Source organism: Streptomyces marispadix (assembly GCF_022524345.1).
Classification (GTDB): domain Bacteria; phylum Actinomycetota; class Actinomycetes; order Streptomycetales; family Streptomycetaceae; genus Streptomyces; species Streptomyces marispadix.
The window spans coordinates 1089919-2012664 of the sequence record NZ_JAKWJU010000002.1; the positions used below are offsets into that span (position 1 = coordinate 1089919).

725 protein-coding genes, 10 tRNA genes, 1 other RNA gene, 32 pseudogenes and 5 riboswitches (2 of these 773 cut by a window edge) are annotated in these 922746 nt (G+C 70.9%); of the genes and pseudogenes, 365 read left to right on the forward strand and 403 right to left on the reverse strand.

Annotated elements, in window-relative coordinates:
- The 7 genes from MMA15_RS04755 to hisD form a co-directional block, all read right to left on the reverse strand.
- Positions 1-48, reverse strand: partial view of a RidA family protein gene (locus MMA15_RS04755; RefSeq protein ID WP_241057713.1) — the 5' end (the start) only. The gene continues 369 nt to the left of window position 1, outside the view; 48 of the gene's 417 nt are visible here — the first part of the coding sequence; the start codon lies at positions 46-48; the stop codon falls past the left edge of the window.
- Positions 45-806 carry a bifunctional 1-(5-phosphoribosyl)-5-((5-phosphoribosylamino)methylideneamino)imidazole-4-carboxamide isomerase/phosphoribosylanthranilate isomerase PriA gene (gene priA / locus MMA15_RS04760; RefSeq protein WP_241057714.1) on the reverse strand — a complete coding sequence of 254 codons (762 nt, stop codon included), beginning with the start codon at positions 804-806 and terminating at the stop codon, positions 45-47. Before priA ends, MMA15_RS04755 begins: the two co-directional genes overlap by 4 nt.
- Positions 807-949: 143 nt before the next feature.
- Positions 950-1636 (reverse strand): imidazole glycerol phosphate synthase subunit HisH, encoded by a 687-nt coding sequence (gene hisH, locus MMA15_RS04765; RefSeq protein ID WP_241057715.1) that lies wholly within the window; start codon positions 1634-1636, stop codon positions 950-952.
- Complete coding sequence (locus MMA15_RS04770; protein ID WP_241057716.1) at positions 1633-1797, reverse strand: CG2302 family histidine operon protein; 165 nt, start codon at positions 1795-1797, stop codon at positions 1633-1635. The genes hisH and MMA15_RS04770 overlap by 4 nt, the downstream gene beginning before the upstream one ends.
- Entirely contained in the window at positions 1794-2384 is a 591-nt protein-coding gene (gene hisB, locus MMA15_RS04775; protein WP_241062993.1) for an imidazoleglycerol-phosphate dehydratase HisB, read from the reverse strand. The genes MMA15_RS04770 and hisB overlap by 4 nt, the downstream gene beginning before the upstream one ends.
- A 2-nt stretch (positions 2385-2386) precedes the next feature.
- Entirely contained in the window at positions 2387-3493 is a 1107-nt protein-coding gene (locus tag MMA15_RS04780; protein WP_241057718.1) for a histidinol-phosphate transaminase, read from the reverse strand.
- A complete protein-coding gene (gene hisD / locus MMA15_RS04785; RefSeq protein WP_241057719.1) occupies positions 3490-4869 on the reverse strand; it encodes a histidinol dehydrogenase in 1380 nt (459 codons plus the stop codon). Before hisD ends, MMA15_RS04780 begins: the two co-directional genes overlap by 4 nt.
- 309 nt (positions 4870-5178) lie before the next feature.
- On the opposite strand from hisD, the gene MMA15_RS04790 reads away from it, so the two are divergent.
- From MMA15_RS04790 to ybaK, 3 genes are all read left to right on the forward strand, one after another.
- On the forward strand, positions 5179-6792 hold the full coding sequence (locus MMA15_RS04790; protein ID WP_372498179.1) for an oxidoreductase: 1614 nt from the start codon (positions 5179-5181) through the stop codon (positions 6790-6792).
- A gap of 181 nt (positions 6793-6973) precedes the next feature.
- Positions 6974-7828 carry an LON peptidase substrate-binding domain-containing protein gene (locus tag MMA15_RS04795; protein WP_241057720.1) on the forward strand — a complete coding sequence of 285 codons (855 nt, stop codon included), beginning with the start codon at positions 6974-6976 and terminating at the stop codon, positions 7826-7828.
- 139 nt (positions 7829-7967) lie between these two features.
- Entirely contained in the window at positions 7968-8489 is a 522-nt protein-coding gene (gene ybaK / locus MMA15_RS04800) for a Cys-tRNA(Pro) deacylase (RefSeq protein WP_241057721.1), read from the forward strand.
- A gap of 73 nt (positions 8490-8562) precedes the next feature.
- Here ybaK and MMA15_RS28155 read toward each other — a convergent pair whose 3' ends face one another.
- The 4 genes and pseudogenes from MMA15_RS28155 to MMA15_RS04820 form a co-directional block, all read right to left on the reverse strand.
- Positions 8563-9585, reverse strand: coding sequence for a hypothetical protein (locus MMA15_RS28155; RefSeq protein WP_308290506.1), 1023 nt, complete (start codon positions 9583-9585; stop codon positions 8563-8565).
- A 305-nt stretch (positions 9586-9890) separates the two neighbouring features.
- The gene (locus MMA15_RS04810; RefSeq protein WP_241062996.1) at positions 9891-10670 is read right to left on the reverse strand and encodes an ABC transporter permease; all 780 of its coding nucleotides are present in this window, start codon (positions 10668-10670) and stop codon (positions 9891-9893) included.
- Between the two features lie 218 nt (positions 10671-10888).
- Entirely contained in the window at positions 10889-11998 is a 1110-nt protein-coding gene (locus MMA15_RS04815; protein WP_372498180.1) for an ABC transporter ATP-binding protein, read from the reverse strand.
- Positions 11999-12312: 314 nt separating this feature from the next.
- Positions 12313-13575 (reverse strand): annotated as a pseudogene (locus MMA15_RS04820) (NYN domain-containing protein); the annotation flags it as partial.
- A 242-nt stretch (positions 13576-13817) separates the two neighbouring features.
- Here MMA15_RS04820 and MMA15_RS04825 point away from each other — a divergent pair.
- The gene (locus tag MMA15_RS04825) at positions 13818-13994 is read left to right on the forward strand and encodes a hypothetical protein (RefSeq protein ID WP_241057723.1); all 177 of its coding nucleotides are present in this window, start codon (positions 13818-13820) and stop codon (positions 13992-13994) included.
- Positions 13995-14281: 287 nt separating this feature from the next.
- Here the strand turns inward: MMA15_RS04825 and dnaE are convergent, their stop codons facing one another.
- Positions 14282-17824 (reverse strand): DNA polymerase III subunit alpha, encoded by a 3543-nt coding sequence (gene dnaE / locus MMA15_RS04830; protein WP_241057724.1) that lies wholly within the window; start codon positions 17822-17824, stop codon positions 14282-14284.
- A gap of 316 nt (positions 17825-18140) precedes the next feature.
- Between dnaE and MMA15_RS04835 the strand changes: the two genes are divergently transcribed.
- The 4 genes from MMA15_RS04835 to MMA15_RS04850 all read left to right on the forward strand — a co-directional run bounded on the left by MMA15_RS04835 (position 18141) and on the right by MMA15_RS04850 (position 23471).
- The gene (locus MMA15_RS04835) at positions 18141-19553 is read left to right on the forward strand and encodes a DUF2252 domain-containing protein (RefSeq protein ID WP_241057725.1); all 1413 of its coding nucleotides are present in this window, start codon (positions 18141-18143) and stop codon (positions 19551-19553) included.
- 218 nt (positions 19554-19771) lie between these two features.
- Complete coding sequence (locus MMA15_RS04840) at positions 19772-20566, forward strand: hypothetical protein (protein WP_241057726.1); 795 nt, start codon at positions 19772-19774, stop codon at positions 20564-20566.
- Positions 20567-20822: 256 nt separating this feature from the next.
- Positions 20823-21614, forward strand: coding sequence for a thioredoxin domain-containing protein (locus tag MMA15_RS04845; RefSeq protein WP_241057727.1), 792 nt, complete (start codon positions 20823-20825; stop codon positions 21612-21614).
- A gap of 138 nt (positions 21615-21752) precedes the next feature.
- Positions 21753-23471 carry an alkaline phosphatase D family protein gene (locus MMA15_RS04850; protein WP_372498181.1) on the forward strand — a complete coding sequence of 573 codons (1719 nt, stop codon included), beginning with the start codon at positions 21753-21755 and terminating at the stop codon, positions 23469-23471.
- Between the two features lie 84 nt (positions 23472-23555).
- Here the strand turns inward: MMA15_RS04850 and MMA15_RS04855 are convergent, their stop codons facing one another.
- Positions 23556-24131 carry a dienelactone hydrolase family protein gene (locus MMA15_RS04855; RefSeq protein WP_241057728.1) on the reverse strand — a complete coding sequence of 192 codons (576 nt, stop codon included), beginning with the start codon at positions 24129-24131 and terminating at the stop codon, positions 23556-23558.
- Between the two features lie 109 nt (positions 24132-24240).
- On the opposite strand from MMA15_RS04855, the gene MMA15_RS04860 reads away from it, so the two are divergent.
- Positions 24241-25335: a mechanosensitive ion channel family protein gene (locus tag MMA15_RS04860; protein ID WP_241057729.1), complete on the forward strand. Its 1095-nt coding sequence runs from the start codon at positions 24241-24243 to the stop codon at positions 25333-25335.
- Between the two features lie 140 nt (positions 25336-25475).
- Here MMA15_RS04860 and MMA15_RS04865 read toward each other — a convergent pair whose 3' ends face one another.
- The 4 genes from MMA15_RS04865 to MMA15_RS04880 all read right to left on the reverse strand — a co-directional run bounded on the left by MMA15_RS04865 (position 25476) and on the right by MMA15_RS04880 (position 29673).
- Positions 25476-27068, reverse strand: coding sequence for a Na+/H+ antiporter (locus tag MMA15_RS04865; protein WP_241057730.1), 1593 nt, complete (start codon positions 27066-27068; stop codon positions 25476-25478).
- A gap of 2 nt (positions 27069-27070) precedes the next feature.
- Positions 27071-28012: an RluA family pseudouridine synthase gene (locus MMA15_RS04870; protein WP_241057731.1), complete on the reverse strand. Its 942-nt coding sequence runs from the start codon at positions 28010-28012 to the stop codon at positions 27071-27073.
- 83 nt (positions 28013-28095) lie between these two features.
- On the reverse strand, positions 28096-28680 hold the full coding sequence (lspA, locus tag MMA15_RS04875) for a signal peptidase II (RefSeq protein WP_241057733.1): 585 nt from the start codon (positions 28678-28680) through the stop codon (positions 28096-28098).
- 66 nt (positions 28681-28746) lie between these two features.
- The gene (locus MMA15_RS04880; protein WP_241057734.1) at positions 28747-29673 is read right to left on the reverse strand and encodes a TraR/DksA C4-type zinc finger protein; all 927 of its coding nucleotides are present in this window, start codon (positions 29671-29673) and stop codon (positions 28747-28749) included.
- Positions 29674-30124: 451 nt separating this feature from the next.
- On the opposite strand from MMA15_RS04880, the gene ileS reads away from it, so the two are divergent.
- On the forward strand, positions 30125-33292 hold the full coding sequence (gene ileS, locus MMA15_RS04885) for an isoleucine--tRNA ligase (protein WP_241057735.1): 3168 nt from the start codon (positions 30125-30127) through the stop codon (positions 33290-33292).
- Between the two features lie 386 nt (positions 33293-33678).
- On the opposite strand, the gene MMA15_RS04890 is transcribed toward ileS, so the two are convergent.
- The 17 genes and pseudogenes from MMA15_RS04890 to rsmH all read right to left on the reverse strand — a co-directional run bounded on the left by MMA15_RS04890 (position 33679) and on the right by rsmH (position 52105).
- The gene (locus tag MMA15_RS04890; protein WP_241057736.1) at positions 33679-34818 is read right to left on the reverse strand and encodes a DivIVA domain-containing protein; all 1140 of its coding nucleotides are present in this window, start codon (positions 34816-34818) and stop codon (positions 33679-33681) included.
- 52 nt (positions 34819-34870) lie between these two features.
- The gene (locus MMA15_RS04895; protein WP_028435711.1) at positions 34871-35155 is read right to left on the reverse strand and encodes a YggT family protein; all 285 of its coding nucleotides are present in this window, start codon (positions 35153-35155) and stop codon (positions 34871-34873) included.
- Positions 35156-35229: 74 nt separating this feature from the next.
- Entirely contained in the window at positions 35230-35865 is a 636-nt protein-coding gene (locus MMA15_RS04900; RefSeq protein ID WP_241057737.1) for a cell division protein SepF, read from the reverse strand.
- Between the two features lie 156 nt (positions 35866-36021).
- Complete coding sequence (locus tag MMA15_RS04905) at positions 36022-36750, reverse strand: YggS family pyridoxal phosphate-dependent enzyme (RefSeq protein WP_241057738.1); 729 nt, start codon at positions 36748-36750, stop codon at positions 36022-36024.
- Positions 36751-36753: 3 nt separating this feature from the next.
- Positions 36754-37485 (reverse strand): peptidoglycan editing factor PgeF, encoded by a 732-nt coding sequence (gene pgeF / locus MMA15_RS04910; RefSeq protein ID WP_241057740.1) that lies wholly within the window; start codon positions 37483-37485, stop codon positions 36754-36756.
- A complete protein-coding gene (ftsZ, locus tag MMA15_RS04915; protein ID WP_241057741.1) occupies positions 37482-38702 on the reverse strand; it encodes a cell division protein FtsZ in 1221 nt (406 codons plus the stop codon). The genes pgeF and ftsZ overlap by 4 nt, the downstream gene beginning before the upstream one ends.
- Positions 38703-38939: 237 nt before the next feature.
- Positions 38940-39737 carry a cell division protein FtsQ/DivIB gene (locus MMA15_RS04920; RefSeq protein ID WP_241063000.1) on the reverse strand — a complete coding sequence of 266 codons (798 nt, stop codon included), beginning with the start codon at positions 39735-39737 and terminating at the stop codon, positions 38940-38942.
- Between the two features lie 91 nt (positions 39738-39828).
- Positions 39829-40925, reverse strand: a pseudogene (gene murG, locus MMA15_RS04925) (undecaprenyldiphospho-muramoylpentapeptide beta-N-acetylglucosaminyltransferase).
- A 6-nt stretch (positions 40926-40931) separates the two neighbouring features.
- Positions 40932-42446 (reverse strand): putative lipid II flippase FtsW, encoded by a 1515-nt coding sequence (gene ftsW / locus MMA15_RS04930; protein WP_372498182.1) that lies wholly within the window; start codon positions 42444-42446, stop codon positions 40932-40934.
- 265 nt (positions 42447-42711) lie between these two features.
- Entirely contained in the window at positions 42712-44166 is a 1455-nt protein-coding gene (murD, locus tag MMA15_RS04935; RefSeq protein ID WP_277400781.1) for a UDP-N-acetylmuramoyl-L-alanine--D-glutamate ligase, read from the reverse strand.
- A 50-nt stretch (positions 44167-44216) separates the two neighbouring features.
- Positions 44217-45281 (reverse strand): phospho-N-acetylmuramoyl-pentapeptide-transferase, encoded by a 1065-nt coding sequence (gene mraY, locus MMA15_RS04940; RefSeq protein WP_241063002.1) that lies wholly within the window; start codon positions 45279-45281, stop codon positions 44217-44219.
- Positions 45278-46732, reverse strand: a complete 1455-nt coding sequence (locus MMA15_RS04945; RefSeq protein ID WP_241057745.1) for a UDP-N-acetylmuramoyl-tripeptide--D-alanyl-D-alanine ligase — start codon at positions 46730-46732, stop codon at positions 45278-45280. The genes mraY and MMA15_RS04945 overlap by 4 nt, the downstream gene beginning before the upstream one ends.
- Positions 46729-48504, reverse strand: coding sequence for a UDP-N-acetylmuramoyl-L-alanyl-D-glutamate--2,6-diaminopimelate ligase (locus tag MMA15_RS04950; protein ID WP_241063003.1), 1776 nt, complete (start codon positions 48502-48504; stop codon positions 46729-46731). The genes MMA15_RS04945 and MMA15_RS04950 overlap by 4 nt, the downstream gene beginning before the upstream one ends.
- Positions 48505-48551: 47 nt before the next feature.
- Positions 48552-49916, reverse strand: a complete 1365-nt coding sequence (locus MMA15_RS04955) for a peptidoglycan D,D-transpeptidase FtsI family protein (protein ID WP_505016608.1) — start codon at positions 49914-49916, stop codon at positions 48552-48554.
- Between the two features lie 160 nt (positions 49917-50076).
- Positions 50077-50394 (reverse strand): annotated as a pseudogene (locus MMA15_RS28680) (cell division protein); the annotation flags it as partial.
- Positions 50395-50696: 302 nt separating this feature from the next.
- Entirely contained in the window at positions 50697-51083 is a 387-nt protein-coding gene (gene ftsL, locus MMA15_RS04960; protein WP_241057747.1) for a cell division protein FtsL, read from the reverse strand.
- Positions 51080-52105 carry a 16S rRNA (cytosine(1402)-N(4))-methyltransferase RsmH gene (gene rsmH, locus MMA15_RS04965; RefSeq protein ID WP_277400025.1) on the reverse strand — a complete coding sequence of 342 codons (1026 nt, stop codon included), beginning with the start codon at positions 52103-52105 and terminating at the stop codon, positions 51080-51082. Before rsmH ends, ftsL begins: the two co-directional genes overlap by 4 nt.
- 334 nt (positions 52106-52439) lie before the next feature.
- On the opposite strand from rsmH, the gene MMA15_RS04970 reads away from it, so the two are divergent.
- The 4 genes from MMA15_RS04970 (at position 52440) to MMA15_RS04985 (ending at position 58281) form a co-directional block, all read left to right on the forward strand.
- The gene (locus MMA15_RS04970; protein WP_241057749.1) at positions 52440-53015 is read left to right on the forward strand and encodes a beta-class carbonic anhydrase; all 576 of its coding nucleotides are present in this window, start codon (positions 52440-52442) and stop codon (positions 53013-53015) included.
- Positions 53016-53102: 87 nt separating this feature from the next.
- Positions 53103-54134: an AAA family ATPase gene (locus MMA15_RS04975; protein ID WP_241057750.1), complete on the forward strand. Its 1032-nt coding sequence runs from the start codon at positions 53103-53105 to the stop codon at positions 54132-54134.
- A 182-nt stretch (positions 54135-54316) separates the two neighbouring features.
- Entirely contained in the window at positions 54317-55882 is a 1566-nt protein-coding gene (locus tag MMA15_RS04980) for a DUF58 domain-containing protein (protein WP_241063005.1), read from the forward strand.
- On the forward strand, positions 55879-58281 hold the full coding sequence (locus MMA15_RS04985) for a transglutaminase TgpA family protein (protein WP_241057752.1): 2403 nt from the start codon (positions 55879-55881) through the stop codon (positions 58279-58281). The genes MMA15_RS04980 and MMA15_RS04985 overlap by 4 nt, the downstream gene beginning before the upstream one ends.
- A gap of 305 nt (positions 58282-58586) precedes the next feature.
- Here MMA15_RS04985 and MMA15_RS04990 read toward each other — a convergent pair whose 3' ends face one another.
- From MMA15_RS04990 to MMA15_RS05000, 3 genes and pseudogenes are all read right to left on the reverse strand, one after another.
- Positions 58587-59012 (reverse strand): SCO2097 family morphological protein, encoded by a 426-nt coding sequence (locus tag MMA15_RS04990; protein ID WP_241057754.1) that lies wholly within the window; start codon positions 59010-59012, stop codon positions 58587-58589.
- A gap of 308 nt (positions 59013-59320) precedes the next feature.
- Positions 59321-60083: pseudogene (locus MMA15_RS04995) on the reverse strand (methyltransferase).
- Between the two features lie 380 nt (positions 60084-60463).
- Positions 60464-61060: an SAV_6107 family HEPN domain-containing protein gene (locus tag MMA15_RS05000; protein ID WP_241057756.1), complete on the reverse strand. Its 597-nt coding sequence runs from the start codon at positions 61058-61060 to the stop codon at positions 60464-60466.
- A gap of 426 nt (positions 61061-61486) precedes the next feature.
- Here MMA15_RS05000 and MMA15_RS05005 point away from each other — a divergent pair.
- The 4 genes and pseudogenes from MMA15_RS05005 (at position 61487) to MMA15_RS05020 (ending at position 66876) form a co-directional block, all read left to right on the forward strand.
- Positions 61487-62270 (forward strand): annotated as a pseudogene (locus tag MMA15_RS05005) (ATP-binding cassette domain-containing protein).
- Positions 62242-64320, forward strand: coding sequence for a YhgE/Pip domain-containing protein (locus tag MMA15_RS05010; RefSeq protein WP_241057758.1), 2079 nt, complete (start codon positions 62242-62244; stop codon positions 64318-64320). The pseudogene MMA15_RS05005 and the gene MMA15_RS05010 overlap by 29 nt, the downstream one beginning before the upstream one ends.
- Positions 64281-64922: a TetR/AcrR family transcriptional regulator gene (locus MMA15_RS05015; protein ID WP_505016609.1), complete on the forward strand. Its 642-nt coding sequence runs from the start codon at positions 64281-64283 to the stop codon at positions 64920-64922. Before MMA15_RS05010 ends, MMA15_RS05015 begins: the two co-directional genes overlap by 40 nt.
- Positions 64923-65298: 376 nt before the next feature.
- Positions 65299-66876 (forward strand): phytoene desaturase family protein, encoded by a 1578-nt coding sequence (locus MMA15_RS05020; protein WP_241057760.1) that lies wholly within the window; start codon positions 65299-65301, stop codon positions 66874-66876.
- A gap of 1395 nt (positions 66877-68271) precedes the next feature.
- On the opposite strand, the pseudogene MMA15_RS05025 reads toward MMA15_RS05020, so the two are convergent.
- The 5 genes and pseudogenes from MMA15_RS05025 to MMA15_RS05045 all read right to left on the reverse strand — a co-directional run.
- A pseudogene (locus MMA15_RS05025) lies at positions 68272-68551 on the reverse strand (hypothetical protein); the annotation flags it as partial.
- Positions 68552-68591: 40 nt separating this feature from the next.
- Positions 68592-69509 carry a methylenetetrahydrofolate reductase [NAD(P)H] gene (metF, locus tag MMA15_RS05030; protein ID WP_241057761.1) on the reverse strand — a complete coding sequence of 306 codons (918 nt, stop codon included), beginning with the start codon at positions 69507-69509 and terminating at the stop codon, positions 68592-68594.
- 269 nt (positions 69510-69778) lie between these two features.
- Positions 69779-70475 (reverse strand): annotated as a pseudogene (gene thiE / locus MMA15_RS05035) (thiamine phosphate synthase).
- A 215-nt stretch (positions 70476-70690) separates the two neighbouring features.
- A complete protein-coding gene (locus tag MMA15_RS05040; RefSeq protein WP_241057762.1) occupies positions 70691-71056 on the reverse strand; it encodes an Rv2175c family DNA-binding protein in 366 nt (121 codons plus the stop codon).
- A 270-nt stretch (positions 71057-71326) separates the two neighbouring features.
- Positions 71327-72565, reverse strand: coding sequence for an NAD(P)/FAD-dependent oxidoreductase (locus MMA15_RS05045; RefSeq protein ID WP_372498183.1), 1239 nt, complete (start codon positions 72563-72565; stop codon positions 71327-71329).
- A 223-nt stretch (positions 72566-72788) separates the two neighbouring features.
- A riboswitch (TPP riboswitch) is annotated at positions 72789-72898 on the forward strand.
- On the opposite strand from MMA15_RS05045, the gene thiO reads away from it, so the two are divergent.
- The 6 genes from thiO to MMA15_RS05075 all read left to right on the forward strand — a co-directional run bounded on the left by thiO (position 72896) and on the right by MMA15_RS05075 (position 79929).
- Positions 72896-74131 carry a glycine oxidase ThiO gene (thiO, locus tag MMA15_RS05050; protein ID WP_241057763.1) on the forward strand — a complete coding sequence of 412 codons (1236 nt, stop codon included), beginning with the start codon at positions 72896-72898 and terminating at the stop codon, positions 74129-74131. Its footprint overlaps the riboswitch before it by 3 nt.
- Positions 74132-74145: 14 nt before the next feature.
- Positions 74146-74376, forward strand: coding sequence for a sulfur carrier protein ThiS (gene thiS / locus MMA15_RS05055; protein ID WP_241057764.1), 231 nt, complete (start codon positions 74146-74148; stop codon positions 74374-74376).
- A gap of 197 nt (positions 74377-74573) precedes the next feature.
- Positions 74574-75317 (forward strand): thiazole synthase, encoded by a 744-nt coding sequence (locus tag MMA15_RS05060; RefSeq protein WP_241063007.1) that lies wholly within the window; start codon positions 74574-74576, stop codon positions 75315-75317.
- Between the two features lie 404 nt (positions 75318-75721).
- On the forward strand, positions 75722-77818 hold the full coding sequence (locus MMA15_RS05065) for a Stk1 family PASTA domain-containing Ser/Thr kinase (RefSeq protein WP_241057765.1): 2097 nt from the start codon (positions 75722-75724) through the stop codon (positions 77816-77818).
- 445 nt (positions 77819-78263) lie between these two features.
- The gene (locus MMA15_RS05070; protein WP_241057767.1) at positions 78264-79049 is read left to right on the forward strand and encodes a transglycosylase SLT domain-containing protein; all 786 of its coding nucleotides are present in this window, start codon (positions 78264-78266) and stop codon (positions 79047-79049) included.
- Positions 79050-79053: 4 nt separating this feature from the next.
- Positions 79054-79929: a deoxyribonuclease IV gene (locus tag MMA15_RS05075; protein WP_241057768.1), complete on the forward strand. Its 876-nt coding sequence runs from the start codon at positions 79054-79056 to the stop codon at positions 79927-79929.
- Positions 79930-80148: 219 nt separating this feature from the next.
- On the opposite strand, the gene MMA15_RS05080 is transcribed toward MMA15_RS05075, so the two are convergent.
- The gene (locus MMA15_RS05080; protein WP_241057770.1) at positions 80149-80772 is read right to left on the reverse strand and encodes a sulfite oxidase-like oxidoreductase; all 624 of its coding nucleotides are present in this window, start codon (positions 80770-80772) and stop codon (positions 80149-80151) included.
- A gap of 194 nt (positions 80773-80966) precedes the next feature.
- Here MMA15_RS05080 and bfr point away from each other — a divergent pair, with 194 nt between their 5' ends.
- Entirely contained in the window at positions 80967-81455 is a 489-nt protein-coding gene (gene bfr / locus MMA15_RS05085; RefSeq protein ID WP_241057772.1) for a bacterioferritin, read from the forward strand.
- 70 nt (positions 81456-81525) lie between these two features.
- On the opposite strand, the gene MMA15_RS05090 is transcribed toward bfr, so the two are convergent.
- Entirely contained in the window at positions 81526-81771 is a 246-nt protein-coding gene (locus tag MMA15_RS05090; RefSeq protein ID WP_241057774.1) for a (2Fe-2S)-binding protein, read from the reverse strand.
- 261 nt (positions 81772-82032) lie between these two features.
- A complete protein-coding gene (locus MMA15_RS05095; protein WP_241057775.1) occupies positions 82033-83385 on the reverse strand; it encodes a class II 3-deoxy-7-phosphoheptulonate synthase in 1353 nt (450 codons plus the stop codon).
- 98 nt (positions 83386-83483) lie between these two features.
- Here MMA15_RS05095 and MMA15_RS28410 point away from each other — a divergent pair, with 98 nt between their 5' ends.
- Together MMA15_RS28410 and MMA15_RS05100 are read left to right on the forward strand one after the other, a co-directional pair.
- Positions 83484-83543, forward strand: a complete 60-nt coding sequence (locus tag MMA15_RS28410; RefSeq protein WP_372498320.1) for a trp operon leader peptide — start codon at positions 83484-83486, stop codon at positions 83541-83543.
- 117 nt (positions 83544-83660) lie between these two features.
- Complete coding sequence (locus MMA15_RS05100) at positions 83661-85778, forward strand: anthranilate synthase family protein (protein WP_241057776.1); 2118 nt, start codon at positions 83661-83663, stop codon at positions 85776-85778.
- A 230-nt stretch (positions 85779-86008) separates the two neighbouring features.
- Here MMA15_RS05100 and MMA15_RS05105 read toward each other — a convergent pair whose 3' ends face one another.
- From MMA15_RS05105 to MMA15_RS05120, 4 genes are all read right to left on the reverse strand, one after another.
- Entirely contained in the window at positions 86009-87037 is a 1029-nt protein-coding gene (locus MMA15_RS05105; RefSeq protein WP_241057777.1) for a 6-phosphofructokinase, read from the reverse strand.
- Between the two features lie 151 nt (positions 87038-87188).
- A complete protein-coding gene (locus tag MMA15_RS05110) occupies positions 87189-87836 on the reverse strand; it encodes a response regulator (protein ID WP_241063008.1) in 648 nt (215 codons plus the stop codon).
- 140 nt (positions 87837-87976) lie between these two features.
- A complete protein-coding gene (gene macS, locus MMA15_RS05115; RefSeq protein ID WP_241057778.1) occupies positions 87977-89284 on the reverse strand; it encodes a MacS family sensor histidine kinase in 1308 nt (435 codons plus the stop codon).
- 66 nt (positions 89285-89350) lie between these two features.
- Positions 89351-90220, reverse strand: coding sequence for a lysophospholipid acyltransferase family protein (locus MMA15_RS05120; RefSeq protein WP_241057779.1), 870 nt, complete (start codon positions 90218-90220; stop codon positions 89351-89353).
- Between the two features lie 305 nt (positions 90221-90525).
- On the opposite strand from MMA15_RS05120, the gene MMA15_RS05125 reads away from it, so the two are divergent.
- Positions 90526-91314, forward strand: coding sequence for an alpha/beta hydrolase (locus tag MMA15_RS05125; RefSeq protein WP_241057781.1), 789 nt, complete (start codon positions 90526-90528; stop codon positions 91312-91314).
- On the forward strand, positions 91304-92038 hold the full coding sequence (locus MMA15_RS05130; protein WP_308290508.1) for a hypothetical protein: 735 nt from the start codon (positions 91304-91306) through the stop codon (positions 92036-92038). Before MMA15_RS05125 ends, MMA15_RS05130 begins: the two co-directional genes overlap by 11 nt.
- A 144-nt stretch (positions 92039-92182) precedes the next feature.
- Here MMA15_RS05130 and MMA15_RS05135 read toward each other — a convergent pair whose 3' ends face one another.
- From MMA15_RS05135 to MMA15_RS05160, 6 genes are all read right to left on the reverse strand, one after another.
- Positions 92183-93016, reverse strand: a complete 834-nt coding sequence (locus MMA15_RS05135) for an endonuclease/exonuclease/phosphatase family protein (RefSeq protein ID WP_241057783.1) — start codon at positions 93014-93016, stop codon at positions 92183-92185.
- 181 nt (positions 93017-93197) lie between these two features.
- Complete coding sequence (locus tag MMA15_RS05140; RefSeq protein ID WP_241057784.1) at positions 93198-94139, reverse strand: ROK family glucokinase; 942 nt, start codon at positions 94137-94139, stop codon at positions 93198-93200.
- A 94-nt stretch (positions 94140-94233) separates the two neighbouring features.
- The gene (locus MMA15_RS05145; protein WP_372498184.1) at positions 94234-94983 is read right to left on the reverse strand and encodes a DUF5304 domain-containing protein; all 750 of its coding nucleotides are present in this window, start codon (positions 94981-94983) and stop codon (positions 94234-94236) included.
- Between the two features lie 193 nt (positions 94984-95176).
- Positions 95177-96535, reverse strand: coding sequence for an ArsA family ATPase (locus MMA15_RS05150; protein ID WP_241057785.1), 1359 nt, complete (start codon positions 96533-96535; stop codon positions 95177-95179).
- Positions 96536-96659: 124 nt separating this feature from the next.
- Positions 96660-97136, reverse strand: a complete 477-nt coding sequence (locus MMA15_RS05155; protein ID WP_241057788.1) for an SRPBCC family protein — start codon at positions 97134-97136, stop codon at positions 96660-96662.
- A 147-nt stretch (positions 97137-97283) separates the two neighbouring features.
- Positions 97284-98045 carry a metallophosphoesterase family protein gene (locus MMA15_RS05160; RefSeq protein WP_241057790.1) on the reverse strand — a complete coding sequence of 254 codons (762 nt, stop codon included), beginning with the start codon at positions 98043-98045 and terminating at the stop codon, positions 97284-97286.
- 298 nt (positions 98046-98343) lie between these two features.
- Here MMA15_RS05160 and MMA15_RS05165 point away from each other — a divergent pair, with 298 nt between their 5' ends.
- Positions 98344-100179 carry an AMP-dependent synthetase/ligase gene (locus MMA15_RS05165; RefSeq protein WP_241057792.1) on the forward strand — a complete coding sequence of 612 codons (1836 nt, stop codon included), beginning with the start codon at positions 98344-98346 and terminating at the stop codon, positions 100177-100179.
- 209 nt (positions 100180-100388) lie between these two features.
- Here the strand turns inward: MMA15_RS05165 and MMA15_RS05170 are convergent, their stop codons facing one another.
- The gene (locus MMA15_RS05170) at positions 100389-101531 is read right to left on the reverse strand and encodes a glycosyltransferase family 4 protein (protein ID WP_241057793.1); all 1143 of its coding nucleotides are present in this window, start codon (positions 101529-101531) and stop codon (positions 100389-100391) included.
- A 687-nt stretch (positions 101532-102218) separates the two neighbouring features.
- Between MMA15_RS05170 and MMA15_RS05175 the strand changes: the two genes are divergently transcribed.
- Positions 102219-103451, forward strand: coding sequence for a glycosyltransferase 87 family protein (locus tag MMA15_RS05175; RefSeq protein WP_241063010.1), 1233 nt, complete (start codon positions 102219-102221; stop codon positions 103449-103451).
- Here MMA15_RS05175 and MMA15_RS05180 read toward each other — a convergent pair.
- The 5 genes from MMA15_RS05180 to MMA15_RS05200 form a co-directional block, all read right to left on the reverse strand.
- Positions 103408-104742 carry a hypothetical protein gene (locus MMA15_RS05180; RefSeq protein ID WP_241057795.1) on the reverse strand — a complete coding sequence of 445 codons (1335 nt, stop codon included), beginning with the start codon at positions 104740-104742 and terminating at the stop codon, positions 103408-103410. The genes MMA15_RS05175 and MMA15_RS05180 overlap by 44 nt on opposite strands.
- 34 nt (positions 104743-104776) lie before the next feature.
- Positions 104777-105763, reverse strand: a complete 987-nt coding sequence (locus tag MMA15_RS05185; protein ID WP_241063011.1) for a C40 family peptidase — start codon at positions 105761-105763, stop codon at positions 104777-104779.
- Positions 105764-106163: 400 nt separating this feature from the next.
- On the reverse strand, positions 106164-107195 hold the full coding sequence (locus MMA15_RS05190) for a C40 family peptidase (protein ID WP_241057796.1): 1032 nt from the start codon (positions 107193-107195) through the stop codon (positions 106164-106166).
- 647 nt (positions 107196-107842) lie between these two features.
- Complete coding sequence (locus MMA15_RS05195; RefSeq protein WP_241063012.1) at positions 107843-109132, reverse strand: NYN domain-containing protein; 1290 nt, start codon at positions 109130-109132, stop codon at positions 107843-107845.
- A 172-nt stretch (positions 109133-109304) separates the two neighbouring features.
- Entirely contained in the window at positions 109305-109544 is a 240-nt protein-coding gene (locus tag MMA15_RS05200) for a hypothetical protein (protein ID WP_241063013.1), read from the reverse strand.
- A 379-nt stretch (positions 109545-109923) separates the two neighbouring features.
- Here MMA15_RS05200 and MMA15_RS05205 point away from each other — a divergent pair, with 379 nt between their 5' ends.
- Both MMA15_RS05205 and MMA15_RS05210 read left to right on the forward strand, forming a co-directional pair.
- A complete protein-coding gene (locus MMA15_RS05205; RefSeq protein ID WP_241057797.1) occupies positions 109924-110604 on the forward strand; it encodes a rhomboid family intramembrane serine protease in 681 nt (226 codons plus the stop codon).
- Positions 110601-110882, forward strand: a complete 282-nt coding sequence (locus MMA15_RS05210) for an Lrp/AsnC family transcriptional regulator (RefSeq protein ID WP_241057798.1) — start codon at positions 110601-110603, stop codon at positions 110880-110882. The genes MMA15_RS05205 and MMA15_RS05210 overlap by 4 nt, the downstream gene beginning before the upstream one ends.
- Before the next feature lie 56 nt (positions 110883-110938).
- On the opposite strand, the gene MMA15_RS05215 is transcribed toward MMA15_RS05210, so the two are convergent.
- The 6 genes from MMA15_RS05215 to ctaE form a co-directional block, all read right to left on the reverse strand.
- Positions 110939-112456: an aminotransferase class V-fold PLP-dependent enzyme gene (locus MMA15_RS05215; protein WP_241057799.1), complete on the reverse strand. Its 1518-nt coding sequence runs from the start codon at positions 112454-112456 to the stop codon at positions 110939-110941.
- Positions 112457-112522: 66 nt separating this feature from the next.
- A riboswitch (SAM riboswitch) is annotated at positions 112523-112642 on the reverse strand.
- Positions 112643-112823: 181 nt separating this feature from the next.
- Positions 112824-113888 (reverse strand): anthranilate phosphoribosyltransferase, encoded by a 1065-nt coding sequence (gene trpD / locus MMA15_RS05220; protein ID WP_241057800.1) that lies wholly within the window; start codon positions 113886-113888, stop codon positions 112824-112826.
- Positions 113889-114343: 455 nt separating this feature from the next.
- Positions 114344-115978 carry a cytochrome bc1 complex cytochrome b subunit gene (gene qcrB / locus MMA15_RS05225; RefSeq protein WP_241057801.1) on the reverse strand — a complete coding sequence of 545 codons (1635 nt, stop codon included), beginning with the start codon at positions 115976-115978 and terminating at the stop codon, positions 114344-114346.
- Entirely contained in the window at positions 115975-117042 is a 1068-nt protein-coding gene (qcrA, locus tag MMA15_RS05230; protein ID WP_241057803.1) for a cytochrome bc1 complex Rieske iron-sulfur subunit, read from the reverse strand. The genes qcrB (MMA15_RS05225) and qcrA overlap by 4 nt, the downstream gene beginning before the upstream one ends.
- The gene (qcrC, locus tag MMA15_RS05235; RefSeq protein ID WP_241057804.1) at positions 117039-117851 is read right to left on the reverse strand and encodes a cytochrome bc1 complex diheme cytochrome c subunit; all 813 of its coding nucleotides are present in this window, start codon (positions 117849-117851) and stop codon (positions 117039-117041) included. The genes qcrA and qcrC overlap by 4 nt, the downstream gene beginning before the upstream one ends.
- Positions 117852-117944: 93 nt before the next feature.
- Positions 117945-118556, reverse strand: a complete 612-nt coding sequence (gene ctaE, locus MMA15_RS05240) for an aa3-type cytochrome oxidase subunit III (protein ID WP_241057805.1) — start codon at positions 118554-118556, stop codon at positions 117945-117947.
- A gap of 312 nt (positions 118557-118868) precedes the next feature.
- On the opposite strand from ctaE, the gene MMA15_RS05245 reads away from it, so the two are divergent.
- A complete protein-coding gene (locus tag MMA15_RS05245) occupies positions 118869-119285 on the forward strand; it encodes a hypothetical protein (RefSeq protein WP_241057806.1) in 417 nt (138 codons plus the stop codon).
- Positions 119286-119508: 223 nt separating this feature from the next.
- On the opposite strand, the gene MMA15_RS05250 is transcribed toward MMA15_RS05245, so the two are convergent.
- The 4 genes from MMA15_RS05250 to ctaC form a co-directional block, all read right to left on the reverse strand.
- Positions 119509-120780, reverse strand: a complete 1272-nt coding sequence (locus MMA15_RS05250; protein ID WP_241057807.1) for a L,D-transpeptidase — start codon at positions 120778-120780, stop codon at positions 119509-119511.
- A gap of 113 nt (positions 120781-120893) precedes the next feature.
- Positions 120894-121292 (reverse strand): cytochrome c oxidase subunit 4, encoded by a 399-nt coding sequence (locus MMA15_RS05255; protein ID WP_241057808.1) that lies wholly within the window; start codon positions 121290-121292, stop codon positions 120894-120896.
- Positions 121289-123022: an aa3-type cytochrome oxidase subunit I gene (ctaD, locus tag MMA15_RS05260; protein ID WP_241057809.1), complete on the reverse strand. Its 1734-nt coding sequence runs from the start codon at positions 123020-123022 to the stop codon at positions 121289-121291. Before ctaD (MMA15_RS05260) ends, MMA15_RS05255 begins: the two co-directional genes overlap by 4 nt.
- Complete coding sequence (gene ctaC, locus MMA15_RS05265) at positions 123019-124014, reverse strand: aa3-type cytochrome oxidase subunit II (protein WP_372498185.1); 996 nt, start codon at positions 124012-124014, stop codon at positions 123019-123021. Before ctaC ends, ctaD (MMA15_RS05260) begins: the two co-directional genes overlap by 4 nt.
- Positions 124015-124414: 400 nt before the next feature.
- Here ctaC and MMA15_RS05270 point away from each other — a divergent pair, with 400 nt between their 5' ends.
- Entirely contained in the window at positions 124415-125911 is a 1497-nt protein-coding gene (locus MMA15_RS05270) for a cysteine desulfurase/sulfurtransferase TusA family protein (RefSeq protein ID WP_241057814.1), read from the forward strand.
- A 176-nt stretch (positions 125912-126087) separates the two neighbouring features.
- On the opposite strand, the gene MMA15_RS05275 is transcribed toward MMA15_RS05270, so the two are convergent.
- Positions 126088-127062, reverse strand: a complete 975-nt coding sequence (locus tag MMA15_RS05275) for a carbohydrate kinase family protein (RefSeq protein ID WP_241057815.1) — start codon at positions 127060-127062, stop codon at positions 126088-126090.
- Between the two features lie 138 nt (positions 127063-127200).
- On the opposite strand from MMA15_RS05275, the gene MMA15_RS05280 reads away from it, so the two are divergent.
- Together MMA15_RS05280 and MMA15_RS05285 are read left to right on the forward strand one after the other, a co-directional pair.
- Complete coding sequence (locus MMA15_RS05280; protein ID WP_241057817.1) at positions 127201-127437, forward strand: hypothetical protein; 237 nt, start codon at positions 127201-127203, stop codon at positions 127435-127437.
- 455 nt (positions 127438-127892) lie between these two features.
- The gene (locus tag MMA15_RS05285) at positions 127893-129506 is read left to right on the forward strand and encodes a hypothetical protein (RefSeq protein ID WP_241057819.1); all 1614 of its coding nucleotides are present in this window, start codon (positions 127893-127895) and stop codon (positions 129504-129506) included.
- Between the two features lie 267 nt (positions 129507-129773).
- Here MMA15_RS05285 and MMA15_RS05290 read toward each other — a convergent pair whose 3' ends face one another.
- Complete coding sequence (locus tag MMA15_RS05290; RefSeq protein WP_241057820.1) at positions 129774-130127, reverse strand: HesB/IscA family protein; 354 nt, start codon at positions 130125-130127, stop codon at positions 129774-129776.
- Positions 130128-130387: 260 nt separating this feature from the next.
- Here MMA15_RS05290 and MMA15_RS05295 point away from each other — a divergent pair.
- Together MMA15_RS05295 and MMA15_RS05300 are read left to right on the forward strand one after the other, a co-directional pair.
- Positions 130388-131617, forward strand: a pseudogene (locus MMA15_RS05295) (quinolinate synthase); the annotation flags it as partial.
- 11 nt (positions 131618-131628) lie between these two features.
- On the forward strand, positions 131629-132525 hold the full coding sequence (locus tag MMA15_RS05300; protein WP_241057824.1) for a GNAT family N-acetyltransferase: 897 nt from the start codon (positions 131629-131631) through the stop codon (positions 132523-132525).
- 80 nt (positions 132526-132605) lie between these two features.
- Here MMA15_RS05300 and MMA15_RS05305 read toward each other — a convergent pair whose 3' ends face one another.
- From MMA15_RS05305 to MMA15_RS05320, 4 genes are all read right to left on the reverse strand, one after another.
- Entirely contained in the window at positions 132606-133313 is a 708-nt protein-coding gene (locus tag MMA15_RS05305) for a response regulator (RefSeq protein ID WP_241057825.1), read from the reverse strand.
- The gene (locus tag MMA15_RS05310) at positions 133310-134908 is read right to left on the reverse strand and encodes a sensor histidine kinase (RefSeq protein WP_241057828.1); all 1599 of its coding nucleotides are present in this window, start codon (positions 134906-134908) and stop codon (positions 133310-133312) included. Before MMA15_RS05310 ends, MMA15_RS05305 begins: the two co-directional genes overlap by 4 nt.
- Before the next feature lie 327 nt (positions 134909-135235).
- Entirely contained in the window at positions 135236-135514 is a 279-nt protein-coding gene (pspAA, locus tag MMA15_RS05315; protein ID WP_241057829.1) for a PspA-associated protein PspAA, read from the reverse strand.
- 154 nt (positions 135515-135668) lie between these two features.
- On the reverse strand, positions 135669-136472 hold the full coding sequence (locus MMA15_RS05320; RefSeq protein ID WP_372498321.1) for a PspA/IM30 family protein: 804 nt from the start codon (positions 136470-136472) through the stop codon (positions 135669-135671).
- A gap of 333 nt (positions 136473-136805) precedes the next feature.
- Here MMA15_RS05320 and MMA15_RS05325 point away from each other — a divergent pair, with 333 nt between their 5' ends.
- Together MMA15_RS05325 and MMA15_RS05330 are read left to right on the forward strand one after the other, a co-directional pair.
- A complete protein-coding gene (locus MMA15_RS05325) occupies positions 136806-137405 on the forward strand; it encodes a DUF3043 domain-containing protein (RefSeq protein ID WP_372498186.1) in 600 nt (199 codons plus the stop codon).
- Between the two features lie 88 nt (positions 137406-137493).
- Positions 137494-138189, forward strand: a complete 696-nt coding sequence (locus tag MMA15_RS05330; RefSeq protein ID WP_241063014.1) for a class I SAM-dependent methyltransferase — start codon at positions 137494-137496, stop codon at positions 138187-138189.
- Between the two features lie 184 nt (positions 138190-138373).
- Here MMA15_RS05330 and MMA15_RS05335 read toward each other — a convergent pair whose 3' ends face one another.
- On the reverse strand, positions 138374-138601 hold the full coding sequence (locus tag MMA15_RS05335; RefSeq protein WP_241057833.1) for a hypothetical protein: 228 nt from the start codon (positions 138599-138601) through the stop codon (positions 138374-138376).
- Positions 138602-138694: 93 nt separating this feature from the next.
- On the opposite strand from MMA15_RS05335, the gene MMA15_RS05340 reads away from it, so the two are divergent.
- The 10 genes from MMA15_RS05340 (at position 138695) to MMA15_RS05385 (ending at position 152789) form a co-directional block, all read left to right on the forward strand.
- Complete coding sequence (locus tag MMA15_RS05340; RefSeq protein ID WP_241057834.1) at positions 138695-140056, forward strand: bifunctional adenosylcobinamide kinase/adenosylcobinamide-phosphate guanylyltransferase; 1362 nt, start codon at positions 138695-138697, stop codon at positions 140054-140056.
- A 140-nt stretch (positions 140057-140196) separates the two neighbouring features.
- A complete protein-coding gene (locus MMA15_RS05345) occupies positions 140197-141330 on the forward strand; it encodes a nicotinate-nucleotide--dimethylbenzimidazole phosphoribosyltransferase (protein WP_241057835.1) in 1134 nt (377 codons plus the stop codon).
- Between the two features lie 542 nt (positions 141331-141872).
- A complete protein-coding gene (locus MMA15_RS05350; protein ID WP_241063015.1) occupies positions 141873-142643 on the forward strand; it encodes an adenosylcobinamide-GDP ribazoletransferase in 771 nt (256 codons plus the stop codon).
- 382 nt (positions 142644-143025) lie between these two features.
- Positions 143026-144594: a leucyl aminopeptidase gene (locus tag MMA15_RS05355; RefSeq protein WP_241057836.1), complete on the forward strand. Its 1569-nt coding sequence runs from the start codon at positions 143026-143028 to the stop codon at positions 144592-144594.
- Positions 144595-145125: 531 nt separating this feature from the next.
- Positions 145126-146514, forward strand: coding sequence for a dihydrolipoyl dehydrogenase (gene lpdA, locus MMA15_RS05360; protein ID WP_241057837.1), 1389 nt, complete (start codon positions 145126-145128; stop codon positions 146512-146514).
- 105 nt (positions 146515-146619) lie between these two features.
- On the forward strand, positions 146620-148377 hold the full coding sequence (gene sucB / locus MMA15_RS05365) for a 2-oxoglutarate dehydrogenase, E2 component, dihydrolipoamide succinyltransferase (RefSeq protein WP_241057840.1): 1758 nt from the start codon (positions 146620-146622) through the stop codon (positions 148375-148377).
- Between the two features lie 308 nt (positions 148378-148685).
- Positions 148686-149810 (forward strand): ArsR/SmtB family transcription factor, encoded by a 1125-nt coding sequence (locus tag MMA15_RS05370; RefSeq protein ID WP_241057842.1) that lies wholly within the window; start codon positions 148686-148688, stop codon positions 149808-149810.
- A 538-nt stretch (positions 149811-150348) separates the two neighbouring features.
- Positions 150349-150960: a DUF6461 domain-containing protein gene (locus MMA15_RS05375; protein ID WP_241057843.1), complete on the forward strand. Its 612-nt coding sequence runs from the start codon at positions 150349-150351 to the stop codon at positions 150958-150960.
- A gap of 254 nt (positions 150961-151214) precedes the next feature.
- Positions 151215-151793 (forward strand): hypothetical protein, encoded by a 579-nt coding sequence (locus MMA15_RS05380; RefSeq protein ID WP_241057845.1) that lies wholly within the window; start codon positions 151215-151217, stop codon positions 151791-151793.
- A gap of 315 nt (positions 151794-152108) precedes the next feature.
- Positions 152109-152789 carry a GntR family transcriptional regulator gene (locus tag MMA15_RS05385; RefSeq protein WP_241063016.1) on the forward strand — a complete coding sequence of 227 codons (681 nt, stop codon included), beginning with the start codon at positions 152109-152111 and terminating at the stop codon, positions 152787-152789.
- 86 nt (positions 152790-152875) lie between these two features.
- Here MMA15_RS05385 and MMA15_RS05390 read toward each other — a convergent pair whose 3' ends face one another.
- Positions 152876-153016, reverse strand: coding sequence for a hypothetical protein (locus tag MMA15_RS05390; RefSeq protein WP_241057846.1), 141 nt, complete (start codon positions 153014-153016; stop codon positions 152876-152878).
- A 13-nt stretch (positions 153017-153029) separates the two neighbouring features.
- Positions 153030-153884, reverse strand: a complete 855-nt coding sequence (locus tag MMA15_RS05395) for a PaaX family transcriptional regulator (protein WP_241057847.1) — start codon at positions 153882-153884, stop codon at positions 153030-153032.
- Positions 153885-154006: 122 nt separating this feature from the next.
- Between MMA15_RS05395 and MMA15_RS05400 the strand changes: the two genes are divergently transcribed.
- The 8 genes from MMA15_RS05400 (at position 154007) to MMA15_RS05435 (ending at position 164665) form a co-directional block, all read left to right on the forward strand.
- Positions 154007-154939, forward strand: a complete 933-nt coding sequence (locus MMA15_RS05400) for an SDR family oxidoreductase (RefSeq protein ID WP_241063017.1) — start codon at positions 154007-154009, stop codon at positions 154937-154939.
- Positions 154940-154971: 32 nt separating this feature from the next.
- The gene (locus MMA15_RS05405) at positions 154972-155877 is read left to right on the forward strand and encodes an amidohydrolase family protein (RefSeq protein ID WP_241063018.1); all 906 of its coding nucleotides are present in this window, start codon (positions 154972-154974) and stop codon (positions 155875-155877) included.
- Positions 155874-156332 carry a MaoC family dehydratase gene (locus MMA15_RS05410; RefSeq protein WP_241057848.1) on the forward strand — a complete coding sequence of 153 codons (459 nt, stop codon included), beginning with the start codon at positions 155874-155876 and terminating at the stop codon, positions 156330-156332. Before MMA15_RS05405 ends, MMA15_RS05410 begins: the two co-directional genes overlap by 4 nt.
- Before the next feature lie 46 nt (positions 156333-156378).
- Positions 156379-157779: an MFS transporter gene (locus MMA15_RS05415; protein ID WP_241057850.1), complete on the forward strand. Its 1401-nt coding sequence runs from the start codon at positions 156379-156381 to the stop codon at positions 157777-157779.
- Between the two features lie 3 nt (positions 157780-157782).
- On the forward strand, positions 157783-159285 hold the full coding sequence (locus MMA15_RS05420) for an acyl-CoA synthetase (RefSeq protein ID WP_241057851.1): 1503 nt from the start codon (positions 157783-157785) through the stop codon (positions 159283-159285).
- A 33-nt stretch (positions 159286-159318) separates the two neighbouring features.
- Positions 159319-160200 (forward strand): amidohydrolase family protein, encoded by an 882-nt coding sequence (locus tag MMA15_RS05425; protein WP_241057853.1) that lies wholly within the window; start codon positions 159319-159321, stop codon positions 160198-160200.
- Between the two features lie 453 nt (positions 160201-160653).
- Positions 160654-163380: a pyruvate dehydrogenase (acetyl-transferring), homodimeric type gene (gene aceE, locus MMA15_RS05430; RefSeq protein ID WP_241057856.1), complete on the forward strand. Its 2727-nt coding sequence runs from the start codon at positions 160654-160656 to the stop codon at positions 163378-163380.
- Between the two features lie 145 nt (positions 163381-163525).
- Complete coding sequence (locus tag MMA15_RS05435; RefSeq protein ID WP_241057859.1) at positions 163526-164665, forward strand: helix-turn-helix transcriptional regulator; 1140 nt, start codon at positions 163526-163528, stop codon at positions 164663-164665.
- A 27-nt stretch (positions 164666-164692) separates the two neighbouring features.
- On the opposite strand, the gene MMA15_RS05440 is transcribed toward MMA15_RS05435, so the two are convergent.
- Positions 164693-165619, reverse strand: coding sequence for an SDR family oxidoreductase (locus tag MMA15_RS05440; RefSeq protein WP_241057860.1), 927 nt, complete (start codon positions 165617-165619; stop codon positions 164693-164695).
- A 256-nt stretch (positions 165620-165875) separates the two neighbouring features.
- Here MMA15_RS05440 and MMA15_RS05445 point away from each other — a divergent pair, with 256 nt between their 5' ends.
- The 3 genes from MMA15_RS05445 to MMA15_RS05455 all read left to right on the forward strand — a co-directional run bounded on the left by MMA15_RS05445 (position 165876) and on the right by MMA15_RS05455 (position 169310).
- Complete coding sequence (locus MMA15_RS05445; RefSeq protein ID WP_241063019.1) at positions 165876-166394, forward strand: DUF4240 domain-containing protein; 519 nt, start codon at positions 165876-165878, stop codon at positions 166392-166394.
- 152 nt (positions 166395-166546) lie between these two features.
- Positions 166547-167518 carry a TIGR01777 family oxidoreductase gene (locus MMA15_RS05450; protein WP_241057861.1) on the forward strand — a complete coding sequence of 324 codons (972 nt, stop codon included), beginning with the start codon at positions 166547-166549 and terminating at the stop codon, positions 167516-167518.
- Between the two features lie 265 nt (positions 167519-167783).
- Positions 167784-169310, forward strand: coding sequence for an NAD(P)/FAD-dependent oxidoreductase (locus MMA15_RS05455; protein WP_241057862.1), 1527 nt, complete (start codon positions 167784-167786; stop codon positions 169308-169310).
- An 81-nt stretch (positions 169311-169391) separates the two neighbouring features.
- On the opposite strand, the gene MMA15_RS05460 is transcribed toward MMA15_RS05455, so the two are convergent.
- The gene (locus MMA15_RS05460; RefSeq protein ID WP_241057864.1) at positions 169392-170432 is read right to left on the reverse strand and encodes a pirin family protein; all 1041 of its coding nucleotides are present in this window, start codon (positions 170430-170432) and stop codon (positions 169392-169394) included.
- A gap of 455 nt (positions 170433-170887) precedes the next feature.
- On the opposite strand from MMA15_RS05460, the gene MMA15_RS05465 reads away from it, so the two are divergent.
- Complete coding sequence (locus MMA15_RS05465) at positions 170888-171181, forward strand: hypothetical protein (protein ID WP_241057866.1); 294 nt, start codon at positions 170888-170890, stop codon at positions 171179-171181.
- A gap of 68 nt (positions 171182-171249) precedes the next feature.
- On the opposite strand, the gene MMA15_RS05470 is transcribed toward MMA15_RS05465, so the two are convergent.
- Entirely contained in the window at positions 171250-171675 is a 426-nt protein-coding gene (locus MMA15_RS05470; RefSeq protein ID WP_241057868.1) for a DnaJ family domain-containing protein, read from the reverse strand.
- Positions 171676-171960: 285 nt separating this feature from the next.
- Between MMA15_RS05470 and MMA15_RS05475 the strand changes: the two genes are divergently transcribed.
- From MMA15_RS05475 to MMA15_RS05510, 8 genes are all read left to right on the forward strand, one after another.
- Entirely contained in the window at positions 171961-172944 is a 984-nt protein-coding gene (locus tag MMA15_RS05475; protein ID WP_241063020.1) for an Lrp/AsnC family transcriptional regulator, read from the forward strand.
- 158 nt (positions 172945-173102) lie between these two features.
- The gene (locus MMA15_RS05480) at positions 173103-174236 is read left to right on the forward strand and encodes a polysaccharide deacetylase family protein (RefSeq protein ID WP_241057869.1); all 1134 of its coding nucleotides are present in this window, start codon (positions 173103-173105) and stop codon (positions 174234-174236) included.
- Positions 174233-175558 (forward strand): MFS transporter, encoded by a 1326-nt coding sequence (locus tag MMA15_RS05485; RefSeq protein WP_241057870.1) that lies wholly within the window; start codon positions 174233-174235, stop codon positions 175556-175558. The genes MMA15_RS05480 and MMA15_RS05485 overlap by 4 nt, the downstream gene beginning before the upstream one ends.
- Positions 175558-176511 (forward strand): SDR family NAD(P)-dependent oxidoreductase, encoded by a 954-nt coding sequence (locus MMA15_RS05490; protein ID WP_241057871.1) that lies wholly within the window; start codon positions 175558-175560, stop codon positions 176509-176511. The genes MMA15_RS05485 and MMA15_RS05490 overlap by 1 nt, the downstream gene beginning before the upstream one ends.
- A 190-nt stretch (positions 176512-176701) precedes the next feature.
- On the forward strand, positions 176702-179104 hold the full coding sequence (locus tag MMA15_RS05495) for a M20/M25/M40 family metallo-hydrolase (protein WP_241057872.1): 2403 nt from the start codon (positions 176702-176704) through the stop codon (positions 179102-179104).
- 211 nt (positions 179105-179315) lie between these two features.
- Positions 179316-179846, forward strand: coding sequence for a TerD family protein (locus tag MMA15_RS05500; RefSeq protein WP_241057873.1), 531 nt, complete (start codon positions 179316-179318; stop codon positions 179844-179846).
- Positions 179847-179972: 126 nt separating this feature from the next.
- Positions 179973-181865 carry a Na+/H+ antiporter NhaA gene (gene nhaA, locus MMA15_RS05505; protein WP_372498187.1) on the forward strand — a complete coding sequence of 631 codons (1893 nt, stop codon included), beginning with the start codon at positions 179973-179975 and terminating at the stop codon, positions 181863-181865.
- Between the two features lie 194 nt (positions 181866-182059).
- Entirely contained in the window at positions 182060-182512 is a 453-nt protein-coding gene (locus tag MMA15_RS05510; protein WP_241057874.1) for a VOC family protein, read from the forward strand.
- An 88-nt stretch (positions 182513-182600) separates the two neighbouring features.
- Here MMA15_RS05510 and MMA15_RS05515 read toward each other — a convergent pair whose 3' ends face one another.
- Positions 182601-183269 carry a histidine phosphatase family protein gene (locus MMA15_RS05515; RefSeq protein ID WP_241057876.1) on the reverse strand — a complete coding sequence of 223 codons (669 nt, stop codon included), beginning with the start codon at positions 183267-183269 and terminating at the stop codon, positions 182601-182603.
- Between the two features lie 291 nt (positions 183270-183560).
- Between MMA15_RS05515 and MMA15_RS05520 the strand changes: the two genes are divergently transcribed.
- Positions 183561-183794, forward strand: a complete 234-nt coding sequence (locus tag MMA15_RS05520) for a CbtB domain-containing protein (RefSeq protein ID WP_241057877.1) — start codon at positions 183561-183563, stop codon at positions 183792-183794.
- A 14-nt stretch (positions 183795-183808) separates the two neighbouring features.
- Positions 183809-184582 carry a CbtA family protein gene (locus tag MMA15_RS05525; RefSeq protein WP_241057878.1) on the forward strand — a complete coding sequence of 258 codons (774 nt, stop codon included), beginning with the start codon at positions 183809-183811 and terminating at the stop codon, positions 184580-184582.
- Between the two features lie 190 nt (positions 184583-184772).
- On the opposite strand, the gene metE is transcribed toward MMA15_RS05525, so the two are convergent.
- Positions 184773-187145: a 5-methyltetrahydropteroyltriglutamate--homocysteine S-methyltransferase gene (gene metE, locus MMA15_RS05530; RefSeq protein ID WP_241057879.1), complete on the reverse strand. Its 2373-nt coding sequence runs from the start codon at positions 187143-187145 to the stop codon at positions 184773-184775.
- A 236-nt stretch (positions 187146-187381) separates the two neighbouring features.
- A riboswitch (cobalamin riboswitch) is annotated at positions 187382-187608 on the reverse strand.
- A 241-nt stretch (positions 187609-187849) separates the two neighbouring features.
- Here metE and MMA15_RS05535 point away from each other — a divergent pair.
- The 10 genes from MMA15_RS05535 (at position 187850) to MMA15_RS05585 (ending at position 206616) form a co-directional block, all read left to right on the forward strand.
- On the forward strand, positions 187850-189241 hold the full coding sequence (locus MMA15_RS05535; RefSeq protein WP_241057880.1) for a cytochrome P450: 1392 nt from the start codon (positions 187850-187852) through the stop codon (positions 189239-189241).
- Between the two features lie 319 nt (positions 189242-189560).
- Positions 189561-189848 (forward strand): DUF1360 domain-containing protein, encoded by a 288-nt coding sequence (locus MMA15_RS05540; RefSeq protein WP_241057881.1) that lies wholly within the window; start codon positions 189561-189563, stop codon positions 189846-189848.
- A gap of 251 nt (positions 189849-190099) precedes the next feature.
- On the forward strand, positions 190100-190315 hold the full coding sequence (locus MMA15_RS05545; protein WP_241057882.1) for a DUF7196 family protein: 216 nt from the start codon (positions 190100-190102) through the stop codon (positions 190313-190315).
- Between the two features lie 1279 nt (positions 190316-191594).
- Complete coding sequence (locus tag MMA15_RS27800; RefSeq protein ID WP_277400035.1) at positions 191595-199346, forward strand: Ig-like domain repeat protein; 7752 nt, start codon at positions 191595-191597, stop codon at positions 199344-199346.
- A gap of 575 nt (positions 199347-199921) precedes the next feature.
- Positions 199922-201283 (forward strand): ABC transporter substrate-binding protein, encoded by a 1362-nt coding sequence (locus MMA15_RS05560; protein ID WP_241057884.1) that lies wholly within the window; start codon positions 199922-199924, stop codon positions 201281-201283.
- Positions 201284-202073: 790 nt separating this feature from the next.
- Complete coding sequence (locus MMA15_RS05565) at positions 202074-202943, forward strand: HalD/BesD family halogenase (RefSeq protein WP_241057885.1); 870 nt, start codon at positions 202074-202076, stop codon at positions 202941-202943.
- Positions 202944-203014: 71 nt separating this feature from the next.
- A complete protein-coding gene (locus MMA15_RS05570; protein ID WP_241057886.1) occupies positions 203015-203977 on the forward strand; it encodes a class I SAM-dependent methyltransferase in 963 nt (320 codons plus the stop codon).
- Positions 203978-203985: 8 nt separating this feature from the next.
- Positions 203986-205824 (forward strand): choline/carnitine O-acyltransferase, encoded by a 1839-nt coding sequence (locus tag MMA15_RS05575; protein ID WP_241057887.1) that lies wholly within the window; start codon positions 203986-203988, stop codon positions 205822-205824.
- Between the two features lie 79 nt (positions 205825-205903).
- Positions 205904-206404 carry a hypothetical protein gene (locus MMA15_RS05580; protein ID WP_241057888.1) on the forward strand — a complete coding sequence of 167 codons (501 nt, stop codon included), beginning with the start codon at positions 205904-205906 and terminating at the stop codon, positions 206402-206404.
- Positions 206401-206616: a hypothetical protein gene (locus MMA15_RS05585; protein ID WP_241057889.1), complete on the forward strand. Its 216-nt coding sequence runs from the start codon at positions 206401-206403 to the stop codon at positions 206614-206616. Before MMA15_RS05580 ends, MMA15_RS05585 begins: the two co-directional genes overlap by 4 nt.
- Before the next feature lie 127 nt (positions 206617-206743).
- On the opposite strand, the gene MMA15_RS05590 is transcribed toward MMA15_RS05585, so the two are convergent.
- The gene (locus MMA15_RS05590) at positions 206744-207403 is read right to left on the reverse strand and encodes a TetR/AcrR family transcriptional regulator (protein WP_241057890.1); all 660 of its coding nucleotides are present in this window, start codon (positions 207401-207403) and stop codon (positions 206744-206746) included.
- Positions 207404-207496: 93 nt separating this feature from the next.
- Here MMA15_RS05590 and MMA15_RS05595 point away from each other — a divergent pair, with 93 nt between their 5' ends.
- Positions 207497-208753, forward strand: coding sequence for an acyl-CoA dehydrogenase family protein (locus MMA15_RS05595; RefSeq protein WP_372498188.1), 1257 nt, complete (start codon positions 207497-207499; stop codon positions 208751-208753).
- Positions 208754-208800: 47 nt separating this feature from the next.
- Here the strand turns inward: MMA15_RS05595 and MMA15_RS05600 are convergent, their stop codons facing one another.
- On the reverse strand, positions 208801-209496 hold the full coding sequence (locus MMA15_RS05600) for a class I SAM-dependent methyltransferase (protein WP_241057891.1): 696 nt from the start codon (positions 209494-209496) through the stop codon (positions 208801-208803).
- Between the two features lie 218 nt (positions 209497-209714).
- Positions 209715-211934, reverse strand: a complete 2220-nt coding sequence (locus tag MMA15_RS05605) for an NADP-dependent isocitrate dehydrogenase (RefSeq protein ID WP_241057892.1) — start codon at positions 211932-211934, stop codon at positions 209715-209717.
- Positions 211935-212125: 191 nt separating this feature from the next.
- Between MMA15_RS05605 and MMA15_RS05610 the strand changes: the two genes are divergently transcribed.
- The 4 genes from MMA15_RS05610 to dacB all read left to right on the forward strand — a co-directional run bounded on the left by MMA15_RS05610 (position 212126) and on the right by dacB (position 216691).
- Positions 212126-212305 carry a type II toxin-antitoxin system Phd/YefM family antitoxin gene (locus MMA15_RS05610; RefSeq protein WP_241063546.1) on the forward strand — a complete coding sequence of 60 codons (180 nt, stop codon included), beginning with the start codon at positions 212126-212128 and terminating at the stop codon, positions 212303-212305.
- 368 nt (positions 212306-212673) lie between these two features.
- Positions 212674-213360, forward strand: a complete 687-nt coding sequence (locus tag MMA15_RS05615; protein ID WP_241057894.1) for a hypothetical protein — start codon at positions 212674-212676, stop codon at positions 213358-213360.
- Positions 213361-213577: 217 nt separating this feature from the next.
- Positions 213578-214780 (forward strand): cysteine desulfurase-like protein, encoded by a 1203-nt coding sequence (locus MMA15_RS05620; protein ID WP_241057896.1) that lies wholly within the window; start codon positions 213578-213580, stop codon positions 214778-214780.
- A gap of 414 nt (positions 214781-215194) precedes the next feature.
- On the forward strand, positions 215195-216691 hold the full coding sequence (gene dacB, locus MMA15_RS05625; RefSeq protein ID WP_308290510.1) for a D-alanyl-D-alanine carboxypeptidase/D-alanyl-D-alanine endopeptidase: 1497 nt from the start codon (positions 215195-215197) through the stop codon (positions 216689-216691).
- Between the two features lie 413 nt (positions 216692-217104).
- On the opposite strand, the gene MMA15_RS05630 is transcribed toward dacB, so the two are convergent.
- Entirely contained in the window at positions 217105-218280 is a 1176-nt protein-coding gene (locus MMA15_RS05630; RefSeq protein ID WP_241057897.1) for a chitinase, read from the reverse strand.
- A gap of 308 nt (positions 218281-218588) precedes the next feature.
- On the opposite strand from MMA15_RS05630, the gene MMA15_RS05635 reads away from it, so the two are divergent.
- The 3 genes from MMA15_RS05635 to MMA15_RS05645 are packed head-to-tail and all read left to right on the forward strand — an operon-like array spanning position 218589 to position 221732.
- On the forward strand, positions 218589-219305 hold the full coding sequence (locus tag MMA15_RS05635) for an ImmA/IrrE family metallo-endopeptidase (RefSeq protein WP_241057898.1): 717 nt from the start codon (positions 218589-218591) through the stop codon (positions 219303-219305).
- Complete coding sequence (locus MMA15_RS05640) at positions 219302-220717, forward strand: MAB_1171c family putative transporter (protein WP_241057899.1); 1416 nt, start codon at positions 219302-219304, stop codon at positions 220715-220717. Before MMA15_RS05635 ends, MMA15_RS05640 begins: the two co-directional genes overlap by 4 nt.
- 16 nt (positions 220718-220733) lie before the next feature.
- Complete coding sequence (locus tag MMA15_RS05645) at positions 220734-221732, forward strand: aldo/keto reductase (RefSeq protein ID WP_241057901.1); 999 nt, start codon at positions 220734-220736, stop codon at positions 221730-221732.
- 126 nt (positions 221733-221858) lie between these two features.
- On the opposite strand, the gene MMA15_RS05650 is transcribed toward MMA15_RS05645, so the two are convergent.
- Positions 221859-222332, reverse strand: coding sequence for an XRE family transcriptional regulator (locus MMA15_RS05650; RefSeq protein ID WP_241057902.1), 474 nt, complete (start codon positions 222330-222332; stop codon positions 221859-221861).
- A 482-nt stretch (positions 222333-222814) separates the two neighbouring features.
- Between MMA15_RS05650 and MMA15_RS05655 the strand changes: the two genes are divergently transcribed.
- Positions 222815-224296 carry an Nramp family divalent metal transporter gene (locus MMA15_RS05655; protein ID WP_241057903.1) on the forward strand — a complete coding sequence of 494 codons (1482 nt, stop codon included), beginning with the start codon at positions 222815-222817 and terminating at the stop codon, positions 224294-224296.
- A gap of 148 nt (positions 224297-224444) precedes the next feature.
- Here MMA15_RS05655 and MMA15_RS05660 read toward each other — a convergent pair whose 3' ends face one another.
- Positions 224445-224666 carry a hypothetical protein gene (locus MMA15_RS05660; RefSeq protein WP_241057905.1) on the reverse strand — a complete coding sequence of 74 codons (222 nt, stop codon included), beginning with the start codon at positions 224664-224666 and terminating at the stop codon, positions 224445-224447.
- 160 nt (positions 224667-224826) lie between these two features.
- Positions 224827-227085, reverse strand: coding sequence for an ATP-binding cassette domain-containing protein (locus tag MMA15_RS05665; protein ID WP_241057906.1), 2259 nt, complete (start codon positions 227083-227085; stop codon positions 224827-224829).
- 62 nt (positions 227086-227147) lie between these two features.
- Between MMA15_RS05665 and MMA15_RS05670 the strand changes: the two genes are divergently transcribed.
- Entirely contained in the window at positions 227148-228131 is a 984-nt protein-coding gene (locus MMA15_RS05670) for a helix-turn-helix transcriptional regulator (RefSeq protein ID WP_241057908.1), read from the forward strand.
- Between the two features lie 144 nt (positions 228132-228275).
- On the opposite strand, the gene MMA15_RS05675 is transcribed toward MMA15_RS05670, so the two are convergent.
- From MMA15_RS05675 to MMA15_RS05705, 7 genes are all read right to left on the reverse strand, one after another.
- Positions 228276-228713, reverse strand: a complete 438-nt coding sequence (locus MMA15_RS05675) for a VOC family protein (protein WP_241057910.1) — start codon at positions 228711-228713, stop codon at positions 228276-228278.
- 1 nt (position 228714) lies between these two features.
- Positions 228715-229299: a DinB family protein gene (locus MMA15_RS05680; RefSeq protein ID WP_241057911.1), complete on the reverse strand. Its 585-nt coding sequence runs from the start codon at positions 229297-229299 to the stop codon at positions 228715-228717.
- A gap of 93 nt (positions 229300-229392) precedes the next feature.
- The gene (locus MMA15_RS05685; protein WP_241063024.1) at positions 229393-231621 is read right to left on the reverse strand and encodes a HelD family protein; all 2229 of its coding nucleotides are present in this window, start codon (positions 231619-231621) and stop codon (positions 229393-229395) included.
- A 313-nt stretch (positions 231622-231934) separates the two neighbouring features.
- The gene (locus MMA15_RS05690; RefSeq protein WP_241057912.1) at positions 231935-233419 is read right to left on the reverse strand and encodes a DEAD/DEAH box helicase; all 1485 of its coding nucleotides are present in this window, start codon (positions 233417-233419) and stop codon (positions 231935-231937) included.
- A gap of 358 nt (positions 233420-233777) precedes the next feature.
- Complete coding sequence (locus MMA15_RS05695; RefSeq protein WP_241057913.1) at positions 233778-233981, reverse strand: cold-shock protein; 204 nt, start codon at positions 233979-233981, stop codon at positions 233778-233780.
- Between the two features lie 432 nt (positions 233982-234413).
- Positions 234414-234695, reverse strand: coding sequence for a MerR family transcriptional regulator (locus MMA15_RS05700; protein ID WP_241063025.1), 282 nt, complete (start codon positions 234693-234695; stop codon positions 234414-234416).
- A gap of 838 nt (positions 234696-235533) precedes the next feature.
- On the reverse strand, positions 235534-236268 hold the full coding sequence (locus MMA15_RS05705) for an SDR family oxidoreductase (RefSeq protein ID WP_241057914.1): 735 nt from the start codon (positions 236266-236268) through the stop codon (positions 235534-235536).
- Here MMA15_RS05705 and MMA15_RS05710 point away from each other — a divergent pair.
- Complete coding sequence (locus MMA15_RS05710; RefSeq protein ID WP_241063026.1) at positions 236267-236977, forward strand: TetR/AcrR family transcriptional regulator; 711 nt, start codon at positions 236267-236269, stop codon at positions 236975-236977. The two genes, MMA15_RS05705 and MMA15_RS05710, sit on opposite strands and share 2 nt — an antisense overlap.
- Positions 236978-237328: 351 nt before the next feature.
- On the opposite strand, the pseudogene MMA15_RS05715 reads toward MMA15_RS05710, so the two are convergent.
- Positions 237329-238486 (reverse strand): annotated as a pseudogene (locus MMA15_RS05715) (MFS transporter); the annotation flags it as partial.
- 153 nt (positions 238487-238639) lie between these two features.
- Positions 238640-240127: a methyltransferase domain-containing protein gene (locus MMA15_RS05720; RefSeq protein WP_241057915.1), complete on the reverse strand. Its 1488-nt coding sequence runs from the start codon at positions 240125-240127 to the stop codon at positions 238640-238642.
- Between the two features lie 547 nt (positions 240128-240674).
- Here MMA15_RS05720 and MMA15_RS05725 point away from each other — a divergent pair.
- From MMA15_RS05725 to MMA15_RS05735, 3 genes are all read left to right on the forward strand, one after another.
- A complete protein-coding gene (locus tag MMA15_RS05725; RefSeq protein ID WP_241057916.1) occupies positions 240675-241661 on the forward strand; it encodes an aldo/keto reductase in 987 nt (328 codons plus the stop codon).
- Between the two features lie 40 nt (positions 241662-241701).
- A complete protein-coding gene (locus MMA15_RS05730; protein WP_241057918.1) occupies positions 241702-242583 on the forward strand; it encodes an NAD(P)-dependent oxidoreductase in 882 nt (293 codons plus the stop codon).
- A 666-nt stretch (positions 242584-243249) separates the two neighbouring features.
- The gene (locus tag MMA15_RS05735; RefSeq protein WP_241057919.1) at positions 243250-244218 is read left to right on the forward strand and encodes a LysR family transcriptional regulator; all 969 of its coding nucleotides are present in this window, start codon (positions 243250-243252) and stop codon (positions 244216-244218) included.
- On the opposite strand, the gene MMA15_RS05740 is transcribed toward MMA15_RS05735, so the two are convergent.
- The 5 genes and pseudogenes from MMA15_RS05740 to MMA15_RS05760 form a co-directional block, all read right to left on the reverse strand.
- On the reverse strand, positions 244132-245379 hold the full coding sequence (locus MMA15_RS05740; RefSeq protein ID WP_241057920.1) for an MFS transporter: 1248 nt from the start codon (positions 245377-245379) through the stop codon (positions 244132-244134). The genes MMA15_RS05735 and MMA15_RS05740 overlap by 87 nt on opposite strands.
- 253 nt (positions 245380-245632) lie before the next feature.
- Positions 245633-246100: pseudogene (locus MMA15_RS05745) on the reverse strand (diadenosine tetraphosphate hydrolase); the annotation flags it as partial.
- 97 nt (positions 246101-246197) lie between these two features.
- Positions 246198-246884 (reverse strand): NADPH-dependent FMN reductase, encoded by a 687-nt coding sequence (locus tag MMA15_RS05750; RefSeq protein ID WP_241057921.1) that lies wholly within the window; start codon positions 246882-246884, stop codon positions 246198-246200.
- A 23-nt stretch (positions 246885-246907) separates the two neighbouring features.
- Positions 246908-247438, reverse strand: a complete 531-nt coding sequence (locus MMA15_RS05755) for a cupin domain-containing protein (RefSeq protein ID WP_241057922.1) — start codon at positions 247436-247438, stop codon at positions 246908-246910.
- A 39-nt stretch (positions 247439-247477) separates the two neighbouring features.
- Positions 247478-248578, reverse strand: coding sequence for a type III polyketide synthase (locus MMA15_RS05760; RefSeq protein ID WP_241057923.1), 1101 nt, complete (start codon positions 248576-248578; stop codon positions 247478-247480).
- Positions 248579-249259: 681 nt separating this feature from the next.
- On the opposite strand from MMA15_RS05760, the gene MMA15_RS05765 reads away from it, so the two are divergent.
- The 4 genes from MMA15_RS05765 (at position 249260) to MMA15_RS05780 (ending at position 255264) form a co-directional block, all read left to right on the forward strand.
- A complete protein-coding gene (locus MMA15_RS05765; protein WP_241057925.1) occupies positions 249260-250648 on the forward strand; it encodes an FAD-dependent oxidoreductase in 1389 nt (462 codons plus the stop codon).
- A gap of 79 nt (positions 250649-250727) precedes the next feature.
- The gene (locus tag MMA15_RS05770; RefSeq protein ID WP_241057927.1) at positions 250728-251708 is read left to right on the forward strand and encodes a methyltransferase; all 981 of its coding nucleotides are present in this window, start codon (positions 250728-250730) and stop codon (positions 251706-251708) included.
- On the forward strand, positions 251705-252469 hold the full coding sequence (locus MMA15_RS05775; RefSeq protein WP_241057928.1) for a class II aldolase/adducin family protein: 765 nt from the start codon (positions 251705-251707) through the stop codon (positions 252467-252469). The genes MMA15_RS05770 and MMA15_RS05775 overlap by 4 nt, the downstream gene beginning before the upstream one ends.
- A gap of 2027 nt (positions 252470-254496) precedes the next feature.
- Positions 254497-255264 carry a hypothetical protein gene (locus MMA15_RS05780; RefSeq protein WP_241063548.1) on the forward strand — a complete coding sequence of 256 codons (768 nt, stop codon included), beginning with the start codon at positions 254497-254499 and terminating at the stop codon, positions 255262-255264.
- Positions 255265-255825: 561 nt separating this feature from the next.
- On the opposite strand, the gene MMA15_RS28415 is transcribed toward MMA15_RS05780, so the two are convergent.
- The 4 genes from MMA15_RS28415 to MMA15_RS05795 all read right to left on the reverse strand — a co-directional run bounded on the left by MMA15_RS28415 (position 255826) and on the right by MMA15_RS05795 (position 257955).
- A complete protein-coding gene (locus MMA15_RS28415) occupies positions 255826-256236 on the reverse strand; it encodes a chromate resistance protein ChrB domain-containing protein (RefSeq protein ID WP_372498189.1) in 411 nt (136 codons plus the stop codon).
- A complete protein-coding gene (locus MMA15_RS28420) occupies positions 256202-256378 on the reverse strand; it encodes a chromate resistance protein ChrB domain-containing protein (protein WP_372498190.1) in 177 nt (58 codons plus the stop codon). The genes MMA15_RS28415 and MMA15_RS28420 overlap by 35 nt, the downstream gene beginning before the upstream one ends.
- Positions 256375-256626: a hypothetical protein gene (locus MMA15_RS05790; RefSeq protein WP_241057929.1), complete on the reverse strand. Its 252-nt coding sequence runs from the start codon at positions 256624-256626 to the stop codon at positions 256375-256377. The genes MMA15_RS28420 and MMA15_RS05790 overlap by 4 nt, the downstream gene beginning before the upstream one ends.
- Before the next feature lie 156 nt (positions 256627-256782).
- Positions 256783-257955 carry an FAD-dependent monooxygenase gene (locus MMA15_RS05795; protein WP_241057930.1) on the reverse strand — a complete coding sequence of 391 codons (1173 nt, stop codon included), beginning with the start codon at positions 257953-257955 and terminating at the stop codon, positions 256783-256785.
- 97 nt (positions 257956-258052) lie between these two features.
- Here MMA15_RS05795 and MMA15_RS05800 point away from each other — a divergent pair, with 97 nt between their 5' ends.
- Both MMA15_RS05800 and MMA15_RS05805 read left to right on the forward strand, forming a co-directional pair.
- Positions 258053-258742, forward strand: a complete 690-nt coding sequence (locus MMA15_RS05800; protein ID WP_241057931.1) for a TetR/AcrR family transcriptional regulator — start codon at positions 258053-258055, stop codon at positions 258740-258742.
- A gap of 551 nt (positions 258743-259293) precedes the next feature.
- Positions 259294-261456, forward strand: coding sequence for a hypothetical protein (locus MMA15_RS05805; RefSeq protein WP_241057933.1), 2163 nt, complete (start codon positions 259294-259296; stop codon positions 261454-261456).
- Positions 261457-262152: 696 nt separating this feature from the next.
- Here MMA15_RS05805 and MMA15_RS05810 read toward each other — a convergent pair.
- From MMA15_RS05810 to MMA15_RS05830, 5 genes and pseudogenes are all read right to left on the reverse strand, one after another.
- Positions 262153-262554, reverse strand: coding sequence for an Imm50 family immunity protein (locus tag MMA15_RS05810; protein WP_241057934.1), 402 nt, complete (start codon positions 262552-262554; stop codon positions 262153-262155).
- Positions 262544-263038 (reverse strand): Imm50 family immunity protein, encoded by a 495-nt coding sequence (locus MMA15_RS05815; protein WP_241057935.1) that lies wholly within the window; start codon positions 263036-263038, stop codon positions 262544-262546. The genes MMA15_RS05810 and MMA15_RS05815 overlap by 11 nt, the downstream gene beginning before the upstream one ends.
- Complete coding sequence (locus tag MMA15_RS28635; RefSeq protein ID WP_443732560.1) at positions 263028-263381, reverse strand: HNH/endonuclease VII fold putative polymorphic toxin; 354 nt, start codon at positions 263379-263381, stop codon at positions 263028-263030. The genes MMA15_RS05815 and MMA15_RS28635 overlap by 11 nt, the downstream gene beginning before the upstream one ends.
- Positions 263367-264744, reverse strand: a pseudogene (locus MMA15_RS28685) (RHS repeat-associated core domain-containing protein); the annotation flags it as partial. The gene MMA15_RS28635 and the pseudogene MMA15_RS28685, both read right to left, overlap by 15 nt.
- The gene (locus tag MMA15_RS05830; RefSeq protein ID WP_241057938.1) at positions 264654-267665 is read right to left on the reverse strand and encodes a DUF6531 domain-containing protein; all 3012 of its coding nucleotides are present in this window, start codon (positions 267663-267665) and stop codon (positions 264654-264656) included. The gene MMA15_RS05830 and the pseudogene MMA15_RS28685, both read right to left, overlap by 91 nt.
- 1176 nt (positions 267666-268841) lie before the next feature.
- Here MMA15_RS05830 and MMA15_RS05835 point away from each other — a divergent pair.
- The 4 genes from MMA15_RS05835 to MMA15_RS05850 all read left to right on the forward strand — a co-directional run bounded on the left by MMA15_RS05835 (position 268842) and on the right by MMA15_RS05850 (position 272077).
- Entirely contained in the window at positions 268842-269420 is a 579-nt protein-coding gene (locus tag MMA15_RS05835; RefSeq protein WP_241057939.1) for a hypothetical protein, read from the forward strand.
- An 11-nt stretch (positions 269421-269431) separates the two neighbouring features.
- Complete coding sequence (locus tag MMA15_RS05840) at positions 269432-270631, forward strand: hypothetical protein (RefSeq protein WP_241057940.1); 1200 nt, start codon at positions 269432-269434, stop codon at positions 270629-270631.
- Complete coding sequence (locus tag MMA15_RS05845; protein WP_277400041.1) at positions 270561-271094, forward strand: NUDIX domain-containing protein; 534 nt, start codon at positions 270561-270563, stop codon at positions 271092-271094. Before MMA15_RS05840 ends, MMA15_RS05845 begins: the two co-directional genes overlap by 71 nt.
- Positions 271095-271516: 422 nt before the next feature.
- Positions 271517-272077: an HD domain-containing protein gene (locus tag MMA15_RS05850; protein WP_241057941.1), complete on the forward strand. Its 561-nt coding sequence runs from the start codon at positions 271517-271519 to the stop codon at positions 272075-272077.
- Positions 272078-272083: 6 nt separating this feature from the next.
- On the opposite strand, the gene MMA15_RS05855 is transcribed toward MMA15_RS05850, so the two are convergent.
- The gene (locus tag MMA15_RS05855) at positions 272084-272554 is read right to left on the reverse strand and encodes an NUDIX hydrolase (protein WP_241057942.1); all 471 of its coding nucleotides are present in this window, start codon (positions 272552-272554) and stop codon (positions 272084-272086) included.
- Positions 272555-272585: 31 nt separating this feature from the next.
- Positions 272586-273317, reverse strand: coding sequence for a helix-turn-helix domain-containing protein (locus tag MMA15_RS05860; protein WP_241057944.1), 732 nt, complete (start codon positions 273315-273317; stop codon positions 272586-272588).
- Positions 273318-273478: 161 nt separating this feature from the next.
- Here MMA15_RS05860 and MMA15_RS05865 point away from each other — a divergent pair, with 161 nt between their 5' ends.
- From MMA15_RS05865 to MMA15_RS05915, 11 genes are all read left to right on the forward strand, one after another.
- Entirely contained in the window at positions 273479-273829 is a 351-nt protein-coding gene (locus MMA15_RS05865; RefSeq protein WP_241057946.1) for an SCO3933 family regulatory protein, read from the forward strand.
- Positions 273830-273831: 2 nt separating this feature from the next.
- A complete protein-coding gene (locus MMA15_RS05870; protein WP_241057950.1) occupies positions 273832-275184 on the forward strand; it encodes an FtsK/SpoIIIE domain-containing protein in 1353 nt (450 codons plus the stop codon).
- A 37-nt stretch (positions 275185-275221) separates the two neighbouring features.
- A complete protein-coding gene (locus MMA15_RS05875) occupies positions 275222-275896 on the forward strand; it encodes a DUF2637 domain-containing protein (protein ID WP_241057951.1) in 675 nt (224 codons plus the stop codon).
- Positions 275897-275908: 12 nt separating this feature from the next.
- The gene (locus MMA15_RS05880) at positions 275909-276103 is read left to right on the forward strand and encodes a mobile element transfer protein (RefSeq protein ID WP_241057952.1); all 195 of its coding nucleotides are present in this window, start codon (positions 275909-275911) and stop codon (positions 276101-276103) included.
- 14 nt (positions 276104-276117) lie between these two features.
- Complete coding sequence (locus MMA15_RS05885; protein WP_241057954.1) at positions 276118-276312, forward strand: hypothetical protein; 195 nt, start codon at positions 276118-276120, stop codon at positions 276310-276312.
- Between the two features lie 15 nt (positions 276313-276327).
- The gene (locus tag MMA15_RS05890; protein WP_241057955.1) at positions 276328-276666 is read left to right on the forward strand and encodes a hypothetical protein; all 339 of its coding nucleotides are present in this window, start codon (positions 276328-276330) and stop codon (positions 276664-276666) included.
- Between the two features lie 92 nt (positions 276667-276758).
- Positions 276759-276944, forward strand: a complete 186-nt coding sequence (locus tag MMA15_RS05895; protein WP_241057957.1) for a hypothetical protein — start codon at positions 276759-276761, stop codon at positions 276942-276944.
- Positions 276941-278326 (forward strand): replication initiator protein RepSA, encoded by a 1386-nt coding sequence (gene repSA, locus MMA15_RS05900; protein ID WP_241057958.1) that lies wholly within the window; start codon positions 276941-276943, stop codon positions 278324-278326. The genes MMA15_RS05895 and repSA overlap by 4 nt, the downstream gene beginning before the upstream one ends.
- Positions 278323-278520 (forward strand): helix-turn-helix domain-containing protein, encoded by a 198-nt coding sequence (locus MMA15_RS05905; RefSeq protein ID WP_241057960.1) that lies wholly within the window; start codon positions 278323-278325, stop codon positions 278518-278520. Before repSA ends, MMA15_RS05905 begins: the two co-directional genes overlap by 4 nt.
- Positions 278520-279773, forward strand: a complete 1254-nt coding sequence (locus MMA15_RS05910; RefSeq protein ID WP_241057962.1) for a tyrosine-type recombinase/integrase — start codon at positions 278520-278522, stop codon at positions 279771-279773. Before MMA15_RS05905 ends, MMA15_RS05910 begins: the two co-directional genes overlap by 1 nt.
- A 134-nt stretch (positions 279774-279907) precedes the next feature.
- Positions 279908-280714, forward strand: a complete 807-nt coding sequence (locus MMA15_RS05915; RefSeq protein WP_241057964.1) for an AbiTii domain-containing protein — start codon at positions 279908-279910, stop codon at positions 280712-280714.
- A 147-nt stretch (positions 280715-280861) separates the two neighbouring features.
- On the opposite strand, the gene glnA is transcribed toward MMA15_RS05915, so the two are convergent.
- Positions 280862-282277 carry a type I glutamate--ammonia ligase gene (gene glnA / locus MMA15_RS05920; RefSeq protein ID WP_241057966.1) on the reverse strand — a complete coding sequence of 472 codons (1416 nt, stop codon included), beginning with the start codon at positions 282275-282277 and terminating at the stop codon, positions 280862-280864.
- A gap of 193 nt (positions 282278-282470) precedes the next feature.
- Here glnA and MMA15_RS05925 point away from each other — a divergent pair, with 193 nt between their 5' ends.
- Positions 282471-282941: an RDD family protein gene (locus MMA15_RS05925; protein WP_241057968.1), complete on the forward strand. Its 471-nt coding sequence runs from the start codon at positions 282471-282473 to the stop codon at positions 282939-282941.
- Between the two features lie 251 nt (positions 282942-283192).
- On the opposite strand, the gene MMA15_RS05930 is transcribed toward MMA15_RS05925, so the two are convergent.
- The 4 genes from MMA15_RS05930 to lipB all read right to left on the reverse strand — a co-directional run bounded on the left by MMA15_RS05930 (position 283193) and on the right by lipB (position 286276).
- Positions 283193-283882, reverse strand: a complete 690-nt coding sequence (locus MMA15_RS05930) for a DUF4191 domain-containing protein (protein WP_241057970.1) — start codon at positions 283880-283882, stop codon at positions 283193-283195.
- Positions 283883-283892: 10 nt separating this feature from the next.
- Positions 283893-284096, reverse strand: coding sequence for a hypothetical protein (locus MMA15_RS05935; RefSeq protein WP_241063028.1), 204 nt, complete (start codon positions 284094-284096; stop codon positions 283893-283895).
- Positions 284097-284381: 285 nt separating this feature from the next.
- A complete protein-coding gene (lipA, locus tag MMA15_RS05940; protein ID WP_241057971.1) occupies positions 284382-285320 on the reverse strand; it encodes a lipoyl synthase in 939 nt (312 codons plus the stop codon).
- A 146-nt stretch (positions 285321-285466) separates the two neighbouring features.
- The gene (gene lipB / locus MMA15_RS05945) at positions 285467-286276 is read right to left on the reverse strand and encodes a lipoyl(octanoyl) transferase LipB (protein ID WP_241057972.1); all 810 of its coding nucleotides are present in this window, start codon (positions 286274-286276) and stop codon (positions 285467-285469) included.
- Between the two features lie 564 nt (positions 286277-286840).
- Here lipB and MMA15_RS05950 point away from each other — a divergent pair.
- Positions 286841-288454, forward strand: coding sequence for an NsdA family TPR-like regulatory protein (locus MMA15_RS05950; protein WP_241063029.1), 1614 nt, complete (start codon positions 286841-286843; stop codon positions 288452-288454).
- A 128-nt stretch (positions 288455-288582) separates the two neighbouring features.
- Here MMA15_RS05950 and MMA15_RS05955 read toward each other — a convergent pair whose 3' ends face one another.
- The 3 genes from MMA15_RS05955 to MMA15_RS05965 form a co-directional block, all read right to left on the reverse strand.
- The gene (locus MMA15_RS05955; RefSeq protein WP_241057973.1) at positions 288583-289104 is read right to left on the reverse strand and encodes a DinB family protein; all 522 of its coding nucleotides are present in this window, start codon (positions 289102-289104) and stop codon (positions 288583-288585) included.
- Between the two features lie 110 nt (positions 289105-289214).
- Complete coding sequence (locus MMA15_RS27805; RefSeq protein WP_372498322.1) at positions 289215-289700, reverse strand: GNAT family N-acetyltransferase; 486 nt, start codon at positions 289698-289700, stop codon at positions 289215-289217.
- A gap of 41 nt (positions 289701-289741) precedes the next feature.
- A complete protein-coding gene (locus MMA15_RS05965) occupies positions 289742-290989 on the reverse strand; it encodes a sensor histidine kinase (RefSeq protein ID WP_241063030.1) in 1248 nt (415 codons plus the stop codon).
- A 660-nt stretch (positions 290990-291649) separates the two neighbouring features.
- Here MMA15_RS05965 and MMA15_RS05970 point away from each other — a divergent pair.
- The 6 genes from MMA15_RS05970 to MMA15_RS05995 all read left to right on the forward strand — a co-directional run bounded on the left by MMA15_RS05970 (position 291650) and on the right by MMA15_RS05995 (position 301974).
- Positions 291650-293992, forward strand: a complete 2343-nt coding sequence (locus MMA15_RS05970) for an MMPL family transporter (RefSeq protein ID WP_372498191.1) — start codon at positions 291650-291652, stop codon at positions 293990-293992.
- A gap of 353 nt (positions 293993-294345) precedes the next feature.
- Entirely contained in the window at positions 294346-294717 is a 372-nt protein-coding gene (locus MMA15_RS05975) for a 5-carboxymethyl-2-hydroxymuconate Delta-isomerase (RefSeq protein ID WP_241057974.1), read from the forward strand.
- On the forward strand, positions 294714-295598 hold the full coding sequence (locus MMA15_RS05980) for a Gfo/Idh/MocA family protein (protein ID WP_241057976.1): 885 nt from the start codon (positions 294714-294716) through the stop codon (positions 295596-295598). The genes MMA15_RS05975 and MMA15_RS05980 overlap by 4 nt, the downstream gene beginning before the upstream one ends.
- 174 nt (positions 295599-295772) lie before the next feature.
- A complete protein-coding gene (locus MMA15_RS05985) occupies positions 295773-296429 on the forward strand; it encodes a response regulator transcription factor (protein WP_241057978.1) in 657 nt (218 codons plus the stop codon).
- A gap of 108 nt (positions 296430-296537) precedes the next feature.
- Entirely contained in the window at positions 296538-299660 is a 3123-nt protein-coding gene (locus MMA15_RS05990) for an alpha-N-acetylglucosaminidase (RefSeq protein ID WP_241057980.1), read from the forward strand.
- 208 nt (positions 299661-299868) lie between these two features.
- On the forward strand, positions 299869-301974 hold the full coding sequence (locus MMA15_RS05995; RefSeq protein WP_241057981.1) for a hypothetical protein: 2106 nt from the start codon (positions 299869-299871) through the stop codon (positions 301972-301974).
- Positions 301975-302232: 258 nt separating this feature from the next.
- Here MMA15_RS05995 and MMA15_RS06000 read toward each other — a convergent pair whose 3' ends face one another.
- The 5 genes from MMA15_RS06000 to MMA15_RS06020 all read right to left on the reverse strand — a co-directional run bounded on the left by MMA15_RS06000 (position 302233) and on the right by MMA15_RS06020 (position 308530).
- Complete coding sequence (locus MMA15_RS06000) at positions 302233-303303, reverse strand: LacI family DNA-binding transcriptional regulator (RefSeq protein ID WP_241057982.1); 1071 nt, start codon at positions 303301-303303, stop codon at positions 302233-302235.
- Positions 303300-305045 carry a glycoside hydrolase family 13 protein gene (locus MMA15_RS06005; RefSeq protein WP_241057983.1) on the reverse strand — a complete coding sequence of 582 codons (1746 nt, stop codon included), beginning with the start codon at positions 305043-305045 and terminating at the stop codon, positions 303300-303302. The genes MMA15_RS06000 and MMA15_RS06005 overlap by 4 nt, the downstream gene beginning before the upstream one ends.
- Before the next feature lie 217 nt (positions 305046-305262).
- Positions 305263-306132, reverse strand: a complete 870-nt coding sequence (locus MMA15_RS06010) for a sugar ABC transporter permease (RefSeq protein WP_241063031.1) — start codon at positions 306130-306132, stop codon at positions 305263-305265.
- 2 nt (positions 306133-306134) lie between these two features.
- Positions 306135-307217, reverse strand: coding sequence for a carbohydrate ABC transporter permease (locus MMA15_RS06015; RefSeq protein ID WP_241057984.1), 1083 nt, complete (start codon positions 307215-307217; stop codon positions 306135-306137).
- 32 nt (positions 307218-307249) lie between these two features.
- Entirely contained in the window at positions 307250-308530 is a 1281-nt protein-coding gene (locus tag MMA15_RS06020) for an extracellular solute-binding protein (RefSeq protein WP_241057985.1), read from the reverse strand.
- A 222-nt stretch (positions 308531-308752) separates the two neighbouring features.
- Here MMA15_RS06020 and MMA15_RS06025 point away from each other — a divergent pair, with 222 nt between their 5' ends.
- Complete coding sequence (locus MMA15_RS06025; protein ID WP_308290512.1) at positions 308753-309796, forward strand: LacI family DNA-binding transcriptional regulator; 1044 nt, start codon at positions 308753-308755, stop codon at positions 309794-309796.
- 63 nt (positions 309797-309859) lie between these two features.
- Complete coding sequence (locus MMA15_RS06030) at positions 309860-310747, forward strand: phosphatase PAP2 family protein (protein ID WP_241057986.1); 888 nt, start codon at positions 309860-309862, stop codon at positions 310745-310747.
- A gap of 118 nt (positions 310748-310865) precedes the next feature.
- Here the strand turns inward: MMA15_RS06030 and MMA15_RS06035 are convergent, their stop codons facing one another.
- The 3 genes from MMA15_RS06035 to MMA15_RS06045 all read right to left on the reverse strand — a co-directional run bounded on the left by MMA15_RS06035 (position 310866) and on the right by MMA15_RS06045 (position 317073).
- Positions 310866-313874 (reverse strand): bifunctional [glutamine synthetase] adenylyltransferase/[glutamine synthetase]-adenylyl-L-tyrosine phosphorylase, encoded by a 3009-nt coding sequence (locus MMA15_RS06035; protein ID WP_241057988.1) that lies wholly within the window; start codon positions 313872-313874, stop codon positions 310866-310868.
- 73 nt (positions 313875-313947) lie between these two features.
- Positions 313948-315309, reverse strand: a complete 1362-nt coding sequence (glnA2, locus tag MMA15_RS06040; RefSeq protein WP_241057989.1) for a gamma-glutamylpolyamine synthetase GlnA2 — start codon at positions 315307-315309, stop codon at positions 313948-313950.
- Between the two features lie 699 nt (positions 315310-316008).
- Positions 316009-317073 carry a helix-turn-helix domain-containing protein gene (locus tag MMA15_RS06045; protein ID WP_241057991.1) on the reverse strand — a complete coding sequence of 355 codons (1065 nt, stop codon included), beginning with the start codon at positions 317071-317073 and terminating at the stop codon, positions 316009-316011.
- 263 nt (positions 317074-317336) lie between these two features.
- On the opposite strand from MMA15_RS06045, the pseudogene MMA15_RS06050 reads away from it, so the two are divergent.
- A pseudogene (locus tag MMA15_RS06050) lies at positions 317337-319093 on the forward strand (NAD+ synthase).
- A 131-nt stretch (positions 319094-319224) separates the two neighbouring features.
- Here MMA15_RS06050 and MMA15_RS06055 read toward each other — a convergent pair.
- The 6 genes from MMA15_RS06055 to MMA15_RS06080 form a co-directional block, all read right to left on the reverse strand.
- On the reverse strand, positions 319225-320424 hold the full coding sequence (locus tag MMA15_RS06055) for a DUF6236 family protein (RefSeq protein ID WP_241057993.1): 1200 nt from the start codon (positions 320422-320424) through the stop codon (positions 319225-319227).
- 204 nt (positions 320425-320628) lie between these two features.
- Entirely contained in the window at positions 320629-321246 is a 618-nt protein-coding gene (locus MMA15_RS06060) for a TIGR03086 family metal-binding protein (protein WP_241057995.1), read from the reverse strand.
- 217 nt (positions 321247-321463) lie between these two features.
- Positions 321464-322687 carry an MFS transporter gene (locus MMA15_RS06065; RefSeq protein ID WP_241057997.1) on the reverse strand — a complete coding sequence of 408 codons (1224 nt, stop codon included), beginning with the start codon at positions 322685-322687 and terminating at the stop codon, positions 321464-321466.
- Positions 322688-323185: 498 nt separating this feature from the next.
- Positions 323186-324130 carry an endonuclease/exonuclease/phosphatase family protein gene (locus MMA15_RS06070; protein ID WP_372498323.1) on the reverse strand — a complete coding sequence of 315 codons (945 nt, stop codon included), beginning with the start codon at positions 324128-324130 and terminating at the stop codon, positions 323186-323188.
- Positions 324131-324537: 407 nt separating this feature from the next.
- Entirely contained in the window at positions 324538-325164 is a 627-nt protein-coding gene (locus MMA15_RS06075; protein ID WP_241058001.1) for a TetR/AcrR family transcriptional regulator, read from the reverse strand.
- Between the two features lie 358 nt (positions 325165-325522).
- A complete protein-coding gene (locus MMA15_RS06080) occupies positions 325523-327118 on the reverse strand; it encodes an MFS transporter (protein ID WP_241058003.1) in 1596 nt (531 codons plus the stop codon).
- Between the two features lie 205 nt (positions 327119-327323).
- Here MMA15_RS06080 and panB point away from each other — a divergent pair, with 205 nt between their 5' ends.
- Both panB and MMA15_RS06090 read left to right on the forward strand, forming a co-directional pair.
- Positions 327324-328193: a 3-methyl-2-oxobutanoate hydroxymethyltransferase gene (panB, locus tag MMA15_RS06085; RefSeq protein WP_241058005.1), complete on the forward strand. Its 870-nt coding sequence runs from the start codon at positions 327324-327326 to the stop codon at positions 328191-328193.
- Between the two features lie 241 nt (positions 328194-328434).
- Positions 328435-329241, forward strand: coding sequence for a site-2 protease family protein (locus MMA15_RS06090; protein ID WP_241058007.1), 807 nt, complete (start codon positions 328435-328437; stop codon positions 329239-329241).
- Here the strand turns inward: MMA15_RS06090 and MMA15_RS06095 are convergent.
- The 3 genes from MMA15_RS06095 to MMA15_RS06105 all read right to left on the reverse strand — a co-directional run bounded on the left by MMA15_RS06095 (position 329225) and on the right by MMA15_RS06105 (position 331313).
- Positions 329225-329485 (reverse strand): hypothetical protein, encoded by a 261-nt coding sequence (locus tag MMA15_RS06095; RefSeq protein ID WP_241058011.1) that lies wholly within the window; start codon positions 329483-329485, stop codon positions 329225-329227. The two genes, MMA15_RS06090 and MMA15_RS06095, sit on opposite strands and share 17 nt — an antisense overlap.
- A 233-nt stretch (positions 329486-329718) precedes the next feature.
- The gene (npdG, locus tag MMA15_RS06100) at positions 329719-330495 is read right to left on the reverse strand and encodes an NADPH-dependent F420 reductase (RefSeq protein ID WP_241058012.1); all 777 of its coding nucleotides are present in this window, start codon (positions 330493-330495) and stop codon (positions 329719-329721) included.
- Positions 330496-330734: 239 nt separating this feature from the next.
- On the reverse strand, positions 330735-331313 hold the full coding sequence (locus tag MMA15_RS06105) for a hypothetical protein (protein WP_241058013.1): 579 nt from the start codon (positions 331311-331313) through the stop codon (positions 330735-330737).
- A 334-nt stretch (positions 331314-331647) separates the two neighbouring features.
- Here MMA15_RS06105 and MMA15_RS06110 point away from each other — a divergent pair, with 334 nt between their 5' ends.
- Positions 331648-332727, forward strand: a complete 1080-nt coding sequence (locus MMA15_RS06110) for an ArsR/SmtB family transcription factor (RefSeq protein WP_241058015.1) — start codon at positions 331648-331650, stop codon at positions 332725-332727.
- On the opposite strand, the gene MMA15_RS06115 is transcribed toward MMA15_RS06110, so the two are convergent.
- Entirely contained in the window at positions 332675-333805 is a 1131-nt protein-coding gene (locus MMA15_RS06115; RefSeq protein WP_241058017.1) for a sialidase family protein, read from the reverse strand. The genes MMA15_RS06110 and MMA15_RS06115 overlap by 53 nt on opposite strands.
- 206 nt (positions 333806-334011) lie before the next feature.
- On the opposite strand from MMA15_RS06115, the gene MMA15_RS06120 reads away from it, so the two are divergent.
- The 3 genes from MMA15_RS06120 (at position 334012) to MMA15_RS06130 (ending at position 338174) form a co-directional block, all read left to right on the forward strand.
- Positions 334012-334665 (forward strand): hypothetical protein, encoded by a 654-nt coding sequence (locus tag MMA15_RS06120; RefSeq protein WP_241058019.1) that lies wholly within the window; start codon positions 334012-334014, stop codon positions 334663-334665.
- Between the two features lie 390 nt (positions 334666-335055).
- The gene (locus tag MMA15_RS06125) at positions 335056-336069 is read left to right on the forward strand and encodes a hydroxyacid dehydrogenase (protein ID WP_241058020.1); all 1014 of its coding nucleotides are present in this window, start codon (positions 335056-335058) and stop codon (positions 336067-336069) included.
- Positions 336066-338174, forward strand: a complete 2109-nt coding sequence (locus tag MMA15_RS06130) for a DUF2264 domain-containing protein (RefSeq protein WP_241058021.1) — start codon at positions 336066-336068, stop codon at positions 338172-338174. The genes MMA15_RS06125 and MMA15_RS06130 overlap by 4 nt, the downstream gene beginning before the upstream one ends.
- A gap of 102 nt (positions 338175-338276) precedes the next feature.
- On the opposite strand, the gene MMA15_RS06135 is transcribed toward MMA15_RS06130, so the two are convergent.
- On the reverse strand, positions 338277-338516 hold the full coding sequence (locus tag MMA15_RS06135) for a hypothetical protein (RefSeq protein WP_241058022.1): 240 nt from the start codon (positions 338514-338516) through the stop codon (positions 338277-338279).
- A 52-nt stretch (positions 338517-338568) separates the two neighbouring features.
- On the opposite strand from MMA15_RS06135, the gene map reads away from it, so the two are divergent.
- Positions 338569-339426 (forward strand): type I methionyl aminopeptidase, encoded by an 858-nt coding sequence (gene map / locus MMA15_RS06140; RefSeq protein ID WP_241058024.1) that lies wholly within the window; start codon positions 338569-338571, stop codon positions 339424-339426.
- A 158-nt stretch (positions 339427-339584) separates the two neighbouring features.
- Positions 339585-340256 carry a biliverdin-producing heme oxygenase gene (locus MMA15_RS06145; protein WP_241058025.1) on the forward strand — a complete coding sequence of 224 codons (672 nt, stop codon included), beginning with the start codon at positions 339585-339587 and terminating at the stop codon, positions 340254-340256.
- 61 nt (positions 340257-340317) lie between these two features.
- Here MMA15_RS06145 and MMA15_RS06150 read toward each other — a convergent pair whose 3' ends face one another.
- Entirely contained in the window at positions 340318-340728 is a 411-nt protein-coding gene (locus MMA15_RS06150) for an SH3 domain-containing protein (RefSeq protein WP_241058026.1), read from the reverse strand.
- Positions 340729-341227: 499 nt separating this feature from the next.
- On the opposite strand from MMA15_RS06150, the gene MMA15_RS06155 reads away from it, so the two are divergent.
- Positions 341228-342214, forward strand: coding sequence for an SCO2278 family lipoprotein (locus tag MMA15_RS06155; RefSeq protein ID WP_241058027.1), 987 nt, complete (start codon positions 341228-341230; stop codon positions 342212-342214).
- Between the two features lie 18 nt (positions 342215-342232).
- Here the strand turns inward: MMA15_RS06155 and MMA15_RS06160 are convergent, their stop codons facing one another.
- Complete coding sequence (locus MMA15_RS06160; RefSeq protein WP_241058029.1) at positions 342233-343081, reverse strand: bifunctional DNA primase/polymerase; 849 nt, start codon at positions 343079-343081, stop codon at positions 342233-342235.
- Positions 343082-343340: 259 nt separating this feature from the next.
- Here MMA15_RS06160 and MMA15_RS06165 point away from each other — a divergent pair, with 259 nt between their 5' ends.
- Both MMA15_RS06165 and ddaH read left to right on the forward strand, forming a co-directional pair.
- A complete protein-coding gene (locus MMA15_RS06165; RefSeq protein WP_241058030.1) occupies positions 343341-344384 on the forward strand; it encodes a glycerophosphodiester phosphodiesterase in 1044 nt (347 codons plus the stop codon).
- Between the two features lie 92 nt (positions 344385-344476).
- Positions 344477-345295: a dimethylargininase gene (gene ddaH / locus MMA15_RS06170; protein WP_372498192.1), complete on the forward strand. Its 819-nt coding sequence runs from the start codon at positions 344477-344479 to the stop codon at positions 345293-345295.
- A 146-nt stretch (positions 345296-345441) separates the two neighbouring features.
- Here the strand turns inward: ddaH and MMA15_RS06175 are convergent, their stop codons facing one another.
- Positions 345442-345924, reverse strand: coding sequence for a DUF1453 domain-containing protein (locus tag MMA15_RS06175; RefSeq protein ID WP_241058031.1), 483 nt, complete (start codon positions 345922-345924; stop codon positions 345442-345444).
- A gap of 73 nt (positions 345925-345997) precedes the next feature.
- Between MMA15_RS06175 and MMA15_RS06180 the strand changes: the two genes are divergently transcribed.
- The gene (locus MMA15_RS06180; RefSeq protein WP_241058032.1) at positions 345998-346621 is read left to right on the forward strand and encodes a TetR/AcrR family transcriptional regulator; all 624 of its coding nucleotides are present in this window, start codon (positions 345998-346000) and stop codon (positions 346619-346621) included.
- A gap of 98 nt (positions 346622-346719) precedes the next feature.
- Here the strand turns inward: MMA15_RS06180 and MMA15_RS06185 are convergent, their stop codons facing one another.
- The 4 genes from MMA15_RS06185 to MMA15_RS06200 form a co-directional block, all read right to left on the reverse strand.
- Entirely contained in the window at positions 346720-347874 is a 1155-nt protein-coding gene (locus MMA15_RS06185) for a small ribosomal subunit Rsm22 family protein (protein ID WP_241058033.1), read from the reverse strand.
- Between the two features lie 9 nt (positions 347875-347883).
- A complete protein-coding gene (locus MMA15_RS06190; protein WP_241058034.1) occupies positions 347884-349059 on the reverse strand; it encodes a serine hydrolase domain-containing protein in 1176 nt (391 codons plus the stop codon).
- On the reverse strand, positions 349038-350501 hold the full coding sequence (locus tag MMA15_RS06195; protein WP_241058035.1) for a multidrug effflux MFS transporter: 1464 nt from the start codon (positions 350499-350501) through the stop codon (positions 349038-349040). Before MMA15_RS06195 ends, MMA15_RS06190 begins: the two co-directional genes overlap by 22 nt.
- A 144-nt stretch (positions 350502-350645) precedes the next feature.
- Positions 350646-352274 carry an alkaline phosphatase D family protein gene (locus MMA15_RS06200; RefSeq protein ID WP_241058037.1) on the reverse strand — a complete coding sequence of 543 codons (1629 nt, stop codon included), beginning with the start codon at positions 352272-352274 and terminating at the stop codon, positions 350646-350648.
- Positions 352275-352438: 164 nt separating this feature from the next.
- On the opposite strand from MMA15_RS06200, the gene MMA15_RS06205 reads away from it, so the two are divergent.
- The 3 genes from MMA15_RS06205 (at position 352439) to rnpB (ending at position 355187) form a co-directional block, all read left to right on the forward strand.
- Positions 352439-353293: an SDR family oxidoreductase gene (locus MMA15_RS06205; protein WP_241058039.1), complete on the forward strand. Its 855-nt coding sequence runs from the start codon at positions 352439-352441 to the stop codon at positions 353291-353293.
- 124 nt (positions 353294-353417) lie between these two features.
- The gene (locus tag MMA15_RS06210) at positions 353418-354740 is read left to right on the forward strand and encodes a lactate 2-monooxygenase (protein ID WP_241058040.1); all 1323 of its coding nucleotides are present in this window, start codon (positions 353418-353420) and stop codon (positions 354738-354740) included.
- Positions 354741-354768: 28 nt separating this feature from the next.
- Positions 354769-355187: RNase P RNA component class A (rnpB, locus tag MMA15_RS06215), an RNA gene on the forward strand.
- 353 nt (positions 355188-355540) lie between these two features.
- On the opposite strand, the gene MMA15_RS06220 is transcribed toward rnpB, so the two are convergent.
- The 5 genes from MMA15_RS06220 to MMA15_RS06240 form a co-directional block, all read right to left on the reverse strand.
- Complete coding sequence (locus tag MMA15_RS06220) at positions 355541-356038, reverse strand: SRPBCC family protein (protein ID WP_241058041.1); 498 nt, start codon at positions 356036-356038, stop codon at positions 355541-355543.
- Between the two features lie 52 nt (positions 356039-356090).
- Positions 356091-356708 (reverse strand): TetR/AcrR family transcriptional regulator, encoded by a 618-nt coding sequence (locus MMA15_RS06225; RefSeq protein WP_241058042.1) that lies wholly within the window; start codon positions 356706-356708, stop codon positions 356091-356093.
- Between the two features lie 448 nt (positions 356709-357156).
- Complete coding sequence (locus tag MMA15_RS06230) at positions 357157-357675, reverse strand: SRPBCC family protein (protein WP_241058043.1); 519 nt, start codon at positions 357673-357675, stop codon at positions 357157-357159.
- Complete coding sequence (locus tag MMA15_RS06235; protein ID WP_241058044.1) at positions 357672-358064, reverse strand: ArsR/SmtB family transcription factor; 393 nt, start codon at positions 358062-358064, stop codon at positions 357672-357674. The genes MMA15_RS06230 and MMA15_RS06235 overlap by 4 nt, the downstream gene beginning before the upstream one ends.
- Before the next feature lie 331 nt (positions 358065-358395).
- Entirely contained in the window at positions 358396-358920 is a 525-nt protein-coding gene (locus tag MMA15_RS06240) for a MarR family winged helix-turn-helix transcriptional regulator (RefSeq protein ID WP_241058045.1), read from the reverse strand.
- Between the two features lie 92 nt (positions 358921-359012).
- Here MMA15_RS06240 and MMA15_RS06245 point away from each other — a divergent pair, with 92 nt between their 5' ends.
- The 6 genes from MMA15_RS06245 (at position 359013) to MMA15_RS06270 (ending at position 363909) form a co-directional block, all read left to right on the forward strand.
- Positions 359013-359963 carry an EamA family transporter gene (locus MMA15_RS06245; RefSeq protein ID WP_241058046.1) on the forward strand — a complete coding sequence of 317 codons (951 nt, stop codon included), beginning with the start codon at positions 359013-359015 and terminating at the stop codon, positions 359961-359963.
- 2 nt (positions 359964-359965) lie between these two features.
- Positions 359966-360850: an SDR family oxidoreductase gene (locus MMA15_RS06250; RefSeq protein ID WP_241058047.1), complete on the forward strand. Its 885-nt coding sequence runs from the start codon at positions 359966-359968 to the stop codon at positions 360848-360850.
- 145 nt (positions 360851-360995) lie between these two features.
- Positions 360996-361175: a ribbon-helix-helix domain-containing protein gene (locus MMA15_RS06255; RefSeq protein WP_241058049.1), complete on the forward strand. Its 180-nt coding sequence runs from the start codon at positions 360996-360998 to the stop codon at positions 361173-361175.
- A 1-nt stretch (position 361176) separates the two neighbouring features.
- Positions 361177-361521 carry a VOC family protein gene (locus MMA15_RS06260; protein ID WP_241058051.1) on the forward strand — a complete coding sequence of 115 codons (345 nt, stop codon included), beginning with the start codon at positions 361177-361179 and terminating at the stop codon, positions 361519-361521.
- Positions 361522-361541: 20 nt separating this feature from the next.
- Entirely contained in the window at positions 361542-362399 is an 858-nt protein-coding gene (locus tag MMA15_RS06265) for a class I SAM-dependent methyltransferase (protein ID WP_241058053.1), read from the forward strand.
- Between the two features lie 349 nt (positions 362400-362748).
- Positions 362749-363909, forward strand: coding sequence for an MFS transporter (locus MMA15_RS06270; RefSeq protein ID WP_308290513.1), 1161 nt, complete (start codon positions 362749-362751; stop codon positions 363907-363909).
- A gap of 124 nt (positions 363910-364033) precedes the next feature.
- Here MMA15_RS06270 and MMA15_RS06275 read toward each other — a convergent pair whose 3' ends face one another.
- From MMA15_RS06275 to MMA15_RS06285, 3 genes are all read right to left on the reverse strand, one after another.
- A complete protein-coding gene (locus MMA15_RS06275; protein ID WP_241058056.1) occupies positions 364034-365020 on the reverse strand; it encodes an alpha/beta fold hydrolase in 987 nt (328 codons plus the stop codon).
- Between the two features lie 85 nt (positions 365021-365105).
- The gene (locus MMA15_RS06280; RefSeq protein ID WP_241058058.1) at positions 365106-365639 is read right to left on the reverse strand and encodes a hypothetical protein; all 534 of its coding nucleotides are present in this window, start codon (positions 365637-365639) and stop codon (positions 365106-365108) included.
- A complete protein-coding gene (locus MMA15_RS06285; RefSeq protein WP_241058059.1) occupies positions 365636-366634 on the reverse strand; it encodes a serine/threonine-protein kinase in 999 nt (332 codons plus the stop codon). Before MMA15_RS06285 ends, MMA15_RS06280 begins: the two co-directional genes overlap by 4 nt.
- 402 nt (positions 366635-367036) lie before the next feature.
- On the opposite strand from MMA15_RS06285, the gene MMA15_RS06290 reads away from it, so the two are divergent.
- Positions 367037-368593: a GMC family oxidoreductase gene (locus tag MMA15_RS06290; protein WP_241058060.1), complete on the forward strand. Its 1557-nt coding sequence runs from the start codon at positions 367037-367039 to the stop codon at positions 368591-368593.
- A gap of 368 nt (positions 368594-368961) precedes the next feature.
- Positions 368962-369690 carry an LppU/SCO3897 family protein gene (locus tag MMA15_RS06295; RefSeq protein WP_241058061.1) on the forward strand — a complete coding sequence of 243 codons (729 nt, stop codon included), beginning with the start codon at positions 368962-368964 and terminating at the stop codon, positions 369688-369690.
- Between the two features lie 81 nt (positions 369691-369771).
- Here the strand turns inward: MMA15_RS06295 and MMA15_RS06300 are convergent, their stop codons facing one another.
- From MMA15_RS06300 to MMA15_RS06320, 5 genes and pseudogenes are all read right to left on the reverse strand, one after another.
- Positions 369772-373350 (reverse strand): SAV_2336 N-terminal domain-related protein, encoded by a 3579-nt coding sequence (locus tag MMA15_RS06300; protein ID WP_241058062.1) that lies wholly within the window; start codon positions 373348-373350, stop codon positions 369772-369774.
- A 4-nt stretch (positions 373351-373354) separates the two neighbouring features.
- Positions 373355-374359 carry an AAA family ATPase gene (locus MMA15_RS06305; RefSeq protein WP_241058063.1) on the reverse strand — a complete coding sequence of 335 codons (1005 nt, stop codon included), beginning with the start codon at positions 374357-374359 and terminating at the stop codon, positions 373355-373357.
- 23 nt (positions 374360-374382) lie between these two features.
- Positions 374383-376485 carry a VMAP-C domain-containing protein gene (locus tag MMA15_RS06310; RefSeq protein ID WP_241058064.1) on the reverse strand — a complete coding sequence of 701 codons (2103 nt, stop codon included), beginning with the start codon at positions 376483-376485 and terminating at the stop codon, positions 374383-374385.
- A 93-nt stretch (positions 376486-376578) separates the two neighbouring features.
- Positions 376579-376962, reverse strand: a complete 384-nt coding sequence (locus tag MMA15_RS06315) for a CU044_2847 family protein (protein ID WP_241058065.1) — start codon at positions 376960-376962, stop codon at positions 376579-376581.
- A 399-nt stretch (positions 376963-377361) separates the two neighbouring features.
- Positions 377362-378413 (reverse strand): annotated as a pseudogene (locus MMA15_RS06320) (DUF2637 domain-containing protein).
- A gap of 787 nt (positions 378414-379200) precedes the next feature.
- On the opposite strand from MMA15_RS06320, the gene MMA15_RS06325 reads away from it, so the two are divergent.
- On the forward strand, positions 379201-382092 hold the full coding sequence (locus MMA15_RS06325) for a type 1 periplasmic-binding domain-containing protein (RefSeq protein ID WP_241058066.1): 2892 nt from the start codon (positions 379201-379203) through the stop codon (positions 382090-382092).
- Positions 382093-382220: 128 nt separating this feature from the next.
- On the opposite strand, the gene MMA15_RS06330 is transcribed toward MMA15_RS06325, so the two are convergent.
- Entirely contained in the window at positions 382221-382934 is a 714-nt protein-coding gene (locus MMA15_RS06330; protein ID WP_241058067.1) for a zinc metalloprotease, read from the reverse strand.
- A gap of 344 nt (positions 382935-383278) precedes the next feature.
- Between MMA15_RS06330 and MMA15_RS06335 the strand changes: the two genes are divergently transcribed.
- From MMA15_RS06335 to eda, 3 genes are all read left to right on the forward strand, one after another.
- The gene (locus MMA15_RS06335) at positions 383279-384520 is read left to right on the forward strand and encodes a PP2C family protein-serine/threonine phosphatase (RefSeq protein ID WP_241058069.1); all 1242 of its coding nucleotides are present in this window, start codon (positions 383279-383281) and stop codon (positions 384518-384520) included.
- A gap of 176 nt (positions 384521-384696) precedes the next feature.
- Entirely contained in the window at positions 384697-385497 is an 801-nt protein-coding gene (gene yaaA / locus MMA15_RS06340) for a peroxide stress protein YaaA (protein ID WP_241063034.1), read from the forward strand.
- A 99-nt stretch (positions 385498-385596) separates the two neighbouring features.
- The gene (gene eda / locus MMA15_RS06345) at positions 385597-386253 is read left to right on the forward strand and encodes a bifunctional 4-hydroxy-2-oxoglutarate aldolase/2-dehydro-3-deoxy-phosphogluconate aldolase (RefSeq protein ID WP_241058071.1); all 657 of its coding nucleotides are present in this window, start codon (positions 385597-385599) and stop codon (positions 386251-386253) included.
- Between the two features lie 108 nt (positions 386254-386361).
- Here the strand turns inward: eda and MMA15_RS06350 are convergent, their stop codons facing one another.
- Genes MMA15_RS06350 through MMA15_RS06360 form a run of 3 tightly spaced genes read right to left on the reverse strand, consistent with a single transcriptional unit; the run spans position 386362 to position 389218 of the window.
- A complete protein-coding gene (locus tag MMA15_RS06350; protein WP_241058072.1) occupies positions 386362-387585 on the reverse strand; it encodes a bifunctional RNase H/acid phosphatase in 1224 nt (407 codons plus the stop codon).
- On the reverse strand, positions 387585-388328 hold the full coding sequence (locus MMA15_RS06355) for a zinc ribbon domain-containing protein (RefSeq protein ID WP_241063035.1): 744 nt from the start codon (positions 388326-388328) through the stop codon (positions 387585-387587). The genes MMA15_RS06350 and MMA15_RS06355 overlap by 1 nt, the downstream gene beginning before the upstream one ends.
- Positions 388325-389218: a Nif3-like dinuclear metal center hexameric protein gene (locus MMA15_RS06360; protein WP_241058077.1), complete on the reverse strand. Its 894-nt coding sequence runs from the start codon at positions 389216-389218 to the stop codon at positions 388325-388327. The genes MMA15_RS06355 and MMA15_RS06360 overlap by 4 nt, the downstream gene beginning before the upstream one ends.
- A gap of 385 nt (positions 389219-389603) precedes the next feature.
- Between MMA15_RS06360 and MMA15_RS06365 the strand changes: the two genes are divergently transcribed.
- Positions 389604-391463 carry a hypothetical protein gene (locus tag MMA15_RS06365; protein WP_241058078.1) on the forward strand — a complete coding sequence of 620 codons (1860 nt, stop codon included), beginning with the start codon at positions 389604-389606 and terminating at the stop codon, positions 391461-391463.
- A 233-nt stretch (positions 391464-391696) separates the two neighbouring features.
- Here the strand turns inward: MMA15_RS06365 and MMA15_RS06370 are convergent, their stop codons facing one another.
- Entirely contained in the window at positions 391697-392614 is a 918-nt protein-coding gene (locus MMA15_RS06370; protein WP_241058079.1) for a MaoC/PaaZ C-terminal domain-containing protein, read from the reverse strand.
- 227 nt (positions 392615-392841) lie between these two features.
- On the opposite strand from MMA15_RS06370, the gene MMA15_RS06375 reads away from it, so the two are divergent.
- Positions 392842-393660, forward strand: coding sequence for an SAM-dependent methyltransferase (locus tag MMA15_RS06375; RefSeq protein ID WP_241058080.1), 819 nt, complete (start codon positions 392842-392844; stop codon positions 393658-393660).
- Positions 393661-393744: 84 nt separating this feature from the next.
- Here MMA15_RS06375 and MMA15_RS06380 read toward each other — a convergent pair whose 3' ends face one another.
- The 3 genes from MMA15_RS06380 to MMA15_RS06390 all read right to left on the reverse strand — a co-directional run bounded on the left by MMA15_RS06380 (position 393745) and on the right by MMA15_RS06390 (position 397005).
- Complete coding sequence (locus MMA15_RS06380) at positions 393745-395325, reverse strand: MFS transporter (RefSeq protein WP_241058081.1); 1581 nt, start codon at positions 395323-395325, stop codon at positions 393745-393747.
- A 71-nt stretch (positions 395326-395396) separates the two neighbouring features.
- Positions 395397-396089: a cytochrome b/b6 domain-containing protein gene (locus MMA15_RS06385; RefSeq protein WP_241063036.1), complete on the reverse strand. Its 693-nt coding sequence runs from the start codon at positions 396087-396089 to the stop codon at positions 395397-395399.
- A gap of 163 nt (positions 396090-396252) precedes the next feature.
- Positions 396253-397005: a molybdopterin-dependent oxidoreductase gene (locus MMA15_RS06390; RefSeq protein WP_241063037.1), complete on the reverse strand. Its 753-nt coding sequence runs from the start codon at positions 397003-397005 to the stop codon at positions 396253-396255.
- A 303-nt stretch (positions 397006-397308) separates the two neighbouring features.
- Here MMA15_RS06390 and MMA15_RS06395 point away from each other — a divergent pair, with 303 nt between their 5' ends.
- The 4 genes from MMA15_RS06395 to MMA15_RS06410 all read left to right on the forward strand — a co-directional run bounded on the left by MMA15_RS06395 (position 397309) and on the right by MMA15_RS06410 (position 401205).
- Positions 397309-397968 carry a class I SAM-dependent methyltransferase gene (locus MMA15_RS06395; RefSeq protein WP_241058083.1) on the forward strand — a complete coding sequence of 220 codons (660 nt, stop codon included), beginning with the start codon at positions 397309-397311 and terminating at the stop codon, positions 397966-397968.
- Positions 397969-398143: 175 nt separating this feature from the next.
- Entirely contained in the window at positions 398144-399022 is an 879-nt protein-coding gene (locus MMA15_RS06400) for an N-acetylmuramoyl-L-alanine amidase (protein WP_277400831.1), read from the forward strand.
- 245 nt (positions 399023-399267) lie between these two features.
- A complete protein-coding gene (locus MMA15_RS06405; protein WP_241058088.1) occupies positions 399268-400152 on the forward strand; it encodes a hypothetical protein in 885 nt (294 codons plus the stop codon).
- A gap of 309 nt (positions 400153-400461) precedes the next feature.
- Complete coding sequence (locus tag MMA15_RS06410; protein WP_241058089.1) at positions 400462-401205, forward strand: glycoside hydrolase family 75 protein; 744 nt, start codon at positions 400462-400464, stop codon at positions 401203-401205.
- 80 nt (positions 401206-401285) lie between these two features.
- Here MMA15_RS06410 and MMA15_RS06415 read toward each other — a convergent pair whose 3' ends face one another.
- The 6 genes from MMA15_RS06415 to MMA15_RS06440 form a co-directional block, all read right to left on the reverse strand.
- On the reverse strand, positions 401286-402353 hold the full coding sequence (locus tag MMA15_RS06415) for a prenyltransferase/squalene oxidase repeat-containing protein (RefSeq protein ID WP_241058090.1): 1068 nt from the start codon (positions 402351-402353) through the stop codon (positions 401286-401288).
- The gene (locus tag MMA15_RS06420; RefSeq protein ID WP_241058091.1) at positions 402350-403186 is read right to left on the reverse strand and encodes a class I SAM-dependent methyltransferase; all 837 of its coding nucleotides are present in this window, start codon (positions 403184-403186) and stop codon (positions 402350-402352) included. Before MMA15_RS06420 ends, MMA15_RS06415 begins: the two co-directional genes overlap by 4 nt.
- A gap of 97 nt (positions 403187-403283) precedes the next feature.
- Positions 403284-404675 carry a glycosyltransferase family 4 protein gene (locus tag MMA15_RS06425; RefSeq protein ID WP_241063038.1) on the reverse strand — a complete coding sequence of 464 codons (1392 nt, stop codon included), beginning with the start codon at positions 404673-404675 and terminating at the stop codon, positions 403284-403286.
- Between the two features lie 428 nt (positions 404676-405103).
- Positions 405104-406102, reverse strand: coding sequence for a 5-oxoprolinase subunit C family protein (locus MMA15_RS06430; RefSeq protein ID WP_443732561.1), 999 nt, complete (start codon positions 406100-406102; stop codon positions 405104-405106).
- Between the two features lie 164 nt (positions 406103-406266).
- Complete coding sequence (locus MMA15_RS06435) at positions 406267-406908, reverse strand: 5-oxoprolinase subunit B family protein (RefSeq protein WP_241063040.1); 642 nt, start codon at positions 406906-406908, stop codon at positions 406267-406269.
- A gap of 161 nt (positions 406909-407069) precedes the next feature.
- Positions 407070-407822: a LamB/YcsF family protein gene (locus tag MMA15_RS06440; protein ID WP_241058093.1), complete on the reverse strand. Its 753-nt coding sequence runs from the start codon at positions 407820-407822 to the stop codon at positions 407070-407072.
- 106 nt (positions 407823-407928) lie between these two features.
- Here MMA15_RS06440 and MMA15_RS06445 point away from each other — a divergent pair.
- The 8 genes and pseudogenes from MMA15_RS06445 to MMA15_RS06480 form a co-directional block, all read left to right on the forward strand.
- Positions 407929-408636, forward strand: a pseudogene (locus tag MMA15_RS06445) (GntR family transcriptional regulator); the annotation flags it as partial.
- Between the two features lie 303 nt (positions 408637-408939).
- Positions 408940-409082, forward strand: a riboswitch (cobalamin riboswitch).
- Between the two features lie 157 nt (positions 409083-409239).
- Complete coding sequence (locus MMA15_RS06450) at positions 409240-410589, forward strand: SCO2321 family membrane protein (RefSeq protein ID WP_241058094.1); 1350 nt, start codon at positions 409240-409242, stop codon at positions 410587-410589.
- Positions 410586-411299, forward strand: coding sequence for an SCO2322 family protein (locus tag MMA15_RS06455; protein ID WP_241058095.1), 714 nt, complete (start codon positions 410586-410588; stop codon positions 411297-411299). Before MMA15_RS06450 ends, MMA15_RS06455 begins: the two co-directional genes overlap by 4 nt.
- Before the next feature lie 75 nt (positions 411300-411374).
- Complete coding sequence (locus tag MMA15_RS06460) at positions 411375-412610, forward strand: CbiQ family ECF transporter T component (RefSeq protein ID WP_241058097.1); 1236 nt, start codon at positions 411375-411377, stop codon at positions 412608-412610.
- Positions 412607-414526: an ABC transporter ATP-binding protein gene (locus tag MMA15_RS06465; protein ID WP_241058098.1), complete on the forward strand. Its 1920-nt coding sequence runs from the start codon at positions 412607-412609 to the stop codon at positions 414524-414526. Before MMA15_RS06460 ends, MMA15_RS06465 begins: the two co-directional genes overlap by 4 nt.
- A complete protein-coding gene (locus MMA15_RS06470; protein ID WP_241058099.1) occupies positions 414523-415455 on the forward strand; it encodes an ECF transporter S component in 933 nt (310 codons plus the stop codon). The genes MMA15_RS06465 and MMA15_RS06470 overlap by 4 nt, the downstream gene beginning before the upstream one ends.
- A complete protein-coding gene (locus MMA15_RS06475) occupies positions 415452-415814 on the forward strand; it encodes an antibiotic biosynthesis monooxygenase family protein (protein WP_241058100.1) in 363 nt (120 codons plus the stop codon). The genes MMA15_RS06470 and MMA15_RS06475 overlap by 4 nt, the downstream gene beginning before the upstream one ends.
- Positions 415815-416111: 297 nt before the next feature.
- Positions 416112-416291 carry a hypothetical protein gene (locus MMA15_RS06480; RefSeq protein WP_241058101.1) on the forward strand — a complete coding sequence of 60 codons (180 nt, stop codon included), beginning with the start codon at positions 416112-416114 and terminating at the stop codon, positions 416289-416291.
- Positions 416292-416472: 181 nt separating this feature from the next.
- Here MMA15_RS06480 and MMA15_RS06485 read toward each other — a convergent pair whose 3' ends face one another.
- The 5 genes from MMA15_RS06485 to MMA15_RS06505 form a co-directional block, all read right to left on the reverse strand.
- Positions 416473-417138 (reverse strand): HAD-IA family hydrolase, encoded by a 666-nt coding sequence (locus MMA15_RS06485; RefSeq protein ID WP_241058102.1) that lies wholly within the window; start codon positions 417136-417138, stop codon positions 416473-416475.
- A 269-nt stretch (positions 417139-417407) separates the two neighbouring features.
- A complete protein-coding gene (locus MMA15_RS06490) occupies positions 417408-418346 on the reverse strand; it encodes a peptidoglycan-binding protein (RefSeq protein WP_241058103.1) in 939 nt (312 codons plus the stop codon).
- A 431-nt stretch (positions 418347-418777) separates the two neighbouring features.
- The gene (locus tag MMA15_RS06495) at positions 418778-419893 is read right to left on the reverse strand and encodes a hypothetical protein (protein WP_241058105.1); all 1116 of its coding nucleotides are present in this window, start codon (positions 419891-419893) and stop codon (positions 418778-418780) included.
- Between the two features lie 322 nt (positions 419894-420215).
- Positions 420216-420815, reverse strand: a complete 600-nt coding sequence (locus MMA15_RS06500; RefSeq protein WP_241058107.1) for a TMEM165/GDT1 family protein — start codon at positions 420813-420815, stop codon at positions 420216-420218.
- Positions 420816-421170: 355 nt separating this feature from the next.
- Positions 421171-422052 (reverse strand): ABC transporter permease, encoded by an 882-nt coding sequence (locus MMA15_RS06505; RefSeq protein WP_241058109.1) that lies wholly within the window; start codon positions 422050-422052, stop codon positions 421171-421173.
- A gap of 612 nt (positions 422053-422664) precedes the next feature.
- Between MMA15_RS06505 and MMA15_RS06510 the strand changes: the two genes are divergently transcribed.
- The 3 genes from MMA15_RS06510 to MMA15_RS06520 all read left to right on the forward strand — a co-directional run bounded on the left by MMA15_RS06510 (position 422665) and on the right by MMA15_RS06520 (position 427340).
- Positions 422665-423339, forward strand: a complete 675-nt coding sequence (locus tag MMA15_RS06510) for an HNH endonuclease family protein (protein ID WP_241058111.1) — start codon at positions 422665-422667, stop codon at positions 423337-423339.
- Between the two features lie 1132 nt (positions 423340-424471).
- Entirely contained in the window at positions 424472-426379 is a 1908-nt protein-coding gene (locus MMA15_RS06515) for an alkaline phosphatase D family protein (RefSeq protein ID WP_241058114.1), read from the forward strand.
- 283 nt (positions 426380-426662) lie between these two features.
- Positions 426663-427340 (forward strand): DedA family protein, encoded by a 678-nt coding sequence (locus MMA15_RS06520; RefSeq protein ID WP_241058116.1) that lies wholly within the window; start codon positions 426663-426665, stop codon positions 427338-427340.
- Positions 427341-427432: 92 nt separating this feature from the next.
- Here MMA15_RS06520 and MMA15_RS06525 read toward each other — a convergent pair whose 3' ends face one another.
- From MMA15_RS06525 to MMA15_RS06535, 3 genes are all read right to left on the reverse strand, one after another.
- A complete protein-coding gene (locus MMA15_RS06525) occupies positions 427433-428512 on the reverse strand; it encodes a chitinase (RefSeq protein WP_241058120.1) in 1080 nt (359 codons plus the stop codon).
- Between the two features lie 222 nt (positions 428513-428734).
- Complete coding sequence (locus tag MMA15_RS06530) at positions 428735-429334, reverse strand: hypothetical protein (protein ID WP_241063041.1); 600 nt, start codon at positions 429332-429334, stop codon at positions 428735-428737.
- Positions 429335-429691: 357 nt separating this feature from the next.
- Entirely contained in the window at positions 429692-430675 is a 984-nt protein-coding gene (locus MMA15_RS06535) for an alpha/beta hydrolase (RefSeq protein WP_241058122.1), read from the reverse strand.
- Between the two features lie 364 nt (positions 430676-431039).
- On the opposite strand from MMA15_RS06535, the gene MMA15_RS06540 reads away from it, so the two are divergent.
- Positions 431040-432035: an ArsR/SmtB family transcription factor gene (locus MMA15_RS06540; protein WP_241058123.1), complete on the forward strand. Its 996-nt coding sequence runs from the start codon at positions 431040-431042 to the stop codon at positions 432033-432035.
- A 306-nt stretch (positions 432036-432341) separates the two neighbouring features.
- Here the strand turns inward: MMA15_RS06540 and MMA15_RS06545 are convergent.
- Positions 432342-432413 (reverse strand) — tRNA-Val (locus MMA15_RS06545).
- Positions 432414-432681: 268 nt separating this feature from the next.
- Here MMA15_RS06545 and MMA15_RS06550 point away from each other — a divergent pair.
- Both MMA15_RS06550 and MMA15_RS06555 read left to right on the forward strand, forming a co-directional pair.
- Entirely contained in the window at positions 432682-433935 is a 1254-nt protein-coding gene (locus MMA15_RS06550) for a coiled-coil domain-containing protein (protein WP_241058124.1), read from the forward strand.
- Positions 433936-434143: 208 nt separating this feature from the next.
- Positions 434144-434371 (forward strand): FmdB family zinc ribbon protein, encoded by a 228-nt coding sequence (locus MMA15_RS06555; protein WP_241058125.1) that lies wholly within the window; start codon positions 434144-434146, stop codon positions 434369-434371.
- A gap of 29 nt (positions 434372-434400) precedes the next feature.
- On the opposite strand, the gene MMA15_RS06560 is transcribed toward MMA15_RS06555, so the two are convergent.
- Positions 434401-437229, reverse strand: a complete 2829-nt coding sequence (locus tag MMA15_RS06560) for an SAM-dependent methyltransferase (protein WP_241058126.1) — start codon at positions 437227-437229, stop codon at positions 434401-434403.
- A gap of 425 nt (positions 437230-437654) precedes the next feature.
- Between MMA15_RS06560 and MMA15_RS06565 the strand changes: the two genes are divergently transcribed.
- Positions 437655-438356, forward strand: a complete 702-nt coding sequence (locus MMA15_RS06565; protein ID WP_241063042.1) for a rhodanese-like domain-containing protein — start codon at positions 437655-437657, stop codon at positions 438354-438356.
- A gap of 151 nt (positions 438357-438507) precedes the next feature.
- On the opposite strand, the gene MMA15_RS06570 is transcribed toward MMA15_RS06565, so the two are convergent.
- The 3 genes from MMA15_RS06570 to MMA15_RS06580 all read right to left on the reverse strand — a co-directional run bounded on the left by MMA15_RS06570 (position 438508) and on the right by MMA15_RS06580 (position 443344).
- On the reverse strand, positions 438508-439293 hold the full coding sequence (locus MMA15_RS06570; protein WP_241063043.1) for an HAD family hydrolase: 786 nt from the start codon (positions 439291-439293) through the stop codon (positions 438508-438510).
- Positions 439294-439427: 134 nt separating this feature from the next.
- Positions 439428-442127 carry a phosphoribosyltransferase gene (locus MMA15_RS06575; protein WP_372498324.1) on the reverse strand — a complete coding sequence of 900 codons (2700 nt, stop codon included), beginning with the start codon at positions 442125-442127 and terminating at the stop codon, positions 439428-439430.
- An 8-nt stretch (positions 442128-442135) separates the two neighbouring features.
- Entirely contained in the window at positions 442136-443344 is a 1209-nt protein-coding gene (locus tag MMA15_RS06580) for an HpcH/HpaI aldolase/citrate lyase family protein (protein ID WP_241058127.1), read from the reverse strand.
- A gap of 275 nt (positions 443345-443619) precedes the next feature.
- Between MMA15_RS06580 and MMA15_RS06585 the strand changes: the two genes are divergently transcribed.
- Positions 443620-444543: a TerD family protein gene (locus MMA15_RS06585; RefSeq protein WP_241058128.1), complete on the forward strand. Its 924-nt coding sequence runs from the start codon at positions 443620-443622 to the stop codon at positions 444541-444543.
- Positions 444544-444604: 61 nt separating this feature from the next.
- Here the strand turns inward: MMA15_RS06585 and MMA15_RS06590 are convergent, their stop codons facing one another.
- The 6 genes from MMA15_RS06590 to MMA15_RS06615 form a co-directional block, all read right to left on the reverse strand.
- Positions 444605-445363 carry a Tellurium resistance gene (locus MMA15_RS06590; RefSeq protein WP_241058130.1) on the reverse strand — a complete coding sequence of 253 codons (759 nt, stop codon included), beginning with the start codon at positions 445361-445363 and terminating at the stop codon, positions 444605-444607.
- 226 nt (positions 445364-445589) lie between these two features.
- Complete coding sequence (locus MMA15_RS06595) at positions 445590-446714, reverse strand: DUF475 domain-containing protein (protein WP_241058132.1); 1125 nt, start codon at positions 446712-446714, stop codon at positions 445590-445592.
- Between the two features lie 39 nt (positions 446715-446753).
- Entirely contained in the window at positions 446754-447332 is a 579-nt protein-coding gene (locus tag MMA15_RS06600; RefSeq protein ID WP_241058133.1) for a TerD family protein, read from the reverse strand.
- A gap of 107 nt (positions 447333-447439) precedes the next feature.
- A complete protein-coding gene (locus MMA15_RS06605) occupies positions 447440-448015 on the reverse strand; it encodes a TerD family protein (protein ID WP_241058134.1) in 576 nt (191 codons plus the stop codon).
- A gap of 129 nt (positions 448016-448144) precedes the next feature.
- A complete protein-coding gene (locus MMA15_RS06610; protein ID WP_241058135.1) occupies positions 448145-448603 on the reverse strand; it encodes a peroxiredoxin in 459 nt (152 codons plus the stop codon).
- A 492-nt stretch (positions 448604-449095) separates the two neighbouring features.
- Positions 449096-449536, reverse strand: a complete 441-nt coding sequence (locus MMA15_RS06615; RefSeq protein ID WP_241058136.1) for a DUF3052 domain-containing protein — start codon at positions 449534-449536, stop codon at positions 449096-449098.
- Positions 449537-449943: 407 nt separating this feature from the next.
- Between MMA15_RS06615 and aceE (MMA15_RS06620) the strand changes: the two genes are divergently transcribed.
- On the forward strand, positions 449944-452691 hold the full coding sequence (gene aceE, locus MMA15_RS06620) for a pyruvate dehydrogenase (acetyl-transferring), homodimeric type (RefSeq protein WP_241058137.1): 2748 nt from the start codon (positions 449944-449946) through the stop codon (positions 452689-452691).
- Positions 452692-452858: 167 nt separating this feature from the next.
- Here the strand turns inward: aceE (MMA15_RS06620) and MMA15_RS06625 are convergent, their stop codons facing one another.
- Together MMA15_RS06625 and MMA15_RS06630 are read right to left on the reverse strand one after the other, a co-directional pair.
- Positions 452859-453269 (reverse strand): peptidase inhibitor family I36 protein, encoded by a 411-nt coding sequence (locus tag MMA15_RS06625; RefSeq protein ID WP_241058138.1) that lies wholly within the window; start codon positions 453267-453269, stop codon positions 452859-452861.
- Positions 453270-453712: 443 nt separating this feature from the next.
- On the reverse strand, positions 453713-455350 hold the full coding sequence (locus MMA15_RS06630) for an MFS transporter (RefSeq protein ID WP_241058139.1): 1638 nt from the start codon (positions 455348-455350) through the stop codon (positions 453713-453715).
- Between the two features lie 257 nt (positions 455351-455607).
- On the opposite strand from MMA15_RS06630, the gene MMA15_RS06635 reads away from it, so the two are divergent.
- The 6 genes from MMA15_RS06635 (at position 455608) to MMA15_RS06660 (ending at position 462692) form a co-directional block, all read left to right on the forward strand.
- Positions 455608-456240, forward strand: coding sequence for a TetR/AcrR family transcriptional regulator (locus MMA15_RS06635; protein WP_241058140.1), 633 nt, complete (start codon positions 455608-455610; stop codon positions 456238-456240).
- Positions 456241-456533: 293 nt separating this feature from the next.
- Positions 456534-457778, forward strand: a complete 1245-nt coding sequence (locus MMA15_RS06640; protein ID WP_372498193.1) for an alpha/beta hydrolase — start codon at positions 456534-456536, stop codon at positions 457776-457778.
- Between the two features lie 179 nt (positions 457779-457957).
- Positions 457958-458860, forward strand: a complete 903-nt coding sequence (locus tag MMA15_RS06645) for a DUF4429 domain-containing protein (protein WP_241058142.1) — start codon at positions 457958-457960, stop codon at positions 458858-458860.
- A gap of 94 nt (positions 458861-458954) precedes the next feature.
- Positions 458955-460493 carry a sensor histidine kinase gene (locus MMA15_RS06650; RefSeq protein WP_241058144.1) on the forward strand — a complete coding sequence of 513 codons (1539 nt, stop codon included), beginning with the start codon at positions 458955-458957 and terminating at the stop codon, positions 460491-460493.
- Positions 460490-461188, forward strand: a complete 699-nt coding sequence (locus MMA15_RS06655; RefSeq protein WP_241058146.1) for a response regulator — start codon at positions 460490-460492, stop codon at positions 461186-461188. The genes MMA15_RS06650 and MMA15_RS06655 overlap by 4 nt, the downstream gene beginning before the upstream one ends.
- Before the next feature lie 307 nt (positions 461189-461495).
- The gene (locus MMA15_RS06660; RefSeq protein ID WP_241058147.1) at positions 461496-462692 is read left to right on the forward strand and encodes an alpha/beta hydrolase; all 1197 of its coding nucleotides are present in this window, start codon (positions 461496-461498) and stop codon (positions 462690-462692) included.
- A 79-nt stretch (positions 462693-462771) separates the two neighbouring features.
- Here the strand turns inward: MMA15_RS06660 and MMA15_RS06665 are convergent, their stop codons facing one another.
- Together MMA15_RS06665 and MMA15_RS06670 are read right to left on the reverse strand one after the other, a co-directional pair.
- On the reverse strand, positions 462772-463806 hold the full coding sequence (locus MMA15_RS06665) for an aldo/keto reductase (protein WP_241058148.1): 1035 nt from the start codon (positions 463804-463806) through the stop codon (positions 462772-462774).
- A 160-nt stretch (positions 463807-463966) separates the two neighbouring features.
- Complete coding sequence (locus tag MMA15_RS06670) at positions 463967-464464, reverse strand: MerR family transcriptional regulator (RefSeq protein WP_241058149.1); 498 nt, start codon at positions 464462-464464, stop codon at positions 463967-463969.
- 81 nt (positions 464465-464545) lie between these two features.
- Between MMA15_RS06670 and MMA15_RS06675 the strand changes: the two genes are divergently transcribed.
- Positions 464546-465406 (forward strand): serine hydrolase domain-containing protein, encoded by an 861-nt coding sequence (locus tag MMA15_RS06675; protein ID WP_241058150.1) that lies wholly within the window; start codon positions 464546-464548, stop codon positions 465404-465406.
- Between the two features lie 134 nt (positions 465407-465540).
- On the opposite strand, the gene MMA15_RS06680 is transcribed toward MMA15_RS06675, so the two are convergent.
- Positions 465541-466335 (reverse strand): pirin family protein, encoded by a 795-nt coding sequence (locus MMA15_RS06680; RefSeq protein ID WP_241058151.1) that lies wholly within the window; start codon positions 466333-466335, stop codon positions 465541-465543.
- 82 nt (positions 466336-466417) lie between these two features.
- On the opposite strand from MMA15_RS06680, the gene MMA15_RS06685 reads away from it, so the two are divergent.
- The 5 genes from MMA15_RS06685 to fabF all read left to right on the forward strand — a co-directional run bounded on the left by MMA15_RS06685 (position 466418) and on the right by fabF (position 471426).
- Positions 466418-467638, forward strand: coding sequence for a PucR family transcriptional regulator (locus MMA15_RS06685; RefSeq protein WP_372498194.1), 1221 nt, complete (start codon positions 466418-466420; stop codon positions 467636-467638).
- Positions 467639-467739: 101 nt separating this feature from the next.
- Complete coding sequence (locus MMA15_RS06690; protein ID WP_241058152.1) at positions 467740-468672, forward strand: ACP S-malonyltransferase; 933 nt, start codon at positions 467740-467742, stop codon at positions 468670-468672.
- Between the two features lie 20 nt (positions 468673-468692).
- On the forward strand, positions 468693-469697 hold the full coding sequence (locus MMA15_RS06695) for a ketoacyl-ACP synthase III (RefSeq protein ID WP_241058154.1): 1005 nt from the start codon (positions 468693-468695) through the stop codon (positions 469695-469697).
- Between the two features lie 107 nt (positions 469698-469804).
- On the forward strand, positions 469805-470053 hold the full coding sequence (locus tag MMA15_RS06700) for an acyl carrier protein (protein ID WP_241058156.1): 249 nt from the start codon (positions 469805-469807) through the stop codon (positions 470051-470053).
- Positions 470054-470154: 101 nt separating this feature from the next.
- Positions 470155-471426 carry a beta-ketoacyl-ACP synthase II gene (fabF, locus tag MMA15_RS06705; RefSeq protein ID WP_277400054.1) on the forward strand — a complete coding sequence of 424 codons (1272 nt, stop codon included), beginning with the start codon at positions 470155-470157 and terminating at the stop codon, positions 471424-471426.
- 120 nt (positions 471427-471546) lie between these two features.
- On the opposite strand, the gene MMA15_RS06710 is transcribed toward fabF, so the two are convergent.
- Both MMA15_RS06710 and MMA15_RS06715 read right to left on the reverse strand, forming a co-directional pair.
- Positions 471547-472443: an NAD(P)-dependent oxidoreductase gene (locus tag MMA15_RS06710; RefSeq protein ID WP_241058159.1), complete on the reverse strand. Its 897-nt coding sequence runs from the start codon at positions 472441-472443 to the stop codon at positions 471547-471549.
- Between the two features lie 59 nt (positions 472444-472502).
- Positions 472503-472997, reverse strand: a complete 495-nt coding sequence (locus MMA15_RS06715) for a DUF3145 domain-containing protein (RefSeq protein WP_241058160.1) — start codon at positions 472995-472997, stop codon at positions 472503-472505.
- 320 nt (positions 472998-473317) lie between these two features.
- On the opposite strand from MMA15_RS06715, the gene MMA15_RS06720 reads away from it, so the two are divergent.
- The 7 genes from MMA15_RS06720 (at position 473318) to mmsB (ending at position 482325) form a co-directional block, all read left to right on the forward strand.
- The gene (locus MMA15_RS06720; RefSeq protein WP_241058162.1) at positions 473318-474277 is read left to right on the forward strand and encodes an SGNH/GDSL hydrolase family protein; all 960 of its coding nucleotides are present in this window, start codon (positions 473318-473320) and stop codon (positions 474275-474277) included.
- Between the two features lie 295 nt (positions 474278-474572).
- Positions 474573-475766 (forward strand): mandelate racemase/muconate lactonizing enzyme family protein, encoded by a 1194-nt coding sequence (locus MMA15_RS06725; RefSeq protein ID WP_241058163.1) that lies wholly within the window; start codon positions 474573-474575, stop codon positions 475764-475766.
- Positions 475767-475855: 89 nt separating this feature from the next.
- Positions 475856-476881, forward strand: a complete 1026-nt coding sequence (locus MMA15_RS06730; protein ID WP_241058165.1) for a zinc-dependent alcohol dehydrogenase — start codon at positions 475856-475858, stop codon at positions 476879-476881.
- Between the two features lie 381 nt (positions 476882-477262).
- Positions 477263-478249, forward strand: coding sequence for a hypothetical protein (locus MMA15_RS06735; RefSeq protein ID WP_241058167.1), 987 nt, complete (start codon positions 477263-477265; stop codon positions 478247-478249).
- Between the two features lie 3 nt (positions 478250-478252).
- Entirely contained in the window at positions 478253-479407 is a 1155-nt protein-coding gene (gene chvE / locus MMA15_RS06740) for a multiple monosaccharide ABC transporter substrate-binding protein (protein ID WP_241058169.1), read from the forward strand.
- A 53-nt stretch (positions 479408-479460) separates the two neighbouring features.
- A complete protein-coding gene (gene mmsA / locus MMA15_RS06745; RefSeq protein WP_241063047.1) occupies positions 479461-481050 on the forward strand; it encodes a multiple monosaccharide ABC transporter ATP-binding protein in 1590 nt (529 codons plus the stop codon).
- 9 nt (positions 481051-481059) lie between these two features.
- Positions 481060-482325: a multiple monosaccharide ABC transporter permease gene (gene mmsB / locus MMA15_RS06750; protein ID WP_241058171.1), complete on the forward strand. Its 1266-nt coding sequence runs from the start codon at positions 481060-481062 to the stop codon at positions 482323-482325.
- 198 nt (positions 482326-482523) lie between these two features.
- On the opposite strand, the gene MMA15_RS06755 is transcribed toward mmsB, so the two are convergent.
- Positions 482524-482952, reverse strand: coding sequence for an organic hydroperoxide resistance protein (locus MMA15_RS06755; protein ID WP_241058173.1), 429 nt, complete (start codon positions 482950-482952; stop codon positions 482524-482526).
- Positions 482953-483083: 131 nt separating this feature from the next.
- Complete coding sequence (locus MMA15_RS06760) at positions 483084-484112, reverse strand: NADP-dependent oxidoreductase (protein WP_241058175.1); 1029 nt, start codon at positions 484110-484112, stop codon at positions 483084-483086.
- A 91-nt stretch (positions 484113-484203) separates the two neighbouring features.
- Between MMA15_RS06760 and MMA15_RS06765 the strand changes: the two genes are divergently transcribed.
- Positions 484204-484698, forward strand: coding sequence for a MarR family winged helix-turn-helix transcriptional regulator (locus MMA15_RS06765; protein WP_241058176.1), 495 nt, complete (start codon positions 484204-484206; stop codon positions 484696-484698).
- 92 nt (positions 484699-484790) lie between these two features.
- Here MMA15_RS06765 and MMA15_RS06770 read toward each other — a convergent pair whose 3' ends face one another.
- From MMA15_RS06770 to ku (MMA15_RS28160), 3 genes and pseudogenes are all read right to left on the reverse strand, one after another.
- The gene (locus MMA15_RS06770; RefSeq protein WP_241058177.1) at positions 484791-485681 is read right to left on the reverse strand and encodes an SMP-30/gluconolactonase/LRE family protein; all 891 of its coding nucleotides are present in this window, start codon (positions 485679-485681) and stop codon (positions 484791-484793) included.
- A gap of 123 nt (positions 485682-485804) precedes the next feature.
- Positions 485805-486569, reverse strand: a complete 765-nt coding sequence (locus MMA15_RS06775) for an IclR family transcriptional regulator (protein ID WP_241058179.1) — start codon at positions 486567-486569, stop codon at positions 485805-485807.
- 565 nt (positions 486570-487134) lie between these two features.
- A pseudogene (gene ku / locus MMA15_RS28160) lies at positions 487135-487839 on the reverse strand (non-homologous end joining protein Ku); the annotation flags it as partial.
- A gap of 30 nt (positions 487840-487869) precedes the next feature.
- On the opposite strand from ku (MMA15_RS28160), the gene ligD reads away from it, so the two are divergent.
- Positions 487870-488760 carry a non-homologous end-joining DNA ligase gene (gene ligD / locus MMA15_RS06785; RefSeq protein WP_241058181.1) on the forward strand — a complete coding sequence of 297 codons (891 nt, stop codon included), beginning with the start codon at positions 487870-487872 and terminating at the stop codon, positions 488758-488760.
- A gap of 161 nt (positions 488761-488921) precedes the next feature.
- Here the strand turns inward: ligD and MMA15_RS06790 are convergent, their stop codons facing one another.
- Entirely contained in the window at positions 488922-489221 is a 300-nt protein-coding gene (locus tag MMA15_RS06790) for a YtxH domain-containing protein (protein WP_241058183.1), read from the reverse strand.
- A 171-nt stretch (positions 489222-489392) separates the two neighbouring features.
- On the opposite strand from MMA15_RS06790, the gene MMA15_RS06795 reads away from it, so the two are divergent.
- Positions 489393-489468: transfer RNA gene (locus MMA15_RS06795), tRNA-Asn, on the forward strand.
- A 185-nt stretch (positions 489469-489653) separates the two neighbouring features.
- Positions 489654-489727, forward strand: a tRNA-Ile gene (locus MMA15_RS06800).
- A gap of 203 nt (positions 489728-489930) precedes the next feature.
- Here the strand turns inward: MMA15_RS06800 and MMA15_RS06805 are convergent.
- Positions 489931-490704, reverse strand: a complete 774-nt coding sequence (locus MMA15_RS06805; RefSeq protein ID WP_241058184.1) for a VC0807 family protein — start codon at positions 490702-490704, stop codon at positions 489931-489933.
- 139 nt (positions 490705-490843) lie between these two features.
- The gene (locus MMA15_RS06810; RefSeq protein ID WP_241058185.1) at positions 490844-491461 is read right to left on the reverse strand and encodes a TetR/AcrR family transcriptional regulator; all 618 of its coding nucleotides are present in this window, start codon (positions 491459-491461) and stop codon (positions 490844-490846) included.
- 268 nt (positions 491462-491729) lie between these two features.
- Between MMA15_RS06810 and MMA15_RS06815 the strand changes: the two genes are divergently transcribed.
- From MMA15_RS06815 to MMA15_RS06825, 3 genes are all read left to right on the forward strand, one after another.
- Positions 491730-491954 (forward strand): hypothetical protein, encoded by a 225-nt coding sequence (locus MMA15_RS06815; RefSeq protein WP_070011698.1) that lies wholly within the window; start codon positions 491730-491732, stop codon positions 491952-491954.
- A 6-nt stretch (positions 491955-491960) separates the two neighbouring features.
- Positions 491961-492623: a Clp protease N-terminal domain-containing protein gene (locus MMA15_RS06820; protein WP_241058186.1), complete on the forward strand. Its 663-nt coding sequence runs from the start codon at positions 491961-491963 to the stop codon at positions 492621-492623.
- Between the two features lie 321 nt (positions 492624-492944).
- On the forward strand, positions 492945-493475 hold the full coding sequence (locus tag MMA15_RS06825; protein ID WP_241058187.1) for a hypothetical protein: 531 nt from the start codon (positions 492945-492947) through the stop codon (positions 493473-493475).
- A 280-nt stretch (positions 493476-493755) separates the two neighbouring features.
- On the opposite strand, the gene MMA15_RS06830 is transcribed toward MMA15_RS06825, so the two are convergent.
- Positions 493756-494943 (reverse strand): MalY/PatB family protein, encoded by a 1188-nt coding sequence (locus MMA15_RS06830; RefSeq protein ID WP_241058188.1) that lies wholly within the window; start codon positions 494941-494943, stop codon positions 493756-493758.
- 196 nt (positions 494944-495139) lie between these two features.
- Between MMA15_RS06830 and MMA15_RS06835 the strand changes: the two genes are divergently transcribed.
- The 3 genes from MMA15_RS06835 to MMA15_RS06845 all read left to right on the forward strand — a co-directional run bounded on the left by MMA15_RS06835 (position 495140) and on the right by MMA15_RS06845 (position 500497).
- Positions 495140-496546 carry an FGGY family carbohydrate kinase gene (locus MMA15_RS06835; RefSeq protein WP_241058190.1) on the forward strand — a complete coding sequence of 469 codons (1407 nt, stop codon included), beginning with the start codon at positions 495140-495142 and terminating at the stop codon, positions 496544-496546.
- A 286-nt stretch (positions 496547-496832) separates the two neighbouring features.
- On the forward strand, positions 496833-498578 hold the full coding sequence (locus MMA15_RS06840; RefSeq protein WP_241058191.1) for an ABC transporter ATP-binding protein: 1746 nt from the start codon (positions 496833-496835) through the stop codon (positions 498576-498578).
- Entirely contained in the window at positions 498575-500497 is a 1923-nt protein-coding gene (locus MMA15_RS06845; protein ID WP_241058193.1) for an ABC transporter ATP-binding protein, read from the forward strand. Before MMA15_RS06840 ends, MMA15_RS06845 begins: the two co-directional genes overlap by 4 nt.
- A gap of 45 nt (positions 500498-500542) precedes the next feature.
- On the opposite strand, the gene MMA15_RS06850 is transcribed toward MMA15_RS06845, so the two are convergent.
- The 5 genes from MMA15_RS06850 to MMA15_RS06870 all read right to left on the reverse strand — a co-directional run bounded on the left by MMA15_RS06850 (position 500543) and on the right by MMA15_RS06870 (position 508328).
- Positions 500543-501838, reverse strand: coding sequence for an RNA polymerase sigma factor (locus MMA15_RS06850; RefSeq protein WP_241058194.1), 1296 nt, complete (start codon positions 501836-501838; stop codon positions 500543-500545).
- Between the two features lie 306 nt (positions 501839-502144).
- Positions 502145-504055, reverse strand: coding sequence for a DNA primase (gene dnaG, locus MMA15_RS06855; RefSeq protein WP_241058195.1), 1911 nt, complete (start codon positions 504053-504055; stop codon positions 502145-502147).
- Between the two features lie 172 nt (positions 504056-504227).
- On the reverse strand, positions 504228-505487 hold the full coding sequence (locus MMA15_RS06860; protein WP_241058196.1) for an NAD(P)/FAD-dependent oxidoreductase: 1260 nt from the start codon (positions 505485-505487) through the stop codon (positions 504228-504230).
- 255 nt (positions 505488-505742) lie between these two features.
- Positions 505743-507281 carry a deoxyguanosinetriphosphate triphosphohydrolase family protein gene (locus MMA15_RS06865; protein ID WP_241058197.1) on the reverse strand — a complete coding sequence of 513 codons (1539 nt, stop codon included), beginning with the start codon at positions 507279-507281 and terminating at the stop codon, positions 505743-505745.
- A 75-nt stretch (positions 507282-507356) separates the two neighbouring features.
- Complete coding sequence (locus MMA15_RS06870) at positions 507357-508328, reverse strand: sirohydrochlorin chelatase (RefSeq protein ID WP_372498195.1); 972 nt, start codon at positions 508326-508328, stop codon at positions 507357-507359.
- A 160-nt stretch (positions 508329-508488) separates the two neighbouring features.
- On the opposite strand from MMA15_RS06870, the gene MMA15_RS28425 reads away from it, so the two are divergent.
- The 5 genes from MMA15_RS28425 (at position 508489) to MMA15_RS06890 (ending at position 513145) form a co-directional block, all read left to right on the forward strand.
- The gene (locus MMA15_RS28425; RefSeq protein ID WP_372498196.1) at positions 508489-508800 is read left to right on the forward strand and encodes a hypothetical protein; all 312 of its coding nucleotides are present in this window, start codon (positions 508489-508491) and stop codon (positions 508798-508800) included.
- Complete coding sequence (locus MMA15_RS06875; protein WP_372498197.1) at positions 508734-510917, forward strand: molybdopterin oxidoreductase family protein; 2184 nt, start codon at positions 508734-508736, stop codon at positions 510915-510917. The genes MMA15_RS28425 and MMA15_RS06875 overlap by 67 nt, the downstream gene beginning before the upstream one ends.
- Positions 510918-511106: 189 nt before the next feature.
- Positions 511107-511739 (forward strand): SanA/YdcF family protein, encoded by a 633-nt coding sequence (locus tag MMA15_RS06880; protein ID WP_372498325.1) that lies wholly within the window; start codon positions 511107-511109, stop codon positions 511737-511739.
- 106 nt (positions 511740-511845) lie between these two features.
- Positions 511846-512589 (forward strand): SAM-dependent methyltransferase, encoded by a 744-nt coding sequence (locus MMA15_RS06885; protein ID WP_241058198.1) that lies wholly within the window; start codon positions 511846-511848, stop codon positions 512587-512589.
- A 142-nt stretch (positions 512590-512731) separates the two neighbouring features.
- Positions 512732-513145 (forward strand): VOC family protein, encoded by a 414-nt coding sequence (locus MMA15_RS06890; protein WP_241058199.1) that lies wholly within the window; start codon positions 512732-512734, stop codon positions 513143-513145.
- 106 nt (positions 513146-513251) lie between these two features.
- Here MMA15_RS06890 and cutA read toward each other — a convergent pair whose 3' ends face one another.
- Both cutA and MMA15_RS06900 read right to left on the reverse strand, forming a co-directional pair.
- A complete protein-coding gene (cutA, locus tag MMA15_RS06895; protein WP_241058201.1) occupies positions 513252-513584 on the reverse strand; it encodes a divalent-cation tolerance protein CutA in 333 nt (110 codons plus the stop codon).
- A gap of 131 nt (positions 513585-513715) precedes the next feature.
- Positions 513716-515575: a short-chain fatty acid transporter gene (locus MMA15_RS06900; RefSeq protein ID WP_241058203.1), complete on the reverse strand. Its 1860-nt coding sequence runs from the start codon at positions 515573-515575 to the stop codon at positions 513716-513718.
- A gap of 146 nt (positions 515576-515721) precedes the next feature.
- Here MMA15_RS06900 and MMA15_RS06905 point away from each other — a divergent pair, with 146 nt between their 5' ends.
- From MMA15_RS06905 to MMA15_RS06915, 3 genes are read left to right on the forward strand one after another with little or no spacing between them, the layout of a single operon-like run.
- A complete protein-coding gene (locus tag MMA15_RS06905; protein ID WP_241058205.1) occupies positions 515722-517101 on the forward strand; it encodes an NAD(P)/FAD-dependent oxidoreductase in 1380 nt (459 codons plus the stop codon).
- Between the two features lie 41 nt (positions 517102-517142).
- Entirely contained in the window at positions 517143-519857 is a 2715-nt protein-coding gene (gene nirB / locus MMA15_RS06910) for a nitrite reductase large subunit NirB (protein WP_241063050.1), read from the forward strand.
- Positions 519854-520297, forward strand: a complete 444-nt coding sequence (locus MMA15_RS06915) for a nitrite reductase small subunit NirD (RefSeq protein WP_277400062.1) — start codon at positions 519854-519856, stop codon at positions 520295-520297. Before nirB ends, MMA15_RS06915 begins: the two co-directional genes overlap by 4 nt.
- 180 nt (positions 520298-520477) lie before the next feature.
- Here the strand turns inward: MMA15_RS06915 and MMA15_RS06920 are convergent, their stop codons facing one another.
- Positions 520478-520915, reverse strand: coding sequence for a MarR family winged helix-turn-helix transcriptional regulator (locus MMA15_RS06920; protein ID WP_241058206.1), 438 nt, complete (start codon positions 520913-520915; stop codon positions 520478-520480).
- Positions 520916-521265: 350 nt separating this feature from the next.
- Between MMA15_RS06920 and pcaH the strand changes: the two genes are divergently transcribed.
- From pcaH to MMA15_RS27810, 7 genes and pseudogenes are all read left to right on the forward strand, one after another.
- Entirely contained in the window at positions 521266-522033 is a 768-nt protein-coding gene (gene pcaH / locus MMA15_RS06925; protein ID WP_241058208.1) for a protocatechuate 3,4-dioxygenase subunit beta, read from the forward strand.
- The gene (gene pcaG / locus MMA15_RS06930) at positions 522033-522668 is read left to right on the forward strand and encodes a protocatechuate 3,4-dioxygenase subunit alpha (RefSeq protein ID WP_241058210.1); all 636 of its coding nucleotides are present in this window, start codon (positions 522033-522035) and stop codon (positions 522666-522668) included. The genes pcaH and pcaG overlap by 1 nt, the downstream gene beginning before the upstream one ends.
- Before the next feature lie 142 nt (positions 522669-522810).
- Positions 522811-524259 (forward strand): annotated as a pseudogene (locus MMA15_RS06935) (class-II fumarase/aspartase family protein); the annotation flags it as partial.
- 341 nt (positions 524260-524600) lie between these two features.
- Positions 524601-525449, forward strand: coding sequence for an alpha/beta fold hydrolase (locus MMA15_RS06940; protein WP_241058211.1), 849 nt, complete (start codon positions 524601-524603; stop codon positions 525447-525449).
- 193 nt (positions 525450-525642) lie between these two features.
- Entirely contained in the window at positions 525643-526560 is a 918-nt protein-coding gene (locus tag MMA15_RS06945) for an oxidoreductase (protein WP_241058212.1), read from the forward strand.
- 296 nt (positions 526561-526856) lie between these two features.
- Positions 526857-527666 carry a response regulator gene (locus MMA15_RS06950; RefSeq protein WP_241058213.1) on the forward strand — a complete coding sequence of 270 codons (810 nt, stop codon included), beginning with the start codon at positions 526857-526859 and terminating at the stop codon, positions 527664-527666.
- Positions 527667-527921: 255 nt separating this feature from the next.
- Positions 527922-528104, forward strand: a riboswitch (cyclic di-AMP (ydaO/yuaA leader).
- A 5-nt stretch (positions 528105-528109) separates the two neighbouring features.
- The gene (locus MMA15_RS27810; protein WP_277400063.1) at positions 528110-529138 is read left to right on the forward strand and encodes a transglycosylase family protein; all 1029 of its coding nucleotides are present in this window, start codon (positions 528110-528112) and stop codon (positions 529136-529138) included.
- 266 nt (positions 529139-529404) lie between these two features.
- Here the strand turns inward: MMA15_RS27810 and MMA15_RS06965 are convergent, their stop codons facing one another.
- Complete coding sequence (locus MMA15_RS06965; RefSeq protein ID WP_241058214.1) at positions 529405-531045, reverse strand: thiamine pyrophosphate-dependent enzyme; 1641 nt, start codon at positions 531043-531045, stop codon at positions 529405-529407.
- Positions 531046-531171: 126 nt separating this feature from the next.
- The gene (locus tag MMA15_RS06970) at positions 531172-532638 is read right to left on the reverse strand and encodes an MFS transporter (protein WP_241058215.1); all 1467 of its coding nucleotides are present in this window, start codon (positions 532636-532638) and stop codon (positions 531172-531174) included.
- 127 nt (positions 532639-532765) lie between these two features.
- On the opposite strand from MMA15_RS06970, the gene MMA15_RS06975 reads away from it, so the two are divergent.
- From MMA15_RS06975 to MMA15_RS06985, 3 genes are all read left to right on the forward strand, one after another.
- The gene (locus MMA15_RS06975) at positions 532766-533617 is read left to right on the forward strand and encodes an IclR family transcriptional regulator (RefSeq protein ID WP_241058216.1); all 852 of its coding nucleotides are present in this window, start codon (positions 532766-532768) and stop codon (positions 533615-533617) included.
- Between the two features lie 96 nt (positions 533618-533713).
- Positions 533714-535273, forward strand: a complete 1560-nt coding sequence (locus MMA15_RS06980) for an MFS transporter (RefSeq protein ID WP_241058217.1) — start codon at positions 533714-533716, stop codon at positions 535271-535273.
- Positions 535274-535441: 168 nt separating this feature from the next.
- The gene (locus tag MMA15_RS06985; protein ID WP_241058219.1) at positions 535442-536362 is read left to right on the forward strand and encodes a hypothetical protein; all 921 of its coding nucleotides are present in this window, start codon (positions 535442-535444) and stop codon (positions 536360-536362) included.
- 354 nt (positions 536363-536716) lie between these two features.
- Here the strand turns inward: MMA15_RS06985 and ppdK are convergent, their stop codons facing one another.
- The 6 genes from ppdK to MMA15_RS07015 all read right to left on the reverse strand — a co-directional run bounded on the left by ppdK (position 536717) and on the right by MMA15_RS07015 (position 545664).
- On the reverse strand, positions 536717-539422 hold the full coding sequence (gene ppdK / locus MMA15_RS06990; protein ID WP_241058220.1) for a pyruvate, phosphate dikinase: 2706 nt from the start codon (positions 539420-539422) through the stop codon (positions 536717-536719).
- Between the two features lie 418 nt (positions 539423-539840).
- Positions 539841-540827 (reverse strand): Gfo/Idh/MocA family protein, encoded by a 987-nt coding sequence (locus MMA15_RS06995; protein ID WP_277400067.1) that lies wholly within the window; start codon positions 540825-540827, stop codon positions 539841-539843.
- 78 nt (positions 540828-540905) lie between these two features.
- Positions 540906-542111, reverse strand: coding sequence for an ROK family protein (locus MMA15_RS07000; RefSeq protein ID WP_241058221.1), 1206 nt, complete (start codon positions 542109-542111; stop codon positions 540906-540908).
- Positions 542112-542118: 7 nt separating this feature from the next.
- Positions 542119-543027: a carbohydrate ABC transporter permease gene (locus MMA15_RS07005; RefSeq protein ID WP_241058222.1), complete on the reverse strand. Its 909-nt coding sequence runs from the start codon at positions 543025-543027 to the stop codon at positions 542119-542121.
- Positions 543024-544079 carry a carbohydrate ABC transporter permease gene (locus MMA15_RS07010; protein ID WP_241058223.1) on the reverse strand — a complete coding sequence of 352 codons (1056 nt, stop codon included), beginning with the start codon at positions 544077-544079 and terminating at the stop codon, positions 543024-543026. The genes MMA15_RS07005 and MMA15_RS07010 overlap by 4 nt, the downstream gene beginning before the upstream one ends.
- 163 nt (positions 544080-544242) lie before the next feature.
- Complete coding sequence (locus MMA15_RS07015) at positions 544243-545664, reverse strand: ABC transporter substrate-binding protein (RefSeq protein WP_241063054.1); 1422 nt, start codon at positions 545662-545664, stop codon at positions 544243-544245.
- 140 nt (positions 545665-545804) lie between these two features.
- On the opposite strand from MMA15_RS07015, the gene MMA15_RS07020 reads away from it, so the two are divergent.
- From MMA15_RS07020 to MMA15_RS07040, 5 genes are all read left to right on the forward strand, one after another.
- The gene (locus tag MMA15_RS07020) at positions 545805-546851 is read left to right on the forward strand and encodes a zinc-dependent alcohol dehydrogenase (RefSeq protein ID WP_241058224.1); all 1047 of its coding nucleotides are present in this window, start codon (positions 545805-545807) and stop codon (positions 546849-546851) included.
- A gap of 93 nt (positions 546852-546944) precedes the next feature.
- Complete coding sequence (locus MMA15_RS07025; protein ID WP_241058225.1) at positions 546945-547745, forward strand: sugar phosphate isomerase/epimerase family protein; 801 nt, start codon at positions 546945-546947, stop codon at positions 547743-547745.
- Positions 547742-549421, forward strand: coding sequence for an MGH1-like glycoside hydrolase domain-containing protein (locus tag MMA15_RS07030; RefSeq protein WP_372498198.1), 1680 nt, complete (start codon positions 547742-547744; stop codon positions 549419-549421). Before MMA15_RS07025 ends, MMA15_RS07030 begins: the two co-directional genes overlap by 4 nt.
- A gap of 4 nt (positions 549422-549425) precedes the next feature.
- Positions 549426-551456 (forward strand): amylo-alpha-1,6-glucosidase, encoded by a 2031-nt coding sequence (locus MMA15_RS07035; RefSeq protein ID WP_241058226.1) that lies wholly within the window; start codon positions 549426-549428, stop codon positions 551454-551456.
- Positions 551457-551777: 321 nt separating this feature from the next.
- Positions 551778-552005, forward strand: coding sequence for a dodecin (locus MMA15_RS07040; RefSeq protein ID WP_241058227.1), 228 nt, complete (start codon positions 551778-551780; stop codon positions 552003-552005).
- A gap of 277 nt (positions 552006-552282) precedes the next feature.
- Here MMA15_RS07040 and MMA15_RS07045 read toward each other — a convergent pair whose 3' ends face one another.
- Together MMA15_RS07045 and dusB are read right to left on the reverse strand one after the other, a co-directional pair.
- Positions 552283-553341, reverse strand: coding sequence for a zinc-dependent alcohol dehydrogenase family protein (locus MMA15_RS07045; protein WP_241058229.1), 1059 nt, complete (start codon positions 553339-553341; stop codon positions 552283-552285).
- A gap of 210 nt (positions 553342-553551) precedes the next feature.
- Entirely contained in the window at positions 553552-554691 is a 1140-nt protein-coding gene (gene dusB / locus MMA15_RS07050) for a tRNA dihydrouridine synthase DusB (protein WP_241063056.1), read from the reverse strand.
- A gap of 370 nt (positions 554692-555061) precedes the next feature.
- Between dusB and MMA15_RS07055 the strand changes: the two genes are divergently transcribed.
- The 5 genes from MMA15_RS07055 to MMA15_RS07075 all read left to right on the forward strand — a co-directional run bounded on the left by MMA15_RS07055 (position 555062) and on the right by MMA15_RS07075 (position 559393).
- The gene (locus MMA15_RS07055; RefSeq protein WP_241058230.1) at positions 555062-556066 is read left to right on the forward strand and encodes an aldo/keto reductase; all 1005 of its coding nucleotides are present in this window, start codon (positions 555062-555064) and stop codon (positions 556064-556066) included.
- 49 nt (positions 556067-556115) lie between these two features.
- A complete protein-coding gene (locus MMA15_RS07060) occupies positions 556116-556706 on the forward strand; it encodes a TetR/AcrR family transcriptional regulator (RefSeq protein ID WP_241058231.1) in 591 nt (196 codons plus the stop codon).
- A 68-nt stretch (positions 556707-556774) separates the two neighbouring features.
- On the forward strand, positions 556775-557527 hold the full coding sequence (locus tag MMA15_RS07065; protein WP_241058232.1) for a phosphotransferase family protein: 753 nt from the start codon (positions 556775-556777) through the stop codon (positions 557525-557527).
- Positions 557528-557701: 174 nt separating this feature from the next.
- Positions 557702-558508, forward strand: a complete 807-nt coding sequence (locus tag MMA15_RS07070) for a hypothetical protein (RefSeq protein ID WP_241058233.1) — start codon at positions 557702-557704, stop codon at positions 558506-558508.
- A 246-nt stretch (positions 558509-558754) separates the two neighbouring features.
- Positions 558755-559393 (forward strand): Uma2 family endonuclease, encoded by a 639-nt coding sequence (locus MMA15_RS07075; protein ID WP_308290516.1) that lies wholly within the window; start codon positions 558755-558757, stop codon positions 559391-559393.
- Between the two features lie 141 nt (positions 559394-559534).
- Here MMA15_RS07075 and MMA15_RS07080 read toward each other — a convergent pair whose 3' ends face one another.
- Complete coding sequence (locus MMA15_RS07080) at positions 559535-560917, reverse strand: glycine--tRNA ligase (RefSeq protein ID WP_241058236.1); 1383 nt, start codon at positions 560915-560917, stop codon at positions 559535-559537.
- A gap of 171 nt (positions 560918-561088) precedes the next feature.
- On the opposite strand from MMA15_RS07080, the gene MMA15_RS07085 reads away from it, so the two are divergent.
- The 4 genes and pseudogenes from MMA15_RS07085 to MMA15_RS07100 all read left to right on the forward strand — a co-directional run bounded on the left by MMA15_RS07085 (position 561089) and on the right by MMA15_RS07100 (position 564574).
- On the forward strand, positions 561089-562054 hold the full coding sequence (locus MMA15_RS07085) for a metal ABC transporter substrate-binding protein (protein WP_241058238.1): 966 nt from the start codon (positions 561089-561091) through the stop codon (positions 562052-562054).
- A 113-nt stretch (positions 562055-562167) separates the two neighbouring features.
- Positions 562168-562959 (forward strand): metal ABC transporter ATP-binding protein, encoded by a 792-nt coding sequence (locus MMA15_RS07090; protein WP_241058240.1) that lies wholly within the window; start codon positions 562168-562170, stop codon positions 562957-562959.
- A pseudogene (locus MMA15_RS07095) lies at positions 562956-563825 on the forward strand (metal ABC transporter permease); the annotation flags it as partial. The gene MMA15_RS07090 and the pseudogene MMA15_RS07095, both read left to right, overlap by 4 nt.
- Before the next feature lie 332 nt (positions 563826-564157).
- Positions 564158-564574 (forward strand): Fur family transcriptional regulator, encoded by a 417-nt coding sequence (locus tag MMA15_RS07100; protein WP_241058242.1) that lies wholly within the window; start codon positions 564158-564160, stop codon positions 564572-564574.
- A 129-nt stretch (positions 564575-564703) separates the two neighbouring features.
- On the opposite strand, the gene MMA15_RS07105 is transcribed toward MMA15_RS07100, so the two are convergent.
- From MMA15_RS07105 to MMA15_RS28430, 4 genes are all read right to left on the reverse strand, one after another.
- Complete coding sequence (locus MMA15_RS07105) at positions 564704-565519, reverse strand: isoprenyl transferase (RefSeq protein ID WP_241058244.1); 816 nt, start codon at positions 565517-565519, stop codon at positions 564704-564706.
- 79 nt (positions 565520-565598) lie between these two features.
- Positions 565599-566471: a DNA repair protein RecO gene (recO, locus tag MMA15_RS07110; protein WP_241058245.1), complete on the reverse strand. Its 873-nt coding sequence runs from the start codon at positions 566469-566471 to the stop codon at positions 565599-565601.
- A 224-nt stretch (positions 566472-566695) separates the two neighbouring features.
- On the reverse strand, positions 566696-566896 hold the full coding sequence (locus tag MMA15_RS07115; protein WP_241058246.1) for a hypothetical protein: 201 nt from the start codon (positions 566894-566896) through the stop codon (positions 566696-566698).
- Positions 566893-567198 carry a hypothetical protein gene (locus MMA15_RS28430; protein ID WP_277401478.1) on the reverse strand — a complete coding sequence of 102 codons (306 nt, stop codon included), beginning with the start codon at positions 567196-567198 and terminating at the stop codon, positions 566893-566895. Before MMA15_RS28430 ends, MMA15_RS07115 begins: the two co-directional genes overlap by 4 nt.
- Positions 567199-567383: 185 nt before the next feature.
- Here MMA15_RS28430 and MMA15_RS07125 point away from each other — a divergent pair, with 185 nt between their 5' ends.
- Both MMA15_RS07125 and MMA15_RS07130 read left to right on the forward strand, forming a co-directional pair.
- A complete protein-coding gene (locus MMA15_RS07125; protein WP_241058247.1) occupies positions 567384-568235 on the forward strand; it encodes a helix-turn-helix domain-containing protein in 852 nt (283 codons plus the stop codon).
- The gene (locus tag MMA15_RS07130) at positions 568216-568422 is read left to right on the forward strand and encodes a DUF397 domain-containing protein (RefSeq protein ID WP_241058248.1); all 207 of its coding nucleotides are present in this window, start codon (positions 568216-568218) and stop codon (positions 568420-568422) included. The genes MMA15_RS07125 and MMA15_RS07130 overlap by 20 nt, the downstream gene beginning before the upstream one ends.
- A gap of 56 nt (positions 568423-568478) precedes the next feature.
- Here MMA15_RS07130 and MMA15_RS07135 read toward each other — a convergent pair whose 3' ends face one another.
- From MMA15_RS07135 to MMA15_RS07145, 3 genes are all read right to left on the reverse strand, one after another.
- Positions 568479-568859 carry a VOC family protein gene (locus MMA15_RS07135; protein WP_241058249.1) on the reverse strand — a complete coding sequence of 127 codons (381 nt, stop codon included), beginning with the start codon at positions 568857-568859 and terminating at the stop codon, positions 568479-568481.
- A 188-nt stretch (positions 568860-569047) separates the two neighbouring features.
- Positions 569048-571204, reverse strand: a complete 2157-nt coding sequence (locus tag MMA15_RS07140) for a tetratricopeptide repeat protein (protein WP_241058250.1) — start codon at positions 571202-571204, stop codon at positions 569048-569050.
- Positions 571201-571623 (reverse strand): hypothetical protein, encoded by a 423-nt coding sequence (locus MMA15_RS07145; protein WP_241058251.1) that lies wholly within the window; start codon positions 571621-571623, stop codon positions 571201-571203. The genes MMA15_RS07140 and MMA15_RS07145 overlap by 4 nt, the downstream gene beginning before the upstream one ends.
- Before the next feature lie 95 nt (positions 571624-571718).
- Between MMA15_RS07145 and MMA15_RS07150 the strand changes: the two genes are divergently transcribed.
- Positions 571719-571961 (forward strand): hypothetical protein, encoded by a 243-nt coding sequence (locus MMA15_RS07150; protein WP_241058253.1) that lies wholly within the window; start codon positions 571719-571721, stop codon positions 571959-571961.
- A 279-nt stretch (positions 571962-572240) separates the two neighbouring features.
- Here the strand turns inward: MMA15_RS07150 and MMA15_RS07155 are convergent, their stop codons facing one another.
- Both MMA15_RS07155 and leuA read right to left on the reverse strand, forming a co-directional pair.
- Positions 572241-572933 carry a TerB family tellurite resistance protein gene (locus MMA15_RS07155; RefSeq protein WP_372498199.1) on the reverse strand — a complete coding sequence of 231 codons (693 nt, stop codon included), beginning with the start codon at positions 572931-572933 and terminating at the stop codon, positions 572241-572243.
- A 275-nt stretch (positions 572934-573208) separates the two neighbouring features.
- Positions 573209-574975 (reverse strand): 2-isopropylmalate synthase, encoded by a 1767-nt coding sequence (leuA, locus tag MMA15_RS07160; protein WP_241058256.1) that lies wholly within the window; start codon positions 574973-574975, stop codon positions 573209-573211.
- Between the two features lie 434 nt (positions 574976-575409).
- Here leuA and MMA15_RS07165 point away from each other — a divergent pair, with 434 nt between their 5' ends.
- Both MMA15_RS07165 and MMA15_RS07170 read left to right on the forward strand, forming a co-directional pair.
- On the forward strand, positions 575410-576477 hold the full coding sequence (locus MMA15_RS07165) for a M4 family metallopeptidase (RefSeq protein ID WP_241058257.1): 1068 nt from the start codon (positions 575410-575412) through the stop codon (positions 576475-576477).
- A 255-nt stretch (positions 576478-576732) separates the two neighbouring features.
- Entirely contained in the window at positions 576733-576999 is a 267-nt protein-coding gene (locus tag MMA15_RS07170; RefSeq protein ID WP_241058258.1) for a protealysin inhibitor emfourin, read from the forward strand.
- A 19-nt stretch (positions 577000-577018) separates the two neighbouring features.
- Here the strand turns inward: MMA15_RS07170 and era are convergent, their stop codons facing one another.
- The 9 genes and pseudogenes from era to MMA15_RS07215 form a co-directional block, all read right to left on the reverse strand.
- Entirely contained in the window at positions 577019-577987 is a 969-nt protein-coding gene (era, locus tag MMA15_RS07175) for a GTPase Era (protein WP_241058259.1), read from the reverse strand.
- Between the two features lie 83 nt (positions 577988-578070).
- The gene (locus MMA15_RS07180; protein WP_372498200.1) at positions 578071-578442 is read right to left on the reverse strand and encodes a cytidine deaminase-like protein; all 372 of its coding nucleotides are present in this window, start codon (positions 578440-578442) and stop codon (positions 578071-578073) included.
- 175 nt (positions 578443-578617) lie between these two features.
- Positions 578618-579955, reverse strand: coding sequence for a hemolysin family protein (locus MMA15_RS07185; RefSeq protein WP_241058261.1), 1338 nt, complete (start codon positions 579953-579955; stop codon positions 578618-578620).
- Positions 579952-580452, reverse strand: a complete 501-nt coding sequence (gene ybeY / locus MMA15_RS07190; RefSeq protein ID WP_241058267.1) for an rRNA maturation RNase YbeY — start codon at positions 580450-580452, stop codon at positions 579952-579954. Before ybeY ends, MMA15_RS07185 begins: the two co-directional genes overlap by 4 nt.
- A 12-nt stretch (positions 580453-580464) precedes the next feature.
- Positions 580465-582735 (reverse strand): PhoH family protein, encoded by a 2271-nt coding sequence (locus MMA15_RS07195; protein WP_241058268.1) that lies wholly within the window; start codon positions 582733-582735, stop codon positions 580465-580467.
- A gap of 159 nt (positions 582736-582894) precedes the next feature.
- Complete coding sequence (locus tag MMA15_RS07200) at positions 582895-584250, reverse strand: PfkB family carbohydrate kinase (protein WP_241063058.1); 1356 nt, start codon at positions 584248-584250, stop codon at positions 582895-582897.
- A gap of 388 nt (positions 584251-584638) precedes the next feature.
- Positions 584639-585932: pseudogene (locus MMA15_RS07205) on the reverse strand (glucarate dehydratase family protein).
- Positions 585933-586183: 251 nt separating this feature from the next.
- Positions 586184-587440 carry a cation:proton antiporter gene (locus tag MMA15_RS07210; RefSeq protein ID WP_241058269.1) on the reverse strand — a complete coding sequence of 419 codons (1257 nt, stop codon included), beginning with the start codon at positions 587438-587440 and terminating at the stop codon, positions 586184-586186.
- Between the two features lie 381 nt (positions 587441-587821).
- Positions 587822-588907, reverse strand: coding sequence for an S-(hydroxymethyl)mycothiol dehydrogenase (locus tag MMA15_RS07215; protein ID WP_241058270.1), 1086 nt, complete (start codon positions 588905-588907; stop codon positions 587822-587824).
- A gap of 261 nt (positions 588908-589168) precedes the next feature.
- Here MMA15_RS07215 and MMA15_RS07220 point away from each other — a divergent pair, with 261 nt between their 5' ends.
- Positions 589169-590068, forward strand: a complete 900-nt coding sequence (locus tag MMA15_RS07220) for an HAD family acid phosphatase (protein WP_241058271.1) — start codon at positions 589169-589171, stop codon at positions 590066-590068.
- Positions 590069-590191: 123 nt separating this feature from the next.
- The gene (locus MMA15_RS07225; RefSeq protein WP_241058272.1) at positions 590192-591211 is read left to right on the forward strand and encodes a pyridoxal-phosphate dependent enzyme; all 1020 of its coding nucleotides are present in this window, start codon (positions 590192-590194) and stop codon (positions 591209-591211) included.
- 353 nt (positions 591212-591564) lie between these two features.
- On the opposite strand, the gene MMA15_RS07230 is transcribed toward MMA15_RS07225, so the two are convergent.
- The 3 genes from MMA15_RS07230 to MMA15_RS07240 form a co-directional block, all read right to left on the reverse strand.
- On the reverse strand, positions 591565-591837 hold the full coding sequence (locus tag MMA15_RS07230) for a hypothetical protein (protein ID WP_308290517.1): 273 nt from the start codon (positions 591835-591837) through the stop codon (positions 591565-591567).
- Positions 591838-591979: 142 nt separating this feature from the next.
- On the reverse strand, positions 591980-592960 hold the full coding sequence (locus tag MMA15_RS07235) for a ribonuclease Z (RefSeq protein WP_241058273.1): 981 nt from the start codon (positions 592958-592960) through the stop codon (positions 591980-591982).
- 39 nt (positions 592961-592999) lie between these two features.
- The gene (locus MMA15_RS07240; RefSeq protein ID WP_241058274.1) at positions 593000-593377 is read right to left on the reverse strand and encodes a histidine triad nucleotide-binding protein; all 378 of its coding nucleotides are present in this window, start codon (positions 593375-593377) and stop codon (positions 593000-593002) included.
- Between the two features lie 303 nt (positions 593378-593680).
- Between MMA15_RS07240 and MMA15_RS07245 the strand changes: the two genes are divergently transcribed.
- Positions 593681-594307: a DUF5994 family protein gene (locus MMA15_RS07245; RefSeq protein WP_241058275.1), complete on the forward strand. Its 627-nt coding sequence runs from the start codon at positions 593681-593683 to the stop codon at positions 594305-594307.
- Positions 594304-594432, forward strand: a complete 129-nt coding sequence (locus MMA15_RS27820; RefSeq protein ID WP_277400074.1) for a hypothetical protein — start codon at positions 594304-594306, stop codon at positions 594430-594432. The genes MMA15_RS07245 and MMA15_RS27820 overlap by 4 nt, the downstream gene beginning before the upstream one ends.
- 75 nt (positions 594433-594507) lie before the next feature.
- Here the strand turns inward: MMA15_RS27820 and MMA15_RS07250 are convergent, their stop codons facing one another.
- The gene (locus tag MMA15_RS07250; RefSeq protein ID WP_241058277.1) at positions 594508-594984 is read right to left on the reverse strand and encodes an SsgA family sporulation/cell division regulator; all 477 of its coding nucleotides are present in this window, start codon (positions 594982-594984) and stop codon (positions 594508-594510) included.
- 699 nt (positions 594985-595683) lie between these two features.
- On the opposite strand from MMA15_RS07250, the gene MMA15_RS07255 reads away from it, so the two are divergent.
- Positions 595684-596334, forward strand: coding sequence for a GAF and ANTAR domain-containing protein (locus tag MMA15_RS07255; RefSeq protein ID WP_241058278.1), 651 nt, complete (start codon positions 595684-595686; stop codon positions 596332-596334).
- A 79-nt stretch (positions 596335-596413) separates the two neighbouring features.
- Positions 596414-597187: a GAF and ANTAR domain-containing protein gene (locus MMA15_RS07260; protein ID WP_308290518.1), complete on the forward strand. Its 774-nt coding sequence runs from the start codon at positions 596414-596416 to the stop codon at positions 597185-597187.
- Positions 597188-597277: 90 nt separating this feature from the next.
- On the opposite strand, the gene MMA15_RS07265 is transcribed toward MMA15_RS07260, so the two are convergent.
- The 4 genes from MMA15_RS07265 to hrcA form a co-directional block, all read right to left on the reverse strand.
- Entirely contained in the window at positions 597278-598108 is an 831-nt protein-coding gene (locus MMA15_RS07265; RefSeq protein ID WP_241058279.1) for a 16S rRNA (uracil(1498)-N(3))-methyltransferase, read from the reverse strand.
- Positions 598105-599310 carry a nitronate monooxygenase gene (locus tag MMA15_RS07270; RefSeq protein WP_241058280.1) on the reverse strand — a complete coding sequence of 402 codons (1206 nt, stop codon included), beginning with the start codon at positions 599308-599310 and terminating at the stop codon, positions 598105-598107. Before MMA15_RS07270 ends, MMA15_RS07265 begins: the two co-directional genes overlap by 4 nt.
- 474 nt (positions 599311-599784) lie before the next feature.
- Entirely contained in the window at positions 599785-600921 is a 1137-nt protein-coding gene (dnaJ, locus tag MMA15_RS07275) for a molecular chaperone DnaJ (RefSeq protein WP_241058281.1), read from the reverse strand.
- On the reverse strand, positions 600922-601938 hold the full coding sequence (hrcA, locus tag MMA15_RS07280) for a heat-inducible transcriptional repressor HrcA (protein WP_241058282.1): 1017 nt from the start codon (positions 601936-601938) through the stop codon (positions 600922-600924).
- Between the two features lie 234 nt (positions 601939-602172).
- On the opposite strand from hrcA, the gene MMA15_RS07285 reads away from it, so the two are divergent.
- From MMA15_RS07285 to hemW, 3 genes are read left to right on the forward strand one after another with little or no spacing between them, the layout of a single operon-like run.
- Positions 602173-603012 carry an MBL fold metallo-hydrolase gene (locus tag MMA15_RS07285; RefSeq protein ID WP_241058283.1) on the forward strand — a complete coding sequence of 280 codons (840 nt, stop codon included), beginning with the start codon at positions 602173-602175 and terminating at the stop codon, positions 603010-603012.
- An 11-nt stretch (positions 603013-603023) separates the two neighbouring features.
- A complete protein-coding gene (locus MMA15_RS07290) occupies positions 603024-603866 on the forward strand; it encodes a DUF3097 domain-containing protein (RefSeq protein ID WP_241058285.1) in 843 nt (280 codons plus the stop codon).
- Positions 603867-603910: 44 nt separating this feature from the next.
- The gene (hemW, locus tag MMA15_RS07295) at positions 603911-605149 is read left to right on the forward strand and encodes a radical SAM family heme chaperone HemW (protein ID WP_241058286.1); all 1239 of its coding nucleotides are present in this window, start codon (positions 603911-603913) and stop codon (positions 605147-605149) included.
- A 190-nt stretch (positions 605150-605339) separates the two neighbouring features.
- Here the strand turns inward: hemW and MMA15_RS07300 are convergent, their stop codons facing one another.
- Positions 605340-607424 carry a SpoIIE family protein phosphatase gene (locus MMA15_RS07300; RefSeq protein WP_372498201.1) on the reverse strand — a complete coding sequence of 695 codons (2085 nt, stop codon included), beginning with the start codon at positions 607422-607424 and terminating at the stop codon, positions 605340-605342.
- A 461-nt stretch (positions 607425-607885) separates the two neighbouring features.
- Between MMA15_RS07300 and MMA15_RS07305 the strand changes: the two genes are divergently transcribed.
- A complete protein-coding gene (locus MMA15_RS07305) occupies positions 607886-608560 on the forward strand; it encodes a response regulator (RefSeq protein WP_241063061.1) in 675 nt (224 codons plus the stop codon).
- Positions 608561-608639: 79 nt separating this feature from the next.
- Here MMA15_RS07305 and MMA15_RS07310 read toward each other — a convergent pair whose 3' ends face one another.
- Both MMA15_RS07310 and lepA read right to left on the reverse strand, forming a co-directional pair.
- Entirely contained in the window at positions 608640-610559 is a 1920-nt protein-coding gene (locus tag MMA15_RS07310) for an AMP-dependent synthetase/ligase (protein WP_241058287.1), read from the reverse strand.
- Positions 610560-610832: 273 nt separating this feature from the next.
- The gene (gene lepA / locus MMA15_RS07315; RefSeq protein WP_241058288.1) at positions 610833-612710 is read right to left on the reverse strand and encodes a translation elongation factor 4; all 1878 of its coding nucleotides are present in this window, start codon (positions 612708-612710) and stop codon (positions 610833-610835) included.
- A gap of 437 nt (positions 612711-613147) precedes the next feature.
- On the opposite strand from lepA, the gene rpsT reads away from it, so the two are divergent.
- Positions 613148-613414 carry a 30S ribosomal protein S20 gene (gene rpsT, locus MMA15_RS07320; RefSeq protein ID WP_241058289.1) on the forward strand — a complete coding sequence of 89 codons (267 nt, stop codon included), beginning with the start codon at positions 613148-613150 and terminating at the stop codon, positions 613412-613414.
- A 414-nt stretch (positions 613415-613828) separates the two neighbouring features.
- Here the strand turns inward: rpsT and holA are convergent, their stop codons facing one another.
- The gene (holA, locus tag MMA15_RS07325; protein ID WP_241058290.1) at positions 613829-614821 is read right to left on the reverse strand and encodes a DNA polymerase III subunit delta; all 993 of its coding nucleotides are present in this window, start codon (positions 614819-614821) and stop codon (positions 613829-613831) included.
- A 267-nt stretch (positions 614822-615088) separates the two neighbouring features.
- Here holA and MMA15_RS28435 point away from each other — a divergent pair.
- Positions 615089-615274 (forward strand): annotated as a pseudogene (locus MMA15_RS28435) (hypothetical protein); the annotation flags it as partial.
- A 281-nt stretch (positions 615275-615555) separates the two neighbouring features.
- Here MMA15_RS28435 and MMA15_RS07335 read toward each other — a convergent pair.
- The 7 genes from MMA15_RS07335 to MMA15_RS07360 all read right to left on the reverse strand — a co-directional run bounded on the left by MMA15_RS07335 (position 615556) and on the right by MMA15_RS07360 (position 625640).
- Positions 615556-618663: a ComEC/Rec2 family competence protein gene (locus MMA15_RS07335; protein ID WP_241058291.1), complete on the reverse strand. Its 3108-nt coding sequence runs from the start codon at positions 618661-618663 to the stop codon at positions 615556-615558.
- Positions 618660-619508 (reverse strand): ComEA family DNA-binding protein, encoded by an 849-nt coding sequence (locus tag MMA15_RS07340; RefSeq protein ID WP_308290519.1) that lies wholly within the window; start codon positions 619506-619508, stop codon positions 618660-618662. Before MMA15_RS07340 ends, MMA15_RS07335 begins: the two co-directional genes overlap by 4 nt.
- A 509-nt stretch (positions 619509-620017) precedes the next feature.
- On the reverse strand, positions 620018-620143 hold the full coding sequence (locus tag MMA15_RS27825; protein ID WP_277400075.1) for a hypothetical protein: 126 nt from the start codon (positions 620141-620143) through the stop codon (positions 620018-620020).
- Positions 620144-620304: 161 nt separating this feature from the next.
- Positions 620305-621189 (reverse strand): DegV family protein, encoded by an 885-nt coding sequence (locus MMA15_RS07345; RefSeq protein WP_241058293.1) that lies wholly within the window; start codon positions 621187-621189, stop codon positions 620305-620307.
- Positions 621190-621209: 20 nt separating this feature from the next.
- Positions 621210-621968 (reverse strand): hypothetical protein, encoded by a 759-nt coding sequence (locus MMA15_RS07350; RefSeq protein WP_241058294.1) that lies wholly within the window; start codon positions 621966-621968, stop codon positions 621210-621212.
- 316 nt (positions 621969-622284) lie between these two features.
- On the reverse strand, positions 622285-625158 hold the full coding sequence (gene leuS, locus MMA15_RS07355; RefSeq protein ID WP_241058296.1) for a leucine--tRNA ligase: 2874 nt from the start codon (positions 625156-625158) through the stop codon (positions 622285-622287).
- Positions 625159-625567: 409 nt separating this feature from the next.
- Positions 625568-625640: transfer RNA gene (locus tag MMA15_RS07360), tRNA-Ala, on the reverse strand.
- 244 nt (positions 625641-625884) lie between these two features.
- Between MMA15_RS07360 and MMA15_RS07365 the strand changes: the two genes are divergently transcribed.
- Positions 625885-627363 carry a glycosyltransferase 87 family protein gene (locus tag MMA15_RS07365; protein WP_241058298.1) on the forward strand — a complete coding sequence of 493 codons (1479 nt, stop codon included), beginning with the start codon at positions 625885-625887 and terminating at the stop codon, positions 627361-627363.
- Between the two features lie 66 nt (positions 627364-627429).
- On the opposite strand, the gene MMA15_RS07370 is transcribed toward MMA15_RS07365, so the two are convergent.
- The 7 genes from MMA15_RS07370 to nadD form a co-directional block, all read right to left on the reverse strand.
- Positions 627430-627663 (reverse strand): hypothetical protein, encoded by a 234-nt coding sequence (locus MMA15_RS07370; protein WP_045863337.1) that lies wholly within the window; start codon positions 627661-627663, stop codon positions 627430-627432.
- A 6-nt stretch (positions 627664-627669) separates the two neighbouring features.
- Positions 627670-627864, reverse strand: coding sequence for a hypothetical protein (locus MMA15_RS28440; RefSeq protein WP_372498202.1), 195 nt, complete (start codon positions 627862-627864; stop codon positions 627670-627672).
- Positions 627865-628199: 335 nt separating this feature from the next.
- Positions 628200-628272: transfer RNA gene (locus tag MMA15_RS07375), tRNA-Ala, on the reverse strand.
- Between the two features lie 241 nt (positions 628273-628513).
- Positions 628514-629188: a histidine phosphatase family protein gene (locus MMA15_RS07380; RefSeq protein ID WP_241058300.1), complete on the reverse strand. Its 675-nt coding sequence runs from the start codon at positions 629186-629188 to the stop codon at positions 628514-628516.
- The gene (gene rsfS, locus MMA15_RS07385; protein ID WP_241063063.1) at positions 629185-629646 is read right to left on the reverse strand and encodes a ribosome silencing factor; all 462 of its coding nucleotides are present in this window, start codon (positions 629644-629646) and stop codon (positions 629185-629187) included. The genes MMA15_RS07380 and rsfS overlap by 4 nt, the downstream gene beginning before the upstream one ends.
- 84 nt (positions 629647-629730) lie before the next feature.
- Positions 629731-631452 (reverse strand): LCP family protein, encoded by a 1722-nt coding sequence (locus MMA15_RS07390; RefSeq protein WP_241058301.1) that lies wholly within the window; start codon positions 631450-631452, stop codon positions 629731-629733.
- Positions 631449-632075, reverse strand: coding sequence for a nicotinate-nucleotide adenylyltransferase (nadD, locus tag MMA15_RS07395; RefSeq protein WP_241058303.1), 627 nt, complete (start codon positions 632073-632075; stop codon positions 631449-631451). The genes MMA15_RS07390 and nadD overlap by 4 nt, the downstream gene beginning before the upstream one ends.
- On the opposite strand from nadD, the gene MMA15_RS07400 reads away from it, so the two are divergent.
- Positions 632074-632238: a hypothetical protein gene (locus MMA15_RS07400; protein WP_241058304.1), complete on the forward strand. Its 165-nt coding sequence runs from the start codon at positions 632074-632076 to the stop codon at positions 632236-632238. The two genes, nadD and MMA15_RS07400, sit on opposite strands and share 2 nt — an antisense overlap.
- A 57-nt stretch (positions 632239-632295) precedes the next feature.
- On the opposite strand, the gene MMA15_RS07405 is transcribed toward MMA15_RS07400, so the two are convergent.
- A complete protein-coding gene (locus MMA15_RS07405) occupies positions 632296-632463 on the reverse strand; it encodes a hypothetical protein (protein WP_241058305.1) in 168 nt (55 codons plus the stop codon).
- 337 nt (positions 632464-632800) lie between these two features.
- On the opposite strand from MMA15_RS07405, the gene MMA15_RS07410 reads away from it, so the two are divergent.
- Entirely contained in the window at positions 632801-633922 is a 1122-nt protein-coding gene (locus MMA15_RS07410) for a M48 family metallopeptidase (RefSeq protein WP_241058306.1), read from the forward strand.
- A 157-nt stretch (positions 633923-634079) separates the two neighbouring features.
- Here MMA15_RS07410 and MMA15_RS07415 read toward each other — a convergent pair whose 3' ends face one another.
- The 5 genes from MMA15_RS07415 to proB all read right to left on the reverse strand — a co-directional run bounded on the left by MMA15_RS07415 (position 634080) and on the right by proB (position 639999).
- A complete protein-coding gene (locus MMA15_RS07415; protein ID WP_241058307.1) occupies positions 634080-635237 on the reverse strand; it encodes an SCO2583 family membrane protein in 1158 nt (385 codons plus the stop codon).
- A gap of 244 nt (positions 635238-635481) precedes the next feature.
- Positions 635482-636441, reverse strand: a complete 960-nt coding sequence (locus MMA15_RS28170; RefSeq protein WP_308290520.1) for an SCO2584 family spore wall biosynthesis protein — start codon at positions 636439-636441, stop codon at positions 635482-635484.
- A 193-nt stretch (positions 636442-636634) separates the two neighbouring features.
- A complete protein-coding gene (locus MMA15_RS07430) occupies positions 636635-637897 on the reverse strand; it encodes a glutamate-5-semialdehyde dehydrogenase (protein WP_241058308.1) in 1263 nt (420 codons plus the stop codon).
- A 179-nt stretch (positions 637898-638076) separates the two neighbouring features.
- Positions 638077-638496, reverse strand: coding sequence for a DUF8830 family protein (locus tag MMA15_RS07435; protein WP_372498203.1), 420 nt, complete (start codon positions 638494-638496; stop codon positions 638077-638079).
- A 306-nt stretch (positions 638497-638802) separates the two neighbouring features.
- Positions 638803-639999 (reverse strand): glutamate 5-kinase, encoded by a 1197-nt coding sequence (proB, locus tag MMA15_RS07440; RefSeq protein WP_241063065.1) that lies wholly within the window; start codon positions 639997-639999, stop codon positions 638803-638805.
- A 488-nt stretch (positions 640000-640487) separates the two neighbouring features.
- Here proB and MMA15_RS07445 point away from each other — a divergent pair, with 488 nt between their 5' ends.
- The gene (locus tag MMA15_RS07445) at positions 640488-642596 is read left to right on the forward strand and encodes a CDP-glycerol glycerophosphotransferase family protein (RefSeq protein WP_241058310.1); all 2109 of its coding nucleotides are present in this window, start codon (positions 640488-640490) and stop codon (positions 642594-642596) included.
- A gap of 140 nt (positions 642597-642736) precedes the next feature.
- Here MMA15_RS07445 and MMA15_RS07450 read toward each other — a convergent pair whose 3' ends face one another.
- Positions 642737-643645, reverse strand: a complete 909-nt coding sequence (locus MMA15_RS07450; protein WP_241058311.1) for a LysR family transcriptional regulator — start codon at positions 643643-643645, stop codon at positions 642737-642739.
- 397 nt (positions 643646-644042) lie between these two features.
- Here MMA15_RS07450 and MMA15_RS07455 point away from each other — a divergent pair, with 397 nt between their 5' ends.
- From MMA15_RS07455 to MMA15_RS07465, 3 genes are all read left to right on the forward strand, one after another.
- Positions 644043-644774, forward strand: coding sequence for a type 1 glutamine amidotransferase domain-containing protein (locus MMA15_RS07455; RefSeq protein ID WP_241058312.1), 732 nt, complete (start codon positions 644043-644045; stop codon positions 644772-644774).
- Between the two features lie 357 nt (positions 644775-645131).
- A complete protein-coding gene (locus tag MMA15_RS07460) occupies positions 645132-646544 on the forward strand; it encodes a S41 family peptidase (protein ID WP_241058316.1) in 1413 nt (470 codons plus the stop codon).
- Between the two features lie 198 nt (positions 646545-646742).
- On the forward strand, positions 646743-647252 hold the full coding sequence (locus MMA15_RS07465; protein WP_241058318.1) for a GNAT family N-acetyltransferase: 510 nt from the start codon (positions 646743-646745) through the stop codon (positions 647250-647252).
- Here the strand turns inward: MMA15_RS07465 and MMA15_RS07470 are convergent.
- Both MMA15_RS07470 and MMA15_RS07475 read right to left on the reverse strand, forming a co-directional pair.
- Entirely contained in the window at positions 647209-647487 is a 279-nt protein-coding gene (locus tag MMA15_RS07470) for a DUF397 domain-containing protein (RefSeq protein WP_308290522.1), read from the reverse strand. The two genes, MMA15_RS07465 and MMA15_RS07470, sit on opposite strands and share 44 nt — an antisense overlap.
- A 44-nt stretch (positions 647488-647531) precedes the next feature.
- The gene (locus MMA15_RS07475; protein ID WP_241058321.1) at positions 647532-648422 is read right to left on the reverse strand and encodes a hypothetical protein; all 891 of its coding nucleotides are present in this window, start codon (positions 648420-648422) and stop codon (positions 647532-647534) included.
- 176 nt (positions 648423-648598) lie between these two features.
- On the opposite strand from MMA15_RS07475, the gene MMA15_RS07480 reads away from it, so the two are divergent.
- Positions 648599-648808, forward strand: coding sequence for a hypothetical protein (locus tag MMA15_RS07480; protein ID WP_241058322.1), 210 nt, complete (start codon positions 648599-648601; stop codon positions 648806-648808).
- Between the two features lie 159 nt (positions 648809-648967).
- On the opposite strand, the gene MMA15_RS07485 is transcribed toward MMA15_RS07480, so the two are convergent.
- Both MMA15_RS07485 and MMA15_RS07490 read right to left on the reverse strand, forming a co-directional pair.
- Positions 648968-649333, reverse strand: coding sequence for a hypothetical protein (locus MMA15_RS07485; RefSeq protein ID WP_241058323.1), 366 nt, complete (start codon positions 649331-649333; stop codon positions 648968-648970).
- A 164-nt stretch (positions 649334-649497) separates the two neighbouring features.
- A complete protein-coding gene (locus tag MMA15_RS07490) occupies positions 649498-650010 on the reverse strand; it encodes a DinB family protein (protein ID WP_241058324.1) in 513 nt (170 codons plus the stop codon).
- Between the two features lie 141 nt (positions 650011-650151).
- On the opposite strand from MMA15_RS07490, the gene MMA15_RS07495 reads away from it, so the two are divergent.
- Both MMA15_RS07495 and MMA15_RS07500 read left to right on the forward strand, forming a co-directional pair.
- Complete coding sequence (locus MMA15_RS07495; RefSeq protein ID WP_241063066.1) at positions 650152-650991, forward strand: ArsR/SmtB family transcription factor; 840 nt, start codon at positions 650152-650154, stop codon at positions 650989-650991.
- A 242-nt stretch (positions 650992-651233) separates the two neighbouring features.
- A complete protein-coding gene (locus tag MMA15_RS07500; RefSeq protein WP_241058325.1) occupies positions 651234-652298 on the forward strand; it encodes an aldo/keto reductase in 1065 nt (354 codons plus the stop codon).
- Positions 652299-652391: 93 nt separating this feature from the next.
- Here MMA15_RS07500 and MMA15_RS07505 read toward each other — a convergent pair whose 3' ends face one another.
- The 17 genes from MMA15_RS07505 to MMA15_RS07585 form a co-directional block, all read right to left on the reverse strand.
- On the reverse strand, positions 652392-653681 hold the full coding sequence (locus MMA15_RS07505) for an erythromycin esterase family protein (RefSeq protein WP_241058326.1): 1290 nt from the start codon (positions 653679-653681) through the stop codon (positions 652392-652394).
- A 175-nt stretch (positions 653682-653856) separates the two neighbouring features.
- A complete protein-coding gene (gene obgE, locus MMA15_RS07510; RefSeq protein ID WP_241058328.1) occupies positions 653857-655299 on the reverse strand; it encodes a GTPase ObgE in 1443 nt (480 codons plus the stop codon).
- A gap of 267 nt (positions 655300-655566) precedes the next feature.
- Positions 655567-655824 carry a 50S ribosomal protein L27 gene (gene rpmA / locus MMA15_RS07515; protein ID WP_241058336.1) on the reverse strand — a complete coding sequence of 86 codons (258 nt, stop codon included), beginning with the start codon at positions 655822-655824 and terminating at the stop codon, positions 655567-655569.
- A gap of 14 nt (positions 655825-655838) precedes the next feature.
- Complete coding sequence (gene rplU, locus MMA15_RS07520) at positions 655839-656165, reverse strand: 50S ribosomal protein L21 (RefSeq protein WP_241063067.1); 327 nt, start codon at positions 656163-656165, stop codon at positions 655839-655841.
- Positions 656166-656578: 413 nt separating this feature from the next.
- Positions 656579-660952 carry a ribonuclease E/G gene (locus MMA15_RS07525; protein WP_443732547.1) on the reverse strand — a complete coding sequence of 1458 codons (4374 nt, stop codon included), beginning with the start codon at positions 660950-660952 and terminating at the stop codon, positions 656579-656581.
- A 748-nt stretch (positions 660953-661700) separates the two neighbouring features.
- The gene (locus MMA15_RS07530; protein WP_241058343.1) at positions 661701-662564 is read right to left on the reverse strand and encodes a TIGR03936 family radical SAM-associated protein; all 864 of its coding nucleotides are present in this window, start codon (positions 662562-662564) and stop codon (positions 661701-661703) included.
- A gap of 77 nt (positions 662565-662641) precedes the next feature.
- Complete coding sequence (locus tag MMA15_RS07535) at positions 662642-663925, reverse strand: hypothetical protein (protein ID WP_241058345.1); 1284 nt, start codon at positions 663923-663925, stop codon at positions 662642-662644.
- 203 nt (positions 663926-664128) lie between these two features.
- A complete protein-coding gene (locus MMA15_RS07540; protein ID WP_241058347.1) occupies positions 664129-666054 on the reverse strand; it encodes a TIGR03960 family B12-binding radical SAM protein in 1926 nt (641 codons plus the stop codon).
- A 192-nt stretch (positions 666055-666246) separates the two neighbouring features.
- Positions 666247-667446 carry a rod shape-determining protein RodA gene (gene rodA / locus MMA15_RS07545; protein WP_241058349.1) on the reverse strand — a complete coding sequence of 400 codons (1200 nt, stop codon included), beginning with the start codon at positions 667444-667446 and terminating at the stop codon, positions 666247-666249.
- Positions 667443-669605 carry a penicillin-binding protein 2 gene (gene mrdA / locus MMA15_RS07550; RefSeq protein WP_241058351.1) on the reverse strand — a complete coding sequence of 721 codons (2163 nt, stop codon included), beginning with the start codon at positions 669603-669605 and terminating at the stop codon, positions 667443-667445. The genes rodA and mrdA overlap by 4 nt, the downstream gene beginning before the upstream one ends.
- Positions 669602-670357, reverse strand: coding sequence for a rod shape-determining protein MreD (gene mreD / locus MMA15_RS07555; RefSeq protein WP_241058353.1), 756 nt, complete (start codon positions 670355-670357; stop codon positions 669602-669604). Before mreD ends, mrdA begins: the two co-directional genes overlap by 4 nt.
- Positions 670358-670360: 3 nt before the next feature.
- Positions 670361-671299, reverse strand: coding sequence for a rod shape-determining protein MreC (gene mreC / locus MMA15_RS07560; protein ID WP_241058354.1), 939 nt, complete (start codon positions 671297-671299; stop codon positions 670361-670363).
- Positions 671300-671452: 153 nt separating this feature from the next.
- On the reverse strand, positions 671453-672472 hold the full coding sequence (locus MMA15_RS07565; protein WP_028431807.1) for a rod shape-determining protein: 1020 nt from the start codon (positions 672470-672472) through the stop codon (positions 671453-671455).
- 265 nt (positions 672473-672737) lie between these two features.
- Complete coding sequence (gene ndk / locus MMA15_RS07570; protein ID WP_241058356.1) at positions 672738-673187, reverse strand: nucleoside-diphosphate kinase; 450 nt, start codon at positions 673185-673187, stop codon at positions 672738-672740.
- A 118-nt stretch (positions 673188-673305) separates the two neighbouring features.
- Positions 673306-673656: a DUF4233 domain-containing protein gene (locus MMA15_RS07575; protein WP_241058358.1), complete on the reverse strand. Its 351-nt coding sequence runs from the start codon at positions 673654-673656 to the stop codon at positions 673306-673308.
- On the reverse strand, positions 673656-675212 hold the full coding sequence (gene folC, locus MMA15_RS07580) for a bifunctional tetrahydrofolate synthase/dihydrofolate synthase (RefSeq protein ID WP_372498204.1): 1557 nt from the start codon (positions 675210-675212) through the stop codon (positions 673656-673658). The genes MMA15_RS07575 and folC overlap by 1 nt, the downstream gene beginning before the upstream one ends.
- Before the next feature lie 233 nt (positions 675213-675445).
- Positions 675446-678088: a valine--tRNA ligase gene (locus MMA15_RS07585; protein WP_241058365.1), complete on the reverse strand. Its 2643-nt coding sequence runs from the start codon at positions 678086-678088 to the stop codon at positions 675446-675448.
- A 157-nt stretch (positions 678089-678245) separates the two neighbouring features.
- Between MMA15_RS07585 and MMA15_RS07590 the strand changes: the two genes are divergently transcribed.
- The gene (locus MMA15_RS07590) at positions 678246-679217 is read left to right on the forward strand and encodes a hypothetical protein (protein ID WP_241058367.1); all 972 of its coding nucleotides are present in this window, start codon (positions 678246-678248) and stop codon (positions 679215-679217) included.
- A gap of 150 nt (positions 679218-679367) precedes the next feature.
- Entirely contained in the window at positions 679368-680078 is a 711-nt protein-coding gene (locus MMA15_RS07595; RefSeq protein ID WP_241058369.1) for a hypothetical protein, read from the forward strand.
- 182 nt (positions 680079-680260) lie between these two features.
- On the opposite strand, the gene clpX is transcribed toward MMA15_RS07595, so the two are convergent.
- The 5 genes from clpX to MMA15_RS07620 all read right to left on the reverse strand — a co-directional run bounded on the left by clpX (position 680261) and on the right by MMA15_RS07620 (position 685016).
- Positions 680261-681547: an ATP-dependent Clp protease ATP-binding subunit ClpX gene (gene clpX, locus MMA15_RS07600; RefSeq protein WP_241058371.1), complete on the reverse strand. Its 1287-nt coding sequence runs from the start codon at positions 681545-681547 to the stop codon at positions 680261-680263.
- Positions 681548-681710: 163 nt separating this feature from the next.
- The gene (locus MMA15_RS07605) at positions 681711-682418 is read right to left on the reverse strand and encodes an ATP-dependent Clp protease proteolytic subunit (RefSeq protein ID WP_241058373.1); all 708 of its coding nucleotides are present in this window, start codon (positions 682416-682418) and stop codon (positions 681711-681713) included.
- Between the two features lie 82 nt (positions 682419-682500).
- Entirely contained in the window at positions 682501-683103 is a 603-nt protein-coding gene (locus MMA15_RS07610) for an ATP-dependent Clp protease proteolytic subunit (RefSeq protein WP_241063069.1), read from the reverse strand.
- A gap of 270 nt (positions 683104-683373) precedes the next feature.
- Positions 683374-684831, reverse strand: coding sequence for a trigger factor (gene tig / locus MMA15_RS07615; protein WP_241058375.1), 1458 nt, complete (start codon positions 684829-684831; stop codon positions 683374-683376).
- A 108-nt stretch (positions 684832-684939) separates the two neighbouring features.
- A tRNA-Pro gene (locus MMA15_RS07620) sits at positions 684940-685016 on the reverse strand.
- A gap of 782 nt (positions 685017-685798) precedes the next feature.
- Here MMA15_RS07620 and MMA15_RS07625 point away from each other — a divergent pair.
- A tRNA-Gly gene (locus MMA15_RS07625) sits at positions 685799-685869 on the forward strand.
- 116 nt (positions 685870-685985) lie between these two features.
- Here MMA15_RS07625 and MMA15_RS07630 read toward each other — a convergent pair.
- Complete coding sequence (locus MMA15_RS07630) at positions 685986-686180, reverse strand: hypothetical protein (protein ID WP_028435138.1); 195 nt, start codon at positions 686178-686180, stop codon at positions 685986-685988.
- A gap of 735 nt (positions 686181-686915) precedes the next feature.
- On the opposite strand from MMA15_RS07630, the gene MMA15_RS07635 reads away from it, so the two are divergent.
- On the forward strand, positions 686916-688166 hold the full coding sequence (locus MMA15_RS07635) for an acyltransferase family protein (protein WP_241058377.1): 1251 nt from the start codon (positions 686916-686918) through the stop codon (positions 688164-688166).
- Between the two features lie 240 nt (positions 688167-688406).
- Here the strand turns inward: MMA15_RS07635 and MMA15_RS07640 are convergent, their stop codons facing one another.
- Complete coding sequence (locus MMA15_RS07640) at positions 688407-689564, reverse strand: PP2C family protein-serine/threonine phosphatase (protein ID WP_241058379.1); 1158 nt, start codon at positions 689562-689564, stop codon at positions 688407-688409.
- Positions 689565-689712: 148 nt separating this feature from the next.
- Between MMA15_RS07640 and MMA15_RS07645 the strand changes: the two genes are divergently transcribed.
- The gene (locus MMA15_RS07645) at positions 689713-690951 is read left to right on the forward strand and encodes a GNAT family N-acetyltransferase (RefSeq protein WP_241058382.1); all 1239 of its coding nucleotides are present in this window, start codon (positions 689713-689715) and stop codon (positions 690949-690951) included.
- 94 nt (positions 690952-691045) lie between these two features.
- Here MMA15_RS07645 and MMA15_RS07650 read toward each other — a convergent pair whose 3' ends face one another.
- The 3 genes from MMA15_RS07650 to MMA15_RS07660 all read right to left on the reverse strand — a co-directional run bounded on the left by MMA15_RS07650 (position 691046) and on the right by MMA15_RS07660 (position 693186).
- Complete coding sequence (locus tag MMA15_RS07650; RefSeq protein ID WP_241058384.1) at positions 691046-691879, reverse strand: Fpg/Nei family DNA glycosylase; 834 nt, start codon at positions 691877-691879, stop codon at positions 691046-691048.
- Between the two features lie 4 nt (positions 691880-691883).
- The gene (locus tag MMA15_RS07655; RefSeq protein WP_241058385.1) at positions 691884-692369 is read right to left on the reverse strand and encodes a ribose-5-phosphate isomerase; all 486 of its coding nucleotides are present in this window, start codon (positions 692367-692369) and stop codon (positions 691884-691886) included.
- 199 nt (positions 692370-692568) lie between these two features.
- Entirely contained in the window at positions 692569-693186 is a 618-nt protein-coding gene (locus tag MMA15_RS07660; protein ID WP_241058387.1) for a biotin transporter BioY, read from the reverse strand.
- Between the two features lie 311 nt (positions 693187-693497).
- Here MMA15_RS07660 and MMA15_RS07665 point away from each other — a divergent pair, with 311 nt between their 5' ends.
- Both MMA15_RS07665 and MMA15_RS07670 read left to right on the forward strand, forming a co-directional pair.
- A complete protein-coding gene (locus MMA15_RS07665) occupies positions 693498-695003 on the forward strand; it encodes an amino acid permease (RefSeq protein ID WP_241058388.1) in 1506 nt (501 codons plus the stop codon).
- A gap of 151 nt (positions 695004-695154) precedes the next feature.
- Positions 695155-695796, forward strand: a complete 642-nt coding sequence (locus MMA15_RS07670) for a superoxide dismutase (RefSeq protein WP_241058389.1) — start codon at positions 695155-695157, stop codon at positions 695794-695796.
- Positions 695797-696029: 233 nt separating this feature from the next.
- On the opposite strand, the gene MMA15_RS07675 is transcribed toward MMA15_RS07670, so the two are convergent.
- A complete protein-coding gene (locus MMA15_RS07675; RefSeq protein ID WP_241058390.1) occupies positions 696030-696662 on the reverse strand; it encodes a mycothiol-dependent nitroreductase Rv2466c family protein in 633 nt (210 codons plus the stop codon).
- A gap of 167 nt (positions 696663-696829) precedes the next feature.
- On the opposite strand from MMA15_RS07675, the gene pepN (MMA15_RS07680) reads away from it, so the two are divergent.
- The gene (gene pepN / locus MMA15_RS07680) at positions 696830-699532 is read left to right on the forward strand and encodes an aminopeptidase N (RefSeq protein ID WP_241058391.1); all 2703 of its coding nucleotides are present in this window, start codon (positions 696830-696832) and stop codon (positions 699530-699532) included.
- 189 nt (positions 699533-699721) lie between these two features.
- On the opposite strand, the gene MMA15_RS07685 is transcribed toward pepN (MMA15_RS07680), so the two are convergent.
- Positions 699722-700726, reverse strand: coding sequence for a LysR family transcriptional regulator (locus MMA15_RS07685; protein WP_241063070.1), 1005 nt, complete (start codon positions 700724-700726; stop codon positions 699722-699724).
- A gap of 208 nt (positions 700727-700934) precedes the next feature.
- On the opposite strand from MMA15_RS07685, the gene snpA reads away from it, so the two are divergent.
- On the forward strand, positions 700935-701600 hold the full coding sequence (gene snpA / locus MMA15_RS07690; protein WP_241058392.1) for a snapalysin: 666 nt from the start codon (positions 700935-700937) through the stop codon (positions 701598-701600).
- Positions 701601-702147: 547 nt separating this feature from the next.
- On the opposite strand, the pseudogene pepN (MMA15_RS07695) reads toward snpA, so the two are convergent.
- Positions 702148-704771 (reverse strand): annotated as a pseudogene (gene pepN, locus MMA15_RS07695) (aminopeptidase N).
- Positions 704772-705215: 444 nt separating this feature from the next.
- Here pepN (MMA15_RS07695) and MMA15_RS07700 point away from each other — a divergent pair.
- The 3 genes from MMA15_RS07700 to MMA15_RS07710 all read left to right on the forward strand — a co-directional run bounded on the left by MMA15_RS07700 (position 705216) and on the right by MMA15_RS07710 (position 709465).
- Positions 705216-706967 carry a TIGR03767 family metallophosphoesterase gene (locus tag MMA15_RS07700; RefSeq protein WP_241058393.1) on the forward strand — a complete coding sequence of 584 codons (1752 nt, stop codon included), beginning with the start codon at positions 705216-705218 and terminating at the stop codon, positions 706965-706967.
- A gap of 137 nt (positions 706968-707104) precedes the next feature.
- Entirely contained in the window at positions 707105-708310 is a 1206-nt protein-coding gene (locus tag MMA15_RS07705) for a DMT family transporter (RefSeq protein ID WP_241058394.1), read from the forward strand.
- Positions 708311-708319: 9 nt separating this feature from the next.
- A complete protein-coding gene (locus MMA15_RS07710; protein WP_241058395.1) occupies positions 708320-709465 on the forward strand; it encodes a serine hydrolase domain-containing protein in 1146 nt (381 codons plus the stop codon).
- A gap of 45 nt (positions 709466-709510) precedes the next feature.
- Here the strand turns inward: MMA15_RS07710 and MMA15_RS07715 are convergent, their stop codons facing one another.
- The 3 genes from MMA15_RS07715 to MMA15_RS07725 form a co-directional block, all read right to left on the reverse strand.
- Positions 709511-710611 (reverse strand): hypothetical protein, encoded by a 1101-nt coding sequence (locus MMA15_RS07715; protein ID WP_241058396.1) that lies wholly within the window; start codon positions 710609-710611, stop codon positions 709511-709513.
- Positions 710612-710860: 249 nt separating this feature from the next.
- On the reverse strand, positions 710861-711118 hold the full coding sequence (locus MMA15_RS07720; protein ID WP_241058397.1) for a hypothetical protein: 258 nt from the start codon (positions 711116-711118) through the stop codon (positions 710861-710863).
- Between the two features lie 202 nt (positions 711119-711320).
- A complete protein-coding gene (locus MMA15_RS07725; protein WP_241058398.1) occupies positions 711321-711614 on the reverse strand; it encodes a hypothetical protein in 294 nt (97 codons plus the stop codon).
- Positions 711615-712322: 708 nt separating this feature from the next.
- Between MMA15_RS07725 and MMA15_RS07730 the strand changes: the two genes are divergently transcribed.
- On the forward strand, positions 712323-715628 hold the full coding sequence (locus MMA15_RS07730) for a glycoside hydrolase family 84 protein (protein WP_241058399.1): 3306 nt from the start codon (positions 712323-712325) through the stop codon (positions 715626-715628).
- 102 nt (positions 715629-715730) lie between these two features.
- Here the strand turns inward: MMA15_RS07730 and MMA15_RS07735 are convergent, their stop codons facing one another.
- The gene (locus MMA15_RS07735; protein WP_055485022.1) at positions 715731-716270 is read right to left on the reverse strand and encodes an HNH endonuclease; all 540 of its coding nucleotides are present in this window, start codon (positions 716268-716270) and stop codon (positions 715731-715733) included.
- A gap of 411 nt (positions 716271-716681) precedes the next feature.
- Here MMA15_RS07735 and MMA15_RS07740 point away from each other — a divergent pair, with 411 nt between their 5' ends.
- The 4 genes from MMA15_RS07740 to MMA15_RS07755 all read left to right on the forward strand — a co-directional run bounded on the left by MMA15_RS07740 (position 716682) and on the right by MMA15_RS07755 (position 721844).
- A complete protein-coding gene (locus tag MMA15_RS07740) occupies positions 716682-717848 on the forward strand; it encodes a mechanosensitive ion channel family protein (RefSeq protein ID WP_241063072.1) in 1167 nt (388 codons plus the stop codon).
- 252 nt (positions 717849-718100) lie between these two features.
- Positions 718101-719342, forward strand: coding sequence for an ROK family transcriptional regulator (locus MMA15_RS07745; protein WP_241058400.1), 1242 nt, complete (start codon positions 718101-718103; stop codon positions 719340-719342).
- A gap of 136 nt (positions 719343-719478) precedes the next feature.
- On the forward strand, positions 719479-720747 hold the full coding sequence (locus tag MMA15_RS07750; RefSeq protein ID WP_241058401.1) for a 6-phospho-beta-glucosidase: 1269 nt from the start codon (positions 719479-719481) through the stop codon (positions 720745-720747).
- Positions 720738-721844: an N-acetylglucosamine kinase gene (locus MMA15_RS07755; RefSeq protein WP_241058402.1), complete on the forward strand. Its 1107-nt coding sequence runs from the start codon at positions 720738-720740 to the stop codon at positions 721842-721844. Before MMA15_RS07750 ends, MMA15_RS07755 begins: the two co-directional genes overlap by 10 nt.
- Before the next feature lie 255 nt (positions 721845-722099).
- Here MMA15_RS07755 and MMA15_RS07760 read toward each other — a convergent pair whose 3' ends face one another.
- The 6 genes from MMA15_RS07760 to MMA15_RS07785 form a co-directional block, all read right to left on the reverse strand.
- Positions 722100-723809 (reverse strand): FHA domain-containing protein, encoded by a 1710-nt coding sequence (locus MMA15_RS07760; protein WP_241058403.1) that lies wholly within the window; start codon positions 723807-723809, stop codon positions 722100-722102.
- 71 nt (positions 723810-723880) lie between these two features.
- A complete protein-coding gene (locus MMA15_RS07765; protein ID WP_241058404.1) occupies positions 723881-725248 on the reverse strand; it encodes a vWA domain-containing protein in 1368 nt (455 codons plus the stop codon).
- A gap of 283 nt (positions 725249-725531) precedes the next feature.
- Positions 725532-726668 (reverse strand): PP2C family protein-serine/threonine phosphatase, encoded by a 1137-nt coding sequence (locus MMA15_RS07770; RefSeq protein WP_308290523.1) that lies wholly within the window; start codon positions 726666-726668, stop codon positions 725532-725534.
- A gap of 439 nt (positions 726669-727107) precedes the next feature.
- Positions 727108-728430 carry a hypothetical protein gene (locus MMA15_RS07775; protein WP_241058405.1) on the reverse strand — a complete coding sequence of 441 codons (1323 nt, stop codon included), beginning with the start codon at positions 728428-728430 and terminating at the stop codon, positions 727108-727110.
- 733 nt (positions 728431-729163) lie between these two features.
- The gene (locus tag MMA15_RS07780; RefSeq protein ID WP_241058406.1) at positions 729164-729898 is read right to left on the reverse strand and encodes a sulfite exporter TauE/SafE family protein; all 735 of its coding nucleotides are present in this window, start codon (positions 729896-729898) and stop codon (positions 729164-729166) included.
- Positions 729899-729990: 92 nt separating this feature from the next.
- Positions 729991-731043, reverse strand: a complete 1053-nt coding sequence (locus MMA15_RS07785; RefSeq protein WP_241058407.1) for a methyltransferase domain-containing protein — start codon at positions 731041-731043, stop codon at positions 729991-729993.
- A 71-nt stretch (positions 731044-731114) separates the two neighbouring features.
- Here MMA15_RS07785 and MMA15_RS07790 point away from each other — a divergent pair, with 71 nt between their 5' ends.
- The 3 genes from MMA15_RS07790 to MMA15_RS07800 all read left to right on the forward strand — a co-directional run bounded on the left by MMA15_RS07790 (position 731115) and on the right by MMA15_RS07800 (position 733526).
- Positions 731115-731843 (forward strand): ABC transporter ATP-binding protein, encoded by a 729-nt coding sequence (locus tag MMA15_RS07790; protein WP_241058408.1) that lies wholly within the window; start codon positions 731115-731117, stop codon positions 731841-731843.
- Complete coding sequence (locus MMA15_RS07795; RefSeq protein WP_241058409.1) at positions 731840-732919, forward strand: ABC transporter permease; 1080 nt, start codon at positions 731840-731842, stop codon at positions 732917-732919. Before MMA15_RS07790 ends, MMA15_RS07795 begins: the two co-directional genes overlap by 4 nt.
- Positions 732920-733124: 205 nt before the next feature.
- A complete protein-coding gene (locus tag MMA15_RS07800; protein ID WP_241058410.1) occupies positions 733125-733526 on the forward strand; it encodes a globin in 402 nt (133 codons plus the stop codon).
- 105 nt (positions 733527-733631) lie between these two features.
- Here the strand turns inward: MMA15_RS07800 and MMA15_RS07805 are convergent, their stop codons facing one another.
- From MMA15_RS07805 to MMA15_RS07835, 7 genes are all read right to left on the reverse strand, one after another.
- Positions 733632-734303: a DUF8185 domain-containing protein gene (locus MMA15_RS07805; RefSeq protein ID WP_241058411.1), complete on the reverse strand. Its 672-nt coding sequence runs from the start codon at positions 734301-734303 to the stop codon at positions 733632-733634.
- Entirely contained in the window at positions 734269-734727 is a 459-nt protein-coding gene (locus MMA15_RS07810; RefSeq protein WP_372498205.1) for an acyl-CoA thioesterase, read from the reverse strand. Before MMA15_RS07810 ends, MMA15_RS07805 begins: the two co-directional genes overlap by 35 nt.
- Before the next feature lie 18 nt (positions 734728-734745).
- On the reverse strand, positions 734746-736410 hold the full coding sequence (gene ettA / locus MMA15_RS07815; protein WP_241058412.1) for an energy-dependent translational throttle protein EttA: 1665 nt from the start codon (positions 736408-736410) through the stop codon (positions 734746-734748).
- A 284-nt stretch (positions 736411-736694) separates the two neighbouring features.
- Positions 736695-738182 (reverse strand): TQXA domain-containing protein, encoded by a 1488-nt coding sequence (locus MMA15_RS07820; RefSeq protein ID WP_308290524.1) that lies wholly within the window; start codon positions 738180-738182, stop codon positions 736695-736697.
- A gap of 239 nt (positions 738183-738421) precedes the next feature.
- Positions 738422-738916, reverse strand: a complete 495-nt coding sequence (locus tag MMA15_RS07825; RefSeq protein ID WP_241058414.1) for a single-stranded DNA-binding protein — start codon at positions 738914-738916, stop codon at positions 738422-738424.
- A 255-nt stretch (positions 738917-739171) separates the two neighbouring features.
- Positions 739172-741667 (reverse strand): GTPase, encoded by a 2496-nt coding sequence (locus MMA15_RS07830; protein WP_241058415.1) that lies wholly within the window; start codon positions 741665-741667, stop codon positions 739172-739174.
- A gap of 101 nt (positions 741668-741768) precedes the next feature.
- Positions 741769-743556: a dynamin family protein gene (locus MMA15_RS07835; RefSeq protein ID WP_241058416.1), complete on the reverse strand. Its 1788-nt coding sequence runs from the start codon at positions 743554-743556 to the stop codon at positions 741769-741771.
- A 341-nt stretch (positions 743557-743897) separates the two neighbouring features.
- Here MMA15_RS07835 and MMA15_RS07840 point away from each other — a divergent pair.
- Together MMA15_RS07840 and MMA15_RS07845 are read left to right on the forward strand one after the other, a co-directional pair.
- Positions 743898-743970: transfer RNA gene (locus tag MMA15_RS07840), tRNA-Arg, on the forward strand.
- 246 nt (positions 743971-744216) lie between these two features.
- Positions 744217-745200, forward strand: a complete 984-nt coding sequence (locus tag MMA15_RS07845; RefSeq protein ID WP_241058417.1) for a phage baseplate protein — start codon at positions 744217-744219, stop codon at positions 745198-745200.
- 107 nt (positions 745201-745307) lie between these two features.
- On the opposite strand, the pseudogene MMA15_RS07850 reads toward MMA15_RS07845, so the two are convergent.
- Positions 745308-746069, reverse strand: a pseudogene (locus MMA15_RS07850) (zinc-binding dehydrogenase); the annotation flags it as partial.
- An 85-nt stretch (positions 746070-746154) separates the two neighbouring features.
- The gene (locus MMA15_RS07855; protein ID WP_241058418.1) at positions 746155-746445 is read right to left on the reverse strand and encodes a M20/M25/M40 family metallo-hydrolase; all 291 of its coding nucleotides are present in this window, start codon (positions 746443-746445) and stop codon (positions 746155-746157) included.
- 74 nt (positions 746446-746519) lie between these two features.
- Between MMA15_RS07855 and MMA15_RS07860 the strand changes: the two genes are divergently transcribed.
- A complete protein-coding gene (locus tag MMA15_RS07860) occupies positions 746520-746885 on the forward strand; it encodes a LysR substrate-binding domain-containing protein (RefSeq protein ID WP_241058419.1) in 366 nt (121 codons plus the stop codon).
- Positions 746886-747081: 196 nt separating this feature from the next.
- On the opposite strand, the pseudogene MMA15_RS07865 reads toward MMA15_RS07860, so the two are convergent.
- Positions 747082-748548 (reverse strand): annotated as a pseudogene (locus MMA15_RS07865) (glycoside hydrolase family 5 protein); the annotation flags it as partial.
- 162 nt (positions 748549-748710) lie between these two features.
- Here MMA15_RS07865 and MMA15_RS07870 point away from each other — a divergent pair.
- A complete protein-coding gene (locus MMA15_RS07870) occupies positions 748711-749061 on the forward strand; it encodes a hypothetical protein (RefSeq protein WP_241058420.1) in 351 nt (116 codons plus the stop codon).
- Positions 749062-749113: 52 nt separating this feature from the next.
- Here MMA15_RS07870 and MMA15_RS07875 read toward each other — a convergent pair whose 3' ends face one another.
- From MMA15_RS07875 to MMA15_RS07920, 10 genes and pseudogenes are all read right to left on the reverse strand, one after another.
- Positions 749114-750073 carry an LLM class flavin-dependent oxidoreductase gene (locus MMA15_RS07875; RefSeq protein ID WP_241058421.1) on the reverse strand — a complete coding sequence of 320 codons (960 nt, stop codon included), beginning with the start codon at positions 750071-750073 and terminating at the stop codon, positions 749114-749116.
- Between the two features lie 81 nt (positions 750074-750154).
- Positions 750155-750319 (reverse strand): hypothetical protein, encoded by a 165-nt coding sequence (locus tag MMA15_RS07880; RefSeq protein WP_241058422.1) that lies wholly within the window; start codon positions 750317-750319, stop codon positions 750155-750157.
- Positions 750316-753228 (reverse strand): type 2 lanthipeptide synthetase LanM, encoded by a 2913-nt coding sequence (gene lanM, locus MMA15_RS07885; protein ID WP_241058423.1) that lies wholly within the window; start codon positions 753226-753228, stop codon positions 750316-750318. Before lanM (MMA15_RS07885) ends, MMA15_RS07880 begins: the two co-directional genes overlap by 4 nt.
- Complete coding sequence (locus MMA15_RS07890) at positions 753225-755411, reverse strand: peptidase domain-containing ABC transporter (RefSeq protein ID WP_241058424.1); 2187 nt, start codon at positions 755409-755411, stop codon at positions 753225-753227. Before MMA15_RS07890 ends, lanM (MMA15_RS07885) begins: the two co-directional genes overlap by 4 nt.
- Positions 755412-755413: 2 nt before the next feature.
- Complete coding sequence (locus MMA15_RS07895; RefSeq protein ID WP_241058425.1) at positions 755414-756286, reverse strand: lanthionine synthetase LanC family protein; 873 nt, start codon at positions 756284-756286, stop codon at positions 755414-755416.
- A 104-nt stretch (positions 756287-756390) separates the two neighbouring features.
- Positions 756391-758304 (reverse strand): annotated as a pseudogene (gene lanM, locus MMA15_RS07900) (type 2 lanthipeptide synthetase LanM); the annotation flags it as partial.
- A gap of 352 nt (positions 758305-758656) precedes the next feature.
- Positions 758657-758812, reverse strand: a complete 156-nt coding sequence (locus MMA15_RS07905) for a class II lanthipeptide, LchA2/BrtA2 family (RefSeq protein ID WP_241058426.1) — start codon at positions 758810-758812, stop codon at positions 758657-758659.
- A 37-nt stretch (positions 758813-758849) separates the two neighbouring features.
- On the reverse strand, positions 758850-759014 hold the full coding sequence (locus tag MMA15_RS07910) for a plantaricin C family lantibiotic (RefSeq protein WP_241058427.1): 165 nt from the start codon (positions 759012-759014) through the stop codon (positions 758850-758852).
- 763 nt (positions 759015-759777) lie between these two features.
- Positions 759778-760551, reverse strand: a complete 774-nt coding sequence (locus MMA15_RS07915) for a DUF2705 family protein (RefSeq protein WP_241058428.1) — start codon at positions 760549-760551, stop codon at positions 759778-759780.
- Positions 760552-760553: 2 nt separating this feature from the next.
- Positions 760554-761468 carry an ATP-binding cassette domain-containing protein gene (locus MMA15_RS07920; protein ID WP_241058429.1) on the reverse strand — a complete coding sequence of 305 codons (915 nt, stop codon included), beginning with the start codon at positions 761466-761468 and terminating at the stop codon, positions 760554-760556.
- Between the two features lie 352 nt (positions 761469-761820).
- On the opposite strand from MMA15_RS07920, the gene MMA15_RS07925 reads away from it, so the two are divergent.
- A complete protein-coding gene (locus MMA15_RS07925; RefSeq protein WP_241058430.1) occupies positions 761821-762468 on the forward strand; it encodes a hypothetical protein in 648 nt (215 codons plus the stop codon).
- A 6-nt stretch (positions 762469-762474) separates the two neighbouring features.
- Positions 762475-763452 carry an SRPBCC family protein gene (locus MMA15_RS07930; protein ID WP_241058431.1) on the forward strand — a complete coding sequence of 326 codons (978 nt, stop codon included), beginning with the start codon at positions 762475-762477 and terminating at the stop codon, positions 763450-763452.
- Between the two features lie 158 nt (positions 763453-763610).
- Here MMA15_RS07930 and MMA15_RS07935 read toward each other — a convergent pair whose 3' ends face one another.
- The 3 genes from MMA15_RS07935 to MMA15_RS07945 form a co-directional block, all read right to left on the reverse strand.
- Positions 763611-764306 (reverse strand): hypothetical protein, encoded by a 696-nt coding sequence (locus MMA15_RS07935; RefSeq protein WP_241058432.1) that lies wholly within the window; start codon positions 764304-764306, stop codon positions 763611-763613.
- Positions 764307-764374: 68 nt separating this feature from the next.
- Positions 764375-765133 carry a DUF6114 domain-containing protein gene (locus MMA15_RS07940; protein ID WP_241058433.1) on the reverse strand — a complete coding sequence of 253 codons (759 nt, stop codon included), beginning with the start codon at positions 765131-765133 and terminating at the stop codon, positions 764375-764377.
- Positions 765124-765744, reverse strand: a complete 621-nt coding sequence (locus tag MMA15_RS07945) for a DUF6230 family protein (protein WP_241058434.1) — start codon at positions 765742-765744, stop codon at positions 765124-765126. Before MMA15_RS07945 ends, MMA15_RS07940 begins: the two co-directional genes overlap by 10 nt.
- Before the next feature lie 608 nt (positions 765745-766352).
- Here MMA15_RS07945 and MMA15_RS07950 point away from each other — a divergent pair.
- The 12 genes and pseudogenes from MMA15_RS07950 (at position 766353) to qcrB (MMA15_RS08005) (ending at position 783802) form a co-directional block, all read left to right on the forward strand.
- Positions 766353-767470: pseudogene (locus MMA15_RS07950) on the forward strand (LacI family DNA-binding transcriptional regulator).
- 238 nt (positions 767471-767708) lie between these two features.
- Positions 767709-768959, forward strand: coding sequence for a sugar ABC transporter substrate-binding protein (locus MMA15_RS07955; RefSeq protein WP_241058435.1), 1251 nt, complete (start codon positions 767709-767711; stop codon positions 768957-768959).
- 4 nt (positions 768960-768963) lie between these two features.
- Entirely contained in the window at positions 768964-769962 is a 999-nt protein-coding gene (locus MMA15_RS07960; RefSeq protein WP_241058436.1) for a carbohydrate ABC transporter permease, read from the forward strand.
- A complete protein-coding gene (locus MMA15_RS07965; protein ID WP_372498206.1) occupies positions 769959-770870 on the forward strand; it encodes a carbohydrate ABC transporter permease in 912 nt (303 codons plus the stop codon). The genes MMA15_RS07960 and MMA15_RS07965 overlap by 4 nt, the downstream gene beginning before the upstream one ends.
- A 125-nt stretch (positions 770871-770995) precedes the next feature.
- Positions 770996-772861 (forward strand): GH39 family glycosyl hydrolase, encoded by a 1866-nt coding sequence (locus MMA15_RS07970; RefSeq protein ID WP_241058437.1) that lies wholly within the window; start codon positions 770996-770998, stop codon positions 772859-772861.
- Positions 772862-772914: 53 nt separating this feature from the next.
- Positions 772915-774315 (forward strand): glucoamylase family protein, encoded by a 1401-nt coding sequence (locus MMA15_RS07975; protein WP_241058438.1) that lies wholly within the window; start codon positions 772915-772917, stop codon positions 774313-774315.
- 210 nt (positions 774316-774525) lie between these two features.
- Positions 774526-775950 carry a sulfatase family protein gene (locus tag MMA15_RS07980; protein WP_241058439.1) on the forward strand — a complete coding sequence of 475 codons (1425 nt, stop codon included), beginning with the start codon at positions 774526-774528 and terminating at the stop codon, positions 775948-775950.
- A 94-nt stretch (positions 775951-776044) separates the two neighbouring features.
- Entirely contained in the window at positions 776045-777013 is a 969-nt protein-coding gene (locus tag MMA15_RS07985; protein WP_308290525.1) for a formylglycine-generating enzyme family protein, read from the forward strand.
- A gap of 213 nt (positions 777014-777226) precedes the next feature.
- Positions 777227-779806, forward strand: coding sequence for a beta-galactosidase (locus tag MMA15_RS07990; RefSeq protein ID WP_241058440.1), 2580 nt, complete (start codon positions 777227-777229; stop codon positions 779804-779806).
- 345 nt (positions 779807-780151) lie between these two features.
- The gene (gene ctaD, locus MMA15_RS07995) at positions 780152-781801 is read left to right on the forward strand and encodes an aa3-type cytochrome oxidase subunit I (protein ID WP_241063077.1); all 1650 of its coding nucleotides are present in this window, start codon (positions 780152-780154) and stop codon (positions 781799-781801) included.
- Entirely contained in the window at positions 781798-782181 is a 384-nt protein-coding gene (ctaF, locus tag MMA15_RS08000) for an aa3-type cytochrome oxidase subunit IV (RefSeq protein WP_241058441.1), read from the forward strand. Before ctaD (MMA15_RS07995) ends, ctaF begins: the two co-directional genes overlap by 4 nt.
- 43 nt (positions 782182-782224) lie before the next feature.
- The gene (gene qcrB, locus MMA15_RS08005; RefSeq protein ID WP_241058442.1) at positions 782225-783802 is read left to right on the forward strand and encodes a cytochrome bc1 complex cytochrome b subunit; all 1578 of its coding nucleotides are present in this window, start codon (positions 782225-782227) and stop codon (positions 783800-783802) included.
- A gap of 91 nt (positions 783803-783893) precedes the next feature.
- Here qcrB (MMA15_RS08005) and MMA15_RS08010 read toward each other — a convergent pair whose 3' ends face one another.
- From MMA15_RS08010 to MMA15_RS08025, 4 genes are all read right to left on the reverse strand, one after another.
- On the reverse strand, positions 783894-784511 hold the full coding sequence (locus MMA15_RS08010) for an SAM-dependent methyltransferase (RefSeq protein WP_241058443.1): 618 nt from the start codon (positions 784509-784511) through the stop codon (positions 783894-783896).
- 286 nt (positions 784512-784797) lie between these two features.
- Positions 784798-785826: a non-homologous end joining protein Ku gene (gene ku / locus MMA15_RS08015; protein WP_241058444.1), complete on the reverse strand. Its 1029-nt coding sequence runs from the start codon at positions 785824-785826 to the stop codon at positions 784798-784800.
- 467 nt (positions 785827-786293) lie between these two features.
- On the reverse strand, positions 786294-787757 hold the full coding sequence (gene gad / locus MMA15_RS08020; protein ID WP_241058445.1) for a glutamate decarboxylase: 1464 nt from the start codon (positions 787755-787757) through the stop codon (positions 786294-786296).
- Between the two features lie 213 nt (positions 787758-787970).
- A complete protein-coding gene (locus MMA15_RS08025) occupies positions 787971-788540 on the reverse strand; it encodes an antibiotic biosynthesis monooxygenase (protein ID WP_241058446.1) in 570 nt (189 codons plus the stop codon).
- 110 nt (positions 788541-788650) lie between these two features.
- Between MMA15_RS08025 and MMA15_RS08030 the strand changes: the two genes are divergently transcribed.
- From MMA15_RS08030 to MMA15_RS08040, 3 genes are all read left to right on the forward strand, one after another.
- Positions 788651-789178 carry a (2Fe-2S)-binding protein gene (locus MMA15_RS08030; protein ID WP_241058447.1) on the forward strand — a complete coding sequence of 176 codons (528 nt, stop codon included), beginning with the start codon at positions 788651-788653 and terminating at the stop codon, positions 789176-789178.
- An 89-nt stretch (positions 789179-789267) separates the two neighbouring features.
- The gene (locus MMA15_RS08035) at positions 789268-790263 is read left to right on the forward strand and encodes an FAD binding domain-containing protein (RefSeq protein ID WP_241058448.1); all 996 of its coding nucleotides are present in this window, start codon (positions 789268-789270) and stop codon (positions 790261-790263) included.
- On the forward strand, positions 790260-792512 hold the full coding sequence (locus MMA15_RS08040) for a xanthine dehydrogenase family protein molybdopterin-binding subunit (protein WP_241058449.1): 2253 nt from the start codon (positions 790260-790262) through the stop codon (positions 792510-792512). The genes MMA15_RS08035 and MMA15_RS08040 overlap by 4 nt, the downstream gene beginning before the upstream one ends.
- Here the strand turns inward: MMA15_RS08040 and MMA15_RS08045 are convergent.
- Together MMA15_RS08045 and MMA15_RS08050 are read right to left on the reverse strand one after the other, a co-directional pair.
- Positions 792502-792984: a hypothetical protein gene (locus MMA15_RS08045; RefSeq protein WP_241058450.1), complete on the reverse strand. Its 483-nt coding sequence runs from the start codon at positions 792982-792984 to the stop codon at positions 792502-792504. The genes MMA15_RS08040 and MMA15_RS08045 overlap by 11 nt on opposite strands.
- Entirely contained in the window at positions 792968-793555 is a 588-nt protein-coding gene (locus MMA15_RS08050; RefSeq protein WP_241058451.1) for a COG4315 family predicted lipoprotein, read from the reverse strand. The genes MMA15_RS08045 and MMA15_RS08050 overlap by 17 nt, the downstream gene beginning before the upstream one ends.
- Before the next feature lie 289 nt (positions 793556-793844).
- On the opposite strand from MMA15_RS08050, the gene efeO reads away from it, so the two are divergent.
- The 8 genes and pseudogenes from efeO to MMA15_RS08090 all read left to right on the forward strand — a co-directional run bounded on the left by efeO (position 793845) and on the right by MMA15_RS08090 (position 806740).
- Positions 793845-794984 carry an iron uptake system protein EfeO gene (gene efeO / locus MMA15_RS08055; RefSeq protein WP_241058452.1) on the forward strand — a complete coding sequence of 380 codons (1140 nt, stop codon included), beginning with the start codon at positions 793845-793847 and terminating at the stop codon, positions 794982-794984.
- Positions 794985-794994: 10 nt separating this feature from the next.
- Positions 794995-796533: an iron uptake transporter deferrochelatase/peroxidase subunit gene (gene efeB / locus MMA15_RS08060; protein ID WP_241058453.1), complete on the forward strand. Its 1539-nt coding sequence runs from the start codon at positions 794995-794997 to the stop codon at positions 796531-796533.
- Between the two features lie 87 nt (positions 796534-796620).
- On the forward strand, positions 796621-797598 hold the full coding sequence (gene efeU / locus MMA15_RS08065; RefSeq protein WP_241058454.1) for an iron uptake transporter permease EfeU: 978 nt from the start codon (positions 796621-796623) through the stop codon (positions 797596-797598).
- Between the two features lie 399 nt (positions 797599-797997).
- Complete coding sequence (locus MMA15_RS08070; protein ID WP_241058455.1) at positions 797998-798627, forward strand: helix-turn-helix transcriptional regulator; 630 nt, start codon at positions 797998-798000, stop codon at positions 798625-798627.
- A 160-nt stretch (positions 798628-798787) separates the two neighbouring features.
- Positions 798788-802201, forward strand: coding sequence for a GH92 family glycosyl hydrolase (locus MMA15_RS08075; RefSeq protein ID WP_241058456.1), 3414 nt, complete (start codon positions 798788-798790; stop codon positions 802199-802201).
- 43 nt (positions 802202-802244) lie between these two features.
- Positions 802245-802976 (forward strand): annotated as a pseudogene (locus tag MMA15_RS08080) (HAD family hydrolase); the annotation flags it as partial.
- Between the two features lie 179 nt (positions 802977-803155).
- Entirely contained in the window at positions 803156-805501 is a 2346-nt protein-coding gene (locus MMA15_RS08085) for a glycoside hydrolase family 65 protein (RefSeq protein WP_241058457.1), read from the forward strand.
- 450 nt (positions 805502-805951) lie between these two features.
- Complete coding sequence (locus MMA15_RS08090; protein WP_241058458.1) at positions 805952-806740, forward strand: snapalysin family zinc-dependent metalloprotease; 789 nt, start codon at positions 805952-805954, stop codon at positions 806738-806740.
- A gap of 177 nt (positions 806741-806917) precedes the next feature.
- Here the strand turns inward: MMA15_RS08090 and MMA15_RS08095 are convergent, their stop codons facing one another.
- The gene (locus MMA15_RS08095; RefSeq protein ID WP_241058459.1) at positions 806918-807559 is read right to left on the reverse strand and encodes a GNAT family N-acetyltransferase; all 642 of its coding nucleotides are present in this window, start codon (positions 807557-807559) and stop codon (positions 806918-806920) included.
- 406 nt (positions 807560-807965) lie between these two features.
- On the opposite strand from MMA15_RS08095, the gene MMA15_RS08100 reads away from it, so the two are divergent.
- The 4 genes from MMA15_RS08100 (at position 807966) to MMA15_RS08115 (ending at position 811950) form a co-directional block, all read left to right on the forward strand.
- The gene (locus MMA15_RS08100) at positions 807966-808622 is read left to right on the forward strand and encodes a TetR/AcrR family transcriptional regulator (protein ID WP_241058460.1); all 657 of its coding nucleotides are present in this window, start codon (positions 807966-807968) and stop codon (positions 808620-808622) included.
- 72 nt (positions 808623-808694) lie between these two features.
- Positions 808695-809471, forward strand: a complete 777-nt coding sequence (locus tag MMA15_RS08105) for an ABC transporter ATP-binding protein (RefSeq protein WP_241058461.1) — start codon at positions 808695-808697, stop codon at positions 809469-809471.
- The gene (locus MMA15_RS28175) at positions 809468-811471 is read left to right on the forward strand and encodes an FtsX-like permease family protein (protein ID WP_241058462.1); all 2004 of its coding nucleotides are present in this window, start codon (positions 809468-809470) and stop codon (positions 811469-811471) included. The genes MMA15_RS08105 and MMA15_RS28175 overlap by 4 nt, the downstream gene beginning before the upstream one ends.
- Positions 811468-811950 carry an FtsX-like permease family protein gene (locus tag MMA15_RS08115; RefSeq protein WP_241058463.1) on the forward strand — a complete coding sequence of 161 codons (483 nt, stop codon included), beginning with the start codon at positions 811468-811470 and terminating at the stop codon, positions 811948-811950. The genes MMA15_RS28175 and MMA15_RS08115 overlap by 4 nt, the downstream gene beginning before the upstream one ends.
- A gap of 475 nt (positions 811951-812425) precedes the next feature.
- On the opposite strand, the gene MMA15_RS08120 is transcribed toward MMA15_RS08115, so the two are convergent.
- Entirely contained in the window at positions 812426-813484 is a 1059-nt protein-coding gene (locus MMA15_RS08120) for a PucR family transcriptional regulator (RefSeq protein ID WP_241063078.1), read from the reverse strand.
- Between the two features lie 375 nt (positions 813485-813859).
- Here MMA15_RS08120 and MMA15_RS08125 point away from each other — a divergent pair, with 375 nt between their 5' ends.
- A complete protein-coding gene (locus MMA15_RS08125) occupies positions 813860-815158 on the forward strand; it encodes an ArsB/NhaD family transporter (RefSeq protein ID WP_241058464.1) in 1299 nt (432 codons plus the stop codon).
- A 129-nt stretch (positions 815159-815287) separates the two neighbouring features.
- Positions 815288-815746 (forward strand): CBS domain-containing protein, encoded by a 459-nt coding sequence (locus tag MMA15_RS08130; protein ID WP_241058465.1) that lies wholly within the window; start codon positions 815288-815290, stop codon positions 815744-815746.
- Positions 815747-815775: 29 nt separating this feature from the next.
- Here the strand turns inward: MMA15_RS08130 and MMA15_RS08135 are convergent, their stop codons facing one another.
- On the reverse strand, positions 815776-816336 hold the full coding sequence (locus MMA15_RS08135; protein WP_241058466.1) for a dihydrofolate reductase family protein: 561 nt from the start codon (positions 816334-816336) through the stop codon (positions 815776-815778).
- A gap of 231 nt (positions 816337-816567) precedes the next feature.
- Between MMA15_RS08135 and MMA15_RS08140 the strand changes: the two genes are divergently transcribed.
- Positions 816568-817422: an ATP-dependent DNA ligase gene (locus MMA15_RS08140; protein ID WP_241058467.1), complete on the forward strand. Its 855-nt coding sequence runs from the start codon at positions 816568-816570 to the stop codon at positions 817420-817422.
- Between the two features lie 151 nt (positions 817423-817573).
- Here the strand turns inward: MMA15_RS08140 and MMA15_RS08145 are convergent.
- Positions 817574-819806 (reverse strand): annotated as a pseudogene (locus MMA15_RS08145) (FUSC family protein).
- Between the two features lie 206 nt (positions 819807-820012).
- On the opposite strand from MMA15_RS08145, the gene MMA15_RS08150 reads away from it, so the two are divergent.
- The 3 genes from MMA15_RS08150 (at position 820013) to MMA15_RS08160 (ending at position 821951) form a co-directional block, all read left to right on the forward strand.
- Complete coding sequence (locus tag MMA15_RS08150) at positions 820013-820546, forward strand: GyrI-like domain-containing protein (protein WP_241058468.1); 534 nt, start codon at positions 820013-820015, stop codon at positions 820544-820546.
- A 396-nt stretch (positions 820547-820942) separates the two neighbouring features.
- On the forward strand, positions 820943-821431 hold the full coding sequence (locus MMA15_RS08155; protein WP_241058469.1) for a PepSY domain-containing protein: 489 nt from the start codon (positions 820943-820945) through the stop codon (positions 821429-821431).
- Between the two features lie 175 nt (positions 821432-821606).
- Positions 821607-821951, forward strand: coding sequence for a DUF8129 domain-containing protein (locus MMA15_RS08160; RefSeq protein WP_241058470.1), 345 nt, complete (start codon positions 821607-821609; stop codon positions 821949-821951).
- A gap of 134 nt (positions 821952-822085) precedes the next feature.
- On the opposite strand, the gene MMA15_RS08165 is transcribed toward MMA15_RS08160, so the two are convergent.
- The 7 genes from MMA15_RS08165 to iolC all read right to left on the reverse strand — a co-directional run bounded on the left by MMA15_RS08165 (position 822086) and on the right by iolC (position 830762).
- Complete coding sequence (locus MMA15_RS08165) at positions 822086-823030, reverse strand: class I SAM-dependent methyltransferase (protein WP_241058471.1); 945 nt, start codon at positions 823028-823030, stop codon at positions 822086-822088.
- Positions 823031-823109: 79 nt separating this feature from the next.
- Positions 823110-823760, reverse strand: a complete 651-nt coding sequence (locus MMA15_RS08170; RefSeq protein ID WP_241058472.1) for a class I SAM-dependent DNA methyltransferase — start codon at positions 823758-823760, stop codon at positions 823110-823112.
- A 223-nt stretch (positions 823761-823983) separates the two neighbouring features.
- On the reverse strand, positions 823984-825480 hold the full coding sequence (locus MMA15_RS08175; protein WP_241058473.1) for a CoA-acylating methylmalonate-semialdehyde dehydrogenase: 1497 nt from the start codon (positions 825478-825480) through the stop codon (positions 823984-823986).
- Positions 825481-825645: 165 nt separating this feature from the next.
- Complete coding sequence (gene iolD / locus MMA15_RS08180; protein ID WP_241063080.1) at positions 825646-827517, reverse strand: 3D-(3,5/4)-trihydroxycyclohexane-1,2-dione acylhydrolase (decyclizing); 1872 nt, start codon at positions 827515-827517, stop codon at positions 825646-825648.
- A 98-nt stretch (positions 827518-827615) separates the two neighbouring features.
- Entirely contained in the window at positions 827616-828620 is a 1005-nt protein-coding gene (gene iolB / locus MMA15_RS08185; protein ID WP_241058474.1) for a 5-deoxy-glucuronate isomerase, read from the reverse strand.
- 52 nt (positions 828621-828672) lie between these two features.
- The gene (locus tag MMA15_RS08190; protein ID WP_241058475.1) at positions 828673-829554 is read right to left on the reverse strand and encodes a Cgl0159 family (beta/alpha)8-fold protein; all 882 of its coding nucleotides are present in this window, start codon (positions 829552-829554) and stop codon (positions 828673-828675) included.
- A gap of 167 nt (positions 829555-829721) precedes the next feature.
- The gene (iolC, locus tag MMA15_RS08195) at positions 829722-830762 is read right to left on the reverse strand and encodes a 5-dehydro-2-deoxygluconokinase (RefSeq protein WP_241058476.1); all 1041 of its coding nucleotides are present in this window, start codon (positions 830760-830762) and stop codon (positions 829722-829724) included.
- A 242-nt stretch (positions 830763-831004) separates the two neighbouring features.
- Here iolC and MMA15_RS08200 point away from each other — a divergent pair, with 242 nt between their 5' ends.
- The 4 genes from MMA15_RS08200 to MMA15_RS08215 all read left to right on the forward strand — a co-directional run bounded on the left by MMA15_RS08200 (position 831005) and on the right by MMA15_RS08215 (position 835332).
- Complete coding sequence (locus tag MMA15_RS08200) at positions 831005-831916, forward strand: sugar phosphate isomerase/epimerase family protein (RefSeq protein WP_241058477.1); 912 nt, start codon at positions 831005-831007, stop codon at positions 831914-831916.
- Between the two features lie 314 nt (positions 831917-832230).
- Complete coding sequence (locus MMA15_RS08205) at positions 832231-832425, forward strand: helix-turn-helix transcriptional regulator (RefSeq protein ID WP_241058478.1); 195 nt, start codon at positions 832231-832233, stop codon at positions 832423-832425.
- Between the two features lie 232 nt (positions 832426-832657).
- On the forward strand, positions 832658-832876 hold the full coding sequence (locus MMA15_RS08210) for a heavy-metal-associated domain-containing protein (RefSeq protein WP_241058479.1): 219 nt from the start codon (positions 832658-832660) through the stop codon (positions 832874-832876).
- A gap of 59 nt (positions 832877-832935) precedes the next feature.
- A complete protein-coding gene (locus MMA15_RS08215) occupies positions 832936-835332 on the forward strand; it encodes a heavy metal translocating P-type ATPase (protein ID WP_241058480.1) in 2397 nt (798 codons plus the stop codon).
- A 641-nt stretch (positions 835333-835973) separates the two neighbouring features.
- On the opposite strand, the gene MMA15_RS08220 is transcribed toward MMA15_RS08215, so the two are convergent.
- Positions 835974-837263 (reverse strand): citrate synthase, encoded by a 1290-nt coding sequence (locus tag MMA15_RS08220; RefSeq protein ID WP_241058481.1) that lies wholly within the window; start codon positions 837261-837263, stop codon positions 835974-835976.
- 163 nt (positions 837264-837426) lie between these two features.
- Positions 837427-839670, reverse strand: coding sequence for an SF1B family DNA helicase RecD2 (gene recD2, locus MMA15_RS08225; RefSeq protein ID WP_241058482.1), 2244 nt, complete (start codon positions 839668-839670; stop codon positions 837427-837429).
- A gap of 215 nt (positions 839671-839885) precedes the next feature.
- On the opposite strand from recD2, the pseudogene MMA15_RS08230 reads away from it, so the two are divergent.
- The 4 genes and pseudogenes from MMA15_RS08230 to rbsD all read left to right on the forward strand — a co-directional run.
- A pseudogene (locus MMA15_RS08230) lies at positions 839886-840854 on the forward strand (LacI family DNA-binding transcriptional regulator); the annotation flags it as partial.
- 36 nt (positions 840855-840890) lie between these two features.
- Positions 840891-842612: a sugar ABC transporter ATP-binding protein gene (locus MMA15_RS08235; protein ID WP_241063081.1), complete on the forward strand. Its 1722-nt coding sequence runs from the start codon at positions 840891-840893 to the stop codon at positions 842610-842612.
- A 100-nt stretch (positions 842613-842712) separates the two neighbouring features.
- A pseudogene (locus MMA15_RS28445) lies at positions 842713-844750 on the forward strand (ABC transporter permease/substrate-binding protein).
- Positions 844751-844868: 118 nt separating this feature from the next.
- On the forward strand, positions 844869-845264 hold the full coding sequence (rbsD, locus tag MMA15_RS08250) for a D-ribose pyranase (RefSeq protein WP_241058483.1): 396 nt from the start codon (positions 844869-844871) through the stop codon (positions 845262-845264).
- A gap of 185 nt (positions 845265-845449) precedes the next feature.
- Here rbsD and MMA15_RS08255 read toward each other — a convergent pair.
- Positions 845450-845668, reverse strand: a pseudogene (locus tag MMA15_RS08255) (helix-turn-helix domain-containing protein); the annotation flags it as partial.
- Positions 845668-846165: a DUF2975 domain-containing protein gene (locus tag MMA15_RS08260; RefSeq protein WP_241058484.1), complete on the reverse strand. Its 498-nt coding sequence runs from the start codon at positions 846163-846165 to the stop codon at positions 845668-845670. The pseudogene MMA15_RS08255 and the gene MMA15_RS08260, both read right to left, overlap by 1 nt.
- A gap of 281 nt (positions 846166-846446) precedes the next feature.
- On the opposite strand from MMA15_RS08260, the gene MMA15_RS08265 reads away from it, so the two are divergent.
- From MMA15_RS08265 to MMA15_RS08280, 4 genes are all read left to right on the forward strand, one after another.
- Positions 846447-851126, forward strand: a complete 4680-nt coding sequence (locus MMA15_RS08265) for a DUF6531 domain-containing protein (protein ID WP_241058485.1) — start codon at positions 846447-846449, stop codon at positions 851124-851126.
- A 1-nt stretch (position 851127) separates the two neighbouring features.
- Complete coding sequence (locus MMA15_RS08270; RefSeq protein WP_241058486.1) at positions 851128-851712, forward strand: hypothetical protein; 585 nt, start codon at positions 851128-851130, stop codon at positions 851710-851712.
- A 256-nt stretch (positions 851713-851968) separates the two neighbouring features.
- Positions 851969-852220, forward strand: a complete 252-nt coding sequence (locus MMA15_RS08275; protein WP_241058487.1) for a hypothetical protein — start codon at positions 851969-851971, stop codon at positions 852218-852220.
- Between the two features lie 60 nt (positions 852221-852280).
- Positions 852281-852790 carry an SMI1/KNR4 family protein gene (locus MMA15_RS08280; RefSeq protein WP_241058488.1) on the forward strand — a complete coding sequence of 170 codons (510 nt, stop codon included), beginning with the start codon at positions 852281-852283 and terminating at the stop codon, positions 852788-852790.
- A gap of 331 nt (positions 852791-853121) precedes the next feature.
- Here the strand turns inward: MMA15_RS08280 and MMA15_RS08285 are convergent, their stop codons facing one another.
- The 9 genes and pseudogenes from MMA15_RS08285 to MMA15_RS08325 form a co-directional block, all read right to left on the reverse strand.
- Positions 853122-853520, reverse strand: a complete 399-nt coding sequence (locus MMA15_RS08285; RefSeq protein WP_241058489.1) for a MazG nucleotide pyrophosphohydrolase domain-containing protein — start codon at positions 853518-853520, stop codon at positions 853122-853124.
- Positions 853521-853650: 130 nt separating this feature from the next.
- The gene (locus MMA15_RS08290) at positions 853651-853995 is read right to left on the reverse strand and encodes a hypothetical protein (RefSeq protein WP_241058490.1); all 345 of its coding nucleotides are present in this window, start codon (positions 853993-853995) and stop codon (positions 853651-853653) included.
- A 691-nt stretch (positions 853996-854686) separates the two neighbouring features.
- Positions 854687-855568: a sugar phosphate isomerase/epimerase family protein gene (locus MMA15_RS08295; protein WP_241063082.1), complete on the reverse strand. Its 882-nt coding sequence runs from the start codon at positions 855566-855568 to the stop codon at positions 854687-854689.
- Between the two features lie 134 nt (positions 855569-855702).
- Complete coding sequence (locus MMA15_RS08300; protein WP_372498207.1) at positions 855703-856908, reverse strand: dihydrodipicolinate synthase family protein; 1206 nt, start codon at positions 856906-856908, stop codon at positions 855703-855705.
- 115 nt (positions 856909-857023) lie between these two features.
- Entirely contained in the window at positions 857024-858175 is a 1152-nt protein-coding gene (locus tag MMA15_RS08305; protein ID WP_241058492.1) for a Gfo/Idh/MocA family protein, read from the reverse strand.
- Between the two features lie 276 nt (positions 858176-858451).
- Positions 858452-858753, reverse strand: a pseudogene (locus MMA15_RS08310) (ABC transporter permease family protein); the annotation flags it as partial.
- Positions 858754-858879: 126 nt separating this feature from the next.
- Entirely contained in the window at positions 858880-859689 is an 810-nt protein-coding gene (locus tag MMA15_RS08315) for a cupin domain-containing protein (protein ID WP_241058493.1), read from the reverse strand.
- The gene (locus MMA15_RS08320) at positions 859686-860609 is read right to left on the reverse strand and encodes a DUF6807 domain-containing protein (protein WP_241063083.1); all 924 of its coding nucleotides are present in this window, start codon (positions 860607-860609) and stop codon (positions 859686-859688) included. The genes MMA15_RS08315 and MMA15_RS08320 overlap by 4 nt, the downstream gene beginning before the upstream one ends.
- Positions 860610-860671: 62 nt before the next feature.
- Positions 860672-861916 (reverse strand): Gfo/Idh/MocA family protein, encoded by a 1245-nt coding sequence (locus tag MMA15_RS08325; protein ID WP_241058494.1) that lies wholly within the window; start codon positions 861914-861916, stop codon positions 860672-860674.
- 322 nt (positions 861917-862238) lie between these two features.
- Between MMA15_RS08325 and MMA15_RS08330 the strand changes: the two genes are divergently transcribed.
- Together MMA15_RS08330 and MMA15_RS08335 are read left to right on the forward strand one after the other, a co-directional pair.
- Positions 862239-863471, forward strand: a complete 1233-nt coding sequence (locus MMA15_RS08330; RefSeq protein ID WP_241058495.1) for a LacI family DNA-binding transcriptional regulator — start codon at positions 862239-862241, stop codon at positions 863469-863471.
- 327 nt (positions 863472-863798) lie between these two features.
- Positions 863799-864672 (forward strand): annotated as a pseudogene (locus tag MMA15_RS08335) (sugar phosphate isomerase/epimerase family protein).
- 119 nt (positions 864673-864791) lie between these two features.
- Here MMA15_RS08335 and MMA15_RS08340 read toward each other — a convergent pair.
- Entirely contained in the window at positions 864792-866201 is a 1410-nt protein-coding gene (locus tag MMA15_RS08340) for a S28 family serine protease (protein WP_241058496.1), read from the reverse strand.
- 167 nt (positions 866202-866368) lie between these two features.
- On the opposite strand from MMA15_RS08340, the gene MMA15_RS08345 reads away from it, so the two are divergent.
- A complete protein-coding gene (locus MMA15_RS08345) occupies positions 866369-866872 on the forward strand; it encodes an NUDIX hydrolase (RefSeq protein ID WP_241058497.1) in 504 nt (167 codons plus the stop codon).
- Positions 866873-866914: 42 nt separating this feature from the next.
- On the opposite strand, the gene MMA15_RS08350 is transcribed toward MMA15_RS08345, so the two are convergent.
- The 3 genes from MMA15_RS08350 to speB form a co-directional block, all read right to left on the reverse strand.
- The gene (locus MMA15_RS08350) at positions 866915-869608 is read right to left on the reverse strand and encodes a glycosyl hydrolase family 65 domain-containing protein (protein ID WP_241058498.1); all 2694 of its coding nucleotides are present in this window, start codon (positions 869606-869608) and stop codon (positions 866915-866917) included.
- Positions 869609-869659: 51 nt separating this feature from the next.
- The gene (locus tag MMA15_RS08355; protein WP_241063084.1) at positions 869660-873526 is read right to left on the reverse strand and encodes an ABC transporter ATP-binding protein; all 3867 of its coding nucleotides are present in this window, start codon (positions 873524-873526) and stop codon (positions 869660-869662) included.
- Positions 873527-874514: 988 nt separating this feature from the next.
- Positions 874515-875573, reverse strand: a complete 1059-nt coding sequence (gene speB / locus MMA15_RS08360; protein WP_241058499.1) for an agmatinase — start codon at positions 875571-875573, stop codon at positions 874515-874517.
- 256 nt (positions 875574-875829) lie between these two features.
- Between speB and MMA15_RS08365 the strand changes: the two genes are divergently transcribed.
- The 3 genes from MMA15_RS08365 to erm all read left to right on the forward strand — a co-directional run bounded on the left by MMA15_RS08365 (position 875830) and on the right by erm (position 878080).
- Positions 875830-876633, forward strand: coding sequence for a phosphatase (locus MMA15_RS08365; RefSeq protein WP_241058500.1), 804 nt, complete (start codon positions 875830-875832; stop codon positions 876631-876633).
- Between the two features lie 123 nt (positions 876634-876756).
- Positions 876757-876888: a hypothetical protein gene (locus MMA15_RS27835; protein ID WP_277400101.1), complete on the forward strand. Its 132-nt coding sequence runs from the start codon at positions 876757-876759 to the stop codon at positions 876886-876888.
- Positions 876889-877312: 424 nt separating this feature from the next.
- Positions 877313-878080 carry an ErmE/ErmH/ErmO/ErmR family 23S rRNA (adenine(2058)-N(6))-methyltransferase gene (gene erm / locus MMA15_RS08370; RefSeq protein ID WP_241058501.1) on the forward strand — a complete coding sequence of 256 codons (768 nt, stop codon included), beginning with the start codon at positions 877313-877315 and terminating at the stop codon, positions 878078-878080.
- Between the two features lie 140 nt (positions 878081-878220).
- On the opposite strand, the gene MMA15_RS08375 is transcribed toward erm, so the two are convergent.
- From MMA15_RS08375 to MMA15_RS08385, 3 genes are all read right to left on the reverse strand, one after another.
- On the reverse strand, positions 878221-879111 hold the full coding sequence (locus tag MMA15_RS08375; RefSeq protein WP_241058502.1) for an acyl-CoA thioesterase: 891 nt from the start codon (positions 879109-879111) through the stop codon (positions 878221-878223).
- Positions 879112-879259: 148 nt separating this feature from the next.
- Positions 879260-880417 (reverse strand): acyl-CoA dehydrogenase family protein, encoded by a 1158-nt coding sequence (locus MMA15_RS08380; protein WP_241058503.1) that lies wholly within the window; start codon positions 880415-880417, stop codon positions 879260-879262.
- 151 nt (positions 880418-880568) lie between these two features.
- Positions 880569-881294: an SACE_7040 family transcriptional regulator gene (locus MMA15_RS08385; RefSeq protein ID WP_241058504.1), complete on the reverse strand. Its 726-nt coding sequence runs from the start codon at positions 881292-881294 to the stop codon at positions 880569-880571.
- Between the two features lie 388 nt (positions 881295-881682).
- Here MMA15_RS08385 and MMA15_RS08390 point away from each other — a divergent pair, with 388 nt between their 5' ends.
- From MMA15_RS08390 to MMA15_RS08410, 5 genes are read left to right on the forward strand one after another with little or no spacing between them, the layout of a single operon-like run.
- Entirely contained in the window at positions 881683-883275 is a 1593-nt protein-coding gene (locus tag MMA15_RS08390; RefSeq protein WP_241058505.1) for a carboxyl transferase domain-containing protein, read from the forward strand.
- Positions 883276-883316: 41 nt separating this feature from the next.
- Complete coding sequence (locus MMA15_RS08395) at positions 883317-885491, forward strand: acetyl/propionyl/methylcrotonyl-CoA carboxylase subunit alpha (protein WP_241063085.1); 2175 nt, start codon at positions 883317-883319, stop codon at positions 885489-885491.
- Positions 885488-886468 (forward strand): hydroxymethylglutaryl-CoA lyase, encoded by a 981-nt coding sequence (locus MMA15_RS08400; RefSeq protein ID WP_241058506.1) that lies wholly within the window; start codon positions 885488-885490, stop codon positions 886466-886468. Before MMA15_RS08395 ends, MMA15_RS08400 begins: the two co-directional genes overlap by 4 nt.
- 5 nt (positions 886469-886473) lie before the next feature.
- Complete coding sequence (locus MMA15_RS08405; RefSeq protein WP_241063086.1) at positions 886474-887637, forward strand: acyl-CoA dehydrogenase family protein; 1164 nt, start codon at positions 886474-886476, stop codon at positions 887635-887637.
- Positions 887638-887644: 7 nt separating this feature from the next.
- On the forward strand, positions 887645-888643 hold the full coding sequence (locus tag MMA15_RS08410; RefSeq protein WP_241058507.1) for a DUF4429 domain-containing protein: 999 nt from the start codon (positions 887645-887647) through the stop codon (positions 888641-888643).
- Between the two features lie 117 nt (positions 888644-888760).
- On the opposite strand, the gene MMA15_RS08415 is transcribed toward MMA15_RS08410, so the two are convergent.
- The gene (locus tag MMA15_RS08415) at positions 888761-890521 is read right to left on the reverse strand and encodes a beta-N-acetylhexosaminidase (protein ID WP_241058508.1); all 1761 of its coding nucleotides are present in this window, start codon (positions 890519-890521) and stop codon (positions 888761-888763) included.
- 329 nt (positions 890522-890850) lie between these two features.
- Here MMA15_RS08415 and MMA15_RS08420 point away from each other — a divergent pair, with 329 nt between their 5' ends.
- Entirely contained in the window at positions 890851-891129 is a 279-nt protein-coding gene (locus MMA15_RS08420) for a hypothetical protein (protein ID WP_241058509.1), read from the forward strand.
- 172 nt (positions 891130-891301) lie between these two features.
- Positions 891302-893128 carry a glutamine--fructose-6-phosphate transaminase (isomerizing) gene (gene glmS / locus MMA15_RS08425; protein ID WP_241058510.1) on the forward strand — a complete coding sequence of 609 codons (1827 nt, stop codon included), beginning with the start codon at positions 891302-891304 and terminating at the stop codon, positions 893126-893128.
- Positions 893129-893505: 377 nt separating this feature from the next.
- Here the strand turns inward: glmS and MMA15_RS08430 are convergent, their stop codons facing one another.
- Entirely contained in the window at positions 893506-894027 is a 522-nt protein-coding gene (locus MMA15_RS08430; protein ID WP_184773353.1) for a universal stress protein, read from the reverse strand.
- Between the two features lie 329 nt (positions 894028-894356).
- On the opposite strand from MMA15_RS08430, the gene MMA15_RS08435 reads away from it, so the two are divergent.
- The 4 genes from MMA15_RS08435 (at position 894357) to MMA15_RS08450 (ending at position 897584) form a co-directional block, all read left to right on the forward strand.
- Entirely contained in the window at positions 894357-894884 is a 528-nt protein-coding gene (locus MMA15_RS08435) for a hypothetical protein (RefSeq protein WP_241058511.1), read from the forward strand.
- A 403-nt stretch (positions 894885-895287) separates the two neighbouring features.
- A complete protein-coding gene (locus MMA15_RS08440) occupies positions 895288-896667 on the forward strand; it encodes a helix-turn-helix domain-containing protein (protein ID WP_241058512.1) in 1380 nt (459 codons plus the stop codon).
- A gap of 24 nt (positions 896668-896691) precedes the next feature.
- Positions 896692-897297 (forward strand): oligoribonuclease, encoded by a 606-nt coding sequence (orn, locus tag MMA15_RS08445; RefSeq protein WP_241058513.1) that lies wholly within the window; start codon positions 896692-896694, stop codon positions 897295-897297.
- 214 nt (positions 897298-897511) lie between these two features.
- A tRNA-His gene (locus MMA15_RS08450) sits at positions 897512-897584 on the forward strand.
- Positions 897585-897709: 125 nt separating this feature from the next.
- Here MMA15_RS08450 and MMA15_RS08455 read toward each other — a convergent pair.
- The gene (locus tag MMA15_RS08455) at positions 897710-897913 is read right to left on the reverse strand and encodes a hypothetical protein (RefSeq protein WP_241058514.1); all 204 of its coding nucleotides are present in this window, start codon (positions 897911-897913) and stop codon (positions 897710-897712) included.
- Between the two features lie 291 nt (positions 897914-898204).
- Here MMA15_RS08455 and MMA15_RS08460 point away from each other — a divergent pair, with 291 nt between their 5' ends.
- The gene (locus MMA15_RS08460; RefSeq protein ID WP_241058515.1) at positions 898205-898999 is read left to right on the forward strand and encodes a DUF6069 family protein; all 795 of its coding nucleotides are present in this window, start codon (positions 898205-898207) and stop codon (positions 898997-898999) included.
- Between the two features lie 312 nt (positions 899000-899311).
- Here MMA15_RS08460 and MMA15_RS08465 read toward each other — a convergent pair whose 3' ends face one another.
- The 4 genes from MMA15_RS08465 to MMA15_RS08480 form a co-directional block, all read right to left on the reverse strand.
- Positions 899312-899917 carry a M23 family metallopeptidase gene (locus MMA15_RS08465; protein WP_241058516.1) on the reverse strand — a complete coding sequence of 202 codons (606 nt, stop codon included), beginning with the start codon at positions 899915-899917 and terminating at the stop codon, positions 899312-899314.
- Between the two features lie 270 nt (positions 899918-900187).
- Positions 900188-901237 (reverse strand): chitinase, encoded by a 1050-nt coding sequence (locus tag MMA15_RS08470; protein WP_308290526.1) that lies wholly within the window; start codon positions 901235-901237, stop codon positions 900188-900190.
- Positions 901238-901532: 295 nt separating this feature from the next.
- Positions 901533-902984, reverse strand: a complete 1452-nt coding sequence (locus MMA15_RS08475; protein ID WP_241058517.1) for a HAMP domain-containing sensor histidine kinase — start codon at positions 902982-902984, stop codon at positions 901533-901535.
- Positions 902985-903021: 37 nt separating this feature from the next.
- Positions 903022-903738, reverse strand: a complete 717-nt coding sequence (locus MMA15_RS08480; RefSeq protein ID WP_241058518.1) for a response regulator transcription factor — start codon at positions 903736-903738, stop codon at positions 903022-903024.
- A gap of 59 nt (positions 903739-903797) precedes the next feature.
- Between MMA15_RS08480 and MMA15_RS08485 the strand changes: the two genes are divergently transcribed.
- Positions 903798-904346 (forward strand): hypothetical protein, encoded by a 549-nt coding sequence (locus MMA15_RS08485; RefSeq protein WP_241058519.1) that lies wholly within the window; start codon positions 903798-903800, stop codon positions 904344-904346.
- A gap of 186 nt (positions 904347-904532) precedes the next feature.
- On the opposite strand, the gene MMA15_RS08490 is transcribed toward MMA15_RS08485, so the two are convergent.
- Together MMA15_RS08490 and MMA15_RS08495 are read right to left on the reverse strand one after the other, a co-directional pair.
- Positions 904533-905546 (reverse strand): spermidine synthase, encoded by a 1014-nt coding sequence (locus MMA15_RS08490; RefSeq protein WP_372498327.1) that lies wholly within the window; start codon positions 905544-905546, stop codon positions 904533-904535.
- A 189-nt stretch (positions 905547-905735) separates the two neighbouring features.
- Positions 905736-906119 (reverse strand): hypothetical protein, encoded by a 384-nt coding sequence (locus MMA15_RS08495; protein WP_241058520.1) that lies wholly within the window; start codon positions 906117-906119, stop codon positions 905736-905738.
- Positions 906120-906299: 180 nt separating this feature from the next.
- Between MMA15_RS08495 and MMA15_RS08500 the strand changes: the two genes are divergently transcribed.
- Positions 906300-907886, forward strand: coding sequence for an NsdA family TPR-like regulatory protein (locus MMA15_RS08500; RefSeq protein ID WP_241058521.1), 1587 nt, complete (start codon positions 906300-906302; stop codon positions 907884-907886).
- A 154-nt stretch (positions 907887-908040) separates the two neighbouring features.
- Here MMA15_RS08500 and MMA15_RS08505 read toward each other — a convergent pair whose 3' ends face one another.
- Together MMA15_RS08505 and MMA15_RS08510 are read right to left on the reverse strand one after the other, a co-directional pair.
- Complete coding sequence (locus MMA15_RS08505; protein ID WP_241058522.1) at positions 908041-908637, reverse strand: histidine phosphatase family protein; 597 nt, start codon at positions 908635-908637, stop codon at positions 908041-908043.
- Between the two features lie 12 nt (positions 908638-908649).
- Entirely contained in the window at positions 908650-908835 is a 186-nt protein-coding gene (locus MMA15_RS08510) for a hypothetical protein (protein WP_241058523.1), read from the reverse strand.
- Positions 908836-908935: 100 nt separating this feature from the next.
- Here MMA15_RS08510 and MMA15_RS08515 point away from each other — a divergent pair.
- The 6 genes and pseudogenes from MMA15_RS08515 to MMA15_RS08540 all read left to right on the forward strand — a co-directional run bounded on the left by MMA15_RS08515 (position 908936) and on the right by MMA15_RS08540 (position 915228).
- Positions 908936-910067 (forward strand): annotated as a pseudogene (locus MMA15_RS08515) (hypothetical protein).
- Between the two features lie 193 nt (positions 910068-910260).
- The gene (locus tag MMA15_RS08520; RefSeq protein ID WP_241058524.1) at positions 910261-911952 is read left to right on the forward strand and encodes a hypothetical protein; all 1692 of its coding nucleotides are present in this window, start codon (positions 910261-910263) and stop codon (positions 911950-911952) included.
- Positions 911953-912014: 62 nt separating this feature from the next.
- On the forward strand, positions 912015-913418 hold the full coding sequence (locus MMA15_RS08525) for an AAA family ATPase (protein WP_372498328.1): 1404 nt from the start codon (positions 912015-912017) through the stop codon (positions 913416-913418).
- A gap of 187 nt (positions 913419-913605) precedes the next feature.
- A complete protein-coding gene (locus tag MMA15_RS08530; protein WP_241058525.1) occupies positions 913606-913968 on the forward strand; it encodes a DUF8844 domain-containing protein in 363 nt (120 codons plus the stop codon).
- Positions 913969-914261: 293 nt separating this feature from the next.
- Complete coding sequence (locus tag MMA15_RS08535; protein WP_308290527.1) at positions 914262-915164, forward strand: hypothetical protein; 903 nt, start codon at positions 914262-914264, stop codon at positions 915162-915164.
- Positions 915155-915228 (forward strand) — tRNA-Lys (locus tag MMA15_RS08540). Before MMA15_RS08535 ends, MMA15_RS08540 begins: the two co-directional genes overlap by 10 nt.
- A gap of 86 nt (positions 915229-915314) precedes the next feature.
- Here MMA15_RS08540 and MMA15_RS08545 read toward each other — a convergent pair.
- On the reverse strand, positions 915315-916505 hold the full coding sequence (locus tag MMA15_RS08545; protein ID WP_308290528.1) for a M6 family metalloprotease domain-containing protein: 1191 nt from the start codon (positions 916503-916505) through the stop codon (positions 915315-915317).
- A gap of 520 nt (positions 916506-917025) precedes the next feature.
- Between MMA15_RS08545 and MMA15_RS08550 the strand changes: the two genes are divergently transcribed.
- A complete protein-coding gene (locus tag MMA15_RS08550) occupies positions 917026-918750 on the forward strand; it encodes a putative bifunctional diguanylate cyclase/phosphodiesterase (protein WP_308290610.1) in 1725 nt (574 codons plus the stop codon).
- Between the two features lie 70 nt (positions 918751-918820).
- On the opposite strand, the gene MMA15_RS08555 is transcribed toward MMA15_RS08550, so the two are convergent.
- From MMA15_RS08555 to MMA15_RS08570, 4 genes are all read right to left on the reverse strand, one after another.
- Positions 918821-919459, reverse strand: a complete 639-nt coding sequence (locus MMA15_RS08555; RefSeq protein WP_241058527.1) for a LysE family translocator — start codon at positions 919457-919459, stop codon at positions 918821-918823.
- A 134-nt stretch (positions 919460-919593) separates the two neighbouring features.
- Entirely contained in the window at positions 919594-920655 is a 1062-nt protein-coding gene (locus MMA15_RS08560) for an LLM class flavin-dependent oxidoreductase (protein WP_241063091.1), read from the reverse strand.
- 257 nt (positions 920656-920912) lie between these two features.
- Complete coding sequence (locus MMA15_RS08565) at positions 920913-921656, reverse strand: maleate cis-trans isomerase family protein (RefSeq protein ID WP_241058528.1); 744 nt, start codon at positions 921654-921656, stop codon at positions 920913-920915.
- A gap of 353 nt (positions 921657-922009) precedes the next feature.
- A protein-coding gene (locus MMA15_RS08570) for a maleate cis-trans isomerase family protein (protein ID WP_241058529.1) crosses the window boundary here: on the reverse strand, positions 922010-922746 show its 3' portion. 253 nt of this gene lie beyond the right edge of the window; only the last 737 of its 990 coding nucleotides appear in the window; the start codon falls outside the window, past its right edge; the stop codon is at positions 922010-922012.

Genomic DNA, 922746 nt, shown 5'->3' on the forward strand with positions numbered 1-922746 from the left:
GGAGCGGTCACGCTCCACTTCGGGGTCACGCCGTTCGGGCGGGGTCATGACGACACGGCCTCCAAAGCCTCTTCAAGTGTGAACGCCTCGGCGTAGAGGGCCTTGCCGACGATGGCTCCCTCGACGCCCTCCGGTACCAGAGTGGCGATCGCCCGCAGATCGTCAAGGGAGGAGACCCCGCCGGACGCGATGACGGGACGGTCCGTGACGGAGCAGACGTTGCGCAGCAGTTCGAGGTTGGGGCCCTTGAGGGTGCCGTCCTTGTTGATGTCCGTGACGACGTAGCGGGCACAGCCCTCGGAGTCGAGCCGGGCCAGCGTCTCGTAGAGGTCGCCGCCGTCGCGGGTCCAGCCGCGGCCGCGCAGCGTCGTGCCCCTCACGTCCAGTCCGACCGCGATCCTGTCGCCGTGCTCGGCGATGACCTTGGCGACCCACTCGGGCGTCTCCAGGGCCGCCGTACCGAGGTTGACGCGGCGGCAGCCCGTGGCGAGGGCGGCGGCGAGGCTCGCGTCGTCGCGGATGCCGCCCGAAAGCTCCACCTCGATGTCCATCGCACGGGCGACCTCGGCGATGCGGTCGCGGTTGTCGCCGGTGCCGAAGGCCGCGTCGAGGTCGACGAGGTGCAGCCAACGGGCGCCCGCCCGCTGCCAGTTGAGGGCCGCCTCAAGCGGGTCGCCGTAGGAGGTCTCGGAACCGGACTCGCCGTGGACGAGGCGTACGGCCTGCCCGTCGCGCACATCGACGGCGGGGAGGAGTTCCAGCGTGTGAACGGACGGCCCGTACGGGGTGGACGAAGGCGTGGACACGTGCTCTCCCGGCTCGTTGTTCAGTGATCGTCAATGTTTCAGGACTGGCTTCGGTCTTCAGAGCGTTCGGGCTTCCGGCGTTCCCGGGTTGTACGGGCCCGGGTCGTAAGGGCCCGGCTCCCCGGGTTCGCACAGGTCCGGTCTCACAGCGAGGCGACCCAGTTGGACAGCAGCCGCGCACCGGCGTCGCCGGACTTCTCGGGATGGAACTGCGTCGCCCACAGCGGCCCGTTCTCCACGGCGGCCACGAACGGCGCGCCGTGCTCCGCCCAGCTCACCTTCGGCGGTGCCATCGCCGGGTTAGTGACCGTCAGCTCCCAGTCGTGGACGGCGTAGGAGTGGACGAAGTAGAAGCGGTCGCTGTCGGACAGCCCCTCGAAGAGACGCGAACCGGCGGCGGGCGTCACCGTGTTCCACCCCATGTGCGGCACGGCGTGGTCGGCGTCCGCCTTCAACGGGCCCACGGTGCCCGGCCATTCGCCCAAGCCCTCGGCCTCCGTGCCGTGCTCGACGCCGCGCGAGAAGAGGATCTGCATGCCCACGCAGATGCCCAGCACGGGACGGCCGCCCGCGAGCCGCCGCTCGACGACCCAGTCGCCACGTGCCGCCCGCAGCCCCTCGACGCAGGCCGCGAAGGCGCCGACGCCGGGCACCAGCAGCCCGTCGGCGGCCATCGCCCTGTCGTAGTCACGGGTGATCTCCACGTCCGCGCCGGCCCTCACGAGGGCGCGCTCGGCCGAACGCACGTTGCCGAAGCCGTAGTCGAAGACCACTGCCTTCTTGCGCTCCGCACCCGGCGCGCTCGTGTCGGCGCTCCTGGCCCCGCTCATGTCCACACCTCCAGCCGCAGCACCCCGGCGAGCAGCGCCAGCGCCGAGGCCGTGCCGAGCACCGCCACCACGCCCTTCGGCAGCTTCTGCTTCCAGAAGGAGACCGCCCCGCCGAGCAGGAAGAGCCCGACGAAGATGAGCACCGCCGACAGGCCCGTCACAGCGCCCCCTTGGTCGAGGGGATGCCGGTCTGGCGCGGGTCGATCTCGCTGGCGTGACGCAGCGCGCGCGCGAGCGCCTTGAACTGGCACTCCACGATGTGGTGCGCGTTGCGCCCGTAGGGCACGTGCACATGCAGCGCCACCTGTGCCTGCGCGACGAAGGACTCCAGGATGTGCCGCGTCATCGTCGTGTCGTACTCGCCGATCATCGGGGCCATGCCGTCCGGCTCGCTGTGCACGAGGTACGGCCGTCCCGACAGGTCGACCGTCACCTGCGCCAGCGACTCGTCGAGCGGAACGGAGGCGTTCGCGAAGCGCACGATGCCGCTCTTGTCGCCGAGGGCCTGCTTGAAGGCGGCGCCGAGCGCGAGAGAGGTGTCCTCTATCGTGTGGTGGCTGTCGACGTGCAGATCGCCCTCGGTCTTGACCGTCAGGTCGAACAGGCCGTGGCGGCCGAGCTGGTCGAGCATGTGGTCGTAGAAGCCGACGCCGGTGGAGACGTCGGCCTTGCCGGTGCCGTCGAGGTTGATCTCGACGAGGACCGAGGTCTCCTTCGTGGTGCGCTCCGCACGGCCCACGCGAGCCAGAGTCATCGGATGCTCTCCTTCGTCACTGCGCGTACCGCGTCGAGGAACGCGTCGTTCTCTTCGGGCGTGCCCGCGGTCACCCGCAGCCGTCCCGGCACTCCGTTGTCCCTCACGAGGACTCCGTGCTCCAGCAGGGCGCGCCAGGTGGCCTGAGCGTCCTCGAACCGGCCGAACTGGATGAAGTTGGCGTCGGACTCGGTGACTTCGAGCCCGAGGGCCCGCAGCTCCCGAACCAGCCGGTCACGCTCGTCCTTGAGCCGTTCGACATAGCCGAGCAGTGTGCCGGTGTGTTCGAGGGCGGCGAGCGCGGTGGCCTGTGTGACCGCCGAGAGGTGGTACGGCAGCCGTACGAGCTGCACCGCGTCGACGACGGCGGGATCGGCGGCGAGATAGCCCAGGCGCAGCCCGGCCGCCCCGAACGCCTTCGACATCGTACGGCTGACCACGAGGTTCGGGCGGCCCTCGATCAGCGGCAGCAGCGAGGGCCGGTGGGAGAACTCGCCGTACGCCTCGTCGACGATCACCATCGAGGGCCCCGCCGCCTGGGCCGCGTCGTAGAGCGCCACGACGGTGTCGCGGTCGACGGCGGTGCCCGTGGGGTTGTTCGGCGAGCAGACGAAGACGACCTCCGGGGCGTGCTCCGCGATCGCCCGCACGGCCGCTTCGGTGTCGACGGTGAAGTCCTCACGGCGCGGGCCCGGCAGCCAACCCGTGCCGGTGCCACGGGAGATGAGGCAGTGCATCGAGTAGGACGGCTCGAAGCCGAGGGCGCTTCGGCCGGGCCCGCCGAAGGTCTGAAGAAGCTGCTGGATGACCTCGTTGGAGCCGTTGGCCGCCCAGACCTGCTCACGGGAGACCTCATGGCCCGCCGTGCGGGAGAGATAAGCGGCGAGCGCGGAACGCAGCTCCAGAGCGTCGCGGTCCGGGTAGCGGTTCAGGGTGCGCGCGGCCTCGGTGACGCGCTCGCCGATGCGCCGCACCAGCTCCTCGGGCAGGGGGTACGGATTCTCGTTGGTGTTCAGCCGTACGGGCACGTCGAGCTGCGGGGCGCCGTACGGGGTCTTGCCGCGCAACTCGTCCCGGACGGGGAGCTGTTCGATGCCGGTCACTTGCTCTGCGGCGCCTTTCCGTCGGGCCCGCCGGGAGCCTGCGCCCCGCCGGAGCCCCTGGACTCCTTGAACCCTTCGAACCTGGCCTTGAGCGCCGTGCCGTGCGCGGGCAGGTCCTCGGCCTCGGCGAGCGTGACGACGTGGTGGGTGACGTCGGCCAGCGCCTCGCGCGAGTAGTCGACGACGTGGATGCCGCGCAGGAAGGACTGCACGGACAGGCCCGAGGAGTGGCAGGCGCAACCGCCCGTCGGCAGCACGTGGTTGGAGCCCGCGCAGTAGTCGCCGAGCGAGACCGGCGCGTAGGGGCCTACGAAGACCGCGCCCGCGTTGCGCACCCGGGACGCCCACGCGGGGGCGTCCGCGGTCTGGATCTCCAGGTGCTCCGCGGCGTAGGCGTCGACGACGGCGAGGCCGTCCTCCAGGGAGTCGACGAGCACGATGCCCGACTGCCGCCCGGCGAGCGCCTCGGTGATCCGCTCACGGTGCCGTGCCGCGGCGACCTGCTCCTTCAGTTCGGCCTCGACCGCGTCGGCCAGCGCCTCGGACGGCGTGACCAGCACGGCGGCGGCGACCGTGTCGTGCTCGGCCTGGCTGACGAGGTCGGCGGCGACGTGCACCGGGTCCGCGGTGTCGTCCGCGAGTACGGCGATCTCGGTCGGCCCCGCCTCGGAGTCGATGCCGATACGGCCCTTGAGCAGGCGCTTCGCGGCGGCGACATAGATGTTTCCGGGGCCGGTGACGAGCTGCGCGGGCGGGCACTCGCCGGTGCCGTACGCGAACATCGCGACGGCCTGTGCGCCCCCGGCCGCGTACACCTCGTACACCCCCAGCAGTGCGCACGCGGCGAGCACCGTCGGGTGCGGCAGTCCGCCGTGCTCGGCCTGCGGGGGTGATGCGACGGCGAGGGAGCCGACACCGGCCTCCTGCGCGGGCACGACGTTCATCACGACCGACGAGGGATACACGGCCCGGCCGCCCGGCACATAGAGCCCGACCCGCTCGACGGGCACCCAGCGCTCGGTGACCGTGCCGCCGGGCACGACGGTGACCGTCGAGTCGCTGCGCCGCTGGTCGCGGTGTACGACGCGGGCCCGGCGAACGGACTCCTCCAGCGCCGCCCTTACGTCCGGGTCGAGCCCGGCCAGGGCGTCGTCGAGGGCCTCGCGCGGTACGCGCACCAGCTCCAGAGTCACGCCGTCGAACCGCTGCGCGTAATCCACGAGCGCCGCCGTGCCGCGATGCCGGACGTCCTCACAGATCGGGCGCACCTTCTCCAGGGCGGCCTCGACGTCCAGCTCGGCACGGGGAAGCAGATCGCGGTCGAGGCCGCCGTCGACGGGGACGGCGGAACCGCGCAGGTCGATTCGGGAGATCACGGGTCCAGTCTCTCAGACCTCGTCCGGCCACCGGTCGCGCGTATCAGTGAGTGATACGCACCCCGGGAGACGATCGTCGCCTCTGGCGTTCATACAGTCACTCAGAGGGAAAGAAGCGGACGGGCCCGGCCGGAGCCCCGTCCGGGCCCTGCCCGCCGGGCCCGGCGAACGCACGCGGCACGGGCACGACCGGCCCGGCAGCCGCGGCGGCGAGGCGGAACAGGAGCAGGACAGACGCCGGACGGCGGCGGGCCGGAAGCAGAGCAGACGCAGGACAGAGGCAGAGGAAGCAGAGGGGGAAGCAGACCAGTGAGCGAGCCGGTGGACTCAAGAGAGCCGCCTTCCTGGCTGACGAGGGCCGAGTGGGGCATGTGGCAGGCGTTCCTCAACGGCAGCGAGTACGACCTGCGCAGCGGCGAAGCCGAACTCGACGACCCCAACGGCGACCAGGTCTGGGGACCGGACCGCACCGTGCGCGCCCGCGTCATCTCGCTGCTGCTGCTGCACGGACCGCCGCCGCTGCTGGGGCGCGTGGCGTCGCTGCACGTCTCGGGCGCCCACATCACCGACGTGCTCGACCTGTCGGGCGGCATCATCGAGCCGTACTTCGAGCTGCGGCAGTGCCGCTTCGAGAAGGAGGTGCGGATGGCGGAGGCGCGGATGCACACCGCGCGCCTCGTCGACTGCTACATACCGCGGCTGGAGGCGGCCCGGCTGAACACCGACGGCGATCTCCATCTGCCGCGCTGCTCGATACCCGAGGGCGTCAAGCTCACCGACGCCACCATCGGCACCGACCTGATGCTCAACGAGGCCACCATCGGCAGCGGGCGCCGGATACGCGCCATAGCCGCCGACGGCATCACCGTCTCCCAGGAACTACAGGCGAGCCTGCTGGTCACCGACGGCGAAGTGAGCCTGCGCGGCGCGACGATCGGCAGTTCGCTGCACATGTTCGGCTCGGTGCTGCGCAACACCAAGGGCCGCTACGCCCTGCACGCCCCGCAGATGACCGTCGAGCACGTGGCGAGCTTCGCCGACGCCAACCGGGGCCGCTCCTCCCAGCTACAGGGCGGCGCCACTCCCGCGTCCGGCACCCCCGTCTCCTTCGCCGAGGGCGGCAGCCGCTGGCGTACGAAGCGCTTCGAGTGCACGGGCGGAGTGGTGCTGGACGACGGCAGGTTCGGCTCGTCACTCGTCATCGAGAACGCCCGCTTCGAACTCAAGCGGGACCAGGAGCTGTCCCTGCGGCGCATCCAGACACCGGAGTTGAACTTCACGCCGCGTGCGCCCGAGCGCGGCCTCGTCGTGCTCTCCGGCGCCACCGTGGAGAAGCTGCTGGACCGCGTCGGAAGCTGGCCGAGGGACCAGCGGCTGTGGATGGCGGGCTTCACCTACCAGCAGGCCATCCCCAAGGAGGGCCACTTCAACGTCCGCGAGCGGCTGCGCTGGCTGGCCGCGGCCACGCCTGAGTACTCGCCGCTTCCCTACGAGCAGTTGGCGCTGATGTACCGCAACAGCGGCGAGGACACCAACGCCCGTGCGGTGCTCCTCGCCAAGCAGCGCCGGCGCCGCGAGACGCTGCCGCTGGTGGGCAAGGTATGGGGCTACTTACAGGACTGGACGGTCGCATACGGATACCGCCCGGCGCAGGCCGCGCTGTGGATGGCGCTGCTGTGGGCGGCGAGCGCCATGTACTTCGGGGTGCATCGGCCCGAACCGCTCAAGGGCAACGAGTCGCCGCACTGGAACGCCGCGCTGTACGCGCTCGATCTGCTGCTGCCCGTCATCACGCTCGGGCAGGACAACGCCTGGGATCCGGCGGGCCTTCCGCAGTGGGTCGCTGCCGGGCTGATCCTCCTCGGCTGGATCCTCGCCACGACCGTGGCGACGGGCGCGACGCGGCTGCTTCGCCGTCAGTGAACCAGCCGACCGTTGCCGTACGGCGGCGCGAAGTCGGGGCCCCGACGGCGCGCTGCCGTACGGACGCGCCGCCCGTGTACGGCGGCTGCGCGGCGCTGCGGCCGCGGGTGCCCGCTCGTAGTTGCACTCGTGATCGATCGGGAGCACCCCGTACGCCCCGAAGGCTTTAGGCTTACTCGTTGTGACAACCGCGCTTCCGCTCTTCCCCCTCAACTCGGTGCTGTTCCCTGGTCTTGTGCTGCCGTTGAACATCTTCGAGCAGCGGTACCGCGCGCTGATGCGGGACCTGCTGAAGATCCCCGAGGACACGCCCCGCCGCTTCGGTGTCGTCGCCATCCGCGACGGCCGCGAGGTCGCACAGACCTCGACGGGCCTGCCGGAGAGCGCGCCGCCGCAGGGCGCCGAGCCGATGGCCGGGTTCGGACCCGATCCGATGACGTCCTTCTACACGGTGGGCTGCGTCGCCGACGCCTCCACGATCCGCGAACGTACGGGCACGGGGAGCGGTACGGGCTCCGGCACCGGCGGGGGACCGGGCTCCGGCGCGGCCGGCGGCACCGGCTCCGGCCCTGACGACGCGTCCGTCGACGAGGACGAGGCCGCCCACGACGACCCGGGCTACGAGGTGCTGGCCACCGGCACCACACGCTTCCGGCTTCTCTCGGTGGACACGAGCGGCCCGTATCTCACGGGCGAGATCGAGGAGTTGCCGGAGGAGGAGGGCGACGGCGCGGGGACTTTGTCCTCCGGTGTGCTGCGGGCGTTCCGCGGTTACCAGAAGCGTCTCGCGAGCGCCCGGGAGCGCACCCTGGCCGCCGGTCAGGAGCTGCCTGACGACCCGTCGGTCGTCTCGTATCTCGTGGCCGCGGCGACCATCCTCGACACCCCGACCAAGCAGCGCCTCCTCCAGGCCCCGGACACCGCGACGCGGCTCGCGGACGAGCTGAAGATCCTGCGCCGCGAGACGGCCGTGATCGGAAAGCTGCCCTCGCTCCCGGCGGCCGACCTCACGCGCAGCCCGACAAGCCCCAACTGAGCCTCGGTCAGGGCGAGTTCGGCCGAGGCGGCGACGGTCTCCCATGGTCCTGCGGCGACGACGGACGACGTACGGCACACAGCCGCCGGGCCGATGCGGGCCACGCACACGGCACGGCGGACGGACGACGGTGCACGCGATGGCGAAGAAGAAGCAACAACGGCAACGGCAGCAGCAGGCGGCGACCCCGGCGACGCTGGCCGTGTCCCGTGCGGGCGTGGAGTTCGCCACGCACTCCTACGAGCACGACCCCTCCGCCGCCTCCTACGGCACGGAGGCCGCCGAAGCCCTGGGCATCGATCCCGGCCGGGTCTTCAAGACGCTCGTCGCGGAGATCGACGGGGCGATGACCGTGGCGATCGTCCCGGTCTCCGCGTCGCTGGATCTGAAGGCCCTCGCCTCGGCGGCCGGCGGCAAGCGGGCGGCCATGGCGGACCCGAAGGCCGTAGAACGCAGCACGGGCTATGTGCTGGGCGGCGTCTCGCCGTTGGGACAACGGCGGCGACTGCCCACGGTCGTCGACACCTCGGCGTCCGAGCACGCCACCGTCTGTGTCTCGGCGGGGCGGCGCGGCCTGGAGATCGAGCTCGCCCCGGCCGACCTGATCGCCCTCACCGGAGCGGCCACCGCGGCCATCGCCCGTACGGGTGGCACATCGTGAGGGGCTGAGGGGCTGAGGGCACGAGGAGCGGCCGGGGGCCCGGCTCGATGATGCGCCGAGCGCGGGCCTGCCCTCACCAGTGCTGCGGGGCTCCCCCGTCCTTGGGCGGTACCGGCGGCGGAGGGGCCGCCGGTGCCATGGGCTCCGGATCGCGGTGGCCGAAGGAACCCATCAGCAGCAGATGAGTCAGCAGCGCCATGAACGGCCAGACGATCAGCGCGCCCTTGGCCTGAAGCTTCAGCGGCCCGTCGAAGGTCTTGTTCGTGCCCGCCGCCTTCGCCGAGGCGGCCAGATCGCTCGACGGCCCCAGTTGTACGCCGAGCTGCCACGCCAGCACGGAACCCAGCAGCGCACCCACCGCGAGCCCGACGGCGAGCCCGATGCCTCCGCCGCGGCTGCGCAGGAACACCAGCAGTCCCGTCACCACCCCGAAACCGAGCGCGAGCAGCACGAACGTGCCGTCCGCTCCGATCGCCTCCTCGCCCTCCGGGTCCTTGAGGAAGACACCGCCGTCGACCTTGACGAGCGGTACGCGCGGCGCAAGCCACAGCCACAGCAGCCCGAGCGCCACTCCCACCACGAGCATGACGGCCGCGCACAGAGCGCCGGAGCGTGCCTCGCGCCGGACATCGGGGCGTTCCTGGTCCGCGTACTCGTCGTGCCCGTATCCGTGCGGGTACTCGGGCTGTACGGGACCGCCCGCCGGGCCCTGCTCCGTACGGTCGCCGGGGTGTCCGTACGCTCCGGACCCGCCGTATGAGGGCGGCTGGCCCGAGGCTCCCGCACCGGAGCCGCCCGCGCCCGTCCCGCCGTAGCCGGGTCCGCCGTGGCCCGCTCCTCCGTAGCCGGACCCGCCGTAGCCGGACCCCTCGTAGTCCCGGCCTCCGTCGTCGGACCCGCCGTAGTCGGGGCCGCCGGGACTGTGGCCGCCGGGGCCGGCTGGCCCGTAGGGAGACGCGGGGTGATCGCCGCCCGCGTGGTCGCCGCGCCGGTGGGAGCCCGGCTGTCCGCCGCGCCGGCCGCCACGGCCGTGCTGCGAGCGGGAGGAGCGACGCGAGTGGTCGGGGTCGGGTGAGGAAGGCGTTGGTGCGGTCACGACGCCATCGTGCCAGTTCCGGGCACCAGTTCGGGCGGCGGGCCGTAGATGGCTGCGACTGACAGCGGCTCCCGTCCCGGCCTCGCCTGCTCAGGCGCCGTCCGTACGCAGGCCGGGATCTCTTCGGCCGTCGGCCGGACCAGGGCGTATGCGGGCCCGGCACATGGTCCGGACGCTGACCGGAGACCGCTCTCGGTTCTCGGCTCTCGGTTCTCGGCTCTCGGTTCTCGGCTCTCGGTTCTCGGCTCTCGGTTCTCGGCTCTCGGTTCTCGGTTCTCGGTTCCTCGTTCCGGTCGGCCCCGGGCTCAGCGCACCGCGGCCCGCCGGTACGCCCAGGTCGCCAGCGCCAGCGACGCCACCCCCACGGCCGCGCACACGCCCAGATCCAGCGCCGCGTGGAGCCAGTCGGGCCGCGTCTCGAACGCCCGGGTCAGCGCCTCGACTCCATACGTAGACGGCAGCAGATCACGTAGCAGACCCACGGGCTGCGGCAGCCGGTCCCCGGGCAGCACGCCCAGCAGGAGCGCCGCCGACATCCCGAGCTGACCGCAGAGCGTGGCGATCTCCGGCTTCGGAGCGAGCAGGCCCAGCGCCGCGCCGAGACCGGCCAGGGCCGCGCCCGCCAGCGGTACGACGGCCACGAGCAGCCAGAGCCCGCCGAGCGGCAGTTGATACATCACACCGCCCACGACGGCGGTCACCACGACCCCCGGCACCGTGAACGACGCGTACGCACCCGCCGCCCCGAGTACGACCGCCGCCGCGGGCACCGGAAGCGTCGCGTAGTGGTCGAGTCCGCCGCCCGCACGCAGCTGCCCGAAGTACTGGGCCAGCAGATTCAGCGCCACGAACGCCACCACCAGAACCGCGGACCCGGCGACCACCGCCCGCGACTCCGCGCCGCCGTCGACGACGCCCCTCATCAGCACCATGATCCCCAGCGACTGGAACGTCGCCACGAACAGCAGCGGTACGCGGGCGACCCGCGCACGGGAGAGCTGCGCCCGGTAGACGGCGGCCATCGCGGGCCACAACCGGGCGCGGGGCGCCAGCGGAACGGGAGCCTCACCGGCCGGGGCGCGCACGCCGACGGCGCCCTCGGCCGCTTTTCCGTACGGCTCGGACCGCGCCTGCCGCGGGGGCTGCGGGGACCGCGATTCCGCTGACAGCCCGGACCGCGCCTCCCGTGTGGGTTCCGCTTCGCCCCCGGGCCTCGCTTCGTACCCGGGCCTCGCTTCGCTCGCGGGTTCCGCCTCGCTTGCGGACTTCGCCGCCTGCGCCTCGCGTGCCGACGCGGTCGTACTCACGCCTTCACCAGACCTTCCCCGCTGCCGCCCAGCGCGAGATACACGTCCTCCAGGCTGGGGGTGGCCAGCGAGAAGTCGTCGAGGGCCGCGAACGCGGGCCCGCCGGTGACGACGTCCACCGCGGCGCGAGCCGCCCCTGGCGCCATTCGCAGCGTCCAGCGGCGGCCGGAGACCGTGGCACGCCCGGCGAGGTCCGCGACCTGCGGCACTTCGAGGGGCGGGCGGTCCCGCCAGACCAGTTCGAGCCGTACGTCGCCGCCGACGAGCGACTTCAGCCCGCCGGGGGTGTCGCAGGCGATCACGCGGCCACGGTCGAGGACCGCGACCCGGTCGAGGACGGTCTCGGCCTCCATGACGTTGTGCGTCACCAGCACCACCGTCGTTCCGCGCTCCTTGCGTCTGCGCTCGACCGCCGACCACACCGCCCGCCGGGCGACGGGGTCCATGCCGGTCGTCGGTTCGTCGAGTACGAGCAGCGGCCGTTCGCCGACCAGCGCCGCGGCGACGCACGCCAGTCGGCGCTGCCCGCCGGAGAGCTTCCTGAGGGGACGGCCCGCGAGGGCGCACAGGCCCAGCTCGTCCAGTACGTCGTCCCGTTCACGCCGGGCGTCGGCGGCGTCAAGGCCGCGCATCCGAGCGGTGGTCTCCGCGGCCAGGGCGACGGTCAACTCGTCCAGCGCCACGGACTCCTGGCCGAGATGCGCGAGGACCCGCGCGGCACGCTCCGGATGGCGTACCAGATCGTGCCCGAGGACCTCCACCGTGCCCGAGTCGGGCCGCAGCAGACCCGTCAACTGCCTTACGACGGTGGACTTGCCCGCTCCATTGGGCCCGAGCAGGCCGAAGACCTCGCCCTGCCGTACGTCGAAGGTGACCCCGTCGCACGCGCGCACCCCCGCACGGGAACCGGTACCGAGACCGGAACCGTCGGTCACCGAGCCCGCGGCGTCCGGCGTCCTCGGGGACCTCCGTAGCAGGCCGAGGGGGAACCCTGCGGACCGGCGCACGCTCACGGGATACGTCTTGACCAGGTCCGCTATGCGCACAGCGGCCCGTGTCGGCGTTCGTACGCTCTCCGCCGTCTGCTGCCGCGTGCCGGTTCCCACGAGCGACGAGCCTACGCTCCAGCGTCGGCGCACCTTCCGGAAGGGGGGTTTCCGCACGGATGCGGGCAAGCGTCAGGCCCGGGGAAGGCGGGGGCGAGGGCGAACGGGCGAGGGCGCCACGCGAAGGCGAGCGCGATGCCCCGATCAGAATCCGGCAGGGGTCACTGGTCGGCGACGGAGGCGTCCTCACCGGTTGCGGCGCCCTGCCCGGCCTGCCCCTCGGGCGCGCTCTGGCCGCTGCGCCCGGACTCACCCGGCTGTCCCGGCTGGCCGGTGTGGCCCGCCTGTGCCGCCTGCCCCGCTTGGCTTCCCTGCCCGTTGGGCGTCGCCTGCCCGGCCACCGGTGCGTCGACCTCGCGCCAGAAGCCCGCACGGATCGCGTAGCGGTCGTGCTCGTCGATCTGGTCGTCCTTGTGCGCGAGCAGCCCGAACCTCGCGGCGTAACGCAGCAGTTCCCCGTCGATGCGATGCGGGATGCGCGGATACTCACGGGCGAGGGTCTGCACATGCGCGGGCGAGCCGAGCCGCTCCAGCCAGCGCCGTGCGAAGACCTGACCGACCTCGAAGGGGTCGCCGCTGACCGCCGTGATGTCCTCCTCGCGGTCTGCCCAGCGCTGCTCGGCCGTCGTGAGCTGCGCCAGCATCGGAAGCGCGGCGACCTCCGGCGACTCACCGGGCGTACCGCGCTCCACCCAGCCCCGCTCGGAGGACCAGCGCAGCGTCGCGCCCGGCGGCGTGCTCTGGCCCTGATGCGGAGGCGGCGTGGGGCGGCCGAGGCTCGCGAGGTCCTTGGGGGTGGGCACGGCGGCGGTGCTTCTGCCCGCGGCGGCCGGTGAGTCTCCCTCGTCCTCCTCGGCGGGCGCCGCGGCGGGGGTGGCGTCCGCCGTTCCCGAAGCAGGCGGTACGGGTCCGGGCGCCGTGGGCGGCACGGGCGCGCTGCCGTTCTTCGTGGCCTCGGGCAGCGGCGCGGAGAGGATCGCGGCGATCTCGGGGCGCGAGGCGGACTGCGGGTGGTAGGCGCCGGACGGTTCCGTGGCGCGTACCGCCTCGGTGATCCAGCTACGGTCCAGCACGCGGCGCTCGTCGGCCTCCGCCACAAGGTCCTCGGACTGGTTGTAGTCGCCGTCCGCCGCCTGCACGGCCCACAGATGTACGGCGACACCGTGCTCCTTGGCGGACATCAGCCCCGGGAGCAGATCCCCGTCGCCGGTGACGAGGACGATGTCGGAACAGGCACGGTTGCGGGCCAGTTCCGTCAGCTCGGCGTGCATCGCCGCGTCGACGCCCTTCTGAGCCCAGCGGCCGTCGCTTCTGGTCAGTGCGCCGAGACGTACGGTCACCCGCGGCATCACGCGCAGTCTGCGGTGCTCGGGCTGCGGCACCCGGTCCGGTGCGCCGTCGAACCAGTAGATGCGCAGCAGATCGCATCCCGTGTCGGCCTCGGCCCGCTCCCGCAGCCCGCGGATCAAAGCCGCGTGATCCACGCTGATCTGGGAGCGCATGGGCTCTCCCGCCAGCAGACTCGCGGCGGCGCCCAACAGATATCCGGCATCCACCAGAACGACGCAGCGGTCCACGATCCACCCACTCTCGGTCACCGATCCCGGCCGGAGCCGGGCCGTGTGTTTCGCCTTCGAGTCTGCCTGACCGTACAGGGCTTACCGGCCGCGCACGATCATCGGCGTGGCGGCACACATGAGGTGGGAACGCAACAGCGCGAAGAACCGCCTTACTCACGGTGATTGTCCGACATGCGCGCTTCATACCCCCGTGCCAGGCTGAATTCGGCCCAAAGTTCAACGGTCACCAGGAGGCGATCATGGCCAAGGGCAGGAATCAGGAACGCAGTCAGAAGAAAGCCGGGGACGGCGAGCGCGACCAGAGCAGGCCGGAGAGCGGCTCAACAGAGGGCCAGCCGTCGCGCCCGTCGTCGGGCAGAAGCGTCAGCCCCGCAGACGTCGCCCGCAAACACCAGCGGCGCTTCGGACACAACTGACCCTGCCTGGCGCAGAGGTCGACAACAATCCGTTTGATTCACCTGTGCCCTTGGGCACCGCACGTCGGCGCGTATGAAGAAGTGGGCGGCCCCAGCCCCGGGGCCGCCCACTTCCATGTACGGGCATCGGTACGTACGTCAGGAGGCGGGGGCCTCAACTGCGCCATGGCGGGCGGCAGTCGAGGCGGACGGCGCGCACCCGCCGCGAACCCGAGCGGGCCCGTGCCGGGCCAGGACGCGTCCCGAAGATCCCCAACCGCCGGGCCCCGGCCCGCCGTCCGGCGCCGTCAGCCCGCCATGCAGGACGGACCGAGCAGCTCCTTGAGGTCGCCGAAGAGGGCCGGCGCGGGCGTGACCCGGTGCCGGTCCAGCCGCAGCACCGTGGTCTTGCGGGCGCCCTGGAGCCGCACCCTCACCTCGCTCGAACCCCGGTGGTGGGTGAGGACTTCGCCGAGCTTCTCCACCAGCGGCGGCGTGATCTTCACCGTGGGGATGGTGATCGTCACCGGAGCGCTCGCGGACGCCTCGCTCAGGTCGGGGATCATCAGCTCCATCGCGACCAGCCGCGGCACGTCCTCGCGCTTGTCCAGCCGTCCCTTGACGAACACGACCGCGTCCTCGACGAGTTGGGTGGAGACGAGCTGGTACGTCGCCGGGAAGAACATGCAGTCGATCGAACCGGCCAGGTCCTCCACGGTGGCGATGGCCCAGGCGTTGCCCTGCTTGGTCATCTTGCGCTGCAACCCGGAGATGATGCCGCCGATGGTCACGATCGCTCCGTCGGAGTGCTCACCGCCGGTGAGCTGGGAGATGGCGGCGTCGGCCTTCTCGTCGAGCACGTGCTCCAGTCCGAAGAGCGGATGGTCGGAGACGTAGAGACCGAGCATCTCCCGCTCCTGGGCGAGGAGATACGTCTTCTCCCATTCCTCCTCGGAGAAGGTGACGTCCAGCCCGAAGCCCGGTGAGTCGTCGCCGTCGTCGCCGCCGAGGTCCCCGAAGAGGTCGAACTGGCCCTCGGCCTCCTTGCGTTTGACCTGCACGACGTTGTCGATCATCGGCTCGAACTGTGCCGTGAGCCCCTTGCGGGTGTGGCCCATCTCGTCGAACGCGCCCGCCTTGATGAGCGATTCGACGGTGCGCTTGTTGCACACGACCGCCTCGACCTTGTCGAGGAAGTCCGGGAAGGAGGCGTACTTCCCCTTCGCCTTGCGGCACTTGACGATCGAGTCCACGACGTTCTGGCCGACGTTCCGCACGGCAGTGAGGCCGAAGACGATGGTCTTGTCGTCGCGCGAGGTGAAGTTCGCCTCCGACTCGTTGACGTCCGGGGGGAGCACCTTGATGCCCATCTTGCGGCACTCGTTGAGATACACCGCCGACTTGTCCTTGTCGTCGCGCACCGAGGTGAGCAGCGCCGACATGTACTCCGCGGGGTAGTTGGCCTTGAGATACGCCGTCCAGTACGTGACCAGTCCGTACGCGGAGGAGTGCGCCTTGTTGAAGGCGTAGCCCGCGAAGGGCACGAGCACGTCCCAGACGGCCTGGATGGCCTCGTCCGAGTAGCTCTTGTCCCGCATGCCCTTCTGGAAGTTGACGAACTCCTTGTCGAGGACCTCCTTCTTCTTCTTGCCCATCGCACGGCGAAGAAGGTCGGCCTGTCCGAGCGAGTAGCCCGCGAGCACCTGGGCGGCCTTCTGCACCTGCTCCTGGTAGACGATGAGGCCGTAGGTGACGTCGAGGACCTCCTTGAGCGGCTCCTCCAGCTCGGGGTGGATCGGGGTGATCTCCTGCTGGCCGTTCTTGCGGAGGGCGTAGTTGATGTGGCTGTTCATGCCCATCGGGCCCGGGCGGTAGAGGGCCGAGACGGCGGAGATGTCCTCGAAGTTGTCGGGTTTCATCATCCGCAGCAGGGAGCGCATGGGCCCGCCGTCGAACTGGAAGACGCCCAACGTGTCGCCGCGGCAGAGCAGTTCGAAGGTCTTGGGGTCGTCCAGCGGCAGATCCAGCAGCTTGAGGTCGACGCCCTTGTTGTTGCGGATCATCTTGACCGCGTCGTCCATGATCGTGAGGTTGCGCAGGCCGAGGAAGTCCATCTTCAGCAGGCCCAGCGCCTCGCAGCTCGGATAGTCCCACTGCGTGACGACGACGCCGTCGTTCTTCGGGGAGAAGACCGGCACGTGGTCGATCAGCCGCTCACTGGACATGATCACGCCCGCGGCGTGCACGCCCATCTGCCGCACCAGGCCCTCGATGCCACGCGCGGCGTCGATGACCTTGGTGACGTCCGGCTCGTTCTCGTACATCGCGCGGATCTCGCCCGCCTCGCTGTAGCGCGGGTGGTCCTTGTCGGTGATGCCCGACAGCGGGATGCCCTTGCCGAGGACGTCCGCGGGCATGGCCTTGGTGATGCGGTCGCCCATCGCATACGGGTAACCCAGCACGCGGGCCGAGTCCTTGATGGCGTTCTTCGCCTTGATCGTGCCGTAGGTGCCGATCATGGCGACCTTGTCCGCGCCGTACTTCTCCGTCACGTAACGGATCACGTCGCCGCGCCTGCGCTCGTCGAAGTCGATGTCGACGTCGGGCATGGTGACGCGTTCGGGGTTGAGGAACCGCTCGAAGATCAGCCCGTGCGTGACCGGGTCGAGGTCGGTGATGCCCATGGCGTACGAGACGATCGAGCCCGCGGCGGAGCCCCGGCCGGGACCGACCGCGATGCCGTTGTCCTTGGCCCAGTTGATGAAGTCGGCGACGACGAGGAAGTAGCCGGGGAAGCCCATCGAGATGATGACGTCCATCTCGTACTCGGCGAGCTCCTGGCGGTCCTGGGGGACGCCGCCGGGGTAGCGGCGGGCCATTCCCCGCTTGACCTCCTCCTTGAACCACGACACCTCGTCGTAGCCCTCGGGCACGTCGAAGCGCGGCATCAGGTTCTTCGTCTCGAACATGCCCGCGGTGTCGACGCGTTCGGCGATCAGAAGCTGGGTGTTGCGGCAGCCCTGCTGCCAGACGTCCGAGGAGTCGATGGCGTACATCTCCTCGGCCGACTTGATGTAGTAGCCCGCGCCGTCGAAGCTGAAGCGGTCGGGGTCGGAGAGATTGCTGCCGGTCTGGATGCACAGCAGGGTGTCGTGCGCCGCGGACTCGTGTTCGTAGGTGTAGTGCGAGTCGTTGGTGACCACGAACGGGGCGTCGATGCGCCTGGCGACCTCCTCGAGGCCGTCCCTCGCCCGCTTGTCGATGTCGATGCCGTGGTCCATCAGCTCGACGAAGAAGTTCTCCTTGCCGAAGATGTCCTGGAACTCCCCGGCGGCCTGCACGGCCTCCTCTAGCTGCCCCAGACGGATCTTGGTGCTCACCTCGCCCGAGGGGCAGCCGGTGGTGGCCATCATCCCCTTCGCATACTCGGCGAGCAGTTCGCGGTCCATGCGGGGCTTGCGGAAGAAGCCCTCCAGACCGGCGCGGGACTGGGCCCGGTAGAGGTTGTGCAGGCCCTCCTTGTCCCGGGCCCACATCGTCATGTGCGTGTACGCGCCGTTACCGGAGACGTCGTCGCGCTTCTGGTGCGGGGTGCCCCACTTGACCGGGCGCATGTTCCGCCGGTGGTCCGGGGCGACGTACGCCTCGATGCCCATGATCGGGGTGACACCGGCGTCCTTGGCCTGGTGGAAGAAGTCGTAGGCGCCGTGGAGATTCCCGTGGTCCGTCATCGCGATGTGCGACATGCCCATCTGCTCACAGGCCTTGAACATGTCCTTCAGCCGCGCCGCGCCGTCCAGGAGCGAATACTGAGTGTGCACGTGAAGATGTGTGAACGGCTGGTCGGTCACGGCGCGGGACACCTCCGGGCACGGGTTCTGCTGGACGATTCCGGAGTCTACGACCCGCCACCGACAACGCGGACGGGCGGCGGCCGGTCCCCAACTCCCGGGCGGCGCGCGGCGGTACGGCCCGGCGGCGCGGCCCGGTCACGAGCGGCCGCGCGGGCTCTGCGCGGCAGCCGGTCCCGGCACAACGCACCGGGGCGCGCCATCGGCTCCGCACGCCTTTCTCTCCGCTTTACCGCCTCCCCCAACGCTTCTTTGCGCTCCGTGCGAGAAGATCCCGTCGGCACCAGCACGTCGACGACCCGGAAGGGCGGCACCAATGGCAACGCAGCAGACCGGCAGCGCGGACGCCCGCGCCGAGCGGATCCTGGAGGTCTTCGACACCGCCTTCGGAGAGCTTCTGGCCGCCGATCCGGCCGCCTTCCAGGTCAAGTTCCGCAAGATGGCGGCCTCCGCGTTCGCCTTCTACCGCGGCACCGCCTGCCTCTTCTACGCCGACGCCACCGAGGAGTACGAGCGCAGCGACGCCCCGGCGAGAGCGGGGAACGGCACGGAAGGCGCCGACGGCCCCGGACTCGGCGGCCCCTTCCTCGACGAACGCACCGGCCGGGTCTGGATCCACGGCGATCTGCACGCCGAGAACTTCGGCACGTACATGGACGCCAACGGACGGCTCACCTTCAACGTCAACGACTTCGACGAGGCGTTCGTCGGCCCCTTCACCTGGGACCTGAAGCGCTTCGCCGCCTCCGTGGCGCTGCTCGGCTACAGCAAGGCCCTCAGCGACGAGCAGATCACCGGCCTGGTGCGCGCCTACGCCGGCGCCTACCGCGAGCGCATCCGCCACCTCGCCGAGCGCGACGCGGGCGTACGGGACGACCTCAAGGACGACGACGGCGCGCCCTCGCTCACCCTCGACACCGCGAGCGGCCCCGTACTCGCAGCGCTGCGCTCCGCACGCGCCAACACCCGCTTCGCGCTGCTGGAGAGCATGACCGAGATCCGCGACTGGGAACGCCGCTTCACGCCCGGCGGCGGCACCGTCGAACTGGACGAGGCGACCCGCTCCGAGGTGCTGGAGGCATTCGACGCGTACATCCGCACGCTGCCGGGCGCGACCCGGTTCCGTACCGACGCCTACCGGGTCAAGGACGTCGTCGGACGCCGCGGCATCGGCATCGGCAGCGCCGGGCTGCCCTCGTACAACATCCTGCTCGAAGGCCACAGCGACGCCCTCGAGAACGACCTGGTGATCTATATGAAGCAGGCGCAGACCCCCGCCGTCGCGCGCCACATCACCGACCCCGCCATCCACGGCTACTTCCTCCACGAGGGCCACCGCACGGTGATCTCGCAGCGGGCGCTTCAGGCGCACGCGGACCCGTGGCTGGGCTGGACCGAACTGCGTGGCGCGGGCCAGCTCGTCGCCGAGGTCTCGCCCTACGCCGTCGACCTGGACTGGTCGGACCTGGACGACCTCGGCGCCATCACCCAGGTCGTCGGCGACCTCGGCCGGGCCACAGCGACCATGCACGGCGCCGCCGACGTCGAGAGCGGCCACTCCCTGGTGCCCTTCTCCACCGAGCGCGCCATCGACGCGGCGATCGCCAAGGACGAGGAGGGCTTCCCGCGGATGCTGACCGACTTCGCGCACGACTACGGTTCGAGGGCGAGGCGCGACCACCAGATCTTCGTGGACCTCTTCCGCAACGGCCGTATCCCCGGGCTGTAGCCGGAGCCCGGTGCACCGGTCCTGCGAGGGGCGGCGGCCCTGCGGGGAGCGGCACGGCCAGGGTGGGAGGGCGGCCGGAGGGAGCGACGGACGGGGACCGCCCGCGGACCGGTCCGGGCTCTGTGACGCGGAGGTCCGCGATCCAGGGGCGGAGGTCCGCGATCCAGGGGCCCGCATTTAAAGACCCCTTACCCCTCCGCATGGCACACTTCCCGGCGATGGACATGGATGCGGCAGGCATACGGACAGTGCGGGCGGTCGTCTTCACCGTGCTGTGCGTAACGCTGTCCGCCGGGTCCCACGTACTGCTCTCCGGGGTGCCGCTCCCCCTCGGCCCGCTGCTCGCGGTCACCGGCGTGATCTTCCTGCTCGCCTTCGCCCTCGCGGACCGCGAGCGGAGCTACGGGCGCATCGCCGCCGTGCTCATCCCGCTGGAGCTGCTCGCCGACACCGTCTTCACCTCCGGCCAGCACACCTGTTACGGGCAGGCGGGCGGCCCGGTCACCGGTCCCCTTCGCTCCGTGGGCGTCGATCTGCTGTGCGGCGGCGGCGACTTCGGCGCCGGACTGACCCACGTCGCCTCGCAGGGCGGGCACGGCGCCGCCGACGCGCTCTCGCGTAGCGCTCAGGGCGGCGGCGCGGGAGGCGGCACGGGCGCACTCGGCCAGTTCGGGGCCTCCGGTCAGGCAGGGCCGCTGGGTCCGCTCGGTCCGCTGGACGCCGCCCCCTCGGCGACGCCGTTCCTGCTGCTCGCCGCGCACGTGGCCGTCGGGCTGGTGGCCGCCGCCTGGCTGCGACGCGGCGAGGCGGCGCTGGCGAAACTGCTGCGCGCGGCCTCGGTAACGGCGTTCCGGCCGCTGCGGCTGGCGTTCGCCGCCGGTGGCCGTACGTACGACTGCTGCGGACCCGCCCCGGCCCCGCGGTCGCTGCCCGTGCTGGGCCCTCGCGCTCTGCCGCTGCTGACCCACTCCGTGCACCGACGAGGACCGCCGGCGCTGCTGCTCGCAGCCTGACCGCCCGAGTCCGGCGCGCCCGGGTCGAGCCGGCACGCCAGGCCTCACAGACCCGGCCGCGGCAACAGCCCGGTTGCGACCGGCCGCAACGGCCGGGCACCGGCGCCCCGTTCGGCCCGGCGGACCTCGGCCACCCGGCTACCGGGCCGGCCGCCCAGCCGCCAGGGCAGGCGAGCACGCGAGCACACCACAGCCACAGCCCATCCGTCGTTCCATACGCAGACCGCGTACTTACGCAATTACGGAGAAGGAACCCATGAGCAAGCGCAACAGCCAGGAAGCAAAGCGCGCCGCCCGCGATCGGCTGCGCGCGGAGCGCGAGCGGCAGGCCAAGAAGGACAAGATGCGCCGCCAGGCACTCGTCGGCGTCGCCGTCGTCGGCGTACTGGCCGTGGCCGGCGGCATCTTCTTCGCCGTCACCAAACTCACCGCGCCCAGCGGCTGGGAGGCGGCCAAGGACCAGAAGCTGGTCAAGCCCGCCAACTCGTCTGGGAAGAACGGCGAGTTCATCGTCGCCGGCGGCGAGAACGCGAAGAAGACCGTCGACATCTACGAGGACCTGCGCTGCCCGGCGTGCGCCCAGTTCGAGCAGGGCGCGGGCAAGATCCTCGTCAAGGGCGCCGAGCAGAACAAGTACAAGCTGAAGGTGCACCTGGGCGACCTGATCGACGGCAACCTCGGCGGCGACGGCTCCAAGAACGCCATCAGCGCCCTGGGCGCGGCGCTCAATGTGAGCAAGGGCGCCTATCAGGACTACCACGACAAGCTGTACTCCCCGAAGTTCCATCCGGAGGAGAGCCAGGACAAGTTCGCCGACGACGACTACCTCCTGGAGGTGGCCGACACCGTACCGGCGCTGAAGAACAACGGCGGCTTCAAGAAGGCCCTGGAGGAGGGCACTTACGACAAGTGGGCGCTGGAGATGGTCGACGGATTCAAGAAGGGCAAGGTGCAGGCCACGCCCACGATCCGTATCGAGGGTAAGGACGTCGAGCAGCAGCAGCTCCCGGCCGAGCTCCAGAAGCTGGGCGTGAAGCTCAGCGGCTGACCGCTCCCGCCCGGGGGGTTCGCGCCGTTCCATGCCGCTTCATCCCCCGTGACGGGCGGCCGAATTCGCCCCGACGGGAAGGCGAACTCCTGTGAGTTCCCTGCCCGTCGGGGCTACTTGTGCGTAACATCAAGGTCCGTGACCAATACACATGGTGAATCCCCCACATCTGCTCCGGCGGAGAGACCCGGGCACAGACCCGGCTCCGACGTCACATCCAGACCCGGACGTCCCAGGCGCCGCACGGTAGTCGCGGCCACCGCCGCCTCCGCGGCACTGCTCCCCCTCGCCGGCGGCGCGACCGGCGCACACGCGGCCGAGGGCCCCTCCTTCCTCCACGGCGTGGCCTCCGGCGATCCGCTGCCGGACGGCGTACTGCTGTGGACTCGCGTCACCCCCAGCGCGGACGCCGTACCCGGATCGGGCAAGGGCGGCCCGGTCACGGTGAGTTGGGAAGTCGCAGAGGACGAGGGCTTCCGCAAGGTCGTGGCCCGCGGCACCGCGAAGGCCGAAGCCGCCTCAGACCACACCGTCAAGGCCGACGTACGAGGACTCTCGCCGGACACCTCCTACTGGTTCCGCTTCAGCGCCGGCAACGCCGACTCCCCTGCCGCGCGCACCCGTACGGCGCCCGCCGAGGACGCCGACACCCCCAACCTCCGCTTCGGCGTGGTCTCCTGCGCGCACTACGAGGCCGGCTACTTCTCCTCGTACAGACATCTCGCCGCACGCTCCGATCTGCACGCGGTCCTCCATCTCGGCGACTACATATACGAGTACGGGCACGAGGGGTACCCCCTGCGAGGGGCGGACACCGTGCGCACCGTCCAGCCCGAACACGAGACCGTCACACTCGCCGACTACCGGCTGCGGCACGGGCACACCAAGCTCGACCCCGACGTACAGGCCATGCACGCCGCGCACCCCCTCGTCGCCATGTGGGACGACCACGAATTCGCCAACGACGCCTGGTCGGGCGGCGCCGAGAACCACACCGAGGGCCAGGAGGGCACCTGGGCGGACCGCCGACGGGCCGCGCAGCAGGCGTACTTCGAGTGGATGCCCGTACGCCCCTCCACCGGAGGCACCACCTACCGCCGGCTGCGCTTCGGACGCCTCGCGGATCTGCACCTGCTCGACCTGCGCTCCTTCCGCGACGAGCAGGCGTCCATCGGCGACGGCGACGTCATCGACGACCCCGACCGCACCCTCACGGGCCGCAAGCAGCTCGACTGGCTCAAGTCCGGCCTTTCGGCCTCGGCTTCGCGCTGGCGCATGGTCGGTACGTCGGTGATGATCGCGCCGATCGCGTTCGGTGCCGTACCGGCCCATCTGCTGGGCCCGCTCGCGGAGTTGCTGGGCATTCCCAAGGAGGGCCTGGCCGTCAACGTCGACCAGTGGGACGGCTACACGGACGACCGCCGCGAGCTGCTGACGCATCTGCGCGACCAGCACATCGACAACACCGTCTTCCTCACCGGCGACATCCATATGGCCTTCGCCAACGAGGTGCCGGTGAAGGCCGCGACCTATCCCGAAGACGCGCCCGTGGCAACGGAGTTCGTCGTCACGTCCGTCACCTCCGACAATCTCGACGACGTGCTGAACGTCGCGCCCGACACCGTCTCGTCCGTCGCCGAGGCCGCCGTCAAGGCCACCAACGGGCATGTGCGATGGCTGGACATGGACTCGCACGGCTACGGAGTCCTCGACGTCGACTCCGAGCGGGCGCACATGGACTACTTCGTGCTGTCCGACAAGGCCGACCGCGACGCCACCGCCGAGGTGCGCCGCTCCTACCGGACGCTCTCCGGCACCCAGCGCCTGGAGAAGGCGGACGGGCCGCTGGACGCCTGACCGGCCGCCTATGGGACACCACCGGGCCGGACGGCCGTCCCCGACCGGCCTGGTGGACGCCGGCCCGCGTCCCCGCCGGGGCGGTCACCCCACGCTGTCGAGGAACCCCAGCGCCGTGCGCCAGGTGCGCTCCGCCGCGTCCTCGTCGTAGTCGTCCAGATCCTCGTCGGTGAACAGATGTCCCGCCCCCGGGGACCGGAAGACCTCGACGTCCGCGCCCGCACCCCGCATCCGCAGATACCAGGCGTTCAGCCAGTCGTGCGGCTCGAAGGGGTCGGGGTCGGCGACGTGAAGCTGTACGGGCAGATCGTCCACGGCGGCGTCCTCCGCGAGGTCCGACGTGCCGTGCAGCAGGAGCAGCGCCCGCGCCCGCTCGTCGGCCAGGGCGAGGTTCTGCGCGATGGCACCGCCGAGGGAGAACCCCCCGTAGACCAGGCCCCGTTCGGAGAGCGGAGCGGTCACGGTGACGGCCCGCATCAGCAGTTCGTCCCGGCCGATCTCGTCCTTCAGCTCCATGCCCTCCTCGACGGTCGCCGCCGTACGGCCGTCGAAGAGGTCCGGGGTGTGCACCTCATGACCGGCGGCGCGCAGCCGGTCCGCCGCCCTGTGCACGGCGGGTCGCAGCCCGTGGACGGAGTGGAACAGCACGACGGTGGCCAAAGTGTCACTTCCCTCACATAGCGCCTGCGGACCCGATACGGGCCGGGACCCCGCACATGGTGGCAGGTACGGTCGGCAGTGCCCGTCAACCCCGAGGAGTCATCCCGCCATGGAGAACGTGCTACGGCCGCTCATCGTGTTCGGCGGTGCGATCGTGCTCGCGTTCGCCGTCGCATGGGGAGTCGACCGGCTGCTGCGCCGGGTCGACGCCCGCCGCCCGGAGACGCCGCTGTGGGGCCTGCTGCGCCGTGGGCGCGTGCCGCTCCAGGCCGTCGTCTTCGTAGCGCTCCTCAACATCTTCTACGACCAGGCCGAGATCGCCAGGCACTACCGTCCGGCCGTCAACCTGTGGCTGCACATCATCCTCATCGCGGCCACCGCCTGGCTGGCGCTGCGCGTGCTCGCCGCCGTCGTGGAGACGACGACCGTGCGCTACGCGGGCGTGGCCCACGACCCGGCACGCGCCCGGCGTGTGAAGACCCAGCTCACGCTGATCCAGCGCCTGGTCACCACGGTCGTGGTGGTGATCGCCGCCTCCGCGATCCTCCTCCAGTTCGACGCGATGAAGACGCTGGGCACCTCGATGCTCGCGTCCGCCGGCGTGCTGGGAATCGTCGCGGGCATCGCCGCCCAGTCCACCCTGGGCAACCTCTTCGCGGGGCTGTCCATCGCCTTCGGCGACATGGTGCGCATCGGCGACGAGGTCGTCGTGGACGGGGAGTTCGGCACGGTCGACGAGATCACCGTCTCCTATCTGGTGCTTCGCACATGGGACGAGCGCCGCGTGACGATGCCGGTCTCGTACTTCACCAGCAAGCCCTTCGAGAACTGGTCACGCGGCGGGCCGCAGATGCACGGCACCGTCTACCTCCAGCTCGACCACTCCGCGCCCATCGCGGAGCTGCGCAAGCGGACCGAGGAGCTGGTGCGCGCCAACGACCTCTGGGACGGGCGCAGTTGGAGCCTCGTCGTCACCGACACCACTCCCACCACCATCGAGGTCCGTGCCGCCGTCTCGGCCCGTACCTCCGACGACCTGTGGACGCTCCGCTGCGACCTGCGCGAGCAGCTCGTCGAATGGCTCCAGCGTGAACACCCCTACGCGCTGCCCGGAATCCGCCTCTCCTCCGCGGGCGACCCGCCCGGTACGTACCCCAACGGCCGCCCGGAACACCGCAACCACCAGGAGAGCGGCCTCCCCTGACCGTGGGACCGGGCCGGGCCCGCGGGTGCGGACCGGCCGCCGCGGACCTGCCGCCGCAGACCGGGCGACTCGGGGGAGGGGGCACATCCCCGTAAGGCGACCCAGACGGGCCCGGACGGCCCGATAACCGTCCCGCCGCCTCAGATCCGGAAGCTGCGCAGATCGAGCTGATGCAGCACCCGGTCGCAGATCTCCGGGTCCGCGCCCGGCTCCCCGCGTGCCGCGAGGACCTCGTGACGGGCGGCGGAGAGCAGTTCGCCGTTGAGCCGGTGGACCTTCTTCATCCGGGACGCACGCCGCGAGTACGCCTCGCGCCGCTCCTCGTCCACGATGTCCGGCGAGATGCGTGCGCCCACATCGTGCGCCCGCCGCAGCAGCGCCTCCGAGACCTCCTCCGGAAGGTCCTCGTCCGCTTCGATCTCACGCAGCCGCCGTCTCGCCGCCTTCGCGCAGCGCATCGCCAACTGCCGCTCCAGCTCCCGTTCCGCGGCGCTGTCCGCCCGTACCCGCAGCCGCTTCACCAGCCACGGCAGCGTCAGCCCCTGTAGTACGAGAGTGGCCAGCACGACGGCGAAGGCGATGAAGAGTATGGCGTCGCGCTCCGGGAAGTCGCCGCCGCCCTCGACGGTCAGCGGCACCGCGAGCGCCAGCGCCACCGACGCCACCCCGCGCATCCCGGCCCACCAGACGACCGTCGTCTCACGCCAGTTGAGCGGGATGTCCTCGTCGAGGTCCTTGCGCCGGTGCAGCCGCTTGGCCAACCGCGCCGCAGGCAGCAGCCACACCAGCCGGATCACGACCACCGCGGCGATCACGGCGAGCGCGGCAGGCAGCAGTTCGCTCCACCGCCCGCTCACGGGGCCCACCACGACGGCCAGTTCGAGCCCGATCAGCCCGAAGGCGACGCCGGTGACGAGCGTGTCGACGATCGACCAGAAGCTCTGCCCGACCAGCCTTCCCTGTACGTCGTCGGCGTCCACCGCACGCCCCGAGGAGAGGTACAGCGCGGTCATCAGCACCGCCAGCACACCGGAGCCCTTCAGCTCCTCCGCCAGTACGTACGAGGCGAACGGCACCAGTAGCGTCAGCCCCGTCTGAAGCGTCGCGTCCGCGAGGAACCCCGCGAGCTTGTTCGCCGCCCACCCCAGCGCCAGCCCCACCAGCACGGCAACCACACCGGAGAGCACCAGCTCCCCCACGGCGCCGCCTACCGAGAACGTCCCCGTGACGGCCGCGGCCACCGCCACGTGGTAGAGCGTGATCGCGGTGACGTCGTTGAAGAGGCCCTCGCCCTCCAGGATGGACACCAGCCGCCGCGGCAGCCCCAGCCTCCCCGCGACCGACGTCGCCGCCACGGGATCGGGCGGCGCGACGAGCGCCCCGAGAGCGACGGCCCCGGCTATGCCCAGCCCCGGCACCAGGGCGTGCGCCACGGCAGCGACCACCGCGGTCGTCACGAAGACCAGCGCCACCGCCAGCAGCAGGATCGGCCGCCTGTTCGCCGCGAACTGACGCCACGACGTACGGTGCACCGCCGCGTAGAGCAGCGGCGGCAGCACCAGCGGCAGGATGAACTCCGGCGGCACCTCCACGTCCGGCACGAACGGCAGCAGCGCCAGCACCCCGCCCAGCAGCGTCATCAGCACCGGCGAGGGCACACCCGTACGGTCCCCGAGCGGGACGGTCAGTACGGCGCCGAGCAGCAGCGCGAAGAGCAGAGCGAGCTGGTCCACCCCTACGCGCTCTCCGCACGCACCAGGTCGAGGGCCCGCTGAAGGTCGTCCGGGTAGGCGCTCTCGTACTCCACCCACTGCCCGTCGGACGGATGCTCGAAGGAGAGCCGCACGGCGTGCAGCCACTGCCGCTCCAGGCGCAGCCGCTTGGCGAGCGTCGGGTCGGCCCCGTAGGTGAGGTCGCCCACGCACGGGTGCCGGTGCGCGGCCATGTGCACCCGGATCTGATGCGTACGCCCGGTCTCCAGCTTGATGTCGAGAAGGCTGGCCGCGCGGAACGCCTCGATCAGGTCGTAGTGCGTGACCGAAGGCTTGCCGTCGGCGGTGACGGCCCACTTGTAGTCGTGCTGCGGATGCCGTCCGACAGGAGCGTCGATCGTGCCGCTGAGCGGATCGGGATGCCCCTGCACCAGCGCGTTGTACCGCTTGTCCACGGCCCGCTCCCGGAACTGCTGCTTCAGCAGCGTGTACGCACGCTCCGACTTGGCGACGACCATCAGCCCGGAGGTGCCCACGTCCAGCCGGTGCACGATGCCCTGCCGCTCCGCCGCACCCGAGGTGGCGATCGAGTAACCGGCTGCGGCGAGCCCGCCGATCACGGTGGGACCGCTCCAGCCGGGGCTGGGATGCGCGGCGACGCCCACGGGCTTGTCGACGACAACGACATCGGCGTCGTCGTGCACGACGGTCATGCCCTCCACGGGCTCGGCCACGATCCGTACCGGCTCGGGCGGAGGCGGCAGCTCCACCTCCAGCCACGCACCCCCGTGCACCCGGTCCGACTTTCCTGCCTCGGTGCCGTCGAGCAACACCTTTCCACCTGCGGCCAGTTCGGCCGCCTTGGTACGTGAGAAGCCGAACATCCGGGCGATGGCGGCGTCGACGCGCTCGCCCTCCAGACCGTCCGGTACGGGCAGGGTGCGGGTTTCGGGGATCGTGCTCACCCGATCGAGTATGCCGGAAGCCGCGGTCCGCTTCGTCACCGAGTGCTGCGGCCCGGGCACCGGGCGCCCCGGTTCAAGCCGGGTCAGTCGTCGCGGTGGACGGTCCCGTCCGGGTCCAGGCCACGGAAGGAGAGGATCACGATGAGAATGCCCCCGCACACGATCGCCGAGTCCGCGAGGTTGAACACCGCGAAGTGCGTGGGCGCGATGAAGTCCACGACGGCGCCCTGGAAGACACCGGGCGACCGGAAGACCCGGTCGGTGAGATTCCCGAACGCGCCGCCCAGCAGCAGCCCCAGCGCGATCGCCCACGGAGCGCTGTAGAGCCGCCTCGCGATACGGGCGATGACGACGATCACGACGGCGGCGATAGCGGTGAGGACGATGGTCAGCGCCTCGCCGATGCCGAAGGCCGCGCCCCGGTTCCGTACGACGTCGAGCTGGAGCACCGTGCCGATCACCTGGATCGGTGCGTGGTGCTCCAGACCGGCGACCACGATCAGCTTGCTGACCAGGTCCAGGGCGTACGCGAGAGCGGCCACGGAGATGAGCACGCCGATCCGGCGCCTGCCGCGGGGAGCGGTCCCCTCATCGTCACCGCCCGCACCGTCGGCGGGCTCTTCCGTGGTCTCTTCAGGGGTACCGATGGTCCGCTCCGCCTCTGTCACCCGACGAGGGTACGACATGTGAGGACGGCCTCGGCCCCCTTCACTGCCCGCCCGCCCCTCAGGCACCTAGCGCCGCTCCTGCTGCTGCTTGCACTCGACGCAGAGCGTCGCCCGGGGGAAGGCCTGCATCCGGGCCTTGCCGATGGGGTTTCCGCAGTTCTCGCAGAGGCCGTACGTACCGGCGTCGAGCCGCTCGATGGCCCGCTCGGTCTGGTAGAGCATCTCCCGGGCGTTGGCGGCCAGCGCCATCTCGTGCTCGCGGGTGATGTTCTTCGTCCCGGTGTCGGCGTCGTCGTCACCGGCTCCGTCGCCGGAGTCGCGCATGAGCCCGTCGAGCGCCTCGCCGGAGGCCACGAGTTCGTCCCTCAGCCGCTGGGCCTCGCTCTCGAGTTCGCCGCGGGCCTCCTCGACCTCTTGCGGCGTCCACGGCTCCTCGCCGGCACGTACGGCGAGTTCGCCCGGTTCCGCGGGAGCGGCGACCGCACGCGCCGTGGGAACCTTCTCGGCCTTCGCCACCGGAGTCTTCTTCGCAGCCACCTTCTCGGCTCCTGTCGTCTGCTTCTTCGCCGTGGTCTTCTTCGGCGCGGTCCTCGCCGGCTTCGCGGCTTCCGTGCCCTTCTTCCGGGCCCTGGAGGTCTTCTTCGCGGTCTTCTTCGCAGCACGCTCCGGCGCTGCGGCCTTCTTCGGTGCTGTCTTCCCCGTCTTCTTCTGCGCCGCCTTCTTCTCAGCCGCGCTCTTCTTCGCGGGCCCCTCCCCCTTCACCCCGGCCTTTCCGGTCTCTCCGGCTGTGGCCTTCGCCGCCTTGGTCTTCTTCCCCGCCGTGCTCCGCTTCTTCCCCGCCGTCTTCTTCGGTGCCGCCTTCGCCGACTTCTTCGCGGCCTTCTTCTTCGGTGCGGCACGGCCGGCCGCGGAGGTCTCGTTCGGTGCCGCGGCCTTGTTCGTGGACTTGTCAGCAGCCGCAGGGGAACTCGCGGCAGATCCTCTCGCCACCATGGCCGTGGCCCCTTCACATATTGTGATCTTGCTCGCGAAACGTGACCGGAACGATAAATCGACTCCGAACGCTCGACAACTGGGGCACGCCGGTCTCCAATCCGTTGTGCCCCGCCCGGCCCTGCGAAAACCGCCCCGCCCCAGTGCGCGAAGCCCCGTACACTGGGCGCAGCGACAGGCGATGAAGGGGACGAGTAGCGTCCGTACGCAGCCGCGAGCGACCCGGGGACGGTGTGAGCCCGGGGGCCTGCACGGCGCGAAGATCACCCCGGAGCCGCCGGAAGAAAGCGCCCGGTCCGGCCGGCGTGAGTAGAACCGGCAGCGCACCCCAATGAGGGGGCAGTGGGCCCGGCCCGCTGCCAAGGAGGGTGGTACCGCGGGGCCGCGGCCGTTCAGGCAGGCGCTCTCGTCCCTCCGACGGAAGCAGAGAAGTCCGCCGGAGGAAGTTCCGATGCCGCAGTACCGACAGGTGCCCGCCCAGGTAGACCTGCCCGCCCTTGAGCACGCCGTGCTCGACTTCTGGCAGGAGCACAAGGTCTTCGCCCGCACCCTCGAACAGTCCGAGGGCCGGCCCGAGTGGGTCTTCTACGAGGGTCCGCCCACCGCCAACGGCATGCCCGGCGCCCACCACATCGAGGCCAGGGTCTTCAAGGACGTCTTCCCCCGCTTCCGTACGATGCGCGGCTACCACGTGGCGCGCAAGGCCGGCTGGGACTGCCACGGACTGCCCGTGGAGCTCGCGGTGGAGCGGGAGTTGGGCTTCAACGGCAAGCAGGACATCGAGGACTACGGCATCGCCGAGTTCAACGCCCGCTGCCGCGAGTCCGTCACCCGGCATACCGACGCCTTCGCCGAACTGACGACGCGCATGGGCTACTGGGTCGACATGGACGACGCCTACCGCACCATGGACCCGGAGTACGTGCAGTCGGTCTGGTGGTCGCTGAAGCAGATCTTCGAGAAGGGCCTGCTGGCCCAGGACCACCGCGTCGCCCCCTGGTGCCCGAGGTGCGGCACGGGCCTCTCCGACCACGAACTCGCCCAGGGCTACGAGACGGTCGTCGACCCGTCGGTCTACGTGCGCTTTCCGCTGAGGTCCGGTCCGCTGGCCGGCGAGGCGTCCCTGCTCGTGTGGACGACCACTCCCTGGACGCTCGTCTCCAACACCGCGGTCGCCGCGCACCCCGACGTCGACTACGTGGTAGCGACCGACGGGTTGGAGAAGGTCGTCGTCGCCGAACCGCTGCTGGACAAGGCGCTGGGCGAAGGCTGGGAGGCCACCGGACAGACCTTCACCGGCGCCGAGATGGAACGCTGGGGCTACGAACGCCCGTTCAACATCGTGGAGATGCAGGGCGCCCACTTCGTCGTCAACGCCGACTACGTCACCACCGAGGACGGCACCGGCCTGGTCCACCAGGCGCCCGCCTTCGGTGAGGACGACATGCGCACCTGCCGGGCCTACGGCCTGCCCGTCGTCAACCCGGTGCGCCCCGACGGCACCTTCGAGGCCGGACTGCACCTGGTGGAGGGGCAGTTCTTCAAGAAGGCCGACGAAGCGCTCGTCGCCGACCTCGACGCACGCAACCTGCTGCTGCGCCACGTCCCCTACGAGCACAGCTATCCGCACTGCTGGCGCTGCCACACGGCGCTGCTCTACTACGCCCAGCCGTCCTGGTACATCCGTACCACCCGGATCAAGGACGCGCTGCTGGAGCAGAACGAACTCACCAACTGGTATCCGGAGTCGGTGAAGCACGGCCGCTTCGGCGACTGGCTCGACAACAACATCGACTGGGCCCTCAGCCGCAACCGCTACTGGGGCACCCCGCTGCCCATCTGGCGCTGCGAGGAAGGCCACTTGACGTGCGTCGGCTCACTCGCGGAGCTGACGAAGCTGACGGGCACCGACCAGTCGTCCCTCGACCCGCACCGCCCCTACATCGACGCGGTCACCTTCGGCTGCCCCGCCGAGGGCTGCTCCCTGGAGGCGGCACGCGTCCCCGAGGTCATCGACGCGTGGTACGACTCGGGCGCGATGCCCTTCGCGCAGTGGGGATACCCGTACAAGAACAAGGAGTTGTTCGAGAAGCGCTATCCCGCGCAGTTCATCTCCGAGGCCATCGACCAGACCCGCGGCTGGTTCTACACGCTGATGGCCGTCGGCACGCTCGTGTTCGAGAAGTCCTCCTACGAGAGCGTCGTCTGCCTCGGCCACATCCTCGCCGAGGACGGCCGGAAGATGTCCAAGCACCTGGGCAACATCCTGGAGCCGATCCCGCTGATGGATCAGCACGGCGCCGACGCGGTGCGCTGGTTCATGGCGGCGGGCGGCTCGCCCTGGGCGGCACGCCGGGTCGGGCACGGCACGATCCAGGAGGTCGTCCGCAAGACGCTGCTGACCTTCTGGAACACGGTCGCCTTCCAGGCGCTCTACGCCCGTACGTCCGGCTGGTCGCCCTCCGCGTCGGACCCCGCGCCCGACGGCAGGCCGCTGCTGGACCGCTGGCTGCTGAGCGAACTGCACGCGCTGGTCGACCAGGTGACGCTCGCGATGGAGAACTACGACACCCAGCGCGCCGGCAAACTGCTGTCGACCTTCGTAGACGATCTGTCCAACTGGTATGTGCGGCGCTCGCGTCGGCGCTTCTGGCAGGGCGACCCGGCGGCGCTGCGTACGCTCCACGACACCCTGGAGACGGTGACGCGGCTGATGGCACCGATCGTGCCGTTCGTCACCGAGCGGGTCTGGCAGGACCTGATCGTTCCGGTCACGCCGGGAGCGCCGGATTCGGTGCATCTCACCGACTGGCCCGAGGCGGACCTGTCCAAGGTCGACCCCGAACTGTCGCAGGACATGCTTCTGGTGCGCCGCCTGGTCGAGTTGGGGCGCGCGACCCGCGCCGAGTCGGGCGTGAAGACACGTCAGCCGCTGTCCCGCGCCCTCGTCGCCGCGTCCGGCTTCGAGACCCTCTCCCCCGACCTCCGCAACCAGATCACCGAGGAGCTGAACGTCTCGGAGCTGGCGTCCCTCTCGGAGGTCGGCGGCTCCCTCGTCGACACCACCGCGAAGGCCAACTTCCGTGCCCTGGGCCGCCGTTTCGGCAAGGGCACCCAGGCCGTGGCGAAGGCGATCGCCGACGCGGACGCGGCGGCGCTCTCGGCGGCGCTCCGCGAAGGCACGGCCGCGGTCGAGGTGGACGGCGAGCAAGTCCCGCTCACACCCGAGGAAGTGATCATCACCGAGACCCCCCGCGAGGGCTGGTCCGTCGCGTCCGACTCGGGAGCCACGGTCGCCCTGGACCTGGAGATCACACCGGAGTTGCGCCGCGCGGGCCTCGCCCGCGACGCCATCCGCCTCATCCAGGAGGCCCGTAAGAACAGCGGCCTCGACGTCGCGGACCGCATCGCGCTGCGCTGGTCCTCTACGGACGAGGAGGTCGAGCGGGCGCTGGTGGAGCACGCCGGTCTGATCCGGGAGGAGGTCCTCGCCGAGGACTTCGCGCCGGCGGCGGAAGGCGCCTCCGGGGACGAGCCCGCCGGCGGCGGGGACTCCGACTTCGGCGCCCCCTTCGAGGACGAGGCTCTCTCCCTCGTCTTCCGCCTGCGCAAGCTCTGACGAGCCGCTCGTACGGGAGCCGGGCACAGGCCCTGGGACGCCCCGCTCGGGGTGCCCCAGGGCCCTGTCGAGCACCACGGCGCCCTCGGGCTCCCGTACGCCCCCGGCAGCGCCCGCCCGCAAAGCCCCTGAGCGTCCGGCTGGCGGAGTGAGAGCCCGCACCCGGGACTCGGACGGGACTCGGACGGGACGAGCGCTCACGCAGCCGCCTGAGAGCCCTGTCCGACCGCGGCGACCTCGCCCGCGCCCTGCCCGCGTCCCGTGCGCGCACATTCCGTACGCACAAGGGCAGTACACAGGGCCCGTACGCAAAGGGCCGGGCCCGGAAGCGTTGCGCTTCCGGGCCCGGTCTTGCCTTTATGCCGGCGAATTCCGCCGTCAGACGCTCAGTTGTCGTCCTCGTCGATCAGGAAGCCCCTCATCGGAGACGGAGCCTGCTGCGGCGCGGGGCCGCCCTGCGGACGTACGGGAGCCATCGGCTGCGTCATGGCCGGGGACATCTGCTGCTGCCCACCGCCGTAGCTCTGGCCGCCGCCCTGCGAGGGGCCGCCCGGACCGCCCATGCCGCCGTTGCCGCCCATCGACTGGTGACCGCCCATGCTGCCGACCCCGGCGCCCGCGGACGCCATCGACGGGGACGGCGGAAGGGAAGGCGCCGAAGGCGTGCGCGGCGGGGCCAGCGAGTCGTCGGCCTGGTTCTCGAGCTGACGGAGCTGGCTCTCCAGGTACGACTTCAGACGCGTGCGGTACTCACGCTCGAAGCCGCGCAGGTCCTCGACCTTGCGCTCCAGCGTCGCCCTCGCGGACTCCAGGGAGCCCATCGCGACGCGGTGCTTCTCCTGGGCGTCCCGCTCAAGGGCGTCGGCCTTGGCGCGGGCGTCACGCTCAAGACCCTCGGCACGGCTGCGCGCCTCGCCGACGATCTTGTTGGCCTCGGAACGAGCCTCCGCGATGGCCTGGTCCGCGGTCTGCTGCGCCAGCGACAGCACGCGCGCCGCGCTGTCGTTGTTCTGGCCGCCGCCACCGGGCATCTGCGGGCCGCCGGGGCCCATGGGACCGCCAGGACCGCCCTGGGGTCCGCCGGGACCCATGGGTCCACCGGGACCGCCCTGAGGGCCGCCCGGACCGGCGGGAAGCGCCGGCTGCCCGCCGGGAAGCTGGGGAGGACCGCCCATGCCCTGCTGCGGGCCGTGCTGCCCCGGACCGTGCTGGCCGGGGTGCTGCCCGGGACCGCCGTGCTGACCCGGCGGCACGGGCTGCGGACCTGATATGGCGGCGGGCACCGGCCCCCCGCCTTGCCTGTCCGGTGGCTCGGGTTTGCGCATACCGCCCTGCTGCTGGTTCTGCGCGGCGGCACGGGTCGCTGCGGCGAGCTTCGCCCGCAGATCCTCGTTCTCGCGCAGCAGCCTCGTCAGCTCGGCTTCGACCTCATCGAGGAAGGCATCGACCTCGTCCTCGTCATAGCCTTCTCGGAGGCGGACGGTCGTGAACTGCTTGTTCCGCACGTCCTCGGGGGTCAGTGGCATCTCTTCACCTCAACGTAACTCGTCGGCATGTCGGCAAGACCATTTCGATCGTTCACAGCCTGGCCACGACGTTGATCAGGATGTAGACGATGATCATCAGTACGAAGAAGGACAGGTCGAGCGCCACGCCCCCGAAGCGCAACGGCGGGATGAACCGCCGCAGAAGCTTGAGTGGCGGATCAGTGACAGTGTAGGTCGCCTCGAGAACGACCACCATCGCCTTGCCGGGCTGCCATGAGCGGGCGAACTGGAAGACGTAGTCCATCACCAGTCGGAAGATCAACACGAGCAGGAAGCAGTACAGCGCGACTTGGACCACCTCGAGTGCGGTACTCACTGCGCTCCCCTCTCCCCTCGCCTCGTTGGGCGCTCTCGTGCGACCTTACGGCCCGTTCCGTTGATCCTGCGTCTTCAGCTCTGGTTGAAGAACCCGCCCTCTGCGATGCGGGCCTTGTCCTCCGCCGTGACATCGACGTTAGCAGGAGACAGCAGGAACACCTTCTGCGTCACTCTTTCAATACTCCCGTGCAAACCGAAGACCAGACCGGCCGCGAAGTCGACAAGTCTCTTCGCGTCCGTATCGTCCATCTCCGTCAAGTTCATGATCACGGGGGTACCCTCGCGGAAGTGTTCCCCGATGGTACGGGCCTCGTTGTACGTCCGGGGGTGCAACGTGGTGATCCGGTAAGGCTCCCGTTCCGACACGACCTTGGGCATGATCACCGGCGCGCTCTTCTCCAGACTCTGGCGTTCAGGTGTGATGGATGACACGGGGGCAATTCTCCCGGATCGTCCATTTTCGATGACCGCCGGGGCTGACGGCTGCTCCCTCTCGCGCTGGGCGGGCGGGTGCATCACCCGTACCGGCTCGGCCGGTTCGTCCTTCGGCAGGGGGTCGTGCGACTGCAACGGCTCGTGCCGCCGGCGGTCCCTCTCGGGCTCCGGTTCGGGCTCGAACTCGTCGTCGGGGTCGAATCCCGGGCCGTCGTACCCATCGTCCTCCACGAGGCCGAGGTAGACCGCCATCTTGCGCATAGCGCCGGCCATTCTCTGCATCCTCCGCTCTGTGGTGGGTCCCCAGCCCTTCGGTGGGAGTGCTGCATGGTTCCGTCACCGGTGGTTTGGATCCCCGCGGGTCTCTCCGCCTGTCGTCCTGCACGAATTGACCATATTTTGTGCCGTAGTCCGACTTGCTTGGCGACGTTACCCGAGCCGTGGTCGCTCTCCGAGTACCGCACTGCCGACGCGCACATGTGTCGCACCGGCGGCGACGGCCTCTTCGAGGTCCGCGCTCATCCCTGCGGACACCATGGTCGCAGCAGGATGCCTTGTACACAGGCCGGTTGAGATTTCCCGAAGCCGCTCGAAGGCCGCGGCCGGATCGCCTGCGTACGGCCCCGCGAGCGGAGCCACGGTCATCACGCCTGCCAGTCGCAGACCTTGGGCCGCCGCCAACTCGTCGCCGAGCGCGACGACCGAGCCCGGCGCCGCACCTCCACGGCCACCGGCGGTTTCTGACTCCGCGTCAAGCGCGACCTGGACCAGGCAGTCCAGTTCGCGGCCGTGATGTACGGCGGCACGGCTCAGGGCGCCGACGAGCCGGGGGCGGTCGACGGAGTGGACGACGTCCGCGTAAGAGGCGACGGAGCGGGCCTTGTTGGTCTGCAGCTGCCCCACGAAGTGCCAAGTCACGGGGACGTCCGCGCACTCCGCCGCCTTCGCGGCCGCCTCCTGGTCGCGGTTCTCGGCGACGTGCCGCACGCCCAGCTCCGCCAACAGCCGCACGTCACGGGCGGGATGGGTCTTGGTGACGACGATCAGCGTGACCTCGTCCCTGTCGCGCCCCGCGGCGACACAAGCGCTCCCGATGCGCTCCTCCACCCGGGCGAGATTCGCGGCGAGTTCGGCCTGACGGGCCGTGAGGTCCGTCACGGTTCAGTTCGCCTCCAACCAGACATAGCTCGCGAGGCGACCGGTCGTCTTCTCACGTCGATACGAGAAGTGATCGGCCGACTCCATGGTGCACACGGCGGACTGTTCCAGAGTTGTGACACCGCAGGCTTCGAGTTGGGCCCTTACGCCCGCCGCCATGTCGACCGAAGCGGTGCCCCAACTCGTCGTCGCATACGCCTCGGGAACCGCCGCCGCGACCGACTCGCGCATCTCCTCGGGCACTTCGTAGCAACGTCCGCACACCGCCGGGCCCGTGCGGGCCACGATCCGCTCCGGCGACGCGCCCTGCTTCCGCATCGCCTCGACGAGCGCGGGCACCACTCCGGCGGCCAGTCCGGGCCGCCCCGCGTGTGCCGCTCCGGCGACGCCCGCGACCGGATCGGCCAGCAGTACCGGAGTGCAGTCGGCGGTGAGAACCGCGAGGGCCAGCGAGCGTCGTCGCGTGACGATCCCGTCGAGCGGGGGCGCTTCGTCGCCGAACGGCGCCTCCACGCAGGCGACTTCACGCCCGTGCACCTGATGCATCCATACGACGTCGTCGGCGCCGAGGCCCAGCGCGGCCGCCGCCCGCGAGCGGTTCTCCCGTACGTACGACGGGTCGTCGCCGACCCTGCCGCCGAGGTTGAGGGACTCAAACGGAGCGGCGCTCACCCCGCCCCACCTGTCGGTGAACGCGAAGTGCGCGCCGCTCTCGGAGTCGTGCGTGCCTATCACTTCAGGAAGTCCGGCACATCCAGTTCCTCGGCCTGGCTGTCGTGGTACGGGCGGGCCGGCGGGACGGTCGGAGGCAGCGAGTCTCGGCCCGCGCCCGGGGCTTCGCCCACCGGCTCGGGGTCGCTCTCGCGCGGTGTGACGCTGCCGAGCCCGCCGAAGGAGGGCCGGTCGGCGTCGGGGTCGCCGCTTCCGAACGATCCCGTCGAGGAGGGCGAGTCGTCCTTCGGAGCGTGCGAACCGAGGGCCTTGTCGCGGTTCTTGCTCGGGGGCTGGCCTCCGTCGAAGCCCGCCGCGATGACCGTGACCCGCACCTCGTCGCCGAGGGCGTCGTCGATCACCGCGCCGAAGATGATGTTCGCCTCGGGGTGTGCCGCCTCGCTGACGAGCTGTGCCGCCTCGTTGATCTCGAAGAGCCCGAGGTCCGAACCGCCCGAGATGGACAGCAGTACGCCCCTCGCGCCGTCGATCGACGCTTCGAGCAGAGGCGAGGAGATGGCCATCTCCGCGGCGGCCACCGCGCGGTCGTCCCCGCGGGCCGAGCCGATGCCCATCAGCGCCGAACCCGCCTCCGACATGACGGACTTGACGTCGGCGAAGTCGAGGTTGATCAGGCCGGGGGTGGTGATGAGGTCGGTGATGCCCTGGACACCCGACAGCAGCACCTGGTCTGCGGACTTGAACGCGTCGAGCACGCTCACCTGACGGTCCGAGATGGACAGCAGGCGGTCGTTGGGAATCACGATGAGGGTGTCGACCTCGTCGCGCAGCCCCGCGATGCCGTCCTCGGCCTGGTTGGCGCGCCGCCGGCCTTCGAAGGTGAAGGGACGGGTGACGACGCCGATCGTCAACGCCCCCAGCGAGCGGGCGATGTTGGCGACGACGGGAGCCCCGCCGGTGCCGGTGCCGCCTCCTTCGCCGGCCGTGACGAAGACCATGTCGGCCCCCTTGAGGACCTCCTCGATCTCCTCGCGGTGGTCCTCGGCGGCCTTGCGGCCGACATCGGGGTTGGCGCCTGCTCCCAGACCGCGTGTCAGTTCACGGCCCACATCGAGCTTGACGTCGGCATCGCTCATCAACAGGGCCTGCGCGTCGGTGTTGATCGCGATGAACTCGACGCCCTTGAGACCGACCTCGATCATCCGGTTGATGGCGTTCACGCCACCGCCGCCAATGCCGACGACCTTGATGACTGCGAGGTAGTTCTGCGGTGCTGCCACGTCGAAGGCCTCTCGCCTCGAGTTACGTATCCCTGTCGGGCGGTCCACGTCGACCCGAACCCTAAGCGTGAAGTTTAGGGTTACCGGTGTCTGTCTTCCCTGGAGTCTTGGGAACGGACACTAAGTCGACAAGTGGTGGGTGTTCAACGAACACGCCGAACCTCCCGTTTTTCCTTTCACCCTATGTGATCAGGCCCGTGGGTGGTCATCCAGGGTGCTGGCCTGCGCTGACGCCCGTCAACTCCCCGACGAGGCCGGGGCGCTGGGAACACTGACGTCGAAGTGCCTTGCTCCCTTGGTGGCTTTCATCAGTGCGGTCAGAGACGTCGCCTTCGCGCGCCCCAGTTCACCACTGCCCCACAGCACCGTACGGCCCCCCGTCAACTCCAGTGTGATGGAGTCGTAGGAACGCACCCTGACCGTACGCGTGTCACGCGCTACGGATTCAGGAAGCGCGGTGGCGACGCGGACTGCTTCACGCCGCAGGCGTTCCTTGCCGAAGTGCCGCAGACCCGCGGAGCTCTCGACTTCCATCACGAGAAGCGGAACGCCCTTCGGTTGCTCCGGAACTACGTCGAAACGCACACCTTCCACGTCCACTTCGACGAATTTCCCGGCATGCTTCATGGCCAGTTCCGGCTTCCGTTCCGTCACTTCGATACCGATTCCGTGGGGCCAGGCTCGTACGACTCGGGCCTCGTCGAGGCGCGGCAGCGCCGTTTTGAGACGGTGCCGCGCCGCGGCACGGTCGACCGACAGCAGCGGAGTACCAACCGGAATATGGGCCGCGTCACGCACCTGTTTCTCCGTCAGAACCTCGTTGCCGCTGACGGTGACGCGTTCGACCAGTACCCAGTCCGAGCCGTACAGGGCCCATGCGCCGAAACCCATGAGCCCCAGGGCCAGGGCGAGCAGGACGAGCAGGGCTCGCAGCCGGAGCTTCCGGGGCCGCGCCGTCGGCCGGTCACGCGCGGGCGCCCGGCCCGAACCGGACGGCGGCGGGCCGGAGTCGGCGCCCGCCTGGGGACGGGCCACGCGGTCCCTGCCGTACCGTTCGGCCCCCCTGCCGCGTCCCTCGGCGTTCCTCGTCGGCCCCGTGGGTCCGGCCACGCTTGCCTGCCTTGTCTCACGCCCTCCGGCGTGCCGCGATCGCCTCGTACACCATGCGGACAAGAAGCTCGTCGGCGTCGGGCCGGCCGAACTCCGCCGCGGCGCGCGACATGTCGTGCAGCCGGTGCGGATCGGTGAGGACGGGGAGCACGTTGCCCATGATCCACTCCGGCGTCAGCTCCGCGTCGTCGACGAGCAGTCCGCCGCCCGCCTTGACCACCGGCTGTGCGTTGAGCCGCTGTTCGCCGTTGCCGATCGGCAGGGGGACGTACGCGGCCGGCAGCCCGACGGCCGACAGCTCCGCGACGGTCATCGCGCCCGCACGGCAGAGCATCATGTCGGCCGCCGCGTACGCGAGATCCATCCGGTCCACATACGGTACCGGGACATACGGCGGCATTCCGGGCATGTTGTCCGGCTGCGGCAGTTCGTTCTTCGGGCCGACCGCGTGCAGCGTCTGAATTCCCGCGCGCTGAAGGTGCGGTACGGCGTGCTGCACGACCTCGTTGAGGCGGCGTGCGCCCTGCGAGCCGCCCGTGACGAACAGCGTCGGCAGATTGGGGTCCAGACCGAACGACGCACGCGCCTGGGGCCGTAGGGCGGCGCGGTCGAGCGTGGCGATGGACCGGCGCAGCGGAATGCCGATGTAACGGGCGTTGCGCAGCTTGCTGTCGGGCGTGGAGACCGCCACGTGCTGCGAGTAGCGGGAGCCGATCTTGTTGGCAAGGCCGGGCCTCGCGTTGGCCTCGTGGATGACGATGGGGACGCCGAGGCGCTTGGCGGCGAGGTATGCGGGAAGCGCGACGTAGCCGCCGAATCCGGCGACGCAGTCGGCCTTGGTGTTCTCCAGCACCTGCTCGGCCGCCTTGATGGTGCCCCGCAGCCGCCCGGGGACGGTGATCAGTTCGGGTGTGGGTTTACGCGGCAGCGGTACGGCCGGGATGAGTTCGAGCTGATAGCCGCGTTCGGGCACCAGACGGGTCTCCAGGCCGCGTTCGGTCCCGAGCGCGGTGATGCCCACCGTCGGGTCCTGCCTGCGCAGAGCATCCGCGAGGGCGAGCGCGGGCTCGATATGGCCGGCATGGTGCCCCCACCGGCGAGTACGACGTGCACTCTCATTCACCGCTCTCCGGACGGCCGCCGATCCGCGCGCCGTCTCATCGTGTTCGTTCGCACCCCTGCCAGCCTTCTCCGCACGCGCTGCCGCAGAGCAGGCTGCCGCATGGCCAGAGCCGCTCTGGCCGCGGGGTCGCTTCGCGCGAAGGCGATGAGCAACCCGATGGCGAACATCGTCGGCAGCAGGGCTGAGCCTCCGTAGGAGAACAGCGGGAGCGGGACACCGGCGATCGGCAGAAGACCGAGCACCGCACCGATGTTGACCACGGCCTGCGCCGTGATCCAGGTGGTCACGCCCCCCGCGGCATACCTCACGAAGGGCTCCTCCGTGCGTCCGGCCACGCGGATACCCGCATAGCCTAGAGCCGCGAAGAGAGCGAGCACCGACAGCGTCCCCGCCAGACCGAGTTCCTCCCCGGTCACGGCGAAGATGAAGTCGGTGTGTGGTTCGGGGAGTTGACCCCATTTTTCCACACTGGCACCGAGGCCGGAACCGAACCATCCGCCCGATGCGAGCGCGTAGATCCCGTGGACGGCCTGCCAGCACTGGTCGTTGGCGCCCGGGTCGGTGGCGCCGATGCAGGTCAGCCGCGCCATCCTGTTCGGGCTGGTCATGATGAGGAGCGAGCCGATCACGGCGGCCACCGCCATGACACCGGCGAACAGCCTTGTGGGAGCGCCCGCGAGCCACAGCAGGCCGAAGAGGACCGCTGTGAGAATGATCGCGGTCCCCATGTCGCCGCCGAGCATGATGAGTCCGAGCAGCAGCAGCCCTACGGGCACCAGCGGTACGAGCATGTGCTTCCACTGGTTCAGCATCCGCCTGGAGCGCTTGCGGGCGAGGAGGTCGGCGCCCCACATCACCAGTGCCAGCTTGGCGAACTCGCTCGGCTGGAGCTGGAACGGGCCGCCCAGATAGATCCAGTTGCGGTTCCCGTTGACCGCGTGCCCGAGTCCCGGCACCTGCACCATGCACATCAGCACGACGGAGACGGCGAGCAGCGGATACGCCAGCGCCCTGTGCAGTCTGATCGGCATACGGGAGGCGAGCAGCAGCAACGCGGCACCGACGACCGCGGCGACGAGCTGCTTGCGGAAGAAGTACGTGGAGGACAGGCCGGATTGGAGCGCCTCGATCTGCGACGCCGAGAAGACCATCACCAGCCCGAGCACGGTGAGCAGCAGACTGCCGCCGAGGATCAGGTAGTACGCGGTGAGCGGCCGGTCCCAGGCCCGCCTCGCCTTCGCCAGGAACGCGGGTGTGCCGCTTCCACCGCCCCGCCCGGACGGTCCGCCCGGCAGACGGCGCAGCCTCGGGGGGCGCTTGGGCGCGGGGGCGGCTGCCGGTGAAGTGCCCTTGCCCGTACGGGGCTTGGCGGTGGTGCGGGACTTGGCCGCTCCGGGCCTGGCCGTACGCGGCTTGGCCGCTCCGGGCGTGGACGTACGCGACTTGTCCGCAGCGGGTTTGGCGGTACGCGGCTTGTCCGCACCGGGCTTGGACGTACGGGAGCGCCGCACCTCGCGGGGAAGCAGAAGCGTTCCATCGGCCGGCGCGTACGAGGGCTCCCAGGGCGTCAGGGCCGCCAGGGCCCTCCACAGCCCCCCTCGCCGTGCGCGGCGAACTCGGGGGCCGTTGCCGGCGGCAGCGCGGCGCCACGCTCTTCCGGACGCTCCTGTGAGTCTGGACGCGCCCGGAAGAGAGACCGCCGCAGTGCCGCTGTCGGGCGTCATCTGTCGCTTCCCCTCCGTCTGTTCCCGCGACGCGGTCCGCGGGACCGGCGGGTTACTCCACCTCGTGCGAGCGGGCCTCGGCCAGCGCACGCACCGCGTCGGTGAAGGCGTCACCGCGCGCGTTGTAGTTGACGAACATGTCCATCGAGGCGCAGGCCGGTGCCATCAGCACCGTATCCCCGTGGCGTGCCAGCCGCGCCGCTTCCCGGACTGCCGCTGCCATCGCCCCAGTGTCGGTCCGCTCCAGGTCCACCACCGGGACATCCGGGGCGTGTCGCGTGAGGGCTTCGTGGATGAGGCGCCGGTCGGCGCCGATGAGTACGGCGGCCCGCAGGCGCGGTGCCGACTCACGTACGAGTTCGTCGAAGGTGGCGCCCTTCGCGAGGCCGCCCGCGATCCACACGATCGAGTCGTACGCGGCCAGAGACGCCTGTGTGGCATGGGTGTTGGTGGCCTTGGAGTCGTCGACGTAGGCGACGCCGTCGACGTCCGCGACGTGCGCGATGCGGTGTGCGTCGGGCCGGAAGGCACGCAGTCCGTCGCGTACGGCCGAAGGCGGCACGCCGTAGGCACGGGCGAGCGCCGCCGCGGCGAGGGCGTTGGCGATGTTGTGCGGCGCGGCCGGGGTGACGTCGGAGACCTCGGCTAGTTCCTGCGCCTGCTCGCGGCGGTTCTCCACGAAGGCCCGGTCGACCAGGATGCCGTCCACGACGCCGAGTTCGGACGGCCCGGGGGTGCCGAGGGTGAAGCCGATGGCGCGGCATCCCTCCTCGACGTCGGCCCCGCGGACCAGCTCCTCGGTTGCGGGGTCGGCGCAGTTGTAGACGCAGGCGATCTGATTGCCCTCGTAGATGCGGCCCTTGTCGGCTGCGTACGCCTGCATCGAGCCGTGCCAGTCGAGGTGGTCGGGCGCGAGGTTGAGCACGGCGGCGGAGTGCGCCCGCAGGCTCGGCGCCCAGTGCAACTGGTAGCTCGACAGCTCAACTGCCAGTACGTCGTAGTGCTCTTCGGCGAGTACGACGTCGATCAGCGGCGTCCCGATGTTGCCGACGGCGGGTGCGCGCAGACCGGCGGCGCCGAGGATCGAGGCGAGCATCTGCACCGTGGTCGTCTTGCCGTTGGTGCCCGTGACGGCGAGCCAGGGCGCCGGCGGGCCGCCGCTGCCGGCGGGCTCCCCCGGCCGTGCGCCGCGCAGCCGCCACGCCAACTCCACGTCGCCCCATACGGGTACGCCCGCCTCACCGGCCGCCGCGAAGAGCGGACTCTGCGGTTTCCAGCCCGGCGAGGTGACGATCAGTTCGGTGCCGGACGGGAGGGTCTCCGCGTCCGCGAGCCTCACGGTCACGTCCTGGGCGCCGAGTTCGGCCGCACGCTCACGGTGGGCGTCGCTGTCGCCGCCGTCCACGACGGTGACCTCGGCGCCCATGCGCTTCAGGGCGCGTGCGGCGCTGACGCCGCTCACGCCGAGCCCGGCCACGGTCACCCGCTTCCCGCGCAGATCCGTCAGGCCCACTGGCTCCGTCGGACCCGAAGCGTCCAAGGGGTCGTGCCGGTCGTTCACTTGCTGGCCGCCCACCCTGCGTAGAAGATGCCGACGCCGAGGATCGCGCACATGCCCTGGATGATCCAGAAACGGACCACGACCAGCACCTCGGACCAGCCTTTGAGTTCGAAGTGGTGCTGCAACGGCGCCATCTTGAACACGCGCTTGCCCGTGAGCCGGAACGAGCCGACCTGGATGACGACGGACATGGTGATCAGGACGAAGAGCCCGCCGAGGATCGCCAGCAGCAGCTCCGTACGGGAGCAGATGGCGAGACCGGCGAGCGCGCCGCCGAGCGCGAGCGAACCGGTGTCGCCCATGAAGATCTTGGCGGGCGAGGTGTTCCACCACAGGAAGCCGAAGCAGGCGCCCATCAGCGCGGCGGCGACGACCGCCAGATCGAGCGGGTCGCGCACCTCGTAGCAACCCGGGCCCGCCGTGAAGGGGTTGGCGCAGGACTCCTGGTACTCCCAGACGCAGATGAAGACGTACGCGCCGAAGACCATCACGGATGCGCCCGTCGCCAGGCCGTCCAGACCGTCCGTCAGATTAACGCCGTTGGACATGGCGAGGATCATGAACAGCGCCCAGATCACGAAGATGACCGGGCCCATCGACCAGCCGAAGTCCTGGGTGAAGGAGAGCTTGGTCGAAGCGGGCGTCAGCAGACGGAGGTTGGCGAAGTTCAGCGACAGGACGGCGAACGCCGTGCCGACGATGAGCTGCCCCGCCATCTTCGCCTTGGCCCGCAGACCGAGGCTGCGCTGCTTGACGATCTTGATGTAGTCGTCGAGGAAGCCGACCAGACCCATACCGGCGAAGAGGAACAGCACCAGTACGCCGGAGAAGCTCGGCTGGCTGCCGGTCAGCAGCTTGGTGAGCGCGTACGCGGCGACCGTGGCCAGGATGAAGGCGATGCCGCCCATCGTGGGGGTGCCGCGCTTGCTGTGGTGGTTCTGCGGACCGTCGTCACGGATGAACTGCCCGTAACCCCTGCTCGCGAGCAGCTTGATCAGCAGCGGCGTCCCCACCAGGGACAGGAAGAGTCCGATGACTCCGGAGAAGAGGATCTGGCTCATACCCATCGGGCGGCGACCTCACCCTCGTTGGTCCCGGACTCCGTGAGCGCGTCCGCGACGCGCTCCAGACCCACCGAACGGGAAGCCTTCACCAGTACGACATCCCCCGGGCGCAGTTCGCTCCGCAAGAGCTCGACCGCCGCCTCAGCGTCGGACACGTGCACCGACTCCTCACCCCACGAACCCTCGTTCTTCGCGCCCATGTCCAGCCAGACGGCCTCCTGGCCACCAACCGCCACGAGCTTGCTGACGTTGAGCCGGACGGCGAGCCGTCCGACCGCGTCGTGCTCGGCAAGCGACTCGTCGCCGAGCTCGGCCATCTCACCGAGCACCGCCCAGGTCCGCCGGCCCCGACCCATCGCGGCCAGCGCGCGGAGCGCGGCCCGTGTCGACTCGGGGTTGGCGTTGTAGGCGTCATTGACGACCGTGACTCCATCGGCGCGCTCGGTGACCTCCATCCGCCAACGCGAGAGCGTGCTCGCGGCGGAGAGCGCGGTGGCGATGTCCCCGGCGGGCATGCCCAGTTCGTGGGCGACGGCCGCCGCGGCGAGCGCGTTCGACACGTGGTGCTCACCGTACAGGCGCAGGGTCACGTCACCGCACCCGGTCGGTGTTCGTAGCGTGAAAGTGGGCTGACCCCGGTCCGTGAGCCGGACATTCTCGGCACGTACGTGGGCTTCCTCCGCCTCCCCGAACAGCAGGACACGGGCCCGGGTGCGCTCGCTCATGGCCCTTACGAAGGGGTCGTCGGCGTTGAGCACGGCGACGCCTCCCGCGCCTCCGGCACCGCCGTCCTCGCCGTCCGGCGCCGCCTCGGGCAGCGACTCCACCAACTCGCCCTTGGCCAGGGCGATCTGCTCCCGGCCGCCGAACTCGCCGATGTGCGCCGTGCCCACGTTGAGCACGACGCCGATGCGCGGCGGCGTGAGCTGCGTGAGGTAGCGGATGTGGCCGACGCCGCGTGCGCCCATCTCCAGCACGAGATGGCGGGTGCCGGCCTCGGCGCGAAGGGCGGTCAGCGGCAGCCCGATCTCGTTGTTGAGCGAGCCCGGCGTCCACACCGTGGGCCCGAGACGCTCCAGCAACTGGGCGATGAGGTCCTTGGTGCTGGTCTTCCCTGCGGAGCCGGTGAGCGCGACGACCTGGGTGCCCAGCCGGGCGACCGAGTGCCGGGCGAGGGCGCCGAGGGCGCGGGTCACGTCGTCGACGACGATGGCCGACACGCCCACAGGCCTGGTGGCCAGCACGGCCACGGCACCGGCCTCGACGGCTCCTTGTGCGAAGTCGTGCCCGTCGGCGCGCTCCCCGGCGAAGGCGGCGAAGAGACCGCCCTCGGCCACTTTTCGGGAGTCGATGACGACGGGTCCTGTGACCTGGGCTTCCGGGTCCGGTATGTCGCTCTGCTGTCCGTCGACGACAGCGGCGATATCGGCGAGTGATAGGGGGATCATCGGTCTTCGGCGTCTGTCCCTTGGGTCGGGGTGCTGCCAGCCGCTTCCTGCTTGTGCCGGACGGCTTCACGCAGCACGAGGGTGTCGTCGAACGGTCTTACGACCCCCGCGATGTCCTGCCCCTGCTCATGTCCCTTGCCGAGGACGATCACGGTGTCGCCCGGTTCGGCACGGTCGACCGCGAGACGGATCGCGGCGGCTCTGTCCTCTTCCAGCAGAACCGTCCCGCGGTCGTAGGCGGGCACCTCGGCGGCACCGGCGAGCATCGTGGCGAGGATCGCGAGCGGGTCCTCCGTGCGGGGGTTGTCGGAGGTGAGCACCGCGGTGTCGGACAGGCGCGCGAGCGCCGAGCCCATGGCGGTGCGTTTGTGCGGGTCGCGGTCGCCGCCGCAGCCCAGTACGGCGTGCACACGGCCCTCGGTGACCTTGCGGATCGCGAACAGGACGGACTCGACGGCGTCGGGCTTGTGTGCGTAGTCGACGATGGCGAGGAAGTCCTGCCCGGCGTCCACGCGCTCCAGCCGGCCGGGGACACCGGGCACCGACGCGATGCCGTCGGCGGCCGTCTGCAAGTCGATGCCCGCGGTGACGAGGGCGGTGAGCGCGGCGAGCGCGTTGGCGACGTTGAACGGCCCTGCGATGGGGGCGGTGGCCCGTACGGACTCGTCCTTGGGGCCCACGGCGGTGAACGTCGAGCCGAGCGGGCCCACTTCGACGGCCTCGGCACGCCAGTCGGCGTCGGGGTGGCCCTCCGCGGAGAAGGTCGTCACGGGCACCTCGGACTCCTCGATGAGCCGCTGCCCGTACTCGTCGTCGAAGTTGACCACGCCCGCACGGGATCTGGCACGTGTGAAGAGCTGCCGCTTCGCCCGGAAGTAGTCCTCCATGTCCGGGTGGAAGTCCAGGTGTTCGGGGCTGAGGTTGTTGAAGACGGCGACGTCGAAGACGCATCCGTCGACGCGGCCCAGCACCAGGGCGTGGCTGGAGACCTCCATCGCCACCGACGACACTCCGCGCTCCCGCATCACGGCGAAGAGCGCCTGGAGGTCGGTCGCCTCGGGCGTGGTGCGCTCGGACTTCAGCCGCTCGTCGCCGATGCGGGACTCGACCGTGCCGATCAGGCCCGTCAGTTCGCCCGCCTTCTCGGCGGCCTTGCGCAGCCCGCCGTCGACCAGGTACGCGGTGGTGGTCTTGCCGGAGGTGCCGGTGATGCCGATCTGGAGCAGGTCCCTGCCGGGCTCGCCGTAGATCGCGGCGGCCAGCGCTCCCATGCGGGCGCGGGGGTCGGGCACCGTGAGGACCGGCAGCCCGGCGTCCGCGGAGCGTTCGGTGCCGGCCGGGTCGGTCAGCACGGCCACGGCCCCCAGTGAGGCGGCCTGCGAGGCGAAGTCGGCGCCGTGGAAGCGGGCACCGGGCAGAGCGGCGTAGACGTCGCCGGGACGTACGGCACGCGAGTCGTGTGTGATGCCGGTCGCCTGGGCCTCCTCCGCGCCCTGTGGGGCGGCGGTGTTCAGCCGGCGTGCCAGCTCCGCGAGCGGGACGGGCCGTACGTGCGCGGGCCTCGGCGGTCCCGAGGCGACATCGGTGGTCGTCCCGGTGGCCGTCTCCGTGGAGCCGGGCTCTGTGCGACCCTCCGCCGAGGGCGAGAGGGAGTTCTGATCAGCTTGTGGCACGGCGGTGAGCGTACCGGGCGCGGGGGCCGCGCGGCGAAGCGAGGGGCGTGACGGAGGGGCCGCGTCCGGCCGGTCGTGCCCGTCCCGTACCCCTGGTATGCGGCGTCACGAGGAGCGCCGGAAGGCTGTCTTCACGGCTCACGGGCTCATCGTTCCTTCTTCTTCGTACGGTCCTTCTCGGCGCTTACGGGCCAGGGGTGGGCCTTTGCTCCGGTCGGGGGGACCTGAAGGGACTTCAGGGCGAACTTCATGACCTTCTTGTAGACGGGGCCGCAGACGTCGCTGCCGAAGTAGCTGCCCTTCTTCGGGTTCTGGACGGCGCAGTAGACCGTGACGCGGGGCTTGTCGGCGGGGGCGAAGCCCGCGAAGGACGAGGTGTAGCCGTCGTAGCGGCCGGTGTCGGGATCTACCCGGTTGGCCGTACCGGTCTTGCCCGCTACCCGGTAGCCCGGGATCTTCGCGGTGGTGCCCGTGCCCTCCATGTCGCTGACGACGGACTCCAGCATCCGGGAGAGGGTCTTCGCGGTCTTCTCACTGACGACGCGGCGCTCGCCCGGCTCGGGTGCCGCGGTGAAGGCGCCGTCGGGCCCGGTGGTCCCACGTACGAGCGAAGGCACGTTCCGCACGCCGCCGTTGGCGATCGTCGAGTAGATCGAGGCGGCCTGCACGGCGTTGAGCGACAGCCCCTGGCCGAAGGGGATCGTGTACTGCTGCGACGCGCTCCACTTGCCGGGCTTCTCCAGGATTCCGGAGGTCGCGCCGGGCAGCCCCAGGCCGGTGGGCCTGCCGATGCCGAAGCGGCTCATGTACCGGTGGAGGACCTTGTTGGCCTCCTTCTGGTTCTTCCCGAGCTGCTCGGTGGCGAGGATCGTCCCGATGTTGCTGGACTTGGCGAGCACGCCGTTCAGCGTCAGATGCCACGTCTCGTGGTCGACGTCGTCGGCGAAGGCGCGGTCGGCTCGCTTGAGGCGGTTCGGCACGGTCACCTCCGTCAGCGGTGTGGCCTTGCCCTCCTCGAGTACCGCCGCCATGGACATCACCTTGCTGGTCGAACCGGGCTCGTAGACGTCCTGGGCGGCGGCGTTGCCCAGTGCCTTCGGGTCGGCGCGGGAGACGTCGTTGGGGTCGAAGTCGGGGGCGCTGGCCATGGAGAGGAGTTCACCGGTGCGGGTGTCCTGGACGACCACGTAGCCGCTGTCCGCGTCGGAGCGGGCGACCTGCTCGCGGATCGCCTGCTGCGCCGCCCACTGGATGTCGCGGTCGAGGGTGAGCTGAACGTCCGCGCCCGCGCGGGCCGGGTGTTCGCGTACGCCCGCGGTGGGCACCTGACGGCCGCCGGACTGGGCGTAGGTGATCTTGCCGTCCTTGCCTGCCAGCTTGTCGTCGAGGAGTGCTTCGACGCCTGCGCCGCCCTTGCCCTCGGAGTTGACGAACCCGAGGACGGAGGAGGCCAGTTCGCGGTTCGGGTAGACGCGCTTGGGGTGCTTCTCGCGGTAGACGCCGGCGAGCACGTCGGCCGCCTCGTCCGCGCCGCCGTCGGCGTTCTTCTCGGACTTCTCGGCGGTCTCGGCGGACCCGGCCGGCCTCGCCGGCCTCGGCGGCCTTCTCGGCGACCTCCTTCTTGAGCTTCTTGATACGTGCCCAGGTGCGCGGCGACTGCTGCCGGGCGAGGAGCACGTAGCGGGTGTCCTTCTTGGCCAGCTTCCCGGCCAACTCCTGCTCGTCCTCGTGGAGTACGGGCGCGAGGAGGGCGGCGGCACGCTCGGGGGCGTCGGTGACGCCGGTCTGCTTGCGCGTGAAGAGGTACGGGTCGGCCGTGACGTCGTAGGCGTCGACGGTGGTGGCGAGGGCGGCGCCGTCACGCGAGGAGATGGTGCCGCGCTCGGCGGCGAGCGGCACGGTGATGTAGCGGTTCACGGCGGCCTTGTCGGCGAAGGCGCTGGCGTCGACGGCCTGCACCTGGAGCAGGCGCGCGGTGAACGCCAGCATGACCACGGTCAGGCCGAAGGCGATGAGCCGCAGCCGCGGTCGTGCGCTGGCGAGGCGTAGCCGGCCGCCCTGTGAGGGCACGGGGGGCCGGGTGCCCCCGCCGGAGCTGCCGGCGGGGGCGCGGACGGGCCTCGCGGTCTTCGAAACCGCGGGGGCTGCCTTCGCGGTCTTGCCCGTGGCGGGCTTCCCGGTGGCGGCCGTGCCCTGCCTGGCCGAACGGGCGGACTTCTGCTGCCGTGCGGAGTTCGCGGACCCGGCGGCGCGCCCGGCGCCGTCGCGGCGCGGGTCGCGGGGACGTTCGCTCACCGCTCCTCCTGCTGCGGATCTCCGGTGGCCGGCTGCGGATCCCCCTTGACGGTGCCGTCGGGGGCCAGGAACGCGGGCGTACCGCCGGGAACGAGTCCCAGCTCACGGGCGCGCTTCTCCAGCGCGCCCGGAGCGGAGTAGGAGTCGACCTCCTGCTGGAGGGACTGCTGCTCGTCCGTCAGCTCGTCGGTCTGCTTCTCCAGCTTGCTCAACCGGAACGAGCCCTGGTTGACGGCGGCGTTGAGCAGCAGCAGACCCAGCAGCCCGGCGCCCAGTATCAGCACCACGAGCAGCACGAACGGGGTACGGGCCGCCGACGACGTCCCGGCCGGTACCAGACGGGCGAGCCGGGACAGCCTCGAAAGCCGCTCCTGTGCACTCATGAGGTGTGCGCCTCCCTGATGCGCTCCGCGCCGCGCAGCCGCGCCGGTGCGGCACGGCGGTTCTCGGCGATCTCGTCCTCGGTGGGGAGTTCGGCGCCGCGTGTCAGCAGCTTCAGCCGCGGCTGGTACTGCTCGGGCACGACCGGCAGCCCGGCCGGTGCGGTGCTCCTGGCACCGGCGGTCAGCACCCGCTTGACGAGGCGGTCCTCCAGCGAGTGGTACGACAGCACGGCGATGCGTCCGCCGACCGCGAGCGCGTCGACGGCCGCCGGCACCGCCCGCTCCAGTACGTCCAGTTCGCCGTTGACCTCGATCCGCAGGGCCTGGAAGGTGCGCTTGGCGGGGTTGCCGCCGGTGCGCTTCGCGGCCTGCGGCAGCGCGTCGCGGATCAGCTCCACCAGCCTCGCGCTGTGGCTGAAGGGCTCCCGCTCGCGTTCCCTGACGACCGCCTCGACGATGCGGCGTGCCTGCTTCTCCTCGCCGTACGCACGCAGCACACGCACCAGTTCGCCGGGCGGATAGGTGTTGAGTACGTCCGCGGCGCTCGGCCCGCGCGTCTGGTCCATCCGCATGTCGAGCGGGGCGTCCTGCGCGTAGGCGAAGCCGCGCTCCGCCTCGTCCAACTGCATGGAGGAGACGCCGAGATCGAACAGGACGCCCTGCACCCGCGCCACCCCGAGGCGCTCCAGCACCTCCGGCAGCTCGTCGTACACGGCGTGCACGAGCGTGGTGCGGTCGGCGTGTTCGACGAGCCGCTCGCCCGCAAGCCGCAGCGCCTCCCGGTCGCGGTCGAGCCCGATCAGGCGCGCCGCGGGGAAGGTGGCGAGCAGCGCCTCGCTGTGGCCGCCGAGGCCGAGGGTGCAGTCCACGACGGTGGCGCCCGGCTCGGCGAGGGCGGGGGCGAGCAGATCGAGGCAGCGCCTCAGCATCACCGGACGGTGCCGCTCCGCGGGACTTTGATTCACGGCCACATCTCCGCCGCCGGTGGGCTCTTCGCGGGCGGGCTGCTCTTCGGTCGTCATGCGCCTCTTCCTGCCCACGTGCTGCTTGGTCCCCGCCCGCTCGAAGGGGAAGCGGCCGGGCGGAGCCGGGGAAGAGGGCACCGTACGACCATGAGCGGGAGGAGGCCGAGCCGCACGTACGCGCCTGCGCACTCGGGAGAAACCGGACCCCGGGAAGCGTCCCGCCTCCCACTTCGCGCCACTTTAGTCCACTCGTCCCTTCGGTCAACCAGCGCCGAGCCGCGTTGACCCGGGGTCACGAACGCCTGTGCAGCGCCTCACAGATACACCGGAAAGCCCGATTGGTCCTCCCCCGAGGGGAGCCTCGCCCGGCCTCGCGGTCTACCGTCGTCACATGTCGACGCCACAGCGGAACCCTCAGCCGCTCACCCAGCCCGACGCCGGCGACCAACACCGTCCCGGCACCGTCACCGACCGGCTCGTCGAAGCCAACCAGCGTTACGCCACGCAGTTCACCGATCCGGGCATGGACGCCCGTCCCGTCCTGAAGGTGGCCGTCGTCGCCTGCATGGACGCCCGTCTCGACCTGCACGAGGCCCTCGGCCTGGAACTCGGCGACTGCCACACGATACGGAACGCGGGAGGTGTCGTGACCGACGACATCATCCGCTCCCTGACGATCAGCCAGCGCGCCCTGGGCACCCGCTCGGTGGTACTCATCCACCACACCGGCTGCGGAATGCTCAACCTCACCGAGAACTTCCGGCACGACCTGGAACTGGAGGTCGGGCAGCGGCCGTCCTGGGCTGTCGAGGCGTTCCGGGATCTGGATTCGGACGTGCGGCAGTCCATGCAACGTGTGCGTACTTCGCCCTTCCTCCTGCACACGGACGACGTGCGTGGTTTCGTCTTCGACGTGAAGACGGGACTGCTCCGCGAGATCGACCCGGAGATCGCCCCGGAACCGTGACGCGAGGACGCGTGGACGTGAAGAATGCGTGTACAGGCAGCAGATGAGAGCAGCGGCGGAAGACGGGGACGGGCCGAGGAGGGCCGGGTGACGACCTTTGACCAGCGAGCAGACCTCAGCGATCTGAGCAGTACGGCGGATCGGGTGCGCCGCTCGATGGAGTCGGTGATCGAGGGCAAGCCCGAGGTCGTACGGCTGTCGCTGACGGTGCTGCTCGCCGAGGGACACCTCCTGATCGAGGACGTGCCCGGCGTGGGCAAGACGATGCTCGCCAAGGCCCTCGCCAGATCCGTGGACTGCTCGGTCCGGCGTATCCAGTTCACGCCGGACCTGCTGCCGTCCGACATCACCGGTGTCAGCGTCTACGACCAGCAGCGGCAGGACTTCGAGTTCAAGCCGGGAGCGGTCTTCGCGCAGATCGTCATCGGCGACGAGATCAACCGCGCCTCCCCCAAGACGCAGTCGGCGCTGCTGGAGTCGATGGAGGAGCGCCATGTGACGATCGACGGGCAGACCTACGAGCTGCCGTCGCCGTTCATGGTCGTCGCGACGCAGAACCCGGTCGAGATGGAGGGCACGTATCCGCTGCCGGAGGCGCAGCGGGACCGCTTCATGGTGCGCGTGTCCATCGGGTATCCCAGCGCGGCCGCGGAGCTGGAGATGATCGACGTGCACGGTGGCGCGTCGCCGCTGGAGGATCTGCGTCCGGTGGCGCACGCGCACGAGATCAGCAAGCTCATCGACGCCGTACGGGGGGTCCATGTCGCCGACCCGGTGCGGCGTTACGCGGTGGAACTGGTCGCCGCGACGCGCTCGCATCCGGAGCTGCGGCTGGGCGCCTCCCCCCGGGCCACGCTGCATCTGCTGCGTGCCGCCCGGGCCAGCGCGGCGCTGGCCGGGCGTGACTTCGTACTCCCCGACGATGTGCAGTCGCTGGCCGTGCCCGTGCTGGCGCACCGGCTACTGCCCACGTCGCAGGCGCAGTTGAGCAGGCGCACCGCCGAGCAGGTGGTCGAGGAGATCCTCCAGCGCGTGCCCGTACCGACGGCGGCTCCGAAGGGCGCGGGCGTTCCGTCGCACCTCGACGGTCACGGACAGCAGCCGCCGCGGGGTTACTGATGTCCGGGAGTCCCGCGCCCGGCGCGGGACCCGCGAGGCGGCCCGCGCGGGACGCGGGGCCGGTGCGCGGCGTGGCATACGGGCCCGGAGCCGGACAAGGACACGGCGCGGAACACGGGCGTGGTGCCGGTGCCGGGCCGGGCGCGGAGGACGGCGAAGGCGGCAGGAAGCAGCGAGGTCCGCTGCGCACCGCGCTCAGCGGCCTGACCACCCGCGGACGTTCCTTCCTGGCGGCGGGGATGGCCGCCGCCGTGTGCGCCTACGTGCTGGGGCAGGCCGACCTGCTGCGCGTGGGGATGCTGCTGGCGGCCCTGCCGCTGGTGTGCGTACTGGTGCTGTACCGGACGCGCTACCGGGTCACCGGCTCCCGCAGGCTCTCACCGGCGCGGGTCACGGTCCGTTCGGAGGCGCGGGTGCGGCTGCGGCTCGACAACGTCTCCCGGCTGCCGACGGGTCTGCTGATGCTGGAGGACCGGGTTCCGTACGTGCTGGGGCCGCGTCCGCGGTTCGTGCTGGACCGCGTCGAGCCGGGCGGGCAGCGCGAGGTGTCGTACCGGGTCCGCTCCGACATGCGCGGCAGCTACCCGCTGGGCCCGCTTCAGCTACGGCTCACCGACCCGTTCGGCATGTGCGAACTGACGCGCTCCTTCAGCACATACGACACCCTCACGGTGGTGCCGCGCACCGTGCCGCTGCCGCCGGTACGGCTCACAGGCGACGCCACCGGCTACGGCGACGGACGGCACCGCTCGCTCGCGCTCGCCGGCGAGGACGACGTGATCCCGCGCGGCTACCGGCACGGCGACGATCTGCGCCGGGTCCACTGGCGTTCGACGGCCCGCTACGGCGAGTTGATGGTGCGTCGGGAGGAGCAGCCGCAGAAGGCACGCTGCACGGTGCTTCTGGACACGCGGCGCGGCGCGTACGCGGGGTCGGGCCCGGACTCGTCCTTCGAGTGGGCCGTGTCCGCCGCGGCGTCGGTCTGCGTGCATCTCCTCGAACGGGGTTACGCCGTACGGCTGTTGACGGACACGGGCACGATGGTCCCGGGCCCCGAGGGCATCGGATTCGCCGGGGACCCCTCCGACACGGCGGGGCTGCTGCTGGACACGCTCGCGCTGCTCGAACAGTCCGACCAGGAGGGCATGTCGTACGCGTACGACATGCTGCGCGGGGTCGCGGGCGGGCAGGAGGGGCTGCTGGTCGCCTTCCTGGGAGCCCTCGACGAGGAGCAGGCGATGACGGTGGCAAGGATGCGGCAGCGTACGAGCAAGGCGGTCGCCTTCTTCTCCGCGTCGGACTTCTCCGCGTCGGACTTCTCCGGGCCGGAGACGGGCACGGCAGGCGGGGAAGCGGAGCAAGTGCCGCGTGCGGGCGCGGAGTTCGCGATGGAAGGCGCGATGGCGGAAGGCGCGGCGAGGGAGCGCTCCGGGGCGCAGGACGCGGCGACGGAGGGCTCCGCGGTGGGGGGCGCGGCACCGGCAGGCGCGCCCGGCTCCGACGGTGCCGTAGGCGCCGGGCAGCCCGGCACCGGCACGTCCGGCGAGGCGCCCACGGCCACCGCCGCACCGTCCCGCGCGGCACAGCCCGCCCCGGACATGACGGACCCCGTTGAGACAGCGGACGACGATGCTCTGCGCGTACTGCGCGAAGCAGGCTGGACGGCGCTTACTGGCGGCCCGGGACGGGCCATGGACGAACTGTGGCAGCGGGCCGACGAGGTGACCGTGAGGGGGACGCACTCATGAGCGGACGGGGACGGCTCGCGCTGTGCGCGGCAGTGGCCACGCTGGCCGCGGCGTTCGCGCTGCTGCCGCTTGTGGAACCGGCCACGTGGATCCTCCAGACCGCGCTGCTGCTGGGCGTACAGACACTGGTGGGCGCGGGGGCGCGACGGGTGCCGCTGCCGCGCCCTGTGACGCCCGCCGTGCAGGCCGCGGTGTCGCTGGTTCTGCTGACGTTCTTCTTCGTAAGGGACGATGCGATCGCCGGGGTGCTTCCGGGCCCCGGCGCGCTGGCGGAGTTCGGGCAGCTCCTCGCTCAAGGCGGCCATGACGTCGGCCGGTACGCCATACCGGCACCGGTGACCGAGGGCATAAGGCTGATGCTGGTCGGCGGCGTGCTGCTGATCGGCCTGCTGGTCGACTCGCTCGCGGTGACGTTCCGCAGTGCGGCGCCCGCCGGGCTGCCGCTGCTCGCGCTGTACTCGGTGGCGGCCGGGCTCGCCCGCGACGGTGCGGGCTGGCCGTGGTTCCTGTGCGCGGCGGGCGGCTACCTGCTGCTACTGCTGGCGGAGGGCCGCGAACGCCTCTCGCAGTGGGGGCGGGTCTTCACCGACCGCGGACGGCCCGGTGCTCCCGCGTACCAGCCCGGCGGCGTGGAGGGTCCCGCGACGGCGCCCGTACGCACGGGACGCAGGATCGGCGCCCTCACGCTCGGCCTCGCCCTGGTCGTCCCCGCGCTGCTGCCGTCGCTGGGCGGCGGTCTGCTGGACGCGGCACGCAACGGCGGCGCCGGAGTCGGCCGCAACGGCGGCACTGTCTCCGCGGTCAACCCGCTGGTGGCGCTCCAGGACAGCCTCAACCAGGCCGAGGACCGCACGGCGTTGAGCTACACCACCAACACCCGCAGCACGCAGGAGATGTATCTGCGGATCGTGGCGCTGGACAAGTTCGACGGTGCCTCGTGGAAGCCGTCGGAGCGCCGCATAGACGCCGTTCCCGATCCGCTGCCGACGCCTCCGGGGCTCTCGCCCGACGTACGTACCGAGCGGGTCCGCAGCAATGTGGTCGCCGCCGACTGGTACGCGCAGAACTGGCTGCCCATGCCGTATCCGGCCGACCGCGTGGAACTGGCCGGGCGCTGGCGCTTCGAACCGGAGGGCCGCACCCTCGTGGGCGACCGCGGGCAGACCACGCGCGGCGTGCGCTACCAGGTGGAGAGCCTGCTCGTGGAGCCCACGGCACGTCAGCTCCGCAGGGCTCCCCAACCGCCGCCCGCGGTGCGGGAGGAGTACACGAAGGTGCCGAAGTCGCTGCCGTCGGTGGTGCGTCGCACGGCACAGCAGGTCACCCGGGACGCACCCGACGACTACGAGCGTGCGGTGCGCCTCCAGGACTGGTTCGCCTCCGACGGCGGCTTCACCTACGACACCCGGGTACGTGCCGGAAGCGGCTCCGCCGCCATCGCCAACTTCCTTGAGCAGAAGGAGGGTTTCTGCGTCCACTTCGCCTTCACGATGGCCGCGATGGCCCGCACCCTGGACATTCCGGCCCGCGTCGCGGTCGGCTTCACACCGGGCACGGCTGCGGCCGACGGGCGGATGAACGTAGGGCTGAAGGACGCGCACGCCTGGCCCGAGCTGTACTTCGAGGGCATCGGCTGGACGAGGTTCGAACCGACGCCGACGCGCGGCACCCCGCCGCCGTACGCACAGCCGGACACCCCCGACCCCAGCGAGAACCCCGCCGAACAGCTACCTGACCGCGGGCAGAGCGCCGAACCGACGCCCGTGCCCTCCGAGTCCGAGAGCTGCGACGCGGACGCCAAGAGGCTCGACCCGGAGTGCGGGCAGTCGGCTCCGGCGCAGGACGGCGGGAGCGGCGACGGCGGCTCCGACACCGGCACGACCGCCGCGGTGGCCGCCGCGTCACTGCTCGGCCTTGGCCTGCTGTCGCTGCCGATGCTGTGGCGCGTACGTACGAGAGCGAGACGCCTGGGCACACGCGCGGCCGGAGGGACCCCGGGAGAGGAGACACCCGCCGCCGTCCTGGAAGCCTGGCGCGAACTGGTCGACAGCGGCTGGGACTACGGGGTGGTGCCCGACGAGTCGGCGACACCGCGTAAGGCCGCGGAACGCATCGTGCGGATCGGCGATCTGGGGCAGGAGGCGGCCGAGGCGGCGTTCCGGGTGGCCCTGGAGGTCGAGCAGGTGCTGTACGCGCCGCGCCCGCGGCCGGGTGCCGGTGTACGGGCCGACGTACGGCAGGTGCGGGAGGCGCTTCGCCGTGCGGCGCCGCGAGGCCTGCGGAGCCGCGCACTGCTGCTGCCGCCTTCTTCCGTACGAGTGATGTGGGCGGCGACGCGGGGGGTGACTGCGGCGCGAGAGCGGTGGCTGAGGTCGCTGCGGGTGCGCTTCGCGAAGTGACGATGTAGCGAGGCACCGGAGCGCGGCCGGCGGCGCGATGCGATGTGGGGTCGGCGCGGACGCGTCAGATGTGCGTCCGCGCGGGCGCACGGCGTGACGAGACAGGCACGGCATGGCTGCGGGCCGTCCTTAGTGTTCTTCAGGACGGCCCGTGGGCTGGTCTCGGGAGGCAGTGGGGGCGGGGATTCAGCGCGAGGTGACGCCGCTTCGGAGGGTCGCCGGTGGGAGGTCGCAGTGCGGGGGATGTCGCTCGCAGGAGGTCGCCGCACCGGCGTCGCAGTCCGCCGCCGGTGCTGTGCGCTGTGCTATCGGTCCTCGTCGCGGCGGCGCTGCCACCGCTCCTCGATGCGGTTCATCATCGAGCGGCGTGAGCGGGGCTGGCGGCGGGTGGGCGTCGAGCCGCCTCCGCTGCCTCCCTGCTGTGCAGCTCCCTGCTGTCCTTGCTGCTGCTCGCCGCTCTTGGGGGCCTTCCGCCAGCCGGTGACCGCGAGCACGGCGCACCCGAGCATGACGAGGAAGCCCACGACGCTGATCCAGATCTGCTGCGCGACCATTCCGGCCATGAGCAGGGTGATGCCCACCAGAAAGCCTGCGACCGCCTGGTAGACCCGCCTGCGGGTGTACCTGCGCAGCTCACTTCCCTCGAGCGCTGTCGCGAACTTGGGATCTTCGGCGTACAGCGCTCGCTCCATCTGCTCGAGCATGCGCTGCTCGTGCTCAGAGAGCGGCACGGAGTCCTCCTACTCGTCGGTCGCGGGGGCGACCGGGTGCGACCATCCAAGGATAGGCAGGGAATCGCCCCCGTGAAACCCGCCCCTCTGCGCCATTACCTCCCACCAGGACCGTGATGACGGACGTCGGCGCGGGACCGTTCAATCCGTGCATTCCCGCGCTGCCTTTCCGCCATGCCGAACCGTGTGCCCCGATCATACGGCGGTCAACAGCCGAGCGGGTGAGGTACGAACCACTGTGATACTGATCGGTCACTTCTGCCCGGCGGGCCCCGGGCGGAGCGGCCGGACCGGCTGCCCGGCCGCGCTCACCGCTCGTGGTACCGCGCCTCGGCCAGGACATGCAGACGGCTCGCGACCGCCTGGAACGCGGGCAGTTCGGAGGCGGCGGCCTCCAGCCTCACAAGGGCCTCCTCCGCGTCCGGCTCGGTGTCGACGAGCGCACCGGGGACGAGATCGGCGAAGACGCGCACGCCGTGCACGGCGGTGACGGACAGGCCCGTGGCGTCGACGAGGTCGGTGAGCTGCTCGACGGTGAAGCGCCGGGGCATCGGATCGTTTCTCTCCCCAGCGTCCGTCGGGGCCCGTGAGCGCCTGACGCGCCTCGGTGAAGTGCCCGGCCAGTGCACGTCCGAACACGGCGCCGCCCAGGCCCGCGGCGAGCAGGCTGAGGGTGCCGCCTCCGGGGCGCAGCGCTGCGACGACGTTGCCCAGGCCCTCGACCGGATCGTCCACGTACTCCAGGACGCCGTGGCAGAGCACCACGTCGTAGCCGCCGCGCTCCACGACGTCGAAGAGGCCGTGTGCGTCGCCCTGCACTCCGCGGATACGGCCCTCGACACCGGCCTCGGCGGCGCGGCGCTCCAGCCCGAACAGGGCGTTGGGGCTGGGGTCGACGACGGTCACGCGGTGGCCCAGCTCGGCGACCGGCACGGCGAAGTTGCCGGTGCCGCCTCCCGTGTCGAGCACTTCGAGCGTCTCTCCACCGCCGGCCTTGACCCGCTGGTCGAGAGCGCCTCGCAGGACCTCCCAGACCACGGCTGTACGGCGGGATGCGCTGGGGCGGGCCATGACGTGCTCCTCGGCGGCTCAGGGGCGTGCAGGCACCACCCTATTGCCTCCGCTGCCACGGTGTTTCCCACGGTGACGGGGGGGAGGTCGGAGGTTCGGTACGGGGGCGGGGAGAGGGACGGAGGTGGCGTGCGGAGGGGGCGGGGCGACGGGGAGGGGCTTCGCATTCCCGGGGGCTCCCCCCCACCCCCTCCCGTAACTCCGCGGCGCCTTCCCCTGGTTCGTTCGTCTTCAGGGCATGACTGCGCCCGGACGCTGTTCATCTCCGTACGGCTTCCCTGCGTACGGCTGATCTCCGCGGTCCATACGGCATCTCCGCGTACGCACGGCTGCGCACGGCTCATCTACGTACGGCCCGTACGTCCCGCTCGGCGCCGCACTCACCCCGCACGTGGCCGTCGGTGGTCCTGCTGTGCCCGGGGCGGTCGTAACCGGGCGGTGGACGACGCGGAGGACGTACGCGCGGCGGCCTGCGGGACCAGTTCGTCGTCGGAGGCGGCGACGCGCGGCTGCGGCAGGGCGGGCTGGGAGACGAGCATCCGCTCGACCAGCCGCAGAAAGACCCCGGCGTCACGGACGAGGTCGTCGGCCTCGCGCCAGGTGGCCGCGCCCTGTATGCCCGCCTCGGCACGGGCGCGCTTCCGTGCTCCCGAGGCGAACAGCAGGCTCCACTCGGACAGTTCGGGTGCGGCCTCCGGCAGCACCTCCCATGCGCTGCGTATGGCCCGTCTGCGCCGCTCGCTGGTCTCGGGCCGCCCGCGCACCGCCAGCACGGCCGCGGCGGTGCGCAGCGCGGCCAGATGCGCGGTGGCGAACCGCTCGTTGGGCGTCTCCATGGCCGCTGCCTCGTCCAGCCCGTGCTGGGCCTGTGCGAGCAGGTCGAGGGCGGCGGGCGGTGCGCTCGCGCGGCGAAGGACGGGATGGACGTCGTTGGCCGGCGGGGTGTGCGGGGGTGCTCCCCGAGAGGGTCGCTGCACGGGAACCAACCTCCTGTCCGTCTTCCGACTTCCGAATGAACCGGCGTATGCACACATCGTGAGGCACACCACTGACAATCGGCTCTGACCTGCGCGAACTCCCCCATGGGCGGCCGGTGTTCGGCCTCGCGGGCCTCCACCCCAGGGGCCGCCTCGGACCCTGTGCGAACCATGAGGCATACTTTTGAACTGACCAGTCAGTCTAAAAACCTGGAAGGGGGCGGCTCCGTGGACGACGCGGCACACGACTCCCATGGCGACGGTGGACGGCCGGGGGCGGACACCCTCCCCGAACCGACAGACGAGACCGCGGGCACCGGCGCGAGCACCGCGGGCACAGAGACAGCCGCGAGCGCCGGCACCGCCGCGGGCACCGAGTCCGCCGACGACGCCGCAAGCGCCGGAGTCGCCCTCTCCGCCCGGGAGTTGGGGCTCGACGGCCCCCACGGCACGGTCTTCGCGGACATCTCCTTCGAAGCGGCGCCCGGCTCCCTCATAGCCCTGGAGGGCCCCCTCGGGCTCGGGGCGTACGTGTCTGCTGCTCTCCCTCACGGGGCGGATGAAGACGACCTCGGGTCATGCCCTGGTGGGCGGCAGGCGGCTGCCCGGACAGCTCGCCGCCGTACGCCGGATCAGCGCACTGGCGGCCGTGACCGGCGTCACCGATCTGGAGCCCGCGCTGTCCGTCGCCGAGCATCTGCGTGAACGGGCCCTGCTCCAGCGGAGGTTCGGCGGTTCGCTGCGCGGCCTTCTGCGGCCCCGCCGGGAACGGACCGCCGCCTCGCGGGCCCGCGTCGACGCCGCGCTGGAGGCCGCCGGTCTCGATCCCGAAGCGCTGCCGAAGGGGCCGCGTACCCGCGTGCGCGACCTGGACCGCTTGGAGACCCTGCGGCTGTCGATCGCGCTCGCGCTGCTCGGCGGGCCGCGTCTGCTCGCCGTCGACGACGTGGACTTCAAGCTCTCGGAGCGTGAGCGCGGACAGGCGTGGTCGCTGCTGCGTTCCATCGCCTCGCCGGGCGTGACCGTGCTGGCCGTGTGCAGCGAGGCACCGCCGGGCGCGGTGACCGTATGCACATCCACCAAGCAGGACCGGCGGCAGACCCGGCAGAGCCCGCCGCAGATTCCCCAACCGGCCGCGCCCCACGGGGAGTCGGACGGCATGAGCGACGAGGAGGCAGGCGATGCGCACGCCGAGACTGGCCGCGCTTGAGCTGAAGCGGTTCGGGAGGGGACGGCTGCCGCGTGCGGCCATGGTGGCGATGCTGCTGCTGCCGCTGCTCTACGGCGCCCTGTATCTCTGGTCGTTCTGGGACCCGTACGGGCGGCTCGACAAGGTCCCGGTCGCGCTCGTCAACGAGGACACGGGCGCGCACGCCGGCGGCAAGCGGATCGCGGCGGGCGACTCGGTCGCCGAAGGGCTGCGCGACAGCGGCACCTTCGACTGGCACGAGACGGACGCGGCCGACGCCCGCAGAGGCGTCGAGGACGGGCGCTACTACCTGTCGCTGACCGTGCCCGCCGACTTCAGCGAGCGCATCGCGTCCAGTTCGGGCGACGATCCGCGTACGGGTGCGCTGAAGGTGCGTACGAACGACGCCGGGAACTACGTCGTGGGGCAGATGGCGCGCACGGTCTTCTCCGAGGTGCGGGCCGCCGCCTCCAGCAAGGCCTCCCGCGGCTTCTACGACCGGATCTTCGTCTCCTTCTCCACCATCCACGACAGCACCGCGAAGGCCGCCCACGGCGCCGACCGGCTCGGCGACGGCATCCACCGCGCCAAGAAGGGCACCGGCGAGCTGAAGGACGGCCTGGGCGAAGCCGGGCGCGGCAGCGGCAGGTTGAGGGACGGCACCTCACGGCTGCACGCCGGTGCGGGCGAGCTGGAGAAGGGGTCGAAGCGCGTCGCCGACGGTACGCAGAAGCTGTCCGACAAGGTCGACAAGGCGGCCGGGAAGCTGGGGCCGTTCCTCGACGAGAACGAGGACGAGATAGGCACCGCCGCCCGTGACGTCGCACGGGCGAGCAAGGTCCTCAAGGAGAACCTCCGCGAGCTGCCGGAGGCGGCGCAGAAGGCCGAGACCGACTCCCGCAAGGCGGCCCGAACCCTGCGTGCCGTCTACGAGGCGCGGTGCCGTGGCCCCGTCGAACTGGACGCTTCCTGCCCGCAGTTGAAGAAGGCGGTGGACGCGGCGGAGACGGCGGCCGACGTCGCCGCGGACGTGAACGACGTCGTTGAGAAGCAGGATCTGACCAGGCTCGGCGAACGCCTCGACAGGCTGAACCACTACGCCAATGCGCTCGCCGTCCGCGCACCGCATCTCGGCGAAGACCTCGACAAGGCCGTGGCGCAGGTGCACGCCCTCAACTCCGGTGCGCACAAGGTCCATGACGGGGCCGGCCGCCTCAATGGGGGCCTGGCGAGCGCCGAGAGCGGCGCCGCGAGCCTGGACAAGGGCGTGGGGAAGCTCACCGACGGTGCCGGCACGCTCGACGGCGGGATGTACAAGCTCGCCGACGGCTCGTCGCAGCTTTCGGGCGGACTGCACGACGGCGTGCGGAAGATCCCCGACTACGGGAAGCAGGAGCGCGACGACCGCACGGACGTGATGTCCGACCCCGTGGGGCTGTCCTCCTCCAACGCGCACCCGGCGCCCCAGTACGGCACGGGATTCGCCCCGTACTTCATCCCGCTGGCGCTCTGGGTCGGTGCGATGATCGCGTACATGCTGCTGCAACCCCTCAACAGACGCGCGCTGGCCGCCGGTGCGCCGGCCGCCCGCATCACGCTCGCGGGCTGGCTGCCCGTTGCCGCGATCGGGGCGGTGCAGGCCGGGGCGCTGCTGAGCGTGCTGCACTGGGGACTGGGGCTGCACCTCGCCAGGGGCGCGGGCACGGTGGGCTTCCTGCTGCTGGTGACGCTGTGCTTCACGGCGATCGTGCAGTTCCTGGGCGCCCGGTTCGGGCCCGCGGGCCGTGTTCTCGTGCTGGCGATGCTGATGCTTCAGCTCACGTCGGCGGGCGGGACCTACCCGATAGAGACTTCTCCCGGGTTCTTCAACGCGATTCACCCCTTCCTGCCGATGAGTTACGTGGTGGAGGGGTTGCGCCACCTCATCACCGGAGGCGCCGCGTGGCCGGTGTGGCGGGCGTGCCTGGTGCTGCTGGCCTTCACCGCGGGGGCTCTTGCGCTCACGGCGGTCACCGCGCGCCGCAGACAGGTGTGGACGGTGGACCGGCTGCATCCGGAGATCGCGCTGTGAGCCGCGTACCGACCCGGGAGAAGCTGTTCCGGGCGGCGGTGACGCTCATCGCCGAGCAGGGTTTCTCCGCCACGACGGTGGAGGAGATCGCCGAGCACGCGGGCGTCGCCAAGGGGACCGTCTACTACAACTTCGCCAGCAAGAGCGAGCTGTTCGAGGAACTGCTGCGCCACGGCGTGGAGTTGCTGACGGCGGATCTGCGTGAGGCGGCGGCGTCCACGGCCGCCGCCGGTGGCTCACGTGTCGACGCGCTCGACGCGATGGTGCGGGCGGGTCTCGTCTTCATCGACCGCTATCCGGCCTTCACCCGGCTCTACGTCGCCGAGCTGTGGCGTACCAACAGGGCCTGGAACTCGACACTGCTCATCGTCCGCAGGGACGCCGTGGCCGTCGTCGAGGAGCAGTTGCGGGCGGGCGTGGAGGAGGGCGAGCTGAGCGGGGAGATCGACATCTCCCTGACGGCGGCCGCGCTGGTCGGAATGGTGCTGGTGGCGGCGCTGGACTGGAAGGCGTTCCAGCCGGAGCGGTCGCTGGACGATGTGCACGGCGCGCTCTCGCTGCTTCTCCAGGGGCGTGTCGGCGGGTGTGCGCAGCCCCGGTAGCCCGGTCAGGAACCACCCGGTCCTTGGGGCTGCGCACGCCTTCCCCCGTTTCCCCCGTCCCCCGTGACGGACGCGGGGCCCCGTGCCCCCGCGTCCCCCTGCAAGGGAGCCGGTCCGTTCCGCCGCCCCGTGTCGGCGGTGCCGGAGCCGTGCTCCCTTGCCACGTCCATAACTCTGCCGCCGCGGGGGCCGTAGCCCATCCGCTGTGCTACTCAACCCGGGAGCTAGGTAGCCCTACTCAGCACTGCGCGCCCGTGCCCGGGGCGTATCGCTCAGGCCGGGCCCGGGCCGGGTCGGCCGGGTCCTCGGCGGTGCGGGACGTCCGCCGCCCGCCTGCCTCGGAGGCGGTACACGACGGCGGTTAAGGTCCCTCGTCATGGCACGTATTGCGGTGATCGGCGCCGGACTCGGCGCCATGGCGGCGTCTGCGCGGCTCGCCACGGCCGGGCACCGGGTGACGGTGTACGAGCGCGCGGAGACCTACGGCGGCGGGGTGCGTCTCTACGAGCGGGACGGCTTCCGCTTCGACACCGGCCCCGGAATTCTCCACCTCCCGGCCGTCTACCGCGACCTATTCGTCAAGACCGGCCGGGAGAAGCTGGAGGACGTGGTCGAACTCGTGCGGCTCGACCCCGCGATCCGGCACGTCTTCCCCGACGGCACCGGCGTCTCGCTGCCCTCCGGCTCCCGTGCGGGCGTCGTCGCCGCGCTCGACTCCGCGCTCGGTACGGGCGCCGGTGAGCGCTGGACGGACATGCTCGCCCGTGCCCGTACGGTCTGGGACACCACCCGGCGGCCGCTGCTGGAGGAGCCGCTGACGGCGGACCGGATTCCGGCCCTGAGCGCGGCGCTGGCCCGCGATCCCTACCCGGCGGTGCGCGCCAGGGGGCTGCTGCGCCGCCGTGCGCCCACTCTCGCCGAGGCCGCATGGGACGAACTGCGCGATCCCCGTGCCGTCTCCATGCTGACCGGCTGCGCCTTGGACTACGGGCTCGACCCGGAGGCGGCTCCGGCGGGCGCGGCCGTACTGGCGTATCTGGAGCACACCTTCGGAAGCTGGTACGTACGCGGCGGGATGCGGGCCCTGGCCGACGCCCTCTACGCACGCTGCACGGAACGCAGGGTGGACTTCCGCTTCGGCTGTGAGGTGCTGGGGCTGGTGGAGAGCGACGGCCGGGCGGCCGGCGTGAGAACGGCCGCGGAGGGTGAAGTCGCCGCGGACGCAGTGGTGTTGGGCGCGGCGGGTCTGCCGGACGACCCTGCCGGGCAGACGGCGGACGTGCCTGTGGCGGACGTGCCCGCCATGTCGCGTCTCACGGTGCTGCTGGCGCTGCGCGGTGAGCGGCCCGCCGGGACGGCACACCGCACCGTCGTGCACAGGGACGGGGTGCACAGGGACGGGGTGCACGGGGACGGGATGCACCGGACCGCCGCGGGGCGGGGCGACCGCGCGGGCCGGGGCGGCGTCGCGGCACGGCCCGTGACCGTGCTGCGCCCCGACGATCCGTCGCTGGTCCCGGACGGCGGGCACGAGGCCGTGGTGCTCTCCGCGGCCGTCGCGCCCGGTGAACTCCAGGGCGGCGACGAGGAGGCGAGGCGTGCACAAGAGGCGCGCCTGGCCGACGAGTTGACGGCCGCTGCCGACGGCGCCGGGCTGGGACTCGGCCCTCGTGTGCTGTGGCGCGAGGTGCGTACGCCCCGCGACATCGAGCGGGAGACGGGGGCGCCAGGCGGCCTGGTGCCGGCTCCGGCGCTCGCCGGGCCCCGTGGGGACGCCCCGGGCCGTGGGCGCGGCGCCGTGGACGTACGTCCCCCCAACAGGACGGCTACGAAGGGCCTTTACCGCGCGGGCGGCTGGGCGCACCCCGGCGGCGGCGCCGCACACGCGGGAATGTCCGGCGCGCTGGTGGCCGGACTGATCGTGGAGGGCGACGACTGGCGCGGCTCGTACTGAGGCCCGTACTGAGCCGCCGCCCGCACCGGACGGGCCGCGTCAGGGCGGCCCGCATTCGCACTTTCCACGCTCGGACCGCCCGCGTCCGGCTGTCCGGGCGTTGGGGCCGTCCGCATCGGACGGGCAGGCTCGGACTGCCGCCGTAGCGCGGCCTGTTGAGCCGCCCCGCCCGGCGCGGTCAGTAGTAGTAGCCGTTGCCGTTGCCGTAGCCGTTGCCCGCGCCGTACCCGTTGCCCTGGGTGCCGTAGCCGTAAGGGTCGTTCTGGTACGGGTACGGCTGCCCCTGCTGCATCTGCTCGTTGGGGTCGCGCTGCTGAGGCACCCAGGCCGCACCGCCGGTGGGCGCCTGCGGGAAGTAGGACTGGCCGTCGGCGTACGTCTCGCCGTTGCCGTACATGGAGCCGTATGCGTCGGCGCCCGCGCCGCCCGCCCCGAATCCGCCGCCTCCGCCGAAGGTGTCGGAGACGCCGTAAGGGGACTGCTGGGGGCCGTAGCCCTGCGGGTCGCCGGGGGCGGGGTAGCCGCCGCCGTAGGTGTCGTACCCGCCGTAGGTGTCATACGAAGGGGCGCCTGGCGCGGCCCCGTTGGCGTCGAAGCCGGAGTACGGGTCGGAGAACGAGGCGTACTGCGGCTGACCGCCGCCGTCGGTGTATATGCCGGGCGCCTGGGGGGCGCTCTGGTAGCCGAGGCCGTCGTAGCCGCCGAATCCGTACTCGCCCGTCTCGTCCGGCAGCGGGCCCGGCTGGTAGACGGGGACCTGGCCGGTGTCCTGCGGTCCGTAGCCGTTGCCCGCGGGGTACGAGCCGGTCTGGTAGCCCTCGGTCTCGGGGCTGAACGGGCTGAACGCCTGGGTCGAATCGAAGCCGTCGGGTCCCGGGCCCGGTCCGCCCAGTCCTCCGCCGGGGCCGCCCGCTCCTGGTCCGGCGAAGCCGTCCATGGCCGGGAAGCCCGCGGTCTCGTAGCCGTTGCCGCCGTTCTGGCCGTCGTAGCGGTTGCCGTGCTGACCCTCGTAGCGGTTGCCGCCGAGACCTTCGTAGCGGTTGCCGTTGGGGGAGTTGAAGCCGCTCGGCGCTCCCATGGAGTCGACCGTGGTCAGCGTCCCGGTGTCGTAGCCGTTCGGGGAGTTGAAACCGTTCGGCGCTCCCATGGAGTCGACCGTGGTCAGCGTCCCGGTGTCGTAGCCGTTCGGGGAGTTGAAGCCGCCCGGGGCGCTCATGGAGTCCACTGCGGCGAAGGCGGCGGTGTCGTAGCCGTTGCCGGATTCGAGGGCGTTCTGCTGGAAGGGGTCCGAGCCGTAGCCGCCGGAACCGGCCAGTGCCGGTACGGGCTCGGGTGCCTCCACCGCGTCGAACTGCGGCCCGGCGTCGAGTTCGGGCTCCGGCTCGTCCTCGGGCTCGTCGCGCCTGCGGCTGACGCCGGGCACTCCGGTGAGTGCCCAGCCGGCCACGAACCCTCTCCGGTAGGAGAGCGTCACGAACGTCTGCCCCGTGGCGAAGGCGGCGATCCCGATCCCGATCACCAGGACCGAGGGGATGATCGCCCCCGCCACGACGCACAGGAAGCCGGTGAAGGCCAGCACACGCCAGCGCAGTCGGGCCTTGTACTGCAACAGCACTTCGCCCAACAGCCACAACGCGACGATGCCGAACGCGATGTAGAGGACTGTCCAGCCCATGTGCGCCCCCTTCTCACTGCCTCGGCCGGGCTACTTCGGCTCAGGGTCGGTTGTGGAGTCCAAGATTCTGATGGATTTCCAACGTTGCCGTGGAGTTGTTGAGCGTAATGAAGTGAAGTCCGGGGACATCCTCGGCCATCAGCGTCGCACACATCTCCGTCGCGTACTCGATTCCGACCGAGCGTACCGCCGCCGGATCGTCTTCGACCGCCCGGAGTCTCCCGGCCAGTTCGTCCGGAATCGTCGCATTGCTGAGCTGTGCGAACGTCTCGATCTGCTTCACGTTCGTCACCGGGATGATCTCCGGGATGATCGGGGTCTCGCAACCGGCTGCCGCGACGCTGTCACGCAGCCGCAGGTAGTCCTCGGCGCGGAAGAACATCTGCGTGATCGCGTAATCGGCCCCCGCGCGGCACTTGTTGACGAAGTGGCGCACGTCGGTGTCCCAGTCGTCGGAGCGCGGATGCATCTCGGGGAAGGCCGCGACGCCCACGCAGAAGTCGCCCGACTCCTTGATCAGTTCGACGAGTTCGGAAGCGTAGGTGAGGCCCTCGGGGTGCTTGACCCACTCGCCCATCGGGTCGCCGGGAGGGTCGCCGCGGATCGCGAGTACGTTGCGGATGCCCGCGTCCGCGTACTGGCCGATGACGTTGCGCAGTTCCGCCCTGGAGTGGTTGACGGCGGTGAGGTGCGCGACCGGAGTGAGCGTGGTCTCGGTGGCGATGCGCTCGGTGTTGCGGACCGTCCCCTCGCGCGAGGAGCCTCCCGCTCCGTAGGTCACCGAGACGAAGGTGGGTGAGACGGCTTCGATCCGCCGCAGGGCTTTCCACAGCGAACGCTCGCCCTTCTCGGTCTTCGGGGCGAAGAACTCGAAGGAGTACGAGCGCTGCCCCGTCGCGAGAAGGTCACGTACGGTCGCCGTGCTCTCTGTCCTGGTAGCTGAGATACCGATGGCCATGGTGAAAGGCTATCGGCCTTGGCTAGAGGGCGACGGGGTGTGAAAAGCGCTTACGTCCGTTCCGTACGGGCTTGTCGGGGGCGTCTTCCCGTGGTAGTCACGCTGCGTACACGGAGGCGCCACAGGGCCGCCGTCGCGTTCACCGGGCCGCCGTCGCGTTCACGGGCCCGAAACGGGGGGAGATCGGCGCCCGGCGCCCGGCTCCGCGGGACCGTCAGATCCGCCCGGCCTCCTCCGATACGTCATGCCCGTCCTGCCCGCCCGGTCCGTCAGGCCCCTCCGGCCTGCCCGGACTCGTCGTCCGCGGCACGCTCCCGCAGCCGCTCCGCCAGCGCCGCCGCCGCGGCCTCCGGGTCGTCGGCGCCGGTCAGCACCCGTACGACGACGACGCGTCTGGCACCCGCGTCCAGCACCTGGTCCAGGTTGGAGTCGTCGATCCCGCCGATGGCGAACCAGGGACGCGACGGTGCGCGCGAGGCCGTATGCCTCACCAGATCCAGGCCCGGGGCGTGACGGCCCGGCTTGGTGTGGGGTGGGCCAGCAGGGGCCGGTGCAGAAGTAGTCGACGCCGGGTTCGGAAGCGGCGGCGTCCGCCTCGGCCGCGGAGTGCGTGGACCGGCCGATCAGGACACCGTCCCCGAGGAGCGCGCGTGCCGCCGGTACGGGCAGGTCGCCCTGGCCGAGATGGAGCACGTCGGAGCCGCAGGCGGCCGCCACGTCCGCACGGTCGTTGACGGCCAGCAGCTTGCCGTGGCGACGGCAGGCCTCCGCGAACACGGACAGGTGCTCCAGCTCCTCGGCGGCCTCCATGCCCTTGTCGCGGAGCTGGACGATGTCGACGCCGCCGCGCAGCACGGCGTCGAGGAACTGCGGCAGATCGCCCTGCTCCTTGCGGGCGTCGGTGCACAGATACAGCCGTGCCCCGTCGAGCCGGCGGCGGGCGGTGTCGGCGTTCATGAGGGACATCCCCCCGGACGAGGGCGTGCGGACCGTATGCAGCGGCGCTGCGCGGCCCGCACGCCCGTGGGTGTGCGGTGTGACCTGCCCGTTCAGGGTGCGGTCAGGTGCGGCTCGGCCTTCGGGCGAGCGACGGGTACGTCAGCGGCCGGGCGGGCGCGGGGCCCGAACCGAGGCCGGTCCCATGAGTGCCCCGCCCTGGGCGGCCCGCTATGTGCCGGAAATCACACGGCGAGTGCCTGGGCGCGCCGCTTCACCTCGGTGCCTCTGTTCTCACGCAGGGCCTGCGCCGGGGTGCCGGGCAGGCTTTCGTCCTCGGTGAAGAGCCACTCCAGCATCTCCTCGTCGCTGAAGCCGTCGTCCTTGAGAAGCGTGATCGTGCCGACCAGTCCCTTGACGATGCGGCCCGCGCCGATGAAGTCCGCGGGGACCTGCAAGGTCCGCTCCTCCCCTCTGCGGACCGCGATCAGTTGGCCTTCCTTGACGAGCTGGCGGGCGCGGGTCACCGGGATGTCGAGCTTCTCGGCGACGTCGGGGAGGGTGAGCCAGGCAGGGACGAGAGCATCGGTCTTCGCATCAATCTCTGTCACGCCGACAAGCGTGCCATCCCGCTGTGACAGTCACTACTGTGCTGGCGCCACCAGTCCGCCGCCGATCAGCCGTACCGGGCTCGTCGACGGCCCGCCGACCGGCCCGTTCACCGGCCCGGCCGGTACGCTCGGCCGACCCGTGCACAGGTTCGCTTCACCCGCTCGACGACCGGCTCTTGAGCCCGTACGAGCCCCGCACGAAGCGCGTATGAGCCCCGCACGAAGCGCGTACGAAGCCCTTGCGAAGCGCCCGGACCCCGGCGCCCGTCGCTAGGACTGGACGACGGCCTTCTTCAGCGGCACCGCCGCGTCCGCCACGCGTGCCGGATCCACCGGTGTGCCGCGCTCGATGAGTCTTCTGCCCTGCGCCAGGTCGCGCGGCCTGCCCACCGCGAGGAGCGCGGTCAGCGCCCCGCCGCGCAGCCAGCACACCGACCAGGCCGCCTCGTCCGGGTCGCCGCGGCGGACCAGTTCGTCCTCCGCGGTGTGGTAACCCGCGTACTGGATGAAGCGCCCGAACTGCTCGGACCAGAAGTAGGGCACCGGGTCGTAGACCGCGCTCTCCGCCTCGCCGTCGGGCAGCGTCGCCGCGGCGATGTTGGCGGCCACGACGCGCGCCCCTTGCAAAGCGTTGTCCCAGTGGTGGACGAGTATGCGGCGGCCGTATCTGGCCGAGGGGAACGAGGCGCAGTCGCCGACCGCGTACACATCCGGGGCGGAGGCGTGCAGCCCCTCGTCGGCGAGGACTTCGCCGTGGCGGCCCAGTTCGATGCCCGAGCCCGACAGCCAGCCGGTGGCGGGGCGCGAGCCGATGCCGACGACTACGGCGTCCGCGGTCAGCCGGGTGCCGTCGTCGAGCAGCACTCCCCCGTGCTCCACCGAGCGCACCGCCACGCCCGTACGCAGTCGTGCGCCGCTCTGCTCGTACCAGCCGCGCATGTCCGCCGAGACCTCCGCGGGAAGCGCCCCCGGCAGCGGCTGGTCAGCGGCCTCGACGACCGTGACGCCGCAGCCCGACTCCCTTGCCGCGGTGGTGAATTCCGCGCCGATCCAGCCTGCGCCGACGACCACGATCTCGCCCTGCCGTGCCAGTACGGGGCGCAGCCGGGCGGCGTCGTCCAGCGTGCGCAGCAGATGGACCCCGGGTACGCCCTGGCTGCCCGGGAATTCGACGGGTCCGGCGCCCGTGGCGATGACGAGATGGTCGTAGGCCACCTGGCCCGCGGCGGTCTCCAGCAGGCGGCTGCCGGTGTGCAGGCCCGTCACCTCGCGGCCGAGTTCCAGATCGACCCCGAGGGAGCCGAAGTCGACGTCGAGCGAGGCGTCCTCGCTCTTGCCGAGCAGCACGGCCTTCGACAACGGCGGCCGGTCGTAAGGCCGATGGGGTTCGCCGCCGATCAGCCGGATACCGCCCGGCCATCCCTGCTCCCGCAGATGTACGGCTGTCTGCACACCGGCCATGCCCGCGCCCACGACCACGACCCGCTGTTCGCCACGACTGTCGCCCACACGATCATCCTAGGCGGCCGTACGGCGCCCGCCGGGCGGCCGCCGGTGCAGGCGCCGGGCCGAACGGTGAAGACTCCGCCGGTCACAGCGGGGACGCGGGGCAGTACGCTGGCACGCACGGCGCCGCACGGCAGACGGCACCGCATCGCATCGCACCGCACCACATCGCACAGCACCCGCTACACAGCACAGCCGCACAGCACTACAAGGCATTCACGCACTACAAGGCATTCACGGGAGTCCGGCGCACCGGGCTGAGAGGGAGGCTGCGGCCTCCGACCGTACGAACCTGATCCGGGTCATTCCGGCGAAGGGAGAAGCAGCTTCCCCATGCGTCGCAGCAGTACGTCCCCAACCACCCCCGTACGGCGGGTGTCCGGCGCTCCTCCGCGCCCCGACGTGGCCGTCGTCGGCGGCGGCGTCATCGGACTCGTCATCGCCTGGCGGGCGGCACAGCGCGGACTGGCCACCACGGTCGTCGACCCCGAACCAGGCGGCGGCGCCGCCCGGGTCGCGGCCGGGATGCTCGCGCCCGTCACCGAACTCCACTACGGCGAGGAGGCGTTGCTCGCGCTCAATCTCGCCTCCGCCGCCCGCTACCCGGACTTCGCCGCCGAGCTGGAGGAGGCGAGCGGCCAGGAGATCGGCTACCGCTCCTGCGGCACCCTCGCCGTCGCCCTCGACTCCGACGACCGTGCGCACCTTCGCGAACTGCACGCCCTGCAAAGCCGTTGCGGCCTGGACTCGCAGTGGCTGACGGGCCGCGAATGCCGTCGCCTGGAGCCGATGCTCTCGCCTTCCGTGCGCGGCGGGCTGCGCGTCGACGGCGACCATCAGGCCGATCCACGGCGGCTCGCCACCGCTCTGCTGCTGGCCTGTGAGCGCGCGGGCGTCGCCTTCCGCCGTGCCACCGCGGTACGGCTCACGGCCACCGCCGGGCGCGCGAACGGTGTCGTACTGGACGACGGCACGGGCGTCGAGGCCGGGCAGACCGTGCTGGCGACCGGCTCGTGGGCGTCCCGACTCGAGGGCGTGCCGCGCGAACTGCTGCCTCCCGTAAGGCCGGTGAAGGGCCAGGTGCTGCGGCTGCGCATGCCGTCGGCCTCCGGCCCCGGTGGCGACTTCCTCTCCCGTACGGTCCGGGCGATCGTGCGCGGCGGGCAGATCTATCTGGTTCCGCGTGCCAACGGGGAGCTGGTGATCGGCGCTACGAGCGAGGAGCTGGGCTGGGACACCACGGTCACGGCCGGTGGCGTCTACGAACTGCTGCGGGACGCCCATGAGTTGGCGCCCGGCGTGACGGAGCTTCCGCTGACCGAGACCGCCGCGGGGCTGCGGCCCGCCTCGCCCGACAACGCGCCGCTGCTGGGGCCCACCGCGCTGACGGGCCTCCATCTGGCCACCGGGCACTACCGCAACGGCGTGCTGCTCACGCCCGTGACCGGCGACGCGATGGGCGAGCTGCTGGCGGGCGGCGAACTCCCCGAACAGGTACGTCCGTTCACCCCCGGGCGGTTCGGCGGCGGCATCGCCGGTCCGGCGGGTGTCCTCTCCGTGAGCGAGTGACAGGAGCGTTCCCCATGACGACCGTCCGACCGGATGCCGCGACCGTCACCGTCTTCGTGAACGGGGCCCCTCGCGACGTCCCCTCCGGTTCGACCCTCGACCAGCTCGTGGCCGGGCTCACGTCGGCGCCCTCGGGTGTCGCGGCCGCCGTCAACGAGGCGGTGGTGCCCCGGGGGCAGTGGCACGCGCTGAGGCTGGCCGAGGGCGACCGCATCGAGGTACTGACCGCAGTCCAAGGAGGCTGAACCGTATGACCGGCTACGCGGTCGACGCCGTACCGCAACCCGACCGGCACCACCCAGACCAGCACCGGTCCGGCACGCACCACCCAGACCAGCACCAGCCCGGCACGCACCAGCCCGGTCCGCGATCCGGCCAGGAGCCTGCGCAGCGCCCCGACCCGCTCGTCATCGCCGGGCGCTCCTTCGGCTCCCGGCTGATCATGGGTACGGGCGGAGCGCCCAGCCTCGATGTGCTGGAGCGCTCGCTGGTGGCTTCGGGGACCGAGCTGACGACGGTGGCGATGCGCCGCCTCGACCCCACGGTCCAGGGGTCGGTGCTGTCCGTACTGGAGAAGCACGGCATCGGCGTGCTGCCGAACACGGCGGGCTGCTACACGGCGGGCGAGGCCGTGCTCACCGCCCGCCTCGCCCGGGAGGCACTGGGCACCGACTGGGTGAAGCTGGAGGTCATCGCCGACGAGCGCACCCTGCTGCCCGATCCCGTCGAACTCCTCGACGCCGCCGAGACGTTGGTCGACGACGGCTTCACGGTGCTGCCGTACACCAACGACGACCCCGTGCTGGCGCGGAAGCTGGAGGACGCGGGCTGCGCCGCCGTGATGCCGCTGGGCTCGCCCATCGGCTCCGGGCTCGGCATCCGCAATCCGCACAACTTCCGGCTGATCACGGAGCGCGCGGGCGTGCCGGTCGTCCTCGACGCGGGCGCCGGTACGGCCTCCGATGTGGCGCTCGCCATGGAGCTGGGCTGTGCCGCGGTGATGCTCGCGTCGGCGGTGACGAGGGCGCAGGAGCCGGTGCTGATGGCGGAGGCGATGCGGCACGCGGTGGCGGCGGGCCGCCTGGCCGCCCGCGCGGGCCGCATCCCGCGCAGGCACTTCGCCGAGGCGTCCTCCCCCACGGAGGGCGTGGCCGACCTGGACCCGGAGCGGCCCGCCTTCGGCTGAGGCCCTGCGACGGCCGGGGCCGCGGGCTCCCGGCCCGAACCGGACGGGCCCCGAACCGGACGACCCCGAAGCGGGCCCGGAAGCGACTCGGCCGGTCGTCCCGGGGTCCGGAAAAGGACCAAAGTCCCGGAAGGGAATTCCGGCGGGCAGGGCCCGAGAAGAAGGCGAGTGAAACGAGGCGGGAAGGCGCGGCAAGAGGGAAGAGGACAGGGAAAACGACTCCGGGGAAAAGGGACGCCGCGGAGAGAATCCACGTCCTACGAAGCTGCTTCCCGCACCCCTTCCGACCAAGGTCCCGAAAAGGACAATCCCGGACTATTCACCTCGCCGTTCGGCCGCATCCTCTCCCCTCGGATGCGCACCACGGACATTCGGCACGGTGACGGCTCGTAGACTCGTGGTCGATGGATACCAGCCTTCAGGACTCCTCTTCCGGGTCTCCCGGGGAGCCGCCGCCCATCGGCCAGGTGCTGGACGGCCGCTACCGAGTCGAGTCGCGCATCGCCGTCGGCGGCATGGCGACGGTCTACCGAGCCGTCGACACCCGTCTCGACCGCGAACTCGCCCTGAAGGTCATGCACCCCTCGCTCGCGGGCGACGGCGACTTCGTCGGCCGCTTCATCCGCGAGGCCAAGTCCGTCGCCCGGCTCGCCCACCCCAATGTCGTCGGCGTCTACGACCAGGGCACGGACGGCACCTATGTCTATCTGGCGATGGAGTACGTCTCGGGCTGCACGCTGAGGGACGTTCTGCGCGACCGCGGCGCGCTGCGCCCCCGCGTGGCGCTCGACATCCTGGAGCCGATGCTGGCGGCCCTGGGCGCCGCACACCACGCGGGCATGGTGCACCGCGACATGAAGCCGGAGAACGTGCTGATCGGCGACGACGGCCGGGTCAAGGTGGCCGACTTCGGCCTGGTCCGCGCGGTCGACAGCCAGACGTCCGTGGGGTCCGACACCATCCTCGGCACCGTCTCCTATCTCGCCCCCGAGCAGATCGAGCAGGGCACGGCCGACACCCGTACCGACCTCTACGCGTGCGGCGTGATGCTCTACGAGATGCTCACCGGCGAGAAGCCGCACACGGGCGGCACCCCGGCCCAGGTGCTCTACCAGCATCTCCACGAGGACATCCCCGCCCCGTCCGCCGCCGTGCCCTCTCTGGCGCCCGAGCTGGACGCGCTGGTCGCACGCTCCACCGCCCGCGCCGCCGAGGGCCGCCCCCAGGACGCCGGGGCGATGCTCTCGGAGGCACGTGCCGTGCGTGCCCGGCTCACCGCCGAGCAGCTCGACGCCGTACCCCCGGGAGCGAAGCAGCCGCAGCAGGGCCTCACACACGTACTCGCGGCGGACACGGCTCTCACGGAGGGGCGCATGCGGTCCGCAGCCGGGACCGGGGCGGGGGCAGGGGCCGCGGCCTCAGCGGCGACGGGCGCGGCCGGTTCAGCCCCCGGTTCCGCCGCCGTGTCCGCCGGGTCGGAGGAGCGTACGAGCGTGCTGCCGCGCACGACCGCCGCCTCCTACGAGTACGCCCCGGGCGGTCCCTACGACGGCGACGATCTCGACCGCACCGCCCGCTATGCCGTGCCGCCCCGCGACGGCGGCGAGCCGCCCCGGCCGCCGCGCCGCGGCGGCGGCCGGGTCTTCTTCGTCGCCCTCACGGCGATGCTGTTGCTGCTGGTGGGCACGGGCGTCTGGTACATCAACTCGGGCCAGTTCACCGAGACCCCGGCCGTGCTGGACAAGACCGAGTCCGAGGCACGGAAGATCCTCGACGGTGCCGGTCTCGATGTGAGGGTCACCCGCAGCCACAGCGACCGCGTCGAGCGGGGCCACGTCATCGAGACCAACCCGGACCCGGGCGACCGCATCCGCCGCACCGGCACCGTCACCGTCGTCGTCTCGCGCGGCCCGAAGATCGTCAAGGTGCCCGATCTGTCCGGCACTCCGCTGGCCGACGCCGAACGCAAGCTGAAGGACTCCGGCCTGGAACCCGGCGTGGTGAGGCGGGAGTTCAGCGAGGACACGGCGCGCGGCTCCGTGATCGAGACCGAGCCGTCCGCCGGCAGCAGCCGCCGCCCCGGTTCCCCTGTCGCCCTGACCGTCTCCAAGGGCATCCCCGTGGACGTACCGGACGTCGTGGGCGACGAGGAGGATTCGGCCCGGGAGGACCTGCTGGACGAGGGGCTGAAGGTGCGCATCGCCCCCGAACGCGTCTTCTCCGACGAGGACGAGGGCAGCGTCGCCCGCCAGTCGCCCGCCGAGGGCAGCCCGGCCGCCGAAGGCGACACCGTCACGCTCACCATCTCCAAGGGCCAGGACGAGGTGAAGGTCCCCGACGTCGAGGGCCTGAACCGCAAGCAGGCCCGCAAGAAGCTGGAGAAGGCGGGCTTCGAGGTCACCGTGCGCCGGATCTTCTTCGGCGACGAGGTCTTCTCCCAGTCGCCGGACGGCGGGGACGAGGCACCGCGCGGGTCCCGCGTGACGATCTGGATGCGCTGAGCCGGACCCGGCACCCTGCGGAGAAGCGCCGACGCCGAGCGCCCTACGCCTCGCCCGCGCCTCCCTGCGCCGCCCCAGCCCCCGACAGCGCCTCCGCGCGGGTCCGCCGGGGCCTTACGGCACCTGACGCGGCGCATACGGGCACTCACCGTCAGCAGGGAAGACCGCCCGCCGTGTGACAACGGACATAGGGCCCATATCACTTACGACAGCGCTTAGTGCGCCTCGGCCCTCTCCATACGCCGCGCGGCTGCGGGCCGGACGGTCTTCCCGTACACCCCGGAACGGCCCCACGAACGAGCCGGGATAGTACGTCACACTTTTGGGCTGTGTTTTCGGAGCCTTTAACAATTGCTCTCGGTCGCAAGCGCCGGGGATTCGGAACTCGGCGTACAACGCCTTTCCGGCCTCTGCGACGCACGCAATGTTGAAAGGTTCGCTCACAATGCCCAACATTCCCGGCTACGTCCGCAGCCCCAAGTTCGCGCGCTTTTCCGCCGCAGGCATATCCGCCGCGGGCGCCGCAGCCATCGCGCTGACCGTCCTCCCCGGCACCGCCGACGCAGGCGACCAGAGCCAGTCCGGTGCCAAGAAGGTAAGCGCCTCGACGGCCGCCGCGGAGAGTACGAAGGAATCCCAGGCCCCGAAGGTCGAGCTGGCGGGCGCCAAGCAGGGCACCCTGGACGCCGACGTCCACCGGGCCGGCGAGGTGGTGGCCGCCCAGAAGGAGGCCGTCGCCCAGCAGAAGGCCGTCGCCGCCGACCGTGCGGAGGCCGCCAAGGCACAGGCGGCCAAGAGGGCCGAAGCCGAGAAGAAGGCCGAGGCCGCGAGGAAGGCGGCGGCCGACCGGAAGGCCGAGGCGAAGGCCAGGGCCGCCCGCTCCGCCGAGCGCCCCGCCGCCAAGACCTACCCCGACAACCTCGACGGATGGATCCGCGAGGCCCGGTCCATCATGGCGAAGCACGGCATCCCCGGCTCCTACGACGGCATCAAGCGGAACATCATCCGTGAGTCCGGCGGCGACCCGAACGCGGTGAACGACTGGGACATCAACGCCCAGAAGGGCACCCCGTCCAAGGGCCTGCTCCAGACCATCCAGCCGACCTTCGACGCGTACCACGTCGACGGCACCTCGACCGACATCACCGACCCGGTCGCCAACATCGTGGCCGCCTGCAACTACGCGGCGGACAAGTACGGTTCGATGGACAACGTCGACTCGGCATACTGACGGTGTGACGACCAAGCGAGACCGCAATCCCATTGGCGGCCATGTCCCCGTAGCAGGGGGCCTGGCCGCCACTGGCGTTTCCTACGCCGACGACATCGGCGCGGAGGCCGTACAGGTCTTCGTCGCCAATCCCCGTGGCTGGGCCACGACTTCCGGGTCCCCGCAGCAGGACGAGGAATTCCGGGCCGCGTGCGCCGAGCGGAAACTCCCCGTATTCGTACACGCCCCGTACCTCATCAACTTCGGCTCCCACACACGGGCCACCGCGGACAATTCCGTTGCCTCACTGCGCCATTCACTGCGCAGAGGCCGTGAGATCGGCGCGTCGGGCGTCGTCGTCCACACGGGATCGGCCACGGGCGGCCGGGAGCGGGCGACCGCGCTGGCACAGGTCGGGCTGCTGCTGATGCCGCTGCTGGCGGAGCTGACCCACGAGGACGACCCCTGGCTGCTGCTGGAGCCCACCGCAGGACAGGGCGCCTCGATCTGCTCCCAAGTGCGCGATCTGGAACCGTACTTCGAGATCCTCGGCCGCCATCCCAGGCTCGGCGTCTGCCTCGACACCTGCCATGTGTTCGCCGCCGGGCACGACCTCGCGGCCCCGGGCGGCGTGAAGCGGACCCTGGACGAACTGGAGGCCGTCACCGGCCCCGGGCGGCTCAGGCTCATCCACGCAAACGACTCCAAGGACGTCGTCGGCGCACACAAGGACCGCCATGCGAACATCGGCTCCGGCCACATCGGCAGGGAGCCGTTCGCCGATCTGATGACGCACCCCTCCACCGAGGGCGTGCCGCTCGTCATCGAGACCCCGGGCCGCAAGGAGGGCCACGCCGCGGATGTGAAGCGGCTGAAGGAACTGAGGGAGGGCGCGGGCTGAGTTGCGCTGCCGTGGGCCCGTTGGCTGATCGGCAGGGGCGAGGGCCACGCGGTGCCGCACCCGTACCACTGACCACCGGCCCCCCGCGCGCCCCGGCCACCGGCCACCGGCCACCGGCCACCGGCCACCGGCCACCGGCCCAGGGCTACGGGCTACGGGCTACGGGCTACGAACCGGGCCGCAGGCGGCGGGCCAACGGGCCACAGGCCCCAACTGCCCCTAGAGCTCGGGCCCTTCGCCGGGCTCCTCCTGGTAGGAGTAGCGCTGCTCCTTCCAGGGATCGCCGATGTTGTGATAGCCGCGCTCCTCCCAGAAGCCCCGGCGGTCCGCCGTCATGTACTCCACGCCGCGCACCCACTTGGGGCCCTTCCACGCGTAGAGCTGCGGCACCACCAGCCGCAGCGGGAAGCCGTGTTCGGCGGTGAGCAGTTCGCCGGCGCGGTGGGTGGCGAAGACCGTCGTCTCCGCGGCGAAGTCGGACAGCCGCAGATTCGAGCTGAACCCGTACTCGGCCCAGACCATGACGTGTGTGACGTCGTCGGCGGGAGGCGCCAGTTCCAGAACGGTACGGGCGAGCACCCCGCCCCACTCGGCGCCCAGCATGCTGAACTTGGTGACGCAGTGCAGATCGCCCGTCACCGTCTCGTAGGGCAGCGCCGTGAACTCCTCGTGATTCCACGAGTGCTTCCCGCCGTCGGCGGTCGCCCCGAAAACCCTGAAGTCCCAACGCTCCGGCTTGAACTTCGGCACCGGTCCGTAGTGCGTGACCGGCCATCCACGCTGGAGCCGCTGCCCTGGCGGAAGCGGTTGCTGCTCCCCCTCAGGACTCTGCGGCTCACCCATCTCCCCATGGTGACAGACCCCTCGGATGCCGCTTACCGGCACCCCGCTCACGCTCTGTTCGAGGGCTTTCCGCTCGCCAATTCGGGCCATTTCGGTAAGCCTTCGCTTACTGGACCGCCTGACGGCGCGGTGCGAGGATGCGCGGGCGCGCGCACGCACCTGGCATTTTTCGTTCCTGGAAGGAGCCCGCAGCCATGCAGGGTGATCCCGAGGTCATCGAATTCCTCAACGAGCAGCTGACGGCCGAGCTGACCGCCATCAACCAGTACTTCCTGCACGCGAAGATGCAGGAGCACTTCGGCTGGCCGAAGCTCGCCCGCTACACCCGTGCGGAGTCCTTCGACGAGATGCGTCACGCCGAACGGCTCACCGACCGGATTCTGTTTCTGGAGGGGCTTCCCAACTACCAGCGGCTCTTCCACGTCAACGTGGGGCAGACGCTGACCGAGATGTTCACCGCGGACCGCCAGATCGAGGTCGAGGCCATCGACCGGCTGCGGCGCGGAGTGGAGGTCATGCGGGCCAAGGGAGACATCACCTCGGCGAACATCTTCGAGGACATCCTGGCCGACGAGGAGCACCACATCGACTACCTGGACACCCAGCTCGAGTTGGTCGAGAAGCTGGGCGAGCCGCTCTACATCGCTCAGCTCGTGGAGCAGGAGGCTCCGAAGGAGGGCTGACCGAGGCGCCGGGTCCCGTGCCGGTGACGCCCGTGCCGGTGACGCCGGGCGCCGGACGTCATGCGGGGAGTCAGGCGGCTTCGGCCACCGAGGGCGCGGACGCCGGCTCCTCCACGGCACCGGCCGCAGCGGTCGCCGCGGGCTGACGCCCCGGGCACGCGCCGCGTCCGAGAAGCCCCTGAATCCGGCGTACGCAGGAGCCGCAGTCCGTGCCCGCCTTGCTTACGGACGCGATCTGACGCGGCGTGCGGGCCCCGGCCTCCTGGTGCTCGCGGACCTGCCGGTCCGTGACGCCGAAGCAGGAGCAGACGAACACTCGGCCCTCCAGGCGGGACGGTCATGGGCGGTGCCGGGCTCGGACGGCTTCAGGGCTGCTGAAGATCCAGCCGGGGCTGGCCGACCCGATGGGGGGGCCGACCCGATGGGGGGGCCGACCCGATGAGGTTAACCTAACCTTGGTAAAGCTAACCTTACCGACCGCTCGATGTCCACAACAGAGCTGTGGGGCCCGCATCGCTGTGATGCGGGCCCCATTTCCGTACTGCCGTGCGTCAGGGCGCTACGCGGCGCCGCCGGTTCACTGGTCCCGGTACATCTCCGCGACCAGAAACGCCAGATCGAGCGACTGGCTGCGGTTGAGCCGCGGGTCGCACGCCGTCTCGTAGCGCTGGTGCAGGTCGCCCACGAAGATCTCGTCGCCGCCGCCCACGCACTCCGTGACATCGTCGCCCGTCAACTCGACGTGAATGCCGCCCGGATGGGTCCCAGCGCCCTTGTGCACCTCGAAGAAGCCCTTGACCTCGTCGAGCACGTCGTCGAACCGGCGGGTCTTGTGGCCGCTGGCCGCCTCGAAGGTGTTGCCGTGCATCGGGTCGCAGACCCACACCACCTGGGCGCCCGAGGCGCTGACCTTCTCCACCAGCGTGGGCAGCCGGTCCCTTACGGTGCCCGCTCCCATCCGCGTGATGAAGGTGAGGCGCCCCGGCTCCCGGTCCGGGTCGAGCTTGTCGATGAGCTGGAGGGCCTCCTCCGGCGTCGTGCCGGGACCCAGCTTCACACCGATCGGGTTGCGCACCTGTGAGGCGAACTCGATGTGGGCGCCGTCGAGTTGGCGTGTGCGCTCGCCGATCCACACCATGTGCCCGGAGACGTCGTAGAGCTTGCCGCTGCGCGAGTCCGTACGGGTCATGGCCGACTCGTAGTCGAGCAGCAGGGCCTCGTGCGAGGCGTAGAATTCGACGGTCTTCAGCTCTTCGGGGTCCGTGCCGCACGCGTGCATGAACTTCAGCGCCTGGTCGATCTCGCGGGCCAGCGCCTCGTAACGCTGCCCGGAAGGCGAGCGCTTCACGAAGTCCTGGTTCCACGCGTGCACTTGGCGCAGGTCGGCGTAGCCGCCGGTGGTGAAGGCGCGTACGAGGTTCAGCGTGGAGGCGGACGCCTGGTACATGCGCTTCAGCCGCTGCGGGTCGGGCGTGCGGGCGGCCTCGGTGAACTCGAAGCCGTTGACCGAGTCGCCCCGGTACGACGGGAGCGTCACTCCGTCCCGGGTCTCCGTCGGCTTCGAGCGCGGCTTGCTGTACTGCCCGGCGATACGGCCGACCTTGACGACCGGGACCGATCCGGCGTACGTCAGCACGGCGCCCATCTGAAGCAGCGTCTTCAGCTTGTTGCGGATGTGCTCGGCGCTGACCTGGTCGAACGCCTCGGCGCAGTCGCCGCCCTGGAGGAGGAACGCCTCACCGCGGGCGACGGCGCCCAGCCGGGAACGCAACTGGTCGCACTCGCCGGCGAAGACGAGCGGCGGATACGACTCGAGCTCGGCGACGGTCTCACGCAGAGCTTCGCGGTCCGGCCACTCGGGCTGCTGTGCCGCGGGAAGGTCTCGCCAGGTGCGGGCACCGGCGTCGGGGTTGGTGGCGTTCACACTCACGCGCCCCAGGTTAAGGGGTCGTGCCCGGCGTTCTTTCCCCTGACCGGCTGCTGAGACGGAAACCACCCCCGCGGCTCCGCTGGGGTAGGCTCGCCGCCATGTTCGCGCAAGCCCGCACCTGCAACTGGTGGTGGACCGCTCATCCGGCGGCCCACTGACTGCGCGCGCACCACAGACAGCGACAGACGCGAAGGCCGCCCGAGGGGCGGCCTTCGGTGTGTCTGCACGGCCGTTCCTCAGCGTGTGACCAGCGCATTCCGAGGAAGGACCGTCCGATGTCCCATCCACGTCCGCGGCCCGGGGACTCCCGCCGCCCGGCCGCTCCCGCTCAGGCCGACGCCCCGTCCGAGCCGTCCGCCCCGTCCGGTCCATCGGCTCCGCCCGCTCCGTCCGCTCCGTCCGCCTCCGAGCTGGTCGAGCGCCTGCTGGGGGACGACGCCCCGCCCTTCGCGCTGCTGCGCCGCAGGACACCCGGCCGCAGGCACGACATCGTCGAGGTGCTGACCGGGCCCGTACATGAGGCGGCGCGGCTCGCGGACATTCCGGACGGCGATCACGGGGCTCTCGCGCTCGTGCCTTTCCGGCAGATCCGGGAGCGGGGCTTCCGGGTGAGGGACGACGGAACGCCGCTGGCCGTGATGGTGCCGCATGAGGTGTACGAGATCCCGCTGGAGGAGGCCGAGGCGGCGCTGCCCGCGCACCGGGTGCGTGTCGAGGACGGCGCCTTCGACGTCTCCGACGAGGAGTACGCCCGTACGGTGAGCCGCGTCGTGGAGGACGAGATCGGCGACGGCGAGGGCGCCGACTTCGTGGTGCGGCGCACCTTCGAGGGCCGGGTCACGGGCTTCTCACGGGCGGACGCGCTGGCGCTCTTCGGGAGGCTGCTGAGCGGCGAGCGCGGCGCGTACTGGACCTTCGTCGTGCACACCGGGAACCGGGTGCTGGCCGGCGCGAGCCCGGAGGTGCATGTGCGGATGTCGGGCGGAACAGTGGTGATGAACCCCATCAGCGGCACGTACCGCTATCCCCCCGAAGGGCCTTCCGCCGAGGGACTGTTGGACTTCCTCGCCGACCGCAAGGAGAGCGAGGAGCTGTCCATGGTCGTCGACGAGGAGTTGAAGATGATGTGCACCGTGGGCGACATGGGCGGGGTGGTGGTCGGCCCGCGGCTGAAGGAGATGGCGCATCTCGCCCACACCGAGTACGAGTTGCGGGGGCGCAGCACGCTCGATGTGCGGGAGGTGCTGCGGGAGACGATGTTCGCGGCGACCGTGACGGGCTCGCCCGTGGAGAACGCCTGCCGCGTCATCGAGCGTCACGAGCGGGGCGGACGGGGCTACTACGCGGGGGCGCTCGCCCTGATCGGCCGGGACGCGGGCGGCGCGCAGACCCTCGACTCGCCCATCCTCATTCGGACCGCCGACGTGGACGCGGCGAGCGGGCTGCTGCGTGTGCCCGTCGGGGCGACGCTCGTGAGGGCCTCGCGGCCGGCGAGCGAGGTGGCCGAGACACACGCGAAGGCCGCCGGTGTGCTCACGGCGCTCGGTGTACGGGAGGCGCCGGCGGGACGTGCCCGTACGGCGCGGACGCCCCGGCTCGCGGACGATCCACGGGTACGTACGGCGCTCGCCGCACGCCGCGCGGACCTGGCGCCGTTCTGGCTGCGGATGCAGACCGGCGGCGAGGGGTGCCCCGGGCAGGGACCGGGTCAGGAGCACGGCCCGGGGCGGGAGCCGGGGACGGGACCGGCGCGCGGCGCGGGGCGTGCGCCCGTTGGGCCCGGGCGGGTGCTGGTCGTGGACGGCGAGGACACCTTCACGTCGATGCTCGCCCATCTGCTGCGGGCCACGGGCTCCGCGGTCGAGGTCCGGCGGTTCGACGAGCCGGGTCTGCGTCGGGCCGCGATCGCGCACGAGGGCCCGGTGGTGCTGGGCCCCGGGCCGGGCGACCCGAACGATCTGGCCGATCCGAAGATCCGCCTGCTGCGCGGCCTGGCCGGGGAGCTGATGCGCGAGCATCGCCACGGACTGCTGGGGGTGTGTCTCGGGCACGAACTCCTCGGCGCCGAGCTGGGGTTGGAGATCGTACGGAAGTCGCTGCCGTTCCAGGGGGCCCAGGAGACGGTCGCGGTGTTCGGCCGCGAGGAGACCGTGGGCTTCTACAACTCGTACGCGGTGCGCTGCGGCCCACAGGAGGAGCGCCTGCTGGACCGGGCGGCAGGCCGCGGGCGGGTCGAGGTCAGCCGTGATCCCGCGACGGGCGAGGTGCACGCACTGCGCGGTGAGGGCTTCGCGAGCGTGCAGTTCCATCCGGAGTCCGTACTGACGCTGGACGGGCCGGGCATCGTGGCGGAGATGCTGGAGGCGGCGGCGGGGGCGGGCGCCCCGCGCTGAGGCGCCGAAGGGCAGCCGAAGCGAAACCGTCTCCGGGGCGCCCAGTACCGCCAGGGCACCCAGCACGCCCGGGACGTCCAGGACATCCAGGACGTTCGGGACGCGGGCCGCCCTTGCGACCGTTCCGCGACCCTGGACGCCGACGGGCCCGCGTACACATCCGGTGCGTACGCGGGCCCGGCCACGCGACTTCGCGGCTGAGTTCTCAGGGCTCCGCCAGGGAGGCGGCCTCAGCCGAAGAAGACCTCCGCCTCCTCGTACATCTCCGGGTCGACCGTCTTCAGCTTCGACGTGGCCTCGGAGATCGGCACGCGCACGATCTTGGTGCCCTGGAGCGCGACCATCTTGCCCCAGTCCTGGTCCCGTACGGCGTCGATCGCGTGCAGCCCGAAGCGGGTGGCCAGCCAGCGGTCGAACGGCGTGGGCGTGCCGCCGCGCTGGATGTGCCCGAGGACCGTCGTACGGGCCTCCTTGCCGGTGCGCTTCTCGATCTCCTTCGCCAGCCACTCGCCGACGCCCGAGAGCCGAACATGCCCGAAGGAGTCGTGCGAGTCGTCCTTCAGCACCATCTCGCCGTCCTTGGGCATGGCGCCCTCCGCGACGACGACGATCGGGGCGTAGCTCGCCTTGAAGCGGGACTCGACATAGCGGCACACCTCGTCGACGTCGAAGCGGCGCTCCGGGATGAGGATGCAGTTGGCGCCGCCGGCCAGCCCGGAGTGCAGGGCGATCCAGCCCGCGTGCCGCCCCATGACCTCCACGACGAGCACTCGCATGTGGGACTCGGCCGTGGTGTGCAGCCGGTCGATGGCGTCGGTGGCGACGTTGACGGCGGTGTCGAAGCCGAAGGTGTAGTCGGTCGCCGAGAGGTCGTTGTCGATGGTCTTGGGCACGCCGATGCACCTGACGCCGAACTCGTCGGTGAGCCGGGCGGCGACGCCGAGGGTGTCCTCGCCGCCGATCGCGATGAGGGCGTCGACATCGTGCTTGACGAGGTTCTCCTGGATGCGGCTTACGCCGTTCTCCTCCTTGAACGGATTCGTACGCGACGAGCCCAGGATCGTGCCGCCGCGAGGCAGCGTGCCGCGCACAGCGGGGATGTCGAGCTGCGTGGTGTCGCCCTCGAGCGGCCCGCGCCAGCCGTCCCTGAACCCGACGAAGTCGTAGTCGTACCGCTGGACGCCCTTACGGACGACGGCCCTCATCACCGCGTTGAGTCCGGGGCAGTCGCCGCCACCGGTCAGCACTCCGACCCGCATGGGATCTCCCTTCTCACATCGCCGTACGCCCTGTTCGCCGCACGGCCTGTACGCAACTGCCGCCACGCTAGCGGTGATCCACATCACGAGGGACAGGGCGCGGAGACGTTTTCCGATCGGTTACGGGAAGAGCGGGCGTCCGGCGAGGGAATCACTCCTCGTCGAGGCCGCGCTGTATCGCGTAGCGCACCAGCTCCACGCGGTTGTGCAACTGGAGCTTCCCGAGCGTGTTCTGGACGTGGTTCTGCACGGTGCGGTGGGAGATCACGAGCCGCTCGGCGATCTGCCGGTAGCTCAGCCCCTTGGCGACGAGGCGCAGCACCTCCGTCTCCCGCTCCGTCAGCCTCGGCGCCTCGGGCTCCCCGGACCCTGCCGCGGGTGCGGGATCGGAGGCGAGCCTGCGGTACTCGCCGAGCACGAGGCCCGCCAGACCGGGGGTGAAGACCGGGTCGCCCAGGGCTGTGCGGCGTACCGCGTCCTGAAGCTCCTCCATGCTCGCCGACTTCAGGAGATAGCCCGTCGCCCCCGACTTCACGGCCTCCAGCACGTCGGCGTGCTCGCCGCTCGCGGAGAGCACCAGCACCCGCAGCCCGGAACCGGGGCCTACGAGGCTGCGGCACACCTCGACACCGGGCAGGCCGGGGAGATTCAGGTCGAGCACGAGGACGTCCGGCGCGGCGGCGCGGGCACGCCGCACGGCCTGGGGGCCGTCGCCCGCCGTGGCCACCACGTCGAAACCCGCCTCGCCCAGATCGCGCGCCACCGCGTCCCGCCACATCGGGTGGTCGTCCACGACCATCACCTTGACGGGGCGCTGCGGTCCTTCGCCGGCACCCTCGGCTTCCGCAGCCGCCGGGCCGGTGTCCGCCGGGCCGGTGTCCGCCGCGCCTTCCTTCGGGCTGTCCTCGGTGTTCGTCATCGCCCCCGCCGCCTTCTTCGTCAACTCCCGCGTCCCCCCGGCCGCTTGGGCACCCGCAGCTCGACCTCCGTGCCCTGGCCGGGCACCGAGACCAGCTCGGCGCTGCCGCCGATGTCACGCAGCCGCCCCCTTATGGACAGGGCGACTCCCATCCTGCCTTCGGCCTCGGCGTCCGCGAGCCGTCCCTCCTCAAGTCCAGGGCCGTCGTCGCGCACCGTGACCAGCACGGCGTCCGGCTCGTCCTCCAGCAGGATCCACGCCTGTGCCTCCTTGCCGTCGGGTCCGCCCGCGTGCTGCCGCACATTGTCCAGGGCGGCACTGACAGCCGCGGCCACTTCCCTTGCGGCGGACGCCGGCAGCGGTACGGGTGCGCCGGGCTCCACGAAGGTGACGCGGGCGCCGGAGTACGGGGAGAGCAGTGCACGCAGATCGCATTCGGAGGCGTCGGACTCCCCGCCGGCGTCCGCCGCACCGCCCGGTCTTCCACCGCCCGGTCTTCCGCCCGCCTTCCCGTTCGCTCCTCCGCCCGGCGCCCCGGCGTGGCTCCCCTCCCGTGCCGAGGCGGCCCGCGCACCTACGGCTTGGGCGGGGACGGCGGCACGGGCCCGCGCCTCCCGCGTCCCGTCCTTCTCACGTGAGACGAGGCTGCGCAGCGCCACCTCCTGCTCGCCTGCCATGCGGCCCAACTCCGCGGCCTCACCGCCGATTTCGTTGCCTCGGCGCTGCACCATGGCGAGCACCTGGAGCACGCTGTCGTGGATGTCGCGGGCCAGCCGCTCCCGTTCCCGGGTGGCCGCCTCGATCTGGAGGGCGTGGGCGAGGGTGCGTTCGCTCGCCCTGGCCACCTCGATCACGTAGCCGATGCCGATGCTCGCCACGCACACCAGCAGCACGTTGTGCAGGGTGGGCCTGGTGATAGCGCCTCGTTCGAGGATGTTGGCGATCCCGACGATGGTCGCGGCGACCGCCCCCCAGCGCCAGCCGCCCTTGATGGCGAACGCGAGGACGGGACCGGCGACCCAGATGCTGGGGAGGGTGGGCCCGATGTTCCCCTCCGCGTCGACGTAGACGGAGCCGAGAATTCCGGCGACCGCCATCGCCACGTCGACGGCGAGGAAAGCCTTCGTACAGCGCCTCGCGGAAAGGACGTTGGGGATCGTGGCCAGCGTCCAGACCGTCAGCAGCCCCAGATAGAGGGCGCCCGCCACGGGGTGCGCGAGACGGTCGTACGCCCAGGCGAAGACGGCCAGCGCATAGCCCGTCGCCAGCAGCCGGTAGCCGGTCAGCGCACGCCACAGCGGCCGTTCCACCGACTGTCTCAGAACCATCGCTTCCGGCCCGCCCCTCGCCCTGCGCCGCTCGCGGCGCACATCCCCGCGCCGCCGTACGTCTGTCTACGCCGCCCGGTCACGCTCGTTCCACTTGCGCCGCACCGCGGCGATCCTGGCCGCGGGCCCGGCATGACCGAACCGGCCCAGGCGTCCGGACCGCCCAGGCTCTCCCGCCCCCTGCTCGCCCTTCGCGGCCTGCTCAGCCTGCTCGGCCTCCCGCTCCGCTTCCTTCGCGGCCTTCTCCGCCTCCGCGTTGCGCCTGGCCTCCTCGGCGAGCTGGCGCTTCGCGGCCGTGGCGTACATGTCGACGTACTCCTGGCCGGAGAGCTTCATGATCTCGTACATGACCTCGTCGGTCAGGGCCCGCTGGATGAAGCGGTCGTTCTCCATGCCCTGGTAGCGGCTGAAGTCCATCGGCTTGCCGATCCTGATGCCGGGCCGCATCAGCTTGGGCATGACCTGGCCGGGCGGCTGGATCTTCTCGGTGTCGACCATGGCGACGGGCACTACGGGCGCTCCCGAGCGCAGCGCGACCCGTGCGAGCCCGCCTGGCTTGCCGCGGTAGAGGCGCCCGTCGGGCGAGCGTGTGCCCTCGGGGTAGATGCCGAACAGCTCCCCGCGGGCGAGGACATCGAGCCCGCTGCGGATCGCGGCCTCGCCCGCGCCGCGTACGCCGGAGCGGTCCACGGGAAGCTGACCGACCCCTTTGAAGAACGCGGCGGTGAGCTTGCCCTTCACTCCAGGCGAGGTGAAGTACTCGGCCTTGGCGATGAAGGTGACCTTGCGGTCCAGCACCGCGGGGAGGAAGAAGGAGTCGGAGAAGGAGAGATGGTTGCCGGCGAGGATCGCCGGTCCCTCTGCGGGGATGTGCTCAAGCCCCTCGACCCAGGGCCGGAAGGCAAGCTTGAGCCCGTTGCCCACCGACAGTTTCATCGCTCCGTAGAACAACCGAGGACCTCCTGTTCCCGACAACGGCGACCCTATCTCGCCACCGCGGAAGCGGCGCTGCTGCGTAGGGCAGTGCTGAACTACCCGGCGTCCGGCCCCCACGCGTAGGCTGGCACTCGCCCGTACCCTCGCCCGCCCGGCGGCGGATGCGGGCACATGCGGAGCGCACGCCCAGCACACGCGGCACGCTCGGCGCACACGGCAGAGCAGCACCGCAACGAAGCAGCACCACCTTGGCAGCGCCCACCCGACATCGACACCGACTCGATACCGACCGGCTGGAGGCCGACGTGTCCATCCTTCCCGGGGCCGAGCCCATGCGTCATGACGGATCCGGGACGGGCGTCCTGGTGTGCCACGGGTTCACCGGCTCTCCTCAGTCCGTACGCCCCTGGGCCGAGTATCTGGCCGCGAAGGGGCTCACGGTCTCCCTTCCGCTGCTGCCGGGGCACGGCACACGCTGGGAGGACCTGGCCGTCACGGGCTGGCAGGACTGGTACGCGACGGTCGACCGCGAACTGCGCACGCTCAGCAGGAACTGCGAACAGGTCTTCGTCTGCGGCCTGTCGATGGGCGGTGCGCTCGCACTGCGGCTGGCCGCCCGCCACGGTGACGCGGTGAGCGGCGTCGCCGTCGTCAACCCCGCGGTGACCTTCCCCCGGCTACAGGGCTACGCGCTGCCGCTGGGCCGGTTCCTGCTCCGCTCGGCCAAGGGCATCACGAGCGACATCGCCAAACCCGGTGCCGTGGAGGTGGGTTACGAGCGGGTGCCGACCCAGGCCGCCTACTCGGCCCGCGACTTCTTCCGCCGTGTACGCGGCGAACTGCCCCAGGTGACACAGCCGTTGCTGGTCATGCACAGCAGAACCGACCATGTGGTACCGCCGTCCGACTCGGCCCTCGTACTCGGGAAGGTCTCGTCGAGTGACGTGACGGAGACCGTCCTGGAGGACAGCTTCCACGTGGCCACACTCGACCATGACGCGGAGCGCATCTTCGCGGACTCCTACGGATTCATCACCCGGCTCGGCGCGGGGAACACGGAGACGGAGACGGAGACAGTGGGCGATGGAGCGTAATCCCGGCGCGGAGGACCACGACCACGGTGAGGACGAGCCGGCGCACCCGGCGGACCGGCGCGGTGAGCGCGGCCCGGACGCCGGCGTGCACGACGAGGACGGCCGGGCCGCCGGTTCGGGCGGGACCGGCGGTACGGACGGGACCGGCCGCGACGAGGACATCCGCGACGAGAGCGGCGAGGCGCCTCTTCCGCTGGACGAGAAGGCGGCCTGGGAGCAGATCGTCGCCGCCTACGGGGACCACCCGAAGGCCGAGGACATGGCACCGTCCGCCGAGCCGGGAGGCGACACCCGCACCGGCACCGCCGCACGCCCCGCCCCCAACTCCCGCCCGGACGGGGACGGCGACGGCGACGAGGGCGGCTCGTCCGTACGCAGCTTCACCGTCTACTCGGCGGGCGCCGGGCCGCGCGACTGGAGCCTGCCCGTCGCGGACGACGACACGGGCGAGGCCGAAGAGGACGACGACGAGGGCCACTTCGTACCGCCGGAGCCGCCGCCGCTGCCGCAGCCGGACACCACGGCGAAGTTCGCATGGCTCGCGGTGCTCGGCGGACCGCTGCTGCTCATCTTCATGGTCGTCTTCCAGCAGGAGCTGACCTGGTGGATCGCGACGCTGGGCGTCGGCGGATTCCTTGGCGGATTCGCCACGCTCGTGGCACGCATGCGTGACGGGCGGGACGAGGACGACTGGGACGACCCTGGCCGCGGCGCCGTGGTGTGAGGGCGCAGAGCGCTCGTGGCGTCAACCACCCACAGCGGTACGGGCTCTCGGCGGTCTCAGCGGTCTCAGCAGTCTCAGCGGCCTCGGCGCTGCGGTGAACTCATAGCGCCGTAACGCCGGTTGGCACCACAGCGCTCGCCACCGTCAGGCCGCGGACTCCCCCGGCTCGGCCGCCGCCTCCGACGCCTCTCCAGGCTCGGCCGCCGCCTCCGCGCCCTCAGGACGCTCGGGCGGCACCCGCAGCGCCGCCAGCACCGGCAGATGGTCGGTGGCGGCCCGCAGATCCGCCGGTGACACGCCCTCCAGCCCGTCCGGTACGCCGCAGCCGATCACCTCGACGCCCTCGGAGGCCAGCACGGCGTCTATGCGCTGATGAGGACGCAGCGCCGTCGAGGTGTGCTCGCCGCCCCAGGGCGCCACCGCCCAACCGTCCTGGAGCCGCCCCGCGAGCCGGCGGAAAGTACGGCCTCCGGGGCGCTCGTTGAGATCGCCCGCCGCCACGACATGCCGTGTGCCCAGGCCCTCCAGGCGGTCGAGCAGCATGCGGCCCTGTGCCCGGCGCTCGTCGCGTTGCAGGCTCAGATGGCAGCTCAGCACCCCGAGGCGCGCGGCCGTGCCGAACCGCAGCACGGCCGTGGCGAAACCTCGCCTGTGCAGACCGGGTGTGTGCGGGAGCAGCACGTCCTCGGTGCGTACGACCGTGGCCCGCAGCGACGCCAGGATCATGGGCCCCGTCGCGGTCGCACCGCCCGTCACGTAGACCAGTCCGCTCTCCCGCGCCAGCCACGCGGCGTGCTTGCGCCAGCGGAAGAACCGCGGTGCCTCCTGCACGCACACCACATCGGGGGCGCACGCCCGCACGACACGGGCGAGTGCCTTCCTGTCGTCCCGCATCGAGCGGATGTTGTAGCTGAGCAGACGGACGACGGCCGAACCGTCGGGCTCGGTGCGTCCTGCGGGCAGATCCGCGAGCGTCATCGGCTCGGCTCACACTCACATTCCTCGGCCGTCCGGCCGCTCGTCCCGCTCCGTTCGTCCCGTTGCGTTCGTTCCGTTGCGTCGTTCGCGCTCCGCTGGTCCGCTCCGCCTGCTCGCTCTCCACCCGGTCGCGGGGCGCGACCGGCCCTACGAGGTACGACCGGCCGCCCGCAACGGTCGCTCAGCCCTGCCTGGCGAGGTCCGCGACGCCCACCATGCCCGCCTGGCCGCCCAGTTGGGCCGCGAGCACCTCGGCGTGCGGACGCCAGCGGCTCCCCACGAGCCAGCGGCGGTAGGACTTGCGGATCGGGTCGAGTACGAGGTCGCCCTCGTCGGAGACCCCGCCGCCGACGATGAACGCACCCGGGTCGAAGAGCGAGGCGAGGTCGGCGAGACCCGCCCCCGCCCAGCGCGCCAGCTCACGGAAGGAGTCCACGGCGACGGGGCAGCCTTGCCGTGCCGCCTCGCTGATGTGCTTGCCCTCGACGCCCTCGGGGGTGCCGTCGCCCAGGCCGAGCAGGATCGTGGCGTTCTCCGGCGTCGCCGTGGCGCGCTGCTGTGCGTAACGCACGAGCGCGCTGCCCGACGCGTACTGCTCCCAGCAGCCCTGGTTGCCGCAGCCGCACAGCAGGCCGTCGGGCACCATCCGGATGTGCCCGAACTCGGCCGCGACCCCGAAGCGTCCGCGGTGCAGCCTGCCCCCGATGATCACGCCGCCGCCGAGGCCGGTGCCGATGGTGATGCAGACGACGTCCTCGTGCCCGGTGCCCACGCCGAACTTGTACTCGCCCCAGGCCGCGGCGTTCGCGTCGTTCTCGATCACGACCGGAAGGTCGATGCGCTGCTCGACCTTGTCCTTGAGGGCCTCGTGCCGCCAGGTCAGATTCGGGGTGAACAGTACGGTCGCCCGCTTGTCGTCGACGTAGCCGGGCGCACCGATGCCTACGGCGTCCACCACGTGCTCGGCGCTGGCGTCCCGTACCGCGTCGGCGATGGCGTCGATCACGCCGTCCGCCGTGGGCGGGGTGGGCACGGTGCTGGTTTCCAGAATCGTGCCGTGCTCATCGACAACTCCGGCCGCGATCTTGGTGCCGCCGATGTCGACGCCGATAGTGAGTCCCATGTGTCCCTCGGTTTTTCCGGTCCTTCCCCGCCGCGGAACACCGTACCGGAGGGGCCGTACCGCCAGATCCCGAGCTTTGGCCCGCGATCGGCCGTCAGGACGCGGAGCCGCCGGAGGCGGAGCCGCCGCTTCCACCTTCGGCATCGCCGGAACCCTCGGAGCCCCGCTGATCGACGGAGTCGCCGGGAACCCCCGGGGCGCCGGGATCGCCGGAGCCGCCGTCGCGGCCGGTGGTTACGGACCCGCCGGACTCGGCCGAACCGGCTGAACCGGCTGAACCGGCTGAACCCTGCGGCCCGTCGCCCCGTGCGTTCTCGTCCCGCCCCGGACCCGCGGTCTCCTCCGGCCCCTTGTCCAGGTCGATGCGCTCCAGGTCGGCGGACGTACGGCCCGAGGCGCCCGCCGATGTGCCGGGCGGGCCCTGCGGCGGGCCCTGTGCGCCTGCCGTCCAGCGTCCTTCGGCCTCCTGTACGGCGGCACGGTAGGCCGCGAGCAGTTCGCCGCCCGCAGCGGCGAGATGGTCGAAGAACTGGGGGTTGCGCTCGACGACGGGCTCGACGGCGGCCCGCGCCTGCGCGATGAACTGCTGCGCGACGCTCTGTGCGGCGGTGGCGGCCAGCGTGCCCGCGAAGGGTTTGCCCAGCTCGGCGACCTTTCCGGAGACCGCGTCCGCGAGACGCCTCAACTCCTCGGCTGCGCTGCCGTACTGCGGTCCGTACTCCGCGCGGCGGCGGGCCTTCTCCGCGGCGAGGTCCTCCTCGCAGGCGGTGGCCCAGGCGTCGGCGTCCGGTGCGGCCTGTGCCTCGTTCTCGACGGGCTCGGCAGGCTCGGCGGGCTCGCTCATGACGGCGCTCCTACGACGGAGGGAATGCGGCCGACGTCCGCTGTCGACCCGTATTCCGACGTTACCCGAACGGAGGCGGCGCCGAGACTGCCCCGAGGCCACTCCCGGCCGGTCTCGGGCGCCGGTTCGAGCGGCCCGCGTCACGCGGTCCTGTGGGTTCTCTGCCCTCCGAGCGCCCCACGAGGCGTCCGCTCTACGGCCCCCCGGAGGCGTCCGTACCGGCTGAGCCCGCAGCACCGCCCGAGCCGGTCGAGTCGTCCGAACCCTCCGAGCCTCCCGTGCCCCCCGGCCACAGCGCCGGGTCCGGCTCGCAGCGCACCCGCAGCTCGCCCCGCTCCAGCGCGGCGCCCACGACCCGGCATCTGCGCAGCGCCGAGGGCAGCGGAAGCACCCGCCGGTACGGGCCGAAGCCGAGGATCAACTCGTCGCCGCGGCGCACGAGTTCGAGCTCCTCCTTGCGTACGGCCGGGAGCGCCAGCCGCCACACCAGCAGGCCGTCGGAGGCGAGCCGGTCCTCGACGGTGCCATCGGCGCCCAGGGGGCCGCCCGGACTCCGGCCCGTCCCCGGGCCCGCCGCGCCCACGGACCGCACGTCACCGACGGCCGCCTCCCCGGCCAGCCGCAGCAGATCGTCCGCGCCTCGTGGTTCCCGTCCCAGGTGCGGCAGTTCACGCACCGGCACGCCCTCCGCCCCGTACTCCTCGTGCCACGCCTTGAGCACCGTCTGCTGCCGTCCCGACAGCGAGGCCGTCCAGGCGTCCCGACTCCCGGACGGGAACACCCTGTTGGCGACGACCGCCTCCAACGGCAGTCCGTACAGGCCCAGTCCGGCACGGCCCAGGCGCAGCGCCTCCGAGGCGAGCGGGCCGGGTTCGGCGACCAGCAGCACCGCGGTGCCGGGCGTCTCCAACAGGCCCTGTACGGCGGCTAGTCCGTCGTCCCAGCGTGCGGCGCCTTCGTACAGCGCGTCCGTGGGCATCGGTATGCCGACGAGCTGTGCGAGCGCGGGACGCAGCGCACGCGCCGCCTGCCGCTCGGCCGGGAGGAGCCTGCGCAGATAGCGGCGCAACTGCGCGGGAAGGGCGAGGGTCCGCAGGGCGGCGGGTGTGTGCGGCAGATCGACGACCACGGCGTCCCACTCCCCCGCGTCGTGTGCGGCACGCACCGCGCTCAGCAGTGAGAAGGCACCGGAGCCGGGCAGTTCGGTCAGCTCGTCCTCGTCCAGCGGGACCGAACCCAGCATCGAGAGGAGCTTGGAGCCGCGCTCCTGCAAGGAGACGGCGGCGGCGCGGAAGTGCTCGGCGGAGCCGGTACGTGCCACATGCAGCCGCCCGTCCGTGCCGGGAACCGGCGCCGGGCCGCCGTCTCCGGCTGCCGCGCCCGTGCGCGCGTCACGCACGGACCCATCGGGCATGCCCAGCACGGCTTCCAGGGTCGCGGGCTCGTCACCGCTCAGCAGCAGCGTCCGCAGACCGTCGTGGGCGGCCGAAACCGCGCTCGCGGCGGCCACGGTCGTACGTCCGGAGCCTCCGGCACCCGTGATCAGCAGCATCCTCGGGCGCGCACCGTCACGCCCACCGGCACGCGTACCGTCACCGGCACGCCCACCGGCACCCGCGCCGTCAGGCGCCGGAGCGCCCCGACCCGGACCGCCCTGAGACGTCCCCACCCTCGCGTCAGCCTTTGGCGGCGTCCGCGCCCTTGCCGGCGCCACCGCCCGACTCGACGCGCTTCTTCAGCCCGGACAGCGCACGGTCGATGATGACCTTCTCCGCCTTGCGCTTGATCATCCCGAGCATGGGGATCTTGACGTCGACGGTCAACTGGTAGGTGACCTCGGTGCGTTCGCCGCCGTCGACGGGTGCCAGCCGGTAGACGCCGTCCAGTTCGCGCAGCATCTGGGACTTCACCAGCGACCAGCGGACCTCGTTCGCGCCGATCCACTCGTAGGCCAGCGTGTGCTCGTCCTTGATGGCCCCGGCGTCCAGCAGCAGCCGGACCTGCTCGGCCCGCCCCTGGGAGTCCTCGGAGAGGACCTCGGCCTCCTTCACCTCGCCGGTCCATTCCGGGTAGCGGGCGAAGTCGGCGATCACTCCCATCACGGCTTCGGGCGCCGCATCGATGGTGATGTTCGAGCTGGTGTGTTCCGCCATCGCCGTGGCTCCTCCATTGCTGCGCGCGATCCCCGATTGCCGCTGGCAGGCTACCGCGCGTGTCCGGACCCGGGCCTACCGGTACGCCCCGGACCTACCGGCCCGCTACGTACACGGGCCACGTACGCGGGCCGGGAGCGCCGACGGTCACCACTCCAGCACCCAGGGCGTCCCGGTGGCGTTGAAGTGCCCTACGTTCACGCACTCCGTCGGCCCGATCCGCATCCGCCGCACCAGCGGCTGGTGCACATGCCCGAAGAGGTGGAAGCGGGGCCTGACCGAACGCACCGCGCTCAGCAGCGCCTCGCTGCCGCGTTCGAAGCGGCGCGCGACCGTGTCGTAGCACAACTCCGGTACGTCGGGCGGTATATGGGAGCAGAGCACGTCGACCTCGCCGAGCGCCTCGACCTTCGCCGCGTACGTCTCGTCGTCGATCTCGTACGGGGTGCGCATGGGCGTCCGCAGTCCCCCGCCGACGAATCCGAAGCGCAGCCCGCCGATGTCGGCCGTCTCACCGTCGAGGACGGTGGTGCCCTCGCCCGCGTACTCGGGCCACAGGGGCGGCATGTCGACATTGCCGTAGGTCGCGTATGTCGGCGACGGGAAGGCGGCGAACAGTTCGGCGTACTGCTTGCGTACGGCGGCCTCGGTGGCCGCGGCCCTGTCCACGCCCGACCACAGCTTCGCGGAGAACTCGCGTGCCTCGGCGAAGCGTCGCGCTGTGCGCAACTCCACTATGCGGTCCGCGCTTTCGACACCGAACAGCTCGGGGAAGATGCCCCGCGAGTGGTCGGCGTAGTCGAGGAAGAGGATCAGGTCTCCCAGGCAGACGAGCGCGTCGGCGCCGTCCCCGGCCCTTGCGAGGTCCCGGCTGTTGCCGTGCACATCGCTGACTACGTGGACTCGCATGACCACACCCTAGAGCGGTGCGCGGCCCTCGCGGCACCCATGCCCGTGAGCACTCCCCGGCCCCTCCCCACCTGCGGTTACTTCCCTGCCGGCGCGTGCGTGGACTAGGCTTCCGGGGACGCACCCGAGTCGTGTGACGCATCAGACATCTCAGCGTTACCCCCTATCCCGCTGACCCTACCGATGGGTAACGTCCGGGCCGTCATCTTCATCCGGGTCCTCCCACGGCCCGGATCCGAGCCATCGGAGGCCGCCCCCCACGGCCGCCGTCCTCCCGGCCCGACGAGGAGCAGCAGCCTTGCGTGAGTTCAGCCTTCCGGCACTTTACGAGGTGCCGGCCGACGGCAATCTGACGGATCTCATCCGCCGCAACGCGGCCCAGCATCCGGATGTCGCCGTCGTCGCGCGCAAGCAGGGAGGCGAGTGGACGGACGTCGGCGCCGCCGACTTCCTCGCCGAAGTACAGGCCGCCGCAAAGGGGTTGATCGCCGCGGGCGTGCAGCCGGGCGACCGCGTCGCGCTGATGTCCCGTACGCGCTACGAGTGGACGCTGCTCGACTTCGCGATCTGGAGCGCGGGAGCGGTCACCGTGCCCGTGTACGAGACGAGTTCGCCGGAGCAGATCGCCTGGATACTCGGCGACTCCGGCTCGGTCGCCTGCCTCGTGGAGACCGAGGAGCACTCGCGTGCGGTCGAGTCCGTACGCGACAGGCTTCCCGCTCTGGTGAACGTATGGCAGATCGAACCGCGGCGTGACGCGGACGGTGTCCCCGTCGCGGACCCGGGCGGCCGGGCCGCGGTCGACCAACTCACCGCGGACGGCGCCGACGTGGACGACGCCACGGTCGAGGTCCGCTCCTCCAGCGCCAACGCCGACTCCCCCGCGACCATCGTCTACACCTCGGGAACCACCGGGCGCCCCAAGGGCTGTGTGCTCACCCACCGCAGCTTCTTCGCCGAGTGCGGCAACGTCGTCGAGCGGCTGCGCCCGATGTTCCGCACGGGCGAGTCCTCGGTGCTGCTCTTCCTGCCCATCGCCCATGTCTTCGGGCGGCTGGTGCAGGTGGCAGCCGTGATGGCGCCCATCAAGCTCGGCCATGTCGCGGACGTGAAGGCCCTCACGGACGAACTCGCCGCGTTCCGGCCGACGATGGTCCTCGGCGTGCCACGCGTCTTCGAGAAGGTCTTCAACTCCGCGCGGGCGCGGGCCCAGGCGAGCGGCAAGGTGAAGGTCTTCGACAAGGCGGCGGAGACGGCCATGGCCTACAGCCGTGCCCTGGAGGAGCCTTCGGGTCCGCCGCTGGGGCTGAAGCTGCGGCACAAGCTGTTCGACGTGCTCGTCTACAGCAAGCTGCGCGCCGTGCTCGGCGGGCTCGCCACCCATGCGATCTCCGGCGGCGCACCGCTGGGCGAGCGGCTCGGGCACTTCTACCGCGGCATCGGCTTCACGGTGCTGGAGGGTTACGGCCTCACCGAGTCCTGTGCGGCGACGGCGTTCAATCCGTACGACCGCCAGAAGATCGGCACCGTCGGCCAGCCCCTCCCCGGATCGGTCGTACGGATCGCGGACGACGGCGAGGTGCTGCTGCACGGCGAGCATCTCTTCGCCGGCTACTGGAACAACGAGCAGGCCACCCAGGAGGCCCTGGCCGACGGCTGGTTCCACACCGGCGACGTGGGCACCCTCGACGCCGACGGGTATCTCGCCATCACCGGGCGCAAGAAGGAGATCCTGGTGACGGCGGGCGGCAAGAACATCGCCCCCTCGGTCATCGAGGACGGCATCCGCGGGCACGCGCTCGTCGCCGAGTGCATGGTCGTCGGCGACGGCCGCCCCTTCGCGGGGGCGCTGCTCACCGTAGACGAGGAGTTCCTCGCACGCTGGGCCCAGGAGCACGGCAAGGCGGCGCTCACCCATGAAGAGCTGCTGGGCGACGAGGAGTTGCTGGCCGAGCTCCAGCGGGCCGTGGACGGGGGCAACGCCCTGGTGTCGCGGGCGGAGTCCGTACGCAAGTTCCGGGTGCTGAGCACGCAGTTCACGGAGGAGTCGGGGCACATCACGCCGTCGCTGAAACTGAAACGCGGTGTGGTGGCCAAGGACTTCGCGGACGAGATCGAGGCGCTGTACGCCTGAGAGCCGTCCGCCTGAGAGTCGTCCGTCCGAGAGCCGTCCGTCCGGGAGTCACGTCTCGATGCGGCCTCCGCCTGGCAGGCATGCGACTCGCGCCCCGCCTCACGGCCCTCCTCACCGATTCGACCTCCCCGATTCGCCCTCGCAGACTCGTACTTCGCAGAAGCCGTTGCGCGGAACACGTCCTCGTAGAAGCACTCTTGCCGCAGCCCTCAGAGCAGCCGCCTCAGCCGCTCCGCGAGCAGGTCCCAGCGCCAGCGGTCGACGACCCAGCCCCTGCCCTTCGCGCCCATGCGGGCCCGCAGCCCCGGGTTCTTCAGCAGCGTGGTGACGCGGTCGGCGGCCTCCTCCACCGCGCCGCCCCGTACGACCCAGCCCGTCTCGCCGTCCAGCACGGCGTCCGGAGCGCCGCCGGAATCGCCCGCCACGACGGGCAGTCCGGTCGCGGACGCCTCCAGATAGACGATGCCGAGACCCTCGACGTCCAGTCCGCCGCGGCGGGTGCGGCAGGGCATCGCGAAGACGTCGCCCGCGCCGAAGTGGGCGGGCAGTTCGTCCCAGGGAACCGCGCCGGTGAAGCGTACGGAGCGTGCGACGCCCGTCGCCGCCGCCAGCTTCTCCAGATCGCGGCGGTACGGGCCGCCGCCCACCACCAGCAGCGTGGCGTCCGGCACTTCGGCGAGGATTCGCGGCATGCCGCGGATCAGCGTGTCCTGTCCCTTGCGCGGCACAAGCCGCGAGACGCAGACGACGACAGGGCGACCGCCCAGGCCCAGCCGCTCACGCACCGCGTCGCCGCCGGACCCCGGGTGGAAGGTCTTCTCGTCCACGCCGGGCGGCAGCCGGACCATGCGTGCGGCCGCTTCGGGGGTGAGGGCGCCCGCGATCGCCGAACGCGTGTACTCGCCGAGATACGTGAGGGTGTCCGTGTTCTCGCCGATACGGCGCAACAGCCGCCGTGCGCCGGGCAGTCGGGCCCAGGCCGCCTCGTGTCCGTGCGTGGTCGCCACGATGCGCCGGGCGCCCGCCTCGCGCAGTGCCGGTGCCATCAGCCCCAGCGGTGCCGCCGCCCCGAACCACACCGACTCGCAGCGGTGTTCACGCAGCAGCCGTACGGCCCGACGGGTCACCGCGGGCGTCGGCAGCAGCATCGTGCCGCGGTCCCTTACGACGGTGAAGGGCTGCTCCGCGTCGAACCGGGCGGTCTCCTCGGCACGTTCGCCGCTGCGGCCGAACGTGGACGCGTAGACCACGACACGGGAGGGGTCCAGGCGCAGCGCCATGCTGTGCAGAAAGGCCTGGATACCTCCCGGCCGGGGCGGGAAGTCATTGGTGACGATCAAGGTCTTGTGCATCGCCGCAGACAGTACCGTCCGGGTGACTGCCACAGCCCGGCTGCGGCAGTCTCACGAGGGCGCACGGGGGCGCGCTGCATCATCGTGACGCAGGACGTCGGCACGGGATGCCCGCGGGGGATCTCGGCGCGGGATCTCAGCGCAGGAGTCTGCGCGGGGCGGAGACACAAGCGGGGGGAGCGAGTTGAACGTACGCCGTATCGGGCAGAAGCCCGGCACGGCAACGCGAGCAGGCAGCAGGCGAGCAGGCGAGCAGGCGACGGACAGGTGGGCATGACGGACAGCACGGCGGCGCCGGCCCCGCGAGAGGCAGCCTCCGGGAACGGCGGAGAGGCACACGGCGCATCCGAGGCGGCAGAGCCGAGCGGTACGGGCACGAGCGACGGGAGGAGCGGCGACGGCGGGACGCCCGAGACTGGCAGAACCAGCACGACGGGCGGCACGGTCAGCACGAGCAGCGCCGGCGGCACGGGCAGCACGGGCCCGACAACCGCCTCCGGCACGGCGGAAGACCCCCGGCGAGCGGACCCTGCGAACGACCGCGAGAACCCCGGGCGCGGCACCCACCGCCGCCGTCGCCGAGCCCTCCGCCCCGGCTCGCGCCCCGGCCCCCGCTCGCACTACGAGGGCCGCCGCCTCACCGCGCTCGCCGCACCCCTCGCCGTCTGGGCGCTCACCCGCACCGCCCTGCTGCTGTGCGTCTTCAAGGTCGTGGTCGTGCCAGGCCCGGACTTCACCGCCGACGTCAGCGTCATCTACCAGGGCTGGTACGGCCTGTTGAAGGCCGGAGTCTTCCCGGCGAACGACGTCACCTGGCAGTACCCTCCGGCGGCGGCCCTGGCGATCCTCTCCCCCGCCCTGCTGCCTTTCCTCGAATACACCACCGCCTTCTTCCTGCTGGCGTGTGCCGCCGACGCCGCCGTACTGGGCCTGCTGCTGCATGCGTCACGGCGCCCAGGGCGCCGCCGCACGGGAGTGTGGAGCTGGATCGCCGGGGTGACGCTGCTGGGGCCCACCGTGTACGCGCGCTACGACCTGATGGTGACCGCGGTGGCCGTCGCGGCGCTGCTTGCGGGCGCACGCCATCCGAGGGCGGCAGGCGCACTCGCCGCGTTCGGCGCGACGTTGAAGATCTGGCCGGGTCTGCTGCTGATCGGGACGCCGCGCGGCCGGGAGACCCGCACGGTGTGGACGGCCGCGATGATCACCGGTGCCGTGGTGATGTTCGTCTTCGCCGCGACGATGCCGGGCGCGCTCGCCTTCCTGGAGTTCCAGCAGGACAGAGGCACCGAGGTGGAGTCGCTGGGCGCCCTCGTCTTCCACGTGGCGCGGCAGTTCGGCTGGGAGGGCCAAGTGCTGCTCAACTACGGCTCGATGGAGTTCGTGGGCCCGTATGTGAACGTCGTCAGCGACGCCGCGCTGATGCTGACGCTTCTCGCCTTCCTGTGGCTGCTGCTGTGGCGGCTGCGTGCCGTGCGTTGGACGGCCGCGACCCCGGCGGACGTGGCGCTCACCGCGGTGCTGCTGTTCACCACCACCAGCCGCGTCATCAGCCCGCAGTACATGATCTGGCTGGTGGGTCTCGCGGCGGTCTGCCTCACGCTGCGTATGAGCTGTCAGACGGTGCCCGCGGCGCTGGTGCTGGCGGCCACGGCCGTGACGCTGCTGGAGTTCCCGCCGGGCTTCGCCCATGTCGTCGCCAGCGACTGGCTGGGCGTGCTGCTGATGTCCGTACGCAACGGTCTGCTGGTGGCCGCGTCGCTGCTCGGCTGCGTCCGGCTGTGGCGCTCGACGCGCAGCCGGGCACGGACGACGGTACGGGCCCCGGCTGGCGCCCCCGCACGTTCCGGGGCGCACTCGGCGCGGGAGCGGGACGTCACGTCAGCTCCCTCCGTACGTACGAGCGCCACCGCTCGGTGAACTCCTTCTGCCCGATTCCCAGTTCGGCCCGCATGGCCTCCTCGACGGCGGCGTCCTGACGCTTCTGCGATGAGCCCGTGCGCAGGTAGAGCGCCAGCAGCTTCTCCTTGCCCCATTCGTCCGCGATGAGCCGGCACGCGAGCCAGCCGCTCTCATAGGCACGCCCGAGGGCCTCCGTGTCGCTGCCGAAGCGGAACGCGCGGTCGGTGGGCAGCTCCCGGGGCAGCCTGTCCTCCTCGGCCGCCCTGACGAGTTCCGCCGCGGCCTCTTTCGGCTTGCGGTCGGTGCTGCCGTAGCCGACCCAGTCGGCGAACCCTTCGGACAGCCACAGCGGGGTGGCGTCGCTGGTGTGGGTGCGGCTGGCGACATGCACCGACTCATGGGTGACGACGACCTGCCGCCCCTCCTCGCTGAGTTCGCCGTACGCCTCCGGGTTGACCACGATCCGGTCCGCGGGGGCGTCCGTATGCTCGCCCGCCTCGCCTGTGGTGACGGCCGCGATGCCTTCGTACGTGGAAGGTGAGGCGTCCAGCAGCCGCGCCATGTTCTCCAGCGACGAGGGCGATTCGACCACCACGCGGTGCGGCCAGGGGCGCGGCCAGGCACGGTCGACCTGCTCGACGGCACGGTCGGCGTCGTCCGCGAGCGCGCGAAGTTCGTCGTCGCCACGGTCCGCGCCCAGCACCAGGCTGTGCTTGCCGCGCGCCACGCCGATCTCGCCCTGCTCCCACAACTGCCGGTCGCTGCCGGACAGTTCTCCGCTGACGTACCACTTGCCCCCGCGTTCTGCGAAGGAGAGGCGCTCCGTGGCGGACACCGGCGAGTGGTCGTCGCCGCGCAGCTTGTAGCGCAGCCGGACGTCGGCCACGAGGCCGCCACCCGGCGAGCCCCCGCCCCGCGCGTTCTCCGCCTTCTGCTCCTTCTCCCCCTGCTTCCCGCCCTCTTCGCCTGCTGCGCTCCTCCCGGCGTGCCGCACATCCCCGACGGTGTACGACCACTGGGTCAGCGGCAGGCGGCGCAGATTCTCGAACACCTGCCGCTGCGCGCTGCGGTAGTCGTCCTCCCTCGGGTCGACGGCCGCGAGATAAGCGCTCTCCTTGCCGTCGCGCACCGCCGCCGCCTGCCGGTCGAGAACGCGCTGCACGGCCGTACGTTCGCGGCTCTCACGGTCCTCACCGGCGCCCGCGCCGCAGCCGCAGACCGCCGCCAGCACCGTGCACGCCGTAGCCGCGCCCAGTGCACGGCGGCGTACGCCGCCACCGCCCTCACTCCGCTTCCCAGGTCCAACCACGCGAACGATCGTACGGGCGCGGCCCGCTGAGCTCTCAGGGGCGGGTCACGGAGGACACCGGCATCATGTCGACGGGGTCGTAGCGCACGGGTGCCCCGGGGTGCGGCGCGTGCACCACCTGGCCGCCGCCCACGTACATCCCGACATGGCTGGCGTCGTCGCGGTAGACCACCAGGTCCCCTGGCCGCGCCTGGCTCATCGGCACCTGCCGGCCCGCCGAGCGCTGCGCCTGCGACGTACGCGGAATGGCCACGCCCGCCCGGCCGTACGCCCACTGCGTCAGGCCGGAGCAGTCGAAGGAGGCGGGCCCGGCCGCGCCCCACACATACGGTTTGCCGACCGCTGAGCGTGCCGCGGCCACTGCCGCCGCCGCGCGCTGCGAGGACGCTCCCGCCACTCCGGCGGGCACCGCGGGGCCCCCGCGTCCGCCCGCTCGGGACGCCCGTTCGCGCTCGGCCCGTTCGGCGGGCGAGAGGCTATGCGTCAGCCTGCGCGCGGCGTCGAGCTTCTTCAGCACCGCCTGCTTCTGGCGCTTGCGTTCGGCGCGCTCCCGCTCCAGCAGTCCCAGCTTCGTACCGGCTTCGGCGCGCTGCTGGCGCAAGGAGCGCTCGGCGCCGCGCAGTTGCCGCAGCTTCGCCTCCTGGCGGCTGCCGATGCGGTCGAGGGTGCTGGCCTTGTCGAGATAGCCGTCGGGGTCCTCGGTGAGCATCAGCGCCACGGACGGGTCGAGGCCGCCCGAGCGGTACTGCGCGCCCGCGACCGAAGCCAGCGCGTTGCGCAGGCGGTTGACGCGCTCCTGCTTCCTCGCGGCGTTCTCCTGGGCGTACTCGACCTGGCGGCGCAGTGCGCCGTAGCGCTCGTTCGCGGCGTTGTACTTCTCGGTGGCCGCCTCGGCCTGCTCGTACAGCTCGTCGATGCGCGAGCCGACGGCACGGTCCCCGGCGGCACCGGGGTCGGTGGGCCGCGCCCCCGCGGGCACGGCCGGTGACAGCGCGGCAGCGGCACCCGCCACCGCTGTCAGCACTGCGAGGCGGCCGGGCCAACTTCGGCCACGCTGGACGGGTTTTCGGTGACTGCGGTACGAGACCACTGCGGACGTGCTCCTTCCGTTACGGCGGCGGCGAATCTAGCCGCACCGCTGGAAGGTTCCACGTACCGCACGCGACGCGGTAGCCCGGAGAAATGCGCGGACCCCGCCGATCGACGCAGGTCAACGGCGGGGTCAGGGGTCATCGGGGCGAGTTCGCTTTCACCCTTACGAACTACGTTGCCCAATGGGCGAGATGACACTCGTGTTGCCAAAGTCCCCGAAGTCACAGGGGCGGCCGGAGTCACGGAAGTCACGCGATGCGCCCCGGGGCGCCGTGGAGCCGACGGGCTCCACGGCGCACAAAGCGGTGAACCGGGTAGCGCGGGCTGGATCAGCCGATGCGCACGCCGAACTGGAACGGCATGTTGTTGATCGACTCGTAGCGCACACCGGCGCCCGGCTTGGGGGCGTGCAGTATCTGCCCGTTGCCGGCGTAGAAGCCGACGTGGTGCTGGTCGCCGTAGAAGATGACCAGGTCGCCGGGGGCGAGCTGGCTGCGGCCCACCTGGGTGCCGGCGCCCGCCTGGGCCTGGGAGGTGCGGGGAAGGGAGACGCCCGCCTGCTGGTACGCCCACGAGGTGAGGCCGGAGCAGTCGAAGGAGCTGGGGCCCGTCGCGCCCCACACATACGGCGAACCGATCTTGCTCTTGGCCGCGGAGAGCGCCGCGGCGGCCCGCTGCGAGGCGGAGGCGTCGCTGCCGAGGTCCACGCGGGACGCGGAGGCGCGGTCGGCCCTCGCCTGCTGGGCGGCGAGCCTCGCACGGTCGTCCGCGGTGAGGGTGTTGAGAAGCGAACGCGCCTTGGAGAGCTTCTTCTGGATGTCCCGCTTCTTCTCGCCGAGTTCCTTGCGAGTGTCGTCCAGGTCCTTGAGCTTGTCCGCGGCCTCCTGACGCTGCTGCGCCAGATTGCGCTGCTTCGTCTGGATCTTCTTCAGCGCCTCGGCCTGCTTGCTGCTCATCTGGTCGAGCGTGGAGGCCTTGTCGAGGTAGCTGTCCGGGTCGGAGGAGAGGAAGAGCTGTACGGACGGGTCGACGCCGCCGGTGCGGTACTGCGCGGTGGCCATCGAACCGAGGCCGTTGCGCATGTCGTTGAGGTCGTCCTGCCCGCGAGCGACGCTGTCCTGGAGGTTCGCGACCTCCTTCTCCAGCTTCCGCTGCTTCTCCTTGGCGCCGTTGTACTTCTCCGTGGCGCCTTCGGCGTCCTCGTAGAGCTTGTCGACCTTCTCCTTGACCTCCTTCTCGGAGGCCTTCGGCTCGGCTTGTGCCGCCTGCGTGGTGAGCGCGACTGCTGCGGCGGCGGTGGCCGTCAGCACGGTCACGCGACGAGTACGGCTGGGCTGCTTGGGTCGACGGTGGGACGCCACTTGGGCGAGCTCCTTCTTCCTCAGCCGCCTGCCGGACTGACACTCCGGCTCCACTTCGCCTTGGGCTCGACTCCGTGGAACGAGGCGGTCCTCCGCTGCCGCCCCGGATGGACGGCCAACCTTGCGGAGGGTTCGGGGCCAGACATTAGCCACGGGTAATCGTCGGATCAAATCACTCTCCGAAAAAACCTGTCACGCAAGACGATTCTTTACTCAGCTCGCACTCGGAGCGATGACAGGGTCACTCAGGGTGTGAATTCCGGGGCATCGCGGGGGCGTTGGGAAGCGGCCTCCCGCCCTCGTGAACACGACCGCAGCCAGCCGCGCACACCCTTTTACACCGCACTCTTCCATGTCATCGGCGCAGCTCAGAGCCGTATCGCGGCCAACTGGCCCGCGCCCGGGGTCGGTTGCACCGCCGTCTCACCACTGCTCACGGGAGCGGAAAGAGCACCGAAGGGGAAGCCTGCCCTCCGTGCGCCCGGTGTAACCAGCCTCACGTCTCGCGTCATGCCGCAGCTCATCAACTCGCAGTGATCATCGGCCCGTTACACCACGCTGCCCGCACCGCACAACCCGGCAAGCGGAACCCGGCTGCCGAAGAGAACACCCGGACGGGACCCGGACCGGACGGCTCCCCGCCGCCCTTACGTCCGTCCAAGTCGGCGCAGCAGCAAGGCAGATGAGACGGGGCGCGCCCCGGCCGCCGCGCAGCCGTCCGCCACCTCACGGTCGGAGGAGACGACCACCACCGCACGCCCCGGCGGCTCCGCCCGTACGAGCTGGCGGATCAGCTCGTCCGCGGTCTGGCCCGGCTTGCTGAACAGCACCCGCACTCCGCGCGGCGGCGCCAGCAGCACGGGCGCCGCGAGTTCGGCACCGTCGAAGACACAGGTGACCTCGGCGCCTGACTGGGCCGCCAGACCGGCGAGTCCGCCCAGCAGCCGCAGCCGCTGCTTGTCCAGCGGCATCGTCGGATAGCCGGTCTTGGTCACGTTGTAGCCGTCGACGACCAGATGTGAACGGGGCAGCGCCAGGAGCTGGTCGAGCAGTTCCGGATCGGTCTCCGACAGGGCACGCGCCGCGATGTCACGTGGAGTCATGCGCCCCGGTTCGACGGCGTCGACGGTGTCGGCCGGACGGCTCGTCGTGGGCGGCAGCGCCAGCTCCCGCCGCAGGCCCTGCGCGGCGTCCAGCACGCTGTCCAGCAGCAGCCGCACCCGCATGTCCTGCACGCTGCGGCTCTCACGTGCGGCGCGGCGGCCCGCCTCCAGCGCGGACTCCGCCTCCGCCAGCCTCGTGCGCAGCCTGCGGCTCTCGCTCTCGGCGGCCGACTTCTCCGCCGCCGCCGACGAGCGCAGCTCCTCCAACTCGGCCCGCAGCCTGCGTGCTTCGGCCTCGCCGCGCTTCACATCGCTCTGTGCGCTGCGCAGCTTCCGCTGGGTGATCTCCAATTCCCTGCGCAAGGACTCCAGTTCGCCACGGCTGCGTTCGGTCTCCGTACGTGCCGCGGTGCGTGCCTCGGCCAGTTCGCCGCGCAGCCGGGCCAGTTCGCGCTGGGCCTCCTCGCCCGCCTGCTCGGCCTGTGCCCGATGGGCCTCCTCACCGGCCGCCGCCACGAGCTTCGCCCAGTCCGCGGGACGCAGTACGTACGCGACCGCGGCCACGTCGACCGGATCGGCGGCCGGCGGCGGCGTACCCGACGTCAACGCCTCGGTCAGCTCCGGGAACCGCTCACGCAACTGCTGGGCGATCCGCTCACGGAAGGCAGGCTCGCCCTCCAGCGCGGCGGCCATGGCGTTGGCGCCGAACTTGATGCGCCGCTGCGGGGTGAAGCGTGCGTACTGGCGGAGCGGGGCGGGGAGTTCGGCGACGGTCAGACCGCCGAGGGCGTCCCCCGTGAGGGACACCACCCGTCGCCGTACCTTCTCCGGCAGGGGCCTGTCGAACGGCTCGGACTCCTCGGGGCGCGGCGGACCGGCCTGACCGGCCCGGCCGTCCTCACCGGTCTGCCCCGGGCCGGGCCCGGCCTCGCCCTCGCCCGGCGCCGGCGACTCGTCACCCGAGCCGCCGGCTGTCCCATCCACCACCGTTCACACCTGCCGTTCCTCAGACCTGAGCGCCCGGCCGGTCCACCAGCTCGACCTGGTCGGCGGTGTCGCACCACCGGCAGCGCACGGATTCGATGCTCTCACTGAGCACCTCCTGCTCCTCGATCCGCGCCTCACCGGCCAGGTCGAGGTGTACGAACTCGACGACCTTGCTGGAGCGGGTCACGTCGAAGCGCGTCAGATTGCCGCAGAGCGTGCAGCGCCACCGGGTGCCGTCCGTGGGCTTGGGGACCGTCATGGACACGACCTCATTCCTTCGAGCGTTCACGGGCTTCGGCGCGGTGCGGCCACGTGTGCGTGCGGTAACCGGACGAAAGCGCAGCATCGCCTGCCGTAACCCTAAGACCTGCCGCACACCGCGCGTCCCGAGGAGCCTGCCCAGTGACCGAGCCGTCATGAACCGCGCGACGAACCAGGCCGTGAGCCGTGCCGTCAGCCGTGCCTTGAGCCATGCCGTGAAGAGCGCCGTCGGCCGCTCCGTGAACCCAGTCCGGGGCCGGACCGGTGACCGGGGCGGCGGCCGGGCAGGGAACGGGGGCGAGGACCGGTCCGGCGGCCGGGGCGAGGGCCGCGACGCCTGCCCGGCAGGCGACCGTGCCGTGCCGAGGTTTCCCGTCGTGACCTGTGTGCTCATGCTCCTGTGCACCGTGATCTTCCTCATCGGCCCGGCCTCGGGCTTCATTCCGGGCTACGGAACCGGCTCCGCCCTGCACCGGGCGCAGGCCGCGTACTTCGACCGCTGGGGCGTCGTACCGCGCATGATGTGGAGCGGTGCCGCCCGGCCGTTCCTCACGCCGCTCACCGCGCTCTTCCTGCACGCGGGCTGGCTCCATCTGCTGGGCAACATGCTCTTCCTCCACGTCTTCGGCGGCCCGGTGGAGGCGCGAATGGGCCGTCTGCGCTTCGCCGTCTGCTATCTGTGCGCCGGCTACACCGCCATGCTCTGCTACGCCGTGGCCCACCACCAGTCGGCCGAGACGCTCGTGGGCGCGTCCGGCGCGGTCTCGGCGGTGCTGGGCGCCTTCCTCTATCTCCATCCGACGGCACGGGTCACCAGCCTCTTCCCGTTCTTGTACTTCCTGCCGCTGCGGTTCCCCGCCTGGCTGGTCCTGGTCTTCTGGCTGGGGCTCCAGTGGTTCGCGGCACGCGGCGACGGCGACGGCCCGGGTGTCGCGTACCTCGCCCACGTCGTCGGCTTCACCATCGGCTTCCTCTACGCCTGGGCGCGTTTCCGGCGATTCCGTACGGCTACAGTGGGCACGCCCGCTCCGGCGACACAGGGAGAGTCGACACCGTGATCACCTCGATCGTGCTCATCAAGACCAGCACCGAACGCATCCCCGAGATCGCCGAGCAGATCGCCGCGCTGGAAGGCGTCAGCGAGGTCTACTCGGTCACCGGTGCGCACGATCTGATCGCGATGGTGCGGGTGGCCCAGCACGACGATCTCGCCGAGGTCATCCCAGGGCGGATCAGCAAGGTGCCCGGCGTCCTGTCCACCGAGACGCACATCGCGTTCCGTACGTACTCGCAGCACGATCTGGAGTCGGCCTTCGCCATCGGCCTGGACGCCTGACGGCAGCGGCAACAGCAACGGACCGGCGTCTCCTGGGGCTGGGGCTGCGGACGCCCCTACGCCTCTGCCGCTTCTGCTGCCGCCTCTGCCGCCTCCGGTACGCAACGGCCGTTCTCCGTACGGTAGTTCCACCGCGCGCCGTCCCTGACCAGTTCGCGCACAGCCCGCAGGAAACGCTCCACGTGCTCGTCAGGGGTGCCCGCGCCGAGGCTGACGCGTACGGCGTTCAGCGACTGCCCCTCGGGGGCGCCGCACTCGCCGGTGCTCCCGCCGTCGGCGCCCAGCAGCACGCCCACCAGGGGGTGAGCGCAGAAGAGGCCGTCGCGCACGCCGATGCCGTACTCGGCGGAGAGCGCCGCGGCGAGATGCGAGCTGTTCCAGCCCTCCACGGTGAACGAGACGACACCGACCCGGCGTTCGGCTTCCAAGGCCCCGGAATCCGCGTCGCCCGTGCCGGTACGGGAAGCGCCCGTACCGAAGAGCGAGAGCACCTTCACTCCCGGCACCGCACGCAGCCCGTCAAGCAGCCTGCGGGTCAACTCGCCCTCCCGCTCGGCCAGTCGGGAGAATCCGGCGCCGCTCAGCGCCCGGCAGGCGGAGGCGATGGCGTAGGCACCGATCACATTGGGCGATCCGGCCTCGTGGCGCGCGTGCCCGCCCTGCCACTCCACCCCGACACCGCCGTCCGCAGTCCGCGCGACCTTGCGGCTGGCGCCGCCGCCCGCGAGATACGGCTGCGCGGCCCGCAGCCAGTCCGGGCTTCCCGCCAGCACACCGGCGCCGAACGGCGCGTACAGCTTGTGCCCGGAGAACGCGACCCAGTCGACGTCCAGTTCGCCGATGTGCACCGGCCGGTGCGGGGCGAGCTGCGCCGCGTCCAGCACGATCCGCGCTCCGTACCTGTGCGCGGCGGCGGCCAGTCTCCGTACGGGCCAGATCTCCCCCGTCACGTTCGAAGCCCCCGTCACGCACACAAGCTTCGGGCCCTCGGGTGCCGCGCTCAGCGCCCGCTCCAGCGTCTCGACCGCCTCACGGTGCGAGCGCGGCGCGTCCAGGAAGACGGTCTCCGCCCCGGCCGACGTCCACGGAAGCAGCGCGGCATGGTGCTCGGTCTCGAACACGAAGACCCTGGTGCCCTCGGGCAGCGCCGACGCCAGCAGGTTCAGCGAGTCGGTGGTGGAGCGGGTGAAGACGACCTCGTCCGACTCACGACAGCCCAGGAAGCGCGCCACCGTCTCCCTGCTCTGCTCGAAGAGCGCGGTGGAGTACTGGGAGAGGTGACCGGCTCCCCGGTGCACGCTGCCGTAGTAAGGGGCGTAGGCGGCGACGTCCTCCCAGACGCTGCGCAGCACTGGCGCGCTGGCGGCGTAGTCCAGTGCGGCGTAAGGGAGTTGACCCCCCGTCACCAGGGGTGTGGGGACGTCCAGACCCAGGACCGGCAGCGGCTGCGGGACCCGTACGGAAGCGGAATCCGCCGCCGGTGCGGATGCCGAGGAACCGGGCTCGGGCGAGGACGCCGGACGGGATACGGATGCGGACTCAGGTGCGGACGCGGACGCGACGAGCAGGCTCATGCGATGACTCCCTCGAAGACCAGGGATCCCCGGTCGTGCCACCCCGCCGCAGGCGAGGGGAGGAGGGATCCGTGCTTGCCGCGCGACCCTGCTGTCGTGCGGCCCGGTCATCACCCGGGGCACCCCACCACGGAAGGAGGGTTGCCGGACAGCGGGCCGGGGCCTTGATCGCTGTCACTCGTGACCTGGCGGGAAGTATGGCACACCGTGCCCTACACGGTGCCCCGCCGTCCGTATCGCGGACAGATACGGCGACGGGGCAGCGCAGACGGGTAGTTGGCGGGTCCTGCGGCGCCCCGGCATGGCAGTCGGAAGAGGGGCCGGATGCCGGGGACGGCCGTTTGCTGGCAAGGACCGGCGAACGGCGTCAGATGTGGCTGGCCGTCACCCAGCGGTCGAGCGCCGCCCGTGCGGCACCGCTGTCGACGGACTCGGCGGCCCGCTCCATGGCCGCACGGATCTGCTCGGCCAGCGGGGCGTCGCCTGGTTCGAGCGCGACAAGAGCGGCCGCCGAGTTGAGCAGTACGGCGTCGCGCACCGGCCCGTGCTCGCCGTCCAGCAGGCGGCGGGCGACATCGGCGTTGTAGGCGGCGTCGGCACCGCGCAGCGCCTCGACGGGCACGATGTCCAGCCCGACGTCGCGCGGGTCGAACGACTCCTCGCGCACCTGTCCGCCTCGTACGACCCACACCGTCGAGGTGGCGGTGGTCGTCAGCTCGTCCAGCCCGTCGTCCCCTCGGAAGACGAGGGCCGAGGAGCCGCGCTCCGCCAGCACGCCCGCCATGATGGGCGCCATCCGCGCGTTGGCGACACCCGTGGCCTGGGCCTTCACCCGGGCGGGGTTCGTCAGCGGGCCGAGGAAGTTGAACGAGGTGGGGATGCCCAACTCGCCCCGTGCGTTGGCCACATGGCGCAACGACGGGTGGAACTTCACCGCGAAACAGAACGTGATCCCGGCCTCGTCGGCCACCTCGGCGACCCGCTTCGGGCTCAACTCCAGGTTGACGCCCAGCTTCTCCAGTACGTCCGTGGCGCCGCTCGCGCTGGACGCGGCGCGGTTGCCGTGCTTGACGACCTTCGCTCCGCATCCGGCGACGACGATGGCGGACATCGTGGAGATGTTGACCGTGCGCGCCCGGTCGCCGCCCGTGCCGACGATGTCGACGGTGGGGCCGGGCACTTCGATCACATTGGCGTGCTCGTACATCGCCCGTACGAGTCCGGCGATCTCCCCGACCGTCTCGCCCTTGGCGCGGAGCGCCACCGCGAAGCCCGCGATCTGGGCGTCGGTGGCCTGCCCGCTCATGATGTGGTCCATGGCCCACGCGGTCGCGTCGGAGTCCAGGTCCTCCCCGGCCAGCAGCGACGTCAGCACGTCCGGCCAGGTGTGGGGACCCCCGGATGGAGAGCCGGCAGACGGAACGGCACTCATGATCCCTCCTGAGGTCCTCGTAACGGATGGAAGCCCGAACCCGCGCCTCCGGCCCGGCCGATGCGCTGGACGCGCCGGGCAGGCATGCGAAACAGGGCGTGGGGGGCGACCGGACATGCGGCCCGGTCAGCCCCCACCCTAGCGGCACACGCGCCCGGCCAGGCGATCCGTTTACCTCGTGGGACGGGCCGTAGTAAGGACGAGCCGCAGCAGGGGCGCGCCTCGGCCAGGACCCGCGGATCATACGGACCGAAGCACGCGGGGGCGGACGGCCCGCCCTCGCGTTCCGGGCGCACGGCGGCCCGACGCAAGCCCCTCAGCGCGAACACACGCGAGGGGCCGGGCCCTCCCCTTCGGGAAAGCCCGGCCCCTCGTCCGCAGTCACGCGGAGCGTCGCCGTGCGGCCGCGTCGCCGTGCGGCCGGCCGGTCCGCCGACCGCTCGGCGGCTCGCGGCTCAGTGGTGCCCGTGGCCGCTCGTCAGCTCCCTGTACTCCTCGGCGGTCGGCTTCGGGATCTGCGCCTGCTCGCCGTAGTAGCCCCTGGAGAGCCTGGCCCGCAGCTTCTGGCTCCGGCCGACCTTGCGCTGGACGCCGTTCTCGTCGACCTCCGGGCCCGCCTCGTACGGCTTGTGCTGCTCGTGCGCGGTGAGGGTGTGGAGCTGCTCCTGGGAGAGCTGCTCGTGCACCTCGATGAACTCACCGTGCGGAAGCCGCTTGATGATGCCCGACTCCCGTCCGTGGAGCACCTTCTCCTTGTCGCGGCGCTGGAGGCCGAGACATGCGCGCCGGGTGACGAAGAAGACCACCACCGGTACGACGAAAAAGGCGATGCGCACGAACCACGTGATCGAGTTGATCGACAGGTCGAAGTGCGTGGCCACGAGGTCGTTGCCACCGCCGATCAGCATCACCGTGTACCAGGCGATCCAGGCCGCACCGAAGGCCGTACGGGTCGGTGCGTTGCGCGGCCGGTCGGCGAGGTGGTGCTCACGCTTGTCGCCGGTCACCCACGACTCGATGAACGGATAGACCGCGATCGCCGCCAGCACCAGCGGGAAGACCATCAGCGGGATGAACACGCCCATCACAAGCGTGTGGCCCCAGAGATGGATCTCCCAGCCGGGCATGATCCGGATCAGTCCCTCGGAGAAGCCCATGTACCAGTCGGGCTGCGCGTTGGTGGACACCTGGTCCGGCCGGTACGGGCCCAGCGCCCAGATCGGGTTGACCGTGAAGGTCGCCGCGATCACGGAGATGACGCCGAAGACGAGGAAGAAGAAGCCTCCGGCCTTGGCCATGTAGACCGGCAGCAGCGGCATTCCGACGACGTTCTTGTTCGTACGGCCGGGACCCGCGAACTGCGTGTGCTTGTGGTAGAAGACCAGGATCAGATGCGCCACCAGCAGGCCCAGCATGATGCCCGGCAGCAGCAGCACATGGATCGAGAAGAACCGCGCCACGAAGTCGTGCCCGGGGAACTCTCCGCCGAACAGGAACATCGACATGTACGTGCCGATGATCGGCATGGAGAGGATCGCACCCTCCATGAACCGCACGCCGGTGCCCGACAGCAGGTCGTCCGGGAGCGAGTAGCCGGTGAAGCCGGTGAACATGCCCAGCACGAACAGCAGGAAGCCGAACAGCCAGTTGATCTCGCGCGGCTTGCGGAAGGCACCGGTGAAGAAGACGCGCATCATGTGCACGAACATCGCGCCGAGGAAGATCAGCGCCGCCCAGTGGTGGATCTGCCGCACGAGCAGACCGCCGCGGACGTCGAAGCTGATGTCGAGCGTGGAGGCGAACGCCTCCGACATCCGCACGCCCTGCATCGGCACGTAACTGCCGTGGTATTCCACCTCGTTCATCGACGGGTGGAAGAACAGCGTCAGATACACGCCGGTCAGGATGATGATGATGAAGCTGTAGAGCGCGACCTCACCCAGCATGAAGGACCAGTGGTCCGGGAAGATCTTGCGCATGTTGGCCTTGGCCAGGCTGTAGACGCCCAGGCGGCCGTCGGCCCAGTCCGCGACCCGCTCGCCGGCGGGCGCCTTGCGCTTCGGGGCGGTGGTCTCCGTTGCTGTACTCATGCTCGACGCTCCCAGTAGGCCGGGCCCACGGGTTCTTCGAAGTCGCCCTGCGCTTCGAGGAATCCGTCGTTGTTGACGCTGATCTTGAGCTGCGGCAGGGGGTGGCCGGCCGGGCCGAAGATCACTCGTGCACCGTCCGACAGGTCGAAGGTCGACTGGTGGCACGGGCAGAGCACGTGGTGCGTCTGCTGCTCGTAGAGGCTGACAGGACAGCCGACGTGGGTGCAGATCTTGGAGTAGGCGACGATCCCCTCGTGGGACCAGTCGAGCTCCCGCTTGTCCTTGATGTCACCGGGTTCGAGGCGTACGAGCATCAGCGCCGCCTTGGCGATCTGCTGCTGGAAGTCCTCGTCCTCCTCCTCCAGGCCCTCCGGCATGGCGAAGGTCAGCGAGCCGACGCTGATGTCCTCGGGGCGCAGCGGCTCCTGGGTGTTCTCGTTGACCAGCAGCTTGCCCTTGGTCCACAGCGTGTGCTCCAGCTTGTCCTCGGGCAGCGGCCCGAGGTCGCGCAGGAGGACGACACCGGAGAGCGGCACCAGCGTCAGCGCCCCGAACATCGTCTTGCGGATCAGCGAACGGCGCCCGAGACCCGACTCCTTGGCGCCCTGCGCGAAGTCCTCCATGACCTTCGCGCGGGTCTCCGGCTCGGCGGAGACGGCGTGGCGCTCGTCGACCAGTTCGTGGTCGGACATCAGGGTGCGCGCCCAGTGGACCGCGCCTGCGCCGATGCAGAAGAGCGCGACGCCCAGCGTCATGCCCAGCGCGAAGTTCAGAGCACCGATGCGTCCCGCCGGCCAGACGTAGATGATCTTGTCGACGGGCACGAGCACGAAGCTCGCGATGAAGCCCACCGTGGCCAGCATCGACGCGGTGAAGAGCATCGCCACGACGCGCTCGGAGCGCTTGGCGGCCCGCTCGTCGATGTCCTGGATCCGCGGCTCGTGGGGCGGCAGTCCCGGATCGGCGAACGGATCGTCCGCTACGGATACGGCGCCGTGACCGTTTTCCTGCTCGATCGGCAGGTTCTTCTCTGACACGTTCTCGTGTGATCCAGTCTCGCTCATGACTTCTTGGCCTTTGCGGTCCGAGCTGCGACCCAGATGGCGACGAGGATGAGGACGCCGAGGCCGAAGACCCAGGCGAACAGGCCCTCGATGACGGGGCCGAGGCCGCCCAGCTTGTAACCGCCGGGGCTGTCGGACTCCTCGCTGTTCACCGCCTTCAAGTACGCGGCGACGTCCCGCTTGTCCTGCTGGGGCATCACCTTGTCCGGGAAGGACGGCATGTTCTGCGGGCCGGTCTGCATGGCCTCGTAGACGTGCTTGGGGTCGACGTCGTTGAGGTTCGGCGCGTACTTGCCGTGCGTCAGGGCACCGCCCTCGCCGGTGAAATTGTGGCACTGGGCGCAGTTGGTCCGGAAGAGCTCGCCACCCCTTGCGACGTCCGCACCGCTCGGGTCGTACTGGCTCTTGGTGGGCTTCACGGGACCGGCGCCCAACGACGCGACGTACGCGGCGAGTTGGTCGATCTCGTGGTCGCTGTAGATCCTCTTCTTCTTCGGCACCTGGGCGCCCGGCTGCTGCGCGGGCATGCGGCCGGTGCCGACCTGGAAGTCCACGGCGGCGGAGCCGACGCCGACCAGGCTGGGACCGTCGCTGGTGCCCTGGCCGCCGGTTCCGTGGCAGCTTGAACAGCCCACGTCGTAGAGCCTCTTGCCCTCCTCGATGGCGAGGGACTGGCTCGACGGCTGGTCGGCCTTGGCTTCACCGGCGGGAGCGAACGCGGCGTACAGCCCCCCGGTGGCCGCCAGCGCGAAGATGAGAACGACGAGCGCCGCCAGCGGATGGCGCCGTCGTGCGGAGAGCTTTTTCACGGATTACCCCGGTGTCAGGATCTTCTGCGTCGATGCTTCTGCTTTTGTCTGTCACTGTCCGGTGCGCGCTCGCGCACACCGGCGCCCGATCAGCTACTTGATCAGGTAGATCGTGGCGAAGAGGCCGATCCAGACGACATCGACGAAGTGCCAGTAGTAGGACACGACGATGGCCGCAGTGGCCTGCTGATGGGTGAAGCGCTTGGCCGCGTACGTCCTGCCGAGCAGGAGCAGGAACGCGATCAGACCGCCCGTGACGTGCATCCCGTGGAAGCCGGTGGTCAGGTAGAACACCGATCCGTAGGGATCCGAGGACAGCGAGATTCCGTCCTTCTCCACCAGCTCCGTGTACTCGAAGATCTGGCCGCCGATGAAGATCGCGCCCATGACGAACGTGATGATGAACCAGCCCCGGAGCTTCTTCACGTCACCGCGTTCGGCCGCGAACACACCGAGCTGGCAGGTGAGCGAGGAGAGCACCAGGATCGTGGTGTTCGCCGCCGAGAAAGGCACGTTCAGCGCGTCGGCGTGTTCCTTCCAGAAGTCCGCACCCGTCACGGACCGCAAGGTGAAGTACATCGCGAAGAGGGCCGCGAAGAACATCAGCTCGGAACTCAGCCAGATGATGGTTCCGACGCTGGTGAGGTTCGGCCTGTTGACCGACGGGTGCGCGTGCCCGGTTTCTACTGCTGTTGCTGTCGCCACGCCGACATTATGTCGGTCGCTCGTACGGCCCCTGCTGGCGGGGTGCCGTTCGGTGTGTCCGGCACGTGTGTCCAGCTCTAACAGGCCTCTGCCGCGGGCCTTCCCCCATCTTCTGCCGGTCTCCCGGCGGGCCTCACGCGCGGTCTTCCGCAGGGTCCTGCGCGGGGTCTCTTTCGCGGTTCTCCGGCAGGTCTTCCGCCCCACTTCTGCGGGCGTACTCCGCTGTGTTGACGAGAAGGGCGAGGGAGTAACATCCGCGCTACGGCCACCTGCCGTTACGTGATCACGTGCGAGACGTCCAGCGGAGGAACGATGCAGCCGACCGCCACGGTGCTGGTCTACAGCGACAACGCCGACACCCGCGAGCAGGTGCGGCTCGCCGCCGGCCGCCGTCCCGCCGCCGATGTGCCCCCCGTCGAGTACGTGGAGTGCGCGACCCTGCCCGCCGTTCTCTCCACGCTGGAGAAGCACCGCATCGACGTGTGCGTGCTGGACGGTGAGACGGCGCCCGCGGGCGGCATGGGCGTATGCCGTCAGATCAAGGACGAGATCTTCGACTGCCCGCCGGTGCTGCTGCTCATCGGCCGCCCGCAGGACGCCTGGCTGGCGTCCTGGAGCCGCGCGGAGGCCGCCGTCTCGCACCCCATCGACCCGGTGGCCCTCGCGGGCGAGCTGGCCGGGCTGCTCAGGGAGAAGGACGGGTCCGAGGCCCAGGTGCAGCCCCTCTGATCCGTAGCCGCGCTCGCACGAGGCGGCGAAGCTCGGCACAGCCGCTCCGACTCACCGCGGCGGCTCAGCGCTCCGGCTCAGCACGGCGACGGGCCCGCCCACCGGTACGTCCGGTGTGCGGGCCCGTTCGTGTCGGTTCTGCTGTCCGGGTCGTGCTGTGGGGGTCGTGCTGTGGGGGTCGTGTTGTGCCGGGGCTTTGTGTGCGGGTGCCGATCCTGACGCGTCAGACCTGCGGCTGGAGCCTGCTCACACCGGTCGCGGAGCCTGCGGCGCCCTGTTCCTGGCCGCCTCTCAGCAGCGCACTGCCGTGCTTCCACTTCTTCCACGACAGGTTCCAGTCGCCGAACCCGTTGCCGAAGGGCGCCATGGTGTCGCCGTCGGAGTTGACGTACTTCACGGGGACGCCGGGACGCACGTGCTCGAAGAACCACTGGGCGTTCTCGGTGCTCATGCCCGTGCAGCCGTGGCTGCTGTTGGACACCCCGTGCGAACCGGAGGACCAGGGGGCGGCGTGCACGTACTCGCCGCTCCAGGTGAGCCGCGACGCCCAGTGGACTCCCAGGTCGTAGGACTCGCCGCCGCCGATGCCGACGCTGCCGCTGCGCATCCGTACGAACGACTCGCGGCCGAGGATCACCTTGGTGCCGTTGCGGGTCTCGAAGCCCGCCTTGCCCGTGGTGATCGGCATCTCCTTGATGACCTTGCCGTTCTTGCTGAACTTCATCGACAGGCCGGACGCGTCCGCGAGCGCCTCCACCCGGTCGCCGGTCCTCAGCTTGACGGGCTTGGACTTGTCCCCATAGAGCCCTTCGCGGATCTTCAGGCCCTTCATACGGGAGCGGACCGACACGGTGGAGTGGGCGGGCCAGTACTCCTTCGGGCGGTAGTGCAGTTCCTTGCTGTCCACCCAGTGCCAGGAACCCTCCACGTGGGGCGAGGACTTCACGATGAGCGCGCCCTCGACGAGCTTGCGCTGCTTCGCGCTCTTGACCTTGTGGCTCAACTCGGCGGTGATCGGCTGGCCCACTCCGTAGGTGCCGCTGTCGGGTCCGAAGGTGACGCCGAGTCTCTTGGCGTGTGCGGGCTTGGTCTGGAAGTTGAGCGTCCGGCGCCCCTGCTCGCCGGAGCCGTTCTCGGTGCTGATGCGGACGGTGTAGCGCACGCCGGCCGCGAGCGGCGTGGTGCTCCGCCAGCGGGTGCCGTCCTCGGAGAGCTTGCCGCTGAGGAAGCGTCCTGCGGTGTCGACGGCGGTGACGTCGGCTATTCGCCCCTCGTCACCGGTGGCGGTCACTTCGAGCGGGTCGGAGGGGTCGACGACGGCCCCTTCCTCGCCCGCGCTGACGGATATCTGGTTGCTCGCGTCGTACGGGGCTCCCGCCAGGGGATTCCCGCCGCTGCCGACGCTGCACGAGGTCAGTCCGACGGCGAGGGGCGCGAGGGTGAGGGCACAGCCGACTGAGATGCGGCGCTTCGTCCTGTTCGAAGAGTGATTCATAGGCCCAAGGTAGGAACTGACACCGTTTAGGGCCTGTTGGGCGCAGGCAAACGGGTCGGCCCCCGGTGATCACCGGGGGCCGGCCTGTTTGCCGACTGGCTCTGCCTGGAGCCTTACTGGGTGCGATTCTCGCCGTGGTAGTACTCGAAGACCCAGCCGAAGAGGCCGACGAAGAGCAGCGGCGCCGAGATGAACACCAGCCACCATCCGAAGGCCACGCCCAGGAAGCCGAACGCGGCGCCCAGCCCGAGAGCGAGCGGCTGCCAGCTGTGCGGGCTGAAGAACCCGACCTCGCCGGCGTCGTCCGCTACCTCGGCTTCCTTGTTGTCCTGCGCTCCCGCGTCCACACGGCGGGCGGTGAAGGCCAGGTAGTAGCCGATCATCACCGCGAGACCGAACGCGAGGAACAGTCCCGTCGTGCCCACCGGCTCCTTCGACCAGGCGCCGTAGACGATCGCCGTGGCGAGCAGGAAGACCGCCAGGCCGAGGAACATCTTGCCCTGGACCTTCACTTCGACTCCTCCTTGCTGCCGACGAGCGTCTTGCCGCCCGCGGCCTGCTGCTCTCCGAGCTGGTCGAGTGCCGCGACCTCCGGGTAGTGCAGATCGAAGGCCGGGGACTCGGAACGGATGCGTGGGAGCTGGAGGAAGTTGTGCCGCGGGGGCGGGCAGGTCGTCGCCCATTCAAGGGAGCGGCCGTAGCCCCAGGGGTCGTCGGTCTCGACCTTCTTGCCGTACTTGGCCGTCTTCCAGACGTTGTAGAGGAACGGCAGTACGGACAGGCCCAGTACGAACGAGCTGATCGTCGAGACGGTGTTGAGCGCCGTGAAGCCGTCGGCGGCCAGATAGTCGGCGTACCGGCGGGGCATGCCCTCGGCGCCCAGCCAGTGCTGGACGAGGAAGGTGCCGTGGAAGCCGGTGAACAGCGTCCAGAAGGTGATCTTGCCGAGGCGCTCGTCGAGGATCTTCCCGGTGAACTTCGGCCACCAGAAGTGGAAGCCGGCGAACATCGCGAACACGACCGTGCCGAACACCACGTAGTGGAAGTGCGCCACGACGAAGTAGGTGTCGGACACGTGGAAGTCCATCGGGGGCGAGGCCAGGATGACGCCGGTCAGACCGCCGAAGAGGAAGGTGACCAGGAAGCCGATCGACCACAGCATCGGCGTCTCGAAGGACAGCGAGCCCTTCCACATCGTGCCGATCCAGTTGAAGAACTTCACGCCCGTCGGCACGGCGATCAGGAACGTCATGAAAGCGAAGAAGGGCAGCAGCACCCCGCCCGTGACGTACATGTGGTGCGCCCAGACCGTCACCGAGAGGCCGGCGATGGCGATGGTGGCGCCGATGAGGCTGATGTAGCCGAACATCGGCTTGCGGCTGAAGACCGGTACGACCTCGGAGATGATGCCGAAGAACGGCAACGCGATGATGTAGACCTCCGGATGGCCGAAGAACCAGAAGAGGTGCTGCCATAGCAACGCACCGCCGTTGGCCGCGTCGAAGACATGCGCCCCGAACTTGCGGTCGGCCTCCAGCGCGAAGAGCGCGGCGGCGAGCACCGGGAAGGCCAGCAGCACCAGCACACCGGTGAGCAGCACGTTCCAGGTGAAGATCGGCATCCGGAACATCGTCATGCCCGGTGCGCGCATGCAGATGATGGTGGTGATGAAGTTGACCGACCCGAGGATGGTGCCGAAGCCGGAGAGCGCCAGGCCCATGATCCACAGGTCGGCACCGATGCCCGGCGAGCGGACCGCGTCCGAGAGCGGCGAGTAGGCGAACCAGCCGAAGTCCGCGGCGCCCGACGGCGTGAGGAAGCCGCCGACCGCGATGAGCGAACCGAAGAGGTACAGCCAGTACGCCAGCATGTTCAGCCGCGGGAAGGCCACGTCGGGCGATCCGATCTGGAGCGGCATGATCCAGTTCGCGAAGCCTGCGAACAGCGGGGTGGCGAACATCAGCAGCATGATCGTGCCGTGCATGGTGAACGCCTGGTTGAACTGCTCGCTCGACATGACCTGGATGCCGGGCCGTGCGAGTTCGGCACGCATGAAGAGCGCCATCACGCCGCCGAGCAGGAAGAAGGCGAAGGACGTGACGAAGTACAGCGTCCCGATCTTCTTGTGGTCGGTCGTGGTGGCCCAGTCGACCACCATGGCGCCGGGCGTCTTCTGCCTTACGGGCGGTGCTGACGCCTCGGCAGTCGCGGCGGCACCCTTGGATTCGTTGAGGATGCTCACGGGTTATTCGTCTCCGCATTCCTGGCGTCGCCGGTGGTGGCGGTGCCCGACGGGATGTAGCCGGTCTGGCCCTTCTCGGCCAGGTCCTTCAGATGCTTCTGGTAGCGCTCGGGCGAAACGACCTTCACGTTGAAGAGCATCCGGGCATGGTCGACGCCGCAGAGCTCGGCGCACTTGCCCATGTAGGTGCCCTCCTTGGTGGGAGTCACCTCGAATCGGTTGACGTGGCCGGGGAGCACGTCCTGCTTCATCAGGAACGGCACCGGCCAGAACGAGTGGATGACGTCGCGGGAGGTGAGGATGAACTGCACCTTCTCGCCCTTCGGCAGCCAGAGCGTGGGGCCCGGATTGCCGTTCTGCGGATTGCGCTCCGAGGGGGTCCCCACGGTGTAGACGCCGTCGGCGCCCTTGGGGAAGCTCGTCCTCATCCGGTCCGGGATGGCGGAGAGTTCCTTGTCACCGGTGTTGGTGGTGGCGGACTTGCCGTCCACGTCCTCGATGTAGTTGAAGCCCCAGCTCCACTGGAAGCCCACCACGTTGACGACGTGCTGCGGCTTCTTCGTCGTCGCGAGGAGCTTGGTCTCGTCGCGGGCGGTGAAGTAGAAGAGCACCGCGACGATGATGATCGGAACCACCGTGTACAGGGCCTCGATGGGCATGTTGTACCGGGTCTGCGGCGGGACCTCGACCTTGGTCCTGGAACGCCGGTGGAAGACGACGCTCCACAGGATCAGTCCCCAGACGATCACGCCTACCGCGAGGGCCGCCGCCCACGAGCCCTGCCACAGGGAGAGGATCCGGGGAGCCTCGTCCGTGACCGGCGTGGGCATTCCGAGGCGGGGGAAGTCCTTGTATGTGCAACCGGTGGCGGTCGCCAGGACCAGGCCCGCGGCGAACGCCTGGTGCAGCTTCCGCCGCATCGGGCGCCTCGACATGGGGGTACCGCCCACGCCCCGCGGGCGGTGGGGGAGGTCGGAGCCGTTGGGACTCACGTAGCGCCTTCCCGAGAGTCTCGCCCGCCCATCGAGCTCGGCCGTTCTGCTGGTCGGGCGCGGGCCCAGGCGCGGGCAGGGGTTTGGATGTTTATGCGGGGCAAACCTTACTGGACCGTTCTGAGGGCCTCGCGGGGAGGGTCCCCAACGCGCCGTGCACCCCCTAACAGGGGCCTTGCGGCGGCTCGTCGGGACCGTAGGACGCCCGTGCCGGTACGTAGCGAGGACCCGCGCGGGCGGTCAGCGGGGGCGCTGCGGCGGCCGGTTGGGCACGGGACGCGGAGCCGTCGGCAGTGGAGCGGACGCCCGACGCGAGCGGTGCGGGCGGCCCTTCCAAAGCGCGGCGGCGGCCCCTCCGTAGCGCAGGGGCGGCCCGCCGGCGGCGCGTTAGCGTTCATGTGTGCCCTACTTCGACGCCGCTTCCTCCGTACCGCTGCACCCCGTCGCCCGTGAGGCGCTGATCGCCGCGCTGGACGAGGGGTGGGCGGACCCCGGGCGTCTGCACCGCGAGGGACGGCGGGCGCGGATGCTGCTCGACGCGGCCCGTGAGACGGCCTCCCAGGCGGTCGGATGCCGCCCGGACGAACTGGTCTTCACCCCATCGGGTACCAGTGCTCTGCACACCGGGATCGCGGGGGCGCTCGCTGGTCGCCGCCGTACGGGCCGCAGGCTGGTGGTCTCCGCCGTCGAGCACTCGGCCGTACTGCATGCCGCCGCCGCTCACGAGGCCGCGGGCGGCATCGTGGCGCAGGTTCCCGTCGACCGTACGGGCCGGGTTCCGGCGGCGGAATTCCGTGCCGCGCTGGGCGAGGACACCGCGCTGGCCTGTCTCCAGTCCGCCAACCACGAGGTGGGTACGGAGCAGCCCGTCACGGAGGTGGCGGCGGCGTGCGCGGAGGCCGGGGTTCCGCTGCTCGTCGACGCGGCGCAGTCGCTGGCCTGGGGGCGTACCGGCGAGGGCTGGTCGCTGCTGGCGGCCAGCGCGCACAAATGGGGCGGGCCGCCCGGGGTGGGGCTGCTGGCCGTGAGAAAGGGCGTGCGTTTCGCGCCTGTCGCACCCACGGACGAGCGGGAGTCCGGGCGTGCGGCCGGGTTCGAGAACATCCCGGCGATCGTCGCGGCGGCGGCTTCGCTGCGTGCCGTACGGGCCGAGGCGGACGCGTCGGCGGCTCGACTGCGGGCCCTGGTGGACCGGGTGCGGGCGCGGGTTCCGGAATCGGTCCCGGACGTCGAGGTCGTGGGCGATCCGGTGCGGCGCCTGCCGAACCTCGTCACCTTCTCGTGCCTCTACGTGGACGGGGAGGCGCTGCTGCACGCGCTGGACCGGCACGGGTTCTCCGTCTCCTCCGGCTCGTCGTGCACGTCCAGCACTCTGACGCCGAGCCATGTGCTGCGCGCGATGGGCGTGCTCTCCGAGGGCAACGTGCGTCTGTCGCTGCCACCGGGGTCCGCGGATTCGGCCGAGGAGGACGTGGAGCGCTTCCTGGAGGTCCTGCCGGAGGCCGTACGGGAGGTGCGGGGACGGCTGGCCGCGCCAGGCGGGCGGGACGGTACGCGAGCGAAGCCGGAGGCGGATGCCGAAGGAGAACCGGAGGCGGCGGCCGGAGGAGAACCGGAGGCGGCGGCCGAAGCGGAGTCGAAGCCGGAAACGGAAGCGGAACCGCAGCATGGCGCTTCCGGCGGGCCCTCCGTGACCGTGGACGCGCTCGGCTCGCTCTGCCCGCTGCCGGTGATCGAACTGGCCAAGGTGATCGGCGACGTACCGGTGGGCGGCGTGGTCACGGTCCTCGCGGACGACGAGGCCGCCCGTGCCGACATCCCCGCCTGGTGCGAGATGCGCGGGCAGGAGTATCTGGGCGCCGACGGCGTCGAGTTCAGAATCCGCCGCCTCAACTGACCCTGCCCTGCGACGCGATGGGCGGGGCGGCCATCAGCCGCCCCGCCCGTCAGGGCCCCGGAAGCCGGGGTCCGGATCACGTCGGTACGTCAGCAGTACCTCAGCGGCACGTCAGCGCTGTGACAGAGATACGTCGGTACGTCAGTACGCCGGCGTCGACACTGCGCCGACGCGGGTCAGTTGAGATGCGCGGCGACTTCCGCCGCCGCCTCCTCGCCGTACTGCCCGGTGAAGCGCTCCATGAAGTGGGCGCGCCGCAGCTCGTACTCCTGCGTCCCCACCGTCTCGATGACGAGGGTGGCCAGCATGCAGCCGACCTGAGCGGCGCGCTCCATGCTCACACCCCAGGCGAGGCCGGAGAGGAAGCCCGCACGGAAGGCGTCGCCGACGCCGGTCGGGTCGGCCTTGGCCTCTTCCTTGGGCACGCCGACCACGATGGGCTCCTGGCCCTCGCGTTCGATACGGACGCCCTTCGCGCCGAGCGTGACGACGCGGGTGCCGACCTTGGCGAGTATCTCCTTGTCGCTCCAGCCGGTCTTGGTCTCGATGAGCTCCTTCTCGTACTCGTTGGAGAAGAGGTAGGTGGCGCCCTCCATGAGGGTGCGGATGTCCTCGCCCTCCATGCGCGCGATCTGCTGCGAGAAGTCCGCGGCGAAGGGGATGCCGCGCTTGCGGCACTCCTCGGTGTGCCGGGTCATCGCCTCGGGGTCGTCGGCGCTGATGCAGACGAGGTCGAGACCGCCGACGCGCTCCGCGACGGTCTGGAGCTCGATCTGGCGGGCCTCGCTCATGGCGCCCGTGTAGAAGGAGCCGATCTGGTTGTGTGCCTCGTCGGTGGTGCAGACGAAGCGGGCGGTGTGCCGCAGCTCCGAGATGTGGACGGACTCGGTGTCCACTCCGTGCCTGTCGAGCCAGGCCCGGTACTCCTCGAAGTCCTCGCCCGCGGCGCCGACCAGGATCGGGTTCGCTCCCAACTGCCCCATGCCGAAGGCGATGTTGGCGCCCACTCCGCCACGCCTGATCTCAAGCGAGTCGACGAGGAAGGAGAGCGAGACGGTGTGCAACTGATCGGCGACAAGCTGGTCGGAGAACCGGCCAGGGAACGTCATCAGGTGGTCGTTCGCGATGGAGCCGGTGACTGCGATACGCACGGCGAAATCTGCTCCTGTCGGAGGACGCTGTCGGATGGCACCATCACGCTACCTGCTTCCCCCGCTTAACCGAACAGGACGTAACTACCTGATAGTAGGGCCTTCCAGGCGCCTCACCTGCTGCGTAGCGTCAGTCCCATGCTGAACACCGCGCGGCGGACGGCCGCGGAACCCGAGTCCATGGAGCAGTTGCTGGGCGACTGCGCGCGCATGGCGCCGCACTGGACGGTCACCGGGTGCGAGCCCGTTCCCGCCGCCGACGAGGGCGCCCGGACGGTGATTTCCCCGGCTTCGTACGAGGCGCTGCACGGGGTGCGGGTTCCGGCCGCGTCGGCACGGCTGCTGGAAGGGATGTCCGAGTACGGGGACTGGTGACCCCGCGGGGTACGGGACGGATGACCTTACGGGCGGCGCCTGTTGAGGAGTTCCAGGGGCGTACGGGCCTGCGGCGCCTGCGAGTCGGGGGCCGTCGGCGCTGCGGACCGGTGGACTCGCGGGCGTGGAGCGGGAGTTCGCGCCCACGCGCCGGCCCGTCACGTCGTCCCCGGGGCCCGGCGGGACCTTCCGGGAGCTGCGCGGCACGGGCCCCGGTCCGTGAATTCGAATCCCGCTCCCGGGAACCTCGCGGGCTCCGGCTCCGTCACAGATGTGTCCATCGCGCTGCCGCAGGCAGGAGCGGCAGGAGACGCGGTGGGCGGATCCGAAGGAGCAATGCCGTGAGCACCGAACCGTCCCCCGGGCGCGGGGAGAGCCTTTCCGCGGGTTCAGCGGAATCAACGGGTCCGGAGGGCTCCGCGCGCCCCGCGGGTTCCGTGGATTCCGTGGATTCCGTGGGCGAAGTGCCCGTTCGGCGCCGCAGGCACCGGCTGTCCGTCGTAGCGGTGGCTGTGGCCGTACTGGCGTCCGGCGGCGGTGGCGCATGGTGGGCGTCGACCGCGGGCAGCTCCGGCGGGCCGGAGAGCGCCTCCGAGCCGCCCGCACTCGCCCTCGACGGCCTCGCGGCAGCCGGGCGGAGCGGCGAGGACGGCGGCAGGCCGGGAATCGCCCCGGGCGAACCGCATCCGCAGGTCTACCGCGCGAACGGCGAGCTGCCCGAGGGCCCGGACGCCGCCGCCGTCTACCGCCCCGCAACCGTCGAACGGGCCTCCGTCTCGGCGCTCGCCGAAGCGCTGGGCGTGGCGGGGAAGCCGGAGCAGAAGCACGACCGCTGGGTCGTGGGCGACGGCGAGAAGTCGCCCGGCGGTACGTCCCTCACCGTGAACCGTGACCGCATGGCCGGGAACTGGACGTACAACTCCGGAGACGACCAGCCCGTCATGCGCTGCGGCACACCGCTGCCGACGGTGCCCGACAGCGGTTTCGCACCGCCTGGGAAGGGCCCCGGCGGCGAGGGCGCCCCGGAGCCGTGCCCGGCGATGCCCGGTTCCGGCAAGGGCGACCCGGTGTCGGAGAAGAAGGCGAAGAGCGCGGTAAGGCCGCTGCTGAAGACGCTGAAGCTCGACGACGCACAGCTCGACGCCGAGGTGACCACCGGCTCGCTGCGGATGGTGACCGCTACGCCCGAGATCGGCGGCATGACGGCGAGGGACTGGAACAGCACCTTCACCGTAGACAAGGACGGCAAGGTCGTACGCGGCCACGGCAATCTGGGCGAGCTGCGGCGGGGCCCCTCCTATCCGGTGATGTCGGCCGAGGAGACGCTCAAGCACCTCAACAAGCAGGGCGCGACGGCTCCGGGTGCGGCCACCGGCCGTGAGCCGCAGCTCTACGACAGCCCTGCGAACAGTCCGGCGAACGGCCCGGCGAAGGGCGAGGACCACCCCGGGAAGGGCCACGGCAAGGACCAGCCCGAGCAGAAGGGCCCCGGCATGGACGGCCCCGGGAAGGTCGCACCGCGCAAGGCGCTGAAGGTGACGGACGCGGAGTTCGGCCTGGTGACGCGGTACTCCAAGGGCAGGCCCGTGCTCGTACCTTTGTGGACCTATGAGGTGCTGCTCGGCGGCGACCACACGGCGAAGGTGGCCCATCCGGCCGTCGAACCGGCCTACTTGAAGCCGTCGGGGCCCGCGCGGCCCGGCGGGGGTTCCGCTCCGGGGTCGGGACCCGGCGCGGGCTCCGGCTCGCAGCCGGGCTCAGGCCCGGACTCGAGTTCCGGGCAGGCGGAGGAGCCGGGCTCGGGGCCCGTACAGGCCGCCGACTCCTACGAGGCAGACGGCCGCACCCTGAGGATCACCTTCTGGGGAGGCGTCTGCGGCGGTTACGAGGCGAGCGCGGACGAGTCCGGGAAGACGGTGAAGGTGACCGTACGGCCGAAGGAGACGGACGCGAAGAAGGTGTGCGTGAAGATGGCCAAGCGGCGCACCGTCGAGATCGAGCTGGACAAGGCGCTGGGCGGCCGGAAAGTGGTGGACGCCACGGACGGAGATGCTCTTCCGCACAAGTGAACCGGCGAACACTGGGTAGACATGTCGCTAGAGCGACACGGAAGAAGTGACCGACTCGCATAAGACATGAACCGTACGGGCCGATACGACGGACCTGAGGAGCACGGGGGCGGGAACGACGAAGGCGGCGGACCCCTGGTGGGGGGAGTCCGCCGCCTTCGTCTTCTTCAGCCGGCCCGGCTTTCGCCGCCGCCGTCGGACGGCTCGGCGAATGCCCGCTAGGGCCGCTCAGCGCTCAGTCCGTGGGCAACTCAGCCGCAGGGGCGCTCAGTTGAACGAGTCGCCGCAGGCGCAGGAGCCCGTCGCGTTCGGATTGTCGATGGTGAAGCCCTGCTTCTCGATGGTGTCGACGAAGTCGATCGAGGCACCGCCCAGGTAGGGCGCGCTCATGCGGTCGGTGACGACCTTCACACCGTCGAAGTCCTTGACCACGTCGCCGTCGAGCGAGCGCTCGTCGAAGAAGAGCTGGTACCGAAGGCCGGAACAGCCACCGGGCTGGACGGCGACCCGAAGCGCCAGGTCGTCACGGCCCTCCTGCTCGAGCAGGCTCTTGACCTTCGCCGCGGCGGCGTCGGACAGGATGATGCCCTCGCTCACAGCGGTGTCGTCCGATACGGACATCTGCTTCTCTCCCGGGTTGTTCGGACTCCTCTGCCGCCGACTGCAACCGGCGGCGTCCCGGATTCATTCCAGGGGGACACGTTCTTTTCTACGTCGTTCTCCCGACTCATGCTCCCACACGCCGCGAGCGACTGGGAATGCGTCACATCGACGCGAACGCCATCGTCAAAGTGACGTGAAGCGGTTATGATTAATAGCGTCAGTTAGACGAAAAGCCGCTTGCGGCGATGGAGAAAGGGAGGGTGGGTGCAGTGACCGCCCCACTGGACGTACAGCCGACTCCGCTGGCGCTGCTGCTCCTCGGCCGCGAGTCCGACCCGAAGAGCGAGCGCGGGGTCGAATGCCCCGGAGACCTTCCCGCTCCCTCGGACCCGGATCTGGTCGAGCGAGCACGCGCCGCGAAGGCCGCACTCGGCGACCGTGTCTTCGTACTCGGCCACCACTACCAGCGCGACGAGGTCATCGAATTCGCCGACGTCACCGGGGACTCCTTCAAGCTGGCGCGTGACGCGGCGGCCAGGCCCGAGGCGGAGTACATCGTCTTCTGCGGCGTGCACTTCATGGCCGAGTCCGCCGACATCCTCACCTCGCAGCGGCAGAAGGTCGTGCTGCCCGACCTGGCGGCGGGCTGCTCCATGGCCGACATGGCCACCGCCGAGCAGGTCGCCGAGTGCTGGGACGTACTCACCGAGGCCGGAGTCGCGGATGTGACGGTGCCGGTCTCGTATATGAACTCCTCCGCCGACATCAAGGCGTTCACCGGCAGGCACGGCGGCACGATATGCACCTCGTCCAACGCCCGGCGGGCCCTGGAGTGGGCGTTCGCGCAGGGCGACGAGCGGCGCGGCGGGGAGCGGGAGAGCGGCGCGAGCGGCGAGCGGGACGGCAGCGGACTGGAGAGCAAGGTGCTCTTCCTGCCGGACCAGCACCTCGGACGCAACACCGCCGTGCGGGAGTTGGGCATGAGCCTGGACGACTGCGTCGTCTACAACCCGCACAAGCCGGACGGCGGGCTGACCGCACAGCAGCTCCGCGACGCGAAGATGATCCTCTGGCGAGGGCACTGCTCGGTGCACGGGCGCTTCTCGCTGGACTCGGTGCGCGACGTCCGCGAGCGCATCCCGGGCGTCAACGTGCTGGTGCACCCGGAGTGCAAGCACGAAGTGGTCGCCGCGGCCGACCACGTCGGTTCGACGGAGCACATCATCAAGGCGCTCGAGGCCGCGCCGCCCGGTTCGAAATGGGCGATCGGCACCGAACTCAACCTGGTGCGGCGCCTGGCGAATCGCTTCGCCGACGAGGACAAGGAAGTCGTGTTCCTCGACCGTACGGTCTGCTTCTGCTCGACGATGAACCGCATCGATCTGCCGCATCTGGTCTGGGCGCTGGAGTCCCTGGTGGACGGCAAGGTGGTCAACCGGATCGAAGTCGACGCGGAGACCGAGAAGTTCGCCAAGCTCGCCCTGGAGAGGATGCTGGCGCTGCCGTAATCTGCGGCCCGATGCTGCTGCGACCTGTCCGGGACACGGAGGAGGACGCCGAGGCCGTACGGCGGCTGGCCGAGGCGTCCTTCGCCGTCTTCGAGTCGAACCCCGGCACCGCGACCGTGATGAATCCGCCCGCCGTGAGGCCCGCTCCGGGGCAGCCCGCGCGAAGCCGGGAGCGGGTCCGCCACCTGGCCCGTACGGACCCGGGCGGCGGCTGGATCGCCACCGACACCGGCGGTCGCCCCGTCGGCGCCGCCCAGTCGCTGGTGCGGGAGGGCACCTGGGGGCTCGCGCTGCTGGCCGTACTCCCCGAGGCGCAGGGCAAGGGCGTCGGCACGGCGCTGCTGGGACGCACCGTCCAGTACGGCCGGGCCTGTCTGCGGGGCATCGTGTGCTGCTCGCCGCATCCGGTCGCGGCACGTGCGTACCGCAAGGCGGGGTTCGACGTGCATCCGGTGATGCGGCTGGACGGCTCGGTGGACCCGGGGCGGCTCGCGGCGCCCGACGGTCCGGTAGTGGTGGGCTCGGCCGCCCAGCGGGACATGATGGACTCCGTCGACCGGCGGCTGCGGGGCGGCGCCCACGGGGTCGACCACACGTTCATGCTGCGCCATCACCGTCTGTTCGTCGTCGACGAGTTCACGGGCAGCGGCTACTGCTATCTCCGCGAGGACGGCCGGGTCGAACTGCTCGCCGCCACCTCCCGCCGTCTGGCGACCCGGCTGCTGACGGCCGCGCTGCTGAGCCTTCCCGAGGGTGGCCGGGCGTCGCTGCGCGACGTGACCGCCGAGCAGCAGTGGGCGGTGGACGTCGGGCTGGCGGCCGGGCTGGAGTTGAGCACAGGCGGCTATCTCTGCCTTCGCGGGATGCGGCCGCCGTCGCCGTACATCCCGTCGGCGGGATTCCTTTGAGGCGGGCGGCCGGTACGGGGGCGAACGGCGGGGCGTGAGTTCCGGCCGGACGGCCGTCCGCTCGTCCGTCGGCCGTGTGCTCAGCCGTGGCCCGGACGCACCAGGCCGTTCTCATACGCGGCGACCACCAGCTGCGCCCGGTCGCGCGCCCCGAGCTTCGACATGGTGCGGTTCACATGCGTCTTCACGGTGAGCGGGCTGACCGCGAGCCGCTCCGCTATCTCGTCGTTGCTGAGGCCGCCGCCGATCAGGGTCAGCACCTCGCGTTCGCGGCCGGTGAGAACGTCGACGGGGCGCCTGGCCTCCCCGTCGGCCGTGCGGTCCTCGCCCGCCGTGTCCTGCGCCGCGTAGGGGCTCTCCTGCGCCAGGAAGGAGGCGATCAGTCCCTTGGTGGCGGCGGGCGAGAGCAGGGCGTCGCCCTTGGCGGCGGTACGGATCGCGGTCAGCAGTTCCTCAGGCTCGGCGCCCTTGCCGATGAATCCACAGGCCCCGGCCCGCAGGGCCTGCACTACGTACTCGTCCACCTCGAACGTGGTGAGGATCACGACCTTGACCCCGGACAGCGCCGGGTCGGAACTGATGGCGCGCGTGGCGTCGAGGCCGTCGGTGCCCGGCATGCGGATGTCCATCAGCACCACGTCGGCGCCCGAAGCTCGTACGACATCGACGGCCTCGGCCCCGTCGGACGCCTCGGCGACGACCTCCATGTCCGGCTCGGAGTCCACCAGGACCTTGAAGGCGCTGCGCAACAGCGCCTGGTCGTCGGCCAGCACCACCCGGATCGTCATGCGGACGCGCCTTCCTCGGCGCGGAAGCCGGTCGGGCCGGTCTCCGCTGCCCGTGGCTGCTGTATCGGCAGCCGTACGTGCACGCGGAAGCCGCCGCCCGGCAGCGGGCCCGTCTCGCACTCGCCGTGGAGCGCGACGGCCCGCTCGCGCATTCCGATGAGTCCATGGCCGCCGCCCTGCTCGGGCGCCGGCTCGCGGGCTGAGCCCGACTCCCGGACGGGAGCGGGGGGTTGGGGCTGCGGCGGCGCGGGCGTGGGCGCAGGGGCAGGTCCATGGGGAGCCGCGGCGGCTGTGCTGCCGGTGGCGCCCGTGCCGGGGGCGTTGCCACGTCCGGCTCCCCCGCCCGTCTCCGCCTGCGTGGCCGGATCGTCCGCGGCGCCTTCGCCGTCGTCCGTGACCGTGATCTCCAGGGCGTCTCGCCGCGTCACGATCCGCACCTCGGCGTGCGCCCCCGCACCGACGTGCTTCTGCACATTCGTCAGGGCCTCCTGGACCACGCGGTACGCGGTGAGGTCCACCGCCGACGGCAGAGCGCGCTGCGCCTCCGCGTTCCCGGTCGTACAGGTGTCTCCGGGCGTACGGGCCTCCGCGGTCGTATGGGCGTCTCCCGGCGTACGGGCGTCTTCTGACGTGCGAGCACCCTCCGGCGTACGGGCCCCACCGGGCGGTGTGCCCCCGCCCTCCCGCGCGTCGCGGACGTCCCCGGCGCCCTCGGAGGTGACGTCCACCGAGACCGAAAGGCCGGCCCTGGTGAACCCTTCGACCAGCTCGTCCAGTACGCCCAGCCCCGGCGCGGGCTCCGTGGGCGCGACGCTCTCGCCGGACTGGCGCAACAGGCCGACCGTGGCCTGGAGTTCGTTCAGCGCGTGGCGGCTCGCCTCCCGTACGTGGGCCAGTGCCTCCTTGGCCTGGTCGGGACGCTGGTCCATGACGTGGGAGGCGACGCCGGCCTGCACGTTGACGAGCGCGATGTGGTGGGCGACCACGTCGTGCAGTTCGCGGGCGATGCGCATGCGCTCCTCGGCTACGCGGCGGCGCGCCTCCTCCTCGCGTGTGCGCTCGGCCCGTTCGGCACGCTCACGCATGGCGTCCACGAAGGCACGCCGGTTGCGTACGGCCTCCCCCGCGGCGGCGGCCAGCCCCGTCCAGGCGAACGTGGCGAGGTTGTCCTGTGCGTACCAGGGGCGGGTGCCGAGCAGCATCCCGGCGGCGGTGAGCACCACCACGGTCAGCACGCCCACGCGGACGCTGGTGACGCGGTCGGTGCGATTGGAGACCGTGTACAGGGCGATGATCGCGGAGATGACGATGGGCGCGCGATGCCCACCGGAGGCGCCCGTACCGGGATCGACGATCAGACCGACCACGGTGACGAGCCCGGTGATGCACAGCACCGGCATCGGAGCCCGGCGGCGCAGCACCAGAACGCCGCAGGCGAGCGCCGCCAGCAGGGCCGTAGCGGGGGCCACGTCACGACGGCCGAAGCGGGGGCTCACCTCCTGCCCGGGCGAGGACTCGGCGGCGGCGCCGACCAGTATGGCGACGAAGACGCCGAGCGCGATGAGCGCGTCGACGGCGTAGGGGTGGGCGCGCATCCACCGCCGTACGTCGGCGAGAACTCCGGAGCCGGGGCCCGGACTTGGACCGGGCCCCGGATTCGGACTCGGACCTGAGTCTGGCCCTGCTGGGGGTTTCGCCGTCATATCGGGCACGTCTGCTGTGTCGGGCACGTCGGGGGAATCAGGACTCGGAGGGCTGAAGGGCAAGGGAATTCAAAGGCTCGGGGGCGGGTGCGAAGGCCGCCCGCCCCCGGATGTTCACAACGCCCGACGCGGGATGCCGCCGGACGTAGCTCTGAGGCGGTGGCCCGAACCGCCCGCCCCCGCGAAGCCGAGCGCGGCCCGAGACCCGTTCCGGGAGGCTCAGTTGGGAATGAGGCCGTCTTCCGTGAGCATCTCCCGCACCTCTTCGAGCGACGCGTCAGGCGCGGGGAGGATCAGCTCGGACGGCTCCAGGGAGTCGTCGCGAAGCGAAGTGCCCATCGTCCGTACGGCGTTGAGGAGAGCCGTCAGGGTGCGGCGGAAGCCTTCCTCGTCTCCGTTCTCCATCTCGGAGAGCAGCTCGTCGTCCAGCTTGTTCAGCTCGGCGAAGTGGCTGTCGTCCAGCTTCACCTGGCCTTCCCCCATGATCCGTACGATCATGTCGCTCTCCTTCTCGCGGGGCCGTCGGCTGCTTCTCGGTCTGGGTCCGGTGTAGGTCCGTACGTCCGTGTCGGTCCGCTGTGGCTCCCGGCCGGGGCGACGGACGAGGTCCGCCTTCGCCGACCGGGGCGCTCCCCCGCGCTGCCCGCGGCCGCTACTTCTCGAACCTCGGTGTGTCCTGGGACTGCTGCTGGTCCTGCCCCTGTCCCTGGGCCTGTCCCTGGGCCTGCTCGGTGCCGCCGCTCTCGATGGCCTGCCGTCCGCCGCCCTCCGAGCCGCCGGCCAGCTCGGCCTTCATCCGCTGAAGCTCCAGCTCGACGTCCGTACCGCCGGAGAGCCGGTCCAGCTCCGCCGTGATGTCGTCCTTCGCCATGCCGGACGGGTCGTCGAGCGCACCGGAGGCGAGCAGTTCGTCGATGGCACCGGAACGTGCCTGGAGCTGGGCCGTCTTGTCCTCGGCCCGCTGGATGGCCATGCCCACGTCGCCCATCTCCTCCGAGATGCCGGAGAAGGCCTCGCCGATGCGGGTCTGCGCCTGGGCGGCGGTGTAGGTGGCCTTGATGGTCTCCTTCTTCGTACGGAAGGCGTCCACCTTGGCCTGGAGCCGCTGGGAGGCGAGCGTGAGCTTCTCCTCCTCGCCCTGGAGCGTCTGGTGCTGCGACTCCAGGTCCGTGACCTGCTGCTGGAGCGCGGCACGGCGGGAGAGCGCCTCGCGGGCGAGGTCCTCGCGGCCGAGGGCGAGGGCCTTCTTGCCCTGCTCCTCCAGCTTTGAGGACTGGCCCTGCAACTGGCTCATCTGGAGTTCGAGGCGCTTACGGGACGTCGCCACGTCGGCGACCCCACGGCGCACCTTCTGTAGCAGCTCAAGCTGCTTCTGGTACGAGTAGTCCAGCGTCTCGCGCGGGTCCTCGGCCCGGTCCAGGGCCTTGTTGGCCTTCGCGCGGAAGATCATCCCCATACGCTTCATGACACCGCTCATGGGCCTCGCGCGCCCCCTTCGTAACGGACTGAGCCTCAGCAGCACACACCTACAAGACCCAAGACTACGGGCCCTGGTTCCATTACCGCACTGTTCGGCGGCGGATGCGCTCCTCCTGAAGGACGATCGCGCTCCGCGGCCTCCGGCGCAGGGAGTAGGTTGCGGCCCGCCGGGAGCCTCCGGAAGCCGACGGAGGCCGCGGAGACGGCCGGACGATACGGGCGGAACCACCCCGGGAGGCGCCGCGCTGTTGTGAGATCGTTCCCGGCCGGGCCTGGGGAGAGGCGCGCGGGGCACCGTAGGCTTGGTGCCGTGTTCCGAAGCCGTTCGAAGGACGGGCAGGCCGCTCCCGCCGACAAGGTGACCGCCGCCGAGCCCCAGCAGACCCGTGATCCGCAGGCCCCGAAGGGCAGGCCCACGCCCAAGCGCAGCGAGGCGCAGTCGCAGCGCCGCACGCTCGCGAAGACCCCGGCCAACCGCAAGGAGGCCGCCAAGCGGCAGCGCGAGGCGCGCCGCACCGACATGGCCCGGCAGCGGCAGGCGCTGGCGAGCGGGGACGAGCGTTATCTGCCCGCACGCGACAAGGGTCCCGTGCGGCGCTTCGCACGCGACTATGTCGACTCGCGCTGGTCGGTCGCGGAGTTCTTCCTGCCCCTGGCAGTGATCATCCTGGTGCTGAGCATGATGCCGTCGCTCCAGCTCAAGAACATCTCGCTGTTGCTCTGGCTGATGGTGATCGTGATGATCGTGCTGGACTCGATCGGGCTCGGCTTCCGGCTCCGCAAGGACCTGGCCGCGCGCTTCCCGGACCAGAACCGGCGCGGTGCCGTCGCCTACGCGCTGATGCGTACGCTCCAGCTCCGCAAGATGCGCCTGCCCAAGCCGCAGGTCGCACGCGGCGAGAAGCCCTGAGCGGCTTCGCGGGCCGGTCCGGGCACTTCGGTCGCCTTGAGGACACGTCGTGGATCTGAGCAATCCCGGGCAGCTCGGGCAGAGACTTCTGGCACGGCAGCTCGACGAGCAGATGTCGGCGTGCTTCGAGGAGGGGCGGGCGCTGCGGGTGCTCGACGTGGGGCTCGGCCGTGGCGTGCAGGCACTGCGGCTGGCACGCGCGGGCCACGAGGTCACCGGCTTGCAGTCCGATCCCGACCTGCGTGAACTCTTCGAGAAGGACCTCGCCGAGGAGCCCGAGGAGATAGGCGCACGAATACGGCTCGTCGCGGGCGGCAGCGAGGACACCGGCGCTCACTTCCTGCCCGGCACCTTCGACGTGGTGCTGTGCCACGGCGGCCTCACCCAGGCCCGCGATCCGGGGACCACGCTCGCCGGACTCGCCCGTGTGCTGGACCGCGGCGGCCTGCTCTCCCTGCTGATACGGAACGACGCGGCACTGGCCATGCACCCCGGCCGCAGCGGCGACTGGGACGCGGCGCTCGCCGCCCTCGACTTCTCGGTACGTACGGGAAGCGCAGCGAGCGGAGGCGGTGCGCTGCGGCTGGAGACGCTGACCCGGGGCCTCGCGGGGCTCGGCACGCCGCTGCGGCAGTGGTACGGCGTCGGGATATTCGGCCGCGACGACCTCCCGGCGGAGGAGGACAAGGCGGAACGGATGCTCGCCGCGGAGGAGCGGGCGGGACGGGACGAGCCGTACCGTTCGGTGGCGGCGATGCTGCACATCTGCGGGGTACGGGGCTGACGGTGCCGGGGGCACGGGCCCCCGCATGCGGCCCTGGTCCGGTCCGTAAGCATGCGGGGAGCAACCGGCCGTGGCCCGTGGGGGATTGGTCCGGCCGCCGGCCGGACGGCGGCCGCCGCTACCGCGCCCCCTGGTCACCGGGGCCCTCGGGCTCCCCGTCACCGCGCCCGGCGATCCGCGGCCGTCAGACGTTCTCGCCCTCGTAGCCCTCCTGAGCGTGCAGGCTCATCGGCCCGTAGACCTTGCTGCCGTCGTCCAGCAGCGTCACCTGGTCCGTGCCGCCGTCCAGAAGTTCCTTCCAGACCTCGCCGATCCAGGACTCGGCGTCGCCCTGCGTGGGGAACTCCTCGGGCGCGACGGCGGGTTGGGTCTCCGATCCGTCGGCCTTCTCGAACCGCCACGTCCACGCCATGTGTGCCTCCAGAGATCGACTGCTGCTGCCCGCAGACTAATCCCGGGTGATCCTGAGTGGGCGGGCGCCGACCGCTCACGAGACCATCGGGGGGTGGAACTCACACTCCTCGGCACCGGAGCCCCCACCGGACTCCCCCGCCCCGACTGCCCGTGTGCCGTGTGCGCCGCCTGCGTCAAGGGCCGTACGAACGCACGCGCCGCCACCGCCGTCCTCGTCGACGGCATCGTGCTGCTGGATCTGACGCCCGGTCCCGCGTTCGCCGCCGCCCGCGCGGGGCGTTCGCTGCACGGCGTACGGCAGGTGCTGCTCTCGCATCCGCACGAGGGTCCCGCGATGGAGCTGCCCGCCGGGCTGCCCGCTCCGCTGCGCGTCTCCGAGCGGCAGGACCTCGCCCTGATCAGCGGCCATCGCATACGTGCCGTGGCCCTCGACTCGCCGGGCACCGGCTATCACGTGACCGGGCCGGGCGGTGAGCGTCTTCTCTATCTGCCGCCGCGTGCCGCGCCCGCCGGGCTGGAGGAGGGGCGTGAGACGGGCTCGTACGTGGGCCCCGCTCAGGGTTCCGCCGAGGCGTCCGGCGCCGGGCACGCGCCGGGGTCACGGGAGCAGGGGTCCCAGGAGGGGCCCGCCCACGGTTCCGTCCATGCGTCGCGTGCCCCCTCCCGTACCGAGAACGTCCCGGACGGCCCGTACGACATGGTGCTCCTCGACGTGCTGGGGCGGCCCGAGGCGCTCGCCCGCCTCCGTGCCGCGGGCGCCGTCGGGCCCGCTACCGACGTCGTCGCCGTCCACATCGACCACGACGTATCGCCGGGTCCCGAGCTGCACCGCCGTCTCGCGGCGGCGGGGGCGCACACCGAAGCGGACGGTACGACCCTCGTCGTCGGCGACTATCCGGACCTGCCGGAGGTCCCACGGCGCACGCTGGTGCTCGGCGGTGCACGCTCCGGCAAGTCGGCGGAGGCGGAGCAGCGGCTGGCCGCCTTCCCCGGCGTCGTCTACGTGGCCACCGGCGGCAGCCGCGACGGCGACCCCGAGTGGGCGGCACGCGTGGGCGCGCACAAGGAGCGGCGGCCGGCGTCGTGGCGTACGGAGGAGACCTGCGATCTGGTCCCGCTGCTGGAGGCGAGCGGCCCGCCGCTGCTCATCGACTGTCTCGCGCTGTGGCTGACGGACGCGATGGACTCTGTGGGCGCGTGGGACGACGAGCGCTGGGCCACGGTCGGTTCACGGATGCTGAGGGAGCGGGTCTCGGCGCTGCTGGCGGCGCTGCGGCGGACTCGGCGCACGGTGGTGGCGGTGAGCAACGAGGTCGGTTCGGGCATCGTGCCGGGGACCGCGTCGGGGCGCCGTTTCCGCGACGAACTGGGCCGTCTGAACGCGGAGTTCGCCGCCGAGTGCGAGCACGTGCTGCTGGTGACCGCCGGTGTCGCACAGCCGCTGCGCGGCTGAGGCGGGCCCGCACGGGCGACGGTCCGCGCCCCCGTCCGAGTCCCGTTCCGCGCCTCGAACCGGCACCGCGAAGGGCGCCCTCGCCGCACCGCAGCGGTTGCCTCCGTACGCGCCGTACTCGTCCCGTACGCTTCGCCAACATGACTGACCGCACCCTGGACCTGGACGACTTCTCCGACCTGATCGAGCGCCCGCACGGCGGACTTCGCCGGGACGCCGAGGAGCGGAGGGCGCGGACCGGACTTCCCCCGGAAGCGCTGGGCAGGCTCGACGCGCTGGGCGAGTGGCTGACGGCGGCTCAGGGGCGGCTGCCCGTCGAACCGATCCGGCAGCCGCGGCTGGTCGTCTTCGCCGGCGATCACGGCGTGGCCTCGCTGGAGGTCTCCTCCCGCCCGGCGGGCAGCGCGCACACGCTCGTGAGGGAGACGCTGGAGGGCACCACTCCCGCGGCGATCCTCGCGCGCCGCCTCCAAGTCCCCGTCAGGGTCGTCGACATGGCGCTGGACTGCGATCCGTCCGAGCTGCCCGACGAGGTGACGCGGCACCGGGTGCGGCGCTCGTCGGGGCGGCTCGACATCGAGGACACGCTGACGGCGCAGGAGGCGGAAACGGCGTTCCGTGCGGGGATGGCCGTCGCCGACGAGGAGGCCGACTCCGGCACCGACCTCGTCGTGCTCGGCGATCTGTCGACCGGAGGTACGACGGCCGCGGGCACGCTGATCGCCGCGCTCTGCGGCACCGACGCCTCGGTGGTCACCGGCAGGGGCGGCGGCGAGATCGACGATCTGGCCTGGATGCGCAAGTGCGCGGCCATCAGGGACGGGCTACGCCGCGCACGTCCCGTACTCGGCGATCAGCTCGAACTGCTGGCGGCGGTGGGGGGCGCGGACCTCACCGCGGCGACAGGGTTCCTGCTCCAGTCCGCGGTGCGGCGTACGCCCGTCGTCCTCGACGGCGTGGTCTCGGCGGCCTGCGCCCTCGTCTCACAGCGGGTGGCGTTCCGCGCCCCCGACTGGTGGGTGGCGGGTCATGCGTGCAGCGAGCCCGCGCAGGCGAAGGCGCTCGACCGCATGGCGCTCGATCCGCTGCTGGAGCAGCGCGTCGAGGTCGGCGGCGGTACGGGCGCGCTGCTCGCGCTGCCTCTGGTGCAGGCCGCCGCGGAACTCGCGGCGGAGCTGCCGGTACGGGAGGACACGGCCGAAGGGACGGACGGCGAGGCGGGTACGGACGGAGACGACGACGCCACGAACTCCCCGGCGCTGGACGCCACTTGAGCAAGACCGATCGGACGCGCCGCCGACAAACGGCCGGCCTGGGCCGGCGCGGCTGCCGGGGTCCCCACGGAGCGAGCCCGCGGTGAGCGGCCTCGTCCCGCGCGGGCGGCGGGAGTTCACCGGGTGCCGCCGGTGCCGCTGCGGACCGTGAAGCGCTAGCCTGCGATCCGATGAACACCGCTCCCCCGGACGGGCCTTCACATGACGGCGGACCCGGCGGACCCGGCGAGTCCGGCCCGGCCGACCGCCGCTCCGCCGATCCCGCACGGATGGAAGGGGACGGGCAGGAGCAGGTGGGCAACGGGCCCGCGGACAGCGGCAGTACGGGCAGCTCGACGGCCGAACCCGCCGCCGGTGCCGATAGCGGTGCCGAGGCAGGTTCCGAGGCAGGTTCCGCCGCCGATGCCGATAGCGGAGCCGAGGCGGACAGCGGTGCCGGAACCGAGGCCGATGGCAGCCCGACGGAACAGGCCGGAGCCGCCCCCGGCACCGAGGACCCCGGCAGCGCCTCGACCTCCGCCTCCGCCTCCGCCGAGGAGGGCATCCGCTTCGCCCTCGGCACGCTCACCGTCATCCCCGTAGGCGTACCGCGCTGGGACCGTGAGTCCGCCCGACGCGGCATGGAGTGGGCGCCCCTCGCAGGCCTGATCGTAGGACTGGCTGCCGCCGCCGCGGGTCTGTCGCTGCTGCTGCTCGGCACGTCCGCGCTGCTCGCCGCCGTCGCCTCCGTCGCCGTGCCCGCCGTACTGACCCGGGCACTGCACCTGGACGGACTCGCGGACGTCGCCGACGGGTTGGGCAGCGCCATGCCCGCCGACGAGGCGCTGCGGATCATGAAGCGCTCGGATATCGGCCCGTTCGGCGTGCTCACCCTTGTGCTGACGCTGCTGGCGCAGACTGCGGTCTTCAACGAGCTGTACAGCGAGGGCGGTTGGGCGCAGGGCGCGCTCGCCGTCGTCGTCTCGGCCGTCACGGCGCGTACGGCCATCACGCTCGCGGCCCGCTCCGACGTGGCCGCCGCACGCCCGGAGGGGCTGGGGGCGCTGGTCGCCGGTACGGTCCCCGTGCGTACGGCGGTGACGGTCGCGGCAGGGGTCGCGGTGACGGCCGGGCTCGCGGGCGGAATAGTCAACTGGTGGAGTCCGCTGCCGGGTGCCCTCTCGTACCTCTTCGCGGTGGTGTTCGGACTGGCCGCCGCCGAGGGGCTCTCGTGGCACTGCCGCCGCCGTTTCGGGGGCGTCACCGGCGATGTCTTCGGTGCGGTCGCGGAGTGCGCGTCCACCACGGCGCTGGTCGTGCTCGCATTCGGCTGAGGACTTCCCGGGCTTCCCCGGCCCCCGGACGTCCCGGGCCCTACGGACACCGCGACGCCCGGCTGAAAACATCTCGACTGTCGGCTTTTCGGCCGGAAGTCGCACCGGACGGCGGCGTGCCGCAGCCGCGCCGCGGGCGTCCCGTTGTGCGAGTCAACTCCCCAAATCTGTCTCCGACTTCGCGGTATTTGGCCCGTATGGGACCCCGGCCCGCCGGGCCATCACCCCTCCCCGGGCCCACCGTTGGGGCTCCGGAGGTGAGCGTATGGTCTCCGCATACCACGTTCCGTGCGGCATACGATGCCCGATGTGCCGGAAGCCGCTCACCCGTATCCGGCGATCCGCGTTCCGGTGTCCGAATAGGAAGAAGGTCCCTCTCACCGTGTCTGCTCTGACTCTCAGCACCTCGTCCGCCACGGCCCAGCGCGTGGACGTCGTCGTGATCGGCGTCGCCAAGGGCGCCAAGGGCCCCGTGGTCGCTCCCGGCGGCGAAGCCGTGGACAAGGCGTACGGCGGAAAGCTCGCCGCGACCCTTGACGCGCTCGGCGCGGGCGGCGGCGAGGGCGAGACCACCAAGCTTCCGGCGCCTGACGCCGGGATCAAGGCGCCGGTGGTGCTGGCCGTGGGCCTGGGCGAGGCACCCGGGAAGCACGACTCCTACGACCCGGAGACGCTGCGCCGTGCGGCGGGCACCGCGGCGCGTGCGCTGGCCGGTACGAAGAAGGCCGCGTTCGCGCTGCCCGTCGAGGACGCCGCGTCGGTGGCGGCCGTGACGGAGGGGGCGCTGCTCGGCGCGTACTCCTTCACCGCGTACCGGAGTTCGGGCGACGAGGGAGGCGGCAGGAAGAACGCCAAGGGCGACGGCGGCAAGAAGGACAAGGACGGACCGCGTGCGCCGCTCGCCGAGATCGCCGTCGTCGGCGCGAAGCCCCGCGACAAGGCGCACAAGGCCGCGGCGGACCGTGCCGAGGTGCTCGCCGCCGAGGTCGCACGCGCCCGCGACCTCATCAACACCCCCTCGAACGACCTGACTCCGGCCGCCTTCGCCGACCGTGCGCGCGATGCGGCCAAGCAGTACGACCTGGACATCGAGGTGCTGGACGAGGGCGCGCTCGCCAAGGGCGGCTACGGCGGCATCCTCGGCGTCGGCAAGGGTTCGGCCAACCCGCCGCGGCTGGTGCGGATCGCACACACCCACCCCAAGGCGAAGAAGAACATCGCACTCGTGGGCAAGGGCATCACCTACGACTCGGGCGGCCTGTCGCTGAAGCCCGTCGGCCACAACGAGACGATGAAGTGCGACATGAGCGGCGCCGCCGCCGTCCTGGCCGCGGTCGTCTCGGCGGCCCGGCTCGGTCTGCGCGTCAACGTCACGGGCTGGCTGGCGCTCGCCGAGAACATGCCCTCCGGTACGGCCACTCGTCCGGGTGACGTGCTCAGCATGTACAGCGGCAAGACCGTCGAGGTCCTCAACACCGACGCCGAGGGGCGGTTGGTGCTCGCCGACGCGCTGGCCCGCGCCTGCGAGGAGTCGCCCGACGCGCTCGTCGACGTGGCCACCCTCACCGGTGCGATGGTGCTGGCGCTCGGCAACCGCACCTTCGGAGTCCTCAGCAACGACGACGACTTCCGCGGCACCCTGCACGAACTGGCCGAGGAGGCGGGCGAGGCGTCCTGGCCGATGCCGATGCCGACGCATCTGCGCAAGGGCATGGAGTCGCCCGTCGCCGACATCTCCAACATCGGCGAGCGGCCGGGCGGCGGCCTCGTCGCGGGCCTGTTCCTGAAGGAGTTCGTCGACGAGGACGTCCTCTGGGCCCATCTGGACATCGCGGGACCGGCGTTCAACGAGTCGGGCGCCTTCGGCTACACCCCCAAGGGCGGCACCGGTTCAGGCGTGCGCACGCTGGTGCGGCTCGCCGAGCGCGCCGCTTCGGGCGAACTCCCCTGAGCCCGGCGGGAGTTCCGGTCCCCCGTGCTCCATGGGCGGTTGGGCGCGTGATCGTGCGTGACCATGAGTGACCGTGAGTGCGGGCAAGCGCCCGAGGCGTGAGCATGTCCCGGACTCCATGGCCGCGTGCCGGACTCCATGGCCGCGAGCCGCTCCCGCCCGGCCGTCGCCGTACGGGCCGCGCCTGCGGAGACCTCGTACGGGACCCGCGTACCGGCCCCGCGCAAGGAAGCCGCACGCGACCGCCGGGCGGGAAGTGAGCAGCGTCACACTTCCGTCCCTTATGAGGGGTATGTCAGCCAGTCGCCCTGCGGTACGGCCGAGTTCGCCGAAAGCGATCATGGCCGTACCGCCGGGTACTCGGACCCGCGTCCCGCTGTCCGCCGACAAGTGCGAAGATGGGTCCCCGGCAGGACAGGGCCCCAGCACGGCTTCACCGAGCCGAGTCCAGGGCCGAGCAGAACGGCCGCAACACAGCCGCCCGGTCATACAGCGGACCGGCCCGGCACACCCATGCATGGAGGACGTGACGTGGCGAACGACGCCAGCACCGTTTTCGACCTAGTGATCCTCGGAGGCGGCAGCGGCGGCTATGCGGCTGCCCTGCGCGGGGCGCAGCTTGGTCTGGACGTCGCCCTGATCGAGAAGGACAAGCTGGGCGGCACCTGTCTGCACCGGGGCTGCATCCCCACCAAGGCTCTGCTGCACGCCGGCGAGCTGGCCGACCAGGCCCGCGAGGGCGCGAAGTTCGGCGTGAAGAGCACCTTCGACGGCATCGACATGGCCGGGGTGCACAAGTACAAGGACGGCGTGGTCTCGGGGCTGTACAAGGGCCTTCAGGGGCTGGTCGCCTCCCGCAAGATCACATACGTGGAGGGCGAGGGCAGGCTGTCCTCCCCCACTTCCGTCGACGTCAACGGCCAGCGCTACGAGGGCCGGCACATCCTGCTCGCGACGGGATCGGTGCCCAAGACGCTGCCCGGCCTGGAGATCGACGGCGACCGCATCATCTCCTCCGACCACGGGCTGGTCCTGGACCGCGTACCGGAGTCCGCGATCATCCTCGGCGGCGGTGTCATCGGCGTCGAATTCGCCTCCGCCTGGAAGTCGTTCGGCACGGACGTGACGATCGTCGAGGGCCTGCCGCACCTCGTGCCGGCCGAGGACGAGAACAGCTCGAAGCTGCTGGAGCGCGCCTTCCGCAAGCGCGGAATCGCCTTCTCACTCGGCTCGTTCTTCGAGAAGGCCGAGTACACCGACAAGGGTGTGAAGGTCTCCCTCGCCAACGGCAAGGAGTACGAGGCGGAGGTGCTGCTCGTCGCCATCGGGCGCGGCCCCGTCTCGCAGGGCCTGGGTTACGAGGAGGCCGGGGTCGCGATGGACCGCGGCTTCGTCCTCGCCGACGAGTACTGCCGTACGAACGTGGAGACGATCTCCGCGGTCGGCGACCTCATCCCGACGCTCCAGCTCGCACACGTCGGCTTCGCCGAGGGCATCCTCGTCGCGGAGCGGCTGGCCGGGCTGAACCCGGTGCCGGTGGACTACGACGGCGTGCCGAGGGTGACGTACTGCCACCCGGAGGTCGCCTCCGTCGGCATCACGGAGGAGAAGGCCAAGGAGGTCTACGGGGCCGACAAGGTCGTCACCCTCAAGTACAACCTCGCCGGCAACGGCAGGAGCAAGATCCTCAACACCACGGGCGAGATCAAGCTGGTCCAGGTCCGCGATGGTGCCGTGGTCGGCGTCCACATGGTCGGTGACCGGATGGGCGAGCAGGTGGGCGAGGCTCAGCTCATCTACAACTGGGAAGCGCTGCCGGCCGAGGTCGCGCAGCTCATCCACGCCCACCCGACGCAGAGCGAGGCGCTCGGCGAGGCCCATCTGGCCCTCGCGGGCAAGCCGCTGCACTCGCACGACTGATTGGGGTCTCCCCCGGTCCTCCCGCCGAAGCGAAGCGAGAGGCCGAAGGGGAAGAGTCCGGGCGCTACCCGCATCCGCACCATTCCGTTAGGAGCAACCGAAACCATGGCGGTTTCCGTAACCCTGCCGGCGCTCGGCGAGAGCGTCACCGAGGGCACCGTCACCCGCTGGCTGAAAGCCGAGGGTGAGCAAGTGGAGGCCGACGAGCCGCTGCTCGAGGTCTCCACCGACAAGGTCGACACCGAGATCCCGGCCCCGGCCGCCGGGACGCTCTCCTCCATCAAGGTCGCCGAGGACGAGACGGTCGAGGTCGGCGCCGAGCTGGCCGTGATCGAGGACGGCGGCGCTCCGGCCGCGGCGGCCGAGGCCCCGGCGGCGCAGCCCGAGGCCGCACCGGCGGCACAGCCGGAACCTCAGGCGCAGCCCCAGCCTGAGCCGGCCGCCGCACCCGCGGGCGGCGGAGGCGGCTCCGCGGAGGGCACGGACGTCGTCCTTCCCGCGCTGGGCGAGTCCGTCACCGAGGGCACCGTCACGCGCTGGCTGAAGCAGGTCGGTGAGGACGTACAGGCGGACGAGCCGCTGCTGGAGGTCTCCACCGACAAGGTCGACACCGAGATCCCGGCCCCGGCCGCGGGCACGCTGCTGGAGATCGTCGTCGGCGAGGACGAGACCGCCGAGGTCGGTTCGAAGCTGGCCGTCATCGGTGCGTCGGGCGCCGCTCCCGCTGCGGAGCCCGCTCCGGCACCGGCCCAGCCCCAGCCTCAGCAGGCTCCCGCGCCGCAGCCGCAGCCGAAGCCCGCACCGGCGGCCGAGGCCAAGCCTCAGCCCGAGGCACAGCCCGCACCGCAGGCGGCTCCGGCTCCCGCGCCCGCTCCCGCACCGGCGGCGCCCGCCGCCCCCGCGGCTCCCGCAGCTCCGGCCGTGAGCGAGACCGACGGCGCATACGTCACACCGCTCGTACGGAAGCTCGCCAACGAGCAGGGCGTGGACCTGAGCACCGTCAAGGGCACCGGCGTAGGCGGCCGTATCCGCAAGCAGGACGTCACGGCCGCGGCCGAGGCGGCCAGGTCGGCGGCGCAGGCGGCCCCGGCACCCGCGGCGGCGTCCACGGCTCCCAAGTCGCCGAAGCTGGAGCCCTCTCCGCTGCGCGGCCAGACCGTGAAGATGCCGCGCATCCGCAAGGTCATCGCCGAGAACATGATGAAGGCCCTGCACAATCAGGCGCAGTTGTCGACGGTGGTCGAGGTCGACGTCACGCGCGTGATGCGGCTGCGGGCCCGCGCCAAGGACTCCTTCGCGGCGCGTGAGGGCGTCAAGCTCTCCCCGATGCCGTTCTTCGTACAGGCCGCGGCGGAGGCGCTCAAGGCGCACCCGTCGGTCAACGCCCGCCTCAACGACGACGGCACGATCACCTACCACGACGTCGAGAACATCGGCATCGCGGTGGACTCCGAAAAGGGCCTGATGGTGCCGGTCATCAAGGAGGCCGGGAACCTCAACCTCGCGGGCATCGCCCGCAAGACTGCCGAGCTCGCCAAGAAGGTCCGCGAGGGCGGCCTGGGCCCGGACGACATGTCGGGCGGCACGTTCACCATCAGCAACACCGGTTCGCGCGGTGCGCTGTTCGACACGGTGATCGTGAACTACCCGCAGGTCGCGGAGCTGGGCATCGGCGCGACAGTGCGCCGTCCGATGGTGATCGACCACCCGGAGCTGGGCGAGACCATCGCCATCCGCGACATGACCTATCTGACCCTCTCCTACGACCACCAGCTCGTCGACGGCGCGGACGCCGCTCGCTACCTCAGCGACGTCAAGGCCCGCCTGGAGGCAGGGGAGTTCGAGGGCGAGCTGGGTCTCTGACCCGGCCCGCGGACGGCCTCGGCGGCCCCGCACGGACAGCCTCTCCGGCTGCTCCGCGCGGGGCCGCCGCCGTTGTGGCGGGCGGCCTGCGCCGGGCGACTTGTGGCGGGCTCCCCTTCCCTGCGTTTACGCGCCTGCGCGTACGGGCTCGTGGGGGGGGGACTCGCGGCGTAGGGGCAGGGCGGCACAGCCGAGGGGTGCGGCGGATCGGGCGCCCAGACGGCCGACCGCGCCAACTACCCGGCCACGGCACGGTGTTGGGCCGCGCGTACGATCGGGGCCCGGCAGAGACCCCGGGGAGCACCCGCATGCTGCGCATCCACTTCACCGGTACGGACCTCGCACGTACACATGTCGCCGAAGGCCCCGATCCGCTCTGGGAGACGGTCTTCAGTCTGCAAATGCTGCGCGCCCGTTACGGGCGGGTGCCCTTCGCCGAGTGGCGCCGCCGTGTGCGGGCCGAGCTTCGCCGTCACGGCTGCACGGACGACGTACGGCAGTTGCTGCCGCTCGTGCCCGACGCCAGTTACTTCCCGGACTTCCTCACCCCGCCCGAGGGCCTGCTCGGCCTCGAGGAAGGGATCGAGGCCGTGGTCGCCACCCCGCGTGAGCGCATCTCGTACGAACTGGGCATCCTGCACGAGCGGGTGGGCGCCCCGAGCTGGGCACAGGACCTCACCGACCGTTCGCCGCACGCCCGTCGGCGGCTCGGGGAGATGATGTCCGGCTATCACCGCCGTGCGCTCTCGCCGTACTGGCCGGCGATCCGCAGGCGTGCCGCGGCGGACCGGGCGGTGCGCATGAGGGCGCTGCACACGGGTGGAGTGGGCGGTGCGCAGGGCCTGTTGGCGAGTTTCCGTCCGGCGATGCGCTGGCGTCCGCCCGTACTGGAGATCCCCTCGCACCCGGTGGACCGGGATCTGCGGCTGGCGGGAAGGGGGTTGATGCTGGTGCCCTCGCAGTTCCTGTGGAACCGTCCGGTGCCGCTGGCGGACCCCGAACTGCCGCCCACGGTGCTCTATCCCCTCGACCACGACCCGCGGTGGATGTCCACCGCTCCGCCCGGCGTAGAGGAGACCTCCCCCACGGCCGATGCGCTCGACCGGCTGCTGGGCGCCACACGGGCGGCGGTGCTGCGGGCCGCCGCGCACGTACCCAACACCTCAGAACTCGCCCGCCACGTCGGCATCTCCCCGTCGGCGGCGAGCCAGCACACTGCCGTGCTGCGTGACGCGCCGGCCTCATCGTCAGCCACCGGCACGCCAACAGCGTCTTCCATCAACTCAGTCCGGCGGGCGGCACGTTGCTGCGGCAGCAGACGGCGGGCCCTGAGGACCCCGGAGCGCCTGGCGGCCCGTAGTGAACGAGCCCGATGTGAACGGGCACGTAGTGGGTGGGCTCCCGGGGGCGTAGCCCGCATGCGGCCCCGATGACTGCCGCGTCGAGCACCCTGCGCATGTGCGGTGAGTGCGTACGGTCAATGGGTACGTACGGTCGACGGGTACGCACGGACAGTGAGTACGTACGGTCAGCAAGGCCCCCGCCTGCGGTTGCGGGCAGGCGGGGGCACTGTTCGGCGGCCATGGCCGGATTTGCCTGCCGTTCCCGGCGTAAGGCCGTCCGCGCAGAGGCAGCCGCGGATCACGTCCGCGCCCTCCTTGCTGTCCCCCGGTGCCGGGCGGAGGAACGCCCTGCACGCGAAGGACTGTGTCCGAGAAAACCCGCCGCTGCCACGGAGTTGAAGCCACAGCCTCAACACCGAGGCCAGAAAGGCGAGTTCGGGCTCGGCTCGGTGCCTTGCCTGTCTGCGGGGACCCGGCGCCTGGCCGGTGCCCGGTCCGGTACGCGGGTCCGGTACACGGTCCGGTGACAGGCTCGGGTGTGCGGCCCGGGCGGCCCTGCCGCGCGGCTGCTGTCGCGATCTTGTCGGTGCCGGATGCGAGCATCAGTGGCGACAGAGGAGGCAGGATGATGTCCGATTCCCTGGAACGGTTCCGCTGGCTGGACGTCGCCGAAGGCCGCTGCCCGCTGGGCGAGATCTTCAGCGTCTCCTTCTTCCACGGCCTCGCGCCGGAGGAGGTGCTGCGCCGCTTCGGAAGCGACGCCGCCTCCGGGAGCGCCGGGACGAAGGCGCCTACGAGCCTCGGCCGGCTCTGCGAACGGGCGGGCGAGAGCGGCGGGTTCGTCGGTGTGCTGGCGGCCGGCGAGTGGAGCGCGGCGGTGGAGCTGTGCGGCTGGGAGGCCACGCTGCCGGACGTGGCCGAACGGCTGTCCGCCGGCTGCGAGTTGGTCGCCGTCACCCGTCATGACTATGCGGAGCACTGCTTCGTGTACGCGGTCGACGGGAGGATCGTCACGTGCTTCGACTCGCACGTCCCGGGCCACAGGCAGGGCAGCGATCCCGACGCGCTGAACTCCCTGATGCGGCAGACCGGTACGGACCCCGACGGTGAGGAGATGTGCCTCGACGAGCCTGTCGCGGCCTCGTTCGCGCTGGCGGCGGGGATAACGGGGGTGACGTTCACCGAGGACATGCTGGAACGGCCGCTGCTGGTGGGGGCGGTCAGGGCACCGATGGGCTAGGGCGTCCCCCGGGGATCATGTGCTCGTCCTCAAGAACCGGCGGCTGCTGCGCAAGCTGCGTTGCTCCACCACAGACACCGAGCATGAACTGCGGTGCGGGGGCGCCCCGCAGGGACCCGTGGGCGCACGCTCTTGCGGCGGCTGACGGTTCATGGAAACCGGATGCGGCGTGGTGGGCGTCTTGCCAGGCGGTAATCGGTTGGCTGTCGCCCCCGGTCGAGGGCGGCCGTGATTCGGGAGGTGGGGGTGGGCCGGTGAGACGTGCCATATGGCGTGCAGTGGCGTGGACGGGCGCCGCGGTGGTCGTCGGGGTACTCGCGTGGAGCCAGTTGCCCGCGCATTACCGGACAGGGGCGCCGGAGGTCGATCCACAACTGCGACGCGCGATCCAGCCGGTGGTCCATGACGCTCTGCTGGACTCGTTGAGGAAGGAACCCCACGGCTACCAGCAGACGCGGCGCAGCGAACTGAAACCGCGGTGGTTCTGCGTGGAGCGGATCATCGAGATCCGCCACCAGCGGGGTGAGCTCAGGGCCGGAGTCCAGTCGGACTGCGAAGAGTTCGCGCGCAGCGGCGACCACTTGCTGGCTGGGACGGGGGAAGTGGTTCCGTGGATCTTCAGGATCAAGAAGGACTCGGACGGCTACCGGGTGCTCGGCAAGGAGACCGGCCCGGACGGCGCGGGTAGCGGGGAGTGGATCGATCGCGAGTTTTCCGAGGCCGGGGCGGCTGAACTGGACGACGGGCCCGGGTGGACCGGAGACGCCGAGATCGAAGCGGTGGCACGTCGGCACTTCGATCTGCCCGCGGATGCGAAGGTCGTCGGGGGCTGACGCGCCGTATGGCGACGAACGGGGGCGCGATCATGCTCGCCGACGAGGTGTTCGGGGCGCTGTCGCCGCCCGTGGGGCGCGGCCCTGAGCGAGGCGCGACCGCCTGGCGAAGGTCCGGGCGCGGGGCGCGGCCGTCGCCCGCGGGCCGTATGGTCGTAAGCGCCCGATCCCGCCCGTAAGTCCGTACGTGCGAGGGCCCGCAGGCCCACAAGCACGCACGCAGGTCCGCAAGCACGTGGGCCAACCAGCCCGTAAGCCCGACGCCCGAAGAAGGAAGCCGCGCCCGTGACCTCGAATCCGTCCCCGTCCCGGCCGCTGACCGCACACTCCCTCCGCGAGCAGATCCGCGAGCACATCGTGGACGGCATCGTCAGCGGCCGGTGGAAGCCGGGCGAGCGGATCGTGGAGCGCCGTATCGCCGTGGAGCTGGAGGTCAGCCAGACGCCGGTGCGCGAGGCGCTGCGGGAGCTGGAGACGCTGCGGCTGATCGAGTCGGCGACCAACAAGGGCGTGCGGGTACGGGAGTTGTCAGCCGCCGATCTGGAGGAGATCTATCCGGTGCGGGCCGGACTGGAGCAGATCGCCGCCGAGCTGGCCGCCCCGCGGCTCGCGGGAGACGCGTCGGCGCTGCGGCCGCATGTGGCGGCGCTGTACGAGGCGGACCGCGCGGGCGACGGCGAGGCGCAGGTGCGGCACACCGTCGCCTTCCACCGGGAGCTGGTACGGGCCGCGGGCAACAGCGTGCTGCTGCACACCTGGGAGTCGCTGGGCATCGAGGTGTGGACGGCGCTGTCGATCCGCTGGCTGGGCACCGTGCAGCAGTCGTACGCGGAGGAGCACGAGGCGGTCATGGAGGCGTTCGGGCGCCGCGACCCGCGCATCGCGGAGCTGGTCAAGGCCCATGTGCTGGGCTGTGCGCCCGCTCCCCGCGAGAACGGGGACAGCGCAGGCCGCACGGCGGGCCCCGGCTCCCCGGCGCAGTCCGGCGCCGCTTAGCCGCCGGAACGTCGGCGGCCCCGGCGGCGTCCGCTCGGCAGCCCGCCCCTGCCGACCGCCCTCAACCGCCGCTCGGGCCCGGCCTCTCAGCGCGCGCAGTGCTTCACGGTCTCGGTGTCCAGCTCGGTTCCGACCGGCTCCGGAAGCGTCACCGTCTCGCCGAAGCGGGAGGTGTGGACGTCACGGTAGCGAGCGCCCTGCTGGTCCGGGTCGCTGTGGACGAGCAACCGGCGACCACACTCAGCCGAGTGCGATGACGTCCAGTGCCTCATCCGCGAGGCGGGCCGCGACCGGCTCGTATGTACGGGCCAGCGTGCGGAAGCAGTTCTCCGCCCTGATCGCGGGCCAGTCGCCCGGCAGATGCTCCGCCGGCAGATGCGGGTCCTGGCGGACCAACCGGAGCCAGTCGGTGTGCAGCGTCAACTGCCGTGTCAGATCGTCGGGGAGAGAACTCAGCGGCGGTCTCGGCGCGGTGTTCCAGCGCTGGAGGAAGTCCCGGTACCCGTCGGCGATCGCGGAGATGTCGAAGGCCTTGCGCACGAGGTCGGCGGCCTCGGTCGGCTTGAAGGCCTGCGCCTTCAGCACGGTGACGTGCTCGTCGAGGCCGAGCGGGTCGAGGATGGAAGGGGCGTCCTTCTCGCCCGCGGCGATCCACAGTCCGCTCTGCAACGGCCCGAAACCCTCCCAGAGGAGGCGTGAGCGCAGGCCGTGGCGTTCGCGGCGGCGGCTGTCGGGGAGGGAGAAGCCGACCAGGGTCCAGGTGCCGTCCCAGTCGCGGTTGACGGCGCCGGTCTCCCATATGCGGCGGTGGCCGTCCTGGAGCACCCCCTCGGCGTGTGCCGTGAGGCCGAAGTACACCTTTCGGCCGCGTCGGTGGCGCACCAGCAGTCCGCGCTTGGCCATGCGGGCGAGCGTCGAGCGAACCGCCTCCTCGCCGACTCCGGCCCGGGCGAAGACGTCGATGACGCTGCCGGAGTAGACACCCGTGCCGCGGCCGAGCACATGGATGCCGAAGAAGCTGAACATGAGGGACTGCGGACGGATCGCGCTTGCGCGGAGGGTGTCGTCCGGTCTGTCGCTGCTGCTGGGCGTCACGACGACGAGCGTAACCCGCGGGAGCCGATATTGTGCACATTATTGACGGGCGTCTCAGATTAGCCGTACGTTCCTTGCCGCAAGGACGCGGCGGCCACAGCGGCCGGGAGAGGTACGTGCCCATGGACCTGTCGGGGAAAGCAGCCGTCGTCACCGGCAGCGGCCGGGGGCTCGGCCTCGCCTACGCGGAGGCGCTGGCCCTCGCGGGCGCGTCGGTCGTGGTCAACGACGTCGACGCCGCCGCGGCCGGAGCGGCCGTCGAGAAGATCACGGCGGGTGGGGGGCGCGCAGTGTCCGTGGTCGCGCCGGTGGGGGGCGCCGCGACCGCGGACGCGCTCGTGGACAAGGCGGTCAGCGAGTTCGGACGGCTCGACGTCATGGTCACCAACGCCGGTGTCCTGCGGGACAAGGTGCTGTGGAAGATGTCCGACGAGGACTTCGACACCGTCGTGGACGTGCACCTGCGCGGCACCTTCACCTGTGCCCGCGCCGCGGCGGTGCGGATGCGCGAACAGGGCACCGGCGGGCGGCTGATCCTGGTCTCCTCCCCCGCCGGACAGCGGGGCAACTTCGGGCAGACCAACTACGCCGCCGCCAAGGCGGGCGTCGTCGCCATGGCCCGTACGTGGGCGATGGAACTGGCCCGCACTGACATCACCGTGAACGCGGTCGTGCCCGTGGCTGCCACCGGGATGACGAAGACGATCCCCGCCCTCGCGCCCTTCATCGAGGAGGCCGAGCGGACCGGGGAGCCGCTGCCGGACTGGCTCCGCAGGGACGAGGGCTTCGGGACTCCCGAGGACGCGGCGCCGCTCGTGGTCTTCCTCGCCTCCGACGCGGCGCGCGGAGTTACAGGCCAGGCGATCGGCATCGGCGGCGACAGGCTCGCACTCTGGTCGCACCCGCAGGAGAAAGCCGCGGCGTACGCCGCCGGCGGCTGGGACGCGGACACCATCGCGGAGCGCTGGAGCACCGGGCCGGGGGCGGAGCCGGAGACGTACGGAATCCCCGCGCCGAGCGTGCCCGCAGCGCATGGCCCGGAGGCGGGGTCGTGACCGGGGCAGCCGGGGGGCGGTACGAACCCCGCATCGACGTCGCGAAGTTGACGGCCATCGACGTCCATACGCACGCCGAGGTCTCGGCCGACGGACACGGCTCGCTGAGCCCCGAACTCTTCGGCGCCTCCGCTGAGTACTTCAAGTTGCACACCGAACGGCAGCCCACCGTCGGGCAGATGGCGGACCACTACCGCCAACGGCAGATGGCAGCCGTCGTCTTCACCGTCGACGCCGAGCACGCCACCGGGCATCCCCGCATCTCCAACGAGGAGATCGCCGAGACCTGCGCACTCCACTCCGACGTGCTCATTCCCTTCGCCGGTGTCGACCCCTGGAAGGGCAGGGCCGCAGTGCGGGAGGCGCGCAGGCTCGTAACCGAATTCGGCGTACGCGGATTCAAGTTCCACCCCAGCCTCCAGGCGTTCGCTCCGGACGACCGGATGGCCTACCCGCTCTACGAGGCGATCGAGGAACTCGGCGTGCCCGCCCTCTTCCACACCGGCCAGACCGGCATCGGCGCCGGCGTGCCGGGCGGCGGCGGCATCCGGCTGAAGTACAGCAACCCGATGCTCGTCGACGATGTCGCCGTGGATTTCCCCGAGTTGCGCATCGTCCTCGCCCACCCCTCCTTCCCCTGGCAGGACGAGGCGCTGGCGGTGGCCACGCACAAGCCGCACGTGCACATCGACCTCTCCGGCTGGTCGCCGAAGTACTTCCCTCCCCAACTGGTCCGTTACGCCAACAGTCTGCTCAAGGACAAGGTCCTCTTCGGCTCCGACTACCCGGTCATCACGCCCGACCGCTGGCTTTCCGACTTCGGCAGGCTGGAGATCAAACCCGAAGTACGTCCCAAGATCCTCAAGGAGAACGCGGCCCGGCTGCTCGGCCTCACCGTGCCGGACGCCGACCGCCCGATGCAGGGAGGCCGCTCATGACCACCAAGGCCGATGGCGTGGCCGAGCTGAAGGCCCTCGCCGGCAGGGATCTGGGCAGCAGCGACTGGCTGGAGATCACCCAGGAGCGGATCGACACCTTCGCCGACGCGACCGGCGATCACCAGTGGATCCATGTGAACCCCGAGGAGGCGGCGGCCGGCCCGTTCGGCGCCACCATCGCGCACGGGTATCTGACGCTCTCCCTCGTCATACCGCTCTTCACAGAGCTGCTGGAGATCGGCGGCGTGTCGATGAGCGTCAACTACGGGCTGGGCAAGGTGCGTTTCCCCAGCCCCGTCCCCGTCGGCAGCAGAATCCGCCTGACGGGCAAGGTCGGCTCGGTGGTGGAGGTCTCGGGAGGAGGGGTCCAGATGGAGCTCGACTTCGCCGTCGAACGGGACGGTTCGGACAAGCCCGCGTGCGTGGGCCAGGCCCTCTACCGGCACTACCCCTGAGCCCCGGCTCCCCGCCTTCGCAACTCACCGACACGGGAGGCCAGTCATGGCCGGTACCGCACCATCACGCGTCCCCTCCCCAGGCGGCGAGGCCCAGCTTCGCCGCGCGGTCACCTCCAGCTTCTTCGGCAGCGTGATCGAGTACTACGACTTCCTCCTCTACGCCACCGCCTCCGCCGTCGTCTTCAGTAAGGTCTTCTTCACCGGCCTGGATCCGCTGGCCGGCACCGTCGCCAGCTTCGGAACGTTCGCCGCCGGATACCTGGCACGGCCTCTCGGCGGCATCGTCTTCGGTCACTTCGGCGACCGGCTCGGCCGCAAGCGCATGCTCGTGACGACGATGACCCTGATGGGCACCGTCAGCTTTCTCATCGGCGTACTCCCGACGTACGAGCAGGTCGGCAGCGCTGCGGCGGTGCTGCTGGTGCTGCTGCGGGTGCTCCAGGGCGTCGCGGTCGGCGGCGAGTGGGGCGGTGCGGTGCTGATGTCCGCCGAGCACGCGGGGTCGAGGCGCGGCCTGTGGGCGAGCTTCACCAACGCCGGTGCCCCGTTCGGCATGGTGCTCTCCACCGCGGCACTCACCGGGACCGGTGCCCTGGTCGGCGAGGATGCCTTCCTCGCCTGGGGCTGGCGCATCCCGTTCCTGCTCAGCATCGCGCTGCTCGCCGTCGGCCTGTTCGTACGGCTGCGGGTGGAGGAGACGCCGGTCTTCGCCGCGGCCCGCGCCGGTGGCGGCCGTGCCGACAGGAGCTCTGACGGGAAGAGTTCAGCCGGCGGTGGCCGCTCGGGCGGCAGCCGGGTGCCCCTGCTCGACGTGCTGCGGCACCATCCGCGGAACCTGCTGCTCGCGGTCGCGGTCGGCCTCGCGGCGTTCGTCGCGCAGGGCACGCTCACCACCTTCCTCATCGCCTACGGCGTCCAGGCCTACCACGAGCGGCAGACGGTCCTGAACGCACTGACACTCTCCTCCGCGCTGGCGGTGCCGGGCATCATCGGCTGGTCCGCCCTCTCCGACCGCGTCGGCAGGCGACCCGTCGTGCTCTCCGGGGCGGTCGCCATGGGCGTCTTCGCCTTCGTCCTCTTCCCGATGACCGACGCCCGCAACGCACTGCTGCTGACCGCCGCGCTGGTGCTGGGCCAGTCCGTCATCCACCCGATGATGTACGGGCCCCTCGCGGCGCTCTACGCCGAGCTGTTCAGCACCCGCAGCCGCTACACCGGCGCCTCCCTCGGCTACCAGCTCGCCGGGCTCGGGGCCGGACTTGCGCCGCTGCTCTTCGCCGAGATCCGGCGCGCGACCGGGGGCGGCGGCACGCTCTCCGTCTCCCTGATCATCGCGGGCTTCTGCGCGCTGACCGTGGTGAGCGTCCTGCTGCTGGGCGAGACCCGCGACCGGGAGCTGTCCGATGCGGAGGCGACCGGTCCGCGTCCCCTGGCGAGGAGCTGACCCGTGCACAACCAGGGCATCGGATCGTGGCCCGGGCGGCGAGCCCAACTCTCGCCCGGGCGCACCGCGTTCGTGTACGAGGGCGCCGCGGTGACCTATGCCGGGGTGGAGGCGCGCAGCACCCGTGCCGCGCACCGGCTGAGGGAGGCGGGCGTACGGCCCGGGGACCGGGTGGCGTATCTGGGCCCCAACCACCCGGCCTTCGCCGAGACGATGTTCGCCACGCACAAACTCGGCGGCGTCTTCGTGCCGCTCAACTTCCGCCTCAGCGCGACCGAACTCGACTATGTGCTGGACCACTCGGGGGCCTCCGTGCTGGTGCACGCCCCAGAGTGCGCCGCAACCGCTGCCGCCCTGACGGTCCGGCCGCCCACGGCCTTGGGCCTTGAGGAGTACGAGGAGTGGCTCGCCACGGGCGACCCGGCACCCCTCGACGTAGCGGTCTCACGGGACGACCCGGCCTTCATCCTCTACACCTCCGGAACCACCGGGAGACCCAAGGGCGCGGTGCTCACCCACGCCAACATCATCTGGAACACGCTCAATCTGCTGGTCTGCCTCGACATCGCCTCGGACGAGGTGACGCTGATCAGCGCTCCGCTCTTCCACGTGGCCGCGCTGAACCAGACGCTGCTGCCGACCTTCCTCAAGGGCGGCCGCAGCGTGATCATGCCGAAGTGGGACGTCGACGTCTGCTACGAGTTGACGGCGAAACACCGCATCACCTGGATGTTCGGCGTGACCACGATGTTCGCCGCGTTCGCACAGTCCCCGCGGTGGGCGGACGCCGACCTCTCCTCCCTCCGCATCCTCATGGCCGGGGGCGACCCTGTCCCGGAAGCGCTGATCCGCACGTACCAGGAGCGGGGACTGGTCTTCTGCCAGGGCTACGGACTCACCGAGACCGCACCCGGCGCGACGTTCCTGGAGGCGGCGGAGAGCGTCAACAAGGCGGGGTCGGCGGGCCTTCCGGTCTTCTTCGCCGACGTACGCCTGGTACGGCCGGACCGGACGGAGACGGAACCGGGCGAACGCGGCGAGGTCCTCATCCAGGGCCCGAACGTCACGCCCGGCTACTGGAGGAACCCGGAAGCGACGGAGGCGTCGTTCTCCGAGGGCGGATGGTTCCACTCCGGGGACATCGCGACACGGGACGAGGACGGGTACGTCTCCATCGTCGACCGGCTCAAGGACATGTACATCTCGGGCGGCGAGAACGTCTATCCCGCGGAGGTCGAGGCCGTCCTCTTCCAGCATCCGGCGCTCGCGGGCTGCGCCGTCGTGGGTGTGCCGGATGAGAAGTGGGGCCAGGCCGGGCGGGCCTTCTACACCCTGCGTCCCGGTACGACGGCCGATCCGGACGAACTCCGCTCCTTCCTCGCCTCCCGCGTCGCGAAGTACAAGGTCCCCTTGTACTTCGAGGAGGTGGACTCCCTCCCCCGCACCGGCTCCGGCAAGATCCAGAAGCAGAAGCTCCGCGACCTTCCCCTCCCTCCCGCCACATGATCTCCTGACGGGAGACGACGATCGGGAGGACGGGTGTCCGCACCGGAGGAGAAGGCCGAGATCGCCGCATTCCGCCGCTCGCTGGGCCTGGACGCGCTCATCGACGTACACACCCATTTCATGCCGCGGCGCGTACTGGAGAAGGTGTGGGCCTACTTCGACGCGGGAGGCCCGCTGATCGGGCGGCCCTGGCCGATCGAGTACCGGCAGGAGGAGGAGCAACGGCTGCGGCTGCTGCGGGAGTTCGGCGTCAGGGCCTTCACGTCGATGCTCTATCCGCACAAGCCGGGCATGGCACGTTGGCTCAACGACTGGGCCGCCGACTTCGCCGCGCGTACACCGGACTGCCTGCACACGGCGACCTTCTTCGCCGAGCCGGGCGCGGCCGACGACGTGCGGCGGGCGCTGCAGCAGGGCGCGCGGGTCTTCAAGAGCCATCTCCAGGTCGGGGCGTACGACCCCAACGACCCGTCGCTGAAGGAAGTCTGGGGGATGCTGGCCGAGGCGGACGTGCCCGTGGTGACGCACTGCGGCTCCGGCCCCACGCCTGGGCCCTTCACGGGCCCGGGACCGATCGCCACGCTGCTCGACCGCCATCCCCGGCTGCCGCTGATAATCGCCCACCTGGGCATGCCCGAGTACGAGGACTTCCTCGGCCTGGCGGAACGGCACGAGCGGGTCATGCTGGATACGACCATGGCGTTCACGTCGTTCGTGGAGGCCGCGGCGCCGTTTCCGCGGCGGGCGCTGCCGCGTCTGGCGGACCTCGGGGACCGGGTGCTGCTCGGTACGGACTTCCCCAACATCCCCTATACGTACGGGGAAGCGCTGCGTGCGCTGGAGTCCACGGGTCTGGGGACGGAGTGGCTGCGGGCGGTGTGCCACGACAACGCGGCGAGGGTCTTCGGGCTCTGAGGCGGCGCGGGCGCGGAGGGACATGCGGCCTGGCCGCGGTTCGGGGACGGCCCCGCTGAACACGGCCGGGCACGGCCAGGCACAGCACGGCCAGGTAGGACCGGGCATGGCCAGGCACGGCACAGACCGACCCAGTCCGACCCAGTCCGACACAGCACGGGAACGGCACGGCGTGCCGACTTCCACGGCACGGAATGCCAATTTCGCGGAAAGTTTTGATCGATCATCGATCGCAGTCGTAGGATTCACATCGCTGGGCCGCCCTGTCCTGCCAGCCAGGGAGAGACCCACCCGCAGAACGTGAGCAACGCGAGGCCCCGAGCAGCAAGCGGAGCCCCGCGCAAATCCGGGAGACCCCCCGACCCGTCGCCCGTGCGCGCCGCCGCGCACCTTCGCACCCCCGCGCGCCCGCGCGACCCGTCCCGTACGTCCCGTCCGGAAGGTGGCCCCACCATGCCCCGCCCCGTACGAAACCGTCCGAGCGAGCTGGACCAGCTCCTGGACCGTGATCCGCAGGAGACCGCCGAGTGGCGTGAGTCGCTGGACGCCGTCGTCGCGAACGCCGGCCCGGAGCGCGCCGCGTATCTGATGCGGCGAGTGCTGGAGCACGCCGGGCGTCCCGGACTGCGGCCGCTGGAGACGGACTACGTCAACACCGTGCCGACGGCAGCCGAGCCCGAATTCCCGGGCGACTTGGAGCTGGAGTCGCGCATCACCGCCTGGAACCGCTGGAACGCCGCCGCGATGGTCACCCGCGGCAGCCGTTTCGGGCTGGGCGGGCACATCGCGACGTTCGCCAGCGCCGCCTGGCTCTACGAGACCGGCTTCCAGCACTTCTTCCGCGGCAAGGACGGCCTTGAACCAGGGGCGTCGGGCGGGTCGGGCGACCAGCTCTACATCCAGGGGCACGCCTCCCCCGGCGTCTACGCCCGCGCCTTCCTCGACGGCCGTCTCACCGAGGCCGACCTGGACCGGTTCCGCCAGGAGACCGGCCCGGGAGGGCTGCCCTCGTACCCGCATCCCCGGCGGCTGCCCTGGCTGTGGGAGTTCCCCACCGTCTCCATGGGCATCGGCCCGATCAACGCCGTCTACCAGGCGCGCTTCAACCGCTATCTGACCGACCGGGGCATCAAGGACACCTCGGCCTCGCATGTGTGGGCCTTCCTCGGCGACGGCGAGATGGACGAGCCGGAGTCGACGGCCGCGCTCGCGCTCGCGGGCCGTGAGCGGCTGGACAACCTCACCTTCGTCGTCAACTGCAACCTCCAGCGCCTCGACGGGCCCGTACGCGCCAACTTCAAGATCGTGCAGGAGCTTGAGGCGCAGTTCCGCGCCGCCGGATGGAACGTGGTCAAGTCGCTGTGGGGCAGCGAGTGGGACGAGCTGCTGAGGCTCGACACCACCGGCGCCCTGGTGCGGCGGCTCCGCGAGGTGCCGGACGCCCAGTTCCAGACGTATGCGACCCGCGACGCCGCGTACATCCGCGAGCACTTCTTCGGCGCCGACCCGCAACTCGCCGAGACGGCGCGGCTGTTGAGCGACGAGAAGATCGCCGCGTGCTTCCGCACCTCGCGTGCGGGCCACGAGCCGCGCAAGGTGTACGCCGCCTACCGTGCGGCCGTCGAGCACGAGGGCGCCCCGACCGTGGTACTCGCGCAGACGGTGAAGGGCTGGACGCTGGGGCCGGGCTTCGAGTCACGCAACGCCAACCACCAGATGAAGAAGCTGACGGGCAAGGAGTTCCGCGCGATGCGCGACCTGCTCGAACTGCCCATTCCCGACCGCGAGTTGAACGACGAGCTGGTGCCCTACGCCCATCCGGGCCCCGACTCCCCCGAGGTGCGCTACCTCCAGGAGCGCCGTGCCGCGCTCGGCGGCCCCGCACCCGCACGGAAGGTGCACCCGGTGGGGCTGCCCGAGCCGTCGGCGAAGCCGTTCGAGACGCTGAGGAAGGGCTCCGGGAGCCAGGAGATCGCCACGACGATGGCGTTCGTACGGCTGGTGAAGGACCTGATGAAGGAGAAGGAGACCGGCCGCCGCTGGGTGCCGGTCGTGCCGGACGAGGCACGCACCTTCGGAATGGAGTCCCTCTTCCCCTCGGCGGGGATCTACTCGCCCCTCGGCCAGAACTACGACCCCGTCGACCGCGACCAACTCCTCTACTACAAGGAGTCGTCGGACGGGCAGATCCTCAACGAGGGGATCACGGAGGCCGGTTCGCTCGCGGACTTCACCGCGGCGGCCACGTCGTACGCCACGCACGGCGAGCCGATGATCCCCTTCTACATCTTCTACTCGATGTTCGGCTTCCAGCGCACCGGCGACCAGTTCTGGTCGCTGGCCGACCAGTTGGGTCGGGGCTTCGTCATCGGCGCCACCGCGGGCCGTACGACGATGACCGGCGAGGGACTTCAGCACGCGGACGGCCACTCGCCGCTGCTGGCGTCCACCAACCCGGCCGTCGTCACCTACGACCCGGCGTTCGCCTACGAGGTCGGCGCCGTGGTGAGGGACGGGCTGCGCCGCATGTACGGGCCCGATCCGTCCCGCAACGAGGACGTCGTCTACTACCTCACGGTCTACAACGAGCCGAAGCCCCAGCCGCCGCAGCCCGCAGGGGACGCGGTCGAGGAGGGCATCCTCAAGGGCCTCTACCGGTTCCGGACGGCGGAGGACGCCGCCGGGTCCGAGGGCCGGAGCGCGGTCCCCGAACCGGGCTCGCCCCGCATCCAGTTGCTCGCGAGCGGCACCGCCATCCACTGGGCGCTGGACGCTCAGCGGCTGCTGGCCGAGGAGTGGGACGTCAGCGCGGACGTGTGGTCGGCGACGTCGTGGAGCGAGCTGCGGCGGGACGCGCTGGAGTGCGACGCCGCGCAGTTGCGGGGCGAGGAGCGCACGCCGTATGTGACGCGTGTGCTGGAGGGCGCCCCTGGGCCGGTGCTCGCGGTCAGCGACTGGATGCGGGCCGTGCCGGACCAGATCAGCCAGTGGGTGCCGCAGGACTGGACGTCGCTCGGCACGGACGGCTTCGGCCTCTCCGGCACCCGGGAGGCGGTGCGCCGGCACTTCGGCGTGGACGCCGAGTCGGTCGTCGTGGCGGCGCTGGCGCAGCTCGCACGCCGGGGCGAGGTCAAGCAGGAGACGGTGCGGAAGGCCGCCGAGAGCTACGGCCTGGCCTGATCCGGGCGGTCGCCCCGGTCCTCGCCGCAGGGCCGGGGCGAGCGGGCCGCGCCGCTGTGGCCCCGTGGGTCCCCGTGGTGCGAGGCCGCGGGGACCTGCCGCCACAGTGGTTCACTGGCGCACCGGCTCGGCGCAGAATGCTGCCATGCGCGCGGCCCGGCTGATCAAGATGGTGCTTCTGCTCCAGACGCGCCGTGCCATGACCGGGGCCGAGCTCGCCGCCGAGCTGGAGGTCTCCGAACGGACCGTCTCCCGCGACGTGCTCGCCTTGTCGGAGGCCGGAGTACCCGTCTACGCCGACCGCGGGCGCAGCGGCGGCTACCGCCTCGTCGGCGGGTACCGCACGCGTCTCACCGGCATCGGCCGCAGCGAGGCCGAGGCGCTGTTCCTGTCCGGAGTGCCGCGTGCGCTGCGGGACATGGGCCTGGCGGACGCGGCGTCGGCGGCACGGCTGAAGGTCTCGGCGGCGCTGCTGCCCGAGCTGAGCGACGCACACCGTTCGGCGGCGCAGCGCTTCCATCTGGACGCGCCGGGCTGGTGGCAGCCGCCGGAGGAGCCGCCGAAGCAACTGCCCGCGCTGGCCGAGGCGGTGTGGGACGACCGCACGGTACGGATGCGCTACCGGCGCCGGGGCACCGAGGTGGAGCGGGAGTTGGAGCCTTACGGGCTCGTACTCAAGGCGGGCGTCTGGTACTTGGCGGCACGCGTGACCGAGGGCGGCGACCGCCGGGTGTACCGGGTGGACAGGGTCACGGGCGTGGAGGAGACCGGCGAACGCTTCGCAAGGGACGAGGAGTTCGACCTTCCGGCGTTCTGGGAGGAGCGCTCCGCCGCGTTCGCCCGGTCGATCCTCCGCGACGAGGTGGTGATACGGCTGACGCCCGCGGGTACGCGGATGCTGCGGTACGTGACGGACCGCAGGGCGGCGGAGGAGGCACTGGCGGCGGCGGTCGCCGAGAAGACGGACGAGTCGGCCCCCACGACGAGCCGTCCCCCGGACCAGGACGAGGCTCGGTACCAGGACCCAGACCCGGGCCCGGCGCCGGACAAGCAGCAGGCCCCGGACCCGGGCCCGGATCACGACAGGGACCCGGTCACCGCCGTGCTCGCGGTGGAGTCGCTGAACGTGGCCTACTCCCAGCTCCTCGCCCTGGGCCCGGAGTGCGAGGTGCTCGAACCCCCGGCGCTGCGCGCCCGGTTCGCGGAGGCGGCCAGGCGCACGGCCGCGTTCTACGAACCCGGCGCGAGCACACCCTCGCAGGACCCCGGCGACAGCCGGTCGTGAAAGCCCGGTGGCCGCTCGTGAGGGCCCTCAGCGGTAGCCGGTCACATCCGCGGGCTTGCCCTCCTGTTCCACCTCGGCGATGTAGCGCCATGCGTCGGGCGCCGAGCCGTCGGCGTCGGCGAAGCCGTACTCCTGGGCGAGTCCGCCGCTTGAGAGCGAACACCCGTTGAACCGCGACACGTCCGGGTCCGCCGCGAGCGCGGTCACGGCCCGTCCCACGAAGAGCGGCGACTCCGAGATCGCGAAGTGCGGGTTCTGCGCGGTCCCTTCGCGCCAGTTCTCCTCGGTGACCTTGAAGGCGGTGTCGAGCATGAACTCGGAGCGCAGCCAGCCCGGCGTGAGGCAGACCGCGGTCGCGCCGTGCTCGGGAAGCTCCTGTGCCAGGGCACGGGCCATCCTCAGCGGCGCGTACTTGGCCAGGTCGTAGTAGAAGGGCTTGCGGTAGCGGGGACCGTTGAACTCCTCGGTGCCGTCGGTGACTTCGACGACGAGGCCGCCCGGCCGCCGGATCAGCAGCGGAATCGCAAAGCGGCTCGTGACGATGTGGCTCTCGACGCCGAGACGCAGAATGCGCAGGCCCTGCTCCAGGTCGTGCTCCCACATCTTGCTGTCCCACTGCACCAGACGGTCGCCGCCCCAGATGTCGTTGACGAGGACGTCCAGGCGCCCCTGCTCGCGGTCGATGCGCTCGATCAGTTCCCGTACCCGGTCGGGTTCCAGATGGTCCGTGGGCACGGCGACGCCTGTGCCTCCCGCCTCCTCGATCAGTTCGGCCGTGCCCTCGATGGTCTCGCTCGCGCGCCCGACCTCGCTGAGGTGTTCGCGGGTGGTGCGGCCCGTCGCATAGACCGTCGCGCCCGCTCTGCCCAACTCCACGGCCATGGCGCGTCCGGCTCCGCGTGTGGCGCCCGCGACCAGCGCGACCTTGCCCGTCAGTGCCCCTGTCGTACTCACTGTCCGTCCTCTCCGCCTTCGGCGTCTCCCGTCGTACGGCGGCACGCTCGCGCCGTACGGACGGCACGCTCGCACGGATACCGGACATCCTCTGTCGGGCTTCGCCGAGCACTCGCCGACAGCACCGGCACACGCGATGCATGGGATGGTCACAACAACCGCACATTGAGACCTTGACGCGCCCTGGTAACGACAAGGCGGCATCCGAGGGAGTCCACGTGCGTCTGGCGGGTACAAGGCGGATGCTGTGTTCGTGATGGACGAGACCGAGTTCTGGGCGCTGATCGATTCGACCCGCGAGGACGCCGAGGGCGACCCCGAGGAGCAGGCCGACCTGCTCATCGAGAGACTGACGCGGCTCGATCCGGACGCCGTGATGTTCTTCGCCCGGCACTTCGAGTCCCGCTACAACCGCGCCAACCAGTGGGACTTGTGGGCCGCGGCCTGGATTCTGCTGGACGGGGTCAGCGACGACGCCTTCGACGCGTTCCGCTGCTGGCTCATCGGACAGGGACGGCACGTCTTCGAGAGCGCCGCGCACGACGCGGACTCCCTCGCCGATGTGCTGGAGGGCTTCGACGAGGAACTGGACGGCGACGCCGAGGACCTCGGCTACGCCGCCGACGAGGCGTACGAACAGCTCACCGGCACGGTCATGCCCGACCTCGGCCTGCCCGAGCCGCCCGAGGACCCGACGGGCGTCTCCCTCAACCTGGAGGACGACACCGCCCTCGCCGAGCGCCTTCCCAAACTCTGGGACCGCTTCCGCGGCTGAACCTCACGGCGGACGCGCGGGCCGCGGGTCAGCGGGATCTCTCGTCGGCGCACCTCCGCGGGCCGTACCGCACCTCGACGACGAGCCGTCCCTCAACGTCCGCCCCGTGCGCGGAGCTTCAGCACAGCGGGCGCAGACGGCAGGATGGCCCCATGCGTATCGCGGTCACCGGTTCCACCGGTCTCATCGGCACGGCTCTCTGCCGCTCGCTCCGCGCGGACGGGCACGACATCGTGCGGCTGAGGCGCCGTTCCTCCCAGGAAGCACGGCGCTACGAGACCGCGGGCCGTGCCCCGGCGGCAGGCGGCCCGCCGCCGTCGGAGGTGATGTGGGACCCCAAGGGCCACTGGGTCGAGCCCGGCGGAACCTCCGGAACGCAAGGCCCGGGAGGCGGCCTCGCCGGGTGCGACGCCGTCGTCCATCTCGCGGGCGCGGGCGTCGGGGACCGGCGCTGGACACCGGCGTACAAGAAGGAGATCCGCGACAGCCGCGTGCTGGGCACCGCCACCATCGCCGACGCCATCGCCTCGCTCGACGACCCTCCGCGCACGCTGATCGTCGGCACGGCCATCGGCTACTACGGCGACACCGGCGACCGTGCCGTGGACGAGAACGCGCCGCACGGCGACGACTTCCTCGCGAACCTCTGCGTCGAGTGGGAGGAGGCAGCGGCGGCGGCGCAGGAGGCCGGCATCCGCACGGTCTTCGCCCGTACCGGCCTGGTCGTGGCCCGCGAGGGCGGCGCGTGGGGGCCGCTGTTCCGGCTGTTCAAGGCAGGCGTGGGCGGCCGGATGGGCAGCGGACGCCAGTACTGGAGCCACATCGCGCTGCACGACCACATCGCCGCGCTGCGTCATCTGCTGGAGCGGGACGATCTGTCGGGCCCGTTCAACCTCACCTCGCCCGAGCCGGTCACCAACCGGGAGGCCACCGCAGCCATGGGCCGCGTACTGCACCGGCCGACGCTGCTGGCCGTACCGGCGCCGGTGCTGCGGGCCGCTCTGGGCGAGTTCTCCAAGGACGTGCTGGGCAGCCAGCGGGTGCTGCCGAAGCGGCTGCTCGATTCCGGGTTCGACTTCGCGTTTCCCGCCATCGAAGACGCGGTACGCGCCGCAATGCGCTGACGGTGCGGCCTGCGTCTCCACGTGTCCCGGTCCGCGTCCCCCGGGGCGTTCCTCCGCCCCGGACGGTGCGCGTACCAGTGCCGACGGCGTGATGGAAGCGGTGTGCGACCGCTGTGCGCCCGTGCTCTGGCCGTGTGCCACTGACCGCGACCGGGCCACTGCGTAGAGTCCGGATACTCACGGTTCACCAGCGCCGGTCCGGGCAGGACGCAAGCAGCACGGAAGCAGGACGGCCCCGCACCGCGCGCCGACCACGGGAGGCATCGTGGGCTTCAGCGACATACCACCCCCCGGCCGTACACGGACCCCGGACGCAGATGTGGTCGTCGTCGGGGCGGGGCTCGCGGGCCTCGCCGCCGCGAACCATCTGACGGAGGCGGGACTCGACGTGACGGTCCTGGAGACGACCTCCCGAGTGGGCGGCCGGATGGCCACGGAACACGTCGACGGCTACCTGCTGGACCGCTCCGGGCGGCTGCTGTGCAACGACTGGCCGGAGTTCGGGCGGCTCCCCGCGCTCTCCGGGCTGGAGATGCGGCCCTTCGCACCCGGCGCCCTGCTCCGCGCCGACGGGCGTACGCACCGGATAGGCGACCTGCGGCGCGCCGTCGGACGTCTCCCCCTGGGCCTCGCGGCCAGGGACGTTCCGGCGGACGCACCGAGGACGGCGCCCTCCGACGCCACCACCCGTGCGGGCAGGGCCGAGCGGACCGACCGGCGCACAAGGGGCGCACTCACCACGGCACGCGCCCTCACCGGCGCCCGCAGCCGCACCAGTTGGGGAATCTCCCGCCGTGGACAGGGCCGGGGCCTCTCCCGCCAGGGCCAGGGCAAGACCGGCGCCCTAGACCACGCACGGCTGCGCAGCGCCCTCGCCCGATTCGCCGCCGTGCCCCGCGACCGGCTGCTCACCCGTACCGAACTCCCCGCCGCCCAGGCCCTGTCGGCCCGCGGGCTGCCCGCGCGCACCGTGGGATCGCTCGTACGTCCGCTGCTTTCCGCGCTGCTCTGCGACCCCGCGCTGACGACTTCGAGCCGTGTCGCCGATCTGACGCTGCGCGGATTCGTGCGGGGCGGCTGCGCACTCCCCGCGGGAGGCATGGCCGCCGTCCCCGAACTGCTGGCGGCGGCACTGCCGGAGGGCACCGTACGTACGGACGTCACGGCGCTGTCCGTCACCACGAACTCGGTGACCACCCGCGACCACGGCACACTCGCCTGCCGTGCCGTCGTCGTCGCCACCAACGCCGCGGACGCGGGCGAACTGCTGCCGGGGCTGCGGGTGCCGGACTTCCACCCGGTGACCGTGCTGCACCACGCGGTCGACGAGGTGCTGCCGCTGCCGCCCTCGCTGCTGGTCGACGGTGACGCGTCACGGCAGGGCCCGGTGTCGCACTCGTGGGCCGCCTCCGCGGTCGACCCCGCCCGTGCACGTCCGGGACGCTCGACCCTGGTGACCTCGGTGGTGCTGGGCGCGGCCGCCGGTGAGCCCGTCGCCGAGCTGGACGCCGCTTCCCGTACGCAGCTCGCCACGCTGCACGGCGTACCGGCCGGACGCTGGAGCCTGATCGCCGCCCATCAGGACCCGCAGGCGGTTCCGGCCATGCCGCCGCCGCACGATCTGCGCCGCCCGGTGCGGGTGCTCTCCGGTCTCTACGTGTGCGGGGAGCACCGCGACACCAGCACGGCCCAGGGCGCGCTCGTCTCGGGGCGGCGGGCAGCGTACGAGGTGCTGCGGGACTTCGGGCTGCCGCTTCCCGAGGAGGACCGGCCGCTCAGCAAGGCGGCGTGAGGGGCGGCGTACGCGAGAGGTACGGCCGCCCGCGCCGGCCGCGGGGCCGTGCGCGGCCGGCCGCCTCGACGTACACCGGCGTCACCCGCCGTCCGCCCGCTTCTCGTCGGGCTTCCCCTCGTGGCCGTCCAGCGGCGTATCGGCGTCGGTGCGGTGGGGCACCGGCCGGGACTCGGGCGCGGTGGTGCCGAGCCTGCCGTTCTGGAAGTCCTCGAAAGCCTGGAGGATCTCCGCCTTGGTGTTCATCACGAACGGGCCGTAGCGGGCGATGGGTTCGCGGATCGGAAGCCCGCCGAGCAGCAGGATCTCCCAGCCGGTGCGGCTGCCGTTGTAGTCCTGTCCGTCCGCGGCCTTCAGGGTCATGGCCTCGCCGGGGCCGAGCACGGCGAGCTGTCCTTCCTCCAGGGGGCGCTGCTCGCTGCCGACGGTGCCGCGCCCGGCCAGTACGTAGACCAGGGCGTTGAACTCCGGCGGCCAGGGCAGCGCGAGCCGCGCGCCGGGGCTGACGGTGGCGTGCACGTAGGTGATGGGTGTGCGGGTCACGCCGGGACCGCGGTGTCCGGCGAGATCGCCCGCGATGAGGCGCAGCAGGCTGCCGCCGTCGGCGCTGGAGAGCAGAACGGTCTGCCCGGCGGTGATGTCCTGGTACTGGGCGGGGGTCCACTTCAGCGACTTGGGCAGGTTGACCCAGAGCTGAACGCCGTGGAACAGGCCGCCCTTCGCGACGAACTCCTGCGGCGGCAGCTCGGAGTGGAGCACCCCGGCACCGGCGGTCATCCACTGCGTGGCGCCCTCGGTGATCAGGCCGCCCCCACCGGTGGAGTCGGTGTGCTCGAAGGCGCCGTCGAGCATGTACGTGACCGTCTCGAAGCCGCGGTGCGGATGCCAGGGCGCGCCCTTGGCCTCGCCCGGCCCGTACTCGACGGCACCGAGGTGGTCCAGCAGCAGAAACGGGTCGGCGAGCGCGAGGTCCATCCCCGGGAACGGCCTGCGGACCTGGAAGCCTTCGCCCTCGAACTGCCGCCGAGCGGTGACGGTCCTGGCCACCTCGCGCCGGCGGACGCCGTCGGCGGGGGACGGGACGCGGGGCAGGGTCAGAGTGTCTGCGGTGACGGCCGGCATGGTGACCTCCTGTGTGCCGGTGAAGCGGTGCGGGAGTGCACACCCGTCAAGATAGTTCGGCTTTCAATTATTCCGCTGGTGTCCCCCGCCCCCGAGACCCGCCCGCGACCCCCGAGGGACATCGGGATCGGGCCCGGGTAAGCGGCCGGGCGCCTCATGCGTCACCGCGCTCACACGGCTCGCGCCGCACCTCCTCGTCAAATCGAACACCTTTCCCAACTTCCCCTGCGACCTGGGAAGTTGGAGGTCCCGTTGTCAGTGCCGGGCGGTATTCTGGAACCAGATACGGCACCAGACCCAGAACCTTCCCCGGACCCAGAACCTTCACCGGACACAGCATCGGAATCGGCTCCGGAGCCGGCCGGTTCGCCTCGTCCGTACGTACGCCTGTCATGTCCGTCCGCACGCCGCACGTCAACACGTAGTCCGCGTCCCGACGTTCACGGAGGTCGCCGATGACCGCAGCCACAGCCAGCAGCCGGACGACGCACGCCCCGACCCTGCCCTTCCCGTCGCCGCACTTCGCCGGACTGCCCAAGAAGCGGCTTCCGGCCGGGCGTCCCCGGGAGTGGTACGTCTCGCACAACCGCCAGTTGAAGGCGATGCGCATAGCCATCGCCCTGCTCGACTCCGGTGTCTACACACCGGCTCAGGCCCGCGACCATACGATCCGCCGCACGGCGGCCCGTATCGGCGTGCACCCGCCGTCCAACACCACGTGCAGGCTTGTGCGTTCACTGCTGCCGTAGGGCTCGTGCGACCCGCGTGCGGGCGGCTCCTCCGCCGGGGTGGGCCGCCCGCACGCACCGGCCGCCGGTCAGACGTCGCCCGGTGCTTCTTCGCCCTTCGCGCGCTCCTCGCGCCATTCGCTCACGACTCGTTCCACGTCGTACGGCGTCAGATTGAGCGGAGGGCCGGAGAGCGGGCGGCGGATCGCCTCGCGGATCTTGTCGTTGACCGCCTCGACGATGCGCCGCACCTCCTCCTCCGACCCTGCGCGCGACGCCGCCTTACGAGCCTCCTCCGCCTCCTTGCGCAGGGCCAGGGAGGCCGGGAGATGGGAGACGCCTTCGTCGCGCAGCTTCCGCTTCAGCCACCAGTTCTCGTCGTAGGGGGCTCCGGCGTCGGGCAGCGGCTTGCCGGCGCCCGGCAGGTCCTCGAAGGCGCCGCGCTCCTGTGCCTCGCGGATCTGCCTGTCGACCCAGGTCTCGAAGTCGATGCCGGGCGGCTTCCGTTCGGTCATGAGGCCATTGTCGCGCGGTGCGGCGGCACCGGCAGTGCGTCCCGCGGCCTGCGGGCGGCCGCGTCAGGGCCCTGAAAGGCACCGTTCGGAAATTCGTCACGCCGGAATCCCCCATGCCGTAACGGACGTCACATCGGACGCGAAGACTGGCGGTTCCCGGCCACTGTGAAGCCGTGGACGGCCGATCACCGGTCCCGGCGGGCTTCCGGTGACGGATTCCGGCATTGACGCTGTTCGTGCGCCTGCCTAACGTCCGGCGTCATGACTCCCCGAGCGAGCGCCGACATGATCGATGCGCTGGATCGCCGCATCATCGCGGCGCTTCAGCTCAACGGTCGCGCTCCCTGGGCCGGGATAGCCCGCTGGGCGGGGACGAGCGAATCCACCGCCCAGCGCCGCTTCAACGCCCTGCGCGAGCGCAAGCTGCTCCATGTCGTCGGCGCGGTCGAGCTGGACCGCACCGGCGGCGGCTCGTCGATGCTCGTACGCATGCAGGCGCGTCCGGGCAAGGGCCTGGAGCTGGCGGAGCTGCTGGCCGAGTGCCCGGAGGTGCGCTTCCTCGCCCTCGTCACGGGCACCGCCGACCTGATCGTCGACTTCGTGGCCCGCGACAACGAGGAGCTGCTGCGGCTGCTCTACACCGATCTGCCGGGTGCGCATCTGATCGCGGGCACCGAGCACGTGGCGGTCATCCGTACGTTCTCCTCCGCCGCGATGTGGGACGCCGGGCTGCTGCCGGAGGAGGCGGTGGCCGATCTGCGTCCCGCGCGCACACCTCCCTGTGAGCGGGTCGACTGGGACAAGGCGCCGCAGCCGCTCACCGAGCTGGAACGGGCCGTCGTCGGCGAACTCGCCATCGACGGGCGGCTTCCCGTCACGACCATCGCCCGCAACCTCGACCGCGGCGAGTCCAGCGTCGCCCGTGCGCTGGAGCGCATGGTCGACCGCGGCTGCCTGCACTTCCGCACCCTCGCGGAGCCCGCACTGCTCGGCTACGAGGCCGAGTTCATGCTGTGGCTCTCCATCGACCCGGGGCGGCTGGAGGCCGCCGGACGGCAGCTCGCCAAGCATCCCGGGACGAAGTTCCTCGCGGCGGCCACCGGCAGATTCAACCTGGTCGGCCACATGGTGCTGCCGCGCCGTACCGATCTCTTCCGCTACACCGACGAGGTCATCGGCGCGCTGCCGGGCCTCAACGGCTCGGACGTGACCCTCCATCTCGTCACGCTCAAGGGCGCGTGGACCCGCATGGACCAGTTCGACGCATAACCGCCTGCTCCCCCGCCCCCGCGCGCCTCGACACCCGTACGGGCCGCACCACTTGGGCCCGCCGCCAGGAACCCCACATCCGTCCCCCGTTGGCATCGCTCGCATCCTTCACGCCCCTTTCGTCCCGCCGCACACCTCCGAATCCCCTGTGAGGCACCTTGTCCGCTCAAGACTCACCGGCGCAGCCGCCCGCCGCTTCCCCGTCCACAGGCACAGGCACCGGCTCAGGTACAGGCACAGGTACCGAGTACGCCGACGTCCCCTCGTGGCAGTGGCCCGAATCCGTATGGCGCGGCCATGTCGAGGCCGTACGTGCCGGGCGCACGCTGCTCCCACCACGCTGGCCGCAGGGTGCGCGTGCCGCCGTGGCGCTCTCCTTCGACTCCGATCACGAGACGATCCCGCTGCGCGACGGCGAGACCAGCCCCGGCCTGCTCGCACAGGGCGAGTACGGGGCACGCAAGGGCGCCGGCCGCGTCCTGGAGCTGCTGGAACGCCACGGTGCGCCCGCCACGTTCTTCATGCCTGCCGTCTCCGCCCTGCTCCACCCCGACGAGGCCCGGCGCTACGTGGGCGAGGGCCATGAGATCGCCGTGCACGGCTGGATACACGAGCGGAACACCCTGCTCGGCGCGGACGACGAGAAGGCCCTCATACGGCGCGCCAGGGAGACGCTCTCCGACGTCACCGGCCGGGAGGCCACCGGAATCCGCACGCCCTCCTGGGACTTCTCCGACTCCACGCTGGAGACGATCCTCGAACTCGGCTTCCGCTACGACTCTTCGCTGATGGCCGACGACGAGCCCTACGAGGTGCTCGCGAACGGCCGGGCCACCGGACTGGTGGAGATCCCCGTTGACTGGATCCGCGACGACGCCCCGTACTTCACGATGGACCGCTTCGGCGCGCTGCGCCCCTACACCCGCCCCCGGGACGTACTGGAGATCTGGAAGGACGAGTTCGACGCGGCCTACCGCGAAGGCGGCGTCTTCCAGCTCACCCTCCACCCGCACGTCATCGGGCACCGCTCGCGCCTCGTCGTGCTGCGCGAGCTGCTGGATCACATCGGCGGCCACCGCGACGTGTGGTTCGCGACCCACGACCAGCTCGCCGCTGCCGTCCGCGAGCAGCTCGACTCGCCTGAGCCGGGCCGCAGTTCCGGCCCCGAGAACTCCGGCTCCGCCCTCCACGGCCCTGACGGCACCGGTGCAGGCACCGTCGGCAGCGCGAGCGCGAGCACCGAGAACCGCCCCCGACCCGCCACCCACGCACCGACGGAGCAGCCCCGATGAGCACCCACACCTCTCCCGCGTCCTCCGCCGGTTCCGGCGGCCCACCGCCCTCCGACGGCAGACTCACCCGCGCCCAGCGCAAGGCTCTGCTGGCAGGCACCATCGGCAACACCGTCGAGTGGGTCGACTGGGCTCTCTACTCGATCTTCGTGAAGGTCATCTCGGAGGTGTTCTTCCCGAAGGCCGAAGGTGCCGTCGCCCTGCTCTCCACGCTCGCGGTCTTCGCCGTCGGATTCGTCGTACGGCCCGTGGGCGCCGCCGTGCTCGGCGCGTACGCGGACCGGCACGGCCGTAAGAAGGGACTCACGCTCACGGTGGGCCTGATGGCGGGTGCGTCCTTCGTCATCGCCCTGACGCCCGGCTACGGGGCGATAGGTGTCGCGGCGCCCGTCGTGCTGCTGATCGCGCGGCTGCTCCAGGGCTTCTCCGCGGGCGGCGAGTTCGGCTCCTCCTCAGCCTTCCTCGTGGAGTCCGCGGCGGCGGGACGCCGGGCGTTCGCCGGGTCGTGGCAGCAGGTCTCCGTCGGCGCGGGCACGCTGATCGCCTCGCTGCTGGGCACGGTGCTGACCTCTTCGCTCAGCGACGACGCGCTCCACTCGTGGGGCTGGCGGGTCGCGTTCGTCGCCGGCGGGCTGCTGGGCCTGGTGGGACTCTGGCTGCGGGTCTCCGTCGAGGACACCGAGTCGTTCACCAAGGCCGCGGAGAGCGGGCGTTCGCGCCGCAATCCGCTCGGTGCGATGTTCCGCGAGCATCCGCGCGCCGCGCTGCGCGTCGTCGGCATCACCGTCGCGGGCACCCTCACCTACTACGTGTGGATCACATATCTGCCGACGTACGCGAACCTCGCGACCGGCATCCCCATGGACAAGGCGCTGCTGTCGCAGACCCTGTGCCTGGCGATCTTCGTGACGCTGCTGCCTTTCGTCGGGAGGCTCTCGGACCGGATCGGGCGCAAGCCCACGATGGCCGGTTTCGCGGGCGGGTTCGTGGTGCTGTCGTGGCCGCTGCTGCACATGCTGAGCAACAGCTTCGCCAGCCTGTTCTTCGTGCAGCTCACGGGCATGATGCTGATCCTCGGCTACTCCGCGAACTGCGCGGTGATCATGGCCGAGCAGTTTCCCCCCGAGGTGCGCGCCACGGGCATCGCACTGCCCTACGCACTGGCCGTCGCCCTGTTCGGCGGTACGGCTCCGTACGTCACGACCTGGCTCAACGACGCGGGTCACGGCGGAATGGTGTGGCTGTACGTCTCGGCCGCGGCGCTGATCTCGCTGGCCGTCTATCTGACGATGCCGGAGACGAAGAACAAGGAGTTCGACTGATGGCCGGTGCCGGTGGCCCGGACGCGTCGGCTACGGGCGTGGGGACGCCGGCCGGCGGGCCACGGGACGCCGGTGCGCCGGACGCGCGCCCGAAGGCACATGTCCTGGTGACGGGTGCCGCCGGAGGCATCGGCCGTGCGGTCGCGGAGGCCTTCGCCGCCGGCGGCGGCACCGCGCTGACCCTCGTGGACGTCGACGCGGAACGGCTCGCGGCGGTCGCCGAGGCCCTGGACGCCTGGAGCCTCACCGTCGACCTCGCCGCACCGGGCGGCCCCGGCGAGGCGGTGGAACTCGCCTGGGAGTCGCACGGACCCGTCGACGTCCTCGTCAACGCGGCGGGCATCTACCCCTCGCTGGACATGATCGACGTGGGCTGGGAAGCGGAGAACGCGGAGGACACCGAACGGCCCGGGGCGGCGCTGTGGGACCGGATCTTCGCCCTCAACACGAGGGCTCCCGCGCTGGCCACGGCCGCGCTCGCCCGCCGTGCGGTGGCGGCGTCCCGTAGTGCGTCGGTGGTCAACATCTCCTCCGGGGCGGCTCTGCGTGCCCGTCCAGGCGGCGGGCCCTACGCCTCGTCCAAGGCGGCGCTGGAGATGGCGACGCGTGCCGCCGCGCTCGAACTGGGCCCGTACGGAATCCGCGTCAACGCCGTCAGCCCCGGCTTCGTACCGGTCGCGAGCGACTGCAATCCCGTCGCTCCCCAGTACGCGGCTGCCGTGTCCGCCAATCCCCTGGGGCGGCCCGGCACTCCGGAGGACGTCGCCCGCGCGGTGCGCTGGATCGCGGGCGGCGACGCCGCCTGGATCACCGGGGAGATCCTGCGCGTCGACGGCGGCTCCTCGGCGGGCGCGGGAGACCTTCCACGGCTGTGGCCGCCGCCGGGGGACTCCGCGACTGCCCGGGACGCAGGGCCCGTTGACGCCCGCCGACGCCAGGAGGCGCGTCCGTGACGGCACCGCACGTACCCGCGGCACACGGCGGGCAGACGCCCGCCCGGCACAAGCCCAGCGCACACGAACCCAGCGGACACAAGCCCAGCGCACAGGAACCCAGCGGACAGGAACCCGGCAGGCGGAAGCCGGGGGGCCAGAAGCCCAGCGGACAAACACCGGGCGAACATCGGCAGGAAGGAAGCAACGCATGAGGGGCGACGCGTACACCGTCGTCGGCGGCGGAGCCATCGGCGGCACCGTCGCGCACAGCCTCGCCCGCGCCGGGCACCCCGTCACCGTCGTCGACTCGGACGCCGGGCACGTGGCGGCGATCAGGGAGCACGGCCTGACGGTCGATCACGGCGGGGGACGCTTCGCTGCCGTGCGGCTGCCCGCCGCGACGCCCGAGCAGTTCGACGCCGAGCACGGCGGCCCACGGGCCGGGCAGCTCACCCGGGTACTGCTCGCGGTCAAGGCGCAGGCCACCGAGGACGCGATGCGGTGGATCGCCCCGAGGCTCGCGCCCGACGGCTATGTCGTCTCCGTGCAGAACGGCTTCAACGAGGCGCTCATAGCACGGCACATAGGCGCGGAACGCACCGTCGCCGCGTTCGTGAACATCTTCGCGGACGTGACCGGGCCGGGCGTCGTCCGCGACGGCGGTCCCGGCGCTTTCGTCGTCGGCGAGCCGGGAGGTGCGCCCGTCTCGCAGCGAGTACGCCGCCTGGTGCGCGACCTCCAGGCGTGGGGGCCCGCCCGCGCCACCGACAACGTCGAGGGCTATCTGTGGGCCAAGGCCGGCTTCGGCGCGATGCTGGCCGCGACCTCCCTCGCGGACGACGCGATGGCCGATCTCATCGACCGCCACCGCGACGCGATGTACGCCCTCGTCCACGAGATCTTCGCCGTCGCCGAAGTGCTGGGCGTAAGGCTCGAACCGTTCGACGCCTTCGAGGCGCACGCCTTCCGCAAGGGCACACCCGCCGAAGTACGGGACGCCGCCGCCGACCGGCTCACTGCGTGGCTGCGCACCCAGCCGAAGGACCGCAGCGGCATCTGGCGCGACATCGCGGTGCGGCGCCGCCCGGTCGAGGTCACCTGGCACTACGCGACCGTCTTCGAGGAGGCGGAACGCGCGGGCATCGCAACTCCCGTGCTGCACGCGGTCATCGGCGCACTGCGCGAGCTGGAGGACGACCCGGGGGGCATGTCGGAGTCGCGGCTCCACGAACTGGACCGGCTGGCGCGGCCGGGCCCCGAGCCGGGCGCGGAGCCCGTCAGGGAATCCGGCAGGGAGCCCGTCGGCGGGTCGGCGCCATCGGATGCGGCCCGTTCCGCAACGGGCACCGTGGACGCGCCCGCCCCCGGCTCGGCCACGGGCCCCGAACCGTCCTCCCCCGGGGCGCTGCCCTCCGTCCCCAGGCTCAGCCCAGGCGAGGCCCGTTCCGTCAAGGCGTGGCTGGAAGAGCACCGCGAGGAGATGGTGCGCGACCTGGCCGCGTACACGGCTCGGGGCAGCTCCAGCGACGACCCCGAGGAGCTGGAGAGCTGCCTGGAGTGGCTGCGCTGCTGGCTCGACGAGTCGCTGGGGGCGCCGGGAAGCGCGGGAGTCACCGAGGAGCGGCTGGTCCGGGAGGACGCAGGCGACATCGTGATACGCCGCTACCCCGCCGCCCGTACGGGCTCCGGCGAAGGCGGCGCCCGTCCCGTGCTGCTGCTGGCCCACTACGACACGGTGTGGCCGACCGGCACCCTGGAGGAGTGGCCGTTCCACCGTGAGGGCGACCGCGTCTCCGGCCCCGGCGTCTTCGACATGAAGGCCGGGCTGGTGCAGGCCGTATGGGCGCTGCGCGCCCTCGACCATCTCGGACTGCCGCGCCCCGCCTGCACGTTGATGCTCAACGGCGACGAGGAGACCGGCAGCCTCGCCTCCAGTGACGCCGTCGTCGCGGAGGCCGCGGGCTCGCGTGCCGCGCTGGTCTTCGAGGCGGCGGCCGACGGTGCGGTGAAGACTGCTCGCAAGGGCGTCGGCCTGTTCCGGCTGACGGTCGACGGAGTGGAGGCGCATGCGGGGCTCGACCCCACCGCGGGCGCCAGCGCGGTCGAGGAGGCCGCGCACCAGGTGCTGCGACTCGGCGCCCTCAGCGACCCGCGGGCGGGGACCAGCGTCAACGTCGGTGTGCTGCACGGCGGTACGCGCAGCAATGTCACCGCCGGGCGCGCGGTCGCCGACCTCGACGTGCGTGTGGCCTCAACCGCCGAGCAGAAACGGATCGAGACCGCGCTGTCGGCCCTCTCCCCGGTGGATCCGCGTACGAGGGTGACCGTCGCCGGCGAGTGGAACCGTCCCGTCTTCGAGCGCACCCCCGAGGTCGCCGCGCTCTACGGGCTCGCCCGCGACTGCGGCGAGCCGCTGGGTCTCGGCCTGCGGGAGACGTCCGTCGGCGGCGCGAGCGACGGCAACTTCGTGCTCGCCGCGGGAGTTCCGGTGCTCGACGGGCTCGGCGCGGTGGGCGCGGGCGCGCACGCCCGTACGGAACACACCACCGTCAGCGGGATGACGGAGCGCGCGGCGCTCACGGCGGGAGTGCTGGCGGCGTTCACGGACTGACTTCACGGCGGGAGTGCTGGCGGCGTTCACGGACTGACTTCACGGCGACGGGCCCTCGGGGCGCCACGGACCACCGGGGGCCCGGCCGCGGCGGGTGACGGGCCGCTCTTCCGATTGCCTGACCGGGCGCTTCAACGCCCTTTCACGGCAGTACAGTTGATCCGGTGGGGGCGGTCGGCACCGCTGCATTCCGGACCGGGAGGGGAAGTCTGTGAGCAGTCTCAACAAGGGCCTCGAAAAGGTCGAGGTGGCGCTGAAGTGGGACCCCAGTCCCATGGGTGCGCCCGTGCACGACCTCGATCTGGTCGCCGCCACGTACACCGCAGACGACCCCCACGGGGAGCCCGACTATCTCGTGCACTTCGACAGCCGCTCCCCCGACGGCACGATCACCCTCAACAGGGACAGCCGCACCGGCCAGGGCTTCGGTCCCGACGAGGCCATGACGCTGGAGCTGGAGCGCCTCGCGCCCCCCTACGTTCGAGTCGTGGTGGGCGTGGCCATCCAGCAGCAGGCGGGGCGCACCACGTTCGGCGACGTGTCCAACACCCACGTCCGGATCTCCGAGGGCTACGACAAGCTGGCCGAGGACGACTTCTCGGGGGTCGCGGGCTCGACGGCGGCGACCGTCGCGGAGTTCGTACGGGGCGAGAACGGAGCGTGGCAGCTCCACGGCACGGTCACCGGGTTCGACACCGAGCCCGCGTCCTTCGCGAGGGAGATGGGCCGCGGGCCGTCCTGAACCGCCCCTGGGACCTGACGGCGTGACCACGCCGTGGGCCGGGCGGACCGGGCCGCCCCGCCCGGCGGTCCCGACGCACACCCCCGGTGCCGTGCCCGCGCGCCGCCCCTGGGACAGACTTGCGGAATGAGCGACTCCAAGGCGTCCCGGCGCAGTGAGATGTCCGGGCGGACGCCCTGGGCGAACATCCACCGTCCGCTGCGCCGTTTCCTGCGCACCGAGACCGGCAGCGCCGCGGTGCTGCTGTCCGCCACGCTCGCCGCGCTGATCTGGGCGAACGTCGACTTCGCCTCGTATGAACGGCTGTGGACGACGAGGCTGTTCATCGGCGTCTCGGACGAGCGGATCTCCCTCGACCTGCACGACTGGGTCAACAGCGGGCTCATGACGTTCTTCTTCTTCGTCGTCGGGCTGGAGGCCCGCCGCGAGTTCGACATGGGCGATCTCCGCGAGCGGCGGAGGGTGACTCTCCCCGCCCTCGCGGGAGTCGGCGGCATGCTCGTGCCCGTCGCCGTCTATCTGGCCTTCAACGCGGGACACGGCTCCGCGCGGGGCTGGGGCGCGGCCATGTCGACGGACACGGCCTTCGCGCTGGGCATGCTCGCCCTGGTGGGCCCGCGCTTCCCCCGGCGGCTGCGTGCCTTCATGCTCACCTTCACCGTCGTGGACGACGTGCTCGCGCTGGCGGTCATCGCCCTCGTCTACAGCGAACACGTCTCCCTCGTACCGCTGTTGACGGCCTGCGGCCTGCTCGCGGTCGTACTGCTGCTGCGGTACGCGACGGTCTCCTCCGGGTTCGCCTACGCCTTGCTGGGCGTCACCATGTGGGTCGCGATGCTGGAGTCCGGCGTGGACCCCGTCGTCACGGGTCTGGTGCTGGGGCTGCTGACCTACGCCTATCCCGCGTCCCGCGGCGATCTGGAGCGCGCCAGCGGGCTGTTCCGGCTCTTCCGTGAGCAGCCGACGGGTGAGCTGGCCCGTACCGCACGCGTCGGTCTCGCGGCGGCCATCTCGCCCAACGACCGGCTCCAGCACCTCTTCCATCCCTGGACGAGCTATGTGATCGTGCCGCTCTTCGCGCTCGCCAACACGGGGGTTCCGATCACCCCGGAACTGCTCTCCCGTGCGTTCTCCTCGCCCATCACCCTCGGCATCCTCGTCGGCTTCGTCGCCGGGAAGCCGGTGGGCATCGTCGGCGTCTCCTGGCTGGTGACGCGTCTCAGCGGCGGGCGGCTGCGTCCCCCGGTCGGCTGGGCGGCGGCCGCCGGAGGCGGGACGATCGCCGGCATCGGCTTCACCGTCTCGCTGCTGATCGCGGGACTGGCCTTCCACGGCGAGCAGTTGGACGAGGCGAAGGTCGGCGTGCTGAGCGCTGCGCTGTGCGCGTCCCTCGTCACCTGGGCCGTGTCGCGGGCCACGGCCATGCTGCCGCACCACGTCAAGGGCCGGGCGCTGCTGGGCACCTCGGCACCCGTACGGGATCTGGCGATCGAGGTCGACGACGAACGCGACCATGTACGCGGCCCCGCCGACGCCACCGTGACACTCGTCGAGTACGGCGACCACGAATGCCCGTACTGCGCGGGCGCGGAACCCGTCATCCGGGCGCTGCTGAGCGGCAGCGACGACGTGCGGCACGTGTGGCGCCATCTGCCGCTCACGGACGTGCACCCCAACGCTCAGCTCCGGGCGGAGGCGGCCGAAGCGGCAGGCGTGCAGGGCGCGTTCTGGGAGATGCACGACTGGCTGCTGGCCAACCAGGAGGAGACCAGCGTGCACATGCTGGTCCGTCAGGCGGAGGCGCTGGGCCTGGACACCGAGCGCTTCCGCGAGGATCTGCGTGCCCGCGTCGGAGCGGACCGGGTCGCCGAGGACATCGAGTCCGCCGACGAGAGCGGCGTGTCCGGCACGCCCACGTTCTTCGTCAACGGGCGCCGCCACCACGGCTCGTACGACAGCGCGGGCCTGCACGCGGCGGTACGGGCGGCACGCGTACGGGCAGACATCGGCGGCGTGTAGCGCGTGTTACCGCGCTGCCGCGGGCGGCCGCGTCCATAACTGCGGGGACACCGGCGCCGGGCGAGCCCCGGCCGGAATTCAGGGCCGGCCGGAATTCAGGGCCGAGCGGACATCCGGGCGCAAGGGACCGGCCCGGATGTGAGCCCGGACCGGATGTGACGTACTGCCCGCCGATCCAGGGAGACACACGGAACATGAGACGCGAAGACCTGCCCGCGCCCGAGACGGGCGTCCTGCTCACCCACTTCCTCACGGTGCGGGACGTGGCGCGCTCACGCGCGTTCTACTCCGGCGTCCTCGGCGGCACGGTGGTGCTGGAGGAGAACCCGTGCATCGTCCGGCTCGGCAACGGCTGGATCATCATGAACCCGGGCGGCGGCCCCACCCCCGACAAGCCCGATGTGACACTGCGTCCGCCGGAGGAGCCCGGCACCGCCGACTGCTTCCTCAACATCCGCGTGGCCGACATCCAGGAGTGCTACCGCGAATGGAGCGCCAGGGGCGCGGAGTTCCTCACCCCGCCCATCGACCGCAAGGCCGAACTCCGCTGCTACGTAAGGGATCCCGACGGCTACCTCATCGAGGTGGGGCAGGCGACCGGGATGCTGGAGGGCGTCTTCGCGGACCCGCCGGCCGGGACGCGCTAGCACGGCGAGCCCCCCAGGGGCCCGGTCCCCCGGGCCCCTGGGGCGGCGGCGTCCGTGGACCGTCTGAAGCCCCGGGCCGCCGAATCGCCTAGGTCTCCCAGATCTCCTCGGCTTCCTGGTCCTCCTCGCTCGCGGCGGCTTCGGGGTCCACCGCATCGCCCGCGCCGCGCCCCGCGAGATCCGTGCCCGCACGGAGGTTCCAGCGGCCCGACCGTCCGCTGAGTTCCGTGACCGTCAGCGGCGGTACGTCCACCCGCCACAGCACGCCCGCCGGCGCCGCCAGCGCGCACACCACGGCAGCACGTACGACATCGGGCTCTACGACCGCCAGCACGCGGCCGGGCGTATGCGCCAGCTCCGCCAGCCACTCCCCCGTCCTGGCGCACAGCCGCGCCACCGACTCACCGCCGTGCGGGGCGCGTTCGGGGTCAGACAGCCACAGCGCCACGCCCTCCGGCTCCGACGCGCTCACCTCGTCCAGGGTCCTGCCACGCCAGCGGCCCATCCCGCAGCCGGACAGCCGCTCGTCCGTGCGGAAGGCGGCGCCGGGGAAGCCCAGTTCCTCGGCAGTGCGCACACAGCGCGGCGACGGCGAGGCGACGTGCGTCCCCGCCGCCCGCAGCAGGGCGACGGCCGCCGACCGTGCCTGACGCGCGTCCCGCAGTCCCGCCGCGCTCAGCGGACGGCCGTCGTCGAAGCGGAAGGCGTCGGACGACTCGCTGCGTGCGGGCGAGATCAAAGTCACTCGCGTGGTCATCGGTCTCTCCTCGCCCCTTGAACGGGCGCTCTCCGTAGGGGAGTTGATCGGGCGTCGTCGCGATGTCCGGGATGGGCGGCCTTGGCCGGGCAGGTGCTGTCGGGGTACCTTCCGCTGGTATCGATCGACGACGGCAGGGCGGAAGCCGGTGGAATTCCGGCGCGGTCGCGCCACTGTATGCCCCTTCCGGTCTGCTGCCGTGTGCAGCGTACGGGCGGGGGCGAGCCAGACCCGCTGTGCCGTCACGAGCTCCAACTACAGGGACGCGAGTTCCCGACAGGAGGTCCTGCCATGGCACAGTCCATCGCTCCGCCCAGTTCCGCAACTCCCGCCTCCGGCGCCGCTGTTCCCTCGACGCTGCCGGTCAAGGCGATTCTCCCGTGGGCTTTCTTCTTCGGCCTGCTGATGCTCGTGGCGCTGTACTTCGTAGGGGCGGAGCAGGGTGCCACGTCCCTCATCTCCGGTACCGGCGTGCACGAGTGGGTCCACGACGGACGCCACCTCCTCGGCTTCCCCTGCCACTGAGCGGGGAGGGCACGATGAACTCCGCCACAGTGAGGACCCTCCTCGTGCGCGGCATGCTCGCCGGTCTGGTGGCCGGGCTGTTCGCCCTGGTGACGGCCTCGTTGCTGGGTGAGCCGCATGTGGACGCCGCCATCGCCTACGAGGAGGCGCACGCGCACTCCCACGAGCACGGCGAGGAGATCGTCAGCCGCGGCATGCAGTCCACGGCGGGCCTCGCCACGGCCGTGCTGGTCTACGGCGTGGCCCTGGGCGGCATCGCGTCGCTGGCGTTCAGCTTCGCGCTGGGGCGCGTGGGCCGGTTCGGGCCGCGTGCCACGGCGTTGCTGCTGTCGGGGGCCGCGTTCGTGTGCGTGTATCTGGTGCCGTTCCTGAAGTACCCGGCGAACCCGCCCTCGGTGGGCGACCCGGCGAGCCTCGACAAGCGCACGGCTCTGTACTTCCTGATGGTGCTGCTGAGCGTGCTGCTCGCGGTCGCGGCGACCATCCTCGGCAAGCGCCTGGCTCCGCGCCTGGGCAACTGGTACGCGACGGTGACGGCCGTGCTCGGCTTCGCCTTCGCCGTCGGGCTGGCCTATGCGTTCCTTCCGTCGCTGAGCGAACTGCCGGAGCACTTCCCGGCGTTGCTGCTGTGGCGGTTCCGGGTCTCGGCGCTCGCCGTGCAGCTCGTGCTGTGGTCGGCCTTCGGGCTCGCGTTCGGTCATCTGGCCGAACGCGCCCTGGGGGCCGGCCCGTTGGCCGACGGTGAGAGGGGGACTGCGCCGCCGCCGGCGGCCACTGCCGCGAACTGAACGGGACCGGACGGGCGTTCGGGCCGTATGGCGGCGTGAGCCGCGCAGGCGCGTCCGCTACGGAGCACCACCGCACGGCCCCGCCATGTACGCCGCCGCTGCCGGGCACCGCGACAGGTGCCCGGCAGCGGCGTCTTCGGGGCCGGGACCGGGAAGGCCCAGACCGTCAGCCCCTCAGGCCCTCAGCCGCTCAGCCCCGGTCCTGGGTCTCCGTGCGTACGCCCTCCCGAAGCTCTCGCCTCACCGTCCGCGCGGCCCTCGTCATGTGCTCCAGCGCCTCCCGGACCTCGGGCCAGCCGCGGGTCTTCAGACCGCAGTCCGGGTTGACCCACAGCCGCTCCGAGGGGACGGCACCGAGGGCCTTGCGCAGCAGAGACTCGATCTCGTGGACGTCCGGCACCCGCGGCGAGTGGATGTCGTACACGCCGGGGCCGACCTCGTTCGGATAGCCGGCGGCGGCCAGTTCGTCCGCGACCTGCATGTGGGAGCGTGCGGCCTCCAGGCTGATCACATCGGCGTCGAGGTCCGCGATGGCGGAGACGATGTCGCCGAACTCCGCGTAGCACATGTGCGTATGGATCTGGGTGTCCGCACGCACCACGCCCGTGGCCAGCCGGAACGCCTCCGTCGCCCACGCCAGGTACTCCGTCCTGCCCTCGGCGCGCAGCGGCAGCGTCTCCCGCAGCGCGGGCTCGTCGACCTGGATCACGGCGGTGCCCGCGTCCTCCAGGTCGGCGACCTCGTCGCGCAGTGCGAGGGCCACCTGGCGCGCGGTCTCGGCACGCGGCTGGTCGTCCCGTACGAACGACCACGCGAGCATGGTGACCGGGCCGGTGAGCATGCCCTTGACGGGGCGGTCCGTCAGCGACTGCGCGTAACGCGTCCACTCCACCGTCATCGGTGCGGGACGTGAGACGTCGCCCGCGAGGATCGGCGGCCGTACATAGCGGGTGCCGTAGGACTGCACCCAGCCGTGCCGGGTCGCGATGTATCCGCTGAGCCGCTCGGCGAAGTACTGCACCATGTCGTTGCGTTCGGGCTCGCCGTGCACGAGCACGTCCAGCCCGGCCTGATCCTGGAAGGCCACCACGTCGCGGATCTCGGCGGCGATCCGCTTGCCGTAGCCGTCGGCATCGAGGCGTCCCGCCCTCAAGTCCGCGCGTGCTGACCGTAGTTCACCGGTCTGCGGGAAGGAGCCGATGGTGGTCGTGGGCAGCGGCGGCAGGCCCAGCCGGGCACGCTGCGCGGCGGCACGCTCCGGATAGGGCTGGGCGCGGCGGGAGTCGTCGCCGGTGACTGCCTCGCTGCGGGCGCGCACCGCCGGGTCGCGGGTGAGCGCAGCCGACGAACGGGACGCCAGTGCCGCCGAGTTGGCGTGCAGCAGGCCCGCGATGACGTCGGTGCCTTCGCTCATTCCCTTCGCCAGGGCGACGGTCTCCTCCGTCTTCTGCCGTGCGAAGGCCAGCCAGCGTGCGATCTGCGGGTCGATGTCGCGCTCGACCGCGGCGTTCAGCGGCACGTGCAGCAGCGAGCAGGACGGGGCGACGTCGACGCGGCCGGCGAAGCCGAGCAGCGAAGCCAGCGTGGCGAGGGACTTCTTCAGATCGTTGATCCAGATGTTGCGGCCGTCCACGACACCGGCGACCAGCCGCTTGCCGGGCAGGCCGCCCGCACGCGCCAGGTCCTCCAGGTTGGCGGCGGCCCTGCCCGTGAAGTCCAGCGCCAGGCCCTCGATGGGCGCCTTCGCCAGTACGGGCAGCGCGTCGCCGAGCCGGTCGAAGTATGAGGCCGCCAACAGCCTCGGCCTGTCGGTGAGTTCGCCCAGCTCCCGGTAGGCGCGAGCCGCCGCGGACAGCTCGTCCGGGGTGCGGTCCTGGGCCAGCGCGGGCTCGTCGAGCTGCACCCATCCGGCGCCCGCCGCACGGAGGTCGGCGAGCACCTCGGCGTAGACGGGCAGCAGACGCTCCAGCAGAGTCAGCGGTTCGAAGTCCTCGGGCACGCCGGGCGCGGGCTTGGCCAGCAGCAGATAGGTGACGGGCCCGACGAGCACGGGCCGTGCCTCGTGGCCCTGTGCGATCGCCTCGGACAGCTCGCCGGTCTGCTTCGCCGAGTCGGCGGCGAAGCGGGTGCCGGGGCCCAACTCCGGTACGAGGTAGTGGTAGTTGGTGTCGAACCACTTGGTCATCTCCAGCGGTGCGACGTCCTGTGTACCGCGTGCCATGGCGAAGTAGCCGTCGAGCGGGTCCTGTTCGACGGCGGCACGGTGCCGCTCGGGCACAGCGCCCACCATGACGGTGGTGTCGAGCACATGGTCGTAGAGGGAGAAGTCCCCGGTGGGCACCTCGTGCACCCCGGTCTCCCTGAGCTGCCGCCAGTTCTCCCGGCGCAGGCGTGCCGCGGTCTCCCGCAGGGCACCGGCGGTGACGCGGCCCTTCCAGTAGCCCTCGACGGCCTTCTTCAGCTCACGTCCCGGTCCTTGGCGTGGGTAGCCGTGGACGGTGGGAGCCGTGGGCCGTGGGGTCTTCGAAGCGTTCGACGCCGCGGCTGCGGTCTTCGCTGTCACTCAACTCTCCTTCGCGAGTCTCGCCGGTGACCGTGGGGTACGGAGCGAGGTACTGACGAGGAGGAAAGGCGCCGCGGCGGCGACCACGCGCGCCGCGTGCCGCTCGCCTGTACCGCCGGCCCGCCCTCGAGGCCACCGAATCCGGTCCGCCGGGGACGTCTCCCTCGGGCCTCGCGGCCCTGGGCTCTCCCTTGAGGCGCCTTCCGGTGCCAGCGACCGGGGAGGAGCCGCGGGGAAGTACCCGGCGGGCAGTGGCAGGTCTTCGGACTCGTGGGCCTGCCGCGTCCGTGATCCACGGACGGGCTCCTACTGGCCGTCGCTTCCCGTGCCCATCGGGGGCCCAGTGCGTATGACGGCGTTCGTTCCCACTCACCGCTGCGGGGCAGTTCCGGACTCTCACCGGATTCCCTCTTGCGACGCCCTGCCTGGCGGACAGGGCGAACCGACTGCTCTTCCAGCCTACGAGCGGGCGAGCGGGGCGTACAACGGGCGGCGGTGAGGCGTACTTCATGCGCTGCCCCGGTTTACGGGCCCGTGGCGTGCGGGCGGCGCCGCATCAGGAGGGCCGTCCGGGTCGTGGCGGTGTGGCGCACGGGGTGTCGCGGGCCGCCGGTCCCAAGCTGCTGCCGGAGACTCGCCCCGCCGCGCAGGCCCTTGCGCGGTCCGGGGTCGAACAGTGCCACAAGCGACTGGAGATGATGACCATGGCATCCCGCACCGCGTCGGAGCCCACGTCCGCGTCAGCAGCGGCGGCCGAGGGGAGTTCCGGGGGGACGGACGCAGCAGGGCCGGAGGCGGCACCGGAGACAGCACCCGGAACGGCGTCCGCGTCCGAGCCCGAAGCGAACCTCGCCGACCCCGGCTTCTGGCAACTCCCCCACGACCGGCGCCACCGGATCTTCGCGGCGCTGCGCGAACAGGAGGCGCCCGCCTATTTCGCGCAGCCGCCGCACGTCGTGCGCAGGCACCGGCAGCCGGGCTTCTACGCCCTCGTCAGACACGCACACGTGCTGGAGGCCAGCCGTAACCCGGCGGTGTTCGGAAGTGCGCCCGGAGTGACCACGCCGCATCCCGCGCCATGGGTCAAGGCCCTCTTCGGCGATTCCATGGTCAACCTCGACGGCCGTGATCACGCCCGGCTGCGGAAGATCATCTCCCGGGCGTTCAGCCCCCGGTTGCTGGCGGGCGCCGAGCAGGACATCGAGAAGGTCGTGGCCGACGTGGTCGCGGACGCGGTACGGCAGCCGTCGCGTGACTTCGTGACCGCCGTGGCCTCCCTCGTGCCGTGCGAGGTCGTGTGCAACATGATGGGCATCCCACGCCGCCACCGGCCGCGCATCCTCGCCCAGCTCAACGACGCATCCGAGAACATCGGCGTACGGCGCGGCGCGGGCGCGAAGTTCCGCGTCCCCGGCAAGGGGCTCCGTGCGCTGGCCCGTATGCACGTCATGATCGCAATGCTCGCCCGCGAGCGGCGCCGCCGCCCCACCGACGACCTGATCTCGGCGCTCGTCACCGCCGACATCGACGGGCAGTGCCTCGGCAACCGTCAACTGGGGGCGTTCTTCACGCTGTTGATGGTCGCGGGCGTGGAGACCACCCGTAACGCGATCTCCCACGGCCTCGCGCTGCTCGCCGAGCACCCCGATCAACGGGAGCTGTGGGAGAGCGACTTCGAAAAGTACGCCGACACCGCCGTCGAGGAGATCGTGCGGTACTCGACGCCGATCATCCAGTTCCGCCGTACGCTCCGCTCGGACCACGTCATGGGCGGCCGTACGCTGCGCGAGGGCGAGACCGTCGCGCTCTACTACGCCTCCGCCAACCGCGACGAGGCCGTCTTCACCGACCCGGACGCCTTCGACATCACCCGCGATCCCAACCCCCACCTCGGCTACGGCGGCGGAGGACCGCACTACTGCCTCGGCGCGCACCTCGCACGCCAGGAACTCAAGGCGCTCTTCCGGCTGCTGCTCACCGACTCCGTCGGCATGCGGGCGGCCGGGCTGCCGGACCTCGTCCCGTCCAGCTTCGACAACCGCATCCGCTCACTGGAGTTCGAAGTCGCGAAGGGGGTTTCCGGCTCGGCCGGCTGAGCGCCCGTACGGGCGGGGAAGTTGCCACAGGCCGCGCCGGTGTCCGAAGGCTCCGGGCGCGGCCCGCGGCAACGGCGCAGAGGATCGGCACGCGGGCCGCACAGAGGGTGCCGACGCAGCGGAGCACGTTCAGCGGTAGGCGGCAGCAGGACGGTCACGAACTGAATTGAACGATGACGACCGGAGTTGTCGCAGCAGAGCACTGCTTTGCGCATGTGCGTTTCATGTGAGCCCGCATCGCCTTCTCCACCTCTCTCGGCGAATTGTTCTGCCACCAGCCGCTGTTCCCGGACGCCGCGTCGCCTTACGATTGACTTTCATGAACATCGCGGTGTTCCTCCTTGCACTGGGCGCCACTTGCCGTATCACCCGCTTCATAACCAAGGACACCCTGGCCGCCGGATTCCGGTCCTGGACGGCCGATCGTTTCGGAGAGGAATCCAAGCCCTCATATCTGGTCAACTGCGGCTGGTGCACGAGCATCTGGGTCGCCGCGGGAGTGGTTACGCTCGCCTATCTCATCGGCGGCACCGTCGCCTTTCAGGCTGTGGCTCTGATTCTGACGCTGTCCTACCTCGCGGGCGTGGCCTCCGAATGGGTCGACTGAATCGCTTGGACCAACCCGCACCCCCCAGGTCCGCTTTCCTCTGCTCGTCAACGCTGCCGCTTGGCAGAGGTGTTGACGGCATCTGCCGCGGGGACACGACACGGTGAGTACGGAATCCCCTGTTTGTGATCCGTCCTGTTGAGCGGCCGGGAAGAACGGCGATCCCCTCGGTCCGGCCGGGGTTCGCGTGCAGGGGGGACGATGGCCCGTCAGGCGGCCGTGAAATCGGCCGGTTAGAAGGAGGATTCGCCATGGGATGCAACTGCGGCAACAAAGCCGGCGCGAACAGGAATACGAACGCGGCGCAGGCCGCCGCGAGAGCCACTGCGAAACACCGCCGCGCGGCCGTCCGCTACCGGCTGACGCTGCCGAACGGCGTCGCCCGCGACTACGTCACCGCGCATGAGGCCAACGCCGCCAACCGGCGCGCCGGCGGCCAGGGGACGATCACCGCCGTCAACCAGTAGCCGCGAAGCCCCGAACACCCACCACCACACGGAACCCTCGTGCGCATGGCGGCGCTCCTGCACCGGCCCGACACCCCGGCCGGATGCGGGACCGCCGACACAGCGGGCACGAGGGTTCCGTTCTGCGTCCGCAGATTCCGCTCTCGCGTACGGCTCTGCTAGGACCTCCGCTCGTCCGTCCGTCCGGCGACGGCACGGCACGCGGCGCCCCGAAAAAGGGCCTAGGAGCCTTGGCGTGCGCGCTCTCGCGGACGAAGGCGCCCGTCAACGGCCGTGCCGCCCGCGCCGGTTCGTGCGAGCGGCGCACATCTCCTTCGTCCGCTTCCCTCAACGGCGGCTCTGCCTTGCGCAGTTGATCTGCGTGCTGCGATCCTCCCGGCGGTCCGACTCTCCGGACAACGCGAGTGCCCCCCGCGTACGTTCGGCCCTCGACCCTCTTCGGTGAAGGTTCCGATCCTTCGCTGGCACACCCGGGGGCGCATACGATCAGCAGCCCTTCGGAAACTACGCCGTCTCTGCCAGTGTGCCCTTCACACGATTGACAGGGGCGGGGCGCGATTGTGCGCGCGCTGTGTTCACTCCCCCATGAGAAGCATGACTGGCCGAATCGGCGTCCGAGGATGAAATGCGGTCCTCGGTGACGATGAGTGGCCGTACCCAAGTTGCTGGGCACAACACGGACTTCGGCGCCGCAGCGTGGAGAGCGCACCTCAAAACAGCCGGGACCATATGACCTCGAGAAGCCCTCTCAATCTCAACTACACGCGTTCGAGGGCGACTTGGCCTGGCGGCGGACGGGGCGATTTCCGATGCGGAACGCCGGGACTGGCCTCCGGCCCCCCGGAGCACTACGGGGGCGCGTGCGGCGCACAATTATTTTCTCGGCCTGCCCTCGATCACGGCGAGTCTCCGTCCACTGCCGTGTTCCGGCCGCACCGCAAAGTCGCCCTCGTGCCGGATGCAGCGAAATCGACTGCCACCACGTGGTTTTGAGACACGACAACCGCGCGCCCCGGCGCCCCCCGGCCACAAATTCGCACGCCCCCGCACGTCCCGGTGCGCTCCACTGAACGAGTGTTATCGCGCCACTCGTATGGCCCAGAGCGTCAACGGTGTCGCTTACTGAATACATCGACAAAGCGGGCTGCCGCACCGAACTCCGTGGGCGGCGCACAGCGCAACTCAGCAATTCCGTCACGTTGTTGAGTCGCACCCGAAACCGCTGACGACAGGACGAACACCCGCTTCCCATCCGTGGATCTGCGAAAGGGGCCTCACCATGGCACCTACCACCACAGTCCTGACTTCCGACAACGACCCCTCCTTCTGCGGGGAACCCGTCGTCTTCACTGCGACGGTGACCGACACCTCTTCGACGGCTCAGCCGACCGGTACGGTCTCCTACTTCGTCAGCCAGGACGGGCCGTCGCAGACGGTCCCGCTGACTCCAGGGCCCGGGCCGTTCGAGAGCACCGCCTCGACGACTCCGATCGTCTTCGACACGACCGGTGAACACGCGACGGTCGCGCTCTACACCAGCGACAACCCGGCACTGTTCGACAACTCGACGTCGCCCGTCTTCAATCAGACCGTCGATCCGGCGACGACCGGGGTCAGCATCACCACAGACCCGGCGAGTCCGTTTCTGTGTGGAAGCCAGGTCGAAGTCTGCGCCACCGTCGCCAACAACGACGTGCCCGGCAACATCCCCACCGGCACCGTCATCATCACCGAACCCGGCGGGACCAGTTCACCGCCCGTCACCGTCGATCCGACCGGACAGGCGTGCTTCACCTTCCCCAGCATCGACACCGCCGGCGACATCACGGCGACCTACATCAGCGACGACGCGTGCTTCAGCAACTCGAACGCCGTGGCCGGTGTGACCCTGACCGCTGGTGCCACGACGGCGACGACCAGCATCACCACGACCGGCCCGTACTTCTGCGGACAGCCGGTAGAGGTGTGTGTCCAGGTCGACAACACCGATGTACCCGGCAACATCCCCACCGGCACCGTCATCATCACCGAACCCGGCGGGACCAGTTCACCGCCCATCACCGTCGATCCGACCGGACAGGCCTGCTTCACCTTCCCCAGCATCGACACCACCGGCAACGTCACGGCGAGTTACACCAGCAGCGACCCTGACTGCTTCACCGACGCCACCGCTCCAGGCGTACTGCTCACCATCACCCCCGCCACCACCACGGCGACGACCAGTATCACCACGACGGGCCCGTACTTCTGCGGCCAGCCGGTAGAGGTGTGCGTCCAGGTCGCCAACACCGATGTGCCCGGCAACATCCCCACCGGCACCGTGGTGATCACCGCACCCGACGGCGGCACCTCCGGACCCGTCACCGTCGACCCCACCGGGCAGGCGTGCTTCACCTTCCCCAGCATCACCAACAGCGGCAACATCACCGCCACTTACACCAGCAGCGACCCTGACTGCTTCACCAACGCCACCGCCACGGCCCTCCCAATCACCATCACCCCGGCGAACACCACGGCGACGACCAGCATCACCACGACCGCCCCGTACTTCTGCGGCCAACCGGTAGAGGTGTGCGTCCAGGTCGCCAACACCGATGTACCCGGCAACATCCCCACCGGCACCGTGGTGATCACCGCACCCGACGGCGGCACCTCCGGACCCCTCACCGTCGACCCCACCGGACAGGCCTGCTTCACCTTCCCCAGCATCACCAACAGCGGCAACATCACCGCCACCTACACCAGCAACGACCCCGACTGCTTCACCAACGCCACCGCCACCGCCCTCCCGATCACCATCACCCCCGCCACCACCACGGCGACCACGACCATCGAAACCACCGGCCCCTACTTCTGCGGCCAACCCATCGAAGTCTGTGTCCAGGTCGCCAACACCGACGTACCCGGCAACACCCCGACCGGCACCGTCATCATCACCGAACCCGGCGGGACCAGTTCACCGCCCATCACCGTCGACCCCACCGGACAGGCCTGCTTCACCTTCCCCAGCATCACCAACAGCGGCAACATCACCGCCACCTACACCAGCAGCGACCCCGACTGCTTCACCAACGCCACCGCTCCAGGCGTACTGCTCACCATCACCCCCGCCACCACCACGGCAACCACGACCATCGAAACCACCGGCCCCTACTTCTGCGGCCAACCCATCGAAGTCTGCGTCCAGGTCGCCAACACCGACGTACCCGGCAACACCCCCACCGGCACCGTCATCATCACCGAACCCGGCGGGACCAATTCACCGCCCATCACCGTCGACCCCACCGGGCAGGCCTGCTTCACCTTCCCCAGCATCACCAACAGCGGCAACATCACCGCCACCTACACCAGCAACGACCCCGACTGCTTCACCAACGCCACCGCCACCGCCCTCCCGATCACCATCACCCCCGCCACCACCACGGCGACCACGACCATCGAAACCACCGGCCCCTACTTCTGCGGCCAACCCATCGAAGTCTGTGTCCAGGTCGCCAACACCGACGTACCCGGCAACACCCCCACCGGCACCGTGGTGATCACCGCACCCGACGGCGGCACCTCCGGACCCATCACCGTCGACCCCACCGGACAGGCCTGCTTCACCTTCCCCAGCATCACCAACAGCGGCAACATCACCGCCACCTACACCAGCAACGACCCCGACTGCTTCACCAACGCCACCGCCACCGCCCTCCCGATCACCATCACCCCCGCCACCACCACGGCGACCACGACCATCGAAACCACCGGCCCCTACTTCTGCGGCCAACCCATCGAAGTCTGTGTCCAGGTCGCCAACACCGACGTACCCGGCAACACCCCGACCGGCACCGTGGTGATCACCGAACCCGGCGGGACCAGTTCACCGCCCGTCACCGTCGATCCGACCGGGCAGGCGTGCTTCACCTTCCCCAGCATCACCAACAGCGGCAACATCACCGCCACCTACACCAGCAGCGACCCCGACTGCTTCACCAACGCCACCGCTCCAGGCGTACTGCTCACCATCACCCCCGCCACCACCACGGCAACCACGACCATCGAAACCACCGGCCCCTACTTCTGCGGCCAGCCGGTAGAGGTGTGTGTCCAGGTCGCCAACGCCGACGTACCCGGCAACACCCCCACCGGCACCGTGGTGATCACCGCACCCGACGGCGGCACCTCCGGACCCGTCACCGTCGATCCGACCGGGCAGGCCTGCTTCACCTTCCCCAGCATCACCAACAGCGGCAACATCACCGCCACCTACACCAGCAACGACCCCGACTGCTTCACCAACGCCACCGCTCCAGGCGTACTGCTCACCATCACCCCCGCCACCACCACGGCAACCACGACCATCGAAACCACCGGCCCCTACTTCTGCGGCCAACCCATCGAAGTCTGTGTCCAGGTCGCCAACACCGACGTACCCGGCAACACCCCCACCGGCACCGTGGTGATCACCGCACCCGACGGCGGCACCTCCGGACCCATCACCGTCGACCCCACCGGACAGGCCTGCTTCACCTTCCCCAGCATCACCAACAGCGGCAACATCACCGCCACCTACACCAGCAACGACCCCGACTGCTTCAGCAACGCCACCGCTCCAGGCGTACTGCTCACCATCACCCCCGCCACCACCACGGCAACCACGACCATCGAAACCACCGGCCCCTACTTCTGCGGCCAACCCATCGAAGTCTGTGTCCAGGTCGCCAACACCGACGTACCCGGCAACACCCCGACCGGCACCGTGGTGATCACCGAACCCGGCGGGACCAGTTCACCGCCCGTCACCGTCGACCCCACCGGACAGGCCTGCTTCACCTTCCCCAGCATCACCAACAGCGGCAACATCACCGCCACCTACACCAGCAGCGACCCCGACTGCTTCACCAACGCCACCGCTCCAGGCGTACTGCTCACCATCACCCCCGCCACCACCACGGCGACCACGACCATCGAAACCACCGGCCCCTACTTCTGCGGCCAACCGGTAGAGGTGTGTGTCCAGGTCGCCAACACCGACGTACCCGGCAACACCCCGACCGGCACCGTGGTGATCACCGCACCCGACGGCGGCACCTCCGGACCCGTCACCGTCGATCCGACCGGGCAGGCGTGCTTCACCTTCCCGAGCATCACCAACAGCGGCAACATCACCGCGAGTTACACCAGCAGCGACCCTGACTGCTTCACCGACGCCACCGCCACGGCCCTCCCGATCACCATCACCCCGGCGAACACCACGGCGACGACCAGCATCACCACGACCGCCCCGTACTTCTGCGGGCAGCCCATCGAAGTCTGTGTCCAGGTCGCCAACACCGATGTACCCGGCAACATCCCCACCGGCACCGTGGTGATCACCGAACCCGGCGGGACCAGTTCACCGCCCATCACCGTCGACCCCACCGGGCAGGCGTGCTTCACCTTCCCCAGCATCACCAACAGCGGCAACATCACCGCCACTTACACCAGCAACGACCCCGACTGCTTCACCAACGCCACCGCCACCGCCCTCCCGATCACCATCACCCCCGCCACCACCACGACCACTGTCGGCACGACGCCCGAGGGTCCGTTCGTCTGCGGCCAGTCGGTCACGGTCTGCGCCACCGTCACCACAAGCACGCCAGGCGTCGGCACACTCGCCGGCACCGTGCTGTTCACCGGGGCAGGACTCAACGAGAGTGCGCCCGTCATCGACGGCCAGGCATGCCTCCCGCCCACGACGGCACTCACCTCCGGCACCATCACCGCCACCTACACCAGCGACGACCCCGACTGCGTGGCCGACTCAAGCGGCACCCTCGCGGTGGTAGTGGGCCCCGCGTCCACCACGACGGACATCACCACGACGCCCGCCGGCCCGTTCGTCTGCGGACAGTCCGTCACGGTCTGCGCCACCGTCACCACAAGCACACCAGGCAGCGGCACGCCCACCGGCACCGTCACCTTCACCGGGGCAGGACTCAACGAGAGTGCGCCCGTCATCGACGGCCAGGCATGCCTCCCGCCCACGACGGCACTCACCTCCGGCACCATCACCGCCACCTACACCAGCGGCAACCCGGGCTGCTTCGCCAACTCCAGCGATACACAAGGGGTGACGGTCAACCCGGCAACCACAACGACCAACGTGACCACGACGCCCGCCGGCCCGTTCGTCTGCGGACAGTCGGTCACGGTCTGCGCCACCGTCACCACAAGCACACCAGGCAGCGGCACGCCCACCGGCTCCGTACTCTTCACCGGGGCAGGACTCAACGAGAGTGCGCCCGTCATCGACGGCCAGGCATGCCTCCCGCCCACGACGGCACTCACCTCCGGCACCATCACCGCCACCTACACCAGCGGCAACCCGGGCTGCTTCGCCAACTCCACGGGCTCGCTGGCCGTCACCGTCAACCCGACCTCGACCTCGACCGTCGTCTCGGCCTTCCCCGCGACGTCGGTCTGCGGACAGGCGGTCACCGTCTGCGCCGTCGTCTTCGCGAACGCGCCGGGCGGCGGCACACCGACCGGCTCCGTACTCTTCACCGGACCGGGCGGTCTCAACGAGACAGTGCCGGTGAACGGCGGCGGCCAAGCCTGCTTCACGTCCAGCACCCTGGTCAGCGGCCTCATCACCGCCACCTACACCAGCAACAACGCCTGCTTCACCGGCTCCTCCGGCACCCGGACGGTGACCGTGAACCCAGCGTCCACGACGACGACGGTCACCACGAATCCCCCGGGACCGTTCACGTGCGGGCAGTCGGTGGAGGTCTGCGTCGCCGTCGCGCCGGTCGCTCCCGGCAGTGGTACGCCGACCGGCTCCGTACTGCTGACGGGCGCCGGCCTCAACGAGCCGGTGGTCCTCGAGAACGGTCAGGGCTGTATCACCACGACGGCACTCACCTCCGGCACCATCACAGCCACGTACGCGAGCGCCACGCCGAGCTGTTTCGCCGCCTCTTCGGGTTCGCTGGCCGTGACCGTCAACCCGACGGCCACGACGACGACGGTCACCGTCGACCCGGTCACCTCGACCTGTGGACAACCGGTCACGGTCTGCGCAGAGGTGACCTCCAGTACGCCGGGCAGCGGCACGCCCACCGGCTCCGTACTCTTCACCGGGGCAGGGCTCAATGAGAGTGCGCCCCTCGTCGACGGCCAAGCGTGCCTAGCACCCACGGCGCTCACCTCCGGCACCGTCACCGCCACGTACACCAGCGACGACTCCGCCTGCTTCGGCAACTCGTCCGACACGCAGGCAGTCACCGTCAACCCGTCGCAGACCACCACAACGGTCACGGCGACGCCGGACACCTCGGTCTGCGGCCAGGAGGTCACGGTCTGTGTGTCGGTCGACGCGGTCTTCCCACAGGCCGGTACACCGAGCGGAAGTGTTCTGGTCACCGGGCCCGGCGGGGTGAGCGAGACGGTGCCTCTTGACGAGAGCGGGGAGGCGTGCTTCTCGACGACCGAGCTCGCCACCGGCACGGTGAACGCCGTTTACACCAGCGACGACTCCGCCTGCTTCAGTGGCTCTTCCGGATCGGTCGGCGTCACCGTCGGCGCGGCGTCGACGACGACCGCCGTCACCGCCGACCCCAGCACCTCGGTCTGCGGACAGCCGGTGCAGCTCTGCGCCACCGTCACCACCGACTCGCCCGGCAGCGGCACGCCCACCGGCTCCGTGCTCTTCAGCGGGCCCGGCGGCTTCAGCCAGTCGGTCGGCCTCGTCGGCGGCCAGGCGTGCCACACCTCCACGAGCCTGGTGAGCGGAGTCATCACCGCCACCTACCTCAGCGACGACGCCGGCTGCTTCGCGGGCTCCAGCAGCACGACCACCGTCACGGTCAACCCGGCGCCCACCACGAGCAGCGTCACGGCCAACCCGAGCACCTCGGTCTGCGGACAGCCGGTGCAGCTCTGCGCCACGGTCTCCTCCGCCGCCGGGACTCCGACCGGTGCCGTCACCTTCTCCGGGCCGGGGGGACCGCTTGGCAGCGCGATCCTGTCCGGCGGGCAGGGGTGCATCACCGTCAGCAACCTGACGAGCGGCACCGTCACGGTCAGCTATGCCGGTACGAGCTGCTTCGGCGCCTCCAACGGTTCCACAACGGTGACCGTCAATCCGGCGTCCACCACCACCGGCGTCACCGCTGATCCGAACCCGGCGGTGTGCGGCCAGTCGGTGGAGCTGTGCGCCACCGTCACCACGGCCTCGCCCGGCAGCGGCACGCCCACCGGCTCCGTGCTCTTCAGCGGGCCCGGCGGCTTCAGCCAGTCGGTCGGCCTGGTGGGCGGCGAGGGCTGCGTCACCGTCCCGTCGGCGGCGGCCGGCACCTACACCGCCCAATACACCAGCGCCAACCCCGGCTGCTTCAGCAGCTCTTCGGGAGCGGTCGCACTAGCGGTCAACAAGGCCGGAACCACCACCAGCGTCACCGCGACGCCCAACCCGGCCGCCTGCGGCCAGCCCGTCACGGTCTGCGCCACTGTGGCGCCGGTGTCCCCCGGTTCCGGGGCGCCCAGCGGCACGGTCGTCTTCACCGGGCCCGGCGGGCTCAACCAGCCGGTCGGCCTCGTGGGCGGCCAGGCGTGCTTCACCTCTTCCAGCCTGGTCAGCGGCACGATCACGGCCACCTACAGCGGTGATCAGTGCTTCCTGAACTCGGTCGGCACGGTGAACTTCCAGTCCAGCCAGCAGACCACCACGGTCACGGCACCGCCGGCGCAGGTCCGGCTGCGCACCAACGGCACGTGGGTCATCCCGGCCATGAGCGCCACGCTCACGACTTCGGGAGGCGCCCCGGTCGCAGGCCAGACGATCACATTCGTCGCCAACGCGGTGGGCGGACCGATCGCTCTGGGCTCCGCCGTGACCAATGCGAGCGGTGTGGCGACCCTTGCTCCGCCGACCATCACCGTCCCGCCTGGGATCGTCACAGCGAAGTCGTACAGGGCGTCGTTCGCGGGTGCGGCGTGCCTCTCGCCGTCCTCGGGCAACGGGACCCTGACCGTGGTCAGCTCACCGCTCCTGCCCTGACCCAGGACACCTTCGGAGAAAATCGCGCCGGGCCGCTTCCGCGGCCCGGCGTCGCCGTGTTCACTGTCGTATGTCCTTCATCAGATCCATGTCCCGCATGTCTCCATAGTGTTCTTCGCCGGTAAGTCACAAGGTTCTTTGCGCCTTTTGACGCCGATGGCCGTAAGCGGTCAACCATCGGAGGCGACCGGCGAGTAGATTTTTACGTCGCATTGCGCCACAACCGTTTTCCAGCGGTGGCGACTGCACTACGTTGTCAGTCGCGTACACCCCGCGAACCGGTCGGGTCAGACCAGCCCGTCTGACGGTTCTCCCGTTACGGGCCAGATCTGCGCCGTGAGCGCTGCCCGTACGGAGGGCAGCATGCGCTCACTGGAGACGCCCGCCCGTAGCTACAACATTCGCGTGGCGACGGACAGTTGAACAGCGAGCACAAGCACCGCCCCGGACCAGGCGCCCATGCTTCACCGCTCCTGCCCCGTCGGCGGCTGCTCCGCGACAGCACTTCCGGCTCCACTGCGAATTGGTGGAACGGCGACTTCAGCACCCGCGTTAGCTGCCTCGAAAGAGAAATCATGAAAAGACCTCGCATTGCGATATCACGCCTTGCGGCCACAGCAGTCGCTCTCGCCGTCACGGCGACGGCGTGCAGCGGCCTGAACAGCGCCTCCGGCGAGCAGGAGTTCAGCGGCCAGACCCTCACGGTCGCCGGCTCCTGGACCGGAGGCGAGGGGAAGAACTTCAGAAAGGTGCTCGACGGCTTCTCCAAGAAGACCGGCGCCAAGGTGAAGTTCGTCTCCAGCCGTGCACAAGGACGTGACGACTTCGCCCTTTTCATACGCGACCTGCGTAAGGCGGGCAAATCCCCGGATGTGGCGATGGTGCCGCAGGTGGGTGTGCTCCAGCAGTTCGCACAGAAGGGCTGGCTCGAACCGCTGCCGCCGAGGGTCGAACTGGAGGCCGCGCGCAACTTCGCGCTGGTGTGGCAGAACTACGGCAGTGTCCGCCGGATCTTCTACGGGCTCTACTTCAAGGCTTCGCACAAGTCGACCGTCTGGTACAGCCCGAAGGCCTTCGAGAAGGCGGACGTACTGCCGCCGAAGGACTACAAGGAGATGATCAGCGCCGGCCAGAAGCTCTCCAGGGCCGGCACCCCCGCCTTCTCGGTGGCGGGCAAGGACGCCTGGCCGCTCACCGACTGGTTCGAGAACATCTATCTCGCACAGGCGGGGCTTACCAACTACGCCAAGCTCGCCACCAACGAGATCGGCTGGACCGACCCCACGGTCATCAAGGCGCTGAAGACCTTCGGCAAGCTCTTCAAGAGCAAGGACATGGTCGCCGGGGGAGGCACCGAGGCACTGCGCACCGACCTCAACGAGTCGGTCGGAGCCGTCTACGGCAAGGACCCCAAGGCAGCGATGGTCTACGAGGGCGACTTCGTGGCCGGGATCATCTCCGGCGAGTTCAACAGGAAGGTCGACGACGACGCCAACTTCTTCGAGTTCCCGCCGGTGGGCAAGGGCAAGCAGCCGCCGGTGATCAGCGGCGGCGACGCCGCGGTCGCCATGAAGGACGGCAAGAACAAGGACATGGCCATGTCCTTCATCGAGTATCTGGCCAGCCCGAAGGCCGCCGAGATCTGGGCCAAGGAGGGCGGATTCCTCTCGCCCAACATCAACCTCGACCTCGACGCCTACCCGGACGAGACGACCCGCAAGGTCGCCAAGTCCCTCGTGGACGCCGGTGAGGCAGTGCAGTTCGACATGTCCGACCAGGCGCCCGGCGACTTCGGCGGCACCCCGGGGCAGGGCGAATGGCAGCTCCTCCAGGAGTTCATCCGCGACCCGTCCGACCCGGAGAAGACGGCACAGAAGCTCGACCAGGCAGCGGCGAAGGCCTACTTGGACGCCTCGGCCACGGGCACCACCGGCTGATGTGATCTGCGTGCGGCACAACCGCGTACGTCGCACCTGAGTTCGGCAGACCCGAGCGCCTACGTGCGTCAGGCATACGTAGGACGGCAACACCTGCGACAGAGCGCGCACAGCGAGAACGAGAGCGCACGTTCAGAGCGCAGCACGGCAACGCACCATCGAGAGCGCACGATTGAGGGCGGAGAGCCCGCGGCATGACCAGGGGCCGCGGCGCCCGGCTCGACCGGCCGGGAGCGCACCTCCGCCGCGCACAGGGGGAAGCCCCGCCCGACCGCTCCGGGCGGGCTCCAGATCCGTCCCCTGCATCAGCCGCGCCCTGCTACGGGCCGACTCGGCGCGGAATCCGGCGAGTTGAGCCGAACCGAGGCGAGCCAGGCCACTCGGAGGCGAGCCGGAGGCGAGCCGGGTGACAGACACCTCCCCGGCGTCCCATCGCGAGCGGAGACATCGAGCCATCGAGCCCGCACGCCGGTGAGCCCGCAGGGCGACCGACTCCCCGTGCACGCACTGGCTTTCGCCGTTCGACCGCGCCCCGCACGCCCCGCGCACGGAGCGGCCGGCGTACGCCGGGATGCGCACCGTGTGACGTGTCACAGACAACGTGTACATGGATGTGGGAGCTTCAACTCCGTTACTCATCAGTAGAGTTGGGGTTCCGAGGGTGAGGTCCGGCATGGCGGGCCGCACCGGCCGACGCGCCGCGTCCACGGCAGCGCGCCGCCGGGCGGCACCGAGATCCCGTGAAGGACATACGGCTCGGAAGGCCGGCCCGCAGGCGGGAGAGGATCGGATGAGCACTTCGGAAGCGACCACACTGGACGAGCTGGTCGACACGGACCGGTATCCCCTCGCGGACCTCGACGGTCACCGCGGACGCGACGTCCTCTCCCGTGCGAGGAAGGATCTGCTGGCCGAAGGGTGCACCGTACTGCCGGACTTCATCCGGCCCTCCCTCCAGCGGACGCTCCAGCAGGAGTGCGCGGCCATGGCCCCGCGGGCGCACTTCGACGTCGCGACGGTCAACGTCTACAACATGGCGGCCGGCCCCGACCTGCCCGAGGAGCACCCGGGACGCATGGCCTTCGAGCGCGGCAACGCCTTCGTCGCCCGCGACCGCATCCCCGCAGGCTCCCTCATCAGCCGCCTCTACTCCGACGTGGTCTTCCAGCGCTTCATCGCCCGCTGCTTCGACCTCGGGGAGCTGCACGAGCTGGCGGACCCCCTCTCCGGGCTCGTGCTCAACGTCGTCGAGCCCGGCATGGAGCACCCCTGGCACTTCGACACCAACGAGTTCACCGTCAGCATGCTCACCCAGGAGGCCGAGGAGGGCGGAGTCTTCGAGTACTGCCCCAACATCAGGTCGGCGGACGAGGAGAACTTCGACGGGGTGCGCGACGTGCTTCAGGGCAGGGGCGAGGGGTCGACCCGGCGCCTGCGGCTTCGGCCCGGCGACCTCCAGCTCTTCAAGGGCCGCTTCTCGCTGCACCGCGTCAGCCCCGTGCGGGGCGGTCTCGCCCGGCACTCGGCGATCTTCGCCTACAGCGAGCGGCCCGGTGTCGTGGGGAGCGTGTCCCGTACTCAGCAGCTCTTCGGACGCGTACTGCCGGAGCATCTGGAGGCGCAGGGCCGCGCGGTGCGCGGCGACCGGCTGCTCGACTGACCCCCTGCCTCCCCCCATCGCCCACCTCCCGCCGTGAGTCCCCCGCCCCGGCCACCTCCACAGGAGCAGTCGTGCGCTTCGACGCCACCGGAAAAGTCACGCTCGACCACATCTACAACCAGCCCGATCCACGGGCGTACTTCAGGGAGTTGCGCAAGCTCGACTACTGCGTGCCGCAGCAGGCGAAGCCCTACTTCGCCAAGCTCATCGAGGAGTACCGCGACGCCCGGCAGGTCGCGGTGCCCAAGGTGCTCGACATCGGCTGCTCCTACGGGATCAACGCCGCGCTGCTGAAGTACGACGTGACCATGGACGCGCTCTACGCCCGCTACTGCGACGAACACCTCGACGCCGGCGACGGATCGGACCCGCGCGCCGAGGAGTCCCCTGAGGCCCTGCTGGCCCGCGACCGCAGACTGGCCCGCGCTCACCGTCCGGTGCGCCCGGTGAGCGTCACCGGTCTCGACACCTCCGGCAGCGCACTGTCGTATGCGCTGGAGGCGGGCTTCCTCGACGACGCGGTCCACGCCGACCTGGAGCGCGCCGAGCCCTCGCCGCGCCAGCGTGAGCAGTTCGCCGGTACGGATCTGGTGATCTCGACGGGCTGCATCGGCTATGTCACCGAGCGCACTCTTACGCGTATCGTCCGCTCCATGGGAGAGCGGCGGCCGTGGATGGCGCACTTCGTGCTGCGCATGTTCCCGTTCGGCCCCGTGGAGAAGGCACTTGAGGAGCTGGGATACAGCACGGTGTGCGCCGGTGACGTCTTCCGGCAGCGCCGGTTCGCGTCGGAGCAGGAGCAGACGCAGGTGCTGGAGACGATGAAGGAGGCCGGGGTCGACGCGGACGGCCTGGAGGCCGACGGCTGGCTCCACGCACGGCTGTATCTTTCCCGTCCCGCCGGCACCGAGGGGTGGCCGTGGTCCCCGGAGCGTCTCGCGCGGGAGACCGCCGCCGCACCGGGCCCTGCCGAGGGCCCGCCGACGTCCCCGCGCACCCCATCCGTCACCCGACCCGTCGACGAACCGAAGTGAGAACGGAATTGAACACCAGTCAGCCGAGCGCGCCCCAGGGAAGCGGAAGCGCCCCGACCACCCCCACGTTCGCGCTGGAGGAGACCCTGCCGCGCGTACCGCTGCCCACGCTGGAGGCGAGCTGCGAGAAGTTCCTCGAGTGGTGCGCGCCGCTGCTTCCCCCGGGCGAACTGGCCGCGACCAAGGAGGAGGTGGCGGCCTTCCTCGCCGCCGACGGACCGGGCCGTACGCTGCACGCGGCGCTGGAGGAGTACAACTCCTCGGAGGGCGTGCACAGTTGGCTCGACACCTTCTGGCCGTACCGCTATCTGGGGCGGCGTGACCGCATCGCGCTGAACGCCAACTTCTTCTTCCTCTTCAGGGACTCCGACGAGCAGCAGGTCGAGCGGGCGGCCGGACTCATCGCCGGCGCCCTCGACTTCAAGCGGCAGATCGACGAGGAGGCGATCCCGCCGGTCGTGCAGCGGGGCAGGCCGCAGTCGATGCAGCAGCTCAAGTACCTCTTCTCCAGCACCCGCATTCCGGGAACCGAGCAGGACACGTCCCGTACGCCGTATTCGCAGGAGCGGCCCGGACCGTCCCGGGCGCGCCACATCCTGGTCTTCTTCCGCGGCAACATCTTCCGCATGGACGTCGTCGGAGAGGACGGCGCGCCGCACGACCTGGAGGACCTTCAGGCGGGGCTGCGCGACGTGATGAAGGCCGGCGCCGAACCGGCCGCCCCCGGCACGTCGGTGGGCCACCTCACCACCATGGCCCGCGCGGACTGGGCACGTGCGCGTGCGTCGCTGCTGGACGTGGATCCCGGCAACGCCGAGGCCCTGCGTACGGTCGAGGACGCGCTGTTCTGCGTGTGCCTGGAGGACTTCGCGCCTTCGGGCGTCCAGGAGGCGTGCGACGAGCTGCTGTACGGGGACCGCGGCAACCGCTGGTTCGACAAGTCCGTGTCGTTCGTGGTCTTCGAGGACGGTCGCGCCGGGCTGAACGTGGAGCACTGCGAGCTGGACGGCACCACCATCCTCAGCTTCGTCGACGCGCTGCTGCCCGTTCCGGCGTCGGTGCACTCCGAGCAGTCGGGTGCACGGGCACAGGGCCCGCCGTCGACGGAGCCGGTGCGCTTCACGCTGAACGATGCGCTGCGCGGCCAAGTGCGCACCGCCGCCGAGGAGTTCGCGGAGTACGGACGCAGCACGGCGACCCGCACGGTCACCTTCGACGATTTCGGCAGCAACAACGCGAAGTCGCTCGGCGTCTCGCCGGACGCCTTCGTGCAGGCGGCCTACCAGTTGGCGCACCGGAGGGCCAAGGGCCATCTGGGCGCCACCTACGAGTCGATCGCCACGCGGCAGTACAGGCACGGCCGTACGGAGGCGATGCGCGTCGTCACCCCGGAGATGTTCGCGTTCACGGACGCCATGGAGGACCCGGAGGCGGACGCGGCGACGCGGCGCGCGGCCTTCCGGGCGGCGGCGGAGGGGCATGTGCGGCGTGCGAAGGAGTGCCAGGCCGTCGAGGCGCCCGAACAGCACCTGTGGGAACTGGAGTTGATCCAGCGGCGGCGGGGCGAGGAGCTGGGCGTGCCGGAGCAGCCGTCGCTGTACCGCAGCGCGGGCTGGCTGACGATGAGGGACGACTATCTGAGCACCAGCTCCGCTCCGTCCACCAACATCCAGTTCTTCGGCTTCGGTTCGACGAGCAGCCGCTGCATCGGCGTGGCGTATGTGCTGCTGCCGGAGCGCTTCAACCTCTATCTGAGCACGCCGCGTGCGGTGGCCGAGCAGATGCACACGTTCGCGGAGGAGTTGAAGGGCGCGGTGGCCGAACTGCGGGAGCTGCTCGCGGACTAGCCCCCCCCGTAGGCACAGCAAGACACTTGGGCACCTGGCCAATTGGCCGGTTGGCCGGTTGGCCAGGTGGGCCCGCCGAGTGGACCGCTGCATCGCGGAACTGCCGCCCGCGGAACGGGAGTTGCTGCTGGCAGCGCTGGCTCCGTCGGTACTGGACCCGCGGGGCGACGCGCTCCCGGCCCGGTCGGGGGCGGCACTGCCGGGGGCCGCCGGAGCCCATCTGGCCGCCGTCCGCGAGAGGTTCGCACCTGAGCGGCTGCTGGACCGGGAGGAGGAGCTGGCCGAACTGGTGGAGTTCTGCGCCGGAGATCAGCGGTACCTGTGGTGGCAGGCGGCTCCGTGGGCGGGGAAGACGGCGCTGATGTCCTCGTTCGTGCTGGAACCGCCGAGCGGTGTCGACGTGGCGTCGTTCTTCGTCACCCGCCGCCACGGCCCCGACGAGGCCCACAGCGGGCCCTGGCGAAGGCCGCAGCGCTCACCGGCGAGCACGCACGTGCCGACGCGTTCGCCCTGGCGATGCACTCCCGTGGTGAACGGGCCTCCGCACTGGTCGAGTCGGCAGCCGCCGACCTGCGTTTGAGGGAGGGCACCGCCGACGCCTCCCTGCGCGAGGAGTGCACGCTACGGGCGACACGGCGCGCGGCCGAGGCCCTGGCGCTGGAGGTGTGGACGCAGATCCACTGGGTCTTCCAGGACGGCAGCGGTCCGCTGTCGTTCGCGGTGAAGCTCGATCCGCGCTGTGCCGACGTGCTGCTGGAACTGGGCTCGGGTGCCAGGGAGTTCGAGGCGTGACTGCCGCAGGAGCCTCACGCGCGGTTCCCCGTCGGCATCACGTAGGACCTGGCGCCGGGGCGCGAACCGCCCTGCGGCGCCGGGCAGTCGCCGCCGAAGCGGTCGGCGCGTCCGCGTGGGGCGGCCCCTACCGCCCCGCCTCGCGGGCGCCCCGCCTCTCCCCCGCCGTCAGCGAGGCATGCAGCGGCTCCAGCCCCGCCAGCAGGCCGGCGAGGGCGAGTTCGAAGCTGTCGCTGTCGATCTCCTCGGCGTGCGCGGGAATCAGATGCGCCTGTACGAGATTGGGGTAGCGCTCGAAGTAGACGCGTGTGTCGTCGGCGAAACCGCTCGCGAACGGCGTGGTGGCCGCCCCGATGACCAGGTACTTCACGGAGGCGGCGATCATCGTCGCATAGCGCGGCGGCCAGCCGTCCCCCACGAGCCCGCCGTGCACGGCGTCCGCCATGGCGAGGAAGTCCTCGCGGCGGCCGGTCCCGGCGGCCACCACGGGCGCCGCGTTGGGATGCCCGCGGAGCGCCGCGTGATACGACCTGCCCCATGTCTCCAGCCCGGCACGCCAGCCCCGTTCGAAGCCCGAGGTGTCCACCTGCCGCGTGAGGAGGTTGGCGACGGCGTCGAGGACGGCGTCCTTGTTCGGATAGTGGCTGTAGAGGGAGGCGGCCTTCACATCGAGCCTCAGGGCCAGGTTCCGCATGGAGAGCGCGCCGATGCCCTCCGCGTCGATCAGCTCCAGCGCGGCGTCACGGATGCGCTCCCGGCTGAGGAGGGGCGATTTCGGACGAGGCATCGGCAGATGGGCTCCTTGTGAAAACTAACGCCGTAAGGTTAGCGTGCGGGCACACGGAAACCTAACGCTGTTCGCGACGACTTCGCGCAGTCCGTGACGTACGAGGACGAGGAGATCTCCGTGCCGCCCGTGACGCCCCAGACCCCGCTCGGACTCTTCGGCACCGAAGCCCTGATCGGCGAGGAGGACCGCGCGATCCGGGACACCGTTCGGCAGTACGTGTCCGACAAGGTGCGCCCGAACCTCGCAGGCTGGTACGAGGAGGGCGCCATCCCCGCACGCGAACTCGCAAGGGAACTGGGCACGTTGGGCGTCCTCGGCATGCATCTGGAGGGCTACGGCTGCGCGGGCACCAGCGCCACCGCCTACGGACTGGCGTGCATGGAGCTGGAGGCGGGCGACTCGGGGCTGCGCTCCCTGGTCTCCGTGCAGGGCTCGCTGGCGATGTTCGCGATCTGGAAGTACGGCAGCGAGGAGCAGAAGCAGCAGTGGCTGCCCCGCATGGCCTCGGGCGAGGCCATCGGCTGCTTCGGCCTGACCGAACCGGACTTCGGCTCCAACCCGGCGGGCATGCGTACACGGGCGAGGCGCGACGGCTCCGACTGGGTCCTCGACGGCACCAAGATGTGGATCACGAACGGGTCCGTCGCCGATGTCGCCGTCGTATGGGCACGTACGGAGGACGAGGGCGCCGGCGGCGATGGCACGGGCGGCGGCGCCGGGGGCAGGGCGGGCAGGGTGCGCGGATTCCTCGTGCCCGCGGGCACGCCCGGCTTCTCCGCCCCGGAGATCAAGAGGAAGATGTCGCTGCGTGCGTCGGTGACCTCCGAACTCGTCCTGGAGAGCGTGCGGTTGCCGGACTCGGCCGTCCTGCCGGACGCCGTCGGGCTCTCCGGGCCCCTCTCCTGTCTCAACGAGGCGCGCTACGGCATCGTCTTCGGCGCCCTCGGGGCGGCACGCGACTGCCTGGAGACCACCCTCGGATATGCGCGGCAGCGGGAGATCTTCGACAAGCCCCTCGCCGCCTACCAGCTCTCCCAGGCCAAACTCGCCGACATGTCACTGGAGTTGGGCAAGGGCATGCTGCTGGCGCTGCATCTGGCCTCGCTCAAGGACGCCGGGACGCTGCGCCCCGAGCAGATCAGCCTCGGCAAGCTCAACAGCACCCGCGAGGCCATCGCCATCGCCCGCGAGTGCCGCACGATGCTCGGCGCCGCCGGGATCACCCTGGAGTACCCGGTGATGCGGCACGCCAACAACCTTGAGTCCGTGCTCACTTACGAGGGCACCTCCGAGGTGCATCAGCTCGTGATCGGCCAGGCGCTCACAGGCGAGGTCGCTTTCCGCTGACGGCGGCCGCATGGGCTTCGCCGAGGGCGCCCGCCCGTGGCACTCGTTCATCCGGAGGCGGCACGGCGGGCGATCACCTGCACGCTGCGGGTGGTCTCACCGTGGTGCAGCGTGGCGGTCGCCATAGGGCGCTCCTCCTCGACGGTGAAACCGTGGGCGTGCAGCAACTCCCGTAGCTCCTGGGGCCGATGGTGCCTGAAGAGCCCGCCGTCGGGCGTGGTGAAGACGCCGTACGGGCGGCCGGGGTCCGCAGCCGCGCCCTCCTCGTAGCGGCGCACATGGCGCTCGTCGCTCTGCAACGGCACGTCGCTGAGGTAGAGCACCCCCGACGGCCGTACCAGACGGGCGAGTTCGGCCATGACCGCGTGCTGGTCCGCGTCGCCTGTGACGACGCCGAGCACCACGAAGAGCAGCGCCGCGTCGAAGGAGCCGTCCGCGAACGGCAGAGGCAGCGCGGTGAACAACTCCAGCCTCAGCTCCGGGTGTTCGCGGAGCCCCCGCTCGATGAGGGCCCGCGACGGGTCTACGCCGTGTACGCCGCCGTAGCCCAGCTCGACGAGCTGCGCCGTCAACCGCCCGTAGCCGCACCCGTAGTCGAGAATCCTCGCCTCACGTGGCACGTACTGCTCCAGCAGCCCGTGGTCGAGGGGATGGGTGAAGGTCTTGGCCGCGCCCGTGCCCTCCCAGAAGCCGTGCACGGCGGGACGCCCGGGGCGCGGGGCTGAGGACTCCGAGGAAGCCATGCCCGGAGCGTAGCGACGTGATGCGCAGCCCGGCTGCGGTGATTCCGGCCGTCCGCGGGAGCGCACTCGCCATGCGCTACGGGCCGTGCACACGGCTGTGGGCCGCGCCTCCCGGAAGGAGGACACGGCCCACACTCACACACGCACACCCACCGGCTTGCAGGCGCTGCGGCCGACGGCCGGACGGCCCGGCGGACCCGCAGGCCCGCCGCCTGGTGTCAGCCCAGCGCCGCCAGCGCGTCGTTGAAGGTCTTCGACGGCCGCATCACCGCCGACGCCTTCGCGGCGTCCGGCCAGTAGTAGCCGCCGATGTCCGCGGGCGAGCCCTGCACCGCGATCAACTCGTCGACGATCGCCTGCTCCTGCTCACCCAGCGTGCGGGCGAGGTCGGCGAAGGCCGACGCGAGCTGTGCGTCGTCGGTCTGCTTCGCCAGCTCCTGCGCCCAGTACAGGGCCAGATAGAAGTGGCTGCCCCGGTTGTCGAGGCCGCCGAGCCTGCGCGTCGGGGACTTGTTCTCCTGGAGGAAGGTCGCCGTCGCACGGTCGAGGGTGTCGGCGAGGATCTGCGCGCGTGCGTTGCCCGTCTTCTGCGCCAGGTGCTCGAAGCTCACGGCGAGCGCGAGGAATTCACCGAGGCTGTCCCAGCGCAGATAGTTCTCCTTGACGAGCTGCTGCACATGCTTGGGCGCGGACCCGCCGGCACCGGTCTCGAAGAGCCCGCCGCCGTTGATGAGCGGTACGACCGAGAGCATCTTGGCGCTCGTGCCCAGCTCCAGAATGGGGAAGAGGTCCGTCAGGTAGTCGCGCAGCACATTGCCGGTCACGGAGATCGTGTTCTCGCCACGGCGGATGCGCTCCAGGGAGAAGGCGATCGCGTCGACCGGCGACATGATCTCGATGCGCAGCCCTTCCGTGTCGTGCTCCGGGAGGTACCGGCGGACCTTCGCGATCAGATTCGCGTCGTGCGCGCGGCCCTCGTCCAGCCAGAACACCGCGGGGTCCCCGGTCGCGCGGGCGCGGGTGACGGCGAGCTTGACCCAGTCCCGTACCGGCACGTCCTTGGTCTGGCACATGCGGAAGATGTCGCCGCTGCTGACCGCCTGCTCCAGCACGGCCTCTCCTTCGGCGTTCACGACGCGCACCGTGCCGGTCGCGGGGATCTCGAACGTCTTGTCGTGGCTGCCGTACTCCTCGGCCTTCTGCGCCATCAGGCCGACGTTGGGCACGGAGCCCATCGTGGACGGGTCGTACGCGCCGTTGGCACGGCAGTCGTCGATCACCGCCTGGTAGATGCCCGCGTAGCTGCTGTCGGGGATGACGGCGAGGGTGTCCTGCTCCTGGTCGTCCTTGTTCCACATGTGGCCCGACGTACGGATCATCGCCGGCATCGACGCGTCCACGATGACGTCGCTCGGGACGTGGAGATTGCTGATGCCGCGGTGGGAGTCGACCATCGCCAGGTCCGGGCCCGCGGCCAGCTCCGCCTCGAAGGACTCCTTGATCTTCGCGCCCTCGGGCAGCGACTCCAGGCCCTTGAAGATGCCGCCCAGCCCGTCGTTGGGGGTGAGGCCCGCGGCGGCGAGGGTCTTGCCGTACTCGGCGAACGTCTTGGGGAAGAAGGCGCGTACGACGTGGCCGAAGATGATCGGGTCGGAGACCTTCATCATCGTGGCCTTCAGATGCACGGAGAAGAGCACGCCTTCTGCCTTGGCCCGTGCGACCTGTGCCGTGAGGAACTCCCGCAGCGCCGCGACGCGCATCACCGCCGCGTCCACGATCTCGCCGGCGAGCACGGGCACCGACTCGCGCAGCACGGTGGTGGTGCCGTCGTCCGCTGCCAGTTCGATGCGCAGCGAGCCGTCCTCGGGGACGATCACGGACTTCTCGGTGGAGCGGAAGTCGTCGCCGTCCATGTGCGCGACGTTCGTCTTCGAATCCGCGGACCAGGCGCCCATGCGGTGCGGGTTGGAACGTGCGTACTGCTTCACGGACGCGGGAGCGCGCCGGTCGGAGTTGCCCTCGCGAAGCACCGGGTTGACGGCGCTGCCCTTGACCTTGTCGTAGCGGGCGCGGATGTCGCGCTCTTCGTCGGTCTTGGGCTCGTCCGGGTAGTCCGGCAGCGCGTAGCCCTTCTCCTTCAGCTCGGCGATCGCCGCCTTGAGCTGCGGGATCGACGCCGAGATGTTCGGCAGCTTGATGATGTTGGCCTGCGGGGTGCGGGCCAGCTCACCGAGGTTGCCGAGTGCGTCCTCGACGCGCTGCTCCGGCTCCAGCCACTCCGGGAACTGGGCCATGATCCGCCCGGCCAGGGAGATGTCGCGGCTCTCGACGCCGACTCCGGCGGTCGAGGCGTATGCCCGGACCACGGGCAGGAACGAATACGTCGCCAGGGCCGGGGCCTCGTCGGTGTCCGTATAGATGATGGTCGAGTCAGTCACCGGTACTCCGCTCCACGTGCTCCATGTCTACATCGTCTCGACGTCAAGATATCTCGTTCCGCCACGGGACCGGACACCAGCCCCTGCGGGGGGCTGGGGGGCGGGCTTACGTGGGCACCTGTGTCACCGACCGACGATTGCAGCGCCACCGGTCAGGCGGCTCTGGCCACTTCGAGTAGTGGCACGATTTCTTGTCCCCAGAGAGATCGGAGTGGGATTACATCTCCTGGGAGGAGACGATCCGTCTGCTGCGTTCACCGGCCAATGCCCGGCGGCTGGTCGAGTCGATCGCGGAGGCGGAAACGGCCGTGGCTGCGGACCTTCCGGGCAACTCCCCGCAGAGCCTCGGCAGTTGCCGTCGCGAGTCTTGAAATCGCCCTCCGACCGGCCGAAACGCAGCGGTGATCCACCGAAACAAGGCCGCTCGTAAGTTGACAACAATCCCACATTCGCCGTACTGGACCGCTACGTTGGTGTCGACCTGCCGACTGCGCGTATGGAACGGCGCGCAGCGGGACCGCGAGGGAACGCGTCGCGACGGATTCCACTGAGGGGGCCGGCGATGGCAAGACTGAGATGCTTCAGATGCGGGGCGCGCATTCAAGTGGACGGCACGTCCGCGTGCACGTGTACGCCCTTTGCCAGCCGTGAAATCGAACCGGCGGACTTCGAGCCTTTCCGGCCTCGTCTCAACGAACTCCCGGACGGGCGTTCCGAGGACGGCGCCGAGGACCCGCCCGTGGCGGGTACCGGCCGCCCGCGCATCAGCCGCCGCAGCACGAGCGTACTCGTGGGCGTCGCCGCGGCGGTGACGATCGGCACGGTCGCGTTCGCGCTGGACGGTACGAGTTCGGGGCCCGCGTCTGCGGACCGCGGCAGGCCGGCGGTCTCGGTGTCCCCCGACCCTGACATCGTGGCGCGCGAAGTGGCCCAGAACGCACAGCAGGACGCACCGGACGACCCCGGCACGGTCACCCCCTCCAAGCCCGCCGACAACGGCATGTGGCCGATGAGCGAGGGCGAGGGCAAGGGCAAGCACCCCGGTTCCGAGCCCCCCGCACCGAGCGACGAGGCACCCTCTCCCTCGCCGTCCGGCGACGCGTCGGGCGGCGGCACCGCGGACGGGGGCACTGCCGACGGAGGCACCTCGACCGGCGGCGGCACCGGCGACCCGGGCGGCGACGACGGCGGCTCGGACGGCGGCGGCGACCAGCACGGCGGTGGCCTGCTGGGCGGCCTGCTCTTCGGCGGTCTCTTCGGCGGCGGCGACGGGCACGACGACCACCACGACGACGGCGGCCACCAGAACGGCGGCTACTACGACGGCCGGGGCCACGGCGGCTACGGTCACGGAGGTTACGGCCACGGCGGCCACGGCGGCTACGGCGGCGGGCACGGTCATGGCGGCGGGTACGGCCACCACTAGGCCGCTCCACCACCAGACCACCGGCCACCGGACCACCGCTCGCCACCGGCGTCACGGCCGACTGCGTAACTCCCGGGCGGAGCCCGCGCCTTGGAGCGCTCATCGACGCCCTCCCCCGCGCTGACCTGGCGGCCTCGGCGCGCACTGGCCAAACCGGCCCGGCACGGTTGATCATGGCTGCCGTCGACCGCTCGAAGGACCCTCTGCCGGAGCCCGTATGACCTACGACATCGAACTGTTCCGCGCGCAGTTCCCCGCCCTCGCGACCGGAACGGCCTTCTTCGACGGGCCGGGAGGGACCCAGACCCCCCGTGCGGTCATCGAGGCGATGGCGTCCGCGCTCGCGGGTCCCCTCTCCAACCGGGGCCACGGCAACCCGGCCGAGCGCAATGCGGAGACTCTGGTCGCCGAAGCCCGGCAGGCACTCGGCGATCTCCTCGGCGCCGACCCCTCGGGCGTCGTCTTCGGGCGCAGCGCCACACAGCTCGCCTACGACTTCTCCCGTACGCTCGCGAAGTCCTGGTCGCCGGGCGACGAGGTCGTGGTGACGCGGCTCGACCACGACTCCAACATCCGCCCCTGGGTCCAGGCGGCGGAGCAGGCCGGCGCCACCGTGCGGTGGGCCGAATTCGACGCGCAGAGCGGCGAGTTGACGGCGGAGGCCGTCGCCTCGGTCCTCTCGCCGCGCACGAGGCTCGTCGCCGTGACGGGCGCCTCGAACCTGATCGGCACCCGTCCGCCAGTTCAGGAGATCGCGCGGCTCGTCCATGAGGCCGGGGCACTGCTGTACGTCGACGGCGTACACCTCACCGCGCACTCGCTCGTCGATCTGGACGAGCTGGGCGCGGACTTCTACGCCTGCTCGCCGTACAAGTTCCTCGGCCCGCACATGGGCGTGCTCGCGGCCCGCCCGGCGCTGCTGGAGACCCTGGCGCCGGACAAGCTGCTCCCCTCGACGGACGCCGTCCCCGAGCGCTTCGAATACGGCACGCTGCCTTACGAGATGCTCGCTGGTGCCCGCGCCGCCGTCGACGTACTGGCGGGGCCCGGTGCGCACCCGGAGCGTGACCGCCGTGAACGGCTCGTCGCCGCCTTCGAGTTGCTGGAGAAGCACGAGGAGTCGCTGCTCGCGCGCATCGAGGACGGCCTGGCGGAGCTCGATGCGGTACGGGTGCACTCGCGTGCCGCCGTACGCACCCCGACGCTGCTGCTGAGCCTGGACGGCCGCGACACCCGTGACGCCGCGGCCCACTTGGCGGAATGCGGTGTCAACGCGCCCTCCGGGTCCTTCTACGCGCTGGAGGCGTCCCGGCACCTCGGCCTCGGCGACGAGGGCGCCCTGCGCGTGGGCGTCGCCCCGTACAACAACGACGAGGACGTGGACCGGCTGCTGGAGGGCCTGGCCGGGTTCCTGCGCTAGCCGGGTTCCTGCGCTGGCCGGGGGCCGCCGCGACGGAGGGAGCCCGGACGGTGCAGGGCAGGCGGCCGGGGGCCGGTCCGGGCGGCCCGGAATGGCACGTCGGGACCGTCGCCACGGGCTTCGGCAGATGCCAGGCTCCTGCCATGAGCAGACACACACCTCCACCGCTCTCCCCCGCCTCCCTCCGCACGGCGACCGGCAGGCCGCCCGGCCCGGGCAAGGCGTTCCCCGGTTCGGGTCTGCCCTGGCCCCGTGTACGCACGAGGGTCGTCGCCGTCGCGGCCGGCCTCGCGCTCGTGCTCGGTACGGGCGGCGCGGCGGGGGCCCGCAGCGCCGAACCGGAGCCCGCCTGGGGCAAGGCGGTCGACCGGATACTCGCCGACAAGCGGCTGGACGGAGCGGCCCGCCGGCGTCGTGATCAGCGACGCGAAGAGCGGCCGGGTGCTCTACGACCACGACCCCGGCAGGCGCCTGATGCCCGCGTCCAACACGAAGCTGCTGACCTCCGCCGCAGCCATGGACGTGCTCGGCCCCGGCTACCGCTACCGCACCGACGTACTGGCACACGGCGACCGTGAGGGCGACCGCCTCGACGGCGACCTGTACGTACGGGGCACGGGCGATCCGACGCTGCTGGCGAAGGACTACGACGCTCTCGCCGCCGACGTCGCCGACTCCGGCATCGAGCAGGTCACCGGGAAGCTCGTCGCCGACGACACCCGCTTCGACTCGCAGCGCCTCGGGCGCTCCTGGGCGGCAGACGACGAATCCGCGTACTACTCCTCGCAGATCTCCGCGCTGAGCCTCGCCCCCGACACCGACTACGACGCGGGCAACGTCATCGTCGAGGTCGTACCGGCGGAGAAGGCGGGCGAGAAGCCGAAGGTGAAGGTCACGCCGTCCAACAGCTACGTCGACGTCGAGACCACCGCCACCACCGTCGACAAGGACGGCTCGGACACCCTGACCGTCGAGCGCGAACACGGCGGTAACACCGTCACCGTCTCCGGCGGCATCCCCGTGGGCGCCGATCCGAAGCAGGAGTGGACGAGCGTATGGGAGCCCACCGGGTACGCCGCCTCCGTCTTCGCGGACGCCCTTGAGCGGCACGGTGTGAAGGTCGCCGGGAAGACCGAACTGGGCGAGGCGACCCCGGCCGGCGCCCGCCGCGTCGCCCGCCACTCGTCGATGACGCTCGCCGAACTCAGCGTCCCTTTCCTGAAGTTGTCGAACAACAACCACGCCGAGGTCCTCACCAAGACCATGGGCTACGAGACCGCCGGCAAGGGCCACGGCACCTGGGACGACGGGCTGAAGGCGATCAGCGGCTTCCTGAAGAAGGAGGGCGTGGACACCGGGACGCTGCGTCAGGTCGACGGCTCGGGACTGTCCCGCATGGACAACGTCTCCGCCGGGCACATCGCCACGCTTCTCCACTCGGTACGCAAGAAGCCCTGGTTCAAGAAGTGGTACGACGCGCTGCCCATCGCATGCGAACCGGACCGCATGACGGGAGGGACGCTGCGCTCCCGCATGTGCGACACCCCCGCTGAGAAGAACACCCACGCCAAGACGGGCTCCCTGACGGGCGCTTCGGGACTCTCGGGCTACGTCACCGACGCCGACGGCCGCGAACTGGCGTACAGCATCGTCCTCAACAACTACCTCGCCGACTCGGTGAAGGACATCGAGGACTCGATCGTGGTGACGCTGGCGTCGTACGGGAAGGACGGCAAGAGCCCCAAGGACGGCACGGACGGCAAGTACGGCAAGCAGGACGACGGGGACGGTGCGAAGCACGACAAGAGCGCCGCGGACCGGGCGGGCGGCGCCGCGTCGTCCGCGTCGTCCGGGTCGTCCGGCTCCGACTCCGGCCTGGAGTGCTCCTGGAGGAAACCGGCGCACTGCTGACGCCGCGCGGGGACCGGGTGCCGCGCCCCCTCCCGCGCGGCACCCGGCGGCCTCCGGTGGCCCCGGCGAACAGGCCGTATGCGTCCTCTGCCGGACTGAGGCGCTCGACTGCCGCCCGAGCGGCGGTCGTTCGCCACTCGGCGGTCAGCGCGAGCCTCGGGCGCCCGGCTGCGTACTCCGATTGTTCCGAGCCTGAACGCCGGCTCCGCCCGGTGACAGGGCGTATCCGAGTCGCACCGTTGCGTACCGAGGGCGTAGAGACGCAGAGGGGCCGCGGGACAGGGAATCTCACGGCTCGTGCCGGCCCCGGAGGGTCCGACCAGGGCTCCGGGGACGGCACGGCCGTGAGCTGCCGCGAGCCCGGCCGACCACGCAACGGCCGGGACGCGGCGGTCCAAGAGGCAGACCGGCGTTCAGCCCACGAACGCCTCCGCGAACGCGCCTGCCTTCTCCTTCAGGCCCGAACACGTCGCCTGCGCCTTGGTCTTGGGGCCACCGGGACACGGCTTGTCCCGGGTGGCGGACCACATCGAAAGACCGCCCATCTCTCTCTTCTCCGCGAACTTCCGCAGTTCGGCGGCGTCCTGGGGGCGGAAGACCTCGCCCTTGACGTCGTTGACGCCGACCATCGGTGTGACCGCGAGGGAGTCCCACGCCTCCGCCTCGTCCCTGATGCCGAGCGCGGGCATGATCTGCTTGTGGGCGGCGGTGGCGGCCTTCACGGCGTAGCCGCCCATGTCGCCCGCGAACGAGGTGCCGTAGTCCATGGCCATGATGTTGACCCGGTTGACGCGGGCGCCGTTCTTCTTCGCGTTCTCAAGCACCGCACGGGCGTCGGCGCCGAGGCCGGAGGGCATCACCGGGAGGGTGTAGGAGACCTTGAGGTTCGGCTTCTGCCGCTGGAGGCGGACGATCGCCTGGTTGCGCAGCTGCGCGGCCTTCTTGTCCGTCAGGGCCGGGCCTTCGAGGTCGAAATCGAGCCGCGTGAGGCCGAATGCGTCGATGACCTTGATGTACGCGGCGGCGAGCTTGTCCACCGAGCCGCATACGCGGGCGAGTTCGCGGCCGCTCTGCCCGCCGAAGGAGACCGCCACGTCGCCGCCGCCCTCTTCGCGCAGGTCCTCCACCTGCGCCGCCACCGGGTTCGCCTTCAGGGACTGGCGGCCGCCCCACCGCGGCACGCACTTGCTCCCTGCCGGTGAGACAAAGGCCAGGGTGTAGTCCTTCACGCCGGTCTTCTGGGAGTTCCCCAGGAGGTCGTAGGAGGGGCTGAGCAGGGTGTCCACATAAGGCGAGAACCGGTCCGCCCCGGGAGGCGCGGGCTTCTGGCTCTCCTCGGGCGGGTTCGACAGCGGAGGCGGGCCCGTCGGCTCGGACGACCCCTGCTCCCCCGAGCACCCGGCGAGCAGCGACGCCGCCACCACCGCGGCCACAGCGGCCACCGCGACCGGCGAGTTCCGAACGGGCCCGCGGGTGCGGCCCGTACGAGACATACGAGAGGTCCGGGCCTTCGCAGTCGCGGTCGCAGCCGTGTTCTCAGTCGTGGTCGTGGAGGTACGGGGATGCTGCGCGTCCGCGCGGTCACTCATCGTCGGGCTGCCTCCTTCAGGCGCGGTGGGGGGGTCGTGATTCCGACGTGCGCCAAAACTAGCGAGCCCGCCTGGGACAAAGCACACGATGAGGTCCACCGGCGATGGGACTTAGGCCACAGTTAAGAGACCCGAAGGCTCCGGTTAAGAAAGGCAGTTGGGGGGTGCGGCGGGCCTGTCGGCTTTGACCGTGAATGGCTGGGGCCCGGGTTCATTCAACGGGCGATACCGCGCTAAGGTCGGCAATCGCCCTGACAGTGGGTCGCCACCCGCATACGGGCGGAAGGGTTTCTAGCCAGGAGTGCGTGTTGCGCCGACCGAATTGGTGGCACCGGAGTCGAGAGCTGAAACGAATACGCCGCGAAAGCGAGAAGCTCTTCGCGAGCCTGGACCTCCCGGACGAGTGCGACATCGCCGACCTGTGCGACCGTTTGAGCGAGAGGCGGGGGCGCCCGCTGCGTCTGATGCCGGTCAGCGTGCCCGGCGCACACCCCTGCGGCCTGTGGATCATGACGCAGACCGTCGACTTCATCGTCTACGAGTCCCAGACCAGCAAGCCGCACCAAGACCACATCATCGCGCACGAGTTGGCCCATATGGTCTGCGGCCACCGCAGCGGCGCGGGGAACTCCGTCGACGACGGCACCGCCCGCCTCCTCTTCCCCGACCTGGCCCCCGAACTGGTACAGAAGATCCTCGGACGGGGCAATTACTCCAGCGTCGAGGAGCGTGAGGCCGAGGTCACCGCGTCCCTCATCCTCGAACGCATCAACCGGCCGGTGCTGGAACGGATTTCGGCCGTGCCCGCCGAGGACGCGGAAGCCATGGAACGTATCGAGCGCTCCCTGCGGCGCCGGGCCGCGGTACGGGCACCGGCGGACCCCGACGGGGAGCGCGAGGACGGCGACCGGCCTGACGACGGGGACCGGTCCGACGACGGCGACCGGCCTGACACTGCGCGTGAAGACGGCGGCGAGAGCGAACGGAGCGCAACCCCGCACCCCGGCGGGGAGACGACGACATGACCGACCTGAAGAGCGTCTTCTTCCCGGTGAGCGCCGGGATCTGCGCGCTGGCCTTCCTCTACAAGTCCCGCGATCTCCGTCCGGGCCGCCGCGACCCGGCGCTTCTCGCGCTCCTGATCGCGTTCCTGTTCAAAGGGATCTCCTTCACGCTGTCGACGGCTGTGGTCTCGGCGGCGGTCGACGAGTACTCGGGCGTGCCCAACCTCGGCGCGCTGGGCATCCACCTGACAGGCGGGGTCACTTCGAGCGCGGCGTTCCTCTCCGCGCTGGTCTTCTGGGTGTACCCGGCCGAGCAGGCATGGCCGAAGGTGCGGCGGCGCATGCTGCTCTTCGGGCTCGTCGCGGTGACCATGTTCGTGCTCTGGTACGTCGCGGGAAGCGGCAGCCACGAACGCTCGCCCCACTATCTGCTTCAGAACGTCCATCGGCCCGTCGTCGCCGCCTACTTGCTCCTTTACGTGACGGCGTTCGCGGCGGGAATGGCCGAAATCGTAAGGCTGGGCCGCCGTTACGCGAAGTCGGCAGGGCGTGCCTGGGTGCGTCGCGGCCTGGGGACGATGTCCGTCGGGGCGGGCATCTATATCGCGTACTGCGTCAACCGCGCTTGGGCCGTTGTCGCCGTGCGGCTCGAACTCGACCCGCTGCAATGGGAGTTGGTCACTCCGCTGTCGAACGGCATCGGAATCCTCCTCGTCGCGACCGGGTTCACCATGCCGTCCTGGGGGCCGCGGCTGTCGGCCGCCCGCGTGTGGGTCTCCAACTACCGTGCCTACCAACGGCTCTATCCGCTGTGGAGCGATCTGTACCGGGCCGTACCCGAGATCGCGCTCGATCCGCCCGCGCCCTCGTTCATGGAACGGATCAGCCACGGCGACCTCCGATACCGGCTGTACCGGCGGGTGATCGAGATTCGCGACGGCCTCCTGGCGATGCGCCCGTATATGAGCACGGAACCGGGTGCCGCTGCTGACGGAGACCATGACGGGGCTTCGACGCGCCCGGCCGGGCCGGGAGTCGGGGAACCGGCGGACGGGCAGGCCCGGCGCGCGGCAGTGGAGGCGGCACGGCTGAAGGCCGCCCTCAGCGCCAAGGCCGACGACGGCCCGTCGCCCGCGCACGTTTCGGCGTCCGTTCCCGCGTCCGCCGCCGACGGGAACTCGTCCACGGCGACGGCCACTTCGGCGCCCGCGCCGGAGACATCCGTACAAGAGGTGTCCGTACAAGAGCCGTCCGTACCAGGCCCGTCCGCGCCGGAGCCGTCCGCGCAGGGCGCACCCGGCCAGGATTACGTACAGGAGAAGAGCGGCGGCGATACGGACACGGCGTCCCGCATCAGCGACGACTACGCCGGCGAACTCGGCTGGCTGCTCCAGTTGGCGAAGGCGTACGCCGACGTCCGGCGCCCGGCATGACAGGGAGAGATGGCAGATGAAGTTCCGGTCGCTCGGCAGTGATCCGGCCACGCAGGTGTCAGCGATCGGTCTCGGCTGCATGGGCATGTCGATCGCCTACGGAGCCGCCGACGAACAGGAGAGCCTGCGCACCCTGGACCGTGCGGCCGAACTGGGCGTCAGCCTCCTCGACACGGCGGACGTGTACGGCGTGGGAGCCAACGAGGAACTGCTGGGCCGCTGGCTGCACGGCCGGGACCGCGAATCGGTGTTCCTGTCGACCAAGTTCGGCCTCAAGCGCAGCGCCACGACCGGAAGGGTGGACGAGGTCGACACCTCCGCCGGGTATGTGCCCGCCGCCTGCGACGCCTCGCTGAGGCGGCTCGGCGTCGACCACATCGACCTGTACTACGCGCACCGACGCGACCCGGCCGTACCCGTCGAGGAGACCGTCGGCGCGATGGCCGCGCTGGTCGAGGCGGGCAAGGTACGCCACCTCGGGCTGTCCGAGGTCAGCCCGCAGACGCTGCGCCGCGCGCACGCCGTCCACCCGATCGCGGCGATCCAGCTCGAATACTCGCTGTTCACCAGGGACGTGGTGGAGGGAGAGATGCTCGCCGCCTGCCGTGAACTCGGTGTAGCCGTCGTTGCGTACTCACCGCTGGGGCGCGGCATGCTCGGGGGCGCGCTGCACTCCCGTGAGGCCCTGTCGGAGGAGGACAACCGCAGGCGCTGGCCGCGCTTCGCCAGCGACAACATCGACGCCAACCTCGCACTGGTGGAGGCGGTGAGGGGCGTCGCGGCCGAGATCGGCTGCACGCCCGCGCAGGCCGCTCTGGCCTGGCTTCTGGCGCAGGGCCCGGACATCCTGCCGATCCCGGGGACGAAGCGCACGCGCTATCTGGAGGAGAACGTCGCAGCGGTCGACGTGGCCCTGACTCCCGCTCAGACGGCCCGGATCGGTGAAGCCGTGCCCGCGAGCGCGGTGGCAGGCGGACGCTATCCCGAGCAGGCCCTCTCCCGCCTCGGCCACTGATCACCCGTAACGGTTCCGCCGATCCCCCCGGGATCGATCCGCCGGTCGTCGAACGCCCGGGTGACTGAGGCCCTGCCCCCAACTCCCGTTCCCCGTAAGCCCCCTGGCAGGCAGCGCCCCGGCCGTTCAGTCCTTCCGCTTCCCCGGCCCGCCGCCCTGTCCTCTCCCGCCCTCGCGTCTCCCCGTCTCCTGCTGCCCGTCGCCGCCCGTGCCGGACGACTGGAGTCCGCTGACCTCCGCGATGATGCGGAGCAGCGACGCCCGCCCCGCGTCGTCCATGCTCATCGCACGGAGCGCGATGTCGCGTACCTCGGCGTTGCGCATCGCGGAGGCGAGGGCGATCTGGGTGTCGATGCGCTCGGCGGTGTCCTCGTCGAAGAAGTAGGCCACGGGCACGTGGAAGAACGCCGCGAGGGCTTCGAGGTGGCGCTTGGTGGGGTTGTCCCGCTGCCCGGTACGAAGCTGCCAGATGTACGTCTTGGAGAAGGTGCCGCCGGACAGCTCGCTGCATCCCCGGGCGACCTCTTCGTAGGTGTACTCCCTCCCACCTGGCGCGATGCTCTTGAAGAGCTTGTCGATCTTCTCGGCCAGTGAAGGCACAGGGACCCCTTCGTTCGCTGAGATGATCTCCAACTCAGGCTGCCGTACATCGTAGTTGACATGATCGGGCGCGGACGGTTACCTTCGTCATGTTCGCTGAGATGAACAGAGGGTACCTCATCGGCCATACGAGCGGACATCCTCAGGGACGAGGCCGTCGCCGAAAAGGCAGGCAGCAGCCCCGGGAACGCGACGGCGACCGGGTGGGCCCCGCGCCGGAGACGACGGCCGTGCGACGCCCGATGCACCCGCCCTCCACGGGGGAGGGGCGGGCGCATCGGGCTGCTGCGACAGGCTGCTGAGACGGGGCGCGGAGCATGCGGGGCCTCGTCGGCGACTCGATTCGCGGCCGTCTCACGCCGGCGCCGTTCCGTATGACAGCACGAGCAGCGACGACCCCCTGGACGGGTCCGGCCAATCACCTCATGATTGCCGCGATGTCACGAGCCCGCGCTCCGCCCCCGCCCACGAGAGGCGTTTCGATGACGTACACCGACGACCGCAGCGGCACCGGCCGGCCCGCCGACTCCCCGTTCCCCCTCAACACCCGCAATCTGCCTCCGCCCCAGGTACGGGAGCTGCCTCCCCCGCCCCGTCAGACCTGGAAGATCATCGGCCCCGGCATCGTCGGCGCCGGTGTGGGCCTCGCCTCCGGCGAGTTCATCCTCTGGCCGTACATCGCCTCGCAGGCCGGTCTCGTGTTCCTGTGGGGCGCCGTCGTCGGAGTCGTCACCCAGTGGTTCCTCAACATGGAGATCGAGCGCTACACGCTCGCCACCGGGGAGACCGCCGTCACCGGCTTCAACCGCTACTGGCGCCACTGGGGCGCGGTCATGGTCGTACTGACCTACGCGGCGAACCTCTGGCCGGGCTGGGTGACCAGCTCCGCCACCATGGCCTCCTACGTCTTCGGCGGCAATCCCACGCTGATCGCGCTCGTCCTGCTGCCGTGCATCGGCGCGATCCTCACGCTCGCACCCGTCGTCTACACGGCGCTGGAACGGCTGCTGTTCCTGAAGGTCGCGGTGATCGGCGGGTTCTTCGCGCTCGCTGTGATCTTCGCGGTGAAGGCGTCGAGTTGGGCCGACCTGCCCCAAGGCGCCACGCACATAGGGCAGTTCCCCAGCGAGCTGGGCGTGGCGGTGCTGATGGGAGCACTCGCATACGCGGGAGCCGGCGGCGGTCAGAACCTCTGCCAGAGCAACTGGATCCGCGACAAGGGCTTCGGCATGGGCCACTACGTGCCCCGCCTGGTCAGCCCCGTCACCGGCAAGGAGGACACCGCTGCGGCGGCCACCGGCAACGCCCCGGGAGCCACCTCCGGCTACGTCTTCACACCCGACGCGCAGAACATGGCGCGCTGGAAGCGCTGGTGGCGCTTCGCCAACACCGAACAGGCCCTGACGTTCGTCCTGGTCACGGTCCTGACCATCGTGCTCTCCTCCCTCCTGGCGCACTCCACGCTCTTCGGCTCCGAGGGCCTGGCCAACGACGTCAGCTTCCTCCAGGACGAGGGCGAGGCGCTGAAGTCGCAGGTCGGCTCCTGGTTCGGCGTGCTCTTCTGGCTGATCGGGGCGTTCTCGCTGTTCAGCGCGGCGGTAGGCATCGTCGACTACACGAGCAGGCTCGCGGCGGACGTCCTCAAGTCCACGTATCTGCCCCGCTCCCGCGTCTCCGAGAGCCGGCTGTACTTCTGGCTGGTGTGGGGCCTCGTCGTCATCGGCATGGCGATCCTGCTGCTCGGCATCGACCAGCCGCTGGTGCTGCTGGTGATCTCCGCGTGCGTCGCCGGCCTGATGATGTTCGTCTACGGCGGCCTGCTGCTCTACATCAACCGCAAGGCGCTTCCCGCTCCGATCAAGGTGCGGGGGTACCGGGTGGCGGCGCTGGTGTGGGTGGTCGTGCTGTTCGGCGTGCTGTCCGTGCTGACGGTGCGGCAGCAGATCCTGGACGCGTTCGGCTGACGGCCAGGGGAAGCCCTCGCAGCTTCTCCGACGCCGTCGGCCGACGCACTCCCCGACCGCAAACGACCTGCGGCGGGCGCCTATTGACGCCCGCCGCGGAGTCGGCGCAATTCGCCGCGAGGTGTCGCAGCCTCAGCGTCGCCCGCGCCTACAGGTGCATGCCGTTCACCGAACTAACCATCGCCGTCAGCGTGTTCACGACCCACTTGCCGAACTCCGTCGGCGCGAGGAGTATCCCGAAGACCGTCACGATGAGGACGGTCTCCCTCTCGTCCTTCCTGCTCCTGGCCTCAGTGCGCCGTCTCAGCCGAAGGAAGATCCAGACCCCCAGGAGCAACGTGACATCCAGCGTGACGACCAGCCCACCCATGAACCCCTCCCTGTGCGGCCGTGGGCAATCGTTCCACTGGTGATGTACCGGCTTTATCCGCTTCACCAACCATGGCCTGACTCATGCCGGTAATGGCGGAATCTCTGAGCGGGGAACGCCTGCGGCGGCCAACTCCGGCGCCACCATGGCGCCTTGCCGCTCAGCGCGAGCGACCACCCCCCGCACCGGCCAGCGCCCGCCCCGTAGGCGTCGTGCTGTCCTCGCAGTCGGCGACATGGCCCTCGAAGAGGACCGTTCCCCCGTGTCGGCCCGGCCCCGGGCCGAGGTCGACGAGCCAGTCGGCATGGCGGACGACGTCGAGGTCGTGCTCGATCACGACTGCCGTGTGGCCCTGTCCGACGAGCCGGTCGAGGACGTTCAGGAGCGTGCCCACGTCGTCCATGTGCAGGCCGGTCGTGGGCTCGTCCAGTACGTACGTCGTGGGCCGCTCCGCCTGGCGCAACTCCTTGGCGATCTTGACGCGTTGGCACTCTCCGCCGGACAGCGTGCTCAGGGACTGCCCCAGCCGCAGATAACCCAGACCGACCGCGGCGAGCTGCTCCAGGGCGCGGGCGATGCCCTGGTCGGGCAGCCTTGCGACGGCCTCCTCCACGGTGAGCCCCCCGACGTCGGCGATCGACAGCCCGTCCACGGTGTGGGCGAGCGCCTCGGGGGTGAAACGCCGGCCCCGGCACGTATCGCAGACGACCTCCTGGCCGTCCATGAAGGCGAGATCGGTGTAGACGACCCCGAGCCCCTTGCAATCGGCGCAGCCACCCTCGGAGTTGGCGCTGAAGAGACCCGCGGGGACGTGGTTGTGCCTGGCGAACAGCCTGCGGACCGCGGGCGCGATGCCCGTGTAAGTGACGGGCGTGGAGCGCCTGTTGGCGCTGACCGGCCTCTGGTCGATCACGGTGGCGCCGTGCTGGGCCACCAGCTCCTCGGCGAGGCTGGACTTGCCGGAGCCGGCCACCCCGGTGAGCACGGTCATCACGCCCGCCGGGAAGCGCACGGTCACGTCCCGCAGATTGTTGCGACGGGCCCCGGCGACGGTGAAGTGCCCCGTGGCGGCACGCGGTTCGCGCTTGAGCGGCCGTCTCCGCGCCAGGGCCCGCCCGGTCGGCGTACCGGCGTCGCGGAGCCGTGCGTAGCTGCCCTGGAACACCAGCCGTCCGCCGCCGGCGGCGCCCGCGCCCGGCCCGATCTCGATCACCTGGTCCGCGCGGGACATGACCGCGGGATCGTGCTCGACGACGAGGACGTTGTTGCCGCTGTCGCGAAGGCTCTCCAGCAGCTCGACCATGGACTCCACGTCGGTCGGGTGCAGCCCAACGGTCGGTTCGTCGACGACGTACGTCATCTCCGTGAGGGAGGACCCCAGGTGCCGCACGGTCTTGATCCGCTGTGACTCGCCGCCGGAGAGGGTCGTGGTCGCGCGGGACAGCGTGAGATAGCCGAGCCCGATCGTGATCATCGCCTCCAGTCGTGCCGTCAGCGCCGCGACCGCGGGCGCCACACGGGCAGAGGTGATCTCCCTTACGAGCCCGACCAGTTCGGTGATCTCCATGCGGGCCATCTCGCCGATGGTCCGGTCGAGCACGGTGGCCGTGCGTGCGGCCTCGCAGAGCCGGTCTCCGTCGCACTCCGGGCAGGTCTCGGCCCGCGTGAAGCGGCGGATCGCCTCCTGCTTGCGCTCCGACAGGTCGTCGGATGTGTGCAGATAGATCCGCTCGAACCGCTCGACCACCCCCTCGTAGCCCTTGGGTGGCTTCCGTCCCAGTCGCGCCGCCGCCTCACCGCCGTACAGCAGCGCCTCCCGTTCGTACGGCCTCCACTCCCGCAGCGGCGTCCCGGCGTCGAAGCTGCCGATGTCGGCGTACTGCGAGTACCAGTAGCCGCCGTTGCCGAAGCCGGGCAGCAGGATCGCGCCCTCGGCGAGGGACTTGTCCAGGTCGAGGAAGCGCTCGACCGCGCTCACCACGATCTCCCCGAGGCCGGAGCAGGACGGGCACATGCCGCTCGGGTCGTTGAAGGAGAAGCGGTTCGATTCGCCGACGTAGGGGCTGCTGAGCCGGGAGAACAGCAGCCGCAGATACGTCCAGGAGTCCGTGATGGTGCCGACGGTCGAGCGGGCGTTCCCGCCGATCCTGCGCTGGTCGATGACGACCACGGGCGTCAGGCCCCCGATGTGCTCGACCGGGGGCCGGGTCCACTTCGCCAGCCGGTTCCTCGCGAACGGCGGGAAGGTCTCGTTGAGTTGATAGCCCGCCTCCGCGGCGATCGTGTCGAACACCAGCGACGACTTTCCCGAACCGGACACCCCGGCGAAGACGACGAGTCGGTTGCGCGGGATGTCGACGTCCACGCCGTCGAGGTTGTTCGTACGGGCCCCGCGAAGGCTGATGTTCCTATCGGTCATGCCTCGGACGGTACGAACAGATGTGGCCGCATCCTGGCCGCTATGGCTGGCAGTATCTGCCCATGGCGGACGTCACCGAGCGCACGCTGGCCCTGCTCTCCACGTTGCAGACGGGCCGGCCGTTCAGCGGAGAGGAACTCACCCGGCGTCTCGGCGTCAGCCCACGCACCCTGCGCCGCGACGTCGACCGGCTGCGCGGCTACGGCTACCCCGTCGAGACGCAGCCCGGACCGGGCGGCCACTACCGGCTCGCGGCAGGCCGCACCATGCCGCCGCTCGTACTGGACGACGACGAGGCGGTGGCCACGCTGCTGGCGCTCGCCTCCCTCGCCGCCATGGAACCGCCCGCCGGAGCGGAGCCTTCCGCCGAGCGGACCGTCGACGACGCCGCGACCCGCGCGTACGGCAAGCTGGATCAGTTCCTGCCCGCCCGGCTCCGCCCCCGCATGGCCGCCATCCGCTCCAGCCTGGAGACGAGCCCGCAGCGCGCCCCGAGCGTGACGGCGGGGCTGCTCGGCATCGCCGCCGAGGCCATCGCGAACAGCGAGACGCTGTCGTTCACTTACACGGACGCCCGCGGTGAACGCTCCGCCCGCCGCGTCGAGCCGCACCGCCAGATCCACCATCTGCTGCGCTGGTATCTGCTGGCCTGGGACCTGGGACGCAGCGACTGGCGCGTCTTCCGGCTGGACCGCGTCACCGGACTCATGCGAACCGGCGACCGGTTCGAGCCGCGGCCGCTGCCTGCCGGGTCCGCCGCGGAGTATCTGCGGCAGGGACTCGACAAGGGACGGCAGCGGGTCGACGTCGTCATCGACGCCCCGGCCACGGACGTGGCCGACGCCCTGCGCTACCAGGACGCCGAGATCCACTCCGTGACCGGGAGCAGCACCGCCGTCAGCCTCGCCCTGGACTCCTGGCAGTGGCTGCTCCTCCACCTCGCCTTCCTGGACGCGGACTTCCGGCTCAGCGCGGGGCCGCAGTTCATGGAGTCGTGCCGCGTGTTCGCGGAACGGCTCGCGGCGGCGACGGGGGACGGCGAGTAACTCGGAGGCGGAAGCGCCGTGTTGGGCACGGGCGTCGGGCGTACGCACGATCCCGCCGATCAGTCCGTGCCCCTCCGGCCGGTTCCCGCGCCCGATCAGTTCCGCCGCCGATCAGTCCCCCCGCCGATCAGTTCCGCCGCCCGATCAGTCGAGGCAGAACTCGTTGCCCTCGGGATCGGCCATCACGATGTGCCCCGCACCGAGCGGCGGAGCGGGCTCATGGCGGCTGAGCCGGGCGGCGCCATGGGCGGCGAGCCGTTCGGCCTCCGCCTCAAGGGCCGCCATCCGCTCGTCTCCTTCAAGCCCGGGTGCGGCTCGCACATCGAGATGCACCCGGTTCTTGGCCTGCTTGCCCTCCGGCACCCGCTGGAAGAAGAGGCGGGGCCCGGAGCCCTCGGGGTCGACCACGGCCGAGGCGTCGTTGCGACTGGCAGGCGGGACGCCCATCGCCTCCAGCGCCTGGTCCCAGGATTCGAAGCCCGCCGGCGGGTCCTGCAACCGATAGCTCAGGGCCTCGGCCCAGAAGGCGGACAGCCCGGCCGGGTCGGCGCAGTCCACGGTGATCTGGATGTCACGTGCCATCTCAACTCGCCTCCTGGCGGGCCTCGTTGTGAGTGTGCAGATAGAGATCGCGGAGCAGGCTCACCTCGGAGAGGTGGTGGATCACTTCCCGGTTGATGTGCAGCACCAGCGCCGCCAGGGGAAGTTCGGCATACGGTCCCTCGGCGTCACCGCACGGCCGGGACAGGCCGGCCTCGCCGAGGGATTCGACACCGGCCCGCCAAGTGGCGTACTCCGCGTCGAGTTGGGCCAGCGCCTCGTCCGCGGTCGCGGCGTAGCCGAACGACTGGTAGTCGGCCGGGGCACGACCGAAGTGTGCGGCGTTGCGCATCGCGAGCACGCCGACGATCACATGCGCGAGCCGCCAGGCGATCGTCGTGAACGGTGCCGGTTCGGGCTGCGGCATGGCGAAGTCGATCACCATCGCGCCTGACCCGGCCTGCACCGGTGCTGTGCCGGTGCCTCGCTGCCGTACGTTCCAGCAGCCGGGCACCGGCTCCCAGAAGTACTCGTCGTCCGTGAGCCCCTTGAGGCGGTCGCGGAGCTGCTGGGCCCAGTGCCAGTCGAGCTGGTCCCTGAGCAGGGCGTTCCATGTCTGGTCGGTCATGGAGCCAGCCTCGTATACGTTGCGGACAGCCACGTTCCTCAATCGCCCTCGGCGATCCGTACGGCCGACCGTCCTGCGCCACGCCGCGGCCGGTCATGACTCCCCTCGCTCCTCCAACCCCCCGAGCGCCTCGGGCAGTTCGCCGGTGTGCAGCACGCCCAGACGCTGTGTGGCGCGGGTCAGTGCCACATACAGGTCGCTCACCCCGTAGTCGGCCGGTTCCACGACCAGCACCGTGTCGAACTCCAGCCCCTTCGCCTGCCGTGGGTCCAGCAGCACCACGTCCCGGGTGAGGTCCAGCGCGGGACCGTGACCCGCCTCCGGCAGCTCAGCGAGGAGCGATGCGTGCAGCGCCGCCGGTGCTACGACCGCGACACGTCCCCCGCTCCCCCGGGCCGACCCCGCCTCCCTGGCGACGGCGGCGGCCAGCCCGCCGGGGGCGACCCGCAGCGCCCAGGGCCGCACCCCGGTCGACCGCACCGACTCGGGGGGTACGTACGACGGGGCGTGCGCCCGCAGGAAACCGGCCGCGACCTCCATGATCTCGGCAGGCGTGCGGTAGTTGACGCCGAGGCGCACATGCTCCCAGCGGTCGCCCGCGTACGGCTCCAGGATGCTCTCCCACGAGCCCAGCCCCGCCGACTCCGCCGTCTGCGCCGGGTCCCCGACGAGCGTCATGGAACGCGTGGGGATGCGCCGCATCAGCAGCCGCCATGCCATCGCCGACAGCTCCTGCGCCTCGTCGACGACGATGTGGCCGAAAGCCCAGGTACGGTCGGCAGCCGCGCGCTCGGCAGCGGTGCGGTGGTCGGCCTCCTCGTGCCGTTCCGCCATGCGCTCGGCGTCGATGATGTCGTGCGCCGCGAGGACCTCGGACTCCTCGTCCTCGAACTCGAAGGTCTCCGAGCCCTCGGACAGCTCCAGCACGCCCTGTGCGTAGGCGATCCGCTCCTGGCGCTCGGCCTCGGCGGCGGCACGGGCCGCGCTGTCGTCCTCGCCCAGCAGCTCGGCGGCCTCGTCGAGGAGCGGCACGTCGGCCTGCGTCCACGGCCCGCCCTGCCGCCGGATCAGCGCTGCCGACTCGTCGTCGAGATGGACCGGCTCCTCGAGGAAGTCCGCCACGAACTGCTCCGGCGTGAGCTGCGGCCACAGCTCGTCGATCGCCGCATGGACCTCCCGGCTCGTGGCGATCTCCTTGCCCAACTGCGCGATGTCGTCCGGCCCCAGCAGATTGGGCCCGCCGAAGGGGTCGGCGCCGATCCGCTCGACGAGTTGCGCGGTGAGCGCGTCGATGACGTGGAAGGCGAACACGGGCCGCGCCAGATTGTGCGGCAGACCGCTCTCGCGCGCCCGCCAGCGCGCGTCCTCGGCCATGGCCCGTTCGAGCTGGAGCGTCCCGTAGCCCTCGTGGTCGATGTCCGTCGCCCACTCGGGCACGGCCTGGCGGTCGCGCAGCGCCTTCGCCAGTACTCCGGCCATCTCGGCGCGGCCCTTGACCTCCGCGGCTGCCGGGCTGTCGAAGCCGGTGGCACGTACGCCGGGGAAGAGTTCGCCCATGGTGGCCGTCAGCACCCCCGTCTCGCCCAGGGACGGCAGTACGTCGCCGATGTAGCTCAGAAACGCCGGGTTCGGGCCGACGATCAACACCGCGCGGCGGGCCAGCAGTTCACGGTGCTCGTAGAGCAGATACGCCGCACGGTGCAGCGCCACCGCGGTCTTCCCCGTGCCGGGCCCGCCCTCGACGACGAGCACGCCTCGGTGCGGTGCACGGATGATGCGGTCCTGCTCGGCCTGAATGGTGCGGACGATGTCGTGCATCCGCCCGGTGCGCGCCGCGTCCAGCGCCGCCAGCAGGACCTCGTCTGCGTCCGCGCCCTCATGGCCGGTACGGGTCGGGTCTTCGAGGTCCATCAGTTCGTCGTGGAGCGCGGTGACGGTACGGCCCTCGGTGGTGATGTGCCGCCTGCGCCGCAGCCCCATCGGGGAATGACCGGTGGCCAGATAGAAGGGCCGCGCCACCTCCGCCCGCCAGTCGATCACCAGGGGCGTACGGGACGAGTCGTCCATCCGGATTCCGATGCGCCCGATGTGGTGGGTGCGCCCGTCGCGGAAGTCGAGACGGCCGAAACAGAGCCCGCTCTCCTCGGAGTTGATCGCACCGAGCAGCCCGGACTGCTCCGCCACCAGCACATCCCGCTCCAGCTTGGCCTGGAAGTTGTTCCCGACCTGCGCGAGCGCACCGCGCACCGACTCCTCGGCCTGCTGCCTGAGCTGATCGAGCCGGGCGTAGAGGCCGGTGACGAATTGCTGTTCCTGCCGCATTTCCTCGGTTGACAATTCCACTCCCGACGCGATATGGTTCCTCTAGTCGATGCTTTCTCATGCCTTTTTCGTGAAGACATGAAAGCTCGAATATACGCAGGAGCAAGCCCCGGATGTCAATTCATCCCGGGGCTTTTTTCTTTCTTCGCGGAATCGCCGAGGTCTTCGGATCTTCGGAATCTCTCCCTCCGGCGGGCGGGGCGCCGCCCCTTGAGCGTCGGCCGCCCGCCGGCCGCCCGAGGACGAGCGGCATGGACGGGCGGCCGAAGACTCATGAGGCGACACCGGGAACGAGGGAGAAGGAGGCCGAAGGCTATGCCGCCGCGTTGAAGGAGGAGCGGCGCCGCTGTCGGGACGGCCGCCGGCGTCGTGCCGGTGCCTGCGGCGTGGTGCTGGGCGGCTGGGTGTCCGCGGCGGTGAGGGGAATGCCCGAGGGCGCCTTGGCGCCGGTGATGCGGCTGAGTTCGGCTTCGCCGAGGTGGATCTGGGTCTCCCGTGCGGTGATGTCGGCGTCCGACATCAGGCGGTTCATGGCGCGGCGCTGTGCGGGGAGGACGAGGGTGACGACGGTGCCGGACTCGCCGGCGCGAGCGGTGCGACCGCCGCGGTGCAGGTAGTCCTTGTGGTCGGTGGGCGGGTCCACGTTGACGACGAGGTCGAGGTTGTCGATGTGGATGCCGCGTGCGGCGACGTTGGTCGCCACCAGGACGCTCGTATGGCCGGACTTGAAACCCGCGAGGGTGCGGTTGCGCTGGGACTGCGACTTCCCGCCGTGCAAGGCCGAGGCACGGACGCCCACCGCCAGAAGGTCCCTGGTGAGCCGGTCCACTGCGTGCTTGGTGTCCAGGAACATGATCACGCGCCCGTCGCGGGCGGCGATCTCGGTGACCGTCGCCTGCTTGTCAGCCCTGTGCACGTGCAGCAGATGGTGCTCCATGGAAGTGACCGCCCCCGCGGAGGGGTCGACGGAGTGCACCACCGGGTCGGTGAGATAGCGGCGGACCAGGAGGTCGACGTTGCGGTCCAGGGTGGCGGAGAAGAGAAGACGCTGCCCCTCCGGGCGTACCTGGTCGAGCAGGTGGGTCACCTGCGGCATGAAGCCCATGTCGGCCATCTGGTCGGCTTCGTCCAGGACCGTGATGGCCACCTGGTCCAGCCGGCAGTCGCCGCGCTCGACGAGGTCCTTGAGCCGGCCCGGCGTCGCGACGACCACCTCGCTGCCGGCATGCAGATCACGTGTCTGACGGCTGATCGACATGCCGCCGACGACGGTGGTGAGCCGCAGCCGCAGCGGGCGGGCATAGGGAGTGAGCGCGGCCGTCACCTGCTGAGCCAGCTCCCGGGTCGGGACGAGCACGAGGGCCAGCGGGCGCCGGGACTCGGCGCGCTGCCCTGCGGTACGGGCCAGCAGCGCGAGCCCGAAGGCGAGGGTCTTGCCTGAGCCCGTGCGGCCGCGGCCCAGTACGTCTCGCCCGGCCAGCGCGTTGGGCAGCGTCGCGGCCTGGATCGGGAACGGCGCGCTCATGCCCTCGGCGCGGAGCGTGGTCTTCAGCCGGTCGGGCATGTCCAGGCCGGCGAACGTCTCGACGGCCGGCAGCGGTGCGGTGTGGGTGACCGGCAGCGCGAACTCCTTCGGGGCGCTCGCGTTACGTCCCTGCCCCCCGCGCCGGACCTTGGGCGAACGCGACGGCCCGCCCCGGCGGGTGCTCCCCTCCGGGCGGCGGCCACCGCGGCCGGATCGGGCGGCGCCACCACCTGAACGGGAGGAGCCGACGGTACTGGGCACAGTGCGGTTCATGCAGAACCTTCCTCGATGCGGCACGTATCGAGGAATTCATCACAGCAGTACTGAGCCGCACGAGGATTCGCAAGATCGAGCCGAAGAATAAGACGAGACAAATCAGAGCCGCAACGGCCGCCGAGTCGTCATGGAATGCACCGGTACCAACGTCCGCAGAGAAAAGCGGCCCCTTTACGGTGCAACGGAGCCGTGGAGGCGGGTTTCTGCCAGGCACACAGCTCGGTGAGACGGCAGACGACGCTGCCGCTCGCTCGGCGCCGCCGAAGGACGTCCTTCGCTGCGGGCGAGCCTGTACAACGCAACGAGCCGGGGCCCGCACGCAGGTGCGTGCCCCGGCTCGCTGCGGGTGTCAGCGTCAGGCGGGAACGATGTTCTCCGCCTGCGGGCCCTTCTGGCCCTGCGTGACGTCGAAGTTCACGGTCTGGCCTTCGAGCAGCTCACGGAAGCCGGTGGCGTTGATGTTCGAGTAGTGGGCGAACACGTCAGGACCGCCGCCCTCCTGCTCGATGAAGCCGAAACCCTTTTCCGCGTTGAACCACTTCACGGTGCCAGTAGCCAAGATAATTCTCCTTCGGGGCGGTACCCGGAACCCGCACTGTGCGGGACCCGGAGCTGCCGCGATGATCACCCTCGGGAAACACCGAAATACACAAGACTCTCTCCAGGGGTACTGGAAGGAGCACTCGAAGTTTTGGGGAACCACAACTGCAACTGCCGCAACCGTAGCACGGTCGGCCCGGAGATACGGTTTTCCCTCGTTCCGAGCCCGCCGAGAGCCAAACCTTCTCGCCACTCGTCAGCCGAATTTCTGCAACGGCGAAACGAGATATCCGTATCCGGGCGACTGCTGAATTCCTCAGGTGCTACCGCCGGTGCGCTGCCCGGCCGGATGCGCCCACTGGGGCATCGGACTCGATCTGCCCAGTGGCAGAGCCCCGGAGTCAGGCCGACGTCGGCCGCCCGACCATCGCGGGGCGCTTGGCAGGAGTCGTCAGCCGTCGCCGTTCGAGGTCGAGGATGCCTCCGGGGCGCGCAGCTGCTCGTTGATGCGCTTGGCTTCCTCGAGCTGGTCTTCGAGGATGATGATGCGGCAGGCGGCCTCCACGGAGGTGCCCTGGTCGACCAGTTCGCGGGCCCTGTTGGCGAGCCGCAGTTGATAGCGGGAGTAGCGGCGGTGCCCTCCCTTCGAGCGGAGCGGCACGATGAGCTGTGCTTCACCGATGGCCCGCAGGAACGCGGGCGTCGTGCCGAGCATTTCGGCGGCCCGCCCCATGGTGTAGGCGGGGTAGTCATCGTCGTCGAGGTTGCTCAACGGGGTAGTGGGTTTGTCTGCTGCCACTGGCACCTCTCTGGGAACGCGTCGAGGGGCCCTGGCGCCGTGCGGCACCAGGGCCCCGAAGGGATTAACACCATCTACCGGCTATGCGCGCCGGTTTCTCTTGCCGCAGCGCCGTCCGGAAGGACGGGTGCGGGGATCGCAGCTGCGTGACCGGGGACCACCTTCCAATCCGGGGCCTGCGGTACCCGGGCGGCGTTCCTGCCCGGGCGATCCTGATGGCGCTTCTCTCCTCCTTCTCTACTGACTTGTCGTGCACTACTCGATCCTGCAGAACTGCTTGCGACCCCTGAGGTCGCCTGGCCCGGCGGCCAGTGGCGGAGCCCTCACCGTCTGGCCACACCACTCGACCGCCGGTCCACAACTTGCTCCACCTGCATACGAGGCAGTTCGTCACCTGCCTCGTCCTTCTGATCTCTGCGAGTACGAGCAGGACTCTACTCCCCGCACACCCCCATGTCTACTTCCGCCGATACAGATTTCCTCCAGGGCGGGCGTTCGCAATCCCGTCCCGGAAGACGACAGAAGTCTGCGCCGGCCGCTGCCGCCATGAGTGCGGGGCGGCCAGGCAAGGGAGCGGCGGCTCTACGAGTCCACGGCCTCATCGAGCCAACGCAGCCTCAGAAGTCCGCCTGCCCGGCCCGTCGTTGGCGACGGCCTGCCGGCGTAACCGGAGCTTCTTCATCGCCCGGAACTCCGCGGCCCCTTCGGACCGTGAGGTGTGGTCATGGCGACCAGACGGCGCACCGCGACAGGGAGGCGCACGCCTGGGACCTCACCAGGGCACCGGCCCCTTGTCGTTGAAGAACCCGCCGGTGGGCCCGTCATCGGCGAGCGTGGCCAGGTCCACGATGATCCGGGCGCCCTCCTCGACGGTGCGGGTGCCGCGGTGCCGGGTGAGGTCGGTGGCGGTGTACCCGGGCGTCGCCGAGTTGATCTTGATGTGGGACAGCGCCGGGTCCTTGGCGAAGGCGTGGGAGTACTGGACGGTGAGCATGTTCAGCGCCGTCTTCGACGAGGAGTACGCCATCCTGCTGTCGGCATCACCGCCGAAGTCGGTCCCGTCGCTGGTCATCCCCATCGACGCGGTCGTACTGGACACGTTGACGATGCGAGGCGCCGCCGAGGACTTCAGCAGGGGCAGCATGGCGTGGATGACGGTGACCGCGCCGAAGGTGTTGACCTCGTAGTTCTGCCGCATCTCCGCCGCCGTGGTGTCGACCGCCAGCCGGTCCACCACTGTTCCGGCGTTGTTGACCAGCACATCCAGACGCCCGTGGTCCCGGCGCAGCAGCTCGGCCACAGCCTCGACGTCTCCGGAGTCGGTCACATCCAGCCGCGTCGGCACGGCCTTCCCGGCAGCGGAGAGCTCTTCGGCGGCGACGGCGCCGCGTTCGGGATCACGGCTGCCCATCACCACGACCATCCCGCGGTCCAGGAGCTGCCGGGCGGTCTCCTTGCCCAGTCCCTTGTTCGCCCCGGTCACGAGTGCCACTCGGCGGTCGGTCATGACGCCTCCTTCGTCGGCAAGATCAGTACTGGCAAAACATGTTACAAGCTGTATCTTAAGATGCGAGCTGTATCATGAACGAGTGGCCAGGTCAGATGCGAACGAAGTGAGGCACGGGCTGCGGGCCGCGGGTGTACAGCGGACCCGGCGCAGCATCCTCACCGCGGCACGCCGCCATCTCGTCGATTCCGGCTATCACCGGCTCAGCCTGGAGGAGGTGGCCGCCGACGCGGGCGTCACCAGGGTCACCATCTACCGGCACTTCGACTCCAAGCTGGGGCTGCTGGACGCCATCGGCGAGGACCTCGCCCAAGAGGCCGGGCTGGTCTCCGGAATGCACGAGGCCGCCCGGATCGACGACCCGGTCCGGGCGCTCACCGCAACGGTCGGAGAAATGTGCCGGTTCTGGAGCACCGGTCCGGAGGTCATCCGGCGGCTGATCAGCCTCTCGGCCGTGGACCCCGAGGCCCAGCAGGTCATCGCGGGCCGGGAGCAGTGGCGCTACCAGCAGATCGAGGCGCTCGTAGAGCGGCTGGCCGACGCGGACCGTCTGCTGCCGCCGTTCGACGTGCAGCAGGCCACCGCGGTCGTCGGCGCCGTGACGAGCTTCCCGTCCTGCGACGAGATCGCCACCCGGCTCCGGCTGGATCTCGGCGAGTTGACGGGGCTGCTGCTGCCGCTGCTCACCAGCGTCGTGCGGCTGGACTGACGGGCGGGAGCAGACGGGCGCGCATGCCCCTACGGAAGCGCCCCTCTCACGTAGCAGAGACTCGGTGCGGCCACGATCACGTGCCGTCCGGCACTCGGACCGCACCGTCCCCACCGGTGGGTGCGCGGCTCCGGCTCCGCTTCGACGTACGCCGGCCAGGCGGATCAGCGACGCGAACACGGCCAGCACCATGATTCCGGACAGCGCGTAGAACGAGTAACTCAGACCGTTGGTGAACGCCGTGGCCAGGCGCCCGTCGAGCTTGGCCGATCCGACGAAGATGGAGACCGCGCGATCCCTCGGAATGGACCGGGAGGCGAACATCATCACCAGCGGGAACGAGAAGACCCAGCCGATGCCGGCGAAGGTCCGCAGCATCCCGGAGGAGACACCGATGAACTCCTGCGGCGCGGCCTTCATCACCGCCGAGCTGTTCGCGGGAATGAAGAAGCCCAGGCCTATGCCGTTGACGGTGTTCGCGGCGACAAGGAGCCACAGTCCGCTGGAGGGCGAGATCCGGGCGAACGCGAGCAGCGCGAGGAGTTCGGCGCCAAGCCCGACCGAGACCGGCAGCAGCGGGCCGAAGCGGTCCGCGGTCCGGCCGCTCACGAGGCAGATCAGCCCGGCGAGCACATAGCCGGGCATCAGCAGCAGTGAAGTGTCAAGGGGCGAGAGGCCCTTGGGGCCCTGGAGGTACATGATGGCCAGCCAGAGCACGGCGTAGTTGGCCAGACCCTGGAAGAGCGCGGCAAGAAGCGGCGCCGACACCGCTGGTATCCGGAACAGCGAAAGCCGCAGCATCGGCTCGGTCTGTAGCCGTTCGTTCCAGACGAAGACGCCGAGCAGTACCGCACCGCAGGCGAAGGATGCTGCGATCAGGGGGCGGAACTCTTCCGTCGACAGTTCGGTGACGGCCCATATGACGCAGAACAGGCCGGCTCCCAGAGTGCCCATCCCGACGAGGTCGAGGTTCCTGCGGACCCGCCGCACCCCGTCCTGGAGAACGGTGCGGGACAACAACATCACCGCCGCGCCGATAGGCACATTGATCCAGAAGATCCAGCGCCATGACACGTAGGTGACCAGCAGTCCGCCGAGCACGATGCCCAGCACCGCGCCCAGGCTGAATGCGACGCCGGTGTTCCCGTACGCCCTTCCGCGTTCGCCTCGGGAGAAGACGGACGCGATGATGGCGCCGCTGTTCGCGGTCACGCACGCCGTGCCCACTCCCTGGAGCAGCCGGAAGGCCACCAGCGACGGCAGGTCCCAGGCGAGCCCGCACAGCAGCGACGCCAGGGTGAACAGGGCGAAACCGATCTTGTAGATCCGGGCGGGACCGAACATGTCCCCGAGCCGGCCCGCCTGCGTCGTCAGCAGAGTGTTGACCAGGAGGAAGCCGACGACGAGCCACACGAGCGAGGTCAAGGCCGCATCGAGGGTCCGCTCCAGAGTCGGCAGGGCGAGGACCACGATCGTGGTGTCCACTCCGGAGAGCAGGACCCCGGTCATGACGACCGCGATGGTGGGGACCTTCCTCGCGTGTGCCGGGTCCGCCCCGGTGGACGTGGTGTGCGCCGTGGAAATCTTGATCAGTCCCCTTCGTGTTCAAGGGCCGGCCGACGTCCCGTAGTGCCCGGACGCCGCAGGCGGCGGGTGGGATGCTCAGCGGCGCACCGCGGTGACGATGAGGAAGGTCCCCGGCGTGTACTCGTCCACCACGTCCATCTCCGCGGAGTCGAGCGCCTCGTTCATCTCCTTCTGGTCGAACGCGGCGACGCCCAGACACTCTTCGTGCTGCCGCTGGAAGTACCTGTAGAGCGGATCGTGGGACTTGCGGTAGGTGAGCATCGTGAAGGTGCCGCCCTTGCCCAGGCACCTTCCGACCTCGCGCACCGTCGCGAAGGGCTGGTCGATCGACTGCACGGTGTTCCAGCAGTTCACCGCGCCCAGGGAGCCGTCGGCGAAGGGAATGCCCCCGCCCGACCCGCGGACCACCAGACTGTCCGGCACGACCTTCGTCAGCCGTGCGGCCATCGTCGCCGCGAGATCGAAGGCGACGACCCGCTCACCGCCGAGGATGCGGGTCAGCACCTGTGTCCAACGGCCGGTGCCGGCCCCGAGATCGAGGAGGGGACCGTCCACCGGGCGCACATGCTCGGCCAGGTACCGGTCCTCGTCCGCGACGGACACCGCCCCGTTCCAGTTGGTCCCGTTCACCCGGAGGAAGGCCGGGCGCAGCAAGGGCTCGTACCAGGACAGATAGAGCGGCGAGTTGCCGGCGATCTGGTCTCCGGTCCCGACGGCCTCGCCGGACAGGTCGAGGTACCCCTGACGGGCGGGGTATCCGACGGCGCAGTCGCGGCAGACGACTCCCGTGGCCCGGCGGGAGAGCCGCCCGCGGCAGGCCGGACAGTGCATCAGGTCCAAGTGCCCGTTGAATTGCGGCATTTCGGCTGCCGCACGGTCGGGAAGGAGAACCGGGTCCACCTCGGCCGGAGCCTCGGACTCGACGCGTCCGGTCGCTACGGCGCAGGCCGCCTTGGCTCCCATGTATGCGAGGAGCGTTCGCGTGTCCTTCTCCCAGAACGCGGTCTTCGCCTCGTGGCCCAGCGTCGCGAGCCAGCGTCGCTCCTGGTCGCGCTCCGCGTGACTGAGCACCCACCTGGCCGGGGAGGGCCAACTGCGGCCGATGCCGGGCGACTCCGGATCGAACGACGCGAGACAGCGCTCCAGGCGTGCGAGGTCGTCCGGGTCGAGCGGAGCTTTTCGCGCCGTGGGCAGGATCCGGTCGGCGTCCTCGGGGAAGTGGGCCAGGAGGTAGACCAGGGCGGTACCCAGGGGCACTTCATCGCGCAGGGTGTCCAGCAGCGCCAGGTAGTGGTGCAGCCCCGCTCGTACGCGGCGGCGCAGGCCGGGTTCGCCGGTTTCGGTCAACAGCCCGAGCAGCAGAGCGAGGTGGCCGCGCCGCCCGTCCGGCGCCTGGCGGATCTTTTCGGCCGCATCCTCCGCCGCCCGGGGCGCGCCGGGCAGGGCACTCCCGTCGGACCACACGGAAAGAAGCAGATCGAGATAACGGCTGTACGCCTCCTCTTCCTCTGCGTGAGAGAACAGTTCAAGGCACTCACTGAACGCAGCGGGCTGTGCTCTCATACGTTCGTCTCCCCTACGGGCTAGTACTGGACGTGTGCGAAGGCGCTCGCGTGTGCCTCATGACCCGGGTGAGTTGCGCTTGATAGCGGCGAGATATGGCCGGTACTCCGCTCGCTTTTCGCCGTAATTTCAGCAGGAGGCAGATTTGTACTTCTAACAGAGCACGGCTGCACCTGCAAGGCTGTGCAGGTTCCTCCACCGCGCCGCAAAAATCAGCCAGAACCCAGCATGAGAAGCACAAACCCGCAGGTCAGAGCAGACTTGCAGAATGGTCAAATAGATTCCTGCATTGTTGCTCCGGAGGAAAAAATGCTTGTCGGGCGACGAATCGAAAAGCACCGAGTGAGGTGCATCACATGCCCCCGGCACAACCTGATTGTCTCAAGTCGTGCATCGGAAAAGCCACTTGTGGGTACCCGACGCCATTGATAGCGTGACGGCGCGAGTCGGACCCCGGGGGATCCGAATCGGGGGAAATCGAGAAAGCCGTCACTCCGATCTCTGCTGTGCTGCGCCCGGGTAAACACTTCGGATACACGGAGGAGACATGGAGCAACGTCGGCTTGGTTCGGACGGTCCCCTGGTCTCCGCGCTCGGGATCGGCTCCCTCGGAATGGCAGGGCGCTACGGGCCTTCCGACGAAGCGGAGAGCCTTGCCACACTGCACGCGGCGCTGGACGCCGGAGTGACCCTGCTCGACACCGGCGACTTCTACGGAGTGGGGAGCACCGAGCAGCTCATCGGCCGCGCTCTGCGCGGAAGGAGACGCGAACAGACCGCACTGAGCGTGAAGTTCGGGATGCTGTGCGAGCCCGGTGGAGAGTGGCGGCGCCTCGACACCCGCCCCGAGATGGTGCGCCACTCACTCGCCTACACCCTCCGCCGCCTCGGGACGGACTACGTGGACGTCTACCGTCCGGCCCGCTGCGACCCCGACGTGCCCGTCGAAGAGACCGTCGGAGCGATCTCCGAGATGGTGTCCGCGGGCTACGTACGGTTCGTGGGTCTCTCCGAAGTCGACGCCGACACCCTTCGGCGGGCGCACGAGACCCATCCGATCAGCGATCTCCAGATCGAGTACTCGCTGCTCTCGCGCGACATCGAAGGCGGCCTTCTACAGCTCGCCAGGCAGCTCGGCGTGGGGATCACCGCCTACGGCGTGCTCTCGCGCGGTCTGCTCACAGGACGGCGACCCGAGGACCGCGACGGCGATGTCCGGGCTGTGTTCCCCCGCTTCCAGGGGGACAACCTGGAGCACAATCTGACGCTGGTCCACCGGCTTCAAGCGGTTGCGGAGGCCAGGGGGATGACGACCTCTCAGCTCGCCATCGCCTGGGTGCTGGCGCAGGGAGCGGACATCGTTCCCGTGGTCGGGGCCCGCAGCCGGACACAGCTCGCCGAAACGCTGAGGGCCGGAGGGCTCGGTCTCAGCGCCGAGGACCTCGCGGCCGTCGAACGTGCGATTCCCGCCGGATCGGCGGCCGGCGACCGCTATCCCCGAGGGCCCGTGCCCTCTTCCGACGACAAGCCGTGACAGAGCCTCACGTCACAGGGACGAGTAGGTGGCAGACGCGATGACTACAGCAATTCTGCATCCGGGACAGATGGGCACCGCGGTCGCCCGGGAGATGCTCCGCAACGACCATGCGGACGTCGTCTGGCTGCCGGCGGGACGAAGTCCGGCCACCCGCGAGCGGGCGGAGCAGGCCGGTCTCAGAGCGGTCGGCGACATCGGGGCGCTGGCCGCCGAGAGCTCGGTGGTGATGTCCATCTGCCCGTCCGATGCGGCGGAGGATGTGGCTCAAGAGGTCGCGAACCAGGGCTTCACCGGTATCTACGTCGAGGCCAACGCGATCGGCCCGGAGCGTGTCAGGGGGATCGCGAAGGTTCTCGAAGCGGGCGGCGCCACCGTGCTCGACGGTGGAATCCTCGGTGCGTCCGGCGCGAAGATGCGCTTCTATCTCTCGGGACCGTCCAAGGAAGTCGGCGCCGTGCGGGGCCTGTTCGACGGCACCGGGGTGTCGGCGATACCGCTGGACAGTGAAGAGGTCGGCACCGCTTCGGCTCTGAAACTGGCCTTCGCCCTGTGGCAGAAGGGCGCCCGCGCCCTGGCCGCGGTCTCGTACGCGCTGGCCGATCGGTACCAGGTGGCCGGGCGGCTGTGCTCGGAGGCCGAGACCGAGGCCGAGGCGGAGACCGAGAGGACCGGCCCCTCCCCGCTGAGCAGTCCGGACGAGTACCTGATGCCCGCCGCCGTACGAGGCTGGCGCTGGGAGCTGGAGATGGCGGAGATCGCGGAGACGCTGACCGCTGCCGAGCTGTCTGACGACATGGCACAGGCAGTGGGCGAGGTGTTCGGACGCTGGAGCCCGCTTCGGGACCGGCCTGCCGAGGACTTGGCCGAGGCTCTTGCTCTGCTGCGCACCTCGCACCCCGGTACGGCCGGCCCGGGGTGACCGCCGTGGCCGGTATGCGCCGCCCCAGGCGACCGCATCCGGGGCACGTCGAAGCTGTGGACGCCGGGGGCGAATCGGGCCGCTCCGCGGAAGAGCGCCATCGTTCCCGGCAGCGCGCCCGCCTTTACCGGCCGCCGTGACGAGTCAGGACCTCGCCCTCTTTACGCGGCAATAGCGAAAACCGGCTGTCCGGTACGAATACCGATCCGCAATACGCCGTTTCTGCGCCCGCATTCGAATGGTGCGAGGATACCGGCGGGTGTCCTTCTGCCGCGCTTGGACGGATGCTTCCGGAACCTGTCCGGTCGGCGTTCTGCGCGATCCTGCGATGTTCTGACGTCCTGTTCCACATGGAGCGCGAACACCGTGCTGCGGTGAATCAAGGACGCGGACGGACCGCTTCCGCATAACCCGTCGGCAGCGCCCCGTATTTTTTTGAACAAATTTAGGTTTCTTCCCGAAACCTTCGAAGAGGTTCAGCGACGGAAAATGATAGTTTCTTGACCACAAGTCATTCGGTTCCGACATAGCAGTACCGCATTGCCCCGAGCAAGGATCAACCTGCCCCTCAACTGCGCACGGGCGATCTCACCACGGACGCCGCGTGCAACGGGGGAAATCTACATCTGGGATACCCGCCATCGGGTACCGCTGTGAGGAGACACGTTGATCGATTCCCCACCCCGCGACGATGCCCACATACCACCCCTCGGCGACCTCCGACTGCTGGTCGCCCTGGACGCCCTCCTTCAGACCGGGAGCGTGACCAAGGCTGCGGAGCGCCTGCAACTCTCCCCTTCCGCGATGAGCCGGACGCTCCACCGCATCCGGCACAAACTCGGAGATCCGATACTGGCCCGCGCCGGCCGCGGCATGGTCGTCACACCGAAAGGAGTGGAGTTACGAGAGCGGGTGCACATACTCGTACGCGAGGCCCAGGTCCTGCTTTCCGCGGGAGGCGAGAACGACGTCCCCGAGGTGGGCCGGAATTTCGCGCTCATCGTGGACGACGGGTACGCGGGCGTACTCGCGCCGCATCTCGCCTCGCACAGCCGGGCGCAGGCTTTCGACTTTCTCCCCGAAGGGCAGGGAGACAGGAAGGCTTTGAGTGAGGGAACCGCGGACCTCAAAATCGGAAGGGTGTATTCCAGCTCGCCCGAACTCCGCGTGGAAAACCTGACCTACAGTCGCTTTGTCGGTGTCGCCGCGCTGGGCCACGATCTGCTGAAGGGGTCCGTCAGTGTCGAGGATTTCGCGCGGGCCTCACACATCGACATTCTCAGGGGCGACGGTGCGGCGTCCACCGTCGAGGCGTCGTTGGCCGAATACGACCTGCGCCGCACAGTGGCCGTGACGACACCGCACTACACCTCGGCGCTCTCCATGATCGGCCAGACCGACCTCGTCGCCGTCGTGCCGGAGATCCTCGTCAAATCGGGGTCTTTGATGGCGGGCCTCCGTTCATTCGAACTCCCCGTCCCCATCGCCCCCTTCGCCATCCGCATGGTGTGGCACCCGCGCAGCGACGCCGACCCGGCGCACACCTGGTTACGCTCCCGCATCCGGGACGCCCTCCAGAACGGCATCGGACCGTCGGCGCGGTATCCGGAGCAACCACAGCAGCAGGGCCACTAGTGCCAGGACGAGTCCGAGCAGGCAGGTCCCGGTCCATCCCCCTGCGTCGTATACGACGGCGGCCAGGCTCGATCCGGCCACCCCGCCGAGGAAGAAGGCGAACATGTAGGCGGTGTTGATGCGGCTGCGTGCCTCGGGCTGAAGAGCGAAGACCGTTCGCTGATGGTTGATGTGGGCGCCCTGGAAGCCGGCATCGAGCAGCACGATTCCGGCGATGAGCGCGACGAGTGACGAGGCGCCCAGCGCGAGCGCGCCCCAGCTGACGACCATCAGGGCCAGGGAGAGCGTTACGGTCAGCCCGCTGCGGCCCTTGTCGCCCAGCCGGCCCGCCACAGGGGCGGCCATCGCGCTTACCACGCCGAAGAGCCCGAAGAGCCCGATGACCGTGGCCCCGTAGTGGTACGGCGGACCGGCGAGGAGAAACGCCATCGGGGTCCACAGCACCGTGAAGCCGGCGAACTGCAAGAAGGCGAGAATCATGCGCCGCTGAAGCTCCGGCTCGGTGGCCACCAGGGTCACGACCGAGCCCAACAAGCCGCCGTAACCCTGCCGTTGGGCGGGCGGGGTGGGGGGCAGCACCCGCTTCAGCAGCACGGCGAGAACGATCATCACCACTGCCGCGACGGCGAAGATCAGCCGGAATCCTGCCAGACCCGCGGCGAACCCGCTCACTGTGCGGGCCGAGAGGGTCCCGATCAGCAGCCCGCTGGTCACGAACCCCACGACGTGGCCGCGTTCCTCCGGGGCCGCGAGTGTGGCGGCGAGCGGCACGAGAATCTGGGCGCACACCGACAGCATCGCCAGACCGCCCAAGGTCAGCATCAGGACGGGCAAGTTCGGTGCGGCGGCGCACGCTGCGGCGATCACGCCTGCGGCCACCAGCATGAGCGTGACCAGGCGGCGCTGCTCCACCAGGTCGCCCAGCGGCACCAGCAGCACGAGGCCGATCACATATCCCACGTTGGCGCAGGTCACCAGCAGCCCGGCGGCCGTGGTGGAGACGTGGAACGTCCCCGCGACAAGGCTCAGCAGCGGCTCGATGTAGAAGCGGTTGGCCACCGCTGCGCCCACCGCCGTCGCCAACACGATCATCAACGGCCGCGACAGGGTGCCCTTCGCACCCTTGCCTGCTGCTGCCTCGCCACGCTGGTCGGTGGTCACGGGCGCTTACCTCCAAGTGATACAGCTCGTATCATCGGTTACTACTTGTATCACGGTTCGATTGGGCAGGAAAGAGAAGCCGGTTCCCGCAGGGGGTATCGAGGAGCGCGGGCGCGGACCGGTCCGGCGCGGACCCTGGGGCACGGGACGCCCGCCCTGCCGCGGTGAAGACCTCGATCAGAAGCGACTCCACTCCCCCGAGGGGCGGGCTCGCCGAGACGCCCGCGGCGGGCGGTCCGGCGTCCTCCGACGGCCGCGACCGGTCGAGTTCGCTGCCTATCGCCCTCCGCAGTGCGTCGTGCTGCGGGCCGAGCCGGAACCGCCGGTCACTCCACCTGTCGGACGGATAGAGCCCCACCGGCCTGTCGGCCAGTTCGGCCGGCTCCCAGGCGAAGCGCGGCCACACATGCGCGTGCAGGAACCTGCCGCCGTCGCCCACTATCTCCAGATCGACATGGCGAAAGGCGCTGTCCATGCGCCGGCAGGACTCCTCCACCGCCTCCCCGAGACGGTCCAGGTCCGAGAGGAAGGACAGGCGCCTGCTCCTCGGCAGATCCGACAGGTGCGTCACTCCGGGTTCGTCCGCCAGGAGAACCGAACAACCCGGCAGGAACTGCGTGTCCCCGAGAGCTGCGAACCCGGTGTCCAGGCGGCGCAGTATGGCGGGGCCGTCACGTCGCCTCGTGCATGCGCTGCGGTTTCGTCGGCAGTGATACGTCATGGCCCGATCCCGTCACTCGTCGATCACCGAACCGGCCGTGTGGAGCGCCCCTCGACCATGAGGCCGGGCCCGTACGCCACAGGCGGCTGAGGGAGAGTCACCGCGCCGCAGTGGCGCCGCGCTGTTCGATGGAGCCGGCCGTCGGGCCGCCGTCATGGGGGATGTCCAGCGCACTGAGCACGGCGGCGCGGTGCCGGTGCGCAGCGCGGAGGGCGACCTCGGCCGCACCCGAGGCAATGAGGTCGGCCAGCGCCTCCAGCTGGATGCGCAGCAGCGTGGCAGCCGTACCGTCCAGCAACTGCGGCCCTCCGTCCGGACCGACGACCAGGTTGGAGCGCGCCGACTGGACCACCACCTCGGGCTCGGGCACTACGAGGTTGCCTAGCTCGGTGAGGATTCGCATGGTCTCGCTGAGGCCGCGATACCCGCCCCTGGGGCCGGTCGTGGCGGACATCACCGCGACCGGCTTTCCGGTGAGCGCTCCGGCTCCGTGGGGCCGGGAGGCCCAGTCGACGGCGTTCTTGAGCACCGCCGGAACGGAGTGGTTGTACTCGGGCGTGGCGATGACCACCCCGTCCGCTGCCCGGATCGCGTCGCACATGCTCCTGACGGGCGGCGGCGCCGCGGGAAACTCGTCGTCCTCGTTGAACATGGGGAGCGCGCCCAGGCCCTCGAAGAGGCGCAGGCGCATCCCCGCAGGGGCCAACGACGGCAGCACACCCAGCAGTCGGGTGTTGAAGGAGTCCCTGCGCAGCGATCCGGAGATCGCCAGTACGTCGAACATCTCCGACCTCCCCTCAGCCGGGTTCACTGCGTTCGTCGGGCGTCGTAACGGAGGGGGGTGATCTGCTGGATGTCGTACTTCTCCCGCAGGTGCATCACGGCCTCCTCCTCGGGGGCGCCGCGGCTGCCGAGAATCTCCAGCAGCTCCTCGAAGTAGCGCTCGTGATCAGGCGGCGGCGCGGAGAGGAAGAGCATCCGTGCCGGCGAATCGTGCGGATTGGTGAAGGCGTGCGGGCAGCCGGCGGGTACGAACATGCAGCTCCCCGCTCCGGCACGGGTCGGAGTGCTGCCGTCGGCGCCCCGCCAGGAACGCCAGTCCTCGGGGGTGCGCTCCTCGGGCTCGAACGCGAGAAGGTCGAGCTCCCCCTCCAGGACGTAGAAGATCTCCTCGCTGCGGTCGTGGACATGTGCGCCGACATCGAAGCCCGGGGGCACGACGACCTCGAAGAGCGAGCCGGTGCGCGAATGATCGCCGGTCACCTTGAAGGTCACTTCCTGGGCTTTGGTGACGATCTTCCTTCCGCCGCCGGGCGGTACGATCAGCCCCTCGGACACGGTTTACTCCCTCCGGATCTGAACTGCGGGAAATCGGGGTCAGGAACCGAGGAACGTGGCCTTCGCCGTGGGCGCCTCCGTTCCTCCAGCCGCACCCTCCGCCCACGTCCCCACAGCCATTTCGGCGGTGATGCCCGGCCCGAAGCCGGCGATGATCCCCCTCTCCGCCTCCCTGGCGCCGCCCTCGTCGAAGAGGCGGCGCAGTGCGTCCAGGACGACAGCGCTCGCGATGTTCCCGAACTCCGTCAGCGTCGTCCTGCTGTGCCGGAACGCGTGCGGCTTGACATCGAGGAACCGGCACAGGTCGTCGAGGATCCGCGGGCCGCCGGCGTGGATGATGTAGAAGCCCAGGTTGGAGGCGTCCCAGCCGTGGTCGGCGACCAGATCCCGCAGCACCGGGGCCAGTGGCTCCATGGTGGTCGGGACCCTCTTGTCGAGCTGGAAGTGGAACCCCGTCTCCTTCACCGCGTACGAGATCCAGTCCTCGGTGTGCGGTATGAGGTACGAGCCGTTCCGCTCCAGACTCATCCCGGTGCCGCCGTGACCGCGGACGACTGCGGCGGCGACGGCGTCGCCGAACAGGCCGTCGGACAGCAGCGATCCGATGTCGTGGTCGGTGGGCTGATAGCACATGGAGCAGAACTCACAGGAGACGATCAGCGCGTTGCTCCCCGCATGAGCGGAGCAGAAGTCGTGGGCCCGGTTGATCGCGGCCCCGCCCGCGGCGCAGCCGAGTTGGGCGATGGGTATCTGCCTGGTGTCGTGGCGGAAGCCCATGGTGTTGATCAGCCAGGCGGACAGCGACGGCATCATGAAGCCGGTGCACGAGACGAAGATGATGACGTCGATGTCCGAGGGCCGCAGTTGCGCGTTCTTCAGCGCCTGCTCCACGACCGGCGGGACGCGCATCTTCGCGTGCCGCTCGTAGGTGAGGTTCCGCTGCTCCAGACCCGGGTGCTTGAGCGTCTCTTCGATCGGAAGGATCGTGTGCCGCTTGAGTACGCCCGTGTTGCGGATCAGGCGGAGGGCCAGCTTCAGCTTTGGATGGTCGGCATGCAGGCGCTTGGCCAGATCGAGCGTGTCGTCCAGCGTCACGATGTTCTCCGGGACGGCGACGACCGGTTTGCACAGGACAGGCATGGTGGTGGATCCATCCGTGTGAGAGTGAAGTGCTCGAATACGCGAGAGCATCGCGGGCGGCGAATCTGCGGGAAATGCGGACCGGCCGCCCGTGAAGAGTCCCCGTTGCCTTCCGGTCGACCGGCTTCGCCGCCGTCGACCGGGAGACATCGGTCTGGAACGGGATCGTGTTCCGAGCGAATCGGAGAGTCGACGGATTTCTTCCCGTGGCAGGCTCTCCCCGCCTGACGGCGGAACACCGCCGGGCGGGATTGCAAGCCAAGGACCCGAATAGCTGTACAGGTGCCGCGGCCGGCCGGTCAACCCCGAACTGCCGCAAGGCGGTTCGGATTCGGCACGGCTTTTTTGTGGTGCGTCTCACACGGTTTGCGCACGGTACGCCGTCGATCAGGTGCTGTTCTCCACGGGCAACTGTGGCGGGCAATAATTGAGCAAGCCGCAATCTGCCGTCTGACGTGTGGTCTTCCCGTACGGGGATTGCACGGGAAGAAATCCCGCGAATTTCTTGGGAACCGGCCGCGGAGGGATTCTCTTGTCCGGCCCGACTCCGCTCTGATAGCAATCGGTCCACGCGCACCGACCGGCAGGGGTAACGGGTCGCCGAGGCGCAACAGAAATCTGCCGTTGTATGAGTTCCGGCTCGGCGGAACCGCCTTTGGTAGCGACAGAATGGGCAGATCGATGACGAAGATAGTAGTGATCGGTGCCGGCATGGGCGGATTGGCGACCGCGCTGTTCTGCGCCCGGCGCGGCCACACGGTCACCGTGCTGGAGCGGGACGACCGGCCCAAACCCGATGCCTCGGCCGACGAGGATTTCCGGTCCTGGGAGCGGGCCGGGGTGCCGCACGCCCGGCAGGGCCACAACTTCCTCGGCCTCTCCAGCAGGGTCATGCGCGAGGAGGCGCCTGACGTGCTCGACGCCGTCGCCGCCCGCGGCGCGCCGCGGGTACCCGTACCGGGTGCCGGCGAGGACGAGAACCTGCTGTCCCGACGCCTCGTCTACGAGGGAGCGCTTCGCCGGATCGTCGATGCGGAGCCGGGCGTCGAGGTGTACCCGGGGACGTCCGCCGAGGGCCTGGTGACACGGGGCGAGGCCGCCGGAGTGCCGCACGTCGTGGGCGTGCGGCTGCCCGGAGGCGAGGAGATCGCCGCGGACCTCGTCGTCGACGCGGCGGGGCGGCGGGCGCGTTCGGACCGGTGGCTGGCCGAGGCAGGCTGCCGTGCGGCGGTGGAGACCGCTCAGCCCTGCGGATTCCACTACCTCACACAGCACTTCCGGCTGCGTGAGGGCGAGTCGTTCCCCCGGTCGACGGTGCCGATCTACGCGAAGCTGGATTACACGAAGCTCGTCGTGTTCGCCGCGGACAACGGCTGCTTCCAGGTGTCCATGACCGTGGCGACCGGAGATCCGCTGCGCCACCGCCTTCGGGAGCCCGGGGTGTACCAGCGCTTCCTGGAGACGGTGCCGTTGACGGTTCCGTGGCTGGAGCGCAGTACGCCGATGGACGAGCCGCACCCGATGGCCCGGCTGGAGGACCGGTGGCGCCGGCTGGTCAGCGGTGGAGTCCCCGTCGTCGCCGGGTACTTGCTGCTGGGCGATGCGGCGATGCAGACCAATCCCGCCTTCGGGCGCGGCGTACCGCTCGCCTTCCTACAGGCCCGGCGTCTTGCCGAGACGGTCGAGGCGGCCCGCGCCGATCCGGCCGGTTTCACCGTGCAGTTCGACGAGTGGGCAGAGCAGCACCTCGGGGTGTGGTTCAACGCCCAACTGGCCAGCTCCCGCGAACAGAGGGAGCACATCGAGGCCGGCGTCCGCGGTGAGCCGGTGCCGCCGGCGAGCAGCCGGGTGAGCCGCTTCCTCGACGCACTGGCCGTCCTCAGCGAAGAGCAGCCGGACATCGATGCCGTACAGCTTCAGTTCTTCAATATGCTCATGACGCCTCAGGCGCTGCTGAGCCACCCCGTCGCGGCTCCGAGAGTCCACGACCATCTCCGGGAGCACGGGGACCCTGCCGCTCCCGCACGCGGCCCGGACCGGGCGGAGTTCGAACGGCTCGTCACAGGCTGACCGGACACGTCGTCACGCACACCAGGAGAGGGAGACCACCTTGACGGAGCAGAATGGACCGGGTCCCACGCTTGGGGCCATGGCAGACCTCACCGTCCCGCTGGCGATCCGGGTGGCGGCCACGCTGCGCATCGCCGACCACATCGCCGAAGGGGCACGCACCGCAACGGAGTTGGCGAAGAGGGCGGAGGTGCGGCCGGGGCCGCTCGGCACGGTACTCAACCGGCTGGCCGCGACCGGGGTGCTCAGCAAGGACGAGTCCGGCCGGTACGGACTGACGCCTCACAGCGAGGCCCTGCGCGACGGCCATCCGTCCCGCATACGCCGCCGCCTCGACATGGAGGGCGCACTCGGCCGGGCCGAACTCTCCTTCGTGGAACTGCTGGGAACGCTGCGCACCGGCCGGAACGCCTACCGCGCGCGGTACGGACGTTCCCTGTGGGAGGACCTGGCCGCCGATGCCGCGCTCTCGGAGTCCTTCGACGAGATGATGGCGTTCAACATGAGCGAGGTGGTGCGCTCCATCCTCGCGGCGTACGACTGGAGTTCGCTCAAGAGCGTGGTCGACGTGGGCGGCGGGAACGGGGCCCTGCTGGCGAACCTCCTCAGCGAGCACCCGAACCTGCGCGGCGGGCTTGTGGACCTGCCCCAGTCGGCAGAGGCGGCCGGGCGCACCTTCGAAGCGGCGGGTCTGGCGGACCGCGTCGACGTCTTTCCGCAGAGCTTCTTCGATCCCCTCCCGGCCGGCGCCGACGCCTACCTGCTCTCCGATGTGCTGCACGACTGGGCAGACGAAGAGGCGAAGGCCGTACTGCGGCGCTGCGCCGAGGCGGCCGGAGAGGGCGGACAGGTGTGTGTCATCGGCGAGTTCGGCGCTGACGGCGAGTCGCCGAGCACGGCCATGGACATGCGGATGCTTGCCTTCGTGGACGGCCAGGAGCGCCCGATCAGCCAGATCGGGAAGCTCGCCGAGGACTGCGGGCTCGCGATCTCGGGCGTACACACGGCGGGCGAGATCTCGGTCGTCGTTCTGCGGGCTGACGCGGGGAGGACGGCATGACGGCGCGTTCGATCGACCTTGTGCCGCCCACCTTCGATTCGGTGGAGGACGAGCGGCGGCACCGCAAGGAGAGGCTGGCTGCATCGCTGCGCCTGTTCGCCTCGTTCGGATACGAGGACGGCGTCGCCGGGCACATCTCGACCCGGGATCCCGAGCACCAGGACTGTTTCTGGATCAACCCCGTCGGGATGCCGTTCTCGCTGATACGGGTGAGCGACCTCATCCTGGTCGACGACCGGGGCGAGGTCGTCGCGGGAGACCACGAGACCCATGAGGCGCCGTTCTCGATCCACTCCGCGGTCTATCGGGCCCGGAAGGGCGCACAGGCCGTCGCCCACAGCCACTCCATCCACGGACGGGCGCTGTCCTCGCTCGGTGTGCCGGTGGAGCCCTACACCCAGGATGCGTGCGCCTTCTTCAACGATCAGGGATACCTGGACGACTACACCGGGGTGGTGCTCGACGAGGCCGAGGGCAAACGCCTCGCCGACGCCCTCGGGGAGGCCAAGGGCGTGATCCTCCGCAACCACGGCCTGCTCACGGTCGGCGAATCGGTCGACGCGGCCACCTGGTGGTTCATCTCCATGGAACGGTCCTGCCAGGCCCAGCTCCTGGCCGAGGCAGCCGGGAATCCGGTCCGGATCGACGAGGAGAACGCAGCGCGCACGCATAAGCAACTCGGCGGAGAGTTCGTGGGTTGGCTGAACTTTCAGCCGCTCTACCGGCAGATGGTGCACCTGCAACCGGACCTGCTGGACTGACGACCGCCGACCATCGACCGCCGGACACGGATCACGCCTGCTCCAGGCCCCGAACTGTGCGGCCCTACCTGGACGACCGCTCCGGGCCGCAGCGCCCTACCGGTCACACACTTCTGCGAGCCGACGCGGTTTCAGTTTCGGGTGCCGAGCGCACACGCGGTGCGTATGAGGGCGAAACAGACGGTGGCCCGCGGAAGACGCCGAGCGGCGCTTTCGCGGGCCATCGATGTGGTGCCCTGCCGAAGGCCGGGTCGACCGGCCCCGGTTCAGATCTCGAAGTACGGGTGGAAGGCAGCTCTGACGTGCACAGAATCAGGAGGTCGGATGGGTCGGTGCACCGCGGGTGTGCAGCGCGAGCATTCCTTCTTCCGCCCTACGCGGCAGGCAGCCGCTTCGTGGGCGGTTCTGACTCACTGCCAAGTTCAACTGCTGTCGGGCCAGGCAATTCCGTAAGGCCCGAGCAAGCAATCCACCGGTGCCGTAGGGCAGTTCCCCACCGGAGAAGGTGAGCCGACTTTCGGGGGATGTCGTGATCGCGGTCGGCAGGCACGGTGAAGAGGTGCCTTCGCCGCTCTGGCGGGGATCGCGCTACGAGCACAAGACGGCCGGGCGGGGGCCGCTCCGAGGGGACTCGTCCGACAAGCCCGGCCCCGAACGCAGCGGTGTTCAGTGACGGCCGGGGTCCTTTGACTGCACGGCACCAGCTCGGGTCGGGAGCCGTTCAAGCTCGCTGGCCGCACCCACACGCCGAGGTTCGCCCGTTCTCCGTCGCGGGTTCGGGACTGTTCACACGGGCCCCGGGTCCGACCGGCGGTCAACTTCTCCCCAACAGGCCCGAACCAGCGCGTCGTGGACGAAAACGACGCAACGCCCGTTCCGCATGGAGCGGTTCACGGCAGACGCGCAACAACTCGGTGATCGACAGGCCCAATTCATGTGCCGACGTCTCGTGCGAGACGAGGGTCATTGATGGGTCATTGATGCCTTGGGATTCGGCCGTGTTGTCGGGTGCAGCACGATTCATCCATGCCGAGTCTGCTCATATGCAGAGCACTATCGCTCCTGCCACTGCATTTGCCTCTACCGTCGAACCTGTCTGCGGACTGTGCACCGTGGTCGGCGCACGAACAGTGCCGCGGGGGAACGCGACACAGCGGATCCGTTGAGGAGGCCGAGGGTGGCAGCACTAACGTGCTCAACATGCGGGGCACTTATCCAGACCGACGGCACATCGCCATGTCCGTGCGTGCTCATGGCCGCGGCAGAGGTCGACCGGGCCTTCGAGACGTTCCAGTACAGGTGGGACCCCGTCCCGTCCAAGCGTGCCAAGACCACCGCACCGCCTGCACCTGCCTCGGACGACACAGACGACTCGCGTCCGGGCCGACGCGGCAAGACCCTTCTCATGGCCATCGCAGCGGCCGCGGCGTTCGGGACAGTGGCATTCAGCGTGCAGTCGTTGAACGACGGTGAGACGAGAGACGAGAGCGGCGGCGCGCCGTCCCTCTTGCTTCCACCCGGCCTGGGCGGCACTGACCCGGGTGATGCGACCGGCGACGGCCCACCCGCCGGGGGTGGTTCCTCGGACTGGTCGGACCAAGTCAGTGATGATGACGGTGGGTTGCACCCTGATATGCCGCCCCCCAAGCGGCACCACGATGACCCCGCACCTCAGCCCCCGTCGGACGACGGCGGTGGCGCCCCACCCAGCAACGGTGGAGGCATCCCGCCCAGCAACGGCGGAGGCGCCCCACCCAGCAACGGTGGAGGCATCCCGCCCAGCGACGACGGAGGCGCCCCACCCAACGGCGGCGGAGGAACCCCGCCCAGCGACGACGGAGGCGCCCCACCCAACGGCGGCGGAGGAACCCCGCCCAGCGACGACGGAGGCGCCCCACCCAACGGCGGCGGAGGAACCCCACCGAACGACGACGGAGGAACCCCGCCCAACGGCGGCGGAGGCAGCTCGTCGAACAAGGGCCACGGATTGGACAGGCTGCTGGGCAGAGTCGGTGGCCTGCTCGACGGTGGCGGCCGCAGCCACCACGGCGGTGGTCACCAGGGTGGCGGCGGCAGCCAAGTCGGAGGCGGTCACCAGCAGGGCGGTCCGCAGGGCGGAGGCCACCAAGGCGGCGGCGGTCCGCAGGGCGGAGGCCACCAAGGCGGCGGCGGTCCCCAGGGCGGGGGCGGTCCTCAGGGTGGCGGTGGCCACCAGGGCGGAGGCCACCAAGGCGGAGGCGGTCCGCAAGGCGGAGGCCACCACGGTGGGGGCGGTCCTCAGGGTGGCGGTCCTCAGGGCGGCGGTGGCCACCAAGGCGGTGGTCACCAGGGCGGAGGCCAGCAAGGCGGAGGCCCCCAGGGCGGCGGTGGCCACCAAGGCGGTGGTCACCAGGGTGGTGGCGGTCCCCAAGGCGGAGGCCCCCAGGGCGGCGGCGGTCCGCAAGGCGGAGGCGGCCCGCAGGGCGGAGGCCACCAAGGCGGCGGCGCCCAGCAGGGCGGAGGCCACCAAGGCGGCGGTCCCCAGCAAGGTGGTGGCGGTCCCCAAGGCGGAGGCCAACAAGGCGGCGGTCCGCAAGGCGGCGGCGCGCAACAAGGCGGAGGCGGTCCCCAAGGCGGCGGCCAACAAGGCGGCGGTCCGCAGGGTGGCGGCGCCCAGCAAGGCGGCGGCCCGCAGGGCGGCGGTCCCCAGCAAGGTGGTGGCGGTCCCCAAGGCGGAGGCCAACAAGGCGGCGGCGGTCCGCAAGGCGGCGCCCAGCAAGGGGGAGGCCCCCGCTAGGGCCCGTACCGAAAGTTGATCCGACCCAGGTGCTCACGGTGCGCCGCGAAGAGACTTGGGGCACCGTGACCCGGGCTTCACGCTGAGGACGTACCCGCGTCTCATGCCGACAGCCAGGCACGTAGGCGGCGGGCCGTCGACGGGACACCCCGCGGCGCGACCGTCGGCGGCGAACCGGAGGCCACTCAGCTCGACGCTCCGCGCACGAACGGCCGTGGGCCGCACCTCCCAGAGCGGGAAGTGCGGCCCACGGCCCGTTACGGCCCAGGAGAGCGAACGGGCGCTCTGACCTGCGTCGTTTCCAGCGGTCGAAGTACAGCCGGGAAACCATGTCGACCTGCGGGGCCCGGCATGCGCAGTGGCCGGTGCACAACGGGTGCACATGGTGAGTTCACCAGCGTCGTCCTGCCGAAGGCGAACTGGGACGCCGAGGTCACAACCGGCAGTGCACACGCGGTTCTTACGCTCCGACGTGGCGGCCGTGAAGACCCCCCGGCTCAATCGGTCCGCCGAAGGCGACTCGGAAGGCGCCCCTGCACGTAGCCACAAGGGAGGCCCCATCCGGCGGGTGCGCCGCCCCTCACGGGCCGAACTCCAGCGCAACGCCGATCGGTTGCACGACAACCCCAATGGCGTGGTTCACGTGAGGGTCGTGGCTGCTGCGACCGCCAGACCCAGTGCGGCGCAGACTCCGAGGGTCCGCAGGACGCTCCAGCGCAGCTTGAAGATCATCAGGAGGGCTGCGGCCGTGATGGCGACGGCGGTCGGGCGAACAGTGCTGAGGTCGGGGAGTTGGAGCTCCAGCGGTCCCCGACTGCCTGCGTCGACATCGGCGAAGAGGGTGTGCAGCGCGAAGTAGAGGCCCAGGTAGGTCGGCTTCGTGAACGATCTCCGCGAGCCTCCACAGCACCGGATCCATCAGCCTGTACCGGCGCAGGATCGTCTCGAAGGAGCAGTCATCGCCGTGATGGCCGAGCTCGACCCCGCGCATGTCGAACGGTGTTGCGTCTTCGGGTACTTGGGGCGGGATCGGTGACGAAGACGAACTCGGCGTCCTGGTCGAGGTGCCGGCGGATCAGCCAGGCACAGGCGGCCCGGTCGATGTGGATTCGAGCACGGGTTGCCCACTTCACGCCTGCTCCTTCTCGGGACGTCCTGCCCTGGCGGCGGTCGCGCCGGGCGGGGTGAATTCATCGGCCAGGGTCCGGACGGCCGCGTGTGCGCGCTCGCGCTCCGGGGGTGGGAAGAAGTCGCGCCGCCCGATGCGCCGCAGCTCCGCCCGCAGTCTGCGCACCGACCCCGCCGTGCCGCTCCCCGCCCTGATGGCCTCACAGGCCGCCTCGATGACCGCCCGGTACTCGGCGGCGCGGGCGTCCGCCATGAACTGCGCGAGCTCGCGCTCCTGAGTGAGCGTCGAAGGCCGGGCCGGCCAGAACGTCCGCAGGCCCCGTACGGCGCGAGTCCGATCACGACGAGGCTTGCAGTACGTCCGGCCCCCGAAGGCGAACGACCTGAAGCGCGATGACGCCGAACTCTCTCAGCCCGAAGGGGGATTCCAGGCGAAGGCGGCCCCGGTCGCCCCCGTCAGCAACGGGGTGGGAATGACGGAGGCGATGGAGTCGCGCACGGCGGCTGCGGCGCGGTTGCGGGTCTGCAGGATGCGGCCGAGCCGACCGGACGTACGGGCCATCCGCTGGGTGCGGGGGCGGCGGACAGCGTCGTAGACGCTCAAGCCGTCGTCGACTCCCGATCGTTCGACGGCGGCCGCAAGGGTCACGGCGTCCTCGATCGCGAGGCAGGCTCCTTGGCCGATGTCGGGTGTGACCGCGTGGGCGGCGTCGCCGAGCAGGGCCACGCGGCCGTGGACGAAGGTGGGCAGTCTCGCGTGCAGGTAGTACACGTCGTGACGCAGCAGGCTCTCTTCCGGGGTGGCGGCGAGCAGTTCGGGGATGGGGGCGTGCCAGTCCCGGAAGCGGCTTACCACCTGACCCAAGTCGTGTTCAAGGGTGGCGTGTTCGGGGACGCTTTCGCCGGCGAACCAGTAGATCTGACCGTCGTTGATCGCGGCGACTCCGAAGCGGGCGCCGCGTCCCCACGTCTCCGTGAGGATCGGCGCGACGCCCAGAGATGCGGCTCTCCGGGCGGGGACGATCCCGCGCCAGACCGTGTAACCGGCATAGTCAGCCCCTTGATAGCCGGGCAGCAGCGCCGCGCGAAGCGCGCTGCCCACGCCGTCCGCGGCCACGACCAGATCGGCCGTCTCTGTGACCGGGCCTTGTGCCGTGTCGAAGGTGACCGAGGATGAATCGGCCGCGGTGGTGACGCTCGCGGCGCGATGACCGGTGTGCAGCTCCGCGGCGTCGAGACCCGTCATGAGCAGACGGTGCATCTCGGCACGATGCAACGCGTAGAAGGGCGCACCGTAGCGACGCTCGATACCGGGCGCTGGAATCCGTGCCACGCGCCTGCCCGCTCGCAGTCGTATCTCCAGCCCGTCCTGACGCAGACCGCGATCGCGCAGAGCCGCACCCAGGCCGAGATGATCCAGCGCCTTGACGGCATTCGGCGCGATGCCCAGACCCGCACCGACCGGCCCGATGAGCGGTGCCTGCTCATAGAGCGCCACATGCCACCCGATGCGCTGCAACGCCTGGGCCGCTGTCAGGCCGCCGATTCCCGCGCCGACTACAAGCGCCTTGCTCGGGCCCATGGTTGCCACCCCTCCTGAACTCAATCAGTCGTTTCAAACGACCACTTTAATCGAGTGTTATAGCATGTGCCCCCGACCGGCGACACAAGGAGGTGCGGTGACCGGGTCCGACCAGGTGCCCGCCGTGGGGCAGCGGGCGTCCACGCGGGAGCGGCTGATCGACGCGGCGGTTCGGCTGTGCGGTGAGCGCGGGATCGAGGCGACCTCGCTACGGGCACTGACCGAAGCGGCCGGAAGCAATATCGCCGCGGTCAACTACCACTTCGGGTCCAAGGAAGGGCTCCTGCGCGCGGTCATCGACCAGACGATGCGAGCCGTCAACGAGGAGCGGCGCGTCCGGCTGGAACAGCTCGAAGCGGCACCTCAGCCGCCGTCCGTTGCCGCCCTGGTGCGTGCCTTCGTCGAACCGGGCGTCGGCCTGGCGGAGGCCCACGGCAGTCGTGGGCCCGACGTCGCACGCTTCATCGGCCGCGTGATGGGCGAGCCGAACGCCCGGGTCCGGGAGATCTTCGCGCAACAGGTCGAGCCGGTCGAAGGGCGCTACCTGACGGCGCTGCGCCACGCCCTTCCCGAACTCGACGAGCGCGGTGTCCAGTTCGCGTACGCCGGCATGGTCGGACTGCTCGGCGTCTACCAGTCCGGGACGTTCGCCACACTGGGCTGGGCACCGGAGACGGACGACGGCACGGCGGCGAGCGGGCACGGAGCCGCCGACTGCGAGCGGCTCGTCGCGTTCATCACGGGCGGGATTCTCGCGACCCTTCCGGCCAAGGCCACCGACGGGTGAAGCGGAAGCCGGCGGCAGTGACGGGTGCGCAGCGGACGTCGCCGCCGGCGGTCAGGCCGGCGCGACGGCGAGAACGGTGAAACCGGGAGAGAACGGTGAAGCCGGGAGAACTGACCGTCAGTCAGCCGACTGCCGGTGCACAAGGGGCGCACGTGGCGGGTGACGCCGAGGACTGCCGGCCGGCGCCAGGGCCCCTCAAGGCCGTGGCGCGTCTCGTCACCGCAAACGAGAACGCAGACGAAACGGACGGCGTCTACGACCGGACCTGCCTACGAGACCGGGCTCGTTCGGTGATCACCTGACGGCCTCCAACTGCCGTGCGGCAGTGAACCTGATCAACGTCCCCGAAACACCTGCCGTTTCGGATCAAGGGAATTTCTTAGCGAGTTGGCGAGAATTCTGCGAGTAGTTGAACCGCACATGCCAACATGTCGTGATCGTGGGTCAGGTGGGTATTCGAGACAGTCGCTATAACTTGCCGAGCGGTACGGCGGCTTCGCGGATCATCGTTTCCCTCCGCGTGAGGGCAGGGCAGACGAGGAAAAATGCATATGGGCAAGGGAAAGCACAGACGCGCCAAGACCCCGGAGGCGACAGGGGCCAAGGCCGTGGGCAAGGCTGTGGTCGGACTGGTTTCCAGTGTGGCCGTGGCCGGCGGGGCGAGTGCCGCCCTTGCGGACGGGGCCGCGAAGGGCCGAGCCTCCGACACTCAGTACTCGCGCGCCGACGCTGCGTATGCGGACAGCGAGCCGTCGGAATACAGGACTTCGGACATCGCTCCCCATGGAGTGGTTGATCAGGTCGTGCACGGGGGTGGCTCGGCACAACCGACGAAGCAGAACTGCGACGCGAGTGCGAAGTCCACGCAGCAGCTGATCAAGGAGCTGAGCCCCGAATGCCAAAACAGCACAGCTGAGCGTGCGGCGGCCGCCCAAGAACTCGGAAATCGCGGGACGTTCGTCTCCGATCAGAAAACCAACAGGCTGTTCTTCCAGCCCATGACCGTTGCTTCCGACCGGATCAACGAAGCACGCGCGATGTCCACGCAGGAGTTGATCAACCGGCTGAGCCCGGAAAGCGACGTCAGCCAAGATCAGCGTACGGCTGCCTTCCTGGGACTCCAAGACCGCGGATTCCAGATCTTCGACCCGCAAACCAACGACCTGCACTTCAACCCCCAGATGCTGGTCGACGGCGATCCGGGCGATCAGTCCACCCTCGCGAGCGGTTCCCAACTTCCCGTGAGTGCGGCTTCGGGTTCGAACCAGGTTGGCGTGACCGAAGCTCCGAGCACCAACCAAGTTGGCGTGACCGAGACTCCGAGCACCAACCAGGGTGCCGTGAGTCAGGCTCCGAGCTCCGACCAGGTTGCCGTGAGCCAGGCTCCGAGCTCCAACCAGGTTGCCGTGAGCCAGGCTCCGGTCACGAAGGCGGCGGCACCGCAGCAGTCCGAGGGGCTGCTCGGCGGCAGGATCGAGATCCCCACCAGCAAGAATTCGTTTGTCTTCGTTCAGGCGGGAGCCAACTCGAAGACCCTGTCGATTTCTGGTGGCGGCGGCGTCGGGGTCGGGGGCAACAGGTCTTTCGTCGGCGTGTTCAACGCACCCCCGACCGGCATCAATCTCCGTGGCGATGTCTCGCTTACGTCTCCGACCGCCAGCGTGAAGGGGGAGGCAAGGGTCAACTTCAATCCCGTGACCAGAGAATTCTCCGGCGGTGGTTCCGGAGAGGTTCAACTGAACGGCGCGGGGGGAAGCGCGGTTTCGAACAAGGTATCCCTGGACGTCAAACCCGACGGCGAAATCAAGTTGACCACGACTCAAGGCGAGCAGGTGGATCTCGGCGGCCGCAAACTCTCCGTCGATGCCTCGCAACCGTCCACTGACGGAACCCAAAGCGCCCCCTCTTTCAAAGTGGGCCTCTCGGGCGGACCCCTGGAAGCCGCTGGCAGTCAGGGATTCAAGGCGGAAGGGCGGTTCGAGGCCGATGCGACGGCCAACGTCCCGTTGGACTCCCTCCAGAACACCTCAGGCGCCAGCACCCCCAGCGACTTCACCGCCATGGGCGACTACACCGGCGGCAGCCCCAACAACAACACCAACGCCGAGACCGACGCCACAGCCAACACCCCATCCGACACCCCCCAAACCACCCCAGACGCCAGCACCCCCAACGACTTCACCGCCATGGGCGACTACACCGGCGGCAGCCCCAACAACAACACCAACACCGAGACCGACGCCACAGCCAACACCCCATCCGACACCCCCCAAACCACCCCAGACGCCAGCACCCCCAACGACTTCACCGCCATGGGCGACTACACCGGCGGCAGCCCCAACAACAGCGGTGACTTCAGCAGCAGCTCCAACTCCCGCTCCATTGACGGCGCCAGCGACCTCAGCGGCGGCTCCGACACCGGCAGCGGCAGCAGCGACATCGGCAGCGGCGACTTCAGCGGCAGCTCCGACCTTGGCGACGGCAGCAGCGACTTCGGTGGCAGCTCCGACCTCGGCGGCGACGGCAGCTCCGACCTCGGCGGCAGCGACTTCGACTCCGGCGCCAGCGACTTCAGCGGCGGCAGCGACTTCGACGGCAGCTCCGACCTCGGCGGCAGCGACTTCGACTCCGGCGCCAGCGACTTCAGCGGCGGCAGCGACTTCGGCGGCGGCTCCGACCTCGGCGGCGGCGACTTCGGTGGCGGCGGGTTCTGAAGAGGGCGTGGATGAGCGGGTCCGATAAGTCCCTTACGTCCGTACCGTAAATCGAGCAGGAGGGCCGGACACCCGGCCCTCCTCCTCCCTGCCTGCTCAACAGGGCGTGATCTTCGCGGCGACGCTCCTGCTCAGCGCCCCATTCACGAGGCTGAGGCCGGCCATCGAGAAACTCCGTGAGCGCGAGCGAGCATGAGCCACAGCCGGTGCACACGAGGGTGGAAACAGACGGTGACCCGCGGAAAGCGCCGTTAGGCGTTCCCGCGGGTCACCGAAGCCGCGCATCGTCGAAAGCCGACTGAACCGGCCCCCGATTTAGATGTGTGCCCATCAGTCGGTCGTTGGAGACCAGTTGATGCCGGGCACCAGCCCCTGCGGCTTACTTCCCATCCGCTCCTCGGGCGGCATGCCATCACCCACCCCTCGACGCACGCCTGTCAACTCCTCGGCCAGGCAACCCAAATGACGTCAGGAGACCTCCGTCACCAGCCGATGCGTGAGGGCCGCCGATTGCCGTGATCGCCACGACCGGCAGCGCCAAGCGCACGACCCCACGAATGGCTCCTCTGCGCGCGGCCAGGTGACGGGGGAACAAGGGCTGTGCTCGCGTGCCACTTGGGCGTGAGGAGAGCCACGCCCATGCTCGGCGCCCTCAACCGCTTCACCTTCAGGCGTGGGCCCGAGTCTGCGGCACGCTCAGATTGCGGTCTCGGACACCAGCGTTGTCCGCACACCCTCGACGCGGACAGACTCGGCGGTGAGGTGAAGCGACGAGCCTTCGTTCTCCGCCACTACGCTCACCCCGGCCGCAGCCGGGGTGAGTTCGAGAGTGGGTGCCGGGAGTTCCCAGCCGTTCAGCGCGACCTTGGTGATCTCCTCGCATACGAGGTAGAAGGTGAGGCTGTTGAACGGCTTGGCTTCCCACTCCGGGTGGGGACGGTCCGGCAGGTCGCCGGTGCTGAGGCCGAGGGTGGCGGAGGTGCCGCGTTCGTCGAAGTGCAGGTAGTGGAGCTTGCAGCGTTCCAGTGCGGGGGCGGTGGAGTACACGTCGGTCAACCCACTGGCGTCGGCGAGGAGTTCGGTCCAGTCAGCGGGCATAGAAGGTCTCCGTGGTCGTCGCTGGCTCGCTGGTGCCGTGCAGCTTGGTGTCCAGCCTGCTCAGGTACGTGTACTCGGGCTCGTCGGCCGCGGCCCGGAATGCGCTGATGTGGCGGACGACGAACTGCGGGTTGGCCTGGAAGGTCAGCTCGATGCCCGTGCCGTTCAGGCGGACCTCGGTCAGCCGGTCGCTGACCGGCTGTGCGTCGAGCCGGGCCTCGGCCGGCGGGCTCCACCGGGCCAGCACGAGGTGCTCAACGGCGAGGAATTGGAGGTGGCACTGGACGGTGTCGAATCCGGCAGCCACCCATTCCTCCGGCGGCTCGGCAGGGAACTCCGGGAGGTCGACCCGCAGCATCAGCGTCGGCCCGAACGGGCTCACGTTCACCGATCTGATCCGCAGTCGGTCGTAGCTGGGGAACTGACCGTACAGGTCGGTCAGTTGCTGAGGGTTGGCCGGGTGGAGTGCGGTGTCAGCGGTCATAGTAGTAGTGCTCCTGAGCGCCCGGGATCTGTCCGTTCCGGGTGTCCTCGAACGGTCGGACGTGGACGTGTGGTGGCTGGTAGCCGTCCTCACCCGGTTTCTGGTGGCCGAACCAATGGTCCTGGAAGACCACCATGTCGTTGCCGTTGGGGTGCTCGTAGGTCTCTTCGGTGTAGAAGATCGGCGAGCCGTCATCGTTGAGGAGCTGCTTGCTGCCCGCGTACTCCGGGCCGCGGGCGGAGACCCATTCGTCGACGTCGATGGGTTCGGCGCCCTCGGGGATGCCGGCATCGCGAAGGGCCTCTGCCTTGGCTTCCTCGTAGGTCTTGCCGGCCTTGGGAATCTCGTCGTCGCAGCCCTCCAGGCCCAGAGGGTCGAGCCAGCTCCAAGGGTTGACCACCCATGCAGCGGGGTTCGGGGCGGGGGCGAGGCCCAGGGGGTCCGGGCTGCTGTACCGGGCTGTGTCGGGGTCGTAGTGGCGGTAGAAGTTGTGGTGGAGGCCGGTCTCGGGGTCGGCGTACTGGCCCGGATGCCGCAGGGGTGTGTATGCGGTGGCGTCGCGGTTCCAGCGTGTGGTGCCCCAGACGGTGGCGCGGGCCTGCCAGGCGATCTCCCCCGCCTCGCTGATCAGCTCCGTCGGTGTGCCGACCAGGTCGGTCGCGATGGCGAAGAAGCGCGAGTCGACCTCTTCTTCGGTGAGGTGCTTACGCTCGTACTGGACGAGCGGGATGTGACCCTTGTGCTCCCAGGTGCTGGTGACGCCGGTGACCGTCGAATGTTCCTCGGCCAGGCGTGTGCCGTCCCAGGTGAAGTACACGGCCTCCACGGGGGTTTCGCCGTCGTCGCCGAGGCGCTGCTTGGTGGTGCGACGTCCGAGCGCGTCGTACGTGTACACCCAGCGGTTGCCGTCGGGAGTGGTGCAGGCGACGAGGCGGTCGAGGGCGTCCCACTCATAGCGCCAGGTGTCGGGCTTGCGGGACAGGCGCTTCTTCTGGCGCAGCACGGTGCGGCCGGCCGCGTCGTACTCGTAGCGGACGTCGCCCGCAGTGAGCAGCCGGGTGCCGCTGTAGTCGCGGTCACCGAGCGCTTCGGCCCGGCCGGCTTCGGCTTCGGTACCAGGATGCCGAGGTCTGATTGCCGATCGGGTCGTAGGTGTAGGACTCGGCCCAGTCCTGGGCGGAGACGCCCAGGGGCCTGCCCAGCGGGTCCAGGTCGAATTCCCGGCTCACGCCGGTCAGGTCGTCGGTGATGGATGCGAGGTGCCCGTCGGGGCGGTAGTCGTAGGTGCGGGAGGTGAGGGTGCTTCCGGGCACCGCTGCCGCGCGGGCGACCAGGCGGCCGGAGGGGTCCCAGCTGGAGACGATGGCCACCGGGTTGTCCTCGTGGCCGAAGCCGCGGGCGGTCTCCCGGCCGACGGCGTCGTGCTGGAAGAGCAGGGCGTGCCCGTCCAGATCTAGCTGCTGAGTGCGGCCGGCGGCGTCGTAGCCGTAGTTGGTGGTGGCCCCGGTCGGCGTGGTGCGCAGGATGCGGCGGCCCTGTGCGTCGTAGCGGTAGTGGACGGTGCGGCCGTCGACGTTCTCGCTCAGGACCCGCCCGCGCGCATCGCGCTCCACCGTCACCGTCGAGGTGTCGTCGGCTGCTTCGAGGAGGCGCCCGGCGCGGTCGTAGCGGTAGGTGGTGACGGAGCCGGCGGCGTCGCGTCGCAGTACCCGTCCGAACGGATCGCGCTCGTAGGTGATCCGCTCGCCGGCATGGGTGTGGTCCTGGACGTGCGGTGGCCGCAGGCATCGTGGGTGTAGGTCTGGGTGCGCCCGTCGAAGTCGGTCTCGGAGATCAGACGGCCAGTGGGGCTGTAGGTGTACTCCCATGTCAGCCCCGTGGGGCCGGTGACCTTGGTGAGCCGCAGCTCGGTGTCGTGGTCGAAGGTGTAGGTGGCTCCGTCCGGGGTGGTGCGGGAGACCAGCTTGTCGAAGTGGGTGTGACCGAAGGCCGTGACGCCGCCGATGGCGTTGACGTGCTCGACGAGGTTGCCTTCCCCGTCCCAGCGCCAGCTCTCCCGCGCCCCGTCGGGCAGCGTGCGGGCGGTGAGCTTGCCCTCGACGCTGTGCTCCAGCCGCGTGACCGACCCCAGCGCGTCGGTCATGCGCGTGGGCCGACCGAGAGCGTCACGCTCCAACGCAGCGGTATGACCGTGCGGATCGGTGTAGGAGATCGGCAGACCGGCAGCATTGTTCCGGTACCGGGAGATCTCCCCTGCCGTGCCGGTGATCGCACAGACGGCCCCGGTGCTGTCGTACTCGAAGCGGGTGACGGCGCCGTCCGGTGCGGTGCGCTCCGTCAGATTGCCCAGGGCGTCGAAGGCTTGTCGCCAGAGGGAGCCGTCTGCGGTGGTGATCTCGACCGGCAGGTTCAGGTAGTTGTATGCCGCCGACGCGACCGTGCCGTCCGGGGCGTGGACTTCGGTCACGTTGTGCCGGGAGTCGTAGACGTAGCGCGTCTCGTGGCCGGCCGGGTCGGTCCTGCTCAGCACGTTCCCGTACTCGTCCCACTCCCGCCGCGTGGTGTTGCCGAGCGGGTCGGTCTCGGCCACCGGCTGGTGCCGCTCGTTGAACTGGTAGACCGTGGCGGCACCTTGGGAGTTGGTGTACGTGGTGGTGCGCTGGACACGGTCGTAGACGAACCGGGAAGACAGAAAGCCGTCCGGCCCGATCGTACGGACGACACGGTGCTGCTCGTCGTACTCATACCGGAAGGTCGAAGCGTTCCGGTCCGTCCAGGAAGTCATGCGGCCCAGGTCGTCGTAGCCGAACTCCAAAGCTTTCCCAGAGGAGTTGACCACGTGCGTGACGTTGCCGCCGCCCTGGAACCGGTACGACTTCAGCTCCACGGGGGGCCCCTCAGGCGCATCGAGCGTGAGCCGGGTGCACCGGCCGTTCTCGACGTGGACGCGGACAACGTAGCCCCCGGTATGGGCCAGTGTTGTCGGAGTGCCGTCCGCCTGGCGGGAGATGGCGATCTCGTTGCCGTTCCGGTCGGTGATGTGCCGGAGCCAGAACCAGCCCGACTTCGACGGGCTGTCGGCGAAGACGCGAACCCGGCCCGTCCGCGGGTCGGTGATCTCGTACGTGGACTCGCCCAGCGCCCCGGTGCCGGCGTGGGTCAGGGGGAGCAGCTTCCCCGTCACGGGATAGACAGGCTCCTCGCTTCCCGGGGCCGGGAGCTCGGCGTAGCGCACGAGCGAGCCGTCCTCGCGGGCCCAGACCACGCCGTCCTTCGTGACCTCAAGTCGCTCATCGAGGGTGGAGGCCCAGGACGGGCCGAAGAACTGCCCGTACCGATACGAGGACAAGTGCGCACGCACGAGCCGCAGCGGAAGCACCCCGGGCAGATCGACATCCACCTGCTTGTGCAGCAGCTCACCGCTGGCAACGTCAACGGGATCGTTCTCGCAGAACCGGTCGTCGCTACCGCGACCTGTCAAGTGCGGGTCGTCTGTCGCGCCGTTCGTGGAGCCGGGCCTAACGTCCGACTTGCCCCCCGGGCTGCCGGGGCCGTTGCCGTCCTTGCCCTTACCGATCTTCGTCAGGTTGTCGGCGACGGAGTTCTCGTTGTCGCGGTGGCGTTTGGCCATGGAGCGGACGCCGCCGGGGACGCCCTCGCCGACGTGTTTGGCGACCTTCTTCAGCGCCTTCTCGGAGCCGTCGAGCGCGCCGTGGAGGACGCTGTCGAAGGCCTGGGTGAAGGGGTCGCGGCCCTTGGTGCGGCCGAAGGCGCCCTTCGCGCGGCCCAGTGGGGCAAGGGAGTTGGTGTGCAGGTCCGAGCCGTGGCGGGAGAGTTTCTCCGCACCGTTGTCGAACTCGTCCGGGTCGATGCGCATACGGCCGCCGCCCGCGCCGCCGCCACCGCCGCCCGCGCCTCCGGAGCCCCCTCCGGCGCCGCCCGCGCCGCCGCCGCCCGCCGACGCGAGGTTCATCGCCCCCTTGCCGCCGTCGTGTCCGCCGCCGCCCGCGTCGCCGCCGCCCCCGGCTCCGCCGCCCTCGCCCGGCGGCAGATGGATCGCGTCGTCGGCGAGATCGAGGATCATGTCCTCGGTCATCTTCTCCAGCTTGCCGGTGACCGGTTCGGTGACCTCGGCCATCAGCCGGGAGATGATCTCCTCCTCCGCCTCCTTGATGATCCGGCGGATCAACTCCCGCATCGCCGCGGTCTCCGCGGCGCCGATCAACGCCGACAGGCCGCCGGTGACCACCGACAGACCGATGGAGATGCCGATCGAGGCCGCCATCGCGCCCAGCTCGATCTCGGCCTTGACCTTCATCCCGTAGATGATGTCCGCGACCACGTCGCACGCCGTCGCGAAGAGCCGTGCGACCTCGGGCACCTTGTCCAGATGAGAGCCCTTGACCTTGCCCCAGTGCTCCTGGAGCGCGTCGACCGCGTAACCCTCGCTGGAGGCGAGGATGCGGTTCACCGCAGCGTGCGCCTCACCGCCGTGACCCTCGAACTTCTCCGCGAACTCCCGCATGGCGTCGGCCATTTCGCGGTAGTCGTCCTCGTCCACGTTGGGCCAGTTGATCCCGATGAAATCGAGGATCTCATCCAGCCAGCCCGGCAGAACGTAACCCATCGCCCCCGTACCCCCCTGCTCTCAACACCGCCCCCACGGCGAACAGTTCGAATCACCGAACAGCATAGACACCGTCAAAGTTCCCCGCACAGCGGCCAGTTCGGACTCTCCAGGGGTGGCATCGCGAGCAGCCGATCGATCACCGGTAGGTGATCGATCGGACCACAGTGCCCAACATCATTGCCGTGGTCAGCATTTCGAGCAGGCTGAGGTCGTCGCTGTTGGCATGCAGTTGGACCGCGAGCTGGGTGATCTCGAAGAGCTGGCGCGGCGATTCAGGACACGCTGGCCCTGGACGGCCCTCATACCCGACTACCCGTCGGCCCTTCCGACGCCCGGGCACAGCCGGTGCACACGAGAGCGGAAACGGACGGTGACCCGCGGAAAGCGCCGTTAGGCGTTCCCGCGGGTCACCGAAGCCGCGCATCGTCGAAAGCCGGAGGAACCGGCCCCCGGTTTAGATGTCGAAGAAGTGATGTGCGGCTTCTCTGACCTGCGGACGGACGAGGGGCCAACTGCCTGACCTGCGGGTTAACTGTTGGTCTCTGTCGTCGTCTGTCACCGTTGGGCTCCCTCGCACGGCCCCACGACGGCCCGAACCTCGATCGCCGGCCTCTCGTTGCGAACTATGGGCACGACGGTCGCTTAGGTCACATCGGCCGGCCAGCTGGCCACCTGGAGTCACTGGCGTCCGGCTGCGGTCATGGTGGTTGCTGTACTTCGCTGCTGTACCGCACCGCACTGCCGGAGGAGGTGAGCTCTCCGGGCTTCGGCATAGCCGTACCGGTGTCGCAGACCGGTGCAGGTGCCCAGGCCAGAGCGGTGTCGAGGCCGTCACCATCCGGTGCCGACCGTCAGCGTCGGCCAACGTTGCACGGTCCAGAGGCGGCCCAGGCGTGCAGCGTCCGCCAGCCGCAGATTAGGGTCACGCCCACACGCGCATCGGCAGGCGATTGGTCCGCGTCACGTTGGGCAGCATGCCGCAGTACGGCGTGCTGGCGATCTCAGGGAGTGTCGATGCCAGGGGGAAACGACTCGGCTGGAGGCCGTGCGGCCAGGGATGCCCGCTTAGGTGCTGATCGAATTCCGTCTCCTGGGGGTCGAGACCCTGCCAACAGTCGAGAGAATGGGCGGACCCAACCCCCGTTTGACTCGTCTGTGGCATATAACCTCCTTGTGGTCGATTTTGAGCAAGCTTTTGTTCTACACAACGACTACAAAACTGCAGAGCGGGAGTTGTACGTTCTGTCACTTCGCATTCTAGCGTTTCCGATTGTAATTGCTGGAGCACTACTATCCGCTGAGCTAATATCATCAACGGGCAACCTCGGCTCTGCATTAAAGCTTCCAGTGATTTGGTTGGCGTTGATGGCGTCTGGACTGCTCAACTTTGTCGTTGTTCGTGCCTACGTAGTTACTGATCGAGTACAGACCGAGTCAAAACACCAAGTAAATCGGCTGCGATCTCTCTATCTCGTTTCCCTTGCTGAACATTTTCCCGACGGCTGGGAACCTGTCTGGGGATCAACGAACGCGTACCTGGACACCAAAATAAAGCTCAAGGCGGCGCTGCTCACGCCATTCATCTTGGGTACGATCAACGCTCTCTACGTCGCCGTTGGGCTGGACAGTTTGCTCAAGTACCAGGTTTCGATTTCTCATCACGTCGCAATTGCGGCATTCGCAGGAGTGGTCTATCTACTTCTTCAACTTGAGTTAACCTGGAACGTAATTCGCCGAGCAATCCGACACTGAAAGGAACGAGAGTGAGTAACCCCACTGACGTCCCCGTTTTCTTTGCGCCAGGCCAAACAGATACCAATCAATACGACCGGCAGGCGCTTACGTACTTGGTAAGGGAATGCCATTCTTCAGTCGAGCATACCTTGCAGTTATTAGAGTCGAAGTCATTTGAATTTCATACCACACAGACCTTGCACAGAGACGCGATCGACGTTGAACTGATCTACCGGCAATGCATTCCGGCCGCATGCATCGCGACGCGCTATTATTTGCCAATCGAAGAGGTCGCCGACTATCTAACGCTATTCACCTCATGTCAGACACTCATTCTTAATCACATCGATCGACACCTTGACCTATCCGCTTCGTACACCATTCGTGATCCACAGCATTTATTGGCGGACGTTCGCTCGGTCACTTGCTACGCAGTTGCCTCACTGTATGAGGGGATGACGTTTGCCCGAAAGGGCCCCGGTCCTGCGGCCGCGGTCTCACACATGGCTGATGTCAGCAGCAAGATAATTCAATCTATGCATCACAATTACGCGACGCGCTTTGATAGCGCATATCTCAAGCAACCAGAGAAACTGACGGAACTCTACCGAGACGAAACTCTGTCTCGCCATCTCGGTTCAGGGTTCTATAGCTCTAGCGTCCTGGGATTGAATGCGTACTTCGATTTGCCTCAGCCGAGCAACCTTCCCGATATTCTTCGCGACATGCGTAGGCTTAGGCAGCGCGTAGATGAGTTGTCTGATGAGTTGTCTGATCTTTTCGAGGACACTGTCACCGGCCTCCTCACCTACCCGGTCGCTAAACTATTGATTTCACCTGAGTATCATGAGTCTGCGGCTAAGACGATTCTTGCCATATGGGAGGAGAGCGAGAAAATAGTTGCCCAGCACCGTGGCCGTCCCGACCACGCCAACAAAGCCATGCGAACGAGCGGGCATCTCTCGAAATCCTTTAGGGATCTGATGGATTTGTCGATCGACGCAGGCGTACTGGAAGAGTGTCGAATCGAGGCGCATAAATTATGGTGTCGGATTCGGGGAGAACTCCAGGGGTTGGATTCCGCGATTGCTGATCCCTTGGCGATAGTGGTGGATCTCAAGCGTGCTTTCCTTGAACGCTTATCAGAAGCCGCTTGGAATGACGACCCGCCATCGCATACGTTTGCAGACATCCGCAGGCAAGTCCTTGAAGGGAGAGGTCCCAATTAGCACTCATGTTGAGAATTCGGCGAAAGCAGTGATTGTCGAGGAGGGACGCGTTCTACTGATCCGCTATGAAGACTCCACGAGCATGGACCTCGGTACGTGGTATTCACTCCCAGGAGGTCGCCAATGCTTTGGAGAGACCATGGGTGAAGCTCTTGTCCGCGAGTGCAAGGAAGAGCTTGGCGCCGACGTTAGTGCTGGGCCACTGCTGTTTGTGCGCGAGTACATTCATGCGAGGCATTCACTGAAAGGGACGGGCCGGGATCAGCACAAGATTGAATTCATGTTCAGCTGCATCCTCAATAGTCGGCCAGCGATGACGCTTGCGGCCGACAAGGACCAAAGCACCTTCGAATGGGTCGACTTGGCCGCTCTCAGTGAAATCACGATTTTCCCGACGGGGTTGGGAGACCTGAAGGGGCTTCTGGAGAAGCCCAATTCAGTGTATTGGGGTGATACTTTCTAAGCTAACTCTCGGTGTTTTGACGGATCCTGACCTGTTGGCGAGGTCGGCATAGCGGCTTTGGGCTGGAGCTGCTTTGGGGCGAGAGATCAGGGGCTCGTAAGCTTCCCGCGACTCGGGCAGTCTCCTGACCTGCCCGTAATAGCCCGAAGTGAGCCCCTGATCTTAGAGCCTCGCCCCAAAGTGGCTGCCTAAAGCCGTGGAGCCGACCGCCCCCTGCCGGCACCTTCCTGTCTTGTGGCTCGCGTCCGCGCGCGGGCCGGCGGCCGGGCCGGAGTGGGGCGGAGACAGGAGCGTCGGCCCGGCGGCAAGCCGGGCCGCGCGGCGAGCGGAGCGAGCCCTTGATGAAGCAGGGAAAGTCTGACCGCGCTCGTTGGCTGACTGCGGCCTGATGGCGAACCCGACGCCTCGGCTAACGTGATGACATGCCCTCTTCGCTGGACACACCTCGCGGCGCTGCCGAGCTGGCCGAGTCGTTGTTGCCTCCGCTCGGGAACAGGTGGCTGCACACGCAGGCAGTCGCGGAGCGCGCTCGGGAGGCATCGCCAGCAGTGCCGGAGGATGAGCGGGACCTCCTTGTCGCCTCTGCCTGGCTGCACGACATCGGGTATGCCCCCGAGTTGCGGGAGACCGGCTTTCATCCCCTCGACGGTGCGCGCTATCTGGAGTCGCTCAATGCACCCCGCCGGCTTGTCTGTCTGGTCGCACATCACTCCGGCGCGGTGTACGAGGCAGAACAGCGCGGCCTGGTTGCCGAGTTGAAGCCATACGAGCGCGAGGACACTCCGATCCTGGACGCTCTGATCTTCGCCGACATGACGACTGGCCCTGCCGGTGAGCGGTTCGACTTCGACCGCCGCATGGACGAGATCCTCGTGCGCTACGAGCGAGGGAGCGAAGTACACAACGCCATCAGCAACGCACGGCCGTACCTTGGGGCGGCGGTGCAGCGGACGCTTGACCGCCTGTCTCCTCACGGTGAGTAGGCTGAATCACCCGATGTAGGGCTCTGCCCGCTCGCTGAGGCCGTGGTCGATCCGCAGTCGCATCGACGGGTGGATGTTCAGCTCGTCCAGCCGCTCCGGGGCGACGAAGGCAACTTCCTTGCTCTCGCTGCTCGTTCGCAGTCGGCCGCCGACGATGCGGGCGGAGAAGCAGATCGAGAACTGTTGTCGTACCTCGCCGTCGTCGTACGCCATGACGTGCGCGGGGTCGGTGAACAGGCCCACCAGGCCCGTGACTTCGATGTCGAACCCGGTCTCTTCCTTCGTCTCGCGTACGGCCGCGTCGGGCGCGGACTCGCCGACGTCGACACCGCCACCCGGCAGAGCCCATAGGCCGTTGTCCGTCTTGTGGATCAGCAACAGCTTTCCGGATTCGTTCCTTGCTACGGCTGTGACCGATGGAACGATACTGTTCGCCTGCGGTGCGTCCGGGTCGTTGAAGTAGTCCACGCGAGCCATGAGCCCAGCGTGCCACGACCGCCGGCAAGGGTTAGGCGGGTGTCGAGCGCTCCCAGGCGTAGTCGAAGCTGCGCATGTAGTGCCGGAATGTCCTTGCTCCGGGGAGGTAGCGGAAGTGCAGGACTGGGTTCTGTCCTGCTGGTGCTCCTAGGACGTGCGGGTTGACAAGCATGTCGTCATCGAACCGGTAGATCGAGTTGTAGAGGATCGTGTCGTGGAGCCGCAGTTCGACGCCCGGTGTGCCGGTCGCCGGAGAGATGTAGTGCTGGCTCAGCTTCGCGCGTGCAGCGAGGCTGTCCCCGATCCCTTCCTCTTCGCCGCGCTGTTGGATCATCACTGACTCGGGGTCGCCTAGCAGAACACGGATCTTCGCCCCCGCCTTGGCCTTCTCGGCGAACTGGTCGGCAAGGTCCGGATGGCTGTCGAAGAGGAACAGTCCTGCGTAGACCAGGATTTCGACCTGGCTTGTCGCTTTCTCGATCAGCGACTCCCACAAGTGGCCTGGCACGGCCCCGCGGTTCGGGTAGAACGTGACCAGCTCGGACGTGCTCGCCGTCTCGGCCTGCTTCTCGACGGCCGGCCACAGATAGACCTCGTCCACTCCGAGGAAACTGGCCGCCTTCCAGCGGTGGCTGCGGTGCGGTGTCCGCTCCAAGGTGATCCAGCGCTCGACGCTCTTGGGGTCCACTCCGACGTGCTCCGCCAGCGAAGGGACCGTCTCGCCCTTTGCCGAAATCGCCGCACGCAGACGCTCGTTCGCCATGAGCCCAGACCTTCCCTTAGGACGTTGGGACGTTTTGACGTTACCTCAGACGTCCCTAAACGTCCATCGGGGCGGTGATGCGTCCACCCCTTCTCGCGGTTCTCTGATCGTGCCGGCACAGCCTCGGCTCTCAATTCGACTCAGATCAGGAGAACCAGACGATGCGTCAGATTCCCGTAGACACCACCGCCGCCGCGATGATGATTGCCCAGCCTCCGCAGCCCAAGGTCATCAACCGTCAGACCGGCGAGATCGCCACCGACCGCGACACCGGCGCGAAGCTCATGACGGTCAACGTCATGTTCGCCATGGACGGCAACGCCGAGGTCCTGAACGTGACCGTCCCGGAGACCGGCGTCGCCGACGAGTTGACCATGGGCACGCCCGTCGCTCTGACCGGCCTGATCGCCCGTCCCTGGGAGAACGAGTTCAACGGTCAGAAGCGGCACGGCATCAGCTTCCGCGCCGTGGCGGTCACGTCCCTCTCGCAGGCACAGAGCACGGCGGCCTGATCATGAACACTCTTCTGATCGCCGCTGTGATCGCTGGTGGGCTGGCGCTGCTCCGGTGGCGCCGACCCGCCTGGTTCTGGCTATGCCTCGGGCTTCCGCTGGCCGCCGCGCGCGTGCTGCTCCGCTACGGCTCGGTCATGGAAGCCTGCGGGCTGACGGTCCCGCCGTCCCGCATGCGGCTCGCCGTGGCTCGGGCTACCCGCACCGAGGTTCCGTCCTCGCGAGTGCCGCGCATCATCCGTCTGACGCCGACCCGTACGGGCCTCGTCCTCCGGATCAAGATGCGGCCCGGACAGGACGCCTTCGACTTCATCGCCTCCTCCGACCGGCTCCGGCACTCCTTCAAGATGCAGGGCGTGACCGGCCGGGAGGTGAAGGCCGGTGTGGTCGAGCTGCGGATGACTGGATACGACGTGCTCAAGCGGGTCCAGATGCCCGCCAGGACCGAGACGAAGACGCTCCGCATCCCTGTCTCGCTCCGTGAGGACGGCTCGATCCACTACCGCGACTACCGGGAGGTCCCGCACTCGCTCAACATCGGCGCCACGCAGTCGGGTAAGTCCGTCTACCAGCGTCGGCTGGTGACCGAACTCGCCTCGCAGCCGGTCGCCTTGGCTGGCATCGACTGCAAGAACGGCGTGGAGCTGGCGCCTCTGGCCCGCCGCTTCTCCGCCCTCGCCTGCAACCCGGATGACGCGCTCGGACTCCTGGACGCGCTCCTCGACCGCATGGAAGGGATCTACGAGATCATCCGGCGCGAGCAGCGGATCAGTTCGGACGTGCCGGATGCGGAGATCACTGCCGACATCTGGGGCCTGCCTGAGCACCTGCGGCCCACCCCGGTCGTGCTGCTGGTGGACGAGGTCGCCGAACTCGCCCTCTTCGCCTCGAAGAAGGAAGAGAAGCGACGCGACGCCATCGTGACCGCCCTGGTGCGCCTGGCCCAGCTCGGACGGGCCGCCGGTATCTACGTCGAGATCTGCGGGCAGCGCTTCGGTGCCGACCTCGGCAACGGAATCACCTTGCTCCGCTCGCAGTTGACCGGCCGCGTCTCGCATCGCGTCAACGACGAAGCCTCCGCCCGGATGGTCTTCGGCGACATCTCGCCTGACGCCATGGGCGCCACGGTGCAGATCCCGACCGACCGCCCCGGTACGGCCGTTGCTGCCGAGTCCTCCGGCGGCTGGGTCCTCACCCGCACCCCCTACACGACGCTCCGGCAGGCCGTGAACACCTGCAACCGCCATGCCGAGCTGACCCCGGAACTGCCCGAACTGGCCAACTGGCGCCCGGACCTCCGCATCTCCCTCGTCAAGACAGCAGCCGCCGACGAGCTGACGAGTCAGGCCGCCTGACCGCACACGACCCGACCAACGAAAGGAGGGCTGAGACATGAACCGGCTGCCTCGGGTGGACGCCGTACTCGTCCAGGCCGTCATCGCCGGCGCCCTGTCGTTCGCGCACCTCCACGACATCGCCGCCGCTGCGGGACAGGACGGTTGGAAGGCGTGGGCCTATCCGGTCAGTGTGGACCTGCTGCTCGTCGCCGCATGGCGCCGTATCCGCAGCCTGCAAGCCGCTGGTGAAAGGTGCGGACTGGCCTGGTGCTGGTTCGTCATCGCGCTCGCCGCGTCGCTCGGAGCCAACGTGGCTACGGCCGGTCTCCTCGACCTGGAAGCCGTTCCCGCCTGGCTGCGCATCCTCGTTGCCGGTTGGCCCGCACTGGCCTTCTTCGGCGGAACGCTCCTGGCTCACTCACCCACGGGAGAGCGGGAGAGCGCGCTGTCCACTCAAGTCGAGCGAGCTGCGACCGAGGACGAGTCGCCTGTGCTCGCGGACGAGCTGGACCGCCCCGAGCTGCCGGAAGTCGAAGCCGCTCCGGCTCCGGTCGAGCCCGCAACGCCGGCACCAATTCCCGACGTACCTCCCGCCCTCATCACACACGCCCGGAAGCTCGCCGACGCCCACCAGGCGCAGACCGGCGGCCCCATCGACACCGACACACTCCGCGCCCGCCTCGGCGTCCCGGCCCCTATGGCCGACGCCATCGCAACCCAACTGACCTGAGAGGAACCGACCATGCCTGCCCGCGACTTCTTCCACTCCGTCGAACGCATCGGCCCCGTACAGATCGGCACCCACCGAAGCCGCCGATCCGGCGAGACCCGACACGCAGCCGTGTGCACCTCTGAGCGCTGTGGCTGGTCCGCCGACTACTCGAACCGGTCGGCCGCCCAGCTCGCCGCCCGCACCCACCGTTGCCGCGTCCGCTGAGGGAGGCATCCGACATGACCGTGAACGTCCCGCTCATCCTGCTCCTGGCCCTCGTCGGCTACTTCGGCATCCGCCTCTTCCGGCCGCCGACCTGGCTCGTGGTCGTCCTGCTCCTGGGCGGCTTCCTCCTGGCAGACACCTTTCTCGCCCCCGCGATCGACTCCGGCGCCCGCACCGGCACCGAGATCGTCAACGGCACCAACGACTGAACAAGGAGACAGCACATGTTCCAGCCCAAGTACCCGACCGCACCGCTCCCAACGGCCACCAGCCCGGCCCCGGTCGTCACACCGACCGCGATCAACCACTACCCGCAGCAGCAGACGGCTCCCACCTACGCACAGCCGCAGTACGCCGCGCCCGCTCCAGCCGCGCCCCAGCGCCCCGGACTGCTCACCCCCGGACGAGTCGGCACAGCCGTCGTCGGCGGAACCGCCGCCGTGCTCATTGTCGGCACGGTTCTCGTCTCGCTGCTCCTGGCCGTCGCAGTCACCGCGGCTTCCGTCGCGGTCTGCGCCGTCATCATCCGCTCGCTCGTCAACTCGCAGTACAGCCGCTTCTGACCGGCCCTCGGGGCGGCCCTGATACCGCCAAGCATCCGCCGCCCCGAGAGCGCTGCCCCTTCCCGACCAGAGATCGAAAAGGAGACACCATCATGACCCACAGCGCACCGGCACAGCAGCCGCTCTGCCGAGACTGCGACGGCTTCCCCGTCGTCGCCATCGACACCGGATCGCTCAACCCGGACGGCACCCGGCGCACGCTCCACGTCACCTGCCGGACCTGCCAAGGCACCGGCCACACCTCCGCCGCCCACGTTCTCTCGGGAGGGCGCGCGTGACCAAGCCCGCGACCTTCGCGGGCCTGGACCCGGTCACCATCGGCGACGCGCTGAGGGTGGCCGGGTCTCCCGACTTCGCCCGCTGGGAAGACCAGATCCGCCGCACCGGAGGCTGCTCCAACCCCGTCCACCTGACCGGCTGGACGCTGACCAAGGACAAGACCACCGGGGAGACGCTGCACCACTACAGCACCGAGAATGAACCGGGCGGACGCCTGCGCGTCGCCTGCGGCAACCGCCGTGCCTCCCGCTGCCAGGCCTGCGCCCGCACCTACTCCGCCGACACCTACCACCTCATCCGTGCGGGCCTGGCCGGAGACGACACCAAGGACGTGCCGGCTTCCGTCCGGGACCACCCGCGCGTCTTCGCCACCCTCACCGCACCGAGCTTCGGACGCGTACACAACCGCCCCGCGAAGCGGCCCTGTAATTGCGGCGTCCGACACCCGGAAGCAGACCCGGACCTCGGGACACCGCTCGACCCGGAGAGCTACGACTACGCCGGGGCGGTGCTGTTCAACAACCACGCCGGACAGCTCTGGGCACGCTTCGCCAACCGGCTCCGCCGTGAGATCGCTGCCCGTGCCGGACTCTCACAGCGGGAGCTGCGCGAGGTGTGCCGGATCTCCTACGGCAAGGTCGCGGAGTTCCAGAAGCGGGGCGCGATCCACTTCCACGCTGTGATCCGCCTCGACGGTGCGGACGGTCCCCACGACGCGCCCCCGTCCTGGGCACGGACCAGCCTCCTCGAGGACGCCATCCGTGCAGCCGCTCGACACAGCTACACGACCGTCACCGTTCCGGCGGCCGGCACCGAGCCCACCCGCTCGCTGCGTTGGGGCGACCAGCTCGACATCCGCCCCGTACGAGCCTTCGGGGACGGTTCGGAGCTGACTGAACAGGCCGTCGCCTCCTACGTCGCCAAGTACGCCACCAAGGCCGCCGAGAACACCGGCACCCTGGATCGCCGCATCGGCGAACTCGCCGAACTGGAACGGCACGACGTACCCGAGCACACCCAACGGCTCATCCGCGCCTGCCGCGACCTCGACCGCCTCTATCCCGACCGGCGGCTGTGGGCCTGGGCGCACATGCTCGGCTTCCGGGGCCACTTCTCCACCAAGTCCCGGCACTACTCCGTCACCCTCGGCTCGATCCGCCAGGCACGGGCCGTCTACCGCGCCGCCGAACAGGCCGCCGCCCTCGGCCTGGAGGAGATCGAGCCGGACACCGTGCTCGTCCTCGCCGACTGGCAGTACGCCGGACACGGCCACACCCCCGGCGAATCCGCACTCGCCGCCGGCATCGCCCAAGACCTGCAACTCAACCGCGACACCGCACGCGAAGCCCTGACCGAACTAGAACGAGGAGGTGTCTGGTGAGCGTCCGCCGCCTTCCTGAGCGCTACCTGACCCCTGTCGACCTGGCGGACCTCCTCGGCGTACCCGTCGAGACGGTCTACCAGTGGCGCCGCAAGCACGTCGGGCCCCGCGGCTTCCGGGTCGGTCGGCACCTGCGCTACGACCCCGAGGACGTACGCGCCTGGGTCGCCGGTCAGATGGAAGAGGCCGCCTGATGGCCGGGCACATCCAAGACCGCTGGTACAAGGTCGAGTCGGGCACGAATGGTAAGCCCGTCAAGGTCAAGACCGACCGACACGGAGCGGGAATGCGCTACCGCGCTCGGTACGTCGCCCCGGACGGGAGCGAACGGAGCCGGTCCTTCCCGGACAAGCAGAAGCGTTTGGCCGAGCAGTGGCTGGCTCAGGTCTCCGCCGACATGACCCGTGGCCAGTACGTGGACCCATCTGCGGGAAGAGAGACATTCAGGCAGTACGCCACGAACTGGCTCGCTTCCCAGACCACCGACATCTCAACGATCGATGCCACGGAACTCCGACTCCGGCTGCACGTCTTCCCGTACATCGGCTCGCGTTCGCTGAGTGCCTTTCAGCCGGGCCACATTCGAGCCTGGAACAAAGCACTCATCGGTGCCGGACTGTCTGCCTCCTATCGGCGGGTCATCTTCGCCAACGTCTCGGCTGTCTTCGCTGCCGCAGTTGATGACGGCATCATCATCCGCAATCCGTGCCGGGCCGGTTCCGTCCGGGCACCCAAGCTGGACGGTCGCAAGCTCAAGCCGTGGACGAGTGAGCGCGTCTTCGCCATACGGGCCAGCCTCCCGGCGGAGTACCGGACGATCGTCGATGTGGGTGCCGGATGCGGGCTGCGACAAGGCGAAATCTTCGGGCTGGCCATCGATGAAGTCGACTTCCTCGGCGGAGTCGTGCATGTGGTGCGTCAGGTCAAGATGGTGAAATCGGCACTCGTCTTCGCTCCGCCCAAGGGCGGCAAGCTACGCGATGTGCCGCTACCCGACGCCGTGGCGTCCGCGCTCGCTGAGCACGTCACCAAGCGCCCTCCGCAGGAGATCACGCTTCCGTGGAAGACGCCGGACGGTCCTCCCGTGACGGCCTCGCTCGTCTTCTTCTCACGCGAGCGCAAAGCAATGAACCGGAACTACTTCAACATGCACCTCTGGAAGCCCGCCCTCGTCTCGGCAGGCGTCATCGGGGAACGGCAACCGGGCCAACAGTTCGAGCCGTCACGCGAGCACGGTATGCACGCACTGAGGCACTTCTACGCCTCGGTCCTTCTGGACGCCGGAGAGAACGTCAAGGCGCTGGCCGAGTACCTGGGCCACAGTGATCCAGGATTCACGCTGCGGACGTACACGCACCTCATGCCGAACAGGCAGGCGCGCGCACGGCGGGCCGTCGACATGGCTCTCGGCCACAGTCCCGAACCATCGACTATGGACGTGACATGACCCCAAGGGCCCATCAGTTAACTCGCCAGATGATCCATGGGAACGGACTAAAGCCTCGTGGCGTGTACATACACGACGGGTTACTCAAGCCTGGATGATTCGCTCTGCGGAGCCCCCATCGAAAGATCAATACAGTGACGAAGCGCGCACACAGCCTGGTTGGCGAGATTGAACGAGATGCTCTAGACGACGCGGTCCCCTTGTCCACCGTCCTGCGGAAGGTCATCGCGCTGGGCGGCGCCGTGAACTCTGACCAACTACGGGAGTGGGCGGGGAAAGAACTCCGCGGATACGAGGGTGATGATGAAGTTCCCAAGTACCGAGTCGTCGGGGCCCCGCTGAAGATCGATGCCTTGATCGGCCCTCGCCAGGTCACCGGGCAACAGATCAGCCCCAATGACCTTCCCTCGTTTGCCCAGAAACACATCGGCGAGGACGTCCAGCTGCGGATGGGGGTGAGGGAGCTCGAAGACTCTGCGAACAACATCAATCCCGAGAAGGGCTACGTGCAGTTAACTCCCAGCCGCGCCACAGACATCGCCAAGGTCATGGACACCGCCAGCGGCGAACCCTTCCAGACGATCACTGCCCTCTATTGGGTGGTCTCGAAATCCAGCATCGTTGGCGTCCTCGACCAAGTACGGACGACGCTGACCGAACTGGTAGCCGAGCTACGCGCGACGGTGCCCGACGAGGACACGGACCCTTCCTCTGAAGCCGTTGGGAATGCACTGCACGTTGCCGTAACGGGTTCCCCAAAGGCTCGCATCACCCTCACGACTGCACAGTCACACGGGAAGAGCACGATCAAGAACGCTGACGCCTCGCCAGATGTCAGCGAAGACGCTTCCTTCTGGACTCGCAACAAGAAGGCCGCGTTCATCGGTGGAGCGGTAACTGTCCTCGCTGGCGTCGCCACAATCCTGCGGTTGTTCCTCTAGGACACGACGCCGGGCCAACTGAGGCACCGAGACCGGGTTACAGATACCTGTAGACAGCTGTGGGCCGCGCCTTCCTCCCCGGGAAGTGCGGCCCACGGCCCATGTACGGCCCAGGAGAGCAAACGGATGCTCTGACCTGTGTCGTTTCTAGATGTCGAAGTACAGCTCGAACTCGTGCGGGTGCGGCCGCAGTTGCATCGGGGCGATCTCGTTCTCGCGCTTGTACTCGATCCACGTGTCGATCAGGTCGGCCGTGAAGACGCCGCCCGCCTGGAGGTACTCGTTGTCCGCCTCCAGGGCGTCGAGGACCGCCGGGAGGGACGTGGGGACCTGCGGGACGCCCGCGTGCTCCTCGGGGGCGAGTTCGTAGAGGTCCTTGTCGATCGGCTCGGCCGGCTCGATCTTGTTCTTCACGCCGTCGAGGCCCGCCATCAGCAGCGCCGAGAAGGCCAGGTACGGGTTCGACGAGGGGTCGGGCGCGCGGAATTCGACGCGCTTCGCCTTCGGGTTGGAGCCCGTGATCGGGATTCGCATCGCCGCGGAGCGGTTGCGCTGCGAGTAGACCAGGTTGACCGGCGCCTCGAAGCCCGGCACCAGGCGGTGGTAGGAGTTCACCGTCGGGTTGGTGAAGGCCAGCAGCGACGGGGCGTGCTTGAGGATGCCGCCGATGTAGTAGCGGGCGGTGTCGGACAGGCCCGCGTAGCCCTGCTCGTCGTAGAAGAGCGGGGAGCCCTCGCTCCACAGGGACTGGTGTACGTGCATGCCGGAGCCGTTGTCACCGAAGATCGGCTTGGGCATGAACGTCGCGGTCTTGCCGTTGCGCCACGCGGTGTTCTTCACGATGTACTTGAAGAGCATCAGGTCGTCGGCGGCGGCGAGCAGCGTGTTGAACTTGTAGTTGATCTCGGCCTGTCCGGCGGTGCCCACCTCGTGGTGCTGGCGCTCGACCTGTAGGCCGGCCTTGTTCAGCTCCAGGGTGATCTCGGCGCGCAGGTCGGCGAAGTGGTCGACGGGCGGGGCGGGGAAGTAGCCGCCCTTGTAGCGGACCTTGTAGCCGCGGTTGCCGCCGTCCTCGATGGTGCCGGTGTTCCAGGCGCCGGCCTCCGAATCGATGTGGTAGTAACCGGCGTTGGCCTTGGTCTCGAAGCGCACGTCGTCGAAGACGTAGAACTCGGCCTCGGGGCCGAAGAAGGCGGTGTCGGCGATGCCGGAGGACGCGAGGTACGCCTCGGCCTTCTTCGCCACGTTCCGCGGGTCACGGCTGTACTGCTCGCCGGTGATCGGGTCGTGGATGAAGAAGTTGACGTTGAGGTGCTTCTCGCTGCGGAACGGGTCCAGCCGGGCCGTGCTCAGGTCGGGCACCAGCGCCATGTCCGACTCGTGGATGGCCTGGAAGCCGCGGATCGACGAGCCGTCGAACATCAGGTTCTCGTCCGGGTCGAACGACTCCGCAGGCACGGTGAAGTGCTGCATGATGCCCGGCAGATCGCAGAAACGGACGTCGATGAACTTCACGTCGTTGTCCGCGATGAATTTCTTGGCCTCGGCGGCGTTCTGGAACATCCATCCTCCTAGTCCCGCCGCGGAGGGACGGGAATTGCTGGTACGCCGGTGCGGGGGCGCGCGATGGGGCCGACGATAGGCAGGCGCGATTTCTCAAGCGTGACCCGGCTGTTTCGCCGATGTTAACCAGTGTGCCCCTGATCGCCGGTGACCTGCGAACAAGGTCGTTTCCGCCCCGCGATACGGTTGCCGTGTGAACAACAGGGATGCCATCGGCTCATGGCTGTCGGGCCCGCGTGCCGCGGCCGAGGACATGGGCGCCGACTTCGGTCACCGCGGCGAGCGGCTGGGGCTGCCCGCGGAAGGCCCGCGCTCGATCGCGCCGGTCGGGCGGCGGCTGGGCGCCCTGTTCATCGACTGGGCGGTCTCCGTGCTGATCGGTTACGGGCTCTTCGCGGGCGGTGATCTGCACAGCGCCGACAACTGGGCGCTCGCCGTGTTCCTCGTGATGAGCCTGCTGACGGTCGGCACCGTGGGCAGCACCCCGGGCAAGCGGCTGCTGCGGCTGCGCGTGGTCGCCGTCGAGGGGCTGGGACGTCCGGCCCTGTGGCGGGTCGCGGTGCGTACGGTCCTGCTGGGGCTGGCGATTCCGGCGCTGATCTGGGACCGCGACGGGCGCGGTCTGCACGACCGGCTCTCCGGGACCGTGCAGGTGCGGATGTAGCGCGGCGGTTCGTAGCGCGGCTACTCGGCGACTCCGGGCGCCCCCGGTTCCGGCTCGTCCCGTGGGGGCTCGTGCCTCGTGCGGACATGGTGGCCCGTGTGCCTCGTCCGGACATCGTGGCTCGTGCGGACATGGAAGTGCGGCCGGGCCTCCTGCTTCGCCCGGCCGCAACACATCGCTGCGCGCCGTACGCCCACGCCGTACGTCCGGGCCGCGCGGCCCCGACTACCGGGCGTCGCGCCGCCGTTCGGTCAGCGGCCGTTGCCCCGGGGCATCCGCATGCCCTTCGGCATCGGCCCCTTGGGGATCGGCATGTTGCTCATCAGGTCGCCCATCGCGCGCAGGCGGTCGTTGACCTGGGTCGTCTGCGGGCCGGTCAGCACACGCGGCAGCTTCAGCAGCTTCGTACGGAGCTTCTTCAGCTCCACCTGGCCCTCGTCGTCGCCCACGATGAAGTCGTGTACGGGCACGTCCGAGACGACCCGGGCCATGCGCTTCTTCTCGGAGGCGAGCAGCGAGCGCAGCCGGTTCGGATTGCCCTCCGCGACGAGGACGATGCCTGCGCGGCCCACCGCCCGGTGCACCACGTCCTGGCTGCGGTTCATCGCCACGGCGGGCGTGATCGTCCAGCCCTTGCCGACGTTCTCCAGCACGGCCGCGGCGGCGCCCGGCTGCCCTTCCATCTGCCCGAAGGCGGCACGCTCGGCTCGGCGGCCGAAGATGATCGCCATCGCGAGCAGGGCCAGCATCACGCCCAGGACGCCCGCGTAGACCGGGTGCCCGATCAGGAAGCCGACGGCGAGGAGTACACCGAAGGTGACAAGCCCCACACCGGCCAGGATCAGCCCGATCTTCCGGTCGGCACGCCGGGTCATCTTGTACGTCAGAGCGATCTGCTTGAGCCGCCCAGGGTTGTTCTCGGTGTCTGCCTTCCTCGCCATGCGGGGCAGTTTACGTGGCGGCGGGCCTGCGTTCGGCCGCGGCCTCCAGTACCCGCTGGGCCTCGGTACGTGCGACGGCCCGGCGGCGGTCCTCCAGCACCGCCGTCCAGGCGTTCCGGCGTGCGGTCAGTTGGCCCCTCCGCATCAGCAGGCTCTCGAAGCCCTCCAGCGCGCGCAGCGTGGTACGCAAGTCGGTTCCCCTTCGTGAGGTCACGTGGCCGTCGTCGTCCGTACGTTCTGTGAGCGGCACGTCATGGGCGGTCGCCACGTCGTGAACGGTGGGTGCAGCCATCGTCACCGTTAGGTGTTACCAGCGGATTACCAGCGGGTCAAAGGCCGCGTAAGCCGATGCGGCCAACGTCACGCCGCGGGCGGGCAGCGAAGTGGCCCAGGTCACGCACCAGTTGGTCCACGGGCCGGTTCGTCCCCGGTCCGTACCGCGGTCGCCTCGCTGCGCGAGCGGAACGTCACGCGGCTCGTGCGATCACAGTCGCCCGCGTCAGGCGGCGCGTGCGTCCCGTGCCTCGACGGCCTGCTTGTAGAGGCGGCCCGCACGGTACGAGGAGCGCACCAGCGGCCCGGACATGACGCCCGCGAAGCCGATCTCCTCGGCCTCCTGCTGGAGTTCGACGAACTCGTGCGGCTTCACCCAGCGCTCGACGGGGTGATGGCGGGCCGACGGCCTCAAGTACTGGGTGATGGTGATGAGTTCGCAGCCCGCGCCGTGCAGGTCGCGCAGCGCCTCGCTGACCTCATCGCGCGTCTCGCCCATGCCGAGGATGAGGTTGGACTTGGTGACCAGGCCGTCCTCGCGGGCGCGGGTGATCACCTCAAGGGAACGCTCGTAGCGGAACGCGGGGCGGATGCGCTTGAAGATGCGGGGCACCGTCTCGACGTTGTGCGCGAGGACCTCGGGGCGTGAGGAGAAGACCTCGGCCAACTGCTCGGGCACGGCGTTGAAGTCGGGGATCAGCAGCTCGACGCCGGTGCCGGGCATCAACTCGTGGATCTGGCGCACCGTTTCGGCGTAGAGCCAGGCGCCGCCGTCGTCCAGGTCGTCGCGGGCGACGCCGGTGATCGTGGCGTACCGCAGCTCCATCTGCCGGACGGACTCGGCGACACGGCGCGGCTCGTCGCGGTCCAGCTCGGCAGGCCTGCCGGTGTCGATCTGGCAGAAGTCGCAGCGGCGCGTGCACTGTTCGCCGCCGATGAGGAACGTCGCCTCGCGGTCCTCCCAGCATTCGAAGATGTTGGGGCAGCCCGCCTCCTGGCACACCGTGTGCAGGCCCTCGCGCTTGACCAGGTCCTGCAACGCGTTGTACTCGGGGCCCATCTTGGCCCGGGTCTTGATCCATTCGGGCTTGCGCTCGATGGGGGTCTGGCTGTTGCGGACTTCAAGGCGGAGCATTTTGCGACCGTCGGGTGCGACAGCGGACACGTCCGGCTCCCTACGTGCTTTCGATTCCTCGGCGAACTTCAGGGTACGCCCACCGCTCGCGTGCCTCCCACCCGCCGGTGGCCTCACAGACGCAGGAGGCGGGTCCGCATTGCGCGGCGGGTGCGCACGGGCGGGCGTGCGGCTGCTCAGACGGCGCGGGGCAGCGGCTCCGACGACTCCAGGACTTCGCGCAGGTGCTTCTCCATGACGGGCAGCACATCGGTCACGGGCACGTCCCGGCCCAGCTCGTTCGACAGCGACGTCACGCCCGCGTCGCGGATGCCACAGGGCACGATGCGGTCGAACCAGGTGTTGTCGGGGTCGCAGTTGAGGGCGAAGCCGTGCATGGTGACGCCCTTCGCGACGCGCACCCCGATCGCGCCGATCTTGCGGTCCTCGCCGCGCTGCCCCGCGTTGGACGGTGCGTACTCGGGGCCCTTCAGCCGGGGGTCGTACTCCTCGTCGTCGGGCTGAGCACCGGACTGAGCACCGGGCCGGGCGTCGAAGTCCAGCGACAGACCGCCGAGTTCGCCGCGGGGCCGCTCGGCGGTGTCCCCGAGCACCCAGGCGCCGCTGCGGCCCTCGATGCGCGTGGTCTCCAGGCCGAAGTCGGCGCAGGTGCGGATCATGGCCTCCTCCAGCCGACGCACGTGCGCGATCACGTCCACGGGGCGGGGCAGCTTCAGAATGGGATAGCCCACGAGCTGGCCGGGGCCGTGCCAGGTGATCTTCCCACCCCGGTCGACGTCGACGACGGGGGTGCCGTCTACGGGGCGCTCGCTCGGATCGGTACGGCGTCCCGCGGTGAAGACCGGGGTGTGCTCGAGCAGCAGGCAGGTGTCGGCGATCTCGTCCGCGAACCGGGCCGCGTGGACGCGGCGCTGCTCCTGCCAAGCCTCTTCGTAGTCGACGGCTTCGGCTCCGAATCCCAGACGGACAAAGCGCAGCTCGCTCACGGCTCCTCCAAAGTTCCGCCGGACTGTGCCGGGCGGGCCGCACCGGCCGGCCCCGCAGAAAACTGTACGGCCGGGCCTGCGCTTTCCGGCAGCGGGCCGCCTGCTCACACGTATGGATGAAAAGGCCATCGATCCTGGCGAGCCGCATGAAGGGGAGAGCTAAATTCGCGCCGTTCCGCAGGGTGCCACGGCGCCTGCAGCAAGCCGCAGCTCAGGAGCCCGTAAAGCTGATGACCACCGACCGTTCCGGGGACTCCTTCGCCCAGTCCTCACCCTCCACCGGCCGCTCCGCCACGTCCTCCCCTTCCCCGTCCCCTTCCCCGTCCACTTCTCCGTCCGCTTCCCCGTCGCCTTCCGCCCAGCCGCAGTCGCAGCACTCGCCGGCGGCCGCCCGGCCCGGCGTCCCACACAGGGGCGTCCCCGTCGGCGGACTCCCAACCGACGTCGTCCCATCCGGGGTCCGCTTCCTCCGCATCGTCGACCGCGTCGGCTTCCACTTCGTCGGCTTCAGCAACGGGGTCGCAGTCCTCGCAGCGCGTCCCCAACCGCCAGCTCGCCGCGCTCATCGCCGAGGCGGGCTTCTCCAACGCCGGACTGGCCCGGCGCGTCGACCAGTTGGGGCTGGAGCACGGACTCGACCTCCGCTACGACAAGACGTCCGTGACGCGCTGGCTGCGCGGACAGCAGCCGCGAGGCACGACCCCCGCACTGATCGCGGAGGTCTTCACGCGACGGCTCGGCCGGCGGCTGACCGCACAGGATCTGGGGCTGGACGCCTGTGCCCCGGTCTATGCGGGGCTGGAGTTCGCGGCGACGCCCTCGGAGGCGGTGGACATCGTCAGCGGGCTGTGGCGCAAGGACTCCGGAACCCACGCCGAGCTGCGCAAGATCGCGTTCACGCCTGCCGGGCTGGTCGTCCCGAGCCGTGACTGGCTCATCGGACGGCCCGACGAGCGGGTGGCGCGAGGAGTCGATCCCGACGCCGCCACGGGTACGAGCGCACCCGGTGCCGCCGGGCCGGACGCCGCCGGAGGTCTCCCCGGCAGGCACGTCAGGCCCGGCGGGCCGGGTGTGGGCGCGCGGGGTCAGGGCGCCGGTGCGCGGGTCCCGTCGCAGGTGCGCGGCGGCCCGTTGCCGGTGTCCGCCGGAGCCGCCCGTACCGGCGGCGGCGCCGGGCCCGCGGGTGCTGCGGGCGCCGCGCAGAGGGCCGGGACCTCGGGCGCCGCGGGTGCGGTGCGTACGGACCGTCCGGACCGCACCGAACGCGGCCCCGGCCAGCGCGTCACCGTCGGGGACGTCAACGCACTGCGCTCGGTCGGCGAACTGTTCCGCGCTCTCGACCACGCGTACGGCGGCGGCCACGCCAGGCAGGCCCTCGTGCGCTATCTGGAGCACGAGGCGGAGCCGATGCTGCGCGGGGTCTACGGCGAGCAGCTGGGGCGGCGGCTCTTCGCGGCGGCCGCCGATCTGACGCGGCTCGCGGGCTGGACTTCGTACGACATCGCGGCGCACGGCCTGGCGCAGCGCTACTTCGTACAGGCGCTGCGGCTGGCGCAGGCGGCGGGCGACCGCGCCTACGGCAGCTATGTGCTGGTGACGATGAGCAGGCAGGCGGTGTATCTGGGGCACGGCCGGGAGGCGGTGCAGCTTGCGAGGGTGGCACAGCAGGGCGTGGGCACGGCAGCGCCGCCGCTGGTGCAGGCGCTGCTGCACGCCGCGGAGGCCCGGGGGCACGGGGTGCTGGGCGAGGTTCGTGCGTGCACGTCGTCGCTGGCGCGTGCGGAGCGGGCGCTGGAGGCGGCGAAGTCCGGTGAGGACGTGCCGCATTGGGCGCGCTTCTTCGACGAGGCCCAACTGGCCGACGAGAGCGGGCACTGCCATCGGGATCTCCAGCAGTACCGCGCGGCGGCACAGCACGCCGAGCGCTCCCTCCAGTTGCGCGGCGCGGGCTTCGCGCGCAGCCGTCTCTTCTGCCGTGTGGTGCTCGCGTCGGCCCGTCTCGGGCTGGGCGAGATCGAGCAGGCGTGCGCGCTGGCTGCGGAGGCGGCGCAGCAGGCCGCGGAGATGCGGTCCGTGCGGGCCCACGAGTACGTACGGGACTTCGAGCGCAGGCTGGAGCCTTACCGGGACGCGGCGCCCGTACGGGGCTACCGCGAGCGGGTGGCCGCCTTGAACTGAGGGGCGCGAGTCCATGCCGGGTGGCGCGGGGGCAGCACTGGTCCTCGGGCCTCCGGCCCCGCTGTCCGGTGGGCCCAGGGCTGCGCCGTCAGGTTCGGGAGCGTTCTATCACCAGCCCGTCCTGATTCTCACCAGCCCGTCCTGCCGTCGATGTGTTCCCGCAGCAGGTCGGCGTGGCCGTTGTGCCGCGCGTACTCCTCGATCAGATAGACGAACAGCCAGCGCAGATCGGCCAGTTCGCCGTTGGGGCGCCGGAAGGTGTCGTCCAGGGAGCGTCCCGCGACGGCGGCGCGGGCCGCGGCGACCTCACGGTGGTAGATCTCGAAGTCGCCGGGGGCGCTCTCGGGGGTGCCGTCGTCGAAGTCGCCCTCCATGTTGTCCTCGGTGAAGAAGACATAGGGGAGGCCGCTCTCGCCCGCGAAGTGGTTGCGGAACCACCAGCGTTCGACACCGGCCAGGTGCCTCGCCAGGCCCAGCAGGGACATCGTGGACCGGCCGACGCTGCGCCGGACGAGCTGCTCGCCCGTAAGACCGCCGCACTTGTGCAGGAAGGTCGCCCTGCACAGGTCGAGCGCGCTCTCCAGCGCGACCCGCTCGTCCGCCACGGACACCCGCTCGGGGCGCTGCACTTCGGGAGTTCTCCACGTCATGGGCACACGCTAGAGCCGAGCACTGACAATCGCGCCTGCGGCGGGCAGCCCTCCCGGGCGGAGCCGTGGGCCGGTGGGACCGTGTGCCACGGGTCAGTGGGCCGGTTCGCTCAGCCCAGCCGGCGCAGTCCCGCAGCGGTGGGGCGGAAGCCGCAGCGGGCGTAGAAGCCGCTCAGATGCTCCTCGTAGTCGACGTGCAGCCATCGCGCGCCCGCGCGGCTCGCCTCGTCGGCCGCGCGACGCACGAGCCGAACCCCCAGTCCCCGGCGCCGTGCCGACGGGTGCACGGTCGTGTCCAGCACGAATGCGTGAACGCCGCCGTCGCCCAAGACGTTGACGAATCCGACGAGTCGGCCGCGTACATCGCGTCCGTGGTGTGCATCGGGTTCGTCGTGTTCATCGCATCCGACGCGTCCGCCGTCGTCATCGCGCCCACCGTGTTCATCGCGTTCGTCCCCCGCGTACTCGCGGAAGGCCGCGACCCACAGCAGGCTGTGCCGCAACCGCGCGCCGAAATCGGTCGGTTCGTGATCCGGCCACGAGGCCGCGAACAGCGCGTTGAGCGCGGCGTCGCCGAGGGGCGGGCTCGACTCCAGCCGTACGCACGCCTGTTGTCTACCGCCAGGACGCGGCGCGCTCACCCCGCCCGCACCGTCTGGCACGGGATCTCCATCGTCACCATGGTCGGCCCGCCCGGTGGGCTGCTCACCGCGAGGATGCCGTCGAAGCGCGCCAGCCGCCGCTCGATGCCCGTCATGCCCGTGCCCTTCGCCGGGTCGGCGCCGCCGCGGCCGTCGTCGGTGACGGCGATGCGCAGCATGCCGCCCTCCGTGTCGGTGTAGTGGACGTCCAGCCAGACGCGTCCGGCCTTCGCGTGCTTCGCCGCGTTGGTGAGGACCTCGCTGATGGCGAAGTACGCGGCGGATTCGACCGGTTCGGGGAAGCGGCCGTCGAGTTCCACGTCCGTCTCGACGGGGACCTGCATACGCAGTGCCAGGGCCCGCGCGGCGTCGCCGAGGCCGCGCTCGGCGAGGACCGGAGGGTGGATTCCCCTTACGAGGTCGCGCAGTTCGGTCAGCGCCTCCGCGGAGTTCTGGCGTGCCTGTGCGATGAGCTTCTTCGCCTGGGCCGGGTCCTTCTCGATGAGGGCCTCGATGGTGCCCAGGCTCATGCCCATCGAGACCAGTCGTGCCTGTGCGCCGTCGTGCAAGTCCCGTTCGATACGGCGCAGTTCGGCCGCCGAGGAGTCGACGGCGTCGTGACGTGTCTCGTAGAGCCGCTCGACGCGCTGCTCCAGGCGTGCGCCCCGGGTGGGCGAGATCATGGCCTTGACGATGAGGAAGTGGCCGCGCACGAAGTGCGGGCTGACGCCGGTCGCGAGCACGATCAGCAGGGCGCCGAGGCACGCGCACAGAGTGGCCGTACCGAATCCCTCGACCGGGATGAAGGCGTACCAGTAGTGGTGCCGCACGGCCCGCCAGACGCCCGCGAAGATCACGAAGCCCTCGATCCCGTAGGCGATGAACGCGGGCGGGAAGAGCGCCGTGACGAAGCCGAAGACCGCGTCCGTCAGCAGCCAGATCAGATCCCGCCAGGTCGCCGGGTCGCGAAGCAGACGGGTGCAGCGCTTGACCGTGCCGCCGAGGCCGTCGTCGGCCGGCGGCAGCGGACGGTAGGGCGAGGGGACGGTGAGACCGGCCCAGTCGTATGCGAGGTAGCGGCGCTGGTTGGCGTGCATGCGTACGAGATGCGTGACCGCGGGGGTGGTGAACAGGCCGACGCCGACCACGATCAACGCGATCGACACCACGCTGACGATGAACAGCGCGAGCGACGCCCCCAGCGACAGCAGACACAGCGCGAGACCGCGAACGGCCGCGGTCAGGGCCTGTCCTGTGCGTTCCCGGAACGTCCTCGTCCGCGGGCGCGCCGGGGACGGGCCCGCGAATGCTCCCTCTGCCGCTGCCCGCTGACTCACACTGCCGCTCCTTCTGTCCGTCCCCGCTCTTGGCCCCGGCCTCGTGCTCGCCGGGCGTCATAGCCACAGTCTGCGCTGCTCCAGCCCGTACGGGCAGGGGGACCGGCCCCCCTACGGGGGTGTGGCTGGCGCCACCCCCGTACTGCTATCGCCCCCTCCCCCGACAGGGGACCTCGGCGGCTGGGGGCGCCGCGCCCGGCTTCCTAGCGTCGAGACGACCGGTCAGCACGTCCCCGGGGGCAGCGCCCGGGGACCCGGAAAAGCCCAGGACGAGGGGGAGTTCACCGATGCGCGAGACGCCGGAGCAGAGACGGACGCCGGCCCGGACCCGGACCCGGACCCGGACCCGGATGCGAACGCGGGCCCGGACACGAACACAGGCGCAGGCACAGGCACAGGCGCAGTCACGACGGCACGGCCCCGAACGCGAGGAGCCGTGGCGCTACGACGACCAGGGCTGGTACGAGCGCCGCAGGCCCCGCCGCCCGGGGCTGGCCGCACGGCTCGGCGGCTGGAGCACCGGGCACCGTAAGGCGGCCGTCTTCGGCTGGCTGGCTGCTCTTCGTCGTGCTCGCGGCGGTCCTCGGCGGCGTGACCGGCGTCGCGGAGGTGAGCCAGTCCGAGGGAATGGCGGGCGACTCGGCACGCGCGCAGCGCATCCTGGAGGACGCCGGGATCGAGGCACCCGCGGGCGAGACGGTGATGGTGACCAGCGATACGCCGGGCGGCTGGCGCCTTGCCGCGGGCGAGGTCGCGGCGGCGGTGGAGGCCACCGGCGAGACGCACAGCGCGCGGCGCCCCATACCGTCGGAGGACGGCAAGGCCGCACTGCTGAACTTCACGATGCGGGGCGACCCGGAGAGCGCCGGCGACAGGGTGGGGCCGGTCGTGGACGCCGTGGCGAAGGTGCGCGCCGCACACGACGGCGAGGGCGTCACCGTCCACCAGTACGGGCAGGCCAGCGGCGACAAGTGGCTTTCGGGCATGCTCGGCGACGACTTCGCGAAGGCCGAATGGACGGCCGTACCACTGGCGTTGGGGATTCTGCTGGTCGCCTTCGGTGCGCTGGTCGCCGCGTTGCTCCCGGTGGCGCTGGCCGTCACGGCGTTCGTCGCGGCCAACGGGCTGCTGGCGCTGGTCAGTCACGGGCTGCACATCTTCGATACGACCAGCTCGGTGATGCTGCTGATGGGTCTCGCGGTCGGCATCGACTACTGCCTGTTCTATCTGCGCAGGGAGCGCGACGAGCGTGCCGCCGGCCGGGACGCCGAGACCGCGCTGCGCGTGGCCGCGGCCACCAGCGGGCGTGCCGTACTGGTGTCGGGGCTGACGGTGATGGTGGCGATGGCCGGACTGTTCCTGTCCGGGCTGCTGATGTTCAAGGGCTTCGCCGTGGCCACGATCCTGGTCGTGTTCATCGCGATGCTCGGGTCGGTGACGATCCTGCCCGCGCTGCTGTCATGGCTGGGCGACCGGGTCGAACGCGGACGGCTGCCCTTCACCGGCGGCGGGCACGGCGGCACACGTGGCGGGCGCAAGAGCACGCGCCGCGGGGAGCGCGGGCGGCGCCGCGAGGGCGGACGGATCTCGGCGGCGGTGCTTCGGCCCGTGCTGGCGGCGCCGGGGGTGTCCGCCGTGCTGGCGGCGGCGGTGATGCTGCTGCTCGCCGCGCCGATGCTCGGCATGAAGACCGAACAGCTCACCCTCGACCAGCAGATGCCCTCCGGCACTCCGCTGCGGGCGGCCTCCGAGGCTATCGCCGGGACCTTTCCCGGCGGGCCCTCGCCCGCCAAGGTCGTGCTGAAGGCCGACGACGTGGACGCGCCCCGGGTGCGGGCCGCGATCGCCGAGTTCACCGAACGGGCCCGCGCCGACGGGCACTTCGGCACGGGCGGCCGATCCCAGGACGGAAGCGGGGCCGGAAGCGGGGCCGGAAGCGCGAGCGGCGGCGAGGTCGTGAAGACGACCGTGCACCGCTCCGCGGACGTCGTCGAGATCGACGTGGTACTGGCCGGCGACGGCAAGGACGCCACGTCCAAGGCCGCAGTCGAACGGCTGCGCGGCACGCTCGTTCCGCGGACGCTCGCCCCCGTCGCACACGACGGCCAGGCGTATGTGGGCGGTGAACTCGCCGGTTCCATGGACTTCGACGACCAGCTACACCGCGGCATCGTGCCGGTCCTCGCCTTCATCACGGCCGTCACGTTCCTGCTGATGCTGGTCGGCTTCCGTTCGCTGCCCGTCGCGTTCGTGTCCGTGGTGCTCAATCTGCTCTCCGTAGGAGCCGCGTACGGAGTGATGACGGCCGTCTTCCAGCACGGCTGGGGCGCGGAGCCGCTGGGCACGGAGGCGGTGGGGGCGATCGAGTCGTGGATGCCGCTGTTCGTGCTGGTGGTGCTCTTCGGGCTGTCGATGGACTACCACGTCTTCGTCGTCTCGCGGATCCGTGAGGCGCACCAGCGGGGCGCCGGGACCCGGGAGGCGATCCGCGAGGGCGTACGCGCCACGGCGGGCGCGGTCACCGGCGCGGCCGTGATCATGGTGGCTGTGTTCGCGGTCTTCGGCACGCTGTCGATGCAGGACATGCAGCAGATGGGCATCGGGCTCGCGGCGGCCGTACTGCTGGATGCGACCGTCGTACGGATGGTGCTGCTGCCCGCGGTGATGACGCTGCTCGGCGAACGCAACTGGTATCTGCCGCGCATGCTGCGGGGATTGCCCGACTTCTCGCACGGAGATCCGGCCCCGGCCCCGGTCTCACTGACGCCTGCCCCCTCCATGTCGGCAGCCACGTCGGCAGCCACGTCAGGGGCGGCAGCCGCCGGACCCGGGGCGGGTGCGACGTCCGCCGACCGGCCCGCGCGGCCTGCGGAACGGGACGGCGGCACGGCCGCCTCACGGCCTCGCTGAGTCCGCCAGGGACGCATAGGGGTCGTGTACGGGCGCACGCACGGGGCGCGTATCGGACGCGTACGCGTATCGGATGCGTACGGGACACCGGACGGGCAAGTCCATCGCCGGTTCCGGTGATCAGGTTCCGGCCACGTCCGAGGACGACGGCGCGTCCCGGTCGCCGCGGCATGTACGCGGCGGCCGGGACGCCGGGGTGACGCGGCCGCTCCGCTCTCGCGGCCGACTCCCCGACACCCGGCGTTCCAGCAGCTCAGAGCCGCAATTCCCGCGCCGCGCCGGGCCGCTGACCACGTGGCACGATCCGGCGAGCTTCTCTCGTGGGGCACAGCTCCAGCCCGTACCCTGCCCCCATGCCGCACATCACAGTCGACTACTCCGACGCCCTCGCCGACACTTTCGACCGCCGCGGCTTCGGACTCGCTCTGCACCCGCTTCTCGCACGGACAGTCGTGGGCTCCGTCGCCGGCTGCAAGACCCGCTTCCGGCAGATCGAGGAGTGCGTGATCGCGGACGGCACGGACGAGGTCGCGATGCTCCACGTCGAGGTGGCGCTGCTCTCCGGCCGTACCCCCGAGGCGAAGGCCGAACTCTCCCGCGCAGTACTCGGACTCGCCCGGGACCACGTCAAGCCGACGCCGGGCGTCACCCTGCACACCTCCGTCGACGTCTGCGACCTCTCCCGCGGCAGCTACGCCAGTCACACGGAAGAGGACCACACATGAGATTCGGACTGCTCGGCACGGGCCCCTGGGCGCAGAACACCCATGGCCCGGCGCTCGCCGCACACAAGGACGTACAGCTCACCGGCGTGTGGGGACGCCGCTCCGACGCGGCGGCGCAGCTCGCCGGCGACCTGGGGACCCGCGCCTACGACGACGTCGACGCGCTGCTGACCGACTGCGACGCGGTCGCCGTCGCTCTCCCGCCGGATGTGCAGGCGCCGCTGGCGGTGCGTGCCGCCGAGGCCGGCTGCCATCTGCTGCTGGACAAGCCCGTGGCGACGACACCGGGCGCCGCACGCCAGGTCACGGCCGCGGCGGAGTCCGCGGGCGTGGCGTCCGTCGTCTTCTTCACGCTGCGCTTCAGCGAGCCGACCGCCGCGTGGATCGCCGAACAGGCCGCCGCCGGGCCGTGGTTGACGGGCCGCGCCGACTGGCTCTCGCCCGTCTTCGGCGGTGCCGACTCCCCCTATACGGCCTCGCCCTGGCGCCGGGAGAAGGGCGCGCTGTGGGACGTCGGGCCGCACGCGCTGTCGGTGCTGCTGCCGGTGCTCGGCGACGTGGAGGATCTCGACGCCGTAAGGGCGGCACGCGGCCACGGCGACACCGTGCACGTCATCCTCCGGCACACGGGCGGCGCCTCCAGCACCTGCGCGCTCAGCCACTCCGTGCCGCCCGCCGCTGCCGGTGTCACCGCCGAGGTCAGGGGCGCCGCGGGGACGGCGACGCTGCCGCAGCGGGAGGAGTCTCCGGTCGACGCGTTGATGCGCGCGGTCGACGCGTTGACCGAGTCGGCACGCACCGGCGAGGCACATGCCTGTGATGTCCGTTTCGCCCAGCGGGTCACGGAGATCCTCACGGCCACGGAGGCCGCTCTTCCGTAGAGCAGGCCCTGCGCAGGGGGATCGACGTCTCATCGAGGCCGTACATTCCGAACATCTCGGGCACAAGGGATCAATACCTCCTGTCGGCCCGCAACTGCCTTCCCCTGCCGGTAGATTCGGGACACGTCCCAGCCCGCCCGGCACTCCGGGCTTCCCGGCCGCCGAGGAGGACCCGTGCGCGTCGTCATCGCCGAAGACCTCTTCCTGCTGCGGGACGGCCTGGTCCGGATGCTGGAGGCCTTCGGCTTCGAGATCGCCGCGACCGTGGACAACGGCCCCGAGCTGAGCAGGGCGCTGAAGGAGCTGGAGCCCGACGTGGCCGTCGTCGACGTGCGGCTGCCGCCGTCCTTCAGCGACGAGGGGCTCCAGTGCGCGCTGGAGGCCCGCCGCCGACGCCCCGGGCTGCCGGTGCTGGTGCTCTCGCAGCACGTCGAGCAGCTCTACGCGCGTGAGCTGCTCGCGGACGGCTCGGGCGGCGTCGGTTATCTGCTCAAGGACCGGGTCTTCGACGCGGAGCAGTTCGTCGACGCCGTACGGCGGGTCGCAGCGGGAGGCACCGCGATGGACCCGCAGGTGATCCAGCAGCTTCTCTCACGGCGTTCCACGGAGGCGCCCATGGCGAAGCTCACCGATCGCGAACGGGAAGTGATGGATCTCATGGCGCAGGGCCGGTCCAATGCCGCGATCGCCTCCGCGCTCGTCGTCACCGAGCGGGCCGTCGGAAAGCACACGTCAAATATCTTCGGGAAGTTGGGGCTTCCGCCGTCCGACGACGACAACCGTCGCGTGCTCGCCGTGCTCGCTTATCTGGACGGGTCTGACCGGGGCTGACCAGCATCATCTTGCCGCGCCCTCTCGTATAAGCACACAAGACTCCATTAGCGTGCGCACCGAATGTGTCAGCGGTGACAGCGATGTCTCGGCGAAGTGGAGCACGCAGTGGAGGACATCAACAGACGCACACTTCTGGGTACGGCAGGCGCTCTCGGCGCCGGAGTCGCACTGGGCCCGAGCACCGGCCCGGCGGCGGCCCAGGCCCCGGCCGTACCGGGTTTCCACACCGCGGCCCCCGCCGACATGAAGCACGCCGAGGCAGCCGTGCGCCGCCTCCTCCCCGACCACCACGGTCAGATCTCCTTCACCGCGCTCGACGGCGGCAAGGAACGCTTCGAGGTCTCCGGGAAGGCCGGGGCCGTCGAGATCGCGGGCACCTCGCCCGCCGTGGCGCTCACCGGGCTGCACTGGTACCTGAAGTACACGTGCGCAGCGCACTTCTCCTGGGCGGGCAGCCAGGCCGACCTGCCCGAGCGGCTCCCCGCGCCGGCCGCCCGCTACGAGCGCAGCGCCACCGTTCCCCACCGCTTCGTGCTCAACGACACCCACGACGGCTACACCGCCCCCTACGCGGACTGGGCCCACTGGGAGCGCTTCATCGACGTACTGGCGCTGCACGGCTGCAACGAGGTGCTGGTGACGACCGGTTCCGAGGCCGTCTACCACCGGCTGCTGAAGGACTTCGGCTACTCCGACGAGGAGGCGCGGCGCTGGATTCCCGCGCCCTCGCACCAGCCGTGGTGGCTGTTGCAGAACCTCTCCGAGTACGGCGGGCCGATCTCCTCCGCGCTGCTGAACAAGCGCGAGGAACTGGGCAGGCGCATCGTGACGCGGCTGCGCGAACTGGGCATGCACGCCGTGCTCCCCGGCTACTTCGGCACCGTCCCCGACGACTTCTCCGAGCGGAACACCGGCGGCCGTACCGTGCCGCAGGGCGACTGGAACGGCCTGAACAGGCCCGCGTGGCTCGACCCGCGCACATCGGTGTTCCGCAAGGTCGCCGCCGCGTACTACAAGCACCAGAAGGACGTCTTCGGCGAGATCCGGCACGTCAAGATGGATCTGCTGCACGAGGGCGGCAAGGCCGGCGACGTGCCCGTGCCGGACGCGGCACAGGCAGTGGAGAAGGCCCTTCAGGCCGCGCTGCCCGGTGCGACATGGGTGATCCTCGGCTGGCAGAGGAACCCCCGCCGCGAACTGCTCGACTCGCTCCAGCACAAGGACCGCGCTCTGGTCGTCGACGGGCTCTCCGACCTGGAGAAGATCACCAGCCGCGAGAGCGACTGGGGCGGTGTGCCCTACGCGTTCGGCACCATCCCCAACTTCGGCGGCCGTACGACGCTGGGCGCGAAGACCCAGATGTGGACCGAGCGGTTCACACAGTGGCGGGACAAGACCGGCAGCAAGCTGACCGGCACCGCCTATATGCCGGAGGCCACCCACCGCGATCCTCTCGCCTTCGAGCTGTTCAGCGAGCTGGCCTGGCGGGAGGAGGCCGTCGACCGTAAGCAGTGGTTCGCCGGTTACGCGAAGCTGCGCTACGGCGGCGACGACGCGCGGGCACGCGCCGCGCTCGCCGCGCTGCGCGGCACCGCGTACGAGATCGGCAGCACCGACGGCCGCCCGCACGACAGCATCTTCGCGGCGCGGCCCAGCCTGGACGCGCGTTCCGGAGCCCACTACGCCACCCACACCCCGGCGTTCGACCTCGCCGACTTCGACGCCGCGCTGACGGCGCTGCTGGACGTGGGCGAATCGCTGCGCGGCAGCGACGCCTACCGCTACGACCTCGCGGACGTCGCACGCCAGGCGCTCGCGAACCGTTCGTGGCTGCTGATCGGGAAGCTGAAGACGGCGTACGAGCAGGAGGACGTGGCCGCCTTCCGCAAGGTGGCCAATCTGTGGCTGTCGCTGATGAAGCTCAGCGACGAGATGGCCGGCACTCACCGCTCCTTCCTGCTGGGCCCCTGGCTGGCCGACGCACGCGGACTGGGCGGCGACACCGCCGAGCAGGACAAGCTGGAAGTCACCGCACGCACGCTGATCACCGCCTGGGCGGACCGTCCGGCCGCCGACAGGGGCCTGCTAGCCAACTACGCGAACCGCGACTGGCAGGGCCTCATCGGCGACTTCCACCTGCCGCAGTGGCGCGCCTATCTGGAGGAGCTGGAGGACGCCCTCGCCGACGGCAGGACGCCCAAGAGCTTCGACTGGTACGCGATGGAGGACGCCTGGACGCGGGAGCACAAGACGTATCCGCAGCGGCCCTCGGGGGACGTGCACCGGACCGCGCTCCGCGTGCAGGAAGCGCTCGCCAAGGCGCCGTTCCAGGGCAGCCTCAAGACCGAGTCCGATCCGGCGACGCTGCCTCCGGGGGCGTCGGGGAAGTTCAAGGCCACCTTCCGCAACGAGAGCGGACTGCGCCCGACCGGAGTCGTCGACTTCTCCCTCACCGGGCTGAAGGACGCCGAGCCGCAGGGTTCGACGTCGGTGCTGCGCGTGGATCAGGGCAGCAGCGCCGACGTGACCTGGCGGGTGCGGGCGCCGGAGGACGAGCTGAAGGATCCGCTGAGGCCGCTGGAGTACGAACTCGCCGTGGAGTACGGCCCGGAGGGCGAGCGCCGGGTCCGCATGCCGCAGCAGGGCAAGCTCTATGTGGCGGGCCCGCTGGACGGCGGGCTGTCGACGTTCAGCACCAACGAGGCCGTGTTCGGTCAGCTCGGCGAGCGCTTCGCCGTCAACGGCGCCGGCGACGACATGTGGAAGGGCACCTCCCACTTCGGTTCCGTCTACCGTGAGGGCGCCCTGCGCAGCGGCAGCGCGGCGACCGTGCGCGTCAACGCGCAGGAGGAGACCGGGCCTTGGGCGCGTGCGGGGATCGTCGCACGCAACGATCTGCCCGGTGCTGCGTCGCCCGGATTCGTCAGCCTGTCTGTGACGCCGCGCAACGGCGTGGTCCTCTCCTACGACTCCGACGGCGACGGACAGCTCGACCGGTACGAGCGTGTCACCGGGGTCGGCGCCCCCGTACTGCTGCGCCTCAGCCGCGACGGGCGGTCCTTCAAGGGCGAACTGTCCACGGACGACGGGAAGAACTGGCGCTCCGTGGGGACCGTGACCGTTCCGGGCGTGCGTGCCCGGCAGGACGTCGGGATGTTCATGTCGGCGACGAACGGCGGCACGGGAGCCCGGGGCACGGTGGAGTTCGCCGACTGGGGCGTGCGCTGAACTTCCCTGCCCGGTACGGGTGAGGGGCGGCGGCAGGCGCGCGGCGGCGCAGCCGGGGACCCGGTCGCGGCGCCGGGGCCGTGCGGTCCCCCGGGTCGCTGGACCGCCGGACGCCCGGTGACCAAGCCAAGGGTCGTTCGTTCTCGTGGACGTGGCCCTCTCGGAAGCGACTTCGCACAACTCACGTACATCGTCAGGCTTCGTCGACGTGGAGCAGGCGCAGTCCGCGCTCGTCGAGCACTATCCGCGCCTGGTACGGCTGGCCTATCTCGTACTGCCGCCCTCGCTCGACCGGCACCGCCGGGTTCTGACCGCGCACTCGCTCGTACAGCGGGCGCTGCCGCGCGGACGCGGCGACGCCAAGGTGAGCCCGCTGCCCGCGCAGCGCCACGCCGGTGCCGACGGCGGCACGGGCGAGAGCGCCGGGCCCGGCGCCGGGAAGACCGGTAAGGCCGGGAAAGCGGGGAAGGCCGGGGCCGCGGCGGAGACGGTGGACGTGGACGAGACCGGCGAGTCCACCGGCGAGTCCACCGGCGCGAACCTCAACACCGATGGCACCGGGGTGAGTTCGGGCGGCCCTCGCGGTGGCGCGTACGCCTATCTGACCACTCGGGTGCTGCGGGCCGCGCTGGCCGGTGAACGGCAGCGGCGACTCGGCCCCTGGCGGCTGCCGCCGCTGCCGGTGCGTCCCGGGCTCTTCCCGCTCGTACTCGGGCTGCGGCTCTTCCCGCGTTCCGGCGGCGCCTACGAACTCGCCCTGGAGAAGGCCCTGTCGGAGGTCTCGGGGGCGGCCAGGGCGGCCTGTGCGCTGCGCGGCTGGGAGGGCATGACCGAGGCCGAGGTGTGCCGGGTGCTGGAGGCCGCCGAGGTCGAGGACCCGGCGGGGGCGCTCGCGGAGGGCGCCGGAATCCGGCTTCCGGAGGGCAGCAACGACCGTCCCCTGCCGGGTACTTCGGAGTTCGACCCCTGCTCTCTACAGGCCCGGCCCACCGATCTGCTGCGGCGCCGGCAGCATCTGCGCGCTGTGTTCGCCGCGGTCGCCGCGGTGGCCGTATGCGGTGCGCTGCTCGGGCTGCCCGGGGACTCCTGGGGCCCGGACGGTGCGGCGGCACCGCCCTACGCCCGTAATCCCGCCGCCGAAATGGCCCTGGACCCGGGCTCGTTGACCCGGGCCGCCCCCGGCGTGTGGAAACGTTCGTCACGTACCGACTTCTCCGCATGGCCGGCCCGTGGCGACCTCACCCGCGACCACGAGCTGCTGCGGCGGGCGTTGAACGTCTGGGCGCGGCCCGGCGACGGCGTGCGGGTGTCGGTCACACGCGGCACCGCCGCAGGGCCGCCCTCCGGTCCCCCTCAACTGCTGTACGCGGGGCGGATCGACGGCACCCGGGTCGTCATGCTGCACGACGGGCTGCGCGTGGCCCGCTACTCGGAGCCCGAGGGCGCCGACAGCGGCGGGGCGACGCTGGACATCGCCCGTACGGACGGCGCGGGTACGGCCGACTCCGGGGCGCTGGTGGTCAACCGCAGCGACTCCAACGTCCGTTACCTGACGGCACCTTGGGTCTCGAAGGCGGCCGAGGTGGATCTGCTTCAGCCGGACGAGGAAGGCAGGCCGCTGAGCCGTGAGGACGACGGGGTGCTCACGTCGCTTACGGGCGCCGACGCCGGCCCTGGCGGATGCCACCGCTGGCCCGGCCTGCTGCTGTCCTCGCGCGACCACTCGACGCGTCATCTCTACACGGATCTCGGCGAGTTGACGCCCGCGAGGATCACCGGCGGCAACCCGGGGAAGAAGCCGAAGGACGCGACGGGGGCGGCCGCTCGGGAGCGGCTGTCGAACACGGCCTGCGGCCTGCGCACGATGCTCGGCGCGGGCGTGCGCTCCGTCAACTCCTGGCAGTTCGCCACGCAGTCGCTGCCGGGCGGCGCCGGTTCGGTGGTCTGGTCGTGCACTCGCGGGGAGACCTGGCGCGGCCGTGGAGCACGTGTGCTCACCGGCTTCCGGCAGCCGGGCACAGAGCCCGGCGAGCAGTCCACGTTCACCTCCCGCGCGGTGGACACCCCGGCGTGCGGTCCCCGCGAGCCTCACGCACTGAGCGGCGGGCTGTGGAAGTCCCGCGCGGGCGAGTGGTACGTGCTGGCCGCGGGCAGCCGGAAGGTGACGGCCATCAGCGTGTCGGGGAAGGGCAAGTCGCGGAGCCTGAGCGGCACTTGGCCCGGGCGGCGGCTGGTGCTGTCCGCGCAGAAGGGCGCGAAGGCGAAGCTCACCGCGAAGTTGTCGAACGGCGAGAAGCTGGGCGAGCCGCGCTGACCGCACGAGGGACGGTCGCCTCCGCCCGCTGACGGTCCTGCTCTCGGTGCTTCGAGTACGGCGGCCGATGCGAGACGGACGTGAAGTGCCCTACCGGGCCCGGGAGTTCACGCGCTCCGGGGTCGGCGAAGGAGACCGGCCCGACCGGCCGGGCGCGTGCGGTCCGCGTGCGGCGGACCCGCCGGCCGGCCGGACCGGAGTGTGGGGCCGGGCACGGAGCGGGGTCTGCGGCGGCGGCCGGAGCGCGCCGCCGGGAGGTCACCCGCTCCGCGCCCGGGATCTTCCTTCGTCGCGTGCGGGCGCGGGTGCCTGGCCCGTGGAACCGCGTACGACGAGTTCCGGCTGGAAGACGAACTCCGCGCGGGGCACGGGGTTTCCGCGGATCTCCTCCAGCAGGGTGTTCACCGCCGCGTTGGCCATGGCGCGTACCGGCTGGCGCACGGTCGTCAGCGGCGGATCGGTGAAGGCGTTCAGCTCCGAGTCGTCGTAGCCGACGACCGATACGTCCCGGGGGACGTCGAGTCCCTGTTGCCGTACGGCTCTTACGGCACCCAGCGCCATCAGGTCGCTTCCGCACACGATGCCCGTACAGCCCTCGTCGAGGAGGGCGATGGCGGCGGCGTGGCCGCCCTCGACGGTGAACAGGGTGTGCCGTACCAAGCCGCTGGCCGGGCGGGGGCCTTCGCTCTCCAGCTCCTCCGCGAATCCCTGCGCCTTGCGGCGCACCGGCACGAACCGGTCGGGGCCGACGGCGAGTCCGATGCGGCGGTGCCCGAGTTCGCGCAGATGCCGTACGGCGACGCGGGCCGCGGCACGGTCGTCGGGTGAGACGAAGGGCGCGGCGATCCGCTCGTTGTAGCCGTTGACCAGGACGTACGGCACGCCCCGGCCGGTGAGCCGTGCGTAGCGGGCGGGGTCGGCGGTGAGGTCGGCGTGCAGCCCGGAGAGGAAGATCACGCCCGTGACGGAGCGCTCGACGAGCTGGTCGACGAGTTCGTCCTCGGTGGCTCCGCCGGGAATCTGGGTGCCGAGCACGGGCGTGTATCCGTTGCTGGTGAGGGACTGCTCGATGACCTGGGCGAAGGCCGGGAAGATGGGGTTGGTCAGCTCGGGGATGACCAGTCCGACGAGTCCGGCGCTGCGTGGGCGCAGCCGTACGGGCCGCTCGTAGCCGAGCAGGTCGAGGGCGGCGAGCACCCGCTGCCGGGTCGAATCGGCCACGCCCGCACGGCCGTTGAGGACACGGCTGACGGTGGCCTCGCTGACCTGCGCCTGCCCTGCTATGTCGGCGAGGCGGGTGGCGGGCAGCGCCGAGGGCGGAGCCGTCATGCGGCCGTTCCGGTGGCGGGGCCGGGGCCGTCGCCGGAGCCGGGGCCGTCGCCGGGGCCCGCGCTCGCGCGGGTGCCACCGGGCCCGCCATTGCTGCCGCCGGCGTGCTTCCCCGTGCTCCACCAGGCGGTCGTGTCGGCCGGGAGCGGCCCCGCACCGTCGTACGGGCCGCTCGCGAGGATCAACTCCCCCGCGACGCCGTGCAGTTCGGCCGGGCCGTCACCTGTGTTGGCCGTGCATACGAAGTCGCCGCGGCGGAACGCGAGCACACCCCGCGGTGCGGGCAGCCACTCGACGGACTCGCCCGCGCCGAGGTCGGGCAGCTCATGGCGCAGCCGCAGCGCCGTGCGGTACAGCTCCAGCGTGGAGTCGGGCCGCCCGTACTGTGCGGCGACGGACAGCTCGCCCCAGCCGTCGGGCTGCGGCAGCCAGCTCCCGCCGTCGCCGAACCCGAAGGAGCTTCCCTTCTGTTCCCACGGCAGCGGTACGCGGCAGCCGTCGCGCAGTCCGTCCTGCCCGTTGTCGCGGAAGAAGGAGGGGTCCTGGCGTGACTCGTCGGGCAGGTCGGCGACCTCGGGCAGGCCCAGCTCCTCGCCCTGGTAGATGTAGGCGGAGCCGGGCAGCGCCAGCATCAGCAGGGCCGCGGCGCGTGCCCTGGGCAGGCCGCCGCCGAGGCGGGTGCGGTGGCGTACCACGTCGTGGTTGGAGAGCACCCAGGTCGTGGGCGCGCCGACGGGGCGCATCGCGTCGAGCGACTCCTCTACGGCGACGCGCAGCGCGTCCGCGTCCCAATCGGTCTGGAGATAGTGGAAGTTGAACGCCTGGTGCAGCTCGTCCTCCCGTACGTAGCGGGCGGTGCGGCGGGAGTCGGGCGTCCACGCCTCGGCGACGGCGATGCGCTCGCCCGGGTACTCCTCCAGTACGCGCCGCCAGTCGCGGTAGATCTCATGCACACCGTCCTGGTCGAAGAACGGCAGCGGCGCGCTGCCCAGCAGGCGCAACTGCCCCGTGCCTCCGGCGTCGGGCAGACCGGGCGCCTTGACGAGGCCGTGTGCGACGTCGACGCGGAAGCCGTCGACGCCGAGGTCGAGCCAGAAGCGCAGCACGGTGCGGAACTCGTCGCGCACGGCGGGGTGTTGCCAGTCGAAATCGGGCTGCTCGGGTGCGAAGAGGTGCAGATACCACTCGCCGTCGCTGCCGTCGGGGTTCTTCACCCGCGTCCAGGCGGGGCCGCCGAAGACCGACTCCCAGTCGTTGGGCGGGAGTTCGCCTGCCTCGCCCCTGCCGGGCCGGAAGTGGTAGCGGGCGCGGGCCGGTGAGCCGGGCCCCTCCTCCAGTGCGCGAACGAACCAATCGTGCCTGTCCGACGAGTGGTTGGGCACGATGTCGACGATGACGCGCAGCCCGAGGCCGTGGGCGTCCTCGATCAGGGCGGCGGCGTCGGCGAGTTCGCCGAAGCGAGGGTCGACGGCGCGGTAGTCGGTCACGTCGTAGCCGCCGTCGGCCTGCGGGGAGGCGTAGAAGGGGCTGAGCCACACCGCGTCGACACCGAGCCCGGCGAGATACGGCAGCCGGGAGCGCACGCCCGCGAGGTCGCCCATGCCGTCACCGTCGGCGTCGGCGAACGAGCGCGGATAGACCTGGTAGATGACGGCGTCGCGCCACCACCCGGTGGCCTCCTGCCGCGTTGCGCGGTGGTCGTCCAAGGCAAGTGTGCCGGTGTGTACGGGAAGCTGGGTCATGTCGTCCCTGGAGGTCGAGGTGGGGTGCGGCGGTCGTCGCGGCCGCAGCCGAGGCTGGTCGGGGCCGGGGCTGGTCGGGGCCGGGGCTGGTCGAGTGCCGGGCTGGTCACGGTCGTTGGTCAGGGGGTACGGGTCGGTGGCGTCGGTCAGGGGCGGGGCCCGGCGAGCCCGTAGCGGGCAGGCAGACCCGGCCGCTCCATGCGCCCACTCCGTACGCTCAGGACTTCGTCGCCCCGGCCGTCAGCCCCGCGACGAGATGGCGCTGGGCGAAGCCGAAGACGACCGCCGCCGGCACGGCGACGATGACGGCGGCCGCGGTCATGGAACCCCAGTCGGAGCCGTACCGGTTGACGAAGGTCTGGAGACCGCCCGCGAGGGTGAGGTTCTCCTCTCCCGTCATGAAGGCCGTGGCGTAGGCGACTTCGGCCCACGCGGTCACGAACGTGTAGAAGCCGGTGACGGCGAGGCCCGGTCTGGCCAGCGGCAGCACCAGCCGCCAGAAGGTCCCGAAGGGCGTGAGCCCGTCGACGCGTCCCGACTCGTCGATGTCGACGGGAACGGTGTCGAAGAAGCCCTTCATCATCCAGGCGCAGAACGGGACGGCCACCGTCAGATACGTGACGATCAGCCCGACGGGCTGGTTGAGCAGGCCCAGGCTCGCCATCGTGTTGTACAGCGGCACGATCAGCACCGCCATGGGGAACATCTGCGTGATCAGCAGCACCCACATCAGGGGCCGCATACCGGGAAAGCGGAAGCGGCTGAGGGCGTAGCCCGCGGTGGCCGCGACGAAGACGCCGATCAGGGTCGTACCGACGACGACGAGCAGTGAATTGCCCAGCCAGGTGAGGAAGTAGGTGTCGGCGACGACGTGGGTGTAGTTGTCGAGGGTGAAGTGGCGGACCAGGGCGGTGGTGAACGACTCGCTCTTCGGCTTGAACGACGTCACCAGCAGCCACAGCGGCGGGAAGAGCGCGACGGCCGTCGCCGTGAGCAGTCCCGTGTGCAGTCCCAACGCGGCGAGCGGCCCCCGCTCGCCCCGCCTCCTCCGCCTCGCGGGCGCGGCAGCGGTCTTCGTGAGGGCCATCGTCACCACACCTCTCCCTGGCGGCGCAGCGTCCGCCTGTATACGACCGTGAACAGCGACAGCAGCACCAGGATCAGCACGCCCCAGGCGGCCGAAGTGGCGTAGTCCCGCGGGCTGTTGATGAACGACAGCCGGAAGGCGTACGTCACGAGGATCTCGGTGGAGTCCTCCGGGCCGCCCCTGGTGAGCAGGTAGATCACGGGGAACATGTTGAAGGTCCAGATGGTGCTGAGCAGGACCACGGTGCTGCTGACGCTTCTGACGCCCGGCAGCGTGATGTTGCGGAACCGCTGCCAGGGCCCCGCACCGTCCATCTCGGCCGCCTCGTACAGCTCACCGGGTATGCCCTGGAGCGCGCCGAGCATCGCGACGATCATGAAGGGCACGCCGAGCCACACGTTGACGGCGATGACGGCGACCTTGGCCCACACCGGGTCGCCGAGCCACGGCACGGCCTCTATGCCGCCGCCGTCGAGCACCTTGTTGAGCAGGCCGTTCTTCTCGTTGAAGAGCATCTTCCAGGCGAAGACCGAGACGAACGCCGGTATCCCCCACGGCACGATCATGCCGATCCGGTAGAACGACCGGCCGCGCACCTGCCTGTTGAGCATCACGGCCAGCGTCAGGCCGAGCAGGAACGTGACGCCCACACAGCCGACGGTCCACACCACGGTCCAGCCGAGGCGGTCCCAGAAGACGCTGTCGCCGAGGATCGCCTCGTAGTTGTCGAGTCCGGTGAACCTGTATGTCGCCGGCAGGTGGTTGACGCCGATGACGCGCTCGACGTTCGCCTCGTCGGCGTCGGTCAGCGACAGCCAGACGCCGCGCAGCAGCGGATAGCCGACGATCGTCGCGATGACGGCGACGACCGGGGCGACCATCGCCCAGGCGTACCAGTGGACTTGGGCCGCCCTGCGCAGCCCGGCCACGGCACCGCCCCGTCCGCCCGTCCCGCTGCTTGCGCTCTCGCTCCCGCCGGTCCGGCCCGTCTCGTTCCCGGTGCCGCGTCCCCCGGCGCGGGCGGCGCCGCTGTCGCCGCCGCCCGCGTCCGCGGTAGCCGCCCGGCGTGTGGTCTCCACAGCCATGGCTCCTCGGCCGTCCCCTCCGCCCCGCGGGCTTACTTGTAGTTCTCGTCCTTGAGCAGCTTGCGGAACTCGTCGCCGACCTTTCCGGCGGCCTCCTTCGGGCTGCGCCCGCCGGTGAGCACGGCGTCCATCTGGCCCCGTACCGGCTCGAAGAGGGAGTTGCCCTCCGCGATCCACGGCCGCTGCACGGCGTTGTCGACGGCGGGCTTGAAGAACTCGACCATCGCGTTCTTCGCCACGGACGGCTCGTCGTAGACGGAGCGGCGCGTGGGCAGCAGGCTCAGCTCCTCGGTGGTGCGCTGCTGCACCTCGGCTGAGCTCATGTACTTCGCGAACTCCTGCGCCGTACGCAAGTTCTTGCTGCCGGCGTACACGGAGAGGTTCCAGCCGCCCTGCGGCGATCCCCTGTCCTTGCTGCCCGCGGGAACGGGAGCGACGCCGAGGTTGTCCTTGTCGTCCTTGAACTCCTTGCCCTGCAAGGCCCCCGCGATGTCCCACGGCCCGTCGACGATCATGGCGACGTCGCCGTCCTGGAACGCCTTGAGCCCGTTCTCCTGGCCGTCGCTGCTGTCGGTGACGGCTGCCTTGGAGTCGACGAGGTCCTTCATCCTGGCGAACGCCTTGGCGCCGGGCCCGTCGTCGACGGTGACCTTCTTCGCGGTCGGATCGACCAGGTCGCCGCCCTCGCCGTAGAGATACGGCAGGAACCAGTACGGATCGTCGCCGCGCAGATAGAGGGCGGTCTTGCCGGTCCTGCTCTTGATCTTCTTCGCGGACTTCTTCAACTCGTCGAAGGACTTGGGCACTTCGACCCCGGCCTCCTTGAGCATCTTCTTGTTGTAGAAGAGGCCCAGCGTGTCGGTGACCTGCGGCAGCGCATATGTACGGCCCTTGAAGCGGGTGCTGCCCGCGGCGTTCTTGATGTAGTCGGACGGCTTGTCGATCGCGGGCGTACCGTCGAGCGGCGCGAGATAGCCGAGGTTGGCGAAGTCGGCGACCCAGGCGACCTCGGTGCGCATCACGTCGGGGGCGCCGGAGTTGCCGCCGGCGGCGTTCTTGAACTTCTGGTTCGCGTCACCGAAGTTGACGTGCACGTACTTCACGTCGACCTTCGGATGCCTCTTCTCGAAGTCCTCCGCGATCTTCTTGTACGTGCCCTTCTCGGCGTCGTTCGAGGTGTCCCAGTACGTGACGGTGCCTGACACACCGCCCTTGGCCGCGCTGCTGTCGCCGCCGTCCCCGCCGCAGGCGGTCGCCGTCAGTGCGAGCACCGCCACGGCCGCGGAGAGCATGAATCCGTTGCCACGCCGCATGTTCGTTCCCTCCCACCTGTGCGCCCGGCGGCGCCACTGGCGCCCGGCCGGGGCCCCGGCGCCTGGACGGCGCCGGACTGCCGAGGAACGTAACGGCGTCGAGCAAACTTGCGCAAGAGTTTGCGGCAACTTTCAGAACGGACTTTCGCACCCGGGCTGCTTCGGGACCCGGAGACCCTGCGCGGTGTGCAGCCATTGCCGCGCCCGGTAGGGTCCAGCCCTGTGACCGCACGGCTAGCTGACATCGCAGCACAGGCGGGGGTCAGCGAAGCGACGGTCAGCCGTGTCCTCAACGGCAAGCAGGGCGTCGCCGCGACCACCCGGGAATCCGTACTCGCCGCACTCGACGTGCTCGGATACGAACGCCCCCTCAAGCTGCGGCAGCGCAGCGCCGGACTCGTGGGCCTGATCACACCCGAGCTGGAGAACCCGATCTTCCCCGCCTTCGCGCAGGTGATCGCCCAGGGCCTCACCCGGCAGGGATACACGCCGGTGCTGGCGACGCAGACTCCCGGCGGTTCGACCGAGGACGAACTGACGGAGATGCTCGTCGACCGCGGCGTCGCCGGGATCGTCTTCGTCTCCGGGCTGCACGCCGACACCACCGCCGACATGCAGCGCTACGAGCGGCTGCGCGGTCAGGGCGTGCCCTTCGTGCTCATCAACGGCTACTCCGACAAGGTCCGCGCCCCGTTCGTCTCCCCCGACGACCGTGCGGCGATGCGACTCGCCGTCACACATCTCGCCGAACTCGGCCACCGGCGCATCGGACTCGCCCTGGGCCCGGAGCGATTCGTGCCCGTACAGCGGAAGATCGAGGGCTTTCTGACTGCGATGCGGGACCAGCTCGACCTGACGGCGGACCAGGCACGCGAGTTCGTACAGCACTCCCTCTACACCCTGGAGGGCGGACAGGCCGCAGCGAGCGCGCTGCTGGACCGCGACTGCACCGCTGTGGTGTGCGCGAGCGACATGATGGCGCTCGGCGCGATCCGTGCGGTGCGGCAGCGCGGGCTGACGGTCCCGGGCGACGTATCGGTGATCGGCTTCGACGACTCACCGCTGATCGCGTTCACCGACCCCCCGTTGACGACGATCCGTCAGCCGGTGCCCGCCATGGGCCAGGCCGCGGTCCGCGCCCTGCTTGAGGAGATCGGCGGCACGCCCGCTCCGCACAGCGAGTTCGTCTTCCTCCCTGAGCTGGTCGTACGCGGCTCGACGGCCTCCGTACCCGCGTCCGCCCCCTCGGTCGCAGGGAGGACGTAAGGGGCCCGATACCCGACCGCAGGATGATCGGCGGCTTGTCCCCTTCTGGCAGACTGTCCCCTCATGGGGGCATCGACGACGAGGACCGCACAGACAGACAAAACGGCCACCGCGGCACCGGCGCCCGCCGATCAGGACCCTGCCGGGGCCGAGACCGCCGGGGCCGAGCCCGCCGGGGAAAGTGACAGAGCGACAGGCGCGCGGCGCCCACGTGCGGTTCGTCGTCCCACCATCTGGTTCGAGATCGTCCTCGTCCTGGTCTTCTACGCGGTCTACTCCGCGATCCGCAACGCCGTGCCGGAGCAGCGGCTCCAGGCCCTTGACAACGCCGACCGGGTGTGGAAGGCGGAGCATCTGCTCGGCATCGCCGTGGAGGACTCCATCAACCGCGCGGCCGACAGCGTCACCTGGCTCATCCTCACGATGAACTACTACTACGCGACGCTGCACTTCATCGTCACCGTGCTGGTGCTGGCCTGGCTCTACCACTCCCACCCGGGCCGTTACGCGGCCACGCGCCTGGTCGTCTTCGCCACGACCGGCATCGCCCTGCTCGGGTACTACCTCTTCCCGCTGGCGCCGCCGCGGCTGATGCGCGGAGACACGTTCGTCGACACCGTGCAGGTGCACCAGACTTGGGGCTCGATGGCGTCCGGGAACCTCGCCGACATGTCGAACCAGTACGCGGCGATGCCCTCCATGCACATCGGCTGGTCGGTGTGGTGCGGCATCACCGTCGCGGCGCTCGCCAAGCCCCTGTGGGCACGGCTGCTGGGGGCGCTCTACCCCCTGGTCACGCTGACGGTGATCGTCTGCACCGCCAACCACTTCTGGCTGGACGCGGTCGGCGGAGTCATCTGCCTCGCCTTCGGATTCGCGCTCTCCTTCGGCTGGTACGGGCGCATCGCGTACCGGCTGCCGAGACTGGCATCGGCGCCCGCGGGGGCGTGACGGCGCGTACCGCGTGGGCCGTACGGGCACCGGCGGGCACGGACGGGCGGGGGCAGCCACGGACGGGCGGGCCATGGGAACGCGTCCGGCACTACCGCCACCCCGCCTTCGCCGCCGTTCAGCCTTCGTAGAAGAGCCGTTCCGCGACGGCGCGGGCCCGGCGCGTCACACGCCGGTAGTCGTCCAGCATCTCCCCGCTGCCCCCGGCCTCGGCGGGCCGCGGTCCCGGCCCGGCGGACTCGTATCCCAGATAGCGCCCCACGGCGCCCAACTCCCGTGCCTCGGACGGAAATGTGTCGCCCGCCCTGCCACGCACCAGCATCACCGCGTTGCGCACGCGCGTCGCCAGCAGCCACGCCTCGTCCAGGATGCGGGCGTCCTCCTCACCGATGAGTCCCGCCTCACGGGCTGCTGCCAGCGCGACCCGCGTACGCGTCGTACGCAGCCCCGGCACAGTCGCCCCATGGCGTAGCTGCATGAGCTGCACGGTCCACTCCACGTCGGCGAGCCCGCCGCGGCCCATCTTGGCGTGGGTGGTGGAGTCCGCGCCGCGCGGCATCCGCTCGGCCTCCATGCGGGCCTTCAGCCGCCGGATCTCGCGCAGCGACTCGTCGCTCAGGCCGTCCTCGGGATAGCGCAGCGGATCGACGAGTTCGGTGAAGCGGCGGCCAAGCTCCTCGTCCCCGGCGACGGGTGCGGCACGCAGCAGTGCCTGGCTCTCCCAGGCCGAGGCCCAGCGCCGGTAGTACGTGGCGTACGAGTCGAGCGAGCGCACCAGCGGCCCGGACTTCCCCTCGGGGCGCAGATCGGCGTCGACGACGAGTGGCGGGTCGGTGGTGGGGAGTTGAAGCAGCCGCCGCAGCTCGGTGGCGACGGCGAACGCCGCCTTTCCTGCCTCCTCCTCGCTGACGCCCTCGCGTGCCTCGTGCACGAAGAGGACGTCCGCGTCGGAGCCGTAGCCGAGTTCGGCGCCGCCGAAGCGTCCCATGCCGATCACCGCGAAGCGGGTGGGGAGTTCGTCGCCCCACCGCCCGCGCACGGCGGCGCGCAGCGCGCCCGCGACGGTGGCGGAGTTGATGTCGGTGAGCGCCGTGCCGATGCGGTCGACCGCCTGCGCGGGCTCCTCGGAGGGCAACTCCTCCGTGCCGTACGCGCCGATGAGGTCGCCCGCAGCCGTACGGAACAGCTCGCGGCGCCGCACCCCGCGTGCTGCGGCCACCGCCGACTCGGGGTCCTCGGCGCGGCCGACGGCGGCCAGGACCTCCTGCGTCAGTGCCTCGCGCGAACGCGGCAGCAGACCGTGCTCGTCGCCGAGCAGCGCCACCGCCTCGGGTGCGCGCAGCAGCAGGTCGGGGGCGAAGCGACCGGCGGACAGCACCCGCGCGAGGTTCTCCGCGGCGGCGCCCTCGTCGCGCAGCAGCCGCAGATACCAGGGCGTGTTGCCGAGGGCGTCGGAGACCTTGCGGAAGCCCAGCAGCCCGGCGTCGGGGTCCGCGGAGTCGGCGAACCAGCCCAGCAGCACCGGCAGCAGGGTGCGCTGGATGGCGGCCTTGCGGCTGACTCCGCTGGCCAGCGCCTCCAGGTGGCGCAGCGCCCCGGCGGGGTCGGCGTAGCCCAGCGCCTCCAGCCGCTGCCGTGCGGCACGCGGCGAAAGCCTCGCCTCGCCGACCTCCAACTGTGCGACGGCGTCGAGCAGCGGACGGTAGAAGAGCTTCTCGTGCAGCCGCCTTACGGCCGCGGCGTGCCGCCGCCATGCACGGTGAAGCTCGGTGACGGGTTCGCTGCGGTAGCCGAGCGAGCGTCCCAGTCGCCGCTGGTCGGCCTCGTCCTCGGGCATCAGATGCGTACGCCGCATCCGGTAGAGCTGGATGCGGTGCTCCATGGTGCGCAGGAAGCGGTACGCGGCCTCCAGCGCGGCGGCGTCCTGACGCCCCACGTAGCCGCCGGCGGCGAGAGCGTCCAGCGCGGCGAGCGTCGTGGGGCTGCGCAGCGTCGCGTCGGAGCGGCCGTGCACCAACTGAAGGAGCTGTACGGCGAATTCGACGTCACGCAGCCCGCCGGGGCCCAGTTTCAGCTCACGTTCGACCTGCGCGGCGGGGATGGCGGCGACGACCCGGCGGCGCATCTGCTGCACGTCCGGAACGAAGTTCTCCCGCTCGGCGGCCTGCCACACCAGCGGGGCGACGGCCTCCGTGTACGCCTCGCCCAGCGCCTCGTCGCCCGCGACGGGCCGTGCCTTCAGCAACGCCTGGAACTCCCATGTCTTCGCCCATCGGTTGAGGTAGGCGAGATGGGAGTAAAGGGTGCGCACGAGCGGCCCGTTGCGGCCCTCGGGGCGCAGATTGGCGTCGACGGGCCAGATCGTGCCCTCGGCGGTGGTGTCGGAGCAGACGCGCATCATGCGCGAGGCGATCCGGGTGGCGGCCTGCAACGCCGCCGACTCCTCGGTGCCTTCGACGGGTTCGGCCACGAAGATGACGTCCACGTCCGAGACGTAGTTCAGCTCACGGCCGCCGCACTTGCCCATGCCGATGACGGCGATGCGGCAGGCCGCGGCGTCCTCGGGCGCCTCCGCCTCGGCGACGGCGAGCGCGGCACGCAGCGTGGCAGTGGCCAGATCCGCCAACTCCGCGGCCGTACGGGCCAGATCGCTGGTGCCGCACACATCGCGGGCGGCGACGGACAACAGGCTGCGCCGGTAGCGGTGGCGCAGCTCGTCCGGTCCCTTCGCGGGGCCGACGACGGCTTCGAACTCCTCGACTCCCGGGCGCAGATCGGCGGCCTCGTAAGTCACCAGCGCCTGCCAGTCGCCGGGGTGGGACGCCAGATGGTCGCCCAGCGCCTCGGAGACCCCGAGCACTCCGAGCAGCCGGTCCCGCAGCGGCTTGCTGGCGAGCAGGGTGTCCACCAGCCGCTGCGGATCGTCCTGCGCCTCGACGAGCCTCACCAGCCCGCGCAGTGCCAGGTCCGGGTCGGCGGTGGCGGCGAACGCGTCCAGCAGCCCGGTGTCGGAGCGCACCTCCTCCAGGCCGGGAGCGGCCAGCAGCTCCTCCGCGGCGGCGGGTTCGGTGAAGCCGCGCCTGATCAGTTGTCCGTACCGGCTGTCCCGGCGCCCGCCGCCCTGCACGTGACCGTCCTCCGTCGTCTTGCTCTCCGGGTCTGCCGGTGTCGGGGCGCGGGCCGCCGAGGCGGCCGCGGCCTCACAGCACCGGCAGGGACTTGCGCAGTTCGAAGGCGGTGACCTCGCTGCGGTACTCCTCCCACTCCTGCTTCTTGTTGCGGAGGAAGAAGTCGTAGACATGCTCGCCGAGCGTCTCCGCCACCAGTTCGCTGCGTTCCATCAGCGTGATCGCCTCGCCCAGGTTCTGCGGCAGCGGCTCGATGCCCATCGCGCGGCGCTCGGCGTCGGAGAGGGCCCATACGTCGTCGTCGGCGCCGGGGGGCAGCTCGTAGCTCTCCTCGATGCCCTTGAGCCCGGCGGCCAGCAGGGTCGCGTAGGCGAGATAGGGGTTGGCGCCGGAGTCGAGGGAGCGCACCTCGATGCGGGTGGAGCCCATCTTGCCCGGCTTGTACATCGGGACGCGGATGAGCGCACTGCGGTTGTTGTGGCCCCAGCAGATGTACGAAGGCGACTCGCCGCCCTCGCCCGCGGTGCGGTTCGCGCCGCCCCAGATGCGCTTGTAGGAGTTGACCCACTGGTTGGTGACGGCGGAGATCTCGCCCGCGTGGGTGAGCAGACCTGCGATGAAGGAGCGGCCGACCTTGGAGAGCTGGTATTCGGAGCCGGACTCGTAGAAGGCGTTGCGGTCGCCCTCGAAGAGCGACAGGTGGGTGTGCATCCCGGAGCCGGGGTGCTCGGAGAAGGGCTTGGGCATGAACGTGGCCTGTACGCCCTGCTCCAGCGCTACCTGCTTCATCACCAGCCGGAACGTCATGATGTTGTCGGCGGTGGACAGCGCGTCGGCGTAGCGCAGGTCGATCTCCTGCTGGCCGGGGGCGCCCTCGTGGTGGGAGAACTCCACCGAGATGCCCATCGACTCCAGCATCGTGATCGCCTGCCGCCGGAAGTCCATGCCGACGTGCTGCGGTGTGTGGTCGAAGTAGCCGGAGGAGTCCGCGGGCACCGGCCGGGTGCCGTCCACGGGGCGGTCCTTGAGCAGGAAGAACTCGATCTCGGGGTGGGTGTAGAAGGTGAAGCCCAGATCGCTGGCCTTGGCGAGGCTGCGCTTGAGCACATAGCGCGGGTCGGCGTACGAGGGTGAGCCGTCCGGCATGAGGATGTCGCAGAACATCCGCGCGGTGCCGGGGGCCTCGGCCCGCCAGGGCAGTATCTGGAAGGTGCCCGGGTCCGGCTTGGCGATCATGTCGGACTCGTAGACACGGGCGAAGCCCTCGATCGCGGAACCGTCGAATCCCATGCCCTCGTCGAAGGCCTGCTCCAGCTCGGCGGGGGCGACGGCGACGGATTTGAGGAAGCCGAGAACGTCGGTGAACCACAGCCGTACGAACCGGATGTCGCGCTCCTCCAGCGTACGGAGCACGAATTCCTGCTGCTTATCCATAGTCACCCATCCTCGCTGGTCGGGGTGGCTCCTCGCACCCGGTGGACGCCCGGGCCTGCGGGACGCCCGGGCTGTGTGACCGCCCGGCCGAGCATCCCACCACAAGGTTTCCGGAGCGTTGCCTGCGTGCTCCGGCTCCCTACGCAGCTCCCAGTAGACCACGGGTGGGGTACGTCGACGCGAGCCGGGAATCGAGCCCGGAGAGGGGACGCGGGACGGGCCGGCGGAGGCGCCCTGGAGCGGGCGCGGGGCGGCGGCGGATGGGCGGGAAGCGGGCCGGGGAAGACGGCGTCGGCAGCAGCGTCCGCAGAGGCGTCCGCGGAAGAGGGCCGCGCCCGGAGAAGGCCCGGACAAGGCCCGAGAAGTCCCGGAGAAGATGGAAGCCGCGGTCCGGCAGTGGGGGATACCGGACCGCGGCTGGGTGTTGCCTGGCCGAAGCACCGCGGGTGGGGCGCGCACGGCCGTGTGGTCGTCGTGAGCCGTCCTGCCCGGCGACGTCACGCATTGAAGTTCGCACAGGGTCGAAGGGGAGAACAAGAGTTACCGGTGAGTGTGCCAATCGCCCTCTTGTGGGGCGTACTTCGCGGGTCGGACACCCCCTCAGGGCCCGTGCGGCGACCCGCTACGCGGGCGTTCCACGGTGGTCCCGCGGACGTCGGCCGTAACACCCGGCAGCGCGGCGGCCGGGTCCGCCATGCGTCAGGCCGTCTCCCCTGAGCCCGGCCCCGGCCCGATGCGTACGGCACCGTCGGCGGGCTGCGAGACCCAGCCGAGGCTGGCGGCGCGCATCCCCAACTGGAAGCGTGTACCGGCGCCCAGGCGCTCCATCAGCCCGCTCAGTCGGCGCTGGAACGTGCGGTAGCTGACGCCGAGTTGGCGTGCCATCACCTGGTCCGTAAGCCCCGTGGTCAGCAGCGCGAGCAGCCGCGCCTCGTCCGGAGTGGGAGCGTCGCCCGCCCCGTTGGGGCGTCCGGCGAGGTAAGCGGAGAGCGGCAGGGCACGTGCCCACAGCACCTCGAAGAACTCACAGAGGGCGTCCAGCAGGCCAGAGGGGTGCACCACCACGCTGCTGGCCATCTCGTGCGGCGCGGAACGCAGCGGAAGCAGCGCCACCCGGTCGTCCGCGACCAGTAGTTTCGTTGGGGTGTCGGCCATCACCCGTGCCTCTTCGCCCAGTTCGGCGCAGGCTTCGATGTCGGTGTTGATGCGGTGGAAGGTCTCCAGACCGTGGGTGTCGTAGATGACGCGGTAACTGATGCCCCGCCGCATCGTCTTGGCCTGCACGGGCATCATGCCGGTCTTCGGGTCCAGCCGGTCCGGGTCGCTGTTGGCGTAGGGCGGACGGTCGATGCCGCGGATCTCGCTGGTCGCGCTGTGCTGTAGCTGGTCGACCTGCTGGATCACCGCGGCCCGTCCGGTGACGATCTCGACGAGGTCGACCGGGTCGCGGGCCGTGGCGTTGGCCCTGAAGCGGGTGGCCAGCAACTGGATATGGCGGCGGGTGCGGTGGATCGCCTCCTCGCGGGCCAGCAGCAGCGACTCGAAGGCGACCTCGGGCGCGACGGGCAGGAAGCGCTCCTCTCCGCGCCGCTCCCCCGGATACCGCCCGACCAGGCCCAACTTCTCCAGAGCGGCGAGGGTTTCACGTACCTTCGCGGCACTCAGGCCCAGCGCCGTGCGGAGTTCGGCGACGGTCACCGCCCCGTCGACGAGCGCTTCGTACGCCTGCTGTTGAACCGGTTCAAGTCCGAGCGATTCCAGCATGTCGGTCCCCCTGTGCGGTGGCGAGTTCACGTCACTGACCGATGCCCGCCAGACGAGCACCGAATCCAGTACACCAGGTATCGAAATCCTGCGGATACCCTCGCGTAGGGGTAGCTACATGCTGGATACGGTTGTGAAGCTAGCGTGAACGCCTCGTGACGGGCAACGGCACAAACCACCCGGAACTGAACGCTCCGGCGCTGTGACCTCCGATTGAACACGGCCCTCCGCATCGCGTCAGAGAGACGATTACAGTTGACGGCGTGCCTCAACTACGCCTCGCCCTGAATCAGATCGACTCGACCGTCGGCGATCTCGAAGCCAACGCCGAAGCGGTCCTGCGGTGGACCCGCCACTCGGCCGGAGAGGGAGCCCACCTCGTGGCGTTCCCCGAGATGATGCTGACCGGCTATCCGGTGGAGGACCTGGCGCTGCGCGGCTCGTTCGTGCACGCCAGCCGTGCCGCGCTGCGCTCGCTCGCCCAGCGGCTGTCCGGCGAGGGCCTCGGCGAGGTGCCGGTCGTCGTCGGCTATCTCGACCGCGCCGAACAGGCACGGGCCACCCTCGGCAGCCCTGCGGGCGCCCCCGGAACGCCGCCGCCGTGCTGCACCGCGGCGAGGTCGCGCTGACCTTCGCCAAGCACCACCTGCCCAACTACGGCGTCTTCGACGAGTTCCGCTACTTCGTGCCGGGCCAGACGCTTCCCGTGATCCGCGTGCACGGCGTCGACGTGGCGCTCGCCATCTGCGAGGACCTGTGGCAGAACGGCGGCCGGGTGCCCGCGGCTCGCACCGCCGGTGCCGGGCTGCTTCTGTCCGTCAACGCCTCCCCGTACGAGCGCGACAAGGACGACACCCGCCTGGAACTGGTGCGCAGGCGCGCCCAGGAGGCCGGGTGCACGACGGCGTATCTCGCGATGACCGGCGGCCAGGACGAGCTGGTCTTCGACGGCGACTCGATCGTCGTCGACGCGGACGGCCAAGTCGTCGCCCGCGCACCGCAGTTCGAGGAGTGCTGCGTGGTGCTCGACCTGGAGCTGCCCGCCGCGGCGGCGAAGCCGCCCTCGGGGACCGTCGACGACGGGCTGAGCGTGGAGCACGTCGTGCTGTCCGAGGAGCCCGTGGAGCCGTACGAGCCGGATGCCGCGGGTGTCGTGGCCCCGCCCATGGAGGACGACGAGGAGATCTACACGGCGCTCGTCACGGGCCTGCGCGCCTACGTCCGCAAGAACGGCTTCCGTTCGGTGCTGGTCGGCCTCTCCGGCGGCATCGACTCCGCGCTCGTGGCGTCGATCGCCTGTGACGCGCTGGGCCCGGAGCATGTGCACGCGGTCTCGATGCCCTCGCGCTACTCCTCGCAGCACTCCAGGGACGACGCGGCCGAACTGGCCCGCCGTACGGGCCTGAACTACCGCAGCGTGGCGATCGGCCCGATGTTCGACGCCTTCCTCGGCAGCATGGAACTCACCGGCGTCGCCGAGGAGAACCTCCAGTCGCGGCTGCGCGGCGTCACGCTGATGGGCATCTCCAACCAGGAGGGCCACATCGTGCTGGCGCCGGGCAACAAGTCCGAGCTGGCGTGCGGCTATTCGACGCTCTACGGCGACTCGGTCGGCGCGTACGGACCGATCAAGGACGTCTACAAGACGAACGTCTTCCGCCTCGCGAAGTGGCGCAACCGCGTCGCGGCAGAGCGCGGAGAGACCCCGCCCATCCCGGAGAACAGCATCACCAAGCCGCCGAGCGCGGAGCTTCGCCCCGGCCAGGTCGACACCGACTCCCTCCCCGACTACGACGTGCTGGACCGGATTCTGAAGCTCTACGTGGACGGGGACGTAGGCCGGGAGGGCATCGTCGAGCGGGGCTTCGACCCGGACGTCGTCAGCCGGGTGCTGCGGATGACGGACGCCGCGGAGTACAAGCGCCGCCAGTACCCGCCCGGCACGAAGATCTCGGCGAAGGGCTTCGGCAAGGACCGGCGGCTGCCGATCACGAACCGCTGGCGGGAGGGCGCCGATTGAGGCCCGCCGCGGGCCGCACGAGCCGGGGGCGGATGTGCCCGATACGCCCGATACGGATGCGTCGGACGCGGAGGTGCCGGACGCGGAGGTGCCGGGCCCTGCCGGACGGCGCCGCGCCGCAGGAGTACGGCTCACGGGCGGCGCAGCAGCGCACGCGTCAGCGACACCGCACCGCGGGGCGAGAACTGTTCCTTCAGCCCCACGAGATAGGTCGCGGGCGAGGCGGCGGCGGCCTCACGTGCCTGCTGCCGCGCGTCGACCGCCGCACCGACGAGGCACGCGGCGACGGCGCCCGAAGCGGACACCAGCGGGGGCAGCCCCGACGAGGCGGACACTGCCGCCATCGCCGCTCCCGGTACGAGCGCCTTCATGCCGAGCACCTTCCGCACCGGCTGGAACCCCAACAGCCGCAGCCGGTGGGCGAGTTCGGCCGCCTGAGGCTCGATCTCCCCTTCGACCATCACCTCCAGATGCTCACGGAGGATCACGGGATCGCCCACCGTGGACAGCTCGGCGAAGCGTTCGGCGAACGTCTCCAAGTGGCGTCTGTATGCGTACAGTTCCGGGCCGAGATCCCGGCGCGCGGCGAGGATCTTCTCCAGCGGTACGTCGTCGAGGCCGTCGGGCAGCACGGCGTCGAACGCCACGACCGTGAAGAGCCGCCCCACCTCCTCCACCGGGGTCGTGGAGGCCCCGGAGGCCGGGCCGAGCGTCAAGTCCCCGTCGCTGAGGAGCACTTGGGCGAGAGTGTCGGCCGTCCAGCCGCTGAGGGCGGCATGGAGCCGGGGCTCGTCCGTGACCGCGCACATCCCGTTGCGCTTCGCGAGCCTGTCGGCCACGGCGCACAGATACGCGGCGGCGAGCTTCGGATGCATTCCTGTCTCGCCCGGTCCGCTCAGGGCGAGACCCGCGTCCTCCAGCCGCCGCTGTAGCGACCAGCGCAGCTTCCGGTCCAGCATCCACCCGAGGGTGTCCGTGGCTTCCGGGTAGGGCGGACGCGGCCCGGCCCGTCTGCTGCGGTAGCGGCTCAACTCCTCGATGCCGTAGAGGCGTTGGAGTTCGTCACCGTGGAGGTCGAGCAGCCGCAGGAAGTCGTGGGTGACCTCGTCGTAGACGTCCTCCATGCCCAGCTCCAGCAGGAACCCCTCGTCGCGCAGCCGCCTTACGACCTCAGCGTGTGACGGGCCTCCGCCGGGGGGACGGAGTTCCGCGCCGCCCTGCTCGTAACGGGGCACCATGCGGGCGAGCTTGGGCCAGTACAGCAGGGCCGCCTTCAGCCATGCCTCGTCGCGCATCCACAAGTGCGGGTAGTACAGCGCGAGATCGCTCACGACGGCCCCTCCCCCTCGGCGGTCGGGGAGTCATTGTGCCCGGCCGCACCTCGCCGGGTGTACGCGCTCCGCTCAGCGTCCGCCAGGGGTGAAGTCCGGGATCTGCCGGGCGAACGCGGCGAGTCGGGCGAGTGAGGAGAGCGCGGCGGCGCAGTGGCCCACCCGAGAGAACACGCCTGGACGGGCGAAGTTCGAGCCCGCTGGTCAGGGCCTTCTCCCCATCCAGCGCAGCAGCCGCTGCTGACGGGACGCTGTGTCCGGGAGGGGCTCGCCCTCCGGAACCGCGAAGAAGCGCCGGGCAGGTGCGCTGCTCTCCCTGTCCGCGGGGGCGACCGCCAACCCGGCGTAGATGTCGTCGAGATGCGCGCCGGTCCAGGCGACGAGAGCAGCGTCCAGGGTCTCGTCCGCCCCGACGGCACGCGCGAGATCCCACGTGTGGACGACGCTGTCCGCCGTCCGCACGGCGAGCGCCTGCCGCCCGCTCACGGGCCCCGGCGGATAGTCCAGGACCGACTCCAGCACACCCGGGCGGGCGAAGGCCGCGGCGCACTCCTCGACGGAGCGCAGGTAGGCGCCCAGCGGGTCGGCGCCGAGGGCGTCGGCGTCCCGCAGTCGCAGGAACTGCGCACTCGTACAACCGAGGGCGAGCGCCGCGTAGTTGAGGTTGCCACGGGCCATGTGGTTGACCAGCGTCCGCACCTCCCATTCCGCGCAGGGCGTCGGCAGGCCCCACTGCGACTCCCGTACCGTCCGCAGCCGCGTCTCGAACTCGGCGCAGGCGCGCAGGAATCGGCCGCCGATCCCGTTGGCGTAGTCATTCATGGCGGACATCGTCCACGGCTACGGGCGCGTGGTCCGGCGGGAAACGGACACGGCGGTACAGGGGCACCGCTGCCCGTCGGCAGACCGGGCGCCCACCGGGGTCTGCCGTCTGCTGACGTCACCCAGCGCCACGGGGGCGGCGACGGGTCTCCCCGTCGCCGCCCCCGCTCACAGCCCGCAACTGGCGGCAGGCGCCGGGACGTTCAGACGTGGACGGTCACCCGGGGACGCTCTCCGTGGCCCGCGCCCTGCGCAGACCGGGCACCCCGCGGGCGACGATCCGCGAGCGCGAGAAGGACGTGCCGCGGTCCAGCGCGCCCGCCAGCAGCGCTATGCCGAGCCCCGCCAGCGCCAGCACCACGCCCACGAGCATGGGCGAACGCCAGCCCCAGCCCGCCGCGATGGCCACGCCGCCGAGCCAGGCGCCGCCCGCGTTGGCGAGGTTGAACGCGGACTGGTTGCCGGCGGAGGCCAGCGTCGGCGCGTGCCGTGCCTTCTGCATGATCAGCATCTGGAGCGGCGTGGTCGTCATGAAGCCGAGCCCGCCGAGGACCACCACCATGGTCATCGCCGCCCACTTGATGTCGACGACGGCGTGGAAGACGAGCATGGCGGCGGCGAGCGAGCCGAGCCCGCCGTAGAGGGTGGGCCGCAGCGCACGGTCGGTGAGCGGTCCCGCGACGAGGGCGCCCAGCGTCATGCCGATGCCGAAGAGCGCCAGCACCACCGTGAGGGACGACTCGGCGAGCCCGGTGACCTCGGTCATGATCGAGGCGAGGTAGCTGTAGACGGCGAAGACACCGCCGAAGCCGAACACCGCCGTGAGCAGGCCCAGTACGACCTGACGGTGGCCGAGCGCACGGACCTCGTGGCCCACGCCGCGCTGGTGCTCCACCGGCAGATTCGGTACGAGCGCCGCGAGGCTCGCCATCGCGACGACGCCGATGGCGCTGACGACGAGGAACGTCGCACGCCAGCCCAGCGCCTGCCCGACGGCGGTCCCCGCCGGTACGCCGACGATGTTGGCGACGGTCAGGCCGAGGAACATCGTGGCCACCGCGCGTGCCCGCCGGTCCTCCGTGACGAGGCGTGCGGCGACGACCGCGCCGACGCCGAAGAAGGCACCGTGCGGCAGCCCGGACAGCACACGCCCGGCGAGCAGCCATCCGTAACCGGGCGCGAGTGCGGACGCGAGATTGCCGACCGTGAACAGGCCCATCAGCAGCACCAGCATCCGCTTGCGGGGTGTACGGGTGCCGACCGCGGTGAGCAGGGGTGCGCCGATCACGACGCCGATGGCGTACGCGGAGACGAGATATCCGGCGGTGGGCACGGACGTACCCATGTCGTCCGCGACGGAGGGCAGCAGACCCATCATCACGAACTCGGTCGTGCCTATTCCGAAGGCGCTGATCGCAAGGGCGAGCAAGGCCAGAGGCATGGGCGGTAAACCTTTCAGGGCAGAGTCGATCGCAGGTCGATCAGTAAGTCGGCAAGAGGTTCAAGAAATGTGCGTGCGCTTTGTGGTGCTCGGTGTGCGTGCTCTTTGTGCGCGGTGGTGGCCTGTCGAGGCGTCCGGCGCACTGGCACGGCTTGTTATGTTCTCACACTGAACAAAGTCTCTCAGACGTACGGCGGCCCTGGGCGCCATCCGTGTTTCAGGACGGCAACAAGCTGCTGAAATCGGCGTGATTCACACCACGGCCGGGGCCCGGTCCCGCCGCACCCGGGTCCGTACGAGAGCCGCTGCGTCAACCGGAGTGCGGGTCACATGAGTTGGGCACGTGAGTTCGTCGCATGAGTGCGTCGCACGAGGCGGCACGCAAGAGGGCCCCGCACGTACGAGGCACGTACGCACGGGGCCCTCGGGAGACGATCGGCGGCGGACCGGAGTCCGATCGGCGACGGCCCGGAAGCGGACCGGGGCCGTCAGAGGCCGTCAGAAGTGGACGGACGCGGCCACCGGCAGATGGTCGCTGCCGGTGGACGGCAGGGACCAGGACGAGACGGGCTCCAGGCCCTTCACCATGATCTGGTCGATCCGGGTCGTCGGGAACGACGCGGGCCAGCTGAAGCCCGGCCCGTCACCGGCGGCGCCCTGCGTCGAACGCATCTGGGACGTGACGGGCGCGAGCGCACGGTCGTTCATGGTGCCGTTGAGGTCGCCGAGCAGCACCGCCTTCTCCGTACGGTCCTGCGCTATGGCCTTGCCGAGGGCCTCGGCGCTGTCGTCGCGCTGCCCCGCCGTGAAGCCCGAGGCGAACTGGAGCCGCACGGACGGGAGATGGGCCGCGTAGACGGCGACGTCGCCCTTGGGTGTGGCGACCGTGGCACGCATCGCCCGCGGCCAGCCCATCTTGATGTCGACGGTCGCGGTGTCCCGCAGCGGGTACTTGCTCCACACGCCGACCGTGCCCACCCGCTTGTGGTAGCGGTACGTGCCGGCCATGCCCTTGTCGTACTGCTTGGCCAGGCCGCCCGCGACCTCCTCCAGCGCGACGATGTCCGCCCCGGAACCGGAGAGTTCACGTGCGGTGCGGGCCGGGTCCGGATTGTCGGCGTTGACGTTGTGAGTGACGACGGTCAGGTCGCCGCCCGTACCGGACTTGCTGGTGAACTGGCCGCCGAAGAGGTTGAGCCACACCAGCGTCGGCAGCAGCAGCGTCACCAGCGTCAGCACGGAGCGGCGCAGCACGGCCAGCAGCGCCAGCACGGGGATCAGCGTGCCGCCCCAGGGCAGGAAGGTCTCCCACAGCGAGCCCAGATTGCCCACGGTGTTGGGCACCTCGGAGTGGAAGAACAGGGCGAGTCCCAGCAGCACCGCCAGCGAGGCGAGCACCCAGCCGCGCCGCCACGCTCCCGGCCCGCTCCAGCCCGCGAACATCCGGGGCACGCGGACGCCCTCCCGGCCGGTGCGAGGCCCGGCCCCGCGCCACGCGCCCGAAGTCTTCGCGGCTTCCGCCATGTACGCGCGTGCCATCAACTGTCCTCACTCGCATCGCTGGTACTTGTCGAACGATAGGTGATGCGGAACGGGGGCTTCCCCTGCGACGAACGTCCCGCACGACCCCCCGTACGGCCCGGTTGCCTTGGGGGTCCCATGTGTCGTGCAGGACGAACACCCAGGCAGGTGAGGTTCCTGTCCTGCGCCGATCTTCTGCCGCTGTGACCGAATACGCACGGCGTCACCCGCACATGGGCGAGCTTCGAGCGATCGCGGGCGGGGCGGCGGGCACGGACTCCGGCGGGCCGCCTCCCGGCAGGCGGGCCGACCCGCTCGACCGCGGACGCTCACTCGCGGACGCGTACACCGTCGAGCACGGAGTCGACGATCTGCTCCGGCAGACCCGTCGGCAGCTCCTTGTCCTCGTGCAGGACGGTACGGGTGAGCATCGGCCCGGTGAACAGTTCGCCGAGCAGATCCACGTCCAGATCACCCCGGAGTTCACCGGAGTCGACACCGCGGCGCAGCACCGCGTGCAGCATCTCGTGGCGGGACTTGATGACGCTGTCGTGATAGCGCCGCCACAGCTCTGGATGGCTCTTCACATGGCTCGTCATGGTGCGCAGCACGGCGGACTGGCGCTTGGCCATTCCCACGCGTCTCTGCCACTCCAGGAGCGTCACCAGATCGTCCCGTACCGACTCGCCGGACGGCTTCGCCGCAGGCTCCTCCAGCGCGTTGATCACTGCGAGCAGCAACTCGTCCTTGCCGCCGGGCCAGCGGCGGTAGACCGTCGCCTTCCCCACGCCCGCGACCCTGGCGATCCGCTCGACCGAGAGCGCGTCGATGGACGTGCCCTCCTCCAGCAGGCGGAGCGCCCCTTCGATGATCGCCCGCTCCGCCGCCTCGCTGCGCGGGCGTCCGCGCCGCGCGGGCGAGGGTGCGGGGTCCGCCTCCGCAGGCGTCGGGTTCATCCTGGCGCTCCTCCTTCGCGGGCCGCGCTGACGGGTTCACCGCCGGGTCGGGGCGGATCGTGGGGCCGGGGCGACGGGCCGGTTCGGCTGCCCGGTCCGTGGCCATGGCCGGACGAGCCGGATGCCGGACGGGCCCTGACGCCGGACGGGCCGACGTGCGTACGGACTGCCGGGCGTGCGTGCCGCCGGGTGTACGGCCCGGTCAACGGCCGCCCCACGAGCCCGCGTTGACGTCGTGCCCCCCCGTTGCGGGTCGCCCGATTCTGTCACGCCGCCTCCGTCACGGCACCGCACGCCGATCAGCCGCGCCTGAGCCGGGCCCCTCCGTTCCGCCCTTGCGATCCGGCCCTGCGATCCGTCAACGACCGGCCCCCACCGGTGGTTTCACCGAGTCCTGCTCCGGCGGCTCTGCGGGGCCGCCGTCCGCCCTCGGCTTCCCCGGCAGCCATACGGCCACCACCAGCGCCCCCAGCAGGGCGACCGCCGCCGACCCGAGCACGGTGACATGCATCGCGTCGATGAACGCGTCCTTGGCCGGGCCGACCAACTCCCGTCCCGCGGGCCCCAGTCGGGCCGCCACGGCGAGCGTCCCCTCGATCGACTCGCCCGCCGCGTGCCGTACGCCCTCGGGCAGCGGCAGCGCCGCGAGCCGGTCCTCGACGCCCTCCCGATAGCGAGCGGACAGCAGCGAACCGAGAACGGCCACGCCCATCGCACCGCCGACCTGCCGGAAGGTGTTGTTGACGGCCGAACCGGAGCCCGCCTTCTCCCTCGGCAGCGACTGCATGATCGACACGGTCGCGGGCGGCATGATGTGCGCCATCGCCGTGCCCATGACGAAGAAGACGACCTCCAGCGCCCAGATCGGGGTCGTACGGCCGAAGAGCAGGAACGCTGCCATCCCCACGGCCACCAGCACCATTCCGACCGCACAGACCGCCTTGGCGCCGAACCTGTCCACCACCAGCCGGGCACGGGGCGCGAAGATCAACTGGGCCAGGGCCAGCGGCACCATCAGCAGCCCGGCCTCCAGCGCGGAGAAGCCGCGCACGCTCTGCATGTAGAACACGGCGAAGAACGTCACGCCCATCAACGCGAAGAAGACAAGTGCGATCGCGGCGACGGCCGCGGAGAAGGCCGGGTTCTTGAAGTACGTGACATCGAGGGCGGGATGGTCGCTGCGCCGCTCGTGGATCACGAAGCCCGCCAGCACCGCCAGTCCGCCGCCCGAGGTGAGCAGCACCACGGGGTCGGTGAAGTCCGCGAGCTGTCCCCCCTTGATGATCCCGTAGACCAGCAGCACCAGACCGGCGACGGACAGCAGCACACCGACCGGGTCCAGCCGCCCGGGGTCCGGGTCGCGGGAATCCGGTACGAGCAGCACCATCGCGGCCAGCGCCGCGAGCACTATCGGGACGTTGACCAGGAAGACCGAGCCCCACCAGAAGTGCTCCAGCAGCGCGCCGCCCGTGATCGGCCCGATGGCTATGCCGAGGCCGACGCCGCCCGCCCAGATGCCTATGGCCTTGGGCTGCTCGTCCCGTTCGAAGACGTTCATCAGGATCGCCAGCGTGGCCGGCATCACGAAGGCCCCGCCGAAGCCCATCACGGCCCGGAACGCGATGAGTTGGCCCGGCGAGGCGGCGAGGGCGGCGAAGACGGAGCCCAGCCCGAAGACGACGAGGCCGAAGAGGAGCACGCGCCGGCGCCCGAGCCGGTCGCCGAGCAGGCCCGCCGTGAACAGCAGCCCGGCGAAGACGAGCGTGTAGGAGTTGATCGACCATTCCAACTCGCTCTGGGCGGCGCCGAGTCCGGTCGGCGCGGGCTGGGCGATGGTCTTCATCGCCACGTTGAGGATCGAGTTGTCCAGCACGACGATCAGCAGGCTGAGCATCAGCACGGCGAGGATCACCCATCGCCGCCGGTGGACCGCCTCGGGCACGGTAGAACTCATGACCGGCAGCCTACCCCATTTCCGATACGGTGCGGTCTCGTATCGGAAATGGGATGGGCGCGGTACAGGACCGGAAGCGGGAGCGGGACGGGAGAGCGGGGGCCTCTGGCTCCCTTCCTTAGGCGGTCGGCCCGTGCCAGCATGGACGTGTATCCGGGGACGCCGTCAGGGCGCCTCGAGACGACGAACACAGGAGCGTTCAGCCATGTCCGATGCTGCGCAGAAACAGGACGGGCCCTCCAAGAAGCAGCCCGGGGCCCTCTACGGCGGTGTACGCAACCGCCGCGTCACCGTCCGCGATCTCGGTTCCGCGAAGGAGCGCGGTGAGCGCTGGCCGATGCTCACCGCCTACGACGCCATGACGGCCTCCGTCTTCGACGAGGCAGGCATCCCCGTCATGCTCGTCGGCGACTCCATGGGCAACTGCCACCTCGGCTACGACAACACCGTGCCGGTCACCCTGGACGAGATGACCATGCTCACGGCCGCGGTCGTAAGGGGCACCAAGCGGGCCCTGATCGTCGCGGACCTCCCCTTCGGCACGTACCAGGAAGGCCCCGTACAGGCGCTGCGCAGCGCCACCCGGCTGGTGAAGGAGGCCGGGGCGGGAGCGGTGAAGCTGGAGGGCGGCGAGCGCTCTTCGCACCAGATCGAGCTGATGGTGCAGTCGGGCATCCCGGTCATGGCCCATGTCGGCCTCACACCGCAGTCGGTCCACGCGATGGGGTACCGGGTGCAGGGCCGCGGCGAGGAGGCGGCACAGCAGTTGCTGCGCGACGCCAAGTCCGTACAGGACGCGGGTGCGTTCGCGGTGGTGCTGGAGGCGGTGCCGGCGGAGCTGGCAGCCGAGGTCACGCGGTCGCTGCACATCCCGACCGTAGGCATCGGCGCCGGTCCGGACACCGACGCCCAGGTGCTGGTGTGGACGGACATGGCGGGGATGACGGCGGGCCGTGTGCCGAGCTTCGTCAAGCAGTACGCGCGGCTGCGGGAGACGCTCGGCGATGCCGCGAGGAACTTCGCGGAGGACGTGATCGCGGGCGAATTCCCGGAGCAGCGGCACAGTTTCGCGTAGCCGCCCGCCGCTTCCGGCGCGCACCGGGAGTCCGCGGCCGGAGCCCACCGGCAGCCCGTCCCGTACGGCACCGCGCATGTGCAGGTAACGGCGCGAGTGCACGCATGGGGACGGGCTGCCGTCCGTCCGCCCGCCCCAACTCCGCGTGACAGAGCGCCGAAACGGGCCGAGACCGGGAGGAACCGGGGCGTATCAAGGGCGGCCCCTCCGGCGTGATCCACGGCCGGTACGGTCTGAGGCCATGACCAGCAGCGCCGCCACCCACCCCGATCACCACCGCATCAGCCCGGTCTTCCTCGCGCTCACCGCGACCATGGCCGTCTCCGGTTGGGCGGTGTGGTCCGGTCTGGCGGAGGTGACGGGGGTCGCGGTCTTCTTCTTCGTCGTCTCCGGGTGGATCGTCTCGCTCTGTCTCCACGAGTACGCACACGCCCTCACGGCGCTGCGCGGCGGCGACACCTCGGTCGCCGCGAAGGGCTACCTCACGCTCGATCCGCTGAAGTACACGCACGCCATGCTGAGCATCGTGCTGCCCGTCGTCTTCGTCGTGCTCGGCGGCATCGGGCTGCCGGGCGGCGCGGTCTACATCGAACGCGGCCGTATCAGGGGCCGTTGGAAGCACAGCCTCATCTCGGCGGCCGGGCCCGCGACCAACGCGCTCTTCGCCGCCGTGCTCACGGCGCCGTTCTGGCTGGGTGCGATGGACGACGTGCCGTTCGCGTTCCGGTACGCACTGGCGTTCCTGGCGATGCTCCAGGTGACGGCGGCCGTGCTCAATCTGCTGCCCGTTCCGGGCCTCGACGGCTACGGCGTGCTGGAGCCGTGGCTCTCACCCGCGGCACGGCGGCAGGCGGAGCCGTTCGCGCCGTTCGGGCTGCTGGTGGTCTTCGGCTGCCTGTGGATCCCGGCGGTGAACGGCGTCTTCTGGGAGGGCATCGGTCATCTGATGCACGTACTGGACGTCACGGATCTGGACGTGAGTTACGGCTACGACTACTTCCGCTTCTGGCAGGGCGAGCCCGAACTGGCCGTCACTCCGCAGCAGTAGAGCCCGCGGCCGCTGATCCCTCGGTGGCCGGGCCCCGCTTGGCCGCGGACGCCGAGCGGCGGGCCCTGCGCCCGTAGTACCAGGCCATGTTGGAGGCGAGCCCCGCCAGCAGCACCCACACGATGCCGAACCATCTGCCGTTGACGAAGGAGACCACCGCCGCGATCACTGCGAGCGCGCACAGGACGGTGGCGTAGCGGGCGATCCCACGGAACGAGCGGAGGGAGGCGGCGGGGGCGGTCATGGGCGCGGCTCCAGTCGGGACGGTCGACGAGTTCGTTCGATGCTGCGTGCTGCCACCAGTGTCCACCGGTGCCGCTACGGGCGCGGACCGCGGGTGCGGGTGCGTGTGCGTGTGCGGCCGCCGCCGACAAGCCGCCCGGCGCTCGGGTTCCGGCCTGCCGGGCCTGCCGGGGCTCCCGAGCGGGCACGTCCGGGAGCGGCCCGTGCGTCACATCTCACATCGCGCTGAGCCCGTCACATGTCGGTGAGCCGGATGCCCGCGTGCACCTTGTAACGCCGGTTGACGGAGACCAGGTTCGCGACCAGCGACTCGACCTGGTGCGCGTTGCGCAGCCGTCCGGCGAAGACCCCGCGCATTCCCGGAATGCGTCCGGCGAGCGCCTGCACGACCGCGCAGTCGTCCCGGTCCTCGCCGAGCACCATCACATCGGTGTCGATCTTCTCCACGGAGGCGTCGGCCAGCAGCACCGCCGAGAGGTGGTGGAAGGCCGCGGTGACCCGGGAGTCAGGCAGCAGCGCCTCGGCCTGCTGCGCCGCGCTGCCCTCCTCGGGGCGGATCGCGTACGCGCCCTTCTTGTCGAAGCCGAGCGGATTGACGCAGTCCACCACGAGCTTGCCGCGCAACTCCTCGCGGAGGGATTCGAGCGTCCTGGCGTGACCGTCCCACGGCACCGCGACGATCACGACGTCCGAACGCCGCGCGCACTCCGCGTTGTCCGCGCCCTCCACGCCCAGGCCCAGCTCGTCGGCGGCCTGCTGTGCGCGCTCGGCGGCACGCGAACCGATGACGACCCGCTGGCCCGCCCTGGCCAGCCGATAGGCCAGGCCACGGCCCTGGTCGCCGGTGCCGCCGAGCACGCCCACGGTGAGGTCCGAGACGTCGGGCAGGTCCCAGGGGTCCTTCCTGGACTTGGCGGAGGCGGAGCCGGACGACCCCGAGGAGCCCGGCGAGCCCGAAGCGGACGAGGACGAGGACGACGGAGAGGGCGACGCGGATGCGGAGGAAGTCATACGCAGGATCCTGCCACCCGGCCCCCGTACGGCGCCTCAGTCACAGCCGTGAAGGTGATCACGTCCCGGCAGGCCCGTACACCTCTCGGCACCCCCAAGGACCGCTTCCCCCGGCCCTGTTCGCCCCTGCCTGTTTCGCTCGGCCCTGCTCGCCCTGCCTGTTTCGCTCGGCCCTGCTCGCCCTGCCTGTTTCGCTCGCCCTGCTCGCCCTGCCCTGTTTCGCTCGGCCCTGCTCGCCCCTATTCGCCCAGCGTCTCGCAGAGGTTCTCGTAGGGCCCGATCAGCGAAAGCAGCCGCCGCTTCGTCGTCCCGTCCTCGGTGGTGATCTGCACGGACATATGGCCATGGCTGATCAGCCACTTGTTGTGCACCGGCCGGTCGGACGTGTGCAGGCCCACCCCCCAGTCGCCCCCGCCGAGGATGTGCGAGTCGGGGTCGCCGCCCGGGTAGGTGAGCGTCCCGGTGCCGGAGAGGTCGCGGGTCACGGTTCGGCCGGTGTCGAGATTCGTCACGCGCATGACCAGCGGCCCGCTCTCGACGCCGAACACCGGGTTCCGCTCGTCGTCGTACCAGGTACGAAGCGTCAGATCGGCCACGGGGAACTCGGCGTGCGCCGCGAACGGGCAGACCTCACCGGCCGGGTAGTCGACGGGCTTCTGCTGCGGATGTGTGACGACCGGGCCATGGAGGCCCCCTCCGGTGCCGCTCGTCTCGCTCGGCGCGTACGTTCCGGTCCTTCCGCTCGCACCGGCGCTGCTCGCGGGCATCAGCAGCGCCGGTGCACATACGGCCAGCGCCACCGTGAGAAATCTCCGCAACGATCGCCGTCCCCGCCCGGTCCTGTGCGTCATGCCCCGCCCCCTTCGCTTCCGCGTCGCCCTCGTCGGGCCTTCGCTTGCCGATACGGCTGATACGAAGGTGCTTCGCGGTCCTCGCTGCGTGAAGACGATTCGGGCACGCCCGAACGGTTCGCCCGCGCGGTTCTCAACTGCCCGCCTACTACGGAGAGTTGACGGTACGAACGCGGCCGGGGGACGCGGGCGCGAGCACGGGCCCGCACCGGCACCGGCACCGGCACCGGCACGGAGGCATACGTACGAGGACGGGCACGGCCGGCACCACCGGCACCCCGGAGGAAAAGGCGGAACGACGATGCGCATCCACTTCACGCTCACCGATCTGACTCGCATCCGCTTCGCCGGTCCCTCCAGCCGGCTCGCGACGAGCGCCTTCAGCACCGCCCGGCTCGCGCACCATCCCGGTCCGCCCCAACTCGACCTGTGGCGGCGGGCGGTGAGGCCACGGCTGGCCTGCGGACCCACACCCTTCACCGACCTGCTGCCCTCCGCGCCCGAGCATCCCGTACCGGGGTTCCTGCGCCCGCAGCGCGGTCTGCGCACGCTGGAGGAGGAACTGGAGCGGCTGTGCGCCACTCCTCGCGAGGTCTTCCGCGCCGAACTCGACCATCTGGCCACCAGGCGCGCACTGCCTCGCTGGACGCGGCGGCTGGCCGACGGCGACCGGCGTGCGGTGGCGGGGCTCGCCGCGTCCGTACGCGACTACCACCGGGCCGCCGTGGCGCCCTACTGGCCGGGCCTGTCGACGGTGCTGGCGGCCGATCTGGCCATGCGGGCACGGCAGTTGAGGGACGGCGGCGTCGAGGAGGTGCTGAACACCCTCCATCCGAGGATGCACTGGCGGGCGCCGGTGCTGGAGATCGAGGGCTCTGACCTCGAATACCGCCTTGACGGGCGTGGGCTGCTGCTCGCTCCCGCCGCCTTCAGCTCGTACGTGCCGTGCGACCCGCACGACCGGCAGCCCACGCTCTACTACGAGGTGACCCGCAGCCCCGTCTCCCCGGCGAGCAGGGCCGGTTCGGCGAACAGGCTCGCGGCGCTACTGGGGCACAGCCGCGCCGCCGTGCTCCAGGTGATCGCCGAGGGCGTCTCCACGAGCGAACTCGCGCGCCGTACCGGTCTTTCACCCGCCTCCGCGAGCGAACACGCGACGGTGCTGCGCGGAGTCGGCCTGGTGCACACGGAACGCTCCGGCCGCCACAGCCGCCACGCCCTCACCCCGCTGGGCGCCGAACTGCTGCTGGGGCCGCCCGGGTCGCACACCGGATGCGACACCACGAGCCCCATGACGGAGGCGCCGGCTTCGTCCGAGCCCCGCGGGGTCACTTCTCCCGTGCAGCCGACCCCGTCAGCTCCGCGACCGGGATCCGCCTGAACGCCACTGTGGCGTATGGACTTTCGTCGCCCGTCTCGTACAGCAGGCCCAGCGTGCCCTCGTCGACCCGTACGAGGTCGGAGTACGCGGCGGGGCGTTCGTCGACGGTGTGCACGGCCCGCCAGGTCACGCCGTCGTCGAAGCTCGCGCGCAGCGTCATCCTCCGCCGCTCCTCAGGGTCGCCCGGCGCGGAGAAGAGCAGCACGTCGGGGTCGCGGAGCTGTAGCACGCTCGCCTCGACCACCGGGGCGACGAGCTGCGGCTGAGGCTCGAAGGGTGCGAGCAGCGTCTCGCCGCCGTCCTCGGAGCGGGCGTCGGCACGGTGCTCGGGTGCGATCGCCTCGGTGCGGGTGTTGAAGTACAGGCGGCCGTCGGGCAGTTGGGCCGCGGTGGTCTCGTTGACGTTGACCCAGCCGTCGGGGTTGTCGTCGGTGTATCCGATGCGCCAGGTCTCGCCGCCGTCGTCGCTGAGCAGGTCGTGGCCGCCGTTGTAGCGGCCGTCGGTGCCGTCGTCGCCGCCCTCGGGAGGCAGCGAGTGGTTCGCGGGTACGACGAGGCGCCCATCGTAGGGATGCGTCGTCAGGCGCAGCGCGTGTCCCGGGGTCGTCGCGTACCAGCGCCAGTGCGGCAGCTTCGCCGACGGCGTGATCTCCCGTGCGGAGGACCAGTTCGCGCCGGAGTCCGTGCTCTGCTGAATCCATACCCGCCTGCCGTCCTCCGGCGGCACCTCGCCCCGGCGGATGCGCTCCTCGGTGGCGTCCGCGGCGTTGGTGACGAAGACGAGGACGATGCGGGCGCCGTCGGCGCCGCCGTCCGGCGAAGGGACCACCACGGGCGAGGGGTTGCCCGCCGTCCCGGTCCCGTAGGAGGCGACGACGTCCAGGTCGCCCCAGGTGCGGCCGCCGTCGTCCGACCGCCGGGAGACGATCTCGATATGCCCGGTGTCCTGCGAGGAGTCCACCCGCCCCTCGGCGAAGGCGAGCAGCGAACCGTCCGGCGCCCTGACACAGGCCGGGATGCGGAAGCTCGCATAGCCATCGCTTCCCGCACTGAACGGCACGGAGGTCTCGTACGGCATGTGCGGCTCCCAACTTCCCGTCGCGGAAAAGAAGTCGACCGATTTCCGAAAGTAAGCAGACGACAACAGAGCGTCAAGAAAACGGGAGATGAACATCCGCAACGGCCCTTCGCGGGCGAGCCCGGCCCTCCGGCATCACATTCGTACGGGTGAGCACTGCCGAAACTCCCGTCCCGCACAGGGGTGTTGAGGCATCATGCCGGGCAATGGACGCAGTACGAGTCGCACATCTGCGGGAAGCGCTTGCGGGCACGGAGTGGGTACGCTCCGCGCGCCGGTTCGCCGGTTCGCTGCGTACGTCCGTCGCACCCAACAGGGGCGGTCTGCTGCTGGTCGGCACCGAGTCGTACGAACCGTGGCATCTGGCGGCGCACCTCGACGACGAGGCCGCCTGGTCCGGCCAGCCGGAGCTGTCACCGACGCTCGTGAGGCACCGCGTACCGCCTGCCGCTCCCGCGCATCTCTCCGCCGGGCTCGGCAGGATCGAGGCGGCCGGGCGCAAGGAGACCGTGCTGGTGGTCACGCCCGAGGACCCGGACCCGGAACTGCTGGAACGCGTACACGACGCACGCCGCGCGGGCGCCACGGTGCTGGCCTTGGACGAGGCCGGCGGCAGCCTTCGGCCCAGCGAACTGCACGGCATCGCGCACGACGCACTGAGCGCCGACTCCGCCGAGGTCGACCTGGAGACGGTCCAGCATCTGGTGAGCGCCGCGGCCGGTGAGACCTTCCCCGGGCGGAGCGGCCCCAGCGGGGCACCGGGACTCCCGGCCGCGGAACGCTCCCGGCGCCCGGCGCTGCGCGACCGCCTCTCCCGCATCGTCGACCAGTTGTCCGCGCCGCCGCCCACCCGCTGGTGACGCGGGGGGCGGTCGGCGATTCCAGGTCCCCGGACAGGGACCCAGGGGCCCGGACAGGGACGCCGCGACGTCGCGAGGCCGCGAGGCCGCCCAACGGCCGTGCGCCGACCGGCACTTGAGACGCAACGCACCGGTCGGCCAATACGCCGGTCAGCGCACGTAAGGCCCGGAGACGGAACGGCCCTCTGGCGCGGCGGCCCCGGAGCATGCACGCTCTGACCAGGACCCACGGCCCAGGGCCCACATCACGCGGCAGCAGACAGTCAGCAGTCGGCAGCGAGCAAAAGGCGGCGGACAGCGCGCGAGCCGGACAGGACCAGCGGAACCAGAGGACCAGGCAGCGAACCAGAGGTACAGGGAGAACGTGAGAACAGGAGGAACAGCCGAGAGATGCCCCCTCCCCCACGTCCCCGCGCCGCCCTCGCCATGGGCCCCGCCGCCGCTCACGGAATCCTCGACGACGACGTGCTCACAGCGCTCGCCGAGCACACCCGCCTCTCCCCGCTTCCCGCGCTGGACGACCTCGGCACCGAGCGGGCACGCCGCATCCTGGCGGACACCGAGCTGCTGATCACCGGCTGGGACTGCCCGCCGCTCGACGAGGCCGTGCTCGCCGCGGCGCCCCGCCTGCGCGCGGTCGCGCACACCGCGGGCAGCGTGCGCGGGCACATCACCGAGGCGTGCTGGGAACGCGGCGTCGAGGTCTCCTCGGCCGCCGCCGCCAACGCCCTTCCCGTGGCCGAGTACACCGTCGCGATGATCCTGCTCAGCGGCAAACACGTGCTGGAGACGGCACGCGAATACGCCGCCGCCCGCGACCGCGAGCGACTGACCCCGCGCCCCGGCACGGGCAACTACCGCCGCCGCGTGGGCATTTGCAGCGCCTCCCTTATCGGCCGCCGCGTGATCGAGCTGCTGCGTCCCTACGACCTCGAAGTGCGGCTGTACGACCCGTACATCACCGCGGAGGAGACCGCAGCGCTCGGCGTGCGCCGGGCCGGTCTGCGTCAACTCTTCGCCGACAGCGACGTGGTGAGCGTCCACACTCCGCTGCTGCCCGCGACCCGCGGCCTCGTCGACCGCGGACTCCTCGCCGCCATGAGGCAGGACGCCACCCTGATCAACACCTCGCGAGGCGCGGTCATCGACCAGGACGCACTGACCGAGGCCGTCTCGACGGGACGCATCCGCGCCGTGCTGGACGTCACCGAGCCCGAATCGCTGCCGCCCCGGCACCCGCTGTGGGACTGCGAGAACGCACTCATCACCCCGCACATCGCCGGTTCCCTCGGCAACGAGCTGCGCAGGCTCGCCGATCTGACCGTCTCCGAAGTCGCCCGCTGGGCGAGGGGCGAGGGCTTCGCCCACCCCGTACGACGCGAAAGGCTGGCGTTCCTCGCGTGACCGCGACCGGACCCGACACCCGCGCGGCGAAGTGGCGGCCCCCGGGGCCGACTTCGCTCCGACTCCCCCCGTACGACGCCGAGTCGAGCCCGTACACCGGCTGGACCCGTGCCCACTGGGAGGCCGTCGCCGACGGTCTGCTGAACGCCGCGTGGCGCTACGCCTCCCCGCACGGCGCACTGATCGACCTGCCAGGCCGCCCCTCCCGCAGCGGCGTGCGCTCCGACGGGCTGGAGGGCTACGCACGCACCTTCCTCGCCGCGGCGTTCCGCGTAGCGGGCGCGGGCGGCGACGATCCGCACGGCCTGATGGAGCGTTACGCGGCGGGACTGGCGGCGGGCACCCGTACGACCGGCGGCGCCCCTGCGGCACCCGCCCCTTCCCCCGACACCCGTGCGGCGGACGAGACCTGGCCGCCCATCCTCGACCACACCGTCTACGGACAGCCCATGGTGGAGTCCGCGTCGATCGCGCTCTCGCTGCGACTTACCCGCCCCTGGCTGTGGGACCGGCTGGACGATGCCGTCCAGGACCGCACCGAGGAATGGCTGCGCGGCGCGCTTCGCCATGTCCCCGCGCCCAACAACTGGTATCTGTTCCCGCTGACCGTCGCCGGCTTCCTGGAGTCGGCCGGACGCGGCGACCGCGAGACCGCGCGGGCGATCGAGCGCGGACTGGTCCTGCTGGAGGGCTGGTACCGGGGCGAGGGCTGGTACTCCGACGGCGACGGCCGCGCCTTCGACCACTACAACGGCTGGGCCCTGCACCTGTATCCGCTGCTGCACGCCCATCTCGCCCAGGACGACGGCCTGTCGGAACATCTCGGCACCCGGCTGCACACCCATCTCGAAAGCTTCGGCCTGCTCTTCGACGTCAACGGCGCACCGCTCCACTTCGGCCGCTCACTGACCTACCGCTTCGCCGCGAACGCCGCCGTGGCGCTCGGCGCCCTCACGGGCCACACGCCGTTCGCGCCGGGCGTCTCCAGGCGCCTGCTGAGCGGCTGTCTGCGCTACTTCCTCGACCGAGGCGCGCTCAGCCGGGACGGACTGCTCACGCTCGGCTGGCACGGCCCGCACGAGGCGACGCTTCAGGACTACTCCGGCCCGGCCTCCCCGTACTGGGCGTCCAAGGGCCTGCTCCCGCTGCTCGTGCCGCCCGGAGATCCACTGTGGACGGCACGGGAGGAGGCGGCCCCGTCCGAGGGCCCGGCACGAGCAGTGGCTCTGCCCTCCGCGGGCCTGCTGATCCAGACGGGCGGCGACGGCACGGTCCGCCTGCACAACCACGGCAGCGACCATGTGCCGCCCCACGAGGGCGAGCCGGCCCGCTCCACCGACCCGCTGTACGCACGCCTCGCCTACTCCACACGTACGGGCCCCACGGCGAGCGGCAACGTGCCCGACAACCACTTCGCCGTCGAGGTCCCAGGTCCGCACGGCCGCCACGGGGCCGAAGTCCCGGAGAACTCCGGTGTGTTCAGCGCCCGCGTACGCATCCACCCGATGGACGCGGCGTCCGGCCCCGGCGGCGCCTGGGGCTGGGCGGCGTCCTGGCACACACCGGTCTTCCCCTCGGGCGGCCCGATGGTGCCGGGCCTGCGAGTGCAGAGCCTGACGTTCGTACGGGGCGGACTCGAACTCCGCGTGCACCGCGTACTGGGCGCGCCCGCGGGTGCGCGCGTACGCCTGACGGGCTGGGCGACGGGCGAGCCGGAGCCGGAAGCGGGACCGTGGTCGGAGCCGGTCCCGGGGCGTCAACACCGTGCTCTCCACGACCGGTTGGAGCCCTGCGCCCTGAACGGCTTGCACGGCTTGCACGGCTGGGACGACGCCTCCCCGACGCTGCTACGCGCCCCGCAGGGCACCGCCTTCACCCGCTGGGCCCAGCTCCCCGCCCTCCAGGGCCCGGCGGAGGGCACCGCGCTCTTCGTAGCCGTGGCGGCCCTCGCCCCCGGCGGTACGCCCCAGGCGCCCCCGGCTCCCCTTCCCGAGTCCGCCCGCCTGCTCTCCGCCGACACCGCCTCGGCCCAGGTGCTGTGGACGGCGGACGACACCGTCACCCATGTCGCGTTCACCGCGAACTCGGCCGAGGTCACCACGTAGCACCGCGTACGCCCGTGCCGACTGCGGCTTGGCCCCGCCCGCCCTCCGCGGAAGGCCGACCGCCCGGCCCCGAACGCCCGGGCGTCAGCCGCCCACGACGCCCTACGCGTCCTCGTCCTGGCCTCCGTCACGCCGCGGAGCGTCCCCCCACCGGGGATCGTTGTCCCACGCCTCGTTCCGCTTGTGCACGGTCTCGATCGCGCGGGCGGCCTCGGCCTGGGTGGCGTACGGCCCGAGGCGGTTCTTGGCCGGGCACTCCGGGCCCTCCTCGACCTTGCCGTGCTTGACGCAGTAGTACCACTCGCCCGGTTTGCCGGACCCGGTGCGTTTGAAGAGAGCCATACGGTCATGCTCCCCCCTGAGCCCCGCTCGTACCACAGTTAGACTCGCGCACATGTCTGGCCAGTCATTGCTCACTCCCGGTGAACTCTCCCCGCACCGGGCGGTCCCCGCTTCGATCCCGCGTCCCGAATACGTCGGCAAGGACGCTCCCGCTCCGTACGCAGGGCCCGAGGTGCAGGACGGCGAGACCATCGAGAAGATGCGCGTGGCGGGCTCCATCGCGGCCCGTGCCATGGAGGAGGCGGCCAAGCACATCGCCCCGGGCGTCACCACGGACAAGCTCGACGAGGTCGCCCACGCGTTCATGTGCGACCACGGCGCCTACCCGTCGACCCTCGGCTACCGCCGCTTCCCCAAGTCCCTTTGCACATCCGTCAACGAGGTCATCTGCCACGGCATCCCGGACTCCACGGTCCTGCGCGACGGCGACATCGTGAACCTCGACGTGACCGCCTACATCGACGGCGTACACGGCGACAACAACGCCACCTATCTGTGCGGCGACGTCGACGAGGAGTCCGCGCTGCTGGTCGAACGCACCCGCGAAGCGCTCAACCGCGCCGTCAAGGCCGTACGGCCGGGCCGCCAGATCAACATCATCGGCCGCGTCATCGAGTCGTACGCCAAGCGCTTCGGCTACGGGGTGGTGCGTGACTTCACCGGCCACGGCATCAACACCTCGTTCCACTCGGGCCTGATCATCCCGCACTACGACGACGCCAGGGCGACCACCGTGATGCGGCCCGGCATGACCTTCACCATCGAGCCGATGCTGACGCTCGGAACATACGAGTGGGACATGTGGGACGACGGCTGGACGGTCGTCACCAAGGACCGGCGGCGCAGCGCGCAGTTCGAGCACACGCTCGCGGTCACGGACTCCGGCGCGGACATCCTCACGCTGCCCTGAGCGACAAGACCCGGCCACCGTCCGTCTGCCGCACGGCGGCCAGGCCACGGTGGCCGGTCGCGTTGGCAGCCCCTCGCGTTGCCGCCCGTCTCCCGCCGGTTCCCCGCCGGTTCCCGCTCCGTGGTTTTCCCGACAGGCTGTCGGTAAAGAATGGCGTCATGACCTCACGGCCGGCGGCGCATCTGCCCTTCTCCACTCTCATCCGGGACGCCACGAAGGCGCAGCACACCCGGGCGGAGAGTTCGACGTTCATGAGCGACATGCTCGGCGGCAGCCTCGGCAGGGAGGCGTACACGCGCTACACCGAGCAACTGTGGTTCGTCTACCGGGCGTTGGAGGAGGCGGCGGACAAGCTCTTCGACGACCCGGTCGCCGGCCCCTTCGTACGGCGGGAGCTCTTCCGCCTGCCCTCGCTGGAACGCGACCTGGACCATCTGCACGGCACGGGAGCGTGGCGCGGCACGGTCACACCGCTCGCCGCCACGGAGTCCTACGCGGAGCGGATCGCGGAGGTCGCCCGCGACTGGCCGGGCGGCTATGTCGCCCACCACTACACCCGCTACCTGGGAGACCTCTCGGGAGGCCAGGTCGTGCGGGGGGCGGCAGAGCGGAACTGGGGCTTCGCACACAAAGGCGACGGGGTCCGGTTCTATGTCTTCGAAGACATTCCGAACCCCGCCGCCTTCAAGAGGGGGTACCGCGAACTGCTGGACTCGGTACCGGCCGACGACGAGGAGAAGTGGCGCATCGTCGGCGAGTGCGGACGAGCCTTCTCGCTGAACACCTCGGTCTTCGAGGAGCTCGCGGCTCCCGTTCCGACCGGCCGCTGACGCGGCGGCGCCGGCAGAGTCGATGCCGTCGTTCAGCCGCCCGCCCGCGCCGGGCTGAGCGTCAGCCCATGGCCTGGCGGGCCCTGGCGCTGTCGGTCAGCGACGAGGGGTGTGCGTCCTTGCACAGCTTCACGTGGCCGACGTTGTGCACGTAGCGGGCGCTGATCCAGTAGTTGCTGTTCCGCAGCTTGTACCAGAACGGGTTGCCGGCGATGACCTGCGCACGGATCTTGCAGTCGAGGCCGCGCTTGGCGTGGTAGGGGAGTACGTACTTCACCGAGGAGTCGGTGCTCGGGTACTGACGGACATTCAGGCCCGACATGGCGGTGACGATGCCGTAGGGCTTGTGGGGGACGGCGACGGTGCCGGCCGCGGACGCCTCGGCGGTGCTCGCTCCCAGGAGCGAACCGCCCAGGAGGACGGCGGAAGCCGTGGCGGCGATCCGTACACGACGAGCAGTAGTGGCAGCCATGCAGCTGCCTCCTTTCCGTATGCCGTGAGCGGGTGGGGCGGCCCTCGTTCGCGTAAGGAAAGCGCTCTGAGCGGGACTGCCACACGCCGGATCACGGGGCTACTGGGACGTTCTGCCCGATTTTATGCCGCTCTGTGATGGTCTATCAGCTTTCACACGCGCGATCGTTCGCCTCAGTTCACCTGTGCGGAATGGGGGCGGGACGGCGGCAGGTCGGCGGCAGGCGGCGGCTGGAACAGCCTCGGATGGGACGGCGGGCCGACTCGTGCCGAGTACCGGCGGGCCGTTCGGCGTTCATGCGCTGCGCCGAGATGCCCGTAATCGTCCGCCGCACTCGACCGGGGCGGTACGGAACCTGCCAGGGGGCTACACCGACTCTCCCCTGAGATCTGCGGCGGCGGCCGCGCATGATTGCATACGGGCGCCTGGTTCCTGGAGACGAACGCCCTGGGCGGGGCGATAAGGTGCTATACCGCAAGCGGGGCGGGGAGGACACACGATGAATGCGCGACAAGCACGGCGGACACGGCTGCTCGCGTCGGCGACGGCTACGGCGGTGCTGTCGGTGACGCTGTCGGGATGCGTGACGGTGCACGGCGAGGACGCCGTGATCCCGGCCGTCTCCAAGGCCGACGCGAGGAAGATCCTCAAGGAGTTCAACACCACCAGCAACAAGGCCAACTCCTCCCATGACCCGGGGCTGAACTCCACCATCGAGACGGGCGCGCTCGGCGCGATCGACCAGGCCGGTCTGAAGTCGCGCAAGAAGCTGGCGCCGAAGGGCAATCCCGACTACGAGCCGCTGCGTCTGTCCGACGCGCGCTTCCTGATCCCCAAGCAGGCGGGCTGGCCCAAGTTCTTCGTGGCCGATGCGCGCAGCAACCGCACGAGCGACGGGCGTTGGCTGCTGGTCTTCCAGCGTGACGACGCCGATTCCGACTGGCGTGCGTCGTATCTGGCGGTGTTGCAGAACCCGGAGATCCCCCGCTTCGTCGTAGGCAGGGACGGCTATGCGAAGGCCGTACGGGACGGGGCCGCGTCCCGGCTGGTGGTGCCTCCGGACGAACTGAGCGATGCCTACGTGAGCTATCTCGGCGAGGGCACCGGCGAGTTCGCGCCCGGTGAGCACACCAGCAAGCGGCGCGAGCAGCGCAAGGGCTCGGCGAACCGGCCCGGCAAACGCACCGAGTTCGCGGACGTGCCCGCCAAGGCACCGCAGTACGCACCGTTCGGGCTGCGCACCCGCGACGGCGGTGCCCTGGTCTTCTTCGCCTCACAGCACCACACCAAGGAGACCTACGCGGCGGGCTACAAGCCCCCGGTGAAGGACCCGCTGGTGAAGGCACTGATGACGGGCACGCCACGGCAGTCGGTGACGTATGTGCGCGTCTCGGAGCAGGCGGTGAAGGTGCCCGCGGAGAAGGACGGCGGCGAGGTCGAGTTCCTCAACCGGATCGACGGGCTGACCTCGGTCAAGGGCGAGTGAGGCGCCGCACGCGCCGCGTCAGCGTGCCGGCCAGGCCGTTGTCTCCTCGCCCGCGTGCGCCGCGCATGCGTCGGTGAGCGCTTCCAGAAGGGTCAGCGGCTCGGGCAGGGTCGCCGGGGAGGACAGCGCACCGGTGCCGTCGACGGTCGCACCCGCACTCGTACCGGCCGCCTCTTCGTTGGCGTCCGCGTCCCCGTCCGCGGTGACCGCGTCAGATCCCGTCCCCGGCGGGCGCACCCAGCGCACCTCGGCGCTCTCGCCGGTCCCTGGCAGGGTCGCGGGCGGCACCAGCACATAGCTTCCGCGGCAGTGCCAGCGCAGGCCGGGGTGTTCGTCCATCGTCTCGGGGTGGCAGTCCAGCTCGCAGGGCCACCACTCGTCCTCGTCGTCGGGGGTGCCGCGGGTGGCGGTGAAGAACAGCATCCGGTCGCCGCCGGAGAGCGCCACGGGGCCCAGCGGTACGCCCTCAGACTCCAGCCGCTCCAGGGCCGCCCATCCCGCCGCGGCCGGTACGTCGAGCACGTCGTGGTCCCGTCCGGTGGCCGCGACGAAGTTCGCGTGGGGATGGCTCTGCGCCCAGCGTTCGATCTGCGCGGCGTCGGTGGTGGCCTGCGTCTGCCACCCGAAGGAGAGCGGGTGGCGCCCCGGCGTGGGGCATCCGATGCGTACGCATGAGCAGCCGTAACCCGAGGGGTGTGCGGCGGGTGCGAGGGGAAAGCCCGCGGCGGCGGCGGCCAGCAGCAGTGCGGTACGGACGCGGGCGGCTTCGGCTTGAGCGGCGGCGCTCCGGGAACTCGCCGTCCGGCCACCGGGGCCGCTCCGTGCGAAGTGACGCAGCCACCGGCCGAACCTGCTCTCGCGTTCCATCTACCGCCTCGCTCCGCAATTTTCGCGACCACAACCGTGGATCTCCGAGGGTACGCAGCACTGGACCCGCTCCGTGCCGAATCGGGGGATCGTGACTGACCCGTCGTCATACGGGTATCGGTCCCGGCCTCCGGGCATCTGACCGGCACGTACGCCTCACGGCCGGCGGCGTGCGGCCGCCGCGGCCCGTACACCCTCCTGCCGCACCGTCAGGGTCTCCGGGCGGCATGTTCCGTTCCACGGGCCTAGCTTGAGATCCATGGTCATGATCGCGGTCAGGGCCGTACGGGCCGTCCACGCCGTCCGGGCCCTCCTCTTCCCGCTGGTGCTGCTTGCGCCCTGCGCGGTCGTGCCGGGGTGCGCACCGGCGCCCGCCCGGATGCGGGGCACCGACGCGGTACGTGCGGCGGCGCTTCCCCGTACCGTCTACGCCGCGCACCGCGGAGGCGCCATGGAGGTGCCGGAGAACAGCATGGCCGGGCTGACGTCCGCCTACCGGCGCGGCTCCGCCGACGTACTCGACGTGGACGTGCGGAGGCTGCGCGACGGAACCCTCGTCGCGATACACGACGCGACGCTGGACCGTACGACCGATCACAAGGGCCCGGTCGCCGCGCTGACGCAGCGCCAGTGGCACCGCGTAAGGCTGCGCCCGGAACACGGACTGCCTGGCGCCTGGCGGCCGGAGCATCCGCCGACGGCGGCCGACGTGCTCGACCGCTTCGGCGGGCGGATCGTGCTGAACGTCGAGCTCAAGGACGGCGGCGGCCTCCGACGCCTCGCCGCGCTGATCCGCAAGCGTGGCCTCGCCGAGTCGGTGTACGTGCAGTCCAACGATCTGCGGCTGGCGGCGAAGGCACACCGCATGGGGCTGCTGACGTCGGTGTGGAGGTCGGTGGGTCAGGCACGCCGCGACCACCCGGAGCGCTGGCGCGGAACGGTCGACATGCTCAGCGTCGACCACCGCGCACGCGACGCGGACATCCGCAGGGCCGTCCGCTCGGGCGTACGCCGGGTCTGGTCGCACACGATCAGCACGCCCGCGCAGCGGGACCGGGTGCTGCGGCTGGGCTGTGACGGCGTGCTGACGGACGCTCCGCGCCTGCTGGCGCGTACGCCGCGGGAACCGCACCGGACACAGGCGGCGGAACCGGGAGAGCGCGGTCGCGATGCCCACAGGCCCGTCGGCGGGATGAGGCGAGAAAAGAAGAGTCGGCAAGGCCGCGAAGCGCGGAGAGGGCGGGGAGCGCGGCGGCCACAGCGGGACAAGGCGGACGCCCCGGGCGGCGTGCGGGACCGCTGAGCGAACATTCCGTTCACATCGCGGCGAAGACAGGCCCCCAGACCCCACCATGGGCGCAGCACAACGCGCGTCGACCCCGTAAGGAGCCTTCGTTGTACGGACCCGGCTACACCCCGCGCCGCTATCTGATGTGCCCACCGGCGCACTTCCGCGTGACGTACTCCATCAACCCCTGGATGGACCCCGACAAGCCCGTGGACATCCCGCTGGCGCTGGCCCAGTGGGAGGAGCTGCGCGACCGCTACCGTTCGCTCGGCCATACGGTCGAGGAACTCGAACCGGTCGAGGGCCTGCCCGACATGGTGTACGCGGCCAACGGCGCGACCGTCGTCGACGGCCGTGTGCTGGGTGCACGCTTCGCCCATCGGGAGCGCGCGGGAGAGGCGGCCGTGCACCGTGCCTGGTACCGGGCCAACGGCTTCGCCGACGTGCACGAGCCGGAGCACATCAACGAAGGCGAGGGCGACTTCGCGGTGACCGGGTCCTGGCTGCTGGCCGGCCGGGGCTTCCGCAGCAGCCCGCTGTCGCACGGCGAGGTGCAGGAGTTCTTCGGACGGCCCGTGATCGGCCTGGATCTGATCGACCCGCGCTACTACCACCTGGACACGGCGCTGTGCGTGCTGGGCGGGGACGAAGTCATGTACTACCCGCCCGCGTTCTCCCCGGGCAGCCGGGCCGTGCTCGCCCGGCTCTTCCCCGAAGCGCTGATCGCGTCCGAGGCGGACGCCGAGGCGCTCGGACTGAACGCGGTCAGCGACGGCTACCACGTGATGCTGCCGCAGGCCGCCGTCGGTCTTTTCGAGCCGCTGCGGGAGCGGGGCTATGAGCCGGTGCCGATCGATCTGACGGAGCTGCTGAAGGGCGGGGGCAGCGTGAAGTGCGTGACGGCCGAACTGCGCCCGGCGGCCTGAGCGTTGACGCGTAAGCCGACCGGGGCCTCCTGAGGTGTGTGCGGCCCGGCTGCCGCTGCCGCCGGGCCGCGCACCCTCTCCCCCGTCCTCCCGCTCTCCCCCGCTCTACCGCATTCCCCGTGGCTCTTTCCGATACGGGCTCCTGGTCAGCGCCGGGCGCCCTCCGCGGCGAAGGGCAGCCCCGTGGCGAGACCGCTCAGCGCGACCGCCAGCGACTCACCGAGGTAGCTGACGCCGATGGAGAGCGTGAGCGGCCGGGCGTGCTCGTGCATTCCGGCCCGTACGGCGAGATAGCCGAAGGCGCCCATCACCGCGAAGCTGCCCACGGCGGCCAGGAACGTCCGGATCGTGTAGCGCTGCCAGGCGACCCCGTCCCGTTCGAAGACCGACACCGTACGGCCGCGCAATGCTCCCAGCGCGAAGCCCAGCACGCTGCCGCCCGCGACCCAGCCGATGTCGGCGGCCGTGAGTACGTCCGCGGTCTTCGCCACGTTCCAGACGCCGACGCCGGTGAGGATCACGGGGGCACCCAGCAACTCCCTTGCGTTCAGCGGTTCTCCGTAGAGCCGCTTGATCACCAAGCCCGCCACCAGTGCGGCGATCAGCAGTCCGGTCGTCCATCCGTTCATGACTGACGTACCCCCGTTTTTCTAGCATGGTCATGCGAGAAAGAATGTAGCGCACGCGTGCTATAAAAGCCAGATGCCGAAGATCGTGGACGCCGGGGAACGACGCAGGGCGGTGGCGGAGGCCGTCTTCACGGTGGTCGAGCGCCAGGGGGTGGAGGGCGCCTCGCTGCGCAACGTCGCCGACGAGGCAGGGCTGGCCATCGGTTCGGTCCGCCACTACTTCCGTGACCACTCGGAGGTGCTGCTGTTCGCCATGGAGGAGATGTCCCGGCGCTTCGAACAGCGCGTGCTCGCGCGTGTCGAGCGGCTCGCGGGGTGCACGGACCGCGGGGAGCGCCGCGCGGGCACGGAGGCGCTGCTGGAGGAGTTCCTGCCGCTGGACCGCACGCGACGTCAGGAGGCCGCCGTCTGGTACGCGTTCGTCACCGCGGCCCGTACGCGCCCCGAACTGCGGTCGCGGGCCGAGGAGGTGCTGGAGGGGATGCGCGAGGTGATGGCCCGTGTGCTGCGCGGGGGGCAGCGCACGGGTGCGCTGCCGGAACGTCTCGACGTGCGTCTGGAGAGCGTCAGGCTCGCCGCGCTGCTGGACGGGCTGACCGTGCAGGCCGTGCAGGCTCCCGGATTGCTGCCGCCGAAGCTGCTACGGGACGTGCTGCGGCGTCATCTGGACGCGCTGTCGGTGGCGGAGAGCGGGTAAGGCGGCCCTAGGCGTGTACCGGTGGGCCGGGCCGGGCCGGGAGCGGATGAGCCCGTGGCCGGTGGCTGCGGCGAGGGAAGCGGGCCGCCCGCAGCAGGTCAACTCCCCGCGGCCGACGGGCCGTTCGGCTCCGCCGGCCAGGCGTCGCCCCACTTGGCGTCGCGTGCCAGACGGTAGTCGGCGCCGTGCCGCTTGGTGACGGTCGCGGGCCGCAACTCCTCGCCCGGGGTGCACAGTTCCAGCAGCACCTGGCCCTTGCGCTTCTGCGGCCTGCGCACGATGCGCCCTCCGGCCGGAACGCCCGCGACGCCGGGGCGCACCGCGGCGACATACGCGAACTTCTCGTCCTCGTACGGCAGTGAGCCGCCCTTGAGCCGACGGTGCAGGGAGGAGCGGTTGACGCGGGCGGCGAAGTGGCACCAGTCCTCGCCGGGCACCATCGGGCACGGCGCGCTGTGCGGGCACGGCGCGAGCACTCGCAGCCCGGCGTCGAGGAGACGGTCGCGTGCGTCGAGGACACGGGCATGGCCGTCGGGCGTTCCGGGCTCGGTGATCACCACCGCGCGTCCGGCGCGTGCCGCGGCGCCGACCAGCGACTGCCGCTCGGGCACGGCCAGTTCGCCCAGTACGTACGAGACGGTCACGAGGTCCGCGCCGGGCAGCGAGGGCGCATCGCCGTCGCCGTCGCCGTCGCCAGAGCGCTCGTCGCGGACGGTCAGCGAACGCCGCCGCCACTCGGCCGCGTGCAGCGCCTCCGCGCCCGAACGGCCGGACGTGTTCGAGGAGTTCGAGGTGCACGCGGTGCCCGGGCCGCCCGGGCCACCGCCGCTCGCAGGGCTCGACTTCCCTGCGGCGCCCGCCAGTTCACGTCCGAGCGCGAGCGCGGGCTCGGAGCGGTCGAGGACCGTTGTGCGGCGCGTGCCGCTCTCCGGGCCGCCGCCGGCTCCGCCCCAGACCTCGGCGGCGGCCCACACCGCCGCACCCGTGCCGCCGCCGACGTCGAGATGGCTCTCCGGCCGCCAGTCGCCCGTACGCACGGCCAGGGCTTGGAGCGCGGCGGTGACGGCGGCGAAGGTGGCGGGCATGCGATAGGCCGCGTAGGCCACGACGTCCGCGCGGTCGCGCAGCACGGGGGCGGGCTCCTCGCGCCCCCGGTAGCCGGACATCAGCCGCTCGACGGCGCCGGCCGCCTGGCGCGGCGGCAGCCCGTCGACGAGCGCGGCGAGGGCGTGCCGCAGTTCTTCCTCGATCACCACGGCAGTCTATGGAGCCCCGCTGCGCGCGGCGCGGGCGAGGCGGGTGGCCGCTTCGGCGCGCGGGCGGTTGTCGGCGGGGCGCCGTACGGGGTGGACGGTGTTGGCGAGCAGCACCAGGAAGGTGTCCGTCGCCGGGTCCAGCACCAGGCTCGTACCGGTGAAGCCCGTATGCCCGGCGGCCGTTCTGTGCTCAGGAGACCTCAACTCGCCGCTGCCGCCTGCCAGTTCGCCCATGAAGCGGGGCTGGCCGACGGCGAGGCCCAGCCCCGGCGGTGCCAGCATCGCCCTCACCGAGGAGGGCGTGAGAATCCGCGCGCCTCCGTATGCGCCGCCCGACAGCAGCGTGCGGCACAGCACGGCCAGGTCGGCGGCGGTCGAGAAGAGACCCGCGTGGCCCGCGACGCCGCCGAGGGCGAAGGCGTTCTCGTCGTGGACGGTGCCGCGCAGCATGCCGCGGTCCGCCTTGGCCCAGGGGCGGCGCTGGTCCTCCGTCGCCGCGGCCGAGGCGGCGGGCACGGGACCGTAGGAGGTGGACTCCATGCCCAGCGGACCGGTGATGCTGTCCCTGACGAGGGCGTCCAGGCCGATGCCCGAGACCCGTTCCAGTACCTGCTGGAGCGCGATGAGGTTGAGGTCGGAGTAGCAGTGCGTGCTTCCGGGGGCGGCCACCGGCTCCTCGTCCCACAGCGGCGCCAGAAGGCCGCCGCCGTCCCGCTCGCCTCCGAAGGGGATCTCGGGCCGCAGCCCTGAGGTGTGCGTCAGCAACTGCCGTACGGTGATGCGTTCCTTGCCGCGGGCGCCGAACTCCGGGACGTACAAGGCCACTTCGCGGTCCAGCGCGACCGTTCCGCGTTCGCACTGGCTCATCGCGGCGACGGCCGTGAAGAGCTTGGTGAGCGACGCCAGATCGAAGAGCGTCCCGGGTGTCGCCGGCTCCCAGCGCTCCCTCGGCAGCTCGGCACCGGCGCCGGCCTCGGCGTCGTAGGACGAGTAGCGCACCGCCCAGCCCGTGGCGTGCTCCAGCGCGATCCACGGGCCACGACCGGCCACCGCAACCGCGCCGGAGCACCAGCCCGTCACGGGCAGCAGGTCCAACTCGTCGCGCAGCGCCGCCAGTTCCGCCGGGCACAGACCCGCATGCCCGGCGGTCGGCGCGTGCCTCAGCTTCGCGCCGTCCGCCATGGACGGCACAGCCCCACGAACGCGACGGCGGCGATCAGCAGCGAGCCGAGCTGCACCAGCGCCATCGGCACGGCGGTCCGCTCGCCCGCGACACCGACGAGCGGCGAGGCGATCGCGCCGATCAGGAACTGGGAGGTGCCCAGCAGCGCCGAGGCCGACCCGGCGGCGTGCGGGGCGCGCAGCAGGCCCTGGGAGTTGGCGTTCGGCATGACGAAGCCCATGCCCGTCATCAGTACGCACAGCCCCGCCGCCACGGGCACCAGCCCTGGCCGTCCGAAGACGCCGCTGGTCATCAGCAGCAGTGCGACGGCGGCCGTACCGGTCATGAGGAGCCCGAAGGCGAGGACCCGGTCGAGCGGCACCCGGCCGACGAGCAGCTTGCCGTTTATCTGGCCCGCGGAGACCAGGCCGATGGAGTTCACCATGAACAGCAGGCTGAACGTCTGCGGGCTGGCGCCGTAGATCTCCTGGACCACGAACGGCGAGGCGGAGACGTAGGAGAAGAGCGCCGCGAAGCTGAGACTGCCCGCCAGGAGATAGCCGGTGAAGACGCGGTCGGCGAAGAGGCCGCGCATGGTGCGCAGTGCGTCGGGGACGCCGCCGCTGTGCCGCTTGTCGTCCGCGAGGGTCTCCGGAAGCCAACGTGCGACGACCAGGGTGAGTACGAGACCGACGCCGGTGAGTACGAGGAAGACGCCGCGCCAGTCGGTGAAGCGGAGTATCTGCCCGCCGAGTACGGGGGCGAGGATGGGCGCGAGGCCCGATATCAGCATCAGGGTGGAGAAGAAACGTGCCATCGCGAGGCCGTCGTACAGATCGCGGACGACGGCCCTGGCTATGACTATCCCGGCGGCGCCGGTGAGGCCCTGCACCAGCCGGAAGAGGATCAGCGTCTCCACGCTGGGCGCGAACGCGCAGGCGGCTCCGGCCAGTACGTAGCCGGCCATGCCGATCAGCAGCGGGCGCCTTCTGCCGAACTGGTCGCTCATCGGGCCCACGACCAACTGGCCGACGGCAAGCCCGAGAAGGCATCCGGTGAGCGTGAGCTGCGCGGTGGCGGCAGGGGTGTGGAGGGTGCCGCTGACCGCGGGCAGCGCCGGGAGGTACATGTCCATCGACAGCGCGGGCAGTGCCGTGAGGCCGCCGAGTACGAGGGTCACCAGCAGGCTCGCGCGGCGGCGGCGGGTGAGCGTCGGGGCGGGGCCGGTGGCGGGCCCGGGCCCGGCGGGCGCGGGAGCCGCGGCAGCGGGAACCGTGGTCGCGCTCCCGGACGGGGTCTCGAATGCGGTCTCTACGGGTGCGGTGCCGACGGGCGCGGTGCCGACGGGCGCCGCGGTGCCGGCGTGTGCGTCGGCGGCGACGGGGTCGCCGAAGGAGTCGGTGACGGGGACTGCGGCGGAAGCCGTGGCTGCGGCCGTTCGGGCAGGGCCGGGGTCGGACATGCACCTCTCCAGGAGATTGTTGACGACTGGCACATTCTCCCAGACATGTCCGTCCCCGGCCCAACCGCTTTTCCTCACCCACGGCCCTCACGGGCCTGTGCGCAGCCTTTTCACTCCGCGGCCGCGCACCGCGACGGGCCTCGGTCAGAGCGGTTCAAGCCCTGGATCACCGGCCCGTGAGACGAAGGACGCGGCCGTCGCGACGGGTGCCCCCGGCCGGGTGACCAGGTCCACCGTGCGGTAGTCCGCGCGCAGTCGCCGCCGGTCAAGGGTGACGAGGACGTATCCGCGGCGCCCGTCGTAGAACTTCATGTGGGGGTTGGCGTCGAGGAAGGTCTGCCAGTCGCCGGGCTTCGCGACCCCGTCGCCTCCGCTGGCGACGGACGTGGTGACCAACTCCACACCGGCGGTGCGCGATCCGGTGTCGTCGAAGTCCTCCTTGATGTCCATGGCGTAGTGCACGTGTACGTCGCCGGTGAGCACGGCGAGGTTCTTCACCCCGGCCGTGCGTGCCGCGTCGAGGAGGCGGCGCCTCGCCGCCGGATAGCCGTCCCAGGCGTCCATGGACAGCGGGTACGGGCCCGTCGTCCGGTCGCGGCGCCGGGAGAGGACGGTCTGCTGCGGCACCAGGTTCCACACGGCGTTCGAACTCTTCCAGCCGTCCGCCAGCCAGCGTTCCTGCGCGGAGCCGAGCATCGTACGGTCCGGCCTGCCGGTCTCGTCGGTCGGCACCTGCCAGCCGTCGCCCGCCGACTGGTCGTCGCGGTGCTGGCGGCCGTCGAGGATGTCGAGCTGTGCGAGCCGCCCGAAGTGCAGCCTCCGGTAGAGCTGTAGCGAGGAGCCCGAAGGCTGCTGCGGCGGGCGCAGCGGCAGGTTCTCGTAGTACGCGCGGTAGGCCGCCGCGCGGCGGGCGAGGAACGCCTCGGGGGGCGAGCCGTCGGGGGTCTCGTCCGCGTAGTTGTTCTCCACCTCGTGGTCGTCCCAGGTGACGATCCAGGGGTGGGCGGCGTGCGCGGCCTGGAGGTCCGGGTCGCTGTGGTAGAGCGCGTACCGCAGCCGGTAGTCCTCCAGCGTCGTGGTCTCCTTGTTGAACGCGTCGGGAAGGTTCAAGGACGGGTCGGCGCGGTCGCCGCCGTGCGCGTCGACCGCGTACTCGTAGAGGTAGTCGCCGAGATGCAGCACGGCGTCGACGTCCTCCTCCCGCGCGAGATGTCCGAGCGCGGTGAAGTAGCCGTCGTGGTACGCCTGGCATGAGACCGCCGCGAAGCGCAGCGATCCGGACGAGTCGCCGGTGGCCGGCGCGGTGCGGGTGCGGCCCACGGGGCTGGTCCATCTGCCCACGCGGAAGCGGTAGTAGTAGCGGGTACGCGGCTGAAGGTTCTCGGGGACGACGTGCACCGCGTGGTGGAACTCCGGGTGCGCGGTGACGCTTCCGCGCCTCACGCCGCGCGTGAAGCGCTCGTCACCGGCCAACTCCCAGTTGACGGTGACAGGTTGACGGTCGAGTCCGCTGTCCGGCGTGTACGGGTCGGGGGCGAGGCGGGTCCACAGCACCACGGAGTCGGGCAGGGGGTCGCCGGAGGCCACACCGAGGGTGAAGGGGTCTTTGTCGATACGGGCAGGGTCGAGCTTCGCTGCGGCGTGTGCGGGTCGGGGGAGGTTGACACCGAGGGCCAGGGACACCGTCGCCGCCGTCCCTGTCAGCAGTCGGCGACGGCACAATTGCCGTGCAGCCGCACGGTATTCGCTGTCTGCGCTCGAAGGCTGCGTCATACATGCGATTGCACAGTCCGTGAGAGTCCGGCAGCGGACGGACACGCGACCGACGAGTGACCAGTCGGTGGCAGTCGAGCGGCTGTGGCTCCCCGCCGCCTCAGGGAGCGGCCGGCGCCGGACTCCGTCGGGGCAACGCGAATGACAGCCCGTACTCTGCGCGCATGACGACACAGGGTGAGAGGACGGCCAGGGGTGAGGGGACGCGGACGGCACTGGTGACCGGCGCGGGTTCGGGCATCGGACGGGCCGTCGCAGTGGAACTGGCAGCGGCCGGCTGGCAGTTGACGCTGGCGGGACGGCGGCCCGAGCCGCTGGAGGAGACGGCACGGCTGGCCGAGACGGCTGCGAGGGCCGTGGCGGACGCCGCGACTACGGAGACGGGAGGCGCCGCGCCTACGGAGGTCGCTCAGGTCGTGCCCACGGACGTCACCGATCCGGAAGCCGTCGCGGCGCTCTTCACGTCCGTGCGGGAGAGGACGTCCGGGCGGGAGAGCGGCGGCCGGCTGGACCTGCTGTTCAACAACGCGGGCACCTTCGGCCCCGCGGTGCCGCTGGAGGAGCTGTCGCCCGAGGAGTGGCGCGGCGTCGTGGACGTCAATCTGACGGGTGCCTTCCTGTGTGCGCAGGCGGCGTTCCGGCTGATGAAGGATCAACGGCCGCAGGGCGGCAGGATCATCAACAACGGGTCCGTCTCCGCACACGTGCCGCGCCCCGGCTCGATCGCGTACACCGCGACCAAGCACGCGGTCACGGGCCTGACCAAGTCCCTTTCGCTGGACGGCCGTTCGTACGGGATCGCCTGCGGCCAGATCGACGTCGGCAACGCCGCCACGGAGATGACGGCACGTATGCAGACCGGCGTCCCCCAGGCGGACGGCACCACGCGGGCGGAGCCGGTGATGGACGCGGCGGACGTCGCACGCACGGTGCTGCACATGGCGGAGCTGCCGCTGGAGGCGAACGTGCAGTTCGCGACGGTGATGGCGACGACGATGCCGTACATCGGCCGGGGGTGAGGCACGGGGCGGCGGCACCGGGCCGATCAGCGGGCGGAGGCGGACGAACGAGGAGGCGGGGGTCTAGCGGCGGTGCCTGTGCGCAGCGCAGACTCGATGCCCCGCAGAGAGAAGGGTGCGTGCGATGAGTGAGGCGTCAGGGGTGCCCGGGCCGTCAGGGCCGGAGGCGAGCGGTGCGGACGGCGCGGAGGCGGATGCCGCGCCCGAGGCAGGCGCCGCGGCGGACTCGGGCGGCGCGGGCGAGGCAGGCGGCGGGGGCGAGTCCGCGGGCCCGCCGCCCGGGCCCGGATTCGGCAACTACCAGAACGACATCTACCTCAACGGCCTCGACGGACGGCTGCCGCCCTTCACCACCGACCTCACCCTCCTCGGCTCCTCCGCACGCGAACACCTCGACTCCGGCGCCTTCGGCTATGTCGCGGGCGCTGCGGGCTCCGGCTCGACACACCGCGCCAACCGTGAGGCGTTCGACCGGCACCGGCTCGTACCGCGGATGCTGCGCGGTCCCCAGGCACGCGATCTGCGTACGACGGTGCTGGGCACCGAGATTCCCGCGCCGGTGCTGCTGGCGCCGGTGGGCGTGCAGTCGATCATCCACCCCGACGGGGAGCTGGCCACGGCCCGCGCCGCCGCCGCCGTGGGCGTCCCGATGGTGCTCTCGACGGCCTCCTCGCACACCATCGAGCAGGTCGCGGAGGCGCACGGCGCGGACAACCCCCGCTGGTTCCAGCTCTATTGGCCCAACGACGACGACGTGTGCGTCAGCATTCTGGAACGCGCCCGCAAGGCCGGGTACACCACCCTCGTCGTCACCCTCGACACCTGGACCCTCGCCTGGCGCCCCCAGGACCTCGACCAGTCGTATCTGCCGTTCATCCGCGGCGTCGGCACGGCCATCCCCTTCTCCGACCCGGCCTTCCGCGCCGGCCTGGACAAGTCCCCGGAGGACGATCTGATCCCGGCGGTGCTGCGCTGGGTGCCGATGTTCACCGGCACCGACCACTCCTGGGACCAACTGCCGTTCCTGCGGCGGCACTGGGACGGCCCGATCGTCCTGAAGGGCGTGCTCCACCCCGACGACGCCCGCCGGGCCGCCGACGCCGGAATGGACGGAATCGTCGTCTCCAACCACGGAGGCCGCCAGGTCGACGGCGCGATCGCCTCCCTCGACGCGCTCCCCCCGATCGTCGAGGCGGTCGGCGAGCGCATGGAGGTGCTCTTCGACTCCGGCGTACGCACCGGGTCCGACGTGCTCAAGGCCCTCGCCCTCGGTGCACGCGCCGTGCTCGTGGGACGCCCCTACGCATACGGACTGGCCCACGGCGGAGAGGAGGGCGTACTGCACGTGCTGCGCAGCCTCCTCGCCGACCTGGACCTCACCCTGGGTCTCTCCGGGCACCGCACACCGGCCGAGCTGTCGCGGGACTCGCTGCAAGGCGGTCTGTGACCGCGACTATCATGGTCCGTACGGCGGACGAGCCGGCCGGGCGGCCGCGTCGGGGCCCGGCCTTCGGGCCAGGCTCCGCCGAGGAACGTCCGGGCTCCACAGGGCAGGATGGTGGGTAACGCCCACCCGGGGTGACCCGCGGGACAGTGCCACAGAAAGCAGACCGCCGGGCCCGTATCCGTACGGGACCCGGTAAGGGTGAAACGGTGGTGTAAGAGACCACCAGCGCCCAGGGCGACCTGGGCGGCTAGGTAAACCCCATCCGGAGCAAGGTCAAGAGGAGCCGTCGGCCGACGGCTCTGCGCGGACGACCGAGGGCTGCCCGCCCGAGTCCGCGGGTGGACCGCAAGAGGCCGGCGGCGACGCCGGTCCCAGATGGATGGCCGCCTCCCCCGGCGCCGCGAGGCTACGGGGAGACAGAACCCGGCGTACAGGCCGACTCGTCCGCCTCACTGTCGAAACCGCAGGTCGGAGAGGGTGCCCCCTCCGGGCCGAACTGCCCCGGTCGAATCCCGGTCGAATTGGGGGCGGGCAGACCGTTCCACGGGCCCGTCATGCCGAGGCTGTGCTGGGCGAATCCCCAGGATGTATCTGCGATGTAGAGGGTGCAGGCGGCTGCCGTGACGGACGCGATGACTACGGGTCCGGCCGGTCGGGCAGCGGTTTGCAGGGCGTGCGCTGCGCACCATGTGGCGGGCACGAGCAGGGCTGCCACCGCCCACGCGCCGTGCGCGGTGCACCGGCCACAGACACCTGATGACCGCAGCCTCCCGACGACCACCGCCTCCCGACGACCACCGCTATCCGGCCGTCGCCGCCGCCTCCAGGTGCGTCTTGAGGCGGCCCAGGGTGGTGCCGATGTTGGCGTTGTTGGCCCCCATGCGGTCGAGGACACCGGTGATCATGATGGCGAAGGGTATGAACCACAGTGGCACCCGCAGCCAGTTGGTCTCGGTGACGCTGCATCCCTCCTCCGTCGCCTCGATGTCGTACTGCCAGCGGGAGATGGGGATTCTCAGGGGCGACGCCGTCACCTCGTAGGCGAAGCGCCGGCCGGGATCGGCGTCCGTCACGCGGCAGTCGGTGACCCAGCGGCGCAGACCGTTGCGGTTGTAGCCCCGGAAGCGCGCACCCACCTGCGAGGGTTCGCAGCCCCCTACCCAGCGGGCGCGGTGGGCCTCCTCGGCGAAGCGGATCATGACGGGCGGGTCGCTGACGATCTCGTACGCGGAGGCGGGTGTCGCGTTGATGACCACGGTGCCGGTGGCCGCGGGCTCCGGGAAGCGCGGTATGCGCATCGGCTGCTCCCTCGTTGATGTAATCGGTGATTACATCAACGGAGGCGAGCGGTCAAGGCTCCTGGCACGAGGCCGAGTTGACGACTCCGAGCCCGAAGGTGTCCAGCACCTGCTCGACCAGTCCCTCCGCCCTCTCCGGCGGGAGATAGCCGTCGACGATCATCAGCGACAGCCCGTAGACCAGAGCCTGACCCGCGAGACTCACGACGGCGGGATCACCGGCGGCCAGTTCGCCTCTCCGCTGGCCCTCGACGATGAGGTCCGTGAGCGTCCGCTCTATACGGGAGAGACGCGGACGCAGTTCGGCGGGCTGCTGCGAGCCGAACACCCTGGACCTGACCAGCTCGAAGCGGTGAGGATGCCGGACGGCGTAGCGCACGAACCCGAGGCCGAAGGCGCGCATCGCCGGGCCCCGTTCACCGGCGACCGCCGCGAGCTGCCACTGCTCGAAGTCGTCGAGGACGCGCTCGGCGACCGCCGTCAACAGGGCCTGCCGGTCCGCGAAGTGCCTGAACGGCGCCCCCGGTGACACCCCGGCACGGCGCGCGACCTCCCGGACGGTCATCCGCTCCGCGCCGCGCTCGTCGAGCAGTTGAAGCGCCGCCGCGGTCAACGCCGCCGGGAGGGAGCCGTGGTGATAACCGGCACGTCCGTCGGGCTCGTCCCTCATGCCGCAGTGCTACCACAGCGGGCGGTGACCGTGCCGCGACACGTACGTCACTCCAGACCGGCCCGGCTACGGCTGGAGCACCGGGTCGCGCCGGTACCGACTGCCTTGCTTGCCACCGGGATCGGACGGTTCGGCCGGGCCGGCCAGGCTCACCGGGTTTCTCGTAGACGGTGTACGGAGACGATCGCGCGTTCACCGCACACCAGAAACCGGGATCACTCGAAGCGAGGGTGTAACAGATCCTGCCCGGAGAAGCGTCGGGCGCGGGGAAATCGTGCCGCTCCTCGCGGCCCGCACGATAGGCGCACAGCTTGTTCCGCCCGTGCGGAGTCCCGGGATGTCACAAGGCACCGCTCCAGGTGCGTATCGGTGCTCGTGAGCGGACTCGGCGGCCACGGCCAACCGCCGGACGGTGTGGGCGCGTTGGACGTCCGGACGAGCGCCGGTCTCAGTCGGTGCCCACGTCCTTCACGTCCTTCACCAGCGCCTCGTAGTAGCCCTTCATCCCCGGGTAGTAGTCGCCGAAGTCCGGCATGGGCTCGTCCCGGAACGCCGCGGTGAACCGGTCGAGGTAGTACTCCCAGCCCGGGCCGATCTCGCCGACCATGGATGTGTCGGTGAGGTGCTGCACGAAGCGCAGTTCGGTGATGCCGTCGCGCTCCGTGAGCTGTGCTTCCAGGTGCCATGTGCCGTAGTCGTGGACGGACGACATCGCGAGGCGGTGCGGTGGCTCGCAGACCTCGATCTTCATCTGGCTCTCCGGACTGCCCTCCTCCGCGGTCATGGTGACGGTCACCGTCTCCCCGGCACCGGGTCTGCCCGTCCACGGGCCGAACCAGCGGCTGGTGCGTTCGGATTCGGTGAGCGAGTCCCATACGTCGACGATGGGCGCGCGGAACGTACGTATGAGAACGAGATCCGTGCCGTCCGCGGTGGGGGTCAGGGAACCATCGGGCTGCGATGTCATGCGAGCTTCTCCTTGGCTTCTGCTTGTGCTGTCGCTTCTGGGGTTTCGACGGCTTCCGCCGGAGAGCGGCCTTGTCGGCGGCGCTCCCTCCGAGTGCGGTGGACCTCGGTTTCGAGGGCGTCGAGCCGCTGCTCCCAGCGGCTCGCGAACTGCTCCAGCCACTGCCGCAGCTCCATCAGCGGCTCCGGCTCCAGCCGGTAGATCCGCTCACGGCCACGATCCTCGGCGACGACGAGCCCCGCCTCGCGCAGCACACGCAGATGCCGGCTGACGGCGGGACGGCTGACGGCGAAGTGACCGGTGATGTCGCCGACATTGCGCGGCCGAGTGCTCAACAACACGAGAATCTCCCGCCGCACGGGGTCAGCCAGAGCTGCTGGGGCCTTCATGAAAAGGAAGCGTAACACATCGGTTACGCTTCCTTCCGAGCGCTCCGCACGGCTCCGTGCAACGAGAAGCCCCCTGCCGGTGCCTTTGTCACTGACAGGGGGCGGTCGCAGCATCGCGCTGCGGGCGGCGCGAGAGGAGACGGGGGCCAACCGCCTCTGGTCCAGCCGCCGAAGGACTCGTTGGAGGCGCTGGCGACGATGTTCTTCGCCTCGCGCTCGGTCGGCCTGCCCGGCCGAACCTCTGGCGTTCGAGCATCCAGATCGACGGGACGGCGGGTTTCGACGTCGACGAGGACCGTGCCGATGGCCGGACTGCCCGGAAGGCCGAGACTCAGGCCTCGCCTGCCGGCCCAACGTCGCTCGCCTCGTCGCCGTGGCTGAGCAGGAGGATGCGCAGGGCTGCGGCAAGGTCGTCCTGCTGGTGCTGGTCGAGCGCGGCGAGGATTCGTCGTTCGTTGTCGACGTGGGCGGCGACGGCACGGTCGATGAGTTCGCGACCGGCGGGCGTGAGGGCGACGATGACGGTACGGCGGTTGGCCGGGTCGAGGTCACGTGTGATGTAGCCCTTGGCGACGAGCCGGTCGAGCCGGTTCGTGACGGCACCCGAGGTGACCATCGAGGAGCGGGCCAGCATGCCGGCGGTCATGCCGTCGGCCGAGTCGGCGCGACGGAGGGTGGCGAGGACGTCGAACTCGCCCCTTTCCAGGCCGAATTCACTGAAGAGCTTTTTGAGTTCGCGCTCGGCGATCCGGGTCATCCGGGAGAGGCGGCCGAGGACCCGCATGGGGGACGCGTCGAGGTCAGGGCGGACCCGGGCCCACTGCTCCACGACGAGGTCGACGGCGTCACGCGTCACGAGAGAACTCCTCAACGTTGAACTGTTTGACGCAAAGGTACCACTGGGCGTACTGTCGCCAACGTTGAACATTTCAACGTTGAGAGGTCTCGATGACTACCACGCCCACCACCTCGGCGACAGCGCCCACCGAGGCCGCACCGTTCGGCGGCACGCTGGGAGCGACAGCGCTGACCGCGGCCGTGCCGATCAGTTGGGGCAGCACGTACCTGGTCACCACCGAATTCCTCCCGCCCGGCTGCCCACTGGTGTCCGGGGTGCTCCGCGCGCTGCCGGCCGGGCTGATCCTGCTCGCCGTCACGCGCAAGCTGCCGCAGGGCACGTGGCTGTGGCGCTCGTTGCTGCTTGGCACCCTCAATATCGGCGCGCTCTTCGCGCTGCTTTTCGCCGCTGCCTACCGGCTGCCGGGTGGCGTCGCGGCGACTCTCTTCGCCGTCCAGCCGCTGTTCGTCACCGGCCTGGCGTTCTGGCTACTCAGCGAGAAGCCCACGCGCTGGCGGCTGGGCTGGGGTCTGGCGGGTGTGGTCGGCGTCGGATTGATCGTCCTGCGCGGCAGGGTCTCCTTCGACCTGCTCGGCGTCCTGGCCGGGATCGGAGCTGCCGGGGTGATGGCCGGCGGGATCGTCTTGACCAAACGGTGGGGGCGCCCTGAGGGTGCCGGCGCGGTGACCATCGCCGGCTGGCAGCTCACCGCCGGCGGTCTCGTGCTCGTCCCGCTCGCGCTTGCCCTTGAGGGACTTCCGTCCGGACTGGAGCCGCGTGCGGTCGGCGGCTACGCGTGGCTGTCCGTGGTGGGCGCCCTGCTGTCCTACCCGATCTGGTTCCGCGGCATCGGCAGGCTGCCCGTGGTCGCCGTCTCGTTCCTCTCCCTGCTGTCGCCCGCGGCCGCCACGGCCTTGGGCTGGCTGTTTCTCGGCCAGTCCCTGACGCCCTGGCAGGGCGTCGGTTTCGTGCTCGCGCTGACTGCCATCGCCGCCGCTCAGCTGACCCCCGACGTCGTCCGCGACCTGATCCGTGTCCGCGCTACCAGCAAGGGAGAATGAGCATGCCGCGCACCGTGCTGATCACCGGGGCCACCGGTACGGTGTCCACCGCGCTGATGAACGAGCTGCAAGGGGCCGATGTGACCCTTCGTGCTCTCGTCCGCCGCGAGTCCAGAGCCGACAGCCCGCGCGAACAGGGTGCCGAAGTTTTCGTCGGCGACCTCGACGACCCCCGGTCGTTGCCTCCTGCGTTCGAGAGCGTGCAGGACGTGTGGCTGCTCACCCCGAACGGCCCGCGCGCTCCGGAGAACCACATGAACGCCGTGTGGGCCGCACGCCAGGCCGGCGTCGAGCGCGTCGTGCGCTTGTCCGTCGTCGGCGCGGCACACGACGCGCCGAACCGCAGCGGCAGGCTGCACGCTCTGTCCGACCGGGAGATCGAACGGTGCGGCATGCGGTGGACGCTCCTGCGTCCGCACTGGTTCATGCAGAACCTTCTGAACGAGACGGGCGACATCTGCGCCACGGGTACGTTCTCGTTGAACATGGCCTCGGCGCGGGTCGGCATGATCGACGTGCGCGACATCGCCGAGTGCGCCGCCCGCGTGCTCCTCGACCACCCGGATCGGCACCACGGCAAGGCATACACCCTCACCGGCCCGCGCTCGCTGACGTTCGACGAGGTCGCCGACCAGATGAGCCTCACCCTCGGCAGCTCCATCACCTACCTGCCGGTCAGCGACAGCACGAAGCGCAAGACGCTGCTCGGCTACGGCGTTCCGGCATGGATCGTCGACATGCTCGAAGAGTACGCACAGGCGTATGCCTCCGGCTGGGGGGACTTCACCACCGGTACGGTCGCCGACCTGCTCGGACGCCCTCCGCGCGACATCGCCGACTTCGTCCGCGACCATGCCGCGGCACTCACCCGTCCCGGCACCACCTGAAACCGCGACCCGCTGATCAGCGCCGGATTTCATGGTGAGCGCCACGGCGCCACCCCGTGAGCCGAGCTCGCCCGACAGGCATGTGAGAAACCCTGCGCCTGATCGAAGCCTTGACCTAGCTTGCTAGGATGCTAGCATCGCCATCGTGGGTGATGAAGAGGTCAAACAGTTCAACGTGTACCTGCCCATCGCACTGATCAAGCAGGTCAAGTACCGCGCCATCGAGTCAGGCATGTCGTTCTCGGCGCTGGTCGCCGAGGCGCTGCGCGCCTACCTCGACGACACCCATGGACGCGATCAGCAACCGACGCAGGAGGAGACCTGACATGGCGACCGAAGGAATCGAGGCCGTTTTCCTCACGACGCACAACTGGGGCAAGGCGGCGAAGTTCTTCCAAACCCTGGGCTACGAGCTGGAGTTCGCGACGGACCACAACTCCGGCCAGCTCCGCAACGGCGACAGCCCGTACGTGTTCATCGCCGAGGTCCCCGAGGACCGGGAACCCCAGACGCAGATCGTGATGAAGGTGCCCGACGCAGACGCGTTCCGTCCCGGCCCTGACGTCGAGGTGGTCACGCCGTTCGAGGACACCCATTACGGGACCAGGGAGATGACCGTCCGCGACCCCGACGGGCGCCTGTGGAGCCTCCAGGCTCCACGGAAGAACTGACCGCGACGAGAGGCCGCACCATGGCAGACGAACAGACGGAGGCACCGGACAGCACCGCGGTGCGGACCGCCCTCTGGCGGGCCATGCACCTCCAGGTCGACCCGCCGCCCCACGTGATCGAGGACGAGGTGGGCCTCCGGCTGGCAGCCCCCGGCGACGGCTGGCGCGACCGCCCGGACATGGACCCGCACGCCACCAGCACGTTCCGGGCGGCCATCGTGGCCCGCGCCCGCTTCATCGAGGACCTGGTGACCGAGCAGGCCGAGCGCGGCGTCACCCAGTACGTCATCCTGGGAGCCGGCCTGGACACCTTCGCCCAGCGCAAGCCCGAACTCGCCTCCCGCCTGCGGATCTTCGAGATCGACCAGCCCGGCCCCCAGGCCTGGAAACGCCGCCGCCTGACCGACCTCGGCTACGGCATCCCCGACTGGCTGCACCTGGTGCCCGTCGACTTCGAGGAAAGCGAAGACTGGCTCAAGCAACTGGCCGCCGCCGGCTTCGACTCCAGCCGACCGGCGACCATCGTCTCCACCGGCGTCACCCCGTACCTCACCAAAGACGCCACCGCCGCCACCCTGCACCAGATCGCCGAACTCGCGCCCGGCTCGACGCTCGCCATGACCTTCCTGCTGCCGATCGAACTCGTCGACGCCGCCGACCGCTCCGGCCTCCAAAGAAGCAAGCAAGGCGCGCAAGCATCCGGAACACCGTTCATCAGCTTCTACAGCCCGCAGGAAATGGTCGCGCTGGCCCGGGAATCCGGCTTCCAAGACGCCCGGCACATCTCAGGAGCCTCCCTCGCCGAGCGCTACTTCGCCGATCGCACCGACGGCCTCCGCCCGTCAAGCGGCGAGGACCTGCTGCTCGCCACCACCTGACCATCGCCAGCCACGCGGCATCGCCCGCCTGCACAACCTCAATTCGTCGATTCGCTGCGTCCGTTCTGCGGACCTGTGTGCACCTCGTGGCGTGGGCTCGGGCGGCGTTTCTTGCCTCTGGAGGTGGTCTGCCAGGCCCGGAGTGGGGGGTGTTGGTGCTGCCGCGCCGCGGCGACGTCGTCCGCCATGCGTCACGCCGACCGACCCCACACGGGGTGCAGAACTGAGTTGAGGTTCCTGTTGGCCCCGGCGCACCTTCCCCGGGGCCGGCAGGAACAGAGTCCGAGAGCGGGGTCAGCCTGTGCAGCAGTCTGCGGTCCGTACGGTCCCGGCTTCCGGGTTCAGTTCTGTGCTTCGCGTTCCGGGAATGCGCGCCGTGTTCGTGGCGCACGCCGTGTCCATGGTGGGCACTCTGGCAGCCGAGGTCGCGCTGTCGATCCTGATCTTCCAGCGAACCGGCTCGGCCCTGTGGTCGGCGCTGGTCCTCGTCTGCTCGTTTCTGCCTTACGCCGTGGGCGGCACCGTCTTGTCGTCACTCGCGGACCGCTTCCGGCCGCGGCGTGTGCTGGTCTGCTGCGATCTGCTCAGTGGAGCCTGCATCGCGGCGATGCTGGTACCGGGACTGCCGACCCTCGCCCTGCTGGGGCTGCTGCTCGTCACCGGGTTCATAGCGCCGCTCTTTCAGGGCGCGAGGGCCGCGAGCCTGTCCCACCTGCTGGACGAAGACCTCTTCCCTCTGGGCCGTTCGCTGTTGCGCACCATCAGCCAGACCGCGGTGGTCTCCGGATTCGCGGTCGGCAGCGTCCTGGTCGCTGCGATCGGGCCGCTGTGGCTTCTGGCAGCCGATGCGTGCAGTTTCGTCGTCTCGGCTGTGCTCATCGGTCTGTGCACACCCAGCGCTCCCGCCGGTGCCCCGGACGGCGGCCGGTCCCTGCGAGCCGTGGTGAAAGGGTCCGCGGACGGGCTGCGTCATATCTGGACCAATCGGCCGCTAAGGCGACTGGTCGTGCTGACCTGGGCTGTTCCCGGGTTTTCGTCCGTGGGCGACGGCCTTGCCGTCGCCTACACGGCGGAGACGGGTTCCGCCGCCACGGCGGCGGGCTGGCTCTTCACCGGGTACGCCGCCGGCACGGTCGCGGGTGAACTCGTGGTGGCGAGGCTGTCACCGGATTCCCGGCGTCGTCTCATCACACCCTTGATCGTCGGCTCCCAGATCCCGCTGCTCGCGTTCTTCCTCGCCCCGTCCGTTCCCGTGGCGGCGGCCTTGCTGGCCCTCTCGGGCGCCGGCTTCGCGTGCAACCAGGGCATCGATCCGCTGATCCTGTCCGCGACGGCTCCCTCCTACCGGGGGCGCCTGTTCACGGTGCAGACAAGTGGTCTGATGACGGTGCAGGGCCTGGGTGTCGCTGTCTCCGGTGCCCTGGGAACTCATTTCCAGCCGGGTGTCGTCATCGGGGCAACCGGGATCATCGGGAGCGTAGTCGTGCTCTGTCTGGCCCGTCGGCGCTGACCGGGCCGCCGTCCGGGCAGGTCACAGCCGGTTTGACCCCCACAGCAGCAGGTCAGACAGGGGCCTGGGAAGAACCCGGCGTACAGGCCGACTCGTACGTCTCGTCTCGCCGTCGAAACCGCGTTCAGGCGGGCAGGGCCGCGAGCCAGCCGGTCAGGATGCGGTTGACCTCGTCGGGGCGTTCCTGCTGGATCCAGTGGCCGCAGCCGTCGAGGAGGTGCGAGGAGACCAGGCCCGGCAGGGTGGTGGGGTAGGCCTCGATGGCATCGGCCATCCAGTTCGTGGAGGCGTCCAGCGCGCCGCCGACGAACAGGGACGGCTGAGTGACGGGGGCGCCGTCGAAGTCGGCGAGGTCCTCCCAGTCGCGGTCCATGTTGCGGTAGCGGTTGAGCGCACCGCTCATGCCCGTCCGCTCGAACTCCCCGGCGTAGACGTCGAGATCGGCCTCGCTGAGCCAGGCCGGGAGCCTGCCGGAGGGAAACCGTTCGCGCAGCGTCCCGCCCGGGCTCGTGAAGTGCGGGTCCGGGGCGCCGGGGCCCGGCATGGTGTCACCGGACATCGCGGCGTAGAAGCCGGAGAGCCAGCCGCGGACGTCCGGTTCGATCTCGGCCTCGGCCCGTCCGGGCTCCTGGAAGTAGCTGACGTAGAACTCCTCGTCGCCACCCATCCGCGAGAAGACGTCGCTGGGCCGCGGGCCGCCGCGCGGGGCGTAGGGCACGCTCAGCAGCGCGATGCCGTGGAAGACGTCGGGCCTGACCAGGGCGGAGCCGGCGGCGATCTGCGAGCCCCAGTCGTGGCCCACGATCACTGCCGACTCCTCGCCCAGGGCGTGCACCACGGCGACGCTGTCCTCGACCAGGTCGAGCATCCGGTACGCGTCGACGCCGTCGGGCCTGGAGCTACGGCCGTAGCCGCGGACGTCGACCGCGACCGCCCGATACCCGGCGGCGGCCAGAACGGGAAGCTGGTGGCGCCAGGAGTACCAGGACTCGGGGAATCCGTGCACCAGCAGCACCAGTGGTCCCGTTCCCTGTTCGACCAGGTGGATTCTGCCGGCGGGTGAGGAGACCAGGCGATGTGTGCCCTGCGTTGAAGGTGCGGGCAGAGACATGCGTCCTCCAGGGTTTCGGCTGTGACGACACCGGCTCGGCAATCGCGTCACCAGTTCCGCGGGAGACAGCGGAACGGGTGACCGGTCACTGGTAGCGCTTGCCCGCGAAGCTGTTCAGAGCCGTTTCGAGACCCTGCTCGCGGGTGCGTGTGTCCTGCTTCCAGGGGGAGGCGACCGTGCACTTCAGTACGCCCGCGCCGGCACGGAGGGGGGCCGGGATCCTGGTGTCGGCATTCGCGTCGAGGGCCGCCGTGAAGGTGAGTGCCCGCTGGTTCTTCTTCCTGCTGAACGTGACGGAGGCGACGTCCCGCCAGGGCACCTTCACCGTGTGCCGGCCGTGCCGCACGGTGAGCCCGTCGGCCCCTACGTGCAGCGCCCTGGCCTGAAGGAGCGGCAGCGAGACCCTCAGCCCGTGGAGCACGCAGAGCAGCGTGATCACGATCGCGTACACGGACATGACCGGGACCTTGTCGAACCCCAGGCCGAGCAGCAGGAGCAGGGCGTCGATCGTCAGCGCCCACCCGGCGGGCCGCCGCATGCGACGCAGGAAGACATCCGGGCCCCACTCCTCCACGGTGAACGAGCCGCCATCCGGCCCGCCCACGGCCGGTTCGCTCATCGGCGCTTTCCGCGGGTCCGTCGAGGGCGGCCTCGTCGCGGCCGTCGCGCCGGCCGAACCCCCTTGCTGCGGGCCGGTGGTCGCCGGCGCGTCCGCATCCGGACCGCTCGTCGGCGCGTCCGTCCACGGCTCCGCTCCGGCGGCTCTGTGCGCGGTGCGCGGATCGGGGACCGCGGCCGCTGGTGTGCGAGGCGCGAGACGAGCGCAGCGGCGCTGGGGCGGTCCTCCGGTGCCTTCCGCAGGCAGTCCAGCGCCAACTCCCGCAGGCCGTACGGCGTCGCACCGAGGTCGGGCTCCTCGTAGACGACGCGGAACAGCAGGGTGTGGGAGGGGCCTTCGCCGAAGGGCCCGTTCCCCGTGGCCGCGTAGACGAGCAGTGAGCCGAGGGAGAAGACGTCCGCAGGCGGTCCGGCCGGCTGCCCCTGTGCCTGTTCGGGCGACATGAAACCCGGCGTGCCGAGGATGGTTCCCGCCCTGGTCAGATCGGTGCTTCCGGCGGTCTCCAAGGTCTCGAAGGCCTTGGAGACGCCGAAGTCGATGACCCTCGGACCGTCGTCGACGAGGAGGACGTTGGAGGGCTTCAGATCGCGGTGCACGAGGCCCGTCTTGTGGAACGACGCGAGCGCCTCCGCCAGTCCACCGGTGAGCCTGCGTACCTCTTCCTCGTCCAACGGGCCGTGCCGGGCGACGCGTTCGGCGAGGGAAGGTCCGTCCACGTACTGACTGGCGATCCACGGCACCGCCGCGTCCGGGTCCGCGTCGACGACCTGCGCGGTCCAGAAGCCGCCCGCCCGCATGGCGAGTTTGGCCTCCCGCCGGAAGCGTTCACGGAAACCGGAAGAGGACGCCAGGTCCTCCCGCACCACCTTGACGGCGACCCGCCGCCCGGCAGGGGACTGACCGAGGAACACCCGGCCCATCCCGCCCGAGCCCAGCCGGAAGGTCAACCGGTACGGGCCGACGACCCGCGGATCCCCGGCTTCCAACGGCTTCATCGAACCCCCCGCTTGACTGTGGCCTCACGCCTTACCTTCCGCGCCCACCATAGTGATGTCGCCCCTGACGCCTCATTGGTTCCGTTCAGCGGCTCGACGGTGCCCGGAGGACGAGCAGGTGCGGGTGATGCGGCAGGTGGTCGAATTCCGGACGCCGCCCGGGAGTTCGGGCACGCGGTCTTATCGCGCCGGTGCCCGTGCGGCGCGGTGGGACCGCGCGCCGATCGCTGCCTTACGAGCCGTGGACGACGGCCGAACTCCCAGCCGCTCAACGCCGGTTGAGGGCGGCTGAGCCGCTGAGCCAGGAGGCGGATCGAGAATGGCCGAGAGCACGGTGTGATCCGCCCGCCGATGCGGTTTAGGTGAAGGGGGCGAGGTGCCGGGCCGGGCGAGGGGGGACGGGTGTACGACTACATCATCGTGGGTGCCGGGTCGGCGGGGTGTGTGCTGGCGGGCCGGCTCACCGAGGACGAGAGCGCACGCGTTCTGCTCATCGAGGCAGGGCCCGTGGACGAGGCCCGGGAAATCCACGTTCCGGCCGCGTTCAGCAAGCTTTTCCAGACGAAGTACGACTGGAGTTACCTGAGCGAGTGCGAACCGGGGTTGGACGGCCGCCGCCGCTATCTGCCCCGGGGCCGGATGCTCGGCGGCTCATCGTCGATGAACGCCATGATCTACATACGCGGCAATCGCCGCGACTACGACGGCTGGGCGGCCGGCGGCGCCGACGGGTGGAGCTGGCAGGAGGTCCTGCCGTACTTCCTTCGCGCCGAGGACTTCTCGGGCACCGCGTCACCGTGGCACTCCACCGGCGGACCCCTCACGGTCAGCGAAGGCCGCTCCCGGCATCCGCTCATGGACGCCTATGTGACGGCCGCCCAGGAAGCCGGCCACCCCTACACCACCGATTTCAACGGCCCCGAACAGGACGGCGTCGGCTACTACCACCTCACTCAGCGCGACGGTCTGCGCTGTAGCACGGCTGACGCGTATCTGCGGCCGGCCTTGTCCCGGCCGAACCTCGAAGTGCTCACCGGCGCCCAGTGCACGCGCGTTCTGCTCGACGGCGACCGTGCGACCGGCGTCGAGGTCGACCGCGACGGCGAACTGCTGCAATTGCGCGCCGAACGGGAAGTGTTGCTGTCGGCCGGTGCGTACAACTCCCCGCAGCTGCTGATGCTCTCCGGCATCGGCGTGGCCGATGAACTGGCGGCCCACGGCATCACGCCCCACGCCGGCCTCCCGGTGGGCGAGAACCTCCAGGACCATCCGCACGTCGGCCTGTGCTACCTCACCGACAGCGAGTCACTGCTCGGCGCCGAGACACCTCGGAACGTGCGCCTGCTGGAGACCGAGGGCCGCGGCCCGCTCACCTCGAACGTCGGCGAGGCCGGTGGATTCCACCGCACCCGCGAAGGACTGGACGCCCCCGACATCCAGGTGCACGCCACCCCGGTGATGTTCCACGAGGAGGGCATCAGCCCCGTCACCGACCATGCCTTCATGTTCGGCGCGGTCCTGCTCGCCCCCACGAGCCGGGGCAAGGTCTCCCTGCGGTCGGCGATTCCCAGCGCCAAACCGCACATCCTGCACAACTACCTGACCGCCGAGGACGACCGCGCCACGATGATCCGGGCGCTCAGGATGCTGCTCGACATCGCGCACCAGCCGAGCCTGCGCAAGCACCGCCGCGCCGACTTCCGCGTACCCCGCTCCACGGACGACGCCGGCCTTCTCGCCTTCGCCCAGCGTGAGTTGCAGACCCTCTACCACCCCGCGGGCAGTTGCTCCATGGGGCCCGTCGTGGACTCCCGGCTCAGGGTGCACGGCGTGAACGGCCTGCGGGTGGTGGACGCCTCCGTGATGCCCACCGTGGTACGGGGCAACACCAACGCCCCTACGATCATGATCGCGGAGAAGGCGGCGGACATGATCCGTGGCCTCCCGGCACCGGTGTGACGGTGGGAGGCGGCTGCTCCCGCCAGGCCGCTGTTTCTCTACCGTTGGCGGGGACTGATGCATCCTCGCCGCTCTAGCTCGGTGCCCTCCAGGCAACTCCCGTTCATGCAGGCCGCATTCGCCGCCGACACGACCATCGGAGTCCGAACGTTCCGGCCGCCGGTAGCATTCGCACGCCGACGACAATGCAGTGAGCACGGGGGCAGCACATGAGCAACTCCTTCGGTCCGCCTGGGCAGTTCGGCCCACCCGGTACGCCGCCCGGTCCCCCTCCCGGCCACGTGCCGGGCCCACCGGGACCTGCCGGACAGCCCGGGGCCCCCGGCTCCTTCGGCCCTGCTCAGCCAGGCCCTCCCAACGGCAACAACGTGGCCGTCATCGTCGTCGTCCTCGCTGTCTGCGCCCTCCTCGGGCTCGGCGTGCTCGTCTGGCTCCTGCCGTACCTGCTGACAGGCGGCTCGGACAACAACGCCACGCCGGCCACGTCCCCCTCATCCTCCTACAGCGCTTCGAGCGGAGGCTCGTACGAGAACCCGGGCTCCGGCGCCAGTTCGACGACACCTCCCGACCCGACCGCCTCGGCGTTCGACGACGTCTCGTCGGGCGACTGCCTCAGCGTCTACGACACGGGCAAGGGCGGGGAGACCACCGTGGACTGGAGCAGCGAGATGCCGTCCGCCCCTGTGTCCTGTGACAGTTCGGACGCGACCGTACGCGTGTCCCAGGCCGGTACGTACACCAGTAGCTGCAAGTCCGGGACGGGGCACTCGTACTGGTCCTACCAGCCCTCGGGCGGCGGGGAGACCAGGGTCCTCTGCCTCACCCGCATCTACCGGAAGAACTACTGCCTGCTCGGCAAGCAGTCGGGCAGCGGCGCGAGCCCGCAGATCTCCCTGGGCTCGATGACGGCGGTGGAGTGCACGGACGAGCAAGTCCCCGTCCCCTACAACCAGATCATGCAGATCACCGGCGTCTACGACGCGCCTGTCGGCGCCACGGCCGACGACTGCACGCGCACCCCCGGCGACCAGACGCGGTACTGGGCGTGGAAGGTCGACGACGGGGACACGCTGCTCTGCACCACGATCTACGACTGACGGGAACTGAACTGACGGGCTTGAAGGGGACCCAACTGACGGACGCCCGTGGAGTCCGAAGAGTGCAAGCCTGAAGCCTGGTCAGGGTTGCGGAGGCCGCCCCCGCCGGCCGGGCAGCGGCGGGGCCGTCGGCGAGGGCGGGTCGTCGCCCTTCCCCGGCCGCAGGCCCTGCTCCTGCTGCTGACGTGCGAAGTCCTCCGCGACGAGGGCCGCGAGGTTGAAGTACGCCTCGCGTGTCTTGGGACGCATCATGTCCAGGTCCAACTCGGCACCCGCGGAGAGATGTTCGTCGAACGGGATGGTGACGACACCGCGGCAGCGCGTCTGGAAGTGGGCCACGATGTCCTCGACCTTGATCATCTTGCCGGTCTCGCGGACACCGGAGATCACGGTGATGCTGCGCTGCACCAGATCCCCGTAGCCGTGCGCCGACAGCCAGTCCAGCGTCGTGCTCGCACTGCTGGCACCGTCCACGGACGACGTGGAGATGATGACCAACTGGTCGGCGAGGTCGAGGACTCCACGCATCGCCGAGTACAGCAGGCCCGTGCCCGAGTCGGTGAGGATGATCGGGTAATGCCTGCCGAGGATGTCGATGACCCTGCGGTAGTCGTCGTCGTTGAAGGTCGTGGAGACGGCCGGGTCGACGTCGTTCGCCAGGATCTCCAGCCCGGACGCCGCCTGCGAGGTGAAGCGGCGGATGTCCATGTAGCTGTTGAGATACGGGATCGCCGTCACCAGGTCGCGGATCGTCGCACCCGTCTCGCGCCGCACACGACGGCCGAGGGTGCCCGCGTCCGGGTTCGCGTCGATCGCGATGACCTTGTCCTGCCGCTCCAGCGCCAGCGTCGAACCGAGCGCCGTGGTGGTCGTCGTCTTGCCCACGTCGCCCTTGAGGCTGATCACCGCGATGCGATAGCAGGTCATCACCGGTGTACGGATCAGGCTCAGCTTCCGCTCCCGCTCCTCCTCCCGCTTCCTCCTGCTGCCGAGGCGGAATCTGGTGGTCGGCGCCGGACTCTGCGGGCGGGGCGTACGCCCTTCGAGGTTCGGCCGCCCCGCGTCCGGCAGGACCGGCGTCCTCCGATCCGACCACCGGGCGAAGGTCTCGGTGACATGTCGTGCCGTGGGGTGCGAACCGCCTGGTCGCTTGCATTCGTCGACGACCTCGCGGATCTCGCGGCAGCTCTCCTCCTCCCACGTGGACAGCTCGCTGAGGATCACGCCCAGCGAGCGAATGTTGTCCGCAACGGTCATCCGCTGCTCGGCGGGCGGATCTTCGACCCCACCGATGAGAGCGGATGTCCAGCCGGTCAGCGCCACCACCCGGTGATCGCCGGTGAGCAGAATCGTGCTGGGGGTCAGATCTCCGTGGATCATTCCGCTGCGGTGGCAGTGAGCGACGGCGTTGCTGATGTGCTGACCGAGTTCGACGGCCAGTGCGGTGGAAAGAGGGGCGAACTGGCGGTCGTGAAAGTACTGCTGCAAGGTCAGCGCCATGCTGCGGCCGTTCCCCGTCAGTCGCTCCTGGGCGAGCCAGATGGAGTCCGGCCGCCAGGCGTCGGCGACGCCGGGAGGCTTTTCGGCCGTCTCCATGGTGAGAAGCCGCGGTGCGTACGTACCCGCCATGCGCGACAGGGCTTCTCCTTCGGTGCGGAGCATTCGTTCGGAAGCGGAAACGTCGTCGCGGTAAGGCGTCTTTACGACGGCCCAGTTGCCTTCCTTGTCGTATCCGAGGTACGTGGCAGCTCGCGCCGCAGTGGCGTGCTGGCTGGTCAAGGTGTACGGGCCCACCGTGAGCCGTTCGCGGAGCGGCACCCAGCCCGCCAGTCTCGCGGCCCTGGCGTCGTCGTCCTCGTCCTCGTGGGCCTCTGCGGGCGGCACCGCCTCCGCCGGGAACCCTGGCGGGGCTTCCGGGGGCGCCTCCCACGGGCCCTCTGCCGTACTCTCCCCCGGACCTTCCGCGTCGGCGGGGGCGCCCGTATCCGTGCCTGTGTCCGTATCCGTACCCGTGCCGAAGTGCGCTGCGAGACGAGGTCCCGCCGAGGCGAACGGGCGGGCGTTCGGTACGAGCCGGGCCGTGCCGGAGGAGTGTGCGAGCCAGGCCGCGAAGTCGGGGGCGGTGGACGGGAGTTGTTCCAGGTAGGCGCTGATGCGGCGCCCCGTGGCGAGGAGTTCCGCGGTCGGCACGGCATCCAGTAGGGCGCTGCGGACCTCGTCGGTGAAGTCGAAGACATGGTGCTGCGGCAGCTCCCCGTCGCTGCGCTGCCCTTCCACGAGACCGAGGAGTCCGCCGAGGAAGACCTCGGCGAGATGAGATGTGCGGGCGGGCCACGGGACGCCCTCCTGTACGAGTCGCATGACCGGAACGGACAGCGGCGAGACCGCGGCCAGATGGGCGGCCAGGCGGTACGCCTCGGGGGACGCCGCAGCGCGGAAGTGCTGGAGGCGGTGCAGTCCTCTGTCAGGTTCGCGCGCGGCGGAGGGCGCACTTCCGGTGCCGATGCCGCCCTCGTCGCGCCGCCGCCGCGCCACCGTCGGCGACAGCAGGAGGGAGAGCCGTGCTGTTGCGCCCGACGAGGCGAGGAATCCGGCCCAGACGCCCATGGAGCCCGGGGCGGGTTCCAGCACGGGCACGGGAACCCCGCCGATTGCGGCGAATTCGTAGCCGGGGCTGCGGTCGGCCGGGTCCATGGGGAGGACCGGGTCGTACACATGCCATTCCGAGTTCGCAGCACCACGCCGCCGAGTCGTCAACCGCCATTCCGCCGCCCGTATGCCCGAGCCGTCCCACATCTGGGGCGGCAGGGCGTGTACGACAGCGGTGGGTCCACATCGGGCCCAGTCGGCAAGGGTTTCGTGCATCCGGCCGTCCCGCCAGGCCGCCCCCATTCCGTCGCTGAGCACGAGCAGCAGCGTCCGCCCGGACGGGTCGGCCGCCGTCCGCGGGTGCAGCAGCGTCGCATCCCTACGGAACGGACGGGCGCGCAGCATCGGAGCACGCTCACCCCGGGTGTGCAGGCCGTAGGTGTCGACGAGGCGGAAGGCACCCAACCGCTGTGTCAGCGTGCGCAGTTCGGTGGCCAGGCGCTGCCACAGCAGCATCGACATGCCGTCGTCGACCAGCAGCGCGAGGTTGAACCACCGTTCCCGCTCGGGATGTAGACGCACATCCGGCAGTCCGGTGTCGGCGAGAGCGGAGACGGTCGCCTCCTCGTCGAACTCGTAGCGCAGGCTGCTCGGCCGCCTCTGCTTCAGCGGACGCAGAGCCCGTGTGAGACGCAGTTCGGACCGCAGCGCCCTGTTTCCCGGCACTCGCAGCGGTGCCGCCCCCGACTGCTCGTCCTGTACGGGCTGTTGGGGTGTGTGCGCCGCACTCTGAGCCGTCGAATGCAGGTCGCCGCGGGATTCGGAGCGGGAGGGACCGGTGGCGGAGTCGTATGGCGGCGACGGTACGTCGAGGGGACCGAGCTGCCCACCGCTCGCGAAGTCCCCGGCTCCGCCCGCGACTTCCTGGGCGAGCGGAGCCTCGGAGCCGTCCGTCGGCATGATGCGGGCCAGCCACAGGACGTCCAGCAGCTCCTGTTGGTCGAGGTCGACCCCGCTGAGGCCGAGGATCGAGAGCGTCTCGCCGAGCCGCCCGGTCTCCGCTTCCGGCATGGGATCAGACCGTCCCGCCGAGCTGGTGCAGTACGGAGTCCAGCAGGTCGTCCGCGGACAGGTCGGCTCCACTGGTACGGAGGAATACCGCGTTGAGCAACTGGTCCGTGGCGAGTTCTCCCGGCGCGCGGCGCTGGAGGAAGGATTCCAGCAGGTCCTCGCTCTCGGCCAGCACGCCTGCTCCGAGGTGTGCTGTCACGATCGCGCGGAGCATCTCTTCGTCGGGCGTGGGCAGTTGGAGCGGTACGCAGCGGCGCAGGAACGCCGGAGGGAAGTCGCGTTCGCCGTTGCTGGTGATCACCACCACGGGGAATTCGGTGCACCGCACATTGCCCCGTACCACCGTGGTCGTCTCCCCGGCGTGGTCCGTGGCGACGTCGATGGCCGACTCCTCCTCGCGCAGCCGCGCCAGCTCGGGGATCTCGAATTCCCCCTCCTCGAACACCGTCAACAGATCGTTGGGCAGGTCGATGTCGCCCTTGTCGAGTTCGTCGATCAGAAGAATCCGCGGACGGGACCGGGGGGCCAGCGCGGTGCCGAGCGGTCCGAGACGTACGAACGAGCCGATGCCGGGCCCGTATTCGCCCTGTTCACGCTGGAGCGCGGTCTCACGGAGCCGTCCGACCGCGTCGTAGCGGTAGAGAGCCTCCTGCACGGTGGACCGGCTGTTGATCGGCCAGCGCAGGACGTCCCCCAGCCCCAGTTCGCGGGCGACCGCCCAGGCGAGCGACGACTTTCCCGTGCCCGGTGAGCCCGTCACCAACAGGGGCCGCCGAAGGTGCAGTGCCGCGTTGACCACGTCGGCGTGCTTGGGCGAGATCAGATAGCGGGGCACGGGAGGCGGCTCGGGCGGGGACTGCGAGGCTGCTTCGGCCTGGTCCTCCGCCCGCGGGACGCCGGTGAAGCGGCGCCAGGGCGGAGCAGGCGGCATGACCGGCTCGCGCGGTTCGCCGTCTCCACGGAAGAGCCTCCAGTTTCCTTCCGGGGGAGGGACGTCGTTCGGACGCATCGAATCTCCGTTTGTGTCCTGGGTCATGACGATTCCAAGGGGTCGGCGAGATCCAGCAGCGGGACGGGGCTTTCGGGGCTCTCCCATGCCAGTACTGGCTGTCCGGTGTAGCGCTGCGGGTAGCTGAGCGTCTTCGTCCGGTAGCCGCGCACGCGCTCAGGAGCTCGGCCGGCCCAGCCCTCGACGATCTTGAGTAGTTCGTGTGCCGAGTCCGGCTTCCTGCGGTCCCACACCACCACCGGCACACGCATGGCCAGGCACAGTTCAACGATGTCGCGCCGGAGGTGCGACACGGCGTCAACGACCACACAGGCAGCGTCCCGCTCGTCCATCAGCAGCCCGTAGGTCTCCCGCTTGCCCGCGACGGGGCCACGGACGCAGAGCGGCTCGCTGTCCTCCAGCCGCCGCCAGCGCCGCTGCCAGTCCGTCTTGAAACGGTCGCCGTAGCGCTCGGTCAGTTCGGGACACCGGATGACCACCGAGTACTCGGCGCCGAGTACACACGGCACGATCTCGTCGGAGTCGGCCGACTCCCACTGGTCGACGGCGAGTTCCAGCGCGTCGCGGGGCAGGAGCAACTCCACGATCGGACGGGCGGCTTCGGGCGCGGTCGAGTGCATCGGGCCCAGCACCCGGAAGATCTCGGAAACGATTTGAGACGGGGTCCGCAACTGGTCGGCGGTGTCCGACACGGAACGCGGGCCCATTCCTTCGTCCAGCCACATCTGCACGCGGTACCTATCGGCGTCGCCGGAGGCGTGGTGGCGGTCGAGCCGGACGAGGAGGCGCGGCTGCGGCACCGAGCGCTGCCGGGCCGCTGCCCATTCCCGGGCGTCGTCTCTGCGCTCGCCGAGCGCAGAGTCGTGGATTCCCAGGCGCGCTGCTACCTGGGCGTTCCACTCCCGTAGCCGTTCCCGCTGCGGTACGCAGTCGCACACCGCGGCCAGATACTCGACGACGCGCAGCAGTCCGGGGACCAGCGACGTCGCCTTCGGTACCGCCCGGCTGTCTCCCTGAAGCCCCTCCAGGTGGGAGACGAGCGCTTCGACTCGCTCCATGCGTACCACCGGGCCGTCGCCCCAGCCGGCGCCCTGGAGCAAGGAGTTGGGCACCTGACTCAGGGGCAGCGCGGCGCGGACGGCCGTCGGAAGCAGGGCCGTCACGGCAGGAGCCAGCGTGTGCAGCGCTGCCATGAGCGCACCGTGCTCTCCGGGGGAGAGGAGCGTGCCAGGCTCCAACTCGCGGCTCACGGCGAGGACTTCGGCCGCCTTCCCGGGCTGGAGGACGTGCAGCGCCTCGGCGAACGCCGGCAGAGCGCGCTCGTGCGAAGTGAGGAAGCGCGCGAAGGCGTCCACCGTCAAATGCGCGTGACCCTCGGGGAGTCGGCAGCCGCATCGGTTCGCGACCATACGCATCGCTTCAGCCCTGCCCTCCGAGGTGGGAAGGACCCGGGCGACCGCCGCCACGAGGGGACGCAGGGTGGGGTCCGGCGAAAGAGCGGGAGACGTACCCCCGATCACGTACGGCGCGCCGGACCCGGTCAGCTCCGCACGGATTCGCTGCCAGGGGATGCCCCAGCCGCGGCGGATCACCTGCTGCGGGGAGAACGGCATCGGGCCGCCGGTGTCCGGGTCGGGCGGCGGTGTCAGCGAGGCCACCACCAGGCCGACGGCAGCGCCCAACTCATCGGACCACAACGGGCCTCCGCTGTACCCGTGGTCGATCGCCAGTCCGGTGGGGCTGCCGTCGAAGTACCCGACGCTGTCATCGCATTCGGTCACCCGGGCATCCGCGTACGAGGCGGCGGTCCCGCCCCCGTGCCATGCCCGCACCGACTGTCCCTTCTCCATGGGATGCCAGCGCACCGGCTGTACGTCCTCGGGCAGGCGCTCCAGCAGGGTCAGCACGGCGAGGTCGCCGCCCCACTCCAGGGGCCTGTCGCCTGCCGGCTGTCCAGGCGGTATCCACAGATCGAGCCGTGCTGCGCACTCGTGACGGCCGTGCGGGCTCTGCACCCGCGCCCGTACGGTCACCGGCCCTGGGTCTTCCGGGCTCAACTGCCTCTTGCCCACGGCGTCGTTGACGACGTGAGCGCAGGTGAGGAGGTGCTCCCCGGGAAGAAGCACGCCAGAGCCGACCGCTTTCCCATCGAGGCGGTTCAACAGGGAAACCGCCGGGGGCCGCGGGTTCCGTGGCGCCGTATGGACCCCTCCCACGGGTCAGCCCCGGGATGTGGAGGGGCGCCAGGTGGCAGCCACCTTCAAGGTCGCGTTCCCGGTGGTTCCGACGATGCCGAGCTTGAGGTCCTGCCCCACCGTCAGACCGAATTCGACGGTCACTTCGTCCGGCGGAGTCCCGGCGGCGGTGAGGGAGTCGTTGACTTCCTGGAGAAGCGGACCAAGGGGTCGCAGCGTGGTGCGCAGCGTTTCGCGCGCGAGTGTCACCGCGGCAACGGTGCCGCGGCCGACGGGGGTGGCGCCGCCGACACCCGAGGGGAGATCGGCGTCCACACTGGTCTCGGCCGCCGGCAGCTCTCCTACGGGTTCCAACTCAAGTCGTATGGCCGTGTCGTCGCTTAAGGTCAGTTCGGCGTACTGCGTCACCTTCTCATCATGCCCAAGATCGCGTTGCCCGTCTGCCGTTTGTGCGGCCGGGGGACCATGCTGAGGCGCCCCGACCAGGAGTCCAGCTTTCCGCTTGTGGAACTGTGCAAGGGATTTGCGGTGGGGGTGTGTGGCCGGGTGCCGGAGGCCCGCAACCAGAGCCGTCGCGCTGGCTACACCGAAGGGCGTGTCATGAGTTCGCGGTCACGGGTGGTACCGGACTGACCAGGGCGCAGGCCGTGAGGAAGCTGAACGCCGCAGGGCACAAGGCCGTACCGCACACGAGCTGGGCCGAATCACCCTGGCTCTTCGGCCTCGACCGCGGTGCGGGGCCCGTCGTCGTCCGGCAGGCCCCGCATCCGTATTCACACCTCGCCGTTCAGCGCCGTTCAGCGCCGCTCAGCCGAACTGCCGCTCGATCTGGGCGAGTTTCTCCTCAAGGGTGTCGAGTCTGGGCCCGGTCGTGCCGCCCTCGTCGCCCCGCACGCCTGCTCCCGCGTCCTCTCCCGCACGCGAGCCCGCGCTCGGGCTCGCGCTGTGCGACTGCGGCGCGGGCAACTGCGCGGCGGGCTGCACGGTGGGACCGGCCGGGACCTCCGCGGGGGCCGGTGCGGGCGCCGCGCGTTGGAGCCAGGGGCCGACGCGCCAGTGCTGCTGGCCGCCCAGTGCCTTCACCTTCACGCGCTCCAGCCTGTGCTGCTCTCGGCGGCGAAGACGTTCCTGCTCCTGGTTGCGCCGTTCCTCCCGTACCTCCTCGACGGCCTGGTCGAGGGTGCGTACGCCCTCCAGCAGCATCAACGACCAGGCGCGGAAGGTCTCCCGGGGTGCGCGCAGCCACCGTACGACGCGGATCTGCGGCAACGGCCGCGGAACCAGGCCCTGTTCGCGAAGCGCGGCACGCCGGGTCTGCTTCAGCGCACGGTCGAAGAGGATCGCAGCGGACACCGACATCCCCGCGAAGAACTCCGGCGCTCCCGCGTGCCCGCCGCCGCGGGGGGCGTGCACCCAGTTGAACCACGCGGAGGCGCCTGCGAACGCCCATACCAGCAGCCGCGATCCGAGCGAAGCGTCACCGTGGCTCGCCTCCCGTACGGCCATGACGGCGGAGAACATCGCCGCGCCGTCCAGCCCGAACGGGACCAGGTACTCCCAGCCGCCCGACAGCCGCAGGTTCTGTCTGCCGAAGCCGACGAGACCGTGGAAGGAGAGCGCGGCGGCGACCGCCGCGCAGCAGAAGAGGAGCAGATAGGCGGCCAGTGCGTAACCGGCCTCCTTGCGCCGCGGCGGCGCTGTTCAAGCTGCTCCCAGGAGTCGTTGGCCGAACTGCCGCCCTCGCGCGCCTGCTTGATCACTTGCTTTCCTCGTGTCGTCAGCACGACCGCCGCGAGTGAGGCGGCCAGCAGCACCGCGCCCCCCACTACCAAGCCCGGCGGTATATCCGTCTCTGCCATACCTTGCCCCCACGCCGGGCGCGGCCGCCCGTTGCCCGACCTGCCTTGCTCAGCCTGCTTCGTCCTGCTGCTTCCGTTCAGCACCGAGGCATCCCGATGCAGGACCCGGCACACTAACGTGGATCAAGCTCAAGTGCACACTGACGAGGGGCGCCCGTTGCGAGTTGGGCGTTTGTTCCCGAACTCCTCAGCGAAACAAGGGCAGTTGTGCGATGTACCCCTGGGTCCCGCGGGGCCTGGTCAGCTCACCGGGGCAGCAGGGATTTCCCCAAGTGCCCTGCGCACAGGCCGACTTGTTCTCCCTCACCGTCGGGGCGCTGCGGCCCGTCTGGGCCTGGAATCCGTCGCCTGTGGCCTGGCCCCAGGCCACGGGGTGCCCCGGGGCAGGAGGCCGACACACCTGGCCACGAGATCGATGCGGGCTGCGTTCCTTACGCCTCGGTCCCGGTGCGTGGGGCCGGGGTGGATACCCGCCGCGCGCCCGCCACCGCGCCCGCCCGCGCGCCCAACTCCCGCCTTGCGCTCCCGACTTCCTTTCAGTAATTCGTTTCAGTAACACGGCGCACGCACGGGCCCGAAGCGGTGTTGACTTCGCAGCGCGAGGTCGCGGCGGCGCAGGGTCACGGCCTTTCGCACAGTCACGGTTTGTCGCACAGTCACGGCTTGTTGGGGGATTTCCATGTACGGGGGCGGGGACGACGGCGGTCGGGGGGCACGGGGATGGCGGCGGCCGTTTCCGGACGGCGAGGGGTCGGATCCCTTTCTGCGGAGGTTCAAGGAAGCGGTGGTGCCCGGCAGCCGGCGGCGGGCGCTGCGCGAGGACGTACTGCCCGTCCTGGTGCTGGACACCACGGGCACGGACGCACACAGCACCGCACGGCGCGCGGAGCGGACGCTCGACGGGCTGGAGGACACGCTCACCCGCGGCGGGCGCACGGGCCGTGACATCACCGACGGTCCCGAAGGCTCCCACGGGCGGGACGGAGGGAGCCGGCGGGGCGCCCACGGGACACGCGACAGGGACGACAGCCGCGAGGGCGTCTTCGACCGTTTCGACGCCGCCGCCGGCGAACGCCTCGCCCCGTATGCGAGGTTGAGGCCCGGCGCGGGCGGCAGACCGGGCACGCCCGCGACCGGCGCGACCGGCACGGGTGCGACCGGCACAGGCGTACCCGGCACAGGCGTACCCGGCACCGGATATCTGGCCCTGAGGGCCGGTGAGGAGCTGCGGGCGAACACCCCCCGCAAGGGCACGCCGCTGCCGAACCGCAATCTGCGCCTGATGACGGACCTCACCGAGGGCATCCGCGAGCGCCCCAACGACCCCGTGCCGAGCGGCCGGGAGCTGCGCGACCGTGCGTACAGTCTGCGCGCGGAGGAGGCCGACGGCGGGCTGCTGCACTGGCTGGCCCGCTTCTCCGACGTCCAGTTCTCGGGCCCGCTGGCGTGGCTGGGCGATCTGGTCGCGCTGTTCGGAAAGTCGGTGCTCTACCGGTTCCCGCGCTGGTGCTGGACCTCGTGGTGGACGCGGCGGCTGCTGCGCTCGAAGCACAACTGGTACGAGCAGTGGCGGCGGATGGGCAGGACCGGCGAGTCCGTATTCGAGAAGGTCGCTCAGCTTCTGACGCGTCAGTCGGAGCGGCTGGGCCGGGACGACGAGGAGGCGGCGCGGGCGGCGCACCGGGACCTTGAGGAGCTGCTGCTGCGTGCGCTGCTGGCGGATCTGCGGGACGCGGGGCCCGGCAGGTTCGGTCCGCGTGCACGCCGCCGGCGTACGAGGCGGGTGATGCTGCTCGAACTGCCGTCGGCGGGCGAGCCGGGGGCGGACGCGGCGGGGGGCTTCCTGCGGGCGCTGAGGAACACCGCGTCCGCTCCGGGCAGGGCGTCGCTGCTGGTGGCCGCGGCGGGCTGTGCTGCGGCGTACCAGGAGGAGGACTGGCGGCGCTGCCAGAACCTGCGGCACGGCGCCGAGTTGTTCGCGCCCGTGCAGGACGCGGAGGCGCTCGCGCTGCCGCTGCTGATCCCGATGCCGTCGCAGAACTTCGACGAGGAGGGCATCTTCGTCACCCGCGTCGAGCCCGGCGGCCCCTGGCCGGGCATCACGGCGTCGTCGGAGATCGCCGCCGAAGTCGCCGTCGGCGCCGCGCTGTTGGCGGTGCTGGCCGCGTTCCTGCCCTGGCCGGGGCAGGACGCCGGGACCGCCTGCTGGGACGGCCGATATGTGAAGGGCGCGCACGTTCCCGAGCCGCTGCCCGCGAACGCCACGGCGAAGAACACCGCACGCACGCAGTACGACAGCGTCGTCGAGCACATCCGCCAGCTCAACGACGAGGCCGTGCGTTCGGAGCGCAAGGCCGACGAGCACAGCCGCAGCACCGTGCGCAGGGTCGTATATCTGGGCGCGACCGTGCCCTCCGATCCGGAGGAGGCCATCGACAACGGGGCCGTACCCGAACTGCGGGGTCTGCTGCTGGCCCAGCGCAGGCTGAACCAGGAGGCCGTCGAGGACCGCGCGAACCGGGTGCGGCTCTACGTCGACGTCCGCGACACGGGGCGCGACTTCGCCGACGCGGAGGAGGAGGCCCGCCGCGTGGTGAAGGAGGCCGAGCGCTACAAGGACAGCGAGGACCACCGGACCGTGATCGGCGTCGTCGGCTTCTCCGAGAGCCGTCGCGAGACCCGTAAGGCGGCGGCCGTGCTCGACGAGGGGCAGGTGCCGTCCATCGGTACGACCGCGACAGCCGACGCGATGCAGCGCGACCCGCGGACGGGGAAGGCGCTCACCTACTACCGGCCCATGTCGCCCGACAACGGCCGCGAATCGCGGATCGCGGCGTCCTTCGCGCACTCCGAGCGGGTCGTCGCCGACGACGGCGGGCAGTGCGAGTACGCGAGGCGTGCGCTGGTGGTCGAGGAGCCCGGCGATCTGTTCAGCGAGGAGATGAGCCGCAAGTTCGCCGGGGAGTTCGGCGAGGGCGCGGAGCGGCTGCCGCTGGCGGGCGGCGGTGAGGGCGGCGGCTACACACCCGTCGGGGTCGCCAAGACCGTATGCGAACGCATCCGGCAGGAACCGCGCACGGTGGTCTACTGGGCGGCCCGCGTAAGGAACTTCTCCGCCTTCGTCAACGCCTACGGACCGGACTCCGGCTGCGGCGGCCTGCCCCGGAAGCTCACGGTCCTCGGCAGCAACGAGCTGACCAGCACGGCGCTGCGCGGCAAGTACAAGGAGCCGTGGCTGAGGCTGTATCACAGCGTCCATGTGCTGCCGGAGCGGCATCCGGACAGCAACGGGCAGGCGGACAGGCTCTTCCGCGAGTACGTCGACAACTACACGGCGGACGACCCCTGGCTCAACGACGGCCATGTGGCCCTCGCGCACGACGCGTTGAAGGTGCTGTCGACGGCGGCGGACGACGCGCTGTCGTCCACCGGCACGGCGTACACGGATCTGGTGAAGGCCAAGCTGGACGAGGAGATCGCCTTCCAGGGCGCGAGCGGCGCCATCCGCTTCCCCGAGCTGCACGGTTCCAGGCCGCCGGTGGACAAGGCGATCACGATTCTTCACGCCACGGCGAAGGGGCCCGAAGTCGCCCTGCACTGCGGTGCGTTCAAGGAGAACGAGCCGCCCGTGAGCCGCTGGGGGCCGGGCGGGGCTCATCCTTGTCCGGCGGACGGCTGAACCGGAGCCGGCGTGTGGAGGACGGTGACGCAAGCCGACGTGGAGGACGGTGACGTAAGACCGCCGGGCCGGGGTCGGGGGCGCGGCCGGGTCCGGGGTGCGGCAGGGGCGCCCGGCGTCGTCGGGGGTCAATCCGCCCCGGCGCCACGGGCGTTGGCGAGCATGGCGCGCAGCGCCCGCTCCTCGAAGGGCGTGAGCCGTCCCGCCCCCGCGGCGTCCGCGTAGCCGCCGTTGGGTGAGCACATCACAGGCTTCACCCCGTCCGGGCCCGTGGCGCACTCGTAGCGCCCGGCCTCGCCGTCGCCGTCCAGGTCGAGGTTGGGGTGGTCGAGGCCGAGGGTGTGCAGCATCTCGTGGACGAAGGTGTTGCGCAGCTCGTGCGGTGCCATGTGCCAGGTCCCGTCGAAGTACTCGCTGTCCATGGTCACCACTCCGCCTGAGGCGACGCCCTTCGCGGGGTGCGGGCAGGGCAGGCCCTTGCTGTAGCCGCCCCGGCCCAGCGGCCGGTAGGTCTGCGTGTACTGGATGTGCCCCCACGGAGGGCATCTGGCCGGGTCCACACGCTCCACTCCTCCGAGGACGATCCGCACCCCCGCCGCCCTCATCTGTGTGACGGCCCCGGTCAGATACGGGGTGTACCGCTTCTTCAGCCGTGCGGAGGCGAAGGTGACGGTGTACGTACGCGAGGGGCTGACCGAGGTCACTCCCAGACGTTCGGCCACCCGGAAGCCCGTGCCCGCGAGGGTCCGCGGCGGAGCGGCGCCGGCGGGCGTCACTCCGAAGGCACACATGACGGCGATCGCGGCACCGGCCGCGGCACCTGTCCTCAGCATGTCGCTCATGGCTGATCCGCTCCTGTGAAGTTGTACGAGGGGGGTAATGCCGAGCCCGGGTCCGAGCAGGAGCCCGGGGCGGCGGGGTGAGAAGCGGTGAGGGCGGCGGAAGGCGGGCGCGAGGGCGCGTCGGGCCTTCGGCAGCGTTTCGCCCGGTTTCTTCCCGATCGGTTGATTGCTGCCCATGGCTTGCGCCCGTCATGCCCATGACGGGGCATCCACGGGCACATGCCTTCCAGGACCAGCCTCGGGGTACGGGTTCGCGGACCCCGCACGGCCGTGCACCGCAGGCGACCGGCCGCCGCCGTTCGTAGATTGGAGGGACCAGCCGACATCGAACTTGGCAGGAGCCGGTGACGGGATCGGAGATCGACTACGCCGCCATCTTCGCGGCCTTGCCCAGCCCCTATGTGGTGCTCGACCCGGATCTGGTCATCCGGGACGTCAACCGTGTCTATCTGCGGTCGACCGGGCGCTCCCGCGAGGGCCTGCTGGGCCAGTACTTCTTCGACGCGTTCCCGCCGAATCCCCGGGAAGCCGTCTCGGAGGGCGTGCAGAAGCTGAGGTCGTCGCTGCTGAGAGCCGTGGAGGGGGGCAGGGTCGACAGCATGGCGCCGGTGAAGTACGACATCCCCGTCGCCAGCCGCCCGGGAGTCTTCGAGGAGCGCTGGTGGTCGCCGATCAACACCCCGGTGCTCGACGGGGACGGCAACGTCGTCTGGGTCATCCACCGCGTCGAGGACGTGACCGCTTTCGTACACGCACGGCGGAGCGCCCGCGCCGAGGAACAAGCGCCCCAGCGGCACGAGGGCAGGGCGGCGGAGATCTACACCCGCGCCCAGGAGCTGGAGACCCTCAACGACGAGCTGCGGATGGCGCACGACCGTGAGAGCCGGGTGGCGCTCACGCTTCAGGAAGCGCTGCTGTACTCGCCCGACCTTCCGCGCGCCGGAGTCGCCGTGCGCTATCTCCCGGCCGTCGGCACGCTCAATGTGTGCGGCGACTGGTACGACGTCACGGATGTGCCGGAGGTCGGAGGGTTCACGGCCGCGGTAGGTGACGTCGTGGGACACGGCCTGGAGGCGGCCGGGGTGATGGGGATGCTGCGCAGCGCGCTGAACGCCGCCATGCGCGCCACGGCCAGCCCCGCGCGGGCGCTTCAGATCCTCGGCCTGTACGCGAACTCCGTCGAGGGCGCGCAGTCCGCGACCGCCGTGAAAGTCAGGGTCGACAGCGGACGGCAGACGATCACCTACAGCAGCGCGGGGCATCTTCCGCCCGTGCTGATGCACGCGGCCGGTGACTGCGAGCTGCTGGACCAGGCCACGGACCCGCCGCTGGCGACACGTTCCGAGCACGAGCCGCGGCCGGAGGCCCGAGCCCACTACGACCCCGGTGACTGCCTGATCCTCTACACCGACGGGCTGGTGGAACGCCGGGACGAGAGCATCGACGAGGGCATCGGCCGGCTGACCGAAGTCCTGGCCTCCTGCGCGGGCGGCGACGCCGAGGAGGTCGCGGACGAGGTGCTGGCCGGCATGGGCGTCATGGAGGGCGCCGCCGACGACATCGCCCTGGTCATCATCAGTCTCTGACCGTTCTGCGAACTCGCGTGCCGCCGGGGGCAGTCGACGTCCGGCTGGGGCGCCCCGCCCGATCCGGCGCAGGCGGAACCGCCGCGCTCCGCCTCCCCGTGTGCTTCCCGGGGCCCGTACCCCATACGCTGCTCGGCGTCGTACCCGTCGTACCCGTCGTACCCGAGGAGACCGCCGTGCTCGTGCTGCTGCCACCGTCCGAGGGCAAGGCCGACGGAGGCAGGGGACGCCCCTTCGAACCGGACGCGCTGTCGCTGCCGGGCCTGGCCCCGGCCCGGGAGCGGGTCCTCGACGAACTCGTGACGCTCTGCTCCGCCGACGAGGAGAAGGCCCGGGAGGTGCTGGGGCTGAGCGAGGGCCTGCGGGGCGAGATCGCCAGGAACGCCGCTCTGCGCTCGGCGCCCGCGCGGCCCGCGGGTGAGATCTACACCGGCGTCCTCTACGACGCGCTCGGCCTGGCCACGCTCAGCCCCGCGGCCAAGCGGCGGGCGGCGAGGTCGCTGCTGGTCTTCTCGGGCCTGTGGGGCGCGGTCGGCGTCAAGGACCGCATCCCTCCGTACCGCTGCTCCGGAGGCGTGCGGCTGCCGGGCCTCGGCGCGCTGAGCGCCCACTGGCGGGAGCCCCTGGCGGCGGCGCTGCCGGAGGCGGCCGGAACGGGCCCGGTGCTCGATCTGCGTTCGACGGCGTATGCGCAGATGTGGCGGCCCAAGGGTGAGACGGCCGAACGCACCGTCACCGTAAGGGTGTTGCAGTCGTCCGTGGTGGACGGCGTCGAGAAGCGCACCGTGGTCAGCCACTTCAACAAGGCGACGAAGGGCCGGATCGTGCGGGCCCTGCTGGAGAGCGGCACGGCGCCCGCCACCCCGGCGGCACTGGTCGACGCCGTTCGCGGACTCGGTTACGTGGTCGAGGAGCCGCCGGAGGGACGGAAGCCGGGGAGGCCGCGGGCGGTGGACGTGGTGGTCTCCGAGCTGTAGGCCGCCGAGGCAGGGGCAGTCCGGCGATCACCCACAGCCCAATTGCATGGTGCGCAACGCTCGTTGCGTATCCCGTTCCTACGGGGAGAGGATGCCGCCATGGCTCCCTCCCCCGCCGGCTCCGTACCGCCCTCAGGTTCCGGCTCGCTGCTGGACCTGGCGCCCGTGATCCCCGTCGTAGTACTCGACGACGCCGCCGACGCCGCACCGCTGGCACGCGCACTGGTCGAGGGCGGACTGCCGGTCGTCGAGGTGACGCTGCGTACGGCCGCGGCGGTGGACGCGATCCGGGCGATCACCGAGGAGGTGCCGGAAGCCGTCGTCGGCGCGGGCACCGTACTCACCCCCGAGCAGGCGGAGGAGGCCGTGGACGCGGGCGCGGGCTTCCTCGTCAGTCCCGGATGGACGGACCGGCTGCTGGAGGGGATGCGGGGCTGCGGGGTGCCCGTGCTGCCCGGCGTCTCCACGGCGTCGGAGGTGATCGCCCTGCTGGAGCGGGGGGTGACGGAGATGAAGTTCTTCCCCGCGGAGCCCGCCGGAGGTGCCCCCTACCTCAGTGCTCTCGCCTCGCCGCTCCCCCGCGCACGCTTCTGCCCGACGGGCGGCATCGACGCGGCTCGGGCGCCCCGCTATCTCGCGCTGCCCAACGTCGGCTGCGTGGGCGGCACTTGGATGGTGCCGGGCGATGCGCTCGCCGCCCGTGACTGGTCCCGGGTCCGGCGGCTCGCGGAGGGCGCCGCGGCCCTGCGGGGCTGAGACCCTACGCATAGGCCCGTGCGCGGCGGGCGCACCCGCACGGTGAGTACGGAGACCCGGCCCGGCCCCGGCCCCCTTACGCCCCCCGCAAGCTCGGCCCCGGTGCCCTCAGCGCAGGTGACTGGTGTCGTTCAGCAGCCGCAGCGACGCGTTGCCGTCCGCGTAGTAGGCGATCGCCGAGAGGCAGGCCGCCGACAGCTCCATGCGGAACAGCGCGATGGGCGGTGCCTCCAGCGCCAGCCGTACGAGCGTCTTCACCGGTGTGACATGAGTGACCAGCAGCACGGTCCTGCCCGAGTAGCGGGCCAGCAGCCGGTCCCTTGTCACGGCGACGCGTTCCGCGACCGTCGCGAAGCTCTCACCGCCGCCGGTCGGGCGGGCGTCCGTAGAGTCCAGCCACTTCTCCAGGTCGTCGGGGTAGCGCTCGCGCACCTCGGCGAACGTGAGCCCCTCCCAGGCCCCGAAGTCGGCCTCCCGCAGGCCCTCGTCGACACGTACCTTCAGCCCGGTGCGTTCGGCGACGGCGGACGCCGTCTCCTGGCAGCGGCGCATCGGCGAGGTGACGATCGCCTGGAGCGTGCCGCGTGCGGCGAGCAGTTCACCGGCGGCGTGCGCCTGGCGCCAGCCCGCCGGGGAGAGTTCGGGATCGGTGCCGCCGCTGCCGGAGAAGCGCTTCTCGGGAGTGAGCGCCGTCTCTCCGTGGCGCAGCAGTACGAACGTCGTGGGTGCGCCCAGGTCCGGGCCCCAGCCGCTCTGCGGGGCGGCCGTCTCGGCGGCGTCATCGCTCACGGGCACCGGCCGTATCGGTCCCTCGCCGACGCCCGCACCCGCCCGTGCCGTCTCGTCCGCCGCGTCCAGCTCGGCGGTGGAGACCGCCGCCGACCACTCCTCGCCCCGCTTGCCCGCGTCCATCGCCTCGTTGGCGAGGCGGTCCGCGTGCTTGTTCTCCGCACGTGGAATCCACTCGTAGCCTGCGACCGCCTCCGGCGGGAAGATGCGCTGTGCCTCGGCGGCCAGCGGACGCATGTCCGGGTGCTTGATCTTCCAGCGCCCCGACATCTGCTCGACCACGAGCTTGGAGTCCATGCGCACCCGCACCCACGCACCCGGGTCCAGCTCGTATGCGGCACGCAGTCCCGCGATCAACCCCCGGTATTCCGCTACGTTGTTGGTGGCGATGCCGATGAACTCCGCCGTCTCACGCAGCACTTCACCGCTCTCGGCGTCCCGTACGACCGCGCCGTAGCCGGCCGGTCCCGGATTGCCGCGCGAACCGCCGTCCGCCTCCACGACGAAACCGCGGCCCGCACGCACGCCGCCCCCGGCCGCCATCAGAGCCCGGACTCGGGCGTACGGACCAGGACCCGGCGGCAGTTCTCACACCGCAGCACGGCGTCCTCGGGCGCTTCGCGCACCTCGTTCAGCTCGGTGATGTTCAGCTCCAACTGGCAGCCCTCACAACGGCGTCGGAACAGCCGGGCGGCGCCCACGCCGCCCTGCTGCTCGCGGATCTTCTCGTAGAGCTTCAGCAGGTCCTCGGGCACCGAACCGGCCGTGGTCCGCCGCTCCTCGCGCACCGACCCCGACTCCTCGTCGATCTCCCGCAGCGCCTCGTCGCGCCGTGCGACGGCGTCCTCGGCCTTGGCCTGTACGGCCTCGACGCGCTGCGCGAGTTCCGCGGCGCGCTCGGCGGCGGCCTCGTGGCGCTCCATGACCTCCAGGACCACGTCCTCGAGGTCTCCCTGGCGCCTGGCGAGGGAGGCGATCTCGCTCTGGAGGTTCTCCAGGTCCTTCGGGTTGGTGACCTGGCCCGAGTCGAGGCGCTTCTGGTCACGTGCGGCGCGCTGGCGCACCTGGTCGACGTCGGATTCGGCCTTGGCCTGCTCCCGTTCGGTGTCGCTCTCCTCCGTACGGGAGGCGACGAGCAGATCGCGGAGCTGGGCGAGGTCCGCCTCCAGCGACTGGATCTCCTCGTGCTCGGGCAGGTTCTTGCGCTTGTGTGCGAGCTGCGTCAGTCGCGTGTCCAGGGCCTGGACGTCCAGCAGTCGGATCTGATCGGCGGGCGCGGCGTTCAGTTGGGGGCTCCTGAGGTGATGTCGGCGTAGGCGCTGGGGTCGGGCGGTGCGGCGTGCGCGGACGCCGCGTGTGCGGTCCAGGGGTCGGTGACCGTGTGCGAGACATGGGTGCGCAGGCCCCAGCCGTGCCGGTCGGAGACCTCGTCGAGCTGGGCGGCGGCCTGCTCGCACCACGGCCACTCGGTGGCGAAGTGCGCGGCGTCCAGCAGCGCGAGCGGCGAGTGCTCGCGTGCCTCGGAGGCGGGGTGGTGGCGGAGGTCGGCCGTGAGATAGGCGTCGGCGCCCGAGGCGCGAACCTCGTCGAAGAGCCCGTCTCCGGAGCCTCCGCAGACGGCGACGGTGCGGATCGTACGGTCCGGGTCGCCCGCGGCGCGGATGCCCTGCGCGGTGACGGGCAGCCGGGCGGCGGCCCACTCCGTGAGCTCCGACAGCCGCATGGGGCGGGGCGGTTCGCAGATGCGGCCGAGGCCGCGGCGGCCCTCCGGGTCGGTGGCGTCCGGTACGAGTGGACGCAGGACGCGAAGGTCGAGCGCGCCGGCGAGGGCGTCGGAGACGCCGGGGTCGGCGGTGTCGGCGTTGGTGTGGGCGACGTGCAGGGCGACGCCGTGCCTGATGAGCGTATGGACGACCTTGCCCTTGAAGGTGTCGGCGGCGACGGTCGTGGTGCCCCGCAGATACAGCGGGTGGTGGGTGACGAGGAGTTGGGCGCCGAGCGCCACGGCCTCGTCGGCGATCTCCTGCACGGGATCGACGGCGAAGAGGACCCGGTCGACCTCGGCGCCCGGATCGCCGACGTCACCGCAGACGGTGCCCACGGCGTCCCACTGCTCGGCCCGTTCACGGGGCCACAGGGCGTCGAGCGCGGCGATGACTTCGGAGAGTGCTGGCACGGGTGAAAGGCTACCTTCCGCCCTGCCCGTGCCGACCGGTCACCGCCCCACCGGAGGACGCGGAGGGCGCGAGGTCGACGGCCGACTTCCGTGGCGGGCGCGTGTGGGGCGCGTGTGTGCTGGGGGCGTGCGGGCGGAGGGAGCGTGCGGGGCTCGGCCGGGCTGCGGCTGCGGCTGCGGCTGCGGCTGCGGCTGCGGCAACGAGCGTCGTACGTGCGCTCTTACGGCCGTGTGACGGGAGCCTCGGAGCGGGCGCGCAGCACACGCCCGACGGCTCGCGCAGACGATTCGCACATCCGCCACTCATCCGCGTGAACGGTCCGAACTCTCGTTGTTGGCCCGGCAGTACGGCACCTAGGTTTCCCTCACTGGAGGTGATCGACCTATGACTGCCTGTGCCCCCGAGAGCGCGACGGCCGGACGGACGGCAAGGCACTCCACGTTCACGATCGCAGCCGACGGCGCCTACGCGGCGCGGCTCAACGCGTCCGCGGAGGACGGCTGGTTCCCCGAGCGCTGGACCCTCGACGGCCCCGAGCCGTACGCGGTCCCGCTGCCCGGGGCACGGCCCGAGCAGAGCGACAGCCAGGTGCTGCCGCTGACCGACGGAAGGGTCCTGATCGCCCGCCGCGAGGACGGCGCACACAAGCTCGCACTGCTCTATCCGACGGGGCCGACCACCGGCGAACTCCCCCTGGGCGCCGTGGAGTCGGAGAGGCTGACGCTGCTGCCGCCCGCGCCGTGCGGGCGGCGGGCGTACGCGCTCACCGCGGGCGAGCACTCCACCCGCGTATGGCTGGTCGCCGGCGGTGGCGACGGCCTCCCGCAACCGGTCGCGGAGGTCCCGGGCCGCTGCGGGGGCGGTGCCTGGCTGGACCGCGACGGCAGACTGCTCGCCGTGGACCGTACGGACACGGGAGGCACGGGCCGTACGAAGACGGTCGCCGTCGACCTGAGCCGCGGGGGCGAGGTCAGCCCGCTGCTCCAGATCACCGACGAAAGCGACGACCGGCTGATGCTGGCCGACGCCGACAGCGGCCTGCTGATCGTGCGGTCGGATGCGCCGGGTGAATTCCGGCTGGGCTGGGGCGTGTTGGGCTCCCATCGGCCGGTGCGCTTCCCGGAGTCGCTGCACCCGGAGGACGCGCTGCTGACGCCGTTCGCCGTGCAGCCGGGTCAGATGCTGCTGCCCGAGAGCTGCGCGGTCGCGCTGCACGGGCAGACGACGGGGGCGCGGGCCGGTGGTGCGTGGCTCGGCGTATGGCGGCCGATGCAGAGGGAGTTGAGGCGCTTCCGTGCCCCGGGAGGCTGGCTGCCGGGCAAGGGCGTCTGGACACGCGAGGGCGAGCTGCGCCTGCCGTGCGCCACCGCGCACGCTCCGTGCGGGCTCGCACGGCTGCGGATGAGGGGGAGAAGCGCGGACGCCGACGCGGGGGCGACGGTCACCGGTACGGGTACGGGCGAAAGCCTGGGCGCGGGTGTGGACTTGAGCGCGGTCGTGGGGGACGCGGCGGGACCGGAGGCGCGTCGCGGCACGCCCGAAGTCGCGCGGGAGGTCCCGGACGACGGGTCGGACGCTGACTCACGGGGACCCGTAGCGGAAGGTGTCGGCGCGGAGCGAGCACAGAGGGAAGCGGAAGGAGCGCCGACGGGAGGGGCAGGGGGAGCCGGGGCCGGGGCCGTTGCCGGGACCGCAACCGGGACAGGCACGGGTGCAGGCTCCGGAACCGGCATCGGCGAGCAGGGTCAAGAGGGCGCTGTACCAGGGGGGTTGGTGAACGGGACCGCGGAGAGGCCCGTGCCGTCCGCCGTGCATCCCGGGGCGCTTCCCGCGGAGGTGCCGGTAGCGCCGGTGCGGGAGAGGGCGCTGCGGCTGCCCATGCCGAACACCGCGGCAGGCGGCGCCGGTTCGCAGCGCCAGGGTGCCGAGGCGATGGGTGCCGGGCCCCCCGAGGCGCAAGGACCACCGGTGAACGCCGCGGGCGCCGGGGCACGGGCCGCCGCGAGCACCCGGACCGCCACCGGCACCGGCACCGCCACCGACGCGGTGAATGCCGTAAGCCCGGCGGGGGTCGGCGCCCCGGACGGCCGACTCACCGGCACGGAACCCTCGTCGCCGTTTGCGGCACAGCCCGCCGGTGGTGAATCCGCCGAGCCGTGCGTACGCCGCAAGCCGGTGCCGCTACAGGACGCCCCGCTCGCAACTGCCCTCCACGACGCGGCAGTTCGGGCAAGGACCGCCTGATCAGGCGGCGTTCCGCCGTGAGACTCTGGTCGGGTAACGAGCAGCGACGTGATCCACGGAGTCATCCCGCGATGTCCGAGCCCGAGAACCAGACCGGGACCGAAACGCGCAGCAGTCAGGCATCGATCGGCTCAGGCAGGCACCGGGGGCGGGCCGCCGGTTCCGAGGACTCCGGCGGGCATCCGCACGGCCGCCACCGGCGTCCTCAGGACGACGATGCGGAGTGACCGGCTTCAGCGGTGTGCGACGACGGCGTCGGTCAGCACCGGTGCGTCGTCCCGTTCGACGGCTGTGACGGACAGCAGCACCCGCCCGGCACGCTCCGCTCCGGCGCCGCCGCCCGCGTCCGCGGCCCCCGCGCCTTCGTCGGCTTCGCCCGGTTCCCGCCACATCCGTACGCGAAGCGTCTCGCCGGGGAAGACCACACCGGCGAAGCGTGTGCCGTAGCTGCGCACACGTGTCACATCGCCGCCGAGCACGGTGTCGACCACGGTCTTCAGCACCATTCCGTATGAGCAGAGACCGTGCAGGATCGGCCGGTCGAAACCCGCGAGGGCCGCGAACTCGGGGTCGGCGTGCAGCGGGTTCCAGTCGCCGGAGAGGCGGTAGAGCAGCGCCTGGTCCTCGCGTACGCCGCGGAGTACTTCGAAGTCCGGCGCCCGCGTGGGCGTTCCGCGCCGGGACGACGGGCCGCGCTCGCCCCCGAATCCGCCCTCGCCCTTCACGAAGAGCTGCGCCTCCGACGTCCACAACGGGCCGTCCTCGTCGGCCGCTTCGGAACGCAGCACGATGACGGCCGCGCTCCCCTTGTCGTACACGGCCGCGACCGACGAGGTCTGGGTGGCGCTGCCTCCGGACGGTACGGGCCGGTGCGTCTCGACGCTCTGAGCGCCGTGCAGCACGGCAGTGAGGTCGACGTCGATTCCCGGCGCGGAGAGACCGCCCACGACGCCCATGCCGCCGCCCGCCACCGTCGCGAAGCTGGGGAGCACGTGCAGCCTGCTCTCCAGGGTGTAGCGCAGCTCGCCCGGATCTGTCGCGGGTACGCCCGCGCCGATTCCGAGGTGGTAAAGCTGAACGTCCTTGTGTCCCCAGGTGATTCGGGTGCTGCTGGGTTCGGCGGACAGCGCCCGCTCGACGTCGATCGGCATCGTTCGTCAGCTCCTCTCCACGTGCGGAGGATAGCCAGGTGCGCGAGAGGCCCCCTGGGACGGCGGGAAGGCGCGGGCCCATGGCCGATCCGTCGCCTTGGGGTGAAGAATGCGTGCAAGTCGGCGGGGCCCGGGGGGAGTTCGGGGCCCGCCCGGTCCGGCCCGTACGGAGGAACCCCGTACGGAGGGGCATCGAGGACCGATACGGAAAATCAGGAGGGGGAGTCTTGAGCACTCAGGGAAACACTCAGGGAGCCGTCCCGCACGGCGGCGGTGAGATCGACACGAGCGTCCCGCACTCGGCACGCATCTGGAACTACTGGCTCGGCGGCAAGGACAACTACGCCGCCGACCGCCAGGCGGGCGACCAGTACCGGGAGGCGTTCCCCGGGATCGACGAACTCGCCCGCGCCTCCCGGTACTTCCTCGTGCGCACCATCCGCTATCTGGCGGCGGAGGCAGGCGTACGCCAGTTCCTCGACGTCGGTACGGGACTGCCCACGGTCGACAACACACACGACGTGGCACAGCGGGAGGCGCCTGACGCCCGCATCGTCTACGTCGACAACGATCCCCTCGTCCTCGTACACGCCCATGCGCTGCTCACCAGCTCGCCCGAGGGCAGGACGGCCTATATCGAGGCCGATCTGAGGGACCCGGAAGCGGTGATCGCCGGCGCGCGGGAGACCCTCGATCTGTCGCGGCCGGTCGCGCTCATCCTCAGCGGAGTGCTGGGGCACGTGGGGGACCACGCGGAGGCCTGCGGCATCGTCCGTGCCCTCATGTCGCACCTGCCGTCCGGGAGTTACCTCTCGCACAACGACGGCGTCGACGACAACCCGGAGACCAACGCGGCGCAGGACGACTACAACGACTCCGGGGCCGTGCCTTACGTGCTGCGTTCCCCGGAGGAGATCCGCGCGTACTACGAGGGGCTGGAACTCGTACCGCCGGGCCTGGTGCGCATCAACCGCTGGCGCCCGGACGTCGACGCGGACGAGTCCGCGGACGCGGCGGCCTTCGGAGGCGTCGGCCGCAAGCCGTGAACGGGCCTCGGCCGGGCGGGCCCGACGGCTCAAGAAGCGACCGCCCGCGAGCGAGCCACCGCGAGTGAGCGACCGCGTCTGCCGTCAACGTGCCGTCCGTGGGCGAGAGTTCGGCGTCCCAGGGGCCTCGTGCCTCTCAGGGGCGTCGGGCGTCTCGTGCGCGGACGCCCCCGTGGCGTCCTCCGCCTCGCCTCCCGCGCCCTCGCGTCCCTGCCGTGGCAGGGCGAACAGCGCGAGCAGCGCGCACAGCGCCAGCGCGCCCGCTGCGCTGCGGAAGGCCAGCCCGTAGCCCGCGGCCAGCGTCTCCGGGTCGGTGCCCTCCCCGATACGGGACGCGGCGACCGTGGAGAACACCGCGAGTCCGAGTGAACCACCCATCGTCCGCGCGGTGTTGAACAGACCGGACACCAGCCCGGCGTCCGAGTGCGGCACCCCCGACATCGCGACCGAGGCCAGCGGCGTGCCTGCCATGCCGCCGCCCAGGGCCATCAGTACGCCGGGCCCGGTGACCGTGTCGAGGAAGCCGCCGCCCGCGTGCATGCCGCTCTGCCACAGACATCCGGCACCCGCCAGCACGACGCCCGCCAGCGCTACGGCACGCGCACCGAACGCTGCCATCAGCCTGGGCGCGGCCTTGGAGCCCAGCACGATGCTCAACGACTGCGGTATGAAGCCGAGTCCGGCCTCCAGCGGCGTGTAGTGCAGCACGTTCTGCATGTAGAGCGACATGAAGTACCACATGCAGAACAGGGCGCCGCCGCAGATGAACATCGTCCCGTTCGCGGCCGAGACGGCTCGCCTGCGGAAGAGCCGCAGCGGCACCAGCGGCGCACGGGTACGTGCCTCGACGGCCGTGAAGCACGCGAGCAGCACGGCCCCTGCCGCCAGCGGCCACAGCACCGAAGGCGCGGTCCAGCCCACCGCCTCCGTGCGTACGATCGCCCAGGCCAGCGCGCTCAGCCCCAGGGTGACCAGCAGTGCGCCCGGCAGATCGAGGCGGCGCGCGGCCGTGGCGTCCCTGCGCTCCGTGACCCACACCGCGGCGGCCAGCAGCACGAGGCCGCCCACGGGAACGTTGATCAGCAGCACCCAGCGCCACGACAGTGCGTCGGTGAGCACACCGCCGACGAGTCCGCCGACTGCCCCGCCGCCCGCGCCGACGGCGCTCCAGGTCGCGATCGCACGCGTACGGGCGCGGCCCGGCGGAAATGCCGTGGTGAGGATCGTCAAGGTCGCGGGCGCGAGCACGGCGGCCCCGGTGCCCTGGAGGGCGCGGGCCGCGAGGAGTTGCCACGGCTGCTGCGCGAGGCCGCCGAGCACGCTGGCGGCCGTGAACAGGGCGAGCCCCACCAGGAAGGTCCGCTTCCGGCCGTAGATGTCGGCCGCCCGCCCGCCGAGCAGCATCAGGCCCGCGAAGGCGAGGGTGTAGCCGTTGAGCACCCATTGCAGCCCGGCGGCGTCCATGCCGAGGTCCGCGCGCATCGACGGCAGCGCGACATTGACCACGGAGACGTCGAGCACTACGAGGAACTGCCCCGCGCAGGCGGCGAGTACGACGACCCACAGCCGGGCGGGGGCTTCGGGGCGTGGCCCGGCGGCGCCGTGCTTGCTGGCGGCCGGGTCCGGTCCGGCGGCGCCGGGCGAGGAAGCGGTCTTGTCTGTCATCGCCTGTCATGTTCGCAGCCGCCCTCACATGCGCCCACCGGATATCGGGGCGTCGAGGACGCACCCGGACCTCAGCGTTCGGCGCGCGACTGCCCCGGGTGCTCGGTGGACGACGGGGATTCCGGGGATTGCGGGGATCGCGGGGATCGCAGACGGTCCGCGCCGCCCGCGGTCCGCGCCTCCGCACCGGCCTCGACCGGCTCCTCCGGCACCGGCTCCGGCTCCCACAGGGCGTGTTCGCGGCGCGACCAGTCGCGGTCGGCCCGGCCCGTACGCATCGCACGCCGCGCCTCGGGGTGTGCCGCAGCCATCCATACGTGCGCCACGAGTACGAGCCCCACGGCCAGCGCCAGCCAGTCGTGCACGAATGTCGCGCTCGTACGCCACTCCAGCGGCGCGAGGCCCGTGAACCACATCAGCAGCCCGGTCCCCGCCATGACCAGGACGGCGCCCGCGATCCAGGCGGCGAAGACCTTCTGCCCGGCGTTGAACTTCCCCGCGTCACGGCCCCAGTCCTCGCCCAGCGGCGGACTGGGGCGCCGGGCACGCCAGGCGCGGCGCAGCCAGCGCCGGTCGTGGGGGCCGAAGCGGTCCAGGCGGCGCAGATCGGCACGGAGGGCACGTGAGGCCAGGCCGAGCAGCAGCGGCGCGGGCAGCAGCAGACCCGACCACTCATGGAGGGTCACCAACAGTGCGCGGCGCCCGGCGAGTTGGGCGAGGCCCGGCACATAGAGGCACAGCGCGGTCGCCACGCACACCGTCATCAGCACGGCGGTGGATTGGTGGCACCAGCGCACGACGCGGGCGAAGCGCAGCACGTCGGCGGAGGACGGACGACGCCCCTCGGCCCGGGCGGCTCCGGCACCGGCCCCGGCACCGGTGGCCCCCGACTCCTCGGTGGGGGCCGGTACTTCGGAGGCCCGGCCGTCAGGCGGCTGTCGGAGCATCGTCACGTCCGTTCGACTTGCCGACCCATCCGTCGACCGCGTAACCCCGCTTCTCCCAGTAGCCGGGCTCCACTTCGCGGGTGAGCGTGATGCCCGAAAGCCACTTGGCCGACTTGTAGAAGTACATGGGTGCGACGTAAAGCCTCACGGGGCCGCCGTGTTCATGGCTTACGGGCTTGTCCTGCATGCGCAGGGCGACCAGCACGTCGTCCCGCATGGCCTGCTTCAGCGTCAGGCTCTCGGTGTAGATCCCGTCGAAGCAGGTGAAGCGTACGGCCGTCGCCTCGCGCCGTACTCCGGCCAGTCGGAGGAGGTGCGAGAGGCGTACCCCTTCGAAGGGCGTGCTCGGCACGCGCCAGCCGGTGACGCACTGCACGTCGCGCACCATCCGCTGCTGCGGCATCGCACGCAGCTCCGCGAGGCTGTGGCGGGCGGGGTGCTCGACGAGGCCGTCGACGGTGAGTGAGTAGTCGCCCGCGCCGCGGTGCGGCACCGAGGCGGCCACCGAGTAGTAGCGGAATCCGCCTCCGTTGGGCAGCAGTCCCGTGACGCCCGTCGGGTCCTTGCCGGACACGGCGCTCAGCACGCTCTCCGTACCGCGCTGCACATACGGGGCGGAGACCAGTCCCGCCGCTCCCAGGCCGAGCATGCCGAGCACCAGGCGGCGGCCTACGGGAGAGCCCTCGCCGTCGGCGGGCGGAGCGGGGTCGCCGGGCGGACCCGGGACCTCCACGGGCCCGCCCGTGCCGGTCTTACGCGCTGAATCGGCTGTGTCCACACGACGATTCGAGCACCGCGGTCCCCGCGGCGCCAGCGACTGCTCACAACCGTCAGACTTCCGTCATCGGCCGCACCGACGGGCCGCACCGGCCGAACGGGCCGCGTGAGCGCGCTCCGGGGCGGTGAGGGAGCATAAAGCTCCCGGTCAGCGGTGAGGAGGCACGCCCCCGGTGGCCGCCGTGCGCCGCTGCCCCGTAACCACCCCGCCGCCACCGGCATCGCCGTCCCCCGGCATCGCGCCGTCCGAAGGAGCCCGATGAGCCCGCCCCCCGAGCAGCCGCAGCCCTCCCCCGCCACGTTCGCCGCGTTCGAGGCCGCGAAGGGCTTCATGCCCGCCGACGAGGGGCTGGCCCTCTACGCGGCGGCCTCGCAGGCCGCCGGTCTCGGCCTGCCGGTGCTCGAAGTGGGCACCTACTGCGGCCGGTCCACTCTTCTCCTCGCCGACGCCGCCCGCGCCGCGGGAGTCACCGCCGTCACCGTCGACCACCACCGCGGCAGCGAGGAGCAGCAGCCGGGCTGGGAGTACCACGATCCGGAGGTCGTCGATCCGCACACCGGCCTGATGGACACCCTCCCCGCCTTCCGCCGCACCTTGCACGCGGCCGGCCTGGAGGAGCACGTCGTCGCCGTCGTCGGGCGCTCGCCGCGTGCCGCCGCGCTGTGGGGCCGTCCCCTCGGGCTCGTCTTCATCGACGGCGGCCATACGGACGAGCACGCCACCGCCGACTACGAGGGCTGGGTGCCGCATCTCACGCAGGGCGGTCTGCTCGTCGTGCACGACGTCTTCCCGGACCCGGCCGACGGCGGTCAGGCGCCCTACCGCGTCTACCGGCGGGCGCTGGATTCCGGTGCGTTCAGGGAGATTTCGGCTACGAGGTCGCTGAGGGTTCTGCTACGTACGGGCACGGGGCTCTGATCGGACGACTAGCATCCTGGGCGTGTCAAACGGAAGCCCGACCCAGCCCGATCCGTCCAGCGCGGAAACCGGCCACGGCCCGGACACCCGGTGGTCCGCCCAGGCCACCGAGTTCCCCGAATCCACGGGGTCCTCGGGGACTGCGGGGGCCGAGGCCGCGCGCAGGTCCCGCCGGATGGGCATGCGCCTGCTGGTCGCGCTGGGAGTGCTGGCACCCACGTGCTTCGCGGGCTGGCTGGTGTGGCAGTCCGCGGACCAGTCGTCGGGCGCGGGCGGGTCGGCGCCGACGCTGATGCCCCTGCCCGACAACACCCCGCCGGGCGGCGTCAACGCGTCCGGCGGCGGAGGCGGGGCACAGGCCGGTACGGACGGGAAGCCGCTGGCGGGGAAGACCGTGGTGATCGACCCCGGCCACAACCCCAACAACCGCGACCACGCCGCGGCGATCAACCGCAGCGTCAGCATCGGCACCGGACGCAAGGCGTGCGACACGACGGGGACGGCCACCGCCTCCGGTTACTCCGAGGCGGAGTTCACCCTCGACTTGGCCCGCCGGGTGAGGTCGGGCCTGCTGAAGAAGGGCGCAGCGGTGGAGCTGACGCACAACGGGCGCCGCCCATGGGGCCCTTGTGTCGACTCACGTGCGCGGGCGGGCAATCAGGCCGACGCCGACGCCGTCGTATCGCTGCACGCCGACGGCGCACCGGCCGGAAGCCGCGGATTCCATGTGATCCTTCCGGAGTCCGTCAACGAGGGTGTGGCCGACACCCGTCCGATCGTCGGCCCGTCGCGCGGCCTCGGGCGTGAACTTGCCGACGCCTTCCGCAAGTTCACCGGTTCGAAGCCCGCTTCGTACGCGGGGGACGGCGAAGGCACGGACACCCGGGGGGACTTGGGCGGGCTCAACCTCAGCCGCGTTCCCAAGGTCTTCCTGGAGTGCGGCAACATGCGCGATCCGCGGGACGCCGCCGACCTCACCGACCGCGACTGGCGCGCCCGCGCGGCACGAGGGGTCGTGGAGGGCGTCGCGGGATATCTCACGCAGAAGCGCTGAGGGCGGCCTCCGGCGCCGACCGGCGACGCTCGGCGCGGCACGGTGTCGCCAGGTGCCGCCCGGCGCCGGAGGCGACGCGCACCGCGCCCGGTGCACATGGCGCCCCGAACCGGGCGCACACGGGGGGCGGTGCCGGGAGGCCGGGCCCAAGTCGCCCCGCCGGGGCGGTCCCCGTACCCATCCGTACGATGGGGTGCTACCCCGGCAGAGACCACAGACAGTATGAAACCCACTAAGGACGCCAAGTGAACATCCGCTCGCTCACACGAGGCGATGGCGCGGTGATCGGGGCGGCGCTGCTGCTGCTGATCGCCTCCTTCTTCCCGTTCTTCGACTACGACGGGGCCTGCCCCGCCGATTCCTGCACCGTGTCCGCCTGGTCGCGCTCCACGCTGCCGATGCTGCCGACGGTGCATCTGCTCGGTCTCGTCGCCGCGGGTCTCTTCGTCGCCGCACGTCTGCTGCCGGAGGGCCGCAAGCTGCTGGGGCTGGCCCTGGACCAGTGGGGTCTGGTGCTGTGCCTGGTCGTCGGCTGGGCCGGTCTCTGGTCGCTGGTCGCCTTGCTGGCGCCGGACCTGGATCAGCCCAACTTCCCCGACCCGAACGCCAAATGGGTCCTTGCCGCCGGTGCCTATCTGACGCTCGTCTTCTCCCTCGCCCTCGCGGCGGTCGGCGTGCTGAACACGACGGCCGCCGCGCTGAAGGCGCCGCTGCTGCCCGCGCCCAAGCCGACGCCGTACGGCGGTCAGCCGCAGGGCGCGTACGGATACCCGGGCGGTCCGCAGCCGGGGCAGCCCGGACCGTACGGCGGCCAGCCGCAGGGCGGTTACGGATACCCCGGCGGCGCGCAGCCGGGGCAGTCCGGTCAGGCGGGGCCGCAGCAGGCACAGCAGCCCGGCGGTCCGGCGGCAGGCGGGGGCGCCCCGGACCCGAACTTCCAGCCGTTCTGGTTCGCCGTGCCGGTCACCCGCCCCCTCTTCGGCGAGGACGGCGCGCCGCAGCCGGTCGCCGAACTGGCCCCCGGCACCTGGTACTTGGCGGTCGAGCAGCGCGGTCAGGCGCTGATCGCGCAGACCCAGGACGGCCGTCGCGGCGTCCTCCAGGACACCTCCGGCATCCAGCGCGGCTGAGTCCCGCCCGTCAAGGCGGCCCCTCAAGGCGGCCCCTCCCCCGGTCTGTTCCGGCGGGCAGGGGCCGTCGCCGTTTTCGCGGCCGGTACGGGCCGGAACGTACCCGCGCAGGAGCCTCAACTGAGCCTGGGCGCAACGGAATCGGGGCCGGAACGGAGCCGCGGAGTGGGCCCCGGGAGGCGCGAGGAGCGAGCCCGCAGCAGCTCAGGAAGGTTTCCTAACGAATCGCTTGTGGTGGCCATGCCAGAGTCACTAGGTTCGCTCGTCGAACGGCAGTTGCGTCGACTCCCAGAAGGGTGTGCCCCCCACATGCGCAAGAGCCTCATGACCGCCGTCGGCGGATCCGCCGTCCTCGTCGCGGCAGCACTGCTGATACCCACGGCAGGCGCGGCACCCGGCGACACCGCCGCACACGACCGGACCGCTCACGACCGGACCGGACGGGCCGCCGCCGGCGAACCCAAGGAGGGTTCGGTCAGCGCCGCGGACCTGCTGGCCAAGGTCGAGGACTGCAAGCAGATCTCCGACGGCAAGTACAAGCCGGACGAGGACGGTTCGCCCTCGGTGCCGGTGTGCGACACCGAGAGCGCCGTGTTCTGGAAGGCGGACCTGGACGTCGACTGCGACGGCCAGGAGACCGAGCAGTGCAACAAGGAGACCGATCCGGCCTACCAGGACGACACCGCCTTCCACACCTCCGACGGTCAGCCGCTCGATGCCGCCAAGACGCCCTACGTCGTCGTGCCCGGCAAGAGCGACATCTGGGACTACAGCGACTCGGGAATCCAGGGCGGCGGCATCGTCGCCGTCATCAAGGACGACAAGGTCCTCTACGCCGGTGTCGGCGACGTCGGCCCGCAGGAGGCCGTCGGCGAAGCCTCCTACGCGGCCGCCGACGCGCTCGGCATCGACCCCGACCCGGCCACCGGCGGGGCGGACTCCGGCGTCACCTACATCGCGTTCAAGAACTCCAAGACGGACGCGATCGAGGACCACGCCAAGACGGTCGAGCTCGGCGACAAGCTGGCCAAGGAGTTCGTCGGAGGCAACTAGAACTCCGGTCGCAGACCGGCGTCCTGCCGGGCCCTCGGGACGGCAGGACGCCGTGGCGACGACCGCGTGGCGAGGACCGCTCAGCAGCAGTCCGGCGGAAGCCCCTGCGGAAGACGATCACCGCCGAAGACCTGCACCGTGGCGTCGTCGCCGCCGAGCGCGGCGACCGCCAGCAGCAGCGAGCCCGCCGTCCAGCTCGTCAGCTCCTCCGGCCAGATCGCGTCGTCCTCGAAGACGTACCCGGTCCAGTAGAGGCCGTCCGGATGGCGCAGATGCCCGACCCACTCCAGGATCTGCCGTGCGCGGTCCCGCTCCCCCAACGCCCACAGCGCCAGGGCCAGTTCGGCGCTCTCCCCGCCCGTCACCCATGGGTTGGGCAGTACGCACCGCACCCCCAGGCCGGGCACGACGAAGCGGTCCCAGCCCTCGTCGATGCGTGCCAGCGCCTCCTCGCCGCGCAGCGCGCCGCCGAGCACCGGGTAGTACCAGTCCATGGAGTAGCGGCCCTTGTCGAGGAAGCGCTCCGGGTGGCGGCGCACCGCGTGGCCGAGCAGCCCCAGCGCCAACTCCCAGTCCGGCTGCGGCTCTTCGCGGTGCTCGGCCATCGCCAGCGCACAGCGCAGCGCATGGTGCACCGATGAGGACCCCGTGAGCAGGGCCTCCCCCGCGGGCGTGCCGTCGGCGTCGCGCTTCCAGCCGATCTGCCCGCCGGGGAGCTGGAGCCGGAGCACGAACTCGACGGCCGCGACGACCACCGGCCACATCCGCTCCAGGAAGGTCTCGTCGCGCGTGGCGAGGTAGTGGTGCCATACGCCGACGGCCACGTAGGCGCAGAAGTTGCTCTCCCGTGCCAGGTCGCTGGGCTTCTGCGTCTCGCCGTCTGCGTAGGCGGAGTACCAGGAGCCGTCGGGGAGTTGATGCTCGGCGAGCCATCGGTAGGCGGCCTCGGCGGCGGCGTGCTCGCCGGCGGCGTCGAGGGCCATCGCGGCCTCGGTGTGGTCCCACGGGTCGAGGTGGCCGCCGCGGAACCAGGGGATCGCGCCGTCAGGACGCTGGATCGCCAGCAGCCCGTCCACAGTCCGGCGGGCCTGCGCGGCCGTCAGCACACCGTCCAGCGCGAGCCGTTCGGTCCGCTCCGGGCTGGTCACGCCTGCTCCTGCCCCTGCGCCCGCCCCGGTTCACGGCCCTCCGCCCGTGCGTGCGGCTGCGCACCCGACCGCGCGCCCACGGGCTCCTCGTACGGCGAACTCCCGCCCGGCAGATGCGGTTTGGTCGCATACGCCACGAAGCTCTTGCCGATGAGCGGGTCCAGGGCCTTCTCCGCGAGACGCGTCGCCAGCGGCTTCTTCATGATGTCCCAGACCAGCAGGCGGTGGTACGCGCGCACCGGCAGGGCCGCGTCGTCGCCGTCGCGCTCGACGCCGAAGGCGCACTTGAGCCACCAGTACGGCGAGTGCAGGCCGTGCGCGTGGTGCGTGCCGTAGGGGCGCAGACCGGACTCGCGCATCTTGGCGAGCAGTTCGTCCCCCCGGTAGATGCGGATGTGTCCGCCTTCGACCTCGTGGTAGGCGTCGCTCAGCGCCCAGCAGACCTTCTCCGGGCCGTAGCGCGGCACCGTCACCGCGATGCGGCCGCCGGGGCGCAGCACCCGCACCATCTCGGCGAGCACGCCCTTGTCGTCGTGGATGTGCTCCATCACCTCGGAGATGATCACGACGTCGAAGCTGTCGTCCGGGAAGGGCAGGGCGAGCGCGTCGCCCTCCATGGCGGTGGCCGTGGCGCCGGCGGGCGCCTCACCGGCCTCGGCCATCGCCGCGAACCACTTCGCGACCTCGCGGATCTCCCCGGCGTCGCGGTCCAGGGCGACGACGCGTGCGCCGCGCCGGTAGCACTCGAAGGCGTGCCGCCCGGCGCCGCAGCCCAGGTCGAGCACGCGATCGCCCGGTGCGAGCGGGAAGCGGGAGAAGTCGACGGTCAGCACGGGTCTGCCTCAGCTTTCGGCGGGTCGGCGACGAGGGGGGCTGGTGGGGTGGAGGCTGGACGCGGCGCGACGCGGGCACGCCGGGCGCCACCGCTGGTCAGTGCGGTACGCAGGCGGGCGCCGCCGCGGCCTCCGGGATCTCGGTTGTGCCGTGCGGGTCCGCGAGTCCGGCCTCCGTGTCCCCCAACGCACGTGCCGCACGCGGCCGTTGAGCCATCGCCTCGCGATAGTGCGCCACCGTTCCGCGTGCCGCCTGCTCCCAGGTGAACTTGCGCAGCACACGCTCCCGGCCCGCGGCCCCGAGACGTGCACGCAGCCCGGCGTCGCCCAGCAGCCGCCCGAGTGCGACGGCCAGCGCGCCGGAGTCGCCCGGCGGCACCGCCAGGCACGTCTCGCCGTCCCTGCCCGCGACTTCGGGAATGGCGCCGCCCGTCGTGGCCACCAGCGGCGTACCGGTCGCCATCGCCTCGGCCGCCGGAAGCGAGAAGCCCTCGTAGAGCGACGGCACACAGGCGATCTGCGCACCGCGCACCAGTCCGGCGAGTTCGGCGTCGCTGATGCCCTTGACGAACTCCACGGCGTGGCCTAGTCCGTGGCGTCGCAGGGCTTCGGCCACCGGGCCCTTCTCGGGGCGCCGTCCCACGACCACCAGATGTGCCTCGGGCACCTCCGTACGCACCTGCGCCAGCGCCTCGACCAGATGCACCAGGCCCTTCAGCGGCACGTCCGCGCTGGAGGTGGTCACGATCCGGCCGGGGACCTCCGGCACGGACGCATCTGGCGAGAAGAGGCCGGTGTCGGCGCCGATGTGCACGACGTGCACGCGTTCCGGCCGTACACCGAGCTGTTCGACGATCTCCCCACGGGACGAGCCGGAGACCGTCAGCACCGACGGCAGCCGCCGTGCCACCCGCCGCTGCATCCGCGTGAAGCCGTACCAGCGGCGCACCGAGGCGCGGGCGCGGCGGTTCCTCGCCGCGTCCAGATCGAGCCGCCGGTCGACGGTGATGGGGTGGTGGACGGTCGTGACGAGCGGGGCGCCGAGGTCGCCGAGCAGCCCGTAGCCGAGCGTCTGATTGTCGTGCACGACGTCGAACTCGCCCCGGCGAGCGGCCAGATGGCGACGTGCGCGCAGGGAGAAGGTCAGCGGCTCGGGGAAGCCGCCGGTCCACATCGTGGCCACCTCCAGCATGTCCACCCAGTCCCGGTACTCGTCGCGCTTCGGGGTACGGAACGGGTCGGGCTGCCGGTAGAGATCCAGACTGGGCAGCTCGGTGAGCGTGACGCCCTCGTCGAGCACCGGGTAGGGCTGGGCGCCGATCACCTCGACCGTGTGGCCGAGCCGGGCCAGTTCACGGGAGAGATGCCGTACGTAGACGCCCTGCCCGCCGCAGAACGGATTGCCCTTGTACGTCAGCAGCGCGATGCGCAGGGGTCTCTCGCCACGGCCGCCGCCGTAGGCCGCCGCCGGGGCGGGTGTGCCGGGCAGGGCGTCGGCAGTCGCGGCGGGCCCCGCCGGGCCGCCGCCTTCCGTCGCCGGGGTGTCCCGTACGGCCTCTGCGGTCACTCACGGCCCCCTTCATCACGGCGCTTCCACCGGGATCGGAGACACCGGCGCTGTTCCTGGACGCGTTGGGGCGGCGCGCTCCGCATGCGATGACGGGGCCGCCGACCTCAGACCCAAGAATTTACCGGCCAGTCACTTATCCCGAGCGGCCGAGGCGGGTGATTCGCGCCACCCGTCGCTCACCTGCGCGGATCGGGCCCGAAGGGCCGCGCGGGCGAGGCGGTTTCGCCATGGAAGGGGCAGCCCGGGGGATATCGGCCGGGCGAAGGCGCGTCGGGGGCGGCTCGGTTGAGGGCGCGGGAGCGGACGCGATCCGGGCGGGGGCGCGGGGCGGGCGGGGACGCGGGGCGCTAGCCCGAGACGGCCGTGAAGCGCACCGGCGTACCGGGCACGGCCTGCGCCACGGCGGCCAGCGCCTCCTGCACCACGACGCCGATCACGGGATAGCCGCCGGTGACGGGATGGTCGGCGAGGAAGACGACCGGTCTGCCCTCCGGCGGCACCTGGAGGGCTCCCGAGACGATGCCCTCGCTGGGCAGTTCGCCTTCGCGCGCCCGCTCCAGCACGGGGCCTTCGAGGCGCAGGCCGATGCGGTTGCTCGCGGAGGAGACGCGGTAGTCGCCGGTGACGAGGGTGCGCAGCGCACCGTCGGTGAACCAGTCCGCCCGTGGGCCGGGCACCAGCGGCAGCACCAGCTCGCGGGGCGGCGCGACCCAGGGCGCGGCGTCGGGCGCGGCACCCGCGCGTACCCGCCCGCCGTCGGCGCCGCCGGAACCGCCGCCGAGGGCCAACCGGGCGCCGTCGCGCAGCGGTTGGGGTCCGAGCCCGGAGAGCAGGTCGGTGGCGCGGCTGCCCAGCACCGGCTCGGCGTGCACGCCTCCGGAGAAGCCGACGTAGCTGCGCAGGCCGCGTTGTGCGGGACCGGCCTCCACGACCGCGCCGTCCGGCACGCGGAAGGGGACGCCCCAGGGCGCGGGCCGTCCGTCCACGGTGACGGCACAGGGGGCACCCGTCACCACGGCCTCGGTGACTGCCCCGGCGAGGGCCCCGGTCTTGGGCTCGGTACCGCTCCGGGCCGCGGTGCCCTCCGTCGTTCCTGCCGCCGCCCCCTCCGTCGTTCCGGTCCGGGCACGGGTCCGCGCCGTGGCACCCCCGGTGGTGACGCGCACCGCGCAGCCGTCGACGGTGGTCTCCAGCGTCGCGGCGTCCGCCGGGTTGCCGAGCAGCCGGTTGGCGAGCCGGTGTGCGGGCTCGTCCAGCGCGCCGGAGCGTGGCACTCCGAGGTGTGCGTGGCCCGGCCGCCCCAGATCCTGGACGGTCGTGAGCGCTCCCGCCCGTACGACTTCGATCCAGGCGGCGGCACGGGAACCGGCACCGGTCAGGTCCCCGTCCCGGGAGGGGCCCGGGGCGTCGGCCCGGCGGTCGGCCCGATCGTCGTCCCGGTGGTCGGCCCGGTCGTCGTCCTGGTGGTCGTCTCGCTCGTCGTCCCGGGCCGAGCCGTGCGGAGCGGCGTTCATTCCCTACCGCCGTCCTGGGGTACGAACCGGACGCGTGTGCCCGGCGAGAACAGCGCGGCAGGCTCCCGCCCGGCGTCCCACAGCACCGTGTCCACGGCGGTGCCGATCAACTGCCAGCCGCCGGGCGACGATCGCGGATAGACCCCGGTGTACGGACCGGCGAGCGCCACCGATCCCGCCGGGACCCTCGTACGGGGATCGGAGCGGCGTGGCACGTGGTACCGCTCGGGGAGTCCCGTGAGATAGCCGAAGCCCGGGGCGAAGCCGCAGAACGCCACACGGAAGGGCGTCGCGGCGTGCACCCTTCCGACCTCCTCGGGTGTGACCCCCCACATACCCGCCACATCCGCGAGGTCCGGCCCGTCGTAGCGGACGGGGATCTCAACGGCCGCCTCGCTGCCGCGCTGCGGGGGCGGTATCTCCCAGCCCGTCACCTCCGCCGCCAGCCGCCGCGGCTCGGACAGCCCGTCCAGCAATACCGTGCGGGCCCCCGGCACGATCTCGGTGACCCCGGGCAGCGTCCCGGCGGCGCGGCGACGGAGCACCTCTGCGTGGAACGCCTCGGCCGCCTCGGCACCGGGCAGTTCGATCAGCAGCGCGTGCCGCCCCACGGGGAGGACGACGGGGCTCTCCGGCACCGAAGAAGGCTGCTCGGGGCCGCAGCCGTGCGCACGGGATTGGGCGCCGGAGCCCGTCCCGCGCCCCGGTGCATACGCCTGGCGCGGCTCCGGCACCTCCACGGCCCCGGCTCCCGCCGCGCCACGGCCCGCCGCTTCGCGTCCCACGGGCGCCTCGCCGCTCATACGAAGGCCCGCACCGTGATTCCGGCGCCGGCCAGTTCGTCACGTATCCGCCGGGCCAGCGAGGCCGCGTCGGGGGTGTCTCCGTGTACGCACAGCGAGCGGGCGGCCAGCCGCAGCGGCGTGCCGTCGACGGCGGTGATGTCCTTGCCCGCGGCGATGGCGACGGAGCGGGCGAGGACCTGGCCGGGGTCGGTGAGCACGGCGCCCGGCTCGCTGCGGGGCACGAGCGTGCCGTCGGGCCGGTAGCCGCGGTCCGCGAACGCCTCGTCGATCACGGGCAGTCCGGCGGCGGTGGCCGCGGCGTGCAGTTCGGACCCGGGCAGCCCGAGAACCGGCAGGGGCGCACCGGCAGTTCGTACGCCCTCCACGACCGCGGCGGCCTGTACGGAATCGCGGACACAGCGGTTGTAGAGCGCGCCGTGCGGCTTCACATATGCGACGCCCGCACCGGCGGCGCGGGCGAAGATCTCCAGGGCGCCGATCTGATAGGCGACCTCGGCGGCCAGCTCCGCTGCGGGCACGTCCATGCTGCGGCGCCCGAATCCGGCCAGGTCCCGGTAGGAGACCTGGGCCCCGATCCGCACGCCCTCGGCCGCCGCACGCTCGCAGACGCGGCGCATGGTGACGGGATCGCCCGCGTGGAAGCCGCAGGCGACGTTCGCACTGGTGACGGAGGTCAGCAGGGCTTCGTCGTCGGTGAGCCGCCAACGGCCGAAGCCCTCGCCCAGGTCCGCGTTGAGGTCGATCATCGCGACCAACCTAGGGGATTGTTGAACAATACGGCAAGGGGGTTGTTGTCCTGTGCGGCATTGTCGGCTTCACTGGGGCGCACCACCCGCCCGAGGAAAGATCACCATGACCGCCGACACCGCCACCGGCGCCGACCCCGGCCTGGAACTGTCCGAACTCGCCGCAGACCGCGCCCTGTTGGGCCGCACCAGCACGGCCGAGCGAGTCGCCGGCATCTTGCGCGAACGTATCGCACAGGGCTTCTTCCTGCCCGGCGTCCGCCTGTCGGAGGAGCGCATCGGCAACGCCCTGGGCGTCTCCCGCAACACGCTCCGCGAGGCGTTCCGGCTGCTGACCCACGAGCGGCTGCTGGTGCACCGCCTCAACAAGGGCGCGTTCGTAAGGGTCCTCACGGCAGCGGACATCGCGGACATCTACCGCGTGAGGGTCCTCGTCGAATGTGCCGCCCTGCGCGGGCTCGACGAGCCGCCGTTCCCGGTGGAGCCGGTCGCGGACGCAGTGGCGGCGGGCGAGCGTGCCGCCGAGCGCGGCGAGTGGACCGAGTGCGGCACCGCCAACATCCACTTCCACCAGGCACTCGCGGGCCTCGCGGGAAGCGAGCGCACGGACGACCTGATGCGCGGCGTGCTCGCCGAACTCCGGCTGGCCTTCCATGTGATGGACGATCCGCGCCGCTTCTACGAGCCGTATCTCGCCCGCAACCGCGAGATCCTCACGATGCTGGAGGACGGCGACGCGGAGGCGGCGGAGCGGATGCTCGGCTTCTATCTGGAGGACTCACGACGCCAGGTGATCGAGGCGTACCCGGAGCGCGGCGAGCGAACTGCCGCCATGCGGCTGACACGCGTTCGAGCGGGGCGAGCCCGACGCGACGGACGAGTCGAACGACGCGGGTGGAGGCGATCGTTGAACGATTGCCGGGCCCCGGAGCGACGTCACTCCGTGCTCCGTGTCATGCCAGCCGTGTCGTGCCGTGCCGAGCTGTGCCGTATGCGCCGTGACTCCGACGGCCGTTCACGAGGCCGGTGTCGGACGGCCCGTGATCAACGAGGGCTCCGGCGCCCGGCCTTCGAGCGCCCGTTCCCCGAGGGGCTCGAAGGACGCCAGCTAAGGTGAAGGGCGTACATCGCCTTCGATCGAGGGAAGCCGGTGGAAGTCCGGCGCTGACCCGCAACCGTGAACGACACCCGTACGGGGTGAACTGCCGCCCCGTGTACGGCTCGTGAGCCGGAGCACCCGGTCGGAGGCAAGGCTCGCGGAGCCGTCCGACGCCGCACGGCGGAAGGCGGCTCCCACCGTCGAGGTCTACGGAGCCGAGCCGGGTGTGCCGCCGAGGGACGTGTGCCGCGCGAGCGGGACGCGAGCCGGGCGGGGCGGCCGTGCGGTGCTGCGGACCGCTCACCGAAAGGCACTCATATGTTCCTGCGCCGGAGCATCGAAGCCGTGGCGTCGGCCACCGCGCTCTGCGCCCTCACCGCGCCCACCGCCTCCGCCGCTGCCCCGCCGACGTACACGGCCCCTCCTGCGTACACGTCTGCGAGGCACATATCCGGCGCGGCGGCGCACGGGCACCCGGTGTACGACCACGCGAAGCCCGCGAAGGAGCCGCCCGGCGCGCTGTACGGAAAGGGCGACCCCAAGTACGACGGGGTGTGGAGACAGTCGCTGGCCCTGCTCGCTCTCGACGCCGCCGGAGCGGAACCTGCCCGTAAGGCCGTGGACTGGCTGGCCCGACAGCAGTGCGACGACGGCTCGTTCACGGCGTATCGCGCCGATACGGGCAAGCCGTGCGATGCGAAGAAGACCCCCGGCGACACCAACGCCACGGGCGCCGCCGTGCAGGCGCTCGCCGCCACCGGCGGGCAGGAGAAGGCCGTACGCAAGGCGCTCGCCTGGCTCGATGCGGTGCAGAACAAGGACGGCGGCTGGGGCTACAACCCGGGCGGCCCCAGCGACGCCAACTCGGTGTCGGTCGTGGTGGGTGCGTACGCCGCCGCCGGAAAGAAGCCGGAGAAGGCGGCCAGGGACGGCAAGTCGCCCTATGACGCGCTCACTTCGCTACAGCTCGGCTGTGACGCGAAGAAATCCTCGCGCGGGGCGTTCGCCTATCAGCCGGGCAAGGACGGCGAGCTGGCCGCCAACGACGACGCCACCGCCGCGGCCGTCCTGGCGGGGGCGGGTTCGGGGCTGCGGGCCGAGGCGGGACCCGACCGGCCGCTGAAGCCGCTGAGTTGCGACAAGGGAGCCGACGGGGAAGAGGCTTCCGAACGGGGCGACGGCGGCGAGGCCGCCCAGGCGGGCGCGGCCTATCTCGCGTCCGTGCTCGACGGCCACGGCGGCCACCTGCTCGCCGCCACGCCCGGCGCCAAGGGCGCCCCCGACTACGCCAACACGGCCGACGCCGTCATCGCGCTGGCCGCGGCGGGCCATCGCGCCGAAGCGCGGAAGTCCCTCGACTGGCTGGCGGCGAGGCTCGGTTCATGGGACAAGGCACAAAGCGACCCTGCCGCCATCGCGGGCGTGATGCTCGCCGTACACGCCACGGGCGGCGACGCGGCGACGCTGAAGGGCACGAAGCTGCTCGACAGGCTGGTCGCCACCGGTCCGAAGCCCGCCCGCATGCCGGACGGTGAGCAGGCGACCGGCGGCATGACAAAGGAGGACGACGGCAGCGGCGTGCTCCGCTGGTCGCTGCTGGGCGCCGGGCTCGCCGCGGGCGCGGGCGTCGGCTTCCTGATCAGCGCACGCAGAAAGCGGGAGCGATGAGCGCGCATACGGCAGGGCGCGCCGCTGCCGTGATCGGGCTGACGCTGCTGCCCCTCGCCGTGGAGGCGCCCGCGAACGCCGTCCAACTCGCGGGACCCGCACGGGAGTCGGCCTCCGGCGGCTACCGCTACTGGTCGTTCTGGGAGCAGCGCGGCGAGTCCGGCGAGTGGTCGTACGCCACTCAGGGACCGTCCGCGCTGCGTCCCGGCGACGGCGACGTCCTGGGGTTCCGCTTCGCGCTCAGCGAGGACTCGAAGGACGCGGCGAAGCCTCGCGGCAGCACGGCGTTCGACCACGTCTGCGACGGTACGGACGCCAAGCCCGGCCGCAAACGGATCGCGCTGCGCATCGACTTCGGCACCTCCGCTCACGCACCGCCCGGCGAGCGTCCTCCCCGGCCGCGTACGGAATGCGCGACGGTCGCCGAGGACGCGACGGCGGCCGATGCGCTGGCGTCCGTCGCCGAGCCGCTGCGCTATGACTCCGCGGCGCTGCTGTGCGCCATCGACGGCTACCCCAGACGCGGGTGCGGCGAGCAGGTGCAGGAGAAGGGAAAAGACGCGGGCGAGGGCGCGAGTGACGGCGACGACGCCGATTCCGGCGGGAGTTCCGGCGGCGGTTCGGGCCCGGTGGCCGGGGTCGCGGCGGGCGTCGCCGCCGTGGCCGCCCTGGCCTTCGCCGCCGTCCGCCGTTCCCGAAGGCGACCGTGACCGGCGGGGATCGCGGCCGGGGACGGCGGGGACCGGCACGGAGCAGCGCAACGGACGGCGGAGCACGGTGAGTCGATGAACGAGTGGCTGCGTGCACCCGAGGCCCGTCGCGGCCTCGACCTGCACCCGGGCGCCTGGTGGCTGTGGGCGCTGGGGCTGGCGACCGCCGCGTCCCGCACCACCAACCCCCTGCTGCTGACGCTGCTTTGCGCCGTCGCGGGTTATGTGGTGGCCGCACGCCGTACCCATGCGCCGTGGGCACGCTCGTACGGCGTGTTCCTGAAGCTGGGCCTCGTGGTGCTCGCCATCCGCCTGTGCTTCGCCTTCCTCCTCGGCTCCCCCGTTCCCGGCAGTCATGTGCTGGTGACGCTGCCCGAACTGCCCCTGCCCGACTGGGCGAAGGGCGTACGCGTGGGCGGCCGGGTCACCGCCGAGGGACTGGTCTTCGCCCTCTACGACGGCCTGAAACTCGCGGCGCTGCTGCTCTGCGTCGGCTCCGCCAACTCCCTCGCCAATCCCGCCCGTCTGCTGAAGTCCCTTCCCGGCGCGCTCTACGAGGCAGGCGTGGCCGTCGTGGTGGCGATGACGTTCGCTCCGAATCTGGTGGCGGACGTAAGGAGGCTGCGTGCCGCACGGCGTCTGCGGGGCCGCGCCGACAAGGGGCTGCGGGCCGTACTCCAGGTCGGACTGCCGGTGCTGGAGGGCGCGTTGGAGCGTTCGGTCGCGCTGGCCGCCGCGATGGACGCACGGGGCTACGGGCGCAGCGCCGAGGTGCCGCGCGGCGTGCGCCGTACGACGACGCTGCTCACGCTCGGCGGGCTGCTGGGCGTGTGCGCCGGTTCGTATGCGCTGCTGTCGGCACGGGGCGCGGCCTATGGTCTGCCGCTGCTGCTCACCGGTGTCGTGCTGGCACTGTGCGGGCTGAGGCTCGGCGGCCGGCGCAGCATCCGTACCCGCTATCGGCCCGAAGTCTGGGGCCCGCGTGCGTGGTTGACGGCGCTGTCGGGTGCGGCGGCGGGTGCGGTGACGATCGCGGCGGGCGGCGCGTACCCGGAGGCGCTGCACCCGCCGGCAGTGCCGCTGACGGCGCCGGAGTTGCCGCTGTGGCCGGCGGCGGGGCTGCTGCTGGGCCTGCTGCCCGCGTTCGTCGCCCCCGTCCCGGCGGTCCCCGAGACCACCGCCGGGGGCGAGGTCAGCGCGGTTGGCTCGGCGGCGAACTCGGCGGTCGCCACCGGGACTTCGCCCACGACAGCGACCGCCCGCAAGGCCGGGGCCACACCCCCGCACTTCGACAAGGAGTCCGCACAGTGATCCGCTTCGAGCAGGTGTCGGTCACCTACGACGCCACGGCCGCCGCCGGTACGGGCGTCGTCATGCCCGAACCCGCCCTGCACGAGGTGGATCTGGAGATCCCCGAGGGCGAACTGTGCCTGCTCGTAGGACCGTCCGGCGTCGGCAAGTCCACTCTGCTGGGCACCGTCTGCGGCCTGGTCCCGCACTTCACCGGCGGTACGCTGCACGGCCGCGTCACCGTCGCGGGACGCGACACCCGTACGCACAAGCCACGCGAACTCGCCGACGTCGTGGGGACGGTCGGCCAGGACCCGCTCGCGCACTTCGTCACCGACACCGTGGAGGACGAACTCGCCTACGGCATGGAGTCGTTGGGCCTGGCACCGGCCACCATGAGGCGCCGCGTCGAGGAGACCCTCGATCTGCTCGGCCTCGAAGGACTGCGCGACAGGCCCATCGCGACTCTCTCCGGGGGCCAGCGCCAGCGCGTGGCGATCGGCTCCGTGCTGACGCCCCATCCGAGGGTGCTGGTACTGGACGAGCCGACGTCGGCACTGGACCCGGCCGCCGCCGAGGAGGTGCTGGCCGTGCTGCAACGGCTCGTGCACGACCTCGGTACGACCGTGCTGATGGCCGAGCACCGGCTCGAACGTGTCGTGCACTACGCGGACCGGGTGCTGCTGCTGAGTGAGCCCGGCGCGCCGGCCCGACTGGGCGATCCCGCCGAGCTGATGGCACTCTCCCCGGTGCGGCCGCCCGTGGTCGAACTGGGCCTGCTGGCGCGATGGTCGCCGCTGCCGCTGTCCATACGGGACGCCCGCCGCAAGGCGGGACCGCTGCGCGACAGGCTCGCGGCGGCGGACGAGGACGCGCACGCGGGCTCTGGGTCCGGGACCGATATCGACGCCGGTGCCGGAGCCGGGGGCACGGGCGACGGTGCGCTCCCGTCCCGCGGTCCGGCCGCCCACGGCCCTCAAGTGGCCGACGCCGCAGGGCCTTTGGCGCGGCTGCGGGCACTCGTACGCGACCGCGGCACACGTACCGCGATGCCCGACAGGGACGCACACCTCTCAACTCCTGCCAGGGACAAGGAGCTTGCGGCGCCGGACGGCCCACAGCGGTCCACGGGCCGCGAAGGGGCCGGGTCCCCCACGGCGGAGATCTCCGGGGTCGCCCTCCACCACGGCCGCGTCGCCGCCCTCCGAGGGGTGGACCTCACGCTCGCCCCGGGAGAGACCGTGGCCCTCATGGGCCGCAACGGCGCAGGCAAATCCACCCTCCTCAACACCCTCATGGGCGTTCACGCTCCGGACGCGGGATCGGTGACGATCGGCGGCCCCGAACGCCTCGTGCCCTCACGCGCCCACCCCCGCCGGCTGCTGCGGTACGCGGGCCTCGTACCGCAGGAACCGAGGGACCTGCTCTACGCGGACACGGTCTCCGCGGAGTGCACAGCGGCCGACACCGACGCCGGAGCCGAGCCCGGCACCTGCCGCGCGCTGGTCGCCGAACTGCTGCCGGGCGTGGCCGACTTCACCCATCCACGCGACCTCTCCGAGGGCCAGCGCCTCGCCCTCGCCCTCGCCGTGATCCTCACGGCCCGCCCCCGGCTGCTCCTGCTGGACGAGCCGACTCGCGGCCTCGACTACGCCGCCAAGGCCCGTCTGGTCGGCATACTGCGCGCGCTGGCCGACGAGGACCATACGACCGTACTGGCCACGCACGACGTTGAGTTGGCCGCCGAAGTCGCCCATCGCGTCGTGATACTCGCACAGGGCGAGATCGTCGCTGACGGCCCCGCCGCCGAAGTGGTCACCTCCTCCCCCGCGTTCGCCCCGCAGGTCGCCAAGGTCCTGGCACCGGAAGCGCGCCGCCTCACCGTCGCGCAGGTCCGTAGGGCGCTGGGCGAGCGGGAACGGGGGACGTTCGGATGACGACTGGCGAGCGGGAGATCCGGCAGAAGCCGGGGAGACGGGCGGAAGCCGGGACGCGGACGGCACGTTCCCGCACCCCGCGTGCGCTGCGCCTCGGCCCGCGTTCCGTGGCGGCCCTGGCCCTGACGAGCGCCACCGGCGTCGTCGCCTTCGGCTGGCCGCTGCTCGCCGACTCGGCCTCGGGACTGGCCCATTCACGTGACGCGCCCTGGCTCTTCGCCGCACTGCTGCCGCTGCTGCTGGCCGTGGTCGTCGCGACGATCGCCGACACCGGCATGGACGCCAAGGCCGTGGCGATGCTCGGCGTACTGGCCGCGGCGGGCGCGGCACTGCGGCCCCTGGGCGCGGGAACGGCGGGCCTGGAGCCGATGTTCTTCCTGATCGTGCTCTCGGGCCGGGTACTCGGACCGGGATTCGGCTTCGTACTGGGCGCCCTGTCGATGTTCGCCGGGGCCCTGCTGACGGGCGGCGCCGGACCGTGGATGCCGTTCCAGATGCTCACCATGGGCTGGGTCGCGATGGGCGCGGGCTTGCTGCCGGGCGCCCAACGGCTCCGCGGCAAGGGCGAGTTGCTGATGCTCGCCGCCTACGGCGCGGTCTCGGCGCTGCTGTACGGGCTGGTGATGAACCTCCAGGGCTGGCCCTATATCGCCGGGCTCGGCTCGGGCGTCTCGTTCGTCCCGGGCGACCCGCTCCCGGACAACCTGACTCGCTTCGCCGCCTATGTGCTGGCCACGTCCCTCGGCTGGGACGTACCCCGCGCCGCCCTCACCACCGCCCTGGTCCTCACCCTGGGCACCCCGCTCCTGCGCGCACTCCGCCGCGCGACCCGCCGGGCGTCCTTCGACGCCGCCGCGTCCTTCGTCCCTCGGCGGCCCGAGCCGGGGACGCGGGCGACGGCCGGAGGTGAGGCAGGATGGGGCGCATGAGCGTCGTGAAGATCAATGTGCTGAACGTCCCCGCTGAGCAGCGGGAAACCCTCGAAAAGCGCTTCGCGTCCCGCGCGGGCGCCGTGGAAGGCTCGGACGGCTTCGAGTGGTTCGAGCTGCTGCGTCCCGTCGAGGGCACCGACGACTATCTGGTGTACACGCGGTGGCGTGACGAGGAGTCGTACCAGGCGTGGATGGAGGGCACGATGAAGTCCTCCCACCAGGGCTCGGACCGGCAGGGTACGGATCAACAGGGCTCGGGGCAGCAGGACACGGGCGACCGCCCCAAGCCTGTCTCCCGGAGCGCTGCCGTGTGGTCCTTCGAGGTGGTCCAGCAGGCGGCTCCGAAGGACGCTTAGAGGGACTCGCCGCCGGCTCCGGCGTCCCTCCGGTCCGGATTCCGGCGAGCTTGAGCCCTGGGCTCAACTTCCCGCGCGTACGGGCGTGTTGAGACGCGCATCGGTACGTCCCGTGCTCGGTGCCCCGTACGCCCGTACCGCCGTACGTCACGGCCGTAAGCCGCCGCGGTCCGATCGTCATGCCCGCGGCAACCTCGTGATGACCGGCGACGGCGTATGACACCCGAATGACGCCAACTGGCGGGCGATCAGGAACGCCTGACGCATCACGGGTCGCCCGCGCGCGAACATCCGTGCATGTCCGACATGAAAGCCCAATTGAAGGCGGCGCGAGAATGCCCGGAGTGCAGCGCATTGCTGGCGATGGTGGATAAGGCCGCCAGGGAGTACGACAGGAGCGCGGAGACCGATGCGCGGGTGAAGCTGCGCAGGCACGCGCGGGCGGAGCACGGGCGGGAGCTGCCGCTTCCCTGGTGAGCGGCAGGTGACTTCCCGACCCGGTCTCCGGTCCCGGCCCCCCTCTCACCGGCCCTACGTCCCGTCCCCCGGTCCCGTCCGATGTCCGCTCCCGGTCGGCCTTCCCCTCGGACCGTCCGTGAAGTCCCGGGCGGCTCCGCGGAGTTCACGGCCGAACCGAGTCCGGCTCGCGCAGCCCGGATCAGTCCTCGAAGTGCAGGCGGACCCCGCCGTCCGCGAGCGACTCGACCCTCACCCGGGTCAGGTCGAGCACATGGGCCGTCGGCCGGTGGGCCGCTGCCCGCGGGCCCACGCCCACGACCCGCATGCCCGCGGCACGCGCCGCCGCGATGCCCGCGCCGGAGTCCTCGAAGGCCACACACTCCCCCGGGGGCAGGCCGAGTTCCGCCGCGCCCTTGAGGAAGCCCTCCGGGTCGGGCTTGCTCGCGCTGACGCGCTCGGCGGTGACGCACGCGTCCGGCATGCGTACGTCCGCCGCACGCATACGGGCGGTGGCCAGGCCGATGTCCGCGGAGGTCACCAGCGCGTGCGGGACCCGTACGAGCGCGTCCATGAACGCATGGGCGCCCGCGACCGGCACGATGCCGTCCAACTCCCGTGTCTCACGCGCGAGAAGGTCCTCGTTCTCGGCGTGGTTGATCTCCTCCGGACGGTCCGGGAAGACGTCGGCCATCGTCAGATGACCCTGGCGGCCGTGTGCGATGCGCAGCACCTCGGACGGGTCGACGCCCTTGGAGACGGCCCACTCCGTCCATACGCGCTCGACGACGGCGTCGGAGTCGACCAGGGTGCCGTCCATGTCGAGCAGGAGTCCGCGGGCGGCCAGGGGCGGCTGTGATGTCGGCATGACTGGCGGGCTCCCTCGCGTACGGAGACAGAACCGGAGCTGGAACCAAGGTGGTCCCGCCCGCCGGTCAGGGGACCCGCGGGCCAGGCAGCCTGGCGCAGGGGGAACGGGCGGAACCACTTTGTTTCATCACGATACAAAGAGAACCGGGGTGACGCCACCCGTGCCCGCGGGCCTTGTACGCAGGACGGCACGGAACCACCGTCCGGGGAGCTGACCCAGCCCCTGCGCTCCGCCGCCTGGCCGACCGGCCGACCGGCCGCCGCTGCTCAGCCGGAGGTCTGGGACTCCAGGGCCCGCCGCGTGTTCGGCCCGTACTCGCCGAATTCGTCACCGCGCACGTCGTTCCACGACTGGAACCGGGCGACCGCCTGCTGCACGTCCCGCGAATAGACGCCGTCCTCGGGTGCGTCCTCGTCCAGCGCACCGGCCTGCTTGAGGCGGCGCTGCAATTCGGTGACCTCCGGCCCCCGGTCGCCGGGCCGCAGCGTCTCCCCGCCCGGCTGCGTCGACTCCTGCGGAGGCCGCGGACGGTCACGGTCACCGTCGTGGTCGCCCCAGCCGCCGCCGTGGCCACGGCCGCGCCCGTCCGGCTCCGAGGGCGTACCGGGCGTCGAGGAGGAAGGAACGGGAGCGGGCGCGGAGCCGCGTCCGGTGTGCTCGCCGCCGTTGCGGTCGGCGCGGGCACTTGCCGAGTCCTTACGTGAAGTCTGCTCGCCGGAGGGCTTCTTGGAGCGCTTCTCCGTACGGGACGGGTCCTCGGTCGGGCCGCCGCTGATGTCGGGCAGCGCGGTGTCGTCCGTGCTGAGGCTGCGGTCGTCGCCGCTGCCGCCGTCGTCCGAGAGGGCCTGGGTCGTCAGCAGCCCCGCGCCCAGCGCCGCAACGACTCCGGCCGCGGCGAACGCGGCCTTCGCGGGCACGCGCCGCCTGCGGCGGGCACGGCCGCGTCCGTGCGGGGTGACATCCGGAGCGACATCGGGGCCGCCCTCCTGGTTCCAGGCGCCGAAGGCCGCGGGCGCCTGCTGTCCGGAGGGCTCCAACTGGCCTTCGTATGCGCTGAATACGGGAAGTTCGGCGGTCTCTCCCTGACCGCAGCGCGCGAACGGTTCGAGGTCGGGCGTCTGCGATCCCTCGTCCTCGGGCTCCGGCAGATCGACGTAGGGACGTATGTGCATCGGGTCCACGTGCTCGGCCGTGAACGGGCCCACGCAGCCACAGAACTTCCCCCCGCCGGTCCCCAACTCCGCACCGCACTCAGGGCAGCATCTATGCGCCGTCATCCCGGCCCCTCCCCTGGGTCTTGCCGCCGCGCCCAATACGCACCGACGCCACCCGAATCGCCAGTGACTGTCCAGTCGTGCACCTTACGTGGCGCCTGGGCGAGAGGTCGACCGCAGTCCGAAATGAGGCGCGAAGGGTGACGAGAGTCATTCCGACGCACCCTGCCCCATGGGCCTTCCCGGCGATATGACGCAACTCACCGGGAAGGCCCACGAGTAGAGAGCGGCGAGAGAACCGCAGGTGGCGGCGGAATGCGTAACTTCCCTACGGCAGAGGCAGTTCGCGAGCCCCTTCCCCGAACACTCCCTGAACTGCTTTGCACGACTGCCTGTGGGACTTTCCGCCGGAGCCTCCTCGGTCACTCGGCGCGCGGGACCCGCCAGGTGACCGTCTTCGCCGCGGAACCCTCGCCGGTGAAGACGAGCGACACGGGGGAATCGGTTCTGGGAAGCATGAAGACGGAGCATTCGGTCACCGACGCCTTGGGTTTCACCAGGCCGTCGGGCTTCGCGTCCGGGCACTGGGCGACGCCCTCGCCGCTGAAGTCGATGAGATTCAGCCGTCGTGCCGCACGTCCGCTGACCGCCCGCAGTTCCGTCTTCTGGTTCATCTGCGGCAGCAGTTCATGCGAACCCGCATTGCGGTACCGGACGGTGACGTAGTAGGGCACCTGACCCTTCTCGTCCGAACTCAGCTTGAAACGGCTGAGATCGGCCACCTTTCCGCGTCGAATGCTCTGCGCCGCGGCCTCCACCCTCACATTGCGCTGCTTGGCGTCCTGCACGGCCGAACGGGCGGACTTCTTCAACGGCAGCATTTCCGCGGGGAGTTCGTCCTTCCCCGTGCCACTGGCGCTGCTGCCCGCCTTCCAGATCACCGGATCGTTCTCGTCGCCGTCGGCGTCGCGCCCGATGTGGGAGACGGCGGCGGGAGACAGATCCGGGGACATCATGAAGATCTGGCACACGGTCGCCGTGCCTCCCGGCTTCAGCGACTGCGGGGCGCCCTTTGAACATGCCTTCGGCAGACCCGAGTTCTGCGAAAGCGCCGAGGAGAAGACGGATATCGGCTTTCCGGGCTGCCCGTCGGCCGAGGCGATCAGGAAGTCGCGTTCGGGCGCGGGCCGTTCAAGTTTCGTCTTGCCCTTATTCGTGTAGGAGACGGTGAGGTAGTACGGCACCAGCCCCTTCAACTTCGGGTCCAGCCGTACGTTCTCCAGGTCCGCGACCGAACCGCGCGCCAATTCGCTGGGGGCGGCCAGCAGTTCGTGCGACTGATGCTGAAGGTCGGTCCAGACGACCGAGCGTTTGGCGCTCTCCACCGGCACGGGACGCGCGGGAGCCCCCTGCTTCTGGTCCTTCTGGCCCCCCGTGTCCCCGCCGGCCGCGGCGTCTCCGCCGGCGCCGCACGCCGCCGCGCTCAGCGCCAGTACGAGCACGCCCGCCGCTCTGCCTACACGTCCGTCAACACGCACAGGTTTCCCCCGTTGCCGATTTGTGGTTTTCCGAAGTTCCCCGCCTCCGCCCCGTCCTGCCTCGACGCGGGCGCTCGCGGAAGGGACTCAGAGTAGAGCACCGCTGCGTACGAGTGACGGCGAGCGGCCGAAGTGCCCGCGCACGCGAACCCGTTGATGCGCAGGCAACGCGGCTGCGCAGGCAATGCCGCTACGTGTATGCGCCTACGTATATGCGCCGGAGTACGCGGTCACGCGGGCGCGCGAGATGCGCGACGTCCGGCGGGCCCGGGGACCTTCAGGCGGGCGCCTGCCGCCCTCAGCCGGTGACCGTCCGCCGACCTCAGCCAGTGGCCGCCTCGTACAGGCTGAACGCCGCGAGACCGATCATGAGCAGCGCCGCGACCCTCGTGATCAGCCGCAGCGGCACGAAGCGCATCAGCGTACGCCCGCCCAGGATTCCGATGGCCGCCACCGCCCACAGCGCGAGCACCGCCCCCAGGCCGACCGAGACGGGATCGTCGTAGCGGGCCGCGAGATTGGCGGTCATGATCTGCGTCAGATCGCCGAACTCGGCCACCAGGATGAGCGTGAACCCGCTCCCGGCCGCCTTCCAGAACGAGGGGCCGGCCGGGGCACCCGCCTGTCCCTCGCTCTTCCCTTCGCCCTCCGCCTCGTCCTTCTTCAGCAGCAACACCGCGGCACCGCCGAGGAAGAGCAGACCCACCACGGCCTGTACGACGCGGTGCGGCAGCAGCGTCAGCACGCTTCCGGCAGCGACGGCGAGTACGACATGCAGAAGGAAGGCGGCGGCGACCCCCGCGAAGACATGCGGGGCGCGGTAGCGGGTGCCCAGCATCAGGCCCGCCAGGGCCGTCTTGTCGGGGAGTTCGGCGAGGAAGACGACGCCGAAGACGACGGCTGCGACGGAGAGGCTGATCACTGGCGGGTACCTCCGGGAAGGGCCGCCGTGCCTGGCGCGGAGCACGCTTCGGCACGGCAGCGCCGTACATGACGCGACGCGAGACGGGCGTGATCCACACGATGCACACGGCGTACGCGACGTTCATGACGGACGACGGACACTGCTGGCCGAAGGTCTCGCTGGCGCCAAGGCCCTTGGACGGGCGCCGCCGCACACGGCCTCGTCGTACTGCTCGTACGGCCTGTGCGTGCCGGCGTGTCCGGGACGCGGCGCTCCGGGCGCCGGGGCGGACCGTAAGACCCGTGGCCCGCCCCGGTGAGCGGCGGCGGCCACAGGCCGGGCCCGCCCGGTATGTCGACGGTCCGGCGAAGAGCTACTCCCCTTCTGCAGTGCGCAAGGCTAGACGATGCATCCGGTCGCACGCGATCAGCTCCAGCACGACCGCCACCGCCACCACCTGCACCAGCAGCAGCGCTACGAGGACGAACAGCTGCACGGCGGCGGCCGTCACCGGCGAGGCACCGCCCAGCAGCATGCCCACGAAGGCGCCGGGAAGCGTGACGAGTCCCACGGTGCGGGTCTGGTCGAGGCCCGGGAGCAGCGCACCGGCCGCGGCTGGGCGCGCTATCTCCAGGCGGGCCTCGCGCAGCGGGAAGCCGAGCGCGAGCGCCGCCTCCACCTCGCCCCTGCGGGTCTCCAGCTCCTCCAGCGCGCGTCGCCCGGCGAGCACGGTCGCGGTGAGGGCGCCTCCCGTGAGGATTCCCGCGACGGGGATCAGCGCGATTCCGCGCAGCGGCACGAGGCCGGTGAGCAGCAGCACCGCGAGTACGGGCAGTACGCCGGCCGCGATCGGGACCGCCGCCCAGCGCCAGGTGGTGTTGTCCGTGATGCGGCGCCCGGCGGTACGTATGGCGACCGCGAGCATCAGCCCTACGAACCCCAGCAACGACGGTACGGCGCCCACGACCCAGCCGATCACCGCGGAGACGGCGGCGAGTTGGACGGCGGCGCGCAGGCCCGCGGTGAGGAGGGCGCGTGCGTAGGGGCGGCCGTCGTCGTGGTCGAGCCGCGCGAGGGCCGCGACGCCGACGGCGGCCAGCAGCAGGACGGCCAGGACCACGCCGAGGGTGCGGTCGAGGGGGAGCAGGGCCTGGGCCTGGGCGTGGGCGTCGGCGTCGGCCGGGGCGTGGGCGTGGGCATGGGCCTGAGTCGAGGCTTGGCCCCGAGTTGAGGCTTGGGCTGGGGCGTACAGCATGAGCAGGACCCCCTGCGGGCGGCTCCGGACGGTGTGGGCGGGTGGTGGCCGGGAGGGACAGGACGGTTGGGACAGGGCAGTTGAGACAGGGCAGTTGAGACAGGACGGCTGGCGATCGGGGCGGAGGTCGGCGGCGGAGGTCGAGGGTGCGCGTGCGCGCCCCGCGTGACTGGGGGGACCAGGGCGGCTGCATGGGACTTCGACGGTGTGCACCGGGACGGGGTGCCGTGCTCGGCGTGGGATGCCACGGTCGTGGCGCTTTGCACGAGGATCGGACACATAAGCGGGATATGCCGCAAGTGGACGGGATGTGGCGGTAGTTGGGTACCGGAGGGCGACAGCGGGAAGAACACCCGAAGACGTGCGGACGGAGGCAGAGGCAGTCGAGACGAGTGGCGGCAGCGAAGGGAGGCGACGGGCAGCACCCGGAATCGCTCCGGACGCGGGCGTGAAGACCACGGTCAGCGGTGAGTTGTGACCGGGGCCTTGATGTGACGTGAACACGTCGTCACGCTGTTACCTGACGCCTGCCTCCCGGCAACGTGTCATCGGCACCATCAGTTAACACGAGGCGCACGTCTCGCAATATCCCCCCACAACGAGGGAGTTCGTATGCAGAAGCGCATACGCACGAAGCTCTACGCGCGTCGACGCAAGTCGGTCATTATTACCGCAATCGCCGCTCCTTGCGCGGGCCTGCTGCTGTTCACCACCGGCATCTCCCCCGCACAGGCCGAACCCCCGGCCCCGCCGAGCGCGTCCGAGGCTAAGACCATGCTCGACGGGCTGAACGAGCAGGCCGAGGGCTCCATGGACGGCTACGACCGCGAGAAGTTCCCGCACTGGAGCGACCAGGGCGACGGGTGCGACACCCGCGAGGCCGTGCTCAAGCGGGACGGCGAAGGCGTGGAGACGGGCAGCGACTGCTACCCGACGAGCGGGACTTGGACCAGCCCCTACGACGGAGGGAAGTGGACCGACCCCTCCGATGTCGACATCGACCACATGGTGCCGCTCGCCGAGGCATGGACCTCCGGCGCCAGCGACTGGACCCAGGACAAGCGCGAGCAACTCGCCAACGACCTGAAGATCTCGCAACTGCTCGCCGTCACCGACAACGTGAACCAGTCGAAGAGCGACCAGGACCCCGCCGAGTGGATGCCGCCCAACGAGGACTTCCACTGCACCTACGCCCGCATGTGGGTCTGGGTGAAGGACACCTACGACATGACCGCGGACTCGGCCGAGAAGAGCGCCCTGAGCGAAGCCCTCGGCACCTGCTCGTAGGCGTGCGAGCCGAACTCGGCGTCATGGGCGCCGGCTCCGGGCTCCAGGGTCGGCGTCGGCGCCGGGTCGTAGGGGCCGTCGGCGTCGGCTTCTAGGGGCCGACGCCGGCCGCTGCCGAACAGCGGGTTGAATCCCGCCGGTTCGGACGCGCCTGTCCTGGTCGGACCGGGTCGTGTGAATTCGGACCCTGTCGGCCCCGGTCGCGGTTGAGCCGGGCCGGGCCGGGCCGACGGTGTCGAAGCACTGAGAGCACTGCTCCGGAACTCGTTCCTCAACGGAGGGGCGCCAGAGGGAGATTGGCGTCAGCGGGTGTCCGGAGCAGTGCTCTTTTCTGCTCTCGGAGGTAGTGCCTCTCAGGGCTGCGAGGCGGGACGGGGGCGGGGGGAGGGGCGGGGAGAGCGCTGCTCTCGCGATGAAGCGCTGCTCCGGGAGCTGTCGTGAGCACCGCTCCCCCTTCAGAGCACCGCATTCGGCCCTCCGCCCCGGGACCCCTGCGGAGCGCTGCTCTCATGACGAAGCACTGCTCTGCCACGCGATAGGCGCACTCGACGCGAAGCACCGCCCCGTCGACGCGAAGCACCGCCCCGCGCCCGGTGGTTGTGAGCACTGCTCCTCAACGGAAGCGGCGCACGCACCGGGAAGGGCTGCTCTCCAGGCGGAGCACCGCTCCTCAACGGAAGCAGCGCACGCACACCGGCAACGAATGCTCTCCAGGTGGAGCACTGCTCTCCCCATAGAGCGCCGCTCTCGCCTCTCGCCTCTCGCTCTCGCCTCTGCCTCTGAGAACCTCCCCATCAGCGGCTGCTCTCGGGATGGAGCACCGCTCACCAGCAAGAGCGCCACTCACCCAGCGAAGCCCTGATCTCCCGATAGAGCACTGCTCTCGCCCCGTAACACCTCTCCGTCGACGGCTGCTCTCGGAGTGGAGCACCGCTCACCCCGCGAAACACCGCTCTCCCGAGAGACCGCCGCCCGCCCCACCCACTCACGCCCGCCCCAGCCCACGCACGCTCGCACCCACGCACCCACGCACGCACGCACGCACGCACACAACAGCACCACTTTCCCCATCGGAAACTCGCCCATTGCCCTGGTCGTTCCGTAGCGTGCACGGCGACGGAGGGAGAACTCCATGGGCAGGCTGCGCCTTGGACCGCTGCTGCGTTACGTCGACGAGGACACGGCGACGATCTGGATCGAGACCGACGGGCCCTGCGAGGCCGAGGTCCGCTGTGCCCCCGGAAGCGCCGGCGGCAGCGCCCGCACATGGCAGATCGCGGGGCATCACTACGCCCTGATCACCGTCGTCGGTCTCGAACCCGGTACCGAGACCGCATACCGCATCGCTCTCGACGGCACCGAAGTGTGGCCTCTTCCCGGCTCGGCGCTGCCGCCGAGCACGATCCATACTCCCGCTCCCGGCACGGGCTCGGTCGACGTTGCCTTCGGGTCGTGCCGCTGGGCCGCACGCCCGTCGGCCAGCTCCCACGACCCCGTCGGCCCCGACGCGCTCGACGCCCTCGCCCAGCGCGCCATCGCGGGCGGCGAACGCCCCGACGTCCTGCTGCTCCTCGGCGACCAGGTCTACGCGGACGAGACCTCCGAGGCCGTGAGGGAGAAGCTCGCCGCGAGACGCGACCTGTCGCAGCCGCCGTGGAACCAGGTCGCGGACTTCGACGAGTACACGCTCCTCTACGACGAGTCCTGGACGGACCCGGAGGTACGCTGGCTGCTGTCGACCGTTCCGAGCCTGATGATCTTCGACGATCACGACGTGATAGACGACTGGAACACCAGCGAGTCCTGGCGCAGCGAGATGCGTGCGACGAGTTGGTGGCGCGAGAGGATTCTGGGCGGGCTCGCGTCGTACTGGGTATACCAGCACCTCGGCAATCTCTCTCCGGGCGAGCTGGCGGAGGACTCGGTGTTCGCAGCCGTACGGGAGACCGACGACGGCACGGCCGCGCTGCGCGAGTTCGTGGAACGCGCGGACGCGAACCCCGATGTGGCGCGCTGGAGTTACCGCCGCGACCTGGGCAGGGTGCGCATGCTGATCGTCGACACCCGCGCGGCGCGCGTTCTGGACGAGCAGCAGCGGGCGATGCTCGGCAAGCAGGAGATGGCGTGGCTGCGTGAACAGATGCTCACCGGTACGGGCCCGGAGGCGCCCGCTCCCCCGCACCGCCCGCCGCAGCCGCACCACCCGGACGACGAGCACGGACCCGGCGGCGGCGCAGCCTCGACTCCCGGCACGGGCGCCGACACCGGCGCCGACACCGGCACCCCCGGCTTCGACCATCTACTCCTCGGCACATCCCTGCCATGGCTGCTGCCGCCCGCGATCCATGACGCCGAGATGTGGAACGCCGCCCTGTGCCGTGGCGTACGCGGCGAACGCTGGGCCCGCGTCGGCGAACGGATGCGCCGTGCCGCGGACTTGGAGCACTGGGCGGCGTATCCGCAGTCGTTCGAGGCGCTGAGCGAACTCGTCGAGGAGGTGGCGGGCGCACACGGGGCGCCCTCGACGGTGTGCGTGCTGTCCGGGGACGTGCATCACGCGTACATCAGCGAGCCCCGCTTCCCGCGCCCCGTGAACTCCCGTGTCGTACAGCTCACTTGCTCGCCCATGCACAACAGCATCCCCGCCGTCATGCGCGCGGGGTTCCGCTTCGGCTGGAGCCGTGCCGGGCGGGCGCTCGGCCGTGCGCTGGCACGGCACGGCCGTACGGGGCGTCCAGCGGTCAAGTGGAAGCGCTCCGGTGGCCCTTGGTTCGGCAACCAGCTCATGACGCTGCGGCTGCGCGGCCGTTCGGCGGAGCTGCTGCTGGAACAGGCGCGGCCGGTCCCCGAAGGCACGGAAGGCCCGGGAGGCGTCCGCGACTCGGGCCCCGCTCCCCTGCCGGGTGTCGAGCCCGGCCTGACGCCCCGCCCCGAGCCCGGCAGCCGTTCGCGTCTGGAACGAGTGCTACGGCGAACGCTCGTCGGCACACAGTCCGCGTCGGCACCCGCCCCCGAAGGGCCGCCGCACAGCGGAAGTTGATCACCCGTGAGGCTCCGCGCCGCGGGCCCGTCAGGGGGGCAGTGACGCGCCTGGTGCCGCGGGTGACGCGGCGTCGGTTCCGCTTCCGTGACCCTGGCCGATCTCCCCCAAGATCCGTTATCGCCCCGAGACAGGACCGAGATCGATCCCGCACGTCTCAGCAGCCTCCTCCGTCACATGCGGGCGTACGCTGTAGCGAATCTTCACTCGATCCCTGACTTGAGACGGACGGGCTCGATACGTACGGAGCAGCGCAGCGACCGGGAGAGAAACGGGGACGACGGTGCTGGAGATCCTGGGGTCTGTGACCGGATCCCCGTGGCTTTACGGGGTGATCGCGACCTCCGTACTGCTGGATGTGTTCGTTCCGGTACTGCCGAGCGGGGTGCTCGTCGTCGCGGCGGCCACCGCCTTCGCCGGCACCACCGCTGCCGACGCCGCCGATCTGCCCAGCCACGCCCGCCACGCCGCCGAGTCCGCGCCGCTCCCGGAGATCGTCGCCCTCGTGTTGTGCGCGGCCACCGCCTCGGTGGCCGGCGACCTCGTCGCGTACCGCATGGCGCGGCGCGGCGGCCCCCGCTTCGACCGTGCACTGTCCCGTTCGCGCCGTCTGAAGCTGGCTCAGGAGAAGCTCGGCCAGGCGCTCGCGGGCGGCGGGGGCGCACTGGTGGTGCTGGCCCGGTTCGCGCCCGCGGGACGCTCGGTGGTCAGCCTCACGGCGGGTGCGGCACACCGCCGCGCCAAGGAGTTCCTGCCGTGGTCGGCGCTGGCGGGAGTCATGTGGGCCGCGTACAGCGTGAGCCTCGGCTACTTCGGGGGCCGCTGGCTGGGCGCGACATGGCTCGGTACGGCGGTCTCCGTGCTGGCGCTGTTCACCTTCGGCACGCTGGCCGCGTACGCCCTGCGGCGCAAGGCCGACGACCCCGCCCGCCGGCGCCGCACCGCGCGCTCCGCCACGTAGGGCTGGCACGTAGGGCTCGAAGGTTCGTTGGACGCGTTGGGCGCGTAGGGCGCGTAGGGCGCGTAGGGCTCGAAAGGGGCGGAGACCCGGCCTCAACGTCCGTACCGCGCCAGCGATTTCGTGTACTGCCAAGGCCTCTGCCGCACCCCCGAGCAGGAGTCCTCCGCCGGGTAGGGCCGGTCCCCGCAGGGCCGGTCGCGGTTGACGGACCAGAAGGCGAGCCTGCCGAGCCGGTGCTTGCGTGCGTGGGCCGCGATGGCACGGAAGTCCTCCACGGTGATCGTCTCGCCCTCCCCGGTGATCCCGTTCATCGAGGAGACGCCGCTGCGCGCATACGCCTCGCGTTCCGTATAGCCGTAGGCGTCCTTCAGCCGGTCCTTGAGCCCGTCCACCGCGCGGTTGCTGATGCGGCCCATGTCCTCGCCCTTCGCCGACGGTACGAACGAGAACGGCATGACGCTCCACGCGTCCGGCTCCACCCCCGCCCGCGCCGCCCTGCGGATGAGCGAACTGCCGGGCCCCGAGCGGTCGCTGGGCAGCGTGACGTAGACGGCCACACCGGGATGCGACTTCTTGACGCGGCGTAGAGCGCCGAGGGTCTTCCGCTGCACCTTCGCGCTGTCGTACGCGCTCATCTCGATGTCGACGTCGATCGCCTTCAGCCGGTACGCGTCGATCACCTTCCGGTAGGCGGCCGCCAGCTCCCCCGCGCCGGGGCAGCTCTGCTCCAGCTTGTGCCCCGCCCCGCCGCCGAGAGACGCCACGACGTCGCCGCCCGCCCTGCGCACCGCCCGTACGGTACGGGCGTCGGCCCCGCCCAGCAGCGGCCGTCGGCCGTCCCAGCGCGGCTCGCACTCGCCGCCGCTGAGTACGAAGGCGAGCGAGAACCGCCGTACGCCCGTCGCCGCCATCACCTTCGCCGGGTCGGGCGGGTCGCCCCAGCCGAGCGAGAGGTACGGGGCGACGGAGACCGGCGCGGGCCGCGGCACGTCACGAGAGCGCGAGCGGGCGTCGGCGGGCGCGGTGTGCGCCGCGTGCGCGGACGTGCCGGGCGCCGCCGGAACCGCCGTGCCGAGCGTGGCCGAGGCCAGCGCCAGGACGGCGAGCGTGCGGCCGCCGACGACGAACCGCCGGGTGCCGCCGGGTGTCCGGAGCCTGGAAGGTGTTCTCATTCGGCTGATCCCGCTCCCTCATCCCGGCCGACGGCGCCGGACCGGCGCCACTGTCATGCCGAGATGGTGGCCACACCGGACCGCAGGTCCCACGATCCGTGCTCCGGCGTGTCCCGCCCCCCCTGCCCGGCCAGCCGGGACGGGGGGCCACGAACTCCCCTGATCCGACGGGGAGTCGGGGCCCGCCCCGGTCCCGCCCGCTCCCGGTCGGTGAATCGAGCGTCAGTCCCCGGGGCGGTCGATCTCCCCGAAGCCCTCGCTCCGCTCCCAGCGCAGCGTGTAGAGCCCGGCGTCGCTGTCGTAGAGGAAGACGACCCTGCTGCCGTCGTCGTTGATGGACGTGTCCTGCCAGCCGTCGAAGTCCTCGGTGACGTCGACGTCCCAGTCGGTCAGATCGCCCGTGCCGACCCCGGCGACGGACTCGGTCGGTGGCTCACCGTCCGAGCAGTAGAGGCCGAAGTCGGCGATGAGGGTGACCGTGCCCTCGCGTTCGGCGAGATCGACGCCCTGGCACAGGTCGGTCTTCGTCTTGTAGAGCGTCTTCCACTTGCTCCACTCACCGCCGCCCGCGGCCTGATGGCGCTCCTGCACTCCGGTGCCCTTCACCAGGCGTGCGTGTACCTTGCGGCCGTCGCCGAGTTCGAGCACCGACTCGTAGTCGCCCGCCGCCGCCTCGGCTGCCGGTTCATGCCGTACGCCGGCCCCCTGCCGTTCCGCCTTTCCGCCGTCCTCGGCGGCGACGCCCTGCGCCGAGCCGTACCCCGTCGCCAGCAGCCCGGCCACCGCCAGCCCCGCCAGGCCAGCCCTGTGCGCCTTACGCATCCCCACGTCACGTTCCCCTCTGAGCGGTCGTCCCCCGTCGGTCGTCGGCCTCCGCACGCGGCGGAGACCTTCCGAAGACGCCGACGGCGGGACCGCCGGTTCCCGCACGGATAAGGGCGGCGACGGCTCCGTCAGGCGTCGTTGCCGCGCCCTCGTGCTGCCGGTACGGCGCTCACTCGCCCGGGGCCTGGCCGGATTCGCAGACATGGACCCCGCCGCGGATGCGTCCGCGGAGGTCCGAGGAGGGGAGCCGGGAGCCGCCCGCCGCGTCGGCACGGCTGCTGTCCACGGTGCGGCACGGCTGCGGCCCACCGCGCGGACCGGCTCCCCTCACACGGCGCCCGGCCGACCGGCCCCCTATGCCTTGCGGAGCCGCTCGATCATGCCGTCGAGGTCGCGGCTGAACATGTCCCCACGGAAGATGTGGCCGCCGGGCTCCTCGTGCCACTCGTGCTGGATGCCCGCCTTGCCGAGGAGATCGCGGAACTCCCGCTGCCCGGCGAGGACTTCCGTCTCGTTGACCGTGTCGAACCAGTTGACGGGGTCGGGGCTGGTGCCCGCGACCATGAAGATCCGCTTGTCCCGGTACTTCTCCACGTTCTCGCACGGGTTGTCGGCGGTGACCTTCGCCTCGTCCCACTTCGGCGCCCCGTACATCGTGCCGCCGGCCAACTCCACCGCCGCGGAACTCACGTTGGCCCAGTGCACGACGAGCCCCGCGTCACGGCGAAGGCTCGGCGGACCGGAGTGGGCGCTCACGGACGCGAACCGGTCCCCGTGCTTGAGCGCGTACTTCAGCGCGCCGAAGCCGCCCATGGAGAACCCGGCGACAGCGCGGCCGTTCTGCTCCGCGTGCGTACGGAAGTTGGCGTCGATCCACGGGAGTAGCTGCTCGATGTGGAAGGTCTCCCACTTCCTGGGGCCAGTGTTGGAGTGGGCCGGGTTCGTGTACCAGCCCGCGCCGCCTCCGTCCGGCATCACGACGATGACGGGCTTGCCCGCGGTCAGTTCGCGGATCTTCAGCCCGTCGAACGAACGGAAGTCGCCCATGCCGCCGTGCAGCAGGTAGAGGACGGGATACCTGCGTCCGCCGGACCCGTAGTCGTCGGGGAGCAGCACGTTCACGGCGGGGTTCCAGCCGATCGCGTCCGTAGCGAAGCGGTAGTACCACATACGGGGATCGCTCTCGTTGCGTTCCACGATCCTCAGGCCGAAGCCGTCCTCGGCCGCCTGGGCCGTCGACGCCGTCGCGAGGACGCCTGCTCCGCCGAGAGCCAGCGCGGCGGAGAGACCTCCGCCGGCCAGCAGAAGGCGTCTGCGGGTGAGTTTCTGCTCGGTCATCACGACCTCCTGGGGAAGTTGCTCGCTGGTGGGTGTCCTTGGACCCGGGGCCGTGAGAACTGGCCGCCCTCGGCGTCCCGGAGACGACTCGGCTCCTCACCTCGCCCTTGTGCGCAGCCCACCTGGAGCGGGGCAGGCCGGGGGCGGCAGCGAGGGCGGGCGGGAGCTACGCCGGTCGCGGCCGGGCACGGCCGGGCACGACTGAAACGCCGCCCGCCGGGACCCCACACGACGCACCCCGTGCCCCCGTCGGAGGGCCTCGTCGTCATGGAGGCTCAGCGTAGGAACGCGTCCCGGCGGCGACCGCGACCGATTCCGGCTGACCCGAAATCCCCAGGCTGGTACGGGGGTTAATCTCGCTGCCATGGCCGGAGCCCTGCGCATCCACTTCACCGACCGGGACTTCCGGCACGTCCAGCTCGCCAGGTCCGCCGACCCGATGTGGGAGGCGATCCTGGGACTGCACGTGCTCACCACGTCCCCTGCCGGTCTCCCCGCGCGGCTGCGGCCATGGCGGCGGCGCGCACGAGAGCGGCTGCGCGGCGGGTCCGGCAGCGAACTGCGTTCGGCCTGCCGCCTGTTGAGCGACCTGGCACCGGCGGACGCCGCGTACTTCCCGGACTTCCTGACCCCCACGGAATCGGAGGAGGGGCTGGCGGCGGCACTGTCCACGCTGCGTGCCACGCCCGGAGCCCGCCTCGCCCGCGAACTTCGCGAAGCCGCCCGCTACCGTCCGCTGCCTTCGTGGACCCGGCGGCTCGCGGCCGGCGACCGTACGCTGCTCGGCAGCGTCGCCGACGCCGTGCACGAGTTCCACACCCGGCTGATCGTGCCGGACTGGAGCGAGGTCGAGGCGACCATAGCCGCGGACCGGGCCTGGCGGCTGGAGGCGCTGGAGGCGGGTATAGAAGGGGTGCTCACCAGGCTGACGCCCTTCGTGTGGCGCGAGCCCGTGCTCACCGCGCCCTACCCGGTGGATCAGGACCTGCATCTCAAGGGCCGCGGCCTGAGGCTGGTCCTGTCCTTCTTCTGCCACACCAGGCCGATCGCGATCGCCGATCCCAACCTGCCGCCGGTGGTGGTCTGTCCCGTCCGCCGCCAGCCCGAGGAGCCCGGCATCGCCGCCCGTCCCTCGGCCGCGCTCGCCGCCCTGCTCGGCACCGGCCGAGCCCGTGTGCTCGCCGCCCTGACCGCCACCTTCACCACAGGCTCGGTCGCCGCCCGTCTGAACATGCCGGCCTCCACCGTCAGCGGCCATCTGAAGGTGCTGCGCGACGCAGGTCTCGTACGCAGCGAGCGCGCGGGTACGCATGTGGTGCACCGGCTGACCGCGGTGAGCCGGCAGCTACTCGGACGCTGAGCCGATGCCGCGACGGAACGGAGGCGGGACGCCCGCTTCTCTTCCCGCGGCGGTCTGCGCTGCGCCCGAGGGGACCGCGCGTACCTGTCGCGCGTCGTTCGACCTCGGCAGAGTGCGCGCCTTCGACGGCCGATCGCTGCGGGGACGGGGCCACCGACGGGGCGAACACGCAAGACCGCGACGGCAGTCGGCGTAGCCCCGGGCTCACCCGGGCCCCTCCGCACGGGGCACACGCAGCCGGTCGGCCGGCACAGGCCGGGCCCCCTTCGTGATCATTTGAAGGGGGCCCGGCCTGTGCTTACGGAGTGGGCACAACTGGGATCGAACCAGTGACATCTTGCTTGTAAGGCAAGCGCTCTACCGCTGAGCTATGCGCCCCGAACGAGCCCACAGACTACCTTGTTCCGCCACCGTGGGCGCAAACCGTGCGCCGCCGCTCACGGGGGCGACGGCTGGCGGGGCCGCCGGCCGCGGGCAGACGGTCGTCGTCAGCCGTGATCGGGCGTGACCGGCCGTGATCTCCTCGGTGCCGTTTGCACGTATCGTTGAACGAACTGGCTCGTGTGTTCGTTGGCACAGGGTGGGACAATGACCGGCGATCGCTGATGCGGGACGTGGGGACGCGGGGAGAGGTTCGGTGGCGGCTATGAACGGCGGCACCCGCCGCTGGGGCTGGGGCGGCGCCCGTGCGGAACATCAGCGTGCGGACGCGCAGGCGGCCAAGGACGCCGCCGCTGCCGCCTTCTACGAACTGGACACCGCCCAGCGCGATCTGCGTATCTCCATCGAGACGCTGAACGCCGTCGACGACTCCCCCGCCGCACGCAAGGCGGTCTCCGACTTCGCCGACTTCGGCACCCGCATCGACCAGGTCAGCCAGGAGTACATCTCCGTCGTGGACGCCCACGACCTGGACCGGGACGATCTCGACCCGGGTGCTGCCGCCCGCGCACGGGCCGAGCTGGACCGCGCGCGCCAGGAGCTGGAGCGGGTCCGGGGAGAGCTGACGAGGTTCGGGGAGAGCCTCGGGCCGCTGCTGTCGCAGGCCGAGACTCAGCTCGCCCGGCTCGCGCCCTCCGTCGAGCGGGCCAAGCAGGGGCTGCTCGCCGCGTCGAACGCGCTCGACGCCGCCCGCGACTCCGGCCTCAAGGCCGACGACCTCGCCGGCCGCCTCGCCGCGCTGTCCCCCGAGCTGACCAAGCTCAACGAGGGCGCCGGGCGCCATGGCGTGCAGGACACGCTGCGCCGCGCGGAACGCGTCGTGCGGGAGGCGGAGACCGTACGCGACGAGGCCCGGCGTCTGCCCGAGCGGGTCAAGGAGATCGACAAGCGGCTCGCGTCGCTGCGTACGCGTGCGCAGGCGCTGCACACCAGGGCGGCTCAGGTGGAGCCGGTGCTCAGCGAGCTGCGCCGCCGGTTCAGCGCGGCGTGCTGGCAGGACCTCCAGCACGTGCCGGAGCAGGCGGCACGTTCCGTGAGGCAGGCGGAGGAGAAGCTGGCGGAGGGCCGCAAGGCGCGTGACGAGCAGCGCTGGGCGGACGCCACGTCGCAGCTCTCGACGGTGAGGGCGCTGCTGAACTCCGCCGACGAGTCGGTGAAGTCGGCGAACGACCGTCTTCAGCGGCTCAACGAGGTCTCCTTCGATCACACGAAGGAAGTCGAGCAGACGCGCTTCGCGATCCGTGACGCACAGCGGCTGGCGATGGCGGGCCGCAGCACTCCCGACCCGAGGCACGCGGGGCCGCTCGACGACGCCGTCGCGCGGGTCGACCGGGCGGTGGCGGGGCTGACCGGCCGTCATCCGGACTACTGGCGTCTGCTGACGGAGCTGGACGCGGTGAAGGAGACGGTCCAGCGGGTGGTCGAGCAGATCCGGGAGCAGCGGGCCGCGGGACATTGACCGGGGCGTGCTGCTCCTGCGGCTCGACCGGTACGGCTCTCACGGCTGTTGTTGCGGCTCGCAGCCGGACCTCGCGCTCGTACCGGTCCCGTACGCGGCCGGTCCCGTACTCGTGCCGTACTCGTGCCGTACTCGTGCCGGGCTCGTGCCGGTCCGCGGTGCCACCTGCCCGTCGCTGCCGCGGACTTGCGCCGGATAGCATCGGGGCATGCCGCGATACGAGTACCGCTGCCGTGAGTGCGACACGCAGTTCGAACTGTCCCGCCCCATGGGGGAGTCCGGGGCGCCTGCCGACTGCCCGCGCGGACACGCGGACACCGTGAAGCTGCTGTCGACGGTGGCCGTCGGCGGTTCCTCCGCCGCGACCTCGCCTGCGGCGGGCGCCGCGCCCGCGGGCGGTGGAGGCGGCTGCTGCGGTGGCGGCTGCTGCGGCTGACCACCGCCCCGCCCGGTCCGTGAGTGCTGCTATCGGACGCGGGCGACCGCCCCGTAGGACCCCACCCGCGCGTCCTCCTCGGCCAGATCGCCCTCGGCGCGGCCCGAGCGCCAGCGGTGCACGGCAACGATCCCGGGTTCGACGACGTCGAGTCCGTTGAGCAGCGCCGCAACCCGCGTACGGCTTCGGGGTTCGAGACGTACGCCGGTGAGTGACTCGTACTGGTCGCACACCTCATCCGCCGCCTCGGGGCCGAAGTCGCCGGTGAGGTGGGAGATCGTGAGGAAGCTGCCCGGGGCCAGCGCGGCGACGAAGCCGCGGATCATCTCCTGCGCCTCGCGGTCGTCGGCGACGAACGGCAGCAGCCCGACGAGTGAGAGCGCCACCGGCTGGTCGAGGTCCAGCCCGTCGCGGACCTCGGAGGAGGCCAGCACGCGGGCGGGATCGGCGGCGTCGGCCCTGAGGAACGCCGTACGGCCCAGGGGGCTGCCGGGCAGCAGGGCCTGTGCGTGGGCGTGTACGACGGGGTCGTCGTCGACGTAGACCACACGGGACGCGGGGGCCTCGGCCTGCGCGACCTGATGGAGATTGGGCTCGGTGGGGATGCCGGAGCCGAGGTCGAGGAACTGCCGTACCCCGGCCTTCCCGGCGAGATGACGTACCGCGCGGAGCATGAAGGCCCGGTTCTCCCGGGCCATGACGGCGACGGACGGTGCCGCCTCGACGGTGTGCTGGGCGGCGATCCGGTCGGCGGCGAAGTTCGTACGGCCGCCGAGGAAGTAGTCGTAGAGGCGCGCGGGGTGGGGCTCGTCGGTGCGGGGCTGACCATGGACGGTCGTGGTGGGGAACCTGTCCTCCCCGGAGGGGGGCCGTCCGGTGCGCTCGACCTCGTCCTCGCTGCCCGTGACGGCGGAGGGGCGGACCCGGCCGGTGGTGTAGAGCGCCCACAGCAGTTCGTGTACGGCGCCGGGTCTGTCCTTGCGGAGCGGCAGATGCGTGAGAGTTCCCGCCTCGCGCAGCCAGCCGGCGAGCGTGGTGTCGGAGATGCCCAGCTCCTCGGCGGTCTCCTCCATGTCCAGTTCGTGGTGCACCCAGGTCGTCAGGGCGGACAGCAGCCTCGGTGAGAGCCCGGACAGCACGCCGTTTCCCCACATCGAGGCGGCCTCCCGGTCGAGCACCTGACGTACGCCGCCCACGGGCGCGGTGCCCGGCACCGGCGGGGGAAGGTCCGCCAGCCGCATCGCCAGGTCCAGTTTCGCCCGGTCGCCCAGGAGCGCGCGGTCAAGGCCGACGCGTGCGGTCAGTTCGTCGAGCCGCGAGGTGACGGTGTCGCGGTGCAGGCCCAGAAGCTGGCCGGCGCCCTGGGCGCCCATGGCGATGCCCGCGCTGCACACCTCCAGCAGGCGCCGACGCTCGACGGCGGCGAGGTTGCGTTCCAGAGGGGACAGCAGGGCGCGGGCCCACGCTCGGGCCGAGGCGTCCAGCAGTTCCGCGAGGGGCGGGCGCCCGTCGTGGACGGCGACGCCGCCGGGTGTGCGGCGGGCCGCCTCCACGCTGTCGGCCGCCGCACCGTACAGGCGCGCTGCGTGTTCGAGGGGGCCGCGTCCGCTGACTCCCACGGCGCGGTCCGGGTCGGCTTCGGCGACGGGCTCCAGCACGGTCTGCACCGGTGCCTGCGCACCGTCCCAGATGACGATGATCTGGCTGTCGTCCACGGGGCAGAGCACCATCAGCGCCCGCGCCCACTGCAACGTCTCCTCGACCTCAGCCGCCACCTCCTCGCGGTCCTCGCCGGGCGCCTGCTCCACCACGGCGACCTGTACGACGCCCGCGGCCATCAGGCCGGGTGCCAGCGGTTCCACTGCGCGGCCCGCGGACGTCACATCGCCCACCATCAGGTACTGGAACGCCGAGGTCCGCGCCGCCTGCACGGCCGCGTGCAGCCTGCGCTCTCGCTCGGTGACCTCCTCCTCCCTCAGCAGCCCCGCCACCATCACGGCGACCTGCTCCAGGCCGAACCGGCCGCGCCCGCCCCAGGGTTCGTCGCGGGAGGCGATCAGCAGCCGGTGCGGGGGTCCGACGCCCACCGGCCACACCTCCACGTAGCGGCCGTGAGCGCTGGCCCTGACCGGACCGTGCTCGCGGCCCCGCACCAGCTCACGCAGCAGCGGTGTCTGTCTGGCGACCTCCGGGGGCCAGTCCTGCTCGCGGTGGCCCTCGACGACCTCCACCCGTGCACCGGCCTCCCGGGAGACCCACTCCAGTACGCCCTGGGGGCCGCCGCCCTCGGCCATCGCGTGTGCGGCGACGTTGGCGTACGTCTCGACCTGGCGCACCTCGGACTTGAGTTCCGCGATCTGGGCGCCCATGAGGGCCTCCGCGACTCTTACGGGGCCGCCGGGGATCAAGGGCGTGAGGACGGGGACGAGGCCGCAGTCGGGGATCTCGCCGGTCTCGCCGAGAACGAGGGGGCCGCTGGGGGCGGCTCCCGTGGGGGCCGCCCCGGTTCCTCCGGGGGGCGGGGCGCCGCCGGTGCCGCCTGCGCCGGTGGCTGGTCCGCTGCCGGATCGCGGAGTACCGCCCGGTGGGGGCGACGAGTCCGCTGCGCCCGGTGCCCCGGGCACGCCGCAGAGGACCACGCCCGCCGCGTCCTCCGCACGTAGCCGTACCCACTCCAGGTCGCCGTCGGCGGACGTGACGATCAGCACCCGTTCCGTACGTTCGCCCACGGGCGGGCCGTCCGGGCCGCAGTGCGTGATCCTCTCCACCACCCTGCCCGGGTCGTCGGGGGCGTCGCCCAGGCTGGCCCACCGCAGCAGCGGCGGCGCACCCTCGGTCAGGTGGCCCAGCGTCAACATGGCTCCAGAGTCGTCCCGGGCAACGCGCCGCGCACCTCGGGAGGGCGCCGCGGCGGGCGCCGCAGGGGCCTCGCCGCCGGGAAACAGGGTCGCTGCCGGGGAACGCTCGCGGCGGGGGCGGCTGGCACGAACGGGCGAATTGCCGGGCGGCGGACCGGCAGTGGACCGGCAGTGGACCGGCAACTGATCCGCGATGCCCAGCGATGCCCGGTTGTTGCGGCGCGACGACAGGCCGGTTACGGCGGCCCGGGACGGGCCCCTTCCGGAATACCTCCGTCCGGCACGCTGTTCAGCCGGTCAGTTTCGAAGGGTCACGATCAGAACCGAACCGCAGAGACCGACCGTAAGGACTCGCTGTGCCCTCTCACTCCGCTCCCGCCTCGCCCTCCGCTCCCGCCTCCCCCTCCGTGCCCTCCGTGCCTGGCGTGCCCTCCGCTCCGTTCACCGTCGGCACGCTCTCGCGCCGGTTGGAGAGCAGCACCGTCATCGACGTACGTACGCCCGGCGAGTACGGAGCGGGGCACATCCCCGGAGCGTTCAACATCCCCCTGGACCGCCTCGACGAGGCCCTGCCCGCGCTGCGTACGGCCGCCGCGAGGAAGAGCCCCGAAGCGGAAGGGACGGACGTGCCGGACGGACGCGATGGGCCGGTTGGACCGGACGGACCGGAAGGGGCAGAGGGGCCGGAAGCAGCAGCACAGGCGGAGGGGCTGGTCGTGGTCTGCGGCTCCGGAGCGCGTTCCGCCACCGCCCGCGACCGGCTCATGAGCCAGGGGATCGCCGCGGTCTCCCTCGACGGCGGCACCGACGCCTGGGCCGCCGCCGGCCACCGGCTCGCACGCACCCCGGGCGCACGCGCCGTATGGCCGATGGAGCGCCAAGTCAGGCTCGCGGCAGGCTCGTTGGTACTGCTCGGGCTGCTGGCCGACCTGGCGGTACCGGGGTTCCGTGTCCTTTCGTTCCTGATCGGCGGCGGGCTGGTCTTCTCCGCGCTCAGCAACACCTGCGGCATGGCAGCGGTGCTCTCGAAGCTTCCGTACAACCGCCGTCAGACCGCCGACTCGGGACTGGACGCCACACTCGCCACGTTGACGGAGCGGTCCGGTGCCACGGAACGGAAGGGCTGAGCGGACCGTACGGGCTGAGCAGGCATCGCCAACCCTCTTGCTTCCAGGGATCGTTGAGCGGGGCGCATGAGCAGGGGCGCTTGAACGCGGCGGTGTTGACGGGGCGGTGTTGACGGGGCGATGCCAACGGGCGTGCAGCGGTCGGTCTCGGTCAGGCCCCGGTCGCCGCCGCCAGCGCGTGCATCTCGCCCACGATCCGCTCCCCCGCCGCCACGCCGCGCTCCGCGAGCGCGGTGACATGGGCGGCGCGCCAGCCGCTGCCGGCCAGCTCCCCATGGCCGGGAATCCAGCCGCCGTCAGCCGCGAGCAGCATGTCCGCGTCGAGCAGCGAGTCGCCCGCGGCGTGTATCCGGGTCGCTCCCGTGCGACGGGCGACCTCGGCGACAGCCGCGCTCTTCGTCAGCGACCCCGGCACGGCGTAGAGCTTCCGGCCCTGGAGCGAGACCGTCCAGCCGCGTGGCGCCGCCCACGCCGCCAGCTCCTTCACCCAGGTCGTCGGCAGCCGTTCCCGGTCGACGACCAGGTAGGCGAACAGGCCGTCCGCGACGCGTCGTTTGAGCACCCAGTCGCCCTCCGCCGACGACGTACGCAGACGCTCGCTGACCTCGTCCAGCGGGGCACAGGCGGCCAGTCGACGACGCACGTGTTCGTGCCACTCCGGGTCGGACTCGCCGTCGACCAGCAGATGCCCGCCGTTGGCGCACACCGCGTAGCGCGGCGGGCCACCGGGAAGGCGCACTCGCCGGTACTGCTCCGGGGTCCTGGTGGTGGCCGGCACGAAGACACAGCGCTCCTGGCCGGGCGGCGTCCTTGTGGGCTCCCCCGCCGCTCCGGCCGTCTCCGCCAGCAGCCGGGCGGCCGTCTCCGTCATGAACGACAGCGGCCTGCCCTCGTAGACCTCCACGCAGAGCAGCCGCGGCGCCTCGCCGTCCGGCATGTCCAGGCCGAGGGCCGCCGCCGAGTAGATCAGCGTGCGGTCGAGGTCGGCGGCGAGAAGCGGAAGGCCGCGAGTGCGCGCGCCGCCGTTCCCGCTCCCGGTCCTGGCGCTGCTCCCGGTCGTCCCGGTCCCGGTCATCGGGTGCTCCTGCCGTCCGCGCCCGTGGCACCTCGCGTATAGCGGGGATGGATCAGCCCCACACAGCTGTACGGAAGCCCGTCCGTCTCCTCCACCGGTACGCCGCGCTGCTCCGCCAGCAGCCGCACATGATCGAGGTCACGGCCCGCGCCCTGCCGCGTCAGCACCCGCCACGGCACCCGCCGCAGCATCACCCGCGTCGTCTCACCGACTCCGGGCTTCACGAGATTGACGTCGCCTATGCCGTACTCCTCGCTTATCCGTTCCACCGCACGCTTGCCCGACCACGTCGGCTCCCGGTCGTCGGACGCGAGCAGCGCGGCGGCGTCCTCGGCTGCCCCCGCGGCGACCTCTCCGAAGCGGCCCGTGATCGCGTCCAGGAAGCGGCCGGAGACGTCGGATTCGGCAAGCGCCCGGTAGCACTTGGCGCCGTGGTAGTCATGCGGACCGACGAGGTCGGCACGTAGCACGGTGCGCGAAATCAGCCCGGAGACAGTCGAGTTGAGACAGGCCGAGGGTATGAGGAAGTCCTCCCGAGTGCCGTAGGTGCGCACACAGCCGCCCGGGTCGGCCAGCACCGCGATCTCCGGATCGAACGCCGCGAACTCCGACCGCACCCCCGACTGCGCCAGCGCATCGGCGAGTTCGCGGGTGATCGCGCCCTTGCCCGTCCAGCCGTCGACGAAGACGACGTCGGCCGGGTCGTGGTGGGAGGCGATCCAGCGCAGGGCGTTGGCGTCGATTCCGCGTCCGCGCACGATGGACACGGCGTAGTGCGGCAGATCGAGCCCATGGGCCCGCTGCGCCCAGCGCCGCATCAGTACGCCTACGGGCGTGCCCGCGCGGGCGAGCGACACCAGCACGGGACGGCCGGTGCCGCGCACTGCCCGTTCGGCGATGACCGTCTCCGTCACGGCGCCCACGGCGCGGGCTACCCGGCCGGCGGAGACCTCCAGGGCCTGGTGGAAGAGGCGTTCGTACTCCGGGCTCGGCTGGTATTCGACGGGCAGCGACTCCGCGTAGTGGGCGCCGCCGCTCTGGATCGCCTCCTCGCGCTCCTCCGTGGGGGCCTCCAACTCGACGTCCGAGAGGTCCTGGAGCAGCCAGCCCACCTCGTCGGGCGCGTACGACGAGAAGGCGGGGCCGCGCAGGGGCTGAGGCAGCGGGCGGTAGGAGGGGACAGGGGCGAGCAGGACGCTGCCGGTGTGCTCGCGCAGCCGGTCCAGCAGACCGCCGGCGGCGTGGAGTGCCGGGGTGTCGGCGGTGGAGTCGGTCACGACGACGACGGCGTCGAAGCGGCGGCCCGGGTCGCGGCCGGGGGCGACGTTGTAGGCGTAGCGGCAGTCGGCAAGGACTCCGGTGCCGCCTCCGGCAAGGACGGTGCCGGTACCGCTTCCGGCACGGGCGCCGTCCGCGGCGCCGTCCGGCGCCGGCTCGTCGTGCGCGGGGAAGGTCAGGCACGTACGTACGGCGTACGACGGGTCGTCCAGCGCGAGCACCGGCGAACGCGTCGTCGTGGAGAAGCGCACCTCCGCCCGCGCTCCGAGCCGTTCCTCCAGGGCGGCGGCGAGACGCAGCGGTACGTACATCAACTCCTCGCAGCCCAGCACCAGTACGCGCGGAGTGCGGCCCCCGCTGCCGTCGCGGCGCTCGGCGCGCTCTCGCACACCGGCGGCGGGCAGGCCCGCGTCGCTCAGCGCGGACGCCAGGCGAGCGGCCATGCCTGGCAGCGCGGCGTCCAGCCGGGCGCGGTGTGCGGCGGTGAAGCCGTGTCTGCCCCCGTCAGGAAGGTGCGGGGGCCAGCCGAGGTCCACCCGCGTCGGCGCGGGCGCGGCCCGAGCCTTCTCCGGCGGGGCATCGGCCTCCGCCCCGCCGCCCCCCTGCGCCCCGGCCTCCGCCACGAGGCGACGGCCGCGCTCCAGCACATCGTGCGGCAGCGAGACCCGGCCCCGGGCGAGCGCCACCACATCGACGCGGGCGCCCAGTTCGGCGGCGGACTTCTCCAGTGCCGCCGCGTCGTCGGCCGAGCGCATATCGGTGAGGGCCACGACCACATAGCGCTCACGGGGGCTGCGCCGGTGCAGCGCGGAGATGGTGTTGCGCACCGTACGGCCTGTGGAGAACTCGTCGTCCACGAGCACGAGCGGGCCGTCCCCCTCCAGCAGTGCCGGGTCCTCCGGGAGCAGCAGATGGGAAGTCGCGTGGCTGTGCTCCTCCTCGAAGCCGCCGGCGGTGGCGACTCCCGGCACGGGCCGCCGCGTCGAGTGCATGTATGTGACGCCGCCGATGCCGTCGGCGACGCTGTGCCCCAGGGCGGTGGCCGTCTCCGCGTAGCCGAGGACGACCGCGGCGTCCGCGAGGGAGTCGCCCAGCAGCGCGCGTACGCGGCGGCCCAGCCGGAGGCCCACGCCATAGACGGTGCCGGGACGTTCCGGCACATGCTTGCCGAGGACGAGCGAGACCAGCAGATGGGCACGCTTGGGGTTGCGCCGCAGGGCGAGGCCGGTCAGTTCACGCAGGCCGTCGCCGGTCAGCGTCACATCGAGCCGCTTCGCGACCCAATCGCCGGACCACACTCCGTCCGCCGCGGACGCACCGCGCACCGGATCGTTCGCGGCGCCCGCCGGTTCGCCCACCGGGTCGCTCAGCACGTCACTCACCGGATCGCGCACCGCATCACTCGCCGGGTCACGCATCGGATCACTCACCCCTCCACCCCGCCCTCTCCCTCCGGCCCGCCGACCGCACGCGCCCCCGCCGCCAGCAGATCCACGAAGCCCACGCCCTCACGTGCCACGCCGAACAGCTCGGCACGAAGCAGCGTCCGCTCCGCCCACGCCCGGTGCGGCTTCACCTCGTTCATCTTGTTCGTGTACGCGGATCGCACAACACCGCCGCCGCTGCGCTCGGGCCGCAGGATGTCCGTTGCGTCGCTGTACTCCTCCAGGCTCACGACCGACAGCGCGTGCACCGGCAGCACATGCGAGGGATGGATGCAGGTCTTGCCCAACAGCCCGTTGGCACGGTCGAGTTCGATCTCGCGCAGCAGCCCGTCCATGTCGTGGTCGATGAGCGCCGTACGCAGTTCCTCGGCCCGTCCGGTGAAGATGCTCTGCCGCAACTGCGGCTTGAACATCCGCTCCTGTAGCCGGAAGTACTCCCACACCGGGCCCGTGACCGTGTAGCCGGTGCCGTCGGCGCGGCCCAGCACGTTCACCACGTCCCCGATCACGGACGCGACGAGCTGCACGTCGTAGGCCGTCATCTCCGGGGTGCGGCGCAGCCCGTAGGCCGAGCAGAAGTCCGTCACCCCCAGCCGCAGCGCGAGCACCCGCTCCCGGTACTTGTCGACGGTACGGGCGATGCCCGCCAGCGTCCCGGCGCGCGTCTCCAGATGCAGCAGCTCGGGCGACTCCAGCACGGGCATCGCGAACAGCCGCCGCCCTGCGGCCGATTCGGCCTTCGCCAGCTCCTCCAGGAACGGAATGCCGCGCTCCTCCGTGAACTTGGGCAGTACGAACCCCGACAGCAGGGCCACCGCCGGGCCGAGCCGCTCCACCAGATCCATGATCTGCGCGGGCTCTCTTACGCGTATGAACAGCAGCGGCACCTCGTCCTCGGGCAGCGCGTCCGTGACGGCGAGCTGCTCGAACTGCCGGACGAGATTGTCCTCGGCCGCGTGCACGTCCGCGTCGCCTATGGAGTCCTCCAGGCACAGCACCATGGACACCACGCCCCGCCGGTTCTGCTTGACCACGTCCGCGGCGAGGCTGCCGCGCGTGGCCGGGCAGTAGAGGGTGGCGCCGAGGGCGGTGGCGAGTGTGCGGCCCGGCGAGCGGGCCGTGAACTCCGCGGGCTCGTACTGGAAGAGCCCGCGCCGCACCTCGGGCGCGAGATGACCGAAATGCCGCATGGACGACCCCGTTTCCCTTCGCGTGGCATCCGGCAGGACGGACACGACCACTGACAACCGTGCGCCGCCCCTACGCCGGCCGGTACGCCCCTGCGTCCCTGGGGCCCAGGGGCCGTACACCGGCCCCGTGGCGAAAAGCAGCCGCTCGTCGTACGTACGGGAGGGGTCCATTGGTTCCAATCGGGGGTGAAAAATGTGTTACCGCCCCGTCGGCATCCCGTCGCGGCTTGCTCCCCGCGTTGTCGAGGCGCCCGCGCGGAAGGCAGGATGAGTCCATGACGCACGCCATGGTGAAGGGCTCGAACATTCAGCTGGAGACTGTGGCGGTACGCGCCGTCCTGTGCTGGAACCCCGGATCCGGAGCGCCCGACGTGGACGCGTCAGCGCTGCTGCTCGGCGAGAGCGGACGCGTAGCCTCCGATGAGGACTTCGTCTTCTACAACCAGCCCCGTCACCCCTCGGGCGCGGTGCGCCATGTCGCCAAGGAGCAGCAGCAGGACGGGATGCGCGAGTCCGTCGAGGCGGACCTCGGCTCCGTCGCTCCCCATGTGGACCGGGTGCTGCTCGCGGCTTCGTCGGACGGCGGCACCTTCGCCGACGTACGGCAGTTGCGACTGCTGCTGTACGCGGTCGACGAGCAGGGAGCGGCCGGTGAGCCGCTGGTGCGGTTCGAGATCGAGCCCGAGACGGGCGCCGAGACTGCGATGATCTGCGGCGAGCTGTACAGGCGCGGTACGGGCTGGAAGTTCCGAGCGCTGGGGCAGGGTTTCGACACCGGGCTGGTGGGCCTCGCCACCCAGTACGGGATCACGGTGGAGGAAGCGGCGAGCGAGCCGCAGACACCGGCCCAGGCACAGGCGCAGACACCCGCACAGGCCCAGACTCCGACACAGGCACAGGCACAGGCACCGGCACCGGCACAGCCACCCGCGGCGGACGACGCGACCGTGGCGGCCCCCGCCGTCACGGAGCCGGACTTCCCGCTCGCGGCCCCGGCGCCTTCGCCGATCGCGGCGGCGGGTCCCGGCCCGGGAGCGGCACCGGCACCGGCCCCCTCCGGCTACGGCTACCCGCAGGCGCCGCAGCAGCCTCCGGCCACCCGGCCCGCGTACGGCTATCCGCAGCCTGCCTACGGCTACCCGCAGCCCGACCCGGACTTCACGCTTCCGCCCCAGGGCCCGCAGTTCCAGGAACGCTGAGCACAACCGGAGCCGGTGGCCGGGGCGGGGCAGGACCCGCCCCCGGGCGTTGCCGTCCCCGTCAGACCTTTCCGGCCTTGTATCCGCGGCCCCACTGGAGCCCCCAGCCGTAGAGCCTGTCCAGTTCGGACTGGAAGCCGTAGACGTAACGCACCTGGCGCCGCACCACCAACTGGTCCTTCTCGTGCTGCATCAGCAGCACCGCACACGAACGCGCCTGCGGCGCCCGCTGGTCGAGCCCGACCTCCACCCGCGGCCCGTTACTCGGGAAGAGCGTGAGGATCGCATGCGTACGGTCGAAGGCGGGTGTGCCGTCGTAGATGTAGACGAAGAACAGCAGCCGCTTGATGTCGTCCTTGTGGTCGAGGTTCACATAGATCGTCTCGCCGGACGGTGAGCCGAAGCGGTCGTCGCCGGTGAGCTTCACATACGGCGGTGAGTTCCAGTCGCCGAGGAAGTTGCCCAGCGGCTGCACGACTCCCTTGCTGCCGTCGGCCAGTTCGTACATGCACGCAAGGTCGAGGTCCACGTCCACGACGCCCTGGGTGTGTGCCTGTACGACCTGTGGCTTGAGTGCCTGGAGCGGATGACGGAGCGAGCCGCGGCGGCCCGTCCTGCCGTCGAAGTCCGAAGACCGCATGCGCCACGACAAGTTGACCCGCAGGCTGCCGTTGTCGGCACCTTGCTCGGTCAGTGACACCGACGAATGGCGCTTGGTCAGCTCGACCGCGTAGGTCGAAGGACCCCCCACCGTGTCGAACTTCGGACCACGTCGTCGCATGCCGGCGCTGTTGCGCCAGTTCTCCCAGAGGGAGACCATCCCGCACCCCCACTCGAATTCCAACTGCCGAGGGACGGCTCCGAGTCGGGACCCGGAGCCGCCCCTCAGAAGCGTTCCGCAAACAGGCCGCCGTGACACCCGGAACGTACGAGGCGCCCCGCCCTCCGGGATCACACGGGTCTTCCGGGATCACAGGGGTCGCACGCGGCGGATTCGACCGCCCCCTGTACTGTCCCGGTCCCGGCTTGCCGTCCTGACCGGCGTCCTAACCGCCTTCTCCCCCGGCGCTGTTGCGCGCCGACGTGAGCGCCCGGTTGCGCCGGACCGAGGACCAGAAGGAGGCCGCGATCAGGGCGACACCGATGAGGCCGGTGACCACCTCGTTGATCTCGTACTTGATCGTGACGAGCAGGATCACCGCCAGCGCGCCGATCGCGTAGTGCGCGCCGTGCTCCAGATAGACGTAGTCGTCGAGCGTGCCCTGCCGGACCAGATAGACCGTGAGGGACCGTACGTACATGGCGCCGATGCCGAGGCCGAGGGCCATCCAGAAGATGTGGTTGGTGATGGCGAAGGCACCGATGACACCGTCGAACGAGAAGGAGGCGTCGAGGACTTCGAGGTAGAGGAACATGAAGAAGGCGGCCTTGCCCGCGAGTCCCACCAGTGACGGGTCGCGGCCCTCCTCCTTCGCCTTCTCCTCCACCTCGTGCTCGCGTTCCTCCTCCTCTTCGAGCCGGTTCTCGAAGTGGCCGGAGAGCCCGCCGACTATCAGATACGTGATGAGTCCGGCGACTCCCGACAGCAGCACCGTGGCGGACTTGTCGGCGTGATGCCCGCCGTGCTGGTGCGCGGCGACGGCGAAGGTCATCGCCGAGACCAGCAGCACGATCAGGGCGATGCACACGGAGAGCATGTCCACCTTGCCCAGCTTGGCCAGGGGCCGCTCCAGCCAGGCGAGCCATTTGTACTCGCGCTCCTCGAAGATGAAGTCGAGGAAGATCATCAGCAGGAACATGCCGCCGAACGCAGCGATGGCGGGGTGTGCGTCCGTGACGAGCTGCTGATACTTGTCCGGGTCCGCCAGCGCGAGGTCGACGGCCTCGATGGGCCCGATCTTCGCGCTGATGGCCACGATGACGACGGGGAAGACCAGCCTCATGCCGAATACCGCGATGAGGATGCCGATGGTCAGGAAGATGCGCTGCCAGAAGGCGTTGAGCTTCTTCAGCACACCGGCGTTGACGACCGCGTTGTCGAACGACAGCGAGATCTCGAGGACGGAGAGGATCGCGACGACCGCGAAGCCCTTCCACCCCCAGAGCAACGCGGCGAGAGCGAATCCCACGGCCGTGACGCCGAGAGACCAGCCGAAGGTTTTCAAGAGCACTGGGCTACCCAATCCGCTTTACGAACAAATGGCCTTTGCTTACGAAACATTGACTCCGAAGTCTAGAGCGATGCCTCGCAAGCCCGAGGCGTACCCCTGCCCAACGGCCCGGAACTTCCATTCGCCGTCGCGCCGGTACAGTTCGCCGAAGATCATCGCGGTCTCCGAGGAGGCGTCCTCGCTGAGGTCGTAACGCGCCAGCTCCTGATCGTCCTGCTGGTTGACGACGCGGATGTAGGCGTCGACGACCTGGCCGAACGTCTGTGAACGGGTCTCGGCGTCGTAGATCGACACAGGGAAGACGATCTTCTCCACATGGGCGGGGACGAGGGTCAGATCGACCAGGACCGTCTCGTCGTCGTCGCTTCCGGAGCCCCCGACGAGTTCGTCGCCGGTGTGCTCCACCGAACCGTCAGGGCTCTTGAGGTTGTTGTAGAAGACGAAGTACTCGTCGCCGAGGACCCGGCCGTTCGCGCACAGCAGCGCGCTGGCGTCCAGATCGAAGGCGGCTCCGGTGGTGGAACGGGCCTTCCAGCCCAGTCCGATGCGGACCTGCGTCAGATTCGGTGCGGCCTTCGAGAGGGAGACATTTCCCCCCTTGGCGAGCGTCACGCCCATGTTCTGTTCCTCTCCCCGGTGTTGATGCACCCAGTGTCCCGACATCACCAGGCGCCGCACACCTCCACTTCCCGGAAGTCTGCGGCGCCGGTGGCTGCCGGGATCTGTCAGACGTTGACCCCGAAGTCCTGCGCGATGCCGCGCAGTCCCGACGCGTAACCCTGGCCGATGGCACGGAACTTCCACTCCGCGCCGTGCCGGTAGAGCTCGCCGAAGACCATGGCGGTCTCCGTCGACGCGTCCTCGCTGAGGTCGTAACGCGCCAGTTCGTTGTTGTCGGCCTGGTTGACGACGCGGATGAAGGCGTTGCGGACCTGGCCGAAGCTCTGCTGACGGCTCTCCGCCTCGTAGATGGAGACCGGGAAGACGATCTTCTCCACGTCGGCGGGGACACCCGCCAGATTGACCTTGATCACCTCGTCGTCGCCCTCGCCCTCACCGGTGAGGTTGTCGCCGGTGTGCTCGACCGAACCGTCGGGGCTCTTGAGGTTGTTGAAGAATACGAAGTTCGCGTCCTTGCTGACCTTGCCCTCGGAGTTGGCCAGCAGGGCGCTGGCGTCGAGGTCGAAGTCCGAGCCGGTGGTCGTACGGGCATCCCAGCCCAGCCCGACGATCACCGCTGTCAGGTTCGGGGCCTCCTTGGTCAGCGAGACGTTGCCGCCTTTGCTGAGGCTGACTCCCACGAGTCCTCCTGTTGTCTGTTCGAAGAGGCACCCTGTGCGTGCCCCCGTATGCGTATTCCGGGTTGTGCCGGATCAACGAATCGATCCTAGTGAGCGGTTCCCCCCGCTCCCAGCGCTTGGCGACTTCGCTCAGAGCGCTTCGAGCGCCCTCACGTACTCGTTGAGGTCGCGGGCCTCCGGGATGGCGTTGACGACGCTCCAGCGCACGACGCCCTCCTTGTCGATGATGAACGTGCCGCGCACGGCGCAGCCCATCTCCTCGTCGAAGACGCCGAAGGCGCGGGACACCTCGCCGTGCGGCCAGAAGTCCGACAGCAGCGGGTACTCCAGGCCCTCCTGGTCGGCGAAGACGCGCAGCGCGAACGGAGAGTCGTTGGAGACGGCGAGCAGTTGCACGTCGTCGTTGACGAAGGAGGGCAGCTCGTCACGGAGTGCGCACAGCTCGCCCGTGCAGACCCCGGTGAACGCGAAGGGGTAGAAGAGGAGCACGACGTTCTTCTTGCCGCGGAAGTCGGAGAGCGAGACCGATTCGCCGTGCTGGCTCTTCAGCGTGAAGTCCGGTGCCTTGGTGCCGACCTCGATTGCCATGGGATGAGGGCCCCTTCTGTAAGTGCTGGAAGTGCTGGCTGTTTTCGCCGGCTTCTGCCGACTGCCGGGTGGCGCCGGCTTACACCGGCCGTCCCGGGTGGTTGTGGTTGGCGGAGTCCGCCGGGCGGTCCCGGCGGACGGTACGTCCCGACGTCCCTGCCGCCACCGCGACGGCCCCCGGATTCCGGCGGCCGGTGACGGTTTTCGCGTATGCCGCGTACGCCGTGCCTTCCTGCCCCCCGCCCTCCGGCATGTCCGGCCGGCCGCTTGTACGCCACGGCCTTCCGTCCGGCGACGCGACGGGCATACGGCGTCGTACGGGACATCGGCGCAGTCTTTCACTGCCGTCCGTGAAGCGACTCCGGGCCCCCCGGCAGGCTTGCTGCCGGAGGGCCCGGATCTGGTCTTTCTGGTCTTGCACACTGTCGCCGGAGTCTTCCCCGGGATCCCGCCGGGGCCCCGCCCCCGCGTCTCCCACCGGAGAGGTCCTGCCTACCGCTTGCCTGTGCGGGCGGCCTTGGGGGTGACGAGACGGCTGCCGCTCCAGTCCTTGCCCGCGTTCACGGTGCTGGTCTGGGCGAGCCCGGCGGTCTGCGCCGCCTCACCGATCTCGCTCGGCTCGACGTAGCCTTCACGGCCCGTCTTGGGTGTCAGCAGCCAGACCGGAGAACCCGCGTCGATCATCGTGGTGGCGTCCACCAGCGCGTCCGTCAGGTCGCCGTCCTCCTCGCGGAACCACAGCATCACGGCGTCGGCCACGTCGTCATGGTCCTCGTCGACGAGCTCCGTACCCGTGATGGCCTCGACTCCCTCACGGAGTGCCTGCTCGACGTCGTCGTCGTAGCCGAGCTCCTGGACCACCTGTCCGGGCTGGAAACCCAGCCTTGCGGCGGGGTTGGTCCGCTCCTCCGCGTGGTCCGCGGTCGCGCTCACGGATTGCCTCCTGTCTCTTGCTGAAATCTGCCTTTGCCCCGCGCGCACGCGAGGCAATGGCCGTAGTCCACACGGGGAGGGCGGATCGCGCAAGTACCCGGCCATCCATCCCGCCCAAACGTTGACGTGTCGTCCCACAATGCCCGATGAGCAGTGATTCACGCCACAAGAGGCGAGTGGAAATGCGCCGGTTCCGCCCCTTCCGTACGGAGTGGATCGACGGCCGCACGGCACCCTCACGGCGGGCGTAGGGTGGCAATTCGGCCGCCCCGTTTGACCCTCCTTTTCGAGGCGTTGTGAGCCCGAGCCGGGTTACCCCGCAGTAGAGGTGACGCGGACGCAGCGGCGGTACACGATGGAGGCGGCGCGACACCATGCATACCGATTACGAACAGCGAAGGAACAGCGTGGCTTCCGGATCCGATCGCAACCCGATCATCATTGGCGGCCTTCCCAGCCAGGTCCCGGACTTCGATCCCGAGGAGACCCAGGAATGGCTCGACTCGCTCGACGCCGCCGTCGACGAGCGCGGCCGGGGACGGGCCCGCTATCTCATGCTGAGGCTCATCGAGCGGGCACGCGAGAAGCGCGTCGCCGTCCCGGAGATGCGCAGCACGGACTACGTCAACACCATCGCCACGCGCGACGAGCCCTTCTTCCCCGGTAACGAGGAGATCGAGCGCAAGGTCCTCAACGCGACCCGCTGGAACGCCGCGGTGATGGTCTCCCGTGCGCAGCGTCCTGGCATCGGGGTCGGCGGGCACATCGCCACCTTCGCCTCCTCCGCCTCGCTCTACGACGTCGGCTTCAACCACTTCTTCCGCGGCAAGGACGAGGGCGACGGCGGCGACCAGGTCTTCTTCCAGGGCCATGCCTCCCCCGGCATCTATGCGCGTGCGTTCCTGCTCGACCGGCTCTCCGAGGCCCAGCTCGACGGCTTCCGGCAGGAGAAGAGCAAGGCTCCCGACGGGCTCTCCAGCTATCCGCACCCGCGCTCGATGCCGGACTTCTGGGAGTTCCCCACGGTGTCGATGGGGCTGGGACCGATCGGCGCGATCTATCAGGCGAGGATCAACCGCTACATGGAGGCGCGCGGCATCGCCGACACCTCCAAGTCGCATGTGTGGGCCTTCCTCGGCGACGGCGAGATGGACGAGCCGGAGTCGCTGGGGCAGCTCTCGCTGGCGGCACGCGAGGGACTGGACAACCTCACCTTCGTGATCAACTGCAACCTCCAGCGGCTCGACGGCCCCGTGCGCGGCAACGGGAAGATCATCCAGGAGCTGGAGTCGTACTTCCGCGGCGCCGGATGGAACGTGATCAAGCTGGTCTGGGACCGCTCCTGGGACCCGCTGCTCGCGCAGGACCGCGACGGCGTGCTGGTCAACAAGCTCAACACCACGCCGGACGGCCAGTTCCAGACGTACGCCACCGAGAGCGGCGCCTACATCCGCGACCACTTCTTCGGCGGCGACCAGCGGCTGCGGGCGATGGCCGAGAACATGACCGACGACCAGCTTCTGCACCTGGGACGCGGCGGCCACGACCACCGCAAGGTGTATGCGGCGTACAAGGCGGCCAAGGAGCACCAGGGCCAGCCCACGGTGATCCTCGCGCAGACGATCAAGGGCTGGACGCTCGGGCCCAACTTCGAAGGCCGCAACGCCACGCACCAGATGAAGAAGCTCACGATCGACGACTTGAAGGGCTTCCGCGACCGGCTGCGTCTGCCGATCCCCGACAAGGAGCTGGAGTCGGGCGCTCCGCCCTACTACCACCCGGGGCGGGACTCGGAAGAGATCCAGTACATGCACGACCGCCGCAAGGAGCTGGGCGGCTATGTGCCGACGCGCGTGAACCGCTCGAAGCCGTTGAAGCTTCCCGGTGAAAAGGCCTACGCAGCGGTCAAGAAGGGCTCCGGGCAGCAGCAGATCGCCACGACCATGGCCTTCGTACGGCTGCTGAAGGACCTGATGCGGGACAAGGAGATCGGCAAGCGGTTCGTGCCGATCGCGCCCGACGAGTACCGCACCTTCGGAATGGACTCCTTCTTCCCGTCGGCCAAGATCTACAACCCGCTGGGGCAGACCTACGAGTCCGTCGACCGCGAACTCCTGCTCGCCTACAAGGAGTCGCCCGCCGGGCAGATGCTGCACGACGGCATCACCGAGGCCGGCTGCACGGCGGCGGCGACCGCCGCGGGCTCGGCCTACGCCACGCACGGCGAGCCGCTGATCCCGATCTACGTCTTCTACTCGATGTTCGGCTTCCAGCGCACCGGCGACCAGTTCTGGCAGATGGCCGACCAGATGTCGCGTGGCTTCGTACTCGGGGCGACCGCGGGCCGAACGACCCTTACCGGTGAGGGACTTCAGCACGCGGACGGCCACTCGCAGCTTCTCGCGTCGACCAACCCCGCGGCGGTCTCCTACGACCCGGCCTTCGGCTACGAGATCGCGCACATCGTCAAGGACGGTCTTCAGCGGATGTACGGCTCCACGCCGGAGCACCCGCAGGGTGAGGACGTCTTCTACTACCTCACCGTCTACAACGAGCCGATCCGCCAGCCCGCGGAGCCGGAGAACGTGGACGCCGAAGGCATCGTCCGCGGTCTCTACCGCTACTGCATCGGCGAGAAGGGGACCATCCCCGCGCAGATCCTCGCCTCCGGTGTGGCCATGCCCTGGGCACTGGAGGCTCAGAAGATCCTGGCCGAGGAGTGGAACGTCAAGGCCGATGTGTGGTCCGCGACTTCGTGGAACGAACTGCGCCGCGAAGCTGTGGACGCCGAGGAGCACAACCTCCTCCACCCCGAGGAGGAGCAGCGCGTCCCCTATGTCACGCGCAAGCTCCAGAACGCGGACGGCCCGAAGGTGGCCGTCTCCGACTGGATGCGCTCCGTGCCCGACCAGATCGCCCGCTGGGTGCCCGGCACCTACCAGTCGCTCGGAGCCGACGGCTTCGGCTTCGCCGACACCCGGGGAGCGGCCAGGCGCTTCTTCCACATCGACGCTCAGTCGATCGTGCTGGCCGTACTCACGGAGCTGGCTCGGGAGGGGAAGATCGACCGCTCGGCGCTGAAACAGGCCCTCGACCGCTACCAGTTGCTGAATGTGGCGGCGGCGGACCCGGGCGCGGCGGGCGGCGACGCGTAGCCCACGACCGGCGAAGGGACTCCCCCGGAGCTCCCTTCGCGGCGACGGACTCGGCGGCCTGAGCAGGACATCCGGCGGTGCGGTGCGGAACTTCCGTACCGCACCGCCGAGTTGTGCCGGGCCGACGCTCCGGGCCCGGCGGGTCGGCAGCCGACTGCCTTCGGCCCTCATCGCTCCCACACCTTGAACGCCCGCACCCTGTACGCGCCTTCGGGCGTCCATGAGCCGGAGGGATGGGTGTGGAACTCGGCCGTCTCCGCGCACTCGCCGCTCTCGTAGACCGTGACGGGACGGCCCGTGCGGTTGCCGAACGACCTCGCGCCCGCGCCGTCCGGGAGCCGAAGGCAGCGGCCCGGGGTCAACCGGGCCCGTTCATACACATGGCGCTCGCCGTGGAAGCCGGGGCGCGGCCACAGACACAGCTCGCCCTGCGCGCAGTCGCCCGGCTTCGGGCCGGCTGCCGCCGCCGTGGAAGGCGACGCGAGGTGCACCACCGCCAACACCCCTGACACCAGGGCGAGTACGGCACCTCGCGCCGCACCCCGCAGGAGGCCGCCCGGCAGCGGGCCCCGCGTCATACGGCTCGTAGGGCGACGCCCCCGGAGAGGCCTGCGGCGCTCCGGCCCCTGCGCCGCTCGGCCGTGCCGTCCGTACATGCTGATCACTTCCCCCGTGTCCGGCCGGGCCCCGCGCCCGGCGTCGTGACCAGCATGTACGCGCCTTCAGACGAGACCAAGGGAGATCGGCCCGATTCACCGGGAGAGGTGGCGGGGTTATCCACAAGCGCCGCACCGCCCACAAGTAGAGGGCGGCACCGCGGACTTCGGAGTGCGGACACACTTCGGATGCGAACCCCGGCTGCGGACCTGCTGCGGACCTGCTGCGGACAACCTAGGAAGCGGACACACTTCGGGGGCGGACAGGCCGTGCCCGTCCGCCCCCGGTTCACTGCTGCCGCAACGGCCGCGACCGCCGCAGCACCGTCACACGCACACCGTCACACGTTCTCCGTCACGCTCCGTCACACGTGCACCGACGGCCCCGAGGCGCTCTGACCGCGCTTGGTGAAGAAGGCGACCCCGGACGCGAAGACCGCCACGGCGCCCGCGCACATGAAGGCCAGCCCCATCCCGGAGATGAAGGAGTCGTGCACGACCTCCTTCATCGCGTCGGCGAGCTGCGCCGGAGTGCCCGGCGGCGCCGGCGGCGCGACGCCCACCTCCGCCGCGCTCTTGAGCTTGTCCTCCTGACCGGGCGGCAACGGCGGAAGCTTGGCCTCCGCCCACTTGTCCGGGAGCGCGCTGTCGACGCGGGTGGCCATGACGACCCCGAGTACGGCCGTGCCGAGGCTGCCGCCGACCTGCATCGCCGCCTGCTGTAGCCCGCCGGCGACTCCCGAGTGCTCCAGTGGCGCGTTGCCGACGATCACATCGGTCGCCCCGACCATGACGGGCGCGAGGCCGAGACCCAGCAGCGCGAACCACACCGAGGTGACGACGGCGTCGCTGTCCGCGTCGAGCGTCGACAGGCCGAACATCGCGACCGCTGTGACGATCATGGCCGCCACCAGCGGTCCGCGCGGTCCGACCTTGGATATCAGCAAGCCCGCAACGGGCGAGGACACGATCATCATCGCCGTCAGCGGCAGCAGCCGTATCCCGCTGTCCACCGGCGACATCCCATGGACGTTCTGGAGATAGAAGGTCACGAAGAAGAGCCCGCCCATGAAGCCGAAGGCCATGAGCACCATCAGCACGGTGCCTGCCGTGAGCGGGACCGAACGGAACATGCTCAGCGGAACCAGCGGCTCCTTCGCCCTCGACTCCCACAGGCCGAAGACGAGGAACGCGACGAGCGAGCCGCCGAGGAAGGCGAGCGTGGCGGAGTCGGCCCAGCCCCAGGAGGGGGCCTTGATCAGCGCCCACACCAGGCAGAACATCGCGCCCGACAGCAGCACGATCCCGGGGACGTCGAACGAGCGGGGCGCTTTCTCCGCACGGTGGTCGCGGAGGATCACCAGCCCCAGCAGCAGCGCCGCGAGACCGACCGGGATGTTGATGAAGAAGACCGACTCCCAGTTGACCTTCTCCACCAGGAGTCCGCCGACGATGGGGCCCGCCGCCGTGGAGGCGCCGATGACCGCGCCCCATACGCCGATGGCGGCGTTCAGCTTCTGCGCGGGGAACGACGCACGCAGCAGACCGAGCGCCGCGGGCATCAGCAGTGCCCCGAAGAGGCCCTGAAGCACACGGAAGGTGACGACGAGCGAGACGCTGCCGCCCAGCCCGATCGCTCCGGAGGCCCCCGCGAAGCCGACGACTCCGACGAGGAAGGTCTGACGGTGACCGAACCTGTCGCCCAGCTTTCCCGCGGTGATCAGGGCGACCGCGAGCGCGAGCAGATAGCCGTTGGTGATCCACTGGACGTCGGCGAGCGAGGCGCCGAGGTCCTTCTGGATGGCGGGGTTGGCGATCGCGACGATGGTGCCGTCGAGGGCGACCATGGTGATGCCGATGGCCACCGTGACGAGGGTCAGCCAGGGGTGGCCGCGGACACCCCGGCGAGGCGCGGGGCCGTCGGGCGCACCCGGTATGCCTGGTTCACTCGGCCCGGGAGCCTTGGGATTCCGGCCCGAGGACGTGCTGGTCTGGGAGCTCATGGACGCGAGGCTAGTGACAGTCGCTGACAGTTGACAAACAAAAACATTCGTCGGTAGATGTCAGACCGCTCACACTCAGGCACAGCCCGGCAGATGTCTCAACTCCCCGTTCCCGCGCGGCCGGTAAGGCGTACGCCGCGGAACCGGGGGCTCCGTCGAGGACCGGGCGAACCCGCGGATCGGGCGGCGGACTCGGCCGGTCCGCGTACCCTCCTGCGCGTGGACGAGCTACGCGAACGAACAGGGAGGTGGCCGAAGTGACCGGTCTGCGTGAGCGGAAGAAGCAGCGCACCCGGGACGCACTCGTGCGTGCCGCCCATGAACTCTTCGTGGAGAAGGGGTACGAGGAGACCACCGTCGACGAGATCGTGGCCGCCGTCGACGTCTCCCAGCGCACCTTCTTCCGGTACTTCTCCAGCAAGGAGGAGGTGGCCCTCTCCCTCCAGATGCTCGTCTCGGAGCGCTACGTCGAGGCCGTACGCAGGCAGCCGCCCGGTGGATCACCGGTGGAGGTGCTGCGTACGACGCTCGACGAGACGTGGGAGAGCATCGGCGAGGCCATCGAGGAGATCGTGCCCCTGCCGCTGTACATGCGGATGTGGCAGATCACCGAGACCACTCCCGCGCTGCTCGCCGTCCAGTTGCGGCACGCGGCGGAGACGGAGGAGGGGCTCGCCGCGGAGATCGCCCGGCGTGAAGGGGTGGACCCCGACTCCGATCCCAGGCCGCGGGTGCTGGTGGCCGCGTTCTCGGGTGTGATGCGGGCGGCGTTCCGCTCCTGGAGTTCCGGAGGGGACATCACCGTCACCGCGGCCCAGCACGCGGTCGAGTCGTATGTGGACACGCTGGGTCCCGCGCTCTCCGACGACTGGGGCGAGCCCGGGAGGTGACGAGGGCCGCAGGGGAGGCGGCCGCCCCCTGGCCGCTGCTTTCGGCGGCGGCTTCAGCCCGGGGACCCCGGTCGCGGTCGGCGGCCGGCACATCAACTTCGGCCAATCCCCCAGGACTTCGGCCACGCCCTCCGGCCTGCGCCGACTCCTCCGCGTACGCGGGAACCCCTGACGACCGGCCAAACGTGCGTACGCTTCGAGGCGTCGTGGCTGACCCGATCAGGCACCGTGAAACGTGAGATGGGTCACGGCGGGCACGAGCACTCTGCCGTGTCTCCTAGGGTTGCTGCCCAGTGACTTCCTTCCCGGCCCTCAGCAACCCCCTGTCCGGAACAGGTCTCCCGTCCGCGGGAGCCCCGGGCACGGCCTTCTGGCGCACGATGCTCGCGCTGGCGGTGGTGCTGGTCCTGCTGGCGACCACGGGCTGGACGGCGATCCGCGAGCACGACGGCACACCCGGCCCCTATGCCGCGGCCGTCGGAGCGTGGGCGAAGGACTCCGTCGCGGGCCGCCGTCTGCCCGGACCGCACGAGGCCCCCGGCACCGTCGCCCGTTTCTTCCGCTCGCTCGGCGAGAAACAGCAGCGGCGCCTGGCCGACCGGCACCCGCTCGTCGTGGGAAACCTGGGCGGCGCCCCGACCGCCCTGCGCTACCGCGCCAACCACAAGGCGCTGGCCGAGGCACGCGACGTGGAACGCGAGCGCATGCGGGACCAGCGGCTCACCGAAGAGGGGCGGCAGAACGCCGGCCGCCGCATGCACCGGTTCGCCTCGATGCTCGAACCGGGGCGGCACATCCTCGCGTTCGATCCGACCGGGCCGGGCCGCGCCGCCGAGGTCTTCGGCGATCTGGACCGGGCGCAGCGGGTGTCCGTCGTCGTCCCCGGCGTCGACACGGACCTGCTGACCTTCGAGAAGTCCGACCGCCCCTACTCCGCACCCGCCGGAATGGCCCGCGCCCTACAGCAGCGGCAGCGCGCCGCCGCGCCCCGCACCAGCACGGCGACCGTCGCATGGGCGGACTACACCGCGCCGACGGGCCTCGGCGTCGACGCCGCCTCCGGCAACCTCGCGGCCGAAGGAGCCGAGCGGCTGGGCGACTTCGTACAGGGGCTGCACGCACCGCACATCGCTCTCTTCTGCCACAGCTACGGCTCCGTGGTCTGCGGTGACGCGGCCGACGACCTTCCGGACCGCGTCACCGACATCGCCGTCTCCGGAAGCCCGGGGATGCGCGTCGACCATGCCGGCGACCTGGGAACCGACGCCAACATCTGGGCCGTACGCGACGAGGACGACTGGATCGCGGACGTGCCGCACATGGAGGTCGGCGGACTCGGTCACGGCGCCGACCCCGTCTCCCCCGGGTTCGGCGCGCGGCGGCTGTCCGCGGACGGCGCTCTCGGGCACACCGGCTACTACGTGCCGGGCACCGGGAGCCTCGACAACTTCGCCGGTATCGCGACCGGTTCGTACTCCACGGTGAGCTGTGCGACCAGCGACCCGGGCTGTGTGGGGCACCCGGCCAGGACGCTCTAGCCGTACGCCGGGACGAGAACGGCGCCCGGCGGCTGCCGGTCGCGACCCCTCCCGGAGCGCTCGGCACCACACGGCGCACAAGGCCGTGACCAGCGCACGTGCACGCATATGCCCGGTAAAGGCGGCCAATTACGCGCGTAGCGTCGAGGAGGGGGACGAGCGGGCGGCTCGCGCTTACGATGGGCCGCATGGGTGACGTACTGGCTGGAATTCACTCCACCTGGGAGTTCGAAGCCGACTCCGTGCTCATCCGCTTCGAACGGGGGATCCGCACACCGAAGCTCTTCCACGTGCTCGGGGAGCGGCGCGTCCCGTACGAGGCGTTGAGCGGCGTCGAACTCGCGCCCGGAGGCAAGCGCGGCACCGTGGTGCTGCGCGCCCAGCCACGCACGGGCGCCGATCCGCTGCTCGATGCCGCGGCCGGCCAGCTCAAGGACGGCTGCGATCCCTACCGGCTGGTGCTGCCCGCCGAGCGCGAGACCCTCGCCGATTACTACGCGACCGAACTGCGGGCCGTTCTCGGCGCGGACGCGGACAAGCCAGCCGAACACCATCTCGTCGCCGCGCCTCCGGCGCCGCACAGCTTCAAGGCGTACGACGGCAAGGCGTCGTTCGACGGCAGCACGGTCTTCTTCCGCTGGTTCTGGACGGGCGCCTCGTCGAGCAAGTGGAAGGCAGGCGACCAGAGTTTTCCTGTGAGCGAGCTGGAGGACGTCGAGTGGCGCTCGCCGGAGATCGCCGGCGGCCACCTCCGTGTGACACCGCGCGGCGGACGGCCCCCGGAGAACGGGGAGCCCGACAAGGACCCCGCGTCGGTGGTCTTCGGCATCGGCTACGGGCTCGTCCATGAGTCGCTGCCGTTCGCCGCATCGGTGCTGGAGGCCGTGCGGGCCGCGGAACCGGCGGGGCCTTCCGGGGCCTCCCAGGCGTCCGGTCCGTCACGCGCCGCGCACTCGGCAGGGCGCGCGGACCCGGCGGACATCGCCGAACGAATACGCCACCTCGGGGAGTTGCGCGAGGCGGGGCTGGTCTCGGACGACGAGTTCACGAAGAAGAAGGCGGATCTGCTGGCCGAGCTGTGAGCGGCGGCTCGCGGACGCCCTACTCGCGTAGGGGATGCACCCGGTACCCACGTATGACGTGCGGGCGCTGACCTCGCCATAGCCTGAACGAGACATGAAACCGTCAGCCGCCGAACCGCCGGTAGGGCCGGGGGACTCCGGGCAGCCGGAACCACCCCGGGGCTTCGGGCCGCCGGAACAGCGGGAGCGGCGGGGACAACGGGACCAACGGGAGCAGCACGACGGAAGCTCCGCAGCGGAAGGCACCGCTGCGGGCGGCCCCGTGCATACGGCACGGCGGGCGCTGCGCGATCTGCGTGCCGCGCTGACGACGCCCGCGATCGCCGGTCCCCCACCGCCACCGCGAGGTTCGGGCCGTGGACGCCGCTGGGCGTACGTGTCGGTCTTCGGGCTCGTAGCCGTGCTGGTCCCGGTCACGGACACCGTGCTGTCCCAGGAGTACGGGCTGCCCGGCGCGATCGCCTTCTGCCTGGCCGTCGCACAGGCCGGTCCGCTGCTGCTGGCCGTGACGCGCCCGCTCCAGGCCTGGTGGATCGTGATCACCGCGGACACCGTCGGCGCTCTGCTGCTGCTGTTCAGCGCGTCCGTGGACAGCGCGTGGCCCTGGCCCGCCCCGGCGATCATCGGCTATCTCGTGCTGTGTCTGGCGCTGGCGGTACGGGAACGCCGCAGCACGCTCATCGCCGTATGGACGGTCACGCTCCTGCTCTCCTTCGTGCTGGGAGTGGTCGGACAGGACCGCAGCGACGGTACGAACGTGATACTGACCGTGCTCAGCGGCCTGGTGCTGCTGCTCGCGGGCGCGGTACGCGAACGGGGGGACGCGCAGCGGCGGCTCGCCGAGCAGGAGACGATCAGCGAGGCAGAGCGGGCCCGGCGCACGCTGCTTGAGGAACGCGCCCGTATCGCACGGGAGTTGCACGACGTCGTCGCACACCACATGTCGGTCGTCACGGTGCAGGCCGACAGCGCGCCCTACCGGCTGGAGGGACTGCCGCCCGAAGCACGCGAGGAGTTCGCCTCGATCGCGGAGACCGCACGCGAGTCGCTGTCGGAGATGCGGCGCCTGCTCGGAGTGCTGCGCAGCGAGGACGCACACGGCGAACGGGCACCGCAGCCGGGGCTGGACCGGCTGAGCCAGCTCGCGGAGGCGACGGTGAGGGCGGGCGTTCCCACCGAACTCTCCGTCGCGGACGGGCTGTCGGGACTCCCGCAGGCCGTGCAGCTCTCCGTCTACCGCATCGTCCAGGAGGCGCTCGCCAACGTCGTACGGCATGCGCCAGGAGCGGCGACCCGCGTATCGGTGACGGGCACGACGGGGGCGAGCACGGCCCAGGCCGGAACGACGGGGACGGGCGCGAGGGCCGGAACGACGAAGGCGGGCACGGCGAAGGCGGGCACGAAAGGCGAGGCCCTGACCGTGCTCGTCGTCAACGGCCCCTCGCCCGGCCCCGCGAGCCCACCGCTGGAGACCGCAGGCACCGGTCACGGCCTGGTCGGCATGCGGGAACGCGTACGGCTGACCGGCGGCACCCTCGACACCGGGCCGCTCCCCGACGGCGGCTTCCGCGTCGTCGCCCGCATACCCCTGCCGCCCGCCCCACCGACCGGGAAGGACCCCACGCACTCATGACGATCCGCGTGAACATCGTCGACGACCAGGCCATGGTGCGTGCGGGCTTCGCCGCGCTGCTCTCCGCCCAGTCCGACATCGACGTGGTGGGCGAGGCGGCGGACGGCGCGGAGGGCGTCGAACTGTGCGGACGTACACACCCCGACGTGGTGCTCATGGACGTACGCATGCCGCAGATGGACGGCCTGGAGGCGGCCCGGAAGCTGCTGGGCCCCGGCCATGACGCCGGGGGCGGCACCGAGGACGGCGCCCACCGTCCCAAGGTCCTGATGCTGACCACCTTCGACGTCGACGACTACGTCTACGAGGCCCTGCGCGCGGGGGCCAGCGGCTTCCTGCTCAAGGACGCGCCGCCCGCCGATCTCATCGCCGCCGTAAGGGTCGTGGCGGAGGGCGAGGCACTGCTCGCCCCTTCGGTGACGCGGCGCCTGATCGCGGACTTCGCCCGGCAGCGCCCAGCGCCTGCGGCCTCACGCGGGCTGCGCCTGAACGGGCTGACCGACCGTGAGACCGAGGTACTGGAGCTGCTCGCACGCGGCCGGTCCAACACGGAGATCGCCGAGGCTCTGGTGCTCGCGGAGCAGACCGTGAAGACGCATGTGAGCCGCATCTTCACCAAGTTGGGGCTGCGTGACCGCGCACAGGCCGTGATCTTCGCCTATGAGTCGGGACTGGTCTCGCCCGGAGAGAGCTGACCGCCTCCGGGCCGAGCCCCCTGCCCTGCCGCCTCCGCCGCCCCTCCTCCTCAGGGAGGGGAGCTGAATACCCGGGTATCACCGGCGAGTTGGCTCCGGGGTGTGACGCGGTGCCGCTGACCTCCGTCAGACGCTCCTTCCGACAGGCCGCCGGTTCCTCCGGCAGCCGCCGGAGGGGGTACGGGGATGAGGCACCTGACCGGGAAACGGCGACCGACCGGCACGAGCCACGCGACCATGCGGCGCAAGCCGACGGGCCGGCGCAGGCCACCGGACCGGCACCAGCCCGCTGCGCATCCGGACCGGCATGAGGCGCCGCCTCGTCCGCGCCCTGTCCGCCGCCGCACTCGTGGGCACCGTCGTCGCGGGCACCGCGGGCTGGGCCGCCGGTGCGGAGCAGTCCGCCGTGTCGGGCCCGCCCCCGGGAACGGCCGCCTGGCGCGCCGACGACACCACGCTCGGGCAGCGGCTTCCCGACCCGACGGCGGCTCCGGAGCGCATCGCCTCGTTCTTCGCGTCCCTCGGCGGCAGGCAGCGGCAGACGCTGGCCCAACGGCACCCCCTCGTCGTCGGCAACCTCGACGGCGCACCGGCGGCACTGCGCTACGCCGCCAACCGCCGTGCCCTGCGCGCCGAGTCGGCGCACCAGCGGGCGCGCGCCGCCGATCCGTCCCGTACTCCGCAGGACCGGCGGCTGGCACGTGAGCGGGCCGAGCGCTGCGCCGCGCTCCTCGCGCCCGGCCGCCGGATACTCGCCTTCGATCCGCGCGGCCGCGGCCAGGTCGCGGAGGTCTACGGCGATCTGGCCGCCGCCGGGCGCACGGCCGTGATCGTGCCCGGTTCGGACATCGACCTGGCCACCTTCGACCGCGAGGGCCCCGGCAAGTACGGGACTCCGGCCGGGATGGCCGCTTCGCTGCGGTCCCATATGGCCTCGACGGCGCCCGGCACCCGTACCGCCGTCGTCGCCTGGACCGGCTATACGACACCCGTCGGCCTGGGGCCCGACGCCGCCACCACGCGGCTCGCCGCCGCCGGAGCACCCCGGCTTCAGCGCTTCCTCCAGGGGCTCGACCGCATCGGTGCGCCCGCTCCCGCCGTGCTGTGCCACAGCTACGGCTCCGTCGTATGCGGCAGGGCGGCCGACGGGCTGACCCGGCGTGAGGCCTCCGCGCTCATCGTCTTCGGCTCGCCCGGCATGCACGCGGAGTCGGTACGCGGACTGGGCACACACGTACCGGTGTGGGCCGCCCGCGACGCCGGCGACTGGATCGGCAGGGTCCCGAACGTGGAGTTCGCCGGTCTCGGACACGGCACCGACCCCGTCTCACGCGGCTTCGGCGCCCGCGTCGTCTCCTCGGCGCGAGCCGACGGGCACGCCGGCTATCTCGAACCCGGCACCGACTCGCTCGCCAACTTCGCGGCGATCACGCTGGGTTCGTACGGAGAGGTCGCGTGTGCGGCGCCGGACGCGGACGATCCCTGCACGCGGGCCACCACGTGAGGAAGCACCGGTGGCGTGGGACGGCGCGCGCCCCGTCCCACGCCACCGCGCCTGCTCCATCGACTCCGTCCGCGCGCCGTCACTCCCGTCCGGCGGACGAGAACGTCATGTCCGCGTAGCGGTCCCCCGCCACCCGGCCCGCGATGGGCTCCAGCGACTCCAGTTCCTCACGGGAGAGTTCGATGCGTACGGCCGCCGTGTTCTCCTCCACCCTGGAGCGCTTGCGGGTGCCGGGGATCGGCACCACGGTCAGCCCGTCCCACACCTGCGACCGCTGGTGCACCCACGCCAGGGCGATCTGCCCGGGAGACACACCGTGCGCGTCCGCGATCCTGCGCACCGGCTCCAGCAGCGCGGCGTTGGCCACCGCGTTCTCCCCGGCGTAGCGGGGCTGGTGTCGGCGGAAGTCGTCGCTGGTGAGGTCCTTCTCGGCGTCGGCGAAGGAACCGGTGAGGAAGCCGCGTCCCAGCGGCGAGTACGGCACCAGTGCCACGCCGAGTTCGCGGGCCGCGGGCACCACGTTCCGCTCGATGTCGCGGCTGAAGAGCGACCACTCCGACTGGAGCGCCGCGATCGGATGCACGGCGTGCGCCGCCCTCAGCTCGTCGGCCGTCACCTCGCTCAGCCCCAGATGCCTGACCTTCCCCTCCCGCACCAGCTCGGCCATGGCGCCGACGGACTCCTCGACGGGAACGTTCACATCGCGCCGGTGCATGTAGTAGAGGTCGATCTCGTCGACGGCGAGCCTGCGCAGGCTGTTCTCCACGCACTGGCGGATGTACGGCGGGTCGTTGCGGATCGTACGCGCCGACGGGTCGTCCGGGTCGAGGCTGATGGCGAACTTCGTCGCCAGCGTGATCTGTTCACGGTGCCTGCCGACGAAGGAGGAGATGAACTTCTCGTTCTCCCCCGCCCCGTACATGTCCGCGGTGTCGTAGAGCGTGACGCCCAGTTCCAGGGCGCGCTCCAGGGTCGCCCGCGCCTCGTCGGCGTCGGTGGGTCCGTAGGCGAAGCTCATGCCCATGCAGCCCAGGCCCTGCACGCCCACTTCCGGGCCGTCCGTGCCGAGGCGTGCGGTGGGGAGCTTCGCGCCGTTCTCCGAGTGGAGGCTCATCGCTTCCTTCCAGATCTCTCAGACGTACGTATGTGTGCGGACCGCGCGGACGGTCCACGCCAGTGCGAGTGCGGGTGCGGGCAGGGGCGCGGGCCCGGAACGGCCACGGCCGCTCCAGCAGTGCCGCACGCTCCGCCCGCTCCCGTCTTGGGCGCGGCCCTCAGCCCGCCGCGGATTTGTCCGGAGTCCGGTACGCCGCATAGATGCCGATCTTGTAGTCGAGCACCGCGAGGGTCTCCTGTAGCTCGGCGACGCGGCGCAGCACGTCCTCGCGCGTCGCCACCAGCAGTTCGTGCCGCTCGGGGCAGGTGTGCTCCCCGGCGCGCACGAGTTCGGCGTAGCGCACCATGTCCGCCACCGGCATGCCGGTCAGCCGCAGCTTCGCCACCAGATCGAGCCAGTCCAGGTCCCTGTTGGTGAAGCGCCGCTGGCCCGTGTGCGACCGGTCCACATGCGGCATCAGCCCGATCCGCTCGTACCAGCGCAGGGTGTGCGCGCTCAGCCCGCAGATCGCGGCGACCTCGCTGATGGTGTACCGGTCCCGGCCCTCGGGCCTGGGGTTGGGCGCTGTGGCGGCGCACGCCTCCGGCGCGTCCGCATCCACTGCTTCGGCTGTTTCGACTGCTTCGTCCGCCGTATCCGTCTCCGTCACGGTCATAAAGTGAACGCTACGGACTTGAAGTGCACTCCAAGCAAGCGCAAAATCCGGGCCGATTCGCGTCACGTTACGCTCGGCGGCATGAACAGCCTGCGGATGATCGACAATTGGCCCGTGCCGACCGCTGCCGCCGTGGTCGTCTCACGCACAGGCGGCGGGCAGGCGCCCGGCGCCGACGGAGACCGCACGGGTTCGCCCGCCGTCGTCGCAGCTCACGGCAGCACGGGGCACCGGTTCGCGCTCGCGTCCGTCACCAAGCCCCTCGCGGCGTACGCGGCGCTGATCGCCGTCGAGGAGGGCGCGGTGGAGCTGGACGAGCCCGCGGGACCGGAGGGTTCGACGATCCGCCATCTGCTCGCGCACACCTCAGGGCTGGCCTTCGAGGAGGACCGTCCGACGGTCGAGCCGGGCACCCGCCGCATCTACTCCAACGCCGGTTTCGAGGCGCTCGGCGACCACGTCGCCAAGGTCACCGGCATCCCCTTCCCCCGGTATCTGCACGAGGCCGTGCTGGAACCGCTCGCCATGACCTCGACCGATCTGCCCGGCTCCCCCGCCAAGGACGGCGTCTCCACCGCGGACGACCTCGCCCGGTTCGCCGCCGAACTGCTCGCACCGCGACTGCTGAGCCCCGCGACCCTCGACGAGGCGACCTCTGTGGCATTCCCCGGACTCAGGGGCCTGCTGCCGGGCTACGGAAGCCAGTCCCCCAACGACTGGGGCCTCGGATTCGAGATCCGGGACGGCAAGTCCCCGCACTGGACGGGCAGTTCGTCCTCGCCGCGCACCTACGGCCACTTCGGGCAGTCGGGCACCTTCCTCTGGGTCGACCCGGACGAGGGCGCGGCCTGCGTCGCCCTCACCGACCGCGACTTCGGGCAGTGGGCGGTGGAGGCGTGGCCGCCGTTCACGGACGCGGTGCTGGCCGAACTGCGCGGGTAAGGGGGCGAGTCGGGCCGGGCCTGTGCCGGTCCGGATAACGGAAGCGCCCGGTGCCGGTTCGATGCCGGGAGGGTCCGGTGCCGGTCCGGTTCCGCTTCCGGCTCCGGCCTCTGCTTGTCGGTGCGTGACCGGCGTCAGCCGTACCCCGGTTCCGCGTGCATCTCCCACATCAGCAGCTCCACCGGGCCCCCGGCGCCTCTCGCTTCCAGGTCACGTGCGTCGGTGATCCGGGCGGCGTCGCCGGCGTCGAGCAGCTCGCCGGTGGGCGCGGCACCGGCGGCTCCCGGACCCTCGCCTGAACTCGCGTCCGAACTCCCGCTCGCAGTCGCATCGGAGCCCCCCGAGCCGATCTCCGCCGAGCCCCGCACCACGTGTACGTACACCCACGCCGCGTCCGGCACCGCCGTGCGCTCGCCCTCCCCCAGGCGCCGCACATGCATCACCGCCTCCGTGCGCGGCACCGCGAAGGGCGTGCCGTCCGCGATGCCGTGCACCACCTCGTACTCGGGCTCGTAGCCGTACCCCGGGTCGTGTCCCTCGCCGGGAGCGCTGCCGCGTACGCCGGGTACGAGCCACATCTGCACGAAGCGCAACGGCCCTGGGCCCGCGTTGCGTTCGATGTGGCGCACTCCGCGCCCCGCTCCCATCCGCTGCACGTCGCCCGCGCGCACCCGCGAGGTGCGGCCCGTCGAGTCGATGTGCTCCAGCTCCCCCTCGGCCACCCACGTGACGATCTCCACGTCCCTGTGCGGGTGTTCGGGAAAGCCCGCCCCCGGTGCCAGCCGCTCCTCGTTGCAGGCGACGAGCTGTCCGAAACCCACGTTGTCCGGGTCGTAGAAGCCGGAGAAGGAGAAGGCGTGACGGGTGTCGATCCCCGCCGCCTCGTCACCGCCCCGGTACCGGTCGGTCCCCCGCCACACCTGAAGCATGAGCCCACGGTAATCCGCTGCGGCACCTCTCGGCAGCGCCCCCCGGGCCCGCCCCCGCGGTCCGATGAGGCAGGCTTGGCACGTGCCCGAATCCACAGATCCTTCCGCGAACCCACCACCCGACGAGCGCCCGGAACACGCCGAGCACCCGCACGGCGCGACCCTGCGGCGCCTGGAGCAGTCCTCCGGCAAGCTCGCCCAGGCGGCCATTACGCGCATGGACGAGCAGCTCCCGTGGTACAGGGCGATGCCGCCGGAGAACCGCTCCTGGATCGGGCTCGTCGCCCAGGCCGGGATCGCGGCGTTCACGGAGTGGTTCCGGCACCCGGAGACGCCGCAGGCCATCAGCACCGACGTCTTCGGCACGGCCCCCCGCGAGCTGACCCGGGCCATCACGCTGCGCCAGACCGTCGAGCTGGTGCGCACCACGATCGAGGTCGTCGAGGCGGCGATCGACGAAGTCGCCGCGCCCGGCGACGAGTCGGTGCTGCGTGAGGCGCTGCTCGTCTACGCCCGCGAGATCGCCTTCGCCACCGCACAGGTCTACGCACAGGCCGCCGAGGCACGCGGAGCCTGGGACGCGCGCCTCGAGTCGCTGGTGGTCAACGCCGTGCTGTCGGGCGAGGCCGACGAGGGCGCCGTCTCCCGTGCAGCCGCCCTCGGCTGGAACTCGCCGGAGCATGTCGCGGTCGTACTCGGCAACGCCCCGGACGGCGACAGCGAACTGACCGTGGAAGCGATACGGCGGGCGGCCCGGCACGCCAAACTCCAGGTCCTCACCGGCGTGCTCGGCAGCCGTCTCGTGGTCGTCGCGGGCGGCAGCGACGATCCGTTGCGTGCGGCGAAGTCGCTGATCGGGCCGTTCGCACCCGGCCCCGTGGTCGCCGGGCCCATCGTCGGCGACCTGCTGTCGGCGACCCGCTCCGCCCAGGCCGCCGCCGCCGGGCTGCGGGCCTGCGCCGCCTGGCAGGACGCACCGCGCCCGGTGCTCGCAGACGATCTGCTGCCGGAGCGCGCGATGGCCGGCGACCCCACCGCGCGGGAGCTCTTGGTGGAGGAGATCTACAGACCGCTGGAGGAGGCGGGCTCCGCGCTGCTGGAGACTCTGAGCGTCTATCTGGAACAGGCGAGCAGCCTCGAAGGAGCGGCGCGGATGTTGTTCGTACACCCCAACACCGTCCGCTACCGGCTGCGACGTGTGACGGACGTCACCGGATGGTCGCCCTCCGACGTCCGCTCCGCCTTCACGCTCCGTATCGCGCTGATTCTGGGGCGTCTCAACGACTTCGGCGCCCAGTCCTAGCCCGGAGCGGGCCGGTTTGTCGGGGCTCGACAATTTGCCCTGCGGTTCTTCGTACCGCTCCGTACCGGCGCGAAAGCCGTCTCCCGGGAGAGAGTGAAAGAGTGCTCGTACTCGTAGCTCCCGGCCAAGGCGCGCAGAAGCCTGGCCTCTTGACTCCCTGGCTCGAACTCCCCGGCGTGGCCGACCGGATCGCGCAGTGGTCGGCCGCCACCGGTCTCGATCTCGTCCGCTACGGCACGGAGGCCGACGCGGACGAGATCCGCGACACCGCCGTGGCCCAGCCGCTGCTCGTCGCCGCGAGCCTCGTCTCCGCCGGCGCCCTGCTGGACGGGCGTGAGGTGACCGAGGTGGCGGGCGCCGTCGCCGGGCACAGCGTGGGCGAACTGGCCGCCGCAGCCACGGCGGGCGTGCTCTCCGACGCCGACGCCATGACGCTCGTCACGGCGCGGGGCCGGGCCATGGCGGAGGCCGCGGCCGTCACCGACACCGGCATGTCCGCGGTCGTCGGCGGCGAACCCGACGCCGTGGTCGCCCACTTGGAGAAGCTCGGCCTGACCGCGGCCAACATCAACGGCGGCGGCCAGATCGTCGCCGCGGGCACCGCCGCGCAACTCGCCGCGCTCACCGAGGACAAGCCGGAGAAGGCACGCGTCATTCCCCTGAAGGTCGCGGGCGCCTTCCACACCAGCCACATGGCACCGGCGGTCGACGCCATGGCCGCCGCCGTCGAGGACGTCACGGTCCACGACCCGGTGCTGCCCTACGTCTCCAACCTCGACGGCGCCGTCGTCGACGACGGACAGCAGGTCGTGCGGCGGCTGGTCGGCCAGGTCTCGGCGTCCGTCCGCTGGGACCTGTGCACCGAGACGTTCCAGAAGATGGGCGTCACGGCGCTCATCGAGGTCTGCCCGGGCGGCACCCTCACCGGACTGGCCAAGCGCGGCCTGCCCGGCGTACGCACCCTGGCACTGAAAACCCCCGATGATCTCGACGCGGCGCGCGAGCTGATCGCCGAGCACACGCAGACCGCCTGAGCCCCAAGGAGCTCGAGAGCATGACCGCGAAGATCAAGCCCGCCAAGGGTTCCCCGTACTCACGCATCCTCGGCGTGGGCGGCTACCGCCCGACCCGTGTCGTGCCGAACGAGGAGATCCTCAAGCACATCGACTCCTCCGACGAGTGGATCCGCTCGCGCTCCGGCATCGCCAGCCGCCACTGGGCCGGTCCCGACGAGACCGTCGCCGAGATGACGCTGGAGGCGGCGGGCAAGGCCGTCGCCGACGCGGGCATCACGCCGCAGCAGGTGGACGCTGTGATCATCTCGACGGTCTCGCACTTCAAGCAGACCCCGTCGATCGCCACCGAGATCGCGGACCGCATGGGCGCCGGCAAGGCGGCGGCGTTCGACATCAACGCGGGCTGCGCGGGCTTCGGTTACGGCCTCACGCTCGCCAAGGGCCTGATCGCCGACGGGAGTTCCGAGTACGTACTGGTGGTCGGCGCCGAACGGCTCTCGGATCTGACCGATCTGACCGACCGCTCGACGGCGTTCCTCTTCGGGGACGGCGCGGGCGCGGTCATCGTCGGCCCGTCGGAGGAGCCGGGCATCGGCCCCAGCGTCTGGGGTTCGGAGGGCGACAAGGCCGACGTCATCAGCCAGACCGTCCCCTGGGACGCCTACCGCGAGGGCGGCGTGGAGAAGTTCCCCGCCATCCGCCAGGAGGGCCAGGCGGTCTTCCGCTGGGCCGTCTACGAGATGGCGAAGGTGGCCCAGCAGGCCCTCGACGCCGCCGGGATCAGCCCGGAGGAACTGGACGTCTTCATCCCGCACCAGGCCAACATGCGGATCATCGACTCGATGGTGAAGACACTCAAACTGCCGGAGCACGTAACGGTCGCCCGCGATGTGGAGACCACCGGCAACACCTCGGCCGCCTCCATCCCGCTCGCGATGGAGCGGCTGCTGGCGACCGGTCGGGCGAAGAGCGGTGACACCGCCCTCGTCATCGGCTTCGGGGCGGGCCTCGTCTACGCGGCGACGGTCGTTACCCTCCCTTAGTCAAGATCCACGCAGTCCGCACAGCGCCGTGCGGCAGTGTGTGGCGACCCCGCAAGAGTCAACTCGTAAGTACGCAGCAGCAGAACGAAGACCGAAGGAGCGCCGAGATGGCCGCCACGCAGGAAGAGATCGTCGCCGGTCTCGCCGAGATCGTGAACGAGATCGCCGGGATCCCCACCGAGGACGTCCAGCCGGACAAGTCCTTCACCGACGACCTGGACGTCGACTCGCTGTCGATGGTCGAGGTCGTCGTCGCCGCCGAGGAGCGCTTCAACGTGAAGATCCCGGACGACGACGTGAAGAACCTCAAGACCGTGGGTGACGCGACCGAGTACATCATCAAGCACCAGAGCTGAGACGGCGCCTGAAGCGTCTGTCGCCATCCACCGCGCCCCCGGGACCCATGCCGGGGCGCGGTCGGGGTGGTTCGCACGGCTCCCCCTCTACCAGTGGAGACATGAATCCAGTGAGTACGACCCAACACTCCGTGGTCGTCACCGGTATCGGCGCAACCACACCGCTGGGTGGCGACAGCGCATCGACCTGGGAGGGTCTGATCGCCGGACGTTCCGGCGTCGGCCTTCTCACCCAGGACTGGGCGGCCGAACTGCCCGTCCGTATCGCCGCCGAGATCGCGGTGGAGCCCACCGAGATCATTCCGCGTCCGCAGGCGCGCAAGCTGGACCGCTCGGCTCAGTTCGCGCTGATCGCGACCCGCGAGGCGTGGGCGGACGCCGGTTTCACCGCCAAGGCCGGTGAGGACGCGGCCGTTTCGCCGGACCGGCTCGGCGCGGTCGTCGCCTCCGGCATCGGCGGTGTCACCACGCTGCTCGGCCAGTACGACATCCTGCGGGAGAAGGGCGCACGCCGTGTGTCCCCGCACACGGTGCCGATGCTGATGCCGAACAGCCCGAGCGCCAACGTCGGCCTGGAGGTCAACGCCCGCGCCGGGGTGCACACTCCGGTCAGCGCCTGCGCCTCCGGTTCCGAGGCGATCGGCTACGCGGTGGAGATGATCCGTACCGGCCGTGCGGACGTCGTGGTCGCGGGCGGCACCGAGGCGGCCATACACCCCCTCCCCATCGCCGCGTTCGGCAACATGATGGCGATGTCGAAGGACAACGACGACCCCGAGGGCGCCTCACGTCCCTACGACAGCGACCGCAACGGCTTCGTCATGGGCGAGGGCGCGGGCGTCGTCGTACTGGAGTCGGCGGAGCACGCCAGGAGGCGCGGCGCACGCGTCTACGCGGAGGCCGTCGGCCAGGGCATCTCGGCCGACAGCCACCACATCACGCAGCCCGAGCCCAGCGGCAACGGCATCGCGCTCGCGCTGGAGAACCTCATCCAGCAGACCGACCTCAAGCCCGCCGAGGTCATGCACATCAACGCGCACGCCACCTCGACGCCGCTCGGCGACATCGCGGAACTCAAGGCGCTGCGCAAGGTCTTCGGCGACGACACCGACCACATGGCGATCTCCGCCACGAAGTCGATGACGGGTCATCTGCTGGGCGGTGCGGGCGGCATCGAGACGGTCGCCTCGATCCTCGCGCTGCACCACCGCACTGCACCGCCGACGATCAACCTCAAGAACCTCGATCCGGAGGCGGACGCCGACATCGTCGGCGGTGAGGCCCGTGCGCTTCCCGAGGGCACGATCGCCGCGCTGAACAACTCGTTCGGCTTCGGCGGCCACAACGTGGTGCTGGCCTTCCGTACGGTCTGATCCGGCACGCACACACCGGCACACACGCACACGCCCGCACAGCACGGAAGAGGGGCGGCTCCAGGCGAACCGTCCCTCTCTCGTGTACGCATCGCCCTTCGTGCGCGGGCCGGGCGCCGGTCAGCCGCCCGCCGGGGCAGTGCCCTCCTCGCCGGGGAAGCTCGCGAAGTACGAGGCGGCCATGTCCTCGCCGCCGTAGCCCAGTTCGGCCGCGCGCCGGAACCGTTCGGCACCCGCCGCGGCCACGTCCATCCGCACCCCCGCCTGTTCACCGGCGGCGACGATCAGCCGCGCGTCCTTCTCCGCGGTCGAGACGGCGAAGCTCGGTGAGAAGTCGCGAGAGCGGATCACGTCCGCCTTGTTCCGCAGATAGCCCATGTCGAGGGCGCCGCCCGCCACGGCGTCGAGGAAGCTCTGCGGATCGACTCCGAGGCCGTCGGCCAGTGCCAGCGCCTCCGCCGTGCCGTGGGTGACGGCGAGAACCCAGGAGTTGCAGACCAGCTTGAGCCTTGTCGCCGCTCCGGGCTCCTCGCCGACCCAGACCGTACGGGAGCCGACGGCCTCCAGCACGGGCCCGATCTGCGGCCTCACCCGCTGCGGCCCGGCGGCCAGCATCAGCAACTGCCCGGCCTCCGCGGGTGCGCGCGTACCGAGGACGGGGGCGTCGACGAAGTCGAGCCCGTGCTCCCGGGCGAGTTCGACGAGGGGCGGCAGCCCTTCGACTCCGGCGGTCGTGCACTGCATCCAGACAGCACCGCGACGCAGGCCGGGTGCGGCGGCGCTGATGCTCTGGGCGGTCGCGGGCCCGTCGTGCAGCATCGTCACTACGACCTCGGCGCCGTCGACTGCTTCACTCGGGCTGCCTGCGACAAGGGCCCCGTCCTCGGCCAGAGGCTCGGCCTTGGCTCTGGTGCGGTTCCACACGCGCACGTCGAGCCCGGCACTGCACAGATTGCGGGCCATCGGGGCACCCATGATCCCGGTGCCGAGGACAGCCACGGAAAGCCGCTCAGACATGGGGGCAGGCTAAGGGACTCCGGCCGGCGACGGTGCCGCGGCCCACGGGCGGTGACGGTTCAGACGACCTGGTGGAGCCACCGCACGGGTGCTCCTTCGCCGGCGTAGCGGAAAGGTTCCAGCTCGTCGTCCCAGGGCTTGCCGAGCAACTTGGCGATCTCCGCCTCGAGTTCGCTCTCCCCGCGCGATGCCCGTCCGACCGCGGCACGCAGCCTGTCCTCCGGAATGAGGATGTCGCCGTGCATCCCCGTGACGGCGTGGAAGATCCCCAGCTCGGGAGTCGAGCTGTAGCGCTCGCCCTCGGCGGCGGCGCAGGGCTCGGCCGTCACCTCGAACCGCAGCAGGTGCCAGCCGCGCAGCGCGGAGGCGAGTTTCGATGCGGTGCCGGGGTCGCCCTGCCAGGAGAACTCCGCACGCCATGTACCCGGTGAGGCCGGCTGTCTGATCCAGTCGAGGTTGACGCGGGCGCCGAGCACTCCCGCCACAGCCCATTCGACGTGCGGGCACAGCGCGCGGGGAGCGGAGTGCACGTACAGAACTCCACGTGTCGTCACCGGGACCTCCAGTGCGGTCCGAGGGCGTCCTCGCCGGACTGCCTCGACTACCTGCCGGTCACGCGCCGGGTCGGCGCCTGACCTCCTGCACCACCGGTCACTTCTTCAGCGCCGAGGTTACGAATAGTAAACACCATTGGCGCCAATTCTCCCCGAAAGGGACATGAGGTGACGCGGTGTAATATTTTGCTGTCGCCGAACACGCTTCCTGCCCGTCGGCACGATGCGAAACTCGCAGGAGAGCACGGGGCCAAGCTATCGCGCACCGGTGTACCGCCGGTGACATACGGCCGCACCAACAGCGGGGAACGAGGGGGCAGATGCCGCACAGACGCGGGCCCACGGGTCTCGGCCAGGGCACCGTCGGCCGGATAAGGCGTCGTGGACGGGCCGTCGCCGTCAACTCCGCGACCGTTCTGCTCACCGGATCTCTCGCCCTCACCGCCGGCTGCGGCATCGGTAGCGGAGGCACTACGGGGGAGCGCCCACCCGGCGCCTCGCGCCCCTCTCCTTCCCCCACGCCGCCATGGGAACGGCACCCCGACTCCGTGGCGGCCGTCGGCGACTCCATCACCCAGGGCTTCGACGCCTGTTCGCTGCTCGCGGACTGTTCACGGGTCTCCTGGGTCACCGGTACGGACGCGGCCGTACGGAGCATCGCCGAGCGGCTCATCGACGACGATCCGGCAGGGCATAGCTGGAACTTCGCCGTCAGCGGGTCCGTGATGGCCGATCTGCCGCAGCAGATGGAGCGTGCGGCACGCAAGCGGCCCGAGCTGGTGACCGTGCTCGCGGGGGCGAACGACGCCTGCCGCCCGGCCGTCGCGCAGATGACGCCCGTGGCGGACTTCCGTGCCGACTTCCGCACGGCGCTTCGCACGCTGCACAAGGCACGGCCCAAGGCTCAGGTGTACGTCTCCAGCGTGCCCAATCTGAAACGGCTGTGGTCACAGGGCCGGAACGATCCATGGGGGAAGCGCGTGTGGGACCTGGGGATCTGCCAGTCGATGCTGCGCGATTCACAGTCGGACTCGCAGGCGGCAGAGGAACGGCGGCAGCAAGTACATGAACGGGTGATGGCGTACAACTCCGTGCTGGAGGAGGAGTGCGGCAGATTTCTGCGGTGCCGCTATGACGGGGGCGCCGTCTTCCGCTACCGCTTCACGAAGAGCGAACTGAGCCGCTGGGACTGGTTCCACCCCAGCAAGACGGGGCAGCGGAAGCTGGCCGAGCTGGCGTACCGCGGGATCACCGCACGGCATGGAGAGCGCCCCCGCTAGCTTCGCGGGCCGGTCACGGAGTCCATGGCCAGGTCACGGGCACCCGCGCGCAGGCGTCGGTGCGCCGACATCAGTGCGAAGGCGCCGGTGCGCAGGCGTCTTGCCATGTGCCCGTCCCCCGGCGGGCGTTCGTCCCCTTAAGCAGGCCGGGTCACGCGGACGACCCGGCGGGCATGCGGCGAAGAAGCGCGGCACCACCCATTGACTCCGCTCGCGGGGCATCAATACATTTCGCGTCAGCATTTCGAACATGCGTCGAAATCTCGAACAGCGAACTGTGCGAAGGGCCCTAGCCGTGCGCATCACCGGAATCACTACCCATGTCGTCGGCACCCCCTGGCGCAATCTCACATTCGTTCAGGTCCACACCGACGAGGGCCTCACCGGAGTCGGCGAGACCCGGATGCTCGGGCACACCGACGCCCTGCTCGGTTATCTGCGCGAGGCGGAGGCCAACCACATCGCGGGCTCCGACCCGTTCGCGGTCGAGGACCTGGTACGGCGGATGAAGTACGGGGACTTCGGGCGGGCCGGGGAGATCGTGATGTCCGGCATCGCCTGTGTGGAGACGGCCTGTTGGGACATCAAGGGCAAGGCACTGGGCGTGCCGGTGTGGCAGCTCCTCGGCGGCAGGGTCACCGACCGGGTCAAGGCGTACGCCAACGGCTGGTACACCACCGAGCGCACCCCGGAGGCGTACCACGAGGCGGCGAGGGCGGTGGTCGGGCGCGGCTACCGCGCACTGAAGATCGATCCGTTCGGCAACGGACGGCTGGAGCTTGACAACGATGCCACCCGCTACGCCGTGTCACTGATCGAGGCCGTACGGGACGCCGTCGGGCCGGACACGGAGCTGATGCTGGAGATGCACGGCCGGTTCAGCCCGTCGACCGCCGTACGGCTGGCACGTGAGATGGCGCCGTACCGTCCGGCATGGCTGGAGGAGCCTGTTCCGCCGGAGAACCTCAAGGCGCTCGCGAAGGTCGCGGGAAAGGTCGAGCTGCCGGTGGCGACCGGTGAACGCATCCACGACCGCATCGAGTTCAGGGAACTCTTCGAGTCGCAGGCGGCCGACATCATCCAGCCCGACGTCGGGCATATCGGCGGGATTCTGGAGGCCCGCAAGCTGGCCGCCACGGCGGAGACGCACTACACGCTGGTCGCACCGCACAACGTGGGCGGGCCCGTGCTGACCTCGGCGTCGCTCCAACTCGCGGGCTGCACCCCGAACTTCAAGATCCTGGAGCACTTCAACGACTTCGCCGACTCCGAGATCAAGAAGGTCGTCAAGGGAGCGCCGCAGGTCGTGGACGGTTACTTCGGCCTGCCGGACGCGCCGGGCCTGGGTGTGGAGCTGGACACCGACGCGGCGGCCGAATTCCCGCAGCAGCAGGCCAGGTTCGACCTCTGGGCCGAGGGCTGGGAGAGGCGCGATCCGGCGCACGCGGGGGCCACGCGGGCCGCAGCAGGGCGGGGTGAGCGTCGATGACGGCGGGAGCAGACGGCGCGGCAGCGGCTTCCGCAGGGGCTGACCCCGCGCGGTCTGGCTCGGCTCAGTCTGGCTCGGCGCGGTCCGTCGTGGTCGACAGGCCCGGTGAGCACCGGCTGGTCACCGGGCCGCAGCCGCGGCCCGGCCCCGGCGAGGTGCGGGTCGCCGTCCACGCCGCCGGTGTCTGCGCCAGCGACCGGGAGCTCTACGACGGCACTCGCGCACCCGGTTACGTGCGCTACCCGGTGACGCCCGGACATGAGTGGGCCGGGATCGTCGACGCCGTCGGCGAGGGCACCGACCCCGCGCTGCTCGGGCGGCGCTGTGTGGCCGAGGGCTTCCGTGCGTGTCTGAGCTGCGAACGCTGCCGGGAGGGCGAGACCAGTCTCTGCACCAGCGGCTACGACGAGACGGGCTTCACGCGGCCGGGAGCCTTCGCCGACTGGCTCGTGCTGCCCGCACGGCTGCTGCATCTCCTGCCCGACTGGGCGGATCTGCGGGCCGCCGCGCTGCTGGAACCGGCGGCGGTCGTAGCGGCGGCGGTGCTCGCTGCCGGTCCGCGTGCGGGAGAGCGGATCGCCGTGCTCGGCGCGGGGACGCTGGGGATGCTCGCGGTGCAACTGCTCGCCGCGTACTCCCCCGCCGAGCTGCTGGCCGTCGATCCACGGGCCCAACGCGCCGAACAGGCCCTGGAGTCGGGCGCCACGCACGCCCGCACGCCGCAGGCGACGGACAGCTCGGGCGGCCCGGACGGCGACGACGGTTTCGACCTGGTGCTGGAGACCGCGGGCGCACCCGGTACGGCGCACGACGCCTGCATGCTCGCGCGGCGCGGCGGACGAGTCGTGCTGACGGGCATGTTCGAGGCGGGGGCGCAGGGCATCGACCCCGTGCATCTGTCGGTGAGCCAGTTGACGATCCGTTCGGTGTTCGGGGCGCCGCCCGCGGCGTGGTCGTACGCCGTGCGGGCGTTCGGCGCCGGGCTGCTCGATCCGGCGCCGCTCGTCACCCATGAGCTGCCGCTTGACGGGTTCGGGGAGGCGGTTCGCCTTGTGGGGAGCGGTGATCCCTCCGTCGGGAAGGTGCTGTTGAGACCGTCCATGGACTCGGGGTGAGCGCCGTGCTCGGCCCCGGATTCGGCGCAGGGGTTCGGCGCAGGGGTTCGGCGCAGGGGTTCGGCGCAGGGTTCCGCCGGGTCGCCTGGTTCGGCGGCTGCCCGGGTTCCCAGGAGCCTTGAGCAGCGGGTCCCCGGGCCCAAGGACCGCCTCGCCCCCTTGAGCCGTCATGTCGCCAAGTCGTCAAGTCCCCCGAAAACCGGCCCCGTTGGGCTCCTGCCCCCGTAGCTCACACGATCCCCCAGCCCGCACGATTCCCGAGCCCCGATCCCGCAGCCCCCGACCTCCTGGCGACTTCGACCTCGCCGGGCTTCGAGCCCCGGAGCCTCCGGCTCCCGACCACCGACCCCTACCCCCGACCCCCCGACCGTCAGGAGCACAGTGCACGCCTCATCCACCGACCCGCCCCCCGGGCCGCCCCGTCGGCCCGGCGCACACGCCCTGGGGTCCCTCGGTCTGGACGCCCCCGCCCCCGATCCGGCCGACGCCTCCGCGCACGCCTTCCCCGACGGCGGCACCTGGCGTACCGAAGTCCCCTCCTGCGAGGGGCCCGAGGCGGTCGCCACCGTGCTGAAGGAGGCGGCCTCCCTCGACGTACCCGTGCACCGCATCAGCCAGGGCAGCGGCATATGGATGCTGACCGACGCCCAGATCACGGAGATGGCGGGCGCATGCGCCCGACACGACGTGGAGCTCTGCCTGTTCACCGGGCCGCGCGGCATCTGGGACGTGGGCGCCTCCACCCGTACGCCCTCCGGCGGCGGCGGTCTGCGCGCACGCGGACTGGACGCGGTCGCCGGGTGCGTGGAGGACGCACTGCGCGCGGCCGAACTGGGCGTGCGCTGCCTGCTGGTGGCCGACGAGGGCGTGCTGTGGACCCTGCACCGGCTGCGTGCGAGCGGCGAACTGCCCGCCGACACCACGCTGAAGGTCTCCGCGCTCATCGGCCCGGTCAACCCGGCCTCGTACAGCGTGCACGAGCGTCTGGGAGCCGACTCGCTCAACGTCCCCTCCGATCTGACGCTCGCGCAGATCACGGAGATACGCCGCGTCAGCGCCGCCCCGATGGACTTCTATCTGGAGGCGCCCGACGACCTCGGCGGCTATGTACGGATGTACGACGCCGCCGAGCTGATCAGGCGCGGTGCACCGCTCTACCTCAAGTTCGGGCTCAGCAACGCGCCCGGCATCTACCCGTACGGCGCGCACCTGCGCGACGTCGCCCTCGACAGCGCACGTGAGCGGGTGCGCAGGGGCAGGCTCGCGCTGGATCTGCTCGCGCGGCTCGGCGCCGACGGCGGCATGTCACCGCCGGGATCACGACTGCCCGGCACGCTTCAGCGTTTCCCCCTCCCCGAGAGGAACTGACACATGGGAACCCAGCACATCCGCACCCGTACACCTGCCGGTTCGCGGCAACGCCGGCGGCGCAGCGCACCGGTCGCCGCGGTCGCCGCCGTAGCGCTGCTGACCGCGTCGCTCGCCGCCTGCGGCCAGGAGGCGAAGGGCGGCAGCCGCTACAAGGCCGAGAAGGGCAAGGGCGGCACCGTCGGACTGGCCATGCCGACAAAGTCGTCCGAGCGCTGGATAGCCGACGGCAAGAACATGGCACGGCAGTTCAAGGCCGCCGGCTACAAGGCGGATCTCCAGTTCGGCGACGACAAGGTCGAAAACCAGGTCGCCCAGATCGAGAACATGATCGCCAAGGGGCACCGGCTGCTCGTGGTCGCCGCCATCGACGGCTCGGCGCTGACGGACGTGCTGCGCCGAGCCAAGGAAGCCGACATCCCCGTCATCTCCTACGACCGGCTGCTGCTGGGCACCGAGAACGTCGACTACTACGCCTCGTTCGACAACGAGCGCGTCGGCGAACTCCAGGGCGGCTACATCGTCGACAAGCTGAAGCTCGACGAGAAGAAGGACGAGAAGTTCAACATCGAGCTGTTCGCGGGCTCCCCCGACGACAACAACACCAAGTTCTTCTGGGACGGGGCGATGAAGGTGCTGCGCCCGTACATCAAGAAGGGGCAGCTCGAAGTACGCAGCAAGCAGACGAAGATGAACCAGACGACGACGCTGCGCTGGGACGGCGGCACCGCGCAGAAGCGCATGGACGACCTGCTGAGCAAGAACTACGGCTCGGAGGAGGTCGACGCGGTCCTCTCCCCCTACGACGGCATCTCCATCGGCATCCTCTCGGCGCTCAAGAGCGCGGGCTACGGCACCGACGACAAGCCGTACCCCCTGGTGACCGGTCAGGACGCGGAGTTGGCGTCCGTGAAGTCGATCATTCGCGGGCAGCAGACGCAGACCGTCTACAAGGACACACGCAAACTCGCCAAGCAGGCGGTGCAGATGGGCGACGCGGTGCTGACCGGGAAGAAGCCCGAGGTCAACGACACCAAGACCTACGACAACGGCAAGAAGGTCGTCCCGTCGTATCTGCTGAAGCCCGTGAGCATCGACAAGTCCAATACGCAGCGGCTCGTCGACGACGGCTACTACACGGCTGGGCAGCTCAAGTGACGGCCCCGGCAGAGCAGTCGGCGCCGGCGGAGGCCGGCGGCACCGTGCTGGAGATGCGCGGCATCACCAAGACCTTCCCCGGGGTCAAGGCGCTCTCGGACGTCAACCTCACGGTGCGCGCCGGTGAGATCCACGCGGTCTGCGGCGAGAACGGCGCGGGCAAGTCGACGCTGGTGAAGGTCCTCAGCGGCGTGCATCCGCACGGGAGTTACGAGGGGGAGATCCTCTTCGGCGGCGAGCCCTGTGCGTTCAAGGACATACGGGCGAGCGAGCAGCGCGGCATCGTGATCATCCATCAGGAACTCGCCCTGGTGCCCTATCTCTCCCTCGCGGAGAACATCTTCCTCGGCAACGAGCACGCCGTCCGCGGCGTCATCGACTGGGGGGAGACCCTGCGTCGGGCGGACGCGCTGCTGAAGCGGGTGGGTCTGCCGGACAAGCCCCAGACGCGCATCGCCGACATCGGCGTGGGCAAGCAGCAGCTCGTAGAGATCGCGAAGGCGCTGTCGAAGGAAGTGCGGCTGCTGATCCTCGACGAGCCGACCGCCGCGCTCAACGACGAGGACAGCCGCAAGCTTCTGGAGCTGATCGGGGAGCTGCGCGCCCAGGGCATCGCCTGCATCGTCATCTCGCACAAGCTGAACGAGATCCGCCAGATCGCGGACTCCGTGACGATCCTCCGCGACGGCCGCACGATCGAGACCCTCACGGTGCGCGAACACCCCGGCGACGAGCCGGAGATATCCGAGGACCGCATCATCCGCGGGATGGTGGGCCGCGATCTGGACCAGCGCTTCCCGCCGCGCACCCGCTACGAGGGCGAGGACGCGGGAGAGGTCGCCATGGCGGTGTCGGGCTGGACGGTGCGGCATCCCATCGACCATCAGCGCAAGGTCGTCGACGATGTCTCGCTGGAGGTGCGGCGCGGGGAGATCCTCGGCATCGCCGGGCTGATGGGCGCGGGCCGCACCGAGCTGGCGATGAACGTCTTCGGCCGCTCCTACGGCGTCTACGAGAGCGGAACCGTCTCGGTGGGCGGCCGTGAAGTCTCCGTGCGTACCGTCCCGGAGGCGATCTCGCACGGCATAGCGTATGTCACCGAGGACCGCAAGACCTATGGGCTCAACCTCATCGACGACATCAACCGGAACATCTCCCTCGCCTCGCTCGGCGGGCTCACCCGGCGCGGTGTCGTCGACGAGCACGAGGAGCGGCGCGTCGCCGAGCGCTTCCGGCGGTCGATGAACATCAAGGCGCCCACGGTCCATGAGCAGGTGCAGCGGCTCAGCGGCGGCAATCAGCAGAAGGTCGTGCTGAGCAAGTGGATCCACGCCGAACCCGAGGTGCTCATCCTCGACGAGCCGACGCGCGGCATCGACGTCGGTGCGAAGTACGAGATCTACGCCGTCATCGACAAGCTCGCCGCTGACGGCAAGGCCGTCGTCTTCATCTCCTCCGAACTGCCCGAACTGCTGGGCATGTGCGACCGCATCTACACGATGTCGGCGGGGCGGCTCACCGGCGAGGTCACGCGTGAGGAAGCGACTCAGGAGCTGCTGATGCGGCACATGACCGAATCCCTGGACACCGGGACGACAACAGGCACCACCAACCCTGCCGACGGCACGAGTGACAAGAGCTGAGGGCCGACCATGACATCGACAGACACCTCCACTCAGTCCGGCGGCACGGCGGGGCCGCCTGCCGGTCCGGGCACCGAATCCGGGTCCGGGTCCGGGCGGCCGTCCGCGGGTGTGCTCCTGCTGGACGCCGTGCGCAACAACGTCCGCCAGTACGGCATGCTCGTCGCGCTCGCGCTCATCGTCGTGCTGTTCCAGATATGGACCGACGGTTCGCTGCTGCTGCCCAACAACGTCTCCAACATCGTCCAGCAGAACAGCTACATCCTCATCCTGGCCATGGGCATGATGATCGTCATCATCGCGGGCCATATCGACCTCTCCGTCGGTTCGCTCGCCGCGTTCGTGGGTGCGGCAGCGGCGGTGATGATGGTCAAGCACGACATGCCCTGGGTGCTGGCGCTGGTGCTCTCGCTGCTGATCGGTGCCACGGCCGGCGCCTGGCAGGGCTTCTGGATCGCCTACGTCGGCATTCCGTCGTTCATCGTGACGCTCGCCGGGATGCTGCTCTTCCGCGGCGGTACGCAGATCCTGCTGGAGGGCCAGTCGATCGCGCCCTTCCCCAGGGGCTTCCAGGAGATCGCCCAGGGCTTCATCCCGGAGATGGGTCCCTACACGCAGTACCACAACCCCACCCTCCTCATCGGCCTCGTCGTCATCGCCTTCGTGCTCGTCCAGGAATGGCGGGACAGGCGGCGGCAGTTGGCGTACGAGCTGGAGGTGCTGCCGTTCAACCTGTGGGTGCTGAAGTGCACGGCGATCGTGGCCGCCGTGGTGGCCTTCACGCTGACGCTGGCCAGCTACCACGGTGTGCCGGTCGTGCTGCTCATCATGTGTGTGCTGCTGATCGGGCTGGGCTTCGTGATGCGTAACGCCGTCATCGGACGCCATGTGTACGCGCTGGGCGGCAACAAGGCCGCGGCCAAGCTTTCGGGCGTCAAGGACAAGCGGGTCACGTTCATGGTGTTCGTGAACATGGGGCTCCTGGCGGCGCTCGCCGGCTGTGTGTACGCGGCCCGTCTCAACGCGGGCACCCCTCAGGCGGGCATCAACTTCGAACTGGAGGCCATCGCCGCGGCGTTCATCGGTGGCGCTTCGATGAGCGGCGGCGTCGGCACCGTGCTGGGTGCGGTCATCGGCGGTCTGGTCCTCGGCGTACTCAACAACGGCATGTCGCTCGTCGGCATCGGCACCGACTACCAGCAGGTCATCAAGGGGCTGGTGCTGCTGGCGGCGGTCGGCTTCGACGTATGGAACAAGCGGAGGGTCGGCTCCTAGCGTCCGCTCGCTCCGCTCGCCGACTCCCGTACCCGGGCCGCGAGTTCACCGGACTCGAAGTCCACCCGGGACCAGGAGCCCCGAGTCGGCTACGGCACGACGCACGAGGGCCGCACGGCATCGCCGCGCGGCCCTCGTCTCTGCGTCACTGCGCGCACCGTCACCGCGCGCACGGGAGACGCACGCGCAGCTCAAGCGTCAGACGACGCCGATGCTGACCTCGATGTTGCCGCGGGTGGCGTTGGAGTACGGGCAGACCTGATGTGCCTTCTCCAGCAGGTCCTTGGCGGTCGCCTCGTCGACGTTGGGTATGTGCGCCTCCAGCGCGACCGTCAGACCGAAGCCGCCCTCCGGGGTGGGGCCGATGCCGACGCGGGCCGTCACCGTCGAACCCGAGATGTCGGCCTTCTCCTTACGGGCCACGACGCCGAGCGCGCTCTGGAAGCAGGCGCTGTAACCGGCGGCGAAAAGCTGCTCGGGGTTGGTGCCCTGGCCGCTGCCGCCAAGCTCCTTGGGCGGGTTGACCACGACGTCGATCTGGCCGTCGTCACTGGCGACCCGGCCGTCGCGGCCGTTCTCGGCCGTGGCCACGGCGGTGTACTTGACGTCGACGGACTGGTTGGACATGGAGGGTCCTCACTGTTGGAGGGAGCCTGCCGGGGCGCTCACGCCCGCGACCACGGTGCACGGCACCCGACGCGGCTCCTGGTGTACGTAAGTGGTGTGCGCGCACATCGGTGGTGTGCGCCGTACGGTTGTCAGTCGGCGAGACCGACGATCATCTTGCCCGTGTTCTCCCCCTTGAGCAGCCCCAGGAAGGCGTCCACAGCGTTCTCGAAGCCCTCGACGACCGTCTCGCGGTACTTCAGCTCCCCCGAGCGGATCCAGCCGGAGACCTCCTCGAAGAACTTCGGCATCAGGTCCTGGTGATCCATCACAAGCATCCCCTGAAGACGCAGCCGCTTGCCGATGACCATGGCCAGGTTCCTCGGCGCAGCGGGCGGTTCAGTGGCGTTGTACTGGGCGATCATGCCGCAGATGGTGGCGCGGCCGTGCACGTTGAGGGAGCTGATCGCCGCCTCCAGGTGGTCGCCGCCGACGTTGTCGAAGTAGACGTCGATGCCCGACGGGGCGGCCTCCTTGAGCTGCTTCGCCACAGGGCCGGACTTGTAGTTGAAGGCCGCGTCGAATCCGTACTCCTCGGTGAGGAGGCGGACCTTCTCGTCCGAGCCGGCGCTGCCGATCACCCGCGAGGCGCCCTTGAGCTTCGCGATCTGCCCGACCTGGCTGCCGACGGCACCGGCCGCACCCGAGACGAAGACGGCGTCGCCCTTCTTCATCGACGCGACCTCCAGCAGACCGGCGTACGCCGTGAGGCCCGGCATGCCGAGCACTCCCAAGTAGGTGGTCAGCGGGGCGAGTTCGGCGGAGACCTTGGTCACGTGCTTCGCACGGGGCGTGGCGAACTCGCGCCATCCCAGGTCGTGGAGCACATGGTCGCCGGGGGCGAACCCCTCGGCCTCCGAGGCCACGACGATGCCGACCGCCCCGCCGGACATGGGCTCGTCGAGCTTGAAGGGCGGCACATACGACTTCACATCGTTCATCCGGCCGCGCATGTACGGGTCGACGGACAGATAGAGGTTGCGGACCAGGATCTCTCCCTCGCCGGGCGCCGCGACCGGCCCCTCACGAAGCGCGAAGTCGCCCGGGACGGGCCAGCCTTCGGGCCTGGAGACGAGGTGCCATTCGCGGCCTGTCGCGGGGAGGGATTCGGGCGAGCTCATGTGGGGGCCTCTCGACGGATATGTTTCAGGTTCTGAAACAACCCTGCACCTTGATATTTCAAGTTGTCAAGCAAAGAGCTAGACTTCCCCCATGGCCCCCCACACCTCCGCCGGTACCCGCAAGCTCGACCCCGACCCCGTCACACGGGAGGTCGTCGACCTGATCGGCACGGTCGTCGCCCGCTACCACGAGGAGTACGAACTGGCCGCCGCCGACCACTCGTTGACCGGCGCCCAGGCCCGCGTACTGGCTCTGCTGGCGCGCGAGCCGACGCCGATGCGCCAGGTCGCCCGTGCGCTGAAGTGCGAGCCGTCCAATGTGACGGGGATAGTGGACCGCCTGGAGTCGCGCGGCCTGGCGGTGCGCCGCTCCGATCCCGCGGACCGGCGGGTGAAGCTCGCCGCGGCCACGGACGACGGCATAGACCTGGCACACAGGCTCCGGGCCGCCCTCGGCTTCGCCCGCGAGCCGCTCGCCGAGCTCACCCCGGTCGAACGGACCCTGCTGCGCGACCTGTTGCAGCGCATGCTCGGCGAGGAGGGCACGGACGAGGGCGCGGGAGACGACCCGCCCGGGACCGGCTGACTACAAGAGCAGGACGGCACCGGCCGTACACCGGCACGGCCCCGGACCGGTCGAGCAGATGGCCGGGGTACGGACGAGCGGTGGACGGGCGGTCAGCCCGCGAACGCCGCCTGCGGCAGCCCCTGCCCGGCCCCCGGCAGCACGAGCAGCGAGCCGGCGAGCGGATGTGCCGTGGGATCGGCTCCCGCGCTCGCCGTCGTGACATACAGGTCCCGTAGCCCCGGGCCTCCGAAGGCGCATGCCGTCGGACGCGGCACGGGCAGCCCGACCGTCCGGTCCAGCCTGCCGTCCGGGGTGTAGCGGCGCACGGCGGCGCCGTCCCAGAGCGCGACCCAGACGCAGCCGTCGGCGTCGACGGTCAGCCCGTCGGGATAGCCCGCGCCCTCCTCGATCTCCGCGAACGTACGGCGCCCCGAGACGTCCGCGCCCGAACTCCCCTCCGCCGCAGGCACGTCGAAGACGTCGATCCGGCGCGTAGGGGTGTCGTTGTAGTACATCAGCGAGCCGTCCGGGCTCCAGCCGATGCCGTTGCTGACCGTGACCTCCGGCAGCACGGTCACCGCGGCGCCGTCCCCGGTCAGCCGCTTGAGGTCGCCCCCTCCGGCCCGTTCGGCGTACGTCATCGAGCCCGCCCACAGCGCACCGTCGGGGGCGACGGCCGCGTCGTTGCCCCGGCGGCCCGGCACGACCTCGCGGTGCAGCCAGGAGAAACCGCCGTCCGGCCCGTACAGCCCGACGCCGTCACGCAGATTGACGACGAGACCGCCGCCCGCCCTGGGCTTGGCAGCGCCGACGTGCTGTTCGGTCGCCATGACCGTACGGGCGCCGTCGGACGGATCGTACGTATGCACACGGGAGTTGAGGATGTCCACCCAGATCAGCAGCCCGCGTGCGCCGTCCCAGGTGGGACCCTCGCCGAGCCACGCCGGCGTACGCACCGCCACCGCCACCTCTGCCCCTGCCGACTCCCGCACGCCGCTCATCCCTTCCTCCGCTCGCCGGGGCGTCCGTTTCGCCCGCGTCCGCCCCGCGCGTCCGTCGTCTGCGTGCCCCATGCCGTCACGGGGTGCGCGTCCTGTCGTACGTACGTGTCACGGGAGCGCCCGTCAACGGTGCCCGAGCCTGCCCGACAGCTCCACCGCGCCCTTGACCGCCAGGCCCTCCAGCTCCTCCCTGCGCTCACGGCTCCAGCGGACCGTGGGCACCGAGATGCTCAGCGCCGCCACCGCCTTGCCGCCCGAATCCCGTACGGGCGCCGCCACGCAGCTCACATCCGGATTGGACTCCTGCTGCTCCACGGCGACTCCGCGGTCGCGGACCAGCGCCAGCGCCTCGCGCAGCGCCTCCACGGACGTGATCGAGTCGGGCGTCATCGCGGTCAGAGGCCCGGCGTCCGCGAGCAGCGCCTCCAGTTCGTCCTCGGGCAGCGAGGCGAGCAGCATCTTCCCCACGGCCGTGCAGTGGGCCGGAAGCCTGCGCCCGGCGGCGGAGACCATGCGCACGGCATGGGTGCTGTCGACCTTCGCTATGTAGATGACGTCGAGTCCCTCCAGGACGGCCACATGCACCGTCTCGCCGCAGGTGTCGGCGACGCTGCGCGCCACCCGCTGCCCCTCGGCGGCGAGATCGAGCTGCTCGGCGTAGCGGCTGCCGAGCTGATAGCCCCGGACTCCCAGCCGGTAGCGTCCCGGCCGGTCCGGAGGCTGTTCCAGATAGCTGCGGGCGGTGAGCGTCGTCACCAGCTCGTGCACCGTCGTACGGGGAAGCTGGAGCTTGCGGGTGATCTCCGGGGCGGAGAGGGTCCCGTCGCAGTCGAGGAAGAGTTCCAGTACGTCCAGGGCCCTGGTCACGGCCGGCACGAGACGACCCATGTCCCCCCGCCCTCCCCTTGCTCGCTTCGCGCCTTGAGCGCACCGACGCTGGTTCGAAATACCGACAAGTGGTCGGCATCGCGAACAGCCTAGTCACGCCCCCGCGGCATCGACAATGCTCAGGCGAAGGGCCCTCCGGTGACGGCCGGGGCCGCTGCGCGCTCTTCCTCGGACGCGCGGTCTTCTTCGACGCGGCGGCCTTCTTCGTGCCGGACGTCTTCTTCGCCGCGGCGCCCGTCTTCTTCGAGGCGGCGGTCTTCTTCGCGGGCTTCGAAGCCCCCGCCTTGGCCGTTCCGGACTTGGCCGCCGCCTTCTTCGACGCCGTACCGCCCGTGGCCGCGGCCTTCTTCCCGGTGGTCTTCTTCGCCGCCGCCGTCTTCTTCGACGTACCCGAGCCCGCCTTGGTGCCCGCCTTCCTCGCGCCGCGCTGCCTCGACAGCTCGTGCACGGTGGCGTCCGGCGCGACCGCGGCGGCGCCCTCTCCCCTGGACTGCCTGGCCGCCTGCACGCTGCTCTCCAGCACCGCCATCAGATCCACGACCTGGCCCTTGCCGGTCGCGGCGGCCGCCTCCTTGCCCGCCGCCTCGGTGTCGACCCCTTCGAGCTTCGCGGCGACCAGTTCCTCCACCGCCGACCGGTACTCGTCGTGCAGCTCCGACCAGTCCAGATCCCCCAGCGTCTCCATCAGGGTGTCCGCGAGGTCCAGCTCGGCGTCGCGGATCGTGACGTCCTCCTCGGGCGCGACGCCGCTCGCGGAACGGATCTCCTCCGGCCAGAGCATCGTGTGCAGGGCGAGCACGTTCTCGTAGACGCGCAGCAGGCCCAGGCTCTCCCGGCCCCTCATCGCGAGCTTGCCGACGGCCACCTTTCCGGAACGCTTCAGCGCCTCCCGCAGCAGCGCGTAGGGCTTGGTCGCGGAACGGCCGTCGCCGGCCAGGAAGTACGAGCGGTCGAGCTGGATCGGGTCCACGTCCTCGGCGGGCACGAAGCCGAGTATCTCCACGGTCTTGGCCGTGGGCAGCGGCAGCGCCGCGAGATCGGCGTCCGTGAGCTGGACCGTCGTACCGTCGCCGGTCTCGAAGCCCTTTCCGATCTCCTCGCGCGGCACCTCGCGCTCCTCCAGCTCGCACACCTTGCGGTAGCGGATGCGCCCGCCGTCGGCGGTGTGCACCTGGTGGAAGGAGACGCTGTGGCTCTCGGTGGCCGAAACCACCTTGATCGGTATGGAGACCAGCCCGAAGGAAATGGACCCTTTCCAGATGGATCGCATGGTTCGTCCCTTCTATGGGACTCTCAGGGTATGCCGTACACGGAGGTCGAGGGCCGCCGTCTCGCTCTCAGCAATCTCGACAAGGTGCTCTATCCGGCCACCGGATTCACCAAGGGTGAGGCACTTCACTACTACGTGACCGTCGCCGAGGCGCTTCTCCCCCACCTGCGGGGCCGCCCCGTCTCCTTCCTGCGGTATCCCGACGGCGTGGACGCCACAGCGTTCTTCGCGAAGAACGTGCCGCCCGGCGCCCCTGACTGGGTGACCGTCCACGAGATCACCACGGTCAGCAGCGAACCCCTGCGGCAGGTGCTGATCCACGACCTCGCCACCCTCGTATGGGCGGCGAACCTCGCCGGGCTGGAGCTTCACACGCCGCAGTGGCGAGTGGAGCACGAGGCGCGGGCGGACCGGCTCGTCTTCGACCTCGACCCCGGTCCCGGTGCCGGGATTCTGGAGTGCCGCACCGTGGCGCTGTGGCTTCGGGAGCGGCTGGCGTCGGACGACATCACTGTGCTCCCCAAGACCTCCGGCGGCAAGGGTCTGCATCTGCTGGCACCCATCGAGGTCACGCCGTCCTCGACGGTCTCCGCGTACGCGAAGAAGGCCGCCTTGGAGGCGGAGTCGGCCATGCCGGAGCTGGCTCTGAGCCGGATGGCCAAGGCGCTGCGCCCCGGCAAGGTCTTCGTCGACCACTCGCAGAACGCCGCCGCGAAGACCACCGCCGCCCCCTACACCCTCCGCGCCAAGCAGCGTCCGAGCGTCTCGGCGCCGGTCACGTGGGAGGAGCTGACGGCGGCGAGGACGGCGGAGGAGCTGGTCTTCGTCGCCGACCAGCTGCCTCTGCGGCTGGAGCGCCACGGCGATCTGATGGAGCCGCTGCTGGACCCCGAGCTGGCGCGCCCCATCCCGGGCGCCTGAGAACCGGGCGCCGCGCGAAGGCGACGGCGGGCACGCGAACGGCGGGCGGGCCGGAAGCTGTATTCCGGCCCACCCGCCGTCGTGGTTCTCCCCCGTCGTGGTTCTCCGCCCGGACGCTCGTACGGACTCCACACGCTGCCCGAACTCGCGCCCGCGCAGGGCTACTTGCTGCCCGAGCCCCAGTCGTCGTCCATCGGCGTGCGGTGGTCGCGGAGCGCCCGCACCCGTTCGTTCACCGACTCCGGCAGGCGGTGCCCCACCCTCTCCGTCACGACTCCCGCCGCCTTCGAAGCTGCCTCACGGCCGGTCTGCGCTGCGCTCTCGGCGGCGTTGCGCACCGCGGGGTTCTCGGCCAGCCGCTGTGCCGTCTGCCGCAGCCGCTCGTAGCGCTCGCGGCCGGCACGCGTACCGAACACGTACCCGACGGCCAGTCCAGCGACGAACGTGAGCCGGTAGCGCATGGCTCCACCCTTCTCTCGGATCTCTCGGGACTCTCCGGTCCCCTCGGTCTTCCCGGCGGCCAAGGAGGCCGCGCCGATACCGATTTCGGAGTACCCCCTGGCATGCGCTAATGTATGCGCGCGGCGAGGGAACGCGGTCCATGGCCGAGTGGGCGCGTCCGAGCAGCACATTCCCGTGTAGCTCAATCGGCAGAGCAGCCGGCTGTTAACCGGCAGGTTACTGGTTCGAGTCCAGTCGCGGGAGCCACGGAAAGAGCCCTCCTCGGGGCTCTTTTTCTTTGCCGGGGAAGTCCGTCGGGGCACTCGGGAACCGATCACCGGGTACCCGAAGTCCTCCCTCCCGTACGGCACCACCCGGCAGGGGCGGGAGATCGTATGAGCAGCTATGCTGCGGCAGACGCGGCGCGCACAGATGTGCGTGACCCGGCGAACGGGGCGGTAGCTCAGCCGGTTAGAGCAGCGGACTCATAATCCGTCGGCCGTGGGTTCGAGTCCCACCCGCCCCACTCACATGCCCGCACCGTAAGAGGTGACGGTGCACGGGCCGGCTTCACCGCCGGGCCCGGTGCCGAGCGTTCGGCCGGTCTCGGGGTCCGCGGCGGCGATCCCCTCCACGACCCGGGAACGCGGCTTCTGCCGCCAACTGTGCGGACACTACGGGCACTTCACGGGCCCCGCCCCGAACGCTCGCCGGACGCCCGGCAAGCGGCTATGACTCGGCGGGGCCTTCGGTCGTCGCGGTGGAGGCACGCGGACGGCGGCGGGCGCGGCGCACGTAGAAGACGTTCCAGGTGCTGAGGCCGGCCAGGGCGGCGATCATGAGGGCTTCGCTCAGGGCGACCACCGCCGCGGCCGGGAGCGTGTACACCATCGGGATCCGCAGCGCGGCCTCCAGCAGCAGACCGGAGCCCCAGACGCCGGAGCAGACCCGGTGGCCGCGGCGGACGCGCGGGTTCGAGCGGTACTGCTCCTGGAATTCGGCGGCGCGGGCCGGGTTGAAGCTCTCGGCGGCAGCCAGGGTGAGCGGGCGGCCCCATGGGACCGTGGCGAGGAAGACCAGCCCGATCGCGCCGGTCGTGAACGAGTTCTTCAGCAGAAGGAACTCGGTGTCGCCGCTGACGAGGGTGAGGACCGTGCCGACGCCGAAGGCGACGAGCATGACCGTGGCGAAGACGTTCAGGGTGCGTTCGCGCAGCATGCCCCATGCGACGCGCAGCGCGGCGAGAGCGGTGGCGGTCAGCAGCGCGGTGCGGTCGCCGGCTCCCGACAGGTGCGGGACGTAGAACCCCGCCAGCGGGAGGCCTATGTCGGGGATCAGGGAGCGGAGCAGGGCCAGGGGCCGGACGGTGGCGATGGGTGCGGCGCCTTCGTGCTCAGTAGCCGTCGCCGCGGCGGCATCGGCGGCTTCCGTGGACTCCGGGGCGGCGGTGGCGTCAGGGGTGAGGTCCTCGGCGGCGTCGCGGGTGTTCGTCGGGCTGGACATGGCTACCTCCGGTCTCGGCGCTGCCTCGCACGCTGGCGTGCCGACGAAGGACCGAAGGCGGTACCTGGCCTCCCCCGTCACGGCCAGCTTTTCAGGTCGCATGTATGGGAAAAGACGCTAGCAAGTCAACTGACCGGAATCAACGCGGCTTTCGGCCCCCGGATTCGCCGAGCAGCCGGTCCAGATGGCCGTCCATCAGCGAGACCACCTCGTCCGCGGTGTGGGTTCCGAGATGGAAGTGGGTGCGCAGGCCGTCCGCGAGCGCGATCAGCAGCCCCGCCTCGGCGCGGGCGTCGCGGTCCGGGGAGACGTCGCCCGCCTGTACCGCCAGCGCGATCTGGCCCTCGAGCAGCCCGCGCAGTGCGGCAGTCCGCTGCCGTACGTGCTCTCGCAGGGTGTCGTTGCGCGCGGCCTCCAGCAGGAAGTCGATGTTCAACAGGCTTCCCACGCGGGCGTCTTCGTCGATGGGCAGCATCTCCAGGGCGATGGCGCGGAGCCTGGCCCTGTGGTCCGTGCCGTCGACGGCGATGAGCCGCTCGGTGACGCGCTCCACGTTCTTACGGCTCATGAACTCCATGGCGAAGACCATCAGTTGCTGCCTGTTGACGAAGTAGTGCTGCAACTGCCCCAGCGAGATCCCCGCCTCCGCGGCCACCTCGCGCAGGCTCACCTTCTCCAGTCCTCGCACCCGCGCGACCCGCCACAGCGCCTGGGCGATCGCCGTCCGGCGCGCGTCGTGGTCCACCTGCTTCGGCACATCCGCTCCTCGGTCGACGGGTTATCCAATACATACGACTGGCCTGCACGCCATCGTAGGGGCGTCAGCCGATACGGGTCCGCCCGCGGCAGGCTCCACGGCGGGCACAGCGGGTACAGCACACAACCCCTGCCCTGCCACGGACACCACCCCAACGCCCCTGTACCGACGGCCGGTTCGCATCGGGCGACCCCGTCGGATCACCGCCCACCCCCGGGCGTCGTCAACATTGGTTGACAAACTGGGCTTGTCATCCTACGTTGACAGCATGGCCGCATCGGACGCACGAGAAGCAGTGGACACAGCCGAGGCCGCCCTGCACAGCGATCCCCGCGTAGGCCTGCGGGCCGTCGCCGCGCTGCGGCGGCTGACCGAGCGCCTGGAGGCGTTGCAGGTCGACAGCGCCCGCGCACAGGGCTGGTCATGGGACGAGATCGGGGCCGCGCTCGGCGTGAGCAGGCAGGCCGTACACAAGAAGCACGCGAGGAGGTAGGCGGCGATGTTCGAACGTTTCAGCCGGTCGGCACGTCAGGTCGTCATCGGGGCGCAGGAGGAGGCGCGAAGTCTCGGTCACGGCTGGGTCGGCACCGAGCATCTGCTGCTCTCCGCCCTGCGCCTGCCGGAACAGCCGGGAGTCTCGACGCTCGTACGGCTCGGGGTCAGTGCCGAGAACTGCCGTGCCGCGGTCGCCGGTGTCGTCGGGGGCTCGGACGGCGACGGGCTGGGCCCGGAGGACGCGGAGGCGCTCAAGGCGTTCGGCATCGATCTGGACGAGATCCGGCGGCGGGCTGAAAGCGCCTTCGGCGACGGGGCGTTGGACACTCCGAGGACCGATCCGGGAGAGGGCGCTCCGCGGAGGCGGCGCCTGATGAAGCTGGGACGGCGGGAGAGCGGGACGCGCGCAGGCGGCGGCTCCGGGGCCGGGGGCCCGGCTCCGGGGGCGTCGGGCCATATCCGCTTCACCGGGCGGGCGAAGAAGGCGCTGGAGCTGTCGCTGCGTGAGGCGATCGCACGCAAGGACCGCCACATCGGGGTGGAGCATGTGGTGCTCGCGCTGCTGCGCGGTGACGACAAGATCTCGCAGGGGATGTTCGAGCGGCTCGGGGTGGCGACGAAGGAGACGCGGGATCTGGTGCTGGCGGATCTGCGTTCCGCGGCCTGACGCCCGCGGTGGCCGCGTGATCTGACGCCCATGGGCGCGGCGGGGCACCTGTCCTGGCGGACGCTTCGAGCGGACGCGTACGGACCGGTGCCCCGTGCCGCGCCACGACATCCCGCTCGCCCCCGGGTCGTTCGGCGACACCTCTGCGAAGCCTCGGCGAAGTCGAGGCATGCGACGGCAAGTTCGGAATGCCGTACAACCCCTTGCCCCTGCCGGGTGTCTCTTCTGATGTCGGAATCTTCTGGCAATAGCCGACAGATTCCTTCTGCCTGGAATATCCGAAACAGTCTGAACTGTCATGGTTCAACTTGAGGGGGAGTAATGCGTATTCGCTATGCCAAGACCGCGGTCGCGGCGCTGACCTGCGCCATGCTGGCCGTCCCTGCGGGAGCCGCCTATGCGGGCAGCGGGCCCGCGCCCAAGCCGTCCGAGCGCAGCGCAGCCAAGTCCACCGCGCCCTCCGCCAAGGGCAATCCGAACAGCAGAGCCGCGGACGTGGCCGGTGTCTGCGCCGACGCGTACCAGATCGGCACCACCGGCTACATCAAGCGCAGTGGCGTCACGATCGCGTCGGTCAAGCAGTTCTACTCGCCGGACTGCCAGGAGAATTACGGCTACGTATGGGTCTGGGAGAACTTCCGCAAGACCGCCGGTGACTACGACGTGACGGCGGCCGTCTACAGCTACTCGCAGGACGAGGTGCTCGGCAGCAGGGCATGGACGAACTCCACGCAGCAGGAGTTCTGGTCGTACGGCACGGACACGGTGTCCGAGTGCACGGCGGCAGTGGGCTCGGTGCGCAAGGCGGGCGACCCGGTGCCCAACAACGGGGCGTCGTCGAAGCGTTGCTGAGTCGGCCTGCTCACGCCGTCGCCGAGTCGCCGCTGGTGAGGCGGAGTTGAACCGGCGCTGCTGAGGTGGCTTCGAACCCGCGTTGCTGAGGCAGTGCGGCTGAGGCCGGTCAGGCGAAGCTTCCCGTACGGGTGCGTGCGCGGGGCGCGTGCGAGATTCCGTACGAGCGCGTGCGATCCGCATGAGTCCCGTACGGGAAGCGTTCGTCGAAGCGGCGAGAATTCTTACCGGAGTGCGACTCCCCAGTGCGGTACGGGAATCGCCCGCCGGCCGGTGCGGGTCAGACGGCGGCGGCCATCCGCTTCACCGCCTCTTCCAGGATCTCCGGGGACGTCCCGATGTTGAGCCTCGCGTGGCCCGCGCCGCCCGTGCCGAAGGCCGGTCCGGGGATGAGCGCCACTCGGCCCCGCTCCAGGAAGGCCGCCGCGGGGTCGTCGCCGAGGCCCAGTGCGCGGCAGTCGAGCCAGGCGAGGAAAGTGCCCTCGTGGGAGCGGTATCGCACCTCGGGCAGATGCCGTTTCAGCAGGCCGGACAGGAGCTGCCGGTTCTCGTCGAGACCCGTGAGCAGCGCCTCCAGCCAGGGGCCTCCGTGCCGGAACGCCGCCACATGTCCGATGACGCCCAGATGGCTCGGGCCGTGGCTGACCTCCTCCGGCATGCGGGCCAGTTCGCCCGCGGCGTCGGGGCCCGCGACTGCCATGGCCGCCTTCAGCCCCGCCAGGTTCCACGCCTTGGACGCGGAGAGGAGGGAGAAGGCGCGCTCCGTTCCGGGAATCGACAGATACGGCACATGACGCGCTCCGGGCAGTACGAGCGGTGCGTGGATCTCGTCGGCGACGACGCGTACGCCGTGTTCGGCCGCCAGCCGCGTCACCGCCGTCAGCTCCTCGGCGGTGTGGACGGTGCCGGTGGGGTTGTGGGGGCTGCACAGCAGATAGGCGGCAGCGCCCCGGCTCTCCTCCGGTCCGCCGGAGCCGCCCGGCCCCGCGCTCCCTCCCGTACGGAAGGCCCTCGCGAGGGTGTCGAGGTCGATACGGCCCTCCTCGGTCAACGGCGCCTCCACCACCCGGCGGTCCATGTGCGAGACGAACTCGTAGAAGGGCGGATAGACAGGGGAGTTGACGACGACGGCGTCTCCGGGCGACGTGATCAGCTTGAGCACCTCGACGACCCCGAGCATCACATCGGGCACGATCGCGGCACGCTCGGGCGGCACTCTCCAGCTCCAGTCGCGTTGCGCGAATCCGTCCAGGGCCTCGGCGTAGACGTCGCCCATCGCATAGCCGGTGTCTCCGGCGTCGATCGCCTCGTGCAGGGCCCCGGCGACCGGGGCGGCGAGCGGCACGTCCATCTCGGCGATCCACATCGGCAGCACGTCGCCGGGGTATACGCGCCACTTGGCGCTCGTACGGCGGCGCAGCTCGTCCAGGGTGCACTGACGCAGCGGGTTGCTCACACAGGTGTCCACCACACCAAGTTAGGGCGCATCCCCTCCCGGGAGCAGACCGCCGGTCTCGGGAGCAGACCGCCGACGGACGCCCGCGGGGCCGCGTACCGGGAACGTCCCGGGCCCGCGCGGCGGCTCGCAACGGCCGCGAAGGGCGGGACGCCGGGGGCCGAGGCCGGTCAATGGCCGCCACGCTGCGTAGGGCATTATTCCGGCCATGGGGATTGTCGCCGGTCTGGAGAGCTCTGCCGAGTACACGCGCATCATCGTCTGCGACGCCGACTCGGGCGCCGTCGTCAGGCACGGTCATGCCGATCATCCGGCGGAGCGCGACGATCCGCAGTCGTGGCTGATGTCTCTGGGCAAGGCCGCGAGTTCAGGGCAGTTCGCGGACGTCGAGGCCATCGGGGTGGCCGCACAGCAGCAGGGCCTGATCGCGCTCGACTCCGGTGGCAATCCCGTACGGCCCGCGCTGCTCGGCAACGACAGGCGCATCCAGCCCGCCGCCGCCGATCTGGTCGACGCGCTGGGCGGCCGTCAGGCGTGGGCCGAGGCAGTGGGCACCGTGCCGGAGGCCGGCCATCCCGTATCGAAGCTGCGCTGGCTCGCACGTGCCGAGCCGCAGGCCGCGGCCGCCGTCGCCGAGGTGCTGCAACCCCACGACTGGCTGGTGTGGCAGCTCATGGCGCGGCCCTCCCGGCGTACGACGGACCGCGGTGAGGCATCCGGCACGGGCTACTGGTCGGCGGCCCTGGAGTCCTACCGTCCCGATCTCGTCGAACTCGCCCTCGGCCACCAGGTGGCGCTGCCCGAGGTGATCGGCCCCGCGGAGCCCGCGGGCCGCACCCCCGAGGGGCTGCTGATCTCCGCCGGTACGGGCGAGACGATGGCCGCGGCCTTCGGCCTGGGCCTGGAGGCGGGCGACGCCGTGATCTCGCTGGGCGCCTCGGGTTCGGTCTGCGCGGTGCACCACGAGGCGCTCAACGACCCTACGGGGACGATCACTTCGTACGCGGACGCGACGGGGATGCACATGCCTGCGGTGCGCACCCTCAACGCGACGCGTGTGCTGAGGGGCGCGGCGGAAATGCTGGGCACCGACGTCAAGGGGCTGTCGGATCTGGCGCAGCGTTCGACGCCCGGTGCCTACGGGCTCGTTCTGCTGCCGTATCTGGAGGGCGAGCTGACCCCGAACCTGCCCCACACGGCGGGCTCACTGCACGGTCTGCGGCGCGAGAGCATGAAACCGGAGCATCTGGCCCGCGCGGCCGTGGAGGGGATGCTGTGCGGGCTGGCCGACGCGCTGGACGTGCTGCGCGGCAGAGGCGTGCAGGTGCGAAGACTCTTCCTGCTGGGGCCGGCGGCGAATCTGCCCGCCGTGCAGGCCGCGGCCCCGGCGCTCTTCGGCACGCAGGTGGTGGTGCCCATGCCCGCGGACTACACCGCGATCGGCGCGGCGCGGCAGGCGGCCTGGGCCCTCAAGGGCGGTGCGCAGCCGCCGCGTTGGCCCGCCGCCGAGTGCGAGGTGTTCGAGCCTGGCGAGAGCTTCGACGCGGGGCAGGCGGTGCGGCAGCAGTATGTGACCGTTCGCGAGGAGACATATCCGGGGGCCTTCGGCGGCTGACGGTGATCGATGCCCCGTGCCGCATGCCGTGCGCCGTACATCGCCGGGGACGCCGTGGCCACGCAGGCGCAGGGCCGGAGCGGGCGACCGGGCGGCCCGGACCGGGGCGGATTCAGCCGGGAGCGATCAGGCAGGTCTTTGCCGGGAGTTGAGAGTGCACGCCCCTCGGCCGCCCGAAAATGGCAATACACGGCACTCGCCTGCGAAGTAGTGTCGACCGACCGCCCATCGCTCCACCGCTTGGCTTCGAGCCACATCGCTTTCCTTTTCCGCACGGGGGACCTTTGTGCTGATACGTCTGCTCCGTGAGCATCTGCGCCGCTACCGGCGCCCGGTCGCCGTCCTCGTGCTGCTCCAGCTCGTGCAGACGTCGGCGACTCTCTATCTGCCCACGCTCAACGCCGACATCATCGACAACGGTGTCGTGCTCGGCGACACCGGCTACATCCTCACCTACGGCGCCGTGATGCTCGGCGTCTCCCTCGCGCAGGTCGTGTGCAACATCGGCGCCGTGCTGCTGGCGGCGCGCACCGCCTCGGCGGCGGGCCGTGACATCAGGGCGAGGGTCTTCGACCGGGTGCAGACGTTCTCATCGCGGGAGGTCGGCCACTTCGGCGCCCCGTCGCTGATCACCCGTACGACCAACGACGTCCAGCAGGTGCAGATGCTGGTGCTGATGACCTTCACGCTGATGGTGTCGGCGCCGATCATGTGCGTCGGCGGCATCGTGATGGCGCTGGGCCAGGACGTGCCGCTGTCGTCGGTGCTGCTGGGCGTGGTGCCGGTGCTGGCCGTGCTGGTCGGCCTGATCGTACGGAGGCTGCGCCCGCTCTACCGCACGATGCAGGAGCGGCTCGACGGTGTGAACAGGGTGCTGCGGGAACAGATCGGCGGCATCCGCGTCATCAGGGCCTTCGTCAAGGACGACTACGAGCGGCGGCGCTTCCACGAGCACAACACCGCGCTGACCGGCGTGCAGCTCGGCGCGGGAAGGCTGATGGCGCTGATGTTCCCGGTGGTGATGACCGTCGTGAACGCCTCCAGCGTCGTGGTGGTGTGGTTCGGCGCGCACCGCGTCGACTCCGGCGGAATGCAGATCGGCGCGCTCACGGCGTTCCTGGCGTACCTGATGCAGATCGTGATGTCGGTGATGATGGCCACCTTCATGCTGATGATGGTGCCGCGTGCTGAGGTGTGCGCGGACCGCATCACCGAGGTGCTGGACACCTCCTCCAGCGTGGTGCCTCCCGCGGAGCCCGTACGTACGGTGCGCACGGGTCCCGGTCAGGGCGTGCTGGAGCTGCGGGGCGCGGGCTTCCGCTACCCGGGCGCCGAGGCCCCCGTGCTGCACGACGTGGATCTGGTGGCCAGGCCGGGCGAGACGACGGCGGTGATCGGCTCGACGGGCAGCGGCAAGTCGACGCTGCTGGGGCTGCTGCCGAGGCTCTTCGACGCCACGGAGGGTTCCGTGCTCGTCGGCGGCGAGGATGTGCGCAGGCTCGATCCGAAGGTGCTGGCTCGGACGGTGGGCCTCGTGCCGCAGCATCCGTATCTCTTCTCGGGGACGGTCGCCTCGAATCTGCGCTACGGGCGTCCCGACGCCACCGACGAGGAGCTGTGGGAGGCGCTGGAGACCGCGCAGGCCAAGGAGTTCACGGCCGCGATGGACGGCGGGCTCTACGCGCCGATCGGCCAGGGCGGCAACAACGTCTCGGGAGGCCAGCGCCAACGCCTCGCCATAGCAAGGGTGTTGGTGCACCGCCCGGCGATCTACCTCTTCGACGACTCCTTCTCCGCGCTGGACTACGCGACGGACGCGGCGCTGCGCGCGGCACTCGCCCGGAGGACCGCGGACGCGACCGTGGTGATCGTCGCCCAGCGGGTCTCCACGATCCGCGACGCCGACCGCATCCTCGTGCTCGACGAGGGCCGCGTCGTCGGCTCCGGGCGCCACCACGAACTGATGGACGGCAACGAGACCTACCGGGAGATCGTCCTCTCCCAGCTCACCGAAGAGGAGGCCGCGGCATGAGCGGTCCCGCCCGCATGCTCGGCGGCGGTGCGCCGCCCCGCCGCTCGGCCGACTTCCGTGGCTCGGCGAAACGTCTGCTGCGGCAGTTCCGTCCCGAAGCGGCCACGCTCGGCGGCATGGTGGCCTTCGGTGTGCTGGGCGTCGGCTTCAGCGTTCTCGGCCCGAAGATCCTCGGCGACGCCACCGACCTGATCTTCGCGGGCTTCGTCGGCAAGAGGCTGCCGGACGGCGTCAGCCGCGACCAGGTGCTGGACCGCATGCGTGCCGAGGGCGACGACGGCGTGGCCGACATGCTCTCCGGTACGGACTTCACGCCGGGTCAGGGCATCGACTTCAGTGCGCTGAGCCATGTGCTGCTCCTGGTGGTCGCGGTGTACGCGGCGGCGGGGCTGATGATGTTCGTCAGCGGACGGCTGTCGGTGCGGGCCATCAGCCAGACCGTCTTCCGGCTGCGGGAGCAGGTCGAGGCGAAGCTGTCGCGGCTGCCGCTGTCGTACTTCGACAAGCAGACGCGGGGAGAGGTCCTCAGCCGCGTCACCAACGACATCGACAACATCGGACAGACCCTTCAGCAGACCATGGGGCAGATCGTCAACTCCGTGCTGACGGTGGCCGGTGTGCTGGTGATGATGTTCTGGATCTCGCCGCTGCTGGCGCTGGTAGCGCTGGTGACCGTACCGCTGTCGCTGACCGTGGCCACGCGGCTGGGCAAGCGCGCGCAGCCGCAGTTCGTACGCCAGTGGTCCGACACGGGCAAGCTGAACGCCCACGTCGAGGAGATGTACACCGGGCACGCGCTGGTGAAGGTCTTCGGGCGCCAGGAGGAGTCGGCGGCGGCCTTCCGCGAGCACAACGAGGCGCTGTACCAGGCGAGTTACAAGGCGCAGTTCGTCAGCGGCATCATGCAGCCGGCGATGATGTTCGTCGCGAACCTCAACTACGTGCTGGTGGCGGTCGCCGGTGGTCTGCGGGTCGCCTCGGGGGCGCTGTCGATCGGCGACGTACAGGCTTTCGTGCAGTATTCGCGGCAGTTCAGCCAGCCGCTCAACCAGATCGCCTCCATGGCGAACATGGTGCAGTCCGGGGTGGCTTCCGCCGAGCGCGTCTTCGAGATCCTCGACGCCGGAGAGCAGACGCCGGAACCAAGCGACCCGGCCCGCCCCGGCGAGGTGCGCGGCCGCGTGGAACTCGACCGCGTCTCCTTCCGCTACGAGCCCGAACGGCCCCTCATCGAGGATCTGTCGCTCAAGGTCGAGCCGGGCAGCACCGTCGCCATCGTCGGGCCGACCGGCGCGGGCAAGACCACGCTCGTCAATCTGCTGCTGCGCTTCTACGAGACACGGTCCGGGCGCATCCTGCTGGACGGCACGGAGACGGCGGCGATGAACCGCGAGGAGCTGCGCTCCCGAATAGGCATGGTCCTCCAGGACACCTGGCTCTTCCACGGCACGATCGCGGACAACATCGCCTACGGGGCGGGCGGTTCGAGCCGCGAGGAGGTTGAGGAGGCGGCGCGTGCGGCACACGCCGACCGGTTCATACGCACGCTGCCCGACGGCTACGACACGGTCCTCGACGAGGACGGCACCGGCGTAAGCGCGGGCGAGAAGCAGCTCATCACCATCGCGCGAGCCTTCCTCTCCGACCCGGTCATCCTCGTACTCGACGAGGCGACCAGCTCGGTGGACACCCGCACCGAGGTGCTCATCCAGCAGGCCATGGCGCGGCTGGCGCACGGCCGTACGAGCTTCGTCATCGCACACCGGCTCTCCACGATCCGGGAGGCCGACGTGATCCTGGTCATGGAGAACGGGTCGATCGTCGAACAGGGCTCGCACCGTGAGCTGCTGGCGTCCGGCGGGGCCTATGCCCGCCTGTACGAGGCGCAGTTCGCGGCGGCCGTCGCGGAGGTTGACTGAGCGCCCGGCTCCGTTCCGGCACCGGGCGGCGTCGCGGTGCCGGGGTCAGTCGAGATAGCCCCGCAACTGGTCGGCGAAGGCGTGGTCGCGCAGCTTGCCGAGCGTCTTGGACTCGATCTGCCGTATCCGCTCCCTGGTCACGCCGAACAACCGGCCGATCTCCTCAAGGGTGCGCGGGCGGCCGTCGTCCAGTCCGTAACGCAGTTGTACGACCTTGCGTTCGCGTTCGCCGAGGGTGGAGAGCACCGCTTCGAGGTGCTGTCGCAGCAGCAGGAACGCGGCTGACTCCACGGGCGAGGGCGCGTCCCCGTCCTCTATGAGGTCGCCGAGGTGTACGTCGTCCTCCTCGCCGACGGGGGCGTGCAACGACACCGGTTCCTGTGCGAGGCGCAGCACTTCGCTGACTCGCTCGCCGGTGAGGTCGAGATGGGCGGCGACCTCGTCGGGCGTGGGCTCCTGGCCGCGCTCCTGGAGCAGCCGCCGCTGTACGCGTACGACGCGGTTGATCAGCTCGACCACATGGACGGGCACGCGGATCGTGCGGGCCTGGTCGGCGAGGGCGCGGGACATCGCCTGCCGGATCCACCAGGTCGCGTACGTGGAGAACTTGTAGCCGCGGGCGTAGTCGAACTTCTCAACCGCCCGTATCAGCCCGAGATTTCCCTCCTGGACGAGGTCGAGCATGGTCAGGCCGCGGCCCACGTAGCGTTTCGCGACGGAGACGACGAGCCGCAGATTCGCCTCGATCAGACGGCGCTTGGCCATCCGGCCCATGACGACGAGCTGGTCGAGTTCGTGTGCGAGCCGGCCGTCGGGGTGGGTCGCGGGGTCGGTCAGTTTCTCCTCGGCGAAGAGGCCCGCCTCGACACGGCGGGCGAGTTCGACCTCGTCGGCGGCGGACAGCAGCGGGATGCGGCCGATCTCGCGCAGATACTGACGGAAGAGATCTGCGGAGGCGCCGCTGCCGCTCTCCTCGCGCACCGGCTTCTCGGCCTTGTCCGCTTCCGGCTGGTGCTGCTCGTCGGCGGGGCCCGGGGCGGCGGGCGGCGCCGGGAGCGGCGCGGCGGGGGTGAGTACGGGCGGGGTCTGTACGGGGGCGCTTCCTGCTGGCGGACTCTGTACCGGCGGACTCGTCACGGGTGGAGCAACCGGCGCGGGAGCGGCGGCAGTCGGGGTCGCGGTCGCCGTTGCTGTCGGGGCGGCCAGGGCGGGAGCCGTCGAGGCGGCGGGAGGTGCCGCGCTGGTCAGGGTCCGGGTCTGCACGAGGGAGACCTCCAGTGTGCTCGCTGCCGGTTCGGGGGGCGGCGTACATGCTGTTCGGATCAGGGGGCTCTCCGGCATGTGCGGCCGGCACACGCCCCGCTCCAAGGACTCAAGCACCGCACACCAGTGTGGGGTACGACACACTCCGGCCACGAGGGTCGTGCGCCCAGTTTCTGGAATGGACGGTGACTTGTCGCATACATACGGCTACGGGTCTGGCGGACGACCGGGGCCGTTCCGAGGCCGGAACGCGGGCCGCCGGGCGGGCGGAGCCGTGGGGTATGGCCGATTCGGGGCCGACTCGCCCCGGGAGGCGGGCATTTCGGGCCCGGCGAGGGGCGCGCCGGGGCATGGGCGGCGAAGCCGGGCCCTCGGGCAGCGGGGCTAGAGCGCCGCCGCGCCGCGCTCCTGGAGGGAGCGGCCGTACTGCGTGAGCGTCCAGATCTCCTGACGCACCGCCGCAGAGCGTTCATCGTCGCGCTGGGCCTCCAGGCGGCGGGCGCTGCTCTCCAGGTCGGCGATGCGGGCGTTGACGGCGGCGAGGCGCACGGCGACGAGCTGCGTGCCCGCGTACAGCTCGTCGGGTTCGCGGCCGCGGGCGCTGCGCAGCGGCTCCACGACGAGTTCGTGTACGAGCGCTCTCACGGTGTCGTCGGGCGCGGCGGCACGCACACGGCTCACGAAGTCGTCGTCGGCGCCCGTCACGCCGCCCGCCGCTTCGACGGCTTCACGTACGGCGGCGTAGGGCGGTGCGGTGAACTCGTCGGTCTCGTAGGCGTCGAAGGCCGGGGCGACCAACTCGGGGCGCTGAAGGGCGAGTTTGAGCAGTTCACGCTCGACTCGGTGTGCGGGGCTGCGCAGATGGAGGGCGGGGCCGCCATGGGCGGCAGGGGTCTGGGCGCCCGCGCCGCCCGAAGCGGCGGAGGCCGCCTGGGGCGTCCTGCCGTGGGCCTGGCCTCCGCCGGAGCGGCGACGGGCGAGCTGCCCCAGGCGCCGCACCACGAACTGCGTGTCGAGGATGCCCAGCAGCCCGGCGAGACGCACCGCGTACTCGTGCTGGATGGCCGGGTCCTTGATCTGCGCCACGACGGGCGCCGCCTGCTCCAGCGCGGCCGAACGGCCCTCCGCCGTATCGAGGTTGTGCTGCCCGACGATGGAGCGGATGGCGAACTCGAAGAGCGGCGAGCGGTCTTCGACGACCTTCGCCACCGCCTCGTCGCCCTCGGCGATGCGCAGCTCGCAGGGGTCCATGCCCTGCGGCGTGATCGCGATGGACGTACGCGCCGCGAACTTCTGGTCGTCCTCGAATGCCCGCAGGGCCGCCTTGCGTCCCGCCGCGTCGCCGTCGAAGGTGAAGATGACCTCCGAGCCGGAGTTGTCCATCAGCAGCCGGCGAAGGATCTTGATGTGGCCCTCGCCGAAGGACGTGCCGCTGGTGGCGATGGCGGTGGTGACGCCCGCGAGGTGGCAGGCCATCACATCGGTGTAGCCCTCGACGACGACCGCGCGGTTGCCCTTGGCGATGTCCTTCTTCGCGAGGTCGATGCCGTAGAGCACCTGGGACTTGTGGTAGATCGGCGTCTCGGGGGTGTTGAGGTACTTGGGGCCGTGGTCGTCCTCGCGCAGCTTGCGGGCGCCGAAGCCCACAACGTCGCCGGTGATGTCGCGGATGGGCCACATCAGACGGCCCCGGAAGCGGTCGATGGGACGCCCGTTGCGGGCCTCCTGGGCGAGTCCGGAGAGCGTCAGCTCCTTGTCGGAGAAGCCCTTGCCGCGCAGGAAGCGCACCAGATGGTCCCAGCCCGCCGGGGCGTATCCGATGCCGAAGTGCTCTGCGGCGGACTGGTCGAAACCGCGCTCGGTGAGGAAGCGCCGGCCGGTGTCCGCCTCGGGGCTCTGCAACTGCTCGGCGTAGAACGCGGCCGCGGTCTTGTGCGCCTCTACGAGACGGGTGCGCTCGCCCTGCTGGCTGGCCCTGCCGTAACCGCCCTCCTCGTACCGCAGGGTGATCCCCGCCTGGGCCGCGAGCCGTTCGACCGCCTCGGAGAAGGAGAGGTGGTCGACGCGCATGACGAAGTCGAGGGTGTCGCCGCCCTGCTGGCAGCCGAAGCAGTGGAAGAGGCCCTTGGACGGACTGACGTGGAACGAGGGCGACTTCTCGTCGTGAAAGGGGCACAGGCCCTTCAGATTGCCGCCTCCGGCGTTGCGGAGCTGGAGGTACTCCGAGACCACGGCGTCGATCGGGACCGCGCCCCGTACCGCCTTCACGTCCTCGTCGTTGATCCTGCCCGCCACGACGGAAATTGTACGGCGGTCCGCCGACACCCCTCCCGGCACGGCGGGGTGCCGGGGACCCGGGAGGCGGCACGGCGGAGGTGCGCGGGCAGGCGCTGCGGCGCACGAACCCGACGGCCCCCGGACTGGGCCCGGTTGACGGACCGGTTGACGGACCGGTCGGCGCGCCCGGTCAGCGGCCGAGGTCGGACAGCGGTACTGCCGGGTCCGCGAGGGCCTCAGGCTCGACGGCCGCACCGGAGCGGATCAGGTCCTGCACGGCTCCGGTGACGTCCCACACGTTGACGTTGAGCCCGGCCAGTACGCGGTTCTCCCGCAGCCAGAAGGCGATGAACTCCCGCTTGGCGACATCTCCCCTGCACACCACCTGGTCGTAGGCGCCGGGGGGCGCGTAGCCGGAGTACTCCATGCCCACGTCGTACTGGTCGGAGAAGAAGTAGGGCACGCGGTCGTAGACGACGTCACGGCCGAGCATCGAACGTGCCGCCGCGGGGCCGCTGTTGAGGGCGTTGGCCCAGTGCTCGACGCGCAGCGGACCGCCCCACGGGGTCTCACGCAGGGACGCCACGTCGCCGGCGGCGTAGATGTCGGGGTCGGAGGTGCGCAGCGCGGAGTCCACGGCGACGCCTCCGCCCGGCCCTTCGGCGAGTTCGAGCCCGGCGGCCTCGGCGAGGGACGTGCGGGGCGCGGCCCCGATGGCGGCGAGGACGTCGTGTGCGGGGTGTTCGTCGCCGTCGTCGGTGCGTACGGACTGCACCATCCCGTCGGTACCGGTGATCTCGGAGAGCCGTGCGCCGAAGTGGAAACGGACGCCGTGCTCGCGGTGGAGGTCGGCGAAGAGCATGCCCATCTCGGGCCCGAGCACGGAGTGCAGCGGGGTCGGCTCCGGTTCGACGACGGTGACCTCCGCCCCGTACACGCGTGCCGCCGCGGCCACTTCGAGGCCGATCCAGCCTGCTCCGGCGATGACGAGATGGCCGTTCTCCTGGCCGAGTGCCGTGAGACGGCCGCGAAGCCGGTCGGCGTGTGCGATGCGGCGGAGGTGGTGCACGGAGGCGAGGGAGGTGCCGGGGATGTCGAGACGGCGGGGTTCGGCGCCCGTGGCCAGCAGCAGCTTGTCGTAGTTGAGGCGGGTGCCGTCGCCGAGCACCAGGCTCTTGGCGCCGGGGTCGAGGCGTACGACGGTCTGGCCCAGGTGGAGTTCGATGTCCGCGCCCGCGTACCAGGCGGGCTCGTGCACGAACACGCTCTCGCGCTCGTCGGAACCGGCGAGATACCCCTTGGAGAGGGGCGGACGTTCGTAGGGGTGGTCGCGCTCGTCGCCGATCAGGATGACCCGGCCGGTGAAGCCCTCGGCACGCAGGGCCTCGGCGGCCTTCGAACCGGCGAGACCTCCGCCGACGATGACGAACGTCCGGTGTGCGTCGACCACTTGGTTCCTCCTCGCTGAGCTGACCCCCCGACGGAAACTCCACGTGTGAGCGTCCCGCATCGAACGGGCAGCGGGAAGAGGCCCCGGGCAGGTGGCGGGCACAACCGGACACGAAAGGGCCATGGGAGGGCGGCGAACGGGCCCGGCCGGGCGGAGGCGCACCCCGACTCGGGCCGGAGCCGGGCCGGGAGCCGGGCCGGGAGCCGGGCCGGATGCGCACCCTGGGCCGGGTCCGGCCCGATGTGCGGACGCGGGTCAGCCGCGGCGTCCGGCGCGGGTGAGGCGTGCGTGCAGCGAGCGTGCCGAGACGTCCGTCAGCGCGGCGATCTGGTCGACGACGACACGCAGCCGCGCGGCGTCGTCGCCCGCCTCCATGTACAGCGCCCGGAACTGCGGATCGAGGCCCTCCGGCGCGCGAGCGGTCAGTGCGTCCGCGAGTTCGCCGAGCACGACGCGCTGCTCGGCACGCAGCCGTTCGAGGTCGGGGCGCTGCATCACATAGCGGTCCGCGACGGCCTTGAGCACCGCGCACTCCAGCCGCACGCCGCGGGGCACGACGAGTTCGGCGGCGTAGCGGGTGAGCGGGCCCGATCCGTAGGCGCTGCGGGTGGCGCCTTCCGCGGCGAGCGCGAAGCGGCCGATGAGCTGGCTCGTGGCGTCCTTGAGGCGGGCCTGCGCCACGGCGGAGCCGTCGTAGCCGTGCGGCCACCACTCCTGGTCGAGCAACCGGTCGAGCGCTTCGGCGAGTTCGTCGGGTGCGGCGTCGGGGGCGTAGCGCTTCGCTGCGACGTCGAAGATGTCGCGTCGTTCGGGCTCTGCCAGCAGGACGTTGGGGTCGAGGTGGCCAGCGTGCAGACCGTCCTCGACATCGTGTACGGAGTAGGCGACGTCGTCGGACCAGTCCATGACCTGCGCCTCGAAGCAAGTACGCCCTTCGGGCGCGCCCCGCCGGAACCACTCGAAGACGGGCAGGTCGTCCTCGTAGACGCCGAACTTGCCGGAGCCCGGATCGTGGGGGTGGCAGCCGCGGCTCCAGGGGTATTTGGTGGCGGCGTCGAGCGCGGCACGGGTGAGGTTCAGGCCGACGGGGATCAGCGCGCCCGGGGCCAGGTCCTCGGGCCGGGCTGCGGCGCCCTCGGCGGTGCGGCCCACGTCGCCGCCGTCCGGGCCGGGGCCCGGCAGCGGGCTCGCGGCGGCGGTCGCATCGGGGCTCGCGGTCGCCTCGGGGCCCGGGCCGGAGAGAGGGTTCGCGCCCCGGGCCTGGTCCGGGTGAGGGTCGAGGAAGCGCTTCGGCTCCAGCCTGGAGAGGAGCCGCAGCGACTGGGCGTTGCCCTCGAACCCGCCGCAGGGCGCGGCGATTTCGCTCAGTACCCGCTCGCCGTTGTGCCCGAAGGGCGGATGCCCCAGGTCGTGCGCGAGACAGGCGGCCTCCACCAGATCGGGGTCGCAGCCGAGCGCCGCCCCCAGCTCACGGCCGACCTGTGCGCACTCAAGGGAGTGGGTGAGGCGGGTGCGGGGGCTGGCGTCCCATGCCTGTGCGCTGGTGCCGGGGGCGACGACCTGGGTCTTGCCCGCGAGCCTCCGCAGTGCTGCCGAGTGCAGTACGCGTGCACGGTCGCGCTGGAAGGCGGTACGCCCCGGCCGCTTGTCGGGCTCGGGCGCCCAGCGCTCGATGTCGGCCGGGCCGTAGGGGGCCGGAGCGCCACCGGGCCGTCCGTGGCCGGGCTCGTGGGCGGGCCCGTGGCCGGTACCGCCGGTGCCACCGGTGGTCTGTGTGTCGTACGTGCCGTGCATAGAGCCGACCGTAGCGGCACGGGCGCGGAACGGGACGGGCGGAGCACTGGCCGGTGCCGGGCCGGGACCCGTGCGCTATGCGTGTGCGAGCGGGGTCAGGGCGGGAGCGGGAACTTCGGCGGGGGCGGCCGGACGGGTACCGGTGCCACGGCGGGCGCCGCCCCGGAGCGCCGGTACCGCCGCGCATGCCTCGTCGAAGCGGTGCAGTACGAGCCTGACCAGCGCCGGATGCGCACCGATCGGGGACGAGGCCGCCCAGGGCGCTTCGGCGGCACAGCGCGCGGCGAAGTACCCCGGTGCGGTGAAGCAGGACGCCATGGCGATGCGCCGGTGCCCCTCGGCGCGGAGCGTGCTTACCGCCTCGGGGACCGTGGGCCGGGCGGCGGAGGCGTAGGCGGGCAGCACGGGAGTGCCGCCTCCGAGCCGTTCGCCGAGTACGGCCGCGATGCGACGCGTATCGTCCGCCGACTCCGGATCGCGTGAACCGGCGGCGGCCAGCACCACGGCGTCCGGCCCCCGGCTCTCGCCCCGTACGGCCTCCGTCAGCCGCTCGTGCAGAGCCTCGGCGAGCAGCGGATGCGGACCGAGGGGTTCGGCAACGGTGCCGCGGAGGTGCGGGGCGTCGGCGAGGGCACGCGGGATGTCGTGCTTGACGTGGTGCCCGTGCCCGAACAGCAGCGGTACGAGCACCACTTCGGCACCGCGCGGCAACGCGGCCAGTGTGCGCGGAAGGGCGGGTTCGTTCAGCTCGATATGGCCCAGCTCGGCGTGGAGCCCGGGGCGTGCCGCCCTTACGGCCGCGAGCAGCGAGTCGACTGTACGCAGTGCCGCGGGGTCGCGGGAGCCGTGGGCGACCGCGACCAGCACGGGGGCGGCGGCCCGGGTAGCGGGACGCGCTCCGGCCGGGCGTATCGCCGTCAACTGGGTGTGGAGCTGGGAGGTGAGGCGGGTCATGAGCTGCGCCGTACTGTCGAGGCCGTGCGGTTGGTCGGGGCCGGGCAGTGGCTCGGGGCCGGGACGGGATTCGGGTGGTGGCGACGCCGTCATGGACAGAGGCTGCCTCGCGGTCTTTGCCGTGCTGTTGCCTGCGTTCGGCGGCCTCGTTGCGGCGAACTCACCGAGGCGGCGACGGCGTGCTGAGCACCGGTTGCCGGGGCCGTTACGCGGGCCGCGGCCGTATGTAACAGTCACGCCGCACGCTGGCGCCATGCACGCGAACCCCCTCGACGGCCCCCTCGGCGCGGTCGGCGCCCTGGACGGCGATTCCGTCGACGTCCTGCCCGGCACCGACACCCACTGCCCGTACTGCGCGCTCCAGTGCGGAATGACGCTGCGCCCGGCGGACGGAGGCGGCGACGGGCCCGTTCGTCCGGAGACCGGACCGGAGGCAGGCACAGGCATCCGTCTGGAGGTCGCCGAGCGCCCGGACTTCCCCGTCAACCGGGGCGCGCTGTGCGGCAAGGGCCGTACGGCGCCGCCGAACTGCTCGCACCGCACGCCCGGCTCACCCAGCCGCTGATACGGCGCCCCGAGTCGGGCCGCCTGGAGCCCGCCGGGTGGGACGAGGCGCTGGCGACGACCGCCGCCGCCCTGGCCCGTACCCGCGAGACGCACGGCCCTGACGCGGTCGGTGTCTTCGGCGGTGGCGGGCTGACCAACGAAAAGGCCTACGCGCTGGGCAAGTTCGCACGCCTGGTGCTGGGGACCTCGCAGATCGACTACAACGGGCGGTTCTGCATGTCGTCCGCGGCCGCCGCCGCCAACAGGGCCTTCGGGCTCGACCGCGGGCTGCCTTTCCCGCTCGCGGACGTCGCACGCACGGACTGCCTCATCCTCGTGGGCTCCAATCTCGCCGAGACGATGCCGCCCGCACTGCGCCGCCTCACCGAACTACGCGAAGGCGGTGGCAAGTTGATCGTCGTCGATCCCCGCCGCACCCGGACCGCCGAGCAGGCCGACCTGCATCTCGCGCCGCGCCCCGGCACCGATCTGGCCCTGGCGCTGGGCCTGTTGCACCTGGTCGTGGCCGAAGGGCGGCTGGACACGGAGTACATCGACTCCCGCACCAGCGGCTGGCCCGAGGCCCGCAGCGCGGCCATGGCGCACTGGCCCGAACTGGTGGAGGGCATCACCGGGGTGCCCGTGCCCCGACTGCGGGAAGCCGTACGGCTGTTCTGCGACGCCGAGCACGCGATGGTGCTCACCGCACGCGGTCCCGAACAGCAGTCGAAGGGCACGGACACCGTCGGCGCCTGGATCGATCTCTGTCTGGCGACAGGCCGCCCCGGCCGCCCGTTCTCCGGCTTCGGCTCGCTGACCGGGCAGGGCAACGGGCAGGGCGGACGCGAACACGGCCAGAAGGCGGACCAGTTGCCCGGTTACCGCCGTCTCGACGACCCCGCGGCCCGTGAACATGTCGCCGGTGTCTGGGGCGTCGACCCCGCGAGCCTGCCCGGCCCCGGGCGCAGCGCGTACGAACTGCTCGACGCGCTCGGCGGCGACGTGCGCAGCCTGCTGCTCGCGGGCTCGAATCCCGTGGTCTCCGCGCCGCGCGCCGCACATGTCGAACAGCGGCTGCGCGCACTGGACTTCCTCGTCGTGTGCGACGTCGTGCTCTCCGAGTCGGCGCGACTGGCCGATGTGGTGCTTCCCGTCGCGCAGTGGGCGGAGGAGACCGGCACCACGACCAATCTGGAAGGCCGCGTGCTGCTGCGCCGCAAAGCGGCCGAACCGCCTCCAGGGGTGCGTACGGACCTTCAGGTGCTGGAGGGGCTTGCCGCACGACTCGGCTGGGAGAAGGGCTTCCCGGCCGATCCCGGTGAGGTCTTCGAGGAGCTGCGGCGTGCCTCGGCGGGCGGCCCAGCGGACTACTCGGGCATCACCTACGGACGTATCGCGGCGGAGGACGGGGTGTTCTGGCCGTGCCCCAGACTCCCGGAGGAGCAGGGGGACTCGGGGAGCGCCGAGACTCCGCCGGTGGCCGGGCAGGCGCTCCCGGGAGAGGGCGGCAGCAGCGCGAGCACGGGCCACGGGACCGCACGGGCGCATCCCGGCACGCCACGCCTCTTCCGCGAACGGTTCGCCACCCCGGACGGGCGGGCCCGCTTCGTCTCCGTGTCGCACCGTCCGGCCGCCGAGGAGCCCGACGAGGAGTACCCGCTGCGGCTGACGACGGGCCGGGTGCTCTCCCAGTACCAGTCGGGCGCGCAGACGCGCCGGGTGGACGCGCTCAACGACGCGGCGCCCGGCCCCTTCGTCGAGCTGCATCCGCGGCTGGCGGGGCAGTTGGGCACCGAGGACGGCGATGTGCTCGCTGTCGTCTCACGGCGGGGGCGTGCGGTGGCACCGGCCCGCGTGACCAGCGGCATACGGGCGGACACGGTGTTCATGCCGTTCCACTGGAGCGGCGAGGGCCGCGCGAACTCGCTCACCAATCCGGCGCTCGACCCGTATTCGCGGATGCCGGAGTTCAAGGTCTGCGCGGTACGGGTGGAACGCGTGGGACGCACGGAACACCCGGACGCACCTGAGGCATCGGAGGCATCGGACGCGCCAGAAGCCCCGGAGGCCCCGGACGCCACCGACGGGCGGGACGGCCCCCACCCGCCCAACGGAGCAACCGCACCCGGCAGTTGACGCGTCCCACCGGTCGTGCCTCTCAGACGTGTCGTGCCTCTCAGACGTGTCGTGCCACTTGGACGTACCGGAGACAGCAGTGGTGACGTGACCCGTTCCGGCGGCGCCGCCCGTACGGGTCAGGGGCCGCCGGAGGGCGCGGCCCGCACCGCGCGCACCGCCCGCCGCAGACGTGCCGTGCAGGCGCTGATGCTGTGCTGCGTGCTCGGTCTGCTGCCCGCTACATGGCTCCGGGTGTCGACCGGTGACATACGCATGACCTCCGGCGACGTCGGCGCAGGCGCCCCCTCGGCCCCCGTCGCCGTGGTCTTCGGCGCAGGCCTGTGGGACGGGGAGCCCTCCCCGTACCTCGCGCACCGCCTCGACACGGCGGCCGGGCTCTACGAACGCGGAAGTGTGCGGGCGGTGCTCGTCACCGGCGACAACAGCCGCAAGGACTACGACGAACCGGACGCCATGCGCGACTACCTCACCGAGCGCGGAGTCCCAGCACGGCGCATCGCCGCAGACTTCGCGGGCTTCGACACCTGGGACTCGTGCTCGCGTGCCTCCCGCGTCTTCGGTGTCCGCCGTGCGCTGCTGGTCAGCCAGGACTTCCACATCCGCCGTGCCCTGGCGCTGTGCCGTGCGGCGGGCATCGACTCCTACGCGGTCGCCGTCCCGGAACCCCGCGACATCACCTGGTACGCGGGCGGTGCGCGCGAGATCCCCGGTGCCGCGAAGGCGGCGTTCGAGGCGTCCGTCACCCCGGACCCGCACTTCCTCGGGCCGCACGAGCCCGGCGTGGACCGGGCGCTCGCCGACGCCGGCAAGGACCGGTAGGCCGGAGTGGCCGGAGGCCCCTTCGGCAGCCCGTACGGGAACCGCCGAACCGGCCCGTCGGAAACTCATGCGACATCGGACCGGCCCGGCGGCACACTCACCCGGCATGGACCGCCGAGTGATCAGCAGCCTCGCCCATCGTGACCACCCCGTCGCCGCCCCGCTGAGCGACGCCTCCGTGGACCGTCTCCTCGACCGTGCGCTGCCGCGTGGCGACGAGCGTCTGCTCGACCTCGGCTGCGGAGAGGCGGCCTGGCTGCTGAGGGCGCTCACACCACGCCCGGGGGCCCGCGGCGAAGGCGTCGACACGTCGAGGGACGCGCTGACCAGGGCACGTGAGGCGGCACGCGCCGCCGGGCTGGACGCCCGTCTGACGCTGCACGAGCAGGACGCGGCGGGCTTCACCTCGCCGCACGTCTTCGGTCTCGTCGCCGTCGTCGGCTCCACCCACGCCTTCGGCGGTCTGCTGCCCGCTCTCGCCACGGCCCGTACACATCTGGCGGCGGGCGGCCGCGTACTCGTCGGTGAGGGCTTCTGGGAACGTGAGCCCTCGCCTGCCGCGCTGGCCGGACTGGGCGCGTCCCACGACGAGTTCGACGATCTCGCCACGACCGTGGAGCGTGTGGCGGAGGACGGCTGGACGCCCGTGTACGGGCATGTCTCCACGCAGGACGAGTGGGACGACTACGAGTGGTCGTGGACGGGCTCGCTGTCGCGCTGGGCCCTGGACCACCCCGGGCGTCCCGATTCCGCCGAAGCCCTCCGGGCCGCGACCGCGCACCGCGACGGCTGGCTGCGCGGCTACCGGGGGACGCTCGGCTTCGTGACGCTGCTGCTGCGTGCCTCGTAGGACCGTCACCGACGGGGCCCGTGCGGAAATCCCGCAGAGTCCCGCACAGGATCGCGCACAGAATCCCGCCGGGAGCGATGAGTTGCCGCCGCGTCCCCGGTCTCCATCCGTACAGGGAAAAACAGCGGAAAGGCGGCAGAACGTGTCTACGAAGATCTTCGTCAATCTCCCCGTTCAGGACCTCGACAAGTCCAGGGACTTCTTCTCCCGGCTCGGCTACTCCTTCAACTCGCAGTTCTCGGACGACAACTGCGCATGCCTCGTCATCAGCGACGACATCTTCGCGATGCTGCTCACGGAGCCCTTCTTCAAGTCGTTCACGAAGAAGGAGATCGCCGACTCCCGTAACAGCACCGAGGTGATGCTCGCGCTGAGCGCCGACAGCAGAGCGGACGTCGACGAACTCGCCGACAAGGCGCTGGCGGCCGGAGGCCGCGCCGCGGGCGACCCCCAGGACCACGGCTTCATGTACGGGCGCAGCTTCTACGACCTCGACGACCACCACTGGGAGGTCGTGTGGATGGACCCGGCCGTCATAGAGCAGCAGGAGAGCTGAACGGCCGAACGGTACGGGCGCGGCGGGGAGTGCACCGCCGCCGGCGCCTGCCCGTGCCGCGACGCGGACGCCCCCGGAGGCCGACGGCCCCCGGGGGCCCGGGACTTCACCCGGCCGAGGTCTCCTCCTCGACCCAGGCGAGATACGCCTCGCCGCCGCGCACCACCGGGGTGGCGATGATCTCCGGTACGTCGTAGTCGTGCTCCCGGTCGATGTACGCCTCCAGCGCCTCGTAGCGAGCGCTGCTCGTCTTGAACAGCACCTGCCACTCCGGGTCGTTCTGTACGGCGCCCTCCCAGCGGTACACGGAGGTGACGGGTGCGCTGATCTGCGCGCAGGCGGCCACCCGTTCGCGTACGGCACCGGCCGCCAGCTCGCGTGCCTTCTCCTCGCTGCCGGTCGTCGTCAGCACGGTCAAGAACCTGGGCTCGTCGCTCATGGCTCCACCTTGTCACCGGTGGCCGACGCGCCGCGCCCGCTCCCCCGACGTCGTGCGGCCGTACTGCCGTGCTCCGGCGCTGCGGTGCTGCCGTACTGGTGCGCTGTCGTACGGCCGTACTGCCGTGCACGTCACGGGAACGGCAGCGTCCCCGCGAGCACGGTCACCATCACGAGCACGGCGGGGAAGCAGGCGAGGAACATCGCGAAGGTGTAGCCCATGATGTCGCGGGCCTTGAGCCCCAGGATCGCCAGCGTCGGAAGCATCCAGAACGGCTGGAGCAGATTCGCCGACGCCTCGCCGAGGTCGTAGACGACGACCATCCAGCCCTGGTCGACATGGAGCCGGTTCGCCGCGTCGATGACGTAGGGCGCCTCGATGACCCACTTGCTGCCGCCGCTCGGTACGAAGACGCCCAGCACCGCCGAGTAGACGGCGATCAGCGGTGCGAAGAAGACCTCGTTGGAGACGCTGACCAGCCAGCCCGCCACCTGCTTGGAGATGCCGGTGAAGGCGATCATGCCGAAGATGCCGCCGTAGAACGGGAATTGGAGCAGCACGCCGGAGGCAGCGGGCGCTCCGCGCCGCACCGCGTCGACCATCCGTATGGGACGCCAGTGCAGGCACAGCGCCAGCAGCAGCAGGATCAGATTGACGGTGTTCAGATCGAGCGCCGCGATCGGGTTCCCCTCCGCCGCGGCGAAGTGCCGTACGAGATACCACAGGCCCAGCAGCCCGATCAGGACGGTGAAGACGGGGCTGCTCTCCAGCCAGTCTCCGGGCCGCGAACGGCGCGCCTCCACGGTCTTCTCCCCCACCAGCGGCCGCAGTTCGATGCCCAGGTCCTCGGCGGTCTTCGCCCGCGACGGCGACGGCGTCAGGAACCACGCCATAGTGAGGGCGACGGCGAAGACCACGGCCGTGGCCAGCAGGCTCTGCCAGGTGAAGACCGTCTCGGTGAGCGGGATGACCCCGTCGCCGCCGCGTCCTTCCGCGATGACGTCCCGCACGGGCTTGGGGCTGGAGGCCTCGCTGGCGACCTGGAGCGCGGCGGACCCGGACAGCCCCTGCGCCCACACCGTGCCCAGCCCGAGGAAGGCCATCGCGCCGATCGCGCGGTAGTCGACGCCCCGTACGACGCGGGCGGTCTCCTTGGCGAGGATGGCGGAGAAGACCAGGCTGAACGCCCAGTTGAGATACGAACTGGCCATCGCCACCGCGGCGGTGAAGGTGATCGCCGCGCGGGGCGACCGCGGTATCCGCGCCATCCTGGCTATCAGCTTCGCGACGGGAGCCGAGACCGCGACCGCGTACCCACCGATGATGATCATCGCCATCTGGAGGGTGAACTCGATCAGCGACCAGAAGCCCTTGCCCCAGGAGTCGACGAGCGTGGCGGGGCGCTCACCCGTCGACAGCCCGAGCGCGAAGATCAGGAACGTGCCGACGAGTACGAAGCCGAAGGCGTCCGGAAGCCACTTCTCCGTGAAGGCGGTGAACCGCAGCGCGGTGCGCGCCAGCAGCGTCTCCCTCGGCTCCGCTCCGGCCGGCTCCCCGGCGTTCCGGGTGCTCCCTGCGTTACCGGCGCCGCCGGTGCCGTCGTCTTGCGCGGTCGTCTCCGGCCCGCGGGGCTTGTCCTTCTCTCCCGCAGCCTCGGTCCCGTCGTTCCTGGCCATGGTCCACCTCGCTCGCTCCGGGCCCGGTCCGTCCCGGCGCATCCTGACGAGCGGAGTACGCGAGGGGAAGCTGCCGCCTGCGCAAAGTTGCAGAACCGGAAGCATGTTGGCGACGGAGCCCATGCGATGGGGCCGAGCTATGGGGCGCGTGAACATTGCGCGCGGGCGGGGGTTGAGAGCGGCGGCGCGCAGTACGGCGATCCTGAAGCCCTCACGGAAGCACTCGGACTCCGGACGGCCTTCACGAGCCGCCGCTTCCTTGATGATCCGCAGATACTCCTCGTCGACCATGACGGTCGTCTTCTTCAGCGACATTAAGGTTGTGGAACCTCCAACCAGCACATTGACCGTCGGCCGCGCGAACGTCTCACACACCGCCTGCCCGCCCGCTGAGGGCACCGTTCCCCTGGGGAAACAGCGGTGATGCGGTGGGGTAACAGGCAGCGCGCAGGCTCGTTGCCATGGACTTGCGGAGCGCGCGGCAGCGGGTGGTGGTGATCGGCGGCGGCATGGCCGGGGCGCGGCTCGCCCAGGCGCTGGGTGCCGCGGGCGCCGCCCCCGGCGCGGGCGCCGCCGTGGATCTCACAGTCGTCGGCGAGGAGTCCCACGCCCCGTACAACCGGGTACTGCTCGCCGATGTGCTCGCCGGGCGGTACGCGCCGGACGTCGTCGCGCTTCCCGCGAGCCGGGCCCGGTGGCTGCGCGGGGTGCGTGCCGTACGGATCGACCGTGCCGAGCGGCGCGTCGTGTGCGACGACGGCGGCGTACTCCCCTACGACACTCTGGTGCTGGCCACGGGCGCCAACCCCGTACTGCCGCCGCTGCGCGGCCTGTTCACACCCGGCGGAGGCGAACTCCCCGACGGCGTGAGGGCGTTCCGCACCATGGACGACTGTCTCGCCCTGCACGCGGAGGTGCGGCCCGGCATACCGGCGGTGGTGGTCGGCGGCGGGCTGCTCGGCGTCTCCGCTGCACGGGCGCTGGCCCGCCGCGGCGCGCAGGTCGTGCTCGCGCATCAGGGCGAACGCCTCATGGAGCGTCAACTCGACGCCGCTTCCGCCGAGTTGCTGCGGCGCCACCTGGAAGAGCTGGGCGTGGAGGTGCATACGGAGTGCCGGGTACGCGGTCTGCTCACGGGACCCGCCGACGAGCGCACGTCCGAAGCCGGAGGCGCCCGGACGGCCCGCCCCGGAGGCGGCCACGACTCTCGGCCCCAGGCACCCGCCACGCGCACCCGCCCGCAGGGTCCACGCGCCGTACACGCCGTCCAACTCGCCGACGGCCACGCCCTCGACGCCCGGCTCGTCGTGCTCGCCTGCGGAGTACGCCCCCGTACCGGGCTCGCCGAGGCGGCCGGTCTCACCGTCTCCCGCGGCGTCGTCGTCGACGACCGGCTGCGTACGAGCGATCCGCGCATCCACGCCGTCGGCGACTGCGCCGAGCACCGAGGCGTCCTCTACGGGCTCGCCGGACCGGCGCAGGAGCAGGCCGACGCCCTGGCCCGCGTCATCGCCGACGGCTCCGCCGCGGCGGCCTACGGCGGCACCCGCTCCCTCACCCGCCTCACGCTCGCGGGCGGTGAAGGGGCCCGACAGCCCCTGGACCTGGCCGCGTTCGGCGATCCGCTTCCCCGCGAGGACGACGACGTCGTCAGCCTCACCGACGCCACCCGAGGCGTCCACCGCAAGGTCGTCGTCCGCGACGACAGGCTCGTCGGCGGCATCCTCCTCGGCGATCTCGCCGCGGTCGGCACGCTCGCCCGTACCTATGAGACCGGCGAAACGCTGCCGCCCGAGCCGCTGCTGCACCTGCTCACCCACGACGGAGAGGCCCTTCGATGACAGCGACGCCGAGGACGTCCGGGACACCCGCGACATCCGCGATGCCGCAGAAGACCGCGACCGCGAAACCGACGATCGTGCTGGTCGGTCATGGAATGGTCGGTCAGCGCTTCCTGGAGGCCCTGGCCGCTCGCGGCGTCACCGCGGCCGCACGCGTGGTGGTGCTGTGCGAGGAGCCGCGCCCGGCCTACGACCGGGTGCGGCTCACCTCGTACTTCTCCGGCACGACCCCTGCCGAACTCGCCCTGTGCGACGAGGACTTCGTCTCCGAGCACGGCATCGAGCTGCACCTGGGCGACCCCGCCGTCGCCGTCGACCGCGAGCGCCGCAATGTCACCTCACGCTCGGGGCTGACCGTCGGCTACGACGTGCTGGTGATGGCCACCGGGTCGTATCCCTTCGTGCCGCCCGTCCCCGGCAGCGACGCCGCCGGCTGCTTCGTCTACCGCACCGTCGACGACCTCCTCGCCATCGAGGAGTACGCGAAGAACTCGGCACGCACCGGCGTCGTCGTGGGCGGCGGGCTGCTGGGCCTGGAGGCCGCGGGTGCGCTGCGGGGGCTCGGACTGCGCACGCACATCGTCGAGTTGAGCGAACGGCTGATGGCGCTCCAGGTCGACGCGGGAGGCGGCGCGGCGCTGCGCCGCACCCTCGAAGGGATGGAGCTGGAGGTGAGTACCGGCGTCGCGGCCGAGGAGATCGTCACCGGCGAGGGCGGCAGCGGAGGCGGCCCGGGTGCCGTGACGGCCATGGCGCTCTCGGACGGGTCCCGGCTGCCCACCGACATGGTCGTCTTCGCAGCCGGGGTGCGCCCCCGCGACCAGCTCGCTCGCGAGGCCGGTCTGGCCACGGGCGGGCGCGGCGGCATCACGGTCGACGAGCGGTGCCGCACGGACGACCCCGACGTGTATGCGATCGGCGAGTGCGCCGAGGCCGCCGACGGGACGGTCTACGGGCTTGTCGCGCCCGGCTACGAGATGGCGGAGACGGCCGCGGACGCCGTCGCGGCCCGGCTGGCGGACGCGGACCGGCCGGCGGGCGCCGCCAGGCCGGAGGAGCCCCGCAGCTTCACCGGCGCCGACACCTCGACCAAGCTGAAACTCCTCGGCGTCGACGTCGCGTCGTTCGGCGACGCGCACGGCGCGGCCGGCGCAGGCAGCCTCGACGTCGTCTACTCCGACTCCCGCGCGGGGGTCTACAAGAAGCTGGTGGTCTCCCCCGAGGGGACGCTGCTCGGTGGCGTACTCGTCGGCGACGCCGAGTCCTACGGCACGCTGCGGGCGCTCACCGGCACCGTGCCGCCCGTACCGCCGGAGTCGCTGGTGCTCCCGCCCGGCAGCGGCGACGGCTCCGCCGCGGGCGGGGCAGGCGGGCTGGGCCCCGCCGCGCTGCCCGACACCGCGGTCGTCTGCAACTGCCACCACGTCGACAAGGGCGCCGTCCGCGCCGCCGTCTCCGAACTGGGGTGCACGGACGCGGCGTCGGTGCGCAAGTGCACCAAGGCCGGTACGGGGTGCGGCAGTTGCGTCAAGGTCGTCGGCCAGATCGTGGACGCCGAGCTGGAGGCCAACGGCGTGGCCGTCGACAAGGGGCTGTGCGGCTGCTTCGCCCGCACACGCGCCGAGCTGTACGAGATCGTACGCACGCTGCGGCTGACGTCCTTCGCCGAACTGCTGGAGTCCCACGGCCGCGAGGAGGCACGCGACGGCGAGGGCTGCGAGGTGTGCAAACCCGCGGTGGCCTCGATCATCGCCTCGCTCGCTCCCTCCATCGGCGCCGGCGGTCACGTACTGGACGGCGAACAGGCCGCGTTGCAGGACACCAACGACCACTTCCTCGCCAACCTCCAGCGCAACGGCTCGTATTCGGTCGTGCCCCGCGTGCCCGGCGGTGAGATCACCCCGGAGAAGCTGATCGTGATCGGCGAGGTGGCAAGGGACTTCGGCCTCTACACGAAGATCACGGGCGGTCAGCGCATCGACTTGTTCGGCGCCCGCGTGGACCAGCTTCCGGCCGTGTGGGCACGCCTCGTCGAGGCGGGTTTCGAGTCGGGCCACGCGTACGGAAAGGCGCTGCGCACCGTCAAGTCCTGTGTGGGCAGCACCTGGTGCCGCTACGGCGTGCAGGACAGCGTCCGCATGGCGATCGACCTCGAACTGCGGTACCGGGGGCTGCGTTCGCCGCACAAGCTGAAGGCGGCCGTATCGGGCTGCGCCCGTGAGTGCGCGGAGGCGATGGGCAAGGACTTCGGGGTGATCGCCACGTCGTCCGGCTGGAATCTGTACGTGGGCGGCAACGGCGGGGCGACGCCGCGCCACGCGGACCTGCTCGCGCAGGACCTCGACGACGGCGAACTGGTGCGCCTGACCGACCGGTTCCTGATGTTCTACATCCGCACCGCCGACCGGCTGGAGCGGACCTCGGCCTGGCTGGAGCGCATCGAGGGCGGGCTGGAGCACGTCAGGGACGTCGTGGTGCACGACTCGCTGGGGCTGTGCGGCGAGTTGGAGGCGCTGATGGCCGAGCACGTGGCGCACTACCGCGACGAGTGGTCCGAGACCCTGGCCGACCCGGAGAAGCTGGCCCGCTTCGTGTCGTTCGTCAACGCACCCGACGTTCCCGACCCCGCGGTGCGCTTCGTGGCCGAACGCGACCAGATCAAGCCGGACTTGACGCTTCTCTCCGGCCCGGACATCCCCGTGCGCGCCACCGGTGGCGTACGCACTGCCGAACTCGAAGGGACGGTCACCCGATGACGACCATGACGACGGACATGACGACGGACGTGGCAACGGAGGAGACGAGGGCCGGGGCGGCCGGGGCGGCGGACACCGGCACCGGCACTGGCACTGGCGGGGCGGCGGTCGCCGCCCGCAGTCTCCAAGTGCGCGACGAGCAGGGCTGGTTCACGGTGTGCGCCCTGGACGGGCTGACTCCCGGACGCGGAGTGGCGGCGCTGCTGCGCGACGGATCGCAGGCCGCGGTCTTCCTCGACCGCGCCGGACGTACGTATGTCGTGGGCAACCGGGACCCGTTCACCGGTGCCTACGTCCTCTCCCGTGGGCTGCTCGGCTCCGCGGACGGCGTGCCGTTCGTCGCGTCTCCGCTGCTGAAGCAGCGCTTCGACCTGCGCAGCGGACGCTGCCTGGACGACGACGGGGTGAGCGTCCCGGTGTTCCGCTCCCGCACGCGCTGAGGGCGGGCGCGGTCCGGGGTCCGCGCGCCACGCACCGCGCACCGCGCACCACGCGCGGAACGGCCCTGGGCACGGTCCGCCTCGACCGGGCCCCGGCGCGGGCCAGTCGAGTCACGTACGGCGCCGGAGCGAGCGAGCCACGGCCCGGCGGCCGGTACCGGCTCCCGCCCCGGCCCGGACTCAGCCGCGCAGCTCCTCCGCCGCCTCCGCCACCCTCGCGATGAGCCGCAGCAGCGTCTCCTGCTCGCCGGCGTCGAGCGGCGCGAGGAAGACGCGGTTCATCCGGGCGGTGCGGGCGACGAGTCTGCGGTGCAGTCTGCGGCCGTCCTCCGTCAGCCTCAGCACATTGCGCCGCCCGTCCTCCGGGTCGCGCACCCGCTCGACCAGCTCCCGCCCGGCGAGGCGGGCCACCAGGTCGGCGATGGTGGACCGGTCGAGACGTACATGGTCGCTGAGGGTGCGCTGGTCCATGCCGGGCTTCTCCTCCAGCGCGTTGAGCACCGCGAACTGCGGTGACGTCGTCTCCTCGGAGACCATCGCGCCCCACAGCAGGGTGTGGGCCTGCTGAAGCCGACGGGCCAGATGCCCCGGGTGCGTGCTGAGATCGACCGCCGCCATGCGCTCCCCGCTCTCCCTCGCCCGCTGCCGCCACCCCGTGCGGCCCGGGACGGGACCGCCCCGGCGGGATTTTCCGATCGTGCACTGATTGATTCTGGTGTCCCACTGCTCAGGGTGTCGAGACTTCCCCGCGCTTTGGCCGCCGTCCTGCGTACCCGGTCTCACCTCGGCCTCACCGACCCGCACCACCCTTGACGCACTGCGCCCACAGTGGCAGCGTCGGAGCCATTCCGCAGAAATCGCTCAGCACACTGAGCATTTCGTGAGCTGCTCCGCGGCCGGTTCGTCGGTTCCGCCGCATGTGGCCGGCGACTCGTGCCCGTCCGCGAGAGCCGACAGGGAGTGCGTCCATGACCCTCACCCAGCGAGACATCGACCGCGAGGTCGCCGAGCTGCGTGACGCCTACGAGAGGTCACGCGCGGCCGGAGCCCCCGCCGCCGCCCATCCCTCCCGCGACTACGCCCCGTACCGCAGCAGCGTGCTGCGCCACCCCAAGCAGCCCCTGGTCCCGGTGGAGCCGGACCCCGAGACCGTCGAACTGCACACCCCGGTGTTCGGCCCGACGGACGTCACCGACACCGACAACGACCTGACGCGGCAGCACACCGGTGAACCGCTCGGCGAGCGCATCACCGTCTCCGGGCGGCTCCTGGACCGTGCGGGCCGCCCCGTTCGCGGCCAGCTCATCGAGCTGTGGCAGGCCAACGCCGCCGGACGCTACGCACATCTGCGCGACCAGCATCCCGCGCCGCTCGATCCCAACTTCACGGGCGTAGGGCGGACGTTGACCGGCGACGACGGCAGCTACAGCTTCACCACCATCAAGCCCGGCGCGTACCCGTGGCGCAATCACGAGAACGCCTGGCGGCCCGCCCACATCCACTTCTCGATCTTCGGCACCGCGTTCACGCAGCGGCTGGTGACGCAGATGTACTTCCCCGGCGACCCGCTCTTCGCCCACGACCCGATCCTCCAGTCCGTCACCGACGAGTCGGCGCGGCAGGCGCTCGTGGCGGCATACGACCACGGGCTCTCGCGCTCGGAGTGGTCGCTGGGCTACCGCTGGGACATCGTCCTCGACGGACCGTCCGCCACCTGGATCGAGGAGGGCCGCTGATGCACGGCACACACACAAGCGCGCACACCCCCGGCGGCGCCTCCCCTCAGCCGTCGCTTCAGCCGACCCCGTCCCACACCGTGGGCCCGTTCTACGGATACGCGCTGCCCTTCCCCGGCGGCGGCGACGTCGCGCCCACCGGCCACGGCGAGACCGTCACGGTGCACGGTCACGTCTACGACGGGTCGGGCGCGCCCGTGCCCGACGCACTGATCGAGCTGTGGCAGGCCGCGCCCGACGGGGACCTCGGCGGAGCGCCCGGTTCCATGCGGCGGGACCCCGTCGACGGCGGCCATCTCGGCCGTAACGGCGTGGACTTCACCGGCTTCGCCCGTGTGCCGACGGACGCGGACGGGCACTGGGCGGCACGCACGCTCAAGCCCGGCGCACGCCCGGGGCACGCGCCGTACATCAGCGTGTGCGTCTTCGCCCGCGGACTGCTGCACCACCTCTTCACCCGCGTGTACTTCCCGGAGGACACTCGGGCCCACGCCGAGGACCCTCTTCTCGCCTCGCTCGACGCCGGACGGCGCGAGACCCTGGTGGCTACGGCTGAACGTGCCGCCACAGGCTCGTACCGCTTCGACATCCGGCTTCAGGGCGAGAAGGAGACGGTCTTCCTTGACTTCCACTGATCCGGGCCACAGGCCGGGGGACGGAGACGACCGCGGCCCCCGCGCGGAGCCCCGCCCCGGCACAGGCGCAGGCGCGGAGCCCCGCCCCGGCAGCGGCGGCGGCCCCGGTGAGAGGCCGGGTCCCGGACCGGAGGACCACGGTCTGCTGGCACCCGCCCGTGCGGGCTCCGCAGCCGAGTCCGCCACCGGCGACGCCGCGGTCCTTCAGGCCCTGCTGGACGCCGAGGCCGCGCTGACCAGGGCCCAGGCCCGGCTTGGACTGGCGCCCGCGGAGTTCGCCTCGGCGGTCACGGACGCCGCCCGCGCCGACCGCTTCGACGTACGCGGCCTGGCGCTGCGCGCACGCTCCGGCGGCAATCCGGTGATTCCCCTGGTGGCGGACCTGACGGACGCCGTGGGGCCGGACGCCGCGCCGTATGTGCACCGGGGCGCCACCAGCCAGGACGTGCTCGACACCGCGCTGATGCTGGTCGCAGCCCGCACCCTGGACGCCGTACTGCCCGATCTGGACCGTACGGCGCGCGAACTGGCCGTCGTCGCCGCCGAGCACCGCGACACCCCCATGCCGGGGCGGACGCTGACCCAGCACGCCGTGCCGACGACCTTCGGCCTGAAGGTCGCGGGCTGGCGCAGCCTCGTACTGGACGCATACGACCGGCTGTCGGCGGCACGGGCGGCGCTCCCCGTCCAACTGGGCGGCGCGGCGGGCACGCTGGCGGCGTTCACCGCTTACGCCGAGGCCGGGGGAGGCACGGTTGCGAGCACGGGCGCGGGAGGCGGAGGCGGCGACGGCTCCCGGCCGAGGACAGGTCCCGGCAGCCACGGCCCCGAGAAGGAGTCCTCGCACGGCGCGGCGCACGGCGTCCCCGCCACCGACCTGGGCCTTCGCCTGCTCGCCGCCTACGCTCGCGAACTGCCGCTCGCCGAACCGCCGTTGCCGTGGCACACCCTGCGCACCCCGGTCGCCGACCTCGGCACCGCGTGCGCGTTCGCGTGCGGTGCCCTGGGCAAGTTCGCCGCGGACGTACTGGTGCTCTCACGCAGCGAGATCGGTGAGGTCGCCGAGGGCGGCGGGGGCAGCTCGTCCGCCATGCCGCACAAGACGAACCCCGTGCGGGCCACGCTGATCGCCGCCGCCGCACGGCAGGCCACCGGCCTCGCCTCGACGGTGCTGTCGTCGCTGGCAGCCGAGGACGAACGGCCCGCGGGCGCCTGGCACGCCGAGTGGCAGCCGGTACGCGAACTGCTGCGGCTGACGGGCGGGTCCGCGCACTCCGCGGCCGAACTCGCCGAAGCGCTCCAGGTGTTCCCGTACCGCATGCACGAACATCTCGCCCTCACCGAGGGGTTGATCGTCAGCGAACGCTTCACCGCCGCCCTCGGACCGCTCCTCGGCCGTGCCCGCGCACGCAAGCTCCTCGACGCCGCCTCCCGTAAGGCCGTCGACGAGGGCATCACGCTGGACGAGGCGCTGGAGGAGGAAGAGCCCGCCCTGCGGGAGATGCTCTCCCAGGAGCGGCTGCACGATCTGACGGACCCCACGCGGTACACGGGCTCCGCGGCGGCCCTCACCGATCGCGCGCTGCGGCGCGGGGGCCGGGACCCGTGCATACGGCGGGGGCGGGCCCGGGAGCGCAACCGCAGGGACACCCGGAAGCGGAGCCGGGATCAGATCGAGGAGCGCATCCGGCCGAAAACGGGGCAGAAGACCGGAGAGAAGACGGGCCGGGCCACCGGACAGCACACCAGGCCGAGCACCCGGCGCAGCCCCCGGACGTGCCTCCGGCCGACCCCCCGGCGGATCAGCGCACGGCCCACGACACCGGAGAGCGGTGAAAGACCATCGGCAACGGAATCCCATCTCCCGCGTCGCCGGACGGCGCACGCGACCCCCGCAGCTCACGCAGCTCACGCAGGCCCGGAGACATCACCGTGACCGCTTCCGTCCCGTTCGATGCCGTGCCGCTCCCCCACCACCGGCTCGACGGGCCCGCCGACGGCAAGCCGATGATCCTCGGCCCGTCCCTGGGCACCTCGCTGGCCGTCTGGGAACCCCAGCTCCCGGCGCTGATCCGCAGCCACCGCGTGCTGCGCTGGGACCTGCCGGGCCACGGCGCCTCGCCCGCCGAGCCGATGGCCGGTTCGTCCAGCGAACTCATCCCCACCGACGGCACCGCCACCGTCGGCCACCTCGCCGAACTGGTGCTGCGCACCGCCGACGCACAGGGCTGGGACGAGTTCGCCTACGCCGGTGTCTCGCTGGGCGGCGCCGTCGGACTGCACCTCGCGGTCCACAACCCGGAGCGGCTGACCTCGCTCTCCGTGGTGTGCTCCTCGGCCCGCTTCGGGGAGCCGTCCGCGTGGCGCACGCGTGCGGCGGGCGTGAGGGCGCACGGCACCGAATCGATGATCGCGTCGCGGCCTGGCGTGTGGTTCGGCCCCGGGTCCGAGTACGAGAGCACCCCGCACGGTGCCGCGATGATCGAGGACCTGCGCTGGACCGACGCCGCCGGGTACGCGGCCTGCTGCGACGCCCTCGCGCGCTTCGATCTGCGCGACCGGCTCGCCGAGGTGACGGTGCCGACGCTCGCGGTCGCCGGCGGCGCCGACCCGGCCACCCCGCCCGAGCACGCCCGTGAGATCGCCGACGGCATCCCGGGCGCGAAGCTGATCGAGGTTCCGGGTGCCGCTCATCTCGCGAACGCCGAGTGCCCTGATCCGGTCACCGCCGCGCTGGTCGTACACCACGACGGGCTGCCCGAGCAGACCGACCGGCAGTGAACGGGCGGGGGAGCGAGCCGGTGCGCATGCCATGCGGATGGGCCGTGGGGGCGCCGGCTGACGGCCCTGAGCCCCGTTCGCGCCTCGGTCCCGGTGACGGTCACGGTGGCGGTCGCCGTCGCGGTCCCGGTCGCGGCTCCCGTATGGGACGGCTCCCTCGCGCGGTACGCCCGCCCGCCATACGCTGAACCGCATGAGCTGGACAGCGCGCAGCATCCCCGACCAGAGCGGACGCACCGCTGTGGTGACGGGCGCCAACAGCGGGATCGGCTATGTGACCGCCCGCGAACTGGCGCGGCGCGGCGCCCGCGTGGTGCTCGCCTGCCGCAGCGAACAGCGCGGCGCGCTCGCCCTCGACCGGCTGATGTCCCAAGTGCCCGAGGCGCGTGCCGAGTTGCGTCTGCTGGACCTCGCGGACCTGCTGTCCGTACGGGACTTCGCCCGCACCCTGCCCTGCGAACGGCTCGATCTGCTGATCAACAACGCGGGCCTGATGGCGGTGCCCTACGCACGTACCGCCGACGGCTTCGAGATGCAGTTCGGCGTGAACCACCTGGGCCATTTCGCCCTCACCGGGCTGCTGTTGGAACGTCTGCTGGCGGCACCGGGCGCACGCGTCGTGACGGTCGCCAGCATGGCCCATGTGCTGTCCAACATCGATATGAGCGACCTCGGCAGCGAACGCCGCTACCGGCCCATGGCGGCCTACGGCGCGTCGAAGACGGCGAATCTGCTCTTCGTGCGGGAGCTGGCACACCGCGCCGACAACAAGGGGCTCGACCTGACCTCCACCGCCGCCCACCCCGGCTATGCGAGGACCGAGCTACAGACCAAGGGCCCACGACTGGCCGGGCAGCCGCGGCGTGAACGGATCACCAAGCTCGTCACCGACGCCGTCGGGGCCTCCGCCGACCAGGGGGCGGCACCGGTGCTGTACGCGGCGACCGCACCGTACGTACAGAGCGACTCGTTCTACGGGCCGCGCATCCTCGCGGTACGGGGCGGCCCGGGATCGGCCTGGCGGGCGCCATGGGCGCGGAACGACATCGCGGCCGGGCAGCTCTGGGCGGCCTCGGAGCGGCTGACGGGAGTGACCTACCGGGGGCTGTGAACGAACGCGCGGGCGCCGTGAACGGGCCCCGGGGCCTTGGTGTGCGGGCAGTGCGTCGGGCATGGTTTCCTGCGTCCGGACCGGACGGCCGGGATGCCCAGCCGCACGGGCCGCACTGATCGCCGGGACCGCTACGGGCCCAGCCGCCCACAAGGCCGGAATGTCCCCGGGTTCCGCGATTCGTACGATTCGGCGCTCAGGTCGCATTCGCCCCGTTCCGAACATGCGTGTCCCGTAGATCCCGTACATGCGCACACGACCAGCCTGCCGTCGCGGAGAGAGGAGAGGAGGCAGCCGTGATCCGAGTGCTCGTCGTCGACGACGACTTCATGGTGGCCCGGCTGCACAGCACCCTCGTCGAACAGGTGCCGGGGTTCACGGTCGTACGGGCCGTGCACAGCGGCAACGACGCCCTGGCGGCGGTGCGCGAACTCCGGCCCGATCTCGTGCTGCTGGACATGTACCTCCCCGACGTGCCCGGCCTGGAGGTCCTGCGCGAGCTCCGCGGTACGGCGGCCCCCGACGAGAGCCCGGACGTGCTGGTCGTCACGGCGGCGCGGGACGCGGCGACGGTGCGGGGCGCCCAGCGCGGCGGGGCGGTGCAGTACATCATCAAGCCCTTCGAGGGGCAGCTCCTCAGGGAGCGGCTGAGCCGGTACGCGGAGCGCCGCGCGGAGCTGGCCGCGCTCCACGCTCCCGAACAGGACGATGTCGACCGGCTCTTCGCGGGTGCGCCCGGCGAAGCGGCACCGGACGGCACGGACGGGGCCCGCACCGCCACGGGCACGGCCGACGCAGCCACGGCCACGTCCCCGCACCCCGCGGCCCCCGCGGCCCACACCCCGGCCCGCCTGCCCAAGGGCCTCACCGAGCAGACCGCGGAGCTGGTGCGCGCCACCCTCGAGGCCGCCGGCGGCAGCTCCGGCCTGTCCGCCTCCGAGTGCGCCGAGCGCAGCGGGCTCTCGCGCGTGAGCGCCCGCCGTTATCTGGAGCACTTCGTCTCCCTGGGGACCGCCCGCGTGACCCTCCGATACGGCACCACGGGCCGCCCGGAACGCCGCTACCACCGCGTGGACGCCCAAGAGGAGACATCGGGGTCCGCGTGATTCGCGCCACAGGCAATCAGTGACCAGAGTCACAAAGCCATTGCCGCCCGTCGGGCCGCATTCTCAATTCCCTTGCTTCGCAAGGACTATGGAGCATCAACCGGTGCCGACTGCCGGCCAATTCCGGTGATCTTCCCTCTCCTCGGTGCACTCAGCTTTCTTGTGAAGACGATTTTCTTCTGATTAACGTGCAACCCCACCGCGTCTCCCGTGCGGTGGTCCGCTGCCGGGACGCCTAATCCTGCCGCCCAGCGGCGGAAAACAACGCAATCCCAGCCCGGCAGGAGCGGGGGACCCAAAGTAAGTGCCGCGCGTTCCGCACCCAAGGTGCGCACGGCTAGGGGTGAAGCCGTATGCGAATGCCCCCTCGCATTCGCCGCGGCCGGGCAACTCCAGCCCGAATCCGACAGCTCACCTCGCAGGCGCAGGAGAGGAACAGCCCTATGTCCGGACGCGGTCGACACCGTCGTCAGCCCAATCGCCGTATCACGCGCAGAATGTCGCGCACTTCCCTCGCCATTACCGCCGGCGGTGCGGGCCTCGCCCTTCCGTTCGTCGGTACCGGCAGCGCTCACGCCGCCTCCGTCGACACCTGGGACAAGGTCGCCCAGTGCGAGTCCTCGGGGAACTGGTCCATCAACTCCGGCAACGGCTACTACGGCGGCCTCCAGTTCAGCCAGAGCACCTGGGCCGCCAACGGCGGCACGGAGTACGCGCCGCGCGCAGACCAGGCCACCAAGGAGGAGCAGATCAAGGTCGGCGAGAAGGTGCTCGACAGCCAGGGCGCAGGGGCCTGGCCGTCGTGCGGCCCGAAGGCCGGGCTCGGCAGCGACAGCGCGGCACCGGATCTCTCCTCGGACTCCGAGAAGGCCAAGCCCGCGGCGAAGCAGAAGAAGTCCGAGAAGGGCGACGACGAGCAGTACACCGTCGCGACCGGCGACACCCTCGCCGCGATCGCCCGCGAGCACGACACCGAGGGCGGCTGGCGGAAGCTCTACGAGGCCAACCGCAAGACCGTCGGATCAGACCCCGACCTGATCCACCCGGGCCAGAGGCTCGCCCTCTCCGGCGAGGCCCAGGACCAGGGCGGCCAGCCGCAGGGCGGCGGGGCACCGCAGGCCGGCGGCACGCACACGTCCGGTTCGAAGTACGGGAACACCCTCGACGGATGGATCCGCGAGGCTCTCGACATCATGAAGTCGAAGAGCATTCCCGGGACTTACGACGGCATCAAGCGGAACATCATGCGGGAGTCCGGCGGCAACCCGAACGCCGTCAACAACTGGGACATCAACGCCCAGAACGGCACCCCGTCCAAGGGTCTGCTCCAGACCATCAAGCCCACCTTCGACGCCTACCACGTCGAGGGCACGGCCGACAGCATGACCGACCCCGTCGCGAACATCGTGGCCGCGTGCAATTACGCGGCGGCCAGGTACGGCTCCATCGACAACGTCAACGGACCGTACTGACGCGACCGTTCGGCGGAATCCGGCTCCTCGGGACCTGCCGGACGATTCAGTGGTTCGCAAATTCGCGCCGCATTGCGGCCCGCCGTCGGCGGCCGTCCACGGGAACATTCCGGTGGACGGCCGCCGACGGCTTTCATTTGCCGCCACAGATACGGCGAAACCGATACGGCAGTACCTCTGCCGCGGTACCGCTACGGCAGCGCGGGGAGAATCACGAGGTCGATTCAGGGCTGCCGGGTTTCAAGGATGAAAGCCAGGACTGGAAGTCAGGGCTGGAAGACCTCGTCGGCCTTCACCGCGACTTCCAGAACCACCGGCCTTGTGCTGTGGGCCAGTTCGGGCAGCAGTGCGTCCAATTCCGCGAGCAGTTCCGCATGTCCGGTCACGCGCCGCGCGGAACATCCCAGTGCCTCCGCCATGCCGGAGACACTGACCTCTTCGAAGTCCGGCCATGGCGCGGTGTCTTGGTGCTTCTCCGCGAGCCGGTCCATTATCGCGTAACGGCCGTTCGCGAGAACGACGAATACGACGCCCACCCGGTATCGCGCGGCGGTCCACAGTGCCTGAATCTGATACAGCGCCGACCCGTCCCCCACGACCGCCACCACCGGACGCTCCGGCGCCGCCATGCGTACGCCGACGGCAGCGGGCAGCGCGAAGCCCAGCGCGCCCATCGCCGCGCTGAGGAACCCCAGGGGGCGCCGCGCGGGCACCAGGGCGTGAAGGTCAGGGCGGCTGGACGGGGTCTCCTCCACCAGCACGGTCTCAGGGGGCAGCCGCCGGGCCAGCTCCGCCAGCACATGCGCGGCCCGCAGCGGCTCGCCCTCCGCGGGAGGCTCAGGCGGCGCGGCCCTTCGGTTTCGGGATGCCCCGCCCCGACGGGACCGCTCGCCGCCCGTACGGCCGCCCCCGCTCGTACGGCTGCCGTCCACGGAGTCCGCCAACGCCGCGCAGAACGACGGCAGTCGGGCCACCACCGCGAGCTGCGCCGGCGCCCGGTGCGCCTCCGCCGGGTCGTCGGTGACGAGGACGATCCGTGTGCCGGGCCGTACCAACGGGCCCTCCTCGTACGGATACTGGCGGAAGACCGGTGCCCCCACGGTCAGCACCAGGTCGTAGGGCCCGAGGGTCTCTCTCAGCCGGGTGCGGTCCGCCGGGAGGTGCCCCGCGAAGAGCGGATGGTCCTGTGGGAAGCCCGCCCGCGCCCCGAACGACTCCTGCCACACCTCGGCCCCGGTCCGCTCCGCGAGCCGCGTCAACGCCTCCCACGTCCCCGGGTGGTCGGCCCCGGCCCCCACGACGAGCCCCAACGCGGAGGCCGCGCCCACCAGTTCGGCCACGTCCCGTACGTCACCGGGGTCCGCGGCGTCGGAGAGGCGCAGCTCGGCCGGTGCGGGAAGCGGCAACTCCTCGGCAGGGCACGCCCAGTCGTCCATGGGGACGATCACCACCGCCGGGCCCCGCAGCGTACGGGCGGCGTGCGCCGCCCTCGCGATGGCTCCGGGCACGTCCTGCGCACGCGGCGGCGTCTCCGTACGCACCGGATGGTCGCCCGCGAGCTGCTCCAACCGCCCCGCGAGGAACGGCTCCTGTACGAGATGGCGCCGGTCCTGCTGCCCTACGACCACGACGAGCGGCGCACGGTTGACCCGCGCGGTGCACAGCGCGCCCACCGCGTTGCCGAGGCCCGCGGTGGTGTGCAGCAGCGCGAGAGCGGGCGCGTCACGGGCGATGGCGTAGCCGGTGGCGGCACCGACGACGGAGCCCTCGTGGAGCGCCAGTACGAAGCGGATGTCGTCGGGAAGCCCGGCGAGGAACGGCACCTCCGTGGAACCGGGATTGGCGAACACGGTGGTCAGGTCGTATCGGCGCATCACGTCGAGCGCCGCCTCGCGGACGGTGGGCATTGCCGTGCGGTCCTCCTGTCGCCGGTGCCGTGCGGGACCACCGATGTCGATGCGGTCCTCCGCCGTAGTGCTGAACGCCGCGCAGGGCCTGGGCTGTCGGGCGCCGGGCCCCTGCGGGGCGCTGCGCTAGATCTCGGCGGGCGGCCGGTAGCGGACCTGCGTGAGGATGCCGAATCCGACGACGACGATCGCCGCGTCCATCCACACCGCCGCCGTCCAGCCCCCCGTGCTGTCACGCAGCACACCGCTGATCGCCGGGGAGAGCACGGCGCCCATCTCGCCGATGAGGTTCTCCATCCCGAAGGCCGAGCCACGCAGCCGCGCCGGTGCCAGCTCCGCGGTCAGCGCATGGCCGACGGGCTGCAACGCGTTGAAGAACAGGCTCGCGGTGAACAGCAGCAGACCCATGATCCAGAGGGACGGCTCGGCGGCGGCGCTGAGATACCACGCGAAGGCCACCGTCAGCACTGCCTGGATGCCGGTGAAGGTCAGCATCATGCCCTTGCGTCCCCAGCCGCGCCGCAGCCCGTAGTCGGAGAGCCAGCCGCCCGCGGGGAAACCGAGGATGCCCGCACCGGCGTTGAACCCGGCGGTCAGCGCGGCGTTCATGAACGACGAGTGCGCCGCCCCGGCGACGATGGAGACCGACCAGAAGCTGAAGAACCACAGGTTCCACAGGATCGCGATGTTGCAGACGTAGAGCAGGAACAGATCGCGGTTCTTCACCACGGGCCCGATCTCGGTGCCCTTGCGTGCCAGCGCGAAGAGCACCAGCCCTACGGCGAGGGCGACTTCGAGCAGCGCCACCCACAGCTCGGACAGTCCGGCGCCGGTGCCCAGCCAGTAGACGCCCATGACGAGGGCGAGCGAGACGGCGGAGTACGCGCCGAGATGAAGGGTGGCGCGGGCCGTGCCGGAGAGGGTGAGGTGCTCGCGGAACCACCATGCGACACCGGCGCCCACGATCACCGTGCCGAGCCCCAGCACCCAGAAGACCATCCGCCACGCCTCGACCTCGTCGAGGAACACCTTCCCGAACTCGACCAGTTCGGGCGTGAAGACGATCGCGATGGTGATGCCCAGCGACAGCCCGGTGATGACGACGCCCATGGCGAGGCTGCGGTCGCGCTCCGGGGTGGCGGCGGTGATGAGGCTGCGGTCGTTGGAGTAGAAGGCACCCTCGCCGAGCCCGGTCAGCACCCGTACGACGATGAACGCGACGAGCCCGCCGATGAAGCCGGTGAGCATGGTGGCGACGCCCGCCCACAGCAGGCTGACCACGATGAGCGTGCGGTGCCCGTAGCGGTCGCCCAGATAGCCGCCGGGGAACTGGGTGAGCATGTACCCCGCGAAGAAGAGGCCGCCCACGAGGCCGCCGAGCGCGTGCGGATTCTCCGCGTCCGCGAGGAAGCCGACCCCGTTGTCGATCATCCATGTCACGACGGGACCCGTGACGGCTCTGTCCGCGGCGCTGACCGTCCAGCCGAGGAGCAGCAGCACCCACAGCGTGTGCCAGGGGCGCCAGCCGCGGCCTTCGGCGGCGGTGCCCGTCCGCGACTCGATCGACGAGGGTTCTCCCGGTACAGCCTTCATGGGGTCTCCGTACGGTCGTTGCACCTCCGGACGCCCACGACGGCGCTCGGGGCGGGGAGTTCGGGGCCGCCGGTCAAACTAAGCTCGCGACGTGGTGGGCGGAACCGGCTGCGGTAGCTTTTCTGCTATGCCGAACAGACAGGCCGGGCGACGCGAACGCCGGGGACAGCGGGGGCCCGAGCGGCACGACTCGCTTGAGGGGCGGGACGGACGCGGGACACGGGAGCGCCAGGGCGACGCATACGCCGCCAGCTCCGTCGACAACGCCCTGCGCACCCTGGTGTATCTGCGCGGCCACCAGTCCGCCCGCGTCACGGACATCAGCGACCATCTCGGCGTGGCCCGTTCCACCGCGCACCGCCTGCTGACGACCCTGCGCGGCCACGGCTTCGTCGAACAGGAGCCGGGCGGCCGTCGCTACCGCCTGGGGCCCGTACTGCTGGGGCTGACCCGGGGAGCCGTCGACGAGCCCACGCTGGTGCAGGTCGCCCACGGTCACCTCGCGCGGCTGCGCGACGACGCGGGCGAGACGACCAACCTCCTCGTGCTCGACGGCCCCGACTCCCGCTTCGCCGACGGCGTCGAGGGCCCGCACCCGCTGCGCGTGGGCACACGCACGGGCGACCGCGTGCCCGCGTACGGGACGGCCGGCGGCAAGGCGCTGCTGTCCGAACTCTCCCCGGAGGCCGCGCGCACCCGCTACCGCCGCGGTCTGCCCGCCCTGACGTCCTCCACGCTTCCCGACGTGGACGCGCTCATCGCCGACCTCGCCGTGACGCGTGCCCGTGGCTACGCCCTCAATTTCGACGAGAGCGTCACGGGCGTACACGGCGTCGGCGTCCCCGTGCGGGACCGCTTCGGCACCTGTGTCGCGGCGGTCACCGTCGCGGCCCCGAGCATCCGCCTCGACCTCGCCCGCGCCGCCGAACTCGCCGTCCTGCTGCGGCAGACGGCCGACCGCATCGGAGCGGAGCTGTAGCGGGTCGCAGTCCCGCGGCCGCGCTGCCGTACGTCCTGCGGCGCCGGACCGAACCCCGGCGTGGACGGCACGAAAGCCGTGCGCGAAGGTTCCGGCATGACGTACTCGAAGGCCCGCAGACGGGCCGTACTGATGACCCTGTGCACGGGCCTGTTCATGGCGATGCTCGACAACCTCGTGGTGACCACGGCCCTGCCCGGCATCGGAGCGGACCTGGAGACCGGAACGGCCGGTCTCCAGTGGGTCGTCGAGGCCTACAGCGTCGTCTTCGCCGCGCTGCTGCTGACCGGCGGCACGCTCGGCGACCGCTGGGGCAGGCGCCGCGTCTACCTCGCAGGGCTGGCGCTCTTCACCTTCGGTTCGGGCGTGTGCGCACTCGCCCAGGGCCTGGAGGTCCTGGTGGCCGGACGCGCCCTTCAGGGGGTGGGCGCCGCGGCGCTGACCCCGGGCACGCTCTCCATCCTGCGGCACGTCTTCACCGAACCCGGCGAGAGGGCCAGGGCGATAGGCGTCAACAGCGGCGTCTCCGGCGCGGGCCTCGCCGTAGGACCGGCCCTGGGCGGCCCGTTGGTGGACCACTTCGGCTGGGCCAGCGCGTTCTGGATCAATGTTCCGGTCGGTGTGGCCGGCCTGGTCGTCGCCGCGAAGGTGCTGCCGGAGGTGCCGCGGTCGGGAGCACGCCCCGACCCGGCCGGGCAGATCACCGCGGTGCTCGGGCTGGGTGCCCTGGTGCTGACCCTGATCGAGGGGCCCGTACGGGGGTGGAGCGATCCGTGGGTACTGGGCGGAGCCGCGACCGCCGCCGTGACCTTGACGGTGTTCGTCGCCGTGGAGCGCCGGGTCGCATCGCCCATGCTGGACCTGCGCCTCCTGACGAACCGGGCCACGAGCGCCGCGTCCCTGGCAGGTTTCACCGTCGGCTTCGGCTTCTTCGGGCTCAGCGTCTTCGTCACCCTCTATCTCCAGTACGTACTGAACTGGTCGCCCACATCGGCCGGTCTGGCCATGCTCCCCGCCACGGTGTGCACCGCCGCCACCGCGGTCCTGACCGGACGCCTCTGCGCCCGCTTCGGCTCCCGTACCGCACTCGTCGCCGGGCTGGTACTGCTCTCGGCCGGACTCGCCGGGTTCACGCTCTACGGGGCCCAGGCGCGCTTCGCCGAATTCGGCTGGCTCATGCCGCTCCTCGGCAGCGGCTTCGGCATGACGGTCGCCTCCACCTCGATCGCGGTGATGGAGGGGTCTCCGCAGGAACGCGCGGGCACCGCCTCGGCGACGGTCAACATGCTCCGCGAAGTCGGCGGTGTGACCGGGGTGGCGGTGATGGGCGCGGTGCTGACGGCGCGGTTCGCCGCCGCACTGCGTGAAGAGTTCCCCGCCTCCGGCGCGCTCGACGCGGATGCGCTGGCCCACTCCGTGACAGCGGGAGGAGGCACGGGACTCGGCAGCACCTCGGGCGTGCCTGCCGCTGTCGTACGGAGCATCGACGGCGCCTTCGTGGCCGGACTGCACCTCGCGCTGTGGGCTGGAGCGTCCGCGTTGCTGATCACCGCGGCGCTGGTGCTGTTCCGTATGCGGGCACCGCGCCGGGACGTCGCCGACGCCGACGAGGCCACAGAAGATCAGGCTTCCGCCCCGCAGCCGTCGAAGCGCTGACCGCACAGCAGCCGCCCAGCCGCCCCCACCGCGCGTCGTCCGAGGCCAGAGGGGCTGCAATCGGCCGCCGGGCGGAGGCGGACGGCCGAAAGCCGCCGCGTCGCGACGACCGCAGGCGGAAAGCATCCTTCCGGCACAGACGGTTCGCGACTGGGAGGGGCGACGGACTTGGCATTCGGCATCGAACGCATCGAAGAGGCGGTCAAGCACCTGACGACACAGATCACCGGCATCGGCAACGCACTTCGCGAGAGCCTCACCGAGACCCGCAGCCGCGTCGACGCCCTTACGCACACCCACACCGACCTCGGCAACCGCGTCGACGAGGCCCGCCGCGTCAGCGAAGCCAACAGCCGCGACATCGCTGCCGCCCGCCGGGAGTTGGCGGAGCTTCACGCCCTCATCGAAAGCCGTCGCGCGGACACCGCCGAAGCTCTCGCCGCCCCGCCGGCCGAACCCGGGCCCCGGCCCGGGAACGAGCCCCAGCCCGAGCCGTATGCCGCGGGCCCCCTCGGTCCGATGGGGCCCGCGGACCCCCTCGACCACAGTCCGCACGCCTTCGACCACGACCCGCACGACGATCTGCTCGCCCAGGCGGCAGGAGTCGCCAACGCCGAACTCGTCTGCCATCGCGACACCTGGGCGTTCCTCACCCAACAGGCCTGCCGCGGCGAGCACTTCAGCATGCCCGTCGACATCTCGCCCGCCGACGGCGGCGACCGCGGCAGCGGCACCGTGCGCGTCGGCCTCTCCGGCCGCAGCCTCCTCGGCCTCGCGGACGCGCTGTGGCACGTCACCCAGAGCCCCGGCGCCTCCCCGGGCACCCGCCATCTCGCCGCCCAGACCTACAACCGCATCCAGGCGGCGCTCACCCACACCCACAGCGGCCCACCCGGAGCGGGCACCGTCGCCCGCATCGTCATCGACGACCGGGTGCCCCACGAAGAGGCCGACGAGGCCGAGAAGGAGGACCCGGAGGACGGCAACGCCTCGAACGGCAGGGACGACGGGGGCGACGGGGGCGACGGGGGCGACGGAGGCAGCAGGAACGACGGCGAACCGTGCGTGATCGGAGGCATCGCGAGCTGAGGCCGCACGGCCTGCCGCGACGCCGGTGGCAGGACGCGGGTGAGGAGCGGACGCGCAAGCGAGCGGACGAAAAAAGGGGGTGGCACCTCCGCACAGGTGCCACCCCCGGTTCCCGTCCGCCCCACCGCCGGTGAGGGTGCTGGGCGTGGGAGCGGCCGGGAAGACCGGCACGGCCCGGGACGCGGAAACGCGACCGGAGCCAGGACCGAAGCCGAGACCGATGTCGAGACCGAAGCCGAGACCGAAGCCGAGACCGACGTTGCGGCCGGAAGCCGGTAGTCGGGAGCCGGTGGTCGGGGGCCGGAGCCGGTAGCCGAATCGCGACCGGCCCTGCCCTCGGGCCCCGTCAGTTCATCAGGACGTCGCCGCCGCCCGGCCCGCCTCCAGCCGCGCCACCGGGATACGGAACGGCGAGCAGGAGACGTAGTCGAGACCCACCTCGTGGAAGAAGTGCACCGACTCGGGGTCGCCGCCGTGTTCGCCGCAGACGCCGAGCTTGAGATCGGGTCGGGTGGCGCGGCCCTTCTCGACCGCGTGGCGCACCAGTTCGCCGACGCCGTCCTTGTCGATCGTCTCGAACGGGGAGACGCCGAAGATGCCCTTCTCCAGATACGCGGTGAAGAAGCTGGCCTCCACGTCGTCCCGGCTGAACGCCCACACCGTCTGTGTGAGGTCGTTGGTGCCGAAGGAGAAGAAGTCCGCGCACTCGGCGATCTGGTAGGCCGTCAGCGCCGCACGCGGGAGTTCGATCATCGTGCCGAGGGTGAGGTTCAGCTCCACCGAGTGCCGCTCCTCGACCTCCGCGATGACGGCCTCGGCCTCCTCGCGGACGATCTCCAGCTCCTGCACCGTCCCCACCAGCGGAATCATGATCTCCGCACGCGGGTCGCCCCCTGCCGACTTGCGTTCGGCCGCTGCTTCGGCGATCGCCCGTACCTGCATGGTGAACAGGCCCGGCACCACCAGCCCCAGCCGTACGCCGCGCAGCCCCAGCATCGGGTTCTGCTCGTGCAGCCGGTGCACGGCCTGTAGAAGCCGCAGGTCGTTCTCGTTGGCGTCCTTGCGGGACTCGGCGAGCGCGACCCGTACCGAAAGCTCGGTGATGTCCGGCAGGAACTCGTGCAGCGGCGGGTCCAGCAGCCGTACCGTCACCGGCAGTCCGTCCATCGACTCGAACAGCTCGATGAAGTCGCCTTCCTGGAGCGGCAGCAGACCCTCCAGCGCCTCTTCGCGCTCCTCCTCGGTGTCCGCGAGGATCAGCCGCTCGACGAGGCTGCGCCGCTCGCCGAGGAACATGTGCTCGGTGCGGCACAGGCCGATGCCCTGCGCGCCGAAGCGCCGGGCGCGTGCGGCGTCCTCCGCGTTGTCGGCGTTGGCCCGTACTCGCAGGCGGCGCACCCGGTCCGCGTAGGCCATGATCCGGTGTACGGCCTTGACCAGTTCGTCCGCGTCGTCGGCACCGGCGTGCATGCGGCCCTCGAAGTACTCGACGACCGGCGAGGGTACGACCGGCACCTCGCCCGCGTAGACCCTGCCGGTGGAGCCGTCGATGGAGACGACGTCGCCTTCCTCGATGACCTTCCCGCCGGGCGTCTTCAGGCAGCGCCGCTTGGTGTCGACCTCCAGCTCCTCCGCGCCGCACACACAGGTCTTGCCCATGCCGCGTGCGACGACGGCCGCGTGGGAGGTCTTGCCGCCGCGCGAGGTGAGGATGCCCTCGGCGGCGAGCATGCCGTCCAGGTCGTCGGGGTTGGTCTCACGGCGGATGAGGATGACCTTCTCGCCGGAACGCGACCACTTGATCGCGGTGTACGAGTCGAAGACGGCCTTGCCCACGGCCGCTCCCGGCGAGGCGGCGATGCCCCAGCCGATCTCGTCTGCGTCGCGCACTCCGCCGTCGCTGTCGAAGCGGGGGAACATCAGCTGCGCGAGCTGGTTGCCGTTGACGCGCTGAAGCGCCTCCGCCTCGTCGATGAGGCCCTGGTCGACGAGCTGAGTGGCGATACGGAAGGCCGCGGCGGCGGTGCGCTTGCCCACGCGGGTCTGGAGCATCCACAACTTGCCGCGCTCGATGGTGAATTCGATGTCGCACAGGTCCCTGTAGTGCGTCTCCAGGGTCTCCATGATCTGCATGAGCTGGTCGTACGAGGGCTTGTCCAGTTGCTCCAGCTCGGCGAGCTGCACCGTGTTGCGGATGCCGGCGACGACGTCCTCGCCCTGGGCGTTCTGGAGGTAGTCGCCGTAGACGCCCTGCTGGCCGGTGGCGGGGTCACGGGTGAAGGCGACGCCGGTGCCGGAGTCCGGGCCGAGGTTGCCGAAGACCATCGAGCAGACGTTGACGGCGGTGCCGAGGTCCTGCGGGATGCGTTCCTGGCGGCGGTAGAGCTTGGCGCGGTCGCCGTTCCACGAGTCGAAGACCGCCTTGACGGCGAGGTCCATCTGCTCGCGCGGGTCCTGCGGGAAGTCCCGGCCGGTCTCCTTCAGCACCAGGTGCTTGAACTTCTCGGCCAGCATCTGCATGTCCGCCGCGTCGAGTTCGATGTCGCTGGAGGCGCCCTTGAGGCTCTTGGCCTGGTCGAGCGCCTCGGAGAAGACCTCGCCGTCCATGCCGAGGACGGTGTCGCCGAACATCTGGATGAGGCGCCGGTAGGAGTCCCAGGCGAAGCGCTCGTCGCCGGACTGGGCGGCCAGGCCGTGCACGGACTCGTCCGACAGGCCGATGTTGAGGACGGTGTCCATCATCCCCGGCATGGAGAACTTCGCGCCCGACCGTACGGAGACCAGCAGCGGGTCGTCGGCCTGGCCGAGCCGCTTGCCCATCTTCCGCTCCAGCGCGTCGAGATGGGCACTGACCTCGTCCCGCAGCGCGGGCGGCTCCTCACCGCTGTCGAGGTAGACCTTGCACGCCTCGGTGGTGATCGTGAAGCCGGGCGGTACGGGGAGGCCGAGGTTGGTCATCTCGGCGAGATTGGCCCCCTTGCCACCGAGGAGGTCCTTGAGATCCTTGTTGCCCTCTGTGAAGTCGTAGACGAACTTCTGCACTGCTTCGTGATCCGGCACGGGACTCGACCCCTTGTGGACGGCTGGCCTGACGGCGGGGAGCGTACCCAGATCGAAGGCAGGGACGTACGTCCAGCGGTACGCCAAAGGGCCGTAACCACCCGGACGGCGAGGATCGAAGGCAGCGCCCTTCCCGTACGGGCGCAGGCGGCCGAATCCACAAGTCGAAGGCACCACTCCGCCGAGCCACCGCCGACCCGCGAGCAGGCACTCTCCGTGAGGATGCTCTTCGGGGACTGAATCTAGGACCGGTAAAGTCGCGGGCTGCTCCTTGGAGATCTGGACCGCACAACTGAGCGCTCATCTGAGCAACCCCCTGATCAAGGTGGCGAGAATCACGCCTGCGAGTGACCGGCTGGTCTCACGATGCGGACATCACGGATCGTTTCCCCGGCGTTCGCCCGCGGCGGTGACCCGGTCACAAGGCCGTACGGGCCGCCTGTTCCAGCAGCTCCTGGAGACGAAGCCCGCGCCTCGCGTCCGGATCGGGGGTGCGCCTGCCGCGTACCGCCTCGGCGAACTCACGGCGCAGCACGGGCCATGACTCCTCCGGGTCCAACTCCCCCGAGTCGTAGACCAGTTCATGCTCCTCGCAGTACAGCTCGACCCGGGTGCGCGCACGGGCGACCCGTATCGAGCCGGAAAGCGACGCCTGGCTGACGGCGCCGTTCTCGTGCTCGCAGGTCAGCTCAATCCAGCGCCGCGGGTCGCCCGTGCCGCGTATGGAGGCGATCGGGCCGACCGCGAGGTCGAGCAGGTCCAGCAGATGGGGACCGAGGTCGAGCAGCGCGCCGTGTTCCAGACGCCAGCCTGTGGCCATCTCGCCACCGAGGAACGCGCCGTGGACGTAGAGAGACCGGGCGCCGGTGACCGTGGACCGGCTTGCGCGGGCGAGGAATTCACGGGTGCCGGGGTGGTAGCGCTTGCTCAGCACGAGCTGGGAGACCACGCCGGCGTCGGCTATCGCATCGGCCAGCGCGCGGGCGGAGACGAGGTCCGGGCCGAGCGGCTTCTCCAGCAGCAGCGCCCGGCCTGACCGCGCGGCTCGTACGGCCAACTCGGCCTGTACCGCGGGCGGAACGGCGAAGGCCACCGCCTCGCATGTGCCCAGGAGTTCGTCGAGGGAGGCCGCGGTCGCGGCGCCGTAGGGTGCGGCTGTCTCCGCGGCGGCCTCGGGGCGGCGGGCCCACACGGAGACCAGTTCCGTCTCAGGACCGGCCGCGAGCATCCTGGCGTGCATGGTGCGGGCCCAGGGTCCGGCGCCGACGAGACCGACACGTACCGGGTCGCCGGTCCACTGCCCGGACGCGGCAGCGTCCTTCGGCGCCGTCGCGGCAGCGTCCTCAAGTGCCTTGCCGGGAGCGGCGGACGGCCGGGGTGCGGCGGCGTCGACGGGCTCGGTCATGGGTGGTCCTTCCGAACGTGCGGGCGGGGGGCCGGAGTCGGGGTCCGAGGCCGGGCGGCCGGGGACGGCCGGGCTGGCTCAGCCGCCGAGCGCCGCGAGCCGGGCGTCCGCCCGGTCCGGGGCGTAGAGGTCCTCGACGACGATCGCGGCGGCACCCAGCAGCCCGGCCCGCTCCCCCAACCGCGAGGTGACGACGCTCAGATGGGCGGTGGTACGCGGCATCGCCCGCTGGTACAGCAGTTCGCGGACGCCGGTGAGGAACGGAGTGCCCGCGAGGTCCCCCGCGATCATCAGCACCCCCGGGTTGAGCAGTGTGACGACGGTGACCAGCACCTCGCCGACCCTGCGGCCCGCCTCCCTCGCGAGCCGCACCGCGTCGGGCTGACCGGCCGCGAGATGGTCGCGTACGCCGGACACGGAGTCGGTTGCGATCCCGGCGTCGGTGAGCTGTGCGGCCAGTGCCCGGCCGCTGGCGACGGCGGCGAGGCAGCCGTAGGAGCCGCACATGCACAGCGCCTCGGGGCAGTCGTGCAGCCTTATGTGGCCGATGTCGCCGGACCCGCCGTCGATTCCGCGGTAGAGGCGGCCGTCGGCGACGACTCCGGCGCCGATGCCCGTGGAGACCTTCACCAGCAGGAAGGCGGAGCAGTCCCGGTGGGCGGCGCGCTGCTCGGCGTAGGCCATCAAGTTGGCGTCGTTGTCGAGGAGTACGGGCACGGCGGGCCCCTCGGCGGAGACGTACCGCGCCCATGCCTCCTGGAGTTTCTCCCGTACCGGATAGCCGTCCCAGCCCGGCATGATCGGCGGCTGTACGACCAGGCCCGACTCCCAGTCGACGGGGCCGGGCACGGAGAGCCCGATGCCGCAGACCCGAGCCGCCGGGGTGCCGGTCTGCTCCAGCAGTGCCGCGAACCAGCGCGCGAGGGTGTCGAGTACGTGGCCTGGGCCGTCCGCGATCAGCATCTCGCCGGAGCGCTCGGCCAGTACGTTGCCCGCGAGGTCCACGACGGCCGCGCTGGTGTGGCTCGTACCGAGGTCGGCGGCGAGCACCACGGCGTGCTCCGAGTCGAACTCCAGCCGTGTGGAGGGCCGTCCGCCCGAGGAGCCCTCGACGGGTGCCGTGGCGCCCTCGCGCAGCCAGCCCGCCGCGAAGAGCTGGTCGAGGCGGTGGCCGACGGTGGACCGGGAGAGCCCGGTGGCCCGTTGCAGTGCGCCGCGTGTGGTGGCGCTTCCGTCACGGATGAGGCGGAGCAGATGCCCCGCGCTCGCCTGGTTCCCGGTCATCGACTCCTCAGCTCTTGTCCGCGCCGCTGGTCAGGCCCTCTGTCAGCAGCCGTTCCGCGGCGAGGAAGAGAAGGACCACGGGAACGGTCAGCACCACCGATCCTGCCATCAGCACCGTCTTGGACACCTCGATGCCGTTGGCCAGTTGCTGGAGGCCGAGGGAGACGGTCCAGTTCTCCGGTGTGGCGGCGAGGAAGAGCAGCGCGAAGAGGAACTCGTTCCACGCGATCATGAAGATATAGAGGCCGGTGGCCATCAACGACGGCGCGGCGAGCGGCAGTACGACCTTGCGTATGGTCTGGAGCCGCGAACAGCCGTCCAGCGCGGCGGCCTCCTCGATGGAGAAGGGGATCGTCGCGAAGTAGTTGCGCAGCATGTAGATGGAGACGGGCACGGTCTGCGCGATGTAGACGATGGCGAGCCCGACGATGCTGCCCTGGAGCCCCATCTTCGCGAACATCACGAAGAGCGGCACCGCGAGCAGGGTCGCGGGGAAGAGGTAGACGGCGAGGAAGAGCGCGCTGAGGTGCCGTCCGCCGAAGAAGCGCAGCCGGCTCACGGCGTAGCTGCCGGGGATCGCGGCGAGCAGGGTGAGCACCACGGCGCCGACGGAGGCGAGGGCGGAGTTGCGGAGCATGCCCAGGAATCCCTGGCCGCCCTCGGAGGTGGGCCTGAGTACTTCCTCGTACGTGCTGAGCGTGAACTCCTTGGTGGAGACCCACAGCCGGCCGGGGTCGAGCAGGAGCGCGTCGATGGGTTTCACCGACAGCAGCAGCATGTAGTAGAAGGGCACCAGCGTGGCCAGCGCGAGGAAGGCGATGACGACCCAGCGCAGCACGCCGAAGAGCCGTTCCTCGAACTGGGCGCGGCTGAAGGGGACTCGGGCGCGGACTTGGGCCTGGTCTGCGCGGCTCATGACTCCTCCTGGACCTTCCTGCCGAAGAACGTGAAGTACAGGCCCAGCAGCACCATGAGGATCACGGCGAGCACGAGCGCCTGGGCCGCGGCGGCGCCCACGTCGAAGCGGGCGGTGAGGAAGTCGTAGACGCGCACGGCGACCACGTCGGTGCCGGAGCCTCCGCCGGTCAGCAGGTACACGTCGTCGAACTTGTTGAACTCCATGATGAAACGCAGCACGCACAGCAGCGCCACGACGGGCATGAGCTGCGGCAGCAGCACGTGCCGGAAGCGCTGGGTGGGCGCGGCGCCGTCGACCTTCGCGGCCTCCTCCAGGCCGTCCGGCACCGCCTGTAGGCGGGCCAGCAGGAAGAGGAACGCGAACGGGAAGTAGCGCCAGGTCTCGAAGGCGATGACGGTCAGCAGGGCCAGCGGCAGCTCGAAGTCCGCGCCGAACAGGGAGACTTCGTAGCTGCGGGTGGAGAGGAAGGCGACCGGGTCGTCCCAGCCGAGCAGCTTCGCGCCCCACTCGTTGACGACGCCGAACTGCGGGCTCAGCGCGATCTCCCATACGAACGCCACGGCCACCACGGGCGCCACATAGGGCAGCAGCATCGCGCCGCGCACCAGGCCGCGGCCGCGGAAAGGCTTGCGCAGCGCGAGCGCGGCGACCAGGCCGAGGAGGATGGACCCGGCAGTGGAGCCGACTGTGTAGAGCAGAGTGGTCCACAGGCTGGTCCAGAAGCCGGGCGAGCCGAAGACCGCACGGAAGTTCTCCAGCGACCAGTCGCCGAGAAGGCCCATGCCCTGGATGTCGACGAGGCGGGCGTTCTGGAACGCGAGAAGCACCGTCCACAGGATCGGCAGCACGACGACCACCGTCACGACCACGACGGTGGGGGTGACGAAGGCCAGACCGGCACGGTTCTCCCGTGCGGCGGCGGAGAGTCGGCGGGGGCGGCGTCCGGGGGTGCCGCCGCCCGGGGCGTCCGGGCCGGACCCCGGCCCGGGACCGGGGGTGTCGCCGGGGCGCGTCGCGCCGTCCTGTGGAGTGGTCGTGGGTTGCGTCATGGTGTGCGTACCTCGGGTGTGTGCGTACCTCGGGTCACGTGTGGGGGCGGGGCTGCGGGGGCGCCGGAACGCGAGGGACCGGTGGCGCCGGAGGTCTGGGCGAGGGTGCGCAGGCGGGCACCGGCGCGGGCGCCGGAACCGGCCCCGGCGGGCAGGGCGCCGCTCACCGCAGGGACCGCCGCAGTGCGTCGATCTCGTCCTGCGACTGCTGCGCCGCCTCCCCTGGCGTGGTCTGCCCGCTGGTCATCGAGCCGAGGACCTTCGCCACGGGCAGTTCGCCGTTGGTGGCGCCCACGAGAGCGCCCTCGCCCTGGAGGAACCCCCAGCGCCGCATCACGCTGATGCCGTCGCTCAACTCGTCCAGCAGCTCGTCCGGGTAGATCGAGTCCAGCGGCTTGCGCACCTTCGCCTCGACGCCCAGCGGGCTGGAGTGCCAGGCGCGGGTGTACTTGCGGGGATCGTCCGAAGTGCCCTCCCGCACGGGGATCTTGCCTTCGGGCGCCATCCCGAACCAGTCCTCGTAGCCGTCGCTGAGCATGTACTTCACGAAGCTGCGGGACGCCTTGGTCTCGGCGGTCTTCGTCACCGCCCAGGAGGTGATCTCCCCGAACTGCACCGGCTTTCCGCCGTCGGGCCCCTTCATCGCCGTGGTGATGCCGCTGTTGCGCGCGAGGAACTCCTTGTCCTTCTTGCACTGAGGGCAGCTCGGTACTGCGTCCGCACGCTGCCCGGAAAGCTCGTCCAGCAGGAAGGAGGACCACACCATCATCGGCGACCTGCCCGCGAAGTACGTGGCACGGGTGGTGTCGACGGTCTGGGTGCCTGGGGCCCCGTGTTCGCGGGCGAGCTCGTCGTACGTGGCGAAGGTGCGGCGGCACGCGGGCGAGTCCAGCGTCACCTTGCCCTTGTGCGTCAACTGGCAGTCGTTGGCGAGCGCCAGATACTCGAAGCTCTGCTGGGTGAAGACGTCGGACGGGTCGGCCGCCAGCGAGATGCCGTGCATGCGGCCCCGGTCGAGCTTCTGTGCCGCCTTGACGGTGCTGCCGTAGTCCTCCGGCGCCGCCAGGCCCGCCTTCTTCAGCAAGTCCTTGCGGTAGACGAGGAGTTGGACCCAGGCGTCGGAGGGAACGGTCAGCCGGGCCGGGCCGTCGGACGTCAGCTTGAGCGCGTTGGAGTTGAAGGTGTCCTCGCCGAGTTCCTTGACGACGGCGGCGGGCGTCTCGGTGTCCAGCAGGCCGTTGCCGTACATCTGCCATGCCTGGCCGAGCGGCAGGGCACCGATGACGTCGGGCAGATTGCCCGACGCCGCGGCCGACATGATCAGTTGGGGGAGCTGGCCCTCGTCGACGCCGACGAGTTCGACGTCCACGCCGGTCCTCTTCTCGAAGCGTGCGACGTTCTTCTTCTCCGCCGCCATGCGCGCCGGGAGATTCTCCAGCGTCCACACCGTGATCTTGCCGTCCGGCCGTTCACTGCCCGACCGGGCGTCCGACGCGCACCCCGCGAGCAACGCGGCGCTCAGCGTCACGGCCACTGCCGCCGCCGCAGGCTTCCTGGCGCCCCAGCGCCGAGTCCACATCCGCATTCCTGCCTCGTCCTCAACCGGCTTCCGCTTTATCGCCATGCATCTCAGCACCACTTCTGTCTGTTAACAAGACGTATCCCTCATGTATCTTCGACGGAACTTGAGAAGCCCACGTCAGAGCCAAGTCTTCGGAGTGCGTTGTGGAGCGAGTTGTCCAGTTCACCGGCCCGCGGCAGGTGGAGGTCGCAGAGCACGAGCGTGCGCCGCTGCCGCACGGCCATGTGCGCCTCCGTACGCTCTACTCGGGCATATCGGCGGGCACGGAGCTGACCGCGTACCGCGGCACCAACCCCTATCTGACCCGCACTTGGGACCCCGAGGCCCGGCTCTTCCGCGAGGGCGCACCCGGCATCGAATATCCGGTGGCGGGCTGGGGCTACTCCGAAGTCGGGGAAGTCGTCGAGATATCACCGGAGTTGACTGACACACCGGGGATGCCGCAGGTCGGCGACGTGGCGTGGGGCATCTGGGGCCACCGCAGCGAGGGCGTCGTGCCGGGCGAGCGGCTGGCCGGGCACACCCTGCCGCCGGGGCTCGAACCGCTCGCCGGCGCCTTCGCCCGCGTCGGCGCCATCGCCTACAACGCCGTGCTCGGCGCGGGCATCAACCTCGGTGAGGACGTCGCGGTGTTCGGGCAGGGCGTCATCGGCCTGCTGACCACTCGTCTCGCACGACTCAGCGGCGCCCGTGTGATCGCCGTCGACGCCCTCGACGTACGGCTGCCCGTCGCACGGCGCTACGGAGCGGACGTCACGCTCGACGCCCGCAAGGACGTAGTCGCCGAGCGCATAAGGGAGTCGACGGGCGGACGCGGCGCGGACGCCGCCATAGAGATCAGCGGCGCCTACCCCGCGCTGCACGAGGCGCTGCGCTCGGTCGCGGTGGGCGGACGGGTCGTGGCCTCCGGCTTCTACCAGGGCGACGGCGCGGGGCTGCGGCTCGGCGACGAATTCCACCACAACAGGGCCCAGTTGATCTGCTCGCAGATCGGGGGCGTACCCCAGGAGCTGGCGGGGCGGTGGAGCGTGGAACGGCTTCAGCGCACTTTCCTGGACCTGGTCGCCGAGGAGCGGGTCGACGTGAAGTCGCTCGTCAGCCACGTCGTCCCCGTGGACGAGGCGGCAGACGCCTATGAACTGCTGGATCGGCGCCCGGCGGAGGCCCTCCAGGTCGTGCTCGAGTTCTGAACCGAAGGGCCCGCTCCCTGATATCCGGAGCCCCGGCCCTCACCGCCACACCGACCCCCCACGTACGAGCCGCACTTCGCGAAAGGCCCGACCATGTTCACAACCGCCTGCCAGGAACAGCTACTGCCGGGCGAGACGCTCCAGCAGAAGTGGGACTTCGCCCAAGCCGCGGGCTACGGAGCGATCGAACTGCGAGGAAAGGGCGACTTCCACTTCCGTGACCGGCTGCCGGAACTGCGCCGGGCGCTGGCGGACGGCGTCGTCATGCCGACCGTGTGCGTCGAGATGCGGCACTTCCTCGGGGCGTTCGACGAGGAGCTGCGCCGCGACGCCGTCGCCCAGATGAAGTCGCAGCTCTCCGTCATCGCCGAACTCGGCGGCCGGGGCGCGATGACACCGGCCTCCTACGGGATGTTCTCGCGGCGCCTGCCGCCGTTCGAGCCGCCCCGCAGCGAGGAGGAGGACCGCGAGGTGCTGCTCGCGGGCCTCACCGAGCTGGGCGAGCACGCCGCCCGCGAAGGCGTCGCCCTCTTCCTCGAACCGCTCAACCGCTACGAGGACCACATGGTCAACAGGCTCGGCCAGGCAGTGGAGTTGATACGGCAGACAGGGCTGGACTCCGTCCGCGTGGGCATCGACAGCTACCACATGAACATCGAGGAGGCCGACCCTCCCGCCGCCATCCTCGAAGCCGCCCCGTACATCGGACACGCGCAGGTCAGCGACTCCAACCGCTTCCAGCCGGGCGCGGGCCACCTGGACTGGCCCGCCTGGCTGGGCGCACTGGAAGCGGCGGGCTACGAGGGCGAACTGGCCGTGGAGTGCAGGCTGACCGGCGACCCGGAAGAGGCCGTGCGCTCCATCACGCCGTTCCTCTCACGGGCCGCCGCGTGAGCGCCGCACCCGCGCCCGCTCCCCGCACGGCAGCCGTACGGACCGGGCGGCAGGGACCCACCGGGACGCCCGCACCGCACCGCTTCCCGGGACGGGCCGAACGCGCCCGGCTGCGGCGCGGGGCACACCGTGTGCTGCTGGGCAACTGGACGGGGACCTCGACCGTCCCCTCACACGGTCTGTATCCGCACCAGTGGAGCTGGGACTCGGCGTTCATCGCCATCGGCCTGCGCCATCTCTCCGCGACCCGCGCGCAGCGGGAGCTGGAGACGCTGCTGGGCGGCCAGTGGGGCGACGGGCGCATCCCGCACATCGTCTTCAACTCCCGTGTGCCGCAGGACGCTTACTTTCCCGGGCCCGGCTTCTGGCGCTCGTCCACCGCCGGGCGGTCCCGCGGCGCGGGCGCCCCCCTCGACGCCGAGACCTCCGGGATCGTCCAGCCGCCGGTGCACGCGTTCGCCGCCTGGCTGGTGCACTGCGCCGACCCGGACGCCTCGCGCCGCCGAGGCTTCCTCGCCCGGGTGCAGCCGAGACTCGCGGCATGGCACCGCTATCTCGCCGACGAGCGCGATCTGGGCGGCGGCGGACTGGCCGCGGTGGTGCACCCCTGGGAGCCCGGCATGGACAACAGCCCGTGCTGGGACGGGCCCCTCTCCCGTGTCGAGCCCGCCCCCGCGGGCTCCTTCCGGCGAGCAGACCTCACACACGGCGCCGCCGCCGAACGCCCCACCGACCTCGACTACGGGCGCTACGTGGCGCTCGCCGCCGCCTACCGCGACCACGGCTACCGCGACGCGGACGCGCCGCACCCCTTCGCCGTCGAAGACCCCTCCTTCAACGCCCTGTTGATCGTCTCGGAGCATGCGCTGGCCGCCATCGCCCGCGAACTCGGCGGCGATCCCGCACCGCATCGTGAGCGTGCCGCCGCACTGACCGACGCCCTCGTACGCCGGTCGTGGTCGCCGCAGGCGGGCCAGTTCCTGTGCCGGGATCTGCGCGGGGAACTGCGCGATCAACGCGGGGAACTGCGCGGGGATCAACGCGTCGATTTGCGCGGGGATCTGCGCGGCGACGAGGGAACGGATCAAGCCGCTTCGGCCGGTACACGACGGGAAGACGCCACCCGCCGGCCGTCCGGCGGCCCCCCTCCCGGCACCCTCATCGGCGCACGCAGCGCCGCCGGCCTCCTGCCGCTGATCGCCCCCGGTCTGCCCGCCCACGTCACCGCCGCGCTGCTGCGTACCGTCACGGGTGAGCACTTCGGACTGGGCGACAGCGTGCGTCTGCTTCCCAGCTACGACCTGCGCGGGCCCGCGTTCGACCCGTACCGCTACTGGCGGGGCCCGGCCTGGTTCAACGTCAACTGGCTGCTGGAGCACGGACTGCGGCGCTGCGGGGAGAGCGAACGCGCCGATCTGCTGCGCGCCGACGTGCTCGGCGCGGCAGCCGCCTCACGCTTCGCCGAGTACCTCGACCCGTACACCGGCGAAGGCCGTGGCGCACGCGACTTCAGCTGGACCGCCGCACTCGCGCTGGATCTGCTGAAGGGGCCGGATTCAGGCCATGAGTGCGAACAAGAGGTTCAGCGGGCCGGATTCACGTCAATGAGCGGTAAAGAGCCCGCACCCGAGCCACGTGAGTCACCCGGGCGGTCCGAGCCCGAGGAAGGATTCTGACCCTGTGAATGCCACCGAGCACCGCCTGCTCGTCCACGAAGGCACCTTCGCGGTGCTCGGCCCCTCCGGTGACGTCAGCGGCCCGCCCGGCTGGGCGCTGCCCAGCGCGCAGTCCGAAGGCACGGTCCCGGAGGGCCTGTTCGTACGGGACGCCAGGCATCTCAGCCGCTGGCAGCTCACCGTCGACGGCTCCTCCCCCGCCGTTCTCGTGCCCGCGTCCCACTCCCCCGACTCGGACTTCGGCGGCACCGCCGTACTCACCCCGCACGGCACCCGCGAGGAGCCGCCCGCCTACACCGTCTTCCGTGAACAGGCCGTCGTCAGCGGCGAGTTGACCGAACGCATCCGCCTGACCAGCAACCTCGGCGAGGCCACGACCGCCCGGCTGACGCTCACCGCGGACGCCGACTTCGCCGACCAGTTCGAGCTGCGCTCCGACCACCGCTCCTACGACAAGCGGCACACCGTACGCACGCACGAAGTACGCCCCGACGGTGTCGAGTTCGGCTACCGGCGCGGCGAGTGGCACTCCCGTACGAGCATCACGGCCGAGCCGCCCCCGGCCACCGTCGACGAAACCGGCAGCTCCGCACGGCAGTTGGGCTGGCTGCTGGAGCTGGCGCCGCACGGCACGGCCGAGTTGACGCTGCGCGTCACCGCGCATCCGCACGGCGCACCGAAGCGCCGCGCCCCCACCGGCGCACCGCCGGGCGGCGCACCGGGCGAGGTGATCGCGTGGCTGAAGTCCCGTACGGACGCGTTCACTTCGGCGGAGCCCGTTCCCTCCCGGCTCACCGACTGGCCGGAGCTGGCCCGCGCCTGCGAGCAGGGACTCGTCGACCTCGCCGGTCTGCGCGTCGCCGCCCGCGGGCCTGACGGCGAGGAACTGCTCATCCCCGGCGCCGGAGTCCCCTGGTTTCTGACCCTCTTCGGCCGCGACTCGCTCCTCACCTCGCTCTTCGCCCTCCCCTGCCGTCCACAGCTCGCCGAGCACACCCTGCTCGCACTCGCCGCCACCCAGGCACGTGAGGACGAGCCCGAACGCCTCGCACAGCCAGGGAAGATCGTCCACGAGGTACGCAGCGGAGAACTCGCCCACTTCGGCCAGGTCCCCTACGGGCGCTACTACGGCTCGGTCGACTCCACGCCCCTCTTCCTGATCCTTCTCGCCGCGTACACCGAGCAGTCGAGCGAGAACGGCGGCGCCGAAGAGGCACAGCTCGCCGCCCGGCTGGAGCCGCAGGCACGCGCCGCCGTCGACTGGATGTTCACCCACGGCGGCCTCGACGAGCACGGCTATCTCGCCTACCACGCACACGAAGGCGGCCTCACCAACCAGAACTGGAAGGACTCCCCCGGCGCCGTCTGCACCGCCGACGGCACACGCCCCAAGGGCGCCGTCATGGTCGCCGAAGTGCAGGGCTACGCCTACGACGCACTGTGCCGCATCGCCCGGCTGGCCCGTACGGTCTGGAAGGACGACGCCTACGCCGACCGGCTCGCCAAGGCCGCCGCCGCCCTCCGCGAACGCTTCGAGTCCGACTTCTGGATGCCGGAGAGGAACTTCCCGCTGCTCGCCCTCGACGACGGCGGCACCCGCGCCGACGCCCTCGCCTCCGACGCCGGGCATCTGCTGTGGTCCGGCATCCTCGGCCAGGAGGCAGGCGAGCAGGTCGGCCGCCGCCTGATGGAGGACGACTTCTTCTCCGGCTGGGGCGTGCGCACGCTGGCCTCCGGCCAGGCGCCCTACCACCCGCTCTCGTACCACCGCGGCAGCATCTGGCCGCAGGACAACGCCGTCATCGCCCTGGGACTCGCGCGCTACGGGCTGCACGAGGAGGCCCGCACACTGGCCGCGGGCATGGTCGAGGCCGCCGCCCGGCAGAACTACCGGCTGCCCGAGGTGCTCGCCGGCTACAGCCGCAGCGACCACCCCGACCCCGTCCCCTATCCGCATGCCTGCTCCCCGCAGGCGTGGGCGGCTGCGACGCCACTCGCGCTGCTCACCGCCGTGGGGGACGCGCCGGGCACCTGACGCCCGCGCCCGCGCCCCTCACACCGCCGCCCCCGGCCGCCGCTTCCCCCCGGCGACCGGGGGCGGCTTGTTCGGTGGATGTGGTGCCTGCGGTGCCTGCGGTGCCTGCGGTGGAGCGGGCCCTTACCCCGCGACTCGGTGCGCACGGCTCCGGTCCGTACAGCGTTCGTGCATGCAGCGTTCGTGACGCAGTGTTCGTGCGCGCAGTGTTCACACTCGCAGCGTTCGTACGTACAGCCGGGCGGAGCTGCGTAAGCCGGGCGTATCAGGGCACCGGGGAGGGGCACGACGGACGACGGCCGGACATGGTGGAGGTCCCGTATGAGCGAGCACACCTACCGGGTGACCGAGATCGTCGGCACCTCGCACGAGGGCGTGGACGCCGCGATCCGCAACGCGGTCAGCCGGGCCTCGGAGACGCTGCGGCACCTGGACTGGTTCGAGGTCACACAGGTACGCGGCCAGATCGAGGAAGGGCGCATCGAGCACTACCAGGTCTGCATGAAGGTCGGATTCCGGCTGGAGAGCGGAGAATCCGCCGGGACCTGAGCGGACACGCCCAGCCCGGCCCGGCCTGAGCCGGTCCTGAATCCGGGCCCGGCAGTGGGCTGAGGCTGGCAGTGGGCCTGGGCCCGGCATGGTCGAGCCCGGGCCCCGGCCGGGTTCGGGTCCCGGCCCGGGCCCGGGCCACCTGCCGACGTCGTCTGCCGCGGAGCATCCCGGCAGGGCGCTGCTCCTGGTCCCGGCAGACGTCACGGCAGGGCGTCGAGGATGAGCGGCGGGTCAGAGCGCCCCGCAAGAGGCGCCCACGCTCCCTCAGCGCGTCTCAGGATTTCGGCGACTCGGGCTTCACGACGGTCACACCCGGCGTCGCCGGTACGGGAATGTCCATCTCCATCAGCGCGGCAGGCGCCTCGTCCAGGTCGATCGTGCGCCGTACCAGCAGCTCGGGATGGAGCACCCCGGACTCGACGAGGCCCAGCAGCGCCGGGTACTCGTGCGCCTGGATGCCGTGGCTGCCGAGCAGCTCCAGCTCATGCGCGACGACCCGGTCCATCGGGATACGGGGCGACTGCTCGTCGGGCGGCAGCAGCCCCACCTGCACATGCCGTCCCCTCCTGCGCAGACTCCGTACGGACGCGCAGCAGGTACGCGGGTCGCCGAGGCAGTCCAGCGACAAGTCCGCGCCGCCGCGCGTGATTTCGAGAACGCCCGAGGCCGCGTCCTCCACATCGGACACGTCCACGGTCGCCTCGGCACCGAGGTCGCTTGCCACCTTCAGCGCCGCCGCCGAGATGTCCACCGCCACGACCCGCGCACCGCACGCCACGGCCACCATCACCGCGGAGAGCCCCGTACCGCCGCAGCCGTGCACGGCGACCCACTCACCGGCCGTGACACGGCCCTGCCGTACGACCGCGCGGTATGCCGTACCGAAGCGGCAGCCAAGCGCCGCCGCGGCGGGAGACTTCAGCGAATCGGGAAGCGGAACGAGATTGCCCTCCGCGTTGTCGATCGCGACGTACTGGGCGAACGACCCCCAGTGGCTGAAGCCCGGCTGCGTCTGCCGCTCGCACACCTGCTGGTTGCCCGTGATGCACTGCGTGCAGGTGCCGCAGCCGCACACGAACGGCACGGTCACGCGCCGCCCGACCCAGGGCAGACCGGAACCTGAACCGGCTGCCACTACCGTTCCCGCGAACTCATGGCCGCCGACGTGCGGCAGCTTCACATCCGGATCATGGCCCCGCCACGCATGCCAGTCGCTGCGGCACAGACCGGTGGCATCGACTTCGATCACCACGCCGCCTGGGGCCGGTGCGGGGTCGGGTACCGAACGGAGCGCGGGATGCTGCCCGAACTCTTCGTAGACGATGGCCTTCACAAGTGAGGAGTATCTCAGTGACCCGGCCTGCACAGTCCGTGATTAGCCGTACCGGACAAAACTTCAAATGGTCTCTACCAAGAACGGTGACACGGAGGTCAGAGGCGTAAAGGGCCTCAGGGGCTGGCCCCTCGACAGGATCGCGACGAGTGGGCGCGCGAGGGCGCACCGGGCCGGGCGTCCACCCCGGACCCGTCGCTGCGGACCGAATCAGCCGCCAGAGGTGTCCAGTTCGGCGTCCGCGCCGACGCCTCCCCCGCACTCGTACGGATCGTCGAGCCAGCCGTCGGGGAGCACGACCTTGTTGCGCGAGTGGGTACGCCCCCGTGGGCCGTCCGCCCCCCGCGGCCACGGCTCGTCCGGGTCGACGTCGTCGAGCAGCGCGGCCATCTCGTCCAACGAGCCCGCCACCGCCAGCTTCTGCCGCACCTGCGAACCGAGCGAGAACCCCTTCGTGTACCAGGCCACATGCTTACGGAAGTCGATCACTCCGCGGGCCTCGTCGCCCAGCCACTCCCCCAGCAGCGTCGCGTGCCGCAGCATCACCCGGGCCACCTCGCCGAAGCGGGGCCGCGCGTACGCCACTTCGCCCTCGCCCGCGAACGCCGCCACGAGATCGCCGAACAGCCACGGCCTGCCCAGACAGCCGCGCCCGACGACCACTCCGTCGCATCCGGTCTCACGCACCATGCGCAGGGCGTCGTCCGCGGACCAGATGTCGCCGTTGCCCAGCACCGGGATCTCGGGCACGGCCTCCTTCAGCCGTGCGATCGCGTCCCAGTCGGCGGTGCCTCCGTAGTGCTGGGCGGCGGTACGGCCGTGCAGGGCGATCGCCGTGATCCCCTCGTCGACGGCGATACGGCCCGCGTCGAGGTAGGTGAGATGGCCGTCGTCGATGCCCTTGCGCATCTTCATCGTGACGGGGAGGCCCCCGGCGTTGCCCACGGCCTCGTGCAGGATCGCGCGCAGCAGCGGCCGCTTGTACGGGAGTGCCGAACCGCCGCCCTTGCGCGTCACCTTGGGCACCGGGCAGCCGAAGTTGAGATCGATGTGGTCGGCCAGGTCCTCGTCGGCGATCATCCGGACGGCCTTGCCGACGGTCACCGGGTCCACGCCGTAGAGCTGGATCGAACGAGGACGCTCGCTGTCGTCGAAGCGCACGAGCTGCATGGTCTTCGCGTTCCGCTCGACGAGCGCACGCGTCGTGATCATCTCGCTGACGAACAGCCCTTTGCCGCCGCTGAATTCGCGGCACAGCGTGCGGAACGGCGCGTTCGTGATCCCGGCCATCGGCGCCAGCACCACGGGGGGCTGGACGGTGTGAGGGCCGATGTGGAGCGGCGGCGTCATGACGTCGGCGTCCTCCGAGACGTACGTACGGGGTGGGCGGATGTGCTGCCGGGCGGGCGCGACGCGGGGCGTGCGCCGGGCGAGCCGGGCGGCGCCTGCGAGGCGGCTTCCCATTGTCGCGCATACGGAAGGTGCGGGCGGGAGGAGCGGGGAGGGGGCGGGGGCCGGAGCTGGGCGCGAGGGGCAGCGGGGCGGGGTACCGGGCGGGGCGCTGACAGATGACAACTGACCGATGACAACTGACGGATGGCAGGCGGCAGATTTCAGGTGACAGATGACAGATAACGGCTGACACTATTCAGATGACAGATTTTGATATCTGTCATCTGTCATGCCATCCTCGTCAGTGCCACCCCGGAAGGAGCGCACGATGCAGACCCGCAAGCTCGGCACCACCGGCCCCCGCACCTCCGCCCTCGGCCTCGGCTGCATGGGCATGTCCGCCCTCTACGGCCCCACCGACCGCGCCGAGTCCATCGCCACGATCCACGCCGCACTGGAGGCAGGCGTGACCCTGCTGGACACCGGCGACTTCTACGGCATGGGCCACAACGAACTGCTGATCAACGAGGCCCTGCGCACCGCACCCCCCGCCCGCCGTGAACAGGCCCTCACCAGCGTCAAGTTCGGCGCCCTGCGCACCGTCGAGGGAGGCTTCACCGGCTACGACGGCCGCCCCGAGGCGGTCAAGAACTTCGCCGCGTACTCTCTCCAGCGCCTGGGCACCGACCACATCGACATCTACCGCCTCGCCCGTCTCGACCCGGCCGTCCCGATCGAGGAGACCGTCGGCGCCGTCGCCGAACTCGTGAAAGCCGGTCATGTGCGCCACGTCGGCCTTTCCGAGGTCGGCGCCCACACCATCCGCAGGGCCGCGTCCGTCGCGCCCGTCAGCGACCTCCAGATCGAGTACTCGCTGATCTCGCGCGGCATCGAGGAGCAGATCCTGCCGGTCTGCCGTGAGCTGGGCATCGGCATCACGGCCTACGGCGTGCTCTCCCGCGGCCTCATCAGCGGCCACTTCTCCCGTGAACGGGAGCTGGCGCCGGGCGACTTCCGCGGCATGAGCCCCCGCTTCTCCGGCGAGAACCTGGACCGCAACCTCGCCCTCGTCGAGGCACTGCGACGAGTCGCGGACGGCAAGGGGATCACCGTCGCCCAGACGGCCACCGCGTGGGTGCTCTCGCGCGGCGAGGACATCGTCCCGCTGGTCGGCGCCCGTACCCGTGAGCGTCTGGCGGAGTCGCTGTCGGCGGTGGACGTTACTCTCGACGCGGACGATCTCGAAGCCATCGAGCAGGCGGTGCCCGCGGACTCCGCCTCGGGCGACCGCTATCCGGAAGCCCAGATGGCGCATCTCGACAGCGAGAAGTAGCCGCGTACGGCGCTGGGCGCAGGACGCGAACAGCGAGGACAGGGGGCCGATGGTGGCGGAAGCACTGACTCCGGAGCGCATTCTCGAGGCCACCGAGGACGTGCTGCGCCGCTACGGCCTCGGCAAGGCCACGGTGGTCGACGTGGCCCGCGCCCTCGGCGTGAGCCACGGCAGCGTCTACCGGCACTTCCGCACCAAGGCCGCCCTGCGCGAAGCGGTCACCCAGCGCTGGCTGGATCGCACCAGCGAGCGGCTCGCACCCGTCGCCGACGGATCGGGGCCCGCCGAGGACCGCCTCGACCGCTGGCTCAAGGGCCTCTTCGAGGCCAAGCGCCACAAGGCGGGCGACGACCCCGAGCTGTTCGCCACCTACTCGGTGCTCACCGGCGACCTGAGCGCCGTGGTCGAGCGCCACATCGGCGACCTCGTCGGCCAGCTCGCCCGCATCATCGAGGACGGCCGCCGGGAGGGCGTCTTCGCCAAGGAGCTGATCGGCGGCAATGCGGATACGGCCCGTGCGATCTTCCATGCGACGGCCCGCTTCCACGACCCGGCATACGCCGCCGAGTGGTCCCGGCCGGGCACCGACGAAGACTTCACAGCCGTGCGGACGTTGATCCTCCGGGGCCTTCGCTCCTGATGCCGGCACGGCGCCCGTCGAGCACCCACGAGGTCTCGCTGGGCCGCGCGGCGTGACCAAGCGCTTCGGTGACGGGGTTCGACCCGGAGGCCGAACGGGAGTGGCGCGCCCTGGAGTTGCTCGCCGAACACGCCCCTGGCCTGGCTCCCGAGCCCCTTGCGTACGAGCCCGCCGCCGGAGCACCGGTGATCAGGATGTCGCGGCTGCCGGGTGCGCCGCTGCTCGGCCAGCCGCTCGACGAGGCGGCAGTCCACGCCCTCACAGCGGCGGTGAGGGCGCTCCACTCGGCGCTGCCTCCCCCGGTCCTCGCTGCCGTGCCTCGAAGGCCGGTCCTCGTAAGGGCGTTGAGGGCGCGGATCCGTTCGTGGACGCCACTCGTCCGGGTACCGGCGAACGGGCAGACGCGCGCCGCGCTGGATCTCGGGCTGCGCTGGCTCGCGGGTTCCGACCTGGACGAGGCCGCTCCCGATGTACCTCAGGTCTTCGGTACAGGCGACGGCAATCTCGCCAACTACCTCTGGGACGGCTCAGATGTGCGGATCGTGGACTTCGAGGACTCGGGCCGCAGCGACCGCGCCTTCGAACTGGCCGAGATCACCGAGCATGTGGGTTCCTGGATCGACGGGCCTCTCGATGTCGCGGCGTTCCTGCGGGGTTTCGCGCTGACGGCGGCCGAGGCCGCCCGGCTGCGGAAGTGCCGCCGCCTCCTGGCCCTCGTATGGCTGTTCCTGCTCTGTCTCGACGAGACACGAGAGCAGCCCCGGAACCCTCCGGGCACGGCCCGACGGCAGGCCCGCCGCCTGCGTGCGCTGCTGGACTAGAGCGCCCGGCGGACAATGGCTGGGGTATGGCAGGCCACACCCCAAGTGGATGGCAGACCCCAGTGACCGGGCGAGCGCCGGTGCGAAATGGTCGTCGGCATGACATCAACGTCACGACCCACCAGCACGCATGGAGGGACTCGATCCGCGGGTATCCCCGGTCGTGCGTTCGCTGTGCTCGTCGCTCTCGCTGCGGTCCTCGTCCCGGCTTTCATTCTCGCCCCCGGCCCGTTGGCGGCGGGCATGACCGGCGGCGGCCTCGACGATCAGCGCATTCTCATCGACAGCCTCTCCGAGTCGTTCGTCGACTACTGGAGTTCCGGCGACCGTGACCTTCCCCCGGGCTTGGAGAGGGCTGTCGATTACTGGCAATACCACCACGTGATCAAGGCCGTGATCGCTGCGATCTTGCTGATCGTGCTCATTGCGCTCGGCGTTCTTCTCTGGAGGGCATTTCTGCGGGCCGACGGGCTCGGGTCGGGAAGCAGGGCCGCTCTCGCGTCGGCCGGGGCTGTCGTCACGGCACTCGCGCTGTGCTCGTTGGTGACGGCAGAGGCCAACATGCAGGATGCGATCGCGCCTTTCTCCTCACTGCTGTCGCAGCTTCCGTTCCACGCATCCCACGGAGAACTCGCCGATACGCTCGATCAAGTCAGGCAGCGCCTGGCCGACTATCCGGACACAGGTGACCGGACTCCGCTTGCCCTCAAGGCGATGGTCGGCGACTTCTCCCGGTTCCACGCGGTGAGAGTCGTGACGGCCACGACTGTGGCGGTCGTCCTCGTCGGCATGAGTGTGGCGTCGTGGAAGAGGTCTGCGAGAGCAGGGGCGTCCGAGAGGCGAGCGAGGCGCGTGTTCAGGTCGTTCGGTCTTCTCTCCGCCTTGTTGTCGCTGGCCGTCATCGTTGTCGCAGTGGCGAACATCACGGTCACAGCCGACCCGGCGCCGGCACTCCTGGGCTTGTTCAAAGGCGGATGGTGACGGGCCGCCGTCACGGGTACCGGCCACCGCGCTGTTCGTTGACGGCAAGTCGGCTCCAGCCGTTCCCACTCCGCGTCGGTCACATACCCCGCCCCCATGCCGACCACGACGAGCCGGCAGCACGGCGGCACGGCAGTCACATGCCCCGCCGGACACTGCCTGGAGCGCCCCCGCCCGTTGTCAGTGGTCGCGAATACTCTGTGTGACGTCTGGATCACTCAGCACGAAAGGCGCATCATGACTGTGATGCTCGAACGACCGACGCCCATAGAGACCCCCGACGGCCCGCCCGACTTCGAGGCGCTGTGCCGGACGCTGCTGAGCATGGAGGTGCCCGACGGCTACCGGGCGGAGATCATCAGGGGGAGCATCGTCGTGTCGCCGTGGTCGAGGGCGTTCTATCTGTCGGTCATGCGGTCGGTTCGCAGGCAGCTCGAGCCACATGCACCCGAGGGCCAGATCATCGACGCGGCGCCCTTCCTCTTCTCGTTCCCTCACCAGGAGCGGGCCTACGGGCCCGATGTGTACGCGGCTGAGGAGCGCGCCTTCCAGAGTCACGACCGGTACGTCGACGGCGAAGCACTCTCGCTGGCTGTGGAGTTGACCTCCGCAGCGACCCGGAAGGCTGACCTGGAGGACAAGGTCACCGTCTACGGCATGGCCCAAGTCCCCGTCTATCTCCTGCTGGACATGCAGGAGGAGTCGGCGACGGTCTACTGGGCGCCGAGCGCGAAGGGTTACACGTCCCATCTCACGGTGCCGTTCGGCAAGTCGCTGCACGTACCGGCGCCGTTCGACTGCGAGTTGGACACCACGGGGTTCGGTGCGCCCGCAGAGCGGGAGGACGGGCAGAAGGGGGCGGGCGGGCAGCCGGAGGCGGGCTGACGGAGACCCGCGAGAGGCGGTCACCAGGGGCAGCCGGTCACACGGCGACGGGGCTGCCCCGCCCAGTGGCGGAAGCAGCCCCGGCTCGTCTCGTCGCGAACTCGTCGCGGTGCGCGGCCCGTCGGCAGGTCGGCCGCCCGCTCAGCAGCCCAGAAGCCGCCCGGCGAGGTAGCTCTCCATCTGGTCCAGCGAGACCCGGTCCTGCTTCATCGTGTCGCGCTCTCGCACCGTCACGGCGTTGTCGTCGAGGGTGTCGAAGTCGACGGTGACGCAGAAGGGGGTGCCGATCTCGTCCTGGCGGCGGTAGCGGCGGCCGATGGCCCCGGCGTCGTCGAACTCGATGTTCCAGTGCTTGCGCAGCGCCTCGGCGAGGCCGCGCGCCTTCGGCGACAGCTTCTCGTTGCGCGACAGCGGAAGCACCGCCACCTTCACGGGGGCGAGCCTCGGGTCGAGCCGCATGACGTTGCGCTTCTCCAACTTGCCCTTGGCGTTGGGCGCTTCGTCCTCGATGTAGGCGTCGATCATGAAGGCGAGCATCGCGCGGTTGACTCCGGCGGCCGGTTCGATGACGTACGGCACCCAGCGCTCGCCGGCTTCCTGGTCGAAGTAGGACAGGTCCTGCCCGGACGCCTTGGAGTGGGCGGTGAGGTCGAAGTCGGTGCGGTTGGCGACGCCTTCGAGTTCGGAGAACTCGCTGCCGCCGAAGTTGAAGCGGTACTCGATGTCGGCGGTGCGCTTGGAGTAGTGGGAGAGCTTCTCCTGCGGGTGCTCGTACCAGCGCATGTTCTCTTCGCTCAGGCCGAGGTCGGTGTACCAGGACCAGCGCTGCTGCATCCAGTACTCGTGCCACTTCTCGTCCTCGCCCGGCTTGACGAAGAACTCCATCTCCATCTGCTCGAACTCGCGGGTGCGGAAGATGAAGTTGCCCGGCGTGATCTCGTTGCGGAAGGACTTGCCGGTCTGCGCGATGCCGAACGGCGGCTTCTTACGCGAAGTCTGCTGTACCGCCGCGAAGTTGGTGAAGATGCCCTGCGCGGTCTCCGGCCGCAGGTACGCGACGGAGCCGGCGTCCTGCGTCGGGCCGAGGTGGGTGGAGAGCAGCCCGGAGAACTGCTTGGGCTCGGTGAAGCCGCCCTTGTTCCCGCAGTGCGGGCAGTTGATGTCGGCGAGACCCTGGGCCGGGAGGCGCCCGTGCTTCGCCTCGTAGGCCTCTTCGAGGTGGTCGGCGCGGAAGCGCTTGTGGCACGAGGTGCACTCGGTCAGGGGGTCGGTGAACGTGGCCACGTGGCCGGACGCCTCCCACACCTGCGGTGCCAGGATCACGGAGGAGTCGATGCCGACGATGTCGTCACGCGAGGTGACCATGGCGCGCCACCACTGACGCTTGATGTTCTCCTTCAGCTCCACACCGAGCGGTCCGTAGTCCCAGGCGGCGCGCTGACCGCCGTAGATCTCACTGCACGGGTACACGAAGCCACGGCGCTTGCTCAGGCTGACGATGGTGTCGATCTTGTCGGCGGCCACAGTGCTCTCTTCATCAACGGCGGACGGAATACTTCAGGTTACCGATCCATGAGGGGGGCGGATCAAATCGGTTCGGCTATCGGTACGGCGACCGATCCCCGGGTCCGCTTGAGCGCATCTCCGACCATCTCCATTTGACAATCGTTTCCAAGTAGTCTGAAAATGAGTGTCATGAACGCTTCTCGTCGGCTCATATCGACCCTCGCCGCCACCACCGCGCTCGGCGTCGGGACGCTCACCCTCACCTCCTGCACCACCGACGACTCGGCGGAGGGGCAGGCCGACGGGAAGGTGCACGTCGTCGCGTCGTTCTATCCCCTCCAGTTCCTCGCCCGGCAGATTGGCGGGGAGCACGTCAGCACCGAATCCCTCACCAAGCCCGGCACCGAGCCGCACGACCTGGAGCTCAGCCCCCAGCAGACCGGGCGGCTGTCCGACGCCGACCTCGTGGTCTACCTCAAGGGACTCCAGCCCGCCGTCGACGAGGGCGTCCAGCAGGCCGCTCCGGAGCACGTCGCCGAGGCCTCCTCGTACACGACGCTGGAGAACCACAGCGTGGACGTGCACGGCGAGGACCAGCACGGCGAGCACGGCCATGACTCGCACGGGGCCGAGAAGGGAGGCGGCGGCGACCCGCACGTCTGGCTCGATCCGCTGCGCTACGCGCAGATCGCCGACGGCGTCGCGAAGGAACTCAGCCAGGCCGACCCGGCACACAAGAAGGACTACGCGAAGAACGCCCGCGCCCTCACCGGACGGCTGAAGTCGCTCCACGGGGAGTTCAAGAAGGAACTGGCGCGGAAGAAGACCGACACCTTCATCACCACGCACGCCGCCTTCGGCTATCTCGCCGAGCGGTACGGGCTGCATCAGGCGGCCGTCTCCGGCGTCGACCCGGAGTCCGAGCCGAGCGGCGCCCGCATGAAGAAGCTGCACAGCGTCGCCAAGGCGGGGCACGTCGACACCGTCTTCTTCGAGTCGGGCGCCAGCGACAGGACCGCGAGGACGCTTGCGAAAGATCTGAACCTCAAGACAGGGGTACTCAGCCCCCTGGAGAGCGTGAAGAAGAACGAGGACTACTTCTCGGTCATGCACCAGAACCTCATCTCGCTGAAGACCGCGCTCGGCGCCGACTGAGCCCGCACCTCACCGCCGGCCCCGCACCCCGTCCTCGCACGGCAGGCTCCGGCACCGCCCACCCGGACCCGACCGTGCCGACCCGATCCCCACCACCGAGGAAGGCCCCGCACATGGCCGCACCCCCGCCCGTGATGTCCCTACGGGGCGCCACCGCCTCGCTCGGGGCGCGCACCGTGCTGCGCGGCGTCGATCTGTCCCTGGGCCCCGGCGAAGCGGTGGCCCTCCTCGGTGCCAACGGCTCGGGCAAGTCGACGGCGATACGTGCCGTCATCGGCCAGGTGCCTCTCACCGGGGGCGAACTGGAGCTGTTCGGCACCCCCTTCGCCCGGTTCCGGGACTGGCGCCGCATCGGCTACGTGCCGCAGCGCACCACGGCCGCCGCGGGCGTGCCCGCCACCGTGCGCGAAGTCGTCTCCTCCGGCCGTCTCGCCCGTACGAAGCTGCGCCCGCTGGGCCGCGCCGACAAGGCCGCCGTGACGCACGCACTGGAGGTCGTCGGGCTCGCCGACCGCGCCCGCGACTCCGTCAACGCGCTCTCCGGAGGCCAGCATCAGCGCGTACTCATCGCCCGCGCGCTGGCAGGCGAGCCCGATCTGCTGATCATGGACGAGCCGCTTGCGGGCGTGGACCTCCGCGCCCAGGACGTGCTGGCCGAGGCGCTGCGCGAGCAGGTCTCACGCGGCACGGCGGTGCTGCTCGTCCTGCATGAGGCAGGCCCCCTCGCCCCGCTGATCGACCGGGCCGTGCTGCTGCGCGACGGCCGCGCCGAGGACGTCGCCGACCCAGGGCGCCTGCACGACCTGGCCTGCCATCCCCACGACGCCCATGACGCCGGGGCAGCCGCCGCGGCCATCCAGAGCGGACTGACCGTGAGCGAAGCCGACCCCGGGACGCATGTATGACCGAGCTGCTGCACTACCCGTTCATGCAGCGAGCCCTGCTCGCGGCACTGCTCGTCGGGATCGCCGCACCCGCCGTGGGCATCTACCTCGTACAGCGACGGCAGGCGATCATGGGCGACGGCATCGGGCACGTCGCGCTGACGGGCGTCGCCCTGGGTTTCCTGCTGCGCACCGATCCGGTGTGGATGGCGGTCGCCGTCGCCTCGCTGGGCTCGGTCGCGATGGAGCTGATCCGCTGGTACGGCAAGGCTCGCGGTGATCTGGCGCTCGCGATGCTCTTCTACGGCGGCATGGCGGGCGGCGTCATGATCATCAACCTTGCGCCCAACGGCTCCAACGCGAGCCTCACCACGTATCTGTTCGGCTCGATCACGACCGTCTCGGACTCGGATGTGTTCGCGATCGTCTGTCTGTCGGCGTTCGTGCTCGCCGGGTCGCTGGGGCTGCGGCGGCAGCTCTTCGCCGTATGCCAGGACGAGGAGTTCGCACGGGTCACGGGGCTGCCGGTGCGTGTATTGAATCTGCTGCTGGCGGTGACCGCGGCGGTGACGGTGACCGTGGCGATGCGGGTCGTGGGGCTGCTGCTGGTGAGCGCGCTGATGGTGATTCCGGTGGCGGCGGCGCAGCAGGCCACCCGCGGCTTCGCGAGCACGCTGGGGCTTTCGGTGCTCTTCGGGGTGGCGGTGACGCTGTCGGGTACGACCGTCTCGTACTACGGGGACGTGCCGCCGGGCGCCAGCATCGTCGTACTGGCGATCGCGCTCTTCGCCGTCGTCACGGGGCTGGCGGCGCCGATCGCCAAGCGTCGGGCGGCAGTTCGGGGCGGGGCGCCGGGAGGTGACGTCGCGACGAGCGGCGCCGACGGCGCGGTCCGCGACGACCGCGCGGTGGCGGTCGCGGGCGCCGGGCGGCCCGGCGCCCACCGCACGAGGTCCCAGGACCGGAACGCGGCGGCACCCGGCGGCGGCAGGGTCACGACGGACGACGAGGGCGGCAGGGACCCCGACGGAGCCGAACGAGCCAGAGGGACCCGGGGAAGCGGAAGCGCCGAGGGCGTCGAGGGAGCCGAAGGCACTGCGTAGATCCGTGGTTTCAGGGCGTGAGCGTCCGTACCGCCGGTGCCTGGCACAATGACCGGGCAGATGCAGTGCGTGCAAGGCGTGTGAAGGATCGAGTGGAAACGAGTGGAGGCGTCAGCGTGGCCACCGCAGGTCCCCCCGTCCGCGGCCGGTCGACTCGGCAGCGGGCCGCCGTATCGGCGGCGCTGGCCGAGGTCGAGGAGTTCCGCAGCGCACAGGAGCTTCATGACATGCTCAAGCACCGCGGGGACTCCGTCGGACTGACCACCGTCTACCGCACGCTCCAGTCCCTCGCCGACGCCGGCGAAGTCGACGTACTGCGCACCGACGACGGTGAATCGGTCTACCGCCGCTGCCACAGCGACGACCACCACCATCACCTCGTGTGCCGCCACTGCGGCAAGGCCGTCGAGGTGGAGGGCCCGGCCGTGGAGAAGTGGGCGGAGTCGATCGCCCAGGAGCACGGCTTCGTCGATGTCGGGCACACCGTGGAGATCTTCGGTACGTGCGGGGAGTGCGCGTCGGCGGGCAAGTGACCGGCGGCGCCGACTGCCCTGCCGAAGCCCGGCGTTGACGCCGCCGTAGAGACCCTTAGAGATCCTTGGACACCCTTAGACCCCCGTAGACACCCGTAGAGAAGCAGAAGGCGCCCAAGACGCAGGCGCCTAGGCCGACTTCGCCCCGCCGTCACGCGCACCGCCGAAGCGGCGGTCGCGCTTGGCGTACTCAAGGCAGGCACGCCACAGGTCGCGGCGGTCGAAGTCCGGCCACAGCACGTCCTGGTAGACCATCTCGGCGTAAGCGCTCTGCCAGATCAGGTAGTTGGACGTGCGCTGCTCGCCGGACGGGCGCAGGAAGAGGTCCACGTCGGGCATGTCCGGGTAGTAGAGATACCTGGCGAAGGTCTTCTCGGTGACCTTCGACGGGTCGAGCTTCCCGGCGCGTACGTCCTCGGCGACGGCCTTGGCCGCGTCCGCGATCTCCGCCCGGCCGCCGTAGTTGACGCAGAAGTAGAGCGTCATCGCGTCGTTGGCGACGGTCTGTTCCTGCGCGACCTGCAACTCCTTCACCACGGACTTCCACAGCTTGGGCATCCGGCCCACCCAGCGGATGCGGATGCCCAGTTCGTCCATCTCGTCGCGGCGGCGGCGGATCACGTCGCGGTTGAAGTTCATCAAGAAGCGCACCTCGTCGGGCGATCGCTTCCAGTTCTCGGTGGAGAAGGCGTACAGGGAGAGGTTCTTCACCCCCAGCTCAAGGCAGCCCTTGAGCACGTCGAGCACGACGCCCTCGCCGACCTTGTGGCCCTCCGTGCGCGGCAGGCCCCGCTGTTTCGCCCACCGGCCGTTGCCGTCCATGACGCAAGCCACATGGTTGGGGACGAGTTCCCGCGGGATCTCGGGCGGGCGCTCACCGGAGGGGTGCGGCTCGGGCGTGACGTACTCGCGACGCTGCCTTTGCAGCATTGCGCGGCGGGCCATGGTCGTTCAGCTCCAGGGATGTGACGGGGTCGGGTGCGGGATGCGCGGGGACACGGCGAGCGTAGCCGACCGCTCCGCGTCACCGCCGGTCAGGACCGGCGGGCTCCGGGCTGGGGCCAGGTTCGGTCCCGGGGCGTACGGGAGGGCGCCCGGGGCCCGGTTGAGACTCCGGTGGCCGGTCCGCCCGCCGGTCCGGGCGTCCCGGCGTCCGGTCCACGTAGCGCAGCGAACGCAGCCCCCGCTCCATGTGCCAGTGCAGATACGCCGATACGAGGCCGGTGCCCTCCCTGGCGTGCCTGGCCTCACACGCGTCGGCCGTCGCCCAGTCGCCGGTGAGCAGCGCGCCGAGGAGGCGCAGCGTCTCCGGCGACGGTACGACGCTGCCCGGCACCCGGCAGTCGCCGCACACCACCCCGCCGGAGGCGACGGAGAAGAAGCGATTGGGGCCGTGCAGACCGCACTTGGCGCAGTCGTCGAAGCTGGGCGCGTAGCCGCCCATCGCCAGTGAACGCAGCAGGAAGGCGTCGAGCACCAGCCCCGGCGCGTGCTCCGCCGCGGCCAGTGTGCGCAGCCCTCCCACCAGCAGCAGATACTGCTGCACATTGGGCTCGCCCTCGTGGTCGGTGAAGCGCTCGGCGGTCTCCAGCATCGCCGTGCCCGCGGTGTAGCGCGCGTAGTCGGTGACGATGCCCTGCCCGTACGGTGCGATGGTCTCCGTCTGCGTGCACAACGGCAGCCCGCGGCCGATCAGTTCACTGCCGCGTGCGAAGAACTGCACGTCGACGTGGCTGAACGGCTCCAGCCGCGCCCCGAACTTCGACTTCGTACGCCGCACTCCCCGCGCGACCGCCCGCACCCGCCCGTGCCCGCGCGTGAGCAGAGTGATGATCCGGTCCGCCTCACCCAGCTTCTGGGTGCGCAGCACTATGCCGTCGTCGCGGAACAGACTCATGGGGGCAGTATCGCGTACGGGCGGGGGGGGTGGGGGTTGGGCGCGGGGGCGCCGGAGGGGGGAGCGGGCGCCGGGCAGATGATGGATAACGGATGACGGATAGCAGATGACAGATATCGAAATCTGTTATCCCTTAGCTGTCATCCGCTACCTGTCATCCGTTACCTGCTCCCTGTCACCTGTCATCTGCCATCTGCCATTCGTCGCCTGCCATCTGTTACTTGTCATCTGTTGCCCGTCACACCCAGCGCCAGAGTGAGCTGGGCGTGCAGCGCCTCCGCCTCGGCGGGCGACAGGCGCAGATCGAGGTCGGAGTGGTAGACGCCGTCCGACAGCAGCCACAGCGGCACGCTGATGCGCCCGTCCTCAGCGATCCGCACGGGCTTGGCCGGTACGCGGTCGATGCGCCAGCCGCGCAGCGTCACGGCCGCTCCTCTACGCGCCATGCGGTACGGAGTACGGCGGAGAGCCTGCGCGCGGTGTCGGCGTTGCAGTTGCCCAGCGCCACCAGCGGGAGCCGCGGAGTGGCGGCGAAGGCGGGCAGCTCGACGCCGATGGACGGCAGCGTGATGCCGTGGGCCGCGAGGGCGTCACGCAGCTCGGTCACGCAGTTCTCGACGTCGTCGGGGTCGTGTGCGGGGCCGTCGGCCGAGTCGTCGTGAGCGGCGTTGCCGGGGCCGGGCTCCCAGCCGAGGTCGTGATCGTGGCCGTGAACGGGGTCGTACATGGAGCCGCACCTTCCTGTGCGTAGTGTGACGAACTCCTCACACTCTGCTGCCGATTCGCGTAACGTGCCAGGGGTCCGGGCTCCCGGCCGCGACGTGCGGAAGGCACGAGCGGCGCCGTGGAAGTGCGGAGACCGCCGGTGCCCGGAAGGAACGACGAATGCTGCGCACGGAACGGCGGTGAGCCATGCCCGGCCCCAAGGACATCGACGGCTCGGCGAGCCTTCCGACCTTCTACGGCAAGGAGTTGCGGTGGAAGCGGGAGCAGGCGGGGCTGACCCAGCAGAAGCTGGTCGACGGCAGCTTCTACGGCGCGAGCCATCTCAGCGAGATCGAACGGGGCGAGCGGCGCATGCCGCTCGATCTGGCACGGCACGTGGACCAAGTCCTTTGCACGGACGGATTTTTCGCGCGGCGTTGTGAGGACGTACGGAAGGCGAGGCGGAGCGGTCACGCGGACTACTTCGAGAAGGTGCTTGAGGCGGAGAAGCGGGCGGAGACCATCGAGGAGTGGTGTCCCACGCTGATTCCGGGGCTGTTGCAGACGGAGTCGTACGCGAGGGCGGTTCTTGAAAGCACCCAGGTACTTGGGTTTTCGGATGGCGTCGACATCAAGGTCGACGCCCGGCTGGCGCGTGCAAGTCTCTTCGAGGACGATGAGACGCCGCTGTACTGGGTGATCCTCCATGAGTCGTTGCTACGGCAACCCATCCTCCGCCCGCAGGAAATGGCCGAACAACTCGCTCACATTGCCCAGTTGGGGAAACGCCACCGAGTCATTCCCCAGATCCTCCCGTGGAATGCCGGGGCGCATCCACTCGTTCTCAGCAGCGCCACGATCATGACGTTCGCCGATGCGCCGCCCATGGTCTACACAGAGGCCACGTACAGCGGAGACACCATCGACGATCCGGGGACCGTGCAGAAGTACCGGAGGTCGTACGATCTGCTCAGGGCCGTCGCACTGTCCCCGAAGGCGTCCCTGGCCATGATCGAGACTGCGGCGGAGGGCTACCGAAATGACAAGCGGCCAGGCTGACTTGAGCGACGCGAAGTGGCGCAAGAGCAGCCACAGCAACCCTGACGGCGGCAACTGCGTCGAGGTCGCGGACGGCCTCAAGGGTGTCGTCCCTGTACGCGACAGCAAGTCCCCGGAAGGCCCCGTCGTGATCGTCGGCGCACGCGCCTGGTCGGCCTTCATCGGCCTTGTGACGCACGGCAGTTGAGTATCTGAATGAGGTCGGGAGGCAGTCGCTGAGAACGGCGACCTGGCCGATGTCCCTCAGAGTGGTGCGAGGCGGGCCTTGAGCAGGCAGAACTCATTGCCTTCTGGGTCCATCAGGACATGCCACTGCTCTTCCCCGGTCTGGCCGATGTCGGCCGGACGGGCGCCGAGCTTCAGCAGGCGTTCGAGTTCGGCGTCCTGATCGCGGTCGGTGGCGTTGACGTCGATGTGCAGCCGGGACTTGCCCTTCTCCGGCTCGTCCCTGCGGCTGAGGATGATCGTCGGCTGCGGACCGCCGAACCCTTCGCGCGGACCGATCTCCAGCGTGCCGTCGTCCTCGCTGTCGAGCACGACGAAGTCCAGTACCTCGCACCAGAACCGCGCCAGCACCTCGGGCTCGCGGCAGCCGAGCACGAGTTCACTGATACGACATGCCATGACGAAACCCGCTCTCAGCCTGGGAACTGCCGGTGGGCCCTACGCGAACCGCATGGGCTCCCAGCAGTGAGAACAACTCCGCGACCGTACCGGACGAGGTGAGCACGAGCGAAGTGATTTCAGGGGCCGGCTCCGGACAGCCGAGGCCGTTGGCGGGCGCAGCGGGAAAGCCGACTTCGAGACACGGCCTAGCTGTTCGCTCCCGGGGTGTCGTCGCCGGTCGGCGGACGGCCGTTTCGAAATTCCTCGACGAACTCATGGCTGCTGCGCGTATGCGGATGCTCAGCGCCCAGGGACCTCTCGCGTCGATCCGCGACCTCGATCATCAATTCGGTCGCCGGGACCAACTCGCCGAGGGCGTAAAGACTTCTGGCGTACAGGGTCTGCGTGGACAGGGTGAGCGAGTGATCGGGCCCGTGACACCGCAAGTAGTCTTCGGCGGCCGCACGCCCCTCGTCCCTGGCCGCCTCGTAACGACCCAAGGTGAAGAGGGCGAAACCGTAGTTGAGTCGCGCGTGCAGGGTGACGGCGTGCTCTCGACCGAGGTGGGTAGCGCACTCTTCCGGCAAGGGAACTTCCGACCTGTCGATCTCGTCGGCCAGTTCCGCGAAGGGAAGCCCCGCCAGCAGATGGGACCGGTCGCGCAACGTCAGCGGATGGCCGGGGCCGAGCAGTTGCTTTCGGCCCGCCACCGCGCGGCGAAGCAAGGCAAGCCCTTCGGGAGTCTGATCAAGCTGTAGCAGCGGCATGTAAAGCGCCTGACAACTGCTGAGAGTGTCCAGATCCTCAGCGCCGAAAAGCCGTTCCCGAACGGCGAGCAGCCGGCGATGCACGGCGACCGACTCCTCGTACCGCCCCAAGCGCAGCAGCGCACGGGCGACCCGTTCCTCCGCGGTCAGAACCAGCCGGTGTTCCCCTCCCAGCGTTCGCTGCGCCAACGGGCCCGCCGCGGAAGCGAGTTCGAGCGCCGCCTGGTAATCGCCGTCGCGGTGCAGGGAGATGGCGAGCCGAATGGCGACGTCCAGCGCCTCGGCTACGGTCGGCTCGTCGTCCGCCTGCCGCAGCAGAGCCAGGACATGGGGCGCCAGCAAGCGCATCCTCACGTCGTTCTGGCCGGGTTCGGGGACGGCAGGAACGACGGCGTTCAGCAGTTTTCCGGCTGCGGCGCGGAGGGCGGGAAGCTGCGGGGCCGGAGTCCCTGCGGCGACGCTGGCGAGCAGTACGCCGTGGGTCTGTATGCAGCGGACGCCGACGTCGACCAGAGCCGTGAGTGAGTGGTCCAGCAGTCCGCGCAGCGCGGCTTCGGCCCGCGCCGGAGACAGTACTGCCGCCAGTTCGGGGCCGTTGAGCAGGGACAGCGGCAGGGGGTCCGACCCGTAGCAGGCGAGCAGTTGCAGCAGCGCCGTGGACTCGGGGGAACCCTGTGCGGCGAGTGCGTCGAGAGACAACTGCCAGGTGCGGCTGACCAGTTGGCGGGAGTCCTCGCCGGGGAGACGGACGGCTCCCCGGTCGATGAGACCTACCTGTCCGCCTCCGTCGAGGCGGGATCCGTACTGCTTCATCGTCCAGGGCTCGATCACCTGGTGGGAGAGGAAGCCACCCGCGAGGGTGAGTGCGAGCGGCAACCGCCCAAGTTTTTCCGCGATTTGGGCGGCGTCCTCGGAGGTACCCGCTTCGGGCGCCAGGTCGCACAGGACTTGGGCCGCCGCCTGCTGCGGCAGTACGCCGACGTGGTGCAGCTCGGCGTAGGGCCACCAGTGCGGCGCCGATTGACGGGTGCTGACGAGGACGGTGCCACGTGGGCTGGTACGCAACCAGCCGTCCTGGAGGATCGAGGGGTCATCGGCGTTGTCGAGCACGAGAAGCCAGGGTTCGTCGGACTGGTCGAGCCGGTCCCAGACAAGGTCGGCCGCTGCGCGCAACCCGCTCCGTGCTGCTTGCAGTTGGCCTTCCGTGGCCCCTCTGTCCGCTGCGACGGCGAGCATGCCGCCGCGCAGCGTCGCCATGTCCGAGGCATTCACCCATAAGCCGACGCGGTCGGCACCGGTCGTAGCGTGCTGGAACAGCGCGTACGCGACCGTGGTCTTGCCGCACCCTCCCATTCCGTGAAGCACGTAGACCTGGTCGCGGGTGCCCGCGTCGATCGCTCCGCATAAGCGGTCCATGAGCTGTTCGCGGTCGCGGAGTGCCACCGGAGGACGGCCGAAGGCCGGTCGGCGTACCGAGTCCGGGCCGTATCGCGCCTCGACGGCTTCATGGTGGTGGTGCTCGGTGATGTGCTGGTCGCCGGACGCCTGGTAGACGCGGCCCGCATCATGAGCGCGGCCGTCCATGGCGCCGCTCATGCCTCACCGCCCCGCTCTTCGATTCGCTGGTCGCGTCCGGCCTGGTAGACCCTGGCGTTGCCCGAGGCGGTCGCATGTTGCGTCACTGCCGGACCGGCCGCATCACCCGTGTCGATGTCCCGGAGGAGTGCGCGGAGTTCCTCGGCCGCGTCGGGCCGGGCCACCAGCAGGCGCCGGATACGGCCCTGCCACTCCGCCTGGAGTTCTTGCCTGGCGTCCGGGTCCCCGTCCGGCTCCGAAGCCAGCAACTCCTCACGGGTGGCTTCGAGTTCACCGGAGACCATGTCGGCACGTCCCGGGTGCACGCGACGCCAGAGCGAGGTGACGGCGTCGCGTGTGCGTTCCCACGCGTCCGTGGCCATCAGGGTGACGAGGGTGGTCCCTGCGGTACTTGCCAGTGCCGTGATCTCCGGATCCACAAATCCCCCCGACCGTCGCGCCGCGTGCTGACGCGCTCACCCTACGACGCACCGCGAAGCCTCTGGCAAGACCAGGACCTGATCCTGCGGTCGCCGTGGATGACCTCCGCATGCGGGCCGACGCCGCCCGTGATCTTGCTGGCGGCGTCGCCCCCCTGCCGTCAGAAACAAACCCCCTCGCCGTCGGGTCTGGTCTCTGTGTTCGGTGTTCCACCGAGGGCCACACCGTCTGGAACTATCCGCTGCCCGAGGCGACGCGCCCCCGCTGGCTCGCGGGCGGCGGCAACCGCGTCTTCGTGATGAACGACCACGCCCTCTACGCGCTGCCGGTGGTCTGAGCACGTTCGGGACATCGCCGGTCGGTGCAGGGGCGGTCTGGGCTCATCGGGGCCGGGACGACGGCCGGAACTCGGCGGCCGGGTGTCAACGCGCCACGGCCTTGCGGCGGTTGCGGCGGTTGCGGCGGTTGCGGCGGTTGCGGCGGTCGTGCCCGTTGCGGCCTCATGCCGGGCGCGGCCTGAAAGAGTCGCGCCCGGAACGAGCAGGGCCCGGACGCCGGGCCCGGACGGAGTCAGGCCGGGAACGAGTCGCGCCCGGAAGAGCCGGGGAGCCCGGGGTCAGTGCGGCGTACGTGCCTGCGTCAGCAGCCGGTCGACGTCGGCGTCCGCGAGCTGTAGCGACCGGCCCACCGCCGCCAGCGCCTCCCGCTCCTGTGTGCAGTACGGGCCGTCGGCCAGGGCGATCCGGGCCCCGTGCAGCAGCAGGGACTCGCGGCCGGCCGAGGCCAGGTGCGGTGCGAGCGGGGCCAGGGCCTCGTGGAGTTCGATCTCGGCGGAGACGCTGTCGGCCGCGGTGTCGCGCTCGGCGGTGAGAGCGGCGAGGAGCGTGAGGAGCTGATCCTCGGTGCAGTTCGTGTAGCCCGCGTCGCGGACGGTCTGCACGGCGGCCTCACGGGTGGCGCGGTTCTCGCAGCCGCCCGCGGTGAGCACGGTGAGCGCGATGGCGTACACGGCGTCGCGCAGCAGGACCGACAGACGGTTGGTGGTGGGGTGGTCGAGGGCCTCGGTGCCGAAGTGGCCGTGGCAGGCGGCGCATTCGAGTACGGGGGCGACGTGGCCTCGGGAGAGCAGCGGCACGCCCAGCAACACGAAGCGGCGCCTTCCGGTGCGGCGGCGGTAGCTGCGGTCTCCGCCGCAGCCGGGGCAGAAGAAGTCCCCGTCGTCCACGGTGTGCCAGCTTGTGCGTACACCTGCCAGACGTCCGCCTGGACTCTGTCGCTGCCGGTCACGGGAGTATCTAGCCCCGCCCACGCCGTACCTCCGTCACGATTCGGCCACGCTGCCGTGAGCGTGATGTTAACCACAGCGGAAGTGCGGCGTCAGCACCCCGTTCCGGACGATTACAGCGGTACGCGGCTGGTCCGCGGGCGCGGAGACGGACGCGGAACGGGCGCGGGCCTCACCCGGAAGTGGGTGAGGCCCGCGGAACGCTGCGATGACGCCCTTGGGAGGCGGTTCGGGACGGCGCCGGGAGGGCCGCGGCGCGAGGTCATACGCCCGCGTGTGTACGCGGAGCGCGAACAGCCTCAGCGCGCGGCGCGGTTGACCGCCGAGACCACCGCCTTGATGGACGCGCGGACGATGTTGGCGTCGATGCCGACGCCCCACAGCACCTTGTCCTCGACGGCGCACTCGATGTACGCGGCGGCCTGTGCGCCCGCGCCCTCGCTCATCGTGTGCTCGACGTAGTCCAGCAGCCGCACGTCGACGTCGACGGTCTGGAGGGCGTCGAAGAACGCGGCCAGCGGTCCGTTGCCGCTGCCCGCGAGCACGGTCTCCTCGCCGTCGACGGTGGCCTCCACGGTGACGGCGTCCTGCCCGTCGACGGTGGTCGTGGTCTGCCCGGTGCGCAGTGCGATGCGGCCCCAGGCGTTACCCGGCGTGGGCAGGTACTCGTTCTGGAAGATCTCCCAGATGTCGGCCGGGGTGACCTCGCCGCCCTCGCTGTCCGTGCGCTCCTGGATGATCTTCGAGAACTCGATCTGCATACGGCGCGGCAGGTCCAGGCTGTGCCCGTCCTTCAGCACGTAGGCGATACCGCCCTTGCCGGACTGGGAGTTGACGCGGATGACGGCTTCGTAGGAACGCCCCACGTCCTTGGGGTCGATGGGCAGATACGGCACGGCCCACTCCAGGTCGCCGACGCTCTTGCCCTCGCGCTCGGCACGTACCTCCATCGCCTCGAAGCCCTTCTTGATGGCGTCCTGGTGGGAGCCGGAGAAGGAGGTGTAGACGAGGTCGCCGACGTAGGGGTGCCGGGAGTGGACGTCCATCTGGTTGCAGTACTCGGCGGTGCGCTTGACCTCGTCGATCTGCGAGAAGTCGATCTGCGGGTCGACGCCCTGGCTGAAGAGGTTCATGCCCAGGGTCACCAGGTCGACGTTGCCGGTGCGCTCGCCCTGGCCGAAGAGGCAGCCCTCGATGCGGTCCGCGCCCGCCATGATCGCCAGTTCGGCGGCGGCGACGGCGGTGCCGCGGTCGTTGTGCGGGTGCACCGACAGACATACGTGTTCGCGCCGCGACAGGTGGCGGGACATCCACTCGAAGCGGTCGGCGTGCGTGGAGGGCGTCGAACGCTCCACCGTGGCGGGCAGGTTGAGGATGATCTCGCGGCCGTCGCCGGGCTGCCACACGTCCATGACGGACTCGCAGACCTCCAGGGCGAAGTCCAGCTCGGTGTCGGTGAAGATCTCCGGGCTGTACTGGTAGCCGAAGGACGTGCGGTCGTCGAGCAGCTTCTCCGCGTACTCCGTGACCAGCCGGGTGCCGTCGACCGCGATCTGCCGCACCTGCTCGCGGGTGCCTCGGAAGACGACCTCACGGAAGACGGGCGCGGTGGCGTTGTAGAGGTGGACGGTCGCGTTGCGGGCGCCCTTCAGGGACTCGACGGTGCGCTCGATCAGCTCCTCGCGGGCCTGGGTGAGCACGGAGATCGTCACATCGTCGGGGATCGCGTCCTCTTCGATGATGGAACGTACGAAGTCGAAGTCGGTCTGGCCGGAGGCGGGGAAGCCGACCTCGATCTCCTTGTAGCCCATGGAGACCAGCAGGTCGAACATCGCGCGCTTGCGGGCCGGCGACATGGGGTCGATCAGCGCCTGGTTGCCGTCGCGCAGGTCGGTGGACAGCCAGCGGGGCGCCTTGGTGATGCGGTTGTCGGGCCAGGTGCGGTCGGGGATGTCGACGGCCTCGTACGGGCGGTACTTGTGTACGGGCATTCCGGAGGGCTTCTGCCGTACCGTCGCGGCCGTGATGGGCGTGGGTGCGCCGACGGAGGCGGAGGAGGAAGTCATGTGCTGGGGCTCCTGATCGCGGAGGGCTCCGCGTGGTGGGCTTCGAGGGCCGACGGTGGCAGCACCGGTCTCCGCGGGGAGGGGGTCGGCCTTACGACTACAGACCCTCGCCGCGGCAGCTAAGAAGAAGCAGCCCGAAACGCATGATTCGCGAGTCTAACCGAGACCGCGGACAGCGCCGCATCCGTATCACCATGCGGGACTGTGCATTCGTTCACACCGGGGGCATGTACGGGGCGTAGCGCCGGTTCGTCACGCCGAGTCACGTAACGGGGGCGGCAGTTGGGGAACTGTGTGCGCTTCTGCACCTGTTGGTGCATGTTTCCCGTCAACGCTCGCGGGAATCCCAGCAGCAGGGAGTTACATGTCGATGACCGTGTGCCACGGTCCACAGATCGGGTGGACACGCAGCGCACACGAAGAGAGGACACAGTGTGAACAGGGCTTTCTGCACAATCGTGCCGCCCCATCTCCTCGACCACCTCTCGCGTTCCGGGAATCCCTCGCTGTACGAACCGGCACGCCGCACCCTGGAGCACGACGCCCTTCAGCGCACCCGGCGCCGCATCACCACCGTCCGCATGGCACGGGTGACGGGTGCGCGCACAACAGCGGAGGACGACGCGGAGAAGAAGCCCCGGCGCACGATCAGCGACGCCGGGCACACCGAGCAACTGCCCGGCGAGAAGGTGCGTTCCGAGGGCGAGAAGGCCGTGGAGGACGCCAGCGTGAACCGTGCTTACACGGGTCTCGGCGCGACCTTCGAGCTGTACCTCAAGGCGTTCTCCCGCTACTCGATCGACGACGCGGGCATGCCCATGGAGGCGTCGGTCCACTACGGCCGCGACTACGGCAACGCCTTCTGGGACGGCGAACGGATGGTCTTCGGTGACGGCGACGGCGAGATCTTCCGCGACTTCACGCTGCCCGTCGACGTCATCGGGCACGAGTTGACCCACGGAGTCACCCAGCACACCGCGAACCTCGCCTACTTCGGCCAGACCGGCGCGCTCAACGAGTCCGTCTCCGACGTCTTCGGCTCCCTCATCAAGCAGTACGCCCTCGGCCAGACCGCCGACGCCGCGGACTGGCTGATCGGCGACAGCCTCTTCACCGACGAGGTCGAGGGCAGGGCGCTGCGCTCGATGAAGGCCCCCGGCACGGCCTACGACGACGACGTGCTCGGCAAGGACCCGCAGCCGGCGAAGATGGACGACTACGTGCACACCGGCTCCGACAACGGGGGCGTGCACATCAACTCCGGCATCCCCAACCACGCGTTCTACCGGCTGGCGACCGAACTGGGCGGCCACGCCTGGGAGCACGCCGGGCGGATCTGGTACGACACCCTCACCTCAGGGGACCTCTCGCCGGACGCGGACTTCGCGGCGTTCGCGGGCGCCACGGTGAAGGCGGCGGACGGCCGTTACGGGGAGGACAGCCCCGAGCGGGAGGCAGTGGTCAAGGCGTGGTCCGTGGTCGGGGTGACACCGGATGCCTGACGGATGACGGCTGACAAAAACTGACGGCTGTCATCCGTCATCCGTCATCCGTCATCCGTCATCCGATGATTGGTACCCGACGGCTGATATCTGAGGGGTGACGCACGGGCCGCCCGTGCACGAATTGCTCAGCCGCACGGACGGGTTCGCGCACCGACGAGGCCGCGCACCGACGAGTCGCACATCAACTGGCCGCACACCGACGGGAGTGCACACCCGTGGGACGGGCCGCCGGAATCGAGGGAGGATGAGGGCATGCGCATCACCGTCACCCGCACCGGAGGTTTCGGCGGCCTCACCCGTCGCGCCACGCTGACCACGGACGGCCGTCCCGACGCCGCGTACCTCGACGAACTCGCCCGCAGCGCCCACACGGAGGGCCTGGCAGCACAGCCCTTGGGCGTACCTGACGGCTTCCACTACGAGATCACCTCGGACCAAGGGACCTCGTACTGCGCGGATCCCCGGCTGACCGAGGCCCAGTCGAAGCTCGTCGCCACGGTGCTGAAGGAAGGCGACTGACCGCCGCAGCGGCGGCAGGTCAGAAACCCAGCCTGCGCAACTGCTTGGGGTCGCGCTGCCAGTCCTTGGCGACCTTCACATGCAGATCCAGATACACGGGCGTACCCAGCAGCGCCTCGATGTGGCGGCGCGAGGTCGTGCCGACGTCCTTGAGCCGCTTGCCCTTCGGACCGATGACGATGCCCTTCTGACTGGGCCGCTCCAGAAAGATGTTGGCGTGGATGTCCAGCAGCGGCCGGTCCTCGGGACGGCCCTCGCGCGGCAGCATCTCCTCCACGACGACAGCGATGGAGTGCGGCAGTTCGTCCCGTACGCCCTCCAGCGCGGCCTCACGGATCAGCTCGGCCACCATGACCTGCTCGGGCTCGTCCGTGAGATCGCCGTCCGGATAGAGCGCGGGCCCCTCCGGCAGCATCGGGATCAACAGGTCGGCCAGCAGCGTGACTTGACGGTCCTCGACGGCGGACACCGGCACGATCTCCGCCCACTCGATCCCGCACTCCTTGCCGAGCCGGTCGACCGCGAGAAGCTGCTCCGCGAGCGCCTTGGAGCCGACGAGATCGGACTTGGTGACGACGGCCACCTTCGGCGTGCGCTTGAGACCGGCCAGCTCGCCCGCGATGAAACGGTCGCCGGGACCCACCCTCTCGTCGGCGGGCAGACAGAAGCCGATGACGTCGACCTCCGCCCACGCCGTGCGCACGACGTCGTTGAGCCGCTCCCCCAGCAGCGTCCGCGGCTTGTGCAGACCGGGGGTGTCGACGAGCACGAGCTGCGCGTCCGAACGGTGCACGATGCCGCGCACGGTGTGCCTGGTCGTCTGAGGACGGTTGGAGGTGATCGCGACCTTCGTGCCCACCAGCGCGTTCGTCAGCGTCGACTTGCCCGCGTTGGGGCGGCCGACGAAGCATGCGAATCCGGAGCGGTGCTGCGCCTGCGCGGCGTCGGCCGCGGCGGAGGTCGGGGAAGGTGCATCCATGGCGACCATTGTCCCCGATCGGGTGAGTGCCACCGACCGCCGGCGAAGGCCCGGCGGACACCGGCGACCCGGGCTACGGCCCCGGTTCCGGATCAGGCGGAGGCGACGGTCGCCCGCAGGGCGCCGTCCGGCCCGGCCAGCAGCACCGTGGTCGCCTGCCCCGCCAGGTCGTGCACCGCCGAGAGGTCCTCGGCGGGGATCAGCTCCGACTCCGTGACCACCGCGGCCGCCTCCAGCGACTTCGCCCCGGAGGCGACCGCCATCGCCACCGCCGTACGCAGGGCGCTGAGCTGGAGCGAGGCCAGCTCCACAGAACCGGCCACATAGGTACGGCCCGTCTCGTCCCGCACGGCCGCGCCCTCCGGAACGGTGTTGCGGGCGCGGGCGCTGCGCGCCAGCGTGATGAGCTTGCGGTCCTCGGGGTCCAGTGCCTGGTCACTCTGGTCGCTCATACGCCCGAGCATATGACGCGGCCGGGACGGGTCCCGTCGGGGGCACCGGCAGCCGGGGCCACCGGTTCAGACGGCTCAAGTGGCCGCCGGAGACCGGGACTCCGGAACACCGTGCTCCAGGACTCCGGGACTCCGGGACTCCGGGTGATGGGACTCCGGGAGGCGGGACTACGGCAGACCGGGCCGGTCAGGCGTTGGCAGGCTCGTCCGAGGCGGACTCGTCGGCGTCCTCCGCGGAGCGGACCGGCTCGACCAGCACCGTCACGATCCTGTTCCGCCGCCCCGCAGGGGCCTCCGCCGTCAGGCGCAGCGCCGTCAGCTCCGGGTCCGAGCGGTCCTCGGTGACGTCGACGGTCGCCGTGGCGCCCGCGATCGGCACCCTTCCCAGCGACTTCGCGAGCAGACCGCCGACGGTCTCCACGTCCTCGTCATCGAGCCCGACCAGGTCGTAAAGCTCGCCGAGGTCGCCGATGTCGAGCCGCGCGGTGACCCGGTAGCGGCCCTCGCCCAGCTCCTCTACGGGCGGCAGCTCACGGTCGTACTCGTCGGTGATCTCCCCGACGATCTCCTCCAGGATGTCCTCGATCGTGACGATCCCCGCCGTACCGCCGTACTCGTCGATGACGACCGCGACATGGATGCGGTCCTGCTGCATCTCACGCAGCAGATCGCCGGCGTTCTTGGTGTCGGGCACGAAAGCGGCCGGACGCATCGCCGTCGACACCAGCTCCGTCTCCGCCTCGCGGCTGATGTGCACCCTGCGCGCGAGATCCTTGAGATAGACGATGCCGACGATGTCGTCCTCGCTCTCCCCCACCACGGGGATACGGGAGAAGCCGGAGCGCAGCGCCAGCGTCAGCGCCTGCCTTATCGTCTTGAACCGCTCGATGGTGATCAAGTCCGTGCGCGGGACCATCACTTCACGCACGATCGTGTCGCCGAGCTGGAAGACGGAGTGCACCATCTTCCGCTCGTCGGCCTCGATCAGGGACTCCTGCTCCGCCAGGTCGACCATCGCCCGCAGCTCCGCCTCGCTCGCGAACGGGCCCTTGCGGAAGCCCTTCCCGGGCGTGAGCGCATTGCCGAGGAGGATCAGAAGCTGCGGCACGGGCCCGAGGATGCGCACCAGCGGGACCAGCACATACGAGGCGGCCGTAGCGGTGTTCAGCGGATGCTGGCGCCCGATCGTCCGCGGCGAGACACCGATGGCGACATAGCTGACCAGCACCATCACGCCCATCGCGACGGCCAGCGACTCCCACGTCTCCTCGAAGACCCGCAGCGCCGTGTACGTCACCAGCACGCCGGAGGCCACCTCGCACGCCACCCGCACCAGCAGCGCCAGATTGAGATAGCGCGTCGGATCGGCCGCGACCACCGCGAGCCGCTCGGCTCCGCGCCGGCCCTGCCGTACCGCCTCCTCCGCGCGATAGCTCGTCGTACGGGCCAGACCGGCCTCGGCACAGGCCGCGAGCCAGGCGACGACAAGCAGCAGCACCGCCGCCGCGATCAGCCGGGCCGTCACGATGCGGTGGTGGGGGCGGGAGAAGGCCCCGTCAGGCCGCGCTCGGCACGCCAGCCGTCCAGGATCGCCGTCTGAAGCCCGAACATCTCGGCCTTCTCGGCTGCCTCCTCATGGTCGTAACCCAGCAGATGCAGCACCCCGTGGACGGTCAGGAGCTGAAGCTCCTCGTCCATCGAGTGCTGCGTCGGCGCCTCGGCGCCCTGGCGCTCGGCGACCTCCGGGCAGAGCACGATGTCGCCGAGCAGGCCGTGCGGCGGCTCCTCCTCGTCCCTGACGGGCGGCCGCAGCTCGTCCATCGGGAACGACATCACGTCCGTGGGGCCCGGCAGATCCATCCACTGGAGATGGAGCTGCTCCATCGCGTCGGCGTCGACGACGATGACCGACAGCTCGGCGAGGGGGTGGATGCGCATACGGCTCAGGGCGTAGCGGGCGACGTCGAGAAGCGCCTGCTCGTCGACGGAGCGTCCGGACTCGTTGTTGACGTCGATCGTCATGATGCGCGGGGCTCAGTGCTTTCCGTGACTGTGACCGGAGTCGCCGCGGCCTGGACCGCCGTGGGCGGGGCCGCTGTGGGTGTCGGGGGCGCCGTTGGCGGAGCCGCCGCCGCGGCCCTGGCGGTCGCCCGCCTTGCCGCCGCTGCCGCGTCCGGCCGTCGGGACGTGGGCGGCGGCGTCCGTGCCGTTGCGCACGTCGTAGCGCTCGTAGGCGTCGACGATGCGGCTGACCAGCTTGTGCCGCACCACGTCGGAGCTGTCGAGCATGCTGAAGTGCACGTCGTCCACGCCGTCCAGGATCTCCCGCACCTGCCGCAGTCCGCTCCGGGTGCCGCCCGGCAGGTCGACCTGCGTCACGTCCCCGGTGATCACGATCTTCGAGTCGAACCCGAGCCGGGTGAGGAACATCTTCATCTGCTCGGGGTTCGTGTTCTGCGCCTCGTCCAGGATGATGAACGCGTCATTGAGGGTGTTGTGCGTGAGCAGGTAGTCCTGAGTGACGTAGAGCGAGTCCTCAGCCCCGACCTGGATGCACACCGCCTCCTCACGGCCCGCAGGCTCGATGGTGTCGACGAAGCGCATCGGACGTCCGCCGCCGCCCGCCGCGTGGTACTTCTCCCGCTTGCGGGCGAGACGGAACGGTTCGACGCCCTCGGGAAGGCGGATGTCCAGAACGTGCGCGTCGTACCGGTAGGGGACTCGGCGGTTCCTCACCCGTCCCGGGGCACGGCCTGCCGCCGCCCTGCGCCGGGTGTACGCCACCCCGCCCAGGGACTGGACGAGCGACACGACATCGTCGCGGAGCAGGATCGACGTCGTCGTGTACTGGACCCGGCAGGTGCGGTCGGCCTGGACGACGGGGCCGCCGTCGGAGTCGAGGAGCCCCTGTAGCAGTGCGAGACGGACCTCGGCGGAGTTGTGGAGGAAGACCTCCGGCACGAGCTTCGTGTTCGAGCGGCTGCCCAGAAGGTCGAGCTGCCGCATGACGCCCGTGACCGGGTTCTCCAGTGTCACGACGTCGCCGGGCGCCTTGACCCTGTTCAGGACGTAGTCCGGCCCGCTCTTGTGGCGCACTGCGACACCCGGCAACGCCGCCTCCAGAGCCTCGGCGAGCTCGGGGTCCTCGGTCGAGAAGGACGGCGTGGTGGTCCCGGTGATGCCTCCGTCGCCCAGCAGCAGCCCCAATGCGTAGGGATCCATCGGGACTTCCCTCTCGGGGAAGGCCGCCGGGGCGGTGAGCATCGGCAGCTCGTACCGCCGCGCATGCGCGGCACGGAGACTGCCCGCCATCTCCTTGGTCTCAAGGACCCTCCACGGCCGGTCTCGGCGGCGGTCGGAGGCCGTACGGACAGTCCACAGGTGCTCTCCGCAGCACAAGGTCCATGAACCGTCCTGAGCGGTGACCCGGTAGATGTCCTTCTCGCCCTGCGGGTACACGCCGAGCACCGGGGTGGGCTCTCCGTCCGACCCTGTGACCAGATCGCCCACCTGAAGCTCCCCGATGGGGCGCCAGCCGTCGGGCGTCAGGACCTTCGTGAACACGGGCTGCGCCCTGCCCCGCATATAGGCCAGCGGCGCCACCTCGATCGTCCCGGCCGCCATCAGGCGGGGGATGGAGTCGGGGTCGAGCATGTCGTGCAGGGCGTCGTAGAGCGGGCGCAGATACGGGTCGATCTTCTCGTAGAGCGTGCCGGGCAGGAAGCCGAGGCGCTCGCCGGCCTCCACGGCCGGCCTGGTCAGGATGATCCTGTTGACCTGCTTGGACTGGAGGGCCTGGACGGCCTTGGCCATCGCGAGGTAGGTCTTGCCCGTGCCGGCGGGGCCGATGCCGAAGACGACGGTGTGCTTGTCGATCGCGTCGACGTACCGCTTCTGGTTGAGCGTCTTGGGGCGGATCGTGCGGCCGCGGTTGGAGAGGATGTTCTGCGTGAGCACCTCGGCCGGGGTCTCCGTGGCGGCGCCGGTGCCGTCCTGCTGGTCGCGGAGCATCGAGATGGAGCGCTCGACGGCGTCCTCCGTCATGGGCTGGCCGGTACGCAGGACCAGCATCATCTCGTCGAAGAGGCGCTGGATCAGATCGACCTCGGCGGCCTCGCCGGAGGCGCTGATCTCGTTGCCGCGCACATGGATGTCGGCGGCGGGGAACGCCTGCTCGATCACGCGCAACAGGGAGTCGCCGGAACCCAGCACGGTCACCATCGGGTGCTTGGCCGGAACGGTGAAGCGGGCCGTGGCTTGCGGTGCCTGAGATGAGCCCGCCTGGTTCGTCGTTGTCTGCGTCATGGGCGACCCGGTCGGGCCTTCCTCATCCCTCTCTGTCTCTCCTGGCGGTGGACTTTCAAGAATACGACGCGGCACTGACAAGCCAGAATGCGATTTACGGAACGAGGGCCCGGGGCGGTCTGCGGAACAGGGCGGTGGCGGCGGCGCGTTCGGCAGGCGCTAGGCGGGCCCGGTGCCGCGGCCGAAGCCGAGGGTGGGCAGGGCTCGGCGGCGCGGGCCGGGGCCGGGGCAGCCGGTGAGCACCGCGTCGAGGAAGGCGTAGGTGCGGGCGTAGGGGTTGTCCGGGTGGCAGGGGGCCGATCGGTGTACGCCTGCCGGTGCGGGGTCCGGGACGGCTCCGGGCGTCCTGCGTTCCGCGGGCCGGGGTCGCGTGCCCGGGTCCGCCGTACGTACGCGGCGCCACCACGCTGCGATCTCGGGCCAGCCCGGCGCGGAGAGCGAGCCCCCGAACTCCTGGACGGACAGCGCCGCCGTGAGCCCCGCGAAGGCCAGCCGGTCGGCCAGCGGCCAGCCCGCCAGTGAGCCCATGACGAAGCCGGCGACGAAGACGTCTCCCGCGCCGGTGGTGTCGAGGGCGTCGACGGGGATGCCGGGGACCTCGGCGCTCTCGCCGGTGCGGCCGTCGACGGCGACGGAGCCCTGTGCTCCGAGGGTGACGACGGCGAGCGGCACCTTCTCGGCCAGAGCGTGTGCCGCTGTGCGGGGGCAGTCGGTGCGGGTGTAGCGCATGGCCTCCTCGGCGTTGGGGAGGAACGCCTCGCAGTGCTCCAGGTCGGGCAGGGCGGCGAGGTCCCAGCGGCCGGTGCCGTCCCAGCCGACGTCGGCGAAGACCCGGCTGCCGCGGCGGGCGGCGACGCCGATCCAGTCCTGGCTCTCGCCCGGGGCGAGGGAGGTCACGCAGGCGCGGGCGGGCGGCGGGCAGCCGGGGGCCTCCGGGTCGAGGGGGACGTTGGCCGTGCCGGGGTGGGCCGCGCCGCCGGCGCCCTCCGCGCCGTCCTCGCCGTCCGTGGTGCTCACGCCGTCCGTGGTGCTCACGCTGCCGGTCGGTGTGCCGCCGGGGTGCCGCACGTCTGCGCCGTAGGGGAGCGTGAGCGGCGCCGTCTCGCGGGGCGGGGCCTCGTGGCCGTGGGAGACCATGGTGCGTTCGCCCTCGTAGGCCATGGAGACGGTCACGGGCGAGTGCCAGCCGGGGACGGTGTGGGAGAGGCTGAGGTCGATGCCTTCGCCCTTGTCGAGGGCTTCGCGGCAGTAGTCGCCGTACATGTCGTCGCCGAACGCCGCGGCGAGCGAGGTGCGCAGCCCCAGACGTGCGAGGGCGGTCGCCATGTTGGCGACGCCGCCGGGGGACGAGCCCATTCCGCGCGCCCAGGACTCGGTGCCCCGTACGGGGGCGGAGTCGAGGCCGGTGAAGATGATGTCGAGGAAGACGGTGCCTGCGAGGTAGACGTCGCAGGCCGGGTCTCCGGGGGCGCGGAGGGCGGCGAGCGGGTCGAAGGTGTGGGGGCCGGGCGGCACGGTGGCGTGTGCGCGTGGAGCCGCGGCGGGTCCGGTCCACGGGTCCGGCCCGTAGCTGTGGTCGTGCGCGTGCTCGCTGCCCTCGGGGCGCGGGGTCGGCTCGGCGTCGCCCGTGTCTGACGCGTCCCTCGCGTCCCCTGTGCCCCTCGCGTCTCCCGTGTTCCCCGCGCCCGTGCTCACCCTGGACTCCTCCGACGCCTGTGGCGGCGCAGGCCCCCTACGCCGTTCCGACGGCGCCGGCGGCCTCCGCTGCTGCTGCTGGTGTCTCCGGTGTACCGCGCGGGCCGTGCATCGGGCCAACCGGCGCCGTCCGCTTCACCCTCGACGGTCCCCGGGAGCCGCCGTCGCCGTCGTCCACGTACCGCCTGCGGGGGGCGCGGTCCTCAAGTCACCAGCGCGGGACGCTCGGAGCGACCCACCGCGGGTCGGCCTTGCGCATGGCCGCGGCGTCGTCGCGGTCGCGCATGGTGCCGTCGTCGTCGAGCCAGCGCCGGTGGAGCGCGGCGAGCCTCTCGCGATCGATCTCGACTCCGAGGCCCGGGGCGTCGGAGACCTCCACGCATCCGTCGTGGAAGGTCAGCCGCCGGGTGAGGACGTCCTCGGACTGCCAGGGGTAGTGGCTGTCGCATGCGTAGTCGAGGTTGGCCACTGTCGAGGCGACATGGGTCATCGCGGCGAGCGAGATGCCCAGATGGGTGTTGGAGTGCATGGACAGGCCGATGCCGAACGTACGGCACAGAGCGGCCAGTTCGCGGGTACGGAGCAGACCGCCCCAGTAGTGGTGGTCGCTGAGCACGACCTGGACGGCGCCGGTCGCGAACGCCTCGGGGACCTCGGGGAAGGTCGTCACGCACATGTTGGTGGCCAGCGGGACCCCCGCCTCGGCGGCGACCTCGGCCATCCCGGGCGTGCCGCTCGTGGGGTCCTCCAGATACTGGAGCACGTCGCGCAGTTCGCGGGCGACGTGCAGCGAAGTCGCCACGGACCAGGCGCCGTTGGGGTCGAGGCGCAGCGGTGCCCCGGGGAAACGCCTCGGCCAGCGCGCGTACGGCGGCGATCTCCTCGGCGGGCTCGTACACGCCGCCCTTGAGCTTGAAGGAGCCGAAGCCGTAGTCGCGTGCGAAGCGGCGGGCCTGTGCCACGACTCCGTCTGGATCGGTGGCCGCGCCCCAGTCGTCGCCTTCGCCGACGCCGCCGGGGTGCTGCTCCCAGCGGTAGAAGAGATACGCGCTGTATTCGACGCGGTCGCGCAGCTTGTGCCCCAGCAGGGCGTGTACGGGCAGTCCGAGGGACTTGCCGAGTGCGTCGAGGCAGGCGACCTCGAACGCGGAGACCACCGACAGCCGTAGCTTGCCGGCGGTCTGGACGCCGCGGAGCCCGCCGACGTCGACGGAGTTGTCCACGCGGGCGGAGTCGACGGCGACGCCGGAGACGAGTGCGTTGAGGCCGTTCAGATCCGTGATCCGGCGTCCCTGGAGTGCGGCGGCCAACGGGCGTGCGATGTCGAGGTACTTGGTATCGCCGTAGGTCTCGCCGAAGCCGCTGGTGCCGTCCGCCGTGACGACCTCGACGATGAGCCTCGGCGCGTAGGGCTGGTGCACGCCCTGGGTGTTGAGCAGGGGCGGATCGGCGACGAGGACGGGGGTGAGGCGTACGTCCGTGATGGTCAGGTCGGCGGTCATGGGCGGCTCCCGTCGCGTCCGTCGGCTCGCTGGCCGCTCGTGGGCTGCTGATGTCCCCGTACGTGGATGACGTCCACGTATGAAAACGGAGGCTATGGAGGTGAACTGCCACCGGTCAATAGCTCGCGCAGGCGGCGCACTTGGAAAGCTCGCGCATACGCGCATACGCGCATAGGCACGCACCGGCACGCACCCGCACGCCCGGACCGCGATGCGCCACCCCCCATACGCGGCGCGCTCCGCACGGGGCGTCAGCGGGATGTGCTGGCGGAGTCCGGCTCGTCGGCGGCGGCCCGTGGAAGCTCCTCGGCGGCGGCGGCCGCCTCCGGCTTCGGCCGTGGCGGGATCTCGGCCGTCCTGCCGCGGCGTAGCCGCCGGGCGACGGGCTCCGCCCAGCGGGCGGTGAGCGGCCCGAGTACGACGAGGATGAGCACGTACGCCGTGGCCAGCGGGCCGATGCGCGGTTCGGCCCCGGCGGCGAGGCCCGCGATGACGATGGAGAACTCGCCGCGCGCCACGAGCGTGCCGCCGGCCCGCCACCGCCCGGGGGCCTTGATGCCCGCGCGGCGTGCGGCGTACCAGCCGGTGGCGACCTTCGTGAGCGCGGTGACGACGGCGAGGACGAGCGCGGGCAGCAGCACGGGCGGGATGTCGGCGGGCTCGGTGGACAGCCCGAAGAAGACGAAGAAGACGGCGGCGAAGAGGTCGCGCAGCGGTGTGAGCAGGCTGTGCGCGCCCTCGGCGACCTCGTCGGAGAGCGCGATCCCGACCAGGAAGGCGCCGACGGCCGCCGAGACCTGGAGCTTCTGCGCGATCCCGGCGACGAGCAGCGTGAGGCCGAGCACCACCAGCAGCAGCATCTCCGCGTTGTCGGACGAGACGACCCGGCTGATGAGACGTCCGTGCCGCAGCGCGAGATAGAGCACCGCGCCGACGGTGCCCAGCGAGATCAGCAGCGTCAGCGAACCGCCCGCGAGGCCCGCACCGGCGAGGATCGCGGTGAGGATCGGCAGATAGACGGCCATCGCCAGGTCCTCGATGACCAGTACGCCGAGGATGACGGGCGTCTCCCGGTTGCCGAGTCGGCCGAGGTCCCCGAGGACCTTGGCGATGACGCCCGACGAGGAGATCCAGGTGACCCCCGCGAGTACGACCGCGGCGACCGGGCCCCAGCCCAGCAGCAGCGCGGCGGCGGCACCGGGCAGCGCGTTGAGTACGAAGTCGACGGCGCCGGAGGGGTATTGGGTCCTGAGGTTGGTGACGAGTTCGGAGGCGCTGTATTCGAGGCCGAGCAGGAGCAGCAGGAGGATGACGCCGATCTCCGCGCCCGTGGCGATGAATTCCTCACTGGCCTGGAGCGGGATCATGCCGCCGTGGCCGAAGGCGAGACCGGCGAGCAGATAGAGGGGGATCGGCGAGAAGCCGATGCGTCCGGCGAATCTTCCGAGAAGGCCCAAGGCCAGGATGATCGCCCCGAGTTCGATGAGCATGGCGGTGGTGTCGTGCACGGGCGTCTGACCTCCGGGTCGGTTCAGCGGCGGCGTCCGGCTCGGCTCCGTATGCGACGGGCGGGCGACGGCGTCTCGTACGGCACGGGCGCAGAGGGCGGGCGCGGAGGACGCCGAAGGCGCGATGGGCGCGAAGGCGGACCGGTGGACCGGCGGTGGGTCGGCTGCATCTTCGGGCCCCCGTCACGTCGGCTTCAGGACCGGCGTACGGGCCGGTCGTTGCGATGGGCGATCACTGCGCCAGGGTAATCGACCAGTAAAAGGAGCCTAGTCCCGGGGCAAAGCGAAGGTCCGGGCCGGGACGCCGCCGTCTCGTGCCCGGACCCGACGGTCACGCAGACGTGAACGCCCCGCGCCCCGCGCCCGCACCCGCGCCACTCGTCAGAACACCACCACCGACCGCAGCACGTCCCCCGCGTGCATGCGGTCGAAGGCGTGCTCCACCTCGTCCAGCGCGATCTTCTCGGTGACGAACTTCTCCAGATCCAGCCGCCCTTGGCGGTGGAGGTCGATCAGCATGGGGAAGTCGCGGGACGGCAGACAGTCGCCGTACCAGGAGGACTTGAGGGAGCCGCCGCGCCCGAAGACGTCCAGCAGCGGGAGTTCGAGGCGCATCTCCGGCGTCGGCACGCCGACCAGGACGACCGTCCCGGCCAGGTCACGTGCGTAGAAGGCCTGTCGGTACGTCTCGGGGCGGCCGACCGCCTCGATGACCACGTCCGCGCCGAAGCCGTCCGTCAGTTCGCGGATCGCCTCGACCGGGTCGGTCGAGCTGGAGTCGACGGTGTGGGTCGCGCCCATGGACTCCGCCTGCCGCAGCTTGCGTTCGTCGATGTCCACGGCGATCACCCGGGCCGCCCCGGCGAGCCGGGAACCGGCGATGGCCGCGTCGCCCACGCCGCCGCAGCCGATGACCGCGACGGAGTCGCCGCGCCCCACCTGGCCGGTGTTGATCGCGGCGCCGATCCCCGCCATCACGCCGCAGCCGAGCAGACCCGCGACCGCCGGGGACACCTCGGGGTCGACCTTGGTGCACTGACCCGACGCCACCAGCGTCTTCTCGGCGAAGGCTCCGATGCCGAGCGCCGGGGAGAGTTCCGTGCCGGAGGCGAGGGTCATGGGCTGACGGGCGTTGTGCGTGTCGAAGCAGTACCAGGGGCGTCCACGGCGGCAGGCACGGCAACGTCCGCACACCGCACGCCAGTTGAGGATCACGAAGTCGCCGGGCTCGACCTCCGTGGTGCCTTCGCCCACGGACTCCACGACGCCCGCGGCCTCATGGCCGAGGAGGAAGGGGAAGTCGTCGCTGATGCCGCCCTGCTTGTAGTGCAGATCGGTGTGGCAGACGCCGCACGCCTGCACCCGCACCACGGCCTCGCCGGGCCCGGGGTCGGGGACCACGACGGTCTCCACGCGCACCGGTTCGTCCTTGCCCGGCGCGATGACGCCGCGCACCTCCTGTGACATCCGGACCCTCCGTACTCGGCCCGCACCCACCCGTCGTGGGCGCGGATTGTCGGTTGCGCTCAACTCTGCCGCCCGGGAGGCGAACCGTCGACCATGCGGCGACGTGGGCGGGGTGTCGCGTTCGGCAAAGTTCAAGGCAAAGTTCCATCTCCGCGCGTAGAACCCCGGGCGGGCCTCTGTTAGCTTCCCCCTGCACCACGCCGAGACAAGGCCGCGGGCCCCGCCGCGGCCCGTACGACTTCTGGAGCTTTGGAGCCCCCCATGCCGCCGACCGAACAAGACACGAGCGCACGCACCAAGACGACGTTCCCCTGGGCGCTTTCGCGCGGGCGCCGCGCCGCGATCACCGCGCTCACCGTCACGGCCGTCCTCACCGGTACCGCCCTCTTCGGCGCGGGACAGGCGACGGCCGAGCGCTCCGCGCCGGGCACCGACCGCGAGATACCCAACATCGACAAGGTCAAGGAACAGATCGCCGACTACTACGGGGACATCGAGACCCCCGACGGCGAGCACTACGCGTCCCCGAAGAGCGACTACGCCAAGCAGGTGCGCGGCATCGCGGCCGACGCCCAGCGCGATCTGAAGCGCGCCATGGCCAAGGAGCACGAGAAGTCCGGGGATTCCGCGAAGTCCGGCGCCGGTGCGGCGGGGAGCGGCGGGTCCGGGCACGGGCACAAGCCGGCCATCGTCATGGACGTCGACGACACCACGCTGCTCACGTACAACTTCGAGCGGCAGATCGGCTACAACTTCGACCCGAAGCTTCAGGACGAGTATCTGCGCACCACGGACATGGACGCCGTCTTCGGCATGAAGAAGCTGGTCAACTGGGCGCACAGCAGCGGCATCACGGTCTTCTTCCTCACCGGCCGCGCCGAGCACCAGCGCGACTGGAGCGTGCGGAACCTGAAGAACGTCGGCTACAAGGCCCCCGTCGACGCCAAGCACTTCTACCTCAAGGACAAGGAGAACCCGCCGCCGTATCTGGAGTGCGGCTCGGACTGCACGACGGTCGAGTACAAGTCCGGCACGCGCAAGCACTTCGAGTCCGAGGGCTTCAGGATCCTCGCCAACTTCGGCGACCAGTTCAGCGACCTCAAGGGCGGCCACGCGGAGCGCACTTACAAGCTGCCCAACCCGATGTACTTCCTGCCGTAGGGACGTACGTACCTCCGCTTACGTCGTGCGCGCGGCCGTACGGAGGGGACGCACTCAAAGTCGCGGCCGCGGCGGGCGAGGATGTAGCTCCCTAGAAGCGCAGGAACGAGGTGCGAGACATCCATGAGCGGCATCCCGAGTACGGAAGACCGCGGGGCGGCGCCCGGCACCGAGCCGGTCACGCTCGCCGACGTACGTGACGCGGCCGACCGGCTGAAGGGGGCGGCGCACCGCACGCCGGTGCTCCGCTCCCGCACGCTGGACCGGCTGGTCGGCGCCGAAGTCCATCTGAAGTGCGAGAACTTCCAGCGGGTGGGGGCGTTCAAGTTCCGCGGCGCCTACAACGCCGTGTGCCGGCTGCCGTCCGCGCAGCTCGCGAACGGCGTCGCCGCCTACTCGTCGGGCAACCACGCGCAGGCCGTGGCGCTCGCCGCCCGCGAACTGGGCAGCAGGGCCGTCATCGTGATGCCGGAGGACAGCCCGCGCTCCAAGATCGACGCGACGGCCGACTACGGCGCGGAGATCGTCACCTACGACCGCTACACCGAGGACCGTGAGGCCATCGGCAGGCGGCTGGCCGAGGAACGGGGGCTTGCGCTCGTGCCGCCGTATGAGCATCCGCACATCATCGCGGGCCAGGGCACCGCGGCGCTGGAACTGCTGGAGGAGACCGGGGAGTTGGACGCCCTCGTCGTCCCGGTGGGCGGGGGCGGGCTGGCCGCCGGATCGGCGACCGCGGCGAAGGGGCTCCATCCGGAGATCCGTGTGATCGGGGTGGAGCCGGAGGCGGGCGACGACACACGCCGTTCCCTCGCGGCGGGACGCCGGGTCTCGCTGGAGGAGGTGCCGCGCACCATCGCCGACGGCCAAGCGGCCGTGACGCCCGGCGAGTTGACGTTCTCCGTCAACCGGCGGCTGCTGTCGGCCGTCGAGGTGGTGAGCGACGAGGAGATCCGTGCGGCGATGCGTCTCGCGTTCGAGCGGCTGAAGATCGTGATCGAGCCGAGCGGTGCGACGGGGGTCGCGGCGCTGCTCGCCGGGCGCATCGATCCGCTTCCGGCCCGGGTCGGGGTCGTGGTCTCGGGCGGCAACATCGGGATACGGCGATTCCTGGAGCTGATGCGCGAGGACGGCGACGGCTGAGCGGACCGTGGGCTCGTCAGGGGGCCACGCCCCTGGACGTGTCCGTGGCCGGTGCCCGGGACGCGTCCGTGGGGACGGCTGCCGAGTACGGGCCCTGAGCGGCGAGTTCGGGCCGCCCGCGCCGCCCCGGGCCGCCGGGAACGGCGAACGGCCGGCACCTGGGCAGGAGGTGCCGGCCGTTCCTTCTCGGCGAGCCGCCCTGTGCCGCCGAGGCCCATGGATGCGCCCGAGGGCGCGTAGGACTGGTCATCGGAGGATGGGACGGTGGCGGGGGCTCTTAAAGGGGACGTCGGTTGGTCACTCGGGGTTGCTCGGGACCTACGGGGTTTCCCGTGCCGCCCGAATCGCTCGGCTCACTGACAGCCGGCCGCCTGGAGGCGCTGCTGGATGTTGGCGATGACGGCCTCCCGGTTGGCGATTCTCGCCTCCGACTGCGCGTCGGGGTTGGCCTGTTGCGCGGCGATGAAGTTCTGGTTGTTCTTCAGTGCCTGCTCCAGACCGGCGCAGTTCTCCGTGGCCGCCTGGCTCGTGCTGACGGTCGCCGCTGCGATCCCGACCGCGAGAACGGCTGCTCCCACGCCCGCGGCGGCCTTGACCTTCAGACTGCTCTTACGTTTCCGGGACATTGGCTGCTCCAGTTCTGAGGGGAACTCCCCCACACCGGTTCCGAAGGTACGTACAAATCCCGGGCGTTGCAGAGTTGTTATCAGGGATCAGCAAGGAACTTGACGGGACCGCCCGGGACGTATGTGACGCACCGGTATGTACTCAGCGGGAGGGCCGCCGCTTGGGCACGGGGACGCGCATCACGTCCTCCGCGACCGTCAACTCCCCTTCGTAGCCCGCCCTTCGGGCCTGCCGGGCGAAGAGCGAGGCGTCCGTGTAGCGCTGTGAGAAGTGGGTGAGCACGAGGCTGCGTACGCCTGCCTCCGCCGCCGCGCGTCCGGCCTGGCCCGCCGTGAGATGTCCGTACTCCTCCGCCAGGGCGGCGTCCTCGTCGAGGAACGTGGCCTCGATGACGAGGAGGTCGCAGCCGCGGGCCAATTCGTGTACTCCGTCGCACATGCGGGTGTCCATGACGAACGCGAAGGACTGCCCCGGCCGGGGCTCGCTGACCTCCTCCAGGCGTACGCCGCGCAGTTCGCCCGTGCGCTTCAGCCTCGATACGTCGGGGCCGCGGATGCCGCGGGCCTCCAGCCGCTCCGGGAGCATGCGGCGCGAGCCGGGCTCGTCGAGGCGGTAGCCGTAGGTCTCCACGGGGTGGGAGAGCCGGTGCGCGAAGAGCGAGAAGGGAGGCCGCTCCTCCTCCGGCTCGGCGTCCGGCCCGCCTGCGGGGCCCGTACCCGACTCCGCGGCGCCGCCCGTGCCCGTCAACTCCCCCGCACCGGCGACCGGTCGGCGGCGCAGCCGCACCGTCTCCCGGTACGCCGTCGCATAGCAGAGCCGCTCGAAGAAGCGCTCGCCGCTCGCGGGGTAGTGCGCCGTGACGGTGTGCGGCACCCGGTCGAGATTGATGCGCTGAACGACACCGGCCAGCCCGAGCGAATGGTCGCCGTGGAAGTGCGTGACGCAGATACGCGTCAGATCGTGCGCCGAGACTCCGGCTCGCAGCATCTGGCGCTGCGTGCCCTCGCCGGGGTCGAAGAGGATGCCGTGGCCGTCCCAGAGCAGCACGTAGCCGTTGTGGTTGCGCTGCCGGGTCGGCACCTGGCTGGCGGTCCCCAGCACGACCAGTTCACGCGGCGACATCGCGGCGTCCGCTCCCTGTACGGGGGTCGGCTGCCGCGCTCAGCCGGGCGGCCAGTTGAAGCCGCGCCCGCCGAGGACGTGTGCGTGTGCGTGGAAGACCGTCTGGCCCGCGCCGGAGCCGGTGTTGAAGACGATGCGGTAACCGTTGCCCGGTCCGCCCGCCCCCGCGGTGATGTTCTCCGCGGCGGCGACCTCGCCCGCTTCGACCAGCACGTCCGCGGCGAGCTGCGGCTCGGCGGCGGCGAGGGAGGCGGCGTCGGGGTAGTGCGCCTTGGGGATCACGAGAACGTGCGTGGGCGCCTGCGGATTGATGTCGCGGAACGCGGTGATCGCCTGCGACTCGCGTACCACCGTCGCCGGCACCTCACCGGCGACGATCTTGCAGAACAGGCAGTCGGCCTGCGGTTCTCCAGCCATGCCGGGATGCTACCTGTGCTCGCCGCCGCCGCACCCTTCTGAACCACCGCGGACGCGGCCGGGGGGTGCGCAACGCGGGCCGCGGGTGCCCGCCGGGCCCGTGCGCTGTTCCGTACGGATCGCCGGTGCGCCGGATGAAGACGCCTGCGCGGTGCCGTCCGGCCGGTGGCCGTCCCCGCCGGCGGACGTCGCGGAGTACCGTCGACATACCGGGAGTTCTCCGTGTGCCGCTTCCTGTGCGGACACCGTTCCCGGCGATCGACGACACCGGGCCGCGTCACCGCCCGGAGGCAGGCGCACGTCATGAGCGTGACCGCAGACCGCGCACTGATGATCCACGAACCCTTCTCCCCGCCGCCGTTGCGCCTGGCGTTGAAGCCCGAAGGCGCCCCCGCAGGTCTCCTGGACGGAGCGTGGTGGCCCCACTCCCGCGATCTCCTGCGTGAACTCCCCGCCCTCACCGATGTGCTGGACCCCCTGTGGGGGCGCATCACGCGTATCGCAGTGAACCCCACGCACTGGCCGGTCGTACCGCGCAAGATTCCCGTCAACGGGCATGTGGTCAAGGCCGGGTGGTTCACCACCGAGCAGGACCGGCATCAGCTTCTGCTGCGCTCCTACCGCGTCGGCCGCTGGGACCTGCTGGTGATGCCGCCCCGGACGGCCGCCGCCGCGGCCGCCCGTCTCATGGCCGCCGCTACGGACAGCGCAGTGCACATGAGCGCGAGCGCGATCATCGCCGCGGACGAAGCCGCCCAGTCGGAGGAGAGCAGCCGGCGCGCCCGGGAAGAGGAGTGGGAGCCGGAAGGCGGTACCGTGCCCGCGCCCTCGGCCATGGCCGTCAACTCCGTTGTCAGCCACGCCGTTGTCAGCCACGCCGTGGCCGCCCGGCAGGGTCTCACCGCACCGGCCCGCTCCTTCGGGGCGTGAGGGGCTTGGACCCGCTCGTCGTCCACGGCGTCCTCTTCGTCGTGATCGCCTCCGCGGTCATCACCATCCGTGTCCTCACCATCAGGCGGTACGACCGGAAGCGAGCCGCATCCGGCCGGTACTGACCTCCGCCGGGCGAACCAGGCCCTCCCGCAGAGGTCTTCCAGATGCCGTGGCACGGGCCCGGCCGTGGGCCCGTGTCATCCGTCGGGCCCCGTTCCGTACAGCAGGTGCTGCGACAGCGCCTCGACGTCGAGGAAGTTCTCCTCGCTCCCGATCGGGACGAGCCGGCGGGTGCGCTTCAGCCATCCCGCGAGGGCACCGGCCGGCATCTCCACCAGTGCGTGGCCGTCCCGTGGTGCCAGGGAGAGGCAGCACACCGCGCGTTCATGGACCGGCCACACCAGCACGTCGCCCTCACCCACCGGCCCGTCCATCCCCGCGGTGAGCAGTTCGCGGGCGAAGACCCAGCTCACCGGTTCCCCTAAGCCCATGTCGAAGACGACGTGTACGGCGTAGGGGTCGTTCGAGCGGTAGGCGAAGCGGGCCGTGATCGGCACCGACAGTTCCGAGGACAGCCGCAGGAAGACTCCCAACCGGTCCTCCACGCCTGCGCCTTGGGGACGCCGCCCGCCGTCGGCCGCCCCGTCGTGCGGTTCTTCGCTGATTGCGGTCATGGTTGTCGCATCCTCATCTGACCTGCGTCTCCCGGCCTTCGAGGCCATGAGGAAACCTCACGGCACATGAGCGGTCACGGACAGTTAGGCGACGCGGCCTGCGTGTGCCGGCTGCTCTTCGGCGGGTGGAACCGCGGGAGTCCGGGCCGTAGACCGCAGGGCGGCCTCGATACGCGATCCTGGTGCGGGATTTCCGGCACTCCGGGGCGTAGCGGCCGCAATGCCGCAGGCATCGGTGCGAACGACCGGTCCGCGCAGGCCCCGTGCCCGTCGCCGGGGACCGAGGTCGGACGCGCACTGCCGGGCCGTGCCATGCCGGCACTTGCGTCACGAGGGCTGGTGTGAAAGCCGTCGGGGTCCGGGACGGTAAGCGGCATCGTATCCGCCGGGCTCCTGCCCGGTACAGCCTGACCACTGCCCTCTTGCTTATTTCCGCCTGATGTGCTTCCTATTCGGAGACATACTCCGGCCGCTGATGCTTCGGCGGTCTACGCTGGGGCGATTCTCACGGATCGCCCGCCCGCCCCGCCTACCGACGGCCAAGGCGACCGACACCAGGACAGCAGGACACCAGGACGCGACGGATGAGGAAGCGCATCACGCGGGTACTGTTGCCCGGCAAGCCCTCGCAGGCCCACCGCGAAGGCCCGGACGCTCAACCAGACCGGCAAGAGACGAGCGACAGTGACCAGTGAGCCCATGGCGGCAGTCATTGCGCGCATCACCTCGAACAGCGACCTGACCAGTGCGCTCGCCGACAGGGCCGCGACCGTGGCAGGCGTCAGCGGCCTTGGCGCGGTCCTGACCACCTCGGCGGGGACCACCGAGAGCTTCTGGTCCGCCGGGGCGACCGACAAGGCCTTGCAGGACCTCCAGTTGACGCTGGGAGAGGGCCCCTCCGTGGACGCCGCACGGCACGGCGTCCTGGTGCTCGAACCAGACCTGGCCGAGACGCCGGACGCCCGCTGGCCGGCCTTCGCCGGTGCCGCCGCCGAACTCGGGGTGTGCGCACTGTTCGCGTTCCCGCTGCGGATCGGGGCGATCGGCCTCGGGGTGCTGCTGCTGCACCGTGACTCGCCGGGCTCGATGAGCAACACTCAGATCCGTGACGCACTGGTCCTCACCGACGCCCTGACCTCGCGTCTGCTACGGCTGTTCGTCGACGGCGAGTTCGTCGTCCTGCGTAACACGGTGCACCAGGCGACCGGGATGCTCGCGGTACAACTGGGCATCAGCCTCGACGAGGCACTCGTCCGGCTGCGTGGCCACGCCTTCGGCAGCAACCGTCCCATCGACGAGGTCGCTGCGGACGTCGTGGCGCACAGACTGGATCTCACGGACAGCCCATGACGAACCCCGACTCACCCCGGCGTACGGACGACGACAGCTTCACCACCCGGCGAGCCGGGCGTGCAATGGAGGAAGACGCATGATGCGCGAGCAACAACTGGCCGCGGTGTTCGTGGAGTTGGCCGACACTCTCGTCGACGACTTCGACGTCATAGATTTCCTGCACACCCTGGCCCACCGCTGTGTGGAACTGCTCGACGTGCATGCTGCCGGAATCATGCTCGGTGACCACCACGGCCGGCTGCGGTCGGCCGCGGCCTCCTCGGAACACGCGCGCCTCCTGGACCTGTTCGAGTGCCAGACCGAGGCCGGACCCAGCGCGGACTGCTTCCGCAGCGGAGAGCCGGTCATCAACGCCGATCTCGAGAGCGCACGCTGGCCGCGCCTCGACGAGGCCGCCCGCGAGGTCGGCTTCGCCTCGCTCCACGCACTTCCGCTGCGTCTGCGCGGCGAGGTCATCGGCGTCCTGAACCTCTTCCACCGAGAGCGCCGGACGCTGAGCGACACCGACATGCACGTCGGTCAGGCGCTCGCGGACGTCTCCACCATCAGCATCCTCTCCCAGCGCAGTCTCCGGGAGAGCGAGATCCTCGCAAGCCAGCTACAGAACGCCCTGACCAGCAGGACCACGATCGAGCAGGCCAAGGGGATGCTGTCGGCGCGGCTCGATATTCCGATGGACGAGGCGTTCACGACGCTCCGGGACCACGCACGGGCCCATCGCGAGCAACTGTCCGCCCTCGCCCGGCGGATCACCGAGGGCGATGAAGCGCTCTTCTCCGAGCTGGCGGGCAGCGGTGCGGCACAGCCCTCAGCCACGAACACACGCGCACAACCGCCGGGCACCGACTGAGCCGTCCGCGTTCCGAAGGCTGGACGCCGCAGCCCCGTGCCGCCCGCGCTCCGGCCGGAGCGGATCAGCGGCCGGCGCCTGCGCCGCGTCTCAGTCCCAGCGGCCCGTACGCCCCAGCAGCAGCGCCGTCGCCGCCGTACCGGCCGTGGACGTACGCAGCACGCTGGGCCCCAGCCTGCACAACCGCGCACCGGCATCGGTGAAGATCTCCGACTCCTGCGGGGAGACGCCGCCTTCAGGTCCGACGACGGCCACGATGCCGCCGTCGCGCGGGAGTCGGGCGGTGGCCAGCGGCAGTTCGCCCTCCTCGTGGAGTACGACGCCCAGGTGCGCGTCTCTCAGCAACTCGGCGACGTCCGCCGTGGAAGCGAGCGGCGCGACCTCGGGGAAACGCAGCCGCCGCGACTGCTTACCCGCCTCCCGCGCCGTCGAGCGCCACTTGGCGAGCGACTTCTGACCGCGCTCGCCTCTCCACTGCGTCACACAACGGGCCGCCGCCCAGGGCACGATGACATCGGCGCCGGTCTCCGTCATGGTCTCCACGGCGAGTTCGCCCCGGTCGCCCTTCGGCAGCGCCTGTACGACGGTGATGCGGGGCCGCGGCTCGGGCTCGGTGAGTACGGAGGTGACGGCGACCTCCAGGCGGTCCTTGCCGGAGACGGCCCGCACCGTGCCGTACGCGCCCGTGCCCGCGCCGTCCGTGAGCACGACGTCCTCGCCCGGTCGCAGTCTCCGTACCGAGACGGCGTGGCGCCCCTCGGGGCCTTCGAGCACGACGGTGCCATGGCCGCCGGGGCCCTCCCGCCCGTCGCGGCCGCCGTCCCTGCCGCCGGAGTCGCCGTCCCTGCCGTCGGAGTCGCCGTGTTCGCGTACCGCGTCCGCGAGTTGACCGGTGTCCGCCAGGAAGACGGGAGCGGTCATGCGGAGCCGCCCGCGCCGCCCGACGGGTCGGCAGCGCTCCCGTGCCCGGCTCCGGAGGCGGCTCCGGCGCCGCTCGCCGCACCGCCTCCGCCCGTGCCGATGTCGCCGCCCGTACCGGGTCCCGTGAACTTCGCGAGCCTCTCCCGTGCCATCGCCAACTCCGTGACCAGCACGTCCATGAGCTGCGCTGCGGGCAGATCACGGGCGAGACGGTGGCCCTGCCCCGCCCACAGCGCCATGCCCTGCCAGTCCTTGGCCTTGGCCGCCGCCTTGCGTACCCCGGCGGTCAGATGGTGCACCTGTGGGTACGCGGCGGGAGCGTAAGGCCCGTGCTCGCGCAGGAAACGGTTGACGAGCGCACGCCCGGGGCGGCCCGTGAAGGCGCGCGTCAACTCCGTACGCGCGAACAGGGGGTTGGTCATCGCCTGCTTGTGCAGCAGGTCGGCCCCCGACTCGGGGCACACCAGGAACGCCGTGCCCAACTGCGCCGCGCTGGCGCCCGCCGCCAGCACCGCCGCGATCTGCTTGCCGCGCATCATCCCGCCCGCGGCGATCACCGGCAGCCGCACCGCCTCCTTGACCTGCGTCAGCAGCGGCAGCAGCGCGAGACCGCTGCTGGTGCCGTCGGCCTGCGGATCGTCGCGGTGAGTGCTCTGGTGACCGCCGGCTTCGATGCCCTGCACGCACACCGCGTCCGCCCCCGACTGCTCCGCGAGCAGCGCCTCGGAGACGGAGGTGACGGTGACGACGGTGAGTGTGCCGCGCTTGGTGAACCGCTCCAGCACATGCCGGGTCGGGCATCCGAAGGTGAACGACACAAGCGGCACGGGATCGTCGAAGAGTATGGCGAGCTTGGCCTCGTAGGCGTCGTCGGTGGTGTGGTCGGTCTCGCCCAGCTCCGTCTCGTACCACATCGCCTCGCCCGCGAGCTGGGCGCGGTAGCGCTCCACGGCGCCGGAGTCGGCGTTGTCAGGCTGCGGCATGAACAGATTGACGCCGAAGGGGCGTTGGGTCTGGCCACGCAGCCGCTTGATCTCCTCGTACATCGCCTCGGGCGTCTTGTAGCCCGCGGCGAGGAAGCCCAGGCCGCCCGCTTCGCTCACGGCACCGGCCAGCTCCGGGCACGAAGGCCCGCCCGCCATGGGGGCCTGCACAATCGGGTGCTCCGTCAGTTCGGGGAGCGGGATCGGCGACGAGGGCATGTGCACATCCTGTCACGCGGCGTACGGGCGCCAGGGTCCGGACCGGCTCTGGGGCGGACGGGACCGGGACGGACGGGGTCAGGAGAGCGGATCGAAGGACATGACGGATGTCACGGACTCGATGGGCTCTGCATCCGTTCGACCGGCACCGGTCGACCGGCATCCGTTCGACCGGCCGGGGGCCGGTGCGGCAGCGGCCCGGCGAGTACGAGCGCGGGAAGTACGGCTGAGGGTACGAGTGCGGGTACCGCCGGTACGACTGCCGGTGCCGTGAACTCCTCGGCCCCGCAAGGCCGTTGAGCCAAAGGCCCCGCCGGACCCGGCGACTCGGGTGATTCCGGTGCCGGTTCGGTGCGGGTTCGGTGACGGGCCCGGTGGCCGGGTCATCCGGTGGGCCGGGTCGTCCGGTGGAGCGGCCCCGTCGATCGGGACCAGCGGCGTGTGAATCGGCGGCCCCGGTCGACGCCCGTCGTCTCAGCGCCCGTTGAACGCGTCCTTCAGCCGGGAGAACAGCCCCTGCTGACCGGGCTGGAACTGGCCCGTCGGCCGCTCCTCGCCCCGCATCTCCGCCAGCCGCCGCAGCAACTCCTCCTGCTCCGGCTCCAGATTCGACGGTGTCGTCACCTCTACGTGGACGATCAACTGGCCGCGCCCGCCGCCCCGCAGATGCGTGACGCCGCGCTCGTGCAGCGGGATCGACTGCCCGGACTGGGTCCCGGGTCTGATGTCGACCTCCTCCATGCCGTCCAGGGTCTCCAGCGGCACCTTCGTGCCGAGGGCGGCGGCCGTCATCGGGATCGTGACCGTGCAGTGCAGATCGTCGCCGCGGCGCTGGAAGACGGGGTGCGCCGTCTCGTGGATCTCGACGTAGAGATCGCCGGCGGGGCCGCCTCCCGGGCCGACCTCGCCCTCTCCCGCGAGCTGGATGCGGGTGCCGTTGTCGACGCCGGCGGGGATCTTCACCGTGAGGCTGCGGCGGGAGCGGACGCGTCCGTCGCCCGCGCACTCCGGGCAGGGCGTGGGCACGACCGTGCCGAAGCCCTGGCACTGCGGGCAGGGCCGCGACGTCATGACCTGCCCCAGGAAGGAGCGCGTGACCTGGGAGACCTCTCCCCTGCCGCGGCACATGTCGCAGGTCTGCGCGGAGGTGCCGGGGGCTGCGCCCTCGCCGTTGCAGGTGTTGCAGACGATGGCCGTGTCGACCTGGATGTCCTTGGTCGTGCCGAACGCGGACTCGTTCAGCTCGATGTCGAGCCGGATCATGGCGTCCTGGCCGCGGCGCGTACGGGACCTCGGCCCGCGCTGCGAGGCGGTGCCGAAGAAGGCGTCCATGATGTCGGAGAAGTTGCCGAAGCCGCCCGCGCCGCCGAAGCCGCCGCCTCCGCCCGCGGCACCGGCCGCCGGGTCGCCGCCGAGGTCGTAGACCTGCTTCTTCTGCGGGTCGGAGAGGATCTCGTAGGCGGTGTTGATCTCCTTGAACCGCTCCTGCGTCTTCGGGTCGGGGTTGACGTCAGGGTGCAGCTCGCGCGCAAGCCTGCGGAAGGCCTTCTTGATGTCGTCCTGCGAGGCGTCGCGCTGCACGCCGAGGACCGCGTAGTAGTCCGTCGCCACTTACGACTCCGCGAGGATCTGTCCGACGTACCGTGCCACTGCGCGTACCGCTCCCATCGTTCCGGGGTAGTCCATGCGGGTCGGTCCGACCACGCCGAGCTTGGCGACTGCTTCGTCGCCCGAACCGTAGCCGACCGAAACCACCGATGTGGAACTCAGTCCTTCGTGGGCGTTCTCATGCCCGATCCGTACGGTCATGCCGGGGTCCTTCGCTTCCCCGAGCAGCTTCAGCAGCACGACCTGCTCCTCCAGCGCCTCCAGCACGGGGCGGATGGTGAGCGGGAAGTCGTGCCCGAAGCGGGTGAGGTTGGAGGTGCCGCCGATGATCAGGCGCTCCTCGGTCTCCTCGACGAGGGTCTCCAGCAGGGTGGCCAGCACCGTCGAGACCGTGCCGCGGTCGTCGCCCTCGAAGGCGTCCGGCAGGTCCTGCACGAGCGAGGGCACCTCGGTGAAGCGCTCGCCCACCACACGGCTGTTGAGCCGGGCGCGCAGATCGGCCAGCGCGGAGTCCCCGATGGGCGACTGGCAGTCGATCAGCCGCTGCTCGACCCGCCCGGTGTCGGTGATCAGCACCAGCATCAGACGGGCGGGCGCGAGGGAGAGCAGCTCCACGTGGCGCACCGTCGACCGCGTCAGCGAGGGGTACTGCACGACGGCGACCTGGCGGGTGAGCTGCGCCAGCAGCCGCACCGTGCGCCCCACGACGTCGTCCAGGTCGACCGCGCCCTCCAGGAAGTTCTGGATCGCGCGGCGCTCGGGGGGCGACAGCGGCTTGACGCCCGCCAGCTTGTCCACGAAGAGGCGGTAGCCCTTGTCGGTGGGGATGCGCCCGGCGCTGGTGTGCGGCTGCGCGATATAGCCCTCGTCCTCCAGCGCGGCCATGTCGTTGCGCACCGTGGCCGGGGAGACCTGGAGGTTGTGCCGCTCCGTGAGCGCCTTGGAGCCGACGGGCTCCTCGGTGCCCACGTAGTCCTGGACGATCGCGCGCAGCACTTCGAGTCTGCGTTCACTCAGCATCGCGCACCTCCCGTCCGGCTTCGGCTGCCCGTGTCTGCGACTGCTTCAAGGGGGCGCCGGCGACTGTGACTTCCCCGTCGTCCCCGTCGTCCCGACTCCCTGGCACTCTCGCCGATGGAGTGCCAGAACCTCCGGCTAAGTGTACGGCCGGTTGCCGTGGCGTGGGCAAGAGCCGTAGGTACCGACGGTATCGCGGGGGCGCGATGCGGCGGTACGTCCCAGTAACGTCTTCGCATGGCCGGGAGCGGGGACGTACACGGGGAAGCACACGAAGAGGTGCTCGGTGAGGGAGACGGCGGGGACCGGTGGGAGGAGTTGGCGCCCGGCATCACGCGGCGCAGGCTGCCCCGCTGGGACGCCACGGTGGGCGGGGTCGACATCGGGACCGGGGTGCTGGTCGTCGACACCGGTTCGGGCGTCGCGGAAGGCGCCCGTGTCCGCGACGATCTGGCGGCCCTCTTCGGGCGCCCCGTGACACATGTCGCACTCACCCACTCCCACTTCGACCATGTACTCGGCACCGCTGCCTTCGACGGCGCCGAGGTGTACGGGGCGGAGGGCCTGGCCGGTCATCTCGGGGACGGGCGCGAGGAGTTGCGGCTGGACGCGGTGCGGCACGGGATGGCCAAAGGCCCGGCGGCGGAGGCGTCGGCGCGGCTCGTGCCGCCGCACCACGGCGTGACCGGGCGGCTCACGGCGGCGTCCGGCGAGCGCACGGTGCGGCTGGTGAACATGGGCCCGGCGCACAGCCCCTACGACATGGCCGTGATCGTCGACGTCGACGAGGGCCGTGCGGGCGAGGACCGTGAAGAACGTGAGGACCGTATCGGCGGGGGCGGCGCGGGCACGGCCGTGCGGAGGCGGGTCGTCTTCTGCGGCGATCTCGTCGAGGAGTCGGGGGAGCCGCAGGCGGGCCCGGACGCGAGCCCGTCGCACTGGCCGGGCGCACTGGACCGGCTGCTGGCGCTCGGCGGCGAGGACGCGCTGTATGTGCCGGGCCACGGGGCCGTCGTCGGTGCGGACTTCGTACGTGCCCAACGGGACGTCCTGGCACGCCGGTTCGGAGGGTCGTGAAGAATGCCGCCATGCGCAGCCGCTCTTACGACCCCGATCTGACCCCGCCGTGGAAGCGGCGGCGGCCGGTGCCCGAGGTGCCCGCCGACCCCGATCTGGTGGTGGAGGAGATCACCACCGGCTTCTGCGGGGCCGTCATCCGTACGGAGAAGACCGCGGAGGGCCCCACGGTCACCCTGGAGGACCGGTTCGGCAAGCACCGCGTCTTCCCCATGGGGCCGGGCGGTTTCCTGCTGGAGGGGAGGACGGTCACGCTCGTACGGCCCTCGCAGGGGGCGGCCGGTGCGGCGAGCGGGGCGGCGCCGCAGCGGACGGCTTCCGGTTCCATCGCCGTCCCGGGAGCGAGGGCGCGGGTGGCACGCGCGGGCCGCATCTATGTGGAGGGCCGCCATGACGCCGAACTCGTGGAGAAGGTCTGGGGCGACGATCTGCGCGTCGAGGGCGTGGTCGTGGAGTATCTGGAGGGCGTGGACGACCTGCCCGCCGTCGTCGCGGACTTCCGTCCCGGCCCGGACGCCCGGCTCGGGGTGCTCGTCGACCATCTGGTGCCGGGTTCGAAGGAGTCCCGTATCGCGGCCGAGGTCACCGATGAGCACGTGCTGGTCGTCGGCCATCCCTACGTCGACGTCTGGGAGGCCGTGAAGCCCTCGTCGGTGGGGATCGCCGCCTGGCCGCGGGTGCCGCACGGCCAGGACTGGAAGACGGGCGTGTGCCGGGCGCTGGGCTGGCCGGAGAACACCGGCGCGGCATGGCAGCGGATCCTGGGCCGCGTACGCGACTACCGGGATCTGGAGCCGGAGCTGCTGGGCCGGGTGGAACAGCTCATCGACCATGTGACGGTGGGGTTCTCGTAGGGCGCCCCAGGGGGTGACGTCCCGCATCGCGGACAATGGGACGCATGCCCTCCGCACTGCCCGACGGCGATCCCGTGCCCGAAAGCGGCTCGCTGCCGCCCGACGCCCTCACGGGCCGTGACTCGCGCCCGCTCGGCTTCTATCTGCATGTGCCCTACTGCGCGACCCGCTGCGGCTACTGCGACTTCAACACCTACACCTCCGACGAGCTGCGCGGCTCCGGCGGGGTGCTCGCCTCGCGGGAGAACTACGCGGGCACGCTCGCCGACGAGATCCGCCTCGCCCGCAAGGTGCTCGGCGACGACCCGCGCAGCGCCGCCACGGTCTTCGTCGGCGGCGGCACCCCCACGCTGCTGCCGCCCGAGGACCTCGGCTCGATGCTCGCGGCCGTACGCGACGAGTTCGGGCTCGCGAAGGACGCCGAGGTGACGACGGAGGCCAACCCCGAGTCCGTCGACGGGCGTTATCTGGAGCGGCTGCGCGAGGCGGGCTTCAACCGGATCTCCTTCGGGATGCAGAGCGCACGACCGCACGTACTGCGCGTACTGGACCGCAACCACACCCCCGGGCGGCCCGAGGCCTGCGTGGCTCAGGCCCGCGCCGCGGGCTTCGCCCACGTCAACCTCGATCTGATCTACGGCACGCCGGGCGAGAGCGACGACGACTGGCGCGCATCCCTACAGGCGGCGATCGCGGCGGGACCGGACCACATCTCCGCCTACGCCCTCATCGTCGAGGACGGCACACGGCTCGCCCGCCGCATCCGCCGCGGCGAGGTGCCCCCTACGGACGACGACGTGCACGCGGACCGCTATGTCATCGCCGACGAACTGCTCACGGCGGCGGGCATGGACTGGTACGAGGTCTCCAACTGGGCGTCCGCGTCGGACGGTTCGGCCCGCTGCCGCCACAACGAGCTGTACTGGACGGGAGCCGACTGGTGGGGCGCGGGGCCCGGTGCGCACTCCCACGTGGGAGGCGTCCGCTGGTGGAACGTGAAGCATCCGGCCGCCTACGCCCAGGCCCTCGCCGAGGGCCGCTCCCCCGGCGCCGGGCGCGAGGTGCTGGCGGCGGAGGACCGCCGCGTCGAACGCATCCTGCTGGAACTGCGCCTCGCGGCGGGATGCCCGCTCGCTGTGCTGACCCCCGTGGGCAGGGCCGCGGCCAGGCGCGCACTCGACGACGGTCTGCTGGAGCCCGGTCCCTACGAGGAGGGACGCGCGGTGCTGACGCTGCGCGGAAGGCTGCTGGCCGACGCGGTGGTACGGGACCTGGTCGACTGAGCGGGAGCCGGTGGCGGCGGGGCCCGGGCCCGGGGCACACGCGGCACCGGGTCCGCGCGGCACGGCCGCCTCGCCGTCCCGTACACGACCGGGATGTTGAACTGCGGCCCGGTTGAACAGCCGCCCGGGTCGAACTGCCGCCCGGCAGGGGCAGGTCGGCGATCGGAGACCTGGGACCGCGGCCCGGCGGTCAGTCCGGCTTCGCGCGGAGCACGAGGAGCGCCAGATCGTCGGCCGCCGCGCCGTCGCCGAACTCGTGGACGGTGCGGCGGATCTTCTCCGCCGTCTGTGCCGCGTCGAGTCCGCCGCAGTCGCCGAACACCGCCGCCAGGCCGTCGTCGTCGTCGAACTGCCGCTCCCCGCAGCGGCGTTCGGTGACACCGTCCGTAACGCAAAGCAGCGTCTCGCCGGGCTCCAGTACGACGCTCTGGCTCTCGTAGGAGACGTCCTCCTCGACGCCCAGGAGGAGTTGGGGCTCCGCGGCGGCCCGTACCTTGCCGGCGGCGTCACGCACCAGCGGCAGCGGATGACCGGCGCATACCAGAGTGCACATGCTGCCGCCGCCCTCGGAGGCGGGTCGCGGCGTCAACTCGCCGTAGATCATGGACAGAAAGCGGGTCTGCTCCCCCACTTCGCGGTTGAGCCGGTCCATGACCTCGGGGACGCTGTAGCCCTCCCGGGCCAGCAACCGCAGCACGGGGCGGGCGAGACCGGTCACGACGGCCGCCTCGGGGCCGTTGCCGCACACGTCTCCGAGCGCGAACCGCCAGCGCCCGCCGGTCCCTTCGAAGAAGTCGTAGAAGTCGCCGCCCGCCCAGGAGCCCTCACCCGCGGGCTCGTAGACGACGGCGGACTCCACCCCGGGCACGGCGACGTCGCCGGACGGCAGCAGCCCGCGCTGAAGCACGCGGCTGATGGTGGCCTGACGCGTGTAGCGGCGCGCGGAGAGCACCGCCTGGGCGACCCGGCGGGCGAAGTCCTCGACGATGCCGACGACTTCGCCGGGGATGCGGATGAGTCCGGCCCGTCCGATGACGAGCGTGCCGACGGTCCGCTCACCGACGACGAGGCGGCAGCCGACGGCCGCGCCGCCCGGCCCGTACGCGGACGCCCTGCCGGGCCAGGCCCAGGGGACGGCCTTGCCGCGCGGTACGCGGCCTTCCAGCTCCGGCGGGGTCCTCCTCAGCTCGGCGCGCAGCTCGTCGGTCCGCTCCTCCTGTGTGTGCCATACGCGCGACAGCCGCATCGGCTCGGCGGCGTCCGCGTCGGCGAGCCATACGGCACACCAGTCGGCGAAGCGCGGCACCAGCAACTGGCAGGCCAGGGAGGCGACTCGGTCCTCGTCGGTCTGTCCGGCGAGCAGATCGGACGCCTCGGCGAGGAAGGAGAGGATGCCGTGGTCGATCCAGTCGGGGTCGTGGCGGCGTATGCCGGGCGCCGGGCGCTGCGCGGTCGGCGCGAGGCTCCCGGTGAGGCTGCCGCGGGGGCCGGTCCCCGGCGGCCGGGGCGACACGGGGTCGCGCTCGTGCTGCGCGTGCTCCCGCGCCTGCCGGGTGGCCGGGTCCGCGGGCGCCGCGGTCCCGGTGGGCGAACTCGCCGCGTCCGCACCGGAGTCCGCGACGACGGGCGGCGCTCCGAGCACGATCTCCTCGGGGCCGGTCGCCTCGGGTCCGGTCGCCAGGCGGAACCAGACGGTCTTGCCGTAGCGCCGGTAGGTCACGCCCCACTCGTCGGCGAGCGCCGCCACCAGCCGCAGACCGTGCCCCTGACGGCCCCGGGCGCCGCCGTGCTCCTCGTCGTGGCCCCGGCCGCCCGCGCCGCCGTCGACGGCACCGCTCCCGCCGTCGCCCGCAGTACCGGACTCGACGGGCCTCGTGGGGTGCCCGTCCGCGACCTCGACGACGACCGCGCCCTCCGAGCGGCGGCACTCCAGCCCTACCGAGGTGCCCGCGTGCACGACCGCGTTCGTCACCAACTCGCTTGCCAGCAGCGTCACATCGTCCGCCGGGCCATGCGGGACCTCCCAGCCGCGCAGTGCCGTACGTACGAACTCGCGTGCCGCGGAGGGCGCCTGGGCGTTTCCCGCCAACGACGCCCGTACGAGGGCGTGTTCGGCGGCACCGGCGCTTCCGGCCGGGCCCGCGTCGCCCACCGGGGCACCGGCCGAAACGGACGCACGACGGTCCGCGCCGTCGTCCTCTCCGGCGGTCTCGTCCCCCGCCTCGCGGAGGTCCCCCCACCGCGTCGTCGACGTCCCCACAGTGCCTGCCCCCACCACTTCTACGACTACTCCCCACAGGATTATCGCAAGGGTGACAGACTGAGCTGATCCATATGCGCCGGGTGACGAAACCGATGAGGCGGCACTGCCATGAGTGGTGAAGTATCCCGACTTCCGGTAAGCGCCCCGGAGTTCGGGGCGAGCGCGGGGGCGTACGCCCGCCCGCCTCGTGTGTTCCGTGCGACGGGAGCCGCGCGCTCCCCGCGCGCCCTCACCTGCGAGCGCACCACGACGCCGGGGTCGGCCGCCTGCGTCACCCGCCCTCGGCCCCTCGGCGCACCACCGGCTGCGAGCACCGGCCGGCGCATCTGGACGGGCTCCGTAGCCGGAGTCGGCACGCTGCTGGAGAGACCGCCGGTCTCAAGTACGGAGGGGCTGTGATGACACCCCGGCAGGACGAACCCCGCATACCGCGCCCGTCGTACGCGGACCCGCCCGAGGAGGCGGGCGTTCTCATGGTCGACGACCGCGAGGACAATCTGCTGGCACTCGAAGCCGTCCTCGGCACGCTGGACGTGCCGCTGGTACGGGCGATGTCCGGCGAGGAGGCCATGAAGGCGCTGCTGCGGCAGGACTTCGCCGTCATCCTGCTGGATGTGCTGATGCCCGGCATGGACGGCTTCGAGACGGCGAGCCACATCAAACGCCTCGACCAGACACGTGACGTGCCGATCATCTTTCTGACCGGGGCGGAGTCGGCGTCCGAGGCGGGCTATGCCTTCCGGGGCTATGCGACGGGCGCGGCGGACTACGTCACCAAGCCGTTCGACCCGTGGATGCTGCGCTCGAAGGTGTCCGTCTTCCTCGAACTGCACCGCAAGAACCAGCAGTTGCAGCGGCTGCTGGCCGGGGAACGCGACAGGCTGGGCGAGTTCGCGCGGCGCCTGGAGGCCGTGGAACGCCACCTCGCACAGCGCCCGCCGGGCGCCACGGACGGACCGGAGACCGAGGACCGGCCGGAAACCCAGGACCGGCCGGAAACCCAGGACGGGCCGGGGCCGAAGGACGCGGACGCAGACGCCGGCCCCGGAGCGCCCGCCGCACCCGCCGTCCCCGATGCCGCCGAACTGGCCCGGCGCATCGCGGAGTTGGCCGACGCCTTGCGGGACCTGCGCGACGGGCTGCCCTGACGCACGAGGCCCGTGCGCCACCCCTGTGGGTGCCGCACGGGCCTTCAGTCCGTGCCGCTCGCCGGGCCGCGAGCGCCGCTCAGGCTTCGCGCGTCCCCGCGTACATCTCCTCGATGAGGTGCCCGAACTCCCGCTCCACGACCGGCCTCTTGAGCTTGAGGCTGGGCGTCAGCTCGCCGTGCTCCACATCCAGGTCGCGAGGCAGCACCCGGAACTTCTTTATCGTCTGCCAGCGCTGGAGCGTGCCGTTCAGCTCCTCGACGTAGCCGTCGACCATCTGCCGCACCTCGTCACTGGTGACGACGTCCGCATACGGCTTGCCCTTGAGCGTCTCCTGCTCCTCCGCCCACGCCGTGAGGCTCACCTCGTCCAGGGCGATCAGCGCGGTGCAGAAGTTGCGGTCGGCGCCGTGCACGAGGATGTTGGAGACGTACGGGCACAGGGCCTTGAACTGGCCCTCGACCTCGGCCGGAGCGATGTACTTGCCGCCGGAGGTCTTGATCAGGTCCTTCTTGCGGTCGGTGATCCGCAGATAGCCGTCCTCGGACAGCTCGCCGATGTCGCCGGTGTGGAACCAGCCGTCGGACTCCAGGACTTCGGCCGTCTTCTCCGGCAGCCCGTGGTAGCCCTCCATGATGCCGGGGCCGCGCAGCAGGATCTCGCCGTCCTCCGCGATACGGACCTCGGTGCCGGCGAGCGGCTTGCCGACGGTGCCGGTGCGGTACGCCTCGCCCGGGTTGACGAAGCTCGCCGCGGAGGACTCGGTGAGCCCGTAGCCCTCCAGGATGTGGATTCCGGCGCCGGAGAAGAAGTAGCCGATGTCGGGCGCGAGAGCAGCCGAGCCGGAGACGCAGGCGCGCAGCTTGCCGCCGAACGCCTCGCGGAGCTTGGCGTAGACGAGCCGGTCGGCGACGGCGTGCTTGGCCTTCAGGCCGGCGGGCGCGGTCGCGTTGCCGGTACGGCGGAAGTTCTCCTGAGTGACCTTGGCGTACTCGCGGGCGACCCCGGCCGCCCACTGGAAGATCTTGTACTTGGCGGCGCCTCCGGCCTTCGCCTTGTTGGCGACGCCGTTGTAGACCTTCTCGAAGATGCGGGGCACGGCTGCCATGTAAGTGGGCTGCACGACCGGCAGATTCTCGATGATCTTGTCGATGCGGCCGTCGACGGCCGTCACATGGCCGACCTCGATCTGGCCCGCGGTGAGGACCTTGCCGAAGACGTGGGCCAGCGGCAGCCACAGGTACTGCACGTCCTCGCTCGTCACCAGGCCCGACTGTGCGATCGCCTTCGCCATGTACGCCCAGCAGTCGTGCCGCAGCCGCACGCCCTTGGGCTTGCCGGTGGTGCCCGAGGTGTAGATGAGCGTGGCGAGCTGGTCGGAACGCAGCGCCGCCACCGTGTTCTTGACGGCCTCGGAGTCCTCCAGCAGACGGTCGCTGCCGCGCCTGGTCAGCTCTGCGAGGCTGATCACCCAGCCCTCGGGGTCGCCGTGCTCGGGGCCCGTACCGGAGGGGACTCCGTCCTCGGACTCGTCACCGGCGTCGATGAGGACGACGTGCTTGAGGTTGGGCAGCTCCGCGCGGCGCTGCCGTACCTTCTCCAACTGCTCGACGTCCTCGGCGATCAGCACACGGCTGTCGGAGTCGGCGAGGATGTAGGCGGTCTCCTCGACGTTCGTACTCGGGTAGACCGTGGTGGTGGCGGCGCCCGCGCACAGGATTCCGAGGTCGGCGAGAATCCAGTCGACCCGGGTGTTGGAGGCGATGGCCACGCGCTCCTCGGGCACGACGCCGAGGGTCATCAGTCCCGCGGCGATGCCGAAGACGCGCTGAGCGGCCTGCCCCCAGGTGTAACTGCGCCAGTCGTCCGGGCCCTCGCCCGCGGCGGACGGCACCGGATAGCGGTAGGCCTCGGCGTCCGGGGTGGCCTCGACCCGCTCCAGGAAGAGTGTCGCCACGGAGGGCGGCCGGTTTTCGATCAGGGGTTGTGTGTCGCTCACGACATCCTCCGCTGGCCCGCACCTTAGGTCGGTGTGATTTGCGTGGGGTGGGTGGTGGGGGTGAGTTCTTGTTGACTCACGAGTAACTAGAAGCAGCGGCCAGCCTAGAGGCCGTTGCCGCCCAACGTAAGGGGGCTGTCGGCCGGAACCCCCCGATCACCTCGCGATCGTCACAGGCTCCCCAGGAAACACAGAGAGACGGGCCGCGAACGACCCGTCTCACCCTGTATCTGAAGCTTTTCCGGGCCGCTCAAGTAGCCCTTTCGTTATTTTTCACTTCTTCGCTTTGGCGCCGTCGGCCCCGGTGCCTCCGCCGTCGGTGGACAGCGCCGCGATGAACGCCTCCTGCGGCACCTCGACACGGCCCACCACCTTCATCCGCTTCTTGCCTTCCTTCTGCTTCTCCAGCAGCTTCCGCTTACGGGAGATGTCACCGCCGTAGCACTTGGCGAGCACGTCCTTGCGGATCGCGCGCACCGTCTCACGGGCGATGACACGGGCACCGATCGCGGCCTGAATGGGCACCTCGAACTGCTGCCGCGGAATCAGCTCGCGCAGCTTGTTCGCCATGCGGGAGCCGTAGGAGTACGCCTTGTCCTTGTGGACGATCGCGGAGAACGCGTCCACCTGGTCGCCCTGGAGCAGGATGTCAACCTTGACCAGATCGGCGGCCTGCTCCCCCGTGGGCTCGTAGTCGAGCGAGGCATAGCCGCGGGTGCGGGACTTCAGCGCGTCGAAGAAGTCGAAGACGATCTCCGCGAGAGGCAGCGTGTAGCGAAGCTCCACACGGTCCTCGGAGAGATAGTCCATGCCCTGGAGACCGCCGCGCCGCGACTGGCACAACTCCATGATCGCGCCCACGAATTCACTGGGCGCGATGAGCGTCGCCCGTACGACCGGCTCATGCACCTTGTCGATCTTGCCGCTGGGGAACTCGCTCGGATTGGTGACGACATGCTCGCTGCCGTCCTCCATCTCCACCCGGTAGACGACGTTCGGAGCGGTCGCGATCAGATCGAGGCCGAACTCCCGCTCCAGACGGGCCCGGATGACCTCCAGGTGCAGCAGCCCGAGGAAACCCACGCGGAAGCCGAAACCCAGCGCGACGGAGTTCTCCGGCTCATACGTCAGCGCCGCGTCGTTGAGCTGAAGCTTGTCCAACGCGTCGCGCAGCTCCGGATAGTCCGAGCCGTCCAGCGGATACAGCCCGGAGAACACCATGGGCTTGGGGTCCTTGTAGCCGGGCAGCGCCTGCTCGGCGCCCTTGGCGAGACTCGTGACGGTGTCGCCGACCTTGGACTGGCGCACGTCCTTCACACCGGTGATCAGATAGCCGACCTCGCCGACCGCGAGACCGTCGGCGGCCGTCATCTCCGGAGAGTTCGTGCCGATCTCCAGCAGCTCGTGGGTCGCCCCGGTCGACATCATCCTGATCCGCTCGCGCCTGCCGAGCTGCCCGTCGACGACCTTGATGTACGTGACGACGCCGCGATACGCGTCGTAGACCGAGTCGAAGATCATCGCGCGTGCGGGGGCGTCCGCCACTCCCACCGGCTGAGGCACCTGCCGCACCACCTCGTCCAGCAGCTCCTCCACGCCCTCACCGGTCTTCGCCGAGACCTTCAGCACGTCCTCCGGCTCGCAGCCGATGAGATGGGCGAGCTCCGCCGCGAACTTCTCGGGCTGCGCCGCCGGCAGGTCGATCTTGTTGAGCACCGGGATGATCGTGAGGTCGTGCTCCATCGCCAGATAGAGATTGGCGAGAGTCTGCGCCTCGATGCCCTGCGCCGCGTCGACCAGCAGAATGCAGCCCTCACAGGCGGCGAGGGAGCGGGACACCTCGTAGGTGAAGTCGACATGGCCCGGGGTGTCGATCATGTTCAGGATGTACGGGGTGTCCTTGGCCTCCGTAGGAGCCCAAGGCATCCGCACCGCCTGCGACTTGATCGTGATGCCGCGCTCACGCTCGATGTCCATGCGGTCGAGGTACTGGGCACGCATCAGCCGGTCCTCGACGATGCCGGTGAGCTGGAGCATGCGGTCGGCGAGCGTCGACTTGCCGTGGTCGATGTGCGCGATGATGCAGAAGTTACGGATCAGCGCCGGGTCGGTGCGGCTCGGCTCCGGCACGTTCGAAGGGGTCGCGGGCACGCAGTGTCCTGTCGGGTCTGTCGGTCGGGTCGGCGGAGGGCCTCTGCCGGGAAGAGCCCCGAAAGCTTCGGGATCCGAGACGTGACTCGGGATCCAGGAGGCACTCCGGGACGCGCTTCGGGAAGCTCTCGTACGAATTCGCAGCCCCCATGGTCCCATGCGCCCGCGGTACGGACCGGATTGGGAGGCCAGGGGGCCTGCTGGTAGCCTGACCGACTGTGCCTCGTGCGCTCTGCGCGCCTCCCGGACCGCGATCCCAGTCGGGTACGGGCCGGGAGCGAATCGAGAACGGCCGGGAACGGACCCCGTCGAACGGGCCCGTAGCGACCGTGAACGGACCGGGAGAACACCGGTAGCGGGCCGTGATCCACCGCCCGCGGCGGAAGCTCACGACGGCATGGAAGGCATCATCACCGAACCCGTAAAGGCTCTTTTTCGTGGCGAACATCAAGTCCCAGATCAAGCGGATCAGGACCAACGAGAAGGCGCGTCAGCGCAACAAGGCGGTCAAGTCGGAGATCAAGACGGCGATCCGCCGCACTCACGAGGCCGTCGCGGCCGGCGACGAGGCGAAGGCCAGCGAGGCCCAGCGCGCCGCCAGCCGCAAGCTCGACAAGGCCGTCAGCAAGGGCGTGCTGCACAAGAACAACGCGGCGAACAAGAAGTCCGCGCTCGCCAAGCGCGTCCTCAGCCTCAAGGGCTGACCGCCCCCTCCGCCGGTGCGGGTCCCACGGGCCCTCTCACTCCGTTCCGTACCGGCCCACTCACGGCGTGAGTTCACGCCGTGGGCCACGCGCCGCACGCGGCCTGCGTTCGCCACGCGGGTGCGGCGCGGAAGATCGCGAGATCGCTTCGCAGTCCCGCGAAGGACACAGCAGGACTCAGGACACAGAACGACGAAGGCCCCGCAGCGCGCTCCCCGGCGCCTGCGGGGTTTTTGAGTCCGGGGAGTAGAGGGCTTCGAGCCTGGGGCTGGGGCTTGCGGGGGTGTCGTCCTGGGACTGCAATGCCGGACTTCAGCGCGCGATGAGGGTGGGGGCGGCGTTCAGTGGGGGCCGTTGAGCGGGCCCTGTTCAGTGGGGCGGCGTTCAGGGGGCGCGCGGTTCAGCGGGCGCGATTCAGCGGGAGCGGGCGGCTTTCGCCACCGCGATCACGGCCTGCTCCAAGGCGTACTCCGGGTCGTCACCGCCGCCCTTCACCGCCTCGTCGGCCGCCGCCACGGCACGCAGCGCGGAAGACACGCCGTCCGCGGACCAGCCCCGCATCTGCTGCCGCACCCTGTCGATCTTCCATGGCGGCATGCCCAGTTCACGGGCGAGATCGCCGGGACGCATGCCACGAGGCGCGGATGCGAGCTTGCCGATGCTCCTCACGCCCTGAGCGAGGGCGCTCGTGATCAGCACCGGGGCGACGCCCGTCGTCATGGCCCAGCGAAGAGTCTCCAGCGCCTCGGCCGCACGCCCCTCCACCGCACGGTCCGCGACGGCGAAACCCGAAGCCTCCGCCCGGCCGGTGTAGTAGCGCCCGACCACGGCGTCGTCGATGGTGCCCTCGACGTCCGCGACAAGTTGGGAACAGGCGGAGGACAGCTCACGAAGATCGCTGCCGACCGCGTCCACGAGCGCCTGGCATGCCTCCGGCGTCGCCGACCTGCCCAGCCCCCGGAACTCCCCCCGTACGAACGCGAGCCGATCCGCCGGTTTGGTGAGCTTGGCGCAGGCGACCTCACGCGCACCTGCCTTGCGTGCGGCGTCGAGCAGCCCCTTGCCCTTGGCGCCGCCCGCGTGCAGCAGCACGAGCGTGATCTCCTCGGCGGGCGCACCCAGATAGGACTTCACGTCCTTGACCGAATCCGCCGACAGATCCTGCGAGTTGTGGACCGCGACGACCTTGCGCTCGGCGAAGAGGGACGGGCTGGTCAGCTCCGCCAGCGTGCCCGGCTGAAGATCCGCCGCGGCCAGCTCACGCACATCCGTGTCCGGGTCGGCCGCGCGGGCGGCGGCGACCACCCGCCGCACCGCCCGCTCCAGCAGCAGCTCCTCCTGCCCCACCGCGAGGGTCACGGGGGCCAGCGGGTCGTCCGTCGTCGTGTTCTTCCGCGTACCAGCCATCGCGACCAGCATCCCACGCCGCACCGACACCTCGGCCTGGCGCAGAATGCCGGTGTGACGGACGTACGACACATCCTGGTGCTGCCCGACCGCGACTCGGCCGAGGAGGTCGCCGAGGAGCTGAAACACCGCTACGAGCTGGCGCGACGCGGGGACGGGTCGGCACAGCGCGGGGACGAATCGGCACGACGCGATGATGAGCCGGTACGACGCGACGAAGGGCCGGTACTAGGCGACGAAGTGCTATACCCGGAGCCGCAGGACGAAGGCCCTTACCCGGAGCCGCAGTTGGTGCGGGAGGCACTCGCCGGAGAGGACGACGCGGAGGACGCCCAGTGGCTGGTCGTCCTGGAGTACCCCGCTCACGCCACTCACCTTCGCGGGGCGCCCTGGGACCCGGAGTCGCTGGACGCGCTAGCGGGGGAGTACGACGGCTGGCTGGAACGGGACTGAGGGCTCCGGGGCCCCTCCCCCCCCCACCCCCTCCCCCTCACCTCGCGGCCCTCGGCCCCGCTCCAGCCCCCCCCGCCCCGGTCGATCGGACCCTTGTGCCCCGCATAGGCGGCAGGACGTCCCGGAAGCCTCGACAGTCAGCTACTACGGACCGCCCGGTGGCCACCGGCACCCCGACCTGGCCACCGCTCTACGGTCCCCAGGGGCCCTGGGCCGCACGGAGGTGCACAGGTACGCGCGAGGCCGTCAACGGGGAGCCGGAGCCCCAACTCGCGGACGGCTCACGGAGGTTCACCGGACGCAGGCCCCATGGGAGCCGGGCGTTCGCTCACCACGGTGGGATCGTCCACCGCCGGGCGGCCCCCGGGCCCCGTACGGGGGTGCGTACCACCCGTGACCGCGAGCGCGCCGTCGCGATCGGTACGGCGGACGACGGCGCCCGACGCGCTGAGCGCGGTAACCGTACGCGGAGCCGGATGTCCATAGGGATTGTCCGCACCGCAACTGATCAGGGCGATGCGCGGGCGCAGCCGTTCCAGCAGCCGCGGGTCCTGGTACGCCGAACCGTGGTGGGCGACCTTCAGCACGTCCACCTGGGGCAGTGCCGGGTAGGCGCTCAACAGCCCGCTCTGAGCGTCCGGTTCGAGGTCCCCGGGCAGCAGCAGCGACAGGCCGCCCGTGTGGAAGAGCAGCGTGACGCTGGCGTCGTTGGCGCCCTCGGGCCGCCCTCCCGTTCCGATGACTCCCGGGCCCTGGGACCGCGGGGGTCCCTGGGACTGCGGGAGTCCCGTAGATCCGGCATCGCCCGTAGATCCGGAGTCGCTGGCAGCTCCGCGGGCGCTGCCAGGTCCCGTCTCGCCCGGGGGTCCTGAGACCCCTGGCCAGAGCGCCTGCCAGGACAGCTCCCCAGTGCGGCGCCGCTCCCCGGCCATGGCCGCGGTGACGGGAACTCCGGCCCGCCGCGCCGTACGACGTACGAACTCCGCCTGTCCGGGCGGCTCTTGGAGCGTCGTCGTCTGGATCGCCCCGACGTTCCGCCCTTTCAGCACGCCTGGCAGCCCGGCGACGTGGTCCGCGTGGAAGTGCGTCAGCACCAGCAGCGGCACGGAGTCCACACCGAGGGCACGCAAGCACCGGTCGACTGCCTGCGGGTCAGGGCCCGCGTCGACGACAACGGCCGTGTGTGCCCTGCCCGTTGCGAGCGCGAGGGCGTCGCCCTGCCCTACGTCGCAGGCCACGAGCCGCCAGTCCGGCGGCGGCCAGCCCGTCAGCGGCCGTACGAGCGGAACCGGCCGGACCACGGCCAGCAGCAGAAGCACCGCGAACGCCGCGCTCAGCCAGGGCCGTCCCAGCAGTGACGTCAGCCGCGTGGCACCGGCCAGCAGCAGTACGGCGGCCGTGAGGGCGGCGAGCAGCAGCGCGCCCGTCCAGCCACCGGGCCAGCCGATCTCCGCCCCCGGGAGGCCGGCCCCGGTGCGGGCGAGCCAGGCGATCGCTTCGGCGGGCCAACTCGCCAGCCACGCCAGGCACTTGGCGAGCGGCATCGCGAAGGGCGCCACCGTGAGGACCGCGAAGCCCAGCACGGTCGCGGGTGCCACCGCGAACTCGGCCAGCAGATTGCACGGTACGGCGACGAGGCTGACATGTGATGCCAGCACCACCACTACCGGTGCGCACACCACCTGCGCGGCCATGGCTGCGGCCAGCGCCTCCGCGAGGCGCCCGTTGACGCCCCGGCGGCGCAGGGCGGCGCTCCAGCGCGGAGCGAGCGTGAGCAGCGCTCCGGTGGCGAGCACCGACAGCAGGAAGCCGAAGTCAAGTGCGAGCCAAGGGTCGGTGAGCACGAGGAGCAGCACCGCGGCGGCCAGTGCTGGCAGCAGCGAGCGGCGCCGCCCGGTGACCAGGGCGAGCAGGGCGATCAGTCCGCATGCCGCCGCTCTCATGACGCTCGGCTCCGAGCGGCAGACGACGACGAACGCGAGGGTGAGCAGCGCTCCCAGCACGGCCGTGCCACGCAGTGGGATGCCCAGTCGCGGGGCGAGTCCTCGGCGCTCTGCGAGATGCGCCGTGCCCGGCGGCCCGATGAGCACCGCCAGGATGATCACGAGGTTGGCTCCGCTGACAGCCAGCAGATGCGTCATGTCCGTGGCGCGGAAGGCCTCTTCGAGGTCGGGGCGCAGCCGGGAGGTGTCGCCCACGACGAGGCCCGGCAGCAGGCCGCGTGCGTCCCCGCCCAGTCCGGCGGTCGCCTCCCGCAGTCCTGCGCGTAGGACGCCCGCGCCGCGCTGGAGCGCGGTCGGCTCCCGGACCACTGGTGGCCGGCCGTCCGCGCGCAGCCGAACCACGGCGGCGATGTCCTGCCCGTACCCCTTGCGCAGGGGAGCCGTCAGCCGGGCCTCGGCCTTCAGCCCGGTGGAGGGCAGCAGCCGCTGCCAACTTGCCGACTGCGCCCCCTCCCGCTGCTGTGCGACGACCAGTACCGGCGCCCGCACGGCACGGTCGACGGGCCCCGCACGTCCGTTGGCGTCCACGGGTCGGGATCGCGAGGTGACGTGGGTGACCTCGGCGCGGAAGAGCAGCGCATCGGGCAGCTGTTGTGAACCGAGAACGCGTGGCCGTGACCGTCGTGGGTCCTCGTCGACGGTCAACTCCACGGTCGCCGACGCATGTTGCTCCGCGAGGCGGGGCACGGGTCCGCGTCGCAGATCGGCCGCGTGCAGCGCCGCGACGGCCGCGCCGGTAGCCGCGCACAACAGTGCGGCAGCGGCCGTGAGGAGCACGGGCGCCTTCGGGCGCGGCAGCGAGCGGGCGTGGGCCGGGGACGCGGGCGCGAGTGCGGACGGCGATGAGCGCTCAGGCGTCGGCGGCGGGTGTGCGGGTGAACGGCGCCCGGGGCCGTACCGGTTGGCGAGGTTCGCGTCCTCGCTGCACGAACCAGGGGACCGGGTACGGCGTCCCGCAAGGTCCTGCCCGGGGGCCCGGCCGCCGAGCGTGGAGAGCCCGGCGGGCGGTCCGGCCATGCTGGGGCGCCTCGCGCCCCGGGCCCGTAGGAGCAGCACGGCAGCAGCCGCCACGGACGCGGCGATCCCCACCAGGGCCGCCCGCCCCGTCGTGCCCAGCGCCAGCGCAGCACCGGCCCAAGCTGCCAGCGCGAGCGGCACAAGCCGCAGGTCGGGGGCCTCCTCCCTGGCAGCGTGCCCGCGCATGGGCGGGCCCGACGCCGCAAGCGCGGCTCCCTCGCGCACAGCCGACGTGCGTCCCCTGGAGCCTTCGGCCCCGTGCCCCGCGGGGCCTTCTTCCTCGGGCCGTGCAGAGCTTTCTCCGCCGGGCCCGTCGACCCTGATGGCATCGGCGCCCCGCTCCCTGTCAGGGCCCGGCCGCGAGGTCATGGGCTCACCTTCGGTTCGAGGTCGGCGAAGCGGCTGTCGCCGATGCCGTCGACCTCCTTGAGCTGACTGACCGAGGTGAAGCCGCCGTGCTCCTCGCGGTACTCCACGATGTGCTGTGCGAGCACCGGGCCTACCCCTGGCAGCGTCTCCAGCTCTCCCACCGTGGCGGAGCTGAGGCTCACCGGCGCCCCCTGTGCGGCTCCCCCCGGCGCTTCGGCGGCTGCCGTCCCACTGCCCGAACTCGCGCCTCCGCCGGGGCCGTTGGCTCCTCTCCCGGCACCGCTCCCCGCAGACGGGGCTCCCGGTGTCCGCCTCCCGGCGACGATCTGCTCACCGTCGACGATGCGACGGGCGCGGTTCAGCCCGCTGACATCCGTGCCGGGGCGGACTCCTCCAGCCGCGCGGAGGGCGTCGGCGACCCTCGCCCCGGTCGGCAACTTGTAGATGCCCGGCTTGCGCACCTTGCCCCCGACGTCCACCACCAGCCGCCTGCCCTGGAGCCGACCGGCGCCGCTCCCCGCACCGGCAGGGCTCCCGGCATCGCCAGGCTCCCCCGCGGCCGCCTCCTCGGGGGCACGCTCCACAGCCGGGGCCTTCACCGCTTCGGGTCGCCCCGTCCAGAAGTGATGGACGGCGAACCCGACGGCTACGACGAGCACTACGGCGAGCGCCAGCAAGGTCCTGGGCTCGATGCCGCAGCGCAACTGCACCCACAGCGGCAGCCGTTCCGCCAGTGCGAGCCAGCTCCGCCGTCCCGCCGCCGCAGACATGCGGGGACCCGGATCGGCGCCCTCCGGCGGCCCGCCAACTTCCAGCTCGGTACGGCCGATTGGCGCCGGTGCCACCGAAGCACCGCCCGCCGAAGCACCGGCCGCCGAAGCACCGCCCACCGAGGCACCGGCTGTCGCGCCCCCGCCCGTCGAAGCTCCGTACGTCGCCGCGTGCGCCGCGCCGTCCCGGCTCTTGAGGCCGTCCGCCGCCCCCGCCCCGGCCTCATGGAACGCATTCGTCCCCCGCGACGCAGCGCGCCGCTCGCGTCCGCGGCGTACGGCAGCTCTCGCACTGGCAACGGCGGCGGCACGCGGAAGGACCGGCGCCCCGGCCATGCCTCGCGTGTCCTCCGGGCGAGCCGCCTCGTCGGCGCCGAGCAGCAACGTCGCGCGCTCCCCCGGCAGTCGGCCCTCTTCGTATGGGCTCCCCGAACCGGCGCGGGGCACTGCACGGCGCCCGCGCACCACCCGCGAAGGGTGACCCGGCGGCCCGCCCCGCGCACGTGCAGAACGCGGCCCCACACCTGCACCCGCACGAAGGCCCGTACCCGCACGCTGCCCGGCACGGAACCCTGGACCACGTCTCAGCCGACGTCCCGACCGCCCTCGCGGATCGTGAAGGAGACGTTGGCCGTGATGACCGTGATGGCCATGACGGCGACCCCCACCGCCCGTATGCGAAGCGCCACTGCCGCCACCGCCACCACCACGGCCAGGGACGCCCTCGTCGTGATGCCGGTCAGTGCGGCGCCGGTGGGGAACGGAACGGGATCGAGTGCTCATGCCGACCGACGTTAAAGACGATCAGGCGCTCCATGTGATCTTGCTCGATTCCTGTGGAGGAGCGCTCAGTTGTGGATATCGCCGCCACTCATTTCAGCGATACGACGGTCCCCAGCAGCCCCGGCCCCGTGTGTGCGCCGATCACCGCTCCCACCTCGCTGACGTGCAACTCGCCCAGCCTCGGCACCCGTTCACGCAGGTGCTGCGCGAGCTGGTCGGCGCGCTCCTGCGCCGCGAGATGATGCACGGCGATGTCGACGTCGGCGTCTCCCGCGCGCTCCACCACGATCTCCTCCAGCCGCGCGATCGCCTTCGACGCCGTCCGTACCTTCTCCAGCATCTCGATGCGCCCGTCGGCCAGTTGCAGCAGCGGCTTGACGGCGAGGGCCGAGCCGAGGAGCTTCTGCGCGGCACCGATGCGCCCGCCGCGGCGCAGATAGTCGAGGGTGTCGACGTAGAAGTAGGCGGAGATCCCCTCGGCCCGCTTCTCCGCGGCGGCGACGGCCTCCTCCAGCGAGCCGCCCCCCTCGGCCGTACGGGCCGCCTCCAGGACGCAGAACCCCAGGGCCATGGCCACCACTCCGCTGTCGACGACCCGTACCGGCACCGGAGCGTCACGCGCGGCGAGGACCGCCGCGTCGTACGTACCGGAGATCTCGCTGGACAGATGAAGCGAGACCACGCCCTCCGCGCCCGCTTGTGCCGCCGCACGGTAGCGCTCCGCGAAGACCGCGGGGCTGGGCCGGGACGTCGTCACCGCGCGCCGCTCGCGCAGCGCCTCGGCCAGCGACCTCGCGGAGATCTCCGTGCCCTCCTCCAGCGCCCTGTCGCCGAGCACCACGGTCAGCGGGACCACGTCGATCCGGTGCTGTGCCAGCGCTGACTGCGGAAGGTAGGCCGTGGAATCGGTGACGATCGCGACCTGGGAGGACGCGCCCGGTGAGGATGCGGCGCGGGAGGTGGTGCGGGACATGGAGGGAGGCTACCGCCGTCTCAGGAGGCGCTTCGCGGACGGCCCTTCTCGAAACCGGGCACACCACGCGGCACTTCGCTCCGGTCCGTCGCCGATCCGGGCGCCGAGTCGCCCATGGTCCCCATACGGCCGCCGTCCGGGGCCCTGTCCGTCTCGCGGCCCTCGATCTCATGGCCCTCGACCCCATGGCCTGCGCCCTGGACCGATGCCGCGCCTCCGACCGATCCCGGCCGTTCGCCGTGCCAGTGACGCAGCGCCCCCGACTCGATCTCGATCTGCTCGCGCAGCGGGGCCAGCCCCTCCGCGTCGAGCCTGCTGGCACGGTCCTGCGCCGCGAAGCGCAGCGAGTCCGCTGACTCCTTGATCGTCGCGACGCGTTCCCGCAGCTCAGGCAGGAGGGAACGCGCACGGGCCTTGTCCGGCTCGCGGTCCATCAGCAGGCGCATCTCGCCGTCTAGCTGCCGTGCGTGCTCGTGAAGGCGGTTGAGCAGGCCGAGTGCTTCCTGAAGGGAAGGGTCGCGGGTGACGTCCGACTCCAGGGCGCGGCGTGTGCCGTCGATGGACGAGCGCAGTTCCAGCCGCTGGCGGGCCAGCTCGCCCACCGGCCCCGGCTGGGCGCTCCTGGCGCGCAGCGCCGTCTCCTCGACGGTGCGCCGTACCTGTGTGCCCGTGCGCTCGACGCCCCGCTGCACCGCCCGCACCGTACGTACCGCGACGAAGACGCCGAGGACCACGGACAGAACGAAGAACAGCGCCAGTACGCCGATGACGAATTCCACGAGCGAGCCCCTTCGTCCGTCCGCCTCAAGCCGTCGTTCTCCAGCCTAAACGGACCTGCGGGACCGTTCGTTCCAGAAGATCCCGGCCTTACCCCGCACTCGCCCCGTAAGGGTCGCCCGCGGCACGCGGCGAGGGCCGGACGGGACGGGCTCGGACCCGTGCGGCGAGGACGGCACCGATGCCGAACGACGACGGCATGACGGCCGGAGCGAGGACGGAGTGAGGACGGCATGAGGACGGCATGAGGACGGCATGAGGACGGCCGGGACCGTTCGCCGGTCCCGGCCGTCTGCCGCCGCTGCTTGGTGAAGGCCCTCAGCCCGGTACGACGTTCACCAGCTTCGGCGCCCGCACGATCACCTTCCGGATGCCCGCGCCGTTCAGCGCCCCGACGATCGCGGGCTCGGCCAGCGCCAGCGCCTCCAGGTCGGCCTCCGAGATCGAAGGGGAGACCTCCAGCCGGGCCCTGACCTTGCCCTTGACCTGCACCACGCACGTCACGGTCTCCTCGACCAGGTACGCGGGGTCGGCGACGGGGAAGTCCTCGTAGACGACGGTCTCCTCGTGACCCAGGCGCCGCCACAGCTCTTCCGCGACGTGCGGAGCCAGCGGCGCGATCAGCAGCAGCATCCGCTCGGCCACCGAACGCGGCACCTCACGCACCTTGGTGACGTGGTTGTTCAGCTCGGTGATCTTCGCGATGGCGGTGTTGAACCGCAGCGCCGCCATGTCCTGTGTGACGCCGTCGATCGCCTTGTGCAGCGCCCGCAGCGTCTCCTCGTCCGGCTCGGTGTCGACGACGGTGACCTCGCCGGTCGTCTCGTCGACGACGTTGCGCCACAGCCGTTGCAGCAGCCGGTACTGGCCGACGACCGCGCGGGTGTCCCAGGGCCGTGAGACGTCCAGCGGGCCCATCGCCATCTCGTACAGGCGCAGCGTGTCCGCGCCGTACTCGGCGCAGATCTCGTCCGGAGTGACCGCGTTCTTCAGGGACTTGCCCATCTTCCCCAGCAGCCTGCTGACCCGCTCGCCGTTGTGGAAGTACGCGCCGTCCCGCTCCTCCACCTCCGCCGCCGGTACGGCGATGCCCCGGCTGTCGCGGTAGACGTATGCCTGGATCATGCCCTGGTTGTACAGCTTGTGGAACGGCTCGGCCGACGAGACGTGACCCAGGTCGTAGAGCACCTTCGACCAGAAACGCGCGTACAGCAGGTGCAGCACGGCGTGTTCGGCGCCTCCCACGTACAGGTCGACGCCGCCGTGCGGAATGCCCTCCCGGGGTCCCATCCAGTAGCGCTCGACGCCGGGGTCGACCAGACGTTCACTGTTGTGCGGGTCCAGATAGCGCAGCTCGTACCAGCACGAACCCGCCCAGTTGGGCATGGTGTTGGTCTCGCGGCGGAAGCGCCGCGGCCCCTTGCCGTCGCCCAGGTCCAGAGTGACGTTGACCCATTCCTCGTTGCGCGACAGCGGCGTCTCGGGGACGGTGTCGGCGTCGTCCGGCTCGAAGGTGCGCGGCGAGTAGTCGTCGACCTCGGGCAGTTGCAGCGGCAGCATCGACTCGGGCAGCGAGTGTGCGACTCCGTCCTCGTCGTAGAGGATGGGGAACGGCTCGCCCCAGTAGCGCTGGCGGCTGAACAGCCAGTCACGCAGCCGGTAGTTGACGGTGCCGGCGCCGATGCCCTCGCTCTCCAGCCACTCGGTCATCCGCGCCTTGGCGTCGGTGACGCCCAGGCCGTCCAGACTGACGGCGTCCGACGCGGAGTTGACGATCTTCGCGTCGTACGAGACGAACGCGTCGTCCCACGTGGCCGGGTCCGTGCCCCTGCCGTCGGACGGCTCCACCACGCAGCGCATCGGCAGTTCGAAGGCGCGGGCGAAGGCGAAGTCGCGGTGGTCGTGGGCGGGTACGGCCATGATGGCGCCCGTGCCGTACCCCATCAGCACGTAGTCGGCGATGAAGACGGGCACGCGCTCGCCGCTGACGGGGTTGGTCGCGTAAGCGCCGGTGAAGACGCCCGTCTTGTCCTTCGCCTCGGCCTGCCGCTCGACGTCGGACTTGGCTGCCGCCTGCGCCCGGTACGCCGCCACGGCAGTGGCGGGGTCGGCGTGACCGCCCGTCCACACCTCGTGGGTGCCTTCGGGCCACTCGACGGGCACCACGTCGTCGACCAGGGGGTGTTCGGGAGCGAGCACCATGTACGTCGCCCCGAACAGGGTGTCCTGGCGGGTGGTGAAGACCTCGATCCGGTCGTCGCCCAGCGGGAAGTCGATCCGGGCGCCCTCGCTGCGGCCGATCCAGTTGCGCTGCTGGAGCTTGATCGCCTCCGGCCAGTCCAGGCCCTCCAGGTCGGACAGCAGCCGGTCCGCGTAGGCGGTGATGCGCATGTTCCACTGGCGCAGCTTCGCCTTGAAGACCGGGTAGTTGCCGCGTTCGGAGCGGCCCTCCGCCGTGACCTCCTCGTTCGCCAGTACGGTGCCCAGGCCCGGGCACCAGTTGACGGGGGCGTCGGAGGCGTAGGCCAGCCGGTACTCGCCCAGGACCTCGGCCCGCTGTACGGAGTTCAACTCCTCCCAGCGCCCGAATCCTTCGGGTGTCTCACGCTCGCCCGACTCGAACTGCCCGACCAGTTCGTCGATCGGACGTGCCCGCTCGGCCTCCTGGTCGTACCAGGAGTTGAAGATCTGGAGGAAGATCCACTGGGTCCACTTGTAGTAGTCCGGGTCGATCGTGGCGAAGGCGCGGCGCTGGTCGTGGCCCAGGCCCAGGCGGCGGAGCTGCGCCTTCATCTGGACGATGTTCGCCTCGGTCGAGCTGCGCGGATGCGTGCCCGTCTGCACGGCGTACTGCTCGGCGGGCAGCCCGAAGGCGTCGAAGCCGAGGGTGTGCAGGACGTTGTGCCCCGTCATCCGCTGGAAGCGGGCGAAGACGTCGGTGGCGATGTAACCCAGCGGGTGCCCCACGTGCAGGCCCGCGCCCGAGGGGTAGGGAAACATGTCCATGATGAACTTCTTGGGCCTGGCGACGGTCGCGGGGTCGCCGGACAGGTCGCCGTCGCCTGGGTTCGGCGCCTCGTATGTGCCCTGCTTGTCCCAGAAGTCCTGCCAGCGCGCCTCGATGTCGGCGGCCAGTGCCGCCGTGTAGCGATGGGGAGCCGCGCTCTCCGCGGCAGTCGTCGTCTCGGTCATCGTCCTCAAAGCTCCATCGGTCGTCCCTGCCGAGCACAAATGAAAAATCCCCTCGCACAGGAGGGGACGCCGCGCCGATTCCGGTCCGTCTCGCCCGGGACCGGGACTGATCAGCGCGGCCGGCTAAGCAGAAGGCGTACGGCACGCATGCGGTCAGGGTACCGCAAGGGCGACGGCCCTTCGCACGGGGATTTCCCCACCTGTGCGGTGGCGGGGGACATGCCTGTCCCCGCGGGGTGGCATGCACCTCCCCGCTGGGCGGCGTGCACCCAAGTCAGCGCACTCGCAGGGGAGTCGGGCACCGGCCCGGCGGCGGGACCGTTGCGGGGAGCCGCCGGGGCGAAGGCCCGCAAAAGCAAAGAGGGCGACCGGTCACGGACTTGCGTGGACCTCGTCACCCTCGATCGAGTGGAGCTAAGGAGAATCGAACTCCTGACCTCTTGCATGCCATGCAAGCGCTCTACCAACTGAGCTATAGCCCCGCAACAGATCCGCCGGGGGCTCGGCCCCTCAGCGGCGTCGCCAACCTTACACGGCCTCTGCCGCCTTCCGCCAAATCGGTTTCCCGCCGCCCTCACGCGCCCCGGCCCGGCCCGCGGCCCCGGCAGGTACTGTCGACGCCCGCGCGCCCCGTAAGCCCCGCATCACCGTCCTGAAGCAACCGTCCCGCACCACGGCCTGAACCACCGCCCCGAACCAGACCCGACTCCCGGAGCCCGCACCGCCGTGAGCGTCCTGCCCCAGTCCGCACAGAGCCGGTCACGCGGCCGAAGCGCGCCCCTGGCCCGGGTGCTGGACCGGCCGGTGCTGATCGCCTCCGGCGTCTGCCTGCTGTCCTTCGCGGCGTTCTGGACCGCACAGCGCGCGACCGGCGTCTCCATGATCGACATCATGGTCTACCGGGCCGAGGGCTGGACGGTGCGCACCGGCGGCGATCTGTACGCGATGCGCGCCACCTACGCCGACCTCCCGACCACCTATCCGCCTTTCGCGGCGCTGCTGTTCACACCGTTGACGCTGCTGGACGTAGCGGACATGCGGACCCTGGGCACCGCGGGAAACCTCGTACTGCTCGTCACGGTCGTCCACCTCTCGCTCCGGCTGATCGGGAGGATGCCCCGTCCCTCCCTGGCGCCGTACAGGTCCCGGACCTCCCGGCCCGCCTGGCTTTTCCGGCTGTCCGTGCTGCCACGTCCCGCCGCCGCGCTGCTGGTCTCCTCCGTCGCCGTGTGGTGCGAGCCGCTGTGGACGACGCTGCGCTACGGGCAGATCAATCTGCTGCTGACCGCGCTGGTGCTGTGGGACCTCTCACGCCGCCACGGGCACCGCTTCTCCGGCGCGGGAATCGGGGCGGCGGCGGGCATCAAGCTCACGCCCGCGCTGTTCGCGGTCTTCCTCGCCCTCTGCGGCACGGTGCGGGCCGTGCGCCGGCGGCGAGCGGGCCGCCATGCCGGCACCGGCGGCGGCGTCCGGAACCACGAGCTGCGCCAATCGGCCGTCGCCGCGGGCACGTTCGCCTGCACGGTGCTGCTGGGCGCGCTGGTACTGCCGCGTGACTCGCGGCGGTTCTGGTTCGACGTCCTCTTCCGCTCCGAGCGCGTGGGGCATGCGGAGATCACCGACAATCAGTCGCTGCGCGGTGTCGTGGCACGGCTGCTGCACACCGGCGAACCCGGCTGGCCATGGCTGGTGTTCGCCGTGCTCGTGGCGGTGACCGGTCTGGCCGTCGCCGCTGCGGCGGCCTCGGCGGACCGTCGGCGACTGCCGTACGCACCGGCGTGGGCGGCTCTCGTATGCGCGGTCACGGCGCTGCTGATCAGTCCCGTCTCGTGGTCGCACCACTGGGTGTGGTGCGTGCCGCTGGTGCTGCTGCTGGGCGCGGAGGCCCTGGCGCGCCAACGGCCCCTGCCGTGGGCGGCGTCTGCCGCGGCGGCGGCACTGCTCTTCTGCTCGTACGCGCTGTGGCTCGTCCCGCACGGCGCCACCGGCCCCGTGAAGCCCGAACTGCACCAGACGGGCGGCCAGATGGTGCTGTCGGCGCTCTATCCGGCGGCAGGGCTGGGCTTCTTGGCGCTGGCCGCAGTCACGGCCGTACGGGCACTGCGCACGCCGTCACCGCAGGCAACGGACGGCGCGAACGGAGCTGACCGCCCGCACATGGCACGGATCGCGCGGCCGAACCGCGCCGCATCGGAGGCGGATTGAGCACCGGGGCGGGTCGAGCACGGGGAGCGGGTCGGACGGCGGCGGGGCGCGTGACGGGCGCGGGCGTCAAGCCGTCGCGAAGGAGTAGAAGCGCTTCAAAGTGCAGTGCTCGTCGAGCAGACGCCCGTAGATGGGCTCGCCGTCCAGTTCGCGGTAGGTCTCGATCGGATCGCCCTTTATGATCAGCGCCCTCGCGCAGTCCTCGCACCAGTACTGGAACTCGGGATTGACCGGCTCCATGTCGCGGACGATGGGCGTACCGCTGCCGCACCAGTCGCACTTCCGGCTGTGTGCACCCATCAGTCATCAGCCCCAGCTGTGGCCGCAGGTCGTGCACACGTAGGAAACTCCTCCATTGTCGCCGAGCATCTGGGCAACGTTCGATGAACCGCATGCCGGACAAAGCAACGTCCGGGACGACACCGCTGGACGGCCGGTGGCTGGACCTGTGCGCGGGCGAACCGGCTGCCGGCCGACCTCGACGAGGAGCACTGCCGACATCGCACACGTCCCTCCCCTCGGCCCTCCCCCTTCCGGCCATCACGATTCTGCCACGTTCTCCCACTGCACAGGAGGCCCGGTCGTCGTCAGGGGTGCGGACCGCGTCGTGAGGCGCAAGCCTCACAGGATCGACGGGGCCGGGCACAATCCGGTTCCGGATGTCTCAGGGGTTATCCCCACGGAAACCCGCAACGAAGCCCGCCCCCGGGCGAGACGAAGGCCATAGACCGCGGCGAGTGGAAGGCGGGACGGCACCGGAGGGGAAACGCCGTGAAAAAGCAGCGAGGGCGACTCGGCCCGCGTATCGATGCGGACACTCGTCGCCCTCCTGATCGTGGAGCTAAGGAGAATCGAACTCCTGACCTCTTGCATGCCATGCAAGCGCTCTACCAACTGAGCTATAGCCCCGGGCAGTTCACGACTTCGTCCACGGAGGTCTGCCGCTCCGTCGCGTGAACGGGAGGAAGCCTAACCGGCGACCAGGCCGGATGGGAAATCAACGGGAGGTCCGTCCCTTCCCGGCGGGGCCGGATTCCCCGAGAGCCATTCCCCGGGGCCCGAACTCCTGCGGCCCGGTCTGTTGCCGCCGGTTCCCCGCGGACGCGTCCCGGACGGCCCGCATTCCCAACGGGCGGATTCCTGCGGGCAGTCAGTCGTCGTCGCCGAGCACCGGCTGAGGCAGGGTGCCCGCGTTGTGCTCCAGCAGCCGCCAGCCCCGCGCGCCCTCGCCGAGCACGGACCAGCAGCAGTTGGAGAGCCCGCCCAGCGCTTCCCACGTATGAGGGACCAGACCCAGCAGGCGTCCGATGGTCGTACGGATCGTGCCGCCGTGGCTGACGACGACCAGCGTGCCGCCAGGCGGCAGCTTCTCCGCATTGCGCTCCACCACGGGCGCGGCACGGTCGGCGACCTCGGTCTCCAGTTCACCGCCGCCGCGGCGCACGGGCTCGCCGCGCTTCCACGCCGCGTACTCGTCGCCGTAGCGCTCGACGATCTCCTCGTGCGTGAGGCCCTGCCAGGCGCCCGCATACGTCTCGCGCAGAGCCTCGTCGTGCGTCACGTCGAGGCCCGTGATCGAGGCCAGTTCGGCGGCCGTCGCCACCGTGCGCCGCAGATCGGAGGCGAGGATCGCGTCGGGACGCAGCGCCGCCAGCAGACGGGCGGCGCGGCGGGCCTGTTCCAGCCCGGCGGGCGTCAACTCGATGTCGGTGGAGCCCTGGAAGCGGCGCTCCAGGTTCCAGGCGGTCTGGCCGTGCCGCCACAGGACGATGCGGCGGTCGCGGCGTACGGGCGGCGCTGGGGTCACGGCGGGCTGTGCCGTCACCGGGCGCCGTCGCTTCCGCCGTCCTGCCCGCCCTCCATGCCGTCGGCCGCCGCCTCCCTCGCGGCGTGCTCACGGTCCTTGCCCCTGGTCGCCTTGGCGTCCTCGGGCAGGTCGAGTTGGGGGCAGTCCTTCCAGAGCCTCTCCAGCGCGTAGAAGACCCGCTCCTCGCTGTGCTGCACATGCACCACGATGTCGACGAAGTCCAACAGCACCCAGCGCCCGTCCCGCTCGCCCTCCCGGCGGGCGGGCTTGGCGCCCTGCTCCTTCAGCAGCCGCTCCTCGATCTCGTCGACGATGGCCTTGACCTGCCGGTCGTTGGGCGCTGAGGCCAGCAGGAAGGCGTCGGTGATGGCGAGGACGTCGCTGACGTCGTAGGCGACGATGTCGTGCGCGAGCTTGTCCGCTGCCGCCTGGGCGGCGGCGTCGATCAGCTCGATGGAACGGTCCGTGACGGTCACAGGCAAGGCTTTCGAATCGGAAGCGGCGGTCATGTGTGCGTACGCAGTATCAGGAACCAGGATCTCACGCCCGCCCGCGGGCTCTTACCCCTTGTAATCCCTGCCCAGCACGACCGTCACATCCGCGTTCGCGGCGCTCTTGCCCTTGCGTACCGCGCTGCCGGGCAGGGCGAGGGTCTTGGCCACTTCCTCCGCCTTGGCCTTGTACTTCGCGTCGCCGTACGTCACCTGGGAGCGTGCCTGCGCCTTGCTGCCGGCGCCGCCCTTGACGACCGTGTAACCGCTGTTGACGAGGTCCGCGGAGGCCGAGTCGTCGCTGCCGCGGTCGCCGCTGGCGTTGACGACCTTCACCCTGGGTGCCGCGTCCGGGTCGGTGTTCTTGACCGTGCCTCCCAGCACCTGCTTCACCAGGCCCTCGCTGGTGCGTGCGCTGAGCGTGCCGTTGGCCCTGACGGGCAGCACCTGCGTGCGGTACGAGCCGTCCTTGGCCTGGCTCGCCAGCTTCGCCAGCGACGCCCCCAGCTCCGGCTCGGGCAGTGACGGGTCGGGGATCTGGCCGAGGGTCTCGACCGTCCTCGTCGCGGACTCCGAGTCGCTGGAGAGCTTCCGCAGCGTCTGGTGCATGACCTCGCCGAAGCGCGCGAGCTGGCGGGTCTGCGGCTCTCCCCTGCCCCGGTACGTGGCGTAGGCGACGGCCGCCTGCCCGTCGAGGGTCTGTGCCTTGCCGCGTTCGACCAGCGGCTTGTCGCCCTTCTTCTCGCCGGGGACGGTGGCGTCGGCGTCCAGCTTGATGCCGCCCACCAGCTCGACGAGGTTCTCCAGATACGGGGTGTCCAGGCGCCAGCTTCCCTTGATGTCGGCGCCCAGCAGGGTGCCGAGAGCCTCTCGGGTGGGGGCCGTGCCCTCGTCCTCGACGGCCTTGGCGAGGGTGGTCGTGGTGCCGTTCTCACCGGAGACGGCGAGGGAGTTGGGGAGCAGAACCGTATTGCCGCGCTTGGCGTCGGCGTTGTCGACGAGCAGCGCGGTGGAGCTGCCGCCGCCGTCGAGCGAGCGCAGATGCACGACGATCACGTCACGCTGCTGACCCGCGGCCGTGGCAGCGCCGCCCTTGCTCTGGCCGAGGCCCGGCAGCTTGCCCGCGTACCAGAGGTATCCGACGCCGCCGACCGCGGCGAGGACGAGGACCACCACGAGCGCGACCACGCGGTTGCGGCCCTTGCGCTTGGCCTCCTCACGGCGCTCGGTGCGGCTCTCGCTGAACTTCAGCCAGTCGATGACGTCTTCGGAGTCGTCGGCGTCCTCTTCGATGAAGGAGAACTGCTCCGTGTGATAGCCCCCGCCCTGACCGGTGCCCTGGCCGCTGCCCTGACCGGTGCTTCCCGGGCCCGTGGCGCTGCCCGGACCGTGACCGTGGCCGGACGTGGGCTCCTGCTGCGGGATCCACTGCTGGGTCTGCTGCTGCGTCTGCTGCTGTGCGGCGCCCTGCGCGGCCTGCGGATACGGCTCGGCCTGCGGCTGCCCGGCGGACGGCGCCTGCTGTCCGTACGTGCCGTAGGCGTCGTAGCCGCCGGGACCGTCGTAGCCGTCGTAGCCGTAGCCCTGCGGCTCGGACTGCTGAGGCTGCTGGGGCTGTTGTGTCTGGTAAGGCTGCTGTACCGGCTGCTGCCGCGTGCCGTACTGCCCGCCGTCGTCGTAGCCGTAGACGGGCTGGCCGTACTCGTCGTACCCGACGACCCGGGGCTCCTGCTCGGGCTGCCGCGGGTTCTCCTGCCGCCCGTACGGGTCGTAGCCGTAGCGCTCGTTCATGACTGGGGCGCCTCCTCCCCGTACAGCCCCCGCTTGTTGATGTAGCGCACCACGCCGTCGGGCACCAGATACCAGACGGGATCTCCCCGCCGCACCCGTGCCCGGCAGTCCGTCGAGGAGATGGCCAGCGCGGGCACCTCCACCAGGGACACCCCGCCGTCCGGCAGTCCGGGGTCGGTCAGGGCGTGCCCGGGGCGGGTGGCGCCGATGAAGTGCGCGAGGGAGAAGAGTTCGTCGGCGTCGCGCCAGCCGAGGATCTGGGCGAGGGCGTCGGCGCCGGTGATGAAGAAGAGGTCGGTGTCCGGGTTGGCCGCCCGCAGATCACGCAGAGTGTCGATGGTGTACGTACGGCCGCCGCGGTCGATGTCGATGCGGCTGACCGAGAACTGCGGGTTGGAGGCCGTCGCGATGACCGTCATCAGATAGCGGTCCTCGGCGGGCGACACCTGCTGGTGGCTCTTCTGCCACGGCTGCCCCGTGGGCACGAAGACCACCTCGTCGAGGTGGAAACGAGTCGCCACCTCGCTGGCGGCGACGAGGTGCCCGTGGTGGATCGGGTCGAACGTCCCGCCCATCACTCCCAGCCGCCGCTTGCCGGTGCCGGGCACTATGTCCTCTCCCATGCGAGCCGACCTTATCCCCTCGGACCCCGCTCCGCTGCTCCGCCTGTACGACGGGGAGGACACGGAGGGCGAGCCGGAGGAGTACGCGAGGGGCGGCGGCGCGGCCCCGGACAAGGCGGGCACGGGGCACGTGCGGCGCCGGGGGCGTGCGCTGAGCCCGTAGCGTGCGCGGACCGGCGGGCGCTCGCCCGGCGAGCACCGAGGTCGGCGGAGGCCGAGGTCAGCGGTCCCGGTTGAAGCGGGTGGTGATCCACAGCAGCAGAAGCAGGGCCAGCAGGGCACCGCCGCCGGTGAAGTACGGCAGCAACGGGTCGTGCTCGCCCGCGTGCTCACCGCCCTCGGAGGCCAGGGCGGCGAAGGCGTGGTGTGCGGCGCTGGGAAGCATCATCGTCGGCAGGACCTATCCACGTGTGGGCCGGACAGTACGTTGTGTGCTGCACATCGTAAGCGGGGCCGCCGCGCGTGCTGACGCCACCTCTCGCTTACCGCCGCTCACTCCGGCACCGCTTCTCGAATTCGCCGCGCCGTTCCCGCCGTTCCTCTCGTCTCCCGCCACTCCGGTCCCTTCGGTTCTCCTCCGGCACGCAACCCTGCGGGGCCTCTACGACGTCTCCTCCCCACGTCCGGGTCCGTACCGGACGCGTTCGCCCCGGGCTTCCGGTTCCGAGCGCCTAGGCTGACCTCAACCCACCGTGAACGGTGATGAAAGCGACAGGGGGAACGCGATGAGCGACAACGCAGGCACCGAGCGGCTGCCCGGCCGCAACCGGCGCCGCTTCCCCGGGATCTCCTCCCGGGCTTACGAACATCCCTCGGACCGCTCGGCGCTCGTCGCGCTGCGAAAACTCAGCGGTTTCGACTCGGTCTTCAAGGCACTGAGCGGCCTGGTGACCGAACGCAGCCTCCGGCTGCTCTTCCTCGCCAACTCGGTGCGCGTCAACGACGAGCAGTTCGCGCACCTCAACTCGATGCTGCGGGACGCCTGTTACATACTGGACCTGGAGAAGGTCCCGCCGATGTACGTCAGTCAGGACCCGAAGCCGAACGCGATGTGCATCGGCCTCGACGCCCCCGTCATCGTCGTCACCACCGGCCTCGTGGAGCTGCTCGACGAGGAGGAGATGCGGGCGGTCATCGGCCACGAGGTGGGCCACGCCCTGTCGGGCCACGCCGTCTACCGCACGATCTTGCTGTTCCTCACCAACCTCGCCCTCAAGGTCGCCTGGATTCCCCTCGGCAACATGGCGATCATGGCGATAGTGACGGCGCTCCGCGAGTGGTTCCGTAAGTCGGAACTGTCCGCGGACCGTGCGGGGTTGCTCGTCGGCCAGGACCTCCAGGCGTCGATGCGCGGCCTGATGAAACTCGCCGGCGGCAACCACCTGCACGAGATGAACGTCGACTCCTTCCTCGCGCAGGCCGAGGAGTACGAGTCGGGCGGCGACATCCGCGACTCGGTACTGAAGATCATGAACGTGCTGCCGCGCAGCCACCCCTTCACGGCGGTGCGTGCCGCGGAGTTGAAGAAGTGGGCCGAGAGCCGCGACTACCAGCGCATCATGGACGGCCACTACGACCGGCGTGAGGACGACAAGCAGACCTCGGTCTCGGAGTCGTTCAAGCAGTCGGCGGGCCACTACACCGAGACGTTCAAGAACAGCAAGGACCCGCTGATGGGCCTCGTACGGGACATCGCCGGAGGGGCGGGCGACCTGGGCGGGAAGCTCCGCGACACCTTCACCGGACGGAACAGCGGCGGAGGCGGCGGTGGCGGCGGAAACGCCAACGGCGGCAGCGGCAACAGCGGCAGCGGCGACGGCGGTTCCGGAGGCGGCGGTACCGCCTGAGCGCGGCGGCGTCCCCGCGTACACGCGGCTGGGGACGCAGCCCGGCGCGCTCCACCACTCGGCAACACGGCCCGGCACACCACCCGGGTCGTAGAACTGCACAACTCGGGCCCGGCACGCGGAAGTCCGCACCGGCCGATCCGGAACTCACCGGCGGCTAGTCGTCCTTCGCGGCCGGGCTCGGCTGTGAACTGGTCGAGAGCACACCGCACAGCGAGGCCGAGGACCGTCCTCGTGCATAGGGGTCGGTGCCGGCCGCACCGTCGTCCTTGGCCTTCTCACCCGCGAGCAGCGGAGCCAGCGCGTCAGACATGTCGGCGGAGCAGGGCAGCGGCCCGGCACGCATCGACACCTGCTGCACGCTGAGCTGCTGACGCCGCAGATCCTCACGGTCGACCTGGAAGCGCACCTCGCGACGCACCGTGAAGAGGGACGACTTCTCCTTCGCCTTCTCGCCGTCGCCGTCCTCGGTGGCGCGCACGGCGTAGACGAAGACGTGGTCCGCTACGACCTCCAGCGCGTCGGCTCCCGATTCCTGCACGGTCATCGTGCCGTTGACGCGGATACGGGGGTCGGCGAGCGTCGTCTTCGACGGGTCGAAGCGGACCATCCAGCCCGTCGCGGAGTGCCGCCCGTCGTTGCGCGGATGGTCCATGCTCTGGTCGAACTGCTCGTGCTGCGCCGGGTCGAGCATGATCCGCACATCGCGTACGGCGTTGCCGCTGAGGACCGACGGGTCGAGCGAACTGGCGACGATGTACTCCTTGGCGGCCGTCAGCGACGACAGCACCTGGCTCTCGGAGAAGTGCCGTGTGCGCCGGGCCGGAGGCAGCGTCACACCGTCGGCGCCCGCGCGGAACTGGGCCGCCGGGCTGTGCTTGAAGAGGTCGGCCGGGGTGGCGCCCGGCACCTCGTCGCGGGGAGCGAGCGGCAGCAGGGCGTTGCGCATCGGCTCGGCGGGCGGATCGGCCGGTGCCTGGTACGGATTGCGGATGCCCATGTAGATCGCCGTGCCGAAGGCGAGGACGATCAGCAGCACCAGGACGATGCCCTGCCGTGAAGCGGTGATGGAGTCACGGCCGTAGTGGACGTGCGGCTCCGAGTCGGCCGATTCGCCCGCGAGCGGATAGGCGCGGTTGCGTACGGCGGCGTGGCCCTCGTCCTCCATGCGTTCCCGCGCGGAGTACTCCTGGAGCCGGGCAGCCTTGATGAAGGACTCGTCGAAGACGACGGATCGGTAGTCGTCGCGATATTCCTCGTCGCCCCCGGAGGCGTCGTCGGGTGTTCCCTCTGGGGGATTGCCTCGCCCGGCCATACCAACAGAGTAGGTCCGCCCGGCGTTCCGTAAACGCTTCGGTACTCCGGTAAACGTGCTGATTCGCGTGTTCGTGAACACCTCGTCGCCGTGGCGTGACGAGCCGGTGACCGTACGGGCCTTGCGGGCGCGGCTGCCGGAGCCGGGGGCGGGGCGGCCTGAGAGCGGGGGTCGCGGGCGCGCGGGTCGCTTTGGTACGCGGGTGGCGTGGCGCGCGGCGGGTCGGTCGTAGCCCGGAAGCGGCTCAGCCGGGGCCGGGCCGCACGGGGACGCCCAGCATGTGCTGCGCTCCGTCGTACCCCTTGGCGGGGTCACCGGAATCGCCGTAGCGGCCGGTGCCGGTGGAGCCGGGCTTGCCGGAAGTGCCCGACGTGCCCGAGGAGTCGATGCCTGTCGTCGCGGGCGGAGGCGTGGGGTCCTGGCGCTGCTGCGAGGTGCCGCGGTACACGGCGCCGAGGGCGAGAGCGACCATTCCTATGCCCATCATCAGCGCGAGCAGCCAGGCCACCGGCCGCTGCCAGCGTGCGTGGCCGCGGTAGGGGCGGCGACGCGAGGAGGCACTGTGCCGCGCGTGCGCGGGGCGTGGCCGCCGGTAGTCCGAGCCGTGTTCCTCGCCCAGGTCGAAGCGCGGGTCGTAGCGGCGGTTGATGCCGAAGCGGATGTACTGCCCGTACTGGTCGTACTGGTCGTAGGCGGCGAAACGGCCGTACTGGTACGGGGTGTGGCGGCCCGGGTCGCCGAAGGAGTCGTATCCGTACGGGCTGTACGGGCCGTAGGGCTCGCCCGGACCGAATGCCTCGTAGTGGTCGTACTCCTCGCCGTCGGCGGGCTCCAGATATTCGGTGTAGTCGGAGCGGTCGAAACGGCCCTCGTCGTCCTCGTCGGCGTCCTGGTCCTCGGGACCTGCCAGGCCGTCCGGGCCCAGAGCGCCGTCGGTGCCGTCGGGATCGTCGTCGAGGCCGAACTCGCCGTCCCTGCCCGGCCCGTAGCCGTAGCCGTCCTCGAAGCCGCGGACCGGCTCGGTCTCCGCGTGCGACTGGGCCGCCGCCAATATGCGTTCCACGGCGGTGGGTTCATGGATGGTGGCGGACCTTACGAAGTCCTCGTCGAGCACCAGGGCGGCGAACTCCTCGTCCGCGGCCCCGTGGTGGTACTCGGGCTCGTCGCCGTCCGGGAACGGCTGGCCCCCCAGGTCGTCCGGCACGCGTTCAGCGTAGACCTTTGCGGTCAATAAGGGCAGGGAGAAGCCGGATTCCATCACAAGAGGCATAACCGCAGGCCGTGCGCCCCCACTTGGGCACCGCTTGCGCCCGTGCCGCGTGACCTCGGCGTGCGCCGAGACCTCGCCGTGCGCCGTGCCCGACCGGACCCGGGGGGCCGGGCCGGTGGGCCGGACCTCAGCCGCGTGTGTGGCCGTCCCCGGTCACCACGTACTTCGTCGACGTCAGCTCCGGCAGGCCCATCGGCCCCCGGGCGTGCAGCTTCTGCGTGGAGATGCCGATCTCGGCGCCGAAACCGAACTGGCCGCCGTCTGTGAAGCGCGTCGAGGCGTTGACCATCACCGCCGTCGAGTCCACGAGCGCGGTGAAGCGGCGAGCGGCCGCGGTGTCGCGGGTGACGATCGCCTCAGTGTGGCCCGAGGTCCACTCGCGGATGTGCCGTACGGCGGCGTCCAGCGACGGCACCACCGCCGCCGCGATGTCGTAGGAGAGGTACTCGGTGCCCCAGTCCTCCTCGGTCGCCGGGACCACGTCCGGGCTCGCCTTCTGCCACGCCTCGTCGCCGTGCACCGTCACCCCGGCACCGGCGAGGGCCTCCACGGCACGCGGCAGGAACTCCTCCGCCACTCCTTCGTGTACGAGAACCGTCTCGGCGGCGTTGCAGACGCTGGGGCGCTGCGCCTTGGAGTCGACGAGGACGCCGAGGGCTGTGTCGATGTCGGCGGCCTCGTCCACGTACACATGGCAGTTGCCCACCCCGGTCTCGATGACCGGCACGGTGGACTCCTCGACCACGGAGCGAATGAGCGAGGCGCCGCCGCGCGGAATCAGCACGTCCACCAGGCCGCGGGCGCGCATGAGTTCACGCACGCTCTCCCGGGTCTCGCCCGGCACGAGCTGCACGGCGTCGGCGGGCACCCCGGCACCGGCGACGGCGTCGCGCAGCACCTCGACGAGGGCGCCGTTGGAGGCGTACGCGGACGAAGAGCCGCGCAGCAGCACGGCGTTGCCCGACTTCAGGCACAGCGCGGCGGCGTCGACCGTGACGTTGGGGCGGGCCTCGTAGACGATGCCGACGACGCCGAGGGGGACGCGGACCTGGCGCAGTTCGAGCCCGTTGGGCAGCGTCGAACCGCGCACGACCTCGCCGACGGGGTCGGGGAGGGCTACGACGTCACGCACGTCGGAGGCGATGGCCGCGATGCGCTCCGGCGTGAGCGTCAGCCGGTCGACGATGGCGTCCGGGGTGCCGGAGGCGCGGGCCTTGTCCACGTCGGCGGCGTTGGCTGCGACGATCTCGTCCGTGCGGGAGATGAGCGCGTCGGCGACGGCGAGCAGCGCGGCGTCCCGGATCGTACGCGGCAGCGGGGCCAGCTCGGCTGCGGCCTCCTTGGCACGGCGGGCGGTCTCGACGACGGGCGAATTCTGCGGTGCGCTCATGGCCCCGAGCTTAGGCGACGTGTGTGACACGGCATGCGGCCGTCCAGCGTGCGGGACGGTACCGGGAACGGCGGTGCGCACGGCGGAGGAACGGCATGGAGACGGCGGTGAGACGGCGGCAGGGATGTGTCCGGCCGTCTGGAAGACGCGCGGGGAAGACGGCGCCTGGAAGGGGCGGTCTAGAAGGGGTGGACGCCCATCGAGGCCGCGGGCGGCGGGCCGTACCCCTCGGCCACCCGCTGCTGGTACGTCTCGCGGCCGATGACCTCCAGGCCGACGATCTCCCACGGCGGCAGCTTCGCCGAGGTGCGGTGCTCGCCCCACAGCCGGAGCGCGACGGCGGCGGCGTCGTGCAGGTCGCGGGCCTCTTCCCAGTAGCGGATCTCGGCGTGATCGTTCGCGTACCGGCTGTTCAGCAGAAAGGGATGGTCGTAGGCGAGCTGTTCCAGAGCCCGCCGTACCTCCTTCAGGGGTGCTTCCTCACCGGCGACGCTCAGCGTGATGTGCCACAGACGGGCATGTTCACGCCTTTCGGCATCCGCGCCTCCCGTACGTGATTCGGCCCGCTGCTCGGTGTCAACGCTGACCAGCCGTCTCACGGTTGGCCTCCTCGTCCGGTGGGCTGCTCTGAATCCGGGCGTCGTCGGCCTGCCGCACGACCCCCTGTACAAAGTTGACCAGCCCGGGACCGGCCGCGTGGCCGTTTTCCGCAAGGTCCCCGTGGAAAGGCTTGACTTTTCCGCGAGCCGATGACGGTTCGGACACCACTCCCCCGCCCTCTGCACGAACCGTTCACGCCAGGGCGCCGACCGAGGGGCCGAGCGGGCCGCCGAGCGGGGGCGCCTCTCGACCCGCGGCTCAGTCGCAGCTCAGCCCCGCGCCCCAGGACTCGGCAGTCGCGCGCCTCAGGAGTCGAGCAGCACCAGATCGTCCCGGTGCACGATCTCCCGCTCGTACGCGGGACCCAGCTCGCGCGCCAGCTCCGGCGTCGAGCGGCCCAGCAACTGCGGAATCTCCTTGGCGTCGAAGTTGACCAGGCCCCGTGCCACCGCCGTACCCCGCGCGTCCCGCAGCTCGACCGGGTCGCCGGCGGCGAAATCGCCCTCGACACCCGCGATTCCCGCGGCCAGCAGCGACATGCGCCGCTGCACCACGGCCCGTACGGCGCCGTCGTCCAGCGTCAGCGCACCCCTCGGAGTCGACGCGTGCGCCAGCCACAGCAGCCGCCCCGCGGCGCGGCGCCCTGTCCGGTGGAAGTACGTGCCGGTGCGGCGGCCCGCCAGCGCGTCCGCCGCGTGCGTGGCCGACGCCAGCACCACCGGCACTCCGGCCGCCGCCGCGATACGAGCCGCCTCCACCTTGGTCACCATGCCGCCGCTGCCGACGCCCGCGCTGCCCGCGCTGCCGATCTCGACGCCCTCCAGATCGCTGGGGCCGGTGACCTCCGTGATGCGGGAGGTGCCGGGCGAGGCCGGGTCGCCGTCGTAGAGGCCGTCGACATCGGAGAGGAGGACCAGCAGGTCCGCCCTTACGAGATGGGCTACGAGCGCGGCGAGACGGTCGTTGTCGCCGAAGCGGATCTCCTCCGTGGCGACCGTGTCGTTCTCGTTGACGACGGGCACCGCCCCCATCGCCAGAAGCTGCTCCAGCGTCCGGTAGGCGTTGCGGTAGTGAGCGCGGCGGCTGGTGTCGTCGGAGGTGAGCAGCACCTGGCCGACGCGGCGGCCGTAGCGCGCGAACGAAGCGGTGTAGCGGGCGACCAGCAGTCCCTGCCCGACGCTGGCCGCCGCCTGCTGCCGCGCCAGATCGCGGGGACGCTTCGGCAGGCCCAGCGGTGCGAGCCCGGCGGCGATGGCTCCGGAGGAGACGAGCACGATCTCCCGCTGCGGTGCGCCCGCAGCCCCGTTCGCGGAACCGTTCGCGGGACCGTTCGCATCGGGCCCTCCGCCGGCCGCGCCCGCGCGGGCGCCCTCCGGTGCGGGTGCGGCGTGCTTGGCGAGTACGTCTACGAGGGCGTCGACACGGTCCGCGTCGAGCCCGCCCGCTGCGGTGGTGAGCGAGGAGGAGCCGACCTTGACGACGACGCGCCGCGCGCCCGCCACCTCGGCCCGCACGTCCGGGACGTCCCGTACGTGCGCCGGGCGCTCCGCGTGCCCGCCGCGTCGCGACCCCGCGCCCGCTGCCGTACCGCCGCCGTCCACGTCCCGCTGCCCGCCTGTTCCCTCTGTCACGCCTGTGCGCTTCCGTTCACGTTCGTCTCCATAGGCCTGCGACGCGCCACGACGCGGAGAACGTCCCGTGCATTTCCAGCCGTCCACGCCGCCCCGCTGGCCCCGCCCGGCGCCTGAGCCGCACCCGCCGCGCCACCCCGGTCTCGCAATCTACGGGAGTGCCGCACGGCGGCGCTCGTCCGTTCCGACCAGTGGACGGGTGGGGATAATGACCTTTGTCCGCGTATCGACTCAGTACACACCGACGCAGATTGTCACCGGCCCCGTGCCCGGCATACGGTCAGTGGTCGACCACGGCCGCCACCCCCACCGGCCGGTTTCCAGCCCGACCCTCGACCTCCTGCCAGGAGTCCAGTCCCGTGCCCTCTGCCGGTCTCTCCACCCGACGCGCCGTCCAGTTGACGGCGCTGCTCGCACTGACGGTCTTCTACGCCGCTCAGCTCGCGGGCGCGCTGCTGCCGAACGTGCCGGTCTTCATCGTCGCCTCCGTGGCGGGGATCTCGCTCGACATCTACCTCACGCACAAGCAGCCCGGCCTGCTCGCCCTGCTCGGCAAGGTCCGCTTCGACGTGACCACACGCCAGTTGCTGCGCGACATGCTCATCGTCATCGGCCTGGTCCGCATCCCCGACGTCCCCCCGGACATCGAGCGTCCCCTCACGCTTCTGCTGCTCGTCGCGTACGCCGCGCACTTCCTCTGCCAGGGCGTAGCCCAGTTCGTGCGCCGCAGCCGCACACTGCCGATCCTCACCCGCAACATCGACGCCTCCGACCTGCGGCTGACGATCGCGCCGCCGCGTCTGCTGGCACGCCAGCCCAGCCGCCGTCTGCTGCGCTTCTCGATCCCCTCCACGGTCGGCCTGATGCTGAGCGCGGGCCTCGCGGACGAGATCTGGGGCATCGTCGGCCTCGGGCTGAGCGTCGCGCTGTCGCTGGGCGGCGCCCTCTACCTGGGCACCTGGATGCTCCCGAAGAAGCGCCACGCGAACGAGCAGCAGGCGCTGGAGTGGCTGGACCGCTGGCTGGCGAAGTACAAGCCGACGGTCGGCATGTACTTCTCCGGCGGCACGACCTCCGCCTACCAGGCGAACATGTGGCTCTCCACGCTCGCCGAACTCGACGGCAACCCCGTCATCGTGCTCCGCGAGCGCTTCATGGTGCAGAAGATCGACGCGACGGACGTCCCGATCATCTGCATCCCGAAGGTCGCGCACCTGATGCACCTTGAGCACTCGACGCTGAAGGTGATGCTGCACCCCGCGAACTCCGGCAAGACCTCGCAGGTGCTGCGCATCCCCACCATCAAGCACGCCTTCATCAACCACGGCGAGAGCGACAAGCTCTCCTCCTGCAACCCCTATGCCAAGGCATACGACGAGGTCTGGGTCGCAGGGCCCGCCGCCCGCGAGCGCTACCAGCTCGCCGACATCGGCGTTGACGACCGCGACGTGGTCGAGGTCGGCCGCCCGCAGCTCTCCCCGATCGAGCCCTACGCGGGCCCCCCGAAGGGCACGTACACCACCGTTCTCTACGCCCCCACCTGGGAGGGCTGGACGAACGACCCGGGCAACACCTCGATCATCCTCGCCGGCGAGAACATCGTCCGCGCCCTGCTGGAGGACCCGGGCGTGCGGCTGCTGTACAAGCCGCACCCCATGACGGGCTCCGTCGACCCGCGTGCGGGCGCCGCCAACGCCCGCATCCAGGAGATGATCACCGAGGCCAACGCCAGGCGCTCCGGCGAGCGTCCGGGACCCGAGGCCGCGGCCGAACTCGAGCGCTGCACGAGGAAACTGGACGAGCTGACCACCACCGCCTTCCGCCGTGGAGCGGACGAGGTGGAGAAGATGATGCTCCAGTCCACCCCGGAGGCGGACCGCGCGGAGCGCGTCGCGGCGGCGACTGCCGAGTGGGAGGCCGCCAACTGGGCCTCGTTCCCGGAGTGGGAGCACCAGATCATCACCGGCCCGCGCCCGGCGATCTACACCTGCTTCAACCAGTCCGACCTGCTGATCTCCGATGTGTCGTCCGTCGTCTCGGACTATCTGACGAGCGAGAAGCCCTACGCGGTCGCCAACACCAGCGGGCTGAGCGAGGACGAGTTCCGTGCGGGCTTCCCCACCGTACGCGCGGCGGCGATCCTCTCCCCCGAGGCGAAGGAGATCCCGGCGCTGCTGGAGTCCGTACGCGACCCGGCCAAGGACACCCTCGCCAAGGCGCGTGCGGAGCTGAAGGTCCACCTCCTCGGCCCGGCGGAGCCGCCGTCGATGAAGCGCTTCAACCAGGCTGCGATCGCGCTGTGCGAGGCCACGGTCGCCCGTAACGAGCGGGTCGCCCGCCGTACGAACGACATCCCCGGCCAGCGCGAGACCGAGGCCCAGGAGGCCGCGGAGGAAGCCGAGTTGGAGGCACCCGTCAACGGCGGCGCGTCGGCCGACCCGGAGGACGCCGACCAGGTCACGGCCTGAGGCCGTCGAGATCACGGCCTGAGGCCCGCGTTCGTTCTGCGTCAGAAGGTCCCGGGAGGCTCGATGCCTCCCGGGACCTTCGTCGTACGGGGTCGTAGGGGTCGTAGGGGCTTTGCCGCGCCGGGCGGGCGTGTCCAGGGCTAGAGCAGCTCCCACTCGCGGGCGCGCTCGGTGAGATGGCGGTGGACAACGGCTGCGGCGGGGTTGGCGGGGGCGCCGCCGCGGCTCGCCAGATAGAGGGTGTTGAGCGGGCGCACCCGGGGCTGGTGCAGCGCCTCCACCGAGCCTGTGGCGAGCGCCGGTTCGGCGAGATAGCGGGGCAGTACGGACACCCCGGCGCCCGCGACCACGGCGGCCAGTACGCCACGTAGATCGGGCATCGTCACGGCCACGGGGTTCGGCGGGCGGCGGCCGAACTCGCTGCGCCAGTAACGGCGGACGATGGGCAGCTCCTCCCCGTAGGCCACGAGCGGCAGATGGGCCAGCGCGCGGACGGGTTCGGCGGCGAGACGGGCCTGGTCGACGGTACGGGCCAGGGAGGGCGGGCCCACCAGCACGAACTCCTCGTCGGCGAAAGGCGTCGCGGAGATGTTCTCCAGCCGGGGCCGCACGGAGGAGACCACCAGATCGACGCGGGCGGCGGCGAGCGCCGCCAGCAGTTCCTCCGCGAGGCCGAGCGTGATCCGCAGCCGTAGGCCACGGGCGGTGAGCGGGGCGAGAGCCGGGACCACACGGAGGGCCATCAGATCGGAGGGGCCCGCAAGATGGACCGTGCCGCGGTGGCCGAGCCCGTCGGCGTCGCCGGAGTCGAGGGCGCCGTTGAGTTCGTCGAGATGGGTGCCGATCCGCCTGGCCAGTTCGTAGGCGCGCTCGGTGGGGATGGCGCCACGGCGAGAGCGTACGAAGAGAGGCTCGCCGATCTGCTCCTCCAGGCGGGCCAGCCGTCCGCTGACGGCAGGCTGGCTCACCCCGCGCCGGGCCGCGGCGGCGGTGATCGAACCGCCCCTGTAGATCTCCAGGAAGGTGGAGAGCAGATCGAGGTCGGGCACGTGCGCTCCTCGGCGGGTCGGTCGTCAACTGACGATCGGCGGCTGGCAGATGGTGACTGACGGGTGACGGGTGACCAATGACAGATGACGGGTGACCGATGACAGATCAGCGATGGCAGATGACAGATAGCGGCTGACGACTGACAGGTGACGGATAACGGCGGACGACGACTGTCAGATGACAGATGGCAGACGTCGGATGACGGATGACAGATAACGGCTGACGGCTGTCAGATGACGACTGACAGATGACAGATGCCCGCATCTGTCATCCATAAGAAAAGTGATGACAGCGCCGAGGTTAGCGGAGGAATTCCTAGGTCTGCGAGTGTTGAAGTGGAGGACGGACGGACACCGGCACAGCACCGGTGCCAAAGCGAGAGAAGGAAGATCCGCCATGGCGAAGATCCTTATGGTCGTCTCTGCGGCCGACCGCCTCACACTGGCCGACGGCACGGCCCACCCCACCGGATTCTGGGCCGAGGAGGTCGCCGTCTCGCACCGTGTGCTGCGCGACGCGGGCCTCGATGTCGACATCGCCTCCCCGGGCGGTGCACGGCCCACTGTCGACCCGATCAGCCTCGACGAACGCGGCGGCGTGGACGAGGGAGCAGCCGCCGAGTTCCGCTCGTATCTCGACTCCATCACCGATGAGTTGGCGAAGCCGCTGGCTCTCGCCGATGTGAAGGAGGCCGACTACGACGGCGTGTACATACCCGGTGGTCACGGGCCGATGGAGGATCTGGCCCACGACGCCGACCTCGGCCGTCTGCTGACCGCCTCCGACCGGAACGGCAAGATCGTCGCGGCGCTGTGCCACGGTCCCGCGGGTCTGCTCAGCGCGAGCGGTGCGAGCGGCGAGAGCCGCGACACCGGCGCCGGTTTCGCCTTCGCCGGGCGCAGGCTGACCGTCTTCTCCGACGAGGAGGAGCGGCAGGGCCTGGGGAACTCGGTGCCGTACTTCGTGGAGAGCAGGCTGCGCGATCTCGGCGCGATCGTCGAGACCGGCCCGGCGTGGGCGAGCAAGGTCGTGACCGACGGCAATCTGATCACCGGCCAGAACCCGCAGTCCAGTGCCGAGACCGCCCGCCAGGTGATCACCGCGCTCAAGGAGCACGCCGTCGCCTGAGTGAGCCGACGGGCCTCGCCGCCGCCTGACGGCGGCCGACGCCCAGGTCGTTCATGCGGGCGGGCAAGGCGCGTGCGTGACGCCCGCCCGTCGTGTGCGGGCGGGCTCTGCACTGGCCGCCCGGGGGCTTCCCCCACCCCCGGGCGGCCGGACTGCCGGATGTCGTCGCCCCCGCTCCCAGGTCGAGCATGTCCGTACGGACTCAGCAGGCTCATCGACCGACGGGGGATAACGACCATGTGGTTCAGGGGAATTGAGGGCGACGGGGAGGGCGACGGGGGTGCTTACGACGGTGTCCGCGGCGCCGAATGCGGCCGTCGGACCGACGCCGCCGGAAGGACTCGGGTTCGGGCTCGGGTGACCACGGCCGTCGCCGCGTTGCTCGCCGTGACCGCCGGGGTGGTGCTTCCCGCCGCACAGGCCGCTCAGCCTTCACGGGACGGTGCGGACACCGCCCGTGCGGCGACCCCGGTGGGCGTGTGGCGCATGGACGGCTACGGCACCGTGCTGTCCGTAGGCCGGGACCGTGTCCGCGAGTACCAGACCTCCAACGCGGGCTGTCTGAAGGGGAGTTCGGCGAAGCGCGTACGCGTGCGCAACGGGACGGCGGCGCACTACGAGCAGCGGGACGGGACGAGCTTCACGCTGCGGTACGACCGGGGCAGCCGTAGCCGGGCGTCGATGCACGTCGACGGCTCTCCCGGCGACCGCGTGCTGCGGCGCGTCAAGGCGCTGCCCGCCGCCTGCGCCCGCGAGATGCCCGGCGATCCCGTGCACGCCTTCGACGTCTTCTGGCAGACGTTCGAGGAGAACTACCCGTTCTTCGAGGCCAAGGGCGTCGACTGGCACGCCGTGCGCGACCGCTACCGCCCGCGCGTCCACTCCGGCACTACTCCGGACCGGCTCTTCGCCACGTTCCGGGAGATGGTGGCACCGCTTCACGACGCACATGTGGCCGTGCTCGCCGGGGACACCGGGACCTTCTCCCGCGTACGTCCCGGGACCCGGATGCCGACGCCCGAACTCGACGCCGAAGTACGGAAGTTCATCGAGAAGCGTGATCTCGGGGGGCGCGGGCTGCGGCAGTTCGCGGGCGGTCGCATCGGTTACGCCGATCTGCCCGGCGGTCAGGGCTACCTCCGTGTCTCCGGTTTCACCGGCTATACCGAGGACGGCAGTTACGCGGCCGACCGTGCCGAGCTGCGCCGCTCCCTGGACGCCGTACTGACGTCGGAGCGCATCGCGCGCCTCAAGGGCCTGATCGTCGATCTGCGCATCAACGGCGGTGGATCGGACAGCCTGGGCCTGGAGTTGGCCGCCCGGCTGACCGGCCGCCCCCACTTCGCCTACGCCAAGGCCGCACGCAACGACCCGTACGACCCGGGACGCTTCACCCGCCCCCAGCCCGCGTATGTGCGGCCCGCGCCGGGACGGCCCCGCTACACCGGGCCCGTCGCGGTGCTCACGGGCGGTTCCACGCTCAGCGCGGGCGAGACGTTCACACAGGCGCTTCTCGAACGGTCCGGCCGTACGGTGCGGATCGGGCAGCGCACGCAGGGCGTCTTCTCCGACACCCTGGAACGCCGGCTGCCCAACGGCTGGAGCTTCCTGCTGCCCAACGAGGAGTTCCGAACCCGCGAGGGCCGTACCTTCGACGGCACGGGCATACCGCCGCACATCGCCGAACCCGTCTTCACGGACGAGGAGTTCGAGCACGACCGCGATTCGGCCTTCGACCGTGCGGTCGGAGAGCTGCGCAAGGGTGACTGAGCTCACCCGGGTGGGCCGGGCCCGGACGCTGCCCGGCGGCACCGGTACGTAGGGTGTCGGCGGGCCGCAGGGCGGCGGACATACACGGGTCGTCGACGGTCCTGAACCGTCGACGGGAGAGGGCCCCCGTCGACGGGAGAGGGCCCTTCACGGCGAGACCGGTTGCCCCACGCCGACCCGTGGCAGCAGGCTCCGGTCGTGATCGAGCTTCGAGTACTGACACCGGACGACTGGCGGAGCTGGCGCTCCCTGCGCCTCGCGGCGCTCGCCGACGCACCGTACGCGTTCACGGCCCGCCTCGCCGACTGGCAGGGCGACGGGGACCGCGAGGAGCGCTGGCGGGACCGGCTGAGCATTCCCGGCTCGTACGACCTGCTCGCCCTCCTCGACGGAGAGCCCGTCGGCATGGCGGGCGGCACACCGGGCGAAGCCGAGGGTGAGGCCCGCCTGCGCTCCTTGTGGGTCGGCGCCAGGGGCCGGGGCCGCGGCGTGGCCGACCGGCTGATGCGGGCCGTCGAGGAGTGGGCGATCGCTTCGGGCGCGGGGACTCTGCGGCTGGCCGTACTGCCCGGCAACGCCCGCGCGATCGCCCTCTACCGCCGCCACGGCTTCGAGGAGACGGGGGAGACGGGCAGCCCGCTCCCCGGCGGTCAGCACGAGGTGATCATGGCCAAACGTCTCGACGGCGGTCGGCAACGGACCGGATGAGGTGCGCGAACGCGGCGGCGGGGAAGGTGAGTCGAGGTCCCTCGGGGTTCTTGGAGTCCCGTACGGCGACGGGGCCCCGCGAGGCGCGGTGAGTCGGGCGACCTCGACGCACTCGCCGCCGCTGTCTCCGCTGTCTCCGCTGTCTCCGCTGTCTCCGCTGTAACCGGACCTGATCCACCCCGTGTTGACCAGACCCGGACTGCTGATCGTGCGAGTCCTCCATGACGCGGGCCATCAGATGCGCCGAGCCGTCGAGGACGGCCCCAAGTCCCCCTCCTCCTACGCCCCGTTGCCGAATCTCGCCGCCACCGCCTGTTCCAGGGTGAGTCCGTCGGCGTCGTCGTCGCGTTCCAGGAAGGCGTGGATGACGGCGAGGGCGACGGTGCCCATGAGGGAGCGGCGTCTCTCGTCGTCGAGGACGCCCGCGCCCGGGTCCCCGATGGCGCGCAAGGTCATGCCGTCGGTGGCGGCGGACAGCGCGTTGGCGAGGTCGTCGAGGGTGAGGCCGGGGCGCAGGCGGAGGCCGCGTTCGCGCATGACGTCCGCGTAGAGCTTCTTCCAGGAGCCCAGATAGTCCTCGTACATGGCGGAGATGGCCTCACGTACCTCGGTGTCTCCCTCGGACGCGGTCATGAGGGCGAGGCCGAGACGGACGGAGGGCATCTCGACGCCTTCGGCGGTGTGCTGGTACGCGGTCTCGTGGACGGCTCGTACGAAGTCCGGCCCGTGGACGAGCCGTTCGGTGTTGACGTCGCGCTGTTCGCGGTAGCCGGGGCGGTAATTCTCCCGCCACACGGCGAAGTTGATGAGGTCGGCCACGAACTCGGACTGCGACTTCCAGCGGTCCCGCATCGCGGAGACGGTGCCCCGGCGGGCGAACGGGCGGGGATTGTTGGCGACTTCGGCCGTCACGGCCCGCTGCGAGAGGAAGCCGAGCAGCGGTCGCCGGCCGTCCGCGCCGGTGCCGCCGCCCGGGCCGAGGTGGCGGGCGAGCAGCCGCATCCCGGCCGCTAAGTAGGCAGCCGTGACGGGGTCGTTGGCGAGGCGTACCCGGAAGGGGCGGGTACGGCGGTTGAGGTTGCGCAGCACGGGTGACAGATCACGGTCGTAGGGGAAGGGCAGGTCGCGCTTCCTGCCTCTCGGGGCCCGCGGCTCGTCGGTGTTCGCCATGCCCGCAATACTTGCCGGGTCCGTGCCCGTAGGACAGGGGCGCAGTTGCGCGGAGGTTTGCGCTGTGTCCTTTGCGGGGCCCAGACGGCACATATACCGCGCGGCTGCGCTGCTGCGGGCGGTCCGGCGGCCGCGTTAGACAGGTCTTCGACCCGACCGTGAAGGTGTGATCGAAGATGCTCACTACGGAGACGGCCGCCTGGGTGATGCTGTCGATCGCCGCCAGCAGTGCGGCAGTTCGGCTGATCCTCGCGGTGCTGGCCGCGCATGCGGCCCGTAAGGCCCTGGGGACTTCGGCCGAGTCGAAGGCCGCGGAACGGCTGCGCGCCCACCGGCTCGCGGTGTTACGGGCGCTGCTCAACGGCCTTGGCGCGCGGAGACGTTGAGCGGATGCGGGCGGGGGCGGACGAGTGGGTTCACGGGTGTGCGCGACTGCGACGGGCCTGCGGCGGCGCCCGCACGCGAACAGGGAAAGGCCCCGCACGCGCGAGGCGTGCGGGGCCCTCGCCACCGGTCGTGCCGTGGCGGGACGGGACGCGACCGGGTCAGGCCGGGCGCGACTCCGCGCTGACTCCCCCGATGCCCGTGCTGTAGGGCGCGCAGCCCGCGACGGCCTGCGCCCCCGCGCCGGGCTCCAGACGCACCCACTCGCTGGAGACGTCGGGCGCGACGCCGCAGACCAGGTTCACGCGGAACTCGACCGGGCCTGCCGTGTTGTTGTCACAGTTGGCGTATCCCTCCAGATCGTCGCTCTCGCTGACACCGGTCGAGCAGTCCACGCCCGGCACCTTCAGCCCCTTCGCGTGGGCGGCGCCGTCCTGCGGGACGGCGGCCTGTGCGCCCGGCGCGGTGAGGCCGAGGGTCAGGGCGGCTCCCACGGTCGCGGTGATCAGAGCGAACCTCTTACGCATGGTGTAACTCCCCGTGTTCTTGCGTCGGTGCGTGTTCCCGCACCACTCGCTACACGGACCGGGGCAGCTCCCCGTATGACACACGAAAGTGTGACACCGGTCACCGGTCGAGGGCCGCCGATGCACCGACCGCGGAACACGGCGCCGAACTCCCCCCGCACCGCTCAGAAGTAGCCCTTCCTGCCGTCCAGAAGCTCCCGGAGGATGTCCGCGTGCCCGGCGTGACGGGCGGTCTCCTCGATCATGTGGAGCAGGATCCAGCGCAGCGAGGTCTGATCGGCCTTGTAGCCCGGGTGTCTGCCGATGTCCTCAAGGGCGTGCGCGGCGATGATCTCGTCGGACACGGCGCACTGCTTCTCGTACTCGTCGAGCAGCCTGGCCAGCGGCACACCCTCGACCATCATGTCCGCGTCCTCGGGCCCGTCGTCGAACTGCGGCCCCTCCGCGGGCCCTCCGAGCAGCAGCACCTCGAACCAGCAGTGCTCGACCCAGCGCATGTGGGAGACGAGACCGGCCATCGTCATATACGGGGACGCGGGGAGCACGGACCGGTGGGCGTCCTCCTCCGAGAGCCCTTCGCACTTCCAGTGGATGATCGCGCGCTGCATGCCGAGCCATCCGACGAGCTGGGTGCGTTCGTCGGCGTCGAACCGTGGGCGTACACGAGGCGGGAGCATGTCCGGACGCTAGCCCGGGGCCGGCTCGCACCGCACCGCGATTACGGGCCAAGACGCGACGCGGCGGGCCCCACAAGGCTCTGACCTGCACGAATTGAATATGCAGGCATTTACTTGCATGATGGTTTCGTGAGCGATGACGTGGACCTGGTCTTCAAGGCCCTGGCCGACCGGACCCGGCGGCACCTGCTGGACCGTCTGCACGAGAACAACGGGCAGACGCTCGGCGAGCTGTGCGACCGCCTCGACATGACCCGCCAGGCCGCGACGCAGCATCTGGGAATCCTGGAGACCGCGAACCTGGTCTCCACGGTGCGTCGCGGCAGGCGGAAGCTGCACTACCTCAACCCCGTGCCGCTGCACACGATTCAGGAGCGGTGGATCGACAAGTTCGAACGCCCGCGCCTGCGTTCACTCAGCGCACTGAAACAACGAGCGGAGAACGCCATGACCGTGAAACCGAGCTTCGTATACGTCGTCTACATCGAGAGCACCCCGGAGAAGGTGTGGCAGGCGCTGACCGACGCCGACATCTCCGGCGCGTACTGGGGACACCGCAACGTCTCCGACTGGCAGGCGGGTTCACCGTGGGAGCACCGGCGTACGGACGGCAGCGGCATCGCCGACGTGGTCGGGACGGTGGAGGTGAGCGAGCCGCCCCGCCGGCTGGTGACCACGTGGGCCGATCCCGACGCCGGTCCCGGCGCCGAACCGGGCGGCACCCGGGCGGAGTCCGGGTCCGGGTCCGGATCGGGGTCCGGGTCGGGTTCGGAGGCGGCGCGGGCGCAGGAACCCTCGCGGGTCACCTTCGACATCGAACCGTATGGCGAGATCGTCCGTTTGACCGTGACACACGAGGACCTCAAGGACGAGGCCGAGCGGAACGAGGCGGCGCGGGGCTGGGCCGCCGTGCTCTCCAACCTCAAGTCCCTCCTGGAGACGGGCAGTCCACTGCCGCGGGAGCCCTGGCTGGTGCCCTGACGGCCCTCGGGGTCTCTCAGGGCCGTCACAAACCCGAGGACCCCGAGGACCCCGAATATCCCGAGGACGAACGTCGGCCTTGCACAAGGCAGTTCGGCCCACCCTGGCCTTGCCCGGCAGGGCACGGCGCGTACCCGTAAAACCGCTTGCCTTGGAGAACACTCCAATCCGTAGCGTGCGCCGCGGACGACCGACTCGTATACGAGAGGCACTGGACGCACAGGACGCGGAGAGGGACGACGATGCGCTACACGCTGTTCGGCAGGACCGGTCTACGGGTGAGCGAACTGAGCCTCGGGGCAATGACGTTCGGAGACGCATCGGGCCGCGGCGCCGACAAGGACGCGTCCCGGGCGATGCTCGACGCCTACGCGGACCTCGGCGGGAACTTCATCGACACCGCGGTCAGCTACACCCGCGGCGGCTCCGAAACCGTCCTCGGTGAGCTGCTCGAAGGCCGCCGGGAGCAGTTCGTACTGGCGACCAAGTACACCTGCGCGCCCCGCCCCGGCGATGTGAACGCCACCGGCAACCACCGCAGGAATCTCGTCCAGTCGGTGGAGACGAGCCTGGCGCGGCTGCGCACCGACTTCATCGATGTGCTGTGGGTGCACGCGCGCGACCACTTCAGCCCGGTCGAGGAGGTCATGCGGGCCCTGGACGATCTCGTACGCAGCGGAAAGGTGCTCTACATCGGGGTGTCCGACTGGGCGGCCTGGGAGATCGCACAGGCCTGCACGCTCGCGGAGCTGAGGGGCTGGACGGCCTTCGCGGGCTCCCAGCTCCAGTACAACCTGCTGGAACGTACGCCGGAACGCGAACTGCTGCCGCAGGCCCGTGCGTTCGACCAGACGGTCCTGGCGTGGAGCCCCCTGGCGGGAGGCAGGCTCACCGGCAAGTACCTGCGGGGCGAGGGCAGTTCGGGCAGGCTGGCCGACAGCCCTCAGGACGCCGGCGCCGACCCGCGTGCGGACGCGATCGTCACCGCCGTAATGGAGGTCGCGGAACAGGGCGGCTGGAGCCCGGCGCGGGTCGCGCTGGCCTGGCTGCGGCAGCGGCCCGGGAACATCGTCCCTATCGTCGGCGCGACCAGGCAGGAACAGCTCGCGGACAACCTCGGCTGCCTGGACGTCACGCTGGACGCCGACGCCGTCGCACGTCTCGACGAGGTGAGTGCCGTACCGCTGGGCTTCCCGCACGACTTCCTCATGGAGGAAGGCGTGAAGGGGGTCGTCTACGGGCAGCACTGGCGCCAGATCGACGACCGGCGCTCGACATACCGCCGCACCACCGACGGCGTGCGCTGAGCGGCCTGGACAGCACACCGGGTCGGGCGAGACACCCGCGGGCCTCTCGCCCGACCCGGTGATGCGGTCGATTCAGAACCGGTGCGGATCAGTTCAGAAGGAGACCGTCAGGTCCCGCGTGACGGTGGGCACCGAGACGACAGCGTCGAACGCGGCCGTCAGGTCGGTGAGCATCACCCCCGACTGCGTGCGGATGCCGCCCAGCAGACTCTCGCCCCGAGCATCGCGCGGGGCCTGACGCAGGTCGGTGAGCGTCGCCTGTCCGGCAAGCCCGGTCTGCTCCAGCGCGTGCTCGATACTGCCCGGCACGGGCTCGGCCGCGGGGACCTCCTGCAATCGGAAACCCACGGGCATCGAGGGGTCCGGAATCATCTCGGGCACGGCCCGGGCCGTGTGGGTGACCGCCACCGAGACATAGTCGGTCCCGAGCAGGCCCGCCAGGTGCTGACCCATGGGGAGCGCGGTGATCTGCCCGTTGAAGACGTTGGCCGTCTTCTGGATGTGGTTGTTGTGCGCCGCGATCACGACCCTCGCCTCAGGGCCCGCCTCGCTCAGGTGCCAGGCCAGAGTCTCGGCCATGTAGCGGTCGCGCACCGACAGGTCCGCGGTCTTGCCCTTCGCGGAACCGAGGTCGTTGGCGGCCCCGAACATGTAGTCCGTGGCCCGTGCCCCCGCCAGCAGCCGTTCAGCACGGCGCACCAGTCCCGACGGCGCGCGGTCGGTCATCAACGGCTCTATCGCGCTCAGGCGCAGCTCCAGGCGCGCAAGAAGCGCGGTCAGCTCGTCCTGAGACGCGGTCGGCAGGCCCGCCCAGGCGGGTGCCGCCGCCGCGCCCGAACCGAGCCCGGACAGGAACTCGTCGCTGATCGTGACGGCCCTGCGCGCCAGGGCCTCCGACTCCGGGTCGGCCACGGCCAACAGGTCCGCCAACGGCTCCAGTACGGGCCGCAGCGCGCCGCCGGCCTCGGGCACGTCCACACCCGCGAACCGCAACGGAGCGGGGCCGGTGGTGTTGTGCTCGCGCAACCAGGCCATCAGGTCAGCCGCTCCCCACTCGGCCGCAGCCGGAGACACCTGCGCCAGAGGACGGTCGTCGCGGCCGTGCAGCCAGGCGTCCAGATCGTCTGCGGCGGCGAAGGAGTACTCGAAGGCGAAGACGGTGAATCCGCACCGTTCAGCCAGGAATCGCAGCACTCGCTGACGCACCTGGGAGAACTCCCGGACGAAGTGCGCGCCCTCGCCGATCGCCACGACGCGGGCGTCGCCCACGATCTTGCGCAGGGGTTCGAGTCCGTCCAGGCCGGCGTGGACGTCCAGGCCGGCCAGGGTGTGGGTGTGCTGACGGGTCCAGGCGGTCGGCACGACGGCAGGAGTGGTGTTCATGGCAGTTCTCTTCTCTGCGGGCTGGAATCGGATGCCGCTGCCCACGGGCAGCACAGAGAACGGGCCGGCTTCCAGCGACCTCAGAGGGCGCCGGGCGGCCCGTTCGAACCAGCCAGACTCAGAGCGAGAGGAACGCGGTGTACACGTCTCCACGTTACCGCTCGCGCGCCACGCCCTAGTCCTCGAACGGGTCGAACTCCTCGTACTCCCCGAGGAGTTCGTCACGCTCCGCCTCACGGTCACGGCGGCGCTGCGCGGCCGGGCGAGGCGCCTCCATGCGGTGGTCCTCGCCGCGGCGGCCGAGCATCTCCGCGCCCGCCATCATCGTCGGCTCCCAGTCGAAGACGACCGCGTCGTCCTCTCCCCCGATGGCGACGCCGTCGCCCTCCCGGGCGCCCGCCTTCATCAACTCCTCCTCCACACCGAGGCGGTTGAGACGGTCGGCGAGATAGCCCACCGCCTCGTCGTTGTTGAAGTCGGTCTGGTGGACCCAGCGTTCGGGCTTCTCGCCCCGTACGCGGAAGAAGCCGTCGCCCTCCTTGGTGACGGTGAAGCCCGCGTCGTCCACGGCCTTGGGACGGATGACCACTCGCGTCGTCTCCGCGGGCGGCTCGGCGGCACGCGCCTCGTCGACGACCTTGGCGAGCGCGAACGACAGCTCCTTCAGCCCCTTACGGGACACGGCGGAGACCTCGAAGACCTGATATCCGCGGGCGATCAGATCGGGGCGGATGATGTCTGCGAGATCCTGCCCGTCGGGGATGTCGACCTTGTTGAGCACGACGACCCGCGGCCGTCCCTCCAGGCCGCCGTACTGGGCGAGTTCGGCCTCGATGACGTCCAGGTCGCTCACCGGGTCGCGGTCCGATTCGAGGGTCGCGCAGTCCAGTACGTGCACGAGGACCGAGCAGCGCTCGACGTGGCGCAGGAAGTCCAGGCCCAGGCCCTTGCCCTCGCTCGCCCCCGGGATCAGCCCCGGCACGTCCGCGATCGTGAAGACCGTGGAACCGGCCGTCACCACACCGAGGTTGGGCACGAGCGTGGTGAAGGGATAGTCGGCGATCTTCGGCTTGGCGGCCGAAAGCACCGAGATGAGCGACGACTTGCCCGCCGAGGGATAGCCGACGAGCGCCACATCCGCGACGGTCTTCAGCTCCAGCACGATGTCGCGCGACTCACCCGGCTCGCCGAGCAGCGCGAAGCCGGGCGCCTTGCGGCGCGGTGAGGCCAGCGCCGCGTTGCCGAGGCCGCCGCGTCCGCCCTGCCCGGCCACGAACACCGTGCCCTTGCCGACCATGTCGGCAAGCACCTCGCCCTTGGCGTCGAGGACGACCGTGCCGTCCGGGACGGGCAGCACCAGGTCCTTGCCGTCGGCGCCGGAGCGGTGACCGCCCTCCCCCGGCCTGCCGTTGGTGGCCTTGCGGTGCGGGCTGTGGTGGTAGTCGAGCAGCGTCGTCACATCCGGATCGACGACGAGTACGACGTCGCCGCCGCGCCCGCCGTTGCCGCCGTCCGGGCCGCCGAGCGGCTTGAATTTCTCCCGGTGCACGGAGGCACAGCCATGGCCCCCGTTACCCGCGGCGACATGCAGCTCGACGCGGTCCACGAAGGTGGTCATGTGAGGTGCCTCCCGGCTGAGGATCGGTGCCGAACCGCGGGCGGAGCGTGCGCGGTTCGAGGTGCTTGCTCTGTGCGGTTCGCGTGTCTCGCAGACGTACGCAGGGGGCGGGGGCCGCGACCCCGGGGCCCGCGCCCCGAAACAGCGAGGGCGGACGCGCTTCCCGCAGGTACGAGCGATGCGTACTCACAGGAGCGGCCGTCCGCCCTCGATGGTGTGCGTAGCGACGCGGCGCGCGTCTGCGAGGCGCGCCGCCGACGCGGCTTGTTACTCGGCGACAGGAACGATGTTGACGACCCTGCGGCCACGACGGGTGCCGAACTGCACGGCACCCGCGTCCAGCGCGAACAGCGTGTCGTCGCCGCCGCGGCCGACGCCCGCGCCCGGGTGGAAGTGCGTACCGCGCTGGCGGACGAGGATCTCACCGGCGTTGACGACCTGACCGCCGAAGCGCTTCACACCCAGGTACTGAGGGTTGGAGTCGCGGCCGTTCCGGGTGGACGATGCGCCCTTCTTGTGTGCCATCTCTACTCAGTCCCTTACTTCTTCTTGGCCGGGGTGGGGATGTCGGTGATCTTCAGCGCGGTGTGCAGCTGGCGGTGACCGATCCGCTTCTTGTAACCGGTCTTGTTCTTGTACTTCTGGATGCGGATCTTGTCGCCCTTGTGGTGGTCGACCACCTCTGCCGAGACCTTCACGCCGTCCAGCACCCACGGGTCGCTGGTGACCGTGTCACCGTCCACGACGAGCAGGGTCGAGAGCTCGACGCGCTCTCCGGCCTTGCTCTCGGAAATACGGTCGACCTCGATGACGTCGCCGACAGACACCTTCTGCTGGCGGCCGCCGGTGCGCACGATTGCGTACACGCGGAACTCTCTCTCGCTCGTCACGGAGCCCCTGACGCCAGCCGCCCGGCGCGGAACCGGCGGACGATGAGAAGACACCGCCGCCCGGGACCACGATCTGATCCGAGTGGATTGAGCGGCCTCTCCCCGGCTGACGCCGCGGGAGGGAGTTGCTCAGGAGCGTGGCGCATCCTGGGTGACACGCCAACGGCCAAGGTTACGGGGCGCCGCACACGCTGGTCAAACCGGGTCAGCCCCGCCCCATGGGGCCCCGGCCGTGCCCGCCGAGGCGACCGGCCCGCCGCCGCTGCGGCACCTCCGGAGGGGCGAGCAGCCCCCAACTCCCTTACGTGGCAAGGCCCCCGGCTGGTACGCGGTCCGAAGTGTGCTTCCGGGGGGACGCGTTACCGGCCGGGGGCCTCAAACAGCGCGGGTCACTCCTCGTCGGGAGACGAGTCCGCGGGCGAATCGACCGACGGCTCGGCCGGAGGGTCGGCGGATGCCGACACCGAGGACGGAGCGTCCTGTTCGGCTGCGGCCGTCCTCCTTGTCGTGGTCCTCCTCGAAGCGGCTTCCGACGTCTTCTTCGCCGCCGGCCTCTTGGCCGCCGTGGTCCCCTCGGCGGAGACCTCCTCCGAGTCCGTCGCCGCCTGAGGCTCCTGTCCCGGCCGGGACTCCGTCGCCGCCTCAGGCCCCGGCTGCGAGCCGGCGTCGTCCGATGCCGGGGGCGGGCCCGCCGGAGCGGAGACGCTACGAGTGACGCGACGCCGCCGGGCCACCGGAGGAGCTGCCTCCGAGACGGGCTGTGCCTCCACCGGGGTCTCGTCGCTCACCGGCTGCGGCGCGGGCGAGTGCTCCGACGCGGGCAGCACGATCGCACCCGCCGCCTCGTCCGACGACTGCGGCGAACCTGCCGGTGCCGAGACGCTGCGGCTCGCACGGCGCCTCGGCCTGGCCGGAGGAGCCGCCTCCGGCGCGGGCTCCGCCACCGGGGCCGCAGCCGCGTCCGCTGTAGCCGACCCAGCCGACGCGTCCAACGCGTCCGACGCGGGCTGCGGCGACTGCTCGGGGGCGGACGGCTCTTCGGTCCTCGCCGTGACGACCGTGACCACCGCCTCCTCGGCGGCGGGCGGAGATCCGGCGGGGGCCGACACCTTGCGTGCCACACGTCGGCGCCGTCGCGCGGGGCGCTCCGCCTCCGCCCGGTCGGTCTCCGTGGCCGGTGCCGCAGCCGCACCGCTCGCCGTGTCCGTGCCCGTGGCTGTGTGACCGGCGTCCTCCTGCACGCCGCCCGCGGTGCTCACGTCACCGGTGGCGCCCTCGCCACCAGTCACGGAGCCTTCCCGCGAACGGCTTCGGCCGTTTCCCGGGCCGGTGGCCCCCTTCGGGGTGCTCGCTTCGGCGTCTGCGGTCTCCGCGCCTGCCGTTCTCCGTCCGGCGGGACTCTCGGGCTCGGTACTCGCCTGCTCCCGGGCACCCGGCTCGGCGCCCGCACCGGCCGCGGACTCCACCGCCGCCGGCTCCGCCTGAGCCTTCCCCTCCGGCTGGCCCTGCGACTGAGTCTGGGTCTGCGGCGCGCCCTGCCGCGCCGTCGCCTTACGGCTGCCCCGCCGCCTCGTACGGCTGCGGCCAGACGTCGCGGCCGCCTCCGCCTCGGCCACCGAACCGTAAAGCTCCTCGTCCGGCGTGAACTCGGCCGCCCGCGACGCCTTCGGCTCCGCGACGGAGACCTTCTCCTTCGCAGCCCCGGACACCCCGGCCGGAACGGCCGCCTCCGCGGCGGCCTCTACCTCGGGCGCCTCCTCGGCCGGAGCCTTGGCCTGGCTCGGCGCCTGCGCGCCTCCGCCCTTGCCGCCGCCCCGCTTCTTGCTCTTCTTGCCGCCGCCGACAGTCGCCGGCTGTTCCATGTGTACGAGCACGCCGCGCCCGTTGCAGTGCACACACTGCTCGGAGAAGGACTCCAGCAGGCCCTGCCCGACCCGCTTTCGCGTCATCTGCACGAGCCCCAGCGAGGTCACCTCGGCGACCTGGTGCTTCGTACGGTCCCGTCCCAGGCACTCGAGAAGCCGCCGCAGCACCAGGTCGCGGTTGGACTCCAGGACCATGTCGATGAAGTCGATCACGATGATGCCGCCGAGGTCGCGCAGCCGTAGCTGGCGCACGATCTCCTCGGCCGCCTCCAGGTTGTTCCTGGTGACGGTCTCCTCCAGGTTGCCGCCCTGGCCGGTGAACTTCCCGGTGTTGACATCCACCACGACCATGGCCTCGGTGCGGTCGATCACCAGCGAACCGCCGCTCGGCAGCCACACCTTGCGGTCCAGCGCCTTCATCAACTGCTCGTCGATGCGGTACGTGGCGAAGACGTCCACGTCCGACGTCCACTTCTCCAGGCGCTCAGCGAGGTCGGGCGCCACGTGCGCGACATAGCCGTGGATGGTCTCCCACGCCTCGTCACCGCTGACGACGACCTTCGAGAAGTCCTCGTTGAAGATGTCGCGCACGACGCGCACCGTCATGTCGGGCTCGCCGTAGAGCAGCGTCGGGGCGTTGCCCTTCTGCGCCTTGCGCTGGATGTCCTCCCACTGGGCCTGCAACCGCTCGACGTCGCGCCGCAGTTCGTCCTCGCTCGCGCCCTCGGCGGCCGTACGGACGATGACGCCCGCGTCCTCCGGCACGATCCTCTTCAGGATCTGCTTCAGCCGCGAACGCTCGGTGTCGGGCAGCTTCCGGCTGATGCCGGTCATCGACCCCTCGGGGACGTAGACCAGATAGCGGCCGGGCAGCGACACCTGGCTGGTCAGTCGGGCGCCCTTGTGGCCCATCGGGTCCTTGGTGACCTGCACCAGCACCGACTGGCCGGACTTGAGCGCGGTCTCGATGCGGCGGGGGCCGTTGGCCATGCCCAGCGCCTCGAAGTTGACCTCGCCGGCGTAGAGGACCGCGTTGCGGCCCTTGCCGATGTCGACGAAGGCGGCCTCCATCGACGGAAGTACGTTCTGCACCTTGCCGAGGTAGACGTTGCCGACGTACGAGGTCGACTGCTCCTTGTTGACGAAGTGCTCCACGAGCACGTCGTCCTCCAGGACGCCGATCTGCGTACGCTCGCCGCTCTGCCGGACGATCATCTCCCGCTTGACGGCCTCACGGCGCGCCAGGAACTCGGCCTCCGTGATGATCGGCACCCGGCGGCGGCCCTGCTCACGGCCCTCACGGCGGCGCTGCTTCTTCGCCTCCAGCCGCGTGGACCCCTTGATCGCCTGGACCTCGTCGGTGGGCTCTTCCTTCCTGCGGCGAGGCTCGCGGATCTTGACGACCGTACGCTCCGGGTCGTCCTCCTCCACCTCGCGGCCCGCGCCCGAGTCACCCGCGTCACTGCCGCGACGGCGGCGGCGGCGACGGCGCCGGGAGCTGCTGGAGGAACCGGGGCCGCGGCTCTCGTCGTCGTCCTCGCCCGCCTTGCCGGAGTCCGCGCCTCCGCCTGCCTCGCCGGAAGCGGCCGAGTCGGACGATCCGGCGGACTCGGCGCCGCCGTCGGCGCCCCCGCTCTCGCCTTTGCCGCCGTCGCCACGCTGCGACCGCTTGTCCTGGCCGTCGCGGGCGCCCGAGGCGGCACCGCTCTCCTCGGTCTCGTCCGTCGACTCGGGGCTCTCACCCCGGCGACGGCGGCGCCCGCCGCGGCGTCGCCTGCGGGCGGGGCGCTCCTCCTGCTCCTCGTCCGAGTCGGAGTCGGAGTCGGAGTCGCCGGACTCCTTCGTCTCTTCCTCGCTGTCGGCGGCCGTATCGGCACCCTCGTCGGCGGGCTGCCCGCCGTCGCCCGAGGAGTCGGCACGACGACGGCGGCGGCGCGGACGCTCGGCCGCGACCGGCGCCTCCTCTTCCTCCTCGTCGTCGATCTCGTCGGCCTCCTCGGCCGCCGCGTCGGCAGCGGCAGCCGCGGCTGCGCTCTGCGGGGTCTGGAACGCGGGCTCCGTGAACACCGGCGCCTGGAACAGCGCCACCGGCGGCCCGGCAGGCTTGCGCGGAGCACGGGCCTGGCTGCTCCCGGACTCCGTCCCGGTGGGCGCGGCGCCTTCGGAATCGGCGCTCCCGTTGCCGGCGCCGCTTCCGCTTCCTGCTGCGGAACGCGACTCGGTGGCCGCGGACTTGGCGGTCTTCGCCGTCTTACGTGTCGTGGTGCGGCGCCGCGTACGGGCACCGGACTCCTCGGAGCCGCCGGTGCCGTCAGCGCCGTCGCCCTCCTGCGAGCCTTCGGCCTGCGCCGCGGAACCGGCCGACGCCTCGGCGGACGCCTTCGCCGACGTCCGAGCCGATGCGGCGGTCTTACGAGTCGATGTGCTCTTACGGGCGGTGGCCGCCGAGCGGCGCGTGGTACGTGCGGGCTCCTCGGCAACCGCCTCGGACTCGCCCGAGCCCTCGGGCCCGCCCTCGGCTGTGCTCCGCTCCTCCGCGCCCGCGCCCGCGCTCTCCGCGGGAGCGTCCGTCTCCGCGGAGGCAGCGGTCTTGCGAGCCGTCCTGCGCCGGGTCCGTGCGGGAGCGGCGGGCTCTTCGTCATCCGTACGGGACCGCGCGGCATCGCCGTCCGCGTCGGCCGCGGGGGTCTCCGCCACGACCGGCGTCCCTGCCGGTGCCGCGGCCCTGCGCCGCGCACGCGGGGGCGGCGCCGGATCGGCCACGGCCTCCGAGCCCCCTTCGGAACTCTGTGAACCCGAGGCGGCAGAGCCCGAATCGGAGTCCGCAGCCGACTCATCCGCTGCGGACTGCTGCGATTCGGCCGGTACGACCTGCTCCGCGACCTCCGGCTCGCTCACGCTCGGCGTGCCCGCGGGGGCGCTCGCCCGGCGGGCGGCACGGCGACGCGGCGGCGCGGACACCGGGGCCGGAGCCTCGGAACCGTCGCCGGTGGCGTCATCAGCGCCACCTCCCGCACCGGGGCCCGAGTCGCCGGAGCCGGAATCGGAAGCCGAATCCGAAGCGCCGGTAACCCCGGCGGCACCGGCAGCCCCCGCGGATACGGACGTATCGCTCGCCGCGATCACCTCGGGAGCCACCGACGGCTGGGACGGAGGCCCTGCCGGACGGCTCGCCGCCCTGCGGCGACGAGGCGGCAGGGTGTCGCTGGGCGAGAGGAAACCTCCCTCGGACTGCCCGGCGTCCCCGGCGTGCTCCGCACCCGGTGCACCCGGTGTGCTCGGGGCACTCGGTGCACCCGGTACGTCAACCGTCTTCCCTGCGCTCTCCACGCTTTCTGCGGTTGCGCTTTCATTCTCGTTGTTCGGTTCGAGCATGCGGGCGTTTCTCCCGTCACGCTCCCGGGCGCCGCGCCTCATCCTCACGGTCACGGCCCGCGATCGGGGGCGAGCCGTGCTCCAGGGCGCGGGCGCCACACGGGAGCTTGTGTCTCACTCGCCGGTTCCGGTCTGTCCTTCGTACAGACGGCCCGGCTACGGCGAAAGTCTTCTGGTCATTGCGCCTGCCTGCCACGACACGGACCCGGGTGGCTCCCTGGTGCCTGCGTCGGCGGTGGCGCTTTCAACGCTGATCCTCCAGGCTCTCGGCCTACGCGCTGCCGCCCGGCGCCGTCGCGACGAGGGGTGCGTCGCGGTCGGGCGCCAACGGGTCGGTCACCGTGCCGGTCTCCTCATCGAGCGGCCCCTGCGCCAGCCTGGTCACCGCTGCGGGGACCGGCGGCGCCAGGTCGGCCGTAGCTCGGAGGCCGGACAGGACGTCGTCGGGTCGTACGGCAGGTGTCACGTGCCGTACCACCAGGCGCAGTATCGCACAGGGTCCCTCCCCGGGACCATCGGGCCCTGCACCGGACGCCGCTTCCGCTGAGGTCAGCGACGTGACGGCGGCTCGGGCATCGAAAGTACGCAGGCCCTTCTTGGTCTGCCGTTCGACCTCCACGGAGCCGGCCGCGAGGAAGACCTCCACGGCCCGTTCCGCTTCCTCCCGTGCGACCCCGTCGAGCCGGAGTTCCCACTCGGAGGCCTCCAGCCGGTCGGTGAAGTCGGACGTACGGGCCTCGACCGCCTCGACGATGTCGAGCCCTGGCGGCATCGACTCGTCGAGGCGCGAACGCAGTTCGTCAGGATCGCGCCGCTCCACGAGGGCGATCTCCAGATACTCGGCCTCGCTGCCGGTGCCGGTGGGTGCGGCATTGGCGTAGGAGACCTTGGGGTGGGGGGTGAAACCGGCGGAGTACGCCATGGGCACCCCTGCCCGGCGCAGCGCCCTCTCGAAAGCGCGCTGGAAGTCCCGATGGCTGGTGAACCGGAGGCGTCCGCGCTTGGTGTATCGCAGCCGCACACGCTGTACGGCGGGTGCGGGCGGCGGGCCTTCGGGCTGTCGCTTGCCCAGTGGTTCTCTCCTCAGTGGCTGGTGCGGGGCGGCTGCGGATGGGGAGCCTGCCGCCCTCGGCATACGTACGGGTGCAAGGTGCTGCTTTTCGGCTGTGCCGGCGTTGCGGTGTTCGCGGACGCCTCAGGAGCCGCGGTGCTTCAACGGGTGCGGAAGTCCGCATCGTCGCGCTTCGCCCCGGAAACTCCCGGCGGCGTCGCGCTGTTGTGCGGTGATCCTGCGTCCCAGGGTACGCGCCCGCTCCCGGGCAGGGCCCCGCCCTTGGGGACCGGGCTGCCCACGCGCGGTCCGCCGAAGAGGGCCCGCCGCAGCTCGGCGCGGGTCTCCCGTACGGAAGCCCGAGCCGAGGCGAGTGCCGCACGCACGCCGCGCCCCGCCTCCCGTACGGCCCGCGCGACCGGCCGCCACACGCCGTCCCGCAGGCCGCGGCCGAAGGGCCGGACCGCATGCCGCCACACCCACACGGCAGGGTCGGCGAAGAGCACGCGCAGCAGCCACCCGAAGAACCGGAGGACCGCCCGCGATATCCGTCCCGCGACCCGCCACGCGTGCCCGACGGCGTCCGCGACCTCGCGCGCCACGACGGCGATGCCGCGCCCTACGGGCCTGAGCACCCACCGGTGTACGAAGCGGCACGGCTCCACCACGAGATACCGCCAAAGCCACGCCAGCCCGGCGCCCACGCCGCGCACCATCGCGACCGCACCATGACCGAGCGGCGTCAGCACATACCGGTACAGCAGCGCGCACGGCGCCACCACCAGCCACCGCCACGACCACGCCAGCCCCGCGCCCACGCCCAGCACCACCGCGACCACACCAAGACCGACCGGCCTCAGCACATACCGGTACAGCAGCGCCGCCGGCGCCGCGACCAGATTGCGTCCCAGCCATGCCAGGCCCGCGCCGACCGCCCGCGCCAGGGCCAGCGCTCCGTGCCCCGCCGGTGTCAGCACGTACCGATAGAGCAGACTCAGCGGCGCGACGACGAGCGTCCGGCCAAGCCAAGCCAGCCCGGCCCAAGTGCCCGTCGCAGCCCAGGCAATGCCCGCGCCCACCGCCTTCGCGAGCCATACGAGCCCCCGCCCGGCCGGGGCGAGCACGTACCGCCAAAGCGCCCACCACGGCCAGACGAACAGCGCGTAGAGCACCGGCGCGAGAGCCTGGCGCCACACCCGTCCCATCGCACGCGCGAAGGGCACCCACAGCGTCCGCCGAAGCGCCCGCCCGCAGACGGCGAGCACGTCCCAGACCATCCGCACGGGCAGGATCAGCACCAGCGTCACGATCCGTACGGGCACCCGGATCACCCTCGTCAGACACCCCTCGAAGGGCGCCTCGACGTCGTAGTGCCCGGCCGCCCCGGTGCCCTCGGCCGTCCCGGCCGCCGGGGGCGCGGCCTTCACCAGGGATACGCGGCGCACGTCGCGTTCCGCCGCCGCGCCCGGAACCCCCGCCGAAGGCGGGGAGCCCGCGGGGCCCGCGTGGTCATGTCCAGGCTGATGCTCGCTCACACCACCGAGGACGCCCGCACGCCCCGCCCGGTTCATCCCGGCCGGCACAACCTTCCGAGGACCTTCCGAGGAACCTTCCGGACACCGGACGGCGAACGACCCCGATGTACGCCCTAGTTGACGACGGTCAGCGGCAGCAGCTTCTTCCCCGTGGGACCGATCTGGATCTCCGTGTCCATCTGCGGGCACACCCCGCAGTCGAAGCAAGGCGTCCAGCGGCAGTCCTCGACCTCGGTCTCGTCGAGCGCGTCCTGCCAGTCCTCCCAGAGCCAGTCCTTGTCGAGGCCGGAGTCCAGGTGGTCCCAGGGCAGGACCTCTTCGTAGGTGCGCTCGCGCGTCGTGTACCAGTCGACGTCGACGCCGAACTGCGGAAGCGTACGGGCCGCGCACTCCATCCACAGCCGGTAGCTGAAGTACTCACGCCAGCCGTCGAAGCGCCCGCCCCGGTCGTAGACCTCCCGGATCACCGCGCCCACCCTGCGGTCGCCGCGCGAGAGCAGGCCCTCGACGATGCCGGGCTTGCCGTCGTGGTAGCGGAAGCCGATGGAGCGCCCGTACTTCTTGTCGCCGCGGATCTTCTCCCGCAGCTTGCCGAGCCGTTCGTCGGTCTCCTCCGCGGAGAGCTGCGGCGCCCACTGGAAGGGGGTGTGCGGCTTGGGCACGAAGCCGCCGATGGAGACGGTGCAGCGGATGTCGTTGGACTTCGCCACCTCGCGGCCCTTGGCGATGACGTTGACGGCCATGTCGCCGATCTGGAGCACGTCCTCGTCGGTCTCCGTGGGGAGTCCGCACATGAAGTACAGCTTCACCTGCCGCCAGCCGTTGCCGTAGGCGGTGGCGACGGTGCGGATCAGGTCCTCCTCCGAGACCATCTTGTTGATGACCTTGCGGATGCGTTCGCTGCCGCCCTCGGGCGCGAAAGTGAGGCCGGAGCGGCGGCCGTTGCGGGTCAGTTCGTTGGCGAGGTCGATGTTGAAGGCGTCGACGCGGGTCGAGGGCAGCGACAGCCCGATCTTGTCGTCCTCGTAGCGGTCGGCGAGGCCCTTGGCCACATCGCCGATCTCGCTGTGGTCGGCGGAGGAGAGGGACAGCAGCCCGACTTCCTCGAAGCCGGTGTTCTTCAGGCCCTTCTCCACCATGTCGCCGATTCCGGTGATGGAACGCTCGCGCACCGGCCGCGTGATCATGCCCGCCTGGCAGAAGCGGCAGCCGCGGGTGCAGCCGCGGAAGATCTCCACCGACATCCGCTCGTGGACGGTCTCGGCCAGCGGCACCAGCGGCTGCTTCGGATACGGCCACTCGTCGAGGTCCATGACGGTGCGCTTCGCGACCCGCCAGGGAACGCCCGCGCGATTGGGCACCACCCGGGAGATGCGCCCGTCCGCCAGATACTCCACGTCGTAGAACTTCGGGACGTAGACCTCGCCGGTCTTCGCGAGGCGCATCAGCAGTTCGTCGCGGCCACCGGGCCGGCCCTCCGACTTCCAGGCGCGGATGATGTCGCTGATCTCCAGCACGGCCTGCTCGCCGTCGCCGACGACGGCACAGTCGAGGAAGTCCGCCACGGGCTCCGGGTTGAACGCGGCATGCCCGCCGGCCATCACGATCGGGTGCTCGTCGCCGCGGTCCTTCGCCTCAAGCGGTACGCCGGAGAGATCGAGGGCGGTGAGGAGGTTGGTGTAGCCGAGTTCGGTGGAGAAGGAGACACCGAGTACGTCGAAGGCGCCCACGGGGCGGTGGGCGTCGACGGTGAACTGCGGGACGCCGTGCTCCCGCATCAGCTTCTCCAGATCCGGCCAGACGCTGTAGGTGCGTTCGGCCAGTACGCCCTCACGCTCGTTGAGCACCTCGTAGAGGATCATCACGCCCTGGTTGGGCAGACCCACCTCGTAGGCGTCCGGGTACATCAGCGCCCAGCGGACGTCGCAGGAATCCCAGTCCTTGACGGTGGAGTTCAGTTCACCGCCCACGTACTGGATCGGCTTCTGGACGTGTGGAAGGAGGGCCTCCAGGCGCGGGAAGACCGACTCGACTGGCATGGGGGTTCCTCGGATCGGGACGCTTTCGCGGTACGGGTGACCATTCAGCGTAACGCGGGGACTGGAGCCGTCCCCAACCCGCCGGACCGAGGGGCTGCGGCCCCGCCGACCGCCGGGCCGGGCGGAACCGGAGCCAGAGCGAGCCGAACCGAATCGAACCGAACCGAGCCGCGGGGCCGAACAGCCGCGCCTCTACGCGGAGACGGGCCGCTGAACCCTGATCGACTGAAGCAGCCCCAGCGCGATCCACACCGCGAACATGGACGTACCGCCGTAGGAGACGAACGGCAGCGGCAACCCCGCCACGGGCATGATGCCCAGCGTCATGCCGATGTTCTCGAACGACTGGAAGGCGAACCAGGCGATCACGCCCGCCGCCACGACCGTGCTGTAAAGCTCCGACGCCTCACGGGCGATGCGGCACGCACGCCAGATCACCACACCGAGCAGCGCGATGATCAACGCGCCGCCCAGGAAGCCCAGTTCCTCGCCGGCGACCGTGAAGACGAAGTCCGTCTGCTGCTCCGGGACGAACTGGCCCGTGGTCTGCGACCCCTCGAAGAGCCCCTTGCCGGCCAGCCCGCCCGAACCGATCGCGATCCGCGCCTGGTTGGTGTTGTAGCCGACGCCGGAGGGGTCGAGCGCGGGGTTGGCGAAAGCGGCGAACCGGTTGATCTGGTACTGGTCGAGCAGCCCGAACGCCCAGACGCACACGGCCCCCGTGGTGCCCGCGGCGCACAGCCCCACGATCCAGCGGTTCGAGGCACCGGACGCCAGCAGCACTCCCAGGACGATTATGACCATGACCATCACGGAGCCGAGGTCGGGCATCAGCATGATGACCACGATCGGAGCGGCGGCCAGCCCCAGCGCCTGAAGGACGGTGCGCTGGTCGGGATGCTCGCGGTCGCCCGCGTCCACACGCGCGGCCAGCAGCATCGCCATGCCGAGAATCACGGTGATCTTGATGAACTCGGCGGGCTGTAGCGAGAAGCCCCCGCCGAGATGGAGCCACGCCCGCTGCCCGTTGATCGTCGCGCCAAGCGGTGTGAGTACGAGCAGCCCCAGCAGCACCGTCGCCCCGTAGAGGAACGGCACCGCTCCCCGCACCCTGCGGTGACCCAGCCACACCATCCCCGCCATGAGCAGCAGCCCAACGACGAGGCTGAGCACATGGCGGGTGAGGAAGTAGTACGGGTCGCCCTGGTTGAGGTCCGTGCGGTTGCGCGTCGCCGACCAGACGAGGAGCGAGCCGACGATGGACAGCCCGATGCCGGACAGCACCATGATCCAGTCGAGCCGCCACACCGCCGAGTCGCGGGCGGTGAGCCTGCCCCACGCCGACTTCTTGTGCGGCCCGTAGCCGCTGAGGGTGTAGGAGTGCGTGCTCATCCGGCCGCTCCGCCTGCCGGTGCGCCCTTGACCGCCCGCGCGGCCCGCTTCTTGAAGTCCTTGTCCTCGCGCGCCTCGATGTTGCCGTGGCTGTCGACCCTCGGGAGCCCGTCCTCCGGCTTCGGCAGCAGCGCCGAGTCCTCGTCGAGGTCGCCGTCGGCGTTGACGCCGTAGATGGCGTTGTAGATGTTGCGCACGGCAGGACCGGAGGCGCCGGAGCCGGTGCCGCCCTGGGAGATCGTCATGACCACCGTGTAGTCCTTGGTGTAGGTCGTGAACCAGGACGTGGTCTGCTTGCCCGCGACCTCGGCCGTACCGGTCTTGGCATGCATCTTGATCTTGTCCTGCGGCCAGCCCGCGTCCCCGAACCGCCAGGCCGCGGTGCCCCGTTCGGCCACACCGGCGAGCGCCTTGTCGATCTTCTTCAGGATGCTCTTCTTCACCGGCAGCTTGCCGTGGGACTTCGGCTTGATCTCCTTTATCGTCTTCCCCTTCGGCCCTATCGTCGCCTTGCCGATGGTGGGGTCGTACATGGTGCCGCCGTTGGCGACGGCGGAGTAGATCGTGGCCATCTGGATCGGGGTCACGAGCGTGTCGCCCTGTCCGATGGAGTAGTTGACGCTGTCACCGGCACGCATCTTCATCCCGGAGACGCAGTTCTCCTTGGCGATCTTGTCGGCGTAGGACTTGGGCTTCTTGGCCTGCTTGCACCAGGCGTCCTTGTTGGCCTTCCAGTAGTCCTTCTTCCACTGGCGGTCCGGGATGCGGCCCTCGACCTCGTTGGGGAGGTCGACGCGGGTCTTCTTGCCGAGGCCGAACTTGTGGGCCGTCTTGTAGAAGTAGTCCTTCGCGTTCTTCTTCGGGTGGTTGCCGCCGTCCTTGAGCCACTGCTTGTACGCCAGGTCGTAGAAGACGGTGTCGCAGGAGACCTCCAGGGCACGGGCGAGGTCGATGGACCCGTAGCTCTTGGACTCGTAGTTCTTGAAGGTCTGTCCTCCGACGTTGTACGAGGACGAGCAGTTGTAGTTGCCGCCGAACTTGTTGCCCGCCTTGACGGCCGCCGCGGTGGAGATCACCTTGAAGACCGAACCGGGCGCCGAGAGGCCCTGGATGGAGCGGTTGAGCAGCGGGTAGTTCGACTTCTTGCCCGTGAGCTGCTTGTACTTCTTGCCGGAGATGCCGCCGACCCACTCGTTCGGGTCGTACTCCGGGTTGGAGGCCATCGCGACGATCCGGCCCGTCTTGTTCTCCATGACGACGGCGGCGCCCGCGTCGGCCTTGTAGTTCCTGTTGGTGTTCTTGTCGTGCTCCTTGCGGGCGTTCTTCATGGCCGTCAGCAGCTCGTTCTCGGTGACGGCCTGGACCCGGGAGTCGATGCTCGTGACGAGGCTGGAGCCCGGCTCGGCCTTGTCGCTCTTGGCCCGTCCCATGACCCGGCCCAGATTGTCGACCTCGTAGCGGGTCACGCCCGAACTGCCGCGCAGTATGGCGTCGTACGTACGCTCAAGGCCGGACCGCCCGATCTCGTCGGAGGAGAGGAAGGGCGAGTCGGTGTTCTTGGTCTTACGGATCTCCTCGTCGGTGACGGGCGAGAGATAGCCCAGCACCTGGGAGGTACGGGAGCCGTAGGGCGCCGGGTACCGGCGGACGGCGGTGGGCTCGGCCGTGATGCCGGGGAAGTCCTCGGCCCTTTCGCGGATCTGGAGCGCCTGCTGCGTGGTGGCGTCGTCGGTGACGGGGATCGGCTGGTAGGGCGAGCCGTTCCAGCAGGGCTGCGGCGTCTTGGCGTCGCAGAGGCGGACCTTCTCCTGCACGGTCTTCGGGCTCATGTCGAGGACACCGGCGAGACGCGTCAGCACGGCCTTGCCGCCGTCGTCCATCTTCATCAGCTCGGTACGGGAGGCGGAGACGACCAGCCGGGTCTCGTTGTCCGCGATGGGCACGCCGCGGGAGTCGAGGATGGCGCCGCGGGTCGCGGGCTGCACGACCTGCTGCACGTGGTTGCCGGCGGCCTCCTTCTGGTACTGGTCGCCGTTGCGGACCTGGAGATACCACAGTCGTCCGCCGAGGGTGAGCAGCAGGGACATCACGAGGATCTGAATGGCGACCAGCCGGATGTTCACCCGGTGACTGCGTCCGGTCTCAGGGATGTTGCTCACAGCCGCTTGACCCCCTTGATCTTCCCGGTCCTGCTCTTACGGGACGACCGGTCCAGCAGGCTGCCCCGCTGGATGCCCATCCGGATGGCCTTGCCGTTGCGCGAGTTGCGCGTCGTGCCGCCGTTGCGGCTCTTGCCGAAGATGCTGCCGCCGCCGACTTGAAGTCCTGTACCCGAACTGAGCCAGCCGTAGGCGCCTTTGTCACTGCGGCCCATACTTCCCACGCCGGAGGCGTCGGAGGTGACAACGCCCCGTTCCGTACGGCGTGCGGCCCACATGATCAGCGGTACGGCGAAGGGCGCCAGCAGCAGATCGTAGAGCGTGGCCGTGAACAGCAGCGGAAACAGCCCCACTTGACCGGCCGCCGTGTCGCCCACGAGGGTCCCGACGCCCGCGTAGAGCAGCGTCGACCCCACGGCGGCACTGGCGACGACGAGCATCGGCACCGTCGCCGAACGGTGCTGTGAGCCCTCCGGCTTGGTCAGGCCCGCGACGTATCCGATGACGCACAGCACGAGCGCGTAGCGGCCCACCGCGTGCTCCGCGGGCGGCGCCAGGTCCGCGAGCAGACCGCCGAGGAAACCGGTGATCGCACCGGCGGTGTGCCCGTAGACCATCGCGAGACCGAGCAGGACGAGCAGCAGCAGATCCGGCACCGCCCCGGGCAGTTGAAGCCTCGCCAGCACGCTGACCTGCACGATCAGCGCACCGACGACGAGAACGGCCGAGAGCAGGATCCGGTTGAGGTACATCGGTCAGCTCCTGGGTTCCGAAGCGTCCGGCTTCGGCGTCTTGGTCACGGTCACCGTGGGCGCGGGCTTCGGCTTCGGCGGTTTCTTCACGCGCAGCACCTCGTCCCGGGGGTCGGTCCGCGGGGGCTGTACGACGACGCCGACGATGTCGAGCTTGCTGAAGCTGACGAACGGTCGGACGTTGACGCTGCGCGTGAGGTCCCCGGCCGTTCTGTCGACCTTGGAGACCGTCCCCACGGGCACGCCCGGCACGAAGGGCTTGTTGTTGCGGGAGCCGAAAGTCACTATCCGGTCGCCCTTCTTCACCTCCGACTTGCCGTTGAGGAGCTGAACCGTTATGGCGTCGCCGCCCCGGCCGGTGGCGAAGCCCAGCTCACTGCTCTTCTCCATACGCGTGCCGACGGAGAAGTCGGGATCGTTGGCGAGCAGCACGGTCGACGTCGAGGAACTGACGGTGGTGACACGGCCGACGAGACCGTCGCCGTTGATGACCGTCATGTCGCGTGCGATGCCGTCGCGGGTGCCCGCGTCGATCGTGATCGTCCAGGAGAAGCCCTGTGCGGAGCCGATCCCGATGACCTGGGCGCCCTTGAGCCCGTAGCCGCCCGCGCCCGCCGTCTTCAGCAGCTTGTCCAGTTCCTTGGACCTGGCGCGGTGCCGGTCGCTGGAGCCCAGACGCTGTTTCAGCTTCGCGTTCTCGGCTTCGAGACGGCTTATACGGTCGTGCCGCACACCGGAGTCCCGTACCGCCGCGATGGAGTTCCCCACGGGGTCGACGGCCGCCGAGACCCCGTTCTCCACGGGTCCGAAGGCGGAGGCGGCGACGTGCCGCGCGCTGTCCATAGGGGACTGCTCGCCCTTCCTGATGTCCACCGTGATCAGTGCGAACGCGATGGCGATCAGAAGGACGAGCAGCAGCCGGCTCTCTCGGGTGTCCCTCACGTGCGGCGGCCGTGCCTTTCCTCAGTCGGTCGGACCGGTGTCCGTTCCGGAGCGGTGTCGCGATGCGGCGGTGCTTCCGGAACTGTCAACGATCCGCGGGCGGACTGGTGGTCGTACTGCGGCAGACCGCACGGCAGATCGCTTGAGTTCAGATCATCGCCTGGGCTGGGAGTCGAGGACCTGCTGAAGCGCCTCGAACTCCTCCACGCACTTGCCGGAGCCCAGCGCCACGGAGTCCAGCGGATCCTCGGCGATGTGGATCGGCATGCCCGTCTCGCTGCGCAGCCGCTCGTCCAGGCCGCGCAGCAGGGCCCCGCCGCCGGTGAGGACGATGCCGCGGTCCATGACGTCGCCGGACAGCTCGGGCGGGCACTTGTCGAGCGTGGTCTTCACGGCGTCGACGATCGCGTTGACCGGCTCCTCCATGGCCCGGCGGACCTCGGCGGCCGAGATGACGACCGTCTTGGGGAGGCCGCTGACGAGGTCACGTCCTCGGATCTCGGTGTGCTCGTCCTTGTCGAGGGAGTGCGCGGAACCGATCGTGATCTTGATGCTCTCGGCGGTGCGCTCGCCGAGGAGCAGGCTGTACTCCTTCTTGATGTGCTGGATGATGGCGTTGTCCAGCTCGTCGCCGGCGACGCGGATCGACTGCGCCGTGACGATTCCGCCGAGGGAGATCACGGCGACCTCGGTGGTGCCGCCGCCGATGTCGACGACCATGTTGCCGGTGGCCTCGTGCACGGGGAGACCGGAGCCGATCGCCGCGGCCATGGGCTCCTCGATGATGTGCACCTGGCGGGCGCCGGCCTGGGTCGAGGCCTCGATCACGGCACGGCGCTCGACACCGGTGATGCCCGAGGGAACGCAGATGACCACGCGCGGACGAGCGAGATAACGTCGCTTGTGGATCTTGAGGATGAAGTAGCGGAGCATCCGCTCTGTGATTTCGAAGTCGGCGATCACGCCGTCCTTCAGCGGACGCACGGCCACGATGTTGCCCGGGGTGCGGCCGATCATCTTCTTCGCCTCGGCGCCTACAGCCAGGATGCCCCCGGTGTTGGTGTTGATGGCGACGACCGACGGCTCGTTGAGGACGATCCCGCGACCCCTGACGTACACCAGCGTGTTGGCGGTCCCGAGGTCGACAGCCATATCACGGCCGATGAACGACATGTTGTTCGCCATAGGATGCGTCTGGCCTTCCAACTGGAGCGGTGTGTTCGGGAGGACGGCAGGAGAGGTGGTCCGCGCTAACGCTGTGGAGACGCGAGGTTCCATCGTAGACGCGGACTCGAACACGTAGCGAGGGTGTCCCGCCATTGTCGGCGCAACAGCCGTCGTCCCTGTAATCAGTGACGTCGTGTCGGGGTGATGCGTTCCCCCGAACTCGGTCGCATATGCCGAGGGGCGGCCGGAAATTGTGGGTCGCCCCAGGTCATCAAGGCCCTGACGACTGATGACGCGTCAGCGGCGCGTCATCCGAAGTCGGGGAAAAAATCTTCAACTCACGTTCCGCCGACTCCGCCGAGTCCGAAGCGTGAATCAGGTTTTCCCGCACAACCGTGCCGAAGTCCCCCCGAATGGAGCCCGGTGCGGCTGCAATCGGGTCCGTGGGGCCCGCGAGTGCCCGTACGCCCTCGATGACGCGCTCGCCCTCGACGACCATCGCCACTGACGGGCCGGACGCCATGAACTCCATCAGCGGCTCGTAGAAGGGCTTTCCGACGTGCTCCGCGTAGTGCTGCTCGAGCGTCGAGCGGTCCAGCGTGCGCAACTCCATTGCTTTCACTGCCCAGTCCGCCTTGCTCTCGATGCGGCGGGTGATCTCACCGATCAGGCCGCGGCGTACGGCGTCGGGCTTCAGCAGTACCAGGGTGCGCTCGCTCATGGTGGGGGCTCCTCGGGGATGGATGTATCGCGGCACCGGACACACGTCATGGACGTTCCGGTTCCGGATGTGGCCGGTTAAGGATGCCCAGAGGCTACACGTGCGCGAGCGCTCATGGTCACGCAGTGTCAGGCTCGGTCTCCAGGCGGGCACGCTCGGCCTTCGCCGCGTCCACCTTCCGTCCGAAGTGGACGGACGCCCACCACAGCCCGGTGAAGCACACACCCAGGAAGTACATGGCAGGGACGACCAACCCCGAGGCGACGAGCGCCAGTTGGAGGGCCCAGCCCAGCGTGACGCCGCCCTTGTGGGAGAGCGCGCCGCACAGCAGCACGCAGAGCGCCATCGCCACGCCGCAGACCGTCCACACGGTGCCGGCGGGCAGTCCGCTCGTACGCATCGCGACGAGACCGGCGAAGCCGATGACGAAGAACTCACCGATCAGCGTGCTCGCGCAGAGAGTGCGCACTACCGCTCCCTTCCGAGCAGCAGCCGGGCCTCCCCGGCGGTGAAGACGGAGCCGGTGACCAGGACGCCCGCGCCCGCGTACTCGCCCTCCTCCTCGGCGAGCGTGATCGCCTCCTCCAGCGCGCTGTCGAGTCGCGGCTCCACCTGGACGCGGTCCTCGCCGAAGACCTCGACGGCGACGGCGGCGAGGTCGTCGACGTCCATGGCGCGGGTCGTGGAGTTACGCGTGAGCACCACTTCCGCGAAGATCGGCTCGAAGGCTTCGAGCAGGCCCCGTACGTCCTTGTCCCTGCTGGGTCCCACGACACCCACGAGCCGGCTGAAGCCGAACGCCTCGCCCACGGCCTCGGCCGTGGCACGGGCGCCCGCCGGGTTGTGCGCCGCGTCGAGCAGCACCGTGGGGCTGGTACGCATGAGTTCGAGCCGGCCAGGGGACGACACGGACGCGAAGGCCTGGCGTACCACGTCGGCGTCGAGAGTGCGGCCCTTGTCCGTCTCACGGGTGCCGATGCCGAAGAACGCCTCGACGGCGGCGAGCGCGCAGGCCGCGTTGTGCGCCATGTGCGCCCCGTGCATCGGGAGGAAGATCTCCGGGTATTCGCCGTCCAGGCCGCGCAGCGTGAGCAACTGCCCGCCGACGGCGACCTCCCGTGAGACCACGCCGAACTCCAGACCCTCGCGGGCGACGGTGGCGTCCAGCTCGGCGGCCCGCTTCAGCACGACGGACGCGGCCTCGACGGGCTGCTGGGCGAGGACGACGGTGGCGTCCTTCTTCACGATCCCGGACTTCTCCCCGGCGATCTTCTCCGGGGTGTCACCGAGGCGGGCGACGTGGTCCAGCGAGATGGGCGTGACGACGGAGACTCCGGCGTCGATGACGTTGGTGGCGTCCCAGCTTCCGCCCATGCCGACCTCGATCACGGCGACGTCGACGGGGGCGTCGGCGAAGGCCGCGTAGGCCATGCCCGTGAGCATCTCGAAGAACGACAGGCGGTGCGGCTGCTGTGCGTCGACCATCTCCGCGAACGGCCTGACGTCCTCGTACGCCTCGATGAAGCGCTCCGCGCTGACGGGTGCGCCGTCGATGCTGATGCGTTCGGTGAACGACTGGACGTGCGGCGAGGTGTAGCGGCCGGTGCGCAGCTCGAAGGCGCTCAGCAGGGCCTCGATCATGCGGGCGGTGCTGGTCTTGCCGTTGGTGCCGGTGATGTGGATCGACGGGTAGGCGCGCTGCGGTTCGCCCATCACGTCCATCAGGGCCCTGATGCGGTCCAGCGAGGGGTCGAGCCTCGTCTCGGGCCAGCGGCCCATCAGCTCCGCCTCCACCTCCCGCAGGGCGCGGTCGGTCTCCGGGTCCTCGGGGCGTGCCGGTACGACGTCGGCCTGAGGGGGGCCCGCCTGCGCGCGGAGGGTGCGGCTGCCCGCCTCGATGACGGCGAGATCCGGGTCGCGGTCGGTCTCCGCGCCGACGATCTCCTCGAACTCGGAGGGGGTGGGCGCGGTGCCGCCGTCGTCGTCGCCGGGGCCGTGGTCGGGGGGCTGGGGCTGGTCACTCACGGCGCCAAGTCTACGTAGGGCGGCTCCGCAGCCTTCAGCCGCCGGGGGCGGGGGCGTAGCGGCGTGGCTACGGGACCCCGGTCGTACGCGGGTCTGCGCCGTACGCCCGCGAGGTTCGGGGCACGCTGCGGGAGAGGGCGCCCCCCGGCTCGCACACCGGAGCCGCACGAAACCGGGCCCGGGCGCCAAGTCGTCGGCGTCCGGGGCCCTTTGGAGGACCGTGGGACCCTCGCCTACGCCTGCGGCAGGCGCGTCAACTGCTGCTGGAGGCGTTCGATGTCGGCCTCCGCCGCCGCGCGGCGTTCGCGGATCTTCGCGACCACATGATCGGGGGCCTTGGCCAGGAAGCCCTCGTTCTCCAGTTTCGCCGTCGTCTGGCGCAGCTCCTTCTCGGCGGCCCCCAGGTCCTTCGTCAGCCGCTTGCGCTCGGCGTCGACGTCGATGACTCCGGAGAGGTCCAGCTCGACCGTGCCGCCCGTGACGGGCAGCGACGCCGTGGCATGGAAGCCCTCGCCCTCCGGCTGTAGCCGCAGGAGCTGGCGGATGGCGTCCTCGTGCGCCGCGAGCGGGGAGCCGTCCAGGGTGAGCCGGGCCGGGACGCGCTGGCCTGGTTGCAGGCCCTGGTCGGCGCGGAAGCGGCGGACCTCCGTCACCGCGTCCTGAAGGGTGGCGATCTCCCGTTCCGCTTCCGCGTCGCGGAAGCCGGAGTCGGTCGGCCAAGAGGTGACGACGACGGACTCGCCGCCCGTCAGCGTCGTCCACAGCGACTCGGTGACGAACGGGACCACCGGGTGCAGCAGCCGCAGCATCACGTCGAGCACCTCGCCCAGCACGCGGCGCGAGACCTCGGCGGGACGGCCGCCCGCGGCGAAGGTGGTCTTCGACAGCTCGACGTACCAGTCGAAGACCTCGTCCCACGCGAAGTGGCGGAGGGTGTCGGAGAGTTTGGCGAACTGGTAGTCGTCGTAGCAGGCGTCGGCCTCCGCGACCACGGAGTTGAGCCGGGAGAGGATCCACCGGTCGGTGGCGCCGAGTTCGGACGCGTCCGGCAGCGGGCCCTCGACGGTGGCGCCGTTCATCAGCGCGAAACGCGTGGCGTTCCAGATCTTGTTGGCGAAGTTGCGGGACGCCTTGACCCAGTCCTCGCCGATCGGCACGTCCGCCCCGGGGTTGGCGCCGCTGGTGAGGGTGAAGCGGACGGCGTCGGCACCGTAGGCGTTCATCCAGTCCAGCGGATCGACGGAGTTGGGGTTGGACTTGGACATCTTCTTGCCGTGGTCGTCACGGACCAGGCCCGTCAGCGCGATCGTGTGGAAGGGCGCCTGCCCGTCCATCGCGTAGAGGCCGAACATCATCATCCTGGCGACCCAGAAGAAGATGATGTCGTGCCCGGTCAGCAGCACGTCCGTCGGATAGAACCTCGCCAGATCCTGGGTCTGTTCGGGCCAGCCGAGGGTGGAGAAGGGCCAGAGGCCGGAGGAGAACCAGGTGTCCAGGACGTCCGGGTCCTGCGTCCAGCCCTCGCCCGTGGGCGGCTGCTCGTCCGGGCCGACGCAGCGGACCTCGCCGTCGGGCCCGTACCAGACGGGGATGCGGTGACCCCACCAGAGCTGGCGCGAGATGCACCAGTCCAGCATGTTGTCGACCCAGTCGAAGTAGCGGGCCGACATCTCGGCGGGGTGGATACGCACACGGCCGTCGCGCACGGCGTCGCCCGCGGCCTGCGCCAGCGGCTCCACGCGAACCCACCACTGCATCGACAGCCGCGGCTCGATCGTCGTCTTGCAGCGCGAGCAGTGGCCGACGCTGTGGGTGTACGGGCGCTTCTCGGCCGTGATGCGGCCCTGTTCACGCAGGGCGGCGACGATCGTGGAGCGCGCCTCGAAGCGGTCCAGACCCTCGAAGGGGCCGTGTGCGGTGATCACGCCGCGCTCGTCCATGACCGTCAGCGCGGGCAGGTCGTGCCGCTGTCCGATCGCGAAGTCGTTGGGGTCGTGGGCGGGTGTGACCTTCACGGCGCCGGAGCCGAACTCCGGGTCCACGTGCTCGTCCGCCACGACGGGGATCGTGCGGTCCGTCAGGGGAAGCTTGATCCGGCGGCCCAGCAGATGTGCGTAGCGGCTGTCGTCCGGGTGGACCGCGACGGCGGTGTCGCCGAGCATCGTCTCGGCGCGAGTGGTCGCCACGACCAGGGAGTCCTCGCCCTCGCCGTACCGGATGGAGACCAACTCGCCGTCGTCCTCCTGGTATTCGACCTCGATGTCGGAGATGGCGGTCAGACAGCGCGGGCACCAGTTGATGATCCGCTCGGCGCGGTAGATCAGCCCGTCGTCGTACATCTGCTTGAAGACGGTCTGGACGGCGCGGGAGAGGCCCTCGTCCATGGTGAAGCGCTCACGCGTCCAGTCGACGCCGTCGCCAAGGCGGCGCATCTGGCCGAGGATCTTGCCGCCGTACTCCTCCTTCCACTGCCAGACGCGCTCGACGAAGGCCTCGCGCCCCAAGTCCTGCCGGGACTTGCCCTCTTCGGCGAGCTGCTGCTCGACCTTGTTCTGCGTGGCGATGCCCGCGTGGTCCATGCCGGGCAGCCACAGCGACTCATAGCCCTGCATGCGCTTACGGCGGGTGAGGGCGTCCATCAGCGTGTGCTGGAAGGCATGGCCGAGGTGCAGCGAGCCCGTGACGTTCGGCGGGGGGATGACGATCGTGTACGGCTGCTTCTCGCTCTTGACGTCAGCCTCGAAGTAACCGCGGGCTACCCAGCGCTCGTACAGCTCCTCCTCCACCTCGGCCGGTGCGTACTGCGTCGGCAGGTCTGCGGGGGCTGCTGCGTTCGGCCCTCGGGAGTCGGGGCGCTGCTGAGAGTTCTCGGTCACGACGGCAGTGTACGGGCGTCAATGTCGCAGTCTCGAATCGGTTTGGGGACCGGTGGGGCAAGCGTTCGGGACGTCCGCAAGGATGTAGGCGTAGCGCGCGAGCGCGAGCGCGACCGCGTCGTCGACGACGCACATCAAACGGAGGGGAAGCGCCGCCATGAGTCAGAACCAGCCCGGACCTTACGGACAGCAGCCGCCCCCGCCGGGACCGTACGGGCAGCCGCCGCAGGGGCCGAATCCGTACGCCCAGGGGGCTCCGGGCGGTGCTCCCGGTCAGGCCGGTGCTCCCGGCTACGGATACCCGCAGCAGCCTGGACAGCCCGGTCAGCCGGCCCAGCCCGCGTACGGCTTTCCTCAGCAGCCGGGGCAGCCGAATCCCTACGGCCAGCCCGGTCCGTACGGACAGCCCGGTCCGCCCATGCCTCCGCAGGGGGGCGGCAAGGCAGGCAAGACGGTGGCCATCGTGATCGGCTCGCTGGTGATCGTGGGCGCCGTGATCGGCGGCGTCTTCCTGTTCGGGAATGTGGGCGGCGGCGGTTCCGGCGGCGTCGGTGCCGACGGCAAGAAGTACAAGCTGACGTCCCCGCAGACGGTCGCCGGCGAGTACCAGAAGAACAGCGCGGGCACGACGAACGCGATGACGCAGTCCGAGCTTTCGGAGTTCGAGAAGGCGGGCGTCGACAACCCCAAGGACGAGCACGGCTCGTACAAGTCGGGCACGGGCACCGCCGTGAAGCAGCTCAACTTCCAGGGCGTCTGGGGCTCCGTCGAGGACCCCGAGTCCACGGTCGACGCGGCCTTCGCGAAGATGGCCGAGGACAGCGAGGAGAACGCCGAACGCACCGGCAGGAACGCCGAACTCGTAGGCAGCCCGGAGGAGGTCTCTCCGGCGGGCCTCGACGATGAGGCCGTGATGAAGTGCCAGATCATCAAGGTCTCCCTCGGCGCCTCCACTTCGGGCACCGGTGAGCTCAAGGCGCCGCTTTGCATGTGGGCCGACAACAGCACCGTGGCGATGGTGTCGGCGCAGGACGGTGCGGCCGTCCTCACCGGCAGGAGCATGACGATCGACCAGACCGCGGAGCTGTCGAAGAAGCTGCGCGACGACGCACGGGTCGAGATCAAGTAGCCGACGGGGGCAACGGATTCGGGGCCCGGTCCGTCCGATGCGCGGCGCACGCAGGCCGCGCAGGCCGCGCCGCGCAGGCGCATCGCTCAGGTGCGCCTGCGCAGTGCGTACGGATGCCGGGCCCGTCGTTCGACGGAGGAGACACAAGCGATGAGTGACAGTCAGCCGGGCGGCATACCGGCCGCCGCGCAGGACACCGGCGGGACCGGCGGCTCCAGCGGCACGGGGGGCTCCGGCAGCTCCGGCTCCGGCTCCGGCAAGCGTGGCCGCAACGCGGCGATGGCCGGCGGCGCGCTGGTCGTCGTAGCGGCCCTGGTAGGCGGCTACTTCCTCTTCGGCGGCACCGACGCCCCCCGGCACAGGCTGACGACGCCGAAGACCCTCGCGGGCGAGTACCAGCGCGACGGCAAGGGCGAGAAGGGCGACGGCGATGCCTTCGACAACAAGAAGGTGCCCGGCATGACGAGCAACGCGGACGTCAGCGCCGAGTACAAGGCCGGTGCCACCAAGAAGCTCCAACTCGGCGGCGCCTACGGCTCGGTGACCGATCCGCGCAAGGCCGTCGACTGGGTCTTCGAGCAGACGGGCAAGTCGCTGAAGACGGAGACGGGCGCCAGGGCCGAGGGGCGGCTGCGGAAGTTCTCCCCGTCCGCCTTCGACGGGGACGTACTCAAGTGCCAGGAGTACAAGATCTCCAACATGAGCCTGGCGATGTGCGGTTGGGCCGACTCCAGCACCGTCGGCACCGTCTCGTCGATGATCCTCACCAGCGACGGCACATCGACGAAGCCGGTGGATCTGAAGTCGACCGCCGAACTCGCCGCGAAGGTACGCAAGGACGCCCTCGTCACGGCGGACTGAACGCGGGACGGCCCGAGGCCGCCGTAGCCCGGCACACGCTCCGGTGACGAGCGCAGCCAGGAGGAAGGCCATGCGAAGGGGGCGCCAGGCCGGTCAACTCGGCCTGGCGCCCCCTTCGTCGTGCCGTACGGATACGGGCCGCCGTCGGTCTCCCGCAGACTCCGGCTCAGTCCCTCGGCCCGTCAGGCGCTCTTCTCGTGCCGCTCCTGCTCGTTGCCGCGCGAGCGGGGAACGAGCGTCGGGTTCACATTCGAGTGGACGACCTCTTCCGTGATGACGACACGCTCCACGTCCTTGCGTGAGGGCACCTCGTACATCACCGACATCAGGACCTCTTCCATGATGGCGCGCAGCCCGCGGGCACCGGTGCCACGCAGGATCGCCTGATCGGCGATCGCCTCCAGCGCGGGGCGGTCGAAGTCCAGCTCCACGCCGTCGAGTTCGAAGAGCCGCTGATACTGCTTGACGAGGGCGTTACGCGGCTCCATCAGGATCTGGAGCAGCGCCTCACGGTCGAGGTTGTGCACGCTCGTCATCACCGGCAGACGTCCGATGAACTCCGGGATCATCCCGAACTTCACCAGGTCCTCCGGCATGACGTCCTCGAACTGGTTGCTGTCCTCGATCTCCCGCTTGGAGCGGATGGTCGCGCCGAAGCCGATGCCCTTCGCGCCCGCACGCGCCTCGATGATCTTCTCCAGTCCGGCGAAGGCGCCGCCCACGATGAACAGCACGTTCGTCGTGTCGATCTGGATGAACTCCTGGTGCGGGTGCTTGCGTCCGCCCTGCGGCGGCACCGAGGCGGTCGTGCCCTCCAGGATCTTCAACAGGGCCTGCTGGACGCCCTCTCCGGAGACGTCACGTGTGATCGAAGGGTTCTCGCTCTTACGGGCGACCTTGTCGATCTCGTCGATGTAGATGATGCCGGTCTCGGCCTTCTTGACGTCGTAGTCCGCGGCCTGGATCAGCTTCAGCAGGATGTTCTCGACGTCCTCGCCCACATACCCGGCCTCCGTCAGCGCCGTGGCGTCCGCGATGGCGAAGGGGACGTTGAGCATGCGGGCCAGGGTCTGCGCGAGCAGCGTCTTGCCGGAGCCGGTGGGCCCCAGCAGCAGGATGTTGGACTTCGCCAGCTCGATGCCGTCGTCCCGGCCCTGCGGCCCGCCGTTCTCACCGGCCTGGACCCGTTTGTAGTGGTTGTAGACCGCCACCGAGAGGGCCTTCTTCGCGGCCTCCTGGCCGACGACGTACCCCTCAAGGAACTCGGAGATCTCACGAGGCTTGGGCAGCTCGTCCCAGCGCACCTCGGAGGACTCCGCCAGCTCCTCCTCGATGATCTCGTTGCACAGGTCGATGCACTCGTCGCAGATGTACACCCCTGGCCCTGCGATCAGCTTCTTCACTTGCTTCTGGCTCTTCCCGCAGAACGAGCACTTGAGCAGATCGCCGCCATCACCGATGCGTGCCACGAGGTGCTTCCCCTTCGCCTGGGACCGGTCCATCAGCCGTCGGACCGAGGTACGTGCTCTGACGACGGTACCCTGCCGAGCCGTCGAATTGGGCCCCCCTTGGGACGACTCCGTAGAGGCGTGCCAAGGGGGAACGGGACGTGCGCCGTCCGGGCGGCAGGGGTCAGACGCCCATGCCGACCGAGGACTTGCGGGTGGAGACGATCTGGTCGATCAGCCCGTACTCGAGGGACTCCTCGGCGGTGAGGATCTTGTCACGCTCAATGTCGTCACGGATCTGCTCGATCTCCTTCGTGGAGTGCTTCGCGAGCATCTCCTCGAGCTGGACGCGCATCCGCTGGATCTCGTTCGCGGCGATCTCCAGGTCGGAGACCTGGCCGCGGCCCGTCTCGCTGTAGGGCTGGTGGATCAGGATGCGGGCGTTGGGCAGCGCCATCCGCTTGCCGGGGGTGCCGGCGGCGAGCAGCACCGCGGCGGCCGAGGCCGCCTGCCCCATGCAGACCGTCTGGATGTCCGGCTTGACGAACTGCATGGTGTCGTAGATCGCAGTGAGCGCCGTGAACGAGCCGCCGGGGCTGTTGATGTAGAGCGAGATGTCCCGGTCCGGGTCCATCGACTCCAGGCACAGGAGCTGCGCCATGATGTCGTTGGCCGAGGCGTCGTCGATCTGGACGCCGAGGAAGATCACACGCTCCTCGAAGAGCTTCGCGTACGGGTCGTACTCACGCACACCCTGGGAGGTGCGCTCGACGAAGCGCGGAACGATGTAGCGGGAGTCGGGCCGCGGGCCCGTGAACTGTCCCTCGGAGGAGTACGTGCTCTCCTCGCCGCGGAGGCCGCCGGAGGCGGGGAGTCCGGAAAGATTGGTCATCGGAGCCTTCTCCTGGTGATGGGCTGACTGCGGTCGGTGCGCTGCTGCGGAGCCTGAGCCTGCTGCTGTCCTGCGGCGCGGCTCACGCGCCCGTACCGCCGCCTCCCGGAAGCTGTGCCGCCCTGCCGTACACCTCGTCGATCAGGCCGTACTCCTTGGCCTCCTGAGCGGAGAACCAGCGGTCGCGGTCGGCGTCACGGGTCCACTGCTCGACGGTCTGGCCGGTGTGCTGGGCAGAGAGTTCCGCCATCTTCTTCTTCGTACGCAGGAGCTGCTCGGCGTGGATCTTGATGTCCGAGGCGGAGCCCGCGAGGCCGGCCGAAGGCTGGTGGATCAGGATGTCCGCGTTGGGCAGCGCGAAGCGCTTGCCGCGGGTGCCGGCGCTCAGCAGGAACTGGCCCATCGAGGCGGCGAGGCCCATCGCGATGGTGACCACGTCGTTCTTGATGTACTGCATGGTGTCGTAGATCGCCATGCCGGCCTGGATCGAGCCGCCGGGACTGTTGATGTAAAGGAAGATGTCCTTGTCCGGGTCGGCCGCCAGGAGCAGCAACTGAGCGGTGATCTGGTTGGCGATCTCGTCGTCGACGGGCTGGCCGAGGAAGATGATCCGCTCGTTGAGCAGCCGGTTGTAGACCTGGTCGCCGAGGCCACCACCAAGGTGCTCACCGGCGGCCGAAGGCATCGGAAGCGTCACGTGTCCACCTGCTCGTGTCCGGACGGTAGCCGAAGGCGTGCCGTCTCTGGGGTCTTCATGCACTTGGGACCCTAACGCGCGGCACGGGCGCCGCCATCCCGCATCGGGAGCTGTTCGCTGTCAGCGCAGGTCCCATGCGCCCTCTGAGCGCTACGGGCCCGCGCCGCCGTAGCGGTACGCGGGCCCGTAGCGCTCACCGGACCTACGGCCGGATCGTTGCTGTGAGGGCGCGTAGAGGAGCGAAGGGGCGTGCGGAGGTCAGCCCTCCGACTTCTTCTCCTGCTCCTCGTCGCCGTCGTCGGCCTTGGCCTCGGCGGTCTCGGTCTCCGCAGCCTCGGAGGACTCGGCCTCGGAGGACTCGGTCTCGGAAGACTCGGCCTCGACGGTCTCCGCGGTCTCGTCCTCCTCGTCGTCGAGGTCGACGACCTCGCCGTTGGAGTCCTTGACCGTGGCCTTCTCCACGACGGTGGCCAGGGCCTTGCCGCGCGCCACCTCGCCCACGAGCATCGGCACCTGCCCGCCCTCTACGACGGCCTGCGCGAACTGGTCGGGGCTCATGCCGGAGGACTGCGCACGGCGCATCAGGTGCTCCGTCAGCTCTTCCTGGCTGACGTTGAGCTTCTCCTCGCTGACCAGCTCGTCGAGGACGAACTGGGTGCGGATGCCCTTCTCCGCCTGCTCCTTCAGCTCGCTGTCGAAGTCCTCCTCGGACTTGTCCTGCATCTGAAGGTAGGTGGCCAGGTCGAGGCCCATCTGGGCGAGCTGGTTGTTGACGAGGTTGTTCTTACGGGTGGCGACCTCGTCGGCGAGCAGCTTGTCCGGTACGGGGACCTCGACGAGCTCCAGGAAGGCGTCGAGCACCTTCTCCTGGGCCTCGGTGGCCTGCTCGTACTTCTTCTGCTGCCCGAGACGCTTGCGGCTGTCCTCGCGCAGCTCCTCAAGGGTGTCGAACTCGCTGGCGAGCTGGGCGAAGTCGTCGTCCAGCTCGGGCAGTTCACGCGAGGAGACCGTCTGGACCTTCACCGAGACCTCGGCCTCCTTGCCGGCGGCCGAGCCGCCCTTCAGCTCGGAGGTGAAGGTGGCGGTGCCGCCGGCCTCGAGACCGGTGACGGCCTCGTCGATGCCTTCGAGCAGCTCGCCCGAGCCGATCGTGTAGTCGACGCCTTCCGCGACGCCGTCCTCCAGGACCTCGCCGTCGACCTTGGCCTCCAGGTCGACCTTGACCACGTCGCCCTCGGCTGCGGCACGCTCGACGACCGTGGTGGAGGCGAAGCGCTCACGGAGCTGCTCCACGGCCTTGTCCACGTCCTCGTCGGAGACCTCGGCGGCCTCGACCTCGACCTCGATTCCCGAGTAGTCGGGAATGGTGATCTCGGGACGGATGTCGACCTCGGCGGTGAAGGACAGCAGCTCGTTGTCCTTCAGGTCCGTGATGTCGACCTCGGGCTGGCCCAGAGGGTTCAGCTCGCCCTCCTCGACGGCCGACTGGTAGAGCTTCGGAAGCGCGTCGTTGACCGCCTCCTCCAGCACCGCGCCGCGTCCGAACCGCTGGTCGATCACCCGGGCCGGGATCTTGCCCTTGCGGAAACCGGGGACGGTGACCTGCTGGTTGATCTTCTTGTACGCCGCGTCGAGGCTGTCCTTGAGCTCCTCGAAGGGCACCTCGACTGTGAGCCGAACCCGGGTGGGGTTCAGGGTCTCCACGGCGCTCTTCACGGTCGGTCTCCTTGGGGCTGACTTCTGGGGAATTCACGCTTTGCCGGGCGCCCCGCAAACGGCTCGGAATCCGGACACGACGCAGGCACGCGCGTCTTGCATAGTACGTGGTCGGGGTGGCCGGATTCGAACCGACGACCTTCCGCTCCCAAAGCGGACGCGCTACCAAGCTGCGCCACACCCCGTCGGTGCGACACGTAGAGTACATCGACTTCCACGCGGTCAGTCCGGGTATCAAGTCAGGCCCAGGTCAACACGGGTAACCGCGCTGAGGTGCGCTTACGGGGGCGTATCGGGGGGCGCGACCGGGGCCCGCCCCGCCTTTCACGCCCGGTGCGCGGCCCGGCACCTCGCGGCGCGGTGACGGGAGGTCCCGCAAGGCCCGTCGCTCGCCCTCCCCGCCGAGCGGCCGTGGAGGAACTGCCCGCGTCCTACGGGCACTTGGCGTCGCCTCGTGCTTTTGCGTGAAGGGCGGTTCGCGTGAGGTGCCGGCTGCGCGTGGGACGTGGGAGGGGCCGGTGAGCCGGCACCGGGAGGGCTCCGGCCCCGCTGCCTACGGCCCCCGGTGGGCGCGTTCGCCGTACGCACGCGTCAACTGGGCGTCCCCGCAAGGAAGATGCCGGTCCGTGTCCGTCAGCTCTGTGTCTGCCAGCGTCGGACAGTGCCGGTCAGTGGCATGCCGGTCGCTCCCGGTCGCCGCCGCCGGACCTGCGCCGCAGGCGGGGGACCCTGCACCCCGGGCAGGGGTCTGCGGGGATCGTCCTCCTCGTCGCCCACGAGCGGCCTCGGCGACCCGTCCTCGCAGGTCGCGGTCTGTTCGATCTCTTCGGCAGCAGGTCAGAATAGTGTGCCGCTCCGACATGGACTACGATGCAGTCCGTGCCGCTCCGACGGGCGTCCGATGCAGGTCCCGGAAAGCCGTGATCATGCAGGAGAGTCGTCATCAGGCGTACGGGGCGGGGCAGTTGCGGGCGTAGCTCAATGGTAGAGCCCTGGTCTTCCAAACCAGCTACGCGGGTTCGATTCCCGTCGCCCGCTCGGCGATCACGAAGGGCCGGCCCCCACCGGGGCCGGCCCTTCGGCGTGCGACAGCGGCGCCGGTGCTGCCGCCGAGGGGCGGGACGGCGCCGCCGCGCACCGGAAGCTGATGCGCGCTAGAAGCTGATCTGATTGATCATGTCCGCCAGCGAGTTCATGAACCTGTTCACGGACGGCGCGATGTCGGTCGAGGCCAGGAAGAACCCGAAGAGCACCGCAACGATCGCGGGCCCCGCCTTTATCGATCCACCCCTGATCATCACCACCAGGATGACTGCCAACAGCAGCACCACAGACAGTGAAATGGCCACAACTGATCACACCCTTGCCCGTCGGAAAGCCTCAGCGGCCGAGGGGCCCGTCGCCACCACTCCCCCCGCCGCGGACCATCGTGCCACCAAGTCGTGTGCACGTGGAGATGGGTGACGAATCGTCGGCGCCGTTGGACCTTCCCCGGTCGTTGCCGTTCTCCCCAGCCTGCACACCCTCTACACGCTCCGGACACAGTCGTGACGCATCTCCCACCGGGCGGCGGGGCGTAATACGTACGGTAATTCGGGACGCTACGGGCCGATCAATGCGCTGCGCAGCGATAATGCAACATGTGCAAGAGGGACGCGACTTCACCGGCGCGACTGCGGGGCTAATTGCCCCCGCATCGCCGGGTGTTGTGGACTCGATCACAGACCGTTTACGTAAACGGTCCTCCCTGGTGGCGAACAAGCCCCGATCCGGGGGCGATCCGGCCCCGTGCGCGCTGCCCGCGCGACCACCCGAGCCCTCTTTATGTCCTGGCATTACGGACATGTCATGGCAGAACGCACTGCCGTAGCAGCTCTGCCACAGGAAATCCAAGCCCGCGCAGGTGTGTCGAAAACTGTGCCGGGTAGGCGTGTTGGAATCTCGCCAAGAATTTACGCCTCGCAGGTTTGACCACTAAGGTGCGACAGATGTTGCACGCTGGTTATGAGCGGGCACCGCTCCCCCCGGTCCGCCAGGAGTCCCCCTCCGCGACGTCCGACGCGTCGACGGAGCCGCTTACCAAGGTGAAGAAAAAGCCCGCCGACCAGCGGGACCCCTTTCTCGACAACGCGAAGTACCTCACGATCGTGCTCGTCGCGATCGGGCACGTATGGGATCCGCTGCGCGACGACAGCCGCATGGCCGGAGCCCTCTACTTCGTGCTGTACGCGTTCCACATGCCGGCGTTCATCATCGTCTCCGGCTACCTCTCGCGCAGCTTCTCGGGCAAGCCCCGGCAGATCAAGCGGCTCGTCACCGGCGTGCTCGTGCCGTACGTGGTCTTCCAGACCGTCTACACGTTCTTCATGCGGTGGGCGAGCGACAACCCCGACCGCGAGTTCCACTACCAGGAGCCCGGCTTCGCCCTGTGGTTCCTGGTCGCGCTCTTCCTGTGGCGGCTGACGACGCCGCTGTGGAAGAGCATGCGCTGGCCGCTGCCGGTGGCCCTCGCGGTCGCGGTCGCCGCGGGCGTCACCCCGAGCATCAACAGCGACCTGAACCTGATGCGCGTCGCCGCGTTCCTGCCGTACTTCGTGCTGGGCCTCCAACTGCGGCCCGAGCACTTCCAGATCGTCACGCGCAGGAAGGTCCGGATGCTGGCGCTGCCGGTCTTCGCGGGCGCGCTGCTGTTCGCCTACTGGGCCGTGCCGCGGATGTCCAAGGGCTGGTTCCTGCACGACAAGGCCTCGCAGGACCTCGGGGCGCCGGCCTGGGTGGGCGGTGTGATGACGCTCGCCACCTTCGGCTGCGGGCTCGTGCTGACCGCGGCGTTCCTGGCGCTGGTGCCGCGCCGCCACATGTGGTTCACGAGCCTCGGCGCCGGGACGCTGTACGCGTATCTGCTGCACGTCTACCCGATCAAGATCTCGCGTGAGTTCGAGTGGTACGACATGGACTGGGTCGACCACCCCGCGAGCCGCGTCGCCATCACGTTGCTGGCCGCGGTGATGATGACCGTGCTGTGTACCTCGCCAATCCGCCGCATCTTCCGCTTCGTGATGGAGCCGAAGCTGGAGTGGTTCTTCAAGCGGGACGCGGGCGAGCAGGCACGGGCGCGTGAGAACGCTTCCGCTTCCGCCGCGCGTGCGCACGGGAAGCAGGGGAGGCCGGCACCGGCCGGGCAGCCGGGCGCCGCCGCGGCTCCCGAGCGGACCGGCGCGGGCTCAGGGGCGTACCACCGCTCAGGCACGGCGTCGTACGAGTCCGGGCCGTACGAGTCGGGGTCGTACGAGTCGGCCTCACGAGGCGGCAGCGGCGGCAAGCACGCCAGGTAGACGACCGGGCAGAGAGCAACGCCGGACAAGAGCATCAGGCCGAGGGCAACCGGCCGAGAGCGCAGGCAAGGACCGAAGGCAGGCGGGAGGGGCGACCGGGAGCGTGCCGCGATGGGCGCCCCGGAACGCCCCTCCCGCTGTTTCCGTCCGTGATCGACGGTCACGTCCGTCCCCGTGCCGGTCGCACCGGTCCCGGGGACAGCGGCGAAGCCTGCGAAGTGCCCGGAGCCCGCGAAGGGTTCAGCCCCGGCAGAGCAGCAGCAGCGCACGGTCGTCGTTGACGTCCCGTGCCACGGTCTCTATGAGGTGCCAGGCGGCGCCGTGGAAGCCGGAGGCGACGTGCCGGTCGGCCTCGCCGGTGAGCCGGTCGATGCCGTCGGCCATCTCCCGCTCGGAGGTCTCGACGAGGCCGTCGGTGAAGAGCATCAGCACGTCGCCCTTGAGCAACGTCCCCTTCACCGGGTCGAACTGGGCGCCCTCGTACACGCCGAGCAGCGGCCCGTCGCCCGACTTCTCCTCCCACTTGCCGGTGCCCGCGCCCCTTTGGAGCGCGGGGACGTGTCCCGCCGAGAAGAGTTCGTAGTCGCCGCTGTCGAGGTCGAGTACGAGATGTACGGACGTGGCGAAGCCCTCGTCCCAGTCCTGGCGCAGCAGATAGCCGTTGGCGGCGGGCAGGAAGGCGTGCGGGGGCAGCGAGCCCAGCAGACCGCCGAAGGCGCCGGAGAGCAGCAGCGCACGCGAACCGGCGTCCATGCCCTTGCCCGACACGTCCGTCAGCACCACTTCGAGGGTCCGCTCGCCGGGCCCGGTGCGCGCCGCGACCACGAAGTCCCCGGAGAAGGACTGCCCGCCCGCCGGGCGCAGCGCCATCTCGCGGTGCCAGCCGCGCGGCAGCCTGGGCAGCTTGCTCTGTACGCGGATGCGTTCGCGGAGGTCGAAGAGCATGGTGCCGCCGCGACGCCACGGCACGCCCACGCGGCTGCGGAACTGTGCGACGAGCAGGCCCGACAGCCCGGCGGCGGCCACCACCAGGATGGTGCCGGGCGTGACCCGGCCCGCGCCGTCCTCGTACGGACCGAGCATCGCGGACTCGACGATGAGGGCGCCCGCGGCCGACGCGTAGAGCGCGAGAAGGCTTGCGGGCCGCAGCAGCAGACCGCCCGCGATAAGCGGCATCACCAGCGCCTCGGGGGCGGCCCACAGCGGCATCACGACGGTCAGTACGGTCAGTGCCGGAATGGTGAGAAGCAGAGCGCTGAAGGCGAGCCAGTCGGAGACTCCGCCGCGGAAATAGTCGACGGCGGAGCGGCGCAGCCCTGTGCGAGCCCGGTGCAACGCTCTTCGCGTCTTGTGCAACCGGGCCCTCGAGGGTGTGAGGCTCGGACGTCGTACCGCCATGCAGATGGACCTTATCCAGGCTTTGACCAGTGCGTCGATTCCGTTCACGACGTGCACGAACGACGGAACGTGCGTATGCACGTGCAGCAGCACGGTGAAGCACGGAAATACGTTCGCCGTTTCTCAAAACCCCTGCTAGAGAAGGCGCATGGCAACAGAGTTGCGCATCCTGCGCCCCGGTGAATGGGACTTTTGGTACGACGGAATTCTTCGCGCTTTCGGTGCTGTGGGTGACAAGGAACGGGAGCTGCACCGGGAGTTGACCGAGGTCGGCCGCTCGCTCGGCGCCTGGGACGGTGACCGGCTCGTCGGCTCCGCGAGTCTGATCTCGTTCCGGATGACCGTGCCCGGTGGAGCGCTCGTATCCGCTGCGGGCCTGTCCATGGTGCATGTGGCGTCGACGCATCGGCGCCGCGGCATCCTCCGCTCGATGATGCGGCGGCAGTTGGACGAGACGCGGGCCGCGGGCGCGGAGCCGCTGTCGGTGCTCACCGCCTCGGAACCGCACATCTACGGACGATTCGGCTACGGCATGGCGACGCGGGAGCTCCACGCCGAGATCGACACCGGTCGCGTCGCCTTCGAACCGCCCCCGGAGTCGGAGGGGACACGGCTGCGCGTCGTCGACGACCCGGCGTCGGTGATGAAGGAGTGCGAGGCCGTCTACGCACGCCGGGTCCCGGAGCGGCCCGGAATGCTGGAACGTGCCCCCGGCTGGGAGCGGCGCCCGCTGCTGGACATCCCGGAGAAGCGGAACGGCGCGACGCCGCTGGCCTGCGTACTGGCGGAGGACGAGCACGGCGAGGTGCGCGGTTACGCCCGCTATTCGCTGAAGAACGGCTGGGACGAGGACGACGTGCCGAAGGGCAGCGTGCTGCTGCGGGATCTGGAGGCGCTGGACACCGCGGCCTACGGGGCGCTGTGGCGATTCCTGTGGGAGATCGATCTGATGCCGCTGCTGCGGGTGGAGGCCCGTCCGGTGGACGATCCATGGCTGCACATGACGGGCGACAGCGTCAGGCTGTGCCGCCCGCGCTGGCGGGACGGTCTGTTCCTGCGGCCTGTCGAGGTGGGGGCCGCGCTGGCGGCCCGCAGCTACAGCGCGCCCGTCGACGTGGTGCTGGAGGTCGAGGACGCCTTCTGCCCCTGGAACGCGGGGCGTTGGCGGCTGAGCGGCGACAGCACGGGCGCGACGTGTGAGCGTACCGGCGACGCGGCGGAACTCTCGCTGTCCGTACGGGAGTTGGGGGCCGCCTACCTCGGTGGCACGGCGCTGCGGGCGCTGGCCTCGGCGGGGCGGGTGCGGGAGCGGAGGAAGGGGGCGCTGGGCGCGGCCTCATGCGCCTTCTCCACGGATGTCGCGCCATGGCTGCCGCACGGCTTCTGACGGGAGGGGACGGGACGGCGATGGGGATTGCGGACGCGCCCGGGCCGGGCAGGGTCAGGCGGATGTCCGGTGGGGCGCACGCTGGATGTTCCGGTCAGCCGGTCTGGCACCCCGGGCACCAGAAGAGGTTGCGTGCGGCCAGCCCGGCCGTGCGGACCGGTGCGCCGCAGACGAGGCACTCCATCCCCGCGCGGCGATAGACGTACACCTCGCCGCCGTGGTCGTCGACCCGGGGCTCGCGCCCCATGGCCTCCGGCGTGTGCTCGGGCCGCACGGTGTCGATGCGGTTGTTGCGCACCCCCTCGTGCATCAACGCGACGAGGTCGGCCCAGATCGCGTCCCATTCCGTACGGCTGAGGCCCCGTCCGGGGCGGTACGGGTCGATGCCGTGCCGGAAGAGCACCTCGGCACGGTAGACGTTGCCGACGCCCGCGACGATCTTCTGGTCCATCAGCAGTGCGGCCACGGTGGTACGGCTGCGGGAGATGCGCGACCAGGCGGCCTCCGGGTCGGCGTCGGCACGCAGCGGGTCGGGGCCGAGCCGTTCCTCGACGGCCTGCTTCTCGGCGTCGGTGATCAGCTCGCAGCGGGTCGGTCCGCGCAGATCCGCGTAGCCGCCGGCGTCGTGGCCGGACGCGTCCCCGTCGGCGCTGATCCTCAGCCGCACCTGGCCTACGGGGGCCGGTGCCGGTCCCGTACCGAAGGTGAACTTGCCGTACAGGCCGAGGTGTACGTGCACCCAGCCCGTGCCGTCGAAGCCGAGGAAGAGGTGCTTGCCGTGCGCCTCGGCGCCGGTGAGGACCTGGCCGTCGACGAGGGCCGCGCCGTCGGCGAACTTCCCCTGGGGGCTGGCGGCGCGCACCTTGCGGTCGCCGAAGCGTTCGCGGCAGTCGCGGGCGAGCCGGTGGATCGTGTGCCCCTCGGGCATGCGGTCAGGACTCCGGGTGGTGTGCGGGTACGGGAGGAAGCTGCCCCGTCTCCTCGTACGCGGAGAGCATTCCGATGCGGCGCTCGTGCCGCTCCCCACGGGAGAAGGGCGTACGCAGGAACGTCTGAACGAAGTGCAGCGCCTCGTCCTCGCTGTGCATGCGCGCGCCGATGCTGATGACGTTGGCGTCGTTGTGCTCGCGTGCCAGCGTCGCCGTCTCCTCGCTCCAGACCAGGGCGCAGCGCACGCCCTTGACCTTGTTCGCGGCCATCTGCTCGCCGTTGCCGGAACCGCCGACGACGATGCCGAGGCTCTCGCCGTCGTTCGCGGTGCGCTCGGCGGCACGCAGACAGAAGGGCGGGTAGTCGTCCGCCGCGTCGTAGATGTGGGGACCGCAGTCGACGGGCTCGTGCCCGGCGGCCTTCAGCCGCTCGACGAGGTGGTTCTTGAGTTCGTAGCCCGCATGGTCGGAGCCGAGGTACACGCGCATGGCGAGGAGTCTATGCGGCGCCGTGCGGGCGCGGCGCACCGGGCGTGACCTCGGAAGACCTCGCAAGACGCGACCAGAACGCGGCCAGGACACCGCCGATTCACGGCCGAGACCCATCCGGTGCCCGGCCAACACGCGGCCCCGGCGGACGCGTTCGCCGTCCGGGGCCGCGGCTGCTGCGACCGGTGCCGGGCCCGGGTCAGCTCCGGCGCCCCGCCAGCTTCCACGCGGCGGGCAGCGCGACCATCGCGAGCGCCGCCTTCAGCACGTCACCGACGAGGAAGGGCACCAGCCCGGCCGCCACCGCCTCGGACGCGGACATGCCTGCCGCGACCGCGAGATAGGGCACGCCCACCGCATACGTCAGCGCCGTTCCGGCGGCCATCGTCCCGGCCGTACGCAGCGGCCCGCGGTCACCGCCGCGCCGGGCCAGCGCCCCGACGACGGTGGCGGCCAGCAGCATGCCGAGCACGTAGCCGAAGGACGGCATCGCCGCACCCGAGGCGGCGTCGGCGAACCACGGCACCCCGGCGGCGCCCGCCAGCGTGTACAGCGCCATGGCGAGGAAGCCGCGGCGCGCGCCGAGACCCGCGCCCACGAGGAGCGCCGCGAAGGTCTGCCCGGTGACCGGGACCGGCGATCCCGGTACGGGGACGGCGAGTTGGGCGGCGACACCGGTCAGCGCGGCTCCGCCGAGGACGAGCACCGCGTCGCGTACATGCGCCCGGGGCCCGTCGGCGACGGCCGTGGCCGGGGCGAGCACATCGGCGAGAACGGTGCCGGGGCGGGGGTCGGCGGCGGGTGTGAGGGCGCTCATCGGGCGGCTCCGGATGATGTGTCGATACGGCGGTGTGCGAACTGTCCGACGCTAGCCGAAACCGCCACAGAGCGATGTGACCCGGCGTACACCCGGCGAACAGAAGTACGGGGACAGGAGGGGGAGTTGAGCGGGAGCCGGCCGTGACCCCGGGGTCTGAAGGGCGCCTCCCGCACCGGCTTCCGCGTCGTCCGCTCATCGGCCGCCGATCCCCACGGGGCGCTTGATCCACCGCCGGAACCCGCTGCGAGACTGGTTTGCCGCTACACCGATCCAACCGCAGTCCCCTCAGGAAACAGGAACGGCCTCTCATGACGCGCACCGAGCTGTCCGACGCGCCCCCACCGTCACCGAAGGGCTCCAGAACCGACTCCGAACGATCCGCCCTGTCCCACGGCCTCAAGCAGCGCCACTTGTCCATGATCGCGCTCGGCGGCGTGATCGGAGCCGGGCTCTTCGTGGGCTCCGGCGCGGGCATCGCCGCCGCGGGGCCCTCGATCGTCCTCGCCTACGCCGCATCCGGCCTCCTGGTGATGCTCGTGATGCGCATGCTGGGCGAGATGTCCGCGGCGAACCCCGCTTCCGGCTCCTTCTCCGTACACGCGGAGCGGGCGCTCGGCCCCTGGGCGGGCTTCACGGCCGGATGGATCTACTGGGCGCTGCTGTGCGTCGCCATCGCGACCGAGGCGACCGCTGCCGGCGACATCGTCACGCAGTGGCTGCCGGGCACCGAGCCGTGGATGTGGGTCGCTGCCTTCATGGCGCTGTTCTGCCTGACGAATCTCGTCGCCGTACGGAACTTCGGCGAGACGGAGTTCTGGTTCGCCGCGCTGAAGATCTTCGCCATCACGGCGTTCCTGCTGCTGGGCGCCGCCGCGATAGCAGGAGTGCTGCCCGGCGTGGAGGCTCCCGGCACCGCGAACCTCACCGGCGAGGGCGGCTTCCTGCCCGCCGGTACCAACGGTCTCGTCGTGGGCCTGCTCGCCTCGGTCTTCGCATACGGCGGCCTGGAGACGGTCACCATCGCGGCGGCCGAGTCCGAGGACCCGGTCAAGGGCGTCGCGAAGGCCGTGCGCACGGCGATGTGGCGCATCGCGGTCTTCTACGTCGGCTCGATGCTGGTGATCGTCACGCTGATCCCGTGGGACGACAAGTCCGTCGTCGCCGGACCGTACGCCGCCGTGCTGGACCACATCGGCATCCCGGCCGCCGCGCAGGTCATGAACATCGTGGTGCTCGTGGCCCTGCTCTCGGCCATGAACGCCAACATCTACGGTGCGTCCCGCATGGCGTACTCCCTGATCGCCCGCGGGCAAGGCCCCCGTGTACTCGGCAGGGTCGGCGCGAGCGGCGTGCCGCGTCCGGCGGTCGTGGCCTCGTCGGTCTTCGGCTTCGTGGCGGTGCTGCTGAACTTCTGGTGGCCGGACACCGTCTTCCAGTGGCTGCTGAACACGGTGGGCGCCGCGACGCTCGTCGTCTGGGGGTTCATCGCCGTCTCGCAGCTGGTCAGCAGGCGGAAGCTGGAGCGGGAGGCACCGGAGAAGCTCGTGGTGCGGATGTGGGCCTACCCCGTCCTGACCGTGGTGGCCCTGCTCGGCATCCTCGCCGTGCTCGTGCTGATGCTGCGCGAGGGCGATACCCGTACCCAACTCGCCTTCACCGGCTGCCTGACGGCCGTGCTGATCGCGACGGGACTGGCCCGGCAGAAGGCACGTGAGCGCGGCCCCGGCCGTGGCGAGGCGGGCGAGGGCGCCGGGCGGGTCGCCGAGTCGGGTGAGGAGACGGGCGGTTCGAATGCGGGTGACGACCCGGCCTGACCCCGGTTCCCGGCCCCGGCCCCGGCCTCTGAAACCGACGGCCCGAAGAGGCATCACGGAGCGGTCCCGCAATGCGGGGCCGCTCCGTTTTCTCTGCCGCTGTTGCTGCTAGCGTCTTCTTGCAAGTAATGTGCAATAAGAGGAGACGCCCATGGCCCTGTATTCGCTGCCTGAGCTGCCGTACGACTACTCCTCACTGGAGCCGGTCATCAGCGGCGAGATCGTCGAGTTGCACCACGACAAGCACCACGCGGGCTATGTGAAGGGCGCCAACGACGCGCTGGAGCAGCTCGCCGAGGCCCGTGAGAGCGACCAGTGGGGCGCGGTCAACGGGCTGGAGAAGAACCTGGCGTTCCATCTCTCCGGGCACATCCTGCACAGCATCTACTGGCGGAACATGACGGGCGACGGCGGCGGCGAGCCCCTGGAGAAGGACGGCACGGGCGAACTCGCGGACGCCATCGCCGAGTCGTTCGGCTCCTTCGCGAGGTTCAGGACGCAGATGTCGAAGGCGGCCGCCACCACGCAGGGCTCCGGATGGGGCGTCCTCGCCTATGAGCCGGTGACCGGGCGGCTCATCGTCGAGCAGGTCTACGACCACCAGGGCAACGTCGGCCAGGCCAGCGTGCCGCTCCTGGTCTTCGACGCCTGGGAGCACGCGTTCTATCTCCAGTACCGCAACCAGAAGGTGGACTTCGTCGAGGCGATGTGGCGCGTAGTGAACTGGCAGGACGTGGCCGCGCGTTACACGGCGGCGAAGGAGAAGGGGAACACCCTGCTGACGGCCCTGTAGACCCTGCGAGCGCGGCCCTGTGAGCGCTGGGCTGTGAACGCGGCGCTGCGGGCCCCTGGGACCTCCTGCCCTCGTGATCGTCTTCTCACCTTTCACCGGGCAGGCGGAGAGAAAGGGAGGGTCCCCGTACGGGCGTGACGTACGGGGACCCTCCTGCCTGTGCGTCCCGGCGCGGCCTTTCGCCGCCCAGCCGCCCGTCGCCGGTCGCCGGGTCTTCAGTCGCCGGGTCGTCGTCAGTCGTCGAAGACGGGCCCGACGTCCCTGGTGCGCTTGATCTCGAAGAAGCCCGGAGTGGACGCCACCATCAGCGTGCCGTCCCACAGCTTCGCCGCCGCCTCGCCCTTGGGAGCAGGCGTGACGACGGGCCCGAAGAACGCGATGCGCGAACCGTCCGCGCCGGGCACGGCGATCACCGGGGTGCCGACGTCCTGGCCCACGAGGTCGATGCCCTCCTTGTGCGACGCCCGCAGCGCCTCGTCGTACTCCGTGGAGTCCGCGGCGTCCGCCAGGTCCGTGGGCAGCCCGGCCTCCTCCAGGGCGGCGGTCAGCAACTCCCGCGACAGCTCCTGGCCCCGGTTGTGCAGCCGGGTGCCGAGCGCGGTGTAGAGCGGGCCCAGCGCCTCGGGGCCGTGCTTCTGCTCCGCGGCGATGCACACCCGTACCGGCCCCCACGCGGCAGCGAGCATCTCCCGGTAGCCCTCGGGCAGTTCGTCCAGCTTGTCCTCGTTGAGCACGGCCAGGCTCATCACATGCCAGCGGACCTCCACCGGCCGCACCTTCTCCACCTCCAGCATCCAGCGGGAGGTCAGCCAGGCCCACGGGCACCTGGGGTCGAACCAGAAGTCGGCGACGGTCTTCTCGGGCATGACACGTTCTCCTCGGCTCTGCTCGGCAGGATGGTCCGTCGGTCCGGCGGGTCGGCCGGTCTCTGCGGCAACGCACGGACGACGGCCGCAATTCCCATGTGCCCGCCGCCTACGGCGCGTGAAATGCTGAGCGGCGTCGCCGAGAACTCGAGACGAGGAGCCACGCCGTGCCCGGAGAGAACCTGACCCGCCAAGAGGCACAGCGACGGGCCGGCCTGCTGACGGTGGACGGCTACGAGGTGGCGCTGGATCTGCGCTCCGCGACCGCTCCCCCGCCGGCGAAGGGGCCGCGTACGTTCCGTTCGACGACGACGATCCGCTTCCGCTGCTCGGAGCCGGGTGCCTCGACGTTCGCCGACCTCATCGCGCCCCAGGTGCACTCGGTGACCCTCAACGGGCGTTCGCTGCCGGTCGACTCGGTCTTCGACGGCTCCCGCATCGCGCTCGACGGGCTGGAGGCCGAGAACGAGCTGACGGTGGACGCGGCCTGCGCCTACAGCCGTACCGGCGAGGGCCTGCACCACTTCCTCGACCCCGAGGACGGCGAGGTCTACCTCTACACGCAGTACGAACCGGCCGACAGCCGCAGGGTTTTCGCCAACTTCGAGCAGCCGGACCTCAAGTCCCGCTTCGCCTTCACCGTCACCGCGCCGGCGCGCTGGACGGTGCTCGGCAACGGGGCGAGCCAGGGCGAGCCGCAGCCGCTCGACGAGGGCGCCGCCGCCGTCTGGCGCTTCGCCCCGACGGAACCGATCTCCACGTACATCACGGCCGTCGTCGCCGGGCCGTACCACTACGTCACCGACACCTACCGCAGCCCCGGGGGCGAGCTGGAGATCCCGCTGGGCGCGCTGTGCCGCAAGGGCCTGGCCAAGCACTTCGACCCGGAGGACGTCTTCACCGTCACCAAGCAGGGCCTGGACTTCTTCCACGAGCACTTCGGCTTCCCGTACCCGTTCGGCAAGTACGACCAGGCGTTCGTGCCCGAGTACAACCTCGGCGCGATGGAGAACCCCGGACTGGTCACCTTCCGCGAGGAGTTCGTCTTCCGAGGCAAGGTCACGGAAGCCTCCTACGAGCACCGGGCGAACGTCATCCTGCACGAGATGGCGCACATGTGGTTCGGCGACCTCGTGACGATGCGCTGGTGGGACGACCTGTGGCTGAAGGAGTCCTTCGCCGACTTCATGGGCGCGCTGGCGCTGGTGGAGGCGACGCGCTTCAAGGACGGCTGGATCACCTTCGCCAACCGCCGCAAGTCCTGGGCGTACCGGGCCGATCAGCTTCCCTCGACGCACCCCGTCACGGCGGACATCCGCGATCTGGAGGACGCCAAGCTCAACTTCGACGGGATCACCTACGCCAAGGGCGCGTCCGTACTGAAGCAGCTCGTCGCATACGTGGGGCGGGAGACCTTCCTGGAGGGGGCGCGGCGCTACTTCCAGCGGCACGCGTGGGGGAACACGACGCTGGCGGACCTGCTGGCGGTACTGGAGGAGACCTCCGGGCGCGACATGGACGAGTGGTCGCGGGCGTGGCTGCAGACGGCGGGCGTCAACTCCCTCACGCCGCAGGTCACTTGTGACGCCGACGGACGGGTCACCGAGCTGGCGGTGCTCCAGGAGGCGCCCGGCAGCCATCCCGTGCTGCGTCCGCACCGTGTGGCCGTCGGCCTGTACCGGCACGAGGGCATGGGGCGCGGGCTGGTGCGCTACGCACGTGCGGAGACGGACGTCACGGGCGCCCGTACGGTCGTCGAGGAGCTGTCCGGTGCGGAACGCCCGGATCTGGTGCTCGTCAACGACGACGACCTCACGTACTGCAAGACCCGCCTCGACGAGGTGTCGATGGCGACGCTGCGCGCGCACCTCGGTGAGCTGGCCGCCGGGCCCGGCGAGGAGCGAGGCGCGGCGGAGGCGGAGGCCGACGGCGGTCACAACCCCTCACTGTCCAGGGCGCTTTGCTGGTCGGCGATGTGGAATCTGACGCGTGACGGGCTGATGCCCGCGAGGGACTTCGTCTCGCTGGTGCTCTCCTTCGCGGGCACCGAGTCGGATGTCGGCGTGCTACAGATGCTGCACGCCTGGAGCCGGTCCGCGGTCGTCAGCTACGCCGCCCCGGAGTGGCGCGACGAGGGCCGAAGGGCGCTCGCGGAGGGCGCGTTGAGCATGCTGCGCCTGGCGGAGCCGGGCAGCGGGCACCAGTTGGCGTGGGCGCGCTTCTTCGCGGCCGTGGCCGACGACGAGAAGGATCTGCGGCTGCTGCGGGGGCTGTTGGGCTCGCCCGCGCCGGGCGGTTCGAAGGGGTCCGGGGGCGAAGGAGCGGCCCGTATCGACGGGCTGGTCATCGACCAGGAGCTGCGCTGGACGTTCCTGGAGACGCTCGCCGCACGGGGCGAAGCCGACGCGGAACTGCTCGACTCCGAACTCGCCCGCGACGACACGGCGTCCGGCAAGCGCCACCATGTGCGCTGTCTGGCGGCGCGCCCCTCGCCGGAGGTCAAGGCGCGTGCGTGGGACGCGGTGATGACCTCCGACCGGCTGTCGAACGCGCTGGTCGAGGCCACCATCGCGGGGTTCGCCCAGCCCGGTCAGCAGGAGCTGACGGCGCCGTACGCACAGCCCTACTTCGAGGCGCTGGAGGAGGTCTGGCGCACCCGTTCCATCGAGATCGCGATGTCGATCGTGCGCGGGCTCTACCCCGATCTCCAGGGCGACCAGGCCACTTTGGACGCGACCGACGCATGGCTGGCCGCGCACGAGGACGCGGCGCCCGCGCTGCGGCGCCTCGTGCTGGAGGCACGTGACGATCTGGCCCGTGCGCTGCGGGCGCAGCGCTGCGACGCGGCCGCGGGGGCCTCAGCCCGTTAGACGGCCGGGGACCGGGTTGCGTAGGGACGCTCCCTCGGACGCGGGCGACCGCGACGCGCACGGCACGCAGCACGCCTAAGGGCGCCCGGCCATACGGCGGCACAGCGCCGGGCGCAGGGGGGTCGTGCGGGCACCCGGCCGTACGGGCAGGTGAACGCGTGGCGCGGCTACGGAACGCAGCGCGCCCGGCTACGCCACGACCGTGAACGGCAACGAGGAGCTGTCGTCGTGCCGTTGGTACCAGTGGCGGTAGGCGTCGCTCGCCCACGCCACCTCGCGATACGCGGCTTCGAGGTCCGCGAGCAGTGCCGCGGGTTCGATCGCGGGCGCCGTGCCGGGTGCGGCGTCGGGCGGCGCCTCCCTTGTGGCCAGCAGCAGCCGTACCGCCAGCGGGTCGCCCCGCAGCGGCCGTACTATCCGGCCGGGACGGGCGGGCGCGGTCGGCTGGCAGGGTGCGACGACCTCTCCGGCGGCCACGAGGTCGGCGGCGGCGAGGTTGTCGCCGTGCACGACACGGGGGTTGATGCCCGCCTCGGCGAAGACCCTGCGCAGACCGGTCCATTCGCCGTCGGCGGCGGGGTCGACCATCCACCGCTCGTGTGCGAGTTCCGTCAGGCTCAGCACGGAACGGGACGCGGCCGGGTGCGTGGCGGACAGGGCGACGAACTGCGGCTCGCGCTCTACCAGTACGTGCACCTCCACGCCGTCGGGTATCTGCAACGGCGAGCCCTCGACCTCGTGCACGAAGACGGCGTCGAGCTGGTTCTCCGCGACCATGCGCAGCAGGGTGTGCGCGGAGGCGTCCATGTGGAAGGTGGTGTCGGCCTCGGGCAGCCTCGCGCGCAGCCGCCGCAGCCAGCCGGGCACGGCAGGGCTTCCCGTACTGCCGATGCGCAAGTACTCTCCCCCGGCACGGCTCGCGGCGGCCCTGGCCTCGCTCACGAGCGCGGTCATCTCGGCGACGAGGGGCCGTGCCCTGCACAGCACGAACTTGCCGAGCGGTGTGGGGACGCTGCCCGTACGCTCCCGGGAGAAGAGCTGGCCGCCGACGGCCTGCTCGATACGGCGGAGCTGTGTGGTCAACGAGGGCTGGGTCATGCCGAGTTGACGGGCCGCCTTGTGCACACTGCCCGTGTCGGCGATCGCGCACAGCGCACGAAGATGCCTCACTTCGAGCTCCACACGCCGGAGCATAGCCAAGCGGACGTTTGTCACACCAGACGCCGAGGAGTCTCAGAACGTCCTGCGTACCGGGTGATGCGACGGAGCTATCACTAGTTGCCATCATCCCTCGCGGCAAAGTCTCCAACAGACTCTTCGTCAGCAGGAGTTCTTCCGGCAGCGCGGACCGCACCCCACCTTGCAGCGGTCACGTCGCTACGGACCAGAATGGAGACCCCCCATGAGAACCCGCACCACGGCAATCTCTGCGGCACTCGGCCTCGGACTGGCCCTGGGTCTGGGTGCGATGCCCGCCTCGGCAGCGACGCCGGACGACGGTGGCAGCACCGCGAAGAGCAGCGCGACCCGCTCCGGATACATCGGCGAATCGAACAAGGCGACCGAGGCGTTCTTCAACGCCGTGGTGAAGGACGCCTTGAAGAAGCAGGCCGCCAAGCCGGGCATCCAGGCGGTCACCGTCAACTACGACGCGAGCGGGGCCCCCACCTTCGCGAGCCAGATCGCCAACAGCACCGCGGTGTGGAACGCGGCCGTCTCCAACGTGCAGCTCGCCGAGGGCGGCAGCGCCAGCTTCGACTACCGCGAGGGTGACGACCCGCGTGGTTCGTACGCCTCGACCGACGGTCACGGCAACGGCTACATCTTCCTGGACTACGCGCAGAACCAGGAGTACGACTCCAACCGCGTCGTCGCCCACGAGACCGGCCATGTGCTCGGCCTGCCGGACCACTACGAGGGTCCGTGCAGCGAGCTGATGTCCGGCGGCGGCCCCGGCCCGTCCTGCACCAACGACAAGCCGGACGCCAACGAGGCCGCGCAGGTCCAGTCGCTGTGGGCGAACGGCGTGGCCAGCGCCGCCTTCGACCAGGCCGCCTTCGCCAAGTAGGCGGCAGCGCCCGGGACTCCGGGAACAGCACGAGGCATGACGAGCAGGAAAAGCCAGCACCACGCCGGTACAGCGCGACCCGTAAGACGCACCACGCCTGAACACCGAAGAACAGCGCAACCGCACGCACCACGCCGAAGTTGCACGGCCCGCATCCCCCCACACGGAGGCCCCCGGCAGCAGACCGGGGGCCTTCGGGCGCGGCAGTGGGCCGGTGCCGTCGGTGTGGTGGATGCGCCGGGAGCCTCCGGAGCGGCCGGGCCGGAGTGACGGGTCTGCCGTCCGCGCGGGGGGCCGCCGGATGCCCGCCACACCGGCCCGGGATGCTCCGGGTACGACAGCGGCGGCCGGTCACCGTGAAGGACGTCCCGGTGACCGGCCGCCGCAGCCAATTCGCAGGCGCCGCGGCCGAGTTCGCGACTGCGGCGGCGATGTCCGCGGGGCAGCGTGCCCGGCCGGACCTCTGCGCTACCCGGCCGGACCCTGTGAGGTCAGGCCCCGGGGCGGGGACCCTGCGCCCCCGCCCCTGCGCCTCGTTCCCGCAGCGTCAGCCGGCCGCAGCGTCCGCCTTCTGCGCACGCAGCGCCCGCTCGACGCCCGCCCGTGACTCGGTCACCAACCGCCGCAGCGCCGCGCCCGGCCGGGCCTCCTCCAGCCATGCGTCCGTGGCGTCGAGGGTCTCCTGCGACACCTGGAGCGCCGGGTAGAGCCCCACGGCGATCTGCTGCGCCATCTCGTGGCTGCGCTGCTCCCAGATGTCCTTGACCACCTCGAAGTACTTCCCCGCGTACGGCGCGAGCAGTTCACGCTGGTCGGTCTGGAGGAACCCGCCGATGACGGCCTCCTGCACCGCGTTCGGCAGGCCGGTCTCGGCCCCGGCTCCGCTGCCGACCACCGACGCCCACGCCTCGGCCTTCGCCTCCGCCGTGGGCCGTGCGGCCCGTGCCATCGCCGCGTAGCGCTCACCCGCCGAGGTCGCGTCGCGCTCCAGCTCCGCGGCGATCTCCTTCTCCCCGGCGCGTCCCGTGGCGGCGAGGCGGTGCAGCAGTGCCCAGCGAAGTTCGGTGTCTACGACCAGGCCCTCCACGGCCTTGGCGCCTGCGCCGCCTTCGCCCGCTCCTTCGCCTCCGGCCGGTGCCTCCGCCAACAGCTCCTCAAGCAGCGCCAGTTGGGCGTCCGTACGAGCGGACGAGGCGAAAGCGCGCGCCCACGCGAGCTGGTGGTCGCTGCCCGGTGCCGCAGCGCGTAGCTGTTCGAGCGCGGCCTCCGACCAGCGCAGCAGACCGGTCTCCCGCCAACGCGGGTCGGCGTAGAGGTCGAGCGCGAGCTTGACCTGCCGGTGCAGCGACTGGACCACGCCGATGTCCGACTCCTTGACGATGCCGGAGAGCACGAGGTCCAGATAGTCGCGGGCGGGCAGTTCAGCGTCGCGCGTCATGTCCCAGGCGGAGGCCCAGCACAGCGCGCGGGGCAGCGACTCCTCGAAGTCGCCGATGTGCTCCGTGACGGTCGCCAGCGACTCCGCGTCGAGGCGGACCTTCGCATACGACAGGTCGTCGTCGTTGAGGATGACGGCGGCCGGGCGGCTGCGGCCCGACAGCTCCGGCACCTCGGTCACCTCGCCGTCGACGTCCAGCTCGATGCGGTCCGTGCGTACGAGCTTGCCCTCCCGCAGGTCGTACACGCCGATCGCGATCCTGTGCGGGCGCAGCGTCGACTGCCCGGCGGCGCCCGGAGGCAGGGCGGGCGCCTCCTGCCGTACCGCGAAGGAGGTGATCTCCCCCGAGGCGTCGGTGACGATCTCGGGGCGCATCACATTGATCCCCGCGGTCTCCAGCCACGCCTTCGACCAGGACGCCAGATCGCGCCCGGAGGTCTCCTCCAGCGCGCCGAGCAGGTCCCCGAGGCGGGTGTTGCCCCACTCGTGGCGCTTGAAGTAGCGCTGCACGCCGCTGAAGAAGGCGTCCTCGCCCACATATGCGACGAGCTGCTTCAGCACGGACGCGCCCTTGGCGTAGGTGATCCCGTCGAAGTTGACCAGCACGTCGTCGAGGTCGCGGATCTCCGCCATGATCGGGTGCGTGGAGGGCAGTTGGTCCTGCCGGTACGCCCAGGTCTTCATCTGGTTGGCGAACGTCGTCCACGAGTGGGGCCAGCGCGAGCCGGGAGCGGCGGACATGCATGCCACGGACGTGTACGTGGCGAACGACTCGTTGAGCCACAGGTCGTTCCACCACTCCATCGTCACGAGGTCGCCGAACCACATGTGGGCCAGCTCGTGGAGGATGGTCTCCGCACGCGTCTCGTACGCGGCGTCCGTCACCTTGGAGCGGAAGACGTACTGGTCGCGGATGGTGACCGCGCCGGCGTTCTCCATGGCGCCCGCGTTGAACTCCGGGACGAAGAGCTGGTCGTACTTGCCGAAGGGGTACGGGTAGTCGAACTTCTCCTGGAACCAGTCGAATCCCTGCCGCGTGACCTCGAAGATCGCGTCCGCGTCGAGGTGTTCGGCCAGCGAGGGGCGGCAGTAGACGCCCAGCGGGATGGTGCGTCCGCCGCCCTCCCACGTGCTGTGCACCGAGTGGTACGGGCCGGCGACGAGCGCCGTGACGTAGGTGGAGATCCGCGGCGTCGGCTCGAAGCACCACAGCCCGTCCTCCGGCTGCGGTGCGGGGGAGTTGGAGATCACCGTCCAGCCCTCGGGGGCGCGCACGGTGAACTGGAAGGCCGCCTTCAGGTCCGGCTGCTCGAAGCTGGCGAAGACGCGGCGGGCGTCGGGCACCTCGAACTGCGTGTAGAGATACGCCTGCTGGTCGACGGGGTCGACGAAGCGGTGCAGGCCCTCACCGGTGTTGGTGTACGCGCAGTCCGCCACCACCAGCAGTTCGTTCTCGCCCCGGGCGAGCTCCGGGAGCGCGATGCGTGAGTCGGCGAACGCCTCGGCCGGGTCGACGGCCTGTCCGTTCAGGACGATCTCGTGCACCGTGGGGGCAACCAGGTCGATCCAGCTCGGCGCCGCCTCCGCGGCCTCGAAGCGGACGAGCGTCCGGGAGCGGAAGGTGCCCCCGTCCTGTGCGCCGCTCAGATCCAGCTCGATCTCGTAGGAGTCCACGCGGAGGAGCTGCGCGCGCGCCGGCGAGCCTCCTCGCGTGTCAGATTCGTGCCAGGCACCTGGTGCTCTCCCCTGCTGTCGCAATCTCACGATGTCGTAGTTCGGCCATCCTTCCACGTGGCCGCGGTGCGGTGTTCCCATCCGCCCGCCTGAGGGGCGGGCGCTTCCGGCGTGCCCCGAACGCCGGGACTCATGCGCCCCGCTCCGCTTCCACGCGGCCCCGGCCTCCTGGCGGGGCGAGGTGAACGGCGGGTGAGCAGCAGGGCGACGGCGGACCGGACGCGGGCAACGGGGAGGAAGCGGCGGTTCCGGTCGGTGATCCATGAGTGCCGATGGGCGTGCGGCGTTCCGCCGTCGTTCAGGCGCAGGTCACTCCGGATGCCAAACATCCCTGGTGAGCGGGTCGTTCCGAGCCGGTACGCACCAGCGGCGCAGGCGCGGCACGGCACGCGACCGCTTCGCGCGTCACAGGATTCGCGTCCGTCACAGGAGAGGCAGCCCGCATGGACCGCAGCAGCCGGTGGCAGACCCGTCTGCCCGACCGCCGCACCCTCCTCACGCTCGGTGCCGCCGGGGCGGCCACCGTACTCGGGGCCGCGCCGGTGTTCAACGGGGGTTCCGCCAACGCCGGTCAGCCTTCGAAGTCGTCCCCTTCACCAGGCGCGTCGGCCTCGGCCCGCGCTCGCGCCGCCCGTGCACGAGCGCAGGCTCCCGTCACCCGCGCCGAACCCGTGGAACCCTCCCCCGAGGGCACCACGCTCGCCCGGGTCTCCACTCCGCGCGGCGGCTCCGGCGGCTATCGGCGCCTCGGCGACGGCCCCGGCTGGAAGCGTCTCGTACGTACGGACCTCGCGGAGGCGCGCCAAGGCCGCACGGAGAAGCGGCGGCTGCTGACGGCCTTCGTCCAGTTCACCGATCTGCACATGGTCGACGTGCAGCATCCGCTGCGCTACGAGTATCTGCGCACCGAGACCACCAGCGCCTGGCGTCCGCAGGAGGCCCTGTCGGTGGCGGGCGCCGTCTCCCTGATCGAACGCGTCAACGGCCTGCGCGGAGGCCCGGCGACCGGCGAACCGCTGTCCTTCGTCGTCACCACCGGCGACAACACCGACAACAACTGCCGTGCCGAACTCGACTGGTTCCTCACGGCGATGACCGGCGGCCGCATCACCCCCAACACCGGCGACGTCGACGCGTACGAGGGTGTGCAGAGCAGCGGGCTGAGGCTCTACTGGCAGCCGGAGGACGAACTGCGCGACGACGACAAGGCGTTGGGCTTCCCCCGGATCGACGGCTATCTGCGGGCGGCCATCCGAGAGGTCAACAGCCCGGGTCTAGCGCTGCCCTGGTACTCCACCTCCGGCAACCACGACGCCCTGCCCGGGGGCTGCTACGCGGGCGACTCCTTCTTCGCCGACTTCGCCGTCGGCGGGCGGAAGCTGATGGAGCTGGAGTCGGAGGCGGAGGCCGCACGGCTGTGGAAGACCGTCGAGGACGGCGGGGACCCCAAGGGCGAGCAGCTCAAGGAGGCGCTGCGCGAACGGTTGCGCTCCCGGACGATGCGGCGCGTCACGGCCGATCTTCAGCGTGCGCCGTTCACCAGGAGGGACTGGGTACGTGCGCACATGCGTAAGAAGTACGAGGGCGCGGGCCCCGTCGGGCACGGCTACACCGAGGCCAACCTCGCCGAGGACCGCCTCTACTACACCTTCCGCATCTCGGAGGATGTCACGGGCGTCAGCCTGGACACCACCCGGCACGACGGCGGCTACCCGGGCAGCGTCGGCGACGCCCAACTCGCCTGGCTGGAGCGCCGGCTGAAGGAGGAGCGGGCCAAGGGCACCTATGTGCTGCTCTTCAGCCACCACACCAGCACCACCATTCCCGACGGGGGCGACAGGCTGCTGTCGCTGCTGCACGCCAATCCCCACGTGGTGGCCTGGATCAACGGCCACAGCCACAAGAACCGGATCAGACCGCGCCGGACGTTCTGGGAGATCTCCACGGCCTCCCACATCGACTTCCCGCAGCTCGCCAGGACGCTGGAACTCGCCGACAACGGCGACGGGACGCTGTCGCTGTTCGCCACGCTGATCGAGTCGTCCGCCCCCGCACGCACCGATTTCCACGACCTCTCCCAGACCGGGCTCGCCTCCCTCTACCGCGAGCTGGCCCTCAACTCCCCAGGCGCGCGCCAGGAGTTGAGCGGCGAGCCGGACGACCGCAATGTGGAGCTGCTGCTGCGCAAGCCGTGAACCGCCCCGCTGCTGCTGCGCAAGCCGTGAACCGCCCCGCATCGGCGGCCGGGCCCAGGGCGCTGGGCGGGCCGGTCCCATGGCGCGGTGGCGCCCCGCGCTGTCGCTTCCGCCGCCAGAGGGGGAGAGTGACGGGCATGGCACGTACGGACGGCGGAGGCACGACGGGGCGGCCCGCACCGGGCGAACGAGCAGAGCGGACGCCGGGCGCACCGGGGAACGGGCCGGAGACCGGTCACGTCCCGGGCCCCGGGCGGGACCCGGGACGCGCGCCCGGGACCGGACGAGCGCGGGCGTCCCGGCAGGGCGGCCCCGCGCTGATGGTGGTGGCGGGCGCCGCATGCACCTCGTCCTCCGGCATGTTCATCAAGCTCTCCGAGGTGAACGCGGGCACCGCGGCCTTTCTGCGGTGCGCCCTCGCGCTGGCCGTGCTCGCGCCGATGGCACTCGTGGAGTGCCGCCGCATCGGGCGCCGGCCCGGGCGGCTGCTCGCGCTCGATCTCGCGGCGGGGACTCTGCTCGGACTCGACTACGTGTGCTGGGTGCGGAGCATCCACGATCTGGGCGCGGGCGTCGCGACGCTGCTGCTCAACGTCCAGTTGATCGTCTTCCCGCTGCTGGCGCGCTTCCTGACCGGCGTTCGGCTGGCACGCAGATTCTGGCTCACCGCGTTCGTGCTGCTCGCTGGGCTGGCCTTGGCGGGAGGCGCCATCGGACGGCCCGAACCCGGGACCGACCCGCTCTCCGGGGTGCTCTTCGGCACGATCGCGGGCGTGGCCTTCGCGGGCTATCTCTTCCTGATACGGCTCGGCGGCGACGGCGGCCGGGCCGGCGACGCCCAACTCCCGTCCGCGGCAAGCCCGGAGGAGCTACGCGGCGGAGCCGAGGTGGCGGAGAGCAGTGACCGTACCGGGGACGGTACGCCCCTGTGCCCCGAGGGCGTAGGCTACGCGGGCGGCACGGGCTCGGGCGCCGCGAGCACCCCGGTCGCAACCGCCCCCTCCCACACCGTCACTCCCGTCTGCGCGGCCACCTTCGCCGCCGCCGTCGCCGCGGGCGTGCTCGGGGCGCTGTGGACGGGCGTCGACGTCGATCCCGGATGGCCCGCCTGGGGCTGGCTGATACCGATGGCGTTCCTCGGCCAGGTCGTGGCGTGGCTGCTCATCAACCCGGCGCTGCCACGGCTCGCCCCCGACAAGGGCGCGACGCTGCTGCTTCTCCAGCCGATCCTGGCGATCCTCTTCGGTGTCGGTTTCCTCGCCGAACGCCCCACTCTCAGCCAGTACGCGGGCTGTGTCCTGGTCGTACTGGCGATATGGCGCACCACCCGTACCGATCATTAGAGTCGGCGCATGTCCGTGCGCTCCACCGCCGTAGCCCTGGTGGCCGCCGCCGTGGCGGCGTTCTCCGTGAGTTCGTCGGCGGCGGCGGACGCGGGGCACTCCGCCGCCCAGGACGAGATGGACGCCCAGGTCCAACAGGACGGCGTCCCGGGCGTGTTGGGCGAGGCCCGGGACGGCGGCGGCGTCTGGCACGGCGCCTCGGGCGTCGCGGACCGCGGTACGGGCCGCCCGCCGATGCCGCACGACAAGTTCCGCATCGGCAGCCTCACGAAGCCGTTCGTCGCCACGGTGATGCTCCAGCTCCAGTCGGAGGGCACCGTCGACCTGGACGCGCCCGTGGAGCGCTGGCTGCCGGGCACCGTGCGGGGCGGCGGCCAGGACGGGCGCCAGGTCACCGTGCGCCAACTCCTCGGCCACACCAGCGGTCTGTACGACTTCACCGCTGACCGGCGCATGAGGCGCCACTACTTCGGACCGAGGTTCGGCGCCCACCGGTTCGACACGCACTCTCCCAAGTCCCTTGTGCGTACGGCCATGTCGCATCAGCGCAGCTTCGCGCCCGGCTCCGACTGGGGCTACTCCAACACCAACTACGTACTCGCGGGCATGGTCATAGCGAAGGCCACCGGCCACTCCTACGCACACGAGATAGAACGCCGCATCATCCGCCCGCTGAAGCTGCGCGACACCTCGCTCCCCGGCGACTCCCCCCGCATCCCCCGGCCGCACGGGCAGGCGTACTCGACGCTCTCCCGCGGCGCCCCGCCCGCTCACGGCACCCGCTCGCGGGACGGCGTCCACGACGTCACCGCGCTCGATCCCTCCCTCGCGGGCGCCTCCGGCGAGATGATCTCCTCCACGGGCGATCTGGTCCGTTTCATGAGGGCGTTGCTGCGCGGCGACGTGCTGCCGCCGCGCCAGCTCACGGAGATGAAGTCCACCGTCCCCGCCGACGGCGACAACCGCTACGGGCTGGGCCTCACCGAGCACCGGCTCTCCTGCGGGACCACCGTGTGGGGCCACGAGGGCACCATCCAGGGCTCGATCTCCACCGCCGTGACCACGTCCGACGGCTCGCACACCGCGGCGTTCCACCTCAACGGCGACTGGTCGGCCAAGACGGAAGCCCTGGTCGAGGCGGAGTACTGCGGCTAGCGGCTGCGCGGTCGCCTGCGGCTTTCCCGCCTCGACTCCCTTGCCCTAGCGCGGAGTTACCGTCACATACTCGGCGGGCTCCCGTTCGACGGCCGTCATCAGCGCCGTACGTACGATCGCGGCCTGCTGCCCGAGGGATTCGCGGAGCTTCGCGGGTGTGAGATGGACGACGGTGATGCCGAGCCCTTCCAGCACCTCGCGCTTGCGGGCGTACTGCGACCACTGCTCGTCCTGGTCGATGTGCGGGCGCGGCGAACGGGTGTCCAGTTCCACGGCCACGGCCTGGTCCGGCCAGTAGGCGTCGACGCCGCCCAGCACGGGGCCTCCGGGCAGACGGAGGTCGACGTTCCAGCAGGGGTCGGGGAGGCGGTGGCGGAAGACCATCTCGTAGAGCAGGCCCTCCGCCAGGGCGCGGTTCTCCGCCACCAGCGCGTCGACGGCCTCCCGCACGTGGGGCCTGCCCAGCAGCCTCGCTCTGAGCAACTCCCCCACCACCGCGCCCGCTTCGCAGTGCCCGCCGCGTACGGACTCCACCAGCAGCCGCCGTACCACTCCGGCGTCGGTGAGCTGCGCGACCGTGTCGGCGAGGGCGCGTGCCACGGGTGCCACGGGCAGCCCGGTGACCTCTTCCGGGTCCGGCAGGCTGTGGCCGCGGACGATGTGCGCGAACCCCGTGGAGCGCACCCGCTTCGTCCTCGGTACGAGCACGTCGATGCGGTCGACGGCACGCAGCGACGGTGCGCCGGTGAAGCCGTGCAGGGTGAGCGCGGCCAGGCCGGTGATCATCGCCTCGGGCAGCTCCGGGGGCGGGCAGTGGCGTTGCGGTGTGCCCGGCGCGCCGGGGAGGGCGCCTCCGGCGTGGTCCGTACGGTTCGCGGTGCCCTGCTGGGCGGGGATGCGGGACCGCTCGCCGCCCGCGTGGAGCAGTGCGGCCCGCAGCCGCTCCTCACTGGTCGGCGGGCCGGGGTGGAGCAGATAGACGCCCGGCAGCAGCATCTGCCAGGGGCCTCCCGGACGGCACCGCTCGTCGGCGGCGGCCGTGGATACTCCGTGCTCACGAAGGGAGTTCGCGGTCAGCACGCGCGGAGGTGCGGTCTCCGTGAGGTGGCTGAGGGGGCGAGGGGAGAGCGGGGTGTTGTGCGTCATGTCCGGGCGATTCCCAGCATCGGACGGCCTTCCACCCGCTGTTACGAGCTCGTCGACAAAGCCGGACAACTCTGCCCTAAAGTACGGGCGTTCGAGAATCGGTCAGGCTCGCACACATGCGTGTCCGCGCATACGGAACACAGGAAACGGGGACGCACACGGGCGTTTGCGCACATGAGGGTTCGACGCCCGTACGGGGCAGGGAAGCCGGCGCAGAACTCAGCCCTGAGAAGGCTCAGGGCTTGAGACTCAGGACTGCTGCCTGCCGCCGCCGGAACGGCCGCCGAGCATCACCAGGGCGGCGATCAGGAGAAAGACGCCGACGGGTACGGCGACGAACAGCCCGAGCGTCTCCAGGACGCTGATCCCCGGGCCCGGGTCGTCACCGTCGTCACGGCTGACCGCGAAGGCCGGTGACGACACCAGCAGCATCAGCGCCGAGGCGGCGGTGACGGTGCCGGCTCGCAGAACGTTCTTCTTGACCTTCGTATCGACCTTGTCGCTCACACCGTCAACATAGCCGACCGCCTCGGGCACCTCGGCCCCGGGTCTCCCCGAGGACCCCTCGGGGCTGCGGGACGCAAGCGACGGCTCCGGGGGCGTCTGCCCCGGAGCCGAGAGCACGATTTCGGAAAGCCGGAACTCCGGAAACCGGAAGGCCGGAAGCCTTGAAGGCGAGAGTCCGGATGCCGGAAGCCGGGCAGCCGGATCAGATCTCGGTGGTGTCCGCTCCGAAGCCGCTGCCTGTGGGCTCGCTGGTGAGCGGCAGTTCGGCGAGCGGCGGTTCACTGGTGAGGGGGGCCACGTCGGCGAGTGGCGGTTCGGATGTCAGCGGTGCCTCGAAGCACCCGCACGAGCACGAGCCGTCAAGTCCGGAGTCGGGGTCGGAGACACCGGACAGGTCTACCGGCTCGTGCCCCTGTTTGGAGAGTGCCTGCTGTTTCGAGAGCACCTGTTTCGGAAGCGGGGTGAGAACTGCGAGAAGTTCAGCGGACGCGGCCACGGCGGGCCTCCGTTCGTGGACGTCGACGGTCAGGTGGGTGGCCCTACCCAGTGGAGCCGCGCGCAGACGTGATCGGGGGGCGAACGTGGCCGAGGTCACGTTTGCTCCGCAGGCGATTTGCCTGCGCCCTGCCCCTGAAGGCGAACGGACGGCGGGATTTCAGGCCATCCCGCACGAAATTTTACAGGCCACTCACCCAAGGTCACCACCGGGAGACCGAATTGCGGCGCTACGGGCGCATCGCCCCGCACACCGCGGGGGACTTGGGGACGCTCCGTGACCGCGTGTACACGGTGATCCCGAGCCCTCGCGCCGCAGGGACCGCGACTGGGCGTCACCGGCGCCTCACGCCGTGCCGCGCCCGTATGCGTCGGCGCGAGGCCGCGCGCCCCCGGCCGGCGGTTCGCCCCTGCCCAGGAACCGGAACGCGGCCTCGACGCGTCCGCCTTCACAGAACCCGACGGTTCACGGGACCGCCCGCGCGTGGATTCCGGCGGCCCGCAGCACGGCCGGAATCCGCGGACTGCCCCCGCCCGCGCCCGCGTTGACACGTCCGACACGGCGGTGATGGGCTCGGCGTTCCAAGTGTGCCCGGCGGGCCACTAGTTCAGCTCTGGTGAACAATGTGACCGATGTGAGCGATCTGAACGGTGAACGGCCGCCTGCCGAGCCGTGAGGATCCCGGTACGGGGAGGACGGGAGGACGTCGTGGGCGCAGCGCCCAAGGGGGACAGAGCACGGCGGCGGGCCGGAGCGACAGCGCTCACCGCGGCCGTCATCGGCGGAATTCTCGGCGGGGTGCCCGCGACGCAGGCCAGTGCCGCCCCCGGACCCGGCGACCGTTCCGCCGGTGCCACGGACCAGGAGCCGCAGAACGGTGAGAAGGCGCGCGGCGGTTCCCTGCCGCCTGTGTGGCCGCGCCCGCAGTCGATGCGCCAGCGGGACGGTTTCGTAGCCGTAGGCCGCGAAGCGACCGTCGTGGCCGACGAGGACACCGACCCCGCGGCTCTCGACGCCTTGCGGGCGGTGCTGCGTGACGCCGGTGCGCGCGACGTCCGACAGGTGCGCCCAGGACAGCAGTTGCCCCGAGGGGGCGGCCTCGTCGTACGCGTGGACTCGGCGACGGCCCCGCAAGCCCTCGCCGCGCTGAAGGCGCCGCCGCGAGGCGACCTGCCCCGCGGCGGCTACCGTCTCGCCGCCGGACGTACGGACAAGCGCAGCACCGTCGCTCTCGAAGGCGCCGACGCCGACGGCCTGTTCCACGCCGTGCAGACCCTGCGGCAGCTCGTCACCGAGCGGGACGGCGGGCGCGGCTTCGCCGGCGTGACCGTGAGGGACTGGCCCACCGCCCCCGTGCGCGGCATCACCGAAGGCTTCTACGGCAGTTCGTGGACACAGCGACAGCGCCTGGAACAGCTCGACTTCCTCGGGCGCACCAAGCAGAACCGCTATCTCTACGCCTCCACCGACGACCCGTACCGGCAGTCCTCCCGTTGGCGCGACCCCTATCCGGCCGCGCAACGCGACGAGTTCCGCGAACTGGCCGACCGCGCCCGGCGCAACCATGTGAAGCTCGGCTGGGCCGTCGCACCGGGCCAGGGCATGTGCTTCTCCTCGGGCGCCGACCGCCGCGCGCTGCTGCGGAAGCTGGACGCCATGCGCGCCCTGGGCTTCGAGGCGTTCCAGCTCCGCTTCGAGGACGTCAGCTACAGCGAGTGGCACTGCGACGAGGACGCGCAGAAGTACGGTTCCGGGGCGAAGGCCGCGGCACGCGCCCACGCCGAGCTCGCCAACGACGTGGCGAGGCACCTCGCGGAACGCCACCGTGACGCCGAGCCGCTGTCGGTGATGCCGACCGAGTTCTACCAGGGCGGCGGCACCGAGTACCGCGACGAGCTGGCGGGGCGGCTGGACCCCGGCGTGCAGGTCGCCTGGACTGGGGTCGGAGTGGTCCCCCGGACCATCACCGGCGGCGAACTCACCGCCGTACGCGAGGCGTTCCACCAGCATCCGCTGGTCACCATGGACAACTACCCCGTCAACGACTACGCGCAGGACCGGATCTTCCTCGGGCCCTACCGCGGCCGGGAGCCGGCGGTCGCCGCCCGCTCCGCCGCCGTGCTGACCAATGCGATGAAGCAGCCTGCCGCGTCCCGCATTCCGCTGTTCACGGCCGCCGACTACGCCTGGAATCCGAAGGGTTACGACCCTCAGCGCTCCTGGCAGGCGGCGATCGACGAGGCCGCGGGCGGCGACGCGCAGGCACGCGAGGCCGTGGGCGCGCTCGCGGGGAACGACGCCTCGTCCGTGCTCGGCAACGAGGAATCGGCCTATCTGCGGCCGCTGTTGAAGGACTTCTGGGCCGCCTACGACGCCTCCGACCCGCAGGACCGGGACTCGCTGAAGCGGCTGCGGCGCACCGCCGGCGAGTTGCGCGGCGCCTTCCATACGATGCGCACCGCCCAGGACCGCGTGCCGGGCGCGCTCGCCGGTGAAGTACGGCCATGGCTGGAGGAGTTGGCGCGCCACGGCGAGGCGGGCGAGCAGGCCGTGCGGATGCTCTCGGCGCAGGCGCGCGGCGACGGCGGCGAAGCCTGGGACGCCCGCCTGGCGGTGGAGCGGCTGCACGCGCGGGACAAGGACCCCGACCGGCCGTCGGCGACCGTCGGCAAGGGCGTGCTGAAGGACTTCGTGAAGCGTTCGCTGAAGGCCTCCGACGCCTGGACGGGCGCGGACCACAGGGGCACGGGACGCCACCGTGCCACCGCCGAGGGCGGACCGGCGGCCCGCCCCGACTCCCCCGCGAAGGCCGCCGTCGACGGCGATCCGGACACCGCCTACCGTGCCGAAGCCGCCCCCGCCACCGGGTACTTCGCGCCGCGCTCTCCGCTGCCCGGCGCGTCGTTGCCGGGCGGTCTCGGCCGTGGCTCCGGCTCGTCAGGCGGCGCGGGCGGGCCGTGGGACGGTCCCGGAGAGGGCCAGGGCGGAGGCCGGGGGCAGGGCTCGGGGGGCGGCAGCGGCCAGGACACCCCCGCGCTCACCGTGCGGCTGCCCGAGCAGCGCCCCCTGGACGCGGTCACCGTGCAGACCGGTCCCGGCTCCGGGACCAGGGCCCGCGTGGAGGCCCATGTGCCGGGCGAGGGCTGGCGGCGCCTCGGCCCGCTCTCCGGCAGCGGCTGGACCCAGCGGGACGCACACGGCCTGAGGGCCGACGCGCTGCGTCTCGCCTGGTCGCCGGGCTCGGACGAGCCGGTGGTCCACGAGATCACCCCCTGGTACGCCGACCGGCCCGACGCCTCCCTCTCCCTGACCGAGGACGACGTCTACGCGCCGATCGGCGGGGGCACGGGCAGGACCGCCGTCGAACTCCACGGGCACGTTCCGTCCGACGTACGCGGCCGGGTCACCGCCGAGGCCCCGGACGGCTTCACGGTGCGCACGCCGCGGCGCACGGTCGTACCACGCGGCGGCAGAACCGAGGTCCCCGTGGAGATCGAGGCCGACTCGTCGGTGAAGTCCGGCAGTCACCGCATCACGCTCCACTTCGGCGAGGACGAGAAGCGGACGCTGACGGTACGGGCGTTCCCGCGTACCGGCGGTCCGGATCTGGCACGTGACGCGGAGGCCACCTCCTCCGGCGACGAGACCGGCGACTTCCCCGCCTCCGCCGTCAACGACGGCCGCGAGGACACCCGTTGGTCCTCCCCCGCCAAGGACGGCGAGTGGGTGCAGCTCAAGCTGCGCGACCCGGCGCGACTCGGCGAACTGGTGCTGCACTGGCAGGACGCCTACGCCAAGCGCTACCGCGTGCAGGTCTCGCCGGACGGCAAGCGCTGGCGGGAGGCGGCGTCCGTGAGGGACGGCAAGGGCGGCAAGGAGACGGTCCGCATGGACGCGCCCCGCGACACGCGCTACGTGAGGGTCCAGGGCGACGAGCGGGCCACGCGCTTCGGCCTCTCGCTGTGGTCGTTGCAGGCGTACGCCGTGAAGGAGGGAGCCGGGCGGGACCGCTGACGGCCCCTCCCCCTCCGTCCCGACGCCACAGGCGGCCCGGCGGCACAGACCCCGGGGCCCCGTAGAACCCCGGAGAACCCCGGAGAACAACGAAGCCCGGTCTCAGGCAGTAGCTCTGCCTTCGATCCGGGCGAGGGCGTCGTCCGCGCCGTATGGCTGTAGGTACGGCATCCAGCGCGGGTCTCGGTGTCCCGTGCCGATGATCCGCCAGGCCAGGCCCGACGGCGGCGCGGGTTGATGGCGCAGCCGCCAGCCGATCTCGGCGACGTGGCGGTCCGCTTTGACGTGGTTGCAGCGGCGGCAGGCGGCCACCACGTTCTCCCAGGTGTGCTGTCCGCCGCGGCTGCGCGGAATGACGTGGTCGACGCTGGTTGCGACACCACCGCAGTACGCGCACCGGCCGCCGTCGCGGGCGAAGAGCGCCCGTCGGGTCAGCGGAACGGTGCCCCGAAAGGGCACCCGCACGAAGCGCTTCAGCCGTACGACGCTGGGCGCGGGTATGACACGGGTCGCGCTGTGCATCAGTGCGCCGGACTCCTCGAGGCTGACCGCCTTGTCGTTCAGCACGAGGATGAGGGCGCGACGTAGCGGTACGACACCGAGCGGCTCGTACGACGCGTTGAGGACCAGGACATGCGGCACGGTGCCTCCTTGTACGTCTGCGGCGCGTGGCTCGCGCCGGGACGATCCGTACTCAGTGTGTCCCCCGCCCTGGTCGTTCCGCCACCACGACCGGGTAACGCCCTGAGCGTGTTTTCAACCACACCCCCTGACTCCCCCTTGAACTTCTGCCCCGCTTCCGAGCAGTCAAGACGTAATGGACCATGATGCGATCCGGCCTTCGCGACGGCTGGTTCGCGCCGCTGACTCCGGCCGCCGCCGCTTGTGAAGGCCGTGCGCCGTTAGTGTGGTTGCCGCGTTCGGATCCGCATCGTCCGGCTCCGGCGCTGGGTTGGTCCCGACTCTCCCCGCTCGGAAGGTTCTGCTGTGTTCTGGCTCACCGGCGCTGCCCCTCCGCAGGTTCTCGCGGGTCTCGACCGTGCGGGAGCGGTGATGGGAGACGGCGTGCCCGACGGCCCCACGTCCTTGAAGGACGCACACGAGTCCGCCGCCGACGCCGCCGGCTGGGTCGAGCAGAACTGGTCGGAGTGGGTCGCCGCCGGACTGCGCATACTGCTCATCGCGATCATCGCGATCCTCCTGCGGCACGTGATACGCCGCGCCATCAGCAGGCTGATCAAGCGCGTCAACCGCCGTGCGGAGGCCGCCGACAGCGCCAACGCGCTCCGTGGGCTGCTCGTCAGCGGCGAGCGCAGGCGGCAGCGTTCCCAGGCCATCGGATCGGTGCTGCGCAGCATCTCCTCGTTCGTGATCATCGGCACCGCGCTGCTGATGGTCCTCTCCGACCTCGGCATCAATCTCGCCCCGCTGCTGGCCAGCGCCGGCGTCGCCGGCGTCGCCCTCGGCTTCGGCGCACGCGACGTCGTCACGGACCTGCTCGCCGGGATCTTCATGCTGCTCGAGGACCAGTACGGGGTCGGCGACCGCGTCGACGTCGGCGAGATCTCCGGAACGGTCCTGGAGATCGGGCTGCGCGTCACACAGCTCCGCGGCGACAACGGCGAGATCTGGTACATCCGCAACGGCGAGATCAAGCGCGTCGGCAACCTCAGCCAGGGCTGGGCGACCGCGGCCGTGGACGTACAGGTGGCCCCCAGCGAGGACCTCGACGAGGTACGGGCGGCCATCGTCGCCGTGGGCGAGGAGCTGGGCAGGACCGAGCCCTGGGACGAGCAGCTCTGGGAGCCGGTCGAGGTGCTCGGCCTGGACTCGGTGACGCTCGAGGAGGCGGTCGTACGGGTCTCGGCGAAGACCATGCCGGGCAAGGCGCTCGGCGTGGAGCGGGAGCTGCGCTGGCGGATCAAGCAGGCGCTGGACCGCAGGGGCATCGAGAGCACCGAGCAGCCGTCGCTCGCCGGGGACGGGCCGGAGGGCCGCGACGGGCGTGACGGTGCCGCTGCGGACTCCGCTGCCGGTGCCGCTGCCGGAAGCGCCGGTGCCGGTGCGGCGGACGGCTCGGGCGCCGCCGTCGCCCCCGGCCCCAAGCAGGTCACGGGCGGAAAGCAGGTCCCGGGCGGCAAGCAGGTCCCGGTCGGCAAGCAGACGGGCGGCGGCCCGGCCGACGGCTCCAAGGTGCCGTTGCAGAAGGCCCGTAAGTAAGCGGCGGTGCGGTCCGGGCCCGGGCCCGGTACCGCCCCGGCCCCCGGCCGCGCGCAGCACTTCGCGAGCCCTTCGCGCATCCACTCGCGCATTCCGCCGCCCCCGCGTACCGTCTCATCGCCGTCCCCCGGGGCAGTCCCATCGGCAGCGCCATTGACTGCGCCGAGCCCTGCCCCATACGGTCCAACGACTGGAAGGCTTCCTAACAGTGGTGGCCGCGGTCGGAGCCCGAGGGCCGGAGGCGGAGCGCAGATGGCCGGTACGACGCCGGGGACCCCGAGTGTGCTGCGCGCGATGAACGACCGCGCCGCACTCGATCTGCTGCTCGCGCAAGGCCCGCTGTCGAGGGGCCGCATCGGCGAACTGACCGGCCTCTCCAAGCCGACGGCCTCCCAGTTGCTCGCCCGTCTGGAGAGCGCGGGTCTGGTCGTCGTCACCGGAAGGAGCGAGGGCCGCCCCGGGCCCAACGCCCAGCTCTACGCCGTCAACGGGCAGGCCGCCCATGTCGCCGGCGTCGACGTCACCACCGCGCGCATCCTCGCCGGAGTCGCCGACGTCACCGGCCGCGTCGCCGGGACCTTCGAAGTACCCACCCCCGCACGGCGTCCCGGCAGCCCCCGCCCTTGCCCTCCCGAACTGGTCGTACGCGCCGTCGAGGGAGCCGCCGAGGCCGCGGGCGTGCACACCTCCGCCCTCCACCGCACCGTCATCGGCACACCGGGCGCCTTCGACCCCAGTACCGGGCGGCTGCGCTACGCCTCACACCTGCCCGGCTGGCACTCCCCCACGCTGCTGGAGGAGATGGCCGCCGCACTGCCCATGCCCGTCGAGTACGACAACGACGTGAACCTCGCCGCCGTAGCCGAGCAGCGCCTGGGCGCGGCCCGCGGCCATGACGACTTCGTACTGCTGTGGAACGAGCAGGGCATCGGCGCGGCGCTCGTCATCGGGGGGCGGCTGCATCGCGGCCGTACGGGCGGCGCGGGCGAGGTCGGGTTCCTTCCGGTGCCCGGCACTCCGCTCGTACGGGACCCGGCGCTGCACAACAGCGGCGGCTTCCAGGCGCTCGCGGGCGCGGGAGCGGTGCTGCGGTGGGCCCATGAGCTGGGCCTGCCCTACGCCCCCGTGGGCTCGCTACAGGCCGACGCCGCGGCCCTGGTGGCGCGTGCCGCCGAGGAGGCCCCGCCGGAGGAGGGCGAGGACGGTGAACTCGGGCCGCGATACGAGCTGTTGCGCCGTCTGGCCACCGGGACGGCCGTCGGCCTGGCGTCCATGGTCGCCGTGCTCGATCCGCAGCTCATCGTGCTCTCGGGGGGCGTACTGACCGCGGGAGGGGAGCGGCTGCGGCGGCTCGTACAGCAGGAACTGGCCGAACTCGCCGTGCCCAGGCCCGAGTTGAAGCTCGGTACGGTCACGGGCGATCCGGTGCTGCACGGGGCGCTGGAGAGCGCCCTGGCCACGACCCGTGACGAGGTCTTCGACACCTCACGCTGACCCGCGACGCGTCACAGCGCGCCGCCCGGACGACGACAACCCCACACGTGACGACCCACACGCGACGACCCACGTGCCCCGGCCCGGCAGCCAGGGCCCGGCAGACAGCGCCGAGCGGAAGGACCCGAGGTACGACATGAGACTCGCAGTGGCCGGCGGCGGCTCCACCTACACCCCCGAACTGATCGACGGCTTCGCGCGGTTGCGCGAGACACTGCCCGTGAGCGAGCTGGTGCTGATCGACCCGGACACCGAGCGGCTGGAGCTGGTGGCGGGTCTCGCCCGCCGCATCTTCGCCGCGCAGGGCCATGAAGCGACCGTCACCACGACCGCCGACGTCGACGCGGGGATCGACGGCGCCGACGCCGTGCTGCTCCAGCTACGCGTCGGAGGCCAGGCGGCGCGGCTGCGCGACGAGACATGGCCGCTGGAGTGCGGCTGCGTAGGGCAGGAGACGACGGGCGCGGGCGGGCTCGCCAAGGCGCTGCGCACCGTGCCGGTGGTGCTCGACATCGCCGAGCGGGTCCGCCGTACCAACCCGGACGCCTGGATCATCGACTTCACCAACCCCGTGGGCATCGTCACGCGCGCCCTGCTCCAGGCGGGGCACAAGGCGATCGGGCTGTGCAACATCGCGGTCGTCCTCCAGCGGAAGTTCGCGAGGCTGCTGGACGTCTCGCCGGAGGAGGTCCACCTCGACCACTACGGGCTCAACCACCTCACATGGGAGCTGGGCGTGAGGCTGGGCGGACCCGACGGCACCGACGTGCTGCCTAAGCTGCTCGCCGACCACGGGGAGGACTTCGCCCGGGAGCTGCGGATGCCGCGCCGGGTGCTGGAGACCCTCGGCGCGTTCCCGTCGTACTACCTGCGTTACTTCTACGCACACGACGAGGCCGTCGGCGAGCTGCGTACGAAGCCGTCCCGGGCGGAGGAAGTCGCCGCGATCGAGCGGGAGTTGCTCACGATGTACGGCGATCCGGAGCTGAGGGAGAAGCCGGAGCTGCTGAGCCGCCGCGGTGGCGCGTTCTACTCGGAGGCGGCGGTGGCGCTGGCCGCGTCGCTGCTGGGGAGCGAGACGTCCCGCAGCGTGCAGGTCGTCAATGTGCGCAACGACGGCACGCTGCCCTATCTGCCCGACGACGCGGTGATCGAGGTGCCCGCGGAGATCGGCCCGGAGGGTGCCGTGCCGCTGCCGGTGACGGGTGCGGGACCGCTTCAGACGGGTCTGGTCGCACATGTCACCGCCTATGAGCATCTGGCGCTCGACGCGGCGCTGCACGGCGGGCGCGAGCGGGTCTTCAAGGCGATGCTGGCGCACCCGCTGATCGGGCAGTACGACCGTGCCGAGGCGCTGACCGACCTGCTCGCCGCCAACAACCGGGAGCATCTGGAGTGGGCCTGACGACCGTGTCGGGCGGGGAACTCGAGACCTCCGCCTGCCTGGCCATCGACGCGGGCAACACCAAGACGGACGTGGCGGTCGTGGACGTGGGCGGCGACGTACGCGGCAGGGCGCGCGGCGGCGGTTTCCACCCCCAGGCGGGCGGCCTGGGCACGGCGCTGGACAGGCTGGAAGAGCCGGTGGCGCGGGCGCTCGCGGCTGCGGGGGTGCCGGGTGCCGGACCGGGGGCGCCCGTCGCGGGACCGGGTGTACCCGGTGCCGGGCCGTCCGCCGGCGCGGGGACCGCGCCGCTCGGCACCGGGCCCCAGCCTCCGGTCGCCCATGTCTCCGCGTGCCTCGCCAACGCCGATCTGCCGCGTGAGGAGCGGGAGTTGACGGCCGCCCTGACGGCGCGCAACTGGGGCCGTACGACCGATGTGGCCAACGACACCTTCGCCATTCTGCGTGCCGGGCTGCCCGACGACGGCTCCGTGCGCCACGGGGTCGCCGTCGTCTGCGGCGCCGGCGTCAACTGCGCGGGCCAGGACGGCGAGGGCCGCACCCACCGCTTCCTCGCCCTGGGCCGTATCTCGGGCGACTTCGGCGGCGGAGGCGGACTGGCGGCGGAGGCCGTCTGGTTCGCCGCGCGTGCGGAGGACGGCCGCGGCGAGGAGACCCGTCTCGCCCGCGAACTGCCCTGGCACTACGGGCTTACGTCGATGTACGCGCTGATCGAGGCGCTCCACCTGGGAGATCTGCCCCGCGCCCGCATGCACGAGATCACCCCGGTCCTCTTCGAAGTCGCCTCCGCCGGCGACCCGGTGGCCCGTGCTCTCGTGAAGCGGCAGGCCGAGGAGCTGGTGACGATGGTGAAGGTCGCCCTGACACGCCTCGACCTCCTTCAGACTCCCACGCCGGTCCTGCTCGGGGGCAGCGTCGCGGCGGCCCGTCATCCGCTGCTGCACGACCACTTCACACGTGAACTGGCTCTGCACGCGCCGAAGGCCACGCCGAAGGTGATCACGGCGCCTCCGGTGCTGGGCTCGGCGCTTCTCGGCCTCGACGCGGTGGGTGCGTCGCCGCGTGCCCACGCGCGGCTGCGCTCGCACTACGCGTGACGCTCTCGCACTACGCGTGACGGGGCGCGTAGAGGCGGCGGTCGCCGGGCGCGGCGGGCGGACGCCGGGCTGCGGACCCGGGTGGCGGCACCGTCCGCGTAGGGGCACAGTCGCGGGGCGGCCGAGTCGCGCAGGGCTCACTCGTCCAAGGCGCATGCCGACGCTGCCCGCGCCCCCGACTCGGAGTCCGGGCGGCGCGGGCGGCGAAACGGCAGAGCAGGCCGGGGCGGCCCGGTGGCCGGGCCCTCGGCGCGACTACGTGAGGTGGAGGGTGATGGTCGTCCAGGCACCGACGTGCACGCGGTCCCCGCTCTTGAGCGGCACCGGCACGAAGGGCTGGATGGGGTCCTCGGCTCCGTTGATGGTGGTGCCGTTCGTGGAGTCCTGATCGACCACCGACCAGCTCCCGTCGGGCTGTTGAACCAGCACGGCGTGCTGGTGCGAGACCCCCGGGTCCTCCGGCGTACGGGCGAGGTCGATGTCGGGCGCCTCACCGGTGGAGTGGCGGCGGCGTCCGATGGTGACCTGGTTGCCCGTGAGCGGAAGCTGCTGCTCGGGCGAGTACGCGGGCAGATTGAGGCTCTCCGCCTCGGGACCGCTGCGGTCCAGCATCGCGGCGAAGTACTCGCGGTCGGGCGCGACGACGGCGATCCACGAACCGGACGGCGCCTGCTGCTGCATGGGCTGGCCCGGCTGCTGCGGATACGGGTGCTGAGCCTGATGGGACTGCTGAGGCTGGCCGGGCGGCGGACCCTGGTCCGGTGCCTGGTGCGGCGCCTGGTTCGGCATCTGCCCCTGACCGGGACCCTGCCCCGGGAAGGGAGGTCCCTGCCCCTGTCCGGGACCCTGACCCTGGCCGGGGAAGGACGGCGGCCCGGGTGGCTGCGGCTGGTCGTGCTGCGGCGTGACGGGCGGTGAGAGCGCCCAGTCACCGCTCGGCGGTGAGGGCTGCTGCGGACCTCCGGGAGGCGGAGGAGCCAACGGACCGCCCTGGCCCGGACCTTGGCCTTGACCCGGTCCGGGGCCCTGCCCCGGTCCCTGCCCCTGTCCCTGCCCCGGTCCCGGTCCCTGTCCCTGTCCCTGTCCCTGTCCCGGGCCGGGATAGCCGCCGAGCCCCTGAGGCGGCTGGTCGGCACCCAGCGGCTCCGCGGGACGGTTGACCTGCGAAGGGCTGTTCGTCCCGTCGAAGTCGAACTGCTGGTCCCTTCCGGACGACGGACCGCCCGGGAAGGGCGGCGGCGGAGGCGGGCCGGGCTGGTTCGAGGGGCCGGGCTGGCCCTGCTGGCCCGGGAAGGGCGGCGGCGGAGGCGGGCCGGGCTGGTTCGAGGGGCCGGGCTGGCCCTGCTGGCCCGGGAACCCGGGCGGCGCCGGAGGCGGGCCCTGCTGATCCCCTGAGCCGGGGCCACCAGGACCGCCGGGACCGCCAGGACCCCCGGGGCCGCCCTGCTGGGCGAAGCCGCCGGGCTGCGGCGACTGATCCGCGGGCACGTACGTCATCGGGGAGTTCGTAAGGAAGTTGTAGCGACAGCCGTCGCAGAAGGGCGCCTGCCCCTCTCGGGGCTTGCCGCACTGGGGGCATGTCTCGCCCTGCGCCTGCGGGCCCTGACCGCCGGGACCGCCCGGCGCACCACCGGGACCACCCGGACCACCAGGGCCGGGGCCGCCGGGACCGCCGGGGCCCGCACTTCCGGGCCCGGGATAGCCGTACCCCTGAGACGGAGGACCGGAAGGCGCGGGACCGCCCGGGCCGCCGGGCCCGCCAGGACCGCCGGGGCCGCCAGGACCCCCCGGTCCCTGCCCGCCCGGCCCGGCCTGCGGCCCGGGGTAGCCGTAACCGCCCCCCGGTGCCGGCGGTGAGGGCGGTACCAGACCGGCGGGTGCCGCAGATGAGTCGGACATGCGGTGACCGCATACCTCGCACCAGTCGTCGGCCGCCGACTGGTGTCCGTTCGGGCAAGTCGGCATGGTGAATGCCTCCCCCTCGTGCTCCTGGATCTCCGTACCTGCGGTACGGCCCTCACGGGCGCGTTACCTCGTTACCTCTTCACGCGGACCGTCTGTGTGGACCGCGTCTCCAGCGTCATCTCGTCGGCGTCGGCAACCTTCGCCTTCAGCCGAACAGTACCGTTCACGGCGTCTACGACGTCCACCACCTTCGAAAGCAGCTTCGAAGTATCCGCGTTCCCGGAGGCCTCGGCCAGCCGTACGGCACGGCCGAGTTGTACCGTCGCACCCTCTTCGTCCCCGGCCTTGCGGAGCTCCAGGCCCTGCCGTATCGCCTCGGCCAGTTCGACCTGGCCGGTGTAGTGCGCGACCTGCGGGTGGATGCCGGTGGTGGCGGCGAGATCGTCCGTCCACACGGCCCGTATCAGCCCCTGCGCCAGCGTCCGCGGCAGACCGCCGTCCTGCGGCGGCAGCGTCAGAGCGGCACGTGCGGCGAGCATCTCCTGGCCCACCTCCGCGGGCGGCACCTCGACGCACACGTGGTAGTCGCGGGACTCCGCGCTCCACGAACCCGTCGGATAGTCGCCGGAGTTGGGCCCGGCGTCGGTGCGCCGGTCCGTGAGGTCCACGACCGTGGGGGCGACCTGCTTGACGAACTTGACCTTCGACCCCCGCGGCGTCCACAAGCGCAGCGCCACGTCCGCGACTTCCTTGCGCATGGCGTTCGCAATCATCTCCGTGAAGTCCGCGGCCAGCCCCTTCGGGTCCGCGACGATGTCGGCCGTGCCGAGGAGCGCCGAGGCGATCCCCGTGACCTCATTGACCTCCCAGTCGGTGCCGACGCCGCGTGCGTCGCAGGTGAAGCGCCCGGCACAGGCGTCGAGGGCGGCCCGCAGGCTCTCCGGGTCCTCGTGCTCGTTGCGCCCGTCGGTGAGCAGTACGCCGTGACGTATCGAACCGGCGTGTGTGGCGAGCAACTTGTCCGCGAGGCGCAGCCAGCCGCCGATGGCGGTGCCGCCCCCCGCGCGCAGCCTGCGCAGCGACGTACGGGCCTCTCTCCGGGTCTCCGGCCCCGCGACCGCCAGCCTGCCCCCTCCGGGATAGACCTCCTCGGCCTTGTGCGTACCGGCGACGACCGCGAAGGAGACCCCGTCGGGCAGCGTCTCGACGGCGGCGGCGGTCGCCTCATGCGCGTTGCGCATCTTCGACGGCGGGTCGTCCATCGAGCCCGAGCAGTCGATCATGATCACGACCGCCGTGTCCGTACGGTCCCCGGCGACGCCCCTGCGGGCGTCCGCGGGGGCCGCGTCGGCGGCGGGCGCCCGCTCGTACGTGGCCTGGGACCCGGACGTGACGGTGATGATCGCGTCGACCTGGTGCCCGCCCTCGGGCAGGTACTCGTTCTGATAGACGTCGACGGAGAACCGCGGCGCGTGCGGCGGCTCGGCGAAATCGGTCATGTTCCGCTCCTGCTCCGTTGCGTAGGGAAGCGTGGGCAGTCGTGGTGTCGTCGTGTCGTGGTGTCGTCCTCGTCGAGGTGGCCGGCGCCGTCGAGGCCGTACGGCGCGAAGTGAGCGCGAAGTGGGCCTGGCGCACGGGCAGTTGTGAGCACCGTGTGCTGCCGCCCCCGTATGCGGCGGCGAGCCGGGCCTCGCTCGGCGCTCCCGGCGCGGCGCCCATGCGCCTCGGTGCCGTACCGAGGCGCCGTGTCAACGCCCCGGAGCGGCGCACCGGACGAGCGCCTCAGGCCGGGCCCGCTCCCTCCGGCGGCCCCGGGAAGGGGATGACCGCCACCGTCGCGTTGTCGTGTCCCCCGCCGTCGAGCGCGAAGCCGACCAGCCGCTGAGCCGCGTGGAGCGGGCGGGCACGGCCGTCGCCGGGCACCACCGCCGCCATCTGCTCCGCGGACTCCGCGTAGTTCCAGAGCCCGTCGGTGCACACGATCACCACCCCGGCGCCCTCCGGCTTGTACGACGCGGTGTGCGGCTCGACCTCGTAGGCGTCCGCGCCGAGCCAGCCGGTGATGGCGTGGGCACGGGCGTCCGCGTACGCCTCGTCCTCCGTCATCAGACCGGCCGCGACCATCTGCGCCGCCCATGAGTCGTCCTCGGTCAGCCGGGCGGGCGGAGCGCCCTGCTCGTCGGGCACCCAGTACGCGCGGCTGTCGCCGATCCATCCGACGGTGAGGATGCCCTCCGCCGCGAGTGCGCCGACGATGGTGCAGGCGGGTGCGTTCTTCGAGGGCTCGTTGGGCCCTTCCGCGGCGAGGGCGGTGACGGCTTCGGATGCCGTGACGAGCGCGTTGTGCATGGCCTGCTGTGCGGACGTCCCCTGCGGTACGGAGTCGCGCATCGACGCGCCCGCGGCGGTGGCGGCCGCGGCCGAGGCGTCGTCGGGGCGGGTCGCCGAGGAGACGCCGTCGCAGACGACGGCGATGGTCGCCGGGGCGCCCGTCGGCGTCACCGTCTCGTGCAGGGAGAAGAAGTCCTCGTTGCGGTGGTGTCTCAGCCCCCGGTCGCTCGCCGCGGCCACCGACCCCAACACGCTCTCCATATGGTCGCGTTCACGCGGCTGCTTGTGGCCGCAGTGATCGCAGTAGCCGTCGCCGTCCACCGCGCCCGTACCGCAGGCGACGCAACGCCCCGTCTCCAGGGGCGAGTCGTCCAGGGCGACCCGGGGGTCCGCGGCACGAGGGTCGGGTGCGGGGGGAACGGGCTGCCCGGGTGCGGGGGGAACAGGCTGCCCGGGCGCGGGAGGAACGGGCTGCCCCGCAGGTGCGCCGGGTGCGCCGGGGGCCGGCTGCTCATGCGTGGCCGACGCGGGGACCGGGGGCGCCAGCGGAGGCGGTACGGGCGGACCCTGCACGGAAGGACCCTGCACGGAAGGACCCTGCACGGAAGGACTCTGCCCGGTGGGACCCGGTACGGACGTGCCCGGCACCGGGTGAACGGGCCGCGTACCCGGAGCGCCTTGCTCCGCGGGCGCCAGCGTGAAGTCCGGCTCACCGGAGGCCCCGGTGCCGGGCCCGGCACCGGGGCCTCCGACGAGTCCTGCAGCGGCACCGCCCCCGGCGGCGGACGCCGGACGCGCCGCCGCCAGATCGGCACCGCACACCCCGCAATAGCGCTCCCCCGCCGCCAGCGGCTCGGAGCAGCTCGGACACGCGGACAGTTGATCAAGCATGGTCACACCCACGTCCTGGGGCGGAAGCGGCAAGTCCGTTCCGCCGGTTCATTCCTATCGGTGGCGGACTGCGCGAGCCCGTCGTTTCTGGGGCCGTCCCCGTCGGCTGGGCCGCCGGGCTCTTCCCGCGTTCCGGTCATGAGTCCGCCACCCCCTCCGCCCGTGCGGGTCCCGCGGCGCCCCGGTCCTGCCGCGCCGAGAGCACGTCCTGCGCCGCGTACTGGTAGCGCAGCACCGCGTCCTCGGCCGCCCGAAGATCGCACGGAGCGCTCCACAGCATGCGCCGTGCCGCGTCGTAGCGCTCGATCAGCATCCGGTCCTCCCCCATGCCCTGCTGTGCCACCTTCGCCTTGTACGCGTCCAGACGCCCGCGCAGTTCCGCCCGTACGGCCAACGGTGCGGTAACGGCGGCAAGTTGGGCACGCGCGCGGTCCAGCTCGTCCTCGGCGCGCTGCTCCAGGCTCTCCAGCAGGGGCGAGAGCCGGTGCCACTGGGAGCGGCGACGGTATTCGGCGGCGGCCGTGAGCTGTTCCTGCAACGCGGTGGGCGGTCCGCTCACCGCCGGAACCTCGGAGGCCGCGATCTTCGCCAGCACCTCGCCGCGCGCCTCACGGGCCTCCGCGAGAGTGCGGTCGGCGCGTGACAGCACGTCGCGAAGCTGCATCAACCGCTGCTCGGAGTCCTGACGGACGTTGAGCACGGCGTCTATCTCCCGCCGGATGTCCTCGAGTTGGCGTGCGGCACGGTCGTAGCGCGACGTGTCGGGCTTGCCGCCGCCGGGTGCGCTGCTGCCGCCCGCGGGGGTCCAGAACGCGAGCGGGTCGGAGACCACCTCGGCACGCAGGGAGGTCAACTCCTCGGTCGTACGCTCCAGATCGTCGCCGGAGGGGTGCTCCCCCGGGCGTACGCCCACGGAGTGCGCGAGGGAGCGCACACGGCGCAGTTCGGCGGCGAGCATGTCTATGCGGGCGGGCAGCGCCGACCACACCGAGTCTGCCGCGGCGACGACGTCGAGGGCCTGTGCGTACCAGCCGTTCATCCACTCGACGAGGCCGGCGAGCGTCACTTCCTCCGCGAGGCGGGCGCCTTCGCCCGCAGCGCCGCCCGAGCCGCCTTCGCCTTGGCCGGGTGCGCCGTCGGCGAGCACGCTGCCGGGCAGCGTGCAGGGGCCGCGCAACAGCCGTGTGAGTTCGGCGAGATCGTCCCGGCTGGGCCAGCGGCGGCGTTCACGCACCTCCTGCGCCTTGGCGAGGGTGCCGCTGTAGTGGTCGAAGACGTTCCACAGCCGCGTTATGGCAGCTTCGGCCTGCGCCCAGCGCCGGGCGGTGATGCCGGTGAGCTGTGCGCCTTCGAGCAGGCGGCGGCCCGCGTGGTCCTGGAGAGCGAGCAACGACGACTCGACCGCCTCGTGTTCGGCGGTGAGCCGTTCGAGAGCACGGTCGGCCTCCTCCCGGCTCATCACCGGTCCGGCGGGTCCCGCGGGCCCCATCGATCACCTCGCTGCTTCTTCGTGTTCCTCTGGTCGTCGGCGGGTCGGTACGCCGGTGTGCCCGGCGCCCTCGCTACGGGCCGGCGGCACCTCCCCCGTCGTCCGTACCCATCCTCGACGCGGAACAGCTCCACGACCGTCGACGGCCGTGCGAAAGAACGCGGCTGCTGCTGCGAGCGTGGCTGCCTGGCCTGGCCGCGGCGGGCGCCGAAGGCCGCGCCGCCCGCCTGGAGTACGCCTGTTCCAAGGCTTGTTCGCCCTCCCCCTGTTCGTCCCCGTACCGCCTGTGGCCTGTGCCGTGCGATGTGGTCCGTCGCGACGGTCCGGGGTCTTCACCGCCAGAGTATGGCCACGGGAAACACCAACCACACTGTTTCCACCGGGATCTTGTTCGGATCGGGACCTGCGGCGGTTCCACGGGCACGGCGAAGACCCCCTCCCCTGTGGGTCCGTGGGTCCGGGAGGCCGTGACGCCATGACCGCCGAGGACCTTCGAGGACCGTCGAGCCCGGCTCCTTCCGGAACACGCCGTCGGCACCGGCCCGGTTCCACGGCGGGCCGGGCCCGCCGTCAACACCGCCCCCGTAGGTCCCCCGTACGTTCCTCGTAGCCCGGACCGCCGGTAGCACCCGCACCTCCCGTACTGCCCGCACTGAGCGTGCGCGGAGTCCGAGCCGCCTTCGTAACAGCCCTCGTACAGCCGTCAGTTGAGCAGCCAAAGCCCCTTGGCCCCGGTCGCCAGCCCGCCCGCGAGCGCGAGCCCCAGAACGATGCGGCGCGCCCCCTTCTCGGGGGTACGGGCGGCGAGCAGATGACCCAGCACGATGCCCGCGCCCATGGTCACGGCGACCAGCAGCCAGGCGGGGCCGCTCAGCCGGGGCGGGCCCTTGGCGACGGCGGACATGAAGTTGACGACGAGCCCGTAGAACTGCGCGTTGGGCACGAACTCCCCTGCCGTCCAGCCCGCGTTGACGGCATAGAGGGAGAGCGCGGGACCGCCCGTACCGGCGGCGGAGTTCATGAATCCGCTGGCCGCCCCCGCCGCCACGGCCCCTCCCCTGCCGTGCAGCGCCTTGAGGCGTGCACCGCAGATCACCAGCAGCACCGCGACCGTGATGAGCGCCCCGAAGCCGGTCAGCAGCACCGGTTCCGGAAGGCGCAGCGCGAGCCACGCGCCGAGCGGCACGGTGAGGGCGGCGGCAGCGACGAGGGGGATCATCGTGCGCAGATGCACATGCGACCAGCTCGTCGCGAGGCCCGCGATGCCGATGACGACTCCCGCGCAGTTGACGAGTGCGACGCCCTGCACCGGCCCCATCAGCAGCACCAGACCCGGTGAGGCGAGCAGCCCGAAGCCGATGCCCGCCATCCGCTGCACTGAGGACCCGAGCAGCACCGTGCCGCCGAGCAGGGCGAGGAAGGGCCAGCCGCTGAGCATCCTTCGAACCTAGACGCCCGGCCGCGGAGACTGGAGGGGCCGACCACGGATTCCCTTCCGGAGTGCGGAAGTTCACATCCGACAGTCGAAGTTCAGCCGCCGAGCGGCCAGATGTGCGGCCCGTCCGGATCGTCCAGCCATGCCCACTGTGCGCCGTCCCGGACGGTCACGCCGTAGCGCTCCCGTTCCGGGCGCCCGGACGTACGCCACAACTCGTACACGTCGTACGGCCCGGCCGAACCGCCCGCGAGACCGAGAAGGAAGTGGAAGGAGTCCTGCCGCTGAGCGTGCCTCGGCACTCCGCGCAATGCCGCCCCGGGCTCGGCCGTCCCGGTCCCGCCACCACCCGTCCCGGTCCCGATACCGATGGCGGCGGCCCCGGTTCCGATACCGGGGGCGGCGGGTCCGGCCCCCGAGGTGCCCTCGTCCCCGGTGCCGCTCACGCCACCGCCGCGCAGCGGCACGAAGAAGGCCGGCGTGGGCAGGAACCGGCCCTGACCGGACCCCGGCCCCTCCACACGCAGCGCCAACAGCCCCGTGGCCAGCGGCGCGAGAATCAGCGCCCCCGGTACGCACTGCGCGAGCCACGCCACGGGCAGCGCCGGGACCTCACACGTGGCGATCACACGGTCGTACGGCGCGTGCGCGGGCACCCCCAGCGCGCCGTCGCCGGTGACGACCCGCGGCCGGTACCCGGCTGCGGCCAGATGCTCCTTGGCAGCGCTGGTGATCGCCGGATCGAGGTCGACGCTCACGACGTGATCGCTGCCCAGACGGTGCGACAGCAGCGCCGCGTTGTAACCCGAACCGGTGCCGATCTCCAGCACACGCATGCCGTCCCGTACTTCGAGGGCCTCCAGCATGCGTGCCATCAGCGACGGCTGACTGCTGGAGGAGAGCAGCTCGCCGTCGCGCACCCGCGTGGCCAGGGGAGCGTCGTCGTAGACGCCCTCCAGCCAGCGCTGCCGCCGCCGCGGATCGGGGTCCTCACGCCACAGCCGCTCACGGCCGCCTCCGGTGACGGCCACGTAGTAGTACGGCACGAAGAGTTCACGCGGCACCTCCGCGAAGGCCGCCTGCCAGGCGGGATCTGCGAGCGCGCCGCCGGCGGCGATCTGGCGCATGAGATCCGGAGCACCTGGCATGCCTCCACTGTGCTGCGGTGAAGCCGCACACGCGAGGCCTGAAGGTGACGTTCCGCCGCTAGCCTCCCGCCATGACCGAGAAAGCGATCAAGGCCGAGGGGCTGCGCAAGCGCTACGGGGAGACCAAGGCCGTCGACGGGGTCTCCTTCGAAGTGGAGCGTGGCGAGTTCTACGGAATCCTCGGTCCCAACGGGGCGGGCAAGACCACGACCCTCGAAATCGTCGAGGGGCTGCGGGAACCCGACGAAGGCAGCGCACATCTGCTGGGCGAGGCGTCCTGGCCGCGCAATCCGGCGCTGCTGCACCGGATAGGCGTGCAGTTGCAGGCGTCGGCGTTCTTCGAACGGCTCAGCGCCCGCGAGCAGATACTCACCTTCGCCTCCCTCTACGGCGTCGGAAGCGCACGCGCCGACGAGATGCTGGAGACCGTCGGCCTCACCGACAAGCGCGGCACACGGGAGAACAAGCTCTCGGGCGGACAGGCGCAGCGGCTGTCCATAGCCTGCGCCCTCGTACACGATCCGGAGCTGGTCTTCCTCGACGAGCCCACCACCGGCCTGGACCCCCAGGCCCGCCGCAATCTGTGGGATCTGCTGCGGACGATCAACTCCGAGGGCCGCACCGTCGTGCTGACGACGCACTACATGGACGAGGCCGAGACGCTGTGCGACCGCGTCGCCGTCATGGACGAGGGCCGCATCCTGCGCGTGGGCGCCCCCGCGCAGCTCGTCGAGGAGCTCGGGGTGCGGTCGCTGGAGGATGTCTTCCTCCAGCTCACGGGGAGGGAGTACCGGGAATGAAGAGCTTCATGAGCCTCTCCCGTGCCATGGCGCTGGGGCTGCTGCGAGACCGTGCCGCCGTCTTCTTCATGCTCGTCTTCCCGTTGATGTTCCTGGCTCTCTTCGGCGCCCTCTTCGACGACGACTCCACGGCACAGGCGAAGATCGTCCAGGTCGGCGACGTCGAGATCCTCGACGACATCCCCGACAAGGAACGGGCGGGGCTGCGCGACGTGCTGAGCATCGAGAAGACCGACGGCTCGTCCGCCGCCCGCGCCGAAGCACTGAGGAAGGTACGCGAGGGCGACACCGACGCGGCCGTGTTCCAGGACGGAAAGGGCCGGATCGCGCTGCGCTACTCGGCCGCCGACGCGGTGCGCTCCGGCAACGTACGCGGCGTCGTCGACTCCGTCGTACAACAGGCCAACCAGGAGGCCACGGGCCGGCCGCCCGCGTACCGCCTGACGGCGCAGCGCGTCGAGGACGAGTCGGTCAAGCCCATTCAGTTCCTCACCCCCGGGCTGCTGAGCTGGGCCGTGGCGATGGGCGGGATATTCGGGTCGGCTCTCAACCTCGTGAGCTGGCGCAAGAAGCGGATCCTGCGGCGGCTGTGGCTGGCGCCCGTGAGTCCCGGCTCGGTGGTCGCGGCACGCGTCGGCGTGAACCTCGCCCTCGCCTTCGCGCAGACCGCCGTCTTCATCGGGCTGGCCACCCTCCCCTTGTACGGGCTCCAGCTCTCCGGGAACTGGTGGCTGTGCCTGCCGCTGGTGGCCTGCGGCACGCTGGCCTTCATGTCGATCGGCCTGCTCATAGGCTCGTGGGCCAAGACGGAGGAGGCCGCGAACGGCCTCGCGCAGATCATCGTCCTGCCCATGGCCTTCCTCTCGGGGGCCTTCTTTCCGCTGGAGAACGCGCCGGGGTGGGTGCGTGCCGTCTCGGACTACCTGCCGCTCAAGCATCTCGCGGAGGCGATGCAGGCCGTACTGAGCAGGGGCGAGAGCTGGGGAGCCGCGCTGCCGGTGATGGGCGGGCTGGTGCTGTTCGCGGCAGTCGTCACGCTGATCGCCTCGCGTCTCTTCCGCTGGGACGACGCGTAGGGGGCGGCGGGGCGACCGCGCGCGACGGCGGCTGTCGCGGGACCGGGGGAGAGAGTTGGGAGGCGGGGCGGCGGGAAAGCCCGGGTCGGTGACCGGGTGGCCAGGATTCGGTGACCGGGGGCCAGGAGCCCGGGCCGGGGGCCGGGAGGCCGGGAGGCCGACGGCTGAAGGGGGCGCGGAGGCATCTGCGACCATGGGAGGCGTGATGGAGATTCCACGCGGCAGCTTGCAGACGGAGACCTTCTATGAGCAGGTCGGAGGCGAGGAGACCTTCCGGCGGCTCGTCCACCGCTTCTACGAGGGTGTCGCCGAGGATCCGGTGCTGCGGCCCATGTACCCGGAGGAGGACCTCGGCCCCGCCGAGGAGCGGCTGACGCTCTTCCTCATGCAGTACTGGGGCGGCCCCCGCACCTACAGCGACCAGCGGGGCCATCCCCGACTGCGCATGCGGCACGTTCCGTTCAAGGTCGACCGTGCCGCCCACGACGCGTGGCTGAAGCACATGAGGGACGCCGTCGACAGCCTGGAGCTGGCGCCCGAGCACGAACAGCAGCTCTGGAACTACCTGGTGTACGCCGCGGGCTCCATGGTCAACTCCCCCGACTGACCGCACCGTTGACCATCCGCGTCGAGTACGGCCCCCGTTCGGCATCCCGTGGACTCCCGGTACGAACGGGGGCGCGGCAGGCGAACGGCCCGGCGCGGCGCCCGGTCAGACCGGAGTGACGCTCAGCCCCGGCCCCTTGCCCGCACCGCTGCGTACCACCACCGAACCAGCCGGGGCGCGCAGCCGCAGCCACACCCCCGCCCTCAGCAGCTTCAACTGCCCCTCGCCCGACAGGAATCCGAGCGCGTGAGCGGCGTGCGCCGCCCGCAGCGGCAGCCTCGTCCTGCCCAGCGGGCGCGACCAGATCTCCTCGGCGAGCGCGTCGAGCTTCTCCCGGGTGCGTTCCTGCGGCCCCAACTTCTCGGCACGCTCACGGAATTCACCGATGGCCGCGGCCGCGACGGCCCGTACCGCGTCCGCGGGCACCTCGCCGAACGCCTCCCAGCCACCGCGCGGCGGCAGCATCCCCGCCCACGGCGGGCCCGTCACCGACGCGGGCACCGTGAACGCCTCCGCCGACTCGTCGACGCCTTCGAGGAGTTCGCCCGCCGAGACGGTGACGTCGACCTCGGCGTCCGCAGGCTCCAGCAGGCGTGCCGTGCGCACCGCGAGCACTTCGAAGCGCGCCGGCTTGGCGAAGATCCCCACCACCCCGCCGCCGGCCTGGATGCGTACCGCGGCGGCCTTCTCCCAGCGCAGCAGCCGCTGGAGGAAGGCGTCGAGCCCCGCGGCCTCGCCCGGGTCAGCGAAAACGAGGCGGGGCTGCCGCGCTGTCATCGAAGTAGTCCTCCAGGAAGGCCCGTTCACCGGCGGTGAGCCGGCGCGGGCGCTCCTTCTTCAGGTCGTAGGGGACGATCACGGTCTCAGCCCGCACATAGACCTTCCCCCCGTCCTTGATCTCGTAAGTGAGGGTGACCGAGGCCGCGTTGAGCTTCGTCACCCATGTCTCCACGGTGACCGGCTCATAGCGGTGGAAGAGCGGACGCAGATAGTCGATCTCGTGCCGGGCCACCACCGCGCCGGTCTTGAACGGCGGCTCGTCCTCGGAACCGTCCTCGGACGAGCCCACCGCCTCGCCCGCCACCCTGAACATGAAGTCGATACGCGCCTCCTCCAGATAACGGAGGTGGACGACGTTGTTGACGTGCCCGTAGGCGTCCATGTCCGACCAGCGCAGCGGGCATCGGTATATGTGACGCACGTGAACCGACCAGCCGCCTCAGCCGCGGGTGAGCTTCTTGTACGTGGCGCGGTGCGGGCGCGCGGCGTCCGGGCCCAGTCGCTCGATCTTGTTCTTCTCGTACGCCTCGAAGTTGCCCTCGAACCAGAACCACTTGGAGTCGCCCTCGTACGCGAGGATGTGCGTCGCCACACGGTCGAGGAACCAGCGGTCGTGGGAGACGACCACGGCGCAGCCGGGGAAGTCCAGCAGGGCGTTCTCCAGGGAGGAGAGCGTCTCGACGTCGAGGTCGTTGGTCGGCTCGTCGAGCAGGAGCAGATTGCCGCCCTGCTTGAGGGTGAGCGCGAGGTTCAGCCGATTGCGCTCGCCGCCGGAGAGGACGCCCGCGGGCTTCTGCTGGTCCGGGCCCTTGAAGCCGAACGCCGACACATAGGCACGCGAAGGCATCTCGACCTGGCCGACGTTGATGTAGTCGAGCTCGTCGGAGACGACCGCCCACAGCGTCTTCTTGCCGTCGATGTTCGCGCGGCTCTGGTCGACGTAGGAGATCTTCACGGAGTCGCCGACCTTGATGACGCCCGAGTCGGGCTCCTCCAGGCCCTGGATCATCTTGAACAGGGTCGTCTTGCCCGCGCCGTTCGGCCCGATCACGCCGACGATGCCGTTGCGCGGCAGCGTGAAGGAGAGGTCGTCGATGAGGACCTTGTCGCCGAACGCCTTGTTGAGGTGCTCGACCTCCACGACGACGTTGCCCAGGCGCGGACCCGGCGGAATCTGGATCTCCTCGAAGTCCAGCTTCCGGGTCTTCTCGGCCTCGGCGGCCATCTCCTCGTAACGGGTCAGCCTCGCACGGGACTTGGCCTGACGGCCCTTGGCGTTGGAGCGGACCCACTCCAGTTCGTCCTTGAGTCGCTTGGCGCGCTTGGCGTCCTTCTGGCCCTCGACCTTCAGGCGTGCGCGCTTCTTCTCCAGGTACGTGGAGTAGTTGCCCTCGTAGCCGATGGCACGGCCGCGGTCCAGCTCCATGATCCAGCCGGCGACGTTGTCGAGGAAGTACCTGTCGTGGGTGATGGCGACGACGGTGCCGGGGTACTGCGCGAGGTGCTGCTCCAGCCACTGGACGGACTCGGCGTCCAGGTGGTTGGTGGGCTCGTCGAGGAGCAGCAGGTCGGGCTGCTCCAGCAGCAGCTTGCACAGCGCCACGCGGCGCCGCTCACCGCCGGACAGCGTCGTGACGGGCCAGTCGCCGGGCGGGCAGCCCAGTGCGTCCATGGCCTGTTCGAGCTGCGACTCCAGGTCCCATGCGTTGAGGTGGTCGAGCTGCTCCTGGAGCTTGCCCATCTCCTCCATCAGCTCGTCCGTGTAGTCGGTCGCCATCTGCTCGGCGATCTCGTTGAAACGGTCGAGCTTGCCCTTGGTCTCCGCGACACCGGCCTCGACGTTCGCCAGCACGGTCTTCGACTCGTCCAGCGGCGGCTCCTGGAGCAGGATGCCGACGCTGTAGCCGGGGGCGAGCTGGGCGTCGCCGTTGGAGGGCTGGTCGAGCCCGGCCATGATGCGCAGCACCGTCGACTTGCCGGCGCCGTTCGGTCCCACGACACCGATCTTCGCGCCGGGCAGGAAGCTCAGGGTGACGTCGTCGAGGATCACCTTGTCTCCGTGCGCCTTGCGCGCCTTGCGAAGGGTGTAGATGTACTCAGCCAAGAGGAACCGTCCGGCAGTCAGTAGGTTTCGGAGCGCGGCTGCGCCGCATGGGCAGACCACACCATCTTGCCGCACCGGGCGCCCGACTCCGAAACGGGGCGGAGCGCCTGCCCGCCGCGGACACCGCGTGCAGAGGGCGGTCTCCGCGCCACGTGCGCCGGTTGTGTCCGACGCCGCTTCCACCGGGGCTCGTTGGTGCGGCTCGACGTGCGGTGCGGCTCGATCAGTGCGACCTGATCAGTGCAGCTCGATCAGTGGGACCGGGTCAACGCAATAAAGCGCCTTCACCCTCCTTGAACGCCGCCGTCGTCCGGATTCTTCCTGCGTACGAAGAGCACTGCCATCGCGCCGAGCACCACCAGGCCGACGGCGGTGCCCGCTATCAGCGGGGTGCCGGGCGCCCCCGTCTCGGCCAGGTCGCCGGTCTCGGCGACGGCAGCCGCATCGGCCGCGCCGCTGCCGCCCACCGTTGCCGTACGGAGCGTGACGTCCCCCTCGTCGTCTTCGGCTTCCGTGACGGGCATGGCACTCCGCGTGGCGCAGTCCAGTACGCCGGTGAAGGACTTCTCCAGGCCGTGCGGCCCGGTGAGCGGGATCCGGTACGCCTGGTCCTCGTGCACGGGGACCATGAACGTCCGGCTGTCCGCCGCGTCGACCGCGTGCTCCCTGCCTCCGAGGCGGAATCGGAAGGGCCGGTCCCCGGCGTTGGAGACGGTCAGGCCGACGCCCTGCCTGGCGCAGTTCTTCTCCGCCTTCACCGCGGGTATGGCCCCGTCCGCGGCCCAGTTGACGTCCGCCGTCGCGGAGACCATGGACCTGCTGGACCCGGCAAGGATCTGCGCCTGGCTCCTTGCGTGGCCGCCCACGCCGGTGAAGGCACGGCCCACCGGCACCTTCGTGGCCGCCTGCACCGTGAGCGAGGCCGCCCCCGCCCGGCGCCCGCCGGGCACGTCGAAGTAGAGCCTGGCGCCGTCGCGTACCGACGTCGCCCGCTTACCGTCCCGGCCCACGATCCGTGCGTGCGGCGACCCGGAGCCCGGTGTCTGGGAGACGGCCACGCCGGGAGCGGTCGTACGCACCGTGAAGGGCCCGAGTGCGCTGCCGCTCCTTCGCGGGAGCGCCACGGGGTCGAGCGACAGCGAGGCACGGGGCTCAGCCATCCGCCGGGCTGACCGCTCCAGGTGGTCGGCCAGCCGCTCTGCGGCGGGATCGGCCGCCTCGACGCGCACGGCGCCGCCACCTCCGGCGCCGCCCCTGCGCGCGGACCGGCCGTCCGTGAAGCGCCAGATCGCGACCTGGGTGCCCGCGGCGGCCGTCCGGGGTGACAGCTTCCCGGAGCGGGCCGTCTTCGCGAGCGCCTGCAAGTCGTCGACCTGCGGATAGGAGTGCCGGAGTATCCAGAGGATCTTCCCGGCCTCGGGGTTGTCGTGCAGCGAGGTACGGCCCCAGTCCGTCTCCCCGTAACGCGCGTGCCGCTGCGTGGGGTTGTCCACGTCGAGGCCGTAGGTCTGGAGTCTGCCGCCTCCGTCGACCGCCATCTCGAAGAGACCGGCGCCGGTGGTCAGCGCCTCGCCGCCCTCGTGGACGACGGCCTGCCTGTACGTCTTGAGCCCGTCCAGGGTGGCCGTGGCGCCGCCCTGCCGTGACGGCTCGTCATCGCTCGCCGCATAGGCGGGAGTCGCCGTGGCGGTCACACCCGCCGCGAACAGAACGGTGGCCAGCGACGCGACGGCCAGACGTCGCGCCGCACGTGCGGCCGTGTGCCCGCTCACGGCGGTCACGGTCCCGCGGACAAACCTCATGAATTTCCCCTCCGGGCGGCACAGGCACGGCAGTTGAGAGGTCACGCACGTGACCTGATGCCGTGTCGCGCTGTCCCGCCGCCGAACACCGAACCCCCGTAGCCACGCGGGGGATCGTAAGGAGCGGAAGCGCCCTGATCCCCGCCGATCCGGCCGTTCAAGCGTTCCGACTCACAATCGTTATCAGCGAATCCGGCGGACCGGGACGATCAAGGCCCGCCCGACTGACCTGGAACCTTGGCCTCCGCACCCGCCCGTACGGGCTTGCCGGTGCCTGGTGGTGCAGCCGTCTTCGTAACGCCGTCGTCCCCCTGCCCGCTCGCTGTCAGGCCCCGGCGTGCGGGAGACACCCTTACGAACGCGGAGGTGCCGCGCGAGAGATCGTGTCCGACGGACGATGCCGACAGCTCTGCGCCGAAGTACTGCTGCTGTCCGTCGCGGACGGGCTCGCGGATGCGCAACCTGCCGGTGACGATGACCGGTTCGCCGAGCGTCACCGACGAGGCGACGTTCTCCGCGAGCGCCCGACGCGTCCACACCGTGAAGAAGTTCGTGCCGACGTCGGACCACATGCGCTCCTGCGCGTCGAACCGCCGCATCGTGCTCGCGAGCCGGAATCTCGCCAGCGGCACCCCCGCCGCCGTCGTGCTGAACTCCACCCGCGTCGCGACGTTCCCCACGACCGTCACATGCGTCTCGTACATCACGCCCCCTGTTCTCCGCCCGCGGGTCCCCGTACGCGCCCGCCGGCATCGGTCGTCCACGGTGCTCGCGCACCGCGTGGACACCACCTTGCCGCGATCACGGAAAACCCGCTGCGAGCTGTGGACTACGAAGGCGTTGTGGACAACTCCGCCACCCACGAGAGGGGTTCGGAAGCACTCTTCCCGACTTGAGCCCCGGGCCAACGCCCGGACCCGGCCCCCCGGCTCCCGCTCCCGATCCCGATCCCGATCCCGCTAAGGCGACGAGGTGCCGCCCGCCGCGGTCACGTACTGCTCGCGCACCTCCCGGTAACGCAGCAACTCCCCGGCCACCGGCTCCAGTACGTGCACCTGTCCGCACCCCGCGACCAGCCGCCGCAGCCGCCGCTCCTCACGCCGCCCGTACTCCGCCGCGGGCCCGCGGGCGGCGAACCGGCAGCCCCACGCCAGCAGCGAAGCCCCGAGCACACCCCCGATGAGCAGTGCCACACCGGCCCACTCCGGGACGAGTCTCACCCCGAGGGTCGCGCTCAGCACACAGCCCGCGCCCGCCGACTGGACCACGAGCAGGAGGAGTTGGCCCACCAGCGCGAGGTTCCACCAGAACGGGCGCTTCAACGCGGGCCCGTTCACCGGCCCGTTCACCGGCGTACGCTCCGAACGGGCGCCGGCGCCTTCGAAGTTCGTGCCTTCCGCCGCCCTGCCCATGCCCTCGGAGGACGCCGCCTCGGAGCGGCAGCCCTCCGGCTCCGTGCCGTGGCGCAGCGCCTCGTCCAGTGCCTCGGGCAGCCCTGCGGCACCGCGCCACGCGGCGTCGCGTACGGACCGTCGCCATGACTCGGGAAGGCCGGCGGCGGCCTGGTCCACGACGGTGCGCACCGCGTGTGCCACCACCGGCCGGGCGACCCGCGGACCGGAGTCCTCGCGGCCACCGGAGGTCCCGGCAACCGCGGCTGCGGGCGCGGACGCTGACACGGACACGGGTTCCGGCGCGAGCACGGACTGTGAACCAGCCGGGCGGCCCTCGTCGCCGTCAGCGTCGAACACCTCGGCCGCCCCGCCGCCGGGCGGTGCACCAGCAGGCAGAGCATCGACGGGCAGATCAGCGGCGGCGTCCCGCGCCCCGGCCCCGTCACCCTGTTCCGCGTCCAACTCCAGGTCCGCCCCGGCGTATTCGTCATCGACCGCGGCCGTTCGCCCCGCGGCCTGCTTACGCGAGCGCCGCTCCTCGTACCAGTGCTGAAGCTGCGCCCAGGGCGTTCCGCAGGCCCGCTCCGCGTGCCGTAGCCAGGCGCGTTCGGCGGCGTGTCCCGCGGCGACCGCGCCCGCCGCCTCCGCCAGCCGGCCCGAGAACGCCTCTCGTACGTCCTCGGTGAGTCCCGTCGGGGCGCTCGCGGCCGTCGCCCGTCCCGGGGTGACGTACTCCGGCCGCAGCCGCTCCACCACCACGTCCAGATCGGCGCTCAGCCGCAGCGAGGCGGCGCGGCGTTCGGCCACGAACCCGGCGAGTTCGGTGCGCAGTTCGTCGATGCCCTCGCCCACCAGCGCGGAGGTGGCCATGACGCGCGCTCCCGGCTCCCCGTGCTCGCCCAGGGCCATGCCGTCCTCGTCCAGGAGCCGCCGCAGGTCGTTCAGTACGGCCACGGTCGCGTCGCCCGGCAGCCTGTCGGTCTGGTTGAGGACGATGAACGTCACCTCGGCGTATCCGGCGAGCGGCCGCAGATAGCGCTCGTGCAGCACCGCGTCCGCGTACTTCTCGGGGTCGACCACCCACACCACCGCGTCGACCAGGCGCAGCAGCCGTTCCACCTGCTCTCGGTGGCCTTCGGCGGCCGAGTCGTGGTCGGGCAGGTCGATGAGTACGAGGCCCTCCAGTTCGCTGCGTGCGCCCTCGTCGATACGGCCTCGCCAGTTCGACTCCGGGCGCATCAGGCGCCGGGTGGACGCGGGAATCCCGAGGCGGTCGAGAAGCGCGTCGGCGGGCCCGGCGCCGGGGACCTCCCAGGAGCAGGCGACCGGTGTCGCGGTCGTGGGCCTGCGCATTCCGGCCTGTGAGAGCCGCGTACCGGCGAGGGCGTTGAACAGCGAGGACTTGCCGCTGCCCGTCGCTCCGGCGATGGCCACCGTCGTGTAGCGGCGGGAGAGCCGCTCGCGTGCGTCGGCCGCCTCCAGTACGCGGTCCGCCTCGGCGAGGACGCTTCTCGGCAGGCGGCTTCTCGACAGATCGACAAGTCGTCGCAGGGCGACCACGCGGCGGCCGAGCGCGTTCTCCTCGCCGAACGTCTCGTCCTCGTAGGGCTCCCGGGGGTGGGGCGTACCGGTCGACGGCCACCCCGTCAGGGCGGGCTGGTCAGGCAACTTGCCCCGCAGCGACGGCTGTTGACCGCTGCCGTCCGGCGCGGGGCAGGGCCCGTCCGGCGCGTCCGCCGTGTCGTACGGAACCTGCGGCCCGAAGTCCGCTCCCCACAGCGCGGCGGCCCTCGACCGGCCCTGCCGTCCGCCAGGCGCCGAGGCTCCGCGGGCGCGGCGGGCGATCAGACCGTCGTCCCAAGCGCCTTCGCCGCCGGCGTCGGAGGCCTCGGCGGACTCGGCACTCCCGCCGGCGTCACCGGGCTCGCCGGGCTCGCGGGAATCGCCCTCGTCGCCGTGATCGCGGACGTCATGGGCCTCATGCGCCTCGGTCGTACCCGCGGCATTCTCCACGGAGGCGTCAGGCTCCCCGTTCCGCCGGTCCGCCACGTGCTGGGCCACGGCCTCCGACTCCCCGCCGTGCTCCGCGGGTTGGGCGCCGCGGTCGGCATGTTCCTCATCGCACGTACCGTCGGTCCGGACATCCGCTGTGGACACTGCGGTCACCTCTCCGTCTGCGACTGCGAATGGGACTGGGACTGCGACTGCGACGACTTCTGTGCGCCGGGCCCGGACAGCGGCCCCGAGAGCGCCGACGCCTCCGCCTTGCGCAGCACCGACAGCGCGGCGATCAGATCGACCTGCGGGTCCGGTGCGGTCTCCAGCTCGTCCAGGGGCGCGAGGCGCGTGTCCCGCTCCCCGTAGAGCGCACGCTCGACGTAGGTGGCCAGCAGCCTCACACCGCACTCACGCAGCCGCCGCGCGCTCGGCTCGCCGAAGGCGGACGCCAGGCTGCGGTAGGCGTCCGCCGCGTTCCCGCCGCCCACCAGCGCCGTGGCGAGCATCGCTGCCGCCTCCTCCGCGTCGCGCCCGAACCCGTGGTCGACAGCGCGTGCTTCCTCCTCGGTCAGCTCCTCCAGGCAGCGGCGCCAGCGCCGTACGAGCAGATTCATACGGGCGCGTCCGTCGTCGGCGGCGTCGGCGCCCGCCCGACTGCCCTTCTCCGCACGGCCGGTGGCGATCTCGGTGATCTCCGCGCCGGGCCGGGCGGGGTCGCGGCGCCATGCCTCGGCCACGCGTTCGTCGGCCGCCGCCACGGAGGAGGCGAGCAGCGTGGTCAGCCCGGTCTCGTAGGCGTCCAGCACCTCCTCGGCGCGGCTGTCGACGGGAAAGCCGCGCCAGAGCGCATGCGCGTCGCCTGCGAGCAGTTCACCCATGGCGATGTGCCGCCGGACCCTTGCGCGGGCCTCCTCGTACGCCTCCTCGATGTGTCCCGTAAGCCGAAGCGCCGCGGCGTGCTGTGCGGCGGAGGCGTTGGCGAGGGCGGTGACGCGGGAGCGCAGCGAGGCGAGCGCGCCTACGGCGGTACGGCGTCCGGCCACGGCACGTGCCGCCGGGTCGAGCGCCCGCTGCGTGAGCCAGTTGCGCAGGCCCGCTACGGCGGTCGCCGGCAGCAGCCCCGATCCGCCTGCGGACTCCGGGAGTTCGGGAACCGTGAAGCGCGGCACGTCGGCGAGGCCCTCGCGGATCAGCAGCGAACCGTACTGCCTTGCAACGTCGGAGGCGATCTGGTGCGGCACGCGGTCCAGCACGGTGACGAGCGTGACGTCGTACTCCCGTGCCGTACGCAGCAGGTTCCAGGGCACCGCGTCCGCGTAGCGCGCGGCGGTGGTCACCAGCACCCAGATGTCGGCGGCGCAGAGGAGTTCGGCCGCGAGATCGCGGTTGGAGGCGACGAGCGAGTCGACGTCGGGGGCGTCGAGCAGGGCGAGTCCGGGCGAGAGCGCGGTGTCGGTCTCGATGCGCAGCGCGCGTTCGGCCGGTTCCTCGTCACGGGCGTCGGCGCCGAGCAACTCCTCGGCGGCGCATCCCTGTACGTCGTCGTCGGACGCGGGCGCGGGCACTTCCTGACGGGGCATCCACACCCGGCCAAGGCGCGGCAGTACGCGCTCGCCCTTGAACCAGTGCTCGTCCTCGGGGTGGCAGACGAGGACCGGCGTACGGGTCGTGGGGCGAAGCACTCCGGCCTCGCTGACCCTGCGCCCCACAAGGGAGTTGACGAGTGTCGACTTCCCGGCGCCGGTCGAGCCGCCGACCACCGCGAGCAGCGGGGCCTTGGGCGCGCGCAGCCGCGGAATGAGGTAGTCGTCGAGCTGGGCGAGCAGTTCGTCGCGCGAGAGGCGTGCGCGGTGGGCGCCCGGCAGCGGCAACGGAAAGCGTGCGGCGGCGACGCCTTCGCGGACCGCCGAGAGTGCGTCTAGCAGTTCAGGCCGTACGTTCAAGATCGCCACATGCGCAGAATGCCCAAATTCGGCATGTTTTTGAAGCGTATCCACGGCTCTGCGGGGCGAAAACAATCGGTTTCGGGCGCGAATGGAGCCATTCGCGCCATGTGACCCACAGGTCGAACCCGTCCCCGCCGAGACAGCCATAACGACTGAGCAACACCCGCGCGGCTCGCGGCGAAAACCGCTGCACGAATCGCACCGGCCTGCGATTATCGGGAGCGCTTCACTGAACCTCCACATGGCGTCGCGGACGTGAAGCACACAGCGCCAGCCACGGGGACCCCTATCCTTGACCGCGCCACGGTCACCCGGAGGCCCGCCCGAATCCTCCGCGACCGAGACCGGCCCCCGTAGCTCAGTGGATAGAGCAGGCGCCTTCTAAGCGCTTGGCCGCAGGTTCGAGTCCTGCCGGGGGCGCTTACGATCGCCGTTCTCTACGCACGTAGAGGGCGGCGTTTCCGCGAGCGGCCGCCGGCTTGGGACGGGGCCCGGGTCGCGCATGAGAACGCGGTCCGCCGGACGGTGACGTCGGCCGATTACGACCGCAGCCGTCTTCGGCGAGACCGGTCGCGGAGCGGCATGTCGGTGGCACTTACACAATCTCGGGGCGTGCGCCATGATCGGGACCTGACAAGACCATCAGGCGACCCAGGGGGAATCACGATGTTCAAAGCGAGATCCGGTTCGGGGCTTTCCCGGCGCGGACTGCTCAAGGCGGGAGGCGCGACCGTCCTCGCCGCCGGAGCGGGCGGTGCGCTGACCGTCGGCGAGGCGTCCGCGGCCGTGCCCGCGTCGAAGCGGTTCGACCTGTCCACGCCCTCGTACGACGTGTTCCGTAAGGCGCTGCTGCACGAGAAGCACCACGCGATGCAGGGCATGGCGTTCGACCCCGGGAACGGGCACCTGTTCATCTCCCAGGTGCGGGACGGCAGTTCGGGCGACGACCTGTGCATCAACCGGCTCGACGGTTCCGGGAAGGTCACCGGCACCATGCACCTCGACAACGCCGGTCACGGTGTGTCGATCGGCGTGGAGCCGAACGGGAAGGACTCGTTCGTGTGGGTCGAGTGCGACTCCGACGCGAACGACGACAGCGGCCGTGGCACCGCACTGGCCCGGTTCAAGTTCGTCGACGGGGAGGCCCCGTCCGGGGTGAAGAAGTTCTTCACCGGCAGCAAGACCATCACCTGTGCCACCGACCCGGTCAACAAGCGCATCCTGGTCCGCCGCAAGGAGTCGGGCAGGTTCATCTACCGGCTGTACGACTTCGCCGGCATGGACGTCGAGAACGGCACGTTCACCGACGAGCTGGCGAAGATCAGCCAGCCGAAGCTCGGCGACGGCTCGGTGACGTTCCAGGGCTACGCCGTGTTCGGCAGCTACCTCTACACACTGGACGGCGAGGGCCACGCCGACCCCGCCGACATCGACTCGTTCGTGACGGCCACCGATCTCAACACCGGCAAGGTCGTCGAGCGGTTCCTCACCAAGGCCGGCAAGTCGCTGGTGTTCCGCGAGCCGGAAGGCATGGCGGTGACCCGGACTTCCGGCGGCGAGGTCCGTCTCTGCCTCGGATTCGCCTCCCGCACGAGCATCGGCGACATCGACCGGTACGCCAACGTCTTCCAAAAGAACGTCCTCGTCTGACCGCCGCCCGCGGCCCGGCCGCACCGAAGATTCCGGATCGCGTCCACCCCGCCCGAAGCGGGGTGGACGCCCGGCCGGGGCGGCAGGTGTGCGCGGTCAGGGGCACAGGGGGTGAGGAGGGCCTTGATGGCGCGGCGCTCGTCCATCGCCCTGTAGCCCTCGGCGACCTGTTCCAGAGGCAGGGTCAGATCGAAGACCCTGCCCGGGTCGATCCGGCCCGACAGGACCAGGTCGATCAGGTCGGGCAGGTAGCGGCGCACGGGGGCGGGGCCGCCGCGCAGCGCGACGTGGGAGAACAGCTCCTGTCCTTCGACGGCCTCGTGTGGGACGCCGACGAAGCCGACGTTGCCGCCCGGCCGTGCCGAACGGAGGGCCTGACGCATGGCTTCGGCGGTGCCCACGCACTCCAGCACCGCGTCGGCGCCTATGCCTCCGGTGAGGTCCTTGACGCGTGCGACGCCGTCCTCGCCGCGCTCGGCGACGACATCGGTCGCGCCGAACTCGCGGGCGAGCTTCTGCCGCGGCTCGTGGCGGCTCATGGCGACGATCCGCTCCGCGCCCTGCTGCCTGGCGGCGATCGCCCCGCACAGCCCCACCGCGCCGTCGCCGACGACCACGGCGGTTGAGCCGGGCCTGACTTCGGCGGCGAGGGCCGCGTACCAGCCGGTGCCCATCACGTCCGTGACGGCCAGCAGGCCGGGCAGGAACTCGTCTGCCGGGTGCCCGTCGGTGGCGACCAGCGTGCCCTGGGCGTCGGGGATACGTACGTAGTCGGCCTGGCAGGTGCTCAGGAACGCGCGGTGCAGGCAGCTCGACTGCCAGCCGTTACGGCAGTTCGCGCAGGTGTCGTCCGAGGGTGACTCGCTGCCCGCGCGAAACGCGGTTTCCCTGGACGTCGGGCACCGCAGTCGGCGAGGCACCTTCGCCCTGTTCGCCCCGCCCTGTGCTGCGCGGTCAGCCGTCCAGGCCGCAGATCGCCTCGACGGTGAGCTGGTGTATCCGCACCATGTCGAGGTAGTCGGAGATCCGCACCCGCTCGTCCGGCATCGTGTTGTACTTCCCGCCCGGTCCGCACACCAGGCCCGGCATCCCCGCGGCGTGCTGAAGCAGCGAGGCGTCGCTGCCGTAGAAGCAGTACGGGCGGACGGCGCCGGTCGGCTGTTCCTCGCCGCGGACGGTGCGGTACGCGGCGTTCACCGCGGCGACGACCTGTCCGTCCGGGTCGGCGAAGAACGGCTGGTCCATGGTCGGACCGTCGCCGTCGGCGCGGGTGACCTCGGCGCGCACCCCCGGGTGGCGGCCGCAGACCCGAGCGCCGCGTGGACCACGGCCTGCTGCCCGCGATCGTCTCCGTTTGCGCACAGGCCGGCTTCGTACCCCGGATTCGCTACGAGGCGCTGGGGACGCCGCTGGTGCTGGGGCTGGTCGCGGCGGGGGACGGCGTGGCGCTGGTGTCGGCCGCCGTCGCACGCGGGCCGCACCGAGGCGTGCGCTTCGCCCGGATCAGTACGCCGCGGGCCGTCTCGCCGATCCTGCTCGCCTGGCGCCGTGGCATCCCGGACGAACTGGCGCACCAGCTCGCGGACTTGCTGCATCGGGCCGCACGCGACGTGGACGGCGCGGAGGGTGCCGAGCGCGCGGAGGGTGCCGACCGCGCGGAGGGCGAGCCCCCAGGCGGGACGTGATCGCGGCGGCTTCCGCGCGTCCGTGAGTTCACGGCCGGGAGCCGGACGTGCCCTTCGGCGGGGCCTGCCTCCCGCCGGTCTCGTCCCTCTCGCCGGTCTCGTCCCTCTCGCCGGACTCACCCCTCGCGGCGGTCTCATCCGTCTCGGCGGTCCCGCCGCGGTCACCGCTCTCGTCGGGGTCACCCCTCTCGTCGCGGTCGGCGGTCGGGATTCCGCCCGTGCGGCCGGGTGCGTCGATCAGCCGTCGCCAGGTGTCCGCACGCCAGTCGCCGCCGTCGAGGACGCCGATACGCCGGCCCTCGGAGTCCCAGCGCAGCAGGCCCCAGCCGTTGCCCTCTCCGTTCTCGTGCCAGCCGACGAGCGGCCAGTAGGCGAAGTCGGCGTCAGACTCGACGAGGAAGTCGACGAAGTTGCGGAACCAGGCACGCGGTTTCTCCTCCGTCTCCTCCGGGCCGCCGATCCCGAACTCGCTTATCCAGACCGGCGCTTGGAAGTCCTGGTCCTGCTCCAGGGCGACGTAGAAGGCCTGCCGCCGCAGTACGCCGAACAGCTCGTCCCGTGTGAAGTCGCGGTAGCGGGGGTCGGAGGTCTCGCCGATGCCGGTGGCGCCGCTGTGGTTGGGCCCGGTGTAGTCGTAGAAGTGGGCGGAGTAGACGAGCTTTCCGGGGCGTACGAGCTTGTGCGAGAGCTGCCGTACGGGTTCGAGGGTGGGGCGGCCGTGGGGAAGGCCGTCGACGGGGAGCCCGGTCCAGTTGATGCCCTCGACGACGATCAGCAGGTCCGGGTTCGCCTCCTGGAGGATGCGGTCGCCCAGGTGCTGGGACGCGGCGAACCAGTCGTGCTCGTCGCCCAGGCCCCAGTTCGGGTCGTCGAGGGCCGAGCGGCGCACCTCGTTGTAGAGGTCCGCACCGACGACGCGGGGGTCGTTCGCATAGCGGCGGGCCATGAACAGCCAGTCGTCCTCCCAGGCGGCGGTCGTCTGGGAGGTGTTCCAGCGCTCGTTGCCGTCGACGCCGCAGCACCAACGCGTGGTGTTGGTGTGGTTGTTGAGGATCACGGCGAAGCCGGCGTCGGTGAGGGCGTGTACGGCGGCGTCGTAGACCTGTAGCGGCGTCTTGCCCTTCAGGGAGGGGTTTGCCGCCACCGAGGCGTCCGTGACGGGGCGTTCGTCGTGGATCATCTCGTTGGAGAAGGGCAACCGGATGCTGTTCAGGCCGAGTTGGCGGAAGCCGTCGACGATCTCCGTCATCGGCACCCGGTCCAGGCCCAGCGGCATACGGCCCGACACCTCGCCCGCATGGTTGTTCGCGGGGTCGTCCGGGTCTCCGCTGCCGGTCCAAGTGCCGCTCGCGCCATGCCAGTTGCCCGACTTGAGCTTGAAGCGGTCACCGTCGGCGTCGACGATGTAGCGGCCCCTGGTGCTCAGCGGCGGCTTCCAGTCCCCGGGTGCCTCGGCGGCGGCTTGCGGTGCCTCGCTCGGCTGGGCCTGCTTCCCGGCGTCCTTTCCCGCCATGGGGCGGGAGGCCGAAGGGTCGGCCGCCGCGCGGGGTGCGGCCGTAAGGCCCGCGGGCAGAGCGAGTACGACGGCGGTGAGCACGGTGAGCACGGATCTGAACACGGACGTCTTCACAGTCACACGCTTCCCATGAGAACCACCCTCCATCCACACCGGAGGCGTCCGACTCGCCCCCGGGGGCTCCGACTGGCCTCACAGCCAAGGCAGTTGGGGCGGGCTCCCCCGGCAACGGGGCACCATGGCACCGGGCCCCACCGCCGTGTCCGGCATCGCCGCGAGCGCCGTGGGCGTCCGGCGTAGTCTCGTCCCATGCGTGACCTGGTGCCGTTCCTCATCACGGCGGCGGCACTCGCCGCGGTCATGGCGGGCTTCGCCTGGCTGGCCGCCCGCGTCCGCCGCAGGGGCCTCGCCGGTACGGCCGTACGTGCGGCGCTGGCCTCGTACGACGAGGCGTTCCGTACGACGGCGCACGAGTCGCACTACGAGATCCAGGCGCAGGCGGAACGGAAGGTCCCGGCACCGTCGCCCGACGGGCGCTGGACCCGGCAGCGCCCGGAGGGCCCGGTCGGGGAGCGCATCCGTCGGCCCCTCAGCCCGGCGCCGCGAGGACTGCGGCGAGTCTTCGGCCGGTGGTTCGGCCGCCGGGCCCGCCGCTCGTGACGCACTGCCCCGACGCGTCCCCCGTAACCGGGCCGCTCCCCCAACCGCCCCGTCAGGGCGCCGCGCCCAGGATCTCCAGCAGATCCTGGGCGGCGGCGCGAGGACCCGCGACGAGGCCGACACCCGTGGCGTTCAGCACCACCTCGTCGACGCCGATCGCCCGGTACTCATCCAGCCTTTCGTGGATCTCCTCGGCCGTTCCGTAGAGGAAGACGCCGCCGTCGACGAGCTTCACGGCGTCGCCCGGGTCGCCGTCGCCCGACACCACGATTCCGGCCTTCTTCAGCGCGTCCTGATAGTGCGGGGCCTGGATGTGCGTGCCGCACGAGGCGCCCGCCAGCTCCTCGACCCTGCGGTCGGGGCCTGACAGCGCGACCGGCACGATCGCGGTGACGGTCGCGGGCTTGTCCCACTTCCGCTCCTCGGCGCCCTTGCGCATGGCGGGCATCAGGATCTGGTCCAGATACGCGGCCGAGCCCAGCCAGGTGATGGCCACGTCGGCGAGTTCGCCCGCGAGGGCGGCCATCCTCTCGCGGAGCACGCCCAGTCCGACGGAAACGGGCGGCTGCTTGTATTCGAGGAGCTTGGAGACCCCGGGGAAGTGGTCTCCGGAGTTCTCGACGGTCTCTCCGTGAAGCAGTCCGCGCACCGTCGTCACGTATTCGCGGCACGCGCCTATCTGGCCGGCGTAGGGCTTGCCGAGGAAACTGCGCTGCGCCTGAAGCCCGCCGGGGCCGAATCCGGCGACGACGGAACGGCCCGTGGCGAGCGCCACCGAACGCGCCTCTATCGCCGCCTGGTACGGGGAGCGCAGCGGCATCAGCGTGACGCCGAATCCGCTGGGAATCCTGATCCCGATTCCGGCGAGCCAGTTGATCAGATGGTGGCTGTCCAGCAGCATTCCATGGCCTTGCCAAAGCCGGTCGGCGCAGGTCCAGTTGACGAGATTCGCGAACGGGACCACCTGTTCCGGCCGTACCGGGCCGAAGGGGAGGAGTATCGAGAGCCGCACCCCAGGACTTCCTTTCGTTCAGTGACGCACGCGCGCACGATGCGCTCCCCTTGGCGGCAGCGTCTCCGACTGCTTACGGGTCTACGACTGCTTGCGGTCGAACTTCATGAAGGCGCCCGCGGCGAGCGCCACGGTCAGTACGCCGATGACGGCGGCGAGCACATAGTTCTCGCTGTAGGCGGTCGTGATGGCGATGGCTCCGCCCACGGCGACGATGACGCCCCAACTGCCCTTGTACTTCTTCATTTCGGTACCTCCTGGTGCTGTACTGCTGTCCGTCGTTCGGGCACGCCGCAGCAGAGTGCGACGGGAATGTGGAAATCCTGGGAGCCGGTGCCCTCGGCCTTGACCGCGAGCTGAAGAACGGCGTCGGTGTCGCCGATGCCGGACCAGCCGAACATGTAGCCGAGGAGCGATGTCCGCCCTCCGGCGCCGGTGTAGAAGCCGTGCGCCCGTGCCGTATCGAGAACTCGTTCCTGATAGTCCTGCGCGCGGGAGACGAGGGATTCGTCGCCGAGGATTCCCGCGGCGGCGATCAGTGACTGCACGACGCCGCTGCTGCCGTGGCAGACCGACAGATCGAGAGGCCGGTCCGGAGTGATCGTGGTGGCCTTGTCCACGAGTTCGCCGAGACGTGCGCCGTGCAGCCGCTCCTGCCGGCCGGCCGCGGTGAGTATCTCCGCGGAGGCGAGCAGAAGCCCGGCGGCGCCGTTGCACCATCCCGCGTAAGGGCTCTCGCCGTCGAACTCCCGGCGGGCGAGGAGCCATTCCGCCGACTCTTCGACGAGACGGTCGTCGCCGAGCACTCTCCCCGTACGGGACAGGGCCCACCGCAGGCCGAGTTCGCCGTGTGCGACGTCGAACCACTCGGCGGTTCTGGGGGCGGCGAGATGGGCCAGGGTCAGTTCGCGCAGCCGTGCCAGACGGGCCTCGCCGTACGGTCCGCCGTCGCTCCACTCGGCAGACGACTCCACCCGGGAGGACTCGCTGCGGAACGCGGTACGGGACGCGCTGCGCGACATCTCGACGCGGGACAGCAGCGCCATCAGCATGCCGGCCGGTCCGTTCGCGAGGTCCTTCTCCAACTCGTCGGATTCGGCGCGCTCTTCGAGCTTCTCGAAGATCTGCGCGAGCCAGTCGGCCTCGACGCCGCCGGGCCTGGCCAGCAGCATCGAGGCGGCACCGGTGAAGACCGACTCCGGGGTCTGCATCAGGGATTCGCCGTAGCGGGCGAGCAGGCTGCGCAGGCCGCGATCGGCACTCCGGTAGGCGGCTTCGGCGTCCTTGCCGTCGCGTGCGGCGCGCTCCAGGAAGGTCACGATGCCGCCGGAGTCGTGGAACGAGACGAAGTTCCCAGCGGTCATCGTCGGTGCGTTCCGCTCGGGTCCGATGCCGCACAGCCATCCCGTCTCGCGACCGTCGGGCCCCTCGAAGGGGACGCTCACGGCGTCGATCTTCCGCGCGATCTCCGGCCACCAGCTACCGGCTCGGGCCCGGGTCAGCGAGTGCTGCCCGAAGAGACTCTCCGACGACAGCCCCGCCAGGTCGTCGTCGGCGACGGCCTCCCCGAAGCACTCCTCCAGCAGGAACTGGTGGTAGAGGTCCGTGCGGGCGGCGTTCTGCTCCACTCCCCTGCGTGCCATCTCGATGGGCGTCGTCTTGTAGACGCCGGGGAAACTGCTTCTGTGCGTGGCCAGTTCAGTGGAGTCGCTACGGGTCACGAAATACGGGACGTTCCCGGAGAAGAGCGCGGAACGCTCTTCCTCACGGGCGTATTCGGCGGCCTCGGGCGACAGATACTCGGGCATGTTCTTCAGCAGCCCGAGCAGCCGGGCGGCCTCCGCGGGCTCCCCCAGGTATCTGGGATGCGTGAAGGCGTCGAGGAATCTGCTGTAGACCATCGTCGACCGGAGCAGGCTCCTCACGGTCATCTCCGGATAGGCGTCGAGTATCTTCACGATGCCGTCGCCGCGTACGAACTCCAGGGCGTCGAAGTATCCCTCCAGGGTGTCGGCGAAATACTCCGTGGCCGACAGGCGCCGGTCGCCGAGGCGGGAGACGTTTCCGTGGTGCTTGTAGGTCACCGGCTCCCATTTGACGGAGATGTTGTCCGTCGTGTTGTCGCGTACGACGGGCCTGGTGAGGTTCTTCGACTTCTGGTCGCCGGCGACGCCCACGCCCGCCATGTTGATGTCGATGGGCGAGGTCGGGTCGACCATCGGCACCAGCATCGTCGAGACGACGGAGAGCTTCATGTGATTCATGATCACGTGCGGCAGCGAGTCGTTCTCCACACCCGCGTCGGCACGGGTCATCGTCTCGGTGTCGATGACGCACGGATTCTCGCCGCAGGCCAGCAGGTTCTCGTCGTGGAGATCGGATGCGCCGATGGAGCCCAGGATCGCGCAGAGGGCTCCGAACCGGTAGAAGTACCTTGCCGGTTGGTCGGGCGAGTCCATCGCCTTCGACTCGGCGAACTGCTGCCAGCCGTGTTTTCCGGACGTCACCGACACCGGAATGCATTCACGCAGCGAATGCCTCAGATACGGGTCGGCCGCCGCGTAGAGGTCCTTCACGAAGCGGTCGGAGACGAGGGCACGCGGTTTGAAGACCAGCCTCGTGCCCCCGGCGAGCCGCACGTGGACGACCTGCCGGTTCTCGTTGTGCGGATCGGAGCCGCTGAAGACGATCTTCTTCAGGCCGCCGGGTTCCGGCGACGGCACCAGCCCCGCGGCCTTGAGCTGCGCTTCGTCCTGCGCGTACGCGGCGAAGACGTCCCCGTAAGCGGAGAGGGAGTTGTGCAGGATCGTGGTGACGCGCTGCTTCAGCACCGGGTATCTCCCGGTGATCTCACGGCAGTTGTCCGCGTCGCCGAGATGTTCGCGGAAGAGCGTCAGCGCCTCGTCGCCCTCGGCCGTCATCGGCAGCCCGCGCCTCTCCCTGAAGGCGTGGAACTCGCCGATGAGCGTGCGGAACGACTGCCCCTCGACGGCGGCTACGAGCCCGTGCCAGGCGTCGTCGAGCAGATCCTCGACGGCGCCGGGAGCGGCGACGGGCGCGACCGCGTCCCGCAGCGCGGACTCCACGTCGCCCCTCGGCGCGAGATGCACATAGAACGGCAGGAACGCCGGGATCGACACCTCTGGTTCGCTCATGCCCGGTCACCTCCGGCGAACAGCTCCGGGGACTTCTCCGCGTAGAGATCCGTGTACACAGCGCCGGTGCCCAGGAGTTGGGCGTGGCTGCCCTGCTCGACGACGCGCCCGTTGTCCAGCACGTAGATGTGGTCCGCGGATTTGATGGTCGCCAGGCGGTGGGCGATGATCACCTGCGTCGAGCCGATGTGCTCGATGATCTCGCCGACGCGCCGCTCGTTGACGGTGTCGAGTGCGGACGTCGCCTCGTCCATCACGAGGATCGGCGGGTTCTGGAGCAGCGCCCTGACGATCGCGAGCCGCTGGCGCTGGCCGCCCGAGAAGTTGGCGCCCATCTCCGAGACCAGGGTCTTCAGCCCCATGGGCAGGTCTTCGAGGAAGTCGAGGATGCCGACGCCCGCGCAGTACTCGCGTACCACCTCGGGCGGGATGTCCTGGCCCAGCGTCAGGTTCTCCAGGATGGTGCGGTTGTGCAGATGGATCTCCTGCGGGATGTAGCCGATCTGCCTCCGCAGCGCGTTCCTGTCGTAGTGGCGCTGCTCGACGTCGCCGAAACGGATGACGCCGCGGGTCGGTTCGTAGAGGCCGCAGATGATCCTGCCCAGCGTGGACTTGCCCGAGCCTGACGGCCCTACGAGCGCCACCTTCGATCCGGCGGGGATGTCCAGCGAGACGTTGCGCACGACGAAGTCGCTGTGCTTCGTGTACTGGAAGCTGACGTCCTCCAACTGGATCGCCGTCGACAGCAGATCCGTGAGGGTGCCGCCCGGGTCCTCCGGCTCGGACTTGACGATGTCGTTCAGCCTGGCCATGTAGCGCCCGGCCTCGGTGAACTCGGTGTACGTCTGGAACACCGACGTCGACAGCGAGAAGTACGTCGCGGAGACGGCCTGCACGGCGATCGCCGCGCCCAGCGAGATGTAGCCGTGGCTGACGAAGTAGAGGCTGGTCAGCAGCAGGGTCATCGGGCCGAACATCTGCGTCGTCGTGGTCACGCCCGAGATGCGGCCCTGCTGCATCCGCATGCGGTCCTTCATCGCCTCCAGCGAGGACGTGTAGACCTTGCTCCAGGTCTCGACGAACTCGTGCGCGTAGCCGCCCATCTTGATGGTGGGTATCGACACGATCGCGTCGAGCTGGGTGGACTGGCTCTTGCTCAACTGGCTTATCTCGGCGTCGACATACTCCATCAGCCGTGGACGCGTCTTCATCAGATACGCCGCGTTGAGCACGAAGAGCCCGACGGCGATGAGGCCGAGGCGCCACTCCACGTAGAAGAGATAGCCCGTGACGCACAGCAGGGTCCCCACGTCGAGGATTCCCTGCGCCACGCGTGAGGAGAGCAGGTCCCGGATCATGTTGACGCTGTTGAGCCGGAACAGCAGCTCGCCGGGCTGCCGCACCGTGAAGAACTTGTACGGCAGGAAGAGCAGCTTGGTGAACGTGGTGCTCATCAGGTGCTTGCCGAGCAGCGCCACCACGGACGACAGGACCATCACCCTGACGACGTGCAGCGCGAGATAGGTGAGGGCCACGCCGAAGACGGCGGCCAGCACCACGAACAGGTCGTCCAGGCCGTGCCATTGCTTCTGCCGGTCGACGGCCCACTCCGTCAGCATGGGGATGCCCAGGATCGCGCCGTAGCCGCTGAAGGAGAGCAGCCCCACGAGGGCGATCTTCTTGGGTGAACCCTCCGCGAAGAGGGAGACGTTGCGCCACTCCGACAGCGGCTTCCGCTTCGACTTCTCGAAGTCCGGGCCCACTTCGGCCGATACGACGATGCCGCTGAAGCCCTCGGCGAGTTCGTCGCGGCTGAGCCTGCGCCTGCCGACGGCCGGGTCCATGACCGTCGCCTTGCGGCCGTCGAACTTCTCCAGGACGACGAAGTGGTAGTCCTCCCAGTAAATGATCACCGGTGAGGTGAACTTCTCCAGCGCCGCGACGTCCTTGGCGCGGAAGAGCTTCGTCTCCATGCCGCGTGTGCGCAGGAAGCGGGCGAGCTGTCCGGCGCTGAGGCCGTCACGGCCGGCGTCCATGGCCTCGCGTGCGGTGGAGATGTCCTCGGCGCGGCCGTAGTAGCGCAGCAGCGAGACCGTGCAGCACAGCCCGCACTCGGTCTGGGTCACCTGCGTGACCGTCGGCATGCGCCGCATCGCCTTGCGTCCCCCGATGGCAAGTCCCATGGCTACCGGCTCTCGTAGGTGAGGGTGACCGGGGAGATGTGGGCGCTGGGGTCGATGCGGTTGACCAGGTGCAGCACGATGCCCGCGGTGCCGACCATCAGGCTGTTGGTGTGGGCGTAGCGGCTCTGGTTGTCGCTGATCTTCCGCTTGAAGACGTCCGGTTGGAGCCATCTGCCCTCGATCTCGGAGACCTCGTCGCGCAGGGACGGGTCGACGTCGCGGGCGAGCTTCGACAGGACGTCGTGGTTGCCGAGGTCGCCGTGGCACCACGTCATGTTGCGGCCGAAGCCGTGGCGGATGAGGTTGCCGACGGCCACGTCCCTCATGGCCGGTACGACCTCGTCGTCGGAGACGGAGGCGTACTCGGACAGCGCGAGGGCGATACCGGTCGCTCCATGGCACCAGCCGGTCGAGAACGACCACGGCGTTGCCACGTTCGAGTACCAGTTGCCCTCACTGGTGTCGTAGAAGCCCTGAAGCCGCTCCACGAGGCTCTCAAGCGCGGACTTCACGGAGTCGCGCTGCGTCTCGGGGACGCGGGGGAAGGCACTGCTCAGGGCGTGGATGAGGCCGCTGACGCCGTGTGCGAATCCCGACTGTGCCAGTACGGACTCATGGCCGCGTCCGGCGCCGAGCGCGGAGACGAGCATCGCGGTCAGCGACGCGAGGGAGTCGTCGGCGTGCGGGCCGCCGATCGCGGTCAGGCACGACATCACGCCCGCGACGCCGCCGACGACGTCGACCGGCAGCCGCTCCGGCGGTATGTCACGTATCTGGTCGAGCACCAGCGGCACGGCGCCCTGCGCTGCCTCGACCCAGCCGTCGTTCTCCAGCAGGCGGCCCGTCGTCGCCAGGGCGAAGAGGATGCCGGCCATGCCCGTGAAGCCGCCGAACCCGGCCTGCTGGATGCTGCGTGCCTCATAGCGCCGGCCCGGGCGAGGATCTCCGCCATGGTGGAGAAGATCTGCGTGGCGGGCTCGCGGTACCGGCGGTCGTCGAGAGCGCGGCCCGCGGCGGCCAGCGCGAGTGCCGGGCCGACTCGTCCCGTGTAGAGGTCGTATCCCAACACCCCTGGCGGCCAGGGCCTGTTGGCCGACGCCGAGGCGAGGGGGCCGATCCAGGTGCGGGGCAGATGCGCGAACTTGTCCGGGAGCGAGGTGCCGACCAGATTGCCCGCCAGCTCCGTGACGAGGGCGATCAGCCCGTCGCGCGACTGTGCGTCGGAGCACCGCGACGGGGTGGCCCCGCCACCGCTCGCCGCCCCCTGACCGCCGGAACTGGTCAGGTGGTTGTCGGGGAAGCGCGAGGAGAAGGCGGAGTAGATCAGCCGGAGCTGCTCGCGCAGTGCGGCCTCCGACATGGCGGAGGTCTTCGCCAGGGCCCGGTCGATGGGCGTCTCGTCGAAGTCGGCGCCGACGGCGGCACCGTCGCCGTCCCTCAGCGTCACGTCGTTGGCGGCGACGGTGAAGTACGGGATGTCGCGCTCGGCGAGCTGACGCACCTCCGAGGCGACGATGTTCCGCGATGAGGTCTTGCTCGCGATCGCGATGCGCTTCAGCAGCGCGAGATACGGGGCGAAGTCGTCGAGTGCGCCGGCGGAAGAGGTCATCCGCAGCGTCTGTGCGTAGAGCGCCGTGGGGTTGTGCACGTAGCGCACCCGCACCCCGGATGCGGCCTTGCGCAGCAGCCGCTCCCACGTCTCGTGCTCGGCCATCACCGCGCGGAAGACCCTGGAGAAACCGGCGGCCATACGGGCGCCGAGCTGGTGGATCTCCTCCTCCGACAGCGCGCTGACGACCGTGCGGCGCTCCTGCGCCTCCTGTGCGCGGATCACCAGGCTGACGGTGTCGGTGTAGGGGTTCTCGAAGAGGATGGTCTTGAACGGGGACGAGCCACGGCCCTGGTCACCGAGGAAGCCGAGGTCGACATGGCCCGCGTCCTCGCCCTTGCCGACCATGACGAGGGGCAGGATGCCCACGCCGTAGACGGACTGCCCGATCGTCTCGTAGGCGTTGCCGGGGGCCTCCGGGGTGGGGCCGGTGTGCACGCGGGCGGGGTGGAGGATCGTCTCCAGGTCGATGGGTACGGGCCCGCGGCGGGTCGGCAGGATGTTCTCGAAGTGCATGTCGCGGGCGTTCAACAGGTAGAAGACGGCGGCGAGTTCGCCGCTGGCGTCCATGAACTCCGCCGACATGTTCGAGACTTCCTCGGCCTCGATGTACTCGACGTATCCGTAGTGGTCCCGCTCCAGTACGGCCGCCGCGGCGAGGGAGGTGCCGACGCGGGCGTTGAATTCGCGGGCGATCGTCTCGTAGGCCGCCTCGCAGGAGACGTCCCGGGGCTTGTAGACCAGCTTCGCGCCGGAGTGGAATTCGAGCACGGAGACGCTGCGGCCGTGGTTGTGCGCGTCTCCCTCGGAGAATCCGCACGAGACGATCGTGTCGTCCGTTGCGATGCCGAAGGCACCGGCGATGGCCTCGCGGTCGGCGGTGAGGCGGCGGCACAGCTCGTCGATGGCTTCGGTCTCATTGCGGATGAGAATGCGTGTGACGTCCTGGAGCACCGGGAAGGAAAGGCCGCTCACATCCTCGAAGGACGTGCGTATCGACTGCTCGACGAAGTATTCGTAGCGCTCCTGGGGCGTCTCGCCCCGCAATGCGCCTTTCTCTCGCGCATGGTTGACGGAGACCACCAGCGGCCTCGTGTACACCTCGCGCAGCCGGCTCTCGGCACGGTCGAGGACCTGCTTCAGCGCGGTGCCCCTGTCATGGAAGAGACCGGCGAAATCCGCGAGGGGGTCGCCGTCGGCCACCGCGGCGGCGACATGCCTGATGATCCTCTGGAACGGATAGCGCTCGTCCGCGGCAAGCCATTCCTCCACGGTGCGGCGCATTCCGGCGCCCGGTACGTGCGAGGGCCGCGCCGATACGACGACTTTCTTCAGGACTCCGGCGACCTGGTCGTCGAACTGCGCCAGCGGCGCGATCGTCTCCTCGACTTCGACGCTGTCGAACTCCGGATAGTACTCGGCTGGAGATATCACGGTGAAGCTGCTCCCACTTTTCGCGCGAGATGTCGTCTGTCGTAGAAACGGGCCGGAGTCGAGGCCGTGTAATGCGGGCCGCGGAGCGAGGGCCGTGTAGAACGGGCCAGAACGAGGGCCGCAGAACGGAGGCCCGGCTCGGGACGGGCCTCCGTTCCGCTTGAGCACTGCTACATGACCACCGAGAACGGTGAGGTCATGTTCAGCACTGGCTGGTGCACTTCGTGGTGGGGCAGATCGCCGCGGTCGCCAGCGTGACGGTGGCGACGCACCACGGGCCGGTGCCGCCGTAGGTGTCGGCGTCGCTCAGCTCGACGAGCTCGGCCTCGTCGTATCCACCGAGAATGTCCTCGCTCATGATGACCTCTTTCTCTTGTTTTCTTCTGTTGTTTTCGTCAGTTGCAGTTGGGCTGGCACTCGACGGTCAGGGTGCACCAGCCGCCGGTGTTGGTCAGAGCGTCGGAGAGAGAGAAGGTGTTGGTGGTGCAGGCGCCGTAGGCGACACCCTCGAAGTCCTGCTCTGCAATCTCTTCAACCAGCGAAACGTCGCCCTTGTACACGACTGAACTCCATTCTTCGAGTACGTGATCCGGATTGATTCGCCCATACTGAAGGATGGTTCCGACCGTGTATTTCAGATTTCGTGCGGGCCGTCCCCCAGCGGTGCGAGCAGAACAGTATGGGCTTCACCGTTCGGTCACAACGATTCATCACGCGTGATCCACATCACATGACATACGTCAGTTGACACGGCGCGGGCGCCGGGGAGGAAACGGAACATTCCGAATGTTACGAGACTCCCGGACCGGGTCCAGTGCGGCGGCAGATCACAGGGCTTCACAGGGGGTTCACACCTCGTCTGCCTGCCGCTTTCCTCTGGCATCGTCGCCGAATTCTCAACGGAGCGGATCATTCCGAATGTTATTGAGGGCACCTCCTGTGCAGGGCGTTCTCCTGCACGACGGAGGTCGCCAAACTCCGGAGTGGAGCATTCCGCTCCGGAGTAATGCCAAGAATGACGGGGTACTTACAGATCCTGCGCACTCATTGCGGCCAGTCCGATCCTTTGCTCCCGTGATGGGCAATGTGCCCCTAATACGCTGGTGCCGCGAAAGCCCCGGAGGCTCGGCGAGCCCCAACGGACGCCTTGGACGCGGCGGTTCGGTCACGCGCTGAGGGCCAGCGTGACGCGCGGGCCCGCTCACCTGCGGCAGCCCGTGACCGGCGGCCCCGTGACATGCAGCGGTTCCCGGGGCGTACGCCGTTCAGCGCCGCCCCGGGAACCGCTTCGATCTCATCGGCCTCGCCCTCGCCGGGCAGCGGTCACGCGTCCCTGCGCCGCAGCGCCGCGTACCCCGCGCCGACTGCCAGTACGGCCCAGGCGGCGAGCACCGCCATGCCCGTCCACGGCGTGAGGATCGTGTCGCCCGCGGGCGGCTCCCTGCGGAGGATGAGCCCCCCGGCCAGGTCGGGCAGGAACTGGGCCGCCTTCTGAACTCCCGGAATGGAGTTGAGGATTGTCGAGATCATGAAGAACAGCGGCACCAGGATGCCCATGGTCAGCGCCGAGCTGCGCAGCACGCTGGCGAGTCCCATGGAGAACGCGCAGATCAGCGTCATATAGAGCACCCCGCCGGTCATGGCCCGCAGCACTCCCTCGTCGGCGAGGGAGACGCCCGCGTCGCTGCCCATGGTGAGCTGCGTGGCGAGGAAGCTCGCCGTCACGACGACGACGGAGAGGATCATCGCCGTGCCGATCCCGGTGACCATCTTCGCCGCGTAGAAGACCCCGCGCCGGGGCACGGCGGTGAGCGAGCTGCGGATCGTGCCGGTCGTGTACTCGCTGCTCACGCTCAGCACGCCGAAGACGACGAGCGCGATCATGCCGAGCTTCAGGCCGCTGAACCCCGAGGCCACGGGGTCGAAGCGGGCCTGCGCCGACGCGCTCATGTCCGCGTACACGCCCTTCATGACGTACCCGAAGAGGAGCGCGACGGCCACGCTGACGACGGAGTAGCAGGCGAGGCTCCACACCGTGGAGCGCAGTGTGCGGATCTTGGTCCACTCGAAGGCCACCGCTGCTGTCGTGTCGGCCATGGTCAGCGCACCTCCTGCGTCGCGCGGTAGTCCACCGAGTCGGCGGTGAGCTGCATGAACGCCTCTTCGAGCGAGGCCGTGCGGGGGCTGATCTCGTAGACCGTCACCCGGTTCGCGGAGGCCAGCGAGCCGACCGTCTCCAAGGTGGTGCCGACCGCTTCGAGCACGCCGTCCGGACCGTCGTCGGTGTGGATGCCCTTCGCCGCGAGCACGTCCCGCATCCGCTCCGGTTCGGGGGTGCGGATCAGGATGTACGAGCGTGAGTTACGGGCGATGAAGTCCTCGACGGAGGTGTCCGCGAGCAGCCGTCCCTGCCCGATCACGATCAAGTGCTCGGCGGTCAGGGCCATTTCGCTCATCAGATGGCTGGAGACGAAGACCGTGCGGCCCTCGGCCGCGAGCTTCTTCATCAGCCCGCGGATCCACAGGATGCCCTCCGGGTCGAGGCCGTTGACCGGCTCGTCGAACAGCAGGACCTCCGGGTCGCCGAGCAGGGCAGCCGCCACGCCGAGGCGCTGCGCCATGCCCAGCGAGAAGCCGCCCGCCCGCTTCTTCGCGGTGCCGCCGAGGCCGACGGTCTCCAGGACCTCGCGGACGCGGCGGTCCGGGATGCGGTTGCTGCGGGCCAGGCCCAGCAGGTGGCCGTAGGCGGTGCGTCCGCCGTGCAGCGCCTTGGCCTCCAGCAGTACGCCGACCTTGGTCAGCGGACGGGCCAGTTCCCTGTAGGGCTTGCCGTCGATCAGTACGCGTCCGGCGGTGGGCCTGTCGAGTCCGACCACGGCACGCATGGTCGTGGACTTGCCGGCTCCGTTCGGCCCGAGGAAGCCGGTCACCCGGCCCGGGAGCACCCGGAAGGAGAGCCGGTCGACCGCGAGGGTCTCCCCGTAGCGTTTGGTCAGATTCTGAACCTCGATCATTGCCCCGTTCCCCTGTTCCCCATGGTCGGGCCTGCGACGGCACACACGTGTCCAGGGTCGTCCCCGTGGCGGGCGTCGCGGCGGTGAGAGTCGTCGGCGGCGCAGGAGGTCGCTCCCTGAAGGTCGCCGCCGGAATGGCGCGGGACATCTTTGCACGGCGGCACGGGCCTCGGGCCGGTTTCGCCGGAGCCTCCGATCTTGCCGAGGGCCCCTTACGCACCTGCCGGGCACCCGCACAGCCCCTCCCCTCGTGCCGCGTCCCTGCCGCTGTGTCTTCATGTACGCATGACGTCCGCCGCAGGTCACTGGCCTGGCGAGCTGCGCGCCGCCGGGCGGGACGGGATGTGTGCCCATGAGTGAGAGCCCGAAGGCCGCCCTGGCCGCGAGCGTCGCTGCCGGATATCTACTCGGCAGGCGGCGCAATACCAAGCTCGCAATGACCGTCGCCGTATATCTGGCGAGTAAGAAGCTGCGGGCCAAACCGCAGGATCTGCTCGCCATGGGGGCCGGAAAGCTCGGGAATTCCCCTCAAGTCTCCCAGCTCGTCGAGCAGTTGCGCTCCGAGGTGCTGAACGTGGGACGCGATGCCCTGAAGGCGCTGGCGGAGCACCGGCTGGGGAGTTTCGCCGATTCGCTCGCCGACCGGACCAGATCGCTGAACGAGCTGGTGGAGGCGGCGGAGCAGGCCGGCGAGGAGGAGGGGGAGGAGGAACGCCCCCGCGGAGAAGAAGAGGAAGGGGAAGAGGAGAAAGGCGAGGAAGAAGGCCGCGAAGCCCGCGAGGAAGGAAAAGCAGAAGGCGCCCGCGAACGCGGCGGAGAACGTCCCGCGAGACCACGCAGACCGAGCCGTGGCGAGGCCCGCGAAACCGCCAGGGAACAGGGTCCGCCAGCGAAGAAGAGTACGCAGAGAACCGCTGAGAAGTCCGCGCCGCCGAAGAAGCGGTCCGAGAAGAGCGCGGCACGTAAAGCGCCTGCCGAGTCATCCCGTCGCCGGAGGTAGAGGGCCATGCCGGACACGAAGAGCAAAGCGGAGAGCGGGAGTTCGACGGACGGCGGCTCCGGGCTCGACAGAGTGCGGGAGGAACTCACCAACTATCTGATGGCGAAGGCCGGAAACCTCGTCACCTCGGCCGGGAAGAAGACGGGGGAATTCGCGCAGAAGGCCGTGACCGGAGGAGGGGACGGGAGCGGTGTCGCCGATTCCATGGGCAAGGTGCTCAAGGGAGAGTCCCCGGCGAAGGCGATCGGCGGCCAGATGGCCAAGACCGTCAAGGACAAGACCGTCGGCAAGGTGCAGGAACTCTTCTCAGGCGGTGGAAAGGCCGGTGAGAAGAAGGTCACCAACATCGTCGAGGCGTTCGATGTGGGGCTGCCGTTGCGCCGGGTGTACGACCACTGGACGGAGTTCGAGGAGTTCAGCGGCTTCATGAAGGGCGTCGTCGAGGCGTCGCGTTCGGACGAGGAGGAGGACGTCACCTCCAAGTGGACCGTCAAGGTGGGCCCGTCCAAACGCAGTTGGGAGGCCACCGTCCTGGAGCAGGTCCCCGACAAGCGCATCGTCTGGGAGACCAAGGGCGAGACGAAGACGCACGGCGCCGTCTCCTTCCATGAACTCGCCCCCAGCCTCACCCGGGTCGTGGTCGTCGTCGAATACACCCCCGGCGGGTTCCTGGAGAAGACGGGCAATCTGTGGCGTGCGCAGGGGCGCAGGCTCCGCCTCGATCTGAAGCACTTCCAGCGCTATGTGACGCTCGGCGTCCAGGAGGTGCCGGAGGGCTGGCGCGGCGAGATCCGCGAGGGAGAAGTCGTACGCACCCACGAGGACGCGCTCGCCCAGGAGGAAGAGGAGGAACGCGAGGACGAGAAAGGGGAGTTCGAAGACGAGGAAGAAGACGGGAACGCCGACGAGGGCGAGGGCGGGGACGAGTACGAGGGCGACGAGGACGGGGAGTACGAAGAGGAAGAGGACGAGGAGACCCGGTAGACGCCGGGTGCGTCCGACAGCGCTCTGGCCCTCGACGCCCAGGCGTTGAGGGCCTGTTGAGGGCATCGAGGGCCAGAGGGAGCGGCCGTACGGGCGGCGAGGGCGACGCCCCGGCCGGGGGGTGAGCCGGGACGAGGCCGCCTGCCGCGTGTGCGTCGTCAGGGGCCGACGACCACGTCCACCCCGGAGTCGGTCGTATCGGTGATCTCGTAGACCGCGCTGAACTGCGAACTGGTGGCGCTGGTCGGGCAGCCGAAGCCGCCTTCGACCTTCACGGGGACGTCGACGGCGTCGAAAGTGAGCGTCGACGGCGAGCCGTTGGCCCACTCTCCCGTCGCCGTTGCCGCCTCTCCGGGCGCTGCCGTCACGGTGCACTCGGCGAGACCGCTGGTCTTCAGCACGAACCCGCCCGTGGGCATGGTGAGTCCGGCGGTGCTGGGATCGCCGTGCTGCATGGAGACCTTCCAGTCGCCGCTGGTCGTCACGGCGGCGTCGACTCCCGGCATGCTGGTCGTGCAGGAGTCGTAGCCGGGCGCTCCGACGGCGGACTCGACCGGTCCGGCGTCCTCGTGGTTGCCGGGTTCGGCGGGGATCGCGCCCGAGACCTCGGAGACGGTGCAGGTCACCGTGACCGATCCGGCGGTGAAGGTGGCGTCGCCGGAGAGCTTGGCCGCGTACTCATGACCGGCGGGCGTGACGGTGGTCGAACCGGCCGCCGCCCCGGCACGGCCGGAGTGACCGCCGGTGTCCCCGCCGACGTTGGCGTTCGCCGTCGCGGTGCCTGCAAGCACCAGCGCGGCCGCGGCGGAGACTCCGGCCACAACTGCACGTAAGGACAGGGGATTCGTGCTCATCTGCTGCTCCTTCGCTGCATACATGGGGGTGGTGCAGGGGATGCGATGGCACTCGTGCGCTCGGACGCTCAGTCCTGGCTCTTCCTCCGTGTGGCGTCGCTGCGGGGCTGTGGGAAGGGATCGTCGTCGACGCCGAAGGCGGCGGCGAGAGAGGAGTCGGCGGACTCGAACTTGGAGCGGTGCCGCGTCGGGGACCCGGCCTGCTCGCCGGACGGACCACCGGACGTGCTGCCGGATGCACTGCCGGACGCAGCGGAACCAGGAGTGTCGCGCGCCCCGGAGTCGTCCGCCGCGCCCGTCGTCGTTGCCGTCTCCGTCGTCTGCGCCGTCGCCGACGTCTCAGCCGTAGCGGCCTTACGGGAGGCGACGGCCACCGGTGCCTCGGAGTGGAACGCGGCGGCGGGCAGTGGACCCGCCGTGGCGTCGGCATCGCCGGTGCCGCCTTCCGGCTCCGTGCCCGCCTCCGCGGAGGGCTCCAAGGGCAGCGGGCGCCAGGCGAACATCAGCGCGCCCCCGAACACGCCCAGCAGAGTGCCGATCATGAACCCGCCGAGGTTCGACAGGACCAGCGCGGCGGTCGCGAGGATGACCGTGATGATCCCGGCCAGCCCGCGGTGCTGGGGCGTGAACCAGCCGCTGAGCCCCAGGACGACCATGATCACCGCCAGTACGACGGTGGGAACGCCGGCCGTTCCCTGATGCAGCATCACCTTCATCGGTGCCAGCGGCAGTACACCGATCTCCACACCCGCGACGACGGTGAACAGGCCGCCCCAGAACGGCCGTCCACGTCGCCAACCGCGCCAGCGGCGCCAGATCAGAAGCATTCCTTGGAGCCCTTGTTCACTTTCATGCTCAGGTTGTTGAGCCTGAACTGGCCGGCGTTGGTGGCCCAGGCGGTCTGCTCGAGCTTCGTTATGTGCACGTCGTCGGCCTGCTGGCCGAAGAGGTCCTGAAGTCCCTGGCCGCCCTTGGGGCCCTTGTCGAGGGTGGAGGCGTCGCGTCCGATCTCGATCTTGTTGAAGGACGCGTTGCCGCCGAGCTGTGTCGCGTCGACGAAGAGGCCCTTGGCCTGCACCGGCTTCTTGCCCGTACCCGCGGTGAGGTTGAGGGAGATGCTGCCGATGACGGGCAGGTCCGTGACGACGGACTGGCACAGGTTGCGCATCTCCGCCGTCTTGATCGCGGTGACGGCCACGGGGATCAGCTTGCCCCTGGCGTTGCGGTCCACGCTGCCGTACTGCGCGAAGCCGTCACCGTCGAGGCTGGACGCCGACACCTTGAACTGCTGGCCCGAGACGGCGAACGACGCGGCGAGCGCACCGTTGGCGAGCGCGATCGCGAGTGCCGCCGTGACGGCGACTCCCGGCACGCTCAGCACGGCGAATCTTCGCCAACTCGTGCGTCCCGTCAGCTTCCTGCCGTGCGCATCCTTCATTGTTGTCCCCTTGCGAAAGCGATTGGCGTCGTGACCGTGATGTGGGGGATGTGAAGCACATGCGTGGTACGAGGGGGGAGCGCACAGAAGGAGACCCTGCTGTGCAAAAGATTACTGGCGAGTCAGGTTATGGACCCCGGCCGTGGACGGCAAGGTTTCGCGCAGACAACTTTCCGCCGAACGCCCGCCCTTGAGCCCGGGGCACCGCCGCGCACCCGGCTCCCAGGGGCGGCTTCGTGCGCCACGGCACCTCTGATCAGGCCCGTATGGAACTGAGGTGCCGGCAGCGGCCGTTGCGGGCCGGGCGCGATATACGCCGGCACCGGCCCCGGCGGCATCCGGTATGTGACCGAAGGGACGAGTGGACCCCCGGCCGGTGGCCGAAAACAGGCCCATCGTCCGGGAGTTGAGCCCCCGCGATCGGCGCCGGAAGCGGCGGCAGCGAGCGCTTGCTGCCGGACCGGTCCCCGCACCCGTCGCCCGCGACTGCCTCCCCTGCCGGTGAGCCGAGGGCCGTCTTGCCGCCGCTTCAGCAGGAGACGTACGATGAATGCGCTTTCAATCCAGCGGCCCCCACGGCCTGAGGCAAGGCAGGAGAGCATGGTCGCGTGAATGCTCCCACCGTGTACGACGTCGCCGGACATGCAGGCGTCTCCATCGCGACGGTCTCGCGAGTTTACCGGGCCCCCGATTCCGTGCGCGCCCGTACGCGGGAGAAGGTCCTGGAGGCCGCCCGCGAACTCGGCTATGTGCCGAGCGGCAACGCACGCGGCCTGGCCAGCCGCAACACCCGCGTCCTGGGCCTGTGCTTCCCCGACTACTCCGACCCCGACGCCGAGGACATCGAATCCGAGGCCGACTACGGCGACGACGCCGAGCTGATGCTCTACTCCGACGAGATAATCCGCGGGATGGAGCGGGCGGCCCGCCGCCACGGCTACGCCCTGCTGATCGCCGCCTCCCTCGCGGAGGGCCCGCAGAGCCTGGTCGCCGACGTCGCCGGACGTGTGGACGGCTTCGCGGTCCTCGCCCGTACCGTGCCCACGGAGGAGCTGGAGGTCATCTCGCGGCGGCTGCCCGTCGTGATGCTCGCGGGCCCGCGAGAGAGGACGCACCCCTCGACCACCTCGACCATGTGGAAGTGGCCAACTTCGACGGCGAATTGGCCCTGACCAGGCACCTCATCGCCGATCACGGACTGACGCGGCTGGCCTTCGCGGGCAGCGCGGAGGAGTCCCCGGACGGCGAGGCACGCTTCCGCGGCTTCCAGGCGGCACATCTCGAGGCGGGCCTGCCGGTGCCGGAACGTCCCGACGTGCTGTCCGGGCTGACGCAGGCCGAGGGCGAGCGCGCCGTGGCCCGACTGCTGGACGGCGGCGGCGAGTTGCCGCAGGCGGTGGCGTTCGCCAACGACCAGACGGCCGTTGGGGCGCTGTCGGAGCTGCGCCGCCGCGGTGTGCGCGTACCCGACGATCTCGCGGTGGTGGGCTTCGACGGGATTCCGCTGGGGCGCCTGGTGACGCCCGCGCTGACGACCGTACGGCAGCCGATGCGGCGGATCGGCGAGGAAGCCGTGGAGCTGCTGGTGGCGAGGCTGGAGGACCGGACCCGTGAGCCGGTCTCGCGGGTGCTGCCGGTGTCGGTGCTGCGCAGGGCGAGCTGCGGATGCGACCCGGGGGGCGGCCCGGGTGCAACTCCCGGACGCGGTCCGGGCGGTGGCTCGTAGGGCGGCCCCTGCCGCCGGACCCCGAGTCGTTCCGTTACACAGTCGTAATCTCCTCGGCCCTTGCACCCCCGGACCGTCGCTCACAGAGTATGTATGCGCTTACAGGGCGCCTTTCAGACCGGTTCCGGGGCCGCTTCCCCGGAGCCGGTCTGGAAGGTCACAGGCCGTAGGTCACAAGGCCGCGGGCCGGTGAACGCGCCACCCGGATCGACGCTCCGCACACGAGGAGGAGCCCTCCATGCAGCCCATGACACGCATCGCCGCCGCCACCGCGGCAACGACCGCCCTCGCGCTGCTGCTCTCCGCCTGCGGCAGCGGCGGCGGCGAGCAGACCTCGGCCAAGGACAAGCAGACCCTCACCGTCTGGGGCATGGGTGAGGAGGGCAAGCATCTGGCCAAGCTCGGCAAGGAGTTCAACAAGAAGCACCCCAACATCACCGTCAAGGTCACCCCGGTCGGCTGGGACGTCGTGCACCAGAAGCTGGTCTCGGCCGTCGCCGCCGGTGAACTGCCCGACATGGCGCAGATGGGCAGCACGATGATGGGCGAGTTCATCGAGCTGGACGCGCTGGAGCCGGTGGACACCAAGACGTTCAAGAAGGGCGACTTCTTCCCCGCGGCCTGGAACGGCGGCGTGAAGGACGGCGAGGCGTACGGCGTGCCCTGGTACGTCGACACCCGCGCTCTCTTCTACCGCACCGACCTCGCCGACAAGGCCGGCGTGAAGAAGGCCCCGGCCACCTGGGAGGACCAGCGCGACCTCGCCAAGGCGTACAAGGACAAGGCCGGCACCAAGTGGGGCACGTACAACCAGCCCGCGAACGTCGGCGCCTGGCAGACCTGGCTGCCGTTCCTCTACTCGGCCGGAGGCCGGCTCCTCGACGACTCCGGCAAGCCCGCCCTCGACTCCCCCGAGTCCGTGGAGGCGCTGGAGGAGTACGCCTCCTACTTCGACGAGAACCTCTCCCGCAAGAGTTCGCCGCCCGACTACGACGTCGTCAAGGACTTCGGCTCCGGCGACGCCCCGATGTTCATCTCCGGGCCCTGGATCGTGAACAACATCAAGGACCAGCAGCCGCAGCTCAAGGGCAAGTACGCCACCGCGCCGCTGCCCGCGGGCAAGTCGAGCACCTCCTGGGTGGGCGGCGCCAGCCTGGTCACGTTCAAGGACAGCGAACACAAGGCCGCGGCCGAGGAGTTCACCGAGTACCTCACCGGCACGAAGCAGCAGGCCCACTGGTACGAGATGGCCAAGTCGCTGCCCGCCAACCAGGCCGCCTGGAACGAGCCGGAGCTGAAGAACGCGCCCGAGCAGCTCGACGCCTTCGAGAAGCAGCTCAAGACCGCCAAGACCGTTCCGCCGCTCGCCAAGTGGGAGGAGCTGGCCGCCAAGATCGACGAAGGCGTGGCACGCGTCTCCCAGAAGGGCGAGTCCCCGAAGAAGACAGCCGCCTGGATGCAGAAGGCAGCCGAGGGCCTGGTGGGCTGAGCGCATGGCGACAACGACCCCATCCCGGCGGGGGGTCCCGGACCGCGCCCATGCGGTGCGGTCCGGGGCCGGGGCCGGCGGCGCCGCGGGCCGCGGAAGGCGGCCCGGCCCCCGCAAGGACCGGCTCAGCGTGCAGAACCTCCCCGGCTGGATGTTCTCCACGCCGTTCCTGGCGCTGTTCCTGACGTTCATGGCGGTGCCGATCGTGGCGACGTTCGTCATGAGCTTCACCGACTTCGGGCTGCGGAACGTCGCAGATCCCTTCGCCACCGAGTTCGTCGGCGTGGAGAACTACGCCAGACTCTTCGACGACGAGCGCTTCCTGACCTCGCTGTTCAACACCTTCTACTTCGTCGTGCTGGGCGTGCCGCTCACCGTCGGGGCGGGGCTCTTCGCGGCGGTGCTGCTCAACAGGGGTGTGGGGCGGCTGCGGACCTTCTTCCGCGTGGGCTTCTACGCGCCGGTCGTCACCAGCATCGTCGCGGTGGCCGTCGTATGGCGCTTCGTACTGGACCCGGCGGACGGGCTGATCTCCGGGCTCGCCTCCGAAGTGGGCCTGCGGTCACCGGACTTCCTCGGGTCGAAGGCCCTGGCGATGCCCTCGCTGATCGTGATGGCCGTGTGGCGCAACCTCGGCACGGCGATGGTCCTCTTCCTCGCCGGGCTCCAGGGCATTCCGGCGGAGGTGCGGGAGGCGGCGCGGCTGGACGGCGCCGGCGTGTGGCAGGAGTTCCGCCGCATCACCGTGCCGCTGCTTCGTCCGACGATGCTCTACGTCAGCGTCATGACGACCATCGGCTTCCTCAACGTCTTCGAGGAGCCGTTCGTGATGACCGAGGGCGGCCCGGACAACGCCACGATGACCGTGTCGCTGGACATGTACGAGCAGGGCTTCAAGTTCTTCCACATGGGCTACGCGAGCGCGATGGCGTACGTGCTGTTCACGGTCATCCTCGCGGTCACCCTGCTACAGCTCCGTCTGCTGAAGGACAAGACCCGATGACCGCGCCCATGCCCACGCCGACGCCCACGTCCCCGTCCGCGTCCGCGATCCCGTCCTCGCCCGCTTCGCATGGTCCCGCACAGGCACGGCCCGCGCGGCGCGGGCTGCTGCTTGCCGTCCTGTGGGCCGGAATGGCCGTGATGGTCGCGCCGTTCCTGTGGATGGCGCTGTCGGCGTTCAAGTCGGAGAAGGACCTCGGCGCGACACCCACGGTGTGGATCCCCGAGGACTGGACGCTGATCCACTTCGAGAAGCTGGTCGGACTCCTCGACGTCGGCGCCCACTTCTTCAACTCCACCCTCGTCGCCGTGGTCGTCACCGCGTGCAACCTGGTCTTCTGCTCGATGCTCGGCTACGCACTGGCGAAGCTGAACTTCGCGGGGAAACGGCCGGTGTTCGCGCTCGTGATGTGCGCGCTGATGGTGCCGGGCAATCTGATGCTGATGCCGATGTTCGTGATGGTCAGCAAGATGGGCCTGATCGACTCCTACGCGGCGCTGATCCTGCCGTTCGCGGCAGGCGCGTTCGGCGTCTTCCTCATGCGGCAGTTCATGACGGCGATACCGGACGAGCTACTGGAGGCGGCCCGCATCGACGGCGCCGGAGAGTGGTTCATCTTCTGGCGGATCGCGATGCCGCTGGTCAAGCCCGCACTCGCCACGCTCGCGATCTTCACGTTCCTCCAGTCCTGGAACAACTTCCTGTGGCCGCTGGTGGCCACCAACGACCCCGGCAAGTACACCCTTCCGGTGGCGCTGGCCACGTTCGCCATCGACCCGACGAAGACCAACGGCTCCAACGGGGTGCTGATGGCGGGCGCGTTCCTCGTCGTGCTGCCCGTGCTGCTGGTCTTCATCCTGCTCCAGCGCTACTTCACGCAGGGCATCGCCACCGCGGGCCTGAAGTAGGCCCGTACGACCGACCGTTCGACCCCGCAGTCCCAGTCCCGCAGCAGGCCGGCCCGTACCGGGTCCCCGCACCAGGTCTCCATACCGGCCGTGTATGCGCATCCATCGAGAGGTGAACCCCCACCATGACCGAGAAGAACGCCGCTCGCCTCGACTGGGAGCAGCGCATCGGCCTCCCGAGCGAAGAGCCGCTGACCGGCACCGCCGGCCTGCCCGCGCCCACGGGCCTGCGCTCCGAGGACGGCACCGGCCATGTGCTGCTCGACTGGCACCCGGTGGAGGGCGCGCTGGGGTATCTCGTGTACCGCGCCGACACGGTCGACGGTCCCTACGAGCCCCTGGACCACCGCGGCGGCGACGTGCTGGCGGTGCCCTCGCCGCCGTACGCGGACTCGCTCGCCGAGCCGGGCCAGGGCTACTGGTACAAGGTCGCCTCCTGGACCGACTCCGGCCCCGGGCCGCTGACGGCCGAGCCCGTACGCGGATGCCCCAAGGCGCCCGGCACCCGGCGCCCGACGGTGGACGTCGCGGTCGACGCCTCCGCGGAGCCCGTGCCGCTGCCGCCCGTGTGGAACCGGATGATCGGCGCCGAGCATCTGTCCATGCTGGTGCTGGACGAGCCGGGGCCGGGCGGCGCCGACGCGGCGAAGGAGTACGCCGACGCGCTGGGCATCGTCCGCGACGAGCTCGGTGTGCGCACCGTGCGGGCGCACGGCACGTTCCTGCCGGAGTGCGTGAGCGTGCGCGACGACGGCTCCTTCGACTTCTCCGGGCTGGACGAGGTCTACGACCGCTTCCTCGCCACCGGTCTCAAGCCGGTCGTCGAACTCTCCTTCATGCCCGCCGAGTTGGCGCTCGATCCCGACTACACCATCTTCGAGTACAAGGGCATCGCCTCGGTGCCGCGCAGCTGGGAGCGGTGGGGCGATCTGTGCCGCGAGCTGACGGTGCATCTGCGCGAGCGCTACGGCGCGGACGAGGTCGCCGGCTGGGAGTTCGAGGTCTGGAACGAGGCCAACCTGGAGGTCTTCTGGAACGGCACCCAGGCCCAGTACCACCTGCTGTACGAGACCGCCGCCCGTGCCGTGAAGAGCGTGGACGCGCGCATCCGCGTAGGCGGCCCGGGCTCGGCGGCCGCGAAGTGGGTCGGCCCCCTGCTGGAGCACTGCCGCGAGCACGACGTGCCGATCGACTTCGTCTCCACGCACACCTACGGCAACGCCCCGCTCGACTTCCGTCCCGAGACCCGCTCGTTCGCCGAGGCCACGGGCAGGCCCGAGCCGGAGATCCTGTGGACGGAGTGGGGCGTGACCCCCACCCACTTCCACCGCGTCAGCGACTCGGTCTTCTCCGCGCCGTTCGTGCTGCGCGGCGTGAAGAGCGCCCTCGCCTCGACCGACGCCCTCGCGTACTGGGTGGCGTCCGACCACTTCGAGGAGCTGGGCCGCCCGCCGAGGCTCTTCCACGGCGGCTTCGGGCTGCTGACTGTCGGCAATCTGCGCAAGCCGCGCTTCTGGGCGCTGCGCATGCTCACCCAGCTCGAAGGCGGTCGCGTACCGGCGGCGGTGAGCGGCGACGGCGCCGAGGCGCTGGTGGAGGTCCTGGCCACTCGCACGGACGACTGCGCGAGCGTCGACGTGCTGTGCTGGAACGGCACCCTCGACCAGACGAAGCTCGACGGTTCGGCGGCGCTCGGCCGCGAGGTCCGTATCGAGGTCGACGGGCTGCCGCCGGGCGCCTGCTACTCGGTCACCAGGCGGCGCGTCGACGAGACGCACTCCAACATCAAGGCCGTCTGGGACGCCGTGGACGGCGGCCACAGCGACTGGCCGAACGAGCGCCAGTGGGCCGAACTGCGCGCCGCCGACGAGCTGTTCGAGGAGTCCGCCGGCACCGTCACAGCCGACGGCGACGGATCGCTCGTACTCACCTGCGACCTGCCGATGCCCGGCATCGGCGCACTGCGCCTCGACAGGGCCGATACGGCCTGATTCCGGGCCACGACGACTGCACGTCCACCGAACGACGAAGGAGTCGCACCACCATGAAACGACGGACCATTCTCGCGGCCGGAGCGGGTGCGTCGGCCGCACTCGCCCTCGGTGCCCCGGCGACACCCGCCGCGGCCCGCAGCCGCGCCACGACCGAACTGCTGCACCGCTGGTTCCGTGACACCTACGCCTCCATCGAGGCCATGCACTCCGAACTCGGCCTGGCCGCCGACAAGATCGACGTCAGCGGCGCCAAGCCGAAACGCAGCGTCCAGACCTCCCCCACCAACATCGGCTGCGGCATCTGGTCGACGGTCGCTGCCGCCGGGCTCGGCGTGATCAGCGGCCGTACGATGCGCAAGCGCCTGGCGGGCACGGTCGCGGCGGTGGAGAAGCTTGAGCGCGCCAAGGGCTTCTGGCTCAACTGGTACGACGCGGACACCGGCAAGGTGCTCACCAAGTGGCCCGAGACCGGCGACGAGGTACGGCCGTTCCTCTCGTCGGTCGACAACGCCTGGCTGATCACGGGGCTGCGGATCGCGGCAGCCGCCGACCCGTCGCTCGCCCCGCGCGTGGACGCACTGCTCGCGGACGCCGACTGGTCCTTCTACTACACGCCGTACGACGAGGCCGACCCCGCCAAGCACCCCGGCCAGATACACGGCGGCTACTGGACGGACGACGGCACCTTCACCTCGCACTGGTACGGGGCGCTCAACACCGAGCCCCGCATGGCCAGTTACCTCGGCATCGCCGACGGCAGCCTGCCGGGCGAGCACTACTGGCGCACGTTCCGCACGATGGTCCCGGAGAACGAGCAGGAGCAGAAGCCCGAGGGCGAGTACGTGACGGTCGACGGAGTGCGTCTCTTCCGCGGTCACTACACCTACCGCGGCCGGAAGCTGATCCCGAGCTGGGGCGGCTCGATGTTCGAGGCGCTGATGGTGCCGCTGTTCGTGCCCGAGGGCGAGTGGGCGCCCGGAGCGTGGGGCCTGACGCACAAGCGCTATATCCGCAGTCATATCGAACACGGCCTGGAAGAGGAGAAGTTGGGCTACTGGGGCTTCTCCCCCGCCAACATCCCCGCGGGCGGCTACAGCGAGTACGGCGTGGACGCGATCGGCATGACCGTCGACGGCTACTTCTCCAAGGGCGTCGTCACACCGCACGCCTCCTTCCTGGCCATGCAGTTCGAGCCGGGGGCGTCCGTGGCCAACCTGGTGAAGATCGGCCGTGACTTCGGGGCCTACCACGACGGGCTGGGCTTCCGTGACTCCGTCGACGTGCGCGAGGGGACCGTCAGCGACTTCATGCTCGCCCTGGACCAGGGCATGGTCGCCGCGGGGCTCGCGCAGGTGCTCAGCCCCGGGCTGCTCCAAAGTGCCTTCCGCTCGGGCGGCTTCGCGCGGAACGTACGGCCGCTGCTGGCCAAGGAGGACTTCGGCATAGGCTGAGTGCTCGGCGGCGGCTCACAAGGCCGCCCGCCGCCCAGGTACGCCGGGGCAGCGCCGGTGGCACATCCCCGGCGCTGTCCCGGCCCGCAACGACCGCCGTGGCGCCGGGCCCTCGCCGTGGAGCCGTGGCGGACGGCACCGACGCTCAGCTCCGACGTTCGGCCCTGGACGTTCGGTCCTGACGTTCAGCCCGCCTTCAGGAAGGACTCCGTGACGCCGCCGCCCGAACCGCGCCCCAACATCGTGCTGTTCATGACGGACGACCACGCCGTGCCCGCCATCGGAGCGTACGGCAGCGTGATCAACCGGACCCCGTCGGTCGACCGGCTGGCCGACGAGGGCATGCGTTTCGACAACACCTTCTGCACGAACGCGATCTGCTCGCCCGCCCGCGCGACGCTGCTGACCGGCACCTACAGCCACGTCAACGGCATGACGTCGCTTGAGAGTCCCGACCACACCTTCGACGCGACGCAACCGAGCTTCCCCGAACTGCTGCAACAGGCGGGCTATCAGACCGCGATCTTCGGCAAGTGGCATCTGGGGCACGGCGGCAGGAGCGATCCACGCGGCTTCGACCACTGGGAGATCCTGCCGGAGCACGGCGTCTACAACGACCCGACGTTCCTGACCGCCGACGGCGAGCGCGCCTACTCCGGCTACGTCACCGACATCATCACCGACCTCGCCCTGAACTGGCTGGACAAGCGCGACCCCGGCCGCCCCTTCGCAGTGCTCGTACAACACAAGGCGCCGCACCGGCACTTCGAGCCCGCCGAGCGGCACCGCAACCTCTACGCACACGAGGACATCCAGGCTCCCCCGACCCTCCACGACGACCTCGACGGCCGGGCCACGGCCGCACGCGAGGCACGCCTCGGCATGGCCGACCTGGTGGCCGACGACCTCAAGGAGCCCGTGCCGGAGGGCCTTTCGGAACGCGAGGAGCGCGAGTGGCGCTACCAGCGCTACATCAAGGACTATCTGCGGGTCGTGGCGGCGCTCGACGAGAACGTCGGCCGCGTACTGCACTTTCTGAGCGTCGCGGGGCTGGCGGAGGACACGGCGGTCGCCTACACCTCGGACCACGGCTTCTTCCTCGGTGAACACGGCTGGTTCGACAAGCGGTTCATGTACGACCCGTCGATGCGCATTCCGCTGGTGATGCGCTGGCCCGGGGTCGTCGCGCCCGGTTCCGTCAGCGAAGAACTCGTGGCGAACGTGGACTTCGCACCGACGCTGCTGGACATCGCGGGCGTCGAACCGCCCGAGCGCATGCAGGGCCGCAGCCTGCTGCCCCTGCTGCGTGGCGAGACCCCCGGAGACTGGCGCACCGGCGTCTACTACCGCTACTACATGCATCTCGACCACGACCACAACGTGCAGGCCAGCTACGGCATCCGCACCCGCACGCACAAGCTGATCCACTACCCCGGGCACGGCTCGGGCGCCTCGGGCGCCGGCCCGGAGCGGCGGGAGCCGGAGTGGGAGCTGTTCGACCTCGTACGCGACCCCGACGAGCTGCACAACCGCTACGAGGACCCCGAATACGCGGACCTGGCCGAGGAGTTGAAGCGTCAGCTCGCGGCGCTCCAGGCGAGTCACGGGGACACTCCCGAGGGTGTGCTCCCCTGATCGCGGGCGCGTGGAGGGCAGATCGGAGAGCGGTTCGTTGACGGAGCGTTCGCAGACCGGGTCTTCGCGGGGCACGGCCGGGAAGGCGTGCTGTGTGCCGTCACGGCCCGGCGCGGGTGCGGATATGGACCCCGGGGCGGGCGCGGTCCCGGACCCGGGCGCCGTGATGGACTCCCACGCCCCCGCACATCACACCCCCGCCCGGCAATCCCCATACGGGGGCTGGTGCGAACTGCCCGGCGGCGCCTTCCTGATGGGCTGCGACGACGCCCCCTATCCGGCGGACGGCGAGGGCCCCGTGCGCGAGGTGACGCTCGCTCCGTTCCGCCTGGCGGCCACGGCCGTCACCACCGCCGAGTTCGCGGCCTTCGTGGAAGCTACGGGCCACCGCACGGACGCCGAGCGCTTCGGCTGGTCGTTCGTCTTCGGCGGCTTCCTGCCGAGGGACTTCCCGCCCACGCGCGCCGCCGCCGCGGCCCCCTGGTGGCGTCAGGTGTACGGGGCGGACTGGCGCCACCCGGAGGGCCCCGGCTCCGGATCGGACGGCCGCGAGGACCACCCGGTCGTGCACGTCTCGTACAACGACGCGCAGGCGTACTGCACTTGGGCGGGCGCACGGCTGCCCACCGAGGCCGAGTGGGAGTACGGCGCACGTGGCGGGCTGTGCGGCATGCCCTACCCATGGGGCGACGAGCGTGATCCGGACGGCACCCACCGGATGAACATCTGGCGCGGTTCCTTCCCTGAACGCAACACCGCGGCGGACGGCTACGCCGGTACCTGTCCCGTGGACGCGTTCCCGCCCAACGCCTACGGCCTGTTCAACATGACGGGCAACGTCTGGGAGTGGTGCGCGGACCCGTTCACCACCGGACCCGCTCCCGGTCCCGGCTCGCACCCCGGCCCCGACTCCGACTCCGGCTCCGGCTCCGGCTCCCGTGCGCTGCGCGGCGGTTCGCATCTGTGCCATGAGTCGTACTGCCTGCGCTACCGCACCTCCGCACGCATGGGGAACTCCCCCGACTCCTCCTCGGGCAACACCGGATTCCGGCTCGCCCGCTGACGTCGCTCTCTGACGTCGCCCGCTTACATCGCCCGCTGACGTCGTACGGAGCCGCCGAACTGCTCCTCGCCGACCCCTTGTTCAGCCTTCTTGTAAGCGCATACAGTCTCGGCGCGGCGCAACCGCGAGACCATCGCACGGCCCTCGCCGCCCAGTCGGGGCCGGGCCAGAGCGCGCGCCGTTCCCCTCCCCCGCGGACATGGAGAGCCAGACATGACGAAGCCCGTACACCCGTCACATCCGGCAGACATGCGCCGCCGCTCCGTACTCGGCGGCGCCGGGGCGATCGCCGTGGCAGCGGGAGCCGGCGGCCTGGGGAGCACCGGCACCGCGTACGCCGCCACCGCCGCGCCCGGCGCCGGGCGGCAGGAGAAGCCGGGGACCGGCCCTTCCGTCTCGTACGACCGCAAGCGGCTGCTGATCGACGGCGAGCCGGTGCTCGTACTCGCGGGGGAGATCCACTACTTCCGCCTCAAGCGCTCCGACTGGCAGTCCCGGCTGGACCTCGCAAAGGAGGCCGGGCTCAACACCATCGCCACTTACATCCCGTGGATGTGGCATGAGACGGCCGACGGCTCCATCGACGTCACCGGAAGGACCCGCGAGGAGCGCGACCTCGGCGCCTTCCTCGACCTGTGCATCGGCAACGGCTTCCATGTCATCGCCCGCCCGGGGCCGTTCACGATGGCGGAGCTCAAGGGCGAGGGCGTCCCGCTGCGCGTACGCGAGAAGCACCCGGAGATCGTGCCGGAGGGCTGGGACGGCAAGAAGGACACCGCACAGACCGTCGACTATCTCGCGCCCGCCTACCTCAAGGAGGTGCGGCGCTGGTACGACGCCGTGATACCGGTGATCGCCGAGCGCGAGCACCGCAGGGGCAGGCACGGCGTGATCGCCTGCCAGCTCGACAACGAGATCGGCATGCTGCCGTGGGTCAGCAACCACCCGGCGCTGACGGACGGCACCCTCAAGGCGTTCAACTCCTGGCTGGACGAGGTCTACGGCTCCGGGCTCGGCGACCGCTACCCCTTCGCGGACAAGCCCGCCGACGAGCGCGACGCCGCGATCCGCGCTCCGAAGGACGGCTACGCGGCGGCCCTGATGCACGACCTCGGCGCGTTCACACGGGGACGCTTCGCCCGCTACGTGAAGGCGCTGCGCAAGTCGGCGGAGGACAACGGGCTCACCGGCGTCCCGTTCCTCGTCAACATCCACGGCACCTCGGACGGCGGCGCCAAGAAGTTCCCCATCGGCGTCAGCCAGCTCATGGAGACCTGGTCCGGCGAGCCCGGCGTCTTCGCCGGCACCGACTTCTACCTCGGCGGGCTCACCGTCAAGAACGTCACCGACCTGTATCTCGTCAACGCCTTCACGGAGGCGGTGCAGGACGCCGATCAGCCGCTGGGCGCCCTGGAGTTCGACGCCGGGCACGCCGACTACGGCGACAACCTCGACAACCAGGAGGACGCCGAGAGCGGCGACCTCAAGACGCGGCTGTGCGTCGCACAGGGCGTCAAGCTGATCAACTACTACCTGTTCGCGGGCGGGTTCAACCCGAGGCTGGACAAGCCCGCCGGCGACGGCAACGACCGCATCGGCATCACCGGCGAACGCCACGGCTTCTCCGCGCCCGTCGACCCGGAGGGCCGCCGCAATCTGACGTACGAGCCGCTGAAGGAGACCGTCCACGCCGTCGGCGGCCTCGCCGGTGCGCTGGCCGGAATGGTGCCCGAATACGACGACGTGGCCCTCGGCTTCGTACCCGACCACTATCTGACCGAGTACCACCCGCCGGAGCGGCCCTCCGTCGACGCGATCCTCGCCGACATCGAGGAGATACGGGGCTTCGGTCCGCGCGGCGCCCTCTCCCGCGCGATGCTGCTGGGCGGCTTCCGCTACCGCGCCCTCGATGTGCAGTCCGTCGATCTCGACCCCGGTGTTACGCCCGTACTCGCGCTGGCGACCGGAAAGAACCTCGCCACCAGGGTGCAGCGCGAACTCGTGCGCTATCTGGAGGCGGGCGGCAGGCTGCTGCTCTCCGGCCGCGTCCCCGAGGAGGACATGGCGGGCAAGGCGAGCACGGAGCTGCGCGACGCACTGGGCCTGCGGGTCGGGAAGACCCTCACCGACGCGGACCGCTTCTGGCTCTCGGCGACCGCGCACGGCTGGGCCGCGCCGCGCGCCGAAGTCCGGGTCGCCAAGGCGCAGTTGTGCACTGCGGGCAGGGGCGACACGGTGCTGCGCGAGGTCTCCACCGGCAAGGGCTGCGGCTTCGACGTCCCCGTGGGCAAGGGACGCGCGGTCGTCGTCACCACCGACTACCGCTGCGATCTGGACTTCTGGCGCAAGGCGCTGAAGACCCTCGGCGCCTCCCCTGGCATCACCCACAGCGCCACCGATCCGGGGCTGTTCCTGCTCACCACCCGCTCCAAGGGCGAGGACGGCGCGGGACGTCTGCTGCACGCGCTGAACGTCACCTCGGGCCTGGACCAGGAGTTCACCGTCCATGAGAAGGGCAGGGCGCTCTTCGGCGGCGAGCGGCTGCGGATTCCGGGCCGCAGCGGCGCGATGCTGCCGCTCGGACTGCGCGCCGGCGGCGGGCACATCGCCTACGCCACCGCCGAGATCGCCGGGATCGACAAGGGCCGGGTGGCGTTCCGTGCGGTGGGCGGCACGGAGTCCGTCGTGGCCGTCGAGGGCGGCGCAACGTGCCAGGGCGCGAAGGTCTCGCGTGAGGGCGGCCGTACGGTACTGCGTGTGCGGCGGCCGGAGTTCACGGTGCGCCTCGGCTGAGGGCGGCGGGGCGGGACGCCCACGACCGGCCCATCACCGGCCCGCGCCCGGGTCCCCCGGCCTTTGTTCGCCGCCGTTCCGACCGGGCGCCTGCCCGTCCCTGAAGCCCCGTCACCAGGGCCCGCCGCGTATGCGTCCGGGTGACCCCCGCCGCGCGCACCGGCGTGGCAGCCCCGCCCGCCAGGGCGCCTTCTCCAGGGTGTTCCAGCATGAACGGCACCGCGTCGGGCACTCGGCACCGCGGCAGTCGGGCGGGGAGGCCATCGGGTGGACACAACGGCTGAGAACGAGGCGGTACGCGACGAGGAGCGGCCGGAACCACAGCCGCCGGCGGGAAGCCGGCGGCTGACGCTCGGTAAGAGACTGCTGGGCTATCTCAGCACCACCGATCACAAGGTGATCGGCAACATGTATCTCGCCACGTCCTTCGCGTTCTTCCTCGCCGCCGGCCTGATGGCGATGGTGATGCGGGCCGAACTGGCCCGGCCCGGGCTCCAGGTGGTCTCCGCCCAGCAGTACAACGAGCTGTTCACCACGCACGGCACCATCATGATGCTGCTGTTCGCGACGCCGACGTTCACCGGATTCGCCAACGCAGTGATGCCGTTGCAGATCGGCGCACCCGACGTCGCCTTCCCGCGGCTGAACGCCTTCACGTACTGGGTGTTCCTCTTCGGCGGCCTGATGGTCCTCAGCGGCTTCCTCACCCCGGAGGGCTCCGCGTCGTTCGGCTGGTTCGCCTACGCGCCGCTCAACGACTCGACGTTCACGCCCGGTTCGGGCGGCGACCTGTGGACGATGGGCCTCGTGGTCGCGGGCCTGAGCACCATCCTCGGCTCGGTCAACTTCATCACCACGATCGTCTGTCTCCGCGCCCCCGGGATGACGGTGTTCCGGATGCCGCTGTTCACCTGGAACGTGCTGTTCACCTCGATCCTGGCGCTGCTCGCCTTCCCCGTGCTGACGGCGGCGCTGCTGGCGCTGGAGGCCGACCGCAAGTACGGGGCGCACATCTTCGACGCCGCCAACGGCGGTGCGATCCTCTGGCAGCACCTGTTCTGGTTCTTCGGGCATCCCGAGGTCTACATCGTGGCCCTGCCGTTCTTCGGCGTCGTCACCGAGATCATCCCCGTCTTCAGCCGCAAGCCGATCTTCGGCTACATCGGCCTCGTCGCGGCGACGTGCGCCATCACCGGCCTCTCGGCCACGGTGTGGGCACACCACATGTTCGCCACGGGCGCGGTGCTGCTGCCGTTCTTCTCGCTGCTGTCGTTCCTCATCGCGGTGCCCACGGGCGTGAAGTTCTTCAACTGGATCGGCACGATGCGCAACGGGTCGCTGTCGTTCGAGACGCCGATGATGTGGGCCGTCGGCTTCCTGGTGACGTTCCTGCTCGGCGGGATGACGGGGGTGCTGATCGCCTCGCCGCCGCTGGACTTCCACCTCACCGACACCTACTTCATCGTCGCGCACCTGCACTACGTGCTCTTCGGCACCATCGTCTTCGCGACGTTCGGCGGACTGTACTTCTGGTGGCCGAAGCTGACGGGCAAGATGCTCGACGAACGGCTCGGGAAGATCCACTTCTGGACGCTGTTCGTGGGATTCCAGGGCACGTTCCTCGTGCAGCACTGGCTGGGCGAGGAGGGCATGCCCCGCCGCTACGCCGACTATCTGGCGGCCGACGGCTTCACCGTCCTCAACACGATCTCGTCCGTCAGCTCCTTCCTGCTCGGCCTCTCGACGCTGCCGTTCCTCTACAACGTGTGGCGGACGTCCCGGCACGGCAGGCGCGTCACCTCGGACGACCCCTGGGGCTGGGGCCGTTCGCTGGAGTGGGCGACTTCGTGCCCGCCGCCCCGGCACAACTTCGAGGCGCTGCCGCGCATCCGCTCCGAATCACCGGCGTTCGACCTCAACCACCCGCAGGTGTCGGGCATTCAGTCCGGGCGGTCCGGGCCCGAGGAGGCACAGGGGCAGGAGGCGCGGCGATGAGGGTCGAGGCGCTGCTCTTCGTCGGCGTGGCCGTGTTCTTCGGCGTCGTCTCCGCCTGTTACGTGCCCTTCTCCGACGACCCCGCGGGGAACGCGGCGCTGCTCGTGTCGTTCCTGATGTCCTCGCTCATCGCGTTCTTCCTGTGGACGCAGCACCGCAGGCGCGGACCACGCGCGCAGGACCGTCCGGACGCGGACGTACGAGAGGGCGCAGGGCCGCTCGAATTCTTCCCGCCGCGCAGCTACTTCCCCGTCCTCACCGCTCTCGGCGCGGCCCTAGCGGGGCTCGGGGTGGTCTACGGGATGTGGCTCTTCCTCATCGGCATCGGGATCACCGCACCCGGCGTCGCCGGATTCGTCTTCCAGCACAACGACCGCTGACCCGCCGACCGCTGCGCAGCAGCAGCAGAGAGGAGGACGGCGCATGCTCCCGCAGCGGAGGAGGGCGCACCCCGGGGCGAGGGCGGGGCGCGCGGCCGAGAGCGGCTTCAAGTACCTCGACGCCCGGCTGCCGGCCGCCGAGAGCGGTTCGCTCCTGCGCAAGGCGTTCCCGGACCACTGGTCGTTCCTGCTGGGCGAACTGGCCCTCTACAGCCTCGTGTTGCTGTTGCTGACGGGTGTCTTCCTGACGTTCTTCTTCCATCCCACGGCGACGGAGCTGCGCTACACCGGCTCGTATCTGCCCATGCGCGGCCGCATGGTCTCCGAGGCGTACGACTCGACCCTGCACATCAGCTTCGACGTGCGCGGCGGCCTGCTGATCCGTCAGGTGCACCACTGGGCGGCGCTGGTGTTCGTCACCGCGATCGGCGTGCACATGATGCGTGTGTTCTTCACGGGCGCCTTCCGCAAGCCCCGTGAGATCAACTGGGTCGTCGGCGTGACCCTGTTCGTGCTCGCCGTGGCCGAGGGCTTCTGCGGCTACTCGCTGCCCGACGACCTGCTCTCGGGGACGGGCCTGCGGGTCGTGCAGAGCCTGCTGCTGTCGATCCCGGTGGCGGGCACGTATCTGAGCCTTTTCCTCTTCGGCGGCGAGTATCCGGGCACGGAGATCATCCCGCGTCTGTACACGGTCCACATCCTGCTCATCCCGGCGCTGCTCGTCGCACTCGTCGTGCTCCATCTGATCCTGGTCGTCTACCTCAAGCACACCCAGTGGGGCGGCCCGGGCCGTACGAAGAGCAACGTCGTGGGGCAGCCGATGGTCCCGCAGTTCGCGGCGAAGTCCATCGGCCTACAGCTCATGGTGTTCGGCGTGATCACGGTGCTGGCGGGCGCGGCGCAGATCAACCCGGTCTGGAATTACGGCCCTTACCGCACCGACCACGTCAGCACCGGCTCACAGCCCGACTGGTACATCGGCTTCCTCGAAGGGTCGCTGCGCCTGATGCCGCCCTTCGAGACGACGGTGTGGGGTCACACGTTCATGTGGAACATCCTGATCCCCACCGTGATCCTGCCCGCGCTGCTGTTCCTGGCCATCTACCTCTATCCGTTCCTGGAGAGGTGGCTGACGGGAGACGACCGGGAGCACCATCTGTGCGACAGACCGCGTGAACGCCCCGCCCGTACGGCCTTCGGCGTCGCGGGCATCACCTTCTACGCGGTGCTGCTGCTGGCCGGCGGCAACGACATCATCGCCACCCTCTTCGGCGTCTCCCTCAACGGCCTCACCTGGATCTTCCGGGTGGCAGTCGTGGTGGCACCGGTGGTCGCGTTCATGGTGACCAGGCGGCTGTGCGTGGCGCTGCGCGCCCATGACCTCGCACGCATCCGGGAGGGCGAGGAGACCGGTGAGGTACGGCAGGGCGTCGAGGGCGGCATGGAGCCGGGGCACCGTCCGCTGCCCGCCGGTGAGCGGTACACGCTGCTGATGCGCGAGCGGCCCCGTCCGCTGGAACTGCCGCCCGGCGGGCGCGACTTGGACGGGCGTCCGCACGGGCGGGTGCGGCGGCTGCGCGTCGCGCTGAGCCGCTGGTACTTCGGGGACCGCTTCGAGTGAGACCCCGGCAGGACCCTCCTCGGGCCGGGCCCCGGGCCCGCCCCTGAGCGGTCCCTGACCCAGTCCCCGAACCGGTCGCCGTAGCGGCCGTTCAGACCAGCCCTTCGAGTACGGCCGTCGAGTACGGACCTCGCCCGACGCCGTCCGGACGCCCCAGCACGTGCAGCGTGAAGTCCGGGTCGCGGCAGTCGGTCAGCAGCGTCAGGCCGGGGATCGCGCTGAGTACGGGGGCGAGGGTGCGGCCCGTGCGGTGGTGCTCGGGCGCGGGGTGGTTCCAGTGCACGGTGACGAGGGTGCCGCCGGGTTCGAGGGAGTCGACCGTGCGGTTGAGCACGTCGCGCAGCGTCCGGTCGTCGAAGTAGTAGAGCAGCTCGGAGAGCACGATCAGGTCGAAGCGTCCGTCGGGCCATTCGCCGGGTATCGCCAGCCTGCGCACGGAGACTTGGGGCAGGTGGCGGGTGCGGGCGGCGGTGAGTTCGGCCGCGGCGGCGACCCGGTCCGTGGCAAGCAGGCTGTCGCAGCGTTCGGCGAGCGCGGTGGTGAGTACGCCGACGGAGCAGCCGGGTTCGAAGGCACTGCGGTAGCGGCGCTGCGGCAGGGCCGCGAGGGTGTGATCGTATTTGCGCCGCACGTACCACTGACCGTCGAGGCTCCAGGGGTCGGTCGAGTCGCTGTAGAGCTGCTCGAAGTACGCGTCGGGAGTGTTCATCGCGGTGCCACCTCGCGTGCTCGGCCGGGTCCTCCCCCGGCAGATGCACGGCGGGGTTCTCCCCAGAGCTTCGCATCACGTGATGAAGGGTGCATCCCGGGCGGCCCGTACGGAAAGGGGTGCGGGCGCGGTCACGGACGGGGCAGTCCGGCGGGACCACGAGGACCGAAGGGGCCGCGAAACCGGGGACCGCACCGGGCGCGACCGGAGTCCGCACAGGACGCGACCCGGGACCGCGGGGCCCTCCCTGGGAGCGCGGGGGTCCGCCCGGTGTGGGTAGCCCCGGTCAGGCCGCCTTCCTGGTCCTGGTGTCCTTCAGCGCCTTGATGAGCTGCTGCCGGTTCATCCGCGAACGGCCCTGGATGTCCTGCTCGGTGGCGCGCTCGTAGAGGTCCCGCTTGCTCAGCTCGGTCAGCCAGCGGTCGCCGCCGCCACGGTCGCGTCCGGAACCGCGCGAACCGCCGGAGCCCGCGCGGGAGCCGCCCTGTGAACCGCCCCCGCTCCGCTTGCCCGAGCGCGAGCCGCGCCCCTTCCCGGAGCCCGCCTGGTCGACGCTGCGGCGCAGCGCCTCCTCCAGGTCGACGACGTCGGTGGCCTCCGGGGGCTTCTCCTCGGCCACGACCTCCTTGCCCTCCCGCTTGGCCTCGACGAGCTGCCGCACCTTCTTCTCGTAGGTGTCCTCGTACTCCTCGGGACGCCAGTCCATCGACATCGCGTCGATGAGCTGCCGGGCGCTGTCCAGCTCCTTGCTGCGGCTCTGCTCCCGGCCGGGCAGCCTCGGAAGCTCCCGCTCCGGGTCGCGGACCTCATCGGCCCAGTGCAGGGTGTGCAGCTCCAGTACGTCCTCGCCCGCGCGCAGCGCGACCAGGTACTCACGGGCGTGCATGACGAAGGTCGCGACCCCCGCCTTGCCCGTCTCCTCGAGCGCGGTGCGCAGCAGCCGGTAGACCCTGGCGTACTCGTCGCTCCTGGGCGCCAGGTAGTAGGTGCGGCTGAAGTACGCGGGCTCGACCTCCTCCAGGTCGACGAAGCCGCGGACGTCGATGACCTGGGACCTTCCCGGTGCGATCTCCTCCAGCTCCTCACGCTCGACGATCACGTACTCGCCGTCGCCGACGTCGTAGCCCTTGACGATGTCGTCGTACTCGACGCGCTTGCCGGTGCGCTCGTTGACGCGGCGGTTGCGCACCCGGTCGCCCGTGCCGCGCTGGAGCTGGTGGAAGTGGACGGCGTGGTCCTCGACGGCGGCGAAGAGCTGCACGGGAACGGTCACCAGACCGAAGGTGATCACTCCGCTCCATATCGGGCGGGCCATTCTCCTCGCCCTCCTCTCCTGCACGGTCCCTGGTGATCGCCGGTCCTGTCGGCTACCGCGGCGGGTACCCAGTCGGAGCGGTTCACCCCGCACGGTTCACGCAGCGCGGTTCACGCGGTGCGTCGCCCCGTGGGGAAGCACCCCCACACCCTGTGCCGCCGGAGCAGCGCCACGACCTGCTCGAACAGCGTCCACGGGCGGTGCGCGGGGCTCGGCGGGCTCCTCCGGGTGGGGAGCCTCGGGCGCCGGACGTCCGGGATCTCCGTCTCGGTGCCGTGCGGTGGCGTGGCTGCTGTCCCGAGTGCGTCGAGAGTCCGCCACAGGTCCCCCGACCAAGAAGACCGGAATCCTCGCGAGGCTCCGAGCGAGTTCGGTCGGGGTTCGGTCGGGGTTCGAGGGTCAGGGTCGGGGTTCGGGCCGGGGCCGCCCCCCTCGAACAGGGGGCGTGTGCGGCCAGCGGCGCGCGCTCAGTGGTGGAAGGCCGTCGCCACCGAGGCCGGGCGCCGCAACGGGCCGCTCTGGGCACGCAGTTCCGGCAGCAGCGCCCTGAGATCCTCCATGAAGAGGTCGGCGAGGTCCGCCGTGAAGCCGTTGCGGCACACGATCCGCAGCACGGACAGATCCTCCCGGTTCGGCGGGAAGACGTAGGCCGGGACCAGCCAGCCCCGCTCGCGCAGCCGCCGTGAGACGTCGAAGACGTCGAAGCTCGACACGTCTGGCCAGGTCGTGAAGGCGAAGACCGGGAGCTGGTCGCCGCGGGTGAGCAGGCGGAAGTCGCCCGTCTCCCCGATCCGCCCGGCCAGCGACCGGGCCACGTCGCGTGCCGTCTGCTGTACGGCGCGGAAGCCCTGGCGGCCCAGCCGCAGGAAGGTGTAGTACTGCGCGGCGACCTGCGCGCCGGGCCGGGAGAAGTTCAGCGCGAAGGTGGGCATGTCCCCGCCGAGGTAGTTCACGCGGAAGACCAGCTCCTCCGGAAGCGCCTCCGGCGAGCGCCACAGCGCCCAGCCGACGCCGGGGTAGACCAGGCCGTACTTGTGGCCGGAGGTGTTGATCGAGGCGACGCGCGGCAGCCTGAAGTCCCACAGCAGTTCCTGGTCGAGGAAGGGCGCGATCATCGCGCCGGACGCGCCGTCCACATGCACGGGCACATCGACGCCCGTGCGCTCCTGAAGACCGTCGAGCGCCTCGCACACCTCCGCGACCGGCTCGTACGACCCGTCGAAGGTGGAGCCGAGTACGGCCACGACGCCGATGGTGTTCTCGTCGCACAGCTCCGCGGCGGCCTGAGGGTCGAGGTGGAACCGCTCGCCCTCCATGGGGACCTGACGGGCCTCCACCTCCCAGAAGTTGCAGAACTTCTCCCAGCACACCTGGACGTTGGAGCCCATCACCAGGTTGGGCCGGGCCGCCGAGGGATAGCGGTCGCCCACGCGCCGGACCCAGCGGCGCTTGAGGGCCATGCCCGTGAGCATGCACGCCTCGCTGGAGCCGGTGGTGGAGCATCCGACGGCCGACGAGGGGTCCGGGGCGTTCCACAGGTCGGCGAGCATCGCCACGCAGCGCCGCTCCAGCTCGGCGGTGCGCGGGTACTCGTCCTTGTCGACCATGTTCTTGTCACGGCACAGGGCCATCAGCTCGCCCGCCTGCGGCTCCATCCACGTCGTGACGAAAGTGGCCAGGTTCAGGCGGGAGTTGCCGTCCAGCATCAGCTCGTCCTGCACGAGCTGACGGGCGGCCTCCGGTGCCATGGGGCTGTCGGGCAGCCGGTGGGAGGGCGGCTCCGTGGTCATTCCGCTCACGGGGTCCGCCTCGCCGTAGAAGGGATTGACGGAGACCGCGCGTGGTTCGGTACGGGACCGGGCGCCGTCGCCGTCGCCGCCGCCGGTGCCCGTGTGGGCGCCCGTGCCGGTCCGGCCCTTGTGCAGCGACATCGTCAGTGCCTCCCAGGCGGCGGTCGTGTATACCCTTCAGCTTCTGCCGCGAACCTACGGGCACCCGGCCCCCGCTGCCCGCGGGGCTGCGCCGGTCGGGGGCCGCCACCGCCGGGCACGCGCCGACACCCCGTACGGCCGCCGGCGGTGCGGCACTTCGATACCGGGCCCGACGAGTTCGAGGCCGCCGAGGGTGCGCGCCCGCCCGTGGCGTCAGGACCCGGGATACAGCCAGCGCCGCAGCACTCTGCTGAGCCAGGGCATGACGGCGTAAGTGAGCAGCTGAGCGAGGAAGAGGGGGAAGACGGCCGTACGCGCCGGCAGCGGCCAGGCGAGGAAGTACTCGGCGAAGGCTCCGTCGTAGAGCAGGGCGAACGGATAGACGCCCAGGACCGTGGTCAGCGACATCTTCCATCGAGCCGGAGGTCTCGCGACCAGACGCGGGACGTCGAACCAGGTCTCCAGTCCCGTCGTGGCCGGCTGTGGCCTGACGCTGCGTCCGAGACCCTTGACCCGCTCCTGCCACGCCGCCCTCTCGGGTGAGGCCATCCAGCGCTGAAGGCTCCCGGTGTCCGCGAACCGTACGACCGCGTGGTATCGGCGGCTCTCACCCTCGGGCCGTAGCCAGGTGACTCCCTGCTGGCCGGGGGAGGCGGCCGCTGCGGCCTCGACGCCGTGCGCCCACTCCTCGAACTCCGCTTCCTTCCCCGGCGTGACCTCCCAGGTGAAGACCACCGTCACCGCCTCCTGCCGCTGCGGCGCACCGTCGTTCGTCCCTGCCACTGGCTTCCCCTGCTGTGCGTCTGGATGCCGCAACGCGGTCTGGTTTGCACGATATTGCCCTACTATGAGCCCCTTGTAATGATCTTCGTCAGTGCTCTCCGGAGGTGCACATGTCCGTACGCGGCCCCTCGCTCACCGAGCGCGGCCCGGGCCTGGAGGAACGCGGCCCCGGACCGGTGCCCGTCACCCTCTCGGTCAACGGGGCCGAGCGCGTCACGGAGATCGAACCCCGGGTCAGCCTGCTCGACGCACTGCGGGAGCACCTCGATCTGACAGGCCCGAAGAAGGGCTGCGACCTGGGCGCCTGCGGCGCATGCACGGTCTGGGTGGACGGGCGCCGCGTGCTCGCCTGCCTCACACTTGCGCTGACCTGTGAGGGCCGCGAGGTCACCACGATCGAGGGACTGGCCGGACCGAACGGTGAACTCCACCCCATGCAGAGGGCGTTCATCGCCGAGGACGCCTTCCAGTGCGGCTACTGCACCCCCGGCCAGATCATGTCCGCGGCGGCATTGACGGCCGAGGGCCACACCGGCGACGACGACGAGATCAAGGAATGGATGAGCGGCAACCTCTGCCGCTGCGCCGCCTACCCCCACATCCGGGCGGCCGTACGCGCCGTACGCGACGAGTCCTGAGCGGACCGAGCCCGGCAGACGAAGAAAGCCGACGGACCTCCCCCGCACACGAAGCCCCAGCAGACGACCCTGAGAACGGAGCACGTCCCGTGCGGCTCATCACCTACTCCCGCGCCGCCGACGCCGCCGACGCCATCACGGCCGTCAGCGCCGACCCGACGAGCGACTTCCTCGCCGGCGGCACCACCGAGATCGACCTTCTCCGGCAGAACGTCCTCACACCGCGCCGGCTCGTCGACATCAACGACCTGCCGCTGACCGGCGTGGACGAAGCACCCGACGGCGGCCTGCGCATCGGCGCGCTCGCCCGCATGAGCGAGGTGGCCGCCTCCCCGCTCGTACGGGAGAGGATTCCGCTCGTCGCCGAGGCCCTGGAGGCGGGAGCGTCGCCACAACTGCGCAACATGGCCTCCATGGGCGGCAATCTGCTCCAGCGGGTGCGCTGCCCCTACTACCGCGACGCCGTCTCCCCCTGCAACAGGCGCGAACCCGGCACCGGGTGCTCGGCCCTCGAGGGCTTCAGCCGCGGCCACGCCGTGCTCGGTACGAGCGAGCACTGCATCGCCACGCACCCCTCGGACGTGGCGGTGGCACTCGCCGCTCTCGACGCTCGCGTCCACACCCACGGCACGGACGGTGAACAGGCATACGGCATCGACGACTTCTTCCTGACACCCGGACACACCCCGCACCGCGAGCACCCGCTGGAGCACGGCGAGCTGATCACCGCGATCGAGGTCCCCTCGGCGCCGGTCGCGCGCCGCTCGGCCTATCTGAAGGTCCGCGACCGCGAGAGCTACGAGTTCGCGCTCGTCTCGGCGGCCTGCGCGCTCTCCCTGGTGGACGGCACCATCGCGGACGTACGGCTGGCCCTGGGCGGCGTGGCCACCAAGCCCTGGCGCGCCCACCGCGCCGAAGGCGTCCTGCTCGGAGCGACCGCGGGCCGGGAGAGCTTCGCGGAAGCGGCCCGCATGGAACTGGCCGACGCACGCCCCACCGCTCACAACGCCTTCAAGGTCGACCTCGCGCAGCGCGTGATCGTACGCGTCCTCGAAACCCTCACGGCGAACGGGAGAACCTCATGACGACGGCGATCGGACAGCCGCTCGAACGGGTCGACGGACGCCCGAAGGTCACCGGCACGGCGCGCTACTCCACGGAGATCCCGGCCCCCGGCATGGCCTACGCATGCGTCGTCGGCTCACGCATCGCCGCGGGCCGCGTCACCGCGATCGACGCGTCCGACGCTTGGGAAGAGCCCGGGGTGCTCGCGGTGCTCACGCACGAGAACCTGCCGAGGATCGCCGCGCAGCCTCCGCTCGTCCCGTCCCTCTTCGGCGGTCCGGCCCCCGGCGAGACCTTCTTCCCGATGCAGGACGACGCAGTGCACTACGGCGGCCAGCACATCGCCCTCGTCGTCGCCGACACCCATGAGCGCGCCCAGCACGCGGCTTCGCTGCTGCGCGTCGAGTACGAGGAGTCCGAGCCGGTCACCACCGTCGAGCAGGGCCGCGAGCAGTCGTACGAGCCCGAAACGATCTTCGCGGGCTTCCTTCCGGGCCGTACCGCACGCGGCGACGTCGAGGCGGGGTTCGAGAAGGCCGACACCGTGGTGGACGCGACCTTCGAATTCGCCGCCAACAACCACAATCCGCTGGAGGCTTCGGGAACCACCGCCGTCTGGGACGGCGACGAACTGCTGCTCTACGACGGCACGCAGGGAGTCAACGCCACTCAGCTCACGGTGGCGGCGCTACTGGGCATCCCGCTGTCGAAGATCCGCGTCGTCAGCCACTACGTCGGCGGAAGCTTCGGCTGCAAGGCCATGATCTGGCACCACCCCACGCTCGCGGCGATGGCCGCACGCGCCGTGGGCCGTCCCGTCAAACTGGCCCTCACGCGCGAGCAGATGTTCACCTCCTGCGGCCACCGGGAGGAGCAGGAGCAGCGGATCACCCTCGGCGCCACCGGCGACGGCCGGCTCACCGCGCTGCGCCATCACAAGCTCTCCCCCACTTCGCACTTCGACGACTGGGCGGAGCCGTCGCTCAACTCGGCCGCGCAGATGTACGCGTGCCCCAACTACGAGGGCGTCTACCGGCTCATCCGCGCGAACACCATGACGCCCACCTTCATGCGCGGCCCCGGGGACTCCTCCGGCATGTTCGCGCTCGAATGCGCCATGGACGAACTCGCGGAGAGGACCGGCCTGGACCCGATCGAGCTGCGGCTGCGCAACTTCGCGGACACCGACCCCGTCTCCGGCAATCCCTGGTCCAGCAACGGACTCAAGGAGTGCTACGAACGCGGAGCCGCCAGCTTCGGCTGGTACGACCGCGACCCCGAGCCCCGCTCCCGTCGCGAGGGCGACTGGCTGATCGGCACGGGCATGGCCGCGGCCGGCTATCCGGCGCCTCCGCCCGGTACGCCGCAGCGCGCCAGGGCGCGCATCTACGCGGACGGCAGCGTCGTCGTGCAGGCGGCGACGCCCGAGTTCGGCACCGGGGTGGCGACCGTGATGGCGCAGGTCGCCGCCGACGCCCTCGGCGTTCCCGTGGAACGCTGCCGCTTCGAGAAGGGCGACACCGACTTCTCCGGCATCGCGGCGGCCGTCGGTTCGGCGGGCGCGGGGATGATCAGCGCCGCGGTCCACGCCGCGGCGACGGCGCTGCGCGACCAGCTCGTCAGGGACGCCGTAGCCGACAGCGGCTCGCCCCTGCACGGCGCGGACCCGGACCGCGTCGTGGTGCGGGACGGCACCATGTTCGCGGGCACGTCGGCGAGCACGTCCGCGGGCACGTCCTCCGAGCCCTACACGGACCTGCTGCACCGCAACCACCGCCCGGACGCCGAGGCTTCGGGCACATGGAACCCGCCGGGGATGGACACCCCGTACGGGATGCTCACCTTCGGCGCCCAGTTCGCCGAGGTCGCCGTCGATCCGGAGCTCGGTCTGGTGCGCGTCCGACGCATGACCGGCGCCTTCGCGCCGGGCCGGGTGCTCAACCCCCGTACGGCGTACAGCCAGCTCATGGGCGGCATGCTCTGGGGCGTCGGGCAGGCGCTGCTGGAGGCCAACCACATGGACCCGCGCACCGGCCGCTGGGTGGCCGGCAGCCTGGGCGACTACCTGATCTCGGTGAACGCCGACGCCCCCGACGTCACGGTCGAACTCGTCGAGGTCGAGGACCGGATCGTCAATCCGCTGGGTGTGAAGGGCGTCGGCGAGATCGGGCAGGTCGGTGCGAACGCCGCGATCGCCAACGCCGTCCATCACGCCACGGGACGGCGCTTCCGCAAGCTGCCGATCACGGTCGAGGACATCATCCGGTGAAGCCGCCGGTCTCCGAGAACGGCTCTCCACCGCGCCGCCGCCGACGACGCGTGGTCAGGATCAGCAGCACGGTGGAGACCACTGCCACCGCCTGCGCGACGACGGCGACCGTCTTCTCGGAGTACCACTGAGGCTCGTACATATCGGGGAACGGGCCCAGTTCGCCGACGTCGACGTACAGATAGACCAGCAGCAGTGCCAGCCCGCCCGCCGCTACGACGAAGGCGAAGAGATCCGCGGGCACCCGCCGCCATACGAGGACGAGCAGCGCGGCAAGCGCCCCGAGCGCCGCCTCCAGCCGGAACAGATCGCCCTGGCTGACGGAGGCGGCGACCTGGTCGTAGCCGGAAGCCAGATCGGCGTGCACGTACGCGTTGACGGCGAGACCGGCCGCGGCCAGCACCCGGGCGATGGCCCGCATCAGCCGGTGCGAGGCACGTGCCGGGCGCCGGTGGTCAGTAACCGCCGCCACCGCCGCCGTCCTTCGCCTTCTTCTTCACGGCCTTGCCGTCGGGGGCCAGCGCGTACCACTTCGCTCCGAACTGATCGAGTCCCTGGCCGTTGGTCTGCGAGGACTTCTGGTCGCCCTGGAAGTAGTAGAGGGGGCGTCCCTTGTAGGTGACCTGGGTCTTGCCGTCGTCGCGCCGGGACGTGCCGAGCAGACCCTTCTTCACGCCGCCGCTCCCCGCGACGGGCTTGCCCTTCACGATCATCGGCGGCCACGCCTGCGCACAGCCGCCCGCGCACGTCGACTTGGGGCCCTTGTCCTTCTCGAAGAGATAGAGGGTCTTCTCCTGACCGCCCGCGAGCACCTTCCCCAGGTCCGTCGAACGCGCGGTCACCGTCTTGGCCTTCGTGGAGCTCTCCCCGTGCTCGCTCGGTGTCGAGCCTCCCGAGCCGCCGCCGTCGCCGTCGCCTCCGCATGCGCCGAGTACGAGCAGGGCCGCGGCGACCGCGACGACGGACCGCCAGCGGAAGCCCAGGCCCGTGCTCCTCACGTCGGTGCCCGTGCTCGTGACGTCCGTCCGGCTGCTGTCACTCATCGGACCTCGGGCCTCCTCGCTCCGGCTCAGCTCGCTCCGGCTCTGCTCCTCAACGCCCACTAGAGCCCAGCCGCCGCCGACCGGCCACATCTCAAGGGCCGTTCCGCCTACCGGACCCGCCCGCAGGAGTGCGCGGCGCCTCGTGCTACCTTCCCGAGTTAGGTAAGCCTTGCTTAAATGACCAGCGCCATGTATCACTCGCCCAGTACTTCGAAGCACCGCACTCGAAGCACCGCACTCGAAGTACCTCGAAGCACGTGAAATCGCCGTCAGTCACCGGGAGATCAGCATGTCCGCCTCCGTTCGAAGCCGAACTCTCATAGCCGGCGCGGCAGTTCCTCTGCTGGCCGCCGCCGCTCTGACCGGCTGCGCCGAGAAGCAGAAGCCCGGCGGCGACGGCGGCGTACAGGTCGCGGCGGGCGACTCGTCCTGCAAGGTCTCGGACACCGAGTTCCCCGCGGGCCACGTACGCCTGCACGTCGAGAACAAGGGCACCAAGGTCACCGAGGTCTACGTATACGCGCCCGGCGACCGCATCGTCACCGAACGGGAGAACATCGGCCCCGGCACGAAGGCCGAGATCACCACCGAGGTCGAGGCCGGAAAGTACGAGATCGCCTGCAAGCCCGGCATGAAGGGCGACGGCATCCGCCAGAAGGTGACCGCCACCGGCAAGGGCGCCGCCGAGAAGCGCGACCCGAAACTGGACGCCGCCGTCGCCGAGTACCGCACCTATGTGCAGAAGCAGGCCGACGAAACGGTGCCCGCGGCGCAGAAGTTCGCGGACGCCGTCGAGGACGGCGACGTCGAGAAGGCCAAGAAGGAGTACGCCGTCTCCCGCGTCGGCTGGGAGCGCACCGAGCCCGTCGCGGAGTCCTTCGGCGACATCGACCCCAAGGTCGACGTACGCGAGGACGGCCTGGAGGAGGGCCAGAAGTGGACGGGCTGGCACAAGCTGGAGAAGTCCCTGTGGGAGAAGAAGAAGATCTCCGCGGAGGACAAGAAGCTCGCCGGGCGTCTGATGAAGGACCTCAAGGACTGGCGCGACCGCGTCGGCAAGGCCGAGATCACCCCGACCAGCATGGCCAACGGCGCCAAGGAACTCCTCGACGAGGTGGCCACCGGCAAGGTCACCGGTGAGGAGGAGCGCTACAGCCACACCGACCTCGTGGACTTCGAGGCCAACGTGGAGGGTGCGAAGAAGGCTTACGAGCTGCTGAAGCCGGTGACGGCCAAGAAGGACGCGCAGCTCGCGAAGGACCTGGACGAGCAGTTCGCAGCGATCGAGAAGAAGCTGGACGAACACCGGGAGGGTGACGGCTTCGTCGCGTACGACACCGTGGGCAAGGGCGAACGGAAGAAGCTGTCGAACGCGGTGAACGCGCTGGCCGAACCGCTCTCGCGCCTCGCCGCCTCGGTCGCGTCGTAAAGGGGGACCGATGACAGCGGACGCACGCGAGCCGGAAGAGCGCGAACAGGCGGAGAAACCGGCGGAGTCGAAGAGGCCGGGGAAGCCCGCGGAGGCCGGTGAGCCGTCGGAGAAGGCGACGGAGCCGGGGAAGACTGCGAAGCCGGAGAAGGCGACGGAGACGGCGGCTACGGAAGAGAGCGAGGCCGGGGCGAAGGCCGTGAGCCGGGCCGCGGAAGGCGGCGGGTGCCCCGCGCACCCGGGCCGCGCCGGAAGCCCGAAGGACGCCGAACATCCGGGCCGCGCCGAGCACTTGGGCCGCCGCGCACACCCCGGCCGCCGCGCCCTGCTCGGCTGGGGCGGCGCGGGCCTGGCGCTCGGCGCCGCCAGCGCGGGCGGCACGGCCGCGGCGCTGCGTTATGGAAGCGACGCCCAGACCGTCGCCGCGGACTCCTCCTCGGCTGTGCCCTTCTACGGCGAACACCAGGCAGGAATCGCCACCGCCGTACAGGACAGGCTGCACTTCGCCGCGTTCGACGTGCTCACCGACGACCGTGCCGCGCTGGAGGACCTGCTTCAGCGGTGGTCGCACGCGGCGGCCCGTATGACCGCGGGCGACACGGTCGGCACGGGCGCGGTCGGCGGTCCGGGCGAGGCGCCGCCGGACGACACCGGCGAGGCGCTGGGCCTGCCGCCGTCGCGGCTGACGCTCACGTTCGGCATCGGTCCGTCCCTCTTCGAGGACGACAAGGGCAAGGACCGCTTCGGCCTCAAGAAGCGCCGTCCGGACGCCCTTCCGGACCTGCCGCACTTCCCCGGCGACGCGCTCGACGACAAGCGCAGCGGCGGCGATCTGTGCGTACAGGCATGCGCGGACGACCCGCAGGTCGCGGTGCACGCCATCCGCAACCTCGCGCGCATCGGCTTCGGCAAGGTCTCGGTGCGCTGGTCGCAGCTCGGCTTCGGCAAGACGTCCTCGACGACGCCTCAGGCGCAGACCCCGCGCAACCTCTTCGGCTTCAAGGACGGCACCCGCAACATCTCCGGTGACGACGCCGCGGCGCTGAAACGGCATGTGTGGGCGGGCGAGAACGACGGCCCGGAGTGGATGGCAGGCGGCTCGTATCTGGTGGCCCGGCGGATCCGCATGAACATCGAGATCTGGGACCGTACGCCGCTGGCCGAGCAGGAGATGATCATCGGCCGCAGCAAGGGCGAGGGCGCTCCGGCCGGGCGCCGCCGTGAACGGGACGAGGTGCGCCTGTCGGCCATGGCCCCGGTGGCGCACGTACGGCTGGCGCACCCGCACAGCAACAACGGCATCCGCATTCTCCGGCGCGGCTACAACTTCACCGACGGTACGGACGGTCTGGGCCGTCTGGACGCGGGGCTGTTCTTCCTCGCGTACCAGCGGGACGTGCGGGAGGGCTTCATACCGTTGCAGCGGCGGCTGGCCCGCGAGGACACCGAGCTGAACGAGTACATCCAGCACGTGGGTTCGGCGGTGTTCGCGATTCCTCCGGGCGTGCGCGACTCCGGCGACTGGTGGGCCCGGCAGCTCTTCTCCTGACCCGCACGCCCGCGCACGTACGCACCGCAACCCGCACCCGCACCCGCACCCGCACCCGAAGGCAACGGCACACGGAAGGAAACCGGCGTGTTCGGCAACTACTTGATCGGTCTGCGCGAAGGGCTGGAGGCCAGCCTGGTCGTGTGCATCCTCGTCGCGTACCTCGTCAAGACGGACAACCGTCCGAAGCTGCCGCCCGTCTGGGCGGGCGTGGGGATCGCGGTCGCGGTGAGTCTGGCGTTCGGCGCCGGGCTCCAATTCGGCACGCAGGAGCTGACGTTCACCGCGCAGGAGGCCATCGGCGGCTCGCTGTCGATCGCAGCGGTGGGCCTGGTGACCTGGATGGTCTTCTGGATGCGGCGCACGGCCCGCCACCTCAAGGCGGAGCTGGAGGGCAAGCTGGAGGCGGCGCTCGCGATGGGCTCGGGTGCGCTGGTGGCGACGGCGTTCCTCGCGGTGGGCCGTGAGGGCATCGAGACGTCGCTGTTCGTATGGAGGTCGGTGGACGCGGCCGACGACGGTGTACGGCCGCTGATCGGCGCGCTGTTGGGCATCCTGACGGCGATCGCGATGGGCTGGCTCTTCTACCGGGGGGCGCTGCGGATCAACCTCGCCGGGTTCTTCACCTGGACGGGAGGAGTCCTGATCGTCGTCGCGGCGGGCGTGCTCGCCTACGGGGTGCACGACCTTCAGGAGGCGCGCTTCCTCGGCGGTCTGGAGAACAAGGCGTTCGACGTCAGTTCAGCGGTGCCCGTGGACAGTTGGTACGGAATCCTGCTCAAGGGGACGGTCAACTTCCAGCCGGACCCGACGGTCGTGCAGGCGTGCGTGTGGGTCCTGTACGTCGTTCCCGTGCTGTATCTCTTCCTGCGGGGCTCCAAGACGCCGTCGCCGTCGTCACAGCAGCAGGGGCAGGGGCGCGAGGAGCCGCAGCGGTCCGAAGTGACCGGGCGGCCCGGGGAGTACGAGGCAGTCGAGTCCGAACTGCCCGCGCAGAACGAGGAGTCCGCGCGGTCGGGCGGCGGGGGCGCCGCCGGAGAGAGCAGCCGGACGACAGCCCGCTGACACCAGGCGGCGCGCGGCCCGGACCCCCGACCAGGGGTCCGGGCCGCGCCGCATGTCCGCACACCGCACACGCCCGCGAACCCCGCACCGCCCGATCAGGATTGACTGCGGCGGCACGGGGAATGCAGTTTCAGCGGCCCGCCCGACTCCGCCTTTCGATCTTCACAATCCCGCCCGGGTGAACTTTCGCGAGTTTCAGTGGTATTGACAACTGAAACCTCAAGGCGGCCTCAAAATGTCTTTTCCAAATCGGTCATACGCGCAGAACCATGCCCCACTCGGGCAGCCGGGAACGTCGACGGCCATTGACCACGGCAGTTGGGGCATGGAACTCTACGACCGTTGGGCGATGACCTGTGAAGCCGAAGCGGGGGCTTTGTCAAAATGAATACTCGTATTGTGATCGGCGACGAGAGACGTCTTTACTCGGAAGCCATCGCGGCGACGCTCAATCTAGTCCACGATTTCGAAGTCGTGGCGACCGTGAACAACAGCCGGGAAATAGTTCCTACCGTTCTTCGTACGCTTCCCGCAGTGACCGTGCTGGGGACGAACACGACGGGACGCGCGGGCCGCTGCCTGGCGGACGAATTGCGTACGGCCGTGCCCCGGTGCCGAATCGCCGTCATCGGCACAAGCCCCGGCGCGCCTGCCAGACGCCAGGAGGCATCGGCTCCGGGATTGCTCAGCGTCATCCCCGACAATGCGGCGCTGCCGCAACTGGTGAATGCGATACGGGGACTTGTCGCGAACAATCCAGGCAACGGAGCCGCTCAGGCCGCCGCGGCCGGACCGATCGACTCCGCCGCACTGCTGAGACAGCCGCCGTGCAACGGCAGATCCCTGAGCACCAGAGAAAAGGAAGTCCTCCGGCTCACCGCCGGCGGAGCCCCCGTGCGCGAAATCGCCGCGGAACTCTTCCTCTCACCCGGCACGGTTCGGAATGTGACCTCCAGCGCGATCAAGAAGCTCGGCGGGCGGAACCGTTTCGACGCCGCGTGCATAGCCAGCAAACGCGGCTGGCTCTGAACTTCCGGGCGGCCGGGCCGTGCAGCCTTCCGGCCGGGCCGCCCGGATTCCAGCCCAACCGTGACCATGGGCACCCTTGACACCACAGTGCGCACGGACATTACTGGTTCTCTGCGTCAGCAGCGGACAACGATGTCAACAGACCCCGGGGAGCAGGCAAGTGCGGCACATCAAGCCACGGAGATCATGGGCCGCGCTCCTCGTATCGACACTGCTGGTGGTGACGGCACAGGGCGCGGCCTCCGCGTCACAGCCCCGGCAGCCCGCCTCGCCCTCCGCACCGCCGTCCTCGTCCGGTTCGTCCTTCGCCTCGTCCTTCGAGAAGGGCGATCCCGCGCCCGACTGGAAGGACAGCGTCGAGACCGCGCCCGACGGCGAGAAGAAGACCCACGGCGTACACCGCGACTCCTCCCCCGGCACACCCGGCATGAGCAGCCACACCGGCACGGGCCCCGACGACACCCCGACCTCCAAGGACGGCGCGGGCTTCAGCGGCGGGCACTCGCTGCGCTACGCCGGTGAGCACACCGCGAGCGGCCACGGCTACAGCTACAACCGCGTCTTCGACGTCGATCTGCGTGTGAGCGCCCGCAGTTCGCTCTCGTACAAGATCTTCCCCGAGCTGCCGAAGACCGACCTCGACTACCCCGCCACTCACGCCGCGATCGATCTCGCCTTCACCGACGGCACCTACCTCAGCGACCTCGGCGCCAGGGACCAGCACGGCAACGCGCTCACCCCGCAGGGGCAGGCCGCCGCGAAGACGCTGTACGCGAACCAGTGGAACCACAGGGAGTCGCGGATCGGCTCCGTCGCCGCGGGCAAGACCGTGGACCGCATCCTCGTCGCCTATGACTCCCCGAAGGGCGCCGCCGCCTTCCGGGGCTGGGTCGACGACCTCTCGATCCGGCCGAAGGCCCCCGAGAAGCGCCTCGCGCACCTCTCCGACTACGCCGAGACCACCCGCGGCACCCTCTCCAGCGGCGACTTCTCCCGGGGCAACACCTTCCCGGCGACGGCACTGCCCGGGGGCTTCAACTTCTGGACGCCGGTCACCGACGCGGGCTCCACGGACTGGCTCTACGACTACGCCCGTAAGAACAACGACGACAACCTGCCCACCATCCAGGCGTTCAGCGCCAGCCACGAGCCCAGCCCGTGGATGGGCGACCGCCAGACGTTCCAGGTGATGCCGTCGGCCGCCTCCGGCAAGCCCGACGCCTCCCGCAAGGCCCGCGCGCTGCCCTTCCACCACTCCAACGAGACGGCCAGACCGCACTATTACGGCGTCACCTCCGACAGCGGGCTGAAGACGCAGATCACCCCGACCGACCACGCCGCGATGATGCGCTTCACCTTCCCCGGCGACGACGCGAACCTCGTCTTCGACAACGTCGACGGCCGCGGCGGCCTCACCCTGGACGAGAAGTCCGGCACGGTCACCGGCTATTCGGACGTCAAGAGCAAGCTGTCGGTGGGCGCGACCCGCATGTTCGTCTACGCCCGCTTCGACTCGGCGGTGACCGGCGGCGGACGGCTGGAGGGCGGCGGCGGCAAGGACGTCACCGGCTATCTGCGCTTCAAGCCGGGCGCCGACCGCACGGTCACGATGCGCATCGCCACGTCCCTCATCAGCGTCGGCCAGGCGAAGGCCAATCTGGCGCGGGAGATCTCCGCGGACGATTCCTTCGGCGACGTACGGCAGCGCGCACAGCGCAAGTGGGACGGCCTGCTGGGCCGTATCGAGGTCGAAGGCGCGACCCGCGATCAGCTCACCACGCTCTACTCCAGCCTCTACCGGCTGTATCTGTATCCCAACTCCGGTGCCGAGACGGTGGGTTCGCGCAAGCGCTACGCCAGCCCGTTCTCGAAGCCGACCGGCGAGGACACCCCGACGCACACCGGCTCGAAGATCGTCGACGGGGACGTCTACGTCAACAACGGCTTCTGGGACACCTATCGCACGACGTGGCCCGCGTACTCGTTCCTCACCCCGCGGCGCGCGGGGAGGATGGCCGACGGCTTCGTGCAGCAGTACAAGGACGGCGGCTGGATCTCACGCTGGTCCTCGCCCGGCTACGCGGACCTGATGACCGGCACCAGCTCCGACGTCGCCTTCGCCGACGCCTACGGCAAGGGCGTCGACTTCGACGCCGAGGCCGCCTACGAGGCCGCGGTCAAGAACGCCACCGTGGCGCCGCCGCGCTCCGGCGTGGGCCGCAAGGGCATGTCGACCTCGCCGTTCGTCGGCTACACCAGCACGGAGACGGGCGAGGGCATGTCGTGGGCCCTGGAGGGTTATCTCAACGACTTCGGCATCGCCCGCATGGGCCGTGCCCTGTACCGCAAGACCCACAAGGCCCGCTACAAGGCGGAGTCGGAGTACTTCCTCGGCCGCGCCCGCGGCTACGTCAACCACTTCGACGACCGGATCGGCTTCTTCCAGGGCAGGGACGGCGAGGGTCAATGGCGGCTGCCGCCCGGGGAGTTCGACCCCCGGGTGTGGGGCCACGACTACACCGAGACCAACGCCTGGAGCTTCGCCTTCACCGCGCCCCAGGACACCAGGGGCCTCGCCAACCTCTACGGGGGCCGTGCGGGACTGGCGAAGAAGCTCGACAAGTACTTCTCCACCCCGGAGACCGCGTCGAAGGAGTTCGCCGGCTCCTACGGCGACGTCATCCACGAGATGACCGAGGCACGCGATGTACGCATGGGCATGTACGGGCACAGCAACCAGCCCTCGCACCACATCGCGTACACCTATGACGCTGCGGGACAGCCCTGGAAGACCCAGCGCAAGGTCCGCGACGTGCTCTCGCGCCTCTACCTCGGCAGCGAGATCGGCCAGGGCTACCCCGGCGACGAGGACAACGGCGAGATGTCCGCCTGGTACGTCTTCAGCGCCCTCGGCTTCTATCCGCTGGTGATGGGCTCGCCCGAATACGCCGTGGGCTCACCGCTGTTCACCAAGGCGACCGTCCACCTGGACGACGGCCGCGAACTGGTGGTGAAGGCCCCCCGCAACAGCAAGCGCAACATCTACGTCCAGGGCCTGAAGGTGAACGGAAAGCGCTGGCAGTCGACCGCGCTGCCGCACCGGCTGCTCGCACGCGGCGGCACCCTGGAGTTCGACATGGGGCCGAGGCCGTCGAAGTGGGGCACAGGCGAGAGGAACGCGCCGACCTCCATCACCAAGGACGCCCGAGTGCCCTCCCCGCCACGCGACTTGACCCTGCCGTCCCCCGGCAAGCCGCTGGTGGACGACACTTCCAAGACCCGCGGCGCCTTCTCCGAGACGGAGCTGGAGTTGAAGCCGGGAGCGGGCGGCAAGCGGATCGCCTCCTACACGCTCACCTCGGCCGACGCGGGGGACGCGCCCCACGGCTGGACCCTTGAGGGGTCCGACGACGGCGAGCGCTGGAAGAAGGTCGACCGGCGCAAGGACGAGTCCTTCCGCTGGGACCGGCAGACCCGCGTCTTCACCGTGGGCCGCCCGGGTACGTACAGGCACTACAGGCTCGTGCCCGACGGCCGCTCCTCGGTGCTCTCGGAGATCGAACTGCTCGGCTGAGCCGTACAGGCATGCCCCGGCCGGTGCTGGGGACCCGGGGCCCGTGATTTCCGTGGGTCTGCCCGAGTCCGTACGTGCCTGTCTCTTCGACCTCGACGGTGTGATCACCAGAACCGCCGTGGTGCACGCCGCCGCCTGGAAGGAGACGTTCGACGGCTTCCTGCGCGGCCGCGAGGGCGAGGGCTTCCGTCCGTTCGGCGACGACGACTACGACCGCTACGTCGACGGCCGGCCGCGCGACGACGGCGTGCGCACCTTCCTCGCCTCCCGTGGAATCCGGCTGCCCGAGGGCCACGAGGACGATCCCCCGGAGCGCGAGACCGTGCACGGCCTGGGCAACCGCAAGAACGACCTGCTGCTGGAGAAGATCCACAAGGAGGGCGTCGCGGCCTACCCCGGTTCGGTGCGCTATCTGAAGGCCGTACGGGACGCCGGGCTGCGCACCGCCGTCGTCTCCTCCAGCAGGAACTGCCGCGACGTGCTGGTCTCCGTCGGCATCGAGGACCTCTTCGACGTACGGATCGACGGCGTCGTCGCAGCCGAGCGCGGGCTGCCCGGAAAGCCGGCGCCCGACACCTTCCTGGCCGCCGCCGCGGACCTCGGTGTGGACGCCGCCGCCTCCGCAGTCTTCGAGGACGCCCTGGCCGGTATGGACGCCGGGCGTTCCGGGCACTTCGGCCTCGTCGTCGGCGTCGACCGCGTAGGCCAGGCGCGGGAGCTGCGCAGGCACGGCGCGGACACCGTGGTGACGGACCTCGACGAGCTGCTCGAAGACGCCGGGACGGCCCGCTCCGCCGGGACGGCAGACCCCGCTGAGACAGGCCGGACAGGCGAGACAGGCGAGACAGGCCGGACAGACCGGGCAGGCAAGGCGGGCGGGACAGCCAGACCAGACGGGACAGCAGGGAGCGCGGGGACCACCGGCACCGCGCCGCCCCGCCGGGAGGAGACCCCGTGATCACCCACCGTGCGTATGCGTGCGAGCCCTGGCTACTGCGCGAGACGGGCCTCAATCTGGAGGTGCTGCCCCAGAGCGAGTCCGTCTTCGCGCTCTCCAACGGGCATGTCGGCTGGCGCGGCAACCTCGACGAGGGCGAACCGCACGGCCTGCCGGGCTCGTACCTCAACGGCGTGCACGAGCTGCACCCGCTGCCGTACGCCGAAGCGGGCTACGGGTACCCGGAGTCGGGGCAGACGGTCATCAACGTCACCAACGGCAAGGTCATCCGCCTCCTCGTCGACGACGAGCCCTTCGACGTCCGCTACGGGCGGCTGCGCTCGCACGAACGCGTACTGGACATGCGCAGCGGCCTGCTGCACCGCACCTGCGAGTGGACCTCGCCCGCGGGCAGCACGGTGCGGGTGCGCTCGACGCGGCTGGTCTCCTTCAGCCAACGCTCCATCGCCGCCGTCGCGTTCGAGGTGGAGCCGCTGGACGGCGAGGTCCGCGTCGTCATCCAGTCGGAGCTCGTCGCCAACGAGCAGCTTCCCCATCTCAAGGGCGACCCTCGTGCCGCCGCCGCGCTCGAATCGCCTCTCGACCCGGAGGAGAACCTCGCCGCGGGGAACCGGCTGCGCCTGGTGCACTGCACGCGCCGCAGCGGTCTGCGGGTCGCCGCCGCCGCCGACCACGAGGTCAAGGGCCCCGAGTCCACGAGGACTTCGAGCGAGAGCGGCGAGGACGTCAGCCGCCTTACGGTCACCTCGGTGCTGCGGCCGGGTGCGCCGCTGCGGCTGGAGAAGACGGTCTCCTACGGCTGGTCGAGCGTGCGCTCACTGCCCGCCGTGCGCGACCAGGTCGACGCCGCGCTCGCCGGAGCGTGCAGCACCGGCTGGGACGGCCTCGTGGAGCAGCAGCGCTCCTACCTCGACGACTTCTGGGCACGCTCCGACGTGGAGGTGGACGGCGACACGGAGATCCAGCAGGCCGTGCGCTTCGGGCTGTTCCACGTACTCCAGGCAGGCGCACGCGCCGAGCAGCGGGCCATCCCGGCGAAGGGCCTCACCGGCTCCGGCTACGACGGGCACTCCTTCTGGGACACCGAGACGTTCGTGCTGGCGCTGCTGACCTACACCTCTCCGCAGTCGGTCGCCGAGGCGCTGCGCTGGCGCTACGACACCCTCCCGGCGGCACGTGAGCGGGCGAAGCAACTCGGGCTGCGCGGCGCCGCGTTCCCATGGCGGACGATCGACGGCTCGGAGTGTTCCGCGTACTGGCCCGCCGGCACTGCCGCCTTCCACGTCAACGCCGACATCGCCGACGCGGTGGTGCGCTACGTATCGGCCACGGGCGACGACGAGTTCGAGCGGGATACGGGCGTGCCGATCCTCGTCGAGACCGCACGCCTGTGGCACTCGCTCGGCCACCACGACCACCTGGGCGCCTTCCACTTCGACGGGGTCACGGGCCCCGACGAGTACAGCGCCGTCGCCGACGACAACATCTATACGAACCTGATGGCGCGGGCGAACATGCGGGAGGCCGCCAACGCCGTGGACCGCCACCCCGACCAGGCCGCGGCCTTCGGCGTCGACGACGAGGAGACGGCCGCCTGGCGGGACGCGGCGGAGGCCGTGGCACTCCCGTACAACGAGGACCTCCAAGTCCACGAGCAGTCCGCCGACTTCACCGGCCACCAGGTCTGGGACTTCGCGGGCATGGACCCCGCCCGCTATCCGCTGATGCTGCACTTCCCCTACTTCGAGCTGTACCGCAAGCAGGTCGTCAAGCAGGCCGATCTGGTGCTGGCGATGTGCAGGCACGGCGAGGAGTTCGACGAAGAGCAGAAGGCCCGTAACTTCGACTACTACGAGCAGCTCACGGTGCGCGACTCCTCCCTCTCCGCGTGCTGGCAGGCCGTGATGGCCGCCGAGGTCGGCCATCTGCGCCTGGCGTACGACTACTTGGGCGAGACCGCGCTGATGGACCTGGCCGACCTGGAGAACAACACCCGGGACGGACTGCACATCGCCGCCCTCGCGGGCATCTGGACGGCTCTCGTCGTGGGCTTCGGCGGGATGCGGCACACCGACTGCACCCTGGAGTTCGCTCCGAAGCTGCCGGAGAAGCTGACGCGGCTCGCCTTCACCGTGCAGATGCTGGGGCGGCGGCTGCGGGTCGAGATGAGCGGGTCTACGGCCACGTACACGCTGATCGAGGGCTCGCCGCTGGAGATCTGCCACTACGGGGAGCACTTCACGGTGCACAGCGGGGAGCCCCGCACGCGCAAGGTGCGCCGGGCGGCGCGGCGGCCCGAGCCGAAGCAGCCGCCGGGGCGGCGCCCGGCGAGCAGGCACTGACGCGGCGCCGTGCAGGCGCCGTCGTGCGCAGCGCCGTGCAGGCGCCGTCGTGCGCAGCGCCGTGCAGGCGCCGTCGTGCGGGCCGTGCAGGTGCCATCGTGCGCGGTGCCGTCGTGCGCCACGCGACGGCCGGTCCCAAACGGCCCAAGTCGCCGCCCATGTCGTACAGATCGCCCGTGCCGCTGGAACGGGGCCGTAGGACGCTGTTTCCTACACGTGGGTAACAAACGTCTGCGGAACGGGCCCGTTTCGGGCAGCATGCGTACGCCCGCGGTGGCCGCCCCTTCACCGGCGCGCTCGCGCCGGTGCCTCACTCCAGGCACCAAGCGCCGGGCGCCGACGGCACGTTCACGGCACGTCTGCCTCACGGCACGTCGCGTGTCACGGACACAGCGCATGTCACGTCCACAAGGGGCCGCGCCACATCGACACCACTGAGGGAGACGAGCGATGCGTATCGGACTCGGGAGATGGGCGGCGGCCGGCCTGCCGCTGACTCTGTTCGCGCTGACGGCATGCGGAGGCCCGGAAGGCGCCGACGCGAAGTCGCCCGCGGACGAGCGGAGGGTCTCCTCCATCGACGAGTCCTCAAGGGACGTCTCGGGACGCGATTCGGACCGACTCCCCTCGCGGGACGGCGACTCACGCGGCTCGGGAGTCGTAGGGGAGTCGGCCGGACCGGGCGGTGAACAGGGCCCCGAGGACGGGCCCGTCGCCACGAAGTGGCCCGTCGACGACGTCAGCGGCGCCCTGCCGCGGACGGCGCCCGACACCGGCGACCGCGGAGGCCGCAGGGACCCCGTGCTGCTGACCTACGACGCGGGCGCGGCGGACGGCTACACCGGCGCGATACGAGCCGCTGCGCGGTCGTGGACGGACAGAGTGCCCGAGATCGAACTGCGCCCGGCACGCCAGGGCACCCAGGCCGACATCCGCTTCGTCGCCACCGACGGCTGGCCCGGTGCCGAGCCCCAGGGGTCCGTGCTGGGCAAGGGCACCGTCGTCATCGGCCGCAGGGCGCTCGCCGAGGGACACGACGGGATACGCGTCGTGTCCCATGAGCTGGGCCATCTGCTGGGTCTCAAGGACGACCAGCCCGGCCCCTGCTCCAGCGTGATGTCGGGCAAGTCACCGGGGGCGTCCTGCACCAATTCCGACCCGAACGCCGCCGAAGTGCGGGAGGTGCGGGGCAACTTCGGGGCGGGCTCGCGGACGGAGAGCGCGGGCGCGGTCGGCTGAGCGCGCGGCGGAGCCCGGCTGAGCGCCAGAGCGGAATCGCGCCTTGGGGCCGGGGCTTCGGCGATGAGGGGGGGCCGGTGAGACCGGGTCGCGCTGCCGGTGCCGCTCCCGGTGGGCGTGGGAGCGGCACCGGCAGCGCCCACCGGGCCGTCCGGGAGCACCGACTGCCGTACCCGGTCAGGGATTCCACACCATCGTCTGCTGGTGGACCCGTCCCCCGTCATGGCGGAGGCCGGGCACCAGCGGATTGCTGCCGTGCTTGGCGAATCCCATACGTTCGAAGAAGCGCACGGCCCGGGTGTTCTCGGCCAGGGTCAGCAGATGGCAGCCCGGTGAGGCGTTCTCCCTGAGCCGCCGGAACCATGCGTCCATCAGCCCGTCGGAGGCCCCCGTGCCGCGCGCCGCCGGCACCACGTTGATGTGCAGATGGGCGGGCCACCGGTCGTCGGTGAAGTCGGACGCCGTCGGCTCACCCCGCAGCGCGGCACGGCCCATGTCCAGCACACTGCGCGCGAGGAACGCCGCGGGCCGTGGCCGCAGCACCAGCCGGTACTTCCTGATGGCCCGCGCGATGCGCTCGCTCTCGCGCGGGAACCGCGAATGGTCCAGGCACCCGGCGAGATATCCGACGGGAGCCCCGTCGACCTCGGCGACGAACAGCGACTCCGGCTCCAGATCCATATAGGCCTCCAGATAGATCGCCGCCTCCGACTCCTCGTGCCCCCACATCGAGGCCGTCGGCGCGCCCTCGCCTGCCTTGCGGAACAGCCTGCGCAGCTCGGCACGGTCGTCCTCCGCGAACGTACGGATCACCGTCACGACGGCACCACGTCCCTCCCGTCCGCTGCGTTGCGGCGCGCCATGGGCCCCGGCCCCGCCGCAATCCATCGGCCCTGGGCCGTAGCCCTTGGCCCTTGACGCTTGGGTCTTCGCCCTTGAGCGGTAGCCCTTTGCCCTTCGGCTCTTGGCTCTTGGCTCTTGGCCCTTGGCCCTTGGCCCTTGGCCAGCCTCCCACCTGCGCGGGGACGGGGAGGAGTGGCGCGCAGCCGCCGAAGGGCGTACGGTGACGGGCGAATTGGACGTACGCCCAAAGCAATCGCCCAAAGCAATCGACCAAGGTGTACGCCCAAGCCTGACATTCCAGCCGAGCATCCCTCCTGCTCGGCGTTCGAGCCGTCCCAGACCCGGCTGACCGCCGCGTAGGCACAGCACCAGTGGAGCGACCATGACCCCGACATCCGCGGAGCGCGGGCACGAGACCCGGCAGCGGCTACTCGACGCGGCGGCCGAGCTGATCGTCGAGGACGGCTGGGGCGCGGTGACCACGCGCCGGGTGGCGGACCGGGCCGGGCTGCGGCCGGGGCTGGTGCACTACCACTTCTCCAGCGTCACCGACCTGCTGATCGAGGCAGCGCTTTCCGCCGCACAGCGGGAGATGGCGCGGGCCACCGAGGCGATGTCGCAGGCGGACGATCCCGGACGGGGCATGGAACAGGTACTGGGCATGGTCGCGGAGTACACCGCCTCTGACCCGACGACCGTGCTGTTCAGCGAGATGCTGCTGGCCTCTACACGGCTGGAGCGGCTGCGCGTCCGGCTGGCGGAGATGCTCGGCGAATGGCGTGCGGGAGTCGCCGAGTGGCTGCGGGCCGCCAACGCCGTGGACATCGCCGGGAGTTCAGCCGTCGCGGAGGGACGCGAGGAGGCCCGCGACGACGCCGAGGCAACGGCCCTGCTGCTCGGCGCTGCGATCGACGGGCTCGTACTGCACAGGCTCATCGACCCCTCGGTCGCACAGGTCTCCGTGGCAGGGGCGCTGTCACGCCTCGCCGGTGTCGCACCCGCCGCCGCGGAAGAGGCGCCCGACGGCACGGAGCCGTAGACCGGCATGTGCGGCCGCCGTTCGGCGCCCGGTGCGACGACCCGGCCCGTCCGGCCGACAAGGGAGGAATCCGTGACGCACACGAGGACCGGCGGCGTGCCGGACCGAACCGGCTCCGCTTCCGGCGGCGCCCGAGCCGTACTCCGGGGCGGTGCGAGACTGCGCGGCCTTTCGAAGACCTATGGGAGCGGAGAGGCCGCCGTCTCAGCGCTCGACGGAGTCGATCTGGACCTGGAGGCGGGGGAGTTGGCGGTCGTGCTCGGTCCGAGCGGCTCGGGCAAGACGACGCTGCTGAACGTGCTCGGCGGCATAGAACCGGCCGACGGCGGCTCCCTGGAGGTCGCGGGGGTGGATCTGACGGGACGGCGCCCGAGCCGACTGGCCGGATTCCGGCGGGACCACGTCGGCTTCGTATTCCAGTTCTTCAATCTGGTGCCTACGCTGACCGCCCGCGAGAACGTAGAGGTGATGGCCGAACTGACCGGCCGCGGCGCCCGGAGCGACGTGACGGGGCTGCTGGAATCCGTGGGGCTGGGCGACCGGCTCGACCACTTCCCCGCTCAGCTCTCCGGCGGTCAGCAGCAGCGCGTGGCTCTCGCTCGCGCCCTGGTCACCGACCCGGACCTGCTGCTCGCGGACGAACCCACGGGCGCCCTCGACGTATCGACGGGCAAGGCGGTGCTCCGCCTGCTCCAGGAGACCAACCGTGAGGGACGCGGCGTGCTGATGGTCACGCACAACGCCGCTGTCGCGCGGATGGCACACCGGGTGGTGCACATGCGGGACGGGCGCATCGAGTCCGTCGAGCGCAACGCTCGGCCCGCCGACGTCCGCGACGTGGACTGGTGAGCGGCGTGAACGGTGTCCTGCTCACGAAGACGCGGCGCGATCTGCGGCGCCGTTTCCCGCAGTTCGCCGCGGTCGGAACGACAGTGATGATCGGGGTCCTGCTCTTCGTCGCCGGTTACGACGCCTACCGCAATCTCGGTGCCAGCTACGAACACACCTACTCCCGCATGCACTTCGCCGATCTGACGGCCTCGGGGGGCGACGCCGCGAACGTCGCCGCCGCGGCACGCTCCGCTCACGGCGTGGAGGAGGTCGCCACACGTACGCAGTCCCGGCTCCCCGTACGCATCGGGAGTACGGAAGTGCTGGGCCGGGTCACGGGATCACCCGCGGGCCGGCAGCCCGCCGTCGACAAGGTCGACGTCGTCTCCGGGCACCGTCCGCGCGGCAGCGACACATCAGGAGTGCTGGTCGAACGGCACACCGCCGAGACCTACCACCTCTCCCCCGGCGACACCGCGCGTGTCCACGACGGCTCGCAGTGGCGGAAGCTGACCGTGCGCGGGATCGCCGGCTCTCCCGAATATCTGTGGCCCGCGCTCTCCCGCCAGCAAGTCCTGAGCGATCCGCACGACTTCGTGGTGCTCTTCGCGCAGGAGGCGACGGTGCGGGACTTCGCCCGGCACGCCGAGAACGCCGGCCGAGGCTCGCGCGCCCCGAACGACTCGCGGACCTCGCCCGCCTCACAGACCTCATACACCTCGCAGATCCTCGTGCGGCTGAGCGACGCCGCCAGGGGCGACGAGGCGGTGACGGCCGCCGTCACCGACCGGCTGCGTGCCGCCGGTGCCACCGAGGTGCAGCCGAGATCGGAGCAGCCCTCGGACGCGGCGCTGAACGAGGACCTGAAGGGGTTCTCCCGGCTCTCGGTCGCCTTCCCGCTGCTGTTCCTCTCCGCGGCGGCCGTTACGGCGTATGTACTGATGACGCGGCTGGTGGTGTCCGAGCGCAGGATCATCGCGACCTTCCTCGCGGCGGGAGCCCCGCGCGGCACCGTGGCACGGCACTACCTCGGCCACGGCATGCTCGCGGGCACGGCCGGCGCCGCGCTGGGCGTGGCACTGGGCGCGGTGGCGACCACGGCGATGACCCACGCGTACACCGCCGAACTCGGCATCTCCTACACGCTCGTGGAGCGGCGCCCGGCGGTGATGCTGACGGGGCTGCTGTTCGGCCTCGTCGTGGGGCTGGTGGGCGGCGCCGCTCCGGCGTGGGCGACGACGCGCACGGACCCGGCCGAGTCCATGCGCGGCGACGGCGGCGCCCTGCACCCGCCGACCCGCTGGGGCAGGGCGCTGGCGCGGGCGCGGCGGGTTCCGCTGACGCTGCGGCTGGCGCTGCGGGAACTGGGACGCAGCCGACGGCGCACGCTTGCGACGATGCTGGGCGGTGTGCTGGCGCTGGTGCTCGTACTGGCGTCGGCGGGGATGGCGACGAGCATGAAGTCGGCGATGGACACCCAGTTCGGGACGGTCCAGCGCGAGGACGCCACGGTCACCACGGCCGCCGCCGGTACGGAGAGGGAATCCGGGACGGAGGCGGACACGGGCAGGACGGACCGCGGAGCGAGTGCGTTGCGTGCCGTCGAAGGGGTGGCCGCCGCCGAACCGACCACGACCGCGCAGGTCACGGCGACCGCCCACGGCCGGTCCTACAGCGCCCCGTTGACCGGGTACCGCCCGCGCACCGCCATGCACGGCTTCCGCACCCCCGGCGGTGCGGAGCGCGGGCTTCTCCCGCGGACGGCGCTGTCCTGGCCGGCAAGGCACTCGCCGCGAAGCTGCGCCTGTCCCCCGGCGACCGGTTCGCCGTGCGCACCACTGGCGGCGGACACAAGCGGGTGCGGCTGGCGGGCCTGGTCGACGAGCCGATGGGGACGGCGCTCTACGGCACGCAGGCCACCGTCGAGGCGGCGACCGGGCTCAGCACCAACGGCTACGCGCTGCGCTTCGCATCCGGGACGACGGCGGCCGGGCACGACCGGATACGTGAGGCCGTGACCTCGCTGGACGGAGTCGTCGCCTACGCCGACTCGAAGGCCGTCAAGCGGCAGATCGACCGCTACATGGCGCTGTTCCGGGTGTTCGTCGGGGCGATGCTGCTGCTGGGCGGCGTACTGGCGCTGACCGTCGTCCACGTGACGATGACCGTCAACATCGCCGAACGCACCGGGGAGTTGGCCACGCTGCGCGCCTCGGGCGTGCCACTGCGCCGCATCGCCGGGCTGCTGGCCGCGGAGAACCTGACCGCCATGGCGCTCGCCCTGCCGTTCGGTCTCGTGGCGGGCTTCGCAGCCGCGCAGGCGTCGTTGGACTCCTTCTCCAGCGACATGCTCTCGATGCGGCTGGAGATCGGCTGGCCCGTCGTCGCGGGGGCCGTGGCCGCCGTGCTGGGGGCGTCGCTGCTCTCCCAGCTCCCGGCCGTACGGGCGGTGCGCCGCCTCGACGTCGCACGGGTCGTACGGGAACGGGCGGGCTGAAGCGGTGACAGGAGAGAGGTGCGGGAGTGCTGCGGTGAACGCTGCGCCGAACGATCCGACGCGGGACGGGACTTCGGCGAGCGGCGGCCACCCGGCGCGGAAGCCGGGGCGGTCCGCGCCCCCGGCAGCAGCCAAGTGCCGGACCCCGGCAGGCGGACGCGATGACCGCGCGACGGCTGCGGACGCACCGAGCCGATGCCCTCACCCCCGTCGAGGGCATCGGCTCGGTGCCTTGGCGCCTTGCGGCGCACGCTTATCGTGACACGGTTGCCGCGGGCACACATTGCCAGAACCCGGCAATGTCCGTGGCCATTTGACGTCCTGAAACGACAGCGCGGCACGCCTGGCGCGGGCTCCGCACACGTCCACGCCCGGCGTGCGTGGAACACCTCACCACACGGGACTGACAACGCCGGGGCGGGCGGCGCGGCTCGCGGCGGCGCCCGGCCGGTCGACGGCGACGGCTTCGAAGCCTCTAGAGCTCCTTCTCCGGCCACCCCAGCAGCCGCGCCCCCATCACGGCCGCCTCCAAAGTGAAGCGCTGCAACGGGTCGTTGGGCGTGTAGCCGGTGAGGGTGCGGATGCGTTCCAGCCGGTAGGAGAGCGTCCGCACGCTCAGGCCGAGCCGCCGTGCCGCCTCGGCGTTGACGTATCCGGCGGCGGCGCACACCGTCAGGGTCTCCAGCAGCGGTTCCGCTCCGCCGCGTGCCTTCGTCAGCGGCCCGAGCACGGTGGTCACCAGGTCCGCCATCGCGCCCCTGTCCCGAAGCAGCACCGGGAAGACCAGCAGTTCGGAGGCGTTGAGGCGCACACCGTCGAGAGCCAGCCGGTCGGCGAGTTCGAGAGCGCCGAGCGCCTCCTCGTAGCTGCGTACGATGCCGCCCGCGCCCGCGTGCTCCCGTCCCACGGCTATGCGCTGCGCCGCGGGAAGGCCCGCGCCTGGGCTCTCCGCCAGCCGTACGAAGTGCTCCAGCACGTCGCGGTCGCTGCTGGCGGCGATGCACACCAGCCGCCCCTCCTTGGTCGACAGCAGCACGTCCCTCGGCCCGAACCGGCCCAGCAGGTCCCCCTCGATGCGGCGCACCGTGCGGTGCACGTCGTCGTACTTCTCGGCGCCCAGCGCCACCGCGACCGTGTGCACCCCGGCAAGCCGCAGCCCGAAGCGCTGCGCACGCTCGGCGAGCCTGCCCATGTCGCTGCGCCCGTAGAGCAGATCGTCGACGAACTCCCGGCGCTCGCCCTCCTCCTGGCGCACCGCGAGCCGCTGTGCACGCTCGTGCCCCTTCCCCAGCGCGGACAGCGCCGACTCGACGGCGCCGAGCACCGCGTCTCCCGTACGGGCGCACTCGGCAGCAGTGCGGGCGTGCGCGACACCGGGCAGCGAGCCCCACAGTTCGCGTGTCCGGCCGAGGCAGAGGGCTACGAGGTCGCGAAGCGGCCAGCCGCGTTCCGCGGCGCACTCTCCGAACTCGCGGAAGGCGTCGAGCTCGTCCCGTCTGGGCGGACGGCCGGTGCGTGACACCTCGGCCAGCAACTCCCCGTAACCGTACGGGAATTCGCCGGTGTTCCCGCTCTCGGCGCTCCCCCTGCGCGTCTCCCCTACGGCCTCACTGCCGTCTCCCCCGGTCCGCGTTCTGGTCTCGTCCACGGCCACAGCGTATGGGAGCAGCGATGACGTAGGGGAACAGCAGTACGGACTACGCGGGGCCCACGCGGTACGGTGGCCCGATCACCCGTCCTCTGCGACGCGGTGCTGGTGTGCCGGGAAGTCTGGTCGGCGGCGTCTTCGGACGTCCCTGTCCCCTCACGGCACCAGGAGCGCCCCCCCGATGCTGCCGCTGCCCCCTCCACGTCCGACCCGGCGAGACGCCGGGGCGCCGCGCGCCGGGACCGAGGGCGGTGCCGCCTCATGAACGACTGGCACGGCTGGGCCGCGGTGGCCGTCTTCGCAGGCGCCTACGCGCTGATCATCAGCGAGAGGGTCCACCGGGTCGCGGCGGCCCTCGGCGGCGCGGCACTGATGCTGGCGATCGGGGCCACGGACGACGAGGCAGCGTTCTACTCGCAGCGCACCGGCATCGACTGGAACGTGATCTTCCTGCTGCTGGGCATGATGATGATCGTCGGCGTGCTGAAGAAGACCGGCATGTTCGAGTATCTGGCGATCTGGGCGGTGAAACGGGCACGCGGCAGGCCCTTCCGGGTGCTGGCCATGCTGATCGTGATCACTTCCGCCGCGTCCGCGCTGCTGGACAACGTCACCACGGTCCTGCTGATCGCCCCCGTGACCCTGCTGGTCTGCGAACGCCTCGCGCTGCCCGCCGCCCCGTTCCTCATCGCCGAGGTCTTCGCGTCCAACATCGGCGGCACCGCGACCCTGGTGGGCGATCCGCCGAACATCATCGTCGCCAGCCGCGCGGGTCTGACCTTCAACGACTTCATCGTCCATCTGACGCCGCTCGCGGCCGTGTTGACGCTGGTGCTGATCGTGCTGTGCCGTGTGATGTTCCGCGATGCGTTCGTGTACGACGAGAAGCGCGCCGCCGAGGTGATGGCGCTGGAGGAGCGGGAAGCGATACGCGACCGGCGGCTGCTGGTGCAGGGCCTGATCGTGCTCGGCCTGGTCGTCGCCGGCTTCGTGCTGCATCCCGTACTGCACTACGAGCCGAGCGTCGTGGCACTGCTGGGCGCCGGGCTGCTCGTCGCCGTCTCCTCGGTGGGCACCGGGGACGTCCTCTCCGACGTCGAATGGCCGACGCTCGCCTTCTTCGCCGGGCTGTTCGTGATGATCGGCGGGCTCATCGGCACGGGCGTCGTGGGTGACGTGTCGCAGGCACTGGCGGAGGCCATCGGCCGCCGGGAGCTGGGGGGTTCGATGCTGATGCTCGGCGGGTCGGCCGTGCTGTCGGGGGTGATCGACAACATTCCGTACGTGGCCACGATGGCGCCCGTCACCGCGGATCTCGTACGCAGCATGGGAGGCGGCTCCGACCACGTCATGTGGTGGGCGCTGACGCTGGGCGCGGACCTCGGCGGCAACGCCACGGCGATCGGCGCGAGCGCCAACGTCGTGGTCCTCGGCATCGCCGAACGCAATCGGACGCCGATCGGGTTCTGGCAGTTCACCAAGTACGGTCTCGTCGTCACCGCCGTGACGGTCGCGCTGTCGGGGGTGTACGTGTGGCTGCGGTACTTCGCCCTGGCCTGAGGCACGTCAGCAGTCCACGGCCGCGTCCCGTCCACCCGCATGTCCGTGTCCCGCGAGGCCGACGGCCTCCGGGACGACCACAGCACCGGCCCGCGGCGACCGGCGGACCGCCTGCGAACAGGAGCCGCAATGCGCGCACGTGATCTCGCCGTCGCATACGAGTCGGTCACCGTCGACAGCGACGCGCTCGAAGCGGCACGTCTGCTGGCCGAACACCGGCTGCCCGGCCTGCTGGTGCTCGCCGGACCGGGCGAGCCGCGGGCGATCCTGCCCGCCTCACAGATGATCAAGACTCTGGTCCCGGCGTATGTGCTGGAGGACCCTGCCCTCGCGGCGGTCGTCGACGAGCAGCACGCCGACCGGCTCTGCGAGGCGCTGGCGGGCCGCCGCGTCGGCGACTGCCTGCCTGCCGACGCGGGACCGCCTCCGGTCGCCGACGCGGACGACACCGTGCTGGAGGTCGCCACGCTCATGGCCCGGGTACGCAGCCCCCTCGTGGCGGTGACCGGCGGCGGCGAGGCGGGAGGGGCGCTGCTGGGCGTCATCACCGCCTCGCGTCTCCTCGACGCGCTGCTGCCGCGGGGCTGACTCCCGCCCGTGGCCCTGCCGTTGTGCGTTCAGTCGCTTTTGTAGTGCAGCAGTACGACGCCGTTGCCGAACGTATGCGTACCGGCGAGGGCGAGGGGCTTCCGGTCGTCCGAGGGCTCGAAGAGGGGCCTGCCCCGGCCGAGGATCACGGGGTGTACGTAGACGCGGTACTCGTCGATCAGATCGTGCTGCCGGAACCGAGCCGCCAGCCGCGCGCCGCCGATGCTCATGTCGCCGCCGGGCCTGCGCTTGAGTTCCAGGATCGCCTCGGGGTCCACTTCCCGCATGACGGTCGCGTCCGGGCCTGCGCGGTCCAGCGTCCTGGAGAAGACGATCTTGGGGGTCTCCCGCCAGATGCCCGCGAACTCCGCCTCCGGGCCGGAACTCGACGGATCGGCGTCGGCGTCGGGCCAGACCCGGGCCATCAGCTCGTAGTTGACGCGCCCCATCAGGAAGGCGCTCATGCCCCTGAGTTGATCGTTGAAGTGGGTGTGCAGCTCGTCGTCGACGAGATGCCAGTCGAGTCCGCCGTCGGCTCCCTCGAAGCAGCCGTCCAGCGACACCGACGCGGACAGGATGATCTTCCTCATCAGTCACTCCTTCGTCTGGGGTTCCGACCGGGGCGAAGGCCCCGACTCATCGGCGGCCGGCCGGCGACCGGTCGGCCCCGCCCTCGTTTCATCGGTCCGCCCGGCCGATCCGCCACAGCGGTGGAGTACGTACGGCGGCGCGGCGTGCCCACGGGGCCGCCCCCGCGCACGCCGTGAGGCTGACCGCTGTGAATTCCGGTGCGGAGGACGACGCGGACGGGGGCGAGCGGCGTGGCTGCCGGTAACGGCGCGGAGGGCGCTCTCGTGGTGCGGCTGCCCGTGGAGTTGATGAGGCCGAAGCCGGTCGAGACCGTGCCCGAGGGGCCCGGCTGGCACCACTCCGTAAAGCTCGACGGCTGGCGCGTCGCACTCGCGGTCACCTCCCGCGGCGTACGCATCCACTCGCGCAGCAAGCGGGACGTGACCCGCCAGTTCCCCGAACTCGCCGAGGCGGCCGGGCAGTTGGGGCCGGGCACCGTCATCGACGGCGAAGTGGTCGTCTGGAACGAGCACGAGGCCCGGTTCGACTTCGAAGCCGTGCAGTCCAGGGGCCTGGCGAAACGGCCCAGATCCACGCCGGGCGCGATCCTCGTCGCCTTCGACGTGCTGGCCGCCCCGTACACCGATCTGCGGCCCGAACCGCTGCGTACCCGGTGGCCACGGCTGACGAGCATCACCGAACAGGCGGGCCCGGAGATCCAGTCGGTGCTCGCCACGGAGGACGCGGCCCAGGCACGCGAATGGATGCGGGAGATGAGGCCGCAGGGCGTCGAGGGCATCGTCTCCAAGCGCTGGGACTCCCCCTACCGCCCCGGCGAACCGAGGGCCGCCTGGCGGAAGGTGAGATCGGCGGACACCGTCGACGCACGACTGGCGGGCGTCACCGGCCCTGAACGGCGGCCCTGGGGCGCCGTCGTCGACCTGCCCGACGGGCGCCGTGCCGTGACCACGCCGCGGCTGGCTCCGCTGGCGGCGTCACAGCTCGGCAGCGCGGTCACCGGGCGGCTCGGCGAGGAGGTCGCGGACGCCGAACTGGACGTGCGCTGGCGGCCGTTGACCGGGACGGCCGAGCCGCCGCGGCGGTAGAGGTGCGGGTGCGCACGGGCCGGGTCCCGCTGGTGCGGTACGTGCGTCTGCGTGCGGACGTCTGAGGCACGGAGAGGTACGTACGTGGCCGCCGCCTCCGAGCGGACCGCGAGCACGGAGGCCGGACGCGCAAACCGGACAGGGGGCGAACTCACCCGCTCCGCCCCGAAGTTCCCCTGGGCGCGACCGCGTCCGCAAGGTCCTCCAGCGCGTCCGTGAGCAGGTCCGCCGTGCGCAGGGCCACCGAGGGGGACGGGCGTTCCGCCTCCAGGTCCCACCATCGCGAGAGCGCGTCGTGCACCGGCCCCCAGTCGGGGACGCGGCCCTCGCGGACCGCCGTCACCGAGCCCGGCACGGTCGCCCTCAACGCCTCGGCGTAGTCCGCGGCTCCCGGGGAGGGCTCCGCGCCGCGATCCGGCAGGTGGGCCTCCAGCAGCATCGTCACCCGGCCCAGGGTGACCATCGCGGACTGCGCCGCCGACGCCGAACGACGTGAGAGGCCGCCGCGGTGGCGTACGGGTTCGGCGCCCGCCCTCGTAGCGGTCTGGTCCCACTCCTGGCGGGCGGCGCGGGTGTCGAGCAGTGCCTCGCGGACCCTGCGGCAGGGGTGCGCGGGCGCGGGAGTGCCGACGGCTCCCCGCCGGCCGGGCCGCGGGGGCGGCCAGGCAGTCGAAGACCGCGACGGTGTAACTCCCGGTCGCGGAGAGCCAGTCGGCGAGCCGGTCCCTCAACTGCGGCGTCTCCCACGCCGGGAAGATCGCGTAACTGAGCATCGCCAGCGCCCCGCCCAGCGCCGTCAGCCAGATCCGCTCCAGCACGGTCTGCGACCACGTAGAGCCCGCGGTGCCCAGCAGGAAGACGACGTACGCCCCGATGCACGCGGAGGTGATCGCGTAGCCGGTGCGCATCAGCAGATACATGCAGCCGACGCTGACCACCGCCAGCACCGCGCTGGCGAACGGCGGCGGATGGGCCAGGGCGGTCACCGTCCCGGCGATGCCCACGCCGAGGAGCGTCCCCACGACGCGGGCGACGCCCCGCTCGTAGGTGCGGGAGAAGTCGGGGCGCATCACCATCACGGCCGTCAGAGGCGCCCAGTAGCCGTGCTCGGGCGGCAGGGCCTTGCCCAGCAGATAGCTCGCGGCGACGACGGCGGCGACGCGCAGCGCGTGTCTGCACACCGGCGACGACCAGCGCAGTTCGCGGCGGAAGGTGCGCAGCGCCAAGGGCACGAGCATGGCGAGCGACGGCTGGTCGAGGTGGCGGGGCTGTACGGGGCGTGCGGTCCGTGCCTCCGCCTCGGGGTCGGCGTAGACGTCGTCGTCCTCGGCGCTGCCGGGCCTGGCGGGCATCCGCCACGTGGCCCGTGGGACCAGCGGCAGGGAGCGGGTGACCTCGACCGGTTCCTGCGCGGCGTCGACGGCGTCCTGGGTGAGGGCGATGAGCCGCATCGCGGCCTTGCGTGCGGGACCGTTCAACACCGGCCCGGATTCCGGGACTTGGAGCACCTCCAGGGCGTCCTCCGGCAGGCGTACGCGTTCACCGCGGCGCACGGCGCGTGCCGTGGCGTCCAGCACGGTCGCCGCCGCCTGTAGCAACTCCCTTGTGCGCTCCCGCTCACGGCCCACCATCGGCGCTCCCACGACGGGGTCGGCGAGGGAGGCGAGGACCGGCCGGAACCGCTCGGCGAGCCCCCGGTAGCCCCCGAGCTGCCGGGGCCGCCGCCGGGCCTGCCGGGGCGAGACGGCGGCGGCGCTGCGGGCCTCCATCAGCGGCTTGGGGTCGAAGGGCGCGCCGGGGTCGTGGCGCAGGCGCCGTGCGTAGTCGGCGACGGCGGCGAGCGCGTCGGCGAGCGCGTCCCGCCGCTCGCCCCAGGGCCGTACGGGTATGAGCACGATCAGCGCGGCCTGCACACAGCCGCCCGCGGCGATCAGCGCGGCGTGTTCGAGGGCGCCGACGACGGTGGTCGGCAGGGTGACGGTCACCAGCATGCAGGCCACGGTGGACGACGCCACGACACCCGCGGTCGGCCCCAGCCCCCAGGCCATGCCGGAGGCGAACGCCCAGACGGCGAGCAGCAGTACGAAGCCCGCGGGATGTGCGACGACGAGATAGCCCGCGAACGTCGACACGGCGAGCGCCGCACCGGCGCACAGCGCCAGCACCGGCCGGGGCCGCCAGCTCCGCTGGAACGTGGCCACACCGGAGGAGAACGCGCCGAACGCCGACGCGACGGCCAGCCCCGGCGACCCCGCCCACAGCGTCGGCAGCACGATCAACGCGACACCGGCGGCGGCCCGCAGCGCGATGAGCGGGGACAACTTGGCACGCTCGACGGTCAGTCCGGACCGCGCCGTCCCTGCGAACGCACGGAACCAGGGCAGGACTGGCAGGACTCGCATGCCGTCGAGCTTACGGGGGCGGCGCGGGGGTCACGGAGGGCGTGCAGGGGGCGACGGCCGAGGTCAGGGCACGACTTGCCGACCTCCCTGCGGCGATCACGACCTCCCGGCGATGAGTTCCGCCGCTCCGGCCGGTCCACCCCGAAGTACGAAGCACCGCACATGATTCGGGGAGACTCGGAGAGACCATGAGCAGCAACGCACAAGCGGCGCAGCCCGGCACGCCGCAGCTGATCGCCGTCGAGCCCGTGGTGACGGCCGTCGTCCGTGGGGTCGTGCCGATGGCGGGAATCCGGGACTTCTTCGACGCGTCGTTCCGTGCGCTGGGCGAGACCCTGGCACGGCAGCAAGTGGCCGTGCTGGGACCGGCGTTCGGCCTGTACCACCGGCCGCCCGGGGAGACCGCCGACCTGGAGGTCGGCTTCCCGACCGACCGAGCCGTACGAACGGAGGGGCCGGAGGCGTCAGAGGGACCGGAGGGCCCAGAGGGGACGCGAGGGAAGGTCGCCGTGGGTGCGCTCCCCGCGGCACGCGTAGCCCGCGCGATGCACCACGGCTCGTTCGACGGACTGGCCGCCTCCTGGGAGAGCCTGTTCGCCTGGGTGCGCGCCCAGGGCCTGACGCCCGGCCCGGTCATGTGGGAGGTCTACGTCACCGAGCCGACTCCGGAGATGTCCCCGGACGATCTGCGTACGGAACTCAACTGCGTGGTCACCGGCTGACGGAACCGCCGGGGAACGTACTCCGGCGACGGCCGTATCTCCCGAGCCTGCCGGTCGCACGCACTCGTACGCCCTGAACGTCGTAGGCCCTGAACGTCGTACGCCCTGCGTGTCGTATGTCCTCAGCAGCGTGGGTACCCGGCGGCTTCATGGAGCCGGACGAACAGCGGTCGGCCGCGGCCGGATTCACGGACGAGGACCGGAGCAGGCGGAGAGGTCGGTAGAGACGGCATGAGGACGGTTCGCCAAGTCACAGGTCCCGCTTGCCCGTTCGGCGCGTCTGCGGCTGCTCACGCGCGGCGCGCGCTTACCGGCTGCGTCGCCGTCTGTCTCGCCGTGGTGCTCCCGGGCTGTGCGAACACGGTGGAGAGGGGCCGTCAGCAGGTGCACACGCAGGTGCAGACGACCCATGAGGAGGCCGTACGCGCTGCCCTCGGCGCCGTGCCCTCCGGCCGTCTGGCGAAGCTGGAGCTGGCGGAGAGCGAGGGGGCCGGGAGCGAGCGGAACGGCAGCGAGCGCGACGGCCGGGGGCAGCAGGGGCGGCCGGAGTGGCACAGCGAGATCGTCTCCAGTGACGGCGCCAGGACTTCGGTGACGCAGAGCGCCACGGGCGCCGAGCCCGCCACGGCGGAACCGGCCGTACGCCCCGACGGTACCGCCGGGCCCCGGCTGAGGGCGCTGCTCCGTAAGGCCGTGGTCACGCCGGAGGACGCCGTTCGGAAGGTGGCGACGCCGGACTACGACAAGGTCGATGCGGTCGAGCTGGCGGAGAGCGACGGAAGGCCGGTGTGGCGGATCCGCCTGGTGGCCGTCGAACCGGGCAACGCCCACGTCTACGAGATCGACGCCGCAACCGGTGACGTGCTGGGCCGACGCCGCCTCTGACCTCGCCTCTGACCTCGCGTTCGCGCGGTGTTTGCGCATGCCGGAGGCCCGGTACACGCCTCACGGTCCCGGCGAACGGTGAAGCACGTACCCGTGAAAGCCGCGATCCCGCGAACCGCGGACGGAACCCGCGAACCCGCGATCCCGCGAACCCGCGATCCCGCGAGGAGGCCCCGTGAGCACTCCGAACCCCGGCGACCTTCCGATCAGCGACTACGACCAGATCCCGCCCGGCGAGCTGGAGCACCGCATCCGCAGCCTCTCCCGCCCCGAGCTGGAGGACCTGCTGGAGTACGAGCGCCAGCACGCCTCACGTGTCCAGGTGGTCGAAATGCTCACAGCACGTCTCGACCAGCTCCGCAAGGGCAGCGCCCCGTCCGCGGGCGGCGAAGCCCCGGCCGCTCCCGGTGCCACTCCGCACGGCTCCCCCGTCTCGCCCGCCACGGCGGCCGAACCGGGCCATCCGCCCCCGCACGGCACCGCTGACCAGCCCGGCAAGCTGCGCGACAAGCGGCCTTGACGGACCGCCCCGATCGCCCGTTGTCGAGGGGCCGTTCCTTCCTGAAGGGGGCATCCGACGGCGCGAGGTCGGTGCGGGTCCGCCCGCGACGGAGGGGAAGGCGGGTCCGCCCACCGCCCGCCGGGCCGCCCCTGTCACTCGAAGCGGGCCACCGCCGTCATCGTCGGGCGCATGTTCCGTACGGCCGGGAGGCGCCGCATCAAGGGCGCCAGTACCCCGTGGTAGAAGCCACGGCCGCGGGGCGGAGGCAGTTCGCGGACCTCGCGGATGCGGGGGTGGAACCCGCGGACCGTGCTCAGTTCGCCGGCGTCCAGGCCCCAGGGCATCGGCGGCGGCCGGTAGCCCTGCGGCGTGCGCATGGCACCGCTCGTCGTGCGGTCGCTGAACCACTTGGGCACCGCGTCGAAGACGAGCGAGCCGCCGCGGAAACGCTCCGCGCAGCCCGCCACCAACTCCCGTACCTCGTCGGGCTGTAGATACATCAGCAGGCCCTGCGCCGTGATCAGCACGCCGCGTCCGGGGTCGACCTCGTCCCGCCAGGACAGGTCGAGGGCCGACCGGGCGAGGGTGCGCCGGCGTTCGGCGTCGGGGAGCAGGCGGGTACGCACCTCGGCGGTCTCGGGCAGCTCCACGCACAGCCAGCGGGCCCGTCCGTTGTCGACCCGCCAGAACTGCGTCTCCAGGCCCTCGGCGAGTGTGACGACCGTGCCGTCGGGATGTTCCGCGAGGAAGGCCCGTACCGCCGCGTCGAACGTGCGGACCCGGAGCGCATGCCCCTGTGCCAGAAGGGGGGCGGGCTCCCCGAACGTCTCCGTGAAGGGGTAGTCGATGCGCCGTACCAGCTCGACGGCCTTCGGGTCGTCGAGCACGGTTCCGGGCCGTCCCGCTTCGCAGGCGCGCTGCCACAGATTCCACAGCAGGGTCTCCGGCACACCGCTGAGCCGTACGGGACACCGCTCACCGCCGGACCCGTACTCCGGCTCGTTCCCGGACTCGGACCCGGACTCGGACTCGGACTCGGACTCGTTGCCAGGCTCGGCCATCTCCCGCTCCCAACGTGGAAGGCGTTCACCGCTCATCCCGGTTCCCCGACCCAACCCCCGGGCGGTGTACGGCCATTCAACACCCGTCCGCGCCCCTGGCAGGCGGACACCGCGCCTACGCCTTGCGCGCCAGCAGGAACGCCTGCGGCGTCGTCTCCATGCCACGGTCGTCCGGCTCGCGCCACATCCGCGCCTGGACGGGCAGTCCGGCCGCGTCCAGCAGCGCGGCTACGTCGTCCGGCCGCCGCCGGTGGAAGTCGAGGGCGACCGGGTGGCCGAGCGGGCGGGCCAGGTAAAGGGGCTCGTCGCCGACCTGGAAGGAGATCAGCAGATGGCCGCCCGGCACGAGGACCCGCTCGAACTCCTCGAAGACCTGCGGGAGTTGCTCGTCGGGCGTATGGATCACCGAGTGCCAGGCCAATATCCCGGCGAGGGAGCGGTCCGCCTGGTCGAGGGCCGTCATCGTGCCCTCGTCGAACCGCAGGTCCGGATTGGTCTCACGCGCCAACTCGACCATGCGAGGCGACAGGTCGACGCCGTATACCGACAGCCCCAGCTCGCGCAGATGCGCCGTCACCCGCCCGGGACCGCACCCCAGATCGGCGACGCGTCCGCCCCCGGCGGCCAGCACCAGTTCGGCGAATGCGGCAAGCATCGAACGGTCCAGCGGCTTGGCCGCCAGTTCGTCGTGGAAGCGTTCGGCGTAGTCGGCGGCCACGGCGTCGTAGAAGACGCGCGTGGCCCTCAGATGGTCGGGTCCGGTCACAGGCGGCGACGATAACAGCCCTACGAGCGGCGGAAGTTGGGCACTCGGGGCAACGCAAGCGCCCGCCCGGCGGCATACCGGGCGGGCGCGTACGGAAGGGACCCGCGGCCACGCCAGGAGGCCCGGCCCTGAGGCAGCACCTCCGGAGGCACCGCCCTGAGGCCCGGCCCTGAGGCAGCCCTCCTGGGCCGCCGCTCCTCTGCGGCCCCCTACGACGGCGCCCCTACGACGACGTCGGGAAACCCAGGTTGACCCCGCCGCTCTCCGCCGGGTCGGGCCAGCGCGTGGTGACGACCTTGCCTCGCGTGTAGAAGGCGACGCCGTCGTTGCCGTAGATGTGCAGGTCGCCGAAGAGGGAGTCCTTCCAGCCGCCGAAGGAGTGGTAGCCGACGGGGACCGGGATGGGCACGTTGATGCCCACCATGCCTGCCTCGACCTCCAGTTGGAAGCGGCGGGCCGCGCCGCCGTCACGGGTGAAGACAGCGGTGCCGTTGCCCCACTTGCTGCTGTTGATGAGCTTGATCGCCTCGTCGTAGCTGTCGGCCCGCACCACGCACAGCACCGGGCCGAAGATCTCGTCGCGGTAGGCGTCCATGTCCGGTGAGACGTTGTCGAGGAGGGAGACGCCGAGGAAGAAGCCGTCCTCGTGGCCCTCGACGGAGTATCCGGTGCCGTCGACGACGACGTCGGCGCCCTGTTCACGTGCGCCGCCCACGTAGGAGGCGACCTTGTCGCGGTGTTCGCGGGTGATCAGCGGCCCCATCTCGGAGGAGGGGTCGCCGCCAGGTCCGATGCGCAGCTTGTGCGCGCGCTCGGCGATCTTCGACACCAGTTCGTCGCCCGCGTCGCCGACGGCTACGACCACGGAGACCGCCATGCAGCGCTCGCCCGCGGAGCCGTAGGCGGCCGAGACGGCGTTGTCGGCGGCGAAGTCCAGGTCGGCGTCCGGGAGTACGAGCATGTGGTTCTTCGCGCCGCCCAGCGCCTGTACCCGCTTGCCGTGCGCGACGGCCTCCGACTGGATGTACTTCGCGATCGGCGTCGAGCCGACGAAGCTGACGGCCGCCACGTCCGGGTGCGACAGCAGCCGGTCCACGGCGGTCTTGTCGCCGTTGACGACGTTGAGCACGCCCTCGGGCAGCCCGGCCTCGGCGGCGAGTTCGGCGAGCCGGTAGGGCGCGGACGGGTCCTTCTCGCTGGGCTTGAGGACGAAGGTGTTGCCGCAGGCGATCGCGAGCGGGAACATCCACATCGGCACCATCGCGGGGAAGTTGAACGGCGTGATGCCCGCGACGACTCCGAGCGGCTGCCGGATGGAGGCGACGTCGACGCGGCTGGAGACCTGCGTGGACAGCTCTCCCTTGAGCTTCTCCGGGATGCCGCAGGCCAGTTCGAGGATCTCCATGCCGCGGGCGACCTCGCCGAGCGCGTCGGAGTGGACCTTGCCGTGCTCGGCGGTGATGAGCGCGGCGATCTCGTCCCGGTGAGCGTCCACCAGCTCCCGGTACTTGAAGAGGAACGCGGTGCGCTTCGCGAGCGAGGTCTGCGACCACTCCGCGTAGGCACGCCGGGCGGCGTCGACGGCGGAGTCGACCTCCTCGACCGAGGCGAACGAGACGCTCAGGGGCTGGGCGCCGGTGGCCGGGTCGTAGACCGGTCCCGCGTTTCCGGAGGCGGACTCGACGGCCTTGCCGCCGATCCAGTGGCCGAGGGTCTTCATATGGCGGCTCTGCTTTCTGTGGTGGGTTCGGGGGCCTTGACGGCCGTGGTGACGGTGCGGTTCACGGGGTGAACAGGGGCCTGGATCACGGGACTCGGGCCGACGCCCCTTCGCATCCGGCCGGGCCGGTGGACGCCGGCGGGTGCGCGGGCACGGGCGTGGGCGCTACAGATGGCGGCGCCTCGCCGCCGCTTGGCGTTCGTACTCCTCACGTGCCTTGCGGGCCGCGGGGCGCTCGGAGGTCTCCGCCACCACCACGTCCCACCAGGCTGCCGCCACGGGCGGCGCGGCTGCGGACGGTCCGGTGTCGGTCTCCACGTACACACACGTCGGACGGTCGGAGTCCCGCGCCCGCGCGAGCGCGGTGCGCAACTCGCCCACGGTCTTCGCGACCACGGCGTCCATGCCCAGCGAGGCCGCGTTGGCGGCCAGGTCCACGGGCAGCGGATCACCGGTGTACGAACCGTCGGCCGCGCGATAGCGGTAGGCCGTGCCGAAGCGTTCGGCGCCGGTCTGCTCGGAGAGGCCGCCGATGGAGGCGTAGCCGTGGTTCTGCACCAGCACCACGTTGATGTTCAGGCCCTCCTGCACGGCGGTGACGATCTCGCCGGGCAGCATCAGATACGTGCCGTCGCCCACAAGGGCCCACACCGGACGGTCGGGGGCGGCGAGCCGTACGCCGATGGCGCCGGGGATCTCGTAGCCCATGCAGGAGTAGCCGTACTCCAGGTGGTACTGGCGCGGCGAGCGGGCCCGCCACAGCTTGTGCAGGTCGCCGGGCAGTGAGCCCGCGGCGTTGACGACGACGTCCTCGTCGCCGACGACACCGTCCAGGGCGCCGATCACCTGGGTCTGGGTGGGGCGTGCGCCGTCGTCCTCGGCGGCGTAGGCGGCCTCGACCGTGCGTTCCCACTCCGCCTTGCCCCTGGCGTACTCCTCCTCGTACGCGGCGGCGACGCGGTGGCCCGGCAGCGCCGCCGTCAGCGCCTCCAGTGCCGCGCGGGCGTCGGCCACGACCGTACGGGCGCCCATCTTGTGAGCGTCGAAGCCGGTGATGTTGATGTTGAGGAAGCGGACGCCTGGTTCGGCGAAGAGCGTGTTCGAGGCGGTGGTGAAGTCGCTGTAGCGGGTGCCGACTCCGATGACGAGGTCCGCGGTGCGCGCCAGGTCGTCGGCGACGGCCGTGCCGGTGTGGCCGATCGCGCCCACGTCGCACGGGTGGTCGTGGCGCAGCGAGCCCTTTCCCGCCTGGGTGCTGGCGACGGGAATGCCGGTGGCGCCGGCGAGCGCGCGCAGCGCGTCCTCGGCCTCGCTGTGGTGGATGCCGCCGCCCGCGACGATCAGGGGCCTGCGGGCTTCCAGCACGTCACCGGCCGCGGCCGTGATCTCGGCGGCCTCGGGCGCGGGCCGCCGTACGTGCCATACCCGTTCGCCGAAGAACTCCACGGGCCAGTCGTACGCCTCGGCCTGCACGTCCTGCGGCAGCGCCAGCGTGACCGCACCGGTCTCGGCCGGGTCGGCGAGGACGCGCATGGCCTGGAGGGCGGCGGGGATCAGCGCCTCGGCCCGGTGCACGCGGTCGAAGTAGCGGGAGACAGGCCGCAGCGCGTCGTTGACGGACACATCGCCCGCGCCGGGCGCTTCGAGCTGCTGGAGCACGGGGTCGGCGGTGCGGGTCGCGAAGATGTCGCCGGGCAGCAGCAGTACGGGCAGCCGGTTGACGGTGGCGAGTGCCGCGCCGGTGACGAGGTTGGTGGCGCCGGGGCCGATGGACGTGGTGACGGCGTGAGCGGAGAGGCGGTTGCGCTGGCGGGCGTAGCCGACTGCCGCGTGCACCATGGCCTGTTCGTTGCGGCCCTGGAAGTAGCGCAGCGGTGCGTCGTCGCCCTGGCCGCTCTCCACGAGGGCCTGCCCGATGCCGGCGACGTTGCCGTGGCCGAAGATGCCCCAGCACGCGTCGATCAGCCGGTGGCGCACGCCGTCGCGCTCGGTGTACTGGGCTGCGAGGAAACGCACCAGCGCCTGGGCGACGGTCAGCCGGACGGTGCCGGTACCCGCACCGGTACGGGCGCCGGTGCCCGCGTGGCCGTCCCGATGTCCGCCGCCGGAGCGGCCTTCCGGTTCCGGTACGGAGTTCACTCGCCCTCCCCTTCCACTGTCGGTGCGTGGTAGAGCGGCAGCCTTGGATCGACAGGCTGCTCTTCCCAACTGCCTCGGATCCAGGCGTGTTCTGGATGGTCGCAGATTAGCCACGCACGCTCCAGCCCGGGTCCGGCCATCACGTTCAGGTAGTACATGTCGTGGCCGGGCGCGGCGATCGACGGGCCGTGCCAGCCGTCGGGGATCAGCACGGCGTCGCCGTCGCGCACCTCGGCGAGCACGTCGGTGGCGCTGCCGGGCCCGGAAGGCGAGACCCGCTGATAGCCCAGCCCGGGTACGGCGCCGCCGTCGCCGTCCGCCGGAAGGTGCGGGGCGATCTCGAAGTAGTAGATCTCCTCCAGTTCGCTCTCGACGCCGGGCCGGTCCTCGTCGTGCTTGTGCGGCGGATACGAGGACCAGTTGCCGCCGGGTGTCAGCACCTCCACGGCGATGAGCTGGTCGGCCTCGAAGACGCCTGCCGCGCCGAAGTTGTTGACCTGGCGGGAGCAGTTGCCCCTGCCGCGCAGTTCGACGGGCACGCCGGAGGCCGGTCCGTAGCGTGCGGGCAGCCGCCGGGTGCAGCGGGCCCCGGTCAGCGCGAAGCGTCCGCCGCCGCTGCTGGTGATGCGTACATCGGCGTCGCGCGGCACATACGCGAAGTCGCTGACGCCCTCGAAGACGCTCGGGCGGCCCCGGAGCGGGAACGTCCGGTCCTCGGCCTCCACCGTGCATCCGCCGCTGAGCGGCAGCACGATCCACTCGCTCTCGCCGGTGGCGAACTCATGGGTGCCGCCGGGCTCCAACTCCACCACGCGCAGCGAGGAGTAGCCCCAGCCGGCCCGCCGGGGGTCGATGTCGAGGGCGTAGGGACCTGCGGCGGCGCTGCCCGCCGGCAGATGGAAGCCGCCGCCCGCGCCCCGGGTGCCGGTGCCGACCGTGGTGTTCGTGCTGCCTGTACCGACTGCGCTGCCCGTACCGCCTGTGCCTGTGCTGCTCGTCATGCTCGCCATCCTTGCCGCATCGCCGTACGCCGTACTCGCTGTCCGGGGCGGGTCACAGCAGTCCCACCGCCGTGTCCACGGCGCCCGCCACGTCCCCGTCCGCCGGGTAGAGCAGGGACCGTCCTACGACGAGTCCCCGCACGGTGGGCATGCGCAGCGCCGTGCGCCATCTGTCGTACGCCCCCTCCTGATCGCCGTTGGTCTCGCCGCCCAGCAGCACCACCGGAAGCGTCGACGTCTCGCACACCCACTCCATGTCGCCGGGGTCCTCCGCGACGGGAAGCTTCAGCCAGCTATAGGCGGACGTGCCGCCGAGGCCGGAGGCGATGGCCACGGAGCGGATGATCGCCTCGGCGCTGAGGTCGTTGCGGACCGTGCCGTCCACTCGGCGGGAGATGAACGGCTCGATGAAGACGGGCAGTCGCCGGGCCGCCATGTCGTCCACAGCGCGGGCCGTGGCATGCATCGTCGCCAGCGAACCGGCGTCGTCGAGGTCGATCCGCAGCAGTGCCTTGCCCGCGTCGAAGCGCAGCCGTTCGATGTCCTCGGCCCGGTATCCGGTGAACCGGTCGTCGAGTTCGTACGAGGCTCCCGCCAGCCCCCCGCGGTTCATCGAACCCATGACGACCTTGTTCTCGAGCGCCCCCAGGAGCAGCAGGTCCTCCAGGATGTCCGCCGTCGCCAGCACGCCGTCGACCCCGGGACGGGACAGTGCCGTGATCAGACGCTCCAGGAGCTGTGCGCGGTTGGCCATGGCGAGTTCGCTGCCGCCGACGCCCAGTGCCCCGCGTGCGGGGTGGTCGGCGGCGACGATCATCAGCTTGCCGCTGTCGCCGATCAGGGGGCGCCTGGTGCGTCTCTCGGCGGCCTCCGCGATCGCCTCCGGGTGCCGGGCCCGTACGGCGACGAGGTCACGAATGCTGATGCTGCTCAAGGAAGTTGCTCGCTTTCATGGCCGCCCGCGCGGGCGGGGGCCGGACGGAGAGGGACCGGGGGTACAGGGGGCCGTGGCTGGTACGCGTCGAGGCGGCGCGGACGGCCACCGGTGCCGGGCCCCGGGCCGCCCCCGGGAGGATCAGCTCGGCGGGCCCGCTCGGCCCGTCAGCTCCTCATCAGCTCCTCGACCTCTTCCGCCGTGGGCATCGCGGTGGAGCAGGCCAGCCGCGAGGCGACGAGCGCGCCCGCAGCGTTCGCGTACCGCATCACGTACTCCAAGTCCCAGCCGGAGAGCAGCCCGTGGCAGAGCGAACCCCCGAACGAGTCGCCCGCGCCGAGGCCGTTGACGACTTCGACGGGGTGCGGGGGCACTTCCACGCGGGTGCCGTCACGGTGTGCGGCGAGCACGCCCTTGGGTCCCTGTTTGACGACGGCGAGTTCGACGCCCGCCTCCAGCAGGGCGTCGGCGCAGCCCTGCGGTTCGCGGGTCCCGGTGGCCACTTCGCACTCGTCGAGATTGCCCACGGCGACGGTGGCGTTCGCCAGGGCCCGGCGGTAGTGCGGGCGGGCCTCGGCCATGACGTCCTCCACCGGGACGTCCCGTCCCCCGCCCCTTCCGGCGCCTCCGCCGCGGCCCCAGAACATCGGCCGCCAGTCCATGTCGAAGACGGTGGCCGAGGGTGCGCCGCCGGGGTGCCGCGTCCGGCTCTGCGAGCGGGCCTGAAGCGCTTCCAGCGTCGTCGTACGGCTGGGCTCCGCGCACAGCCCGGTGCCGGTGACCCAGAAGACACCAGCGGATCGGATCGCGTCGAAGTCCAGCCCGTCGGGGACGAGTTCGAGGTCGGGGGCCTTCGGCTCGCGGTAGAAGTACAGCGGGAAGTCGTCCGGCGGGAAGATCTCGCAGAAGGTCACGGGCGTCGGGTACTCGGCGACGGGCGTCACCCAGCGGTCGTCGACGCCGAAGCCCCGAAGCGCCTGATGGCAGTACTCGCCGAACGGGTCGTCCCCGGTACGGCTGATGACGGCACTGCGGCGGCCGAGCCGGGCGGCGGCCACGGCCACATTGGTCGCCGAGCCGCCGAGGAACTTCCCGAACGTCTCGACCTGCGGCAGCGGCACCCCCGTCTGGAGCGGATAGATGTCGACACCGATGCGGCCCATCGTGACAACGTCGTGCGGCTCTTCCCTGACGGCCGTGGATGCCATGGACTGCCCTTTCGTGGGTCGTTCCCTCGGTCGGCCTCCTCATCGTCGGCGCAGACGGCAAAACCTGTCAATGATTTGTCCTTACATACTGACGTCCTGCGAAAGCGAGAAGGGCGTTACGTCCGTATGAAACGTTGTCCTTACATTCCCTTGACAGTGGCGGCGCCCACGGAGTTGGCTCGCCCCGTCGTCCGGCGGCGACACGTCCCGTAGTGACACGTACGTAGAGCGAGGAGCCCTCAGTGACTTCTGCGACCCCGTCCCTCGACCGCATCCGGGTCGGCTCGGCGCCCGACTCGTGGGGCGTCTGGTTCCCGGACGACCCCGAGCAGGTGCCGTGGCAGCGCTTCCTCGACGAGGTCTCACAGGCCGGCTACGAGTGGATCGAGCTCGGCCCCTACGGCTATCTGCCGACCGACCCCGCACGCCTCGGGGACGAGGTCGGCTCCCGCGGCCTCCAGGTCTCCGCCGGCACCGTCTTCACCTCGCTGCACCGCGGCCCGGAGGTCTGGGACGCGACTTGGGAGCACGTCGGCCAAGTCGCCGCGCTCACACAGGCGATGGGCGCCCGCAACCTCGTGGTCATCCCGTCCTTCTGGCGGGACGACAAGACCGCCGAGGAGATCGAACCGCGCGAACTCACCTCCGAGCAGTGGCGCCATCTCGCGAGCGGCACCGAACGGCTGGCCCGCGAAGTACGGGACGAGTACGGGCTGGAGATCATGGTCCACCCGCACGCGGACACCCATATCGACACCGAGGAGCACGTCGAGCGCTTCCTCGACGCGACCGACTCCGGACTGGTCAACCTCTGCCTGGACACGGGCCATTACGCCTACTGCGGGGGCGACAGCGTCAAACTGATCGAGACCTACGGCGAACGCATCGGCTATCTGCACCTCAAGCAGGTCGACCCCGAGATCCTCTCGGACGTGGTGGCCAAGGGGACGCCCTTCGGGCCCGCGGTGCGGCAGGGCGTGATGTGCGAACCTCCGCTGGGCGTACCGGCGATGGAGCCCGTGCTGGCCGCCGCACAGGGGCTCGGCGTCGACCTCTTCGCGATCGTCGAGCAGGACATGTATCCGTGCCCGCCGGACCGTCCGCTGCCGATCGCCCAGCGCACAAGGCGTTTTCTGCGCGGGTGCGGCGCCTAGGGGCCCAACTCGGCGCCTTGCGGGCCCGATCGCACTCACGGCAGGGGCACTGGTACGGGCACCGGCACGTCGCACAGCAGGGGCCCGGGCACCCGAACGGCGCCTGAACGGCTCGATGTCGGCGGCTTGTCACGAGCGTCACCGTTCTCCGGCCGTCATGTCACAGAGCCTCAACAGGCCCTCCCCGTCGATCACTCAGCGTCGTTCACCGCACACATTCTGATGATCGAAAGCCGAGAGGCGGACCGGCGGCAGACCGCGGCCGCGGGGACTTTTCGGCAATCGCTTTGTGATCCCCTGTGGGAGGTGCCGAGTTGGCCGATCGACGACTCTGGTCGTACAAGGACATCGCCGCGCACATCGGAGTCCGTACGGACACGGTGCGCTCGTACCGCAAGCACGGCCTGCTGCCACCACCCGACCACGTGGAGGGCGGCAGGCCGTACTGGTACGCGGACACGGTACGGACCTGGGTCATGCACCGGCCCAGCCACCGGGGAGGGCGGTGAGGCGGCGCGACCGACGCGCAGCCCCTGACCGAGCCCCGACGAACCCCGGACCGCATCCCGGCCCCCGGCCTCAGCAGGCCCCGGAGCCCGTCTCCCGAGAGATCACCGGAAGGCGGGCTCCGGGGCCTCTGTCATATTCGGACCCATCGCACGGGACCGAGGGAATACCTAGGGGGGTATAGTGGTTCCCGCCTCCGAAGGACACCGGAGCACCAGTCACCAGGGAGCGAAGATGAGCACTGTCACCACCACGTACAAGGTCAGCGGCATGAGCTGCGGGCACTGCGAGGGCGCCGTCTCAGACGAGATCTCCGGGATCGACGGCGTGACGTCGGTGAAGGCCGTAGCCGCCACCGGCGAGGTCACCGTCACCTCCACCACCGAGCCGGACGACGAGGCCGTGCGGGCCGTCGTCGACGAAGCCGGTTTCGAACTGGCCGGACGCGCCTGAGAGTCCGGCGCCCCTCACACCCCATGAACCACGTTTCCTAGGTCCCCGGGAGCATCACGATGACCGGCACCACGGCACAGGACGCACCCGCCGCCGGCGGGGAGCGCGAGGACGAGCAGCGTGTGGAACTGTCCATCGGCGGCATGACGTGCGCCTCCTGCGCCGCCCGGGTCGAGAAGAAGCTGAACCGGATGGACGGCGTCTCCGCGAGCGTCAACTACGCGACGGAGAAGGCGAGGATCTCCTACCCGGACGGGGTGTCCGTCGAGGACCTCGTCGCCACCGTGGAGCGGACCGGCTACTCGGCCCGGCCGCCGCAGCCGCGCACACCGGGCGGATCGGGGGCGGAGGCAGGCGAGAAGACCGACCGGGAGACGGGTCGGGGAACCGGCCCGGCAGCCGGGCGAGAGGCCGAGCCCGCGGCCTCGGGGGCCGAGCCGGGAGCGGAGCCCGAATCCGCACCGGGCTCCCGACCGGACGAACTCGGCGCGCTGCGGCGGCGCTTGATCGTCACGCTCGTGCTGTCCGTACCGGTCGTGCTGCTGTCGATGGTGCCGCCCCTCCAGTTCGACTACTGGCAGTGGCTCTCGCTCGTACTGGCCTCGCCCGTGGTCGTCTGGGGCGGGCTGCCCTTCCACCGCGCCACCTGGACGAACCTGCGGCACGGCGCCGCCACCATGGACACCCTGATCACGGTGGGCACGCTCGCGGCCTTCGGCTGGTCGGTGTGGGCACTGTTCCTCGGGGACGCCGGAATGCCGGGCATGCGCCACGGCTTCGAGCTCTCCCTCTCCCCCGGTTCCGGCGGCGCGTCGTCGGCTCTCTATCTCGAAGTGGCCGCGGGAGTCACCACGTTCCTGCTCCTCGGCCGTTATCTGGAGGCACGGGCCAAGCGGAAGGCGGGCGCCGCGCTGAGGGCGCTGATGCGGCTCGGCGCGAAGGACGTGGCCGTGCTGCGGGACGGCACCGAGCACCGGATTCCGGTGTCGCGGCTGGCGGTCGGCGACCGCTTCGTCGTACGCCCCGGTGAGACGGTCGCCACGGACGGCACCGTCGACGAGGGCGGCTCCGCGCTGGACACCTCGATGCTCACGGGCGAGTCGATGCCGGTCGACGTGGGCCCGGGGGACGCGGTGACGGGCGCGACGGTCAACGTCTCGGGGCGACTGGTGGTGACCGCCACCCGGGTCGGCTCCGACACCCAACTCGCCCGCATGGCACGGATGGTGGAGGAGGCGCAGAGCGGCAAGGCCGCGGTGCAGCGGCTCGCCGACCGGGTGTCCGCCGTGTTCGTGCCGGTGGTGCTGGTGCTGGCGGCGGCGACTCTCGCGGGCTGGCTGCTGTCCACCGGCGACGCCGCTGCGGCCTTCACGGCGGCCGTCGCCGTACTGATCATCGCCTGCCCCTGCGCGCTGGGGCTGGCTACGCCCACCGCGCTGATGGTGGGCACGGGACGCGGCGCCCAGCTCGGCATCCTCATCAAGGGCCCCGAGGTGCTGGAGTCCACGCGCCGCGTCGACACGGTCGTACTCGACAAGACGGGCACCGTGACCTCCGGCCGTATGGAACTCCATGACGTCGTCCCCGGCGACGGCGTCACGGCGGACGAACTGCTGCGCCTGGCCGGTGCGTTGGAGGACGCCTCCGAGCACCCCGTTGCGCGCGCCATTGCACGGGGCGCACGGGAGCGCGCGGGCGCGGACGCCGCACCGCTGCCCGCCCCGGACGGCTTCGAGAACCTCGCGGGCCTCGGGGTGCGCGGCACGGTGGAGGGCCGGGCGGTCCAAGTGGGACGTGCGGCGGGCGAGTTGCCGGAGGGGCTGGCCGAGGCGAAGGCCACCGCCGAGGCATCGGGCCGTACGGCGGTCACGGTCGCCTGGGACGGCGCGGTGCGCGGTGTGCTGACAGTCGCGGACACGGTGAAGGACACCAGCGCCGAGGCCGTACGGCGGCTGCGCGAACTGGGCCTGGAGCCCGTGCTGTTGACCGGGGACAACCGGGCGGTCGCGGAGGCCGTCGCCCGCAGCGTCGGCATCGTCCCGTCGAAGGACACCGTCGTCGCCGGGGTGCTCCCGGAGGACAAGGCAGGCGAGGTACGCCGTCTCCAGGCGGCGGGCCGCACGGTCGCGATGGTCGGTGACGGAGTCAACGACGCCGCGGCCCTGGCGAGCGCCGATCTGGGCCTGGCGATGGGCACGGGCACGGACGCCGCCATCGAGGCGGGCGATCTGACGCTCGTACGGGGCGACTTGCGGGCGGCGGCGGACGCGATCCGCCTCTCCCGCAGGACGCTCGCCACCATCAAGGGCAATCTGTGGTGGGCGTTCGGCTACAACGTGGCCGCTCTCCCCCTCGCCGCCGCCGGGCTGCTCAACCCCATGATCGCGGGTGCGGCGATGGCCTTCTCCTCGGTCTTCGTGGTCACCAACAGCCTGCGGCTGCGCGCCTTCAAGTAGGGCGGCCGGCAGGCCTACCGCCAGGGTCCTCAAGTGAGCCGTACGCGGGGCGAGTTGCGAACGCGCCCGGCAGCGGGTGCCCCGGTCCGTGGGGTCACGGCAGCTCCAGTGAAAGAAAAGTGAAGGTGATGTGACGCAGCCTGGCTGCGATATCCGCACGGGCCACTCTTGGTACGGGAAAATCCGGAATGACGAACTCCACCGTTCCGTACTTCCTGGGGGGAATTGGCACCGCACCGGCACACCGAAAAGCGCCCCGCCGACCAGGTCCCCCCACGGGCCTGTCGACGGGGCGCTTCCGTTTCCCGGTCACGGATTCCCCCCACGGGATCCTGGCCGGGTGCTTACTGGCTGAACGTACGGGCGGGAGGGCCGCTCAAAGCTCCCCGCGCACGCTCGCCTGTCGGCTCACCGGGTCCGTCCCCCAAAGACGCACTCGGCAGTGGCGGCGGCTCCGCCGGGGGGCCGCTGCCACCCGGTTAGACGTCCGACCCTGGACAATGGTTACCCCCCAATTTCTGTGACCTATGTCTCGCCAGGGATCTGCACATACGGAAGGCCCCGATCCGCCTGGACGGGGCCCTCCGCGGACGTCTCCCAAGGGGGGCGTCACGCACTGTACAGCAAACGTCACCCGCGGGTCAGCGGGATTCGATGGGTACGTATTCCCGCTCCACGACGCCCGTGTAGATCTGCCGGGGACGGCCGATGCGCGAACCCGGCTCCTTGATCATCTCGTGCCACTGGGCGATCCAGCCCGGCAGCCGGCCCAGGGCGAACAGCACGGTGAACATGCTCGTCGGGAAGCCCATGGCCCGGTAGATCAGACCGGTGTAGAAGTCCACGTTCGGGTAGAGCTTGCGCTCCACGAAGTAGTCGTCGCTGAGGGCGTGTTCCTCAAGGCGCAGGGCGATGTCGAGCAGTTCGTCGCTCTTGCCGAGGGCGGAGAGGACATCGTGCGCAGCCGCCTTGATGATCTTCGCCCGGGGGTCGAAGTTCTTGTAGACGCGGTGGCCGAAGCCCATCAGCTTCACGCCGTCCTCCTTGTCCTTCACCTTGCGGATGAAGGTGGCGACGTCGGAGCCGGAGGCCTGGATGCCCTGGAGCATCTCCAGGACGCTCTGGTTGGCGCCGCCGTGCAGCGGGCCCCACAGCGCGTTGATGCCCGCGGAGATCGAGGCGAACATGTTCGCCTGCGAGGAGCCCACCAGCCGGACCGTCGACGTCGAGCAGTTCTGCTCATGGTCGGCGTGGAGGATCAGCAGCTTGTCGAGGGCGTTGACGACGACCGGGTCCAGCTCGTACTCCGCGGCGGGCACGGAGAAGGTCATGCGCAGGAAGTTCTCGACGTAACCGAGGTCGTTGCGCGGATAGACGACGGGGTGGCCGATGGCCTTCTTGTAGGCGTAGGCCGCGATCGTCGGCAGCTTCGCCAGCAGCCTTATCGTCGACAGGTGCCGCTGCTCCTCGTCGAACGGGTTGTGGCTGTCCTGGTAGAAGGTCGACAGCGCACTGACCACGGACGAGAGCATCGCCATCGGGTGCGCGTCACGCGGGAACCCGTCGTAGAACCGCTTCACGTCCTCGTGCAGCAGCGTGTGGCGCGTGATCTCGTCCTTGAAGGACGCCTGCTGGTCGACGGTGGGAAGTTCGCCGTGGATCAGAAGGTAGGCCGTCTCCAGGAACGTGCCCCGCTCCGCCAACTGCTCGATCGGGTAACCGCGGTAGCGCAGGACACCGCCCTCGCCGTCGAGGTAGGTGATGGCGGATTTGTACGCGGCGGTGTTGCCGTAGCCCGAATCCAGGGTCACCAGACCGGTCTCGGTGCGCAGCTTGCCGATGTCGAAGCCCCGGTCGCCGACCGTGCTGTCGACCACGGGGTAGCTGTACTCGTCGTCCCCGTACCGAAGTACTACAGAGTTGTCGCTCACGTCTTCCCTCACCGACGTAGTGCCTCTTCTTCGAGGTGCCCTGACCCTTTCCACTGTCTCCCACCGAGCGCAGTGCGGTGCACTCGGGGTCGGCCAAAGGGCTTTGTGATGGCACGCAGTGCCGTCTTCTTCTCAACATCCTGCACCCTCCACGCGGCGCCGGTCACCCCCTGGAACCGCTGTCACTGCCGGGGAGCGCCGCGGCTCCCCGCAGCCGGTGGTCCAGGGCCGTGCACCGGCGCCCGGCGGAGACCGTACGGACTGCCTGCCCTATCGCCCTGCGCGATCCCACGAGCACCACCAGACGCTTTGCCCGGGTCACGGCGGTATAAAGCAGATTGCGCTGAAGCATCATCCAGGCACCCGTCGTGACGGGAATCACGACCGCCGGATACTCGCTGCCCTGCGAGCGGTGGATCGTGACGGCGTAGGCGTGGGCCAGTTCGTCCAGTTCGTCGAAGTCGTAGGCCACCTCCTCGTCCTCGTCCGTACGGACCGTCAGCCGCTGATCCTCGGTGTGCAGCGCGGTGACGACGCCGACGGTGCCGTTGAAGACGCCGCAGGCGCCCTTCTCGTAGTTGTTGCGGATCTGGGTGACCTTGTCGCCGACGCGGAACACCCGCCCGCCGAAGCGCTTTTCGGGGACGTCGGGCCTGGCCGGGGTCACGGCCTGCTGAAGCAGCCCGTTGAGCGTCCCGGCGCCGGCCGGGCCTCTGTGCATGGGCGTGAGCACCTGCACGTCGCGGCGCGGATCGAGGCCGAACTTCGCGGGGATGCGGCGGGCCACGACGTCGACGGTCAGCTTCCCTGCCTCCTCCGAGTCGTCCTCGGCGAAGAGGAAGAAATCACTCAATCCGTGGGTGACGGGCTGCGCCCCCGCATTGATGCGGTGTGCATTGGTCACCACTCCGGACTGCCGTGCCTGCCGGAAGATGCGCTTCAGCCGCACCGACGGCACCGGCCCGCCCTCGGCGAGCAGATCGCGCAGCACCTCGCCCGCGCCGACGGACGGGAGCTGGTCGACGTCCCCCACCAGCAGAAGATGGGCACCCGGCGGGACGGCCTTGATCAGCTTGTTGGCCAGCAGCAGATCCAGCATCGACGCCTCGTCCACGACGATCAGGTCCGCGTCCAGCGGACGTTCACGGTCGTACGCCGCGTCACCGCCCGGCTTCAGCTCCAGCAGCCGGTGCACCGTGGACGCCTCCGCCCCGGTCAGCTCCGCAAGCCGCTTGGCCGCCCGGCCGGTGGGCGCCGCGAGCACCACACGCGCCTTCTTCGCCCGCGCCAGCTCCACCACCGAACGCACCGTGAAGGACTTGCCGCAGCCGGGGCCGCCGGTGAGCACCGCGACCCGCTCGCTGAGGGCCAGCCGCACCGCCTCCCTCTGCTCCGGCGCGAGCCGCGCTCCCGTGCGCTCCGCGAGCCAGCCCAGCGCCGCCTCCCAGTCGACGTCCTGGAAGGCGGGCAGCCGGTCCTCCTCGGCGTGCAACAGCCTGCGGACCTGGGCGGCCAGCGACAGCTCCGCCCTGTGGAACGGAACGAGATACACGGCTGTGACCGGCAGGCCGTCCTCGCCGGGGACCTTCTCCCTCACGACCCCCTCCTCGTCCGCGGCGAGCTTGCCGAGGCAGTCGATGACGAGGCCGGTGTCCACCTGGAGGAGCTTCACCGCGTCCGAGATCAGCCGCTCCTCGGGGAGATAGCAGTGGCCCTGGTCCGTGGACTGCGAAAGGGCGTACTGGAGGCCGGACTTGACGCGCTCCGGGCTGTCGTGCGGTATGCCCACGGCCTGGGCGATGCGGTCGGCGGTGAGGAAGCCGATGCCCCATACGTCCGACGCCAGCCGGTACGGCTCGTTGCGCACCACGGAGATCGAGGCGTCGCCGTACTTCTTGTAGATACGGACCGCGATGGAGGTGGAGACGCCGACGCCCTGGAGGAAGACCATCACCTCCTTGATGGCCTTCTGCTCCTCCCAGGCCGAGGCGATCTTCTCCGTACGCTTCGGGCCCAGCCCCGGAACCTCGATCAGCTTGCGCGGATCGGCCTCGATGACATCCAGCGTGTCCGTGCCGAAGTGGTCGACGATGCGCTCGGCGATGCGCGGCCCGATGCCCTTGATCAGGCCGGAGCCGAGATAGCGGCGTATGCCCTGGACCGTGGCGGGCAGGACCGTCGTGTAATTCTCCACGGTGAACTGTCGGCCGTACTGCGGGTGTGAGCCCCAGCGGCCCTCCATGCGAAGCGACTCGCCGACCTGCGCGCCCAGCAACGAGCCGACGACCGTGAGCAGTTCGCCGCCGCCGCGGCCGGAGTCGACCCTGGCCACGGTGTATCCGTTGTCCTCGTTGGCGTAGGTGATGCGCTCAAGCACGCCTTCGAGCACCGCGTTCTGGAAGGACATGTGACAGACCGTAACTCCGGCCTACGACATCCCGGCAGCCCTGTGGACAACTCGGTCACGGACCCTGCCCCCCCCTTCGCGAACCGTGTGAATATCGGCTGCCGACCCCTTGTGCCAGGACCGCCGCCGCCCTTCTCATTACGCATGTAATCGTTACCACGGCAGCCGGGACCCACGACGGGAGACCGGCCGGACTCTCAAGGCAGGCGGGGCAGTTGACCAGCATCAAGGACGTCGCCGCCCGTGCGGGCGTCTCGGTGGCCACGGTCTCCCGGGTGCTCAACGACCACCCGGCCGTCCGCCCCGGCACCCGCTCACGGGTGCTGAGCGCCGTCGCCGCGCTCGGCTACCGGCCCAACGCCGTCGCCCGCTCCCTGAGGACGCATCAGACGCACACCCTGGGGCTCGTCATCAGCGACGTGCTCAATCCGTTCTTCACCGAACTCGCCCGCGCGGTCGAGGACGCCGCCCGGCAGCGCGGCTACAGCGTCATCATCGGAAACGCGGACGAACGCCCCTCGCTCCAGGAGCACCATGTAAGGACCCTCCTGGAGCGCCGCATCGACGGGCTGCTGGTCTCCCCCACCGACGGCGGCAACGCCGTGATCCGCGACGCGGCGGCCGCGGGCACGCCCATGGTCTTCGTCGACCGCTGGATACGCGGCCTCGACGTGCCCGTCGTACACGCCGACGGACGCGGCGCCGTGCACGACCTCGTCGCACATCTCCACGCCCTCGGCCACCGGCGCCTCGCCATCATCGGCGGACCGAGCGAGACCACCACGGGCGACGAGCGCGTGTCCGCCTTCCGTGCCGCGCTCGACGCGCACGAACTGCCGCTTCCCCCCGAATACATCGGCCAGGGCGACTTCCAGACGGAGAGCGGCAGACGCGCGACCGCCGCCTTCCTCGACCTCCCCCGGCCGCCGGAGGTCGTCTTCGCGGCGGACAACCTGATGGCGCTCGGCGCGATGGACGAACTGCGCCGCCGCGGGCTGCGCGTGCCCCACGACATCGCGCTCGCCGCCTTCGACGACATCCCCTGGTTCCTGCACACCGACCCGCCCGTCACCGCGATCGCCCAGCCCACCGGCGAGTTGGGGCACCGCGCCGTGGACGCCCTGATCGACCTCGTCGAGGGGCGCAAGGCCGAGTCCGTCACCCTCACCGCCCGTCTTGTCGTACGCCGCTCCTGCGGCGAGAGCGAAAGGGAACGCCCGTTGACGACGCCCGACCCCCCACCGGCGCGGGAACCGCGGGAGCTGCTGCGCACCGCCGGCATCCGCAAGACCTTTCCCGGCGTGGTCGCCCTCGACGGCGTGGACTTCGACCTGCGCGAGGGCGAAGTGCACGCACTGCTCGGCGAGAACGGCGCAGGCAAGAGCACCCTGATCAAGATTCTCTCCGGTGTGCACCGCGCCGACTCCGGTCAGGTGCTGCGCGACGGCAGGCCCGTACGCCTGCACGACGCACACGACGCCGAACGGCTCGGAATCGCCGCCATGCACCAGGAGTTCAACCTGGTGCCCCGACTCAGCGTCGCCGAGAACATCTTCCTCGGCAGACAGCCCAGGCGCTTCGGGCTGGTGCGGCGTGCCCGGATGGAGGCCGACGCCGCCGAAGTGCTCGCCCGCGTAGGCGTGGACGTCGCACCGGATACGCCCGTCGGTGAACTGGGCGTCGCACGCTCGCAGATGGTCGAGATCGCCAAGGCGGTGAGTCTGCGCGCCCGCGTACTGATCATGGACGAGCCGACCGCCGCGCTGACCGCCGGCGAGTCGGCGAAGCTCTTCGACCTCGTGCGGCGGCTGCGCGCCGACGGCGTGGGCATCGTCTTCATCACCCACCACCTGGAGGAGATCGCCGCGATCGGCGACCGCGTCACCGTGCTGCGCGACGGCCGCAGCGCCGGACAGGCACCGGCCACCGCACCGCGCGACGAACTCGTACGGATGATGGTGGGACGCAGCATCGAGCAGCAGTACCCGCGGCGGCGTACGGGCGAGTCCGGTGGCGACGAGCCGGGACCGCGCGGCGCAGGGCACGGCCCGCCCGAGCCCGACGGCGGCGCCCCGCTGCTGCGCGTCGCCGGGCTCGCCCGCGCGGGCAGCTTCCACGGTGTCGGCTTCGAGCTGCGCGCCGGTGAAGTCGTCGGCCTGGCAGGGCTCGTGGGCGCGGGGCGTACGGAGGTCGCACGGGCGGTCTTCGGCGCCGACCCCTACGACTCGGGCACCGTCGAGGTGGAGGGCGTACGGCTGCGCAAGCACGACATCGACGCGGCGCTCACGGCGGGAGTCGGGCTCGTACCGGAGGACCGCAAGGGGCAGGGCCTGCTGCCCGACTCCTCCGTGAGGGACAACCTCGGGCTGGTCACGCTGCGCCGGGCCAGCCGCGCCGGATTCGTGAACCTCTCCGGGCAGGAGGCTTCCGCGGCGCGCATCGCGGAGCGGCTCAACGTCCGTATGTCGGGGCTGAGTCAGCGGATGAGCACCCTCTCCGGCGGCAATCAGCAGAAGGTCGTCATCGGCAAGTGGCTGCTGGCCCGCAGCAGGGTGCTGATCCTCGACGAGCCGACGCGCGGCATCGACGTCGGCGCGAAGGTCGAAATCTACGAGCTCATCAACGAGTTGACGGCGTCCGGGCACGCGGTGCTGATGATCTCCAGCGACCTCCCGGAGGTGCTGGGCATGAGCGACCGCGTCCTCGTGATGGCACAGGGCCGCATCGCGGGCGAGCTCGACGCCCGGGAGGCCACGCAGGACGCGGTGATGCGGCTGGCCGTCGGCACGCCGGAGTCGGCGGATGCCCGGTCGGCGGTTGCGGGGTCGTCACAGGCTCAGCCGACGCGGCCGTCGCGCTCGGCGGAGGCGTCGCAGCCGTCGCAGCCGTCGCCCCTGCCCGTAACGAAGACCCAGGACAAGGAGGGCCCCCGTGGCCACTGACATCCACAGCAGGGGGCACGGCCTCGGCAAGGAGTCCCCCGGCGGTTCGCGCGGCCCCGACGGCCGGGGTCCCGGCGGCAGTCGGCGCACCGCGGCCCACGTGCTGCGCAAGGTGCTGCTGGAGAACGGTGCGCTCAGCGGCCTCGCCGTGCTGGTCGTCGCGCTGGCGGTCATGTCTCCGGACTTCCTCGGCACCCAGAACCTGCTGAACGTGGGCGTGCAGGCAGCGGTCACCGCGATCCTCGCCTTCGGCGTCACGTTCGTCGTCGTCGCCGGCGGCATCGATCTGTCCGTGGGGTCGGTGGCGGCGCTCTCGGCGATCATGCTCGGCTACACCTCCACGAAGGAGGGCCTGCCGGTCTGGCTGTCCGTGCTGCTCGCGGTCGGCACGGGCGTCGCCTGCGGCCTCGTCAGCGGCGGGCTCATCGCCTACGGGAAACTGCCGCCGTTCATCGCGACGTTGGCGATGCTCTCGGTGGGGCGCGGCCTGTCGCTCGTGCTCTCCGACGGCACTCCGATCGCGCTTCCCGCCTCGGTGGCCGCGGTCGGCGAGACGCTCGGCGGCTGGTTCCCCGTACCGCTGCTGGTGCTGCTGGCGATGGGCGGCATCACCGCTCTGGTGCTGGCCCGTACGTACAGCGGCCGCGCGATGTACGCGATCGGCGGCAACGAGGAGGCCGCGCGCCTCTCCGGAATCCGCGTACGCCGCCAGAAACTCGTCATCTACGCGCTCTCCGGAGCCTTCGCCGCCGTCGCCGGAATAGTGCTGGCATCACGGCTGGCGTCCGCGCAGCCGCAGGCGGCGACCGGTTACGAACTCGACGCCATCGCAGCCGTGGTGATCGGCGGGGCGAGCCTGGCGGGAGGCGTCGGAAAGGCGTCCGGGACACTCGTCGGCGCACTGATACTCGCGGTGCTCCGCAATGGCCTGAATCTGCTCGAAGTCTCCGTCTTCTGGCAGCAAGTCGTCATCGGGGCGGTGATCGCCCTCGCCGTACTGCTCGATACACTCCGGCGTCGCGCATGATCCCCGTGCGCCGGGGCAACGCCGAAGGCCGAAGTCGAAGGCCGAAGGGCGAGACCACGGCCCCTCCGCAGCAACAGTCCGTCCCCGTCGTTCACTGCCGATCCGTTCACTGCCGATCCGTTCACTGCCGTCGACTGCGAGGAATGCAGCAATGAGCAAGAGGAAGAGCACGTTCGCCGCGAGGAACACCTTTGCCGCAGTGAGCGCCGCGGCTCTGATATGCGTGGCCGTCACGGGATGCGGAAGCGGCTCGGGCGGTTCCGGAGACAAGAAGGACATCAAGCTGGGCCTCGCGCTCTCCACCCTCGACAATCCCTTCTTCGTCGAGATGAAGAAGGGCGCGGAGGCGGAGGCGAAGAGCCAGGGCGTCTCGCTCAACGTCCAGGACGCACAGAACGATCCGTCCCAACAGGCCGACCAGCTACAGAACTTCACCAGCCAGAACGTGAAGTCGATCATCATCAACCCGGTCGACTCCGACGCGGCGGCCCCCTCCGTGAAGGCCGCGGACAACGCGGGCATCCCCGTCGTCGCCGTTGACCGTACGGTCAACAAGGCCGAGGTCGCCACGACGGTCGCCTCCGACAACGTCACCGGCGGCAAGAAGGCCGCCAGGGAACTCGCCGAACAGCTCGGCGGCAAGGGCGACATCCTCGTACTGCGAGGCCAGCCGGGCACCTCCGCATCGCGGGAGCGCGGCAAGGGCTTCATGTCGGCGATCAAGGAGTATCCGGAGATCAAGGTCGTCGGCAAGCAGGCCGCCGACTTCGACCGCGCCAAGGGCCTCGACGTCACGACCAACCTCCTTCAGTCCCACCCCGAGGCGACGGGAATCTTCGCCGAGAACGACGAGATGGCTCTGGGCGCCATCAAGGCGCTGGGCGGCAAGGCCGGCAAGCAGGTCAAGGTCGTCGGCTTCGACGGAACCCCCGACGGCTTCAAGGCCATCCGGAAGGGCACGCTCAGCACCTCGATCGCCCAACAGCCCGCCGAGCTGGGCAAGATGGCCGTACGTAACGCGATCCGCAAGGTTCAGGGCAGCGATCCGGACAAGGAGATCATGGTTCCGGTCGTCACCGTGGACAGGAAGAACGTCGCCCGGTACTCCTGACGTTCGCCGATCGAGGGTCGTCCCCGGCCCGGACCGCCGGCGGAAGCACAGCCGGAAGCACCCGCCGGAAGCAGCAACTCAACACCGAGAACAACAGCAGAAGGAGCTGGCCGCCCGAATGAAGAAGTCGGGAATCCTCAACCGTCATCTCGCAGGCGCGCTCGCCATGTTGGGCCACACCGACCGTGTCGTCGTCTGCGACGCGGGACTGCCGATACCGGTCGGTCCGGGCCTTATGGTCGTCGATCTCGCGTTCCGCGCGGGGGTGCCCACGTTCGCCGAGGTGCTCGACGGCCTGCTGGAGGAGCTGGAGATCGAGGGCGCGACCGCCGCATCGGAGGTCGAGGAGCACAACACGGAGGCGTCGGCCCTTCTGAACGAGCGCTTCCCCAAGCTGGAACTCGTCCCGCACGAGAAGTTCAAGGCGTTCACGCGCCATGCGCGTCTCATCGTGCGTACGGGAGAGACACAGCCGTACGCGAACGTGATGCTGCGCTGCGGGGTGCCGTTCTAGCCGTTCCAGCGCCGTCAGCCCGCGAGAGGGGTGCGCGGGCCCCGAACCGCCTTCGGGGAAGGGCCCGCCGCGCCGTCGCCGGCCGCGAGGTCGTCGCCTGAACCGTCGCGGGCGGTGTGTTCGTGGCGGGTGTCGTCGCGGCGGTCGTCGTGGGCGTCCTCGTGGGCGTCGCCGTCGGCGGCCGTGTCGTCCAGGGCGTCCTCGGGCTCCCAGCGCAGCAGGTCCCCCGGCTGGCAGCCGAGCACCTCGCAGAGCGCGGCGAGCGTCGAGAAACGGACCGCCTTGGCGCGGCCGTTCTTCAGCACCGCCAGGTTGGCGGGCGTGATCCCTACCCGGTCCGCGAGTTCACCGACGGACATCTTCCGCCTGGCCAGCATCACGTCGATGTCCACGGCGATCGGCATCAGATCACCTCCTCCAACTCGGCCTGCATGCGCGCCGCTTCGACGTCCCGTGCGACTGCCTGTGCGAGCAGCATCCGCAGTACGAGTACGACGAGCGCGACACCGAGTATCGCCACCACGCCCCCGCCCAGCAGCAGGACGATGCCCGGCGCCACGGCCTCGCCGGGGGCCAGCAGCACCCCGAGGACGAACATCAGCATCGCAGCCGCGACGACCGCGCCGATCACGATGTGCACGTAACGGAAGGCGGCGTGGGAGAACACGGTGCCGCGCCGCACCATCGTCACCAGCCGCCATACGCAGACCAGCACGACCTGCACCGTGACGACGCCCAGGACCACGACCAGGATGAACGAGGCGGGCGGATACGCCAGTTCCGTATCGATGCCGTCCAGGTCGGCGGCCAGCAGCGGCACCATCACGCCTTGCACGAACAGCGAACCGGCGAGCAGCACCACGAGCACGGCGCGCAGCGCCGCCACTGTCAGCTTTCCCATCGCCCCTCCTTCAATCGACCCACGATGGAAAGCTATCGATAGTCGATAGCTTCGGCAAGGGGTGGGGAGGGGAGACGACGCTGGGGGCCGGGGGGCGCGCATCCGAGGACCGGTGCCGCGGACCCGGCCCTCCCCCGGACGGCAAACGGGCGGCAACCCGGGCGGCGCACCCGAAGTCCGAACTAACCGCTGTGCGGGGAACTTTGACGGTGTCTATGCTGTTCGGTGATTCGAACTGTTCGCCGTGGGGGCGGTGTTGAGAGCAGGGGGGTACGGGGGCGATGGGTTACGTTCTGCCGGGCTGGCTGGATGAGATCCTCGATTTCATCGGGATCAACTGGCCCAACGTGGACGAGGACGACTACCGCGAAATGGCCGACGCCATGCGGGAGTTCGCGGAGAAGTTCGAGGGTCACGGCGGTGAGGCGCACGCTGCGGTGAACCGCATCCTCGCCTCCAGCGAGGGTTACGCGGTCGACGCGCTCCAGGAGCACTGGGGCAAGGTCAAGGGCTCTCATCTGGACAAGGTGCCCGAGGTCGCACGGCTCTTCGCGACGGCGTGCGACGTGGTCGCGGACATCATCTACGGGATGAAGGTCAAGGCCGAGATCGAGCTGGGCGCGATGGCGGCCTCGATCGGCATCTCCATCGGTCTGTCGGTGGTCACCGGCGGCCTGTCGGCGTTGATCGGCGCCGCGGAGACCGCGGCGATGCGGGAGTTGATCCGCCGGATCATCAAGGAGGCGGAGGAGGAGATCGTCTCGCGGCTGATGGCCGAGGTCACCGAACCGGTCACCGGCAAGCTGGAGAAGATGACCGAGGACATGATCCTCGATCTCGCCGACGACGCGATCCATCTGCCGCCGGGCGAGGGCGGCGGAGCCGGGGGCGGCGGCGACGCGGGCGGCGGACACGACGGCGGCAAGGGGGCGATGAACCTCGCGTCGGCGGGCGGCGGCGGCGCGGGCGGCGCCGGAGGGGGCTCCGGAGGCGCGGGCGGCGGTGGCGGTGGCGCGGGCGGCGGCCGTATGCGCATCGACCCGGACGAGTTCGACAACGGTGCGGAGAAACTCTCCCGCCACGGCTCGGACCTGCACACCAACTCCCTTGCCCCACTGGGCCGCGCGAAGGGCGCCTTCGGCCGCACCAAGGGCCGCGACCCCTTCACCCAGGCCTTCGACAGCGTCCTCCACGGCGCGCTCGACGGCTCCGAGAAGGCGCTGAAGAAGGTCGCCAAACACGTCGGCGAGGGCGTCCCCGGCGGCGTCCGCTCCATGGCCAAACGCCACCGCGACAACGAGAACTCCGTCGCCGATTCGATGAAGGCCATCACGTCCCGCAGCGACGGGAAGGGGCCGAACGGGCGCGGTGCGGGCACCGGGGCCAAGCGCTGGCAGCAGGCGGGTGCGAAGGTCAAGCTCGCCTTCGCACAGTTGTCGCAGAAGGCCCGCGCGGCTCGCTGCAAACTCTTCGGCGGCGACCCCATCGACATGGCCACCGGCGAGATGTTCCTCGCGCAGACCGATCTCGAACTCCCGGGCGTGCTACCGCTGATCATCGAGCGCACCCACATATCCACCTACCGCCACGGCCACTTCTTCGGCCCCTCCTGGGCCTCCACGCTGGACGAACGTCTGGAACGCGGCGACGGCGGCCTGTGGTGGCACCGCACCGACGGCTCCTCGATGATGTACCACCGCGAGCCCGACATGCTCGGCGACCAGGTCTGGCCCATGGAAGGCGAACGCATCCCGCTGACCTGCGTATTGGAGGGCAGCGACTACGCCCTCGCCGTAGCCGACCCCGTCACGGGCCTCACCCGTCACTTCCGTGCCGCCCCCGACGGAGACGCGGGCACCTGGTGGCTCGCGGAGATCGAAGACCGCAACGGCAACGGCATCAGCATCGACCGCGAGGCCGACGGTCTCCCCAGCGCGATACGCCACGACGGCGGCTACCACGTCGACGTCACCACCGACGACGGCCTCATATCGTCCATCGCCGTCCGCACGCCGGAGGGCCCGGTCGAGGTCAAGTCCTACGCCTACGACGACGCCCGCAACCTGACCCACATCGTCAACTCATCAGGTCTGCCCCTGGTGTTCGGCTACGACAGCGACCACCGCATCACGTCCTGGACCGACCGCAACGACTCCACCTACCAGTACGTCTACGACGAGACCGGCCGCGTCACCCAGACCATCGGCCCCGACGGCTGCCTCTCCGCCCGCATCGCCTACGACCCGGCAGAGCGCACCACCCGCTACACCGACTCCCTCGGCGCCGTCACCACCTACCGCACCAACGAACGCGGCCAGGTCGTCGCGGAGACCGACCCGCTGGGCAACACGGTCCACAGCGAGTGGGACAGCCACGACAACCTGCTGTCGCGCACGGACGCGCTGGGGCAGACCACCCGCCTCGAATGGGACGACAACGGCACCGATCTGATCTCCGTACGCTACCCGGACGGGACGCGCACGGACATCACCTACGACACCCGCACACACCTGCCACGTGAGACGCGCCTCCCGGAGGGAGCCGTCTGGCGTCACGAGTACGACGCTCAGGGCAACCTCACGGCCCAGATCGCCCCCGACGGTGGCGCGACTCGTCTCACGCACGCTCCCACAGGGGCGGTGCAGACAGTTACGGATCCCCTCGGCCAAATCTCGACGGTGGAGACGAATCCCGCAGGGGTCATCACGGCCGTGACCGATGCACTCGGCCGACGCGTTGCTTGCGTCCGTGACGCGTTCGGCAGATCAAGCCGCCTCACCGAAGCGAACGGCGCGACCACGGCGATGGAGTGGACCATCGAGGGCAAACCGACCCAGCGCGCAGAGGCCGACGGCACGGTGGAGCGGTGGACCTGGGATGGAGAAGGCAACTGCCTTTCCTTCACGGACGCCAACGGCGGGCTCACGGAGTTCGCCTACAGCCATTTCGACCAGATCGCCTCACGCACCACACCCGACGGCGCTCAGCACTCCTTCACCTACGACACCGAACTCCGCCTGACAGACGTGACGTCTCCATCCGGCCTTGCCTGGAACTACACGTACGACGCGGCAGGCCGTCTCACCTCCGAAACGGACTTCGACGGCCGTACCACGCACTATCAGTACGACGCAGCAGGCCGACTGATCGCACGTACGACGCCCCTCGGGGAGACCATCTCGTTCGAACTGGATGTGATGGGCCGCACGGTCTCCAAGAACGCTGCCGGCACGGTCACTTCGTTTGTGCACGATGCCGCAGGACGGCTGCTGTCCGCCTCCTCGCCGACATCGGATCTGGAGATCACATACGACCTGCTCGGCCGCATCACCGCCGAGACGGTCGAGGGCCGGACCACCGCTTTCACCTATGACGCCGCCGGCCGCCGTACGAGCCGCACCACACCGTCCGGAGCCCTCACCGTTCTCACCTACGACGAAGTCGGCAACCGTGTCGGCCTCGAACTCGACGGTCACGCGCTCGCCTTCACACATGATCCGCTGGGACGTGAGCTCACGCGGACGCTCGGGCCCGCCGGACAAACCAGCATCACCTCCGCCTGGGACGACGCAGGCCGCCTGACGCGGCGCACCCTGGCTGCGGGTACGCACACGATGCGGGACCGGTCCCACGCCTACCGCGCCGACGGCTACTTGGAGACACTCGCCGAGCAAGTCTCGGGTGTCACCGAGCAGATGAACCTCGACCCGGTGGGGCGACCTCTCAGTCTCACTACCGGGAGGCATCAGGAGACCTACGCCTACGACCAGCAGGGAAACCAGACCTACGCCGACTGGCAGCACCCTGCCGCCGATGCCAACGCAGCGGGAGACCGGGATTATTCGGGCACCAGGCTGCTCTCGGCCGGGCGCGTCCACTACTCCCACGACGAGGCCGGACGGCTGGTCGAACGACGCAAGAGCCGCATCTCCCGCAAGCCGGACGTGTGGAACTACACCTACGACGCAGAGGACCGGCTCACCTCCTGCACCACACCAGACGGCACGGTGTGGCACTACCGGTACGACCCGCTCGGACGGCGCACCGCCAAGTACCGGCTGGCGGAGGACGGTGCCCAGATCGTCGAGGAGACCCGATTCGCCTGGGACCTGGTCTCCCTCGCCGAGCAGACCGATTCGTCGACCGGAATCACCGTCACGTGGGAACACGAGGGCCACCAGCCCATCGCGCAGCACGAGCGCAAGCCGCTGAGCCAGGAGGAGTACGACAGTCGCTTCTTCGCCATCGTCACAGACCTCGTAGGCACACCCACCGAACTCGTCGACGAAACGGGGACCATCGCCTGGCACAAGCAGTCGACCTGCTGGGGCAGCACCGCCTGGAACGCCGACGCCAGCGCCTACACCCCACTGCGGTTCCCCGGCCAGTACGCAGACCCCGAAACAGGACTGCACTACAACTACTTCCGTCACTACGACCCGGAGACGGCACGCTTCACCAGTCTCGACCCCCTCGGCCTGGAGCCCGCGCCCAACCCCTTCGGCTACGTCGTCAATCCGATGGCATGGATCGATCTGCTTGGGCTGCTCACCTGCAAGCAGAACGCCAAGATCCTTCGCGACAACATGGCCGCCGAGGGCCGGGCCCCCGGGCCCGGGCAAGCGGCCGCCCATATCGTTCCCTCAGGCGGGCAACAGGGGCACTGGGCACCAGGCGCCCGGGCGCGAGGTCTTCTCCAGCAATACGGAGTCGACATCAACGATGCCGCCAATGGCATCCCGCTCGACCACCCGACGCCACACAACTACACGCACAGAGGCGCCTATTTGCAGCGGCTCGACACTCATCTGCAAGGCACTGTCGGCCAGTTGCAGGCGATGGGACACAGCAACGACACCATCGCCAACACGCTCCGTTCCGAACTGCGCCGTATCGGCAGTGAAGTACAGTCGGAACTCATCACCGGACAGCCTGGCCCCTCAGCGCATTGGACGGCGTGACGTGACCGCGACCCCACTCTCGGTGTACCGCATTCTTCCGCCCTTCAAGGAGGGTCTGAGGAGCATCCTCGTCGACGACTGGCCGTTGATCCGCTGGCAGACCCACGGGGACCCCGCCGAGATGCCGACACGTGTCACGGCGGAGTGGCAAGGCCCCCCGAACTTCCGGGAGATCGACTACCCCTCAAGCAGTCTCGGAGCCCCGGTACTCAGCCGACGAGTCGCAGACAAGGTCCGCGATCGCTTCTCACCGGGAGGAAGTTTTCTTCCGGTCTCCGTCTCCGGCGAACCGGAGGGCAAGTACGAGTTGTATGTCGCTGAGCACGTGGTCGATTGCCTTGACCCGGATCGCTCCTCCGCACCGCTGCAACCGACACTCGTCATCGAGAAGGCCGTCTTCCTCCCGGAGAGGCTTCCTCTGGAGTACGCGGCATTTCGGGTGCCCGGCTTCCCACGGGGGGTCTACTGGAACGGCTGGGCGGTGGAGTTGCTCTGCGAGCTCATCGGCAGGGACGATTTGGAGCTGCGCCTGGTCTGGTCGACCGATCCGGACGCGGTACCCCATCGCAACCCGATGGGTTTCTGACCGTCGCGTCAGTGGCGCGATGTAACCATGTACCGCCGTCGGTCGAAGTGCCCTGACGACGGAGGAAGCAGCCCGTATCGGCGGCGGGAAAAGCCCCCTGGGGCCATGGCGACGGTTCGCTGGCAGTGCATCAGGTCCCAGGTATGGAATGAGCGCGATAAGCAAATGGCCGTAGTGATTTCAGCAATCGGTCTCGTCGTGGATTCAGCAGCTCCCTGCCCATCTGGAAGTAGAGATCCTCGTGTGGCGCCGAGAGGTGGACGACGAGGTGCTCGCAGAGGAAGAGGGCCTGGAGCGTCTTTACGACGAGGCTGAAAGCATCGTGCCCCAGTATGCGGATCAAGTCCGTGAAGCGTTCTCAAGCGCGCTCTCGCCTAGCGAGTTCGAAGACGAGGCCGAAGAGTTCATCTCGTACGAAGCCTGGTCGCTCCGCGAGCAAACACTGCTGGTCGGTGCCAAGCAGGACGACACGGACGTTCCTGTAGAGGTGGTTTTCTCAATCCGCTGACGGCATCCCTCGAAAAGAGCGAGCAGCCTCCCGCTCTCAAGCCACAGAAGGGCGCAGGAAGTGAGAGCCGAGGATCTGGTCTCCGAACTGGTCCGCCTCCTGGAAGCACATCCAGAGAAGGCCAACTGGACGGGCGTGCTCAACGCCGAGGACATCTCCTTGGCCGAAGAGCGACTGGCGGCCAAGTTCCCGCCCTCCTACCGGAGGTTCCTTGCGGAGCTGGGCAGTTGCGAGGCGGACGGCACGGAATTCCTCGGCGTCTTTCGGACGCCCCTGATGGGCGACGCCCTGCTCGGCACCGTCCACGAAACGCTGCAAGCCAGAGAGGACCCCCGATTCCCTCGTGAGCTTCTGGTGATCCAGTACGACGGCATGGGTGGTCTGGTGTCACTGGACGTCTCCCGTACGGACGAGGCGGGAGAGGCACCCGTCGTCGTATGGGACCCGGGCGCGGCCGACCGAGGTGGCCCGGAGGAACTCGCGCCCGACTTCGGCACGTACGTGCTGCGGGAGTGCAGGCGCGCCCTGACGGGCAGTGCATCACGCGACAGCCTCGGGGAGAGTTCGTGACGGAAGCGTCGTACTACAGGGCGAGAGCAAGAGCGGGGAATCTCGTGGCCGATCCCTCGGAGGACGCTCTCTACATGCGGAGCTCCGATCTTGGGACTCCCGGCAACGCCCCTGCACGTTCAATGCGCTCTCGCTTGCGTGCTCGACATGGGCCTTCGGCGCCACCAGGACCTTGCCCGGCACGGTGGGCCACCGGTCCAGAAAGGCCACGTGCGCGACATCCTCGTAGACCGCCTCGTGCTGATAATCCGGCTCTTCTGCGACATACGCGCACACGAAGCACGGCCCGGATCTTGCGCGGGCCGCGTAGGCGTCGAGATCCATCGGCTGTCTATTCATCCGCCCGTCTCTCCTCAGGCGCGTCCATGGCAGCGGCCGGTTCTGGCGCGATGGCAGGCCCCGGTTTCTCCGGCAACCGAGCACGAATGGCCGTGTCGAGTTCTGCCATTGTGCGGTGGAATGCCGCTTCCAGATCGACGTCGTAGCGGTGCGCCAGGATGAGCACCGACCAGAGGCAGTCGGCGAGTTCGTGCTCCAGCGCCGTCCGCCCGCCCGGCACCTCCCGTGCGCCCTCCGCGGCCATCACCAGTTTGGCCAGGTCTCCGACATCGCCCATGAAACCGAGCATGAACTCCTCCCGTGTCCACACCCGGCCCCGCTCATGCCGATTGACCTCGTCATACAGATCGTGGATCTGCAACGCCCCTTGCAGCAGCTCGTCCAGGCCCACACTCGCCTCCGCTGGATCCCTGCCTGAGAAGCAGAACCCCCGGCCTGCGCTCCATCAGGCGCAGCTCCATGCCGGGTGCACCGCCCGCCTCCCGGCAGGCCGTGTGCGGGACAGTGGCGTAGTCAGCCCCTCAGCGCCGCTCCCAGTGAGGGTTGCCCGGGTGCCCCCACTGCTTCGTGAGCTTGTCGGCCAGCTCCAGCGCCCTTTCCGCTTCGGGGACTCCGGGAAGCGGCCGTCCCGGCGGCTGCTTCCGGGTGGGCTTGGCCGAGGGCGTGCTCGGGGGCGGTGTCGTGGTGGGGGTCGGCTTGGGTGTCTTCGTCTTGGACGGCTTGGGGGTGGAAGGTTCGGCCGAGGGGCTGGGGGCGCGGGGGACGGCCGTGGCGGGGAGGCGGTTCTTCGAGACTGGTACCTCGTTCTCGCCGCCCTGAAGGAGGAGCCCCGTGCCTACTCCCGTACCTATGACGAGGAGCGCCACGCTCGCGGTGAGCCGTACCGGTCCACGGAACGGCCGCAGGTTGAACGGGAAGGCGGCCGTCGGGGCCGGATATGAGACGCGGTAGAGATCGCGGCCACACTCCCGGCAGGCCTCGGACGTCTCGGGTGATCGTGTGCCACAACGCGGGCATGTGGTCGGCATGCGCAACTCCAGAGCTGTTATGGGGGCACCACTATCCGCTTACGCACCTGCACCCGCGGACACTAGCGGTGCGACCACCGGTAACGAAGCCCCCCGGGTGGCTCGACTTGGCGCTGCGCGCGTAGATCGCCCGGTCTCCAACGGCCCGGCTCTGGGCGGGTGTTGAACCGGCAGGCGGCGGCGTGCAGGTGAGCACGACGAACGGCCTGGAAGAGGTTCGTCGGCGGCGGGGGCGGCCCGTTGGGCGGAGAGTTTCTAGGGGCCCGGCTGCCGTGCTCCAACGGCCGGGCCCCTTCGCCCCCCTCGGCCCCTTCATCCCCCCTGACGGGCCCGAGCACCAGGTAAGACCCACACCCTCCCGGAAGGGTTGCACGCGATCCGGAATTTTCTGTTCAGTGTGCGTCCCCCGTGGTCCGGACGGTTCGCGCGGCCGGATACGCCCCGTGCCCTGCCCCGTTCACCCCTCTCAGCCTCCTTCGGAAGCGGGCCCGGTTCACCCCTCTTCGCCTCCTTCCGATGCGGGCCCGGTTCACCCCTCTTCGCCTCCTTCCGAAGCGAAATGGCCTTCCGTGGCGTGATCGCCTTCCGAAGCGCCATGGCACTCCGCAGCGACATGGCGCAGATAGCGGTCGACGGTCTCGGTCAGGACCTCGACTCCGTCGCGCGCCCACAGGGCGGGGCTGAAGATCTCCACCTCGATGGGGCCTTCGTAGCCCGCCGCGTCGACGAGTTCGCGGAGGCCGCGCAAGTCGACGGCGCCGTCGCCGAGTTGGCCGCGGCCGAGGAGTACGCCCTCGGGGAGCGGCGTCACCCAGTCCGCGAGCTGGAAGGCTGCGAGCCGCCCGCCCGCGCCCGCACGGGCGATCGCCTCCGGGGCCCGGTCGTCCCACCACACGTGGTAGGTGTCCACGACGACGCCCACCTGCTCCGGCGGGAAGCGTTCGGCGAGGTCCAGCGCCTGCGCCAGCGTGGAGACCACACAGCGGTCGGAGGCGAACATCGGGTGCAGCGGTTCGATCGCCAGGCGCACGCCGCGTTCGCCCGCGTAGGGCGCCAGTTCGGCGAGGGCGTCCGCGATACGTTCCCGTGCGCCCGTGAGGTCCCGGCTGCCGTCGGGGAGTCCGCCTGAGACGAGGACCAGCGTGGCCGTGCCCAGTGTCGCGGCCTCGTCGATCGCGGCGCGGTTGTCGTCGACGGCGCGGCGGCGCTCGCCGGGGTCCAAGGCGGTGAAGAAGCCGCCCCGGCACAGCGAGGTGACGGTCAGTCCCGCGTCCCTTACGAGCCGGGCGGTCGCCGACGGACCGTAGTCCTGGACGGGTTGGCGCCACAGGCCCACCCCGGTGATGCCGAGCTTGACGCACGCGGCGGTGAGTTCGGGGAGGGCGAGCTGCCTGACCGTCTGCTGGTTCACGGAGAAGCGGCGAAGTCCCGCGTCAGCGCAGCGACTTGCATCCTCCTCGCCCGTCCTCGCGCCACCGCCCGCACGCGCGCCCGCGCCGTCGCTCACGCCCGCGCCCTCGTCGGCGCCCGCTCCCTCTTCCCCGCTCACGCCTCGACCCCCTGCACCTCGAGCAGGCGACGCATACGGCCCTCGGCGAGCCCCGGGTCGGGGAACAGGCCGAGCCCGTCCGCGAGTTCGTAGGCGCGGGCGAGGTGCGGCAGTGAGCGTGCCGACTGCATGCCGCCGGCCATCACGAAGTGGTCCTGGTGGCCCGCGAGCCATGCGAGGAGCACTACGCCCGTCTTGTAGAAGCGGGTGGGCGCCCGGAACAGATGCCGGGACAGGGCGACGGTGGGGTCCAGTACCGCGCGGAAGCCCTCGGTGTCGCCGGTGTCCAGGCGGCGTACGGCGTCGGCCGCGAGGGGCGCGAGCGGATCGAAGACGCCCAACAGGGCATCGCTGTGGCCGAGTTCGTCGCCCGCGACGAGTCCGGGGTAGTTGAAGTCGTCGCCCGTGTAGCAGCGGACCCCTTCCGGCAGGCGCCGCCGCAGCACCACCTCGCGTTCGGCGTCCAGCAGGGAGACCTTCACGCCGTCGACCTTGCCGGGGTGTTCCTCGATGATCCGCAGGAAGGTCTCCGTGGCGGTGTCGAGGTCGCTGCTGCCCCAGTAGCCCTCCAGAGCGGGGTCGAACATGGACCCCAGCCAGTGCAGTACGACGGGCCGGGCGGTCTGGCGCAGCAGATGCCCGTAGACGTCGAGATAGTCGCCGGGGCCCCGGGCGGTGGCGGCGAGTGCGCGTGAGGCCATCAGCACGGGCTGTGCGCCGCACTTCTCGACCAGCTCGGCCTGTTCCTCGTAGGCGCCGCGCACGGCCGTCAAGTCGTGGGTACCCGGCGGCAGTTGGTCGGTGCCCACGCCGCAGGCGATACGGCCGCCCACGGCTCTTGCCTCGGCGGCGGAGCGCTCGATCAGCTCGGCCGCCGCCCGCCAGTCGAGCCCCATGCCGCGCTGGGCGGTGTCCATGGCCTCGGCCACGCACAGGCCGTACGACCACAGATGGCGCCGGAAGGCGAGTGTGGCGTCCCAGTCGAGCGCCGCGGACCGGCCGCCGGTCTCCCCGCCGGTCCCCTCCGCGTTCGCGCGGAATCTGTCGGCGACGACGTGCGCGGCGGCGAACACCGTGCGGGAGGAGGGCGGCCGGGCGGCGGCGGGCGGCCCCAGGACGGCGTCCGCGGGCTCGGCCCGTGGCCGGTAGGTGCGCAACGCCCCGTTCTCGTCGGGCAGTCGGATCACGAAGTCCCTTCCCATCGTTCGGTGACCGGGTACGGCGGCGTCACGGCGCGAGGCATCACAGCGGCAGACGTCACAGCGGCAGGCGCCAAGGTGACGGGCAGCACGGCGACCAGCGGCACAGCGACGGGCGTCACAGCGACAGCTCCGGTACGGGCAGCCGGCGGCCCTCCGCCGAGGAGCGCAGGCCGAGTTCGGCGAGCTGTACGCCGCGTGCGCCCGCGAGGAGGTCCCACTCGTAGGGCGTGCCGAGCGCGACGTGCCGCAGGAACAGCTCCCACTGGGCCTTGAAGCCGTTGTCGAACTCCCTGTTGTCCGGGACCTCTTGCCACTGCTCGCGGAAGGACTCCGTGGCGGGCAGGTCCGGGTTCCATACGGGTTTGGGGGTGCCGGAGCGGTGCTGGGCGCGGCAGCGGCGGAGCCCGGCGACGGCCGAGCCCTCGGTGCCGTCGACCTGGAACTCCACGAGTTCGTCGCGGTTGACGCGTACCGCCCAGGAGGAGTTGATCTGCGCGACGACGCCGCTTTCGAGTTCGAAGATGCCGTACGCGGAGTCGTCGGCGGTGGCGTCGTAGGGCTGCCCCCGCTCGTCCCAGCGGCGCGGGATGTGGGTGGCGGCGTGCGCCTGTACGGAGGTCACGCGGCCGAACAGGCCGTGCAGCACGTACTCCCAGTGCGGGAACATGTCGACGACGATCCCGCCGCCGTCCTGTGAGCGGTAGTTCCAGGACGGGCGCTGTGCGTCCTGCCAGTCGCCCTCGAAGACCCAGTAGCCGAACTCGCCCCGTACGGACAGCACTCGCCCGAAGAAGCCGCCGTCGACGAGGCGTTTGAGCTTGAGCAGGCCCGGCAGGAACAGCTTGTCCTGTACGACGCCGTGCCGGACGCCCGACTCATGGGCGAGCCGGGCGAGGGCGAGGGCCGCGTCGAGGCCGGTGGCGGTGGGCTTCTCGGTGTAGATGTGCTTGCCCGCGGCGACGGCCTTGCGCAGTGCGGACTCCCGGGCGCTGGTGACCTGGGCGTCGAAGTAGACGTCGATGCTTCCGTCGGTGAGTACGGCGTCGAGGTCGGTGGTCCACTCGTCGAGGCCGTGCCGCTCGGCGATGGCCTTCAGCGCCAGGTCGCGGCGGCCTACGAGCACGGGCTCGGGCCACAGCGCGGTGCCGTCACCGAGGTCGATGCCGCCGCTCTCGCGTATGGCGAGGAGTGAGCGTACGAGGTGCTGGCGGTACCCCATGCGTCCGGTCACGCCGTTCATGGCGATGCGCACGGTTCTGCGTGTCACGTGGTCGTCTCCTTCGGATCCGCGTCATCGGACTGAGCCCGGTCGGGAACTGCGGGCAGCAAGCGCTTTCATTCGTGACAGCTTGCCGCCGTACCGAGGGCTCGACAAGGGCCGGCGGCGGGGACGCCGGGGAGGAGGGGGGTAACCGGGGCGGTGTGCTCCGGGCGGTGCGCCGCGCGGAGTTGCGTGGGCCGCTGCGTACGGCGCCGCGCGCACCGTTCCGGGGGCGGCTCATTCGCCGCGCTCCCGGTGTGTCCGCGAAGTGCTCACGCTTGGTCAGCCTTTCAGCCCGGAGTCGGCCATGCCCTCGGCGAGCAGCCGCTGGAAGGCCGGGAAGAACAGCACGATGGGCGGCGGCGCGAACACCGACATCGCGGACAACGGCCCGTATGCGGACTGACTCGACGTGTCGACGCAGTACGCAACGCCAGTGTGAGTGTGTACTTGTCCGGCTCGAAGAGAAAGATGAGCTGGGTGAAGAAGTCGTTCCATGTCCAGATGAAGGTGAAGATCGCGGTGGCGATCAGTGCGGGCCTGGTCAGAGGGAGGACGACTTCGGAAAGGATGCGGAAGGGCCCCGGTCGGGTCCGCGATCGGCCCCACGATCGGGTCGCGCGTTCGGGTCGCGCGTTCGGGTCGCGCGTTCGGGTCGCGGCGAACTGCCCGGCGGATGTGGGCAGTTCGCGCCGCGCGGGTGTTCGGAGCTACTCGCCCTGGTACGGCAGTGTGACGCCTGGCAGTTCGTATTCGTCGCGGCGCCCGCACATGCCGTAGCCGCCTCTCCGTGTGGGCCCCGACGAGCGGACTCGTGCGGTCGACAGATGTGAGGCGTCACCCGAGGAGAGCGCGACGAGGTGCTGCCCGGTGAGTTCGGCGGCGGCGAGCGCGCCCGCACGCCAACGCCGCTGCCACGCGGCCACTCGGGGGCCGGCGAGGCGGGCTGCGGCGGCGTGGAAGGCATGCAGGGGCCGCAAGTCGCCTTCCCGCACGGCGGCTTGGAGCCTCAGATAGCCGTCGACGGCGAGGTCGCGCCGCTCGCGTGCCGCACGTTCGGCGTCGGGGCCCTCCCTGGCGGGCAGCGACGCGGCCGCGGCATAGGCGTCCGGATCGGCCAGCACCTCGGGCGGGAACGTGAACACCGCGTCGCCCGCCTCGGGCAGTCCGCCGTTCTGCATCAGCACGGTGACGCGCAGGCCGCCGGAGTCGCCACCGTGCCGGACGCCGCCCGCGCAACCGCCGCGCCCGACGCCGCCCGGGCAACCGCCGGGCCCGCGCACCATCCGATGCACCGTCCCCGGCGTGAACCATGCGACGACACCCGGCTCCAGCGCCGTCTCGGTGAAGCCGTCCTCGACGGTCAGCGTCTGCACCGTGCCCTCACCCGCGATGACGACATACGCCTCGGTGCACGCCAGATGGACGTGCGGGCTGCCGCCGCACACGCCGTCCGCCGCCTCCCAGTCGTAGGCGCTGATGTGCGAAAGGCCGATTCCGCCGGGCAGTCGGGCGCTCACCACGGCACCGCCCTCAGCAGCCGCTCGACACCGTCCACGTCCCACGCTCCGTTCGCCACGAGGACGCGGTAGCGGTACGAGAACTTCTCGCCCGGCTGCAGCACGAACTCCTCGAAGAACGCCCAGGAGAACGCGACCGTCGGCACGGGCTCGGAGCGTACGAACCAGTGCGAGGCGTGCACCGAGTCCTCGTTGTCCGGCGCATGCGCGAAGACCAGCGTCGAGTGGGCGTCCACGTCGTCGTGTTCGCCTACGAAGGCGATCCACGGGTACTCCGAGGCGGGCTGCCCCATCAGTTCCTCGTCGGTGCCGGGCCCGGCCGATGAGAGCACCTGGCCGCCGGTGAAGTCGCGGGGACCGCGCCAGTGCAGGCCCGTGTATCCGGCCATCTCCCTGCCGTGAGTGGTGGGCGACCCGAAGTGCAGTGGTTCGCCGCGGATGTTGGTCAGCCGGATCGACCAGTCGACCGCGTACGTACCGGTGCGTGCGTCGGCCGAGTGGAGCGCGACGGTGCGCCGCTCGCGCGCCCACTCCTCTCCGCCGTTCTCCACCCAGGTGAGCAGCTCGGTGAAGTCCAGCCTGTCATCGGACACTTCGAAGGTCTCGAACGCGTCGTGCCGCATGGAGCCGACGAGTTCGTGCCGCGGCAGATAACCCTCGCCGTGCACATACGAGTTGCCGCCCCAGAAGTTCTGGCCCGACAGATGGCTCGCGGTCATCTGGAGACCCTTGTGCCAGCGGTGGTCGTTGGGCCGGTAGCCGGAGACCTGGTTGCCCGCGAGGGTGCGCAGCGGATGTACGTACGGCTTGCGCGACTCGAACGCCACCGGGTCCGGGGCGTAGACATAGGTGAGGAGTTCGGTGCCGTCGGCGGCGACGCGGATGCGCTCGCCGTGCGTGTGCGTGACGGTGACCGGCAGACGTCCGTCGGCGATGCCGCGGTTCGCGATGCCGCGGGAGGGGCGGGGGGCGCTGGACGCGCTCATCGGTGCTCCTTCGGTGCCCAGTCGGGGTGGTCGCCGTGCATGGCCAGGTAGAAGGGGTCCTGCGGTGTGATCTCACCTTTGTGTACAGGAGCGGCCGTGAAGGCCGACTTGTAGAGCGCCGCGAGGAATTCGAGGGTGCGGCGGGCGTCGGGGCCGCTGCCCGGGGGGCGTTCGCCCTGCTCCAACGCGTCCAGGAAACCCCCGAGTTGGGCAGCGTGCGAGCTGGGCACGGCGGCCGCCGGAGTGCGCCAGTGTGTGGTCCGCTCCGGCTGCGTGCGTACATGGGGGGCCGGGGTGTACGCCCAGTCGTCGTTGCCGTAGCCGTAGAGATGCGTCAACTCCACTGTGGCGTCGGTGCAGTCGATGCGAATGCGGCTCACCTCGTCCGGGCTGAGCACGCTGTTGACGACGGTCGCCACGGCGCCGTTCTCGAACCGTACGAGCGCGGTCGAGACGTCCTCGCTCTCGACGTCGTGCACCAGCCTCCCCGCCATGGCGCGTATCTCGCTCCAGTCGCCGAGGAGATGCAGCAGCAGATCCATCTGGTGGATGCCATGACCCATGGTGGGTCCGCCGCCCTCGGTGTCCCAACGGCCGCGCCATGGAACGGAGTAGTAGCCGGAGTCGCGATACCAGGTGGTCTGGCAGTGGGCGACCAGAGGCGCGCCGAGTCGGCCGGAGCGCAGCAGCCCGCGGGCGTGTGCGGCGCCGGAGCCGTAACGGTGCTGGAAGACGACGGAGACATACGGGCCGCCGGAGCCCCTGGAGGCGGAGCCGCCACAGCCGGGGCCGGAAGCGGAACCCGGGCCGTAGCCGGAACCGGCACCGGCACCGGCACCGGCTTCGGCACCAGGAGCGGCTCCGGAGCCAGCGCTGCCGCCGCCCTCCTCCGCCGCGATCGCGTCGTACTCCGCGAGCGAAAGGCACAGCGGCTTCTCGCACAGCACCCACGCCCCGGCGCGCAGTGCGGTGCGTATCTGCCCGGCGTGCAGTGACGGGGGCGTACCGATGAGGACCAGGTCGGGCCGCTCGCCCGCGAGCAACTCATCGATGTCCGGGTAGCCGTTGACGCCGTCACCCGCGAGTTCGAGGAACGCGGCGAGGCGCCGGTCGTCGACGTCGGCCGCGCCGACGAGCCGCACCCGCCCGGCATGGGCGCGCAGCGCCTGGAGATGGCTTCCGGAGACTACGCCGCCGGTTCCGACGACAGCCGCGCGTACGGGAGTTTGATCGACTGGCATACAGCAGTGGCTCCAACCGCCGCTAGAAAGCGCTTGCCGCCCGAGGACACTAAGGCTGCTTGATATGACAGGACAAGACCCGTGCACCGACGGGCGGTTACGCCCCGCCCAAAACCGGCCGGGGAACCGGTTGCGGTAACCAAAGGACACGCGGAGTGAGAACATGGGCGCGCCGGGCGACCGGCGAGCACGGCAGTGCCGCGTGCGCTGCACTGATGCACCTTCGCGCCGACTGTGCCGGCGCACCACGGACTTGAGCACGACGACCGCCGGACGGCGGACCCGAAGACATGACGGCTGACTGTGGACAACGGAGGACTGGATGGCAGTGACTCTGGCCGATGTGGCGACGCGAGCAGGGGTCTCGGCAGCGACCGTCTCGCGCGTGCTGAGCGGCAACTACCCCGTCGCGGGCGCCACTCGGACGCGGGTGATGCGCGCGGTCGAGGAGCTCCAGTACGTCGTCAACGGCCCGGCCAGCGCACTCGCGGCGGCCACCTCCGACCTCGTCGGCGTGCTCGTCAACGACATCGCCGACCCCTTCTTCGGCATCATCGCGAGCGCCGTGCAGAGCGAGATGGGCACCGGCGCCCCCGGCACGGGCCAGCAGAAGCTCGCCGTGGTCTGCAACACCGGCGGCTCCACCGAGAGCGAACTGACCTACCTCACACATCTTCAGCGGCAGCGCGCCGCCGCGGTCGTGCTGACGGGCAGCGGCGTCGAGGACGAGAAGCACGGCGCGGCACTGGCCAGCAGGCTGCGCCGGCTGGCGGCCGGCGGCACACGCATCGTGCTGTGCGGACGCCCGCCGCTCGCGCCGCCCGAGCAGAAGCCGCAGCACAAGGACGCCGAGCACAAGGACGTCCAGCACAGGCACCACGGGGAGCGCCAGGCCAGGAGCGGGCGCGGCAAGGAGCGCCGGGAGACGCTGGAGGACCAGGCTCCGGGCCCGCGTGACGACGAGCACCAGGCCTCCGACACCGGGGACGGCATAGTCACGATCGCCTTCGACAACCGCGGAGGCAGCCGCCGCCTGACCGAGCATCTGCTCTCGCTGGGCCACCGCAGCATCGGCTATGTGACCGGCCCCGCCGACCGCACCACGACCCGCGACCGGCTGGAGGGCCATCGGCTCGCGCTGCGCGCCGGTGCGCCCGAACTACTCGCCCAGGCCGAGCAGTTCACCGTCCACGGCGGCGCGTACGACCGTTCCTCCGGCTACGACGGCGCCCTCGAACTGCTGCGCCGCGTGCCCGATCTGACGGCCGTGCTCGCCGCGAACGACACCGTGGCGCTCGGCATCTGCGCCGCGCTGCGCGACCAGGGCCTGCGCATCCCAGAGGACGTGTCCGTCGCCGGTTTCGACGATCTGCCCTTCAGCGCCGACGCCTGTCCCACGCTCACCACCGTACGGATTCCCCTGCACGACGCGGGCGCTCGTGCCGGGCGGCTCGCCCTCGGGCGTGAGACGCCTCCGCCTGGCGGGGTCGCGACCGTACGCACCGAACTGATGGCCCGCGGCTCTACGGCACCGCCCTCGGGAAGCCGCAACTGAGCCTCGGGGGACGGGAGTCGGGGCCCGCCGCGGGTGGGGGCGCAGAGGCCGAGCCGGGGACTCGGGGCGCCGGGGGCTTGGAGCCGGGGTCTGGAGGCCGGAGGGCCAGGGGGTTGAACGCCGGGGGCCGGGGCCGGGGAGCTGGCCGACCGGGGCTGGGGCCGACGTGGCCAGGGAACGTGGCCAGGGAACGGCAAACGGACGTGTGCCGCCCGCCACTGCTCATACCGGCGGCCCGCCGAGCGCTCACACCCTGGTGCGGGGCACGGCCGATCAGTTGACGCCCGATGCTTGTACGAGCACAGGGGCATCTGGTCCGCTGTGCTCATGCGACTCGCCTTCTCCACCCTCGGCATCCCCTCCCTTCCGGTTCCCGAAGCCGTACGTCTCGCCGCGGACTCCGGTTTCGAGGGCCTGGAACTGCCCGGAACTGCGCGCCCATCCGGAGGAGCCCGTGCACACGGGCCTCACGCTGCCCGAACGCGTCGACGTCGTGGAGGAGTTCAAGTCGGCAGGCGTGGAGGTCCTGGCGGTCGCCGGGTACCCGAAGATCGCCTCCCCCGGCGACGACGACGCCGTACTGACCGACGTACAGGAACTGCTCGAACTGGCACGGGACTTGGGCGCCTCGTTCGTGCGGGTCTTCCCCGGCGGAGGCGACGCCGGACAGGAGGAGGCGGACGCCACGGCCGCCCGGCGGCTCGCCGCGCTGGCGCCCCTCGCGGCCGACCTGGGGGTGCGGCTGCTGCTGGAGACCCATGACTCGCACTCCACCGGCGAGGACGCCGCGCGGGTGCTCGCCGCCGTCGGGCATGCCTCGGCAGGTGCGCTCTGGGACGTGATGCACACCTGGCGCGCCGGTGAGGACCCGGGCACCAGCCACCGTCTCCTCGCCCCGTTCCTGGGCTATGTGCAGGTCAAGGACATCGCCTCGGCGGAGGACACCACGCCGCTGCCGCCCGGCGAGGGCGTGCTGCCGCTGCGCGAGGTGGTGCGCCTGCTGACGCACGCGGGCGACGCCAAGGACCCCATCGGGGCCGTGGGAAGCGGAGGAAGCGTCGCGGCGGGCGCACGGTCCGACCCGTCGCGCGGCTGGCTGTGCTGGGAGTACGAGAAGCGCTGGTATCCGCAGGCACGGGAGCTTCCCGCCCTGCTGCCCGGCGTGGGGAGGCACCTGCGGAGCCTGATGTCCGAGGAGTGACGGCGGGCCTCGCCGGACCCCTCACCGCGAGAACGGACGACGGTGCCCGGCCGGGCGAACGTGCCCCGGCCGGGCACCGGTCGTATGAGCGGGTGGATCGAGGCGGTATCGCCACAGCCCTACGGCCGCAGCATCCGCTCCTCCTTGGCAGGACGGTCCAGGTCCGCGTCGTACTTCGTGAGCCGCTTCGGCTGTACGCCCTCAGCGGGCTCGACACCGGCCCACTTCAGCAGCGAACGCGTCGCCGCCTCCTTGTCCTTCTTGCTCAGCAGGGCGATGCTCGCACCGTGGTTGGCGCCGGGCGCCTTGTAGACGTGCGCCTCCTCGGTGCCCTTGCCGACGCTGAACGGCTCGGCGCTCCACGGGTCGTTCTGCCCGTTGACGAAGAGCATCTGCGACGACTCGGTGCGCACCCACTTGTCGACGTCCTTCATCGCCTTGGCGTCGAACTTCATGGGGATGTCCCTCGGCACGTATGTGCGCGGCTTGTTGAGCCCCGGGTACTTCCGCACGTCGTCCAGCAGCGGCGACTCGTAGTCGGGCGAGCCCATCTGCGTACCGGCCTGGTAGTAGTACGGCGTGTACGGCAGCATGCCCTGGTCGGCTCCGGCCTCCCAGCCGCCGATCTCGTTTGCCCAGTCCCACAGTTCCTGTGTCTTGGCCTTCGTGGAGGGCACCTTGTCGCACTCCTCGGGCTCCAGGTGGTACTGCCAGAAGCCCCACACCAGGTCCTGCGCGACGAGTTCGAACGCCTTGTCCGCGCTGCCGGCCAGCTTGAAGGTGTAACCCTCCTTCTTCGCCAGCGCCTTGAGCTTCTTCACCATCTCGCCGCGGCGGTCGAAGATCTCGTGCTGGGTGGCGTTGAGACGGTCGCGGCACTTCTTGGAGCCGACCTTCTCGAAGAAGTCGTAGTACGCGGAATCCTCGTCGTTGTTCACGTCGTTGGGCGCGACGTAGGCGACGGTTCCGTCCATGTCCTTGGGGAAGAAGCGGCGGTAGTACGTCGCCGTCATTCCGCCCTTGCTGCCGCCCGTGGAGATCCAGCGCTCGCCGTAGATCTTGTTCAGCGCCTTGAAGATGCGGTGCTGGTCGCTGGCGGCCTGCCAGATGTCGAGCTTCGACCAGTCGGCCGGATCGGGCCGCGACGGCGAGAAGAACCGGTACTCCATGGAGACCTGGTTGCCGTCGGTCATCTGCGTCGGCTCGCTGCGCCTGGGCTCTTCGTTCAGGTCGTAGCCGGAGGTGAAGAAGACGGTGGGCCGGTCGTCGGCCTTGTGCAGCAGGGAGATCCGCTGCTTGAAGGTCCCCTTCTCGGGGTGCCTGTGGTCCACCGGCTGTTCGTAGTTGAGGAGGAAGAAGCGGTAGCCGTCGACCTTCTTCTCCTCGATGAAGCTCATCCCCTTGATCGCGAGGATGCGGTCCTTGATGTCGGTGTCGGCTGCTGTGGCGGCCGACATCGACGCTCCGCCGGCGCCCGCGGTGCCTATCAGCACCGCCAGCGACAGCGTCCATCTGAGCGTTCTTCGCATGCGCTCTCCCCTGGGTCCGTCAAAGGTCGCAGTGAACCTACCGGCAGGGATGCCGCACCGCCAGATCTGTCGCCCCTGCACGAGATGTCGCATGCGTTACACCCCCCGCCCGGCGGACGGCTTCGCCGGGCGGGGCACGTGTGCCGCTCTGCCCTAGGCTGCGGGCCATGACCGATCGCCGTCCCCAGCCTGCTCCCCTGGTCACCGGACCGCGCGAGATGGCCCTGCTCTCCTTCCACGACGCCCGCGAACGGCCCGAGGACGCCCGCTACGAGGACGAGCCCATGGGCTATGTGCTGGTCGTGCTGCGCCACCGGGGGCGGGTGCTGATGGTCTACGAGCGGGAGCGCGAGTGCTGGGAGCTGCCCGGCGGCGGCATCGAGCCCGGCGAGACGCCGCGCGACGCGGCCGTAAGGGAACTGCGGGAGGAGACGGGCCAGTTGCTGGAGCCGGAGGCACTGCGGTTCGTCGGCCGTACGTGTACGTCGCTGGGCGCGTCCCGTCGGGTCCTCTACGGCGGCGTGTTCGCGGCGGAAACCGACAGCCCGCGTGTCTTCGCGCCCAACAGCGAGGTCTCGGCGGTGCATTGGCGGCAGGGCGTGGAGCCGCTGCCGGGCGGCGGCATGGTGCAGACGGTCGACGAGTACATCGTGGAGCTGTGCGGGGAGTGAGCGCCCGGCCCGGTCACCCGCTCCCCCGGGCCGGTGCCCCCGTCACTCCGTGACCCTCAACTCCTCGATGCCCACGGGCTTTTCGGCGTCCTTCGCCGTCACCGAGACCCTCACGTGGCGGAACGGCCTGCGGTCGTCGGCGGGACGCCAGTGCCTGCCGTCCTGGGACACCTCGATGCGGTGGCTCGCGGGCTTCCCGTACCACTGCGGGTCGATGTCGCCGCCCTCGACGGTGCGTGAGAGGCGCACGGTGAGCGATCCCTTCCTGCCGTCGGGCGCCCACGACGTCGCCGAGTTGCCGTCGACGGCGGCGCCCGCGTACATGCCGGAATCCTCGGAGTCGGCCTTGGCGATGCGGCACCGCGCCAGGTTCCGCGTCGGCTCCAGATCGGGGCGGCGGGTCTTGAGCACTGCGGGCGCCTCACGGCTGACGACCTGCTCGCCCTGCGGCGTCTCCAGCGTGAAGGGCTCGCCGCTGGTGAGCCGGACCGTGGTCCGCTCGGAGCGCGACTCGACGTCGTACGTACGGCCTTGCCAGCGCTGGCCCTTGAGCGTGACGCCATGGGCGAGCTGTGGCGGCAGCATCGGGTCGAGCCTCAGCTTCCCCTCGCGCAGCCGCTGACCGGTCAGGCCGTGGGTGAAGACCTGGAGGAAGCCGCCCTTGCCGGTGACGAAGTCCTGCGCGGGCTGCCCGGAGTGCGGGTCGCCCGCACCGGCCTTGGTGCCTCGTGCCTCGGAGAACAGCGCGAACGGGCTGCGCATGAACGGCTCCACGGAACGCCTGAGATACGTGTACGCGGAGCAGCCCGGCTCGTCGTTCTGCGCCGCGTCGACGGCGTGCACGGAGTCGGTCATCGCGGGTCCGTCGGGGTCGCTGCGGGCCGCGTAGTAGTCGAGGGTGCGGCGGGCGTCGCCCTTGGACATCGGCCATTCGAGGGGGTATTGGAGCAGCACGGTGTCGGCCTGCTTGATGGTGGAGCCGTCGTATCCGTCGTACTGCTCGAAGACCTTGTTCTTCTTGTCGTAGGGGATGCGCAGCTTCCCGGCGATACGCGTCCAGGCCGCCGGTGCCCGCTCGCCGAGGAGGCGGGCGGCGCGGGCGGCCCGGCGCAGGGAGGTGGCGGCGCCGGCATTGGTGAAGACGCCGTCGTCGACTCCGTTGCTGTACTCGTCGGGCCCGGCGACGTTCTTCACGGAGTAGCTGCCGTCGGCGTTCTCGTGCACTCGGGAGGCCCAGAACTCGGCGATGCCCTTGAGCAGCGGCCAGCCGCGGGTGCGCAGCCATTCCTTGTCGTCCGTCGCCAGGTAGTACTGCCAGGCCGCGAGGGCGATGTCGCTCTGGAGGTGGTTCTGGGTGCGGCAGTGCGGCGGGTCCCAGCTATGGCACTCCTTCCACAGGTCGCCGTCCCTGCCGGTGTTCCAGCCGTAGAAGAGCCCGTGGTAGCCGAGCTTGCGGGCGTTGGCGCGGGCGCCCGCGAGGGTGCGGTAGCGGTAGTCGAGAACGGACTTCGCCAGGTCGGGGTGGCCGGAGAGCAGGCCCGGATACATCCAGGTCTCTGCGTCCCAGAAGATCTCCCCGGCGTAGTTGTCGCTGGTGAGTCCGGCGGGGGCGATGCTGTCGTCGCTGCCGCGCCGGGTGCTCGCCAGCAGCCCGTACTGCGAGGAGCGCAGCCATCTTTGAAGCCCGGGGCGTCCGGGGACGAGGACGTCGCTGCGCCACAGCCGCTTCCAGGCGGCGGTGTGTGCCGAGTGTGTGCGCTCCCAGCCTCGTGCGGCGGCTCGGCGGGAGGCGGCGAGGGCGCTGCGTTCCGGGTCACGGGAGGTGTGTGCGGTGTCCACGCCCACGTACTTGGTGAACTCGTACGTCCTGCCACGCCGGGCGTCGAAGGTGAGGTGCTGCTTGGCCGTCAGCTTCCGTGCGGGCGCCGCCCTGTGTTCGTTCGCAGTACGAACTCCCGGGCCGCTGTGCAGAGTCGAGGCGACGGCTCCGGAGACGTGTGTGCCGTGGGTGCGGAAGGCGACGTCCATGGTGCGGTCGCCGTGGGCTCCGCCGCCGGTCTGGGAGACGCGGCGCGCTCCGCGGCCGTCGAGGACGTCGGTGACTCGGGCCTGGCCGCTCCAGTGCGGGCGCATCGTGACGCGTACGGCGCCGGAGTGCCGGTGGTTGCGGTCTGCGAGCACCTCGTAGGCGAGGTCGGTCGCGCGTCCGTCGCGTGCGGTCCAGGTGAGCGAGGTGCGTACCACGCCGCGGCGCATGTCGAGGGACTGCTCGTAGTGGGAGATGCGGCGCACGGGGGTGCCGGAGGAGAAGGTCTCGCCGGACGCGCCGCGGGTGGCGACGTTCAGCGTGGTCCAGGTGGGCAGGGCGGCCAGTGCCTGCTTGTTCTTGGCCGTCTTCTGGTTGTTGGCGTAGAGCCCCGCCACGAACGAGCCGTCGTAGCGGGGCGTGTACAGCGGCCAGCCGGACTTCTCACCTCCGGCGCTGTAACCCGAACCGGAGGGCGCGATGCGCTGGCCGAGGTAGCCGTTGCCGACGTAGGCGCGGTAGCTGCCGTCGGGTTCGGGGCGCCGCGAGGTGAGGACCCAGCCGTCCCGACGGTCGTGGCCCGGGGAGGCGGCGTCGGGCCCGTCTGCCCCCGGCGGGGCGGCGGCCGACGCCTGCGGCACGGCGGCCACGAGGGTCAATGCGAGCAGCGGCGGTGCCAGTCGGGCATGACGTCGGTGGGGTCTCAGCATGCAGCGAAGCTAGGGTCGTGAATACGCACAGTCAACGCTGCGCGCTCTCCGTCAGACCTTTGAGCTGCGGACTCCGTCCTTTCGCAGTCCGGGCGGGTCTGCGGAGCCATTCGGGCTCGTGCTCGCACCAGTGGCCTCGCCCGTACCCGTGCCGCCCGCGAAGGTGTGCCACAGGCGTGCGTACTTCCCGCCCCGAGCGAGGAGTTCGCCGTGCGTGCCGTCCTCCGCGATGCGTCCGTGATCCATGACGACGATCCTGTCGGCGCGCGCCGCCGTGGTGAGCCGGTGGGCGACGACGAGCGTGGTGCGCCGGCCCGAGAGCCGGTCCGTCGCCTGGTTCACCAGCGACTCCGTCGCCAGGTCCAGCGCCGCCGTCGCCTCGTCGAGGAGCAGGATGTCCGGGTCGACCAGTTCGGCGCGTGCGAGCGCGACGAGCTGCCGCTGGCCCGCGGAGAGGTTGCGGCCGCGCTCGGCCACGGGATGCAGATAGCCGCCGCTGAGCGTCGCGATCATCTCGTGAGCGCCGACCGCCCTGGCCGCGGCCTCCACCTCCGCGTCGGTCGCGTCGCTGCGCCCGTAGGCGATGGCGTCGCGGACCGTGCCGGGGAAGAGATACGGCTCCTGCGGCACGACCCCCAACCGGTGCCGGTACGCGGGCAGATCGAGGGTGCGCAGGTCCGCGCCGTCGACGAGCACCGCTCCCTCCGTCGGGTCGTAGAACCGCGCCACCAGCTTCACGAGCGTGGACTTGCCCGCGCCCGTCTCACCGACGAACGCGACGGTCTGCCCGGCCGGTACGGTCAGCTCGATGCCCGAGAGCGCCTCCTCCTCGTGCCTGCCGCCGTCGGCGGTGGCGTAGCGGAAGTGGACGTCCTCGAAGGTGATCTCGCCGCGCAGCGTGCCGGGGTCCACGGGAGCGGCGGGCGCCGGTGTCGTGGTCTCCTCGCGCAGCAACTGCTGTATGCGGCCGAGCGCCACGGACGCCTGCTGGTATCCGTCGAAGACCTGCGAGAGCTGCTGAACGGGCGAGAAGAACAGCTCGATGTAGAGGAGGTAGGCGACGAGCCCGCCCGCGGTGAGCGTCCCCGCATCGACACGTCCGGCCCCTACGACCAGCACCCCGGCGGTGGCCAGCGAGGCGAGGAGCTGCACGAACGGGAAGTAGACCGAGATCAGCCACTGGCCGCGCACCCGCGCCTGCCGGTAGCCGTCGCTGCGTTCGGTGAACCGCGCGGTGCCCCGCGCCTCCCGCCGGAACGCCTGCACCATGCGCAGGCCCGCGACGGACTCCTGAAGGTCGGCGTTGACGACGCTGACGCGCTCACGTGCCAGTTCGTACGCCCGGACGCTGTGCCTGCGGAAGTAGACCGTGCCGACGATCAGCACCGGCAGCGTCGCGAAGACGACCAGGGCGAGCTGCACGTCGAGCACGAACAGCGCGACGAGGATGCCGAGGAAGGTGAAGACGGAGACGACGGCCGTGACGAGCCCGGTCTGGAGGAACGTCGACAGCGCGTCCACGTCGGTCGTCATCCGGGTCATGACCGCACCGGCCAAGTGGCGTTCGTAGTAGTCGAGTCCGAGGCGCTGGAGCTGGGCGAAGATCTTCACGCGCAGCGCGTACAGCACGCGCTCGCCGGTGCGTCCCGTCAGCCGCATCGACGCGTACTGGGCCGCCCACTGGCCCGACACCACGGCGAGCGCCACCGCCGAGGCCGTCCACACCGCGCCGAGGGCCGCCTTCTGGACGCCGTCGTCGATGCCGTCGCGGATCAGTACGGGCAGCGCCAGCCCGAACGCGGCGTCGAGCGCAGCGAAGAGCAGCGCGACGGCGAGCGCGGCACCGAAGCCGTGCAGCAGCCTGCGCAGCCCGTAGGACTCCTCGGGACGCTCGGCGCTCTCCTCGTCGACCTCGGGTACGTCCTCGGCGGGCGGCAACGCGGCCACGCGGGCGAGGAGTTCGGGGCTGCCGGGCATGGCGGCCAGCTCGGCGGCGAAGCCTCCGGGACGTCCGGCCTGTGCTCCGGCAATGTCTCCGCGGCCGGTGGAGGGGAGGCCGCCGGACGGGGAGCCGTTCTCACGTATCCACAACTCGGGGGTGACGGCGGGCTCTTGGGTGTCGGGCACGGTCTCCGTGACGGCGGCTGTCCCGGCGGAAGCCGCCGCGCGCTCGGGGGCGTCGCCCGGCCCGCCGCCCGCCGCCGCCAGCCCGGCCGGGTCGCGCTCGACCTCGCCCAGCTCGTCGGGGTCGGTCAGCAGCCTGCGGTACAGCGCGCAGCGCTCGTTCAGCTCCTCGTGCGTGCCGACGTCGGCGAGGCGCCCCCGGTCCAGTACGGCGATGCGGTCGGCGAGCGCCAGCGTGGACTGCCGGTGGGCGATCAGCAGCGTCGTACGGCCCTCCATCACGCTGCGCAGCGCCTCGTGTATCTCGTACTCGACATGCGCGTCCACGGCGGACGTCGCGTCGTCCAGGAGCAGCAGCCGCGGATCGGTCAGTACGGCACGGGCCAGGGCGATGCGCTGGCGCTGCCCGCCGGAGAGGGTCAGGCCCTGTTCGCCCACCTCGGTGTCGTAGCCGTCGGGCAGCTCCTCGATGAAGCCGTCGGCCTGTGCGACGCGTGCTGCGGCGCGGACCTGCTCGTCGGTCGCGTCGGGTGCGCCGTAGGCGATGTTCTCCTGTACGGAGTCGGAGAAGAGAAAGCTGTTCTCCGGTACGAGGCCGATCGCGGAGCGGAGGGAGGCGAGCGTCAGATCCCGCACGTCGTGCCCGCCGACGCGTACGGCACCGCTCGTCACGTCGTAGTAGCGGGGCAGCAGCATGGCCAGGGTGGATTTCCCGCTGCCGCTGGAACCCACGACGGCGACGGTCTCGCCCGGCTCGACCCGCAGCCGGAACCCGTCGAGGACGGTCCCCCGCGCTCCCGCCTCGTCCGGCCGCTCGTATCCGAAGCCGACGTCGTCGAACTCCACGGACGCCTCCGCGTCGGCAGGCAGCTCCCTCGCGTCGGGCCGTTCGCTCATCTGCGGCTCGGTGTCGATGAGTTCGTAGACCCGCTCGACGCCGGCGCGTGCCTGCTGCCCGACCGTCAGCATCATCGCCAGCATCCTCACGGGCCCGACGAGCTGCGCGAGATACGTGGAGAACGCGACGAACGTGCCGAGGGTGATCTCCCCCCGCGTCGCCATCCAGCCGCCCAGCGCCAGCATCCCGACCTGGCCCAGCGAGGGCACGCTCTGGAGGGCGGGCGTATAGCGGGAGTTGAGACGCACGGTGCGCAGCCGGGCGGCGAACAGTTCGCGGCTGATGTCCCTCAGCTTGCCCTTCTCCTGCTCCTCCTGCCCGAAGCCCTTCACCACGCGCACCCCGGTCACCGCTCCGTCGACGACGGAGGCCACGGCTCCGGCCTGCTGCTGTGCGTACCAGGTCGCGGGGAAGAGACGGGTGCGGCTGAGATTGGCGATCCACCACAGCGCGGGGAAGACGGCGAGCGAGACGAGGGTGAGCATCGGGGAGAGCACCACCATCACGACGAGCGCGACGGCGAAGAGCAGCACGTTGCCGATCATCATCGGCAGCATGAACAGCAGGCTCTGCACGAGCTGGAGGTCGCTCGTCCCGCGTCCCACGACCTGTCCGGTCGACAGCTCGTCCTGGCTGCGCCCGTCGAGGCGGATGATCGCGCGGTACATCTCGGTACGCAGATCGTGCTGGACGTCGAGGGCGAGCCGCCCGCCGTAGTAGCGCCGCAGGTAGGTGAGGACGTAGACGGCCGCCGCCGCGAGCAGCAGCAGACCGATCCACAGGCCGAGGCCGCCTTCGTCGCCGACGACGACGTCGTCCACGATCACCTTGGTGAGCAGAGGTACGAGCGCCATGACGCCCATGCCGGCGAGCGAGGCGCCGACGGCCAGCACCACGGCCCGCTTGTAGCGCCAGCAGTACGCCGCGAGGCGCCGGGCCCAGCCCTGAGCGGGGCGCGGCCGGTCGTCGGCACCGGAGGACGCGGCGTCAGCGGCGTCCGCCCGCCGGGGCCCGATCGGCCGGTCCTGCCCGGTGCGCGGGTCCTGCCCGTTCCGCTGGTCCTGCCCGTCCCCCGATTCGCCGGCCGCTTCCGTCTGCGTGCCCGTCCCCGTCGCCACCTGGTGTCCTCGCTTCCCGTACCGCCGCCGCACTCCGTGCGCGGGGACGTGTCCGTGCGCTTCCGCCGATGGCTCCAACGTCGCAGGGTTCGGTATTTCATCCCACCGCAGCGATTCGCGGGGAAGTCCGGACTTCCGTCCTAGGTCCCTCCCAGGTCTGCCCTGGGTCACGTCCTAGGTCTCGTCCTAGGTCTGTTCTGGGTCTGCTCTGGGTCTCGCGGCGCGGGGCACGGGCACGGGCACGGGCACGGGAGGCATAGCGCGGAAGCGAGGTGGCCGCCACGGAAAAGACAAACCGGGGCGGCCCGGAGAGCGGGGGGCTCTCCCGACCGCCCCGGCGGGGACGTCCATGGAATGCTGACAGGTGGCACCCCCCACAGGGCCAGCGCTGTCGCTCGTCATGTGTCGTCCCCATCCCGCGGGACCGCAGTGGGAAGTCTGTCGTGAACTTTCACGAGATGCACATCGACCGACCAAATTCAGTAACGTTTTGTGTTAAACCACATTCGCACAGTTACCGCTTACTGTCTGTGAGTGCGGTCACACTCACCGCTTCCACCAGCCACCTTCTCATGGGCCGCGACCTCCTCACCAAGCACGGTGTGCGAGCAAGCGCATACACACCGTTCCCAAGACGGCTGGAAACAGCCCCATGTGCGTCTCTCGAACCACTTGTCGAGCCGGTTTCCGTCGCGCCCCCGGCCGGAAGGAGTCGGTCCGCTTCCTGTTCGCGGCCCGCGCGCATCGAAGTACCGCGCGGCGGCCGCTAGTTGGCCGCGCGCCCCTCGGCGATCTGCCGCGCCATGACCGTCGTCAGTTCGTACGCCGTGTGCGAGGCGGCGACCGCGGTGATCTCGGCATGGTCGTAGGCGGGTGCGACCTCGACCAGGTCGGCGGAGACCAGACGGCAGCCGGCGAGACCGCGGATGATCTCCAGCAGTTCGCGTGAGGTCAGGCCGCCGGCCTCGGGCGTCCCCGTACCAGGGGCGTGCGCCGGATCAAGGACGTCGATGTCCACCGAGACATAGAGGGGCCGGTCGCCGATGCGCTGCCGCAACTGGTCCGTCACCTCGTCCACTCCGCGCCGCATCACATCGGCCGACGTGACGATCCCGAAGCCCATCCTGGCGTCCTCGTCCAGGTCCTTGCGGCCGTAGAGCGGGCCGCGGATGCCGACGTGCGAGAGGGCCGAGGTGTCCAGCAGCCCCTCCTCGAAGGCCCTGCGGAACGGGGTGCCGTGCGTGTACGCGGCCCCGAAGTAGGTGTCCCAGGTGTCGAGATGGGCGTCGAAGTGCAGCAGCGCGACGGGGCCGTGTCTGCGTACGACCGAGCGCAGCAACGGCAGCGCGATGGTGTGGTCGCCGCCGAGCGTCATCAGCCGGGCACCGCTGTCGAGCAGCCGGTCCGCCGCGTCCTGCACGGTCTCCACGGCCTCACCGATGTCGAACGGGTTCGCCGCGATGTCGCCCGCGTCGGCGACCTGCGCCAGCGCGAAGGGCGCGGCCTCCTGCGCCGGGTTGTACGGGCGCAGCAGCCGGGAGGCCTCGCGGATCGCGTTGCCGCCGAACCGCGCGCCCGGACGATAGGAGACCCCCGTGTCGAAGGGGACGCCGACGACGGCGACGTCCGCGGTGCCGCCCGTCTCGTCCAGGCGGGGCAGCCGCGCGAAGGTGGCGGGCCCGGCATAGCGCGGCACCCGCGAGCTGTCCACGGGGCCCAACGGGCCTGCCGTCGCGGCGGGTTCGGGCGACGGCGTCCGCGCGGGCTCGGCCGTGGTGTCGGGGGAGCCCGTGCGGGGGTGTCCTTGCGGGTCGGCTGTACTCATGGGCGCGAGGTTAGACGCCGGGGCACCCGCCTCTCGTTGGACGTAACCGGCAGCGCGCGGCGCCGACTTGTCCGCCGCGTACAGGTGTACGGCTCCAGAGCGTACGCAGCCAGGGGTACGGACGGGGCTCGGAGACGGGCACGGCCCCGCCACACGGCCGTTGACGGGCGACCCGGCGTGACGGCGCCGCCGTGCGGCGCGCTCCGGATACTGGACGCCCCACCGGGACCACCGCGCCAGGGGTCACAATGTCCGCATGCCCATATTCGCGCCCGCCGCCGCACCGTCCAGATCCGAGCTGATCGAGCATCTCGTACGCACCCGTATCGCAGGCGACGTGGCCACGCCCCGCGAGAACAACCTCTCCCACTACCGCAAGCTCGCCAACGGAGACCGCCACTACTGGCTCGGCCTCGAACTCGGCGAGCGCTGGCAGGACGAACAGGACGTGCTGGCGGTGATGGCCGAACGCTGCGGCGTCGTCGACGACCCCGGCCACCGCAGCGGGCAGGACACCATCGACCCGGAGATGACCGTCGGCGCGCTGGACCGTGCCGCCGCGGAGCTGCGCAAGGCGGCGGAGGGCCGCAGGCGGGTGCTCTTCGCGACGGGGCACCCCGGTGCGCTCCTCGACATGCACGGCGCGCTGGCGCAGTCGCTGCACGAGGCGGGCTGCGAGATCGTCCGCGTACCGCTGGGCACGGTCACGGACGAGGGCGTGGTGGTGCAGTTCGGCGGCGTGGCGGTGCACGAGCGGGGCGCGTCCCTTTGGCACACCCACTCCCCCGCTCCGATGGCCGCCGTGCTGGACCAGTTGCGGCGGAAGGGCGAACTGCCGCCGGATCTGGTCGTCGCCGACCACGGCTGGGCCGGATGCGCGGCCCAACAGGGCATCGACACCGTGGGTTTCGCGGACTGCAACGACCCCGCGCTCTTCCTCGGCGAGGCCGAGGACACCCTCGCGGTCACGGTCCCGCTCGACGACCACGTCACCGACCCGCGCTTCTACGAGCCGCTCACCTCATACCTCCTGGCGGCCACGCAGACGCAGACGGACTGACCACGTCCGGGCCGCGACCCGCGTCCGGAGCCCGGCTGCCCCGCACCTCGCGCACCGCGCCCAGCGCCCAGCGCCGTGAAAACCGATTGCCCCCGCTCCTCGCCTCCGCCTAGCGTCGTGACCATGTCCGCAGCCTTCCAGGCGATCATCGACGGTGCGCGCGCCGACGCGTGGAGCACCGGCTGGGCCTGGTCCCAGCTCGTCGTCCGCCCACGCGCCCGGCGCCAGGCCCTGGTCCTCCGCCAGTACGCCTGAGGCGCACCCGCACCGGCTTCCACCGACGGACCCCGGTCCGGCGGTTCGGGGTTCCGCGTTTCGGTGGGTCCCGCGGCTTCGCTTCCTCGGTCCCGCCTACGCGGTCTCGCTTACGCGGTCTCGCCTGTGCGGACTCCGTTCCGCCGTAAGGCTCCGTCCGCCTGCCGCCGCACCCGGTGACTCCCGCCTCCTGACTCGCGTTCCGGCGTGTGCCCAGGGCCTCCGGTCTCCCCATCGACCGGACAGGCCCGGCGAAGTCGTGCCCTTGCGCGCTGTCCTGCGCGCCGTCCCGCGCACTGCCCCGCGCACTGCCCCGCGCGCCGCGTAGCACGCACGCTTCAGTACGCATCCGTACGCGCCCGTACGCATCCGTCGCCAAGCCGCGCTTCCGCCGCGCCTGTCCTCACCACCAGAGGACTTCGCCGTGGCGCACCGCCGTAAGACTCTCTCTCAGAACTTCCTCCACGACCCCGCGGCCGTACGGCGCATCCTGCGCGCCGCAGCGCTGCCGCCCGACGCCCTCGTCGTCGAACCCGGCGCCGGGCAGGGGGCGTTGACGCGCCATCTCGCCACCGCGGACCGCCGCGTCATCGCCTACGAGATCGACCCCCGGCTCGTCGCACAGCTCTCCCGGCGCCTCGGCGACCGTCCCGGACTACGCCTGGTACGGGGCGACTTCCTGAACGCACGAGAGCCGGGCGAGCCGTTCGCCGTCGTCGGCAACATCCCCTACTCCCGTACGACGGACATCGTCCGCTGGTGCCTGGGCGCACCCCGGCTGACGTCGGCGACCCTGCTCACGCAGTTCGAGTACGCCGTCAAGTCAAGCGGGGGCTGGGGGCGTTGGCCGCTGCTGACCGTGCGCACGTGGCCGGAGCACGAGTGGCGGCGGCTGTGCCGTGTCGGACGCCGGTCGTTCACGCCAGTGCCGCGCACGGACTCGGCGGTGCTGCGCATCGACCGGCGCGAACGGCCGCTGCTGCCCGCTCGACTGCTGCCCGCCTACCGGGACTTCGTGGCCCACGGCTTCACCGGCGTCGGCGGCTCGCTCGCGGCGACGCTCTCACGGCGGCACCGCAGGGCACGTGTGCACGCGGCCTTCACACGCGCGGGCGCCGACGCCTCCGCACCCGTAGGGCTGATCACGCCGCAGCAGTGGCTGACGCTCTTCACGGAGCTGGCCGCGTACTGAGACCGCTCCGGGGGAGTCCGGGTCCGCACGTGGCCCGACTCCCCCGCGCCGCACGGCAGTCACGGACGATGCGCACGCGCACCGCCGGAGCTGGGGGCTGGGGGCTCAGGTGCCGCGCCCGCGCCGAACGGCCCCCGGTCTCACTTCTCGTCGCGCGGCACCCGTACGACGCCCTCCTGGATCACGGAGACCGCGAGCCGCCCGTCACGGGTGAAGATCCGGCCGTTGGCGAGGCCGCGCCCTCCCTGCGACGTGGGGCTGACCTGGTCGTACAGCAGCCACTCGTCGGCACGGAACGGCCGGTGGAACCACATCGCGTGGTCCAGGCTCGCCCCTACCACGTCGCCGACGGCCCAGCCGCCTCGGCCGTGCGCCAGCAGCACCGAGTCCAGCAGCGTCATGTCGGACACGTAGGTGGCGAGGCAGATGTGCATCATCGGGTCGTCGATCTCGCCGTCCAGCTTGCCGTTCGTACGGAACCACACCTGCGAGCGCGGCTCACGCGGCTGCCCCGCGCTGGCGAAGGGAGGCTCGCGCACGTACCGCAGATCCACGGCGGCCCGCGCCTTCATCAGCCGCTGCGGCACGTCCGATCCGCGGAACAGGTCCGCGTACCGGGGCATCATGTCCTCGGCCGTCGGCAGCGTCTCGGGGTCGGGCGCCTCCGGCATCGGCACCTGGTGCTCCAGCCCGGTCTCGAACACCTGGAAGGAGCCGGAGAGATGGAAGACGGGCTGTCCGTGCTGCACGGCCACGACCCGGCGAGTGGTGAAGGAGCGCCCGTCCCGGATGCGGTCGACGGTGTAGACGATCGGCGCCCCGGGGTCGCCGGGCCGCAGGAAGTAGGCGTGCAGGGAGTGCGGCAGACGCCCCTCGGGGACCGTACGGCACGCGGCGACGAGCGCCTGCGCCGCGACCTGGCCTCCGAACACCCTCGGTACGACGGCCTCCCGGCTCTGGCCCCGGTAGATGTCCTGCTCGACCCGCTCCAGATCGAGCAGGTCGATCAGAGACGTCAGTGCGTGGCTCATGGCCGCGATTGTGCCCGTCGGGGGCGGTGGGCGGTTACGGCACAGATCACAATCCGGAGCGAAGCGTTCCGGATCACATCCGTCCCGTCGCCGGACCCGGCATCGGTCCGGGTCCCGGCCGTCCCGCCCCGACTCCGGCTCACGGCCGTCACAGGCCCATCGACTTGGCCACGATCGAGCGCATGACCTCGCTCGTGCCGCCGTAGATCCGCGAGACCCGGGTGTCCGCGTACAGGCTCGCGATCGGGTACTCCAGCATGTATCCGTAACCGCCGTGCAACTGGAGGCACTTGTCGATGACGCGGGCCGCCAGCTCGGTGGTGAACAGCTTCGCCGAGGCGGCGTCGGCCGCCGTCAGCTCGTCCGCGTCCAGCGCCTCCAGCGCGCGGTCGCAGACGGCCTGCATCGCGTCGACGTCCGCCTTGCAGTCGGCCAGTACGAACTTGGTGTTCTGGAACGAGGACACCTCGCGCCCGAAGACCGTGCGCTCCTGCACGTACTCCTGCGCGAACCGCACCGCCGCGGCCGACATGGCGTACGCGCCGATGGCGATGCCCAGACGCTCCTGCGGCAGATTGTGCGTGAGGTAGGTGAACGCCTTGCCCGGCTCGCCGAGCATGTCCTCGACCGGCACCTTGACGTCGGTGAAGGACAGTTCGGCCGTGTCGGAGGCACGCAGGCCCAGCTTGTCGAGCTTCCTGCCGACCGCGTAGCCCTCGCTCTCGGCGTCCACGACGAGTATGGATATCCCGCTGCGGCGGTCCTCCGGGTCGGGCGGCGACGTACGGCAGCACACCAGCACGCGGTCGGCCTGCACGCCGCCGGTGATGAAGGTCTTGGCGCCGTTGAGCACATAGTGCTTGCCGTCCTCCGACAGCCGGGCCGTGGTCTTCATGCCCGCGAGGTCGGAGCCGGTGCCGGGCTCGGTCATGGCGATGGCGGTCATCATGTCGCCGGAGACGAAGGAGGGCAGCCAGCGCCGCTTCTGCTCCTCGTTCCCGTACTTGAGGATGTACGGGAGGCACAGCGCCGTGTGCACGCTGGAGCCGCCGAAGCTGACGCCGGCACGCGCGCACTCCTCGGTGATCACCGCGTTGAACTTGAAGCTGTTCTCCCCCGCGCCGCCGTACTCCTCCGGCACCTCGATGCCGAAGACGCCCAGTTCGCCGAGTTTCTTGTAGAAGTCCCTCGGGACATAGCCCTGTTCGGCCCACTCCGGGTAGTGGGGCACGACCTCTGCCTGGATGAAGTCCCGGATGGTCTGACGGAACGCCTCGTGATCCTCGCCGAACACCGTGCGTCGCACCGGCACGCCCTCCTCATCTCCCGCTCGAGTCCCGCTCTCTCGCCCGCGCCGGGCCGGAACCGAGCCCGTACGGACACCGGCAGTGCCGGACGCGTACGGACGGCGACCCGGCATGGCTAAGCGCTTGCTCAGTCAACAAGCTACCCAGGAGTCAGCTTCGCTGTCCAGAGTTGGTACCTGCGGTATTTCCGGTTCCGCTTCCATCGATACGTCCTCGGGTGTCTCCATCGGAACGGGCCGCGTCCGAGGGAGGCGCGGAGCCGGGCGGAGCGGAGCCCGCGGGCGCCGCGGCGAGGGCGCCACGCGCCAGCCGGTGCAGCAGCGCGGCAGTCGTCTCGCGGTCGGGCAGGGCCGACGAACCGCTCAGATGGGGCGTGGAGTTGAGCAGCCCGAAGACCGTGTGCACGGCGACGCGGGCCTCCAGCGAGGTCAGCTCCGGATAGAGGGCGCGCACGGCGTCGACCCACAGCTCCACGTACTGCCGCTGGAGCTTGCGCACCTGCTTGCGGTCGCTCTCGCGCAGCCTGTCCAGCTCGCGGTCGTGGAGCGTGATCAACGGGCGGTCGTCGAGGGCGAAGTCGATGTGCCCGGCGATCAGCGCGTCGAGTGCGGCCTCCGGGGCGAGCCCGGCGGCGGCCGACTCCTCGACCCGCATGCGGCCGCCTTCGTGCAGCCGCTCGCTGATGCCGACGAGAAGCTCGGCGAGCATGGCGTCCTTGCCGGCGAAGTGGCGGTAGAGACCGGGGCCGCTGATGCCCACCGCGGCCCCTATCTCGTCGACGCCGACGCCGTGGAAGCCGCGCTCGGCGAAGAGACGGGCAGCCTCCCGCAGGATCTGCTCGCGGCGGGTGGGGGCGGGCCCCGTCTGCGTGCTCATGGATTCATTCTAGACAGGAGGGTTAGCGAGCGTTAACCTTGAGGACGGTGGTTAATGGCCGTTAACCGGCTGGCCGGTCCGCAGCCCTCGGGCACACCCGGCGGGGCGCACGTTGCCGACTCGCTCAAGGCGGGTGCGCCCGGCGGGCCGCCTTGGCCGCGTCGGCCGTGCGGCGTCCGTGGACGAGTCCGAAATGAGTCCATGTCCGTTGTGCGGTACGGGAGTTCACGGCCGTCGACGACCGGTGTTCATGACTTGTGCGAGTCGGAGACGACGCAGACGAGGGGGCGCGAGGTGAGGCAGGAGCAGCCGCAGGCGGCACCGGGAGGGGGAGGCCGCCCCGGAGGCCGGGGGCACGGCGCCCGTGCTGGTGAGCACCGTCGACCCCATGTCGGAGCACTGCCGGGCGAACGAGGCGGCGCACCGCGAGCTGGCCGCCGAGCTTCGGGAGAAGCTGGCAGCGGCCCGGCTCGGCGGCGGAGAGCGCGCCCGCGCACGGCACACGGCGCGCGGCAAGCTCCTGCCGCGCGACCGCGTCGACACCCTGCTCGACCCGGGGTCGCCCTTCCTTGAGATCGCGCCGCTCGCGGCGGAGGGGATGTACGACGGTGCGGCGCCCGCGGCAGGTGTGATCGCCGGGATCGGGAGGGTCTCGGGACGCGAGGTCGTCGTCGTGGCGAACGACGCCACCGTCAAGGGCGGCACGTACTACCCGATGACGGTGAAGAAGCATCTCCGCGCTCAGGAGATCGCCCTGGAGAACGGGCTGCCGTGCGTCTATCTCGTCGACTCGGGCGGCGCGTTCCTGCCGATGCAGGACGACGTCTTCCCCGACCGTGAGCACTTCGGCCGGATCTTCTACAACCAGGCGCGCATGTCGGGCGCGGGCATCCCGCAGATCGCGGCGGTGCTGGGCTCGTGCACGGCGGGCGGCGCGTATGTGCCCGCGATGAGCGACGAAGCGGTGATCGTGCGCGATCAGGGCACGATCTTCCTCGGCGGCCCGCCGCTGGTGAAGGCGGCCACGGGAGAGGTCGTCACCGCCGAGGAGCTGGGCGGCGGCGAGGTCCACAGCAAGGTCTCCGGTGTGACGGACCATCTCGCCGAGGACGACGCCCATGCGCTGCGCATCGTCCGGCACATCGCCTCCACACTCCCCGAGCGGGGACCGCTGCCCTGGTCCGTGAGGGCCCCGGAGCCGCCGGCGGTCGACCCGGCGGGGCTCTACGGCGCGGTGCCGGTCGATTCGCGCACTCCGTACGACGTGCGTGAGGTGATCGCCCGCGTGGTGGACGGCTCCCGTTTCCAGGAGTTCAAGGCCGAGTTCGGGACGACGCTGGTCACCGGGTTCGCCCGGATCCACGGCCATCCCGTCGGCGTCGTCGCCAACAACGGCATCCTCTTCTCCGAATCCGCCCAGAAGGGCGCCCACTTCATCGAGCTGTGCGACCAGCGCGGCATCCCGCTGCTGTTCCTCCAGAACATCTCCGGCTTCATGGTCGGGCGTGACTACGAGGCGGGCGGCATCGCCAAGCACGGCGCCAAGATGGTGACGGCCGTGGCGTGTACGAGGGTGCCGAAGCTGACGGTCGTCATAGGCGGTTCGTACGGCGCGGGCAACTACTCGATGTGCGGCCGGGCGTACAGTCCCCGCTTCCTGTGGATGTGGCCCAACGCCAAGATCTCGGTGATGGGCGGCGAGCAGGCCGCGGCGGTGCTGGCGACCGTCAAGCGCGACCAGTTGGAGGCGCGCGGCGAGGAGTGGAGCGCCGAAGAGGAAGCGGAGTTCCGCGCCCCGGTGCGCGCGCAGTACGAGGCTCAGGGCAATGCCTACTACGCGACGGCCAGACTCTGGGACGACGGGGTGATCGACCCGCTGGAGACGCGGACGGTGCTGGGCCTCGCGCTCACCGCGTGCGCCAACGCTCCGCTGCCTGCGAAGGATTCGGCAGGCCCCGCCTTCGGCGTCTTCCGGATGTGACCGGTTGTGAGGGGCTGCATCGTGAAGGATGTGACGTGACGATGTTCGACACCGTGCTTGTGGCCAACCGCGGCGAGATCGCGGTGCGGGTGATCCGCACCCTGCGTCAGCTCGGCATCACCTCGGTCGCGGTCTACAGCGACGCGGACGCCGACGCCCGCCATGTGCGGGAGGCCGACAAGGCGGTACGCATCGGGCCCGCGCAGGCGGCGCAGAGCTATCTGTCGGCAGAGCGGCTGCTGGAGGCGGCAGCCCTCAGCGGCGCACAGGCGGTGCACCCGGGGTACGGCTTCCTGGCGGAGAACGCCGCCTTCGCACAGGCCTGTTCGGACGCGGGGCTGGTCTTCGTCGGCCCTCCCGCCTCCGCGATCGAGCTGATGGGCGACAAGATCCGCGCCAAGAAGACGGTGCGGGCGGCGGGCGTGCCGGTGGTGCCCGGATCGTCCGGCTCGGGCCTCGACGACGCTCAACTGGCCGCCGCCGCACGGGAGATCGGCATGCCGGTGCTGCTGAAGCCGTCCGCCGGGGGCGGCGGCAAGGGCATGCGGCTGGTGCGGGACGAGGCGGCGCTCGCCGACGAGATCGCCGCCGCGAGGCGCGAGGCTCTCGGCTCGTTCGGCGACGACACGCTGTTGGTCGAGCGCTGGATCGACTCCCCCCGCCATATCGAGATCCAGGTGCTCGCCGACGGCCATGGAAGCGTCGTGCACCTGGGCGAGCGCGAGTGTTCGTTGCAGCGCCGCCATCAGAAGATCATCGAGGAGGCGCCGAGCCCGCTGCTGGACGAGGCGACCCGTGCCGCGATGGGCGAGGCAGCCGTGGAGGCCGCGCGCTCCTGCGGATACCGCGGTGCGGGCACGGTCGAGTTCATCGTCCCCGGCGGGGAGCCCTCCGGACCGGGCGAAGACGGCGCCGCCCGTCCGTACTACTTCATGGAGATGAACACCCGTCTCCAGGTCGAGCATCCGGTGACGGAGATGATCACGGGCGTCGACCTGGTCGAGTGGCAACTGCGGGTCGCCGCGGGCGAGTCGCTGCCCTTCGACCAGTCCGGCGTCTCCCTGAGCGGACACGCGATCGAGGCGCGCATCTGCGCCGAGACGGCGCTGCTCCCCCAGGGCGCCTCACGTGCGGGCGGCTCACCGGATGCCGAGGGCGGCAGGGTCGACTTCCTGCCGTCGGCGGGCACCGTGGTGCTGCTGCGGGAGCCCGAGAGCCGTGATGTACGTACGGACTCGGGGCTGCTGCCCGGCACAGAGGTCGGCACCTCATACGACCCGATGCTCGCGAAGGTCATCGCCCACGGCCCCGACCGGCCCACCGCACTGCGCAGGCTCCGCGCCGCACTGGCGGAGACGGTGGTCCTGGGCGTGGAGACCAACACGGGTTTCCTGCGGCGGTTGTTGGCCCACCCGGAGGTGGCCGCGGGCGAACTCGACACCGGGCTGGTGGAGCGTGCGGCGGCATCGCTGGTGCCACGCCGGATTCCCGAAGAGGTCTATGCGGCGGCGGCACTGCTGCGCCAGCGGGCACTGGCGCCTGAGACCCCGGCCCAGGGAGGCTCCGGAGGCTGGACCGACCCCTTCTCGGTGCCGTCGGGCTGGCGCCTGGGCGGCGAACCGGCCTGGACGGTGCACCACTTGCGTGCACCGGGCCACGATCCGGTCGCCGTACGAGTAAGGGATCAGGGGTCCCACGCACAGGTGCGCATCGGCGACGGCGAACCCCGCACGGCGCGGCTTTCGCACGAGGCGCGGCCCGGCGACGGCGGCGCCGCTCATCAACTGCTCGTCGAATGGGGCGGGATGACCGTGCGTCTGGCACACGCCGTCTCCGGCGCGGGCCACTGGCTGGGCCGCGACGGCGACGGCTGGCACATACAGGACCACGATCCGGTGGCCGCGGCGCTGCGGGGCGCCGCCGGAGCACACGGCGGCGACGCCCTGACGGCACCCATGCCGGGCACGGTCACCGTGGTGAAGGCCACCACCGGGGAGAAGGTCACCGCGGGCCAGAGCCTGCTCGTCGTGGAGGCGATGAAGATGGAGCACGTCATCACCGCCCCCTACGACGGCACTGTCACGGAGCTGGACGTCACCGCGGGAAGCACGGTCGCGATGGACCAGGTGCTCGCCGTCGTCGAGCCGCACCCCGAGGCGGACGGCGGCGCCCAGGGCCAGCAGGGCCAGCGGGCGGAGACGGAGGCGGAGGCATGATCGAGGGCCTGCCCATGCGGTTCACCGACGAGGGCCTTCCGCCCCGGGTGCGTATCCACGAGGTCGGCCCGCGCGACGGCCTCCAGAACGAACAGTCCACGGTGCCGGCAGAGGTGAAGTCCGAGTTCATCCACCGGCTGCACCGGGCGGGGCTGGAGACCGTCGAGGCGACGAGCTTCGTGCATCCCAAGTGGGTGCCCCAACTCGCGGACGCGGAGGAGCTGATGCCGCTCCTCGCCGATCTGCCCGGCGATCTGAGGCTCCCGGTCCTGGTGCCCAACTCACGCGGCCTGGATCGCGCGGTAGCACACGGCTGCCGCCACATCGCCGTATTCGCCAGCGCCACCGAGTCCTTCGCGAGGGCCAATCTCAATCGTTCGCTGGACGAGTCCCTGGCCATGTTCGAGCCCGTGGTCACCCGCGCCAAGGCCGAGGAGCAGTGGGTGCGCGGCTATGTGTCGATGTGCTTCGGCGACCCATGGGAGGGCGCGGTGCCCACGGCCCAGGTCGTACGGGTCTGCCGCGCGCTGCTGGACATGGGCTGTGACGAGCTGAGCCTCGGCGACACCATCGGCGTGGCCACACCCGGCCATGTCGCGGCACTGCTGCGCGAGTTGGCGGACGCGGAGGTCCCGGTGGCCCGCACCGCGGTCCACTTCCACGACACCTATGGCCAGGCGCTCTCCAACACCCTCACCGCGCTACGGCACGGCGTGACCACGGTCGACGCCTCCGCGGGCGGCCTCGGCGGCTGCCCGTACGCGAAGAGCGCCACCGGAAATCTCGCCACCGAGGACCTCGTCTGGATGCTTCAGGGCCTGGGCATCGAGACCGGGGTCGACCTCGCCCGCCTCACGGCCACAAGCGGCTGGATGGCGGACCGGCTGGGACGCCCCAGCCCCTCGCGCACCGTGCGCGCGCTCACCGGCGCGGACAGCGGTGCCGGCTCCCGTCCCAACTCCCACAAGGAGCAGTGACCATCATGTCTCTCGACCACCGCCTCTCCGCCGAGCACGAGGAACTCCGCCGCACTGTCGAGGAGTTCGCACAGAAGGTCGTCGCCCCGAAGATCGGCGAGTACTACGAGCGGCACGAGTTCCCTTACGAAATCGTGCGCCAGATGGGGGAGATGGGCCTGTTCGGGCTGCCCTTCCCCGAGGAGTACGGCGGCATGGGCGGCGACTATCTGGCGCTCTGCCTCGCCCTGGAGGAGCTTGCCCGCGTCGACTCCTCGGTGGCCATCACCCTGGAGGCCGGAGTCTCCCTCGGCGCCATGCCCGTCTTCCGCTACGGCACCGAGGAGCAGAAGCGCGAGTGGCTTCCCCGGCTGTGCTCCGGGGAGATGCTGGGCGCGTTCGGCCTGACCGAGCCGGAGTGCGGCTCCGACGCGGGCGGCACCCGCACCACCGCGGAACGGGACGAGAAGACCGGCGAGTGGGTGATCAACGGCTCGAAGTGCTTCATCACCAACTCCGGTACGGACATCACCGGTTTGGTCACCGTCACAGCCGTCACGGGGCGCAAGGACGACGGTTCACCGCGGATCTCCACGATCATCGTGCCCTCCGGCACCCCCGGCTTCACCGTCGCCGCCCCGTACTCGAAGGTCGGCTGGAACGCCTCGGACACCCGTGAGCTGTCCTTCTCCGACGTAAGGGTGCCCGCGGCGAACCTCCTCGGCGAAGAGGGCCGCGGCTACGCCCAGTTCCTGCGCACCCTCGACGAGGGAAGAATCGCGATCTCGGCGCTGGCCACGGGCCTGGCACAAGGCTGCGTCGACGAATCCATCTCCTACGCCAACACCCGGCTCGCGTTCGGGAAGCCGATCGGCGCCAACCAGGCGATCCAGTTCAAGCTGGCCGACATGGAGATGCGTGCGCACACGGCACGCGTCGCCTGGCGCGACGCGGCCTCCCGGCTGCTCCTGGGCGAACCGTTCAAGAAGCAGGCGGCGCTGGCGAAGCTCTACTCCTCGGAGATCGCCGTCACCAACGCCCGTGAGGCCACCCAGATCCACGGCGGCTACGGCTTCATGAACGAATACCCGGTGGCCCGGATGTGGCGCGACTCCAAGATCCTCGAGATCGGCGAGGGTACGAGCGAGGTTCAGCGGATGCTGGTGGCCAGGGAGCTGGGCGTCGGATAATCGCAGCATGGCCGAGATCATCCAGCGCAGCGGGACTTGGACGTTCGACGGTGAGGCCGTGCGTATCGTCCCCGCCACCGGCAAGCAGGTGCACCCGCTGCGTAAAGGGCTCGGCGAGGTGACGGTCCCGCTCACGGCGATCGCGGGCGTCGCCTATGAGGCGGGCCGCAAGGGCGGCCGCCTCAGGCTGCGGCTTCGTGAAGGCGCCGACCCGCTCACACAGATCGCGGCAGGGCGGCTGCCCGACGCGTCGGATCCGTACCAACTCGCGGTGGAACAGGACCGGGAGGGCGTGGCGGAGTACTTCACGGAGGAACTCCGCCGTGCGCTGCTGCTGGAAGAAGTCCCGGACACTCCCTGCGACCGCTATCTGCTGCCGGGCCCGGCCGTTCCGCTGACCGCGGCGGGGACGGACGGCACGGTCTCCTTCGACGGCGAACGCGTCCAGCTCAGATGGAACTGGATGGCGGCGGAGATCAAGTCCCAGGCGGGCGCCCGTGATTACGCCCTGGCCGAGCTGGACGGAGTGGAGTGGACACCGGCGGCGGGCTGGGAGAACGGCTCGCTGCGATTCCTTCCCAAGGGGAGGCATCCCGTCGTGAAGCCGGAGCACGACCCCAACTGTCTTCTGCTGTGGGGCGTACGGCAGGCGCGGGAGACGGGCGGCTCGGTGCTGCTGGCCGCCGCGGTGACGGCCCGGCTGCCTCATCCGGCCGGCGCACGGCCGGAAGCGGGCGCCGCCCCGGGCGCGGACCCGGCTGCGGACTCAGACTCCGCCGCGCACGCAGCCCTTGGCCCCTCCCTCACCAAGGGCGGAGGCGAAGGGCCCGCCGGTCCCGCCGGAACAACTCCGGGGACGGCGGGCTCCGCGCCTCCCGCGGAAGCCCCCGCCGATCATGACGAACTGCTGCGCCGCCTGCGCGAACTCGGCGAGCTGCATCGCGAAGGGGTCCTCACCGACGAGGAGTTCGCCACTGCCAAGAAGGCGGTCATCGACCGCTTCTGACCAGGGGTGGCGCCAGGGGTGCCGTGTCCCCTGGCGCCAGGGGTGCCGTGTCCCCCGGCGCCGGGCACGGTCCCCGCCGGTTCGTGGCGCTGATCTCACACGCTTACGTCGCCCCCGTCACTTCGCCCCGTCAGGCCACGGCACCTGCGGCGACCGCCAGTACGACATGCCCAACCGCTCCCAGCGCGGCCCCTGTTGGGCCAGCCGCTCCCGATAGCCGTCCCAGCCCAGTTTCGACGCGGGCGACCAGCCCAGCTCCGCGATGCCCGGCAGACGTGGGAACGCCATGAACTCGATGTGCTCGCTCTTCTCCAGCGTCTCCGACCACAGCGGCGCCTCGACCCCGAGCACGGACCCGTCGGGTGCGCCCTTGATATAGCTGCCGGGGTCCCAGTCGTAGGACTGCTCGGCCTCGACATATCCGGCCCAGTGCAGCCCCAGCGGGGTGTCCTCGTTGTACTGCATGTCGAGATAGGCGCGGTTCGCCGGGGAGAGGATCAGCCGCGTCCCGTTCTTCGCGGCCTCCACGACCTCGGGCTCGTCCTCGGCTCCGCTCGTTCCCCAGTACTGCGCCACCGCGCCCTCGGCGGGCTTCGCTCCTGTGAGCTGATGCCAGCCGATCACTGTCTTCCCGTACTCGGCGACGGTCTTCTGCGCGCGTTCCATGAAGGCGACGTAGTCCTCGTGGCTGGTGGAGTGCGCCTCGTCGCCGCCGATGTGCAGATAAGGGCCGGGGGTCATCGCGGCCAGTTCACGCACCACGTCGTCGACGAAGTCGTATGTCACGTCGAGCGGTACGCACAGCGAGCTGAACCCGACGTCGGTGCCGGTGTAGCGGGGAGGGGCGACGCCGTCGCAGTTGAGCTTCGCGTAGGAGGCGAGCGCGGCGTTGGTGTGCCCCGGCATGTCGATCTCCGGCACGACGGTCAGCTCGTGCTCGGCGGCGTAGCGCACAATCTCCCGGTAGTCGGCCTTGGTGTAGTGCCCGCCCGGGCCGCCGCCGACCTCGGTGCCACCGCCGTACGACGCGAGCCTCGGCCAGGAGTCGATGGCGATGCGCCAGCCCTGGTCGTCGGAGAGATGCAGATGCAGCTTGTTGACCTTGTACATGGCGAGCTGGTCGATGTAGCGCTTGACCTCGCCGACACTGAAGAAGTGCCGTGAGACGTCGAGCATCGCGCCGCGGTAGGCGTAGCGCGGCCGGTCGGTGATCGTGCCGCCCGCCACCTGCCACGGCCCGGGCTGCTCCGTGTCCGACTCGACCCGGGGCGGCAGGAGTTGACGGAGGGTCTGCATGCCGTGGAAGAGGCCCGTGCCGGTGGGGGCGCTGATCACGGCGGCCCGCGGGGAGACGTTCAGCCGATAGCCCTCGGCACCGACCGGCGACTCGCCCTCATCGGCGGACTCGCTCAACTCGCCTGTGCCGGCGGCCCTTTCAGACTCACCCGGCTTGCCCGAGTCTCCCTGCCCGCCGGACTTGCCGCCCTCCAGCCGCAGCACGATGCCGTCGGACCCCGGACGGGTGGTGACCGGCAGCGGGAATCCGGTGGACGGGCGCAGCAGCGCCGCCAGTCGGCCGGCGACGCGGCGCGCGTCCCCGGACGTCCCTCCTGACGCTCCCTCCGGCGAACCGGCCACGCGGATCACGGTCCGCTCGTCGATGGTGAACGGCTCGCCGCCCTTGCGTACGGACCGGGGCGCGGGAATCACACTGTCCAGCGGGGCGGGCTCCCCCGCCTTTTCCTCCGCCCCCGTCGCAGCCGCGGCCGGAGTCGTGAGAGAACCTGGGAGAACGGTGGCGAGGAGGGCGGCGCACAGCAGCAGCGGCCGGATTCGTCTCACGAGCGGTCCCTTCCGTGGACTTCGTGCATGGGACATGAACCTGGGCATGTACATGGAGCAGACGAACGGAGACACGTGTATCGCGCCGCTCACCCCCGGTCAAGGTGTAGACCACTCGCCGCCCGCTCCCTGCCCCCTCGCGGCGCCCCGTCCCGGCACCGGACACCGCCACAGCACCGGAGACCGGCCGCCCCGCCCGCTCCGCCCCCAACTCCCGCTCGCGGTCGGCCCGTTCCTCCCGCCCGTACCTCCGCACCCCGAAAGCGATGTGCCACCAAGGCATCACCCCGAGTTATATTCGACACGCGTGCCCGATATCGGGCAGGTTTCTTGCGTTCCTCGCCCCGAGCCCCCAATATCAAGGTGTGCTCGAAGTGCGTACGACTGTCCACGACGACCTCATCGATCATCTGGTCCGCACGACACCGCTCCAGCGCGGTGAGGCGGCCCGGATCGTCTGGGACGTCCTGGCGTACTTCGACGAGACGACCGAGGAGTTCGTACGCCGCCGCCACCGCGAACTGCGGTCCAGGGGGAAGAACAACCAGCAGATCTTCGAGCGCATCTCGTCCGAGCTGCCGCATCGCGCGGTGGCGCCCCCGGGGCTGTCGCTGCGGCAGCTCCGCCGCATCGTCTACGGATGACGGCCGGCGGCCCGTTCGACCGCCGGTCCGGCTGACCCTCATCGGCGACCGGCCACTCGCGATCCCGGCAGCGCCGGTTTCGTACCGGCTCGCAACGGCCGCCCCGGCACACAACAGAAACGACGACCACCCACCACCAAGTGGCAACCGACGAGGAGAGGCAACAGCCAATATGTGCGGAATCGTGGGATATATCGGCCAGCGCGAGGTTGCCCCGCTACTGCTGGAGGGTCTTCAGCGGCTGGAGTACCGGGGATACGACTCCGCCGGCATCGCCATCCACAGCAGCGGTACGGGCAAGAACGCGGGCCTGAAGACGGCCAAGACCAAGGGACGCGTCCGCGATCTGGAGGAGCGGGTCCCCGCGCGCTTCGCCGGGACCACCGGCATCGCCCACACCCGCTGGGCCACACACGGCGCCCCCAACGACGTCAACGCCCACCCGCACCTGGACCGCGACGAGAAAGTCGCCGTCGTACACAACGGCATCATCGACAACGCCTCGGAGCTGCGCGCCAAACTCACCGCCGACGGCGTCGCGTTCGTCTCCGAGACCGACACCGAGGTCCTCAGCCACCTCATCGCCCGCGCTCAGGCCGAGCGCCTGGAGGCGAAGGTGCAGGAGGCGCTGCGCATGGTCGAGGGCACCTACGGGATCGCGGTGCTGCACGCCGACTTCCCCGACCGCATCGTCGTCGCCCGCAACGGCTCTCCCGTGGTGCTCGGCATCGGCGAGCACGAGATGTTCGTCGCCTCCGACGTCGCCGCGCTCGTCTCCCACACCCGCCAGGTCGTCACCCTCGACGACGGCGAGATGGCCACCATCAAGGCCGACGACTACCGCACGTACACCACCGAGGGCTCGCGCACCTCGACCTCGCCCGAGACCGTCGAATGGGCCGCCGAGTCCTACGACATGGGCGGCCACGACACCTACATGCACAAGGAGATCGCCGAACAGGCCGACGCGGTCGACCGGGTGCTGCGAGGACGCATCGACGAGCGGTTCGCGACCGTCCACCTCGGCGGCCTCAACCTCGACGCACGCGAGGCACGCAGCATGCGCCGGGTGAAGATCCTCGGCTGCGGCTCGGCGTACCACGCGGGCATGATCGGCGCGCAGATGATCGAGGAGCTGGCGCGGGTGCCCGCGGACGCGGAGCCCGCCAGCGAGTTCCGCTACCGCAACGCCGTCGTCGACCCGGACACCCTCTACATCGCGGTCAGCCAGTCCGGCGAGACCTACGACACCCTCGCCGCCGTACAGGAGCTGAAGCGCAAGGGCGCCCGCGTGCTGGGCGTGGTGAACGTCGTCGGCTCCGCGATCGCACGTGAGACGGACGGCGGTGTGTACGTGCACGCCGGGCCGGAGGTCTGCGTCGTCTCGACCAAGTGCTTCACCAACACGGCAGTGGCGTTCGCGCTGCTCGCGCTGCATCTCGGCCGCATCCGCGACCTGTCGGTGGCCGACGGGAAGCGGATCATCGAGGGTCTGCGGCGGCTGCCGGAGCAGATCGACGAGATCATGCGCGCGGAGGACGACATCAAGAAGCTCGCGGAGGACTACGCGCGGGCGAAGAGCATGATGTTCGTCGGGCGTGTGCGTGGCTATCCGGTGGCGCGCGAGGCGTCGTTGAAGCTCAAGGAGGTCTCGTACATCCACGCCGAGGCCTATCCCGCCTCGGAGCTGAAGCACGGTCCGCTGGCGCTGATCGAGCCCGCCGTGCCGACCGTGGCGATCCTCCCGGACGACGAACTCCTCGACAAGAACCGGGCGACGCTGGAGGAGATCAAGGCCCGCAGCGGCAAAATCCTCGCGGTGGCGCACCAGGAGCAGGAGAAGGCGGACCACACGATCCTCGTGCCGCGCAACGAGGTCGAGCTGGACCCGGTGCTGATGGGGATTCCGCTGCAACTGCTCGCCTACCACACGGCGTTGGCGCTGGGCCGCGACATCGACAAGCCCCGGAATCTGGCGAAGTCCGTGACGGTCGAGTAGCGGCGGCCGGGTAGCGGCCGGGGCCAACTGCCCTACGCCCGCCCCTGCTTACGGGCCGCCTCCGCTTATGGGGCCTCCGCTGACGGCCCGTAAGCCGGGACGGAGAGGGCGGCGGGCGGAATCCCGCGCGGGCCACCAACCACGCGGGATTCCGCCTCCCCTTGCCGGCGTCGCCCATAACGCCGGCAGGTGCCGTCCCACGGGACCGTCACCTCCCGTGCGACAGCGTGCCTTCCAAGCCTCGGTTGTCTCGTGCCCCCTATATGCCCCTCACAAGCGCACAATCCACATGCGACGCCGAGAAGATTCAGCGTTGGATGTAAAAACCAACTCGCCCCGCTCACGGGGCCGTTGGGGAGCGTGGGACGGATGGGCCGTTACGGGATCACCACGACTGGACGCTCAGCGCGCCGCGCCAGCCGCCCCGCCACCGAGCCGAAGATGCGTCCCGCCAGCCCGTGAGTCGAGCCGACGACGATGGCGTCGGCCTCGTATTCGTGCCCCACTTCCTCGAGTTCGTGGCAGATGTCGCCACCGCGCTCGACGAGGATCCACGGGACCTCCGCGAGGTGCTCGGCACAGGCGAGTTCGAGACCCAGCACCTCGGTGCGGTGATCGGGAACGTCCACGAAGACGGGAGGCTCGCAGCCCGCCCAGACCGTCGTCGGAAGCCTGTTGGCCACATGGACGATGATCAGGCCCGAGCCCGACCTGTAGGCCATGCCGATCGCATAGGCGAGGGCACGCTCGCTCGACATCGAGCCGTCGAAGCCCACGACGACACCGTGCTGGAAAGCCGGATCGCAACTGTGGCGTGCCTCTTCCGCCGCTTCATCGGTCGCACTCGGATCGGCGACCTGCTTGCGGTCCGCTGGTTCGGGGATCTCGTGTCCGGCCATCAGTGTCTCGGCGAAGGGAGTCCTCTGTGCGGAGGGAGCGGCGGTTGGCTGTGCGCTTCCCGTACGGAAGCGAGGATGCTGAGGGGCGTCGAGCACCCTGAAAGGATCCGGCCAAAGATCCCATCGAGGGGTCCTCTTCAGCCTCTTACCCGTAAGGGTACGACCAGACTCCCCCCTTGCCCAGGGCGCTGGGAGGCGCTTACCGCGACAGGCTGACCCTGGAGCATGCCTGAGGGAGCGGCATCACGCAACGCCCCGCTTCACCCCTTACCCCGACGGGCATATGGATACGGAGAGTTGCCTTCCGTTCGACGACGCGTTATCAGGGCGTGCCTGTCGAGAACTGGCGGCAGGGAAGCGGCCGTCGTCGCCGGCTTCAGCCGCCGCCCCCCGCTCTCCGCTTCGATCTGCGCGGCGCCGTGCGCGATGTGCGCGATGCCCGTGCCAACATGCGCCCCACCGTGCGCCCCGTCGTCCGCGACGACCCGCCGGACGACGCATTCACGGACACTTGGTATGTCGCGCCCACCCCTGACCCGGACGCGGAGAGCGCTGCGCGTGCCTCGGCGGCGGCTTCCGGCCTCATCCGCTGGGGCGCCGTGAGTTGTGCGCTCGTACCGCTGACACTGCTGCTCTGCGGCGTTCCGCTTCTCACCGTGTTCGGCGCCGCCGCCGGGCTGGTGGCCCTCACCGGCGCGTGTGCGGTACTGCTCCACCTGTCAGGAGAGGGGTACGCACAGCAGGGCCCGTCGGGATTCGCCCCCGTGAAGCCGGGTCCGCATAGGGGCCGTCACAGCCGTACGGGAACGGGTCTTCACAGGGGCGGACGACACTGGAGCGGCCCCGGACAGCCATAGCGGCCGAATTCACACCGGCGTACGCCGGTTCATGGGAGCGCGTCCTCACAAGGTGTCCGAATTCCACGTGCGGCCCCCTTGTTTTTCGGCCAATCTCGTTGCAGGTAAAGGAAGTTGAGAACCCAACTTCGCCACCCCTCGCCACCTGCGAGGAAAGGACCGACGGGCACGTGTGGCTCCTACGGCGGCGGGGCAGGGACGGCATGCGCACTTCCCAGTGGCTGCACCGAATGGAACGCTTCGTGATCGAATGCTTCACGCCAAGTTGCCTTGTCGACATAGCGTCGAGTGTCGAACTTGTCCCGACGGCATCGTCCGACACAGTAGATTCGATCTTGGCTATCGCCGCGGGGGAGACGTGCAGGACCGAGAGGACGCGACGATTGAGGGGGGCTGACTTCCGGTGAGCGTTCCAAAGAGCCATCAGGACTCGACGAACGGCCCGGCGACGACCCGCAAGCTGGCCGCACGGCGGCGCCGAGAGATCGTGGCGGTGCTGCTCTTCAGCGGCGGACCCATTTTCGAGAGCTCCATACCGCTCTCCGTCTTCGGCATCGACCGCCAGGACGCAGGGGTCCCCCGCTATCGGCTTCTGGTGTGTGCGGGGGAGGACGGGCCGCTGCGTACGACCGGCGGGCTCCAACTGAGCGCTCCCTACGGGCTCGACGCCCTTTCGCGTGCGGGGACCGTCGTAGTCCCGGCATGGAGATCCATCACCCAGCCACCGCCGGCAGCCGCGCTGGACGCACTGCGCAGGGCGCACGAGGAGGGGGCGCGCCTGGTGGGGCTCTGCACGGGGGCCTTCGTGCTCGCCGCGGCCGGGCTGCTGGACGGGCGGCCCGCGACGACCCACTGGATGTACGCGCCGACGCTCGCCAAGCGCTACCCGTCCGTCCACGTCGACCCCCGCGAACTCTTCGTGGACGACGGCGACATCCTCACCTCCGCCGGCACGGCCGCGGGCATCGATCTTTGCCTGCACGTCGTACGCAACGACCACGGGACCGAAGCGGCAGGCGCTCTCGCCCGCCGCCTGGTGGTACCGCCCCGGCGCGGCAGCGGGGCGGAGAGCGGAGGTCACCCCCGTCATCTGGACCGCTCTTTACCCGAGGAGATGGGCGCGGACCCGCTCGCCGAGGTCGTCGCGTGGGCGCTGGAGCATCTGCACGAGCAGTTCGACGTGGAGACCCTGGCGGCGCGTGCCTATATGTCGCGCAGAACCTTCGACCGGCGCTTCCGCTCCCTTACGGGCAGCGCTCCGCTCCAGTGGCTGATCACGCAGCGGGTGCTCCAGGCGCAGCGGCTGCTGGAGACGTCCGACTACTCGGTCGACGAGGTCGCGGGCCGCTGCGGCTTCCGTTCGCCGGTGGCGCTGCGCGGGCACTTCCGGCGTCAGCTCGGCTCGTCGCCGGCCGCGTACCGGGCGGCGTACCGGGTGCGGCGGCCCGACGGCGGCAGCGGCGACGACGAGTCGGGACCGGGCGGCTCCGGCGGCAGTGACGGCGGCGGCCGTACCGGCACACCGGGCGTCCACGGCGGACAGGGCGACCCGGGGGTTCACGGCGGCGCCCCCACGCCGGGTTCAGGGGTACCGGGCGGCGGCCACGGCGACGGCGCCGGCGGCGACCACGGCATGCTGCACGCGGCGGGCCCTTACGCACCGCGCGATCTGCGTGACGCCGCGAGAGCCCACCGCGACTCGCGCCACGACGGCGTGGAGCCCGGCAAGCCGGAGTCGGACGCCTGGGCTCCGAGAGTGCCCGGCCAGCGGGGCCGCGGCTGACGTTGTGGACGTAGGGTGAAGCGCATGAATGACCGCATGGTGTGGATCGACTGCGAGATGACGGGCCTCTCGCTGACGGACGACGCGCTCGTCGAGGTGGCCGCCCTGGTCACCGACTCCGAGCTGAACGTACTCGGGGAGGGCGTCGACGTCGTGATCCGCCCTCCGGCACGTGCGCTGGCCTCCATGCCGGACGTCGTACGCGAGATGCACACCTCTTCGGGCCTGCTGGACGAGCTGGACGACGGTACGACGCTCGCCGACGCGGAGGCCCAAGTCCTCGCCTATGTACGGAAGTACGCGCCCGAGGCGGGCAAGGCCCCGCTGTGCGGAAACTCGGTCGCCACCGACCGCGGCTTCCTCGCCCGCGACATGGCGGACCTGGAGGCCCACCTGCACTACCGCATCGTGGACGTCTCCTCGATAAAGGAGCTGTCCCGCCGCTGGTATCCGCGTGCGTACTTCAACAGCCCGCAGAAGAACGGCAATCACCGCGCCCTCGCGGACATCCGGGAGTCGATCGCCGAGCTGCGCTACTACCGGGAGGCGGTGTTCGTGCCCGCCCCCGGGCCGGACTCGGAGACCGCGAAGAAGATCGCGGCGAAGCACGTGCTGCCGCCCACGGCATGAGGGCCGCGGGCTGAGGGCCGCGTGTGGGAAGCCTCGTATGGGAAGCACTGTCCGAAGGCTGTGTCCGAAGGCACTGTCTGAAGCCTTCAGGGACGCTCACACGGGACGCTGCTGAGGCGGCGGGGCGGTCCGGCCCCGCCGGAACCCGGGCGCGAGCACCCCGGCGCACCCTGTACACTCTTTCTCGGCCGGACGGAAGAGCGAGTCGGCCGTGGTGGATGTAGCTCAGCTGGTAGAGCACCTGGTTGTGGTCCAGGATGTCGCGGGTTCAAGTCCCGTCATTCACCCTCGATGATCAAGGCCCTCACCTGGGAAGACCGGGCGGGGGCCTTTTTCACGTCCGAGGGGTCGCCGGTCACGGGTCGGAGCCGGGAACGGGAGTCGCCGGGCCTCGGTCCCCCCGCCCCCTGCGTCAGTCCCATACGTCGGGACCGCCACGGCGCCACTCGATCAACTCCGGATCGTCGAAGCGCACTTCCTCGGGGTCCATGCCGACACGGCGGAGGAATTCCGCGAGGTCGCGCAGGTCGTGAGCGAGGCCGAGGATGCGGCCGTTCGCGGTCACGCGACGTCCGCCCGACGGCGACGGCGGGTGCACGACGATCGGCGCGGCCATGGGAACAGCCTGCGTCCGGCGGGAGCCCGGCGCACCCCGGGCCGTCCCTGCGGGTGGTGCCGCCCTGCCGTCCCGCCCCTCTTCTTGGAGCCTGCGGGCGGCTCGTACCGTTCAGGCCGCTCTCAACGGGCGTGCGCGGGGCGGAGGTTCGCGGTGATGCGGGCGGGAGAGATCGTCGTACGGCCGCGTGGGTGAGCGGCGCCGCGCTGGGGATGCGGGGGCCGCGGGCCGGGACGAGCCTGGTGGGAGCGGACGGCGGTCCGGGGAGGCCCAGGGAGAGGATCGATAGCCATGGCAGGTCCACACGACCCGAACGGCCCTCAGGACCCTCGCAGCCGACACGGGCGGCCCGGCGGGCAGGGACCGGAGCAGGGGCCCGGCGGGGGTCCCGGTGAAGGCCCGCGCAAAGGACATGGCCCCGGGCGGGGAGAGGGTCCGGGGCAGGAAGGGTCCGGGGCATCGGGGGCAAGCGGCCCGTCGGAGCCCTTCGAGCCCTTCGAACCCTTCGAGCCGTCTCTGCCGGGGGCCGGGCAGGGCTTCGCCGCCCGCAGCCCGGACCCGTACGGCCGTCCAGGACCGTACGTACCGGAGAAGCGGACCAACGGCTACGACCACGACCGGCCGCCCGGCCGTCCCCGGCGCGTCAGATACGCGCGCCTGTGGGCGGGCGGTGTCGTCGTGGCGCTGGTGGCGGCGCTGGCTGCCGCGGTAGCGCTGCTGCTCGTACGCGGCGTGCTGGACATCCCCGTCTTCGCCCCCGAGCAGGAGGGCACGATGGAGCCCGCCTCCACCGCCCAACTCGCCCTGGGCTCCGCCCTCGCCGCACTGGCGGCCACGGCCGTGCTGCATCTGCTGATGCTCGCCACTCCGCAGCCCGGACGCTTCCTCGGGTGGATCATCGCGCTGGGCACTGCTGCCGTGATGCTCCTGCCGTTCACCTCGGAGGCGAGCTGGGAGGCGAAGGCGGGCACCGCGGGCGTCTACCTCGTGATCGGCGTCGTCATCGGCACCCTGCTGGCGACGGTCGCCCGCACCGCGATGGGCGACCGTACGGACGAACGGGCCACCGCGGGCGGCGGGCGCTGAGCGGGCCACCGCCGAGCAACCGCGAAGCCGAGCGACCCGCGAAGCTGAGACACCCGCGAACAAGCGGGCCGGCGCCGAAACGACCGAGCTGGGCGAACGGCCGTTCCCGCTCCCGCAGTTCATGGCTCCCGCAGTTCAACTCCGAGGCCCCCACCGGGGCGCCTCGCCGGTGGGGGCCTCATGCCGCGTGGGGCCGGGACCTGGGGCTCGATGGGCCGAAGAACCACCCCAAGGCTCAGGACTGCAAACCTCCGGCTCCGAACCCCGGGACTCCGAACGCCCGGACTCCCGAACCCCAAGCCCCCGAGGCCGCTATGCGATGCGGACGCCGTGGCGGGCGAGATAGGTGACGGGGTCGACCTCGGTGCCGTAGCCCCGCTCTTTGCGTACCTCGAAGTGCAGATGCGGGCCGGTCGAGCGGCCGGTGTTGCCGGATTCGCCGACGACGGTGTTCGCGCGCACCGTGCGGCCCGGCCGTACGGTGATCTTCGACAGGTGCGCGAAGAGGACGTGCTTGCCGTCCTTCATGTGGACGATCACGGCGTTGCCGTATGCGCCTGCCTCTCCGGCGAGTTCCACCCTGCCGGTGCCGACGGAGCGGACGGTGGTGCCTGGAGCGGCTGCGAAGTCGACGCCCGTGTGATGCCCTGCGGCCCAGCTTCCTGGCACTCCCCACCGTTCGGAGATGCGCACCGCCGCGCTTATGGGGCGGGAATAGGAAGGGGCGCGTCTGCTGAGGGTCTGCCGTTCCTGGCCCTTGCCCTGGCGGCCCATGTCGTCCGCCGCCGGTGCCAGGTTGTGCGGCCTGCTGTTCAGCGATGCCGAACCGGCGAAGCCGCATATGGAGACGGCCGCCGCGAGTCCGCCGGTCAATATCCTCCGGACGATGCCCGGTTCACGCCGCGTCTGAGATGTCATACCTCGCAGCAAAGGTCAGCGTGCCGGGGCCCGCACCCGGGAGTTGTCCGGTGGGGTGACGTGCACTGCGCTCTGTCACCCTCAGGGGGGAGGCCCCCGTCGCGCACGTACGGGACACCGCCAGGACCCTCACCTGGGCGGTGCCCCGTACGCGACGGAACCGGACCTTGGGAAAGAGGAGTGGGGCGCAGCGGGGTGTGGGGGGAAGGGTGCTGCGCCCCACCCTGGTCCGGGGCCGGCCGTCGTGCGGCGGCCGGCATGGAGCGGACGTCAGCCGGTGAAGCCCTTGGCGAAGGCGTCCGCCTCCTGCTCGATGCTCGAACAGGTCGGGTCGGCCTGGTCCTTGGGGCCGCCGGGGCATGCCTTGTCCCTCGTGGCGGACCACATCGACAGCCAGGCCAGCTTCTTCTCGTCGGCGAACTTCTTCACCTCGGCGGCGTCGTCCGTCTTGAAGACCTCGACGTTGACGTCGTTGACGCCGATCATCGGCGTGACGGCGACGGTGTTCCACGCCTTGGCGTCGTCGTCGATGCCCAGGGACGACTTGACCTGCTTCTGCGTGGCGGTGGCGGCGTCGATGGCGTACTTGCCCATGTCGCCGTCGTACTTGGGGCCGTAGTCCATGGCCATGATGTTGACCGCCGAGACCTTCACGCCGTTCTTCTTGGCGTTCTCCAGCAGGCCGGTGCCGTCCTGCGTCAGGCCCTCGGGGAGCACGGGCAGAGTGAAGGAGACGTCCAGGTCCTTGTGCTTCTCCTGGAGCTTGGTGATGGCCTGCGCGCGGCGGGTGTTGGCCTCGGTGTTGGGAAGCGTCGACCCCTCGATGTCGAAGTCGACCTTCTTGAGGGCGAACGCCTCGACGACCTTTCCGTACGCCTCCGCGAGCTGGTCGGCGGAGTTGCAGGCAAGGGCGAGCTCCTGGCCGTTCGCGCCGCCGAAGGAGACCCGCACGTCTCCGCCCTTGGCGCGGAAGTCCTCGATCTGCTTGGCGACGGCGTTGGCGCCGAGGTCCTCGGTGCCGCCCCACTTCGGGGCGCAGTCGCCGCCGGAGGTGATGAAGGCCAGGTTGAACTCCTTCACCCCGGTCTTCTCCGAGCTCTTGAGCAGGTCGTAGGAGGGCTGGAGGGAGGTGTCGACGTACGGCGCGAAGCCGCCGGCGGCCTTCGCCTTGGCCTCGCCGCCCGTGTGCTCCTCGCCGGCGCTCGCGTTACCGGCGAGCGCGAAGGCGGCGCCGGCCACCGTCACCGCCGCGGCGGCGGCGGCCACGAGCTTCACTCGGCGGCTCGTCCGGGCGGGCTGCGCTTCAGGGGTGTTCGTCATCGTCTCGATGCCTCATCCGGTGGGGGGTGATTGGTGCGGACCAGCAGCAAGCTAGCGAGGCCGAGTCGGACAATTCACTTGTTACGGACGGCAGTTGAAATACTTAGGCCGCACTTAAGGGAGCGCAATGGTCCGGTTATGGAAACGCTCTCAAGGCTCTGTGGTGCGGTGGCGCCGCATGGCACGGGTGAACCGCGCGCACCGGACGCGCCCACGCGTCGGGGAACAGAAGCCCGCGCGTCCACCGCGTCGGCGAACACGGGCTACGGCGCTCGCACTTGCCCGCGTACGTCCCTCAGCGGCGGCGCAACGGCGGCCTGCGCGTGCGGCGTTCGCGGTCCGTGCGGCGGCGGCCACGGCGACGGCGTTCCGCCTCACCGCCGTCCAGCGTCAGCCACACCCGTATCTCGGTACCCCCGAGGACCGAGGGGCCGATGCGTACGTCGCCGCCGGTGGACTCCGCGACTCTCCGCACGATGTCCAGGCCCAGCCCCGTCGAGCCCGGCTTGCCGTCGCCGTGGCCCCGGCGCAGCGCCGCGTCCGGGTCGGCGATGCCGGGGCCCGCGTCGGAGACCAGCACGATCACCGAGTTGCTGGCCGGGCCGCCGTGGTGGACGTCCACGGAGAAAGCGGTGCCCTCCGGCGTGTGCCGGAAGACGTTGCCGAGCATCGCGTCCAGCGCCGCGGCGAACTCGCTGCGGGCGACGGGCACCCGGACGGGTCGCTCCACTCCGGCCAGCCGCGCCTCGCGGCCCTCGTCCTCCGCGAGCGCCGACCAGAAGGCCATCCGTTCGCGTATCACCTCCGCCGCGTCGCAGGCCGCGGACTCCAGATTGCCCGTCGTCTGGGCCCGCTGCTCGCGCTGCTCGCGGGCGGTGCTGATGATGTGGTCGACCTCGCTCTCCAGCTTGGCCACGGCCTCACGGGTGTGCTCGGCGGCGTCGCCGTCGCCCAGCGAGGCGGCGTTCAGGCGCAGCACGGTCAGCGGCGTACGCAGCCGGTGCGACAGGTCGGCCGCCAACTCCCGCTCGTTCGCCAGCAGTTGTACGACCTGGTCGGCCATGGCGTTGAACGCGACGGCGGCGGAGCGCAGTTCGCTCGGCCCGTCCTCCGGCACCCGCACGCCCAGCTTGCCCTCGCCGAGGGAGTGCGCGGCGGCGGCCAGCCGTCCCGCGGGCCGCACCATCATGGAGCCCAGCCGGTCGGCGACGGCCACCGAGCCGAGGATCAGCGCGATGCCGACCCCGGCGAGGATGAGCCAGGACGTGGTGACGTTGTGGGTGACCTCGTCGTTCGGGATGAAGACCTCGACGACGGCGAACTCGCCGCTGGCGACGGCCGTCGGCCGCAGCAGCGTGTAGCCGCCGGGCACCGTCACGGTGGAGGCGCGGCCCTGGCGGCGCGCCGTCGCCAACTGCTCCTGCGTGGCCCGCTGTCTGCCGACCTCGACGGCGCTGTCCGGCCCGGCGGCACGCCCCGCTTTCGACGACGAGGGCCCGGACGCCCGCGGCACGTGCACCGCGAGCCGCCCCTCTCCGCCCGCCTCGGTGCTGACCACGGCCTTCTCAAGCTGCTGCCGGTCGGTGGTGATCGCCAGTACCGGGCCTACGGTGGCGGCCTGGCGCTCGGCGTTGGAGAACGCCCTGTCCCGGGCCGTCTCCTTCACGACCAGCCCCAGGGGCACGGCGAAGGCGATCACCACCATGACCGTCACGGCGAGGCACACCTTCACCAGTGCCCATCTCATGCCCGTATTTCCTTTCTCACGGCCGCAGTCGTCGAGCTCACGGCCGCGCTTCCCCCGGCGCCTCCAGCTTCACCCCGACACCGCGGATGGTGTGCAGATAGCGGGGCCGGGCCGCTGTCTCGCCCAACTTCCGCCGCAGCCAGGAGAGGTGGACGTCGATCGTCTGATCGTCGCCGTAGGACTGCTGCCACACCTCGGCCAGCAGCTCCTTGCGCGCGACGACCACTCCGGGTCTTCCGGCGAGGAAGGCCAGCAGGTCGAACTCCCGGCGGGTCAGGTCCAGCACCACGCCGTCCAGCTCCGCCTGCCGCCGCAGCGGATCGATCGCGAGACCGCCGACCTTCAGCACCCGCTCGGTGACGGTGCCGCTGCCTCCGCCTCCGGACGCACCGCCGTGCGCACGGCGCAGCACCGCGGACATACGGGCCGAAAGGTGCTCCACCGAGAAGGGTTTGACGAGATAGTCGTCCGCGCCGTCGTTGAGCAGCCGGACGATCTCGTTCTCGTTGTCGCGGGCGGTGGCGATGATCACAGGGACGTCGGTGATGCCGCGCAGCATCTTCAGCGCCTCCGCGCCGTCCAGATCCGGAAGGCCCAAGTCGAGGATCACGACGTCGAATCCGTACTGGGCGACTTCGCGCAACGCCTCCAGTGCGGTGCCGACGCTGCGCACGACATGCGAGGCGTCCTTGAGGTGCCGGATGAGGGCGGAACGTACGAACTGGTCGTCCTCGACCACGAGCACACGGGCCATGTGGGCACGTTAGTCCATACCGAGACGCGAGTGAGCAGGTTGCAGCTATGGTGACAGGGATGGGACGACGAGCGTTTGTGCATGCGGCGGCTTGGGCATCGGCCACAAGCGCCGCGGTGACACTTTCCTGGTTCGGGGTTCACACGGTCCTCGCGGGCACCGAGTACGACCCCCCTCGTTCCCTGCCCATCGCCGACGGCGCCCCCACGACGACCGGTCCCGGCTCGCCGTCGCCGCAGCAACCGGAACCGACTCCGTCACCCACCAAGACGGGCCCGTCCGTTCCGGAGAAGCCCCGGCCTACGAAATCCGCACCCGACCCCGGCGGCGAACGCACCACGAGGCCGCCGTCCGAGCCGGAGCCGAGCGAACCACGCGACTCCGGCAGGGTGCGCGGTGCCAGCGTCGCAGGCGGCCGTGCGGTCTTCGACATGCGTGACGACTACGCGACGCTGGTCTCAGCGACGCCCAACGACGGCTGGGACACCCAGGTCTGGAAGGACACCACCTGGATCCGGGTGACCTTCTCCAAGGACGGCGCGTCCTCGTCGATCTTCTGCCGCTGGGACGGCGCACCGCCGCGCATCGAGTCCTACGACAACGGCTGAGGCCCCGGGGGCGCTCCCGCTCGCCGGACACCGGACCACGCCCCTCAGTGTTCCTTCTTGCTCGGCTTCCTTGCTCGGCTGCGATGCTCGGCTTGCATGCTCGAACTCCGCTGCCGCGTCGGCGAGTTCGGCCGTCCACCCCGGGTCCCGGCGGCCGCTCGCGGGCGGACCGCGCCGCCCTTCGACTCAGCGGAAGACGCCGTCCGGAGGCTTCGGCGACGGCCGCGCCGTGGCATCGGTCACCGGCCGCGCTCCCCCGGTGAAGGCGGCCAGGGCCTTCCCGGACTCCACACGCGCCGGATACGGGTCGCCCGCACATCGCGCGGACAGCTCCGCCGCCGGGAAGTCACCGTCGGTGGCGACGAGCACGGCGTTGCTGAAGCGCCTGCCGCGCAGCATCGCCGGGTCGGCGACAAGGACGAGGGTGCCGAACGCCTCGGCTGCGGTGGCGACTTGGGAACGGAGGTGGTCCAGCGGGCGCCTGGCACCGGCCGGACGGTGCGGCCCCGGACGCGCGCCGCCGCCCTCGCCGCCTCCGGGCCCGTCCGCGATGTTCGCCGCGTACGTACCGCCGGGGCGCAGCACACGCCGTACCTCGTGCAGGAATTCGACGCTCGTCAGATGTGCGGGCGTTCGGGCACCCGTGAAGACGTCGCCGATGACGAGGTCGGCCCACCGCGACGGAAGCCTGCCCAGGCCCTCCCGTGCGTCACCGCCGCGTACCCGGACGCGCCAGCCCCGCTCCAACGGCAGTTCGCCGCGCACCCATTGGGACAGCGCGGTGTCCTTCTCGAAGACCTGCTGCACGGAACGGGGACGGATGGCCGCGACATAGCGCGCCAGGGTCAGCGCACCGCCGCCCAGATGCAGCACTTGCAGCGGACGCCCGGCCGGTGCCACGAGATCGACGACGTGACCGAGTCGGCGCTGGTACTCGAAGCCCAGGCGGGAGGGGTCGTCGAGGTCGACGTACGACTGCGGTGCGCCCTCCACCAGCAGCGACCAGGCCCTCAAGCGGTCGGGATCGGGGACGAGTTCGGCGGTGCCGCCCTCGACTCTCGCGCTCAGCGCCTCCCGTGCGGCGCGGCGGCCTCTGCCCCGGGACGCACCGTCCTCCGGGCCCCGGCTTCCGCTGCCGCCGTGTCCGTCGTTTGCGCGTCCGTCCTTGGCGCCGCCGCGCCGTCTGCCGCCCTTCGCCACCCGTCCAGTATCGCCGAAGGCCCGGTCACCGCAGCTCGCGGCGGCAGCGGGCACCCGCGTACGGAATGCGGGGCCGTACGGGCCCCAAAACCGCCGGGACGCTCACAGCCGCCGGGCCGCAGCAGCCGGACCTCACCCCCACCGGATCACTCACTCCGGCCGGATCGCTGACACTCTCACTGACACCCCTCACTGACAGCGGTCGACGGCCTCGATCGTGCGGGCCGCCTCCCCCAGCGCCGCCCGCAGCAGCGACGCATCCGTGGCCACCCCGAACGCCCACTCCGGCGGCACGAGCCAGCCCGTACCCTCAAGTGGCGGCTCCTGTACGGCAGTTCTGGGCCGACCGGGGGTCTGCGTACAGGCGCTGCCCGGCAGATCCCAGCACGCGGCCGTGCCCGGCGGCACGAGGAATCCCACCTCGTCACCCTCCCCGTCGCACAGCAATACCGGGCCGAGTCCGTCCCGCAGACGCAGGATGTCGACCGCCTCCAGGCCCTGCCGTGCGGGCACGGTCACCAAGTCGCAGGGCACACCGCCGGAAACGGTGCGGACTCCCAGGCCGGTGTCCATCCGGACCCCTCCTCCGAGTTCCTCCGCAGTGGTCATGCAGGGTTCAACGGCCGGGGCCGTCAACGGGCTACGGCACACCACGTCACAAAGGATGGCACTTCATGGCAGATGATGGGTGAGATATCCGTTTTGTAGAGGAACCCAGCGTGAGGACCCCGCGACAGCCGGTACCGTCCGGCCATGGCGTCGTCATCATCCGCGTCGCAGGGCCCGCTCCGCGCGCCCAACACCGCATTCCGGCAGCTACGCGGCACACTGTCGCCTGCCGAGTTCGCCGCCGCCGTACGCCGGGCCGGGCGGGAGATCGGTGAACACGTCGCCTGCGACGCCCGCTACATCGGCCGTGTAGAGGCCGGCGAGATCCGCTGCCCCAATTACGCCTACGAGCGGGTCCTTCTGCACATGTTCCCCGGCCGCACCCTCACCGACATGGGCTTCTCCGCACGCGAGGCCGTGCGCGGCAGGGCGGCCCGCCGTTCCCGAGAGGCTTACGGAGGTGACAATTCGCCGCCGTACGCGACATCGCAGAACGCTGAATCCCGTACGCTCTACGGTCATCACAGAAGCCCCAACAGTCCCTGTATTCCCAGCAGTCACGCAAATCACAGCAGCCTCATCAACCCTGACACCCCCGAAAACCCCAGCAGTTCTGGCAGTTCGCCGGCCTGTCCCGACTTCCTCACCTGCACGTTCTGTTCAGACTGTTCCGAGATCCACGAGGAGAGCGACGTGCTACGTCGCGCGTTCATGATCGGCGGCCCGGCAGCCGCCCTGACCGCCATGCCACCCCTCGGCGCCGTGGCGACGGCCGCGGACGGCCGCACCGTGTCCGTACATCCCCACCGGCGAGTCGGCGAGGCCGAGGCCGAAGCACTCGAGCAGGCCGTACGGCGAATCCGGCTGCTCGACGACAGACACGGCGCGGACGCCCTCTATCAGCGCGCCGGCGACTCGCTGCGCAGCGCCTACGAACTCCTCGACTCGGGTACGCCCAGCCGCCAGTCCGTCACCGACCGACTGCACAACGGAGCGGGTGAACTCGCCATCTCCGTGGGCTGGCTCGCCCACGACTCCGAACGCTTCGGCGACGCCCGCTCGCACTACGCCGAGGCGCTCGCCACCGCCCGGGTCGCCGCCGATCCCGCGCTGGAGGCCCACGCCTTCTGCAACACCGCCTTCCTCGCTCGGGACGCGGGATGCCCCCGTGAGGCCGTGCGCGCGGCGCAGGCCGGGCAGCAGGCGGCCAAACACCTGGGCTCCGCAAGGCTGTTGGCGCTGCTGAGCATGCGCGAGGCGGGCGGCTGGGCGGGGCTCGGCGACCGTACGGCCTGCCAGGAGTCGCTGAGCAGGGCGCACGCCCTCTTCGAACGCGGCCCTGCCGACCCCGACCCTGCGTGGATGAGCTTCTTCGGCGAGGCGGAACTCGCCGGACTGGAGGCGCAGTGCTGGTCGGCGCTGCACGACTGGGAGCGTGCGGCGGTACAGGCGCAGCGTGCCGTCGCGCTCCAGGACCCGCACTTCGTACGGAACAGGGCGCTGTTCACGGCCGAACTGGCGGGCGATCTCGCGGCGTTGAAGCGCCCGGCGGAGGCGGCCGAAGCAGGCGGCAAGGCCCTGGCGCTGCTGGGGCCCGTCCAGTCGGCACGCATCCGCGCGATGCTGAGCACGGCGGCGCGGCGGCTCCGTCCCTACCAGGGCGACAGCTCGGTCGACGCGTTCCTCGCGAAGCAGCGCCAGACGGCGGTGCCCCGGCCACGTACGGCGTGAGGGGGCTTTGTTGGCGTGAAGTGATGCCGGGTCGGCGGGGTGTTGGAAGCTCAGCCCCTGGAGTCTCGCCGAGCGACAGGCAGTTGAGAGCAGGGCAGTCGGGCCCCCGGCCGGGGAGCCTCACCCGGAGCGCCGCGTCCGGGGAGCCCGTCGCTCAGTCGAGATGCCCGGTGTCGTTCCAGCGGCTGACGGCAGGCATGCCGTACGCCCAGCCGAGCACCGAGAGGGACGCGGCCGACAGCGAGAGGCACGCCCCGAACGGCGTCTCGTACCCGAGCCAGCGCGCCCCGAGGACGCGCAGGAAGTGACCGTGTGCGAAGAGCAGCACGTCACGGTCGGCCGAACGTGCCCACTCCACGACCTCGTCGGCACGCTCGGCGACTTGGCGCATGCTCTCGCCGTCGACCACGCCGTCACGCCAGATGAACCAGTCGGTGCCGGTGTCCTCCCGGATGCGGTCCGTCGTCAGCCCCTCGTACGCGCCGTAGTCCCACTCCCTCAACGCGTCCCACTCCTCCGCCCGTTCGCCGAAGCCCGCGATCTCACAGGTCTCGCGGGCACGGGAGAGAGGGCTGGTGCGCACCTCGGCGTCCGGTAGCCCGTTCCACGGCTCGCGTGCCAGCCGCTCGCCGAGGCGGCGGGCGTCGCGGCGGCCCTCGTCGAGGAGCGGCAGGTCGGTGCGGCTGGTGTGCCGCCCGGCCGAGGACCACTCGGTCTTGCCGTGCCGTACGAGCAGGATGCGCGCTGCCATGGGAAACCTCTCTCAGCCGTCGGAGGGCGGACGAGGCCGTTTCGGGGTGCCCGGGACGCTCCCGGCATGCGCCCGCACGCCGTCGTCTCCGCAGCCGTCTCCGCCCTTGCCGCTGTGCACTTGCCGCCCCATGTTCGCCGCCGCACGGCCCGGCACGGTGACAGGCACGCGGGCACCGGCGAGGCGTCTGTCAGTCATGGATGCCACACTTCCGCTGGTAATGCAGTCTTCCGCGAGGCGACGCCGATGACCCACTCCGACGGCAGCGCGAGCGCTCTGCGCCGGGCGCCTCGCCGAGCTGCGCGGCGGCCCTGACGTACCACCGCGCCCGCTGGACGCCCGCGCCCTTGCCGCGCTCGCCGCGAATCCGGGCTGCCGCCGCCGCGCCCTGCTGGACGGGGCGGGGGTCGACAAGGCAGCGCTGGCACAGTCGTTGGGGGCTCCGGCCCCGTTCGGGCAGTCGCAGTTCGCCTTCGCACGTGGCAACTCCTTCGAGGCGAAGGTCAAGTCGGACGGCGGCGCCGAACTGATCCGGCTGCTGTGCGCGAATACGGGCGAGAGCCCGCCGGAGCCCGACGGGATCGCCCTGCCGGACCTGACCGCCGACGGTCCCGCCGGCCGGACAGAACGTACGCGCCTGGCACTTCGGCCCGCGCGGGAGCCCGGATGGACGCTGCTGTTCCATCCGATGCTCGCGCTCGACGTAGCCGGTTCGACGGCCTATCTGGAGCCGGACGCCATCGCCGTCCATCCGGACGGGAGTTGCACGGTCGCGGAGATCAAGTCCTTTCCGGTGCTGGACGGTTCGGCCGACGCGGCGAAAGTGGGGGCCGCCGCCCGCCAGGCCGCGGTGTACGCGCTGGCTCTCGACGAGTCCGGCCTGGAGGGCAGGGTCCGCGAGCAGGCACTGCTGGTGTGTCCGAAGGACTTCACCAACCTTCCCACCGCGCACGGCGTCGACATCCGTAAGCAGCGTGCGACCACCCGGCGTCAACTCGCCCGTCTCACAAGGCTGGAGGAGATCGCGGCCACGCTCCCCGAGGGCACGGTCTTCGATCCGTCCCTGCCCGCCGCCGAGTTGACCTCCGCCGTCGATTCGGTGCCCGCCGCCTACGCGCCCGAGTGCCTCTCCACCTGCGAACTGGCCTTCCACTGCCGTGCGCGGGCGCGTGCCTCGGGTGCGGTGGAGTCGCTGGGCCGGTCGGTACGCGGCGAGCTGGGCGGCTTCAGAACGATCGACGCGGTCCTGCGGGCGGCGGGCGTACGGACAGCCGGCCGACTGTGAACACGCGGACGTTGACGGGGAGTTGGACGGGAGTCCCGGCACTGACCCGGGCGTGCGTGCGGACGCCGACGACCCCGTGGCGGCGGCGCTGCGGCGTGCCGCGAGCCTCCGTGCGGAGGCGCTGGGAGGGGCCGTCCGATGCTGACCGCCGCGCCGTCGCGTATCTCTGCGCCGCCCAGGACCCGTAATCCCGGGACCCGTAACGGCGATGCGTCCCATGTCGCCGGTGCCTCCCATGCCGCCGCCGGTGCCTCTCCCAGCGCCGGGAACGCCGCGGTTCCTGCCGTCCGTACCGCCTCGGTCCCTGCCGTCCGCTTCGCTGCCGAGCGGGAGGCGCCGTGTCGTTGATGGCCGCACTCGCCCGTATGGAGGCCGCCGCGTCCGGGCGCGCACAGCCGCGGACGACCGTGCGCCACCGGCATCTGGCCGAACGCCCCCTGGTCTTCGTGCCGTTGACGACGGCGGGCGAGGCGGGAGCGCCCCTCGGAGCCCTGGTGGGCACCGACCGGGAGCGGCCCGAGCTGCTCGTCGTGCCGCAGCCGCGCGACCGCGATCTGCGCTTCGCCTTCCTCTCCCGTCTCGCCGACGTCGTGCTGCCGCACCTGGAGTCCGCGCAGGACGACATCGAGTTCGAGGAACGCAAGGAGACCGACCCGGAGACCGGCAAGAAGGTGACCGTCCAGGTCGAACTCTGCGCGGACGCACCCCAGTTGATCGTCCCCAACGGCCCCGGCGCCGACTTCGTACGGCTGCTGGGCCGCTCCATGCGCTTCCGCCGTACCGCCGAGGAGGACCCCGACAACCCGTATCCCGCTCCCCCGCGGGTCCCGCTGCTCGGCCGCTGGCTGACGCAGTACGGCGAACGTGCCCGTGTGCCCGGCTCCTCGCTGCTGCTGTCGATGACCGAGCTGCTGACCCGGCACTGGGCCACGGGCCAGAGCGCGCTGGAGGACCAGCACCTGGGCGCGCTGCTGGCATGGATCGACCCGCCCGAGGGTCTGAGCGGCGCCGAGGCGGCGCTCAGGGCGGAGGTGGAGCGGGACACGGCGGGGCAGTTGGTGTGTCCGCCCGCCGGACCGGCCACCGACCCGGCGTTCGACAACAGGCTGCTGGCGCCCGCCGTGGAGCGCTACGACGCGGGCGTCCCGGGCGCCGAGGACGAGGTGCGCGAGCTGATCGCCTCCCAGCTACGGCCCGCCTGGGACGCGGTATGGCACGGCATCGACCTGCTGCGGACGCTGCCCGAGGGCGGCCATGTCGCGGAGCGGTTCAAGCGAGACCGCTGGTCCTACACCGCGCACCGCGACCGCGTACGCGGCGGGGAACCTCCCCAGCCGCGCCGCGACGACGCCGTGACCGCAGCCGCGAAGCTCGCCCAGCGCGAGCGTGAACAGGCGCGCCTGGAGGCGCAGGAAGCCGTTGACGATCCGCTCGTCATGGCCGAACGCCGTTTCGCCGGCGAGGCGTTCGCGGGAGAGGTCACCGCGGTGGAGATGGCGTACTCGGAAGGCAAGCGCCAGATGCCCCGGCCCCTGGTCACGCTGCGCACGGACGACCGCCCGCATCTCGCGGCGGGCGCGAAGGCGCACCGCATCCTGGCCGAAGGGGCCCGCCAGAGCGCCGAGTTCGCGGGTGAGGACGAGCATGAGCCGGGCCTGGTGACGCTGCGGCTGACCAGCGGCATGGGGCGGGGCAAGGAGCCCGCGCCCGGCACGGTGCCGGAGAAGGGCGACCGGCTCTGCTGGACGCTCTTCGAGCATTCGCCGCGCGGCGGGCCGGAGTTGCCGGAGGTGGAGGACACGCCCTGGACACACGGCGGCCCGCCCGCCGAGACCGTGCCCGGCACAGCCACAACCACAGCCACAGCCACAGCCGCACATCCGGCCGCAGACACAGGCACAGGCACCGCCGCAGACACCACCGCTACGGGCACCTCGGCGGGCACGGGGCCGGACGCCGCGACGAACCCACCGGCCGTTCAGCCGCCCCTCCCCGCTCCCGACCCGATCACCAGCGAGGACCTGCTGTGAGCGCACCACCCGGCCCTTTTGCGACCGGTGCGGACGACGACGCGGCCACCGTGGAGACCGAAGTGCCCGAAGGTCCGGGCACTCCTGCCACCGCGGCCCCGGACGCGGACACCGGCCATGCCCCGGCGCTCGCCGCGGCCCGCGCCACCGACGCGATCCTCCACGACACCCTCCACAGCACCAGCCGAGGCGTCGTCGTGGACTCCCCGCCCGGCGCGGGCAAGTCGACGCTCGTGGTGCGTGCCGCACGCGAACTGGCCGCGGCCGGGCGGCCGTTGATCGTCATCGCGCAGACCAACGCCCAGGTCGACGACCTCGCCGTCCGGCTGGCCGCCGCCGATCCGGAACTGCCCGTCGGGCGGCTGCACAGCAGTGAGCCACGACCGTACGACCCGGCGCTCGACGACCATCCGTGCGTCGTCACCTCCGCCAAGGCCGCCGACCTGGCCGGGCTGCCCGTCGTACTGTCCACGGCGGCCAAGTGGGCCTGGGTGAAGCGCGATCCGGAGAAGGCGCCGTGGCCGCACGCGATCGTCGACGAGGCGTACCAGATGCGCTCCGACGCGCTGCTCGCCGTCGCCGGGCTCTTCGAGCGGGCGCTCTTCGTGGGCGATCCGGGCCAGCTCGATCCGTTCAGCCAGGTCGGCTCGGAGCAGTGGGCGGGCCTCACTCACGATCCGTCCGCGAGCGCCGTGACGACGCTGCTGTCCCACAACCCGGATCTGCCGCAGCACCGGCTTCCCGTCTCATGGCGGCTTCCGGCCTCGGCGGCTCCGCTGGTCTCGGACGCCTTCTATCCGTACACGCCGTTCCGCAGCGGCAGCGGCCCCCACGACCGCGGCCTCACCTTCCACACCGCCGGGGACGGCTCCGCGCCCGACCTGGTGATCGACGAGGCGGCAGACTCCGGCTGGGGCCTGCTGGAACTGCCGGAGCGGCTGACCCCGCGTACCGACCCGGAGGCCGTCGCAGCCGTCGCGCAGATCGTGGGCAGGCTGCTGACCCGCGGCGGCGCCACCACCGACGAACGCTCCACCGGTCCGGTCCCGCTCACCGCCTCCCGTGTCGCGGTCGGCACCGCGCACCGCGACCAGGCGGCGGCGGTCCGCTCCGCGCTCGCCGGGCTGGGGCTTCCCGAGGAGCTACGGGTCGCGGACGTCGCCGTCGACACGGCGAACCGGCTCCAGGGGCGTGAGTTCGACGTGACGGTCGTGCTCCATCCGCTCTCCGGCAGGCCCGACGCGACGGCGTTCCATCTGGAGACCGGCCGGCTGTGCGTGCTGACCTCGCGCCACAGGCACGCGTGCATCGTGGTGTGCCGTGCGGGCGTCCCGCGACTCCTGGACGATCACCCCGCAACGGAGGCGGTACAGCTCGGCGTCACCGTGAAGTTCCCGGACGGCTGGGAGGCCAACCACGCGGTCCTGTCCCATCTGTCGGCCCACACGGTGCCCTGGGATTCATGAGCCCCGGCGCGGTGTTGTCCGTAGGAACGAAGATCCCGTGGCGGTGAGCGCGCGGCCACGGCGGCAGGCCGCCGCCGACCGCCCGGCCCAGCGGGTGGACGGCCTGGCACAGCGAAGGCCCGTAGCGGGACAATGACGACGGCGGCCCGTGGTTGGCGGCTGAGACGTGACACATGGAGGTAGGCACATGCCCGAGCCGCACTCGGCTCCGGACCCGCGCGGGAGCGCCCCGCGCTTCCGCCGCCCCGCTCCTCTGCTCTTCGAGCCGTCGGAGGACAAGGAGGACTCGGAGCAGTTCTTCGATCTGGACACGATCACCGATCCTCGGGAGCTGCTGGAGCGCTCGACGGAGCTGGCGCTGGCGTTCCGCGCGGCGGCCGACCGTGCCGTGGAGTTCCAGGCGATGGCGGCGGCGCAGCTCGCCGACCCCAAGCGCTTCGACCGGCTCTCGGATGCGGCCGTGGCCGAGCGGGGCGACTGGTCGGAGGACTACGCACGGAAGATGATCGAGTTCGGCCGGGAGCTGCTCGCCGACCGGGGCCCGCAGTAGCTCGCCGCGCCCCCGGCCGCTCTCCGCACTCGGTCGCGGAGTGGCCTGTCGCTACGCGGCCGAAGTGCCGTAGCGCTTCGCGCTCTCGTACGGCCGGTGCGCGGTTTCCGGCGACGCACGGCATCGGCACGACGGCCGGAAAGAGGCTTGCTCCCCTGTCTTCGAGGGCCGCGTCGTCGCCCGCCGTCATCGGACGCAAGCCGAGCGTGCACGATACTGGACCCCGCCCCCGCTTGTCCGATTTTCTTCGCAAGGTGCAAAAGACCCCTGCCTGTCCTGTACATCTGTCTTCCATGAGTGACTGGCAGAGGGACGCTGCCCCACGGCACACCCGTCCCGCCGGAGTCCGCAGCAGCACCGGCAACACCGGCGGCTTTGAGAGCAGCGGCGGTTCCGGAAGCACCGGCAGTCCCGACGGGCCCGGCACCCCTGAAGGGCGAGGCGGACCAGGAGGACCAGGCGGAGGGGGCCGGTCAGGCAGCACAGGCGGACTCCGCGTATCCGGCAGCTCCGGCCTGGGGTTCTCCTCCGCCCGTACACCGCGCGGCACGGCGTGCGCGGCCACCCCCGGCGCCTCCTGCGTCACACGCGCCGGCGCCGACTGGCTCGCCTCCGCGTGCACCCTGACCGCCAGCGTGCACGCGCTCTGGCTGCACCGGCCCGCCTCGCCCAGCGTCCTGCCGTGCGGCACGGCCTTCGACGTGGTGAGCGCGCCGCCGCTGCCCGGCCGTCTGATTCTCGAGCGCTTATGGTCCAGCGGTCCCGGCAGCGGTCCCGTCGCCGTGCACCGCGGCCGCGTGCTGCTATTCGCCGCCGCGGGCACGGCCCAGCGGCTGCCCGCGCTGCTGGCCTGGGAGGAGTGGCGCAGTTCACGCGAGGACGCGATTGCCGAAACGTTCCCCTCGCTGATCTGCCTCGGCTACGGCGACTCCGTGACCATCCCCGCCCTCCGCCCCGGCCACGAGGAGCAGGCACCCTGCCCGTCACGCTGGCTCGTCGCCCCCGACGTCCGCCGCCCCTGGCTGCCCGGCGCCGGCGTACTGCTGCGCGCCTGCCTGCGCTTGCGCGCCGCACGTCCCGGCCCTCAGCCGCTCACCTCCGTACGCGCAGGTCGGGGGCCCGGGAGCGACGAAGAACCGATTTCCGGAACTGCGGACCGTGATGCTAGGGTCTATGACGTCACCAGGCGCCGTTAGCTCAGTTGGTTAGAGCAGCTGACTCTTAATCAGCGGGTCCGGGGTTCGAGTCCCTGACGGCGTACGTGCACAGCGAAGGCCCTCTCGTCCAAGGCGAGGGGGCCTTCCGCATGCGCGCGTCCGCGTTCCCGGCCGATCACGAGACCGCCCTCAGGCACCGGTGCCCTTGCGGGTCACCTTCACCCGCCACCTGTCTCCGGCTGTGTGCCCCATAACCTCCACCCGCACCCCGCCGCCATGGCCGGTCAAATAGGAGTCGCCCTTCCCCAGTGGCGCGTCCGCCAGCGAGGGATAGACCGAGCCGTCCGAGCAGCCGTGGGTGCCGGGATGTCCGTCGACGACCTTCACAGGCCCGTACGTCGAGGCCCGGTCGCTGCGCACCCAGTACAGCAGGACGCCCTCCGAGCACAGCCCACGGTCGTTGCCCTCGGAGTCGCGGGCCTCTATCGCCAGCGCCTCGTACTGCCCCGTACGTACGACTGCCAGCCGCCGGTCCCCGCGGGCTCCCAGTGGATTCGCCCCCAGGGGGCGCAGCGTGTGCGTGGTGGTCCCGCCGTCGGCCGGCACACAGCTCACATTGCGGCGGGTGAGCCAGCCCAGCTTCCACTTCTCCCAGGCGAAGAGATCGGGAGCGAGACCGAACTGGCTGCCCATGAGGTCCCAGTCCCCTACGTAGGTGTCCCAGTCGGCCATTCCGGATGCCGGCCGCTGATAGAGGTCCGGCAGGTCGAAGGCATGGCCGGTCTCGTGTGCGAGCACATGGCGGTCCGGGGGGCTCTGCTCGAAGACCGTGACGAGGCGGCGCAGCTCCGTGCCGTCGGCCTCGATGGGGGTGTCGAAGTTCACGACCTTCGTCGCGTCGGAGTCGACGCCGCGGGCGTCGGGGTCGGCGACGAGATAGACGAGGTCGTATTTGCCGAAGTCGACCCGTGGGTCCGCCGCGGCGATGGCGTCGCGCAGATAGTCGGTGCGCTGCCGCTCGTCCCAGTCGCGCTTTATGCCGTACGAGCGGGAGCTGGACGGCATCCGGATCCAGTGCTTGCCGGTGTGCGCGTGCAGCTGGAACTTGCCGTAGGACGCACGCCGGTAGAAGTCCGACGTGGCCGGGAAGTGGTCGGCGGTCAGCTCGCGAGGGGTGGTCAGGGGGCGGGAGTCGGGAAAGGAGAGGAAGAGCATCGCCGCGTCTATGCGATGCCGGGGCCGCGGATAGGCCGGGTCCCAGCGGTCGACGCCGAGGGAGTGGTGGGCTCCGGTACGGGGCAGGGCGCACGGTGCGGCGACTGCGACGGCGGTGACCGGTCCCGCGAAGAGCGCCATTCCGACGACGGCGGTGAGTGCCATGAGGACCGCCCCCGCGCGGCGCCATCCGCTCCGCACGGAGGCTGGTCTCCGCGAACCGTGCCTCGTAGAACGCGCCACGTGTGGACCTCACCGGGACGGGATCAGGGACCCTTCAACCTTTGCCCGGGATGTCCTGTTAGTCCTGTTCCGTTAGACCAGGCGCGTGAGCGGCAATATGGCTACTGTGTGTGATGCGCAGCCGTACGCGGTCGAGCCCGTTCCCGCACTACTGCCGGAACGGTCACCCTCGCGTTCACTCTTACGTCCCACGCGTACCAACGCCCCGGTGGGACGCCGTGGTTGCTGGCTCCGCTCACGCCCGAACCTCTATGATCGGCACATTTCCAGCGCGGATCGCCATGCAGCAACTCGGGCCGACCGCCCGGCAGATCCGCACGCGACGAGCCCCCCGGCGGGAGCGATTGGTGAACGAAAACCCATCGAAGGACCGGGCAGGAACTCCGGCGAGACCACCGGGACTTCACCGCAGAAAATCACGCACCGTAGCCGCGTACGAGGCATCAGGCACGGCAGATCGGAGTGGCGGGGCCGGAAGCGGGAGAGCGACTTCCGGGCCGCGTTCAACGCCGCCCGCCTCGCGATGGCGATCGTCGACCGCGACGGCAGGGTGGTCAGCGCCAACGACGCGCTCGGCGCACTCCTGGGCGCCGCACCTGACTCGCTCGTCTCCACCTCGGTGACCGACCTGCCCTCGCTCGGCCTCGACCGGAACACGATCCGCAACGGGCTGGCCGGCGCGGCTACTTCGCCCCCCTCGACGGCACCCCGCGGTGGCGACTCCATGAGCTGCACCCGGCGCCTGAAGAATCCCGACGGCCACACCCTGTGGGCCGAGATCTCGCTGATGCCCACCGCACACGACGGCGAGACCCTGCTGTCGGTGGCCGACGTCAGCGAGCAGCGCGATCTGCGCGAGCGGCTCCGCCACCTCCAGATGCACGACCCGGTGACGCGGCTGCCCAACCGCACCCTGTTCTTCGAGCGCCTGGCGACGGCACTGTCCGACACCGCGACCGGCCGCGTGGGCATCTGCTACATCGACCTCGACGGCTTCAAAGCCGTCAACGACACCCTCGGCCACCGCGTCGGCGACGAACTGCTCGACGCCGTGGCCCGACGCCTCATCCAGTGCGCGGAGGACGGCGGCCAGCGGCATCTCGCCGCGAGGCTCGGCGGCGACGAGTTCGCACTGCTCGTGGACGGCTCGACCGGTACGGAACAGCTCACGGCCCTGGCCGGGGCCGCGCTGAAGGCCATTCAGCAGCCCTTCGACCTGGGCGGGCAGCGGCTCACGGTCTCCGCCAGCATCGGCGTCGTCGAACGGGAGGCGCAAGGCACGGACCCGACGGAGCTGATGCAGGCCGCCGATACGACGCTGTACTGGGCGAAGGCCGACGGCAAGGCACGCTGGACGCTCTTCGACCCCGAGCGCAACGCCCACCGGATGACCCGTCAGGCGCTCTCCTCGGCACTTCGCGGAGCCGTCGAGCGCGGCGAGTTCGTACTGGACTACCAGCCCATCGTCGACCTCGGCGACGACAAGCTCGTGGGCGTCGAGGCGCTGGTGCGCTGGCAGCATCCGCAGTTCGGCAAGCTCGGACCGAACCGTTTCATCGGCCTCGCCGAGGAGAACGGCGGGATCGTGCCGCTGGGCCGCCACGTCCTTGAGGAATCGTGCCGCCAGGCACGTGGCTGGATGCTGGACCATGCGGGGCCGCCCGCCTACGTCAGCGTCAATGTGGCCGTGCGGCAGATGTGGGACTCCGACCTCGTCGCCGACGTGAGACGCGTACTGGAGGAGACCGGACTGCCGCCGGGACTGCTTCAGTTGGAGCTGACGGAGTCCGCCGTGATGGGCTCAGCAGGGCGCCCGCTGCAAGCGCTTCAGGACCTCAACGAGATGGGGGTGCGCATCGCCATCGACGACTTCGGCACCGGCTATTCGAACCTGGCGTATCTCAGCCGCCTCCCGGTGCGTGTGCTGAAGCTGGACGGCAGCTTCGTGAGCGGTTTCCGCGCGGCACGGCATCCGAACCCGGCGGACGAGACGATCGTCACCGCCCTGGTGCGGCTGGCGCATCAGCTCGGGCTGACCGTGACCGCCGAGTGCGTCGAGAGCCCCGCGCAGGCGGACCGGCTGCGCCGCATCGGCTGCGACACCGGGCAGGGCTGGCACTTCGCCAAGCCGATGCCCGCGCACTGCGTGGCGGCGCTGCTTCGCTGAGCGGGGACGGGCGCTCCTGCGCCGGGCGGGGGCGGTGGCACTGCCGCGCCGAGCGGGAACAGCGCTGCTCTCAGTCCTTGCGTCCCGTCGCCGCGACCGTGACACCGAGGCCGATCATCGTGAGCCCGCCCGCTCCGCCGACCATCGCCAGCCGCCGCGGCGAACGCGCGAACCAGCCCCGCGCGGTGGCGGCCACCAGACCCCAGGCGCTGTCGCAGCCCACGGCGATGATGTTGAAGACCAGCCCGAGCAGCAGCATCTGACCCGTCACGTCCCCCTGAGCGCGGTCGACGAACTGCGGCAGCACGGCGGCGAAGAAGACGATCGTCTTCGGGTTGGCGACGCCGACCGCGAACCCCTCCCACATCGTGCGCAAGCCGCCGTACGAGGGCCCCTCGCCTTCGAACGCCGCTTGCAGCGACCCGCGCCGGGCCACCGCCCTGACTCCGAGGTACACCAGATACGCGGCGCCCGAGAGCTTGAGCACCGTGAAGGCGAGAGCGGAGCGCTCCACCAGGGGCCCGGCTCCCAGCGCCACGCACACCACGAGGACGTACGCACCGAGGGTGTTGCCCACCACGGTGGTCAGCGCGGCACGGCGGCCCTGCGCCAGCGCACGCCCGATCACGAAGAGCACGCTGGGCCCGGGAACCACGATCAGCACCAGGGACATGGCGGCGAAGGCAGCCAGCCGGTCGATGGACACCATGGCGCCATGACATCAGCGGGCGGGCCCGCCCCGCCTCTCCTTTTTACGGCGGTCTCGCACCGGTGCCGTACGGGCAACTGGTGTACGGGCCCTGGCGTACGGGCCGCCGGGGCGGGCTCAGGGCGTCCGAGGGGTCACGTCAACTCGTAGGCGTTCGCGATCAGTTCGAGTGAGCGGGTCCGGGCCGAGGGCGTGTGCACATTGGCCGTGAGCATCAGTTCGTCGGCGCCGGTGCGCTTGACGAGGGCGTCGAGCCCGTCCCGTACGGCATCGGGTGTGCCATGGGTGACGTTGGCCAGCCAGCTCTCGACGAAGTCGCGCTCGGCCGCGCTGAAGGGGTAGCCCTCCGCTTCCTCGGGTGTGGGGACCAGACCGGGGCGGCCGGTGCGCAGCCGCAGCATCGCCAGGGCTCCGGTGAGCACCTGCCTGCGGGCCTGCGTCTCGTCGTCCGCGGCGAGGGCGGCGGCGCCGATGAGCGCGTAGGGCTCGTCCAGTACGGCGGAGGGGGTGAAGCTCTCGCGGTAGAGGTCCAGCGCCGGGAGGGTGTTGCGGGAAGAGAAGTGATGTGCGAACGCGAACGGCAGCCCCAGCCGGCCAGCGAGTTCGGCGCTGAAACCGGACGATCCGAGCAGCCAGACCGGCGGCCGGGAGACCTCTCCCTGCACCGGACCGGGCACAGCATGGATGCGGGAGTAGCGGTGGCCGTCGGGAAAGCCGTCGTCCAGGAAGCGGATCAACTCGCCGAGCTGCTGCGGGAATTCGTCCGCACCCTCACGGAGGTGATCCGTGCGGCGCAGGGCGGCGGCCGTAGCGCCGTCGGTGCCGGGCGCACGGCCCAGGCCGAGGTCGATGCGCCCGGGGGCGAGCGCCTCCAGGGTGCCGAACTGCTCGGCGATGACGAGCGGCGCGTGGTTCGGCAGCATCACGCCGCCCGAGCCCAGCCGTATGCGGTCGGTGCGGGCCGCGAGGTGGGAGAGGATCACGGCGGGCGAGGAGCTTGCGACGCCCGGCATGGAGTGGTGTTCGGCGACCCAGTAGCGGGTGAAGCCGCGGCGCTCGGCGAGACGCGCGGTCTCGACGGTGGCGAGGAGCGCGTCGCGCGAGGTGAGGCCGACGCCGACGTTCGCCAGGTCCAGTACGGACAGGGGTACGGGGGCGGCGCCTCGCGTCTCACCGCGGATGGCGTCCCGGGTCACGGCGCCGGTGCCGGTGCCGGTGCCGCTGCCGGTGTCCGCACTCTTACCGGCGCCGGTGCCCGTACCGCTTCCGTTTCCGCTTCCTGTCGTCCTGCCGTCAGTGGCGTTGCCCTCGTCCACGAGTGCCGCCCTCCGCTCGCTGGTGTCACGTCCAGCGGCGTCAACGGCGAGCGGCACTCGTTCTCTTCCCGGGACTGACGCGAGCCGGGAGGTCCGCCCGGAAGCCGGCCGGGCTCCGGGCGAGGACCCGCGTCGCCTCAGGCCGTGAAGAGCTTGCCCAGTGCGGGGCAGCGTACGGAGACGTCCAGCAGCCGAAGGCCCTCCCAGGCGGTGACCTGGTTCGCGGTGAGAACCGGCTTGCCCAGCGCGTCCTCGATGTCCTCGGTCCAGGCGGCGGTGTGCAGCGCGGTGTCCGGCAGCAGCACGGCCTGCGCCTCGGGGTGGTCGCCGCCGCGGGCGAGGGCCAGCACCTCGTCCTTGCCCCAGGTGCCGACCTCGGCGGCGGTGATGATGCCGCTGCCGCGCATGGAGACGACCTCGCTCCCGGCGGCCTTGAGGAAGGCGGTGAACAGCTCGCCGACGTCCTCCGGATACGTCGCGCCGATGGCGACGCGCTCCGCGCCCAACGCCCGTACGGCATGGGCGAAGGCGAAGGACGTGCTGGAGGCGGGCAGCCCGGCGGTGGCGGACAGCTCGCGCACCTGCTCGTGGGCGCCCTCCCAGCCGAAGACGAAGCTGGCGCTGGTGCACGCCCAGACGACGGCCTGCACGCCGTGCTCCTTGACCTCCTCGACCTTCGCGGCCAGGCGCTTCGCGGAGCCCATCTCCAGCAGGGCGTCCGCCCGGTGTGCGTCCTCGCCGATGTCGGTGTGCACCAGCGGCAGCCGGACGTCCGCGCCGGCGTCCGAGAGGATTCGCTCAAGCCGCGGGTAGTCGTCCTCAGCCGAGAAGCCCGGGTAGAGGAATCCCACCGCCTGCGACTGCGCTGCCGCGTCTGCCATCTACGCCTCCTGAAGCGTCGCTGCTGATCGGTTGTCCGCCGGTCACGGCCTCGCGGGGCGGCCGTCCGTCCCGCCCCTGCCGTTCCGTTCCGTTTCGTACGTGGCGTACACGGCGCGGGAGTCTTCCGGTCCGTATGTGCCGTGAGTGCCGTACGTCACATGCGGCCCGTTTCGTCCGCCCCGCACGCTGCCGAGTGTCGCTCACGTACCGGCCGCTCATCCGTCCACACGTGCGCGCACGGACGTACGGGGAGGGTCGACGGGCATGGACGGGCGCCGGACTTCGCGCCCGGCGCCTGCTTTTGGGGGTGCACCCCGCCGTGGCGGGGTGCCTCATCTCACACGGGCGGAGGTCACACCGGCGGCTGCTGGCCGCCCCACTCGTCCGTATAACCGGAGGGGAAGCCCTGGTCGTAACCCTCCAGGGGCTCGCCGCTCTCGGGGCCTGCGCCGGCCAGCGCCGCCTCGGGCTCCACGGGCCGTACGGCCGGCTCCGCCGGTTCGAGGGACTCGACCGACTCGACGGGAGCCACGGGCTCCGCCGGCTCCTCGGGCCTGCTGACCGGAAGCGTCGGAGACGAGGTCATCGCCGCCGGGCCACGGCGGGCCACCGGGTCGACCAGCGCCTGGTACGGGCCCACCGCTTCCTTGCCGATGCGGCGCAGCGCGTCCCAGAGCGTGACCTGGTTCGCGGAGAGCACCGGCATGCGCAACTCCGCCTCCAGCTGCGGGATGACGTCGTACGTCGGCAGGTTGGTGCAACTGATGAACAGGGCGTCCGGGGCGTCGCCCGCCACGGCCTCGCGGGCCATGTCCACGACGTCCCGGTAGGGCACCCGCCAGATCTCGCGCGTCAGGCCCAGATAGCTGCGGCCGGTGACGGCGATGCCGCCTTCGCCGAGGAAGTCCTCAAGCGAGTCGGTGACCGACTTCGTATAGGGGGTGACGACGGCCACGCGCCGCGCCCCGATCTCCTGGAGCGCCGCCAGCAGCGCTCCCGAGGTGGTCAGCGAGGGGATCTCGCCGGCCTCCTCCATGGCCGCGGTCATGGACCGCTCGCCCTCGGCGCCTCCTACGAAGCTGCCCGAGG

Bases quoted from the DNA above. Each gene is read 5' to 3' on its own strand.
- hisH (WP_241057715.1), bottom strand. From the start codon at position 1,636: ATGAGCGGGGCCAGGAGCGCCGACACGAGCGCGCCGGGTGCGGAGCGC.
- ybaK (WP_241057721.1), top strand. From the start codon at position 7,968: ATGGCGAAGAAGAAGCAACAACGGCAACGGCAGCAGCAGGCGGCGACC.
- MMA15_RS04825 (WP_241057723.1), top strand. From the start codon at position 13,818: ATGGCCAAGGGCAGGAATCAGGAACGCAGTCAGAAGAAAGCCGGGGAC.
- MMA15_RS04835 (WP_241057725.1), top strand. From the start codon at position 18,141: ATGGCAACGCAGCAGACCGGCAGCGCGGACGCCCGCGCCGAGCGGATC.
- MMA15_RS04840 (WP_241057726.1), top strand. From the start codon at position 19,772: ATGGACATGGATGCGGCAGGCATACGGACAGTGCGGGCGGTCGTCTTC.
- MMA15_RS04845 (WP_241057727.1), top strand. From the start codon at position 20,823: ATGAGCAAGCGCAACAGCCAGGAAGCAAAGCGCGCCGCCCGCGATCGG.
- MMA15_RS04860 (WP_241057729.1), top strand. From the start codon at position 24,241: ATGGAGAACGTGCTACGGCCGCTCATCGTGTTCGGCGGTGCGATCGTG.
- MMA15_RS04880 (WP_241057734.1), bottom strand. From the start codon at position 29,673: ATGGTGGCGAGAGGATCTGCCGCGAGTTCCCCTGCGGCTGCTGACAAG.
- ileS (WP_241057735.1), top strand. From the start codon at position 30,125: ATGCCGCAGTACCGACAGGTGCCCGCCCAGGTAGACCTGCCCGCCCTT.
- MMA15_RS04890 (WP_241057736.1), bottom strand. From the start codon at position 34,818: ATGCCACTGACCCCCGAGGACGTGCGGAACAAGCAGTTCACGACCGTC.
- MMA15_RS04900 (WP_241057737.1), bottom strand. From the start codon at position 35,865: ATGGCCGGCGCTATGCGCAAGATGGCGGTCTACCTCGGCCTCGTGGAG.
- mraY (WP_241063002.1), bottom strand. From the start codon at position 45,281: ATGAGCCAGATCCTCTTCTCCGGAGTCATCGGACTCTTCCTGTCCCTG.
- MMA15_RS04945 (WP_241057745.1), bottom strand. From the start codon at position 46,732: ATGATCCCCCTATCACTCGCCGATATCGCCGCTGTCGTCGACGGACAG.
- ftsL (WP_241057747.1), bottom strand. From the start codon at position 51,083: ATGAGTGCACAGGAGCGGCTTTCGAGGCTGTCCCGGCTCGCCCGTCTG.
- rsmH (WP_277400025.1), bottom strand. From the start codon at position 52,105: ATGACGACCGAAGAGCAGCCCGCCCGCGAAGAGCCCACCGGCGGCGGA.
- MMA15_RS04970 (WP_241057749.1), top strand. From the start codon at position 52,440: ATGTCGACGCCACAGCGGAACCCTCAGCCGCTCACCCAGCCCGACGCC.
- MMA15_RS04985 (WP_241057752.1), top strand. From the start codon at position 55,879: ATGAGCGGACGGGGACGGCTCGCGCTGTGCGCGGCAGTGGCCACGCTG.
- MMA15_RS05010 (WP_241057758.1), top strand. From the start codon at position 62,242: ATGCGCACGCCGAGACTGGCCGCGCTTGAGCTGAAGCGGTTCGGGAGG.
- MMA15_RS05020 (WP_241057760.1), top strand. From the start codon at position 65,299: ATGGCACGTATTGCGGTGATCGGCGCCGGACTCGGCGCCATGGCGGCG.
- metF (WP_241057761.1), bottom strand. From the start codon at position 69,509: ATGGCCATCGGTATCTCAGCTACCAGGACAGAGAGCACGGCGACCGTA.
- thiO (WP_241057763.1), top strand. From the start codon at position 72,896: ATGCGTCGCAGCAGTACGTCCCCAACCACCCCCGTACGGCGGGTGTCC.
- thiS (WP_241057764.1), top strand. From the start codon at position 74,146: ATGACGACCGTCCGACCGGATGCCGCGACCGTCACCGTCTTCGTGAAC.
- MMA15_RS05060 (WP_241063007.1), top strand. From the start codon at position 74,574: ATGGGTACGGGCGGAGCGCCCAGCCTCGATGTGCTGGAGCGCTCGCTG.
- MMA15_RS05065 (WP_241057765.1), top strand. From the start codon at position 75,722: ATGGATACCAGCCTTCAGGACTCCTCTTCCGGGTCTCCCGGGGAGCCG.
- MMA15_RS05070 (WP_241057767.1), top strand. From the start codon at position 78,264: ATGCCCAACATTCCCGGCTACGTCCGCAGCCCCAAGTTCGCGCGCTTT.
- MMA15_RS05080 (WP_241057770.1), bottom strand. From the start codon at position 80,772: ATGGGTGAGCCGCAGAGTCCTGAGGGGGAGCAGCAACCGCTTCCGCCA.
- bfr (WP_241057772.1), top strand. From the start codon at position 80,967: ATGCAGGGTGATCCCGAGGTCATCGAATTCCTCAACGAGCAGCTGACG.
- MMA15_RS05100 (WP_241057776.1), top strand. From the start codon at position 83,661: ATGTCCCATCCACGTCCGCGGCCCGGGGACTCCCGCCGCCCGGCCGCT.
- MMA15_RS05105 (WP_241057777.1), bottom strand. From the start codon at position 87,037: ATGCGGGTCGGAGTGCTGACCGGTGGCGGCGACTGCCCCGGACTCAAC.
- MMA15_RS05110 (WP_241063008.1), bottom strand. From the start codon at position 87,836: ATGGTCGTGGACGACCACCCGATGTGGCGGGACGCGGTGGCGCGCGAT.
- macS (WP_241057778.1), bottom strand. From the start codon at position 89,284: ATGGTTCTGAGACAGTCGGTGGAACGGCCGCTGTGGCGTGCGCTGACC.
- MMA15_RS05120 (WP_241057779.1), bottom strand. From the start codon at position 90,220: ATGAAACTGTCGGTGGGCAACGGGCTCAAGCTTGCCTTCCGGCCCTGG.
- MMA15_RS05130 (WP_308290508.1), top strand. From the start codon at position 91,304: ATGGAGCGTAATCCCGGCGCGGAGGACCACGACCACGGTGAGGACGAG.
- MMA15_RS05135 (WP_241057783.1), bottom strand. From the start codon at position 93,016: ATGACGCTCGCGGATCTGCCCGCAGGACGCACCGAGCCCGACGGTTCG.
- MMA15_RS05140 (WP_241057784.1), bottom strand. From the start codon at position 94,139: ATGGGACTCACTATCGGCGTCGACATCGGCGGCACCAAGATCGCGGCC.
- MMA15_RS05145 (WP_372498184.1), bottom strand. From the start codon at position 94,983: ATGAGCGAGCCCGCCGAGCCTGCCGAGCCCGTCGAGAACGAGGCACAG.
- MMA15_RS05150 (WP_241057785.1), bottom strand. From the start codon at position 96,535: ATGCTGCTGATCACGGGTGCCGGAGGCTCCGGACGTACGACCGTGGCC.
- MMA15_RS05155 (WP_241057788.1), bottom strand. From the start codon at position 97,136: ATGGCGGAACACACCAGCTCGAACATCACCATCGATGCGGCGCCCGAA.
- MMA15_RS05160 (WP_241057790.1), bottom strand. From the start codon at position 98,045: ATGCGAGTCCACGTAGTCAGCGATGTGCACGGCAACAGCCGGGACCTC.
- MMA15_RS05170 (WP_241057793.1), bottom strand. From the start codon at position 101,531: ATGCACAAGACCTTGATCGTCACCAATGACTTCCCGCCCCGGCCGGGA.
- MMA15_RS05200 (WP_241063013.1), bottom strand. From the start codon at position 109,544: ATGACGGTCCCCAAGCCCACGGACGGCACCCGGTGGCGCTGCACGCTC.
- MMA15_RS05215 (WP_241057799.1), bottom strand. From the start codon at position 112,456: ATGAGCCTGCTCGTCGCGTCCGCGTCCGCACCTGAGTCCGCATCCGTA.
- trpD (WP_241057800.1), bottom strand. From the start codon at position 113,888: ATGAGTGCCGTTCCGTCTGCCGGCTCTCCATCCGGGGGTCCCCACACC.
- qcrB (WP_241057801.1), bottom strand. From the start codon at position 115,978: ATGAGTACAGCAACGGAGACCACCGCCCCGAAGCGCAAGGCGCCCGCC.
- qcrA (WP_241057803.1), bottom strand. From the start codon at position 117,042: ATGAGCGAGACTGGATCACACGAGAACGTGTCAGAGAAGAACCTGCCG.
- MMA15_RS05245 (WP_241057806.1), top strand. From the start codon at position 118,869: ATGCAGCCGACCGCCACGGTGCTGGTCTACAGCGACAACGCCGACACC.
- MMA15_RS05250 (WP_241057807.1), bottom strand. From the start codon at position 120,780: ATGAATCACTCTTCGAACAGGACGAAGCGCCGCATCTCAGTCGGCTGT.
- MMA15_RS05280 (WP_241057817.1), top strand. From the start codon at position 127,201: ATGCTGAACACCGCGCGGCGGACGGCCGCGGAACCCGAGTCCATGGAG.
- MMA15_RS05290 (WP_241057820.1), bottom strand. From the start codon at position 130,127: ATGTCCGTATCGGACGACACCGCTGTGAGCGAGGGCATCATCCTGTCC.
- MMA15_RS05300 (WP_241057824.1), top strand. From the start codon at position 131,629: ATGCTGCTGCGACCTGTCCGGGACACGGAGGAGGACGCCGAGGCCGTA.
- MMA15_RS05305 (WP_241057825.1), bottom strand. From the start codon at position 133,313: ATGACGATCCGGGTGGTGCTGGCCGACGACCAGGCGCTGTTGCGCAGC.
- MMA15_RS05310 (WP_241057828.1), bottom strand. From the start codon at position 134,908: ATGCGCGCCCACCCCTACGCCGTCGACGCGCTCATCGCGCTCGGCGTC.
- pspAA (WP_241057829.1), bottom strand. From the start codon at position 135,514: ATGATCGTACGGATCATGGGGGAAGGCCAGGTGAAGCTGGACGACAGC.
- MMA15_RS05320 (WP_372498321.1), bottom strand. From the start codon at position 136,472: ATGGGGATGATCTTCCGCGCGAAGGCCAACAAGGCCCTGGACCGGGCC.
- MMA15_RS05335 (WP_241057833.1), bottom strand. From the start codon at position 138,601: ATGGCGTGGACGTGGCGGTTCGAGAAGGCCGACGGATCGGAGACCCAA.
- MMA15_RS05345 (WP_241057835.1), top strand. From the start codon at position 140,197: ATGACTGACCGCACCCTGGACCTGGACGACTTCTCCGACCTGATCGAG.
- sucB (WP_241057840.1), top strand. From the start codon at position 146,620: ATGGCGGTTTCCGTAACCCTGCCGGCGCTCGGCGAGAGCGTCACCGAG.
- MMA15_RS05370 (WP_241057842.1), top strand. From the start codon at position 148,686: ATGCTGCGCATCCACTTCACCGGTACGGACCTCGCACGTACACATGTC.
- MMA15_RS05375 (WP_241057843.1), top strand. From the start codon at position 150,349: ATGTCCGATTCCCTGGAACGGTTCCGCTGGCTGGACGTCGCCGAAGGC.
- MMA15_RS05400 (WP_241063017.1), top strand. From the start codon at position 154,007: ATGGACCTGTCGGGGAAAGCAGCCGTCGTCACCGGCAGCGGCCGGGGG.
- MMA15_RS05410 (WP_241057848.1), top strand. From the start codon at position 155,874: ATGACCACCAAGGCCGATGGCGTGGCCGAGCTGAAGGCCCTCGCCGGC.
- MMA15_RS05415 (WP_241057850.1), top strand. From the start codon at position 156,379: ATGGCCGGTACCGCACCATCACGCGTCCCCTCCCCAGGCGGCGAGGCC.
- aceE (WP_241057856.1), top strand. From the start codon at position 160,654: ATGCCCCGCCCCGTACGAAACCGTCCGAGCGAGCTGGACCAGCTCCTG.
- MMA15_RS05435 (WP_241057859.1), top strand. From the start codon at position 163,526: ATGCGCGCGGCCCGGCTGATCAAGATGGTGCTTCTGCTCCAGACGCGC.
- MMA15_RS05445 (WP_241063019.1), top strand. From the start codon at position 165,876: ATGGACGAGACCGAGTTCTGGGCGCTGATCGATTCGACCCGCGAGGAC.
- MMA15_RS05450 (WP_241057861.1), top strand. From the start codon at position 166,547: ATGCGTATCGCGGTCACCGGTTCCACCGGTCTCATCGGCACGGCTCTC.
- MMA15_RS05460 (WP_241057864.1), bottom strand. From the start codon at position 170,432: ATGCCGGCCGTCACCGCAGACACTCTGACCCTGCCCCGCGTCCCGTCC.
- MMA15_RS05465 (WP_241057866.1), top strand. From the start codon at position 170,888: ATGACCGCAGCCACAGCCAGCAGCCGGACGACGCACGCCCCGACCCTG.
- MMA15_RS05470 (WP_241057868.1), bottom strand. From the start codon at position 171,675: ATGACCGAACGGAAGCCGCCCGGCATCGACTTCGAGACCTGGGTCGAC.
- MMA15_RS05475 (WP_241063020.1), top strand. From the start codon at position 171,961: ATGATCGATGCGCTGGATCGCCGCATCATCGCGGCGCTTCAGCTCAAC.
- MMA15_RS05485 (WP_241057870.1), top strand. From the start codon at position 174,233: ATGAGCACCCACACCTCTCCCGCGTCCTCCGCCGGTTCCGGCGGCCCA.
- MMA15_RS05490 (WP_241057871.1), top strand. From the start codon at position 175,558: ATGGCCGGTGCCGGTGGCCCGGACGCGTCGGCTACGGGCGTGGGGACG.
- MMA15_RS05495 (WP_241057872.1), top strand. From the start codon at position 176,702: ATGAGGGGCGACGCGTACACCGTCGTCGGCGGCGGAGCCATCGGCGGC.
- nhaA (WP_372498187.1), top strand. From the start codon at position 179,973: ATGAGCGACTCCAAGGCGTCCCGGCGCAGTGAGATGTCCGGGCGGACG.
- MMA15_RS05510 (WP_241057874.1), top strand. From the start codon at position 182,060: ATGAGACGCGAAGACCTGCCCGCGCCCGAGACGGGCGTCCTGCTCACC.
- MMA15_RS05515 (WP_241057876.1), bottom strand. From the start codon at position 183,269: ATGACCACGCGAGTGACTTTGATCTCGCCCGCACGCAGCGAGTCGTCC.
- MMA15_RS05520 (WP_241057877.1), top strand. From the start codon at position 183,561: ATGGCACAGTCCATCGCTCCGCCCAGTTCCGCAACTCCCGCCTCCGGC.
- MMA15_RS05525 (WP_241057878.1), top strand. From the start codon at position 183,809: ATGAACTCCGCCACAGTGAGGACCCTCCTCGTGCGCGGCATGCTCGCC.
- MMA15_RS05535 (WP_241057880.1), top strand. From the start codon at position 187,850: ATGGCATCCCGCACCGCGTCGGAGCCCACGTCCGCGTCAGCAGCGGCG.
- MMA15_RS05540 (WP_241057881.1), top strand. From the start codon at position 189,561: ATGAACATCGCGGTGTTCCTCCTTGCACTGGGCGCCACTTGCCGTATC.
- MMA15_RS05545 (WP_241057882.1), top strand. From the start codon at position 190,100: ATGGGATGCAACTGCGGCAACAAAGCCGGCGCGAACAGGAATACGAAC.
- MMA15_RS27800 (WP_277400035.1), top strand. From the start codon at position 191,595: ATGGCACCTACCACCACAGTCCTGACTTCCGACAACGACCCCTCCTTC.
- MMA15_RS05560 (WP_241057884.1), top strand. From the start codon at position 199,922: ATGAAAAGACCTCGCATTGCGATATCACGCCTTGCGGCCACAGCAGTC.
- MMA15_RS05565 (WP_241057885.1), top strand. From the start codon at position 202,074: ATGAGCACTTCGGAAGCGACCACACTGGACGAGCTGGTCGACACGGAC.
- MMA15_RS05590 (WP_241057890.1), bottom strand. From the start codon at position 207,403: ATGCCTCGTCCGAAATCGCCCCTCCTCAGCCGGGAGCGCATCCGTGAC.
- MMA15_RS05600 (WP_241057891.1), bottom strand. From the start codon at position 209,496: ATGGCTTCCTCGGAGTCCTCAGCCCCGCGCCCCGGGCGTCCCGCCGTG.
- MMA15_RS05620 (WP_241057896.1), top strand. From the start codon at position 213,578: ATGACCTACGACATCGAACTGTTCCGCGCGCAGTTCCCCGCCCTCGCG.
- MMA15_RS05630 (WP_241057897.1), bottom strand. From the start codon at position 218,280: ATGAGTGACCGCGCGGACGCGCAGCATCCCCGTACCTCCACGACCACG.
- MMA15_RS05640 (WP_241057899.1), top strand. From the start codon at position 219,302: ATGACCGACCTGAAGAGCGTCTTCTTCCCGGTGAGCGCCGGGATCTGC.
- MMA15_RS05645 (WP_241057901.1), top strand. From the start codon at position 220,734: ATGAAGTTCCGGTCGCTCGGCAGTGATCCGGCCACGCAGGTGTCAGCG.
- MMA15_RS05655 (WP_241057903.1), top strand. From the start codon at position 222,815: ATGACGTACACCGACGACCGCAGCGGCACCGGCCGGCCCGCCGACTCC.
- MMA15_RS05660 (WP_241057905.1), bottom strand. From the start codon at position 224,666: ATGGGTGGGCTGGTCGTCACGCTGGATGTCACGTTGCTCCTGGGGGTC.
- MMA15_RS05665 (WP_241057906.1), bottom strand. From the start codon at position 227,085: ATGACCGATAGGAACATCAGCCTTCGCGGGGCCCGTACGAACAACCTC.
- MMA15_RS05670 (WP_241057908.1), top strand. From the start codon at position 227,148: ATGGCGGACGTCACCGAGCGCACGCTGGCCCTGCTCTCCACGTTGCAG.
- MMA15_RS05675 (WP_241057910.1), bottom strand. From the start codon at position 228,713: ATGGCACGTGACATCCAGATCACCGTGGACTGCGCCGACCCGGCCGGG.
- MMA15_RS05680 (WP_241057911.1), bottom strand. From the start codon at position 229,299: ATGACCGACCAGACATGGAACGCCCTGCTCAGGGACCAGCTCGACTGG.
- MMA15_RS05685 (WP_241063024.1), bottom strand. From the start codon at position 231,621: ATGCGGCAGGAACAGCAATTCGTCACCGGCCTCTACGCCCGGCTCGAT.
- MMA15_RS05690 (WP_241057912.1), bottom strand. From the start codon at position 233,419: ATGAACCGCACTGTGCCCAGTACCGTCGGCTCCTCCCGTTCAGGTGGT.
- MMA15_RS05700 (WP_241063025.1), bottom strand. From the start codon at position 234,695: ATGGGGCGGGCCGCCGAAATGCTCGGCACGACGCCCGCGTTCCTGCGG.
- MMA15_RS05710 (WP_241063026.1), top strand. From the start codon at position 236,267: ATGACGCCTCCTTCGTCGGCAAGATCAGTACTGGCAAAACATGTTACA.
- MMA15_RS05705 (WP_241057914.1), bottom strand. From the start codon at position 236,268: ATGACCGACCGCCGAGTGGCACTCGTGACCGGGGCGAACAAGGGACTG.
- MMA15_RS05720 (WP_241057915.1), bottom strand. From the start codon at position 240,127: ATGAGAGCACAGCCCGCTGCGTTCAGTGAGTGCCTTGAACTGTTCTCT.
- MMA15_RS05725 (WP_241057916.1), top strand. From the start codon at position 240,675: ATGGAGCAACGTCGGCTTGGTTCGGACGGTCCCCTGGTCTCCGCGCTC.
- MMA15_RS05730 (WP_241057918.1), top strand. From the start codon at position 241,702: ATGACTACAGCAATTCTGCATCCGGGACAGATGGGCACCGCGGTCGCC.
- MMA15_RS05750 (WP_241057921.1), bottom strand. From the start codon at position 246,884: ATGTTCGACGTACTGGCGATCTCCGGATCGCTGCGCAGGGACTCCTTC.
- MMA15_RS05760 (WP_241057923.1), bottom strand. From the start codon at position 248,578: ATGCCTGTCCTGTGCAAACCGGTCGTCGCCGTCCCGGAGAACATCGTG.
- MMA15_RS05765 (WP_241057925.1), top strand. From the start codon at position 249,260: ATGACGAAGATAGTAGTGATCGGTGCCGGCATGGGCGGATTGGCGACC.
- MMA15_RS05770 (WP_241057927.1), top strand. From the start codon at position 250,728: ATGGCAGACCTCACCGTCCCGCTGGCGATCCGGGTGGCGGCCACGCTG.
- MMA15_RS05775 (WP_241057928.1), top strand. From the start codon at position 251,705: ATGACGGCGCGTTCGATCGACCTTGTGCCGCCCACCTTCGATTCGGTG.
- MMA15_RS28415 (WP_372498189.1), bottom strand. From the start codon at position 256,236: ATGCGCGGGGTCGAGCTCGGCCATCACGGCGATGACTGCTCCTTCGAG.
- MMA15_RS05790 (WP_241057929.1), bottom strand. From the start codon at position 256,626: ATGGCGGACGCCCGCGCCGCCGAGTACCGGGCGGTCATCGAGGCGGCC.
- MMA15_RS05795 (WP_241057930.1), bottom strand. From the start codon at position 257,955: ATGGGCCCGAGCAAGGCGCTTGTAGTCGGCGCGGGAATCGGCGGCCTG.
- MMA15_RS05805 (WP_241057933.1), top strand. From the start codon at position 259,294: ATGGGCAAGGGAAAGCACAGACGCGCCAAGACCCCGGAGGCGACAGGG.
- MMA15_RS05810 (WP_241057934.1), bottom strand. From the start codon at position 262,554: ATGCCCGCTGACTGGACCGAACTCCTCGCCGACGCCAGTGGGTTGACC.
- MMA15_RS05815 (WP_241057935.1), bottom strand. From the start codon at position 263,038: ATGACCGCTGACACCGCACTCCACCCGGCCAACCCTCAGCAACTGACC.
- MMA15_RS05830 (WP_241057938.1), bottom strand. From the start codon at position 267,665: ATGGGTTACGTTCTGCCGGGCTGGCTGGATGAGATCCTCGATTTCATC.
- MMA15_RS05845 (WP_277400041.1), top strand. From the start codon at position 270,561: ATGACGACCCGCCATCGCATACGTTTGCAGACATCCGCAGGCAAGTCC.
- MMA15_RS05850 (WP_241057941.1), top strand. From the start codon at position 271,517: ATGCCCTCTTCGCTGGACACACCTCGCGGCGCTGCCGAGCTGGCCGAG.
- MMA15_RS05855 (WP_241057942.1), bottom strand. From the start codon at position 272,554: ATGGCTCGCGTGGACTACTTCAACGACCCGGACGCACCGCAGGCGAAC.
- MMA15_RS05860 (WP_241057944.1), bottom strand. From the start codon at position 273,317: ATGGCGAACGAGCGTCTGCGTGCGGCGATTTCGGCAAAGGGCGAGACG.
- MMA15_RS05865 (WP_241057946.1), top strand. From the start codon at position 273,479: ATGCGTCAGATTCCCGTAGACACCACCGCCGCCGCGATGATGATTGCC.
- MMA15_RS05870 (WP_241057950.1), top strand. From the start codon at position 273,832: ATGAACACTCTTCTGATCGCCGCTGTGATCGCTGGTGGGCTGGCGCTG.
- MMA15_RS05875 (WP_241057951.1), top strand. From the start codon at position 275,222: ATGAACCGGCTGCCTCGGGTGGACGCCGTACTCGTCCAGGCCGTCATC.
- MMA15_RS05880 (WP_241057952.1), top strand. From the start codon at position 275,909: ATGCCTGCCCGCGACTTCTTCCACTCCGTCGAACGCATCGGCCCCGTA.
- MMA15_RS05885 (WP_241057954.1), top strand. From the start codon at position 276,118: ATGACCGTGAACGTCCCGCTCATCCTGCTCCTGGCCCTCGTCGGCTAC.
- MMA15_RS05890 (WP_241057955.1), top strand. From the start codon at position 276,328: ATGTTCCAGCCCAAGTACCCGACCGCACCGCTCCCAACGGCCACCAGC.
- MMA15_RS05895 (WP_241057957.1), top strand. From the start codon at position 276,759: ATGACCCACAGCGCACCGGCACAGCAGCCGCTCTGCCGAGACTGCGAC.
- MMA15_RS05910 (WP_241057962.1), top strand. From the start codon at position 278,520: ATGGCCGGGCACATCCAAGACCGCTGGTACAAGGTCGAGTCGGGCACG.
- glnA (WP_241057966.1), bottom strand. From the start codon at position 282,277: ATGTTCCAGAACGCCGCCGAGGCCAAGAAATTCATCGCGGACAACGAC.
- MMA15_RS05930 (WP_241057970.1), bottom strand. From the start codon at position 283,882: ATGGCGAGGAAGGCAGACACCGAGAACAACCCTGGGCGGCTCAAGCAG.
- MMA15_RS05955 (WP_241057973.1), bottom strand. From the start codon at position 289,104: ATGACGTGGAGAACTCCCGAAGTGCAGCGCCCCGAGCGGGTGTCCGTG.
- MMA15_RS05975 (WP_241057974.1), top strand. From the start codon at position 294,346: ATGCCGCACATCACAGTCGACTACTCCGACGCCCTCGCCGACACTTTC.
- MMA15_RS05980 (WP_241057976.1), top strand. From the start codon at position 294,714: ATGAGATTCGGACTGCTCGGCACGGGCCCCTGGGCGCAGAACACCCAT.
- MMA15_RS06000 (WP_241057982.1), bottom strand. From the start codon at position 303,303: ATGACGGCTCCGCCCTCGGCGCTGCCCGCCACCCGCCTCGCCGACATA.
- MMA15_RS06005 (WP_241057983.1), bottom strand. From the start codon at position 305,045: ATGACCCAGCTTCCCGTACACACCGGCACACTTGCCTTGGACGACCAC.
- MMA15_RS06010 (WP_241063031.1), bottom strand. From the start codon at position 306,132: ATGGCCCTCACGAAGACCGCTGCCGCGCCCGCGAGGCGGAGGAGGCGG.
- MMA15_RS06015 (WP_241057984.1), bottom strand. From the start codon at position 307,217: ATGGCTGTGGAGACCACACGCCGGGCGGCTACCGCGGACGCGGGCGGC.
- MMA15_RS06020 (WP_241057985.1), bottom strand. From the start codon at position 308,530: ATGCGGCGTGGCAACGGATTCATGCTCTCCGCGGCCGTGGCGGTGCTC.
- MMA15_RS06030 (WP_241057986.1), top strand. From the start codon at position 309,860: ATGGGGGCATCGACGACGAGGACCGCACAGACAGACAAAACGGCCACC.
- glnA2 (WP_241057989.1), bottom strand. From the start codon at position 315,309: ATGGATAAGCAGCAGGAATTCGTGCTCCGTACGCTGGAGGAGCGCGAC.
- MMA15_RS06045 (WP_241057991.1), bottom strand. From the start codon at position 317,073: ATGCTGGAATCGCTCGGACTTGAACCGGTTCAACAGCAGGCGTACGAA.
- MMA15_RS06060 (WP_241057995.1), bottom strand. From the start codon at position 321,246: ATGAATGACTACGCCAACGGGATCGGCGGCCGATTCCTGCGCGCCTGC.
- MMA15_RS06065 (WP_241057997.1), bottom strand. From the start codon at position 322,687: ATGCCTCTGGCCTTGCTCGCCCTTGCGATCAGCGCCTTCGGAATAGGC.
- MMA15_RS06070 (WP_372498323.1), bottom strand. From the start codon at position 324,130: ATGTTCGCGGGCTGGAGCGGGCCGGGAGCGTGGCGGCGCGGCTGGGTG.
- MMA15_RS06075 (WP_241058001.1), bottom strand. From the start codon at position 325,164: ATGAACCCGACGCCTGCGGAGGCGGACCCCGCACCCTCGCCCGCGCGG.
- MMA15_RS06080 (WP_241058003.1), bottom strand. From the start codon at position 327,118: ATGAGTTCTACCGTGCCCGAGGCGGTCCACCGGCGGCGATGGGTGATC.
- panB (WP_241058005.1), top strand. From the start codon at position 327,324: ATGTCCGATGCTGCGCAGAAACAGGACGGGCCCTCCAAGAAGCAGCCC.
- MMA15_RS06090 (WP_241058007.1), top strand. From the start codon at position 328,435: ATGACCAGCAGCGCCGCCACCCACCCCGATCACCACCGCATCAGCCCG.
- MMA15_RS06095 (WP_241058011.1), bottom strand. From the start codon at position 329,485: ATGACCGCCCCCGCCGCCTCCCTCCGCTCGTTCCGTGGGATCGCCCGC.
- npdG (WP_241058012.1), bottom strand. From the start codon at position 330,495: ATGACTTCCTCCGCATCCGCGTCGCCCTCTCCGTCGTCCTCGTCCTCG.
- MMA15_RS06110 (WP_241058015.1), top strand. From the start codon at position 331,648: ATGCGCATCCACTTCACGCTCACCGATCTGACTCGCATCCGCTTCGCC.
- MMA15_RS06115 (WP_241058017.1), bottom strand. From the start codon at position 333,805: ATGCCGTACGAGACCTCCGTGCCGTTCAGTGCGGGAAGCGATGGCTAT.
- MMA15_RS06120 (WP_241058019.1), top strand. From the start codon at position 334,012: ATGGACGCAGTACGAGTCGCACATCTGCGGGAAGCGCTTGCGGGCACG.
- MMA15_RS06125 (WP_241058020.1), top strand. From the start codon at position 335,056: ATGCCCCCTCCCCCACGTCCCCGCGCCGCCCTCGCCATGGGCCCCGCC.
- MMA15_RS06135 (WP_241058022.1), bottom strand. From the start codon at position 338,516: ATGGCTCTCTTCAAACGCACCGGGTCCGGCAAACCGGGCGAGTGGTAC.
- map (WP_241058024.1), top strand. From the start codon at position 338,569: ATGTCTGGCCAGTCATTGCTCACTCCCGGTGAACTCTCCCCGCACCGG.
- MMA15_RS06145 (WP_241058025.1), top strand. From the start codon at position 339,585: ATGACCTCACGGCCGGCGGCGCATCTGCCCTTCTCCACTCTCATCCGG.
- MMA15_RS06150 (WP_241058026.1), bottom strand. From the start codon at position 340,728: ATGGCTGCCACTACTGCTCGTCGTGTACGGATCGCCGCCACGGCTTCC.
- MMA15_RS06155 (WP_241058027.1), top strand. From the start codon at position 341,228: ATGAATGCGCGACAAGCACGGCGGACACGGCTGCTCGCGTCGGCGACG.
- MMA15_RS06160 (WP_241058029.1), bottom strand. From the start codon at position 343,081: ATGGAACGCGAGAGCAGGTTCGGCCGGTGGCTGCGTCACTTCGCACGG.
- MMA15_RS06165 (WP_241058030.1), top strand. From the start codon at position 343,341: ATGGTCATGATCGCGGTCAGGGCCGTACGGGCCGTCCACGCCGTCCGG.
- MMA15_RS06175 (WP_241058031.1), bottom strand. From the start codon at position 345,924: ATGAACGGATGGACGACCGGACTGCTGATCGCCGCACTGGTGGCGGGC.
- MMA15_RS06180 (WP_241058032.1), top strand. From the start codon at position 345,998: ATGCCGAAGATCGTGGACGCCGGGGAACGACGCAGGGCGGTGGCGGAG.
- MMA15_RS06190 (WP_241058034.1), bottom strand. From the start codon at position 349,059: ATGGCGGACGGCGCGAAGCTGAGGCACGCGCCGACCGCCGGGCATGCG.
- MMA15_RS06195 (WP_241058035.1), bottom strand. From the start codon at position 350,501: ATGTCCGACCCCGGCCCTGCCCGAACGGCCGCAGCCACGGCTTCCGCC.
- MMA15_RS06200 (WP_241058037.1), bottom strand. From the start codon at position 352,274: ATGACGCAGCCTTCGAGCGCAGACAGCGAATACCGTGCGGCTGCACGG.
- MMA15_RS06205 (WP_241058039.1), top strand. From the start codon at position 352,439: ATGACGACACAGGGTGAGAGGACGGCCAGGGGTGAGGGGACGCGGACG.
- MMA15_RS06210 (WP_241058040.1), top strand. From the start codon at position 353,418: ATGAGTGAGGCGTCAGGGGTGCCCGGGCCGTCAGGGCCGGAGGCGAGC.
- MMA15_RS06220 (WP_241058041.1), bottom strand. From the start codon at position 356,038: ATGCGCATACCGCGCTTCCCGGAGCCCGCGGCCACCGGCACCGTGGTC.
- MMA15_RS06225 (WP_241058042.1), bottom strand. From the start codon at position 356,708: ATGAGGGACGAGCCCGACGGACGTGCCGGTTATCACCACGGCTCCCTC.
- MMA15_RS06230 (WP_241058043.1), bottom strand. From the start codon at position 357,675: ATGACATCGCAGCCCGATGGTTCCCTGACCCCCACCGCGGACGGCACG.
- MMA15_RS06235 (WP_241058044.1), bottom strand. From the start codon at position 358,064: ATGAAGGCCCCAGCAGCTCTGGCTGACCCCGTGCGGCGGGAGATTCTC.
- MMA15_RS06245 (WP_241058046.1), top strand. From the start codon at position 359,013: ATGACTACCACGCCCACCACCTCGGCGACAGCGCCCACCGAGGCCGCA.
- MMA15_RS06250 (WP_241058047.1), top strand. From the start codon at position 359,966: ATGCCGCGCACCGTGCTGATCACCGGGGCCACCGGTACGGTGTCCACC.
- MMA15_RS06260 (WP_241058051.1), top strand. From the start codon at position 361,177: ATGGCGACCGAAGGAATCGAGGCCGTTTTCCTCACGACGCACAACTGG.
- MMA15_RS06265 (WP_241058053.1), top strand. From the start codon at position 361,542: ATGGCAGACGAACAGACGGAGGCACCGGACAGCACCGCGGTGCGGACC.
- MMA15_RS06275 (WP_241058056.1), bottom strand. From the start codon at position 365,020: ATGTCTCTGCCCGCACCTTCAACGCAGGGCACACATCGCCTGGTCTCC.
- MMA15_RS06280 (WP_241058058.1), bottom strand. From the start codon at position 365,639: ATGAGCGAACCGGCCGTGGGCGGGCCGGATGGCGGCTCGTTCACCGTG.
- MMA15_RS06285 (WP_241058059.1), bottom strand. From the start codon at position 366,634: ATGAAGCCGTTGGAAGCCGGGGATCCGCGGGTCGTCGGCCCGTACCGG.
- MMA15_RS06300 (WP_241058062.1), bottom strand. From the start codon at position 373,350: ATGCCGGAAGCGGAGACCGGGCGGCTCGGCGAGACGCTCTCGATCCTC.
- MMA15_RS06305 (WP_241058063.1), bottom strand. From the start codon at position 374,359: ATGCGTCCGAACGACGTCCCTCCCCCGGAAGGAAACTGGAGGCTCTTC.
- MMA15_RS06330 (WP_241058067.1), bottom strand. From the start codon at position 382,934: ATGAGCGACATGCTGAGGACAGGTGCCGCGGCCGGTGCCGCGATCGCC.
- eda (WP_241058071.1), top strand. From the start codon at position 385,597: ATGGCTCCCTCCCCCGCCGGCTCCGTACCGCCCTCAGGTTCCGGCTCG.
- MMA15_RS06350 (WP_241058072.1), bottom strand. From the start codon at position 387,585: ATGGCGGCCGGGGGCGGCGTGCGTGCGGGCCGCGGTTTCGTCGTGGAG.
- MMA15_RS06365 (WP_241058078.1), top strand. From the start codon at position 389,604: ATGACTGCCTGTGCCCCCGAGAGCGCGACGGCCGGACGGACGGCAAGG.
- MMA15_RS06370 (WP_241058079.1), bottom strand. From the start codon at position 392,614: ATGCCGATCGACGTCGAGCGGGCGCTGTCCGCCGAACCCAGCAGCACC.
- MMA15_RS06380 (WP_241058081.1), bottom strand. From the start codon at position 395,325: ATGACAGACAAGACCGCTTCCTCGCCCGGCGCCGCCGGACCGGACCCG.
- MMA15_RS06385 (WP_241063036.1), bottom strand. From the start codon at position 396,089: ATGACGGTGTGCGTGGCGACCGCGCTGTGCCTCTATGTGCCGGGCCTC.
- MMA15_RS06395 (WP_241058083.1), top strand. From the start codon at position 397,309: ATGAGCCCGCCCCCCGAGCAGCCGCAGCCCTCCCCCGCCACGTTCGCC.
- MMA15_RS06400 (WP_277400831.1), top strand. From the start codon at position 398,144: ATGGGCATGCGCCTGCTGGTCGCGCTGGGAGTGCTGGCACCCACGTGC.
- MMA15_RS06410 (WP_241058089.1), top strand. From the start codon at position 400,462: ATGCGCAAGAGCCTCATGACCGCCGTCGGCGGATCCGCCGTCCTCGTC.
- MMA15_RS06440 (WP_241058093.1), bottom strand. From the start codon at position 407,822: ATGATCGACCTCAACGCGGACCTGGGCGAGGGCTTCGGCCGTTGGCGG.
- MMA15_RS06450 (WP_241058094.1), top strand. From the start codon at position 409,240: ATGTTCCTGCGCCGGAGCATCGAAGCCGTGGCGTCGGCCACCGCGCTC.
- MMA15_RS06455 (WP_241058095.1), top strand. From the start codon at position 410,586: ATGAGCGCGCATACGGCAGGGCGCGCCGCTGCCGTGATCGGGCTGACG.
- MMA15_RS06460 (WP_241058097.1), top strand. From the start codon at position 411,375: ATGAACGAGTGGCTGCGTGCACCCGAGGCCCGTCGCGGCCTCGACCTG.
- MMA15_RS06470 (WP_241058099.1), top strand. From the start codon at position 414,523: ATGACGACTGGCGAGCGGGAGATCCGGCAGAAGCCGGGGAGACGGGCG.
- MMA15_RS06475 (WP_241058100.1), top strand. From the start codon at position 415,452: ATGAGCGTCGTGAAGATCAATGTGCTGAACGTCCCCGCTGAGCAGCGG.
- MMA15_RS06480 (WP_241058101.1), top strand. From the start codon at position 416,112: ATGTCCGACATGAAAGCCCAATTGAAGGCGGCGCGAGAATGCCCGGAG.
- MMA15_RS06485 (WP_241058102.1), bottom strand. From the start codon at position 417,138: ATGCCGACATCACAGCCGCCCCTGGCCGCCCGCGGACTCCTGCTCGAC.
- MMA15_RS06505 (WP_241058109.1), bottom strand. From the start codon at position 422,052: ATGCTGTACGCCCCAGCCCAAGCCTCAACTCGGGGCCAAGCCTCGACT.
- MMA15_RS06510 (WP_241058111.1), top strand. From the start codon at position 422,665: ATGCAGAAGCGCATACGCACGAAGCTCTACGCGCGTCGACGCAAGTCG.
- MMA15_RS06515 (WP_241058114.1), top strand. From the start codon at position 424,472: ATGGGCAGGCTGCGCCTTGGACCGCTGCTGCGTTACGTCGACGAGGAC.
- MMA15_RS06525 (WP_241058120.1), bottom strand. From the start codon at position 428,512: ATGAGAACACCTTCCAGGCTCCGGACACCCGGCGGCACCCGGCGGTTC.
- MMA15_RS06530 (WP_241063041.1), bottom strand. From the start codon at position 429,334: ATGCGTAAGGCGCACAGGGCTGGCCTGGCGGGGCTGGCGGTGGCCGGG.
- MMA15_RS06535 (WP_241058122.1), bottom strand. From the start codon at position 430,675: ATGACCGAGCAGAAACTCACCCGCAGACGCCTTCTGCTGGCCGGCGGA.
- MMA15_RS06540 (WP_241058123.1), top strand. From the start codon at position 431,040: ATGGCCGGAGCCCTGCGCATCCACTTCACCGACCGGGACTTCCGGCAC.
- MMA15_RS06550 (WP_241058124.1), top strand. From the start codon at position 432,682: ATGAACGGCGGCACCCGCCGCTGGGGCTGGGGCGGCGCCCGTGCGGAA.
- MMA15_RS06555 (WP_241058125.1), top strand. From the start codon at position 434,144: ATGCCGCGATACGAGTACCGCTGCCGTGAGTGCGACACGCAGTTCGAA.
- MMA15_RS06560 (WP_241058126.1), bottom strand. From the start codon at position 437,229: ATGTTGACGCTGGGCCACCTGACCGAGGGTGCGCCGCCGCTGCTGCGG.
- MMA15_RS06570 (WP_241063043.1), bottom strand. From the start codon at position 439,293: ATGCCGGACGGCGAGGCGCCGCGGCTGCTCTGCGTGGAGGTCTACGAG.
- MMA15_RS06575 (WP_372498324.1), bottom strand. From the start codon at position 442,127: ATGCGTGACCCGGCGAGTGATGCGGTGCGCGATCCGGTGAGTGACGTG.
- MMA15_RS06580 (WP_241058127.1), bottom strand. From the start codon at position 443,344: ATGCGGCATTTCGGTCATCTCGCGCCCGAGGTGCGGCGCGGGCTCTTC.
- MMA15_RS06585 (WP_241058128.1), top strand. From the start codon at position 443,620: ATGACGCACGCCATGGTGAAGGGCTCGAACATTCAGCTGGAGACTGTG.
- MMA15_RS06590 (WP_241058130.1), bottom strand. From the start codon at position 445,363: ATGGTCTCCCTCTGGGAGAACTGGCGCAACAGCGCCGGCATGCGACGA.
- MMA15_RS06600 (WP_241058133.1), bottom strand. From the start codon at position 447,332: ATGGGCGTGACGCTCGCCAAGGGGGGAAATGTCTCCCTCTCGAAGGCC.
- MMA15_RS06610 (WP_241058135.1), bottom strand. From the start codon at position 448,603: ATGGCAATCGAGGTCGGCACCAAGGCACCGGACTTCACGCTGAAGAGC.
- MMA15_RS06625 (WP_241058138.1), bottom strand. From the start codon at position 453,269: ATGACGCGGGGCCCGCTGCCGGGCGGCCTCCTGCGGGGTGCGGCGCGA.
- MMA15_RS06630 (WP_241058139.1), bottom strand. From the start codon at position 455,350: ATGAGCTCCCAGACCAGCACGTCCTCGGGCCGGAATCCCAAGGCTCCC.
- MMA15_RS06645 (WP_241058142.1), top strand. From the start codon at position 457,958: ATGGGCCGCATGGGTGACGTACTGGCTGGAATTCACTCCACCTGGGAG.
- MMA15_RS06650 (WP_241058144.1), top strand. From the start codon at position 458,955: ATGAAACCGTCAGCCGCCGAACCGCCGGTAGGGCCGGGGGACTCCGGG.
- MMA15_RS06655 (WP_241058146.1), top strand. From the start codon at position 460,490: ATGACGATCCGCGTGAACATCGTCGACGACCAGGCCATGGTGCGTGCG.
- MMA15_RS06660 (WP_241058147.1), top strand. From the start codon at position 461,496: ATGAGGCGCCGCCTCGTCCGCGCCCTGTCCGCCGCCGCACTCGTGGGC.
- MMA15_RS06665 (WP_241058148.1), bottom strand. From the start codon at position 463,806: ATGAGCCTCCACTCGGAGAACGGCGCGAAGCTCCCCACCGCACGCCTC.
- MMA15_RS06670 (WP_241058149.1), bottom strand. From the start codon at position 464,464: ATGACCGTGACGGAGACGGATACGGCGGACGAAGCAGTCGAAACAGCC.
- MMA15_RS06675 (WP_241058150.1), top strand. From the start codon at position 464,546: ATGAACAGCCTGCGGATGATCGACAATTGGCCCGTGCCGACCGCTGCC.
- MMA15_RS06680 (WP_241058151.1), bottom strand. From the start codon at position 466,335: ATGCTTCAGGTGTGGCGGGGGACCGACCGGTACCGGGGCGGTGACGAG.
- MMA15_RS06695 (WP_241058154.1), top strand. From the start codon at position 468,693: ATGACCGCGAAGATCAAGCCCGCCAAGGGTTCCCCGTACTCACGCATC.
- MMA15_RS06700 (WP_241058156.1), top strand. From the start codon at position 469,805: ATGGCCGCCACGCAGGAAGAGATCGTCGCCGGTCTCGCCGAGATCGTG.
- fabF (WP_277400054.1), top strand. From the start codon at position 470,155: ATGAATCCAGTGAGTACGACCCAACACTCCGTGGTCGTCACCGGTATC.
- MMA15_RS06710 (WP_241058159.1), bottom strand. From the start codon at position 472,443: ATGTCTGAGCGGCTTTCCGTGGCTGTCCTCGGCACCGGGATCATGGGT.
- MMA15_RS06720 (WP_241058162.1), top strand. From the start codon at position 473,318: ATGCCGCACAGACGCGGGCCCACGGGTCTCGGCCAGGGCACCGTCGGC.
- chvE (WP_241058169.1), top strand. From the start codon at position 478,253: ATGGGAACCCAGCACATCCGCACCCGTACACCTGCCGGTTCGCGGCAA.
- mmsA (WP_241063047.1), top strand. From the start codon at position 479,461: ATGCGCGGCATCACCAAGACCTTCCCCGGGGTCAAGGCGCTCTCGGAC.
- mmsB (WP_241058171.1), top strand. From the start codon at position 481,060: ATGACATCGACAGACACCTCCACTCAGTCCGGCGGCACGGCGGGGCCG.
- MMA15_RS06755 (WP_241058173.1), bottom strand. From the start codon at position 482,952: ATGTCCAACCAGTCCGTCGACGTCAAGTACACCGCCGTGGCCACGGCC.
- MMA15_RS06760 (WP_241058175.1), bottom strand. From the start codon at position 484,112: ATGAGCTCGCCCGAATCCCTCCCCGCGACAGGCCGCGAATGGCACCTC.
- MMA15_RS06765 (WP_241058176.1), top strand. From the start codon at position 484,204: ATGGCCCCCCACACCTCCGCCGGTACCCGCAAGCTCGACCCCGACCCC.
- MMA15_RS06770 (WP_241058177.1), bottom strand. From the start codon at position 485,681: ATGAGCGGCGTGCGGGAGTCGGCAGGGGCAGAGGTGGCGGTGGCGGTG.
- MMA15_RS06775 (WP_241058179.1), bottom strand. From the start codon at position 486,569: ATGGGTCGTCTCGTGCCGGCCGTGACCAGGGCCCTGGACGTACTGGAA.
- ligD (WP_241058181.1), top strand. From the start codon at position 487,870: ATGCCGTACACGGAGGTCGAGGGCCGCCGTCTCGCTCTCAGCAATCTC.
- MMA15_RS06790 (WP_241058183.1), bottom strand. From the start codon at position 489,221: ATGCGCTACCGGCTCACGTTCGTCGCTGGACTGGCCGTCGGGTACGTG.
- MMA15_RS06805 (WP_241058184.1), bottom strand. From the start codon at position 490,704: ATGTCCAGCCCGACGAACACCCGCGACGCCGCCGAGGACCTCACCCCT.
- MMA15_RS06815 (WP_070011698.1), top strand. From the start codon at position 491,730: ATGGCCGCATCGGACGCACGAGAAGCAGTGGACACAGCCGAGGCCGCC.
- MMA15_RS06820 (WP_241058186.1), top strand. From the start codon at position 491,961: ATGTTCGAACGTTTCAGCCGGTCGGCACGTCAGGTCGTCATCGGGGCG.
- MMA15_RS06825 (WP_241058187.1), top strand. From the start codon at position 492,945: ATGCGTATTCGCTATGCCAAGACCGCGGTCGCGGCGCTGACCTGCGCC.
- MMA15_RS06835 (WP_241058190.1), top strand. From the start codon at position 495,140: ATGGGGATTGTCGCCGGTCTGGAGAGCTCTGCCGAGTACACGCGCATC.
- MMA15_RS06845 (WP_241058193.1), top strand. From the start codon at position 498,575: ATGAGCGGTCCCGCCCGCATGCTCGGCGGCGGTGCGCCGCCCCGCCGC.
- MMA15_RS06850 (WP_241058194.1), bottom strand. From the start codon at position 501,838: ATGCCGGAGAGCCCCCTGATCCGAACAGCATGTACGCCGCCCCCCGAA.
- MMA15_RS06865 (WP_241058197.1), bottom strand. From the start codon at position 507,281: ATGCACGGCACGTACGACACACAGACCACCGGTGGCACCGGCGGTACC.
- MMA15_RS06870 (WP_372498195.1), bottom strand. From the start codon at position 508,328: ATGACGGCGTCGCCACCACCCGAATCCCGTCCCGGCCCCGAGCCACTG.
- MMA15_RS28425 (WP_372498196.1), top strand. From the start codon at position 508,489: ATGCACGCGAACCCCCTCGACGGCCCCCTCGGCGCGGTCGGCGCCCTG.
- MMA15_RS06880 (WP_372498325.1), top strand. From the start codon at position 511,107: ATGCTGTGCTGCGTGCTCGGTCTGCTGCCCGCTACATGGCTCCGGGTG.
- MMA15_RS06885 (WP_241058198.1), top strand. From the start codon at position 511,846: ATGGACCGCCGAGTGATCAGCAGCCTCGCCCATCGTGACCACCCCGTC.
- cutA (WP_241058201.1), bottom strand. From the start codon at position 513,584: ATGAGCGACGAGCCCAGGTTCTTGACCGTGCTGACGACGACCGGCAGC.
- MMA15_RS06900 (WP_241058203.1), bottom strand. From the start codon at position 515,575: ATGTCGCTGAAGAAGACGACCGTCATGGTCGACGAGGAGTATCTGCGG.
- MMA15_RS06905 (WP_241058205.1), top strand. From the start codon at position 515,722: ATGGACTTGCGGAGCGCGCGGCAGCGGGTGGTGGTGATCGGCGGCGGC.
- nirB (WP_241063050.1), top strand. From the start codon at position 517,143: ATGCCGCAGAAGACCGCGACCGCGAAACCGACGATCGTGCTGGTCGGT.
- MMA15_RS06915 (WP_277400062.1), top strand. From the start codon at position 519,854: ATGACGACCATGACGACGGACATGACGACGGACGTGGCAACGGAGGAG.
- MMA15_RS06920 (WP_241058206.1), bottom strand. From the start codon at position 520,915: ATGGCGGCGGTCGATCTCAGCACGCACCCGGGGCATCTGGCCCGTCGG.
- pcaH (WP_241058208.1), top strand. From the start codon at position 521,266: ATGACCCTCACCCAGCGAGACATCGACCGCGAGGTCGCCGAGCTGCGT.
- pcaG (WP_241058210.1), top strand. From the start codon at position 522,033: ATGCACGGCACACACACAAGCGCGCACACCCCCGGCGGCGCCTCCCCT.
- MMA15_RS06945 (WP_241058212.1), top strand. From the start codon at position 525,643: ATGAGCTGGACAGCGCGCAGCATCCCCGACCAGAGCGGACGCACCGCT.
- MMA15_RS27810 (WP_277400063.1), top strand. From the start codon at position 528,110: ATGTCCGGACGCGGTCGACACCGTCGTCAGCCCAATCGCCGTATCACG.
- MMA15_RS06965 (WP_241058214.1), bottom strand. From the start codon at position 531,045: ATGCCCACCGTCCGCGAGGCGGCGCTCGACGTGATGCGCCGATACGAC.
- MMA15_RS06970 (WP_241058215.1), bottom strand. From the start codon at position 532,638: ATGAAGGCTGTACCGGGAGAACCCTCGTCGATCGAGTCGCGGACGGGC.
- MMA15_RS06975 (WP_241058216.1), top strand. From the start codon at position 532,766: ATGCCGAACAGACAGGCCGGGCGACGCGAACGCCGGGGACAGCGGGGG.
- MMA15_RS06980 (WP_241058217.1), top strand. From the start codon at position 533,714: ATGACGTACTCGAAGGCCCGCAGACGGGCCGTACTGATGACCCTGTGC.
- MMA15_RS06995 (WP_277400067.1), bottom strand. From the start codon at position 540,827: ATGACCGAGCCCGTCGACGCCGCCGCACCCCGGCCGTCCGCCGCTCCC.
- MMA15_RS07000 (WP_241058221.1), bottom strand. From the start codon at position 542,111: ATGACCGGGAACCAGGCGAGCGCGGGGCATCTGCTCCGCCTCATCCGT.
- MMA15_RS07005 (WP_241058222.1), bottom strand. From the start codon at position 543,027: ATGAGCCGCGCAGACCAGGCCCAAGTCCGCGCCCGAGTCCCCTTCAGC.
- MMA15_RS07010 (WP_241058223.1), bottom strand. From the start codon at position 544,079: ATGACGCAACCCACGACCACTCCACAGGACGGCGCGACGCGCCCCGGC.
- MMA15_RS07015 (WP_241063054.1), bottom strand. From the start codon at position 545,664: ATGCGGATGTGGACTCGGCGCTGGGGCGCCAGGAAGCCTGCGGCGGCG.
- MMA15_RS07025 (WP_241058225.1), top strand. From the start codon at position 546,945: ATGTTCACAACCGCCTGCCAGGAACAGCTACTGCCGGGCGAGACGCTC.
- MMA15_RS07040 (WP_241058227.1), top strand. From the start codon at position 551,778: ATGAGCGAGCACACCTACCGGGTGACCGAGATCGTCGGCACCTCGCAC.
- dusB (WP_241063056.1), bottom strand. From the start codon at position 554,691: ATGACGCCGCCGCTCCACATCGGCCCTCACACCGTCCAGCCCCCCGTG.
- MMA15_RS07055 (WP_241058230.1), top strand. From the start codon at position 555,062: ATGCAGACCCGCAAGCTCGGCACCACCGGCCCCCGCACCTCCGCCCTC.
- MMA15_RS07060 (WP_241058231.1), top strand. From the start codon at position 556,116: ATGGTGGCGGAAGCACTGACTCCGGAGCGCATTCTCGAGGCCACCGAG.
- MMA15_RS07075 (WP_308290516.1), top strand. From the start codon at position 558,755: ATGCTCGAACGACCGACGCCCATAGAGACCCCCGACGGCCCGCCCGAC.
- MMA15_RS07085 (WP_241058238.1), top strand. From the start codon at position 561,089: ATGAACGCTTCTCGTCGGCTCATATCGACCCTCGCCGCCACCACCGCG.
- MMA15_RS07090 (WP_241058240.1), top strand. From the start codon at position 562,168: ATGGCCGCACCCCCGCCCGTGATGTCCCTACGGGGCGCCACCGCCTCG.
- MMA15_RS07105 (WP_241058244.1), bottom strand. From the start codon at position 565,519: ATGGCCCGCCGCGCAATGCTGCAAAGGCAGCGTCGCGAGTACGTCACG.
- recO (WP_241058245.1), bottom strand. From the start codon at position 566,471: ATGAGTCTGTTCCGCGACGACGGCATAGTGCTGCGCACCCAGAAGCTG.
- MMA15_RS28430 (WP_277401478.1), bottom strand. From the start codon at position 567,198: ATGTACGACCCCGTTCACGGCCACGATCACGACCTCGGCTGGGAGCCC.
- MMA15_RS07125 (WP_241058247.1), top strand. From the start codon at position 567,384: ATGCCCGGCCCCAAGGACATCGACGGCTCGGCGAGCCTTCCGACCTTC.
- MMA15_RS07130 (WP_241058248.1), top strand. From the start codon at position 568,216: ATGACAAGCGGCCAGGCTGACTTGAGCGACGCGAAGTGGCGCAAGAGC.
- MMA15_RS07135 (WP_241058249.1), bottom strand. From the start codon at position 568,859: ATGGCATGTCGTATCAGTGAACTCGTGCTCGGCTGCCGCGAGCCCGAG.
- MMA15_RS07140 (WP_241058250.1), bottom strand. From the start codon at position 571,204: ATGAGCGGCGCCATGGACGGCCGCGCTCATGATGCGGGCCGCGTCTAC.
- leuA (WP_241058256.1), bottom strand. From the start codon at position 574,975: ATGACTTCCTCCTCCGCCTCCGTCGGCGCACCCACGCCCATCACGGCC.
- MMA15_RS07170 (WP_241058258.1), top strand. From the start codon at position 576,733: ATGCGCATCACCGTCACCCGCACCGGAGGTTTCGGCGGCCTCACCCGT.
- era (WP_241058259.1), bottom strand. From the start codon at position 577,987: ATGGTCGCCATGGATGCACCTTCCCCGACCTCCGCCGCGGCCGACGCC.
- MMA15_RS07180 (WP_372498200.1), bottom strand. From the start codon at position 578,442: ATGCTCGGGCGTATGAGCGACCAGAGTGACCAGGCACTGGACCCCGAG.
- ybeY (WP_241058267.1), bottom strand. From the start codon at position 580,452: ATGACGATCGACGTCAACAACGAGTCCGGACGCTCCGTCGACGAGCAG.
- MMA15_RS07195 (WP_241058268.1), bottom strand. From the start codon at position 582,735: ATGACGCAGACAACGACGAACCAGGCGGGCTCATCTCAGGCACCGCAA.
- MMA15_RS07215 (WP_241058270.1), bottom strand. From the start codon at position 588,907: ATGTCACAGGAGGTGCGCGGCGTCATCGCGCCGGGCAAGGACGAACCG.
- MMA15_RS07220 (WP_241058271.1), top strand. From the start codon at position 589,169: ATGCCGCCGACCGAACAAGACACGAGCGCACGCACCAAGACGACGTTC.
- MMA15_RS07225 (WP_241058272.1), top strand. From the start codon at position 590,192: ATGAGCGGCATCCCGAGTACGGAAGACCGCGGGGCGGCGCCCGGCACC.
- MMA15_RS07230 (WP_308290517.1), bottom strand. From the start codon at position 591,837: ATGTCCCGGAAACGTAAGAGCAGTCTGAAGGTCAAGGCCGCCGCGGGC.
- MMA15_RS07235 (WP_241058273.1), bottom strand. From the start codon at position 592,960: ATGTCGCCGCGTGAACTGGTCGTGCTGGGGACCGCCAGCCAGGTGCCG.
- MMA15_RS07240 (WP_241058274.1), bottom strand. From the start codon at position 593,377: ATGGCTGGAGAACCGCAGGCCGACTGCCTGTTCTGCAAGATCGTCGCC.
- MMA15_RS07245 (WP_241058275.1), top strand. From the start codon at position 593,681: ATGAGCGTGACCGCAGACCGCGCACTGATGATCCACGAACCCTTCTCC.
- MMA15_RS07250 (WP_241058277.1), bottom strand. From the start codon at position 594,984: ATGACCGCAATCAGCGAAGAACCGCACGACGGGGCGGCCGACGGCGGG.
- MMA15_RS07255 (WP_241058278.1), top strand. From the start codon at position 595,684: ATGGCGGCAGTCATTGCGCGCATCACCTCGAACAGCGACCTGACCAGT.
- MMA15_RS07260 (WP_308290518.1), top strand. From the start codon at position 596,414: ATGATGCGCGAGCAACAACTGGCCGCGGTGTTCGTGGAGTTGGCCGAC.
- MMA15_RS07265 (WP_241058279.1), bottom strand. From the start codon at position 598,108: ATGACCGCTCCCGTCTTCCTGGCGGACACCGGTCAACTCGCGGACGCG.
- MMA15_RS07270 (WP_241058280.1), bottom strand. From the start codon at position 599,310: ATGCCCTCGTCGCCGATCCCGCTCCCCGAACTGACGGAGCACCCGATT.
- hrcA (WP_241058282.1), bottom strand. From the start codon at position 601,938: ATGCTGAGTGAACGCAGACTCGAAGTGCTGCGCGCGATCGTCCAGGAC.
- MMA15_RS07285 (WP_241058283.1), top strand. From the start codon at position 602,173: ATGGCCGGGAGCGGGGACGTACACGGGGAAGCACACGAAGAGGTGCTC.
- MMA15_RS07290 (WP_241058285.1), top strand. From the start codon at position 603,024: ATGCGCAGCCGCTCTTACGACCCCGATCTGACCCCGCCGTGGAAGCGG.
- hemW (WP_241058286.1), top strand. From the start codon at position 603,911: ATGCCCTCCGCACTGCCCGACGGCGATCCCGTGCCCGAAAGCGGCTCG.
- MMA15_RS07305 (WP_241063061.1), top strand. From the start codon at position 607,886: ATGGTCGACGACCGCGAGGACAATCTGCTGGCACTCGAAGCCGTCCTC.
- holA (WP_241058290.1), bottom strand. From the start codon at position 614,821: ATGGCTGGTACGCGGAAGAACACGACGACGGACGACCCGCTGGCCCCC.
- MMA15_RS07335 (WP_241058291.1), bottom strand. From the start codon at position 618,663: ATGACCTCGCGGCCGGGCCCTGACAGGGAGCGGGGCGCCGATGCCATC.
- MMA15_RS07345 (WP_241058293.1), bottom strand. From the start codon at position 621,189: ATGTCCCGCACCACCTCCCGCGCCGCATCCTCACCGGGCGCGTCCTCC.
- leuS (WP_241058296.1), bottom strand. From the start codon at position 625,158: ATGACCGAGACGACGACTGCCGCGGAGAGCGCGGCTCCCCATCGCTAC.
- MMA15_RS07370 (WP_045863337.1), bottom strand. From the start codon at position 627,663: ATGGGTGCACACAGCCGGAAGTGCGACTGGTGCGGCAGCGGTACGCCC.
- MMA15_RS28440 (WP_372498202.1), bottom strand. From the start codon at position 627,864: ATGTCGGCAGTGCTCCTCGTCGAGGTCGGCCGGCAGCCGGTTCGCCCG.
- MMA15_RS07390 (WP_241058301.1), bottom strand. From the start codon at position 631,452: ATGAACGAGCGCTACGGCTACGACCCGTACGGGCGGCAGGAGAACCCG.
- MMA15_RS07400 (WP_241058304.1), top strand. From the start codon at position 632,074: ATGCGAGCCGACCTTATCCCCTCGGACCCCGCTCCGCTGCTCCGCCTG.
- nadD (WP_241058303.1), bottom strand. From the start codon at position 632,075: ATGGGAGAGGACATAGTGCCCGGCACCGGCAAGCGGCGGCTGGGAGTG.
- MMA15_RS07405 (WP_241058305.1), bottom strand. From the start codon at position 632,463: ATGATGCTTCCCAGCGCCGCACACCACGCCTTCGCCGCCCTGGCCTCC.
- MMA15_RS07410 (WP_241058306.1), top strand. From the start codon at position 632,801: ATGAGCGACAACGCAGGCACCGAGCGGCTGCCCGGCCGCAACCGGCGC.
- MMA15_RS07415 (WP_241058307.1), bottom strand. From the start codon at position 635,237: ATGGCCGGGCGAGGCAATCCCCCAGAGGGAACACCCGACGACGCCTCC.
- MMA15_RS07430 (WP_241058308.1), bottom strand. From the start codon at position 637,897: ATGAGCGCACCGCAGAATTCGCCCGTCGTCGAGACCGCCCGCCGTGCC.
- MMA15_RS07455 (WP_241058312.1), top strand. From the start codon at position 644,043: ATGGCGAAGATCCTTATGGTCGTCTCTGCGGCCGACCGCCTCACACTG.
- MMA15_RS07470 (WP_308290522.1), bottom strand. From the start codon at position 647,487: ATGGCCCGCGTCATGGAGGACTCGCACGATCAGCAGTCCGGGTCTGGT.
- MMA15_RS07475 (WP_241058321.1), bottom strand. From the start codon at position 648,422: ATGGCGAACACCGACGAGCCGCGGGCCCCGAGAGGCAGGAAGCGCGAC.
- MMA15_RS07480 (WP_241058322.1), top strand. From the start codon at position 648,599: ATGCTCACTACGGAGACGGCCGCCTGGGTGATGCTGTCGATCGCCGCC.
- MMA15_RS07485 (WP_241058323.1), bottom strand. From the start codon at position 649,333: ATGCGTAAGAGGTTCGCTCTGATCACCGCGACCGTGGGAGCCGCCCTG.
- MMA15_RS07490 (WP_241058324.1), bottom strand. From the start codon at position 650,010: ATGCTCCCGCCTCGTGTACGCCCACGGTTCGACGCCGACGAACGCACC.
- MMA15_RS07500 (WP_241058325.1), top strand. From the start codon at position 651,234: ATGCGCTACACGCTGTTCGGCAGGACCGGTCTACGGGTGAGCGAACTG.
- MMA15_RS07505 (WP_241058326.1), bottom strand. From the start codon at position 653,681: ATGAACACCACTCCTGCCGTCGTGCCGACCGCCTGGACCCGTCAGCAC.
- obgE (WP_241058328.1), bottom strand. From the start codon at position 655,299: ATGACCACCTTCGTGGACCGCGTCGAGCTGCATGTCGCCGCGGGTAAC.
- rpmA (WP_241058336.1), bottom strand. From the start codon at position 655,824: ATGGCACACAAGAAGGGCGCATCGTCCACCCGGAACGGCCGCGACTCC.
- MMA15_RS07530 (WP_241058343.1), bottom strand. From the start codon at position 662,564: ATGCCGAGGGCGGCAGGCTCCCCATCCGCAGCCGCCCCGCACCAGCCA.
- MMA15_RS07540 (WP_241058347.1), bottom strand. From the start codon at position 666,054: ATGCCAGTCGAGTCGGTCTTCCCGCGCCTGGAGGCCCTCCTTCCACAC.
- rodA (WP_241058349.1), bottom strand. From the start codon at position 667,446: ATGAGCACGCACTCCTACACCCTCAGCGGCTACGGGCCGCACAAGAAG.
- mreD (WP_241058353.1), bottom strand. From the start codon at position 670,357: ATGTACCTCAACCGGATCCTGCTCTCGGCCGTTCTCGTCGTCGGTGCG.
- MMA15_RS07565 (WP_028431807.1), bottom strand. From the start codon at position 672,472: ATGTCGTTCATCGGCCGTGATATGGCTGTCGACCTCGGGACCGCCAAC.
- ndk (WP_241058356.1), bottom strand. From the start codon at position 673,187: ATGAGCGAGCGCACCCTGGTACTGCTGAAGCCCGACGCCGTACGCCGC.
- MMA15_RS07590 (WP_241058367.1), top strand. From the start codon at position 678,246: ATGAGTCAGAACCAGCCCGGACCTTACGGACAGCAGCCGCCCCCGCCG.
- MMA15_RS07595 (WP_241058369.1), top strand. From the start codon at position 679,368: ATGAGTGACAGTCAGCCGGGCGGCATACCGGCCGCCGCGCAGGACACC.
- MMA15_RS07605 (WP_241058373.1), bottom strand. From the start codon at position 682,418: ATGACCAATCTTTCCGGACTCCCCGCCTCCGGCGGCCTCCGCGGCGAG.
- MMA15_RS07610 (WP_241063069.1), bottom strand. From the start codon at position 683,103: ATGCCTTCGGCCGCCGGTGAGCACCTTGGTGGTGGCCTCGGCGACCAG.
- MMA15_RS07640 (WP_241058379.1), bottom strand. From the start codon at position 689,564: ATGGCGGTACGACGTCCGAGCCTCACACCCTCGAGGGCCCGGTTGCAC.
- MMA15_RS07645 (WP_241058382.1), top strand. From the start codon at position 689,713: ATGGCAACAGAGTTGCGCATCCTGCGCCCCGGTGAATGGGACTTTTGG.
- MMA15_RS07650 (WP_241058384.1), bottom strand. From the start codon at position 691,879: ATGCCCGAGGGGCACACGATCCACCGGCTCGCCCGCGACTGCCGCGAA.
- MMA15_RS07655 (WP_241058385.1), bottom strand. From the start codon at position 692,369: ATGCGCGTGTACCTCGGCTCCGACCATGCGGGCTACGAACTCAAGAAC.
- MMA15_RS07660 (WP_241058387.1), bottom strand. From the start codon at position 693,186: ATGAGCGCCCTCACACCCGCCGCCGACCCCCGCCCCGGCACCGTTCTC.
- MMA15_RS07665 (WP_241058388.1), top strand. From the start codon at position 693,498: ATGACGCGCACCGAGCTGTCCGACGCGCCCCCACCGTCACCGAAGGGC.
- MMA15_RS07670 (WP_241058389.1), top strand. From the start codon at position 695,155: ATGGCCCTGTATTCGCTGCCTGAGCTGCCGTACGACTACTCCTCACTG.
- MMA15_RS07675 (WP_241058390.1), bottom strand. From the start codon at position 696,662: ATGCCCGAGAAGACCGTCGCCGACTTCTGGTTCGACCCCAGGTGCCCG.
- MMA15_RS07685 (WP_241063070.1), bottom strand. From the start codon at position 700,726: ATGCTCCGGCGTGTGGAGCTCGAAGTGAGGCATCTTCGTGCGCTGTGC.
- snpA (WP_241058392.1), top strand. From the start codon at position 700,935: ATGAGAACCCGCACCACGGCAATCTCTGCGGCACTCGGCCTCGGACTG.
- MMA15_RS07700 (WP_241058393.1), top strand. From the start codon at position 705,216: ATGGACCGCAGCAGCCGGTGGCAGACCCGTCTGCCCGACCGCCGCACC.
- MMA15_RS07705 (WP_241058394.1), top strand. From the start codon at position 707,105: ATGGCACGTACGGACGGCGGAGGCACGACGGGGCGGCCCGCACCGGGC.
- MMA15_RS07710 (WP_241058395.1), top strand. From the start codon at position 708,320: ATGTCCGTGCGCTCCACCGCCGTAGCCCTGGTGGCCGCCGCCGTGGCG.
- MMA15_RS07715 (WP_241058396.1), bottom strand. From the start codon at position 710,611: ATGACGCACAACACCCCGCTCTCCCCTCGCCCCCTCAGCCACCTCACG.
- MMA15_RS07740 (WP_241063072.1), top strand. From the start codon at position 716,682: ATGGGAGACGGCGTGCCCGACGGCCCCACGTCCTTGAAGGACGCACAC.
- MMA15_RS07745 (WP_241058400.1), top strand. From the start codon at position 718,101: ATGGCCGGTACGACGCCGGGGACCCCGAGTGTGCTGCGCGCGATGAAC.
- MMA15_RS07750 (WP_241058401.1), top strand. From the start codon at position 719,479: ATGAGACTCGCAGTGGCCGGCGGCGGCTCCACCTACACCCCCGAACTG.
- MMA15_RS07760 (WP_241058403.1), bottom strand. From the start codon at position 723,809: ATGCCGACTTGCCCGAACGGACACCAGTCGGCGGCCGACGACTGGTGC.
- MMA15_RS07765 (WP_241058404.1), bottom strand. From the start codon at position 725,248: ATGACCGATTTCGCCGAGCCGCCGCACGCGCCGCGGTTCTCCGTCGAC.
- MMA15_RS07775 (WP_241058405.1), bottom strand. From the start codon at position 728,430: ATGAGCCGGGAGGAGGCCGACCGTGCTCTCGAACGGCTCACCGCCGAA.
- MMA15_RS07780 (WP_241058406.1), bottom strand. From the start codon at position 729,898: ATGCTCAGCGGCTGGCCCTTCCTCGCCCTGCTCGGCGGCACGGTGCTG.
- MMA15_RS07785 (WP_241058407.1), bottom strand. From the start codon at position 731,043: ATGCCAGGTGCTCCGGATCTCATGCGCCAGATCGCCGCCGGCGGCGCG.
- MMA15_RS07790 (WP_241058408.1), top strand. From the start codon at position 731,115: ATGACCGAGAAAGCGATCAAGGCCGAGGGGCTGCGCAAGCGCTACGGG.
- MMA15_RS07795 (WP_241058409.1), top strand. From the start codon at position 731,840: ATGAAGAGCTTCATGAGCCTCTCCCGTGCCATGGCGCTGGGGCTGCTG.
- MMA15_RS07800 (WP_241058410.1), top strand. From the start codon at position 733,125: ATGGAGATTCCACGCGGCAGCTTGCAGACGGAGACCTTCTATGAGCAG.
- MMA15_RS07805 (WP_241058411.1), bottom strand. From the start codon at position 734,303: ATGACAGCGCGGCAGCCCCGCCTCGTTTTCGCTGACCCGGGCGAGGCC.
- MMA15_RS07825 (WP_241058414.1), bottom strand. From the start codon at position 738,916: ATGTACGAGACGCATGTGACGGTCGTGGGGAACGTCGCGACGCGGGTG.
- MMA15_RS07845 (WP_241058417.1), top strand. From the start codon at position 744,217: ATGTTCAAAGCGAGATCCGGTTCGGGGCTTTCCCGGCGCGGACTGCTC.
- MMA15_RS07855 (WP_241058418.1), bottom strand. From the start codon at position 746,445: ATGGACCAGCCGTTCTTCGCCGACCCGGACGGACAGGTCGTCGCCGCG.
- MMA15_RS07870 (WP_241058420.1), top strand. From the start codon at position 748,711: ATGCGTGACCTGGTGCCGTTCCTCATCACGGCGGCGGCACTCGCCGCG.
- MMA15_RS07880 (WP_241058422.1), bottom strand. From the start codon at position 750,319: ATGAAGAAGTACAAGGGCAGTTGGGGCGTCATCGTCGCCGTGGGCGGA.
- lanM (WP_241058423.1), bottom strand. From the start codon at position 753,228: ATGAGCGAACCAGAGGTGTCGATCCCGGCGTTCCTGCCGTTCTATGTG.
- MMA15_RS07890 (WP_241058424.1), bottom strand. From the start codon at position 755,411: ATGGGACTTGCCATCGGGGGACGCAAGGCGATGCGGCGCATGCCGACG.
- MMA15_RS07895 (WP_241058425.1), bottom strand. From the start codon at position 756,286: ATGGCCGGCATCCTCTTCGCCCTGGCGACGACGGGCCGCCTGCTGGAG.
- MMA15_RS07905 (WP_241058426.1), bottom strand. From the start codon at position 758,812: ATGAGCGAGGACATTCTCGGTGGATACGACGAGGCCGAGCTCGTCGAG.
- MMA15_RS07915 (WP_241058428.1), bottom strand. From the start codon at position 760,551: ATGGCCGACACGACAGCAGCGGTGGCCTTCGAGTGGACCAAGATCCGC.
- MMA15_RS07920 (WP_241058429.1), bottom strand. From the start codon at position 761,468: ATGATCGAGGTTCAGAATCTGACCAAACGCTACGGGGAGACCCTCGCG.
- MMA15_RS07925 (WP_241058430.1), top strand. From the start codon at position 761,821: ATGAGTGAGAGCCCGAAGGCCGCCCTGGCCGCGAGCGTCGCTGCCGGA.
- MMA15_RS07930 (WP_241058431.1), top strand. From the start codon at position 762,475: ATGCCGGACACGAAGAGCAAAGCGGAGAGCGGGAGTTCGACGGACGGC.
- MMA15_RS07935 (WP_241058432.1), bottom strand. From the start codon at position 764,306: ATGAGCACGAATCCCCTGTCCTTACGTGCAGTTGTGGCCGGAGTCTCC.
- MMA15_RS07940 (WP_241058433.1), bottom strand. From the start codon at position 765,133: ATGCTTCTGATCTGGCGCCGCTGGCGCGGTTGGCGACGTGGACGGCCG.
- MMA15_RS07945 (WP_241058434.1), bottom strand. From the start codon at position 765,744: ATGAAGGATGCGCACGGCAGGAAGCTGACGGGACGCACGAGTTGGCGA.
- MMA15_RS07955 (WP_241058435.1), top strand. From the start codon at position 767,709: ATGCAGCCCATGACACGCATCGCCGCCGCCACCGCGGCAACGACCGCC.
- MMA15_RS07960 (WP_241058436.1), top strand. From the start codon at position 768,964: ATGGCGACAACGACCCCATCCCGGCGGGGGGTCCCGGACCGCGCCCAT.
- MMA15_RS07965 (WP_372498206.1), top strand. From the start codon at position 769,959: ATGACCGCGCCCATGCCCACGCCGACGCCCACGTCCCCGTCCGCGTCC.
- MMA15_RS07970 (WP_241058437.1), top strand. From the start codon at position 770,996: ATGACCGAGAAGAACGCCGCTCGCCTCGACTGGGAGCAGCGCATCGGC.
- MMA15_RS07975 (WP_241058438.1), top strand. From the start codon at position 772,915: ATGAAACGACGGACCATTCTCGCGGCCGGAGCGGGTGCGTCGGCCGCA.
- MMA15_RS07990 (WP_241058440.1), top strand. From the start codon at position 777,227: ATGACGAAGCCCGTACACCCGTCACATCCGGCAGACATGCGCCGCCGC.
- ctaF (WP_241058441.1), top strand. From the start codon at position 781,798: ATGAGGGTCGAGGCGCTGCTCTTCGTCGGCGTGGCCGTGTTCTTCGGC.
- qcrB (WP_241058442.1), top strand. From the start codon at position 782,225: ATGCTCCCGCAGCGGAGGAGGGCGCACCCCGGGGCGAGGGCGGGGCGC.
- MMA15_RS08010 (WP_241058443.1), bottom strand. From the start codon at position 784,511: ATGAACACTCCCGACGCGTACTTCGAGCAGCTCTACAGCGACTCGACC.
- ku (WP_241058444.1), bottom strand. From the start codon at position 785,826: ATGGCCCGCCCGATATGGAGCGGAGTGATCACCTTCGGTCTGGTGACC.
- gad (WP_241058445.1), bottom strand. From the start codon at position 787,757: ATGTCGCTGCACAAGGGCCGGACCGGCACGGGCGCCCACACGGGCACC.
- MMA15_RS08030 (WP_241058447.1), top strand. From the start codon at position 788,651: ATGTCCGTACGCGGCCCCTCGCTCACCGAGCGCGGCCCGGGCCTGGAG.
- MMA15_RS08040 (WP_241058449.1), top strand. From the start codon at position 790,260: ATGACGACGGCGATCGGACAGCCGCTCGAACGGGTCGACGGACGCCCG.
- MMA15_RS08050 (WP_241058451.1), bottom strand. From the start codon at position 793,555: ATGAGTGACAGCAGCCGGACGGACGTCACGAGCACGGGCACCGACGTG.
- efeO (WP_241058452.1), top strand. From the start codon at position 793,845: ATGTCCGCCTCCGTTCGAAGCCGAACTCTCATAGCCGGCGCGGCAGTT.
- efeB (WP_241058453.1), top strand. From the start codon at position 794,995: ATGACAGCGGACGCACGCGAGCCGGAAGAGCGCGAACAGGCGGAGAAA.
- MMA15_RS08090 (WP_241058458.1), top strand. From the start codon at position 805,952: ATGCGTATCGGACTCGGGAGATGGGCGGCGGCCGGCCTGCCGCTGACT.
- MMA15_RS08100 (WP_241058460.1), top strand. From the start codon at position 807,966: ATGACCCCGACATCCGCGGAGCGCGGGCACGAGACCCGGCAGCGGCTA.
- MMA15_RS08125 (WP_241058464.1), top strand. From the start codon at position 813,860: ATGAACGACTGGCACGGCTGGGCCGCGGTGGCCGTCTTCGCAGGCGCC.
- MMA15_RS08130 (WP_241058465.1), top strand. From the start codon at position 815,288: ATGCGCGCACGTGATCTCGCCGTCGCATACGAGTCGGTCACCGTCGAC.
- MMA15_RS08135 (WP_241058466.1), bottom strand. From the start codon at position 816,336: ATGAGGAAGATCATCCTGTCCGCGTCGGTGTCGCTGGACGGCTGCTTC.
- MMA15_RS08150 (WP_241058468.1), top strand. From the start codon at position 820,013: ATGAGCAGCAACGCACAAGCGGCGCAGCCCGGCACGCCGCAGCTGATC.
- MMA15_RS08165 (WP_241058471.1), bottom strand. From the start codon at position 823,030: ATGAGCGGTGAACGCCTTCCACGTTGGGAGCGGGAGATGGCCGAGCCT.
- MMA15_RS08175 (WP_241058473.1), bottom strand. From the start codon at position 825,480: ATGAAGACCCTCGGCCACTGGATCGGCGGCAAGGCCGTCGAGTCCGCC.
- iolB (WP_241058474.1), bottom strand. From the start codon at position 828,620: ATGACGAGCAGCACAGGCACAGGCGGTACGGGCAGCGCAGTCGGTACA.
- iolC (WP_241058476.1), bottom strand. From the start codon at position 830,762: ATGGCATCCACGGCCGTCAGGGAAGAGCCGCACGACGTTGTCACGATG.
- MMA15_RS08210 (WP_241058479.1), top strand. From the start codon at position 832,658: ATGAGCACTGTCACCACCACGTACAAGGTCAGCGGCATGAGCTGCGGG.
- MMA15_RS08215 (WP_241058480.1), top strand. From the start codon at position 832,936: ATGACCGGCACCACGGCACAGGACGCACCCGCCGCCGGCGGGGAGCGC.
- recD2 (WP_241058482.1), bottom strand. From the start codon at position 839,670: ATGTCCTTCCAGAACGCGGTGCTCGAAGGCGTGCTTGAGCGCATCACC.
- rbsD (WP_241058483.1), top strand. From the start codon at position 844,869: ATGAAGAAGTCGGGAATCCTCAACCGTCATCTCGCAGGCGCGCTCGCC.
- MMA15_RS08260 (WP_241058484.1), bottom strand. From the start codon at position 846,165: ATGGGAAAGCTGACAGTGGCGGCGCTGCGCGCCGTGCTCGTGGTGCTG.
- MMA15_RS08265 (WP_241058485.1), top strand. From the start codon at position 846,447: ATGGGTTACGTTCTGCCGGGCTGGCTGGATGAGATCCTCGATTTCATC.
- MMA15_RS08300 (WP_372498207.1), bottom strand. From the start codon at position 856,908: ATGGGAAGGGACTTCGTGATCCGACTGCCCGACGAGAACGGGGCGTTG.
- MMA15_RS08325 (WP_241058494.1), bottom strand. From the start codon at position 861,916: ATGCCAGTCGATCAAACTCCCGTACGCGCGGCTGTCGTCGGAACCGGC.
- MMA15_RS08330 (WP_241058495.1), top strand. From the start codon at position 862,239: ATGGCAGTGACTCTGGCCGATGTGGCGACGCGAGCAGGGGTCTCGGCA.
- MMA15_RS08340 (WP_241058496.1), bottom strand. From the start codon at position 866,201: ATGCGAAGAACGCTCAGATGGACGCTGTCGCTGGCGGTGCTGATAGGC.
- MMA15_RS08345 (WP_241058497.1), top strand. From the start codon at position 866,369: ATGACCGATCGCCGTCCCCAGCCTGCTCCCCTGGTCACCGGACCGCGC.
- MMA15_RS08350 (WP_241058498.1), bottom strand. From the start codon at position 869,608: ATGCTGAGACCCCACCGACGTCATGCCCGACTGGCACCGCCGCTGCTC.
- speB (WP_241058499.1), bottom strand. From the start codon at position 875,573: ATGAGTACAGCCGACCCGCAAGGACACCCCCGCACGGGCTCCCCCGAC.
- MMA15_RS08365 (WP_241058500.1), top strand. From the start codon at position 875,830: ATGCCCATATTCGCGCCCGCCGCCGCACCGTCCAGATCCGAGCTGATC.
- MMA15_RS27835 (WP_277400101.1), top strand. From the start codon at position 876,757: ATGTCCGCAGCCTTCCAGGCGATCATCGACGGTGCGCGCGCCGACGCG.
- MMA15_RS08375 (WP_241058502.1), bottom strand. From the start codon at position 879,111: ATGAGCCACGCACTGACGTCTCTGATCGACCTGCTCGATCTGGAGCGG.
- MMA15_RS08385 (WP_241058504.1), bottom strand. From the start codon at position 881,294: ATGAGCACGCAGACGGGGCCCGCCCCCACCCGCCGCGAGCAGATCCTG.
- MMA15_RS08390 (WP_241058505.1), top strand. From the start codon at position 881,683: ATGTCGGAGCACTGCCGGGCGAACGAGGCGGCGCACCGCGAGCTGGCC.
- MMA15_RS08395 (WP_241063085.1), top strand. From the start codon at position 883,317: ATGTTCGACACCGTGCTTGTGGCCAACCGCGGCGAGATCGCGGTGCGG.
- MMA15_RS08400 (WP_241058506.1), top strand. From the start codon at position 885,488: ATGATCGAGGGCCTGCCCATGCGGTTCACCGACGAGGGCCTTCCGCCC.
- MMA15_RS08405 (WP_241063086.1), top strand. From the start codon at position 886,474: ATGTCTCTCGACCACCGCCTCTCCGCCGAGCACGAGGAACTCCGCCGC.
- MMA15_RS08410 (WP_241058507.1), top strand. From the start codon at position 887,645: ATGGCCGAGATCATCCAGCGCAGCGGGACTTGGACGTTCGACGGTGAG.
- MMA15_RS08415 (WP_241058508.1), bottom strand. From the start codon at position 890,521: ATGTCCCATGCACGAAGTCCACGGAAGGGACCGCTCGTGAGACGAATC.
- glmS (WP_241058510.1), top strand. From the start codon at position 891,302: ATGTGCGGAATCGTGGGATATATCGGCCAGCGCGAGGTTGCCCCGCTA.
- MMA15_RS08430 (WP_184773353.1), bottom strand. From the start codon at position 894,027: ATGGCCGGACACGAGATCCCCGAACCAGCGGACCGCAAGCAGGTCGCC.
- orn (WP_241058513.1), top strand. From the start codon at position 896,692: ATGAATGACCGCATGGTGTGGATCGACTGCGAGATGACGGGCCTCTCG.
- MMA15_RS08455 (WP_241058514.1), bottom strand. From the start codon at position 897,913: ATGGCCGCGCCGATCGTCGTGCACCCGCCGTCGCCGTCGGGCGGACGT.
- MMA15_RS08460 (WP_241058515.1), top strand. From the start codon at position 898,205: ATGGCAGGTCCACACGACCCGAACGGCCCTCAGGACCCTCGCAGCCGA.
- MMA15_RS08465 (WP_241058516.1), bottom strand. From the start codon at position 899,917: ATGACATCTCAGACGCGGCGTGAACCGGGCATCGTCCGGAGGATATTG.
- MMA15_RS08470 (WP_308290526.1), bottom strand. From the start codon at position 901,237: ATGACGAACACCCCTGAAGCGCAGCCCGCCCGGACGAGCCGCCGAGTG.
- MMA15_RS08475 (WP_241058517.1), bottom strand. From the start codon at position 902,984: ATGAGATGGGCACTGGTGAAGGTGTGCCTCGCCGTGACGGTCATGGTG.
- MMA15_RS08480 (WP_241058518.1), bottom strand. From the start codon at position 903,738: ATGGCCCGTGTGCTCGTGGTCGAGGACGACCAGTTCGTACGTTCCGCC.
- MMA15_RS08485 (WP_241058519.1), top strand. From the start codon at position 903,798: ATGGGACGACGAGCGTTTGTGCATGCGGCGGCTTGGGCATCGGCCACA.
- MMA15_RS08495 (WP_241058520.1), bottom strand. From the start codon at position 906,119: ATGGACACCGGCCTGGGAGTCCGCACCGTTTCCGGCGGTGTGCCCTGC.
- MMA15_RS08500 (WP_241058521.1), top strand. From the start codon at position 906,300: ATGGCGTCGTCATCATCCGCGTCGCAGGGCCCGCTCCGCGCGCCCAAC.
- MMA15_RS08505 (WP_241058522.1), bottom strand. From the start codon at position 908,637: ATGGCAGCGCGCATCCTGCTCGTACGGCACGGCAAGACCGAGTGGTCC.
- MMA15_RS08510 (WP_241058523.1), bottom strand. From the start codon at position 908,835: ATGACTGACAGACGCCTCGCCGGTGCCCGCGTGCCTGTCACCGTGCCG.
- MMA15_RS08530 (WP_241058525.1), top strand. From the start codon at position 913,606: ATGCCCGAGCCGCACTCGGCTCCGGACCCGCGCGGGAGCGCCCCGCGC.
- MMA15_RS08535 (WP_308290527.1), top strand. From the start codon at position 914,262: ATGAGTGACTGGCAGAGGGACGCTGCCCCACGGCACACCCGTCCCGCC.
- MMA15_RS08545 (WP_308290528.1), bottom strand. From the start codon at position 916,505: ATGGCACTCACCGCCGTCGTCGGAATGGCGCTCTTCGCGGGACCGGTC.
- MMA15_RS08555 (WP_241058527.1), bottom strand. From the start codon at position 919,459: ATGGTGTCCATCGACCGGCTGGCTGCCTTCGCCGCCATGTCCCTGGTG.
- MMA15_RS08565 (WP_241058528.1), bottom strand. From the start codon at position 921,656: ATGGCAGACGCGGCAGCGCAGTCGCAGGCGGTGGGATTCCTCTACCCG.